The organism is uncultured Alistipes sp. (assembly GCF_963931675.1).
Lineage (GTDB): Bacteria > Bacteroidota > Bacteroidia > Bacteroidales > Rikenellaceae > Alistipes.
Genome location: NZ_OZ007039.1, coordinates 1,583,715 through 2,506,460 on the forward strand (window position 1 = coordinate 1,583,715; position 922,746 = coordinate 2,506,460).

The 922,746-nt window shown below is 57.1% G+C and carries 744 protein-coding genes, 8 tRNA genes, 12 pseudogenes and 3 riboswitches (2 of these 767 running past the window's edge); of the genes and pseudogenes, 370 read left to right on the forward strand and 394 right to left on the reverse strand.

Annotated features, from left to right (window positions below; genetic code table 11):
* From ABGT65_RS06715 to ABGT65_RS06730, 4 genes are all read right to left on the reverse strand, one after another.
* On the reverse strand, positions 1-41 hold the 5' end (the start) of the coding sequence (locus tag ABGT65_RS06715; RefSeq protein WP_346700764.1) for a sodium-dependent transporter. 1,309 nt of this gene lie to the left of the window's left edge; only the first 41 of its 1,350 coding nucleotides appear in the window; the start codon lies at positions 39-41; its stop codon lies off the left edge, out of view.
* 68 nt (positions 42-109) lie between these two features.
* A complete protein-coding gene (gene folB, locus ABGT65_RS06720) occupies positions 110-463 on the reverse strand; it encodes a dihydroneopterin aldolase (RefSeq protein WP_346700766.1) in 354 nt (117 codons plus the stop codon).
* A 9-nt stretch (positions 464-472) separates the two neighbouring features.
* Positions 473-1,777 (reverse strand): tyrosine--tRNA ligase, encoded by a 1,305-nt coding sequence (tyrS, locus tag ABGT65_RS06725; RefSeq protein ID WP_346700767.1) that lies wholly within the window; start codon positions 1,775-1,777, stop codon positions 473-475.
* 75 nt (positions 1,778-1,852) lie between these two features.
* Complete coding sequence (locus ABGT65_RS06730; protein WP_346700769.1) at positions 1,853-3,754, reverse strand: DNA polymerase III subunit gamma/tau; 1,902 nt, start codon at positions 3,752-3,754, stop codon at positions 1,853-1,855.
* 232 nt (positions 3,755-3,986) lie between these two features.
* Here ABGT65_RS06730 and clpB point away from each other — a divergent pair, with 232 nt between their 5' ends.
* On the forward strand, positions 3,987-6,584 hold the full coding sequence (clpB, locus tag ABGT65_RS06735) for an ATP-dependent chaperone ClpB (protein ID WP_346700771.1): 2,598 nt from the start codon (positions 3,987-3,989) through the stop codon (positions 6,582-6,584).
* A 99-nt stretch (positions 6,585-6,683) separates the two neighbouring features.
* Here the strand turns inward: clpB and ABGT65_RS06740 are convergent, their stop codons facing one another.
* The 19 genes from ABGT65_RS06740 to ABGT65_RS06830 all read right to left on the reverse strand — a co-directional run bounded on the left by ABGT65_RS06740 (position 6,684) and on the right by ABGT65_RS06830 (position 30,345).
* Positions 6,684-7,547 carry a PHB depolymerase family esterase gene (locus ABGT65_RS06740; protein ID WP_346700773.1) on the reverse strand — a complete coding sequence of 288 codons (864 nt, stop codon included), beginning with the start codon at positions 7,545-7,547 and terminating at the stop codon, positions 6,684-6,686.
* Between the two features lie 19 nt (positions 7,548-7,566).
* Positions 7,567-8,496 (reverse strand): glycosyltransferase family A protein, encoded by a 930-nt coding sequence (locus tag ABGT65_RS06745; RefSeq protein ID WP_346700775.1) that lies wholly within the window; start codon positions 8,494-8,496, stop codon positions 7,567-7,569.
* Positions 8,497-8,633: 137 nt separating this feature from the next.
* The gene (locus ABGT65_RS06750; protein ID WP_346700777.1) at positions 8,634-9,635 is read right to left on the reverse strand and encodes a Stealth CR1 domain-containing protein; all 1,002 of its coding nucleotides are present in this window, start codon (positions 9,633-9,635) and stop codon (positions 8,634-8,636) included.
* A gap of 160 nt (positions 9,636-9,795) precedes the next feature.
* Positions 9,796-10,767, reverse strand: a complete 972-nt coding sequence (locus tag ABGT65_RS06755; protein WP_346703070.1) for an acyltransferase — start codon at positions 10,765-10,767, stop codon at positions 9,796-9,798.
* Positions 10,768-10,875: 108 nt separating this feature from the next.
* Positions 10,876-11,400, reverse strand: a complete 525-nt coding sequence (gene infC, locus ABGT65_RS06760) for a translation initiation factor IF-3 (RefSeq protein ID WP_346700778.1) — start codon at positions 11,398-11,400, stop codon at positions 10,876-10,878.
* A gap of 140 nt (positions 11,401-11,540) precedes the next feature.
* Positions 11,541-13,493 (reverse strand): threonine--tRNA ligase, encoded by a 1,953-nt coding sequence (thrS, locus tag ABGT65_RS06765; protein WP_346700780.1) that lies wholly within the window; start codon positions 13,491-13,493, stop codon positions 11,541-11,543.
* A gap of 206 nt (positions 13,494-13,699) precedes the next feature.
* Complete coding sequence (gene pdxA / locus ABGT65_RS06770; RefSeq protein ID WP_346700782.1) at positions 13,700-14,794, reverse strand: 4-hydroxythreonine-4-phosphate dehydrogenase PdxA; 1,095 nt, start codon at positions 14,792-14,794, stop codon at positions 13,700-13,702.
* Between the two features lie 153 nt (positions 14,795-14,947).
* Positions 14,948-15,703 carry an RNA methyltransferase gene (locus ABGT65_RS06775; protein WP_346700784.1) on the reverse strand — a complete coding sequence of 252 codons (756 nt, stop codon included), beginning with the start codon at positions 15,701-15,703 and terminating at the stop codon, positions 14,948-14,950.
* Entirely contained in the window at positions 15,700-16,623 is a 924-nt protein-coding gene (locus ABGT65_RS06780) for a ribonuclease Z (RefSeq protein ID WP_087263739.1), read from the reverse strand. The genes ABGT65_RS06775 and ABGT65_RS06780 overlap by 4 nt, the downstream gene beginning before the upstream one ends.
* A 4-nt stretch (positions 16,624-16,627) precedes the next feature.
* Entirely contained in the window at positions 16,628-17,050 is a 423-nt protein-coding gene (locus ABGT65_RS06785) for a hypothetical protein (RefSeq protein ID WP_087263738.1), read from the reverse strand.
* Positions 17,051-17,071: 21 nt separating this feature from the next.
* On the reverse strand, positions 17,072-18,004 hold the full coding sequence (trxB, locus tag ABGT65_RS06790) for a thioredoxin-disulfide reductase (protein ID WP_346700786.1): 933 nt from the start codon (positions 18,002-18,004) through the stop codon (positions 17,072-17,074).
* Positions 18,005-18,146: 142 nt separating this feature from the next.
* Complete coding sequence (locus ABGT65_RS06795; protein ID WP_346700787.1) at positions 18,147-19,121, reverse strand: WG repeat-containing protein; 975 nt, start codon at positions 19,119-19,121, stop codon at positions 18,147-18,149.
* Positions 19,122-19,129: 8 nt separating this feature from the next.
* Complete coding sequence (locus ABGT65_RS06800) at positions 19,130-19,987, reverse strand: VWA domain-containing protein (protein WP_346700789.1); 858 nt, start codon at positions 19,985-19,987, stop codon at positions 19,130-19,132.
* Positions 19,988-20,002: 15 nt separating this feature from the next.
* A complete protein-coding gene (locus tag ABGT65_RS06805) occupies positions 20,003-21,733 on the reverse strand; it encodes a DUF4954 family protein (protein WP_346700791.1) in 1,731 nt (576 codons plus the stop codon).
* A 91-nt stretch (positions 21,734-21,824) separates the two neighbouring features.
* Entirely contained in the window at positions 21,825-23,072 is a 1,248-nt protein-coding gene (locus tag ABGT65_RS06810) for a WG repeat-containing protein (RefSeq protein ID WP_346700793.1), read from the reverse strand.
* 130 nt (positions 23,073-23,202) lie between these two features.
* Positions 23,203-23,763: a peptidylprolyl isomerase gene (locus tag ABGT65_RS06815; protein ID WP_346700795.1), complete on the reverse strand. Its 561-nt coding sequence runs from the start codon at positions 23,761-23,763 to the stop codon at positions 23,203-23,205.
* A gap of 297 nt (positions 23,764-24,060) precedes the next feature.
* Positions 24,061-26,892 (reverse strand): aminomethyl-transferring glycine dehydrogenase, encoded by a 2,832-nt coding sequence (gene gcvP / locus ABGT65_RS06820; protein WP_346700797.1) that lies wholly within the window; start codon positions 26,890-26,892, stop codon positions 24,061-24,063.
* A 115-nt stretch (positions 26,893-27,007) separates the two neighbouring features.
* On the reverse strand, positions 27,008-28,606 hold the full coding sequence (locus tag ABGT65_RS06825; RefSeq protein ID WP_346700798.1) for a sulfatase: 1,599 nt from the start codon (positions 28,604-28,606) through the stop codon (positions 27,008-27,010).
* Positions 28,607-28,674: 68 nt separating this feature from the next.
* Positions 28,675-30,345, reverse strand: coding sequence for a nucleoside kinase (locus ABGT65_RS06830; protein WP_346700800.1), 1,671 nt, complete (start codon positions 30,343-30,345; stop codon positions 28,675-28,677).
* A gap of 89 nt (positions 30,346-30,434) precedes the next feature.
* Between ABGT65_RS06830 and ABGT65_RS06835 the strand changes: the two genes are divergently transcribed.
* The 3 genes from ABGT65_RS06835 (at position 30,435) to ABGT65_RS06845 (ending at position 34,734) form a co-directional block, all read left to right on the forward strand.
* A complete protein-coding gene (locus ABGT65_RS06835) occupies positions 30,435-31,862 on the forward strand; it encodes a bifunctional UDP-sugar hydrolase/5'-nucleotidase (RefSeq protein WP_346700801.1) in 1,428 nt (475 codons plus the stop codon).
* A gap of 164 nt (positions 31,863-32,026) precedes the next feature.
* Positions 32,027-33,895, forward strand: a complete 1,869-nt coding sequence (gene rpsA, locus ABGT65_RS06840; RefSeq protein WP_346700803.1) for a 30S ribosomal protein S1 — start codon at positions 32,027-32,029, stop codon at positions 33,893-33,895.
* 182 nt (positions 33,896-34,077) lie between these two features.
* On the forward strand, positions 34,078-34,734 hold the full coding sequence (locus tag ABGT65_RS06845; RefSeq protein WP_346700804.1) for a DKNYY domain-containing protein: 657 nt from the start codon (positions 34,078-34,080) through the stop codon (positions 34,732-34,734).
* Between the two features lie 109 nt (positions 34,735-34,843).
* Here ABGT65_RS06845 and rplI read toward each other — a convergent pair whose 3' ends face one another.
* The 4 genes from rplI to thiL all read right to left on the reverse strand — a co-directional run bounded on the left by rplI (position 34,844) and on the right by thiL (position 37,168).
* The gene (rplI, locus tag ABGT65_RS06850) at positions 34,844-35,284 is read right to left on the reverse strand and encodes a 50S ribosomal protein L9 (protein WP_346700805.1); all 441 of its coding nucleotides are present in this window, start codon (positions 35,282-35,284) and stop codon (positions 34,844-34,846) included.
* Positions 35,285-35,303: 19 nt separating this feature from the next.
* Positions 35,304-35,582, reverse strand: a complete 279-nt coding sequence (rpsR, locus tag ABGT65_RS06855; RefSeq protein WP_018694586.1) for a 30S ribosomal protein S18 — start codon at positions 35,580-35,582, stop codon at positions 35,304-35,306.
* Positions 35,583-35,585: 3 nt separating this feature from the next.
* On the reverse strand, positions 35,586-35,930 hold the full coding sequence (gene rpsF / locus ABGT65_RS06860) for a 30S ribosomal protein S6 (protein WP_087263725.1): 345 nt from the start codon (positions 35,928-35,930) through the stop codon (positions 35,586-35,588).
* A 200-nt stretch (positions 35,931-36,130) separates the two neighbouring features.
* A complete protein-coding gene (gene thiL, locus ABGT65_RS06865) occupies positions 36,131-37,168 on the reverse strand; it encodes a thiamine-phosphate kinase (RefSeq protein WP_346700810.1) in 1,038 nt (345 codons plus the stop codon).
* A gap of 95 nt (positions 37,169-37,263) precedes the next feature.
* Here thiL and ABGT65_RS06870 point away from each other — a divergent pair, with 95 nt between their 5' ends.
* On the forward strand, positions 37,264-37,839 hold the full coding sequence (locus ABGT65_RS06870) for an adenylate kinase (protein ID WP_346700811.1): 576 nt from the start codon (positions 37,264-37,266) through the stop codon (positions 37,837-37,839).
* Positions 37,840-38,118: 279 nt separating this feature from the next.
* Here ABGT65_RS06870 and rpsT read toward each other — a convergent pair whose 3' ends face one another.
* The 5 genes from rpsT to ABGT65_RS06895 form a co-directional block, all read right to left on the reverse strand.
* Entirely contained in the window at positions 38,119-38,370 is a 252-nt protein-coding gene (gene rpsT / locus ABGT65_RS06875) for a 30S ribosomal protein S20 (protein ID WP_346700813.1), read from the reverse strand.
* A 217-nt stretch (positions 38,371-38,587) separates the two neighbouring features.
* Positions 38,588-38,662, reverse strand: a tRNA-Glu gene (locus ABGT65_RS06880).
* A 138-nt stretch (positions 38,663-38,800) separates the two neighbouring features.
* Positions 38,801-39,559, reverse strand: coding sequence for an ABC transporter ATP-binding protein (locus ABGT65_RS06885; protein ID WP_346700815.1), 759 nt, complete (start codon positions 39,557-39,559; stop codon positions 38,801-38,803).
* A gap of 4 nt (positions 39,560-39,563) precedes the next feature.
* Positions 39,564-40,565: an iron ABC transporter permease gene (locus ABGT65_RS06890; RefSeq protein WP_346700817.1), complete on the reverse strand. Its 1,002-nt coding sequence runs from the start codon at positions 40,563-40,565 to the stop codon at positions 39,564-39,566.
* A gap of 3 nt (positions 40,566-40,568) precedes the next feature.
* Positions 40,569-41,708 (reverse strand): ABC transporter substrate-binding protein, encoded by a 1,140-nt coding sequence (locus ABGT65_RS06895; protein ID WP_346700819.1) that lies wholly within the window; start codon positions 41,706-41,708, stop codon positions 40,569-40,571.
* Between the two features lie 105 nt (positions 41,709-41,813).
* Between ABGT65_RS06895 and ABGT65_RS06900 the strand changes: the two genes are divergently transcribed.
* A tRNA-Pro gene (locus tag ABGT65_RS06900) sits at positions 41,814-41,888 on the forward strand.
* Positions 41,889-42,027: 139 nt separating this feature from the next.
* Positions 42,028-43,251, forward strand: a complete 1,224-nt coding sequence (locus ABGT65_RS06905) for a site-specific integrase (RefSeq protein ID WP_346700821.1) — start codon at positions 42,028-42,030, stop codon at positions 43,249-43,251.
* A 67-nt stretch (positions 43,252-43,318) separates the two neighbouring features.
* Here the strand turns inward: ABGT65_RS06905 and ABGT65_RS06910 are convergent, their stop codons facing one another.
* Positions 43,319-44,158: a ParB/Srx family N-terminal domain-containing protein gene (locus ABGT65_RS06910; RefSeq protein WP_346700823.1), complete on the reverse strand. Its 840-nt coding sequence runs from the start codon at positions 44,156-44,158 to the stop codon at positions 43,319-43,321.
* A gap of 332 nt (positions 44,159-44,490) precedes the next feature.
* The gene (locus ABGT65_RS06915; RefSeq protein WP_296114342.1) at positions 44,491-45,309 is read right to left on the reverse strand and encodes a hypothetical protein; all 819 of its coding nucleotides are present in this window, start codon (positions 45,307-45,309) and stop codon (positions 44,491-44,493) included.
* Positions 45,310-45,696: 387 nt separating this feature from the next.
* Here ABGT65_RS06915 and ABGT65_RS06920 point away from each other — a divergent pair, with 387 nt between their 5' ends.
* The 5 genes from ABGT65_RS06920 to ABGT65_RS06940 all read left to right on the forward strand — a co-directional run bounded on the left by ABGT65_RS06920 (position 45,697) and on the right by ABGT65_RS06940 (position 50,863).
* The gene (locus ABGT65_RS06920) at positions 45,697-46,248 is read left to right on the forward strand and encodes a hypothetical protein (RefSeq protein WP_346700825.1); all 552 of its coding nucleotides are present in this window, start codon (positions 45,697-45,699) and stop codon (positions 46,246-46,248) included.
* Between the two features lie 1,086 nt (positions 46,249-47,334).
* The gene (locus tag ABGT65_RS06925; RefSeq protein WP_346700826.1) at positions 47,335-47,553 is read left to right on the forward strand and encodes a hypothetical protein; all 219 of its coding nucleotides are present in this window, start codon (positions 47,335-47,337) and stop codon (positions 47,551-47,553) included.
* A gap of 74 nt (positions 47,554-47,627) precedes the next feature.
* On the forward strand, positions 47,628-48,941 hold the full coding sequence (locus ABGT65_RS06930; protein ID WP_346700827.1) for an AbiH family protein: 1,314 nt from the start codon (positions 47,628-47,630) through the stop codon (positions 48,939-48,941).
* Between the two features lie 178 nt (positions 48,942-49,119).
* On the forward strand, positions 49,120-49,848 hold the full coding sequence (locus tag ABGT65_RS06935) for an ATP-binding protein (protein ID WP_346700829.1): 729 nt from the start codon (positions 49,120-49,122) through the stop codon (positions 49,846-49,848).
* Positions 49,826-50,863 (forward strand): DUF3871 family protein, encoded by a 1,038-nt coding sequence (locus ABGT65_RS06940; RefSeq protein WP_346700830.1) that lies wholly within the window; start codon positions 49,826-49,828, stop codon positions 50,861-50,863. Before ABGT65_RS06935 ends, ABGT65_RS06940 begins: the two co-directional genes overlap by 23 nt.
* A 115-nt stretch (positions 50,864-50,978) precedes the next feature.
* On the opposite strand, the gene ABGT65_RS06945 is transcribed toward ABGT65_RS06940, so the two are convergent.
* Positions 50,979-51,953 carry an IS982 family transposase gene (locus ABGT65_RS06945; protein ID WP_346700832.1) on the reverse strand — a complete coding sequence of 325 codons (975 nt, stop codon included), beginning with the start codon at positions 51,951-51,953 and terminating at the stop codon, positions 50,979-50,981.
* A 33-nt stretch (positions 51,954-51,986) separates the two neighbouring features.
* Positions 51,987-52,145, reverse strand: a pseudogene (locus tag ABGT65_RS06950) (IS982 family transposase); the annotation flags it as partial.
* Positions 52,146-53,017: 872 nt separating this feature from the next.
* Between ABGT65_RS06950 and ABGT65_RS06955 the strand changes: the two are divergent.
* From ABGT65_RS06955 to ABGT65_RS06995, 9 genes are all read left to right on the forward strand, one after another.
* Positions 53,018-53,452: a hypothetical protein gene (locus ABGT65_RS06955; RefSeq protein WP_346700834.1), complete on the forward strand. Its 435-nt coding sequence runs from the start codon at positions 53,018-53,020 to the stop codon at positions 53,450-53,452.
* A gap of 61 nt (positions 53,453-53,513) precedes the next feature.
* The gene (locus ABGT65_RS06960) at positions 53,514-53,987 is read left to right on the forward strand and encodes a hypothetical protein (protein ID WP_346700835.1); all 474 of its coding nucleotides are present in this window, start codon (positions 53,514-53,516) and stop codon (positions 53,985-53,987) included.
* Between the two features lie 412 nt (positions 53,988-54,399).
* Positions 54,400-55,164 (forward strand): transposase, encoded by a 765-nt coding sequence (locus ABGT65_RS06965; protein ID WP_346700837.1) that lies wholly within the window; start codon positions 54,400-54,402, stop codon positions 55,162-55,164.
* Positions 55,165-55,234: 70 nt separating this feature from the next.
* Positions 55,235-56,374: an IS481 family transposase gene (locus ABGT65_RS06970; RefSeq protein WP_346699178.1), complete on the forward strand. Its 1,140-nt coding sequence runs from the start codon at positions 55,235-55,237 to the stop codon at positions 56,372-56,374.
* Positions 56,375-56,422: 48 nt separating this feature from the next.
* Positions 56,423-56,650, forward strand: coding sequence for a hypothetical protein (locus ABGT65_RS06975; RefSeq protein WP_346700838.1), 228 nt, complete (start codon positions 56,423-56,425; stop codon positions 56,648-56,650).
* Positions 56,651-56,740: 90 nt separating this feature from the next.
* On the forward strand, positions 56,741-57,904 hold the full coding sequence (locus tag ABGT65_RS06980) for an IS256 family transposase (RefSeq protein WP_346700840.1): 1,164 nt from the start codon (positions 56,741-56,743) through the stop codon (positions 57,902-57,904).
* Positions 57,905-58,036: 132 nt separating this feature from the next.
* Entirely contained in the window at positions 58,037-58,534 is a 498-nt protein-coding gene (locus ABGT65_RS06985) for a hypothetical protein (RefSeq protein WP_346700842.1), read from the forward strand.
* Between the two features lie 142 nt (positions 58,535-58,676).
* A complete protein-coding gene (locus ABGT65_RS06990; protein ID WP_346700844.1) occupies positions 58,677-59,714 on the forward strand; it encodes a hypothetical protein in 1,038 nt (345 codons plus the stop codon).
* Positions 59,715-59,897: 183 nt separating this feature from the next.
* On the forward strand, positions 59,898-61,154 hold the full coding sequence (locus ABGT65_RS06995; protein ID WP_346700846.1) for a reverse transcriptase domain-containing protein: 1,257 nt from the start codon (positions 59,898-59,900) through the stop codon (positions 61,152-61,154).
* A 677-nt stretch (positions 61,155-61,831) separates the two neighbouring features.
* Here the strand turns inward: ABGT65_RS06995 and ABGT65_RS07000 are convergent.
* The 3 genes from ABGT65_RS07000 to ABGT65_RS07010 are packed head-to-tail and all read right to left on the reverse strand — an operon-like array spanning position 61,832 to position 65,272.
* A complete protein-coding gene (locus ABGT65_RS07000; protein ID WP_346700847.1) occupies positions 61,832-62,188 on the reverse strand; it encodes a hypothetical protein in 357 nt (118 codons plus the stop codon).
* 13 nt (positions 62,189-62,201) lie between these two features.
* Complete coding sequence (locus tag ABGT65_RS07005) at positions 62,202-64,490, reverse strand: leucine-rich repeat protein (protein WP_346700849.1); 2,289 nt, start codon at positions 64,488-64,490, stop codon at positions 62,202-62,204.
* A gap of 23 nt (positions 64,491-64,513) precedes the next feature.
* Positions 64,514-65,272 carry a hypothetical protein gene (locus ABGT65_RS07010; protein ID WP_346700851.1) on the reverse strand — a complete coding sequence of 253 codons (759 nt, stop codon included), beginning with the start codon at positions 65,270-65,272 and terminating at the stop codon, positions 64,514-64,516.
* Between the two features lie 732 nt (positions 65,273-66,004).
* On the opposite strand from ABGT65_RS07010, the gene ABGT65_RS07015 reads away from it, so the two are divergent.
* Both ABGT65_RS07015 and ABGT65_RS07020 read left to right on the forward strand, forming a co-directional pair.
* A complete protein-coding gene (locus ABGT65_RS07015) occupies positions 66,005-67,060 on the forward strand; it encodes an acyltransferase family protein (protein ID WP_346700853.1) in 1,056 nt (351 codons plus the stop codon).
* Positions 67,057-67,463 (forward strand): annotated as a pseudogene (locus ABGT65_RS07020) (hypothetical protein). Before ABGT65_RS07015 ends, ABGT65_RS07020 begins: the two are co-directional and overlap by 4 nt.
* 23 nt (positions 67,464-67,486) lie before the next feature.
* On the opposite strand, the gene ABGT65_RS07025 reads toward ABGT65_RS07020, so the two are convergent.
* Complete coding sequence (locus ABGT65_RS07025) at positions 67,487-69,070, reverse strand: peptide chain release factor 3 (protein WP_346700855.1); 1,584 nt, start codon at positions 69,068-69,070, stop codon at positions 67,487-67,489.
* A 3-nt stretch (positions 69,071-69,073) separates the two neighbouring features.
* Positions 69,074-70,630, reverse strand: a complete 1,557-nt coding sequence (nadB, locus tag ABGT65_RS07030) for an L-aspartate oxidase (RefSeq protein ID WP_346700857.1) — start codon at positions 70,628-70,630, stop codon at positions 69,074-69,076.
* 72 nt (positions 70,631-70,702) lie between these two features.
* On the opposite strand from nadB, the gene ABGT65_RS07035 reads away from it, so the two are divergent.
* Positions 70,703-71,911, forward strand: coding sequence for an S-adenosylmethionine:tRNA ribosyltransferase-isomerase (locus ABGT65_RS07035; protein ID WP_346700859.1), 1,209 nt, complete (start codon positions 70,703-70,705; stop codon positions 71,909-71,911).
* A gap of 173 nt (positions 71,912-72,084) precedes the next feature.
* Here the strand turns inward: ABGT65_RS07035 and ABGT65_RS07040 are convergent, their stop codons facing one another.
* On the reverse strand, positions 72,085-72,810 hold the full coding sequence (locus tag ABGT65_RS07040; RefSeq protein ID WP_346700861.1) for a porin family protein: 726 nt from the start codon (positions 72,808-72,810) through the stop codon (positions 72,085-72,087).
* A 446-nt stretch (positions 72,811-73,256) separates the two neighbouring features.
* Positions 73,257-73,880 carry a hypothetical protein gene (locus ABGT65_RS07045; RefSeq protein WP_346700863.1) on the reverse strand — a complete coding sequence of 208 codons (624 nt, stop codon included), beginning with the start codon at positions 73,878-73,880 and terminating at the stop codon, positions 73,257-73,259.
* 345 nt (positions 73,881-74,225) lie between these two features.
* Between ABGT65_RS07045 and eno the strand changes: the two genes are divergently transcribed.
* The 7 genes from eno to ABGT65_RS07080 all read left to right on the forward strand — a co-directional run bounded on the left by eno (position 74,226) and on the right by ABGT65_RS07080 (position 85,302).
* Positions 74,226-75,512, forward strand: coding sequence for a phosphopyruvate hydratase (gene eno / locus ABGT65_RS07050; RefSeq protein WP_346700865.1), 1,287 nt, complete (start codon positions 74,226-74,228; stop codon positions 75,510-75,512).
* Positions 75,513-76,029: 517 nt separating this feature from the next.
* Positions 76,030-76,551: a sigma-70 family RNA polymerase sigma factor gene (locus ABGT65_RS07055; RefSeq protein ID WP_346700866.1), complete on the forward strand. Its 522-nt coding sequence runs from the start codon at positions 76,030-76,032 to the stop codon at positions 76,549-76,551.
* A gap of 135 nt (positions 76,552-76,686) precedes the next feature.
* Entirely contained in the window at positions 76,687-77,871 is a 1,185-nt protein-coding gene (locus ABGT65_RS07060) for a FecR domain-containing protein (protein ID WP_346700868.1), read from the forward strand.
* Positions 77,872-77,935: 64 nt separating this feature from the next.
* Entirely contained in the window at positions 77,936-81,325 is a 3,390-nt protein-coding gene (locus tag ABGT65_RS07065; RefSeq protein ID WP_346700870.1) for a SusC/RagA family TonB-linked outer membrane protein, read from the forward strand.
* A 13-nt stretch (positions 81,326-81,338) separates the two neighbouring features.
* Positions 81,339-82,877: a RagB/SusD family nutrient uptake outer membrane protein gene (locus ABGT65_RS07070; RefSeq protein ID WP_346700871.1), complete on the forward strand. Its 1,539-nt coding sequence runs from the start codon at positions 81,339-81,341 to the stop codon at positions 82,875-82,877.
* A gap of 27 nt (positions 82,878-82,904) precedes the next feature.
* On the forward strand, positions 82,905-83,702 hold the full coding sequence (locus tag ABGT65_RS07075) for a DUF4843 domain-containing protein (protein WP_346700873.1): 798 nt from the start codon (positions 82,905-82,907) through the stop codon (positions 83,700-83,702).
* Between the two features lie 19 nt (positions 83,703-83,721).
* Positions 83,722-85,302, forward strand: coding sequence for a hypothetical protein (locus tag ABGT65_RS07080; protein WP_346700874.1), 1,581 nt, complete (start codon positions 83,722-83,724; stop codon positions 85,300-85,302).
* 219 nt (positions 85,303-85,521) lie between these two features.
* On the opposite strand, the gene ABGT65_RS07085 is transcribed toward ABGT65_RS07080, so the two are convergent.
* Entirely contained in the window at positions 85,522-88,134 is a 2,613-nt protein-coding gene (locus tag ABGT65_RS07085) for a zinc-dependent metalloprotease (protein ID WP_346700876.1), read from the reverse strand.
* Between the two features lie 13 nt (positions 88,135-88,147).
* Entirely contained in the window at positions 88,148-90,790 is a 2,643-nt protein-coding gene (locus tag ABGT65_RS07090; protein WP_346700877.1) for a zinc-dependent metalloprotease, read from the reverse strand.
* Between the two features lie 385 nt (positions 90,791-91,175).
* Here ABGT65_RS07090 and ABGT65_RS07095 point away from each other — a divergent pair, with 385 nt between their 5' ends.
* The 3 genes from ABGT65_RS07095 (at position 91,176) to ABGT65_RS07105 (ending at position 92,913) form a co-directional block, all read left to right on the forward strand.
* Positions 91,176-92,312, forward strand: coding sequence for an aldose epimerase family protein (locus tag ABGT65_RS07095; protein WP_346700879.1), 1,137 nt, complete (start codon positions 91,176-91,178; stop codon positions 92,310-92,312).
* A gap of 18 nt (positions 92,313-92,330) precedes the next feature.
* Positions 92,331-92,642 (forward strand): hypothetical protein, encoded by a 312-nt coding sequence (locus ABGT65_RS07100; RefSeq protein ID WP_346700881.1) that lies wholly within the window; start codon positions 92,331-92,333, stop codon positions 92,640-92,642.
* A gap of 67 nt (positions 92,643-92,709) precedes the next feature.
* The gene (locus ABGT65_RS07105; protein WP_346700883.1) at positions 92,710-92,913 is read left to right on the forward strand and encodes a hypothetical protein; all 204 of its coding nucleotides are present in this window, start codon (positions 92,710-92,712) and stop codon (positions 92,911-92,913) included.
* A gap of 4 nt (positions 92,914-92,917) precedes the next feature.
* Here ABGT65_RS07105 and ABGT65_RS07110 read toward each other — a convergent pair whose 3' ends face one another.
* From ABGT65_RS07110 to ABGT65_RS07140, 7 genes and pseudogenes are all read right to left on the reverse strand, one after another.
* Positions 92,918-93,139 carry a hypothetical protein gene (locus ABGT65_RS07110; RefSeq protein ID WP_346700885.1) on the reverse strand — a complete coding sequence of 74 codons (222 nt, stop codon included), beginning with the start codon at positions 93,137-93,139 and terminating at the stop codon, positions 92,918-92,920.
* A gap of 18 nt (positions 93,140-93,157) precedes the next feature.
* Positions 93,158-93,988, reverse strand: coding sequence for an aldo/keto reductase (locus ABGT65_RS07115; protein ID WP_346700887.1), 831 nt, complete (start codon positions 93,986-93,988; stop codon positions 93,158-93,160).
* Positions 93,985-94,245: pseudogene (locus ABGT65_RS07120) on the reverse strand (alpha/beta hydrolase); the annotation flags it as partial. The pseudogene ABGT65_RS07120 and the gene ABGT65_RS07115, both read right to left, overlap by 4 nt.
* Before the next feature lie 474 nt (positions 94,246-94,719).
* Positions 94,720-95,890, reverse strand: a pseudogene (locus ABGT65_RS07125) (iron-containing alcohol dehydrogenase).
* A gap of 145 nt (positions 95,891-96,035) precedes the next feature.
* Positions 96,036-96,374: a HigA family addiction module antitoxin gene (locus ABGT65_RS07130; RefSeq protein WP_346700889.1), complete on the reverse strand. Its 339-nt coding sequence runs from the start codon at positions 96,372-96,374 to the stop codon at positions 96,036-96,038.
* Positions 96,375-96,381: 7 nt separating this feature from the next.
* Positions 96,382-96,699 (reverse strand): type II toxin-antitoxin system RelE/ParE family toxin, encoded by a 318-nt coding sequence (locus tag ABGT65_RS07135; RefSeq protein ID WP_346700891.1) that lies wholly within the window; start codon positions 96,697-96,699, stop codon positions 96,382-96,384.
* Positions 96,700-96,798: 99 nt separating this feature from the next.
* Positions 96,799-97,617, reverse strand: a complete 819-nt coding sequence (locus ABGT65_RS07140; protein WP_346700892.1) for a helix-turn-helix domain-containing protein — start codon at positions 97,615-97,617, stop codon at positions 96,799-96,801.
* Positions 97,618-98,017: 400 nt separating this feature from the next.
* Here ABGT65_RS07140 and ABGT65_RS07145 point away from each other — a divergent pair, with 400 nt between their 5' ends.
* Together ABGT65_RS07145 and ABGT65_RS07150 are read left to right on the forward strand one after the other, a co-directional pair.
* Positions 98,018-98,281, forward strand: coding sequence for a hypothetical protein (locus ABGT65_RS07145; protein WP_346700894.1), 264 nt, complete (start codon positions 98,018-98,020; stop codon positions 98,279-98,281).
* Between the two features lie 91 nt (positions 98,282-98,372).
* A complete protein-coding gene (locus ABGT65_RS07150; protein WP_346700896.1) occupies positions 98,373-99,032 on the forward strand; it encodes an aquaporin in 660 nt (219 codons plus the stop codon).
* 126 nt (positions 99,033-99,158) lie between these two features.
* On the opposite strand, the pseudogene ABGT65_RS07155 reads toward ABGT65_RS07150, so the two are convergent.
* Positions 99,159-99,260 (reverse strand): annotated as a pseudogene (locus tag ABGT65_RS07155) (P-II family nitrogen regulator); the annotation flags it as partial.
* 328 nt (positions 99,261-99,588) lie between these two features.
* Between ABGT65_RS07155 and gltB the strand changes: the two are divergent.
* The 3 genes from gltB (at position 99,589) to ABGT65_RS07170 (ending at position 105,342) form a co-directional block, all read left to right on the forward strand.
* A complete protein-coding gene (gene gltB, locus ABGT65_RS07160) occupies positions 99,589-104,079 on the forward strand; it encodes a glutamate synthase large subunit (protein ID WP_346700898.1) in 4,491 nt (1,496 codons plus the stop codon).
* 194 nt (positions 104,080-104,273) lie between these two features.
* The gene (locus ABGT65_RS07165) at positions 104,274-104,885 is read left to right on the forward strand and encodes a DJ-1/PfpI family protein (protein ID WP_346700900.1); all 612 of its coding nucleotides are present in this window, start codon (positions 104,274-104,276) and stop codon (positions 104,883-104,885) included.
* Between the two features lie 4 nt (positions 104,886-104,889).
* On the forward strand, positions 104,890-105,342 hold the full coding sequence (locus tag ABGT65_RS07170; protein ID WP_346700901.1) for a GNAT family N-acetyltransferase: 453 nt from the start codon (positions 104,890-104,892) through the stop codon (positions 105,340-105,342).
* A gap of 341 nt (positions 105,343-105,683) precedes the next feature.
* On the opposite strand, the gene ABGT65_RS07175 is transcribed toward ABGT65_RS07170, so the two are convergent.
* Entirely contained in the window at positions 105,684-106,847 is a 1,164-nt protein-coding gene (locus ABGT65_RS07175; protein WP_346703071.1) for an IS4 family transposase, read from the reverse strand.
* A gap of 298 nt (positions 106,848-107,145) precedes the next feature.
* Between ABGT65_RS07175 and ABGT65_RS07180 the strand changes: the two genes are divergently transcribed.
* Genes ABGT65_RS07180 through ABGT65_RS07195 form a run of 4 tightly spaced genes read left to right on the forward strand, consistent with a single transcriptional unit; the run spans position 107,146 to position 108,825 of the window.
* Entirely contained in the window at positions 107,146-107,442 is a 297-nt protein-coding gene (locus ABGT65_RS07180) for a helix-turn-helix domain-containing protein (protein ID WP_346700903.1), read from the forward strand.
* Positions 107,443-107,453: 11 nt separating this feature from the next.
* Entirely contained in the window at positions 107,454-107,720 is a 267-nt protein-coding gene (locus ABGT65_RS07185) for a helix-turn-helix domain-containing protein (RefSeq protein ID WP_346700905.1), read from the forward strand.
* 23 nt (positions 107,721-107,743) lie between these two features.
* A complete protein-coding gene (locus tag ABGT65_RS07190) occupies positions 107,744-108,220 on the forward strand; it encodes a sigma-70 family RNA polymerase sigma factor (RefSeq protein WP_346700907.1) in 477 nt (158 codons plus the stop codon).
* A gap of 11 nt (positions 108,221-108,231) precedes the next feature.
* On the forward strand, positions 108,232-108,825 hold the full coding sequence (locus ABGT65_RS07195; RefSeq protein WP_346700909.1) for a hypothetical protein: 594 nt from the start codon (positions 108,232-108,234) through the stop codon (positions 108,823-108,825).
* A 191-nt stretch (positions 108,826-109,016) separates the two neighbouring features.
* Here the strand turns inward: ABGT65_RS07195 and ABGT65_RS07200 are convergent, their stop codons facing one another.
* Complete coding sequence (locus tag ABGT65_RS07200; RefSeq protein ID WP_346700911.1) at positions 109,017-109,217, reverse strand: helix-turn-helix domain-containing protein; 201 nt, start codon at positions 109,215-109,217, stop codon at positions 109,017-109,019.
* Between the two features lie 20 nt (positions 109,218-109,237).
* Complete coding sequence (locus ABGT65_RS07205) at positions 109,238-109,798, reverse strand: hypothetical protein (protein WP_346700913.1); 561 nt, start codon at positions 109,796-109,798, stop codon at positions 109,238-109,240.
* 98 nt (positions 109,799-109,896) lie between these two features.
* Here ABGT65_RS07205 and ABGT65_RS07210 point away from each other — a divergent pair, with 98 nt between their 5' ends.
* The 7 genes from ABGT65_RS07210 (at position 109,897) to ABGT65_RS07240 (ending at position 120,029) form a co-directional block, all read left to right on the forward strand.
* Entirely contained in the window at positions 109,897-110,490 is a 594-nt protein-coding gene (locus ABGT65_RS07210; RefSeq protein ID WP_346700915.1) for an efflux RND transporter permease subunit, read from the forward strand.
* Entirely contained in the window at positions 110,483-110,959 is a 477-nt protein-coding gene (locus ABGT65_RS07215; RefSeq protein WP_346700916.1) for a TolC family protein, read from the forward strand. Before ABGT65_RS07210 ends, ABGT65_RS07215 begins: the two co-directional genes overlap by 8 nt.
* 699 nt (positions 110,960-111,658) lie before the next feature.
* Positions 111,659-114,775 carry a SusC/RagA family TonB-linked outer membrane protein gene (locus ABGT65_RS07220; protein ID WP_346700918.1) on the forward strand — a complete coding sequence of 1,039 codons (3,117 nt, stop codon included), beginning with the start codon at positions 111,659-111,661 and terminating at the stop codon, positions 114,773-114,775.
* A 10-nt stretch (positions 114,776-114,785) separates the two neighbouring features.
* The gene (locus tag ABGT65_RS07225) at positions 114,786-116,213 is read left to right on the forward strand and encodes a RagB/SusD family nutrient uptake outer membrane protein (RefSeq protein ID WP_346700920.1); all 1,428 of its coding nucleotides are present in this window, start codon (positions 114,786-114,788) and stop codon (positions 116,211-116,213) included.
* 15 nt (positions 116,214-116,228) lie between these two features.
* Complete coding sequence (locus ABGT65_RS07230; protein WP_346700922.1) at positions 116,229-117,029, forward strand: DUF4843 domain-containing protein; 801 nt, start codon at positions 116,229-116,231, stop codon at positions 117,027-117,029.
* A 20-nt stretch (positions 117,030-117,049) separates the two neighbouring features.
* Entirely contained in the window at positions 117,050-118,654 is a 1,605-nt protein-coding gene (locus ABGT65_RS07235) for a PKD-like family lipoprotein (protein ID WP_346700924.1), read from the forward strand.
* Between the two features lie 232 nt (positions 118,655-118,886).
* Positions 118,887-120,029 (forward strand): TlpA disulfide reductase family protein, encoded by a 1,143-nt coding sequence (locus ABGT65_RS07240; RefSeq protein WP_346700926.1) that lies wholly within the window; start codon positions 118,887-118,889, stop codon positions 120,027-120,029.
* A 259-nt stretch (positions 120,030-120,288) separates the two neighbouring features.
* Here the strand turns inward: ABGT65_RS07240 and ABGT65_RS07245 are convergent, their stop codons facing one another.
* Positions 120,289-120,537, reverse strand: coding sequence for a hypothetical protein (locus tag ABGT65_RS07245; RefSeq protein WP_346700928.1), 249 nt, complete (start codon positions 120,535-120,537; stop codon positions 120,289-120,291).
* Positions 120,538-120,791: 254 nt separating this feature from the next.
* On the opposite strand from ABGT65_RS07245, the gene ABGT65_RS07250 reads away from it, so the two are divergent.
* From ABGT65_RS07250 to ABGT65_RS07290, 9 genes are all read left to right on the forward strand, one after another.
* Complete coding sequence (locus ABGT65_RS07250; protein WP_346700930.1) at positions 120,792-122,921, forward strand: alpha-glucuronidase family glycosyl hydrolase; 2,130 nt, start codon at positions 120,792-120,794, stop codon at positions 122,919-122,921.
* Positions 122,922-123,258: 337 nt separating this feature from the next.
* Positions 123,259-124,542: a site-specific integrase gene (locus ABGT65_RS07255; RefSeq protein WP_004308773.1), complete on the forward strand. Its 1,284-nt coding sequence runs from the start codon at positions 123,259-123,261 to the stop codon at positions 124,540-124,542.
* 63 nt (positions 124,543-124,605) lie between these two features.
* Positions 124,606-125,901 carry a YhcG family protein gene (locus tag ABGT65_RS07260; protein WP_004308774.1) on the forward strand — a complete coding sequence of 432 codons (1,296 nt, stop codon included), beginning with the start codon at positions 124,606-124,608 and terminating at the stop codon, positions 125,899-125,901.
* 8 nt (positions 125,902-125,909) lie between these two features.
* On the forward strand, positions 125,910-126,953 hold the full coding sequence (locus ABGT65_RS07265; RefSeq protein ID WP_004308775.1) for a hypothetical protein: 1,044 nt from the start codon (positions 125,910-125,912) through the stop codon (positions 126,951-126,953).
* Between the two features lie 224 nt (positions 126,954-127,177).
* Positions 127,178-127,486: a DUF3853 family protein gene (locus ABGT65_RS07270; RefSeq protein WP_004308776.1), complete on the forward strand. Its 309-nt coding sequence runs from the start codon at positions 127,178-127,180 to the stop codon at positions 127,484-127,486.
* A 14-nt stretch (positions 127,487-127,500) separates the two neighbouring features.
* Positions 127,501-128,577: an AAA family ATPase gene (locus ABGT65_RS07275; RefSeq protein ID WP_008766855.1), complete on the forward strand. Its 1,077-nt coding sequence runs from the start codon at positions 127,501-127,503 to the stop codon at positions 128,575-128,577.
* Between the two features lie 212 nt (positions 128,578-128,789).
* Positions 128,790-129,746, forward strand: a complete 957-nt coding sequence (locus tag ABGT65_RS07280; protein ID WP_004308778.1) for a toprim domain-containing protein — start codon at positions 128,790-128,792, stop codon at positions 129,744-129,746.
* 211 nt (positions 129,747-129,957) lie between these two features.
* A complete protein-coding gene (locus tag ABGT65_RS07285; protein ID WP_004308779.1) occupies positions 129,958-131,361 on the forward strand; it encodes a hypothetical protein in 1,404 nt (467 codons plus the stop codon).
* Between the two features lie 88 nt (positions 131,362-131,449).
* The gene (locus ABGT65_RS07290; protein WP_004308780.1) at positions 131,450-131,803 is read left to right on the forward strand and encodes a nuclear transport factor 2 family protein; all 354 of its coding nucleotides are present in this window, start codon (positions 131,450-131,452) and stop codon (positions 131,801-131,803) included.
* 446 nt (positions 131,804-132,249) lie between these two features.
* Here ABGT65_RS07290 and lnu(AN2) read toward each other — a convergent pair whose 3' ends face one another.
* The 3 genes from lnu(AN2) to ABGT65_RS07305 all read right to left on the reverse strand — a co-directional run bounded on the left by lnu(AN2) (position 132,250) and on the right by ABGT65_RS07305 (position 134,405).
* Positions 132,250-132,762, reverse strand: coding sequence for a lincosamide nucleotidyltransferase Lnu(AN2) (gene lnu(AN2) / locus ABGT65_RS07295; protein ID WP_004308783.1), 513 nt, complete (start codon positions 132,760-132,762; stop codon positions 132,250-132,252).
* Between the two features lie 24 nt (positions 132,763-132,786).
* Positions 132,787-133,992, reverse strand: coding sequence for a macrolide efflux MFS transporter Mef(En2) (mef(En2), locus tag ABGT65_RS07300; RefSeq protein WP_005786079.1), 1,206 nt, complete (start codon positions 133,990-133,992; stop codon positions 132,787-132,789).
* A gap of 326 nt (positions 133,993-134,318) precedes the next feature.
* Positions 134,319-134,405, reverse strand: a tRNA-Ser gene (locus ABGT65_RS07305).
* Positions 134,406-134,802: 397 nt separating this feature from the next.
* Between ABGT65_RS07305 and ABGT65_RS07310 the strand changes: the two genes are divergently transcribed.
* From ABGT65_RS07310 to ABGT65_RS07350, 9 genes are all read left to right on the forward strand, one after another.
* The gene (locus tag ABGT65_RS07310; RefSeq protein WP_346700947.1) at positions 134,803-135,960 is read left to right on the forward strand and encodes a hypothetical protein; all 1,158 of its coding nucleotides are present in this window, start codon (positions 134,803-134,805) and stop codon (positions 135,958-135,960) included.
* Positions 135,961-135,987: 27 nt separating this feature from the next.
* Positions 135,988-137,739 carry a transporter gene (locus tag ABGT65_RS07315; protein WP_346700949.1) on the forward strand — a complete coding sequence of 584 codons (1,752 nt, stop codon included), beginning with the start codon at positions 135,988-135,990 and terminating at the stop codon, positions 137,737-137,739.
* 97 nt (positions 137,740-137,836) lie between these two features.
* The gene (proS, locus tag ABGT65_RS07320; protein ID WP_346700951.1) at positions 137,837-139,321 is read left to right on the forward strand and encodes a proline--tRNA ligase; all 1,485 of its coding nucleotides are present in this window, start codon (positions 137,837-137,839) and stop codon (positions 139,319-139,321) included.
* A 194-nt stretch (positions 139,322-139,515) separates the two neighbouring features.
* On the forward strand, positions 139,516-140,415 hold the full coding sequence (locus ABGT65_RS07325) for a cation diffusion facilitator family transporter (RefSeq protein ID WP_346700952.1): 900 nt from the start codon (positions 139,516-139,518) through the stop codon (positions 140,413-140,415).
* A 241-nt stretch (positions 140,416-140,656) separates the two neighbouring features.
* Complete coding sequence (locus tag ABGT65_RS07330; RefSeq protein ID WP_346700954.1) at positions 140,657-141,241, forward strand: sigma-70 family RNA polymerase sigma factor; 585 nt, start codon at positions 140,657-140,659, stop codon at positions 141,239-141,241.
* A 66-nt stretch (positions 141,242-141,307) separates the two neighbouring features.
* On the forward strand, positions 141,308-141,457 hold the full coding sequence (locus tag ABGT65_RS07335) for a hypothetical protein (protein WP_346700956.1): 150 nt from the start codon (positions 141,308-141,310) through the stop codon (positions 141,455-141,457).
* A gap of 284 nt (positions 141,458-141,741) precedes the next feature.
* Positions 141,742-142,335, forward strand: a complete 594-nt coding sequence (locus ABGT65_RS07340; protein ID WP_346700958.1) for a DUF3575 domain-containing protein — start codon at positions 141,742-141,744, stop codon at positions 142,333-142,335.
* Between the two features lie 12 nt (positions 142,336-142,347).
* Positions 142,348-142,845 (forward strand): DUF3868 domain-containing protein, encoded by a 498-nt coding sequence (locus ABGT65_RS07345; RefSeq protein ID WP_346700959.1) that lies wholly within the window; start codon positions 142,348-142,350, stop codon positions 142,843-142,845.
* A 20-nt stretch (positions 142,846-142,865) separates the two neighbouring features.
* Positions 142,866-145,349, forward strand: coding sequence for a hypothetical protein (locus ABGT65_RS07350; RefSeq protein WP_346700961.1), 2,484 nt, complete (start codon positions 142,866-142,868; stop codon positions 145,347-145,349).
* Positions 145,350-145,468: 119 nt separating this feature from the next.
* Here ABGT65_RS07350 and ABGT65_RS07355 read toward each other — a convergent pair whose 3' ends face one another.
* Entirely contained in the window at positions 145,469-146,050 is a 582-nt protein-coding gene (locus tag ABGT65_RS07355; RefSeq protein ID WP_346700962.1) for a DUF308 domain-containing protein, read from the reverse strand.
* Between the two features lie 226 nt (positions 146,051-146,276).
* On the opposite strand from ABGT65_RS07355, the gene ABGT65_RS07360 reads away from it, so the two are divergent.
* Positions 146,277-149,429 carry a TonB-dependent receptor gene (locus tag ABGT65_RS07360; RefSeq protein WP_346700964.1) on the forward strand — a complete coding sequence of 1,051 codons (3,153 nt, stop codon included), beginning with the start codon at positions 146,277-146,279 and terminating at the stop codon, positions 149,427-149,429.
* Positions 149,430-149,442: 13 nt separating this feature from the next.
* Positions 149,443-151,269, forward strand: a complete 1,827-nt coding sequence (locus tag ABGT65_RS07365) for a RagB/SusD family nutrient uptake outer membrane protein (RefSeq protein ID WP_346700966.1) — start codon at positions 149,443-149,445, stop codon at positions 151,267-151,269.
* A gap of 148 nt (positions 151,270-151,417) precedes the next feature.
* On the opposite strand, the gene ABGT65_RS07370 is transcribed toward ABGT65_RS07365, so the two are convergent.
* The 3 genes from ABGT65_RS07370 to ABGT65_RS07380 all read right to left on the reverse strand — a co-directional run bounded on the left by ABGT65_RS07370 (position 151,418) and on the right by ABGT65_RS07380 (position 153,601).
* Positions 151,418-152,110 (reverse strand): hypothetical protein, encoded by a 693-nt coding sequence (locus tag ABGT65_RS07370; RefSeq protein ID WP_346700968.1) that lies wholly within the window; start codon positions 152,108-152,110, stop codon positions 151,418-151,420.
* 193 nt (positions 152,111-152,303) lie between these two features.
* Positions 152,304-153,077 (reverse strand): DeoR/GlpR family DNA-binding transcription regulator, encoded by a 774-nt coding sequence (locus ABGT65_RS07375; RefSeq protein ID WP_346700970.1) that lies wholly within the window; start codon positions 153,075-153,077, stop codon positions 152,304-152,306.
* Positions 153,078-153,424: 347 nt separating this feature from the next.
* Positions 153,425-153,601, reverse strand: coding sequence for a hypothetical protein (locus ABGT65_RS07380; protein ID WP_346700972.1), 177 nt, complete (start codon positions 153,599-153,601; stop codon positions 153,425-153,427).
* Positions 153,602-154,126: 525 nt separating this feature from the next.
* On the opposite strand from ABGT65_RS07380, the gene ABGT65_RS07385 reads away from it, so the two are divergent.
* Genes ABGT65_RS07385 through ABGT65_RS07410 form a run of 6 tightly spaced genes read left to right on the forward strand, consistent with a single transcriptional unit; the run spans position 154,127 to position 167,326 of the window.
* Positions 154,127-157,498 carry a SusC/RagA family TonB-linked outer membrane protein gene (locus ABGT65_RS07385; protein WP_346700974.1) on the forward strand — a complete coding sequence of 1,124 codons (3,372 nt, stop codon included), beginning with the start codon at positions 154,127-154,129 and terminating at the stop codon, positions 157,496-157,498.
* Positions 157,499-157,512: 14 nt separating this feature from the next.
* Positions 157,513-159,021, forward strand: a complete 1,509-nt coding sequence (locus ABGT65_RS07390; RefSeq protein ID WP_346700976.1) for a SusD/RagB family nutrient-binding outer membrane lipoprotein — start codon at positions 157,513-157,515, stop codon at positions 159,019-159,021.
* Positions 159,022-159,042: 21 nt separating this feature from the next.
* Positions 159,043-161,172, forward strand: coding sequence for a DUF5689 domain-containing protein (locus ABGT65_RS07395; RefSeq protein WP_346700978.1), 2,130 nt, complete (start codon positions 159,043-159,045; stop codon positions 161,170-161,172).
* Between the two features lie 24 nt (positions 161,173-161,196).
* On the forward strand, positions 161,197-163,149 hold the full coding sequence (locus ABGT65_RS07400) for a calcineurin-like phosphoesterase family protein (protein WP_346700980.1): 1,953 nt from the start codon (positions 161,197-161,199) through the stop codon (positions 163,147-163,149).
* Between the two features lie 17 nt (positions 163,150-163,166).
* Complete coding sequence (locus ABGT65_RS07405) at positions 163,167-166,520, forward strand: BACON domain-containing protein (RefSeq protein ID WP_346700982.1); 3,354 nt, start codon at positions 163,167-163,169, stop codon at positions 166,518-166,520.
* A 35-nt stretch (positions 166,521-166,555) separates the two neighbouring features.
* On the forward strand, positions 166,556-167,326 hold the full coding sequence (locus ABGT65_RS07410; protein ID WP_346700984.1) for a S1/P1 nuclease: 771 nt from the start codon (positions 166,556-166,558) through the stop codon (positions 167,324-167,326).
* Positions 167,327-167,417: 91 nt separating this feature from the next.
* On the opposite strand, the gene ABGT65_RS07415 is transcribed toward ABGT65_RS07410, so the two are convergent.
* Both ABGT65_RS07415 and ABGT65_RS07420 read right to left on the reverse strand, forming a co-directional pair.
* On the reverse strand, positions 167,418-170,048 hold the full coding sequence (locus ABGT65_RS07415; protein WP_346700986.1) for a 4-alpha-glucanotransferase: 2,631 nt from the start codon (positions 170,046-170,048) through the stop codon (positions 167,418-167,420).
* A 178-nt stretch (positions 170,049-170,226) separates the two neighbouring features.
* The gene (locus tag ABGT65_RS07420; protein WP_346700988.1) at positions 170,227-171,261 is read right to left on the reverse strand and encodes an alcohol dehydrogenase; all 1,035 of its coding nucleotides are present in this window, start codon (positions 171,259-171,261) and stop codon (positions 170,227-170,229) included.
* Positions 171,262-171,519: 258 nt separating this feature from the next.
* Between ABGT65_RS07420 and ABGT65_RS07425 the strand changes: the two genes are divergently transcribed.
* Entirely contained in the window at positions 171,520-171,645 is a 126-nt protein-coding gene (locus tag ABGT65_RS07425; protein WP_346700990.1) for a hypothetical protein, read from the forward strand.
* A 206-nt stretch (positions 171,646-171,851) separates the two neighbouring features.
* Here the strand turns inward: ABGT65_RS07425 and ABGT65_RS07430 are convergent, their stop codons facing one another.
* On the reverse strand, positions 171,852-173,198 hold the full coding sequence (locus ABGT65_RS07430) for a membrane-binding protein (RefSeq protein ID WP_346700991.1): 1,347 nt from the start codon (positions 173,196-173,198) through the stop codon (positions 171,852-171,854).
* 117 nt (positions 173,199-173,315) lie between these two features.
* Positions 173,316-173,411 (reverse strand): annotated as a pseudogene (locus ABGT65_RS07435) (site-specific integrase); the annotation flags it as partial.
* On the opposite strand from ABGT65_RS07435, the pseudogene ABGT65_RS07440 reads away from it, so the two are divergent.
* The 15 genes and pseudogenes from ABGT65_RS07440 to ABGT65_RS07510 all read left to right on the forward strand — a co-directional run.
* Positions 173,404-173,695, forward strand: a pseudogene (locus ABGT65_RS07440) (hypothetical protein); the annotation flags it as partial. The pseudogenes ABGT65_RS07435 and ABGT65_RS07440 overlap by 8 nt on opposite strands.
* A gap of 234 nt (positions 173,696-173,929) precedes the next feature.
* Positions 173,930-174,157: a hypothetical protein gene (locus tag ABGT65_RS07445; RefSeq protein WP_346700993.1), complete on the forward strand. Its 228-nt coding sequence runs from the start codon at positions 173,930-173,932 to the stop codon at positions 174,155-174,157.
* A gap of 446 nt (positions 174,158-174,603) precedes the next feature.
* On the forward strand, positions 174,604-174,837 hold the full coding sequence (locus ABGT65_RS07450) for a hypothetical protein (RefSeq protein ID WP_346700994.1): 234 nt from the start codon (positions 174,604-174,606) through the stop codon (positions 174,835-174,837).
* Entirely contained in the window at positions 174,834-175,856 is a 1,023-nt protein-coding gene (locus ABGT65_RS07455) for a relaxase (protein WP_346700995.1), read from the forward strand. Before ABGT65_RS07450 ends, ABGT65_RS07455 begins: the two co-directional genes overlap by 4 nt.
* A 36-nt stretch (positions 175,857-175,892) precedes the next feature.
* The gene (locus tag ABGT65_RS07460; RefSeq protein ID WP_346700997.1) at positions 175,893-177,101 is read left to right on the forward strand and encodes a site-specific integrase; all 1,209 of its coding nucleotides are present in this window, start codon (positions 175,893-175,895) and stop codon (positions 177,099-177,101) included.
* Between the two features lie 542 nt (positions 177,102-177,643).
* On the forward strand, positions 177,644-178,219 hold the full coding sequence (locus ABGT65_RS07465) for a DUF3575 domain-containing protein (RefSeq protein WP_346700999.1): 576 nt from the start codon (positions 177,644-177,646) through the stop codon (positions 178,217-178,219).
* 10 nt (positions 178,220-178,229) lie between these two features.
* Positions 178,230-179,714, forward strand: coding sequence for a DUF3868 domain-containing protein (locus tag ABGT65_RS07470; RefSeq protein WP_346701001.1), 1,485 nt, complete (start codon positions 178,230-178,232; stop codon positions 179,712-179,714).
* Positions 179,715-179,762: 48 nt separating this feature from the next.
* The gene (locus ABGT65_RS07475; protein WP_346701002.1) at positions 179,763-180,917 is read left to right on the forward strand and encodes a hypothetical protein; all 1,155 of its coding nucleotides are present in this window, start codon (positions 179,763-179,765) and stop codon (positions 180,915-180,917) included.
* Positions 180,918-180,979: 62 nt separating this feature from the next.
* Positions 180,980-181,873 (forward strand): FimB/Mfa2 family fimbrial subunit, encoded by an 894-nt coding sequence (locus ABGT65_RS07480; RefSeq protein ID WP_346701004.1) that lies wholly within the window; start codon positions 180,980-180,982, stop codon positions 181,871-181,873.
* 11 nt (positions 181,874-181,884) lie between these two features.
* The gene (locus tag ABGT65_RS07485) at positions 181,885-183,531 is read left to right on the forward strand and encodes a fimbrial protein (RefSeq protein WP_346701005.1); all 1,647 of its coding nucleotides are present in this window, start codon (positions 181,885-181,887) and stop codon (positions 183,529-183,531) included.
* Between the two features lie 6 nt (positions 183,532-183,537).
* Positions 183,538-185,922 (forward strand): hypothetical protein, encoded by a 2,385-nt coding sequence (locus ABGT65_RS07490; RefSeq protein ID WP_346701006.1) that lies wholly within the window; start codon positions 183,538-183,540, stop codon positions 185,920-185,922.
* 29 nt (positions 185,923-185,951) lie between these two features.
* Positions 185,952-189,170, forward strand: coding sequence for a hypothetical protein (locus ABGT65_RS07495; protein ID WP_346701008.1), 3,219 nt, complete (start codon positions 185,952-185,954; stop codon positions 189,168-189,170).
* A gap of 84 nt (positions 189,171-189,254) precedes the next feature.
* Positions 189,255-190,187: a DUF5106 domain-containing protein gene (locus tag ABGT65_RS07500; RefSeq protein ID WP_346701010.1), complete on the forward strand. Its 933-nt coding sequence runs from the start codon at positions 189,255-189,257 to the stop codon at positions 190,185-190,187.
* Positions 190,171-190,626, forward strand: a complete 456-nt coding sequence (locus ABGT65_RS07505; protein ID WP_346701012.1) for a hypothetical protein — start codon at positions 190,171-190,173, stop codon at positions 190,624-190,626. Before ABGT65_RS07500 ends, ABGT65_RS07505 begins: the two co-directional genes overlap by 17 nt.
* 360 nt (positions 190,627-190,986) lie before the next feature.
* Positions 190,987-192,090: an IS4-like element ISBf13 family transposase gene (locus ABGT65_RS07510; protein WP_032528339.1), complete on the forward strand. Its 1,104-nt coding sequence runs from the start codon at positions 190,987-190,989 to the stop codon at positions 192,088-192,090.
* Positions 192,091-192,222: 132 nt separating this feature from the next.
* Here the strand turns inward: ABGT65_RS07510 and ABGT65_RS07515 are convergent, their stop codons facing one another.
* The 3 genes from ABGT65_RS07515 to ABGT65_RS07525 form a co-directional block, all read right to left on the reverse strand.
* Positions 192,223-192,981 carry a relaxase/mobilization nuclease domain-containing protein gene (locus ABGT65_RS07515; RefSeq protein ID WP_346701014.1) on the reverse strand — a complete coding sequence of 253 codons (759 nt, stop codon included), beginning with the start codon at positions 192,979-192,981 and terminating at the stop codon, positions 192,223-192,225.
* Positions 192,978-193,397, reverse strand: coding sequence for an Arm DNA-binding domain-containing protein (locus ABGT65_RS07520; protein ID WP_346701015.1), 420 nt, complete (start codon positions 193,395-193,397; stop codon positions 192,978-192,980). Before ABGT65_RS07520 ends, ABGT65_RS07515 begins: the two co-directional genes overlap by 4 nt.
* Before the next feature lie 290 nt (positions 193,398-193,687).
* Positions 193,688-193,769: transfer RNA gene (locus tag ABGT65_RS07525), tRNA-Leu, on the reverse strand.
* Between the two features lie 98 nt (positions 193,770-193,867).
* On the opposite strand from ABGT65_RS07525, the gene ABGT65_RS07530 reads away from it, so the two are divergent.
* The 3 genes from ABGT65_RS07530 to ABGT65_RS07540 are packed head-to-tail and all read left to right on the forward strand — an operon-like array spanning position 193,868 to position 197,264.
* Complete coding sequence (locus ABGT65_RS07530) at positions 193,868-195,421, forward strand: FAD-dependent protein (RefSeq protein ID WP_346701017.1); 1,554 nt, start codon at positions 193,868-193,870, stop codon at positions 195,419-195,421.
* 13 nt (positions 195,422-195,434) lie between these two features.
* Positions 195,435-196,181 carry a DUF5672 family protein gene (locus tag ABGT65_RS07535; protein WP_346701019.1) on the forward strand — a complete coding sequence of 249 codons (747 nt, stop codon included), beginning with the start codon at positions 195,435-195,437 and terminating at the stop codon, positions 196,179-196,181.
* Positions 196,182-196,193: 12 nt separating this feature from the next.
* Complete coding sequence (locus ABGT65_RS07540) at positions 196,194-197,264, forward strand: CDP-glycerol glycerophosphotransferase family protein (protein ID WP_346701021.1); 1,071 nt, start codon at positions 196,194-196,196, stop codon at positions 197,262-197,264.
* Positions 197,265-197,384: 120 nt separating this feature from the next.
* Here ABGT65_RS07540 and ABGT65_RS07545 read toward each other — a convergent pair whose 3' ends face one another.
* From ABGT65_RS07545 to ABGT65_RS07555, 3 genes are all read right to left on the reverse strand, one after another.
* Positions 197,385-198,383 (reverse strand): glycosyltransferase, encoded by a 999-nt coding sequence (locus tag ABGT65_RS07545; protein ID WP_346701023.1) that lies wholly within the window; start codon positions 198,381-198,383, stop codon positions 197,385-197,387.
* A gap of 18 nt (positions 198,384-198,401) precedes the next feature.
* Positions 198,402-199,256, reverse strand: coding sequence for a glycosyltransferase family 2 protein (locus ABGT65_RS07550; RefSeq protein ID WP_346701025.1), 855 nt, complete (start codon positions 199,254-199,256; stop codon positions 198,402-198,404).
* Positions 199,257-200,185: 929 nt separating this feature from the next.
* Positions 200,186-200,914 carry an RsiV family protein gene (locus ABGT65_RS07555; RefSeq protein WP_346701027.1) on the reverse strand — a complete coding sequence of 243 codons (729 nt, stop codon included), beginning with the start codon at positions 200,912-200,914 and terminating at the stop codon, positions 200,186-200,188.
* A gap of 141 nt (positions 200,915-201,055) precedes the next feature.
* Between ABGT65_RS07555 and ABGT65_RS07560 the strand changes: the two genes are divergently transcribed.
* A tRNA-Glu gene (locus tag ABGT65_RS07560) sits at positions 201,056-201,127 on the forward strand.
* Between the two features lie 101 nt (positions 201,128-201,228).
* On the opposite strand, the gene ABGT65_RS07565 is transcribed toward ABGT65_RS07560, so the two are convergent.
* Both ABGT65_RS07565 and ABGT65_RS07570 read right to left on the reverse strand, forming a co-directional pair.
* Positions 201,229-201,897 (reverse strand): hypothetical protein, encoded by a 669-nt coding sequence (locus ABGT65_RS07565; RefSeq protein ID WP_346701028.1) that lies wholly within the window; start codon positions 201,895-201,897, stop codon positions 201,229-201,231.
* Positions 201,884-203,488, reverse strand: a complete 1,605-nt coding sequence (locus ABGT65_RS07570) for a hypothetical protein (RefSeq protein ID WP_346701030.1) — start codon at positions 203,486-203,488, stop codon at positions 201,884-201,886. The genes ABGT65_RS07565 and ABGT65_RS07570 overlap by 14 nt, the downstream gene beginning before the upstream one ends.
* A 177-nt stretch (positions 203,489-203,665) precedes the next feature.
* Here ABGT65_RS07570 and ABGT65_RS07575 point away from each other — a divergent pair, with 177 nt between their 5' ends.
* Entirely contained in the window at positions 203,666-203,839 is a 174-nt protein-coding gene (locus ABGT65_RS07575) for a hypothetical protein (protein WP_346701032.1), read from the forward strand.
* 236 nt (positions 203,840-204,075) lie between these two features.
* Here ABGT65_RS07575 and ABGT65_RS07580 read toward each other — a convergent pair whose 3' ends face one another.
* From ABGT65_RS07580 to ABGT65_RS07595, 4 genes are all read right to left on the reverse strand, one after another.
* The gene (locus ABGT65_RS07580) at positions 204,076-204,279 is read right to left on the reverse strand and encodes a hypothetical protein (protein ID WP_346701034.1); all 204 of its coding nucleotides are present in this window, start codon (positions 204,277-204,279) and stop codon (positions 204,076-204,078) included.
* A 462-nt stretch (positions 204,280-204,741) separates the two neighbouring features.
* On the reverse strand, positions 204,742-205,368 hold the full coding sequence (locus ABGT65_RS07585; RefSeq protein ID WP_346701036.1) for a recombinase family protein: 627 nt from the start codon (positions 205,366-205,368) through the stop codon (positions 204,742-204,744).
* A gap of 1 nt (position 205,369) precedes the next feature.
* The gene (locus ABGT65_RS07590) at positions 205,370-205,687 is read right to left on the reverse strand and encodes a hypothetical protein (RefSeq protein ID WP_346701038.1); all 318 of its coding nucleotides are present in this window, start codon (positions 205,685-205,687) and stop codon (positions 205,370-205,372) included.
* Between the two features lie 3 nt (positions 205,688-205,690).
* Entirely contained in the window at positions 205,691-206,017 is a 327-nt protein-coding gene (locus ABGT65_RS07595; RefSeq protein ID WP_346701040.1) for an SH3 beta-barrel fold-containing protein, read from the reverse strand.
* A gap of 392 nt (positions 206,018-206,409) precedes the next feature.
* Between ABGT65_RS07595 and ABGT65_RS07600 the strand changes: the two genes are divergently transcribed.
* Complete coding sequence (locus ABGT65_RS07600) at positions 206,410-206,730, forward strand: helix-turn-helix domain-containing protein (protein WP_295906506.1); 321 nt, start codon at positions 206,410-206,412, stop codon at positions 206,728-206,730.
* 12 nt (positions 206,731-206,742) lie between these two features.
* On the forward strand, positions 206,743-207,279 hold the full coding sequence (locus ABGT65_RS07605; protein ID WP_346701042.1) for a type IIL restriction-modification enzyme MmeI: 537 nt from the start codon (positions 206,743-206,745) through the stop codon (positions 207,277-207,279).
* 30 nt (positions 207,280-207,309) lie between these two features.
* Here ABGT65_RS07605 and ABGT65_RS07610 read toward each other — a convergent pair whose 3' ends face one another.
* Positions 207,310-208,449 (reverse strand): IS481 family transposase, encoded by a 1,140-nt coding sequence (locus tag ABGT65_RS07610; RefSeq protein ID WP_346699178.1) that lies wholly within the window; start codon positions 208,447-208,449, stop codon positions 207,310-207,312.
* Positions 208,450-208,510: 61 nt separating this feature from the next.
* Between ABGT65_RS07610 and ABGT65_RS07615 the strand changes: the two genes are divergently transcribed.
* From ABGT65_RS07615 to ABGT65_RS07635, 5 genes are read left to right on the forward strand one after another with little or no spacing between them, the layout of a single operon-like run.
* Positions 208,511-210,688, forward strand: a complete 2,178-nt coding sequence (locus tag ABGT65_RS07615; protein WP_346701044.1) for a DNA methyltransferase — start codon at positions 208,511-208,513, stop codon at positions 210,686-210,688.
* Positions 210,689-210,690: 2 nt separating this feature from the next.
* On the forward strand, positions 210,691-211,527 hold the full coding sequence (locus tag ABGT65_RS07620) for an AbiJ-NTD4 domain-containing protein (protein WP_346701046.1): 837 nt from the start codon (positions 210,691-210,693) through the stop codon (positions 211,525-211,527).
* Position 211,528: 1 nt separating this feature from the next.
* A complete protein-coding gene (locus ABGT65_RS07625) occupies positions 211,529-212,368 on the forward strand; it encodes a DUF2971 domain-containing protein (protein WP_346701048.1) in 840 nt (279 codons plus the stop codon).
* Between the two features lie 4 nt (positions 212,369-212,372).
* The gene (locus tag ABGT65_RS07630) at positions 212,373-214,334 is read left to right on the forward strand and encodes a DEAD/DEAH box helicase (protein WP_346701050.1); all 1,962 of its coding nucleotides are present in this window, start codon (positions 212,373-212,375) and stop codon (positions 214,332-214,334) included.
* Positions 214,331-215,476, forward strand: coding sequence for a GIY-YIG nuclease family protein (locus ABGT65_RS07635; RefSeq protein ID WP_346701052.1), 1,146 nt, complete (start codon positions 214,331-214,333; stop codon positions 215,474-215,476). The genes ABGT65_RS07630 and ABGT65_RS07635 overlap by 4 nt, the downstream gene beginning before the upstream one ends.
* Positions 215,477-215,569: 93 nt before the next feature.
* Here the strand turns inward: ABGT65_RS07635 and ABGT65_RS07640 are convergent, their stop codons facing one another.
* The 3 genes from ABGT65_RS07640 to ABGT65_RS07650 all read right to left on the reverse strand — a co-directional run bounded on the left by ABGT65_RS07640 (position 215,570) and on the right by ABGT65_RS07650 (position 218,477).
* On the reverse strand, positions 215,570-216,856 hold the full coding sequence (locus ABGT65_RS07640; RefSeq protein WP_346701054.1) for a site-specific integrase: 1,287 nt from the start codon (positions 216,854-216,856) through the stop codon (positions 215,570-215,572).
* 399 nt (positions 216,857-217,255) lie between these two features.
* Complete coding sequence (gene raiA / locus ABGT65_RS07645) at positions 217,256-217,552, reverse strand: ribosome hibernation-promoting factor, HPF/YfiA family (RefSeq protein ID WP_346701056.1); 297 nt, start codon at positions 217,550-217,552, stop codon at positions 217,256-217,258.
* A 22-nt stretch (positions 217,553-217,574) separates the two neighbouring features.
* Positions 217,575-218,477 carry a tyrosine-type recombinase/integrase gene (locus tag ABGT65_RS07650; protein WP_346701058.1) on the reverse strand — a complete coding sequence of 301 codons (903 nt, stop codon included), beginning with the start codon at positions 218,475-218,477 and terminating at the stop codon, positions 217,575-217,577.
* Positions 218,478-218,613: 136 nt separating this feature from the next.
* On the opposite strand from ABGT65_RS07650, the gene ABGT65_RS07655 reads away from it, so the two are divergent.
* The 7 genes from ABGT65_RS07655 (at position 218,614) to ABGT65_RS07685 (ending at position 226,715) form a co-directional block, all read left to right on the forward strand.
* Positions 218,614-219,198: a flavin reductase family protein gene (locus ABGT65_RS07655; RefSeq protein ID WP_346701060.1), complete on the forward strand. Its 585-nt coding sequence runs from the start codon at positions 218,614-218,616 to the stop codon at positions 219,196-219,198.
* A 242-nt stretch (positions 219,199-219,440) separates the two neighbouring features.
* Positions 219,441-220,742 carry an SPFH domain-containing protein gene (locus tag ABGT65_RS07660; protein ID WP_346701062.1) on the forward strand — a complete coding sequence of 434 codons (1,302 nt, stop codon included), beginning with the start codon at positions 219,441-219,443 and terminating at the stop codon, positions 220,740-220,742.
* Positions 220,743-220,762: 20 nt separating this feature from the next.
* Positions 220,763-221,467, forward strand: a complete 705-nt coding sequence (locus ABGT65_RS07665) for a hypothetical protein (protein WP_346701063.1) — start codon at positions 220,763-220,765, stop codon at positions 221,465-221,467.
* A 15-nt stretch (positions 221,468-221,482) separates the two neighbouring features.
* Positions 221,483-223,780: a hypothetical protein gene (locus ABGT65_RS07670; protein WP_346701065.1), complete on the forward strand. Its 2,298-nt coding sequence runs from the start codon at positions 221,483-221,485 to the stop codon at positions 223,778-223,780.
* A gap of 12 nt (positions 223,781-223,792) precedes the next feature.
* Positions 223,793-224,716, forward strand: a complete 924-nt coding sequence (locus ABGT65_RS07675; RefSeq protein WP_346701067.1) for a hypothetical protein — start codon at positions 223,793-223,795, stop codon at positions 224,714-224,716.
* Between the two features lie 2 nt (positions 224,717-224,718).
* Positions 224,719-225,741, forward strand: a complete 1,023-nt coding sequence (locus ABGT65_RS07680) for a hypothetical protein (RefSeq protein ID WP_346701069.1) — start codon at positions 224,719-224,721, stop codon at positions 225,739-225,741.
* Between the two features lie 2 nt (positions 225,742-225,743).
* Complete coding sequence (locus ABGT65_RS07685; RefSeq protein ID WP_346701071.1) at positions 225,744-226,715, forward strand: hypothetical protein; 972 nt, start codon at positions 225,744-225,746, stop codon at positions 226,713-226,715.
* Positions 226,716-226,831: 116 nt separating this feature from the next.
* On the opposite strand, the gene ABGT65_RS07690 is transcribed toward ABGT65_RS07685, so the two are convergent.
* Positions 226,832-227,251: a GDSL-type esterase/lipase family protein gene (locus tag ABGT65_RS07690; protein WP_346701072.1), complete on the reverse strand. Its 420-nt coding sequence runs from the start codon at positions 227,249-227,251 to the stop codon at positions 226,832-226,834.
* Between the two features lie 557 nt (positions 227,252-227,808).
* On the opposite strand from ABGT65_RS07690, the gene ABGT65_RS07695 reads away from it, so the two are divergent.
* Positions 227,809-228,933, forward strand: coding sequence for an ATP-binding protein (locus ABGT65_RS07695; protein ID WP_346701074.1), 1,125 nt, complete (start codon positions 227,809-227,811; stop codon positions 228,931-228,933).
* A gap of 12 nt (positions 228,934-228,945) precedes the next feature.
* Positions 228,946-229,554, forward strand: a complete 609-nt coding sequence (locus ABGT65_RS07700) for a hypothetical protein (RefSeq protein WP_346701076.1) — start codon at positions 228,946-228,948, stop codon at positions 229,552-229,554.
* A gap of 694 nt (positions 229,555-230,248) precedes the next feature.
* On the opposite strand, the gene ABGT65_RS07705 is transcribed toward ABGT65_RS07700, so the two are convergent.
* Entirely contained in the window at positions 230,249-230,704 is a 456-nt protein-coding gene (locus ABGT65_RS07705) for a hypothetical protein (RefSeq protein ID WP_346701078.1), read from the reverse strand.
* A gap of 195 nt (positions 230,705-230,899) precedes the next feature.
* On the opposite strand from ABGT65_RS07705, the gene ABGT65_RS07710 reads away from it, so the two are divergent.
* The 4 genes from ABGT65_RS07710 (at position 230,900) to ABGT65_RS07725 (ending at position 233,936) form a co-directional block, all read left to right on the forward strand.
* A complete protein-coding gene (locus ABGT65_RS07710) occupies positions 230,900-231,469 on the forward strand; it encodes a 6-carboxytetrahydropterin synthase (protein ID WP_087310883.1) in 570 nt (189 codons plus the stop codon).
* Between the two features lie 200 nt (positions 231,470-231,669).
* Positions 231,670-231,987, forward strand: coding sequence for a helix-turn-helix transcriptional regulator (locus tag ABGT65_RS07715; protein ID WP_346701080.1), 318 nt, complete (start codon positions 231,670-231,672; stop codon positions 231,985-231,987).
* Positions 231,980-233,065, forward strand: coding sequence for a type II toxin-antitoxin system HipA family toxin (locus tag ABGT65_RS07720; RefSeq protein WP_346701082.1), 1,086 nt, complete (start codon positions 231,980-231,982; stop codon positions 233,063-233,065). The genes ABGT65_RS07715 and ABGT65_RS07720 overlap by 8 nt, the downstream gene beginning before the upstream one ends.
* A 91-nt stretch (positions 233,066-233,156) precedes the next feature.
* Positions 233,157-233,936 carry a UPF0489 family protein gene (locus ABGT65_RS07725; RefSeq protein ID WP_346701083.1) on the forward strand — a complete coding sequence of 260 codons (780 nt, stop codon included), beginning with the start codon at positions 233,157-233,159 and terminating at the stop codon, positions 233,934-233,936.
* An 87-nt stretch (positions 233,937-234,023) separates the two neighbouring features.
* Here the strand turns inward: ABGT65_RS07725 and ABGT65_RS07730 are convergent, their stop codons facing one another.
* The 7 genes from ABGT65_RS07730 to ABGT65_RS07760 all read right to left on the reverse strand — a co-directional run bounded on the left by ABGT65_RS07730 (position 234,024) and on the right by ABGT65_RS07760 (position 245,817).
* Positions 234,024-236,981 (reverse strand): helicase, encoded by a 2,958-nt coding sequence (locus ABGT65_RS07730; RefSeq protein ID WP_346701085.1) that lies wholly within the window; start codon positions 236,979-236,981, stop codon positions 234,024-234,026.
* Positions 236,978-238,762 (reverse strand): phospholipase D family protein, encoded by a 1,785-nt coding sequence (locus ABGT65_RS07735; protein ID WP_346701086.1) that lies wholly within the window; start codon positions 238,760-238,762, stop codon positions 236,978-236,980. Before ABGT65_RS07735 ends, ABGT65_RS07730 begins: the two co-directional genes overlap by 4 nt.
* Positions 238,755-239,933, reverse strand: a complete 1,179-nt coding sequence (locus ABGT65_RS07740; protein ID WP_346701088.1) for a DUF6361 family protein — start codon at positions 239,931-239,933, stop codon at positions 238,755-238,757. Before ABGT65_RS07740 ends, ABGT65_RS07735 begins: the two co-directional genes overlap by 8 nt.
* A 136-nt stretch (positions 239,934-240,069) precedes the next feature.
* Positions 240,070-242,814: an AAA domain-containing protein gene (locus ABGT65_RS07745; RefSeq protein ID WP_346701090.1), complete on the reverse strand. Its 2,745-nt coding sequence runs from the start codon at positions 242,812-242,814 to the stop codon at positions 240,070-240,072.
* Between the two features lie 21 nt (positions 242,815-242,835).
* Positions 242,836-243,393 carry a flavin reductase family protein gene (locus tag ABGT65_RS07750; protein WP_346701092.1) on the reverse strand — a complete coding sequence of 186 codons (558 nt, stop codon included), beginning with the start codon at positions 243,391-243,393 and terminating at the stop codon, positions 242,836-242,838.
* Between the two features lie 805 nt (positions 243,394-244,198).
* Complete coding sequence (locus ABGT65_RS07755) at positions 244,199-245,473, reverse strand: type II toxin-antitoxin system HipA family toxin (RefSeq protein WP_346701093.1); 1,275 nt, start codon at positions 245,471-245,473, stop codon at positions 244,199-244,201.
* Positions 245,467-245,817, reverse strand: a complete 351-nt coding sequence (locus tag ABGT65_RS07760) for a helix-turn-helix transcriptional regulator (protein ID WP_346701095.1) — start codon at positions 245,815-245,817, stop codon at positions 245,467-245,469. The genes ABGT65_RS07755 and ABGT65_RS07760 overlap by 7 nt, the downstream gene beginning before the upstream one ends.
* 371 nt (positions 245,818-246,188) lie before the next feature.
* Here ABGT65_RS07760 and ABGT65_RS07765 point away from each other — a divergent pair, with 371 nt between their 5' ends.
* The 13 genes from ABGT65_RS07765 (at position 246,189) to ABGT65_RS07825 (ending at position 260,006) form a co-directional block, all read left to right on the forward strand.
* The gene (locus tag ABGT65_RS07765; RefSeq protein ID WP_346701097.1) at positions 246,189-246,425 is read left to right on the forward strand and encodes a hypothetical protein; all 237 of its coding nucleotides are present in this window, start codon (positions 246,189-246,191) and stop codon (positions 246,423-246,425) included.
* Entirely contained in the window at positions 246,425-246,988 is a 564-nt protein-coding gene (locus ABGT65_RS07770) for an SEC-C metal-binding domain-containing protein (protein ID WP_346701099.1), read from the forward strand. The genes ABGT65_RS07765 and ABGT65_RS07770 overlap by 1 nt, the downstream gene beginning before the upstream one ends.
* Before the next feature lie 99 nt (positions 246,989-247,087).
* Positions 247,088-247,561 carry a Panacea domain-containing protein gene (locus ABGT65_RS07775; RefSeq protein ID WP_346701100.1) on the forward strand — a complete coding sequence of 158 codons (474 nt, stop codon included), beginning with the start codon at positions 247,088-247,090 and terminating at the stop codon, positions 247,559-247,561.
* Positions 247,561-248,019: a hypothetical protein gene (locus tag ABGT65_RS07780; RefSeq protein WP_346701102.1), complete on the forward strand. Its 459-nt coding sequence runs from the start codon at positions 247,561-247,563 to the stop codon at positions 248,017-248,019. The genes ABGT65_RS07775 and ABGT65_RS07780 overlap by 1 nt, the downstream gene beginning before the upstream one ends.
* Positions 248,020-248,389: 370 nt before the next feature.
* Complete coding sequence (locus ABGT65_RS07785) at positions 248,390-249,724, forward strand: hypothetical protein (RefSeq protein WP_346701103.1); 1,335 nt, start codon at positions 248,390-248,392, stop codon at positions 249,722-249,724.
* Between the two features lie 284 nt (positions 249,725-250,008).
* Positions 250,009-250,893 carry a site-specific DNA-methyltransferase gene (locus ABGT65_RS07790; protein WP_346701104.1) on the forward strand — a complete coding sequence of 295 codons (885 nt, stop codon included), beginning with the start codon at positions 250,009-250,011 and terminating at the stop codon, positions 250,891-250,893.
* Entirely contained in the window at positions 250,880-252,208 is a 1,329-nt protein-coding gene (locus ABGT65_RS07795; protein WP_346701105.1) for a site-specific DNA-methyltransferase, read from the forward strand. Before ABGT65_RS07790 ends, ABGT65_RS07795 begins: the two co-directional genes overlap by 14 nt.
* The gene (locus ABGT65_RS07800; RefSeq protein WP_346701106.1) at positions 252,205-254,328 is read left to right on the forward strand and encodes a DEAD/DEAH box helicase family protein; all 2,124 of its coding nucleotides are present in this window, start codon (positions 252,205-252,207) and stop codon (positions 254,326-254,328) included. Before ABGT65_RS07795 ends, ABGT65_RS07800 begins: the two co-directional genes overlap by 4 nt.
* The gene (locus ABGT65_RS07805; protein WP_346701108.1) at positions 254,315-254,506 is read left to right on the forward strand and encodes a hypothetical protein; all 192 of its coding nucleotides are present in this window, start codon (positions 254,315-254,317) and stop codon (positions 254,504-254,506) included. Before ABGT65_RS07800 ends, ABGT65_RS07805 begins: the two co-directional genes overlap by 14 nt.
* Positions 254,506-256,521, forward strand: a complete 2,016-nt coding sequence (locus ABGT65_RS07810) for an AAA family ATPase (RefSeq protein WP_346701110.1) — start codon at positions 254,506-254,508, stop codon at positions 256,519-256,521. The genes ABGT65_RS07805 and ABGT65_RS07810 overlap by 1 nt, the downstream gene beginning before the upstream one ends.
* Positions 256,522-256,592: 71 nt before the next feature.
* Positions 256,593-257,672, forward strand: coding sequence for an IS110 family transposase (locus tag ABGT65_RS07815; protein ID WP_087309029.1), 1,080 nt, complete (start codon positions 256,593-256,595; stop codon positions 257,670-257,672).
* A gap of 379 nt (positions 257,673-258,051) precedes the next feature.
* Positions 258,052-258,435, forward strand: coding sequence for a hypothetical protein (locus ABGT65_RS07820; protein WP_346701112.1), 384 nt, complete (start codon positions 258,052-258,054; stop codon positions 258,433-258,435).
* Positions 258,436-258,872: 437 nt separating this feature from the next.
* The gene (locus ABGT65_RS07825; RefSeq protein ID WP_346701114.1) at positions 258,873-260,006 is read left to right on the forward strand and encodes a site-specific integrase; all 1,134 of its coding nucleotides are present in this window, start codon (positions 258,873-258,875) and stop codon (positions 260,004-260,006) included.
* Between the two features lie 1,092 nt (positions 260,007-261,098).
* Here the strand turns inward: ABGT65_RS07825 and ABGT65_RS07830 are convergent.
* The 7 genes and pseudogenes from ABGT65_RS07830 to ABGT65_RS07860 all read right to left on the reverse strand — a co-directional run bounded on the left by ABGT65_RS07830 (position 261,099) and on the right by ABGT65_RS07860 (position 268,097).
* Positions 261,099-262,829 carry an ABC transporter ATP-binding protein gene (locus ABGT65_RS07830; RefSeq protein ID WP_141427655.1) on the reverse strand — a complete coding sequence of 577 codons (1,731 nt, stop codon included), beginning with the start codon at positions 262,827-262,829 and terminating at the stop codon, positions 261,099-261,101.
* 8 nt (positions 262,830-262,837) lie between these two features.
* On the reverse strand, positions 262,838-263,155 hold the full coding sequence (locus ABGT65_RS07835) for a methyltransferase domain-containing protein (RefSeq protein ID WP_346701116.1): 318 nt from the start codon (positions 263,153-263,155) through the stop codon (positions 262,838-262,840).
* Between the two features lie 8 nt (positions 263,156-263,163).
* On the reverse strand, positions 263,164-264,303 hold the full coding sequence (locus ABGT65_RS07840) for an IS481 family transposase (RefSeq protein WP_346699178.1): 1,140 nt from the start codon (positions 264,301-264,303) through the stop codon (positions 263,164-263,166).
* Positions 264,304-264,377: 74 nt separating this feature from the next.
* Positions 264,378-264,713 (reverse strand): annotated as a pseudogene (locus ABGT65_RS07845) (class I SAM-dependent methyltransferase); the annotation flags it as partial.
* 7 nt (positions 264,714-264,720) lie between these two features.
* Positions 264,721-266,523, reverse strand: coding sequence for an ABC transporter ATP-binding protein (locus ABGT65_RS07850; RefSeq protein ID WP_346701117.1), 1,803 nt, complete (start codon positions 266,521-266,523; stop codon positions 264,721-264,723).
* A gap of 10 nt (positions 266,524-266,533) precedes the next feature.
* A complete protein-coding gene (locus tag ABGT65_RS07855; RefSeq protein ID WP_346701118.1) occupies positions 266,534-267,355 on the reverse strand; it encodes a class I SAM-dependent methyltransferase in 822 nt (273 codons plus the stop codon).
* 130 nt (positions 267,356-267,485) lie between these two features.
* Positions 267,486-268,097, reverse strand: coding sequence for a helix-turn-helix domain-containing protein (locus ABGT65_RS07860; protein ID WP_346701119.1), 612 nt, complete (start codon positions 268,095-268,097; stop codon positions 267,486-267,488).
* 263 nt (positions 268,098-268,360) lie between these two features.
* Here ABGT65_RS07860 and ABGT65_RS07865 point away from each other — a divergent pair.
* A pseudogene (locus ABGT65_RS07865) lies at positions 268,361-269,039 on the forward strand (KilA-N domain-containing protein); the annotation flags it as partial.
* A 131-nt stretch (positions 269,040-269,170) separates the two neighbouring features.
* Here ABGT65_RS07865 and ABGT65_RS07870 read toward each other — a convergent pair.
* From ABGT65_RS07870 to mobV, 5 genes and pseudogenes are all read right to left on the reverse strand, one after another.
* Positions 269,171-270,286 (reverse strand): PepSY-associated TM helix domain-containing protein, encoded by a 1,116-nt coding sequence (locus ABGT65_RS07870; RefSeq protein ID WP_346701121.1) that lies wholly within the window; start codon positions 270,284-270,286, stop codon positions 269,171-269,173.
* Positions 270,287-270,294: 8 nt separating this feature from the next.
* Entirely contained in the window at positions 270,295-271,671 is a 1,377-nt protein-coding gene (locus ABGT65_RS07875) for a DUF4374 domain-containing protein (protein ID WP_346701123.1), read from the reverse strand.
* A 34-nt stretch (positions 271,672-271,705) separates the two neighbouring features.
* Positions 271,706-274,090: a TonB-dependent receptor gene (locus ABGT65_RS07880; protein ID WP_346701125.1), complete on the reverse strand. Its 2,385-nt coding sequence runs from the start codon at positions 274,088-274,090 to the stop codon at positions 271,706-271,708.
* Positions 274,091-274,459: 369 nt separating this feature from the next.
* Positions 274,460-275,932: pseudogene (locus tag ABGT65_RS07885) on the reverse strand (OmpA family protein).
* 55 nt (positions 275,933-275,987) lie between these two features.
* Positions 275,988-277,445 (reverse strand): MobV family relaxase, encoded by a 1,458-nt coding sequence (mobV, locus tag ABGT65_RS07890; RefSeq protein WP_346701127.1) that lies wholly within the window; start codon positions 277,443-277,445, stop codon positions 275,988-275,990.
* A gap of 273 nt (positions 277,446-277,718) precedes the next feature.
* Between mobV and ABGT65_RS07895 the strand changes: the two genes are divergently transcribed.
* Positions 277,719-279,035 carry a hypothetical protein gene (locus tag ABGT65_RS07895; RefSeq protein WP_346701129.1) on the forward strand — a complete coding sequence of 439 codons (1,317 nt, stop codon included), beginning with the start codon at positions 277,719-277,721 and terminating at the stop codon, positions 279,033-279,035.
* 898 nt (positions 279,036-279,933) lie between these two features.
* On the opposite strand, the gene ABGT65_RS07900 is transcribed toward ABGT65_RS07895, so the two are convergent.
* The 33 genes from ABGT65_RS07900 to ABGT65_RS08060 form a co-directional block, all read right to left on the reverse strand.
* The gene (locus tag ABGT65_RS07900) at positions 279,934-281,142 is read right to left on the reverse strand and encodes a relaxase (protein WP_346701131.1); all 1,209 of its coding nucleotides are present in this window, start codon (positions 281,140-281,142) and stop codon (positions 279,934-279,936) included.
* The gene (locus tag ABGT65_RS07905; protein WP_346701133.1) at positions 281,139-281,558 is read right to left on the reverse strand and encodes a plasmid mobilization protein; all 420 of its coding nucleotides are present in this window, start codon (positions 281,556-281,558) and stop codon (positions 281,139-281,141) included. The genes ABGT65_RS07900 and ABGT65_RS07905 overlap by 4 nt, the downstream gene beginning before the upstream one ends.
* 316 nt (positions 281,559-281,874) lie before the next feature.
* Positions 281,875-282,945: an AAA family ATPase gene (locus tag ABGT65_RS07910; RefSeq protein WP_346701134.1), complete on the reverse strand. Its 1,071-nt coding sequence runs from the start codon at positions 282,943-282,945 to the stop codon at positions 281,875-281,877.
* Between the two features lie 2 nt (positions 282,946-282,947).
* The gene (locus tag ABGT65_RS07915; RefSeq protein ID WP_346701136.1) at positions 282,948-283,322 is read right to left on the reverse strand and encodes a helix-turn-helix domain-containing protein; all 375 of its coding nucleotides are present in this window, start codon (positions 283,320-283,322) and stop codon (positions 282,948-282,950) included.
* 101 nt (positions 283,323-283,423) lie between these two features.
* Positions 283,424-284,266: a hypothetical protein gene (locus ABGT65_RS07920; protein WP_346701138.1), complete on the reverse strand. Its 843-nt coding sequence runs from the start codon at positions 284,264-284,266 to the stop codon at positions 283,424-283,426.
* A 168-nt stretch (positions 284,267-284,434) separates the two neighbouring features.
* Positions 284,435-285,550 (reverse strand): site-specific integrase, encoded by a 1,116-nt coding sequence (locus ABGT65_RS07925; protein ID WP_346701139.1) that lies wholly within the window; start codon positions 285,548-285,550, stop codon positions 284,435-284,437.
* Positions 285,551-285,929: 379 nt separating this feature from the next.
* A complete protein-coding gene (locus ABGT65_RS07930; protein ID WP_087309029.1) occupies positions 285,930-287,009 on the reverse strand; it encodes an IS110 family transposase in 1,080 nt (359 codons plus the stop codon).
* Between the two features lie 226 nt (positions 287,010-287,235).
* The gene (locus ABGT65_RS07935; protein ID WP_346701141.1) at positions 287,236-288,114 is read right to left on the reverse strand and encodes a helix-turn-helix domain-containing protein; all 879 of its coding nucleotides are present in this window, start codon (positions 288,112-288,114) and stop codon (positions 287,236-287,238) included.
* 456 nt (positions 288,115-288,570) lie between these two features.
* Positions 288,571-288,804 (reverse strand): DUF6808 domain-containing protein, encoded by a 234-nt coding sequence (locus tag ABGT65_RS07940; protein WP_273372993.1) that lies wholly within the window; start codon positions 288,802-288,804, stop codon positions 288,571-288,573.
* A gap of 311 nt (positions 288,805-289,115) precedes the next feature.
* On the reverse strand, positions 289,116-289,700 hold the full coding sequence (locus ABGT65_RS07945; protein WP_346701143.1) for an N-acetylmuramoyl-L-alanine amidase: 585 nt from the start codon (positions 289,698-289,700) through the stop codon (positions 289,116-289,118).
* A 17-nt stretch (positions 289,701-289,717) separates the two neighbouring features.
* A complete protein-coding gene (locus ABGT65_RS07950; protein ID WP_346701145.1) occupies positions 289,718-289,951 on the reverse strand; it encodes a hypothetical protein in 234 nt (77 codons plus the stop codon).
* Between the two features lie 3 nt (positions 289,952-289,954).
* Positions 289,955-290,245 (reverse strand): hypothetical protein, encoded by a 291-nt coding sequence (locus ABGT65_RS07955; RefSeq protein WP_273372998.1) that lies wholly within the window; start codon positions 290,243-290,245, stop codon positions 289,955-289,957.
* Positions 290,226-290,699 carry a hypothetical protein gene (locus ABGT65_RS07960; protein WP_273372999.1) on the reverse strand — a complete coding sequence of 158 codons (474 nt, stop codon included), beginning with the start codon at positions 290,697-290,699 and terminating at the stop codon, positions 290,226-290,228. The genes ABGT65_RS07955 and ABGT65_RS07960 overlap by 20 nt, the downstream gene beginning before the upstream one ends.
* A 47-nt stretch (positions 290,700-290,746) precedes the next feature.
* On the reverse strand, positions 290,747-291,235 hold the full coding sequence (locus tag ABGT65_RS07965; RefSeq protein WP_346701147.1) for a hypothetical protein: 489 nt from the start codon (positions 291,233-291,235) through the stop codon (positions 290,747-290,749).
* Positions 291,236-291,238: 3 nt separating this feature from the next.
* Positions 291,239-295,144, reverse strand: coding sequence for a hypothetical protein (locus tag ABGT65_RS07970; protein ID WP_346701149.1), 3,906 nt, complete (start codon positions 295,142-295,144; stop codon positions 291,239-291,241).
* A gap of 176 nt (positions 295,145-295,320) precedes the next feature.
* On the reverse strand, positions 295,321-295,704 hold the full coding sequence (locus ABGT65_RS07975; protein WP_346701151.1) for a hypothetical protein: 384 nt from the start codon (positions 295,702-295,704) through the stop codon (positions 295,321-295,323).
* Entirely contained in the window at positions 295,688-296,257 is a 570-nt protein-coding gene (locus tag ABGT65_RS07980; RefSeq protein WP_346701153.1) for a hypothetical protein, read from the reverse strand. The genes ABGT65_RS07975 and ABGT65_RS07980 overlap by 17 nt, the downstream gene beginning before the upstream one ends.
* Before the next feature lie 315 nt (positions 296,258-296,572).
* Entirely contained in the window at positions 296,573-296,941 is a 369-nt protein-coding gene (locus tag ABGT65_RS07985; RefSeq protein ID WP_346701155.1) for a hypothetical protein, read from the reverse strand.
* Between the two features lie 86 nt (positions 296,942-297,027).
* Positions 297,028-298,470, reverse strand: a complete 1,443-nt coding sequence (locus tag ABGT65_RS07990) for a hypothetical protein (protein WP_346701156.1) — start codon at positions 298,468-298,470, stop codon at positions 297,028-297,030.
* A gap of 39 nt (positions 298,471-298,509) precedes the next feature.
* Positions 298,510-299,310: a hypothetical protein gene (locus tag ABGT65_RS07995; RefSeq protein ID WP_346701158.1), complete on the reverse strand. Its 801-nt coding sequence runs from the start codon at positions 299,308-299,310 to the stop codon at positions 298,510-298,512.
* Between the two features lie 11 nt (positions 299,311-299,321).
* Positions 299,322-300,332 carry a hypothetical protein gene (locus ABGT65_RS08000; protein WP_346701160.1) on the reverse strand — a complete coding sequence of 337 codons (1,011 nt, stop codon included), beginning with the start codon at positions 300,330-300,332 and terminating at the stop codon, positions 299,322-299,324.
* A complete protein-coding gene (locus ABGT65_RS08005; RefSeq protein ID WP_346701161.1) occupies positions 300,329-300,823 on the reverse strand; it encodes a hypothetical protein in 495 nt (164 codons plus the stop codon). Before ABGT65_RS08005 ends, ABGT65_RS08000 begins: the two co-directional genes overlap by 4 nt.
* Before the next feature lie 13 nt (positions 300,824-300,836).
* A complete protein-coding gene (locus ABGT65_RS08010; RefSeq protein WP_346701163.1) occupies positions 300,837-304,979 on the reverse strand; it encodes a tape measure protein in 4,143 nt (1,380 codons plus the stop codon).
* A 2-nt stretch (positions 304,980-304,981) separates the two neighbouring features.
* Positions 304,982-305,152: a hypothetical protein gene (locus ABGT65_RS08015; RefSeq protein ID WP_346701164.1), complete on the reverse strand. Its 171-nt coding sequence runs from the start codon at positions 305,150-305,152 to the stop codon at positions 304,982-304,984.
* A gap of 62 nt (positions 305,153-305,214) precedes the next feature.
* Positions 305,215-305,733, reverse strand: coding sequence for a hypothetical protein (locus ABGT65_RS08020; RefSeq protein ID WP_346701166.1), 519 nt, complete (start codon positions 305,731-305,733; stop codon positions 305,215-305,217).
* Positions 305,734-305,945: 212 nt separating this feature from the next.
* Positions 305,946-306,401: a hypothetical protein gene (locus tag ABGT65_RS08025; protein WP_346701168.1), complete on the reverse strand. Its 456-nt coding sequence runs from the start codon at positions 306,399-306,401 to the stop codon at positions 305,946-305,948.
* 1 nt (position 306,402) lies between these two features.
* The gene (locus ABGT65_RS08030; RefSeq protein WP_346701170.1) at positions 306,403-306,987 is read right to left on the reverse strand and encodes a hypothetical protein; all 585 of its coding nucleotides are present in this window, start codon (positions 306,985-306,987) and stop codon (positions 306,403-306,405) included.
* A 5-nt stretch (positions 306,988-306,992) separates the two neighbouring features.
* On the reverse strand, positions 306,993-307,445 hold the full coding sequence (locus ABGT65_RS08035) for a hypothetical protein (RefSeq protein ID WP_346701172.1): 453 nt from the start codon (positions 307,443-307,445) through the stop codon (positions 306,993-306,995).
* A gap of 110 nt (positions 307,446-307,555) precedes the next feature.
* Complete coding sequence (locus tag ABGT65_RS08040; RefSeq protein WP_346701174.1) at positions 307,556-307,876, reverse strand: hypothetical protein; 321 nt, start codon at positions 307,874-307,876, stop codon at positions 307,556-307,558.
* The gene (locus ABGT65_RS08045) at positions 307,873-308,187 is read right to left on the reverse strand and encodes a hypothetical protein (RefSeq protein WP_346701176.1); all 315 of its coding nucleotides are present in this window, start codon (positions 308,185-308,187) and stop codon (positions 307,873-307,875) included. The genes ABGT65_RS08040 and ABGT65_RS08045 overlap by 4 nt, the downstream gene beginning before the upstream one ends.
* Before the next feature lie 46 nt (positions 308,188-308,233).
* Positions 308,234-309,343, reverse strand: coding sequence for a major capsid protein (locus ABGT65_RS08050; RefSeq protein ID WP_346701178.1), 1,110 nt, complete (start codon positions 309,341-309,343; stop codon positions 308,234-308,236).
* A gap of 28 nt (positions 309,344-309,371) precedes the next feature.
* Positions 309,372-309,758, reverse strand: coding sequence for a hypothetical protein (locus ABGT65_RS08055; protein WP_346701180.1), 387 nt, complete (start codon positions 309,756-309,758; stop codon positions 309,372-309,374).
* Between the two features lie 36 nt (positions 309,759-309,794).
* Positions 309,795-310,484, reverse strand: coding sequence for a hypothetical protein (locus tag ABGT65_RS08060; RefSeq protein ID WP_346701182.1), 690 nt, complete (start codon positions 310,482-310,484; stop codon positions 309,795-309,797).
* A 286-nt stretch (positions 310,485-310,770) separates the two neighbouring features.
* Here ABGT65_RS08060 and ABGT65_RS08065 point away from each other — a divergent pair, with 286 nt between their 5' ends.
* From ABGT65_RS08065 to ABGT65_RS08090, 6 genes are all read left to right on the forward strand, one after another.
* On the forward strand, positions 310,771-310,902 hold the full coding sequence (locus tag ABGT65_RS08065; RefSeq protein ID WP_346701184.1) for a hypothetical protein: 132 nt from the start codon (positions 310,771-310,773) through the stop codon (positions 310,900-310,902).
* A gap of 191 nt (positions 310,903-311,093) precedes the next feature.
* Positions 311,094-311,345 carry a hypothetical protein gene (locus ABGT65_RS08070; protein ID WP_346701186.1) on the forward strand — a complete coding sequence of 84 codons (252 nt, stop codon included), beginning with the start codon at positions 311,094-311,096 and terminating at the stop codon, positions 311,343-311,345.
* Positions 311,332-311,517: a hypothetical protein gene (locus tag ABGT65_RS08075; protein ID WP_346701188.1), complete on the forward strand. Its 186-nt coding sequence runs from the start codon at positions 311,332-311,334 to the stop codon at positions 311,515-311,517. The genes ABGT65_RS08070 and ABGT65_RS08075 overlap by 14 nt, the downstream gene beginning before the upstream one ends.
* A 302-nt stretch (positions 311,518-311,819) precedes the next feature.
* A complete protein-coding gene (locus ABGT65_RS08080; protein ID WP_346701190.1) occupies positions 311,820-312,038 on the forward strand; it encodes a hypothetical protein in 219 nt (72 codons plus the stop codon).
* A gap of 1 nt (position 312,039) precedes the next feature.
* A complete protein-coding gene (locus ABGT65_RS08085) occupies positions 312,040-312,249 on the forward strand; it encodes a hypothetical protein (protein WP_346701191.1) in 210 nt (69 codons plus the stop codon).
* A 349-nt stretch (positions 312,250-312,598) separates the two neighbouring features.
* Positions 312,599-312,811 (forward strand): hypothetical protein, encoded by a 213-nt coding sequence (locus ABGT65_RS08090; protein ID WP_346701192.1) that lies wholly within the window; start codon positions 312,599-312,601, stop codon positions 312,809-312,811.
* 4 nt (positions 312,812-312,815) lie between these two features.
* On the opposite strand, the gene ABGT65_RS08095 is transcribed toward ABGT65_RS08090, so the two are convergent.
* The 26 genes from ABGT65_RS08095 to ABGT65_RS08220 all read right to left on the reverse strand — a co-directional run bounded on the left by ABGT65_RS08095 (position 312,816) and on the right by ABGT65_RS08220 (position 333,927).
* On the reverse strand, positions 312,816-314,555 hold the full coding sequence (locus ABGT65_RS08095; protein ID WP_346701194.1) for a hypothetical protein: 1,740 nt from the start codon (positions 314,553-314,555) through the stop codon (positions 312,816-312,818).
* Positions 314,536-314,781 (reverse strand): hypothetical protein, encoded by a 246-nt coding sequence (locus ABGT65_RS08100; RefSeq protein WP_346701196.1) that lies wholly within the window; start codon positions 314,779-314,781, stop codon positions 314,536-314,538. The genes ABGT65_RS08095 and ABGT65_RS08100 overlap by 20 nt, the downstream gene beginning before the upstream one ends.
* Before the next feature lie 12 nt (positions 314,782-314,793).
* Positions 314,794-316,188, reverse strand: coding sequence for a phage portal protein (locus ABGT65_RS08105; protein WP_346701198.1), 1,395 nt, complete (start codon positions 316,186-316,188; stop codon positions 314,794-314,796).
* Between the two features lie 27 nt (positions 316,189-316,215).
* Positions 316,216-317,682 (reverse strand): terminase large subunit domain-containing protein, encoded by a 1,467-nt coding sequence (locus tag ABGT65_RS08110; protein WP_346701200.1) that lies wholly within the window; start codon positions 317,680-317,682, stop codon positions 316,216-316,218.
* A gap of 10 nt (positions 317,683-317,692) precedes the next feature.
* Positions 317,693-318,298: a hypothetical protein gene (locus tag ABGT65_RS08115; protein WP_346701202.1), complete on the reverse strand. Its 606-nt coding sequence runs from the start codon at positions 318,296-318,298 to the stop codon at positions 317,693-317,695.
* Positions 318,295-319,539, reverse strand: coding sequence for a radical SAM protein (locus ABGT65_RS08120; RefSeq protein WP_346701204.1), 1,245 nt, complete (start codon positions 319,537-319,539; stop codon positions 318,295-318,297). The genes ABGT65_RS08115 and ABGT65_RS08120 overlap by 4 nt, the downstream gene beginning before the upstream one ends.
* Before the next feature lie 10 nt (positions 319,540-319,549).
* Positions 319,550-319,963 (reverse strand): GNAT family N-acetyltransferase, encoded by a 414-nt coding sequence (locus ABGT65_RS08125; RefSeq protein ID WP_346701205.1) that lies wholly within the window; start codon positions 319,961-319,963, stop codon positions 319,550-319,552.
* On the reverse strand, positions 319,950-320,543 hold the full coding sequence (locus ABGT65_RS08130; protein ID WP_346701206.1) for a hypothetical protein: 594 nt from the start codon (positions 320,541-320,543) through the stop codon (positions 319,950-319,952). Before ABGT65_RS08130 ends, ABGT65_RS08125 begins: the two co-directional genes overlap by 14 nt.
* Positions 320,540-321,466, reverse strand: coding sequence for a hypothetical protein (locus ABGT65_RS08135; protein ID WP_346701208.1), 927 nt, complete (start codon positions 321,464-321,466; stop codon positions 320,540-320,542). The genes ABGT65_RS08130 and ABGT65_RS08135 overlap by 4 nt, the downstream gene beginning before the upstream one ends.
* Positions 321,463-321,957, reverse strand: a complete 495-nt coding sequence (locus ABGT65_RS08140) for a hypothetical protein (protein ID WP_346701210.1) — start codon at positions 321,955-321,957, stop codon at positions 321,463-321,465. The genes ABGT65_RS08135 and ABGT65_RS08140 overlap by 4 nt, the downstream gene beginning before the upstream one ends.
* A 150-nt stretch (positions 321,958-322,107) precedes the next feature.
* Positions 322,108-322,884: a hypothetical protein gene (locus tag ABGT65_RS08145; RefSeq protein ID WP_346701211.1), complete on the reverse strand. Its 777-nt coding sequence runs from the start codon at positions 322,882-322,884 to the stop codon at positions 322,108-322,110.
* 32 nt (positions 322,885-322,916) lie between these two features.
* A complete protein-coding gene (locus ABGT65_RS08150) occupies positions 322,917-323,951 on the reverse strand; it encodes a methionine adenosyltransferase domain-containing protein (RefSeq protein WP_346701213.1) in 1,035 nt (344 codons plus the stop codon).
* A gap of 73 nt (positions 323,952-324,024) precedes the next feature.
* A complete protein-coding gene (locus ABGT65_RS08155) occupies positions 324,025-324,441 on the reverse strand; it encodes a hypothetical protein (protein ID WP_346701215.1) in 417 nt (138 codons plus the stop codon).
* Positions 324,442-324,547: 106 nt separating this feature from the next.
* The gene (locus tag ABGT65_RS08160) at positions 324,548-324,925 is read right to left on the reverse strand and encodes a hypothetical protein (RefSeq protein WP_346701217.1); all 378 of its coding nucleotides are present in this window, start codon (positions 324,923-324,925) and stop codon (positions 324,548-324,550) included.
* Positions 324,926-324,967: 42 nt separating this feature from the next.
* Positions 324,968-325,927: a site-specific DNA-methyltransferase gene (locus ABGT65_RS08165; RefSeq protein ID WP_346701219.1), complete on the reverse strand. Its 960-nt coding sequence runs from the start codon at positions 325,925-325,927 to the stop codon at positions 324,968-324,970.
* An 11-nt stretch (positions 325,928-325,938) separates the two neighbouring features.
* The gene (locus tag ABGT65_RS08170; protein ID WP_346701220.1) at positions 325,939-327,789 is read right to left on the reverse strand and encodes a bifunctional DNA primase/helicase; all 1,851 of its coding nucleotides are present in this window, start codon (positions 327,787-327,789) and stop codon (positions 325,939-325,941) included.
* A 4-nt stretch (positions 327,790-327,793) separates the two neighbouring features.
* Positions 327,794-328,633, reverse strand: coding sequence for a DUF6291 domain-containing protein (locus ABGT65_RS08175; RefSeq protein WP_346701222.1), 840 nt, complete (start codon positions 328,631-328,633; stop codon positions 327,794-327,796).
* Positions 328,630-330,009 carry a putative quorum-sensing-regulated virulence factor gene (locus tag ABGT65_RS08180; protein ID WP_346701224.1) on the reverse strand — a complete coding sequence of 460 codons (1,380 nt, stop codon included), beginning with the start codon at positions 330,007-330,009 and terminating at the stop codon, positions 328,630-328,632. The genes ABGT65_RS08175 and ABGT65_RS08180 overlap by 4 nt, the downstream gene beginning before the upstream one ends.
* Before the next feature lie 170 nt (positions 330,010-330,179).
* Entirely contained in the window at positions 330,180-330,389 is a 210-nt protein-coding gene (locus ABGT65_RS08185; protein WP_346701226.1) for a hypothetical protein, read from the reverse strand.
* A gap of 18 nt (positions 330,390-330,407) precedes the next feature.
* Positions 330,408-331,349 carry a lambda-exonuclease family protein gene (locus ABGT65_RS08190; RefSeq protein ID WP_346701228.1) on the reverse strand — a complete coding sequence of 314 codons (942 nt, stop codon included), beginning with the start codon at positions 331,347-331,349 and terminating at the stop codon, positions 330,408-330,410.
* Between the two features lie 3 nt (positions 331,350-331,352).
* Complete coding sequence (locus ABGT65_RS08195; protein WP_346701229.1) at positions 331,353-331,967, reverse strand: hypothetical protein; 615 nt, start codon at positions 331,965-331,967, stop codon at positions 331,353-331,355.
* A 20-nt stretch (positions 331,968-331,987) separates the two neighbouring features.
* Complete coding sequence (locus ABGT65_RS08200; protein WP_346701231.1) at positions 331,988-332,881, reverse strand: hypothetical protein; 894 nt, start codon at positions 332,879-332,881, stop codon at positions 331,988-331,990.
* A gap of 8 nt (positions 332,882-332,889) precedes the next feature.
* Positions 332,890-333,156, reverse strand: coding sequence for a helix-turn-helix domain-containing protein (locus ABGT65_RS08205; protein WP_346701232.1), 267 nt, complete (start codon positions 333,154-333,156; stop codon positions 332,890-332,892).
* Positions 333,153-333,461 (reverse strand): helix-turn-helix domain-containing protein, encoded by a 309-nt coding sequence (locus ABGT65_RS08210; RefSeq protein WP_346701234.1) that lies wholly within the window; start codon positions 333,459-333,461, stop codon positions 333,153-333,155. The genes ABGT65_RS08205 and ABGT65_RS08210 overlap by 4 nt, the downstream gene beginning before the upstream one ends.
* Entirely contained in the window at positions 333,458-333,715 is a 258-nt protein-coding gene (locus tag ABGT65_RS08215) for a hypothetical protein (protein WP_346701235.1), read from the reverse strand. The genes ABGT65_RS08210 and ABGT65_RS08215 overlap by 4 nt, the downstream gene beginning before the upstream one ends.
* On the reverse strand, positions 333,712-333,927 hold the full coding sequence (locus ABGT65_RS08220; protein ID WP_346701236.1) for a hypothetical protein: 216 nt from the start codon (positions 333,925-333,927) through the stop codon (positions 333,712-333,714). Before ABGT65_RS08220 ends, ABGT65_RS08215 begins: the two co-directional genes overlap by 4 nt.
* Positions 333,928-334,134: 207 nt before the next feature.
* Between ABGT65_RS08220 and ABGT65_RS08225 the strand changes: the two genes are divergently transcribed.
* The 4 genes from ABGT65_RS08225 (at position 334,135) to ABGT65_RS08240 (ending at position 335,868) form a co-directional block, all read left to right on the forward strand.
* Complete coding sequence (locus ABGT65_RS08225; RefSeq protein WP_273370240.1) at positions 334,135-334,521, forward strand: DNA-binding transcriptional regulator; 387 nt, start codon at positions 334,135-334,137, stop codon at positions 334,519-334,521.
* Between the two features lie 209 nt (positions 334,522-334,730).
* Complete coding sequence (locus ABGT65_RS08230; protein WP_346701238.1) at positions 334,731-335,036, forward strand: hypothetical protein; 306 nt, start codon at positions 334,731-334,733, stop codon at positions 335,034-335,036.
* A gap of 104 nt (positions 335,037-335,140) precedes the next feature.
* Complete coding sequence (locus ABGT65_RS08235) at positions 335,141-335,620, forward strand: hypothetical protein (protein WP_346701239.1); 480 nt, start codon at positions 335,141-335,143, stop codon at positions 335,618-335,620.
* A complete protein-coding gene (locus ABGT65_RS08240; protein ID WP_346701240.1) occupies positions 335,593-335,868 on the forward strand; it encodes a hypothetical protein in 276 nt (91 codons plus the stop codon). Before ABGT65_RS08235 ends, ABGT65_RS08240 begins: the two co-directional genes overlap by 28 nt.
* 16 nt (positions 335,869-335,884) lie before the next feature.
* On the opposite strand, the gene ABGT65_RS08245 is transcribed toward ABGT65_RS08240, so the two are convergent.
* The 6 genes from ABGT65_RS08245 to ABGT65_RS08270 all read right to left on the reverse strand — a co-directional run bounded on the left by ABGT65_RS08245 (position 335,885) and on the right by ABGT65_RS08270 (position 342,874).
* Positions 335,885-337,057: a site-specific integrase gene (locus tag ABGT65_RS08245; protein WP_346701241.1), complete on the reverse strand. Its 1,173-nt coding sequence runs from the start codon at positions 337,055-337,057 to the stop codon at positions 335,885-335,887.
* Between the two features lie 187 nt (positions 337,058-337,244).
* Positions 337,245-338,603: a tRNA uridine-5-carboxymethylaminomethyl(34) synthesis GTPase MnmE gene (gene mnmE / locus ABGT65_RS08250; RefSeq protein WP_346703072.1), complete on the reverse strand. Its 1,359-nt coding sequence runs from the start codon at positions 338,601-338,603 to the stop codon at positions 337,245-337,247.
* A complete protein-coding gene (locus tag ABGT65_RS08255) occupies positions 338,603-339,976 on the reverse strand; it encodes a transglycosylase SLT domain-containing protein (RefSeq protein WP_346701242.1) in 1,374 nt (457 codons plus the stop codon). The genes mnmE and ABGT65_RS08255 overlap by 1 nt, the downstream gene beginning before the upstream one ends.
* A gap of 3 nt (positions 339,977-339,979) precedes the next feature.
* Positions 339,980-341,149 carry a DUF5683 domain-containing protein gene (locus ABGT65_RS08260; protein ID WP_346701244.1) on the reverse strand — a complete coding sequence of 390 codons (1,170 nt, stop codon included), beginning with the start codon at positions 341,147-341,149 and terminating at the stop codon, positions 339,980-339,982.
* Between the two features lie 25 nt (positions 341,150-341,174).
* A complete protein-coding gene (locus ABGT65_RS08265; protein ID WP_346701246.1) occupies positions 341,175-342,047 on the reverse strand; it encodes a ParB/RepB/Spo0J family partition protein in 873 nt (290 codons plus the stop codon).
* A gap of 56 nt (positions 342,048-342,103) precedes the next feature.
* Positions 342,104-342,874, reverse strand: coding sequence for an AAA family ATPase (locus tag ABGT65_RS08270; RefSeq protein ID WP_346701247.1), 771 nt, complete (start codon positions 342,872-342,874; stop codon positions 342,104-342,106).
* A gap of 297 nt (positions 342,875-343,171) precedes the next feature.
* Between ABGT65_RS08270 and ABGT65_RS08275 the strand changes: the two genes are divergently transcribed.
* The 6 genes from ABGT65_RS08275 (at position 343,172) to ABGT65_RS08300 (ending at position 350,757) form a co-directional block, all read left to right on the forward strand.
* Positions 343,172-344,137, forward strand: a complete 966-nt coding sequence (locus ABGT65_RS08275; protein ID WP_346701249.1) for a type II CAAX endopeptidase family protein — start codon at positions 343,172-343,174, stop codon at positions 344,135-344,137.
* Positions 344,138-344,196: 59 nt separating this feature from the next.
* Positions 344,197-345,123, forward strand: a complete 927-nt coding sequence (locus tag ABGT65_RS08280) for a hypothetical protein (RefSeq protein ID WP_346703073.1) — start codon at positions 344,197-344,199, stop codon at positions 345,121-345,123.
* Between the two features lie 16 nt (positions 345,124-345,139).
* The gene (locus tag ABGT65_RS08285; protein WP_346701251.1) at positions 345,140-346,543 is read left to right on the forward strand and encodes a peptidylprolyl isomerase; all 1,404 of its coding nucleotides are present in this window, start codon (positions 345,140-345,142) and stop codon (positions 346,541-346,543) included.
* A gap of 3 nt (positions 346,544-346,546) precedes the next feature.
* A complete protein-coding gene (locus tag ABGT65_RS08290) occupies positions 346,547-349,003 on the forward strand; it encodes an OstA-like protein (protein ID WP_346701253.1) in 2,457 nt (818 codons plus the stop codon).
* 109 nt (positions 349,004-349,112) lie between these two features.
* Positions 349,113-350,270, forward strand: coding sequence for an MFS transporter AraJ (gene araJ, locus ABGT65_RS08295; RefSeq protein ID WP_346701255.1), 1,158 nt, complete (start codon positions 349,113-349,115; stop codon positions 350,268-350,270).
* A complete protein-coding gene (locus ABGT65_RS08300; RefSeq protein ID WP_346701256.1) occupies positions 350,257-350,757 on the forward strand; it encodes an NUDIX domain-containing protein in 501 nt (166 codons plus the stop codon). The genes araJ and ABGT65_RS08300 overlap by 14 nt, the downstream gene beginning before the upstream one ends.
* 81 nt (positions 350,758-350,838) lie before the next feature.
* Here the strand turns inward: ABGT65_RS08300 and ABGT65_RS08305 are convergent, their stop codons facing one another.
* The 6 genes from ABGT65_RS08305 to ABGT65_RS08330 all read right to left on the reverse strand — a co-directional run bounded on the left by ABGT65_RS08305 (position 350,839) and on the right by ABGT65_RS08330 (position 358,223).
* Positions 350,839-352,500: a putative transporter gene (locus ABGT65_RS08305; RefSeq protein ID WP_346701257.1), complete on the reverse strand. Its 1,662-nt coding sequence runs from the start codon at positions 352,498-352,500 to the stop codon at positions 350,839-350,841.
* 89 nt (positions 352,501-352,589) lie between these two features.
* The gene (locus ABGT65_RS08310) at positions 352,590-353,234 is read right to left on the reverse strand and encodes an HAD hydrolase-like protein (protein ID WP_346701259.1); all 645 of its coding nucleotides are present in this window, start codon (positions 353,232-353,234) and stop codon (positions 352,590-352,592) included.
* 169 nt (positions 353,235-353,403) lie between these two features.
* Positions 353,404-354,699, reverse strand: a complete 1,296-nt coding sequence (locus ABGT65_RS08315) for an acetyl-CoA hydrolase/transferase C-terminal domain-containing protein (RefSeq protein ID WP_346701260.1) — start codon at positions 354,697-354,699, stop codon at positions 353,404-353,406.
* A 17-nt stretch (positions 354,700-354,716) separates the two neighbouring features.
* Complete coding sequence (locus ABGT65_RS08320; protein ID WP_346701261.1) at positions 354,717-356,030, reverse strand: pyridoxal phosphate-dependent aminotransferase; 1,314 nt, start codon at positions 356,028-356,030, stop codon at positions 354,717-354,719.
* Positions 356,027-356,614 (reverse strand): indolepyruvate oxidoreductase subunit beta, encoded by a 588-nt coding sequence (locus ABGT65_RS08325; RefSeq protein ID WP_346701263.1) that lies wholly within the window; start codon positions 356,612-356,614, stop codon positions 356,027-356,029. Before ABGT65_RS08325 ends, ABGT65_RS08320 begins: the two co-directional genes overlap by 4 nt.
* Before the next feature lie 13 nt (positions 356,615-356,627).
* The gene (locus ABGT65_RS08330; protein WP_346701265.1) at positions 356,628-358,223 is read right to left on the reverse strand and encodes an indolepyruvate ferredoxin oxidoreductase subunit alpha; all 1,596 of its coding nucleotides are present in this window, start codon (positions 358,221-358,223) and stop codon (positions 356,628-356,630) included.
* A 534-nt stretch (positions 358,224-358,757) separates the two neighbouring features.
* On the opposite strand from ABGT65_RS08330, the gene ABGT65_RS08335 reads away from it, so the two are divergent.
* The 11 genes from ABGT65_RS08335 to ABGT65_RS08385 all read left to right on the forward strand — a co-directional run bounded on the left by ABGT65_RS08335 (position 358,758) and on the right by ABGT65_RS08385 (position 377,060).
* A complete protein-coding gene (locus ABGT65_RS08335; protein ID WP_346701267.1) occupies positions 358,758-361,913 on the forward strand; it encodes a TonB-dependent receptor in 3,156 nt (1,051 codons plus the stop codon).
* Positions 361,914-361,928: 15 nt separating this feature from the next.
* Positions 361,929-363,443: a RagB/SusD family nutrient uptake outer membrane protein gene (locus tag ABGT65_RS08340; protein ID WP_346701268.1), complete on the forward strand. Its 1,515-nt coding sequence runs from the start codon at positions 361,929-361,931 to the stop codon at positions 363,441-363,443.
* A 20-nt stretch (positions 363,444-363,463) separates the two neighbouring features.
* The gene (locus tag ABGT65_RS08345) at positions 363,464-365,152 is read left to right on the forward strand and encodes an IPT/TIG domain-containing protein (RefSeq protein ID WP_346701270.1); all 1,689 of its coding nucleotides are present in this window, start codon (positions 363,464-363,466) and stop codon (positions 365,150-365,152) included.
* Between the two features lie 18 nt (positions 365,153-365,170).
* The gene (locus tag ABGT65_RS08350) at positions 365,171-367,135 is read left to right on the forward strand and encodes an IPT/TIG domain-containing protein (protein WP_346701272.1); all 1,965 of its coding nucleotides are present in this window, start codon (positions 365,171-365,173) and stop codon (positions 367,133-367,135) included.
* 101 nt (positions 367,136-367,236) lie between these two features.
* Complete coding sequence (locus ABGT65_RS08355; protein WP_346701274.1) at positions 367,237-368,628, forward strand: polysaccharide lyase 6 family protein; 1,392 nt, start codon at positions 367,237-367,239, stop codon at positions 368,626-368,628.
* Positions 368,629-368,643: 15 nt separating this feature from the next.
* On the forward strand, positions 368,644-370,902 hold the full coding sequence (locus ABGT65_RS08360) for a chondroitinase-B domain-containing protein (protein ID WP_346701276.1): 2,259 nt from the start codon (positions 368,644-368,646) through the stop codon (positions 370,900-370,902).
* 4 nt (positions 370,903-370,906) lie between these two features.
* On the forward strand, positions 370,907-373,111 hold the full coding sequence (locus tag ABGT65_RS08365) for a heparinase II/III family protein (RefSeq protein ID WP_346701278.1): 2,205 nt from the start codon (positions 370,907-370,909) through the stop codon (positions 373,109-373,111).
* Between the two features lie 23 nt (positions 373,112-373,134).
* Positions 373,135-373,479: a cupin domain-containing protein gene (locus ABGT65_RS08370; RefSeq protein WP_346701280.1), complete on the forward strand. Its 345-nt coding sequence runs from the start codon at positions 373,135-373,137 to the stop codon at positions 373,477-373,479.
* A gap of 19 nt (positions 373,480-373,498) precedes the next feature.
* Positions 373,499-374,950 carry an MFS transporter gene (locus ABGT65_RS08375; protein ID WP_346701282.1) on the forward strand — a complete coding sequence of 484 codons (1,452 nt, stop codon included), beginning with the start codon at positions 373,499-373,501 and terminating at the stop codon, positions 374,948-374,950.
* Between the two features lie 97 nt (positions 374,951-375,047).
* Positions 375,048-375,800 (forward strand): glucose 1-dehydrogenase, encoded by a 753-nt coding sequence (locus ABGT65_RS08380; RefSeq protein WP_346701284.1) that lies wholly within the window; start codon positions 375,048-375,050, stop codon positions 375,798-375,800.
* A gap of 81 nt (positions 375,801-375,881) precedes the next feature.
* On the forward strand, positions 375,882-377,060 hold the full coding sequence (locus tag ABGT65_RS08385; protein WP_346701286.1) for an alginate lyase family protein: 1,179 nt from the start codon (positions 375,882-375,884) through the stop codon (positions 377,058-377,060).
* Between the two features lie 80 nt (positions 377,061-377,140).
* On the opposite strand, the gene ABGT65_RS08390 is transcribed toward ABGT65_RS08385, so the two are convergent.
* A complete protein-coding gene (locus tag ABGT65_RS08390; RefSeq protein WP_346701288.1) occupies positions 377,141-378,562 on the reverse strand; it encodes a sialate O-acetylesterase in 1,422 nt (473 codons plus the stop codon).
* A 5-nt stretch (positions 378,563-378,567) separates the two neighbouring features.
* Positions 378,568-379,539: an alpha/beta hydrolase gene (locus ABGT65_RS08395; protein WP_346701289.1), complete on the reverse strand. Its 972-nt coding sequence runs from the start codon at positions 379,537-379,539 to the stop codon at positions 378,568-378,570.
* Between the two features lie 113 nt (positions 379,540-379,652).
* On the opposite strand from ABGT65_RS08395, the gene ABGT65_RS08400 reads away from it, so the two are divergent.
* Both ABGT65_RS08400 and ABGT65_RS08405 read left to right on the forward strand, forming a co-directional pair.
* A complete protein-coding gene (locus tag ABGT65_RS08400) occupies positions 379,653-380,588 on the forward strand; it encodes a hypothetical protein (RefSeq protein WP_346701291.1) in 936 nt (311 codons plus the stop codon).
* An 87-nt stretch (positions 380,589-380,675) separates the two neighbouring features.
* A complete protein-coding gene (locus tag ABGT65_RS08405) occupies positions 380,676-381,353 on the forward strand; it encodes an FCD domain-containing protein (protein ID WP_346701293.1) in 678 nt (225 codons plus the stop codon).
* Between the two features lie 212 nt (positions 381,354-381,565).
* On the opposite strand, the gene ABGT65_RS08410 is transcribed toward ABGT65_RS08405, so the two are convergent.
* The 6 genes from ABGT65_RS08410 to ABGT65_RS08435 all read right to left on the reverse strand — a co-directional run bounded on the left by ABGT65_RS08410 (position 381,566) and on the right by ABGT65_RS08435 (position 388,475).
* A complete protein-coding gene (locus tag ABGT65_RS08410; protein WP_346701295.1) occupies positions 381,566-381,931 on the reverse strand; it encodes a MarR family transcriptional regulator in 366 nt (121 codons plus the stop codon).
* Positions 381,924-382,118: a 4Fe-4S binding protein gene (locus tag ABGT65_RS08415; RefSeq protein ID WP_346701297.1), complete on the reverse strand. Its 195-nt coding sequence runs from the start codon at positions 382,116-382,118 to the stop codon at positions 381,924-381,926. Before ABGT65_RS08415 ends, ABGT65_RS08410 begins: the two co-directional genes overlap by 8 nt.
* Positions 382,118-382,594, reverse strand: coding sequence for a thioredoxin (gene trxA, locus ABGT65_RS08420; RefSeq protein ID WP_346701299.1), 477 nt, complete (start codon positions 382,592-382,594; stop codon positions 382,118-382,120). The genes ABGT65_RS08415 and trxA overlap by 1 nt, the downstream gene beginning before the upstream one ends.
* Before the next feature lie 387 nt (positions 382,595-382,981).
* Positions 382,982-384,346 (reverse strand): TolC family protein, encoded by a 1,365-nt coding sequence (locus ABGT65_RS08425; protein WP_346701301.1) that lies wholly within the window; start codon positions 384,344-384,346, stop codon positions 382,982-382,984.
* Between the two features lie 4 nt (positions 384,347-384,350).
* Entirely contained in the window at positions 384,351-387,383 is a 3,033-nt protein-coding gene (locus tag ABGT65_RS08430) for an efflux RND transporter permease subunit (protein WP_346701303.1), read from the reverse strand.
* Positions 387,384-387,395: 12 nt separating this feature from the next.
* Positions 387,396-388,475: an efflux RND transporter periplasmic adaptor subunit gene (locus ABGT65_RS08435; RefSeq protein WP_346701305.1), complete on the reverse strand. Its 1,080-nt coding sequence runs from the start codon at positions 388,473-388,475 to the stop codon at positions 387,396-387,398.
* A gap of 231 nt (positions 388,476-388,706) precedes the next feature.
* Here ABGT65_RS08435 and ABGT65_RS08440 point away from each other — a divergent pair, with 231 nt between their 5' ends.
* From ABGT65_RS08440 to ABGT65_RS08450, 3 genes are all read left to right on the forward strand, one after another.
* The gene (locus tag ABGT65_RS08440; RefSeq protein WP_346701307.1) at positions 388,707-391,832 is read left to right on the forward strand and encodes a glycoside hydrolase family 2 TIM barrel-domain containing protein; all 3,126 of its coding nucleotides are present in this window, start codon (positions 388,707-388,709) and stop codon (positions 391,830-391,832) included.
* A 75-nt stretch (positions 391,833-391,907) separates the two neighbouring features.
* Positions 391,908-392,063 (forward strand): hypothetical protein, encoded by a 156-nt coding sequence (locus ABGT65_RS08445; RefSeq protein WP_346701309.1) that lies wholly within the window; start codon positions 391,908-391,910, stop codon positions 392,061-392,063.
* 132 nt (positions 392,064-392,195) lie between these two features.
* The gene (locus ABGT65_RS08450) at positions 392,196-393,191 is read left to right on the forward strand and encodes a transposase (RefSeq protein WP_149873922.1); all 996 of its coding nucleotides are present in this window, start codon (positions 392,196-392,198) and stop codon (positions 393,189-393,191) included.
* Positions 393,192-393,323: 132 nt separating this feature from the next.
* Here the strand turns inward: ABGT65_RS08450 and ABGT65_RS08455 are convergent, their stop codons facing one another.
* Both ABGT65_RS08455 and ABGT65_RS08460 read right to left on the reverse strand, forming a co-directional pair.
* Positions 393,324-395,333, reverse strand: coding sequence for a cytochrome c biogenesis protein CcdA (locus ABGT65_RS08455; RefSeq protein WP_346701311.1), 2,010 nt, complete (start codon positions 395,331-395,333; stop codon positions 393,324-393,326).
* A gap of 385 nt (positions 395,334-395,718) precedes the next feature.
* Positions 395,719-396,798 carry an IS110 family transposase gene (locus ABGT65_RS08460; protein WP_087309029.1) on the reverse strand — a complete coding sequence of 360 codons (1,080 nt, stop codon included), beginning with the start codon at positions 396,796-396,798 and terminating at the stop codon, positions 395,719-395,721.
* Between the two features lie 168 nt (positions 396,799-396,966).
* Here ABGT65_RS08460 and ABGT65_RS08465 point away from each other — a divergent pair, with 168 nt between their 5' ends.
* Entirely contained in the window at positions 396,967-397,884 is a 918-nt protein-coding gene (locus ABGT65_RS08465) for a glycosyltransferase (RefSeq protein ID WP_346701313.1), read from the forward strand.
* 123 nt (positions 397,885-398,007) lie between these two features.
* Here ABGT65_RS08465 and ABGT65_RS08470 read toward each other — a convergent pair whose 3' ends face one another.
* The 7 genes from ABGT65_RS08470 to ABGT65_RS08500 all read right to left on the reverse strand — a co-directional run bounded on the left by ABGT65_RS08470 (position 398,008) and on the right by ABGT65_RS08500 (position 403,535).
* Positions 398,008-399,009, reverse strand: coding sequence for an adenosine kinase (locus ABGT65_RS08470; RefSeq protein WP_346703074.1), 1,002 nt, complete (start codon positions 399,007-399,009; stop codon positions 398,008-398,010).
* A gap of 67 nt (positions 399,010-399,076) precedes the next feature.
* Positions 399,077-400,057 (reverse strand): 6-phosphofructokinase, encoded by a 981-nt coding sequence (pfkA, locus tag ABGT65_RS08475; protein WP_346701315.1) that lies wholly within the window; start codon positions 400,055-400,057, stop codon positions 399,077-399,079.
* Between the two features lie 139 nt (positions 400,058-400,196).
* Positions 400,197-401,519 (reverse strand): PspC domain-containing protein, encoded by a 1,323-nt coding sequence (locus ABGT65_RS08480; RefSeq protein WP_346701317.1) that lies wholly within the window; start codon positions 401,517-401,519, stop codon positions 400,197-400,199.
* Positions 401,520-401,549: 30 nt separating this feature from the next.
* The gene (locus tag ABGT65_RS08485; protein ID WP_346701319.1) at positions 401,550-402,413 is read right to left on the reverse strand and encodes a GIN domain-containing protein; all 864 of its coding nucleotides are present in this window, start codon (positions 402,411-402,413) and stop codon (positions 401,550-401,552) included.
* A gap of 21 nt (positions 402,414-402,434) precedes the next feature.
* Positions 402,435-402,779 carry a PadR family transcriptional regulator gene (locus ABGT65_RS08490; protein WP_346701321.1) on the reverse strand — a complete coding sequence of 115 codons (345 nt, stop codon included), beginning with the start codon at positions 402,777-402,779 and terminating at the stop codon, positions 402,435-402,437.
* 12 nt (positions 402,780-402,791) lie between these two features.
* The gene (locus ABGT65_RS08495; RefSeq protein WP_346701323.1) at positions 402,792-402,995 is read right to left on the reverse strand and encodes a PspC domain-containing protein; all 204 of its coding nucleotides are present in this window, start codon (positions 402,993-402,995) and stop codon (positions 402,792-402,794) included.
* Between the two features lie 6 nt (positions 402,996-403,001).
* Complete coding sequence (locus tag ABGT65_RS08500; protein ID WP_346701325.1) at positions 403,002-403,535, reverse strand: PspC domain-containing protein; 534 nt, start codon at positions 403,533-403,535, stop codon at positions 403,002-403,004.
* 213 nt (positions 403,536-403,748) lie between these two features.
* Between ABGT65_RS08500 and ABGT65_RS08505 the strand changes: the two genes are divergently transcribed.
* Genes ABGT65_RS08505 through ABGT65_RS08520 form a run of 4 tightly spaced genes read left to right on the forward strand, consistent with a single transcriptional unit; the run spans position 403,749 to position 406,309 of the window.
* The gene (locus tag ABGT65_RS08505; RefSeq protein WP_346701327.1) at positions 403,749-404,267 is read left to right on the forward strand and encodes an RNA polymerase sigma factor; all 519 of its coding nucleotides are present in this window, start codon (positions 403,749-403,751) and stop codon (positions 404,265-404,267) included.
* On the forward strand, positions 404,242-404,832 hold the full coding sequence (locus tag ABGT65_RS08510; RefSeq protein ID WP_346701329.1) for a hypothetical protein: 591 nt from the start codon (positions 404,242-404,244) through the stop codon (positions 404,830-404,832). Before ABGT65_RS08505 ends, ABGT65_RS08510 begins: the two co-directional genes overlap by 26 nt.
* Positions 404,833-404,845: 13 nt before the next feature.
* Complete coding sequence (locus ABGT65_RS08515; protein ID WP_346701330.1) at positions 404,846-405,805, forward strand: outer membrane beta-barrel protein; 960 nt, start codon at positions 404,846-404,848, stop codon at positions 405,803-405,805.
* Between the two features lie 12 nt (positions 405,806-405,817).
* Positions 405,818-406,309 (forward strand): DUF4252 domain-containing protein, encoded by a 492-nt coding sequence (locus tag ABGT65_RS08520; protein WP_346701332.1) that lies wholly within the window; start codon positions 405,818-405,820, stop codon positions 406,307-406,309.
* A 464-nt stretch (positions 406,310-406,773) separates the two neighbouring features.
* Here the strand turns inward: ABGT65_RS08520 and ABGT65_RS08525 are convergent, their stop codons facing one another.
* Genes ABGT65_RS08525 through ABGT65_RS08535 form a run of 3 tightly spaced genes read right to left on the reverse strand, consistent with a single transcriptional unit; the run spans position 406,774 to position 410,245 of the window.
* A complete protein-coding gene (locus tag ABGT65_RS08525) occupies positions 406,774-407,517 on the reverse strand; it encodes a succinate dehydrogenase/fumarate reductase iron-sulfur subunit (protein ID WP_346701334.1) in 744 nt (247 codons plus the stop codon).
* 36 nt (positions 407,518-407,553) lie between these two features.
* Entirely contained in the window at positions 407,554-409,500 is a 1,947-nt protein-coding gene (locus tag ABGT65_RS08530) for a fumarate reductase/succinate dehydrogenase flavoprotein subunit (protein WP_346701336.1), read from the reverse strand.
* Positions 409,501-409,540: 40 nt separating this feature from the next.
* Complete coding sequence (locus ABGT65_RS08535) at positions 409,541-410,245, reverse strand: succinate dehydrogenase cytochrome b subunit (protein WP_346701338.1); 705 nt, start codon at positions 410,243-410,245, stop codon at positions 409,541-409,543.
* Positions 410,246-410,448: 203 nt separating this feature from the next.
* Between ABGT65_RS08535 and ABGT65_RS08540 the strand changes: the two genes are divergently transcribed.
* Positions 410,449-410,985 carry a 5-formyltetrahydrofolate cyclo-ligase gene (locus ABGT65_RS08540; protein ID WP_346701340.1) on the forward strand — a complete coding sequence of 179 codons (537 nt, stop codon included), beginning with the start codon at positions 410,449-410,451 and terminating at the stop codon, positions 410,983-410,985.
* 65 nt (positions 410,986-411,050) lie between these two features.
* Entirely contained in the window at positions 411,051-411,845 is a 795-nt protein-coding gene (locus ABGT65_RS08545; protein ID WP_346701342.1) for a patatin-like phospholipase family protein, read from the forward strand.
* Positions 411,846-412,364: 519 nt separating this feature from the next.
* Here ABGT65_RS08545 and ABGT65_RS08550 read toward each other — a convergent pair.
* Together ABGT65_RS08550 and ABGT65_RS08555 are read right to left on the reverse strand one after the other, a co-directional pair.
* Positions 412,365-413,738, reverse strand: a complete 1,374-nt coding sequence (locus ABGT65_RS08550; protein WP_346701344.1) for a DUF5723 family protein — start codon at positions 413,736-413,738, stop codon at positions 412,365-412,367.
* A 16-nt stretch (positions 413,739-413,754) separates the two neighbouring features.
* On the reverse strand, positions 413,755-414,723 hold the full coding sequence (locus ABGT65_RS08555) for a hypothetical protein (RefSeq protein ID WP_346701346.1): 969 nt from the start codon (positions 414,721-414,723) through the stop codon (positions 413,755-413,757).
* A 118-nt stretch (positions 414,724-414,841) separates the two neighbouring features.
* Here ABGT65_RS08555 and uvrC point away from each other — a divergent pair, with 118 nt between their 5' ends.
* Positions 414,842-416,671: an excinuclease ABC subunit UvrC gene (gene uvrC / locus ABGT65_RS08560; RefSeq protein WP_346701347.1), complete on the forward strand. Its 1,830-nt coding sequence runs from the start codon at positions 414,842-414,844 to the stop codon at positions 416,669-416,671.
* A gap of 286 nt (positions 416,672-416,957) precedes the next feature.
* Positions 416,958-417,041: transfer RNA gene (locus ABGT65_RS08565), tRNA-Leu, on the forward strand.
* A gap of 927 nt (positions 417,042-417,968) precedes the next feature.
* Here the strand turns inward: ABGT65_RS08565 and ABGT65_RS08570 are convergent.
* Positions 417,969-418,535, reverse strand: a complete 567-nt coding sequence (locus ABGT65_RS08570; protein WP_346701349.1) for an RNA polymerase sigma-70 factor — start codon at positions 418,533-418,535, stop codon at positions 417,969-417,971.
* A 206-nt stretch (positions 418,536-418,741) separates the two neighbouring features.
* Between ABGT65_RS08570 and ABGT65_RS08575 the strand changes: the two genes are divergently transcribed.
* The gene (locus tag ABGT65_RS08575; RefSeq protein WP_346701351.1) at positions 418,742-419,650 is read left to right on the forward strand and encodes a FecR domain-containing protein; all 909 of its coding nucleotides are present in this window, start codon (positions 418,742-418,744) and stop codon (positions 419,648-419,650) included.
* A 225-nt stretch (positions 419,651-419,875) separates the two neighbouring features.
* Here the strand turns inward: ABGT65_RS08575 and ABGT65_RS08580 are convergent, their stop codons facing one another.
* The gene (locus ABGT65_RS08580; protein WP_032528339.1) at positions 419,876-420,979 is read right to left on the reverse strand and encodes an IS4-like element ISBf13 family transposase; all 1,104 of its coding nucleotides are present in this window, start codon (positions 420,977-420,979) and stop codon (positions 419,876-419,878) included.
* 183 nt (positions 420,980-421,162) lie between these two features.
* Between ABGT65_RS08580 and ABGT65_RS08585 the strand changes: the two genes are divergently transcribed.
* The 7 genes from ABGT65_RS08585 to ABGT65_RS08615 all read left to right on the forward strand — a co-directional run bounded on the left by ABGT65_RS08585 (position 421,163) and on the right by ABGT65_RS08615 (position 432,873).
* The gene (locus ABGT65_RS08585; RefSeq protein WP_346701352.1) at positions 421,163-424,423 is read left to right on the forward strand and encodes a SusC/RagA family TonB-linked outer membrane protein; all 3,261 of its coding nucleotides are present in this window, start codon (positions 421,163-421,165) and stop codon (positions 424,421-424,423) included.
* Between the two features lie 12 nt (positions 424,424-424,435).
* The gene (locus ABGT65_RS08590) at positions 424,436-426,034 is read left to right on the forward strand and encodes a RagB/SusD family nutrient uptake outer membrane protein (protein WP_346701354.1); all 1,599 of its coding nucleotides are present in this window, start codon (positions 424,436-424,438) and stop codon (positions 426,032-426,034) included.
* A 19-nt stretch (positions 426,035-426,053) separates the two neighbouring features.
* Positions 426,054-427,178 (forward strand): glycoside hydrolase family 18, encoded by a 1,125-nt coding sequence (locus ABGT65_RS08595; protein WP_346701355.1) that lies wholly within the window; start codon positions 426,054-426,056, stop codon positions 427,176-427,178.
* An 8-nt stretch (positions 427,179-427,186) separates the two neighbouring features.
* Entirely contained in the window at positions 427,187-428,389 is a 1,203-nt protein-coding gene (locus ABGT65_RS08600) for a DUF1735 and LamG domain-containing protein (RefSeq protein WP_346701357.1), read from the forward strand.
* A 29-nt stretch (positions 428,390-428,418) separates the two neighbouring features.
* Positions 428,419-429,909, forward strand: coding sequence for a BT_3987 domain-containing protein (locus ABGT65_RS08605; protein ID WP_346701358.1), 1,491 nt, complete (start codon positions 428,419-428,421; stop codon positions 429,907-429,909).
* A 10-nt stretch (positions 429,910-429,919) separates the two neighbouring features.
* Positions 429,920-431,416 carry a BACON domain-containing protein gene (locus ABGT65_RS08610; RefSeq protein ID WP_346701359.1) on the forward strand — a complete coding sequence of 499 codons (1,497 nt, stop codon included), beginning with the start codon at positions 429,920-429,922 and terminating at the stop codon, positions 431,414-431,416.
* Positions 431,417-432,615: 1,199 nt separating this feature from the next.
* Complete coding sequence (locus ABGT65_RS08615; protein ID WP_346701361.1) at positions 432,616-432,873, forward strand: hypothetical protein; 258 nt, start codon at positions 432,616-432,618, stop codon at positions 432,871-432,873.
* A 166-nt stretch (positions 432,874-433,039) separates the two neighbouring features.
* Here the strand turns inward: ABGT65_RS08615 and ABGT65_RS08620 are convergent, their stop codons facing one another.
* From ABGT65_RS08620 to ABGT65_RS08680, 13 genes are all read right to left on the reverse strand, one after another.
* Positions 433,040-433,753, reverse strand: a complete 714-nt coding sequence (locus ABGT65_RS08620; protein ID WP_346701363.1) for a hypothetical protein — start codon at positions 433,751-433,753, stop codon at positions 433,040-433,042.
* Between the two features lie 21 nt (positions 433,754-433,774).
* Positions 433,775-434,851: a relaxase/mobilization nuclease domain-containing protein gene (locus tag ABGT65_RS08625; protein ID WP_346701365.1), complete on the reverse strand. Its 1,077-nt coding sequence runs from the start codon at positions 434,849-434,851 to the stop codon at positions 433,775-433,777.
* Complete coding sequence (mobC, locus tag ABGT65_RS08630) at positions 434,841-435,194, reverse strand: plasmid mobilization protein (protein WP_276764026.1); 354 nt, start codon at positions 435,192-435,194, stop codon at positions 434,841-434,843. The genes ABGT65_RS08625 and mobC overlap by 11 nt, the downstream gene beginning before the upstream one ends.
* Before the next feature lie 132 nt (positions 435,195-435,326).
* Positions 435,327-435,638 carry an AlpA family transcriptional regulator gene (locus ABGT65_RS08635; RefSeq protein WP_022308828.1) on the reverse strand — a complete coding sequence of 104 codons (312 nt, stop codon included), beginning with the start codon at positions 435,636-435,638 and terminating at the stop codon, positions 435,327-435,329.
* A 120-nt stretch (positions 435,639-435,758) separates the two neighbouring features.
* Entirely contained in the window at positions 435,759-436,724 is a 966-nt protein-coding gene (locus tag ABGT65_RS08640; RefSeq protein WP_346701368.1) for a DUF6043 family protein, read from the reverse strand.
* A 4-nt stretch (positions 436,725-436,728) separates the two neighbouring features.
* A complete protein-coding gene (locus tag ABGT65_RS08645) occupies positions 436,729-437,745 on the reverse strand; it encodes a PDDEXK nuclease domain-containing protein (RefSeq protein WP_346701370.1) in 1,017 nt (338 codons plus the stop codon).
* A gap of 37 nt (positions 437,746-437,782) precedes the next feature.
* Entirely contained in the window at positions 437,783-439,126 is a 1,344-nt protein-coding gene (locus ABGT65_RS08650) for a site-specific integrase (protein WP_346701372.1), read from the reverse strand.
* Positions 439,127-439,268: 142 nt separating this feature from the next.
* Positions 439,269-440,045, reverse strand: a complete 777-nt coding sequence (locus tag ABGT65_RS08655; RefSeq protein WP_346701374.1) for a glycerophosphodiester phosphodiesterase family protein — start codon at positions 440,043-440,045, stop codon at positions 439,269-439,271.
* Between the two features lie 33 nt (positions 440,046-440,078).
* Entirely contained in the window at positions 440,079-441,548 is a 1,470-nt protein-coding gene (locus tag ABGT65_RS08660; RefSeq protein ID WP_346701376.1) for an MFS transporter, read from the reverse strand.
* A gap of 8 nt (positions 441,549-441,556) precedes the next feature.
* Entirely contained in the window at positions 441,557-442,897 is a 1,341-nt protein-coding gene (locus ABGT65_RS08665; RefSeq protein ID WP_346701378.1) for a sn-glycerol-1-phosphate dehydrogenase, read from the reverse strand.
* Between the two features lie 89 nt (positions 442,898-442,986).
* Positions 442,987-445,011, reverse strand: coding sequence for a fibronectin type III domain-containing protein (locus tag ABGT65_RS08670; protein WP_346701380.1), 2,025 nt, complete (start codon positions 445,009-445,011; stop codon positions 442,987-442,989).
* The gene (locus tag ABGT65_RS08675; RefSeq protein ID WP_346701382.1) at positions 445,004-445,375 is read right to left on the reverse strand and encodes a hypothetical protein; all 372 of its coding nucleotides are present in this window, start codon (positions 445,373-445,375) and stop codon (positions 445,004-445,006) included. The genes ABGT65_RS08670 and ABGT65_RS08675 overlap by 8 nt, the downstream gene beginning before the upstream one ends.
* A complete protein-coding gene (locus tag ABGT65_RS08680) occupies positions 445,317-445,580 on the reverse strand; it encodes a BACON domain-containing protein (RefSeq protein WP_346701384.1) in 264 nt (87 codons plus the stop codon). The genes ABGT65_RS08675 and ABGT65_RS08680 overlap by 59 nt, the downstream gene beginning before the upstream one ends.
* 567 nt (positions 445,581-446,147) lie before the next feature.
* Here ABGT65_RS08680 and ABGT65_RS08685 point away from each other — a divergent pair.
* Genes ABGT65_RS08685 through ABGT65_RS08695 form a run of 3 tightly spaced genes read left to right on the forward strand, consistent with a single transcriptional unit; the run spans position 446,148 to position 452,351 of the window.
* The gene (locus ABGT65_RS08685; protein WP_346701386.1) at positions 446,148-449,432 is read left to right on the forward strand and encodes a TonB-dependent receptor; all 3,285 of its coding nucleotides are present in this window, start codon (positions 446,148-446,150) and stop codon (positions 449,430-449,432) included.
* A 12-nt stretch (positions 449,433-449,444) separates the two neighbouring features.
* Complete coding sequence (locus ABGT65_RS08690) at positions 449,445-451,229, forward strand: RagB/SusD family nutrient uptake outer membrane protein (protein WP_346701388.1); 1,785 nt, start codon at positions 449,445-449,447, stop codon at positions 451,227-451,229.
* A 33-nt stretch (positions 451,230-451,262) separates the two neighbouring features.
* Positions 451,263-452,351 carry a hypothetical protein gene (locus ABGT65_RS08695; RefSeq protein ID WP_346701390.1) on the forward strand — a complete coding sequence of 363 codons (1,089 nt, stop codon included), beginning with the start codon at positions 451,263-451,265 and terminating at the stop codon, positions 452,349-452,351.
* A gap of 83 nt (positions 452,352-452,434) precedes the next feature.
* On the opposite strand, the gene ABGT65_RS08700 is transcribed toward ABGT65_RS08695, so the two are convergent.
* Together ABGT65_RS08700 and ABGT65_RS08705 are read right to left on the reverse strand one after the other, a co-directional pair.
* Positions 452,435-453,811 (reverse strand): hypothetical protein, encoded by a 1,377-nt coding sequence (locus tag ABGT65_RS08700; protein WP_346701392.1) that lies wholly within the window; start codon positions 453,809-453,811, stop codon positions 452,435-452,437.
* A gap of 223 nt (positions 453,812-454,034) precedes the next feature.
* Positions 454,035-454,799, reverse strand: coding sequence for a DeoR/GlpR family DNA-binding transcription regulator (locus ABGT65_RS08705; RefSeq protein ID WP_346701394.1), 765 nt, complete (start codon positions 454,797-454,799; stop codon positions 454,035-454,037).
* Positions 454,800-455,018: 219 nt separating this feature from the next.
* Here ABGT65_RS08705 and ABGT65_RS08710 point away from each other — a divergent pair, with 219 nt between their 5' ends.
* A complete protein-coding gene (locus ABGT65_RS08710; RefSeq protein ID WP_346701396.1) occupies positions 455,019-455,759 on the forward strand; it encodes an L-ribulose-5-phosphate 4-epimerase in 741 nt (246 codons plus the stop codon).
* On the forward strand, positions 455,756-456,625 hold the full coding sequence (locus tag ABGT65_RS08715) for an HAD-IIA family hydrolase (RefSeq protein WP_346701398.1): 870 nt from the start codon (positions 455,756-455,758) through the stop codon (positions 456,623-456,625). Before ABGT65_RS08710 ends, ABGT65_RS08715 begins: the two co-directional genes overlap by 4 nt.
* 111 nt (positions 456,626-456,736) lie before the next feature.
* Here the strand turns inward: ABGT65_RS08715 and ABGT65_RS08720 are convergent, their stop codons facing one another.
* The 5 genes from ABGT65_RS08720 to nrdD all read right to left on the reverse strand — a co-directional run bounded on the left by ABGT65_RS08720 (position 456,737) and on the right by nrdD (position 461,621).
* A complete protein-coding gene (locus ABGT65_RS08720) occupies positions 456,737-457,471 on the reverse strand; it encodes a DUF6064 family protein (protein ID WP_346701400.1) in 735 nt (244 codons plus the stop codon).
* A gap of 9 nt (positions 457,472-457,480) precedes the next feature.
* On the reverse strand, positions 457,481-458,053 hold the full coding sequence (locus tag ABGT65_RS08725; protein WP_346701402.1) for a threonine/serine exporter family protein: 573 nt from the start codon (positions 458,051-458,053) through the stop codon (positions 457,481-457,483).
* Positions 458,050-458,817 (reverse strand): threonine/serine exporter family protein, encoded by a 768-nt coding sequence (locus ABGT65_RS08730; RefSeq protein WP_346701404.1) that lies wholly within the window; start codon positions 458,815-458,817, stop codon positions 458,050-458,052. The genes ABGT65_RS08725 and ABGT65_RS08730 overlap by 4 nt, the downstream gene beginning before the upstream one ends.
* 198 nt (positions 458,818-459,015) lie before the next feature.
* Complete coding sequence (nrdG, locus tag ABGT65_RS08735; protein WP_346701406.1) at positions 459,016-459,489, reverse strand: anaerobic ribonucleoside-triphosphate reductase activating protein; 474 nt, start codon at positions 459,487-459,489, stop codon at positions 459,016-459,018.
* Positions 459,486-461,621 carry an anaerobic ribonucleoside-triphosphate reductase gene (nrdD, locus tag ABGT65_RS08740; RefSeq protein ID WP_346701408.1) on the reverse strand — a complete coding sequence of 712 codons (2,136 nt, stop codon included), beginning with the start codon at positions 461,619-461,621 and terminating at the stop codon, positions 459,486-459,488. The genes nrdG and nrdD overlap by 4 nt, the downstream gene beginning before the upstream one ends.
* A 158-nt stretch (positions 461,622-461,779) precedes the next feature.
* Positions 461,780-461,977, reverse strand: a riboswitch (cobalamin riboswitch).
* Positions 461,978-462,160: 183 nt separating this feature from the next.
* Between nrdD and ABGT65_RS08745 the strand changes: the two genes are divergently transcribed.
* Together ABGT65_RS08745 and ABGT65_RS08750 are read left to right on the forward strand one after the other, a co-directional pair.
* A complete protein-coding gene (locus tag ABGT65_RS08745) occupies positions 462,161-463,876 on the forward strand; it encodes a glycosyltransferase family 39 protein (RefSeq protein WP_346701410.1) in 1,716 nt (571 codons plus the stop codon).
* 2 nt (positions 463,877-463,878) lie between these two features.
* Positions 463,879-464,247 (forward strand): GtrA family protein, encoded by a 369-nt coding sequence (locus tag ABGT65_RS08750; RefSeq protein ID WP_346701412.1) that lies wholly within the window; start codon positions 463,879-463,881, stop codon positions 464,245-464,247.
* Positions 464,248-464,330: 83 nt separating this feature from the next.
* On the opposite strand, the gene ABGT65_RS08755 is transcribed toward ABGT65_RS08750, so the two are convergent.
* The 6 genes from ABGT65_RS08755 to ABGT65_RS08780 all read right to left on the reverse strand — a co-directional run bounded on the left by ABGT65_RS08755 (position 464,331) and on the right by ABGT65_RS08780 (position 471,196).
* Positions 464,331-465,560 carry a glycosyltransferase family 87 protein gene (locus ABGT65_RS08755; RefSeq protein ID WP_346701414.1) on the reverse strand — a complete coding sequence of 410 codons (1,230 nt, stop codon included), beginning with the start codon at positions 465,558-465,560 and terminating at the stop codon, positions 464,331-464,333.
* Positions 465,561-465,575: 15 nt separating this feature from the next.
* Complete coding sequence (locus ABGT65_RS08760; protein ID WP_346701417.1) at positions 465,576-466,298, reverse strand: polyprenol monophosphomannose synthase; 723 nt, start codon at positions 466,296-466,298, stop codon at positions 465,576-465,578.
* A 71-nt stretch (positions 466,299-466,369) separates the two neighbouring features.
* Positions 466,370-467,065 (reverse strand): DNA alkylation repair protein, encoded by a 696-nt coding sequence (locus ABGT65_RS08765; RefSeq protein WP_346701419.1) that lies wholly within the window; start codon positions 467,063-467,065, stop codon positions 466,370-466,372.
* A gap of 108 nt (positions 467,066-467,173) precedes the next feature.
* Complete coding sequence (locus tag ABGT65_RS08770; protein ID WP_346701421.1) at positions 467,174-469,228, reverse strand: TonB-dependent receptor domain-containing protein; 2,055 nt, start codon at positions 469,226-469,228, stop codon at positions 467,174-467,176.
* 6 nt (positions 469,229-469,234) lie between these two features.
* Entirely contained in the window at positions 469,235-470,146 is a 912-nt protein-coding gene (locus ABGT65_RS08775; protein WP_346701423.1) for a hypothetical protein, read from the reverse strand.
* A 12-nt stretch (positions 470,147-470,158) separates the two neighbouring features.
* Positions 470,159-471,196, reverse strand: coding sequence for a YncE family protein (locus ABGT65_RS08780; protein ID WP_346701424.1), 1,038 nt, complete (start codon positions 471,194-471,196; stop codon positions 470,159-470,161).
* A 102-nt stretch (positions 471,197-471,298) separates the two neighbouring features.
* A riboswitch (cobalamin riboswitch) is annotated at positions 471,299-471,503 on the reverse strand.
* Between the two features lie 66 nt (positions 471,504-471,569).
* On the opposite strand from ABGT65_RS08780, the gene ABGT65_RS08785 reads away from it, so the two are divergent.
* Genes ABGT65_RS08785 through ABGT65_RS08795 form a run of 3 tightly spaced genes read left to right on the forward strand, consistent with a single transcriptional unit; the run spans position 471,570 to position 475,687 of the window.
* Positions 471,570-472,016, forward strand: a complete 447-nt coding sequence (locus ABGT65_RS08785; protein WP_346701426.1) for a GNAT family N-acetyltransferase — start codon at positions 471,570-471,572, stop codon at positions 472,014-472,016.
* Positions 472,013-474,706, forward strand: a complete 2,694-nt coding sequence (locus ABGT65_RS08790) for an AsmA-like C-terminal region-containing protein (protein WP_346701428.1) — start codon at positions 472,013-472,015, stop codon at positions 474,704-474,706. Before ABGT65_RS08785 ends, ABGT65_RS08790 begins: the two co-directional genes overlap by 4 nt.
* A gap of 3 nt (positions 474,707-474,709) precedes the next feature.
* On the forward strand, positions 474,710-475,687 hold the full coding sequence (locus ABGT65_RS08795) for a lysine exporter LysO family protein (protein WP_346701430.1): 978 nt from the start codon (positions 474,710-474,712) through the stop codon (positions 475,685-475,687).
* A gap of 44 nt (positions 475,688-475,731) precedes the next feature.
* Here ABGT65_RS08795 and ABGT65_RS08800 read toward each other — a convergent pair whose 3' ends face one another.
* The 3 genes from ABGT65_RS08800 to ABGT65_RS08810 form a co-directional block, all read right to left on the reverse strand.
* On the reverse strand, positions 475,732-476,016 hold the full coding sequence (locus ABGT65_RS08800; RefSeq protein WP_346701431.1) for a transcriptional regulator: 285 nt from the start codon (positions 476,014-476,016) through the stop codon (positions 475,732-475,734).
* 4 nt (positions 476,017-476,020) lie between these two features.
* Positions 476,021-476,659: a hypothetical protein gene (locus ABGT65_RS08805; protein ID WP_346701433.1), complete on the reverse strand. Its 639-nt coding sequence runs from the start codon at positions 476,657-476,659 to the stop codon at positions 476,021-476,023.
* 111 nt (positions 476,660-476,770) lie between these two features.
* Complete coding sequence (locus tag ABGT65_RS08810; RefSeq protein WP_346701435.1) at positions 476,771-477,043, reverse strand: 2TM domain-containing protein; 273 nt, start codon at positions 477,041-477,043, stop codon at positions 476,771-476,773.
* Positions 477,044-477,552: 509 nt separating this feature from the next.
* Between ABGT65_RS08810 and ABGT65_RS08815 the strand changes: the two genes are divergently transcribed.
* Positions 477,553-478,044 carry a hypothetical protein gene (locus ABGT65_RS08815; RefSeq protein ID WP_300256417.1) on the forward strand — a complete coding sequence of 164 codons (492 nt, stop codon included), beginning with the start codon at positions 477,553-477,555 and terminating at the stop codon, positions 478,042-478,044.
* Between the two features lie 137 nt (positions 478,045-478,181).
* Here ABGT65_RS08815 and ABGT65_RS08820 read toward each other — a convergent pair whose 3' ends face one another.
* Positions 478,182-478,487 carry a GNAT family N-acetyltransferase gene (locus ABGT65_RS08820; protein WP_346701437.1) on the reverse strand — a complete coding sequence of 102 codons (306 nt, stop codon included), beginning with the start codon at positions 478,485-478,487 and terminating at the stop codon, positions 478,182-478,184.
* 68 nt (positions 478,488-478,555) lie between these two features.
* Here ABGT65_RS08820 and mutY point away from each other — a divergent pair, with 68 nt between their 5' ends.
* On the forward strand, positions 478,556-479,611 hold the full coding sequence (gene mutY, locus ABGT65_RS08825) for an A/G-specific adenine glycosylase (protein WP_346701439.1): 1,056 nt from the start codon (positions 478,556-478,558) through the stop codon (positions 479,609-479,611).
* Here mutY and ABGT65_RS08830 read toward each other — a convergent pair.
* Both ABGT65_RS08830 and zupT read right to left on the reverse strand, forming a co-directional pair.
* Positions 479,601-479,810 (reverse strand): hypothetical protein, encoded by a 210-nt coding sequence (locus ABGT65_RS08830; protein WP_346701440.1) that lies wholly within the window; start codon positions 479,808-479,810, stop codon positions 479,601-479,603. The genes mutY and ABGT65_RS08830 overlap by 11 nt on opposite strands.
* A 23-nt stretch (positions 479,811-479,833) precedes the next feature.
* On the reverse strand, positions 479,834-480,637 hold the full coding sequence (gene zupT / locus ABGT65_RS08835; protein ID WP_346701441.1) for a zinc transporter ZupT: 804 nt from the start codon (positions 480,635-480,637) through the stop codon (positions 479,834-479,836).
* Positions 480,638-481,059: 422 nt separating this feature from the next.
* Here zupT and ABGT65_RS08840 point away from each other — a divergent pair, with 422 nt between their 5' ends.
* The 20 genes from ABGT65_RS08840 (at position 481,060) to ABGT65_RS08935 (ending at position 505,633) form a co-directional block, all read left to right on the forward strand.
* Positions 481,060-482,337: a dihydroorotase gene (locus ABGT65_RS08840; protein WP_346701443.1), complete on the forward strand. Its 1,278-nt coding sequence runs from the start codon at positions 481,060-481,062 to the stop codon at positions 482,335-482,337.
* A 12-nt stretch (positions 482,338-482,349) separates the two neighbouring features.
* Positions 482,350-483,441, forward strand: a complete 1,092-nt coding sequence (gene carA / locus ABGT65_RS08845) for a glutamine-hydrolyzing carbamoyl-phosphate synthase small subunit (protein WP_346701445.1) — start codon at positions 482,350-482,352, stop codon at positions 483,439-483,441.
* Positions 483,434-486,616 carry a carbamoyl-phosphate synthase large subunit gene (gene carB, locus ABGT65_RS08850; protein WP_346701447.1) on the forward strand — a complete coding sequence of 1,061 codons (3,183 nt, stop codon included), beginning with the start codon at positions 483,434-483,436 and terminating at the stop codon, positions 486,614-486,616. The genes carA and carB overlap by 8 nt, the downstream gene beginning before the upstream one ends.
* 14 nt (positions 486,617-486,630) lie before the next feature.
* Positions 486,631-487,371: a dihydroorotate dehydrogenase electron transfer subunit gene (locus tag ABGT65_RS08855; protein ID WP_346701448.1), complete on the forward strand. Its 741-nt coding sequence runs from the start codon at positions 486,631-486,633 to the stop codon at positions 487,369-487,371.
* The gene (locus ABGT65_RS08860; RefSeq protein WP_346701450.1) at positions 487,365-488,312 is read left to right on the forward strand and encodes a dihydroorotate dehydrogenase; all 948 of its coding nucleotides are present in this window, start codon (positions 487,365-487,367) and stop codon (positions 488,310-488,312) included. The genes ABGT65_RS08855 and ABGT65_RS08860 overlap by 7 nt, the downstream gene beginning before the upstream one ends.
* Before the next feature lie 11 nt (positions 488,313-488,323).
* Positions 488,324-489,028, forward strand: coding sequence for an orotidine-5'-phosphate decarboxylase (pyrF, locus tag ABGT65_RS08865; protein WP_346701452.1), 705 nt, complete (start codon positions 488,324-488,326; stop codon positions 489,026-489,028).
* 54 nt (positions 489,029-489,082) lie between these two features.
* A complete protein-coding gene (locus tag ABGT65_RS08870) occupies positions 489,083-489,343 on the forward strand; it encodes a glutaredoxin domain-containing protein (RefSeq protein WP_346701454.1) in 261 nt (86 codons plus the stop codon).
* A gap of 147 nt (positions 489,344-489,490) precedes the next feature.
* Positions 489,491-490,123 (forward strand): orotate phosphoribosyltransferase, encoded by a 633-nt coding sequence (pyrE, locus tag ABGT65_RS08875; RefSeq protein ID WP_346701456.1) that lies wholly within the window; start codon positions 489,491-489,493, stop codon positions 490,121-490,123.
* Positions 490,124-490,136: 13 nt separating this feature from the next.
* Entirely contained in the window at positions 490,137-491,222 is a 1,086-nt protein-coding gene (pyrB, locus tag ABGT65_RS08880) for an aspartate carbamoyltransferase (protein WP_346701458.1), read from the forward strand.
* Positions 491,223-491,674: 452 nt separating this feature from the next.
* Positions 491,675-492,145: a 5-(carboxyamino)imidazole ribonucleotide mutase gene (purE, locus tag ABGT65_RS08885; protein ID WP_346701460.1), complete on the forward strand. Its 471-nt coding sequence runs from the start codon at positions 491,675-491,677 to the stop codon at positions 492,143-492,145.
* A 183-nt stretch (positions 492,146-492,328) separates the two neighbouring features.
* Positions 492,329-493,420 (forward strand): 5-(carboxyamino)imidazole ribonucleotide synthase, encoded by a 1,092-nt coding sequence (purK, locus tag ABGT65_RS08890; RefSeq protein ID WP_346703075.1) that lies wholly within the window; start codon positions 492,329-492,331, stop codon positions 493,418-493,420.
* A 28-nt stretch (positions 493,421-493,448) separates the two neighbouring features.
* Complete coding sequence (locus tag ABGT65_RS08895) at positions 493,449-497,162, forward strand: phosphoribosylformylglycinamidine synthase (protein ID WP_346701462.1); 3,714 nt, start codon at positions 493,449-493,451, stop codon at positions 497,160-497,162.
* A 36-nt stretch (positions 497,163-497,198) separates the two neighbouring features.
* Positions 497,199-497,915 (forward strand): phosphoribosylaminoimidazolesuccinocarboxamide synthase, encoded by a 717-nt coding sequence (gene purC, locus ABGT65_RS08900; RefSeq protein ID WP_346701463.1) that lies wholly within the window; start codon positions 497,199-497,201, stop codon positions 497,913-497,915.
* A 1-nt stretch (position 497,916) separates the two neighbouring features.
* A complete protein-coding gene (purF, locus tag ABGT65_RS08905; protein ID WP_346701465.1) occupies positions 497,917-499,341 on the forward strand; it encodes an amidophosphoribosyltransferase in 1,425 nt (474 codons plus the stop codon).
* A 27-nt stretch (positions 499,342-499,368) separates the two neighbouring features.
* Positions 499,369-500,394, forward strand: a complete 1,026-nt coding sequence (gene purM, locus ABGT65_RS08910) for a phosphoribosylformylglycinamidine cyclo-ligase (RefSeq protein ID WP_346701467.1) — start codon at positions 499,369-499,371, stop codon at positions 500,392-500,394.
* Positions 500,395-500,398: 4 nt separating this feature from the next.
* Complete coding sequence (gene purN / locus ABGT65_RS08915; RefSeq protein ID WP_346701469.1) at positions 500,399-500,971, forward strand: phosphoribosylglycinamide formyltransferase; 573 nt, start codon at positions 500,399-500,401, stop codon at positions 500,969-500,971.
* A gap of 4 nt (positions 500,972-500,975) precedes the next feature.
* Complete coding sequence (purH, locus tag ABGT65_RS08920) at positions 500,976-502,505, forward strand: bifunctional phosphoribosylaminoimidazolecarboxamide formyltransferase/IMP cyclohydrolase (RefSeq protein WP_346701470.1); 1,530 nt, start codon at positions 500,976-500,978, stop codon at positions 502,503-502,505.
* Positions 502,506-502,524: 19 nt separating this feature from the next.
* On the forward strand, positions 502,525-503,775 hold the full coding sequence (purD, locus tag ABGT65_RS08925; RefSeq protein ID WP_346701472.1) for a phosphoribosylamine--glycine ligase: 1,251 nt from the start codon (positions 502,525-502,527) through the stop codon (positions 503,773-503,775).
* Positions 503,776-503,783: 8 nt separating this feature from the next.
* Complete coding sequence (gene folD, locus ABGT65_RS08930; RefSeq protein WP_346701474.1) at positions 503,784-504,629, forward strand: bifunctional methylenetetrahydrofolate dehydrogenase/methenyltetrahydrofolate cyclohydrolase FolD; 846 nt, start codon at positions 503,784-503,786, stop codon at positions 504,627-504,629.
* Between the two features lie 209 nt (positions 504,630-504,838).
* Positions 504,839-505,633 (forward strand): class I SAM-dependent methyltransferase, encoded by a 795-nt coding sequence (locus ABGT65_RS08935; protein ID WP_346701475.1) that lies wholly within the window; start codon positions 504,839-504,841, stop codon positions 505,631-505,633.
* Between the two features lie 42 nt (positions 505,634-505,675).
* On the opposite strand, the gene ABGT65_RS08940 is transcribed toward ABGT65_RS08935, so the two are convergent.
* The 7 genes from ABGT65_RS08940 to ABGT65_RS08970 form a co-directional block, all read right to left on the reverse strand.
* The gene (locus tag ABGT65_RS08940; RefSeq protein WP_346701477.1) at positions 505,676-507,061 is read right to left on the reverse strand and encodes a GNAT family N-acetyltransferase; all 1,386 of its coding nucleotides are present in this window, start codon (positions 507,059-507,061) and stop codon (positions 505,676-505,678) included.
* Entirely contained in the window at positions 507,054-509,105 is a 2,052-nt protein-coding gene (locus ABGT65_RS08945) for an LTA synthase family protein (protein WP_346701479.1), read from the reverse strand. The genes ABGT65_RS08940 and ABGT65_RS08945 overlap by 8 nt, the downstream gene beginning before the upstream one ends.
* Positions 509,106-509,267: 162 nt before the next feature.
* A complete protein-coding gene (gene nadC, locus ABGT65_RS08950; RefSeq protein WP_346701480.1) occupies positions 509,268-510,122 on the reverse strand; it encodes a carboxylating nicotinate-nucleotide diphosphorylase in 855 nt (284 codons plus the stop codon).
* A gap of 70 nt (positions 510,123-510,192) precedes the next feature.
* Positions 510,193-510,732 (reverse strand): hypothetical protein, encoded by a 540-nt coding sequence (locus tag ABGT65_RS08955; RefSeq protein WP_346701482.1) that lies wholly within the window; start codon positions 510,730-510,732, stop codon positions 510,193-510,195.
* A gap of 1 nt (position 510,733) precedes the next feature.
* Positions 510,734-513,001, reverse strand: a complete 2,268-nt coding sequence (locus ABGT65_RS08960) for a TonB-dependent receptor (RefSeq protein WP_346701483.1) — start codon at positions 512,999-513,001, stop codon at positions 510,734-510,736.
* A gap of 65 nt (positions 513,002-513,066) precedes the next feature.
* Positions 513,067-513,540, reverse strand: coding sequence for a 23S rRNA (pseudouridine(1915)-N(3))-methyltransferase RlmH (gene rlmH / locus ABGT65_RS08965; RefSeq protein WP_346701484.1), 474 nt, complete (start codon positions 513,538-513,540; stop codon positions 513,067-513,069).
* A 74-nt stretch (positions 513,541-513,614) separates the two neighbouring features.
* Entirely contained in the window at positions 513,615-514,964 is a 1,350-nt protein-coding gene (locus tag ABGT65_RS08970) for a glycoside hydrolase family 2 TIM barrel-domain containing protein (RefSeq protein ID WP_346701486.1), read from the reverse strand.
* Positions 514,965-515,066: 102 nt separating this feature from the next.
* Here ABGT65_RS08970 and asnS point away from each other — a divergent pair, with 102 nt between their 5' ends.
* The 3 genes from asnS to ABGT65_RS08985 all read left to right on the forward strand — a co-directional run bounded on the left by asnS (position 515,067) and on the right by ABGT65_RS08985 (position 518,755).
* Positions 515,067-516,455: an asparagine--tRNA ligase gene (gene asnS, locus ABGT65_RS08975; protein ID WP_346701488.1), complete on the forward strand. Its 1,389-nt coding sequence runs from the start codon at positions 515,067-515,069 to the stop codon at positions 516,453-516,455.
* Between the two features lie 219 nt (positions 516,456-516,674).
* Positions 516,675-518,099, forward strand: coding sequence for an RNA polymerase factor sigma-54 (rpoN, locus tag ABGT65_RS08980; protein ID WP_346701490.1), 1,425 nt, complete (start codon positions 516,675-516,677; stop codon positions 518,097-518,099).
* Positions 518,100-518,146: 47 nt separating this feature from the next.
* Positions 518,147-518,755: a hypothetical protein gene (locus ABGT65_RS08985; RefSeq protein WP_346701492.1), complete on the forward strand. Its 609-nt coding sequence runs from the start codon at positions 518,147-518,149 to the stop codon at positions 518,753-518,755.
* Between the two features lie 151 nt (positions 518,756-518,906).
* Here ABGT65_RS08985 and gdhA read toward each other — a convergent pair whose 3' ends face one another.
* The 9 genes from gdhA to ABGT65_RS09030 form a co-directional block, all read right to left on the reverse strand.
* Entirely contained in the window at positions 518,907-520,262 is a 1,356-nt protein-coding gene (gene gdhA / locus ABGT65_RS08990; RefSeq protein ID WP_346701494.1) for an NADP-specific glutamate dehydrogenase, read from the reverse strand.
* Positions 520,263-520,527: 265 nt separating this feature from the next.
* Complete coding sequence (locus ABGT65_RS08995) at positions 520,528-521,124, reverse strand: DUF4923 family protein (RefSeq protein WP_346701496.1); 597 nt, start codon at positions 521,122-521,124, stop codon at positions 520,528-520,530.
* A 58-nt stretch (positions 521,125-521,182) separates the two neighbouring features.
* Positions 521,183-523,108, reverse strand: a complete 1,926-nt coding sequence (locus tag ABGT65_RS09000; RefSeq protein ID WP_346701498.1) for an NAD(+) synthase — start codon at positions 523,106-523,108, stop codon at positions 521,183-521,185.
* A gap of 82 nt (positions 523,109-523,190) precedes the next feature.
* Positions 523,191-524,408 carry a peptidase T gene (pepT, locus tag ABGT65_RS09005; RefSeq protein ID WP_346701499.1) on the reverse strand — a complete coding sequence of 406 codons (1,218 nt, stop codon included), beginning with the start codon at positions 524,406-524,408 and terminating at the stop codon, positions 523,191-523,193.
* 149 nt (positions 524,409-524,557) lie between these two features.
* Positions 524,558-524,974, reverse strand: coding sequence for a hypothetical protein (locus ABGT65_RS09010; RefSeq protein ID WP_346701501.1), 417 nt, complete (start codon positions 524,972-524,974; stop codon positions 524,558-524,560).
* A 29-nt stretch (positions 524,975-525,003) separates the two neighbouring features.
* Entirely contained in the window at positions 525,004-527,007 is a 2,004-nt protein-coding gene (locus tag ABGT65_RS09015) for an OPT family oligopeptide transporter (protein WP_346701503.1), read from the reverse strand.
* Between the two features lie 86 nt (positions 527,008-527,093).
* The gene (locus ABGT65_RS09020) at positions 527,094-527,420 is read right to left on the reverse strand and encodes a nucleoside triphosphate pyrophosphohydrolase family protein (protein WP_346701505.1); all 327 of its coding nucleotides are present in this window, start codon (positions 527,418-527,420) and stop codon (positions 527,094-527,096) included.
* A gap of 98 nt (positions 527,421-527,518) precedes the next feature.
* Positions 527,519-528,763 carry a Mur ligase family protein gene (locus ABGT65_RS09025; protein ID WP_346703076.1) on the reverse strand — a complete coding sequence of 415 codons (1,245 nt, stop codon included), beginning with the start codon at positions 528,761-528,763 and terminating at the stop codon, positions 527,519-527,521.
* Complete coding sequence (locus ABGT65_RS09030) at positions 528,756-529,829, reverse strand: mannose-1-phosphate guanylyltransferase (RefSeq protein WP_346701506.1); 1,074 nt, start codon at positions 529,827-529,829, stop codon at positions 528,756-528,758. Before ABGT65_RS09030 ends, ABGT65_RS09025 begins: the two co-directional genes overlap by 8 nt.
* Positions 529,830-529,985: 156 nt before the next feature.
* On the opposite strand from ABGT65_RS09030, the gene ABGT65_RS09035 reads away from it, so the two are divergent.
* The 3 genes from ABGT65_RS09035 to ABGT65_RS09045 all read left to right on the forward strand — a co-directional run bounded on the left by ABGT65_RS09035 (position 529,986) and on the right by ABGT65_RS09045 (position 533,651).
* Positions 529,986-530,699 (forward strand): CDP-alcohol phosphatidyltransferase family protein, encoded by a 714-nt coding sequence (locus tag ABGT65_RS09035; RefSeq protein WP_346701508.1) that lies wholly within the window; start codon positions 529,986-529,988, stop codon positions 530,697-530,699.
* A gap of 67 nt (positions 530,700-530,766) precedes the next feature.
* Complete coding sequence (locus tag ABGT65_RS09040) at positions 530,767-532,908, forward strand: putative porin (protein WP_346701510.1); 2,142 nt, start codon at positions 530,767-530,769, stop codon at positions 532,906-532,908.
* A gap of 44 nt (positions 532,909-532,952) precedes the next feature.
* Complete coding sequence (locus tag ABGT65_RS09045) at positions 532,953-533,651, forward strand: transglycosylase SLT domain-containing protein (protein WP_346701512.1); 699 nt, start codon at positions 532,953-532,955, stop codon at positions 533,649-533,651.
* A 104-nt stretch (positions 533,652-533,755) separates the two neighbouring features.
* Here the strand turns inward: ABGT65_RS09045 and ABGT65_RS09050 are convergent, their stop codons facing one another.
* The 8 genes from ABGT65_RS09050 to ABGT65_RS09085 form a co-directional block, all read right to left on the reverse strand.
* The gene (locus ABGT65_RS09050; RefSeq protein WP_346701514.1) at positions 533,756-535,507 is read right to left on the reverse strand and encodes a PCMD domain-containing protein; all 1,752 of its coding nucleotides are present in this window, start codon (positions 535,505-535,507) and stop codon (positions 533,756-533,758) included.
* Positions 535,508-535,510: 3 nt separating this feature from the next.
* Positions 535,511-536,494, reverse strand: coding sequence for a hypothetical protein (locus ABGT65_RS09055; RefSeq protein ID WP_346701516.1), 984 nt, complete (start codon positions 536,492-536,494; stop codon positions 535,511-535,513).
* Positions 536,495-536,506: 12 nt separating this feature from the next.
* Entirely contained in the window at positions 536,507-537,325 is an 819-nt protein-coding gene (locus ABGT65_RS09060) for a hypothetical protein (protein WP_346701517.1), read from the reverse strand.
* A gap of 17 nt (positions 537,326-537,342) precedes the next feature.
* Positions 537,343-539,490, reverse strand: a complete 2,148-nt coding sequence (locus ABGT65_RS09065) for a DUF4493 domain-containing protein (RefSeq protein WP_346701518.1) — start codon at positions 539,488-539,490, stop codon at positions 537,343-537,345.
* Positions 539,490-540,857 carry a DUF4493 domain-containing protein gene (locus ABGT65_RS09070; RefSeq protein WP_346701520.1) on the reverse strand — a complete coding sequence of 456 codons (1,368 nt, stop codon included), beginning with the start codon at positions 540,855-540,857 and terminating at the stop codon, positions 539,490-539,492. The genes ABGT65_RS09065 and ABGT65_RS09070 overlap by 1 nt, the downstream gene beginning before the upstream one ends.
* A 14-nt stretch (positions 540,858-540,871) precedes the next feature.
* Positions 540,872-541,666 carry a DUF4493 domain-containing protein gene (locus ABGT65_RS09075; RefSeq protein WP_346701522.1) on the reverse strand — a complete coding sequence of 265 codons (795 nt, stop codon included), beginning with the start codon at positions 541,664-541,666 and terminating at the stop codon, positions 540,872-540,874.
* A 14-nt stretch (positions 541,667-541,680) separates the two neighbouring features.
* The gene (locus ABGT65_RS09080; RefSeq protein ID WP_346701524.1) at positions 541,681-543,567 is read right to left on the reverse strand and encodes a fimbrillin family protein; all 1,887 of its coding nucleotides are present in this window, start codon (positions 543,565-543,567) and stop codon (positions 541,681-541,683) included.
* Positions 543,568-543,867: 300 nt separating this feature from the next.
* A complete protein-coding gene (locus ABGT65_RS09085) occupies positions 543,868-546,012 on the reverse strand; it encodes a S9 family peptidase (protein ID WP_346701525.1) in 2,145 nt (714 codons plus the stop codon).
* Positions 546,013-546,071: 59 nt separating this feature from the next.
* Between ABGT65_RS09085 and ABGT65_RS09090 the strand changes: the two genes are divergently transcribed.
* Positions 546,072-546,674 (forward strand): NUDIX hydrolase, encoded by a 603-nt coding sequence (locus ABGT65_RS09090; RefSeq protein WP_346701527.1) that lies wholly within the window; start codon positions 546,072-546,074, stop codon positions 546,672-546,674.
* Between the two features lie 83 nt (positions 546,675-546,757).
* On the opposite strand, the gene ABGT65_RS09095 is transcribed toward ABGT65_RS09090, so the two are convergent.
* Positions 546,758-547,453: a LytTR family DNA-binding domain-containing protein gene (locus ABGT65_RS09095; RefSeq protein WP_346701528.1), complete on the reverse strand. Its 696-nt coding sequence runs from the start codon at positions 547,451-547,453 to the stop codon at positions 546,758-546,760.
* A 208-nt stretch (positions 547,454-547,661) separates the two neighbouring features.
* Here ABGT65_RS09095 and ABGT65_RS09100 point away from each other — a divergent pair, with 208 nt between their 5' ends.
* Complete coding sequence (locus ABGT65_RS09100; protein WP_346701529.1) at positions 547,662-547,973, forward strand: hypothetical protein; 312 nt, start codon at positions 547,662-547,664, stop codon at positions 547,971-547,973.
* A gap of 112 nt (positions 547,974-548,085) precedes the next feature.
* On the opposite strand, the gene ABGT65_RS09105 is transcribed toward ABGT65_RS09100, so the two are convergent.
* From ABGT65_RS09105 to ABGT65_RS09115, 3 genes are all read right to left on the reverse strand, one after another.
* Entirely contained in the window at positions 548,086-548,502 is a 417-nt protein-coding gene (locus tag ABGT65_RS09105; protein WP_346701531.1) for an SRPBCC domain-containing protein, read from the reverse strand.
* Between the two features lie 201 nt (positions 548,503-548,703).
* Positions 548,704-549,120, reverse strand: a complete 417-nt coding sequence (tsaE, locus tag ABGT65_RS09110) for a tRNA (adenosine(37)-N6)-threonylcarbamoyltransferase complex ATPase subunit type 1 TsaE (protein ID WP_346701532.1) — start codon at positions 549,118-549,120, stop codon at positions 548,704-548,706.
* A gap of 7 nt (positions 549,121-549,127) precedes the next feature.
* A complete protein-coding gene (locus ABGT65_RS09115) occupies positions 549,128-550,678 on the reverse strand; it encodes a response regulator (protein WP_346701534.1) in 1,551 nt (516 codons plus the stop codon).
* Positions 550,679-550,984: 306 nt separating this feature from the next.
* Between ABGT65_RS09115 and ABGT65_RS09120 the strand changes: the two genes are divergently transcribed.
* The 10 genes from ABGT65_RS09120 (at position 550,985) to ABGT65_RS09165 (ending at position 565,907) form a co-directional block, all read left to right on the forward strand.
* Positions 550,985-551,308: an HU family DNA-binding protein gene (locus ABGT65_RS09120; RefSeq protein ID WP_346703077.1), complete on the forward strand. Its 324-nt coding sequence runs from the start codon at positions 550,985-550,987 to the stop codon at positions 551,306-551,308.
* A 387-nt stretch (positions 551,309-551,695) separates the two neighbouring features.
* Positions 551,696-553,252 (forward strand): Rne/Rng family ribonuclease, encoded by a 1,557-nt coding sequence (locus tag ABGT65_RS09125; RefSeq protein WP_346701535.1) that lies wholly within the window; start codon positions 551,696-551,698, stop codon positions 553,250-553,252.
* Between the two features lie 3 nt (positions 553,253-553,255).
* Positions 553,256-556,603, forward strand: coding sequence for a transcription-repair coupling factor (gene mfd / locus ABGT65_RS09130; RefSeq protein ID WP_346701537.1), 3,348 nt, complete (start codon positions 553,256-553,258; stop codon positions 556,601-556,603).
* On the forward strand, positions 556,600-557,340 hold the full coding sequence (locus tag ABGT65_RS09135) for a type III pantothenate kinase (RefSeq protein ID WP_346701538.1): 741 nt from the start codon (positions 556,600-556,602) through the stop codon (positions 557,338-557,340). Before mfd ends, ABGT65_RS09135 begins: the two co-directional genes overlap by 4 nt.
* A complete protein-coding gene (locus tag ABGT65_RS09140) occupies positions 557,315-558,694 on the forward strand; it encodes a hypothetical protein (RefSeq protein ID WP_346701540.1) in 1,380 nt (459 codons plus the stop codon). Before ABGT65_RS09135 ends, ABGT65_RS09140 begins: the two co-directional genes overlap by 26 nt.
* 155 nt (positions 558,695-558,849) lie before the next feature.
* Positions 558,850-560,184, forward strand: coding sequence for an enzyme of heme biosynthesis (locus tag ABGT65_RS09145; RefSeq protein WP_346701542.1), 1,335 nt, complete (start codon positions 558,850-558,852; stop codon positions 560,182-560,184).
* Between the two features lie 34 nt (positions 560,185-560,218).
* On the forward strand, positions 560,219-561,085 hold the full coding sequence (gene lptC, locus ABGT65_RS09150) for an LPS export ABC transporter periplasmic protein LptC (RefSeq protein ID WP_346701544.1): 867 nt from the start codon (positions 560,219-560,221) through the stop codon (positions 561,083-561,085).
* Positions 561,086-561,090: 5 nt separating this feature from the next.
* Positions 561,091-562,353 (forward strand): hemolysin family protein, encoded by a 1,263-nt coding sequence (locus tag ABGT65_RS09155; RefSeq protein ID WP_346701545.1) that lies wholly within the window; start codon positions 561,091-561,093, stop codon positions 562,351-562,353.
* 78 nt (positions 562,354-562,431) lie between these two features.
* Complete coding sequence (locus tag ABGT65_RS09160; RefSeq protein ID WP_346701547.1) at positions 562,432-564,462, forward strand: peptidylprolyl isomerase; 2,031 nt, start codon at positions 562,432-562,434, stop codon at positions 564,460-564,462.
* A 302-nt stretch (positions 564,463-564,764) separates the two neighbouring features.
* Positions 564,765-565,907, forward strand: coding sequence for an iron-containing alcohol dehydrogenase (locus tag ABGT65_RS09165; protein WP_346701548.1), 1,143 nt, complete (start codon positions 564,765-564,767; stop codon positions 565,905-565,907).
* 159 nt (positions 565,908-566,066) lie between these two features.
* On the opposite strand, the gene ABGT65_RS09170 is transcribed toward ABGT65_RS09165, so the two are convergent.
* The 9 genes from ABGT65_RS09170 to ABGT65_RS09210 all read right to left on the reverse strand — a co-directional run bounded on the left by ABGT65_RS09170 (position 566,067) and on the right by ABGT65_RS09210 (position 584,535).
* A complete protein-coding gene (locus ABGT65_RS09170; protein ID WP_346701549.1) occupies positions 566,067-567,989 on the reverse strand; it encodes a heparinase II/III family protein in 1,923 nt (640 codons plus the stop codon).
* A 20-nt stretch (positions 567,990-568,009) separates the two neighbouring features.
* Positions 568,010-569,989 (reverse strand): heparinase II/III family protein, encoded by a 1,980-nt coding sequence (locus ABGT65_RS09175; RefSeq protein ID WP_346701551.1) that lies wholly within the window; start codon positions 569,987-569,989, stop codon positions 568,010-568,012.
* Positions 569,990-570,002: 13 nt separating this feature from the next.
* On the reverse strand, positions 570,003-571,856 hold the full coding sequence (locus ABGT65_RS09180) for a heparinase II/III family protein (protein ID WP_346701553.1): 1,854 nt from the start codon (positions 571,854-571,856) through the stop codon (positions 570,003-570,005).
* Positions 571,857-571,868: 12 nt separating this feature from the next.
* Positions 571,869-572,945, reverse strand: coding sequence for a hypothetical protein (locus ABGT65_RS09185; RefSeq protein WP_346701555.1), 1,077 nt, complete (start codon positions 572,943-572,945; stop codon positions 571,869-571,871).
* A 26-nt stretch (positions 572,946-572,971) separates the two neighbouring features.
* Positions 572,972-574,825, reverse strand: coding sequence for a RagB/SusD family nutrient uptake outer membrane protein (locus ABGT65_RS09190; RefSeq protein WP_346701557.1), 1,854 nt, complete (start codon positions 574,823-574,825; stop codon positions 572,972-572,974).
* 12 nt (positions 574,826-574,837) lie between these two features.
* On the reverse strand, positions 574,838-577,696 hold the full coding sequence (locus ABGT65_RS09195) for a SusC/RagA family TonB-linked outer membrane protein (protein ID WP_346701559.1): 2,859 nt from the start codon (positions 577,694-577,696) through the stop codon (positions 574,838-574,840).
* Positions 577,697-577,719: 23 nt separating this feature from the next.
* Positions 577,720-579,576 carry a RagB/SusD family nutrient uptake outer membrane protein gene (locus ABGT65_RS09200; RefSeq protein WP_346701561.1) on the reverse strand — a complete coding sequence of 619 codons (1,857 nt, stop codon included), beginning with the start codon at positions 579,574-579,576 and terminating at the stop codon, positions 577,720-577,722.
* Positions 579,577-579,588: 12 nt separating this feature from the next.
* The gene (locus tag ABGT65_RS09205; protein WP_346701563.1) at positions 579,589-583,023 is read right to left on the reverse strand and encodes a SusC/RagA family TonB-linked outer membrane protein; all 3,435 of its coding nucleotides are present in this window, start codon (positions 583,021-583,023) and stop codon (positions 579,589-579,591) included.
* Positions 583,024-583,359: 336 nt separating this feature from the next.
* A complete protein-coding gene (locus tag ABGT65_RS09210) occupies positions 583,360-584,535 on the reverse strand; it encodes a LacI family DNA-binding transcriptional regulator (RefSeq protein ID WP_346701565.1) in 1,176 nt (391 codons plus the stop codon).
* Between ABGT65_RS09210 and ABGT65_RS09215 the strand changes: the two genes are divergently transcribed.
* From ABGT65_RS09215 to ABGT65_RS09225, 3 genes are all read left to right on the forward strand, one after another.
* Positions 584,534-585,643 carry a glycoside hydrolase family 88 protein gene (locus ABGT65_RS09215; RefSeq protein ID WP_346701566.1) on the forward strand — a complete coding sequence of 370 codons (1,110 nt, stop codon included), beginning with the start codon at positions 584,534-584,536 and terminating at the stop codon, positions 585,641-585,643. The two genes, ABGT65_RS09210 and ABGT65_RS09215, sit on opposite strands and share 2 nt — an antisense overlap.
* 42 nt (positions 585,644-585,685) lie before the next feature.
* Entirely contained in the window at positions 585,686-587,095 is a 1,410-nt protein-coding gene (locus ABGT65_RS09220) for a BNR-4 repeat-containing protein (RefSeq protein ID WP_346701568.1), read from the forward strand.
* A gap of 81 nt (positions 587,096-587,176) precedes the next feature.
* The gene (locus tag ABGT65_RS09225) at positions 587,177-589,036 is read left to right on the forward strand and encodes a hypothetical protein (protein ID WP_346701569.1); all 1,860 of its coding nucleotides are present in this window, start codon (positions 587,177-587,179) and stop codon (positions 589,034-589,036) included.
* A 233-nt stretch (positions 589,037-589,269) separates the two neighbouring features.
* On the opposite strand, the gene scpA is transcribed toward ABGT65_RS09225, so the two are convergent.
* Both scpA and ABGT65_RS09235 read right to left on the reverse strand, forming a co-directional pair.
* The gene (scpA, locus tag ABGT65_RS09230) at positions 589,270-591,411 is read right to left on the reverse strand and encodes a methylmalonyl-CoA mutase (protein ID WP_346701571.1); all 2,142 of its coding nucleotides are present in this window, start codon (positions 591,409-591,411) and stop codon (positions 589,270-589,272) included.
* A gap of 90 nt (positions 591,412-591,501) precedes the next feature.
* Positions 591,502-593,349, reverse strand: coding sequence for a methylmalonyl-CoA mutase family protein (locus ABGT65_RS09235; RefSeq protein ID WP_346701573.1), 1,848 nt, complete (start codon positions 593,347-593,349; stop codon positions 591,502-591,504).
* 616 nt (positions 593,350-593,965) lie between these two features.
* On the opposite strand from ABGT65_RS09235, the gene ABGT65_RS09240 reads away from it, so the two are divergent.
* Positions 593,966-596,122 carry a glutamine synthetase III gene (locus ABGT65_RS09240; protein WP_346703078.1) on the forward strand — a complete coding sequence of 719 codons (2,157 nt, stop codon included), beginning with the start codon at positions 593,966-593,968 and terminating at the stop codon, positions 596,120-596,122.
* A 183-nt stretch (positions 596,123-596,305) separates the two neighbouring features.
* Here ABGT65_RS09240 and rpsU read toward each other — a convergent pair whose 3' ends face one another.
* The 4 genes from rpsU to ABGT65_RS09260 all read right to left on the reverse strand — a co-directional run bounded on the left by rpsU (position 596,306) and on the right by ABGT65_RS09260 (position 599,292).
* The gene (gene rpsU / locus ABGT65_RS09245; RefSeq protein ID WP_087261045.1) at positions 596,306-596,497 is read right to left on the reverse strand and encodes a 30S ribosomal protein S21; all 192 of its coding nucleotides are present in this window, start codon (positions 596,495-596,497) and stop codon (positions 596,306-596,308) included.
* A gap of 94 nt (positions 596,498-596,591) precedes the next feature.
* Entirely contained in the window at positions 596,592-597,653 is a 1,062-nt protein-coding gene (locus ABGT65_RS09250; RefSeq protein ID WP_346701575.1) for a helix-hairpin-helix domain-containing protein, read from the reverse strand.
* Positions 597,654-597,665: 12 nt separating this feature from the next.
* Complete coding sequence (gene murQ / locus ABGT65_RS09255; RefSeq protein WP_346701577.1) at positions 597,666-598,478, reverse strand: N-acetylmuramic acid 6-phosphate etherase; 813 nt, start codon at positions 598,476-598,478, stop codon at positions 597,666-597,668.
* A complete protein-coding gene (locus ABGT65_RS09260; RefSeq protein WP_346701579.1) occupies positions 598,438-599,292 on the reverse strand; it encodes an ATPase in 855 nt (284 codons plus the stop codon). Before ABGT65_RS09260 ends, murQ begins: the two co-directional genes overlap by 41 nt.
* Positions 599,293-599,572: 280 nt before the next feature.
* On the opposite strand from ABGT65_RS09260, the gene ABGT65_RS09265 reads away from it, so the two are divergent.
* The 3 genes from ABGT65_RS09265 (at position 599,573) to ABGT65_RS09275 (ending at position 603,475) form a co-directional block, all read left to right on the forward strand.
* Positions 599,573-600,652, forward strand: a complete 1,080-nt coding sequence (locus ABGT65_RS09265) for an IS110 family transposase (RefSeq protein ID WP_087309029.1) — start codon at positions 599,573-599,575, stop codon at positions 600,650-600,652.
* A gap of 379 nt (positions 600,653-601,031) precedes the next feature.
* Positions 601,032-601,397 carry a BlaI/MecI/CopY family transcriptional regulator gene (locus ABGT65_RS09270; protein ID WP_346701581.1) on the forward strand — a complete coding sequence of 122 codons (366 nt, stop codon included), beginning with the start codon at positions 601,032-601,034 and terminating at the stop codon, positions 601,395-601,397.
* Positions 601,398-601,399: 2 nt separating this feature from the next.
* Positions 601,400-603,475 carry a M56 family metallopeptidase gene (locus ABGT65_RS09275; protein ID WP_346701583.1) on the forward strand — a complete coding sequence of 692 codons (2,076 nt, stop codon included), beginning with the start codon at positions 601,400-601,402 and terminating at the stop codon, positions 603,473-603,475.
* Positions 603,476-603,642: 167 nt separating this feature from the next.
* Here the strand turns inward: ABGT65_RS09275 and ABGT65_RS09280 are convergent, their stop codons facing one another.
* The 6 genes from ABGT65_RS09280 to ABGT65_RS09305 form a co-directional block, all read right to left on the reverse strand.
* Entirely contained in the window at positions 603,643-605,397 is a 1,755-nt protein-coding gene (locus ABGT65_RS09280) for a hypothetical protein (RefSeq protein ID WP_346701585.1), read from the reverse strand.
* A 483-nt stretch (positions 605,398-605,880) separates the two neighbouring features.
* Positions 605,881-606,261, reverse strand: a complete 381-nt coding sequence (locus tag ABGT65_RS09285) for a TraR/DksA C4-type zinc finger protein (protein ID WP_346701587.1) — start codon at positions 606,259-606,261, stop codon at positions 605,881-605,883.
* Positions 606,262-606,365: 104 nt separating this feature from the next.
* A complete protein-coding gene (gene ileS, locus ABGT65_RS09290; RefSeq protein ID WP_346701589.1) occupies positions 606,366-609,851 on the reverse strand; it encodes an isoleucine--tRNA ligase in 3,486 nt (1,161 codons plus the stop codon).
* A gap of 176 nt (positions 609,852-610,027) precedes the next feature.
* Positions 610,028-611,857, reverse strand: coding sequence for an ABC transporter ATP-binding protein (locus ABGT65_RS09295; RefSeq protein ID WP_346701591.1), 1,830 nt, complete (start codon positions 611,855-611,857; stop codon positions 610,028-610,030).
* Between the two features lie 283 nt (positions 611,858-612,140).
* Complete coding sequence (rnhA, locus tag ABGT65_RS09300; protein WP_346701592.1) at positions 612,141-612,599, reverse strand: ribonuclease HI; 459 nt, start codon at positions 612,597-612,599, stop codon at positions 612,141-612,143.
* A gap of 294 nt (positions 612,600-612,893) precedes the next feature.
* Entirely contained in the window at positions 612,894-615,521 is a 2,628-nt protein-coding gene (locus tag ABGT65_RS09305; RefSeq protein WP_346701594.1) for a valine--tRNA ligase, read from the reverse strand.
* A 114-nt stretch (positions 615,522-615,635) separates the two neighbouring features.
* On the opposite strand from ABGT65_RS09305, the gene lon reads away from it, so the two are divergent.
* The 4 genes from lon to ABGT65_RS09325 are packed head-to-tail and all read left to right on the forward strand — an operon-like array spanning position 615,636 to position 620,555.
* Positions 615,636-618,065 (forward strand): endopeptidase La, encoded by a 2,430-nt coding sequence (gene lon / locus ABGT65_RS09310; RefSeq protein WP_346701596.1) that lies wholly within the window; start codon positions 615,636-615,638, stop codon positions 618,063-618,065.
* 3 nt (positions 618,066-618,068) lie between these two features.
* Positions 618,069-618,833, forward strand: a complete 765-nt coding sequence (gene kdsB, locus ABGT65_RS09315) for a 3-deoxy-manno-octulosonate cytidylyltransferase (protein ID WP_346701598.1) — start codon at positions 618,069-618,071, stop codon at positions 618,831-618,833.
* A gap of 4 nt (positions 618,834-618,837) precedes the next feature.
* Complete coding sequence (kdsA, locus tag ABGT65_RS09320) at positions 618,838-619,593, forward strand: 3-deoxy-8-phosphooctulonate synthase (RefSeq protein WP_346701599.1); 756 nt, start codon at positions 618,838-618,840, stop codon at positions 619,591-619,593.
* Entirely contained in the window at positions 619,590-620,555 is a 966-nt protein-coding gene (locus ABGT65_RS09325; RefSeq protein ID WP_346701601.1) for a KpsF/GutQ family sugar-phosphate isomerase, read from the forward strand. Before kdsA ends, ABGT65_RS09325 begins: the two co-directional genes overlap by 4 nt.
* 80 nt (positions 620,556-620,635) lie before the next feature.
* Here ABGT65_RS09325 and ABGT65_RS09330 read toward each other — a convergent pair whose 3' ends face one another.
* The 4 genes from ABGT65_RS09330 to trpS form a co-directional block, all read right to left on the reverse strand.
* Positions 620,636-620,836, reverse strand: a complete 201-nt coding sequence (locus ABGT65_RS09330; protein WP_346701603.1) for a helix-turn-helix transcriptional regulator — start codon at positions 620,834-620,836, stop codon at positions 620,636-620,638.
* Entirely contained in the window at positions 620,826-621,272 is a 447-nt protein-coding gene (locus ABGT65_RS09335) for a hypothetical protein (RefSeq protein ID WP_346701605.1), read from the reverse strand. The genes ABGT65_RS09330 and ABGT65_RS09335 overlap by 11 nt, the downstream gene beginning before the upstream one ends.
* 640 nt (positions 621,273-621,912) lie before the next feature.
* Positions 621,913-623,694, reverse strand: coding sequence for a chloride channel protein (locus ABGT65_RS09340; RefSeq protein WP_346701606.1), 1,782 nt, complete (start codon positions 623,692-623,694; stop codon positions 621,913-621,915).
* 20 nt (positions 623,695-623,714) lie between these two features.
* Complete coding sequence (gene trpS, locus ABGT65_RS09345) at positions 623,715-624,845, reverse strand: tryptophan--tRNA ligase (RefSeq protein WP_346701607.1); 1,131 nt, start codon at positions 624,843-624,845, stop codon at positions 623,715-623,717.
* Between the two features lie 116 nt (positions 624,846-624,961).
* Here trpS and ABGT65_RS09350 point away from each other — a divergent pair, with 116 nt between their 5' ends.
* From ABGT65_RS09350 to ahcY, 8 genes are all read left to right on the forward strand, one after another.
* A complete protein-coding gene (locus tag ABGT65_RS09350; protein ID WP_346701608.1) occupies positions 624,962-625,861 on the forward strand; it encodes a hydrogen peroxide-inducible genes activator in 900 nt (299 codons plus the stop codon).
* Positions 625,862-626,122: 261 nt separating this feature from the next.
* Entirely contained in the window at positions 626,123-626,473 is a 351-nt protein-coding gene (gene rsfS, locus ABGT65_RS09355) for a ribosome silencing factor (protein ID WP_346701609.1), read from the forward strand.
* A gap of 6 nt (positions 626,474-626,479) precedes the next feature.
* The gene (gene ftsH, locus ABGT65_RS09360) at positions 626,480-628,600 is read left to right on the forward strand and encodes an ATP-dependent zinc metalloprotease FtsH (protein WP_346701610.1); all 2,121 of its coding nucleotides are present in this window, start codon (positions 626,480-626,482) and stop codon (positions 628,598-628,600) included.
* Between the two features lie 24 nt (positions 628,601-628,624).
* A complete protein-coding gene (locus tag ABGT65_RS09365; protein WP_346701612.1) occupies positions 628,625-629,473 on the forward strand; it encodes a phosphatidate cytidylyltransferase in 849 nt (282 codons plus the stop codon).
* Between the two features lie 18 nt (positions 629,474-629,491).
* On the forward strand, positions 629,492-630,175 hold the full coding sequence (locus ABGT65_RS09370; protein ID WP_346701614.1) for a phosphatidylserine decarboxylase family protein: 684 nt from the start codon (positions 629,492-629,494) through the stop codon (positions 630,173-630,175).
* Between the two features lie 9 nt (positions 630,176-630,184).
* Positions 630,185-631,291, forward strand: coding sequence for an AI-2E family transporter (locus tag ABGT65_RS09375; protein WP_346701615.1), 1,107 nt, complete (start codon positions 630,185-630,187; stop codon positions 631,289-631,291).
* A gap of 2 nt (positions 631,292-631,293) precedes the next feature.
* Complete coding sequence (locus ABGT65_RS09380) at positions 631,294-631,755, forward strand: riboflavin kinase (RefSeq protein WP_346701617.1); 462 nt, start codon at positions 631,294-631,296, stop codon at positions 631,753-631,755.
* An 83-nt stretch (positions 631,756-631,838) separates the two neighbouring features.
* A complete protein-coding gene (gene ahcY / locus ABGT65_RS09385; RefSeq protein WP_346701619.1) occupies positions 631,839-633,248 on the forward strand; it encodes an adenosylhomocysteinase in 1,410 nt (469 codons plus the stop codon).
* A gap of 102 nt (positions 633,249-633,350) precedes the next feature.
* On the opposite strand, the gene ABGT65_RS09390 is transcribed toward ahcY, so the two are convergent.
* The 4 genes from ABGT65_RS09390 to panC all read right to left on the reverse strand — a co-directional run bounded on the left by ABGT65_RS09390 (position 633,351) and on the right by panC (position 638,075).
* Positions 633,351-636,251, reverse strand: a complete 2,901-nt coding sequence (locus tag ABGT65_RS09390) for an insulinase family protein (RefSeq protein ID WP_346701621.1) — start codon at positions 636,249-636,251, stop codon at positions 633,351-633,353.
* 12 nt (positions 636,252-636,263) lie between these two features.
* Entirely contained in the window at positions 636,264-636,773 is a 510-nt protein-coding gene (locus tag ABGT65_RS09395; RefSeq protein ID WP_346701623.1) for a DUF456 domain-containing protein, read from the reverse strand.
* Between the two features lie 106 nt (positions 636,774-636,879).
* A complete protein-coding gene (gene panD / locus ABGT65_RS09400) occupies positions 636,880-637,239 on the reverse strand; it encodes an aspartate 1-decarboxylase (protein ID WP_346701624.1) in 360 nt (119 codons plus the stop codon).
* Positions 637,239-638,075 (reverse strand): pantoate--beta-alanine ligase, encoded by an 837-nt coding sequence (panC, locus tag ABGT65_RS09405; RefSeq protein ID WP_346701626.1) that lies wholly within the window; start codon positions 638,073-638,075, stop codon positions 637,239-637,241. The genes panD and panC overlap by 1 nt, the downstream gene beginning before the upstream one ends.
* A gap of 138 nt (positions 638,076-638,213) precedes the next feature.
* Between panC and ABGT65_RS09410 the strand changes: the two genes are divergently transcribed.
* On the forward strand, positions 638,214-640,211 hold the full coding sequence (locus tag ABGT65_RS09410) for a dipeptidyl-peptidase 3 family protein (RefSeq protein ID WP_346701627.1): 1,998 nt from the start codon (positions 638,214-638,216) through the stop codon (positions 640,209-640,211).
* Positions 640,212-640,402: 191 nt separating this feature from the next.
* Here the strand turns inward: ABGT65_RS09410 and rd (ABGT65_RS09415) are convergent, their stop codons facing one another.
* From rd (ABGT65_RS09415) to ABGT65_RS09430, 4 genes are read right to left on the reverse strand one after another with little or no spacing between them, the layout of a single operon-like run.
* Positions 640,403-640,567, reverse strand: a complete 165-nt coding sequence (gene rd, locus ABGT65_RS09415) for a rubredoxin (RefSeq protein ID WP_087260986.1) — start codon at positions 640,565-640,567, stop codon at positions 640,403-640,405.
* A gap of 57 nt (positions 640,568-640,624) precedes the next feature.
* On the reverse strand, positions 640,625-641,257 hold the full coding sequence (locus tag ABGT65_RS09420) for a PH domain-containing protein (protein WP_346701629.1): 633 nt from the start codon (positions 641,255-641,257) through the stop codon (positions 640,625-640,627).
* Positions 641,258-641,302: 45 nt separating this feature from the next.
* Positions 641,303-642,067 (reverse strand): 2-C-methyl-D-erythritol 4-phosphate cytidylyltransferase, encoded by a 765-nt coding sequence (ispD, locus tag ABGT65_RS09425; RefSeq protein WP_346701630.1) that lies wholly within the window; start codon positions 642,065-642,067, stop codon positions 641,303-641,305.
* Positions 642,068-642,074: 7 nt separating this feature from the next.
* Positions 642,075-643,382 carry a peptidoglycan DD-metalloendopeptidase family protein gene (locus ABGT65_RS09430; protein ID WP_346701632.1) on the reverse strand — a complete coding sequence of 436 codons (1,308 nt, stop codon included), beginning with the start codon at positions 643,380-643,382 and terminating at the stop codon, positions 642,075-642,077.
* 228 nt (positions 643,383-643,610) lie between these two features.
* Between ABGT65_RS09430 and lpxK the strand changes: the two genes are divergently transcribed.
* Genes lpxK through ssb form a run of 3 tightly spaced genes read left to right on the forward strand, consistent with a single transcriptional unit; the run spans position 643,611 to position 645,974 of the window.
* A complete protein-coding gene (gene lpxK / locus ABGT65_RS09435; RefSeq protein WP_346701633.1) occupies positions 643,611-644,654 on the forward strand; it encodes a tetraacyldisaccharide 4'-kinase in 1,044 nt (347 codons plus the stop codon).
* Positions 644,638-645,447 carry a purine-nucleoside phosphorylase gene (locus ABGT65_RS09440; protein ID WP_346701635.1) on the forward strand — a complete coding sequence of 270 codons (810 nt, stop codon included), beginning with the start codon at positions 644,638-644,640 and terminating at the stop codon, positions 645,445-645,447. Before lpxK ends, ABGT65_RS09440 begins: the two co-directional genes overlap by 17 nt.
* The gene (gene ssb, locus ABGT65_RS09445; protein WP_346701637.1) at positions 645,447-645,974 is read left to right on the forward strand and encodes a single-stranded DNA-binding protein; all 528 of its coding nucleotides are present in this window, start codon (positions 645,447-645,449) and stop codon (positions 645,972-645,974) included. The genes ABGT65_RS09440 and ssb overlap by 1 nt, the downstream gene beginning before the upstream one ends.
* A 153-nt stretch (positions 645,975-646,127) precedes the next feature.
* Here ssb and ABGT65_RS09450 read toward each other — a convergent pair whose 3' ends face one another.
* The 9 genes from ABGT65_RS09450 to ABGT65_RS09490 form a co-directional block, all read right to left on the reverse strand.
* Complete coding sequence (locus ABGT65_RS09450; protein ID WP_346701639.1) at positions 646,128-646,547, reverse strand: nuclear transport factor 2 family protein; 420 nt, start codon at positions 646,545-646,547, stop codon at positions 646,128-646,130.
* A 5-nt stretch (positions 646,548-646,552) separates the two neighbouring features.
* Positions 646,553-647,287: an SDR family NAD(P)-dependent oxidoreductase gene (locus ABGT65_RS09455; RefSeq protein ID WP_346701641.1), complete on the reverse strand. Its 735-nt coding sequence runs from the start codon at positions 647,285-647,287 to the stop codon at positions 646,553-646,555.
* A gap of 133 nt (positions 647,288-647,420) precedes the next feature.
* A complete protein-coding gene (locus ABGT65_RS09460) occupies positions 647,421-647,861 on the reverse strand; it encodes a dCMP deaminase family protein (RefSeq protein WP_346701643.1) in 441 nt (146 codons plus the stop codon).
* 321 nt (positions 647,862-648,182) lie between these two features.
* Positions 648,183-651,485 carry a preprotein translocase subunit SecA gene (gene secA, locus ABGT65_RS09465; RefSeq protein WP_346701645.1) on the reverse strand — a complete coding sequence of 1,101 codons (3,303 nt, stop codon included), beginning with the start codon at positions 651,483-651,485 and terminating at the stop codon, positions 648,183-648,185.
* Between the two features lie 230 nt (positions 651,486-651,715).
* Positions 651,716-652,702 carry a DUF2851 family protein gene (locus ABGT65_RS09470; RefSeq protein WP_346701647.1) on the reverse strand — a complete coding sequence of 329 codons (987 nt, stop codon included), beginning with the start codon at positions 652,700-652,702 and terminating at the stop codon, positions 651,716-651,718.
* A 2-nt stretch (positions 652,703-652,704) separates the two neighbouring features.
* Positions 652,705-653,025, reverse strand: coding sequence for an iron-sulfur cluster assembly protein (locus tag ABGT65_RS09475; protein ID WP_346701649.1), 321 nt, complete (start codon positions 653,023-653,025; stop codon positions 652,705-652,707).
* Between the two features lie 75 nt (positions 653,026-653,100).
* Positions 653,101-653,547, reverse strand: a complete 447-nt coding sequence (locus ABGT65_RS09480) for a SufE family protein (protein ID WP_346701651.1) — start codon at positions 653,545-653,547, stop codon at positions 653,101-653,103.
* Positions 653,548-653,664: 117 nt separating this feature from the next.
* Positions 653,665-655,230, reverse strand: a complete 1,566-nt coding sequence (locus tag ABGT65_RS09485) for an alkaline phosphatase family protein (protein ID WP_346701653.1) — start codon at positions 655,228-655,230, stop codon at positions 653,665-653,667.
* Positions 655,231-655,256: 26 nt separating this feature from the next.
* Positions 655,257-656,222, reverse strand: a complete 966-nt coding sequence (locus ABGT65_RS09490) for a GSCFA domain-containing protein (protein WP_346701655.1) — start codon at positions 656,220-656,222, stop codon at positions 655,257-655,259.
* Positions 656,223-656,338: 116 nt separating this feature from the next.
* Between ABGT65_RS09490 and ispE the strand changes: the two genes are divergently transcribed.
* Complete coding sequence (gene ispE, locus ABGT65_RS09495; protein WP_346701657.1) at positions 656,339-657,151, forward strand: 4-(cytidine 5'-diphospho)-2-C-methyl-D-erythritol kinase; 813 nt, start codon at positions 656,339-656,341, stop codon at positions 657,149-657,151.
* 94 nt (positions 657,152-657,245) lie between these two features.
* Here ispE and rpiB read toward each other — a convergent pair whose 3' ends face one another.
* Complete coding sequence (rpiB, locus tag ABGT65_RS09500) at positions 657,246-657,689, reverse strand: ribose 5-phosphate isomerase B (RefSeq protein WP_346701659.1); 444 nt, start codon at positions 657,687-657,689, stop codon at positions 657,246-657,248.
* Between the two features lie 178 nt (positions 657,690-657,867).
* Here rpiB and ABGT65_RS09505 point away from each other — a divergent pair, with 178 nt between their 5' ends.
* Positions 657,868-658,233, forward strand: coding sequence for a YbaN family protein (locus ABGT65_RS09505; protein ID WP_346701661.1), 366 nt, complete (start codon positions 657,868-657,870; stop codon positions 658,231-658,233).
* 139 nt (positions 658,234-658,372) lie between these two features.
* On the opposite strand, the gene ABGT65_RS09510 is transcribed toward ABGT65_RS09505, so the two are convergent.
* The 3 genes from ABGT65_RS09510 to typA all read right to left on the reverse strand — a co-directional run bounded on the left by ABGT65_RS09510 (position 658,373) and on the right by typA (position 661,316).
* Positions 658,373-659,014, reverse strand: coding sequence for a DUF4377 domain-containing protein (locus ABGT65_RS09510; RefSeq protein ID WP_346701663.1), 642 nt, complete (start codon positions 659,012-659,014; stop codon positions 658,373-658,375).
* Positions 659,015-659,180: 166 nt separating this feature from the next.
* Positions 659,181-659,495 (reverse strand): hypothetical protein, encoded by a 315-nt coding sequence (locus tag ABGT65_RS09515; RefSeq protein WP_346701665.1) that lies wholly within the window; start codon positions 659,493-659,495, stop codon positions 659,181-659,183.
* A gap of 21 nt (positions 659,496-659,516) precedes the next feature.
* Entirely contained in the window at positions 659,517-661,316 is a 1,800-nt protein-coding gene (typA, locus tag ABGT65_RS09520; protein WP_346701667.1) for a translational GTPase TypA, read from the reverse strand.
* 81 nt (positions 661,317-661,397) lie between these two features.
* On the opposite strand from typA, the gene aroB reads away from it, so the two are divergent.
* Positions 661,398-662,414 (forward strand): 3-dehydroquinate synthase, encoded by a 1,017-nt coding sequence (gene aroB, locus ABGT65_RS09525; RefSeq protein ID WP_346701669.1) that lies wholly within the window; start codon positions 661,398-661,400, stop codon positions 662,412-662,414.
* A gap of 113 nt (positions 662,415-662,527) precedes the next feature.
* Here the strand turns inward: aroB and ABGT65_RS09530 are convergent, their stop codons facing one another.
* From ABGT65_RS09530 to ABGT65_RS09540, 3 genes are all read right to left on the reverse strand, one after another.
* Positions 662,528-663,811 carry a malic enzyme-like NAD(P)-binding protein gene (locus tag ABGT65_RS09530; RefSeq protein WP_346701671.1) on the reverse strand — a complete coding sequence of 428 codons (1,284 nt, stop codon included), beginning with the start codon at positions 663,809-663,811 and terminating at the stop codon, positions 662,528-662,530.
* Between the two features lie 407 nt (positions 663,812-664,218).
* Positions 664,219-665,226: a Holliday junction branch migration DNA helicase RuvB gene (gene ruvB, locus ABGT65_RS09535; protein WP_346701673.1), complete on the reverse strand. Its 1,008-nt coding sequence runs from the start codon at positions 665,224-665,226 to the stop codon at positions 664,219-664,221.
* A gap of 99 nt (positions 665,227-665,325) precedes the next feature.
* Positions 665,326-666,033, reverse strand: coding sequence for a NigD-like N-terminal domain-containing protein (locus ABGT65_RS09540; RefSeq protein ID WP_346701675.1), 708 nt, complete (start codon positions 666,031-666,033; stop codon positions 665,326-665,328).
* 131 nt (positions 666,034-666,164) lie between these two features.
* On the opposite strand from ABGT65_RS09540, the gene ABGT65_RS09545 reads away from it, so the two are divergent.
* Together ABGT65_RS09545 and ABGT65_RS09550 are read left to right on the forward strand one after the other, a co-directional pair.
* The gene (locus ABGT65_RS09545; protein WP_346701676.1) at positions 666,165-666,722 is read left to right on the forward strand and encodes a sigma-70 family RNA polymerase sigma factor; all 558 of its coding nucleotides are present in this window, start codon (positions 666,165-666,167) and stop codon (positions 666,720-666,722) included.
* Positions 666,719-668,140 carry a hypothetical protein gene (locus tag ABGT65_RS09550; protein WP_346701677.1) on the forward strand — a complete coding sequence of 474 codons (1,422 nt, stop codon included), beginning with the start codon at positions 666,719-666,721 and terminating at the stop codon, positions 668,138-668,140. The genes ABGT65_RS09545 and ABGT65_RS09550 overlap by 4 nt, the downstream gene beginning before the upstream one ends.
* 327 nt (positions 668,141-668,467) lie before the next feature.
* Here the strand turns inward: ABGT65_RS09550 and ABGT65_RS09555 are convergent.
* Positions 668,468-668,542, reverse strand: a tRNA-Arg gene (locus ABGT65_RS09555).
* Positions 668,543-668,585: 43 nt separating this feature from the next.
* On the opposite strand from ABGT65_RS09555, the gene ABGT65_RS09560 reads away from it, so the two are divergent.
* The 6 genes from ABGT65_RS09560 (at position 668,586) to ABGT65_RS09585 (ending at position 673,477) form a co-directional block, all read left to right on the forward strand.
* Entirely contained in the window at positions 668,586-669,215 is a 630-nt protein-coding gene (locus tag ABGT65_RS09560) for a S24 family peptidase (RefSeq protein ID WP_346701678.1), read from the forward strand.
* Positions 669,216-669,220: 5 nt separating this feature from the next.
* Complete coding sequence (locus ABGT65_RS09565; RefSeq protein WP_346701679.1) at positions 669,221-669,817, forward strand: riboflavin synthase; 597 nt, start codon at positions 669,221-669,223, stop codon at positions 669,815-669,817.
* A gap of 10 nt (positions 669,818-669,827) precedes the next feature.
* Positions 669,828-670,892, forward strand: coding sequence for an ATP-binding protein (locus ABGT65_RS09570; RefSeq protein WP_346701680.1), 1,065 nt, complete (start codon positions 669,828-669,830; stop codon positions 670,890-670,892).
* A 121-nt stretch (positions 670,893-671,013) separates the two neighbouring features.
* Positions 671,014-671,982, forward strand: a complete 969-nt coding sequence (gene lgt, locus ABGT65_RS09575; protein WP_346703079.1) for a prolipoprotein diacylglyceryl transferase — start codon at positions 671,014-671,016, stop codon at positions 671,980-671,982.
* Positions 671,979-672,986: a hypothetical protein gene (locus ABGT65_RS09580; protein ID WP_346701682.1), complete on the forward strand. Its 1,008-nt coding sequence runs from the start codon at positions 671,979-671,981 to the stop codon at positions 672,984-672,986. Before lgt ends, ABGT65_RS09580 begins: the two co-directional genes overlap by 4 nt.
* Positions 672,986-673,477, forward strand: a complete 492-nt coding sequence (locus ABGT65_RS09585; protein ID WP_346701684.1) for a GtrA family protein — start codon at positions 672,986-672,988, stop codon at positions 673,475-673,477. Before ABGT65_RS09580 ends, ABGT65_RS09585 begins: the two co-directional genes overlap by 1 nt.
* A gap of 18 nt (positions 673,478-673,495) precedes the next feature.
* On the opposite strand, the gene ABGT65_RS09590 is transcribed toward ABGT65_RS09585, so the two are convergent.
* The 5 genes from ABGT65_RS09590 to fabD all read right to left on the reverse strand — a co-directional run bounded on the left by ABGT65_RS09590 (position 673,496) and on the right by fabD (position 679,824).
* Positions 673,496-673,834 (reverse strand): TIGR04076 family protein, encoded by a 339-nt coding sequence (locus ABGT65_RS09590; RefSeq protein WP_346701685.1) that lies wholly within the window; start codon positions 673,832-673,834, stop codon positions 673,496-673,498.
* Between the two features lie 82 nt (positions 673,835-673,916).
* Complete coding sequence (uvrB, locus tag ABGT65_RS09595) at positions 673,917-675,980, reverse strand: excinuclease ABC subunit UvrB (protein WP_346701687.1); 2,064 nt, start codon at positions 675,978-675,980, stop codon at positions 673,917-673,919.
* A gap of 866 nt (positions 675,981-676,846) precedes the next feature.
* On the reverse strand, positions 676,847-677,476 hold the full coding sequence (locus ABGT65_RS09600; protein WP_346701688.1) for a GNAT family protein: 630 nt from the start codon (positions 677,474-677,476) through the stop codon (positions 676,847-676,849).
* Complete coding sequence (locus ABGT65_RS09605; RefSeq protein WP_346701690.1) at positions 677,473-678,702, reverse strand: ROK family transcriptional regulator; 1,230 nt, start codon at positions 678,700-678,702, stop codon at positions 677,473-677,475. Before ABGT65_RS09605 ends, ABGT65_RS09600 begins: the two co-directional genes overlap by 4 nt.
* Before the next feature lie 240 nt (positions 678,703-678,942).
* Positions 678,943-679,824, reverse strand: a complete 882-nt coding sequence (gene fabD / locus ABGT65_RS09610; RefSeq protein ID WP_346701692.1) for an ACP S-malonyltransferase — start codon at positions 679,822-679,824, stop codon at positions 678,943-678,945.
* A 102-nt stretch (positions 679,825-679,926) separates the two neighbouring features.
* Positions 679,927-680,106, forward strand: a riboswitch (cobalamin riboswitch).
* Positions 680,107-680,277: 171 nt separating this feature from the next.
* Between fabD and ABGT65_RS09615 the strand changes: the two genes are divergently transcribed.
* Entirely contained in the window at positions 680,278-681,384 is a 1,107-nt protein-coding gene (locus ABGT65_RS09615) for a DUF4465 domain-containing protein (RefSeq protein ID WP_346701694.1), read from the forward strand.
* A gap of 27 nt (positions 681,385-681,411) precedes the next feature.
* Positions 681,412-682,245: a DUF4465 domain-containing protein gene (locus ABGT65_RS09620; RefSeq protein WP_346701696.1), complete on the forward strand. Its 834-nt coding sequence runs from the start codon at positions 681,412-681,414 to the stop codon at positions 682,243-682,245.
* 232 nt (positions 682,246-682,477) lie between these two features.
* Here ABGT65_RS09620 and rhaD read toward each other — a convergent pair whose 3' ends face one another.
* From rhaD to ABGT65_RS09640, 4 genes are read right to left on the reverse strand one after another with little or no spacing between them, the layout of a single operon-like run.
* Positions 682,478-683,281, reverse strand: a complete 804-nt coding sequence (gene rhaD, locus ABGT65_RS09625) for a rhamnulose-1-phosphate aldolase (protein ID WP_346701698.1) — start codon at positions 683,279-683,281, stop codon at positions 682,478-682,480.
* Positions 683,282-683,291: 10 nt separating this feature from the next.
* Positions 683,292-684,320, reverse strand: a complete 1,029-nt coding sequence (rhaT, locus tag ABGT65_RS09630; protein ID WP_346701700.1) for an L-rhamnose/proton symporter RhaT — start codon at positions 684,318-684,320, stop codon at positions 683,292-683,294.
* Between the two features lie 4 nt (positions 684,321-684,324).
* Positions 684,325-685,581, reverse strand: coding sequence for an L-rhamnose isomerase (locus ABGT65_RS09635; RefSeq protein ID WP_346701702.1), 1,257 nt, complete (start codon positions 685,579-685,581; stop codon positions 684,325-684,327).
* A 24-nt stretch (positions 685,582-685,605) separates the two neighbouring features.
* Entirely contained in the window at positions 685,606-687,090 is a 1,485-nt protein-coding gene (locus ABGT65_RS09640; RefSeq protein WP_346701704.1) for a rhamnulokinase family protein, read from the reverse strand.
* A 327-nt stretch (positions 687,091-687,417) separates the two neighbouring features.
* Between ABGT65_RS09640 and ABGT65_RS09645 the strand changes: the two genes are divergently transcribed.
* Both ABGT65_RS09645 and ABGT65_RS09650 read left to right on the forward strand, forming a co-directional pair.
* Positions 687,418-688,206: an AraC family transcriptional regulator gene (locus ABGT65_RS09645; protein ID WP_346701705.1), complete on the forward strand. Its 789-nt coding sequence runs from the start codon at positions 687,418-687,420 to the stop codon at positions 688,204-688,206.
* Positions 688,207-688,242: 36 nt separating this feature from the next.
* On the forward strand, positions 688,243-690,873 hold the full coding sequence (locus ABGT65_RS09650; protein ID WP_346701707.1) for a family 78 glycoside hydrolase catalytic domain: 2,631 nt from the start codon (positions 688,243-688,245) through the stop codon (positions 690,871-690,873).
* A 212-nt stretch (positions 690,874-691,085) separates the two neighbouring features.
* Here the strand turns inward: ABGT65_RS09650 and nagB are convergent, their stop codons facing one another.
* The 8 genes from nagB to ABGT65_RS09690 all read right to left on the reverse strand — a co-directional run bounded on the left by nagB (position 691,086) and on the right by ABGT65_RS09690 (position 704,924).
* Positions 691,086-691,886, reverse strand: a complete 801-nt coding sequence (nagB, locus tag ABGT65_RS09655; RefSeq protein WP_346701708.1) for a glucosamine-6-phosphate deaminase — start codon at positions 691,884-691,886, stop codon at positions 691,086-691,088.
* Positions 691,887-691,969: 83 nt separating this feature from the next.
* The gene (locus tag ABGT65_RS09660) at positions 691,970-693,919 is read right to left on the reverse strand and encodes a 6-phosphogluconolactonase (RefSeq protein ID WP_346701709.1); all 1,950 of its coding nucleotides are present in this window, start codon (positions 693,917-693,919) and stop codon (positions 691,970-691,972) included.
* Positions 693,920-693,944: 25 nt separating this feature from the next.
* A complete protein-coding gene (locus tag ABGT65_RS09665) occupies positions 693,945-694,592 on the reverse strand; it encodes a carbohydrate-binding family 9-like protein (protein WP_346701711.1) in 648 nt (215 codons plus the stop codon).
* 10 nt (positions 694,593-694,602) lie between these two features.
* Entirely contained in the window at positions 694,603-695,715 is a 1,113-nt protein-coding gene (locus ABGT65_RS09670; RefSeq protein WP_346701713.1) for an aminoglycoside phosphotransferase family protein, read from the reverse strand.
* Between the two features lie 137 nt (positions 695,716-695,852).
* Positions 695,853-696,890 (reverse strand): DUF5017 domain-containing protein, encoded by a 1,038-nt coding sequence (locus ABGT65_RS09675; protein ID WP_346701715.1) that lies wholly within the window; start codon positions 696,888-696,890, stop codon positions 695,853-695,855.
* A gap of 23 nt (positions 696,891-696,913) precedes the next feature.
* Positions 696,914-698,767 (reverse strand): RagB/SusD family nutrient uptake outer membrane protein, encoded by a 1,854-nt coding sequence (locus ABGT65_RS09680; protein WP_346701717.1) that lies wholly within the window; start codon positions 698,765-698,767, stop codon positions 696,914-696,916.
* Positions 698,768-698,789: 22 nt separating this feature from the next.
* Complete coding sequence (locus tag ABGT65_RS09685; RefSeq protein ID WP_346701719.1) at positions 698,790-701,945, reverse strand: TonB-dependent receptor; 3,156 nt, start codon at positions 701,943-701,945, stop codon at positions 698,790-698,792.
* Between the two features lie 27 nt (positions 701,946-701,972).
* Positions 701,973-704,924, reverse strand: coding sequence for a chondroitinase family polysaccharide lyase (locus ABGT65_RS09690; RefSeq protein WP_346701721.1), 2,952 nt, complete (start codon positions 704,922-704,924; stop codon positions 701,973-701,975).
* Positions 704,925-705,175: 251 nt separating this feature from the next.
* Between ABGT65_RS09690 and ABGT65_RS09695 the strand changes: the two genes are divergently transcribed.
* The 6 genes from ABGT65_RS09695 to ABGT65_RS09720 all read left to right on the forward strand — a co-directional run bounded on the left by ABGT65_RS09695 (position 705,176) and on the right by ABGT65_RS09720 (position 717,161).
* Positions 705,176-706,390 carry a glucuronyl hydrolase gene (locus tag ABGT65_RS09695; protein ID WP_346701723.1) on the forward strand — a complete coding sequence of 405 codons (1,215 nt, stop codon included), beginning with the start codon at positions 705,176-705,178 and terminating at the stop codon, positions 706,388-706,390.
* 15 nt (positions 706,391-706,405) lie between these two features.
* Positions 706,406-709,438, forward strand: a complete 3,033-nt coding sequence (locus ABGT65_RS09700) for a chondroitinase family polysaccharide lyase (RefSeq protein WP_346701724.1) — start codon at positions 706,406-706,408, stop codon at positions 709,436-709,438.
* A gap of 25 nt (positions 709,439-709,463) precedes the next feature.
* Positions 709,464-710,990, forward strand: a complete 1,527-nt coding sequence (locus ABGT65_RS09705) for a sulfatase (protein WP_346703080.1) — start codon at positions 709,464-709,466, stop codon at positions 710,988-710,990.
* Positions 710,991-710,997: 7 nt separating this feature from the next.
* Positions 710,998-713,646 (forward strand): DUF4955 domain-containing protein, encoded by a 2,649-nt coding sequence (locus tag ABGT65_RS09710; RefSeq protein WP_346701726.1) that lies wholly within the window; start codon positions 710,998-711,000, stop codon positions 713,644-713,646.
* Between the two features lie 19 nt (positions 713,647-713,665).
* Entirely contained in the window at positions 713,666-715,963 is a 2,298-nt protein-coding gene (locus ABGT65_RS09715; protein ID WP_346701728.1) for a PL29 family lyase N-terminal domain-containing protein, read from the forward strand.
* A gap of 202 nt (positions 715,964-716,165) precedes the next feature.
* The gene (locus ABGT65_RS09720; protein WP_149873922.1) at positions 716,166-717,161 is read left to right on the forward strand and encodes a transposase; all 996 of its coding nucleotides are present in this window, start codon (positions 716,166-716,168) and stop codon (positions 717,159-717,161) included.
* Positions 717,162-717,407: 246 nt separating this feature from the next.
* On the opposite strand, the gene ABGT65_RS09725 is transcribed toward ABGT65_RS09720, so the two are convergent.
* From ABGT65_RS09725 to ilvD, 7 genes are all read right to left on the reverse strand, one after another.
* Entirely contained in the window at positions 717,408-718,373 is a 966-nt protein-coding gene (locus ABGT65_RS09725) for a type I phosphomannose isomerase catalytic subunit (RefSeq protein WP_346701730.1), read from the reverse strand.
* Positions 718,374-718,385: 12 nt separating this feature from the next.
* Positions 718,386-719,495: an ROK family protein gene (locus ABGT65_RS09730; protein ID WP_346701732.1), complete on the reverse strand. Its 1,110-nt coding sequence runs from the start codon at positions 719,493-719,495 to the stop codon at positions 718,386-718,388.
* Positions 719,496-719,655: 160 nt separating this feature from the next.
* Positions 719,656-721,332, reverse strand: a complete 1,677-nt coding sequence (gene asnB / locus ABGT65_RS09735) for an asparagine synthase B (RefSeq protein WP_346701734.1) — start codon at positions 721,330-721,332, stop codon at positions 719,656-719,658.
* Positions 721,333-721,337: 5 nt separating this feature from the next.
* Positions 721,338-722,384: a ketol-acid reductoisomerase gene (ilvC, locus tag ABGT65_RS09740; protein WP_346701736.1), complete on the reverse strand. Its 1,047-nt coding sequence runs from the start codon at positions 722,382-722,384 to the stop codon at positions 721,338-721,340.
* Positions 722,385-722,444: 60 nt separating this feature from the next.
* The gene (ilvN, locus tag ABGT65_RS09745; RefSeq protein WP_346701738.1) at positions 722,445-722,990 is read right to left on the reverse strand and encodes an acetolactate synthase small subunit; all 546 of its coding nucleotides are present in this window, start codon (positions 722,988-722,990) and stop codon (positions 722,445-722,447) included.
* Between the two features lie 16 nt (positions 722,991-723,006).
* Complete coding sequence (gene ilvB / locus ABGT65_RS09750) at positions 723,007-724,734, reverse strand: biosynthetic-type acetolactate synthase large subunit (protein WP_346701740.1); 1,728 nt, start codon at positions 724,732-724,734, stop codon at positions 723,007-723,009.
* A gap of 43 nt (positions 724,735-724,777) precedes the next feature.
* A complete protein-coding gene (gene ilvD / locus ABGT65_RS09755) occupies positions 724,778-726,601 on the reverse strand; it encodes a dihydroxy-acid dehydratase (protein WP_346701741.1) in 1,824 nt (607 codons plus the stop codon).
* A gap of 566 nt (positions 726,602-727,167) precedes the next feature.
* Between ilvD and ABGT65_RS09760 the strand changes: the two genes are divergently transcribed.
* From ABGT65_RS09760 to thrC, 3 genes are all read left to right on the forward strand, one after another.
* Positions 727,168-727,317: a hypothetical protein gene (locus ABGT65_RS09760; RefSeq protein ID WP_346701742.1), complete on the forward strand. Its 150-nt coding sequence runs from the start codon at positions 727,168-727,170 to the stop codon at positions 727,315-727,317.
* 245 nt (positions 727,318-727,562) lie between these two features.
* Positions 727,563-728,492, forward strand: a complete 930-nt coding sequence (locus ABGT65_RS09765; RefSeq protein WP_346701744.1) for a homoserine kinase — start codon at positions 727,563-727,565, stop codon at positions 728,490-728,492.
* 12 nt (positions 728,493-728,504) lie between these two features.
* A complete protein-coding gene (thrC, locus tag ABGT65_RS09770; protein WP_346701746.1) occupies positions 728,505-729,797 on the forward strand; it encodes a threonine synthase in 1,293 nt (430 codons plus the stop codon).
* 150 nt (positions 729,798-729,947) lie between these two features.
* Here thrC and ABGT65_RS09775 read toward each other — a convergent pair whose 3' ends face one another.
* From ABGT65_RS09775 to ABGT65_RS09840, 14 genes are all read right to left on the reverse strand, one after another.
* Positions 729,948-730,943, reverse strand: a complete 996-nt coding sequence (locus ABGT65_RS09775) for a transposase (protein WP_149873922.1) — start codon at positions 730,941-730,943, stop codon at positions 729,948-729,950.
* 182 nt (positions 730,944-731,125) lie between these two features.
* Positions 731,126-732,469 carry a glycoside hydrolase family 99-like domain-containing protein gene (locus ABGT65_RS09780; RefSeq protein ID WP_346701747.1) on the reverse strand — a complete coding sequence of 448 codons (1,344 nt, stop codon included), beginning with the start codon at positions 732,467-732,469 and terminating at the stop codon, positions 731,126-731,128.
* Positions 732,470-732,484: 15 nt separating this feature from the next.
* Positions 732,485-735,427 carry a glycosyl hydrolase 115 family protein gene (locus ABGT65_RS09785; RefSeq protein ID WP_346701749.1) on the reverse strand — a complete coding sequence of 981 codons (2,943 nt, stop codon included), beginning with the start codon at positions 735,425-735,427 and terminating at the stop codon, positions 732,485-732,487.
* Positions 735,428-735,458: 31 nt separating this feature from the next.
* Positions 735,459-736,442 carry a family 43 glycosylhydrolase gene (locus ABGT65_RS09790; protein WP_346701751.1) on the reverse strand — a complete coding sequence of 328 codons (984 nt, stop codon included), beginning with the start codon at positions 736,440-736,442 and terminating at the stop codon, positions 735,459-735,461.
* A gap of 17 nt (positions 736,443-736,459) precedes the next feature.
* Entirely contained in the window at positions 736,460-739,411 is a 2,952-nt protein-coding gene (locus tag ABGT65_RS09795; protein ID WP_346701753.1) for a glycosyl hydrolase 115 family protein, read from the reverse strand.
* Positions 739,412-739,435: 24 nt separating this feature from the next.
* A complete protein-coding gene (locus ABGT65_RS09800) occupies positions 739,436-740,239 on the reverse strand; it encodes an SDR family oxidoreductase (RefSeq protein WP_346701755.1) in 804 nt (267 codons plus the stop codon).
* 39 nt (positions 740,240-740,278) lie between these two features.
* Positions 740,279-741,667 (reverse strand): family 43 glycosylhydrolase, encoded by a 1,389-nt coding sequence (locus ABGT65_RS09805; protein ID WP_346701757.1) that lies wholly within the window; start codon positions 741,665-741,667, stop codon positions 740,279-740,281.
* A gap of 9 nt (positions 741,668-741,676) precedes the next feature.
* Positions 741,677-743,539, reverse strand: coding sequence for an SUMF1/EgtB/PvdO family nonheme iron enzyme (locus tag ABGT65_RS09810; protein ID WP_346701758.1), 1,863 nt, complete (start codon positions 743,537-743,539; stop codon positions 741,677-741,679).
* Between the two features lie 13 nt (positions 743,540-743,552).
* On the reverse strand, positions 743,553-745,388 hold the full coding sequence (locus ABGT65_RS09815) for a RagB/SusD family nutrient uptake outer membrane protein (protein WP_346701760.1): 1,836 nt from the start codon (positions 745,386-745,388) through the stop codon (positions 743,553-743,555).
* Between the two features lie 22 nt (positions 745,389-745,410).
* On the reverse strand, positions 745,411-748,428 hold the full coding sequence (locus ABGT65_RS09820; RefSeq protein ID WP_346701762.1) for a TonB-dependent receptor: 3,018 nt from the start codon (positions 748,426-748,428) through the stop codon (positions 745,411-745,413).
* Between the two features lie 35 nt (positions 748,429-748,463).
* Positions 748,464-750,143: a RagB/SusD family nutrient uptake outer membrane protein gene (locus tag ABGT65_RS09825; protein ID WP_346701763.1), complete on the reverse strand. Its 1,680-nt coding sequence runs from the start codon at positions 750,141-750,143 to the stop codon at positions 748,464-748,466.
* A 4-nt stretch (positions 750,144-750,147) separates the two neighbouring features.
* A complete protein-coding gene (locus ABGT65_RS09830; RefSeq protein WP_346701765.1) occupies positions 750,148-753,231 on the reverse strand; it encodes a TonB-dependent receptor in 3,084 nt (1,027 codons plus the stop codon).
* A 12-nt stretch (positions 753,232-753,243) separates the two neighbouring features.
* Positions 753,244-753,744, reverse strand: coding sequence for a DUF1735 domain-containing protein (locus ABGT65_RS09835; protein ID WP_346701766.1), 501 nt, complete (start codon positions 753,742-753,744; stop codon positions 753,244-753,246).
* 184 nt (positions 753,745-753,928) lie between these two features.
* Positions 753,929-754,831, reverse strand: coding sequence for an AraC family transcriptional regulator (locus tag ABGT65_RS09840; protein ID WP_346701768.1), 903 nt, complete (start codon positions 754,829-754,831; stop codon positions 753,929-753,931).
* A gap of 123 nt (positions 754,832-754,954) precedes the next feature.
* Between ABGT65_RS09840 and uxuA (ABGT65_RS09845) the strand changes: the two genes are divergently transcribed.
* The 3 genes from uxuA (ABGT65_RS09845) to ABGT65_RS09855 are packed head-to-tail and all read left to right on the forward strand — an operon-like array spanning position 754,955 to position 759,315.
* On the forward strand, positions 754,955-756,160 hold the full coding sequence (uxuA, locus tag ABGT65_RS09845; protein WP_346701769.1) for a mannonate dehydratase: 1,206 nt from the start codon (positions 754,955-754,957) through the stop codon (positions 756,158-756,160).
* Between the two features lie 21 nt (positions 756,161-756,181).
* Complete coding sequence (locus ABGT65_RS09850) at positions 756,182-757,393, forward strand: glycoside hydrolase family 99-like domain-containing protein (protein WP_346701771.1); 1,212 nt, start codon at positions 756,182-756,184, stop codon at positions 757,391-757,393.
* On the forward strand, positions 757,390-759,315 hold the full coding sequence (locus ABGT65_RS09855; RefSeq protein WP_346701773.1) for a beta-L-arabinofuranosidase domain-containing protein: 1,926 nt from the start codon (positions 757,390-757,392) through the stop codon (positions 759,313-759,315). Before ABGT65_RS09850 ends, ABGT65_RS09855 begins: the two co-directional genes overlap by 4 nt.
* A gap of 8 nt (positions 759,316-759,323) precedes the next feature.
* Here ABGT65_RS09855 and ABGT65_RS09860 read toward each other — a convergent pair whose 3' ends face one another.
* Positions 759,324-760,262 carry an AraC family transcriptional regulator gene (locus tag ABGT65_RS09860; protein ID WP_346701775.1) on the reverse strand — a complete coding sequence of 313 codons (939 nt, stop codon included), beginning with the start codon at positions 760,260-760,262 and terminating at the stop codon, positions 759,324-759,326.
* Between the two features lie 174 nt (positions 760,263-760,436).
* Here ABGT65_RS09860 and ABGT65_RS09865 point away from each other — a divergent pair, with 174 nt between their 5' ends.
* From ABGT65_RS09865 to ABGT65_RS09905, 9 genes are all read left to right on the forward strand, one after another.
* Entirely contained in the window at positions 760,437-761,864 is a 1,428-nt protein-coding gene (locus ABGT65_RS09865; protein ID WP_346701776.1) for an L-fucose/L-arabinose isomerase family protein, read from the forward strand.
* A gap of 52 nt (positions 761,865-761,916) precedes the next feature.
* Positions 761,917-764,295, forward strand: a complete 2,379-nt coding sequence (locus ABGT65_RS09870; protein ID WP_346701778.1) for a beta-L-arabinofuranosidase domain-containing protein — start codon at positions 761,917-761,919, stop codon at positions 764,293-764,295.
* Positions 764,296-764,942: 647 nt separating this feature from the next.
* Entirely contained in the window at positions 764,943-765,152 is a 210-nt protein-coding gene (locus tag ABGT65_RS09875; protein WP_346701780.1) for a hypothetical protein, read from the forward strand.
* A gap of 173 nt (positions 765,153-765,325) precedes the next feature.
* Positions 765,326-765,658: a hypothetical protein gene (locus ABGT65_RS09880; protein WP_346701782.1), complete on the forward strand. Its 333-nt coding sequence runs from the start codon at positions 765,326-765,328 to the stop codon at positions 765,656-765,658.
* Positions 765,659-765,746: 88 nt separating this feature from the next.
* Positions 765,747-767,723, forward strand: coding sequence for a DNA primase (dnaG, locus tag ABGT65_RS09885; protein WP_346701784.1), 1,977 nt, complete (start codon positions 765,747-765,749; stop codon positions 767,721-767,723).
* A gap of 169 nt (positions 767,724-767,892) precedes the next feature.
* The gene (gene smpB / locus ABGT65_RS09890; protein WP_346701785.1) at positions 767,893-768,357 is read left to right on the forward strand and encodes an SsrA-binding protein SmpB; all 465 of its coding nucleotides are present in this window, start codon (positions 767,893-767,895) and stop codon (positions 768,355-768,357) included.
* Positions 768,354-769,151 (forward strand): Cof-type HAD-IIB family hydrolase, encoded by a 798-nt coding sequence (locus ABGT65_RS09895; protein ID WP_346701787.1) that lies wholly within the window; start codon positions 768,354-768,356, stop codon positions 769,149-769,151. The genes smpB and ABGT65_RS09895 overlap by 4 nt, the downstream gene beginning before the upstream one ends.
* Positions 769,152-769,192: 41 nt before the next feature.
* Positions 769,193-769,900: a tRNA (adenosine(37)-N6)-threonylcarbamoyltransferase complex dimerization subunit type 1 TsaB gene (gene tsaB, locus ABGT65_RS09900; RefSeq protein ID WP_346701789.1), complete on the forward strand. Its 708-nt coding sequence runs from the start codon at positions 769,193-769,195 to the stop codon at positions 769,898-769,900.
* A gap of 33 nt (positions 769,901-769,933) precedes the next feature.
* Positions 769,934-770,488 carry a hypothetical protein gene (locus tag ABGT65_RS09905; protein WP_346701791.1) on the forward strand — a complete coding sequence of 185 codons (555 nt, stop codon included), beginning with the start codon at positions 769,934-769,936 and terminating at the stop codon, positions 770,486-770,488.
* A 145-nt stretch (positions 770,489-770,633) separates the two neighbouring features.
* On the opposite strand, the gene ABGT65_RS09910 is transcribed toward ABGT65_RS09905, so the two are convergent.
* Positions 770,634-770,768, reverse strand: a complete 135-nt coding sequence (locus ABGT65_RS09910) for a hypothetical protein (RefSeq protein WP_346701792.1) — start codon at positions 770,766-770,768, stop codon at positions 770,634-770,636.
* A 73-nt stretch (positions 770,769-770,841) separates the two neighbouring features.
* Positions 770,842-772,344 carry a DNA recombination protein RmuC gene (rmuC, locus tag ABGT65_RS09915; RefSeq protein WP_346701794.1) on the reverse strand — a complete coding sequence of 501 codons (1,503 nt, stop codon included), beginning with the start codon at positions 772,342-772,344 and terminating at the stop codon, positions 770,842-770,844.
* A gap of 81 nt (positions 772,345-772,425) precedes the next feature.
* Between rmuC and rpe the strand changes: the two genes are divergently transcribed.
* The 5 genes from rpe to ABGT65_RS09940 all read left to right on the forward strand — a co-directional run bounded on the left by rpe (position 772,426) and on the right by ABGT65_RS09940 (position 778,442).
* Positions 772,426-773,076: a ribulose-phosphate 3-epimerase gene (gene rpe, locus ABGT65_RS09920; RefSeq protein WP_346701796.1), complete on the forward strand. Its 651-nt coding sequence runs from the start codon at positions 772,426-772,428 to the stop codon at positions 773,074-773,076.
* A gap of 203 nt (positions 773,077-773,279) precedes the next feature.
* Entirely contained in the window at positions 773,280-775,298 is a 2,019-nt protein-coding gene (gene abc-f / locus ABGT65_RS09925; protein WP_346701798.1) for a ribosomal protection-like ABC-F family protein, read from the forward strand.
* A complete protein-coding gene (rlmB, locus tag ABGT65_RS09930; RefSeq protein WP_346701800.1) occupies positions 775,291-776,022 on the forward strand; it encodes a 23S rRNA (guanosine(2251)-2'-O)-methyltransferase RlmB in 732 nt (243 codons plus the stop codon). Before abc-f ends, rlmB begins: the two co-directional genes overlap by 8 nt.
* A 54-nt stretch (positions 776,023-776,076) precedes the next feature.
* The gene (locus ABGT65_RS09935; protein WP_346701802.1) at positions 776,077-777,813 is read left to right on the forward strand and encodes a DUF4153 domain-containing protein; all 1,737 of its coding nucleotides are present in this window, start codon (positions 776,077-776,079) and stop codon (positions 777,811-777,813) included.
* A gap of 50 nt (positions 777,814-777,863) precedes the next feature.
* Positions 777,864-778,442 (forward strand): SprT family zinc-dependent metalloprotease, encoded by a 579-nt coding sequence (locus ABGT65_RS09940; protein ID WP_346703081.1) that lies wholly within the window; start codon positions 777,864-777,866, stop codon positions 778,440-778,442.
* 23 nt (positions 778,443-778,465) lie between these two features.
* Here ABGT65_RS09940 and pgtP read toward each other — a convergent pair whose 3' ends face one another.
* Positions 778,466-779,854 carry a phosphoglycerate transporter protein PgtP gene (pgtP, locus tag ABGT65_RS09945; protein WP_346701803.1) on the reverse strand — a complete coding sequence of 463 codons (1,389 nt, stop codon included), beginning with the start codon at positions 779,852-779,854 and terminating at the stop codon, positions 778,466-778,468.
* A 235-nt stretch (positions 779,855-780,089) separates the two neighbouring features.
* On the opposite strand from pgtP, the gene ABGT65_RS09950 reads away from it, so the two are divergent.
* Entirely contained in the window at positions 780,090-780,884 is a 795-nt protein-coding gene (locus ABGT65_RS09950) for a DeoR/GlpR family DNA-binding transcription regulator (RefSeq protein ID WP_346701804.1), read from the forward strand.
* Between the two features lie 78 nt (positions 780,885-780,962).
* Here the strand turns inward: ABGT65_RS09950 and ABGT65_RS09955 are convergent, their stop codons facing one another.
* On the reverse strand, positions 780,963-781,727 hold the full coding sequence (locus tag ABGT65_RS09955) for a glycerophosphodiester phosphodiesterase family protein (protein ID WP_346701806.1): 765 nt from the start codon (positions 781,725-781,727) through the stop codon (positions 780,963-780,965).
* A gap of 274 nt (positions 781,728-782,001) precedes the next feature.
* Here ABGT65_RS09955 and galK point away from each other — a divergent pair, with 274 nt between their 5' ends.
* The gene (gene galK, locus ABGT65_RS09960) at positions 782,002-783,132 is read left to right on the forward strand and encodes a galactokinase (protein ID WP_346703082.1); all 1,131 of its coding nucleotides are present in this window, start codon (positions 782,002-782,004) and stop codon (positions 783,130-783,132) included.
* Positions 783,133-783,329: 197 nt separating this feature from the next.
* The gene (locus tag ABGT65_RS09965) at positions 783,330-784,619 is read left to right on the forward strand and encodes an aldo/keto reductase (protein WP_346701807.1); all 1,290 of its coding nucleotides are present in this window, start codon (positions 783,330-783,332) and stop codon (positions 784,617-784,619) included.
* 244 nt (positions 784,620-784,863) lie between these two features.
* On the opposite strand, the gene ABGT65_RS09970 is transcribed toward ABGT65_RS09965, so the two are convergent.
* Complete coding sequence (locus tag ABGT65_RS09970; RefSeq protein ID WP_346701809.1) at positions 784,864-785,763, reverse strand: helix-turn-helix domain-containing protein; 900 nt, start codon at positions 785,761-785,763, stop codon at positions 784,864-784,866.
* A 386-nt stretch (positions 785,764-786,149) separates the two neighbouring features.
* Here ABGT65_RS09970 and ABGT65_RS09975 point away from each other — a divergent pair, with 386 nt between their 5' ends.
* Positions 786,150-786,278, forward strand: a complete 129-nt coding sequence (locus ABGT65_RS09975; protein WP_346701810.1) for a twin-arginine translocation signal domain-containing protein — start codon at positions 786,150-786,152, stop codon at positions 786,276-786,278.
* Between the two features lie 113 nt (positions 786,279-786,391).
* On the opposite strand, the gene ABGT65_RS09980 is transcribed toward ABGT65_RS09975, so the two are convergent.
* Genes ABGT65_RS09980 through ABGT65_RS10010 form a run of 7 tightly spaced genes read right to left on the reverse strand, consistent with a single transcriptional unit; the run spans position 786,392 to position 795,941 of the window.
* On the reverse strand, positions 786,392-786,718 hold the full coding sequence (locus ABGT65_RS09980; RefSeq protein WP_346701812.1) for a DUF2149 domain-containing protein: 327 nt from the start codon (positions 786,716-786,718) through the stop codon (positions 786,392-786,394).
* Positions 786,715-787,317: a MotA/TolQ/ExbB proton channel family protein gene (locus tag ABGT65_RS09985; protein ID WP_087263235.1), complete on the reverse strand. Its 603-nt coding sequence runs from the start codon at positions 787,315-787,317 to the stop codon at positions 786,715-786,717. The genes ABGT65_RS09980 and ABGT65_RS09985 overlap by 4 nt, the downstream gene beginning before the upstream one ends.
* Before the next feature lie 4 nt (positions 787,318-787,321).
* Positions 787,322-788,020 (reverse strand): hypothetical protein, encoded by a 699-nt coding sequence (locus tag ABGT65_RS09990; protein WP_346701813.1) that lies wholly within the window; start codon positions 788,018-788,020, stop codon positions 787,322-787,324.
* Positions 788,020-792,282, reverse strand: a complete 4,263-nt coding sequence (locus ABGT65_RS09995; RefSeq protein WP_346701815.1) for a cobaltochelatase subunit CobN — start codon at positions 792,280-792,282, stop codon at positions 788,020-788,022. Before ABGT65_RS09995 ends, ABGT65_RS09990 begins: the two co-directional genes overlap by 1 nt.
* 3 nt (positions 792,283-792,285) lie before the next feature.
* On the reverse strand, positions 792,286-794,436 hold the full coding sequence (locus tag ABGT65_RS10000) for a TonB-dependent receptor (RefSeq protein ID WP_346701817.1): 2,151 nt from the start codon (positions 794,434-794,436) through the stop codon (positions 792,286-792,288).
* A complete protein-coding gene (locus tag ABGT65_RS10005; protein WP_346701819.1) occupies positions 794,436-795,089 on the reverse strand; it encodes an HmuY family protein in 654 nt (217 codons plus the stop codon). Before ABGT65_RS10005 ends, ABGT65_RS10000 begins: the two co-directional genes overlap by 1 nt.
* A 24-nt stretch (positions 795,090-795,113) precedes the next feature.
* Positions 795,114-795,941 carry a calycin-like domain-containing protein gene (locus tag ABGT65_RS10010; protein ID WP_346701821.1) on the reverse strand — a complete coding sequence of 276 codons (828 nt, stop codon included), beginning with the start codon at positions 795,939-795,941 and terminating at the stop codon, positions 795,114-795,116.
* A gap of 179 nt (positions 795,942-796,120) precedes the next feature.
* Here ABGT65_RS10010 and ABGT65_RS10015 point away from each other — a divergent pair, with 179 nt between their 5' ends.
* On the forward strand, positions 796,121-797,077 hold the full coding sequence (locus ABGT65_RS10015; RefSeq protein WP_346701823.1) for a LuxR C-terminal-related transcriptional regulator: 957 nt from the start codon (positions 796,121-796,123) through the stop codon (positions 797,075-797,077).
* 530 nt (positions 797,078-797,607) lie between these two features.
* Here ABGT65_RS10015 and ABGT65_RS10020 read toward each other — a convergent pair.
* On the reverse strand, positions 797,608-799,308 hold the full coding sequence (locus ABGT65_RS10020; RefSeq protein ID WP_346701825.1) for an AMP-binding protein: 1,701 nt from the start codon (positions 799,306-799,308) through the stop codon (positions 797,608-797,610).
* 406 nt (positions 799,309-799,714) lie between these two features.
* A pseudogene (gene plsY / locus ABGT65_RS10025) lies at positions 799,715-800,353 on the reverse strand (glycerol-3-phosphate 1-O-acyltransferase PlsY); the annotation flags it as partial.
* 134 nt (positions 800,354-800,487) lie between these two features.
* Between plsY and ABGT65_RS10030 the strand changes: the two are divergent.
* The 4 genes from ABGT65_RS10030 to ABGT65_RS10045 all read left to right on the forward strand — a co-directional run bounded on the left by ABGT65_RS10030 (position 800,488) and on the right by ABGT65_RS10045 (position 805,656).
* On the forward strand, positions 800,488-801,477 hold the full coding sequence (locus tag ABGT65_RS10030) for a YitT family protein (protein WP_346701827.1): 990 nt from the start codon (positions 800,488-800,490) through the stop codon (positions 801,475-801,477).
* 66 nt (positions 801,478-801,543) lie between these two features.
* Positions 801,544-802,893 carry a tRNA (N6-isopentenyl adenosine(37)-C2)-methylthiotransferase MiaB gene (miaB, locus tag ABGT65_RS10035; RefSeq protein ID WP_346701828.1) on the forward strand — a complete coding sequence of 450 codons (1,350 nt, stop codon included), beginning with the start codon at positions 801,544-801,546 and terminating at the stop codon, positions 802,891-802,893.
* 34 nt (positions 802,894-802,927) lie between these two features.
* On the forward strand, positions 802,928-804,487 hold the full coding sequence (locus tag ABGT65_RS10040) for a DEAD/DEAH box helicase (protein ID WP_346701830.1): 1,560 nt from the start codon (positions 802,928-802,930) through the stop codon (positions 804,485-804,487).
* A 20-nt stretch (positions 804,488-804,507) separates the two neighbouring features.
* Positions 804,508-805,656, forward strand: a complete 1,149-nt coding sequence (locus ABGT65_RS10045) for an acyltransferase (protein ID WP_346701832.1) — start codon at positions 804,508-804,510, stop codon at positions 805,654-805,656.
* Positions 805,657-806,577: 921 nt separating this feature from the next.
* Here the strand turns inward: ABGT65_RS10045 and der are convergent.
* Positions 806,578-807,885: a ribosome biogenesis GTPase Der gene (gene der, locus ABGT65_RS10050; protein ID WP_346703083.1), complete on the reverse strand. Its 1,308-nt coding sequence runs from the start codon at positions 807,883-807,885 to the stop codon at positions 806,578-806,580.
* A gap of 149 nt (positions 807,886-808,034) precedes the next feature.
* The gene (locus ABGT65_RS10055; RefSeq protein ID WP_346701834.1) at positions 808,035-810,152 is read right to left on the reverse strand and encodes a cation:proton antiporter; all 2,118 of its coding nucleotides are present in this window, start codon (positions 810,150-810,152) and stop codon (positions 808,035-808,037) included.
* A 356-nt stretch (positions 810,153-810,508) separates the two neighbouring features.
* Between ABGT65_RS10055 and ABGT65_RS10060 the strand changes: the two genes are divergently transcribed.
* From ABGT65_RS10060 to uxuA (ABGT65_RS10095), 8 genes are all read left to right on the forward strand, one after another.
* Positions 810,509-811,657: an MFS transporter gene (locus ABGT65_RS10060; RefSeq protein ID WP_346701835.1), complete on the forward strand. Its 1,149-nt coding sequence runs from the start codon at positions 810,509-810,511 to the stop codon at positions 811,655-811,657.
* Between the two features lie 17 nt (positions 811,658-811,674).
* On the forward strand, positions 811,675-812,268 hold the full coding sequence (locus ABGT65_RS10065) for a porin family protein (protein ID WP_346701837.1): 594 nt from the start codon (positions 811,675-811,677) through the stop codon (positions 812,266-812,268).
* Positions 812,269-812,275: 7 nt separating this feature from the next.
* Positions 812,276-813,271 (forward strand): PhoH family protein, encoded by a 996-nt coding sequence (locus ABGT65_RS10070; RefSeq protein WP_346701839.1) that lies wholly within the window; start codon positions 812,276-812,278, stop codon positions 813,269-813,271.
* A 6-nt stretch (positions 813,272-813,277) separates the two neighbouring features.
* The gene (locus ABGT65_RS10075) at positions 813,278-814,735 is read left to right on the forward strand and encodes an aminoacyl-histidine dipeptidase (protein WP_346701841.1); all 1,458 of its coding nucleotides are present in this window, start codon (positions 813,278-813,280) and stop codon (positions 814,733-814,735) included.
* A gap of 7 nt (positions 814,736-814,742) precedes the next feature.
* The gene (locus tag ABGT65_RS10080; protein WP_346701843.1) at positions 814,743-815,717 is read left to right on the forward strand and encodes a diacylglycerol kinase family protein; all 975 of its coding nucleotides are present in this window, start codon (positions 814,743-814,745) and stop codon (positions 815,715-815,717) included.
* Between the two features lie 225 nt (positions 815,718-815,942).
* Complete coding sequence (locus ABGT65_RS10085) at positions 815,943-817,064, forward strand: LacI family DNA-binding transcriptional regulator (RefSeq protein WP_346701845.1); 1,122 nt, start codon at positions 815,943-815,945, stop codon at positions 817,062-817,064.
* Between the two features lie 7 nt (positions 817,065-817,071).
* A complete protein-coding gene (locus ABGT65_RS10090; protein WP_346701847.1) occupies positions 817,072-817,884 on the forward strand; it encodes an SDR family oxidoreductase in 813 nt (270 codons plus the stop codon).
* Positions 817,885-817,978: 94 nt separating this feature from the next.
* Positions 817,979-819,157, forward strand: a complete 1,179-nt coding sequence (gene uxuA, locus ABGT65_RS10095) for a mannonate dehydratase (RefSeq protein WP_346701849.1) — start codon at positions 817,979-817,981, stop codon at positions 819,155-819,157.
* Positions 819,158-819,235: 78 nt separating this feature from the next.
* Here uxuA (ABGT65_RS10095) and ABGT65_RS10100 read toward each other — a convergent pair whose 3' ends face one another.
* Positions 819,236-819,847 carry a hypothetical protein gene (locus tag ABGT65_RS10100; RefSeq protein ID WP_346701851.1) on the reverse strand — a complete coding sequence of 204 codons (612 nt, stop codon included), beginning with the start codon at positions 819,845-819,847 and terminating at the stop codon, positions 819,236-819,238.
* A gap of 75 nt (positions 819,848-819,922) precedes the next feature.
* Between ABGT65_RS10100 and ABGT65_RS10105 the strand changes: the two genes are divergently transcribed.
* The 3 genes from ABGT65_RS10105 (at position 819,923) to ABGT65_RS10115 (ending at position 821,680) form a co-directional block, all read left to right on the forward strand.
* Complete coding sequence (locus ABGT65_RS10105) at positions 819,923-820,483, forward strand: cyclic nucleotide-binding domain-containing protein (protein ID WP_346701853.1); 561 nt, start codon at positions 819,923-819,925, stop codon at positions 820,481-820,483.
* 84 nt (positions 820,484-820,567) lie between these two features.
* A complete protein-coding gene (locus ABGT65_RS10110; RefSeq protein WP_346701855.1) occupies positions 820,568-821,284 on the forward strand; it encodes an SDR family NAD(P)-dependent oxidoreductase in 717 nt (238 codons plus the stop codon).
* A gap of 6 nt (positions 821,285-821,290) precedes the next feature.
* Entirely contained in the window at positions 821,291-821,680 is a 390-nt protein-coding gene (locus ABGT65_RS10115; protein WP_346701857.1) for a hypothetical protein, read from the forward strand.
* A 113-nt stretch (positions 821,681-821,793) separates the two neighbouring features.
* Here ABGT65_RS10115 and ABGT65_RS10120 read toward each other — a convergent pair whose 3' ends face one another.
* From ABGT65_RS10120 to ychF, 4 genes are all read right to left on the reverse strand, one after another.
* Positions 821,794-822,849, reverse strand: a complete 1,056-nt coding sequence (locus ABGT65_RS10120; protein WP_346701859.1) for an aldose epimerase family protein — start codon at positions 822,847-822,849, stop codon at positions 821,794-821,796.
* Between the two features lie 40 nt (positions 822,850-822,889).
* Positions 822,890-824,425 carry a glutamate--tRNA ligase gene (gene gltX / locus ABGT65_RS10125; RefSeq protein WP_346701861.1) on the reverse strand — a complete coding sequence of 512 codons (1,536 nt, stop codon included), beginning with the start codon at positions 824,423-824,425 and terminating at the stop codon, positions 822,890-822,892.
* Between the two features lie 94 nt (positions 824,426-824,519).
* Entirely contained in the window at positions 824,520-825,248 is a 729-nt protein-coding gene (locus ABGT65_RS10130; RefSeq protein WP_346701863.1) for an SIMPL domain-containing protein, read from the reverse strand.
* A 153-nt stretch (positions 825,249-825,401) separates the two neighbouring features.
* Complete coding sequence (gene ychF / locus ABGT65_RS10135; protein ID WP_346701865.1) at positions 825,402-826,502, reverse strand: redox-regulated ATPase YchF; 1,101 nt, start codon at positions 826,500-826,502, stop codon at positions 825,402-825,404.
* 170 nt (positions 826,503-826,672) lie between these two features.
* Here ychF and ABGT65_RS10140 point away from each other — a divergent pair, with 170 nt between their 5' ends.
* Genes ABGT65_RS10140 through ABGT65_RS10160 form a run of 5 tightly spaced genes read left to right on the forward strand, consistent with a single transcriptional unit; the run spans position 826,673 to position 832,193 of the window.
* A complete protein-coding gene (locus ABGT65_RS10140; protein ID WP_346701867.1) occupies positions 826,673-828,130 on the forward strand; it encodes a hypothetical protein in 1,458 nt (485 codons plus the stop codon).
* Between the two features lie 4 nt (positions 828,131-828,134).
* The gene (gene rsmI, locus ABGT65_RS10145) at positions 828,135-828,887 is read left to right on the forward strand and encodes a 16S rRNA (cytidine(1402)-2'-O)-methyltransferase (RefSeq protein WP_346701869.1); all 753 of its coding nucleotides are present in this window, start codon (positions 828,135-828,137) and stop codon (positions 828,885-828,887) included.
* Positions 828,871-830,265: a TIGR00341 family protein gene (locus ABGT65_RS10150; protein WP_346701871.1), complete on the forward strand. Its 1,395-nt coding sequence runs from the start codon at positions 828,871-828,873 to the stop codon at positions 830,263-830,265. The genes rsmI and ABGT65_RS10150 overlap by 17 nt, the downstream gene beginning before the upstream one ends.
* A 13-nt stretch (positions 830,266-830,278) precedes the next feature.
* Positions 830,279-831,196 (forward strand): lysophospholipid acyltransferase family protein, encoded by a 918-nt coding sequence (locus ABGT65_RS10155; RefSeq protein WP_346701873.1) that lies wholly within the window; start codon positions 830,279-830,281, stop codon positions 831,194-831,196.
* Positions 831,183-832,193: a glycosyltransferase family 2 protein gene (locus ABGT65_RS10160; protein ID WP_346701875.1), complete on the forward strand. Its 1,011-nt coding sequence runs from the start codon at positions 831,183-831,185 to the stop codon at positions 832,191-832,193. Before ABGT65_RS10155 ends, ABGT65_RS10160 begins: the two co-directional genes overlap by 14 nt.
* A 182-nt stretch (positions 832,194-832,375) precedes the next feature.
* Here ABGT65_RS10160 and ABGT65_RS10165 read toward each other — a convergent pair whose 3' ends face one another.
* Positions 832,376-834,055 (reverse strand): glutamine--tRNA ligase/YqeY domain fusion protein, encoded by a 1,680-nt coding sequence (locus ABGT65_RS10165; RefSeq protein ID WP_346701877.1) that lies wholly within the window; start codon positions 834,053-834,055, stop codon positions 832,376-832,378.
* A gap of 82 nt (positions 834,056-834,137) precedes the next feature.
* Positions 834,138-835,268, reverse strand: a complete 1,131-nt coding sequence (locus tag ABGT65_RS10170) for a hypothetical protein (protein ID WP_346701879.1) — start codon at positions 835,266-835,268, stop codon at positions 834,138-834,140.
* 87 nt (positions 835,269-835,355) lie between these two features.
* Between ABGT65_RS10170 and ABGT65_RS10175 the strand changes: the two genes are divergently transcribed.
* Both ABGT65_RS10175 and panB read left to right on the forward strand, forming a co-directional pair.
* Positions 835,356-835,931: an RNA methyltransferase gene (locus tag ABGT65_RS10175; protein ID WP_346701881.1), complete on the forward strand. Its 576-nt coding sequence runs from the start codon at positions 835,356-835,358 to the stop codon at positions 835,929-835,931.
* Positions 835,932-835,937: 6 nt separating this feature from the next.
* Entirely contained in the window at positions 835,938-836,753 is an 816-nt protein-coding gene (gene panB / locus ABGT65_RS10180; protein ID WP_346701883.1) for a 3-methyl-2-oxobutanoate hydroxymethyltransferase, read from the forward strand.
* Between the two features lie 120 nt (positions 836,754-836,873).
* Here panB and ABGT65_RS10185 read toward each other — a convergent pair whose 3' ends face one another.
* Positions 836,874-837,821: a hypothetical protein gene (locus tag ABGT65_RS10185; RefSeq protein WP_346701885.1), complete on the reverse strand. Its 948-nt coding sequence runs from the start codon at positions 837,819-837,821 to the stop codon at positions 836,874-836,876.
* A gap of 18 nt (positions 837,822-837,839) precedes the next feature.
* A complete protein-coding gene (locus ABGT65_RS10190; RefSeq protein ID WP_346701887.1) occupies positions 837,840-838,274 on the reverse strand; it encodes a hypothetical protein in 435 nt (144 codons plus the stop codon).
* A gap of 199 nt (positions 838,275-838,473) precedes the next feature.
* On the opposite strand from ABGT65_RS10190, the gene guaB reads away from it, so the two are divergent.
* The 3 genes from guaB to ABGT65_RS10205 all read left to right on the forward strand — a co-directional run bounded on the left by guaB (position 838,474) and on the right by ABGT65_RS10205 (position 842,786).
* Complete coding sequence (guaB, locus tag ABGT65_RS10195) at positions 838,474-839,952, forward strand: IMP dehydrogenase (RefSeq protein WP_346701889.1); 1,479 nt, start codon at positions 838,474-838,476, stop codon at positions 839,950-839,952.
* 37 nt (positions 839,953-839,989) lie between these two features.
* Entirely contained in the window at positions 839,990-841,516 is a 1,527-nt protein-coding gene (gene guaA / locus ABGT65_RS10200) for a glutamine-hydrolyzing GMP synthase (protein WP_346701891.1), read from the forward strand.
* Between the two features lie 775 nt (positions 841,517-842,291).
* Positions 842,292-842,786 carry an exonuclease domain-containing protein gene (locus ABGT65_RS10205; RefSeq protein ID WP_346701893.1) on the forward strand — a complete coding sequence of 165 codons (495 nt, stop codon included), beginning with the start codon at positions 842,292-842,294 and terminating at the stop codon, positions 842,784-842,786.
* On the opposite strand, the gene ABGT65_RS10210 is transcribed toward ABGT65_RS10205, so the two are convergent.
* The 3 genes from ABGT65_RS10210 to ABGT65_RS10220 all read right to left on the reverse strand — a co-directional run bounded on the left by ABGT65_RS10210 (position 842,781) and on the right by ABGT65_RS10220 (position 846,080).
* On the reverse strand, positions 842,781-844,070 hold the full coding sequence (locus tag ABGT65_RS10210) for a porin (RefSeq protein WP_346701894.1): 1,290 nt from the start codon (positions 844,068-844,070) through the stop codon (positions 842,781-842,783). The two genes, ABGT65_RS10205 and ABGT65_RS10210, sit on opposite strands and share 6 nt — an antisense overlap.
* A 201-nt stretch (positions 844,071-844,271) precedes the next feature.
* Entirely contained in the window at positions 844,272-845,162 is an 891-nt protein-coding gene (locus ABGT65_RS10215; RefSeq protein WP_346701896.1) for an HAD-IIA family hydrolase, read from the reverse strand.
* A 21-nt stretch (positions 845,163-845,183) separates the two neighbouring features.
* The gene (locus ABGT65_RS10220; RefSeq protein ID WP_346701898.1) at positions 845,184-846,080 is read right to left on the reverse strand and encodes a glycerophosphodiester phosphodiesterase family protein; all 897 of its coding nucleotides are present in this window, start codon (positions 846,078-846,080) and stop codon (positions 845,184-845,186) included.
* A 429-nt stretch (positions 846,081-846,509) separates the two neighbouring features.
* Between ABGT65_RS10220 and ABGT65_RS10225 the strand changes: the two genes are divergently transcribed.
* The 4 genes and pseudogenes from ABGT65_RS10225 to ABGT65_RS10240 all read left to right on the forward strand — a co-directional run.
* The gene (locus ABGT65_RS10225) at positions 846,510-847,850 is read left to right on the forward strand and encodes a sn-glycerol-1-phosphate dehydrogenase (protein ID WP_346701900.1); all 1,341 of its coding nucleotides are present in this window, start codon (positions 846,510-846,512) and stop codon (positions 847,848-847,850) included.
* A 100-nt stretch (positions 847,851-847,950) separates the two neighbouring features.
* Positions 847,951-849,417, forward strand: a complete 1,467-nt coding sequence (locus ABGT65_RS10230) for an MFS transporter (protein WP_346701902.1) — start codon at positions 847,951-847,953, stop codon at positions 849,415-849,417.
* A gap of 347 nt (positions 849,418-849,764) precedes the next feature.
* Positions 849,765-850,538, forward strand: a complete 774-nt coding sequence (locus tag ABGT65_RS10235) for a DeoR/GlpR family DNA-binding transcription regulator (RefSeq protein WP_346700970.1) — start codon at positions 849,765-849,767, stop codon at positions 850,536-850,538.
* Positions 850,539-850,906: 368 nt separating this feature from the next.
* Positions 850,907-851,149, forward strand: a pseudogene (locus ABGT65_RS10240) (sensor histidine kinase); the annotation flags it as partial.
* Between the two features lie 75 nt (positions 851,150-851,224).
* Here the strand turns inward: ABGT65_RS10240 and ABGT65_RS10245 are convergent.
* The 7 genes from ABGT65_RS10245 to ABGT65_RS10275 all read right to left on the reverse strand — a co-directional run bounded on the left by ABGT65_RS10245 (position 851,225) and on the right by ABGT65_RS10275 (position 858,432).
* On the reverse strand, positions 851,225-852,415 hold the full coding sequence (locus ABGT65_RS10245) for a MalY/PatB family protein (protein ID WP_346701903.1): 1,191 nt from the start codon (positions 852,413-852,415) through the stop codon (positions 851,225-851,227).
* A gap of 9 nt (positions 852,416-852,424) precedes the next feature.
* Positions 852,425-853,291, reverse strand: coding sequence for a DUF3737 family protein (locus ABGT65_RS10250; RefSeq protein ID WP_346701905.1), 867 nt, complete (start codon positions 853,289-853,291; stop codon positions 852,425-852,427).
* 13 nt (positions 853,292-853,304) lie between these two features.
* On the reverse strand, positions 853,305-853,886 hold the full coding sequence (locus ABGT65_RS10255) for a cyclophilin-like fold protein (RefSeq protein ID WP_346701907.1): 582 nt from the start codon (positions 853,884-853,886) through the stop codon (positions 853,305-853,307).
* 654 nt (positions 853,887-854,540) lie between these two features.
* A complete protein-coding gene (locus ABGT65_RS10260) occupies positions 854,541-855,602 on the reverse strand; it encodes an alpha/beta hydrolase (RefSeq protein WP_346701908.1) in 1,062 nt (353 codons plus the stop codon).
* 128 nt (positions 855,603-855,730) lie between these two features.
* Positions 855,731-857,152 (reverse strand): MATE family efflux transporter, encoded by a 1,422-nt coding sequence (locus tag ABGT65_RS10265; RefSeq protein WP_346701910.1) that lies wholly within the window; start codon positions 857,150-857,152, stop codon positions 855,731-855,733.
* A gap of 146 nt (positions 857,153-857,298) precedes the next feature.
* On the reverse strand, positions 857,299-857,877 hold the full coding sequence (locus tag ABGT65_RS10270; RefSeq protein ID WP_346701912.1) for a DapH/DapD/GlmU-related protein: 579 nt from the start codon (positions 857,875-857,877) through the stop codon (positions 857,299-857,301).
* 15 nt (positions 857,878-857,892) lie between these two features.
* Positions 857,893-858,432, reverse strand: a complete 540-nt coding sequence (locus ABGT65_RS10275) for a flavodoxin family protein (RefSeq protein WP_346701913.1) — start codon at positions 858,430-858,432, stop codon at positions 857,893-857,895.
* Between the two features lie 580 nt (positions 858,433-859,012).
* Here ABGT65_RS10275 and ABGT65_RS10280 point away from each other — a divergent pair.
* The gene (locus ABGT65_RS10280) at positions 859,013-859,918 is read left to right on the forward strand and encodes an AraC family transcriptional regulator (protein ID WP_346701915.1); all 906 of its coding nucleotides are present in this window, start codon (positions 859,013-859,015) and stop codon (positions 859,916-859,918) included.
* 8 nt (positions 859,919-859,926) lie between these two features.
* Positions 859,927-860,823 carry an AraC family transcriptional regulator gene (locus ABGT65_RS10285; RefSeq protein ID WP_346701917.1) on the forward strand — a complete coding sequence of 299 codons (897 nt, stop codon included), beginning with the start codon at positions 859,927-859,929 and terminating at the stop codon, positions 860,821-860,823.
* Positions 860,824-861,085: 262 nt separating this feature from the next.
* Here the strand turns inward: ABGT65_RS10285 and ABGT65_RS10290 are convergent.
* Positions 861,086-861,177, reverse strand: a tRNA-Ser gene (locus ABGT65_RS10290).
* Positions 861,178-861,293: 116 nt separating this feature from the next.
* On the opposite strand from ABGT65_RS10290, the gene ABGT65_RS10295 reads away from it, so the two are divergent.
* From ABGT65_RS10295 to ABGT65_RS10400, 22 genes are all read left to right on the forward strand, one after another.
* Complete coding sequence (locus tag ABGT65_RS10295; RefSeq protein WP_346701919.1) at positions 861,294-862,700, forward strand: acetylxylan esterase; 1,407 nt, start codon at positions 861,294-861,296, stop codon at positions 862,698-862,700.
* Between the two features lies 1 nt (position 862,701).
* The gene (locus tag ABGT65_RS10300) at positions 862,702-863,877 is read left to right on the forward strand and encodes a DUF4861 family protein (protein WP_346701920.1); all 1,176 of its coding nucleotides are present in this window, start codon (positions 862,702-862,704) and stop codon (positions 863,875-863,877) included.
* Between the two features lie 102 nt (positions 863,878-863,979).
* Positions 863,980-865,674 (forward strand): glycoside hydrolase family 28 protein, encoded by a 1,695-nt coding sequence (locus tag ABGT65_RS10305; protein WP_346701922.1) that lies wholly within the window; start codon positions 863,980-863,982, stop codon positions 865,672-865,674.
* 29 nt (positions 865,675-865,703) lie between these two features.
* Positions 865,704-867,455, forward strand: coding sequence for a pectate lyase (locus tag ABGT65_RS10310; RefSeq protein ID WP_346701923.1), 1,752 nt, complete (start codon positions 865,704-865,706; stop codon positions 867,453-867,455).
* Positions 867,456-867,530: 75 nt separating this feature from the next.
* Positions 867,531-869,150 carry a pectinesterase family protein gene (locus tag ABGT65_RS10315; protein WP_346701925.1) on the forward strand — a complete coding sequence of 540 codons (1,620 nt, stop codon included), beginning with the start codon at positions 867,531-867,533 and terminating at the stop codon, positions 869,148-869,150.
* 154 nt (positions 869,151-869,304) lie between these two features.
* Positions 869,305-873,705, forward strand: coding sequence for a two-component regulator propeller domain-containing protein (locus ABGT65_RS10320; protein WP_346701927.1), 4,401 nt, complete (start codon positions 869,305-869,307; stop codon positions 873,703-873,705).
* Positions 873,702-874,925, forward strand: coding sequence for a glycoside hydrolase family 88 protein (locus ABGT65_RS10325; RefSeq protein ID WP_346701929.1), 1,224 nt, complete (start codon positions 873,702-873,704; stop codon positions 874,923-874,925). Before ABGT65_RS10320 ends, ABGT65_RS10325 begins: the two co-directional genes overlap by 4 nt.
* Before the next feature lie 445 nt (positions 874,926-875,370).
* Positions 875,371-878,613 (forward strand): TonB-dependent receptor, encoded by a 3,243-nt coding sequence (locus ABGT65_RS10330; RefSeq protein ID WP_346701931.1) that lies wholly within the window; start codon positions 875,371-875,373, stop codon positions 878,611-878,613.
* A gap of 25 nt (positions 878,614-878,638) precedes the next feature.
* A complete protein-coding gene (locus ABGT65_RS10335; protein ID WP_346701932.1) occupies positions 878,639-880,603 on the forward strand; it encodes a RagB/SusD family nutrient uptake outer membrane protein in 1,965 nt (654 codons plus the stop codon).
* A 23-nt stretch (positions 880,604-880,626) separates the two neighbouring features.
* The gene (locus ABGT65_RS10340; RefSeq protein ID WP_346701934.1) at positions 880,627-884,400 is read left to right on the forward strand and encodes a DUF4957 domain-containing protein; all 3,774 of its coding nucleotides are present in this window, start codon (positions 880,627-880,629) and stop codon (positions 884,398-884,400) included.
* Between the two features lie 135 nt (positions 884,401-884,535).
* Positions 884,536-885,981, forward strand: a complete 1,446-nt coding sequence (gene sufB, locus ABGT65_RS10345; protein WP_346701936.1) for a Fe-S cluster assembly protein SufB — start codon at positions 884,536-884,538, stop codon at positions 885,979-885,981.
* Positions 885,982-885,993: 12 nt separating this feature from the next.
* Positions 885,994-886,572 carry a flavodoxin family protein gene (locus ABGT65_RS10350; protein WP_346701938.1) on the forward strand — a complete coding sequence of 193 codons (579 nt, stop codon included), beginning with the start codon at positions 885,994-885,996 and terminating at the stop codon, positions 886,570-886,572.
* Positions 886,573-886,700: 128 nt separating this feature from the next.
* Complete coding sequence (gene sufC, locus ABGT65_RS10355; protein WP_346701939.1) at positions 886,701-887,453, forward strand: Fe-S cluster assembly ATPase SufC; 753 nt, start codon at positions 886,701-886,703, stop codon at positions 887,451-887,453.
* Entirely contained in the window at positions 887,453-888,274 is an 822-nt protein-coding gene (locus tag ABGT65_RS10360) for a SufD family Fe-S cluster assembly protein (protein ID WP_346701941.1), read from the forward strand. Before sufC ends, ABGT65_RS10360 begins: the two co-directional genes overlap by 1 nt.
* Positions 888,275-888,278: 4 nt before the next feature.
* Positions 888,279-889,499: a cysteine desulfurase gene (locus ABGT65_RS10365; protein ID WP_346701942.1), complete on the forward strand. Its 1,221-nt coding sequence runs from the start codon at positions 888,279-888,281 to the stop codon at positions 889,497-889,499.
* Positions 889,500-889,600: 101 nt separating this feature from the next.
* A complete protein-coding gene (gene tmk, locus ABGT65_RS10370; protein WP_346701944.1) occupies positions 889,601-890,287 on the forward strand; it encodes a dTMP kinase in 687 nt (228 codons plus the stop codon).
* Positions 890,284-891,390: a BT_3928 family protein gene (locus ABGT65_RS10375; protein ID WP_346701946.1), complete on the forward strand. Its 1,107-nt coding sequence runs from the start codon at positions 890,284-890,286 to the stop codon at positions 891,388-891,390. Before tmk ends, ABGT65_RS10375 begins: the two co-directional genes overlap by 4 nt.
* A 39-nt stretch (positions 891,391-891,429) precedes the next feature.
* Positions 891,430-891,669, forward strand: a complete 240-nt coding sequence (locus ABGT65_RS10380) for a hypothetical protein (protein WP_346701948.1) — start codon at positions 891,430-891,432, stop codon at positions 891,667-891,669.
* Positions 891,670-891,850: 181 nt separating this feature from the next.
* Positions 891,851-894,829 carry a tetratricopeptide repeat protein gene (locus ABGT65_RS10385; protein ID WP_346701950.1) on the forward strand — a complete coding sequence of 993 codons (2,979 nt, stop codon included), beginning with the start codon at positions 891,851-891,853 and terminating at the stop codon, positions 894,827-894,829.
* A 2-nt stretch (positions 894,830-894,831) separates the two neighbouring features.
* Positions 894,832-896,574, forward strand: coding sequence for a hypothetical protein (locus ABGT65_RS10390; RefSeq protein ID WP_346701952.1), 1,743 nt, complete (start codon positions 894,832-894,834; stop codon positions 896,572-896,574).
* Between the two features lie 252 nt (positions 896,575-896,826).
* On the forward strand, positions 896,827-897,564 hold the full coding sequence (gene rd, locus ABGT65_RS10395) for a rubredoxin (RefSeq protein ID WP_346701954.1): 738 nt from the start codon (positions 896,827-896,829) through the stop codon (positions 897,562-897,564).
* A gap of 56 nt (positions 897,565-897,620) precedes the next feature.
* Complete coding sequence (locus tag ABGT65_RS10400) at positions 897,621-898,691, forward strand: choloylglycine hydrolase family protein (protein WP_346701956.1); 1,071 nt, start codon at positions 897,621-897,623, stop codon at positions 898,689-898,691.
* Between the two features lie 82 nt (positions 898,692-898,773).
* Here ABGT65_RS10400 and ABGT65_RS10405 read toward each other — a convergent pair whose 3' ends face one another.
* Complete coding sequence (locus ABGT65_RS10405; protein ID WP_346701957.1) at positions 898,774-899,139, reverse strand: DMT family protein; 366 nt, start codon at positions 899,137-899,139, stop codon at positions 898,774-898,776.
* 322 nt (positions 899,140-899,461) lie between these two features.
* The gene (locus tag ABGT65_RS10410; protein WP_346701959.1) at positions 899,462-900,124 is read right to left on the reverse strand and encodes an HAD family phosphatase; all 663 of its coding nucleotides are present in this window, start codon (positions 900,122-900,124) and stop codon (positions 899,462-899,464) included.
* A 121-nt stretch (positions 900,125-900,245) separates the two neighbouring features.
* Here ABGT65_RS10410 and ybaK point away from each other — a divergent pair, with 121 nt between their 5' ends.
* Entirely contained in the window at positions 900,246-900,728 is a 483-nt protein-coding gene (gene ybaK, locus ABGT65_RS10415; RefSeq protein WP_346701961.1) for a Cys-tRNA(Pro) deacylase, read from the forward strand.
* Between the two features lie 259 nt (positions 900,729-900,987).
* Here the strand turns inward: ybaK and cdaA are convergent, their stop codons facing one another.
* On the reverse strand, positions 900,988-901,788 hold the full coding sequence (gene cdaA / locus ABGT65_RS10420) for a diadenylate cyclase CdaA (RefSeq protein WP_346703084.1): 801 nt from the start codon (positions 901,786-901,788) through the stop codon (positions 900,988-900,990).
* A 107-nt stretch (positions 901,789-901,895) separates the two neighbouring features.
* Positions 901,896-902,483, reverse strand: a complete 588-nt coding sequence (locus tag ABGT65_RS10425; protein ID WP_346701963.1) for an OmpH family outer membrane protein — start codon at positions 902,481-902,483, stop codon at positions 901,896-901,898.
* A 323-nt stretch (positions 902,484-902,806) separates the two neighbouring features.
* On the opposite strand from ABGT65_RS10425, the gene ruvA reads away from it, so the two are divergent.
* The 7 genes from ruvA (at position 902,807) to ABGT65_RS10460 (ending at position 910,076) form a co-directional block, all read left to right on the forward strand.
* Entirely contained in the window at positions 902,807-903,394 is a 588-nt protein-coding gene (ruvA, locus tag ABGT65_RS10430) for a Holliday junction branch migration protein RuvA (protein ID WP_346701964.1), read from the forward strand.
* 139 nt (positions 903,395-903,533) lie between these two features.
* The gene (locus ABGT65_RS10435) at positions 903,534-903,689 is read left to right on the forward strand and encodes a hypothetical protein (RefSeq protein ID WP_346701966.1); all 156 of its coding nucleotides are present in this window, start codon (positions 903,534-903,536) and stop codon (positions 903,687-903,689) included.
* Between the two features lie 107 nt (positions 903,690-903,796).
* The gene (locus tag ABGT65_RS10440) at positions 903,797-904,396 is read left to right on the forward strand and encodes a hypothetical protein (protein WP_346701968.1); all 600 of its coding nucleotides are present in this window, start codon (positions 903,797-903,799) and stop codon (positions 904,394-904,396) included.
* Between the two features lie 32 nt (positions 904,397-904,428).
* Entirely contained in the window at positions 904,429-906,030 is a 1,602-nt protein-coding gene (locus ABGT65_RS10445; protein WP_346701969.1) for a hypothetical protein, read from the forward strand.
* A gap of 306 nt (positions 906,031-906,336) precedes the next feature.
* Positions 906,337-906,582, forward strand: a complete 246-nt coding sequence (locus tag ABGT65_RS10450) for a DNA-binding protein (protein WP_087263950.1) — start codon at positions 906,337-906,339, stop codon at positions 906,580-906,582.
* A 1,082-nt stretch (positions 906,583-907,664) separates the two neighbouring features.
* The gene (gene dnaK / locus ABGT65_RS10455) at positions 907,665-909,581 is read left to right on the forward strand and encodes a molecular chaperone DnaK (protein WP_346701970.1); all 1,917 of its coding nucleotides are present in this window, start codon (positions 907,665-907,667) and stop codon (positions 909,579-909,581) included.
* Positions 909,582-909,755: 174 nt separating this feature from the next.
* A complete protein-coding gene (locus ABGT65_RS10460; RefSeq protein ID WP_346701972.1) occupies positions 909,756-910,076 on the forward strand; it encodes a multidrug efflux SMR transporter in 321 nt (106 codons plus the stop codon).
* Here ABGT65_RS10460 and ABGT65_RS10465 read toward each other — a convergent pair.
* Positions 910,070-910,210 carry a hypothetical protein gene (locus ABGT65_RS10465; RefSeq protein WP_346701974.1) on the reverse strand — a complete coding sequence of 47 codons (141 nt, stop codon included), beginning with the start codon at positions 910,208-910,210 and terminating at the stop codon, positions 910,070-910,072. The genes ABGT65_RS10460 and ABGT65_RS10465 overlap by 7 nt on opposite strands.
* A 193-nt stretch (positions 910,211-910,403) precedes the next feature.
* Between ABGT65_RS10465 and secDF the strand changes: the two genes are divergently transcribed.
* The 9 genes from secDF (at position 910,404) to ABGT65_RS10510 (ending at position 919,524) form a co-directional block, all read left to right on the forward strand.
* On the forward strand, positions 910,404-913,418 hold the full coding sequence (gene secDF / locus ABGT65_RS10470; RefSeq protein WP_346701975.1) for a protein translocase subunit SecDF: 3,015 nt from the start codon (positions 910,404-910,406) through the stop codon (positions 913,416-913,418).
* 382 nt (positions 913,419-913,800) lie between these two features.
* Positions 913,801-914,223, forward strand: coding sequence for a hypothetical protein (locus tag ABGT65_RS10475; protein ID WP_346701977.1), 423 nt, complete (start codon positions 913,801-913,803; stop codon positions 914,221-914,223).
* Positions 914,223-914,816: a dephospho-CoA kinase gene (gene coaE, locus ABGT65_RS10480; RefSeq protein ID WP_346701979.1), complete on the forward strand. Its 594-nt coding sequence runs from the start codon at positions 914,223-914,225 to the stop codon at positions 914,814-914,816. Before ABGT65_RS10475 ends, coaE begins: the two co-directional genes overlap by 1 nt.
* 26 nt (positions 914,817-914,842) lie before the next feature.
* Positions 914,843-915,628, forward strand: coding sequence for a dihydropteroate synthase (gene folP, locus ABGT65_RS10485; protein ID WP_346703085.1), 786 nt, complete (start codon positions 914,843-914,845; stop codon positions 915,626-915,628).
* Positions 915,625-916,281 (forward strand): ABC transporter ATP-binding protein, encoded by a 657-nt coding sequence (locus ABGT65_RS10490; protein WP_346701981.1) that lies wholly within the window; start codon positions 915,625-915,627, stop codon positions 916,279-916,281. The genes folP and ABGT65_RS10490 overlap by 4 nt, the downstream gene beginning before the upstream one ends.
* A gap of 110 nt (positions 916,282-916,391) precedes the next feature.
* Positions 916,392-917,171: a TIGR02757 family protein gene (locus ABGT65_RS10495; RefSeq protein ID WP_346703086.1), complete on the forward strand. Its 780-nt coding sequence runs from the start codon at positions 916,392-916,394 to the stop codon at positions 917,169-917,171.
* Entirely contained in the window at positions 917,164-917,901 is a 738-nt protein-coding gene (locus ABGT65_RS10500; protein ID WP_346701983.1) for a methyltransferase, read from the forward strand. The genes ABGT65_RS10495 and ABGT65_RS10500 overlap by 8 nt, the downstream gene beginning before the upstream one ends.
* Positions 917,902-917,954: 53 nt before the next feature.
* On the forward strand, positions 917,955-918,851 hold the full coding sequence (locus ABGT65_RS10505; protein WP_346701984.1) for a DUF4831 family protein: 897 nt from the start codon (positions 917,955-917,957) through the stop codon (positions 918,849-918,851).
* Positions 918,852-918,864: 13 nt separating this feature from the next.
* The gene (locus ABGT65_RS10510) at positions 918,865-919,524 is read left to right on the forward strand and encodes a DNA alkylation repair protein (RefSeq protein WP_346701986.1); all 660 of its coding nucleotides are present in this window, start codon (positions 918,865-918,867) and stop codon (positions 919,522-919,524) included.
* A gap of 174 nt (positions 919,525-919,698) precedes the next feature.
* On the opposite strand, the gene radA is transcribed toward ABGT65_RS10510, so the two are convergent.
* The 4 genes in view from radA to ABGT65_RS10530 are tightly spaced (at most 7 nt apart) and all read right to left on the reverse strand, a layout consistent with a single transcriptional unit that may run on beyond the window.
* Positions 919,699-921,069, reverse strand: coding sequence for a DNA repair protein RadA (gene radA, locus ABGT65_RS10515; protein ID WP_346701988.1), 1,371 nt, complete (start codon positions 921,067-921,069; stop codon positions 919,699-919,701).
* A 7-nt stretch (positions 921,070-921,076) separates the two neighbouring features.
* The gene (locus ABGT65_RS10520) at positions 921,077-921,730 is read right to left on the reverse strand and encodes a hypothetical protein (RefSeq protein WP_346701990.1); all 654 of its coding nucleotides are present in this window, start codon (positions 921,728-921,730) and stop codon (positions 921,077-921,079) included.
* Entirely contained in the window at positions 921,727-922,362 is a 636-nt protein-coding gene (locus tag ABGT65_RS10525) for a lactate utilization protein (RefSeq protein ID WP_346701992.1), read from the reverse strand. Before ABGT65_RS10525 ends, ABGT65_RS10520 begins: the two co-directional genes overlap by 4 nt.
* A protein-coding gene (locus tag ABGT65_RS10530; RefSeq protein WP_346701994.1) for a sugar O-acetyltransferase crosses the window boundary here: on the reverse strand, positions 922,349-922,746 show its 3' portion. It continues 172 nt past the right edge of the window; only the last 398 of its 570 coding nucleotides appear in the window; its start codon lies beyond the right edge, outside the window; the stop codon is at positions 922,349-922,351. The genes ABGT65_RS10525 and ABGT65_RS10530 overlap by 14 nt, the downstream gene beginning before the upstream one ends.

The window sequence follows — 922,746 nt, forward strand, 5'->3', positions numbered from 1 at the left end:
AGTTTCCCTCCCAGCGTGGCACGATTGTGCAAATGGTTCATATTCGGACTCTTTTGTGAAATGCCGGACGGACGGGGAAGTCCAATACCCCTCCGGTCCGGCATCCGGTTTATTTTTCCAGAACGACGCTGACCCGTTCCAGCTTCCCGCCCAGGGGCGGAGCCAGTTTCGAAACCGTGCATTTCACGTGCCGGACCTGCGGAAATCCGGCATGGATCGCATCGATGATGTTCATGGCGACGCGTTCGATCGTGCGCTGCGTGACGGCCATCTGCTGCCTGACCACCTCGTAAACCGAGAGGTAGTTCACGGCCTTTTCGACGCTGTCCCCGGCGGCCACGTCTCCCAGATCCGCGGTGATCTCCACGTCGACCGTGAAGCGGTTCCCGACCTTGCGCTCCAGTTCGTAGCAGCCGTGCAGCGCCCGAAACTCCATGCGTTGCAGGACGATGCGGTACTCCATATCCCTGTTTTATTCGGCAATTACCAGATAATAGTTCTTTTTGCCGCGCTGCACGAGCAGGTACTTCCCGGCAATCAGGTCGTCGGCCGTCACCGCACGCATCGGGTCGGCGATCTTCTCGCGGTTCATCGAGACGCCGCCGCCCTGGATCATCTTGCGGCACTCGCCCTTCGAGGCGAAGATCTGCGTCTTCTCGGCGCAGAGGTCCACGAAGGCAACTCCCGCCTCCAGCTCCGTGCGGGCCACGCGGAACTGCGGCACGCCCTCGAAGACCTGGAGGAGCGTCGCTTCGTCGAGGCGGCGCAGCGCCTCGGAGGTGGCGCCGCCGAAGAGGATGTTCGACGCCTCGACGGCCTTTTCGTACTCCTCCTTCGAGTGGATCATCGTGGTGATCTCCTGAGCCAGCCGTTTCTGCAGCACGCGCAGGTGCGGGGCGGCGTCGTGCTCGGCGATGAGAGATTCGATGGTCTCGCGGTCGAGCAGCGTGAAGATCTTGATATAGCGTTTGGCATCCTCGTCGCTGACGTTGAGCCAGAACTGGTAGAACTTGTAGGGCGACGTGTAGCGCGGGTCGAGCCAGACGTTGCCGCTCTCGGTCTTGCCGAATTTCGTGCCGTCGGCCTTCGTGATGAGCGGGCAGGTGATGGCGTAGGCTTCGGCTTCGGGGCCCAGTTTGCGGCGGATGAGCTCCGTGCCGGTGGTGATGTTGCCCCACTGGTCGGCGCCTCCGAGCTGGATCTTGCAGTTCATCGTCTGGTAGAGGTGCAGGAAGTCGTAGCCCTGGACCAGCTGGTAGGTGAATTCGGTGAACGACATGCCGTCACCCTCGCCGTTGAAGCGCTTCTTGACCGAATCCTTGGCCATCATGTAGTTGACGGTGATGCACTTGCCGATGTCGCGGATGAAATCCAGGAACGTGAATTCCTTCATCCAGTCGTAGTTGTTGACCATGCGGGCGGCGTTCGGGGCGTCGGAGTCGAAGTCGAGGAGTTTCGCCAGCTGGGCCTTGATGGCCTCCTGGTTGTGCCGCAGGGTGGCTTCGTCGAGCAGGTTGCGCTCCTGGGACTTGCCCGAGGGGTCGCCGATCATGCCCGTCGCACCGCCCACGAGGGCCAGCGGGCGGTGTCCGCACATCTGGAAGTGCTTGAGGATCATCACACCCACGAGGTGCCCGATATGGAGCGAGTCGGCCGTGGGGTCGATACCCAGGTAGGCCGTCGTCATCTCTTTCTGCAGTTGTTCTTCGGCGCCGGGCATGATCGTGTGGATCATGCCGCGCCATTCGAGTTCTTCGATAAAGTTTTTCGTCGCCATATTTGTCTCTTTTTTTGTTCGTTTTCCAGGGAGGGCCCGGGGGCTCCTCCGGTTCTTGTTTTTTATCGTTCCGTATTATTCGATCTCCAGATCCAGCGCCTTGCGGAATTCGGTGAGCAGCGGATTCTTGTCGGTCATGTATTTGACCCGGTCTTCGAGTTTGATCGGGCGGGCGGCCCGGATCTCCTCGTTGACGGTCACCTCCAGCTCCATGCTTCCCTGTATGTTGGCCAGCTCGGCGATGCGCATCAGCATGCCCGTCTTGCTCCGGAGAATCTCCTCGCGCAACTCGGCTGTCGGCACGCTCACCGCGATGGTGTTGCCGCGGAAGCTCATCTGCTCGAATGCCGGGACGAAGCGCGGGCGCCGTTCCCGGATCAGGTTCAGGATGCGTTCCCGGGCCTGTTCCAACTTGCTTTCACAGGCCGGGTCGACCGTGGCGTCGGCGGATTGCGCCGCTTCGGGTTCCGGATTCTGCTCCGTTTGCAGGGCACCGCCCGTGGTCAGCAGTTCGGAGAGCGAGGTCCCCGAGATCAGCGGTTTGCGGTGCAGGGGCGTTGCCGGACGCGGTGTCCGGGCCGGGGCTGCTTCGGCATTCGGGCCCGTTGCGACGGGTGTTGCAGCCGGAGCTGTTGCCGACTGAGTGGCTGTCAGGGCCGGATTCGCAACGTTGGTCGGAGCCGACGCCGTCGGATTCGGCATCTGGGCTGCCTGGACGGCTGGACCTGCCGCTGCCTGTGTCGCCGTTGCTGCCTGTGTCGCCGTTGCTGCCTGTGTCGCCGGAGCTGCCGCCGCTGTCGGTTGCGTTGCCGGTTGCGTTGCCGCCGGTCGGGCCATCAGCTTGGGAAGCTGAGGCTCTTCGCAGGATGTCAGGTCGTTATTTTTTTTTTGGCCGAGTCCTGAGATCTTCATCAGGCCCAGCTCCACGAGCAACCGTTGGTTCGACGATTGCCGTATTTTTCCGTCGAGGTCCGTCAGCAGGGCGATCGCCCCGAAGAGGAAGTCGACACCGCAGGCCTCCGCCTGCACGCGGTATCGTTCGAGCAGCGTGCCGGTCATCTCGATCAGTCGCAGCGTCTCGGGGCGTTTGGCCATCAGCAGGTCGCGCAGGTGGCGGTTCAGCCCTGCCATGAAGGTCTGGCCCGAGAATCCTTTCGAAAGCACCTCGTCGAACGTCATGAGTGCTTCGGCGTAGTTGCCCGCCAGGAGCGTCTCCGTGATGCCGAAGTAGGTGTCGTAATCCAGCACGTTGAGTGTCTGGGCCACGTGGCGGTAGTCGAGCGTCGTGCCGCAGAACGACACGGCCTTGTCGAACATCGACAGGGCGTCGCGCATTCCGCCGTCGGCCTTCTGCGAGATGAGGTTCAACGACTCCTCGTCGGCCGTGATTCCCTCCTGTGCGGCGATGTATTTCAGGTATTCGACCGAATCCTCGACTCGGATGCGGTTGAAGTCGTAGATCTGGCAGCGCGAGAGTATCGTCGGCAGGATCTTGTGCTTCTCGGTGGTGGCGAGGATGAAGATTGCATGGGCGGGCGGCTCTTCGAGGGTCTTCAGGAAGGCGTTGAAGGCCGCGGCCGAGAGCATGTGCACCTCGTCGATGATGAACACGGAGTAGCGTCCCACCTGCGGGATGATGCGCACCTGTTCGATGAGCGAGCGGATGTCCTCCACGGAGTTGTTCGACGCGGCGTCGAGTTCGTGGATGTTGAGCGAGCGTCCCTCGTTGAACGAACGGCACGATTCGCACTCGTTGCAGGCTTCGGCGCCGTGGGGCTGCAGGCAGTTGATGGCCTTGGCGAAGATTCGCGCGCAGGTTGTTTTCCCGACGCCGCGGGGCCCGCAGAAGAGATAGGCATGGGCCAGTTGTCCGCGCTCGATGGCATTCTGGAGCGTGGAGGTGATATGCTTCTGCCCGACGACCGAACGGAAGGTCGCAGGACGGTATTTGCGTGCGCTGACGATGAAATCACTCATGGTAGCGCAAAGATACCGATTTAAAAATTAAAAATAAAAATCGGGGATTAAAAATTTGACGGGGATTGCATGGGCTGGATTTACGGGGTGCATCGGACAAAGTGTCGCTGGCGTGTCAGCCGGGATGTGACAATTCGTGACAAAAAAACGACATTTTGACCGGTCCGGCGACTTGGCAGGCCTTTTGCTCCGTATCCGGTCGAAACACGAAACAAGTAAAAACAACACGGATATGAACATCAACACTTTAACCATCAAGGCCCAGGAGGCGCTCCAGGCGGCGCTGACCCTGGCCCGGGAGCGGGGACAGCAGGCTGTCGAGCCGCTCCACCTGCTTGCGGTGCTGATCCGCGAGGAGGATTCGCTGGCGACCTTCCTGTTGGGGCGTGTGGGCGTCAACGTCCGCGGGCTGCGCGACGAGGTCAACCGTACGGTCGAACGGCTGCCGCGCGTCGAGGGCGGCAGTGAGCAGTACTTTTCGCAGGATGCCTCGCGGGTGATCCAGCGGGCCGTCGACTTCACGAAGAATTTCGGCGACAAGTACGCTTCGGTCGAACACCTGCTGCTGGGGCTCGTGGCCGAGCGCGGGCAGGCCTCCGATTTGCTCAAACGCAGCGGTGCCACCGAAAAGGAGCTGATCGAGGCGATCCGCACCTTCCGCAAGGGGGCGACGGTCGATTCGCAGACCTCCGAACAGCAGTTCGACGCCCTGGGCAAGTACGCCATCAACCTCAACGAGCAGGCGCGCAACGGCAAGCTCGATCCCGTTATCGGGCGTGACGAGGAGATCCGCCGTGTGCTGCAGATCCTCTCGCGCCGGACGAAGAACAACCCGATCCTCGTGGGAGAGGCCGGTGTGGGCAAGACGGCGATTGCCGAGGGTATCGCCCGCCGGATCATCGACGGTGATGTCCCCGAGAACCTGAAGTCGAAGGTGATCTACTCGCTCGACATGGGTGCGCTGATCGCCGGAGCGAAGTACCAGGGTGAATTTGAGGAGCGTCTGAAAGCCGTCGTGCAGGAGGTGATCGCCAGTGACGGCGAGATCCTGCTCTTCATCGACGAGATCCACACGCTGGTCGGGGCCGGCAAGTCGTCGGGGGCGATGGATGCGGCGAACATCCTCAAACCGGCCCTTGCCCGTGGCGAACTGCGGACGATCGGCGCCACGACACTCGACGAGTTCCAGAAGTATTTCGAGCAGGACAAGGCCCTCGAACGGCGTTTCCAGAAGGTGATGGTCGACGAGCCTACGCAGGAGGATGCCATCTCGATCCTCCGCGGCCTGAAGGAGCGCTACGAGAACCACCACCAGGTGCGGATCAAGGACGAGGCGATCATTGCGGCCGTGGAGCTCTCGACGCGCTATATTACGTCGCGGTTCCTGCCCGACAAGGCGATCGACCTGATCGACGAGGCGGCCTCGCGCTTGAGGCTGGAGATGAACTCCGTGCCCGACGAGATCGACGCCCTCGACCGGAAGATCCGCCAGTTGGAGATCGAACGCGAGGCGATTCGCCGCGAGAAGGACAAGGAGCGGATCGAGTCGCTCACGAAGGAGATCGACGACCTGAAGGCCCGGGACTCCGAGATGCGGGCCAAGTGGCAGGGGCAGCGTGACCTGTTGAAGAAGATCCAGGCCAACAAGGACCGGATCGAGCAGCTGAAGATCGAGGCTCAGCAGGCCGAGCGTCAGGGTGATTACGGCAAGGTGGCCGAGATCCGCTACGGCAAGATCCAGGAGGCCGAGAAGGAGATTGCGGCCTTCCAGGAGGAGTACAAACTCGCTTCGGCCAACGGCTCGATGATCAAGGAGGAGGTCGATGCGCAGGATGTGGCCGAGGTGGTTTCGCGCTGGACGGGGATTCCCGTGACGCGGATGCTGGCCTCGGAGCGCGAGAAGCTGCTCCACATGGAGTCGGAACTGCACAAGCGGGTTGTCGGACAGGAGCAGGCCATTGCGGCCATTTCGGATGCCGTGCGCCGTTCGCGGGCCGGGCTGAACGATCCCCGCAAGCCGATCGGGTCGTTCATCTTCCTCGGCACGACGGGTGTCGGCAAGACCGAGTTGGCGAAGGCCCTGGCGGAGTTCCTCTTCAACGACGACCAGATGATGACCCGTATCGACATGAGCGAATACCAGGAGCGGCACAGCGTGTCGCGGCTTGTGGGGGCGCCTCCCGGATATGTCGGTTACGATGAGGGCGGGCAGCTGACCGAGGCCGTGCGGCGCAAGCCTTACTCGGTGGTGCTGCTGGACGAGATCGAGAAGGCGCATCCGGATGTCTTCAACATCCTGCTGCAGGTGTTGGACGACGGGCGTCTGACCGACAACAAGGGCCGGACGGTCGACTTCCGCAACACGATCATTATCATGACCTCGAACATGGGTTCGCACATCATCCAGGAGAATTTTTCGAAGGACTTCGACGGGAAGAAGGTTCCGGAGGAGGTCATTGAGCGGACGCGCCGCGAGGTGATCGACCTCCTGAAGCAGCAGCTGAAACCGGAGTTCCTGAACCGTATCGACGAGATCGTGATGTTCGAGCCGCTGACGCGCCGCGACATCGAACGGATCGTCGACATCCAGCTGGGATCGGTGCGGAAGATGCTTTCGGAGAACGGCATCCGTCTCGAATATACCGACCGGGCCCGCGAATGGATCGCCACGGCAGGTTACGACCCGCTCTACGGAGCGCGTCCCGTGAAGCGGACGATCCAGCGCTACGTGGTCAACGACCTTTCGAAACGGATTCTGGCCGGCGAGGTCGACCGTTCGAAACCGATCTCGATCGATGCCGATGCCAACGGCCTGACCTTTGCGAACTGACATCCGGCATCCGACCGGTTTGCGGCCGGCCGATGAATGACGAAGGGTTCCATCCCATGCGGGGCGGAACCCTTTTTTTGTGGTCGGTGGACCGGCGGCCTATCGAACGTAGCGGCTGAAAAAGCGCCAAAGTTCCTCGCAGGTGTCCACGCCGGTCTTTTTCCACGAGTGTTTGCCGCCGAGGGTTTCGTAGAGCCATACTTCGTTGCCGTCGGTGCCGCCCGTGTAGCGGTGTGCGATGACTTGCAGTCCGTCGGCACCTCGTGGCAGGGTGTCGATGCGGTGTTCGAGACATTTGTTTTTTGCGGCCCAGTATCCAACGGCCATCGGGATCGGAAGATAGGCGCCCCAGCCGCCTTCGCCCGTCAGGTCGCCCTCCCAACGTGTCGTGGGGTCTGCCGTTCCATGGATTTCAAACAGCGGGACGGGCTGCAATGACTTGTCCTCCCGCAGGATCGCAACCGACATGAAGCCTGCTACGGGCCCCAGGGCCGCGAAGAGATCCGGACGTTGCGCGGCGAGCAGGTAACACATGTCTCCGCCGTTCGACATGCCGGTGCAGAAGACGTTGCGGCGGCTCAATCCGTAATGCCGGTGGAGATGGCCGATCAGGTCTTCGAGGAATTGCACGTCGTCGATCGGCATCTCTGCCTGGGACGGATAACCCACATTCCAGCCCCGTTTGCCGCGGCTGTCGCGTTCGCCCTGCGGATAGCAGACGGCGAATCCGTGGCGGTCGGCCGTTGCGTTCATTCCGAAGGCTTCGGGATTGGCATCTCCTCCGTATCCGTGCAGGACGATGACCAGCGGGGCATTGTCGGGCAGGTCGGCCGGCAGGTGCAGGCGATAGGTTCGCTCGACTCCGCCGGAACGGAGGGTTTCGGTGCGGGTCTCCTGGGCCGTGACGCCCGTGGCGCCATACAGCAGGAGCACCGTCAGCAGTGTTTTCAGCAGTGTTTTCATGGTTATCGAATGATGTTTTTCATAATCCTTTCCGGGCCAGACGCCACGCTGCGGCGTTGTAGAGGTCGAGCAGCGGGCCCCGCCACCGGACCGGCAGGCGGTTCAGCAGCTGCACCTTGTGCAGCGTGCGGCGGTAGACCCGTGTCCAGTGGAAGAAGCGGGCGGCGCGCCGGGCCTCTTCTGTCCCGCCCTTGACGCTCTGGATCAGCGCCTTGCCCAGAGCGGCCCGGGCGATGAATTCGCGCTCCTCCTCGGGGGCCGAGGGGTCGTAAAGCTCCTCGAACGAGTAGCGGGTCCGTTCGGGGGTATAGCTGGTTGCCGAGCGGTTGGAGGCGACTTTCGAGTAGCGTGCCAGCCGTTCGGGCGAGTAGCAGACCCGGTAGCGGCGGGCGATCTTGATCCACATGTAGAGGTCCCCGGCCATCTTCATCCCTTCGGGGAAACCTCCCACGTCGTCGAAGACGGCCCGGGGAATGCAGCAGGCCGAGGGGATGGCGATGTAGCGGTGTGCCGAATCGCGGAAGAAGTTCTCGACGATGCCCCGCCGGTCGAGGCCCGGGGCGGGGAATAGGCCGTCGTGGCTGACGACCGAGAAGCCCGTGCAGTAGAGTCCGCACCCGGGAAACGCTCCGATCATCGATTCGATTTCGGCCAGAAAGCCGGGTTCCCACTCGTCGTCGGCATCCAGCAGGGCGATGTATTCGCCCCGGGCCTCGGCGATGGCGCGGTTGCGGGCGGCACACTCCCCGGCATTGGGCTGCGGGACGAGCCGCACGAGCGGCGAGGCGGTTCCGCGGACGATTTCCGCACTGCGGTCCGTCGAACCGTCGTCGACGATGACGATTTCGTCGGGCTGGCGTGTTTGGGCCAGCACCGAACGGAGGGTCCCTTCGATTTCGCGCTCCTTGTTGTAGAGGGGGATGATGACCGTGATGGTTGTTTGCGACATCTGTTGCGCTGATTTTTCGTGAAAATACCGATCTTTTCGCTCTTTTGCAAGAAATCCCGGCCGTGAGCGGGCCTCTTTTGTCCGGAAAAGCTGCTCCGGAGCCGCCCTCTCCCTTGTTCGGGTGGAGTCTGTCCCGGTTACCGTTCGTAGCTTGATTTCTCCGGAAGCAACGCCTCGAATGCTGCGCAGAGCTTGCGGCAGACACCCTCGAAGTCCCGGATGGATTCGTGGTCGTTGAGACAGAGCATCCGGCACTTCTGGCTGCGGATGGTTTCGCAGATCGGGTCGATCGTCTCTTCCGTGAGGGTCATGAGACGGCACTCCCGGAGTCCCTGCGGGTGGAACTCCCCACGGCAGAGCGTGTCGTAGCGGACAAGCCACTCGGAGAGGTCCGTCAGGTCCCGGACTGCGTGGCGGCATGTTGCGTCGAGTTGGGGCCCCCACAACTGCCAGGCCCGATCGAATGCCGAACGCCGGTAGGGTTGGGGCATGTGCGGGTCGAAAATACCCGTAAAGAAGGACCATGGGGCCAGGGTCAGACTCTTCAACAGATTTCCGAACCCGTAGCGGAGCGAGAACCATTTGCCGAAATGACGGCGCAAAACCTCGCGTTGCCGGTGGGTGCCGTTGATGAGTTCCAGGTTGTTGTAGATGATGTGTCCCACGGAGGAGGGCTGCGGGACGCTCAGGCGTGCCATGTCACACGGAAGCCCGTTGCGGAAGAACGATTCGGGTGTGTGGGGACGGCAGAGGAAGGTGTCGTCGTTGAAGAGCACGAAATGCTCGGAGAGCCCCTCGATGCGGGCGATATTCAGTTCGATGACATTCGAATTGAAGGTCGGCAGGTACTCCGGAGGGATGTAGTCACGGTGGTTGACGATGTGCAGTTTCGGATGCGTGGTGTCGAGCCATTCGGGCAGGTGCCCCCAGGTGATGAAGTGGATGCGCCGCACCCATGGCGCGAAGCGCTCGATGCTTCGGAACCAGTAGCGCAGGGTCTGCCAGTCTCGATAGCGGATCTCCGACGTGTCGGTGTGCCCGGTGCCGGGAGTGGAGGCGAAGGCCTGCCGCCAGGCTGGATCGGCCCCGTCCACCCAGGGAATGACGAAATCGATCGCTTGTGTCTTCCTCTTTTCCATGCTTTCAGTTTGCTCGGTTTTCCATACCCTCCCTTTCACGGGGACGCTTCCGGGTATTTTTTTGTCTTTTTTTCTCCCTCACTTCACCCTTCACCCTTTACCTTTGCCCTTCTCCTTCTCAATCTCTCCTCCGCACTCTTTCTCTTCGTTGCGGCGTCCGTTACTGGACCAACAGGTTGCAACCCCGGATCTCGGCGTGGTCAATGCGCCCCTCGACGACGAACGATCCGTCGTGGTCGACCCGCCCGACATCCTGCGTCTGGATGAAGGCACACGACCAGCGGTTCGCCAGGTCGACGATGTTCAGCCCGCCGCGGCTTCCGGCCGGGAGCAGATCGAAGGGGTCGTTCACGTCGCGGCACACGACCCGCATCCAGGCCGGGCAGCGGAACCGGTTCCCACCCTGGGAGTAGGCCTGTGAAGTGAGTTCCGCCATGCCGTACTCCGAATGGATGGCCTCGACGCCGAAGGCGTCGCACAGAATGCGGTGAAACTCCTCCTTGGGAATCTCTTCGCGGTATCCCTTCATGCCGCCGGTCTCCATGACGATGGTGTCCCGCAGTTTCGGGGCATATTGTTCGGCCAGGTCCCACAGCGCATAGCTCACGCCCAGCAGGATTTTGGGCTTCGGGTCGGCGGCCATGTCGCGCAGCAGGGCATCGTAATCATCGAGGTAGAAGCCTCCCGACCCGCAGTCGGCAATGAGCCGGTCGGCCATGTAGACGAGCGACGAACCCTTGCGGCGGAGGTAGTTCGGCAGCAGTGCGTAGAGGCTCCAGCGGGCCGGATCGCCGTAGAAGGTGCGGAACGCCCCGCGGAATGCCCTCTCGTAGAGGGCCAGCGAGCGCATCGGATGGCGTGAAGGGGTCATGCCCGTCGTTGCCGACGAGGTGAAGACCGCTTCGGGCTCCGCATCGCCGCAGTAGACCTCGTGGCTCTTGAAGAGCTCGATCGGCAGGAACGGGATCCGTCGGAATTCGCGGACCTGCTGCGGTTCGATGCCGAGGCGTCCGAGATACTCGCGGTAGGGCGGGCACGCTGCGGCCTGGATGCGGAACAGAGCCAGGGCCGCGGTTTCGAATGCCGTTGCATCGTTTCCGGACAGGCGGAATATGTCGTCGGTGGTGATCATCGATACAAAGGTACGCAAAAAAGAGGATAAAACGGCCATCCCCGAAGGGTTCGGTGCCTCCGGGGACGGTACTTTCCATACGTTCCGGTCCGTGACCGGTGCAGCTTGCTACTTTTTCGACTTCGGTGCAAGCATCATGTTCATCTTCTTGCCGTCGAGCTTGGGCATCATCTCCACCTTGGCGACATCCTCCAGATCGGTGGCGAAGCGCAGCAGCAGAATCTCGCCCTGCTCCTTGAAGACGATCGAACGCCCGCGGAAGAAGACATAAGCCTTCACCTTTGCCCCCTCCTTGAGGAAGTTCTGCGCGTGCTTGAGCTTGAAGTTGTAGTCGTGGTCGTCGGTCTGGGGCCCGAAACGGATCTCCTTGACGACGACTTTCGTCTGGTTTGCCTTCAACTCCTTGGCCTTCTTCTTCTGCTGGTAGAGGAACTTCTGGTAGTCGGCGATGCGGCAGACGGGCGGTTCGGCCTTCGGGGAGATCTCGATCAGGTCGAGCTCCAGTTCGTCGGCCAGGCGCAGCGCGTCGCGGATCGGCATCACCTGTGCCTGAGGCACGTTGTCGCCCACCACACGCACTTCGGGTACCGTAATCTGTTCGTTGATCCGGTGGGGATTCTCCTTTTCGGGCAACCGGCGTCCGTGGGGATTGTTGCCCGTTGCCGGTTTCGGTCTGTTATTCCCGGGGTTGAACGGCCGCGGCGGGAATGGTTTCGGTGCTGCGATAGTTGTACGTATTTAAGTTAATAATGTGTTGTCTTTGTGTGCGGGGCTCAGTCCTTGACGATCTTGTTGGCCTCGACCTCCTGCTTGACCAGTCCGGTCAGGAAGTCGCGGAAGCCCTCCATCGACATCTGTCCCTTGTCACCTTCGCCCTGGGCGCGGACCGAGACCAGCCCTTCGGCCTCCTCCTTCTCGCCGACGATCAGCAGGTAGGGGATGCGTTTGATCTCGTTGTCGCGGATCTTGCGCCCGATCTTCTCGTTGCGGTCGTCGACCTCCGTGCGGACATCGTAGCGGTTCAGGTATTCGGCCACGCGCTGCGCGTAGTCGTTGAACTTCTCCGAGATCGGAAGTACCACAACCTGCTGGGGCGAGAGCCACAGCGGGAACTTGCCGCCCGTATGCTCCAACAGTACGGCCACGAACCGCTCCATCGAGCCGAACGGCGCGCGGTGGATCATGATCGGGCGGTGGAGTTTGTCGTCAGCGCCCTTGTAGGTGAGGTCAAAGCGCTCCGGGAGGTTGTAGTCTACCTGGATCGTTCCGAGTTGCCACTTGCGGCCGATGGCGTCCTTGACCATGAAGTCGAGTTTCGGGCCGTAGAAGGCGGCCTCGCCGTATTCGACCACCGTATTGAGGCCCTTCTCCTTGGCGGCCTGCATGATGGCCGACTCGGCCTTCTCCCAGTTTTCGTCCGAACCGATGTACTTCTCCTTGTTGTTCGGGTCGCGCAGCGAGATCTGGGCCGTGTAGCTGTCGAACTTCAGCGTCTTGAAGATGTAGAGCACGATGTCGATCACGCGCTCGAACTCTTCGAGCAGCTGGTCGGGCCGTACGAAGAGGTGGGCGTCGTCCTGCGTGAACCCGCGGACGCGGGTCAACCCGTGGAGCTCACCCGACTGCTCGTAGCGGTAGACCGTACCGAATTCGGCCAGACGCACCGGCAGCTCCTTGTACGAACGGGGCTTCGAGCGGTAGATTTCGCAGTGGTGCGGGCAGTTCATCGGTTTGAGCAGATACTCTTCGCCCTCGATTGGGGTATGGATGGGCTGGAAGGAGTCCTTGCCGTACTTGGCGTAGTGGCCCGAGGTGACGTAGAGCTCCTTGTTGCCGATGTGCGGGGTGATGACCTGCTGGTATCCGTACTCCTTCTGGACGTTGCGCAGGAACTGTTCGAGGCGGTCGCGCAGGGCGGCGCCCTTGGGCAGCCAGAGGGGCAGTCCCTGGCCCACGCGTTGCGAGAAGGTGAAGAGTTCGAGGTCCTTGCCCAGTTTGCGGTGGTCGCGCTTCTTGGCCTCCTCCATCATGGCGAGGTACTCGTCGAGCATCGACTTCTTGGGGAACGAGATGCCGTAGATACGCGTCAGCATCTTGTTCTTCTCGTTGCCGCGCCAGTAGGCACCGGCCACCGAGGTGAGCTTGATGGCCTTGATGTAACCCGTATTGGGGATGTGCGGCCCGCGGCAGAGGTCCGTGAAGGCGCCGTTGGTATAGAACGAAATGGTACCGTCCTCCAGGGCGGTGATCAACTCGACTTTGTACTGGTCGCCCTTCTCGGTGAAGGTTTTCAGGGCTTCGGCCTTGGGCACTTCGCGCCGGACGAGCGGCTCCTTGTTGCGGGCGAGTTCGACCATTTTGTTTTCGATCGTGGCGAGATCGGCTTCGGTGATGGGCGTCGGGCTGTCGACGTCGTAGTAGAAACCGTTCTCGATAGCCGGGCCGATACCGAACTTGATGCCCGGATAGAGGGCTTCGAGGGCTTCGGCCAGCAGGTGTGACGACGTGTGCCAGAAGGCGTGCTTGCCCTCCTCGTCGTCCCATTTGTAGAATTTGATCGAGGCATCCGCTTCGATCGGGCGCATCATGTCCGTGGTTGCGCCGTTTACCGAGGCCGCCAGGGAGTCAGCAGCTAAACGAGGGCTGATGCTCTCTGCGATCTGGTACGCAGTCGTCCCTTCGGCATATTCGCGAACCGAGCCGTCGGGAAAAGTGATTTTGATCATAAAGTTTTTATCATTAAAATTTTCGGGGCCTTCGGCGCTTCCACAATTACGAGACGGAATACACCTCCGGTTTGCCCGGTATTTTCGTGTTTGTGTTTACTCATTGGCGGCGCGGAGCCTCCCGGCAATCGGGACGGCAGCGACACCCTCCCCTCTGATTACTCCCTGGCGGCGGTGCGGGCCTTCCAGCCCCCCCCCTCTCCTGATTACTCCCTGGCGGCGGCCTGCGGCGGCTCCTTCACCGTGGTGTCGCGGCTCGACTTCTCCCGTTCGGCCCGCGGCAGCGGGTTCGACGACCATTCGGCCCAGGCCGTCCGGTTGCGTACGATGTCGATGGCCGTGTAGATGGCGTTGCGCATCGACTGCGCATCGGCCTTGTCCTTCCCGGCGATGTCGAAGGCCGTGCCGTGGTCGGGCGAGGTGCGCACGGCCGCAAGTCCGGCGGTGAAGTTCACACCGTCGGGAAAGAGGCTCTTGAACGGGGCCAATCCCTGATCGTGGTACATGGCCAGGATGCCGTCGTACTTGGCGTACCCGCCTCCGGCGAAGAGCCCGTCGGCGGCAAAGGGCCCGAAGGCCAGTATGCCCTCGCGGAAAGCCTCGACGATGGCCGGGCGGATGATCTCCTGCTCCTCGCGGCCCAGCAGTCCGCCGTCTCCGGCGTGGGGGTTGAGGGCCATCACGGCGATGCGGGGCTCCACGATGCCGAAATCGGCGATGAGCGAACGGCGCAGGATCCGCAGATCCTCGACGATCTTCTCCTGCGAGATGCCTGCGGCGATCTCCGACACGGGGATGTGCTTGGTGACGAGCCCCACGCGCAGCACGTCGCTGCACATGATCATCATCGACTCGCCTTCGAGTTCCGCAGCGAGGTATTCCGTGTGTCCCGTGTACCGGAACTCGTCGCTCTGGACGGTCTCCTTGTCGAAGGGTGCGGTCACCAGTGCGTCGAGCTCTCCCGCCTTGAGGTCGCGCATTGCGGTGCGCAGGGCCTCGACGGCCGCACGCCCCGCTTCGGGGGTCGGCTGCCCGGGCTGTACTTCGGCGATCTCGCCGCACGCCACGAGGTTGATCCTCCCCCGCCGGGCTTCGGCGGCCGAACTCACGGGTGTGTAGGAGAACTGCTCGATCTCCGCAATGCTGTCCCGGTAGCAGGCGGCGGCTTTGGGCGATCCGTAGAGGACCGGGGTGAAGAGCTCCGTGATCCGCGGATCGGCCAGGGCCTTGATGATCACCTCCCAGCCGATGCCGTTGGGGTCGCCTTGCGTGATGCCTATTCTGTATTTCTGTTCGGTCATAAATGGCTTCTTGGTTGCCGGGCGGGCCGCTCTTCGGATGAAAAACCGGGCCGGGGCCGCTAAATGCAACTGTTACAACCTACAAAGGTATAAAAATTCGGAATACCAACGCTTCGGAACGGGATAAAAATGCGATTTCTCCCTTCGGAACTGCTATTTCTCGCTCCGGATGGCGGTTTGACGCCGGAATTCGGCACAGACGATTCCCGTCGCCATGGCGACGTTGAGCGATTCCGAACCGCGGCGGTCGGCGGGCCAGGGCGGGATGAAGAGTTTGCGGGTGACGCTCCGTGCCACGGCTTCGGTCACGCCGCGGCCCTCGTTGCCCATGACGACGATCCCCGTCGGTGAAAGCTCCTCGGTGTAGATATTCTCCCCTTCGAGAAAGGTCCCGTAGACGGGAATCCCCCCGGCGGCAGCCTCCGCAAGCAACGGCGCCAACGGCACGTAATGGACCCTCACGCGCAGGATGGCGCCCATCGTGGCCTGTACGACCTTCGGGTTGAAGCAGTCGGCCGTGCCCTCCGAGCAGAGGATGTCCCGAATGCCGAACCAGTCGGCCAGCCGGATGATCGTCCCCACGTTGCCGGGGTTCTGCACCTCGTCGAGCGCCAGGGTGAGCTGCCCCCGCAGGTCGGCGGTTTTCAGCCCGTAATGCGGGATCTCGACCAGCGCCACCGAGTTCGAGGGGGTTTTCAGCTGCGAGAGACGCTCCATGTCGCGCGGGGTGACCACCTCGACCTCCTCTCCGGCGAAGATCCCCTCCAACGCATAGATCCTACGCACGCGCAGATGCGATGCGCGCAGTTCGCCGATGAGCTTCTCGCCCTCGGCCAGGAAGAGTCCGTGTTCCGCACGGCCGCGCTTGTCGGCCAGCGAGCGGACGAGTTGGATTTCGGCTTTCGTCATGGCTCCTTTTCAATGGTGTAGGTGACGCCCTCGGTGGCGGGCCACGTCTCCGGGAACAACGCCCGGGCCTCCTCGACCAATACACCCTCGTCCTTGTAACGCGACGAGTAGTGGCCGATGACGAGCCGCCGGGCTCCGGCTTTCAGAGCCGCTTTCGCCGCATCGACGGTCGTCGAGTGGCCCCGGTCGCGAGCCGACCGCTGTTCGGCGGCGGCGTACGTGGCTTCGTGGTACATCAGGTCGACCCCGGCGCAGAGCCCGGCGGCGCGCGCCGAGAAGTTCGTATCCGAGAGGTAGGCGTACGACCGCGCCCGGTAGGGGCGGTAGGTGAGTTCCCCGTTGGGGATCACCTCGCCCGTCTCCGTCACGATCTCCTCGCCGCGCTTGGCGGCGGTGATCTGCGCGATCGAGAGCCCGTATTTCACGATCTTGAACTTGTCGACATTCAGCGGCGGCTCCTTCTCGCGGAAGAGGAACCCGGCGCACGGCACCCGGTGGCGCAGCGGAATGCTCCACACCTCGACCGTGCGGTTTTCGAAAAGCAGGGCGTGCTTCGTGGTCCGTACCTCGTGCCATACGACCTCGTAGGGGAGCTCCGCGTCGAAGAAGCGCAGGTGCGTTTCGAGCATCTCGCCGAACGGTGCCGGGGCATAGACGTCGAGCGGCGTGCGGCGCCCGTAGAGCCCCAGCGTCGAGATCAGCGGGAAGAGCCCGAACACATGGTCTCCGTGGAGGTGCGAGATGAAGACGGCGCGGATTTTCAGCGGGTTGATGCCGCAGCGGATCAGCTGCTGCTGCACGCCCTCGCCCGCATCCACCAGATAATGCTGCTCGTGGATGTTCACCGCCTGCCCCGAGGGGTGGCGGCTCGGGGTGGGCTTGGCCGAGGCGCAGCCGAGGATGGTTACCGCGAAGCTCATGGGGCTATTTCTTGTTCTTGTACTTGATGAATGTTGCTTTCAGCCGATACGAAACCCTCTCGTCGCGTTTGGTTGTCGCCGTGCGGGTGCTGCTGCCGTCGCTGTTCTGTTCGATATGCTCGGTGGTCGTGTAGGTCGGGCTGGTGACCGATTGACCTATGCCTTCGAAAACCACGGCGTCGGCACCCTTCTCGCAGGCCTCTTTCTCAATGACGCTTTGCGCTTTTTCGAGTGTGCCGAAGAGGTGGGGCGTTGCCAGGATGTGGCCCATGGTCTCGTAACCTTCGGGCACGTCGTTCCAGCTGAAAAAGAGTTCCGGAGAGTTGGTTGCCGGATAGGCCTTGCCGATGTAGGTGGTCTCAACAGCACAGGATCCGGTCGCACAGACAGCGCACAAGGCGCCCAGAAACATCGGAATGCGTTTCATCGTATTATATTTTTTGTGGTTTTATCGCAGCAGGAATCGTTCGCAGTCCAGGGCGGCGACGCAGCCCGACCCGGCGGCCGTGATGGCCTGCCGATAGTGGGGATCCTTCACGTCGCCGGCGGCGAAGACGCCTTCGACCGAGGTTTTCGAGGTGTTGCCCTCGACCTTGATATACCCCTCCTCATTGAGATCGAGCTGTCCGGCAAAGAGTTCCGTATTGGGATGGTGGCCGATGGCGAGGAAGAAGCCCGCGATGTCGATCGTGTGCTCCACGCCGTCGTTGCGGCGCAGCAGGGCGCCCGTCACGCCGGAGTCGTCGCCCAGCACCTCGACGGTGTTGTGCTCGAAGAGCACCTCGATGTTGGGGGTGTTGAAGACGCGCTCCTGCATCGCCTTCGAGGCGCGCAGGAAGGGCTTGCGGACGATCATGTAGACCTTGCGGCACAGCGAAGCCAGATAGGTGGCCTCCTCGCAGGCCGTGTCGCCGCCGCCGACCACCGCGACATCCTTCTTGCGGTAGAAGAACCCGTCGCACGTGGCGCAGGCACTCACGCCCTGCCCGCGGAATTTCGTCTCGGAGGGCAGCCCGAGGTATTTGGCCGTGGCGCCCGTCGAGATGATGAGGCTTTCGGCCAGCAGCTCCTTTTCGCCGTCGACCTCCGCGCGGAAGGGTCGGGCCGAGAGGTCGACCTTCGTGATCGTTCCCGCACGCAGGTCGGCACCGAGGCGTTCGGCCTGGGCCCGCATCCGCGACATCAGTTCCGGGCCGTCGATCCCTTCGGGGAATCCCGGGAAGTTCTCGACTTCGGTGGTCGTGGTGAGTTGCCCGCCCGGCTCGATACCCTCGTAGAGTACCGGCGCCAGGTTGGCACGCGACAGATAGATGGCGGCGGTATACCCGGCGGGCCCGCTGCCGATGATCAGCACTTTGATCGTCTCCTTGTTGGTTTCCATATCGTTTCGTGTTTTATTTTGTTTGTCTGTTTTGTCTGTCCGGGGAAGTCCGTGTGGCGTCGTTTCGGGGCGGGACAGCGGCGTCTGCCGTGCGGGCACGCCGTCGGAACCCCTGCCGCACCGCCTCCCTCCCCGCCGGGGGTCAGGTCCGGGCCTCGCGCTCGCCGAAGTCCGACTGTTGGCGCCCCAGGTAGTCGAACTCGGCCCAAAGCCCGCCCTTGCAGACGTAGACGTTGCTCTCGACCGGATCGTAGTCGACGATTTCGTAAACGGGCGGGATGACCCACGCTCCCCGGCGGTCGATCAGCCCCATGCCGGTTGCGGTCTTCACTTCGGCGCGGCCTTCGTGGAAACTGTCGGCCCATTCGAAGATGGAGGGGATCACCACGCGGTTCTCCGGGTCGACGTAACCCCATCCGGAGTCATCCTCGACGCAGGCCAGCCCCTCGCTGATCGGGTGTACCCAGCGGTGTCCGGTGAGTTTCAGCAGCGGGTTGTACGCTCTGCCGACGTCCGAAACCACCATCGGTCCGGACTCCCGGAGAATCCACTCCCGCAGGGCCTCGAATGCCGGATCGTCGATTTCGGGATGCCCGAAGCGGGCGTCGTGGTAGCGCAGCGGGATGAAGCGGTCGCCCACCCAGCGCAGGTTTGTCTCCCGGAGGTTGCCGTGTGCAAAATCCAGGCCGCGGAGCGCCTCGCGAAGCGTGTCGAGGGCGGAAAGAAGCCGTTCGGTCGACTCCCGGCAGAGAGCCTCCCGGAAGGAGAGCCCTTCGGGCAGGTGCTGCAGGACCAGATCGCAGCGCAGCTCCGCACCCGTCGGGGTGCACCACCGCATTTCGCCCGGCAGGATCCGGTAGGGTGTGAGCCATTCGGTGTTGAGGCGTCCGATCCGCGAGGCGACCCGTTCCACCGTGTGGATGGCCGACGACGAGAGGGGCAGCGACAACAGCCAGTGCTGTCCCTGCCATTCGATTTCGGCCTCGGCGAAGCGCGTCGTGCGCATCAGTTGCGGCAATCCCTCCGGGCCGGTGACGGCCCGGGCATCGGCCAGTTCTCCGAAGGCGAGGTCGGGCGTCAGCAGCGCCCGGGTGAAAGTCTGGATTGTAGGTGTCATGGCGGTCGTTATTCGGTCTTGACACTGATCGAGCCGATGTTGAGCATGGCGATGAGTTGTTCGGCCGAGGTGTTGTAACTCATGCCGCGGAACGGTGGCAGCGCCCCGGGGCCTTTGGCTTCGCGGATTGCCTCGTTGAAGACTTCGGGCATCGGACTCGAACAGTCGTAGAGCACCCCGGCATAGCGGTTGGAGTAGGCGGCCTCCTCCTCTGTGGGGAAGAAGACGGCGTGCTGCGACTCGTCGGGGGCGATGTGGATGTTGATCAGCAGCACGTGGCCGTCGCACGTGCGCAGGCTTCGGATCCGTTCGCAGATGGTGCGCAGCTCCTCCTCGTCGCAATCCGTGGCCTCGCCATCGGTGATGTTGAACACCGTGGGCGGGAAACTCTCGGCATGGGCCGGGTTGCGGCACCACGCCTCAGCGATTTCATACGCATGGTCCAGCGCCTGGTACATCGGCGTCTGTCCCGCGGCTTCGGCGGCAATCCAGTCCGGAACGGGGAGTTCGCGCAGCGACGTGCTTCCGTCCGGCATCCGGTATTCGACCAGTTCGCGCTTCATGGGGATCTCCCCGGCGGCGAGCTCCGCCACGGAGAGCATCTCCCGACCTTCGGGAAGCAGCGAATAGACCTCGTTGTCGCCCGAATAGGTCAGGACCGAAATGTCGTAGTAGTCGCGAACCCCGTCGCTGCGGCGTGCCCGCTCGACCAGTTCGAACAACATGCCGTTGGTGATCGAGGCCACGGCTTCGGCCTTGGTCATCCGCTTCCCGTGGAAGAGGATCTCCTCGTTCATCGAGCCCGAACCGTCGATCAGCAGGATGAAGGCCGTGCGGTGCGTTCGCGTGATGCTTTGGGTATACATGGTTTCTTCGGCGTACTATTTCAGACCCCGGACCGCATAGTAATCCTTGCGGCGGTCCTCCTCGTTGTTGCAGTCGAGGCCGTAGCTGACGGCCATGTCGAGCGAGCAGTCGCGTTCACGGTCGGCATCCGTGGTGCTCCGCATCGCGGCATGGGCATTGCGTCCGGCGGCGATGGCGTCGTTCAACTCCTCGGTCGTCGGCGTATGGCCCAGCATCGAGGCGTAGACCCCGAGCGCCCAGCTGTGGGCATAGTCGTCGTAGTGGACCTCGAAGACCCGGAAGCGGTTGTCGATGGCCGCCATGTCGGTGAGTTCTCCGCGGTCCACGGCGTCGAGGATCTCCCCGACGGCCCGCCGCGTGATGTACTGCCCGGCCAGGTCGAGCCAGCGTCCCGAACCGTCGTAGTGCGGGTCCGACTCCCCGCGGTCGAGCATCGCCCCGAGGGCCGCCACGATCGCCTTGTTGTAGAGTTTCAGCCCGCGCTGCAGCGACGAGGCCCTGATCAGCGTCTTGTTGTAGGTATAGACCGCCGCATCGGGGTCCTGCTCCTGGAGCGTGTGGAGGATGTTCACGGCGTCGAGCATCGCGCCCGTGACGTAGGGGTTGTACTCCGCGAAGTCGATGACGTCGCGTTTGACCTTGCGGCGGTCCCGGGCCGGCCACTTCTCGATGTCGCGCACGGCTCCGTAACTCGTCAGGTTGGAGCCCGGCATAAGGTGGCTCCGACCCTCCTTCTCGATCAGGTAGGAGTAGGGGAAGGCCGAAGTGTCATGGTGGTAGGAGTGGTGCCCCATGACCATCGTGAAGGCCCCTTCGAGGGCCGGGGACATGATGTAGGCGCTCGATGCGAACTTGCAGCCCCGCAGGTGGACCGACTGGTGTACGGCGCCGCTCTTGAAGAGGTGGTTGCTCTGGTTCGAGCCGCTCCCGGCGTTGAAGAACGAGAACATGCCCGCGATGAGCAGCGACGACTTGTGGTGCGAAACGGTGTAGGGCCCGGCGAAGATCGAGGCTGCCTCGCCGTTCTCGCAGTGGGAGTTGGCGAAGAAGAGCGATTCGGCGGCCGTGAAGCCCTTGTCCAACCGGCAGCTCTCGCCCACGAAACAGCGTTCGACGGTCGAGCCGTTGGCGATCAGCGCCCCTTCGGCGGCGATGAAGTCGTAGGCCTTGACGTCCACGCCGATGAAGGCGCCGTCGCAGAGCGTGGCGTTCTCCAGGATCGAGGCGCCGTCGACCTGCACGTCGTTGCCGATGCGGACCTCGCGGATGAAGCGGGCACCGACGATCCGGCAGTTGCGGCCCACCTCTCCGATCTCCGCCGAGCGGCTTTCGGCATAGGCGTCGATCAGGCGCTCCAGGGCGGCGATGGTTTGCGGGCGGTGGCGGTAGACGGCCATGACGTAGGCCACCTGGGCCGACATCGTGTCGAAAATCTTCACCGTGCGGCCGCCGCATTCGTTCATCGTGGCCACGCCGACGCCGTTTCCGAATGCCGAGCGGCGGCGGCATTCGAGAGCCGTGACGCCTGTGATGAGCGAACCCTCGCCGATGCGGTAGTTGCGGACGCGCGAGCGGATCACGCGGGCTCCGGAGGTGATTTCGACAATCCCCTCGAAGTGGTTCTGAAGGAGCTGATGCGGCTGGAAGTCCTCCGCAACCCGAATTTGTGCCCAATCCTCGGCCGTATTGCCGAGGGATTCGAGGGTGGAGATTTCCGCCTGTGTCAGCGTTCTGAGTGAAGTCATAGTTCGTGGTTTCTGTGCCCTGTCGTTGCTGCGGACCTTTTGCCGCGGTGCGGTGACTGGGCCATGATCCCGCAAATATAACGATTTGATGTCAAATGTCAAATTCCCGGCCCTCGGGATCGATCTCCCTGCGGATTCCGCCGCGGACGATGCGCGCCCGGCCGTTGCGGAACGGCTTGACCGATTCGCAGCCGGGACAACTGAGCCGGGTATTCCCTTCGGGGTCGATGAAGTGCCATGTGCGGCCCAGCAGCACGGCGCCCAAACCCTCCGTGAAGTCAAAACCGTTGTCGTAGAGCGGCGGGATGACCACCTCCCGGGCGGTGCGGTAACCCCAGCGTCCCTGCTCGACGAAAAGCTCCGGCATCTCCGTCTTCGTTGCCTCTGCTGCCGTTGCCTTCGCCTCCGTCGCTGCTCTCCCGGCAGGTTGTGCCGCAGTTTTTGCGGTCGGGGCTGCCGCTTCCCGTTCTTTTTTCTCCGCCCGGCCGGCCCTCCGGACCGCTTCGGACAGCAGCGCGGGAAGCCCGAAGAGTTCCGGGCGCGGGGCGTAGAGCAGTTGCGCGATGCGGTATTCCACGGCCATTCCCAACTCCTCGAACCGGCTCAGGCTCTCCTGCAGGGCCCGGTCCGCGGCGATCTTTCGCGGATCGTAGAGCAGCGTGTCCGGATCCCCGTAGCGCTCCCAAAGCTCCGGGGCAACCGACAGGGCGTGCAGCGCCGTGGAGATCAGCGCCGCAGGGTAGTCGTCGATCCGCGCGTTGAAATCCTCCGCCGTGCGTCCCGGATGCTGGTAGGCTGCCGTCCCCAGTTCGGGGCTCCGTTCGCCCGCAAAGCAGGGAAGGTAGGCGGCATCGAAATCGATCGGGTGGAGCGATCCGGTACGGTCGACCAGGATGTTTTCGGGTTTCAGATCGCCGTGCGCCCGGTCGTCGGCAACCAGGACGGCCGCCAGACGGTCGAATGCCCTGGAGAGGAACGTCAGCCGCTGCGTGTCGCGGTCCGTGGCGGCCCGGGCGATTGCATCGTACAGGTTCTCGCCCTCGATCCACTCCCCGATGACGACATCCACCCAGACGCCCTCCTCCGGCGAGGTGTAGAGGAAAAGCTCCTTTTCGAGCAGCCGTTCGCCGTAGATCTCCCGCAGGTGGCGCTGCGGCCGGAAGTAGCCGCGCAGCGAACGGATCCGACCCTCGTGGCGGATGCGGAAGACTGCGGCGGAGTTCCCGACGCTGAAGCACATCCGTCCCGCCGCATCGCGGCATACCTCCACCTCGCCCAGCGTGCGTGTCAGCCCGCAGGGGTCGGAGAGGGTCGTCAGGTATTGGCGGAGGGAAAACATGGATGGGGGCTTACATGGTGGTTGTTCGGGTGGAAAAGGGCGGGATGCGTTCGGCCCCCCCCCTCCTCCGAAAGGCAAAAAACCGGATTTTCAATCCGGTTTTTTGCCTTTCGGAACGAATCCGTATGGATTAGTGGCAGTGGCAATGGCCCTCGTGGTCGTCGCAGCAACCGTCGCCGCAACCATCCCCGCAACTGTGGTCGCCGCCGCACGAACCGCACGAGCAGTGGCCCTGCAGATCCTCGGGCGTGACGTCGCGCACCGTGACCACCTCGACCTCGAAGTTCAGGGTCTTGCCCGCCATCGGGTGATTGAAGTCCATCTTGACGTGCTCGTCGCCGACCTTCTTGACCGTACCCATCATGCGGTTGCCCTGGGCGTCGCTCATCGGTACCTGGCTCCCTTCGAAGAGGATGTCTTCGGCCAGCTTGCCGTCGACCATGAAGATATTCTTCGGCAGGTCGACGATCGCTTCGGCGATCACCTCGCCGTAACCGTCCTTGGGCTCCAGCGTGAAGGCTACCTTGTCGCCGGGCTCCTTGCCGAGAATCGCCTCCTCGAATTTCGGAAGCAGCATTCCCGTGCCGAAGATGAACTCCAGCGGCTGTCCCGGACGCGACTGGTCTGCGATCTGTCCGTCGACGGTGAGCTTGTAGTCCACGCCGACCATTTTGTTCTGTTCTACTTTCATATCCTTGTCTTTGAGTGTTTGTTGCTCTTGGGTTTGCAGCGCCCAAAGGTACGCACTTCGGCGCGAGTTGCCAAATTCTCGGGCAAGTTTTTCTTGGGACAAGCGCCTGAAAACATCGTGCCGAAATGCACGGAAAAGGGCGACGAATCGTTTCGTCGCCCTTTTCGTGAGTTGGGATTCTGCGAAAAGACTGCCGGAGCCTCGCGGGAAAGGCTATCGGAGCAGCTGCCGAAGCCCCGCGAAAAAAGACCGCCGGAGTTGGTCCGAAGTCCCGTTCCGTGCCCCCCCCCTCCTCCGTCAGTCGCAGTTGCGGCAGCAGAGGTTGCGGTCGCCGTAACCGTTGTCGATCTTCGTCACGTAGGGGAAGAACTTTGCCCGGCGCACCCACTCCAGCGGGAAGGCGGCCTCCATGCGCGAGTAGGGGTGTCTCCACTCTCCGGCCAGTTCGACGGCCGTATGCGGGGCGTTGGTCACCACGTTGTCCTTCTCGCCCGCGGCGGCCGCCGCCTCGCATTCACGCTTGATTTGGACGAGGGCCTCGATGAAACGGTCCATCTCCTCCTTGGGTTCCGACTCCGTGGGCTCGACCATCAGCGTCTCGTGAACCGGGAATGAGAGCGTCGGGGCATGGAAGCCGTAGTCCATCAGGCGGTGGGCGATGTCGCCGCAGTCGATGTCGTAATCTTTCTTGAAATGCGTCAGGTCGAGGATCATCTCGTGGCCCACGCGACCCGTCTCACCCGAATAGTAGGTGCGATATTCGTTTTTCAGCGCCGAGGACATGTAGTTGGCGTTGACGATGGCCATTTCGGTAGCCTGTTTCAGCCCTTCGGCCCCGAGCATCTTGATGTACCCGTAGGTGATCGGCAGCAGCATGGCCGAGCCCCAGGGAGCCGACGAGACGGCCGTGATGCCCTCCTCGCCGCCCGTGGCGACGACCGGATGGGTCGGCAGGAAGGCCTTCAGGTGCTCGGCCACGCAGATCGGCCCCACACCCGGGCCGCCGCCGCCGTGGGGCATGGCGAAGGTCTTGTGGAGGTTCAGGTGGCAGACGTCCGCCCCGATGTAGCCGGGGTTGGTCAGTCCCACCTGGGCGTTCATGTTGGCGCCGTCCATGTAGACCAGGCCTCCGGCGTCGTGCACCGCATCGACGATCTCGCGGATGCGGCTCTCGAAGACGCCGTGCGTCGAGGGGTAGGTCACCATCAGCCCGCACAGCTCCGAGCTGTATTCCCGGGCTTTGGCTTCGAGGTCGGCGACGTCGATGTTGCCGCGCTCGTCGCAGGCCACCGTGACGATCTTCATCCCGGCCATGGCTGCCGACGCCGGGTTCGTGCCGTGGGCCGAGGCGGGGATCAGCACGACGTTGCGGTAACCCTGGCCGCGGCTCTGGTGGTAGGCGCGGATCACCATCAGTCCCGAATACTCGCCCGCAGCGCCCGAATTGGGCTGCAGCGAGCAGGCGGCGAATCCGGTGATCGTGGCCAGATCGTGCTCCAGTTCGTCGATCAGTGCCAGATAGCCTTCGGCCTGGTCGGCCGGGGCGTAGGGGTGCATGTTCTGGAATCCCGCCAGCGACAGCGGCTGCATCAGCGCTGCGGCGTTGAGCTTCATGGTGCACGAACCTAACGAGATCATCGAATTGGCCAGCGAAATGTCTCTCAGTTCCAACTGTTTGATGTAGCGCATCAGGGCGCTCTCCGAGCGGTAGCGGTTGAAGACCGGCTCCTCAAGGTAGGCCGACTGGCGGCGCAGCGCCACCGGGATGCAGCTTTCGGTCGCGGCCTTTACGGCCTTGGCCTTCCGCCCCTTGGCGGCGGCGAAGATGCCGATGACCGTGGCGATCTCCTCGGGGGTGGTCACCTCGTCGAACGACATGCGCACCTTCCCTTCCGAGGGGTAGAAGAAGTTGATCCCCTGCTCCAGCGCCAGCGACTGCACGACGGCCGCTTCGGCCTCGACCTCCAGCGTGTCGAAGAACTCCTTCGAGGTGAGTTTGTAGTCCAGCGCCCCGAGAGCCCGGGCGACGGTCGCGGCGGCCAGATGGGCCGTCTCGGCGGCGCGGCGCAGCCCCTCGGGACCGTTGTAGACGCAGTAGAAACCCACCATCGAGGCCATGAGCGCCGAGGCCGTGCAGATGTTCGACGTGGCGCGCTCGCGCTTGATGTGCTGCTCGCGCATCTGTAGCGCCATGCGCAGGGCGCGGTTGCCCAGGCGGTCGACCGAGACGCCGATGATGCGTCCCGGCATGTTGCGCTTGAAGGCCTCGCGGGTGGTCATGTAACCGGCGCTCGGACCGCCGAAGCCCATCGGGGTGCCGAGGCGCTGGGTGGAGCCCACGGCGATGTCGGCGCCCCATTCGCCCGGAGCCTTGAGCAGCGCCAGCGCCAGCGGGTCGGCCACGGCCGTCACGAGCGCCCCCTTGGCGTGGGCCGCGGCCGTAAAGTCGCCGTAGTCGCGCACCGTGCCGTCGGCGGCCGGGTACTGCACGATGGCTCCGAATTCCCGGCCAGTGAATTCATATTCGTCGTATTCGTCGATGATCAGTTCGATGCCGAAGGGCTCGCTGCGCGTGAGCAGCACGTCGAGCGTCTGCGGGAAGAGGTTGCGGTCGACGAAGAGCTGGTTGCGGCCCTCCTTGACGGCCTCGCGCGAGCGCAGGGCGAACATCATCAGCATGGCTTCGGCCGCCGCCGTACCCTCGTCCAGGAGCGAGCAGTTGCCGATCTCCATGCCGGTCAGGGAGATGAGCGCCGTCTGGAAGTTGAGCAGCGCTTCGAGCCGTCCCTGCGAGATCTCGGCCTGATAGGGCGTGTAGGAGGTGTACCACGCGGGGTTCTCGAAGACGTTCCGCGCCACGGCGGCCGGTACGGCACACGGGTACCATCCCATGCCGATGAACGAACGCAGCGTGCGGTTGCGGTCGGCCAGCGCGCGGATGTGGGCCGCGAACTCATATTCGCTCATCCCCTCGGCGGGCAGTGCCAGCGGTTTCTTGAGCCGGATGGATTGCGGGATGACCTGGGCGATCAACTCCTCGACCGATTCCACGCCGATCACATCGAGCATGGCCCGGAGGTCCTTTTCATGGGTGACGCCGATGTGGCGTCCGGAAAATTTGTCGAACATATTTTTGGTGTTAGTTGTTTGTTGTTTCCGTCGTTGTCTCGTCTGTTCTTATTTTATATATATGCCGCCGTTTTTTGCCGTTCCCGGCTGTTTTCCCGTTTCCTGTCCCTCCCGCTTACCGGGTGGTGCGGAGGAGTTCGTCGGGCCACGGACAGGGCGCACCCGTCGCCCGGAACGAGGGGCGTTGGGCGTCGGCTTCGCGCAGCCGCTGCGCGAGCCGTCCGGCCAGCCGCCGCACCACCTTCGGATGCTCCTCCGCCAGATCATGCTGCTCGCCGATGTCGCGGCGGATGTCGTAGAGCCGCAGCCGTCCCGTCTCCCAGGTGTAGATCAGGTGGTAGTCTCCTTCGAGCCAGGCCGAATAGGCCCCGTAGCCCTCCTCCTGATTCTGGGTCTCGCCCCAGAGGTTCGGGAAGTGCCAGACGATCGGACGCTCATACCGTTTGGCGGGGTTGCGCAGCACGCCGGCGAAACTGTGCCCGTCGGTCTTCTGGCGGGTTCCGTATCGCTTCACGCCGGCCATTTCGAGGATTGTCGGGAAGAAGTCCTCGATCATCACCGGCTGGTCGCACGTCGTGCCGCCCCGCGTCACGCCGGGCCAGACGACGATCATCGGCTCGCGGACCCCGCCGAGGAAGGCCGAGCCCTTGCCGGCCCTTGCCGGCCAGTTCTGGTCGCGGTTCGCCACCCCCTGACGGACGTTGTTCAGCCCCTGCCCGCCGTTGTCCGACATGAAGAGGATGATCGTGTTGCGAGCTGTCTCGGGGTGTGCTTCCAGAAAGTCGAGCAGGTCGCCCAGACTCCGGTCCATCCCCTCGACCAGCGCGGCGTAGCGCGTCTCGCTCTCGTTGAGGGGGGCGCCCAGCTGTGCGTCGGGGCGTCCGCGGTAGTGCGCCGTAAAGCGCACGTCCTCCTCGTAGGGGGCATGGACGGCGTAGTGTGCCATATAGAGGAAGAATGGCTGTCCGCGCCGGATGGGCTCTTGCAGCGCCCCGATCGCCTCGCGCGTGAGCACATCGGTCAGGAAGAGGTCCTGACCGTAATACTTTTCCAGTCCGAGGACCTCCTGCGGCGTACCCTGTCCGAAGTTCTTGCGGGCCAGGTAGCTGCCCGGAGCGCCGTTCGCTCCGCCGGCGATGTTGACCTCGAATCCCATCGTACGGGGATCGGCCCCAGGGGTCGTCTTGGCCCCGAAGTGCGCCTTGCCGCAATGGATCGTGCAGTAGCCGTGGTCGCGCAGCAGCTGCGGGAGTGTCGTCACCGGCGTGGCGTTGCGCGTGTTGTGCGGCGAGGCCGCCGTGTCGGGTTGGATGCCGTTCCAGTGCCAGTCGGGGAGTTCGAGTACGTCGCTCGCCGCATCGGTCGCCCGCCCGTAGTCGAGCGTCCAGTTGGTGACGCGGTGCCGGGCGGCGTTCATGCCCGACAGCAGGCTGCACCGTGAGGGCGAGGAGATTGCACAGGCGTAGGCCGCCGTGAAACGCACGCCCATTTCGGCCAGCCGCTCCATGTTGGGCGTCCGATAACGGTCGTTGAGCGGCGTGCGGCATTCGTGGAAGGGCACCGAGGTGTCCTGCCAGCCCATGTCGTCGACCAGAAAGAGCACGATATTCGGCGGAGCGGTCTGTTCCGTTGCGGTGTGCGGGGTTTTCCAGACCTCCGAGCCCTGTGCGGCGAGCGGAAGTGCGGTGAGCGGGAGGATCAGGCGGCGGTCCATGACGGGTAGCGGTATGGGAGGTGTTTCAGACTCATGTGGCGGGGTCTCTATTGGAATCAGTATTGGAATCAGTATTGGAACGAGCTGCCGCCGATGAATTCGCGAAGAATCGACGTCGGCGGGATTTCGTCCGGCGGAATCGGGATGAAGTTATCCAGGAACTTCAGCATCCGGCGCGCCTCCTCGAACTCCGGAACCGTGTCCGGAACCTCCCGGAGAATCTTCTCCGCAAAGGGACGCAACACCGAAATCTCGTAGAACAGCGACGAATTCAGCATCACGTCCGCATTCTCCTGATAGGGGAAGATGTGCTTCTCCTCGCCCCGCCGGACCGAGGCCCATCGCGACAGCGTCTGCAGGGCATCCGAACCCCGCTGCCGGTAGTCGCGCGTCAGACGCCGCAGCAGGCGGTTGTCCGTCGTGGCGATCCGCGAGAGGTTGTCCATCGCCACCGACGTGAAGCACGAAATGTAGATCCGGAACTTCTTCGAATCGGGAATCGAAGGCGTCAGCCGCGGGTTCAGTCCGTGGATGCCCTCGATGATCAGGATCGAACGCTCGTCGAGCGTCAGCGGCGTGCCGTGCTGCGTGCGCCGCCCCGTGATGAAGTCGTAGCGCGGGATGTCGACGCTCTCGCCTCCCATCAGGCGCCGCAGGTGGTCGTTGAAAAGCTCCAGGTCGATCGCTTCCAGCGCCTCGTAGTCGTAGTCGCCGTTCTCGTCCAGCGGCGTCTTCTCCCGGTCGACGAAGTAGTCGTCCAGCGAGATCATCACCGGCCGCAGCCCCAGCACGCCCAACTGGATCCCCAGCCGTTTGGCCGACGTGGTTTTCCCGCTCGACGAGGGCCCCGAGATCAGCACCATGCGGATGCCCCGTTCGACGTTCGCCGCGTAGATCGCGTCGGCCACCTCGGCGAATTTCCGCTCGTGGAACGCCTCGGCCATCTTGATCATGCCGCCGGCATCTCCGGCCAGCGCCCGGGCATTGACCGCCCCGATCGTCGGCACGCCCATCAGCGTCACCCACGACTGGTACTCCTGGAAGATCGAGAACATCTTCTCCTGCTGGACGTTCTTGTTGAGCCGGTCCGGGTCGGTGCGCAGCGGAAGGGCCAGGTAGAAGCCGTTGTAACAGGGCTCGATGTCGAACAGGTGGACGTAGCCCGTCGACGGGGTCAGCGACCCGTAGAAGTAGCCCGCCGTGTCGCCCAATGTGTAGAGGTCGCTGTAGAGCCGCGGCCGCGTGTCGAGCAGCTCGATCTTGTCCGTGAAGCCCTCCGCGGCGTAGCGTTCGCGCACTTCGGTGGTGAGCATCCGTTGCCGCGTGATCGGCAGGTCCAGGGCGATCAGTTCGCGGATTCGCTGGCGCAGGCGTGCCGTCTCCGCTGTGGAGAACGCGTCGATCCCCTCGATTTCGCAGTAGAAGCCGCTCTGGCCCAGCGAGTGCCGGATATGGAGCGTCTGCCCCGGGTAGAGGTCCTTCACGGCCTTCTGCAGCAGAAACCAGACGGTGCGCTGGTAGACCCGGATTCCGGCGAAGGAGGTGATGTCCACGAAGCGTACCGTGGCCGGGGTATAAAGCCGGTAGTTCAACTCCCGGATGCGGTTGTTCACGAAGGCCGCCAGGAACGGATGCGCTCCGGGCGTCAGGTCCTCGGCAACCTCCTGCAGCGGAGTCCCCATCGGGATGGTCAACTTCTCGCCGAGGTTTTCGCAAATGATCTGAATGGTATCGTTCATCGGAAAAATGGCTGTGTTTGCTTCCAAAGATAGGAATAATTTGTACTTTTGGCAATCGATCTTCCGATTTGGAGAGTAAAATCGATGTTATGAAAAATTGGCTTAAATGGATAGGAATAGCCGGGGCTGCCGCTGCTGCTGTGGCCTGCACGCCCCGCGAAACGACCCTCGTGCTGCTGTCTACCAATGACATGCACGCCCGGATTCAGAACTTCCCGCGTCTGGCTGCAGCCGTCGCGGCCTGCCGCGATACGTTGCAGCAGGTCGTCCTCGTCGATGCCGGCGACCGCTGGACCGGAAACGCCTATGTCGACAAGGCCCCGACGCCCGGAATGCCCGTGATCGCCCTGATGAACCGCCTCGGCTACGACGTGGCGACGCTCGGAAACCATGAATTCGACTTCGGGCAGGCTTTCCTCGGCCGCATGATCGACAGCATGGCCTTCGAGGTCGTCTGCGCCAATCTGCGCAGCGATACATGCACTTTCCCGCAGCTGCCCCCGTATGTCGTCATCGAGCGGCAGGGGATTCGCATCGGATTCGTGGGCGTGGTGACCAACTACGAGGGTCCGGGGCATCCGGCCGGGAATGCCGCCAGTTTCGAGGGGCTCGAATTCCCCGACCCGCAGCAGATGGCCCGTCAATATGCCGAAGCGGTGCGCCCGAAGGTCGACGTGCTGGTGCTCGTCTCACACATGGGCGACGACCGCGATGCGGAGCTCCTCGAACAGGAGACCCTCTACGACGTGGTGATCGGCGGACATACCCACGAACTGCGCGACACGCTCGTCAACGGAACCCTCCTTACGCAGACCGGGAAGAACCTGGCCAATGTCGGCGTCACGACCCTCCGCCTGCGCGGGAAACGGGTCGAGTGCGTCGATTACCGGATCGTTCCGCTCGACGCCTATGCGCCCGATCCGGCCTGCCAGGCCGAGGTGGACCGTTACTATGCCGATCCGGAACTGAACCGTCCGGTCGGGGAGTTCACGGAGACGGCCGACGCGTGGGGCGTGGCCAACTGGATGGCCGAAGCGATTGCTGACGAGGCCGATGCCGAGGTGGGATTCTACCACGTCGGCGGTGTGCGACTCGACTCGATCCCGGCCGGCGGCATGAGCACCGCGCGGGTCTACGACCTCGAACCCTTCGGAACCGAGATCGCCGTCATGCGCATGACCCCCGCCCAGATGCGCCGCATGATCCTCACGAAGTACAACGACACCGAAAACCGCAAGGAGTCGCACCGTATCGACCTCGTCTCGACGACCCCCTACGAAATCCTTACCGACGCGCAGGACAACGCCCTCGACGTGCGTTTTCCGAAACTGCGGGAAGGACGCACCTACCTCGTGGCCATCAGCGACTATGTCTTCAGGAACTATCGTGACCTGAACTATACCGACGGCGGGATCACTGGCGTGAAGGTCGCCGACGTGCTGCTCGAAGAGCTGGAGGAGGAGTCGCCGATCGATCCCGACAACCGCCCCCGGCAGCGGATCGTCCGGCAGCACTGACCCGGCAGCGGATTTCCGCAAGAAATAAACCGCTGATTTTTTGAAGTTTTCGGAAAAATGCCTACCTTTGTGGCCCCTGCGTGCGCGTGAGAAGCCTGCACGCTGGGGCTGCAAACTTTATTATTAACCATTTAACGAGCGATTGTATCGCAAAATTTCCACACATGGAAGAACTGAAAAACGGAGTTGCCAACGAGAATTTCGACTGGAACGCCTTTGAAAACGACCTGGCCGTCTACGATCAGGACAAGGCTGCGATCACCGAAGCCTATGACAAGACGCTTTCGAACGTCAACGTCGGCGAAGTGGTCGAGGGTACCGTAACCGCCATCACCAAGCGTGAAGTGCTGGTGAACATCGGCTACAAGAGCGAGGGCGTGATTCCCGTCTCGGAGTTCCGCTACAACCCCGATCTGAAAGTCGGCGACCGGATCGAAGTCTACATCGAATCGGCCGAGGACAAGAACGGCCAGCTGGCTCTCTCGCACAAGAAAGCCCGTCAGCTCAAGTCGTGGGACCGTGTCAACGAGGCCCTCGAAAAGGACGAAATCATCAAGGGTTACATCAAGTGCCGCACCAAGGGCGGTATGATCGTCGACGTATTCGGCATCGAGGCTTTCCTCCCCGGCTCGCAGATCGATGTGAAGCCCATCCGCGACTACGACGTATATGTCGACAAGACCATGGAGTTCAAGGTCGTCAAGATCAACCAGGAGTTCCGCAACGTCGTCGTGTCGCACAAGGCACTCATCGAGGCCGAACTCGAAGCCCAGAAGCAGATCATCATGTCGAAACTCGAAAAGGGCCAGATCCTCGAAGGTACCGTCAAGAACATCACCTCCTACGGCGTATTCGTCGACCTGGGCGGCGTAGACGGTCTGATCCACATCACGGACCTCTCCTGGGGCCGCGTAAACCACCCCGAGGAGATCGTGTCGCTTGATCAGAAGATCAACGTCGTGATCCTCGACTTCGATGAGGCCAAGAAGCGTATCGCCCTGGGCCTCAAGCAGCTCACCCCGCATCCGTGGGAGGCGCTGGATCCCAACCTCAAGGTCGGTGACAAGGTCAAGGGCCGCGTGGTCGTCATGGCCGATTACGGCGCCTTCGTCGAGATCGCTCCCGGCGTCGAGGGCCTGATCCACGTCTCGGAGATGTCCTGGAGCCAGCACCTGCGTTCGGCCCAGGAGTTCATGAAGGTCGGCGACGAAGTCGAGGCCGTTATCCTGACCCTCGACCGCGAGGAGCGCAAGATGTCGCTCGGCATCAAGCAGCTCACCCCCGATCCCTGGGAGAATATCGAAACCAAATACCCCGTCGGAACCCGTACCACCGCCAAGGTGCGTAACTTCACCAACTTCGGCGTCTTCGTCGAGATCGAGGAGGGCATTGACGGCCTGATCCACATCTCGGACCTGAGCTGGACCAAGAAGGTCAAGCATCCGGGTGAGTTTACGCAGGTAGGTGCCGACATCGAGGTCGTCGTACTGGAGATCGACAAGGAGAACCGCCGCCTCTCGCTGGGTCACAAGCAGCTGGAGGAGAACCCCTGGAACGAGTTCGAGAACCAGTTCCCCGTAGAGAGCATCCACGAGGGTACGATTACCGAACTCACCGACAAGGGCGCCGTCGTAGCCCTGGGCGAGAACATCGAGGGCTTCTGCCCGTCGCGTCAGCTCGTCAAGGAGGACGGTACGACCCCGAAGGTGGGCGACAAGCTCAACTTCAAGGTCATCGAGTTCTCGAAGGCCACGAAGCGCATTACGCTCTCGCACCTGCGTACCTACGACGATGCCCGTAAGGAGGCTGCCGCCGCCGAGAAGGCTGAGAAGCGTGCCGCTGCCGACGCTACGAAGTCGACCGTGAAGAAGATCAACGCCTCGGTTGAGAAGACGACCCTCGGCGACATTGCCGGTCTGGCCGCCTTGAAGAGCGCCATGGAGGCTGCCGAAAAGAAGGCGGTCGCTGCCGAGAAGAAGGCTGCCGCTCCGAAGAAAGCCGCCAAGGCCGAAGAGGAGAAGCCCGAGGAGTAATCTCGGGTGGGAGAGGGGCAGATGGCTGGTCGGCCGGAGACCCCTGCTCTCGAAAGACGACGCCCGCACTTGAAAGAGTGCGGGCGTTTTTTGTCTCTTTCTACCCCGAATCCTTGTTCCGGGAATAAGAAATCGCTATCTTTCACCGTTACTCTTGCAAGATCTCGTAAAATCTCGGAATCATGAAGAAAACGATGCTGTTGGGTGCGCTGCTGCTGATCGGGGTGCAAATGTGGACGAATGGATGTCGGGCGGCTCTCCCCATGCCTCCGGTTCCCGGGTGTGAATATGAATACGGCCCGGGCTGCCCGCCGGGAGGTTATCGCAAGGACGCCTGGACGGTGTGGTACCGGGGCCGCGAGGTCGAGGAGGCCTCGGCACAGTCGTTTGTCGACCTCGGTTTCGGATATGGCAAGGATAACTGGGCGGTCTTTTTCGAGGGCCGCAAAATCAAGGAGGCCTCGGCCCAGTCGTTTGCCGTGCTGTCCGGCGGGTATGCCCGCGACAACTGGAAGGTGTTCTGGTGCGGACGTGAACTGCCGGATGCCGATCCGCAGTCTTTCGAGGTGCTCGGACGCGGCTATGCCCGTGACAACTGGAAAGTCTTCTGGAACGGGATGCCGCTGGCGGATGTCTCGGCCGCTTCCTTCGTGGCGCTCGGAGACGGCTATGCCCGCGACAACTGGAAGGTGTTCTGGTGCGGACGTGAACTGCCGGATGCCGATCCGCAGTCTTTCGAGGTGCTCGGACGCGGCTATGCCCGTGACAACTGGAAAATATGGTATTGCGGCCGTGAGGCCGACGGCGTGATGCCCGGAAATCCCGGACGGCTGCGGTAACCGGGGCGACGGATGGAATCCGTTGGCGGCCGATCGTTGGGCCCGGACATGAAAAAGGGAGATTTCCAGATGGAAATCTCCCTTTTTGTTGTATGGATGGTCCGCGGGCCTATTCGGCAGCAACGACCGAGAACTTGATCGTAGCCTTGACCTCCTTGTGCAGACGGGCCGCAGCCTCGTACTCGCCCACGGTCTTGATCGGCTCGACGCTGATCTGCTTGCGGTCTACGGTGATGCCTTTGGCGGCCAGCGCCTCGGCCAGGTCCGTAGCGGTTACCGTACCGAAGAGCTTGCCCTCCTCGGCCTTCATCGAGAGGGTCAGCGGCAGGTTCGAGATCGTCTCGGCCAGGGCCTGGGCATCGGCCAGGATCTTGGCATCCTTGTGAGCACGCTGCTTCAGGTTCTCGGCCAGCACCTTCTTGGCGGAAGCCGTTGCAGCCTTGGCGTAACCCTGGGGGATCAGGTAGTTGTTCGCATAGCCGGGCTTCACGTTCACGATGTCGTTGGCGTAGCCCAGGTTCTCCATATCTTTGATCAGAATAACTTCCATGGTCTTCTCCTCCTTTAAATTATTTCATGCAATCGGTTACGAAGGGCAGGATAGCCAGGTGGCGTGCACGTTTCACGGCCTGGGCGACCTTCTTCTGAAACTTCTGCGACGTTCCGGTCAGGCGGCGGGGCAGGATCTTGCCCTGCTCGTTGAGGAACTTCTTGAGGAATTCGCCGTCCTTGTAGTCTACATACTTGATGCCGAGCTTCTTGAAACGGCAGTATTTTTTCTTCTTGACGTCGACCGATACGGGGTTGAGGTAACGGATTTCCGACTGTGCCTTGTTTTCCTGTGCCATGGTTTACTCCTCCTGTTTGTTAGAAAGTTTTGCACGACGCTTCTCCGAGTACTCGACGGCGAATTTGTCCTGCTTGAAAGTCAAGAAACGGATCACGCGCTCGTCGCGGCGATACTGCGTTTCGAGGGTGTTGATCAGCGAGCCTTCGCCCGTGAACTCCATCAGGAAGTAGAAACCGGTGGTCTTCTTCTGGATCGGGTATGCGAGCTTGCGAAGGCCCCACGACTCCCGGTTCACAATCTGACCGCCGTTTTCGGTGATGACACCCTGGAATTTGTCAGCGACCTCCTGTACCTGCGCATCGGACAGCACGGGCGTGACAATGAAAACGGTTTCGTAATTGTTCATAATGTGTTTAATTAGTTGTTAGTCCCTTTTCGGGACCGCAAAGATACGCATTAAATCGGAAAATGAAAAAATCCACGCGGAAAATTTTATTCAAAACAATGGTTTTCGGCTATTTACCTCTGTCGGAGCGTTTCCTTTGGAAGCAGACCTGCGGTTGTCAGTGTGCAGAATGCCGGGGTCGGGCGCATAAAACCCGCTTCTTAAGCGGGGTCGGGAAAGCCCTGGGCTTTCAGTTTGATGTCCGAGCCGTCGGGCGTCACGAGGTAGGCGCCGGTCGATTCGGCCGTGATGTGGCCGATGACGTCCACCAGCCCCAGCCGCATCACCTGCTCCTGCATCGCCAGCGGGACCGTGAACAGCAATTCGTAATCCTCCCCGCCGTTCAATGCCGCTATCACCGGGTCGGTGTGCATCTCCTCGGCCAAAGCTGTCGTCTGACGCGCAATCGGAATCCGCTCCAGGTAGATCCGCGCCCCGCACTTCGACGATTTGCAGATCTGCATCAGGTCGCTCGCCAGCCCGTCCGTCAGATCGATCATCGACGTCGGCGTAATCTTCTCCTCCGCCAGCGCCTCGATGATGTCCCGTCGCGGGCGTGGTTTGAGGTACTTTTCCAGCAGGTATTCATACCCCTTGAACTGCGGTTCGGGATTCGCAACGTCCGCGAGAACCCGCTTTTCGCGTTCGAGCAGCTGGAGCCCCATGTAGGCCGCCCCGAGGTTGCCCGTCAGGCAGATCAGGTCGTGCTGCTGCGCACCGCTGCGGCATGCGATCCGCTCCTTCGGGGCGTGGCCCAGCACCGTGACGGTGATCACCAGTCCGGTCATCGAAGCCCGTGTGTCGCCACCCACGAGATCGATCTCCAGCTCCTTGCAAGCGAACGAAATTCCCTCGTAGAGGTCCTGCAGCGCTTCGACGGGAATCTTCGACGAGATACCCAGCGATACGGTAATCTGCGACGGCAGGGCATTCATGGCCAGGATGTCGCTCACACCGGCCGTGACGACCTTGTATCCGAGGTGTTTGAGCGGGAAGTAGGTGAGGTCGAAATCCACTCCCTCGTAGAACGAATCGGTCGTGCACAAGACCGCTTCGTCCGCCGGCGGGGCGATCACCGCGGCATCGTCGCCCACCCCCTTGAGCGTCGTGGGGTGCTGCACGGGGAAATCCTTCGTCAGCAAATCGATCAATCCGAATGGTCCGAGCGTCGAGATCTCGGTGCGTTTTTTGGGCTCCATGTTCTTGAAATTTTTTACAAATTTAGCCAAACATTCTTGATTTGGGCAAAAATAACGTATTTTTGTCCGATTCAAATCCTAAAAACGGGTTAGTTATGGTAAATATCGTCTTATTCGGCGCTCCGGGATGCGGGAAGGGTACCCAGGCGCAGCGTCTGAAGGAGCATTACGGAATCGAACACGTCTCGACCGGCGAGGTCATCCGCGACGAAATCCGCCGCGGGACGGAACTCGGCCGTAGCATGGAGTCCTACATCAAGGAGGGAAAACTGGCGCCCGACTCGATCGTCATCGGCATGATTGCCAACTATGTGGCCGACCATCTCGATGCCAAGGGGTGTATCTTCGACGGATTCCCCCGCACGACGGTACAGGCCGAGGAGTTCGACAAGATCCTTGCCGGGCATGGGCTGAAGGTCGACATCATGGTCGACATCCACGTCCCGGAGGAGGAGTTGGTCCGCCGTATCCTGTTGCGCGGCAAGGATTCGGGGCGAGCCGACGACGCTTCGGAGGAGGTGATTCGCGGCCGGCTCGACGTCTACCACCGTCAGACGGCCGTCGTCGCCGACTACTACGCTGGACAGAACAAGTACGCTTCGGTCGACGGGGTCGGGACGATGGACGAAGTGTTCGGCCGGATCGCTTCCGTGATCGACGGCTTGAAATAGGCAGCGGCCCTCTCGGGCGGTTGCGGACCGGTTCGTCCTGTGGGACGGACCGGTTTTTTCGTGGGTGGTCGTTCCGGAGAGCCCGAGCGGGGCGGGCGTGGTTGAGGTGCGACGAGGCGTGGCGAAGGGACAGGAACGGTGAGGGCGTTCGGAGCCCGATGCGGGCCGGAGCCCGGGGCACGATGGAGCCGCAGGGGGCGGTGTGCGGTGCGCGATGCGGATGACAAAAGAAGAAGCCCGGACTTTTCGGTCCGGGCTTTTCGGTTTGTCGCTCAAGATTCAGAGGGCGTTCACGTGGAGCTGGATGGCGCTCTTCAGGTTTGCAGCCTTGTTCTTGTGCATGATGTTGTGCTTGGCCAGCTTGTCGAGCATTGCCGTTACCTTCGGCAGCAGGGCCTCGGCGGCACTCTTCTCGGTGGTCGAGCGCAGGGCCTTCACGGCGTTGCGCGTCGTCTTGTGATAGAGCCGGTTGTGAGCACGCTTCGTCAGCGTCTGACGAATCCGTTTCTTGGATGACTTATGGTTTGCCATAATCCCTTGTTGATTTATTTTTTACTTTTTCAGTTTCTTGCCTGTGAACGGCTTCCGCCGCTCTCTTCTGCCGTTTGTACGGAACGGCCGTAGCCGTTTGCGGATAGACCCTGCGGTCCGCTCCTGTTTGGTTTGTCACCCGTCAAGGCTTCCGGTCGGTCGTGAACGGGGTTCAGTGTCACCCCCCCCCTCGTCTCGCGGCCCCTCTTCGGCCCCTTGGTAGCCCATAGCAGAATCGAACTGCTCTTTCAAGAATGAAAATCTTGCGTCCTAACCGATAGACGAATGGGCCTCTACCACTATCGCGCGGCCCGAATGGGGCGCTTTAGCGGTGCAAAGGTAAACAAAAAAGCGTCTCGTGCAAAAAATATGTGAAAAAAATGTGGATTTTTGCGCGAAGACCCCCGGAATCCACTTCGTTTGCAGCCCCTTAACGAAGCCGTACGCTCCGGGTCTGCGGATCGAAACAGGCACTCCGGCCCGAAAACAGGCGTTCGAGATAGCCGCTGCGGACCATCTCCTCGGCCGGAAGGCTGTGGAGCGTGGGCGGATCGATCAGCGCAACGGCGTCGCAGAGCGAAAGCGCAATATCAAGGTCATGGGTCGAGAAGAGGATGCATTTCCCCTCGTCGCGGGACAGGCGCCGCAACAACGTCGCCAGTTCGTAGCGGTTCGGCAGGTCGAGGAAGGCCGTGGGTTCGTCGAGCAGAATGACCGGGGTGTCCTGGGCCAGCGCCCGGGCGATCATCACCCGCTGGCATTCGCCGTCCGACATCCGGTCCAAGGTCTTGCGTGCGAATGCGGACATCCCCACCAGGTCGAGCGAACGCTCCACGACGGTCCGGTCGCCGTCCTGCATCCGCCCGATCCAGTTGGTGTAGGGGGCCCGGCCCAGCGAAACGACATCTTCGCACGTGAGGTTGGCAATCCGCACCTTGTCGGTGGTCACGAACGAGACCGTTGCGGCGCGCTGCCGGGGTGTCAGTTCCGCCAGGGTGTGCCCGCAGAGCTCCACGCGGCCCGATGCGACGGGCCCCAGTCCGGCAATGGCCCGCAACAGGGTGCTTTTGCCCGTTCCGTTGCGACCGATCAGGGCCGTCAGGGTGCCCGGGGCGAACGAGGCGCAGACGCCGGAGAGCAGCGTGCGGCTGCCGTAGGAAAGGGTGATCTGTTCGAGAAGGATGCTCATCGGTTCAGAAGAGGTTGCGGTTGCGGATGACGACGACAATCACGACCGGAATGCCCATCAATGCCGTGATGGTGTTGATCGGCAGGGCCAGCGTCTTGGCCAGCAGGTCGCAGATCAGCAGCAGGGCGGCTCCCGTGAGCATCGAGGCCGGCATCAGGATGCGGTGGTCGGCCGAGGCGAAGATCATGCGCGCCAGGTGCGGAACGGCCAGCCCGATGAAGCCCACCGGACCGCAGAAGGCCGTAACGGTTCCCGCGAGCAGGACCGTCGCGAGGAAAATCAGCGTGCGCGTGCGCTGGACGTTGAGTCCCATCGTGCGGGCGTAGTTCTCGCCCAGCAGCAGGAGGTTCAGGGGTTTGATGACGGCGATCGAGAGGAGGAGACCCGCCCCGACGGCCGGAAGCATCAGCAGCAGGCGGTTGCCCGTGACGTCGCCCAGCGACCCCATGGTCCAGACGACGAACGATTTCAGGGCAGCCTCGTTCGAGAGATACTGCAGGATCTCGACCACCGAGCTGACCCCCGAACTGAACATCATGCCGAGGATCAGGATCACCATGATGTCCTTGATGCGGCGGCTGACGGCCATGACGACGGCCAGTACAAGTGCCGATCCGATCCATGCGGCCCCGGCGATGCCCAGCGACTGGATGAACGAATGTCCGGACACGCCCAGCAGCGGCGCCCCGAGCAGGAAAAGCGCGACGCCGAGCGAAGCCCCGGAACTGATTCCCAGGACATAGGGCCCGGCCAGGGGATTGCGGAAAAGCGTCTGCATGGCCAGACCGCTGGCTGCCAGGGCGCTCCCCGCCAGCAGGGCCGTTACGGCTTTCAGCAGGCGGATCTTCAGGATGATGGTGCCGTTTGTCGGGTCGCAGGGCCCGCCGGTGAGTGCCGCCCAGACCTCCGAGAGCGGGATGTCGACCGATCCCACAGCCAGATCGCCGATGAAGAGTGCGGCGGTCGCAAGCGCCAGCAGCATGAAGAGCAGGGCAGGGCGCGTCATCGGTTATTCGAGGCGTTTATAATAATAGGTGGAGTCGCTGCCGCCTCCCAGAATGGTGCGCAGGTCGCGCAATGCAATATCGGGGTGTATGGTGCCGGATTCCCAGAAATCGGAGCCTCCGGCTGCCGTGCGACGGCGGTTGTTGTTCCAGACGCAGCGGTCCACGACGGCCGGAACTTCGGCGAATTTCGGGTTTTGGGACGTCAGCTCCTCAAGGGTGTTGCAACCCCCGACATTGAGCCAGAAATCGGCGCTGTTGGCCAGCAGGTAGGCCTCTTCCAAATCCACGGCCACCGAGGCATTCGAACGGTTCCGGGGGTAGATGTAGCTTCCGCCGGCATCTTCGATCAGCCGGACCATGTAGCTTTGGACGGGCGGCATGAACCATGTATCCCGGTAGGGCGTGTTCAGCATCACCTTCGGGCGGGCATCCGCCGGGTCGAGGCGTGTTTTCAGGGCGTTGTAGCGCGAGGCGATGCGGCGCAGCGTATCGGCTCCGGCTTCGCGCAGATCGCACAGTTCCGCCGCGGCAACCAGCCATTCGGCCTTGCCCAGGGGCGACCCTTCGACGTAATCGCCGACATAGAGATAGGGAATGCCCAGTTCGCGGAGTTTCCCGGTGATGACCGTATTCTCTCCGGTGACTCCGTAGAGGAGGATCAGGTCGGGGTGCAGGGCCGTCAGGAGTTCGAAGTTGAGGTTCGTGTCGTACCCCACGTCGCGGACTTCGCCGCAGAGGCTGCGCCCGCGGATGGCGGGGTTGAGGATATAGTCGAGTCCCGAGACGCCGATGATGCGGTCGGTCTGGTTCAGGGCGTCGAACAGTGCGACGTGGCTCGAAGACATGCATACGACGCGCCGAACGGGGGCCTTGACGGCCTGTATTTCGGCGTGGCGGGGAGCTTTGGCCTTGCCGCGCAGGAGGATCAGGTGTTGATCGGCCTGCGAACCGCCTTGCCACGGATTGTGGACGGTGATGAGGGTCGAGGCATCTTTCTCGGTACCGCGGATGTCGAATCCCGAGGCGTAGGTCGGGCTGTAAACCGTTGTCGTGAAGTCGCTTAAGTTGCGCTCCGCGGAGCCTGAGCAACCCGTTGCGAGGGTTGAGAGCAGGGTCAGGATGAGGGGATAAAATCGTTTCATTTCTGCAAAAATAGAAAAAAAACTTGCAGAAATGTGTTGGTTTCTGAAAAATATACTATATTTGCACACCCGAAGTGAGGGGTTTAGGCCTCTTTCGGGCGGAATCGGGGCGTAGCTCAGTCCGGTTAGAGTACACGTCTGGGGGGCGTGTGGTCGCTGGTTCGAATCCAGTCACCCCGACTGAAGAAAAGGCTTGACAATCAACTGATTGCCGAGCCTTTTTCGTTTTTGGCAGGCCGTTCGGGCAGGGGTTTCAGACCCCGTTTCTGCGGCATTCTGCGCGGGGCGTGTAAACCGTGGTGTAAACCGTCAAAAGGCTATGGACGCCACAATTTCAGTCATTTGCTTCAAAAGCAAGACCCTCGCCAACGGGGAGCATCCGCTCATGTTGCGTATTACGAAGGACCGCAAACGGACGATGAAAAGTCTCGGCGTGTCGGTCCATCCGTCAAATTGGGATTTCGACCGCAACGAACCCAAGCCCAAGTGTCCCGACCGCAAGTATATCCAGCAGATTATCCTGAAGGTCAAGACCGAGTATCAAACCAAACTGTTGGAGAAAAGCGCCAACAATGAGGATTATACTGCTCAAACACTTGTCAAAGAGCAGTCCCGAGAGCAAATCCAGTCGGAAACGGTCGAACATTTCTATTTGAGAACCATTGAGCAACTCAAACGGGAGGGGGCGGTAGGCAATGCTTATGCCTATCAGAACTCCTACCAAGTCTTGCGATCCTTCCACGCGGACAAACCGCTGGCTTATCCGTTTGGACAGATTGATGAAGCCTTCCTGAACGCTTTTGAGAGTTGGATGCGGTCAAAAGGGAACAAGGAGACAACCTTGAGTTTCCAGATGCGGACCTTGCGGGCGATATTCAATCGTGCAGTCCGAGCCAGGATTGTCGGCAGGGAGAAGAATCCGTTCAACGAGTACAAGATCAGTAAATTCAATACCCGAACACCGAAACGAGCCTTGAGCAAGACGGACGTGATGAAGATCATGGCCGCTGATTGTTCACAGGGTAAGGCAATCGAGCAGTTTGCCCACGATGTATTTGTCTTCTCCTATTTGTGCGGTGGTATCTCGTTTGTGGATATGGCCAACCTGACGCCTGCCAATATCGTGGAAGGGCGGTTGATCTATTGCCGTCAGAAAACGCATGGAGCTGTCAATGTCCCGTTGTCGGCACAGGCGAGAGAGATTCTTGCCAAATACGACGGACATTGCAGGCAGGCAGGTTATCTGTTCCCGATATTGGATGAGCGGGTACACATTACGCCCATGCAAAAGAAGAATCGGGTGCATAAAATGTGCGGCAGGGTGAATTTTGCCTTGCGGGGTATCGGCAAGCGTTTGAAGATCAAGTCTACCGTTACGACCTATGTTGCAAGGCACAGCTTTGCCACCGTACTGAAGAAGTCGGGCGTGAATATTGGCATCATATCCGAGGCCTTGGGGCATCATAGCCTAAAGACCACGCAAATCTACCTCGATTCATTCGAGAACTCGCAAATCGACGAGGCCATGCAGCATCTGCTGTAAGAATCGGGAGGTCGGCGGCCCTGTCGGGAACCGACCTCCTTTCTTCTAAAGGTATGTGGCGTTTCCATTACCCGAGGTACTTATCCAGCGTGTCATAGGTCGCCTGTTCCCGCGTGATTCCATCGTTCGCCTTGGGATTCATGATCTCTTTCACTTGCGCCCCCGTCAGACATCTCAACCTCATCTCCATCTGACGGCTGAACTGCATGGGATTCTCCGCATGGTTGAACTTCTTAATCAGGAAGGTAATCAGATATTTTTTCGCCAGGAACGAATTCGGAATCCGTTCCAAAGCTGCCTTATACCACTTGACGCTTCTGTAGAACCATCCTGCATCTCCAAATGCCCGCGGCAGTACTTTGCTCTTGACACTGGCTACAAGGTCTTTCGGTTTGAGGGAGTTGGCACCCGTACACCAGAGAGAGATGGTCGCCAGCGGGAAGCCCTTCGTTTGCAGCTCCACGGCAAAATCGAAGACCTCATTCTTTGCAGCCAGGGCCATTGCTGGGGCTGCCATGTAATCGGTCCCCTTCCACGAGGTCGTGCAGATATTCATCTCGGCGATCAGGGCCGCAATCTCCATCTCGGCATTCAGCGCCTCACAAATCACAAGTTCATCCAAGTTCTTGCCCAAGTTCATCCATGCGACCACTCGGTGCTGTCCATCCACCACGGCATAGTACCGTTCTGCCTGTTCGTTAGGAATATCGTGTCCTTGCAGGTCGACCAGACAGCCGTTCATCTGGCAGACCTCTTCACCCTTCACGACGGTGATGGGCGACAGCTGTCCATGCTCCTGCATCGATTTCTCCTTGGCCTTCACGGTCTTGGCATTGGTCGGGCGGTTACCCTTTACAAATGCGAACTGACGGTTTTCATTATCCGTGGAAATAAGCATTTTCTTCATAATATTAGTGCGGGTTGACCTCATACCACCCGCGAGGTGTTAATAGTGAGTATTTTTTAACGGTTTTCGTTTCTCGGCGTCGGGTCTGACTGGTGAGCTCTTGTCAGCTCGTAGGACGGGCGGAGGATGGCTTGGGCGAACTCCCATCCTCGTTCCATCGTTCGATTCGACCTTCAGCCTTTCGGTTCGGATACTCCCTCCCAACCGAGAAGCGGGGTGTATGTCAAGGAACCTGTGTTCGCGTTTTCACTATTAACACCTGCTAAATTTATACCAATCTGTTTTTCAGTTAATTATGTGCTTTCGACCGTCAATCACATCTAAAATACATTTTACTCTTTTACCCATGAAATGGGGATAGGATTACCTTTATAGGTTTTTTTACAATTTTGAAGCATATCATATGTGTTTTTATAGGACAGGTCCTGCTTTGACACATTGTCAGAGCAAGCTGTCAGATAATCGCAAATGAACTGGCACAGTTCCTGAGGAACGAAGGACTCAATATGGAGGACTCCATGGAGAAAGAGAAGCGTATTGTACCCAAGAAAATTCATGAAGGTCGGTCGTCTCTTGGGCAGTTGGACGTCAACAGGCAATAATTTATCCAACGGAAACGGATTTTTCAAATATGCCTTCTCGATCATCTCCACCAACCAATTCTGGGAATTGGATATGGAAACACTTCCCTGCCCGTTGGCCGTAAGTAAAAATCTCTGGTTGGGATTGAATCCATCGGCCTGAATGGTTTTCAGGAAACGATAGACGTTGGCAATATCTTTACTCCGTTCTGCGTCTTCCAATGCCGCAATTTCTTCTTCTGTATAGGGGTGTAAAACGGGATTCACGTAAGGGGCAAGCATGAGAACATAGAAAGGTAGGTGGTCCTCGTCTAAAAGCGTGGGATATTTATTCTGTAGCTCCAACAATTTTTCGTAATGCGGCATATCGAAAATGATTTTCAGATCCTCTGGGAAAACATCGAAAGTACGGGATTCCCAATATTTCGGCAGTACATCGACCACTAAATCATTATCGTAACAAGCTCTTTCAAGATTTTCGTTGATGCTCCAGCACGAAAATTCATAGTATTTTTCAAGATAAGGAAAGGCTTGCTTGATGAAATCAAGCGGAAATGATACGAGGCTCATAATTTTCAAATTGGGGTTATTCCCAAAGATAACGATTTTTCCTGTAAAGTTCTTTGAACAACGTCCTGTTAAATATGTGATTTAATAGGAACTTTATGCCTTTGCATATAAGTTATAGTGCCAAGATAAGGACAACTTTTTTTGCGGTCCAAATCTTTGCTCTATGTTTATAGGCTTTTAAATGGAGAGATAGAGATTTACTCAAAACTATCCTATAAATTAGTCGTTCCGCAATTGCAAGTGGTTCAAATACTCACTAGTCATACAACTCAATTGATAAGAGAGGTATTAACAAAGAATATAGATTTAATCCCTATGTCAATTTTGTCCTCATTTTTTGTATCTTTATGATAACAGGTGATTCCGACACCCTAAAACTTAATATTTATGAAAACCAAGAACTACTACAAAGACACATGTAAGGCCTATAATAGGGCTTACCATGTAATTGATCTGGATGAGTACAAAGCCAAAATGATTGCCGACGTTCCTGCAACAGAAAATCTAATAATATGGAGTTGGGTAACTCCTGGGACATGCAGCAGCAATGCTCTCTTCATTTGCAGCCTTAACAACTTATTAGGAACATTCGGAGAATGTTGCAACTATTGCGAGGGAATAGTTATATCTAATATAGCCTTAATTATGTCTAAAGAGCCAACGGTAATGGCTGTTCACCATAGCTTTATTTATTCAAATAAATATAAGTGTTATGTCGATTGTACCCCTGGGAATCAACACATTCCTGACTGTTATATTTATCTTTTATCAGACGAGCTAAAAGATAAGGAACTGAATAAGTTTTTAGATTCTATTAAAACCAAAAATAAAAATGGAGAGGAAATGTGGGAACCAAGATTTATTCACGAAGATATACCTTATGGAGTAGATGTTCCTAAAGAGTGGATATCATCCAATCCAAAGCATCATAAATACTAAAAGTCTGGGTCATAAAAAATACATATCAAATTATTTGACTTTTGATTAAATTTTTATTACCTTTGTATATCCTATACAGATAGGTTAATTCTTGTTTCTTCCATAAAGAATATGATATTAGGATTGATAAGGGCGGCATCATATGCTGTCCTTATCTTTGATCGATAGTCGCATATTTTTGAGTGCGAAATGAAGATTCCCTATAAAAAGATAGTAGGCAGGCAGTTGCTTAAAACTGTCCTATGATAACTGCTCAAAAGTGTCCTATATATACACTACCTACTTATACACTACCTAATAAAGTCGTTCCGACCATGTACTACCACATCAAAGACCGCAAGTGATTCGAGAACCGCAAGCAGGCGAAAGAACACTATGGCGTAGCCCGTTTCCGAAAACTGCTGCATTTAAAAGAGATTCTATTTACTAACCCTCAAAATTCCATTGCTAACGATGAATTATACTGCTATACCCAAATCGATCGTCACGTTTCAGACAGGCAACAGTAAACCTGTCGATGTTTATGTATGAGCAACCATCAAATGCTGCTCCGACCACCAGACAAATATTTCTCACATTACCGAAGAAAAACTGGCCCTCCTTACAGGGCTGGATGAAAGAACCATCCGCCGTGTTATCAAACGGCTCAAAGAGGCAGGCTGTCTTACTGTGCAGACAGCCATTAAGGAAGATGCCGTCCGAGGATTTATCAAGCGGAACAGTTACCAGATAAAGCCTGTCGAGAAGGATTTCTTCCTGCTGAATAATGGCTTCTTTACAAGGAATTATTCCGCAAAGATGGCGGGATTCCTACTCTTGTTAAAGGCCATCTGCCTGAACAACACAAATACCATCCAATGAAGCAAGAGCCAGATTGCCCAGACACTCGGTCTGTCTCGCAATACCGTTTCGGCTTTATTGGAAGAGTGCCGACAAGCTGGACTTATAAAGCCACAGGCAAAGGGCTATGAACTGACGACGGATTGCTTTATCCAACCAGCCATTAAGCAAACGGAGGCCGCCATTTATAAGGAGCTATGCGATTTCTGTAAAGCCAAAGGGGTAGCAGCACCCAGACGAAACAAGGTGGCATTATCGGTACTGCTTACCAAGTACAATGCCGTTGGCATTCCGAATACGGAGCCAATAAGTCTGACCTACCAACTCAACAAGCGTTGCACGCAACTACCCGAGAAGGTCTCCATCCCCTACTTTATAAAGGTACTCGATATGCAGGAACAGTATCGGGAGGTGACGAAGCAGCACAAACAGAGCCAAGAGGAGTTTGGAGGGTTTAAGTTTTAGAAATATAATTTGAGTGAATGTTTTTATACCCTCAAAAGATAATTTTTCGATTAACTTTGTAAAAAAGGCAGATTATGAACAGAATAGTATTAATCGGGAATGGTTTTGATTTAGCTCATGGCTTGCCTACTGGCTATGTCGATTTCATAAATAATTACTGGGAGGATTTCCACTGTCATGTACTCAATGGATACGCTCAATACCTATTAAAGCATTTCGGAGTTGCTCCCATTAAGTCATACTCGGACAATTTTGCTGACCTTAAAGTAATAAATAAAGGGAGTGACGAAATCACAGAATTCACAGTCACAGATAATGAACAAAATGCATTTAATGAGTGGTGTCGATTCATTAATGATTACAATCAAGTTGGAAGATTTACAGAATCTCTCCAATTAACATTTAAGAATCCGTTTTGGAAACACATATCAGCGCAAGCCTCGTTGGAGAATTGGGTAGACATTGAGAACGAATATTTTCAATCATTAAATAGGCTAATAGATCAAGAACGAGATTTAGGCTATAAATCCGCAAAAGAGCTAAATATAGACTTTCATAGTATCCAAAACTTATTAATAGAGTATCTGCGCAAAATTCAAGAAGAAAAGATTTCGGATGAGCTTTTCAACGAAGGGATCAATAAAATAATATTTGAGTCTATTAATCAACAAGACATATCCAAAAGTGGCCAAGATTTATTTTTGGAAGATATTTCATCTCAATTATTTAATTCCCCTGGAGGAATGTGTCTAGGAGAGATAGAAGACGAATTGAGAATTCACCCAGAATATGAGATTTTGGGGACAAGAGAGGATTCATTTCGTGTAATGGTGGAAAATAAAATAAACAAAGGACAGCTAAAGGATTTCCTTATTCCTAACCAAATACTTCTGCTTAATTTTAATTATACAAATACTGCTAAAAAATTATATGTAAAATCAGACCATTACCCAAAGTGCGAATTGATACATATTCACGGAGAATTAGATGATAAGAACAATCCAATTATTTTTGGATATGGCGATGAAATGCACGAAGATTATAAAAAAATAGTCGATCTGAATAACAATGCCTATTTAGAAAACATCAAATCAATTCGTTATCTTGAAACTGATAATTATCGGAGACTCTTGGGATTCATAGATTCTGCACCTTATCAGATATATATAATGGGGCACTCTTGTGGCAACTCTGATCGGACCTTATTAAATACCCTTTTTGAACATAAAAACTGCTTATCAATAAAGCCATATTACTACCTAAGAGAAGATGGAACAGATAATTACATTGATATTGTTCAAAATATATCCCGAGACTTTAAGGATATGACATTAATGCGAGACAGAGTTGTTAATAAATGCTATTGTCAACCATTAGTAACTCCTTAACATATTCTGTTCTCCTACAAATACCCCGTAAAACACCCCTCCCCCTGTTCGGCTTGTAAAACGAATCTCGGGGAGGGATTTTTTCTGGCCGATTATCGGGAATTTTTCCAGACTAACAACAAAAGCAACAGACAGATGATGAGTGTATTTATTTATTCATCATCTAATTTGTAGCTTTATGCAATTACGTCCATCCATGCGCCGTGCAGCCAAAATGCGGCTCGCTCTGGCTGGAGCCTCGGGGTCGGGAAAGACCTACTCCTCGCTCCTCATCGCTTACGGCATGACCTCCGACTGGTCCCGTGTTGCCGTCATCGATTCCGAGAACGGCTCGGCCGATCTCTATGCCCATCTGGGCAGTTATCAGGTCCTCACCCTGCCCGACTACTCTCCCGAGACCTACATCGAGGCCATCGGTATCTGTGAACAGGCAGGGGCCGAGGTCATCGTCATCGACAGCATCTCCCATTGCTGGGACTATCTGCTCGATTTCCACGCCAACCTGCAGGGAAACTCCTTTGCCAACTGGGCCAGGGTCACACCCCGTCAGAATGCCTTCATCCAACGCATTCTCAACTCCTCGTGCCACATCATCTGCACCATGCGTTCCAAGCAGGATTATGTCCTCTCGGACAAGAACGGCAAGATGGTCCCCGAGAAGGTGGGATTGAAGGCCGTACAGCGCGACAACGTGGACTATGAGTTCACCGCCGTGCTGGACATCGCCATGAACCACAAGGCCACCACCTCCAAAGACCGAACGGGGCTCTTTACAGGGCGTCCCGAGTTCACGATAACTCCTGCTGTCGGTCAGGCCATCCTCAAATGGTGCAACATGGCACAGTCCACGCAACAGAATCCTTCCACGCAAAACCTCCACAGCCATGCTTCCAGCCTTTCAGCCTAATCCCGAGTTTGCCGTAGGGTTGAATCTACCCGTGAAGGAGGCAACCATCGTAGAGGAGCGTTCCGTAACGCCGATTGTATCGTTGGGGACTATACCGCGTACCCGTCACTTTATCGAGGCCAACACCAAGCCTGTCGATATGGCCCATCTAAAAAACGATTGTGTCGTTCCCGTATTCAGCAAGGACAACGAGGTAACGATCTCCCACCAGAGTTTTATTGAAACAGTGTTAGGTGCTGCCCACCGTATGTTTCCACAAGAAGCCATCGACACACCCGATATTGTCGTTTCGCATATCATCAAGGGACGGATTCCCGAGGCTATCCACAAGCCCGTGAACCAGCTCCTGGAGACGGACAAGACCATCTATTACGAACGCATGGCCTTCTGCTTCGAGATTCCCTCGATTTACGAGGAGGTGGCAGGCAATCGGTTGAATCTTTCGATCGGAGGGGTAAGGGCCTATAACCACGAAAATCTCTATTCGAAAAAGACGGCCGAGAAGTTCAAGGTCTTCATCGGATTCAAGAACCTTGTCTGCTGCAACCTCTGTGTATCGACCGACGGATTCAAGCGGGAGTTGCGGGCGATGAGCGTACAGGAGTTGTTTAAGGCTTCGTTGCAGTTGTTCCAGCAGTACGATGCCGAACGGCATATTCGGCAGATGGCTGCATTACAGCGGCAATCGATCAGTGAACACCAGTTTGCGCAACTCATCGGAAAGGCTCGATTGTATCAATACCTGCCCACAGCCGAGCGAAAGGCATTGCCTGCCATGGAGTTTACCGACTGTCACGTCAATGCCGTGGCAAAGGCCTACTACATGGACGAGAACTTTTCCAGAGGGGACAATCCCGAGATTGACTTGTGGAAGCTCTACAACCTCTTTACGGGAGCCAACAAGTCCAGCTACATCGACACATTCCTCGACCGTTCGCTGAATGCAACGCAGTTGATTGCAGGAATCGGACGGGCCTTGGAGGGAGATTCCGAGTACAGTTGGTTTGTGGAATAGCGCTTTACAGAGTAGAATACCCTTGCTGTCCTGTGACGGCAGGGGTATTCTCTTTTACAACAAAACAAAGCGCACTAATATATAGCGAGACAGTTATATTAACCCGTTGGCGGAATTAAGTCAGCGCATACTTGACTCTTCCAATGGGCTTGTTGTTTTTGTAGTTAATGTATTGTAGGATTGTAAGTGCGCTGATTTTCCCGATAATCCGGGCGAACAACCCATCCGTGTCTTTCGCATAATTGCGTATGAGCATAAACTGGTCACATAGCTGTGAGAACAAGGGTTCTATCCTTTTCCTGGCTTTGGCAAATGGATGGAAGACAGGTTTCCAGTCCCTTTGGTTTCTCCGGTAAGGCACTTTCAAACGAATATGGGCCGTCTCAAAAAGGTCCAGTTGCACATCGGCACTGATATAGCCCCTGTCTCCAATCACAGTGCAGTTGGAATAATCGACCTTGACATCCTTCAGGTAATTGATGTCATGCACGCCCGCCTTCGTCAGGTCGAAAGAGTGTATGACCCCGCTCAACCCGCAGACGGCGTGCAGCTTATACCCATAGTAATATGTACCTTGTGAGGCACAATATCCGTAGGACGGGGCTTTCCGGTAGTCATTCCCGCCCATCGTACAACGCTTGGCGCGTGCTATCCGACATACCTCTACCGGCTTGGAGTCAATGCAGAAATAATCTTCGCCGCCATCCATCTCATTGGCGATTCTCTCCCGGATGAGCCTGCAGAGCTGTGCCGTAAACTTGCGCCTGTCGTTGTATTGCCTCCGGGATATAAGGTTCGGCATTTTGTCCCCGTATTCCTTCAATCTGGAAAACAACAGGGACTCGCTGTCTATTCCGACCGCTTCGGATGCCATGCTCAGAGCGACCACCTCAAGGTCGGAAAACTTGGGGACAACACCCGGACGGGGCACATTCCCTTGTTCATTGACTAAATTTCCTGCTTTTTGTTTGCAGATGTCCAGAAATTTTGCGAATATTGCGTATAAGTTGTGCATACGGTGTATGTAAATCAGATGTTTAGACACCTCTAATTTACTAAACACCAATAATATGCGCAACTTTTTCTTCATAAAAGTTTTATGCCTTTAATTCCGCCAACGGGTATTACCTGATTCATTTACCAAATTACTTGACACTTGCTTGCATATGTTCAGAAATTTTGCGAATATTGCATATAGGTTGTGCATACGATATTTGTCTATTAAAAGTTTGGGCACCTTTAATTTACCAAATATCAACAACATGCACAACTTTTTATTCATAAATCTTTTATCAATTTAATTCCGCCAACGGGTTTATATTATTCATAATCTACATATTACGATTCGCTGCAAAGTCTGCAACTTACGGATATGGAATTTATGCTGACGTAAAGTCGGAATCCGTGGTTTTCAGGGTTCTGAAAAGCAGAATTTCAGGGTTTATGCAGGCGTAAAGTTGAAATTCGTGCAGATCTGCCCAAATTCAGAAGAACAAAGTTTACTTTCCACTCGAATTGCTATTGGATTACAGCTTTGTTTTGGCGAAATTTGCGTTACAATACCCCAGCAGAGTGTTGCGTATTGAAAAAACATTTCCTAACTTTGTGTCGCTGTCCCATACGGATAGTAACATATTGATTTAGTGAAAGTGTTTCGCTAATCCTTGAAGATGAAATTTGGCGATTTTAGAGAACAAGGATAGGCAATACAGACACTCATCACCGTGTATAGGCATATATCGTTCTGATATATACTTATTCGGTGTGGGGTATTGTTTATTTGTTCTCGGGCCACGCCAAATGCCTATCTTCAGATAAACGAACAACTCCACACTTTCTTTTTGCTTATAACCCACCGCAGCAGGAGTTGGTACGGTAAGAAACTTATTGTGTTATGCTCATAAAAAACCTTGTACCTAAACAGAGTACCATGCCGACTTAATTGATGTTGAGAACAATAAATTATCCCTGTAATCATTCAAGAAGACAGAGGACAGTAATAAACACACCTATAGAGATTACTAATCAAAAGAAACAAAGAGAAAATAATGTTCATTGGATCTCAAAATAAGCCTTACGCAAAGAACTAGACAGAAAGACTGAAATCATGCTTAGAATTACAATTCGTTGAATTACTATATCAATTGTTATATTATGAAAAAATTAATTTTTCTTTTCGGATTTATCTTTTTATGCGGAATAGTAAATGCCCAGAATTATACATGTTTTAATTCCTCAAAATATACCATAGAAACATATGCACCAGACAAATCGGGTAATATGATATGCATTGGTATAAAAAAAGAAACTCACAATACATGCTTTTACTTAAACACCACACGAGAGGAATTTTTTTCAAGCGGAAACAGCTTTACCAAGACCAAAGAATATGTTAAATCACGAAATATTAGAGTTAATAATTATGGGGAAGGAGTAGAATTCACTTATGAAGATTTGACTACTGCAACATTATTTCGGAGAGGTAATATGGCTACAATTATTATAATAAAAGGTACAGAAAATGGAGTTGTTTTAGTATACACTTATACATGTAATGAGATCTATCAAGCAAATGTTACGTTTTCGTAAATACGAAGATAGCATTTTCCCACAACCTCTATAATTATATTAGAATCAAATATTTAACACCATGAAAAAATTATTCTTTACTGCATTTTTCATTTGCATTTGCAGCGTAAGTCTCCTCTTAAATAGCTGTGATCTGCTCCCAGCAAATAAAGAGAAAAACGAAAAAGCTAAGACTGAACAAATGAGGACAGAATACAATCGAAAGATAGCAGAAAGAGATAGGAAATGGTTAGATCAGAACGAAGCAACAGCCAGAAACTTTGCTAAAAACTTTACTCGAAATAAAGGATATACAATTCAATCAACAACGTTGGAAGGAAGGGAAGCTAGCGATGTCGGATCCAGCGGTATGAGATTCGTAGAATACAATAAACCTATTCCAACCGAAATACAATCAGCATATTATAATTATAACATCGTTACAGGAAATATCAGTGATAATGGAGGCTTGATCCATATTCGGGTACGAGTTAAATACACCAGATATGAAAATCCGAATTGGACTGTTGATTATTTCCGAGCTTCCCGTAATTAATTTCTGCCATGAAACAGTTAATTAGCAATATATTGGATGCTGTATTTATAGGGATATTTAATAGAGCCCCCCTATAATTAAATATGTCTTATACGGGATCAGCAGCGGAACATTTCTTATATATCTCATTTATTTACAGTTAAAAGATCGTAGAATATCAAAAGTTTTCTTTCTTGACTATGAAAAAGATACTATTATTAGCTCATTTGTTGATACTGTTTCAAAGAGTGTGTCTAGGGGGGGGGTAAATAAAAAAGTCTACAGATTTTTTAGATTTGTACAGGGAATCAACAAAAAACGGTAATGATGCCAAAAGTGGTTGGTGGTATAAAATGTAACCGACATAATATTTGGTAGTTATAAGGATAAAATAGAGATTAGTAGAAACGGGTTTCTACTAATCTCTATTTTTATGTCAAAAAAACGAAAAATACGCTGTCCTCATTGTGGCTTTTTAGAGACAATAAAATGGGGTACTCGTAGCGGTTGCAGCCGCTATTATTGTAAGAATTGTGGCAGCTATTTTACGGATCGTCGAGACTGGATTTCCGATAAAAACAAGTTTATATGGTTCGCGCGTTGGGTTCGCGGTAAACAGCGTATTTGTGACCTTGCGAGTGAGAGCGGATACAGCGAACGCACCCTAAAAAGATACTTCTATCGGCTCTTGCCCCAGTGCCCTTTATGGCAGATACAGCGACGCGAGAAGGTAAATCTTCTGATCGACGGCACCTACTTCTCAAATAAGATTTGTCTGGTTGTATATCGGGATCACAACATCAAGATGACCCTCCTCTATCGCATAACCAGGAGTGAAACGCTGCGGGATTTGAAAGCAGACCTAACGGCTATACGCGATGTCGGCATTCAAATTGAGAGTGTCACCTGTGATGGATCTCCCAATATCATAAAAGCGGTGCGGGAAGTGTGTCCGGAGGCGATCTTGCAGCGTTGTACGGTACATGTAGCGCGAGAGATAGAGACGTGGATTACACGCAAACCACAGACCGTAGCGGCACAGGAACTCCTCGAACTGGTGCACTTGTTAAATGGAGTACAAACACATGATGAGGCACAGTTATGGATACGGGCTTTTATTGACTGGTATCGGCGACACGAACCATTTATCAATGAAAAAACCGTAGATGAGCTGTCGGGAAGATGGTGGTTTACGTGAATTAGTCAAGACTTAATCTGACAGTTACGCATAAAAAGAGTAGATTTGTAACATAAAAGCAGATTAAGTTATGACCACATCAGAAAAAGTCATCAAGAACAAACTGGGACTGCTTGAGCTGTCCCAACAGTTGGGAAACGTGTCACGAGCCTGCAAGATTATGGGATACAGCCGTGACAGTTTTTATCGTTTCAAGGAACTGTACGAGCAGGGCGGAGAACTGGCCCTGCAGGAGATTTCCCGTAAAAAGCCGGTGATAAAGAACCGCGTGGAGGAGCGCATAGAGCAGGCTGTAGTGCAGATGGCCATAGCCAACCCGGCTTTGGGACAAGTACGCGTATCCAACGAGCTGCGCAAGAAAGGCATACTCGTATCTCCCGGAGGAGTGCGCTCCATCTGGCTCAGGCATGACATGGAGACCTTCCAGAAACGCCTGAAGGCACTTTCGACCAAGGTGGAGCAGGAAGGCATCGTGCTTGACGAGAACCAGGTGGCCGCGCTGGAAAAAGCCAAGGCGGAGAAACAGGCACACGGGGAAATAGAGACTTATTATCCAGGCTTCCTTGTGGCGCAGGACACCTATTATGTAGGGTATATCAAAGGCGTGGGGCACATTTACCAGCAGACGGTCATCGACACCTATTCCAAAATCGGATTCGCCAAACTTTACGACAGGAAGAACGCGCTCGTGGCGGCGGACATGCTCAATGACAGGGTGGTTCCGTTCTTCGAGCAGCATGACCTGAAACTGATGAGGATGCTCACGGACAGGGGAACCGAATACTGCGGAAACAGGGAAACACATGAATACGAACTGTATCTGGCCATCGAGGACATAGACCATTCCAAGATCAAGGCCAAGAGCCCGCAGACAAACGGCATCTGTGAACGCTTCAACAGGACTGTCCAGAACGAATTCTACGCCATCGCTTTCAGGAAGAAGATATACACCTCGATAGAACAACTGCAGGCAGACCTTGACACTTGGATGAACTCCTATAACACGCAAAGGACGCACTCCGGGAAATACTGTTTCGGGAAAACACCCATGCAGACTTTCCTCGAAGGAATGGAGGTGGCAAGGAGATATCAATTGCAGGATGCAGGGAAAATACAACCTGATGAGCAGGTTATTGGCTCACCAGGTTGTGAGAGTGAGAATAGTTGCGTATCTTCGCAGATGGCATCGGACACTTTTTTTGCCCGATAGTATAGAAAATGTCAGAACAAGTCTTGACTATTACAGTTTACGCATAAGATGCTGCATCGAAGTGTCTCGCATATCAAGCGTGCCATACCCGATCTGTTTTCATACACGCGATACCCTAATGTACCTAAATCTTCAAATTCTATTGAGTCGTTCTTCGGTCACTTGAAGGATAATTTAAGAATCCATCGTGGACTCTCGGAACAACATTTTAAGGACTTTGTAAAGTGGTATCTTTTCCTGAACAGCAATGATGGAATTATTAAGAAACGCAAATGACCAGAATCGTACAATTCTGGTCATTTGATCCAATACGACACCAACCACTTTTGGCATCATTACCCAAAAAACTAAAAAAGGAGTAGACTTATGGTGTTGACAAAGGAACAACTTTCCGAATTAATATGCAAACATTCGGAGCGAGAAAATGGTCTTCAGGATCTGTTGGAGATCTTATTGGAGAGTATGATGGTCTCGGAACGCCGGGAATATCTCCGGGAAAACTCCGCATCAGGAAATAAATGCAACGGTTTCCGTCCGGGGCATAGTTACGGTCATGGCCGTACGCTGACGTTCCGGATACCTCGAGATCGCTACGGGAATTTTCATCCCCGGATTCTGGCGATCCTGCGCCATCAGGAGGATGAATGCGAACGCCTTGCCGGAACGCTGTATACGAAAGGTCTTACGCAGGAACAGGTTGGCGAGGTATTCCAGGATATCTATGGCGAGCACTACAGCAAGGCGAGCATTTCGCGGATGCTGGACTACCTCCGAGAAGATGTCTCGCAATGGCTCACGCGCTCTCTGGAGGCTTATTACCCCATCGTCTTCATCGATTGCGTACACATGAAGATCCACCGCAAGCGGAGCGTAGAAACAGAAGCTTTCTATGTGGTGCTAGCTGTGCGTGAAGACAAGCGGCGTGAAGTGCTGGGGATCTTCAACAAGCCCACGGAGAGCGCCCTGGGCTGGGGCGAGATGCTCGCAGAACTGCATGAACGAGGCGTTCGGAAGATCGGCCTGGTGTGTGCCGACGGGCTGAAGGGTCTGGAGGATGTCATCAGTGCGGTCTTTCCCGGAACCCCGCTACAACGCTGTACGACGCACCTGAAACGCAATCTGCTGAGCTGCGTGCGCAACGGCGACAAGGGCGAGCTGGCCGAGGATCTGCGACAGGTCTTCCGTACGGGGGATCGCAGCTATACGGTGGAGAGAGCCTGGGAACAATGGCAGGCGCTCTGTGAGAAATGGGGTCAGGATTATCGCAGTTTTCGACGACGGGGCGAAGACCCAGCCTACAAAGCCTACTTCACCTATCTGAATTACGAGGCAAGGATTCAGTCGATGATCTACACGACGAACTGGATCGAGCGTCTGCAGAAGGATTTTCGACGGGTTACACGCATGCGGGGAGCCATGCCCAGCGAGGAGTCGGTACTGCTGCTGATGGGTAAAACGGCCATGGATAAGAAGTCCTACCTGAGGCCGGTGCCGCGGATCGACCTGGATCGGGAATTATTCCCCGAGTGAAGACTATAACACAAAAATATGAACAACACGCCGCGGCGTGTTGTTCTAAATCAAGAATCGCTATATTTGCATATCTGAAGAATCTGAAGGCGCCTGCACAGACACACTTTTTGAAACACTACCCATTTGCTTATGTGCAACATGATTGGGGCTCAAAATATAGATGGATTCGTTTTAGGGAAAAGTCGAATAGAAACCATTAGTAACATACCAATAGGATTTAAATATGTAACAACAGATAATCCCAATAAATTAGAATATGCGAAGATGTCCACTGTTTTAGACGGTTTTAGAGGAACAACCTACGAGCTATTATTCAAGGATAATAAACTATATAATTTTACGAAACATCTATCCGATGTATATACAGACGATATGCATAGGACTCCAGAACAATGGTTTGCGGATATATATACAGTTTATATGGAAAAATTCGGCGATCCAACCTCGCAATATGAAGGAGCTTCCTTTTGGTATTGCTATTGGGCTCTCCCCAATTCTCAATTATCTTTTAAATTTTCATGGACGATCAGACAAAAAGAAGAGCTATACTTTGGCTCTTTGAGAACACGAACACATTATTATCTCAATATAACAATAGACTGGAAACCCAAAGAATCAACCCATTAATTAGATGGCTTATTGGGATAATACAAAAAATATTAAAAAGAGAAATAGAAAAGTTCTGTGCTCTTATCCTTAAAAGGCATTACGTTTTTTCATTGAGATAAGGGGGGGGGTAATTGAGATTAGGTTAAAAATAAAAAACACAATGGGATTCTGGGATATACTGTTTCGGAACAAGAACGACCAATACACGACTCCCGCAACCCGCGAACAGATTGCAGTGGATCCGAACTCGTTTTTTCAGGTCGGGATGTTCAAGGATGCGGCAAAAGCGCGTTACAGACGTCAGAACACCAAATATATGGCGATTGCCGCCTGGAAGATTGCCGAACTGCTCAACGAGCATTTCGCCAACTACCACATCCGTTGCATGGTGCCTGCCTCGGCCATTGACAAAAAGGCTCCCGTGGAAGCATTGCCCGTCCATTTCCTGATCTTTGAGGGGAATGTGCCGAAGGTAGCCGTTGTCATCGTGACCCGATACGGTTCCGAAAGCCGCACGGTTCTGGCGACCAAACAGGTTTGTGAAGCCAACAAGATTGCCTACGTCAAGGTCTATGCAAACGGTTGTTATGCGGACTGGATTCAAGACGGGGACCGAATGAATCCCGATGATGTCAAAATGTGCAAGACCTACATCATCTCCCACATTCAGGACGGGCTGACCCAGTACGAGGGCAAAAAGCCACAACCCAAACCGACTCCCAAACAGGAGGTGGCAAGCGAAATCGACATTCCCGCTAATTCCCAGTTCCGCCTGGCGGTATTCCATAAGGCTGCCAAACGAACCTATGCCAAACCCAGCATACAGGCCATGGCCAATGCCTTGGAAAAGATAGCCGAGATGATTGCCGAAAATTTCGATCCCGCCACGGTTCGTTGCATGGTGCCAGCCTCGGCCATCGCCCCCGACTGTAACCCGCATGCTTTGCCTGTTCATTTCCTGTTTTACGACAAGTGGGAGCGCCCAAGGGTCGCCATGGTCATCGTAACCCAGAATGGCTACAATGTCCCGAATGTTCGGGCCACGAAAGCCATTTGCGAAGGACAGGGACTTCACTACATGCGGATCTTTGCCAACGGGTTCTATGCCGACTGGATGACGACCCAGCCTGCCAAGGCACCCATGTGCCAGGCCTTTATTCTCAAACATATCTTCGAGGTTCTGAAATATCGCCACTGAAAGGATGCCTTGCACCTGTGAAGGGCTCAGCAGGGGACAGAAGTTGATTTTGCAGGTAATCCTCCCCTGTACAGTCCCGTATCCGATACCACTCGGATTTTAACATTTCCTTTCAGGCAGTTCGGCATGGAGCCTTACCGCGGGCAGGGATCTTCATGTCGAACTTTTTTACAAACACAGCGCATGACACTGATTGAACAGCTTGCCGACGAGCAGACATGGAACGAGTTTTTCTCCTACAAACAACAGTTGGGGCACCTTTCACAACAGCATGAAAAGGAGTTGCAGCAGTTTATCGGAGAGAAAGCCTATCTGGAGGTTCTTGATCGGATTCGGGCAAAGGGATTCTCGCTACCGCAGAAACGGTTAATCAGCAAGGTAAACAGCGACAAGAAACGGGTGGTCTACACCTGCCCCACAGCTGAAAATTACCTGCTGAAACTCTTGACCTATCTGTTGATTCGTCGGTACGATCGGTTGTTTGCGCCCAATCTCTACTCCTTTCGGGCCCGACACGGGGTCAAGCGGGCCATTCAGTTTTTGCGAGGAGCCGAGAATCTGTCGGCAAAGTTTGCCTACAAGGTCGATATTCACGACTATTTCAATTCGGTCGATGTGGAGTTGCTGCTACCCCGACTGCAACGGATCATGGCCGACGAGACGGAGTGCTTCCATCTGATTGCCGACCTGCTGACCAATCCCCAAGTGGTTCTTCCCGACGGACAGATCACTTGTGAACGAAAAGGCATCATGGCGGGAGTTCCGCTGGCTTCGTTCCTGGCCAACCTCTACCTGAACGATCTGGACTGGCACTTCCATCGGCAAGGAATGCTGTATGCCCGTTATTCGGACGACATCATCCTGTTTGCCTCTTCTGCCGAAGAGCGCGAGATGGCGATCGACTATCTCCACGATTATCTTCAAGCACATCGTCTGACAATCAACGAAAAGAAGGAGGTCGTCACGGAGCCTTCTCAGAAATGGACGTTTCTGGGGGTCTCATTTGAAAACGGCGTGTTCGATGTCTCGGAGGTTTCAGCCTCCAAACTCAAGATGAAAATGCGTCGTAAAAGTCGTGCTCTGTTGCGCTGGAAGGCTCGGAAAGGTATAGACAATGACAAGGCGGCACGGGCTTTTGTAAAGGCGTTCAACCGTAAACTTTATGACAATGATGCCGAAAACGAACTCACGTGGTCGCGCTGGTTCTTTCCGATCATCAACACGTCACGGACACTAACCCTGATTGACCATTATATGCAGGACTGCCTGCGTTACATTGCCACCGAGAAACGAACCAAAGGGAGGTACCGATTCACTTACGAAGAAATGAAGGCGCTAGGCTATCGAAATCTGGTTCATGAATATTATCAGATCCAGAAACAAAAAATTAATGAGGATAATCAAACAAAGAATCAACAACCAGTCCGTTCTGCAAAATAACAGTAATATGACACGAGAATATCTATGGAGAAACAAAAGCAATTAACCTTTTCCAAGGACAGACTTTGCAAGGGGGCTCAAATATGCCCCTTTGCAAAAGTTTGTCCCTTCTTTAATGTCATATCTCCTCAATTCACTTATTGTTTAACCAACCGTGGTTTTGCATCCGTGTAAACTGTCGTGTAAACCGCTGATAATCTGTCGTCGCAATTATCTGGTTAATAGATTGTTATTGGCTGCTTGTAACGTCTGGGGGGCGTGTGGTCGCTGGTTCGAATCCAGTCACCCCGACTGATGGAAAATCCTTGATATTCAATCGAATATCGAGGATTTTTCTTTTGTGGTATATAGTCCGAAAAGCGGCGGTGGTACACAAGTGGTACATAAATAGTCGCCATCCGAAAATTTCAATCTCAGTCGTTAAGTATTTGGTTTTTGGGCGGTTGCTGTATTTGGGCCTATACAGTCGCTTCGAATAGGCGGATAATGAATTTATCGGGTTCGTGGCTATATGAGCTGTAATCGCCCCTGAAACGCTTCTATCGGGATTTAACAAAACGACCTGCCGCATGACGGCAGGTCGGAGAAAGGTCGGGATAAAAGTTGAATGAGATAGGTGGATGGATAACAACTTACAACTATGGTTTTATCCGCGACCGGAATTATATATGAAACAATCAGAAACTACAATATCGAACACTATGCCCTCCTCTTGTAATCTCATAATTGGTGCAGGGGTCTTCAAATAATGTTTGATATAAGACATGACCTAATATGGAACTTTGTCCTGTTTGAGATTTGGGATATCTCAAAAGGATCGCTTGCAGTGCATGATCATTAGCCCAGTCAATTTGTTTTTTGCCGACAAGGTCTCGTGCCGAAAAAGGCTTGCCATTTCGGTTGAATCCTTTTTGTCGGATAATCTCCATTAAATTTCTGCGAACATTGGTAAGTTCGTCTGCTGTCAATGCCCGTACCTGCTTGGGCTGAATGGCGGTCGGCTGTAATTTGCCGTTTAGCTTTTCGTATAACATGTGCTGTAATCAGTTAAAATTCGATTTCTTCAATAGCGGTAAAACGGGAGGTCCAGGGATCTTTATCATATGCATCTTTACATCCGAAGGGAACTCCCAAATAACTATACTTACTGGAACTTCCAAACGAAGAGGTTGAAACATTCGGTGGGGTTGTTGCTTTACAATACACTTTGGTAAATTGTAAAGGACGGTTGTATGAATAAGGGTAAGAGGATGAAACAAATACATCTTGACTAAAAACGTAACCATCTATCTGACTTATTCCGCTGCCGATGGCCAGATACCCATTGAATCCGGTGCAATCGCGAAAAGCACTGCTTTCAATCGTCGCTACCTGGTCGGGGATGACCAAATTGCCGGTAAATCCGGAACATTCGTAAAAGCAATATTCTGGAATGGTAGTTATTCCGGTGCCGAACGTCAGCGTGCCGGTAAATCCGGAACAATTGTAAAAGGCATATGTCCCCAATGAGGTGACGCTGTTGGGAATGTGCAGGCTCCCGGTCAAGGTCTTGCATCGGTAGAAGGCACGTTCGCCAATCGTTTGCAAGCCTTCGGGCAACACCAGATTCCCGGCCAACGAAGAGCACGCTTCGAATGCGGATACTCCGATCGAAAGGACCGTGCCTGGAATTTCTATCGAAGTAATGCTGCTTCCGTTGAACGCATTGTCCGGTATGGCTTCCAGATTCAGTGGCAGAATGACTGTTTTAATCGTACTGCTTTTGAAACAGCTGGCCGGAATGGTCGTATTGTCGATTTGTGCCAAATCGACCGATTCCAAGGCGGGCATGGTGCGCATAAAGTCGTAGTCGAACGTGTTGAGGTTCCCGGTCAGTTTCAGCCCGATCAGTTTCTCTTTCTCATCGGCGGAAATGTAGTTTTCCAACGTCCCGGCCGTTTCGACATGGACCGTCTTGTATCCCGAAGCCTTTTGGGCGAACAGAATGCTTTGGGCAATCAACCCGCTGTCGTCTTTCAGGTTGACGGTCGAGTAACGATAGGTGGTGTTCGGGTTGGCCTGGGCCGTAAAGGTAAGTGTCTCCTTATGGGTTGCCGCGCGTGTTTCAGCTATCGAAAGCCATGCCTGGTCGGCTTCCGGAATCTCTACCGAGTAAGTTACGTTGGTTTCTACCTCGACTTGCACCGTTTCTCCTTCTGCGGCGATTTCCACGGTGTTGGTCGAAACGAGGATGACGCTTTCGACAAAATTGAGGATGCGCATGATGGTATTCGTCCCTTTGGATACAAAGACCAGCACCCGGCTTGCTCCGAGATCCGCCGACGGGGTTGTGACGATGATTCTTCCGGATCGGTAATCCGTCGGTGAAACCGAGGCTTTATAAAGATCTTGCGCTACGACTTCAATCAGCGTGTTTTCGTCTGCTCCGGTAATTGTATACTCGATTTCATAGGTTTTGTCCGGCAAAACATTGATCGAATCCGTATTGCCGAATACGATATCCAATGTTTCGGATGCCGTTGCTTTCGGAATCGTAATCGTGCTGTCGTCATTCAAGGTGAATATAACGCTGTCGTCGGTTTCTTCAACATCCTTGAAAATACCTCCGGCCTGCCCCGGTTCACCCGGTTCTCCTTTGTCGCCGGTCGCTTTTCCAAGTTGTGTCCAGGAGGCTCCGTCGTTGTAGGAAACATACCAATACCCATCCTCTATTTTTAACTGAGGAGTAATCCCATCTTTTCCATCTTCACCGGGTTTCCCGTCTTGGCCGTCGTTGCCGTCTTCGCCTGGCTTGCCGTCCTGACCGTCGTTGCCGTCTTCGCCTGGCTTGCCGTCCTGTCCATCGTTGCCGTCCTCGCCTGGCTTGCCATCTGCACCGTCGCGACCTTCTGCCTGAATCTTGTTGCCTGAATCATCCGTCAGCCAGTCGCCGTTCAGCGTCCAGTAATAAACGCCGTCGGTATCCTGCTTTACTCCGATTATCGGCGTTGATCCGTCGTTGCCATCTTCGCCGGGTTTGCCATCCTGCCCATCCTTGCCGTCCTCTCCATGGTAGATGGTGATGGGTGCACTTTTGGCAAAAGAGATGGTGTAGCCGATTGTCTCCCCGTCTTTGGTGATGGGGGTAACTCCGGTAATGTAATCATTGTCTTGGAGGGCATTGACAAGGGCTTGCAAGGATGAGATGTTGGTATTCATCTGCTTGCACAACTCTTCGAGTTTGGTGACTCGATTCTCGAGGTCATCTACACGGCCGGTCAAAGCCGAATCGTCGTAATCATCGCCACATCCCGATAAAATCGAGACGGCGAATAAAAAACAAAGAATCTTTTTCATAATATGGTAGGTTTGGTTCGTGTTTATGCTTCGTCTCCTTTTACAACTTTGTTCTGATAATCCATATATCCGCAGTATTTGCAACGGCGTGTTATTTGCACTCGGTTGTGATGGACATAATAGATTTGGTTGTCTTGTTTTACTCGTTCGGTTTTTGCCACTCCGAGAAACTTTTCATCGATCTCCTGCATGGCCCGGAGTTTCCCGCAATGCGGACAACGACGAGATGTTATCCAACTGATAATCGAGTATACGATTGACCCGATGAAAAGCAGCAGAATTACGATTCCCCAACCGCTGTCGGAATTTTCTGTGTTTGCATCCGACGATGTTGATAAGGTTGAACTCTGATCCGATGTCCTGGATGTTTCCGATGATACGGAAATCGGGGCTGATGGCTTGGTCGTTGTTGCGGAAGAGCGGGATCCCCGATCATCGCGGGTTCCGACAGTTTGTGTGGCTCTTTTCGGTATTGTGTTATCAACGGATTCACGGGAGAGGCTGGCTCCTTCCTCCTGGGGCATTCCCAATATCGGATTTGTATCGCGGATCTCCTCGGTCTCGACTGGTTCCTGGCTGTCTTTTTTCTGCTGACGCTCCGCTTTACGCTTTTCTCTGCGGTCTTCCCGTTCCTGGCGCCGTTCTTCGCGTCGTTCTTTTCGCTGAACTTTCTTATCCGGCTCCTGGCTTTGTGGCATTGCGGATAAACCGGATAGGGTAAATGAGAAAATCAAGAGTCCGCAAATGATTCGCTTGTTCATAGCAACAAAGGTTGTTGCCATTCGACTCCGGTATGGCGGGGTTTGTACAAAAAGAAAGTGTGGAGTCGTTAGTTTATCTATGCAGAGGCTCTGGTAAAGCCCGAATGTAAATAAACAGATACAATACCCCACACCTGTATAGTATGGGATGACATCTCACATACCAATACAGATGATGAGTGTTGTAGCAATCCTTACATTCAGTGAAATTTACCAGATTTCTGCATAAGGATAAAAGCTAAACACTTTCATCAAATATGTACGTCGCCTGCGCGGCATACAAAGATAGAAAATGTTTTTTAAACAACACTCTTCGGAAGGGGTATTGTTGCCATTATGGTTGAATAACGGCTCGGGATATGGACGATACGTCACATCCACGGTCCCGGAGTTCCTCCCATGCCGTCTTGCAGCCTGCCTCATACGGATACTTTTTCATAAATTCTGTCCATTCCATGTCTGTTTCGTTTTATTGATTTCAGGGGCAAAGCTATCATCGGAGTGTGCGGGAACGCGGCATACGGGGCTATTTTGGGCGATAAATAACCTCCATGCGATGAAGTCTGTTTTTGTTTACGCTCGGAAAGTGGCGTGGTTGGGCATCGAAGCAATCTGGAAAAATCCCCTGCGGGAAATCCGTCCGCGGGACGCTTGGCTTGTCAGCCCTTTTTTCGTATCTTTGAGCCCGCCCGGCGCCTTGTGGGCGAGGAATATGCCCGCAAAGCCGGATTGACTCACACCTTCAAGTAAAGTATGATGAAATCGGATCGGAATTTCCCGCTGGATCTGTTGCGGGTCCTGGCCTGCTATCTGGTGATCCATCAGCACGCCAGCGAATTCTTCTATGTCGGGGAGGCCGGAAGCGTCGTTCCCGGTGAGAACACCTTCTGGATCGGAATCATTACCAGCATCGCCCGGATCTCCGTGCCGCTGTTCGTGATGATTTCGGGCTTCCTGCTTCTGCCGATGAAGGGGACCTGCTCCGAATTCTTCAAGAAACGCTTCGTCCGCATCCTCGGCCCCTTCGTCGTATGGTCCGCCCTCTATGCCCTCTATTATGTGGCCACCCGCGGGGATTCCTGGGGACAAGCGATCACGAATATCCTCCATATCCCGGTCAACTTCGGCGTGGAGGTCGGGCATCTCTGGTATATCTATATGCTGGTCGGGCTCTATCTGATCGTGCCGGTGATCTCCCCGTGGCTGGCGAACTGCTCCAAAGCCGGACTGCAAGGGTATCTCGGGCTATGGGGTGTTACGACGCTGATTCCCTATATTCATCTGATCTTCCCGCAGATCTGGGGCGAGTGTTTCTGGAATCCGACTCCGGCGTTCTATTATTTCAGCGGATTCATCGGTTATTTCCTGCTGGGATTCCATGCCCGCAGATACGGCCCGTTGTCCCTCTCCTGGGCCGTGCTCCTCACCGTCGTGGGATACATCGTCACGGCGGCGATCTTCTGTTCGCGGGTGGAGACGGCCGCCACGATCCCGGATCTGGAACTCAGCTGGGGATTCTGTACCGTCAATGTCGCGATGATGACCTACGGCGTCTTCTCGATCTTCCTGCATGTCAAGGCCCGGGGCGAAAGCCGCATGGGACGGCTGGTGCAGGACATCTCGTTGAAAAGCTATGGCATCTACCTTGCGCACATCATGATCCTGACGCTGTTCGTCGGATGGCTCCGGCCGCTGTTCTCCTCCACGCTGACGGCGGTTCCCGTTATGGCGCTCTGCTCGTTCGTCTGCACATACCTGCTGGTGCGTCTCCTGTCGTACCTGCCCCGGTCCAAATATTGGTTGGGATGAGCCGCGGTGTGATTGCTGCGGTCGGGCGGCGTATCGCTCCCGACCGTATCGCGGAACTCCGCGACGATGAGATCTTCGTTTTCGGGAGCAACCTCGCCGGCATGCACGCCGGTGGTGCCGCGCGGATCGCATGCCGATGCTTCGGCGCCGTGTGGGGGCAGGGTGTCGGTTTGCAGGGGCAGAGCTATGCCATTCCGACCATGCAGGGCGGGATGGGGACCATCCGTCCCTATGTGGATGAATTCATCGACTTCACGCGGCGGCATCCGCATCTGAAATTCTTCGTGACCGGGACGGCTGCGGCATTGCGGGCTTTACGTCCGAAGAGAGCGCCCCGTTGTTTGCGGTGGCGGTGGAGAACATCTGGCTGCTGGCCCGTTTCTGGGAGGTGCTGACCCGATAGGCTCGGCGTTCCCGCCCTCCCTGCTAAAATTCCGAGGTGAAGTGGAAGCGGATCTCCTTGAAGTTCTCCTGAGCCAGCGCCAGGGCATAGCTCGTGTCCGCCAGGAAAACGTCACGGCCGTGTTTGTCGACGGCCATGTTGGTGTGCTTGCGGCGTTTGAAATCCGCCAGCTGTGCCGCGTTGTCACTCTCGATCCAGCACGCCTTGTAGATCGAAATCGGCTCCCAGCGGCACGCCGCATTGTACTCGTGCTCCAGCCGGTACTGGATCACCTCGAACTGCAGCGCTCCCACCGTGCCGATGATCTTGCGGCCATTGAGCGATGAGGTGAACAACTGCGCCACACCTTCGTCCATCAACTGATCGATCCCTTTGGCCAGCTGCTTGAATTTCAGCGGGTCGGCATTTTCGATATAGCGGAACTGCTCCGGAGCGAAAGAGGGGATTCCGGTGAATTTCAACTTCTCACCCTCGGTGAACGTATCGCCGATTTTGAAGTTGCCCGTATCGTGCAGACCCACGATGTCGCCCGGATAGGCGAAGTCGATCACCGACTTCTTCTCGGCCATGAAGGCCGTCGGCGAGGAGAACTTCATCTGTTTGCCGCTCCGCACGTGGAGGTAGTTCCTGTTGCGTTCGAAAACGCCCGAACAGATCTTCAGGAACGCGATACGGTCGCGGTGGTTCGGGTCCATGTTCGCATGGATCTTGAAGACAAAGCCCGTCATCTTGGGCTCTGCGGGATTCACCTCGCGGGTTTCGGTCGTCGCGGGGCGAGGCGAGGGGGCGATGCGGATGAAGCATTCCAGCAGCTCGCGCACGCCGAAGTTGTTCACGGCCGATCCGAAGAAGACCGGTGCCAGCTCGCCCCGCAGATAGGCGTCGCGGTCGAATGTGTCGTAAACCCCTTCGACCAGCTCGACATCCTGCCGCAGTTGTTCGGCGAACTTCGCGCCGACGTGCTCGTCGACCACCTCCGACGCAAGGTCCGTGATTTCGACCGTCGAGGCGTCGGCCGTGAGCTTCTCGTCCGATGTAAAGAGCGAGAGCCGCTTCTCGTAGAGGTTGTAGACCCCCTTGAACGTAGGGCCGTTCGAGATCGGGAAGGTCAACGGCCGAACCCGGATATGCAACTCCTTCTCCACCTCGTCCAGCAGGTCGAAGGGCTCCTTCGAGGGGCGGTCCAGCTTGTTGATGAAGACGATCACGGGCGTGTTGCGCATCCGGCAGACATCCATCAGCTTGCGCGTCTGCGATTCGACGCCCTTGGCGCCGTCGATCACGATGATGACCGAATCCACGGCCGTCAGCGTGCGATAGGTGTCTTCGGCGAAGTCCTCGTGGCCCGGCGTGTCGAGGATATTGATCTTGCGCCCCTCGTACTCGAAGCCCATGACGGAGGTGGCCACCGAGATGCCGCGCTGGCGTTCGATCTCCATGAAGTCCGACGTCGCGCCTTTCTTGATCTTGTTGCTCTTGACGGCCCCCGCCACGTGGATGGCGCCGCCGAACAGCAGCAGTTTCTCCGTCAAAGTGGTTTTTCCCGCGTCGGGGTGGGCGATGACCGCAAAGGTCCGCCGCCGGGTGATCTCTTCCTGTAAGGTCATGTACTATTCTTTCGGGTAATCCATGTTGTAGTGGCAGCCCACCGACTCCTTGATCTCGCGCCCCTGCTTGATGATCAGGTACGCTACGGCGATCATGTTGCGCAACTCGCACAACTCCCGGTTGGGCTTGGTCTTGCCGTAGAGCTCTTCGGTCTCCTCGAAGAGGATCGACAGCCGGCGCATGGCGCGTTTGAGCGAGAGGTTCGAGCGCACGATGCCCACGTAGTTCGTCATGATCTGCTGCACCTCGCGCTTCGACTGGATCAGCATCAGCATCTCCTCGGTGTGCTTCGTGCCGTCGAAGTCCCAGTCGGGGATTCCCTCCTGGAAATCCACCTTGTCGACCAGAGAGGCGGTGTGGCGGGCCGCCTGGTCGCCATAGACCACCGCCTCGATAAGCGAATTCGAGGCCAGACGGTTTGCTCCGTGCAGCCCCGTGCAGGCGGTTTCGCCCAGGGCGTAGAGGTGCTTGATCGAGGTCTGTCCGTTGGTGTCGACCCGCACGCCGCCGCAGCAGTAGTGCGCCGCCGGGGTGACCGGAATCCAGTCCTTCGTGATGTCGATGCCGATCGAGAGGCACTTTTCGTAGATGTTCGGGAAGTGGCTCCGGATCGAGTCGGGATCCTTGTGCGTGACGTCGAGGTAGACGAAGTCCATACCCAGACGGGTCATTTCGCGGTAGATTGCCCGGGCTACGATGTCGCGCGGGGCGAGCGACTTCATCGGGTGGTACTTGTCCATGAACTCCGTGCCGTCGGGCAGGCGCAGGATCGCCCCGAAACCGCGCATCGCTTCGGTGATGAGGAAATTGGGCTTTTCGCCCGGGTTGTAGAGCGTCGTGGGGTGGAACTGGATGAACTCCATGTTCTCGGTGATGGCCTTGGCGCGGTGGCACATGGCGATACCGTCTCCCGTAGCCACAACCGGGTTCGAGGTTGAGAAGTAGACGTTGCCGCAGCCGCCCGTGGCCACGATCGTGAATTTCGAGAGCATCGTCTCGATTTCGTTCGTGTCGAGGTTCAGCACGTAGGCCCCGAAGCAGGCCAGTCCGCGCGTGTGGCGCGTGACGAACTCGCCCAGGTGGTGCTGCGTGAGCAGGTCGATGGCGAAGTGGTGCTCCAGGACCGTGATGTTCGGGTGCTTGCGGACCGACTCCACCAGGGCGCGTTCGATCTCGGCGCCCGTGAGGTCCTCGTGGTGAAGGATCCGGTGCTCGGTGTGGCCGCCTTCGCGGTTGAGCTCGAAACGTCCGTCGGGCGTCTTGTCGAAGCGCGTGCCCCAGGCGATCAGGTCGGCGATCAGCTCCGGAGCGCGTCGGACGACCAGCTCGACGGCCCGTTCGTCGCACTTGCCCGCTCCGCAGACCAGCGTGTCGTGGATGTGTTTCTCGAACGTGTCGGGGGCATACGTTACCGAGCAGATACCGCCTTGCGCGTAATTGGTGTTGCATTCGATCATTTCGCCCTTGGTCACGATCGTGACATGCCCGTGAGCGGCGGCTTTCAGTGCGAAGGAGAGCCCTGCGGCACCGGAGCCGATAACCAGGAAGTCGGTCTTCATAGGTTTCTTTTTTGCATTATGCGCCGCAAAGTTACAAAAAATAGTAACTTTGCCGCATAATTTCCGGCAAAAATGGAACGACATATCGATATAAACCGGTTCGATTACGCGCTTCCCGACGAGCGGATCGCCAAATTCCCGCTCGCCGAACGCAGTGCCTCGAAACTTCTCGTCTACCGCGGGGGCGAAATCACCGAACGCCGTTTCGCCGATATCGGCGACGTGCTGCCTGCGGGCGAGCTGCTCGTCTTCAACAATACGAAGGTGATCCGTGCGCGGATCATCATGCACAAGCCCTCCGGGGCGCGCATCGAGGTCTTCTGCCTCGAACCGCACGCCCCGGCCGACTACGAGCGCGCCTTTGCCGTGGTCGAGACGTGCGAGTGGTCGTGCATCGTGGGCAACCGCAAGAAGTGGAAGGAGGGGTATGTCGAGATCAACTTCGAATCGGGCGGCCGGGACGAATACCTCCGGGCCTGGATCGTGGAGGATCGCGGACGCGAGTGTACGGTGCGCTTCGAGTGGACCGCGCCGATGACCTTCGGACAGCTGCTCGAACACCTCGGGCGCATTCCCATCCCGCCCTACCTGAACCGTGAGAGCGAGGAGATCGACAACACCCGCTACCAGACCGTCTATTCGAAGTTCGAGGGTTCGGTGGCGGCTCCCACGGCCGGGCTGCACTTCACGTCCGAGTTGATCGAATCGATGCGGGGGCGCGGCTTCGAATTCGAGGAGGTGACGCTCCACGTCGGGGCCGGGACGTTCCTGCCCGTCAAGGACGAGGATGCCGCGAAACACCCCATGCACACCGAGCACTTCGAGGTGCGCCGCGGGACGGTGGCGCGGCTGCTCGAACGCTGGGGGCACATCACGGCCGTGGGGACCACCTCGGTGCGGACCCTCGAATCGCTCACGGCCCTCGGCTGGCGCATCCGCACGGCGGGGACGCCCGATGCCGGGTGTGTCGTGGGGCAGTGGGAACTTTACGGCATTCCGTCCGAATATACCGGCCGCGAGGCGCTGGCGGATCTGCTTGAATACCTCGACCGCGAGGGCCTCGACCGCCTGAAGGCCTCGACGCAGATCATGATTACGCCGCTGGGCTACGAGTTCCGCATCGTGCACAACATCGTCACCAATTTCCACCAGCCCAAATCGACGCTGCTGCTCCTGGTTTCGGCCTTCGTGGGCGAAGACTGGCACCGCATTTACGACTACGCCCTCGGTCATGGTTTCCGTTTCCTGAGCTACGGCGACTCGTCGGTGCTTATGCGGTAGGAGCGGGGCGGGAGAGGCCGGCGGCATTACCGTCGTTATCTTTCGTGCAGCCGCTTCACGAGCAGGCCGCCGCACAGCGTTGATTGGGAAATATCCTCTTCGCGCCCGGACTATCATCCCACAAAAGGACGGTTGCCCGGGCAGCAAAAGATGGTTTTATCTCCTGCAACGGATCAGAAGTTGTAGCCCACCTGGATCGAGAAGTTCCGGTTGTGGAATTTCGCCTCTTTGCCCCACTCCTTCTCGATGGCCATGTTCACCAGCCCGAGGTCGTAGGCGATACCTACGTAATAGTGCTTCTTGATTGTGACGCCGGCCCCGAACGTCAACCCGAAGTCGAAACGTTTCATGCCGTAATGCTCCTCGCTCTCCGACGACTCGCCGAAGAAGGGCGCCTTGTTGCTTTCGCTGTTGCCGTCCGAGTCGCTGTACTCATATTTGCACTTGCCGCCCAGTCCGAATGCGAAGTGGGGACCGACGTTCACCTGTACGTTCACCGACCGGCTCACATCCGCACGGAACGAAGCCAGCACCGGAATTTCCAGGTACATCGGCTTGTATTTCGTGGTTGCCTCCTCGCTGTAACCCGTCTCACTGTAAGAAAAGGAATCCTTGGCGCCGCGCGTCGTGAACAGAAGACCCGGCTGTACATAGAATCCGTTGGTGATCGGAATATCCACGATACCGCCGATGTGGAAGCCTGCCCGGGAGTCCAAGTCGAGTTCGTCGCCGGAATCCGGGCCGTACTCGCCGCCGATGTTCGAGATGTTGAGACCCGCACGGACTCCGTACGTGATTTTGCCCTTCTGGTCCGAACCGAACATGTCACCGAACGTCTGGGCGGAGGTTGCCGTAATGCCGGAGAGGAGCATTGCGGCCAGCATGAAGCATTTCTTCATAGCAAGAGGGAGTTTAGGGTTACACCCGGGCTCCGGAGATGTGATAACCTAATAAAAACAGGAAAGTGTGGAGCCGTTCGTTTATCTGACAGAGGCTCTGGTAAGCCCAAGAACAAATAACCAATACCCTTCCCACCCCTGTATAGCAGAAGGCAGAGTGCCTTTCATGCCGATACAAGTGATGAGCGCGTCGTTCTCCTTGTCCTTTTGAGATTCACCGGATTTCCCGTCAAGGATAAAAGCGAAACACTTTCATCAAATATGTACGCCGCTTGCGCGGCATACAAAGATAGAAAATGTTTGGCAAAACGCAACGTTTGTGGGGTATTGTGCTGCAAATTTCGGGGGAATTGACTTGAAAATCAATATTGAATCTCAATTTTATTAGGTTTGATTGGCCCCGGTTTCACCGTGCGGAAAGGCGGGGAGAAGCCTCGGGTGACGGGTCAGAAATCGTAGCCGATACAGAACGTGAAACTGCGGCTGCGCAGGCGCTCAATGCCGGCGGGCAGGAGCGGAGTCTGGTAGTCCGGTCTGAGGAGATCGAGGCTTCCCGCATCGAATCCGGCACTGAGGCAGATCCTTCGCCACGAAACCTCGGCCCCCGCGCGGAGCGTGAGGTCGCTGCGCCGGATGAATCCCGCATTTCCGAACAGGTCGTCCCATCCCTCGGGAGTGCGGGCTTTGCCGCCGATGCCGACGTCGTAGCAGACGCCGGCATAGGGGCGGATCGATACCCGCTCGCCGAGCCGGAAACGCCAGGTCGCCAGCAGCGGAAGCTGCAGGTACATCGGGCGGAAGGAGGCTCCGTTGAAGCGTCCGCCGCGGCTCGAAAAGTGTACGCCCGTCTCCACGTAGAGGGGAATCCCCCGCCAGAGCAGCACCTGGTCCGAAACGCCGAGCCGGAATCCGGTCCGCGGGTTGGTCGTACCGTACACGTATTCTCCCGTAGCGCGGATGTAGGAGAGTTCGAGTCCGGCCCGGACTCCCAGCAGGTTCTTTTCGAGGCGCTGCGCCCGGACGGCTCCGGTCAGCAGCACGGCACACAAAAGCAGCAGGTATCTTTTCATCGGTTGTCGGATGCGTTCGTATGGAGGTGCTTCGCGCGGGAGTGGAACTCCGGACTGTCGGCAGGGCTCCGCGGTTCAAAGATAGGACAATTGACCGTTATATACAAGACCACGCTGCCGGTTTCCCGCCCGGGAAGGGTCCGGACGGACTCTCTGGAAGCGACATGCAGCCGCACCTGCGGAACGCCCTTTGCCGGGCGTTTTCCGGGCGGAACTCCCTTGGGATCCCGAGCCGTGAAAAAATTAACAACAATAAAACGGCAATTCACAATTATTTTGTACCTTTGCGGTGCCGTTAGGAAAAAATAGGTATTTCAATACATAATTACTCAAATTCGTACAACTATGCAGATTGTAGAGATTCACGCAAGGGAGATCCTCGATTCACGAGGCAATCCGACCGTTGAGGTCGAAGTTCGCACCGTTTCCGGTGCATTCGGTCGTGCTGCCGTGCCGAGCGGCGCTTCGACGGGCGAGAACGAGGCCCTCGAACTCCGTGACGGCGACAAGAACCGTTATCTGGGCAAGGGCGTGCTCAACGCCGTCAAGAACGTCAACGAGGTGATCGCTCCGGCCATTATCGGCATGAATGTCGCCGATCAGGTTGGCATCGACAAGGCCATGCTCGCACTCGACGGTACCCCGACGAAGTCGAAACTCGGCGCCAACGCCATCCTCGGCGTCTCGCTGGCTGTGGCTCGTGCCGCTGCCGACTACTTCGGAATGCCCCTCTACCGCTATATCGGCGGCGCCAACGCCAAGACGCTGCCCGTGCCGATGATGAACATCATCAACGGCGGCTCGCACTCCGACGCTCCGATCGCTTTCCAGGAGTTCATGATCCGTCCCGTGGGCGCTCCGTCGCTCAAGGAGGGCCTGCGCATGGGCGCCGAGGTATTCCACAACCTCAAGAAAGTGCTCCACGAGCGCGGTCTCTCGACGGCCGTAGGTGACGAGGGCGGTTTCGCTCCCGCACTCAACGGTACCGAGGATGCGCTGGATTCGATCATCAAGGCCATCGAGAAGGCCGGTTACGTCCCCGGAAAGGATGTCATGATCGGTATGGACTGCGCTTCGTCGGAGTTCTACAAGGACGGCATCTACGACTACACGATCTTCGAGGGTGAGAAGGGCGCAAAGCGCACCTCGAAGGAGCAGGTCGAGTACCTCAAGGGCCTGGTTGCCAAATATCCCATCGACTCGATCGAGGACGGTATGTCGGAGAACGACTGGGAAGGCTGGCAGCTGCTCACCGCAGAGCTCGGCGGCAAGTGCCAGCTTGTCGGCGACGACCTCTTCGTAACGAACGTCGAATTCCTGAAGAAGGGTATCGAAATGGGCTGCGCCAACTCGATCCTCATCAAGGTAAACCAGATCGGTACGCTCACCGAGACGCTCGACGCCATCGAAATGGCCCACCGTGCAGGCTATACCTCGGTAACGTCGCACCGCTCGGGTGAGACCGAGGATTCGACGATCGCCGACATCGCCGTGGCTACGAACTCGGGCCAGATCAAGACCGGCTCGATGTCGCGTTCGGACCGTATGGCCAAGTACAACCAGCTGCTCCGCATCGAGGAGGAGCTCGGCGACGAGGCGATCTACGGTTACAAGAAGATCTACCGCAAGTAATTCCGCCGGGGGAGGGAGTGTGGGGTTAGCCCGCTCCGGGCCCCGGATGGAGGGGGAGAGAGGGGTTTTACCCGTGCTCCGGCCCCCGGATAGAGGAGGGAGAGTGGGGTTTGACCCGCTTTAGGCACCGGCTGGGAGGACGAGAGAGGGGGTACCCGCACTTCCGACTCCGGATGCTGGAGGAAGAGAGGGGTTTTACCCGCGCTTCGAATTCCGGATGCTAAAGGGGTGGGGCCGTTGAAACGCTCCGATCTCCGAACTGATGACGACGGGAGGATGCAACCATCCTCCCGTCGTTCGTTCGTCGGGACGGGAGGGGCGGTTGGAGACAGGGGTTGATGCCTGCGGAGTACGAAAATTCTCGATATTTTGCCGAGCCCTTATCGGGTTGTGCTGCTGTTCGTTGGTCGCGCTGTGCCGGAATCTCGGGTGAACGAATGTTACAATTTGTTTGCTTTTTTCGGATCGAGTCGCTATTTTTGTGCATAAATACCGCTTGTATAGCCCTCCAATGCCGATGAAAACTGTAATCTCATCCGAATACGAAGCGCTCTTCCGGCAGCATTTCAGACTGGCGGTGCTCTATGCCGAGCGGATTCTCGGCTCGGTGCACGAGGCGGAGGATGTGGTACAGGAGGTGTTTATCGCCTTGCTCGATGTCGATCTCTCCCAGATCCGCCATCGGGAAAGCTATCTCTATCGGTGTGTGCGGAATGCGGCGCTCGATCGGCTGCACCGTCGGATGAAGACCCGCGTCTTCGACCTCAATTCGCAGGAGATTGTCCGCCTGGCCGATGAGAGCCCGATCCCCGGAGCCGAGGAACAGGCGCTTGTCGAGCAGATCGGACGTATCTATCGGCGGATCGAGGCCCTCCCCGAACAGGGACGGCGGATCTTCAAGATGATCTGTATCGAGCACAAGAGCTATGTCGAAACCGCACGGCTCCTCTCCCTTTCGCTCCATACCGTGAAAACCCACATGGCCCGCTCGTTCAAGGCGCTCCGGAAAAAGGGCCTCTTCCTGTTGGGGCTCTTCTGATTCCCCTGTTTTGCTTTTTTTTCATAAAAATCTGATCGGCAATGTATGTCAGTTGCCGATTTTTTTCGTCATTTCTATAGAAATGGTCGGTAAACGGCGTGTGTGTCGCACCGTTTGGCCGTCCGACGTGTAACCATGAGTTTCGAAACACAGATTAAGAATATATTGAAAGCCCGCCTCGACGGTAGCATCACCCCCGAGGAGGAGGCTGTTTTGCAGGAGTGGGCCGAAAGCGATCCGCAGCACCGCGCGTTGCTCGACCTGCTCGACGAATCGGCCGATCATTTGCCGCTGTTGGGCCATCTTTACAATTACGACGAGTCCCGTGTCTGGCGGAACATTCGCAAGGAGGCCCGGCGTCGCCGGTTCCGCAAAATGGCCCGGGAGTCCCGGAAATATGCCGCCGTGGCGGCCGTGCTTCTGTTTGCGGGCTACGGCATCTGGCAGTGGATCGATGACCGGAACCGGGAGGAGGCCTGCAGGGCCTATATCGAGCAGGTGACACCCGGAGTCCGGGGCGCCGTGCTGACACTCTCCTCGGGCGAACAGGTCGACCTGGAACAAGGGGGCGAACGGACGCTTGTCGAGCAGGACGGTACCCGGATCGAAGTCGCAGGCGAAGAGGTGGCTTATCACGATGCGGAGCCCGAAGAGGAGGAGATCCCGGCCTGGAATACCGTCTCCGTGCCGCGCGGCAAGGAGTTCTCGCTGCAACTCTCCGACGGAACGAAGGTTTGGCTCAATTCCGCGTCGAGCCTGCGTTTCCCGGTCCGTTTCGGGGAGGGGCCCCGGGAGGTCGTTGTGACGGGCGAGGCCTTTTTCGATGTGGCGAAGGATGCGGACCGGCAGTTTATCGTTCATGCCGATACGGTGGCCGTGGCCGTCTATGGTACGGCGTTCAACATCGCGGCCTATGAGGATGAGACCGACGTCGAGACTACGCTGCTGAGGGGCAGTGTCGAGGTGACGAGCGGACGCCGGAAGGTGATGCTCAAACCCGGACAACAGGCCCGGGTCGGACGCTCGGGGGCGATTTTCGATGTGCGGCAGGTCCCGGCCGAGGAGTATGCCGCATGGACCCGGGGTGTGTTTGCCTTCCAGGAGGAGCCCCTCTCCTCGATCTGTCGCAAACTCTCCCGCTGGTACGACATCGAGATCCTCCCTTCGGGATTCGATGCCGATCAGGTGCGTTATACGGGTGAAATCCGGCGTTACGAAACCTTTGCCGAGATGGTCCGGCTGCTGGAACGGACCAATCAGATCCGTATCGACGTGCAGGATGGCAGGATTTTGCTCTGTATCGACCGTGACGACGGTTGATGCATTGGTTGGTTAGGTTGTTTTCCGACGGGAAAACGCAATGTTCCACTTAAAAACGAAGCATATGAAGAAACTTCACTCTTCTGGATCGCACCGGAAGCTGCCGCTTCTCGTGTGTGCGTGTTTGCTGGCGCTGATCGCCGTCTGGAGCCCCGGGACGGCCGATGCCAAGGAGCCCTTCAAACCGCGAAAGGACCGGATCTCCGTGACATTCCGAAATGCAACACTGGCCGAGGTGTTGCAGCAGGTCAAACGACAGACCGGATACTACATCCTTTACAACAGCGACTTCGTGCAGGATGTCAAAGGCATTACGTTCAGCAAAACAAACGCTCCGCTGCGGGAGGTGCTCGACGAAGCCTTGCGTGGAACCCGTCTGGAATACTCCATCGATGACGATACGATCGTCGTCCGCCCCCGCAGCGGGGATGACCCGCAGGAAGTACCCCCCCCCGCAAAAAAGCCCGACCGTACGGTCTCCGGACGGGTTGTCGACCATCGGGGAGAGCCCCTCGTGGGGGTCAATATCGTGATTCAGGGTACCCATCGGGGTACGGTGACCGATTCCGACGGCCGCTTCTCGATCCAGCTCCCCGACGGTCGTGACAACCTGATCTTCTCCTATCTGGGGTTCATCTCCCAAACCCTTCCGTCGGCCAGGTCCGCGGTCGTGACCCTCATGCCCGACGAGCAGGAGATCGAGGATGTCGTCGTGACGGGTATCTTCACCCGCAAGAAGGAGAGCTACACGGGTTCGGCCACGACCATCACGCAGAGCCAACTGACCCGTGTGAGCAACAAGAACGTCTTCGAAAGTCTGAAGAATATCGAGCCTTCGCTCTACATCATGGACAATACGTTGATGGGCTCTGACCCCAATACGCTGCCCGACATGCAGTTGCGAGGCATTACGTCGTTCCCGTCGGAAACCACCGGCGTGACCATCAAGGGTAACTACCAGAACCGGCCCAATCAGCCGCTGTTCATCCTCGACGGTTTCGAAACCACCGTCGAGAAGGTCATGGACATGGACATGAACCGCATCGAGAGCATCACGGTGTTGAAGGATGCCGCCGCAAAGGCCCTCTACGGTTCGGATGCCGCCAACGGTGTGATCGTCATCGAGACCAAGCGCCTGGCCGGAAATCAGGAGCTGGTGACCTACACCGGAAGCATCGAACTCACGATGCCCGACCTGTCGAGCTACAACCTCTGCAATGCCTGGGAGAAACTCGAAGCCGAACGGATCGAAGGCGTCTACACTTCGGCCAATCCCTTCACGCAGCTCGAACTCAACGCCCAGTACAACCAGCTCAAGTCCCAGGTGCTCGGAGGTCTGGATACCTACTGGCTGTCGAAGCCCCTGCGGACGGGAGTCGGCCACAAACACACCTTGTCGATCGAATTGGGGGACAGCCGCGCCCTGCGGGCCCTGCTCGACTTCTCGTACAACAATACGGCCGGAGTCATGAAGGGTTCGGACCGTACCGTGATCTCGGGAGACGTGAACCTCTCCTACCGCAAGAAGGATTTCCTGTTCCGCAACATCCTGAGCGTCTCCAATACCAAGAGCGTGAACTCCCCCTGGGGCGAATTCTCCGATTACGCCAAGATGAATCCCTACTGGAGCGCCACGGATCCCGAAACGGGCCAGGTGGCCCGTTGGGCCTACACCGATGTGGCGAACCCGATGTACGACGCCCTGCTCGGAACGCTCGACCAGGAGACCTATACCTCGCTGACGAACAATTTCTACGCCGAGTGGCAGGCGACCGAGGCACTGAAACTCACGGCGCGGGTCGGGGTGTCGGTCAAGCGCAGCGATGCCGACGAGTTCTATCCGGCCAAGCACTCGAAGTTTGCCGTGGGGTACGATACCTCGAACATGCAGTTGCGCAAGGGCTCCTATCAGCTCGACAACGGTAAGAGCAGCGATGTCTCGGGAGAGGTCTACGCCAATTATGCGAAGCAGTGGGGGAAGCACTACCTCTATGCCAACGTCGGGGGTAAGATCGCCGAGAACTCCTACAGCGCCTACCAGCACTATGCCGAGGGATTCCCCAACAGCCAGACGGCCGACATCACCTTCGCCCGCCAGTATGCCGAAGGCAAGAAACCCGTGGGCATCTCCTCCATCACGCGCGAGCTGAGTTTCCTGGGGACGGCCTCCTACAGCTACGATGACCGCTACAACGTCGACCTGACGTTCCGCGAAAGCGCCTCGTCGCTGTACGGTGCCGACAACCGCTGGTCGTCGGCCTGGAGTGCCGGTGTGGCCTGGAACCTCCATAACGAGTCCTTCCTGCGCGACCAGCAGTGGCTCAAGCAGTTCAAGCTCCGGGCGTCGGCCGGTCTGACCGGAAACCAGAGTTACGACACCAACGAGGTGCTGGCCACCTATCTCTACTACACGGATGTGACCTACCACGGGCAGACCGGCGCCTACCTGGCCAAGATGCCCAATCCGGCGCTCAAGTGGGAGCAGCGTATGGATTACAACGTCGGTGCCGACATCATGATCCACCGGGCCACGATCGCTTTCGACTACTACAACTCGACCACCGAGAACATGCTCACGAACGTGACCATCCCCACCTCGACGGGATTCAACGTCGTGAAGGACAATCTGGGCAAGGTCCGCAACCGCGGTATCGAGGCGCAGTTGAGCTACACGCTCTGGCAGGCTCCCACGGGTTATTTCAACGTCTTCGGGGCCATCGCCTACAACAAGAACACGATTGTCAGCCTCTCCGAGAGCCTGAAGGCCTACAACGAGAAGATGCTGGCCCAGGCCCAGGACAAGGGAAACTCCACGCCCGTGCTGATCTATCAGGACGGGATGCCGATGAATGCCATCTGGGCCGTTCCGTCGCTGGGCATCGACCCCACGACGGGGCAGGAGATCTACGTCAAGAAGGACGGGACGCTGACCTATGAATACGACTCCACGGATCAGGTCGTGGCCGGCGTCAGCGACCCCAAATACCGCGGCAACTTCGGCTTCTCGGCCGAGTACAAGGGTTTCGGGCTCAGTGCCACGTGCACCTTCCTCGGCGGCGGGCAGCTCTACAACGAGACGCTGGTGAACAAGGTCGAGAATATCGACATCTATTACAACGTCGACCGCCGCGTGCTCTACGGACGCTGGCAGACTCCGGGTCAGAATGCCATGTTCAAGCAGCTCGGCTCCTATACTGATGCCGACGGAAACTCCCGCACGGAGAAGACCCGCCCCACGACGCGTTTCGTCCAGGACAACAACGAGCTGACCTTCTCGTCGCTGAACTTCTACTACGAGTTCAACCCCAAGATGATCAGCAAACTGCGCCTCAAACGCCTCAAGCTGGCCTTCTACATGAACAACATCGCCACGCTCTCGTCGATCCGCATCGAGCGCGGTACGCTCTATCCCTTCGCGCGCAGCATGTCGTTCTCGTTGACCGCAACCTTCTAAAAACGCACAGATCATGAAAAACAACATAAGCATATCGTTCCTTGCCGTCGTGGGGTTGCTCGCCGCATCGTGCGAGAACTGGCTCGACGTGACGCCGCCCTCGGAGATCCGCGCCGAGGACCACTACTCCTCGGCCGACGGCTTCCAGCAGACGCTGCTGGGGTGCTACATCGCCATGACCGATGAGAATCTCTACGGGGAGAATCTCACCTGGCACATGCTCGACATGCTCGGACGCCAGTACGACGCCCGGAAAAACTCCGCGGCCGACGATTACGACCTCGACCGCTACAACTACAAGTCGACGAAAGCCGTTCCCGTTATCGAGAATATCTGGGCCGATGCCTACTCGGTCATCGTCAATGCCAACGAGGCGCTCGACTACATCGACCGCAACCGGGCACAGCTCGATTCGGTCAATTACCGCATCATCAAGGGGGAGCTGCTGGCCGTGAGGGCCTACATGCACTTCGATCTGATGCGTCTGTTCGGGTGCAGTCACCTCGCCGGGCGCAGTGACCTGGAGAGCCGTGTGACCGTCCCCTATGTGACGGCCGTCGAAAAGGATATCGCTCCGCAGTTGAGCTATGCGCAGACCATTCGCAATCTGATTGCCGATCTGGAAACGGCGATCGGACTGCTGGAGATCGACCCGATCCGCAACTGCTACTCGTCGGATATCTATGCCGAGGCCAATGTCGACGGTTTCTATGACTATCGTCAGCAGCATCTGAACTACTTTGCCGTCCGGGCGCTGCTGGCCCGGGTCTACATGTGGGAAGGGAGCGCGGAGAGTCTGCGGCAGGCCCGTACGATTGCGGAAGAGACGATCGCCGAGTTGAAAACCCTGGCGGGAAGCGGCGGCTCCACGCAGATCGTCTTCACCCAGGCGGATGTCGTCCCCACGACGCACATGTGCTTCCCCGACGAGCACCTGTTTGCCCTGAATGTCGTCGACCTGGAGCAGAAGATCAGTGCGAACCTCAACCGCGAGTATTCGCAGGACGACCGCCAGTACCGGACGCTGTGCATCACCAACTCGATTGCCGACAATCTCTTCGAGATCAGTGGCGTCGGGATCTCCGACTGCCGCTACAAGCTGCTGTATCATAACGTGGAATACTGGCCCGAAGGAACCAAGACCCCGTCGAAACTCTACCAGACGACCTCGACCGGAGCCGGTTATTCGTACAAGGATCTGTTGCCGCTGATCCGCCTTCCGGAGCTCTATTACATGGCGGCCGAGTGTTACGTTCGGGGCCCGGAACCGGATCTCGGAAAGGCCCGGGCACTGCTCGACGAGGTGCGGGAGGCGCGTGCCGTCTACGAGGATCTCAGCTCGGATCTCGACGCCGAGGGGTTGATGACCGAGATCGACAAGGAGTATCGCAAGGAGTTCATCTGCGAGGGTGTGGCCTTCTACTTCTTTAAGCGACTCGGGTATGAGGAGCTTCCGCGTCAGAGCGACGTCGGGCTCAAGAGTCCCGTCGACGATGCGACCTACATGCTGCCCTATCCCGATTTCGAGTTGCAGTCGGGGCGCGTTCAGTAAGTCTAACGTTCAAATGATTCGCAAGTTATGAAAAAGATAGGTTATATCCTGCTGGCCGCCGCCGTGCTGGCCGGTTGCGAAAAGGACGACCCGATGCGCTACGACATGTCGCAGGGCCGGGTCTGCTTCCCCGGGGCCACGTCGAATGAGACGGCCCTTTATCCCGGTTATTCAACGGCAGACAGCACGTTCTACGCCTCGCTGACCTTCAAACAGCAGCCCGAAGGGGCCGAATCGGCCGTGATCGAGGTGCCGGTGAAGCTGATCGGCGGGTCGAGTTCGGCCGACCGCGAGGTCGGGTTCCGGATTCTGGACGAAGGTACCACGGCTTCCGCAAGCGACTATACGCTTCTCGGGGCCACGATCCCCGCCGGGGAGACCTACGGAGCCATTCGCATCCGGGTGGTCCGCACCCCGGAACTGGACTCCGAAGAGCGTGCCCTGGTGATTGAACTGACCGATTCGCCCGATCTGGGAATCGGGCTCGCCGGCTATCTGAAGGCCCATGTTTCGTGGCACAACATGCTGCCGCGTCCTGTGTCCACGTCGCAGTGGTCGACCTATAATGCCTTTATCGACTCCGACCTCGCGTCGGCCAGCAAGGTTGCCGATGCCTACAGCCAGGCTGGACATCAGTTGCTTGTCGATGCCTTCGGCTGGGAGACCATTCCCAACTATACCTCCGATTACAGCTATTACCTCGATGCCTGGCGGGCCAAGCTTCAGGACTGGTACGATCAGTGGAAAGTCGACAATCCCGGCCAGACCCGCGTACACGAATCCGGCAGCATGAAGGGCCAGGAGGTGAAAGTCAGAGAGAAATAACCCCTAACAACGCACGATCATGAAACGATTCATCACATATCTGTTGATGGTGGCCGGGGTCGGCCTGTCGGCCGTCTCCTGTTACGAAGACAAGAGCAAGTTGCAGACCGAGGATATTCCGCTCATCGAGATCGAGGTGCCGGAGGCCATTGCGACGAGTCTGACCGTGGTACACGGCAGCCAACTCGATGTGGAGGGGCTGCGTTTCCGGAAGGCGGGGGTGGAGAACCCCGAAGGGCTCCGGTTCGAATGGACGGTGAGCACCACGGCAAATGATGTGGTGCCTGTCGTGCTGGCCACGACGGAGGAGTTCCACGAAGTGATCGACCTGCCGATTTCGTCGTCCGGATACCTGTTCGTTCTGACGGTGACCGATCCCGAATACGGTCTGCAGAGCCAGTACAAATGGGATCTCTTCGTGACGGCCCAGTACGGAGAGGGCATTCTGGTGGGCTATACCACCGACGGCACGACCTCCGACGTGGGGCTGATCATGCACCCGAAACTCACGGAACAGTATGCCGGGGAGCCCGCGGGGACGATCCAGAAGGGACTGATCGAATCCGCGAACGGCGAGCCGTTCCCGTCGCTGATCACCCACCTGCTTTACACCTATGCCAAGAGCAACGGTCAGAATATCTTCTGGGCCGCGACGCAGGATGACCTGATGCGGATCGAGACCGACTATTACGAGATTCTCGCCCATAAGGACGACGTCTTCGTCTATCCGCCCGAGGTCTTCAACGTGCAGCAGATGGTAAGTACCTACCAGTGTACGATGATTCTCAACGACGGCGACATCTACGAGGAGATGCTCAGCCGCGACCGCCTTTCGACCCCCGTCAGCGAGACCGTGGGCATGAGTGTCGACAACTGTGTCTTCTCGTCGCATTCGGCATCTTCCTATACGCGGAGTCCGAGTACGATCTTCTACGACAAGGTGCAGGGTAAATTCTGCTATGGTCGTAATACCACGTTCGGGGTCTGCCCGAGTGTCGGGGGAACCCCGTTCGATCCGGGCAATGCCCCCGGGCTGAACAGTGTGGCCGGTGGAATCAGCGTCGATGCCACGACGCATGTCATGCTGATGCGCGACGATGCCGACAACAAGTATCGGATCTACTCCTTCGGGAACGTTTCGGCTCTTTCATCCGTGAAGCCGCCTACGGCCAAGTTTATCTACGACCTGCCCGATGCGCTTGCGCCCTATTTGGAAAAGGCCGTGTCGATCTTCTTCTCGCTCCGCGAACCGGTGCTCTACGTGGCAACGCCCGAGGCCATCTACAAGACGATCTTCGAGACCGGGTCGGTGCAGTTTGACGAAAAGCCCGTTTACGAAGCTCCGGCCGGTGAGCATATTACGCTGGCACGGCTCTATCTGCAGGGTTTCTTTGCCATGGAGAATAACGACGACAACGCCTCGCTGGAGTGGAACAGCCGCGCCGTGGTGGTCGTGACGTCGAAGGACGACATGAACGACCGGATCCATGTCGTGCCGCAGATCAATTACGGTAGCGGACAGCTCGATGCCGCAAACGAACTCGTATTCGACGGTTTCGGCAAGATTCTGGAGTATACCGTCGTCGGATTGTACAAGTAGCCGCAGTTGGGGCGGAAACTTGTTGGAGCGCCGGGGTTCTTTTTGGGGGAGCCTCGGCGCTCGCTTTTTGCTTGGGGCCGATGCGGGATTGGTGGGGAAGGAATCGTGCGAAGGGTGCGGCGGATACCTTTTTCGGGGTGGGCTTCCGGAGATCGGTCCGGATCATGAAAAACGGCTGCAATCCTCGGATTGCAGCCGTTTTTTCGGTGTTCTGCCGGGTTATTTGATCTTCAGGGCCCGGTCGATCCGGGCGGCCATATAGCGGCAGAATTCACGCGCCTCGGCCAGCGGGGCCTGGCTGGCTCCCCGGCGGTACATCGTCTGCAGGTTGAGCAGCAGCCCGTAGAAGAGGTGCTCCTTGTAGGGAACGGTGACCTGCGGACGTTGGAATCCGTAGGGCGCCCCGGCGATCTCGTCGGCACCCAATACCCGGCCGGATGCCGGAAGGAGTCCTCCGGCAAACGATTCGCCGGGCGTTTGTTCGCTGTCGGTCAGGGCGAAGGCGCTCGCCGAACTCTTCGTCTCCTTGTCCTGCACTTTCGCCGCCGAAATCACCGTCCGCAACAACGTCTGCTGCATCTCGCTGAGGTGGCGGGACATCGGCTCCCGGGAGTGGATCTTCTCCCGGAAATAGTCCGTCAGATCCGCGGCCATCATCTCGGTCGTATAGGGGTCGTCGCTCCGCGAGACGGCCAGGTCCAGACTCCCGAGTTTCGTCAGGACGTTCCGCAGGATCCGCTCCTGGAGGTAGGTGCAGGCCTTGACCCGGTTGAAGACGTTCTTCGTGATCGACTGGTTGTCGATCCATTCGACCGTTTCGGAGAGCTGCAGCGTCGCCTGCAGGGCCTGACGCTGGGTCTGCTTCGGAACGACCGTGCAGAACGGATCCTGCAGCCCTTCGTAGGCCGGGGAGATGTAGAGGCCTCCGACGTAACGGAGCAGTTGTTCCGAGATCCCGACGATCCGCTGGATCATCCCGATCAGAAGCTCTTCCCGGTATTTGTAGTCGCCGTCGCTCTTCGAAAGCCACTCGTCCGCATGAGCCGCCACGTATTTCAGGTTGTCGATCTGGTACTCCGCACTCCGGAACAGGTCGTCGCCCAGGTCGTTGTTCCCGACCCGCGGGTCGTAGAGGCTGGCCCCGGCATGGGCGAAGAAGTAACGCGGGTCGCCTTCGTGCCGGGCAAGCAGGCTGTCCAGCGCCGGGATCTCCGCCTTCGGGGTGGCAGCTCCGGGTACGGGCCTGTAGAGCCATTCGACGGCCAGGTAGTCGTAGGGCCCCAGGGCGTCGGCGATCAGTTTCACGCCCCGCTCCTTGTCACCCTCCTGTGCCACGATGTTGCAGTATACGTCGTCGGTGATCGAGGCCGAGAAGCCGTTTGCCCGGGTGAATGCGGCCGAACGCAGCGAATCCGTCGGATAGGCCGCCGAAGCCGCATGGTTCGGGGAGATGCCCAGGGTCGTGGCCGCATGGCGGGCGATCAGCGCCGTCAGCACCTCGGCGATCCGCTCCTCCGACGGACGGACGCTCCGGAAGGCGGGGTCGGCGGCCGACATCGTGAGCAGAAGCTGGCTCCGGATGGCTGCGGCGTAATTGAACGGAACGAGGATCTCGCTGCCCAGAATCTCACCGCTCCGGCGGTCGATCCACGACGCGGCGTAGAGCTCCGAATTCGACGTCCCCGTGTGGCGGACACAGTTGGCGCGGAGCAGTCCGTCGTTGAATCCCGGATCCGACGGGATGGGCTTGACGCGGATTACGTCCGCATAGCCGATGCGGGCGAAGGCGTCGTTCCACATCAGCAGTCCGCGTTCGATGGCGGCATAGGTCCGGGCATCGAAGGTCGTGTCGACATAGAAGACGATCGGCCGGAGATTCCCCGCACTGTCGGTCAGCGAGCGGCGGCAGGTGAAGTATTCGGGTTCGGAACCCTGTTCCCGGTCCGAATAGCTCCGGACGCTCCGATACGTGGTGCCGATCCGCTGGTCGCAGAGGCGTTTCCGGGTCTCGGCGGGGCCCATGCGGGTGATGGTCCGCCGGGTGACGATCGACTGCGGCTTGTCTTTGAAGATATCCAGCACCCCCAGGAAACTGACCGTCGTGCCGTAGGAGAGCTCGCTCAGCACCGAAACGCTTTGCCGGTTGGCGGAGACTCCGAGAAGCTTCGAGCGGTCTTTCTTGTAGTCGGCCTTGGCGGTCATCCAGCCTCCGTAGGTGTTGCCGCCCTCGGGGTCGATCGGTCGGATGCGCTTCTCGTCGCCGACGAAAAGGGTGGTGAGGTCCACGATAGCCGCATTCCCGTCGGGGGTGCGGGCCTTCACGGCGTACGAGCCGACGATTGCCCCCATGTAGTTCTGCGCGATGGCCCGACGCATCGCGGGACTCCCCTCGACACTTACGGCCGGAGCATACTCCCGCAGGTAGATCAGCGAGTCGGAGTTCCCGCGGCAGAACTCGATCAGGTAGGGTTTGACGGGGTGTTGGCCCGCGATGCCGTCGCCGGGGTCTCCCGTGCGTTCGATCGACGTGGTGACCATCCAGCTCGCATCCAGCAGCGAATCCGGCAGTTCGAGATAGAGCTTATCCTCGACGTAGTGCAGGGCCAGCCCGCCGCCGCGGACGCTCTCGACCTGTTTGTTCTGGAAGAGTTTTTCATAGGGCGTCGGTTTCCGCTCCTGATCGGACGTTCCCTTTTTCTTCCGCTCCTTGCGCTTCTTCGAGCCGGTCTCGACGCTGTTCGTGGATTTCTCCTTGCGGGCCGCGTGTGCCGCGGAGGGCTGCAGCAGCCCCGCCAGAGCGACAAATGCCAGTATTTTCAACAGTTTCTTCATGGTCCGCCGGTTTTTATTTGTTCATCGCTTTCTCGATGTTGCGCAGCAACAGGTCGTAATGCAGCCGGGCCTCACCCTTGGCCGACGCGCGCTTCGTCTGCAGCATCGTGCGCAGCTTCAGCAGCGAGGCGTAATCTTCGGCCTCGGTGTTGCGCGGCTCGAAGTAGCTCAGATTCGGAGAGGAGTATCCCGAAATCGGGCTCGGGTCGACCCGGTGGGCTGCGGCGAACGCCTCGAACGGGTCGTCGGTACAGCAGCGGCTGCAGGAGGTGAGGGCCTTGCTTTGCGCCACGTGTGCCTCCAGGAACTCGGGGTAGGGGAGCAGCCCCTCGTCCGCAACGAACTTCTTGCTCTCCCGGGCTCCCGTTGCGGTGTATACGAGTCCGGCCGAGAGGCAGAGGTTGCGGACGTATTCGCGTTGGAGCATCATTTCGGTCTGGTCGGGAGCCCGGCCCGCGAGGGTCGGGGCCCACACGAAGTCGTAGATATCCTTGCGGCACTCCTCGGGGGTATAGGCATCCTCTTCGGCCAGTGCGGCGCTCGTGGCAACCCGGGCCGGGGCCGCCACAACCACGGCGATCAACGATGCGGAGAGTGTCTCGGACGGAGAACCCATCAGCGGCATGTTGCGCAAAACCTCGCGGTTGTCGAGCCACTTCATCTCCTTGAGCTGGCGGAGGCAGAACTGCAGAGCCTCGCGCTGCCGCTCCCGGGGAACGCTGCGGTAGGCCTCCACGGGATCACCCTCCATCTTCTCGGCCAGGTAGATGCCGCCGACGTTGGCCAGCACGTGATTCAGATAGCGGACGTATTGTGTCATGATCTCGCTGTAGAGGGCCTTCCGCTGCGAAAAGTCCCGATCCTCGGGCCCGATCCAGGCGTTGAGGTTCTCCAGAATGTACTTCAGGTTGGCAACGCCGTAGGTTGAGGCCTTGACGGCATTGTCGCCCAGATCCTCGGACTGCGAGTGCGGGTCGATCGTCCGGCTGAACTGCTGTTTGCCGAAGCGGTAGACCGAGTCGGCGGCGGCTTCGGTGATCCATTTCGAGGTGACGGCGTATTCGTCGAGGGCGGTGGGGGCGTCGGGCAGCGGCGTGTAGAGCCACTTCACGGCATAATAGTCGTAGAGCCCGAAACGCGGTGGGGTCAGATGTACGCCGCGTTCGTAGTCTCCCGGCTGGGCCACGTAGTTGAAGCGGGCATAGTCCATGATCGAGGTCGTGGTGCCGTGCTGCCGGGTGAACGACGGCGAGCGCAGCGAATCGACGGGTATGACTGCCGAGGAACCCATGTTGTGCATGTAGCCCAGGCAGTGTCCGATCTCGTGGGAGATCACGTAACGCAGTCCGTCGCCGATCACCTCCTCGGGCATCGTGGCCGTACGGACCCGCGGGTCGGTTTGCGAGGTCTGGACGAAGAGCCAGTTGTTCAGCAGTTTGATGATGTCGTGGTAGACATAGACCGAGGCGTTGAGGATCTCGCCGCTCCGGGGATCGACCCACGAGGGCCCCATGGCGTTGGAAATGGGGATCGGGGCGTAGCGGATGCACGAATACTTGATGTTGTCGGGGTCGAATTCGGGATCATCCTTCGGGTAGGGCTTGGCGAGGATGGCCCGTTTGAACCCGATGCGTTCGAACGGCTCGTTCCACTGCTCGACCGCCTCGAAGATGTGCTTTTTCCACATCTCGGGGAATCCGTCATCGACATAAAAGACGATCGGCTGTACGGGTTCCACCTTCTCGCCGCGCTTCCAGGCCTGCAGGTCGGAGGGCTCCAGCCGCCAGCGGTTTGCAAAGTAGACGACCTTGGCCCGCTGCTCCCGCTCGCTGAAGAGCACCTTGCCCGTCGGGAAGACCGACATGCGGCTGTCCGTCATGCGCGGGCGGTAGGGCGTGCGGGGCAGCAGAACCAGCGAACGGGTCATGACGGCCGTCAGCGGCTGGTCCTTGAGGAGCGTCCGGGTTCCGCGGCTGATGGAGAAGAGGTAGCTCAGCGTGCTGCGCACCACGACGTTGTCGCTGAAGGCCTTGATCTCCCCGAGCATCGAGCGCTCCTTCTGGAAGGTCTCCTTGAGCGTATAGGAGCTGTAGACGCCGTAGTCCGAGAAGGGCGACATCTCCTTGACGTGCGCCACGAACAGGTCGGTGACGTTGACCACGACGGCCGTACTGTCGGGATTCCAGGCTTCGATCTTGTAGTTGCGCAGGATCGGGTTGGCGGTATTGCGCTTGACGGCTGCGCTCAGCGCCTGCGAGGCTCCCGTTTCGTCGGTGATGTTTTCGCAGTTGACCGTGCGCAGTTGCACGGAGCGCGCGTCGCGGGTGAAGACCACGTGGAGCGGGGTCCCCGATTTGGAACCGGTCGTGGCGGCCGCATTGTCGGAGATCTCCGAGATGGTCGACCCCAGCAGCATTTCGCGTCCGAAAAGCGAGTCGGGGATCTCGAAATAGAGCTTGCCCTTGACATCATGGAGCCGGAACATGCCGTCGGCCACGGTGTGCTTCTCCTTGAAGAGCTTGTCGTAGGCGCTTCCCTTGGGTTTTTCGGCCGATTTTTCCGTTTTCTTCGAGTTGGAATCCTTGGGTTTTTTCGCTGTTGCGGTTGCGGCCGCCGTCGTGAGGCAGAGCAACAAAACCAGTAGTTTTCGGGTCATCTGCTAATTTTTTGGGTTATGCGTTTGCGTTGTCGTATCGCTGGAACCTGGGGCCCCTTCATAAGAAAGAGCCCCTCGGACCCGAAAATACATACATCCGCCCGGTAAAAAATCTTTCCGCCGGCGGATGCTCCGGCCGGAGTTCTCCCGGATGAAGCATCCGGCCGATGCCGGAATACGTTGTGAAACAGGAGGCACGCCTTTTTGTACTCGGATTTTTGTAAAGATTGATTGAAGACTGTTGCCCGAAACCGAATATTTTGTATAATTTTATACAACAAAAAGACGGGAGAACCCTCCTTGCGGGATGGGAGGCCTGTACTTTCAAGGCCGAAGCCTGGAGTGGACACGGAATAAATCATAATCATAAAATCGTATGGGGATCGTGAGACATTGGCATTTGTTGCTGCTGTTGTCGGCAGCCGGATTATGTTCATGCAGTGACGGCCGCCTCTCTGTGGTTTCGTCGGATTTCGGGGCGCTTTCGACCGGAGAGCGAACGACGCTTTACACCCTGACGAACAGTTCGGGCGCAGGGATGACCGTGTGCGATTATGGCGCGCGGATCGTCAGCATTCAGGTCCCGGACCGGAACGGCGAGTTGGGAGATGTCGTCGTGGGGTACGGAGACATCGCATCGTTTGAAGAGGGCGCGGAGCGGTTCATGGGCTGCGTCATCGGCCGCTACGGGAACCGGATCAACCATGCCTCGTTTTCCATCGATGGCCAAAGGTACGAACTGGTGCCAAACGAACTGCGGGACGGAGTTCCCGTCCAGTGCCATGGCGGTCCCGTGGGTTTCGACCGCTTTGTCTGGAAGGGTACGCCCCTGCAGGAGAAGGATCGGGTCGGCGTGCGATTCCAGCGGGTCAGCCCCGACGGCGAACAGGGCTATCCCGGGAATCTGGACTGCTCGGTGACCTATTGGTGGACCGAAGGGAATGTCTGCCGCATCGAATACGAGGCGACCACCGACCGCCCGACCGTCGTCAACCTCTCGAACCATACGGTATTCAACCTGAAGGGCCCGGGGGACCGCTATGTCATGAACCATCTGATGCAGGTGGAGTCCGATACGTATGTCCTGGCCAACCGGCAGCTTTGTCCCGACCGGCTCCTTCCGGTGGAGGGATCGCCGTTTGACTTCCGGCAGATGCGCCGGGTCGATTACCGGCTGGATGACTATGCCGATGAGCAGTTGCGCATTGCCAACGGCATGTCTGGGTGCTGGATCGTTCGGGATTGGGACGGGACGTTGCGGAAGGTCGTGGATCTCTACGCCCCGGAAAGCGGCCGCGGCGTCGTGACCTTGAGTACCGAACCGGCGTTTCTTACCTTTACGGGCCGGACGTTCGATGGCAGTCAGATCGGGAAATACGGTCCGATGGAAAAGTACTGCGGAATGCTCCTGGAGACATTCCATGTCGCCGATTCGCCGAATCAGTCCGAATTCCCGTCGACCGTGCTCCGACCCGGTGAAACCTACTCCTCGGTAACCGAGTGGCACTTCTATGTCAAATAGTATGATTCCCGCCTCCTTTTGCCGTTGACGCTGCTCGGACTGCTGTTCTCCGTCCGGGTGTGGGGCTGCGGATTTACTCACCTGACCAAGAACAACAACGGCATTTTCGGGAGCAAGGAAGCCATCGAGGCCTGCAAAAGGTCATTGGGCGAAGAAATGATTGTAAGCCTGCAGGTATATACCGATGCAAACGACAAGGACATGCGCAAGCGCGGGATCTTCACCACCAAGGATTTGCTTTACAAGATACTGGAAGTGCTTACAGACCATGTGGAGAAAGACAGGCGGAATCAAGCGGCTATGGGGCAAAATACCCGATGGTCGGCATAAGAATCCTTACGCATGGGCGGGTATCGGTTGTACGCTCGTGTCCTTTGCCTTGTTCATCGTCAATTGGATGCAGTGGCATGAATACCGGGAGGAAAACAGGAGGTTGAGAACGGTTGCTGACAAGTATCAAGTGACCACGGTCATGGTCAACGAAATGTACCCGGAACTGGCTTTGACCGTCGGGGCAAACGAGAAACTGGCGGAAACGGTCGGTGTGGATTCTACTCTGACCGTGTTCCACAGGCAGCTTGAAAAAGTGAGGCATAAATAAATCCTTAGTAATCCTCATAACCTTTACGGAGTTCGGGAATTATAATTTCGTTATCGGGCAGTTCACGGACGAATTTGTCCCATTCCTTCATAGGCAGATCCTTTATGGAGACAGAAACGGTGAAGGAAACGACACCGGCAGACGCCGCCGCTTCCTTCAGCTTTTTTGCCAACAGTTTCTTTTCCACTGGCGTATATCCCGGCAAGGTGGTAACGGTGATGTGCATGACTTACAAAAGTTTTAATCACCACCCCGCCAAATGAATCTTGTGCGTAGGAGCTGGAAACGCCCGGTCGATGTCTCGCAGGTCTTCTTCCGTCAGGGATATGTCAAGACTTCGGGCATTCTCCTCCACATGGGCGATGCTGCTTGCCTTGGGGATGGCGATGATATTCTGCGTCCGCATTACCCATGCCAGCATGATTTGTGTGGGAGTAGCATCATGCCTGCAGGCTATCTCTGTCAGCGTCTTGTGGTTGCGCAACCGTCCTTCGCCCAGCGGCGTGTAGGCCATGACAGGAATCTTCTGTTTCTCGCTCCACGGGATAAGGTCGTATTCGATGCCCCAGTCTTTCAGATTGTAGAGCACCTGATTGGCGGCGCAGTCCTTGCCGTGCGGCAGCGAAAGAATCTGTTCCATGTCCGCCACATCGAGATTGCTCATGCCCCATTGCCGGATTTTCCCTTCCTGCTGCAGTTCCACCAAAGCACGGACGGTCTCGGCAAACGGGTAACGGCCTATCCAATGCAATAGGTAAAGATCGATGTAATCCGTGCCGAGCCGTCGCAGGCTCCGCTCGCAGGCACGTTTTGTTCCCTCGTAGCTGGCATTGCTGGGCAGCACCTTGCTGACGATGAACGCCTGTTCGCGGCAATCACGCACGGCTTCGCCTACGAGGTCTTCCGTACCGTACATCTCGGCGGTATCTATCAATGTCAAGCCTAAATCAACGCCACGGCGCAAAGCTTTTATTTCCTCGTTGCGTCTGCGTCCCATTTGGTAGGTGCCTTGACCGAGCGGGCAGACCTGCTGCCCGTCCCGGAAAGTGATGTGCCTTTGCATGCCGCTTATCATTTCAGATATTCACGATAGAACGCCTCTATCTTGTCGAACGGTATCTTGTCGAAGTTGTCGTAGAGGTCGGTATGGTTGGCACCGGGGATAATCAGCAGCTCCTTGTTGTTGCCGGTCAGCTTCTTGTAGGGATCCTCGCTGAAGTAGCGTGAATGAGCCTTCTCCCCGTGGACAAGCAGCACGGCACTGCGGATTTCGCCTGCATAGGTCAGTATCGGCATGTTCAGGAACGAGAGTGTCGATGTCTTGTTCCACCCGCTGGTGGCGGCAACGGTGGCCTTGATGCATTCGTCCCCGTGCAGGCTGTACGTTCCCAAGCCGAGCACGGGCATGGTGTAGCCGCTGCTGAGCGTGATGACGGGCGGCATGCCGTTCTCGCCTTGGGTCAGGTCGAACAGACCTTCGTCGCTTTCCTCCGTATTGTTTTCGTTCTCATCGCCGCCGCAGGTAATCTCATTTTCCGCAGTTTGCTGATGCGTTCCGTCCGTGCCGCAGGCATTCGCTGACAAGGCCATGCAGCAGAGCATCGTGAAGAATAACAGTTTTCGTTTCATCATATCCTGTCGTTAGATTTCTTGTCACGATGCAAAGATACGCTGAAAATGCTGCCCCATAATTGGTGTGAAGCTCAAATCGTATTGGTGAAAAGGTCAATTACATATAACGATAATTGCAAAAAAAGCCCTGGCAATCAGAAATCGTCAGGGCAGGCATTCGCTTTCATTAAACTTTTACCGATAAGCCCTTTCAAAAATGCCTGCACAATCCTCATGCGACATTTCGCAGGGATTGGCGGCAAAGAGGCCACCCATTGTTTCGCGGGCATTACGTGCCAGTGTGTCACACTCTTCCTTACGGATGCCGTAGTCGCTCATCTTCAGGTTATCTACGCCACAGGCTTTCTGCAAATCGGCAAGCGCGGTCAGGAAGTCTTCGGGCTTGTCGGCGTCTTTCATGCCCATCGCACGCGCCATCTTGATGAACTGTCCGTCGCAGGCATGGCGTTCCACGAAGAAGCGGTAGAACTCGTTGGAAATCATAATCAGCCCTGCGCCGTGCGGCAAATCATAGTGATAGGCACTCATGGCGTGTTCCATCGAATGCTCGGCGGTGGTGCTGGTGAGTTGCATCGTCAGTCCGGCAATCGTGCTGCCGTAAGCTACCGCTTCACGGGCTTCCATGTCGTTGCCGTCCTTCACCGCACGGGGCAGGTATTTGGCGATATGCTCGATGGCCGACAACGCTATCGGTTCACTCAACACGTTCACAAAGCGGCTGATCATCACTTCCGTATTGTGGAACAAGGCGTCAAATCCCTGATATGCAGTGTACTTGGCAGGAACGGTACGCATCAGTTCCGGGTCCACAATGGCAAGCACTGGATTCAGTTCCGGTGTGCCGAAGCCTATCTTCTCGTTGGTCTCGTGGTTGGAGATGACACCCCAGCAATTGATTTCCGAGCCTGTGCCCGAAGTGGTGGCGATGGTTACGATAGGCAGTCCCGGATGCTGCAAGGGTTGCGCCTTGCCCGTACCGCCGCAGACATAGTCCCACAGGTCACCGGGATTGGTGGCCATTGCAGCCACAGCCACGGCAGAATCAAGCACTGCACCGCCACCCAGCGCAAGGATGAAGTCGCAACCGTTTTCCTTGGCGCAGGCGGCAGCTTACCACCTCTTTCGAGGGATTTTCGTGGACATTATTACAAATTGTGTAGGCAATACCAGCCTTTTCCAACTGTGCTGTCACACGGTCGAGCGTGCCGTTTACCTTTACAGACTTTCCGCTTGAAATCAGCAGCAATGCTTTCTTGCCCGGCAGCTTTTGATTGCCGAGTTCATTCAACTTACCTCGACCGAACAGCAGCTTGGTCGGCGTGAAAAGATTAAAATCCATGTTCATCGTTTTATCTCCTTATATTGATTAGGCATTTATACTCCTTGATTACGGATGCAAAGGTAAAGCAAAAGCCCCACAACGCGATTGCTGTGAGGCTCAAATAGTGTTGGTAAAAAGTTCAAATAAACATGTAAACCCATAAAGTCTTTCAGAGAACCGCAACCGATTTGCGTATGTTCTCCAAAATAGCGGAAAGTTTGTTGTCTCTCCGGGCGGTTTGCATATTATAGTCAGTCTGCAAACCGAGCCATATTGTTGCGGCAATCCCTGTCGCAGCCTCAATTTTTAATGCCGTATCAGTGGTTATCGAACGTTTTCCGTTGATTATCTCGTTGAATGCCGTATAAGGCATACCGATTATCCCGGCAAATTTTCTTTGCGACATTCCACGTGCCTGCAATTCGTCCTTGAGCATTTCTCCCGGATGTATGGCCACCGCACAGGCCAACTCGTTGGGGGCATAGATTTTCTTTGCTGTTGCTTCCATATCGCGTTTATTTATAATGGTTACTGATGTCCAACAAACGGCATACGGTTATTACCTGTTCGCCGAGAACCTCCCTGACTGTAAATTCAAGGCGGTATTTGATATTGATGCGCACGGATGAAATACCTTTCTTGTCGCCTTGCAGCACTTCGTAGTTCAAGGAGCGTATGCGGTAAAGCTGTTCTACATTTTCAGCGCGTATGAGAAACATCACGCATTTGTAGTAGCCCCTGATTACCTCGGGCTGGTAGCGCTGCTTCTTGTCACTTGTGCGGCCTTGCTCGAATAGCTCACGCAAATAGTCTTTATCGAACTCTATATACATATATCCGTTTTATTGTGCTGCAAATTTATTGTGCTGCAAAGATAATGCTTTTCCGCGGAATATCCACAAAAATAGTGAATATATTGTCCTTAATAATAGCTATACAATTGCGGTTACTGCAGTCGGAGCGATACCATACTGTTTCTTGAATGCCGCCGAAAAATGCGACTGGTTTCTAAATCCCACTTTGGCATAGACATCCACTACCTTGTTTCCTCCCTCCTTCATCAAGTTGTAGGCAACCTCCAACCGCTTGCGTATAAGCCACTTTTCGGGTGTCAGGTCGCTTATCTTCTTGAAGTCACGCTTGAACGTGGCAAGGCTTCTTCCCGTGTAGTGCGCCAAATCCTCCATTGAGAACTCGTACATATAGTTCTTGTTCAGGAAGTCCAGGATGTCGATTTTCCACGGCTCGTTGAAATCGAACAGCGTAGGCGCAAACCGTTTGTCGATATGAAGCAGGGCGAGCAGCCCTTCCTGCAGTTTCAGGTGCATGAAATCGTCCTGAGGCTTTACTTCCGGGTCGAAAAACGGTGTCAACGAGGCGAAAAGGCTTGTTATTTCCGCTGTCTTGGGCAGCTTAATGACTTCCTCCTTCAGTTTCGGCGTATTGGCCGGAACCTTGCGCTGTCCGAGCTTCGTGTACATCTCCCGCAGGAAATTACGGGTAAAGTTCAGGAAAATGCCGCAATAGCGTTCCCCATTTGCCGTCTTTTTATACATGGTGATATGGTGGTCGCGCGGGATAAAGACACATTCTCCCTTTCCGACATGGATTTGCTCTTTGCCGTTGTCCAATATCATTTCGCCGGAATACACGTAATTCATCGCATACTCCCGCGAGCGGTGGATGCAACCGCTGATGTCATCGTAAAAGAAGCTGTAAAACACGTCCTCATAGTTGAATATGAGTTTCATCGGACCGAGATTTTCTTCTATCTGTTTCTGTTTCATATTCGTCCTTTCTTTCTTTTTTCTGCTTGCAAAATTATAAAATTAACCCCGTATCGCCATTGTTATGCGGCTCATTTTTTTGTATAAAAAATAGAGAAACTGCAGTTGACTTATTCAAAAAAGCATGAATTTGGATGAGCATTTATATTTCGCTCTTCATTGTTTATAGCAGATTTCGGCTTTATCAATGAAAAAAAGTGTTCAGAGTATTTGATTTTCATGTCGGATATTTTAACTTTGTTATACTTTTCTAAGAGTATGAACGTAAAAACATAAATCCTAATATGAGTTTCTTGCAGATGATGATGTCATGCAGACTCAATCTTGCGATGTGAATTCGGAACCTTTTAACTTAATAAAATAAATGAGGATAAAAACATTGCTTCTTTTTGCCCTTGCGGCGAGTGCTTCGACCGTGATGACGGCATCTGCACAGGACAGCGGGTGGTGGATCGGAGGGCGTGTGGGTTATTGGCTCGACAAGGTCGATAACGTCAGCTCGAACAGTTTCGCGCTGGCTCCCGAGTTCGGCTATGACTTCAACTCTTACTATAACGGCGGCGGCGATGGTTTCGGATTCAACTTCAAATCTTCCGACCTGCGCTTCGGGTTCTTCTACTCATTCTAATTCGAAATAATCTGAAACCGCCGGCGGCCGCAGCGACACTATTGTCCAAGGTACCGAAAGCCGGCGGCGGTTTCCTAAATCAATTCATCCCATGAAAAACAAGTATATTGCTGAAGCTCTCGGCACGATGGTATTGGTGCTGCTGGGATGCGGAGCTGCCGTGTTCAACGGCGGTGCGACGAGCGTAGCCGCAGTACTGACAATTGCATTTGCATTCGGGCTGTCCGTGGTCGCAATGGCATACGCCATCGGTCCGATTTCGGGTTGCCACATCAATCCAGCCATTACGCTGGGCGTATGGCTCAGCGGCAGAATGAAAGGGAGCGAAGCCTGCGGGTACATGCTGGCACAGGTAATCGGCGCATTGGCAGGCTCCGCGATCATCTGGGCCATAGTCAACAGCGGAAGCATAACTCTCGGGGCTACGGCGACGGGTGCGAATTCGTATGCCGAAGGCAACCTTGTACCGGCATTGATCGCAGAAACCGTCTTTTCCTTTATTTTCGTTTTCGTCGTACTTCGGACCACGGATACCGAGAACGGTGCAGGACAGTTTGCAGGGTTAGCCATCGGGCTGACACTCGTGCTGATCCATATCGTTTGTATTCCGCTGACCGGAACATCTGTTAACCCGGCCCGCTCGATCGCTCCCGCCCTGTTCGAAGGCGGCACGGCACTTGCACAACTCTGGGTATTCATCGTGGCTCCTTTGTTGGGAGGCGCTTTGGCTGCATTGGCGGTCAAACGATAATTCAATAATCACAAAATCCAACGGCGGCGGGCAGAAATGCCCGCCGCCGTTGGATTTACGGAAGCTTTGTATGTATAAAGCCAACAGGCCGTGCGTCATTCGTTCATTGCATCGATCTTGGGAATCTCTCACATCGACGTAGGAGAACCACTCCACGCCGTTTTCCAGCAAGGCTTCCTTCGTCTCCTCGAACCTCGTTCGACGGATGACAGCTTCGATTTTCTTCATAATATATTGGATTGGGTTTGGGTATTCTCTGGAATCCCGGATTTGCGGACCCGGGCCTTTCCGCCGCAGGCGAAAAGCCGGAAAGAAAAACGCCACGAGGGTCGATTCCCCTGTGGCGTCGTGTCAGCGCTGTCGTGAGGCGGCAGATTCGATGGAGTTCGGCCATCGGTCGTTGCGTGTATCCGGAGATGTTTTTCGCATGATTGCCGCTGTATTGGATCTGTTGCAAGAGATAGGCGTTATTAAAATAATTTCAAAACAAATGCGCCGAAACTGCTCTTTTTTTTCAGAAATCGTTATATTTGTAGCGGTTAGATCAGGTCGCTCTATGAACAGAGAACAAACTATGCCGGACGGAGGATTGTACCGTCCGGAGTGCGAGCATGACGCCTGCGGCGTCGGACTCGTCGTCAACATCAACGGAAACAAATACCATTCGGTCGTCGAACAGGGGTTGTGCGTCCTCGAGCATATGGCGCACCGTGGAGCCGAAGGCTCGGACAACAAGACCGGCGACGGTGCGGGTATTCTGGTGCAGATACCCCATGAATTCATTCTGCTGAACGGCATTCCCGTGCCCGAGAAGGGGCGTTACGGCGTCGGCATGGTCTTCCTGCCGCGCGACGGCGCCGACCAGCAGCTTTTCATGCAGTTGGTGACGGAGGTCGTCGAGGAGCAGGGGCTTCGTCTGATGGCGTCGCGCAACGTTCCCGTTGACAGTTCGATCCTCGGCGCCGACGCCGCGGCGACAGAGCCCGTCATCCGGCAGTTCTTCATCGTGGGGTGCGACGACCGCCAGCGGCTCGAAGAGCTGCTCTACATCGTCCGCAAGCGGATCGAGTTCCGGCTGGCCGGCTCCGCCATCCGCGACAAACAGAGCTGTTACATCGTCAGTCTCTCGACCCGAACGGTCGTCTACAAGGGGATGCTCTCCTCCCGTCAGTTGCGCCACTACTTCACCGATCTGCAAAGCCCCTACTTTTCGAGCGCCATCGCTCTGGTGCATTCGCGTTTTTCGACCAATACCTTCCCGACGTGGAGCCTCGCGCAGCCTTTCCGGCTGATCGGGCACAACGGCGAGATCAACACCATCCGCGGCAACCGGCTCTGGATGGGGACGCGCGAGGCGGTGCTCCACCCCGAGTTCGCCGACGATGCGAAGGGCGACCTCGGTCCGATCATCCAGCCGGGGATGAGCGACAGCGCGTCGTTCGACAATGCGCTCGAATTTTTCCTGCGCGGCGGCATGTCGCTGCCGCATGCGCTGGCGATGCTCGTTCCGGAGAGCTTCAACGAGAAGAATCCGCTCTCGAAGAAACTGAAGAGCTTTTACGAATACCACTCCATCTTCATGGCTCCTTGGGACGGCCCTGCGGCCGTCATCTTCTCCGACGGCCGTTATGCGGGCGGCATGCTCGACCGCAACGGCCTGCGCCCGGCCCGTTATCTCATCACGCGCGACGGGCTGATGGTCATCGCCTCCGAGACGGGCGTGCTGGACATTCCGGCCGCCGACATCGAGTCGAAAGGGCGGCTGGAGCCGGGCAAGATCGTCATGGTCGATACCGAGCAGGGGCAGATTCTGTTCGACGACGAGATAAAGAGCCGGCTGGCCAACGAACACCCCTACGACGAGTGGCTGCACGACAACCGCATTCTCCTGAAAAACATCACCAGTGGACGCAGCGTGACGCACGAGGTGGAGAATTACCCCCAGCTGCTGCGCGCCTTCGGCTACGACCGGGAGGAGATCGACCGCATCATCCGGCCGATGGCTGCGACTGCGGCAGGACCGCTGGTTTCGATGGGCGACGACACGCCGATCGCCGTGTTGTCGCGGAAACCCCAGCGATTCTTCAATTTCTTCCGCCAGCAGTTCGCCCAGGTAACCAACCCGCCCATGGACTCCATCCGCGAGGAGCTGGTCATGTCGCTGACGAGCTACATCGGTGCTGTGCGCAAGAATATTCTGAAGCCCTCTCCGGAGTTGTGCAAGGTGGTGATGATGTCCTCGCCGATCATTTCGGACCGCGATCTGGACATCCTGCGCCATCTGGAATACAAGGGATTCCGCACGATCACGCTGCCGATGCTCTTTCCGGTCGGCGGCGACGGCGCGGCGCTCGAAAAGGCGCTCGGCGAACTGTGCCGGGCCGCGGAAAAGGCGGTGGACGGCGGATACAACTATATGATCCTCAGCGACCGCGGCGTCGATGCCGCGCATGCCGCCATCCCCTCGCTGCTGGCCATGTCGGCCGTGCACCACTACCTGATATCCCGTCGCAAGCGTTCGCAGATCGCCGTGATCGTCGAGAGCGGCGAGGTGTGCGAGACAATGCACGTCGCCCTGCTGATGGGCTACGGCGCCAGCGGAGTCAATCCCTACATGGCATTCGCCATTCTCAAGGCGCTGACTGACTCCGGGGAGTTGCAGCTCGACTTCGAGGCCGCGGAGCGCCATTATATCAAGGCCGTGGACAAGGGGATGCTGAAAATCATGTCCAAGATGGGCATTTCGACCATCCGCAGCTACCGGGGTGCCGCGCTGTTCGAACCGCTCGGCGTCGGCGAGAAGCTGCTCGGACGCTATATGGGCGGCGGCATCTCGTCGATCGGCGGCATCGGCCCGGACGACGTGGCCCGGCAGGCTTCGGCCATGCACGCGCTGGGATTTGCTCCGGGAGCCGCCGACGAACCGCTCGAAAACGTGGGACGCTATGCCTACCGCCGCGACGGCGAGTTCCACGGCTGGAATCCCGCCACGGTGCTCTCGCTCCAGGCCGCGGCGCAGACGGGCGATCCGGAGAAGTTCGCCGAATTCACCCGCCACGCCGAGCACGCCGATACGCCTGCGTTTCTGCGGGATGCGATCGAGATCGTCAGCCCCCGAGCCCCGATACCGCTGGAGCGGGTCGAACCCGCCGAGGCGATCATGCGGCGTTTCGTCGTCGAGGCGATGTCGTTCGGCGCCATCAGCCGCGAGGTCCACGAGACGCTCGCGGCCGCGATGAACCGCATCGGCGGTCAGAGCAACACCGGCGAAGGGGGCGAGGACCCCGCCCGCAACATTCCGCTCCCCGACGGCACATCGCTGCGCAGTGCGGTGAAGCAGGTCGCATCGGGGCGTTTCGGTGTCGATGCGGAGTATCTGGTCAATGCCGACGAGATCCAGATCAAGGTCGCCCAGGGTGCGAAGCCGGGCGAGGGAGGCCAGCTGCCAGGCTTCAAGGTCGATGAGATGATCGCCCGTACCCGCCACTCGATTCCCGGCATCACGCTCATCTCGCCGCCGCCTCACCACGACATCTATTCGATCGAGGACCTGGCCCAGCTGATCTTCGACCTGAAGAATGTCAATCCCGAAGCGCTCGTCAGCGTGAAGCTGGTGGCCGAGAGCGGTGTGGGAACCATCGCCGCGGGTGTTGCCAAGGCGAAGGCCGACAAGATTCTGATCAGCGGCTGCGACGGCGGTACGGGTGCCAGCCCCGCGGATTCGATGAAATACGCGGGCGTTCCGGTCGAGATCGGACTTGCGGAGATTCAGCAGACGCTCGTCCTCAACCGGCTTCGCGGCCGGGTGCGCCTGCAAGCCGACGGGCAGCTGAAATGCGCCCGCGACGTGCTGGTCTGCGCCCTGCTGGGAGCCGAGGAGTACGGATTCGGCACGGCGGCGCTCGTGGCACTGGGTTGCCGGATGCTGCGCAAGTGCCATACCAATACCTGTCCGATGGGCGTGGCGACGCAGGACCCGCAACTGCGCGAACGCTTCACCGGGACCGCCGACCGGCTGATCAACTACTTCCGGTTGCTGGCCGAGGACATCCGGCGTCGCATCGCGGAGCTGGGTTACGAGCGTCTCGACGATCTGATCGGGCGCAGCGACCTGCTGCGCCAGCGCACCGCACCGCCGGAGAGCCCCGTCGCACGGCTCGATCTGCGGCGTTTGCTCCACCGGCCTGCCGGCGACGCCGACATCCGCTGCCGCCTGTCGCAGGAACACGCGCTGGCCGAGGTTCTGGACCAGCTGCTGCTGCCGCTGGCCGACCGGATTCTCCGGGACGGGAAGAGCGTTTCGCAGACCTTCCCGATCGCCAACACGGACCGCAGCGTCGGTGCCATGCTCAGCGGATACGTCACGCGGAAGTGCGGCCGCGGGGGCCTTCCGGCCGAGGCGCTTTCGGTCACGTTCCGCGGAAGCGCCGGGCAGAGTTTCGGGGCCTTCCTCGCGCCGGGAATTTCGTTCCGTCTCGAAGGCGACGCCAACGACTATCTCGGCAAGGGCCTCTCAGGCGGCCGGATCGTCGTCGTTCCGCCCGCCGGGTCGCGCTTCGCGGCCGAAGGTAACGTCATTGCCGGGAACACCCTGCTCTACGGTGCGACGGGCGGCGAAGCCTACATCGACGGACGGGTCGGCGAGCGCTTCTGCGTGCGCAACAGCGGCGCCACGGCCGTTGTCGAGGGCGTGGGCGACCACGGCTGCGAATACATGACCGGAGGTCGTGTGGCCGTGCTCGGACAGACCGGGCGCAACTTCGCGGCCGGCATGAGCGGCGGCATCGCCTACGTCTGGAACCCGCGCGGAGATTTCGACTATTACTGCAACATGGAGATGGTCGAACTGACCCTGCTGGACAACGCCGACGACAGGGAGGAGCTCCATCGACTGATCGCGGCGCACGTCCGTCACACCGACAGCCTCATAGGACGCAGGATGCTCGAAGAGTGGGAACGCTATGCGCCCCAGTTCATCAAGGTGACTCCGGTCGAATACAAACATCACCTCGAAAAAGATATCTGCGGTAAATCAAAAGAAAAATAAAATATTTTTATAAGGAGTATATTATTGATAATAAGGTTAATAATCTGTGAAATGATCTTGCATATTCCGAAATGTGATGCCATCTTTGTTCTACAACAAACAACTGTACTCGGCTCCAAGGTATAGTTGGTAAAAGTAAATTAACGTTAGATAAATTTTTTACATACGGACAAGTATTCAGCCATTTGAATGTTATGAACAACGAGATTCTATATATACTCTTACCGGATTATGCTGCGCATGAAGTGGTATATCTTTCACAGGCTATCGCTTCTGATGAATATGCGCTGAAAGAAAACCCGAAATATGTTAATAAGGTTGTAGCCCCGACAATGGAGCCTGTAAAATCCATCGGTGGTTTCCGCACTTTACCCGATTACTCATTTGAAACGATGCCCGATGATTATGCGGCATTGGTATTGATTGGTGGTTTCGGTTGGACGGCACCTGTTGCAGAACAAGTCGAGCCGTTTGTCAGGCAAGCCATAGAAAAAGGAAAGATTGTCGGTGCAATCTGCAATGGGGCTTCTTTCATGGCAAAGTGCGGCTTCCTCAACGCCGTAAAGCATACCGGAAACGGATTGGAGCAACTGAAAATTTGGGGCAGTGGCAATTACATCAATTCGGAAGGATATGTAAATGCCCAAGCTGTGAGCGACAAGAATATCGTGACAGCAAACGGTTCCGCAACGCTCGAATTTGCCAAGGAGTTGCTCTTACTGCTCGAAAACGACACGCCGGAACGTATCGAAATGTACTATCAGTTTTACAAGCAAGGCTTTTGCTCGCTTTTTCCCAATCAATAATAGTATGGAAGTAATATCTCTACGACATTCCCCGGAATATCTCGACAGAGCCATCACCTACTTCCAGAAAAAATGGGCTACGGAAGAATCTATGTCGGTTTACGATGACTGCCTGCGGAATTGTATTGATGCCGAGAATCCACTCCCACAATGGTATCTGCTGGTTGATGGTGCAAAGATTATCGGTTGCGCGGGGCTTGTCACTAACGATTTTAATTCACGCATGGATTTATATCCTTGGCTTGTGGCTCTGTACATTGAAGAAGATTATCGGGGGCACAATCTTGGAAAGACATTGATAGATTGTGCTGCCCGAGATACTAAAGCGTTTGGATTTAAGACATTGAATTTATGTACTGACCATATAGGATATTATGAGAAACTTAGATTCAAATATTTAGGTGACTGTCACCATCCATGGGGTAAGAAATCAAGGATTTATCAAATATTCGTATAGCATTGACAGGATAATAGGAAATGGAAAAAGCCGCCGAACGATTCTGTATTGCTCGGCGGCTTTCTTAAATAATACAAAAACACCCGACTTTACATTCTTGGGTGTAAAATCGGGTGTCGATTTCGTAATATGCTGATATTCAGCATTTGTTGCGGAGAGAGAGGAACATGAACTTTTTATGTAATCCACTCTATACCAGACTATTAAATTGAGCGCCGGTGTAAAATGACACCATATAGGCCACATCTAATTTGCACTTATCTTCCCTTATACGCACCTGGCTAACACAAAGTTATAAATATTTTCATTAGTGTCCCGTTAAAATGGGACGAGTTAAACAATTAATCAAAAAGCCCCGGAATCAGGGGATCATTTAGATCTTTGACATCATTGAAATTAGTCTTGTCGAACAGGTCACGCAAGTGGGTTTTGTCAGTCAATGATATGCTGAGAATTTGCAAAACTTCATAGGTTGAACGTTTCAACTTCATATCATGTTGGACAATAGCCACAAGACAGTACGTGATAATAACCACACTAATTTGTATGCGAACAGCGTTCTCTGCTGTGCCCCAGAATTTCTTTATCTTGAGATGCTGCTTGAGCCATTTGAAGAACAGCTCGATTAACCATCTTTTCTTATAAAGATTGGCGACATCCAGTGCAGAAAGTTGTTTTGCATTCGTCAAGAAAGTGAACTCACGGTCATCCTCTTCGTCGTAATATCGGACGAGTCTGAATGACTCAGGATATTTTTTCTCGGAGAGATATCCGGTCAGTTTCACTTCCGCATCTGTCATTATGTTCTTTGGCATTCTTCGCTTCCATTTGACTGTCTTATACTTTAAGTTTGTCTTGGCTCTGACAACAAAGAAAGAGTCTGTAAGATGTATCCTATAGAGTTCTTTAAAGGAGTTATAAGCCCTGTCGAATATATAATAAGCATTTGGTTCATAATGGATTGAAGACATTGCTGTGGAATCATGCTTTGAAGCAGTGGTTACGGTATAGAAAGCAGGAACTTGTGCTTCAATGTCGTATAAGACATGAGCTTTCACCCCTCCTTTCTTGCTTCGGAACTTTGCCCATGGGAATGTTGCAAGACACAACGGAATCGTTGTTGAATCAAACGCATATTTCTTTCCGGAAATGTCAAGGATGTTGGTCGTCCGCTTCTCGCAGGCTTCCTTCATCATATAGAATGCAAAGTCTTCGAAGATTCTGTAATCACGGTTCTGGTTGGCTGTCGCAAGAGTTGTTTTGGCTATCGGTTCACGACCTAAACCAAGATGATATTGCTTGGCCCTATGCGCCTCGAAAGCAACGATTAAGTCTCGCAGGCTCTCACGGTTACTCAGTTGCCCAAACATCATCGCGAGCATCTGGTTCCAGCAAGTGAAATGTTTCACATATCGGTTGCCATCATACTTGCGAACACAGTTGTTAAACTGGGTCCTGTTCAGAAAAGCGGTTAATTGAGAGAATACGTATTTGTCTTGGAACATAGCAGCCATTTGTATTAGACTGCAAAGTTGCAAAATCAAGTCCGTTTCATTTCAAAAAACCGTGTAATTGACTATATTTCAATAATTTCAAAGAACTATTTATCCACTTTTACGGGACAGTAGTGAAATATTTTTTTTCATCTGCAACTAAAATATTCTGAACCCTCGGTCTGTGATGTCATATCTGTACCCAATTTCAGGTAATAAACAGGTAATATAAATATATAATTGATTCAAACACTGATAAACGAGTTCCGGGGTTGTCCCATTTTTGCCGTGGAAACCAAATCCGACAAAGATGGAAAATCAACACACGGATGACCTGTCCCGCATCCTGCGGACGGTCGAAGAGATCCTCGAGATCGTACACTTCATGAAGGATCACCGGAGCCAGCTCGAAGGTGATCCGATCCTCGATTTTGCGGAGGTCTGCCAGTTGCTCCGCCAGAGCGAACGCCAGGTGCGCCGCTTCCGCGAACAGGGGCTGCTTGTCGGCTTCACCATCGGAGCCCGGCGTATGTACCTGCTCTCCGAGGTGCAGGAGTTCATCCGCAAGATGCGCCGCCGCGGAAAACTCGAATCGTTGAATCAATAAATCCGTTACCCATGGAAACCAAACAAAATCCCCGCATCTATCGGCTTGTACCCTCCGAACAGCTCGAACGTCTCATCAAGACGAATTTCCTTTTGAGCAAGGGTCTGCTGCTTTTTGAATACCTGTGCAGTCAAAGCGACGAGCCGCTCTTCCTGACGGCCGATGCGGCCTGCGAAGTCCTCGGTATTCATCCCGAGACGCTGACCCGTTACCGTCAAAAACGACTGATTCGCCCCAAGATCTATCGGCGGCGGTTTTTCCGAGATTCGGTTGTCTAACAGTATAGAAATCTGAAATCAGGATGGAACAGAAGGAACAGGAATTCACCCGACTGGTAGAAAAACACAAGACTCTTGTCTATATCGTCTGCTATATGTTTGCCGGAAGCAGAGTGGAGGCGGAAGACCTCTTTCAGGATGTGCTGGTCAGGCTCTGGGCAGGATATGACTCATTCCGCGGAGAAGCGGATGTCAGAACCTGGATCTACCGCGTCAGTCTCAACACCTGCTTGAACGGCCAGAAAAAGATGAAGAAAAACAAACGGATCCCGTTAAGCATCGATGTCGACTTCTTTAGTGAGATAAGCGACAGAACGCTGCAGATCAGACGGCTCTATGACCGGATAAACCGACTCGGACTTGTTGACCGGGCTCTGATTCTCTTATGGCTCGAAGGGCTATCCTATGCAGAAATCGGAGCGGTCATAGGCATCTCCGTAAAGAATGTCTCCTTCCAGCTCTACAGGATCAAAGAGGAACTGAAAAAAATGAACATCTAAATCTTAGGGCTATGCAGATTGACAATTTATCCATGCAGGAGGAACTCCGGCAAATGAAGGCGGATTATGACTATCTCAAGGCGGACATGGACAGGCAACGGATAATCAACCGGCAACTCATGGAACGGGTTTTACGGGACCATGTCGGTGTGCTGGATGCAAACCGGAAAACCGCCTTGGCGAGTATGGGTGCTGCGATCCTGATCACATTGGCCGCCGCCTATGTCAGAGGCCTTGACATGTGCCTCGCCGGTATGATTGCGGCATTCTATGCACTTATGCTGATCGGTTATGTATTCATATACCACAAACTCGGAAAAATAGAATCCGGGACAGACAACGTCCTCGCGACGGTAACCAGATTAAGGAATTTCAAACGGAACTACATGATCGTCAATACAGGCTCATGGGTGCTGGTGGCTGGTCTCATGTGCTTCCTGCTGCCTGAAATCTACGACACATTCCGAATGCCGGAGCATGGGATCGCTGCCATAGCCGTCATGTGTGCGGCTCTCCTTGCCGGTATCTGTAGCCAGTATGTTATGGACAGGAAAGTGATCAAGGCGTGCAACGACATTATTAACCATCTGAAAGACAGGTCTTGACAGACTCATCCCGCGGCCGAAAGGGCTGTTCGGCCGTTCTCCAGCGGGTCCTCCGGCCCGCAGCAGCAAATGTCGGGGCAAAGTAATCCGTAACAATATGATTCCCAGTGGTTCGTCATCGGATTACCCTCCCCCGCATCCGACGGCTGCCCGACATAAATTTCCAGGATGCCCCGGCTGGAGGGGCAGACTCACATCTCCCTGTATGCCGTCGGCGAACAGCCGACGGCCTTCTTGAAGTAAACCCCGAAAAACGGCTGATTGGCGAAATTCAACATGTCGGAGACCTGTTGGATCGTATACTGTCCGCTTTTCAATAGGGCCTTGGCCTCCAGAATCACGTAATCGCGGATCCACTCTCCGGCGTAACGCCCACTGACGGCGTATACCACCTGCGAGAGATACTTGGGCGTCAGGCACACCCGCTCGGCATAGAAACCAATGCTGCGTTCCGAGGCATAGTGCTGCCGCAGCTCCTCGATGAAACGGTCGAAAATCTGTCTCTTGCGCGAACCCTGCCGGGCATCCTGCTCCTCGACGAGCGGGGCATCAGCTGGCAGATCTCGCCGTAGAGCACCTGCAGATAACCCTTCAGGATGTCGTGCTTGAAGCGGAAATCGGGTTGTCGGAGCTTGTCGAGCAGGGCGCGGAAGATGACGAGCATCTCGGAAGTCTGGGCATCGGTAAGCTCCAGCAGCGACCGTCGGGCTAGAAACTTCCAGACAATGAGTGCCCCTTCGGAGTTCTCCTCCGTGAGGATATAGTCGTTCGGGAAGGCGATTAAGACAATCTGGAAATCGGGCGAAAAATCCAGACACTGGCCGATCGACCCCGGCGTGACAATCTGCAGCGAATTGCGGTGCAGTTCGTATTCGTTGAGATTCAGCCGGACGCGCATCGTCCCGCCCAGACAGAGCTGAAGCATCGAAAATTGAATCTTGAAGAGATAGGGTGCCGTGAGGAAGCGGCGCATCGTCGGATCGTACGGGCCGGCGTTTCGGCCCTCGAGGAGGGTGAAAAGGTCCGCGTGGTACCCGCTCCGAGTCAAACCAATGCGGGAGGGCTGTTGTGATGAAGGCAACCAAATTTTTCGTACGCCGTCCCGTCCTATTCTGGTCGCTCATGGGGGCCATCCTCATTGCCGGCCTCCTGTCGTTCATCCGAATGCCCAAACTGGAGGATCCCGCCGTCGCCGTCATGCAGGCGATGGTCATGGTCCCCTACCCCGGAGCCAGCGCCCACGAAGTGGAGCTCCAGGTGGCACAGATGATGGAGAATGAACTGCGCGCACTGCCCAACGTCAAGAAGGTTAAGAGCGAATGCCGAAACGGTTCGGCCATGCTGACCGTCGAATTCCAGATGACGGTCCTGGACCGCGACCTCGAACAGCTCTTCAACCTGTTGCGCCGTAAGGTCAATGACGCCGCGTCGCGCCTGCCCGAGGGGTGTTACGACCCGGTGGTCATCGACGACATGATGGATGTCTACGGCATCTTCTACGGACTGACGGCCGACGACGTGGAGGAGATCCGCAACCTGGAGATCCGCACGATGGACGGACGCCAGCTGCGCATCGGCAACGTGGCCCGGGTCGAGCGGGGTTATGCCGCGCCGAAGCGCAACGGATTCTTCGTCGACGGACGCCCGGCACTGGGATATGCCTAACTACGGCAACATCAAACTCAACAGCGTGGTCGATGCGGGCAACGGAACCTTCATTCCCCATACACAGGAGTTTCGCGACGGAATCGGTCTGGCCATGCTGGCCGTGAAGATCCCCATCTTCCACTGGGGCGAGAGCCGCAAAAAGGTGCGAAAGGCCCGGTACGAACTGCAGAACGCCCAACTCGATCTGCAGAAAAACACGCGGCTGATGTCGCTCGAGGTCGAGCAGGCTATCCGCAACATGGAGGATGGTTACCGGATGATTCAGACCGCCGAACTTGCCCTGCAACAGGCCGTGGAGAATCTGCGTGTGATGCGCAACCGATACAAGGCGCAGATGGCTCCGTTGACCGACCTGCTGGATGCCCAGTCGCAGTGGCAGCAGGCCGCCAGCAACCGCATCGAGGCTCTGACACAGTACCGCATCTACGAAACCGAATACCGCAGAAGCACCGGTACGTTGGAATAATTTCAAAAAAAAGAGTGTTGACGGGTACGGTCGGAAACGGATTCCGGGCGTACCCGTTTCTTATGCCCGGCTCCAAACGCCCGCCTGACTGGCTCCGAAAACGGGGCCCGGGTCCGGATTCGAACGACGGAAGCTCTTCCAGCCGAAAAATGAACAGAGTGTATCCGGAAACCAAATACAAGTGTTGTGTGCAATGGGGGCAGTAAGATTATTACCTTATAAATATTGCACGGATACGCGACCTTTTGAACTATTTACAAGAAAAAAATAAAAAAAATACAGCGTTCGGCACAACCGGATAAAAACATCTGTAATGAACGGAATTACAACATAAAACACAACTCCTCACGGCCCGTTTCCTCTATTTTCGGGCCGTTACCGGCTCTGATTGAGCCTCTCGGGATATGGTTTTTTGATTTTTTATATTATATTTGTAATAGCAATCACACTCTTGGTTAGACAACATAAAGACACACCGAATCAAATGTAACCCGGAATGAGTTCTTTCTCTTCCGGGAAATCGGATTAAAAACGGTCGTATCTTTCTGGCGGGGTGCATGCCTCCCGACCATACTCCCTCACTGACGGGAGAGGCCCTTGTTATATCAACGCAAAACGTTGCCGGATATTGTGGTTGCCTGACGAATAAAAAAGGTTGTGCCAATATAAGTCAATGTTTAACTAAAAGATCTCATTCGAATGAAAACAGGAAAATTTTACTCTCGATGGCAGATCGTCGCCGTGTTGTGGCTGATGATGGCCTTCCCCGTGTCGTTCGTTCATGGACAGGAGAAGGAGTCAGCTCAGCAAACCGACTCATCCTCAAGGGGGGGGGTACAGGTTATAACCGGTCATGTCTGTGACAAACAAGGAGTTCCGATCATCGGTGCAAGCATCGCCTGCCAACGAACAGGGGCCGGAGTCGTCACCGATGTGAACGGAAACTTTACCCTCAAAATAAAGACCAAACGAGACCAGGAGACGCTCGTAATCTCCTATCTGGGCATGAAACGCCAGAATCAGGTAATCAATTTCGCCCAGATCAAACAGCCTCTGAAGTTCGTCATGGAGGAGGACACAACCTCGATCGATCAGGTCGTCGTGACGGGTATCTACAACCGAACCAAGGAGAGCTTTACCGGCTCGTATACAACCTACGACGTTAAGGAACTGAAAAATGCCGGTAACATCAACATCATTCAGAGTCTGAAGACAATCGACCCGTCCTTCGCTCTGCTCGAAAACAACATGTTCGGATCCGACCCCAACCAGTTGGCCGATGTCGAGATCCGCGGAAAAACAAGCATCGTCGGATTCAAGGAGGTATTCGGGGAAGACCCGAACCAGCCGCTGTTCATCCTCGACGGTTTCGAAACAACCCTCCAGACCATCATGGACCTGAGCCTGGACCGGGTGGCATCGGTGACCGTGCTGAAGGACGCCGCATCTACGGCCATCTACGGCGCCAAGGCCGCAAACGGTGTCGTGGTCGTCGAAACCAAATCCCCGGAACCCGGACGCCTGCGCGTCTCCTACAGCGGCAACTTCGATATCTCGTTCGCCGACCTGAGCGACTACAACCTGATGAACGCCCGGGAAAAACTGGAATTCGAAAGACTGGCCGGCCGCTTCGAATCCAACCTGGTGGCCAGCGAAGGTATGCTGCAGCAACGCTACAACGATCTGCTGGCGGAAGTGGAACGAGGCGTGGACACGTATTGGATGTCGGAACCCCTCCGGCTGGGTCTTAACCAGCGACACAACCTCTATGTCGAGGGTGGCGACGAACGAATGCGTTACGGAGTCGGACTCAACCTCAACAATCAGCAGGGTGTCATGAAAAACTCCGACCGCCGGGTGTTCAGCGGAAACGTCGACCTGCTCTACCGCGTCGGCAAACTGAGTTTCTCGAACAAACTGACGATCGACGCTACCAACCTGAGCAATCCGGTGGTTCCATTCTCGGAATACGCCGAAGCAAACCCCTATTATCGGAAATACAACGAAACCGGGGGTATCGACCAGTGGCTCGAAGCCCGCACGTACAGCAATCCCGCCAATGTCGGCTATACCGAAATCTGGGTCGGGAATCCCCTGTGGAACGATTCGCAGAACAGTTATGACAAGGGAAACGGACTCTCCGTACAGAACAATTTCCAGTTGGAATACCGACCGCTCGACTATCTGTACGTCAGAGGTCGCTTCAGCGTCCAGAAAAGCATCGACGAAACCGAAGCTTTCACCTCCCCGACGGACACGCAGTTCGATGGCGAAGACCTCCTGATGAAAGGCTGGTACCGAAACGATTCGGACAAAGGAATCAACTACAACGGGGACCTGACGGTCACTTTCGGTAAACTGTTCGGCCAAAAACATCAGGTGAATGCCGTGCTGGGTTCGAGCATCTCGGAGGCCACCAGCGTGACCAAAGGGTTTGAGGCTATCGGGTTCCCGGAAGGCGACTTCACGACTCCCGCCTTCTCGAATCAGTACGCCGAAGGCGGAAAACCCAGCTACTCCGACTACAAAAAACGAAGCGCCAGCTTCTACTTCAACGGAAACTACTCGTTCGATAACCGCTACCTGCTCGATGTCAACCTGCGCTCGGACGGTTCGTCGGTGTTCGGAACGAACAAGCGCTTTACAACAACCTGGGCCGTCGGTGTGGCCTGGAACCTCCACAATGAACCCTTCCTGAAGAATCTCACCGACGCATTCTCGATGTTCAAACTCCGATCGTCGATCGGTAACCCCGGAAACCAGAACTTCGGATCGTTTACCTCGATTACCACCTACCGGTTCAACAACTGGATGATGAACAATTTCGGCACCGGATTGTTGATCAACGATTTCGGAGACCCGGATCTCGACTGGCAGAAGACCATAAACCTCAATGTCGGTATCGACCTCAGCATCCGGAACCGCCTGCACCTGACCTTCGACTACTACAACAAACACACCGATCCGCTCCTGGCAAGTGTGGGTATTCCGCTGTCGGTGGGAACCTCGTCGCGCCTGATGAACATCGGACAGCAGATCAACAAGGGTTTCGACGGAAGTATCCGCTATGCAATCCTCTACAGACCCGAACAGCGCATCAACTGGACCGTCGGTGTCGATTTCCGGCACAATCGGGCTTACTACGACGGCATCGGAGACAAACTGAGCCAGTATAATGCCGAGAATCAGACCAAGAGCCTGATGCGTTACTACGACGGCGGCAGCCCCACGGCGCTCTATGCCGTACGTTCGGAGGGTATCGACCCCGCAACGGGTCGCGAAATCTTCCTGACGGCCTCCGGAAAACGAACCTTCACCCACAGTTACAACGACGAGGTGCTGGTCGGTGATACCAACCCGGATATGGAGGGGACGATCAACAGCTCGCTCTATTGGAAAGGATTCTCGTGCAGTTTCTACCTGCGATACAGCTGGGGCGCCGACCAGTTCAACTCGACGCTCTACAACAAGGTGGAGAATATTTCCGAGGAGGGCCTGAAGGTCAATCAGGACAAACGGGCGCTCTACGACCGCTGGCAGAAGCCGGGCGACATCGCTCAGTTCAAGGGTATATCCCTGACCGAATACACGCCGATGTCGTCGCGCTTCGTCCAGAAGAACAACTACATCGAACTCGAATCCGTACGCGTATCGTATGAATTCCAGCAGAAGTGGATGAGCAAGGTCGGAATATCGGGCCTGATTCTGAGCGCATACATGAACGACATTTGTCGTTTCTCGTCCATCGAGGACGAACGCGGTATCAGCTACCCATTTGCCCGAAGCGTATCTTTGTCGTTAACCGTTAATTTCTAAGAACACTACAATGAAAAAGTATAGACATATCTTGGTTGTCCTGACGGCTCTGATGGCGGTTTCGTGTGCCGACTGGCTGGATGTACAGCCCAGCGACCAGGTATCCGAAGAGACGGCTTTCAGTTCGGTGGCCGGTTTCAGGCAGACCCTGAACGGCGTATATGTGGAGTTGAACTCGGACAACCTGTACGGACGTGCCCTCAGTTGCGGAATGATCGAGGTGCTGGCGCAGCGTTATGACGTCAGCGATGAGTTCACCCGTTATTACCCCTTTACGACCTACGATTACACGGGAGCCACGGCGCAGGACCAGATTTCCAATATCTGGGAGACCGCCTATACGCTGATTGCCAACCTCAACAAAATCCTGGAAAATTGCGAAAAACGCCGGGGGTCGGTCCTCTCCGACGAGTATTACCACATCATCAAGGGTGAGGCTCTGGCCTTGAGAGCCTTGCTGCATTTCGACCTGTTCCGGCTGTTCGGACCCGTATACGAGGGAAACGAAAACCAGACGTCGATCCCCTATTACTCCGAATTTTCGCTGAATGTCGCCCCGAGCCTGCAGGCGGCCGAATTCATGACGAACGTCATTACGGACCTCGAAAATGCACTCGTGGAGCTGAAGGATGATCCTGTGATCGCAAACGGCGTGAGCGGAAAAACCGGAGACACGTTCCTCGCTTACCGGAACCTGCGGATGAACTACTACGCCGTAGAAGCTCTTCTTGCCCGAGCCTCGATGTACGTCGGCGACACCAAGCGGGCCGAAGAGTTGAGCCAGGACATCATCGACAAGCACGACAGAAGCACTCATTTCCCGTTCATTACGAGTCAGCAGATCACGGCTTCGGAACCGGACCGGGTCTTCTCGACCGAGATCCTCTTCGGACTGCAGAATCTGAATGTCGATCTGCTCTACTCCTCGCTGTTCGATGCCTCCCGGCTGAAGTCCGAAAGCCTGCTGGCGCCCAGAAGCTCCATCATCTCCAGCCTCTATACGAACATCAACGACTACCGCTACCGGACTTCGCTCCGCACGACGGCCGAAGTCGGTGGTACAAACTTCTCCGTGTTCCAGAAATACATGGGCGGAGATTCGCTCTACATGCAGATGATTCCGATGCTGCGCATCAGCGAAATGTATTACATCAAGGCCGAGATTCAATTGGAAAAAGGTCTGGAGACGGACGCCATGCAGACCCTGACGGAGTTCCTGAAACACCGGGGTGTCGACTCCCCGAGCATACTCACGCCGCAAGCGCTGCTGGATGACGAATACCGCAAGGAGTTCTTCGGCGAAGGGCAGCTCTTCTTCTACTACAAGCGCCTGAATCGATCCTCGATACCCAATGCAACCAGCACGTCCGGCACCGTGAGCATGAACAGTGCAACATACGTCCTGCCCATCCCGGACGGTGAGACCCAATACAATTAATCTGGAGATATCATCATGAAACGAATTCTTATCATAGTAGCCATTGCCTCGGGACTCTTCTGGAGCGGGTGCCAGAAAGATCTCGATACCTATCAGGGTGAAAGCGGAATCTATTTCGACCATCAGGAGAAAGAGACGCAAAACAACCTCCGCGCAGACACGCTCTCCTTCGGATGGGGACAAATCGACGGAGACATCCTCGAAACGAAAATATCCCTGCGGATCAATCTGATCGGGGATGTGGCCGATTACGACCGGAAATTCCAGGTCCTGGTTACGGAGACGATCATACCCGAAGAGCTGAAGGGCAAAATGGAGGCGGCCGTCGAAGGGGTCGATTACCGGGCCTTCGAAACCGAATGCATGATCCCGGCTCATGAAGTAAGCACGAACCTCGACATCACGCTTCTGCGCACCGAAGCTCTGCAAACCGAAAGCCGCGCGCTGACCATCGCCTTGCAGGAGACCGAAGAGCTGAAATTCCTCTACTCGCGCGAGATCACCGACAAGGAGAACAACCGCCGCCGGATCGACCTGCAACGGGTGATCGTCATGAACGAGAACCTGGCAAAACCGGACTGGTGGTATCGGCACGAAGCGATTTTCGGAGAATATTCGATGAAAAAATCCATCACGATCTGCGATGTCATGGGAATCGACCGTACCGAGTGGATCAGCAATGCCTACGGAAACCGCACGGCTTATCTGATCTTCATCGGCCAATACATGCAGCGCTGGCTGAATGAACAGAACCCGCCCATATATGAAGAGGATGGCGAGACCCTGATGACCATGGGACCCGATTCGCAAAATTAACACCCTAAAAACTGAACCGTATGAAATTCCGTTCATTATACAAGATTGCAGCCGTCTGCTGTGCGGCAGCCCTGTTTCTGACGGCCTGTTACAGCGACAAGGGCAACTACGACTATCACGACATCAACGAAGTGACAATCGAAGGTATCGATCGGGAAAATGTATACCAGGCCTATGCCTTTCAGACAACGCTGAAGATCTCCCCCGTCATCCACTCGACCATGAGCGAGGCGGACAACTACGAGTACACGTGGCGGATCATCCCTCGGAATGCCGACACGAACAGCGGAGCCTCGTTGGATGAGTTCATCGTCAGCCGCGAGAAGGATCTCGTATATCCCGTACAACTGTCCGATGGCGACTACACGGGATTCTTCGAGGTCAAAGACCCCGCGACGGGTGTCACCTGGATCGAGGACTTCTACCTGCACGTAACCAGCCAGGGCAGCAACGGATGGCTGGTCGCCTGCGATGATAACGGCCGGACCCGCCTGGACCTGATCGGCAAGGACAGCGAAGGGAAGGAGGACGTGCTCTATCCCGACCTGTGGAAAAACCTCGATTTCGATATGGGGTCGCCCAAAAGACTCTTCTTCGTAGGAGATAACTGGGGGACATTCGGATTCCCGTTCTTGGCCACGGACAAAGGGAGTTTCGCTATCACCGGAAGCAACTTCCATATCGGCGAAGATACGGACCTGAAGTGGTATTTCGGTACGGCCGGCGACCAGATCCTGATTGAAAGCAGCGTCAACGACATATACACCGCAGCTCCTAACCTGGTGGCATACTGGTGGGTTATCAACAACGAAGGGGAAATCTACAAAACCGAATGTTCCAATCAGGCATTCTTCTCCTATCCCATCAATATGGTGAATGGAGAGACTGCATTCAAGGCCGCACCCTTTATCGGTGTATCTTATTCTTGGTGGTATACGGCCGATGTAGAGCCTTGGAACTATAATTATGCCGTGATATTCTACGACATGGAAGGCCGTCGATTCCTATCCAAATACGACACCAACAACTATCCCTCGGAAATGCAATGTACAGGCACTCAATTGTTTGATGTTGTTACCGGCAGGGACATGGTATTCATGGACTCCCATTACGATATCGATGAACTGGTTGTGGCTGTCTTGAAGGAACCGGCCAGCCCGGAATACTATTTGTATGGCATGTTATTGAAGTTCTCAGAGATCGAGCAGTTCTGCTATGGCAAAATCGAAGGGCCGGACATGGCAAACGCCAAATTCTTTGCTTTACACCCCAGTCTTAACGTGCTCTTCTACGCCACGGAAAACAAGGTCTACCGGATAGATATAGGCAATCAAACAACCATGAATGTCACCGAAGTGCTGGCCCTGGATCCCGGAGAAGAGATTGTCGTCTGCAAATTCAACAAAATCTTATACATAGACGGTCCGGAAGGCATGAGTGACAACATGTACAAACTGGTCGTCTGTACGAACAAGAAGATGGCATCGCCTGATGATCCGAATGTCGGAACATTCCGGCTCTACGAGGTTCCGGAATTTGCAACCGACAAACTTACGCTCGCCGAGGAGATCGATGGACTGGGCAAGATCGTGGATGTCGTCTACAAGGAGTATGAAGAGTTGTAAGGGCCGGATCCATTCCAGAAAGATGTGCCAGAATCGGTCCGTTGCTGCTGGCTGCCGATAAAAGAGGCGGTTTTGAAGCATGAAGTCCTGTGCAGACCCGGATGTCGGGGCGAGATATTCGGCATCCGGGGCCGCACTGGACCTGGCGATCCAAAAACAAGTCAACAAAAAGAGAGTCTCCAACTGCAAAAAGTGACTCATTAAACATTCATTTTCAAAAAAACTGGAAAACATGTTGCCGAGAAACGTGAGAATGAAAAAAGGCATGAAGAAAGCAATGAAAAAAGCAATGATGGCAGGAATCCTACTGACGGTCGGAGCTGCCTGCAACACGTCGGAGGGGTATCAAATCACCGGTACTTTGCCGGAGGTTGAGAACGGCACCCAAATCGAATTGACCGGAATCGATACGAACGGTCAGGATTCCCTGCTGGTTGCCGGAGTCGTGACGGACGGGAATTTTGAAATTCCGGTGACCGGGCAATGCATCATGGCTTGTCTGCGCATCCCGGAAGTGCTGCCTCGTATTCCGTTTTTTTTCGAACCGGGCATCCATTCCTATAAACTCGAAGTCGATGCCGAAGGCTCGATGCAGGTGAAAGGCGGAGCGTTGCAGGAGATCTGGAACGCTTATTCCGCCCGGAATAAAGCCTTCGACCAAGAAAAAAAGAAGATCGAAACCGCTTACCGGGAGGCGGCAAAAAGAGACGATCTTTTCGAAAAAATGCATCACCGGGCAATCTATGAAGATCTCAAAACTGCTCAGGAACAATACGAAGACAGCCTGTTGCGCCAGAACGACAATATCGTAGCGGCAACCCTCGTATGGTTGCGCAGCCGTGAACTCGCCGTAGCACGCAAAATTGGCGAAAAGGTGGCGTTGTTGGGTCCGAATGCCTTACAGACACCTCCGGGACAGGCCGTCAAGCGAATGGCCGAAGCGATGAGCTGTACGGAAAACGGAAACATTGCTCCGGACTTCACCCAAAACGATCCCGATGGCAATCCCGTATCTCTTTATGGCATTCAGGCCAAAGTGAAGGTGCTCGATTTTTGGGCCTCGTGGTGTGGACCCTGCCGAGCCGAGACGCCCAATGTGCGACGCATCTACGACAAATACAAGGACAAAGGGCTGGAGATCATCAGCGTATCGCTGGACACGAAACGGGAAAACTGGCTGCAGACCATCGAAACCGACAAAATGGAGTGGATTCATACGTCTGATCTGAAGGGCTGGGACAATGCTGTAGCACGGATGTATGGGGTGCGGAGCGTTCCTGCAATCTACGTACTGGATGCCGAGAATCGGATTGTCGGACAAAACCTGCGCGGACAGGAACTGGAAGATACAATCCGAATGCTGCTGAACGAATAGGCCTTTCTCGCAACGGTGTCAGTTGGCTGGACGGAGGGAATCGGGGTACAGTTCGAATCCGGATTCATATTCGAGGACAGAAGACGTCTTTGGAAAAGGTCAAACCCGAAACCTCAGAACGGTCCCCACATCGTCGCATCATGCCAAAACGAAGAGTCTTTACCCGGACTCTTCGTTTTTCGTATATAACCAGCCTTTGGGGAGAAGCCCGGCTTGAAAAAACACGCATTGATTCTGAAAGAAACATTGCGAAGGTTTCCTAACTTTGGGAATATAAGGAGATTCTCAACCTGCTTTCGATCTTTGTGAAAGGCTTGCCGAGGGCCAGTTTCCGGGTGTGGTTGTCGAACGTGAGGTCGAGCGCCGAGGGAAGAATGACCGGACGTCCGTCGAATTGCGTGGCGTAGCCGATGCGCATGGCTCCATCCTCGTCGGAGAGGGTCATGTCGATACGTTGCCGTCCATCGGGCGATTGCAGGGCGTCCGCTCTTCCAAAATTCGCCGACATGGGGCAAAACGGAGCGTAAAAAATCCACGAATGGCGATAGGGAACCCTTCCAGAATCCGGACCTGTCGTTTGACCGAGCCTCGCTCCCGGCAGGCTGCATCCCCCACCCCGGTCGACGACCCCGACGCGGATATACATCCGGCAGGCTCTGTACACTCAGAAGCCTCCCCGGCAACACCACAGCCTCAATCGTCCCACGACATGCTCAATCGGAGCCAACCCGAGCGGCTCCTCGACAAAGCCCCTGTCGGAGTGTGGATTGTCCATTCATTTTATTTTATTACTTTTGTTTTCATCTGTTTTCGTTGAAATATCAGCCCCCAATGCCTTTCATGAAGAAATTCCTTATTCCAATCATACATATAGCACTGGTTTTCACAGCATTTCATGCCGTATGCGCATCTTCGCAGACGGACTCCGCCGGATATAACCTGTGGCTTGATTATAGACCCGTGCAACAACCCGCCCGGCAAAATGAATACGAAAAACGGTGTTCTTGTATCACTCTTCCCGCAAACAAATACCAAACGGTTATCACCAAGGAACTGACGCGGGCTTTCGAACAGTTGCTCGGCATCTCTCCGAAATGGTCGGAGAACAAGCAGGCTGGAATTCACATGTCCCTGGACGGAGATCCGGCCGAATTAGGCGCGGAAGGTTACACCATTCAAAGCAACAGTACCGGAATCGCTGTGCAAGCCGCAGGGGATGCCGGACTCTTATATGCCGCCTTTCGGTTGATTCGTGAAATGCAATGCGGAAACTCGCTGGAGAGATTGATGATCAAGGAGGTTCCGGCCTATGACCTGAGAATCCTAAACCACTGGGATGATCTGGACGGTCATATCGAACGCGGATATGCGGGAACCTCGCTTTGGAAGTGGAATGAACTGCCCGAAACACTCGATCCTCGTTATGAGGATTACGCCCGGGCCAATGCATCGATCGGTATCAATGGGGTCGTTTTGAATAATGTGAATGCTGATCCCCGGATTCTGCGGCGCGATTATTTGAAAAAAGTTGCGGCGTTGGCGGATGTTTTCCGAGGTTACAATATCCGGGTATATCTGACGGCAAACTTTGCAGCCCCGATGAAACCCTCCGCAACGCCCGACGTGATGAAGGCATGGGGCGGAATCGGAAATCTCGACACGGCCGATCCCCGAGATCCACAGGTACAGGCCTGGTGGAAAGCCAAAGCCGATGAAATCTATGCGTTGATTCCCGATTTCGGAGGCTTCCTGGTAAAGGCGAATTCCGAAGGAATGCCCGGCCCTCAGGATTATGGATGTAATCACGCCGATGGGGCCAATCTCCTGGCCCGGGCCCTGAAACCGCATGGTGGAATCGTCATGTGGAGAACCTTCGTCTACAATCCGGAGATTGATAAGGATCGAATGAAACGGTCATATCTTGAGTTTATGCCGCTGGACGGGCTGTTCGACGACAATGTGATCCTTCAAACCAAAAACGGACCCCTTGATTTCCAGCCTTCCGAGCCGATTCAGCCGCTATTCGGCGCGATGCGCCGTTCGCAAATGATGCTGGAACTCCAGATTACACAGGAATACACGGGACATTCGACGTACCTGGTCTATCTGCTCCCGATGTGGCGAACCGTTCTGGATTTCGATACCTGCTGCCTCGGACCCGGAAGTACGGTGGCTCGCATAACCGAAGGTAAAATCTACCCGCAGCGAATTCGGGCCATTGCGGGTGTGGCCAATACGGGGAACGTTCGAAACTGGACCGAGCACCCGTTCGCACAGGCCAACTGGTATGCGTTCGGACGCTTGGCCTGGAATCCGGAGGCGCCGACCGTGCAAATTACTCGAGACTGGATTCGTGCTACCTGGCATACGGATGAAACCGCAACCCGGGAGATCGAAGCCATGATGATGCCGACCTGGAAGGTCTTTACACAGAGCAGTTCGCCTTATGGACTGGGACTGACTCTGGATGTGCAGAACCACTATTATGCCAATTTCCGGAATCGCGCGGGAAAAGAGTGGTTCGTTGATACGACCGGGGTGGGAATGGATCGGACCAGCCTTGGAACCAATTTTACAGCTCAGTATTTCGAGCCGAACCGGACCCGGTTCGAAGATCCTGCACAATGTCCCGAAATGTGGCTTTTGAGTTATCATTTCCTCCCCTGGGAGTATCGGATGCCGTCGGGCAAAACCTTGCGGGAGGCCTTGCTCGAAGGTCTGCACGCCGGACCCGATCTGGCTCGGCAAAACATCGCCCGATGGAAAAGCCTGCGCCGGAAACTCGACGAGGAGCGTTACCAGAGGGTCCTTCGCAAACTCATGCAGGAGTTCGAGGATGCAGCCCGATTCCGGGATCAGGCCGTCGGGTTCTTCTCTGAGTTTTTGGAATAACGGGGACGGAACGTTTCCCCCGTACCATAAAAATTCCTACATTTGTGGGAATCCGTCGCAGTCCCGATTCTATGAAAGTCTCAAAATGCATATTCCGGCTATTCCTGCTTGTCTGCATCCCGGCTTTTTCGCTTTGCGAATCGTACGCCGGAGGATTGATTGGTTCCGGAGAGAAGGGCTCTCGAACTTATACTTTCACAGAATATCATAAAACTGCAAACGACTGATAATCAAGTGTAAATTACAATATAGAGTAAAAGTAAATGTTTCTAAATGTCTTTTGCCATCTCAATAATTGGGTGTATATTTGGGTGTAGAATTTCAAACGCACCCAATTATGAATATCAAGCGCAACATCATTTTTGCATTGGAGAGCCGGAAAAAGAACGGTGTGCCAATCGTAGAGAACGTACCCATCCGTATGCGTGTCATCTTTGCCAGCCAACGCATCGAGTTTACAACGGGCTACCGGATTGACGTAGCCAAATGGGATGCAGATAAGCAGCGGGTAAAGAACGGATGTACCAACAAGCTAAAGCAAAGTGCAGCCGAAATCAATACGGACTTGCTGAAATACTATGCCGAAATCCAGAATATTTTCAAGGAATTTGAGGTGCAGGAGGTCATGCCAACGACCCAACAGTTGAAGGAAGCTTTCAACATGAGAATGAAAGACACCAGCGAAGAACAGCCGGAAGAAGCCCCTGTCAGCTTTTGGGAGGTGTTCGATGAGTTTGTAAAAGAGTGCGGTAACCAGAATAACTGGACGGCATCCACCTATGAAAAATTTGCAGCAGTGAGGAACCACCTCAAAGAGTTCAAGGAGGATGCAACGTTCAACTATTTCAACGAGTTTGGATTGAACGAATACGTCAACTTCCTGCGTGACACCAAGGATATGAGAAACAGCACCATCGGCAAGCAAATGGGATTCCTCAAATGGTTCCTGCGCTGGAGCTTCAAGAAAGGACATCATCAGAACATTGCATACGATACGTTCAAACCGAAACTGAAAACCACCTCGAAAAAAGTAATCTTCCTGACTTGGGATGAACTGAACAAGCTGAAAGACTACCAGATACCCAAGGATAAGCAATACCTGGAACGTGTGCGTGATGTTTTCCTGTTCTGCTGCTTTACGAGTTTGCGGTATTCGGATGTTCGCAATCTGAAAAGAAGCGATGTGAAGTCCGACCACATCGAAATAACCACAGTCAAGACTGCCGACAGCCTGACGATTGAACTGAACAAATACAGCAAAGCCATACTGGACAAATACAAGGACATCCATTTCGAGAATTACATGGCTCTGCCCGTCATCAGCAACCAGAAGATGAACGATTACCTGAAAGAGCTGGGCGAACTGGCAGAAATCAACGAGCCTGTACGGGAAACCTACTACAAGGGAAATGAACGTATTGATGAAGTCACACCCAAATACGCTTTGCTCAGTACCCATGCAGGAAGAAGGACATTCATCTGCAATGCGCTGGCTCTCGGAATCCCGGCACAGGTGGTCATGAAATGGACGGGACACAGCGACTACAAAGCTATGAAACCCTACATTGACATAGCGGATGATATTAAGGCAAATGCCATGAACAAGTTTAATCAACTATAAAAGTATCAAACAGTTTCATAGATAGTTACCAATGACTATATTTGTAGAAATTATCATCACAATATGAGCAACAAGGAATCCAACATAGAGAAAACGAATTTTGATGCATTCATACAAGCGGTCGGTTCGGAAATAGAACAGGCACAAGTAAGGCTGATTGTTGCAGCCAATGCACAAATGCTGTTCCATTACTGGAAGATAGGCAATTACATCCTTTATCACCAGCAGCTGCACGGATGGGGAAGCAAAATCATCAAGCAGTTGGCAAAGGCTATCCGACTGCATTACCCTGAAAAGAAAGGCTATTCGGAACGTAACCTTACCTATATGTGCCAGTTTGCAAAAGCATATCCTTTAAGAGCGTTGCAAAGTTTCATAGAAACAGATGCAAGCCTGTCTGTCCCAACCATACAGAGTGTGACCAATGAAGTATTAAAACTGAATGACAAGCAATTTACGCAGGAACTTACTGCGCAAATACAATCGATTGATTGTCAATCATTAGCAATTACGCAGGAAGTTCCTGCGCAATTTGAAGATGTGGGAAAAACCGTGTCTGCCATTTACAGGATGGGAATCAGGGAAATAGAAGAAGTTTTCTTGACCTCTCCTATAGCCAAAATAAACTGGACAAGCCAAATGACTATACTTGACAGTTCGCTACCTTTAGGTCTAAGCTACTGGTACATGAAGCAGTCTGTGGAAATGGGATGGAGCAGCAATGTATTGAAAATGCAAATTGACAGTGATTTGTATAGCCGACAAATCAGCAACAACAAGGTAAACAATTTCACGACCACACTTCCGGCTCCACAAAGCGACCTTGCCAATTACCTACTCAAAGACCCGTACATCTTTGATTTGGCAGGAGCCAAAGAAAAAGCAGACGAAAGGGATATTGAAGAACAGCTGGTGAAACACGTTACCCGCTACCTGTTGGAAATGGGCAACGGTTTTGCCTTCGTTGCCCGGCAGAAGCACTTCCAAGTCGGAAACAGCGATTTCTTTGCCGACCTGATTCTATATTCCATTCCGTTGCACGCATATATCGTGGTAGAATTAAAGGCTACCCCATTCAAACCGGAGTATGCAGGACAACTGAACTTCTACATCAATGTGGTGGATGATAAACTGAGGGGAGAGAATGACAACAAGACTATCGGGTTGTTGCTATGCAAGGGAAAAGACGAAGTTGTGGCACAATACGCATTGACAGGCTATGACCAGCCCATCGGCATCAGCGATTACCAATTGAGCAAAGCGATTCCCGAGAAACTGAAATCAGCGTTGCCCAGCGTGGAAGAAGTGGAAGAAGAACTGGCCTCTTTCCTTGACAAAGACAATAACACTCAAAAATAGTTGCGTCCATGAAAGATGTAATTACAACGCTGATTCCCCGATACGGAGAATTGAACAGAATATATAAAGACTGGTTTGATAATAAAGGTTTCTCTTTTGAAAAGCAGAAATTCATTACCAAGTTCTATCTGGACTACAATGATGTAACGGTTCTTGAAACAGCCATTCTTGAACTGGTGTTTCATCTTCCACAGGAGCAATACACACTGATTCTGAATAGCCTGAAAAAGGAAGTATGCGAAAACATAAGTTATTACAAGAAAGGATGTATGCCGGATGAACAGACCGTTTACAATATCTGCTTCCGAGTTTCAGAAATCTATAAAGAAGCCATAGAAGAACAGCAATACAAGACGACCAAGCTCCATGCTCCGCTAAACGAAGCATACCACCGATACGATTCCATAGGTTATCGGGAACACACTGCAGAGGATGAAAAGCGTGCGGAAATGGAATATGAACGGTGCAAAGATGAATACGAGGAGAAAAAAAACAAGCTGACCGAACTCTACGATCTGCAAAAACAGACCAGAGAGAAAGCCCTGCAATATGCAAAAAGCCGTTTCAATGAAATCTATCGGCTGGGCTGCCACCTCAAAGAGACATTGGCGAAATATGTATTTGATGAAACAAACGAGCCGGAAGAGCCAGCCGAACAAGAACCAAATGCCCCCAACATACAGGAAGAAGTGCTGGGAACGAAACAGACTGAGTATTTCAATATGGAACTGCTTTCGCTCATTCATGTAACCTGCGTGGGAGAACAGTTCGAGAATATTTCCGAACATGATTTCTATACCTGCATGAACCTGCTACCAAGCGACACCAAACCCCAAATCAGACCGAGAGAAAAAATACGTACCTGCTATCTGATATTCCTGATGAGCGAAAAACTGCCCAAACAGGACAGGGAGAATTGGAAGAGGAATATCCTGAAAATATTGGATATTGAGGAAAGCTACTACAAGTCAAAGTACAAAGAGCCTGTTTCCGATTTCCCCAGTGACAGCAACCGGAAATTTGCCAAAGAAATGGATGGTATATTCCGATAATCTGTGATATGCCCTGACATTTTACGAAACAACCACTTTTACCACTCAAATTAAATTTTTGAGTGGTATTTTTATTATCTGATATTCAGATAAATAACAAGATATTCCATTTATATCAACCACATCCTTACCACTTACAACCCTACCTAATTTTGCATCGTTCGAGAACAGAGATAACAGCCAGTGCGCAGGGCTGATTGTTAAACGACTAAATAGATTGAACGATGAAAAATCTTCAAGAATTATTATCAAAACCCGTCTGGCAGATGACAGGTGAAGAGTTCATATTCCTAAGTAAGCACGCTTCCCGTCAAACGGAAACGCAGCCACAGCCCATTACAGACACAGAAAGAAAATATGTGTACGGAATACTGGGCATAGCCAAACTGTTCGGGTGCAGCCTACCCACCGCCAACCGTATCAAGAAAAGCGGAAAGATTGACAAGGCAATCACTCAGATAGGACGTAAGATTATCGTGGATGTTGAGCTTGCCCTTGAACTGGCTGGAAAGAAAACAGGAGGACGGAAATAACGGGAGGCATGGCTATGGACTATATGAAAGAGACTAAGGAAATATCGGCTGAAGAAGCCATAATCCTTTGGCAAGCCTCACGTTTGAGCCTGTCGAAAAGTTATGAGAAAGCACCTGAAATCCTTAAAGTACATGATTCTGTCATTGGGACATTGGGTAATTTCAGCGCATCCATCGGCAAAGCCAAAAGTAAAAAAACGTTCAATGTATCGGCTATCGTAGCCGCTGCATTGAAGAACGGCACAGTGCTGCGGTATGTGGCTGAACTGCCTGAAGATAAGCGGAAAGTGCTTTATGTTGATACAGAGCAAAGCCCTTACCATTGTCTGAAAGTCATGACGCGCATTTTGCGAATGGCTGGTTTGCCAGATGATAGGGACAATGAGAATCTTGAATTTCTTGCCTTAAGAAAATACACGCCTGAGCAGCGTATCAGGATTGTGGAACAGGCTATTTACAATACACCCGAAATCGGTCTTGTAATTATAGACGGCATACGGGATATGGTGTATGACATCAACAGCCCCAGTGAATCAACACGCATCATATCCAAGCTGATGCAGTGGACGGACGACAGGCAGATACATATCCATACGATACTGCATCAGAACAAAGGGGATGAGAACGCAAGAGGGCACATTGGTACGGAGTTGAACAACAAGGCGGAAACCGTATTGCAGGTAGAAAAGGACAAGGGCAACGGTGACATCAGCCATGTTTCAGCCATTCACATCCGGGCAATGGACTTTGAGCCTTTCGCATTCCGTATCAACGACAAAGCCCTTCCCGAACTCATTGAGGGATACAAACCTGAAACAAAGAAGCCGGGAAGACCCGAAGAAGAGAAGTTCGACCCTTACAGGCATATCACCGAGCAGCAGCACCGTATCGCATTGGAAGCCGTTTTCGGGCTGAAAGAGGAATACGGCTACAAGGAACTGGAAGATGCCTTAATCAAGACCTATATGTCAGTGGGTGTAAAGCTGAACCATAAAAAGGCGGTATCGCTCATCACCATGCTCCGCAACAAACGGATGATAGTGCAGGAGACAGGCAGAAAATACACATTCATGCCTGACTTCCACTATTAGCCCATTTCCCTGCAATCACTTCACTTTATTCTCGGGGTGTATATATTAGGAATATAGTGAAGTGCTTGGGGAATGGGACTAAATCACTTCACTTTATTACCGTATCCTATATATACGAGAATTTAGTGAAGTGATTATAGACCGTACTTCCTAAAAAGGTACGGGCAAAAAGAAAAATAAACCAATTCACCAACTACTAAAACAATCATTTTATGGATATACAGACAGCCAAGCAAATCAGAATAGCGGATTATCTGCATAGTTTAGGATATTCTCCCGTCAAGCAACAAGGTGTCAATCTGTGGTATAAATCACCGTTAAGGGAAGAAGCCGAAGCCTCGTTCAAGGTAAATACCGAACGTGAACAATGGTATGACTTCGGTTTGGGTAAAGGTGGTGGTATCATAGAACTGGCTGCACACCTGTACGCTACCGACCATGTACCTTACATCTTGAAACGGATAGCAGAGCAGACACCGCACGTGCGCCCGGTATCTTTCTCTTTTGGAAAGCAAAACTCTTCCGAGCCGAGCTTCCAACAGTTGGAGATTGTTCCGCTGTCATCTACTGCCCTGCTTGCCTACTTACAAGGTAGAGGAATTAACATAAAACTGGCGAAAAGAGAATGTAGTGAAGCACGTTTCACTCACAACGGCAAGCGGTACTTTGCCATCGCCTTTCCCAATGGTTCGTGTGGATATGAAATCCGCAACCGCTATTTCAAGGGCTGCATCGCCCCAAAGGAAATCTCCCACATCAGGCAGTCGGGAAAAGCGAGGAATACCTGTTATGTGTTCGAGGGATTTATGGACTACCTCTCCTTTTTGACATTGAGACAAGAGAGCTGCCCAAATTATCCGGAATTGGACGGGCAGGACTACATTGTATTGAACTCCGTATCGAATGTAAACAAGGCTCTCTATCCGTTGGGCAATTACGAACGCATCCACTGCTTTTTCGACAACGACCATGCAGGACTGGAAGCACTCCGGCAAATCCGCATGGAATACGGCAGAGAGCGGTACATCCGGGACGCTTCGCAGATTTACAGAGGATGCAAGGACTTGAACGAATACTTACAGAAACAGATTGAAAGAAAAAGGCAGCTCCAGTCCGCCAAAGGGGTGCGCAGCCAATCACCGGAAAAGAAGAACGGCTTCCAGTTATAGCCCACTATAACTACACGCTTCGCTTTCGTAGTTGTGGGCTCTCCCGAGGGGATTAGGGCTTTGCCCTAATGACCCACTCAGGGCGTTTCACCCCTGAGAACCCCGAGCAAAGAGTGACCCTCTCTTTGCAATCTCCGCTTATGGGTTACCCCTAAGAACCCCTCTGCGAAAGCGAGCAAAGTAAATCAATTGTAAACAAAGGAAAGAAGCTATGGCAACAAAATCAAGCATACATATCAAGCCTTGCAACATCGCATCGAGCGAGGCACACAACCGAAGGACTGCCGAGTATATGCGTAATATCGGGGAGTCCAGAATCTATGTCGTTCCCGAACTTTCCACCGATAACGAACAGTGGATAAATCCCGACTTCGGCACTCCCGAACTGCGAACTCATTATGACAATATCAAGCAAATGGTCAAGGAAAAGACCGGACGTGCCATGCAGGAAAAGGAAAGGGAACGCAAGGGAAAGAATGGAAAGATTATCAAGGTGGCGGGATGCTCACCCATCCGTGAAGGAGTATTGCTTATCAGACCGGACACCACACTGGCTGATGTACGCAAATTCGGTGAAGAGTGCCAAAGACGCTGGGGCATCACTCCGCTACAGATTTTCCTGCATAAAGACGAAGGGCATTGGCTGAACGGTCAGCCGGAAGCAGAAGACAAGGAGAGCTTCCAAGTCGGTAACAGATGGTTCAAACCAAATTATCATGCTCATGTCGTATTCGACTGGATGAACCATGAAACTGGAAAGAGCCGAAAGCTCAATGACGAGGATATGGCAACCATGCAGACCCTTGCTTCCGATATTCTCCTGATGGAACGTGGACAGGCAAAAGCTGTCACAGGTAAAGAGCATCTGGAACGAAATGATTTCATCATTGAGAAGCAGAAAGCCGAACTGCAACGTATAGAGGAAACCAAGCGACACAAGGAACAACAAGTAAGCCTTGCCGAACAGGAACTCAAACAGGTAAAAGCAGAGATACGCACGGACAAACTAAAGAAAACAGCCACCAATGCTGCTACCGCCATAGCAAGCGGTGTAGGTTCTCTTTTCGGAAGCGGTAAGCTGAAAGAACTGGAACATCACATCGAGCAGCTACATCAGGAAATTACCAAACGGGACAAAGCTACTGATGAATTAAAAATTCAGATACAACAAATACAGGAACAGCATAGCAGACAAATTCGTAATCTTCAAAGAATACATAATCAAGAACTTGAAGCCAAAGACAAGGAAATATCACGATTGAGCACCTTGCTTGAAAAAGCCCACAAATGGTTTCCCATGTTCAAAGAGATGTTGAGAATGGAAAAATTATGCGCTGTTATCGGGTTTACCAAAGACATGATAGAAAACCTCTTGACAAAGAAAGAATCCATACAATGTAGTGGCAAAATTTATTCCGAAGAACACAGGTGGAAATTTGACATCAAGAATGATATTTTTAGGGTTGAGAAACATCCGATGGATAGTGGTAAGCTTATGCTGACCATAAACCGACAACCCATAGTACAATGGTTTAAGGAACAATGGGAAAAGTTACAGCAGAATCTACGTAACTCGGTGCAGAGAGAGCAAAAATCCAGAGGATTTAGAATATAGAATAGCCTATTATTAATAAAATCAAGTATCTATGCATCCAAACAGATTGTTTTTATTACAGAATCAAAATCCTAAGAATTTATAAAAAATGAAGCCTAAAGAAGTTTTGGAAAAATGGATAGATTGCTTTAACAAAGCAGATGCTTATCATATAGCAGAGCTGTATGCTACTAATGCAGTAAATCATCAAGTCGCAAACGAACCAATAATAGGTAAAGAATCAATCTACAAAATGTTTGTGAATGAATTTGCCACTGCTAAAATGGTTTGTATGGTGGAAAATATTTTTGAAGATGGCGAATGGGCTATCATGGAATGGAAAGACTCTCTTGGACTTCGTGGATGCGGATTTTTTCATGTAAAAGATAACAAAATCGTCTTTCAAAGAGGGTATTGGGATAAACTTTCATTCTTGAAGCAACACAATCTTCCAATTGAATAAGTACTATCAGAATACGGACTGGGAAATTGAAATACCCAGTCCGAGTTATATAATGAATTTTACTTGTTAAACTATTTAAAGTCAGTTGGATAACAAACCATACCTTTCACATTCTCAGTAGCTCCAGGTATTAATTCAGCCACCATGCAATATTCATGAGAGACTTCGAAAGGAAATTCAATTCCTAAATCGATAGCCTTGCGATAGCCAAATCGAGGATAATACTCTTTATGCCCCAATACGACTGCTGTGCCGTAACCCAAAAGTGCTGCCCTCTGATGGGCTTACTGAATCAACATCCCCCCCCAATTCCCTTACGCTGGAATTCCGGCAAGACTGCCAATGGAGCTACACTCAGGGATGTGACAGACTGGGTGTCACTGTCTATCTTTACTTCTGTAAGTAAGATATACCAGACAATTTGTTTTTCTGTCATTTTCTTGTTCTTATCTAATTGTTAGGCTCATTGTTGTTATACATTGTTTAATTATAGATAAATCGTGAATATCCTTCTCTCTTAAATCGTAGCCCGAATGGAATACTTGTTGCCCTTTTGCAGAAATGCAAGGGATGCTTCTGCCTTCAAAGACTGCTGTTCCAAAATAGTCCGGTTGAAATTCATACCAGCCTCCATCCAAGTCGGCTTGTTTGGAAGTGCCGTCCGCATTCAAGACAAAAGGATGGATATCAATATAGCCTAATTCTTTGCTATACAGTTCCACACGGGTGGGCAACCAATTTGTTTCAATTTGATATCCTCTCTCCTGCAAAAGATCAAGGAGTTGGTCTGTATAATTGGCATCAAAATCAATGTCAATATCTCTATGCAAGCGGGTTTGCTGTCCGTACAAGACATCCACTCCCCAGCCTCCATCCAACCAAAACTGCATGTCCAGGCTTTCCAACAAGTCCAAAACTTGAAATAACTCTGTAATCGTAGTGTGTTCTTTCTTTGTCATATAATAATTCTTTAATAAATAATACTATGCGTAATTATCCAACTGCTTGATTGAAGAAATAAAATTTGCACCCACTCCAATCAGAAAGATAACCCATCCGCTGATCATAAAGACGGATGTGATACCCCATGCTTCCACCCAATATCCTGAAGCTACGATACCCAGCATTGATGGAAAGGTACTCAAACTAAAGATGAGAGAAAAAGTCCGTCCAAGCATGTCCGAAGCCAAGTTCTGCTGAATAATAGCGATGAAAAGCGCATGGTAAATGGAATAGGCTATGCCTCCTGTAAATGTTAGGCAAACAAAACCTATAAATGCGCTTGATGGTAAATAACTGGCGCTAATCAGATACAATCCCAATATCACATAAGCCGTATGCATCACTAATGTTTGCTTGCTTTTCAAAGCCTTACAGGCAAGTACTAAACCGCCCAACAATGCCCCTGAGCCCCAACCCATTTCCACAACTCCCATTTGCAAAATGTTTCCGTTGAAATGCAGAAGCGTCATAAAAGGAAATAACGTAAAAACAGGCATAAGGACAAAAGTCACCAGCGTAAAGCATACGAATAAAGGCAAAATGCCCATTGTACGCCGCAAGGTATGCCAACATTCCGTCAGTTCTTTTTTGAAATCTGGAAGAACTTTCGTTTTTTGAAGAGAAGGAATCTGGACACAAAGTAAGGTCAGACAAGCAGCAACAGCTCCGATCACATCTATGAGCAGAATATACTGTATGGGAAGCCAAACAACGAGGCTTGCCCCTACAACGGGAGCTATCACCTCACTGAAGGATTGAATGGAATGGTACAAACCTGATACCCTGACAAGATGGTGCTTGGGAACCAGTAGAGGGATGCTTGCCTGTAAAGCAGGTGCATGAAACGTACTGCCTATTGAACGACAAGCAGTCAATAGATAAAAAAAAGAAAGGTCTTTATAACCCTTGGTTATCACAATAAAAAGACATAGGGTACAGAACGCGATGAACAAGTCCGAATAAAACATCGTTTTCTTTCGATTCCATCTGTCAACATAGACCCCGGCAAACAAGCCTAATACAAATTGTGGTAAAAATCCAGCTAAAATAGCCAGAGATAAAGCTGTCGGGGATTTAAATTCGTTGCTAATCCAAAAAATAATGGAGAAGCCAACAATCGTACTTGTTAAAATAGATATGAGTTGGCCTATTCCTATCACGGCCAAAGTTGATTTCCAATGATTCATTGTGCTAATATTTCATGCGTTTATAGATAAGTACTTTCGTACATTAAGCAAAACGAAATTCTATCCACACAAAAAACTTGTATTATAATCCACTCCTGACGTTGGAATACAATAACAAATACTTTCAGGACGATGTAAAGTCCTGAAAAATCAAACTGAATGGATAGATAAATATTAGTCTTTTCTCATCGGATTCTTTTAATATCGCTACTCTTTTATTATGTAGTGGTTGTATTATCTTAAATAAAACAAAAACACCGACTTTACATTCTTGGGTGTAAAACTGGGTGTTTGTTTTGCAATCTGCTGATTTTCAGCGTTTGTTGCGGAGAGAGAGGGATTCGAACCCCCGGTACAGTTGCCCGTACACCGCATTTCGAGTGCGGCCCGATCGACCACTCCGGCATCTCTCCTTTTTGATCGTGAAGCGCAGCGTTTGCCTTGTATTACCTTGCCTCCTGCCCTCAGCATTCCGTCTCCTGCTCCTGGCCCTTTGCCCTCTGCATCCCGTCTCCTGCCTCCAGCACTCAGCCCCCCCCCTGCACTTCACCCCGAAACTCTCGTTTTGGGACTGCAAATATAGACATATTTTTTATTTTTTTACAGTTCCCGGTAAAAAAAATGCGCCGGAACCGAAATTTATCCCCGAAAATGCCCCGAAAGCCTCTTTTTACTCCGAAAAAGACTATCTTTGTAGACATCCCTAAATGCAGTATTCGGGGATCTGCTCCGTTTATGGAGTAGAATGATACGAAAATCGGTATGATTTTCGTTTCTTAAGCAAGAAACTAACGCAAACATTTGTGCGCTATGAAACAGTTCAAGGTTTTAATCGGAATAGCCTCCCTGATGGTCGGAGCGGTCGGATGCTCGTCGCTCTACCAGGCCTCGGCCGGTTATGCTTCCGACGATCTCTATGCCGTCCATAACCGCGCCGAGATCGCCCGCAAGCAGCAGGCCGAAGCCGAAGCGAAGCGTGCCGAAGCCGCAGCCCGCAAGGCCGAATGGGAAGCCCGGATCGCAGAGGCTGAGGCCGCTGCGGCCGAAAACCGCTATTATGAGTACTCCTCTCCCGATGCGAACCCTTACGAGAGCATTCTCGCCGACGATTATGAAAGCGCCTATGCCCGTCGTCTGAGAGGGTTCGAATCGCCTACCTACAAGATGCCGTCGAGTTATCTCGATGCTCGTTACAGCTCGGCGTTCACCTATGCGTCGGCCTATGACCCCGCCTTCTACAACATCGTGATCTCCGGAGACCAGGTCTGGGTTGAGCCCAAGTACATCACGTCGATGTTCGGAACCTGGGGCGGAACCATTCTCTGCGATCCCTGGTATTACGGTTGGAACTGGCCTTGGGGCCCGAGTTTTACGTTCGGAAGCTGGGGCTGGAGTTTCGGTTGGTACAATCCCTGGTATTATTCGTGGTACAGCCCCTGGCGGCCGTGGTACAGTTCGTGGTATGATCCCTGGTGGGGGCCCGGCTGGTACGGGTGGTATGGCTGGCACGGTCACCCGCACTGGGGTCCCGGGTGGCACGGGAGTGTGCCCCGCCGGAACTATTACGCCAATCCGGGCGGCCGCAACCATAGGGGCTATACGCCCGGGCGGGCGACGTCGGGACGCACGTACGGAGTCGGATCCGGCAGTTATAACTCCTCGCGCGGGAACAGCGGCCGCAGGGGTAGCGTTTCCTACGAATCCCGTTACGGCAGCCGCCGGGACAACAGCCCCTTCGGCAACAACTCCCGCGGCAACCGCAACAACAGTTACAACAACTACAACAACTATAACAACTACAACAGCAACCGGACTCCGAGTTACAACAGCGGCTCGCGTGGCAGCAGCTACAACAGCGGCGGCAGTTTCGGCGGTTCGCGTGGCGGTTCGATGGGCGGCAGCTACGGCGGCGGAGGCGGTTCGCGCGGCGGTTCGGCCGGAGGCGGCGGAAGCCGGGGCAGCCGGTAGTTTTCGGTTTCTCAAAAAGGTTTGAATATGAAAGGTTTGAAGAAAATAGGAATTTTGTGCCTTGCGGTGCTTGCCGCCATGCCCCTCCGGGCTCAAACTGCCGATCGTCAGATCAACTACGGATTCGGGGGATCGGTGCTGAACCGCGACATGCTCTGGGCATCGGATTTCGCCGAACTGAGCCGCACGCACCTCTTCGGAACGGCCCGGGCCATGGGTATGGGAGGGGCCTTCACGTCGCTCGGCGCCGACCTTACGTCGATGGCGCTCAATCCGGCCGGGTTGGGCATGTACCGCAGCAGCGAGTTCTCCTTCACGCCGCTGGTTAGCGTGTCGCACGCCTCGACGGACGGAACCGCCACGTGGCAGAACAACAACAAGACCCGTTTTGCCTTCGCCAATATCGGCGTGGCGCTGAACGTCTTCGAGAGCGGTTCCGGAGCGCTGACCAGCCTGACGGTGGGGTTGGGGCTCAACCGTATCGCCGATTTCAATACGCGCTACTCGTTCTCTTCGGAGTCGCTCTTCGACCCCTCGACCGGGGCCTATATGCCGACCATCGGGGATATCTTCTCCCAGCAGTTGAACTCCTGGGGAACGCGACCCAATTCGTCGAATCAGTTGCTGATGCAAGACCTGCACCCCAGCGTGTGGCCTGCGGCACTGGGCTATGACGGTTATATGGTCGATTACTTTTCTGATGGCGGAAACAACCCCTGGGGCGTAGCGCGTATTGGCGGAAATGCTTCGGTGCTGCACTCGTTGGATGTGGTCAACAGCGGGTCGATCAACGAGTTCGATATTTCGCTGGGCGGCAACATCAACAACATCGTCTACTTCGGTGCCACGCTCGGCATCCAGAGCGTCTACAAGCGCACGGCGATGACCTATCAGGAGGAGTACGGCTATTTCAACACGAACGGCGTGGCGCAGACGCTCAATCGGGAGACCGGCGAGTGGTCGAATCTGACCCAGCAGCTCGAAATGATGAACCTCTACCAGCGGATGACGATCGACGGCAGCGGTGTCAACCTCAAGCTGGGTGTCGTGGTGCGCCCGATCGCGGGGTTGCGGCTGGGTGCGGCTTTCCACACGCCGACCTACTATTCGCTCGACTACTCCTATCGGGCCGGGATCACGACGCGCATCGTGCAGACCGAGGATATTATCAACAACGGCCCGGTCCATGGAGTGGAGGCCGGGAACGACTCCCCGACGGCCACCAACGAGGGCCCGGACAGTTGGAGCTTCACTTCGCCGGCGCGGTTGATGTTCGGGGCGTCGTACACGTTCGGGAACTTCGCCATCGTGTCGGTGGACTACGAGCGCGACTGGTACAACGGGATCCGCATGAAGGATGTGCCGCGTTACAACGACCTCCTGACGGAGGACTACAAGGCTGAATTCAAGCACGATTTCCAGGCGACGAACTCCCTGCGTGTGGGTGCCGAGATCCGTCCGCTGCCGTTCCTGGCGCTGCGTGTGGGCGGCGGCTTCACCGACTCGATGCTCAAGGAGCGCGATACCTATACGTATGGGGTCAATACCGGGATGCCGGTGACCTATAAGAGCTGCTATGTCTCGGCGGGACTCGGGGTGTCGTTGTCGCGCAGCGTGACGCTCGACATCGCCTATCAGAACGTTTCCGACAAGTTGAACGGCTATCAGCTCTTCTGCAGTCAGGATTACGACACGGGTGATCTGATGACCTGGACCGGGGTTTATGAAACTTCGCTGACGCGCCACTACATCGCCATGACGCTCAACTTCCGTTTCTGAGCCCCGTCAAAGATGAATTATCGGGTCCGCTTCGTGGCGGACCTTTTATTTTTTTGTATATTTGCGCCACGAAACGAATGTAAAAACAAAATAGACAATGGCAAAGGAACTCAAAGACCTCACCAAATCGGACGAGAACTACTCGCAATGGTACAACGATCTGGTGGTGAAGGCCGGACTGGCTGAAAACTCGGCCGTGCGCGGGTGTATGGTCATCAAGCCCTACGGTTACGCCATCTGGGAGAAGATGCACGACGCGCTGGACAAGATGTTCAAGGAGACGGGACACCAGAACGCCTATTTCCCGCTCTTCATTCCGAAATCCTTCTTCTCGAAGGAGGCCCACCACGTGGAGGGTTTCGCCAAGGAGTGCGCCGTGGTGACGCACTACCGCCTGAAGAACGATCCCGAAGGCAAAGGTGTGGTGGTTGATCCCGACGCCAAACTCGAAGAGGAGCTGATCGTGCGCCCGACTTCGGAAACGATTATCTGGAATACCTACAAGAACTGGATCCAGTCGTACCGCGACCTGCCGATCCTCTGCAACCAGTGGGCCAACGTCGTGCGCTGGGAGATGCGCACGCGCCTGTTCCTGCGGACGGCGGAATTCCTCTGGCAGGAGGGCCACACGGCCCATGCCACCCGCGAAGAGGCCATCGAGGAGGCTACGAAGATGATCCATGTCTACCAGAAGTTTGCCGAGGAGTGGATGTCGCTGCCGGTGATCGTGGGGCACAAGTCGCCCAACGAACGGTTTGCCGGGGCCGAGGATACGCTGACGATCGAGGCACTGATGCAGGACGGCAAGGCGCTGCAGAGCGGTACGTCGCACTTCCTGGGGCAGAATTTCGCCAAGGCCTTCGACGTGCAGTACGTCAACAAGGAGGGCAAGCTCGAATACGTATGGGCTACGTCGTGGGGCGTCTCGACCCGGCTGATGGGTGCGCTCATCATGGCCCACTCGGACAACAACGGACTGGTGCTGCCGCCGAAACTCGCGCCGATCCAGGTGGTGATGATCCCCATCTACAAGGGCGAGGAGCAGCTTGCGGAGATTCGCAAGCGCTTCGAGACCATTGCCGAGGGGCTGAAGGCCAAGGGCATTTCGGTGAAGATCGATGACCGCGACAACGTGCGTTCGGGCTTCAAGTTTGCCGAGTACGAGCTGAAGGGAGTGCCGGTTCGTCTGGCCATGGGCCCGCGCGACATGGAGAACGACACGATCGAGCTCGTGCGCCGCGATACGCTCGAAAAGGAGACCGTGCCGCAGGAGGGGCTTGTCGACCGGATCGAGGGTTTGATGACCGGGATTCAGGAGAATATTTACCGCAAGGCGCTGGCTTACCGCGAGTCGATGATCACGAAGGTCGACACGTGGGAGGAGTTCAAGGAGGTGCTCGAAACCAAGGGAGGCTTCATCTCGGCGCATTGGGACGGCACGGTCGAGACCGAAGTGGCGATCAAGGATGCCACGAAGGCCACGATCCGCTGCATTCCGATCGACGCGCCCGAAGAGGAGGGTGTCTGCGTCTTCTCCGGCAAGCCGTCGCACCGCCGCGTGCTCTTCGCCCGCAGCTATTAGTCTCCGGCGAGGAGGAGATCAGGGTGGCATCCGGTTCGGGTGCCGCCCTTTCTCATGGGGCGGAAACGTGCGCCAGTCGGGCTTTGTGGCTCCGGTGCGGACTTCCCGGGTGTGCTGGCTCTTTTTTTTCGACGCCACGAATCAAATTTTTTCGTACTTTTGACCCCTGTCCAAACAGCTAAACGGTTGAGCTTATGTCGAACGAAGCGGAAATTCGGAAACGGAAAATCTACCACGTCACCTTTGTCGGACTCGTGGTCAACCTCGTGTTGTCGTTGTTGAAACTTGCGGCCGGCATCGTGGGCCGAAGCGGCGCCATGGTTGCCGATGCCGTGCATTCGTTCTCCGACCTGGCCACCGACGTGGTGGTGATTGCCTTCGCGCGGATCTCCGCCAAGCCCCGCGACTCCGGCCACGACTACGGCCACGGGAAGTACGAAACCCTCGCCACGATCATCATCAGCCTGGCGCTCGGCATCGTCGGTGCCGGGATCCTGTTCAACAGCATCGAGGGAATCCGGGTCGTTGTCGAGGGCGGCAGCCTTCCGCGTCCGGGCGCCGTGGCGCTCATTGCCGCGCTTGTTTCGATCCTTGTCAAGGAGATCCTCTACCGTTATACGGTGCGGGAGGGTCGTGCGCTCCAGAGCCCGAGTGTCGTGGCCAACGCCTGGCACCACCGCAGCGACGCCCTTTCGTCGCTCGGGACGCTGGCCGGAATCGGCTGCGCCTACTTCCTCGGAGCAAAATGGCGGATCGCCGATCCCATTGCGGCCCTGGTCGTGGCGGTCTTCATCTTCAAGATCGCCTTCGACCTCATCCGCACGGGCCTGAGCGAACTGCTCGAACAGTCGCTGCCGGAGGATGTCGAGCAGGAGATTCTCGCTATCGTCACGTCGAATCCCGAGATCCGCGAGCCCCACAACCTGCGCACGCGCCGCATCGGCGCCTCGATCGCCATCGAGGTGCACGTCCGCATGGACGGACAGATGACCGTGGAGCACTCCCATGCCCTGACCGTCGAGATCGAGCGACGGCTTCGGGCGCGTTTCGGCGAAGGGACCATGATCGCCATCCACGTGGAGCCGGTCAAGTGAGTGGCCCGTTTTCCTGGCACGGATTTTGCGTTCCGACCTGCGGGGAGGACCCCGAAAATGTTCACAAGAGTAGAAAAATTTGTTTTTTTCGGGAAATATCACTACCTTGCCGACGTAATCTCCCCTCCCCTGTCGGGGAAAGGGCGGAGAGTTGGAATTTATTGCAGGTTTGACAGAACGCTTAAAAAAGATTGCCTATCGGAAAAGACGCTACTCTTTGTAACTAATTGGGAAAAAGAGTATGAACGTGCAAGTATTAAGTGACCGGGTATTGCTTAATCACTACCTTTCCGGGGATCGGAGCGCTATGTCACAACTCATCGAACGTCACAGCCGCAGGGTCCGGGACTATATCAACATGATGGTCAAGGACCGGGATCTGGCCGACGATATTTTTCAGGAAACCTTCATCAAAGCCGTCCGCGTGATCGACGAAGGCCGTTATACGGATAACGGCAAATTCCTGTCGTGGATTCTGCGGATCGCCCACAACCAGGTGATCGACTACTTCCGGGCACAGCGCCAGGACAAGTCCGTGAGCGAATCCGAGGCGGGTTACGACATGCTCGGGACGCTCCGGTTTGCGGAACGGACCGTCGAGGACTCGATGGTCAGCGAGCAGATCGAACGCGACGTGCGCGCCCTGATCGATTTGCTGCCCCCGGAGCAGCGTGAAGTCGTGATGATGCGCTACTTCTCGGGCCTGAGCTTCAAGGATATTGCCGAGCAGACCGACGTGAGTATCAATACCGCGTTGGGGCGGATGCGCTATGCGCTGATCAACCTGCGGCGCATGATCAAGGAAAAAAATCTGATTCTTTGCTGAGGCGTACAATAATCCTCCCGGGGGATGCGTTATAAGGATGACAACTCTCTTAAAACGACAACGCCTATGGAGGATATGGACCAAAACGAGATTTCGGACAACGGCATCTCCGAAGACGAAGATCTGTTGATGCGGGAGGTGATACAAGGGGACGCGGATCTGTACTATCTGCACCATTACCTCTCGGACATCTTCCGAAACGGGGATAATTTTTAAGGGTTAATTTTTGATGGGGAAGGGCGCCGTGAGGTGCCCTTCATTTTGTTTTGTGCGGTATCCCCGGACGGCAGGCCGGGCCGGATTGCGGGAATGCACCGGTTGGCAGGCGGTTCCCCGATCGCGGGAACGGACCTCTTTTTGGTGTGTTGTATCGTAGATGATACTGTTATTTCTTCGTTTTATCTCCAATTTTGCGCCAATAATCGACAGTGGAGGAGGGTGAGCAGCGTGAATTTCATCCGATTCCGGGATTCGATAAACGGAATCAAATCCTGATATTGATGAATAAGAAGATCATTCTGACGTTGTTGCTGGCCGGTTCTTGCTGGTTCGGAGCTGCGGCGCAGCAGGTCGCCGTAAAGACCAACGTGCTTTACTGGGCGGCGACGACCCCGAACCTCGGGGCCGAGGTGGCCGTGAGCAAACACTCGACGATCGGCCTGACGGCCAACTACAATCCCTGGACCATCGGCGCCGACAACCGGATCCGCCACTGGTTCCTGCGGCCCGAGTACCGCTACTGGGTCACGGAAAAGTACACGCGGCTCTATTTCGGGGTCCATGCCATCGGCGGGAAGTTCGAGGTCGGCGGCTTCAAGCTCCCCTTCATCGGCGACCGCATTCTGACAGGATTGGCTACCAATTACTATAAAGGTTCGTTCGTCGGAGCAGGCTTCAGCCTCGGCTACCAGTTTTATGTCAGCCCGCACTGGAACATCGAACTCTCGGCCGGAGCGGGACTGGCGCGTTTCAGCTACCATACGGAGCCCGTCCGGGGTCCGAAAGCCGCCTCCTATACCGACCGGAAGCGGATTCTGCCGATCCCTACCGAATTCGGCGTTTCGTTCGTCTATCTGTTCAACTCCAAGAAATAACCGGGTCGTCCCATGAAAAGATATTGCTTGCTACTCGTATTCCTGCTGGCCGGGGTGTCGCTCCGGGCGCAGATTGTCGGCGATGTGGCCGTGACGCGCAAGGTGCTGGCCGAGCGCAACGGAGAACTGCACATGGTATTGGAGATTTCGGTTTCGCGCAAGGCCGTGACCCGCTCCCAGAGCTGGATGATTCTCCCCGAGCTCAGTACGGCGGACCGCCGGTCGGTGAAGCTCTTCCCGCACATCCTCATCAACGGCCGCTACCAGCAGCACATGATGGAACGGCGCCAGAAACTTTCGGGGTCCTACTGGGCCGAACGGCAGCCTCACCTGACGATCAACGTCGACGGGAAAACCGACCGGGTGTTCAATTATGAGATGAAGGTCCCCTACGAGAGCTGGATGGCCGGGGCCACGCTCGTCCTGCGTCAGATCCAGACCTCGCCCGGCGGGAAACGGCGGGTCTTTACGGTCGATGTCAACGGGGCGGTCGATACGCAGCGTAAATGAATTAAATCCGTTCCGGGAAGATGAAACGTCGAGAATGGATGGAATATGCGGCTGCGGCATTGTTTGCCGGAGCCTTCCTGGCGGGATGCGGGAATATCCGCAAACTTGCCAGGAGCAACCCTGAAGCGGGTGTCTACCTCCCTGCGCAGAACAAGCGGGAGGTTGCGGAGCGTGCCGCCGATACGGCGCGGGGCCCGAAGATCATCACCTTTCGCAAACAGGACGGTACGGAACTCTTTCTGACTCCCGTGGCTGTCGACTCCGCTTCCGGGGAGAAGATGATGTCGATCGCCATCGACGAGGTGGTCATTTCGGCGGCGAACCGCCGCAACCTGGTGGAGCGCAACGGCAAGATCAACGTCGACTTCATCGTTTCGGTGCCGCAGACGCTGCAGGACCGCGACTGGCAGCTGGTGCTGGATCCGCAGCTGCTCAAGGGCGAGGATACGCTGACGTTCGATCCGCTGGTCTACAGCGGCGAGCGGTTCCGCACGATGCAGCAGCGCGAATACGGGCGTTATGACGACTATGTGGGGCGGATTGTCGACAGTGCCGACTATTTCGAGCGGTTTGCCGACAAGGGTGCCTACCGCCGCTATATGGCGCGTGTGGCCGATGACCGGGTGAAATACGGCGATGCTTCGGCGCGGCTGGAGCGCATGACGCCCGACGAGGCGATGTACGACGAGCAGGTCGGGTGGACGACCCGGCGGGAGCGCGAACGCCAGTACGGGGCGCTGCGCCGGTATGTCTATGCGACCGACCGGACGGTGAAGGCCAACACGACCTATACGCCCGATCCGGACGACAAGTTCGACCACCTGAACGACTACCTTACGCCCCGTTACCGCTATGAGGGGGTTGATGTCCTGCCCGGCGGTGAGATCTATACACGGGTCGAGGGCGAATACCCCGAGGCTGGGGGGCGTGCGCGCGAGGCCTATATCCGTTCGCTGACGGAGGAGCCCGGGCGGGTTTACGGCGAGGTTTATGTGGCCGACGGCGCGCGGCTCCGCGAACTGGCCGGGGAGCGCCTGGCCTATACGGGCCGCCGCCGGAAAGCGGTTACGGAATTGCTGGCCGAGACGAGCGACAGCGCCGTGTTGGAAAACTTCCGGATCCGGAAAGCCGATACCGAGGAGCGGCTTGCGGCGCTGAACAGCCTCGATACGGCGGCCGTGCGCAACAGCGTGCTGCGGCAGGGGCAGGTGGCGCGCAACCGGCGCCTCGAAGCGGGGAAACCGGCCGCATTCGAGCGGCTGGTCCGCCATCCCTATTATGCGGACGCGCGGCTCGATACGGTGATCTGCCGTCCGGACGGCAAGGTCGACTATTACTATACCGAACAGGTGCAGGCCGACGAGAACACCTCGAAACTGCGGCTTTACCTCACGGGCGGGGTGGAGGACCGCAGCGGACGCACCTACCGGCTCACGCGCTCCGATACGCTGACCTACAACGTGGCCTCGATGACGACGTTCCTCGACGAGCGGACCCGCTACATGCAGCGGATCGTGCTGCGCGATGCCGAGGCCAATGCGCGTTTCTTCTTCACCTTCCCGGTCGGGAAGGCCTCACTGGTCGACACGCTGACCGAAAACCGTCGGCAGATTGCGGCCGTGCGGTCGCTGACCCGCGGGCTGATGACCGACCCGGTCTACATCATCGACAGCATCACGCTCCGGGCCACGGCCTCGCCCGAGGGGACCTGGGCGCTGAACGAACGCCTGGCCCGCGAACGTGCCGAAGCCCTGAGGCGGGTGCTCGTCTCGGAGTTCCGGGTGCTGTACGACTCGCTCAGCGTGGCGGGGAGCTATACGCTCGACGAACAGGGCCGCCAGGTGGTCGACGATAGCGACGAGAAACTGCCCGACCTGCCGAACCTGCTGCGTTCGACGTGGCTGGCCGAGGATTGGGACGAGCTCTACCGCCTGGTAGCGGCCGATACGCTGATTGCGCACAAGTCCGAGATTCTGGAGATGATCCGCTGGGAGGGGAATCCCGATACGCGCGAATGGCGGATCCGGTTGAAGTACCCCCGGGAGTATGCCCGGATGCGGAGTGCGATCTACCCGCAGATGCGGGCCGTGGATTTCCGCTTCAACCTCCACCGCCGGGGCATGAAGCAGGATACGGTCTGGACGACCGAGGTCGATACGAGTTACATGCACGCCGTGGATCTGCTGCGCAAGCGCCGCTACGAGGAGGCATTGACGATCCTGCGCCCCTACGAGGACCGCAATACGGCATTGGCCTACATGTCGCTCGGCTACGATGCTGCGGCCTACCGGATCCTGAAGGCGCAGCCCGGGGCCGGCTCGACGGCCGACATCCAGTACATGCTGGCCATCCTGGCGGCCCGTCTGGGCGACGAGGAGCAGGCCGTGCAGTATTTCCTGCGTTCGGTGGAGCTGCGCGAGAACCTGAAGTTCCGCGGCAATCTCGATCCCGAGATTTCGCGCCTGATCCGCAAGTACGGTCTCTTCCGCGAGGATTTCGAGTAGCCGGAATCCGGAGGAGGGGAATCAGAGGCCGGGTCTCGCGGCTGGAATACGAAATTCACCCCTGTCGCACGGTGTGGCGGCGGGGGTGAATTGCTGTCGGGACGGAGGTTTCGGGGGCTCTACTCCTCGAAACAGAGGTGTGCGTTGCGGAGCTGGAGGGCCAGGGTGCAGGCTGCCGCACCGGCGAGGAGCAGCGTGATGCCGACCCAGACGACGACGGCCGTGGTGCCGACCCCGAGGGGTTGGAAGAGGATTCCCAGCGAGCAGAGCAGCAGCAGTACGCCCGTGAGGATGGTCCATCCCGAGCCGCTGATTCCCATGGTGTGCATGTCGCCGCCGAGTCCGATGGTGCTGAAGGCGCGCATCAGCAGCCAGAACCCGAGGAAGAACGGCAGCATCGAGGCCGACAGCCCGACATTGAAGATCAGGATCACGCCCAGGACGATCTGAATGATCCCTCCGGCGAGCATCCAGCCCCGGCCTGTGATGAAGTGGCGGTTTGCCGTCGAGATCACCACCTCCAGGATTCCCGCCAGCAGGATCACCCACCCGAAGAGCAGCGACATGCCGAGATAACTCCGGCCCGGGAAGATAAAGACCAGGATTCCGGTCAGCAGCAGGACGATTCCTGCAAGCAGCAGCAGCCACCAGTAGCGGATGGCCTGTTTCGAATTTTCGATCAATGCGTTCAAGTGTTTCATAGCGTATGGAATTTCGATGTCGGGGAGCAATTTGCGTGCCGCAGGGTGTGCGAATTCCCGCGCCGGGAGGCCGGGGATGTGGATTTTTTCCACACCCCTTGTCTGGAATTTCCACACGGGAAGGGGCGGAACGGGACAGACAAGTTGCTGAATATCGGTAATATGCCTTTCCCTGACACTTTGGCATACCGCTTGGGCCGAATCCCCGAAAACCCAAATGCTGTCTATGGAAAAATTCGACCTTACCCGGGTGAGCAGGCGTGTGTTTCTTGTCCTGCTCCTGTTGTGCGGTATTCCCGGCGCGGTGTGGGCCGACGGGATCTCCGATGACCCGGATACGGCGGCCGACCGCCAACTTCCCGACCGGACCATCACCGGAACGGTCTCCGACGAGCAGGGGAATCCCCTGATCGGTGCCACGATCGTCGTCAAGGATGCCCCGACGATGAACGGTACGATTACGGGTCCGGACGGGAGTTTCTCGCTGACGGTTCCCGCACGCTCCACGCTGCTCGTGACCTATGTAGGCTATAAGAGTCTCCGGTTTCCGGTGCTGAACCGCAGCAACCTGAAGATCGTCCTCGAAGAGGAGAACGAACGCCTCGACAACGTCGTGGTGGTCGGTTACGGTACGCAGGAGAAGTCCGACCTGACGGGCTCCATTGCCTCGGTCAAGGCTGCGGACATCAAGAACCTGCCCGCCCGGTCGGTTGCCGAGGCGCTGCAGGGCAAGGTCGCCGGTGTGATGGTCACGAAGACCAGCGGAAAACCCGGCGCGAGTTCCGATATCGTGATCCGCGGTGTGGGCTCGATCAACGGTCTGAACCCGCTCTTCGTGATCGACGGCGTGGCCTGCGACAACAACAGCGAATACAACCTGAACGACATCGAGTCGATCGAGGTGATCAAGGATGCCAGTGCGGCGGCGATCTACGGCTCGCGGGCGGCGGGCGGCGTGGTGCTCATCACGACGAAGAAGGGCTCCTACAACACCAAGGCGAAGCTTTCGTTCACGAGCCACGTCGGCGTGCGGCAGTACACGGACATGTACCGGATGCTCGGGACCGAAGACTACATCCGCGTCATGAAGGAGTTGGGCGTCAGCTACCCGATTTGGGACAACCCCGCGGCGCTGCCCGACACGGACTGGGTCGACGAGATCTACCAGCCCGGCATCGAGCAGAGCTACAACCTCTCGCTCACGGGAGGCAGCGAACGGCTCCGCTACTATCTTTCGGGAGGCTACGAGCGTGAGAACGGCATTCAGATGAACAACTACTGGGAGCGGATCTCCGCGCGGCTGAATGTCGACTACAAGGTGGCCAACTCGCTGACCGTCGGCACGCGGATCTATCTGGCCCGTTTGCGCGGCAACCCCTATACGGAGTCCTTCCCCTGGGTCTCGATCCCCTACATGAGCATCTATGACGAGGACGGCGAATTTTCGGCCATTCCTTCGGGTATCGACTTCTCGGGGGCCAATCCCGTGGCCGACATCGCCTACCACCACCAGAAACAGTCGGACCTGGTGGCCAACGGCGACCTGTTCATCGACTGGGAGATCGTCAAGGGGCTGAAACTCAACCTGACGGGTTCGGCACAGCTCGGCGGCGGCTATGACGACAACTTCTCCGAGGCCAATACGCTGGGGCGCTCCCCGACGAAGGACAGCTATACCAAGGCGCTCGATTACGGCGAGCAGTACACCTTCACGGCGACGCTCTCCTACGGGAAACTCTTCGCCGGGAAACACGACCTGCGGGTGATGGTGGGTTACGAGGCCAAGAGTGCCCAGTTGGCCGATCTTTCGGCGACGGCTTCCGACTTCCCGATCAACGATCCCGAGTCGTTCGCCCTCTCGACGAACCCCACCAAGAGCGCTTCGGGAGCCCTGAGCGAGGACCGCTTCCTCTCGCAGTTCGCACGTCTGAACTACGCCTACGACAACCGTTACCTGCTGACGATGAACGTCCGTCGCGATGGCTCGCCCAAGTTCGGACCGAAGAACCGCTGGGGTGTCTTCCCTTCGGTGTCGGTCGGCTGGAAGATCTCCGAGGAGCCCTTCTTCAAGGCGTGGAATGTTGAATGGGTGTCGATGATCAAGCCGCGCTTCAGCTGGGGTATCCTCGGCAACGACCAGGCGCTGAACGCCTTTGCCTACATGGCGGCGTTCCAGAACGTCACGAGCCACTCGTTCGACGGAACCTCGGCCGTCGGGGGCTACAACAACATCAAGGTCGTCAATGAGGACATCCGGTGGGAGTCGATCTACACGACCGACGTGGGTCTCGACGTGGACCTCTTCCGCAACCGCCTGTCGATCTCGTTCGACTGGTATCAGCGCATCACCCGCGACATGATCTACGCCCTTTCGGTCCCCAACTCTTCGGGAATCACCTCGCCGTCGTCGCTGACCGGCATGAGCACCATGCCCGTGAACCTCGGACGGATCGACAACCGCGGCTGGGAACTGCTTGTCAATTACCGCAATAACATCGGTTACTTCAACTATGCGATCAGCGGCAACATCTCGCAGAACCGCAACAAGGTGGTGGATCTGGGGCTCACCAATGCGGCGATTTACGGCGGCGGCGGACACCCCAATACGGGCCCGAGCCCCTGCAAGACGGTCAACGGACAACCCATCAGCCAGTTCTGGGGGCTGAAGACCGACGGCATGATCACCTCCCAGGAGGAGATCGACGCCCTCAATGCCAGGGCGCAGGCCAACGGGTATGACTATTACCACCAGCGCCTGACCGGGGTGGGCGACCTCAAATATGTCGATCTGAACGGCGACGGGACGATCAACGACGACGACTGCACCTTCATCGGCAATCCGTGGCCGACGCTGCAGTACGGCTTCAACATCTCGCTCGAATGGCGCGGCATCGACTTCGCGGCCGATTTTACGGGAATTGCCGGGAACGACGTGCTGAACCTTGCACGATCCTATACCGAGAGCGTGCAGGAGAGTTCCAATACGACCTCCGAGGTCTTCGGGGCCTCGTTCTTCCTCGGCAACGGCCTCACGGACCGCCCGCGGATCATGGGGCTCGATGCCGACAACGGAAACGCCCCGGTCAAGGACCCCAACTACAACTACCGGAAATACTCCGACTACTTCATCGAGGACGGCTCCTACCTGCGGCTGAAGAACATCACCCTGGGGTACACCTTCCCGCGGCGCTGGACCCGGCGTGCGAAGATCGACCGGTTGCGGATCTACGTCTCGGCGACGAACCTCTGGACGATTACCGGTTTCTCGGGCCTCGACCCCGAATTCTCGAACACCACGAAAACCGCATACGGCGTCTATTACGGCACGACCTATCCGCAGACCCGGATGATCTCCTTCGGTCTGGACCTGAGTTTCTAAACGACTGCGAATCATGAAAAAGCTATTCCGAAAAATACGTCTCTCCACGGTGGCGTGTGCCGCCGCGGCAGCGACCGCCTGCGGCAGCGACTGGCTGGAACTGAGTGATCCCAACTCGTTGTCGCCGAGTAATTTCCCGACGAAGATCGAACATGTCGACCTGCTGGTCAATTCGGTTTACGGGGTGCAGCACCACTGGTGCTTCCTCGGGAACTATTGGGCCGGGTACGTGATGTACTGCCTCGACCACACGATCGACATGCTCTGGCACGAGGATCCGGGGTGGATCGACATCTGTGCCGGGGAGGTGAAGGTCGGCAACAACAAGGTCACCGATCCCTGGACGGCGCTGAGCCTCGGGGTCTACTACGCCAATACGGCGCTGGAGCAGATCGAGGCCTATCGGGCCTCGGCTCCCGACTCCGAGACCGAGGCGCTGAACAACTACGAGGGCGAGTGCCTCTTCTTCCGGGCCTACTACTGGTGGCACATGCTCTCGCTCTACGGGCAGCCCGACAGCGAAGGGGTCGGGATTCCGATCGTCCGCAAGGTCCCCAAGACCCTGGAGGAGATGTACATCGGTCGGGAGAAGACCGGCGACTGCTACCGGGCGATCATCGAGGATCTGGATGCCGCCGTGGGGCTTCTCACGCAGACCGATCCGCATCGTGTGACGCTGTGGGCCGCCAAGGCCTTCCGGGCCAAGGCGTGTCTCTTCGCCGGGGAGACCGAACTGGCCAAGACCTACCTGAAGGATTGCATCGACAACAGCGGCAAGACCCTGGAGTCGTTCGAGCGCTACCGCATGATGTTCAACGGTTACGACGAGTACGAGTACAACAGCGAGTCGTTCTACGAAGTGGGCAACCGGGCCGACCCGACGAGCGGTGCGGCCTACGGAAGTCCCAATACCGGTTCGACGCTGTCGCTCTACTACCCGCCCTTCTGCATCGCGCCCGACGGGACGCGCACGGCGATGTCCTACGGCAACCAGTACATGCACGACCGCAACCTGATCCGCTTCGGCTATACGGATCCCGCTCCGCAGTCCTCCGCGGTGATGAAGTCGCGCGAGGGTGAGGGCGGCGAGACGGAGTATTACCTCGACGAGGATTATCTGGCCCTGCAGCAGAAGCACCGCGACGAACTCGGCCGTGAGGAGAACGGTCCCGATCCGCGGCTGTACGTCTGTGCCCTGCAGCCCTTTATCGACGAGGTGCAGATGACCATCGACGGGGTGAATGACTCGCGGAAGGTCGCACAGGTCGATTTCGGCAAGTGGTGGGAGGACACCTCCAAGACGACGGGCAACGATCCCGAAACCTTCTACGGCTGGCCGGTCCGCAAGTACAACTTCCTCGAAGGACATCTGCTCGATGCCACGCGCAACGTCGCCGGTTACAACATCTATTTCATCCGGTTGCCGGAGATCTACCTGATGTACGCCCTGTTGGTGAAGGACTCGGACCCGGCGACCGCGCTGGAGTATGTGAACAAGGTGCACCGCCGGGCCTACAACTATCCGGTGGACGGAGCCTCGCCCGTGGACTATGCGTCGCTCGGGGACCGGACCCGGACGGCCGACGAGACGGATCATCTGGCCAACGACCCGCTGCTGTACGAATTGTGGGCCGAGGTGTTCGGCGAGATGCGCTGGTGGGAGTATGTGCGTCTGCTGGACCTGGGCGAGCAGGAGAAGGACTTTTACAAGACGATCTCCGGGCCGGGCGCCTCGAAGACGAATATCGTCTGGAAGGATACGAACTACGCCATGCCGATTCCGACCTCGGAGTTCGAGACGAATCCCAATCCGGAGATGGTGCAGACACCCGGGTACTGATTTTTCAAGTATTGATTCTTTTGGAGCGATTTTGGGGTGAAAAACACCCCTGCGGCAATCTTCTGCCGCAGGGGTGTTTTTTTATCGGGAGGCCGGTTCCGGATGGAGCGAATCCGATATTGTCTTGTCTCTTCTCTTCCCGGCCCGTTCAGCCGATGAGTTTCAGCAGTCGGCTCTCCGCCGTGTCGGGGAAAAGCCGCCGGAAATGGGTGTGGATGCGTTCGAACGATTCGGAAGGGCTTCGGTCGACGGCGAGTCCTCCGTAAAGCGTCTCCGGAGTCGTGTAGCGGGCTACACCCCAGCCGTAGGGGTTGCCGTGGCGGTCGATGTTGTACTCGAAGTCCGCAATCACGAGACGCATCTCCATCTGCAGGCGTGTCAGAATCGGGTCCAGCGAGATCTTTTCATCCTCCGGGACCTCGGACGTGAGGTCTCTCGCGGAGCGTTTGCCGCGTCCCCGGGCAAAGCCGAGCATCCGGCGCAACTCCTGGATGGTGGCCGAGCCTTCAACCTGGATGGTCTGCAGCACCACGTCGTCCAGGGCGGCCGTGTCCTCGTTGGGCGCCAGCAGCCGCGAACGCCGGTAATTGGCCCAGTCGGGCAGCCATTCGCGGCTGACGAAGCCCGCTTTGCGGTTGAAGAATTTGCCGTAGGCGCAGTGCCCCTCGCGGATCACGGGGCCTTTCCACTCCCAGGCTCCCTCCTCGTCGCTGAACCAATGCTCCGGAGCAATCATCTCCTCGATCGAGAACCCGGCGATCCCGCACCGGAAAAAGGGTAGAAATCCGAGTTCGAGGCAGCGCTCCTCGATGTCGGATGAACTGTTCAAAAGTCGTTTCATAACGCTTGGCTTTATCTTTGTCGGGATGATTGCGGCGGCGGGGTTCTCCAACGGTCGGATTCCTCCCTTGCGAATCACCTCCCGCAGATGAACTGTCGATAAGTTGCTGCCCGCCTTCCGCTGTCTGCTGCCCGCCTTCCGCTGTCTGCTGCCCGCGGCCCGTCTGCTGTCCGCCGGACGGGCTGCGGAGCCTCTACTTGACGACGATCAGGTCCACACCGGCCTCTTCGAGCGCCGCGGACATCTGTTCGGAGACCCTGGCGTCGGTCACGATCACATCCACATCCTCCAGCGAACCGATACGCCCGAAGCCGCGCTGCCCGAATTTCGAGGAGTCGGCCAATACGATCGTCTTCGAGGCCGAAGCCATCATCCGGCGCGTCAACTGCGCCTCCTCGATGGTCGATGTGGTGATCCCGTGTTCGAGATCGATACCGTCGACCCCGAAGAAGAGTTTCGAACAGATGCAGTCCTCAAGCCCCCGGGCCGTTTCGCCGCCCAGGACCGAGAGGGATTTCTTGTGTATCGTACCGCCCAGCTGCACGACATTGACATTCTCGACATCGTTGAACAGAACCCCGAGCCGCAGGAACGGCGTCACGATGTTCAGGTGGTGCCACGGTCGCATCCGAATCTCCTCGGCAAAGGCATAAATCGTCGACCCCGAGGCCACGATCACCGAATCGCTGTCGTCCAGCAGCTCCACGGCTCGCCGAGCAATGGCTCGTTTGGCTTCGCGGTTGATGTTGTCCTTGACATGCACGTCCAGATCCGCCACATGCGGATTGGCCGGACGGGCACTCCCGTGTACTTTGTAGAGAAGTCCCTTGCTTTCGAGGATCTTCACATCCTTGCGGATGGTGACCTTCGTCACGCCCAGTTCATTGGCAATATCCGTAATGCGCACGAATCCGTGTGCATTCAGCGTGTCGAGAATGTATTTGTGCCGTTCGGCGATGCTCAACATGGTTCCGTCATTAAAAAGTGCAACAAAAGGTTGTCAAAGGCAAATATACGCAAAGGTGAGCGCAGAGGCAAACGAAAACGGAGTTTTCAGGTTTGACTGTGCCGAACCGCATCCTATGTTCTGTAAATATAGTGAAAGGTGAGCGCAGAGGCAAACGAAAACGGAGTTTTCAGGTTTGACTGTGCCGAACCGCATCCTATGTTCTGTAAATATAGTGAAAGGTGAGCGCAGAGGCAAACGAAAACGGAGTTTTCAGGTTTGACTGTGCCGAACCGCATCCTATGTTCTGTAAATATAAAATCAGCGGCATAAATCGCAGCCTTCCCGCTCTGCGCTCTGCGGAAGGGCTACCGGTCTCCGGACTCCGTGGCGTAGCCGTCGGCCCGGGCATCCCACATCAGCAGGAAAATCACCATGCCGATCAGTGCCATGCCGAGAATCCCCACATAGGCCCAGCTCCACCCGTAGTGCTGGGCTACGAATCCCAGTCCCACGCCCGTCGCGCTGCGGAAAGCCCGTGACAAGACGGTTTTATGGCCTCTTTTTAGCCGAGAGACAATCCGTCGTTTTCTTTTTTTTGATCGTCTCTTTTTCTTGCTTTACTTTCGAGATATTTTATGGAATATTTTCTTTTTGTGATATTTTATGGTTGTTTAATTTTGCATTTTATTTCTTTTTTACTTTCTTTGCAGTTGGAAGTGCTCCCGATTCATAAAATTCATCAACAATAATGTCCGGTATCATGTTGTGTGACGGGGCTTGCGGTAGGGCGGAAATTCAGGTGTGACCTGCGGATACGGATTCGGACCCCCTGTTGTAAAATCGGGAAACCCGCAAAATACATGGAATTGAAACATGCTGAATTTTTTTTTGTGATATTTTTGTGCCGTTATTTGCAGTGCAAAGGGAAGCAGATAAGTGAAAATGTTAATCCAATAAACCCGATTTGTATGATGAAGAAACGACCCTCTTTTCCGTTCGGCTGAGAACGCCGACCCCTTTTCCATTGATCGATGACCATTGCAAACCATGAACCATTAAAACAAACCATGTTGAAACTTCTTACTTCTATGATAGAACGCTGGAGCGTTGTCTGTACGAAGGGTTGTGTGCTGCTGTTGCTGGGTGCACTGACGGCGCCGCTTCACGGCATCGCGGCAAATGGTGAAGTGTTCGAATCTGTCGAGCGTAATATCCGGATCTCGGGTGTCGTCAGGGACAGCGAGGGAAATCCGCTCGTCGGTGCGACGCTTATCGTCGAGGGTACGACCCAGGGTACCAGCACCGGTGCGAACGGTGAATACTCCCTGACCGTGCCCTCGAAGGCCCGGATCATCTGCTCGTATCTGGGATTCAACTCCGTAACGCAGGAGGTCGGAACCCGTACCCGGCTGGATTTCACCTTGGAGGCCTCGGCCAACAGCATCGAGGATGTCGTCGTGACGGCCCTCGGTATCACCCGCAAGGAGAAGAGCCTCGGGTACGCCGTGTCGAAAATCGGCGAGGATGACATCACGAACAGCGCCAGCGGAAACTGGCTGAGCGGGATGGCCGGCAAGGTCGCCGGTCTGAACCTGGACCAGTCGTCGGCCGGCCCCGGCGGATCGGTGCGTGTGACGCTGCGCGGCGAAGGGTCTCTCTCCTACAACAACAATACGGCGCTTTTCGTCGTTGACGGCGTGCCCATCGGCAACGGCATGGAGGGAAACTCCACCTCCGGCTCCTACGAGTCGGACGACGCCCCGATCGACTACGGCAACGGCGCCGGAGACATCAACCCCGAGGATGTCGAGAGCATCTCCATCCTCAAGGGCCCCGCCGCAACGGCCCTCTATGGTTCGCGGGCCGCCAACGGTGCCGTGATTATCACGACGAAGTCCGGCCGTCAGCAGCGGGGCATCGGCGTGACCTACTCCACGTCGGTCACCTTCGACAAGGCAGGCTATTGGCCCGATTTCCAGTATGAATACGGCGCCGGGGACTTCCGCAAGACCACCATCAACACGGGCCATACATCCGACGGCCTGAGCCCCGACGAGTATTCGTTCTATACCGTGGATGCCGAGCATTCGGATACCGGCGTGCGCATCCCGACCTTCCACTCCCGCTATCAGTTCGGCGAGAAGATCAACGGGCAGATGCGCTACATGTACGCCTCGTATGATCCCGAAACCGACACCTATACGCGGCTTCCCTACGAGGTGTGCGACTGGTACAAGGGCTTCTTCCGCACGGGCGTCACCTACACCAACAGCGTGGCGATCGATGCCAGCGACGGCCGCGGTTCGCAGCTCCGACTCTCGATCAAGGATACGCGCAACGACTGGATCGTACCCAATACGGGATTCAATACGCAGAACATCAGCTTCTCGGCTTCCAGCAAGCGGAACAAGTGGATCGAGGCGTCGGTCAAGATGACCTACTACCGCAAGAATTCGGACAACCTGCCCGTCGGTGGTTACAGCAACTCCTCGCCGCTGAAGACACTGCTCTGGCAGCCGGTCAGCGCCTCGGTGGACGATGCCTACAACGAGTGGGCGAGCGGCCGTCTGGTCGACTACTACTCGGGGGCCGATACCTCGATGAAGCTCATCAACGGGTCGATGGACAACCCCTATTTTATCGTGTACGAATGCCTCAATACACAGTCCCGCGACCGCGTGTACGGCAATGCGAGCGTGACGGGGCACATCATCCCCGACAAGCTGTCGCTGACGCTGCGCTCGGGTCTGGACTTCAGCAACGACTTCCGCACCCAGCAGAAACCCCAGTACACCCACGCCTACCTCGACGGCATGTACCGTGAACAGACCATCCGTTCGCTGGAGATCAACAACGATTTTCTGCTCAACTACCACGACACCTTCGGGGACTTTGCGCTCAATGCCTCGTTCGGCGGCAACAACATGGTCTACAAGTACAGCAATATCCGGCTGACGGCCCAGCAGCTTGAGGAGCCCAACGTCTTCATTCTCCAGAATGTCAACGGAACGCTCGACTTCTCGTCCGTGCGTCGCATGAAGTCGATCAACTCCTTCTACGGCTTCGTCTCGCTGAGCTGGCGCGACATGCTTTTCCTCGACATTACGGGCCGCAACGACTGGTCGTCGACGCTGGCCCCGGGTTACAACTCCTATTTCTATCCGTCGGTGAGCGCCAGCGTGTTGCTCGACGAGGTGCTGGGAATCAAGCAGAAGGCCGCGTGGATCGACATGCTGAAGATCCGCGGCTCGTGGGCCAACGTCGGTAACGACACCGAACCCTATCAGTTGCTGGCCGCCTACTCGAACTCCTCGGTCTTCACCGGGGCCTATACGCTTCCGAGCTCGACCAAGAACATGCGGCTGAAGCCCGAGAACGTCGAGAGCTGGGAGGTGGGTGTCGAAGGGCACTTCTTCAAGAACCGCATCTCGTTCGACGTGGCCTATTACGATTCGGAGACCACCGATCAGATCATCAACGTCCCCTCCGACTGGGCGACGGGCGCCTCGTCGATGGTCATCAATGCGGGTTGCGTGCGCAACAACGGCGTGGAGGTGGCCATGCATTTCCGCCCGATTGAGCACCGGAACTGGAGCTGGAACATCGACGTCAACTGGTCGAAGAACTGGAACGAACTGGTCGAGTTGGCTCCGGGCGTCAATGTCTGGCAGCTCAACGCCAACAACACCATCGGCAGCAAGGTTTTCATTTATGCCTATCCGGGTACGGAGCTGGGACGCATCTACGGTTACGGACTCCAGACGGCGCCCGAAGGGGCCTTCTACTACGACGAGCAAGGCCGCAAGATCGACTGCTCGGGGCAGGACATCGTCGACGCCGAAACCGGCAACCCGATTCTCGACGGTACGAACCTGAAGGATCTGGGCAGCATCTATCCGCAGTGGAAGGGCGGCTTCACGACCTCGCTCCGCTACAAGAACCTCTCGCTGACGGCCTCGTTCGCAGCCTCCTACGGCGGCAAGGCCTACTCGCTGACCAATTCGATCCTCTCCTACATGGGCAAGCTGACCAATTCGCTCGAAGGCCGCTACGACGGGCTGATCCATCCGGGCGTCAATGTTGCCGAGGACGGAACCTACTCGAAGAACACGACCATCACCACCGATGCGGTTGACTACTACAATACGGTGATCTACCCGCGTGCCAATACCGAATCGAACGTTTTCGACACCTCCTACCTCAAGATGAAGGAGCTGCGCATCGAGTATTCCTTGCCGCGGAGCCTCTGCGCCAAGACGAGGGTATTCCAGAGCGCCTCGATCTCGTTCTTCGCCACGAACCTCTTCTGCATCACCAACTTCCCGCAGTACGATCCCGAAGTGGCGTCGCTCTCCGGTTCGTCGCTCTACCGGGGTGTGGAGACGGGTGCCTATCCCATGGTGCGCTCCTATGGTTTCAGCCTTAAGCTCGGATTCTAAAACAGGACAAAAAGATGAAGACTATGAAATATCTGATGCTCGGAATGGCGCTGCTGCTCTCCCTCGGAAGCTGCACGACGAAGTTCGACGAGTACAATACCAATCCCAACGAGATGGATCTCTGGAATATCGGTCCTTCGGGGATGCTCCAGCAGCTGCTCTACTCCGGGACCGAGGTTTTCCTCTATCGGACGTGGCTGCTGAACGGCGAGTTGATCCAATATACGTTTGCCGGGTCGGGCAACAACACCTACCACCGCTATGTGATCGCCAATTCGGTGGGTTCGTCGGCCTGGTCGAACCTCTACCGCCAGGCTGCCAATGCCGACCACATGCGCCTGCTGGCCATCCAGCGCGAGAGCCCCAACTACGAGGCCGTGGCCGTTACACTGCGCACGCTGCTGATCTCCAACGTGATCGACATCTTCGGCGATGCTCCCTATACGGAGGCGTTCAAGGGCCCCTCGGAGGGAATCAGCCAGCCGAAATTCGACCGGCAGGAGGATGTCTACCGCGCACTGATGGCCGATTACGAGTATGCCAATTCGCTCTACGACACCTCGGCGGCGTTCGAAAACCCCGAACGCGACCTGCTCTACGGCGGCGACGTGGCCAAATGGCAGAAATTCAACAATTCGCTCTACTTGCGCCTGCTCATGCGTCTGAGCAACCGCGATGACGTGCTGGGGGTGTCGGAGAAGATCAACGAGATCTTCTCGTCGCCCGCGCGCTATCCGATTTTCACCTCGAACGACGACAACGCCACGATGTATTACGACGCTGTGGAGCCCTTCGTCAACTACTTCGGTTCGCGGCTGGAGACCCAGTTCACGACCTCTACGGGACGGCGCCCGGCCGAGCAGATCATCAACATGATGAAGGAGACCGGTGACCCGCGTATCAGCATCTGGTTCCGCCAACCGTCGGGCGCCGACGGCTGGAAGGGCGGCCAGAGCGGCATTGAGGCCCAGGAGGCCGACCTCACGGGCGTGGCGAATCTCAACAAGACGAATCTCGGCGAGTACGATTCGCCCTATGCGCTGATGAAGTACGACGAGGTGCTCTTCATCCAGGCTGAGGCGATGCAGCGGGGTTGGGTGGCCGGAGATGCCGCTGCGACCTATCAGCAGGCCATCCGGGCCTCCATCGAGTTCTGGCACGGCGTCGACAAGACGGGGCTGAACATCACCGACCGGGTCATCGAGAACTTCCTGGCCAACGTGCCCTACGACGGAACGCTGAAGACGATCCTTGATCAGAAGTATGTGGCGCTCTTCTGGGTGGGATTCGAGGCCTGGGCTGACTACCGGCGGACGGGGTATCCCGAGTTGGTCATCGGTACGGGAACCTTCAACGACCACATCCTGCCCCGGCGTCTGGTCTATCCGACCAACACCATGGAGACCAACCGCGAAAACTACGAAGAGGTGCTGGCCCGCCTGCGCAACGTCTACGGCGGCGATGACGACATGAAGACTCCGCTGTGGTGGTCGCTGGAGGCCGTCGAGCGGGGAATCCGATAAACCCAAAGAATGCTAAAGCACATGAAAACACGATCATATATTTGGAACAGAACCTTTTGGCGGACCTTGCTGCTGCTGATAGCGGGTGTGATGTTCGCCGGTTGCGAGAAGGACGATACGGCAGAGAAGTATCTCTACCTGCTTGATCCCGACCGGAACCCCCTGGAGGAGCTCTCCTATGGCGTCAGTGGCGGGATGCAGGATTTTCTGATGTACTCGAATTATGGCCACTGGCAGCTGGTGCCCACCTATGCCGAGGATGCGGAGTGGATCTCCTTCTGGCCCACCGAAGGGGTCGGGGACGCCCGTTTCTCGACGCTCGTCAAGGAGAATAAGAGCGCTTACAGGCGTTACGGCGAGTTGAACGTCGTGGTCGACGGCGAGTCGGTCATGGTGCTGAAGTTCAGCCAGGAAGCCGCCGAGCCCGTGCTGGAGATCGACATGGGCGATGCCGGCAAGACCGTGTCGGTCAAGGGCGAAAGCTTCACGGTCAACGTGACGTCGAATGTCGACTGGGTGGCCGAACTGGTCGATCCCGAGGATGCTTCGTGGGTGAGCATCGGGGAGTTTACCGACCACACGCAGACCTTTGTCTGTGCACCCAATGAGGGCGATGTCGCCCGGGAAGCCCGCATCCGCATCCAGGCGTACGGGACCTCGCTGTCGCGCGAGTTCGTGATCTATCAGGCCGACCGGACCACGGCTTTCGAAAACGCTGAACAGATCTCGCTCTCCGAACTGCTGGCGATGGGCGAGGGCAAGATCTCCGAGAACGTCTATGTCGTGGGAAGCGTCATCAGCGACCGCACGACGCGCAACTACCCCGTGGCCTACGGGAAGAATGGCGAAAATCCCGCCAATACGATGTTCATCCAGGATGCCACCGCAGGCCTGTGGATCGAGTTCGAGAATGAGGCGGACAATACTTATGATTTGAACGATCGGGTGACCATTCACATGTACGGTCAGATCATCGCCCGCGACACCTATACGAACGGCCTGAAGATCGACCGGTTGTCGTCGTCGGCCGTGCAGTCGTCCGAACCGGGCCCGGCGGTCGAGCCGATCGTGCTGGACGACGTGTCGCAACTCTCGCAGTACGAAAACCGGCTGGTGACGCTCAGTAACGTGGAGTTCGCGCTGCCCTACGGTACGCTGGTCAACATCAACGAATCGGGTTACCTGGGTGTGGAACAGGGCGCGGCATACCAGGCTTCGGCCGATTACAACGACCTGACGATCGAGTACGGCCACTACGTGCGCGACGCACACGGCAACACGACGAAGCTCTACACCACGTGGTCGTTCACCGAACGGGCGCTGTCGATGATGCCCGAGGGTGCGGGCGACATCACGGGAATCGTCAACAAACGCTACAAGTGCGACGTCTACGACGGCCGCGACGAGAGCCGCCGCAAGGTGGAGTCGTGGTGCATCCGCATCCGCCGCGAGTCGGACATCACCAACTTCGATGCCGATCCCGCCACGCGCCTTTCGAAGACGATCATGCAGATCGGGCCGTGGACCGACAACAAGGGGGCGCTGCCGACCGTCATGGCCTCCGTCGGTCAAGGGCAGCTCAAGCACTCGGTGGGTGTCGACGTCCTGGGTTCGACCTCGGGCAATACGCAGCAGATGTACCTGGCCTGGGCTCATGCCCGCTGCACGGCGGCAACCTGGAACGAGCAGACCGGCAGTTGGCTCCCGACCTACGGCAACACGAAGGGCGTCCAGTACATCGCCCTGATGGCGCAGAACTGGTGGAAGAACACCTCGGCGGTGAATTCCGACACCGACGGCTGCTGCTGGATTCTTTCGAACCTCTCCACGGCGGGCTATACGGGGCAGATCTCGCTCCAGTTCACGGCTTCGAGCAACACGCTGGGCCCGATGTACTTCCAGATGGAGTGGGCCGAGACGGACGATGCGAAGGAGTGGACCCCGATCGGTTACGAGTATGTCGCCTCCAACTGGCACAGTTGCATCCATGCTCCCGAGTACCTCTTCGTGCTCCCCGATGAGCTGAAGGACCGTGCAAGCTTCGCAATCCGTCTCCGCGCCACGCGTCAGCGGAACGCCAGCGACAACGAGGATACCGCCGAAGGAACGAGCCGTCTGGGCATCATCCGCATGTCGTGCCTGGATATGTAGAACCCGAAAAATGCAAAAAAGAGTATGAAATATTCGTTGTATCTGTTGAGAATGCTCCTGTTGGCGACCTGTCTCTGGTCGCTGACGGGCTGCTCCGAGGAGGAGCCGAAGGAGTTCGTGCAACCCGATCGGCTGGTCCGCAATCTCTATCTCGCCTCCGTGATGAGTGTCTACGAGGGGCAGCAGCTCACGCTGCAGGGCCGGGGCTTCGAGGCGGGCGATCTTCTGTCGCTCCGCGCCGAGGGGCTGCGCGTCGAGATGCCGGTCGGCGACGTGACGGACAAGACGGCAAGTGTCGTCGTGCCGGCGGAGCTGGTCCGCGGCACTTACGAGGTTTACGTGGTTCGCGGTTCCGCGGAGCAGTATGTCACCACGGTCCGTATCTATCTGACCATCGATCAGGAGGTCCCCGACAAGGAGGGCTACAACCTCAAGGGAATCGTCTATTGCGGGGATCGGGGCGTGGCCGGTGTGCGGGTCTCCGACGGTATCGAGACCACGGTGACCGATGAAAACGGTTACTATTGGCTCGCGTCGGCCAAGTCGCTGGGCTATGTTTTCATCACGCTGCCCTCGGGATACGAACCGGCGGTCTTCGACAGCGACATGATGGGATTCTGGGCCGGACTTACCGCCGGGACCGATGTCTGCGAGGTGCACAATTTCGAACTCGTGGAGGTCGACAACGACCGTCACGTGATGCTGGTGGGCTCCGACCTCCATCTGGCCGACAAGCAGAACGACCTGAACTTCTTCAGCAACGGATTCCTGGCCGAGACGCAGGCATTCGCCGATTCGAGTCCGCTCCCGGTCTACTGCCTGATTGCGGGCGACATGACCTGGGACCGCTATTGGTACGACAACGACTTTGCGATTGCCGATTACAGGCGACTGTTGTCCTCCAGCGGCTATACGGTTCCGGTTTTCCACGCGATGGGCAACCACGACAACGACCCCTATGTCACGGGCGACGTACTGGGACAGACCCCCTACTGCAATATGCTGGGTCCGAACTACTATTCGTTCAACCTCGGACGTGTGCACTATGTGGTGCTGGACGATATCGACTGGATCAATACCGACGGCGCGGAAGGAGTCGTCGGAGACCGCAATTTCAATGCGCTGGTTTCGCTCTCCCAAATGGAGTGGTTGGCCGACGACCTGGCTGCCGTGGAGGACAAGACGGCGCCGCTGGTCATCTGCCTCCATGTCCAGCTCCACGGAAACTACAACGCCTCGTTCAGCAACGTGCCCCGGATGTCCAGCACGACGGGCGGTACGGCCGCCCTGCTGAAGGCCGTTGAGGGCTTCTCCAATGTGCACTTCATCACGGGCCACACCCACTACAACAGCACGATGGTCATCGACGAAGGGATCATCGAACACAATACCGCCGCGGTGTGCGAAACCTGGTGGTGGAGCAGCTTCTACTCCAACCGTGCGATCTGCGTGGACGGAACCCCGGCCGGTTACGGCGTCTACACCTTTTCGGACAATAAGGTCGAGTGGTACTATAAGGGAATCGGCGAGGATCCTGACTATCAGTTCCGCAGCTACGACATGAACGTGGTCAAGGCCCACCTGAACACCAACCTCTACAAGTCCTACCTTTCGAAGTATCCGAGCCGCACGAACGGCGGGTACGACTATGCGTCGGTTGGGGAGAACGAGGTCTTCATCAACGTCTGGAACTACGATCCCAAGTGGCGTGTCGAGGTCTTCGAAAACGACGCGCCGCTGCCGGTCAAGCGGCTGCTCCAGCGCGACCCGCTCCATACGATCGTCTTCGACATTCCGCGTGTGGAGCACGGTGCCGATGCCACCTCCGATTGGGCCTCCTGTCCCATGTCGCACATCTTCTCGGTGACGGCATCCAGTGCGACCAGTACGCTTGAGATCAAGGTGACCGACCGCTTCGGCAACGAATGGAGCGAGCAGATGGTGCGTCCGAAGGCCTTTACGAAGAGTATGAAATAATCGAAAATAGTGAAACGATGAAAAGAGATCTATTGAATCGGATCCGGACGTTGTTCCTCGTGTTGGCCGGTGTGTCGTTCGCGGCATGTAGCGAGTCCGAGGTCGAGGAGCCGACCCTCGGGGTCAATACGACGAGCGTGAGTGCGAACAAGCGCGGCCTGACCTATGAGGGTGGCGATGTCACCTTCGAGGTTACGTCCAACGTCTACTGGGTCATCCATATCGATGAAGAGGCGGATTGGCTCACGGTATCGCCCCGCGCCGCCTACGGCAGTCATCAGGTACACGTCTCGGCCGCGGTGAATACGGGCGAGGCCCGTACGGCGACGCTCTATTTCGATTCGCTGGACGGCGTGACCACGCAGATCGAGGTCCGGCAGGGTTCGGCCGACGAACTGATTTATTATCTCCGAACGGGCATGGGTGCGGACCCCGTGGGCGCTCCGGTTGCCGTCTCCGACTTCACGGAGTGGGGGACCGACGGCGTCGGTACGGCCTCGGCGCTCTTCTCGGGAGTTCACGCCGAGGTGGTTTCCGACTACGCCTCCTCGGGTTACGAGGCCGCAACGGGTGGCAATGCCGTCGTGCTGGCCGATGCCGCAGGGGTTGAAGACGGACTGACACCCTCGTTCTCCGTCAGCGGCATATCGCTCCTCGGCGACCGCTATTTCCGGGTCAAGGTCGGGGTTGCTCCCATCTCGGGGCAGTTGGAGGAGTCGCAGCTGCGGCTGCTGGTCGGGAACGGCGGCGATGAGTTCATTGAGGTGCCCTGTGAATGGTTGGAGTCCGAAGCGGAGAGCGCCTGGAAGGAGCTCCTTGCCTGCTTCTATGTTCCCGAGGAGACCGAGAGCCTCGACCTGCGCATTGAAAACACGGGCGGCGCCTGCTGTCTGGACGATTTCCGCTTCTACGAGGGAAATGTGGGCGAGGGCCATGAACTCGTTTTCCAGGTCGGGGCCGACGACGGACTGCCCGAGGGACATGTCTATTTCGAGGATGATTTCAGTTGGGTGACCGATGTCTACGGCGGAACCGATTACGTCGGGACCTGGCCGACGCCGCTCACGGCCGAGCAGTATTGGAATGGCGTGACGGCTGCCGCTTTCGGTGACGAGGCCTACAATACGCTGATCAATTCGGGCTGGGTGACCGACGACAACAAACTCAAGGAGCGGGTCTACCTGCGGATCGGCTACATCAAGATGGGCCGGGGCTCGAATGCCGCGGGCTGCGGCGGCGGTCTGGTGACCCCGACGCTGGAGATCAAGCACAACTGCACGGCCAACGTGAAGGTGAGCTTCGATTGCTGCATCTACGTCTCTTCGGGCGGCTCGTGGGATCCTTCGACCATGCAGGTGCGCGTCATCGGCCCGGGGACGATCAACGACGACGTCTCGACGGTGAAGCTCTTCGAGATGCAGACCGCGACCCCGATGCAGTGGGAAACCAAGGAGTGCATCGTCTACGGCGCGACGGACCAGACGCAGATCGTCTTCGAATCGGTCGAGGAGGTCAAGGCGAACCGTTGGTTCTTCGACAACGTTCGTCTGGTGAAGGCCGGGGCTGACGAGCAGCCTCCCGTGGAGTTGACTCCCCTCGACACACCCGAAGTGACCTATGATCAGGAGGGTTCGACGGCCAGCTCGGTGCGTTTCTCCTGGCCGGCCGTGGAGAGCGCCGTCCGGTATGAATATACGTACACCTGCCTGAACTGCGGTGAGGTCGTCGAATCGCGCAGCGGCGAAACGGAGGAGACGAACGTGGTGTTCGACGGGCTGATTGCCGGAACGAGCTGCTCGCTGACCGTCCGCGCACTCCCGGCTGAAGAGGATACGACCTATGAGGCTTCGGAGTGGTGCGAACCGGTCGAGGGAACGGTCAAGAGTTCCGTGACGGGTGTTGACTCGCATCCGGTGGGCTATGCCCTGCTCGAAGACGACTTGTCATGGGTGACGGTGGGTGTCTATGGTCAGGAGAGTTTCGTGGATACCTATCCGGGCAATCCGGCCGGCATTCGTTTCGACAAGGTGTCGGCCGCCGGTAAGACCCTGCTCGAAGAGAAGGGCTGGGAGATGACTTCGAGCAACTCCGCTGCCTACCTCTATGCCGGAAGCATCAAGTTGGGAACTTCGTCGGCCGTGGGCTCGGTCTTCACGCCCCGGGTTTCGGCCATCGATCCGGGTACGAAGGTCAACGCCGAGGTGATTGTCGGCGGTACGGCCTTCCTCGGGACCAACGACTATTACGACGACGATGCGGCTGCCATTACGATCGAGGGCGACGGAACCTTCGAGGACGGTTCGAAGAGCGTGGAGTTCCGCATGGGCAGTTGGAACGACTGGGTGCGCCACCGTTTCGTCGTGCAGGACATAACCGCCGAGACGCGCTTCCGCCTCGAATCGCGGACGGCAGCCAAGGGACGCCTCTTCTTCAACTATTTCGGGGTGGTGAAACTTGACGACGCCTACTCGTCGGCTTCGGAACTCCCGCAACTGGAGACGCCGGGGAACGTTGCCCTGTCGGAAGCCTCGGCCTACGGTTTCGACCTGAGCTGGACCGAGGTGCCCAATGCGACCGACTATACCTACTATGTGGTGCGGCCCGATGGCCGAATTGCGGCGACGGGCAAGAGCTGGGAACCGCATGTGCATATCGGCGGACTTGACGGCAAGAGCGTCGCGGGACACCCGTACTTCAACGTGCGGATCGTGGCCAACCACATGAACTACGACTCCGGCAAGCAGGAGATTCCGCAGACTTACCGTTCGTCGGAGAGCTCGCGGGCGCTGCAGGCCCAACTTGTCGAGAGCACGGCTACGGTCTACTTCCAGGACGATTTTTCGTGGATCGACCCGACGAGCGGAAGCGCCCTGCTGGCAACTAACACGGACTGGATCAATACCTACTGTACGACCGATACGATGATTCGTTTCGACAAGCTGGAGGAGGAGGGAACCTCGCTCCACGGATGGAGTTATGACAGCAGCAAAAAGAGCGTCTATACGCGTCCCGGATATATCCACCTGAACTCCTCGTCGGCGCAGGGCCTGCTGATCTCGCCCGCCCTTACGGCCATTTCGGGAACCGATGATGTGGAGGTGTCGTTCGATGCCACCTACTTCTACCAGTATTTCTCGAAGACGGCGGATACGAACAAGACCCTGACGATCGCTTTGCGCGGGGCCGGAACCATCGAAGGGGCAACGGACGGCGTGTTGACTGTCACGCTTTCGCGGGGCAATGCCTGGGAGGACTTCACTTTCCGCATCCTGGGAGCCGATGCTACGACACAGGTGCTGTTCGGGCCTGCGGTTGCCAGCAAGAACCGGGTTCAGTTCGACAATTTCCGGGCCGTCTCGTTGACGAAGTAACCGATCGATAAAAACACGATAAAAACAGAAGAACCATGAAATTGAAAATTTGGAAATACACCCTGCTGTTCCTCTCGCTCGTGGGGTTGGCGTTCCCGGCGGCGGCCTGGGACCGCACGCGTCACGACGCCATCGCCAGCATCGCCGAACAGCATCTGACCCGCCGCGCCAAACGCAACATCGCCCGCTATCTGGAGCACTCCATCGTCTACTATGCCTCCTACATGGACAAGCACCGGGATGCCCCGGAATTCCGCGATATCGAGCATGTCAGCTATGTCGACGAGCGGATGCAGCTGGTCGACACCCTGCGTGACGGCAAGGTGAATTGTGTCGTGGCGCTCATGCAGGCCTGCGACCGTCTGCGCAACTACCGGGAGATGGACGATTCGCTCGTGCGGCTGAACCTGATGTATGTCATCCACATCGCCGGGGACATGCACTGCCCGAGTCATGTGAAGTATCCGGGATGCAAGAGCGGCCGGGCCGTGCTCAACGGTAAGAAGATGTCCTACCATGCCGTGTGGGACTGGGGAGTGCTCGACCGGGCGCATGGCTGGAGCTATTCGGAGTACCGCGAACAGTTGGATACCCATACGAAACGCGAGCGTCGGGCCATAGCGGCAGGGACTCCCCGCGAATGGGTGCATGAGACGGCCGTCGATTGCCGGGTGATCTACGACTGGCAGCGGCCCGACGAGGTATACGACAATGACTTCGTTCAGGATACCTACCTGCTTGCCGAGCGGCAGCTCGTCAAGGCGGCCTACCGCCTGGCGGCCCTGCTCAACGAACTCTTCGGGTAGCGGAACCGCGGAATACAGCAAAAAATCCGGACGATTTCCGTCCGGATTTTTTCATGTGTAACGGCAGCCGGGTGCGGTCCCTTTTACCGTTCTACCGACGGCCGTTGAGGGCGATCATGTCGCAGAGCGTGGTGTTGAAATCCTCGGCCGCAAGCAGCCGTTCGAGGGTCAGGTGCATCCGGTAGCGCCACCGGTAACGGGGAATGGCCGGGATGTTGATCCGCTCCTTGTGCGGGTCCGCGGCGCGCAGCGTCTCGTCCATCGAGAGCCAGTCCTGCAGCGGCAGGATCGTGAACATCGCCGGGGAGGCAAGGTGCATCTCGATGATCCGGCGGCAGATCCACGGCTCGCAACTGCGGGGTGCGTCGCCTTCGCCGTGCAGCACCTCGCGGTAGAAGCGCGTCGTGACGTCGCGGTCCTCCTCCCACCAGGCGCGAAGCGGGTTCATGTCGTGGGTCGAGGTGGTGCAGACGCTCAGGTAGGGATAGCGGGCCGGATCGGCGAAAGCCTCGCCGAAGGTCTTGGGCATCCGCTGAATCTCCAGCGAGAGGATCTGCAACATCCGCATCGTCTCCGGGACACACGCGGGGATCATCCCCAGGTCCTCGCCGCAGGGAAGCATCTCGGAGGCCGTTTGCAGCACCGGCAGCTTGCGCAGCGCCGATTCCTTCCAGAACCGGTCATGACGCCGGTAGAAGAAGTCGTCGTGCAACCGGTCGAAGGCCTCCTGCTGCCAGGGGGCCAGCATCCGGTAGGAGCGGGTGGCATGACCGGCGATACGGGGGTGGAAATACCCTTTGCGGCGCGGGTCCTCGACGAAGAGCACGTCGTCCAGCAGGGCCGTCAGCCCTTCGCGCAGGCGCCTTGCCGGTTCGTCCTCGCCCGGGAACTGTGCGGCGACCCGGCGCTGTGTGGCGAATTCCGGACGGAGCCGTCCCTCCTTCAGGCAGCGTTCGCGAACCTCTCCGGCCCGGTCGCCGAAGAATTCGCCGAGCGTTGCGTCATCGAGTGGAGGCGTTGTCCCGAACCCCCGCTCGACGTCGAACCCGATCTGGCGCAACTCCTCGGCCGGGTAGGGCAGGGCGGGGTTGAAGTGCCCCAGCAGTCCGTGGACCGCCTCGGCGGGAATCTCCCAAATGCGGAAGAATCCGAGGATGTGGTCGATACGGTAGGCGTCGAAATATTCGCCCATTTTGCGCAGCCGCTCCCGCCACCAGGCGTAGTGGTCCCGGGCCATGCGCTCCCAGTTGTAGGTCGGGAACCCCCAGTTCTGGCCCATGGCCGAGAAGGCGTCGGGCGGCGCTCCGGCCTGCGAATCGAGGTGGAACAGCCGTGGCGACTGCCAGACGTCGGCACTCGTGCGGCTGACACCGATGGGCAGGTCGCCCTTCAGGATGATGCCCCGGCTGTGGGCGTAGCGGCTGACCTCGGAGAGCTGCAGGTGGAGGTAGAACTGTACGTAGCAGTGGTAGGCCACCTCGTCGTGCCTGCGCAGGTAGTACTCCTCGACTCGTTTGCGGTCGTAGCGGGCCATGTCGCTCCAGCGCGCGAAATCCGCCGTGCCGTATTCGTCGCGCAGCGTGCAGTAGGCCGCATAGGGCAGCAGCCACGAGCGGTTGGCCGCCACGAACGCCTGGTAATCGGGCCGTGAGGCCGTGTAGGCGGCATTTTGTGCGAAGGCGGCCCGCAGCAGCCGCTGCTTGGTCCGGTTGACACGTTCGTAATCCACTTCGGGCAGGGCATTCAGCTCGTCGCGCAGGCGGCGGTACTCGTCGTCCTCCACGACCCCGGCCTCGGTCAGCCGCAGGAACTGCGGGTGCAGGGCGAAACTCGAATTGGCGTTGTACGGGTAGGAGTCCTCCCAGGTCCCGGTCATCGAGGTATCGTTGATCGGCAGCACCTGGATGACCCGCTGGCGGGTTGCCGCCGCCCAGTCGATGAGGAGTTTCAGGTCGGGGAATTCGCCGACGCCGAAGCTCTGCTCCGAACGGAGCGAGAAGAGCGGGATGGCGGTTCCGGCACTTCTCCAGGGCCGCTGCGGAAAGCGGGGCGTGAGCGAAGCGTCGAGCAGGATCTCACCCTCGGCCGCCGGACCTCTCCAGATGCGGTTCGGCCCCTCCTCCCACTGGACGGGGGCAAGGGTCGTGCGGTTGGCAATCAGCAGTTTGTACTCGCAACCGACGGGCAGGTCGCAGGCGCAGCCCCAAACCGGGAAGTCGATGTCGTCGAGCGGGACGATCCGTTGCCAGTTGTCCAACCCCGCGGAGGCGATGGCCAGTGTTTCGTCCGGGTGGATCGCCGGTTCCACGATGCGTAGCCACACATCGGCGTCCGAAGGGCTTGTGCCGATGCCTGCCGGGGTTTGCGGATCGGTCGGATTGTCCTCTCCGGCAGCGCGGCTGAAGATCCCGTGTGTGAAGGCCGTGGTGTAGAATGCGGCGTCGGGGCGGATCTCCTGCCAGCAGTCGCGGATGTGGAGCCATCGGCGGGGCGGCAGTGCCGGAAGGCGCAGCCGATGGGTGTGCCATTCGGTGCGGATCGTCACGCCGTCGCGTTCGACCGTATAGCGGTAGTCGATAGGCGTTTGCAGTTTCCGGCATTCGACCTCGCCCTGCCAGATGCCCTCCCCGGCGTATTGCAGGGCGATTTTCCGTTTCCCGAGCAGCAGCCCGAGCTGTTCGCCCCATTGGGTGCGGTATTCGATTTCGAAAATAAGTCGCATAGATGGTCGGAATCCTTGGTTTGGGTGTGATTCGGTTCTTACAAAAGTAAAAAAATTCCGACGTATTTCGAACCTTTCAGTTGCCTTTTTGATGCGGATTGTTCCGCACGCAAACCCGTTCCCGCCCTCTCCGGGCTTTTGGCCGAGGAGACGGGAAACGGGCATTTTATCCGGATCGTTAGGGATGAATGGCTATCTTGATCACCCCCTCCTCCTTCGCCTCGAAGAGGTGGTAGGCCTCCTCGATCTCGGAGAGCGCATAGCGGTGCGTGATCAGCGGTGTCGTGTCGATCCGCCCCTCGCCGATCAGTTGCAGGATCTCCGCGCAGTCGCAGCCGTCCACACCGCCGGTCTTGAATGTCAGGTTCTTGCCGTACATCTCGGGCAGGGGCAGTATCTGCGGCCGGTCGTACAACGCCACGACGGTGACGATCGCATTCGGCCGGGCACATTCCCAGGCCAGTCGGAAACTGTCCCCGGCACCGGCCGCCTCAATCACGACATCGGCTCCGCCCCGTTCGCATCGCTCCCGCACGAATGACAGGCACTCCTGCGGCGTGACCACCTCCACCGAAGGATGGTGCTTGTGGACGAACCGGGCCCGCTCGGACTGGGGTTCGCAGACGATGACCCGTCCGGGACGGTGCAGCAGGACGCACTGCAGGGTACAGAGTCCCGTCGGCCCGGCTCCGAGAATCAGGACCGTGTCGCCGGGTTTGATCTCCGAGATGCGGGCAGCCCAGAATCCCGTGGCCAGAATGTCTCCCACGAAGAGCGCCTGCTCGTCGCTGACCGAATCGGGAATGCGGTTCAGCCCCTGGTCGGCATAGGGTACGCGCACGTACTCCGCCTGTCCGCCGTCGATGCGGCATCCGAGGGCCCATCCGCCGTGGGGGTCGGTGCAGTTGTTCACGTAGCCGTGGCGGCAGAAGAAGCACTCGCCGCAGAAGGTCTCCACGTTGACCGTTACGCGGTCGCCCGGACGTATCTCCCGTACTTCGGCACCCGTCTGCTCGACGATGCCGACCATTTCGTGTCCGACGGTGATGCCCGGCACGGCGCGTGGAACACTGCCGTGTTTGATGTGCAGGTCGCTCGTGCAGATGCTTCCGAGCGTGATGCGGACGATGGCGTCCCGGGGACCCTGCAATTGGGGTTTCGGTTTGTCGAGCAGTTCGAATCGCCCCGGTGCTACGTAGGTATAGGCTTTCATGGATGAATCGGTTGGGACGCTTCGGACGGCGAAGCGTCTGGTTGTCCATTGTTGCGAAAATACGAGAAATCCCGAAATTCTCCAAATGCGGAAAATTTTGCGGAAGCAAGCGTTTTTTTTGTATATTTGGTCCTATAGGTCGAAGGTGGTAGATAGCCGCTTGACTGGATTCGGCCATAGGTTAAGTTTATGAAAAAGTTTTGCATCTCAAAATATCGGTCAGAGTCTGCGACTTCGGATCGGCCAAAACAGCATGACATGGAACAAGATTACCGGTTGGCAGTCTTGCCGGCAGCTATTCGGGCTGGAGAAGCAAGTGGCGAGGCAATCAGATTCGATCCCCAACGGCATTTATTGCGGCTGAAAGAGCAACGATTGAAGTAGTTATGTCGGTAGTTTATTAGAGATCTCCAGAAATCTGGAATTCTGTAAATCTCTATATCTCGGATTGAATATTTTTCCAATTCTGGAATGGTCTGGGAGGCTGTTTCGACAGGTAGGTGGAGGAGGATAAATTTAGCCGCTTGTCTTTTTCTAATGAGATGAGTGAGTTTTGTGTTTCCGGCTGGATGCTTCTATTTTTTTATTATTTACTGATTGAGCAGGTAGGTGTTTTTGCGGTCGAATCCCCATTCAAAAAGATATTCGGCTCCTCCGATGTTAATCACAAATACGACCCGATTCCCTTTTACCCACTCGGCGTGGACAAAGCCAGAAATACTCTCTCCTGGATAAATTGTACTTCGTTTTAGATATCCCATTTTTTTGATATCCTGCTCATCTTGCAATGCTTGGCTGAAGTTGGCGATACGTTGTTGTGACGCCAGATTGGTTTGATAAGCGACCGTAGGATTATAGGTCGTTGTGGTATAAGAGGAATAACCTCCATTGGAACTATATCCATATGTGGTTGATGTAGCGTATCCGGCTCCGGCTGTGGCCATTCCTTCGCTCACGCCCATTAAGACTGCGGCCCAAGTCTGTGAACGGTTTACTTTTTTTAGATATGCATCACAAGGCCAGATCGGTAAATCGTTTGTATTATTGTCTTCGTCTGCAGAATAGGCTATAATATCTGTTTCCGGTGTAAACTCAATCGGAGTGGTCGAATTATTCGATAGAATCAGGTCTATTCGGTGCCATTTCCCGTAATCTCGAATGACAGAACTTGTTAAAGCAATGGTAAGACCATTTTTATAATAAACTTCCCATGGCGTCCCATCCCGGTAGTCGATGAACCGTTCCGCAATAGATGGAGTTTCCCAAACGGGCATGTCGTCGGCCATGCGGAATTTGAGCGTATTGCCTTGCGGGTCTGTCAGCAGATAATAATCGTGGAGCGGTATTCCGTCGTTGTATTCCACAATCTGGCATGAACCATCTTCATTATAGGTCTTGTGCGGCCCTGACAACTTCCCGGCCAGGTAGCAGGCTTCGATTTTCAACTTTCCACTTTCGTCGTATTGCTGATAACTGCCGTTAAGCTGTCCATTCGTATAGTGCTTTTTCTCGAAAATCTTTCCACTTTTGTAATAACTGTTGTTTTCGCCGTCGAAGAGGGTCCGGCTGTCGTCCAGCGAATCGATATGGAGGAAATACCCTTCGCTTCGCAGTTTCCCGGAGAGATAGAAATCCTTGTACTCTTTGCGGGCTGTCGAGTCTGCCGGATAGAGTGCGATGCGCAGATATTCGGCAAAAACGGGACTTGCTGCGATTTTCCCGGATCGGTTGTAATAGATGGAGTCGATCCGGCACTGGCGCCCTTGTGCCGAAACGCCCCCGATGATCAATGAGGTTATTATGCCAAGTAAAATTCGCTTCATGTTTTTAGTATTTGGCGCTGGACTGGATTCTTTGCTTGTGAGGTTTTGAAACCCAACCTGGCTGTGAAACTGTTCTATCTCATAAAAATAAGAAATTAAATTGAGTTTCACCATTTATTTGCTTAAAATTTTACAATGCCTCCTCTCAAGATCGTATTGATTCGGGAGGGGGTAAAAAAAGATCCGATATTGGATCTGATTCCAATGTCGGATCTTTTATAAAGTGATTGATTATCGTAGGATACGATACATCTGCTCTATATATCGTTTTTTTTGTTCCAGATTTGGGTGGACGTAGAGATTGAGCGTTGTGCTGATATTCGAGTGCCTGTCGGGTAGCGACTTCGCCAACTTCATGAACCTCAAGCCGACTGCGCGGGATGTCTCGGTACGCCCGAAAGAGAACCTGAGTGTCTGCTACATGGTGCTTGCCGTGTCGCAGACCATCCGCCCGCGCGAACGCGGCAGGCTGTAGGCGAAGGAATTCCTGAAGCGTTGCGGCATATCGAAATCCTATTACGACAAGCACCGCAGTGACGTGTGCGTCCGAATACCGCCGGGACATAGACAAAGCCGTGGAAAACGCAAGGCGGCTTGACTTCGCCTTGTAACATCCCGCCGTTTCCCCATTCAGGACATCATCATCCGGCATCGATAATGCGCCATACTGTTGAAAACCAGCAGTGTGGGCATTTCTGTTATATGCACTTTCCCACAGGAGCCACATTGGGGCACTTTGGGTCAAACTTAACTTTGCATCCGAAACGGAAGAAAGAGAAGTCTAAAACGCAGTACCGTGATCTTCTTCCATACGGACAAGGAACAGAAATAAAATATGGAACGACATGGAGAATGAACGTAACCTCATGACAACGGCAGAAGCGGCGCGGTATCTCGGACTGAAACCGAGCTATCTCTACAAGATGATGATGCGTCGCGCTGATGAAAATCTCCTCCGATTTCAAGGCGGAGGAGGCACGGGGGCACCTGCAATCCCCGCCCGCTGCCAACGGGAACCGAAACTGATGCCAAACCGGAACGGAGTGTCGGGCGATGCCGTGACGGACAAGTAATTTCCCGCACGCGGCATTCCGGAGAAACTGTTGCAGGTTATCCCGCCACGGATGGCATTTGAACGGCATACAAACGGCCTTTGGATGGTATTTGTCCGGCAGCGGAGGTGCGCTGTGGGAAAACCGAAAATGTCATTCAGTTTCGAAATATGCCAAGGTCTAACCTCCCTTCGGTCGGTATTACCTTGGCGCTCTCGCGGCTCACTGGCAGTTCGCCGGTTGCGCCGCTCGCAAGCTCGCACTGCCAAACCTTTATAAAGCAACATTTATGACAGAAAACAACAAGCGATACACGCCTTTCCCTTCCGATGACAGGCGTACCGAATACATCGGCGCGAAGGTCACAGCGGAGCAGAAACGGCACATCCGCCGCATGGCCGACAAGTGCGACATGACCGTCAGCGGCTACCTGCTGGCAAGGGCTTACGGCAAGGCAGGAGGCGATCATGGAGACCCTTGTCGGTTGCCGCAGCGACCTCGTAAACTACACGTCCGCCCTCCGCGGCATGAGCCCGGAGAAGCGCAGGCAGATGTTCGGCAATTACCCGTTCATGCTCGGCTGGCTCAAGGAACTCGGGAAACTGGCCGAGCGTATCACGGACGTACTCGACAAGGCACGGCTTTCCAACCGCCTGCCCGCGGGGACAAGGAATGATGACGACGGGGAGGAGGAACCATGATAACGAAGGCGAAATCCATCTCCCACGGGATAAACGGCATCCGGTATATCATGGGGGAATCGAGGAACAGGAAACATCCCGAACGCATCTTCCATGTCAAGGACAACCTGCTGCCGCCCGGTCTGGATGCCGCGGGAGTATGGGCGTCCATGCAGCTGACACTGGCCGGGTCCAGACAGATCAAGAATTCCGTCATCCGCATCGAGGTCAGCCCCGCGCCGGAACACACGGAACACTTCGGCATCGCCGACTGGGAAAAGCTGTGGGACGACTTCGTCCAAGAGTTCGACAACATCGAACTGCTCGACAGGAACGGCAGGACCTATTCCCCGAAGACCAACCTCGCAGGCAGCAAAGGTAAGGTGTACCTGCATCTGGAATCCCAAAGCGGCATTCCCCACCTTCACGGCACGTTCTGCCGCATCGACGGGCAGGGACAGGACAACAACGACCATGACATCCACCTGCGGGCGCAGCGTGCAGCCGAGCGCGTGGCCCTGAAACGGGGCTGGACTATCGCGGACAAGGTCCGTGAGACGAACATCGAGCAGGTAAACCGGGACTGCATAGAAACTCTGGAATCCATGCCGAGCTGGTCATGGGACGGATACGTGGCCGGTCTCCGGAGCAGGGGCTATGAATTTTGGGAGCTTCGCGACAGCAGGCAGATATTGCGCGGTTATGTGCTGAAGAAAGGCAATGCCCGATACAAGGCATCCGAACTCGGAAAGGGGCGCAACCTCATGACGGGCAAGCTCGAAAGCACGTGGAAGAATCTGCACGCGGTTTCTCCGGCAGCCAGACAAATCCCGTCGGCAACTGTTATAACACCTCCCGCGCCTGCTCCCGCACAAGAGCGGGTTCCGCTCCGCGTACAAGGAGAGGCGGTCCGGCCATACACCGGCTACCGGGCAGGCACCACCTCGTATCCTGCACAGCGTATGGCTGTGGAAGCTGCTCGGCAGTTTCGTCGTGTTCCTCGCCGTCTGCATTGCGCTGACTGTCCTTGTCTGCCATAAACTGAAATGAAAACACCAATATATACATATTTTATTATGGCAACAGTGAAAATAAAATTCCGTGCATCCGCTTCCGAAACGAAAGAGGGCACATTATTTTACCAAGTGATTCACAACCGAGTGGCCAGGCAGATCCATATCGGTTACAAACTGTACCCGCAGGAATGGGATGCAGAAAACAAGGAAATCATTTTCCCTTCCGATACCGGAGAGGCACGTAGAAGCTATCTGGTTTCATTAAAGACCGCCGTGCAGGAAGATACCAAGCGGCTGAGAAGCATCGTTTCACATCTTGATCGTTCAGGCAACACCTATACGGCGGAAGAGGTGGTGGCAAAATACCGATCCCCGACAGACAACCTCTGTTTCCTGTCCTTTTCCCGTAATCTTGTCGGGCAGTTGAAACAGATAGGCAAACAGTGTACGGCCGACACATACACGACCGCCATCAATAGCTTCGCCCGCTTCCGCAACGAGCGGGACGTTCCATTGGACGATGTGGATTCCGACCTGATGACGGCATACGAGACATACCTCAAGGCAAACGGTATCTGCCCGAACAGCATTTCCTTCTACATGCGTAACCTGCGGGCAATATATAACCGGGCGGTGGACAAGGAGCTTACCGTGCAGCGTTACCCGTTCAAACACGTCTATACCGGGATTGACAAGACCGTGAAACGTGCCGTACCCCTGAATGTCATCCGCCAGATACGAGATCTGGACCTGAGCCTGTACCCGCTGATGGATTACGCAAGGGACATCTTTATGTTTTCCTTTTATACGCGCGGCATGTCGTTCATCGACATGGCTTTTCTGAAAAAGAAAGATTTGCAGAACGGCATATTATCCTACCGTCGGCATAAGACCAACCAACAGTTGTTCATCAAATGGGAGAAACCCATGCAGGAGTTGATAAACAAGTACGACACCTCCGGAACACCTTACCTGCTGCCTGTTATCAAGAGTTGCGATAAGGATGAAAGGCGGCAGTACAAGAGCGAGGCACACAGGGTGAACAGGAACCTGAAGAAAATAGGCCGGCAACTGGGGCTGGTCATCCCGCTGACAACATACGTCGCCCGCCATGGGTGGGCAAGCATCGCCAAGAGCAAGAACATCCCCGTCTCCGTCATCAGCGAAGCGATGGGGCACGATTCGGAAAAGACCACGCTGATTTATCTGGCGTCACTCGACACATCCGCAATAGACAAAGCAAACAGCCTAATTCTGAAATCCCTGTAAACAAGCAGGTGCATTAACACCGTAACCTATCTGCAAAGGTGTGTTTTGCGGCGAGACTTTTTATCTCTGCAACCTCATAGGTATGATTCCCGCCCAACAATAAGATTGGAAAATTCTCTTTTGAAGAGAAGTAGTAATTAACTACAAAGAAGTAGTAATTAACTGCAAAGATATATAAATCGCTGAGAATGACAATAAAATAGCAGAAAAATTTCCTGTTGCATGCAAAAAGTTTTGCGATAAGCATAATTTGTTGAGTCAGTTAGTTTAATTTTACACTATACCGCGCTGATATATAATCACTTGCATGAATACACTTCTCTTCAAAAGAGAGAAGTAGTAATCAAAAAAGAGGTCTTTCCTGAAAATGGAGTATTGTGATGGGGGGGGGACAAGCCCTCGCATATGGATAGCAAACAATCGGTCAAGCTGGTTCAAACAAGATAAATAAGAAGGAAATAAACAGCCGCCGTGCGTAGAGATTCAAGTCTGCTTGATGGCTATGTCGCGGCAAAGAGTTTATAGAAAACAAAATTGTAAGCATGAAAAAATTGATTCTCGGTGTTTTCCTCGCCTTATGTTGGTGCTCGGGCTCCGTTAAGGCACAGGATGTAGCGGTAAAGACCAATCTATTGTATTGGGCGACCACCACGCCCAACTTGAGTGCGGAGTTCGGACTGGGCAAACACACAACACTCGAACTCACGGGGGGCTACAACCCGTGGACGCTGGATAAGGACAGCAACAAGAAGATAAAGCACTGGATGGTCATGCCGGAGTTCCGGTATTGGCTCTGTGAAAAATTTAATGGCCATTTCTTTGGATTACACAGCGGTTATGCCTTCTACAACATCAGCGGCGTGCGTGTTCCATTCCAAAGCAAGTCCACCAAGGACCACCGCTATCAGGGATGGGCGACAGGTGTTGGACTTTCCTATGGCTATTCGTGGCTGTTGGGCAAACGCTGGAACCTCGAAGCGACCATCGGGCTGGGCTACATCTACACTAACTACGACAAGTACGAGTGCGCCACCTGCGGAAAGTTCAAGGGCAGCAACGACAAGCACTATTTTGGACCCACCAAGGCTGGTATCTCCCTGATATACATAATTAAATAACGGAACCACTATGAGACGTATATATACCACACTGTTCTTGATACTGGCATGTAGCCCCATGGCGTTACATGCCGAGAACAAAACCGACTATCTCTCTTCGATTGAAATCCGTCAAGGCGGCGTTGTCAAGCAGGGGCGCACTGTCTGCCTGCAGATGACCGTAGATTTGAGTAAGACTAAAATTAAAACGCAACACACCGTGGCGCTGACCCCCATACTGGTGTCTGCAGACGACAGCCGCGAAGTGGCTTTCCCGCCCATCGTGATCGACGGCGGTATCCGTCACAAGGTATACCTGCGGGCGCAGCGACTCGAAAGCGTGGATCTTCCTCCGTACCATGACGATGCGACAGAGGTCATCATACGCCGCCGCAACGGCAAGGAACAAGATTACGACTACACGGCGTCGGTGCCCTATGAGCGCTGGATGCTCGACGGACGGGTCGAAATCCGCGAGGAGGTACACGGCTGCACGAACTGCGGTGAAGGCAAGTCCGACCGTCAGCTGTGGACCGGTGTTCTGCCCCCGTATGTCCCTGAATACAGGCTGGACAGCATAGTGCCCGCTCCCGAACCCGTGAAGGTGCGTGCCGAGAACCGCACCGCACGCCTGCAGTTCCGGCAGGACAGCTACAAGATACTGCCCGAATACAAGGACAACCGCACCGAGCTGGACACGATATCGAACTCCATCATGCTCGTCAAGAACAATGCCGACGTCAAGATCACAGGTATCTATATCACCGGTTACGCCTCTCCCGAGGGTAGCGAGGCACACAACCTCAAGCTCTCCGAAAACCGCGCCAAGGCTCTGACGGACTATATCCGCACCCACGACCAAATATCCGCCGACCTGCTTCACGTGGACTGGAAAGGTGAGGACTGGGAAGGTTTTGTCCGTGTGCTCGGCGACTACCCGGGACTGCTCAAGCGCGATTCGGTGTATGCGATTATCGAACGTTACCCCAACGAGCGCGATTTCTGCGAGTTGCAACTCCAGAAACTCGTTCCGCCGACCATCTACCAGCGTCTGCTCAACGAGATATATCCCGTGTTGCGCCGCAACGAGTACCGTATCGAGTACAACGTGCGCAACTTCGACCTCGAAGAGGCCAAGCGGCAGATCGAGACCCGTCCCGATCTGTTGAGCCTGTCGGAGATGTACAAGGTTGCGGGGGCATACGGCAAAGGTACACCCGAGTACGACAAGGTAATGGCTGTGGCTGTACGCTATTTCCCGACATCACCCGCCGCGCTCAACGAGAATGCCGTGAATGCCATAGATCGTGAGGAGTACGATGTGGCGATAGAGTTGCTCGAAAAGTCCGAAACGGCTGCGCAGACGGCGGAACTGCTCAACACCCTTGGTGTGGCATACGCCAAATCCGGAAAGTACGACAAGGCGGAGGTTGCTTTCCGGCGTGCAGCCGAGGCAGGCTCCGAGACCGCCCGCCATAACTTCGAAGAGGTGCGGCAGGTAATCGACCAGCTGTAATCCGCTTGAAAAAGATTAAACCCAATATTCACTTTTAACAAAACAAGTATGAGAACAAGAAACTTAATCTTGATGGCTCTTGCAGCCTCAATGACTCTTGTCGCGTGCGACAAGAACGAGAACGAAATGGGCGGACCTACGGACATGCAGCCCAAGAGAGTAACAGTCAAGTTACCTAACCTCGCACCTGCTCCGGGAACACGCGCTGTGGGTGACGCAATGCAGAATGGCTCACAAGTAGAATTGACTGATTTCAAGATATTTTTCTTGGATGCTGGCGGAGCACCAATAACTGTTCCCCAGTATAAAGGTCAGGATCAACAGGTGTATTTCGCCAGCACTGACGACACTTGGGCGGGGATAGCAGCATCGGGAAAAGACCTTACTTTTCACTTCCTGCCCTATCAGACAGCCAAGGTAGTTGTCGTGGGTAACCAGGGAAATATCGAATACGCAACCCTTGAAAACAAGACTGAAGATGTTCCGAATGACTCAGAAAACGGTCACCCCAAATATACCCTTTACGGGGAGGATGACCTGGTAGAAGGCGGTGCACCGGATAATGAAACCCACGAAAATGTTTATCAGGCAAGTGTAAACTTGGAACCGCGCGTATCCCGTTTCGAAATCTACGGGTTCGAGTACGAGTCGGCAGAAGACCCCGCTACCAACAAGTACACTTCTGTGAAGTTGAATAAAATAGCGTTGAATCACTACTACACGAAGTACGACTTTGTAACAAAGACTCCATCTGAAACGGGTAAGGTTTTCGGCAACCCCGATAAAAATACATTATGGTCTTGGGTTGAAAACGCAGTAGCTCCATGGGCTGATGTATTGTCTGCTGAGGAAACTGAATTGACCTTGACACCCGGGCAGCCGAAGGCTCCGGACGGTGGTGCTGTGGCTGCCGATAACGGAGAAGGTGCCGAGAACATTATTACATATGGACTGGCACATGTGGCTGATAACGCTAACAATCCCGAGTTGTTGCTGACATTGCACGGAACAACTGCCGATGGTGCGGAAGAACCGATTTATCTGCGCGGTACGTTTACAAATTCTCAGGCTTTCAATTCCGGTAAAATCTACCGGGTACTCTATTCGTTCTCTGATGACGATTTCACTCAGCCCGAGCGTTGCGTAGAGCTGAAAGTAACGGTAGCAAACTGGACAGTTGTTCCTGTTACTCCTGAATTTTAGACACTGATAACCCGATATGCAAGGGCGTATACTCGCCCTTGCATATTATCAATCGAATTTATATGAAATTGACGAAATTAGTTTTCTGCCTGATGCTTGCAGGGGCTTCCACGTCCTGCATCCGTGAGGATCTGGATGCCTGTCTGAATACGAACAAACTGCTGCTCAGCTACAAAGGCGATGGCACCACGGAGATATTCCCGGAGAAGATCTGCAGGGTAGAGATGTTCGTTTTCGATGCAGAGAATCGATGCGTCAATTCGAGTATCTTACCGAAGGAACAAGTTGCAAGCCGGACGGCGACGCTTCCCCCGCTCGCTGTTGGTGATTACCGGATTATCTGTTTGGGGAACACACACGACACGAGGGTCGAAGGCACCGAAACGGGTGACTACGGCCGGATGCTCTTCGCTGCCGGGGATTATTTCGACGAGAAACAGGTTGCCGGCAATGATTCGCTTTATTACGCCACCACCTCCTATACCGTGCAGCCGTACAGCGTTCACAAAGGGGAGGATCAGACCAAAATCATAGAGTTCGCCAGCTCTCACTACGACCTGTTGGTGGAAGTGGCAGGAATTCCCGCTGAGGAAAGCCGTGCAGGCTCCATGCCTGTGTTGGAAATTTGCGGAGTCTCACCCTGCACCGATTTCGAAAATCGTGCATGCGGAGAGGCAACCGACTATTTGCTTGAAACCGAATATGAGGCCGGACTGCTCACGGCCCGTACTAACATAATGCGGCATAAGGACCACGAGAATGTTAATGTTTGCCTGCGCTCGACGCCCGGCGGCGAATCGCTGGCCACGGTCAATCTCGCAGAGTTCCTTGCCGACAATCCCGTCATAGATTGTTCCAAACACGAAGTACTCATACCGATACGCATCGAATTCAAGTCGGGTGAGATTACGATAAGTGTGCCCGAATGGTACATCGAAGTTGTAAGACCAGATTAAAACCGAATGATATGCGGAACATAAGAAAGATATTTTATATGATGGCTGCAGTGGTAAGCTGCTGTCTGTTGCCGCAGGGGTGTGTCAAGGAAGATGTCGCCCCGCTCGGGGAACAGCACAATGTGGCCGTGCAACTCAACGTGGGGACACGCGCCGTCAGCGAAGCCGACGGTACGCCGACCGATGACGAGTCGGTAATCCATACGCTCCGCGTCTATGCCTTCGTCGAAGGAAAACCGGCGGGGCACTACTATACGAACAACGTGACGGAAACCCCGCACACATTCTTCATGGACCTCACTTTCTACTCCTCCGGCGTGCAGACGGTAGACTTCTACGCCGTGGCAAACGAGGGGGCAATGGTAGGTGCCAACGCCACTTTGTCGGAAAGCACTTCCGAATCAGAGTTGAAAAACCTGTGGTTCACCAATTATCAGACCAATATACACCAGTATGGCCTGCCGATGTTCTGCGACAACCAGTCGTACGAGCTTGACTTTACGCATGTGAAACAGGGAAGCCCGACCGCTCCCGGACACGAGGGACACGCGTGGCTCGATTACGACAACCTTTCTTTCGAACTGAAACGTCCCTTCGGCAAGCTCGGCGTATTCGCTGCCAAGGCCGAGGGCGAAACCACCCCGCTCCGCATAACGGGTCTGACCATGCTGGAATCGGGTATGCGTATGCGTAACTACCTGATGACACCGACTGATGAGCAGTTGAAAAGTATAGGCGCTACGGGCGATGTAGAACTCTCTGTTGTTGAAGGGGAGGTAACGGCAGCACTGGCCGACAACATCACTCCTGAGGAGAGACGTAACCCCGAGAACTACACGCCTGTGTTGAACGCCCCGTTCTATCCTTTCGAGAATCCGTATGCCAACGGCGGAACGTGGAACATTCCGGGCAGTGATGGAAAAGAGCATGTCCTCAAGATAGACTATGCCTTTGGCGACGAACCGCGTACCGGCTATGTCCATATGCCTGCGGTAGAGCGAAATACCTACTATACCATCTGCTGTCTGATGCGCAACGACGGCAAGATTACCATTGAATATACCGTAGCCGACTGGGACGATGGCGGCGAATACGAGATCGAGTTCAACTACCCGCAATATACCAATCCTATACAGCCGGAAGACGGGAGTACGCTGACAGGCAGCGAAAAATATCCCCAGCCGGAAGTATGGTACTCCGCGACCGACGAGGGCAGCTACACCTTCAAGTTCCAGATTACGGGCCCGACCGGCCAGAAATGGACTCCGACACTTGTGGACGGAACACAGGCGGATTTTAGAGTGCGGGTGTACCAGCTCTCAACCGATGGCAACTCCACCAAAACGTATCTGTATAGCAATCATCCGGATGACCCGCTTGTAAAACCAGAGACAGAAACCGATAAGATGGTAGACAGGCTCGTGGCATCCTCCGAACCCTACTACATTACGTTAAGCGCTTTGAATGCAGACAATGTGGATGACGAAGTAGGTCTGGCTATCTCCTACGACCGCAGCTGGAGTACCGACGGCAGTCAATTGCTGCTTATCAACGGCTTGACCAACAATCTGAAATGGGTGGGAAGCGAAATCGCCGAGGTCATCGTAATAAAACAGACTGAAGCGCCCATAGGTGAAAATGAATCTACCAATGACTGATGAGCTATGAGACCACTATTATACCATATTATTGCGTGTTGTGCGGTGTTATTTTTTACCGCCTGCGATAAGGAGTACGATATTCCCGGCGGCAACGCCACAGGAGACGGCAACAGCATCATCCTCGATCTTTCGTCAGGGTCGCTGCCCATAAGCCGTGCAGTGAACACGGAAGCCACCGGTGCGGAAGTCAGGGTAAGTCATATCGACGTGCTTATCTTCGATGAAAACGGCAGCAAGAAGCACCACGAACGGATCGGCGGCAGCGATACTGGCAACGGAACGATTGTTTTGTCGGCCAAGAGGAGTGATTTCGAGGTAAACGCGGGATACGAGGTATACCTCATTGCCAACAGCACTGCGGACGTATCAGTGTTTGCTGCCGATGATTTCGACATGACTAAATTACGGCAATTGGAACAGACAGACCGTGATATACACATGACGGGCTGTCCGGAGGCGGAAAATGTCCCGCAGGCCTTTCTTATGGACGGCATGGCGCACCTTGATGGCAGCACAGCCACAGAGGTTATCCTGAATGACGGCAACATGTCGAACGACACGAAGCTGAAAGCGACACTGCGCCGTGCCGCCGCGAAGCTCGTGATAAAGATTAACAAAGGTCAGTTCGTGGAGTTCGACAATAGCATCTCCGGTGCCGGTTACTACCTGCGCAACTCGCCTTACTCCACCTCCGTTCTGACGGGAGTGAACGCCGAAGCGGCTTTACGCACAACGGTCATGACTTCCAATGACTATTTCAAATGGACGCAGGATACGGAGGACGGACCCTATACACTGATTACCGTTACGGCTTACGCATACGCCCATTCTTGGGATAACGCAAGCTCGCTGGAAAAGGAGACGCGCCTGATTGTGAACATTCCGATGTCCACCATCCTGCACAACGAGCAGGGCGACTATGTTGATGAGAGCGGCGCTGTTGTGGACGACCCCGTAAAAGTACCTCACGAAAACAACTATTACCAGATTCCGGTGTGCGAGGGTACGGCATTGGAACGTAACACCTGCTACGAGGTCTCGCTGGCGCTCAACGTTCCGGGCGGTACCGACCCCTCAGAGCCGGTCGAACTGGGGCCGATAGACTACTCGGTGCGGGAGTGGGATGAACAGACCATCGACATCGGCGGCGAGACCGACCGTCCGGAATACCTCACGCTCAACGAGGAGGAGTTCGAGATGCACAACATAGATAAGGACTATACGACCCTGCAGTTCTCTTCATCGTCGGAGGTAAAAGCCGAAATTACCAAAGTTTACTATATCAATAAGTTCGGACAGGAACAAACATTGGAGAAAAGATACCCCGATAATCCAGATAGCGACGTATGGGGTGTGAAAACGACTACTTCTTCTGGGTGGTGGCCTTGGGAAGAGGAAACAACCACATGGAGTAATCTGTGCAAAATCCGTATCACCCCCGACAAAGGCATTAGTGGTAGTATTGATGTGTTCAGTGACGTACCAGAGAACAATGCGGTGCGCTATATCGAGTTTACCGTAACCAACGAAACCGGACAGTCCCGCTCGGTTACGGTCGCACAGTACCCCTTGACATATATAACCAATGTTGAAGGCCATTATTCATATCGGGATGACTTTAAGAGCGAGGCATCCGATGGCACATCCGGAGTTACAACTTGGCTGTTGCTCGCCGGAAAGAGTATCAATAAGGGCACAGAATATGCTTCAGCACAAGTACCATACGATGATCGCGATGCGTGGAGATGCGCATGTTCATGGGAGAACAACAGTTGGTCATATACTAAGAATGGTTCTAATGATCAGTTCTTCGGGTCAAAAGTTGCACAGGATTTCAATACAACTTCCGGTTTGTCCAGTATTAGATATGCCAATTGGACTGAACGTCGTGAAGGGCGTTGGATATATAGTTATACTTATAACACCACTACAGCTTTTATCGGTCTTAACAACCACCGTATGTACCATGTACAGATAACCGCCTCATCGGGCGAATATACCTTGGGTAGACCGAGGCTTGATGAGAACGGATATACCGACGATGGTCCCGACAATGCCGAACTGGTATCGCCGTCATTCATGCTCGCGTCGCAACTGGGTGCGGTGCTAGCTATAGACGCAAGAGAAGGTGCGGCACAGCATTGCAAACACTATGTGGAGGTAACGAGAGACGGAACAGTATACGATGACTGGCGACTGCCTACGGAGGCCGAAATAAACATCATATATAAGTTCCAGAATGATTCGGAGGTAATGGATGAAGTGCTTTCCGGCAACAGGTATTGGAGTGCATCCGGTCTTGTGCCTAAGCCCGGAGTTTGGAATCCGAGAGATCAAGCCATCCGCTGCATCCGCGACGCCTACGATGACAAAACGACCGACAATTAGTGCCGAAGAACAGATAAAAGGATAAGGCTATGATAAAAAGAATATCTCATACGGCAATAGCCTTGGCTGCCTTGGCGGTGCTGCTGGTCTCTTGTCGAAAAGACGACCTGCTGGATCCGCTGTCAGCAGCACGCGAAGGCTATGTGACACTCCGGTTCAATGCCGATGTCCCTGCCATGCAGGAGGTTTTGACCCGTTCGGTGGACCCCGACGGAGGCGGTGTGCAGGACATGACGCTGTTCTGCTTCGACGGCTACGGTCTCTTCATCACGACCGCCTCGGCAACGGTTTCGACAACGACCGCTACCACGGGATCATTTACCGCCGAAGTGCCCGAAAACACCCGGGCCATCCATTTTGTGGCAAACCAGAATATGACGGACTTCAAGGAGGACCAGTTCCGCAACCGCTCCGAGAGCGAAGTGATGGCGCTGCTCGAAGGCTCGTCCGGACGGATGATCTACTGGGGACGCTTCGTTTGCGACAGTGAGAACGATGCATCCATTGCCGATCAGATAAAAGATGCCGGAAACCCGATAACCATGCTCCGCAACCATGCGCAGGTTTCGGTGGTAAACCCGACCTATGCAGCCGGTGAGGTAACCGAAACGACCAACCCGTGGATTGTCGTTTCGGGATTCGTAGCGTACAACACCAACGCTTTCGGTACGGTGGCTCCCTACCACCCCGAAAAAGGCTTCAATTTCACGTGGGAAGAGTGGCAGACGGACGACTTCGTCACGCTTCCCCTGAAAGATGCCAAGATGAGCGACATCACGGATGTGACCACAGCCACGAACCAGTATATCTTCGAGAGCGAGAACCGCTCGGACGACCCCGTCAGCATCATCATACGGGGAAAAGCTGCAGGAGAGAACGCGGAGAAGTATTACCGCATCATGCTGGTGGACGAGAATGGCGAGCAAATACTCGTACGCCGTAACCACCACTACAAGCTGAACATCGCCGGCCCGCTTTCATACGGACAAGAGACCTTCGAAGAGGCACTGACGGCAGCGGCCACAAACAACGTCTGGATATCCATCTCCGACGACGTGAACGAAGTGGAGAACCAGAATTACATCCTCTCGGTCGCCGAGACCTACGTAGTGATAGACGCGGACGAAATAGGAACTGAGAAATTCCAGCTCAAATACACCCTTACGGGCAAGAAAGGGACGCAGATAACGGATGCCGACAGGCCCGAAATCACATGGATCGAGAACTCGGTAGCAAGACAAACCATCGATAATGCTTTTACCATCGAAGCTGGCGTCGGCAACGGTACCATTCTGCTTTCGCTGCTTCCTCTGGGCGATAACGAGAAACTGGAGGGTACCCTGCTCGTGAAACACGGGCAGCTGCAGCGCAAGATCAGGGTCATCACGGTAAAGAAACAGTCGTTCACCCCTTCATGGGTCGGCACGGCGCTGTATAACGATTTGAACAACACAGATCCCACCCAAGGGCGCCCACATGTGACGGTGATGTTCACCGTACCCGAAAGCTGTCCGGAGGAATTGTTCCCGATGAAGGTGTACATCTCCGTAAACGAGCTGGACATACGTGCCGAGTCGGGCATGGCGTTATCCGTGGTGCGCGAGGGCGACAAGGAATGGTACAGCAGCGGCGACATCCCGACAGAACCGGACTACAAGTACGTCTATACGGTTGAAAAACCGGGTGTGCAGCGCGTCTATTTCGAGAATATTCTTGAGCAGGATGCCGGGTACACCGGAACGCTCTATATCGAAGCGGAGCACTTCGAGACCATGACACGTACTTTCGCATTTACGGATCATACCCGTACCATAACGGTGGAGGGTCTGATGGAATACAGTGCAAATACGAGCGACAATTCCGGGGAGTTCGCGGACGATGAGTATGTGCTCTACCGCTTGGTGCCCCAGAAACGCGGTGCCCGTGTGACGTTCGACCTGCAACTGCGGGAAAAACCGATAGACAATCCGGATGCCCATCGGGAAGGTGAGCCTGTCAATGCGGGGCAATATGTGGAGTTCCTGCTCTATTCGCAGAACCTGAACTCCCTCAGCGAGACCCAAAGTCAAATCATGGACTATGACTGCGAGTTCGATCGTTACGCCACGGCCTCCGACGCATGGTGGCATACAAACAATCCGGAGGGTGGACGCATGATGATGTTCCGGCCCAAGGAGGAATATCTTAACTCGAATGGAGAATTTGTAAGTCCGAACGGAACCGGCAAATACTCCGTCTATATGTACACCAACAAGGCCAAGAGCGACGAGGTGGTGCGTATCGCCTCCAACCTGCACAGTTACCCGGCGATAATCCCGGCTAACGGGGATGCGCAGGGCTACTACAACGGCAACGAGTACCGAAGCGTTACTTTCGAACTGGCTAACTACAATCCGTTCCGTTTCGGCGCACGTGTGAACTATGCCAATACAGGGTGGCAAGGAGATGCCGACGAGCCGGACCGTTCGGGTACCGACGACATCCCCGAAAAGGTTACAGAGCTGAATTGGACCTACCAGCCCGACCAGCAGGTAGACATTGCGTTCGACCTGACGAGCTTCAGAGGTTCGGACGGCCAATCCGTCCATCCTTTCAAGGACGAAGAATTCGAGATCTACGGCTCTACGTTCGAAATCTACATCGACGCGCCGATGCTGCGTATCGACGAGGGACGCCTGTCGCAATACAACCTGGACGGTGACAAGCTAAAAGCCCATCCTACCATTCCGGGACGTTTCATCTACACGGCGAGCAGAGACAGAGAGAAAGAACGGAAGTACGGCACAGACGAGGCTCTGAATCAAGATGACACAGAAGGAGTGGACCAGTCGGGCGAGCGCAAGGTTCTGCCGTTTGTCACGAACACGGCGGTGAGTGCAGGCGATATTGTCATCTCTTCCGATCAGGAGCAGGTGGTGTTCTACTCCAAGACATTCCGCGTAACCAACAGTTCGATTACAGGAACGCTCAAATACAAGGATGACAACGGTGCCGAACAGGTTGTGCCTGCCGGAGCATTCGTTGCTTTCGAGCGGGTCAGCAACAACAGCCGTATTGGTGCCGTAACCGTAACTGCCGATGGTCAATACGAATTGCGTCTGCGCAAGGAGTATGCGTTCAACTGGTATACCGATCAGGTACAGTTCCACTACGAACTGAACGGCAAGGTTTACCACGGTCATGCCGACGGAGGAACTTTGGCAGACTTGTTCAACAATACGAACATCACGCTTACGCCGGAAAACTAATACATCGAAATAATCACAAGCGAAAAACTCCGGACACATCCACGTTCGGAGTTTTTCATCAGATATGCTACGGATAACAGATAAATGAAGATATTGAATATTACCATTCTCGCATGTCTCTTCTGTATCGGGATCGAATCCTGCTCGTATGCCCAGAAACGAGAAGAGACAAAAACGTTCCGCCTGCCTGACGTGCCTGACACGCTCACGGCGCCGGAGGACCGTGCGGCATACCTCTCCCTGCACTATTGGGACCATTTCGACTTCGCAGACACGTCGTTGATCTCCCGACCCGAAATCACCGAGCAGGCATTTGTCGATTTTGTCAGTGTATTGCCCTACACGCCGAAGGCGCAGCAGGCCGTCGATACCCTCTTCAGCCGCACGTTGGCAAAGAAGGAGATGCTTTACCACTTTATCGCGCTGGCAGACAAGTATCTCTACGAACCCAATTCGCCCATGCACGATGAGGAGCTGCATATCCTCGTGCTGCGTGCATTAGTGAATAACCCGCGACTGGACGAGGCCGACAAGCTCCGTCCCCGCTACCTGCTGGAAATGGCATTGAAAAATCGCCCGGGCGACGTAGCGGCGGACTTTATCGTTACCTGTCGGAACGGCAAACGCGTGTGCCTTTCCGAGATAAAGGCGGAACACACCCTGCTGTACTTTAACGACCCCGATTGCGAGGACTGTCGCCGCGTGAAGGAGCGGCTCGCTTCGTCCCCGACCGTGAACAGACTGCTGGAGTCCGGTCGTCTGAAGCTGCTCTCCATCTGCGTGGAGGGAAAGACCGCCGCATGGGAGCGGGCGGTATTCCCCGCCCGCTGGATAGACGGCTACGATGCCGGGCAGCGGCTCACCCGCGAACAGGTGTACGACCTCAAGGCAATGCCCACCCTCTACCTGCTCGATGTAGACAAACGTGTAATACTCAAAGATGCTTCGGCGGAGCGGATCGAGGCATGGCTGTCCGAAAGTTCCATCCACCCAAAGAATGATGAACGCCCCAAATAACGCACATAACGAAACCGGCTCTCCTCGAGTTACCAAGCCGAAAACGGAGGAGAAGTACCGCGAGCGACTGGGATTGGGCGACAACCTGCCACGAGATACACGCCAGCACTGTAAGAAACAGTACTCCAAGGCTGTGGAACTTCTGCGTTCGGACCGATATATCACGACACAGGAGGTCGCTGACTCCTGCGGTGTCTCCTATGCCGGTTTGGAACAGCACCTGCTGTTTTACCACAAGGATTTGGTAAAGCGACGCATCAAGATACGCGAGAAGGCGGTCGGACAGAAACGCAAGGGCGAGATAACAGGTCGGGGTACACTCCATGCCCCCCCCCTCGCCGGAAACAAAGGAGAAGTATGCCGAGGCAGTACGCCTATATGCCACCACACCAATGTCCGCCTTGCGGATAGCCAAGATGACGGGAATATCAAGAAATAGATTCTACGATTATCTGCACAACAACAATATTTTATTACCCCATCCCAATAAATTGCATCATCGTTTCGAGCGAGACGGTGATGATGCGCAGCAGCAGGTTGTAGATGTATTTCGGGTCGTCGTGCTCGCGGCACCAGTCGTTCGTGTCATTCTCAATCCAATATTGTGCTCGGAAAAGGCGTCTTGGCGGAATTTATTCAGAATTTGGGCGAATGTGCTCATCGTGCAAGATTATATATACTCTTTTAGTAGATGACAAAATATAAATTATGTTGTTATATGCCTAATTATTAGTTGTTTATATTTGCAAAAGTCCCTAAGAATCAGTATCTTTAAAGAAAAGTTTGCCCGCTTTTTCGTATGAAGACAACTGACTTTAAGGACTTGGGCAAAGTTAACCAAATCCTTCCGATGATGCAAGAACATTTTGGGAAATCGATGAATCTGGCCCGCATAAAGTTTATGGCTTTCATGCTCCATGCCCTGTGTGTAGTACAGACCGTAAGCCTCCATAAACTCGCGGCGGCAATGCCAACCTCTGTTGAAAGGGACTCCAACCTTCGCCGCATTCAAAGATTCATAGCCAAGTACGCCCTCAACTTTGACCTTGTGGCGCAGATGATATACTCTCTGCTTCCCGTCAAGACAGGGCTGGTGCTGAGCATGGACCGTACAAACTGGAAGTTCGGTGATTTCAACATCAACATCCTCATGCTCGGCGTGGCATACAAGGGGATTGCATTCCCATTGATGTTCAGCCTTCTGCCTAAGAAAGGGAACTCCAATTGGAAGGAACGCAAGGCAATCGTTGAACGATTTGTCCGGCTGTTCGGCTCCGAATGCATCGACTCTCTTGTTGCCGACCGGGAGTTTGTCGGCAAGGATTGGATCGGTTGGCTCAACCGCAATCATATACGATATTATATCCGGATCCGGCAGAATTTCTGGCTTGTCAAGCCTTCCACAGGGGAAAGAATCCGTGCATGGTGGCTCTTCAATTCCCTGAAAGTGGGGCAGGAAAGATTTTATTACAAGCTTTTCCTGCACAAAGGTGAGTACGTTTATCTTGCCGGAAGCCGAATCAAGAACTCCGACGGTGTGCCTGAACTTCAGATCCTCATCTGCTTCAAACGCCCGGAAAAGGGTGTCGACACTTATAAAAGGCGATGGGAGATCGAGACCGCATTCCGGGCTATGAAATCCTCCGGATTCAATATCGAAGACACGCATTTGCGCGACACAGAGCGGATTGCAAGACTTCTGGCAATGGTTTGTATTGCTCTTGTATGGGCGTATCTCGTTGGGGAACATAAAGATGAAAACGTAAAGCCTATAAAGACATTGAAACATGGACGTAAAGCCAAATCTTTAGTAAAGTACGGCTTGGAGGAAATCTCCAACGTGCTTTTTCGACCAATTTATGTCCCGAAATTTGATGTATTCAAATTTTTGTCATGTACTTAGATATACTCTAACAAAAGTAATCATTTCACCTCAATAAAAACAGAATCGAGGGGATTTATTCGCCCCTCGATTGTTGGTAATACTCTGATTGGATTGTATATTGGAGAAATCGTATTTAAGTAGTATTCTTTTTTAACGTCGTCGCCCGCGGCGTCTGCGCTGTTGTTCCTGCTGGGTTTGTTCCACTTCGTCGGGATCAAACCTCGGACGCAGCAAATCGTCCAGCAGGTAGCTGAACGAGGGTGTCAGGGTCGGAGCCGATTGGCGTTCGGGAGCAAGCGCCTGTCGGCTGTTCCGATCCAGTGCGGTGGCGATTTTCGAATAGCTGAACTGCCGGTCGATCTTCGAACCGTTGAACGGGTAGCCGTTTTTGGCAAACACGACCCCCTGCACGTCGGAGGTGCCTCCGCGCAGCCGGAACTCCTTGACCTGTTCCTTGCCCGATGCAAAGTAGAGCCCGTAGCGGGCGGTCAGTTGCTTGCAGAGCCGCTCCGAACGGTAACGGTCGTTGCGGTCGGAGATTGTCCGTCCGTTGTTGCCCACGCGGTTGAAGAGAATATGCAGGTGGGGATGTTCCCGGTCGCGGTGGCGGACGATGATAAGTTGTGTATCCTTGATCCCCGTCCGGTCCAGATACTCCACCGCAATGGAGAGCAGCAGTCGGTTGTCCAACCGGGCGGCATCCCGAGGCGAAAAGGAGAGTACGACGTGTCCCACGGGTTTCGAGACTCTGGGGTTCTGCGCAGCCTGCCGTTCGAATCCGCGGATGATGGAGGGCGTGTCCTTGAACAGAACACCCATCCCGGCCAGGCAATCGGCGCCCTTCCCGGGACCGAAAATGTATTGGACGGCTCCGCCGAAGGAGCCGCCTTTCGAAAGTTTGGCAATCATGGCAGTTTGTCGATTCGGGTGAGCAGCGCATCAATTCGGTCGACCAACGCCTGCCGCCGTTGGACGTAGTCGCCCAGCCCCGCGATCAGCATCAAGGTGTGTTTGAGCGGGTTGAAGTAACGCTGTTTGATTTGCAGGGCATTGGCCTCGAAACCTTCGGCAAGCAGTTTGCTGCGGATGTCGATGATCTGTACACGGAATTCGTCCAGCATTTCGTTGATCTTCAACGACAGACGGGTGGTCCCCATCATTCGTTCTTTTCGCTGGTTCCACAACTCGGGTCGTCCCTCGCTGTTGAAATAGATCTCCTGACGGAAACTGCCCGTTGTAATTCGGGCATAAATGGTTGCGAATCCGTCTTTTTTCGTTCTTCCCTTTCGCATCAGGAAGAGAATCCTGAAACTCTCTTGTCTCATGGTTTTGTAAAATTTAGAGGTTAACAAAACGCTGACAAGAAAAATCTATTGCGATGCAAAATGCAGCAGTTCAATGCATTATAAACAAAAAAGGTGGCAGTTTGCTCGCTTGGCTCCCGATTTGACCCCTTTGCCACCAAATTGCCACCCGAAGGTTTTCGGCGAAATACTTTTCGGGAGCGGAGGTCGGGATGCTAGCTGAATTGTTTAATATGTTGATATACAACTGTTTTGCTTTGTTTTGCATCCGGGCTTCCACAAAAAAAGGAGCCTCGAAAAAGGCTCCTTTGTGCGGATAAAGGGACTCGAACCCCCACGCCGTAAGGCATCAGATCCTAAGTCTGACGTGGCTACCAATTACACCATATCCGCATCCGTTTCGACAAAGGTAGATAAAAATTCACAATTCACAATCCCGAAATCCGATTTATCCAGCTTTTTTGGTTACTTTTGTAGGTAATTTTTGTAGAATGCCCCAACTCCTCACGCTCGTCCTTTCGCCCCGACAGGCTGCCGATGCCAGGTATTATACTTCGCTGGCTGCCCGCCGCATGGGAATCCGCGAAGATGAGATTGCGCTCGTGCGGGTCGTGAAACGATCCATCGATGCCCGACAGCGACAGGTCAAGGTCAACCTCTCGCTCGAAATCTATGTCGACCGCGAGCCACAGCCCGCTCCCGTACATTTCGACTATCCGTCGGTCGCCGGACGCACCGAGGTGGTGATCGTCGGATCGGGACCCGCCGGGTTGTTCGCCGCGCTGCGACTGATTGAACTGGGCCTGAAGCCCGTCATCCTGGAGCGCGGCCGCGACGTCTCGGCCCGCAAACGCGACATTGCGCAGATCAACCGCAACGGAGCCGTCGATCCCGATTCGAACTATGCCTTCGGCGAGGGTGGGGCCGGGACCTTCTCCGACGGGAAACTCTTCACCCGCAGCAAAAAACGGGGCGATTACAACAAGGCGCTGCAGACCCTGGTCTTCCACGGTGCCACGCCCGAAATCCTCTTCGAAGCTCACCCCCATATCGGGACCGACAAACTGCCGCGTATCATGCAGAACATCCGGCAGACGATTCTCGATGCCGGGGGCGTTTTTCGTTTCGAGAGCCGCGTGACGGATCTGAAAATCCGCAGCGGAAAGATCGTCGGCGTACAGTGCGGCGACGAGTGGATCGAAGGGGCGGCCGTCGTGCTCGCTACGGGCCACTCCGCCCGCGACATCTACGAACTGCTCCACCGCCGCGGGGTGCGCCTCGAAGCCAAGCCCTTTGCCATGGGCGTGCGCATCGAGCACCCGCAGGCCCTGATCGACTCGATCCAGTACCATTGCGAAACGCGCGGCGAATACCTTCCGGCGGCCTCCTATTCGCTGGTGAGCCAGGAGGCGGGACGCGGCGTCTATTCCTTCTGCATGTGTCCGGGGGGCTTCATCGTCCCGGCCATGACCGATGCCGCGCAGTCCGTCGTCAACGGCATGTCGCCCAGCGGCCGTACGTCGCCCTATGCCAATTCCGGGTTGGTTACCGAGATCCGGCTGTCGGATTTCGAGCACCTGCGCGGCGAATGGGGCGAACTGGCCGGCCTGAAGTTCCAGCAGCAGTTCGAAGAGGCGGCCCGGCGTGAGGGCGGCGACCACCAGATCGCCCCGGCACAGCGCGTGGCCGACTTCGTGGCCGGACGCGCCAGCGGGTCGCTGTCCGCCACCTCCTACATCCCCGGAATCATCCCCTCGCGGCTCGATTGCTGGATGCCCGACTTCATCGCCCGGAGCCTGCGGCAAGGGCTGACGACCTTCGGACGGCGGATGAAGGGCTATGTGACCAACGATGCGGTGGTGGTCGGGGTCGAGTCGCGGACCTCGACGCCCGTGCGGATCCCGCGCGACCCCGCTACGCTGATGCATCCCGGGGTCGAAGGCCTTTTCCCGGCGGGGGAGGGGGCCGGTTATGCCGGCGGGATCATCTCGGCGGCGCTCGACGGCGAACGGATCGCCGCGGCGGTAAAAAATTATGTCGGGTAATGAACCAAAAAACATGAAACGAGTCAAAGTCGTCATACCGGTCTATTCCGAGCGCCTGTCGGAGAACGAATGGCTCTCGCTGGAGCACAATACGGAGGTTCTCAAACGGCATCCGATCGTGCTGTTGTTGCCGCGAAGCCTCTCGATCGAGGCGGTGGCCCGGCGCTTCCCGACGGTCTGCAACCACGAGATCATCCGCGTGTCGGACGGTTATCTCGGCAAGGCCGGGATTCTGGGCTACAACCGCATGATGCTTTCCGCGGAGTTCTACGACCTGTTCGTCGATTGCGAATACATCCTGATCTGCCAGACCGATGCCTGGGTTTTCCGCGACGAGCTGGAGCTCTGGTGCAGCCGCGGATACGACTATATCGGCGGGACGTGGTGGCGGGCCGGCATCTGGTCATGGCCCTTCATCCGCCACTTCTTCCCCCGCAACCGGCGGTTGTACGGCAAGGTCGGCAACGGGGGACTTTCGCTGCGGCGTGTGGAGTCCTTCCGCCGCGGCTGCGCAGAGTGTGCGAAGCGCATCGACTATTACCTGAACCAGTCCCGGCATATCTATTACGAGGATGTCTTCTGGGCCATCGAGCCCCATGATTTCCGCTATCCTTCGATGCGGGAGGCCATCGACTTCTCGTTCGACAACCACCCCGACCGCTGTTGGGCCGTCACCGGGGGCGAATTGCCGTTCGGCTGCCACGGCTGGCTAAAACCGGCCCGTATCGAGTTCTGGAAACATTTCATCCCTGCCCGTTAAAATCTTTTCGCCATGGAAGCCAAGAACTACCTGTTGTTCGCCACGTTGTCCTATGCCTATTCAATTCTGCGGCCGCTGCAGGCCGAGATCCGGCGCCGCGGAGGCACGGCTGCCTGGTTTCTCGAACCGACCTGCCCCGATTCGCTGCAGGACGACGAACTGCGTCTGAAAACGGTCCGGGAGGTGATTGATTTCAATCCCGTGGCGGTCTTTACCCCGGGCAACTATATCCCGGACTTCTTTCCGGGGGTGAAGGTGGCGCTGTTCCACGGCTATGCCATTCAGAAGCGGATCGAGGCCGTAGACGACCACTTCACGATCCGCGGATGGTTCGACATCTACTGCACGCAGGGACCGAGCAGCACCCCCTTCTTCAAGGAACTGGAGAAAAAGTTCGGTTTCTTCCGGGTCTATGACACCGGGTGGCCCAAGGCCGACACCTATTTTGCCCCCGAAATGATGCGGCACCCGCAGAACCGGCGCCCGGTAATTCTCTATCCGCCGACCTTTACGAAGAATGTCTGCTCGGCCCCGTACCTGATGGCGGAGATCGGGCGCCTGGCGGAGTCGAAACCCTGGGACTGGATCATCACCTTCCATCCGAAGCTGACCGATCCCGAGATCGTGTCGGGGTACAAGCGGATTGCTGCCGAACATGAGAATGTCACCTTCTTCGAAGGCCCGGACAAGATGGGGCTGTTGCAGCAGGCCGACGTGATGCTGTGCGACAGTTCGTCGATCATTCTGGAGTTCATGTTCCTGGACAAACCGGTCGTGACGTTCCGCAATTCGCATCCCGGGCCGCACCTGATCGACGTTCAGCAGCCCGAGGAGGTGGGGCCGGCCATCGAGCGGGCCCTGACGCGCCCCGAGGAGCTGATGGAGGAGATTCGCGCCTATACGATGTATCACGAGCCGCACCGGGACTGCCGTTGTTCGGCCCGGGTGCTGGATGCCGTGGATGATTTTCTGGCCAGGGGTCGCGTGGGGTTGAAGCGCAAGCCGCTGAATCTGGTGCGCAAATGGAAACTCCGGCGGCAGATGCATTACTGGCCTTTCTGGGAGCGGCTGCGGGGCCGGTAGCGGTTGTCGGGTCGGCTTTTGTGAAAGCGGCTGCGGGGCAGTAGCCGAATGGAGGAAGGCCGCTTCGGCCCATCTCTTTTGGTCCCGCATCCTCATTCACCCTTCCCCGGGATCGGCGGGCTATTGGTGAAATCCCTTGATCATCAGTTTGACCCAGAGCGTCGACTTGATCGAACAGATCAAACGTCCGAGCAGGAGGATTTTCCGGTCGTAGAAACTCCGGCAGAATGCCGGGCGGTAGTATTTCTTCAGTACTTCCCAATTGCACAGGATGCTGTAGGCGAGGATGTTGGCCGTTTCGGAGTTCCATCTCTCGCAGCGCCTCATTTCGCGCCTCAACCGGGAGAAAAGGGTCCGGTTGGCCAGGTAGAGAATCTCGTTGCTGTATCCGAGGCGTTCGAACAGCCGGATGATCTTCAGCCGCGTGCGGATCAGGGTCTGCGGTTCGATGCGGCGGTGGAGCAGGCTCCCCGGCACGAACCGGTAGTGGTAGGTCGGGTGGCTGAACGTGACGATGTGGGTGATGTGGGCACAATACTGGATCGTGAAGATCTCGTCCTCGGCGTAGTGGAGCGATTCGTCGAAGCGCAGCTCGAGGCGTTCGATCGTCGCCCGGGAGAACATCTTGTTCCAGGTCCAGCCGAAACCGCGGTGGCGCAGCAGGTCCGCAATGACAGGCATGCAGTCGTTGTGCCCGGACATGACCCGGCAGTCGCTCATGGTATAGATACGGGTGCGGGGCGTTTCGCGGCGTCCGGGGCGCTCCTCGAAGAGATTCGTGAAGGCGATGCCGTCCTCGCCGATTCCGCTCTCGGCGAACTGCTGCAGGTGCTCGGGAACGACCCAGTCGTCGGAGTCCACGAACACCACGAATTCGCCCCGGGCCTCGTCGAGCCCCAGGTTCCGTGCTGCACTGACTCCGCGGTTGGGGCAGTCGAAGACCCGGATGCGCCGGTCCTGTGCCGCGTAGCGGTCGCAGACCGCCTTGCTGTTGTCCGTGCTGCCGTCGTTGATGAGCAGCAGTTCGAAGTCCGGCATGGTCTGAGCCAGAATGCTCTCGATGCAGGTCGGCAGGTACTTTTCCGCGTTGAAGACCGGGATGATGACCGAAATAAGCATGGTGTTGCGGGCGTTGTGTCAGTGTTTGGATGGCAGCGTGTCGGGAGCCGTCTCCGCGAGATGGCTGTCGAGCCCTTTTTCGCATCGGGTGCGATGCGCGCGGAGGCTCTCCAGATAGCGTTGCTCATTGATCTTGCAGTTGTCGCGTGCGGCTTTGCCGTGGTAGAGGTGGAAGGCGATTCCCTGGAATTTGATCCTCCGCTGCCGGACCCCGCTGTTACGCAGCCGGAGCCCGAGTTCGGTATCCTCGAATCCCCACCCTTCGAATCCTTCGTCGAAGCCGTTGATCCGGATCAGGTCATCGCGCCAGATGCCCATGTTGCAGCTTCGGGGGTTGTGCTCGGGGGCCAGCGCACGGTACAGGCGTGCGGCAAAGGGGTTGCGCATGGCATTGCCCCGGCAGGAGATCCCCTTGCTCCAGGCCGACAGTGCACGGCCGGGGTGGTTGCCGTCGAGGAGCTCCTGGGTCCGGGCGGCTGAGATCATGCCGCGGGAGCCCGAAACATAGTACCCTCTTTTGGCAAAGCCGAGGTGGTCGCGGATGAAATTCCGTTGCAGGATCATGTCTCCGTCGACGAGGATGACGTAGTCGCTTTGGCTGGCGGCAATGGCCCTGTTGCGAATGGCGGCAGCCCGGAATCCGCGGTCTTCGTGCCAGATGTGGCGCAGCGGAACGGGGGAGATGGCGGCGAAACGCTCCACCACGTTGCGGGTACTCATGCCCGATCCGTCGTCGGCGATCAGAATCTCCGACGGCATCGTGCTCTGCCGCATGACGCTTTCGAGACAGAGTTCGAGCGCGCGGGGCCAGTTGTAGGTGGCGATAATCAACGAAACGGTCATGGCATGGCTGTCTGTGGTATTGTGTAACAAATGTAGCAATTTATCCTTTACGGCATTACGTTACTCGTGTCTAATTATATAAATGGCCGTTTTTTTCGATTACTGCATTCCGTTGGCCTGAGAATTAGCACAGGGAATGGATTTGTTTGTATTCTTCTGTATTCCAGCTTGTTGCGAGTAGCCTGCCTGTGATGATATTAAAAAATATGAAAAAAATTCGAAAATTTTTTAATAAAAGCTTGCGCGGATGCTTTTTTCGCTTTATCTTTGCAGTGAAGTTTTAAGGTTCATTTAGGTTAGTAGTTTTAGGTTGGTGAGGAAACTGTGGAAGACGGACCAGGTCCGGATTCCGAGTTTCCTTTTTTTTGTTTTCCGGCAGCCGGGTTCTTGACGGCCTTAGCTCCGGAATCTGGGATCTCCCTGTCTGGTTACCTGGTGAATCGCCCTCTCCCGAAAACCTCGAATTTTGTCCCTTTTCTCTTAAATGATTGTCATTCAGCGATTATCATGAAATTTTCGGGATAGAATTGGTTTGCCAATGTTACCAAATTGTTAAATATATTTAATATATTCGTAAAATATTTGCATAATTCAAAAATCGCCCTTATCTTTGCAGTGAAGTTTTAAGGTTCATTTAGGTTAGTAGTTTTAGGTTGGTTGAGGAAATCGGCAGGTTGTGCCGGAAATCCGGTACTAAGACCCGAGGGCGGTGCTCGCCCGCGGCGTCGAATACCTCCGATTGACCCTCATTTTTGGAGGGGGTGGTTCCCCGCCAAAAAAAAGGTTCCCCGTCGTGAGACTCGGACCCTTTTTTTGTTTTATACCCTTTCCGTTTTATCGCTCTCCCCGGATTTTTCGGGCCGCGGCGGTTTCCCGCCTCCCTGAATACCCATCCCGGATGCTCTGGTTATGTGCTGCACCTTCGGTCGGGATGGGCATCTTCCGTGTGAATCGCGGGGTCAGCGGATCCCCAACTCGCTTTTGGGGATCGGAACCTCGACGGCCCCGAGTGCGTAGCACCCGATGTCGTAGGGGTTGTAGTAGAAGGTGATCCCTTCGGGAGTGATGCGGAAATTCTCCGTCGGGGCAATGTACTCCGGGAAGAATCCCGCCCGAGTGAGTTCTTCATCGGTCGAAGCGCCGTATTGTTCGGCAATGTGCTTGCGGATCAGCCCGTCGAGGCGTTGGAGCTCCTCCGCGGTGAAGAGGTCGGCCAGCGAAAGTTCGAATCCGTCGGTGAGTGAATAGGTGTGGCATTGGGTTCCGTACATGCCGTGCGCACCGCCGGTGTAGCCGGCCCGGGTGATGATGTAGCAGAGCAGTGAATCCTGCACCGAGGCTTCCGATTCTACCGAGATCTCGTATTGGCCGCCCTTCGGGGCGTTCCCCTCCGGGAGATAATTGTTGAGAATATCGTTCAGGAAGGCTGCGGCGCCCTCTCCGGCTGTTCCGGAGAACTCCTCCAGTTGGAAAAAGTAGCCGATGTTGGCCTGTTCGATCAGCTCCAGGGCCGGGGATTTCGCGGTGTTCTCGATCGAGAGGAACCGATAGTCGACTTGACAGCTGTTGCCGTTCCGGCATAGAAGGGTGTCGAGCGTCATCGTTGTGAACCGGGGCGGCACGGGGTGTTTGGAACAGGCACAGGTGCAGAATGCGGCTGCGAGGATCAGGACGGGTCGGATTTTCATGGCGGAATGCGGTTTTGTCCGAGGGTAAAGATAGGAAAAAAGCGGGACCCGGCAAGAAAACCGAAAAAAAATCGCAGATTTAGGGGGAAAATTTTGGAGATTCAAAAGAAGGCGCTATCTTTGCACCACAAAACGAAACGAGGTGGATTCATCTAAGGGTTAGGATACATGCCTCTCACGCATGACATAGGGGTTCGAATCCCCTATCCACTACGAAACCTGCTGTAAATCAGCAGGTTTTTTGTTTTGCCCCCATTTTTGCCCCCATTTTTACGCATTTCCATGAAAGTATAGAGATTATATCTATGACTACTCTATGTTTTTGTAATTTGTTTATTATTAGATAATTGCATTAACTCTCTTGCCTTGGGGATATTTACGGCAATCTTCCTTCCGTCCCGCTGGATAGCTGCAGCATACTTCGGATTCTTCAGAAAGTTATGGGTTTTGTTCCGCCCCCAATGAAAAGTCTCTGAAATCTCCTTATAGCCAAATGCCCATTCTGAATCTTGTTTGCTCTCTTCTTCTTGAATCAGGGGTATGGGAGGGGTTTCCACTTCATCTGTGCTGTTTGGGCTCTTATCCGATGGGATGAAGTGTTTGAGGAATCTGTTCGTGTAGTCTTTCTGAAGGGATACACAACCACGAACTAACAGGATGAAGTCCCGTTCTTGGCGTAGTTCTGCATTCCTGTTGGCTTGCAGTTCAGCATTGATGGCTGCAAGGGTTTCCTTGGATGGCACATCAAATAGCTCTTGTTCTTGTTTGATTTCCTGCAGACGCTGGCGGCAGGTTGTCTTCTGACTATCACTTAACAGGCTCAGTGCGTCTTCTGCATGGTCAAATAATGTTGAAAGGTACTTTGAATATCCTTCCAGACCTTGAGTCTCTGAAAAGCCGTTATAGGTGGATGGGGCTTCATCTAACAGATGAGCATACTCACATCGTTTTAACTCTCTGAGTAAATTATTAATTCTTTCCATATTCTTCATTTGTATTATAGTATTCAACATTCAATGTGGGAACAAGCCCATGTTTGGCATATTCCTGCATCATAATCGCCTGTACTTGCTCGACTGGCATTTGGCCGTTCATTACGACCACGGCATCATGAATGCCTAAAGCTGCCATGCCTCGTTTTCTGAAAAGTACATTGAGAGCAGGTGTAAAGATGCTGCTTTCGAGCTGCATCATTTTGTGGGGAATCTGAATCTTATCTTTCGTACTTCCGTCGGAATAGGTTATATATTCCCCATACGCGTCACATTCCATGTGAAATTTCCGTTTGTAATATCGGATGATCTTCATGACAGTTGGATACTTGCCTTGAAATGATTTTGCCCACACATTGCCTTCTTGCACATTCTTGGAGTAGGAATAAAACACTTTGGCAAACATCAGCTGTTTGACTTGGCTTCGGTCATAATCGGGGAATGCCATCATTATATCATCCCACAGCAAACCATGGGAGGTCCGATACATATACTCCCAAACATCCTTCTTGATTCCTCTGACCTTTGCAACTGTATCTGTTTCTATATTACTGTTAATCAGTAAATTGCAAAGAATATTCATAAAATAATGGAAATTATTATAAGGAATATTATTAAATAAAAAAGAAGAAATTAAATAATATATTTTAATAAAACTATTAGAAGAATTAAAAGAAGAATATATACTTAACTTATTGATTGATAAATAATAATCTAATATAAAATAGTTAAACAACAAAGGATGTGAGTTCCTGCAATCTATGGAGTATCTGATGTTGGTAAACCTCTTCAGTAACTTTGGTAACTGTGTGCCTATGTGATAATACCTTCCATTGGAATCGCTACTCTCAATCTCCTTGTATGTCTTACTTGTTATTTTATCTATTATATATTGATAATGCAACTTGCTGTACGTTGACGGGAAAGGAAATGTTGACATAAACATCTCTAATCCTTGTTTATCCTCAATCTTCAGCTTGCGGACATTCGCATTGTAGCGTTCGATGAATTTCGTACCATCCTCGCACAAGTATGTTTGTGCAACACTTTTGGCAGTCTCTATATTTTCTTGATGACGTTCTGCAAGGAGGTGTTGCAATCTGTCTAAATCTTCTTCAACTTTCTTGTTGATGAATTTCTGGGGATGGAATGTTTCTGGAGAAATGAGCCTGTACAAAGACCCACTTCTTTCCAAAATCATTTTGAACTGCAACGTGTTGAGCATATAGTTATAGTAGCGATATTGCTTTTGCAATATCACTGTGGATAGAGCAAACCATCCCTGTTCATTACTCAAACCGCGTATGTACAATTGGTGGAGAAGAGTCATGAAGTGGATTTTCGTAATCTCTCTGTTTGGTTTGGGGAGATTATGGACAATTGGTATGAGCTCTCCTATGGGATTGGGTTTGTATGTAAGAGCCATCTCTTGCAGAGGAATGGGTTTGCCTGCAATTTCTGCGTCAAGGTATTCAGAGGGCTGGCGCCATTCATTTAACGGATTACTCACATAGTCTATATAGGCATCCACAAGCTGTGAAATTGTTTTGTAGGGTGGATTATATATTATTAACTCTTTCATAATCTTATAATTTGTAAACAGCATTGCTATAAGCGCCCTTAATACAAAACCCCGTGGGAGGGGTTAGTATAGATACGTCCTGTTGCCTGAATATTTCTCAGCTATATTTTCTTTGATACCGAACTTTTCAACTAACCAAACTATTTATATATAAATAACTAAACAAAGTAGAAAAGTATGAGAACAACACGTAATCAATCCGAGTTCACCAAAAAACGCATCAGTGATGCAATGAAGCTCAAACATCAACAACGTACAGAAGCAGAGAAAAAACAAACCGCTGAGAAACAGTCGCAGTCTATGAAAAACTATTGGAAAACGATTCCAACTGTATCTGAAACTGAGAAATAAGCTTGGGAGTAAAAACCTCTACCATCAGAAGATGATAGAGGTTTTCGCTTCATAGACACGTATCCAGTGGGATATCAATGTATAAACTCCTTTTCAAATATTGAATTAATACACTGTTAATCAATATATTAAAATGTATCTATTCAGAAATAGACCACTGGTAACAATAGGCATCAGAACTGTTTGGCGAATATAGAGATGCGTATTTTTATACAGTCTCCAAAATCGCCAGTGCTTTACTGAGCGCAGATATAGAAGTGTTCATTATCCCATCCTGCATTAATGCTGCTATAGCCTCTGTATCCGAGTAATGCTGCAATCATTTCAATTTCTGCCTTGTTAGGCATGAAGCTGAAAGACGTTGAAAATACTCCGTATGCGGACTCATACACTTCGTTATTATTTAAAAATTCTGAAAATTCTTGAATGTTGTCAAACATAATTTAAAAAAACGCACTCCTGTTGTTAACCTAGCGACGACGGAGTACCTTAATCGTCGGTCGGTGAAGTTATGGCCTGATATCCATAGATATAGGCATAGTAATCCCCTGTAGGAATGTAATGTGCCATTCCTAATAGCTTCATCAGAAGCCTTCGCATATCTGTAAAGGGTTGCTCTCTTTAGAGAGTGTAATGGATTTGAGTAGCTATCTCAAATCCCAGTGAAAACAAGTTAGCAACTCTTGTTTTCTGAAAAAAGACTTGTACTTTGTCTTTTTCGTTGCCTTGGCTTTTGTCAAGTCAGCGCTTTATTAACTTGACAATGCAAAGATATGTTTTAGAAAGGTTTTTTCCAAATAAAATTAGGAAAAAGCGTGCTTTTTTTGAAAAAAAATAAAAATACAATTAATGTTGGTCTATTTGTTTGCATTTGTGGTCAATAAGTTGGTTTTGAAAGGCTATTATAAATATTTGTAAAGCTTCCGGATGGTCATAATTGAAGTTCCAGTAATGGCGCTAATCTGTCTCAACGAAAGCCCCTTTCTTAATAAGGAAATTTCTTTTGAATACTGTGCCTTCATCTGCTCATCTGTTTTCTTATAGGTTGATGGGCGACCCATCTTAATGCCCTCTTTACGACATTTGGCAATATGCTGCTCTCTACCACTAGCCATACGTTCCCGAATAGTCAGGCGTTCCATTTGAGCAATTTCAAGCAGGATGGTACAAATCAAAGAAGCAATGGGGTTGATTTTCCCTTTGATAAGCGTTTCAAGGTTGTAGTTTTTTACATAGAGGCATATTCCAAGTTCATTGAGGAGTTGGATGACCTTCAAGGCTTCAAGTGTATTTCTGCCCAATCTTGAAATTTCCAAGACACATACTCGATCAATAGAGTGCGTTTTGACATACTCCACCATCTCCATGATTTCGGGACGCTCCTCATTTTTCTTGGCGCCACTGACCTTGTTGGCAAAGACCCTTTCAATATTCCATCTCTGCTGCTGGCAATATACCGTCAACTCATTCACCTGTCTATTGTAGTCTTGGCTATTTGTAGAAACACGACAAAATAGTACAACCTTCATGTTATTGAATGTTATAAAGTTTCTTTACCTGCTTTACATAATCTGAGGTCCGTTCTACGGCATGGTCAATTACATTAACCAATTGGTCAAAGTATACATCCTCAATAACACTGATGATGGTCATGTCATTCCCGCGCAGCTCTATATCAAACAGGTCCTTCCCTTCATTGTACTTAACGAACACCCATCCCCGATGCTTGAATCCGTTCACCATGAATGCCAATCCCTTGTCATCAGGAAGTGCCGTGGGGCGATGAAAGCCCCACGAAAACACTACCATCAATTGTGTACGGAGTATTGAAAGAATGTAGTCAGCCATAATTTAGAAGACCTTGACAATAGACTCCCATCTCAAAGAGCGCCAAGCCCCTTTCTCAATATCAAAGTAGGCGGTTGTGCTGTACAACTCGCGGCTGCAACCTTTGCCATTGATATACTTTTCAACCAGACTCTTTGAGGTCGTTCCCCATGCCTCACGCACCTCACCATTCTTTTTGATATAGATGAAGTGAGCAACTCCGCTGCGCAGCTTCTCTTTCAAAGACTCAATCATCATAGCCTTCGCACCTGCTATCAAAAGATTCTGCGTGCGGTCTGCTATCACATTCATCCGTACAGCCGTCGTGTCAGTAATAATCAAAGCATTCATGTTTTTGTAAGATTTTTTATTACACAATCAATAATTTCTGCGATACTTCGTCGGATCCCACTTCCATCCCATCAAGTTGTACAGGCACTCCACTGCGTGAAAATGCGAGCAGCATCCCATGACCTTCTTGCCGTCAATGTCCCAAATTCCCCAACCGCTGCCTGAACGACTGATGTGATATTTTCTTGCCTGTACCATAATTGACTTTTGATGTATTGTTTAACCCTTTTCTTGTATTGCAAAGATACAACATAAATCAATTGTATACAAATATTTCGCCCTGAAAATTGACATATACAGCAATTATTTTATCAAAAAGGCATATTTAATACACATTCTGCGGCTTTTTTATTAACTTTGTATTTGATGTATATGTCAACCAATTGAAAAAGATGGAAACCAAGGTTACAATTACAGATGAATTGCGAGTGAAAGAACTGCTCAAGGAGCGTGGCATGATGATGAAAGACTTTGCAGAACAAATCGGCATCAGCCGTGAGACTCTGACCAGAGCCCTGCAGGGAAATCCACAATATTCCACACTCAAAACTATTGCTGACGGGCTTGGACTATCTGTCCGTGATCTGTTCAAACCCCAACAAGAGCAACTCCTTCAAGGTGTGATAACATATAATGGAGAGGCCTATGTGATCCGTAATCGCGAGGAGTTTGATGCGCTGGTTGACATCATTCATCATGGAGTGGATAAGTAAATAAGAGGCAATATGGCAAAGAAAGCATCTTTTTCCTATATACAGGCTGAACAGTCCCTCAAACAACTTGCAGGGCAACAGCTCCGTGATACGCTTGGCTATGAGTTGCTACGCACTTTCTGCAGTTATGGAGATGCAAGCATTCAACGGCTCATTGACGGTAAAGGCAATGAAGCAAAGGATGGCTGTACACTCCTTGTCAAGAAAAAAATGGCTTACCGCCCTGTTGAATCGGGTGATCTGACGGATACACTCCATGCTTTGACAACAGACAAGGATATTGCTAAAAAGGAACCGCGCCTGTACGTTGTCTGTGATGGTACAAATGTGCTGGCCTACGACCCCAAAGAGGATGATATATACAGCAATACCATTGATCTGCTGTGGAAAGATTTTGACTTTTTCAAGCCCTTGGCAGGGATTGAGAAGGTACAATATGCAGAAGAAGCAGAAGCGGATGTCAAATCTGCAGAGATGATGGCGCGTATCTATGATGATATACGTCGTTACAATGATGTACATGATGAACAGCAGATTCATTACCTGTAATAGTCAAGACTTGTTCTGACATTTTCTATACTATCGGGCAAAAAAAGTGTCCGATGCCATCTGCGAAGATACGCAACTATTCTCACTCTCACAACCTGGTGAGCCAATAACCTGCTCATCAGGTTGTATTTTCCCTGCATCCTGCAATTGATATCTCCTTGCCACCTCCATTCCTTCGAGGAAAGTCTGCATGGGTGTTTTCCCGAAACAGTATTTCCCGGAGTGCGTCCTTTGCGTGTTATAGGAGTTCATCCAAGTGTCAAGGTCTGCCTGCAGTTGTTCTATCGAGGTGTATATCTTCTTCCTGAAAGCGATGGCGTAGAATTCGTTCTGGACAGTCCTGTTGAAGCGTTCACAGATGCCGTTTGTCTGCGGGCTCTTGGCCTTGATCTTGGAATGGTCTATGTCCTCGATGGCCAGATACAGTTCGTATTCATGTGTTTCCCTGTTTCCGCAGTATTCGGTTCCCCTGTCCGTGAGCATCCTCATCAGTTTCAGGTCATGCTGCTCGAAGAACGGAACCACCCTGTCATTGAGCATGTCCGCCGCCACGAGCGCGTTCTTCCTGTCGTAAAGTTTGGCGAATCCGATTTTGGAATAGGTGTCGATGACCGTCTGCTGGTAAATGTGCCCCACGCCTTTGATATACCCTACATAATAGGTGTCCTGCGCCACAAGGAAGCCTGGATAATAAGTCTCTATTTCCCCGTGTGCCTGTTTCTCCGCCTTGGCTTTTTCCAGCGCGGCCACCTGGTTCTCGTCAAGCACGATGCCTTCCTGCTCCACCTTGGTCGAAAGTGCCTTCAGGCGTTTCTGGAAGGTCTCCATGTCATGCCTGAGCCAGATGGAGCGCACTCCTCCGGGAGATACGAGTATGCCTTTCTTGCGCAGCTCGTTGGATACGCGTACTTGTCCCAAAGCCGGGTTGGCTATGGCCATCTGCACTACAGCCTGCTCTATGCGCTCCTCCACGCGGTTCTTTATCACCGGCTTTTTACGGGAAATCTCCTGCAGGGCCAGTTCTCCGCCCTGCTCGTACAGTTCCTTGAAACGATAAAAACTGTCACGGCTGTATCCCATAATCTTGCAGGCTCGTGACACGTTTCCCAACTGTTGGGACAGCTCAAGCAGTCCCAGTTTGTTCTTGATGACTTTTTCTGATGTGGTCATAACTTAATCTGCTTTTATGTTACAAATCTACTCTTTTTATGCGTAACTGTCAGATTAAGTCTTGACTAATTCACATTACCTCAATCTCTTCATGTCCCGTCTGCTGTTCTGTTATTTTGCTGAGGATACAGGTCTGTTTCCTGAAGCAAACATGTTCTCCAACGCTCTGAAAACATGCACCAAGAGTGATGGCGGTGACCTTGCGCCTTTCATTGAGCAATTGTTCCTTGCCATGTCAACCAATGATGAGGCGACCCGCAGCAACATGTCTGAAGCTGTCCGCCGGTTCCCATATGTCAATGGCGGACTGTTCAAGGAGCAGACGCCTATTCCTGTGTTGAGTTTCAGAACCCGTCTGCTGATGATTAAGTGTGGAGAATATGACTGGAAACAAATCAATCCAGACATCTTTGGATCCATGATTCAAGCTGTCATTGCTCCTGATATGCGTGCAGGCTTGGGCATTCATTATACCTCTGTCACCAACATCAAGAAGGTCATTCAGCCACTCTTTCTGGATGCTCTTGTTGATGAATACACCAGCAGCAAGGATAATCCCAAACGGCTGAATCAACTGCTTGTAAGACTGTCAAAAATCAAGTTCTTTGACCCTGCGTGCGGATCAGGAAATTTCCTGATTATTGCTTATAAATCCATCCGTGAGTTGGAAATACGCATCTGGGACCGATTGCGAGAGCTGGCATCTGGTCAGGGTATCATGCCCTTCTCCAATATCAAGCTGACGCAGTTCTATGGAATAGAGATAGACGAATATGCCTGTGACACGGCACGACTGTCACTTTGGCTGGCAGAGCATCAGATGAACAACCGCTTTTATGAGGAGTTCGGTTCACGACCAAACCCGCTCCCTCTGCACCAGAGTGGCAATATTGTTTGTGGTAATGCCTGCCGTATGGACTGGGAGCAGGTGTGCCCACACTTCGCTGATGAAGAGGTCTATGTGATGGGCAATCCGCCGTACCTGGGGAGCAGCTTGCAGAGTGATGAACAAAAGGCAGATATGGAACATGTCTTTTACCCTCACAAAGGATGGAAGAATCTGGACTATATCGCGTGCTGGTTTTATAAAGCCGCTCAATATATAAAAGGAGAGAACGCTTGCTATGCTTTTGTCTCCACCAACTCCATTTGTCAAGGTGAGCAAGTTGAACTTTTGTGGAAGCACATTCTTAACGACGAGCTTGAAATCAAGTTTGCCTACACCTCATTCAAATGGAAGAATAACGCCAAAAGTAACGCGGGTGTCACTTGTGCGATTATTGGTGTTGCCAATAAGAAAATGATTAAGAGTAAAACAATTTACTCTGAAAATACAGCCAAAACTGTCTCAAATATCAATGCCTATCTTTTAGAGGGGGAAAACATATATGTATCTAAAAGATATTCACCAATGGCAATATTCCCGTCAATGAATTATGGCAGCAAACCTGTTGATGATGGGAATCTAATATTATCCCCTCAAGAAAAAGAAGACTTCTGCACAAAATATCCTCAATACGCAAATCTTATAAAGCCTCTAAAAGGAGCTAAAGAATTTATAAACGATTTAGATAGATTCTGTTTTTGGATAGATGACAATCAATTATCTTTTGCTTTAAACAATCCTGAAATAGCAGAACGGATTGAACGAACTCGTACCTTTCGGTTAAAAAGTCCTGATGCAGGAGCCCGGGAATTAGCCAAACGTCCATATCAATTCCGGGAGTATTTCAATATAGAGAGTAATGCTATTATTATTCCTGCGCACTCTTCAGAAAATCGGGATTACATACCTATTGGCTATTTTGAAAAAAACGAACAGGTTGTTATTCCTAATTCCGCCTTTGCCGTCTATGATGCGGAATTGTGGCTGTTTGGGGTGCTGACCTCCAAGATGCACAATATCTGGGTGCGGGCTGTGGGAGGAGCATTAGAAACACGGATACGTTATTCTGCAACCTTGTGTTACAATACTTTCCCATTTCCCAAGATTTCAGCAGAACAGAAAGAGGAGCTGACAGCTCTTGCAAGGGAAGTATTGGGGGTAAGAGCAGAGCATATAGAGATGACGTTGGGAGAGATGTACAATCCTGAAACAATGCCTGTGGACCTGCGTCTGGCGCATCAGGCGTTGGATGCAGCCATTGAGCGTTGTTACCGCCCTGAGCCCTTCCTTTCAGATGAGGAGCGATTGGAATACCTCTTCAAACTCTATGAACGAATGACAAAAAAGAAGTAAAGATGTCCAAACAATGGTTTGCCGAACGTAACGGCTACAAGAAAGTAGATGACGTGCTTGTCAGAGAACGACTTACAGAGCCGTTCATGAATGGCATAGTCAATATGTATATACAACTTTTTGAACAAATTAGGAAATTTAATGGCTCTGATAATTTATTTCTTGAGTTGGATAAATATATTCATGCTGAGTTATTAAAAAGGGATTTGTTCTCATACGAAGACCTGACTGCAATATTTAATTTACTAAGAGATAGACAATTAGCATGGTATGAGTTGTTTAGTCTTTTAGAGTGCTCTTGGCATTTCTTTTTTTCTAACAGAGATTATGTATATGCAGGATACATTGATAAGGAGGCGAACCGAATCTTTGAAAGAGAAAATTATGCATATCGGATGAATCATGATACAGGTGATATCATTGAGGTTACATCTGAAATGGAGATTGATTCTATCAATGAAGCGTTGCGTAATCCTGTTGACAGTGTAAGAACCCATATTGAAACAGCCATTAAACATCTGTCTGCATCTCAAAAGGCTCCAGATTACAGAAATTCTGTCAAAGAATCTATCAGTGCCGTAGAGGCTTGTTGCAGAAATATTACAGGAGAGACAACCCTTGATAAAGCAATTGCGAGATTGGAGGCTAAAGGCGTTGTTATTAACTCTGAAATGAAGAAAGGTTTTGCTAAATTGTATTATTATACCAACGATGAAGCAACGGGAATACGCCATGCCTTGATGGATAATGGTAATGTTCCGACAAGCGATGAGGCTATCTATATGTTGGTTGTTTGTAGCGCTTTTGTCAACTACCTAACCAAGAAGAATATTCAATAATATGGCGGAACTGTATCACTATACAACAACAGCAAGTCTTCTTGGAATGTTAAAGGATTGTTCCGCAGAGGATCCTTATCTGACTATATGGGCAACACATTGTAATTATTTGAATGACAGAGCGGAGTTTTTACTGGGAGAAGAACTTTGTTGTAAAGCTATATGTGAGTATGAGGAAGAACAGTGTATTCCTGAAAATGAACGGGTAAGAAGTATTGTAGAGGACTCTACAATAAAAGAATATAATAAAAAATCTTATGAAGTAGGATCTGCATTGCCCTCTCGCATCCATGAGGGTTATCCTTATTTATTCTCTCTTTCTCGGGCAAAAGATTCACTCCCCATGTGGGGATTATATGCCAAAGACGGTAATGGAATAGCTATTGTATTTGATGAGGAAGCACTCCAACAGGAATTTAGAGGGCAGGATTGTATTTATTGTCAAAAAGACAATACCTTACCCATAAAAGCAACAATAGCAAAGTTGTATGTTGATAATATTCAGTTAAGCAAAGAGGCTAATCGTCTTACTACTATATTAATATTAAAATTAATATATAAGAAGGTTAGCTCTTATATCAAACACAAATCATTTGAGTTTGAGCAGGAGTTTAGGGTTGTTGCTACTGAATCTTCCCATATATTATTTAGAGAAAAAGCAGGTCTAATTGTTCCGTATGTTGAGCAAAAAATACCTGTAAAGTATATCAAGGGTATTATTGTAGGTCCTACGGCTGACTTTGACAGGATGAAAGAGGCTCTCTCTATCTTCTTAATAAATAAGAATATTAATGTCCGTAAAATAAATATTATTCAATCGGAAGTACCTTATAGGGGATAAAATTATGGAAAACCTTGTCAATATATCCTACAACCAAACAGGGGCTTCAACGGATGTTGATGCCATGGGTATGCGTGAAATGCAGCGCATGGTCTATGAACAGCGCACCCGCAAGTACCTTCTTGTCAAGGCGCCGCCCGCATCTGGAAAAAGCCGTGCATTGATGTTTGTTGCTCTGGACAAGTTAGCCAATCAAGGGATCAAAAAGGTGATTGTTGCAGTGCCTGAAAAGACGATTGGCCGCTCGTTCAAAAGTACGGAACTCAAGCGCTTTGGATTCTTTGCAGACTGGCAGGTGGCAGACTACTTCAACCTGTGCAGCGGTAGTGATGACAGTCGCAAATCCGCCCGCTTCAAGGAGTTTCTTAGAAACAGTCCCAACAAGGTTCTTGTGTGCACCCATGCCACGCTGCGCAATGCCTTGAAAGAGGTGGAGAATGAGGAGCTGAACGACTGTTTCTTTGGGATTGATGAATTCCATCATGGTTCAGCAGATGCCTACAATGATTTGGGAGAACTGATCCGCCGGTTGATAACCTCTACATCTGCTCACATTATGGCTATGACGGGTTCCTACTTCCGTGGAGATCAGATTCCTATTCTCCGCCCAGAAGACGAGCAGCTATTCATGCCTTCTGTGAACTATGATTATTACAGACAGCTCAATGGCTACAAATACCTCAAAAGTCTGGGATTAGGTTATCAATTCTATCAAGGAAAATTCATTACGGCAATTCCTGAGGCTCTGGACACAACCAAGAAGACCTTGATTCACATCCCGCCTGTACAAGGCAGGGAATCCTATGCAAAGAAATATGACATTGTAGCTGACATTATTGCAGAGATTGGCGAGGTAGTGGATGAGGATGCAGAACACTTTATCAAACTGGTTCGCACGCCTGACGGCAGAATCCTCAAGGTGGGAGATCTGGTTGAGGATAATGTGGCACAACGCGCTGCACTGCAAAGCTATCTGCAACGGATGGATAGACGGGATGCTTTGGACATTCTGATTGCTTTGGGCACAGCAAAAGAGGGATTTGATTGGCAATGGTGTGAGGTGTGTCTAACTATTGGAATGCGTGCCTCCATGACTGAGGTCGTGCAGATTATTGGTCGTTGTACAAGAGATTGTGAGGGAAAAACACATGCTCAGTTTATTAATCTTGTGCCTTGCCCTGATGCAGCACAGGAAGAGGTCAGCGTGGCTGTAAACAATATGTTGAAGGCAATAGCAGTCTCATTGCTCATGGAGCAGGTGATGGCTCCCAAGTGGGATTTCCGTACCAGACGAGATGATGACGAGCTGATCGCAGACAAAAAGAACAGAGTGCTTCATGTAGAAGGTTTGGCTGAGCCTACGGAACGTGCCAAATCCATTATTGAGAATGATATTACAGAGTTGAAAGCAACGGTTCTGTCAAGTGATATTTTGAAGCAGGCAATGGCAAATGATGCAATTGCAGAAGTTATCACACAAAGTTTGATTCCAAAGGTTATTCAAGAAAAATACCCAACTCTGACGGAGGAGGAGGTAGAATGTGTACGTCAGCGGTTAGTTCTCTCTATGGCAACACAGGGAGCAGAGATAACGGTTGATGAACACGGGCGTGAGTTCATTAACATTGCCAATAAATTCTGTGAGAAAGGTGTTGAACTGGATAAGTTGTCAATCAACTTAATTGATAGTATTAATCCATTCCAACGTGCTTATGAGATCATGGCAAGATCTCTTACACCTGAGGTTTTACGAGCCATTCAATTCAGTATTGAAGAACAGCGCTCTGATATGACCATTGAGGAGGCTGTACTTCTGCTGAAGAATTATTTGCCCAAATACAAAGAGGAGCATAATGGAGCAATACCTTTACTAAGCGATACTGAACCATTGGCCAAAAGAATTGCCTTGGCTATTGATTTTGTAGCCAAAAAGAAACGTGAATACTTACGAACTGGCAAGCTATGAATTGGGATGAAGAATTATTGAAACTCTTTGATACGGAAGAGTTTGCCGGAATAAAGGCCCCTACACGCAAGAAAACTTCCAGCAACCGGCTTGTTAACTCGTTTCTGGAGATCATATCCTTTGTTGAGGCAAACAACAGGGAACCTCAAACAGATGGATCCATCAATGAGATGTCATTGGCAAGAACATTGGGATCAATCCGTAAGGATGAGCAGAAACGGGCTAAATGCCTGCCTTATGATTCTCTTGGCTTGCTTCAGGAAAAGGAAAAGACTATTGATGAGCAGTTGATAGAACTGTTCAATGATCCGTTATATAGCTCATCGTCTGAAGTTCAAGATATGTTTGAAATTCCAGACTACATGAAGAAAGCAACCATAGGGCGTCCTGATTATATTGCACAACGTGTTGTTTGTGAGGATTTTGAAAATAAGTATGCAGGTGAATTCAAGGACGTTCATGCAAAGCTGAATGATGGACGCTATAAGTTGGTTAAGTTTAAGGATGAGCATCTCAAGACTGGAGCTTATTTTCTCGTGGACGGGATGCTTGTCCTTTTGGCTAAAATGGAAGGAGTCGCAAGAAAGAAAGACTACAAATTGGATGGCAGGACGCTATGCATTTATGAAAATGGTTTGCAATCAGATGTTCTACTTCAAAGTTTGGCAAAAGCAATCTACTCCGGTGGCTATTCTGTGAAGGATATGACGCTGACAGATGATGATCTTTTGAAAAAGGAATTCACTATTACCAAAAACGATATACCAAGTGGCCATATCTATGTTTTGCGATCCAAATCAACCAACCCAGAGATAGCATCAATCAAAGATCTGTATAAGATTGGATTCACGACTCAAACTGTTGAAGAACGTATTGCCAATGCTAAGAATGATGCAACCTATCTGTTTGCTGATGTGGAAATAGTGGCTTCATGGCAGGTGTTTAATATCAAAGCGGTGGCTTTTGAAAATTTGATTCACAAACTATTCAGCCATGTGCAATTGAAACTGTCTGCAGGAGATTCAAATCCAAAGGAGTGGTTCATAGTCCCTCTCTCGATTATTGAACAAGCTGTGAATTATATTATCAATGGTCAACCTATTGCTTATGATGCGCAGTTGAAAAAGATTGTGTTATTATAAAATAAAAAGATAACGTAGTACAAAAATATCTGCCATCAGAAATGGTGGCAGATATTATTTTAGCACAGTTGAGGATTTAGCACAATCTTAATTTTACTCTTGTTCTTCCAATGTCTCCAATTCTCGGGTAGCAAGCGTATCGAACTTAGCCATCTCCTTTGCTTTTGCCTCGTCTGTGATGCGGATGTAGGGTTTCATATCTTCGTATGAATCGTGCCCTGTCCATGCCATAACAGTTGTTGGTGGAATACCAATGGAAAGGGCAAGGCAGATAAATGTTTTGCGACCCGTATGGCTTGTGATGTATTCATATTTTGGCTTGGTCTCTTCCTTGCGTGATGCTCCTTCAAAGGAGATTTTGGTTACAGGAGTATCAATCTCACATAGCCTGCCTATTTCCTTCAAACATCTGTTCAGAACAGCATTGTGAACTCGTGGTAAGACAAACTCTTTGGCAAAAGGATTCTTCTTGTATTTCTTGATAATCTCTTTGCTGTATTTGTTGAGGTCGATTTTCACAGCATCGCTATCTTTCTGTGTGGTTATCTCAAGGTAGGTGTCGCGAACATCGACTTTCCTTAGTTTCATGACATCTGAGAATCTAAGAGATGTAAATGCGGATAAGCAAAACCAGTCTCTATATAAATCAAGGTGTTTTAACTGTTTGGGAAACTTATAATTGTAAACCTTGAGCAACTCATCTCTTTCAAGGTAAATGATGGTTCTTTTTGGTAACTTCAATTTTATTTTGAAGCCTGCGCAGTCTTGATGAATAGGGTAGTTGTTGTCTCTGCACCATTTGAAGAACGCTCCAATATCCTGCCAACGTTTTGTGAATGTGGTGTTCTGTTTCCAATATTTCTGAAAGAACGCGACCATGGCAGTGAGTTTGGTGTTGGTTAGGTCTTCTATTTTCAGAGAAGAATCGAATGCTGTCAGTTTTGCCCGAATCGCATTATATTTCTTTTTAGTGTTGGCGCTCCATGTGTTAAGGGTTGCTCGATTTTTGGTAAACTCATCAAAGTATGCCAATAGCGTTTTATCCTCATGCTTGACGGTGCCCAACGCTATCTTATATTCATTTTTGAGTTGTCCTTCAGAAGGATATTTGTTATCCAAATCATACTTCCTGAATATGGCATTGACCGTGGAAATCTTATTTGCAATGCTGTCGTTTATTTCACGGAAGGTGTATCCTTGTCCGTTGACGGTGTTGCGCTTTGCTTCATATAGTTTGTCATCCCACTTTGATGCAGCTATGGTTAATCCCGTCTCAAGGTCAACCCTGCATTTGTTGAATGTAACGCGGATGATGATGGACTGTTCTCCTGCCTTGTTGATACGGTGGTGCAACCGTGTTTTGATTCTGTAGGTTAGCATGTGGATTACTCTTTGCCCCCAAATTTACCCCCATTTTTTGACAAATCAAAACAAACTACAAAAAACTATTAAGGATGGTCTTGTTTGTTAATTGTCTGTTAATCACAGTAATGCATGTATAAGAAAAACTAATAGAAATTAAAGAAAACTTCAATCTGGAATCCCCTATCCACTACAGGGAAACGATCGGTGACGGTCGTTTTTTTGTGAGCGATCGGAAACGGTCGCTTTTTTGGTGTGTACCTGTGCGAGACGGGGGTGTGGGGGCGTGTGAGGAGGGAGGGGCCGACAAGGACCCGGCTGGAAAATGCGGCGGCCGCCCTCGAAAAATGCGGCGGCCGCCTTTCCAAAGGCGGCCGTCGCGGCATTGGTTAGTTTAGGTTAAAGGTTGGTGGGGATTTATTTCTCAAGTTTCGACTTGAACTTGTCGATTTGTCGTTTCAGGGCATCGATGGCCTCGTCGACGGACTCTTCGAATGCCTTCGACTGATGGCAGGCCACCAGGTCTTCGCCCGGCATGTGCAGCGTAATGGTTGCTATCTTATTTCCTTTTTCGTGGTCCTTATCGAGTTTGAGAATGACGTCGGCGCCTGTCGAGCGCTCCGCAAAGCGGTCCAACTTCGCCATTTTGGCATTCACGAATTCGATCAGCCGTTTGTCGGCGTCGAATTTCACGGATTGAATCTGTACGTTCATAGCCTTACAGTTTATAAAATGATCATTTGCCTCCCTTTCCGCGGGGATGGGCCTTCGCGTAAGCCTCCCGGAGCCGAGCGATGCTGTTGTGGGTGTACACCTGCGTGGCCTGCAGCGATGCGTGTCCCAGGAGTTCCTGGATTTCGCGCATGTCGGCGCCTCCGTTCAACAGGTGTGTGGCAAACGTATGGCGAAGAACGTGGGGGCTTTTCTTGCCCTGTACGCCTCCGCGATCGAGTTCCTTCTTCACGATGCGGTACACGGTAGTCCGGGAAATGCGTTTTCCTTGGTGTGTTAAAAATAGCGCTTTTTCCCCGGATTTGCAAATATTTTGCCTTTCAATTGTCCCGAGGTAGGATAAAATTTTTTCCCGGATGAATTCCAGAACGGGCACCAGCCGCTCCTTGTCCCCCTTGCCGTGGACGCGCAGCGAGGTGTAGTTGTCGGAGAAGTCGCCGCGGTCGATCCCGACGAGTTCGGCCAGGCGCAGCCCGCAGCCATAGAAGAGCAGGATGATGAGCGAATCCCGCTCCTGCCCGAAGTCGTCGCTTTCGACCTCGCAGTCGCGGACGATCCCGCTCATGCGGTTTTCGGAAATGAAGGCCGGCAGGCGCCGCGAGGTGCGGAGTGAGGCGACGGACTGCACGACATTGCGTTCGACGACGCCCCGGCTGAGGAGCCAGCGGAAGAAGGAGCGCAGCGACGAAATCTCGCGGTTCATCGATGCGGCGCCGATACGGTCCTTCTCCGTGCGGTGGAGGATCCACTCGCGGATATCTTCGGTGGCGACCCGGCGGAGTCCTTCGGGGGAGTCGTCGACTCTGAGCCATGCCAGGAACTGCGCCACGTCGTGACGGTAGTTGCGGAGCGTGAGCGGCGAGTAGCGGCGTTCGGCTTCGAGGTATCGGATGAATTCGTCCAGCATGTAGGCAAGTATATAAAAAGGTGAGCGCAACGGCAGACGAAAACCGGGTTTTCAGGTTCGGCCATGCCGGGCTGCAGCCTGTATGCTGTAAAGATAGCGAAAAACTCCTATCTTTGTATGCAAAGAAGCCGAAGTTATGAAACAGCGATGGAAACCCGGCACGGTGCTTTACCCGTTGCCGGCGGTATTGGTGAGTTGCGGGGCGACGCCCGAGGAGTACAACCTGCTGACCGTGGCGTGGACTGGGACGGTCTGCACGAACCCTCCGATGTGCTCGATCTCGGTGCGGCCCGAACGCCACTCCTACGGGATCATCCGCCGCACGGGAGAGTTCGTGATCAACCTGACGACGCGGCGGCTGGCCCGGGCGACGGACTGGTGCGGGGTGCGTTCGGGACGCGACTGGGACAAGTTCCGCGAAATGGGCCTGACGCCCGTGGCCTCGGAGGCGGTTGCGGCGCCGCTCCTTGCCGAGTCGCCCGTGAATATCGAGTGCCGGGTCCGCCAGGTGGTGCCGCTCGGGAGCCACGATCTCTTCATCGCCGAGGTGGTCGGGGTGCAGGTCGACGAGGCGCTGATCGATCCGGCAACGGGCCGTTTCTGCCTGGAGCGGGCCGATCCGATCGTCTACTCCCACGGGGAGTATTTCGTCCTGGGCGAAGCGCTGGGGCACTTCGGCTGGTCGGTGCGGAAGCGGAAGAAGGGGGCGAAGCATCGCTGATCCGTGCTGAATCCGCCCTGTTTCGCCGCAATCCGAGGGGTGCTGCCGGAAGTTTTGGCGGGGCGCCGTTCGAGGGAACGGCACCCCGTTCTTTTTTGGCCGGAGGGGATTCGGACAGGGGCAGGACGGGAACAGGACGCATAAAATCACGAATAGGCGTAAATATTTGCCTTTCAGGTTTGTTAATCCGTGAATTTTTGCTATATTTGACCAATTGTGAACCTTAACTCATCTCTCCGCATATGGCAATCATTGATCTTGTACGATGGGCGCCTCAGGACGGCGAAACGATTTTCGCCTGGCGTTTCCCGCATACGAATCTGAGTACCTACACGCAGTTGATCGTCCAGGAGTCTCAGGAGGCGGTCCTCTTCTCCAAGGGGCAGATCATGGGTAAGTTCGGGCCCGGAAAGCACACGCTCAACACGGAAAACCTGCCCGTTCTGCGTTCGCTGTTCGGCATCCCGTTCGGCGGTCGGAATCCGTTTACGGCCGAAGTGTGGTTCGTCAACCGGATCCAGACCTTCAGCATCGACTGGTCCATCGACCGGATGACGATCCACGACGCGGACTATAACACGCAGCTGCCGCTGACGGCCTCCGGACAGTACGGCCTGGTGGTCTCCGATGCCGAGAAGTTCCTCGTGAAGATCGTCGGCACCCGGAGCGAATTCACGCAGGACGACCTCACGGAGCAGTTTACGGGCGAATTCTCGACCAAAACCAAGTCGACCATCCTGCAGTACATGCTGAAACACCGGGTGGGATTCAAGCAGATCTCGGCCTACCTGGACATGATCTCCGAGTACCTGAAGAGTGCCATGAACCCCTTCTGGGAGGATCTGGGGCTACAGCTGACGAAGTTCTACGTGAGCACGATCGAGATCGACGACTCCACGCCCGACGGACGGCGCGTGAAGGAGGCGATTGCGCAGCAGGCGGCCATGTCCATTACGGGCCACACCTGGCAGCAGGAGCAGATGTTCGATACGGCGAAGTCGGCGATCGGCGGCCTGGGCGACAATTCGGGCGGACTGCTGGGCGGGCTGCTGGCCGTGAACATGATGGGCGGCCTGGGCGGCGGGAATGCCGCCGGGGTGATGCAGCCGCAATACAACCAGCCGACCTTCGGAGGTCCGGTCGCTGCGGCTCCGGGCCCCGGCGCTTCGGGAGGCACGGGCGCCCCGACGGGCGGTGCGGCGCCGGGCGGTGAACAGCAGGTGAAGATGGTCTACTGCTCGAACTGCGCGAAGAAATTCCCGAGCAACATGCGCTTCTGCCCCCATTGCGGCGATCCCTACAATCCCTGCCCGCACTGCGGGACGGATAACGACCAGAACGCCAAACGGTGCGTAAGCTGCGGCGCCTACCTGCAGACCGGGGCGGGCGTCTGCCCGAACTGCAACGCGCCGCTTGCTCCCGGCAGCTCCTTCTGCGGGCACTGCGGCTATCAGGTTGTCACCTCGGGGGATGTCTGCAGCCGCTGCGGGGCTCCGCTTCCGCCTTCGGTGAAGTTCTGCCCCCGCTGCGGGAACAAACGTTGAACCTCAGAAAATCCCGAACCATGCAAAAAACACTCTCCTGGATCGCCCTGGTGGGCGGTGAAATCGTCATTTTCGTCGCATTCCGCCTGTGGGGCGGGGGGCTCCTGCCCGAAATCCGCACCTTGAACACAGCCGTCTCGATGATCGTGCTGGCGCTGTTTTTCGTCGACATCCTGATCCCGTGGGTCGACTGGAACGGCCGCAGCGGGAAACGCCTCGGAGCACTCGGCCTGCGGTGGGTCGCTACGGGCCTTTACGCCGTGGCGGCCGTCGCCGTCATGCTGCTGTGCAATGTGGCTTTCCAGACACTTTTCTCGACGCAACTGCTGATCCACTGCATCCTGCTGCTGGGGCTGGTGCTCGGCTTCTCGGCGGTCGTCGGGGCTTCGGCCAAGGTGGGGGCGGTCCATGCCCGGGAAGAGCAGCTGCGCTCCGGGCTCGACGACCTGAAACAGCGCGTCCGGCAGTTGCAGCGTGTCGCCGCAGGTATTCCCGATCTCCCGGCTGCCGATCGGAGCCGGATCGACGCTCTGGCGGGTGAGCTTCGTTTCGTGGCGCCCTGCCGCACGGCGGAGGCCGCAGCACTCGAGAAGGAGTTCGGCGAAGCGCTCCAAACCCTCGAATTCGCACTCCCGGCCCACGCCATGAACCGCGGGGCGGTCGAATCGGCGCTGGCCCGGGCTGAACGCCTCTGCGCGGAACGAAAAACGCTCTACACCAACTAACCCAACCTAATAACCATGAAAGGAAAAATTTTCCCTGAATCTACGAATAGTTATCAGGATCAGGCCAAGATCCTGTTCAACTATTATCAGCAGGCTGCTGAAAAGATTGTCGCGGAGGAGGAGCGCATCGAGAAGGAGATTGCGGTCCTGGAGGAGGAGAAGGTCCAGCTCGGAAAGGAGATCGGCGGACTGTGGTGGTGGTTTTTGACGATCATTTTGTTCTTTGTCTATTTCATCAAGAAGAACGGTCTGCAGAAGCGGATTACGGAGATCGATAGCCGGATCGCCGGGTTCCGGCGGCAGCACGCCGAAATCTTCCGGGATTACAAGGTGACCAAACTCGGCGTGGTCTACGTTCCGGTTGCGGACCAGATCAAGTACGAGGACCGGAGTTTCATCGTCGACTATACGGGCAAGGTCCCCGAATCGGAGGTTACGCTGCAGCTGTCGCGCCGGAACGACCTGCTGATCGAGACCATCGGGCGTCTCGAAAAGCTTTCGGACGAGGCGCCGATCGTCGAGGGTTCGCAGGAGATCGAGACCGTCGGGACGGAGGACTATTCGACCTCGATCCAGCAGATCAACCAGCACGACTACCTGGGGAACCTGGAGCGTTCGCTGCGGACGATCTCCTACTGCATGGACGACCTCGACACGACGTCGGTGTCGCTGCCGCTGGTTGCCGACCAGAGCGACTACCTGCAGTTCCTCAATGAATATGCCACGCGGGAGTTGCCCGAACGTGCGGCCGTGATCCCGGTCTTCGACAAGGCACGCTACACCGAGAGCATCGAGAAGTTCCAGGAACTGAACCGCCTCAAGGATTCGCTGTCGACCAAGACCCAGCAGTTCGAGGATGTGCTCAAGTCGCTCATGTCCACGATCGCCAACTCGGTGCAGGCGATTTCGGCCCTGAAGGTGGCCTCGGTGGACAAGGTGGTCCTGGAGTCGAACAAGATCCTCTATCAGATCCTGAAGGCGCCTTACAACCACTACTCGCCGATGCTGGAGTTCGAGGAGATCGAGCGCATCCGCAACGAGCAGTTCGATTACAGCGAGGATGTGCAGAGCTACGTACCGTTCAAGTTGCGGCAGAGCTCGCGGGTGCGTTTCAACCTGGTGACGGGGCTCTGGACATCGGAGGACGGAAATACGACCAACATGCCTTTCGGCGTGCACCAGCTCTATGAGGAGATCGTGGCGCCGGTGGTCCAGAACCTGATGACGGAGAACCGGATCGAGCGCCTGAAGATCTACAACCACATCAAGGACCAGAAGATCGACTACCTGAACAAGTGGCATCAGGATACCGACGCCTTCTACCGGGCCAACCGGGCCGAGAGTGCCGACATCATCAACCTGATGCAGGAGAGCCTTCGCGAGTACGTGGCGGCCTACAATACGCTGATCTCCCTGCAGCGGACCGAGGACAGCATGGTGCAGTCGAACGGCGAGCTGGATTCCACGGTGGTGGATGTGGTCGACAATACGGCAGAGACCCTCGCGGCCTTCGAGCTGCAGTCGCAGGAGTTCCAGAAGACGCAGGCCAACTTCGAGGAGTACATGGAGCGCCTGAAGGAGGACATCGATCTGAAAGCCGAGAAGTTCGGCTATATCGAGTATTACGATGCGAAACTGCGCGACGGTTATTCGCACGAGGCGGCCGTTGCGTCGAACGAAATCCATGCCCTGGACGAGCGGCGCAAGTCGCTGGCTACGGTGAACCCGCTCTTCGCCAAGACCACGGAACTGCCTCCCCAGCCCAATGTCGAGGCCATCACGTTCGAACACATCTCGCTGAACCTGCCGGTGATCGCCAAGGCGGCGCTGGAGGATCTCGGTGCCGGGCCGGAGGAGTCTGAAGATCCGGACGACGGGGCAACTCCGGGGGATCCGGACGCAGCCGCGCTTTCGGAATCGGGTCCCGCCGGAGCGGATGAAGAGGCTGATGAGGAGGTGGAGATTGACGGTGACGACGAGGAGGATGACGACGAGGGGGATGACGGCGAAGGAGACGAGGAGGACGAAGGAAACGAGGAGGATGAGGACGAAGATGACGAGGAGGATGAGGACGAAGACGATGAGGAAGATGAGGAAGATGAGGAGGATGAGGAGGATGAGGAGGATGACGAGGATGACGAGGATGACGAGGATGAGGATCCGTTGACACGTGAGGATTTGGAGGCGATGAGCGATGAAGAACTGATGGAAATTCTGGATTATCTCGAACTGGAGTATGCGGCGGAGCCTTTCGATCGTGAGGAGGCTATCGCGACGATCCTGGAGGTGCAGAACGAATCCGATAACGAATAAAAACGACTTCCTATGGCTTATATTGATTGTGTAGTAGATACTCAGCCGATGGCTCGGGAGATCGATTCCGTCTCCAACCATATCAAAGGCACCACGGCGGCGGTCGTGGGAATGCAGGCTGCCGTCATCAAAGCGGAGGAAGAGGCTTCGAACCATGTTTGCGAGAATGTCAACCGGGGATTCTATACGCTGATCCACTCGCAGATCTCGCAGAAAATCGCCAAACTCAAGAGTGAGGTCGATTCCCACCTGATGCAGCTGAACCAGCAGCGCAAGCAGCTGCTGGCGATCAAGAGCCGCATGGAACGGGATTACAACATGATTTCGGCACGCTACCTGAAACTCTTCAACGGCCTGAACCAGAACCTCCGGCAGCGCGTTTTCGAACTGGACAAACCGACGATTGAATTTGCGGTGAAGGATGTGGACAAGATCACGAACCGCACGAGACTTCTGCCGGGTGCGGTTCCGGTCGTGCAACTCGAATCGCTGGAGATGAGCCAGCGGATCCTGGCTTCGAACATCAAGTACCGGGGATTGTCGGTCATCAACTCGATGAAACGCTTCCTGCAGGACATGTACGCGCAGAAACGCCTTACGGATCGGATCCTCCTGCCGGAGCAGACCTCCGTGGAGCACGCTGCGCTGGCGGTTCCGGTGATCATCTGCGAATCGAACTATGACAAGCACGACAATCGCCGTCTGGACATCGTGGTGGCGCAGACGGGCCTTTCGAACGAAGCCCGGGTGCGGATCCAGAGCACGATCGGCGAGATGGCCGGATCCCTGCCGTGGAGTGCGGACGAGGCTCCGGGTGCGGAGATCTGCAGTGAGTTCAACCGCTGTCTGGCGGCTTCCGAGGCTTCGCAGCGCGTGAAGGAGATGGCGACGCGGCTGTTCATGACCCACGGTTATCAAACCGTTAAAACGCGCTGATTATGGGCTACAGACGAAGTTTTACGAAACGAATTGCCGTCCACTACTCCGGGAGCGTCTCCTATCCGGCGTCGCAGAACGGAGGCAGTGTCTCCTACAGCGGTACGGCGTATGAGGATGTGACGGTGAACATCGATGTGGCTACGGAGCCCTTTGAGCATAGCGTCGCGCGGTGCAACAACCATGTGGGGACGCTGACCGGGGCTGTCGTGGCGACGGAGGCCGCGCAGATCGCCTCGATCCGTGAGAATGCGCGGAAGGTGGGGCAGACGATCATCGACGGCTTCTTCAAGACGGTGCGTTCCGAAATCAGCCAGCAGATCTCCGAGTTGTCGAGCCGGATCAATGCCACGCTGGTGCACCTGCAGGAACTGGCCAAACGGTGTGTGGACAAGCAGCGGCAGATGGAGGTCGACTACAACCGGATTTCGACGCGTTACCTGAAGATCTTCGACGAACTGAACAGCGAACTGAAGAACCGGATCTTCGAGCTGGACCGTCCGGCCTTCGTCTTCAAGGCGGACAGCGACGAGAGCGCCGCCCGTTTCGTCGAGGGGCCGCTGGTCGGCACGGCAATCGTGTCGGGCAGCGAGGAGAGTTCGCTGCAGGCGCTGATCTCGGCGTCGCGGAGCAAGAAGCAGGCGCAGGATACGATCCATGAGATCGACCGTTTTCTGACCAAACAGAAACGCCTGGATCAGTTGCTGCACCGCTGCATCCTGCCCGAGAACCGGGAATCCGCGGTTTATATTCCGATCTGCTATTTGGAGACTTCCGGAGAGAAGGGGGTAATCGACCGCCATCTTTACCAGGCGGAGTATCTTCCGACGGTTCCGTTGGCGCGGCTGGAGAATTCGTTGTCCGCGGCGTCGTGGTCGGAGGTTCCGCAGTCGCGTGCCGAAAGCATCCGGAATTACTTCAACCGGGAGGTTTCCGGGCACTATGCCTCGACGAATCCGCACGAGACCCGGGTCAGGGAGTGCATTACCCGCCTGTTTAATATCGCAACCATAAAAAGCCTATAATCATGAAGGAACTGAAAGAGATACGTTTTAATGAAACGGACATTCTGTTGCAGGACAACCTTGTCCGGGGCTCGATCCTGCCGGAAACGGTAGCCGAACTGAACCGGAATATCATCTTCAAGGGGGATACGGTGGTCGAAGGCCCCGTCTACGGGCATCGCCTTGAGATTCAGCAGGGAAGCCTGGAGATTCAGGGTGCGGTGTTCGCGCAGTTCGAGTTGTATGTCAATTCGGAGGCCGGTGGGAACATCACGTTCAAAAAATCTGTGGGGTCGGCCAATACGATTGTTTCGCGGGCTTCCAACTGCCGGTTGGTTTTCCATTCGGACATCAATGCCAAATCGGTATCGTTGTGCAACGCCTTTGTGGCGGGCAGTGTGTATGCTGACGAGGTGGAGTTGGTGAACTGTGTGGTGATCGGAGGTGTTTTCGCCACGCAGTCGGTTGATCTCACCAACTCGATCGTGGGGACGTTCAACACGCCGTCGATCAAGGTCTCGGGCATCGTTCATCTGCTGCTGCCGAGTGCCTTCTCGGTGGAGAAGATGGTTGCGGCGGCGGGGACCCGCCTTTACAACCTGTGTCTGGCGGATCTGGGCGCTTTGTACAAGGGTTTTCCGGAGTCTGCGAATTCGGGCAAGATCGCCATCGATGTGGATGCCGACGAGGTGACGACGAAACTCTCCGACGATCAGGTCCAGAAGACGCTGCGGAGCTATACGGTGATCGGGAAGGTGCTGGCGGCGGATCTGCTGGATACGGACAAGTTCCAGAATCATTTTCTGCTGACGGCGGCGAGCCTGGGCCCGCAGTTGCTGAAGAGCTACGATCTGGGAGTCGACAAGGCGGGGAATCCGGCGACGCTTACCGTGGACCGGATCCGGGATTTCTTCTTCGACATTCTGAGCGGGAAGATTGCGATTCAGGACATGGACGGCAAGTTCAATATCTCGCAGATTGCCGGACGGGGTTGATTCCCTGCGGATGTTTCCGCCCCCCCCTCTTTCGGGTGAAGCCCTTGAAAAATGGTTGAAGAGAGGCCGGCCTTTACGAAGGCCGGCCTCTCTTTTTCGGACGGGGTAGGGAGAAATTACGATCCGGATTTTTCCGGATGCCCTTCGGTGAGCCGGTCGAGAATCTTCTGCGCCACGATGCGCTGCCCGTCGGCCGTCATGTGCACGCCGTCGGGCGCATACTCCTTGAAAAAGGGCTGAAACGGATGGTAGATGTCGATGACCTCCCATCCGTATCGGCGGGCAATGGCGGTCAGTTCGGGAATCAGCCGTCCGAGGCGTTCGTTGCCTCCGGTATATTTTGGCCCGGCCTGGGCATCGTTCATGGGCGGCGGCGTGACGAAGATACAGCGGGGGCTGGTGCGGCGCACCCATCCCGAGCGGGAGATGGTTTCGAGCAGGCGCGTGAAGTTGTCCGTAACTTCGTGCTGCCGATCGGCGAAGACGACTTTCGTATCGTTCGTGCCCAGGCATACGACGATCGCATCGCATCGCATCCTTTTTTGACGCACTATTATGTTTATATTGATTATCAATATTTACGGCTTAAAAGATGGGGATTTTAAAAATTTACTTGTTTTTTCACAAAAAATCGAAGATTTAACGATTTTTTCATCGTCTCCCTCCGCACAGAGGGGAAATAGGCAAAAACAGCCTTTAGGGGCCCCGACCGATCTCGTTTACAAGATAAGGCATGGCGGTGTTTATTTCGCCAAAATGGGCTGTAAAATCGAGGATGGATTCACGGATAGTTTCGGGGTTGTCGTCCGTCATCTTGGGTGAGCTGATGGGGTGTTTTGCTTAGCCTTTGCCCCTGAGCTCTTAAAAGTTTTGCAGCCAAAAGAAAAAATGGCGGTAGCCATTTTCCATGGCGCAGCCATCTCTTTTCTTCCCTTATTTTGACTTTACTTTAATGAACGTATATATGAATACGGGGGATAAAGTAAAGTTTCTTTTCTTTTGGCTGTAAATTATTTAGTGAATCCTTTGGCTGTTTTATATTTAATCGCGATATTTGCGTTACGATGATTATGTAATGATTGGATGGAATAAAATGAAACCGAACAATCCTTTCTTGATAACGGGCTACCACAGCCCTGAATTTTTTTGCGACCGTGAGACGGAAACATCTACGATTCTTGATGCGCTCCACAATGGGCGTAATGTAACGCTGATTGCTCCCCGTCGTATGGGCAAGACCGGTCTGATCCGTCATGCCTTTTATCGTCTGAAAGAGCAGGAACCCGATATTGTCACGCTCTATATGGATATCTACTCTACGCAGTCAATGGGTGATTTCGTGCGGTTGTTTGCCAATACGGTGTTGGGGAAACTGGATACTGCACCCCAGAAAGCATTAAGCCGCATTGGACAGTTTATTCGCAGTTGTCGTCCGGTATTCACCATTGACGAACTGACCGGAGTCCCCAAAGTGACGATTGACGTGGCACCCCAAGAGGAGGAGCGTACACTGAAAGAGATATTCGATTATCTGGGATCCTCGGAGAAACGGTGTTATATTGCCATCGACGAGTTTCAGCAGATTGCCGAATACCCGGAGAAAGGGATAGAAGCTCTGTTGCGCTCCTATATCCAGTTCCTGCCTAATGTAAACTTTATCTTTGCGGGCAGCAAGCAACATTTGATGCAGGAGATGTTTACGTCGTCGAAAAGACCGTTCTATCAGAGTACGCAACTGCTGACCATCGGCCCCATTGATCGTGAGTCGTATGCCTGTTTCGCTGCTGTGCACTTTGCTGAACATGGCGTGCAGCTTCCCCATGAGGTTTTCGATGCAATTTACGATAAATTTGATGGACATACCTGGTATATCCAGTGCCTTCTCAATCGCTTGTACGGCTATAATCGGAATGTGGATACGAGGTTGGTGGCGTATGCTACGGAACAGATCGTTTCCGAACAGAGCTATTCGTATGCGGATTTGCTGAAGGCCTATTCGGCCGGTCATGTGCGCCTGTTGAAAGCTATCGCCCGCGAAGGGTGCGTCAAGGAGGTGTTGGCGGGAGATTTTATCAGCCGACATCGGCTTCGTGCGGCGAGCAGCGTAAGTGCTTCATTGAAGAAGCTGCTCGATCATGAACTGGTTTATCAGACACCTTGCGGGTATATTATTTACGACCGCTTTATGAGCGAGTGGTTGCGGCAGCAGCCGTTCTAATGACGAGATATTATGAAAGACGAAATAATCCGATTTTTAGCGCAGAACATCGTCGGCAGAATCTTATTCACCGACGATGTGGTATATAAACTTGAGAAGGGACACATGGAAGGTGTGTATAACGATAAAATGATCTTCTCCGATCTGGTGCAGACCGAAGGAGGTTTTAAGTTCAACATGACTTCCGTTACTCATGAGTTGGTATACCATCTGGATGAGAAAGGGGAAAGAACCACCATTGCCAAAGATTATACAGGAACGAGTGTGTTTTGCTATGAACTGGCCTTGAGGAAAAGTACCGGACGACTGACCGGTTACATGCACTGCATTTCAACAACGGTTCAGCATCAGACCATGGAAGCTGTTGTTTGCGGGCTATTTGATGTCTCCTTTGATGAAAAGGGGTTGAAATGGCAGGAAAATCAGTTGTTGTATAGAGATAACCCTACAAGTGCGGATAAATACAAGCCTGTTGCATTTGATGCCAAGGTCCGAATTTATCTTGACAATGGCAAGGCCGTATTCGAATACCTGCCGACGCATTGGGATGTGGATCCAGATACCTTGGAAAAAAGATTATCCAAGGACAATTATCCAGCTTATATATCAAAGGAGAGGTGAGAGGTAAGTTGATTTGTTAAACCATGTTTGAGAACGCTCTATTTTTTACGCAATAGTTCAATTTTGATTCGTTGGAATATAGTATAGCGGTTAAAGGTTCATATATGATATATTGTTTGGAATTTTATAATCAGAGTAAAAAGTCTGTTTGGAGAGAATTCTCGATAAGAATGAAGGTGCTGCTTCGTCTCAAGAAATTTGTTGGTTCTCAATAAAATCCGTAATTTCGTTCCGTCAATAGAATAAAAACAAAGCATAAAGTTTACAATGCTGCAAAGAAGAATGAACAACTGGAACACCATATCGGACCGAGGCATAAAATGTCTTGAGGTGTTACCGTATGCCCATACTTCGGGCATTGGAGCATTCTATACTTTTGGAGACATTTTCCGACGAACGTCTGATAGACCATCGGGGGTACGATGATGCTGGTATCCCGCTGAAACGATAAATGAAAACCGTCGGAGAGTCCGACGCAGAAAAGCGTTGTAACTCGTTAATTTTCTGTTTGTTACGACGTTGACCGATGCCGCAAAAAGACACACTGTAAAGAGGCGGCAAAACCTTGTTTGACGCTTCATTTCAGGTGTCCGATATTCTCGGAAAAATGTAAAACTCGGGTTCGGAGTCCGAATTTTGGAGGTTCATTTCCCGCTCCGAACCGGGGATTCATCCGGGAAGAACAAGATCTTTTTTAAGCCTTGTTTTGGTGCTTTTTCAGAACCTCCTCTCTGGATTCAAAGTGCTGTTTGCCCGACAAGGCTCGCTCCTCGGCTTTGCGCTGTCGGATGCGTCCGACCCAATCCGGTGCAATTTCAATCGAGACAATCCACACAACCTGCATGGAGCAGTACAGCAGAATTTGCATGGGAAACGAAAACTGCGTTTCGGCAGGAAACAGCCAGTTGTACGTTGCCAAAGGGACGAATGCATTGACGATTAACATCAAGGCTTCTGTTTCTCGTTGCCGGCGTGTATATCCGAGGTGTTTCCAGGCGATCAGAATGAGAAGTACGTTGACCCCGAGCAATGTCCAAACGATTGGCCACGGTTTGATAACCGCTGTTTCCGGGTGCGAGTTCATGATGAACCAAGCCGGAATAACAGGGACTAGTCCGTTTATCAGCAGCGTGAAAACCTTGAAAGCCATCGTGAAGCCTATTTGCTCTTGAATCCAAAGTTAGGAAAATATTTCGAATTCTCGCTTTGTTTATGAAAATTGATGCCAATTTTTCTGATTGGCAAATTGTTTGTCGTTTACCTATCAACCCGACGGAGGCGATCGGGAAAGTACAGGTACAGGTAACACTGAAAAAGAATGTCTAACTTAAAACCGCAATTTGTTATGAGAAGTATCACAACATTCGATCTGCAGTATGCACACCGTTTCTACGGTTTTCAAGGAGAGGCTCAGTATCTCCACGGCCACACGGGACAGTTGACCATCGAGGTGGAGGATAGCATCGAGGCGGGCGTGAACATGGTTTACCCCTGCAACGAGATTCAGAAGGTAGCATGGGACGTGCTCCGGAATTTCGACCACGCGCTGGTTCTGCGCGAGGATGATCCGCTGCTGCCGGCCGTTCTGGACGTCTACGAGAAGCAGGGCATCCGCAACGGACACCCGCAGAACAAGATGAAGGGCCCGGCCTTCAAGACGGAGCTGGCCACGGCCTATCCCGATTGCCGTCTGGTGGTCACGAAAGAGACGCTGACGGTTGAGGGGATGATCAAGATTGTCTACGACCTGCTGAAGGATAAACTCAACATCGCCAAGATCACCTTCACGAGCGGTGTGAATGCGGCCTCGGCGGAGTTCGTGACCAAGAACGACATCGACCGCTGCCCGCTGTGCGGCGTTGCACTCAACGAGGAGGGTGTATGTCCGAAGTGCGGGTACCGCAAGAAGAAGTAACCGTCACACTCTGTGGATAGGGTAGTCGGGTTCCGATTTTTCGGGGCCCGACTTTTTTATTCTGTTGAGAACTTCCGACCGGATGCAAGGAAATCTCTCTTTGTAGTCTGTGTTTCATGGTGAATGTTGCTTAAATGGAAGATATTCTTTATATTTGTAAGGAATACTATTTTATTTGTTTTGTGGTATAAATAGCATTTATGAATAATATGATAGCGTTTGATGTCTTAAATCCAGGTGAGGTGGCCTTGCGGATTGCGGCGAGAGTCAAAGCTCGGAGATTGGAGCTGGATTTGACGCAGGAGGGTTTGGCAGTGAGAGCAGGAATCAAGTTCGCAACCTATCGCAGATTTGAGCAGACGGGGGAGATCTCGTTGAAGGGGCTGCTTCAGATAGGCTTTGCCTTGAATGCTCTTTCGGAGTTCGATGCTCTTTTTGCGCAGAGGCAATATCAATCGCTCGATGATGTCTTGAATGAGCAAAGTGTCATGCGTAAACGGGGTCGGAAAAATGAATAGCATCAAACAAATCGAAGTTCTTCTTGCGGATCGGTTGGTGGGCCGTCTGGCTCTGACCAAGGAGGGGTTGTGTGCATTTGAATATGCTCCCGATTGGCTCGGTTCGGGTTTCTCCATTTCTCCCTTTGAGTTGCCTTTGCGAAGTGGCGTCTTTATTGCCAAACCGCGTCCGTTTGAGGGAGGATTCGGAGTTTTCGATGATTGCCTGCCCGATGGGTGGGGACTCCTTATCCTGGATCGCTACCTGCAGCAAAAGGGGATCAATCCTCGCGTGCTTACTCTGTTGGATCGCCTCGCATTGGTTGGGGTGTCGGGACGTGGGGCCCTGGAGTTTCGTCCGGATCATAGTGTCGTGACGCGACAGGATTATGCCGATTTCGAGAAGTTAGCATTGGAAGCGGAGCGGATATTGGACAGCGACGAGTATAGTGGAGAAGGTATTGAGGAATTTCAAGACCGTGGTGGTTCTCCGGGTGGCGCACGTCCCAAGATCTTTGCTCGTTATGAAGGCAAAGAGTGGCTGGTAAAGTTTCGAGCCAAGAGAGATCCACAGAGTATAGGTGTGGATGAATACCGCTATTCGCTGCTTGCTAAAAAGTGCGGAATCGAAATGCCGGAAACTCGACTTTTCGAAGGCAAGTACTTCGGCGTGGAGCGTTTCGACCGAATGCCTCAAGGCAAGTTGCATGTTGTTAGCGTGGCTGGTCTTATCGGTGCCGATTATCGGTTGCCTAGTATCGACTACAAGCATATTTTTCAGGTGTGCGCCATGTTAACGCATAGTGTAGCCGAGTTGTGGAAAGTTTATCGACTGATGGTGTTCAATTATCTCATCGGTAACAAGGACGACCACGCTAAGAACTTCGCCTTTATTCATCGGGATGGCGATTGGCATTTTGCTCCGGCCTATGACCTGTTGCCCAGCGATGGCATTAATGGTTTTCGCACAACCTCAATCAATGACAGTATCGAACCGACGAAAGAGGATCTTTTGGCTGTAGCAGTAAAGATTGGGTTGAATGAGAAAGAGGCGGTCTATGAGTTTAACAGACTGCGAGAAATACTTCCTACTAAATAATAAGAATTTAAACTGTGTTAGTGAGTCGAAAGAAACTCAAGATTGTTAGATTTTTAAGATATGTGCGATTCTTATTTCATTTTTATACACAATGAAAGCTATGTGGCATATACAACGTGAAGAGTTCAAGAGATTAAAGTCCGGCTCAAGTGCGTTAAATATTCTTTATCAGGAAGGATGTACTTATGTAATGGACAATCATCTTGCGGCAGGATGGTGTTGGTATAATACCTTAGATCGTCGTAAAGAATATAATTTTTGTCATATTGATCAGCATGATGATCTCGCTAATGATAAGCATGATATTGTGAAGGACTTATTTGAAGAAACTCCAATTCCGCTTGAAAGATATATTTCCTTACATTATGAACAGCCTCCTAAAGTTGTGATGCCTCCAGTGAAAGCTATACGATGGGATAATTATATACTTCACATGAAATCAGTGTTTCCTCATTGGTTTATGAAAGAAGTTTATGCATGTCATGATTTTGTTTCAGGCGAAAGTAGCAGTGTTACAAAAACTCAGCCATACGATCGCTATTATGATTGTGATAACGGATGGCAAGAATATCCAGTTCATCCAATCAATATCAATTGTTATGATTTAAGTCGACTACTGGAAGAGCAGATTAGTAATAATAAAGGAAGATTATGGATTGTAAATCTGGATGTCGATTATTTTTTTAATAATAAGGTTCAATTATTTACAGAGACGTATATAGAATCTATATGTACCCAGATTGTTAAAGAGAAAGCTAAAATAGCTGTACTTACTATTGCTCTCAGTCCTGATTGCTGTGGCGGTTGGGAGAATGCCATTAGAGTATATAATTATATAGCAGAACGACTTTTTCTTGAAATGCGGTTATAATGTGGTGGACAATTAATGGTCTTTTCCTCCAAAATAGTTTAGATTTTATTGGGCTAAATGAAATTTATTGGTTTTGAAAGTCTTATTTCATGATTCACGCTCTTTATGATATGGACACAAATCAATAGTTAACTCTTTGAGCTGTTCATCCGAAAGGTGCATATCTTTCAAAAGGTTCAACAATTCTTCCTGACGTGGCTGTCCCAATGTCATACGATACAATGCAAGTACTTTGATCAGGCGATCGTATTTATATCGATCACGGCTGAGAGGGTAAAGCGGAACAATACGTTCAATGTATTCCAATTTAGCCCGTTGTTCTTCTGTTAGTTCTGCGACAGGAAGGCACCAATAAGGAACGATATCCGAATGCGTACCTTTCAAATCTTTGTAAGCCATAGAGAATAAATCATCCCAAGTATGATACACTGCATTGCCATATAATTTTACCACATTTCTGCGTATAGCCAGGCATTTATAGCGGTTAATACGGCCTTCGCGTTGCTCCAAATCAACCGGATTCGAAGGTAAATTCCAGTGAACAATCTTTCTGGCATACCAATGAAAATCAAGACCTTCCTGTCCAATCGAAGTGGTAGAAAGCAAGAATGGCCGGAAGGGAGAGTTGAATGCCTTACGGATATTGCTGGTACGTGCGACTGATTTGTCTGTGACTGTTTTATCAATGAACGGAATTGCAAAATGGCAACGCATAAGTTGCTTTTTCTTATCCGTACCCAAAGAATCGGTTGTGTCTATACTAAGATTGCTCGTACCGATAATGGCATCCGAGATAACATGTCCGAGTTCCTTTTTTTGTGCCATGTGTGCATATTCATCGAGAACAGCTTGCAGGTTGCCTATCACACAGTAATCAAGTACAGATTCGTAATAATCATCATCATTTTTCTTGTTGTACATCAGATCTATCACAACTGCACTTTCGGGCTTGTTGAACACTGAGACGATTGCTTTGGCTACCATCTTGGCATCTTCTTCATTGCCTGATTGTCGATAGGCACATACTGCAGGTGAGGCTATAGCGATATCTGTCATCACATCCAATGCATTCGAAGGTACATACAAGCCAATCAAGTCTTCTACTGGTTCGTCATCCAGTATTCTCATGAGGGAAAGAATAAGTTGGGCGTTGTTTCGTCCTTGTTGTGGAAGGGTATGTATGAGCGTATTCTGGGCAAATTTTTCTTGAATTCGCTGTTTTATGATTCTCCGGATTGAAGAAAGTTTTTCTCCATAGAATTCCGCAGGAGAGAAAAGACTCGCTAAAGTTCGGCAAGGGTACTCTAATAGCCCACCTGTTCTTAAACGGCCTTCACCGTAACGATTCTTCTTTTTTGAAGCATAGCCTATCTTCGGCTCGGTTAACTCTCCAAAAGTATATAAATCAGAATAATATGACATCATTATGGAAATCATTCTCGGCACCATTTCCCATGATGAGAACAGGATAACTTTAGAGAAACTGCGAGCCTCGTTACTCTCAAATACACCTTCGGCCGTATAGTAAGGATTGGACGCGGGAACCCAAAGCAGCAGATGTGTTTTCTTTTCATGGCGAACTCCAAATACCAAGTCGTGAAGATACTTTAATTTGCCACTGGCAAAAGGAATTGAACGATATTTGTTGATTGCATCTCTTGAGAGGAGTAATGCTTTCATTTTACCGGGTTTCTTTACCTCTAAATGATGCAATGCTGAAACTATTTGCTTCTTCAGTTCATACTTGTCCATAAAGGACAGTAAATAAGGCGAAGATTTGACATACTCCATGGGAAGATTACCCAAGTGTATTTTTTTATTTTCATGGCTTAGACAATCCATAAGATGCTGGCATTCTGCAAACGAAAGAATATCTTCCGGCAAGACCTGTACATCGCATACTTGAGAATCGTTTATAATGCCACTATTAAATCGTTCCGTGCGGCACATCACTCCATATAGAGCTTCTTCCGCCTCGTTTTTGGCGGAGACGAGAGGTGTCAGATCAACTACATCAGTACGCTTCAGTGCGGCAGAATATGTATGCCATATCAACTTAAATCGGTCGGTTTTATCTTTTGTGGCATATAGAAAGTCCATTACTTTCATAAAGTCCTGATAGTGCTCGTCATTTCCATCCGTATTCAACTCTTCAAGGGTAGAATATGGCTTGTAGGGCGTAGCGGAAAGCAACAGAATCTTGGTATTGGATCGCTTGTTATCGAAAAATTTGTTGGCCAGCATGGATTGCTCATCATCACTTTGTTCGAGCAGAGAGTTGAAGCGTTGGAACTCATCCATGATAACCAGATCCGGATCGAGCATGTCTATACTGATCCCGGCAAAAATACGACGCAGTTTGTTAATCAGATCTGCTCGTTGCCGATTGTCGCAACCATTCTGAGCATATTCAATCAGTTGATTGATAATCGTATCTGACAGGCTTGTCTGCAACTTGCCATACATCTCGCAAAGATAGTCTTTGCCACATTCTTTGATTTTACCGTTATAGATGATAGTAAGTTCATGCCAGTTTTTTACATTGCAACTAAGAAGATTGCTGATGACTTTTTTATGATCTTTAAATTGAGGGAGCCCGCATAATAAATCATACATCAAGGCCCGTTCATTGGCTGTTCCTTGTGCACTGTAAAAACGGAAGGAGGTTGATGGTGTCAGTGGAATGATCGATTCTGGCATTTCCCCTTTCTCGCGTTGTTCTGCAATCCTTTTTTCTGTCAGTTTGATATAAAGATGCTGCATTGACAGACGGCTCTCACTGATACTCATCCGATTGTCAACTCCCAATTTCTCAATGTTCTGGTCGGCTATATTAGCATTAGAACAAATATAGACAACCTTAAAGAAATCATCTTGTTCCTGCTTGTGCCATTCTCGAATCAAATTAATAACTTGTTTGGCCACATACGTCTTACCTAATCCTACCTCATCGGCAAGTAATACCCGACGGTGCCCTAAGTTTTTATAGATATGTAGAATGCGCTCTGCTGTGGCACATTGAAAATCTTTGATTTCCTGGCTCATAAGCGTTTGATTCTTTTAAGAACATTTTCAAATGTGCTGTACATCTCCACGAAATGGTCTGGAATAACAGACTCGTCCGCTTTTTCTACGATTTGTCGGATAGATGCGATGCGGTCTGGATCTTTATATGCCATTTTTACCATGTCTTCATATAGAGAGGTGCTGATTTGCTGTTCCAAAGCAGAAGTTTTGTCATCGGCCAACTCTTTATCCAACTGTTGACTTTCCAATATATACTGTTCCACATCTTCTGTCAGCATGAAAGCCAGATAGTTGATGAACTTCCCTTTTGTATTGATGAAAGAACGGAATATGGCTTTGTCACGCTCGTCGGTTGGCATTCCTTCCGTCTTTATCTTTATCACTCGGTGTAAATCTCCAGTTCGTATTGAGTAAAACTCTGTCAGTGAATCCAGTGGTATGTCTTCAAATATCAGATCGTCAGTCAACTCTTGTTCTTTGCCATTACATCCTAAAGGATAAAGGAAAACAGATTCCGAAGGGAGCTTGTTTGGCAGGCATTGGATTGTAATGGTATAGCTGCCGTTATTTGATCTGATTTGTGCCTTTTGAATCGCTGCAATCGCACGACGCAATATCAGTTCGTCGGTGACATTCTTTTTACCACCGTCTTCCTTAGGTACCGAAATAACCTGCTCGAACATGCACTCTTTACTGTCGTTAATCAGTTCACTCCGGTATTTTTCATACGAGGTCTTATATGGGGCAAACTTCAGGTGCAGTAAAAATTCCACATTCCGTCCGAATCCGTTCATGGTAGCATTGGTAGAACCGAGATACAAATGGTTATAGTAAAGACGGTCTTCATGTCTTCGTATGAAATAAACTTTCTCGTGCAAATCGACAGCTACATCTTTTTCTACTTTATCGGTCAGTACCTCCTTGGGTGTGTACACTCCGTCATTAAACAAATTTATGATCTCTTGTGTAACAGAAGCATGTCTTGTGATGAGTGTCTTTCTGGCTCCGTGGCTGCAACTGACCATCTGATTCAGGATATGTGTGTCTACGAATGGAGAGATAACCAGCATCTCTGTTGCATGCTTCAACATACTCTGTTCAAGGCATTCTGCATGTCCATCATATCCAGGTATTCCCATGGGGAAAAACTCGTAATCTTCAAAGGGCGAATCCGTAAGATCAAATTGTTCGATGCAGTTAATGTCTATGCAGAGCGAACGCATATTTTTTCGGATAGTACAGTTATCGGTTTTTCCGATCAACCATGTGAGAAAGTCCACAAGCGGTTTATGTTTACTTTGGGCTTTTTGAGTAGCTTGTTTCGTGCTGATCTTTCCGGAAAGTTCACATACTACGTCCAGGTCGTTAGAACTGGTTAGGTTGCGTGAAAGGACAATCAATTTGATTTGCTGCGTACCTGTATCCGGGTTTGTTTCTTTGATTATCCATACTTTGGGATGAAAATTGATGAAGTTTCCGCCTTTCGCATGGAGTGTTACCTGCACAACGCTTTGCTCAAGAAGTGAATACACTTTGGAGTTGGCCTGCGGTATTGCAATACATCCGGCGTTACAAAAAACTGCAAATTTACCTGCCGATTGATTGATAGTCTCCAGAATCAAGTGGGGAGAACGCATGGTTGCCTCCGTCAAATCTGTCATCGTACCCAGCATAAATGGTACCGACAATAAGGAAGGCATGTCCAGACTATAGGTCGTGCATACGGCATAATCAACCACAAAGCCGTCACTTTGCAATACATCCGTATAGACAATATCATTCCATAATGCTTCAGCCATTGATAGCCTCCTTTCTTAATTCGTCAACAAAGATTTTCACCGTATCCCATCGGTACGTGAGTTTATAGTAATGTATGCGGGCTTTCTTGTCGTAAACGTATGCAGGATTTCCAATTTTCCTGCGATTCCCTTTTACATTTCGTTCTCGGCTGATAATCAGTTGGTCCAGACCTCCATCTTCTTCAATATCATTGGCAGCAAGGTGTTCCGCAACTTTTTCGCAGAACCTTTTCCCGCTATCCTCCCGTATGTTTACGGCATTCAATACCTTGTCTATATCGGTCCCACTTTTCCGGTATTCTTCAAGTTTCTCCTGAAATTCAACTCGCATCTCTTCATCCTGGTATTGCGAATAGATATAGTTATAGCGAATGTGCACCATATATATAAAATCTGCAAAGCGTCGGGCAAGGTCTTGCAATTCTCCAATCTCCTGTGGCAATTGGCGGTATGGGATCTGTTCAAATCTATCGGTTATCGCAAAGTCTGGATTATCTACGATGTAACGTAATAATGTACCTTGACATGCTTTTGCATTTAGTATGTGACCCACAATGAAGTCTTTGTCCTCTACGGTCAGGTCTAAGGAGCATTTTTGAGTAAAATCATAATCCACATTCGGGAAAGAACAAAACTGGAACAGGCCTAACCTGTCATCAGCATCGTTATTGGTATCTTCGTCATCCGTCCTGACTGCCGTTGGGGCGTTGTGTAGTGCATTGGATGTTGAGTAAATAAGTTCATACAATTGCGGACTGCGCAAGATTCCAAAAGTGAGCAATCCTGTATTGTAGATGTATGCAGGATCGTATTTAACGTAGTTGTTCCCGGGTTTATTAATAACTTCGCTTCCTATAATTCCTCGTGTGTCCGTACTGCCTTCACAAAGATTCTTTGTCATGATGCGCTCCAGCCGTATAATTTCCGTTTTCACCTCTGAAATCCGGTTATATCGTTTTTCAGTAGCCTTGCGGTAGAGTTGAGGCATGAGCGAGAAATATTTAATGTGCTTCTGCAGGGTGGATATTCCGGGGAACATCCGGTCTGAAAAAGCGTCACGAATACGGCCAATGCCGAGTTCGTCGAGGGCTACAGATTCCGAGGTCATTTTCAGCACCTGCATGACCCGGGTTTGTTCTTCCCTGTTGCTATGTATATATCCTAATTTCATGAAAGAGGAGGTCGTGAGTTTTTATTGTTTCTTAGTGCTTGGTTTTGTATTGTAAGTCTGATCCTGGTAGGGTGTAGGTTTATAGGATTTTTCTGCGATAACTTTCTTGAGCGGATGGGCAAGTAGATAACTTCTGTTAATTGCGTTTCAATAGCGATTGAATCTTGGACTCTTCGTCGGTCCCCGTGGTCGAGAGGCGCAGCAGCGGTAGGCCGTAGCGGTCGAGGATGCGATCCTTCATCCGGTCGCGTTCGGATTGGCGGGTTCCTTGTTTGTGGAACTGGTAGCCGTCGGTCTCGACAGCCAGGACGGGGCGTTTGCTTACCCGGTTATAGATCAGGAAGTCGAGGTGCGTGGCGCCGTTCGAGATATAGCGGCGCTCCTCGTCGTCGAGAAGCGTCCAGTCGCGGATCAACTGTCGCAGCGGTTGATGGCAGAGGACGCTCAGATGCCGGAATGCCGGGTCCGCCTCCAACACACGCTCCAGCAGGGCATAGGTCAGATTCTCGGAGTCGAACTCCGAGATCCGTCGGTGCCGTTTGAGGAACTCCCGCCGCGCCTCGGCATAGGGTTCGTAGAGCAGGTCGAAAACCGAATGGATGGCGCTCTCCGTGATCTTGCCGCCGTTGTAGTCGATGTAGGCCAGCAGGTCGGCGATGTTGCGGCTGTCGGGCTGCTCGTTGCTCGAAGTGACGAGCGTAAATTGCCTCTTGGCCCGTGATACGGCAACGTTCAGCAGATTGGGATCATCCGTGAAGGCGGTAATCTGATCGTCGACGGTCGACAGGATGATGGCCTCCTTTTCCCGTCCCTGGAACTTGTGGACTGTGGCCACGTCAACACCTCCGCCCAGTTCGCGGTGGAGCGCATTGACCTGCTCGTTGTAGGGGGAGATAATGCCGATTTCGGCCTGCTCGCAGGGGAGTGACGGCAGCACCTCGCGCCGGATCGTCTCGATCTCGCGGGGGTTGAACGCTCCCCGCGCGTGATGACCCGGTGTGGTCCGCCACGCCGTGATGACGTCGGGTTCGCCGCGATCCTCGGTCATGATCAGCAGGCGCCCGCCGTAGAAACGCTGGTTGCAGAAGTTGATGATCTTCGGGTGGCAGCGGTAGTGTTCGCGCAGCAGCGTCTGCGGCGCTTCGGGAAAGACCCGGCAGACGGACTCCAGAAAGCTCAACGCGGCGCAGTCGTAGCGGGGGTCAATTACGTGTTTGGCGCCGATGGCCTGCATGCGGAGCCGGTCGGCATCCGTGATGACATTGGGCAGTTGCATCGAGTCGCCGACAATCACCGCATTGCGGGCGCACATCAGCGCCAGTGCCCCTGTTTCGGATGATACCTGCGAGGCTTCGTCCATGATCACGTAGTCGAACAGCGTCTCCGCCCGGAAATTCGACCGCGAGGAGAAGGTCGTGCTCAACACGACGGGGTACTCCTTGAGCAGCTCGGGGATGATGTGCTGGAAAATCGGTCGTTTGTGTCCCTTGCCATAGCGGGCGGCCAGCCGGCTGCGCAGGTAGCGCATCGAGTCGTCGCTTAGCCGGGCCACCATCGCCGGAGCATCCGACGTGGCAAGTTGCTTTTCAATCCGGTCGATCTCCGCCGTGAGCTCCTCCTGCCGAACCTGGTAGTAACTGCGCTGGAGGAGGGGGATTAACCGCTGGAGATCCTGCCGCTCCGGGTGGCGGGGAAATCCGTCGAAGAGGCGGCGGATCCGGCGTTTGAGCAAAAACCATCGGACAGCCTCTCGCCATCGGTCGAAGAGCCCGTTCGGCTGCCACTCGACAGCGGCCTGCAATTCGTTCCACAGCATCAGCAGACGGGCCGATGGCATCTGCCGACGAAGCGTGACGGAGGAATCAATCGTTGTCTCCTGCTCGAAATGGAGTTGCTCGGTTTGGAGTCCCGACAACTCCTGCCGGGCACGAGCCAGCCGCTCCTGTCGTTCGAAAACCGTTTGTAACGATTCTGCCTCGGACTGGATGGTGCGGAGAAACTCCGGAGAGTCGGTTTCGACCGAATACCACGAGTCGATCTCGGCCGGAATGGACTTCTCGATGGCCTGTGTTTCGACGAAGGCCGTCTTTCGCTCACGGCTGCCCAGCAGGGCGGTGAGAAATCCCAGCCCCTGCTTCTCCAGCTTCTCGACCACGTTTTCGATGGCCGAGTTGTTGTTCGAGACGACCAGCACGGTCTTCTCCTGCACCACAAGATTGGCCACGATGTTGAGGATCGTCTGCGTCTTGCCGGTTCCCGGAGGGCCCTGGATAATGCTGATCTGATTCCCGAAGGCTGCCTGGATGGCTCTCTGCTGGCTGGCGTTGCACCCGAAGGGGTAGATGAGCGGCGCCGCCGGGAATTGCCGGGGCGAGTCCTTGCCGGGATTCAGGTAGAGGGCTGCCGCCGAACGGTCGGAGACGAAGTCGATTTTCTGGTACTGCATCATCAGCAGTTTCTGCCCGTCGTCGGTTTTCAGAGGATTGAGTTCCGCCACGTCGCGCAGATAGGCGAAGCGATCCTGTGCGGGCGGCTCCTCCAAGCACGACCGAACCAGTTCAACCTCCGTTCCCTTGTAGTGGGCTCCGGTGCCGTTGGCGTATTCCACATACCAGAATCGCCGCGCACCTTGTTGGAAGGCGGCGATGTAGGAGAGCGGCTCTATCCGGCGGCCTTTGTGGAGCAGATGGCAATGTTGCGGATCGAATACCACGGGATCCTTCAGCCACAACACTTTGCTCGGGACATAGGAGTAGGTCTTCGGGAAATGGCAGAAATTGACTTGGCAGCGGTTGGGCCTTGAGGTGTACCAACAGCGTTCGACGGAGTCGGTTTTATCCTCTCCGTCGATGATAATCCGGTTTTCCCGAGGGTCGTACATCCTGATATAGCGGAGATCTCACTATTTTAGTTTCTTGCCGCAGGAGAAGGCCTTGTCAACCGTAGCCCCTAATTCGATATATTCGAGATGGATGGGGTCGAAGCTGATCGGGCGCAACTTACGCAGGTCGATTTCGCCGTCGGTCAGAATGCTTTCGTCGGCTGAGATATTGACGATACGTCCTGTCAGATGGCAGCTTGCGGGATCATAGGAGAGTAGTTCGCACTCGAGCGTCATGGGCAGTTCGTCGATCATCGGGGCATTGACGTGCGCCGAAGGAGTGGCATGAAATCCCGCCCGGGCGAATTTGTCGGGGACTTTATTCCCGGAGACGATACCCGCATAGTCGCAGGCAGCCACTTGATCGACCGTGGCCATGCTGAAGGTGAAGGCACGTGTTGCAAGGATATTTTTCGTGGTTTTATGCCCGGCGGAGAGACAGATCCCGATTGTCTCATCGGTAAACATGCCACCCCAGGCGGCATTCATAACATTGGGCACGCCTTGTTCGTCGTAGGCTGCCACAATCAGTACGGGCATCGGGTAGAGCCAACTCTTCGATCCAAAGTCTTTCTTCATATTGCTTTGTGAGATTAGTCCGTAAATTTTACGAAAATTACAAGAATTTAATGACTCGACAAAATCCGAATCTTGATTTGAAACGGATATCACGATGCTATTTCCCTGAAAACAGTGGATATTGTTGGTAGATATGTATTAAAAAGAAAATGGCCGAAGTATTTTGTCAAGGTGTTGTCTCATTTGTTTTCCGATGCATCATCATATTCTAACTGATTATCAATGGTTTATGATTTAAAAGGTAGACTACTCAAAAATTTACTTGTTTTTTTGCGAAAAATCGAAGATTTAACGTTTTTTTTCATCGACTCCCTCCGAACAGAGGGGGGGGGAAAAAGGCAAAAATAGCTTTTTTGGCCCCGACAGACCCCGTCTGCAAAGACAAGGCATGTCGGGGTTTATTTCGCCAAAAAGGGCTGTAAAATCGAGGCTGGATTCACGGATATTTTCGGGTTCCAATTGATGTATTTGGTGCTTGATTGGAGTGGCCGTTGGGGACGCTTTGAAATCCCGAAATTACTGTTAACTTTGCAGGAGGGAGAGTACGACGGTTCGGGAAAGGGGCGCGGATTGCAGTTCCATGTTCACCTCTCCGGGCCACAGTATAGGGACAGGGCCTCAAGGGCCGTGTACCACCTCCGGGGCGGTGAGTAAAGCCGCCCCGGTTTATTTTATGTCGGAACCATTTCGCCATGGCGCAGCCATCTCTTTTTTCCCTTATTTCGACTTTACTTTAATGAACGTATATGTGAGTACGGGGATAAAGTAAAGTTCATGTAATCTGCAATTTATCTGACCGTGCCAATCAGAAGAAAACCATATTCGGCCGGATCTCTTCGATCATCTTTTGCGGAACGTCGCATTCCCGGGCGATCTCCGGCCACATGGATGCCGCCTGGCAAACCTCGTCGATAATCCGTGCAGCATTCTTGATGTTGTTCTTGGCCGCGCATTCGAGCAGGTCGTCTTTGGTGATGCCGCTGAATTTGCCGTTTATCGACATCTGGTGGGCCGAGGTCCACTGGCCGTCGGGATTGTAGGCGTAGCCCATGTCGTAGGCCGGAGAAAGGTGCCATTTCCCGCCTCTGTCCATCAGGAAAGAGATGTTCTTCGTGTGATCGTCTTGATTGCGCACAACGACATTGAACACCATTCTGCGGAACATCTCCTGCGCCTCCTTGTAGGTGAGCCGCAGTCCGCGCATCACGGCGAACGCCTGTTCGTAGGAGTAGGCCCTGAGGAGCCGGTAATCGAAGTGCGCGATGCCGCAAAGCGTCTGCATGTGCACCTTTGCACCGTTTATCCGGTCGAACCGCTTTGTCAGGAAGTGGGCCCTCCCGTTCTCTTCGATCAGCGAGCATTCCGCCATGTCGATGCCGCACTCCCTCACAAGTCGTGAAAAGGAGTATTCCAGACGCCCGAAGTTCTCCGTCTCCCTGAATCCGGCCGTGGCGGATACGCCGTCCAGCTTGATGATGTAGTAGTCGAACCCGTCGGGAGCCTCGACCTGTCCCGAACGGATCTCTCCGGTGGCTTTGTTGTAGGCAATGATTGCCTTGGCGCGTTGCCCGCCGGCTGAGGTGCCGAGACGCAGAATTTCCGCGATGGCCGCCTTCTTGTCGGAACTGATGTTCACGTTGAAACTTGATTTGTCGGCAAGGGCTTCTCTGGCTACATCCACCAGAGAATCGACCTCTATCCGGATATCCGTATCGACTGCGTCGATGGCCGGTTCAAACTCAAGGGCACCCATGCAGCGTTTGCCAAGAAAGCAAAGCGTCTCGATCGCATTGCCGCTGGTCCGGCCCGTCAGGGCCAGCCACTTCTCAAAAAGGGCACGGCCGTATGTATCCGGCAGGGAATCCGCCAGCATTCCGGGCAGGCCTTTGAAGGTCGTTTTGTCAAGTTCCCCGAAACTGTACACGCGGCCTTCCCTTACAGGCATCATCAGCGGCGAAGGTTCTATGCCCTGTCGCACAAAGTCCGGATCGTACTCGAACTGTGCGATTTCATATCTTTGGTCCCAACGTACCGAGCCTATGGGCTGGCCGTATAGATTGACACGAGCTACGTCTACCATTCCGATTCCTCCTTATTCTCTTTTGTGTAACCTTTGGATGCTCGCTTGCGCTTGGGCTTGTTTGCTTTGCTGGCCAACTCGTAGTATTCGTTCGGGCTCAACTGCTCCTCCTCGACGAGCGGGACGAAGATGTCGAGCTTGCCAAGGGTGCGCAGGACACGGATCAGCGACTCGAAGTTCTTTACCTCCCCGTCCTCCATGCGCTTTATGGTGGAGATGGAGACACCGCTCTTGTCTGCCAGTTCGGCCTGCGACATATTCTGCTTCAGACGTACCGTTTTTATTTTGGCTGCAATCCTGTTGCAAAGTTCGGTGTCTGTTAGTATGTATATGTTGTCCAACATATCAAATCTGATACTTGTTGCGACAAATATAAGAATAAAAGTTCATAAATGAAACTTTGATTAGAAAACTTTAAGGGTCTTATGTGCTACATATAGTTGATAATTGTAGTATATGATATTACTTAGTTTTATATGTTTGGGTATATAACTATAAATTTCCAAAATCTGCATCTTTTTAATAATTCATGCAACGATGGGTGGTAGAAAGTAATCATGAATATAATTTGATGGGTGTAGGAGAGAGGTCTAGAATTGTTAATAGTCTTCCAGTAAATAAGTAATCTTTTTATCTGATTTAAGAAAGCTTAGGACTAAGTTTTGCCTGGTAATAGAAAAATTTGCTATATTTGCAAATAATAAAATTCCCAATTATGTTAGATGTTGAATATAAATATTATCTAGAGCATCAACAGGAATTGCTGAAATTGTATAAAGGACGTTTCATTGTTATTGTCGGGAATTCCGTCGTCGGCAATTATGCTACTCATGTTGAGGCATATTTGGATTCTATTAATAAGTATGATCTTGGCTCATTTCTTATTCAGGAATGTACTGATGGTAATTCTGGATATACTCAAACTTATCATTCACGTGTTATTTTTGCGTAATGTCAGCACTTCCTTTAGCAAAAGCATTCACTCAGCGATATGAGGGCATCACAAATGTCTTGAAAACAGAATGCACGGTATATTCAGCGTTTGATCCTAGAACACCTGTTAAACCGGAGGGCTGTAAGGTGCTTTGTTTGTGGGATACTGGTGCTACTAATTCAGCTATTTCTGCTAGATTGGTGCAAACTCTAAACTTGAAACCGAGTGGGAAGGCTACAGTCTCTCATGCACAAGGTCAAACTGATGTAAATACTTACATGATTAATCTCGTGCTTCCTAATAATGTCGGTGTGGCGTTTTTGCCAGTTAGTGAAGGTATTTTATCTGGGTTTGACATATTGATAGGGATGGATATTATTTCTCGAGGTGACTTTTCATTATCTTGCTCAAATGGGAAAACAGTATTCTCTTTCCAAACGCCATCAACACATGAGGTTGATTATGTGACAGGTAAAATGATTCGATCTCCAATGATAAAATCAGATAAGGAACCAGGCAGGAATTCTCCATGCCCTTGTGGAAGTGGAAAGAAGTATAAGCATTGTTGCGGGAAGCACTAAGTTATTATGAATAGAGATGATATACTGACACTCAAGGCGGTAATTCTATATATTCTGAAGAATTGTTCCGCTCATGTGAGTCGCAATGTTTATTACATTGTGAAAACTGCTTTTGTGGCGCAACAAAAGCATTTGGCAAAATATCTTTGTCCTCTTTTTGAGGACAAGATTATTGCTTTGCAATTTGGGCCAGTTCCCTCAAATATATACGACGTTTTGAAAATTGCGCGAGGAGATTCGAATGCTATGTATTTTCATCGGAACGATGATCTTTGTTTAGTATATGATTCAATATCATTCTGTGATGAAGTTTTTACAGCAAACGAGGATCCTGACATGAATTATTTGTCTACATCTGCGGTAGAATGCATTGATGAAGCTTTACGTGAGGTGTCGGAAATGACATTTGATCAGATTGTACGAACAACGCATGGAGAGGAGTGGACTCGCGCGTTCAATAATCCAAATTGCAAAGAAATGAGCTATCTTGCAATTGCCAAAGAAGGAGGAGCAAACGATTCTTCAATATCCTATTTGAAAGAAAATCTAGAACTTGATAGTTCGCTCAAATGATGAAATTAGGCGAATCCTCATCTGTTTTCAAAGGATTGTCCATTAATCAAGGTAGTGTTTTTAAGATGACACTTTATCCGAAAGATGGTGTAACTCCTCAAAAAGAGGGAGATAGATCTCGTACAAAATACTTCGTGGTTATTGGCAAAGATAGTGATTCAATTTTGGTTGGGGCACTTTTAATTAACACGGAAGTTAATGTCAATTTGATAACGGTGATCGCTCCATATCAGTATTGTATATATCCGAGTGATTATGACTTTCTTGGTAGCAAGTGTCGATATGTAGATTGTTATAGAATCAAAGAACTATCTTATGAACGGATAGTTTCAGAAGGAGAATATATTGGTATAATTTCAGATGCAGATATGGCTCATGTTATTGATTTGGTAAGAAGATCGCCAGTTAACAAGCCATTAATATTGAGGAAATACGGGACCTTCAATGTTGCTAAGTAAAATGAACGACTGGACAACTGCATCGTATCGAGGCTCAAAACGCTTTGAAGTGTTATCGTGTGTCCATACTTCGGGCATTGAAGCATTCTATTTTAGAGGCATTCCCCGATGAACAATTGATAGAACATTGGGGATACGATGATGCCGGTATCCCGCTGAACAGATAAATGAAAACCGTCGGAGAGTCCTTACCAAGCTTTTCGACGGTTTTTGTTTTGGATGCTTCAATCAAGAAAAGGAGAATGGTAAATGAAGATACAATACATGAGCTATCTGCACTTAAATAAGGTGTGGTATGTCTTGGAGAACGAACACCTTGCGAATGGGTTTGATCCGGGAAAGTTTACTAAGATTTAATGAACATACAGAGATGAACGAAAGAATGAGCATAGGTAGAAAGTTCTTTGCCGATTTGGCGAAGGAGGTTGGCCTGAATACCTATCACTTGGATGTGTTGGGCGAAAGGCAACATTGGGAGATTGTCGTTGGCGGCGATATGCTGGAACGGTTGGTTGGTATTCAGCGCCAATTCGAACGGCTGGCCGTGATGGGCGACGATGAGTACCGGGGATTCTATATCGAGGTGCCGCGGCCTGCGCCGGAAGAGTGGGGCGATGCCGAGGAGTTGATTGCTTCGGGGGAATATGACAGCCGGGAGGCGTTCCTTGCGGACTGGCTTGCGTTCAACCCGATGGAGACGCGGTGGTTCCATGTCGCCTCGACCCGATACGGGGATTCCCGGTCGCTTCGTGTTACGGACCGGAAACGTACCATGTTCATCATCACGAACTGTCCTGCTTGTGCTGATGGGGCCCCTGATGATGCGTGGTGCAGAGATATTCTCACACGTCTCTTCGACTATCTGCAGCGGCTGATTGATGTTGTTGTTGCGGATCCCGACAGATTCAATGACTATGTGGCGCACAACCTGCCGTACCAGCAGCGTACGGGACGGATCGCACAGAAGGAGTTTAACCGTATAGTACCGAATTCTAAAATTGAGGTGGAAGATAAGGAAACGGCCATCAAGGCTTTGGAAGATTCGGTCCACGGGCGTTCTGTGCCACCCTTGGAGACCATGACTATCCGGCTGTATTGCACCTATTTCCGCATTGCCAACGAGGCGTATGAGGCTTACTACCGGAAACGGGGCGCCAGCGAACGTGTTTATGAAGATCCGCAGGATGTCCCAGAAGAGCTGCGGGATGTAGCCTACTACAAGCGGATGAAGTTCGTGTATGTGGAGACCCTGTACGACATTGACAGTCCGGCGGATTTCATACGGTTTGCAACGGATCACTACGGTGAACTGGGACTTTCTCGTCTGAATATCTTTGCCTTAAACAAGCACCAGCAGGGCTGGATGATTGTTGTCTCTAATAGCTATTCGGCTAATGCCGGACTGGCTATTGAAGTAGCTACCGCCTTGTATAAGGCCGGAGCGCCGCTGTTGATATTCGATGCAGAGAGACTCCTGCGAATCCTGCGGGAGGAGGATTGGGTACGGCTGATTCCCAGTTCCTTTCACAACTATATGGGCTATCAGGAGGAGGGCACCGTCTACGAACTGCCGTGGGAATACGAATGCTCGGACGATGGCGATTCGCCCCTGACTCGGGAGCAATATCATGCGATTGTCTCGCTTACTGAATGGCAGCCGGAGGAGCGCGTGAAACCCATCATTTGGCAGGGCTGTGGTAATTAGCAACTTGGCTTATCTCTATGCGAGGGCGTATAGGGGTATGCCACGTTTTTGGGAAGGGTGTGAGTTTGATGGCGATTATTTGGATAATTTATCACAAATATTAGTTTTGACATTGCTTGATATGTGTGTTAATTTTTGAGAAACACAATAATAAACTGGATTCTTATATGTGAATTTCTTATCTTTGTAAGATATAGTAATTGTGCAAGGTGCCGTTAATTCTTATCAGTTAAATAACGCTACTAATATAAATGAGTTGCAATCATAAATTGATTGATATAAATATGAAGCCGGAAGAGATTCAAAATAGGATAATAAATGGAAGATGCGAAGAGGTATTAAAAAATCTTGATGATGATAGTATTGATTTTATTCTAACATCTCCACCATACGCTGATAAAAGAAATTACGCTATTGAAAATACTTCTTCGTCTCCTGCAGAATATCTTGATTGGTTTAAACCAATGGCAAAAGAGATCTATCGTGTTTTAAAGAACGATGGAAGTTTTGTTTTGAATATTAGTGACAAGGTAGTAAATGGCGTCCAGCAAATATATGTTTTTGAATTGGTCGTATACCTTTGCAAAGAACTCCATTTTCATTTAGTACGCGATTATATTTGGTATAATCCGGCAACTCCGCCTAATATTTATTCTACGGGGAAATATGGAAGAACAAAAAAATCTCATGAATATTGTTTTTGGTTTAGTAAATCAGAGAAGTGGACTTTCAATATGGAGCCGATTCGGAAACCTTATAGCAAGGATATGCAGAAGTTCCTCGACGGTAAAGGGAAAGGGGGTAGAACTGAGAATACTCGCCCCAGTACCCATAATTTTAATTGTGGAATAAAATGGAAAAATAACGGGGGATCTGATCCTGGAAGTGTGATTTCTATTGGCAATACGAATAGTAATGATTTATTCTTTAAACTTTGCAAAGAAAGAGGAGTGAGCCACCCGGCAAGATTCCCAGAAAAGCTAGCGGAATTCTTTATTTTGGCAGGGACCAATGAAGGCGATATCGTTCTTGATCCTTTCTCTGGTTCGGGAACAACATGTTTAGTTGCGAAACTCCATCATAGACGTTGGATTGGAATAGATGCTAATAATGATTATTGCGAACTCGCAACATTAAGAATTGAGCGTGAGGGGGATGAAAAGGAATAACAAAGATTATATTGTTGAATGTGTTGATGGGGCAAAAGGAATTTTGTCTCTCCCCGATAAGTCTATCAAATTGGTTTATGGGTCGCCTCCATACCCCAATGCGGATCGTAATTATGGTAATTGGTCTACTGCGGAGTATATCGATAAAATATCGCCTTTTATCGATGCCGCATGTGCAAAGCTTCGTGACGATGGCTTTTTGGTTATTAATGTTAAGGCTAATAGAGAGAAACCTCGCAAAGGAATAAATAGTACTCGATCTCTGATTGTCGAAAAATTAGCGATTGAATTAGAGGAAAGATGGCATCTCTATTGTGTGGACATTGAAATATGGATTAAAGATAATCCTGTCCCTACAGGACTCCGTGTCGCTTGTCAAGATGCCTATGAACAGAATCTATGGTTTTCTGTTAGCCCACAATGGAAGATAAATATTGATGATATTCGGAGAGAATATGATGCTGAGACATTAAAGGCGTATGCTCATAATGAGTTTAAACCTCGTGCGAATGGACTTTCTTATGTGAGGAAAGCCAAACATATAAAACCGAATCCCAAAGGAGCACTTCCTCTTAATGTTATAAAGGGAAGTGTGTCATCTAAACAATCAGAACATCAGGCTGTGCAACCAGGATACCTTCCTGCTAAATATATTAAAGCATGTACGAAAGAAGGAGATTTGGTTGTTGATCCATGGCTTGGATCCGGGACTACTGGGTATGAGTGTTTGAGGCTTGGACGACGTTTTGCCGGATACGACATCAGCAAGGAGTATGTTGAATATTCGAGTCATTCATTAGATATCTTATCGGAGGAATTGGCTATGGTAAGCAAAATATCCAAACAAAGGGAGTCTATTCAGCGGAAGTTTGTTCAATCTCTTGGGGGTGCAGTTGTGGAACATAGTGCCCTTAACGAAAGGCCTTTAAAACTTAAGCTTTCGAGCCCAATCCCAATCGAATTGCTTATTTATGCATTCCCTGCAACGAACCCACCTGGAGGAAGGAGTATTCATGAGTATAAGTTTAATTTGAATGTTCCCAATCAAGAAAAAGGACAAAGAGGTAATTTTGATTCTTCTGCATATGCTCTGTTAGTCTCATATGTTGAAGATTATGACGTGTTTGTCTTGTATGATGCGGAAAAGCATAAAAACTTCTCTTATAATGCTAATGTCCAGTGTAAAGATGATTTAATCCTACGTGCTATGCAAGAGAAAGTTGCTAGGGGAGTTAAAACAAATGGAGAGGTGTTGTATGCTGCACGGGCAGAGTATTTATCTAAGGCTATTAAAGCAAGATTAATTGGAGAATGAACAAAAAGATCAAATATGAGGACCTTGTTTTAAAAAGGACATATAACAAGGTAAATGATAATATTGCAGAGGAGTTTTACATCCCCTGTATGTCTGCAGCCACCTCATATGATCGTCTATCAGGTTATTTTGGTAGTACAATTTATATAATTGCATGGAATGCTCTTAAGGATTTCGTCCATAATGGAGGAAAAATGCGAATTATTTGTTCTCCATGCTTATCTGACGAAGATATTAAAGCGATTAAAACAGGAGAGTTAGCAAAAAAAGATGAAATTTTGCATCGTGCGTTAGTAGAGGAAATAGACTCTCTTTTTGCTAGTAGCGAGTTGGAAAAACCAAGTCAAGTGCTTGCATGCCTCATTGCTACGAATGTAATTGAAATAAAAATTGCGTATGGAGAAGGTGAGGGGGATATTAAAAGGCTTTTCCATGATAAAGCCGGCATATTCTATCAAGGTGATAATGCTATAATGTTTAGAGGTTCATTAAATGAAACATTTAAAGGACTTTCAGATGATGGAAATTTTGAATCCATAGATGTGTTTACTAATTGGCAAGAAAGCAATGACAGAGAAAGAGTCGGAGATACTCAAGATTATTTTGAAATGCTTTGGAATAATAAAGCTCCAAAGATTGAGATAACTCCATTGCCTGAGGATATTAAGATCCGGTTTAAAGACAAAATTGCCAAAGTACATTGGGAAACATTAGTCGAGGAGATTAAGGTTAAGGTTGATTTGGCGCGGTATTGGTCTGCTGATAAATCATTCGAAAGGTTGCCAAGAAAGCATCAAATTGATGCTTTAGAAAAATGGGTAAAACAAGAACATCGTGGAATTTTTGAACATGCTACGGGTAGCGGTAAGACATATACTGCAATTTGTGCAATAAGGAAAGCGCTAGAAGAACATAAGAGTATCATTGTTTTAGTTCCTTCAACTGATTTATTATCGCAGTGGGATAAAGAAATAAGGCTTGCTTTGTCGGACATCAATCTTCGAATTATTTTATGTGGAGATGGTCATAATGCATGGGATAAAGAAGGCGTGTTAGAGGCCGCCACGCAAAAAAGCGATAAAAACAATACGGTTGTCATATCAACAATGGATACGGCTGTTATGCCTAGATTTATACAACGAATAAAACAAGGAGGGCATTTATTTGTTGTAGCTGATGAGGTTCATAGAATGGGCAGCTTGAATAGACGAAATTTTTTCGTAATAGATGCCGGTTACCGTTTGGGGCTTTCTGCGACTCCGCGTAGATATGGTGATCCTGAAGGTACTCAAGCCATTATAGAGTATTTTGGGAAAATAATAGAACCTCCATATACTTTAAAAAATGCCATTGACGATCAGGTGTTAACCCCATATTATTATCGGCCTAAAGTTGTGCAATTGACCTCATTTGAGCAGCAAACATGGAATGAACTTACAGAGGAAATAGGTATACGATATGCAAGGTGTGCCCATGACGCATCATATTCTTTTTCCAATGATCAATATATGCAATTTCTTTTGTTAAAAAGATGTCGTATTATCAAGAAAGCCAGAGGAAAAGTTGCATTGGCAAAGCAAATAATCGAGGAAGAATATAGTAGTGGGCAGAGGTGGATTATATATTGTGAAGACAAGGATCAATTACATGATGTATTAAAAGAAATATCAACAATCCCAAATGTAGATGCATACGAATACTATGCAGATATGCCAGGGGATAGAAATGCAACATTGAGTTACTTTAATGATTGTGGTGGAGTTATTGTTTCTATAAAATGTTTGGATGAAGGTGTTGATATTCCCGCTACTACACATGCTATAATCTTGGCCTCGTCACAGAATCCGAGAGAGTTCATTCAGCGAAGAGGTCGAATTTTGCGGAAATATGCAGGTAAGTATTATTCTTGGTTGTATGATGCTGTTGTTGTCCCAGACTTTTCAGATAAAGTCGATGAAATTAGACGGAATGATATGGTTGTGACAGAGTTGGCTAGATGTATACAATTTGGAATGTGGTCAAAAGATCCGTCTTGTATTACTCAATTAAGAATTATTGCATTAAAACATAACATAGATGACACATTATTAACTAATAATATCGACCATGAAAATGAGTGACGAATTAAATAAGATCAGAGATATCTTAGAAGAAATCCGGTCGAGTAAACATCCGGATATTCCCGCTCAATTTATTGAGGCGGTTCTTAATGCTCAGATTGAGAATATGGATGATAGTTCTAAATCACAAAATGCTATTCGAATAGTTATAGATAATGCCATTAAATCAAAGTCATAATGTTACGAATTAATAAACTTATCATCGACAACTTTGGCCCATACCAAAATAACCAGATTTTGGAGTTCCCTGCCGGTGATGGTGTTACATTTGTCTGGGGCGAGAATGGCGTGGGAAAGACGTCGCTACTTAATTGTATTCGTTTTGCCTTATGGGGAATCGTATACAATAGAAATTACGAGGAGTGCCAATTGGCAAAATTCGTAAATATTGATGCAGTAGAGGCTCAGAAGAATATGAGTGTTAAGCTTTTTATGACATATGATAATGAAGATTATGAACTTACCCGTATGCTTAAAAGACTGCCTGGCACTTCTGGGAAAAATGATTCGGATTATGAGCATAAGTTATATCTAAAACATTTTGGGTCTATGATGAGTCAAGATGAAGCTGAACACTTTCTTAACACAGTCTTGCCAGAAAAAATATCTCGTTTTTATTTGTTCGACGGCGAATTATTAAGACAGTATGAGAATCTTCTTGAAGATTCATCATCAAGTAGTGATGTTATCAAGACTTCTATCGAAAATATTTTGGGCCTTCCCATTCTTGAAGGGGCAAATAAAAACCTTCTGAGTATAACTACGATATACCAACAGATATACACTAAAGTTTCAGCCGCAAACGAGAGAACAAAAAATGATTCATCTGCGTTGTCTGGGTTTTTGTTGCATGATGAGGAACTTAAGAAATCTCTAAAAGAGATGAAAGAACAAAGGATGAAACTTCAAAGTGAGATCTCTGAGATCGAGGATGCTTTTGCTGCAAATCAGAGGTACGCAGAATTACTTGCCCAAGAAAGAGAAAAAAAATCTCAGATTGAGACAAATCGTCTTCTTTTAGAGAATGAGGTAAAAGACCTTAAGGCAAAAATGAAATTTGCCTGGAGTGTTATTTTTGATAAGGTAATCCAAGAGATTATTGACACGAAAAATGAAGAATTAAATTCTTTGTTATCCCGTATTGGGGATATTAAGACAAAAGAGGTCATTGTTGCAATATTAGATAAAATTGTTAAAGGAGAAGTCTCATCGTGTCCGGTATGTAATAATAATCTAACCATTGAAGATATATCTAGTTTGCGTGAAAAATTGGCAATTTTAAAGAAGTCGGACGAATCAAAGAATTCGGAGGAAATAATGTATGCCAGGCAAATTATAGATAGATTTAGTGGCTTCAAAAAGAATGTTGATAAAGAGTCCCTCATAAATTTATTAAATAATATTTATTCTAAACAGTCTACGATAAGTTTGGATGAGGTTGATTTAGCTGAGATTAAGAAGAAAAAAGCGGGGTTCCATAACTCATCTACAGATACAGAAATTTTGGGACTACAACCAATGTATAAGAAAAAACTCCAAGAATTGACCTTATTGGAGGAGGGTATAACTAAGCAAGAGGAGGCGATCTCAGAAAATCAGGCTTCGATTGAAAAATTAAATGCTAAGATTTTAAAACAATCAAATGCTGATGGCAAAAAGGCTTCTGAAGATCTTGCGTTTTGCAAGGCTGTTCAAGAAATATTTGAAAAGGCCGTATCGAAGTTTAGAGAGGATTTGAAAGATCGAGTGCAGGCTGATGCTGAAGATATATTTACAAAGATATCTCACATGCCAGCCTATAAAGGGTTAAAAATAAATGATAACTATGGGCTTGAGATTGTGACAAGCAATGGTCGGATTGTTCCCAATCGTTCGGCTGGATATGAGCAGGTTGTAGCCCTTTCCCTTGTAGGAGCATTGCATAAGAATGCCCCCATTTCAGGACCTATTGTTATGGATTCTACATTCCAGAGAATTGATCCGAGGCATAGAAATAATACATTGAGATCGCTACCTGTCCTTGGAGAACAGATTATCGTGCTTGCATATCCGACTGAGGTTAGTCAGAGTGATGCCAAAGATCTGTTGTCAGGGAAATACTTGAAAGATATCTATCTTAAGCAAAAATCTGAATTTGAAACAGAAATAGTTCCTATGTTTACGATCCGAGTAGACCGCACCGATAGCGGATAGAAGAAAAAAGCTATCGAGATTTTGGTTAGATTAAAGCAGCCAAACCTTAACTAACTAAAATAGCGATAGCCATGAGAGGACAAAGAAACGAAATTAGTTTCAGAGGACAAAAGATTTATATAGGGATCGATGTCCATTTGAAGAGTTGGTCGGTTACGGTCTTGTCGGAGACCTCCGTGCTGAAGAAGTTTAGTCAGCATCCGAGTCCGGAAGCATTGCACGGATTTCTGGCGCGGAGTTATCCGGGAGCCGAATATCATTCGGTATACGAAGCCGGCTTCTGCGGGTTCTGGATACACGAACGGCTGACGGCATTAGGGATTGACAACATCGTGGTCAATCCGGGGGATGTTCCGACCAAGAGCAGTGAAAAGCTTCGTAAGAGTGACGCCGTGGATAGCAGCAAGCTGGCGCGGAGTTTACGAGCCAACGAACTGAAAGGCATTTACACGCCGGACAGCGCATCGTTGGAGATGCGTTCCTTGATAAGATTGAAGAACTCGATAACAAAAGACACGACGCGTCAGAAGAACCGGATCAAGTCCCAATTGCGGTATCTGGGCATTGGGATTCCACAAGAGTTCCTCGAACCGTTCTCCAACTGGTCAAAACGTTTTATTGCCTGGTTGAAGGAGGTTGAAACCCTCACACCGAGCGGGCGTCAGGCCCTCGACATTCAAATCCGGCATCTGGAGGAGCTACGCCGCCAGAAGTTGGAGATGACACGGGCTTTGCGGACATTGGCCAAGACGGACCGGTTTCGCGAACCGCTGCGGTTGATTATGACCGTTCCGGGGTTCGGACAGGCTACGGGAATGGCATTTCTTTCGGAGATATGCGACATTGCCCGTTTCCGCAATGCCGAACAACTGGCCGCCTATATCGGGATGATCCCGATGTGCCATTCCAGTGGAGAGAAAGATGGGACAGGAGACATTACCGTGCGAAGAAACGCCGTCATGCGCTGTAACCTGATAGAGGCCGCATGGGTGGCGGTACGTCAAGACCCTGCGATGAACCTGTTTTTTACTGAACAGTGCAAGCGAATGCCAAAGAGCAAGGCCATCGTAAAGGTCGCTCGCAAACTGGTCAACAGATTATACTTCGTACTCAAGCACCAGACTGATTATGTCAATAGTGTCATGTCATAGAGAAACCCTTCCGGTAAACGGATTTTCCCAGAGAGAATACTACATGATGTTTGCGGCGTTAACGTCCGCTTAAAATAGTTTGCTCCTCTGGCCTTTGTAAACTAATACAGGAACATGCGGCAGCGTGCTGACCGCTGTGGAAAGTCTGTTTACCGAAGGTTTTTTACGGGTTCTGAAATCTCGGCTTTCGAAAGGGCCAAAGGTGTTAAGCACGAAGTGTCTCCGCACCGGCTCGATCAGAGGCCGGCGGAGTCACTTGTGCCTTGACCTTTGGCCGGGAAGATCTTCAAGAAACGCAATATGTTGTTAATGAAATAAAAACAAATCTAACCAAAAACTTTGATCCAAATTTATTTGGATTGTAACTGGAAAGAATAACATGGAAGATTTAGTACAATTTAGGCTTTCTTCTATAGCCACAGAAATTGCTAATGATTTTGCAGAAAAGTATTTCTTCGATGATAATCAGGATGCTGCAAAATTTGGGATGGCCTATGCCTTAAAATATTGTCGTAATGAAATAGATATTGAGTCTATCCTTACAGGTAAGGTGCAGTCGGATATTTATAATAATAATGGTTCAAATTATAGTACTGGTGGAATTGATCCTGATGGCAAGATTGCCACTGTTATAAAAGGAATATATCCAAATTGTACTACACCTTATCGATATGTAAGAATCTTAATGATTTATGGACTCGTCAAACTCAAAGAGAAGATTTCTTCAAAAGAGGATTTTATTGCATTAATTAGCGAGATTTGATAGCGCTTATTTATGACAGAATTTTCGACAAAGAATGTGCTTATTAAAAGATCTAATATGACTAAGTTTTTTGTTTTTGGATACCTTGAGAGTAAGACTATTGCAGGTTGAGTAATAGTAAAGAAATTTGCGGTCCTCAATAGATTAAAGAATGAAACTAGGGGGCAACATGTTACATTATGGAGAATGATGGGGTAGTTGCATTATTTGAATTTACCAGATTTATAAAGCAAAGCCATAAAATGAAAACAAAAGCCAAACAAGTGCAAATAAAATAGCTTATTTACAATACTTTGCAGGGCGTTTGATGGTTTCAGTTGTTTTCATTCTTTTCAGTTGATTGGTTCTTTTTCGGTACAATTTTGTTCCTCGTTTGTTTCTCAATATCGACCTTTATCATATCTTTGCAACAGAAACAAAATTATGAAGGGATTGATATGCCACGAATAAAGAAGCCTACAAAAGTAAAAGAGCCTGTCCGCCTTCGGACAAAGAAGCTGGCAGATGGAAGCCAAAGTCTGTATCTTGATATATACCGTTTCGGCAAACGAACATACGAATATCTTAAGTTGTACCTCATTCCGGAAACGGACAACAATGCCCGTCTGCAGAATCAGGCGACCATGAATGCCGCCAATGCCATCAAATCGAAGCGCATAATCCAACTTACCAATGGCGAGGCCGGAATCGAACACAGGGAAAAGGTTTTTCTTTTAGACTGGATGAAGACCTACAAAGAGAATCAGGCGAAGCGTGGTAAAAAGGACGGGAACCAAATAATGGTAACTATCCGCATACTGAAGGATTATGCGGGTGAACGCATGACAATGGATCAGATTGACAAGGCATTCTGCCAAGAGTATATCGACTATCTGCAGACGGAGTATCGCCCCAAAGGAAAACGGGTGTCAAACTTTACGCTTCACACTTATTACCGTATTCTGAACGGAGCTTTGAATGCCGCCGTTCGTGCGGATATTATCAAGTCCAACCCGTTTACGAAGATCAACAACTCGGATAAGATACGCTTGCCGGAGAGCAAACGCTCGTATATGACCATTGAAGAGGTCCGGGCACTGATTGCTACTCCGATGAAGAATAAGGCCGTAAAACAGGCTTATTTGTTCTCTTGCTTCTGTGGATTGCGAATAAGCGACATTATCGGTTTGAGATGGAAAGATGTTTTTGTGGATAGAGGTCAATATCGCCTTGCTGTGTCCATGCAGAAAACCAAAGAGCCGATTTATTTGCCGCTTTCACCAGAAGCGTTAAAGTGGATGCCGGAGCGAGGAGACAAGATGGCGGAAGACCACGTCTTCGACTTACCGAGTCCAACGATGATAAACCTGCTGCTCAAACCATGGGCGAAAGCGGCCGGCATAGACAAACGTTTCTCATTTCATACCGCCCGTCACACGTTTGCGACGATGATGCTGACGCTTGGCGCTGACCTCTATACAACCTCGAAGTTGCTCGGTCATGCCGACGTGAAGATGACACAGGTATACGCCAAAATCATCAATCAGAAAAAGGACGATGCAGTCAATCTGGTGAACGGGTTGTTCGACTGAAACATGGATTGTTCTTTGTACCGAAGCGGTCATATATATTTTAGTTTACTTTAGTATCTATATATAAGGGAGAAAAACTAAAGTAAACCGTTTCCAGATAAACAACTGAAAGAAAATCGGTGGTGAAAGTTTGAGTCAAATACGGGCTTTGGGCATCCTGTATAAAAGGGACAAGTCGTCGATAGGATTGACCTCCCGCCAATGAAAAATATCTCTGAATAGGCTGCGGGGATAGGTTGTTTGATTCGGATATAATTGTTTCGTTTTACATCTTCTTTCTCCCTCTTGTCGCTTGACTGCTGTGCGTGTCGCTGGAGAAATTTCGATGGCAATACTATGTCTAACCATACCAACCTGTTTGCCACTAAATAATCAGTCCGGCATTGGACAACGAGATCGCCCCTGCTTGCAGATTGTGTGGCATTCCTCCCGCCGACGAACGGCTGACGGGGTATTAGGCTATTATATCAGTTAGTAATTATATATCATTAGTTATCAATAATATAAATGCATTTTTGAGAGTTGTAGATAACAAAATAGCACCAAATCTATTCGCTGTTAAATTACCGGACGAATGCTGTCCACTCAAGGTGCAACAAAGGAATGGATAGGTACAAAATGGCATTCCACAAGATGTTGTCGGAGCAAGATGAGGGAAAATGGAAAGGCAAGGTATGGTCGTAGACCAGTTTCCACCTTTTCTTTTCCCTTCAAGATAGGTATGTGACTTAATATATTTTATTATCAGATATATAATACGGCAAATACCTAATTGAATAACAGAATAGTAACAACTTGGCAATATATGGTTCCAACTAATTACCTATACGATTTTTTACCAGAATCTTGTTAATTAGAAAATCTATCGCAATATGTCAACAATGTATCTATTATTTCATATAAACAGGTAGTGTTTGCCATAGCCGGAATGAGTAACCAACTGTTTGTTTCTACTTACATGCTTCAGTTGCCAGATAAAACAAGTTTGGAAAAATTCCTATTATGTCAATTAAAGGAGTAAATCATTCACATATAAGATGGACTGAAAAGGAAGTATTAAAACATTAATTCCATTTTCAGTCCATTTTACAATTACAGTTTCCACCCGGAAATACTTTCCTGTATATTCCACAAATGAGCATAAAGTCCGTCCTTTTTGACAAGCCCATCGTGTGTGCCTTCTTCCTCTATCCGTCCGTTATCCAAAACGATTATCCGGTCGGCATCCTTGATTGTTTTGAGCCTGTGGGCAATGGCAATGACGGTACGTCCTTTAATCAACGAGTCGATGGCTCGTTGTACCTCCACTTCGTTTTCAGGGTCGAGCGAGGCGGTAGCTTCATCCAGCAGGATGACTTGTGCGTCTTTCAGCATGGCACGGGCAATGGATATGCGTTGTTTCTCGCCTCCGGACAATGTACAGCCTCCTTCGCCAACCATCGTGTCGTAGCCTTGCGGCAAGTGCATGATGAAGTCGTGGCAACAGGCTTTCTTGGCGGCGGCAATGATTTCCTCGTCCGTCGCATTCGTCTTGCCGAAACGGATGTTGTTGCGTATGGTGTCTTGAAACAGATAGACATCCTGGAACACCATAGAAATGTGGCTCATCAGACTTTCGGGAGCTATCTCGTCCATCGGTACACCACCAAAGAAAATGCGTCCCTGTTGCGGGTCGTAGAAACGGGCGCAAAGTTTCATCACCGTGCTTTTCCCGCTTCCCGAAGGTCCGACAAGAGCCGTCAAGGAGTTTTTCGGGAGCGTAATGTTTATATCATGCAACACTTCCTTGTCTTGATAGGCAAACGATACGTGTTCAAACCGGATATCGCCTGCTGCCGGGGATTGCCGTTCTCCTTTCATCTCCGGCTCGTTCATCAAGGAAAGGATGCGTCCACCGGCAATGGAAAAATAGCGGAACTCGGTAAAGTTTGTCAGTGCGGAAGTCAGCGGGTCGAACACACGAGAACCGACTACAAGGAATAGCACGAATACAAGGATTGAAAGTTGCCCTCCCAACAGAAGGTAAGTTCCACATAGCACCATCATTGTCAGCCCGGCACGTACTAAAGTGATGCTCAACAAGACGAATGGGCCTAACAAGGCCTCCTGACGGATGCAAGCACGGCGAAGTTCCGCAAAAGCATCGCGCAACCTAACAAAGCGGTCACCTATCAGATTGTACGCTTTCATTACACGAATACCCTGTAAGTATTCTTCCAACCGATTTCCAGCATTTATTTTTGCTTGAATTTGCCTGCCGCTTAACTTCCGCTGTGCCTTTGTGCTTGCCCACAGAACGAGCAAGGCAAGCGGCAAGGCGGCAAACATACTGACCGCCATCCTCCAATCTATCCATACAAGCGAAGCAAAAGCCAGTACGGGCATGACTATGGCACCCATAAGTTGGGGCAGGTGGTGCGAAATTCCGGTTTCTGCCATCATGAAGTCCGTAACAAGCATAGACGACAAATCACCCGGATCACGTTTCGACAAAAAGCCCAACGATAGTTTCCGCAAGTGCTCCGCCAGCGACAAACGCCCGGAAGCACTCATTTCGTATGCTCCTCTAAAATTGGCTCGGTAGGATGCCCGTTCTGCCAAAGCCATGACCAGCATATAAACAGCCATAATGCCGAATATCCACCACAGGCGGGTCGTGTCAAGCGGCTGTCCGCTCCCGTCAAATGCACTGAAAATGATACGTATCGCTTCTATGGAAAGACAGAACGGCACGATATTGACTAAGTTGGCAAGCATGGTGTAACCCACCGGCTTGTAAAGTCTTTCCGTGTGACCTATTGTAATATTCTTTATTGCATTCATATCTTATTTTATTTATATGCTATAATATGTATTTCTTCCTTTTTACGGATTGTTCTGATGGATGAAAATCCGGCTTCATGCAACCGCTCTTCCAATTCTGCCGGAGTATAGACAACCATACCGTCTATCCGTTCCGTCCACATTTTTCCAAGTTCGGGGTCGCTCGCTTCCAGACTAATAAGGAAACAACCTCCTTCTCGGAGAACACGCGCCACTTCAGACAACGCTATGTTTACAGGCGACCAAAAATAGACCGTTTCAAAAGCCGTGATAGCATTAAAGAATCCATCCTCATAAGGTGTAATAGTCAAGACTTGTTCTGACATTTTCTATACTATCGGGCAAAAAAAGTGTCCGATGCCATCTGCGAAGATACGCAACTATTCTCACTCTCACAACCTGGTGAGCCAATAACCTGCTCATCAGGTTGTATTTTCCCTGCATCCTGCAATTGATATCTCCTTGCCACCTCCATTCCTTCGAGGAAAGTCTGCATGGGTGTTTTCCCGAAACAGTATTTCCCGGAGTGCGTCCTTTGCGTGTTATAGGAGTTCATCCAAGTGTCAAGGTCTGCCTGCAGTTGTTCTATCGAGGTGTATATCTTCTTCCTGAAAGCGATGGCGTAGAATTCGTTCTGGACAGTCCTGTTGAAGCGTTCACAGATGCCGTTTGTCTGCGGGCTCTTGGCCTTGATCTTGGAATGGTCTATGTCCTCGATGGCCAGATACAGTTCGTATTCATGTGTTTCCCTGTTTCCGCAGTATTCGGTTCCCCTGTCCGTGAGCATCCTCATCAGTTTCAGGTCATGCTGCTCGAAGAACGGAACCACCCTGTCATTGAGCATGTCCGCCGCCACGAGCGCGTTCTTCCTGTCGTAAAGTTTGGCGAATCCGATTTTGGAATAGGTGTCGATGACCGTCTGCTGGTAAATGTGCCCCACGCCTTTGATATACCCTACATAATAGGTGTCCTGCGCCACAAGGAAGCCTGGATAATAAGTCTCTATTTCCCCGTGTGCCTGTTTCTCCGCCTTGGCTTTTTCCAGCGCGGCCACCTGGTTCTCGTCAAGCACGATGCCTTCCTGCTCCACCTTGGTCGAAAGTGCCTTCAGGCGTTTCTGGAAGGTCTCCATGTCATGCCTGAGCCAGATGGAGCGCACTCCTCCGGGAGATACGAGTATGCCTTTCTTGCGCAGCTCGTTGGATACGCGTACTTGTCCCAAAGCCGGGTTGGCTATGGCCATCTGCACTACAGCCTGCTCTATGCGCTCCTCCACGCGGTTCTTTATCACCGGCTTTTTACGGGAAATCTCCTGCAGGGCCAGTTCTCCGCCCTGCTCGTACAGTTCCTTGAAACGATAAAAACTGTCACGGCTGTATCCCATAATCTTGCAGGCTCGTGACACGTTTCCCAACTGTTGGGACAGCTCAAGCAGTCCCAGTTTGTTCTTGATGACTTTTTCTGATGTGGTCATAACTTAATCTGCTTTTATGTTACAAATCTACTCTTTTTATGCGTAACTGTCAGATTAAGTCTTGACTAATTCACATAAGGTAATGAACAAACATTCCCTTGTTGTATGAAACATCTTTTATTCAAGTCTTTTTCGTTGTACTTTTGGGCGAATGAAACACTTTCTTCTGACAGGTCTATGCCGTAGATATTTCCTTTTGGACATAAATTCAATAAACGTTTCAAATTCGCACCACCGCCACAGCCTATATCAAGAACATTCCAATTCGGCTGCCATTCCACTTGCTTCATGCCACGATTAGCTAAAGATGCATGAAAACAATTCATTCCTCGCAAAATCATCCGTCCCCAAAATCCTTGCGGACAACTTGTGTTTTGCAAGACCTTGTTTAAGAAATTCTTCTTTCTCATATTGCTTTTAGTTTTTGTTCAACGTCCAATGGTATGCGCTCGTATAGGCATCCCACATGTTTTTATATACACCCTCCGTCACAGACAATTGTTCATGCCTTCCGCATTGCACAATGCTTCCTTCTTTCATGACGACAATCTGATGCGCAGAAATAATGGAAGAAAGGCGATGGGCAATCACAATGACCGTCTTGTCCTTTATCAGCGACTGCAAAGCCATCTGCATTTTATGCTCGTTTTCAGGGTCAGCGAAAGCAGTCGCTTCGTCCAACACCAGTATCGGAGCATTCTTCAATATGGCACGAGCCACACATATCCGTTGGGCTTCACCTCCGGACAGGAATACACCTTTATCGCCTATCCTTGTTTCGTAGCCTTGCGGCAAACGCTCTATGAAATCGTGGCATTGGGCAGCTTTCGCAGCGGCTATCACCTTTTCTTTCGTGGCATCAGGAGAGCCTACGGCGATGTTCTCATAAAGAGTGTCGTAAAAAAGGAAAGTGTCTTGAAAGACGAATGAAACCATATCCATCAGTTTTGCGGTAGGTATTTGGCGTATATCTGCACCGCCTATACATATTTTCCCTTGCTCCACATCCCAGAACCGGGGTGTCAGGTTGGCAACCGTTGATTTGCCGCTTCCTGACGGACCGACAAGGGCGGTTATCTTTCCTTGTGGTGCAATGAAGCTGACATCACGCAGGGCTTCCGTCCGTGTTCCCTGTTCTGTGTTCTCGTAGGAGAATGACACATGGCGAAATTCCACATCGTAAGCGGCAGGCACTTGCGGATGTACCGGCTCCGGCACAGGTTTCTTTTCAAGTATGCGGTCGATACGGTTTACACCTTCATCGATGTCGCGCGTGTTGCCTCCCAAGAATGTCAGTTTATAAACGGGGGAAGCCATACCCGGTCCCATGATAATGAAGAACAGCCATACTACCGCCAATGACAAGGATTGCGGACTGGCTTGCATCAGCAAGATGCCCATAGGAAGAATAAACGTTACCATCGAATTGAGCAAGACGGTAAAGGCAATCATCCCGTTCTGGTAGGTGTCACAGCATTTCAAGGCGAATGTCTTGTATGCCTGAATCTCGGCATTGAACTGACGGAACGAACGGACGCTTTGCCCGAATATCTTGACGACGGGCATTCCCCGTACATACTGCACAGCTGATGCGCTCATTTTTTCCTGTGCATCGTAGTAGATACCCATGAACTCCCTTGCCCTTTTTCCCATGAAATTGGAAAATTGCAGGAATAAGCTAAGCACCACAACGGCCAGGCACACGACTGTCAGCCACACATCCAGCGAGAAAAGGATGACCAGCATTACCACTACCGTTGCCATTACATTGACCAAATCCGGAATGGTATGGGCGATGAAGCCCTCTATTTTCTCGATATTCTGGTCCATTGTTTTCTTGATGGCTCCCGTAGAGGTATTGTTCAAATATCCCAAAGGCAGTTTGCCGATATGTTCAGACAGACGGACACGCAACCCATACAAGATACGGAATGCAGCCACATGTGAGGACATCAGGGCGGCATAGAGCAATATCAATCCGCCAACAAGCCCTCCAAATGCAATCCATCCCCAACGCATCATGTCCGTTCCGTCCAAAGCGGAAAGATTGGAGCCATTCGACAGCAACTCTTTCAAAATTTCATAAACTGCCCAATAAGGCACAAGCATACACACCGCGCTGCCAGCCGACAGCAGACCTGCCAATATAAGCAGGCCTTTCCTTTGTCCCGCTATCTCGAACAGACGGGACAGACCTTTTTTCTTTTTTGACTTTTCCATTGTTATTACGCTATTTTGATGTGATTTTATATCCGAGCAATGAACTGAATTTGTAGCAGAGCCAAGGGATGCGCCCCAATATCTGCCCGAAGAAGAATCCCCAGCGTGAACGGAAGAACTTCATATAGTTAGCCTGTTCAATGAGCTTTAAAGACGGTTCCCATTGTTCCACTACATACCCGTTGCTTATGCCGGAACGGATTTGAGCCTCGTGTTTGCGGAGCGAATCGGGCTTCACACCATGTCGGCTCATTATCGTGCCGCACACGTCAAACCACAATTCACCTCCCCCGAAACGGTTTGCCACGTGATGCAGGAAGGATTTTACTTGCTTCTCGTAGAAGTACATCAGTACCCCCTCCACGATGAAGATAAATTCTGCTTCGGGGTGCTTCCGGCGCAGGTCATCCATCCAGTCGGTCTCCAACAAAGACGCTTCAATATAGACATTGTCCGGCTGTTCGGGTATCAATTCCCGGCGTAGAGCAATGACCTCAGGCAAATCTAAATCATAAAAGACTGCTTTCTGACTTCCGATACGCTGGAAACGGGTATCCAGTCCACATCCCACATTTACGACTACCGGACGGGGATGCGTGTCGATGAAACGTTTTACTGCACGGTCAAAATACCAACCGCGCACCACGCATCCCACTTCGCTCAACTTTGCCCCGTCGAACTGGGAATAATCGTATTCCAAACTGTCCGCCAGCCATTCCGCAGCCTTGTCATATAGAATGGGATTATTCCGGCGACTTTCTTTGGCTCTCATGTATAGCGGAATAAGCAATGTTTCCGCTACAATACTCTTAAACTCGTATTTCTGTCTCATATTTTTGGAGTGTTTAATAGTGAACGATATTCAGAATTGTTCATAAAAAAAGGAGGAAACCTCCGTGAAGATTTCCTCCTTACCAACCGTTCTGATGCGGTTGAATGTTCGTATGTACGTTGTCTGTATCTCATATCTTGATAATAGCCCTCCAACCTTGGATTTCAAACAGGATATAATCGTGCAAAATAGCCTCCATCTCTTGCCGGGGTACGGAATGCATCAATAGCTCCTCGAACATCGTGAACATCCATACCGTATGCAAATGAATGATAAAATCGGACACAGCCGTATTGATTTCGGGATGTTTCCGCTGCATGGACGCGAACCACGCCTTAACCAATTCCGTGGAACGGTCGGTATAATTCTCACGGAAGCGTTCCAATGAAGAACCTTGCGCACGGAACAACAGCATTTCCATTAGCGAACGGTGTTTGTCTATAAGCGAAACATATTCGTCAATGCAGGATTTCAGGTATTTTTCCGACCGCATCATCATAATATCTTCGCCCCGTATTCCGTGATGTTCCTGCAACATGGCCTCCATAGCGTACAGGACGGGATAGACCACCTCATGAAACAGTTCGTCCTTGCTCCGGAAATAATTGTATATGTTCCCCACACCGACACCGACGGCCCCGGCAATCTCGCGCATGGAGGTTTTGGAATACCCCTTCTGCCCGAACTGCTGTTCGGCGACTGCCAATATGCGGCCGCGTATGTCTTCTTTGAGCACCTGCATAAATAATGAACGATGTTTCCGTTTATACTTTTGCAAAAGTACGGGGTTTGAATCGACTGGACAATACCTATTTGTGGTGATTTTACATGCTTGAAATAAGGGAAAGGCAGACATCGCCGGAAGTAGCGGCTTTACCGGGATTCGTCTCGGCGATGTGTCTATACAAACATGAACTTTCCAGTCGTAAAAAGCTCTTCCAAAAGGATATAATTCAACGGATTGTAACTATCTTTGCGACTGAAACCCCAAGAAACATCAACAGAATGGCAAAAATTAAAGTTCAGAACACAGAGATAACTATCATCAACCACGATGATAAGGATTATATATCATTAACGGATATGGTGCGTAACATAGAAAATGGACTGGCTCTTATCGAAAAATGGTTACGCAACAAAAATACGATAGAGTTCCTTGGAATATGGGAAGAAATGTACAATCCGGATTTTAATTCCCCCGAATTCGAGGGAATTAAAAATGAAGCCGGACTGAACCGGTTTATTCTTTCAGTGAAGCAATGGACTGAAAAGACCAATTCGAGAGGGCTTATTGCAAAAGTCGGACGTTAATGCCCATAAGGACATTGCGTTTGAATTTGCCTCTTGTGTTTCTCCCCAATTCAAACTCTATCTGTTGAAAGAGTTCCAACGTCTGAAAGAACAGGAACAAACCCAATTAGGCTGGTCTGCCAAACGGGAACTGTCGAAAATCAATTACCGCATACATACCGACGCCATAAAACAGAACCTTATCCCTGCAGAGGTGACAGCCAAACAAGCCAGTATTATCTATGCCGATGAAGCCGATATGCTGAATGTGGCGATGTTCGGCATGACCGCCAAGATGTGGCGTGAACAACACCCCGAACTGAAAGGGAATATCCGGGACTATGCCTTTATTAACGAATTGATTTGCCTTTCAAATATGGAAAACCTCAATGCAACCAAGAAGTAAAAATATCTCTCTGCGAACTGAATATTTGAAAGATATCTCCATCAGGAGTACGAACAAAAAGAGGACGACTAAGATTTAGTCGCCCTCTTTTCCGTTTTTTCACATCTTTCGCTCTAAACTCAAAACTCTTTTTTCCTTGAAGGGTGTCTTTTCTTTTTCAGCCACAAGTAATACCCGCTCAGAGGCAGGATTCCGCCGATGAAGGCCGCCAGAAAGTAGAGCACCTTTGTCGTCATTCCGCCCCACGAACCGGTGTGGAAGGCATAAAACCACCACTTCATCTTCTGCGCACGGGGAACGTCTTCATAGACCGTAAGTTCTTTTATTTCTCCGGTCTTCGTGTCGAACGTGGCCGTGTCGGCGGCCCGCATTCCCCCCGGCCTGTTGACCTGTGCTTTTCCTGCCGTCAGCGAAATGGACGCATACGACGTGTAGCTGGCTTGAAGCTCAGAGGCCACGTCGTCCCACAGGGCGTAGTCGAACGGTTCCGCCTCCTTCTTTTCCTGTTTTCCCTGCTCCGGCCGGGCAGGCATGGCGGGACGGGCGGTCGATACCCCGAACAGGCCGTAGGCCAGCGTGCGATACCACTGGAACGTCTGGGGAAGTCCCGTCAGCCCCATGACCAGCAACAGCAAGGTGGCGTAAAAGCCCAAAGAGACGTGGCTGTCGTACCAAAAACGCCACCAGCCCTTGTTGCACGACACGCTCAGGCGGTTTTTCAACGCCTTGCGGGTACGGGGCCACCAGATGACAAGCCCGCTGACCAGAATGACCATCATGATAATCGTAGTAACGCCCACAACCACCTTGCCTACCGTCTTCACTCCCTTGACCGGAGGCGGGTCCATCAGCCAGCGGTGCATTTGGCGCATGGTCTGGAAGAACGGGTAACTCTTGGTCCACCCGTTCACCTCGCCGGTGTATGGGTTCACGCTCAGCGAACGCTTTCCCGTACCTTTGAACGTGGCCATACAGGCGGCATCCCGTTCGCCCGGCAGTTGCAGGGAGAGCAGTTTCAACGAATCGGGAACCTGCCGACGGATAGAGGCGACCAGTTCGGACGGCGGCAGCGGGGTGTCCCCTTCTGTGTACGTGACTTTATAGATTTCCGGATTGAGGCTTTCCGTTATGTCCCGCTCAAAAACGAGGGCTGCCCCCGTGAGGCAGATAACCGTGATTATCAACCCGACGGGGACAGACAGCCATAAATGTATTTTCCGAAATACCTTATTCATAGAACGGCCTATTTTTGATACAGCAGGCTTACACCCTTGATCGTTTCAGCCTCGACTGTCGTGCCTTTTGTGGCTTGTCCGTTCCGGTTGATGGTGTACAGGTTTGCGCCTGCGGTGGTCTGCACTTCGAAAGTTACCGTACCGTTGGACGTGTCGGTAGCACAAGCCAACGCGATATCCACGACATCGGTGGCTGCCGGCATACCGGTCACAGGCGTGTAATCCGTTGTCTCTACATCGAAGATACCGAACGTCAGGTGGGTACCCTCGTTGTATCCTTCCTGTCCGGGATTGGTGAAGAGCTGCAGGCAGAATTTGTTGTCGCCCAAGTAGTAGCATCTCCACAAGTAGCGGTTGCCTGTCTTGTCATTCAGGTTCACGTAGTAATCGTTGTCGATAGCCACGGGCTTGCCGCTCTGAATGTTGCTGCCGCTGATGCGCAGCACGGCAGAAGGTACTTCCATGTTACCCGATCTGAAGTTCTTGCCGCCTTGGCAAAACAGGTAGATGTTGTCGCCTACCACTTCAATTCCGGTTTCTGTACGAGACCGGGAATTGCCTTTGATTTGTCCGGCTTCTTGACCCACATGGTCTTCGCTCTTGCGGATAATCATGTTCTGGAACTTCAAATATTCCTTGTCCGCATCTGTCGGGTCGAACTTGTAAACGCCCAAGTAGAAGTTCTTGTCCAAATCAGTACCATAGGAAGCCTTTGCGCGTTGGTAGTTGTTATCTTGTACCGTGTGCTTGGTGGTATAGGCCAGCAGCACGTAGTCGCCGTACTGGGCCATGTCGCCCACGCCCCATGCTTCATTGCCATATTGGCTGGTCATTTGGCTGGCCGGTTCTTTGGAGCTGTCATCACAGTCAAGCACTCCATTCGTGGTTACGCTGGAGAAATCAGAGACTTTAATAAATTTCACGCGCGAGGTGTGGTCGTTGTCTGTGGCTTGGTCGGACAGGCCGAGCAGGTAATCATTGAAGAAGCAGCGTGCCTTCACGTCACCATCCAATTGCAGGCGGCTTCCGTGTTCGACAAGTTGGCCGTCAACAAGCTTCCAAGCCTGCGAAGGACCGGCTGTACCTCCCTTCGAAGGATAATTCATGCCAATCAGTATTTCGTTGTTGTAATTCACAAAGTCCGGATTGCTCGCATCGAAGGACATGCGGCCATTCTTGTTAGTCGGGTCAATCGTGCCTTTGGTGGGGTCGCTGGTCAACTGCAGATAGTTGGCCGTCCCGTCCGCCGTACCGCTCATTACCACATACTGTATGGCAGATTTGTCTCCCAGACCTCCGTCTCCGCCATCTCCGTTATCGTCACTACAGGCTGCAAATGCACATGCGCACAGCGCCATACTGAATAATTTGAAACTGTCTTTCATTTTTTCTATTGTTTTAATTTTTATATAATGGTTCTTATTTCATAAAGCTATAACCAAACTTGACGGCAAACGCACGTCCCGGCTTCTGCATCTTGAAGTTGTCGTACAGGCGGGCGTCGAAGATGTTGGTACATTCGGCCGACACGGTGAACTCCGATTTTTTCCCGAAATTGTAGCTGACAAAGAGGTCGTGCGAGAATTGGGTGGGAATGTCGTATTCCTCGTTCTGGTACACATTCCACTCGTAGCTGAACTTCTGAATATAGTTCATCATATAATGTATGTCCAGCGTAGCTCCTTTCATGAACACGTTGCGCAAGGTCAGCCCGGCTTCCCCGTTGCCATACATGTAGGGAATGGCAGGTATGCGTTCTTTGTAGTTCTTGCTCTCCTGCTGTGTGCCCGTCACGTATTTGGTCAGGCTCCGCATGTCGATGTAGCTGAAATTGCCACCAATGAAGAAAATATCCTTCCACGTGTAGCGGATACCCCAGTCTGTACCCAAGTTGCGCACGCGGCCGTCGTTCTGCGAACTGGCACGCCCGCTGTCGTTGTTGGTCGTGCGGCGGATATAGTCGTTAATCTCGCGATACTGGAAAGCCGCATCCACGGTCAGCCGGTGGCCGTTCATGTCTATGGGGGTGGTCGTGACGCTGACATTGATATTGTTGCTCGATTCCGGTTTCAGGTCGGAGTTGCCCCGCTCGATGTCGTCGCCCGAACCGAAGAGTTCGCGGCTGGTAGGCAGGCGAAGGGCATATTCATACGACAGTCTCAACTGCGTGTGCTGTCCCCAGAAATAGGTACTGGCCAAACCGCCTCCCCAATAGGAAGTGGTGTTGCTGAAATCCTGATAGTCGATTCCGCCATTCGGGTCGAGGTAAGCCTCCAAGTGGTTCAGGTAGTGCTTCACGAAGGCGGAGGTGTTCCACTTGCCTTTGTAGTCGTACTTGTAGCTCAGTCCTGTCACCAACTTCATGCTCTGCGACGGGTGCTCGTAGGTGGGCTTGTATGCCGTCTCGTCCTTGCCGGAACGGGAGAAGGTGGTGAGCGTGCTGCTCAATGACACGGATTGTCCGTCGGCAGGAAAGAGCGCCATGCGGAAGTTGGCCGCCCCGTTGTGATCCCGGTAGCGGTATTTCATGTACGACAGTTCACCCTGCACGCCTGTCGGATAGCTTTCGCCCAGCCAGTTGTATTTACAGGTGGCCGTATCTGCGGAGTAGGATTCACCGAGATTGTAGTTGCCGTTCAACGACACATGCAGCCCCTTCAGCACATTGAATTTCTTTTCATACGTCAGCTGCGGCATCAAGGTGTTTGCCGTGGTGTAGCGTGCGCCGTACACCCAATCCATCGTAGAACCGTTCTGCGTCTGCTTGTACTCATAGCCTCCGGTGAAACCGAAAAGCAGGCGGTCTGCCCACGACTTATCGACAACGCCGACTTTCAGAATGGCAGCCTCGTTGTGGTACATGGCATGGAAACGGCGCACGGTGAAATCCCCTTCCACCACCTGACCGCTTCCGTCTCCTTTCGTGTAGCTGTCGATGTGCACCTTATAGTCGTTGTCCGAATAGTTCTGGTAGGCGTTCAGAGAGACGTAGAAACCGTTCTTCGTGGTATGTTCCGCATAGACATTGCTCTTGTGCGTGTTGAACGAACCGTATGAATAAGAAGCGTTGACGCGCGTGCGGCGGCTGTTGTCGGTCACGATATTGATGGCTCCGCCGAGCGCATCGCCGCCCAATTCGATGGGCACTACGCCTTTATATACCTCCACGCGCTTGGCCAGCCCTGCCGGAATGTTGCTCAGACTGAAAGCCGAACTCATGCCGTCCATCGGCACTCCGTCGATGAAGATCTTGACGTGGCGGCCGGAAAAACCGTTCAGGGTGACATTGACTTCGGAACCCACACCTCCCGTGGAGCGTATCTTCACCCCGCTGATCTTGTCGATGACATTGGAGAGGTCCATCGTGGTGCTTTTCAGCTTGGCGGTTTCCACCAGCGATACGTTATAGGCCAGTCGTTGCACTTTTTCCGCCGGGCTTAACCCTTTTACCACCACTTCGTTCAGCACTTGGAAGTCCTCCTGCATCTCGATTTTGAGGAAATTGTCACCCGTAGCAACGGGAGTATATGTTTGCTGCACTGTCTTAAATCCCAAGAAAGAGACCGTAACAAGGATTTTGGGATATTTCTTTTCCAAACGAAATTCAAACTCCCCTTTTTCATTGGTCGATCCTCCCATTATATAGGTATTGTCTCCAGAAGAACGGAGTTCCACAGCGGCATAGCCCAAAGGCTGATTGGTGGTACTATCAATTACTTTTCCCTTGATAACCTGCGCATTTATGTTTACACAAAATATTGATAACAATATGGTTAAAATTGATTTTATTTTAATCCTACTCATTTTGTTTATGGTATAAATTAAACTGCCGCAAAATTATATTTATATCAAAATATCATCAATCCCGATTTTTAGGTATATATTAATAACAAATACCGTATTTAGTCTTAAAATACCCCTTTTTATAGTGATTTTTCTCCTTGAAATCATAAAAATCGTATTCTATATAGATTCGTTTTCACATCGAATTGAAAGGTATTTTAGGAAAAGACATATCCGCTATTCCGTCTGTCACAATTCGTACTGATGGGAAGCGACATTCATATTACAACACAAAAACGAGAGGAATCCTTTTCCGAACTCCTCTCGTTTAACTTTACCTGCAGCCGAGCCTCTGACCTAAGACATATTCAGCACGGCCCAACCGGAAGCTCACTTATTTCCCTTTGATTTAGGGAAGAACAGTTCCACCCTTGTATGTCGGTTGGCTTCCGTGGGGGCGTAATCGGAAATGCCACCTTCGCCGGTCTTGGTCATCCTGTCGGGCGACAACCCCCGCTTGTTCAGCTCCGAGGCGATATAGTCGGCTCTCGAAGCACTCAAGGCATTGTTGATACCAATTGTTCCGGTCGCACTATCGGCCGCTCCCGTGACTTTAACTTTCAGACCGTATTTCTTTGCCACCCGTGCCAGTTCGTCGAGATTGACCAATTGGGAGGGGTCTGTCAGGTGCGACGTGCCGAGTTCGAAGAAAAAGAAGATGGGAGCACCGATGCATTCCCGTCCGGACTGCATCCGAACGGCATAGTCTGCCAAAGTGCTGTCGGGAAGATTCTAGAACTGTCCTGTTCCGAGACCAGGCACGCTATCCGGCCAGTGCTGCAGGCTGTCTGCCCGGCCATTTCCATTCGGGGCTTGTCCTTCCAATGGTGATTTTCCGTTCCAATGCTTGTTCTTCAACCTTGCCCGCAGGGAGTTCAGCCCGCTGTAATTGTTCCTCGGATAACCTTTGCGCTAGATAGCATCGTCATCATCGAAGAAATGGCTGTACGTGTCGAGCAATCCTTCGATTTCCAGTATCTTCTTCAGCTCGGCCAGCGTCCGGCTATCCTTGTCATGCTGTCCCGCGTAGCGGCTGTTCTGTTCCGACAGTACATTGATATAATCGACGAGCTGCCGATCGCGGCGGATATAGGGGCTTGGGTCTATGGCCCGTTTCCAGCCGACCTTGCCGATATGGAAAGAGAATCCGGCAGTGAGTGAAAGCATGTGGTCGCCTAACCGATTCGCCTTGCCATACCCGTCGAAGTCTTGGAAGGTGGTCGTACCGGAGAGTTCCATGAGGGCGCTTACCCTTTTGGAAATGCGATACTGCCCTTGTATGCCGTAGGAGATTGCAAATGGGTTATGCCCGTTGGTCGCATGGTGCAGCAGTCCGATACCCGCAAAGGGTGCCAGATGCCAGCGCACCAGTTTCTGCCGGACATAGCTGCCGCCAAGCACATTCCACAGCAGATCCGCATGGAGATAATGGTACTCCTGCACGGCCAGCGTGCCGTCCTTGAACTGCAACCCGTTGTAATTTATGCGTGCACCTACCCACGGGGTAAACCACTTGCCGAGGGCAAGGCTGTACGAGGGTTTCAACCTCCCGAACAGGTCTTCGCAACCGAGCGGCGTGCCGAGAAAGGCTGTCGCACCTCCGGCGATACTGACAAACCAATTGCCGTTTCCCCGTGCCGGAACGACCACTCCGTCAAGGTATAAGGGCTGTAACGGCTGCAGCAGTTCTGTGTCATCGTAACGGTACGTGCGGTGTACAGTATCCCTTTCCGTGGGTTGTACATCCGCACGGGCTTGCAGCGAACAAAGTGCCGCAATAATGAAAATGATATTTTTCGTCATATTCTTATATCCTTAATTTGTTGTTTATCCGATTCTTTATTATAAACCTTGCCATTCAACGCTTGGGCTTCTTGCCGATGGAAGGGCGCATCATGCGGCTCGCCATCCTCATGCAGCGAAGCGCCCATGCCCGGTTGTACTCGTCTTCATCACGTCCCCATTTGAGGTCGCTTCCGCCACCTCCTCCGCCACGTGTTTCGGCAAACGTAGTGGCATCATCGACCATACCGAGAAAGAGCATCGTGGCGCAGCGCATGACTTCCGCTCCCCGTTCCGCCACGGAACGCACGAGCGTGTCGTCGAAAAGTTGCCGTTCGGAAGGCTTCATCCGCGCCGACAGTTCCCTCCACTCATCGACCATATTTTCCAGCATGGCGTCCTTGAGTAGGCTGTCCACTTTGGAGTGGACATCACGGGAGTATTCGTCGGCTTCCTCCTTGAGCTGTTCCGTGCGTTCCTCAATGGCATCCATGTTTGCCTTGAGGTCGGAAAGCTGTCGGTCGGCGGTTTGTAGCTTCTCCTGTTTGTCTGCCAGTTTCCCTTGGATAGCAGTCAGCTCTTTTTCGAGCTTTTCTTTCTCGGCAGATAGGGTCAAAGCATCATCTTTCCGGGTATCCATATCATTTTCGAGTGCCGACAGTTGAGCCTCTTTTTCGCTCTTCTCCCTTTTCAAGTTTTCCACCATCGAGGTCAAACCTTTGACTCTGCGCTCTGCCAGCCGAATGTCCGAATGGAGGGCGGACAGGACTTCCTGATGCCGGCCAATCTGTTGCTCAATGGTGGTGCATTCTTCCGAGAGCATACGGCGGTATTCTTCCGTCGTCCTGTGCCGTGCGCCGGTCTCGGCGACACTACGACCTCTCTCCATTCCCCACTTCGTGTTGACCTCGGCGAAAAAGTCCGTATGGAGCTGTTTCATCCTCGCGCTATATTCGAACTTGTCCTTTCCGGCGAATATCTCTTTGTACGCAAACCTCCCGTCCTTGATTGGCAGAAGCGTACAATGCACGTGCGGGTTCAATTCGTCGAGGTGTACAATGAAGGCGGCGACATTCTGCTCGCCGTATCTGCCGCAAACGAATGAATAGACATCCTTCGCCCAACGTTCGATGTCGCTCTTCCTTTTGATGCGGGTATTGTCCGCACCTTTTTCAAAATCCACCTTCTGCGTGCCGAAAGCGAGTTCGTGCATCCGCTCCCGCGAACCGCCGAAGATGATGTTTACCACCGTGCGATACTTCGGTTCAATCAATCCCTCGTTGGGGTCCTTGATGCCGCGACGGCCCAATATGTCCGCTATCCGTTCCGGGATATTGCGGCTCGTGTCGATGGGGCGAACCTTGCCTCCGGGCACAATCTCGAAGTTCAGATGTTTGCGGGTGGGGTCGTAGTTGCCCTTGCTCATGGCGTACTTCTCCGCCTCTTCGCTGCGATTACGCAGATGTTCGTTGCCTTGGGCGGCGGTGATCCCTTTCGACACCTGAACGTCGAGAACCTGTTTTGCATTTGCCATACTGTTTCCGTGTTGTTTCGGACAATTCCCCGTGTCCCAGCTTGCTGCTTGCATGGACACTTCTCCCTGCGACGTCAGTCAGCAGGGGTATTAGGCTACCCCGAAATGGATTCAGTGTATAACGGATAAACTTGTGCTTATTTTGCGAATGGCAGATGTTTTCTGGTTATGATGAGAGTTTTACACTTGGTAAAAGTTGATACAGTTTAGTACGATACATCTGAAATGATTATAAATTTGTGTATTTTTATTGATGTTTTCAGAACGTAAAGGATGAAAATTACAATTGTTTCATTAAGAGATTGTGCTATATATTTGGAGGCTCATACGCTTCGTATGTGTCGGCTTGTTTCTTCGATATTTAAGATAGACAAAACCGGTGCGATATTGCCGGTCCAAATAGCGGATGAGGAATTTAGATCCCGTTTGAAACAGTTGGATATATTAGGAAAAAATGGCTTTCCCGAGACGATAAGATATGAACTAAACAACATCCCCGTCAATTCAAAGTTTATCGTTATTGTCGGAAGGGATTATCAAACAGACCAAATCATATTATATCGCTTGAAAGGAGTCGTATATGAGTTCAACGGGAAAGAAAATTTTATTCAGCCTTATGCAGAAAGGATGGAACAGTTTTCATCCAACTATTCGGTGTGTATATTCAATGGGCAAGGTCGAATGCAATACATCGGAGAAGCTGACAAATCGAAAAGAGTATGCCGTTTCTGCCATCGCTCTGCTCCGTTAACCTCATTTACTCATAAATCCCATGCCATATCTGAGTCCTTGGGGTATAAAAGCCTTGTTTGCCATGAAGAATGTGATGAATGCAACGAATATTTTAGCCGGACTATTGAACCCGATGTCGTGAATATGCACTCTTTCCTGCTTTCTTTGTGCGGTATTTCAGGAAAAAAGGGAATACGAAAAACATGTGGCGAGAATTTTAAGTTTTGGCTGGATCGTTCAAGTCGCCAATATAATTCTCAGGGGACATTTATGATGCAATTAAAGGATCTGCATATCGAGAATGGAGATATCAGAACAGGCATTCAGAATCTGCCGCCTTTGGATACGTCATCCCTAAAGTACATTCCGCAAAATGTATATAAATGTTTCTGTAAATATGCGGTGAGCTGCCTGCCCCAAAATCAAATCGGCTTTTTCCAGAAAACAATAGATTGGATCAATGCACCTGCGAATTATCGGAGGTTGCCTATGGTTGCATCCTGTTCCGTGGATTATACAACTCCTTTGTTCTCTTTATGTATCCGTAAGGAGCAAGACTACAGGTATCCATATTGTTGGGCTTCACTTAATATAGCCAATGTGCGCTATATGTTTATTGTTCCATTTTCTTCGCAGGACAGATATAGTTTTACTACCAAGGCAAGATATCAATTCTTTTTGGATATCCTTCGTTCTTGGTTCCCTGTGCTTGATATGCAACCAATGCAGTTATCTTCCTCAAAACCAGCCCATACTGTTGTGGATGTGAAATTCACGATGGACGACAGGTGTAAATTGGGTAGAGATTATTTTATAATAGATAAAGGAAACGGTGAAAAAGAAATAGGTGGGCAATGATACGCTGGTGATAGTTGCGGCCATTCTATTCAATAGCCGGAGCAGGAAAAACCCCGTATTTGTGTCGAAATTGTGTACCCGCCGAAAACGGAACAGCCGCCTGTGTTGCTGCAAGCGGTTGTCTTTCAAGTTGTACCACCAGAAATCAAACCGGAGACACAAGGATTTTCAGTTGTTCATGTATGGTATAGAAGTGTTAATTACGCCAGGACTCTGATTACAGCGAAAAGAGAAATATGAGCTTTACTTTATTTCCGTTTCATACATACGTTCATTAAAGTAAAATCAAACGAGTGGAAGAAAGGAGATGTCTGCGCCAAGTAACTTATTGACTCCAGCTATTTTTTCGTTTGGCGCGACTCTGTTGAAAACAGATAACGGTTACGAAAATTCAGTTTACTTTAGTTTATTAGCTCTATATATAAGCTAAACCAAAGTAAACTATATTTAGATAGGCATATTTGCTTGTCAGTATGCCTATGACTATTATTGTAAGAGCAGTTTGCTGACAAAAAAAAGGAAGCGCAGACAGAAGAGAGATTGGATGTTTTTCTTTTTTGGCTGCAAGTATGTTCATCAATAAATGGCTCTTGGAGCAGAGAGAATAACTGCTCACTGTAGAACACGGACTCCTTGTGCAAACAAGTGAAAGGAATGAAACCTAATGAAAATAGAAAAGGCTTGAATTTGCTTTAATCGATGGTTTTGTTTCTGTGTTGTTTCTTAATCAAAGATGTAAAGATATAAATAAATTGATTATAAGTGGATTATGTATAGAAAACTTACGCTAATTTCAGATTTTTCAGATTTATAAAGTAATTTTCCCATATCCGGCAATCCTGGCGGACTATTAGCGGTCGCACGAGGCGGCCGCTTTTTGTGTGCTTGTTTCATGACTTTATCGTCTTAATCCTGTTCTCGGTTTCTTACCCAATAGGAGGGTAGCAGCACGTGCACAGCGGCGGGCCCATTGCAGGTCGTCATCGTCCTTGTCCCGCCAGGGGAGATCGCTTTGCGAACCTCCGCCACCACCTCCGGTAGATACGGCGGGCGTATCAAGCATACCAACAAAGATAGCTACGGCTATGTCGGTCAACTCGCTGCTGTTGGCAACCTCCCGGTAGTCGAACTCTTCATTGAAATAGTCAAGTACCCGCTCCGGGATATAGAAACGCTGTTCCATTCCGCCATGGGAAGAAAGCGTGTAGGACACCGAGCCGGAACGATAGTGAGTATAGTCCATATCGGCTGCCTGTCTTTGAACAGGTTCCAGCCGATGGCTATGAGAAGTATTGACCTGAGCGGCAAGCCTCTCCCGGTAGTGGAGCTTTTGCCACGTACGGGGAAGTTTCGAAATCATCAGGTTACGGGCCACTCCCAGTTCGGAGGCCTTGTATTTGGTATTTCCTTTGAGGATCGCATATCCACGGAGAACATCTTTCTTGTCTTTCCGTTCATATACGGAATAGCCTCTCCTGGCAAGTGCCTTCTTGTATTCTTCCCATGACCACGATGGCATGATTCTCAATACCTCCATGCACTCTCTGCTTACTTCCGGAATGTTGCGACTTCGGATCTCTTCCGCAGTCTTCCAGCCACGTTTCACTGCAACTCGCTCGGCTGCACGTTGTGCCCGAAGATGAATGTTATGGTCATTGTTGATGTCCCCGTTTTCATCAAAGCGGCAAATTGCGGCATGGAGATGGGGAACTTTCCCTTTGGATTCCATGTGCAGGTAAACCGTGTATTTGCTGTTTGCCAGATTGGTCGGGCAGGAACGGACTTTCCCGTCCTTGCCAGTAATCACTTGTTTGTCGAACTCTTCGGCAAACTCGTGCCATAACTTTTGCCAGTCCTCAATGTCATAGAAACTGGTATGCTCAGGCGATGGACTCAACTCTATTCTGATAATGGAATTCTTTATCGGCCGATGCTGGGCAAGGGTCAACTGCATAGAGTTCCATATTCCCATAGCGTCCAGATCCGAGGGCAACAGATTGTCCAATACCCGATATATTTTTTCCGGATGCTTCTTGTGTTTTGATTCGCCAGTAATATAACGAAGGTCATTGATACCGTAAGATATGGCTTTGGCTTTTGCAATCATTTTTCTTCGGATTGAGGGTTGGACGGAATTTTGTTTTTCTCCTTTACGGCTTCTAGGAATTGGCAGACGCCTTCGGCAACACTGGAAAGTTCTCCGAGCCAGCCGACCATGAACGGAATCTGATTGAACATTACCATCCGTTGTTTTGTGGACATCCCGTGAAGTGCGGAGGTATATTTTACGAGATCAGACCGACAATTGTCCAAATTCTGCAACAGTGCCGCCTCTTCTTTCGTGAGCCTCGCTTTGGGCTTGAAGTTATACGCACATGACAATATGTAGTCGCTTACGGTCATGCCGCATTGTTCTGCCAGTGATTTTATATGGTCTCTCTGGCTGGGAGTGACTTTTGCCCCGACAAAGACGCTTCTTGTTTCTTTCGGGGAAGTTGATGTATTGGTAATATTTTCTTTCATTTGAATCGTTGTTATAATGGTTGAAAAGGTGCGAGCTTGCGAGTACCGTACTGGCGAAGGAACTGAGCAGTCAAGAGCGCCAATGTACAACCGTAACGCAGTGAGGTTATACCTTGGCATATCTCGAAACAGTTACCTGTTTATGCTTCCCCGCAAGCCATATCGGATGCGTATAATGAATTGGCACTTGGACAATGAAATGCAGGATAATATTATCCACTAAAAGAGGGGAGAAAATGAGTATCTCACATGGTGATTTCCTGCCGACTTTGCTTTATTCTAATATATACACCCCTGCAATAAAGTAAAGTTGTATTCAGTAATGGCATTCTGGATTGAGAATATAATTTTTCCCCTCCTTTATAACCATCCGCTTGTTACCAAGAAAGGTGGCTACCTTGACTGCCTTGTTGTAGCCGAGCTTTACATTGTGCAATCCGTAAGCTTCCTTCAGACGTTCCAGGTAGTCATCGTAACTGCCGATATTGCCATTGGCAAAAGCGGCATCCACTGCAGCACGATGTACAGGCTCAGGAATCTCCCTCTGCGGATCGAACGGTTCTTTGGTTGGTCGCCCGCTCTTCTTCTCTTTGGACAGATATGGTTCTACCAGTTCGGGCAGGACGTCTTCGTTTATGCGGAAAGCGAAAGGTTCAAAGTCCCGGTCCCGGATGTGAACGGCCTCGACCACGCTTATGGCTTTGTCATCTTTGTCCACTTCTACCTGCAGGATGGTTTCCGCCTTGTTGTTGAGTTCCGTGCCGATGTGACCACGCGCATGTTCATCATTCTTGTTCTGATGCAGGACAGTATGGATATGGATTTGTTTGTCGTCCGTCCACTGCATGAATTTCGAGATAACTTCGGTAGATTCACTGGATGAATTGATGTCGTAAAGGAAATCACGGATGCCATCTATAATGACCAGACCCAAACCAGGTGTGGTGCCGATAGCTTCTTCGACTATCAACAGGCGCACTCTTGGTGCAAACTTACGCAGAGACAACATGATCAGATTTTCCGGCACCTTGTCATCCGGCATTTCCGCCAGACGCAGGATGCGCTTCAGTACCTGTTGACAATGATGGCGTCCTTGCTCCGTGTCGATATACAGAATCTTCCTCTTGTTCTCGGGGAACATGGAACGGTAACGAAGAACAGTGCGGCCATTCAATGCTGATGCGGCAATGGCCGAAACGTTGAAAGTCTTCTTGCTTTTGGCTTTCCCGATGGAAGCGCTGAAATTCCCCAATGTGCCTATAACAGCATCATCCACCATCAACACTGCCGGCGCCTCATCATAGTTATTCGTGACGCTCACGGCTGCTTCCTCTATAAAAACTGCCAGTTCTTCACGTGAAGGAATCGTTTCGTCCGTCTTCTCCATCATTACCAGTTTTTAAGGTTAGGTTTACGGCGATGGGAAGCGAGCATGGCTTCGTTCTCTTCCTCGAAAGTTTGCGGAGCCGGATTCTTTCGGGAGGATTCCAGCCATTTATCCAGTTCATCCCGATAAATGTATAGATGTTTCCCTTGCTTGATGACTGGAATATTATCTTTTTTGACCTTGTAATAAAATGTCGATAACGGCATTTTGAGATAGGCGCAAGCTTCCTGCACGGTCATGGGAACGTGCGTGTTTTCTTTGGCTTCATGCTGCTTGGACAGTTTTTCTGTCAGCAGATTTTCCATGCTTGCTATCCGGTCGCAAAGTTCGCCGACTACTGCCGGCAAGTCATTGAATGTAAGTTGGTCTGTTTTCATATTATAACTTTTTAATCGTTCAACATGCTGCGAACCAACCCAATGAAGCTTTGCAGAACAATACAGACCGGATTAATTATTTCATCTGCATACGTTTTTTGTTACGACTCATCGTTATCTGTTTCCAAATGGAAGCGATAGTCTCCCTTTTCAGGTACATCAATTGGAATCTGACTTGCTACCTGATCCCGCAAATTAAGTCTGAGATATTCATGACTCGCGTTTTCAAGTTCGTATGGAAATGATTCTTTGATAAAGACGGCTCTTTTCGCCAACGGTACTCTCAATCGTTCACCGACATTCCACGCCAGATGACGAAGTCCCGGTGACCGTAGCGGATTGTCAATATTGGAACGAATCGGTTTGTAGAGCTCCGGCTGATCACAAGCCATGTACTCAATGTTGGAAATGAGAGTCGCTATAGCCTCTTTGGAGAGATAGGGGGCAGTCTTGATGGTTACATATTCCCGAATCGCATCCATAACTTTTACTTGCCTTTTCAATTCTTTCTCTTTGAGTTCTTCCAGAATGGAGTCATACTTTTCCAAATGAGATTCATTGGAACAATCGGGGATGACAGGCTCTTGATTTGACTGTAGGGATGGAGCATACTCCTGTTTAGAAGAACCCGCCGGTTGTTCGGCAGGGAGTGTTTCGGCAATACAAACAGGCTCTGTGGTGCTCTCTGATTCTATAACAGGAGAGGATTGTTCACCAAAAGAGAAGTGGATAGGATTTTTCGTCAGCCAATTATAGAAAAATTTCTGCAGGACTCCACACAATATGATGGACATCGCCAGTCCGAGAATTACAGGAGTTGTTATGCGCATGATGTTGATGTCATGGCAAAGGGTAAAATAAGTGGCTATGGCCGCAAAAATGATAACGGATAGCGCAAGGATAAAACTTATTTTCTTAGTTCGGATTTGTTCTGTATTTGTCATCTTCTATCACTATTTGGAATTACTGTACGCCAAAGTTATGTGCGTTATTCCAGATACTGATAAATAATGAGTTATAATCGTCCGATTTTACACAAAAATTACGGATATAGTTCGATTTTTCGCTCAAAATCAAACTATATCCGCTAAAACAGGTGGTCAAAATGCCTGTCAGTCTTTCCGCATCAGGGTGATTTTCTTGCTGGCTTCACGCTTGTTGCTGTCCACTACTTTCATGTACCTTTGGGTTGTGGTTATACTCTTGTGAGCCATCATGCTTTGTATGGTGCGGATGTCCGTTCCGGCAGCCGCTTGCAGCGTAGCGAATGTTCTACGATAGGAGTGGAATGTGATCTTCTTGGTGATTCCAGCCGAACGAATCCACCCTTTCATGTAAGTCTGGGTCCAACAGCGCTGTAACCCCTTGAATACCATTCCCCGCTTGTCAGGGCTGTAGCCGATCAGGTCCAGTGCTTCCTCGCTGATGGGGATGATGTCCTCGGAGCGGTTCTTTTTGGTGATGATGTGTACGCACTTGCCACCGGCCGAATAGTCCACGATGTCCTCCCAGCAGAGGGCGAGGATGTCGCTGATACGCAGGCTGGTCATGCACGAGAAGAGGGATGCCGTCTTCAGTACGGGCTTCTTGCAGGGTGTCTCGGCCAGCTTGTAGAGTTCTTCCACTGAAAGATAATCCTTGACTACATCTTCGGTCTCGATCTTTTCGAGGAAGTCGTTGACGTTGTTGCGGATCAGTCCGTTACGGTAGAGGATTTTCAGAAGTCCCCTGAATGTAGACCAATATCCCGATGCGGAGTTTCGTGTGATTTGTCCGTTACGCTTGAGTTTCCTTGCCGTCAACAGGTACTCACGGAACTTGTTGCAGAGATCAATGTCGAGTTCCTCAAAAGTACATTTCCCATGCACGAAGTTGCTGAAATGGAGATAGACAAATTCCCACTTTGGGTCATGTTTACGGAGCTGATTACGGAAATACTCCAGGAAATCAGCCTTGAGTTTGTACTTGTCGAAGAAATCATACCGTTCATTCACTACCGACTCGAACCTGCGGCAACGGATGGCTTCAGCCTTCTCGGCCATTACCTCGTTGAAGTCCTGTTCCCGTTTGTTCTTCGGATTGGCATATATATAGATGCCAAGCGATTCATGACGGATAACTTTCATTGTTTCCTTGTCTCTATACCCAGGATAATAATCCAGATAAAACGACAGCATCCTGTTTTTCAAAGGACGTGTTCTTAATGTTACGGTTTTACAATCGTTCATAATGTTATTTCCAGTTACAATCCAAATAAATTTGGATCAAAGTTTTTGGTTAGATTTGTTTTTATTTCATTAACAACATATTGCGTTTCTTGAAGATCTTCCCGGCCAAAGGTCAAGGCACAAGTGACTCCGCCGGCCTCTGATCGAGCCGGTGCGGAGACACTTCGTGCTTAACACCTTTGGCCCTTTCGAAAGCCGAGATTTCAGAACCCGTAAAAAACCTTCGGTAAACAGACTTTCCACAGCGGTCAGCACGCTGCCGCATGTTCCTGTATTAGTTTACAAAGGCCAGAGGAGCAAACTATTTTAAGCGGACGTTAACGCCGCAAACATCATGTAGTATTCTCTCTGGGAAAATCCGTTTACCGGAAGGGTTTCTCTATGACATGACACTATTGACATAATCAGTCTGGTGCTTGAGTACGAAGTATAATCTGTTGACCAGTTTGCGAGCGACCTTTACGATGGCCTTGCTCTTTGGCATTCGCTTGCACTGTTCAGTAAAAAACAGGTTCATCGCAGGGTCTTGACGTACCGCCACCCATGCGGCCTCTATCAGGTTACAGCGCATGACGGCGTTTCTTCGCACGGTAATGTCTCCTGTCCCATCTTTCTCTCCACTGGAATGGCACATCGGGATCATCCCGATATAGGCGGCCAGTTGTTCGGCATTGCGGAAACGGGCAATGTCGCATATCTCCGAAAGAAATGCCATTCCCGTAGCCTGTCCGAACCCCGGAACGGTCATAATCAACCGCAGCGGTTCGCGAAACCGGTCCGTCTTGGCCAATGTCCGCAAAGCCCGTGTCATCTCCAACTTCTGGCGGCGTAGCTCCTCCAGATGCCGGATTTGAATGTCGAGGGCCTGACGCCCGCTCGGTGTGAGGGTTTCAACCTCCTTCAACCAGGCAATAAAACGTTTTGACCAGTTGGAGAACGGTTCGAGGAACTCTTGTGGAATCCCAATGCCCAGATACCGCAATTGGGACTTGATCCGGTTCTTCTGACGCGTCGTGTCTTTTGTTATCGAGTTCTTCAATCTTATCAAGGAACGCATCTCCAACGATGCGCTGTCCGGCGTGTAAATGCCTTTCAGTTCGTTGGCTCGTAAACTCCGCGCCAGCTTGCTGCTATCCACGGCGTCACTCTTACGAAGCTTTTCACTGCTCTTGGTCGGAACATCCCCCGGATTGACCACGATGTTGTCAATCCCTAATGCCGTCAGCCGTTCGTGTATCCAGAACCCGCAGAAGCCGGCTTCGTATACCGAATGATATTCGGCTCCCGGATAACTCCGCGCCAGAAATCCGTGCAATGCTTCCGGACTCGGATGCTGACTAAACTTCTTCAGCACGGAGGTCTCCGACAAGACCGTAACCGACCAACTCTTCAAATGGACATCGATCCCTATATAAATCTTTTGTCCTCTGAAACTAATTTCGTTTCTTTGTCCTCTCATGGCTATCGCTATTTTAGTTAGTTAAGGTTTGGCTGCTTTAATCTAACCAAAATCTCGATAGCTTTTTTCTTCTATCCGCTATCGGTGCGGTCTACTCGGATCGTAAACATAGGAACTATTTTTTATGGTTGTTATTAATTCGCTGGCAAATCACTGTAATGTAACCATGCAGACCACCTTCAGTGACGATTAATTTTAGAATAATTTACGGTAGCCTATAATCAGGTCACTTACGGACACCCATAACCCGGTCAAAGTCCACTTTCAGGAAGCGGACGAAGCGCCCGTTCTTCTCTCGACTGATCTGATGGAATTGTAGGATATTATAAACCGAGTCTCGGGAGAGTTTGAATTTTTCCATTGCCTCCTTGACGGTGTAGTATTCGGCCTTGCTCTCTTCCGCAGAGTTTTTCGAGAGATCGAAGTGGAGTTTGGAGTAGAATATCTGCCCGTGTTCTTTTTTCGAAGGTATGTTGTTACGGTAGACGTGTGAACGGATGGTGACACGTGTCATGCCATATTTCTCCTGAATATCTTCGGGCGTGTACCATTCCGTCAGGTCAGAGTCCACCTCATATTTGGCAAAAGCAGCATCAATATGTTTCTTGCTGTAATAGTTGAACTGGCGGATTCTCACTTTCGGAACCTTGTGCTGTCGTGTATAAGTCCATACCCATTTGGCATTGACCTTATATTTCTGTGCAATCTCCTCGGCGGTGTAATACTCGGTGATGTCAAAGTCGTTTTTTGCTACCAGCCGTTCATAAGGTTTGCTTTTGAGCATGAGTTCGATGTCGGCTTTCCGTATCAACGACATCTTTCCGCTGAGCCGAGATGCACGGAGTTTCTCTTCCTTTACCAGTTTGTAGATGTACTGGCGGCTTACACCCATCAGACGTGCTGCCTGCGAAAAAGTGAAGTATTCCTGCTTTTCCAGCGACGAGCGCAATTCCTGCATCTCCTGCATATGGCGCAGCTCCATCTTCCGTTCCATCATTCGGTGTTTGTAACCTCGTTTCGAGCATTGCGGGCTGCAATAACAGGTAGTTGTTTTCTGTGCGATGAAGGGTTTTCCGCACCATTGACAAATTCTTTTTACTTCCATATTTTCGTCCTATTTTCTGCCATTTTACATGAATTTTAATTTCCCTTTTTGTCCACACATGTAAACCATTGTCAACACACGTCAACTAATGCGTCACTGTGATATTTGGGCAAACCGTGAATTTCTGTCACGGTAGAAATATGTATGAAAAATATGGATAAAAACCGTTACTTCCAAATACGGTCTGGAAAGTACATAAAAACAAAAGTCGCTGATATACAGCGACTTTATTCTAAATGGTTATGGTTGGTTACGGTTGTTTACAAGCCGTCATTTGCCGATGCAGAATGTCAGGTCCAGTATATAACCTATTGAAAACCAATTAAAAGAAACAATTTTCGCCTACCGATTACCACAGAATAGCAACAAAACAGCAGTAAAACCAGCCTAAACGGGGCGAAATGGTGGCTCGGCATTCCGTCGGTCAGGGCAAAGGTAGCAATTTCCCCGAAGCCGTCAAAATCTGAACAGGTTATATGATATTCCCACCCCGATATACGGCTGCGCACCCTGCGGCGTGAAGCCATAGCCGACCTGAACGCCGATGCCCCACCGCTTGGGCTTTTCCTTGATGCGGACTATCTGCGTAGGCTGCTTGAATAGCAGGCTGTCGAGCGACGGCTGGTAGCCGCTCACGTAGGCGCGGTAGTCGTCCGTCTCATACACTTTCTGCGTGATAGGCACGTTCACCCTCACGCTGTCCGCTGAGGTAACGTCAACGGTGATTGCTTGCGCAGGCTCCGACTCATCAGCAATGGTTGGCTGCTCCTCCTCCCTCGTCACTTTCACTACCTCCGTGATGTAGCGTATCACGACGCTATCTCGCGGTACGGGCTTATACACCCGTACTGTGTCGTAAACAGTAGTAGTGTCGCACACGACCGCATCACAAACCGTGTTATGCAAGCGGCTGTTTGGGAAGAGCCGAGCTATCACCGTTGCCCCTAACAGCATTCCGAGTACCAGTATGAACAGGCACTTTATCAGCTCACTTTTCATAATCAGCCCTCCTTAATGTAGGACATGATGCCGTTGACATGAAGCCCGATGATCGTCTTTTTCCCTGTCTCGGACAGAAGATAGGCGACATCCTCCCTGTTGTCCTGAAAAAGGTTCTCAGTCAGGACGGCGGGGCATTTCGTATGTTTGAGAATATAAAAATGCGCCTCCTTGTCAGGGTCTCCGTCAGTCATGTCCTTTCTTATCTTGAAGCCCGCTTTCTCGGCTTCACGGTAAAGACAGGTGGCAAGTTCATCAGCCTTTGTCTCGCCGACAGAAGTCCAAGCCTCCCAGCCCCGTGCGTTCATCCATTGACCGCTCCCCGCAGCGTTGCAATGAACTGAGACAAGAATGACATTCTTTGTGCCGAACTTCTCGCAGACTGCATTCACTCGCTGACAGCGCACGGCGAGAGGAACATCAGTCTCTTCCGTGACTATACGTTCAGCGTCAAAGCCCCGTTCTTTCAGTTCTGAAACAATTCTCTCGGCTATCTCTCTCGCGTATGCGTACTCTCTCAGAGAACCGTCAGGGGAACATTTCCCCTTTGTGTCAACTCCGTGACCGTTGTCTATTAAGATTTTCATCTGTTTTTTGTTTTAAGTTAGATACACCCGATAATAATCCCGATAAGGTCGCACAAAAGGTCTTTTTTCTCGAAAGTCCCTCTCTTGAGCCACTTGTCCCAAATGAACTCCTTACCAATCCCTACAATCGCCGTAATCAAAACAGCCGCCCAAAGTGGGAGCAGTACGTTGAGTACGCTAACGATGATAACGCTGCAGATGATGTGCAGAAGGCCGTCAGTACCGACCCAATTCAAGATTTTTTCTTTCATTGTTTATCCTTCCTTGTTTATTGGTTTGTCCCTGTTGTTTCTCTTTTCACTCAATGCCTTGTTAATACCTCCTCCTGCCATGAAGCCGCCTATGCAAAGCATGAACAATCCCAAAGCATCGAGCTCGGTTTTCAAGTATCCGTTGGTGCATACGTCCCATATCAGGCAGAAGCATACGCACAGACCTATTAAAGCCCCGACAAGGCTTGACAGCACGAGTGCAAACGACTTACTGCTGTCAAGCGTGTCCGCCTTTATCAGGCTTTTCAGGTATTCAGCTATCTTCATTCTCATCTTTGTTGTCTGTTTCTTGACCGCACTCATAGAACGCATCATAATCCCCAGCGGCGAGTTTTTTAAGGCGACAGTATGTGCGCTTCGGCAGCCGACCTTTGAAACACTCATCATCAGGGCGAACACAGACATTGTGTTCCGCCTCTTTGAGGGCAAGTTTCAGTTCATTGTTCTCGCGTATCAGTGCGTTGTTCTCCCTTTCCTGCTGGTGCTTCTCTATGTACAACTTGTCAAGACGTTCATTCAGTTCCTTGATTTTCTCGTCCTGCTGTTCGATGCGCTTCTGCAAGCTCTCTACAAGAGATTTCATTACATTCAGCTCCTTTTCGTCAGCCTCGATGTTTTTCATTCGGCGTTCAGGCTTCATAAAGAACAGGAATTTTATCAGCCCTATACCCCCAAGCGAGCTGACTGCCAGGACAACAACTTTCACTATTTCGCTCAATACATCCATGAGTTCTAAATTTTAATAGAGTTTTGTACAAAGGTAGTGAATTGTGATTATATTGTAATCACTTTCGGGGCAATTTGTGGCAAAAGAGGCTCTAATTCGTTGATTTTGTCCCTCATCGCCTGCCGTTCCGCGTGCACCTCCTCGATGTCGTAGGGCATAGGCTGTCCCAGCATAGAAGCCTCGTAGCACTTCATCACCTTGTAGTCGCTGTCCGTGAGAGCCTGCTTGAGGTCAGCCACCTGCTGCTTGATACGCTGATAGTCGTAGCGTTTCTCGTAGCGGTAGGCGATACGCTCCCCTTGGTCGTAGGGAACGGGGACTATGATGTAGTTCTCGTCCTCGCTCACCAACGCCTCGGGGCTGATAGCGTCCACGGGCTTCCACTCCTCAGACAGTGCAGCTATCTGCTGCTCGACGGACACCGTTTCCGTGTGCTGGACTCCGTCGCCGTCCACCCACGTTCTCGTTATCGGCTTGATGAGCCGACTGCGGAGGTACTTGCCCTCCATATAACCATATTCCGCTTGCTCGATCATAACTTAGAATTTTATTCGGTTTACATGCCACACCTCCGAATTCTCGCCGTTGATGCTTGCCCTAACGAACACGGCAATGACCATCTGACCGCAGCCGCAGTCGTAGTAGCTGTTCTCGGAGTTGTCGTCGTATATCAGCTGTCCGCTTCGAGGGTAGATACGCATATAGCCCGTACCCCATTGCTTGAGGAACACTATCTGCCCTTCACGGCTCGCTGCTGGCAGGTAAGTAGTACACTGTCCGGTACAAAAGCTCATCACATAGGTGTCGGAATCGTATAGGTATTTCGAAGTGGCTGTGTTGTTTATGTACTCCACATTGAATATCATTCCGTAGGCTTTCAGAATTCGGAACAGACCGCCGTAGTACGGAGCTGTTCCGCTATTGCTTGCTGTCCCGTACACTCCTGCGAGGCAGTTGTTGTCGCTGTTTCCACTCCATATTTGCTTATCAAGTTTTCCATATCCGATCCCAACAATAGCTGCTCTCTGAATCATGCCAGTAGAGGCTGCTACGCACTGTGTCCCTGCGCGGTTAGCGAATATTCCAGTGGGGGAGAGATAGCTGACCGAAGACGATCCGTCCGTACTCCTCGACTCCACTGTTCCATTGTTAGCGTCTATCGTTATCTGCGAACCAATATTCTCTTGCGAGTATATTCCTCCAGAAACTGACGAATATATTCGTATCCGCTTATTCGCCGCGTCCAGCTCGATGCGGTTTCCGTTAGATAGCGTTGACACTATCTTCCCTCCGCTGATGAACCAGTCGCCGATGTTTGCCCCTTCGGCCAGCAGGAGATTGGTTGCCACACTCTCGAAGCTCGCTCCGAAGCTGTTCCAGTATGATGTGTTCGTAGGTGCTTTCCCGTAGAACGTACCAGCGTCGATACGGGCGATGTAGTAGGTGTTGCCGTACTTCACACAGTCGAGGCGGTTATCATTGCCGTAGTATGTAGTGCTGGAGTTGTACGTCCCTCGAAACACCATTACTGGGCTTTTGCCATTCGCGCCGTCCTTGCCGTCGTAGGGGGTTATTCTCACTGGCGTGCTCCACTTCTGTACGAGCGTCAAGCCGTCAGCCGTTTTCTTGGCGATAGTCATCCACAGGTATTCTGCCGTGCCTATCGTAGGCTGCGTAGTACTCCAGCCGCTCGGGTTGACAGAAGTGACGGAGAGCGAGGGCGCGTTGGTGGTAGAACCGTTCTTGGCATAGCGCAGCTCGTAGTAGTCAGCGTCCGCTCCGTCCTCGCCGTCGTCCCCCTTGTCGCCCTTATCTCCCTTGTCGCCCTTGATAGAGCCTACGTTGTTCCATTCCGTGCCGCTCCACACCCATAGTTCGCCATTGATGAGGTAGCCGTCGCCAGCCTCGTTGCCCGAAGCAGGAAGTTCGCTTGTAGATGAGAGAGAGCCGAGTATCTTCACGGACGTTCCGTCTGTGCCGTCCTCGCCCTTGTCTCCTTTCACGCCCTGAGCAACTACCTGCCAATAGACGCTGCTTGTCGGTGCTACACCTCTCGCAGGGGTGGCGTAGATGTAGCGGTAGGTGGATGTAATCCCGTTGACCGAGTAAATCACCTCATCGCCGTTGTAGTAGGTGTATGAGCTGTTATACACACCTCGGTAGCAGCCTATGTAGCTCTCCGTGCCGCTCTCGCTCTGCACCAGCGTACCTTTCAGTCGCAGTTTCCCGTCGCCCTCCTTGTTGAACTCGAGGGAGTCGCCCAGCTTCATGGCGTTGTTCACCATGTCGAAGTAACTATCCCCGTTGCCTGATACGACGCGGTCGGTGGTTATTCGCCCTGGCAGCACCTCGGAGAAGCCGTACAGAGGAACGTAGCTGCGCACCCCGTCGTACTCGCTGTTCAGCACACCGACGAGCAGGTAGTAGTAGCCGCCCGTGTCCAGCGAGTAGGCGGTCTCTGAGAGGATAAAATCGCCCGTCTGCGCAGACTGGCTGCACTTGGCGTACAGGTAGTATTTCTTGCTGCCGTCTATCAGCTGAGCCGAGGCGAACGCAGGGAGCGACCATACCTTGTAACCGCTATGGCTGGAGGACAGCGCGGTGATACCGAGCGTGAGGTGCTGTATGAAGCTCGCCCCGACGGTCAGCTGCTTGTTCGTCCCGTCCCAGTTGACCGTATCAGCGACCTGCGTGTAGTCAGTGAGCGACTTGACGAAGCGATATTGCAGGCTCTCGTCACCGACGAGCATACTCATCGTTTGAACAGCTATAGGGTTGACCGCGTTCGTGAAATTGTCGAGGAGCGCATCTTCGAGCATTTCTATTGTCTCCTTCGCGTCGCGGAAACGCCGTTTTGTGAACTGGATAGCGTCGCGGTGGTAATCCTCCACAAGCACCTCCTCGCTTTTGAGCGTCTGCAGAGTCGTTCCGAAGTTCGCGGACACAGTGGCGTTGGATAGCGTGAGTTCGGGGCTTTGCGGATTGTTGATGTAGCGTTTTATGCCCGTGATACGCACCAGCACTCCCTCCTGCTGGAAGCGGTCGTCGTGGAAGCGCACGTATGCCCCCAGCCGTATCTTTCCGCCGATGTTCGTCCAGTCCTTTTTAGACCACAGCCCGTCGAGCGTTCCAGTGAACGAGAAGCGCGCTTCCTCTGTGTCGAACAGGTACTTGACAGCCTGACGGAACATATCCCACGAGGCTCCCGTCTTGGTGGCGTTGTCGCAGATGTAGGCGTCGGGGAGCATACAGTGGAACACGGCGTAGGTGTCGCCTGCTTTCGGGGCAAAGGTGGCGTTGGGCATTGTCTGCCCGTCAATCTCCTGCGGAACAATCTCAAACCGCCTTGCTTTCTTGCCATCCTTCGCCTCGTGTATGTATTTCACCTCGAACTCCTTTCCTGCGAGCATTCCCGACTGGAAAATCACGGTCATTGTCTCGCCCTCGATCAGGTAGTCCTCGTAGTTGAGCGTCGAGGGTATGGCTGAGTCCACGATGTCGTAGAAGTTATTCTCCTCGCTCTCCACGACCACCTCTGATATTGTTCCGACACGCTTCGGGTATATCTCAGAGCAGTCGAGGCTATCTTCGGCGAGGCTGGTCAGCTCCTTGTCCGTGCGGCGTATCGACAAGCCGAGGTCGTCCGTGATGTAATGACGGGCGTTGGCTGCTATGTATCCTGTCTCGTCCTCGAAGTGTTCGCCGTCGTATGCTATGGACTGGAGGACGGGCAGGAGCAAGCAGCCGTTGCTCACTGTGCGCAGCGTCTCGTTGTCTGGGTACTTGCTGCGGTCGATATTGTCCGTACCGCCCTGCACATAGAGTATTTCCGTAGGTGCGTTGTCCCCGTAGTTGCTGCGCCCGATGTCGGGCTTGAAGCCGTTTCCCCGTCCATAGGAGAGGTCGAGTGGGTTGCTCTTGTTATACTCCAGCTTGCGGAGCGAAACTATCTTTCCGTTGAACTCGAACTCCGTATTCAGTTCCGAAGCCATCTGCGCGAGGGCGTCGTAACAGAACGCGTGGTCGTAGCTGATAAGCACCTCCGCGCCCTCGATACATTCGCCGACAGTCCACCCCGAGTCGCGGCGGTTCATATTATCGACGAACATCTGCAGGTGCTCAATAGGCTTGGCGGTGAGCGAGAATTTCAGCCTCCCGTCCACCGTATTGCGGAACTTCCATATCTTGGCGCGAGCTTCGGGTGCTTCCATAGTGACGGTGTACTCGAAGTTGCGGCTGTGTTTCATTTTCAGTGCTTCGGGGCGCATGAGGTAGTAACGGGCGTTCTCGAATGTGCAGTACGCCCCGACGGGTATCTCCACGTGTTCGGCAAGGTTGAAGCGGAGGACGATATTGTGGTCGCCCATTATCGCCTCGTAGCCGTAGCTGTTGTCGTCCACCGTTATGTTGAGTACGGTACGCCCGTTGCTGTCGTAGATTATCATATCGTCAAATATGTACAGTTATTTTTACCAAATTTCAACGATAACGCAACCTAAATAGCCCACTTGTGTAATTTACTGCCCGAAGCCGAAAAGTCCGCGAGAGGGGCTAATTTTGCGTTTTCCTAAAAAGCACCGTGGGGAGAACGCTAAGCCCTCCCCTTGATGCTGTTCGAGTATCAGCGTATGCCGAGTTCCTCGCAGTCTGCGTCCACCTGCGCCTTGAGCGTAGCACGAGCGGTCAGGAACGCCTTGTAAGCGGCGACGCGCTCCTCTGCCTCCTCGCCCGTGATAATACCCATCTGGACGGCGTTGTACTCGTTCACCAGCTTCTGCTCGTAGTTGTTCTCCCACTTGTCGCTGATGACGGCCTCGGTGATACCATTGGATGAAAGCGGAAGCCATACAGTCACCTCCTGACACTTCCACTGCGAGCGGTTTGTCTCACTCGCGTTCTCGTCCGTAACTTCGGGAATTACTTCCTCGATGTTGTAGCGGTAACGGTAGCTGCCGTTGCCCACTGCCTCCAGCACGGAGGGCTTTTTGTCATAAAATGCTAACATAATACTGAGGGTTGATTATTGATTTGAGTAAATGTTTAGAGTTGCTGTGCTTCGCCCAGCCGAGCCACGAGGCGACCGCCATCTTGTATTCCTTGACGGGTACTGGGCGACGGCTCTTGTTCAGCTTCGCTGCGGCACGGCAGAAGTTCTGCTTGATACTCTTGCGTATCAGCTTCTGCTCCCTGTAGAACTTATAGCCTACGTAGTCGAGAGCGCGTCCCTTGATGCAGGAGTAGGTGTTGTACGTAAACACTTTCGTCCATATCGGCTCCAGCACGTTCATTACTGCGTGATGCACTATGCGGTCAGGGTAGTACGGTAGGCGGAATATCTCCCGTTCCTTTGGCTCGTACACCTTGAACACGTCGTATTCCGATGTTCGGAATGTCTTTGTTAGCAGAGCCTCGTGCAGGGCGAGCAGGTTCGCCTCGCGGTTGCGGTCGTGGACGCGCACCCCGTAGGAACGGAGCTTCCCACGCCTTGCCTTTTGGTCGGCAAGACGCAGGTTCTCCAAGCTGATTATCTGTTCGTACAAGTTCCCTATACGTTTCATATGCTTTGCTTTTCGTAATCGGAGTCTTCGGTAGCCAGTACAACAGGCGTTCCTACCAACACCTTTCTGATTTCAGACGTTTTTTACCAAGAGGTAGGGCTGCTGCTCCCGTTATATTGTTTCTCCACTTGCGTTTCCACACTTGGAGTGAAAATCAGAGGTGAGAGCCGATGTTCGTATTCGAATTCGAGGGGGTGTTATTCGAGTTCGCATAGGCGAAGCCTGCATTCGCACCGTTATTCGCATTACCGCCGAACAGGACACCACAAGGAGCAGCCAACCTTTATTTCTCAATCAATTCTATCATTTTATCAATTACTCAAAATAGTACCTGTTACCGCTTCCTCGCAGCGTGACGCGACGGGGAAAAGCGTCCAGTTCCTTGATTTTCTTCAAGATGTAGAGGATATCCTGAGAGCCAGTGAAGAACTTCTTCGCTTCGCTGTCTGGCGCGTCCCTGCGCATCTTGATTTTGACCAGCGTCTGACCGCGTGTTCCTTTCTGCTTACTGAACTTGGTAGGCACTTCCTCGATGAAGTCCACCACCCAAAATTCAGTGTTTACCAGCTTGCTCTGCGTCGTTTCGTCGCAGTTGAATCTGCGGCTGTTCTCGTCGCGCGGTATCTGCAGGAAAGCCAGCGAGCCGTCGTCTTGTCTTTCGTTCATTGTCGTATGTTGTTCCATAAGCCGTTCTGAATAATCGTTTCAATAAAGCTCCCCAGCCAGCCCGTCCACACGGGACGGGTCAGGCGACGGGGCGCGGTCGCGTACTACGCGAGTTCGGGGATAAAGCAAAGGCGAGAGCCGAAGAGCGCAGTCGAATGCGAGGGGGCGGAACGCGAGTGCGCAAAGGCGAAGCCCGCACCCGCACCGTTACCCGCATAACCGCCGAACAGGACACCACGGAGAGCAGTAGCGGTGGGTATGTTTGTGTAGTGGTAGTCGCAGTGGTAGGTGGTAGAGCCGCCTCCAACCTCCGCAGGCATAATCTCGCCATACTCACCGAAGATGACGCGCTTGACATATCCCTCTGTGCGAGCCTCGTTACCTACGTGGCTGTAGCCGTCGTAGCCGCTGTCGCTGAACTTGGCGGGGTCGGAGCATACGAACACCTCGGAGAGGTCATTGCCTCCGTTGTCGGCGGTCGGGTTGATACGGACGTTGATACCGTCAGTCCACTGCCAAATATTGCCGAACGGGTTCTCAATTCCTCGATAGCGAGGAACCCACACGTCCTGCGTGATGTCGAGGTCGGTGTCAGTCACGATGTACTCCACCTGCCCAGTGCCGTTGCCCAGCGCATCGGTGTAGCCGTTAGGGACGAACGGGAAGTTGCCGCTGAACTCACTCCAGCGCGAGGCGTTTGTTACACCCTGTCCGAGTCCGCCCTGCGAGAAGCCGTTCGAGTCTTTCTCTGCGTAGTAAGCCGCCTGGGTGTTCAGTGTAGCGTACTCAGTGACGAACAGCCAGTAGAGGGCTTTCTGTGCATCGTAGGTCATACAGTTCCACTCCGAGGTGGCGGCTGCGTTGCGGTTGCGAGCGTACTTGCGGAAGTTGGTACGGCTGAGATAGGTAGCAGGGCGACCGAGCAGGGTCTTTACCAGCCCGTCCCATTCAGCGTTGTTATTGCCGCCTCGGTAGTCAACGCCCGTGTTCTTGACGGAGCATAGCTTGAGGGTGCTGCGCTCAACGGTTGCTTGGTAGGCGGAAATGTACATACGGGGAACGAGGTGGTAGCCAGCCAGCGGAAGCTCCGATATGCGCACCCTGCGCTTGTTGCCCTCAGTCTCGCACTTGCGGTAGTGGGCAGGTATCTCAACCATTACCTGACCGCGCGAGCCGTCCAGCACATTGCCCGTCCAGTCGGTAGGATCAAGATACTCAACCACGTTGCCGTCGTCGTCGAGCAGACAGCCTTTCATCCTGCTCTGCACGGGCAGAGACTTGTGCAGGTCTGTGTTGCCGATACGGGTACAGGTCGGAGAGGCTACCGTGATGTCGAACTCCACTCCGTAGGAGCAGTCGTCCTCAATGTAGGGCAGGAGCGAGGCGAGTGCTGCCTTTTTGCTCTCGCCGTCCTCGTCGAGGACTTCGCAGTAGAGGTTGTACGGGTTCTTTCCCGACACTTCGGGCAGGTCGCTGAGACGCTTGCCGTTCTGATACGCCTCGATAATCTGTTCGAGGATTGTTTCTTGAGTTTCTGTGAAAGCCATAAAACAATGATTTTTAGGTGTTTATAAATAAATTGTCTGTTAGTTCAGCCTGATACCGCCCGACTGGGTGAAACGCATCTGCGACCTCGTGTTGACGAGGCGCATAGTAGGCTCTTCCACGGTCACGGCTATGGTCTTGGCGATAGCGGTGTGGCAGGTAGGTATGACGTGTATTACGCTCCTTCCCTTGGCGACTATCTGCACGCGCCCGTCGGGGTTGACGGTAACAGCCTTGTTGTCGCTGAGGAAAATCACGTTCTTCAACGTACCCTCTGGCTGGAGTTCCGCCTTGATGTACACAGGCTGGATATTTCCCAGCGTCAGCCGCTCGTTGTACTTCACTGTCAGCGACGACGGTATAAGCCCTGCGAACGCCGCCAGCACATCGGAGGTAGCCTTGTTCGCTGCGGCGGTGGCGGTTTTTGCTTCGCCAGTAGCCGCCTGAGCCTCATCCGTAGCGGTCTCGGCAGCGGCGGTGGCATTATCTGCATTCGTCGCGGCGGTCTTGGCAGCTGCTGTAGCAGCGTCTGCGTTGGTGGTTGCGGTCTTGGCAGCGGCGGTAGCTGCGTCCGCGTTCTTGGTTGCCGTGTTCGCCGCCTCGGTAGCCGCGATAGCTTTCTTGGTGGCGGTCTCTGTTGCGTTCGTGGCGGTCTTTGCCGCCTCCGTAGCCTTGTTGGCAGCGGCGGTGGCGGTTTCAGCGTTCTTGACCGCCTCGGTCGTCTGCTCCTCGACAAATTCCAAAGACACCTTGACACTGCGGTTGTTCGCGTCCGTGCCAATGGTGAAAAGCCCTTTAAGCGAGGAATACAAGGGTAGCTCTGAAATCTTTATCTTCTTCATGTCTTCCGTATTTAGTTGTTAAATCTCATTGTTCCTGCACTCGTGAAGCGCATCTGCTCCCTCGTGTTCACCAGCCTCATAGACGGCGCAGTGAAGCGGTCAGGGCGAAGCTCGATTGCGTAGGTGTCGTCCTCTGTGAATACCACGATTCCGTCCTCGGAAGCCAGTACGATGTCGTCGTCGGCTATGCGGAAGTCGCGCGTGAACACCACCGTCAGCGCGAACTGCAACCATATCCTTCCCGACGGCTCGAACTTGGTCACGGAACAGCTCTTGTAGTGGAACGGGAACTCACGCTCCATTTCCTCAATCCACAGGCTCCGCTCGTCTGGCTGTATGAGGTCGTGCAGCAGTGCGTCGTAGTTGTTCCACAGCTCGTCGAGCGTCTCCGCCCTCATCAGGCAGTAGAGCTTCACGTCCTTGCTCTTGAACGTCACCTGCTCGGGGTCGTAGATAGCCCCCGACTGGGAGTTGATATTGCGGAGCATATTCTGCTTGACCGCAGCCGAGCGCGTTATCTCGTCATACGTCCCCTTGATGATACGCACACCGTAGCGCGAGAACGGCACGTCGTCGAACAGGTAGTCCTCGGTCTGCAGTATCGTTGTCTGAGGGGCATTGTAGCGGTAGCCGTTCAGGGGGAAGTCGTCAGCGAACTTGAGCGTCGCGTGCCCGAGGAGTTTCAGTCCCTTGAGGTTGGGCTGCTGCGTGAGACGGAGGCGGTAGGTGCGCCCTATCTCAGTGCAGACGAACGTGTGGTACGCTCCGTCGGAAAGCACGTCGATGAGGTCAAAGAAACTGGAGAAAAGCCCTGCGACGGCGAACTTTATACTCACCTCACGGGTGTTCAGTACGGGGGCAGACAGGTCGACTTCTATGCCGTCCTCCTCCTGCCAGTCGTTCGACGTGACCGACTTCAACGGGGGCATGGCGACAAGCTCATTCCAGCCGCCGTCAATGACATAGACGCCGTACTGTCTGTACACGTCGTGTCCGTCTATGTATAAATGCCCCGTCTTCATAATATCATTGCGTTGTCCGTTGTACTACGTATCACGGTGCAGCCCTGCTCCGCTTTGACGAACACCACCGCCCATTCCGAGGCGTTGATGACAGCTTTCGCCCCGTGCATCAGTATGACCTCGTGGCGGTCGAGCTTCGAGCAGTTGACGGTAGCGGTGGTGCGCCCGATGAGAATGACCCTGCTTGGGTCGTTAATAGTGACCGCCCCTGCGTCGAGGTATATGCCGTGACGCTCTGGGGCAATATAGGGTTTGAACAAGCGCATTGTAGCGAGGTTTGGGAAGTGATAGCCCATACAGAACTCAATCCCCTGCGTGGTCGAGAACAGGCGAAGAACGCCCTGCACGTCCTCCGTCCCCTTGAACATTGTACACTTGCGGTATTTCTCCGCCACGTTGGGCAGCGAACGGCTCTCGCACTCCTGACGGGCTTTGTCCTTGGCTATCCGCCACTGCGCGTATAGTTGCCTGATTACTGAATCCATTTCCATATCTAATGCGGTTTTAATTGATTTTCACACCTTTTATCGTGATGTCTGCAAGGTCGTTGCGTATGTCGCGCACGCTTATCTCCACGACGTCCATACGGTCTGCGATACGCTGGGTATTCTGCTCTATGCCTATCACGCATTCGAGTATGGCTGAGGAGTTAGCTACAAGCAGCTTCGTGTTCTCGTTGATAGAGTACGTGTGGCTCTGTATGGCGGTCGCCCGTCCGTTCAGCTCGTCCACGCTCTCCTGCGAGGCGGAGGCTATGCCCTGTTCCGAAGCCTCACGTGCGTCGGCGGTCGTAGTGAACATATTCTTCACGCTGTCGGGCAGGTTGTCCCATATCACGGCGAACTTGTCACTGACGGCGTTCAGGTCAGCGGCAAAACCTCCCATTGAGTTGATTACCGCGTCCAGCCCATGGAACTCCCCGTCCTTGAACCACTTCTCCTTGTACTTGTCGAAGATGCCGCCTATACGTTCCTCGAGCTGCTTCACCAGCATACGTTTCATTATGTCAGCGACAATCTCGTTGACCTTTTCTCCCCACGCCTCGGCTGCGTCCTCGCCGTTTTGGAACGCCTCTATGAACGCGCTGCCAAGTTCATCAGCGATGTCTGCTGCGGAGCCTCCGATAATGTCCTCTACCATTTCGTTGATGATAGTGACGGCTTGCTCCCCGAGTTCCTGTATCTTCTGCTCCCACTCGTCAATCTTGCCTTGGTCGGTGTCTTTCTTGCTCTGCTCCGCGTTGATTTGCTCCTGAATGAGCAGCTGCTGCTCCGCGATATTCTTCAGCTGGTCTTTCGCGCTGTCGTAGTCAGCCCCTCCGAGAGCCTTGTCAGCTGTGTAGGCGATATTGCCATACGCCTTGGCAAGCTCGTTGGACGCCTTGGTAAGCATAGCCTCGTCGCTGGACAGACTCTTGAAGATAGTCGAGAACGCGCCCCAGCTGTCGCCTACCTCAAGCCGCAACTTGTAGAACTCCATCCGCACCTGCGAAGTGACCTCGCGCAGCTTCTCCATAGCGTTGAATGAGTTCTGCTGGAGGCGCACGGCGTCTGCGTTGTCGAGTTCCCACTGTAGCTGGTCTATACGCTCCTGCAGAGCCTCAATCTCCTCCTGCTTCTTGTCGTCGTTGTTGAACAGGTTGATTATCTGCATCGCTATCTGCATGGCGGCTGATATGACCGCAAGTATCACGGAGGCTTTCTCCACGGTGGCTATTGCGGTGGCAGCTGCAGTAGCAGTTCCCTGCATACCAGTAGCTGACATATTGACCAGCTGAACAATTCCGTTTATCATCGAGAGGGTCGAGGTGGCTATGCTTCCTGCGGTGCTGATGATGTCACCAGCTACGCCGCCGACCGCGTCTCCAACTTCCTCGAAAGCGTCCACGCAGTCCTCCAGCGACTCGCGCAGGTCGTTCCACTCCTCAATGCTTCGCTTGTCGGGGCTTTGGTTCTGCTTCGCAGCCTGCTCATCGACCTTGCTCTTGGCATTGGCAACCTTGGCACGGGCGACGGCTATCTGCTGACTATCCCCAGTGCCGCTTTTCTCCAAGTCCGCGAGTTCCTTTTCCGCCTGTTCCAGCACCTCCTGCAGCTTCTCCAGCGATAGGGTCGCAATCCAGTCGCACCAAGCCTCGTATTCGGCTTCGCGCTGTGCGAACTGCTCGTCTATGGCGGTCAGGGCGTTCTGCTCCTGCAGGTTCAGTTCATCGACGTTGCCCTGCGTCACGCCCTCACGCAGCCCGTTCTCCACCTTGCCTCCTACGTACATGTCTGCGCGGCGACGGGCGTACTCCTCCTCAATCTGCGCTCGCTGCTGCTCGTAGGTCATCACGTCGGCAAGCATCTTGTCGAGGGTCTTCCTGTTCTCCGTCTCGCGGTATTCCTCCGCCAGTCGGGTGTATTCTTTCAGCACGTCGAGCTGACCCTGCGAGAGGTCTGCTTTCGTCACCGAGGTCTGCAACTCCAGCCTGTGCGCGTCGCGCTCTTGGTCGGTGGCGTTCGGGTTGGCGTTCTCCCACTCGGTCTGCATCTGCTCACGGAGCGCGTCCACCATATCAGCCTCGCGCTGCTCGTTGGCGAGCTTCATCTTCTCGTAGTTCAGCTCGACCTGCTCGGTGTATTTCTGCATACCCTCCTCGTAGCCGTTGATGCGCTCCTGCCACTGGTCGAGTTCGGCTTGGCGCACCTGCATCTTCACGCTCGCGTCGTACTCCTGCGACGACAGGGTGCTGTCCCGTGGGTCTTTCTTCTTTCCGCCTCCAGTAGTGGTAGTGGTGGTTGTCGGGGTGGTAGAGGACAAGTCCACGTCCTGATAGTCCTTGAGCATATCGTCCAGCATACCTATCTGCTCGTCCGCTTGCCGTATGCGCTCATCGGCGAGGGCTACCTGCCCCTGTGCGACCGCCAGTTCCGCCTCGGCTGCTTCTCGGTTGCGCTCCGCCGCTTCGAGTGCCGCACGTTCCATCTGCGCCGTACCTTGGCGGCTCATCTGTCCCTCCCGCGAGGCGAATGCGGCACGGACAAAGAAATTGTCGCTCTCCGTGGTGGCTGCGTCCCACTCCTGCATACGGCTGTTGTAGGCGGCTTGTTCGCTGGTCACGCGCTGGTTTGCGGCGTTCAGGTTCTGCTGCGCCGTCGCCTCGTCGCGCTTGGCCGTGCGGCGGTCTATCTCGGCGTTGAGCTTCTGTGCGGAGTACTCCTGCCGCTTATCCTGTAACGCACGAGCCATCGCAAGGCGGTTGAGTGCCTTGATATGCTCGTCTATGGCGGTTGTGTTGTCTCGGTGCAGCCGTCCCTCGTCGTCGAGCGTAGCATGGTATTCAGGCACAAGTCCCTGCATCTGCGTGATAGCGCGGCGGCGGTCGTCGAGGCTTGCGGTGTTATCGTGAATGGTGTTATTGAGTATCTCTATGCGGTTGATTTCGTCGGACACGCTCTGCGCTGCGGAACGTTCCGCCTCCGTCGCCGCGTCTTTCTTCTCTTTGAGCTTCTCGAACTCCTGCGCCTGCTGTTCCAGCTTCTCGTTGGCAGCGTCGATGCGCTCCTGCGTCTTGTCGGTCTGCTTGGTGAACGCCACGAGTGCGGTAACTGCACCTACAATGGCAGCGGCAAGCAGTATATACGGGTTCTTCAGCGTGGTGATGTTAAACGCCTGCTGCGCTGCGGTGAGAAGTCCCAATTCCTTGCGGAACATCATCACGAGCTGTATGTTGGTTGCGAGGTTACGAGCCTGCTCTATGACCCACACGCCAATTAGGGCTGCTTTGTACGTCCCGTATGCAGATGCTATGCTCAAAAGAATGTTCAGGAACGTCTCGTAGTGTTCGATACAGTAGGTGGCAAGGCTTACAGCATCAGCGAAGACGCCCTCCGTCTGTTCTCCCATTTCGTTCAGCATACTATTCCACGCACCCTCCAAATTTGATAGCGCACCGTTGATTGTCTGGCTCTGCGCCTCAAGCATACCGTAGAACTTGCCGCCCTCGGCTGCGGCTGCGGCGAACGCCTCCTCTATCATTTGAGCCGATATTTCCCCCTTGCTCATCTCATCACTCAGAACGGCAATACTCTTGCCTGTCCTTTCGCTGATAATCGAAAGTGGGTTGAACCCTGCGTTGACCATCTGCAGGAGGTCTTGTCCCATGAGCCTACCATTTGCCGATACCTGTGCGAATGCAAGTATCAGCGACTGGAAACGCTCTGCGTTACCCATTGAAATATCGCCTATCTGTCTCAGAACGGGCATCACCTTTTCCGCAGCCACACCGAAGCCGAGGAGCGTCTGCGCACCCTTGGCAAGCGGTTCAAGCGTCATAGGTGTTTTTACCTCGAACTCACGTATCTCTCTGAACAGGCGAGTTGCTTTCTCTTCACTGCCGAGGAGCGTAGCGAACGACACTTCGAGAGCCTGTATCTCGCCGCGCACCTTGACGACCGAACTGGCAAACGACATGAGCTGCTGCACGGCAAAAGCACCTGCAATGGTCTTGCCGATGTTCTTGAACGCACGGTCTATTTCCTCGCCCTCCTGCTTGGCGGACTGGCCTATGGAGTGGAGTATGCTGCGGCTCTCGCTCGCATCTCTCCGTAGCTGGGAAGTGTCAATTCCCGCGCTGAAATTCAATCTTCCGTTGTCTGTCTGCATAATCAGTCTATTGCTTGTAAGATTTCACGCACCCTGTCGCGGTTGGCAGGGTCGTCAGCCTTGATGACTTCCTCGCGCTTGCCGTCCTGCTTCCCTTGCTTGTTGTGCGACTTGTACTGCGGCAGCACTGCTCCGTACATAATCATGTTCACGTAGGACAGGTCATACAGCACGTATTCGATAGGCAGGTTGTATGCCTTGACCGTGCCTGCTATGACCGCCCATATACTGTCGTTCAGTTCTCTACCACTTCCCTCGTCGGTCGCGTCAGGTTTATCTCTATCAGGAAAGTGGTAAGCCCGAAAAAATCCGCCAACTGCATTCTCTGTAGTAGATGTGCCGTGAGGTTGTGCAGGTCACGCGGCGTGAGTTCTTCGAGCAGGGTCTTGGCGAGTTCCGCCTTGCGGTCAACGGTCACTTCCTCCTCCCGTGTGCGCTTGTAACGCAGAAGCCCCCAAAACAGCCTTTTTTCGTGCGTTCTGACAACTTTCTGCACCTCGGTAAGGTGTCGTGCACCCAACAGCAGGATAGCGACAATATCGCCCAAAATACGGCACTCTCGCGCGGCGTACAGGCTGTCCTCGGCGAGGTGTTCCGTTTCGAGCTTCACCTGCGGCAGCTGCGATATGGCTTCGGACGCGAGTATGAGCGTCGCGACGCTGGGTGGATAAAACGTGTAAGTCTTGCCGCCTACCGATATTTCTTCGGGCTGCTGCAAGACTTCCTTTGATACTTTCTTCTCTACCGTTTCCATTGATAATTCGTATTAATGTTGGCGGCAATGGCGAGGCTCGAACTCGCATCGTAGGGCAACCATATAGGATGGGAATACCTTTCTCCCATTACGCCACACATTGCCTTGATAAAAAAGCTGTTCTCTCCTGCCGAACAGCAAAGGGGTGTCTGTTCCACACGTCATACGGCTTCCGTCAGCGGTAGGTAAGCAACAAACGGTGTTCGCGTAGGTTATTCGCTCACGGTGTAGGGCTTGACCGTCTTGCCAGCCTTCGGCTTCAGGCACTTTGCCACGTAGTGCAGCATCTTGCCGTCGGCAGTTGTGTAGCTCTCCTCGACGCGGAGGATACAACGGTCAATCTGAATGCCCTCGCAAGAGGTGTCCTCGGGAATAACGCGCAGCGCGTGTTCTCCCGTGATTACGCCGTCCAAGTCCTCGAACGGGCGTGCCTTGCCTTTCTTGACGAACAGGTCGAAAGCAAGCTCATAAGAGGCTTTGCCGTAGCGAGCGTCAACGACTTCGCCGCCCTCCTCCTGCGCAAGGGTCTCCTCCCCAGCGGTGGTGGTGAGCTGCGTGGTGTCTTTCTTCGGAGTGTCGAGGTCAGTCCATTCGGCACTTGCCCCAGGCTCTCCGTCAACAGATGTGGTGTGCTTCAGTGCGCACTTTCCCCAAGATAAAATTGCCATATTATTCCTGTATTAAATTGTTATTACTTGCTTTTTCGTTCACAGGCTCGACAATGGGTATCGCCGCGCCGTCCTCCGTCTCCAGCAGGGGCAGGTAGTCCTCGTCCTCGTCGGTGTCGGTCGCGTCAATCATTGCGTCCTGCGGTAGTAGGATAGGAGCGTCGTCGTCACCTCCAGCGTAGTACTCGTAGCCGAGCTTCACGACCACGAAGTGCTGCTTGATGTTGACTTCCTCCTCAGTGTATATGGTCTGTCGCAGGTTGAACTTGTAACAGGACACCTCGCAGGTGAGGCTGTCGACCCACTCCTGCGCAAGCCGCTCTACCTGCTGGGTGCGCTCCACGTCCTCCACCATAACGCCGTTGTGCCACGGGTCAATGTCGGGAACGTAGATGTTCACCGTGACTACGCCCGTCTCTATCTCGTCGGGAACGCCAGTAGTGTATATCACCACGGCGTCCTCCTTGCGGCTGTCACGGGGGCGCATTCCCTCACGGTACACCTCGCCCGATATCTGCGTGTACAGCACGCTGTCACGTAGCATGCGGTAGATGTCGCCCTGTACTTGTTTTGAGGTCTTTGCCATATTCCTTACTTGGTGTTGTTACTAAATCCCAGCTGCCTGACCATCATCGGCAAAACACGCTCTGCGAGCTGTTCGGCACTGTCGAGAACGTCACGTCCCTTGGCTGACACGTAGGCTGCGTACTTCATACCAGCCACAACTATCAGAACATAGCCTTTCGGGTACTTCCGAGCGAGTTCGGCGGCGAACGCCTTGCCGTTGTCGCTGCCCTGCGTTCCTCCCGATATGGGGGCGAACTTGGACTGCCGCACCACCTTGCCGTCGCGGACAACGACGAAGCCCGTCGAGCTACGGAGGTTGTGCGTTCGGTCGGTGTAACCGCTGCTGGCGCGAGCCGCGTTGACGCACATCTCACCGACGTAGTTCAAGTTGTACTCGATGACAGCGAGCTGTCGTTCGAGCTGTTGCTTGATGTAGGCTTCAATCCTGCCCTGCGGTGTGGTTTGCTTGATTGGCATGTCTGATAGTTATTTTCTTCAAATTTCAACGAGAGCGCATCTTCTTCTTTCGGTTGAGTAATTTATTGCCCAAGGTCGTTAAAGTCGCTCTCGCGCAAATTCTCGCGTTTTCACATTGTCAGCCTGATTTGGCATACGGCTTCCAGCGGTTCGGCATACATCAGCGAGAACTCTCCGAGGTCTTGCCCGTCGAGGGTGCGCAGCCTCACCTGCTCCGCGTCAAACGGCTGCTCGTCAATGAGCACCACGTAGGACGCTATGGTGAAGTGTTCGCCGTTGGTTCGACCGAGGCGGTCGTTCCTGTTCGGTAGCAACTGGCACGGGATAGGCTCACCCCACTGCTCGTCGCCCTTTACTGGGAAGCCCGTCTGAGGGTCTATGCCGCCCCCTGTCTTGGTCTTGACCTCGATAGTTCCGTTCTGAATAATCATAGCCTGCTTCCTTTGTAGCCGTACACGGGCTTGTTCTGCAGTGCCTCCTCCTCGTCCATGAACTGGTCTCGCAGCGCACGTGCGCGGTTGCGCAGTTGTAGCCGCTGCTCGTCCGTGAATGAGTAGGACTGCCCACCTTGCGTGATGTCGGGGGCGAACGAAAGCCAAAGCAGGAGAGCCGCAAGAGCAAGGTTGAACGCCTTGCCCTGTAGAACCTCCTGCGTTGCTTCGCCGTCGAGCGCAAGTCCCCACCGCTCCGCTACCTCATCGAGGGTTCGTTGCGGTATGGGGTACATGCTAACACCCCTCAAACTGTCAAGTATTGTTGCAGCCATAGCTCGTCAGGCGGTTATTCGGTTAATCTTTCTCTGTCTTGTCTGCTTCAAGTACGTAGATACCGTCCGCGCCGTCGATAACGGGGATGCAGAGTGCCTGAGCTGCGGTGAACTCCTCAAGGGGGTCTGTCTTGGAGTACTTGGACACCAAGATATGGCTACCCGATTTCTGATAGTTCACAGCGGCGACAGGGTTGGTCTCCTCTGCCAGTGTGCCGTACACGAGGCGACCGACTACGGTGTCAGGAGTGCCGACGATGTTTGCCTCTGCCCAAGGCGATACGCTCTCCTTAGAGCCGTCCTGCTTCTCAACCTTGAATACGCTGTCCACAACATGGAAAGTAGCACCGTACTCGTCGCTGAGGGCGTCGAGGAACGTGCGGCGACCTGGCACGGGGAGCAGGGTCTTGTCAGTGATGACGTGGTTGAGATAGGTGGCTGCGAGGAGCTTGCCTTGTTCGCTGTGTCGGAACAGGTCGAAATACTTCTTCGATAGGTACACGTGGAGAATGCTGTTGCCGTCGGCGGAAGCCTTGTCGAACAACTGCTGCACGTCGTCCTGCGGAACGTAGCCAGTAGTTCCCCACGGCTGCGCGGTTGCGACGAAGATGTTCTCGTCCTTGTAGCCAAAGTTCGCGCGGATACCCGTTCCCTGATTGCCTGCGTCCTCCGAGCCGTCCGCCACGAGGACGGAGCCAGTAGAGAGGGCAGTGAGGAACATGATTTCCTTGCGTACCTCTACAGCCTTGATAGCCTTTACAGAGTCGTCGAACACCTTGCTGGCAATGGTAGCCTCGTCCGCGCCCTTGGCAATCATAGTGTTGATGTCGGAAATGTCTTTCTCGCCCTTGCGGAACTTCACTCCGATTTTAGGTATCAAGCCAGTCGCCTTGCTGATAGTGCTGCGGCTCTTGAGAGGCAGCGAGGAGTCCATTGACACCACGTCAGCGGCGACAATAGAGTGGTTTATTTCCGTAGCTCCCCAGTTCAGGTCGGCGGAGTATTCCTCCGTCAGCATGGTTTTGTGGAGCAGGGTCTGCTCGGTCGACTTGCCGTTGAATTTCTCAGTAATCTTGGTGATTACTGGACGGAAGTACTTGTCGATGTACTCCAAGAATAAACTTGCATTCATATCTGCTGATGTTTACTTTGGTTACTGATTAGAAAAGAAATTGGATATTGGGCAGTCCAGCCTTGATTTCCTCCGTAACTGGGTACGGGGAGGCAGCTGCGTTGACCTGTCCCATAGTCACGATAGCGGCACGTGGGTCTTTCTTGAGCACTGATACTTTCAGCACTCCGAGGTAAGACTTGCCCTCACCGAGGGTGTCATAAGCACTGCCAGTCACGCCGAGTGGCGAAACAGCCTTGGTTGTGTCGTCCTGCACGAGGATATGACCAGCCCGAATGACGTTCACGTCTGCTGCTACTCCCGACACGTCCAGCGTTCTACCGCCTGGAATGTCAGCCAGTGCTTTCACGATAACGACGGAGTCCTTGCCGCCGTCGATAAGGATTTGCTCCTTGTTCAATTCTGCAGTAGGCATAGTTGAAATCGAATTTTGGGTGAAACATTAAGTTGATTAGATGTTCAGCCTTTCAGCCACGGCTGCTGCCTCCTCCTCGGTCGCCTCTTGCGCTGCTCCCGACTGGTGGGTTGCGGCAGTGCCCTTGCCTCCATTGCCGAGCGGTCTGCCCAATACAGCACCGCGTGCGGATGTTTCCGAAACAATCGCCTCCACTTCTGCATTGGCTTCATCGAGCAGCGTCTTGAACTCATCGTCGGTGAGGGTGTCAACGCTGATACGGCTGTAGCCCTTGCGGAATTTTTCAGGCAGCTTGTCGATTACCGCTCCGAACTGCTGCTTGCGCGTTTCCGTCACACGTCCCTGTTTGAAGTTGGCGATTTCGTCGTGCAGAGGCTTCACGGCAGCAGCCACTGCGGCTGCTATGGTCTTTGCAAGGTCGTCGCCCCCTTGATTTGGGTCGGGCTTCGGGTCGGGTTCGGGTTCAGGTGCGCCCCCATCCACCTTCTTGCCGTCCTTCAAGCCGTGCTTCTTCTCGTAGTTGGAAACAGCGGTCTGAGTGGCTTCGGTAGCACGGCTGTCGCCGTAGCTTTCCAACACCTGCTGAAATGTTACCCCGTCAACGGCGGTCTTAACCTGTTCAGCGGTCGTGACAGTCTTCGCCAGCTTGTCGGCTATCCTGCCGAGAATTGTCGCGCTGACCCCTGCAAATTTAGTTGTCAACGCCTCCAAGATTTCCTTTCTCATATCGATATTTGAATTAAACTGTTGCTGTTATTTGCAAAAGTACAACAATTTCCCCGATGTGATTACAATAAAAGCACAAAATCTGCAAAAAAATTTGCTTATAAGATGTTAAGAGCCTGCTAATTAGGGTCATTTTTTAAGCCACTTTCTGAATTGGTCGGAAAAAGAAAAATAAACTTTTCATTAATTTTTTTCGGAAAAAATTTGGTAGATTGAAAAAAACACACGAACTTCGCGGTGTGATTACTTGATAATCACTTTTACAAACCTCAAAAATGACAGTAAAATGAAAAAGATGACTTTGAACTACAGCACTCGCGAAATCAACCGCAATTTCAAGATTAAGATATACGGCGTAGTTGACGGAAAGAAAGTGAGTGGCGGGCATAATTCTATTGTCTATGAGTTATTGTCCTGATTGCGGATGCAAAATGTACGGTGGAATATGCACTAACTGCCACGAGGAAATTATAATCGAGCAAGAGTGTATGGAATTCGGAATCCCTATGTCTGATGAGTTCTGTGCACGTCTTTCCGAAGTCAAGGAAAAACAAAAGGAATATGCAAAACGTGAAGATGTAAAACAATTGATTAACAAAAAATAAAGCTATGACACAGAATCAACCAAAGACCAAAGAGGCCGCAAGGGCCTGGGTAGATGCAGGTAAGCCCTGCACCTATCAGTACGGCTTCAGCTACAGAGGGGCAAGACAACGCCCTATCACCAACGAGGAGGCAAAAGAACGTATCGCCAAGAAGTGCTGGAGCTTCGGCATGGGCTTCTACGTGCTGGACTGGCGGAATTACGAGGGTCAGGATGTCTTATGCTTCAACGAGTATTCCGAGAATGACCTGTACTGATACTACCCCGAGCGCGGCTCAGTTCCGCACGGCTCGCAAGGAGCTGATGGCGATAGCCAACTGCTACGAGCCACGCAAGCGCAAGGTGCTTCGCGGAGTGTACTACGACCGCCAGCGCGGCACGTTCCGCTGGAGCGGTCAGGCTCACGACTACACGGTATGCGTCAAGTGACTTTCTTATACGGTCGTATTCGCTCGTATGTTCCGTATGCGGATTGTACGGGTGAATACGACACTATACGAAACATACGAGACAATACGGGAGATACTGTTACTGTAACTGATACTGTAACTGATACTGTAACTGATACTGTAACTGATACTGTAACTGATACTGTAACTGATACTGGGAATAGTATAACCTACTACGTAGCTTATACATGGATTCATTAAAATAAACCCCCTATAATCCCCCTTTGGGGGACTGGCGCCTCCACTACAAGGGTGGGGCGATAGGAAAAAACCAATAGCGATATGGCAAAAAAGCGATTCAAAATCAGAGCAAGGCTGGTGTTCAGCGGCGAAGTAGTGATAGCCGCCGCGACACGGCAGGAGGCAGAGGCGATTGCGGAGAAAGGTCTGCACGCGCTGCTGGGCAAGGTCGAGGCTGACCCGACCGCGCAGGAACGCATAACCGACTGGGAGTTCGGCACTCACGCCGAGGTCTCCGTGAACAGAAAGGAGGGCAAGTGATATGGCTGCTTTCGCTTGTGTTCAAGACATTTACCGCTGCGACCAGTGCAAGAGCGCGGCGGACATTCACGGACGGGGCTGCGCCCACGGGCTGATGTTCCCCGTCCTGCTCGTGATGGCTAACCAAACAAAATGCCCCAACTACGAGTTCGACCCCCGAAAGGTCGAGGAGCAGTGGCGGCGCAGAGAGGAGGAACGGCGCAATGGATAGGCAGGAGACAATCATTCGGGTGTCTTTCCACGAGGCTCCGCTGGCTCACCAGCCGCAGCGCAGGGACTTCTATTTCGGCTGCTTGTCGGCTATCTACGAGGTGTTCACGCCCGAGCAGGTCGGCTGCAAGGTGCAGAACCTGTGGAACGCCAACATCAGGGTCGGCAGTCCGTATGTGAACAGGCTGTGCGTCATCAGCCGCGAGCCGTTTGTCCGAAAAACGCGAGAAAAGCCCTCTCGCGCATCCGACAAGTTCGGGCAATAAATTACTCAACGGGAGCGGAAAAGTCCGTTCTCGTTGATTTTTGATAAAAATAACTGGTAATTTTGCATCAAAACTACTTCGAGTATGGCACAGACAGAGTTCTACAAGAAAAACGAAGCCGACAGGGTGTGGTGGGTCGATGACCCCGAACACATCGGGCAGCTCCGCTTCTCGTTCGACAGGCGGAAAGTGTATAACCTTTTCGCGGACTATCCGCACAAGCTCACGCAGGAGGAACGGCGCATCTTCGACGCGGAAAACCCCTACTGGGTGGAGTTCTTCAGGGACAGGGTGTAATGCCTTACTTGGCACTCCCTCCCTTGCCTTTCATCTGCTTGCTGGCTGCGGTATTGACATAACCCAGCATAGCCCTCAAATCCGATATTTCCTTGAACTTGTCAAGCTCAATCAGGAACGTACTCGATGTATATTGGGTACGTTTTCTTGCGCCAAATCGGTGCTTCAGCACGTCATTGTTGAGCTTTTTGTAGCCGTTGTCGGTGGCTGACTGCAATTCGAGGTACTCGTAGCCGCTCGCGGTCTTCCTCACGACGGCGGCGTGACCTCCCGTGATAAGAATGTACTCCTTGCCCTCGGACATCGTCGCCAGCAGCTTGTTGGACAGCGCGAAGTCGTTCTTGCCCACCTCCTTGACACCGCTCACGGCATCGTTTATCTTGTCCCAAGTGGTACGCTGGGAGAACGTAGTCTGGCTCTGCCCTCCTCGGAAGTCCCGTACCGACAATCCGCACCTGTTTCCAACGAAAGCGAGGCACAGCGAGGCGCACGAGCCAGCGGTCTTGTCGCCTCCTCCCACGCGCTTGACGATAGAGTCCAGCGTAGCCTCTCCCGACAGCGAGCGCACAGGAACACGGGCAATCCCGACGGCTTTCAGCCCCTTGATAAGATCCTCGAATTTCGCCTGCTTCTGCACGTTGGCAACGGGTGTGACATACTTGCCGTTGTCGCGCAGGAAGTACGGCAGCGACTTCGCCCGTGCCATGCGGTCGCGGTTGTCCTCCACCCACTTCTTGAACTCCTGTGGCACGTCCTCCACGCGGTTGACGCTGTTGCCGTCCAGCGGCTCGCCAGCCATAATACGGGCGTTGTCGGCGAATACCTCCTCGGGCGTTTTCAGTATCGAGAACGTAGTGCAGCGGCACAGCGGATGCCAGCCAGTGAACTTGAAGTCCTTGGGGTAGCAGCCCTTGCCCTTGGTTGCGTTGCTTCCGAGGGGCGCACTCAGCTCGTCGCAGATGTCGTAGAACGGAACGCCGTTCAGTGTGTGGTTGTTAGACAGCTCAATACGAATGCCTACGACGAAGTCCATCTGCTGGTAGCGGTCGTAGTCGCTCGTGCGGTAGGCGATGTTTGTCTCAGTAGCCGCGAGCCGTCGGGCGTTCTTGTAGCTGGAACGGTACACGCCCATGCCTGAGTGGTAGGCTTTCGCCGCCTTGGAGAGTTGCAGGTTTCCGTACTTGTCCCTGACCCTGCGGAACAGCTTGTTAGGCTCACGCAGATAGGAGCGCAGGCGACGGCTCAACTCGTCAGCGGACAGCCCGTCACCAAGCCCGATGTCAATTCCCATTTCAATCTCGCTCTTGAACTGGTCGGAATAGCGCCACACCCTGTCTGAGAGGTTCAGCCCGTTCTCTCGCCTTGTCTTGAACGCCGCCTGCGCCTCCGCATTGTTTGTGTAGTACGCCCTGCGCTGCTCGGGGGTAAGCTGCGAGACGTTCACCCCGAAGTATTCGTCCACCAGTGCGTCGTTCTTGTCGTTCCCGAGCTTCCATCCGAGGTCTATACCGTCGAGGACTACCGTCTGCACCCCGTTCCGCATATCGCTCAGGAGGCGGTCGACGCGCTGCTTGGTCATAGGGTAGTCGTCGAATGAGAACGGCTTTTCCCCGTCAACGGACACAACGGAGGCTATCAGCGCAGCCTCGCGCGAGAGTTCCTTGAACAGCTCGTCGATAGCTCGCTGAACAGCCGCCATGTTGCGCTTGTTACGGGCGTCCCACTTATTCGACCTTGGTGCCATTGGTAGCGCGTTTTTCGAAGCGTTCGCACTGTGGGTCTTTCAGGAACTTGCAGAACTTGCCGTTCTTGGACTTGTCGTCGTAGGGGCAGCGGCATAGCATTAGCGAGCCGTCGTATGCAAGTCCGCTCCAGTCGTAGGAGTACACACAGTCACGGCAGGTGTACTGGGGCTTCTGAGGCTCTTTCTTGCGCCTCGCAGCCGAGGTTGATGTTCTTCTTGTAGCCATAGTAGTTATTGTTTATATGGTTGGTTCAAATGCGTCCAGGGCCTCGTCCTCCGCTATCTCCTGCAGGGTCTTGTCAACGTCGGTAGAGTGACCGTACATTTCGATACTCTCGCGGTGGCTGATGAGCGGCTTGCCCCCGTTAGCGGTGGTGAGGTTGGTGATAGTGTCTTTCTCGTCCGTGATAGTGAACGGCGTGATGACGTTCTCAACGGGGAGGGCGTCGATGTCGGCGTGGTAGGAGGTCGGGAGCGACGCCTTGACAAACGCCTTGACCACGTTCACCTCGCGGTCGTAGAACTCAATGAGCCTGCCGCTCTCGTCTTTGACTTTCAGCTGGGCGTCGATGAACAGCTGCTTGCGGCTCTCGCCGCTCATAGGGTTGGACTTCATACTCTCATAGCTCCAGTCGGGGAGCTGCAACTGGGTGAAGAATGACTGGCGAAGCTCCGCCACGTAGAACTTGAGGTTCTCGACCGCCTGCTGCCAAGTGACGTACTGCGCCGCACTGCCTTTCGGATACTGCATGATTGAGCGGAACTCGCGGTCTTGGCTCTGCTCGTCGCCGTACTGTATCTGCTCGTCGGCGAACACGATGAACACGGGCTTGGAGTTCTTGCGGAGGTAGTTACCGTTGCGGCTCAACGCCCACTCAATCTCGAACACGATACGGCTGGTGTCCTCCCAAATGGGGGTCGGTCGGAACGTGTACACGGCAGGTATCTTGCCGAGGGCGTTCACCTCGTCCTCCATTACCTCCCAGCCGCTGTTACGTTCGTTGCTCCACTTGATGTGGCGGTCTGCTGTGTAGGCGTCGAAGTAGGATACGGTCTTGCCGAGCTTCTTCCGTGTGTAGCCCACGGACAGGGCTATCATATCCCCGTACTCGTCGAACAGTGGGTACAGCTCGTCACCCAGCATTGGGGAGAAATTGCGGCAGCGCATCTTCAGGGGCGAGTTGAAGCCGTAGATGTTGTTCCGCTCCTCGACGGCGTACCATAGGGTCATTACCTCGCACCCAGCGAACAGCATGTTGCACCGCTCGATGTTCACGCTGTCTATGCGGTTGCGCTCGTAGATTTTCTCGATGTACGCCGCCACCTCCTTCTGCCGCTCGTTCTCGGGCTTGTACACGCGGCGGACGGGAATGCCCGTTATCAGCTCCGTCATACGCTTTGTAGCGAGCTGCTGGAGGTTGCAGGTGATGCGCGTCACAAGTTCCACCGAGCCGTCGTCGTTGGTGATGTCGGGGTACTGCGCCTTGCACATTACGGGGTGCTTGCGTGGGTCATACTCGTGCAGCAGTCCGCGCCTTCCGCCCCACGAGGGGACAATGACGGACTTGTCTTTGAGGGCTGCTATCATAGCTGCTGGTGTCAGCCCTGAATTGAGGATTTCGTCTATAGTCATACCTGTAGAAATTATTGGGTTGAACAATCAATACACTTGTCGCGACAGACGCTTGCGGTCTATCGGCTTGAACGGGTTGCTGATATGGTAGTCCACCGCATAGCAGAGGAGGTCAACGAACTCGTCGTGAGGCTTCGACGGGAAGCCGCAAATTTCATCCTCGAACGCCTCGTTCCACGCCCCGTCAACAAGTATTACACGACCGCTCTCAACCGTTGGCGAGGCGGCAAATAAACGTGTTTCCTTGCTGTCTTTCGGGGACTTCGTACACACTACGTTGAACGGGGTGTTCTCTTTCAGCTGGTCTATCACGGAAAGCCCGTTCGCCTTTGGCTCAATGCGTATTGAGCTGCTGGCTGAGTAGCCGTGCTCCGTGACATACGGCGGTATGAAGCGCAGCAGGTCGGGGAACTTCATATTGACCTTGTGGGCGTGGGTCACGTAGAGGTCGCCTCCTATCTTGCAGGTGGCAATAATGCCCGTCGGGTCGTTACTGGTCTTGTCAGTGTAGGCGGTATCGAGGAAGAACACCACAGGCTCGCTGCTGTGTATGCGCTTGAAGTCGTGCGGCGAGACGTGCTTGAACCAGTCGCGCTTGACGATGTTACCGCCTGCGACGGTAGGACGCTGCTGGTACAGGGCTGCGAACGTCCTCGGGCTGCGCTGCTCGGTGGCGGTGAGCCGTTCGAGGGAGTGCCGCTCCTCCCATAGTGCCTCTCCGACCTCACGGGGGTCTTCGGGCAGGGTAAGGTCTTCCCGTATGGCAGGTATTCGGATCACCGTCCACTTGTCCGCCTCGCGGTCGAGGAGCCGCCCTGCCAGGTCGTCCTCGTGCCAACGGGTCATAATCAGTATCTGCTTGCTCTTGTTGTGCAGACGGGTGAGGAACACGTCGGTGTACCAGTCCCAGTTGCGGTCGCGGTAGGTCTGCGAGCCAGCCTCGATAGCGTCTTTGACAGGGTCGTCGATGATACCCAAGTCCACGGGCGTACCCGTGAGCGAGCCGCCCACGCCGACAGCCTTGTAGAAGCCCCCGAAGCCCACTGTCTCGAACAAGTCCACGTTGCGCAGCCAGCCCCTGCGCGCGTCGTTCTTCACGTTGCTGTTGTTCAGGTACGTGTTCGGGAATACGGAGGCGTACTCGGGGCTGTCTATGGTGCGCTGAATGGAACGGGAGAACTGCTGGGCGAGGTCTGCGGAATACGAGCTTCCGACAATCTTCATCAGGGGGTTGCGCCCCAGTACCCAAGCAGGGAACTTGCGGCTGACTATCTCGCTCTTGCCGTGCTGGGGAGGAACGAACAGCATTAGGCGGTCAGTACCCAGCGTCCCCTCGATGAGCTGCTGGCACTTTTCCGCGATGAGCGTATGGAACCACTGTCGGCTATACGAGGGCATAGTGTAGTCGAGAAACACGGGAAAACGCTCCGCCGCGCTCCTCCTGTGCAACTCCCTTTCCAGTTCCAATTCTCGCATTGCCATATCGTAGTCCATAGTTCGTCCATCAACTGTTCCTGCTTGCCCGTATCTTGTCTATCTCGGCTTGTATCTCCTCCTCGGTCATCTTCTCGGCAGGTATCAGCGGTGTGCCGTCCTTGCCCGTGACCTCGGTCTTGGTAGCTGCGTACAGCCCGAGGAGCTTGCGCCTCTCTGCGAGCTGCTGGCGTATCTCCGCAATGTAACGGGGGTCGCCCAGCCCAACTACGTTCTCCGTGGTATTCTCGCGCTTGACGGTCTGTATCTCGGACTGTTCGCCTACTGGCTGACCGTTGCCGTCCGTGACGGGTACGGGAACGCCGACGCGCTTGTTATACTCACGCACCCAGTTCTCCTTGCTCTTGTCCCACTGCTCCCATAGCTCGCACACCGCGTCGTCGATACGTTCCAGCTCCAGCTGCAGACGCTGGTCAACGTCGTTGATACGGAGGCTGCGCCACTCGTCGAGGAGGTCTTGAATGTCCCTCCAAATGGTGCGTGTGGAGCAGGTGGTGTTCATACGGCTGCTCACCTCCGCCGCAATCTTCCTTATGCTCCAGCCGCGCTTGTACAGGTCGGCTACTATCAGCATCCGCCCCTGCTTGATGTGGTTTCGTCTTGATGTGTTGCTCATAATGTTCTCTCCTTGTTGTAGGTGTAGATGATATTCCCGTTCTCGTCCTTGCCCGACGGCTGCATCACGCCCTCGAACATCTTGTACGGGCTTTGCCCTGCCTGCGGATTGTTCCACAGCCAGCGCATATACTCAGCCATACTCATACCGTAGAACTGGGCGCGTTTCTCGGAGCTGTTGGCGTTGAAGCCGACTGCCCGTCCCCAGTCGTACTGGTGCAGGCTCTCAATGTCCGCCTTGATGTCGTCCCAGCGCACCGAGCCTTTCGCCTTGGCTATCTGCAGAGCCTCGCAGAACTGCCCTTTGGAATAGTTCCAGTCAGCAGGCAAGCCGCAGCACGAGCCGTTGCAGCACAGCTCCTTGAAGTGCGCGTCGGACACGTAGAAGCGCATACCGAGTTCCTCGCAGAGGGCTTGCATATTGCGTATGAAAGGTGCTTTCACCTTGCGGTTGAGACGCAGGTAGCCCTGAGAGACGCTGTACTTGATGTAGAACTGCATGAGGTCGAAGCCGCACAGCTCGTTGAACACTGGCATCCACTCCTTGAGGGTCTGCGACCGCCGCTCTACGCAGAAGAACTCCGTTGAGAGAGCCGTCGCGCCCCTGTTGCCAGCCTCCCGTATCAGGTCGAGGTAGGTGGGGGTAGATACGCCAATGATGAACGGGCGCAGTCGCAGGGTAGCCCCTCCAGCGTCAGCCTCGGCAATGCGCTCGATAGCCTCCAGCCGAGCCAGCGGTGAGGGTACGCCCCGTTCTATGCGTCGAGCTTTCTCCTCGTCGAGGGTGATGATACTGAACTTGAAGTTCCAGTTCTTCTGCCCCCGTACCAGCTCCATGTAGCGTTCGTCCTGCGTCCACCACGTAGCCTTGGTAGAGAAGCACAGAGGGTAGTCTATCTCCTTGAAGAAGCGCAGCAGCTCGAGGGTCACTCCGTACTTGCGCTCGAAGCCGTCGAACTGGTCTGACAGTCCGCCCCACTGCATCACGCGGCGTTGCTTGATGTACTCAGCGAACTGCCCTGCGTGCTCGTCGGGGTGCAGGAACATCTGCTTGATTTTCTTCACGTTCACGGGGTTGACCTCCTTGGCGAGGTAGTGTTCTTTCGCGCCCCCGATACCGCGCTGGTACTGGGAGAAGCAGTAGATGCAGCCGAATGAGCAGTTGCTGTAGGTGTCGAACGTCATCGGCATAGAGCAGTCGGCTATCTCCGCAGTCCATCTTGGTGATTGATAATATGCCATAGTAGTATGATTATTTGATTGTTATCTCCATTTCGTAGTCGCTTCCTTTCACGTCCACTATCCTTGCCCCGAGGTGCAGCCAAAAACCGTGAGCGTCCTCGTTCATAGGGGTGCGGAACGTGAGCTTGTACAGCCCGTTCTGCTTCATACGGGCGAGCAGGTCGAAAAGCACCCTGCGCCCCATTCCCGTGCCTTGGTATTCCGTGCGGACGGCTATCTCAATGAGGCGGACGTGGTCGCGGCAGCGGTTGGCGTAGTAGAACGCGACGGGCGTATCACCCTTGCTCCACACCTTGCTCCACACCTTGCCTCCAGTAACGTAGTCCAGCCTGCGGAAATAGTTGTACGACTGCTTCGCCACGGGCGAGCCGCAGTTGTAGCAGATGTCCTTCACGGCGGTGTCGTTGTAGTCACTTGTTGTCATTGCAGTACTCCTCCTTTCCTATAGCTTTCAGTATGGCGGTCAGTTCCTCCTCTATGGTTGTCTGAGCCGTGTTGAACTGCAGAACCTTGACCCCGATAGACTGCCACTTGCGAGCAGCTACCATAGCCTGCCTCTGCTTGGTTATTATCTTGGGGAAATTGCGCTTCCCGTTGCCGTACTTGCCGTTGCTGCGGCTCGTCAGGCGGTCGTATATTGTCTTGCTGTCCGTCCACAGGCTCACCAGCGGGTGGCGGTCAGCTTTGAACATGGCGTTTGTGAGGTTCAGACCAAAAGTATTCATGAAGCTACCCTCGCAGATGATTGTGTCGGAATTCCTCAATCCCTCCTCTACGACTTCGGCGAGCCTTGATGTGCAGCTCGCCCCGTTCTCGTTGGTGATACGGTCAACACCCCCGAAGCGAGTGACGCCGTATTTCCCAGCGAGGCACACGCTGCCTTGTGCGCAGTACGTCACGTCAGCCTGTATTCGGTCAACACCCCCGAAGCACTCGATGAGTGCCCACGCGAGAGCCGACTTTCCGACGGCATTTGTGCCAGTTATGAATATGCAGGTTTTCATTGCTTGTACTCGTTCAAAAATCGTTTGTCATACGTCTCAGCCCTGAACTGCCAAAGGGGGAGCCACGACACGCCGCCGCCAGCCCGTTTGCCCGTCGAGGACTGCAATTTCACTATCTCCCTGCGCATACGTTCTATGTAGTAACCGACCCAGCGGCTTCCCCTCAATACGTGCTTCTTGTAGGCGCATAAGGTGGTCTCGATGCTCCATAGCGTCTTGTGCCTCGGGTTGATAGGCAGCTCCTGAATACGGTTCACGATGTAGCGCAGTCCGCTGTTCAGTACGGCTATGGTATCTTCGGGCAGGGTCTTTCCCGTGCGCCCAGTGTACGCCTCATTCTCCAGCCCGAGCGCGAACACAAGCCCGTTGCGGCTGCTCTCCGCCTCCCGTATGTCGAACTGCACCCCGATAGGAATGCCGCCGATGTTGTACAGTAGCTCCGAGTAGAGGAACATTGTAAAACGCCCGAACTGCGCCACGTCGAAGCGGTCGAGCAGCAGGGCGTACCTTTCCGTAGGAGTTTGTCCCTCCGCCAAGAGGTTGTTCAGGGCTTCGGCTTGCAGGTCGCTCCCTCCGCACCACTGCCGTATGTGCTGGCGGTAGCTCTCGAACACGCCCACGAACTGGTTGCGGCTGCGCACCCAAGCGCGGTCTGTCTGAAAGATGAGCTTGTCGCGGTTTGCAGCCCACCACCGCTCCAGCCTCGGCACGTCCACCGTCTGATAGTCGGGAAACTCGTTGTACATGAAGTACGTCGTCGGGACGCAGTAGTTGGTGCTGAAAAGGAAGCACAGCCACAGCCGCTGCTCCTCATTCAGCTCGTAGCGGTCGCACAGGTAGCGTATAGCCTCTATCTGAGGGTCTATGTCGAGCGCGCGGCTGCTGTCCACGTGGTAGCGTATGTAGTCTGCAATCCTGTTCATAGCTTCATAATCTTGTACGGGGTCACGGGAACGCCCGAGAGGGTGTCTAATTTTGCGCGAGAGGCAATATCACGGGTCGAGGCAATAAAGTACCCAGCCGAGGTCTCAAAAGCCCAAAGAGGGCGTTTTTCGTTGCGCAGAGCGTACATATATGGCGATCCGTCAGCCTGCACCCCGAGGACTATGCCTGCGAACGAGGCTCCCGTCTCCTTGCCGATGCGTCGGAACGGGTCGCCAGCGAGAGCGTCGAGCAGCACCAGCTCCCCGTCGTTCTCCGACCGCAGGGTGTAGCCGCTGCGCTCCTCCATCTCCTCCTTTGTCCCCATATCCACCGTGCCGTTGAATACGAGGGCGACGCCCTTGTCTGCGTACACGATAGGCTGGTTGTTCTCAGGAACGAGGTAGTCGCCGCTTGTGCAGTAGCGGTTGTGGAAGATGATGCGGTCGGGCAGGGGGTCTGGGATAGCGTCCGTTACGGCTGCATACGACACACTACGGACGTATCGCAAGCGTCCGCCCGTATCAATCCAAGCAGCCCCGAAAGCGTGAACGCCCCGTATGCATGACTGCTTGCACAGAGCTACGAACTGAGCCCGTGACCCTCCCTTGCCTGAGAAGCCGACCACACCGCACATAGCGCGTCAGCCCTCCTCCGCTGTCTCCGACGGCAGCAGCTCGTCGATGTTGTACACCACCTTGTCGATACTCGGCAAGCCTACGAGCTGTGCTACCTCCTCGGCGCGGCTCTTGGGGAACACGATGATGATACGCTCCATTGCCGTCTCGTTGCTTCCCTCAATCTTCGGGAGGTCGTCTGGGTTGATGTCCTCACCCTGCAACTCGGCAGGAAGCCCCGTCGGGTCGAACGTGTCCTCGTCCTCCTCGCCAGTGAGGTCGCCAGCAGGAGCGGCAGGGCTTCCGCTGCTGAATGTCGTTTTTTCGGGTTGCCATACGTCCACACCCCAGCTGCAGAGGTCTTCAGCGTCCCACTCGTTGGCGAGTTTGTCGAAGTCCCACTCACCGAACGAGGCGTTGTCGGCGATGATGAATTCTTTCTTCTCCGCCTCCGAGAGCGAGGAAGCCTTGACAATCTGCAGCGTCGGTTTCTCCAGCCACGACTGCCAGGCTGCAAGCAACGCCTCCTGTTCCGCCTTGGAGAGCCGCTGGTAGTTCTTCGTCCCTGCGAGTGTCTTGGCAATGTCGTCGAGTGGCATTTGCGCGATACGGCTGAAAGCCCTCAGACGCATGTTACCGCCGAGAGCTATCATCTTCTCGTCCACCACTACGGGACGTACCTCAATCATCTTGGGGAACGACAGCAGACGCTCCACCAGCAACGCCAGTTTCCGCTCCGTGATGGTACGGGGGTTGGCTGAGTTTACTTTCACCTGCGACAGCAGTACTTTTTCTGTTTTCATCTTATAACTATTTGAATATTAGTAATTTACAATCACTCCCACGCTTTGTCCTGTTGATACTCCCCGAACAGCCCGAAACGGCACATAGAGGCGTATATGGGGGTGTCGAGGTGGTATGCTTTGCGCAGTTCGTCGGGGTTCATGGTCATTTGACCCTGCAGAAGCACGTTTTCCGCCCTGTCTTTGACGAGGACGTCCACCTCCTGCTTACCTATGCAGCAGGCGAGGGAAACAAACACGTCGCACTTGTTTTGGGATGCGTAGTTCTTGGCGAGGCGGCGAGCCGCGAGGTTGAGAGTGAGGTCAGCTTTTGTGCCGTCTTTCGTCCACGGCGAGCCTCCGCCGATGATGCAGTTGCCGCCGTAGAAGTCCACCGCGAGCTTGCGCCCAGTAGTGCCGCAGTCGGCTATTGAGGAGTGCCGAACGTAGCGTCCCGTGCCGTTGACAATTAGCTTGTAGCGACCGCGCAGCCGCGAGCGTATGAACCGCTTGACCTTGCCGACGGGGGTATCTTCGAGCAGGGGGATAGCCACTATGACCTTGGAGAGCCGCCCGTCCTCTATGACTACCTGCGTCTTGATGTCGAGTCCGCCCAGTCCGCTGTGGAAAAGCTGGTAGCAGAGCCGCTTGGCTATGGTGTGGTCGTCGGGCATTCCGCAGGTCTTGGGGGTGTAGGTCGCCATACCGTGGAAAATGCCTTGGTCACCCCAGCCTCTGTTCCCGTCTACGCCCTGCGCGATGTCGGGTGACTGCTGGCTGATATATATGCCCACGTCGAGGAGGTCGCCGCAGATAGCGTTCTCGTGCCCCCACTTCGCCATATAGTCACGGGTGTAGCCTATGCCGTTGACGGCAGCGCGGACGTGCGAGGCTATCTCCTCGTTGCTCATTGTGTACTTGGAGGACACCTCGCCGCCGAGGTTGACGCGCCACCCCTTGATTTGTACCTCGACCGCATAGCGCGTGTCGGGGTCATGTTCGATGTATCGGTCGAGCAGCCACTGACTGATGTAGTCGGCAATCTTGTCGGGGTGTCCAAGCGACACGTACTCTGAAACTCGTATCATATTTGTTTTGAATTGATTATTTCCTGCAAATGTACTGAAAAACGCTTATAATATAATCACTTTTACCCCAAAATCACTCTTTTTGAGGCGAAAAAGACCCTGATATTGCACTTTTAAGCAGCAAAACCGTGTCATTGCTCACGAGTTTGTCGGGCGTTGTGCGGAATACCCTCCAGCCGAGCAGGGCTGCGGTATTGTATTTCTGCATGTCGGAGAGGAAGCCCTGCGGACGGACGTGCCGTCCCCTCGTCCAAACTCCGCCCTCCACCTCGACCGCTATCTTGTAGAGCGGCAGGGCGTAGTCGAAACGCCACTTGCGCGGCTTGTAGAAGCGGTATTCCTTGACGCATTCCGCCCCGAGCTGGGAAGCGCACAGCCGCGTGAACAGGTCGTGTTCAGGGGGAGGCGGCGTCTTGGTCTTACGAGTTATTTTTCCCGAATTTTGCGCGAGAGGTGTTTTCTTACTTCGGGTAGGTACTTTATTGTCCATAGTCTTTTTACGTTGTTTCTCGTTGTTTTCTCGCCCTCTACACGATTTATCGCGGCGCGCGCTGGGCGCACCACGATAAACCTTGTGTCAGTGGCTTGCGGTAAAATCAGAACGGCAGGTCTTCCCCGTCGTAGGGGTCGAACGCCTCAGCCCCGAGCGTCCCGTTCACCTGCATTGTCTCCTGCTTGCGCTCCAACGGGCGCAGCCCCCCGAGGATAGGAACGGCGTTGCGCTGCTCCTCGGTCATAGCCTCACGCTGCTCCTTGGGAATGTTCACCTTGACGCAGTGCGTGTCGTTGAACTGGGGGTTCTGCATCTCAATCGCGTTTAGATTGAGGTAGCAGCCCTTTTCGCCGAGAAACATGCCATCGCAGTCATCCACGGGGATAATCAGACACCGCTTTGTAGTTGTTTTTCCCTTGATGTTCTTTAGGAACGCTCCCTTGAGTTTCAGGAGGTCAATTTTAATTCCAAAATTGCTCATAATGTTGTAATTTAATTGGTTAATTATTTGCGTTCATTTAGGTTAAATGAATAATCCGAGTTCTTTTCTCATTCGCTTATTGGCGATTTCTATGTATTCTGGATTTAACTCGAACCCGATATATTTGCGGTTTAATTTTCGGGCGACTATGCCTGTTGTTCCGGAACCCATAAAAGGGTCGAGTACGATTCCATTTTCTGGGCATCCGGCCAATATGCAGTCCGCCACCAATTTCTCGGGGTACGTCGCAAAATGCGCTTCTTGCAGGGGTTGTGTTGGGACTGTCCATACGTCTCGTTTGTTCCGAAATTCCCTGTCGATATATGCGTTGCCGCTTTTTGTTCGGTAAAACTTCTCAGGGGTCGCCGTGTATTTGTTTCCTCCGTATCGAGGCGCATTTGTCGGATTTGTCCGGATTGTTCCTCTTGTTACGGACTTTTCATGTATAGCCTCACAGTCGAAATAATATTTTGGGGATTTGGAGAGCAAGAAGATATATTCATGGGATTTCGTACATCGGTCTTTTATACTTTCCGGCATGGGGTTGGGCTTTGCCCAAATAATATCCTGCCGCAGAAACCAGCCGTCTGCCCGTAATGCAAAGGCCAGCATCCAAGGTATGCCGATGAGGTCTTTTTTCTTGTATCCGTCGAATTTCTTGATTATGTCCGAACACCCAACAGTCCCTCGATTTGTACCCTGTTTGTATTTCATGGCATTGTCAGGATATTTTGCTGCGCCTTTTCCGCTGCCGACATAGCAATCTCCAATGTTTACCCACAATGTCCCAGCAGGGGCTAATATTCGCCTTACCTCATGGAATATTCCGACCAATTTCTGTATGTATTGTTCTGGGGTGTCTTCCAGCCCTATTTGCCCTTTTACGCCATAATCTCGCAGGTTGAAATATGGAGGGGAGGTAACACAACAATCTATGCTATCGTCAGGCATATTGTGTAATCCAGTAAGGCAGTCGGTATTGTATATTATATTAGTTTCCATAAGTTTCCATATTAGAATGGGCAGTCGTCGTCTGGCAGGTCGTCGTCGAACGGGAATTCCAGTCTGCTTGCCTCGAACGCCTCTTCGTACTGGCGTTTCTCCTCCTCCACGAGGTGGTTGCTGTTGTCCCACGTCGGGTCGAGTTCGCTGCCCTGCACCGTGGGTGTGTAACGCCCGTTGTTCAGGTTGTAGCGGAAGAACGCGCTGCCAGTCTCTCCGAGGTGTCTGAACTTGACCTTCTGAACACGCACCTCGACCGTGTTCTCTGCGCGGTGGCGGTGTACCACGATGCCGAAGTCCGCCTTGTTGTAGAAGTTCGCCGAGCCGCTGATGTCGTACAGGTTGGGTATCTCGATGTTTCCCTCCTTGTTCTTCTGCATCTTGGTCGGGTGCGCCATGAGGATAATCAGCACGTCGTTGCGCTGGGCGAAGCTCGTGAGCTTGTCGAGCAGGTTGCTGATGTACTGCGTCTCGTTGGAGCGTCCCTGCTCGTTCTCCAGTCGGTTGTACGGGTCGATGACCAGCCCCTTGATGCCCTTGCGGCGCACGAGGTACTTGGCTCGATCCAGTATGCTGTCCACCTTGTAGTCGGATTCGGGGGCAATGAAGAAGAAGTCCCTCTCCAGCCGTTCCTTGACCTGTCTGTATTCGCCGTAGGTCATTGTGTTGCGGCTGAACTTCTTGCCCACGAACTTCTCGATGAGCTTGCTGGCGTGATACGCGAGGGGGAAGTTCTCAGGCGAGAAGTAGGCGAAACGCCAGCCGTAGCGGATATTCAGCCGTTCCGCTATCTCGTCGATGAACTCCGACTTGCCGCTGCCTGGGATACCCGTCACCACGCACAGCCTCTTGGTCTCAAAGGAGAGCAGGCGGTCGAGGTTGTCGTGACCTATGGTCAGTCCCCGTTGCAGCCCGTTCTCGAAGATAGCGTCCAGCGAGGTCTCGAAGTCGCTCACCGTGAACACGCCCTCGTACTTGATTTCGGGAGCGTCGGCTATGCATTTCAGCAGGCTCTCCCGTCCGTAGCGCATCAGGTGCTCGTTCGCGTCCTTGCAGCCCTCGCCGTACTCCAGCACCCTGCATCGCTCCGCACCAAAACGGCGTAGCAGCTCGTCGCGCAGCACTACGCCCTTGGTGTCGGTGTCGGAAGCTATGTAGATTGTCTCCTTGTCGTCGAAGTACTCCTCGATGTAGTCGTCGAGGTAGGACAGATTGGCATTAGCCCCGTTGGGGACGCTCACCACGTCGTGCCGTCCGCACTCGTAGAACGTCAGCGCGTCCATCTCGCCCTCGGTGATGATGCACTCGGAGCAGCCCTTGATAGCGTCGATGTTGTAGGGCAGGAGTTCCGCCCCCGACACCAGCTTGAAGCACTTGTCGCCCGTGCGGAACTTGGTGTTCACCAGCTCGCCGCCTCGGTAGTAGTTGAACTGTATGGTGTTCGCCTGCCCGTTCTTCTGCGGCATCCATTCCGACCCCTCGGTGATGCGCATGGCGGTGAGTGTAGCCGTGCTTATGCCACGGCTGGCGAACCACGCCACCGCCCTGTCCGAGAGCCGAGGACTGCCCGTTGACTTGGGCTTCTTGTAGGTCTTCGGCTCGCGTCGTATCTGCTTCGGGGTGAACCACGGCTGCTGCTCCATCCACCGCTTTTTCTCGTCGTCGGTGTACTCTGTGGCGTTGCCTGCGAAGCCGCAGTAGTGGCAGTTGAACGCCCCAGTGGCGAGGTTGCAGGAGAGGGACTTGTCGCGCTTGTCGTGACGCTGGTCGCGGCACTGCGGACAGTACACCTTGATGTTGCCCGAGGTGCGCCCGTGTGGTATGCCCTCGATGCCGAACTTTTCCCAATTGAAACTGCTCATACGCCTACACTCCTGCTATCCAGCTGTTAGACTCCCTGCTCCAGTAGTAATCAGCCCCAGGACGGGGAGGTGCGCTCATCGGGACGCGCTTGCCGCTCCCGTAGAGGCGGTTGCCCTGCTCGTCTATCCACTCGTCCACGCCGAGGGTCGCGCCGCTGTTCGGGCTGGCAGTCCTCCTTGCGCCCCGTCCGTCGCGCTTCTCCCACGTGCGGACGGATGCTCGCCAGTCTTTCATGGGGCTGTTGCCCACTTTCCAGCCCTTGCTCTCGTAGAAGTCCACGAACGCCTCCGCGTTGACGGCGTTGCCCCTCTCCGCGCAGTACGCCCTGACCTCCTCGACAGAGGGGCGAGTGAAGCGTTTCGCCTTGCCCTCCTGCTGTGGCGCGACGGGAGCTGCGGTAGCCGCCGCGACTTTCTTTTTTACTCCGTTAGGAGTTTTTTCTTTATTCTCCGTACCCAGTTCTACTGGTACACCAGTATCCGTTCCAGTTCCAGTTCCAGTTACGGTATCAGTTACAGTAACAGTATCTCCCGTATTGTCTCGTATAGTGTCGCATACGGTCGTATCTGCCGTAGGAGCGTCCAAGCCGTGTTCCTTGCGGTAGCGTTCCCAGCGTTTCCGCACAGCCTCCTTGCGCTGCTGGATAGACTTGTCGTACTTGGCTTCGTAGTTATCTATATGCTGGAATACGAGGCGCAGGAGCATACGTAGCGACCTGTCCTCGGGACGTTTCCCCTCAAAAGCGTAGGCGAATATCGCGCCCAAGTACTCGCGGTATTCTGCGTCGCTCATCTCATCGGTGGGTATCAGCCAGTCTCTGTGTATAACAATCGTATTTTTCATTGCATTGAAGCTATTATCGAAGTGCGTAATTTCTCGTTCTTGGCGTTCCAGTCGAACGTGCGTATCATCCACTGCCTATACTGCATCGGGACGTCGCGCAGCCGCTCTCCCTTGTACTTGCCGAACGGCATTGTCTCTATCGGCTGAGCCGCCTGACGGTCAACCATTGCGGTGTCCGCCTTGGTGTACTTGCCGATGTCGTGAATAGGAATACCCGAGAGGAGCCGTCCTCCCGAGCCGAACATGCGCCATATCTTGCCCTGCTCGAACACGATATCCTCTACCTTGCCGAAACGCTCGACGTTGCCGCCGAGGTCAACTATGAGGCAGTCGGTCTTGTCGGGGTCGATACGTGTTCCACGCCCCACTATCTGATAGTAGAGGGCTATCGAGGCGGTGCTGATACCGAACACGATGCAGTCAATGCCCGTGTAATCGAAGCCCGTGGAGAGGACGCGCACGTTGAATATCACGCGCAGCTGCCCAGCCTTGAAACGAGCCAGCACCTGCTCACGCTCTCGCTTGTCCTGCTCCCCGTATATCACGCCAGAGCTTGGGTACTGCTTGGAGAGCTGTATAGCGTCGTCCACGGATGGAACGAACGCCAGTACGTGCCGCCGCTCGGGGTGAGCGTCCAGCGCGTCTATCACGGACTGAGTGCCGCCGTTAGCGTCGTAGGCTTTCTGTACGCTTTCCTCGGTGTACTCGCTCTTGCTGGAGTTGAATACGAGCATACTGCTGTCGAAAGCGTTCTGCGTGTACAGGAGGGGTGACCAAAAGCCCATTTCGACCATTTCCTGCACCTGCCCGACGTGTATTATGTCCTTGAAGAAATTGCCTTTCTTTGACCGCGATGTCAGCATTACGAGCTTCGAGAACGTGCAGCCGTCGCGGTCACGGTTGGTCTGCAGCTTGACGGGGGTAGCCGTTATGCCCAGCACGTGAGTAATGCCGCTCTCACGCAGGAACGTCCCCAGCATACTGTCCGCCTCACGGGGGTACAGGTGCGCCTCGTCAATGAGCATCTTTGTGAAGCCTAATTCCTTGAATTTTGCGCCGAGAGCCTTGATTGAGCCTATGGTTGCATACGTTATTGGGGCAATCTCCTTTCGTCCGCAGGAGGCACTAAAAATGCCAGCGTTTGAGCCGAAATCTCCGCACAGGGTGATATACTTCTTGTAGTTCTGCTCCAGCAGCTCCTTGCTTGGCTGGAGTACTATGAGGTGGTCGCCGCTGTACTTGGCTACGTATGCCGTAAGTATTGACTTGCCCCACGCCGTCGGCAGCACTATGAGGCTGGGTCGGGGCTTCTCCTCACGGAAGAAACGTATCGCCTTGTCTATCGGCTCGACCTGATTTTTACGCAGTGTAATCATTCTGTCATTTGAGGTTAAAAAGACACTCCGCAGGTAGGGCTAACCACGCAATAACAGCAGCGTCGGAACTCCTTTCGGTGCGCTCCACCCTTGTGCGGAATGTCGGTATCGTTGTAACTGTCTTAGCCATTTCCCAAGCTGTCTTTCGGTTGTAAGCCATTACCGCGTAATCACTTTTCGGGTTGAGAAATTCTAAGTGCTTTCTGTAGGTCGGAAGCCGTCACGGGCTGTTTCGCTGCCAGCCGAGCGCGCAGCTTCTTGGCGAGCCGTACCGTGTTGTGGGCACGGGTACTCTTTCCGAGCGACGGCTGTAGAGCCTCGCAGAGGGCGTCTATGTAACGCACCATTTCGTCACGCTGGCTGTTTGAAATCAGTATCATGCTGCCTCCTTTCGTCCGTTATTTGAGCAGGAAACGGCGTGCGCCCTGCACGGTCTTAGTGAACTCCTTTGCGAGGTCGGGGTACGCCTTGGCGAATGCCTTGGAGTCGAACTTCTCGCTGTCCTTTGGAGCTTTCCATGTGGCGAGGGTCTGACCGCCGAAGCTGATAGCCTCCGCGTCGCCGAAGCCCATCTTGATAGTGCTTTCCAGTTCCTCCTTGCGGCGTTCCAGCTCCTCCAGTTCCTCTTTCAGCCCTTTCAGCTGGTGGTAGGCTTCCAGTATGTCCTCACCTACCTCCACGGTCTTTCCCTCCGTGTGGCGGTTGTACTTGATAAGCACGTCCTGCACGTTGACGGGCTGCGGCTCCTGACCGCCCTTGATGTAGTCCACCCAAAAGCGTTCCACCTCCTCGACGAGGAACTCGTAGAAGTCGCGGTCGAAGTCGATGTCCTTGTAGCCGAACTCACGCCCTGCGGTGAGCCAAGCGAGCGAGCCGTGCTGCATGCCCGATACACCCAGCTGATAGGTGAGCTGGCAGAACCAGTGCTTCGGCAGGTCGTCACCGTCCACGCTCATCTGCGTGGTCTTGCACTCCAATATACCCTTGTTGTCGTTATTGTGTACCTGACCTGCGAGCCAGTAGGTGCGGTCGGGCGACACCTGCAGGTAAGGGCGTTCGTTGCTGCGTATGAGCCAATCCCCTGCGCTGCTCTTGATTACCTGCTGTCCCGTAGCGTCAGCCCAGAACTGAGCCACCGCGTCCTCCAGGTAGTGACCTGCTTTCATCGCGAACGTCTCCTCCTTGGGGGCGTCCAGCCCTACCTTGCGTCTCCACAGCTGGTACGGGGTCTCGTAGGGGTTCAAGCCTACAATGGTGGCTACCTCGGAGGAGCCGATACCGCTCTTGCGCACTTCCAGCCACTCCTCGCGGCTGTTCGGTCTGATGATAGTAGTACTCATATCCTATTCCTCCCCATTGATTAGGTTATCACTCTTGCGGACGAGGCAGTAGTCCATCCACAGGTCGGCGAACTGCGTGCCGCTATACTCGGCGAGGTCGCTGTTCTTAAAGCAAAGGCGAGAGCCGATGCTCGCATTCGAATACGAGGGGGCGTTATTCGAGCTCGCACAGGCGAAGCCCGCATATTCGGTCTTCCAGTCGCCTCCCAACTCACGGTAGGGGTGTTTATTTCTCCAGTCCTCGTCCTCGTCGTTCTCCCAGTCCTCACGGCTCTTGTAGAACCAAAACCACGGTATCCATCTCCACTCACCAGCGGTGAAATGAGGCTCCCACCCCTCGTTGAGAGCGGCGGTGATGATTTCCAGCTTCAGGACGGCACGGATGAACGGGTCGTTGTCCTCCACGTTGTCCGCCCACTGGTAGTACTTGTCCACGAGGGGGTGGTCTGAGCCGAGTACGTTGCAGGCGTCCTCAAAGGTGCGGACGCGCTCAGTGATGTCCTGCGGCTTGAATGTGTCCTTGCCGAACAGCGTTTCGAGCAGCTGTTTCTGCTCTGCGCTTGCGCCGTTGTAGGCTGCAAGTACGTTCTCTTTCTTGATTTCGATGTTGCTTACCATTTTGAATTGAATTTATAGGGTTATTGATTGTTTTCCTTGATTTCTCCTGTCGTAGGGTCAACCGACTGTGCGGTGGCAGGGGCTGCGCCAGTAGCACGGGCTATGGCAGCTTCTGCACGCTCCTTGGCGGTGGTCGCTTTCTTCTTGGCGGCGGCTTCCTGCTGTGCCTCGATAGCTGGCTTGATGAACGTCTCCTGCACGGTGGTAGTCCCTTCCTTGATAGCGTTGGCGGTGGCGCGAAGCTCGAATATCATGCTCTTGTCTATCTCGTCCACGGACTTCACGTCGAGGTACTGGAGTATCTGCGCCTGCGTCACGCCCAGCTTGGCGAAGTATGCTATCACGTTCTGACGGCTCTGCTCGAGGTCGATAGACTGTCCGAGAGCCACTTTCTTAACCTCGTTGATGACCTTCTTGGTTACGGCTTTCGGAATGACGGCGAGCACGGCGTTTCTGAAAGCTATTGCGGCGGCGGCGTTGCCAGTCACTACCTGCATATCCTCACTGAATGTGCGCCCGTTGCGGTCGGTGATACGCCGCTTGACCTCTTTCATCACGGCGAAGTTGGTCTCGAGGTCGTGGCACACCGCCTGTGCGGTTATCATCTTGCCGTCGTTGCCGACGATGTGTGTAGCCACACGAAGGTTGCCCCACGCTCCAGCAATGATTTCTGCCATACGGACGGACAAGCCCTCGATCGCAGTGTCCTGACCGCCTGCTCCCTTGCGACGGAGAACGTAGAAACAGTCTTCGGCTGTCTCCTTGTCCATACAGGCGTAGGTGGCGATTTTGTTCAGCGTGGCGTTGATGTCACGGGGGTAATTCTTTGCGGTAGCAATCTGAATGTCGATTTCCGCACGGTTGACTGCTTGAAGCATATCAGCCTGATTGATTTGAATGATGTCGTTACTCATGACTGTTATTATTGATTATTCGGGGTCTTACGGCTTTCCCCATTGCCTTGTTGTTCGATGTAGTAGCGCGAGTACCTGACGGTCTTGCCAGTGACGCGGCTAACGCTCTCCTCCATGCGCTTGGCGATGTTCAGTCCCTCGCGGCGCAGGTCGCTGATGCGTGATGCAAGTCGGTAGCAGCCGTAGTCTCGCAGGGCTTCGAGCGGCGAAATAGAGCCGCCCTCTATAAGCCTCCTTCGTATGAGACTCTTGTGGGTATCAGTCTGACTTGTCATAGCGTTTTCCTCCTGATACGGTTGATTGAATTACGGGTGATAGCCTGCGCCTCGACTTCCGCCTGCGTAGGCACGCGGCGTTCGAGCAGCCAGTCCTCCAGCTCCGATTTCTTGAAATACAGCTTTCGGCACTTCTTGTAATAGGGTATCTGCTTCTCGCTGGTGAGGCGGTACAGATGTCCCTTGCTCAGTCCCGTGAATACAACCGCCTCCTCCAAGTTCAGGACAGGTTTCGCCCCTATGAGGGTCAGTTGCTCCAAGCGGTCGAAGCGTTGTCCGATAGCGGTCATTACGTCCTCGCTCATACCTCGTCCTCCTTTGTCATTTCTTCAATGAAGCTCTGAGGGAGCAGCCCGTGCTTGCACAGGTGCTTTCCGAGCTGAACAAGCCCGTAGAGGGTAGCCAGCGCGCCGAATTTCAGGATGAAGAACTGTCCGAGGGTCATAGGGTTGTCGGGAGTCTCCTCACCAATCAGCAGTAGGAACGCGAACATTCCCACGCCTACCAGCGTTGCGAGCACCGCCCACCTCGCCAGTTCTGCAATTGTACTCCGTTTCATGCCTTGCCCTCCAGTTTAAGCCGCGCAGCGACGCGCTTGTGGATAGTGTAGATAGTCCCGAGGGAGTACAGCCCGTACTTAGTCATCAGGTGGCGTGCTACCTCCGTCTTGCTGCTTCCCGGAACGCTGCGCATCTCCTCGAAGTCGAGGTATATTTTCATGTCGCGCTCCTCTCGTTGCTTCTGCAACTCTGTCTTGAATGTCTGCTGCATAATCAATTATTTTGGTTCAACATTAAATTCCCCATCGGTTTATTTCCGAGATTTATTCTTTTTGCGTAAATTTGTCCGTTATAAATAACATTTACGAAATTGTTTGCGACAAAATTACGAAATAAATTTCATTCACGAAATAAATTTCGTAAAAAAGATGCGAAAAATTTTTCACCCTATGTATAACTCACAATAGAACAACAGATTATGATAGACATCAAAAAATTGCGAGAATTGAAAGGGTTGACGCAAAAGGAACTTGCTGAAAGATGCAATGTTACGTTGCGTACAGTACAGAACTGGGAGCAGGGGAAGCATATTCCCGAAAGCACCTTGATACTACTCGAGTTGCTCGGATACCCTGTAAAGGAGGGCGAAATCATTTCGTCTTTCGCTTCGGGCAACGGTGTTAGCGTTTCGGCTGCGCAGGGTAGTCGGGTGAATGTGGCAAAATCGAAGGAGGACACTGAATCGGATAAATTTCTCGCCGCGCTTGAACGCCAGCAGGCTCTCCTGCTTGAGCAGATGAAAGCGAACAACAAGCGTGACGAGCAGATAGACCGCCTGCTGTCCTTATTAGAGAACAACAAATAATGAAAGGAGAAGATATGAAGAAAAGGAGTTTATTCTTGGCGGTCGCCTTGACTGCGGTAGCCCTATTCGGTTGCTCCAAGGACGGGGAGGAAACGGTTATAGAGTCGGGGCAGGAAGCGTATCTCAGGGAACTCGCAACCACGCTGAACGGAAGCTGGAAAGGTGAGCTGTACAGTTCGGCGACGAACACCACCGAACACGAGGACATTGTGTTCAGGAAGTGGGACAAGCCGCAGGAGGTAGTAAGCCTGTTCGGAACGTTCACTGGATACGGCGTAGCCGAGCTGCGCCACTACTACGACGACGGTCTCCTGCTCACCGAGGACTACTGCATATTCGCCCTCAACATGTGGGGGAACGAGCCGCTGGTGATTTTCTACCCGTGCAACGACGAGCTGGAGGTGGTGAGCCGAGAGGACAAGCGGAGCATCGAGCTGCTGGACGGCAATAGCTTCAATATGCGCACCTACGGGACGGGCGAGGCTACCAGTCTGCACTACACCCGTCAGAACTGAGTTATTTTTCCCGAATTTCAACGAGAGCGCAATTATAGACCTTGTGTTGTGTAATTTACTGCCCGAAGTCTATAATTGTGCGAGAGGGGCTAAAAATTGCGTTTATGAATACACGATTGAGACAGATAATAGACTACAAGACGAACGGCAAAAAGAAAGTGTTCGCGGAGCTGATAGGATGGAAGCCGCAGTACCTCGGCAAGCTGCTGCACGGCGACGACTTCGGGCTGAAGCCCGTCATCGCGTTGCTCACGGCTCTGCCCGAAATCAACGCCCGTTGGCTGCTGCTGGGAGAGGGCGAAATGCTCACCCCAAGCGGAGCGGCTGCAATCCGTCAGGGCGTATTCGCACACATCGAGCAGGTGCTGAACATAGAACGCTACCTGCCCTATATGACCCCGAAGGAACTGAGCGTCACGGAAGCCGCCCTGCTGAAAGGGACTGCGCCTGTGTTCGGTCAGGAGCGCATTGACGAGTGGGAGAGCCGCATCGCAGAGCGCGAGGGGCTGATACGTGAGAAGTTCGTACAGGCACAACAGAAACAGGAGGGAAAATCATGCAGACAGCCGATAGCCAACGAATAATAGGACGGTTCTTCGAAGCCCTGCAGAGGCTCAAAAGCGACCGCAAGATACGGGGGAAGCAGACATTCACCCGTGAACACGACATCAACCGCTGGAACATGAACACGCTGGAGAAAGACCACTCGCGCGACATATTCCAGCCAGCGTGGCTGACCTACCTTGTAGAGGACTACGACGTGTCGGCGCAGTGGCTGCTCACGGGCAAGGGCGAGTTCTACCGCAAAAAGAAAGCGGAGGGCAAGCAGTAACGCCCTCCGCTTTCACTTATTCCTTGTCCTCGCCGCAGCCGTCCGTCGGGGCGAGAATGCTTGGTATGGCAGCGACCGCCGCCTGCTTGTTCTTGTCCATTACACGGGCGTAAATCTGCGTCGTGCCTATCTCGCGGTGTCCGAGCAGCTTGCTCACCACGTAGAGGTCTGTGCCGATGTCGAGCATCATCGTGGCGAACGTATGACGGGCGCAGTGGAACGTGATTTTCTTGTCAATGCCAGCGCGTAGCACCCACTCCTGAATAGCCTTGTTCGTGCAGGTCGGGGAGTGTATGTCCGTGAACGGGTGTTCATTGGGCTTGCCCCGTTCCCCCATGAGGACGCGAGCCTCCTGCGTGATGTCGAGGTACTCCTGCCCCTTGGTCTTCTTCTGCTTGAAGATGAGCCGCGTGAACTCCCCCTGCTCGTACACGTCGCCCCAGGTGATGCGCAGCACGTCACTCCGCCGCAGCCCCGTGAGGCAGCTGAACAGGAAAGCCGCCTTGATTTGAGGGTACTCGCAGTCCACCTGCGCGAGCCGTTTCACCTCGTCGATGGTGAGGTACATCCGCGTCCCCTCCTCCGCCTTGAAGCCCTCTATGCCGCGCAGTGGGTTGTAGGGTATGATGCGCTCCTCGAACGCCTGATTGATGCAGGCTCGCAGCTTGTTGAAATAGCTCACCTTGCTGTTACGGGCGAGGGGCTTGTCCTTGAGCCGCTTGCGGATGTCGTGATGCCAAGCGACCGCGTCGTGTTCGAGGTAGTCCTTGAAGCCCTGCACCCATTCGGGCGTGATGTCGGCAAAGGTCAGCGTCTCCCGTCCGTCGTAGATTTTCAGGTGGTGGTAGCAGCTGCGCCAGTTGCCCCAGTTGCCGCTCTTCTCCTCACCGCGCCGCCGCTCCACCATAGCGCGGTAGTAGTCGTAGAAATTTGTCTCGGTGGCGAATGCGCTCTTGAAGCCGTACACGCCGTTGCGGAGCTCCACCACACGCTTGGCGCGGATTGCGTCCGCGAGGCGCAGCGTCTCCTTGTTCTTCTCCTTGTCCGCCCGTGTCCGTTCGGGGACAAGATACAGTTTCAGATACTCATACGAGCGCACACCGTTGATGTAGATGTCGAGGTACAGCGTAGTGTTCCCCGACGGCATTTTGCGCTGCCGTAGCTTGATAGGTTCTTTAGAGTCGTTCATCTTGTTGCTATTTTGTTGCTTACCATATTACGAGCAACAAAACTACAACAAAACAACAACAATTCCAGTATAAATACTGAGGAATATCCCCATAAAATAAAATCAAGCGAGACTATTGTGGCTGTGCACGTTATTTCGCTTGATTTATACCTAACTTATACACGAAATGTTTTTCGCGCTCCGTCGGTTACTTTCCGATGCAGAATTTTGAAAAGATGTTTTGCAGGACTTCGTCCGGGGCAATGGCGCCGCGCCCCGTGATCTCTCCCAGATGCCGGATCACCGGCCGCATCTCCTCGCTAAGCAAGTCTGCCGGAAGCCCTTCATCCAAGCCCTCCAGTGCCCGGTCCAGGGACTCTCGGGCCGCTGTCAGCGCTTCGTAGTGGCGGATGTTCGAGACGACCGCGTCACCGTGGTACAACTCCTCCGTATCCACCGTTCCGCGCAGCGCTTCGCACAACGCTTCGATTCCGTCTCCCCGTTTGGCCGAAATCCCGATCGCACCCTCCGGCAGCCGAAATCCGTCCGGAGCCGCGTCCAACTTGTTGTAGACGGTCAATAACCGCTGGCCGGGCCGCAATTCGAACTCCAGAGCCGGTGCCGATGAATCTCCTTGAAACTGTGCATCAATCAGACGGATCACCACCTGTGCCCGACGGATGCTCTCCATTGTGCGGTCGATGCCCATCCGTTCCAGCCGGTCGTCCGTCGCGCGGATCCCGGCCGTGTCGAGGAACCGGAACAGCACGCCGCCGATATTGGCACGCTCTTCGATCACGTCGCGCGTTGTGCCGGCAATCTCCGAAACCATCGCCCGCTCCTCATTCAGCAGCCGGTTCAGCAGCGTCGATTTCCCGACGTTCGGAGCCCCGACGATCGCCACCGCAACCCCCTCCTTGATCGCATTGCCCAATGCAAAGGAGTTCCGCAACCGGTCGATCTCCTGCCCGATCCGCTCCATTGTTTCACGCAGCGCCCCCCGGTCCGCAAACTCCACATCCTCCTCCGAAAAGTCCAGCTCCAACTCCAGCAGCGAAGTGAGGTTCAGCAACTTGTCCCGAAGCCCTTCCAACTCCTCGGAATATCCGCCGCGCATCTGGTTCGCAGCCAGTGCGTGCGCCGCGCGGGTCGACGAAGCGATCAGGTCCGCGACGGCCTCGGCCTGCGAAAGGTCCATCTTCCCGGCCAGGTAGGCCCGGATCGTGAACTCCCCGGGCCGGGCCATGCGCCCGCCCGCGGCAATCAGCAGCCGGAGTATTTCCGAAACGATGTAAGAGGAACCGTGGCACGAAATCTCGACCGAATCCTCGCCCGTATAGGAGTGCGGGGCACGGAAAACGGTCGCCAGCACATCGTCCACCACGCGCCCGCCGTCCAGAATCCGGCCGTAATGGACCGTGTTTCCGGCCGCTGCGGCCAGCGGATCCCGTCCACGGAAAATCCGGTCGCAGAGCGCCAGAGTTCCCGACCCGCTCACCCGGACCACGGCGATGGCACCTCCCGGAGCCGTCGCCGGAGCAACAATCGTATCGTGTTCGGAAGCTATCATCGGCCTTCGATCCGGAGGCGCTGTCCGATCCGGAGTTTGTGGGCGTTCTTGATCTTGTTCCAGCGCATCAGTTGCGAGGTCGTCACGCGATAACGCCGCGCAATGGCCCCCAGCGTGTCGCCCTTCTTGACCACGTAGATCGTGCCGCTGCGCTCCTGACGCTTCTTGTCGATGTTCGCCGGGTTGATGTACTCCTTGAGGTACATCGAGTCCTTGGCCTGAATTTCAGACTCGTGGGCGATGTATTGCGTGACGGTGCGCTGCGGAACCACCAGCGTATAGGTTTTCGTGGTCGCCGGAATGATGTCGAGTTTGTATTGCGGGTTGAGCTGGCGCAGCGTCTCCAGCGACAGGTCGATCGTCGAGGCGATCTGGTTCAGGTGCATCAGCCTGTTGATGCGCAGCGTGTCGACCGACAGCGGAATCGGGGCCTCGGTGGGCTCGATGCCGTGGAGCTGGTGGTAGGCATAGGCGTAGGTCGCCCCGATGAAGGCCGGGACGTACCCGCGGGTTTCGCGCGGCAGGTAGTCGTAGATCTCCCAGAAGGTCTTGCCGCCCGAACGGGCAATGGCCTTGTTGACGTTTCCCGGGCCGCAGTTGTAGGCCGCAATGGCCAGCGTCCAGTCGTTGTAGATCGCATGGAGGTCCTTCAGGAAACGGCAGGCAGCCTCCGTGGAGCGGTGCGGGTCGCGGCGTTCGTCGACCAGCGAATTGATCTCCAGTCCGTAGCTCTTTCCCGTCGTGGGCATGAACTGCCACAGACCTACGGCACCCATCGGCGAGACGGCCGTGGGGGAGAGTGCCGATTCGATGATCGGCAGCGCCCGCAGCTCTACCGGCAGGCCTTCGCGGAGCAGCTCCTCCTCGATGATCGGGAAGTAGTATTGCGACATCCCGAGGATGCGGCTGATCGTCCCTGAACGCGGGTCGATGTAGCGGTTGATGTAGTTCTTGACGATTGCGTTGAAGGGCAACTGGATCGGCGAGGCGAGGTCCAGCAGACGCCGGGCGTAGATCGAATCGGGAGTCTGGTCGGCAACGGCCGCAGTGTCCTCCAGCACGTAGCGTTTGAAGAATTCGTCGTAGGCATCCTGCCGCTGGCGTTCCCGCCATTCGGCCAGCAGCGAATCGGCCTGTTCGGCCGTCAGTCCCAGCGTGATGTCATTGACCGGGGGCTCTTCGACCGGGGCAGGGGCGGGGTCCGTCACCGGTTCGGGGCAGACCGTGCGCACCGTGTCGCGGGCGATGTCCGCCTCCGTCTGTTCGGTACGGGCCTTTTTGTTGCGTTTTTTCTTGCGGGGGCTGCGGTCCAGGGCCGAGGCCGTCCCGGCCATGGCGAGCAGCAAGGCAAATATCAGGAGTTTTTTCATCGTCTAAAAGTTGAGGCTGAGGTTGAACCCGAAGACCGGCCGGTTCCCCTGCTGCGTCGGGACATAGGTGTAGTTGACCAGCGGTTCGAGGTTCATCGACAGGTCGTCCGAGATGTCGTAGTCCTTCAGGTGGGCGTCGACGTGGGCGTCGATGATCTGCAGGACGTAGAGTGCGCCCGAAAGGATGATGCACAGGTCGCGGTTGCGCCGGTAGTTGTCCCGCAGGTTTTTGATAAAGTCGGCCGAATAACGTCCGCGGAACTCGTCCGTCGGGCCGTTGGGGTAGTTTTCGGGGTGTTCTTCATAGTCGGCCAGCAGGTTGTAGGCCCTCTTGAAGCGCTGGAAGCCGCGGTTGTTCCAGTCGATGCAGTAGATCATCGAAGCGAAGCCTCCGACCACGAACGGCACCTTCCAGTAGCTGCGGTTGTAGATCTGTCCCGCACCCGGGAAGATGCAGGCCAGCGTGGTGGCCTTCTTCACCGACGAGACGTCGTTGGTCTTGTAGCTCACGGCGGCGTCGCCGATGAAGTAGATGTACGAGGCGATCGTAACCCCGAGGTAGACCTGCCGACGGGTGTTGCTGCGGATCATCTTCGTCTGCAGGGCGTCGAGTTCGGGTGTGCGCGAGAGGCTCACGTCTATATAGGAGTTGTACTGGCGGCGCAGGGGCTTGTAGATCTTGTTTTCGTGGATGTAGAGCCCCAGACCGGTTCCGACCAGCCCGTAGAGGATCGGGAGTTTCCAATACTGCTTGTTGTAGATCTGTCCGTATCCGGGCAGGACGGTCGAGGCCCAGCACACCTTCGAGAGCGACATCGAATCGCTCATGAACCACCCTTTTTTCCGGATTTTGCGTTTGGTAGTGGTGTCGATGCCCTGCAGAGCGGCGTCATAGCGCGCCAGGGCGATCGAGTCGAGCAGGCGCAGGTCGTCGGTGCGCAGGGCGGCCACGGCGGCCGAGTCGGCAGCATAGTCGACCGTCTGGGCCGAATCGATCCGCAGGGCGAGTTCCGCGAAGCGGATCGAGTCGCGTTTGGCGCGCAGCGAGTCGGGTTTCTGGAACATGCCGCCCCGCACGATGCTGCGGGCGCCGCGGGGGAGTTGGGCCTGGGCGGCGTGCATTCCCGGCACGACGGCCGCAATGAGCAACAGGAGAAACCGGATCTTCGCCATGGGGTCCGAGGGTGTTTGAATGCGTTCAGGAGCGGTTGGCAAATCGTTCGAGGAAGCGTTCTATATCGCTGTCGTCGCCGAATCCGATGACGATCTTGCCGCCGCCGTTCTTCGAGCGTTTGATCGAAATATCCTCCGAGAAGAAGGTTTCGAGCTGTTCGACCAGCCGCGAGTAGCTTTCGGGATACTCTTCATCCTCGGCGTTCCGGGCCGCCCGGGCCGGAGCTTCGGCGAGCGTGCGGGCCAGCTCCTCGACCTGGCGTACCGAAAGGCCCTTCTTGATGCAGCGTTTCAGCACGCGCAACTGCTGGTCGGCGGGGGCTCCGGCGATGGCTTTGGCGTGGCCCATCGAGATCAGCCCCTCCTTCAGCGCCAGCTGCACCTCGTCGGGGAGTTTGAGCAGGCGCAGGTAGTTCGAGACCGACGAACGCTTCTTGCCGACCTTCTCCGAGAGGGCGTCCTGCGTGAGATGGCACTCGTCGATCAGGCGCTGCATTCCCAGGGCGATTTCGATGGCGTTGAGGTCCTGGCGCTGGATGTTCTCCACGAGGGCCATGGCGTGCAGGTTCTCGTCGTCGACTTCGCGGATGTAGGCCGGGAGGGTCTTCAGGTCGGCGCGCTGCGCGGCCCGCCAGCGGCGTTCGCCGCTGATGATGACGTATTTCCCGCCGTCGGCCTTCTTCACCGTGACGGGCTGGATGACCCCCAACTGGCGGATCGAGTCGGCCAGTTCGTCGAGGGCCTCCTCGTCGAACTGCGTTCGCGGCTGCGTGGGGTTGGGAATGATGTCGGCGATCTCGATTTCGGCCATTTGGCTCATCGGTTTGAGCTTTGCATCGACGGCTTCGCTGCCGAATATCGCATCGAGCCCCCGGCCTAATCCCTTCTGTGGTTTCATAGCTTGCCTTTTTATTTATGGTGCCGGAGCGGGTCCGAACCCGGTCCGGAAGCGTCTCAGTGCTGTTTCCTGCGGTTCCGTTTCAAAAATTCGCGCGCCAGGTTCAGGTAGTTCTCCGAGCCCATGGCCCCGGCGTCGTAGAGCATGACGGGTTTCCCGTGTGAGGGTGCCTCTCCCAAACGGATATTGCGCTGGATTATTGTGTCGTAGGCCAGTTCTCCGAAGTGCTCGCGGACCTCGGTGACGACCTGGTTGTTCAGGCGGTTGCGCATGTACATCGTCAGCAGGAAGCCTTCGATGTCGAGCGACGGGTTGAGGCTCGACTTGACCTTGCGGATCGTGTTGAGCAGTTTGGAGAGTCCTTCGAGGGCGAGGTATTCGCACTGCACGGGGATCAGCACCGTATCGGCAGCCGTGAGAATGTTCACCGTGGTGTATCCCAGCGAGGGGGAGCAGTCGATGAAGATGTAGTCGAAGCGTTCGCGCACGGAGTCGACGATGCGTTTCATGACGAAGTGAGCGTTCTCCATCTTCGGCAGTTCGGTGTCGGCGGCCACCAGGTCGATCGACGAGGGCAGGACCCAGAGGTTCTTCACGTCGGGGCTGCGGAGGATCACCTCGTCGGGTTGTTTCTCTCCGGCGAGGCATTCGTAGATGCCTTCGAGGTTGATGTCGAAGCCCAGCCCCGAGGTGGCGTTGGCCTGCGGATCGGCGTCCAGCAGCAACACCTTTTTGCCCAGCAGGGCCAGCGATGCCGCCAGATTGATGGCCGTGGTGGTTTTACCCACGCCGCCCTTCTGGTTGGCTAAAGCGATTACCTTTCCCATGTTTCAGATTCGGTTTATAAGCAGGCAAATTTACGCAAATAATATCGCTCGTGCAAATCCGGGGCGGAGCTTTTCGCAAAATGGCCCCTGCAGGCGGGTGTGGCGCATACCGGGGCCGTTCGGGCAATAAATTCGGATTTCCGGGGAAGCCGTAAGCGAATTTTTCGTATCTTTGGAGGCTGTATGCCGGGAAGCGGTTTTCCTGCGGCCTGCACCCGAAAGCGGGGCGGGCGGGAGCAGGACCCGGGGCGCAGAGCGCCCCGAAGGCCGAAAGGCCCGGATCGCCCAATGTACGCTATGACGGATAGAAGAGAACACAAGCAAGAGGAACCCGTGCGGGAGAACCCCACGGTGAAGCCCCTCTCCGAAACTGACTCGAAGCGGGAGCCGAAATCGGATGCGGGATCGAACCCGCAGGCGGCGCCGAAACCGGCTGCCAGCCGTTTCCCGACGGCCGGTGATCTGCTGGCCATGCTCGGCATCGCCTTGGCGGCCCAGATCCTGATCGGGATCGTCGGGCAACTGTTGGCGGCCGGTTTCGGAATCGACTTCCAGACCGCCGCCCCGAACATCCAGGGTCGGATGATGGCCGTCCTTTATTTCATCTCGATGTCGGTGGCCCTGGGCGGCGTACTCTATTACCGCCACGTGCGCGGAGGGCGCGGGCGCTGGGCGCGCTTCTCGCTCCGGGGACTCAACCCCACGCTGCTGCTCTGGTGCTTCATTCTGATTTTTGCCGTCGGAATCGTCCTCGAACCGCTGCTGCAGGTGATGCCCGAACTACAGCTCCAAGTCGGACGCGGATTCTGGACACTGCTGTCGCTGGTGGTTTTCGCACCGATTTTCGAAGAGCTCCTTTGTCGGGGCGTGGTGCTTGGGAGTCTGCGTGACCGCTACGGTGTGACGGCGGCCTGGCTCGTCTCGGCCCTCTTCTTCGGACTGCTCCACGTCCAGCCCGTGCAGGTCATCAACGCCACGGCCGTCGGATTGATTCTCGGCTATGTCTATCTGGCCACCGAGTCGATGTGGTCGGTCATGATCCTTCACGCGCTGAACAACGCTGCCGCCTATCTGCTTATGATTCTCGTCGTTACCCCCGAATCGGGCCATCAGAGCGCCCTGTTGATCAACTTGATCAACAGCCCGGGCCTCTATTGGTGCATCTATGCCGTGGCGGTCGGCCTCTGCGCCGTATCGGGCTGGATGATGCTCCGGACGCTCCGCCGCATGAAGGAGTCCGGGAAAAATCCCGCCCGGGCGTAATAATCCGGCCGGAATGTGCGTTACTTACGAGTAAAAACCCTATCTTTGCCCTTTGGATGATGAAATGGCGAGCGAAAATAGCGGTCGCAGCGGGTGTGCTGCTCCTGGCGGGATGCCGGGAGTTGCCGCGTTATTTCGCCAGCGATACGACGATCGCCCGGGCCGGCGGCAAGGAGTTGCGCATGGGTGACGTGCGTTCGGTCGTCCCGAGGGGGCTCTCGGGGGAGGACAGCGCGGCCTTCATGCAGGTCTACGTCGACCGGTGGATCGTCAAGCAGCTCAAACTGGAGGAGGCCGAGACGCTCTTCTCCTCGTCGGCGGGCGATATCGACAAGATGGTCGAGGAGTACCGCCAGGCGCTGCTGATCCGCCAGTTGGACCAGCATTACGTTGACCGGTCGATCGATACGCTCTTCACCGACGACGAGATCGCCGCCTATTACAACGCCCACAAGGCCGATTTCAAACTCGACCGCACGATCGTCAAGGGCCGGATCGTCCGCTTCGGGGCCGGATACCGCCAGGCTGCGAAGCTCAAGACGCTGATGGCCTCGAAATCGGAGGCTCGGCAGCAGGATTTTCGGGACATTTGCGAGAAAAACGACTTTTCGGTGAGCGATTTCCGCGAGCAGTGGGTCGACTTTCCCGAATTCCTGAGCTACCTTCCGACCCTGCGGTCGCAGAATTACGATTCGGTGCTGGCCTCGACGGCCGTGCAGGAGATGCGCGACAGCTATTCGCGCTACTATTTCCAGATCGACGCCGTGATGCGCGAGGGTGAGCCGATCCCGCTCGAACGCCTGCGGGAGAATATCCGCCGCATCCTCTTCAACCGCCGCAAGGGGGAGATCATCCGCCAGCACGAGGAGGAGCTCCGGATGCGCGCGGAGGAGAACGGCGAGGTGAAGGTATTCGGCGGGAAGCGCGATCCGCAGGAGCCGATGCCGCAAGGCGGGACAAACAACGAAAACGAAGCAAAACGATAAACGAAACCGATACAAGATGCTGAAAAAAGGTATATTGGCTGTCGCCCTCGTCCTGCTGTTCGCGGGCGTTGCGGCGCAGAAACGCGAAGTGATGCTCGACAAGGTGGTTGCCGTGGTGGGCGGCTCGTCGATCCTCTACTCCGAGGTGGACGAATACGCCCGTCAGTTGGTTGAACAGCGTCGGCAGGAGGGTTATACCTCGGACCGCGACCCGATGAACGAGGCGCTCGAAGCGCTCATGACCCAGAAACTGCTCTACAATCAGGGCCAGATCGACTCCGTGGCGATCAACGACGGGGACATCATGTCGCGCGTCGAGGAGCAGGTGCAGCAGATGGTCGAGATGGAGGGTTCGATCCCGGCTCTGGAGGCCAAGCACCACATGCCGATCTTCAACATCCGCGAGATCATGCGCCAGCGCTACGAGGAACAGGCCTACGCACAGTCGATGCAGAGCGAGGTGGTGAACAAGGTCACGGTGATCCCGGGCGAGGTGGAGCGTTTCTACAAGTCGATTTCGAAGGACAGCCTGCCGACGATCGCCGACCAGTACGTCTATGCGCAGATCACGAAGTTCCCCAAGTCGATGACGGCCGCCAAGCAGCGCACCCGCGAACGGCTGCTGGACATGCGCGAGCGCGTCATCACCGGGGCGGCGAAGTTCGAGAACCTGGCCCGGATGTATTCGCAGGACGGTACGGCCATGCGGGGCGGCGAGATGGACCCTTCGCCGCTGGCGAGTCTCGACCCGTCGTTCGCCGCGGCCCTCGAAAACCTCAAGCCCGGACAGATCTCCGAGGTCGTGGAGTCGCAGTTCGGGTTCCACATCATCCAGATGCTGGACAAGCGCGGACAACTCTACCACTTCCGCCACATCCTGCTGCGTCCGGTCTACACGTCGGAGGAGCTGGGCGAGTCGTTGAACCTGCTGGACAGCATCGCCGACCTGATCCACAAGGACTCGATTACGTTTGAGCAAGCGGCCCTGAAATATTCGGACGACGCCTCCTCGAAGATGAACGGCGGTATCGTCTCGAACCACGACATCCTGGAGCGTTTCAACGCCTTCGACGCGAAACTCACCGTGACGAAGTTCCTCAAGGAGGATTTCGGACGCTTCAAGAGCCTCGACGACTACAACGCCCTGCGGCGCCTGAAGCCCGGGGAGGTGTCGGACGCCTACCTCACGGAGGACATGCTCGGCAACCAGATGGGCAAGATCGTCAAACTTGTGGAGGTGATCCCCACGCATACGGCGTCGCTCAACGAGGATTACCTGCGGCTTGAGGAGATGGCCCTGCAGGACAAGCAGGAACGGGTATTCAAGGAGTGGCTGACGAAGAAGATCGACGCCATGTACGTCTATATCATTCCCGAATTCCGGGACGGGGAGTTCGAGAACAAACACTGGGTGAAGTAGTCCGTGCGCAGGCTCCTGTCCATAGTTGCCGTATTGCTGGCCGTCGCCGGGGTGGTGGCCCGCGGTTCGATGCAGGCACCCGGGGAGCCCGAAGGCGAGAAGAAACTCATCGATCTGAAATCGGACCTGATGGGGCCGGTGGCTCCGGGAGATTCGGTGGTCTTTCTGGTGGGGAACTTCGCCGCGCAGCACAACGGTGCGGTCATCACGTGCGATTCGGCGGTGCGCTACTCGGACATGCGCATCGAGTTCTTCGGAAACGTGCTCATCAACAAGAACACGACCTATATCTACGGCGACCGGGCCGAGTACGACGGGAATGTGAACGAGGCGCGGGTCTATTCGGATATTGTGAAGGTCGTCGACGGCGATGCCACGCTCTACACCTATAAATTCCTCTTCAACACGAAGAGCAACGTGGGCGAATTCGCCGACGGCGGCGTGCTGACCAACCGGGAGAACCTGCTCGAAGCGGTGCGGGGCTACTACTACGCCGATACGAAGGAGCTGGTGGCGGTCGAACGGGTGGAGATGCGCAACGACGAGTACGAACTCAAGGGCGACTCGGTGGTTTACAACATGGCCACGGACAACGCCTACTTCTTCGAACATACGAACATTTGGAACCGCGACGGCGACTATCTCTATGCCGACCGGGGCTCCTACGTGAAGGCCGATTCGCTCTATATCATCACGCGCAACGGCTATATCCTGACCGAGAAGCAGGAGATCTGGAGCGACAGCCTCGACTATTACCGTGCGGAGGATCACGTCATCATGCGCCGCAACCTGCAGCTTGACGATACGGAACACAAGGCGGTCGGGTTCGGGGATTACGGCGAGTACTGGAAGAATCCCGGAAATGCCTTTCTGACGCGCCGCCCGGCGGTCATCAGCTACGATCTCTCGCAGGGCGACTCGCTCTTCATGCGGGCCGACTCGATGTACCTCTTTACGATCAACTCCGAGGCGGAGCGCCGGGCTGCCGAGAGGGCGCGGGCCGATTCGCTGGCGGCGGAGAGCAATAAAGCCCGGTCGGGCGAGACTCCGGCCGAGGGGTCTCCGCTGCCGGGACATCACACGGGTGCGGATTCGCTCCGGGGTTCCCGTTCGTCCGATCCGGGCCGGGAGGGCCTGTCGGATTCCGGACTGCGCGATTCATTGGGCGGACGCGAGGTCCCCGATTCGCTGCGGGGCTTGCGGGATTCGCTGGCGGCCGATTCGCTGGCCATGCCCGTCAATCCGCTCGATACGCTGGTCGGGGATGCCCGGAAAGCCTACCTCAAGGAGCAGGCGCGCAAGGCCAAGGCTGCCGAAAAGGCCGCCAAGGCCGAAGCCAAGAAGAAACTGCTGGCCGAGATTGCGGCCAAACGGCAGGAGAAGACCACGGCCAAACTCCTGGCCCAGAAGGAGCGCGAGGAGAAACGGCTGGCAGCCCGTCGGGTGAAACTCGAATCGAAACTCCGGGCGCGGCAGCTCCGGGCCGCCCGCAAGGGCAAAAAACGCCCGATCGATCCGGCCGAACTGGCGGCATTGCGCGAACTCGATTCGTTGATCCTGCGCAGTGCCGAGGAGCAGGATTCGCTGATGCTGCTGATGGCCGATTCTCTGGCGGCAGTGGATTCCGCGGCACGGATGATTCCGGCCGACACGGTTGATTCGCTGGCCGTACCGGCCGACTCGATCTACCGGCTGATGAAGGGTTTTCGTAATGTGAGGATCTACCGTTCTGACTTCCAGGCCGCCTGCGATTCGATGACCTCGATCAGCACCGACTCCACGATTCATCTCTACATTGATCCCGTGCTGTGGAACCAGGCGAACCAGATCACCTCGGATGTGATGGACATCTATACGGCGAACCAGCAGATTACCCATGCGGAGTTTGTGGGGAGCCCGATGATGGTCTCCCAGCTCGATACGGTCCACTACAACCAGGTGGCGGGCAAGCAGATGACGGCGTGGTTCCGCGACAACGAGATCTACCGCGACGACGTGAACGGCAACGCCCAGACGATCTACTACATGCAGGATGGCGAACCGCCTCAGATTACGGGCGTAGGGGTGATCGAGAGCGGCGATGCTTCGTTCTATATCGAGCAGAAGCAGATCGTGACGATCACCTACCGCAAGGATCCGGTCTGGAACATCTACCCGATGGAGAAGATCCCGGCCGATCTGGATCTCTTCCTGAAAGGCTTCAAGTGGGAGGGGGCCCGGCGGCCGACTCAGGCGGATGTCTTCGACCGGACAATCCGACCCTCGCAGCGGCGTGAAAAATCGGAGCTTGCTCATCCGAGATTCCCGTTGCAGCGGGCACTGGAGGAGCGCAAGAAACGCTACATCGAGGAGCGGCGCTGGACGGACCGCAACGATCTGGTCGATCCGGCCACGGTGGAGTGGATGCACGCACTGGGCTTCGAGGTCGGGCAGCCGCGGGAGTCGGGTCCGGAACTCTGATCGGCACGGCCTGAACGTGCAGGCTCCGAGGAGGTGAAAAAAGAAGGAAGAGGGAACCGAGTTCCCTCTTTTTTCGTTACTTTTGCGGCCGGTTAATGAGACAAAAATCATGAAAAAAAGCCTGATAGCGCTGGCTTTCGGTACGCTGGCGCTTGGTATGTCGGAATTCGTGATGATGGGGATTCTTCCCGATATCGCACGCAGCCTCGGTGTCTCGATTCCCGAAGCCGGGCATCTGATTTCGGCCTATGCGCTGGGCGTCTGCTTCGGAGCGCCGCTTATGGTTCTGGTAGCCCGCAAACGCCCTCTGAAGCGGATCCTGCTGGCGCTGACGGCCTTGATTATCTTCGGGAATTTATGCGCGGCGCTGGCTCCGAACTATTGGACGCTGTTGCTTATGCGCTTTGTGTCGGGACTTCCTCATGGGGCCTTCTTCGGTGTGGGATCGATCGTGGCCGAACGGGTGGCCGACGAGGGGCATCGTGCCGAAGCCGTTTCGATCATGGTGGTGGGCATGACCATTGCCAACCTCTTCGGGGTGCCGCTCGGGACCTTTATCAGCGGAGCCGTGACCTGGCGGGCCACCTTCGCAATCGTTGCCGCATGGGGCGCCGTGGCCACGCTGCTCATCCGGCTTTGGGTCCCGGCTCTTCCGCCATTGCCCGATACGGGGCTCAAGGGACAGTTCCGGTTTCTGAAACAGGCCGGACCGTGGTTGGTCCTTGCGGCGGTGATGCTCGGTAACGGAGGTATTTTCTGTTGGTACAGTTACGTGAGTCCGTTGCTGATTCATACCTCCGGCTTTCAGCCCGATCGGTTGACCTTGCTGATCATGCTGGCAGGGTTCGGCATGTTTGCCGGCAATCTGATCGGCGGCCATTATGCCGACCGTTATTCGCCCGAGAAGGTTGTGCGCAGTACGCAGGCCGTGGCGGTATTGGCTTTGTGCGGGGTCTTTTTCGGGGCGCATATCCCGTCGCTCTCCGTGGCGCTGATGTGTCTGACGACCGGATCTCTTTTCTGCGTATCGTCGCCCCAGCAGCTGCTGATTCTCGAAAACTCCCGTGGTGGCGAGATGCTCGGGGCAGCCCTTGTCCAAGTGGCTTTCAATCTCGGAAACGCTTTGGGTGCCTATGTCGGAGGACTCCCGATCGACCGCGGACTGGGATATGAATACACGGCACTGCCGGGTGCGCTCTTCGTATTGCTCGGCATGGTCGCCACCATGATCTATATCCATAAATACCCTCGTCATGCAGAACGATAATCAAGCGGAGATCTTCCCGGTGGTCGATCTTTCGGGACGGGTCGTCGGACGTGCCACGCGCGGCGAATGCCACAGCGGCTCGATGCTGCTGCACCCGGTGGTGCACCTCCATGTCTTCAATTCGCGCGGGGAACTCTACCTGCAGCGCCGCCCCTTGTGGAAGGATATTCAGCCCGGACGCTGGGATACGGCCGTCGGCGGGCATGTCGATTACGGCGAGTCGGTCGAGGAGGCCCTGCGGCGCGAGGTGCGCGAGGAGCTGGGTATCGTCGATTTCAAGCCCGAAGCCGTGGCGGTTTATCCCTTCCGTTCGGAGCGCGAATACGAACTGGTCCACGTCTACCGCACGCTCTATGACGGGGCGATCCGTCCGAGCGACGAGCTCGACGGCGGGCGTTTCTGGACGCCGCGCGAAATCCGGGAAAATTTCGGGAAAGGCGTTTTCACTCCCAATTTCGAGGGTGAGGTCTTCCGAATTCTGAATTAGTTCTTCACATCCGGTCCGGAGAAATTGCGTGCGTAGGGAATATGTTGAGGCGTTTTCGGAGCCGTTTTTTGACTCCAAGGCTTACAACGTAAGCATCAGCAGCACCTGGATGATGATCACGCGCAGGAACATGCAGACGGGATAGACCGTGGCGTAGGAGACCGAGGGGTTGTCGCCCTCGATGGTGTCGTTGGCGTAGTTGAGGGCCATGGGGTTGGCCATGCTGCCGCAGAGCAGCCCCGAGACGGAGCCGAAGTCGACCTTCAGCACCCGCAGGGCGAAGAGCCCGACCAGCACCACCGGAACGAAGGTCAGGACGAATCCGGCCCCGAGCCAGAGGAGCCCTTCGGGCCGCATGACCGTCTCGAAGAAGTGTTGCCCGGCGTCGAGCCCCAGGCAGGCGAGGTACATCGAGAGCCCCAGTGCGCGCAGCATGAGGTTGGCGCTCTGGGTGGTGTAGGTGATCATGTGCAGCCGGGGCCCGAAGGTGCCGATCAGAATCCCGACGATGATCGGACCTCCGGCGAGCCCGAGTTTGACGGGTATCGAGATGCCGGGGACCGACACCGGGATGCTTCCGAGCGTGAGCCCGAGGATCAATCCGATGAAGACCGCGATGAGGTTGGGTTCGTTGAGGCTCTTCACGGCGTTGCCGAGGATCTTCTCCACGTTGCGGATTGCTTGGGCTTCGCCCACGACCGTGAGGCGGTCGCCCAACTGCAGCCGCAGGTCGGGCGTGGCCAGCAGCTGCACGCCCGAACGGTAGACGCGGCTGATGTTGATGCCGTAGTTGTTGCGCAGGCGCAGTTGCGCGAGTTTCTTGCCGTTGATTTCGGGCCGCGTGACGAGGATGCGTTGCGAGATGAGCTGGCTGTCGACGGCATTCCAGTCGATATTCTCCTTGTTCCAGTCCTTTTGCTCCTGTTCTCCGAAGATCATCCGCAGGGCTTCGGCCTCTCCGGGGGTGGTGATGACCAGGATCACATCGTCCTGCTGCAGGGTTTTGTCCGAGGTGGGGATCGAGACCTGCCCGTTCCGCCAGAGGCGTGAGATCACGAAGTGGTGGTGGCTCTGGACGGCGATGTCGTGGACGCTTCGGCCGAAGAGCGCGGGGTTGGTGATGTGGTAGCTGGCGATGAAGACGTTCTTGCGGTGCTCGGCATCGGGCCCGGGAAGGTCCGAGGGGCGGACGAAGAGCTTGCGCAGCAGGGCGATGGCCAGGATTACGCCGACGACGCCCAGGGGATAGGTCACGGCGCAACTCAGCGCTGCGCCGCTGTCGTCCATGCCCAGCTGCTTGAGGACCTGCTGGGCGGCTCCCAGGGCCGGGGTGTTGGTCGTGGCGCCGCACAGGATGCCCGACATGTCGGGCATGGCGATGTCGAACGTATAGCTCATGACGGCGGCGAGGAGCGTGCCGAGGATGATGAGCCCGATGGCCGGGGAGAGCAGGCGCAGTCCGTCGGCGCGCATCGAGCTGAAGAATCCGGGACCGACCTGCAATCCTAAGGCATAGACGAAGATGATGAGTCCGAAGCTCTCGGCATAGGTCAGCATTGCGGGGTCGAGCCGCAGCCCGAGGTGTCCGGCGAGGATGCCGGTGAAGAAGATGAAGGCCGTGCCGAGCGAGATGCCGAAGAAGCGGATCTTGCCCAGCCCGATCCCGACCGAGGAGATCAGCGAAATCACCACGACGGCCTGCAGGGCCGAGGGTTCGAGAATCAGGTCTTTAAGCCATTCCATCTGTTGGGCGGTTGAAACTGTTGCAAAAGTAGGTCAAATTTTCCGGATTGCCGCCGTTTTCGGGCTGAAAAGTGCGGTGCCGGACGGATTCAGAGCAACAGCCGCCGCAGGGCCCCGACATCCGCGGCGAAATGGCCGGGGCGTGCGGCCTCCAGTTCCCCGGGTGCGGCGTATCCCCAGCCTACGGCTACGGAGTCGAGGCCTGCGGCGGCGGCACCCTCGATGTCGTAGCGGCGGTCGCCGATCATGACGGCCTCCTCCGGGGCGATTCGCAACTGCGCGAGGGCGTGGCGGATCACCTCGGCCTTCGAGGTGCGCGAACCGTCGAGGTCGCTTCCGGCGATGAGGCGGAAGTGGCGGGCGATGTCGAAATGTTCGGCGATCCGCCGGGCGAAGGGTTCGGGTTTCGACGTCGCCATGACGTTGACGCATCCGGCCGCTGCCGTGTCGGCCAGCAGCTCCGGAATCCCCGGGTAGAGTTCATTTTCGAAGATCCCCTTCGGGGCGAAGTATTCGCGCATCTTGGCGATGGCCGCGGCGGTCTCGGCCTCGTTCATGCCGTAGCGTTCGCGGAACGAGTCGGCCAGCGGCGGCCCGATGAAGGGGCAGAGTTCGCGGCGGTCCGCCACCTCGATGCCGAAGTGGCGCAGGGCGTACTCCACCGAGCGGGTGATCCCCTCCATGGGGTCGGTCAGCGTGCCGTCGAGGTCGAAGAAGAGGTATTTGCGGAGCATGATTGGAAACAGGTCGGGTTTGGTGGGGCAAAGATACGCAAAAAGCCCGATTCCCGTTGTGGAGACCGGGCTTTTCGTGGATGTGAATGGCGGTTGGGGCTGGTTGCGGACGCCGAAGAGGCCCTGAAGCGGTTTTTGGGTCGCCTGCCGCCCCCCCCCTCTTCCCGGATCATCCCTTCATGCGCAGGAACGAGTAACCGTAGCGTTCGGCGGCGGCGCGTTCCAGCTCTTCGCGGACCGACGGGTGGGCGATCGAGATCAGCGCCCGGGCCCGTTCGGCGAGGTTCTTGCCCCGGAGGTGTGCCACGCCGTACTCCGTGACGACGTGCTGGATCATGTGGCGTGTCGTCACCACCCCGGCTCCGGGGGTCAGCAGCGCCTTGATTTTCGACTCACCCTTCGGGGTCATCGACGGCATGGCGATGAAGGTCTTGCCACCCTCGGAGAGCGCGCCTCCGTACATGAAGTCGTGCTGGCCGCCGACGCCCGAGATGATGCGCTCGCCGACCGAATCGGCGCACACCTGTCCCGTGAGATCGACCTCCACGGCCGAGTTGACGGCCATGACCTTCGGGTTCCGGCGGATGCGGAACGGGTCGTTGGTCCACGCCACATCTTTCATCACAAGGTCCTTGCGGTAGTCCATGTAGTCGTACAGGCGGCGCGACCCGAGGGCCAGCGAGGCCACCGAAATGCCGGGCATGACAACCTTCTGCGAGTTGTCGATCACGCCGCTCTCCAGCAGCGGAAGCACACCGTCGGTCATCGCTTCGGTGTGCAGCCCGAGATGTTTATGGCCTTTCAGCGCCCCCAGTACGGCGTTCGGGATGCCGCCGACACCGATCTGCAGCGTGGCGCCGTCGGGAATCAGCTCGGCGATGGCCTGTCCGATACGCAGCTCGGTTTCGGTCGGCACGGCCGTCGGGACCTCCACCAGCGGCGAATCGACCTCCACGGCCGCCGCAAACCGCGACGAATGGATGACGGCATCGCCGTAGGAGAAGGGCATGGCACGGTTGACCTGAGCGATGACGGTCCGGGCGCACTCCACGGCCGAAACCGCCAGGTCGGCCGAGACGCCGAACGAACAGTAACCGTCGGCATCCGGGGGCGAGACGTTGATCAGCGCCACGTCCAATGGAATTGTGCCGTCGCGGAACAGCCCCGGGATTTCGCCCAGGAAGGCCGGAATCGACTGCCCGTATCCGTCGGCGAGCCAGCGGCGGATGTTGTTGGCCACGAAGAGGCTGTTCACGAGGAACGATTCGCGGAATTCGGGTCGGCAGTAGGGTGCCTCGTGGGCTCCTACGGCGAAGGCCGAGTAGAGCTTTACGCCGTGCAGCTCCCCGCCCCGCTCGGCCAGCGCGGCGACCAGCACCTCGGGAATCGACGTGCTGCCCTGGATGTAGACGCTCTGGCCCGATTGGATGAGTTTTACCGCCTCCGCGGCTGTCGTGTATGGCATGGCAGATCTGGTTTTTCTTACAACGGGTGGTTCTCGGCAAAGAGAGCGAGACGGTGGTCAAGCAGTCCGAACTGTTCGGGGCGGTTCATCTGCGAGACGCAGACCCGGATGCCGTGCTGGCGGCTCCCGGTCGAGGAGAGCGAAATGGCGCAGACGCCGCACAGCAGCAGTTCGCTCAGCAACTCGGCACTGGTCATCGTCCCGTAGCCGATTGTGTAGAAGAATCCGTCACCGATCTTTTCGTGGCGGTCCTTGTCGTAGACGATGCGGAACCCGTGGCGGAGGAAGATCTCCTTCGTCAGTCGGGCCCGGCGGCCGTACTCCGCGATCTCGCCCACGAAATCCAACGCTCCGTCGGCCGCGGCCCGGAACATCGCCGCCAGGGCGTGCTGGGCCGAGTGGCTCGTCCCCGAGGAGGAGGCGTAGAGGAACGTCAGAACATAGGCGTCGCCCAGGCGCCCGATGCCGTAGCGTTCGCGCAGCGCCGGGTATTCGCGCCGGAACAGTGTGTCGGAGAAGGCCGCCACGGCAATCCGCTGCCCGGCATAGCTGAAGATCTTCGAACCGGAGATCAGCAGGATCCAGTTCTTCGTATAGCGGGCCACGGTGGCCTGGTACGGCGCCTCGAAGGGGCGGCCGAGCGGCTTGCGGAAGTCCATGCAGAGGTAGGCCAGGTCCTCGATGACGATGGCGTCGTAGCGCGTGGCCAGTTCGCCGATCGTGCGCAGCTCCTCTTCGGTGAGGCAGACCCACGACGGGTTGTTCGGATTCGAATAGACGATGGCCGCCACGTCGCCCCGGGCGAGATAGCTTTCGAGTTTCGGACCCAACCTTTCACCGCGGAAGTCGTAGATGTCGAACGAGTCGTTCGGGATGCCGAGGATGCGCACCTGGCTCCGCTGTACGGGGAAGCCGGGGTCGATGAAGAGGATCTTCCGCCTGGCGGGATCGAGCTGCGAGCAGAGCAGGAAGGTCGTGAAACTCCCCTGCATCGAGCCGACCGTCGGGATACAGCCCCGGGGGTCGATCTTCACGTTGAGGTAGGCACGGATGAAGTGTGCGGCCTGCTCTTTCAACTCCGGAATGCCGTACATGTTGGGGTACTGCGAGGCGACTCCGTCGGCCAGCGCCCGGCGTTCGGCCTCGACGCCCACCCGTTCGGGCGGCAGCCCCGGAACGCCCATCTCCAGGTGCAGGAACTCTTCGCCTGTCGTGCGTTCCATGATGCGGGCGATGTCGCCCGACTGGCGGATCGTCGCCCGGGCGATATCCGCGATGTCCAGCTGTTTGAGCGCCTCCTGCAGGAAGCGGCGGTCGAAAGGTGCGTTCATCGTCCGGTCTGTTTTTGAGCGGTTTCATAGCCTGCGCGGAAAGCTGCGAGGTTTGCCCCGACGACGGCCTCGCCCTTGCGGGCGAAGATGGCGCGGATGCCGGCTTCGAGTTGTCCGGCCTCGATGCCCAGGAGCGGGGCCGTGGCGCCCAGCAGGGCCATGTTGGCCGAACGCGGCGATCCCGCTTCGCGGGCCAGCGCTTCGGCGTCGAGCAGGATGACATGCGGCAGGCCCTGCAGCTCCCGTTTCAGGTCCGCTTCGTCGGGGTAGTTCGGGATGTTGACTACCGGCGTCGTGCCGGTCACCACCCACCCCTCGGCCGCGAGCCACGGCAGATAACGCAGCGCCTCCATGGGCTCGAGCGAAACGATCAGATCGGCACCGCCGCGCGGAATGAGGTCCGAACGGATCTCCCGGGAGGAGATCCTCAGGTGTGACTGCACGTCACCGCCGCGCTGGCTCATGCCGTGGACCTCGGCCTGCTTGAGCTGCAGCCCCTCGGCCAGGGCGGCGTGTCCGATCACGGTGGCGATGGAGAGGATCCCCTGTCCTCCCACGCCCGAGAGTATGATGTCTTTTTTCATGGCGTTTGCGGATTTACTTGTTTTTGGCGGCGGCGTGGCGTTTGGCGGTCTGGATGCACTCGCGGCGCGGGATGATCACCGAAACGCCCTTGTAGGCGATCTCTTCGCGGAGGATTTGCTTCATCTCCTCGCGGTTCTTCGGCAGCGGAACCACCACGCGGATGTGGGCCGGGTCGACGCCGATCCCGGCGCAGATCTGCTCCAGGCGTCCCGTACCGGCGGAATCCTGACCGCCGGTCATGCCCGTGGTGAGGTTGTCGGAGATCACCACCGTGATGTCGGCCCCTTCGTTGACGGCATCCAGCAGGCCCGTCATGCCCGAATGGGTGAAGGTCGAGTCGCCGATGACGGCTATGGTGGGGTGCTGCCCCGCGTGTGCGGCGCCGATGGCCATGGTGATCGAGGCGCCCATGTCGACGCAGGTGTCGATGGCGTGGAACGGCGCCAGCCACCCTAAGGTGTAGCAGCCGATGTCGCTGAAGACCTTCCCGTCGGGGAATTCGCGCACGACTTCGGTCAGCGCGGTGTACATGTCGCGGTGTCCGCATCCCTGGCAGAGGGCGGGCGGACGCGGCACGACGATCTCACTGGCGGCATGGGCGCGGTGCGGGGCGAGTCCCAGTGCGGCGCGCACGCTGTCGGGGGTGAGCTCTCCGGTGCGGGGGAGTTCGCCGGTCAGACGCCCGCGGATCTTCAGCGGTGCGGGCAGCACGCCCCGCACGGCCTGTTCGACGAGCGGCTGCCCCTCCTCGATGATCAGCAGCTCCTGGCACTCCGCCGCCAGCCGCCGCACGAGTTCCTGCGGCAACGGGTACTGCGCGATCTCCAGCACCGGATGGGGGCATCCCTCCGGATAGTTCTCCATCAGGTAGTTGCGGGCAATTCCGCAGGCGATGATGCCGAGGTGGCGGTCCGGACCTTCGGTGTAGCGGTTGAAGGGGCTTCGGACGGCTTCGTTTTCCAGCCGGGCGCAGTCGTCGATCAGCGCCTTGTAGCGCAGGCGGGAGTTCCCGGGCATGAGGACCCACTGGCGGGGCTGTTCCGGATAGCTCAGTGGATTCGTGTCTCGCGGCTCTGCAACCTCGACCACGGCCCGGGAGTGGGCCATGCGGGTCGTCAGGCGCATCAGCACGGGAATCTGGAAGCGTTCGGAGAGGTCGAAAGCTGCCCGGGCCATGTCGTAGGCCTCCTGTTGGGAGGCGGGTTCGAGGATCGGAATCAGGGCGAACTGCCCGTAGAAGCGTGAGTCCTGTTCGTTTTGTGAGGAGTGCATCGAGGGATCGTCGGCCACGACGACCAGGCCTCCGTGGGCGCCGGTCATTGCGGAGTTGACGAAGGCGTCGGCGGCGACATTCAGCCCGACGTGTTTCATGCAGACCATGGCACGTTTGCCGACGAACGACATGCCAAGAGCCTCCTCCATGGCGGTCTTTTCATTGGCCGACCAGGTGCGGTGCACGCCGCGTTCGGCAGCCAGCGGGTGGCCCTGGATGTATTCGGTGATTTCGGTGGACGGGGTGCCCGGGTAGGCGAAGACGCCCGACAGCCCTGCGTGGAGTGCTCCCAGCGCGAGGGCCTCGTCTCCGAGCAAAAGTTCTCGTTTAGGCATAAGCAGCGGTTGGTTTATCCTTCGGTTTCCTACAAAATTACGAATTTTTTGTAAAAAGGCAACTTTTTGTACCTATTTATTATTATTAAGGTATAAATTCTCGAAAATCATACTTCGAATTGTCGGTTTCGTGTAAAAGTGTTAATTTTGGACGGTTGCCGGACCGGAAATTTCGTATTCCGAGGTTGTCGGAGTCTTTCCGGACACTGTTCGACCTCCGTCGGAATGTGTCGGGAATCGTTCCGAGGAAATCCGGACTCTTTTCCCGACTTTTTCAGCGGCCTGATCCTTACCTTCTTTCCGCGGATATGTATGCTTGTTCCGGCTCGCGGGATGAAAAGCGGAAAAAATGACTTCGAAAGGCAAAAAAATCTTGCGGAAACTTGCGCGTATTCTCTTTTTTTCTATATCTTTGTGCACGGTTCAAAATTGGTCTACCAGTTTGGATTACCAGTTTGGTCTACCAAATCGCCGGTTTTGGACGCATGCAATAGCCATATAATCAATAACTAACCTGTAACTTAAAACTGCATGATGGCTAAAAATTACCTGTCAAGGTCACTGCTGTTGCTCGCGGCGTTGTTGCTCGGCACGGTGACCGCCTATGCACAAAAGATCACGATCCGTGGTGTGGTCTCCGATGAGCAGGGACCGCTGATTGGAGTCTCCGTAGTGGTCAAAAATCCCCCCCCCGCAACCGGAACCGCGACCGGTATCGACGGCTCCTATTCGTTGGCCGTTCCGGGCGAGGATGCCGTGATCGAGTTCTCCTATGTCGGCTATAAAAAAGTCGAGATCAAAGTCGGCAAGCAGACGGAGATCAATGTCAAGATGGAACCCGAAGCCGCCGCGCTCGATGAAGTCGTCGTTGTCGGTTACGGCGTGCAGAAAAAGTCGCACCTTACCGGCTCGATCGCCAAGATCGACGGCGACGTGCTCGCCGACCGCCCTGTCTCCGACGTCACAACCGCACTCCAGGGCCAGATCCCGGGTCTGACGATCAACAACACGACCTCCGAAGTGGGTGTCACGCCCTCGATCCGCGTGCGCGGTACGGGCTCGATCTCGGCCGACAGCTCGCCGCTCGTCATCATCGACGGCTATCCCGTTCCCGACGGTTTGTCGACGCTCAACCCCTCGGATATTCAGTCCATTGAAGTCCTGAAGGATGCCGCTTCGGCCGCCATTTACGGTTCGCGCGCCGCAAACGGCGTCATCATGATCACGACCAAGAGCGGTTCGTCGGAAAAACCCCGCTACTCGGTCAAACTCTATCAGGGTGTCAAGTGGGCCTATCAGCTCCACGACCTGCTTACCGCTACGGAGTACCTCCAGTGGCAGGAGAAAGAGGCCGCCTGGGGTGGCCCGGCCGTGAAGACCCAGGACAAACTCGCGGCCTGGATCGAACAGAACATCGGCTCGACGGACTGGCAGCGCGAAGGTCTGCGCGACGTGGCCAGCGTGACCAACGCCCAGTTCTCCGTTCAGGGCGGCAAGCGCGACATCCGTTACTATTCGTCGGCGGCCTGGACCCGTGATCAGGGTATCATGCTCCAGAACGAGGTCCAGAAGGTCACCTTCCGCACCAAGGTCGATGCCAATCTCTCGAAAAGCGTCTCCTTCGGCGTGAACGTCTCGGCCAACTACCAGAAGTCCTCGCGCCCGCGCAACAACTTCATCGACTTCTACCGCACGCCCTCGTTCCTCCCGGTCTATCACAACGACTGGACCACCGCCCTGACCGGCTATACGGGATTCGCCCGCGGCAGCCACTTCAACAACCTCTTCGGCCCGATCGGAGACCCCGACGAGTATGGAAATCCGACCTTCAATACCACGGGTGTGTCGCCCTTCAACTCGGCCAACAACAACCCCCGCAGCGTGATGGCCAACACCACGCGCTGGAGCGAAAACTTCCAGGGCCTGGCCAACGTCTATCTGACGGTCGATATTTGCAAGGGTCTGACGTTCAAAACCTCGAATGGTGTGAACGTGCGTTACCGCCCCTCGTACAGCTATGCCAACAAGAACGCCACAAAGGACGGTACGGCCAGTGAAGCCACCTTCACCAGTATGCTCTACGTCGACCTGCTCTCCGAGAACACGCTGAACTACAACCGCACGTTCGGACGTCACGACCTCGACATCCTGGCCGGTTACACGGCCGAGTCGACCCGCGTGCAGAACGTCGCCCTGACCGGTACGGGATTCCCCACCGACAATATCCACACGCTCAACGCCGCCACGATCTTCGAACTGGCCTCCGAAAACAACGGAAACGGCTCCGGAACCGGTACGTTCCGCTACCCGAACGAGGTGCTGGAGTCCTATCTGGGACGTGTCTCCTACAGCTACGACGGTCGTTACCTGTTGTCGGCTTCGCTGCGTCTGGACCGCTCGTCGCTCTTCTCCTCGGGCAACCGCAACGCCTGGTTCCCCTCGGTTTCGGTCGGATGGCGTATCTCCGAGGAGCAGTTCATGAAGGAGCAGCGCGTCTTCTCGAACCTTAAACTCCGCGCTTCGTACGGTGTGACGGGTAACAACAGCATCGACTATGTCGCAGCCCTCGAAGTGCTCAACCCGGCCAACTATCCCACCGGATCGGGCAACGGAACGCTGATCCCCGGCGCCGCCAACACCTCCTCGACGCTCGCCAACTCGAACATTACCTGGGAGCAGACCGACGAATGGAACTTCGGTCTCGATGCCGGATTCCTCGACAACCGCATCGCCCTGACCTTCGACGGATACTACTCGGTGACCCGCGCCCTGCTGTTCGAACAGCCCACGCAGTCGTTCACCGGTTTCCAATACTACTGGAACAACATCGGCAAGGTCCGCAATGCCGGTGTCGAGATCCAACTCGATACGCACCAGTTCAATCGCAAGAACTTCGAGTGGTCGACGACCGTGAACTTCTCGCTTACGCGGAACAAACTCCTTGAGATCGGCGGCGAATCGCAGGTCATTACCCAGGGAGAACGCTCCGAAAGCTACATCGCACGCGTCGGCGAACCCCTGATCCAATACTACGGCTTCAAGAGCATCGGCGTATGGAACACACAGGAGGAGATCGAAGCCAATCCGCACTTTGCCGGTGACGTGCCGGGCGGTCTGCGCTTGCTGGATGCCGACGGAAACGGCGAACTCAACGACAATGACCGTGTCGTGCTGGGCGATCCCTATCCCGACTTCACGTGGGGTATGACCAACAACTTCCGTATCGGAAACTTCGACGTCTCGTTCCTCCTGCAGGGTGTACAGGGCGTTACGGTCTTCAACGGCGATGTCTTCTATACCGAATCGCACAAGTACAACCGCGCCTACATGGAGGACCGTTGGGTGAGCCCGACGCATCCGGGTGACGGTAAGACCCCCTATGCCAAGAACGGTTACGACATCATGTTGACGGATCTCGGACTGCAGGATGCGTCGTATCTCTGTCTGCGCGATCTGACGGTCGGTTACACCCTTCCCAAAAAGGCGGCCGGAAAACTCGGGCTGCGGGGCCTGCGCTTCTATGTGACGGGTACCAACCTCTTCTATCTCTGGAGCAAGGACTACAAGGGCATCAACCCCGAGTCGCGCATGACTTCGGGCAACTACTCCAGCCCGCTGATCGACGGCTACCAGCGCGGCGGCTTCCCGCTCACGTCGACCTTTACGTTCGGCATCGACCTTAACTTCTAATACCCCGGAACGAAGATGAAAACGACTTTCAAATATATCGGTTCTGTGATCCTGACGCTGGCACTGGGTGCCTGCAACCTGGATCAGTACCCCTATTCCGAAACCGCGGCCGACGAGTATGTGACGAATGCTGCGGCGGTCAATAACCTCGTGATCGGCACCTACAACGGACTGCACGATGTCATGTACTATGAATGGGCCGTGACCGAACTCCGCTCGGACAATACCCGTATGCGGGCGAACGGCTCCACGTCGCAGGATACGAAACTCATCGAACAGATCGACCAGGGTGTCGTTACGACGGCGCATACCTGGGTCGAGGATTACTGGAACGCCTGCTATGCCGCCATCGACCGCGCCAACAAGGTGATCTCCTATGTCGACGTCGTGGATGACCCCACGCTGCGTGCCCAGTACGAAGGGGAGGCGATGTTCCTGCGGGCACACCTCTATTTCAACCTCGTGCGGCTGTGGGGCCCGGTGTTCCTCGTTACGAAGAAGACCGGTGCCGATGAGGCCCGCTACATGCAGCGCTCGCCCGTGGAGGAGATCTACGCGCTGATCGAGGGTGACCTGAACGCGATCATCGACAACAACATGCTCCCCGAACAGTCGGCGGCCGCCGACCTGGGACGCGCGACGATGCCCGCAGCCAAGGGCCTGCTGGCCAAGGTCTACATGACCCGCTACGAGGTGGGGTCGGAGAACTACATGAAGGCCGGTGATCTGCTGCGCGACGTGCTGGCCTCGGCCGGGAATCCGCAGAGCGGCGCCGATCTGGTTCCCTACGATCAGATCTTCTCGATCGACAACGAGATGAACAAGGAGATCATCTTCGCCGTGCGTTACCTCTCGGGCAACGTCGGGCTGGGATGCCCCTTCGGAACGCTCTTCGGCCCGCTGAACAACGGCAACAACGTGATCATGGGCTCGCCCAAGCACTACAACTATCCTTCGGACGATCTGGTGTCGGCCTACAACAACAACGGCACGGCCGACAGCCCCGACAAACGCAAGGAAGTGACCCTCAAGGAGAGCTACTACAACGCCACGACGGAGCAGACCGTCGAGGTACGCTGGTGCGACAAGTTCCTCTCGACGATCACCACCGAGTATGACGGCGAGAATGACTGGCCCGTACTGCGTGTGGGCGACGTGGCGCTGCTGCTGGCCGAGTGGATCAACGAGACGTCGGGTCCCACGGACGAGGCGATGCGTTATCTGAATATGATCCGCGAGCGGGCCGGGGTTGCAGCCTATACCTCCGCAGATCTGTCGTCGAAATATCAGTTCCGTGAGGCCGTGCGCAACGAACGACGCCTGGAATTGGCCTGCGAGAACCAGCGCTGGTTCGACCTGATGCGTTGGGATGTCGCCGTGTCGACGGTCAACAACTTCTTCTCGTCGGAGATCTTCTACTCCGAGTATGACTACACGGTCAATCCCATCTCGGAGTGGCAAGTGCTGCTCCCGATCCCCATTTCGGTCATCAATATCAACCCCGACGTGGCCCAGAACCCCGGCTACTAAACCGATAACAGCAAAAACCTATGAAACGAATCACAAATCAGATATGTGCTTTTGCCGCTGCCGCCGGGATGTTGTTTGCAGCGGGCTGCGACAAGACCTATGTGAACGAGGTGGTGAAACAATCCCCCGTCATTGAATCCTTCTCGCCCGCGTCGGGACCGGTCGGAACCGAGATCATCATCACGGGACAATCGCTCAGCGGCGTCACCAAGGCCTACATCGGCGACCAGGAGATGGTCATCAAGGAGAAAGTCTCCGACTCGCGCCTCTCGATCGTGGCCGGTGCCAACGGCCGCGACGGGCGGATCGTCCTGGAAAACAGCGTCGGCACGAGCGAATCGGAAGCTTCGTTTACCTATTCGTATGCCGTACCGTCGTTGAAGCCGGCTCTGTTGCAGGAGTCGGTGGTCATGGGCGACCGGCTGCTGCTCTCGGGTTCGAACCTGACGGCCGTCGAGGCAGTGCTCTACACGGCTGAGGGTTGCGAGGAGAGCCACGAGGGTGAAATCTACGAGCAGAGCGCTTCGGAGATCGTGGTCCGTGTCCCCTACGTCGAGAACGGCAACGTGCGCATCACGCTGCGTTATTTCGACGGCGAGGCTTCGGTGACCACACTGCTCGACGAGGCTCCCTCGATCGAGGTCGTGCGTCTGGTTCCGAAGTTCGACAAGCCGATCGTACTGGAGCGCACGGCCGTGGGCAAGTCCATCACGCTGACGGGCGAAAATCTCGACAAGATCGACCGGATTCTCGTCGGAGGCTTCGAAGCTGTGGTTTCGAAACAGCCTGCGTCGTTGACCTTCACCGTACCGGCCGGTAATTTCCAGGATGGCGATACGACCACGTCGTTGGTTGCCAAATATTTCGACGGAAACGAAGAGATTGTCCTGAGCGAAGCATTCGTGGTCTATGTGCCGTTCGTGAAGTTCTGGGAGAACATCACCGTATGGGGTCATGACAAGGAGGCTGAGCAGTATGCCTGCAACTTCTCGCCCGAAACGGGTCGTGTCTATGCTAACTCGGTATGGGCTACTGAATTGGATCCGATCGCAGCCAAGTATACGGCCAATACCTGCTCGGCAGCCCTCACGCCGAATGTCACGGAGGAGGAGTACAACTCGGTGGTTCCTTATTTCTTCTTCTACTGCAACGGCTCCGGAAATGTCAACATCACGGCTCCGGCAAACTCGGCGGGTATCCTGAAGAACTTCTGGTACAAGGATTCGGAGGGCGAACTGGTCCGGATGGTTGGAGTCAACGGCAACTGCTACGGAACCCCCGTGCTTGCATTCCGCGCCCTGAATCCTGCCAATGCGACGGAGAGTGCCCTGATCGAGAAGGTGAAGAACCAGACGCTGGAACAGATCGACGAGGAGACCTTCCCGATCGATGTCGAGGCTCAGACCGTGGGCGGTATCGGTGTATCGTCGTCATCGGGCGGCCTGAAGGATTCGAACTGGTCCAACGGTTGCTTCACACCCAATGTCGAGGCGCCGGATGTGAACCCCGATGCCGTGATTCTGGTGCTCTACTATGATTACCACGGAGTTGAAAAGGGTGGTGACGGTAAGAACAACTTTGCCCGGAATGTGAAGCGTATCGGCCTGATGCACATTACGCACATCAATTACCGGATGCTCAAGAGCGACTATACCTTCAACATCTACTGGCAGAAGTACGACTACGACTATTCCAAACTCGCAAACTAATCTAAAATCCATCCGAAGATGAAACGATTCACGAAATATCTGGCCCTTTTTCTGACGGGATCGCTCGCGGCTTTGACCGCGTGCGGCCCCGAAATGAACGAGGTCGATGTCCAGAACAACCCGGTGATCAACTCGACGACGCTGTCGCCGATGGCCGACGAGAGCGGCAGTGTCCCCGCCTATGTCGGTACGGAGATTTCGGTCGAGGGATTCAATCTCGACCGGGTGTCGCACGTCACCCTGGGCGACCTCGAAGCCGAAATCACCGAAAAAACGATCAAAACCCTGAAATTCAAGGTTCCGGCCCTGGACCTCGCCCAGCAGGATGCTCCCTATCAGGTCTGGATGGATGTCTACGGCGCTGACGGTGAAAGCGTTATTTTCCACTATCCCTACTATGTGACGATTCCGGTGACGGATGCCCTGATTACGGCCTATGCACCGGCCGAGGGTACGGTCGGCACGGAGGTGACCCTTACGGGCCGTAACCTGGAGCAGATCACCCGCGTACACTTCGGGGAGGTGACGGTCGAGTCGGCCGCCTTTACGGAGGTGACGGCCGAGGCGTTGAAGTTTGCCGTTCCGGCCGGTGAGTACGAGGCCGGTGACAGCCAGGTGGCCATCACGGCCGAGTGGGGCACGGCGACGATCGACGTGACGGGCGAGACGCTCTTTACGCTCCATACGCCGAAGTTCGACGCCGCCTCGCAGGAGGAGGGTACGCAGAATGTCATCGGCGACGAAGTGACCTTCACGGGACTGAACCTCGATCTGGTGAACGGCATGAAGTGGGGCGACTACGATCTGATCGTGGTGTCGGCCGAGGCTGGCGCCGTGACGGTGAAGTTCCCCTCGTCGATTGCGCAGACCGATCCGGTCGTTGCGGAGGCCGCTCTGACGGCCTTGTGGGGCGAGCCCGCGCAGACGAACCCGGTGGCATCGGCCTGGCGGGTGGATACGACCCCGGTGGGTCCGGCAACTCCCGTGCTGGTGAAGATGGAGGCCGAGGACGGCGGTGCGGACAACAAGTTCTACCTGGGCAAGACGGTGACCGTCACGGGCGAGAACCTGGCTTCGATCGAGGGCTTCAAGGTCGATGGTGTGGAAGCAGCCCTGGTCGGCGAACCGACGGATGTTTCGGCACAGTTCATCGTCCCGGAGGGTGTGACCTTCACGGAGGCGACGGAGGTTGCCGTCAAGGCGCTCTACAACGGCGGCAACGAGGCCGATTTCGGCACGGCCAAGGTCTATCCGTTCTATTACTACAAAGGCATCCGGTTGGGAATCGGTTCCAACTCATCAAAAACCTATACCGAGTATGCCGCGGACAATGCGTTCTTCTATCCGGATCTGGGCCGGGTGGTTTCGACCTATGACTGGTATGATGAGGCGCTCGATCCGTATGCGAAGAGTGGAAACAATACGGCAATTTCGGGTAATAATAAATTGAATCAGGGAGCAATCACAGCCGATGAATATTATGCGGTGAAGCCTTATATTTTCTTCAAAAGCGATTCTGGAAATAAATTGGCTCTGTCGGGATGTGCCAACTCTTCTTCGCAGATCAAGACGCACTGCCGTTTTATTTTCAACGAAGAAGAAGGAAAGACAGAAGTTACGCCGCTGCCTTCGACCTATGGAACTCCGATCGTATTGTATCGTGTCGTCACCTCGAATCCCGATCCGATTCTCAACGGTACGCTGACTTCGATGAGTTATGACGGCACAATGCCCAGTTCGGGTGCTCCCTCTCTGGGTACGGCAGAAGCTGGTAGTAACTGGGTAAAGGGCAGTGTTTTGGTGATGAGTTATGTAACGTATGCCAAAGGTGCTGCGCCGGATGCTGTTACGGACTTTGCCAAGATTGGCTACATCATTATCCGTGATGTTACTTGCGCTGATCTTGCAACTGGCCAGGCCAATGCCGATCGTGCCGGTTATATCGAGTTCGATATGTACTGGTCGAAAACGCTGAATGAATAACCGATAAGGTTTTGGTAGGTTAATAGGGGAACGAACCCGGAAACCGCCCCGTCGATCAAGGGGACGGTTTCCGGGGCCGTTCGAAACTCCGAAACACAACTATGATGCGCAAATTCATCTTCATGATCCTGCTGGCCGCGCAGACGCTCGGCTGTTCGGGCGGCGAGGTCCCCGAAGCGGTTCCTTCCGGCTCCGGAGATGCCGGACAGGGAACCGGCTCCGAAGGGGAACAAGGCTCCGAGACGACCGTCTATGTCTCCTCGGCCGAGGAGCTCAAGGCGCTGGGGACCGTGGCGGCCGGGACGGTTGTCGTGTGGCGCAACGGCCTTTACGGCGATCAGGTTGCCGAGCTCAAAAGTGCCGGGACGGCGGAGAATCCCGTCGTGCTGCGGGCCGAAAAGCCCGGTGCGGTCTGCTTTACGGGGGCTTCGCGCATCTCGGTGTCGGGAACCTGTGCCGAGGTGAACGGTTTCTGGTGGCGGAATCCCGAACCGGTGAAAGGCAAGGCCGTCATCACGCTGGCCAAAGGCTCCTCGCACTGCACCGTGCGGGACTGCGCCGTGACGGGCGACAGCACGAAGGAGGATGCCGCAGCCGATACCAAATGGATCTCGCTCTACGGCACGGACCACCGCGTCGAGGGCTGCACGTTCCGCGACAAGCGCAACATCGGGACGCTGCTGGTCGTGTGGCTCGAAACGGGCGTTACGCCCCGCCATACGATTGCCGGGAACCGTTTCGAGCGCCCCGTGACGCTCTGCGACGACAACGGCAAGGCGATCAACGGCCAGGAGACGATCCGCATCGGCACGAGCGACTACTCGATGCAGGAGGCCGCCTGCACGGTCGAGGACAACTACTTCTACCACTGCCACGGCGAACAGGCCGAGATCGTTTCGAACAAGTCGTGCGGCAACGTATACCGCCGCAACCTTTTTGTCGAGTGCCAGGGATCGCTGACCCTGCGCCACGGCAACAACTGCACCGTCACGGGCAACTACTTCGTCGGAAACGGCATGTCCGGGACGGGCGGCATCCGGCTGATCGGCGAGGGCCATACCGTCGAGCGCAACTACCTCGAAGGGCTGGCCGGAACGGGTTACCGTTCGGCGATCTGCCTGGTCCGCGGGCAGGAGAACCCGGCGCTGAGCGGCTACTGGCAGGTGAAGGATGCCCGGGTGTGCTACAACATGGTTTATGACTGCAAGTACGGCCTGAATGTCAACTATGCGAGCCGTTCGAGCAACCAGGTGGTGCCGGTCGTCTCGACCGTGATCGAGGGCAATACCGTCTCGGCCACCTCGTCGGGCTACGCCGTGGATTGTGCCACGGAGCCCGCTGCTCCCGACATCAGGTGGAGCGGCAATACGCTCTACGGACGCCAGCGCGGCGTTTCGCTCCCCGCGGTGTCTTCGGCGCCGTCCAAACCCAACGTACAACCTGCCATGGATGCAATCCGCGACGCTGCGGGTTGTTCGTGGAAAACCGAATAATCTGAACTTTTCGATATGAAAAACTTCAAACTTGTTTTGGCGGCGGTTGCCGCGTTGCTGACCGTGTCGGTTCCGGCCCGCGAGTATCGCGTGGCGCTGGGCGACGTGGCCGCGACGCTGCGTGAGGCGCGGCCCGGCGACCGGATCGTCATCGAGAACGGCGTCTACCGCGACCTGGCGCTGAAATGGCTCGGCCGCGGGACCGAAGGGAAACCCGTCCGCATCGAGGCGGCAACGCCCGGCGGGGTGGAGATCACCGGCGGTTCGACGCTCCGCCTGGCGGGCGAATGGCTCGAAGTGAGCGGTCTCTGCTTCCGCGACGGACAGGCCCCCTCGGGTTCGGTCATCGAGTTCCGCAACGGACGCGAGGTGGCCAACCATTGCCGCCTGACGGAGTGCGTCGTCGACAACTACAACCCTGCGCGGCGCGACATGGCCTACAGCTATATCCTGCTCTACGGACGCCGCAACCGGGTGGACCACTGCTCGCTGATGGGGAAACTCAACCTCGGCGTGACGCTCATCGTGATCCTCAACGAGCCGCGGAGCCAGCAGAATTTCCACCGCATCGACCACAACTGGTTCGGACCGCGCCCGGTCTACGGGTCGAACGGTGCCGAGACGATCCGCGTGGGGACCTCGCAGCAGGCCTACTCGTCGTCGAACACGACGATCGAGGAGAATCTCTTCGACCGCTGCAACGGCGAGGTCGAGGTGGTTTCGATCAAGTCGAGCGACAATGTGATCCGCCGCAACGTCTTCTTCGAGTCGGAGGGTGTGCTGGCTCTGCGTCACGGCGACCGCAATACGGTGGAGGAGAACCTCTTCGTGGGCCACGGCAAACGCAATACGGGCGGTATCCGCGTGGTGAATGCCGGGCACCGGGTGCGCCGCAACACGCTGGTCGGCATTGCCGGCGGGCGCTTCTTCTCGGCGCTGGCACTGATGAACGCCGTGCCCAACTCGCTGCCCAACCGCTACTGTCTGGTCGAGAATGTCGAGGTGACGGACAACACCTTCATCGACTGCTCGAACATCGAATTCGGTACGGGCAAGGACCTCGAACGCACGCTGGCGCCCGAACGGGTGCTCTTCGCACGCAATACGATCGTCAACCGCACGCTCGACGCGCCGTTCATCGCCGTGGACCGCACCGACGGTTTCACGTTCCGCGACAACCGCGTGGCGCTGGCCACGCCGTGTGCGGTCGAGGGGTTCGAGAATGCGGCGCCGCAGCTTCCCGTGCTGCCCTCCGAGGCGGAGATGCGGGCCGGCAAGGGAGCGGCGTGGTATACGCCTGCCGCGCAGACGAAACCGGCGTCCGACCGCATCTACCGGGTGCGGGCCGGTGAGGACCTTCCGGCCGTTGTCGAGCAGGCCGAGGCCGGTTCGGTCGTCGAACTCGCGGATGCAGGCGGCGACTACGCCATTCAGCGTGCGATGGTGGTGCGTGTTCCGCTGACGATCCGCGGCGTGCAGGGCGGCGAACGCCCCGTGGTGCGCTTCAACGGGCAGAAGGGCGACGACATGGTGACCATCGCCGACGGCGGCGAGCTGCACCTCGAAGGGATCGCCTTCTCGGGCCGCCTCGAAGACGGCAAGGCGCTGGCCAAAGCCGGGGTCTCGACGGCCCGCGACATGATCCGCCCCTACAACCTCCGGATCGACAACTGTGAATTCTACAACTTCGGCGAGGGCGGTTTCTTCGCCGTGAAGGGGACCCAGGCCACCTTTGCCGGACGGGTCGAGATCCGCAATTCGTCGTTCCGCGACCTCTCGGGTGACGCCATCAACTACGCTGCCGAACGCGACGACAAGGGGCGTTACAATGCCGACGACATGGTGATCGAGAACTGCTCGTTCCACCGCATCCTCGGCCTGCCGATCAATATCTACCGCGGCGGCAGCGACGAATCGACCGCCGGACCCTATGTCATGATCCGCCGCTGCAACTTCGAGGACTGCTGCAACAAGGAGCGCGGTTCGGTGATGCGGCTCGTCGGGCCGCAGGTGCTCGACATCACGGGCTGCAACTTCTCGAACAGCGGCCGCGGCGGACGTTCGATCCGCCTCGACGAGGCCACCTGGGAGCAGGTTTCCATTTCCGACTGCAACTTCTGGAATGCCGGCGGCATCCTCTCCATGACGGGCCAGGCCGTCCAGGGCAAACTCTATGAACTCGAACCGGCCTATGTCGATGCCGAACATTTCGACTTCGCGCAGCAGGCCGACAGCCCGCTGGCCCGCCTGGGAATCGGCGTAAAAAAGGAATAGAACCATGAAAAAGACGATATTCACCCTCTTTGGAGCGCTGTTGGCGCTCGGTGCCTGGGCGGCGCATCCCTCGCTGATGCTTACGGCCGAAGGGGTTGCCGAGATGCGTGAGGCCCGGGGCAAGGTCCCGGCCTTCGATGCCGCCATGACCCGGACGCTCTCCGGCGCGGATGCCGCGCTGGCCTCGGAAATCGAGGTCCCGCAGCCCCGCGACGGCGGAGGCGGCTATACCCACGAACGCCACAAACTCAACTACTACGAGATGGTCGACTGCGGCATCGCCTGGCAGGTGACCCGCCAGGAGAAGTATGCCCGCCGCGTGGCCGACATGCTGAAGGCTTATGCCGACCTCTATCCGACGCTGGGATTCCATCCCGTCACGCTGTCGAAGACCCCGGGCCGGATCTTCTGGCAGACGCTCAACGAGAGTGTCTGGCTGGTCCACACCTCGATGGCCTACGACTGCGTCTACGACTTCATGACCCCGGCCGAGCGGGCGTATGTCGAGCGGAACCTCTTCCGTCCGATGGCCGACTTCCTGATGAACGGCATGGAGGGCAACCGCGGCAACAACAAGGTCTTCAACAAGATGCACAACCACGCCACGTGGGCCACGTCGGCCGTCGGCATGATCGGCATGACCATGGGCGACGAAGGGCTGGTGCGCAAGGCCCTCTACGGCTCGGATGAAACCGGGAAAAACGGCGGATTCATCCGGCAGCTCGACTACCTCTTCTCGCCGGACGGCTACTTCACCGAGGGGGCCTACTACCAGCGTTACGCCATCTGGCCCTTCATGGTCTTTGCGCAGTGCATCGACCACAACCGCCCCGATCTGAAGATTTTCCAGTACCGTGACGGAATCCTGCTGAAAGCCGTCTCGACGCTCCTCCAGCTGGCTTATGACGGACGTTTCATGCGCTTCAACGACGCGCTGCTGAAGGGCTACGACGCGCAGGAGCTGGTCTATGCCGTGAACATCGCCTACAACGCCGATCCGTCGAACAAACGGCTCCTCGACGTGGCGGCCCGTTATCAGGACTGGGTGCTCCCGACGGATGCCGGTTTTGCCGTGGCGCGCGACATCGCCCGCGGGGAGGCCGAGCCGCTGACCTTCCACAGCGCGCTCTACCGCGACGGCCGCAACGGCGACGAGGGCGGGGTAGCGGTGATCCGCTCGACGGACTCCGCACTGAACAGCGCCGTCTCCTTCAAGGCCACGGCCCACGGCCTGAGCCACGGACACTACGACAAATTGACCTTCGCCTACTACGACAACGGCAACGAGGTGCTCTGCGATTACGGGGCGGCGCGCTGGCTCAACATCGAGGCCAAGTACAAGGGACACTATACGCACGAGAACAAGTCGTTTGCCATGCAGACCGTGGCGCACAACACGCTGGTTGTCGACGAGCGTTCGCACTTCGACGGCAATTACGACGAGTCGATGAAGCACCATTCGGAGATCCGGTTCACCGACTTCTCGCGCCAGGGGGTGCAGATCGTCTCGGCGGAGGAGTGCCATGCGGCTCCGGGCGTGAAGATGCAGCGCACGGTGGCCTACGTCACCACGCCGTTCCTGCAGTATCCGCTGATCCTCGACCTGCTGCGCGCCGAGAGCGCCGAAGAGCACCGCTACGACTATCCGATGTGGTACGGCGGGCACCTCGTAAGCCTCAATTTCCCCTATGAAAAGGCCACGACGGCGATGTCGGCGCTCGGGACGGCCAACGGCTACCAGCACCTCTGGTGCCAGGCCCGGGGGCACAACGAAAAGTCGGCGACGACGACCTTTACGTGGATCGTCGGCGACCGTTTCTACTCGCTCTCGACGGCCACGACCCCCGATACGGAGATGGTGCTTGTCGAATCGGGCGCTTCGGACCCCGATTTCAACCTTCGCACCGAGAAGGGGTATATCATCCGCGAGCAGGGCAAGAAGAACCATACGTTCTTCTCGTCGCTCGAAACCCACGGCACCTATGACCTGCAGGTCGAGCAGTCGGCCAATCTGACCTCCTCGTGCGAGGGCGTGCGGCTCCTGGCCGATACGCCGGAGTACACGGTGGCCGTGGCCGAATACAAGGGCGGGCACCGTGTGACGCTCTGCGTGGCCAACGCTTCGGTCGATGCGACGGCCCGCCACCGTGTCGAAACCTCCGAGGGGCGCTTCGAGTGGACCGGGCCCTGTGATGTGAAACTGAAATGACAAACCTATAAAAATCAGCAAAGATGAAAACACGCAGTGAAACCTATCAGCTCGAAAGCGAGCTGCAGTGGGAGACCCCGGGTCCCGGCATTCAACGTCAGATCATGGGTTACGACGGTCAGTTGATGATCGTGAAGGTGAAATTCGAAAAGGGTGCCGTGGGCACGATGCACGCCCACTACCACAGCCAGGCGACCTATGTGGCCAGCGGGAAGTTCGAGCTCACGATCGGTGACGAGAAGAAGGTCCTGGGTGCGGGCGACGGCTACTATGTGGCTCCGGACGAGATCCACGGATGCGTCTGCCTCGAACCGGGCATTCTGATCGACACCTTCTCGCCCCACCGGGAGGATTTTCTGAAAAAGTAACCGTAAAACTGCTGCCTGAATGAAAATCAAAGGATTGAGATGGATCGTCCTGGCGTTGATCGCCATCGTGACGATCATCAACTACCTCGACCGCGGGACGCTCAACTACATGTGGGTGGCCAACACGAAGGTGGTCTGCGCGGCGGGCGACTACACCTACGATGCCGCAGCCGACACCTATGCGGTGGAGTCCGAGGGCAAGGCCCTGACGCTCGCGGGCGACGAGGTGACGAAACTCCCCGACGGCGCCATCGAGTATGTGAAATACGGCGGTATCGCCAAGGAGCTTGGGCTGATCGATGCCTCGGCATCGGCCGAAGAGCAGCAGCGCCAGGCCAAAAACCTGCTGGCCGTCATCACGATGTTCTTCATGGTGGCCTACGGCGTGAGCCAGCTCGTCTCGGGCAAGATCTACGACCGGATCGGTACGCGGCGCGGATTTACCCTTTCGGCGATTCTGTGGGGCGGCGCCGATGCGCTGGCCTCGCTGGCTTCGGGGCTCAAGTCGCTGACCTTCTTCCGCGTGCTGCTCGGACTGGGCGAGGCGGGGCCGTGGCCCGGGACCACGAAGTCCAATGCCGAATGGTTTCCGCAGAAGGAACGGGCTCTCGCCCAGGGTGTTTTCGGCGCGGCCGCTTCGGTCGGGTCGATCATTGCTCCGGTGTTGATCCCGATGCTCTTCCTGGCCTTCGGCTGGCGGGTGACCTTCGCTGTGGTCGGTTCACTGGGCATCATCTGGGTGATCCCCTGGCTCATTATCAACAAGAAGGGACCCAAGGAGCACCCCTGGATCACCGAAAAGGAGCGCGACTACATCCTCACGGGCCAGCCCGAATGCCGCGTGTCGTGCGATACGGCCAAGTCGTGGGGCACGCTGCTCAGTGAGCGCAAGAACTACGCCGTGATTCTGGGCCGCTTCTTCCTCGACCCGATCTGGTGGATGTTCGTGACGTGGCTCCCGATCTATCTGATCGAGGTCTTCAATCTGGATATCAAGCAGATCGCCATGTCGGCCTGGGTGCCCTACGTGGGCGCCGCCATCGGGTCGGTGGCCGGAGGCTGGTTCTCGGGACTCTTGATCAATCACGGGAAAACGGTTAACTTTGCACGTAAGGCCGCGATGATCGTCGGATCGTGCTTCATCATCCCGGGCATGGCGCTGGCCGCCACGGCTTCCTCGGCGACGATGGCCGTCATCATGATGGCCTTCATCCTGGGCGGTTATCAGTTCGTGATGACCAACATCCAGACCCTCGCCAGCGACTTGCAGACCGGCAAGGCCGTCGGTTCGCTCGCCGGACTGGGCGGCGCATCGGCCGTGCTGGGTACCATCATCTCGATCCTCTGTATCCCCTACCTGACGCAGAGCGGCGACTGGACGTCGTTCTTCATCCTCGGAGCGGCTCTGGTTCCGGCGTGCCTGCTGTGCGTCTTCCTTTTCGGTGGACGGATCGAGCAGTTGACGAAGTGATACGAATCCCGGCCGGATACCTCCCTGCGGGAGGCCCTTGCCGGAGCATTCCAAAGAAAAAAACGTTATACACGAAAACCTTTTTAAATTAAAAAAGATGAGACTGACTGGAAAAGTTGCCGTCGTAACGGGCGGCGCGCGCGACCTGGGTCGTGCAATTTCGGTGAAACTGGCCGGTGAGGGCGCCAAGGTATGCCTGAACTATTTCGACAATCCGGACGATGCCCAGAAGACCCTGGAGATGATCAAGGCCGAGGGTGGCGAGGCCATCGCCGTACAGGGAGACATGACGAAGGCCGCCGACGTGAAGAACCTCTTTGCCAAGGCCGGCGAGGCTTTCGGCGGCAAGGTGGACATCCTGGTGAACGTCGTGGGCGGCATCGTGGGCCGCAAACTCATCACCGAGCAGGACGAGGCCTGGTATGACTTCCTGATGGACGTCAACATGCGTTCGGTATTCCTCTGCACGCGCGAGGTGGTTCCGATGATGCCCCGCGGCGGTTCGATCATCAACTTCTCGTCGCAGGCTGCCCGCGACGGCGGCGGCCCGGGTGCTTCGGTTTACGCCACGGCGAAGGCTGCCGTGATGTGCCACACGCGCGCCATGGCCAAGGAACTCGGCCCGCAGGGGATCCGCGTCAACGCCCTGGCTCCGGGTATGATCAACACGTCGTTCCACGACCGCTTCACGAAGCCCGAGGCTCGTGAGAACCTCCACCACACGGCTCCGCTGCGCCGCGAGGGCGAGGCTTCGGAGGTTGCCGACCTGGTATGCTACCTGGCCAGCGACGAGTCGAGCTACCTGACCGGTACGAACATCGACATCAACGGCGGTACGCTCTTCTCGTAGCGGATTCCGAAGTTTTTTCGAGCAGGGCGGACGGGCTTTCCCGAAAGGGTCTCGTCCGCCCTTTTTACAACCATTGCAACGATGAAACGCATTCTTTTTCTGGCACTCTGCACGGCGGCGCTCTTTCCGGTCCGTGCGCAATACTCGTTCGACGGGGAGCTGCTCGACCGCCTGACGGATGCTTACAGGGATGGCGATCCGCGGGCCGTGAAGGCGGTCGGGGCGGTTGCCGCGGCTGCGGAGGAGGAGCTGCTCGGCATGGAGCCGCTGACCGTGACGGCCAAGACGACGCTGCCGCCAAGCGGTGACCGGCGTGACTACATGTCGTTGTCGCCCTACTGGTGGCCCGATCCCGAGAAACCCGACGGACTGCCCTATATCCGGCGTGACGGCGAACGCAACCCCGAAGTCTACGACTGTCCCGAACGGGTCAACGGCGACCGGCTGGGAGTTGCGGCGCGGACCTTGTCGGTCCTCTACCGCGTGACGGGCGACGAACGCTATGCCGCGAAGTGTGCCGAGCTGCTGCGGACGTGGTTTCTCGACCCGGAGCTGGGCATGAACCCCAATATGACCTATGCCCAGTTGATCCGGGGCCGTTCGACGATCCGCGGAACGGGAATCATCGATTCGCGGCGCATGGCCTTTGCGCTGAATGCCGCCCAGTTGATCGATGCGTCGCCGTCGTGGACCGATAGCGACCGGCGGGAGCTGCGCGAGTGGGCGCGGGCGTTTCTCTACTGGCTGGAGCACAGCGTCAACGGGCGGAAGGAGCTCCATGCGGCGAACAACCACGGGTTGTGGTACGATGCCATCCGGCTGATGACGGCCCGGGCCGCGGGTCTCGACGACCGGGTGCGGGAAATTGCCGTGGAGTCCGTGCAGCCGCGCTTCGCGGGGCAGGTGGCCGAGGACGGCACGCTTCCCGAGGAGCTGGTCCGCACACTGTCGCTGCACTACTCGACCTTCGTGCTCGAAGCCCTCTCGACAGCCCGCAACGTGGCCCGCACCGAGGGTGTGGAGCTGTGGGAGATGCCCGAGGCCCAGCGGGCGCTGACGTATCTGTTGCCCTACTACGAAAATCCCGAAACGTGGCCGTGGCCGCAGATCGCACCCTTTGCACAGCGCCGCGGTGCCGCCCTGCTTTACGAGGCGGGCCGGGCGCTCGGACGCGCGGAGTGGGTCGAGGCGGCCCGCCGGATCGGCTTCCACACCTCGAAGGCCGATTTCGAATCGATGCTCCATTTCGAATTGCAGTAACCCGGCACCTCTTCGGAGATGAAAATACCGGCAAACCCGAAAGGGCTTGCCGGTATTTTTTGCCGGATGGACGACGCCGTTTATTCCCGGTCGGAGCGGAAGGGGATGACGGGCAGTCCGTATGTGTTGCAGAGCGAGGTCGGCGTGTAGTTGTGGAAGGCGTAGCGCACGGCCACGGGCTCCTTCACGGCCTCGGATGTCACCTCGACAATGGGTTTCGAGAGGACGACCCTCCCTTCTGCGGGATGGAATACGCCATCCTTGCCGGCGAGTTCGAATCCCGGGACGGCCACGTGTTGCGGCGTCAGTCCGTAGCGGGCATTCTCGAACGTGACCACGGCCTTTCCCTTCTCGAACTTCACCTCCTGGACGCGAACTGCAGACCAGCAGTTCGCCCGTATGCCGTAGGCCCGGATCATGGCTTCTGCCGCCAGCCGCTCGCCCACCTCGCGCTTTCTGCGGGGATGGATCGTCAGCTCTTCGCCCAGGTCGGTCGTGGCGATCATCGCCGAATTGGGAATCAGCTCCAAGGCATCGCTCTGCGCCTCCATGATCAACACGCCGTCGGTTGCTGCGGCATCGTTGTAGAAGTAGGGTGCGATCTGCACGTAGAGGAACGGCATCCGGTTCTGCGTGTCGCCCCATTCGGCGCGCCAGAAACGGACCATCTCCTGCATCAGCCGGGCATAGATCCCGGCCTCCTTGCGGTTCGATTCGCCCTGGTACCAGGCAAACCCGCGCGCCGTGTAACCGGCTACGGGCGCGATCAGCCCGTTGTAGAGCAGGCCGCACTTGGCACGCTGCTGGATCTTCGGATTGGCATTGATCGCCTCTACGTCATAGCCCAGCGTGCGGAGCGAGGCGGGATCCATCCACGCCTCGATCTTCGAGCCGCCCCAACTCGTCGAGACGATGCCGACCGGCACGTCGAGCGCAGCGTTGAGCGTCTGTGCGAAGTAGTAGGCCGCAGCGCTCATCAGTTGGGCCGTAGCGGGGGAGGGGATCTCCCATCGGGCGTTGTCGAACGTGCGTTGCGGTGTTTCGGCCTCCTTCTTGGGGAGCGTGATCATGCGGATGCGGTCGCGGTCGCGGTTCGATTCGAGGATCGTGCGCAGCGATCCCTCGACGGGTTGTCCCGTATAGCCGCGCAGGGGCATGTACATGTTCGACTGCCCGGAGCAGATCCACACCTCGCCGATCAGGACGTTGGAGAGCGTTACCTCCGAGTCTGCGTCGCGGACGGTGAGCTGCTGCGGTTCGTACGATCCGGCCGGAGTCTCGATCTCGGCCGTCCAGCGGCCTTCGGAGACCTCGACACGCAGGGGCGTTTCGCTCCACGAGACGGAGAGGTTGACCTCCCGCTGGTCGGAATCACCCCAGATGCGGACCTTCTGCTGCTGTTGCAGCACCATGTTGTCGCCGAAGATGGCTGGCAGGGTCACCTTGGCCCGGGCGGTCATCGCCGCCGGAATGGCCAGAAGCAGGAATAATGCCCGTCTCATGCCGCTCAGAGGTTTTCAGTCAGGAAATCCACCGTTTTGAAGAAGACCTCCTCCATCTTGTCCGAGGCCTTGGCGCTCAGGTTGTGGTCGTAGTTTTCGAGCACCTGCAGGTCGACCTTCGCACCTCGTTTCGAAAGGGCTTCGGCGAAGGCCTTGCTCTGCGAACACTCGACCGTGATGTCGGCCGTGCCGCAGAAGAGCAGCGCTGCCGGGGCGTTCTTTTTCGGGACGAGGTTCACGGGCGAAGCGGCGTGCAGCACCTTCGCATCGCGGTTGCAGAAGTAACCGATGCGCTGGGGGTCTTTCGAACGCTGGCAGATGGCGGCGGTTTCGAGGTCGTAGATGCCCGAATAACCGACGAAAACCTTCGCTCCGTGGGTGCGCATGGCTCCCACGGCCGCGAGATGCGCTCCGGCCGAGTTGCCGACGAATCCGATCCGCGCGGGGTCGATGTTCAGCTCCGCGGCGTGCTTGCGCAGGTACTCCACGGCGGCCAGCACGTCGTCGATCGATACCTCGACTGTAGCGCCCGGCTGCGGGGCCAGCGTATAGGCGATGCGCACGCCCGTCACGCCCTTCTGTTTGGCCATGTACTGCGAGAGGGTGCGCAGGGCGCCGTTGTTGCCGCGGGCCCAGCCTCCGCCGTGACAATAGATCACCACGGGCGTGGGCTTTTCGCTCACGGCCATGTCCACGGCCATCTGCAGTTCATAGCCGTCGTGCGTGCGGTAGACGAACTCGCGCACCTCGACACCCTTGTAATCGCTCGTCTGCAGGCGTTCGCGTTCGTAGGTGTAGGGTTCGAGCAGCCCTTCGACTTTCGAGAGGTCGATCAGTTTGGCATAACGGGCCTCGTTGATGAGCGAGTAGCTGCCGTCGGGGTTTTTCGAAAGCTTCATCGAGTAGCGGTTGGTGACCTGCTGGGCCGAAGCGCTCCATACTGTGGCCAGAAGTAGGGCCAGGAGGATTTTTTTCATTGTTTTCAGGTTCTGGATTAAGATTTTTTTACTACTTTTGTTGGGGTTCGGAAATTGGTTAACCAAAATTGAACGCCCACAAAGATAACCGATTGCAACCAAAAAAACAAGCGATGAAACGATTAATTTTATTGATTTTGCTGCTCTCAGGGACGGTCTGCCCGATGTGTTCGGGGAGTACCTCCGGCGGGTATGAGCCGGATCCCTCGACACCGTCGGAACCTTCGGATCCGGATCCCGAAACGCCGCTGCGCGAGGGAGAACTCCGCGCCGACGGCAATACGGCGGGCACCTATGCGCTGATCACCTCGTGCGGCTACAACTACGAGACGCCCGACACCTCGGGCGCACACGCCGAGGCGCCGTTCCAGCATATCCGTCAATCCTACGACGAGACGCTCGGGCGATATGTCTTTGACTTCTACATCCATGTCGAGAACGACGATGACCGCGGCAAACCCAACGTCACGGACCGTCAGCGCAACGAGATCAAGACCGATGCGAAGTCGCCGGAGTCGATGGTCGGCCAGGTCGGCGACGAAATGGTTGTCCGGTGGAAATTCTGCCTGCCGGAGGGAATGCAGACGACGAAGAATTTCTGTCACGTGCACCAGATCAAGGGCATCGACAATTCGGAGGGGACGGCCGATGTGGGCAATCCGCTCATCACCTTTACGGCCCGCACGCTCTCGAACGGCAAGCAGGAGCTGCAGGTGATCTACGTGGGTCCGACCTCCGCCGCTACGGGAAATGTCTATCTGGCGCGAGTCCCGCTGTCGGATTTTCTGGGAGAGTGGGTCGAGGCCGAGGAGCGTCTGGTCTGCGGCATGGAAGGCAGCTACGAAGTGACGGTCAAACGACTCTCCGACGGCAAGGAGTTGATCTCGGTTCCTCGTCAGACGCGGGCTGTCTGGCGTGAGGGATCGACGGGCATGCGTCCCAAATGGGGCATCTACCGCAGTTTCGGGGAGGAGGGATCGCTCAAGCCTCAGTTGCGGGACGAGATTCTGCGTTTTGCCGATTTTTCAGTCGAAAAGGTTGTCAGATAATTTTGGTTTAATTGGTTTTTTTTACGACCTTTGCGCTGCAAACCGTAAATAAACTCTGCCATGAATTATTCGCCCAATATCAAACAAGTGGAAACTGTTCTCAAATATATCAAGGAGCAACTCTACTCCGGGCGTCTTCAACCTGGAGAGCGTTTGCCGGCCGAACGCCGTTTGGCCGAGAAACTGGGGGTAGGACGTGCCCACGTGCGTGCGGCGTTCCAGAAACTCGAATTTTACGGTATCGTGCAGACCTTCCCGCAAAGCGGAACGGTTGTCGCTCAGGAGAAGATGCAGGTCCTGGAACGCATGATCACCGATGCCCTGCAGATCGAACAGTACGATTTCGCGTCGTTGGTCTATGTGCGGGAGCTGCTCGAAATCGAAGCCGTAAAGCTCTGCGCCCGGAACCGGACGGTGGAGGATCTGGCGGTTATCGAGGCGGCCCTGAAGGAGTGCGAGGAGAAGTTCTATACCGATGAACGGGTTTCGAAGGACTTCGCCTACCATCAGGCTTTGGCTCGCGGAGCGCACAATCCGGTGATTGCGTCGCTGCTGCTCGTCATTACGCCCGACGTTTTGCGCTACTACCAGCGTTACCGGGTCTGCTCGGTGCCTTCCGAGGAGGTCTGCTTCGAACATCGGGAGTTGCTTCGCTATGTGCGTGAGCAGGATGAGGAGGGAGTTGCCGAAATGTTGCGGCGACATCTGAAATCGCTGCGGGAGTTCGCCGCGACGAGCAACGACCAGAACCATTTCCTTGAGTAGCCGGGGCCGGGAGCCGGGGGGGCCGGGAGGTCAGGAAACCGGGAAGTCGACGGGCCGGGAGCAGTGAGGTCAGGAAACCGGGAAGTCGGGAGGTTGGGAAACCGGGAGGTCGACGGGCTGGTGACCGGAAAACCGTGGCCGAAGAACGAAAAACGGAGTGTCTCGCAGACAGAGACACTCCGTTTTTCATAGGGGCTGTTTTGAACCCGGACTTATGCTTCGGATTGCGTGCGGAGCCATGTTTCCAGCACTTCGGGCATCTCCACCTCCGAGGAGTGGACCGATGCCAGCAGCTCCCGGCCTTGCGGCGTCAGCGAATAGAAGACCTGCCGCCGGTCCCGGCAACACATTTCACGCACGGCCAACCCTTTCGATTCGACCGTGCGGAGCACCTTCGACATGTTCGAGGGGGTGAGCCCCAAGGCTTCGCCCAACTCGCCGGGGCACATCCGCTCGCTTCCGGAGAGGGTGCACAACGTCATTCCTTCGTTCAGCGAGATGCCGTAATGCGCCTCGAAATCGGCTTCGAAGCGCATGACGGCCCGCTGCAGGTCGCGGATCTTGCAGAGCCTATCCATGCCGTTCGGCTTTGTAGACGGCCTGCCTGCCGCAATGTTCCATACATTTGCCGCACTCGATGCAGAGCGCCGGGTCGATCTTCGGCAGCGAAAATCCCTCCTGCGAGATGGCCCCCACGGGACAAATCGCAATCAACGGGCAGCGGTGGTTCTGGGGACAGCGCCCCGGATCGATCGTGAGTGCCATTACTTGCCGAGCATTACGTCGTCAATGGCCTTTTTGAGCATGGCTTTGGGCAGGGCCCCCTGTGCCATCTGCGGCTTGCCCTCCATCGGGATGAAGAGCAGCGTCGGGATCGAGCGGATGCCGAACGCTGCGGCCAGCTCCTGCTCCTCCTCGGTGTTGACCTTGTAGATGTAGATTTGGTCTCCGTATTCGGCGGCCAGCTCCTCCAGGACCGGAGCCAGTGCCTTGCAGGGTCCGCACCACGAGGCGTAGAAGTCGACCAGTGCGGGTTTGTCTCCCAGATATTTCCACTCCGTGGGATTCTTTTCGTAGTCGGCGACTCGTTTCAGAAAGTCGGCCTTGGTCAATGCAATCGTGTTCATTGTCTCTGTTTTTTGTGTTTTTTCTACGTTTTTCTCTTTTTGTTTGTCGTTGTTGCGGGCATCCCCGGTCGTTACGACCGCAAGCATCCCGATAATCAGAAGCAGTTTTTTCATGGTTTTCGTGGTGTTTCTGACCTTTCTGTCTGTTCCGTGACTTTGTTCTTTTTTATTGCTGTCTCTTTTTCTCCATGTTGCCGTCGGCGCGGAGTTCTCCCTTTTCAATTATCCATTCTCCCTATTCTTAACGGCTCGGTCTGTTTCCCGGTTTCCGTATCAATAACGGTGCAAAGGTGGGAATTATTTTCCTATAAAACAAATTTCCATAGGAAAATATTTCCGAACGGTGTAAAAAATCCTCTCATGCAAGGGGATTTTTCCGTAAGATCCGCAGCCGGGCCAATCAGAGGTGAGACCTGAAATCCCGGGCGGGGCCGATCCCATGCGGGGAACTTTTCGGAAGCCCCGCGGCCCCACCCCTGGCCGGGCCGGTTCCCGAAATGCTTATTCCAGGTAAATCAATACGTTCCCGCTGATCTGCTGGAGGGAAATTTCGCAGAGTTTCGTATTGTACTGCGCCGTGAGGATTCGCTCTTCGGCATCCAGCAGGCTCTTCTGCGCCTCGCGCATCTCGATGCCCGGGAGGTCGCCCAGACGGTAGCGCTCCATGGCGATTTCGTAGTTTTCGCGGGCCGCCACGAGGTTGTCCTCCTCCAGCAGGATCACCTCCAGGTTGTTGCGGTAGGCCTGCCAGAAGTTCGACAGGTCGGCGCGCAGCGACAATTCCAACTGTTGGCGGGTCAATTCCGCATTCTCGACGTCGATCCGGGCATTGCGCTGTTCGCGTCGGCGGTTTCCGTCGAAGAGCGTGAATCCCACCGAGATGCCGGCATTCAACCCGAGGGTTCCGCGCGAACGGTTGGTTCCCGTTCCGTAGTGGTTGTAGGTGTATCCGTATCCGGTCGAGAGGTTTACGTAGGGGTAGTTCCGGGCCCGGAGGATCTTCAGGTCGAGTTCCGCCACGGCGGTGTCATGTCCGGCCATGAGCAGCGAGGCGTTGGTCGAAAGGGTCCGTTCGAGGAGTTCGTCCCAGTCGAGGGCATCGTTGACGCGGATCACCGAATCCTGAACGGCAATCCTTCGGTCGAGGTTTTCATGGGCCAGGAGTTCGTTGATGCGGATGCGCGAGGCGGTGACAACCTCCTGCTGGGACATGTACTGCGAGCTGTCGGCATTGAAGTCCACCCGGGCCTGCAGCAGGTCGAGGCGCGAGAAGTTTCCGACGCGGAAGCGCTCTTCGGAGATGCGCAGGCGCTCGCGCGAGAGTATCACCGCATTGCGGAAGTTCTGCAGCCGCAGGGTCTGTTGGAGGTAGTTGTAGTATTCGGCCGTGAGGCTGGCCATGAAGTCCTCGATGGTGATACGGGTCTTCAGGGCTCCCATCTGCTGCAGCTCCTTGAGCCGTTTGTAGTTGGTGCGGATGCGGAATCCGTCGAAGAGCGCCCAGTTTACGGTGACGCCCACACTGGCCGTCTGGTCGTAGACATTGGTTTCGGAGGTGTCGCTTCCGTCGCGGAGCGTCGTCGAGCGGGTGTTGTCCCACGTCCCGGTGTATCCGGCCGAGAGGTCCACGGTGGGCAGCATCCCGGCATTGGCGGCCGTGGCGTTGTTGTCGCTGATGCGTTCGTCGTTGCGGACGATGCGCACGTCGTAGTTGCGTTCGAGTCCGATCTCCAGGCAGCGGCGCAGCGTCAGGGGTTCGTTTTCGGGGAAGTCCGGAGCGTTTTTCGTCTCCAGCCCCGGGGCCTCCTGGGCCAGCGCGGCGCTCCAGACTGCCAACAGACCGATTGTCAGAATGATGCGTTTCATGCCTTTACTTTTTCGATTTCTTGCTCCGGTCTGTCGACACGTAGCTGTAGATGGCCGGGACGATGTAGAGTGTCAGCAGCGTCGAGACCACCATGCCGCCCACGACGGCCACACCCATGGCGACACGTCCCGCGGCTCCTTCTCCCGAGGCGACGGCCAGGGGCAACATGCCCAGGATGGTCGAGGCACTGGTCATCAGAATGGGACGCAGACGCTGCTGGGCCGCCTCCTCGATGGCGAGGAGCTTGTTGATGCCGGCCTCCTGCTTTTGGTTGGCGAACTCGACGATCAGGATACCGTTCTTGGCCACCAGGCCGATGAGCATGATGATGCCGATCTGGCTGAAGATGTTCATGGTCTGGTCGGCGTTCCACATGAAGACCAGGGCTCCGGCGATGGCCAGCGGCACGGTGAGCATGATGACCAGCGGGTCCTTGAAGCTCTCGAACTGCGCCGCGAGGATCAGGTAGATGAGCACGATGGCCAGGATGAAGGCGAACATCAGGCTCGACGAACTCTCGCGAAACTCCTTCGAGTCGCCGGCCAGCGCCGTGCGGAAATCGTCGCCGAGGGTTTCGGCGGCGATGCGGTCCATCTCGTCGAGTCCCTGCCCGATGGTCTTTCCCTTGGCCAGACCGGCCGAAACGGTAGCCGAGAGGAAGCGGTTGTAGTGGTAGAGTTTCGGCGGGGCGACGTTCTCCACCAGCGAGATGAGGTTGTCCATCTGGATCATCTCGCCCTTGTCGCTGCGCACGTAGATCGAGCGCAGATCGGAGGGTTTGTTGCGCTGCTGGCGGTTGATTTCGGCGAGGATCTCATACTGCTTGCCGTTCATGTAGAAGTAGCCGAGGCGCTGTCCGCTCAACCCGTACTGGAGGGTCTGTGCGATGTTGCGCGTCGAGACGCCCAGCAGGTTGGCCTTGTCGCGGTTGACCTCGATGCGCACTTCGGGCTTGCTGAACTTCAGGTCGACGTCGGCCATCTGGAACACGGGGCTTTCGTAGACCTTGCGCATGAACTCGGGCAGCACCTCCTGCAGGCGTTCGAGCGAGGTGGCCTGCAGCACGTACTGTACGGGCATGTTGCTGCGGCGTCCTCCGAAGGTGCTCTGCTGTTGGACGAAGGCCCGGGCCTTGGTCTTCGAGCGCACGGCGGCGGAGATCTGTTCGGCGATCTCCATCTGCGAGCGTTTCCGGGTGGCGATGTCCGTCAGGGAGACGCGGATGTTTCCCGAACCGCTCGACACGCGGCCCATGACCGATTCGGCTTCGGGGACGAGCGAGTCGACCAGCCGGTTGATGTCTTCGGTGTAGTCGCGGATGTATTCGTAGGTGGCGCCCTCCGAACCGCGGGTGTTGATGGTGATCTGCGAACGGTCCTCCAGGGGAGCCATCTCGGCGGGGATCGAACCCCAGAGCCAGCCGATGAGCGCGAGGGTCAGCGCCACGATCGGGAGTGCGAGCCAGCGGCGGCGAAGGAACGAGGCGAGCGTCGAGCTGTAGAAACGGTTGAGCCAGACGAAGAAGGGTTCGGTTTTGGTGTAGAACCAGTTTTTCTTCTCCTGGTGGACGAGGAGTTTGGTGGCCAGCATCGGGGTGATGGTCAGGGCAGCGAAGGTCGAGATGATGACGGCGCCGGAGATCACCATGCTGAACTCGCGGAAGAGGCGTCCGGTGGTACCCTCCATGAAGACGATCGGGAAGAAGACGGCGATGAGCGTCACGGAGGTGGAGATCACGGCGAAGAAGATCTCCTTGGCGCCGTCGATTCCGGCTTCGAGGGGCGTCATGCCGCGTTCGATGCGGATGTAGATATTTTCGGTCATGACGATGGCGTCGTCGACGACCAGACCGACCGAGAGCACGACGGCGAGCATCGAGAGGACGTTGATCGAGAATCCCGCGGCATACATGATGAAGAACGTACCGATCAGCGAGACGGGGATCACGATGCAGGGGATGAGCGTTACGCGCCAGTTGCGCAGGAAGAGGAAGATGATGATGATCACCAGCACGAAGGCCTCGTAGACGGTCTGTTTCACCTCGTCGATCGAGGCGCGGATGAAGCGCGTGTTGTCGAACCCGTAGGAGGTCACGACATCGTCCGGGAGGTCCTTCTTCATGGTCTCCATGCGCTCGTAGACGGCGTCGGCAATCTCGATGTGGTTGGCGCCCGGCTGCGGAATGACGACGACGCCCACCATCGGGATGCCGTTCATCTTCATGTAGCTGCGCGTATCCTGCGGGCCGAGTTCGGCGCGCCCGACATCGCTCAGGCGGATGATGCGGTCGGCCTCTTCGCGGACCACCAGGTCGTTGAACTCCTGGGTGGTGTGCATGAGACCCAGGGTGCGGATCGTCAGCTCGGTGGTGTTACCCTCGATGCTGCCCGAGGGGAGTTCGACGTTTTCGCGGTCGAGGGCATCCTTGATGTCCGAGGGGGTGATGCCGTATCCGGCCATCTTCGCAGGGTCGAGCCACAGGCGCATCGAGTAGCGCTTCTCGCCCCAGATCTGCACGCCGCTGACGTCGCTGATGGTCTGCAGTTGCTCCTTGACCGTGAGGTCGGCGATTTCACTCAGTTCGAGCAGCGAGCGCTTGTCGCTCTGGATCGTGACCATCAGGATCGGCGTGGCGTCGGCATCGGCCTTCGTCACGGTCGGGGGGTCGCAGTCGCGGGGCAGGTAGCGCTGGGCGCGTGAGACTTTGTCGCGCACGTCGTTGGCGGCGGTTTCGAGGTCCACCGAGAGCTCGAACTCCACGGTGATGCGGCTCTGTCCCTGCTGGCTGGTGCTCGACAGCGAGCGGATGCCCGGGATACCGTTGATGTTCTGTTCGAGGGGTTCGGTGATCTGGTTCTCGATCACGTCGGCATTGGCCCCGGGGTAGGAGCACTGCACGGAGATGATCGGGTTGTCGACGCTCGGGTATTCGCGCACGCCGAGGGAGGTGTATCCGATGAAGCCGAACAGAAGGATGATGATCGTCATCACGGACGACAGTACGGGCCTCCGGATGCTGAGTTCGGAAATGTTCATGCGGCGGAGGTTTTAATCGATATTGTCGAGTGTGACGGGCAGTCCTTCCCGGAGTTGGAGTGTTCCGGAGGTGATGAGCGTATCGCCCACGCTGAGCCCGTTGATGATCTGGATGCTCGATTCGGTGCGCAGTCCGGTGGTGACCTCGACGGCATGGGCCTTCCCGTTGCGGTAGAGGAAGACCTTGTCGATGCCCATTTCGGGGACGATGGCTTCGGTGGGCACGGCGATGGCGTCGGGGATCTCGTGCATCCGGATCTGGACCGTGGCGAAGCGCCCGGGCATCAGCCGTCCCCGGGCATTCGGGTAGCGGGCGCGCACGGCGAGCGTGCGGGTCGTGACGTCGACCTGCGTCTCGGTGGCATAGACTTCGGCCTCGAAGCGCTCCTGGCGCCCCTCGATGGTGAATGAGAGCCTTGTTCCGGGCCGGATCTGGCTGGCGTAGCGCTCCGGGACGAAGAAGTCGATCTTCAGGGGGGATATTTTCGTGAGTTTGGCCACCACGACCGATGGCGAGGCATAGGCCCCTTCGCTGACGTTGCGCAGACCGATGATTCCGTCGAACGGTGCGCGGAGTTCGGTCAGGGCGATGTTGGACTTCACGATGTCTATATCGGCGTTGAGCATGGCCAGCTCGGTGCGGGCCTGTTCGAAGGCCTCCTGGCTCACGGCGTCCTTTTCGAGCAGGGCGCTCTGGCGGTAGACGCGGTCTTCGGCGAGTTTGAGCTGGGCTTCGTAGCGCGAGAGCTGGGCCAGCAGCGGTTTGTCGTTCACCTTGGCCAGCAGTTCTCCCTTGCGGACGGCGGCGCCTTCCTGGAAGTTGATGGCGACGATCTTTCCGGAGGTTTCGAACGAGAGGTCGACCTCTTCGTCGGGCAGGAGGTTGCCGACGGTAGTGATTCCGTCGGTGAGGGGCTGCGGGCGGATGATTACGCCGTTGACGTTGAGGATGTTTTTCGAGCGGGGAGAGACCGTCCGGGTAACCTCTTCTTCGTTTGTCGAACGGTTGGCATAGTAGTTATAGATACCCAGTGCCGCACAGAATACCGCCAGAATGATGGCCGTAATGATCCACTTCTTCTTTTTGTTCATCGTCGATGAGTGAGCTTTGGTGTTGGAGATTGGTGACAAAGATACGATTTTGTGCCGGAAAATAAATAAAATTTTCTGTTTTTATTCGTCCGGAGGACGATTCCGGCAAGGAATATACAGAAACAGGTATTTTTTCCCTATCTTTGTCGTTAAGGTCCGGACGTCTGGAAACTTTTGCCGTCGGGAATGTGCCTGTGATCCTATTTTTTCATAAAATAACCCTAAAAACCAATGAAACTACAAATCCTTTCCGCTTTTGTGCTGCTGTGCGCCGGGGAACTGGCGACCGTCCGGGGGGCTGTTCCCGAAGATGCCTGGCGCGATGCGCAGGTCAATGCGATCAACCGCCTTCCGATGCACGCCTCGTTCTTCGCCTACGAAAATGCGGAGCTGGCCCTCCGGGGCGAAAAAAGCGCTTCGGAGCGTTTCCTGTCGCTCAACGGCGACTGGAAATTCGCCTGGGCGAAGAATGCCGACGAGCGCCCGACGGATTTCTACCGGACGGACTACAGCGACGGACATTGGGGGACGATGCCCGTGCCGGGGCTCTGGGAGGTGAACGGCTACGGCGATCCGCTCTATGTGAATACCGGATATGCGTGGCGCGAGCAGTTTTCGAACAATCCGCCCGAGGTGCCCGTGGAGGAGAACCACGTGGGTTCCTACCGTCGCGAGATCGAGATCCCCGCTTCGTGGAAGGGACGCCAGATCATTGCTCATTTCGGGTCGGTGACGTCGAACATCTCGCTGTGGGTCAACGGCTCGTTCGTGGGCTACAGCGAGGACAGCAAACTCGAAGCCGAGTTCGATATCACGCGCTACGTCCGGCCCGGTCGCAACCTCCTGGCATTCCAGGTTTTCCGCTGGTGCGACGGTTCGTACCTCGAGGACCAGGATTTCTGGCGCCTGAGTGGTGTGGGGCGCGACTGCTACCTCTATTCGCGGGAGCGGGAGCATCTCGTGGACGTGCGTTATACGGCCTCGCTGGGGGATGATTTCTCGCGCGGGGTGCTGAATGCCGACCTGGAGCTTTCGGCCGCGGCCAGGGGCAGCGAGGTCGTTCTTACGCTCACGGACCCCGACGGCGGTGTCGTGGCGGAGCAGAGCCGGAAGATCGCATCGGCCCGTGAACGGATGACGCTGGAGGTGGAGGCTCCGCGGCTGTGGTCGGCCGAGACGCCCGAACTCTACCGCCTGGGAGTTTCGCTCCGTTCGGCGGGGCGCGAGGTCGAGGCCGTCGATCTGGGTGTGGGTTTCCGCAACGTGGAGATCCGCGACGGGCAGCTGCTGGTCAACGGCCGGCCGGTGCTGATCAAGGGTGTCAACCGGCACGAGATGGATCCCGACAACGGCTACTACGTCTCAGAGGAGCGGATGCTGCAGGATATCCGGCTGATGAAGCAGGCCAACGTGAACGCCGTGCGGACGTGCCACTATCCCGACGACAGCCGCTGGTACGAACTCTGCGACGAGTACGGGTTCTACGTCGTGGCGGAGGCCAATATCGAGTCGCACGGCATGGGTTACGACGAGCGGACCCTGGCGCGCAACCCGCTCTTCCGCGAGGCACACCTTGAACGCAACCGCCGCAATGTGGTCCGGAATTTCAACCATCCGTCGGTGATCGTCTGGTCGCTGGGCAACGAGGCGGGCGACGGCGAGAACTTCACGGCCTGCTACGAGTGGATCAAGTCGTTCGATCCGTCGCGTCCGGTACAGTACGAACGAGCCCTGGGCGGCGACAATACGGACATCATGTGTCCGATGTACTGGGATTACGAACGCTGCGAGCAGTATGCCGCGAACAATCCGCGCAAACCGCTGATTCAGTGTGAGTATGCCCATGCGATGGGAAATTCCGAAGGCGGGTTCCGGGAGTATTGGGACCTGATCCGCAAATATCCGTCGTATCAGGGCGGCTTCATCTGGGACTTCGTGGACCAGTCGCTGCGCGTGAAACGCAACGGGCACTGGATCTACGCCTACGGCGGGGATTTCAACCCCTATGACGCCAGCGACAACAACTTCTGCGACAACGGTCTGATCTCGCCCGACCGGTGTCCGAACCCCCACTACGACGAGGTGGCCTTCCAGCACCAGTCCGTCTGGACGCGGGCCGTGGATCTGCCCGCGGGCCGTGTTGCCGTGTATAACGAAAACTTCTTCCGCGACCTGTCGAACTGTTCGCTGACGTGGACGCTGCTGGCCGACGGGCGGGCCGTGCAGTCGGGGGTAATAGACCGCCTCGACGTGGCTCCGCAGCAGGAGCGGGAGTATACGCTGCCGCTGGAACTCTCCGGACTGGAGGGTGAGTTGCTGCTGAACGTGGAGTACCGCCTCAAGCGTGCCGAACCGGCCCTTCCGGCGGGCTTCCGCATCGCCCGGGCGCAGCTGGCGATTGCCGACTGGACGTTCGAACCGCTGACCCCGGCAAACCGTGCCGTGGACCGCTTCACGCAGCCCGTCGTGACGCTTTCGGATGTCGACCGCAACTACCTGCGGATCTCGTCGTCGGAGTTTTCGATCGATTTCCGGCGCCGGGACGGCCTGATGACCCGCTATGAGGTCGGCGGTGTGCCGTATCTGGAGCCGGGGGCGGTGCTGCGCCCGAACTTCTGGCGTGCTCCGACGGACAACGACTTCGGGGCCGGGCTGCATCGGAAATACGCGGCGATCCGCAATCCGGAGTTGCGTTTGACCGCACTGGAGTATGAGTTGAAGGAGGGTATCGCCTGCGTCCGCGCCGTGTACGATTTCCCGGCCTATGCCGCGACGTTGACGGTGGACTACGCCATCAATAACGTCGGGGAGATCACCGTGGAGCAGTCCGTGGCGGTGAAGGGCGAGGCTGCGGACAAGTCGCTGCCGCGTCTCTTCCGCTTCGGGATGCTGATGGCCATGCCGGGGGACTTCGACCGTATCGACTACTACGGCCGCGGTCCGGTGGAGAACTACGCCGACCGGAAATCGTCGGCCTTCCTCGGGTTGTACGGCCAGACGGTCGACGAGCAGCCCTATCCCTACATCCGTCCGCAGGAGACCGGCACGAAGAGCGACCTGCGCTGGTGGCAGCAGAGCCGCCCGGGCGGTTGGGGGCTGCGGATTACGTCGGATGCCCCGTTCTCCGCTTCGGCACTGCACTATTCCCCCGAAGCGCTGAGCTGCGGAGACGTGAAGGAGCAGCTCCATTTCCCGGAGATCGAGCCCGATACGTGCGTATGGCTCTGCATCGACGGCGTGCAGATGGGACTTGGCTGCGTGGATTCGTGGGGTGCGCTGCCGCGGCCCGAATACCGGATTCCCTATGAGAATCGGACATTCCGTTTCCGGCTTGCTCCGGCACGCCTGTTGCGTTGAGACTGGCGGAGTCCGTCCGGACGGTTGCGGCCCGCAATTTGCAGCGGACGGTTTGTAACCAAAACACATCCGCGTATGAAAGAGAAGGAAAAATGCACGCCCTGCGAGGCGAATTTCGAACGCAACATCCGCCAGCTGGTCAAGGAAGGCGAAGCCCCGACCCCGAAACAGCATCATGACAGGAAACAGGAGGTGAAGGCGGCCTTCGAGGAGACGCCCCTCAAGAAGTAGCAAAGCGTGCGTAAAAAGCGGTAATGATGCCAAAATTGGTTGGTGGTATAAAATGTAACCGACATAATATTTGGTAGTTATAAGGATAAAATAGAGATTAGTAGAAACGGGTTTCTACTAATCTCTATTTTTATGTCAAAAAAACGAAAAATACGCTGTCCTCATTGTGGCTTTTTAGAGACAATAAAATGGGGTACTCGTAGCGGTTGCAGCCGCTATTATTGTAAGAATTGTGGCAGCTATTTTACGGATCGTCGAGACTGGATTTCCGATAAAAACAAGTTTATATGGTTCGCGCGTTGGGTTCGCGGTAAACAGCGTATTTGTGACCTTGCGAGTGAGAGCGGATACAGCGAACGCACCCTAAAAAGATACTTCTATCGGCTCTTGCCCCAGTGCCCTTTATGGCAGATACAGCGACGCGAGAAGGTAAATCTTCTGATCGACGGCACCTACTTCTCAAATAAGATTTGTCTGGTTGTATATCGGGATCACAACATCAAGATGACCCTCCTCTATCGCATAACCAGGAGTGAAACGCTGCGGGATTTGAAAGCAGACCTAACGGCTATACGCGATGTCGGCATTCAAATTGAGAGTGTCACCTGTGATGGATCTCCCAATATCATAAAAGCGGTGCGGGAAGTGTGTCCGGAGGCGATCTTGCAGCGTTGTACGGTACATGTAGCGCGAGAGATAGAGACGTGGATTACACGCAAACCACAGACCGTAGCGGCACAGGAACTCCTCGAACTGGTGCACTTGTTAAATGGAGTACAAACACATGATGAGGCACAGTTATGGATACGGGCTTTTATTGACTGGTATCGGCGACACGAACCATTTATCAATGAAAAAACCGTAGATGAGCTGTCGGGAAGATGGTGGTTTACGCATAAGATGCTGCATCGAAGTGTCTCGCATATCAAGCGTGCCATACCCGATCTGTTTTCATACACGCGATACCCTAATGTACCTAAATCTTCAAATTCTATTGAGTCGTTCTTCGGTCACTTGAAGGATAATTTAAGAATCCATCGTGGACTCTCGGAACAACATTTTAAGGACTTTGTAAAGTGGTATCTTTTCCTGAACAGCAATGATGGAATTATTAAGAAACGCAAATGACCAGAATCGTACAATTCTGGTCATTTGATCCAATACGACACCAACCACTTTTGGCATCATTACCTAAAAAGAGAATCCCTTGCTGCAACGTCAGCAAGGGATTCTCTTTATCTTATAAAGATCGCTTTGCGGTTATTGCCGGCTCTTGTATGCCTCGATCCCTTTTCGGAGGAAGTCAACGAAGGCCTGGACGTCGAGGTCATAACCGCGGGGTTCGGTGAGGATCTTCCCCTGGTTGTCCTGCAGGACGTAGTAGGGCTGGGCATTGACGCCGTAGGTCTTCAGGGCGTAGTAGGAGTTGATCTTCCCGAGGCTCTTGAGGACCTTTCCGGCATCGGTCGTCACCCATTCGTTCTCGGGCAGTACCTTCTTGTCATCCGAATAGAGGGCGCAGATCACGTAGTCGTTGCGCAGGATCTCCAGCACCTCGGGGTCGGACCATACGCGGGCCTCCATTTCGCGGCAGTTGACGCATCCGTGGCCCGTAAAGTCGATGAAGATGGGCTTTTGGACCTTGGCGGCATAGGCTTCGGCCTCCTTGAGGTCGAAGAATCCTTCGAGCCCGTGTGGGAGGTGGAGGAAATCGCTGTATTTGGGTTTCCCGACGGTGGCGTCCGACGGTGCGGCCGGCGCGGCTGCGGCGGTGTTGGCTCCGAGGACGAAATCCTGGGTCGTGAGCGGCGGGAGGTATCCCGAAAGCCCCTTCAACGGCGCGCCCCACATGCCGGGAATCAGATAGACGACGAACGACAGCACGATGATGGCCAGGGCAAGGCGTCCGACGCCGAGATGTTTCACTTCGTCATCGTGCGCAAAGCGGATCTTCCCGAGGAGGTAGAGCCCGAGCAGCGAGAAGACGACGATCCAGACGGCGAGGTAGATTTCACGGTCAAGGATTCCCCAGTGGTAGGTCTGGTCGGCGACCGAAAGGAACTTCATGCCGAGTGCGACCTCGATGAATCCGAGGACGACCTTCACGGAGTTCAACCACCCGCCGCTCTTGGGCATCTTCTTCAGCACCGAGGGGAAGAGGGCGAAGAGGGTGAAGGGCAGGGCGAAGGCCACCGAAAAGGCCAGCATGGTGAGGATCGGCGTCCAGAACTCCCCGGAGGTGGACTTGATGAGCACCGACCCCACGATGGGCCCGGTGCAGGAGAACGAGACGAGCACGAGCGTCAGGGCGAGGAAGAAGATGCCTCCGATGCCCTTGGTGTCGGCTTTCGAGTCTGTTTTGTTGACAATCCACGAGGGCATGGTGATTTCGAAAGCCCCGAAGAACGAGGCTGCGAAGACCATGAAGACGAGGAAGAAGAGGATGTTCGGGAGCCAGTGCGTGGCGAGCCAGTTGAAGATGTCGGCCGTCACGGCGTCGCCTCCGACGATGCGCGTGATGAGGATGATGGCGGCGATGGGCACCGTGTAGAGCAGGACAATGAACAGGCCGTACAACGAGGCGCGGAGGCGCCCCATGGCTGCGCCGCCCTCACCCTTGAGGAAGTACGAGACGGTCATCGGGACCATCGGGAAGACGCAGGGGGTCAGCAGGGCGGCAAATCCCCAGAGGATCGCCTCGATAATCAGTCCCCAGAGCGAGCCGCTTCCTGCGGCATCCTTGGCGGCGGGGGCAGCAGGGGCGGCGGGGGCCTCCGTGATCTGGGCCTCGGCGGAGGTCGTCGAGGCGCTTGCGGCGGCCGGCACGGAGATCGTCAGTTCGGTATCCTCGGGGGGCATACAACTCCGGTCGTCGCAGATCATCCACTCGATGGCGGCCGTGACGGAAGCCTGTTCGGCCGTGAGCCGCACGCGCTGTGCGAACTGCGCCTGGCCTTCGTAGGTCCCGATCTCCGTCCGGAACATCTCGTCGAAATAGCGGTGGGGAGCCGTCAGGGGCTCGACCTCACCCACGATCTCGATCCCTTCCGAAGGGGTGAAGCTGATGGCCGTGGCATTCGGTCCTCCGTTCTCATAGGGCCCCATGTCGTACATGTGATAGCCTGCGGGGATTTCCGCTTTGAGGATGATGCGGTATTCGTTGTTTTCGAGCGGTTCGGCGGTGCCGGTCCAGGAGACCTGTTGCCCGAAGGCCGTTGCGGCGATCAGGATCGCCACAACCGACAGAAAGTTGCGAATTTGTCTCTGCATGTTCATGAGGCTTTTTCCAGTTACAATCCAAATAAATTTGGATCAAAGTTTTTGGTTAGATTTGTTTTTATTTCATTAACAACATATTGCGTTTCTTGAAGATCTTCCCGGCCAAAGGTCAAGGCACAAGTGACTCCGCCGGCCTCTGATCGAGCCGGTGCGGAGACACTTCGTGCTTAACACCTTTGGCCCTTTCGAAAGCCGAGATTTCAGAACCCGTAAAAAACCTTCGGTAAACAGACTTTCCACAGCGGTCAGCACGCTGCCGCATGTTCCTGTATTAGTTTACAAAGGCCAGAGGAGCAAACTATTTTAAGCGGACGTTAACGCCGCAAACATCATGTAGTATTCTCTCTGGGAAAATCCGTTTACCGGAAGGGTTTCTCTATGACATGACACTATTGACATAATCAGTCTGGTGCTTGAGTACGAAGTATAATCTGTTGACCAGTTTGCGAGCGACCTTTACGATGGCCTTGCTCTTTGGCATTCGCTTGCACTGTTCAGTAAAAAACAGGTTCATCGCAGGGTCTTGACGTACCGCCACCCATGCGGCCTCTATCAGGTTACAGCGCATGACGGCGTTTCTTCGCACGGTAATGTCTCCTGTCCCATCTTTCTCTCCACTGGAATGGCACATCGGGATCATCCCGATATAGGCGGCCAGTTGTTCGGCATTGCGGAAACGGGCAATGTCGCATATCTCCGAAAGAAATGCCATTCCCGTAGCCTGTCCGAACCCCGGAACGGTCATAATCAACCGCAGCGGTTCGCGAAACCGGTCCGTCTTGGCCAATGTCCGCAAAGCCCGTGTCATCTCCAACTTCTGGCGGCGTAGCTCCTCCAGATGCCGGATTTGAATGTCGAGGGCCTGACGCCCGCTCGGTGTGAGGGTTTCAACCTCCTTCAACCAGGCAATAAAACGTTTTGACCAGTTGGAGAACGGTTCGAGGAACTCTTGTGGAATCCCAATGCCCAGATACCGCAATTGGGACTTGATCCGGTTCTTCTGACGCGTCGTGTCTTTTGTTATCGAGTTCTTCAATCTTATCAAGGAACGCATCTCCAACGATGCGCTGTCCGGCGTGTAAATGCCTTTCAGTTCGTTGGCTCGTAAACTCCGCGCCAGCTTGCTGCTATCCACGGCGTCACTCTTACGAAGCTTTTCACTGCTCTTGGTCGGAACATCCCCCGGATTGACCACGATGTTGTCAATCCCTAATGCCGTCAGCCGTTCGTGTATCCAGAACCCGCAGAAGCCGGCTTCGTATACCGAATGATATTCGGCTCCCGGATAACTCCGCGCCAGAAATCCGTGCAATGCTTCCGGACTCGGATGCTGACTAAACTTCTTCAGCACGGAGGTCTCCGACAAGACCGTAACCGACCAACTCTTCAAATGGACATCGATCCCTATATAAATCTTTTGTCCTCTGAAACTAATTTCGTTTCTTTGTCCTCTCATGGCTATCGCTATTTTAGTTAGTTAAGGTTTGGCTGCTTTAATCTAACCAAAATCTCGATAGCTTTTTTCTTCTATCCGCTATCGGTGCGGTCTACTCGGATCGTAAACATAGGAACTATATTTGTGCAAATATACGGTTTTCTACGGATAAATCGTTATATTCGCACGATGATTCGCATTTCGCTCATAATTGCCACCCACAATCGGGCGCAACAGCTCATCGAGGCGTTGGAGTCGGTCGTGCGGCAGGATCTCCCGCCCGGGGAGTGGGAGTGCGTGGTCGTGAACAACAACTCGGCAGACGATACTGAAGCGCGTTTTGCGGCGTTTGCCGCACACTGTCCGGAACTGAACCTCCGCATGGTTTTTGAATCGAAGCCGGGACTCTCGCACGCCCGCAACCGGGGGCTTCGGGAGACCACGGCATCGCTGGCGGCCATTATCGACGATGATGAACGGATCAATCCCGGATTTCTGCGGGCCTATGCCTCGTTTTTCGATACGCATCCCGACGCTGCGGTGGCCGGCGGTCGGATCATCGCCGAGTATCCCGCGGGACGCCCGGAGTGGATGTCGCACTACACCGAACGGCCCATCGCCAATCCGATGGATTTCGGACCGGAGGTGCGTCCGTTTCCTGCGGGACGGATCCCGGGGGGCGGAAACATGGCTTTCCGCCGCTCGGTCGTGGTGAAATACGGGGGGTTCGATCCGGCGCTGGGGCGTGTGGACGGCAAACTGGCCGGTGGTGAGGAGTCCGACTTCTTCCAACGCCTGCAGCGGGGCGGCGAGACGCTCTGGTACGTTCCCGACGCCGTGATGTGGCACATCATCCCGCCGCAGAAACTCACGCTCGACTATTTCCGGCGCCTGAGCCGGAACGTCGGGGCGAGCCAGCGCCTCCGGGCGCAGCGGGACTGCCGCCTGCCGGAGGCCCTTGCCGCCGAGATCGCCAAATGGGCGGCAACGATGCTGCTGGCATTGGGGTTCCTCCTTCGCCTGTCACCCCGCAAGGCGCTCTGGCTGCTGCGCCTGCGTTGCGGAATCTCCCGGGGCCTTTTCGGCGGAGGGGAACGCGAGGCGTAACCTGCCCCCCCCTTCCGCGAGCCGCGACGTTCCCTGCGGCCTCTGCCTCGCCCCCCCCGGCTGTGACAAAAAAACGGACCCGCAAAGGTCCGTTCTCTCATTTTCAAGCGCTTCTGCCGTGGGTCAGAAGAGGTACTTTTCGTGCTTGACCTTGCTGACCAGCCGGTGAATATCCTCCCAGGCCTCTTCGCCGAAGGTCGTGCCTACGACCTCGATCACCTTGCCGGCCGTGATGGCTCCGATCGTCCCGCACTGGCGCAGGGTCAGGCCGTCGCAGAGCCCCGCCATGAAGCCTGCAGCGTAGAAATCACCCGCACCGGTCGTATCGACGCGTTTTGCCGCAGCCATGATGCCTACGTGTACGGCCTCGTCGCCCCGCTTGATCATCGCTCCCTTGGTGCCGATCTTCACGATGGCCAGCTCGCACATCTCCGAGATGGCCTGCAGGGCATTCAGCGGTTCGGCCTCGCAGGCGAAGGTCTTGGCTTCGTCCTCGTTGGCGAAGACAATATCGACATGCTCGCGGACCAGCCCGCGGAGGAATTCGAGATTCTCGGCCACGATGTTGAAACTGGCCAGGTCGATGGCGACCTTCAGCCCGCACTCCTTGGCCGTGCGTGCGGCCTTGAGGATCAGGTCGTGGTTCTGGACCAGGTAGCCCTCCACGTAGAGGCAGTCGTACCCGTCGAAGATCGTCGGCTCGATCTCCTCGGCCGCCAGCTCCAGGGCGGCGCCGAGGTGGGTGACCATCGTTCGCTCGCCGTCGGCGGAGATCAGCGACACGCATTTCCCCGAACGCTCCTTGCCGCGGAAGATGATCGGTTCGATTCCGAGGTTGTCCAGCGCCTGCACGAAGAAGTCGCCCGTGGTGTCGGGACCGACCTTGCCGATGAATCCCACGCTGCAGCCCAGTTGCGCCATGGCGCGGATCGTATTTCCGGCCGAGCCTCCGAGCGAAAGCGAGTAGGGGAGTCCGGCGACCGATTTCGAGATCTCGGTCTGGAGCCGGGTATCCACCAGGCTCATGGAGCCTTTCGCCAATTTGAACCTCCCCAGTACGGAGTCGGTTTTCAGATTGACCAGCATGTCCGTGAGAGCATTGCCGATTCCGATGACGCGCCTGATGCGTCTGTGTTCGGGTCTTTCGTTGAAGTTCATGAGGTTTTTCTGCAAGGTCGCACGACGCGGCCGGTTAGATCGAGAGAATTTTCACCAGTTCGAGGGCGCCGCGGTCGATTCCCTTGTCGTGCTTGACGGCCTTGGTGAAGGGTACGTAGACGATTTTTCCGTTCATCGTGCCGATCATGACGTTGCGCTGCCCGTCGAGGAGCGCCTCGATGGCGGCCTCGCCCATGCGCGAGGCGAGGATGCGGTCGAAAGCCGTCGGGGATCCGCCGCGCTGGATGTGCCCGAGGATCGTCACCCGGGCGTCGTATTGCGGGAACTCCTTCTTCACACGTTCGGCCAGGGCCGTGGCGCCTCCGGTCTTGGGGTTCTCGGCAACGATTACGATTGCCGAATTCTTGCTTTTGCGGAATCCGTGGTTGATGAGTTCGGCCAACTGGTCGACTTCGGTCTCCATCTCCGGGATGATGGCGGCTTCGGAACCCGTGGCGATGGCGCTGTTCAGGGCCAGGTAACCGGCCGTGTGCCCCATCACCTCGACGAAGAAGAGGCGTTCGTGGCTCGATGCAGTATCACGGAGTTTGTCGACGGACTCCATGATGGTATTGAGTGCCGTATCGTATCCGATGGTGGAGTCGGTGCCTCCGAGGTCGTTGTCGATGGTTCCGGGCAGCCCCACGATCGGGACGTTGTATTCCGAAGCGAAGAGGCTGGCTCCGGTGAGCGAACCGTCGCCTCCGATAACCACCAGGGCGTCGATCCCGGCCGCCACCATGTTGTCGTAAGCCTGTTTGCGGCCTTCGGGGGTCATGAACTCCTTGCAGCGGGCCGTTTTGAGGATCGTACCTCCCAACTGGATGATGTTGCTGACGCTTTGCGATTTGAATTCTACGATCTCGTTGAATACGAGGCCCTTGTAGCCGCGCATGATACCCTTTACGGAGAATCCGTTGAAGATGGCGCTGCGGGTCACGGCGCGGATTGCGGCATTCATGCCGGGGGCGTCGCCTCCGGATGTCAGGATGCCGATGCATTTGATTCCAGCCATATCACATTTGTTTAAAACAACAAAACCGGTCAAAGTTAGTGATTTTTTTCAGGATTTTCAAAAACTCGGCCAAATGTGACAGAAACAGCGACGGGCGGCAAACTTCCGTTGCCGTCCGTCGTCGGGATGGGTTGCCCGGTTAATTTTCAGATGTTTCGTCGTTCTTGGGGGTCTCGCTGCTGTCGCGGACCGATACCTCGGGATTGTATTCGTCCTGTCCCGCGCGGATCGAGACCTCCTTGCCGTCGGCATTGACCTTCAGTTCGCCCTCTTCCTTGTCCACGGTGATGTCGATCGATTTCGAAGGCACGGCGATGTGGAGGGTCTGGCGTCCCTCTTCGATCACACTCTCCTCGTCGAAGTCCTCCAGCAGTTTTTCGAGGGTGGTGGTGTCTCCGTCGATGATGAGTTCGCTGCGCAGGACCCGTTCTACGGCAGCCTTTTTCTTGTGGAGCTTGTCGCTGACATTCTCGCGGATGGCGGTCACCGAGCAGCCGATGATCGAGAGGATCCAGAGCAGGAAGATGATCAGGACGGTCTTGCCGCCGGGCTTGCGCGAGGCGATCAGGCACATCAGCACGTAGATCATCAGGATGACGGGGATCAGGACGATGAAGATGCCGAGGATCGGGACCCAGAGCGAGAAGTCGTTCAACCCTCCGAGGTGGATCAGTTCGGGACCTCCGGTCACGACGGCGAAGAGTCCGATGATCAGGGCGCAGGCACCCATGATGAGCCCGAAGACGAGGATCCCGGCGAAGATCTTCAGCAGGATCAGCACGATCTTCCCGAAGAGCGACACGGCTTCGGCTACGATCGGCTTGGCTTTCGAATCGGGTTCGTTGCTGCTGGTTGCGGCGGTGACCTCGCCGATGGATTGTGCGGTGATCTTTTCGCCGTTCATTTCGAGTTTCTGGCGGGCGCTGCGGGCGGCCGGGACGGCGAACCACATGATGAAGTAGCAGATCAGGAAGATGCCGAAGAGGTTGCCGAAAAGGGGCCCGAACCAGAAGAGGAAGGGAATTCCTCCGAAAAAGGAGAGCAGCAGCGGCAGGAACAGCCCGAGGCGTACCCAGACGGGATCGATGTCGAAATATTTGCCGATTCCGGCGCAAACGCCTCCCAGTTTGGCATTTTCGGTGTCACGGTAGAGGCGTCGGGGGATGCGCGGGGTTTCGTACTGCAGGTCGTGGTCGGCGTTCTGGTCGGAGATGTCCTCGGCGGAGCCCATCTGTGCGATGATGTTCATCATGAGGGGCTTCTCGACCACCCGGGTGTTGTCCTGCGTCGAGAGGATCAACTCCGCGATGCGGGCTTCGATGTCGGCGACGATCTCCGCGCCGTCGGGCGTCTCCCTGTAGTAATTCTTGAGGCTTTCGAGATAGGCATCGAGGGCTTCGTAGGCGTCGGTGTCCATCGTAAAGGCCACGCCCGAGATGCTGCATTTCTTGACTTCTTTCATGGTTGTGTGTGGGGTTTCTGTGTGTGTGGGTTATTTTTTACGGATGCTGCCGCCGCTGGATTTCGTCGACTCGACGCGGCAGTCGCCGCCGTAGCGGACCGATGCGCCGCTCGAAGCCCGGGCCCGGAGCTCCTCCGAGCAGGTTACCGTGATGTCGGAGCCGCTCGAAGCCTGGACGTCGGCACGCGTCGAGACCAGTTCTGCGGCGTTGATCTTGCCGGCCGAACTGCTGCTGCCTTCGAACAGGATCGTGCCCCCTTTGAGTACGATGTCGGCGGCGCTCGATGCGCCGGCCGTGCACGACTGCGCTTTGACCTCGGCACGGACCGTGGCGGCGCTCGACGCGTCGATGTCGCACGTCGCGGCCTTGACCGTCGCCTTGACCGTCGCGGCGCTTGAAGCGTCGATGTCGCACGACTGGGCTTTGACCGACGTCTGGATCTCTGCGGCGCTGGAGGCCTTGACCCGCAGCGCCGAGGTCTTGATCTCGACCTCCTTGCCCTGAATCTCGGCGGCACTCGATGCTTTGAGCAGCCGGAGCGTACGGTTGCCGACCGGAACGGTCACGGTCACCTTCACGTTGCGGACCTGCTTGATTTCGGGGTCGATCGTGATCCGGAGTTCCCGGGCTTCGGCCTGTACGACCACCCACTCCATCAGGTTGTCGTTGGCGTCGATGCGGATCTGGTCTCCCTGCTCCGTCAGGATGACGCGGATGGCGCGCGAGACGCTGATGGCATCGAATTCGGGGACCGGGATCTCCTTCGTGACGATATGGCTGTTGCCCTTGATTACTCTCTTGCCCTGCAGGGTGCTTGCGAAGCAGACGCTGCAGAGGGTGCAGGCGGCCGCCAGCATTACGAACGGTATGGTTATCAGCAGAAATTTTTTCATGACTCGCTGTTTTTAAGGGGTTCAGTTGTTTTCTTCGGTATTTCCGTGACGGATGCGACGGATCTGTCCGACGAGTTCGTCCCACGCCTCGTCGAGCGTGCGGAGGTATTCGTGGCCCTTCTCCGTGAGGGTGTAGTATTTGCGGGGCGGGCCCTGGGGGGACTCTTCCCAGCGGTAGGTGAGCAGACCGGCGTTTTTCTGCCGGGTGAGGATCGGGTAGAGTGTACCCTCGACGACGATCATCTCGGCCTGTTTGAGTTCGGCGATGATCTTCGGAGCGTAGGAATCCCCGCGGGAGAGGATGGCGAGGATGCAGTACTCCAGAATTCCTTTGCGCATTTGCGCCTTTACGTTGTCTTCAGCCATGGTGTTTGAATTTTAACCTTTGGGGTTCTGCGGCACGACCAGCCAGAGGATGATGTAGACCCAGATGGAGAGTCCGCCGAGGAGGATCATGATGAGCAGGGCGACGCGCAGTTTCGAGACATCGAGTCCGAAGTAGTCGGCCAGGCCTCCGCAGACTCCGGCGATGATGCACTCTTCACGGGAGCGGTAGAGGTGTCGGTTGTTGTTTGCAGTCATTGTGTTTCAGGATTTTTTGCGGAACGGGTTGAATTTCCGGGCCGGTTCTTCGGGGATGACGAACCAGAGGATGATGTAGACCCAGATGGAGAGTCCGCCGAAGAGGATCAGCAGCAGCATCACGAGCCGGATCATCGTGGGGTCCGCATCGAAGAATTCGCCCAGCCCTCCGCAGATTCCTGCGATCGAGCGGTTGGTCCGGGACCGGTAGAGTTTTCGGGGCGGGTTCTGTGCCTGGTCGCTTCCCGTTTGCGCGGCGCCGCTCTCCGCTCCCGGGCGGCGGATCTCGCCGAAATCGGAGGGGTCCCCCATCTGGGCCATGGTGGCCCGGACGACCTCGATGGTGATGACGCGCATGGGGGATACGACCCGTTCGCGGAAGATCTCCGCCACGCGGGCTTCGATGTCGGCCATCGTTTCGGCATCGTCTTCGGGGAGCCGCCGGCGGATGTCGTCGAAGTAGCTGCTCAAAAGTTGGCAGGCATCCTGGTCGAGGGTGAACACCACCGAACCGATGCTTACGTTTACAGTCTCTTTCATGGTCGTAACGGCTTTTGCCGGGTAATTTTTTGCGGGTTTTACTATTTTGACAGTGCAAATATAAAACACTTTTTAGTATTATGCAATACAAAGTACTCGTTTTCTTGAAAATTTCTGCAAAAAAGTGCTTTTTCTCGGATTTTTGCCGGGAAAATGGCGATATTTGGAGTTCCGATGTTGCGTTTTGCCCGGCATCTTCGTCTTACAGATACCATGAAGGAATCCGAATTCACCGCTTTTGTCCTGCCGTTGCGCGACCGCATGTTCCGCTATGCGCAGAGCCTGCTGCTCTCGTCGGCCGAGGCGGAGGATGTGGTTCACGACCTGCTGATGCGCCTGTGGAGCGAACACGCGCGGCGGGAGATGCCCCGGAAGGTCGAGCCGTTCGTGATGACGGCCGTGCGCAACCGCTGTTGCGACCTGTTGCGCCGCCGTCAGGCGGACGAACGGCGCCGGGAGGCGGTTGCTGCGACGGGAGAACGCTCGATTGCGGCGGATGCCGAGGGGTGGGAGGTGCGCGAACTGGTGCGGCGGGCGCTGTCGGCCCTGCCGGAGCGGCAGCGGGAGGTGCTCCACCTGAAGGAGATCGAGGGGTACCCGACGCGGGAAATCGCCGCGATGCTCGGTTGCGACGAGGCGCAGGTGCGGGTGATCCTCTCCCGGGGACGGATGGCCCTTCGGGGTATTCTGCAAAAAATGAGAAACGATGAACGAACGACACGAACGGATTGAACGGCTGGCGGAACGCTGGCTGGAGGCGCGGGCGACCGACGCCGAGGAGCGGGAGCTGCGCGAGCTGCTGCGGACGACGGAGGGATTGCCGGAGTCGCTGCGCGAACTGTCGCTGCTTTTCGACGGGTTCGGGGCGCTTGCCGAAGAACGGATGCCCCGTAGCGAGGCGCCCGACGGGGAGTGGGCACTTCGATCCGATGAAAAACCGCTCCGGCCGTTTGCCGACCGTCCCGGTCTGCCGCCCGAATCCGATTCGGCCGCGCAGCTGGACCTTGCCGCGCAGCCCGATGACCGGACCTTGTCGTCCGGCCGGCTGTCCGGCCCGTCGTCCGTCCGCAACCGGTACGGACGTCGGAGGCGGCTCTTCTGGAGCGTTGCGGCGGCGGCCGTTGTGGCGTTGGGGCTCTTCCTCGGGGCGGAACTGCTGCGCAAACCCTACTGCTATATCGACGGCAAACCCGTCTACGACCGGGAGATCGCCCTGCAGACGACCGTCTATTTCGACTCCTTTGCGATCCTCGAAGCCCCGGACCGCCTGGTCGATGAACTGATCGAAAACAATTAAAAACTGAAAAACGATGGATAAACGTTTGATTTATCGCTTTGCTGCGGCTTTTGTCGCGATGCTCCTGCTGGCGTTCCCGGTTTCGGGGCAGACGCCCGAACCTTCGAAGGTCCCGGCAGTCCCGGCAGCCCCGGCCGTCCCGGTGGAGCCGGTGCCGGCCGAACGGGATTCGACCGCGCGGCTGGTGTTGAGCGACCGCCCGATCGCCGCCGACAGTCTGGAACGGATCGATCCCGTGGATACAGATCTGGTGGCGCTGCGGCGTTCGGCCGAGGGCGAGGAGGTGGTTCTCGAGGTGGCGGGCTTCGGCATTACGCTCTCCTCGTTGTCGGACGAGAAGATCCGGGATCGCAATGCGCGGATCAGGCGGCCGCGTTGCAGTCTGGTTCTCTTCTACAAGTCGGAGTGGGGTTACAACATCCCTTCGAAAGTCGATTACGGTGCCTATCCGGCGGGTACGGACTCGTTCTTTGACCTGCGCGGCGGCAAATCGTTCCACTTCTCGACGACGCTCGCCGGACTGAACTACGTGTTCGGCAAGCAACGTCGGTTCGATATGACGACCGGACTGCGTTATACGGTCGACAACTACCGCCTTTCCAACAATTCGATCACGCTCGGCAACGAAAACGGGATGGTTGTCCCCGTTGCGCTCGATGAGAAGGCCGACAAGTCGAAACTCCGCATTACCTCGCTCGGTATCCCATTGCATCTGGCCTACCATCCGGTGAAGCAGATGACCCTTTCGTTGAGCGGTTATTTCGACTTTACGATGGGTGCCAACTCCATCTACAAGAACCCCAAAGTGAAGAATCCGCTTTCGGGAGTCCGGACTTTCCAGTTCGGCGTCGGGGTTGGTGTCACCTATTACCGGTGCGGTGTTTATTTCCGTTACGGCGTGACGCCGCTTTTCGAGAACGGGGTGGGGCCGAAGGTGCATCCGCTCTCGCTCGGAATCTGTTTTGGATTGTAAATCGAGTGTGTTATGAAACGGATTTTGATTCTGATTCTGTTGACCGTGCCGTTCCTGGCGCGGGCGCAGAACGCATCGTGGAGGTTTTTCGACCGCTACTCGAAGGCCGAAGGTTTTTCCAGCGTGCAACTGGAACGCAAGATGATGCGGATGATGAGCCGTCAGGCGGCCGAGAAAGGGGATGCGAAACTGGCTGAACTGTTGGATGGCATCCACTATATCCGGATTGTAACCGTGGATGGCGGGGATTGTGCCACGTTTCTGAAAGATGCCGAGGCGTTGGCCTCTGATCCGGTTTTCAAGTTCCAGTTGGTGATGTCGGAGAGTTCCGGGGGGCAGACGACTCGTTTTTACCTTCGGGAAGCGGAGTTTTACAGCTATTCGGAGTTGTTAATGCTGACTTATGGCCCGAAGGAGACCGTGGCGGTGAATATCTACGGACTGTTCGATTTGAAGCAGGTTTCGCGGTTGTCAACGATCCGCCCGAAGCGTCCGAAGGAGTAGGGCGGGTGCGTGCAACGCAGATCGCCCGCTACAACCAGCGAAAAATCCCCGGAATGCTGTTCCGGGGATTTTCTATTGAAACGTTTTCGCAGGCGTTAGTCCTTGAACTTGGCGGATAGGAATTCGCGGTTCAGGCGGGCCCTGCTCCTCCCTTTTCCAAAGGGAGGTCGGGAGGGATTGTGAACAACGGTTGCGTAAAACGCAGATCGCCCGCCGCGAAACAGAAATCCCCGGAATGCTGTTCCGGGGATTTTCTGTGGCTACGCTTACCGTATCCGTTAGTCCTTGAACTTCGCGGAGAGGAATTCGCGGTTCAGGCGGGCCCTGCTCCTCCCTTTTCCAAAGGGAGGTCGGGAGGGATTGTGAATAACGGTTGCGTAAAACGCATATCGCCCGCTACTACCAGCGAAAAATCCCCGGAATGCTGTTCCGGGGATTTTCTGTGGCTACGCTTACCGTATCCGTTAGTCCTTGAACTTCGCGGAGAGGAACTCGCGGTTCAAGCGGGCGATATGCGTAATGGAGATCTGTTTCGGGCATTCGGCCTGGCAGGCACCGGTATTGGTGCAGTTGCCGAATCCGAGTTCGTCCATCTTGGCAACCATCGCCTTGGCGCGGCGTGCAGCCTCGACACGGCCCTGGGGCAGCTTGGCCAGCGACGAGACGCGCGCAGCCACGAACAGCATGGCAGAACCGTTCTTGCAGGTCGCGGCGCAGGCTCCGCAACCGATGCAGGCTGCGGCATCCATCGACTCGTCGGCATCCTTCTTCGGAATCGGAATGGCGTTGGCATCGGGCACCGAGTTGGTGCGCACGGAGATGAAACCTCCGGCCTGGAGAATCTGGTCGTAGGCCGAACGGTTCACCACGAGGTCCTTGATGACGGGGAATGCGGCCGAGCGCCACGGTTCGATGGTGATCGTTGCGCCGTCCTTGAACTTGCGCATGTAGATCTGGCAGGTCGTAGCGCCCTGGCTGGGGCCGTGTGCCTGACCGTCGATGTGGAGCGAGCACATGCCGCAGATACCCTCGCGGCAGTCGTGGTCGAAAGCCACGGGCTCCTTGCCCTGGTGTACGAGGTCGTTGTTCAGGATGTCGAGCATCTCCAGGAACGAGGTGTCGGCCGAGATGTTCTCCACCTTGTAGGTTTCGAACGCTCCCTTGGATTTAGCGTCCTTCTGACGCCATATCTTTAATGTGAAATTCATTGTTTTTCGATCTTAAAGTTCAACGTCAAAATGGGCTTAGTCCTTGTAGTTGCGCTGTGCGGGGTGTACGAACTCGAAGTTCAGGGGCTCCTTGGTCATCTCCGGGACCTGGTCCATGCCCTTGTACTCCCAGACGGCGGCATAGGTGAAGTTTTCGTCGTCACGCTTGGCTTCACCCTCTTCGGTCTGGTGTTCCGTGCGGAAGTGACCGCCGCAGGACTCCTCCCGGTTCAAGGCGTCGCGGGCCATCAGTTCGCCCAGTTCGAGGAAGTCGGCCAGCCGCAGTGCCTTTTCGAGTTCGACGTTGAAATCGTTCTCGCGGCCTACGACCTTCACATCCTTCCAGAACTCCTTGCGCAGGGCCTGGATTTCGGTGATGGCCTTCTGGAGCGACTCTTTCGTGCGGGCCATTCCGACGTTCTCCCACATGATGTGTCCGAGTCTCTTGTGGATGTCGTCCACCGACTGCTTTCCGTTGATCGAGAGCAGTTTGGCAATCTTCTCGCGCACGCCCTTCTCGGCCTCGTCGAAGGCCTTGGTGTCGGTCTTCACCTTCGGGGCCTGGATCTTGTGCGAGAGGTAGTCGCCGATGGTGTAGGGCAGGACGAAGTAACCGTCGGCCAGACCCTGCATCAGGGCCGAAGCTCCCAGACGGTTGGCTCCGTGATCCGAGAAGTTGGCCTCGCCGATGGCGTACAGGCCGGGGATCGTGGTCATGAGGTTGTAGTCGACCCAGATGCCGCCCATGGTGTAGTGCACGGCGGGGAAGATCTGCATCGGCTGCTCGTAGGGGCTGACGTCGGTGATCTCCTCGTACATGTCGAAGAGGTTGCCGTAACGCTGCTTGATGATGTCTTTTCCGAGGCGCTCGATGGCGGTCTTGAAGTCGAGGAAGACGGCCAGACCGGTCTCGTTCACGCCGTACCCGGCATCGCAGCGCTCCTTGGCGGCACGCGACGCCACGTCACGCGGCACGAGGTTACCGAAGGCCGGGTAGCGGCGCTCCAGATAGTAGTCGCGGTCCTCTTCGGCGATGTCCGAGGGCTTCTTGGCGCCCGAACGGATGGCCTTGACGTCTTCGAGTTTCTTGGGAACCCAGATGCGGCCGTCGTTGCGCAGCGACTCCGACATGAGGGTCAGTTTCGACTGCTGGTCGCCGTGGACGGGGATACACGTGGGGTGGATCTGCGTGAAGCAGGGGTTTGCGAAGCCGGCTCCCTTGCGGTAGCACTGGAAGGCTGCCGAGCCGTTCGAAGCCATGGCGTTGGTCGAGAGGAAGAAGACGTTGCCGTAGCCGCCCGTGGCGATCACAACGGCATGGGCGCCGTGGCGCTCGATCTCACCCGTGACGAGGTTGCGGGCGATGATGCCGCGGGCCTCGCCGTCCTCGATGACGATGTCGAGCATTTCGTGACGCGGGTAGCTCTTGACCGACCCTGCGGCGATCTCCTTGTTGAGGGCGGCATAGGCGCCGAGCAGCAGCTGCTGGCCGGTCTGGCCACGGGCGTAGAAGGTACGCGAAACCTGCGCACCGCCGAACGAACGGTTGGCCAGCAGACCGCCGTACTCGCGGGCGAAGGGGACGCCCTGAGCGACGCACTGATCGATGATCAGGTTCGAGACCTCGGCCAGACGGTAGACATTGGCCTCACGGGCGCGGTAGTCGCCGCCCTTGATCGTATCGTAGAAGAGACGGTATACGGAGTCGTTGTCGTTCTGGTAGTTCTTGGCTGCGTTGATACCGCCCTGTGCGGCGATGGAGTGTGCGCGGCGGGGCGAATCCTGAATGCAGAACACCTTGACGTTGTAGCCGAGTTCTCCGAGCGAGGCGGCTGCGGAGGCGCCTCCGAGACCCGTACCGACGATGATGATGTCGAGCTTGCGCTTGTTGGCGGGGCTTACGACCTTGATAGCTGCCTTGTGGTTGCTCCATTTTTCGGCGAGCGGCCCGGCAGGGATTTTAGCATCTAATTTTAAAGCCATATCGTTTGTGTGTTTATTGTTCTACAAAAGCAGGGTTTGATCAGCAGGCGCCCGCGATGCAGGGGCAGAAGAAGTAGACGAGGACCACGGCCGCGAATCCGAGGAAGATGATCGTCGCAACGATGTTGGCGATGCACTTCAGCCGGGGATACCAGGTGTCGTTGGCCCATCCCACGCTCTGGAACATGGACCATACGCCGTGGGTGAGGTGGAACCAGAGGGCGGCGAACCATACGAGGTAGATGACCACGTAATACCATTTCGAGAAGGTGTAGGCGATCAGCGCGGCGCCGTCGGTTGCGGCGATCATCTGTCCGCCGACCATTGATTCGTGTTCGCCCATGATCTCGACGAGCTGCATCTTCGACCAGAAGTTGATGAGGTGGAGCAGCAGACCGGCCAGGACGATGAATCCCAGCACGAGCATGTTTTTCGAAGCCCAGTCCACACCGGGTTCCTGGACGGTAACGGCATATCGCTGCGAGCCGCGGGCCTTGTAGTTTCGGAGCGTGAGGATGATGGCGTAGATGAAGTGAATCAGGACACCGGCGGCCAGGATGACGGTGCCGGCCAGGGCATACCAGTTGGCCCCGAGGAATTCACAGATTGCGTTGTAACCCTCCGGCGAGATGATTGCCGTGACGTTCATCGACATGTGGAAGAGGATGAAGAGCACGAGGAAGCAGCCCGTCACACTCATAACTAACTTCTTGCCGAGCGAGGAATTGGATAGGAAACAGCTCATAATTTTTTGAAATTTGTTATATTTGTTAATGATTTGTGCGTTTCTGTTGTTTTCCCGGCAAAGACGGCGCCGTTTTCGACCGGAATCCGGGGCGGAGGCCGGAACGGGGGATCTTCGTGGCGGGAATGCCTGCGCAAAGATAGCCATTGTTTGCGGAATAACAATAAAAGAGGCGGGAAATTTACAGCTTGAAAGCGGGTTTTATGACTAAAAGTGAGCTTCGGAAAGCGATGCGCTCCCTGAACCGGGGTGTGGAGGCCGCACGGCGGGCTGCGGTGTCGTTGCAGCTCGTTGTCCGGGTGGAGTCTCTTCCGTTTTTTGCGCAGGCCCGCACGGTGGGTCTTTACTGCGCGCTGCCCGACGAACCGGACCTGTCGGAGGGTCTGCGGCGCTGGAGCGGTTCGAAGCGCCTGGCGCTTCCGCGGGTCGAGGGCGATGCGATGCGTCTTTTCGACTACGATCCCCGGACCCTTGTCCGGGGAGCCTTCGGAATTCTCGAACCGGGGCCTGAGGCCCGCCTCTGCCCGCCCGGGGAGATCGACCTGCTGCTGATTCCCGGCGTGGCCTTTACCCGGGAGGGGGCGCGTTGCGGCCGTGGCCGTGGGTATTACGACCGTTATCTCTCGCAGCCCGGGTTCCGGGGCGTGAAGATCGGCATCTGCTATGCCCATCAGGTGGTTGACGACCTGCCCGTCGAGGCGCACGACGTGCGGATGGACGGCTTGATTTTTGTGGAATGATCCGGATGCCGCGACCGGTCGGAGACCGGAGCGGTCAGCCGCGGAATGAATAATAGACGGAACGGATGAAAAAGAGACGAGTAGCCCTGGTGCTGGCCGGAGGCGGAGCCCGGGGAGTGGCGCATATCGGCGCCATCGAGGAGTTGGAGCGTCAGGGATTCGAGATTGCGGCGGTGGCCGGGACTTCGATGGGCGCGCTGGTCGGAGGGGTGTACGCTTCGGGCCGCCTGACGGAGTTCAAGGAGTGGATGTGTACGCTCGACAAGTACAAGGTCTTCGGGCTGGTGGATTTCACCCTCAGCTCCGAGGGCCTGGTCAAGGGCGACCGGGTGATGAAGGCCATGCAGGAGCTGATTCCCGATGTGCAGATCGAGCAGATGCCGGTTCCGTTTGCCGCCGTGGCGGCCGATCTGCTCACGGGGCGCGAGGTGGTGCTCGACCGCGGCGGGTTGTACGAGGCTATCCGGGCCTCGATCTCCATCCCTTCGGTCTTCCGGCCCGTGCACCGCGACGGGATGGTGCTCGTCGACGGCGGGACGGTCAACCCGCTGCCGTTGAACCGGGTTCGGCGCGAAGAGGGTGACCTGTTGGTCGCCGTGGATGTAAGTGCGCCGTTCGGAGCCGACCCGACCACGCGGGCCAACGCTTCGCTCAATTACTATAAGGTATTGATCGCCTCGTCGCAGATCATGCAGCAGCACATCACGCAGCTGATGTGTCGGCTTTACCGTCCCGACGTGCTGGTCCAGATGCCTGCCGACAGTTACGGGATGTTCGAGTTCTACCGTTCGGCGGAGCTCATCGAGGCGGGCCGTGCCGCGACACGGGTGGCTCTGGCCCGGCAGTTGGAGCAGGCTTAGATGCACCGATGGTGTCGTGACGCCTCGGGCCCGGCATTCGGAACGGTATGGTTTTTGTGTATGAAGGGAGGAGCGAAAAAAGCGACGGCCCGTCTTGAAGAATTCAATAAAAAATTTAGTGACGCAACTTTACACAAATTTTTTGGGCCGTCGCAATTTTCCCGGGCATGGCCGAAGGGGGTGTCACAGGAGACGTCCGCAATTCACTCATCCTCTGCAAAGATAAACAAACTTTCCGGACTTGCAAGATCTTTGCTCGAAAGTGGCATGGGTGTGTCCAAAATGTCGAGAAAGTTGGACTTTTCAGCGTTGTTTTTCCCGGATTTTTTTGGTTTATGCTCTTTTTGCCTCTTTTCCGTCCGGAATGGATACATAGAACACGAAGTCGTCAGGGCTTCGTGTTCTGCGTATTCGGGGGGGGTGGGAAACTCCTCTACGCCCCCCCCTCTCTGAACATTATGCGCTTCTCTTGCCTTCCCTCTGAACATTACACGCTCCTCTCGCCCCTTCCCTGAAAATTTATTTCCGGTCGTTTCCGTGGATGTAGGCGGCGATACGGTGGCTGCGCTTTCCGAGGGGAATTCCCACTCCGAGGGTCAGATTGGCCGAACTCTGCTTGATGGGCACCCATTGCGGGGTGCGTTTGGTGAGCAGCAGGTCGGTGGCAACGAAGAAGTTGATCCATCCCGGGCAGAGGTTCAGGCCCAGACCGACGGCGCTGCCGCGGTTGTTGAGTACGGAGTAGCTTCCCGTGAGGGTGAACCAGCGGGTGGGATGGAAGTTCACCGAACCGGTGATGTTGTGCATGGTCTTGTACTCCCAGAAGCGGGCCGTATAGAGGAGTCCGAATCCGACCCAGTGGTTCCAGAGTTCGTATTCGAGGCCTGCATTGACCGCTGCGCGGAGCATTTTCGTGGATTTTGGGGTGTCGGTCTGCGTGAACTTCATCATTTCGAAATCGAAATCGGGGGCCGATTCGGTTCCGTCGCCGGAGACTGCCACGCCGGTAAATTCGGCCGTTTGGGTCGAGACGCCCGAGACGGTGCTGTTCTTGTTCCAGTTGATGAATCCCAGGTCGTTGACGGCGAGTGAAGCCTGGAGGTTGGGCAGGATGTCGTAGGTTGCTCCGAGGTCTACGGCGAATCCGTAACCGGCGGGTTTGCGGGGTTTGTAGTCGATATCTCCGAACTCGAAGATTCCGGTTTCGGGATCGGGTTCTACGGAGGCGCCGTCGACCGTCATGTCGATGGTTCCCTTCGTGACCACGGCCCAGCGGTCCTGCTGGAGCGAGACGTCGAACTGGTCGTAGTTGACCTGTGCGCGGGCGATTCCTGCGAGGAACTTGCCTCGGATACCCACGTAGAGCCTGTCGTCAAGCAGCGGGAACGAATAGTTGAATCCGGCTTCGAGATAGGATTCGATGGCGGCTCCGAAGTTTTTGATGCTTCCCTCCTGCCCGCGTTTGAGGAATTCGAAGAGCGATTTGGGAAGGTTCATGCTCTCGTTGGCCCGGATGTTGACATCGAAGGACCAGAAATTCTTGTGGTTTTTGGTGAACTTGCCGAATCCGAGGAGGTTGATCCGGGTATCGAGCCCCATGAGGTTGTTGGTCTTGAGGTTTTGGAGCGCCTGGTCGGGGGTTACGGAGCTGTCGAGCAGCGTGACGAGTTTTCCGTCGCGTGCGAAGAGGATGTTGTCGAGAGCGATGTTTCCGCTCAGGTTGATGTTCATGCCTCCGATTGCGGGGAGGTTGATGTAGCCGCGCAGGGGGGCGAAGGCGGGGTTGAACTGCGAACGGAAGGTCGAACCCTCCATGAAATAGGCCGTAGGGTTCTGAGCGGCGAGGCCGGTGGTCAACAGGAGTGCTGCCAGCAGGAGATATGTTTTTTTCATGATGGGGGTGTCGGGTTTAAATGTCGAACTTCAGCGCTCCGCGTTTGATGAGGTGGAGGTTGATTGTGAGTTGAGGTTGAGTCTGCTCATCCCCTGCCGTTCCGCGGTCGAAACCCTTGCCGGGATAGTATTTGTCGATGTTCACGGCGATCTCGATCGTGAGGCCCCGGACGATGGTTTGCAGGTCTTCGGCGAAGAGCCGGGTTTCGGGCATGGCGTTTCCGTCGCGGTTGGCCTCGATTTGGGCCGTGAAGGAGACTTCGGTCGGGGTGAAGACCGGCGAGGCGGTGATGGAGACCGGCAGACGGTTGTCGATGGTTCCGGCCATGTGGAGCGTATTCTTGGGTTCGGCGACCTCTTTTCCGTCGAGGTTTTTGACGAGCATGTCGATGACATCGTCGCTGAGGTCGATGCGGTCGACGGAGTAGGTGAGTGCGGGGAGGCTGACTTCGAGCCCCGTCAGATAGCCGCGGGCCAACTCCTCGATCTTTTCATTGAGGAGCTGACGCAGCCGTTCGTTGTCGGTGTACTGTCGGATGAATTCGTCCTTGAACTCTTCCGCGGAGACGCCGGGGAGCAGCGACGAGAATTCGGTGTAATATTTTTCCTGCAGGAGCGAAGCCACCTGGTCGAGTTTTTCGGAGTCGGAGGCCATCTGGCCGAGCAGTGCGGAGAGCACCCCGATGACGTATTGGTCGTCTTCCACCAGTCGCTGGACGGATACGAAATATCCGTTTCCGTCCTGGTCGGGCAGTTGGTTCGGCAGCCAGATGTCGGCTTCGTCGAAGACGGTATCGATTGCCTCCCCGTCGACATCCGTGAGTTCGTCCATGCTGATGTAGACCTTCAGGAGCGGGACTTCGAATTGCGAACTTTCGTCACCGATTGCTATATCGTCGGTACTGATCTTCGAGAGATCGTACTCCGAGTCGACGCAGGCCGTTGCGCAGGCGGCGCACAGAATCAGAGCGTATAATTTCTTCATAGGCGTGGGAATGTTTGCAGACGTTGCAAAGATAAGCGATTCGAACGAATAAATCAATAAATCGGACGTTTTTGTCAAGTTTCATTTTCGTGATATATTTTTTACATTTGCATTCTGTATGAGCGAAGGCGTCAAAGATTCGTTGAAGGAGCAGGTTGCGCTGCTTCCGCTGTCTCCGGGGGTCTACCAGTTCGTGGACCGCACGGGGACGATCATCTACGTCGGCAAGGCCAAGAGCCTTCGCAAGCGGGTTTCGTCGTACTTCGTGCAGTCGAAGGAGCACAGTGCGAAGGTCCGGGTTCTGGTGAAACAGATCGCCGAGATCCGCCATATCGTCGTGGGGAGCGAAACGGACGCCCTGCTGCTGGAGAATTCGCTTATCAAGAACCTTCAGCCGCGCTACAACATCCTGTTGAAGGACGACAAGACCTATCCGTGGATTGTCGTGCGGCGGGAGCCCTTCCCGCGGGTGCAGTCGACGCGGCAGCTGCTGCGCGACGGTTCGCAGTATTTCGGGCCCTACGGTTCGGTGATGATGCAGCACAGCGTGCTGGAGTTCATCCGGGAGGTGATCCCGCTGCGGACGTGCAAGCTCAACCTCTCGCCGGAGCAGATCGCCCGGGGCCGCTATACGGTCTGCCTGCAGTACCACCTGGGCAATTGCAAGGGCCCCTGCATCGGGGCGCAGAGCGAGGCGGAGTATTCGACGCTGGTCGGAATGGTGGTTTCGGTGCTCAAGGGGGACCTGCGTCCGGCGCGCCGGTACCTCGAAGGGGAGATGTCGCGGGCGGCCGGGGAGTTGCGCTTCGAGGTGGCACAGCGCTACAAGCAGCGGCTCGACGCGCTGGACCACTATGCCGGGAAATCGGTGATCGTGAGTGCGCGGATCGTCGACGTGGATGTCTTTTCGCTGCTGCCGGACGACGATGTGGCGTGGTGCAACTTCGTGCGGATCCGCCACGGTTCGGTGGTGGGCGTGCAGACCGTGAAACTTTCGACGGGCATCGAGGACGATGAGCGCGACATGCTGACGCTGGCGATCCAGTACATGGTCGAGAACGTGGCGGGGGGCGAACTGGCCCGGGAGGTGATCGTTCCGTTTCTGCCGTCGACGACGCTGCTGTTCGACGGCGTGACCTTCACGGTGCCCAAGCGGGGCGAGAAACTCGATCTGCTGGAGTTTTCGCGCAAGAGTGCCCGGATCTACCGGGCCGAGCAGTTGAAGAACCTCGAAATCCGGAATCCGGAACGTCATACCGAACGGTTGATGAACGCCCTGCAGAAGGAGTTGCGGCTCGACCGTCCTCCGCGGCACATCGAATGCTTCGACAATTCGAACCTGCAGGGGGCGCATCCGGTTGCCTCGTGCGTGGTTTTCCGCGACGGGAAGCCCGCACGCAAGGAGTACCGGCACTTCAACATCAAGACGGTGGAGGGCCCGGACGACTATGCCTCGATGCGTGAGGTGGTCTATCGCCGATACAGTCGGCTGCAGGCCGAGGGCTCGGAGCTGCCCGATCTGGTCATAGCCGACGGCGGCAAGGGGCAGATGGGGGTGATCCACGAGGTGCTGGAGGCCCTGGGCCTCGACATTCCGATTGCCGGGCTGGCCAAGGATGACCGCCACCGCACGGCGGAACTCTATTGCGGTTATCCGCCGCTGTTGGTGGGGGTACGGCCCACCTCTCCGGTGTTCCACTTTCTGACGGGTGTTCAAGAGGAGGTGCACCGGTTTGCCATTTCGTTCCACCGCCAGAAACGGAGCAAGGCTTTTATCCACAGTGAGCTGGAAGGGATTGAAGGGATTGGTGCGAAGACGATCGAGACGCTGTTGCGTCATTTCCGGACGGTGGAGAAGGTGCGTGCTGCGAACTGGGAGGAGCTGTCGGCGCTGATCGGCCCGGCGAAGGCGCGCAAGGTGCGGGGCTATTTCGAGGGGGCGAAGTGATTCCGCCGGAGTTTCGGTGAAGTCCGGGGGTGCGGTTTTGAAAATAATTCGGGAAAAATGCTTGCAAACGGGGAATTTTTTCTATCTTTGTCCACCCGATTCGCCGCGAGGGGCGTGGATACGATCCGGTGGGAGTGCTTTGGGGGCCATGGAAAAGGTTCTGAAGCGGAGAGTTTTGAAGTGGAGAGACTTTGATGCGGAGAGATTTTGAGGCAGAGAGGTTTTGAAGCGGAAAGGCTTTGAAAGTCCTGAAACCGGAAGGATCGGCGTCTGGACGCGGAAATCAGCCCGGATGGCGGAATCGGTAGACGCGTTGGTCTCAAACACCAATGACAGCAATGTCGTGCCGGTTCGACCCCGGCTCCGGGTACGAGGAAAAAATCCCAGACAGTTGTATGGCAGCTGTTTGGGATTTTTGTTTTGCCCTCCGTGTCCGCATTTTGTCCGCATTTTCCCCACATGTGTTGTGAAAGATGTTTGACTAGGCTATTGGGCGAGGTAATTCTTCGCCAAAAATAGCCTTGTTAAATTGGTAAATCTACTCCTCTACTTCGAGCAGGAATCAAATCGCCTCAAAAATGACGAATGGTAGAATCGAATAATTTTAGTCGTTTTTCGGCAACATTTGTCGGTTCGCCATCTGAGCAGTCGAAACCCTTTATACTCTTCAAGAGCCTCCAGCCTCAGAGACAGCAGTTTGAGGCCGCTTACAGGTACTATGCGCTACGGCATCCAGACTGGACGCTGCGACTAGCTGCTCCTCATATATGTATACGATGCTGTTCTGGGACTGCTGGATGTCCTTGCTTTTCCGTTTTCAGGTGTAAATGGTTGTGCGATTAGGTAAAAATTCGTATATCTTGAGTAGAGAAAATTGTTTTACTGCAAGCGATATAAGAAAATTATCGTAAAAAAAGCAATTGACAGGTTAGTTGTAAAATAGAGTTCGATCACTTTATTTTCACGATTTCAAAGTAATCCTTTTTTACGGAATCCGCAATAATAATATCGAAGCCTCGGCAAACATATTGAATGCCTGTTTAAGATTGGTTATATTATCGAGCTAACAATTTGTTTTTTACTGTTGGCCGTATCTCTATGTATTTCGGCTATTGATTGATCGTATTTTTTAATCTCCTTTTCGATGGTAATATTCTGCAGCAGTTTGAATCCTGACCGGTCGATTCTAGTACTATTCGACATGCAAGCCTGCGAAGAGCGGCAACAGGAACAACTGCACAGTTAGAAAAGACAGAAAAAGCGAGGTAGTAAATGATGCAGCTTGTTGGACGAATGGCTATTTTCCGAAGAAAAACAACAGGCACAAGGGCAGATAGTCTTTTAGGGCGTGTCGCAGAATTTGCAGGGCGGACTGTATCTCTGACGTGACCCTCCGCACTGAAATATCGTACCGCTCAGCAATCTCTGCATAGGTCAGAAGTTCGATGCGGCTCGCGAGAAATATTTCGCGTGTACGCGCCGGCATTTTGTCTAGTTCCGTCCTGAAAATATCCAGAATTTCATTGCTGAGCAGTTTGTCGAACAGATCGTCCTGAGACAACGACTTGATCGAAGACTGTACGAGTTGTATGTCGGTGGGCGAAAGTTGCCGGTGGCTGTTTAACTGCCGCAAGTATAAGAAGCAACGGTTGCGTACGCACATGTAGGCATACCCGCGCATGTTGGTTTCGTCCGCTAATTCCCCTCTTCGCTGCCAAATGCGGACAAAACAGTCCATGACGATATCCTGCGCCGCATCCATATCCCGCACGTAGGAGAACGCGATGTCGATGAGACGTGTATTGTTTTCGGAAAAGAATTTTCCGAAATCCTCGGGATTGAATATAGAGCCGTTGCGCTGCAAATCGAAATTTTATGCAAAGATAGTTTTTTTTGTTCACATGTATTGTATTTGAATTTATAAATAAATTTTGTAATTTTTTAAATAAATTTATTTGATATAAAAAGCGTTTTTTCGCTGTAAGACTTCCCTGTTTATGTGTTTTGTAATAAACATTATTTAAATAAAACGAAGTGGAAACGGAAATTTTGCATAAATACCTGAGCGGGATGACGACACCGGAAGAGGAGACTCAAATTGCGGAGTGGCTCTCTGCCGACCCGAATAATCAGAAAGAGATGGATACGGCCCGGTTCTTGTTCGATACGGTCAAACTTTACGGAGACAAGATACAGCCCACTCAGCGGCGACCGCTCGTAAGGTGGCGGACAATCGGTCGCTGGGCCGCGCAAATCGCTGCGGCAGTCATGATTGCCGTAGGGGCCGGATTCTTCGCAAACAGATATTCGATCGGCGAATTATCCGATAAGCACCACTCCATTTACGTACCTGCGGGACAACGTATGGAACTTACGCTGGCCGACGGAACACGTGTATGGATGAACTCCGAGTCCCGGCTCGAATATCCGATTATGTTTGCACAGGATGTCCGGCACGTGAAATTGATCGGAGAAGCAATGTTCGAAGTCGCGCACGACAAGTCTCATCCGTTTATTGTGGAGACTTTCGCTTCCGATGTCCGGGTGCTCGGTACAAAATTCAGCGTCGATGCGAACGAAGCGCACCATCGGTTCTCGATAACCTTGATGGAGGGTTCGGTGCGGATTTCGAACCGGCTGGACCCAAGCCAAGCGAATATCGTCATGAGACCGAATGAAAAGGTCGATCTCATCGGAAACTATTTATACACGTCCAAGCTCGACGATTACGATGCTCCATGCTGGATGAACGGACAGCTCGACATTACGGGGCTGTCGTTCACCGAACTGATGGAGAAGATGGAACAGGCATTTGCCGTCCGGGTAGTCATCAAATGCAGCTCTTTGCCTTCGACCGCCGGCATCGGCGGCAAGATCCGCATAAATGCTGGAGTCGGCAATGCATTCAAGTGGCTTCACTCCTTGTTGAACTTCGATTACGAGATAGATGAAGCGGAGAATACGATAACGATCAAATAATCCGAATATAAACCTAATCCATACTGCCTATGATGAATCCAGAAACGTAAAATTCCGGACATCCGACAAAAAAAGCCTGCGAAGTGGAAGTTCGCAGGCCCGGTAAAAAGATCGGATGTCTTTAGCTAATCACACGAATCTAATTACCAAATTTTTTCACAAAAGTATGAATAAAACAGCGTTCTCCCAAAAAATAAGAAAACTGTTTGAACTTGTATTCATCCTCTAAGTACATGACAAAAATTTGAATACATCAAATTTCGGGACATAAATTGGTCGAAAAAGCACGTTGGAGATTTCCTCCAAGCCGTACTTTACTAAAGATTTGGCTTTACGTCCATGTTTCAATGTCTTTATAGGCTTTACGTTTTCATCTTTATGTTCCCCAACGAGATACGCCCATACAAGAGCAATACAAACCATTGCCAGAAGTCTTGCAATCCGCTCTGTGTCGCGCAAATGCGTGTCTTCGATATTGAATCCGGAGGATTTCATAGCCCGGAATGCGGTCTCGATCTCCCATCGCCTTTTATAAGTGTCGACACCCTTTTCCGGGCGTTTGAAGCAGATGAGGATCTGAAGTTCAGGCACACCGTCGGAGTTCTTGATTCGGCTTCCGGCAAGATAAACGTACTCACCTTTGTGCAGGAAAAGCTTGTAATAAAATCTTTCCTGCCCCACTTTCAGGGAATTGAAGAGCCACCATGCACGGATTCTTTCCCCTGTGGAAGGCTTGACAAGCCAGAAATTCTGCCGGATCCGGATATAATATCGTATATGATTGCGGTTGAGCCAACCGATCCAATCCTTGCCGACAAACTCCCGGTCGGCAACAAGAGAGTCGATGCATTCGGAGCCGAACAGCCGGACAAATCGTTCAACGATTGCCTTGCGTTCCTTCCAATTGGAGTTCCCTTTCTTAGGCAGAAGGCTGAACATCAATGGGAATGCAATCCCCTTGTATGCCACGCCGAGCATGAGGATGTTGATGTTGAAATCACCGAACTTCCAGTTTGTACGGTCCATGCTCAGCACCAGCCCTGTCTTGACGGGAAGCAGAGAGTATATCATCTGCGCCACAAGGTCAAAGTTGAGGGCGTACTTGGCTATGAATCTTTGAATGCGGCGAAGGTTGGAGTCCCTTTCAACAGAGGTTGGCATTGCCGCCGCGAGTTTATGGAGGCTTACGGTCTGTACTACACACAGGGCATGGAGCATGAAAGCCATAAACTTTATGCGGGCCAGATTCATCGATTTCCCAAAATGTTCTTGCATCATCGGAAGGATTTGGTTAACTTTGCCCAAGTCCTTAAAGTCAGTTGTCTTCATACGAAAAAGCGGGCAAACTTTTCTTTAAAGATACTGATTCTTAGGGACTTTTGCAAATATAAACAACTAATAATTAGGCATATAACAACATAATTTATATTTTGTCATCTACTAAAATTCATCCTGCTTTTAAGTCTGAGCGTTACCGTTGTAAGAGCACAGAATAGTGGTATCACGCTTAATATGCAGGACGCTACCGTGGCTCAAGTAATGAAAGCGATTGAAAATCAGTCGCATTATGTGTTTCTTTATAAGAACTTGGACACCTCCCGGAAGGTGAGCGTCTATATCCGGAATAAGCGCATTGACGAGGTGCTGGATATCGTATTCAAAGATCTGAATATTTCCTACAAGATCGACAATCTTCAAATTCTGCTGTCACAGAAAGAGTCCGAGAACAAGGCACCCGCAACGATTACGGGATTCGTAACCGATGTTTCGCAGCAGCCCATCATCGGCGCGAGTATCATCGTAAAAGGTACGACGATCGGTACGACCACCAATGTCGACGGCAGCTACAAATTGCAGCTGCCCCGATCGGCCGAACCTCTGATTCTGATCGTCAATTATCTCGGTTACACCCCTGTCGAGGTAACTGTGAACAACCGCACCTCCATCGATGTCACGCTGAAAGAGGATACGGTCAGTGTCGACGCCATTGTTGTGACGGCTCTCGGCATCAAGCGTTCGGAAAAGGCGCTGTCCTACAACGTGCAGTCGGTCGACTCCGAGTCGATCCTCGCAAACAAGGACGTCAACTTCATCAACTCGCTGGCCGGAAAGGTGGCCGGTCTGACGATCAACGCTTCGGCCGGCGGTGTGGGAAGTGCCTCGAAAGTGGTTATGCGCGGACAGAAGTCGATTACCCAGTCGTCCAATGCGCTCTACGTCATCGACGGTATACCTATGTATACGACGGCGCGCGACGGCAGTATGGAATTTGGCTCGCAGGGTACGACCGACCCTATCGCCGATATCAACCCCGAGGATATCGAGTCGATGTCGGTGCTGAACGGTGCGGCCGCTGCGGCTCTTTACGGTTCGGATGCCGCCAACGGCGCCATCGTCGTAACGACCAAGCAAGGCAAGGCGGGACATACGTCCATCACCGTATCGAGCAATACCGAAGTGTCGTCGCCTTTCATCCTGCCCGAGTTCCAGAACCGCTACGGAACGGGCAACATCTATTTGAGCGAAGGTTCGACCGTACAGAGTTGGGGGCATCGGCTCAATGCGGCCAACAAATATGGCTACGACCCGCGCAAGGATTATTTCCAGACAGGCGTAACCGGCACGGAAAGCGTTTCGTTCTCGACTGGCACGGAGAAAAACCAGACCTATCTCTCCGCGGCTACGGTGAACTCGCGCGGAGTGATTCCCAACAACACCTACGATCGCTACAACTTCACGTTCCGCAATACAACGTCGTTTCTCGATGACAAACTCAAGTTGGACGTCGGTGCCAGCTACGTCATTCAGAAAGACCGCAACATGACCAATCAGGGTCTCTACAACAACCCGCTGGTCGGCGCTTACCTTTTTCCTCGCGGCAACGACTGGGCCAATATAGAAATGTACGAGCGCTACGATGCCGCTCGTCGTCTGCATACCCAATACTGGCCCGTAGGCGATGCTGGATTGGCAATGCAGAATCCCTATTGGATCAACTATCGCAACCTGCGAGAGAACCGCAAGGACCGTTACATGCTCAATGCGTCGCTCTCCTACGACATTCTCGATTGGCTTAATGTTTCGGGCCGCATCCGAATCGATAACAGCAATACTACCTATACCGAAAAGTTCTATGCCTCGACCATCACGCAGCTGACCGAAGGATCAAAGAACGGCCTATATGGTATTACAAAGACTGAAGACCGCCAGGTCTACGGAGATGTGTTGGTGAATATCAATAAGTCGTTCGGTGACAACTGGACGTTGCAGGCCAATATCGGAGCCTCGATCTCGGATATGCGTTATGATGCCATGAAGAACCGCGGTCCGATCCCCGACGGCGAAATCACGGACGAGAAGCAGATGCTCGCTAACGTCTTCAATATTCAGAATTTGAGCAATACCTCCAAGACCGAGCGGTTGCAGGACGGCTGGCGTGAACAGACGCAATCGGTCTTCGCTTCGGCCGAAATCGGGTATAAAAACACCTACTTTCTGACCTTGACCGGCCGCAACGACTGGCCTTCGCAGCTGGCGGGCCCCCACTCGACCAAGACCTCGTTCTTCTATCCGTCGGTGGGTCTGTCGGTGGTGTTGTCGCAGATCATCCCGAACATGCCCGAGAATCTGTCGTACGTCAAGATCCGCGGCTCGTACGCTTCGGTCGGTGTCGCTTTCGAGCGCTACCTGGCCAATCCGCAGTTCACCTGGAGCAAAAGCGGGCTGAACTGGAGCTCGCAGACTCGCTTCCCGGTCTACAACCTCAAACCCGAGCGAACGAAGTCGTTCGAGATTGGTCTTACGATGCGCTTCCTGCGTCACTTCAACCTCGACGTTTCCTACTACGATACGAAAACGTCGGACCAGACATTCGAACCTACGATTTCGACCGGTTCGGGATCCTCGTCGCTGACCATTCAGTCGGGCGACGTGCGCAACCGCGGTATCGAGCTGGCTTTGGGCTATAACAATACATGGGGCAAGTTCTCGTGGGATACCAACTACACCCTCTCGGTCAACCGCAACAAGATTCTCTCGCTGGCCGACGATGTGGTCAACCCCGAAACCGGCGAACACTTTTCGGTCGACCAACTTGACATGGGCGGTCTGGGCGATGCCCGCTTCATCCTGCGCAAGGGCGGTACGCTGGGCGATTTCTATTCGCGCGTCGATCTGAAACGCGACAGCAACGGCGATATTTACACCAGCGAAAAGGGCGAGATCGCTACCGAACCGATCGCCGACGTGAACAGCTACATCAAACTCGGCAGCGTGCTGCCCGACGCGAATATGGCCTGGCGCAACGACTTCCGCTGGGGCAACTTCAACTTCGGATTCATAGTTTCGGCCCGTCTGGGCGGCGTGGTGTTCTCGCGGACGCAGGCCATGCTGGACAACTACGGCGTATCCGAGGCTACGGCTGCAGCCCGTGACCGGGGCGGCGTGATGATCAACGGCGACGACCTCGTGAATGCCAACAAGTGGTATACCGCAGTGGGCGGCGGCAATTCCGTTCCGCAATACTATACCTATTCGGCCACCAACGTCCGTTTGCAGGAGGCATCCATCGGTTACACGATTCCCAAGAAGCTGACGCGCAACGTGTGCGAAATCACGCTGTCGCTGGTAGGCCGCAACCTGTGGATGATCTACAACAAGGCGCCGTTCGATCCCGAATCGATTGCGACGACCGGAAACTACTATCAGGGAATCGACTACTTCATGATGCCCTCGATGCGTAACTTCGGCTTCAACCTCCGACTCAAATTCTAACCAGCGACGACCATGAAAACCAACATATTGAAAACTGCCGTAGCGGTGATCGTGCTCGTAGGAACCGCTTGCACGGACAACTACCTCGACATCAACACCCATCCTTACGAGCCTTCAGAAGAGGACATGCAGACCGACGGCTATATTCTCGGTTCGACTCTCACATCGCTGGCCGGCACGGTCGTTTCGACCGACGTCAACACGGCGCAATTCACCGACGTGCTGCTGGGCGGTACGGTCGGAGGCTACTACGCTCCTACCAAGCAAAACTGGGCGAACACCATCGCCAACTACAACCCGATGGACGACTGGACCAACGTCTTCTTGCGCAGCAAGGAGATCATTCCGACGCTCTATTCGAACCTGCGCCAGCTGAAGAAGGTGACCGACGACCCGATCGTGCTGGCCATCGCCGACGTGATAAAGGTCATGGCCATGCACCGCGTGACGGATACCTATGGTCCGATTCCCTACTCGAAGATCGGTGAAAACGGTCAGATTCAGGTGCCCTACGATTCGCAGGAGGAGGTCTACGATGCCTTTTTCGAAGAGCTCAACCATGCGATCGAGGTGCTGACCGCGCACCGCAACGAGGCCATTTCGCCCAAGGCCGATTACATCTACGGCGGCAATCCCGAGCGGTGGTGCCGACTGGCCAACTCGCTCAAACTGCGTCTGGCCATGCGTATCGTCTACGCGGCGCCCGACAAGGCTCGCCAGATGGCCGAGGAGGCCGTGAAGAGCGAAGTGGGTGTCATCCTTTCGAATGCCGACAATGCGCAGCTGACCTCGTTCGGTGCGAACGGCAATCCGATCTGGGTGGCTGTCAACTACAACAGTGAGGGCAGCACTACGGGTGGCGATACGCATGTGGCGGCCGATATCACCGCCTACATGGCCGGTTATGCAGATCCGCGATGCGCGAAATACTTCATTGCGTCGGAGTGGGAGGGGCAACCCTATGTCGGGATTCGCCGCGGTATTGTTATCCCGCCGACGAGCGTCGGATTCAAATATTCCGGAGTCAACGTCGGTATCGCATCTCCCATCGTATGGATGAATGCCGCCGAAGTGGCTTTCCTCAAAGCAGAAGCAAAAGCTGTCTTCGGATTCGATATGGGTCCTTCAACTGCCGAGGAACTATATAACGAAGGTGTTCGATTGTCATTTGAGCAGTGGGGCGTATCGGGCGTCGATGACTATTTGGCCGATTCCGAGCGCGTACCTCAAGTCTATGTTGATCCGGCAGGCACGAACTCCTATGCAGAGACACTTTCGTCCGTCACCGTAGCTTGGAATGACGCGGCATCCGTCGACGAAAAACAGGAGCGCATCCTCATTCAGAAATGGATCGCCAACTGGGGAATCGGCAACGAGGCGTGGGCCGATTACCGCCGCACGGGGTATCCGCACCTGATTCCCGCTACGGACGACGGCAACAAGAGTCTCGGTGTCGTTGATTCGCAATTGGGGGCGCGCCGTATGCCCTATCCGAGCGACGAATATACCACCAACAACGAAAACGTCCTTTATGCCGTCACGACGCTGCTCGGTGGCAAAGACAATATGGCAACCCGGCTGTGGTGGGACTGCAACCCGTCAATCCGATAACCGTAAACCTTAAAGCATCATGAAATCGAATATCATCCAATTTTTCTTTCCGGTCGTAATGCTTTTTGCATTCGTGGCGTGCAACGAATGGACAGAGACCGAGAGTCTTGATATTCACCGTCCAACGCTGGAGGAGCAGAATCCCGAACTCTATGCGCAGTACATGCAGGCGCTGCGCGATTACAAGGCTCGCGACCACAAGATTGTTTTCGTATCCGTCGACAATCCGTCGACGGCTCCCAGCCAGCGGAGCGAACACATCAAGACATTGCCTGACAGTGTGGACTATATCGTATTGAAAAATCCGGCCGACGTACATCCTACGCTCGTGGCGGAGATGTCGCTGGTGCGTGAAAAGGGTACGCGCGTCCTCTATACGATTGATTACGATGCGCTGGAGGCCCGTTGGGCGCAAATCCTCGAAGAGGAGGAGAATAACCGACCCGAGGAGCCCGAGACTCCCGAAATGCCCGATGAAGGCGAAGGTGATGAAGACGAAGAACCCCAGCCTGACCCGGCAGTAGTCCTGGAGCAGCGTTTCCTCGATTTCTGCCGTGAGCAAACCGCATTACAATTGGCATATTGCGACCGCTACGGATTCGACGGCGTCATTGTCGCATGTACCGGCAAGAACTATTCCGGCATGGCGGACGACGTGCAGGCGCGCTACATAGCCCGTCAGGAGGCATTCTTCGGAACGGTCGGCGCCTGGTATGGAACGCACGCCGGCAAGTCGCTCTCTTTCTGCGGCAAGCCGCAGTATCTGGCAGATAAGGGCATCCTTGCGCAGTGCGACTACGTTATCCTTCCGGCCCTCGATGCTACCTCCGGCGACGAATTGTCGCTTACGGTTGAGTTGGCAGCAGTGACGGGTGTTCCGACCGACCGCTTTATCGTGACCGTATCGACCGTATCGCCAAGCGACCCGTCCGACAACAGGGGCTACTTCTCCGCATTGGACACCGACGGCAAGTCGCGGTTGCGCGCAATCAAAGGTGCTGCGCAGTGGACATTGATTCCGGCCGGATATGCAAAAACCGGAGTCTGTGTGGCCGACGCACAGAACGACTATTTCAACATTTCGCTGGTATATAAGAACATTCGTGAAGCCATTTCGATTATGAATCCCTCGCCTAAAAACTGACAAGCACCATGAAACAGTACATATTTTTGTTCGCACTTACGGTCTTCGTCGCTACGGCTTTCGTTGGCTGCAAGAACGAAGATCCGAGCGAACACCATTTCGATAACAAACTCTATATTTCGGCTGCTGCCTTTACCGATGAGATGCTGATCAAAAATGAGGCGTCGGATTACTCGCGCAACATTATCGTGGGAATACCTTCGCCCGTGGCCGAAGATGTTAAAGCCGAGATCGGAGTTGCGCCCGAACTGCTCGATCAGTACCGCATGGCATATTACGATACCGTTGCTGAACTGCTCGGCGAGGAGTTCTATCAGATCGAGAATTCGCAGACGCACATTCCGGCCGGCAGTGTGACGAGTATTCCCGTAACCGTAAAATTCCGCGATACGAACCTGCTCGACCGCGAAAAACGTTACGTTTTGCCTGTGACGATTCTATCGGCCAGCGGTATGGAAATTCTGGGAAGCGCTCGTACTCTCTATTTCGTATTCAAGGGGGCCGCCCTTGTCAATGTAGTGGCTGATTTGGCTGACTCGGCATATGCTTCACCCACGTGGAATGGCAATGCCGATGTGGCGAACGGAATGAAACAGATGACTCTCGAAGCGCTGATTAATGCCAACAAACTCGACAAGATGATTTCCACAATTATGGGAATTGAAGACCATTTCCTCATTCGCCTTGGAGATGCCGGCGTACCCGCGAACCAGATTCAGATCGCCACCCAATACGGTAACCGAACCAATTCGGATCTGCAAATCGAAACTAACCGCTGGTATCATCTGGCTGTAACGTTTGACGACGGCAGCATCAAGGTCTATCTCGACGGCGAAGAAAAATTTTCCGGAGCGGTTTCGATGAGTTCTGTGGATCTGGGCGTAAAGCACAATGTCGGCGATGTGAACGAGGACGGTATCGGCGAACGCTTCTTCTGGGTGGGCTACTCTTACGATTCGAAGCGTTGTTTCGATGGCAAGATTTCGGAAGTGCGTATTTGGAATCGGGCGCTTACGGCAGAGGAGATCAATGCTCCCGACCACTTCTATTCAGTAGATGCCAATGCTGAAGGTCTGGTTTCTTATTGGAAATTCGACGAGGACGATCGGGCTTCGAACTCTATTGCCGATCATACGATCAACGGCAACGACATGTACGTTGTGAATACCATCAAATGGTACGACGTAATGCTGCCCGATACCGGAAAATAAAACAAGTTTAACAGCGAAACCGAAAAACAATGAATACGATTGATAAATTGAATCGCACGCTGCGCCGCCTCGTATTGCCGCTTGCAGGCTTGGCGCTTGCAGCTTGCGCCGATGATATCGAAAGCGGGTACGTCGTCAACGAAAATACTTACGCTTCGGCAGCGTGCATCGAGGGCATGCTGCTCGATGCGACGACCAACCGTACGACGAAAGTCATTGAGTTGCGAGGCGATGCCGTCGAGACTCAGGCCTATTTTTCGCTCACGAAACTACCCGCCAAAGGCGTGGATGTCCGGCTCGAAATAGATGCCGAGTATGTGGCGAAGTATAATGCCGCCCATAAAACCGAATATGCGCTTTATCCGGAGGATAAGGTGGCGATCGGCCGTGACGGTACGTTATTGCTGGCTCCCGATGAAGTGCGTTCCGCAAATATCGATGTCCGCATCGATGCGAGCGACGAACTGGAGGGCGGCGTCACCTACCTGCTGCCGATTAAAGCCGTATGCCTGACCGAGGGCATCTCGTGGAACGAATCTACGGGGCGTCTGGTCTATTTGGTGAAGAATCTGCGCAATCTGCCCGACGGATATGTCACCGACGATCCCTATGAGGGACTCTACCCGTTCAAGGGCGAGGATGCAATCAAGACCGTCGCCTATTTCGATACGAAGGATATGAATCCGTTGAATGCATTGGAGTTCGTGACCGAGGACGGGTGCTTGTTCATCGATCACGTGGTGCTCTTCTCGGCCAATATCAATTACGATAAGGACAACGACCGGATCTATCTGCATCTGAACGATGAAACGAAGTATCTGCTGGAGCATAACGAAGAGCTGATTCAACCGTTGCGTCGTCACGGTATAAAAGTTATCCTGAGCGTATTGGGCAATCATGATGCGGCCGGATTGGCCCAATGTTCCGACCTCGGAGCCCGGCAGTTCGCCGCCGAATTGGCATCCTATATCAAGGCTTACAACCTCGACGGCGCGGGATTTGACGACGAATATTCAACGGATCCCGACCTTTCGAGTCCGCTGATGGCTCCGAAGTCGAGCTATGCGGCTGCCCGTATGCTTTACGAGGTCAAGGCTGCCATGCCCGATAAGATCGTAATGGTCTACTATCTGGGCCGCATCGGTTCCAGCATGCCCGATATCGATGGCGTAAAGGTGGGCGACTTCCTCGATTATGCCGTTGCCGACTACGGTTTGGCGGCAAAACCCGCGTCGGGCATGACCAAGAAAGATTGCGCCGGAATGTCGTTCGAGATGCAGCAGGGGCACGGTGAATTGTCGTGCAGCAAAGATTACGGTTATTATATGTTCTTTGCCATGCAGCCGAGAAATTACTACAAGAAAATCAGTACGGATGCCGGCAAACTGAACAATATCGAAATTTGTCAGCGTATCTGCAAGAATCTTTACGGCAAGACACTTCCTGAACCGACGTACTATTACAAACTGAATTACAAGACCAACAGTACGGAGCGTTATCCTATTTCGGAATTAAAATAGAAGAGTAAGCATGAAAAAGATATTTTTGGCTTTCGTCGCGCTTGCATGCGTGATGAGCGGTTGCTCCGACGATGACCAGGTCGAGACGTCGGTGGCGGAAACTCTCGAATTATCGGCCGAATCCGTGCCCGTCGGCCCCGATGGAGCCGAGGTCGAGGTCTCGGTGACGAGTTCTGCCGTATGGCGCATTGCGGGCGATTGTCCGTGGGCACGGCCCTCTGCGGTCGCAGGCAACAGCGGCGATAAGGTAGTCTTCACCGTCGACGCCAACGAAACGGGAGCACGTCGTGAGGCTACGTTCAAGTTTTTCGCAGGAGCTACGGTCGTTCCTTTCAAGATCGTTTCCGACCCCGTTTTCGTATTGGAGATGCTGTCCGACACAGAGTACCAATTTTCTACAAGCGCATCGTCGCTCTGTCTGCGGCTCAATTCGAATATTGACGATCTGCAATGCGAAATCGTCTATGAAAACGCCGATCCCGAGGATATGCCGTGGATCGAGTATAACGGGAAATCGCAATCGTTCGGTTCGACTGCGCTGAACTTCGCCATAGCGGAGAACAGCACCTATCTCGCACGACGGGCGCAGATTGTCATCTCCGGTTTGGACAAGCGCTTCGAAGTATCCGTCGCGCAGGACAAGCCTTCGTTCTTCGAATGGAATGCGGCGGAGAAATACGCTTATGAAGATCTCGAAGCCCATGACTTTACGGTCGAGGTCCGCACCAATCTCGACTACGAAGTGTCGTTCGGCGAGAAATGCGATTGGATAACGATGGACCGAAGCCTCGTCTCGGAGCAGAAAGGATTGCGCACGGAGATGTTGACGTTCCATGTCGCTGCATCGGAGAAAACTCGTAGCGCCAAAGGTGAAGTCTACCTTGATGGGGACACATGGCAGTCCCATACCTCATTTACTGTTTCGCAAAAGGATCCGAATATGCTTATTGTGGAGATTCCCGATTCGAAGTTCCTGAAGTTCCTGAAGAAATACGGCTACATCGAAGAGGTGGGAGAGGAAATGTACACTGTTAGTGAAGAGGGTGCAGCGGAAACCGAGTTCGACCTGTCATACGAGGATATCTCCGACTTCACAGGGCTCGCCTATTTCACGGAGCTGACAACGATGAATGTTTCGGGTAACTATATGGAATTGTTCGATATCTCGGCTCTGACCAAGGTCCAGGAACTGAGCATCGATGGTTGCACATACTGCCAAACCATCGTGCTGGGTGCCAACCCGATCCTCCAGCTCGCAGTGCTGAACAGCCGTTACGACTATGTCGATTTCGAGACGTTGACCGTCAGCGGCGACGCCCTCGAGGAGTTCTACTCTTCGTGTTCTCGCTCCTACGACGAGATCACGACCGTCGATCTATCTGGTTGTCCGTCGCTTAAAGTCATAGAGTGCGACCGCGCTAATTTGAAAACCCTGATCTTGCCAAAAGTACTCGAAGGCACTCAGATCGATCTGACGACGAATGCCGAGTCTGTTGAATACAAGTAATCCGTAGATCATATAACCCCGTAGCTGCGCAATCCCGATACAGGTGACTGGGGGCTGTTAGATTGTTGGGTTATGTAATCTACCCTTATTAGGAGGTGTTTCAAAAAGCGTGTCTGAGAAAGGAACTACAGATCTTTCAGATATGTAAATTAAATATAGCAATCTTTGTTTTCAGATCAACCCGCCATAGCGGGTTGATCTTATTTTTTTTCACTTTCTCACGAACATTTATATGAGTCTACGCAATAAACGAACTCCTTTGTTTAGATACTTATTGATCCATTACTGAAAAGATGAATTGGCAGAGCCAAAAATATTGATTCGCGTTTCCAAGGGAAAAGCACTTCGAATAAGCGGATATTTGTACGCAGACAGGTAACCAATGCATGTATTTTTTCTTCAATTTGAATAATCTGAAGAGCGTTCTTTCTGCGGAAAAACTCCTTCATTATCTAATCATAGTTGGGCGTAATTTCGTAGAATTGAGTGTGAGAAGGGAGTAAATACACGTCAAGTTTGGTAGAATGATTTTTTTTGAAGAGTTGAAGCGGCCTGTTAAATCCGGGAATCATGTATAAATACGCTTTCAATAAGGTCACCATCCATTAAGCATTTTATTCATACCCGGTAAAAAGCGACGACTTCGGAGGCGCTTTCCTTCCCCTTGCGGGCAAGTTGTTTTGCGTTACGGAAAATATTTCACGTAACGGAAAATACAACTTGCCATTAATTTGCGTAACGCAAATGTGTTTTGTTCCAACTTGGATCAGACTTCCTCATTTGATATTTTTATAAAGCGACTGCGGGGTGAACCTAACAACTAGCCAGGTTTTCAAGCCTTCGGGTAACATTTGTCCCCGCAGTCGCTTTTCCGGATGCCAGGTATCTGTTAGGATTTTAGACTTCTGGTCTTTTAACGGCTTCTGTAGCGAGCCACCTGTTATTAATTAAATCTTTAACTATTATGAAATTTAAAGATTTCGTAGGTATTGACGTCTCAAAACACACCTTGGACGTCTTCATCCTAAACGTAAAAGTTCACAAGCAATTTAAGAATGAACGATTGGGGTTTCAACAGTTGGAACGATAGATCCAGAAGCAGACGGACGAATCTGGCCTTGTCGGATCTTCTGCTGTGTTTTTGAGCACACCGGGCTTTATTCGCTCTCTCTGGCGCAGTTTCTGGAAGAAAAACGTGGATGGTACCTGCTTTGGAGATAAAGCGTTCCATGGGTATTATTCAAAAGTTTGATGAAAAGGGTGAATATAAGCCTATTCTATTCCTTTCAAATTCATATTATTACGATGATAATTTTTCTAGAGATGATAATCCCCGGAATAAAATAGATATTAGGATAGAATTATATTCTTTCGAAGATATTTATGAACTGGCATCAAGTCGAAACGATGTGTCCTTTATGTTACTAAAGAATGGATTTAATACTGAAAAAAATTGAAGTGAATCTAATTATTCCGTAGCTTTAATTTACTTTCTGCCTTTCCCGTTTGGTAGCGACAAGCCAAAGCCGCCGGAGGAACTTTGCGCAGGGTTTGCCTGTGACAACTCATCCTGACCTTGCGTTGTCCGTCCGGCGGCTTATCTTTGCGTCAGAAAGGGAAGGACTACTTGTTCTTTAACTTCGCGGCGTCACGTTTGAGTTGTTCAGCCTCCTGGGCCTTCAGCCGCGCCTGCTCGTCGAGAGCCGCTCTTTTGCGAACCAGCCGTTCGTACTTCTCGACATCCCTTCGCATCGAATCAATACGTCGCTGATCCCGCTCAGTCTCGAATAGCTTCTCCAACTCCGACAGCCGTTTCGGCGACGCCTCACCCTTCATCAGCACATAACGATACTTCAGATCGTTGTCATACCGGCTGCGGTCGGGCCGCCAGTCTAAATAGAGTCCGACAGATAGTACGACGATCACGATGAACATCGACATGAAGAGCCAGAAGTTGCGAGTTGCGTCCAGAGAGAACGAAAAGCGGTGCTGCACCATCCGCGGCGGCAGTTCCTCGGGAATCTCCATCCCGGTCACTTTATCGTCGATCTCCGCGATCTGCGTTCCGAGGCCTTCTCGAATCTGCTCCTGCCGCTCGGAGATTGCTTGCAGCCGCTGCTCGATCCGATGGTCCCGTTCCTGCTGTGCCTCGCTTACCCTTGTCTGCGTCTGCTCCAGTTGCAGAATCCGAATCTGCAATCGCTTGATTGCGTCCGTATCAATGGCCGCCGTCGGTTGTGATCGTGCTTCGGCCAACTCCGTGCGGAGCGTTTTGATAAGGGTCTCCTTCAATTCTTCGTACATCTCAAAGGAGAGCTCCAGGGTGTTCTCTTTCATTGTCTTTTGTGTTTTAGGTTGTTATCCGATTTTGCGGGAGCGTGCCTCCATGCGACGCTTGCGCTCCATCAAGGCTACGGCCATCGCCTCGGCCGCCTTGTTGATCAGCGCCGTGATGCGGGCAATATGCTCCTCGGGGCTTTCGCCCTCACGCCGCTGCATCATCTCGGGTGAAAGGGCAAATGGCGAGTCGAACGGCGGCAGCGGAATCGACCCGGCACTGCCGAGCGACACCGATCCTGCGCCATGGCTACCGCCTCCTCCACCGCCTCCCGCTGCGGTGAAGGGACGCCCGCCGCCGAACAGACCTGCAAAAGCAGCCCGGAAACTCCCGACTGCCGCCTTGAGTCCTGACATCAGGGTCGTATGCCGCTGCTGTGCCTGGCCGAAGTGGCGATCCAGCTTCGAGAAACTGAAGGCCCGATCGACCTTCGAACCAGAAAACACAAAGCCATTACGGGCGAACTTTACTCCTTCAATGATACCCTGCGCCCCTTTTCGTTTGAAGATCGTCTCGATGCCATGCCGCTTCAACCGGTCCCGCAATTCGTTCCAGTTGCGACAACGGGGAAGCTCCTGCCGAATCGCATCGTAAATCTCGTACCGGGTCCGGTCGGGCTCACGAAGCCGTTCTCGCCGAACGGCCTCCTTGCCCGGAGCCAAATGCAGCCCGAAGCGTTCGGTCAGCTCGCGGCACACCTTCGCATTGCGGAGCTTGATGTTGCGGTCGGAAATGGTCTGCCCGTGATCACCTACGCGATTGTATACCAGGTGGCAATGAGGATGGGGCTGGTCGAGGTGCCGCACCAACAGGTATTGCGTATCGGTGATACCCATCTTCTGCATGTACTCCCGGGCAATTTGTGTCATTCGTTCGTCGGTGAGCTTCGGGGCATCCTCCGGCGAAAACGACAGGGAGATATGTCCGACGTTCTGCTTCAAGCGGGGATTGAGGCGCGCCTGATCCTCGAAATCCTCGACCATCTCCCGCACACCGGGTGGCTCGACACCCCGAGCCTCCAGCACGCGCGACTGCTCCTTCATCGCATAGCCGACCGTGCCGCCGAACGATCCTCCCGAAATGACCTTACCGATCACGGCGCAGGGCTTCGATCATCCGCACCAGCTCGGCCTGAAGCGTCGCATGGCGCGCGGCGACGGCGGCGAATCCTTGGGTGTGGGCCAGCCGGGTCAGCTGGTTCAGATTGCGGGCAAGCCCCTTGAGCTGGGCGAGCCATTCGAGGTGTTCACTCCGCAGCCGCTCGCGGACCGAGCCGTTGAGAATCAGTTGCCGCAGCACCTCGGTGCGCGGAATACCTGCCGCACGGGCCAGGGCGCGGAGCTTGAAGTTGCAGGCCGTATTGCACCGCAGGGTAATGCGGTACTCCTGTTTTCGGGCACGTCCCAAAGGCGGACGGCCCCCTTTCTTCGGTGTATTCATGGATTGGAATTTTTGAGTTGAGACCATCGGGATAGGGCCTTGCGGCCGGTTTTTGGCTGACAAAAACACAAACTTGCCTCTGTTACCTCTGCTATTCGAATGCTCGGGGATCTCCCCGGCATTCTCAATCGACTATTTGCTCTCCCGCTCACCGAGAATCCGTTGAATATCCGATGTGCGATATCGGATCTTGTTGCCGATCTTGACGGCCTTCAGATACCCTTTCCGGTTCCAATGCCAGAGCGTCGCATCGCATACGCCGCACAGCTCCTTGACCTGCTCCTTGGTCAGGAAGCGTACCTTGCGAGCTTCGGCGACCTGGGTGGCCAACTCCTCTTTGGCGCGATTGATCAGATTGCTGGAGAAGGCCAGCAGATCCTCGCCGCTTACCTCCAGACGAATGCTTCCGGGCGCTTCGCGGAGGATGGATAATAAGTCTTTCATAAGTTGCTGTTTCCGCACGGATGGGACGGCGCTTTCCGGCGGAACAAAAAGCGACGCCGTCGCCCGGATATCCGAGTGACGGCGCAAATATAATAACGTGATTGAACGATCTTTAAGCGTTTAATTCGCGGCAGGTTCGGACGAATTAAACGAGTTCGTTTCGGATAGAAAATCCTTGATTTCACGAATGGCGACGGCTTCGGGACCTCGATCCCGGACCGCTTTTCCGGCAAGCAGCGGTTCGGTCAGCCGGCTGTATGCCTCCTGAATGCCGCGTTCGTGGACGATGCGAATCTCTCGGCCGTATTCCTCCTGCAGTGCGTCGCGGAACGGCTTGATCGGAATCGGGAGCGTCAGATAACGCAACTCTTCGAGGGCGATCTTCAGTCGGGCAATATCGGTTTGTGTATGCCGGGTGAGGAGATACGTCCCGATCTTACGTCGCAACTCCTCGGGACGGGATACCGTCGGGGCGAACATCTCCGTCAGAGAGCGGGTGGTTCCCGGACGCCCCGGCTTGCGTTTTGAGCCGTTCCTGTCGTCCGACGACTCCTCCATGGCCCAATCCAGCACCTGATCGCTTTCGGCCAGGCGCATGGCTTCGCGGTGGGCTTTCCACTCCTCCCGAGTCCGAAGCCCCAGTTTGATGGAACGGGCTATCAGCAATCGGATCGTGGCGCTCATGGTGATCTTCTGGAAGTAACCCAGGTCGGGAGATCGGCGCAACTCTTCACAATGCTCCACCATGCGTTCGAAGCTCTTTCCGAAGTAGAGCCAACAGAGCATTGCCGGAACCGGCGATCCGGCGACCGGCTGCTCACACTCTCCGATCAGTTTGCGGGCGAGGTCGTTGTCTTGGGCGGCCTGTTCGATCTCGTCGACATGGTCGAACAGCCCCTCGTTGGCCTTGGCCGCCGCGAGCTTGCGATATTGCGGAATAAGGGCGATGGCCTGAAGCAATACGGCCTGACACCCGGCCATGTCCCGGGTGTTCATCGACTCTTCGAATGCGGCATATTCCTCGGGATGGGCCTCCATCCACTCCCGCAACTTTGCCTTGAAGGCTTCGTATTCCGCCTGGCCCATGGCTTTATTGATCAAATTCCTGTAATTCGATTCTCAATTGCTCGGCAAGTTGCTTTTCAGTGGGCAGATAGAGCTGGTATTTGCTTGCCAGAATCGTATTGTTGTTTTCCGGCAGCGTATATTTTACCAGCAGATCGTTCTTGTCGGCGCACAGCAGGATTCCAATTGTCGGGTTCTCATCGGGCGCCTTCTCGTTCCGATCGTAATAGTTTACATACATTTGCAACTGACCGATGTCTTCGTGTGTGATCTTGTGTGTCTTCAATTCAATGATAACGAAGCAGCGGAGCAGCCGGTTGTAAAATACCAGGTCCGCGAAGAATTGATCATCTTCGAGCAGTATCCTCTTTTGGCGGGCAACGAATGAGAACCCGTTCCCTAATTCCAGCAAAAAAGCCTGCAGATTGGTGATCAGGGCGCGTTCCAGGTCTTTTTCGTAATAGGCTGCGTCGGGTTTCAATCCGAGAAATTCCAGTACCATGGGATCTTTGATGATCTCGGTCGGAGATTCGGGTTGACGTTCTTTGCGAGCCACCTCCAATACCGATTTCTTGTCGTTGCTCAACAGCAACCGCTCATAAAGTCCGGAATTGATCTGCCGTTCCAGTTCACGTCCGGTCCAATTATTATTGGCGGTTTCCAGTTCATAATACTCCCGTTTGTCGTTGTCGCTTATTTGAATCAGAAGACGGTATTGATACCAGTTGAATTGTGAACGCAGTGCGTTCATATTTCGGTATGTGTTGTAGAACTGACGGCAAAAGGCCAGTTGCCGATAGGAAAATCCACTTCCGAACTCTGCCTCCATGTTGTCTGCCAGGTGTTGCAGTAGTTTGGTCCCATATTCAGCACGTTCTTTGCCGCCTTGTTCTTCGAGCATGATGCGTTCTCCCAGTTTCCAGTACATTTTTACACGCTCGAAATCGACACTTCGTATGGCAGTCGTTCGTGCGGTGATGATGATATTTCGGATGTCGGAGACAAATTGTTCGTCCAATTTGAAGATTGCCGGTTCGTTCATGGTTCTCGCTGTTGAATAGTGAACGCACTGCGTTCAATTATGACAACAAATTTACTAATTCTTTTTTCATTTCATCGTCGATGGTGCGGTAGCGGGCAAAGGCCTTGCTACCTTCTTTGTGTCCGCTCAGTGCACCGACCAGATTGGGATCCTTGACCTGCCGATAGAGATTGCCGACAAAGGTCCGACGCGCCAGATGCGACGAGGCGATCTCGTACAACACCCGCTTCTCCTCCTCGCGGGTCGTCGGGTTGATGACCGTAACCAACCGCTTCAACCCGGCCGCTTTGAAGATCCGCTTGATGGCCAGGTTGTATTTCTGTTCGGAGATGAACGGCAGCAGCTTGTCGCTGTCACAGGCTTCATACCGGGCAAGAATCTCCGTGGCCATGGCGTTGAGCGGCACCCGCACCGTCAGCGGACGGCCCTCCTTGGTCTTGCGCGGAATGTATTCGATGGCGCCGCCGATGAGATTCGATTTCGTCATCTTCAGCAGGTCGCCCACCCGGCAGCCGATCAGGCATTGGAAGACGAAGATATCCCGCTGGATGGCTAACTGGGGATGGCGCTTCAGATTGGTGGCATAGATCTGGTGCAGCTCCTCAATGGTGATATAATACGGCGTCCCGTAGGTGCACTCCTCCAGCGGAAAATCGTCGAACGGCCGGTTCCGGCTCTTCTTATGACTGTTGCACCAATAGAAGAAAGTTCGGATACGCGAGAAGCAGTCCAACAGCGTGTTCTTGCCTCGGGGTTGCGGTGTGCGGGCCTCGGGAATGGCCTCGTAAATCTCGGGATAGATGGCGCAGTAGCGGTATTCGTTCTCCAGAAAGCTCCAGATGTCCCGCAGGGTGTCGGCCGTTACCCGGTCTACATCCAGCGTGAAGTCCTCCTTTCCCATCTGGGTAGCCCGAATGTAGAGTTCATAACGCTGCAAAGCCCGCTTGATGACGCGATAGTTCTTTTTGCGAACCTCCGAAAGCCTGTGCTTCTCGAGAAACTCGTCGAACAGCGCGGTCAAGGTTGGTTTGATGGCGGATACTTGCTTCAGGTTGTACTTCTGCGGATTGTAATATTGGTCCAGCGCCTCCTTCAGCCAACCTTTCGATACCGTCTCTTCGGGGCGGTTCTGATAGGCTCTCTCAATGTAGGTCTTGAGCCGACGGGCTTCGTTGTTGTAGCGGGTGCGCATGGCCTCGTCGCAGACGACTTTGCTCTTGACCTGCTCGGCCTTGTCATCCCAAAGATTCGGATTGATCGTAAGACGGGTCGGAGCGACCTGATCGAGTTGCCGACCATCGCGCAGACGCGCGTAGATGGTCGCCTGGGACTCCGTGTCGTAACGGGTGACGCTCTTTTTGAGAATGAGGGTTACTTTCATGGTTCAGCAAGATCTGGGGGCTTGTGACAAAAATAGCCCCCCACGTGCTGAACTGGCCCGATATCTCTTTTTGAAAACGCCCCCTAATACGGCCCGAGACCGAAATATTTCGGTCTCGGGCCTGTTCTGAGAGATAAGTCGGCTATTGGTATTTGCGAATGACCTCTTTTGCCATCACGGGATCATCCGAGGAGACGAAGTCCACTTTGTGACGGATGCCCCACTCGACAATATCGGGCTGGTTGGTCATCCACAGCGTCACCTTCAGCCCCAGCTCATGAGCCCGGACGATCCATTCGGGCCGGTTCATCAGAATGTTTAGATTGTAGGAGAGTCCGGCATAGCCCTGCTTCTTGAGTTCATCGGGCGTAAGATCGCCGTTGACATAGGTCACCTGGGCACCCGGCTGCAGGCGCATCAGCTCCCGGCAGATATGCTGGCTGAACGAGAGGTACTCCGTATGCCCCTCCACGCCCATCTCGCGAACCAGGGCTACGATAGCCTCGACCGCCTTGGTTTCGCGTTCCGGCGTGGTGTGTTTCTTGATCTCCAGAATCAGTTGCGTATGGCGGTCTTTCTGTCCCTGGCGGAAGAATTCGCGCAGGGTCGGGATCGCATGTCCGTTTTCGATGGGATTGGCCACGATCTCCCGGTAGTTGCTCTTTTGTACATGGATACGCCGGTTGTCGACCGTCTGAAGCCAGGGGCCGTGGAAGACGATCAGGGAGTCGTCCGCCGTGAGATTGACATCGAACTCCATGCCGTAGACACCTAGTTCCTGGGCGTTGCGCAGACTCGATATGCTGTTTTCAGCAGAGCCTTTTTTTGCATGATAGCCCCGGTGTGCGACCACTTGGGTCTGAGCCGTAACTTCGGCTGCGATCATGAGTGCAGCGATGGTACATAAGATCTGTTTCATGATTGGATGGTTGGGTTATTGTTGCTGTTGGTGTTATTCTTGCGAGGCATCTTCCGAGTGGTTGTATCCGTCGGCTCCGGCCTTCCACATCAGCAGGAGAATGCCCGTGCCGATGAATGCCATGACAATCATGACGACGTAGGCATAGTTCCACCCGAAGTGCTGGGCGACGTAGCCGAATCCGACACCGGAAACGATCGTACTCAGATATCCGAACAGGCTCTTGAAACCATTTGCCGTGGCGGCCGCCTTCTTGGTAGCCTGATTGGCAGCCGCGATTCCGATCAGCGCCTGGGGGCCGTAGATGCTGAACCCGGCGGCGCAGAGCACCACGAAGAAGATCCATACGGGGGTTTCGGGGGGCAGCTGCCAGAAGATCGCGATGAAGAGTGCCGCTGCGAGCATACAGAAAACGCAGGTTCTGTGAGCCCGCCCCTTGAGCCAGCGGTCGGTGGCCCATCCGGCGAAGAGCATCCCGATGGTTCCGGCTATTTCGAACATCGCAACGAGCCATCCGGCATTCGTCATGCTGACCCCTTTGGACTGGCTCAGCAGGGAAGGTCCCCAGTCCAGAATGGCGAAGCGGACCGTGTAGACGAAGAAGTTGGCAAAGGCGAGGATCCAGATGATCGGATTCTGGAAAACATGCTTGCGGATGAATGCTTTGGCTTCGGCGGTCTGCTCCTTTTTCGAGGTTGCGGCCTTTTTGCGCTCCTCGGTTCCCTCCAACTCCGGGAGTCCGACCGAAGAGGGGGTGTCTCGCAGCGTCAGAAAGAGCGCAATGGCTCCGACGAGGGAGATCGCCGCCGGGATCCAGAAGCACCAGCACCAGGCACCGACGTGGGCGGCGAAGGTCATCACGCGCTGCATTCCCTCCGGGTCGTCGGGTGCGACGTTCAGGTTGGCGGCGATGGCCGATACGGCATCGGGATTGCCGCTCATGTCCGTACCCATATGGCTCATGATGTATCCGCAGAGGATGATCACGACGCCGGCGCCGACGGTGTGGGAGGTGTTCCAGATCGACATCTTTGTGGCCAGTTCGCGGGGCGGGATCCAGTGGGCGAGCAGCCGGGCGCAGGGCGGGAATCCCGATCCCTGGAGCAAGCCGTTGAGCACCCACATGATGCCCATGAACAGGATGACGAAGTTGGTGAACGGAACGCCTTGTCGTACGCCGGTGATCCAGTAGGATATGTCCTCGCCGAATCCGAAGGCGAAATTGGCCAGCGCACAGAGCAACAGTCCGATCGACATGTAGTAACGGGCATTTTTGCGGTCGGCGAACATTCCGTTGATGAGCTGCGAACATCCGTAGACGAGTCCGTGAATGGTGAGGAAGATGCCCAGTCCGGTTTTCGAGATCCCCATGTCGGCCTCCATGCCGGGCATGGCCAGCGAGAAGTTCTTGCGCAGGAAATAGAAGAGCGCATAGCCGAACATGGTGCCGATCAGGGTCCGGGTTTGCCAGTGTTTGAATCTTTTTTGTTGTTCAGGTGTCATTTTTCGGTTTATTTAATCTCCCACACACCACGATGTCCGAAGAGTCGATCGAGCCACTCCTCCATGTATCCGCAGCGGAATGCGATATCGATGTTTGTGAATCGGCTTCGCATGTACGGAATGCGGAGGAATGTGTCGCGCAGCCGGGCCCTCGATACTCCGATTTGTTCGGGTTCGTAGGGTGCGCCGACCAGCTGCAGCCGTTGCCGGATCTCGTCGAAGGGGATGATCTGGGCGCGGAGACGTTCGCGCAGTTCGGGCCATGCCTGTTGGAAAGCCGTCAGTTGAGTCCGCAAGCCCTCGCGGTCGACATATTTGGCCCGGGTCTCCTTCATGCCGCGGGCGATGAAGTCCTTTCGGCCGTCGAAGATGCGGACGATCTCCTGTTCGGTCTCCTCCCAGGACTTCCAGGCGGCCACGCGCGCCTCGATGTCGAGTCTCTCAACGGGTGTTTCGATCAGGAATTCGAGGAAGGCCGTAGAGGCGAGGGTTCCGATTCCGACCTTGAAGCCGTGCGAGACGAGTTTGCCGCCGTAGGAGAGGTGTTCCATGTCCCAGTAGTGGCTGAACTGGTGCTCGGCCCCCGAAGCCGGGCGGCTCGACTGTACGGCCTGCATGGCGAACCCGCTCAGGAGCAGCCCTTCGGCCAACTGTTCGACTTTGGTTACGTCGCCGCGCCGAATCCCCTCCGGGTCGGAGAGCGCTTCGCGCAGATCGTCCTGCACCTCGTGGAAGGCGAACTCATCGATTGTTTCGACACCGATGGCATTGGCGATGAGCCAATCGGCCCCGGCCGGGATTTTGGCGATCAGGTCGGCGTAGCCCGAGGCGGACATCTCTTCGGGGGCTTCGGCGGCGATGCGGGCATCGAGTACCATGCCGTAGGGGGCCGGGCAGTCGAACGTCTGTTTGTTCCCTTCGCAGGTGATCGAGGAGCCGTAGGCGGTGTATCCGTCCATTGAGGCGGCCGTGCCCACACACATGTAGCGGCGGTTGCAGCGTGACGAGACCAGTTTGGTGAGGTCGTTGATCACGCCCGAGCCTACGGCAACCGGTATGGCATCGGTACCTTCGAGGCGGGCGGTCAGTTGTTCGACGTATTTCCATTCGGCGTAGAGTGCCGGATCCGTGAAGACGAAGGGCTCCTCCTGCGGAATACCCGCTTCGCGGAACTCCCGTTCGACCTCGGCACCGGCCACGCGGAAGGTGTTCGTGTCGGCGATGATCACGGCCTGTTGTCCGTCGAAGAGCTCCTTGAAGATTCGGGCGGCCTGCGGAATTACCCCTTCGCCGATTGCCAGGGCTTTGGTATCCGTGGTTCTTGTAAGTGCTTGTTCAGTTTTGTTCATGTCGGTTTTTTGTCGATTGGCCAACGGGAGGGGAGTCCGAAGCTCCCCTCCCGTGCCGGGTTACATATTGGTAGGTATTGATGGGTAAGTTACCGGGTGATGACGATGTCGTCGAGCCAGATGCGGTTCTTTTTGGCTTCGTATTGGGGCTTTTCGCCGCTGGCAATCATGATACGCGTGGTGGCGTCGGCTCCCGTGATCTGCACGGTGTGCTCGGTCGGGATGAAGCACCCGGCGGCATCCGCGCCCATTTCGGCCGGAGTCTTGTTCGACAGGACAATAGCACCATTTTCACCGGCTCCGACGATCGTTCCGGGGCCGGAGTAGATCGCCACGGTGACCGTCAGACCTTCGGTCGGAGTGCCTTCGAGCGATCCGGTCGAGGTGTTCGGAACCACGTAGGGATGCGCCTTGAACTTGAGCGTAATATCGGTCGATCCGGTCAGTGCCGTCAGCTTGGGCAGCGTCAGTACGCCGTTGGCCGATCCGGTTCCGTATTTCACGCACCCGCAGCAGGGGTAGATCTTCGTGTTGTATGACAGCACCGAGCTGTTGACCAGCAGGTTGTCCCAATCTTCGCTCCAGGCGCTCCAGTAGGTGCGGCGGTAGTCATCGTTGGCCGTCGTCGGACCGAAGACGTCGGTGGCGTTCTGCACGCCGGTGAAGATGGTTGCCGCCTCGTCGAAGTTGTCCCGGGCCGGATCGTAGCTCTTCAGTGCGATCGTGCTTCCCAGGTACGAGGGAGCGGCGCCGAACGAAGTGTTCAGGTAGTCACCGGCCATCCACAGGTCGTTGAAGTCCTCGCGGAAGACGACGTTGGTCATGTCGGGAGCCCCGGCACTGGTCACCTGAATGGTGCCCCAGTCGGAATCCTTGTAGTCGGTCGGAGTGTTCGAGACGAACTGCACGGCGCAGGTGTACGAGGTCGAGAGGTCCACCTTGCCGAACGAGAAGCGGCTTCTGGACCATTGTGCGCTGTAGGTGACATTCTCATAGCGGCGCAGCGTCTGTCCCGCAGCGTCGCGCAGCTCGATATTGAAGACGCGCTCGGCCTGGTTCTCCGTGTCGACGTCCCACTCGAAGGCGAGCAGTCCTCGTTCCGACTTGAAGAGCTTGACCGTGGGAGTCGGCAGTGTCGGCAGGTTGAAGAGCGTGCGGGCGCTGACGGGCTCCGAGACGGGCGAATTGAAGGCTTCGTTCTCCTCGTAGAGCGCCTGTACGGTGAAGAGGTATTCGGTGTCACCCTCCAGCTCTTCGAATGCGCAGTTTGTATCGAAAACCGTCTGCGTGATGGTGAACTGCGGGCGCGAGGCTTCGGCCAGCGTCACCTTGTATCCCGTGGCGTTGGGCACACCGTCCCACGTGAAGGCGAGAGCGTTGTCCGAGGCCGTGCTCTGGATGTTGGTCGGCGTGGCGAGGGGCTCCTTGAGCGCCTTGGCCTGCGAGATGACGATGTTGCGCAGCGTGAAGCGCGATCCCGAGGTGGTCAGATCGGCCGCCGACCAGCGGATCTTCGTCGAGCTGGTGGCGTCGCGCACGATGCAGCTCATCTTGATCCACTCGTGGGTGGTGGTGGGCAGTGCTCCGCCGACAACCGTACCGCCGTCCACGGCCAGCACGTTGACCTCCTTGGGGTCGTTCTGCCAGCGGAAGAACTCGAACTCGACGGTGATGTTGCTCGTCCCTTCGAGATCCTCAAGGGCTGGGGTCTGCACCCATCCGCCGAGGGATCCCGTACCGATCTTGATGTAGCCCGGGTGTTCGTAGACCTTGTATCCGGTCCAGCCCTTCAGTCCGCGGGCCGTGCGGAAGGCCTCAAGCCCCTCTAGGTAGGCGGAATTGGTGCCAAAGAGGTCGACGGTTCCGGCATCGCCGTAGCTGCACTCGACCATGTATTTGCTGTAGTTCTCCTCGTTGTCGTCCTCGGCCGTGATTTCGTTGCCGCGGTTCGACTTGATACCCGGGAGCTCCTCCAGGTAGTATCCGCCCCACTTGAAGCGCGATCCGGTCATCAACAGCAGCGTCGTTTCGTCCATGATGTTGGTCGAGATTTCGGTTTCGCGGAGGAGATCGTCGTTGAGGTAGACCTGGACGGCGATGGTCACTTCACCCATATTGGTGGGGGGTGCCGGACAGCGGTGCCGAGATGGTTCCGTCGCCCTCCTCCTCGATGGTCGTTTCGTAGGCTGGGAGGTCGAGGCCGCCGGCCGCTTCACCCGAGAATTGGGCCGTCACGCGGATCCTCTCCGTGCCCGAGGCCTTGGTGTAGGGGATGTCGAGCGTGGCTCGCGTGGCTGAGTTGATGCGCACGGATCCCGTGATCATCGGCTCGCCGATTTCGAAGATGCCTGCGCTCTGCAGGGCCTTGATCTCCAGGGAGCTGGAGGCCGATACGAGGTAGATGACCGCTTCGCGCTGGTCACCGGTGTTGTGTCCGGCCGTCACATAGACATATTCGTAGTTGGTTCCGTCGCCCACCCCCCTCTGCCGGGGAGAAGGTGAGCCAGTCGGCGTCGCTCGATACGCTCCACGGACCGTTGTTGCGGACCGTGAAGGTTTGGACCGACTGGTTGTAGGGGAATGTCAGTTCATCCGTATTGCGGGTCAGTCCGGAGACTTCGGGATCTTTCACGCATCCGCTCATCGTCGACAGAAACAATGCCAACAGGGAGCTTGTTGCCATCCCGGTTCGGATTTTTTTCAACATATTTCGCATAAGGGTCGTAAGGTTTGTTTTGTTGGTAAAGTGTGCTGCAAAACGATCTGTGCGTACCTTTTTTTTGGGGTACGCTTTTCTTACACGATGATATTATGGATGGCTTGCATCACAAAGATAGATTAAAAATTTCATTTCGCATAATTTAGGCGCTAAAAATTGGTTAAAAAACGAAAATATTGCACAAAATGAAAAATTATTCTGTCTAAACTTGTATTAAACGAAAAATTAGTTTAATTTTGTTTCGAATAAGATTCGGATTCTGTCCGCTTCGAACGGAACTTGAGGCGGGTCCGCCCGCCGGATGAATCGATTGTGAAGAAACCATTGTCTATTGATCAACCTTTAAAACCGCCGAGCCGATGAATTGAATTTGCAGCCCGCCTTACACGGATACCGATATATAATATACGGGATTGGATGACTTGCAGCGATCTTTCCCGCAATCAGACTCAAACACCACCATGTTTCGTGTGTGTTTCTTTGTTGTTGCCGGAAAGAGTCTCGTACATGACTACTAAAAAAGAATGAACTATGAAACTGAGTTATACATCCAGTAATCCCCACGGTAGCCGCCGTTGCCTGGTGTTGTTTGCCATGCTGTTTGCATGTTGCTGCCTGGCGTTGCCGACTGCTGCCCAACAGAGCGGAACTGTGACAGGCACGGTCTCCGATGAAACCGGTGCACCGCTGCCCGGAGTTGCTATCACCGTATCAGGGACCAGCCGAGGCACGACGACCGACAACGACGGCCGTTATTCGATTCGAGCCGACCGTGCCGATAAACTGAATTTCAACTTTCTGGGCTATAAGCCCTATACAATGACGGTCGGGACCCAGACGCAAATCGATGTCCAGTTGACCGTTGACAATACGAATCTCGACGAGGTCGTGGTGGTTGGTTACGGCCTCCAGCGCCGGCGTGACATCGTCGGCGCGGTCGAGACCATCAAGGGCGATCTGATTGCCGAGCGGAAAACGGCGAATGTTTCTCGAGCCTTGCAGGGTCAGATTCCAGGTCTGACGCTGACCTTCTCCGACGGTAAACCCTCCCGAAATGCCACTATCCGCATTCGCGGAGTCGAAAACTCGATCGGAGCCGGAGGTAGCGCCCTGACGCTTGTCGATGGAGTCGAGGCCGACATGAACACCATTAACCCGAGTGACATCGAATCCATTACGGTGCTCAAGGATGCCTCGTCGACGGCGGTTTACGGAGCCAAGGGAACGTTCGGCGTCATCCTCATCACGACGAAGACGCCCGAAGCCGGCAGTGTCCGAGTCACCTACGATGGCAGTTACTCGATCTTCACGCGGACGGTCGAACCGCAGACCGTTAATAACGGACTGGCCTGGACGGATGCTTTTCTGGAGTCTTACCGGGGCCGTTACAATGCAAATCCGTCGAGTATCAATAACGCGATGAATCCTTTCACCTCGGACTGGTACAACGAACTGGTGAAGCGCAACTCCGACAGCAGCTACGAAAAGTGGCGAGTCAACGGTCAGGGCCGTTACGAATACTTCGGCAACTACGACTGGCACGATATCGTCTATCGCGACTGGACCTCGGGCCAGCAGCATAACCTCAGTGTGAGCGGAGGCGGGAAGGTGGCCAAATTCCTCGTTTCGGGGCGTTATTTCCAGCAGGACGGGGTTTACAACTATGGCGACGAGGACTACAAGCAGTACAATATCCGGGGGAAGATCAACATTCAGATCACCCCGTGGCTGACGCTGGACAACAGCCTCGACTTCATGAAGCGCAAGATCTTCCAGCCTCGCGTTGCGGAGGGCAACCAGCTGATCCAACGTCAGATGGAAATTGTGGGAGCCCCGCTGATCGGGGCGACGAACGCCGACGGAACCTGGACCAATGCGGCGACCTACATCGGCATCGCCGGTTTTGACGAGGGGACCTCGTGGGAGAAGTACGCGAAGAATGACATCCGCGAAAGCGCCTCGCTGACGGCCCATCTGATCAAGGACGTCCTGGTTGCCAAGGCCGATTTCGCCTATTTCTACAACCACACCGATCGCAGCCGCGCCCGCAACCTCTGCACCTACTACTATGGTCCGGAACTGAGCGCCACGCAGCCTGCTACCTCGCAGTACCGCGACTACGACTACGACACCGACCAGTGGACGACCTCTGCGACGCTGACCTATACCCCCAAACTGGGAGACAAGCATAAGCTCTCGATTATGGGAGGTTTCAACGCCGAGGAGGAGACCGTCATGCGGACCTACCTTTATCGTGAAGGGATCATCATCCCCGAGAAGGTCAACCCGAGCCTGATCGACGGGGATCAGGTCACCTGGCAGGACAATGGCAGTTATTCGGCATCCCTGGCGGGTTTCTTCTATCGCCTGCACTATGGCTACAAGAGCAAATACCTGGTCGAGGTGAGCGGCCGTTATGACGGAAACTCGAAATTCCCGAGCAACCAGCGCTGGGGCTTTTTCCCGTCGGCTTCGGTCGGATGGCGCATCTCCGAGGAGAGTTTCATGGCCTCGACGCGCAACTGGCTCGACAACCTCAAGATCCGACTCTCGGCCGGAACGGCCGGCAACGGTCTGATCAGCGACGCCTACGCCTATCTTCCGCTCATGGAGCTGAACATGTCGTCGGTAGTGAGCGGCGGTTCTACCTTCCGCTATACGCAGAGTCCGGCACCCGTACCTGACGGGCTGACCTGGGAGAAGGCCACGACCTACAACATCGGTCTCGATTTCGAAGCCTTCAACGGCCGCCTGAACTTCGTGGGCGACATCTACCGCCGCAATACGACGGACATGTACGTTGTCGGAGCCGAGCTTCCGGCCGTCTACGGCAACCAGGCCCCGAAGGGCAACTACGCCGACATGCGTACCGACGGTTGGGAAGCCAGCATCTCCTGGCGCGACAACTTCCGTCTGGCGGGCAAGGAGTTCCACTACAGCATCCGAGCTGCGGTGTGGGACAGCGAGAGCATCATCACCAAATATACCAGCAAGACCGGAACGCTCCCGACGATCTACAAGACAAACTATTATGAGGGCATGACCCTGGGCGAGATCTGGGGTTACAAGGTGCTCGGGCTCTTCGAGAGCGACGAGGAGGCGATAAATTGGGCCGATCAGAGCAAGTTCCAGTACTTTGTGGGAGACTGGAAGAAGGGCGACCTGAAGCTGGCCGACGTGGATAACAGCTACGTGATCGACAACGGTTCGAATACGATCGACGACCACGGCGACCTGGTGAAGATCGGCAACACCTCGCCGCGTTACTGCTACAGCCTCACCACGTCGTTCAACTGGAACGGCATCGGTCTGAGTCTGATGTGGCAGGGCGTGGGCAAGCGCGACTGGTATCCGGCCAAGGATTCGGGTTATTTCTGGGGCAAATACGGCCGTGCCTACGGTTTCTACCTTCCGTGGCAGGACGAGAACAACCGTTATACCGATGAGAATGGCAATACGTCGGCCTACTGGCCCCGGCTGCGCGGTTACCAGGCCGAGCACGTCAACGGTATCATGTCGAATGCCAATGACCGTTATCTGCAGGATGCCAGCTACATCCGCCTGAAGAACCTCACGCTCGACTACACCTTCCCCAAGCGGATTGCCCAGAAGTTGCGTATGCAGTCGCTGCGGATCTATTTCGTCGGGGAGAACCTCTGGACCTATTCGCCGCTGCAGAAGTATGCCAAGAACTTCGATCCCGAAGGGATCAGTGCCGGTGATGCCGACTTTGCCAGCACGGTCGGAACCAACGGCGACGGATACGGCTATCCGGTCATGCGAACCTTCACGTTCGGTGTCAATGTCACTTTCTAATACGAAATACCCATGAAAAAACAGATGCATAAAGTCGCAGCCGTCGCTCTGACCGCCCTGCTTGTCTCGTGCGATACGTTCCTGACCAAGGAGCCCATTGCGGAACTCGGTGCCGACACCTATTTCACCAATGAAAAGTCGCTGCAGTTGTATGCCGACGGTTTTCTGCAGAACATGATGCCGTCGCCCGAGACGCTTTTCCGCGGCGATTGCTGGTCCGATCTGGTTGCCACGCGCAATTCGACCGATTACCTGACGGTTCCCTGGTCATCGAGCCGTCAGACCGGCTGGAGTTATTCGGACTGGTATGACCTGTTCAATGTCAACTATTTTCTCCAGCACATGTACGAGGTTTTGGGCGTCCGCGAGGAGACGCTCCGCCACTACGAAGGTGTTGCCCGTTTCTGGCGTGCGTGGTTCTACTACAACAAGGTCCGCACGTTTGGTGCGGTGCCCTGGTACGACGAGCCGATCGACGCCGAGGATGACGAGGCGCTCTACAAGGCCCGCGATTCGCGCGAGTTCGTGATGCGCAAGGTGCTGGAGGACCTCAGCTACGCTGCCGCCAACTGCTCGACGGATGCCGCCTACACGCAGAGCGCCCAGATCGACAAGTGGAAGGCTTTGGCCTTCAAGTCGCGGGTCTGCCTCTACGAGGGCACCTACCGCAAGTACCACGCGGTCGATCCGTCGACGGGTCAGCCCTGGCAGAGTGACGAATCGGAGATGTACCTGCAGGAGTGTGTGGCAGCCTGCGAGGAGTTGATGAGTGACGGGCCCTATTCGCTGGTCAATTCGCCTTCGGCGGTGCAGACCCAGTATCGGTCGCTCTTCATCTCGGAGCAGCTGAACCGTCAGGAGATTATTTGGGGCCGGGAATACAGCTCCAGCCTGGGTATCTACCACGAGGCTACGTGGGTTTTCACCTCACCGACCCAGTCGCGCTGGTCAATGACGCGTTCGCTGGCCAACATGTATCTCAATCTCGACGGCACGCGCTTCACGGACAATCCCGACTGGGACAAGGTGGGATTCGTCGACGAGACGGCCAACCGCGACTACCGCATGATGCAGAGCATCGTGACGCCGGGTTACATGAAGGAGGTGGCCGGCGAGCGGGTGCTGACGGCCCCCGACATGTCGGTCACGCTGACGGGCTACCAGCTCATCAAGTGGTGCTTCGACGACGACCTGCATACCGGTACGCGCAGCAACAACAGCCTCTCGATCCTGCGTTATGCCGAGGTGCTGCTCAACTATGCCGAGGCGTCGGCCGAGCTGAACGGCGGCATTCTGGAGCCGTCGATCTGGGAGCGGACGATCAAGCCGCTGCGAGAGCGTGCCGGAGTCGTCGGGACGCAGCCCCAGACGGCCGATCCCTATTTGGCCTCCTACTACAAGGTCCAGAGCAAGGACCTGCTGGAGATCCGCCGCGAACGGGCCGTGGAGCTGCTGCTGGAGAACCTGCGCTACGACGACCTGATGCGCTGGCACGAGGGAGAACTAACCCGGAAGGAGTGGCAGGGCATCTATATCCCGGCCGTGGGCGAACCGATCGACCTAAACGGAGACGGACAGAACGATCTGTGTGTGATCAACGCCGACACGCCCAGCCAGAACGGCGTCTACTACATCGACCTGTGCGATGGCTCCTACACGCTGAGTGAGGACACCAGCGGGTTGTTGGAATACAACCTGGATCGGATCTGGGAGGAGAAGATGTACGTGCGTCCCATTCCCCGTACGGCCAACGGCATCAATCCGGCCCTTGGTCAGAACTACGGCTGGACGGATTGATCTGACGGATCGAACTTAAACCCGATAAACGACATGAAGAGTCTCTTAATGACGATGTTTGCCACCGTGGCGGCCGTTCTGGCCGCCACGGCCGGCAAACCGATCCAGACGGACGACGTCTGGCAGCATCCCGGCGCGGATAGGTCCAACTACCGCAAGAACATCTGTATCCCCGACATCGAGGGGTATCGCACGCTGAAGTGCGATTTTCACATCCACACGTGCTTTTCCGACGGGCAGGTCTACCCGACGGGGCGCGTGAACGAGGCATGGAGCGACGGTCTGGACGTGATCGCCATCACCGACCACTTCGAGATCCGCAAGAACCGCGGCATGCAGACCGACGACATGAATCTGCCTTACGAGATTGCCGCCGCACGCGGACGTGAGATCGGCCTGCTGGTGATCCCCGGGGGCGAGATCACGCGCCACAAGCCCTTCGGCCACATCAACGCGCTCTTCCTGAAGGACGGCAACCGCTTCCCGCGCAACCGCACCCCCGAAAACGAACAGGCCGCTCTGGACGAAGCCTGGGCTCAGGAGGCCTACCTCTTCTGGAACCATCCCGGCTGGCCCAACGATTCGTGTACGCTTTATCCCATGCACGAGCGGTTGCTGCGCGAGGGGAAGATTCACGGTGTGGAGATCTTCAACGGCAAGGAGCACTATCCGCGCGTGCTGCAGTGGTACGAAGAGATGGGCTTCTCGATGCTGGCCAATTCGGATATTCACTACCCGAGCGGGCCGCAGTATCCCGAGGGAGCCCGTCGTCCCATGACGCTCGTTTTTGCCCGCGAATGCACGATGGAGTCCGTTCGTGAGGCGATGTTTTCCGGCCGCATGGTGGCGTTGTACGACTATACGCTGGCCGGTCCCGAGACCTACATCCGCCAGCTGATCGAGGCGTCGCTGACCTTGCGCGTGGTGGATGCCCGCAAGAACCGCGTGGAGCTCCGCAACGATTCGGATATCCGGTTCAGCATCCGTTACGGGGATTACATGTATCCGGTTGCCATTCCTCCCCATCAGACGGTTCGTCTGACGCTCCCCAAGGGGATGAAGGTTCGCTTTGAAAACTGTGTCCTCGGATATGACAAGATCCTTGAGATGACGCTTTGGTAACAACTCTGCCCCATCTTTTTCAACAGAAACGCCCGACCTTCCGAGGTCGGGCGTTTTTGCTGCAGGAAAGAGGAGAGTCCTCTTTATGGCTCCTGCATCAGATCGTATTGCAGCACGACTGCGCGTCGCACGTCATCCGTCGATCGAGACGCGAATCCGCAATAGAGCATACCGTCGTAAAACTTGATTCCTTCGGGCTCCATGTATCCCGTTGAGGTGAGCCCCTGCGAGGCAAGGGCGCCCATATCCTCAATGGCAGCTACGTCGTGACGGCGAATGAGGTTTCCGTTGAAATCAAAGATCGATACCGTGGCTGTCGAGGGGGTTGCACCGTCGTTGTTGTTGCCGGCCCCTTCGTAATAGTATATTTTGCCGTTTTTCACGTCGTGGCCCTGGTTGCCGTTGGACCCGACAGTGAGCGGGCTGCTTTGCGGCAGGGTGATCGTGGCCAGCGGTTCGAGTTGCGAGAGATTCTTGACCATGACGGTCGGCTTTTCGGTCACGGAGGCCGGACCTCCGGTCTCGCCGCCCCAGGTGATCGAGAAGGAGAGCTGCTCGGAGCTTTCGGGCAGCGCCTTGACCTCACTCAGCCGGTAGAGATAGATGTAGCGGGTCGAGTAGTTGCTGTTCGTGCACCAGAAGAGGATGATGTCGTTGTCAGGGTCGAGCGATGCCTGCAGATTGCGGCGCTGCGGGATCCAGTACTGTTCGTAGCACTCCGACGGTTTGAGCGTCTTGCCCGGGGCGTATTTGATGCGGGCCATGGTCTGCGAGAGGGTGTAGTCACCTTCGGAACTGCGGGTTCCGTAGCTTCCGACCCAGACGTACATGTCGGCACCATCCTGTTCGACGGCGATGTTGTTTCCGTGGCCGGCATAGGGGAGCAGCATCCGGCTTTCGTAGTTGGCGGCGTTGGCCTGTTTTCGGACGATGATTACGTTGTAGTTGTTGCTGCCGCGCCCTACCTGCGAGCAGTACATGTATCCGTCGGCTCCGAGGTCGAAACTTTGCATGACCGAATTGTCGCTGAGCATGTGACCGCTGGTGTAGATCATGTCACGGGCCAGGGGCTGGTCGAGCTGTTCCGACTGCAGCACGTTGACTGTGAGTGCTGCCTGCTTCAGGTTGTCCGGGGTCCGGGCCGAGATCCGGGAGGTGCCGATGGCCTCTCCGCGGATGATGCCGTTGTCCGAGATGGAGGCGATGTTCGGGATCGAGGAGTGCCAGTTCAGTCCGTATTCATTCGCTGCGGTATAGGTTTCAGTCCCGGATCCGGTACGGATGTTGAGTTCCGGGAGCGTTTCTTCCTCGACGAACAGGTCGAATATGCGGCTGGAGAATCCTAGGCTTTGGATGGAGCGATCGCCGGAACCGATGTCATCGGAGTCGTCCGTGCTGCACGATATGGTGCAACATGCGGTCAAAGCCAGCAAAACGCAAGATAGCAGTTTGGTTTTCATTTTGTTCTTGATTTTTGGTTTTACCTGACTACAAATGTAACAAAATAAAAATAATATTACAAAACGAAAGTCGTAAAACGCTGCGTGTTTCGGATTTTGTCTGTGCGGGAGGTGATCCGCGACTCCGGAAGAGGTCCTTCCCGAAGGGTCAAAGCCCAAAAAAGCCGCAGAACATCTGCGGCTTTCCTGAGCCCACCCTCCGGGCTTGTGCTTTCCGGCCGGGTCAGACCGTGATGACATCGACCCCGACCGCCTCAAGCGTGGATTTGATCTGTGCCGGGAGTTGGTTGTCCGTGATCAGGATGTCGATATCCTCGATCGAGCAGATGCGGCCGAATCCTCTGCGTCCGATTTTTGAGGAGTCGGTCAGCACGATACTCTGGGATGCTGCTTTCATCATTTTTTGCGTCAGGGTTGCCTCTTCGACCGTGGCGCAGGTGATTCCGAATTCGGAATCGATGCCGTCGACTCCGAAAAAGAGTTTGGAGCAGATTAGATTCTGAAAACCCTGAGCTGCATATTCACCGCGTACGGAGAGCGAATTTCCATGGAGCACACCTCCGAGTTGCAGGACCGTGATGTCGGGTTCCTCACTCAACAGCATCGAAACCCGCAGCGAGGGTGTGACGATGTTCAGATGACCGATGGGGCGAATGACCTCGGCAAAGGCGTATAGCGTGGATCCGGACGCGACGATGATCGAGTCGTTTTCGTGGATGAGTTTTACGGCCCGAGCTCCGATTTTTCGTTTGATTTCGCTGTTGATGCGGCTTTTTACCTGCACGTTGACGTCGGAGACATGCGGATTGACGGGACTGGCGCTGCCGTGCGCTCGATAGAGCAGCTGCTTGCTTTCGAGGAATCTCATGTCCTTGCGGATTGTGGCACGGGTGACATTGAGTTCGTTGGCAATGTCTGCAATGCGGACGAATCCTTGTTTGTTGAGCGAGTCGAGGATATACTTCCGTCTTTCGGCGATGCTTAACATAACGCTTCTATTTTCTTTTGTTTACAAATGTAGAAATTATTTACATGAAAGCCAAATGAACGCGCTGTTTCGTGATTTATTTTCGTTTTACATATATATTCAGTGTTATTTTGGGTCGTTTTGAGTTATAAAATTCGTTATGTGTTTCATTTTGCATGAAAAATTTTTCGTTTTGTGATTATTATTCGTATCTTTGTTCCGAACTCAAATCAATCTGCTATGGATCTGGATACGTTGAAAGAGCGTGTTTTTCGCGCAAATCTTGCATTGGTCGATCATAAGCTGGTTATTTTTACCTGGGGAAACGTGAGCGGTATTGATCGGGACCGCGGACTCGTTGTCATCAAGCCGAGCGGGGTTCCGTATGAACGGTTGACCGTGTCGCAGATGGTCGTGTTGGATCTTGAGGGGCATGTTCTGCAGGGGACGCTCAATCCCTCGTCCGACACTCCGACCCATCTTGAAATATACAGGGCTTTTCCCGAGGTCGGGGGAGTCGTCCATACGCATTCCACCTACGCTACGGCCTGGGCCCAGGCCAAACGTCCGATTCCGGTCTGCGGGACTACCCATGCCGACTATTTCTATGGTGAGATTCCGTGTACGCGCCAGATGACCCGGGAAGAGGTGTGGGGCGAGTACGAACGGGAGACCGGAAAACTGATCGTCGAAACCTTTCGGGGCCTGAATCCGATGCATACGCCGTCGGTGCTGGTTGCCAACCACGGACCTTTCTCCTGGGGTCGTTCTCCCGAAGAGGCTGTACATAATAGCGTGGTCCTGGAGCAGGTAGCCAAAATGGCCTATGTAAGCCAGTCGCTGAACCCCGAGATGCCGATGAGCGAGATGCTCACGGAGAAGCATTTTACGCGTAAACACGGGGCGAATGCCTATTACGGGCAGAAGCATCCGCTGCCCGATTCCGACAGCCAGCCAACCGCTTCAACGATCTGCCTATGAATACGTTCTACCGATACAGCTCCGTCTGGAGCCGCGAGGAGCTGCTGCAACGGCTGTCGCGAATCCGTCATGTCGCCTTGGACATGGACGGTACGATCTACATGGGTTCGGAGTTGTTTTCCTGGACCCTTCCCTTTCTGTCCGGGCTTCGGCAGAACGGAATCGGCTACTCTTTTCTGACGAACAATTCGTCGAAATCGATTGTCGATTACCTGCGTAAACTCGCCGACCTGGGGATCCGGGCTACACGTGAGGAGATGTACACCACGACGCTGGCCATGATCGATTATCTGCGGGCTCATTATCCCTCCGTTCGGCGGCTTTTTCTACTGGGCACGCCCTCGATGATTTCGGAGTTCGAGTCGGCGGGTTACGTTTCGACCGCCGATTCGGCCGAGGATGTTCCGGATGCCGTGGTTGTAGCCTTCGACCAGACGCTTGCGTATAACAGGTTGTGCCGTGCGGCGTGGTGGGTCAAGCAGGGGATCCCTTACCTGGCGACGAATCCCGACCGGGTTTGCCCGACCAACCAACCGACGGTCCTGGTGGATTGTGGTTCGATCTGCGGGGCCCTCGAACTGGCGACCTCCCGCAAGCCGGACATTACGCTGGGGAAGCCGGATCCGAACATGCTGTCGGGTATTCTCCAGCGCCACGAACTCCGCCCCGATGAGATCGCTATGGTTGGAGACCGCATCTATACCGATATCGAGATGGCCCATAATGCCCGGGCTTTGGGTGTTCTGGTTCTTTCGGGCGAGACGACGCTTGATGTGGCGGAACAGGCTTCGCGTCCGCCCGAGTTGATCGTGGAGCATGTGGGAATTCTGGGCGAATTGCTTGCCGAGGCCCGAACCAACGGCTGAAAAGAGGGCTGTTTTCTGATTTCGTTTCAGGTCGACTGTGGACAGCGGCGGACCGGAATAAGAGCCGGGTTGGCGTTTGTTGCGGGATACAACCTGCGACGCCCGAACGGATCAAATCTCTGAGAAGAGGTTGAACTGGTGCAGCAGCGTGAAGGCGAAGAATCCGCCGATGATTGCGCAGAGAAGTCCCAGCAATCCGTTGAGGACGCGCGGGGAGGGTTTTGCGGGCCGGTTTTCGAGGCTTTGGATGTATTCGCGGAAGAAGAGATAGAGTGCCGGGACGACGCTGCAGGCCAGCAGATAATCCTCGGGGATTCCGAAAAAGTAGACTTTCGAGAGTCCGATCAGGGCCCAGTGGCAGAGGAACATGGCCAGGACGATGTTGATGCGTTCCGAGAAGGCGAGCATCAGCCCTACGGTGAAGACTGCCACGGAGCAGGGCATGACGGGCGAGGTGATCATCGGGAACGAGCGCCCCAGGGCCAGCGAACAGAGCGGGTAGACGAGCGGCATGACGAAGAGCAGCCGGGCGAAAATCGTATGGTGTTTGGTCCGTTCGAGCGAGGCGTGCTTCATGGCGAGGTCGTAGAGCCAGATGCATCCCATGATGGCCCAGAACAGGGCCAGCAAGTCGTGATATTCCCGCGGTCGGCACCAGACGAGGTAGTAGACCCCGGCAATCCAGAAGTTGAGCACGGCCATGTAGATCTTCATGGCCGTGCGCACGGCGGGCGAGGGGCGTTTGTAGAGCAGCAGGGTCAGCACGGCGCCGATTCCGACCAGCAGCAGTTGGGCGGGCCAGGTGGCGGCGTTGTAGTCGGCAATCGTGTTCCAGAAGGTTTCCATGAGGGGTGGCTATTGGCCTGAATTTCGGGGTTCGGCGTCGGGTTCCGTGGCGGGCTCATTCTGTTTCGGGTTCCGGGAGGCCGGGCTGTCGTTTTTCCGGCGCCGGGTGAGGGAGAATGCCCTCCGGTTGAAGACGAAGATCGGCAGCGTGGCTCCCGCGGCGAGCAGGGCGATGACGCTCAGCGAGACCGTGGCGTTGAGGAAGAAGAGCTGCATGTACTGCATTCCCTGCCCGGGGTCATTGAGCGACTGCAGGAACATGATGAGCGAGAAGACGCTCCTGTAGGCGTAGATGCCGGGGACCATGGGCAGCAGCGCCGGGATGTAGAGGACCGTCATCGGGCAGCGGATTCCGCGTCCGAGCCAGAGGCTTCCGAATCCGATAAGCATGGCGGCCGCGAGCGAGGCCGAAGCGATGTCTACATCGGCGTAGTTCATCATCGAGAAGCGCAGGGCGTGGCCTGCGGCGGCCAGCAGGGCGATGCGCGGGAAGGCCCGCATCGGCGGGTCGGAGATGGCGCCGAACCCGATGGCGGCCACGGCTGCGAAGAGCCCGTCGAGGAGGATGTCCGCAGCGATCATAGCAGGCTGTCTTTAACCATGAGGAGCGTCGCCGCCAGTCCGATGGCGATGCAGATGATGAGCAGCAGGGCGTTGATCAGGCGGCTGCATCCGATGAGGATGTGCCCTTCGACGATGTCGATCACGCCGTTGATCAGGGGGACGCCGGGGACGAGGAACAGCACGCTTGTGGCGAGGGCCGTTTCGGCCGTGCAGTCGAATCGCAGGGCTGACGAAGCGCAGAGCGAGGCCGTGAATGCCGCGACGATGAAGATCAGGAAGTGGTTGACGCCGTGGGCCTGCATCCGCTGTTTGGCGGCGAATCCCACGAGCGTCGAGGTGAAGACGATGGCCATGGCGGTCCAGTCTCCGCCGAAGAGGCGGCAGAAGGAGGCGTTGGCCAGCCCCACGGTGACCAGCACGAAGATCGGGTCGATGCGCGGTTTTTCGATAAGCAGGGAGTAACGGCGGCGGATTTCGGCGAGCGGGAGGTGTTCGTCGAGGGCGTCCCAGCTCAGGGCGCTGAGGTCGGAGTTGCGCTCGAAGCTGATCGGCAGCGAGGGAATCTTCACCACGCGGGTGATGGCTTCGCCGCTTTCGTCGTCGTGGACCGTGAGTATCGTGCTGCGCTGGAAACTCGACAGCTGAATGTCGACCCCCAGCGCCTCGCCGATGCGCTGCGAGTTGCGGATGGCGCGCGAGGTGTGCACACCCGATCCGAGCAGGTAGGTGGTGTACTCGGCGATAAAGTCGAGGATTTCGGTCAGTTCGTGCCTGGTTTTCATGATTCGGGGGCAAAAATACGTTTTTTCGGAGATTCCCCATGCGGACGCGGCAAAAAAAATGCGCCGCGCCGACCGGTGTTTGCCGGGAGTCGGAATCGGCGGCGGCCCGAGGGTTCTCCGGGAGCCGGAAAGGGGGTCGTATGGCAGACGACGCGAAGGGTTTACTAATCTCTAAGGTCTTTCCGGCTCCCGGGAACGTCAGATGGCTTTCCGTCGGAAGCGTTCGGTGATGTCGGACATCGTCCCGTCGGGGCTTACGCGGTAGAGACGCTGGTTGGTGGTGGGTGCGGTCAGCGGGCCGCGGGCCTCGATCCAGGGTCCGAGTTTCACGTAGTCGAACGCCTCGGGGATGAATCCCTCGGGCAGCTGCGGCCGCCCCGAGTACCAGCCCACATGCAGCCGGGGCCACTCCCGCCGGATGAATCCCGCCAGTCGTGCCACCCCTTCGGGGTCGGCGTCGCCGCCCATGAAGCAGACGCAGGTGACCGCGCACCCGTAGCGCCGGAGCAGGGCCGCGAGCTCCCCCTCGTCGAGCACACGCCCCGAGTCGCTGCACAGATGGGGGCTGTGACACCCCGGACAGCGGTTCGGACAGCCGGTGAGGTTGATTGCCAGGGTCGTCTCGTCGGGAATCTCCGCGAAAACGACGTCGAAGTTGTGGTAGCGGATCATGCGTTTGCGGGGTTTTCCGGATGGATGCCTTCCGGCCCCTTTTCCGACGGTGCGTAGTAGCGGCGTGCGGCCTCCTGCTGGCGTGCGGCCGAGAAGTTCGAGACGCGCTTCATGTATCCGATCACGCGCGTGAGGTAGTCGACGTCGGTCGAGCGGCATTCGGGACACTCCTTCAGATAACGCTTGTCGATGTGCCCGCAGCGGTTGCAGACCGTGTTCGGAATATTGAACGTGAAGTAGTTGCACCCTTCTTCGGCGGCTACGCGCAGCAGGTGGCGGTACTGCTCCTTCGAGAGATGCTCTTCGAGGTTCATGTGCAGGGCCGAACCGCCGGTGAGGTGCTCGATGTAGCGGCGTCCGTGGAGGCGGAACTTGTCGATGACGTTCAGCGAGGGGTCCTCGACGGCGTAGAAATAGGAGTTGTAGCAGTCGCGCGGCACGACGTAGCCGTCCTCGCGGTCCCACTTGGCGTGTTTGACGCCGACGTTCTCCGCCGGGATCATCTCGCAGTTGAACATCAGCTCCTTCGTGCGGTATTTGCGGTTGCAGCGTTCGATGAGCCCGAGCACCTCCTGCACGAACGCGGCATAGCGGTCGTTGTCGTTGATCTCGATGCCGAGGAACTCGGCGGCCTCGACCAGCCCGTTGACGCCGATCGTGAGGTACTGCCGCGCGAGATTGATGTACCCGGCGTCGAACAATGGAAGCATCCCCTTGGCCTGCAGCTCCTTGAGGTTTTCGTTGTAGGCGGTCTGGACCTTGTGCGTGAGGTCGACGACCTCCTCCAGGAAGGCGAGGTAGTGCATTCCGTTCCGGGCGGCGTACTGGATGCAGCGGTTGAGGTTGACCGTCAGGACGCTCTTCGAGCCGGTGGAGACGCCTCCGGCGCCGAGCGTGTAGCTGAACCCGTTGTCCTGAATCTCGTTGCGCAGGCGGCAGCACGACGACAGCGAGTCGGCGTTGTCGCTCAGGTAGGTGAAGAACGAGTGCCCGGCGGCATACATTTCGGCGGTGAAGTCGCCCCATTCGGCGTCGCGCACCTCTCCGTCCCGGGTGAGCAGGGCCATGGTCTCGACGGGGAAGGTCAGCACGGTCCGGGTCCGTTCGCGGTTGAACCACCGCATGAACCGCTTCTGCAGCCACGAGAGCGACTCCCAGTGGGGCTTCGACCCGTCCGGGAAGACGAACTCCCCGAAGAGCGACTCGAAGTAGTAGCGGTCGTAGTAGGCGACGTTCCAGAAGACGGCCTGGAAGTTGCGGGCGCCGGTGGGCTGGTTGATCGAGTAGACGATCTGCTCGAAGCAGTCGGTGATCACCTTGTCGAGGGTGCGGTGCTTGCGTGAGAGGTCGACGACCTGGTCGGTGCGGGTGTAGTAGTCCTCGCCGTACTCCTGCTCGATGAAGTAGTTCATGTACATGAGGAATTCGGGGGTTGCGCAGGCTCCCGAGAGCATCGACGAGACGATGAAGACCATGTTGACGAACCCGCCGCAGAACGACTTGAGATTCGTGGGACGGGTGGAGTTCCCGCCGATGGAGATCGTTCCGCCGAGCAGCCAGGGGTACATCGTGATCGAGGCGCAGTAGTTGGCCATCGAGGTTTCGTCGTTCTTGTAGATGAAGTGGTTTTTGAGCAGGTGGATGTACTTGTCCGCCAGCTCTTTGCCGTACATCTCCCTAATGCGGTCGGTGAGCAGGCGGCGGTTCAGGCGGATGAAGTTCTGCTTGGGGAGTTCGCCGATCAGGGTGGCGATGTTCTTGTTCTCGACGTTGGCGTTTGCGTCGTATTTCGATCCGGTGGCGGGGTTCGAGGCGGCGCAGTAGTCGGTCAGGAATCGGAGTTTTTCACGTTCTTCGCGCTCTTCGGTGTGTTTCTGGCGGTAGAGCATGTAGCTCTTGGCCACGGCGAAGTAGTGTTCGGCCATCAGGGCCACCTCGACCTGGTTCTGAATCTCCTCGACGGACATTCCGTCGGCGATGCGCACGCGGCTGAGTACGGCCGTGAGGTCGTCGTCGGTGGCGTACCCGCCCACGGCGAGGAATGCCTTGCTGACGGCCCGTTTGATCTTTTCGACGGAGAAGGCTTCGCGTTTTCCGTCGCGCTTGACGATGTAGAGTTCCGAAATGCCCATAATGGTCCCAGTGTTGAAGGTTTGCACAATCGTTCCGGTCGGGGACGGGTCTCTCCTGCAGGGTCGAAACCATGCGGAGGGCGGCACGCATCCGTGTCCGGGTCTTTTATGTTGTAAAAAGTAAAAAAATGTTTCGGCGTCGCCCTGACGTCCCGCGGGTTCGGCCTGTTCGGCAAGGCAGGTCTTCTGACTCGCTCCCGCGGCACGCCTTCCCGTCCCCGAGGGGACAGTGGCAAAGAGTGTGCAGCCGTTTTCGGAGCTTACAGCTACGGGCATAGTCCCTGATTTGCACAGGAGTTCCCTTTTGATCCCGGGCCGGCAGCCGCCGGCTGGGAACCTTGCTCGGGAACAAAGATAGGGATAGTTCCGGGACGGGCAACCTTTTTTGGAAAATTTTAATGAACAAGTTATGAACAACGCCCCGAATCCCCTTCCGGAACACTTGCGGGGCGGTTGTCGGAATTCCACGCCCCGAATCGGGACAAAAGCGGCGGATCCGTGGCGAATCCCGGGAAAAATTCCTACCTTTGCCGGCGGTTATGAAAGCATCGCTCAAAAAGAGGTACGCTTCGTGGGGACCCGACCGACTGGTTCTCTGCTGGCTCGGGGTGTGGTGGCTCGCCAATGTCATCCAGGCGGGTTGCACGCAGCTGGCCAACGACGAGGCCTACTACCACATGTTCGCCGAACGCCTCTCGTGGGGCTATTTCGACCATCCGCCCGTGACGGCGCTGCTCGTCTGGCTCGGTGAACGCCTCTTCGGCGGCGAACTGGGCGTGCGGTTCTGCTTCACGCTGCTGCAACCCCTCTACCTGTGGGTTGTGTGGCGGCTGATCCGCCCCGCGGAGGCCACGCGCCGTGACGCCATGCTCTTCGTCACGATCGCGGCCGCGACGCTCATGCTGCAGCTCTACGGCTTCATCGCCGTGCCCGACGGTCCGCTGCTCTTCACCGCCGCCCTGTTCCTGTGGGCGTTCCGCCGCTTCACCGAGGAGCGGCGCGGGGCGTGGCTCTGGCTCGGCGTCACGATGGCCCTGATGGCCTACAGCAAATACCACGGGGCGCTGGTCGTCCTGTTCGCCCTGACGGTCACGCCGCGGCGTCTCTTCCTGCGCCCTGGCCTCTACCTGGCCGGTGCGGTGACGCTGTTGCTGCTCGTTCCGCACCTGCTGTGGCAGTACCACCACGACTGGGCCTCGTTCGCCTACCACCTCTCGGGCCGCAACGCCGTTTTCCGCGTGAGCTACGTCACGGACTTCCTGGCCAACATGCTTGTGGTCTTCAACCCCTTCTTCGTGCCGCTCTACGTCCAGGCGTGGCGCAAGACGAAGGCCCGCACGCCCCTCGAACGGCTGCTTCGGCTGCTGCCCGTGGGCTTTATCGGCTTCTTCCTGCTCTCGTCGCTGCGCGGCTACGTCCAGCCCCAGTGGGTGATCGTCGCCTCGTTCGGGCTCCTCTACCTGCTGTTTGACTACGCCCGGCGCCATCCCCGCACGCGGCGCTACGTCGTGCGGGCCGGTCTGACGACCGTGGCGCTGGTTGCCGTGGTGCGGCTGGTGATGATCTTCAACCCGACGGACATCCGCTTCGAGGTGTTCCACAACCCCGAGAGCTACGGCGCCATCGCTGCCGAGGCGGCCGGGCGTCCCGTGGTCTTCCGCCACGGCTATGCCACGGCGGCCAAATACGCCTTCTATACGGGCGGCGAAGCCTACTGCCAGCCCAATATCCGCTACCGGACCCACCAGTGGCAGTTCCGCGACGACGATACGCGCTTCACGGGCCGCGAGGTGCTCGTCGAGTGCACGCCCGATGCCGACTCCACGCGCGACGTGCGGACCATCCGCCTGGCCAACGGCCGGACCTTCACCTGGTTCGTCGACCCCTCGTTCCATCCCTTGCGGCGGGTCGACATCTCCTTCGAGGGGCTTTCGGAACGGGTCGCTCCGGGCGATACGCTGCACCTGACGCTGCGGCTCGAAAATCCCTATCCCTACGCCATCCGCATCGGGGAGGGCGACACGGAGCTGACGATGCTCTGGAAACACGGCCGCTTCCGCGTCGAGGAGTTTGTGACCGGGGCGCATTTCACGCTGCCGGCCGATACGGCGGTGATGCGGGAGGTGCGCTTCGTGGTCCCGGAGCAGCTGACCGGGGAGACGTTCGACGCGGGCTTTGCCCTGCGCCGTGACGGTTATACGAATTGGTTTAACGGAAAACCCGTCCCGACCGAGGTCGGCAGGAGGTTTGAATAACGATGATTGAACAGTTTCTGAAATTCTGTGCGGTCGGCGGTTCCGGGGTGTTCGTCGATTTCGGTATCACCTACGCCTGCAAGGAGTGGCTGCGGCTGAACAAATACGTGGCCAACTCGCTGGGGTTCCTCTGCGCCGCGACCACGAACTATATCCTGAACCGCATCTGGACCTTTCACAACGAGAATCCCGACATTGCGGGGCAGTACCTGCGTTTCCTGGGCATTTCGCTCGTGGGGCTGGCCATCAACAACGCCACGATCTACGTGCTGCACGGCCGTTTCCGCCTGAACTTCTACCTGGCGAAGCTCTTCGCCATCGGCGTGGTTACGTTCTGGAACTTCTTCATGAACTACTTCTTTACATTCTGACACCGCCTTGTCCTGTAAATAGAGAGACGCATCGGAAAGCCCGGTGCGTCTTTTTTGGGAGTCTGTACAACTCCTCTCCGACCCTATTGAACGCCGATGAGTTGCCGCTTTTCGGAGAGTGTCGGCGGGGTGCGGATGAAGGCCGTCCAGCAGATCCGCAGCCAGAGATAGACCAGCAGCCAGAGGTTGATCTGCCAGTCGTAGAAGATCTGCATGATGCCCGGCGGGCAGAGCACGTCGACGGGCATGACGACGACGATGATGAACGTCGCCCAGTAGACGATGCGGTCGACGAGGTTCAGCGCATCGCCGCGCTTCATGCTCCAGTACCAGAACTGGTAGGCGATGAGCGTGATGACGTAGGTGTGTCCCTCGCTGGAGTTGCTGAAGAGGATGACGTAGCCCATCAGCACGGCGAGCGCGGCCAGGCGGAAGAAGGGTTGCTTCCATTTGCGGAAGTTGGCTGCGAGTCCGGCGGCGAGCAGGGCGAGGACGCCGATTTGCACCCACATCCGGACGGGCAGCAGCCCGAGAGGCCGCAGGTAGAAGAGATTCATCCAGGTGCGGGTATCCTTGTGTTCGGCAAGCGCCGTGATCCACTGCCCGTAGTAGTCGGGGAGTTCGGCGAAGGGCATGTTGACGGCCGGAGCGACGAGGAAGGCCGCTCCGATCAGCAGGGCATAGGCGGCGTTCCGCCAGAAGTGGGGGTAGCAGAGCAGCAGTCCCAGCTGGAAGATGCCGTAAACCTTCGTGAATCCGGAGATCATCATCAGCAGCACGGCCCAGAATCCCTTGTCTCGTTCGAGGAGCGAGTAGGCGAAGAGGAACATGTATCCCACGGCGACGTTGTACTGGAACGAGAGCTGCGTGCAGGCGAGGATCAGGAAGGTGTAGAGGAACGACTTGCACTTTTCCTCGCGGGTGAACCGTCCGGGGAGGGTGAAGATCGCCGCGAACCACATCGAGAAGTTGAAGAGGTTCCAGACGAAGGGCCCGAGCCACGCGGGCAGGTAGGCGAACGGTGTGAAGAGGATGTTGAACAGGGGCCCGTAGAGGAAGTAGTCCAGATGGGGTGCGGCCTGCGACCAGTTTTCGCCGTAGGGAGCGATGTGTTGCCAGAAGAGCTTCGTGGATTCGGCGAAGATCATGAAGTTCCTGTGGCGTCCGCGGGCGACCTCCGAGAAGGTGAGGGCCAAGACGAGCAGCATCCCGAGGATATAGAGGTTCCGCGGGTTGAGGAAAAATTCGGAGATGCGGTTCCAGAGGGTTCGGCCAGCCCCCCCCCGGCTTGTTCGGATCGTTGTGCTTGTCATGGCTGGCGGCGGGGGTTACCGGCGTTTGCGGATTGTGCGGAACGGGAGCCCGAGCACCCCGAAGAAGGCCTCGCGGAAGATGCCTCCGGACATCTTCGAGACGCCTTCGCAGCGCTCGACGAAGATGATCGAGACCTCGTGGAGCTTGAGCCCGAGTTTCCAGGCGGTGTATTTCATTTCGATCTGGAATCCGTAACCCTTCATGCGGATGGCGTCGAGGTCGATGGTCTCCAGAGCGCGGCGGGAGTAGCAGACGAATCCGGCCGTGGCGTCGCGCAGCGGCATCCGGGTGACGGTGCGCACGTATACCGACGCGAAATAGGACATCAGCAGGCGCGACATGGGCCAGTTGACGACGTTTACGCCCTTGACGTATCGAGATCCGACGACCACGTCGCAGTCGCCCTCGACGGCGGCCTGGTAGAGATGGACCAGGTCGTCGGGATTGTGCGAGAAGTCGCAGTCCATTTCGCAGATGTAGTCGAACCCGTTTTCGAGGCCCCATCGGAATCCGGTGAGGTAGGCGGTGCCGAGTCCCTGTTTTCCGGCCCGTTCGAGCAGGTGGAGCGTTCCGGGGAACTCCTTCTGGCGCTCCTTGACGATGGCGGCCGTACCGTCGGGCGAGCCGTCGTCGATGACGAGCATTTCGAACGGTTCGGGCAGGGAGAAGACCTTGGAGATCATCTTCGAGATATTCTCCTTTTCGTTGTAGGTCGGGATGATAACGAGTTTGCGCATGACGAGTCGGCCGTAAAGGTTTTGGAGGGACAAATATACGATTATTTTCCGAAATCCGCTTTTTGCCGCTTCTATTTTGTGTTTCGGCGCAGCGAGCGGGCGAAATCCTTGTCGGCCGTGGAGACGCGGAGGGATTCCGTGATTTTCTGAATGGACTTGTTGAAGGTCCAGTCGTCGAGCGGGCAGGCCTCCGCGAGCCAGCGGCGCATCCGCTCGGGGAACTTCACGAAGCAGACCGAGACGGCCCATGCGACCCCCATGCGGGCGTAGTAGGCCTCGTGCCGGAACGCCTCGAAGCGGCGGAGCAGGGCTTCGAGATGCTCTTCGTCAATGAAATTCGCGGTGGCCATGACCACGGCGAAGCGGATGTCGTATTCGGCTTCGGAGCGGAAGTAGGGCTGGATGAAGTGCCACATGGCTTCGCGTTCCGCCGGGCGGAGCCGCCAGCAGAAGCAGTCGCAGAGGGCCCAGTTGTCGATCCGGGGGACGAACCGCGCGACGAGGGCGAGTTTTTCGTCGATCGGACAGCGGACCGCGCCGATGACCATCCCCTGCAGCATCCGCTCCTCGAACCAGCGGCAATCGTCGCGTGCCACGAACTCCCGCCAGTTGCCGTCGCGGGCGATCTGCCGGGCCAGCTCCCGCAGCTGCGGGATGCGGATGCCGAGCATCTCCCCGGCACCGGGGATGATCCGGGCATTGAAATCGCGGTAGGCCGGGTCGGCCATTTCGCGGAGGGTTTCGGGGAGTTTTTCGAGAAAGTCCATATTTTTCGTGCGTTTTTCGTGCGTTTTCCGGGAACTTTTCGGCTTTTTTCGGGCCCTTTCGAAAAAATACGTTGGTTACCGCCTTTTGGTTTCAGGGAAACCGTTCGTTTACCGTTTTCCGAACTTCGGCGTAATCCCGATAAACACGGCGGCATTCAACCGCGGCATGGGGCGTCCGAGCACCGACTGATACTCCTCGTTGAAGAGGTTGTAGATGCAGCCCTTGACCGAGAGCCCGAGACACCGGAATTCGAGCCTTTTCTCCAGGGCGATGTCGTTCATCAGGTAGGGGGCGACGCTTCCCAGCACGCCGAGGTTGTTGTCCGACATGGTGTACCGTCGGCTGTACCACTGCCATTTGTAACTCAGCTCCCACCGCCGCCAGGTTACGCGGGCGGTGCAGGCCGCGGACCAGATCGGAATGTAGACCAGCTGCCTGCCGACCGACTCGTCGGCCGCGGAGAACTTGTCGCCGCGGTTGATCGAGCGGGTCCAGGCGAGGTTCCCGTTGAAGGCCAGGCACCAGCCCCCGGAGGTGAGGGTTTCGGCGGCGACTTTTCCTTCGACCCCGTAGCTGTGTACGCGGCGGATGTTGATCGGGGTGTAGACGCCCTGCTTGGCGGTTGCGATCCAGAGGATCCAGTCGTCGATGCGCGAGTCGAAGGCCGTGGCCGAGAGACGCAGCGAACTGCGGCTGCTTTTGAGCGACGACTCGACGCCGGCATCCCAGGTCCAGCCGCGTTCGGGGTCGAGATCGGGGTTCCCGCCCGGCTGGAAGTAGAGGTCGTTGAGCGTCGGGTAGCGGTAGTTGCGGGCTCCGGAGGCCTTCACCACGATGTTCCCCTTCCTGGAGAGCAGCCAGTCGACGAACAGCGCCGGAATGAGGGGCGTGGTGCGGTTGCCGTAGAGCTCCCAGCGGAAGTCGGCGGCGATTCCCAGCCGCGGTGTGGGGCGCCACTTGGCCGAAGCGAAGGCCGAGAGTTCGAACCGCTCCTGACGGTAGAGCGTATCGGCGCGGCGCCCCGAGGTGGCGTCGATGAGCGAGAGGTCGCCGCTGTGGACGCGGTGCTGGTGGGCCGAGAGGTTGGCCGAGAACATCCACTTCTCGTTCGGGGCGTATTCGGCCTCGGCGCGGGCGAAAAAGGTGTGGATGCGGCTCCGGGCGTCGGTCACGGGGGTGAAGTTCCCCTGCCCGTCGGGATCGGACTCCATCAGGTAGCGCAGGTCGTCGTAAGTATACCCGGTCCGCACGCCGGTCTTGACCTCTCCGAAGAGCCGGTCCCAGGCGGCGACGGCCCGCAGCGTGCGTTCGGTCTGCGAGTTGCGCTTCTCGTGCGTGGAGTTGCGGTCCGAGGAGAGCAGGGCCAGCCCGCGGTCGGTGTCGAGATACCAGGCCGCGAACGACAGCCGGTCGCCCTGCCGCGAGGTGTAGTAGAGCTCCTGCAGGAGGTGCAGGTCGCGGAATGCGCCGTTTCGGTTGCGCTGCAGGGGGTAGTAGTCGTCGACGATCTGCCCGTTGGCGTCGGTGACGAACTGCTTCGAATCGTAGTTGCGGTATCGGAAATCGTTCTCCGAGGTGCTGACCAGCACGCGGGTCGAGGAGCTCCAGCGCTTGCCGCGGTAGCTCAGGCGGAGGAACTCGTCGAAGGTGGTGAACGACCCGATTCCCTGCACGTACCGCATCGAGAATCCGGGGGTTTCGGGCTCCTTGGTTCCCAGGGTGACGGCGCCGCCCAGTCCGCCTCCGGTGATTCCCACGGAGCTGGCGCCGTGGTAGATCGCGGCGTCGTCGACGAAGTAGGAGGGGATGAGCGAGAAGTCGACCTGCCCGAGCATCGGGGAGTTCATCTTCATGCCGTTCCAGGTGACCTGCGTGTGGGAGGGTGCCGTGCCGCGGAACGAGGCGGTGGCGAGTGTTGCGCGGCCGTAGGACTTGATGAAGATGGTCGATCCGGCGCTCAGGGCGTCGGCCAGCGACGAGGAGATGTTTTCGCGCAGGATGGCGCTGTCGAGCACGGTGCGCTGCACGCCGATCTCCTTCATCGGGCGCACGCCGGCGATCTCGACCTGTTCGATGTCGATGGTGCGGGCCGTGGAGTCGCGCTGTGCGAGGGCGGGCCCGGCACAGAGGAGCGTGAGGAGTATGGCGGCGGAGCGCAGCACGTCGGGCTATTCGGCTTGGGTGACGGTGCGGTAGCAGCCGACGGCGCACACCTCGGTGGAGATTTCGCCCACGTTGTTTCCGGCCTTGCAGTTCACGCCGGTCTGGATCTTCACGAAGTCGATCTGGCGGAGGTTGGCGGGGTTTCCGTCGGCATCCACGGCATTCGAGATCTTGAATCGGTTTTTCGTTCCCGCACCGTCGATCGTCGAGGCGTTGTCGACATATCCCCAGGCGAAGGAGGTCATGTCGTAGATGCCCGTCTCCTGATCGAACAGGACGTTGTCCGGGAGCCGTGTTCCGGTGTAGGAGAGCGGCTGCACCCAGGCCGGGACATAGCTCTGCGTGTGGAGGGAGACGCGGTCGATTGTGTCCTTTCCGCCGTCGTTGTCGGTCCAGATGACGGTGCCGTCCGGCTGTTCGGCGTAGGTCGCCCCGTATCCGAAGACGGCGTTGGCGTACTCGCTGCCTTTGAGTTCGTACCAGGTTTCGCCGAGGTGCGATCCGTCGCCGTCGGCATCCTGCGCCACCCAGACGATTCCCGGTTCGGAGGAGCCGTTGAAGGAGTTTCCGGTGACGTAGAGGTCGTAGTCGCCCGTATTGGGGACGGGGGTGTCGAATCCGAGGACGATGTACCCGCCCCAGCCTCCGAGGGAGACGTACCCGTAGGAGGCGATTTCGGCTCCGGCGTCGGGCTCTCCGCCCATTTTGAGCCGGGCCTGTGCATAGGCGACGGCCTCCGCGGAGGTGGTGATCGGTGTGTCGGCGGGGAATCCGGCCTGGGGGTTGTTGATGAACTGCCCGGGGGCGGGGGTGTATTCGAGGACGCGTGAGGCGGCCTCCTCGATGCGCGAGGTGGTGATCGTCTCGCTCGAATTGCAGGCCGTAGCCAGGAGCAGAATCAGGGCGTATTTTTTCATGGAGTCTGTTGTTTATTGTCGTTTGAAACAGAAGGAGCCGGGGATGATCCCCACACGGAGCGTATCGACGGCCTGGCCGTCGGGCGAGAACCGGTAGACGGCGGCGTGCTGGACGTAGTCGATGGCGTCGGCGACATAGAGTTCCGCCGTGTCGGGGTCGACCCCCAGGCCGTAGTAGAGGGTTCCGGCGTAGGGGAGGAAGGGCGTTGCGGGAAGCGACTCCGCATCGGCCTCGATGCGCCAGACGTCACGGGCGATGAAGTAGATGCGGTTGTTGCGCGCATCGAGCGTAAGTTTCGACGGGGGCGTATCGGCCGGGAGCTCGAACCACCGTTCGATTTCGAGTGTTGCGGGGTCGATGCGCCACAGCGCCGGGGCTTCGCCGTCGCGGCCGTCGGTGGCGGTCCAGAGTTTTCCGTTGCCGTCGAGCAGCAGCGAGTTGGGCTGCCAGCCCACGGTGAGCGAATCGACCAGGCGTTCGGTTTGGGTATCGACGACGAGGATCTTGTTGTCGTAGGACCAGCAGTTGACGAAGAGGCGGTTTCCGACCTGCACCATCTGCTCGGTGGAGCGGTGTCCGTTCATGTCGATGCGCGTGCGGATTCGGTTGGTGCGGGTGTCGACGACGGAGATGCGCGGGTCGTAGAGGTCGGTGACGTAGGCGGTCTGCCCGTCGACGAAGTGGATGTAGCGGGGGGATACGACCTCCTCGATGAGCCCGGTAATGCGGAACGTGGAGGGGTCGATGACGTAGATCACGCCCGAATTGTTGACCACGACGTATCCCTTCCCGTCGTGGAGGGTCATCGACTGGGCGACGTCCCCGAGTTTCATGCCGTTTGCGCGGAGGAAAATGTCGTTTTCGACCTTGCGGGTTTCGGGGTCGTAGTAGGAGAGCGAGGCGTTGTCCCACATGAAATTCCCCTCGCAGGTGATGAAGATGCCGCGTCCGGAGCGGCTGAAAGCCTCTTCGGACTGGGGTCCGTACTCCATGCAGGCCCCGGCGAGGAGCGCGAGGCTCCAGAGTATGTATCGCATCGAGCGTTTCATCGGGTCATGAACCGTTTTTGGGTCACAGCCCGGATTCCGTGCGGGAGAGCAGCATGTCGAGAGGCGTTCGGACTCGCTTCGGACCCCATTCTCCGCAGGGTTTTCGGGCAGACAGGCGACGGCAGGTCTTCTGACTCGTTACCGTTCCGGCGCCTTCCCGTCCCGTGGCGGGGGACAGTGGCCAAGAGTGCCGGAACGCGGCATGTAACTCACAGCAGCGGGAACTGTTGCCGATTCTCACGGCATTCCCTTTTAATCCGGGGCATCCGTCCGGATGCCGTTCGGAACCGTTGCGCGACAAAAGTACGCTTTTTTCCGCGGAACACCATAAGGTTTCGAGCAAAAAGGTTATCTTTGTAAAAAAAATAGCCGGATGATGCCACTTTCCGTATATCGGGTGACGGAGTATTCCGAGGCGTTGCTGCGTTCGTTGGGGACGTTGCTGCTGCCGCAGTTGTCGCCGCGGCTGGGGACTTTTGCGGAGGCGCGGCTGCGGGCGATGCTCGCGCACCCCGCGACGGCGCTGTTCGTTGCCGAGGCGGAGGGACGGATCGTGGGAATGCTGACGCTGGCGTGGTACGACGCGCCGTCGGGCCGCAAGGCGTGGATCGAGGATGTGGTGGTCGATGCGGCAGTGCGGGGTCTCGGTCTCGGGGAGGCTTTGGTGCGTGCGGCGCAGCGTGCGGCGGCGGCCGAGGGCGTGGAGCGGGTGCAGCTCACCTCGAACCTTTCGCGCAGGGCGGCCCGGGCCCTCTACCGGAAATGTGGATTCAACGAAGCGGAAACCACGGTTTTCGTTTATAAAACGGATACGGAATGAAAAAGTTCGTGAAGATTCTGGCCACGATCATCGTGGTGATTCTGGCGATCGCACTGATTGTGCCGATGGCCTTTCGGGGCAAGATTGCCGACATTGTGAAGCGGGAGGCGAATGCGATGCTGGTTGCAAAACTGGACTTCGAGAAACTCGACATCAGCCTGTTGCGCCATTTCCCGAATGCCTCGGTCGACCTGAAGGGCCTGACGCTCGTGGGTGCGGACCGCTTCGAAGGCGATACGATTGTTGCGGCACGCCGCATTTCGGTGGTCGTGAACCTGATGTCGTTGTTCGGCGACAGCGGCTTCGAGGTGACGAAGCTGATCCTTGCGGACCCGGCGCTCCATGCCCGCAAGCTGGCCGACGGGGCCGTGAACTGGGACGTGATGAAGCCTTCGGATGAGGAGGCTCCGGAAACGGACCCGGCGGCGGAAGCCGAAGCGGCGGAGGGTTCCTCGTCGTTCCGGCTTTCGGTCCGGGATTTCCGCATTTCGGGCGCGGTGATTCGCTACGAAGATGACTCGACCCGGATGCGCTTCTCGACGGATCCGCTGACGCTGCGCCTGCGGGGCGACCTGTCGGCCGACCGCACGAACCTCGACCTGCGGCTGAAAACCGAGCGGACGAACTTCGTGTCGGGCGGGATTCCGCTGTTGAGCGATGCCGAGGCGGAGCTCGTGGCGACGATCGACGCCGACCTGGCGAACCGGCGCTTCACCTTCTCGGACAATACGTTCCGGCTGAATGCCATCCAGGTGGGGCTCGACGGCTGGGTCGAGATGAAGGATGACGTCGTGGCGATGGATATCAAGGCCGGCTGCGACGAGGTGCAGTTCAAGGATGTGCTGTCGCTCGTTCCGGCCTTCTATACGCGGGAGTTCAAGAACCTGACGGCGGGCGGCGAACTGGCGCTGTCGCTGTGGGCGCGCGGCGAGATGCGCGGTTCGGAGCTTCCGGCCTTCGAGTTGAAGAGCGAGGTCCGCAACGGCAGTTTCCAGTACTCGTCGCTTCCGAAGGCGGTGACGGACATCAACCTGGCGGCGCGGATCGCCAATCCGGGCGGGGTGATGGACCGCACGGAGGTCGAGCTTTCGAATTTCGGGCTTCAGATGGCCGGGAACAAGATTTCGGCGACCTTCTATGCCACGAACCTGGCCAGTGACCCCACCTTCCGGACGGGAGTCGACGGGCGGCTCGATCTGAGCTCCGTGAAGGAGGTCTATCCGCTGGAGAAGGAAGTCGGGCTGGCGGGTTGCATTATGGCGGACGTACAGTTCTCGGGGCGGATGTCCGACATCGAGAAGAGCCGCTACGAGAGACTCGGCGCCAAGGGTACGTTCGTGCTCGAAGGCCTGGACCTGACGCTCGAAAACCTTCCGCCGGTCCATATCCGGCGTGCTGCGGCGACGATCACGCCGGCGGAGATGACCCTCGGGGAGTTCGGTCTGACGGTCGGGGAGAGCGACCTTTCGGCCAACGGTCAGTTGAACGGTTACCTGGGTTACCTGCTGCGCCAGGAGACGCTTTCGGGACGCCTTTACGTGAAGTCCGAACTGCTGGACCTGAACGAAATCATGTCGTCGCTCTCCGAGGGCGGGGAGACAGCGGCCGAAGCGGAGGAGCCTGCGGGGGAGTCTTCCGACGCGGCGGCTGCGACGGCTCCGGAGATTCCGCGCAATCTGAACCTCTCGCTCAGTACGGAGTTGCAGAAGGTTCTCTTCGAAAAAATGACCTTCGACAACATCCGGGGGGAGATGCGCATGGCCGACGGTATGCTGTCGCTCAACGGACTCTCGCTGGGGGCCTTCGGCGGCAAGGCTACGGCTTCGGGCAGCTACTCGACGGCCGCGGATCCCGCACATCCGTCGCTGAAACTCGATGCCGACTTTGCAAACGCCTCGTTCCGGCAGACCTTCGAGCAGTTGGAGATGGTGCAGCAGCTGGTCCCGATCTTCGCCAAGACGGGCGGCGACTATTCGTTGTCGTTGCATCTGCAGACGTCGCTCGACGCGCAGATGTCGCCCGACCTCAAGACGCTCTCCGCATCGGGTGAAATCCGCTCGGAGAACATCGACATCCAGAATATTGCGGCATTCGATGCCCTGGCCGATGCGCTGGGCAACGACCGCCTGCGCAAGATCGAGGCCAAGGATGTGGCGATCCGCTTTGCCATCCGGGAGGGGCGGATTACGACCGAGCCCTTCGATCTGAAAATCGGCGACGTCGGGGTCAACCTTTCGGGTTCGACGGGTCTCGACCAGACGATCGACTATCAGGCGAAGGTGGCCATTCCGGGCGGCGGCGTCCTGCAGACGGTCGGCGTGAACATCGGCGGGACGTTCACCTCGCCGAAGATCACGCTCGGGGTGAAGGAGGCGGTCGAGGAGGCCGTGACCAACGTGGTCAACGAGCAGCTCCAGAAACTCACGGGCAGCGAATCGCTCTCGGAGGAGATTGCCAAACAGGCCGACAACATCCGCGCGGAGGCCCGGAATGCGGGTCAGAAACTCGTCGAGGCGGCCCAAACGCAGCGGGACAAACTCGTGGAGGAGGCCGCGAAGAAGGGAACGCTGGCGAAACTGGCGGCGCAGAAGGCCGGGGACAAACTGGTCGAGGAGGCCGAGAAACAGGCTGCAAACCTCGAAGCCGAGGCCGAGCGCCAGATCGGGAAACTCACTGCTCAAAAGGAATAACCGATGCTGAAAATCTTTGCCGTCCTTGCGGGCGGTATCCTGACGGGGCGCCTGCTGCTTGGCCGGCGCCTCTCGTTTGCCCAGCCCCTCATCACGGTGATCATTTGGGCGCTGCTGTTTCTGCTGGGACTGGAGGCCGGCTCCGATCCTGCGGTGGTCGGGGGACTGGCGACATTGGGGGCTACGGCCTTCGTGCTCTTCGCCTTTTCAGTGGCGGGGAGTATCCTTGCGGCGTGGGGGCTGTGGCGGTGGATCGACCGGCGGAAGGCTGCTGCCGGGGTTGGCGATGCGGCCTCGGAGCCTGCGCCCGGGGTCTCCGGGGCCCCCGGGGAGACCGGTGCGGCCGGAGCGGAGACCTCGACCTGGAAAGCCCTGAAGGGGAGCCTGACGATCGTCGCCTTTTTCGTGGCGGGATGTGCCGTCGGCGTCTGGGCCGAACCCGATCTGAAGGGCTCGGCGGTCAGCACATGGGTCCTGTATGCGCTGATGTTCTGCGTGGGCATGACGCTGGGCAACGACCGCACGCTGGTCGAGCGGATCCGCCAGCTCGACCGTCGTCTGGCGCTGCTTCCTGTAGCGACGGCCGTCGGAACGCTCGGCGGGGCTTTGCTGGCGGCGCCGCTGTTCGGTGCGGATTCGGCGGTAACCTCCGCGGCCGATTCGCTGGCTGTCGGGGCGGGTTTCGGCTACTATTCGCTGTCGAGCATCTTCATCGCCGATCTGCGGGGCGCCGAACTGGCGACCGTGGCGTTGCTGTGCAACATCCTGCGGGAGCTCTTCACGCTGCTGGCGGCGCCGCTGGTTGCGCGGTGTTTCGGGCCGCTGGCGGCGGTTTCGATCGGCGGGGCGACGACCTTCGACACGACACTCCCGATCATCACACGCGCTGCGGGACGCCCCTACGCCGTGGTGTCGATCTTCCACGGCTGTGCGCTGGATTTCAGCGTGCCGTTCCTCGTGACGCTCTTTTGTTCGCTCTGACGGCTCCCGGAGGCGGAAAAAGCGGCAGGACCGGGGATTCGGCCCTATCGCTTGATGTAGGTCTGCAACGCCTCGACATACTCCGCGAAGGCGTCGCGCCCGGCGTCGGTGATGCGGCAGACGGTGCAGGGCATCTTGCCGCGAAAGGTCTTCTCCACGTCGATGTATCCCGCCTTGGCCAGTTTGTCGAGCTGCACGGAGAGATTCCCGGCCGTGGCGCCGGTCTGCTGGCGGAGGAAGACGAAGTCGGCACTTTCGACCCCGAGGAGGACCGACATGACGGCAAGCCTCAGTTCCGAGTGCAACAGGGGATTCAGTTCCTTGAACATGACGCTATTTTTCGTGACGGGTCCGGTAGTTGATGATGTGGCCGGGGATGACCATCATCACGACGAAGATCGCCGCAAAGATCAGAATTTCGTTGTTGAGCATGCGGCAGTCGATCTGCTGCGGGTCGGGCAGTTGTTCCAGGTAGAAGTCCCAGAGGGCGATGGCCGCCGTTCCGGCCATGCCGAGAAGTCCGGCTGCGGTGTAGACTTTCGAGCGGACGATCAGCCCGGTTGCGGCGGTTCCGATCGACATCACGAGGGTGATCAGCGCAAAGAGACTCGGGCGGTAGTTCCATCCGTGGAACAGGCAGAGGATGAAGATCGGGACGAGCGCCAGCGAGCAGACGATCCACAGCGAGTTGACGATGCGGTCGATTTCGGTGCGGGGTTCGGAGCTCTTCTTTTCGGGGAAGAGCCGCATGAGGAGGATGCCCAGCACGGGGATGAGGAACCACGAGAGGCTCCACGCCGGATCGGCCCCGGCGATGTTGAGCGAGTAGTTGAGCAGCGAGACGGCCACGGTGGTGTATCCCCAGATGAGGAACGGGCGTCCCGAGTGGCGTTCGAGCCGTCGGCGGGTGTTGCGGATCATGCGCGTGATGAGTTCGATGCTCTCCTGCGCGTCGAGTTTTTTCTCTTCCATGTTGACTGTTTTTTTGAGGGTTTTCGATTGTGTCTCAGGTTGCAGTGGGCCGGTCGTGAAGAACCGGCGGGCTCTTGTCCGGCATCCTGCGGCAGTGCCGGATTCCGGGTGTTACTCCTCGTCGTCGAAGTCGAAGAGGTAGAAGACCAGCGAGAGGAGCAGCTGCAGTCCCCATCCGCCGATGACCCACAGCACCCACCAGTAGTGGGGCGAGGTCAGCCAGTTGACGACGGCCAGAAAGGCGCACGTCACGGCCCAGACGATGACCTGCCGGGCAAATCCCCGGGCAAAACGGCGGCGTTTGGCAACTGCTTCGGCAGCGGCATTCTCTTCTGAAGGGCAGTACCCCTTGCCGAGGGGTTTCATGTGGTCGGTAGCTTCCATCTTCTTTGCTTTTAGAGTGTGGTTTCGATCTTGTATCCGTGGCCTCGGAGTGAATCTTTGATGCAAATATAAAGTAGTTTATTTTATAAACCAAATTTTCCGGCGGAAAAATTGACCGGAACAGGGGTATTTGTGTTGAATTTTGTGAAATTTTCAAATAGATCGTCAGTTTTTCTTGAAAAGTGAAGTACTTTCGTTATTTTTGTGTGACAAAACCAACAACACGAGTGCCTATGAGGAAATAGCCTGATTAAAGGGACATATCGACATAAAAAGCGTTAACTTGTATTCTTGTTTCTGAAAATCGCCAAATCAAAGAAACTCCCAAGAGTAAAAGTTGATGCTCACGTTGTTTTTCAACGTGGGCTTTTACTTGTTTGGGAGTAGGGTGTTTGGCGATACCTCAGAAACAAATAAGGTTAAAGGTCCGCGTTTTTTATTGTCCGGATCCCGAAAAAACAAGAATTGTAACGGACCGATAATAAATGAAAAACCTTATTGTAAAAAGAATGAAACGTATTGTTTTCAGTGGGGCAATTGCCTTTGTTTCCCTGTTTTTGTTTTCAAGTTGCTCGACGTTGAGCAGAACCAGCGCCTCCGCGCCGTTTGCCTATACGGAAGTGCATCCCAATGAGATCCGGGCCGACCTCGATTTCAACACGTCCGACAAGATTGAGGGCACGGTTCATGTCGGATACCTGCTCGGTGTAAAGGTAAGCGGCGGACGTGAATATGCCGAGGTGTTGAGCACCAACAACAGCAAATCCATTTTTGGGCTGCGGGGCAAGCGCATTCGCTCCATGGCCATGGCCAAAGCATTGGAAGGATCGGACTATGATATGATTATCAATCCGCAGTATGAAACCCGGCGCAACCGGATTCTGTTCGGCTTATGGACTCGTTATACCGTGACGGTGAAGGGTTACGGAGCGAAGGTCAACAGACTCTATCAAACCGACGAGCCGTCCGACAGGCAGGATATCCCCTTGACGAGAGACTGATCCCGGACTTTGAACTGCGAAAATCCGATAACTTGAAATACAGTTATCGGACTTTTTGTTTCAGGATGGTTCGTTGCAATAGCAGCCTCTGTACGCCCCCTCCCTTGGTGGGTGCGGATGCGGCTTCCGACCCTTCGCTACGCTTCGATCCGATATCCTTCTGCCAGCAGCGGCTCCCACTCGGGGTGACGCTGGATGTAGCGGATGATGAACGTGCACTCCGGAATGATCCGCACGCCCCGTTCGCGGAGGGCTTCGAGCGTCGATTCGACCAGCTCGCGGCCGATTCCCTGCCCCTCGAACGCGGGCGGCACGATCGTGTGGGTCAGCCGGTAAATACCCTCCCCGGCGGGTTCGTATTCGACGTAGGCAATCCCTCCGTTGAGGTGGAACTCATAGCGGTTCCGTGCCGCATGGTGGATGAGTTGAAACCGTTTTTCCATCTTTTTTGGTTTTGAATCGCAGCGGAACGTTTCAAATTCGGTTCCGAAGTCGTATTTTTGTCACTTGTATGACGCGCATATCCGATATTTTGGTCGAGTGGTACGCACGCGAGGGACGCGACCTTCCGTGGCGCCGTACCCGCGATCCCTACCGCATCTGGCTCTCGGAGGTGATCCTCCAGCAGACCCGCGTGGCGCAGGGGCTGGCCTACTACGAACGCTTCACGGCGCGTTTTCCCGACATCGCCTCGCTGGCCGCGGCCTCCGAGGACGGGGTGCTGCGCCTCTGGCAGGGTCTCGGTTACTACAGCCGGGCCCGGAACCTGCTGGCCGCGGCCCGCGAGGTCATGGAGCGCTTCGGCGGGGAGTTTCCCCGGACGCTGGAGACGGTGCGCACGCTGCGCGGCGTGGGCGACTATACCGCGGCGGCGATCTGCTCGATCGCCTTCGATACACCGTGTGCCGTCGTCGATGGCAACGTCTACCGGGTTCTGTCGCGCCTTTTCGACCTCGACCTTGCGATCGATTCCACGCCGGGGCGCCGCGCCTTTGCCGAACTGGCCCGTGCGGAACTCGATCCCGGCCGCCCGGGGCTTTACAACCAGGCGATCATGGATTTCGGGGCCTTGCAATGCACCCCCGTGTCGCCCCGCTGCGAGGTATGCCCGCTTTCGGAGCGGTGCCTGGCCCTGGCGGCCGGGAGCGTTGCCGAACGCCCCGTCAAACAGGGCCGGACCCAAGTGCGCGACCGCTGGTTCCACTACCTGCACGTCACTTCGGGCGACCGGACGCTGCTTTGCCGCCGCGAGGGGCGCGACATCTGGCAGGGTCTCTACGAATTCCCGCTGCTGGAGACCGCCGCGGCGGCCGGCTTTTCGGAACTTGTCGGCGATTCGCGCTTTACCGAACTGCTGGGCCGGGCGCCGTGGCACCTGTTGCGGAGCACGCCGCTGCCCGTGCACCAACTCACCCACCAGCGTCTCCACGCCTGCATCTACCGGATCGAAACCCCGACCCTGACCCCGGCGGCCGCCGCAATCGCCGTCCGGACCTCGACACTCGGCGACTACGCCGTGCCGCGGCTGCTCGAACGCTACCTCACCTCGCCGGAGGCTATTTTATAAGGTAGGCGATGTAGGTGGCGTAGATCACCAGAAACAAAGTCCCTTCCCATCGGTCGACGGCCCGGCGGCGGAAGGTGAAGGCCGTCAGGAAGAGCAGCACCGAACTCAGCAGCACGACCAGCAGATCGACTGCGGAGATTCCGCCCATGGTCAGCGGGTGGATCGAGACGCTCAGTCCGAGAATCAGGAGGATGTCCATTTTGCGATCGGTTTTTTGCGGCTTTATTCGAGCAGGAGGAGGCTGACGGCCATCAGGGCCATGCCGGCGACCACGCCGTAGATCGAGGTGTGGGCTTCGCCGTATTCGCGGGCGGCGGGGAGGAGTTCGTCGATGGAGATGAAGACCATGATTCCGGCCACTCCGGCGAGGATGCATCCCATGAGCGTTGCGGACATGAAGGGCATCAGCACGAGGTAGGCCAGCAGGGCGCCGACGGGTTCGGCCAGCCCCGAGAGGAGCGAGAGCCGGAAAGCCCTGGCACGGTCTCCCGTGGCGTAGTAGATGGGGATCGAGACGGCGATGCCTTCGGGGATGTTGTGGATGGCGATGGCCACGGCGATGGCGACGCCGAGGGTGATGTTGTCGACGGCCGAGGTGAAGGTGGCGATGCCCTCGGGGAAGTTGTGGATGCCGATGGCGAGGGCCGTAAGCAGCCCCATGCGCATGAGTTTCGGATTGCGGGGCTTGTGGTCCATCTCCTCGACGCTGTGGGCCTCGTGGGGGTTTTCGACCGAGGGGACGAGGCGGTCGATGATGCCGATGAGGAGGATCCCGGCGAAGAAGCTCAGGACGGTGACCGAACCTCCGAGCCGCGACCCCCATTCGGCGGTGAGGGCGACATGGGCCTGCTGGAAGAGCTCGACGAACGAGACGTAGATCATCACGCCGCCGGAGAGTCCGAGCGAGAAGGAGAGCAGACGCTTGTTGGTTCGTTTGGCGAGGAAGGCGATGGCGCTTCCGATTCCGGTTGCGAGACCGGCTCCGAGGGTCAGCAGCAGGGGTGCGAGTATGTTGTATTTTTCCATAGGGTGTCGAACTGCGGTTGTCTGCGGGCAAAGATAGTGCACAAAACGGAAGAAGCCAACCGCGTGGAATCGGTATTTTTGTCCGAAAAGGGGTTTTCGGGGGAGGGTCGGGTCGGGAAACGAGGGCCGCCGATGCTTTTCCGGAACGGGCCCGGAGGGGCTTGGGCTCCTGTTCCGGCGGTGCGTTGACGGAATGTTGAAAAAAAATGGGAAAAAGGTTTGCAGGGGCGGCGAAAAACCCCTATATTTGCAGACAATTACAGCGGTCCGAATCCTATGAATCGTAACCCCCACGTCCCAATGGCACAGAAGTTCTGGCAGCAGGATTATTGGTCGGGGTCTCAATTTTCGACGGGATTCGGCATTATTGTTTTATTAGGGTAACTGTTTCGGTTGCCCTATTTTTTTATGCGACGGAGCCGATGAAGACATTTTACGAGAACGCCGAGATTTATCGCGGGGGCCGTTTCGAGAGGGGGCGGCTGGTCGTGGAGGCGGACCGGGTGGTTGCGGATGCGGCGCCCGGGCCGGAGGACCGGATCGTCGATCTCGGGGGGCTGTACCTTGTTCCGGGGCTGGTCGACGTGCATGTCCACCTGCGCGAACCGGGCTTCCCGCAGAAGGAGACCATCGCCACGGGAACGGCCGCTGCGGCCCGCGGAGGCTATACGACGGTCTGCTCGATGCCGAACCTGAACCCGGCGCCCGATACGCCGGAACACCTCGAACGGCAGTTGGAGATCATCCGCCGCGACGCCGTGGTGCGCGTGAAGCCCTACGGGACGATTACCGTGGGACAGCGCGGCTGCGGCGAACTGGCGGATTTCGCGGCCCTGGCTGCGGAGGTCGTGGGCTTCTCGGACGACGGACGCGGGGTGCAGTCGGCCGAACTCATGGAGGAGGCGATGCGGCGTGCCGCAGCGGTCGGGAAACCGATCGTGGCGCACTGCGAAGTCGACGGACTCCTTCACGGAGGCTATATCCACGACGGCGACTACTGCCGCGCACACGGCCATAGGGGCATCTCGTCGGAGAGCGAGTGGCGGCAGGTCGAACGCGACATCGCGCTGGCCGCGAAGACCGGCTGCCAGTACCACGTCTGCCATGTCTCCACGAAGGAGAGCGTCGGCCTGGTGCGTGAGGCGAAAGCGCGTGGTTTGCGCGTAAGCTGCGAGACGGCCCCGCACTACCTGCTGCTGTGCGACGAGGATCTGCAGGAGGAGGGGCACTTCAAGATGAACCCGCCGCTCAGAAGCCGCGCCGACCGCGAGGCGCTGCTCGCAGGCATCCAAGACGGCACGATCGAGGTCATCGCCACGGACCATGCCCCGCATACGGCCGAGGAGAAGTCCCGCGGGCTGGCCGGGAGCGCCATGGGCATTGTGGGCATCGAGACGGCCTTCCCGCTGCTCTATACGGGGCTGGTGAAACCGGGGATCCTTTCGCTGGAACGGCTCGTGGAGCTGATGTCGACGTCTCCGCGCCGGATCTTCCGGCTCGAAGGGGGCATCGATGCGGGCCAGGAGGCCGATTTCACGGTGCTGGACCTCGGAGCGCGCTGGACGATTGATCCGGAGGAGTTCCTTTCGAAGGGCCATGCCACGCCCTTTGCGGGCCGCGAGGTCGAGGGGCGTGCGGTGCTTACGGTGGTGGGCGGCCGTGCGGTTTACGATACGCTGACAACGAATTCAATCAGATAAGGACAGACAAGGATGAAAGCTTTTACGAAAAAAATTGTCTTGGAGAATGGCCGCGAGTTCTACGGATTCGGGTTCGGCTCCGACCGCGAGGCCATCAACGAGATCGTCTTCAATACCTCGATGGTGGGGTACCAGGAGATCATGTCCGACCCGTCGTACACGGACCAGATGGTGGTGATGACCTACCCGCTGATCGGCAACTACGGTATGACGGACGACGACTATGAGACGAAGACGCCGACCATCGGCGGGATGATCGTTCGGGAGTACAACGACCTTCCGTCGAACTTCCGCTATACGAAGACGCTGAACGAGGTTTTCGAGGAGTATGACATTCCGGCGATTTCGGGGGTTGACACGCGGGCGCTGACGCGGATCATCCGCGACGAGGGCACCCAGAAGGTGATCATCACCGATGCCGCGACGCCTCGCGAGGAGGCTTTGGCCCGCCTGAAGGCCTACGAGATGCCGCATGACATGGTTTCGCGCGTGAGCTGCAAGAAACGCTGGATGTCGCGTGTGGCGAACCACAAGTACGATGTGGTTGCGATCGACTGCGGCATCAAGTACAACATCGTCCGGTTGCTGAACCGGGTGGGGTGCAACGTGATCGTGATGCCGTACAACTCGACCGTGGAGGAGGTCCTGGCCTTCCGTCCGGACGGCATCGTGCTGTCGAACGGTCCCGGCAACCCGGCGGACGTGACGTCGGTGATCGAGCTGGTGAAGCAGCTGCGGGGCCGTCTTCCGATCTTCGGGATCTGCATGGGTCACCAGCTGATCTCGCTGGCCTACGGGGCGAAGACCTTCAAGATGAAGTTCGGGCACCGGGGTGCGAACCATCCGGTGAAGAACCTGGTGACGGGGAAGCTGGAGATCACGAGCCAGAACCACAGCTATGCGGTGGATATCGACTCGCTGAAGGGCACGGGACTGACGCTTACGCACGTCAACCTGCTGGACGGCACGGCCGAAGGCGTGGAGTGCGCCGCGGAGGGCGTCTTCTCGATGCAGTACCATCCGGAGAGCGCTTCGGGTCCTCAGGACAGCGCCTATCTGTTCAATAAGTTCACTAAAATCATGGAGGAGTACAGACATGCCTAAGAGAAAAGATATCAGAAAGGTAATGGTGATCGGGTCGGGCCCGATCGTGATCGGCCAGGCCGCGGAGTTCGACTATGCGGGCACGCAGGCGTGCCTGGCGCTCAAGGAGGAGGGTTACGAGGTGATCCTCGCCAATTCGAATCCGGCCACCATTATGACCGACACGCATATTGCGGACAAGGTCTACATGGAGCCGCTGACGCTGGAGTACGTGGCGAAGATCATCCGCTACGAGCGTCCGGACGCCATCGTCCCGGGTCTGGGCGGACAGACGGGTCTGAACCTGGCGGTGCAGCTGGCCAAGAAGGGGATCCTGAAGGAGTGCCAGGTGGAGATCCTGGGCACGTCGTTCGACTCGATCGAGCGGGCCGAGGACCGCGAGCTCTTCAAGGAACTGTGCGAGTCGCTGGGCGAGCCGGTGCTTCCTTCGGAGATTGCCACAACGGTCGAGGAGGGCGTGGAGGTTGCCGCACGAATCGGCTACCCGGTGGTGCTGCGTCCGGCCTTCACGCTGGGCGGTACGGGCGGCGGCTTTGCCGACGACGAGGCGCAGTTGCGCGAGATGATGCGCAACGGACTGTCGCTTTCGCCGGTGCACCAGGTGCTCGTCGAGAAGAGCATCAAGGGCTACAAGGAGATCGAGTTCGAGGTGATGCGCGACCACAACGATACGGCGATCAGCATCTGCTGCATGGAAAACATCGACCCGGTGGGCATCCATACGGGCGACTCGATCGTCGTGGCCCCGAGCCAGACGCTGACCAACAAGGAGTTCCAGATGCTGCGCGACTCGGCGCTGAAGATCATCCGTGCGCTGAAGATCGAGGGGGGCTGCAACGTGCAGTTCGCGCTGGATCCGCTCTCGTTCAAATACTACCTGATCGAGGTGAACCCGCGCGTGTCGCGTTCGTCGGCCCTGGCGTCGAAGGCCTCGGGCTACCCGATTGCGCGTGTGAGTGCGAAGATCGCCGTGGGGCTGACGCTCGACGAAATCCGCATCGCCAACACGCCGGCGTCGTTCGAGCCGACGCTGGACTACGTGGTGACGAAGGTGGCCCGCTTCCCGTTCGACAAGTTCTCGGACGCCTCGAACAAGCTGGGCACGCAGATGAAGGCCACGGGCGAGGTGATGTCGATCGGCCGCACGATGGAGGAGTCGCTGTTGAAGGCGGTGCGTTCGCTGGAGACGGGTGTCTGCCACATCTACCACAAGAAGTTCGACTCGTGGACGAACGACGACCTGCTGGATTACATCAAGATCGGCACGGACGACCGTCTCTACGCCATTGCGCAGCTGATCCGCGGGGGCGTGGACCTGGCGCTGATCTACGACAAGACGAAAATCGACATGTTCTTCCTGGAAAAGTTCAAGAACATCGTGGAGTTCGAGAAGGTGGTCCGCGCACATCCGATGGATGTGGATACGCTTCGTGAGGCCAAGCGCATGGGCTTCAGCGACAAGTATATCGGTCAGTTGTGGGGCCTTTCGCAGCATGAGATGTACCGTCTGCGCGAGAAGCACGACATCTTCCCGGTCTACAAGATGATCGACACGTGTGCGAGCGAGTTTTCGTCCTACGTTCCCTACTTCTACTCGACCTACGAGGAGGAGAACGAGTCGAAGGTGAGCGACAAGAAGAAGATCATCGTGCTGGGTTCGGGCCCGATCCGCATCGGCCAGGGCGTGGAATTCGACTATTCGACGGTGCACGCGATCTGGTCGATCCGCGAGGCGGGCTACGAGGCGATCATCATCAACAACAACCCGGAGACCGTCTCGACGGACTACACGACGAGCGACAAGCTCTACTTTGAGCCGCTGACGGTCGAGGACGTGATGAACGTCATCCACCTGGAAAAGCCGCAGGCGATCGTGGTGTCGCTGGGCGGACAGACGGCGATCAACCTGGCGGAGCCGCTGGCAGAGCTGGGGGTTCCGATCATCGGTACGGACTGCGAGGCGATCAAGAATGCCGAGGACCGCGGGTGCTTCGAGCGGATCATGGAGGAGCTGGGGATCCCGCAGCCGGAGGCCGAGGCGGTGACGGACATCGAGGCGGGAGTGAAGGCCGCTTCGCGAATCGGCTATCCGGTCCTGGTTCGTCCGAGCTACGTGCTGGGCGGGCGTGCGATGCAGATCGTCTCGAACGAGGAGCGGCTGCGCCACTACCTGCAGACGGCCGTGGAGGTGAACGTGGACCAGCCGGTGCTGGTGGACCGTTACATCATGGGCAAGGAGCTGGAGGTCGACGCGATCTGCGACGGGAAGGATGTCTTCATCCCTGGCATCATGGAGCACGTCGAGCACACGGGTATCCACTCGGGCGACTCGATCAGCGTCTATCCGACGTTCAGCGTGAGCCAGAAGGCCAAGGAGAAGATCATCGACTACACGGTTCGTCTGGGTCTTCGGATCGGCATCGTGGGACTTTATAACATCCAGTTCATCGTGGCGGGCGACGACGACGTCTATGTCATCGAGGTGAATCCGCGGTCGTCGCGCACGGTTCCGTTCCTGTCGAAGTCGACGGGGGTTCCGATGGCGCACATCGCCACACAGGTGATCCTGGGCAAGAAGCTCCGCGAGCTGGGTTACACGCAGGTGTACGGTGCGGAGAAGGCGCGCTGGTACGTGAAGGCTCCGGCGTTCTCGTTTGCGAAGATCCGGGGTATGGATTCGTACCTTTCGCCGGAGATGAAGTCGACGGGCGAGGCGATCGGCTATGACGACAAGCTGACGCGGGCCCTGTACAAGGCGCTGCAGGCGACGGGGATGCACGTTTCGAACTACGGGACTGTGTTCGTGACGATTGCCGATCAGGACAAGGAGCAGGCGCTTCCTCTGGTGAAGCGTTTCTACGACCTGGGCTTCAACATCGAGGCGACGACCGGCACGGCGGAGTTCCTGCGCGAGCACGGGATCCGCACGCGGACGCGGCGCAAGCTGAATGAGGGGAGCAACGAGATCATCGACGCCCTTCGCCAGGGACATATCAGCTATGTAATCAATACGATCGACATCAACCAGCACAACACGCGCCTGGATGGCTATGAGATCCGCCGCACGGCCGTTGAGAACAACGTGACGGTCTTCACGGCGCTGGAGACGGTGAAGGTGCTGCTGGACGTGCTGGAGGAGATCACGCTGCGGGTCTCGACGATCGACGCGAAATAAATTCCGTAAGAACCATGTACAAGAAGGGGGTTTATCGGATCGAGGCGAACGAACGGCTGACGGAGACGGTGTGGCGGATGCGGCTTGCGGGCGACACACAGTGGATTACGGTGCCGGGACAGTTCGTGAACATCGCGCTGGAGGGGAAGTACCTGCGCCGTCCGATTTCGGTGTGCGACTGCGACGAGGGCACGCTCACGCTGATCTACAAGGTCGTGGGCGAGGGTACGGAGCAGATGAGCCGTCTGGAGGCGGGCGCGGAGCTCGACCTGCTGACGGGTCTCGGGAACGGCTTTTCGACGAACAACAATGCGCGCCGGCCGCTGCTGGTCGGCGGGGGCGTGGGGGTCCCCCCGCTCTACGGACTGGCTCGCCGGCTGCTTGCCGAAGGGAAGCCGGTCGAGGTGGTGTTGGGCTTCAACACGGCTTCGGAGGTCTTCTACGAGGAGGAGTTCCGGGCCCTGGGGTGCCACGTGACGGTGGCTACGGCCGACGGTTCGCGGGGCATCGAGGGCTTCGTGACGACGGCCATCGCCGCGGCGGGCCTGAATTTCGACTACTTCTATGCCTGCGGTCCGCTTCCGATGCTCCACGCGCTCTACAATGCCGTGGAACAGGACGGACAGATGTCGTTCGAGGAGCGCATGGGGTGCGGATTCGGGGCCTGCATGGGCTGCACGTGCAAGACGAAATACGGCAACAAACGCATCTGCCGGGAGGGCCCGGTGCTGCAGAAAGGAGAGATTATATGGTAGGGAAGCAGATAGTGCCCGAAGGAACGGTCACGGAGGTGGACACTTCGGTTGAACTGTGCGGCCTGCGGCTGGACAACCCGGTGGTTCCGGCCAGCGGGACGTTCGGCTACGGCTATGAGTTCAAGGATTTCTACGACATCAACATCCTGGGTTCGTTCTCGTTCAAGGGGACGACGCGCGAGCCGCGCTTCGGGAACCCGACGCCGCGCATCGCCGAATGTACGGCGGGTATGATCAACTCCGTCGGGCTTCAGAATCCGGGCATCGACGCCGTGATCCGGCATGAGCTGCCGCGCCTGCGTCAGTTCTTCCGCAAGCCGGTGATCGCCAACATCTCGGGCTTTTCGGTCGAGGAGTACGCCTATTGCTGCGAACGGATCGACAAGCAGGAGCAGGTCGGGATCATCGAGGTGAATGTCTCGTGTCCGAACGTGCGGCACGGGGGCATGTCGTTCGGCAACAGCCCGGAGACGGCCGCGGAGGTGACGCGGGCGGTGAAGGCCGTGACGACGAAACCGGTCTTCGTGAAACTCTCGCCCAACGTTACGGACATCGTTTCGATCGCCCGGGCGTGCGAGGAGGCGGGGGCCGACGGCATCTCGCTGATCAATACGCTGCTGGGGATGCGCATCGACATCCGCCGCCGCCGTCCGGTGATTGCCAACACGATGGGCGGTTTTTCGGGTCCTGCGGTCTTCCCGCTGGCCCTGCGGATGGTCTACCAGGTCTCGAAGGCGTGCCGGATCCCGGTCATAGGGTGCGGGGGCGTGCAGTCGGCGCGCGACGTGATCGAGATGATGATGGCGGGCGCCACGGCCGTGCAGGTGGGCGCCGCGAATCTGGTGAACCCCTACGCCTCGAAGGAGATCGTCGAGGCGCTGCCCGGGGAGATGCGGCGGCTGGGTATTGACAGCCTGTCGGACATAATAGGTATAGCATAGTATCGAAGAATATGGAACGAGACGTTATCATTGCCTGTGATTTCAAATCCGCGGAGGATACCTTCCGCTTCCTCGACCTCTTCCGGGACGAGGTGCGCAAACCCTTTCTGAAGATCGGCATGGAGCTCTACTATGCCGAGGGCCCGTCGATCGTACGGGAGATCAAGCGCCGGGGGCACCGGATCTTCCTCGACCTGAAGCTCCACGACATTCCCAACACGGTGAAGAAGGCGATGGCGGTGCTGTCGCGCCTGGACGTGGACATGTGCAACGTCCACGCCGCGGGGACGATCGAGATGATGCGGGCGGCGCTGGAGGGGCTCACGCGCGAGGACGGCACGCGGCCGCTGCTGATTGCCGTGACGCAGCTGACCTCGACGAGCGAGGAGCGGATGCAGCGCGAGCTGCTGATCGGGGCGTCGATCAACGACACGATCGTCAAGTATGCGCAGAATACGCGCGAAGCCGGACTGGACGGCGTGGTCTGCTCGCCGCTGGAGGCGGGGATGGTCCACGAGGCGTGCGGCACGGAGTTCCTGACCGTAACGCCGGGCGTTCGGTTTGCCGACGGCGACGTGGCGGACCAGGTTCGTGTGACGACTCCGGCCCGGGCGCGGAAGATCGGTTCGGATTTTATCGTCGTCGGTCGCCCGATCACGGCGGCGGCGGATCCCGTGGCGGCCTACCGCCGCTGTGTGGCGGAGTTCGTCGGATAGCCTCCGGCCGATTTTTTGCACCGGACGTCGGACAACCGAAAAATGTGAACCGTCATGAAACCAGTCAAACTGTTTTATCTGAAGACGTGCCCCTTCTGCAAGAAGGCGCTGCGCTACATCGAGGAGGCGAAGGCGGCCCATCCCGAACTGGCTCCGATCGAGATCGAGATGATCGAGGAGTCGGAGGAGCCTGCGGTGGCCGACCAGTACGATTACTACTACGTGCCGACCTTCTACGTCGGCGGGGAGAAGGTCCACGAGGGTGGCATCTACCCCGACGAGGTGGAGGCGGTGCTGCGCCGGGCGCTGGAGTAGGGACGGGAACTGCGGACCCGGGGCCTGGGGCTCGATCCCGGGCAGCCGGATTGTTTGGACCTCGGGGCCAGGGCTTGATCCCGGACAGCCGGACCGTTCGGGACCCGGGGCTGAAATAATGAAAAACACGAAAAGCATACGACAAATATGGAAAAAGCTATTGCCAGGGATTTGCTGTCGATCGGCGCAGTCTTTCTGCGCCCGGAACAGCCGTTTACATGGGCCAGCGGCATCAAGAGCCCGATCTATTGCGACAACCGTTTGACGCTGACGGCTCCGGAGGTCCGCAAACACGTCGAGGCGGGTCTTGCGGAGATCGTGCGCACGAAGTACCCCGAAGCGGAGGTGCTGATGGGGACCTCGACGGCCGGGATTGCCCATGCGGCCATCACGGCGACGATCCTCGATCTGCCGATGGGCTACGTGCGTTCGGGGTCGAAGGACCACGGGCGCGGCAACCAGATCGAGGGCCGGTTGGAAAAAGGCCAGAAGGTGGTGGTGATCGAGGACCTGATCTCAACGGCGGGGTCGTGCATCGAGGTGGTGAACGCCCTGCGCGAGGCGGGAGCCGAGGTGCTGGGCGTGGCATCGATCTTCACCTACGGGATGAAGAAGGGCCTCGACCGGCTGAAGGAGGCGAAGGTCGTGAACTACAGCCTTTCGAATCTCGACGCACTGGTGGAGGTCGCGGCCGAGGAGGGCTACATTCGGGCGGAGGACAAGGAGCGTCTGTTGCAGTTCCGCGACAATCCGTCGGACGAATCGTGGATGAACCGTTAAAAACGAGGATATGATGCGACATTTGATAGACCCGACGGATCTGACGGTGCAGGAGACCGAGCAGATCGTAGCCCTGGCCGAAGACATCATCGCCAACCGGTCGAAATACAGCGAAGCGTGCAAGGGCAAGAAGCTGGCGACGCTCTTCTACGAGCCTTCGACCCGCACGCGCCTGAGTTTCACGTCGGCAATGCTCGAACTGGGCGGACAGGTGATCGGTTTTTCGGACGCCAACTCGTCGTCGGTATCGAAGGGCGAGACGGTGGCCGACACGGTTCGTGTGATTCGCTGCTTTGCGGACATCATCGCCATGCGCCACTTCAAGGAGGGGGCGCCGCTCGTGGCGTCGCAGTACGCGGGGGTCCCGGTGATCAACGCCGGGGACGGGAGCCACTCGCACCCGACGCAGACGCTCACGGATCTCCTGACGATCAAGCGCGAGAAGGGGCGTTTCGACCACATGACGATCGGTTTCTGCGGTGACCTGAAGTTCGGCCGCACGGTGCATTCGTTGATCAAGGCGTTGTCGCGCTACGAGGGTATCGAGGTGATCCTGATTTCTCCCGAGGAGCTGCGCCTGCCGGACTACATGCTGCAGGAGATGCAGGCCAACTCGAAGCTTACGTTCCGCGAGGTGCGCACGATGGAGGAGGTGATGCCCGAGCTGGACATCCTCTACATGACGCGCGTGCAGAAGGAACGCTTCCTGGACGAAGAGGAGTTCGACCGGGTGAAGAACAGCTTCGTACTGAATCCCGAGAAGCTGCGCACGGCGAAGGCGGACATGACGATCCTGCACCCGCTGCCGCGCGTGAACGAGATCACGCGGGCGGTGGACAACGACCCGCGTGCGGCTTACTTCCGGCAGGTCGAGAACGGCAAGTTCGTGCGTATGTCGCTGATCCTGACGCTGCTGCGATGGGCGGACGAGAATCGGCCGTTCGCACATACGCCGGTTTTCAACGAGGAGTACATCGTCAACGAACTGGTATGCCCGAACCGGCGCTGCATTTCTGCGACGGAGGATGTGGACCAGCTGTTCCGCCGGATGCCCGACGGCACGTGCCGCTGCGCCTACTGCGAGGCGAAGGCGCGGTAGCGGGCTGTGGGGATGGGCGGCGGAAAGCTCCTGGCTGCTGCGGAGGATTTCGCTCCAGGGGGGCGTTCGGAACCCGGGGTGTGCCGTGGGACCCGGGCCGGATTGTGGATAAATTGTCGATATTAATTCGTCCCGTGGATTTTGAAAGTCGGGTGAAAAGCGCTACTTTTGTAACGATGTTTTAACAGTTGGGTTAAGTTGATGATTCCAGACTGCATCTTGGACCGCTTGGGGCGGAATGAATCTTTCTCCCGGCGCGAACGGAAGAGACGACAGGGCCATGCCGCTGTGTTTCATTCGTTGGTGTGTCAACGGATGCAGTGTGCGCAGTCCCGGGGGTGGCAGATGCCTGCCTGCGGAGTCCTTGGATAGATACCGGACCGCCATGACATGCGATGTCGTGGCGGTCTGTTTTTTTGATTTTCGAACAAATCTGTAAATTCGATAAGGCTATGAAAGTAGGCGTTATTATGGGCTCGGTGAGCGATTATGACGTGATGTCCGAAGCCGTTGCGATGCTCGAATCGTTCGGTGTGGAGTTTGAAAAACGGGTGGTCAGTGCCCACCGGACTCCGGACCTGCTGTGCGAATATGCCAAGACGGCCAGGGAGCGCGGTATCGGCGTGATTATCGCCGGAGCGGGGGGTGCGGCGCACCTTCCGGGCATGGTGGCCTCGATGACGACGCTGCCGGTGGTGGGGGTTCCGGTGAAATCGCGGGCCCTGAACGGCCTGGATTCGCTGCTGTCGATCGTGCAGATGCCTGCGGGGGTTCCCGTGGCCACGACCGCAATCAACGGAGCCAAAAACGCCGCACTGATTGCCGTTTCGATCCTGGCGCTGCAGGACACGACGCTGGCGGCGAAGCTCGAAGCCTTCCGGGCCAAACAGACCGCCGATGTCCTGAAAGCCGAACTGAACTGATCCGAGGGGGGGGGGAGACGCCAGATGGAGGAGAACAAGACCCGCGGGGAGGAGCAGGAGAAGTTGGAGATGGGACGACAGGAGGAGAACAAGACCCGTGGCGAGGAACAGGAGAAGTTGGAGATGGGGCAGGAGGAGAACCAGACCCGCGGAGAGACGGGAACAACGAAAAGTCCGGAAAAGATGAAGACCATTGGAATTATCGGAGGCGGACAGCTGGGGCTGATGATCGCCGAACAGGCCCATGTGCTGGGCGTGCGGGCTGTGGCCCTCGACCCGGCGCCGGATGCTCCGGCCTTCCGGGTTTGCGACGACCATATCGTGGCAGCCTACGACGATGCCGCGGCGCTCGAACGGTTGTGCCGCATGAGCGACGTGGTGACCTACGAATTCGAGAACGTTCCGGGCGAGATCCTGATCCCGCTGTGCGGGAAATACAACATCCCGCAGGGTTATAAACCGCTCTATGATTCGCAGGACCGTCTGCGCGAAAAGACGAATGCCCGCAACCACGGATTGCAAACTCCGGGTTTTGCGGCCGCGGATGATGAAACGTCGCTGCGGGCCGCGGTGCGCGAACTGGGCCTCCCGGCGGTACTGAAGACCCGCACGCTGGGCTACGACGGCCACGGACAGTTGGTCCTGAAGAGCGAGGCCGATATCGAACGGGCATTGCCGCTGCTGACGGTCCCATGCATTCTGGAGGAGTTCATCCCGTTCGACTCGGAAGCGAGCATCGTGATGGTGGCCGACAAGGAGCATGTGGTGAGCTTCCCCGTGGGTCGGAACATCCACCGCGACGGCATTCTCGACCTGTCGATCGTCCCGGCGGCGGCCGACGCGGAGGTGTTGGCGCGGATGAAGGCGCAGAGCGAGCACTTCATGCGTTCGTGCGGTTACGAAGGCATCCTCGCCATCGAGTACTTCATCCGGGGCGGGGAGATCTACTTCAACGAGATGGCGCCGCGCCCCCACAACTCGGGCCACTACACGATTGAGGGGTGCACGACGAACCAGTTCCGCGAACTGGTGCGTTATTTGATCGGCGAGCCGTTGCAGGAACCGCGGCTGGTGGCCCCGACGGTGATGAAGAACATCCTGGGCCAGGACCTCGAAGCGGCGCGGGCCGTGGCGCGGGAGGGCCGTCCGGACACCTACGTCCATATCTACGGCAAGACGGAGAGCCGTCCGAAGCGCAAGATGGGCCATATTACCTTCGTCGGAATAACGGGCGAGGAGTACGAGCGGCAGTGGGCCGGCCGTTTCGTGAAATGAACATAGAGCAAGACAAACCACACAATAAATGAACACGACCAACTATCGTATTTTCGTCGAGAAACTGCCGCGCTTCCGGGTGGAGGCGGAGAGTCTTCGGCGCGAACTGAACACGAATCTGAACCTCACGCTGCGCGAACTGCGCCTGCTGAACATCTACGATCTGTTCGGCTTCACGGAGGAGCTGCTCGAAAAGAGCCGTTACACGGTCTTCGGCGAAGTGGTGACCGATGAGGTGAGCGATACGTGCGACCTTGCGGGCCGCAAATACATCGCTGTGGAGTGCCTGCCCGGGCAGTTCGACCAGCGGGCCGCTTCGGCGGTGGACTGCGTGCGGCTGATCGACCCCGAGGCGCAGGTGAACATCCGCTCGGCCAAGCTGCTGTTGTTCGATGACAGCGTGACCGAAGAGGAGCTGGCCCGGATCCGCCACTACTATATCAACGCCGTGGAGTCGCGCGAAAAGGACCTTTCGGTGCTGACGGACATGGAGCAGGCCGAGGTGAAGCCGGTCCAGGTGCTGGAGGGATTTCGGGAGATGAAGGACGACGAGTTGGAGCCTTACTGCAAGCGGATGGGACTGGCGATGAATGCCGACGACCTCTACGAAGTGGTGAAATACTTCCGCGGGGAGGGGCGCGATCCCTTCGAGACGGAGCTGCGCATTCTGGATACCTACTGGAGCGACCACTGCCGCCATACGACCTTCACGACCGAACTCGAAGGGATTACGGTCGAGGAGTCGTTCGTGAAGGAGGAGATCGAGGATTCGCTGGCCCTGTACCTGCGGATCCGCCGCGAACTGGGCCGCGAGCACAAGAGCATCTGCCTGATGGACATGGCGACGATCGGAGCCCGCTACCTGAAGCAGAAGGGGCTGCTGGACGATCTGGAGGTCTCGGAGGAGAACAACGCCTGCTCGATCTACGTGGATGTTGACGTGGACGGCGGGACGGAACGGTGGTTGCTGCAGTTCAAGAACGAGACGCACAACCACCCGACGGAGATCGAACCCTTCGGCGGTGCGTCGACCTGCCTCGGAGGTGCGATCCGCGACCCGCTGTCGGGTCGCAGCTACGTCTACCAGGCGATGCGCGTGACGGGCGCCGGGAACATCTACCTGCCGGTTTCGGAGACGCTTCCCGGGAAACTGCCGCAGAGCGTCATCTCGAAGAAGGCCGCGGCTGGTTATTCGAGCTACGGCAACCAGATCGGCCTGGCGACGACGCACGTGCGCGAAATCTACCACGCGGATTACGTGGCCAAGCGACTGGAGGTCGGGGCCGTGGTCGGGGCCGTAAAGGCGGAGAACGTGCGGCGCGAACGCCCGGCTCCGGGGGACAAGATCATCATGTTCGGCGGCCGGACGGGCCGCGACGGCATCGGCGGAGCGACGGGTTCGTCGAAGGAGCACGATGCCAGGTCGCTGGAGACGTGCGGCAGCGAGGTGCAGAAGGGCAACGCTCCCGAGGAGCGGAAACTCGAGCGGCTGTTCCGCCGCCCGGAGGTGACGCGCCTCGTCAAGAAATCGAACGACTTCGGCGCGGGCGGCGTGAGCGTGGCGATCGGCGAGCTGGCCGACGGCCTGGACATCTACCTCGACCGGGTGAAGACGAAATACAGCGGCCTGAACTCCACGGAGCTGGCGATCAGCGAGTCGCAGGAGCGCATGTCGGTGGTCGTGGAGGCCGGGGACATGGAGGAGTTCATGGGTTACTGCCGCGAGGAGAATATCGAGGCGGTTCACGTGGCCGACGTGACGGATACGGCGCGGATGCGGATGTTCAAGGGCGACCGGAAGGTCGTGGACCTGAGCCGTGCGTTCATCGACAGCGCCGGTGCGAAGCACTACGCCGAGGCGAAGATCGGCGGGGTGGAGAACCGCAACCCCTTCGAACGGACGGTCGCGGGTGCCACGGCGTCCGAACGCTTTGCCAATAACCTGAAGGATGACAACGTGGTTTCGCAGCGGGGTCTGATCGAGATGTTCGACTCGACGATCGGCCGCTCGACGGTGCTGATGCCCTTCGGCGGGCGGACGCAGCGCAGCGAGACGCAGGTTTCGGTGCAGAAGCTCCCGACGGACGGCTATACGGATACGGCCAGTGTGATGGCCTTCGGCTACAACCCCTTCGTGGCGAAGTGGAGCCCCTACCACGGGGCGGCCTACGCCGTGGTGGAGGCTGCGGCGAAGGTCGTGGCGTCGGGCGCCCGCTACGAGCGGATGCGCTATTCGTACCAGGAGTACTTCGAGCGCATGACCCGGGATGCCGAGTCGTGGGGCAAGCCGCTGAGCGCGCTGCTCGGAGCGCTGAAGATGCAGGTCGAGCTGGGCCTTCCGTCGATCGGCGGCAAGGACTCGATGTCGGGCACGTTCCAGCATATCAACGTGCCGCCGATGCTGATGGCTTTCGGCATCACTACGGTCGACGCGCGGAGGGTGATCTCCACCGACCTGAAGGGGGCCGGACACCGGTTGTACCTCGTGCGCCACACGCCGCGTGAGAACTGGATGCCCGATACGGCGCAGTTGAAGGAGAACTTCACGTTCGTGAGCGACCGGATCGCTGAAGGAAAGATCCTTGCGGCGTGGTCCGTGGGCTTCGGCGGCGTGGCCGAAGGCGTGGCGAAGATGGCCTTCGGAAACGGCATCGGCGTGGAGGTCGAGATGGAGGAGTCGAAACTCTACGACTACGCCTACGGTTCGATCCTCGTGGAGTGCGAGGGGACGCTGGAGTATCCGCGTGCGGAGCTTGTGGGCTTCACGGTGGCCGACGCGGCGGTGACGCTCGGCGGCGTGCGGATGCCGCTCGACGAGCTCTACCGGGCCAATACCGAGCGTTTTGCGGCCGTCTACCCGGACAAGGGCATGAACTCGGCCGAGGTAATGGCCTCGCAGCCGGCGGAGAAGCGCTTCACCTATCCGGGCGAGGCCGTCGAGCACCCGCTGGTCTACATTCCGGTCTTCCCCGGCACGAACTGCGACTACGATACGGCGAAGGCGTTCCGCCGGGCCGGCGCCGAGGTGGAGATGAGCGTGCTGTGCAACATCGCGGGGGATGACATCCTGCGTTCGATCGCCGAGATGAAGGAGCACATCCGCCGGGCGCACATCTTCGTGTTGAGCGGCGGCTTCTCCTCGGGCGACGAACCCGACGGAAGCGCCAAGTTCATCGTCAACGTCTTGAACAACAGGGATATCATGACGGAGATCCACGCGCTGCTGGACCGCGGCGGCCTGATTCTGGGCATCTGCAACGGATTCCAGGCGCTGGTCAAGTCGGGCCTGCTGCCCTACGGTCGCTTGGGCATGGTCACGAAGGAGTCCCCGACGCTGTTCCGCAACGACATCAACCGCCACATCTCGCAGATCGTAACGACGCGCGTGGCCTCGACCAACTCGCCGTGGCTGTCGTCGTTCCGCGTCGGCGACCTCCACTCGATCGCCGTCAGCCACGGTGAAGGGAAGTTCGTGGTGAGCGAAGAGCTGGCCCACGAACTGTTCGCGGCGGGTCAGGTGGCCTTCCAGTACGCCGACGCCGAGGGGAGTCCCACGGCCGAGGCTCCGTACAACCCCAACGGTTCGTCGTATGCCATCGAGGGCATCGTCTCGAAGAACGGCCAGATCCTCGGCAAGATGGGCCACACGGAACGCTGGGAGGAGAACCTCTTCAAGAACATCGCCGGCAACAAGCAGCAGTCGCTCTTCGAGAACGCCGTGGCCTATTTCCGGAAAAAATAATTGCGCGATAACAGCATAACAGCAAGATACGACTTCATGAAACAGCTCGAAATGCTCTACGAGGGCAAAGCCAAGCAGGTATTCCGAACGGATGATCCCGAACGGATCATCATCCGCTACAAGGATAGCGCCACGGCTTTCAACAACATCAAGAAGGCTACGATCGAGAACAAGGGGGTGCTGAACAACGCCATTTCGTCGATTATTTTCCAGGAGTTGGAGAAGGCCGGGGTGAAGACCCATTATATCGAGACGCTCAACGACCGCGACCAGTTGTGCCGCAAGGTGTCGATCATTCCGCTGGAGGTGATCGTGCGTAACGTCATCGCCGGTTCGATGGCCCATCGCCTGGGCATCGAGGAGGGCACGCAGCCCGCGAACACGATTTTCGACATCTGCTACAAGCGGGACGAACTGGGCGATCCGCTCATCAACGACCACCATGCCGTGGCGCTGGGGGTGGTGACCTACCAGGAGCTGGAGCGGATCTACGGGATGGCGGCACGGATCAACGGGGTTCTCAAATCGCTGTTCGCCCGGATGAACATCACGCTGGTGGACTTCAAGATCGAGTTCGGCCGCACGTCGGACGGCGAGATCGTGCTGGCCGACGAGGTGTCGCCGGACACGTGCCGTCTGTGGGACATGACCACGGGCGAACGGCTCGACAAGGACCGTTTCCGCCGCGATCTGGGACGTGTGCGTGAGGCTTACGAGGAGATTTTGGCACGTTTGAAGAAAATTACCGAATAAGATGATGAGGGAAGAAGAGGTAATCCGCGACCGTGAGTTGCACGAGGAGTGCGGAGTTTTCGGCATCTACGGGGTGCCCGGGGCCGCATCGCTGGCCTATTACGGGCTGCACGCCCTGCAGCATCGCGGACAGGAGGGCGCCGGAATCGTTTCGGTCGACGAGAAGGGCACGTTCCGACGCATCAAGGGCAGCGGTCTGGTGACGGAGGTCTTCAACGAGGAGAAACTCGCCACGTTGAAGGGCTCGATGGCCATCGGCCACGTCCGCTACACGACGGCCGGAGGCGGCGGGGTGGAGAACATCCAGCCGTTCCTGTTCCGTCACAATACGGGCGATTTCGCCCTGGCGCACAACGGCAACATCGTCAATTCGGCCCTGTTGCGCGAGTATCTCGAAAACCGGGGCAGCCTTTTCCAGTCGACCTCGGACAGCGAGATCCTGGCCCACCTGATCAAGAAGGAGACACGCTACCACGACCGGCCGCGCATCTTTTCGATCATCGATGCGCTGAACATGCTGGAGGGGGCCTTCGCCTTCCTGATCATGACGGCCAACCGCATCTACGCCTGCCGGGACAAGTACGGGCTGCGTCCGTTGTCGATCGGGCGTCTGGGCGACGGATGGGTGGTTTCGAGCGAGACGTGCGCCTTCGACGTCCTGGGTGCGGAGTTCGTGCGCGACGTCGAGCCGGGCGAGATCGTCACGATCGACCGCCAGGGGATCCGCAGCCGCGACTATTCGCAGTACAAGCGCCACGAGATGTGCTCGATGGAGTACATCTACTTCGCGCGTCCGGACAGCGACATCGAGGGGTGCAACGTCCACGCCTACCGCAAGGAGTCGGGGCGTCTGCTCTGCCAGGAGTCCCCGGCTGATGCCGACATCGTGGTCGGCGTTCCGGATTCGAGTCTGAGCGCCGCGATGGGTTATGCCGAGGAGAGCGGCCTGCCCTATGAAATGGGCCTGATCAAGAACAAGTATATCGGCCGGACCTTTATCCAGCCGACGCAGGAGTTGCGCGAAAAGGGTGTTCGGATGAAGCTCTCGGCCGTGCGTTCGATCGTGCGGGGCAAGCGCGTGGTGCTGGTCGACGACTCGATCGTGCGGGGTACGACCTCGCGGCGCATCGTCACGATGCTCAAGGAGGCCGGGGCCACCGAGGTCCACGTGCGGATCGCCAGCCCTCCGATGATCGGCCCCTGCTTCTACGGCGTCGACACGTCGACCTACGACGAGCTGATCTCGGCGCGCAAGAATGTCGAGGAGGTGCGTCAGGAGATCGGAGCCGATTCGCTGTCGTTCCTCTCTCCCGATTCGCTGCTGAAGGCCGGGAACCACAGCGAATTGTGCATGGCCTGCTTCACGGGATCGTATCCCACGGCCCTGTACCAGACGGTCGAGGAGGCCAACAAGGACAACAAATGAGTTAGGAATCTAAAACCCATAAATACTATGGCTCAAAGTTATGAAAAGGCCGGTGTGAACCTCGAAGCCGGTTACGAAGTGGTGCGGCGCATCAAGAAGCACGTGGCTTCGACGGCCCGAACGGGCGTGATGGGCAATATCGGCGCTTTCGGCGGGATGTTCGACCTTTCGGCCCTGCAGGTGAAGGAACCGGTGCTGGTAAGCGGCACGGACGGCGTGGGTACGAAACTCAAGCTGGCCTTCCAGATGGACAAACACGATACGATCGGCATCGATGCCGTGGCGATGTGCGTGAACGACGTGCTGGCACAGGGTGCCGAACCGCTGCTGTTCCTCGACTACGTGGCCGTGGGGCACAACGTGCCGCAGAAGATCGAGGCCATCGTGGCGGGCGTGGCCGAAGGGTGCCGCCAGGCGGGTTGCGCGCTGGTGGGCGGAGAGACGGCCGAGATGCCGGGCATGTATGCCGACGGGGAGTACGACATTGCCGGATTCACGGTGGGCGTGGTCGAGAAGTCGAAGCTGATCGACGGCTCGAAGGTCCGCACGGGTGACGTGCTGGTGGGCATTGCGTCGAGCGGCGTCCACTCGAACGGCTTCAGCCTCGTGCGCAAGATCGTGGCCGACAACTATTTCGACCTGCACCGCAGCTATCCCGAACTGTCGAACAAACTTCTGGGCGAGGTGCTGCTCACGCCGACGAAGATCTACGTGAAACAGGTCCTCGAAGTGATCCGCCAGTGCGACGTCCACGGCATCAGCCACATCACGGGCGGCGGCTTCGACGAGAACATCCCGCGTATCCTGCACGAAGGGCAGGGGCTGGAGATCGAGGAGGGCTCGTGGGAGATCCTGCCGGTGTTCCGCTTCCTGGAGAAGTACGGCAAGGTGGCGCACCGCGAGATGTTCAACATCTTCAACATGGGTATCGGCATGGTCATCGCGCTGGACGCCGCGGAGGCTCCGAAAGCCATCGAGATCCTTCAGGCACAGGGCGAACGCGCCTCGGTCATCGGACGTGTCACGGACACCGGGAGTGTCGTCATCCGATAGGGCCATGCACCGTCTTGCAGTCTTCGCCAGCGGCAACGGCACGAACTTCGAGGCCATCGTAACGGCCTGCGAGCGGGGCGAGTTGTCCGCGGAGGTGGTGCTGATGGTCTGCGACAAACCCGGGGCGCGGGTCATCGAACGGGCCCGGAACCACGGTGTCGTGACCTTCGCCTTCGCCCCGAAGGAGTACGCCTCGAAGGCCGACTACGAACGGGAGATCGTCGCGCGGCTGGATGCCGCCGGGGTCGAACTGGTCTGTCTGGCCGGTTACATGCGGATCGTGGGCGATGTGCTGCTGGGAGCCTATGCGGGGCGGATCATCAACATCCACCCCTCGCTGCTGCCGGCCTTCCGCGGTGCCCATGCCATCGAACAGGCCCTGGAGTACGGCGTCAAGGTCTTCGGCGTGACGATCCATTACGTCGATGCCGAACTCGACGGCGGGCGGATCATCGCCCAGCGCGCCTTCCCCTACGAGGGGCACGACATCGAGGAGCTGGAGCCGATGATCCATGCGGTGGAATATCCGCTTTATGTCGAAACGATTGGTAAATTATTGAACGCAAAAAAAGAATAGCAACATGCGAGCATTGATCAGTGTAAGCGACAAGACGGGTGTCGTGGAGTTCGCCAAGGGGCTCCGGGCACTCGGTTGGGAGGTGATCGCCACGGGCGGCACGATGAAACTGCTGCGGGAGAGCGGCGTCGAGGTCATCAACATCAGCGACGTGACGGGATTCCCGGAGATCTGCGACGGGCGGGTCAAGACCCTCCATCCGAAGGTCCACGGCGGGCTGCTGGCGCGCCGCGATGATCCCGAGCACCTGAAAGCCTTGAAGGAGAACGATATCGAGTTCATCGACATGGTGTGCGTGAACCTCTACCCGTTCCGGCAGACGATCGCCAAACCGGACGTGAAGATGGAGGACGCCATCGAGAACATCGACATCGGCGGACCTTCGATGCTGCGTTCGGCGGCGAAGAACTGGGCCGACGTGACGGTGGTGTGCGATCCGGCGGACTACGCGCAGGTGCTGGAGGAGATCCGCACCTCGGGCAATACCGAAAAGGCCACGCGGCTGAAACTCTCGGCCAAGGCCTATACCCATACGGCGGAGTATGACGCGATGATTGCCACCTACATGCGCAAGCAGGCGGGGCTGAACGAAAAACTCTTCCTGGAATTCGACCTCGTGCAGTCGCTGCGTTACGGCGAGAACCCGCACCAGGGGGCGAAGTTCTACCGTGAGGAGCACAAGGTGCCCTACTCGCTGGCTTTTGCCCGTCAGTTGAACGGCAAGGAGCTGTCGTACAACAATATCCAGGATGCCAATGCCGCGCTGTGCATCGTGCGGGAGTTCGACCGTCCGTTCTGCGTCGGACTGAAGCACATGAACCCCTGCGGGGCTGCCGTGGGCCGGGATGTCGTCGAGGCGTGGACCAAGGCCTATGAGGCCGACAAGGTTTCGATCTTCGGCGGTATCGTTGCCACGAACTGCACCGTGACGCGCGAGGCGGCCGAGCTGATGAAACCCATCTTCCTGGAGATCATCATGGCTCCGAAGTTCGACGAAGGGGCGCTGGAGGTGCTCTGCACGAAGAAGAACCTGCGGCTGCTGGAGGTTGACATGACGAAGGGCGCCGTGGACCCGAAACAGTACGTAAGCGTCAACGGCGGCCTGCTGGTGCAGGACCTCGACGTGACGACCAGGGAGGTGATGCCCGACATGTGCGTCACGAAGGCTCAGCCCGCGGCGGAGCAGATGGACGACCTGAATTTCGGCTGGAGAATCGTCAAGCACGTGAAGTCGAACGCCATTGTGGCCGTGAAGGATGGCCGTACGTTAGGCGTCGGCGCCGGGCAGATGAACCGCATCGGTTCGGCTGAACTGGCTCTGAATCAAGCCCGTGCCGCCGGTGTGACGGAGGGAATCGTGCTGGCATCGGACGGCTTCTTCCCCTTCGACGACTGCGTGGCGCTGGCTGCCGAGTACGGCGTGACGGCCATCGTGCAGCCGGGCGGGTCGGTGCGTGACGAGGATTCGATCCGCAAGGCCGACGAGAAGGGCATCGCCATGTGTTTTACCGGCGAGCGCCATTTCAAACACTGATCCGAAAAACAGAACGCCCATGAAAGTACTGGTAATCGGCGGCGGAGGCCGCGAACACGCCATCGTCGATGCGCTTTCGCGCTCGGCGCAGGTGGAGAAGATCTTCTGCGCGCCCGGCAATGCGGGCATAGCGCGTCAGGCCGAGTGCGTGGCCATCCGGGAGACCGAGGTGGAGCGTCTGCGCGACTTTGCCGCGGCGGAGGGCATCGGGCTGACGGTCGTCGGTCCCGAAGTGGCGCTGGCGGCGGGAGTCGTTGACTGCTTCAAGGCCGCGGGGCTGCGGATCTTCGGTCCCACGAAGGCGGCGGCCCGCATCGAGTCGTCGAAGGAGTTTGCCAAGGAGTTGATGGCCAAATACGAGATCCCGACGGCCGGATTCCGTGCCTTCACGGAGTATGTTGCGGCGCGCGACTATGTGGCCGGGCGTCCGTTCCCTGCGGTGCTGAAGTACGACGGACTGGCGGCCGGGAAGGGCGTGGTGATTGCCCAAACGATGGAGGAGGCCGATGCGGCCCTGAAGGAGATGCTGCTCGACGACAGGTTCGGCGAGGGCAAGGTCGTCGTCGAGGATTACCTCGAAGGCCCGGAGTTTTCGCTCCTGTGCTTCGTCTCGGGGAGCCGCGTGTGGCCCATGGTGCTCTCGCAGGACCACAAGCGGGCCTTCGATGGCGACCAGGGCCCCAACACGGGCGGCATGGGCGCCTATTCGCCGCTGCCGTTCATCACTGCGGAGGACGAACGCTTCGCCGTGGAGCGGATCATGCGCCCGACGGCCGAGGCGATGGTTGCCGAAGGCTGTCCCTTCGAAGGGGTGCTCTACGGCGGCCTGATGAAGACGGCGCAGGGCATCAAGGTCATCGAGTTCAACGCCCGTTTCGGCGATCCCGAGACGGAGGTCGTATTGCCGCGTCTGAAGAGCGACATCGTCGACATCTTCTGCGCCGTGGCCGACGGCGGTGATGCCCGTCTGGAGTGGGATTCCCGTCCGGCACTGGGCATCGTGCTGGCCTCGAAAGGGTATCCCGGAAGCTATGAGAAGGGCCACGAGATTACGGGCCTTGAGAATGTCGAGGGAACGGTCTACCACATGGGTACGAAGGCCGACGGAGACCGGATTGTGACGGCAGGCGGCCGGGTGCTGTTTGTCGTGGGGAGGGGTGCCACGCTGGCCGAGGCGCGCGAAGCGGCGCTGCGTGATGTGGCGCGCATCGGGTGCGACAACCTTTTCCACCGCACCGACATCGGACACTGGGCTTTGGACGAAAAATAACGAAAAATATGATTATCAGCGGAAAAGAACTGTCGGCCCGACTGAAGGCCGAAATGGCCGAGCAGGTGAAGACCTTCCCGGCAAAATACGGGCGCGTGCCCCATCTGGTGGTGATTCTCGTGGGGGACAATCCGGCGAGCGTGAGTTATGTGACGGGCAAGGCGAAGGCCTCGGCCGAGGTCGGAATCCGCAACACGACGATCCGCCGCCCGGAGTCGATTCCGGAGGCGGAATTGCTGGGGCTGATTGCCGAACTGAATGCCGATCCGGAGGTGGACGGCATTCTGGTGCAGCTGCCCCTGCCGAAGCATATCGACGAGGCGAAGGTGATTGAGGCGATCGACAAGGCGAAGGATGTGGACGGGTTCCATCCGCTGAATGTGGCGGCGCTGTGGCAGAAACAGCCCTGCACGCTGCCCTGCACGCCGAAGGGGATCCTCAAGATGCTGACGGCCGCCGGGGTGGAGATCGCCGGGAAGCGCGCCGTGGTGATCGGCCGCAGCAACATCGTGGGGCTGCCGGTCTCGAAACTGCTGCTGGATGCGAATGCCACGGTGACGATGGCCCACAGCCGCACGCGCAACCTCGCCGAGGTGACGCGCCAGGCGGAGATTCTGGTCGTGGCCATCGGGCGCCCGAAGTTCGTGACGGCCGATATGGTCTCCGAAGGGACGGTGGTGATCGACGTGGGCGTGAACCGCGACCCGGAGACGGGCAAACTGTGCGGCGATGTCGACTTTGCGGCCATCGAGCCCAAGGCTTCGGTCATCACGCCGGTGCCGGGCGGCGTCGGCCCGATGACGATCTGCTGCCTGATGGAGAACACGATCGAGTGCTTTTTGAAAAGCCGCTGATGCGCTTCTTGGATGCTCCTTGGATGAAACCGGCCCTTTCCCTTCGGAGGGTCGGTTTTTTCTGTCTCCGGGGCCGGATCACGGGTTTGGGGCCGAATCCCGCGATGCACTGTCGGGATGGTAAGATGAGGGGAGGCGGGAGGATTGAAAATCAGTAGTTCTGGGTATTGCCCGGTGTGTGCGGACAGCCTACCTTTACCGAAAAAACGATGGAAAAGATCCGACCCCTTCTGGCGGAGGTTCCCGCCACGTTGCTCGTGCCGCTTTGGGCACGAGCCGAAGAACAGAAACGTCCTGATCCGCTGGTCCGCGATCCCCGATCGGCGGAGATTCTTCGGGCGCTCGATTTCGATTTTTCCCGCTTTTCGGGAGGCTGGATGTCACAACTCGGGTGTTGCATCCGCACGGTGATTCTCGATCGGGAGGTGCAGCGTTTTTTGGACGCACATCCCGGTTCGACGGTCATCAATCTCGGTTGCGGACTCGATACGCGGGTTGGGCGACTCTCCGGATATGCCCACTGGTACGATCTCGACCTTCCGGAGGTGATCGCCCTGCGGTCGCACTTTTTCACCGAGACGGAGCAGCGGCATATGATAGCCTCATCGGTACTTGACAGCGGCTGGATGGAACGCATTATGGCTCCCGGTCCGGTACTGGTCATTGCCGAGGGGTTGTTCATGTATTTTTCGGAGGAGGAGGTGACTTCCCTGCTGGATGCGTTGGCCCGATATTTCCCCAAGGCCGTGCTGCTGGTTGAGATGCTTGCTCCGCTGCTGGTCGGCCGGAACCGGATGCACGATGTCGTGAAGAATGCCTCTTTCAAATGGACTCTGTCCGACAGCCGCGATTTCAGCCGGCTGAATTCCCGCCTGCATTATGATTGTGAATGGTCCTATTTCGATATGGCTCGTCGACGCTGGCGTTATTTACGGCTGATTCATTGGATCGGGTGGGTACGCCGCAATATGAACAACCGTATCGTAAGGTTGCATTTCGAATGAAAGAGTGGCGGGACCGGGGCCAAAGCCCGGTCTCGCGTTTGTTTATCGGCGGAAAGTGGCCGTCAGCGACTCGGGCAGCGGGGCGGAGGCGTCGCGCCGCCAGACCATCGCCCGGTCGGCGGCCGCATCGCCCGTCCCGAAGTCGAACCCGTCCTCCGAATGGAAGGTCACGGGGATCCCGCCCCCGAATCCGAATTTTTCGTAAAAGGCCGGGAGCCACGGTTCGCCGGGGGTGGGGATCAGGAAGGCGGCATCGTCGCCGCGTTCGGCGATGAGCGTCATGGCCTGCCGCATGAGTTGCGAAGCCAGGCCGCGGCGGCGGGCCGATTCGGCCGTGGCGACGCCGTAGATGTAGGTCGTGCGTCCGAGTTCGGTCTCGAACGGCAGGAGGTGGAGCATCGCCACGGTGCGACCCTCCTCCGTGAGGGTCAGCACACGCCGCCGCGAGTAGTAGCGGATCAGGAACGAGTCGACGAAATCGTCGTCATCACCGAAAGCCTCCATCCACAACCGCTTGCAGGCCAGTTCGTCGGGGTGGAGCCGGATGGCCGTGAACTTGTGCTGCAGAAAGGCCGGGTGGTAGGAGAGTTTGGCCCGCCGGAGCCCGTCGATACCGAGGTCCTCCTCGCGGTTGATGAGCGTGAAGCGCGCGGGCAGGTGTTCGGCGAAGCATTTGTTGATGATCGTGAAGGCGCCGTCGTACTCCGTGTCGGCCTTCTCGACGTGGGTGTCGAACGTGTGGTCGTTGACCGCCGAACCGTAGGTGAAGGCCACCAGGCGGTCGCCCACATAGATACAGCCGCCCTGCAGTCCCAGTTCCGCGAAGTGTTCGAAGGCCCGCTGCATGGCCCGCTGTTCGGCACAGAGTTCCGAAGTGTGACCCTCGTGGACCTTCCGCCACTCGCGCTCCAGGGCCATGCACTCCTGAAACCGATCCGGGGTCAGCTCCTCATAGCGGAAGTCGGGGTATTCGGCCGTGAAGCGGTTGATGTGGTTGCGCTTGGGCTGGTAGCGGCGCCCCGGCAGCGTGCGCAGGTCGTCGGCGTTGTAGACGTAATCCTCCAGCGCCCGGTCCGACTCGAAGGCGAACTCCCCGGGGTGCATCCGCCGGATCATCTCACGCCCCTCGTCCGTCAGCCCGATGATGCGCAGGCGTTGGCCGTGGGCATGGGCATCCTCGCGCAACTGCGGGATGATCGGCCCGAAATCGCCCTCGCCGACCGGCTGCATGTAGCCGATGCGCTCGCCGCCGTCGATCTGGAAACGGATCACCAGGAAACCCCCGATCTCGGCCCACGCACTGTGGTAGACCGCCTGCCAGCAGTACATGTTGGCGAAGGCCAGGTCGCAGTTGCAGATGCCCGAGGGCATCGTATGGCGCTCGATGACGCTGCGGTCTTCGAGACGTACGGGGCGAAACTCAATCATGGATGGTGTAATTCTTTTGCGCGATGCGTCCGTAGTATTGCTGGACGAGGGCCTGGAAACTCCGGACAAGGCTGTCGGCAGCCGGAGAGACCGCACCCGCCGGGGTGGAAATCCCGGGACTTGCCGGGGCGGGACTGTCTGCCGTTGCCGTGGTTGCCGGAGCGGAGCCTTCGGAGGTTGCCGGGGTTGCGAAGACCGCGGGCGTGAAACCGAGCGGATTCCCCGCATCGTCGAGCGTAAGGACCCCTCCGTCGGTCAGGGCCCGGAACTGCCCGTCGTAGCTTACCGACCAGCGGGGGCGCTGCGGTTCGTTCAGTACGTCGCGCCCGAAGGCGAAGTAGGGCTCGCGGTTGCCCGTGAGTCCCAGCAGCGTCGGCATCAGGTCGAGCTGCTGTGTGACTTCCGTCACTTCGCCCCGCAGGGCGCCGTCGGGCGTATGGATGAAGCCGAGAATGTGCATGTTCTCCGGGTAGGAGCGGGTTGCCTCGGCGAATTTCTCCGATGAGACGTGGTCGGCCACGAAGACGAAGATCGTGCGCCGGAACCACTCCTCCGCGCCGAAGCGTTCGAAGAAGCGGCGGAAGGCCTGGTCGTCGTAGGCTACGCCCTTATGGATTTTGGTGTAGCCGTCGGGGAGCGTTGCGGCGTACTGCGCGGGTACGACGAAGGGGTGGTGCGACGAGAGGGTGAACAGCGTGGCGAAGAAGGGTTCGGGCATTGCCGCGAGCTCCTCGCCCATGAATTGCAGGAAGGGTTCGTCCCAGATGCCCCAGTAACCGTCGAAATCCCCCGTGCCGTGGCGCGCTTCGTACTCCTCACGGCTTACGAGCCGCTCGACGCCCGCCGAGCGGGCGTAGGCTCCGAATCCCATCGAACCGTGCTCCGAACCGCAGAAAAAGGCCGTCGTGTAGCCCCGGTCGGCCAGCATGGCGGGCAGCTGGCGGCTCTCGCCGAGCGACTGCGGCATCAGCACGAAGGGGGTGCGGAACGACGGGATGCTTCCCAGGACCGAAGGCATGGCCTGGATCGAGCGCGTGCCGTTGGCGTACATCCGGCGGAAGGTCAGCCCCTCGCGCATCAGCGAATCGAGGAATGGCGTGAAACCCTTCTGCGGAAGGCCGGCGTAGAGCTCCGGGCAGAGGTGCGCCGAGTGTTCGGCCGACATGCTCTCCAGGATGAAGAGCACGATATTGCGTTCGCCGAGGTTCAGCGCCGTGGTGTCCGCCGGTTGGTGGACGGGCGTGAAGAGCCGCGGAAGCTCCTCCTCGGAGAAGTATTTCCGGAATTTTATGCTGCTGGAGGAGCTTCCTGCCGTGCGGAGGATGCAGAACGGGTTGCTCAGAATGAGGTTGGCCTTGCCGCTGTCCGGGGTGTAGAGCGTGGCGTTCGAGAGGGTGATCGGGCGCGTCATGCGCGTCATGCCGCCCCGCATTCCGGCGATGCTCAGCCCTGCGGCCACGGCAAGGAGCACGCTTCCGCCGACATGGTAGGGCCAGCCGCTGCGCAGCAGGCTCTCTTCGCGCACCCGGCGGCGGTAGCCCCAGGCCAGCAGGGCCGTGAGGAGCGCCCACAGCAGGACGAGGTACCAGTTCTCGGCCATGAACTTCCCGACGAGCTGCAGCGAGTTGTCGTTGTAGGCGAAGAAGATCTCGTCGGCCGTGAAGCGTTTCTGCGTATAGCGGAAGTAGACCGTATCGGCGAGGTTCGTGGCCACGACGAGCAGGGAGTTGATCGCCACGTAGTAGCCATAGAGGAGGCTGCGGTACCAGCGCTTTTCTCGCACGTGTAGCGGCAGCAGCGAGAGCAGGATGAACGCTCCGTCGGCGTAGACCACCGAGGCGGTGTCGAATTTCAGCGCTCCGGCCAGCAGCGGACCGATTTCGGCGAAGGTCAGCGTTCCCAACTGGGCAGCGTTATAGAGGTAGAAGGTGATGCGGCAGAGCATCAGCACCGCATAGAGCAGAACGAGCCGCCACACCAGCATCCCCAGCGGGGTGCGGAGCAGGCGTGTCGGCAGGCTTTGATTGCGGATCGTTCGTTCCATCATGTATTTTCCCCGATTCCTGTTGTTCTTCCTCTCCTCTCCTCTCCTCTTTCTCTCTTCTTCTCTCCCTTTTTCTCTCGACTCCTCATCCTCTCTCTGGACCATCCCTGGCCCTTCCCTTCTCTTTGGCCTCTCTCTGGTCTCTCCCTCCCTGGCCCCCTTCTATTCGCAGGCCTTGAGCGACATGTCAAGCGAGCGGATCTGGTGGGTCAGCGCCCCCACGGAGATGAAGTCCACACCGCAGGCGGCATATTCGCGCAGCGTGTCGAGCGTGATGCCGCCGCTGGATTCGGTTTCACAGCGCCCGGCGACCTTTTCGACGGCCCGGCGCGTCATCTCGGGTGTGAAGTTGTCGAACATGATGCGGTCGACACCTCCTGCGGCAAATACCTCGTCGATGTCCTCCAGCGTGCGGACCTCACACTCGATCGGCAGATCCTTGCCCTTGGCCTTCAGATACTCGCGGGCTCCGGTAATGGCCTGGCGGATGCCTCCGGCGAAGTCGATGTGGTTGTCCTTGAGCAGGATCATGTCGAAGAGGCCCATACGGTGGTTCTCGCCGCCGCCCAGCTTCACGGCCATCTTGTCCAGTACGCGCATCCCGGGCGTGGTCTTGCGCGTGTCGAGAACCTTGGTGTGGAGCCCTTCGAGCTGCTTGACGTAGACGGCGGTCTGGGTGGCCACGCCGCTCATGCGCTGCATGATGTTCAGCAGGATGCGCTCGGCCTGCAGCAGCGAGCGCAGGCGTCCCGAGACGTAGAAGGCCACGTCACCGGGTTTCACGCGGTCTCCGTCGTTGAGCACCTGCTCGAAACGCATTTCGGGATCCAGCCGGTGCAGGACGATCTGCGCGATCTCGATGCCGGCGATCACGCCCTCCTGTTTGCACAGCAGGCGCATACGGCCGTGTTCGTCGGCCGGGATGCAGCAGAGCGACGTGTGGTCGCCGTCGCCGATATCCTCCTTGATGCAGAGTTCGATCAGTTCGTCCACAAAGGGTTTGTATTCGGGTTTCATCTTTCGTGCTTGTTTAATGGTTTTGCCTGCAAAGTTAACACTTCGCAGGCAAACTCCATCCCCGTGAGGACTATTTTTTTACCAGCAGCCGCCCCTCGTACTCCATGCGGTAGGTTCCCAGCTTCGGGACGTCGCACGTGAAGCTCATCCGGCAGACAATCTCGTCGATCGCCCCCTCGACCTCGGTCAGCGTGTACGAAGGCATGTCCTGGTAGCTGTAACCGCCGCCCACCTGATTCGGGAGCCGGACCTGCGGTATGAGGCTCTCCGACGAGAAGGAGAGCGAAGCTCCCTCGCCTCCGGTGTAGGGGATGCGGTAGATGCGCATGTCCAGTTGGGGCATCTTTTCGGCAAAACGCGTCTGGTGCATGTAGATGACCAGCGTTTCGCGGTCGCCGGCAAACTCGAACCAGGCTTCCGGGTCTGTGAAGACGTTGCCCTCCGAATCGGTCACCTTGGCCGTTCCGTAGAAGTGCATGTTGTCGCTTGTGAAGACCCCGTCGACGATCGAGGGGTTGCTCGTCGCGTACTGGATGCCTTCGTCGGCATCGTCGTTGCAGGCAGCCAGCGCAAGGGCCGCCAGGCTCATCATCAGCAGTTTTTTCAGCATGTCATTGAAAGTTTAGGGTGAATGTGACGCCGAAGGTCCGGGGTCGTCCGCGCTGGACGAACTCGTGTTCTATCGACTTGAAATAGAATACGTTGTAGACTGATCCCGTGAGGTTGCGGCCCCACACGCCGATCGACCAGCGGCGGTGTTCCAGCCGCACGGTGGCGTTCAGGAGGGCATAAAAGGGTTCCGTGAGGGAGTTCTCCTCGTTCCAGGCGATCGTTCCGGCGCCCTGCACCCCGGCCTGCAGGACCACGTCGCCCAGCCAGTCGACGCCCGTCGGGCGGCTCCACGTCGCCGTGGCCGCAAAGGTGTGTTCCGGAGCGTAGGGGACGCGCTTCCCGGCGTAGTCCTCCTGCCCGCTGCGGTAACGCAGGAACCTGGCATCGGTGTAGCCGTAGTTGAGGTTGAGGTCCAGGTCGCGCCAGGGCGAGAACTGCAGCGAGAGCTCGGCGCCGCGGCTTCGCGTGCGGCCCGCATTGGCCATCATGCGGCCGGTGGTCTGACCCTCGGGGAAGACGGTCAGCTGCTGGTCGCGTACCTCGATCCAGAAGAGGGCGAAATCGCCCCGTACGGCACCCTCCATGCACGAGAAGTGGCCTCCGAATTCGAAATTCCAGCTGTATTCCGGGCGGTAGGACATCCGGTCGGGATCCTCCTCGGCGACGCCCGAGATCATCATCGCCTGCAGTTTCTCCTGCAGCAGGTCCGAGAACATCTGCGTGTTGAATCCCCCGGCCTTGTATCCCCGCGAGACGGAGAGGTAGAGGTTGCGCGTTGGGTCGAAGGCGTACATCACCGAGACCTTGGGCAGCAACTCCAGGTAGGAGTGCGCCAGATCTCCCGTATCGTCGATCGAGATGCTTTGGGGGGTCGGGGCGTTGCCGTTGACGCTGAGCGTATAGTTCAGCTCTGTGCGGCTGCGGTAGCGGAGCTGCGTGCGTTCGAAGTCGGCGCGCAGCCCGGCGGTCAGGTGCCAGCGTCCCAGCCGCAGGCGCGATTCGTGGTAGAGCGCCGCGCCCCAGGCCGGCATCCGGAACCGCGACGAAAGCGGCAGCTCCTCGGCGTCGATCTCGTAGCGGAGCAGGTCGGGCATCCGGTTGGCATTGTCGAGGATCAGCCGCTCGATGCCCGTGCGTTTGAAGTTCACCGGGGCATCCATCCGCTGGTGGCGGTAGAAGGCGAAGGCCCCGAAGAGCCATCCGTAACGCTCCCTGCCCCGCGAACGGAAGACCAGATCCTCGGTCAGGGCGTGTTCGCGGATGGCCTGACGCAACGTGAAGTAGGAGAGCGGCGTAAAGTCCTGGTCGAGCGTCATCGCATCGTCGGTGTACTGGTAGCTGGTGATCGACGAGACGCTGTACCGCGCGGCGTCGTAGCGCACGGTGAGCCCGTCGCTGATCGACGTGCGGAGATAGGAGCAGGGGTCATTGTAAGCAATTTGCCCGGGACGGAGGATCGTTTCGCCCCCCTCGACGATCGCTTCGCCGGCGTAGGCGTAGGGGTAGCCGCCCTGTTCGAGCCGCGCGAGTGCGAGCGTGTTGTCGAGGCGCAGCCCCCGACGGTTGTCCCACTGTATCTTCCAGCGACCCCCGGCCTGCCACTCCCGGTCGCAGGTCTTGTGGGTGTATTCGTTCTCGAAAAAGCCGTCCGAGCGGGTGTAGAAGCCCGTTACGGAGCATCCTACGTCGGGCAGCGGGCGGTAATAGGTCGAGGCCCTGAGGCGCAGCGTGTTGCCGCTGCCGTATTCGGCCAGTGCGCGCACCCCTTCGTAGGTGAGCGGCGAAAGGGTGTAGACATTCACCACACCGCCCATCGTGTTGCGCCCGTAGAGGGTCGATTGCGGACCGCGCAGTACCTCGATGCGTTCGATGTCGGCCAGTTCGGTGTCGAAGGCGTTCTTGTTCAGCAGCGGTACGTTGTCGACGTTCAGTCCGATGACCGGCTGGTCGATGCGCGCCCCGAGTCCCCGCACGTAGATCGACGAGGTCATGCGCGACCCGTAGTCCGGGGCGTGGAAGTTCGGCACGGCGAGCGAGATCTCCTTCAGGGCCGAGATGCCTCCGCGCGTGACGGCCCGGCTGCCGAGGATCGTCGATGCCACGGCCGTCGACCGCAGCACCGGGCCCTGCTTGATGGCCGTCACCTGTACGCGGTCGACCGTGATCGTCGTGTCGGCACGTTCCGCGTCCGGTTCGTCGGCGGCAATGCCCCGCCCCGGGACCGGAAGGCCCAGCAGCAACAGAAGAAGGATCGGGCGGAAGGACATCGTGTATCCGGGAGATGTTGGGTTTGTTTCGCCTGCAAAGATAGGCTTTTATTCCGAATGGCGCATCATTCGTGGTGGTAGGGTTCGTTGTTGAGGATCGTGAAGGCCCGGTAGATCTGTTCGGCGAAGATGGCCCGCACGATCTGGTGCGAGAAGGTCATGCGCGAAAGCGACAACTGCGCATCGGCCCGGGCGTAGACCTCGTCGGAGAATCCGTAGGGGCCGCCGATCACCAGTACGAGGCGCTTCACGCCGCTGTTCATCCGTTTCTGCAGCCACAGCGCGAACTCCACCGAGCGGTACTCCGCGCCCCGTTCGTCGAGCAGGGTCACGTAGTCGCCTTCCGTGAGCTGGCGCAGGATGGCTTCGCCTTCGGCCGTGCGTTGTTGCTTGATGCTCAGGCTCTTCGTGTTGCGCACGTCGGGCAGGGTCGTCACGGCGAAGCGGCAGTAGCGGTTTACCCGTCGGGCGTAGAGTTCGACCAGCGAGGCGATCTCCTGCGAATCGGTTTTGCCGATGACGATCAGTTCGATGTTCATATCACCCGTTTTTTTTGTATGCTCCTCGTTCTCATCCGCACTTCGTTCTCATCCGCTCCTTCGGGGGCCGGGCGTCAGAGGTCGCTGTTCCACTCCCCGGCGGCGTCGCCGTAGATCACCGGACGCGACTTCTCTACCGACTTGAGCCACTCGTAGGCCTTGTACATGTTGTATCCGTTGCCCGAGGGGGATCCCAGTTCGTAGGCGATGACGCAGGTGAAGTTCCGCGAACGGTAGTACATCGACTTCACCCGTTCGAGATATTCGTCGACCAGGGCCGGGTCGTTCGAAGGGGTGCCGCCCACACGTCGGTCGTCGCGCCGCTCCGGCGCCGAAATTGCCGCGCAGTCGATGACGTAAAGGCCCAGTTCGTCGCACAGTTCGTAGAACCAGGCTGGTTGCGGGCAGCTCGGACAGATCGTATTTTTGCCCTTGGACTTCAGGGACTTGAGCTCCGAAAGGGTGGTTTTGCGGTCCGCGGCGGCATTGTACTCAGCCCGGACGAGCTGCAACTCCCTGCCCAGGCGCATGAGCCGCCCGTCGACGAACTCCGTCTTTCCGAATCCGATCTTCAGCGGCATGTACTCCTTGTAGACGCCGTTGCGGCGCGTGAAGAGCATCACGCGGTAGAGCGGCGGGTTTTTGCTCCCGGCCTCCCACTTGTTCGCATAGGTGCCGTAGATGAAGGGCGTGTAGCGCACCGTATCGGTCGAGCGTCCGGGGATGGTGATCTCCGTCATGTTGAATTCGAGCAGTTTGCCCTGCGGCGAGTAGATGTCGTAGCCCACGGTGACGGGTTCGTCGTAGTTGTAGGCGTTGCAGGCGACGATCTTCAGGTCGAGCATTCCGAAGTCGCGGCCCAGCGAGTCGGGTACGAGGGCGATTTCGAAATCGGCGATCGAACGCTTGTTCTGATAATAGAGGTAGCTGTTTTCGAAGAACGGGCGTGTGGTTCCCGTTGCGTCGATCGGCAGCCGACGGGCGTGCATCAGTACCCGGAACGTGTTGACTCCCTGGTGGATGTAGGGCGTGAGATCGAATTCCGAGGGGGTCAGCGCATCGTTTACCTCGCCTACGGGCCGGTCGTTGAGCCAGAGCGAGTAGCCCGCCCCCGGATTTTCGAGATGCAGGAAGACCCGTCCATCGGTCCACTCGAAGGGGATTTCGACCTTTGCGCCGTAAAATGCCGAAATGTCGCCCGACGATTCGGTGATCAGCTCCGGGCGGAAGGCCATCCAGTAGCCTCCGGCTTCGCGGTTGCGGGCATCGGCGTCGTGGCGGGCGTTGTAGGGGACCACTTCGGTGCGGTAGATCCGGCCGCCTTCGGCCAGCGGAACGGGTGTGGATTCCTCCAGTCCCGGGATCTGGGCCGCAGCCGTCAGCGTGCAGGCTGCCAGGGCAGCCGTCCATATCGTTCGTTTCATCGTGTACTGGGTTGTATAACTCGGACAAAGGTACTTTTTTTTTGCCAAATCGCAAATTATGGCTAACTTTGTCAATTCAGAAAAATGTGTGAACTGAAATCTATGAAAACGCAGAGAATCGCTGAAATCCTGAAATCGGGAGCCGTGGATACCGACATCGTCGTCAAAGGTTGGGTGCGCACCAAGCGCGGGAACAAGAATGTGGCGTTCATCGCCCTGAACGACGGGTCGTGCGTGAACAACATACAGGTCGTGGTCGACCTGGCCAAGATCGCCGAAGAGCAACTCAAACCCATCACCACGGGAGCCTGCATCCGCGTCGACGGACGGCTGGTGGCCTCCCCGGGCGCCGGGCAGGGCGTCGAGGTGCAGGCCGGGCGGATCGAGATCTACGGCACGGCCGATCCCGAGACCTATCCCCTGCAGAAGAAGGGGCACTCGCTGGAGTTCCTGCGTGACATCGCCTACCTGCGTCCCCGGACCAATACCTTCGGAGCCGTGCTGCGCATCCGTCACGCTATGGCCTACGCCATCCACGAGTACTTCAACAACCACGGGTTCTACTATTTCCATACGCCGATCATCACCGCCTCGGACTGCGAAGGCGCCGGGGCGATGTTCCAGGTCACGACCCTCGACCTGAACAACCTCCCGAAGACCGAGGAGGGCAAGGTCGACTATACGCAGGATTTCTTCGGCAAGTCGTGCAACCTGACCGTCTCGGGGCAGCTCGAAGGTGAACTGGGCGCCCTCTCGCTGGGCCGCATCTACACCTTCGGCCCGACGTTCCGCGCCGAGAATTCGAACACCCCGCGCCATGCGTCGGAGTTCTGGATGATCGAGCCCGAGGCCGCGTTCTACGACCTGGAGGATAACATGGAGCTGGCCGAGGATTTCCTGAAGTACCTCATCCAGTACGCTTTGGACCACTGCATGGAGGACCTCGAATTCATGAACAAGATGTGGGACAAGGGCCTGCTCGACCGACTCAAGTTCGTGCTGCACAACGACTTCAAACGCCTTGACTACACCGAGGGCATCGAGATCCTCAAGGCTTCGGGCCGCAAGTTCGAATTCCCCTGCGACTGGGGCTGCGACCTGCAGTCGGAGCACGAACGCTACCTCGTGGAGGAGCACTTCAAGCGCCCGGTGATCCTGATCAACTACCCGAAGGAGATCAAGGCCTTCTACATGAAGCAGAACGACGACGGCAAGACCGTGCGTGCCATGGACGTCCTCTTCCCGGGCATCGGCGAGATCATCGGCGGCTCGGAGCGTGAGGCCGACTACGAGAAGCTGAACCGCCGCGTCAAGGAGCTCGGCATGAACGAACGCGAACTGTGGTGGTATCTCGATACGCGCCGCTGGGGATCGGCGCCCCACTCGGGATTCGGCCTGGGATTCGACCGCCTGCTGCTGTTCGTGACCGGTCTGACGAACATCCGCGACGTCCAGCCCTTCCCGCGCACGCCACAGCACGCCGATTTCTAAACCGTTTGCGAACCGTGGCACCGGATGGCAGAATCCGCGCCGCCCGGCGTCGAGATTTTCGGGGTGGCGTCCGGTCGTGAGCGGACTGGTGCCTCCCGGAACGCCGGGTGGGATGGTGAGCCCCGAACGTGTGATGAACCGTGCGACCCGAACTTGTGCGACCCGAACCCGAATGTGAAGGAACCCAAGTAAGAAGCTGATTCTTAATTTGGATTCAATATGGCAATCAATCAAAAACAGGTACTTTCGCTTCAGCAGAAGCTCTCTCCGCAGCAGATTCAGATGATCAAGCTGCTGGAGCTGCCCACCGTGCAGCTCGAACAGCGCATCAAGCAGGAGATCGAGGACAACATCGTCCTGGAGGAAGAGGAGCGCTCGGCGGAGGACGAGGAGCAGCAGCCTCAGGAGATCTCCGTGGACGAATATCTGCGTGAGGACGATACTCCCTCGTACAAAAGCCGGATCAACAACTTCTCGAAGGATGACAAGCAGCGCCCGGTCTATCTGACCGAAGGCCGTTCGCTGCAGGAGTACCTCGTGGAGCAACTGGGCTACCGCAACCTCTCGGAGCGCGACATGCGCCTGGCCGTCTACCTGATCGGGAGCATCGACGAGGACGGTTACCTGCGCCGCGATCTGGAGTCCGTGGCCGACGACATTGCCTTTACGGTCGGGATCGAGACCTCGGCCGAAGAGCTGGAACGCATTCTGGGCATCATCCACGAACTCGAACCCGCGGGGATCGGGGCCCGCGACTTGCGAGAGTGCCTGCTGTTGCAGATGGCCCAGATGCCCGTCAACACCCGTGCGCGGTGCCTGGCCCGCAAGATCCTCACCTCCTATTTCGACGAGTTCGTCAAGAAGCACTACGAGAAACTCATGGCGCGCCTGCAGGTCTCGGAGGAGGATTTCCGCGAGGCGATTGCCGAGATCCGGCGTCTGTCGCCCAAACCCGGCAACCTCTACGCCGAAGGGGGTACCGACACTACGCCCTACATCATTCCGGACTTTATCCTCGACTATCAGGACGGCCACTTCAACCTCTCGATGAACTCCTACAACGTCCCCGAAGTGCGGGTGAACCGCCGCTACGTGGAGATGATCCGCGACATGGTGGGGGCCGACGGCAAGGTCAAGGAGCAGGACCGGGAGGCGCTGCAGTTCGTGAAGAGCAAGATCGACTCCGCGAAGTGGTTCATCTCGGCCATCAAGCAGCGTCACGACACGCTGATGCGCACGATGCAGACCATCCTGGACTACCAGCAGGAGTACTTCAAGGACGGCGACCGTTCGAAACTCCGCCCGATGATCCTCAAGGACATCGCCGACCGCACGGGACTCGACGTCTCGACGATTTCGCGCGTGGTCAACAGCAAGTACGTCCAGACGCAGTTCGGGATCATTCTCCTCAAGTCCCTCTTCTCGGAGGCCATGCAGACCGATTCGGGCGAGGAGGTGTCGAGCTACGAGATCAAGAACATTCTCCAGCAGTGCATCGACGGCGAGGACAAGCGCCACCCGCTGACCGACGAAACGCTGATGGATATCCTCAATTCGAAGGGCTACCGCATCGCCCGGCGCACGGTGGCCAAATACCGCGAGATGCTCGGCATCCCGGTGGCGCGTCTGCGCAGGCAGATCTGAACCCCGGCCGCCGGACCACTGCCCCGAATCCCGATAAACCCCTAATGATGAACTACCGAAAAATAGCCAATACGCTCTCCTGGGTCCTGCACCCGTTTCTGCTGCCGGTCTATCTGATGGTGGTGCTGCTTACGATGACCACCTTTGCGCTCTTCTCCCCCGGGGTGAAGTTCTATTTCCTGTGGGTCGTGATGCTCTATGCGATCATTATCCCGTTCCTGACGCTCGGCATCCTGCATTCGCTGGGCCGGATCTCCGATTTCAGAATCGACAACCGCCGCGAACGCCTGCTGCCCCTGCTGATCGGGACCGTCTGCTACGTGCTGTGCGCCCTCACCTTCTCGAAGATTCCTTCGGCGATCTTCCTGCGCAAGTTCATGCTGGCGGCAGCCTGCTGCGAGGCGATGTGTTTCGTGGTGTCGCTCCGCTGGAAGATCAGCCTCCACCTGACCGGCATGGGGGCCATTGTGGCGCTGCTTGTGGTGATGAACATCGTCGGGGTGGGGAACATGCTCCTCCCCTTGTCGGTGGCGATCCTCGGGGCCGGAGCTCTTGCCTCGGCCCGCCTCTATCTGGGGTGTCACAACCCCGTACAGATCTTTGCGGGATTTTTCGGCGGGTTTGGCGTGGCGATGCTCGCCGTGCTCTTCCTGTAACGGGGCGAGCGGATGCGGCGGACTTGGGTGCGCTCCCGGCTTTCGTATTTGTTCTGCCTTTTGCCGCGTATCTTTCCGGAGATGAAAAACGGCTCTCGCATGGAGAGCCGTTTCTTTCGTATGGGCAGGTCCCTTGCTTCGGACCGACCCGTTAGACGCAACCCTGGGCGAGCATGGCGTTGGCCACCTTCATGAAACCGCCGATATTGGCACCCACCACGTAGTTGACATAACCGTCGGGCTCCGTGCCGTACTGCACGCAGACCGAGTGGATGTTCTTCATGATCGACTTCAGCCTGGCGTCGACCTCTTCGGGGGTCCAGGTGATACGCATCGAGTTCTGGGTCATCTCCAGGCCCGAGGTGGCCACACCTCCGGCATTGGCAGCCTTGCCCGGGGCGTAGAGCAGCTTGTGCTGCTGGAAGATCTTGATGGCCTCGGGGGTCGAGGGCATGTTGGCACCCTCGGCCACGCAGATGCAGCCGTTGTTTACGAGCATCTGGGCCTCGTCGCCGTTCAGCTCGTTCTGTGTGGCGCACGGCATGGCGATGTCGCACTTCACGCCCCACGGGCGCTCGCCCGGATAGTAGGTGGCCGACGGATAGTGCTCGGCGTACTCCTTGATGCGGCCGCGGAAGATGTTCTTCAACTCCATGACGTAATCCAGTTTCTCGGGGCTGATGCCTTCGGGATCGTAGATGTAGCCCGAGGAGTCGGAGAGCGTCACGACCTTGGCGCCGAGTTCGGTAGCCTTCATGCAGGCATACTGGGCCACGTTGCCCGATCCGGAAATGCAGACGGTCTTGCCCTCGAACGAGTCGCCGCGCGTGGCGAGCATCTCCTGGGCGAAGTAGCACGTTCCGTATCCCGTAGCTTCGGGACGCAGCGGGCTGCCGCCCCAGTCGCGGCCCTTTCCGGTGAGCGTGCCGGAGAATTCGTCGCGCAGGCGCTTGTACTGTCCGAACATGTAGCCGATTTCGCGGCCCCCGACGCCGATGTCACCGGCCGGAACGTCGGTATCCTGGCCGATATGGCGCTGGAGTTCGGTCATGAACGACTGGCAGAACTTCATCACCTCGTTGTCCGACTTGCCCTTGGGGTTGAAGTCCGAACCGCCCTTTCCGCCGCCCATGGGCAGCGTGGTGAGGCTGTTCTTGAAGGTCTGTTCGAAAGCCAGGAACTTCAGGATCGAGAGGTTCACCGACGGGTGGAAGCGGATACCGCCCTTGTATGGGCCGATGGCGCTGTTCATCTGGATGCGGTAGCCGCGGTTGATCTCGATCTCGCCCTTGTCGTTGAGCCACGGCACGCGGAACATGATGACCCGTTCGGGTTCGGCGATGCGGTCGAGTATCTTCATTTTTTGGAGAATCGGGCTGGCAACGATATGGGGAGCCAGCGATTCGGCCACCTCGCGGACGGCCTGATGGAACTCCGGTTCACCCGGATTGCGGGCGATGAGCCGGGCCATGAAATCTTCGACATACTGTCGGGCTTGTTCGTTCATAGCGATTCGTTTTTAGAGGTTTTGTGATGGATTTCCGGCTCTAAAATTAATAACTTTACAGCTATTTTGCAAGTTCTTTAAGAAATTCGTAAAATATTTTACTATACCCGCCGCCTCATTTGCTTACGGTCCGAGCCGTAGCCTGTCCCGCAGCTGAAAATCCGTAATGAAAAATGACGGATTCGCCGTGAATCCGTCATGGAAATTTTTTGAAATTTTTTTCAAAAAAATGAGCCGCTCTTTCTCCGGGGCTGCAAATCCCCGTTTACTTTGTGAAGGCGAATCCGAGATAGACGTTTTCGTACTTGCGCAGCAGCGTCGTGACCGTGGCGAGTGACGAGACCTTGCTGCCGAGTTCGGTCACCAGGTTCACGAGTTTCGTGACCGGGAAGACCAGTTGCAACTCCGTGCCGCTGACGTAGGCGTGGCCTTCGACCGCTCCCAGGTTGAGTTTTCCCTTGGCGAAGCGGAGTGTCACGACATGGGTCGAGGAGTCGTATTCGTAGGTTCCCGAGAGTTCGTGTTTGCCCAGAACGGCCGTAAAGGTACTGTCGGCCTTCTCGAAGGTGAAGCTCCCTGCGCCGGATTCGATACCGGCCAGTGCGTAGACCTTTTCGAGTTGCTGCACGACGGTCGATTCGAGGGCTGCGCCGCCAAGTTCCGAGGCGATGTCCTCGCCTTCGAACTTCACGCCCGGGCCCGAGTAGTTCCATGTTCCCGCGAGGGCATACTGGGTGAGTTTTCCGTCGGTGGCTTCGTCGACGGCCGTGGTTGCGATCTTTTTCAGGGCATTCTTCCAGTCCTGAGCTGCGGTTGGGAGCGCAAGCAGCAGCACGACCGCCGGAATAAGGATTTTTTTCATCTTGTAGGCGAATGGTTGAAGGTTTGCGGACGCTGCCGGGGCGTTGCGTCCGGAGTCGTCATAACGTGTCGAGTTCGCGGAGCCAGACTTCGGCCGAGGCATCGGAGGGCATCCGCCAGTCGCCCCGGGGCGAGAGGGCTACCGATCCGACCTTCGGGCCGTCGGGAAGCGCCGAGCGCTTGAACTGCTGCATGAAGAACCGCCGGAAGAAGATCCGCAGCCATTTGAGGATGGTTTCGCGGTCGTAGCTTCCGTCGAAGGCCACTTCGGCCAGCAGGAGGATCTTCTCCGGGCCGTATCCCAGGCGGAGGAAGTTGTAGAGGAAGAAGTCGTGGAGTTCGTAGGGGCCCACGAGGTCTTCGGTCTTCTGTGCGATCTTGCCGTCGGCATCGGCCGGGAGCAGTTCGGGGCTGACCGGCGTATCGATGATGTCGAGCAGCGTGGCGCGGGTCGTCGGGTCGTTTTCGGTGTCGGCGACCCACTTCACGAGGTGGCGCACCAGCGTCTTCGGCACCGAGGCGTTGACGCCGTACATCGACATCTGGTCGCCGTTGTAGGTGGCCCAGCCCAGGGCCAGTTCCGAGAGGTCGCCCGTGCCGACCACGAGCCCGCCCTCCATGTTGGCCACATCCATCAGGATCTGGGTCCGTTCGCGGGCCTGGGCGTTCTCGTAGGCCGCCGAACGGTCCGACGGGTCGAGCCCTATGTCGCGGAAATGCTGCAGGCAGGCGTCGCGGATCGGGATTTCGCGCACCGTGACGCCCAGTCCGCGCATCAGTTCCAGGGCATTGTGATAGGTGCGGTCGGTGGTTCCGAATCCGGGCATGGTGATGCCGATGATCCCCGCGCGGTCGAGTTCCAGCAGGTCGAACGTGCGCACCGTCACGAGCAGGGCCAGCGTCGAGTCCAGCCCGCCCGAGATGCCGATCACGGCCCGTTCGCAACGGGTGTGGCGCAGCCGCTGGGCCAGCCCGTGTGACTGGATGCGGAAGATCTCCTCGCAGCGTTCGTGGCGGTCGCCCTCCTCCTTCGGGACGAACGGCAGCGGGTCGATGTCGCGTTCCGGCACCGCGGCCCGCAGCCCTTCGGGGATCTCCATCTCGATGACGGTGTTCTCCGAGGTGCTCTCCCGCTGGCGGAACGAGGTGTTGCGGCGGCGTTCGAACTCCAGGCGCTGGAGGTCGACGTCGGCGACGATGAGCTGTTCTTCGGTCGAGAAGCGTTCGGCTTCGCGCAGCAGCGTGCCGTTTTCGGCGATCAGGCCGTTTCCGGCAAAGGTCAGGTCCGTGGAGGATTCGCCGCTTCCGGCCGAGACGTAGACGTAGGCCGAGAGCGTGCGGGCCGATTGCTGGGCGATGAGCTGCCGCAGGTAGGCGTGTTTCCCGGCCAGTTCGGGCGAGGCCGAGAGGTTGAAGATCACCCGGGCGCCGTTCAGGGCCAGTTGTGTCGAGGGCGGGATCGGAGCCCAGAGGTCCTCGCAGATCTCCACGCCGAACTCCGCACCGTTGACCGAGAAGGTGAGGTCGGCGCCGAAGTCGGTCTGTTGGCCTGCGACGTCGATCCGCTCCTCGGAGATTCCGGCTCCGGAGGCGAACCAGCGATCCTCGTAGAATTCGCCGTAGTTGGGAATGTAACTCTTCGGCACAACCCCGAGGACCTTGCCCTGGGCCATGACCACGGCACAGTTGTAGAGGACCGAGCCGTGGCGCAGCGGCGCCCCGACGATCAGTGCCAGGGGAAGTTTGCGCGTTGCCTTGGCGAGCCGGGCCAGGGCCTCGTCGGCCGCGTCGAGCAGCGTGGGCTGCAACAACAGGTCGCCGCATGTGTAGGCCGTCATGCCCAGTTCGGGGAAGACGATGATCTCCACGCCGCGGCGTGCGGCCTCCTCGGCCAGTGCCGCCGTGCGTTCCATATTATAGGTGCAGTCGCCGACCCGCAGGGCGGGGATCGCCGCCGCGACCTTCAGAAATCCGAAATTGTCCATCTTTTCACATGTTTATGCCCCTCCCGGGGCTTTTTTCCCGCTCTTCGCTCCTTTGCCTCGGCACCGAACCGCTCCGCCGAGCCTATTCGGCCCAGAGTTGCGCGAGGTTCAGGATCACCTGCTGGGCCTTGCGCATGGTGGTGAGCGAGCAGTATTCGAACTTGCCGTGGAAGTTCATGCCGCCGGTGAAGAGGTTCGGGCACGGCAGCCCCATGAACGAGAGCCGGGCGCCGTCCGTCCCGCCGCGGATCGGCCGCACGAGGGGTTTCACCCCGGCCATCTCCATCGCCTGGAGGGCCTTGTCGATCACCTGCGGGTGGGGTTCGACCATCTTGCGCATGTTGAAATACTGGTCCTTGACCGTGAGGGTCAGCACATCGCCGCCGTATTTCTGCTTCAGCAGGTCGACGCACGCCCACAGGAAGACCTTCTTCTTCTCGAAACGGTCGGCGTCGTGGTCGCGGATGATGTAGCTCAGCGAGGCCCGCTCGACCGAGCCGTTCACGCCTACGCAGTGGTAGAAACCCTCGTAGCCTTCGGTGAACTGCGGGCGCTCGGCCGCCGGAAGCAGCGTCTGCAACTCGCACGCCACGTCGATGGCGTTGATCATCTTCGCCTTGGCGTAGCCCGGGTGGACGTTGCGGCCCTGGATCTCGATCTTCGCACTGGCGGCGTTGAAGTTTTCATACTCCAGCTCGCCCTCCATGCCGCCGTCGACCGTGTAGGCGAAGTCCGCGCCGAAGGCCTTCACGTCGAAGTAGTCGACGCCGCGCCCCACCTCCTCGTCGGGCGTGAAGCCGATGCGGATCTTTCCGTGCTTCACCTCCGGGTGGGCCATCAGGTACTCGGCTGCGGTCATGATCTCCGCTACGCCGGCCTTGTCGTCGGCCCCGAGCAGCGTCGTGCCGTCGGTGTGGATCAGCGTGTGGCCCTTGAAGAAGGCCAGTTCGGGGAACTCCTCGACGCGCATCGTCAGGTGGCCGTTCAGCACCAGGTCGCCGCCGTCGTAATCCTCCACTACGCGCGGCTTGACATCCTTGCCGCTCATGTCGGGCGAGGTGTCCACGTGGGCGATGAACCCGATCACCGGGGCCTGTTCATACCCCTTCGAGGCGGGCACCGTACCCATGACGTACCCATATTGGTCCATCGTGACCTCGGTCATGCCGAGCATCTGCATCTCGTCGCGCAGGGCTTCGAGCAGCACCTTCTGCTTCTCGGTCGAGGGGAACGAGGTGCTCTCCTCCGACGACTGGGTGTCGTAGGAGACATATTTCAGAAAACGTTCTTTGAGATCCATGATCTGCAACTGTTTTTGTCGGTCGTTTGTTAGAATGTCTTTCCGGGGCCGAATCTCGTTTTCACGGCGTCCCGCCGTGTTTGCAGTTCTGACCCCACCCCAAACCCCTCCCTCGGGAGGGGCTTGTTGCTTCGTGTAACGGGAATTTGCTACATGATTCTTATGACAGGTACCGTCTTGTCTATTCCTCGATTGGTTTGATATTGGAATGTCCCGACATGCTGTGCTTGTTTGCCTTGGGGAACATCAATAATTTCATCATCGTAATAATGCTTGTCTCCGTCAATGAGTAGAACAATAGGCCCCGTAAACATATCTATGCCACCTATTTGTCTTTCTCTGCAACGGGCAAGTGCCATACTCTCCTTGATCACCTGAAAAACTTCAAATCGAGAGGTATCCAGAGTACCTGCGGGTTTATCGAATATCGTGATACCGGGATATTCTTCTATTGTAGTGCCATTTTCATTTTCCATGTTGCTTTTTGCAAATAAAAAGGCAATCAGAATTGTCAGAATAATGCCGGTTAAGATTCCCGCAAAATAAAACAGAATATTCTTTTTCATGGTAGGTAGTCTGTTGTTTTTGTCAATGTTTACTCCTCCTTTTTTGCGCGGAGCGTATGCCAGGCGAAGTAGCCGATCAGCACCAGATACATCACCAGTCCGGTCCATTCGGCGGCGTTCGTCGAGGCCCAGTCCGCGAGGAACCAGTCCACCTCGAAGAATTTCAGCATCGCGCTCATCACACCCATCAGGGCGCCTCCGGCGATGAATCCCGAGGCGATCAGCGTACCGCGGTCGAAGCGCGCCTTGTTCAGCGCCTCGTCCTTCGAACGATTCGAGACGAACCACGCGACCAGTCCGCCGACCACCAGCGGGGCGTTCAGCTCCATCGGGATGAACATGCCCAGCGCGAAGGCCAGCGCCGGAACGCCGATGGCCGTCAGTACCAGGGCCAGGGCCGCACCGCAGAAGTAGAGCATCCAGGGGGTCTGGCCGCCGGTCATCAGCGGTTGGATCACCGCCGCCATGGCGTTGGCCTGCGGAGCGACGAGCGCCCCCTCGCCGACGAATCCGAACGACTTGTTGAGGATGATCATCACGCCGGCCACCGTAGCCGCCGAGACGAACGTCCCGAGAAACTTCCAGGCCTCCTGCTTGCGGGGCGTGGTGCCGAGCCAGTAGCCGATCTTGAGGTCGGTGATGAAGCCGCCGGCCATCGAGAGCGCCGTGCAGACCACACCGCCGATGATCAGCGCGGCGGTCATGCCGGTCGTGCCGCTCAGCCCGACGCTCACCAGCACCAGCGAGGCGAGGATCAGCGTCATGAGCGTCATGCCCGAAACGGGGTTCGTGCCCACGATGGCGATGGCGTTGGCCGCCACCGTCGTGAAGAGGAAGGCGATGACGAAGACGATCAGGATGGCCGTCACGGACTGTACCCAGCCGTCGAGCAGCCCGAAGTGGAAGAAGACGAAGACGCAGATGAGCGCGGCGATCAGGATCGAGAGGATGCGCTTCATCGGGATGTCCTGCTGCGTGCGTTCGGTCGAGGCGAGGGACGCCTTGCCGCCTCCGAACTCCGAGACGGCGAGGCCGACGGCCTGGCGGATGATCTTCGACTGGCGCACGATGCCGATGATGCCGGCCATGGCGATGCCGCCGATACCGACGGGCTTGCCGATGTAGGCGAAGAGGTTCTCGGCCGTGAAGAGCGACGAGGGGTCGGCCAGCAGCTTTTCACTCGTCACGCCCAGCAGCGAGGCCATCGTGGCGGGGTCGATCGCCTCGGCCAGCGATCCCACGACCGGGACGATGACGAACCACACGAGGCACGATCCCGCGGTGATGATCATGGCGTATTTCAGTCCGACGATGTAGCCCAGGCCCAGTACGGCGGCCGAGGTGTTCAGTCCGAAGACGACCTTGAACTTGTCGGCTGCAACCTGTCCCCAGGTGCAGATGCGTGTCGAGACGGCGTCGGTCCACAGCCCGAAGGTCCCGACCACGAAGTCGTATATGCCGCCGATCAGTCCCGCGACGGCCAGCAGTTTGGCCTGGTTGCCGCCCTTCTCGCCCGAGACGAGCACCTCGGTCGTGGCCGTCGCTTCGGGGAAGGGGTACTTGCCGTGCATCTCCTTGACGAAGTATTTGCGGAAAGGGATCAGCAGCACGATGCCTAACAGTCCGCCGAACAATGACGAGAGGAAAACCTGCCAGAAGGCGGCGTCCAGCCCCAGGATGTAGAGCGCCGGGAGGGTGAAGATCGCCCCGGCGACGATCACGCCCGACGAGGCGCCGATCGACTGGATGATGACGTTCTGTCCCAGCATGTTCTTTTTGCCCAGCACGGTGCCCATGCCCACGGCGATGATGGCGATCGGGATGGCGGCCTCGAAGACCTGTCCGACGCGCAGCCCGAGGTAGGCGGCTGCGGCCGAGAAGATGATGGCCATCACCACGCCCATCGTCACCGAGTAGGGCGTAACCTCCTTCGGGTTCGATGCGGCGGGCATGACCGGCTTGTACTCTTCGCCGGGTTTGAGTTCACGGTAGGCGTTTTCGGGAAGCGAAGTTCGGGTCTGTTCCTGTTTCATGGATCGGTTGTTTTTGAGGGGTGTCGCGCGTTCGGTGTGGATCCGGAAATCTTAATCCTCAATTTTCAGTTCTCAATTCTCAATTGCTATCGGTTGTCGCCGCTGCCGGAGATCAGGTGCCGCTGCATCCGCGAGCGGAGTTTGTCGACGTTCATCTGCGCCACCTCTTCGAGCTCGTAGCCCAGGTCGCGTGACAGCGTGGCGCAGTACCACAGCACGTCGCCGATCTCCTTGACGATTTCGAGTCTCTTCTCGTCGGTGAACTCCTTGTTGGAGTCGCGGATCACTTTTTTGACCTTGTCGGCCACTTCGCCGGCTTCGCCCGTCAGACCGAGCGTGGGGTAGACGATGCGGCTGTCTTCGGGATAGATGGCCGTTTCAAGGGCGTGTTGCTGGTATTCGTTGAGTGTCATCGGAAAAAAGATTTATTGATTGCAAAAATACGAAAATAATCGGAAATACACAGAAAAAGGTCCCGGCACCAACGTGCGGGACCTCTCTCGGGAAAGTCTTACAACAGGTCGAGCACCTTTTCCAGCCCGATCCCGTGCGAACCCTTGACCAGTACCAGCGCCTCCCGGACGGGGTCCGTCAGCAGCAGGTGACGCAACTCCTCGCGCGAGGGGCAGAGCGTCACCCGTTCCGGCTTCTCGGGAAGCGCTGCGTAGGCCCGGGCGAACTCCCCGCCGACGAGCAGCAGCTCCGCTCGGGGGTCCTGTGCTGCCCGTTCGATGGCCGCCTCGTGCTCTGCCAGCGACCACGCTCCCAGTTCGAGCATGTCGCCCAGAATCAGCACTCGACGGCGGCGGTCGCCGAGCGGTTCGCCGAGGAGGTTCTCGATGGCGGCCCGCATACTCGTCGGATTGGCGTTGTAACAATCCGCGATGACCGTGTTGTGGGTTGTTTCGATGCGTTGCGAGCGGTGGTTGTCCGGCTCGTAGTCGGCTACGGCCCGGCGGATCTCCGGTTCCGGGACCTCGAAATAGCGCCCGATGGCCACGGCTGCCGCAATGTTGAAGCGGTTGTATCCCCCTTCCAGACGGCTTTCGAATCCGTCGGCCAGCGAAGCCGGGTAGTACTCCGCGGCCAGCGACTCCCGTTCGGCGGCCATGGCGTGGAGCGTTTCGTCGTCCGCCAAGACGAAGGCCCGGCCTCTGTGCGCCGCCAGGTAGTCGAAGAGTTCTCCCTTGCCGCGCCGTACCCCTTCGGGACCTCCGAACCCTTCGAGATGGGCCCGTCCGATGTTGGTCAGCAATCCGTAGTCGGGTTCGGCGATCTCCGCCAGCCGTGCGATCTCGCCGCAGGCGCTCGCCCCCATCTCCACGATCCCGAACTCCGTATCGCGGTCCATGGCGAGCAGCGTCAGCGGTACGCCGATGTGGTTGTTCAGGTTGCCCCGCGTGGCGCAGACCGTAAAGCGGGCCGAGAGGACACGGCTCACCAACTCCTTGGTTGTGGTTTTGCCGCTGCTTCCCGAGATGGCGAGGATCGGGATCCCCAGGGCGCGGCGATGCTCCCGGGCCAGCTCCTGCAGGGCCGTGAGCGGGTCGCCGACCAGCCGTACCCGCGGATCCTCCAGGGCGGCGGGGTCGTCGCAGACCGCCGCCACGGCCCCTTTTTCGAGGGCTTCGCCTACGAAACGGTTGCCGTCGAAATTGGCGCCCCGCAGGGCAAAGAAGATCGAACCCGGCTCGATGCGCCGGGTGTCGGTCGAAACGTGCGGATGCGCACGGTAGAGGTCGTACAGTTCAGATATGCTTGTCTCCATTGTGGAATTTCACTTCGTCGATGAATTTCTTGATGTTCTGCTCTTCGGAGCGGGGGCAGATCATCAGCACGTCGTCCGTGTCGACGACGATGTACTCCTTCAGGCCGCTGATCACGGCAATCTTGCCCTTGGGCAGCGAGACGATCGACGAGCGCGTGTCGTAGAGGTAGCACCCCTCCTCGGGGACGGCATTGGCGTAACGGTCCTTGCGCGAGTGCTGGTAGACGGAACCCCAGGTCCCGACGTCGCTCCACCCGAAATCCCCGCAGCGGACATAGACGTTGTCGGCCTTCTCCATGATGCCGTAATCGATCGAGATGGCGCGGCATTCCGAGAAGGCGATCTCCACGACGTTGCGTTCGGTTTCGGTGCCCACGGCCTGCATTACGCCGCTGAAGAGCGCATGGTGCTCGGGGAGGTACTTCTCGAAGGCCTCGATGATCGAACGGACCTTCCAGATGAAGATGCCCGAATTCCAGAAGAACTCGCCCGACTGGAGGAATACCTGGGCCAGTTCGAGGTTCGGTTTTTCGGTGAAGCACTTCACCTTGCTGATGGGCTTCGAGTCCGAGACCTGGATATATCCGTAACCCGTATCCGGGCGGGTGGGCTTGATGCCCACGGTCATCAGGGCGTCGTGCTGCGCGGCGAAGTCGAGGCATTCGGCGATGATGGCGCGGAAATCCTCCTCGTTGAGGATCAGGTGGTCCGAGGGGGTGACGATCATCTCCGCATCGGGATTGGCCTTCATGAGCGTGTAGGCCGCATAGGCGATGCACGGGGCGGTATTGCGTCCCACGGGTTCGCACAGCACCTGCCGTTCTTCGAGTTCGGGGATATGCTCCAGCACCAGCTGCTTGTATTTGTCGTTGGTCACCACGAGGAAATTCTCCGCGGGGACGATTTTTGCAAAGCGTTCGTAGGTGTGGCGGATGAAGGATTTTCCCGTTCCGAGGATGTCGAGGAACTGCTTGGGTTGCGACTGCCGGCTCTTGGGCCAGAACCGGGTGCCGATGCCGCCCGCCATGATGACACAATATTTATTGCTTGCCATAAGTTATTATATGGAGTTAACTTCGACAAAGATAAAAATATTTTAGTAACTTTGCCGCCTGTCGGAAGTTAAATTTCATCCGGGCACCGAAAATCCGAAGGGCCGCGCGCGCACCCCTGCGGGATGCCTGCCGGGATGATGAAAACAACATGGGACATGAAAATCAGATTCTTCACCATCCCCAATCTGCTGACGCTCTCGAACCTGCTGTGCGGGACCTTTGCGGCGCTCTCGGCACTGGTCTACGACAATCTCGAATGGGCCTTCTGGTTCGTGGTGCTGGCCGCCGTCTTCGACTTCTTCGACGGGTTTGCGGCACGCCTGCTCCATCAGAGTTCGCCCATCGGCGTGCAGCTTGATTCGTTGGCCGACATGATCTCCTTCGGGTTTGTCCCCGCGGCGGTGGTCTACACGATGACCACCCGGTCGATGGGCGAAGGGGATACCCTCCTGCGATACGCATTCGCCTTCATCTGCTTCGCCATGGCGGCCTTCTCGGCGCTGCGGCTGGCGAAATTCAACATCGACGAGACGCAGCACGAGGAGTTCTGTGGGCTTCCCACCCCGGCCAATGCACTCTTTTTCACCTCCCTGGGGCTGATCTCCGCACACACGGGCTTCGACTTCGGCGGCCCGGTGCTCATCTGCATCGTCCCGGCCATGGCCTGGCTGCTGATCTCGCCCGTGCGGATGTTCTCGCTCAAGTTCCAGGGCTTCGGCTGGCGCGGAAACGCCATCCGCTACCTCTTCCTGGCCCTCTGCGTGGTGACGATCGTCGTGCTGCGGCTCTACTCCATCCCGGCCATCGTCATCCTCTACATCCTCATTTCGGCGATCCGCTGGGGCCTGCGCCGGAATTCAAACGATTGAAAGAAAGGTCGATTTGCATAATTAAAAAATTTTAATTACCTTTGCCGCGGTTTTCCGCTCTTTGGCTATGGCGAGACGCTCGAACCGGATATTGCAGACGCTCCTGCTGGGAATGCTCACTGTCGCTCCGCTTGTACTGCGGGCCCAGAATTTCGATGCAAGCTCCCTGCAGCGGGCCATGCAGAACGGTCAGTCCGGGACGCTCTACGGGTCGAACCCCTACGAGCAGACCGAAGACGAGGAGGGTCAGCAGCAGCCTCAGGATACAACCAAAAAGGAACGGAAAATCCGGAAACCGCTGGAGTCCTACTTCTTCAGCGATTCGATCCGCGCGCTGAACAACTTCATGTGGCACGTGAAGCGCGATTTCAACCGCGTGGAGATCGGTCCGCTGGACACCATGCTCACCGATTACCGGATCGACTATCCGTTCTATCGGGAGGATGTGGGCGACATCGCACAGGGAGCCCTCGGGCAAACGTCGCTGCCGCTGAACTATTTCCGGCGACCCCGGTTCTTTGACTTCAGTTTTGCGAGCCCCTACTACGCGTACACCTACAACATGGAGAACGTGCCCTTCTACAACACGAAGCGGCCGATGATCCGGATGAACTATACGGAGTCGGGCCAGAAGCGTTACCGGGAGGAGAATTTCGGTATCATGGTGGCGCAGAACATCTCGCCGACGACGGGTTTCAACGTCGACTACAAGTCGCGCGGCACCCGCGGGCAGTATCTCTGGTCGCGGACCAAGAACCACAACCTGTCGCTGGCCGTGAGCCATACGGGCCGCCGCTATTCGATCCATGCGGGTTACTACAACAACCACATCGAACAGCAGGAGAACGGCGGCGTGGTCGGGAAGTGGGCCATCGCCGACACGACGTTCAGCATGGCTTCGGGTGTGCCGATGCGCCTGGCCGATGCCGAGGCCCAGAACACCTACCGCAACAACGCCTTCTTCGTGACCCAGTCCTACGGTATTCCGCTGCAGCGCCTGACCGAGAGCGACTTCTCGATGGCGGGCCTGTCGGCTGTCTATGTGGGCCATTCGTTCGAGTACAGTTCGTGGAGCAAGGTCTACACCGACCTGAACGAACCCTATACGAACGAGCGCGATCACCGCGACGAAAACGGCAATTTCGTCTCCGCGGAACACAATTACTACCAGAACTGGTTCATCAATCCGGTGGAGACGCGCGACTCGATCTACGAACGGGTCATCTCGAACCGCGTTTTCGTCCAGGCGCAGCCCTGGGACCGCAACGGGGTGGTGGGTACCATCGATGCCGGCGTCGGCCTCGACCTGCACACCTACTCGCAATTCGAACTGAACGATTATCTGACGGGCCGGTATACGAAGGTGAACAAAACCAGTTGGTTCGCCTACGGATCCGTCAGCGGAAAGATAAAGAAGTATGTCGACTGGGACGGGAACCTGAAGTTCTACCCGTCGGGATACAGAGGCGGAGATCTCTCGATCGGTGCGCACCTCGCACTGACGGGCTATCTCCGCGGACACCCCCTGATTCTCGAAGGTCGCTTCTCGATGGAGCGGCGCTCGCCGAACTACTGGCAGGAGAATCTATTCTCGAACCATTATATATGGGACACTCCTTTGAACAAGGAGAATGAGACTCGGTTGGAGGTCAGGTTTTCGGTTCCCGACTACGCATTCGAAGCGGGGGCCTGGCAGGGAGTCGTTACCGACAAGATCTATTATGCGTCGGACAGCAACGTCGCCCAGCACGACGGAAACGTCAGCCTCACGAGCGTGTATGCCCGCAAGGATTTCCGCCTCGGCGGACTTCATTTGGACCACAGGGTATTGTTGCAGTGGAGCACGGATCAAGAAGTTATACCCGTTCCGCTTTTGAGCGCCTTCCTGTCGTATTATTACGAGTTTTGGGTCGTGCGCGACGTACTGCGCCTGCAGATCGGTCTGGACGGTCGCTATAATACGCGATATTATGCGCCCGGTTACAATCCGGCACTGTCGGTGTACTACAACCAGCGCGAAGAGGAGGTGGGGAACTATCCCTACATGGATGCCTTCGTGATGGCGAAGTGGAAGAGAATGCGGATATTCCTGAAATATCAGCATGTGAACAAGGGACTGTTCGGAAACGGAGAGTATTTTTCGGCAGCCCGCTACCCGCTCAACCCGGGGATGTTCAAGATCGGTATTTCGTGGGGATTTTATGATTAGCGTGCTGTTCTGCGCGGAGTAAGCTGCCCGCAAAACAACCTTTTATGCTGAAAAAAACGGTTTTAACGTTTGCGTTCTTAACCATTCTAACGACATTTTACGGCTTTAACGCCCATTTCGGCACTCCCGTGACGGATGATGTGCTGAACCAGATGGCTGAAACCGACGCCTATGCGCCCCGGAGTGAGGAACCTCGATGTGTCATTTCGGCCTACGACACCCTGATCCGCCGGGTCAGCGAGCAGGAGGGGCATGACTGGCGCCTGATGAGTGCCATCGCCTACCACGAGTCGCGCTTCACGCCCGACATCACCTCGCGCAGCGGTGCCCGGGGGCTGATGCAAATCATGCCTTCGGTAGCCCGCCACTTCGAGGTCCCGCTCGACCGGATTTCGGACCCCGAGACCAACGTTTGGCTGGCCAACAAGCTGATGACGGAGATCATGTCGACGCTGCGGCTTCCGGAGAGCATTTCCGAGAAGGACCGCATGAGTATCGTGCTGGCCTCGTACAACAGCGGGATCGGACATGTGACCGATGCACGTCGGCTGGCCCGCCTGCACGGAGAGAATCCCAATTCGTGGGAGGTTGTGGCCCGCTACCTGACCCTGAAGGCCCAGCCCGAGTATTATGAAAATGAAGTCGTCAGGTGCGGCCGTTTTACGGGCAGCCGTCAGACGCTCGCCTATGTGGACGACGTGATAGAACGCTACGACAAGTACTGTCGCATTGCCGGGAGGTAATCCCCGACAGATAATTGAAAAAAGCAGCGCTTCGGATTTCTTTCCGAAGCGCTGCTTTTTTGTATCCGGAGAAGGAGCGGTCCTATTCTCCGGAGGGTTGCCGTCTATTGGATGGGTGTGTAGAGGAGTTCGAAGTCGTCGACCCACATGATGCTCTGGGCACTGCCGATGAAGTAGTCTCCCCATCGTGAGGCCGAGCAGACCACCATAATATGGGTAGGCTTCTTATCTGTCGAGGTGTATTCGATCGGGATGGTGATTTGGGTCCACTCGCCGACGCTCTCCTTGAAGATGTACTCGCCATAGCCGATGACGTCCTCGCCCTTCGGATTGAAGAAGGTCTTCACGTCGCGCGTGTCGATGCTCACCGGGCAGGAATCCGAACCGAAGGGCTGTCCGCCATTCTTGTCATTGCCGGCTCCGTCCTTGCCCATGCCGTACTTCTCCTTGGTCCAGGTTCCGAGTGCGATGTAGATCGAACCGTTGTCCGGATCGCCTTTCTGGAGGTTCTCCCCGGCGGGCTGTGTGGTACCTACCGAGGAGATACTGCCGCAACTGTATTTCGCCCAGACGCGCAGGGCCGTAGGCCGCAATGTGAAGGGGCGCCCGAAATTCACGATTCCGTTCGTGCCCACGGTGGCGGCGAACTCTCCCGTGAAGATGTTTCCGGCGGCCAGTTTGATTCCCAGCACGTTGGTGCTTGCGAGTTTGGCCGATTTCGTTCCCGTGGAGCCGGGCCGGACGGTCGTCTCATCGGGGGTTGTGACGTTGTCCTTGTCGCTGATGGTCGTCGAGCCGTTGTTACCCGTGGCCCAGAAGGGGGAGATCGGCAGCCCTGCTTCATCCGAGAGATAGGGCAGCCACGGCTTGCCCGGTTTGGACCACTCCTCCAAGCCGTTGTTGGGGAACTGTTGGACTCCTTCGGTGGTAACGGTCGTAGGGTCGCTCTCGTCGCTGCCGCAGTAGGACTTGAACTGGTAGGTCGTCAGGGGTTCGGCGGTGAAGGCGGCCGAGAAGGTTCCGCCGTCGATCTCCACATCGGGGACCTCCGACCATTCGCCCTCGGTGCCGACCCGGTAGCGGAAGCCCATCGCCTGCCCGGCAATGCCCGAACCGCGGAGCCAGACGACGCCCGACCAGGCATCACAGGCCTCGGTCGAGACGGTCTTGTCCGTGGGCAGGATGTAGAGCACCCAGCGTTCGGTGCGTCCGTGGCAGGTGACATCCACGAAGTGGGGGGTTCCGAGCGTGGGGTCCTCCGCATCGGGCGAACTGTAATCCATGGCCGAGAGCTCCTCCATCGTGGGGGAGTAGGTCGTGGTGACCGTCTCCGTGGAGGCGGGCCCGAGTTTGAGTTCGGAGATCGTCACCTGGCTGCGGTCGGCATCCTTGGCGACATAGGCCCTGGCGATACGGTTGTCGAGGTCGAATTCCGGGGCTCCGATCTGTCCTTCGACCTGGAAACTCAGCGGAATGGTCTGCGAGGCGACGATCTGCCAGTCGTAATCCTCGTAGAGCGTCAGGGTGACGTAGAGGGGGGTGCGCAGGTCGAACGTCCCGGTCACCTCCCGCGAGGACCGGATATTGTCGAGGAAGGTCTGCTGGTCGATGTTCGTATTGTGCGGGGTGACGGAGTAGGTCACCTCTTCGATGTGTACGTTTTGGATGTCGGTGGCTTCGTCGAGTGCGAGGGTCACCGTGCGGGTTGCCGCGTCGACGCCCTCGAGCGTGAAGCCTTCGCCCTGCACGTTGTTGATGGCGACCTCCACGGTCGGGTAGGGCAGGTCGTTGTCGATGCACGACATCCCCGGGAGCGTCGCTCCCGCGAGGAGCAGATAGGCAAGGAGTCGTTTCATGCGTTATTGCTTTTTCTTGTCCCACATATGGATCGTCATACCGATGTTGATGGCCAGGATGTTGAGTTTGAACTTCATCTTCGAGGCCTCACGGGTTCCGATCTTGTTTCCCAGTTCGTCCTTCTGGGTGACGGAGGTGTACTGTATTCCGCCGAGCCCGAACGAGAGGTTCGCGCAGACATTGGGGAAGATGTAGACCGCCGCTCCCGGATTAAACGCCAGTTTGAGCTGCGTATTGTCACTGTAGGTCTGTTTTACCTTTCCTTCGGACTCGTAGGCGAATCTCGACGAACCCTTCGATACCGAGAGCTCGAACTCGGCGAAGAGCCCGAAACGCCCTTTGGGATCGAGTCCGGCGTAGGAGCGGTGGAAGATTCCGAACGAGTAGTTGTTGCTGTTGAAGTCGAGGTAGGGGATGTTGAGTGAGACGTCGTTGTTTTCGCCCAGGTCGAAGATGGCGCCCTTGTCGAGCGTTCCGCTCATGTAGTTGTAGCCGAAGCGGACACCCAGACAGCGGTTGTCGCGGTAGAAGTATCCGATGAACGGTTTCACGGTGGCGGCCGTACCGTCGGCATTGATGTTGTCCAGGATGAGCAGGATATCCGTGTCGTCGCTCGACAGCGTGCCGTAGGAGGCCGTCAGACCCATGATCACCTCACCCTTGTAGGTGAACTTGAGTTTGTTGATTTCGCGGTCGATGCGTCGGCGGGTGGGCAGGAAGCGTTGTTTCGGGGCCGCTTTGAGCGGAGCGGCAGCAATTGATGCCGACTGCCGGGATTTCTGCAGAGTGTCCGCCTTTCCGGAAGCGGTCGGCCGGGGAATTGCGCGGTTTGCGGTCGTTGTCGGGGTCTCGTTTTTCCCGGGTTTCTCCGAGGCGGATTCAACGGCTTGTGCCGTGACCGGTTGGGTCGGTTTCCCGGGGACGTGCTGCGCCGCTGCCGGAAGTGTCAGGCAGAGCGTAATCAGGATGAGTATGGATCGTTTCATGACGTACCGGGTTTAGAGATAGAAGGCCATGCCGAGGCCGATCGAGAAGATGTTGACCTTGAAATTCATCTGGCTGAGGTTGCGTTCGCCCACGGTGACCTGGTTGTGGACCTGTTCGGAGTGGTTGAACGTGATACCCATCACGCCGACATTTACTTCGACGGCCATGTTGTTCGTGGCGAAGGCGATGATTCCGGGTGAGATCCCCAGCGAGAGGGTGTATCCCGTTTCGTAGGTTCCCTTCACGGGCGAACCGTTGGCGAAACGGGCTTCGGTTCCGCCTCCTGCGAGCGACATTTCGTTGAAGAGTGCGAATCGCTTGCTGCGGCCCAGGGGGATGTACTGCCGCCAGATGGCTGCCACCTGATAGGAGTGCTGCAGGGAGTAGTAGTCCTGGGCTGCGAGGTTTACGTTGGAGCCTTCATCCCCGAAGTTGATGGCGGCCTTGTCGAGTTTGAGCAGCGAACGCGAGTAGATGAATCTTCCTCCGAGAGCCATGTTGTTGCGGACGGCATAGGCGATCATGGGGCTGATCTTGAAGGTATAGCCTTTGGAGTCGATGCCCTCGATGAGCAGGAACTGATAGCTTTTGTTCGAGTGGGTCGAATAGGAGGCCGTACCGCCGAATACCCACTGGCCTTTCGGGACGAAGAGGTTGTGCGTGTCGGTCAGTCCGCGCCGCTGCCGCATCTCGTTGATGGTCAGGGGGCGGTGGACGGCGGAGCTGTCTGCGGCCTGCCGGGCCGGAGCGGGCTCCTGGGCACGTAGCGTGCCGCAGGCTGCCGTAAGGCTCGCTCCGAGGAGCAGCAGGCGGATGAGTGTTGTGCGCATCGTTTTGCCTTTAGTCGTTAGTAAACCCACTGGAAGTCGTCGATGTAGAGCCGGTTCGTACTGCATCCGTTCATGTAGTCGCCGTACATGTTGGCCGAACACGAAATGACGATCTTACAGGGCTTCGAGGGTTTGGTCTGCTTGACGTAGTAGAAGATTTCGAGCTCTTTGTCGACCATCTCGTCGCCGGCGGTCGACTCCGTGATCACGAAGCGTCCGTAGCCGATGACCGGGCCTTCGGCCTGGCTCGTCGCCGTGGAGGGGTCCCACATGCCGCTCGGGGCGCTCATGCCCGAGGAGACGTTGTGCGGGGCGTCCCAGTCGACGATCGCCACGTAGATGATCGCCCGGTCGGGCTGTCCGGCGGCGATCGGATGGTTGCCGCTTGCGTCCGTGTATTTGGTCATGTCGACCGTCCCGATCGTCGCGTGGTATTTCAGCCGCAGAGCCCGGGGGCGGGCCTGCCAGTCGTAATCCTTTCCGAACCCGACGGTTCCCTGCGTGGAGGGCTTGACGAAGGTCCCCGAGAAGAGGTTGCCGGCCGCCAGCAGGCCGGCCGCGGTCTGCGAAGCCAGCAGGGCGCATTTCGAACCGCTTTTCACCTGCTGCGTGCAGAGGCGCGTCAATTGGTCGCCGATGATGGCGCTCATGTAGTTGTTGTTGCCGCTGCCCCAGAAGGGGGTCGTCTGGTTGTTGATCGTGAAGCAGCTCATCGTACCGTCCTCCATGTCGCCGCCGGGAATGCTCTGGCCCCCTGCGGTGGCGAACGACGCGAGGCTCTCCCGTCCGTCGAGCAGCGCCCGGCATTCGTATTCGCCGTCGGCCCGGACGCCCGTTCCGGCCTTCGGCGTGAAGACCGTTAGGCCGCTCTCGTTGGACGACTCCGTCCATTCGGGGCTGAACGTCGCCGTCCAGGTTTCGCTGCCGGCGTTCGTGCCGGGCAGCTCCTGCCATGCACCCTCCTTGGTGCGCAGCCCGAAGGTCACCGCCGTGACCGAAGGGTCAAAGACCCGGGCCCGCAGCGTGATGGTGTTGGCCCACAGGTCGTAATCCGCCGTCGAGGGAACCAGCACGCCCTGCAAGGCGATGATACACTCCGCGCTGCCGTTTCCGCCGCCGTTGTCCGCGGCTTCGATGTGCAGCGTATGGTCGCCGCCCGCGCATCCCGTGAAGAAGTCGTCGGAGAGCGTCACCGTGAGGGCGTTCTCGGCCGTCTTCACCACGGCAAGGCCGGCCGTAGGCGTCGAGACGGCTGCCAGCAGATCGTACGGCTTTTCGTCGAAGGTCAGCGTCGCGGCTGTCGTCGGCTTGACGGTCGTGATCAGGAAGCGCATTTCGCCGCCCTGATACTGCTGCGTTTCGGACATCTCGAAACCGTCGCCCTCGATCGTCGGGTCGGGGCTCCAGATGATCGTGTCGTCGAAGTCGTCGGTCGAGTCTTTTACGCGGATTGCCACGGCCTCGATGAATCCCGGCAGGTCGGGCGAGTAGCGGAACGTCAACGTATATTTCCCCGGGGTCCGGACGTCGGGAATGGAACCCGTTTTTGTCACCGTTCCGAGCGTGTTTTGCGTGCCGCTGAAGTGCCACGAAAGGGCATCGGCCCCTTCGTCGAGCGTGAAGTATCCCGTGGCGTCCTCCGTGTAGCGGAGCGTCGAGGCGTCGTCGGCCCGGCTCTCGTCATAGGCTGCGCCGGGCATCACCCGCACCTCGAAGTTCGTGCCGAAATTTTCGGGAATGGTGCCGTCGAAAACCGCGGCGACAGCCGCATTCTGCAGGGTGCACCTTACCTCGACGGGGGTATTCACCCCGGGGGTTACGGTAAAGGACTCCTCGCCTTTGTAGAGGCGCTGGGTGAACGAGGCTGCAACCTCTTCCCCGGCCTCCACCGTCACGCGGTACTCCCCGGCCAGGAGTTCCAGACGCTCCGGAAGGTCCTCCTTTGCGGTGTATTTGCGGATCGGCTCCCCGTCGCTGTTGTAGAGGTAGACGGTCAGGTGCTCCATCGGATCATAAGCGTCGTCCGCCGCATCCGAACGGGTCGAGACTGTCATCGTGAGGGTTCCCGAGGCGCCTGGGGCGTCGAGCGGCCGGGAACTCTCCGAGCATCCCGCCACGGCGAGTCCCAGCACCGGGAACAGATATCTGTACAGGCGTTTCATCATCAGTTCTTGGCGGGTTTAACCAAAGTCAGCGTTGTTATGACGTTATGTCCGGCATTGTCGGAGACATCGAGGTGAAACTTGTAAACCACTTCGTCGTTACCACCCATTGCCAGAAGCAGTCCGACCAGTTCGGATTTGATTTCGAACTCTACCTGCGTTTGATCCTTGATTTCATCGCCGACGGGCAACAATGCGCCCAGCGTTTGTCCGAGACCCTCCTCTTTGTTGAGCGTGCAAAGATCCACTCCCGTCTTGAGCGGCTCCAGATTTCCCGTCAGGAGCTCTTCGAGGACTTCGGATTCGATCCGAACCGTCAGAGACTTGATTCCGCTTTCCGATGCGATGTTGACCAGTACGGGCTTTCCCGCAGTCCCATCGGGATTGGCTTCGAGCGTGTAGGGTTCGTTGATGTCATGGCCAGCCATCGAGACGGTCAATTCTCCTTCACCGGGCTCTTCGCCTCCGCCCTCCTCATCGAGAATCTCCTCCCAGAGTCCGTCGGTGCCGTTGACGGTGATCGTGTCGTCGAGCACGAAGTTATCGACCGAAATATCGAATTTGATTTCGCCCTGGTCGGCATAGACGATCACCAGTTCGATTTTGCGCCACTGCCCGGCCTTGACGCCCGAGATCGTCTTGCTGAAGGTCACATCGCCGCCGTCGGTAAACGAGCCGCTGAGTACGAATTTGAGATCATTGGACTCGGCGGCGGGCAGGAAGAAGGCGGCCTGCTGTCCGTCCCAGTACTCCTTCGAGAACTCCAGCGAGGCACTTCCGAGCGAAACGGTGGCTTTCGTCTCGGCGGTGAGCTGGTCGGCCAGGTCTGCCGAGCAGAGCAGCGTCACCTTGATGTTCTGCAGCGTGCAGACGATCTCCTCTATCGGGGTGGTGGCCCCTTTCGTAATCGAGAAGGCATAGGTTGTGCCGTAGACCGGGGTGTTCCAGGCCGCAGCCTGGATCTCCTCCGTGCGGTGGGAGCTGACCGTCAGCGTATAGTTGCCGACCGGCAACTCCTTGGGACCGGCCGCGAGTTCAGCCTGCAACTCCGCATAGGTGCCGTCGAAATGCGAGCTCTGGTCGTCCGTGTTGACGATCCGGACGAGGTAACCATCCGTATCGATCACCGCACGGGTTGCGGCTTGTGTGGAGGGCGGGGTTTGGGTTTCGTCCTGCGTATCGTCGGGCTGGGTGTCGGTCTCGGTGTCGTAGATCACGCGCAGACTCATCGCTCCGCTCAGGAAGCCCGTCGTTGCGGAATCGGTCGTTCCGTTCCCCGCGTTTTTGTAGGGGGGCTCCTCGTTTACGCAGCCCGTCAGCAGGAGGGCGCCCAGACTCAAGGTCGTAAATAATCCGGTAAAGGTTTTCATATCTCGTGTCGTTTTTATGCGTTGGTTTCCTCTTCGGCGTTGTCGTTCAGTTCGATGTCGAACGTGCGTTCGTCGAGGAATCCGTCGTCGAGGTTGATCGTCAGCGTGGCGCTGCCGTTGTCGCGGGCGTCGAAGAGGAACGTGTGGCGCGTGCGTGCGACGGTCTGTTCGAGCGTCTGCTCGGGGAAGGTGTAGCTGCGGTCGAAGGCCGTGCCGGTCTGGCTCTGGATCTTGGCCGTACCCGTGAGGGTCAGCTTCGAACCGGCCTCGACGAAGACCGCTTCGTCCGCCGTCTCGGCACCGGGCGTGAAGGTAAAGCGGTTCCCGGCCGATGTCGTGACGGTGAAGGTCGCGTCATGGAAATAGTTCAGAAACGCTTCCGTGGCCGTGACGAGCACCTGTGCATTGGCAATCTGTACGGGAATGGTCTCCTCGACGCTTTGGCGGGCGACGATTTCGATGTTTTTCGTTCCGTAGTAATAGGGTTTGCCGACCCCCTCGGCCTTTGGATCCCCGTAGGTGAGGGTTGCGGTGTAGCTCCCGGCCGGAAGCGTTTCGCCCGCGTCGTTGAATGCGGCGAGGCTCTCCCAGGTTTTGGAAAACTCCGTTCCGGAGATCGTGAGGGTGAGTTCCTCGGCGGTGGGGACCGGCGTGACGGCAATCTCGGCCCGTGTGGTGATCATGGCGTCGGTGCGGCAGGCGATGCGGAGCGTTCCGTATCCGTCGCTGTCCGCGGGCGTTTCGTTTTCGGAGCATCCTCCGGCTGCTACGGCCGCCGATGCCAGGAGAAGAATCAGTCTGTTTTTCATGTTCATGGCGGTCGTTATTGGGCGATTTGCACTTTGATATTGTCAAGGTAGAGCCAGTAGTTGCCGTTGAATCCCGAGAAGGGGGCGGTATCCGTTGTTGAGGAGACCATCCACGAGGCACGGGTCGTGTTGCTGGCAGAGGGAATGATGAACGAATCCTCGTAGGAGATGTTGTCGTAGTTCTGGTTCTGGTTGCGTTCGGCTCCCGACGTGCCGGGAATCACGACATTGTTCTTGAGGAGGTAGGGGATGGTGGTCGATCCCGGCTGCCAGCCCTGTTCGGAGGTGTAGCCGCAACTGTAGATTGCATCGCCGTTTCCGGGGCCTGCATCGCCGCCAAAGAGTTTCCGCTCGACGGACCAGCGGCCGCCTTTGTAATTGAATGTCACTTTGACCTTAGGGTTCTTGCCCTCTTTCAGCGTGCTGAACGGGGCCGAATCGAGGCGTGCATTGTAGGTGTTCGACGCGAAGCTCTGGTTTTCGACGCGGGCGCAGATGCGGATAGCCTTTCCGGCTTCGGTGCCGACGCGGGCTGCTGTCCAGCCCGGAGTTTTGACTCCCCAGTTGCTCAGGTCAATGGCTGTACCGTCACCATCGGCGATCGTTGTGCCGCCTACGGCCGGGTTGTCGTAGTTGCTGTTGGTTGTAACTCCCGAAAAATCCTCGTAAAGCAACCAGGGTACACTGAAAGTTTTCACCCGGTTCACGGCTCCGGCAGTTACTGCCGGCAGGGTGAAGGTTTCGCTCAGAAGGGCATGCTCCGAATCGTACGTCACCTGGAATCCGGCCATCTCCTCCGTGGGGTTCGTGTAGCCCCGGAAGCGAACCGTATAGTCGCCCGTACCCGTGACGTCGAACGTACGGCTCTGACTGCCGTCCTCGAAGCTCCAGCCCGAGGGTGCCGTCACCGTGAAGGTGTTGATCGCCTCGCCCAGCGTGTTGACGCCCGTCTCCGCGAGGGTGAAGATCAGCTGCGTGAGTTGCACTGCCGCGGCCGGGACGTTGTAGTTGATCGGCGTGGTGTGGCCGGCGGCAAAGGTCCGGCCGGCCGGGGCGAAGGTCCGCTCCTCCGATTCAAGGGCCGAGCTCGACGCTACGATCGAAACCTCCTGACCCTCTTCGAGCGTGACGGGGGCAATCAGGGCGTAGACCACATCCTCGGCCTCCTTCGGCTCCGAAAAGCGCAGGGTCAGCGTGTTGCTCGACTCGCTCAATTCGGCTGCGGCGGCGGGGTTGGCGGCATCCACCGTCAGGCGCCCCACAACGGGTGTCGGGAAGGTCAGTTTGATCTCCGAAACCGGTTCTCCGAGGTCGTTGCGCGGGATGGCGATTTTCAGTACGTGGATTTTGTGTGCGAATTGCAGGTCGACGACGTCCGTATTGTCGCTGATGCCGTTCGCATCCTTCTTGTCGTGTTCGCGCAGCGGCCCGGCTCCCTCGATCGGCGTGGCCACCATCACGTCCCACTCGCCGTGGAACGTACCGTCCTGCACGGCCGGGATGTCGTAGCTGGCCCGCAGCCCGTCGGTCGAGGCCGGAACGGGCGACACGGCGTAATAAGTATAGGTGTCCTCGGCCATCTGCGGGATGTTGCCGCGGAAGTTGGCCGAGTTGTAGGTCGCATTATAATGGTAGAGGCTGAAGGCCACGGCGTCGACTACGGTTTGAGCGGCGGAGTTTACGGCCCAGAGTGCGAGTCGGTCGCCTGTCTGCCATTTGACGCTCACGCCGTCGTCCCCGAGTTCGGTGCGGGTCGTGGATTGGGGCCGGATGTCGAGTCGCGGACCCGACCCGATGGCCACCTCAATGCTTCTTGTTGCCGGATCGGCCGCCTCGTCCGTATTTTTCGAACAGGCGGCGCACAGCAGGGGCAGAAGAAGCAGGGTTGTCCAATGTTTCATCATGCACGAATTCTTTTATCTGAATCTCCACAAAAATAGGGTCGGAAGCCGATTTCCCGAAATAAATTCAACGAACGGCCTGTTTTTCATCACGAACCGAGATTTTTTCCTGTTGCGGTTTCGTCGGATTGCACGCAAAAAGGCCCTCCGACATACATTTGTCGGAGGGCCTTTTCGGTGGTTCCCGGGCTGTTTCCCCGGCCCGGACCCAATCCGGATTCCGGGGCCGTTGTCCGCTTTTTCCGGATGACCGGCTGCGTGCCCGGACTTTCGGTCCGGCAGGTCCGGCAGGTCCGGGCCCTATTCGGCCCCTTTGACGTAACGGTCGAGCCAGCCGAAGAATTCACGGTTCCAGACCATCGAGTTCTGGGGCTTGAAGACCTGGTGCGCCTCGTTCTCGAACTCCACGAGCCGGGCCGGAATACCCCGCACGCGGGCGGCGGTGAAGGCTTCGAGCGATTGCGTGTAGGGGATGCGGAAGTCCTTCTCGCCGGTGAAGATCAGGATCGGGGTGTCCCAGCGCGTCACGAACTTGTGCGGCGAGTTGGCGTAGGAGCGTTGTGCCGTAGCGTTCTCCTTGTCCCAGTAGGGGCCACCGTAGTCGTTGTTGATGAAGAAGAGCTCCTCGGTCTCGCCGTACATCGACTCGAAGTTGAAGATCCCGCAGTGGGCGATGAAGGCCTTGAATCGCTTCTCGTGGCATCCGGCCAGGAAGAAGACCGAATAGCCGCCGTAGGAGGCTCCGACGCATCCCATGCGCGATTCGTCGGCCCACGGTTCGCGGGCCACGTCGTCGATGGCCGAGAGGTAGTCGCGGATGTTCTGCCCGGAGTAGTCGCCCGAGATCTGGTCGAGCCACTCCTGCCCGAAGGAGGGCAGGCCGCGGCGGTTCGGGGCCACGACGACGTAGCCCTGGGCGGCCATCAGCTGGTAGTTCCAGCGGTAGCTCCAGCCGTTCGAGACGACGTTCTGGGGACCGCCCTGGCAGTAGAGCAGCGTCGGGTACTTCTTCGCGGGGTCGAAGTCGGGCGGGAGGATCACCCACGTGAGCATCTGCTTGCCGTCGGTGGTCCGTACCCATCGCTTCTGCACCTCGCCCATGCGGATGTTTTCGTAGATGGATTTGTTGATGCCCGAAATCTGTGTCAGGGCGCCGTCGGCGGGGTTCACCTCGTAGAACTCCGGCGCCGAGGAGATCGTGCACAGTTCGGCCACCATGCGCCCGCCGCTCGTCGTGAAGGCGTTGATGTCGTGGTCGCCCCCGGTGAGGACCTCCACCTCGCCATCGACCGTCGCCACGCGGCAGATCTGGTGCGTGGCCTCGATCGGAGCGATGAACCAGAGCCGCTCGCTGCCCTCCCAGACGACATTCATGGCGTTGTAGTCGAAATCCTCCGTCAGGTCGCGCATCTCGGCCGTCGCGCAGTCGTAGAGGAAGAGCCGTGACTTGTCCGACTCGTTCCCGGCACGGCGTTGCGAGAGGAAGGCGATCTTCGAGTCGTCGGGCGACCAGACGGGATACTTGTCATACCCCGGGAGGTTCTCCTGCAGCCGTTCGATCGGCTCTCCGGTGTTGAAATTGGTGGGCTTGCAGATGTTCTGCGTCTGTTGCGAGGCGACGTCGTAGACGAAGATGTCCGAATCGGTCGAGACGGCGTAGGCCGTACCGGTCAGCGGTTTGCAGGTGTAGGCCAGCATCGTTCCGGCATGGTTCCAGGCGATCTCGGCCATGTCGAAGTAGGGGGCCAGCGGAGCATCCCACGCAGCTTCCGGCCCGAGGATGTCCCGTCCCTCCTTCATGCCGTCGGGCCCGAAGTCGCCGACGAAGATGTGCAGGTATTCGCCCTCGTCCCAATAGTCCCAGTGGCGGGCCATCAGGTCGTCGTAGATCCGGGCCTTCGACTTGTCCATGTCCTTGTGGATGTCGGCCGAGCGGCGGTCGGCCACCTGCACGCGCTGTACGTACCACGCCTTGTCGCCGCGGGGCGAGATGCCGAATCCCTCGACGTCGCGCCCGAAATCCGACAGCTGACGCACGTTGCCGCCCGCGGGCCCCATCTCCCAGACCTGCATCGAGCCGCTGCGGTCCGAGAGGAAGTAGATCCGCTGCCCGTCGGCGCTCCAGCGGGGCGCGAGGCTGTTCGACGTGAGGTCAGTCAGGCGCGTGACGGCCTTCGTGTCGAGCTCCTCGACCCAGAGGGTTGTCACGCCGCGGTTTTCGGAGAGGTTGTAGTCGGTCTGCTGGTAGACGAAGCGCTTGCCGTCGGGCGAGAGTACGGCGCCGCCTGCGCGGCTCATCTTCCACATCACCTCGGGGGTGAAGCGCCCGGCGGCGATCTCTTCGGCCGTCAGGGCGTTGTCGATCTTCAGCGGCTCGGGACGCTGCCGGTCGCAGGCGCCCAGCCCCATAGCTGCAATAGCCATCATCAGGATGATTTTTTTCATTTTTGTGGAGGTTTTCCTATTTATTCGTATTTTTGGATTCCGAAAAAATGCTTCATACAATGACCCGTACCGTCTATTTTGCCGACAAGAGCGTGGCCTTCACGACTGCGGCGCCCGGCGGAGAGTGGTTCGCCGTGGCGGCGGAGTCCGACGGCGGCGTATCGCGCCCCAAGATACTGAATTTTCTCGAATCGCACAACTCCGTAGCGGTCGTTTCGGCCGATCCCGAAGCGACGTTCCGAGCCTTTGCGTTGCAGTTCGCGTGGGTGGAGGCGGCCGGCGGGGTGGTCGTGGACGGTGCGGGGCGGTGGCTGCTGATCCACCGCAACGGGCGTTGGGACCTTCCGAAAGGGCACCTCGAAGCCGGGGAGAGTATCGAGACCTGTGCGGCCCGCGAAGTGGAGGAGGAGACGGGCGTGCGGGGCGAGGTGGTGCGCCCGCTGTGCCGGACGCTGCACGCCTACTGGTTCCCGAAGAGCGGACGCTGGGAGTTGAAGCGGACCCACTGGTTCGAACTCCGGGCAACGGAACCCTCGGCGCTGCAGCCCCAGACCGAGGAGGGGATCGAACGGGTGGTGTGGTGTACGCCCGCGGAGGCTGCGGAGCACGTGCGCGAAGCCTTCCCGACGATCCGCCGCGTGGCCGAGGCGATGAACCGATAGCCCGGCGGCCGGGGGCGGCCCCTTCCCGGATGATTCTCGGGACCGGGCGGTGACGCCAGCCGTGTCCGGCTCGCCGAGGCGGGCTACTCTTTCCCGAGGCGCTGTCTTACGGCCTCCTTGTATTTGCGCGAGATCTCGATCTCGGTCGTCCCGATCCGGATGCGGGTCGGGCGGTATTCGTCGATACGCTCCGTATTGACGATGTAGGAGCGGTGCACGCGCAGGAACCGCCGGTCGAGTTGCGCCTCCCATTGCGAGATGCGTGTCTTCGTGCGGTAGGCTTCGCCCGAGACGGTATGGATCCACACCTCGTCGTCGTTCGATTCGACGTAGCGGATCTCCCCCGGATCGAGCGTGATCCGACGGCGCTCGGAGATGAAACTCAATGTGTCGTCATACGGCTGACTGCGTTCGAGGTAACGGGCGATCAGCCGCTCCGGGACGATGAATACCGCGATCAGCAGCAGGATGATGAGCGGATGGAAGATCGGGCCGGGCAGTGTGTCGGGCAGAGTGTCGAAAACGACGCGGAGTCCGAAGATCAGGGCGAGGTATTCGATCACGACGACGGCCGCGAGCAGATAGAGTGCGTTGAGCAGCTCCTTCGGCCGCTTCCCGAGGGTGAGTTGCGGCACGAAATAACGCAGAATCAGCAGTCCGGGCAGGAAGAGCAGGGCGAGTAGAATCGCCTGGTCATAGGCATATCCCATCGCCCCGAAAACGAGGACGATCAGCAGGGTCGAAACCAGCCACCAGAGTGCGGGCAGATTCTGTTTCATCGAGGCGTTGTGTGTTGTACAAAGATACGCGAATTTTTCCGGGACTCCAATGCCGACAGCCGCCGCAGCGGCTTCAAGTGCCCTTGCAGCGGGATTTTACCGGCGAACGGCGGGTTTCGACGTCCCGGTTTTTTGCTTCGGCGCTCTGCTGTTGTCTATCTTTGTATCCGGGAATAGTCCCGCATCATCCATCTTAAATTTTTCGACCATGTTCTCTCTTTTTATGGAAGGCGGCCTGTGGGGCATGACCTTGCTGACGCTCGAACTGATCGGCCTGCTGCTTGCGGCCTGGAAGGCCCCGGCCTGGGTCAAGGAGATCGGCCTGCTGGCTCTGATTTCCGGCATTGTCTATACGCTGCTCGGCTTTTCGCAGGCCATGGGCTTCGTACAGCAGGCCGGCGACATCTCGTTTTCACTCCTGGCCGGTGGTCTCCGGGTGACCTGTATTCCGGTCATTTACGGCATGTTGATCTATATGCTTTCGCTGGTGATCCGCCTGGTGCAGAAACCCCGGATCTGACCCTCCATCCTGCTTCCTGTACCGGCCCACGACAAAACGGCTTCCGAAATCGTTCGGAAGCCGTTTTTGGGGTGCCTGTGCTTGCGGCGGCCCGGCCCTCCCTCCGCTGCCACTAATACATCGGGGCCTGGTTCATGGCGTTGGCGATGCCCTCGGCGATCTGGTCGATGGCTCCCTGGAGCTTGCCGCCGAGCATCATTTTCATCATCATGTTCAACTCGATGTGCAGCACGAGGCGCATCCGGGTGTCCGAGTCGGAGACCTTGTGCAGCTGGATCCAGAAGGCGAAGTCGACCGGTACGCCGCCTTCGTCGCCCACGATCTTCACGTGTTTGGGAGCCTCCCGCTCCTCCATGCGGAGCTTGACGGTGAAGCCCTTGGCCTTGAACGAGCAGCGCTCTTCGGTGGCCTGCCACTCCTCGACGCGGTCGGCCAGCGCCGGCGTGAGGTTGTCGAAGCGGCTGATGACCGCATAGATCTGCTCCGCGGGGCGCAGAATCTGGTGTTGTTTCGAAATATATTCCTGCATTTTTCTGGTTATTTTGATGGGTCGGATGGGTCGGTTCGGTTTCGGCCGTCCGGGTCGGTCCGGTTTGTGCCGATCCCGGGGCGGCTTCGGTTTGTGTCGATTTCGGGGCGGTTCGGCCGGTGTCGATCCCGGGGCGGCCGGGCGTTCAGGCGGTTCGGGGCGGCTCGGGAGCCTTTGCAGCCCGGCGGTCCGGCAGCCCGGCTACTCGATCTCGAAGGTGCGGGCCGTGTCGCTGTCGACGGTGATGCGCACCGTCACCACGTTCTCCGGCAGCAGCGACTCGATCCGCTCGGGCCACTCCACCAGGCAGAGGTCTCCCGAGTAGAAATACTCCTCGTAGCCGAAGTCGAAAGCCTCGCGCAGATCCTCGATGCGGTAGAAGTCGAAATGGTAGATGCGGCGGTTGCCCTGGCCCTTGTACTGGTTGACGATGGCGAACGTCGGGCTGGTCACGGTGTCCGTGGCGCCCAGCTGTGCGGCGATTTCGCGGATGAGCGTCGTTTTTCCGGCGCCCATCTCGCCGCGGAAGGCCACTACGGTGCGGCGGCCCAGAAGGCTGATGATCGCCCGTGCGACCTGCGGCAGCTCCTCCTGCGAAGTGATATGGATGGTTTTCATGGGTGGTTTACTGTTTCGGTTTCAGAACGATGTACGGAACGATCATCTCCTCCATCGAAATGCCTCCGTGCTGGAACGTGTTACGGTAATAGCGGATGTGCCGGTTGGCGTCGTTGTTGTAGACCAGGAAGTCCGAATTGTAGGCGAAGATGTAGCTCGACGTGAGGTTGCTCGACGGCAGCTGCACGTCCTCGGGACGCAGGATCTCGTAGACCTCGCGGGAGTTGTAGGCGAGGTTGCGGCCCGTCTTGTAGCGGAGGTTCGAGGAGGTTTCGCGGTCGCCGGTCACCTTCACGGGGTTGTCCACGCGGATCGTGCCGTGGTCCGAGGTGATGATCACCGTGTGCCCGCGCTCGGACAACAGGCGCAGGATCGTGTAGAGGTCCGAGTGCTCGAACCACGAGCGGGTCAGCGACCGGAAGGCCGCCTCGTCCTCGGTGAGTTCGCGGATGATGTCCGTCTCGGTGCGGGCGTGCGAAAGGATGTCGAGGAAGTTGTAGACGATCACCGAGAAGTCGGCGTCGTAGATGCGCTGGATGTTGTCCACGAGCTTGCGGCCCTGCTCCGGGCGCACGAGCTTGTCGAAAGTGAATTTCCAGTTCTTGCCGTTCTGGCTCATCAGCCGCCGGAGGAACTCCTCCTCGTACTGGTTCTTGCCGCCCTCCTCGTTGTCGTTGAGCCACTTGTTGGGCATCAACTTGTCGATGGCCAGGGGCATCAGCCCGGCGAAGATCGCATTGCGGGCATACTGCGTGGCGGTGGGCAGGATCGCGCAGTAGAAGTCGTCCTGCTGAACGTCGTAGTAGCCCCGCAGGAGCGACGAGATGGCCCGCCACTGGTCGTAGCGGAAGTTGTCGATCAAGAGCAGCGTGGTCTTCGGGTTCTCGTCCACGACGGGGAAGATCTTCGTGCGCATGAGCGTGTGCGACATCACAGGGGTGTCGTCCGCGCGGCGGTTGATCCAGTTGTAGTAGTTGCGCCGCACGAACTTGCAGAACTCCTGGTTGGCCTCCGACTTCTGGTAGGTGAGCACCTCCTTGATGCTCTCGTCGGTGGATTCGCCGAGTTCGATCTCCCAGGCTGTAAGCTTGCGGTAGAGCGTGCACCAGTCCGAGAAGTTCTCGGCCATCTGCAGCGAGGCCGAGATGCGTCCGAATTCCGAGCGGTAGTCGGCCGTGGCCTGTTCGGTGACGAGCTGCTGCTGGTGGACGTTCTTCTTGATGGAGAGGAGCACCTGGTTGGGGTTGACGGGTTTGATCAGATAGTCGGCGATCTTCGAGCCGACGGCCTTGTCCATGATGTTCTCCTCCTCGCTTTTGGTGACCATGATCACGGGTGTCGTGGGGCGTACCTCCTTGATTTGCGGGAGGGTTTCGAGCCCCGTCATGCCAGGCATCATCTCGTCGAGGATGATCAGGTCGTAGGTGCCTTCCGCGGCCATGTCGATGGCGTCGTACCCGTTGTTGCAGGTATCCACCTCGTATCCTTTCTGCTGGAGAAACAGAACGTGGGGCTTGAGCAGTTCGACTTCGTCGTCGACCCAGAGTATCTTGACCATGCCGTTATCGGTTTAGGGTTTGCAAAAATAAGTGATTTTACCATCAAACGCAAAAAACACGCGTTTTATTGGATGAAGAGGCCGTTTTCTTGGGTTTTCGGTGCAAGGTGATGTCCTGCAGTGACTTGAGCGGCGTGGAGGAGAATTCGGACCGGATCGGGGCATCGAACGGCGATTTTGTGTCGATTCTGGCCCGGGATTTGTGATGGCCCGGGTATCATGCTGGGAGCGTGCGTTGTACGCTCCGCGACGAAAAAAGTGAAAAAAAAATTGCGGTTTGTTGGCGGAAATTCAAATAAAGCGTATATTTGCACTCCGAATCATTCGGATGAACTTAATTTTAAACAACATAAAGATATGACAAAGGCTGATATCGTAAGCGAAATCGCTAAGAGCACCGGAGTGGAGAAAGTGCAGGTGCAGGCTATCGTTGAGGCTTTCATGGAGAGCATCAAGACGTCGCTCACCGAGAAAAATAACGTGTATCTTCGCGGCTTCGGAAGTTTCATCGTGAAGAAGCGTGCCAAGAAGGTAGCCCGCAACATCTCGAAGAACACGACGATCACCATTCCCGAACACAACATCCCCGCTTTCAAGCCCGCCAAGAGCTTCGCGGCGAAGGTGAAATAATAAATCAAGAACCTCTAAATTTAACCACTATGCCAAACGGAAAGAAGCATAAGCGGCACAAGATGGCTACCCACAAGCGCAAGAAACGTCTGCGCAAGAACCGCCACAAGAAGAAGTAGGGTAGCACCTTCGTGCTAACGAATAGATAAAGCTAAAGGGGCCCCCGGGTTCTTTTAGCTTTACCTATTTTTTCGGAATTCGACATTCCGGGTGTTTCCGGCACCCGTATTTTGCGGTTGGACCGCTTTCCCGGAAGCCCTTCGTTCCCCACCGTTCCGGTGCCGGACATCTCCATTGGAGTTCGCCGCCACTTCAAACCAACATGCGGCAGCAGTTACTAATTTCAGTCCATCCGTCACCGGGTCCCGGTGTGCGGAACAAGATATAATGAACAGAGAGTTAATCGTAAACGTCAACCCTACCGAGATCTCCATCGCGCTGTGCGAGGACAAGGTGCTCGTCGAGCTCAACAAGGAGCAGTGCCAGACGGGTTTTGCTGTGGGAGACATTTACCTCGGGAAGGTGCGCAAGATCATGCCGGGTCTGAATGCGGCATTCGTCAACATAGGTCACGAAAAGGACGCCTTTATACACTACCTCGATTTGGGAAGCCAGTTTCCGTCGCTGCAGAAACTCGTCACGTCGCAGCAGCCCGGCAAACGCGGAATGCGGGTCGACACCATGAAGCTCGAAGCGCCGGTCGAGAAGACGGGCAAGATCGGTGATTACCTTCAGGTGGGGCAGCAGATCATGGTCCAGGTCGCCAAGGAGGCGATTTCGACCAAGGGCCCGCGCCTGACATCGGACATCTCGCTGGCGGGGCGCAACGTGGTGCTGGTCCCCTTCTCGTCGAAGGTGTTCCTGTCGCAGAAGATACGCTCGGCGGAGGAAAAACGGCGCCTGAAGCGGATCGCCGCGGAGGTTCTTCCGAAGAATTTCGGCGTGATCATCCGCACGGCGGCCATGGAGGCCAGGGACGAGGATATCGGACACGACATCCAGACGCAGATCGAGCGCTGGCGCAAGACCTGCGGGGCGATCAAGAAGTGCGGGGCCCAGGCTCCGGCGCTGCTGATGAGCGAGATGAACCGCGCCAATACGATCATCCGCGACTCGCTGAACGGCTCCTTCTCGCAGATTGCCGTCAACGACGAGGCGATGTACAACGACATCCGCAACTACATCCGGCAGATCGACCCCGAAAAGGAGAAGATCGTGACGCTCTACAAGGGGACGGTTCCGATCTTCGACAACTTCGACATCTCGAAGCAGATCAAGTCGCTGTTTGCCAAGTACGTGTCGTTGAAGCGCGGGGCCTACCTGATCATCGAGCATACGGAGGCGATGAACGTCATCGACGTCAACTCCGGCAACCGGACCAAGGCCGAGGACAATCAGGAGCAGACGGCCATGGACGTGAACCTGGCTGCGGCGAAGGAGATTGCCCGGCAGTTGCGGCTGCGCGACCTGGGGGGCATCGTGATCATCGACTTCATCGATCTGCACAAGGCGCAGAACAAACAGGCGCTGTACGACGAGATGGTGAAACTCATGTCGACGGACAAGGCCAAGCATACGGTGTTGCCGCTGACGAAGTTCGGGCTGATGCAGATCACGCGGCAGCGGGTTCGCCCGGTGGCCGTGGAGAGTGTCTCGGACGTCTGCCCGACGTGCAACGGCACGGGCAAGGTCGAGCCTACGGTGCTGCTGGACAAGAAGATCGAGAATCAGATCTCGTTCCTCACGGAGGACCGGGGGCACAAGTTCATCAAACTGGTCGTGAGCCCCTACGTGGCGTCGTACCTTCGGAAGGGTTTCTGGTCGCTGCGGCGCCGCTGGGAGTGGAAGTACAGGGTGCGGCTGAAGATCGTCGAGGATCAGAGCACGGGCATCATCGATGTCCACTACCACGACCGCAAGGACAACGATCTGATCGAGAAATAATCCATGGCAAATCCCCGCGAGCAGTTGGCGCAGTTCGCCGCCGGGTCGAAGACCCTCGGGACGCTGTGCCGCGAATACCGGAACCGAAGCACGACCCTCCATCTTCGGGAGCTGGTCGGCGGGGCCTTGTCGTTCTATGCGGCGGCAGCCGTGTCGAAATGCGGCGGGGTCCACGTCTTCGTGGCCGAGGAGCGCGATGCGGCGGCCTACCTGCTCAACGATTTCTACAACCTGCTCGACGAGAAGCGGATCTACTTCTTTCCCTCCTCCTACAAGCGTTCGGCGGCCTACGGGGCCGAGGATGCCCAGGGCGTGGTGCAGCGCACGACGGCGATGAACGCCGTACGGGCGTTCGGGACGGGGTCGGCGGAGGGGGACTACCTGGTGGTCTGCACCTATCCCGAGGCGCTGGCCGAACGGGTGGCCGATGCCGAGGTGCTGCAACGGCGGACGATTGCCGTGCGCGTGGGCGACCGGATTTCGATCGAGGTGCTGGAGCAGGAGTTGCTCGATGCGGGCTTCACGCGGGTGGATTTCGTCTACGAGCCCGGCCAGTATTCGCTGCGCGGGGGCATCGTCGACGTCTTCTCCTACTCGGAGAGCAAGCCCTACCGCCTGGATTTCTTCGGCGACGAGGTGGATTCGATCCGGCGGTTCAACATTTCGAGCCAGCTGTCGGCCGACCGGCTCGACGGGGTGGAGATCATCCCGGACCTGAATGCCGGCGTGGCGGCTGCGGCCAAGGTTTCGCTGGCGAAATTCGCGGGCGGAGAGGCTGCGTGGTGGTTCTACGATGCGGATTTCGTGCTGCGGCGGGTGAACGACGTGCGGCGCAAGGCGCTCGGGGACCTGGAGCATCCCGAGGAGATCGACCATCTGCTCACCAGCCGCAACGGCCTGCTGGCGGACCTTGCGGAGAACCGGCTTGTGGTGCTGCGCGACAACCTTCCGGAGCGCCCCGCAACGGCGGAGGTGACCTTCTCGACGGCCCCGCAGCCGAAGTTCAACAAGAATTTCGAGATGCTGGCCGACGACATGATCCGCAACGCGCTGCGGGGCTACGACACATGGATTCTCTCGGAGAACCGGGCGCAGGTCGAGCGTCTGGAAAACATCTTCCACCAGATCGGCCGCGGACAGGCCGTGGTGCGGTCGCTGGCGGTGACGCTGCACGAGGGCTTCGTGGACAACGACCTGAAGCTGTGCCTCTATACGGACCACCAGATCTTCGACCGCTACCAGCGCTACCGCATCAACGGCGAGATCCGGCGCGACGAACAGATGACCGTCGCGGAGCTGAACCAGCTGCGCCCGGGCGACTACGTGGTGCATATCGACCACGGCGTGGGCCGTTTCGACGGGCTGGTGAAGATCAACGAGGGGGGCAAGACGCATGAGGCGATCAAACTGGTCTACAAGGACGGCGACGTACTGTTCGTGAACGTGCACTCGCTGCACCGCATTTCGCGCTACAAGTCGGGGGACGGCGAGCCTCCGAAGGTCTACAAACTGGGTACGGGGGCGTGGCAGAAGCTCAAGAACGCCACGAAGAAGGCCGTCAAGGATATTTCGCGCGAGTTGATCGCGCTCTACGCCCGGCGCAAGGCCTCGAAGGGCTTCGCCTTTTCGCCGGACAGCTACCTGCAGCACGAGCTGGAGGCTTCGTTCCGCTGGGAGGATACGCCGGACCAGCAGGCGGCCACGGCGGCCGTCAAGAAGGACATGGAGTCGGACCAGCCGATGGACCGGCTGGTGTGCGGCGACGTGGGCTTCGGGAAGACCGAGGTGGCGATCCGTGCGGCGTTCAAGGCGGCGTGCGACGGCAAGCAGGTGGCGGTGCTGGTTCCGACGACGATCCTGGCGCTGCAGCACTACCGGTCGTTTTCGGAGCGACTGCGCGACTTCCCGGTGCGGGTGGAGTATCTCAACCGCACGAAATCCGCGAAGGAGGTGCGGGAGATCTGCGCCGACCTGGCCGCGGGAAAGATCGACATCCTGATCGGCACGCACAAGATGCTGGGCAGGCAGGTCGTTTTCCGCGATCTGGGGCTGCTGATCATCGACGAGGAGCAGAAGTTCGGCGTGGCGGCCAAAGAGAAACTCACCCGGATGAGCGTCTCGGTGGACACGCTGACGCTGACGGCGACGCCCATCCCGCGGACGCTGCAGTTCTCGCTGATGGGTTCGCGCGACCTGTCGGTCATTTCGACGCCGCCGCCCAACCGGCAGCCGATCCTCACCGAATCGCACGTCTTCTCGGAGGAGATCGTGCGCGATGCCATCGAGACGGAGCTGGCGCGCGGCGGTCAGGTCTACTATGTCCACAACCGCGTGGAGGACCTGGTGACCATCCAGGGAATGATCACGCGGGTGTGCCCGAAGGCCCGCGTGGGGGTGGGACACGGCAAGATGCCGGCCGAGCAATTGGAAAAGCTTATCATGGACTTCATCTACGGGGAGTTCGACGTGCTGCTGTCGACGACGATCGTCGAGAACGGCATCGACATCCCGAATGCCAATACGATCATCGTGGACAACGCCCAGAACTTCGGGCTGAGCGACCTGCACCAGCTGCGCGGGCGGGTGGGGCGTTCGAACCAGAAGGCCTACTGCTACCTGCTGTCGCCTCCGGACGAGCTGCTGTCGTCCGATGCGCGGCGGCGTTTGCGGGCCATCGAGGAGTTCTCGGACCTCGGGTCGGGCTTCAACATCGCCATGCAGGACCTCGACATCCGCGGTGCGGGGAACCTGCTGGGTGCCGAACAGAGCGGGTTCATCGCCGACATCGGCTTCGAGACCTACCAGAAGATCATGAACGAGGCGGTAGCCGAGCTGCGGGCCGAGGGCCTTCAGGTCCCGGGGCTCGGGGCCGGGGAGCAGGAGGTCGTGGAGCGCATGGCCTTCATCGACGACGCCCATATCGAGATCGAGGTCGAAGCGTCGCTGCCGGACGACTACGTGTCGCAGCAGGCCGAGCGCCTGAAACTCTACCGGGAACTCGACTCGACGAAGGACGAGGCGGCCCTGCAGGCCTTCGAGAGCCGTCTGGTGGACCGTTTCGGGCCGTTGCCGCGCGCCGCGAAGGAGCTGCTGAACGTGGTTCGGCTGCGCTGGGAGGCCATCCGCCTGGGCATGGAGCGCGTGAAGGTCAAGAACGGACTGATGATCGTGCACTTCGTGGGCGAGGAGCAGTCACCTTATTATAAAAGCGAAACCTTCATGACTTTGCTGCAGCGGGTTACGCGCCATCCCGACCGATTTGTGCTCAAACAGCACAATAATCGGCTGGCGATGACCGTTAGGAATGTCAGAGATGTGGAGGACGCCTGGAAAACGTTGCAGCAGCTTTGAATCTGATTGTTGACATAGGCAACACGCTCGTGAAACTCGCCGTATTCGAACAGGGGCGGCTGGTTTCACAGCGCAGTACGCATTGTCTTGAAGTTTCGGATTTCGAGCGGCTGCTGCAGGGTCGGCGTGCCGATCGGGCCATTGTGGAGTCGACGTGCGGCGATGCGGACGAAATCGTGGAGCTGGTGCGCGAATGGGCGGACCGGGTGCTGGAGTTTACGCCGCAGACCCCCGTTCCGATCGCCAATGCCTACCGCACGCCCGAGACGCTGGGGCGTGACCGCCTGGCGGCTGCCGTGGGTGCCGCGACGCTCTATCCGGGACGGAACGTGCTGATCGTGGACTTCGGGACTGCGGTGACGGTCGACCTGGTGACGGCCGACGGCACCTTCCGCGGAGGGTGCATCTCCCCGGGGATGCGGACGCGGTTCCGGGCGCTGCACGACTATACGGCACGGCTGCCGTTGTGCTCGGCCACCGAGCGCGAAGAGCTGCTGGGCAGCTCCACCGAAGAGGCCATCCGTTTGGGCGTGATGAACTCGCTGACCTTCGAAATCGAGGGCTATATGCAGCGCATGAGTGAAAAAATCGACGATTTATGCGTAATTTTCACCGGTGGGGACGCGAAATACTTTGCGAAAAGAATTAAAAACACGATATTTGCAAATTGTAATCTGGTCTTTTGCGGATTGGATCGAATTTTAGAGTACAATGCCAGTGAAGAACACCTTGATTAAACTTCTTGTCGCAGTGGCGGCGTTGTTTCCTGTCGCCGCCTCGGCCCAGACAAGCAGTATCAATGCCTTCTCGCCCTATACGATGTACGGAATCGGCGAAGTGAATACGCCCGGGACGCTTCCGATGCGTTCGATGGGCGGCGTGGGCGTGGCCATGCGCTCGACAGGGGTGGTGAACCTGCTCAATCCCGCAGGATTCAGCGCCGCACCGCAGAAGACCTTCCTCTTCAACTTCGGGCTCGAAGGACAGAACTACTACAATTCGCAGAAAGTGGCCGGTGAATCGAAACATACCGCCTACAATACGTTCAATTTCCACGACATCGCCTTCCAGATGCCGGTAACCAAGCGCCTGGGCCTGGGCTTCAGCCTCACGCCCTACAGCTCGGTGGGCTACCGCACGAAGTATTACCACGAGTACGACCCGACGGATCCGGTTTACGGCAACGTGGGCAACGTGCAGTACAACTACCAGGGCGAGGGCGACGTCACGGAGGTGAAACTCGGCCTGGGCTGGGAGGTCTTCAAGAACTTCTCGATCGGCGTGGCGGCCCAATACTACTGGGGCTCGATCGACCGGACGTTCGTGATGACCCCGACGGCGATCACCGGCGAAGGAACCTATGTCTCGACGGTCGGCAGCGACGTCTACAGCATTTCGAGCGTCAAGGGGCAGGTCGGCGTGCAGTGGAGCCCGATCCTGAACCAGAAGCGGATCCTGACCGTGGGCGCGGCGTTCGACTTCGGCGGGGACCTGAACCCCGAGGTGACCAAGCAACTCTACGTCGGCGACCTCTACAATACGACGGTCAAGGGCGACACGACGCATCTGAAACTGGTCCTGCCGCACCAACTGACCGTGGGCCTCTACTACCAGACCGCGAAGTGGTCCATGGGCGTGGATTACGTCTACCAGAACTGGGGCGGCCGCAACGCGGGCTACGAGATGACGGGCATCAGCGGTACGGGCGAAAACCGTTCGGCCTACCGGGTCGAGTACGTAAATACGAGTACGATCAAGATGGGTGTCGAGTACACTCCCAACCGATACGACATTCGTAACTTCCTGAAACGCTGGTCCTACCGGGCCGGATTCCGTTACGGGAGCTACAACCAGTCATTCAACGGCGACCGTCTGAGCCAGTGGGCAGTGACGGCCGGGATCGGTGTTCCGGTGAAGTTGTGGGCCGTTTCGGCCGTGGATGTGGGGATCGAGTACGGACGTCGCGGCTACAATGTCGCCGACCGGGTGGGCCTGGTGCGCCAGCAGTATTTCAAGATCGCCGTGGGCTTTACGCTCTTTGCGGGCCAGGAGAACGGGGAATACTGGTTCATGCGGCCGAAGTACGATTAGTCGAGGGGGCCCGGGGGCCGAGGGGCCTGAGCCGCACGAACCGAGGGGCCGGAGCCGCACGAACCGAAGGGCCGGGACCGCACGAACTGAAACAGCATAGTACGAAAACAACACCGATACAGGCAAACGACAATACACAAAAATTAATCTGACCGATGAAAAACGTAAAATTCCTGCTTTCCGCCGCATGTGCGCTTTTTGCATGCTCGGCGCTGGCTCAAGACTTCAGTGATCCGAAGTACGCGATCTGGGGTGACACGCCCGAAGAACGCCAGCAGAACATTCTGAACAGCAACTTCCTCAAGGAGTCGTGCGACAACAAGGACTACGATGCCGCGACACACTACCTGCAGGAGCTGCTGGCCAAGTGCCCGAAGGCCTCGGAGAATACCTTCGTCCGCGGGATCACGCTCTACAAGAACAAGATCAACCGTGCCAAGACGCTGGACGAGAAGAACATGTTTATCGATTCTCTGATGCTGATCTACGATCTTCGCAACGAGTATTTCGGAGATCATGCGAAGCGCGGTACGGCCTACATTCTCGACCGCAAGGCCCGGGAGTACCTGACCTACAAGCCGAACGACCGGAAGGGAATCCGCGAGACATTCCGCGCCGCCATCGAGGCGGGCGGTGACAATGCCGATCCGGAGACCGTGGTGGTTTATTTCTCGAACCTCTGCGACGATTACAAGAATACGGACGAGGTGATGCCCGACGAGGTGCTTGCGGAGTACGAGCGCCTGGAGCCGTTCTTTGCGAAGCATCCCGAGGCTGCGGAGTACAAGAGCCAGTTCGACGCTGCATTCGGACTGAGCGGCGCCGCCAGCTGCGAGAACCTCGAAAAACTCTACCGTGCGAAACTGGAGGCTGCACCCGATGACGAGGCGCTGCTGGCCCAGGCCGTGGGGATGATGTCGCGTGCGAAGTGCGACGGCGACTTCTACTTCTCGATCGCCGAGAAATACTACGAGATGAAACCCTCGTCGGAGACGGCGATGTTCCTGGCGCAGGCTTTCCAGAACAAGGGCGACTATGCCAAGGCCCAGACCTATCTGAACGAGGCGCTGGCCGTTGAGCAGGATGCAGCCGAGCGTCAGAAGCTGCTGGTCCGCATTGCGCTGGTGGGTCTGGTTGCAAACGACATTCCGAATGCCGCTTCGGCCGCGCGTCAGGCCCGGGATCTGAATCCCGAGGACGGCGTTCCCTACTTCGTGCTGGCTCAGTGCTATGCTTCGTCGGCAGCCGCTTGCGGCGGGTTTGCCGGACAGGCGACTTTCTGGGCCGCATACGACACGATGGCCAAGGCTGTAGAGCTGCTTCCGAGCGATTCGGAGTATCTGGAGCACGCCAAGACGTCGCTGAGCGCCTTCCGCAACCGTTTCCCGAGTTCGGAGGAGTGCTTCTTCAACGAGTTGCAGGAGGGAGCCCGTTACACGGTGAACTGCGGCACGGCCGCCGGCGTTTCGACGACGGTACGCCCCCGCTAACTCCTTCCCGAGCCGCTTTTCCATGGGGAAATGCATGACACGATACGCCAGGGTAGCACTCTCCGTTGCGGGGAGTGCTATCTTGCTGTTCTCGTGTTCGGGGGAGCCTGAGGATGCTTCGTCGTCGGCCGAGGAGGCGATGATGACGGAGTACAGCGAGCACCTGTCGATCATCAATTCGCAGAACGGACGCCGTTCCTACCACTTCGTCACGCCGCTGCTCGAAGGCTACACGCTGGCCCGGGAACCCTATCGGGAGTTCCGCAAGGGGATCAAGATCACGACCTACCAGGACGATTCGCTTTCGTCGGTGGACGCCGTGCTGACGGCCAACTACGCCATCTATTACGAGAAGCGGGAGTTGTGGGAGGCCAAGGGCAACGTCGTGGTGGAGAAATCCGACGGCAAGACGCTCTATACGCAGCAGCTGTTCTGGAATGCCCGCACGGGGAAGATCTATTCGAACGTGGATTCGAAGATCGTGCAGAATAACGGCCGCGACGTCTTCATCGGAGAGGGCTTCGAGTCGGACGAGGAGTTCAAGGACTGGCGTTTCCGCCGCATGAAGGGGCGGATGGAGGTGGAGATGAAGCAGGCTGCGGACTCCACGGCGGCGGATTCGACAGCCGTACGCCCGGCATCTGCAACAGCTACGGCGCCTGCGCCCACAGCGGCACCGACCCCCGTTGCAACCTCAGCCCCCGTTGCAACCTCGGCGGCCGCTGCGGTACCTGAACCTTCCGCGGCACCTGTTGCTGCCGGCCCTGCGGCTTCCCGATCCGAAGGTCTTTCTTCCCGGACGAGACCGGGTGCACAACCCGCTTCCGGGGCGCCTTCGACGGCAAAGTCCAGGCTCGCAAACCTGGAGCCGAAAAACGGCGTTCCCGAAACCAAAAAGTGACAGCCATGGTGACTTCCCTGATTCTGATTGTCGTCATGTTGTTGTTGTCGGCCTTCTTCTCGGGCATGGAGATCGCCTTCACGAGCAAGAATCGGCTCAAACTGGAGATCGACCGCAAGCAGAGCCGGATGTTCGACAGTATTGCGGAGGTTTTTTCACGCCATCCGGGTCAGTACATCACGACGATTCTCGTAGGCAACAACATCGCACTGGTGGTCTATTCGCTGGCAATGTCGATGCTGCTGCGCGGGATCTACGGCTCGCTGGGGTGGTCGAAATTGGCCCTCGAAGGTTCGGTGGCCATCGACACGGCGGTTTCGACGATCATCATCATCTTCTTTGCGGAGTTTCTGCCCAAGTCGGTCTTCCGCAACGACCCCAATTTCTACTACCGGGTGCTGGCTCCGGTGATCTATTTCTTCTACATCGTGCTCTATCCCGTTGCGCGTTTCACGACGCTGCTTTCGCACGGGATCCTGCGCCTGCTGGGCCGCAAGGTCGAGGAGAAGAATATCACGCCGAGTTTCGACCGGGAGGACCTTGCGGCGCTGCTCGACACGAACGGCCCGGAGCCTCATTCGGAACCGGACAACGAGTTGAAGATCTTTCAGAACGCGCTGGATTTCGCGGATCTTCGCGTGCGGGACTGCATGGTCCCGCGCGTGGATGTCGAGGCGGTGGACATCGACGATACGACGATCGGGCAGTTGACGGCGCGTTTCGTGGATTCGAAGTATTCGCGGATCTTCGTCTGGCGGAAGTCGATCGACAACATCATCGGCTATGTCAACTCGAAGAGCCTCTTCACGCGTCCGGCACAGATCGCCGACGTGATGATGGAGGTGAACTACGTCCCCGAGACAATGCCGCTGCAGTCGATGCTGGAGAACTTTATCAAGCACCGGTCGAACATCGCGGTGGTGATCGACGAGTTCGGCGGCACGGCGGGGATCATCTCGCTGGAGGACGTCCTGGAGCAGATTTTCGGCGAGATCGAGGATGAACATGACGTCCCGGATCTGGTGGAGAAACAGGTGGGGCCCGACGAATATGTCTTCTCGTGCCGTCTGGAGGTGAAATACCTGAACGAACGCTACGATCTGGGAATCGAGGAGAGCCGCGAGTACGATACGCTGGCGGGCTTCATCATTTATCATTACGAGGGAATCCCGGGCGCCGGGGAGACGGTTTCCATCGGGGATCTGCAGTTGCGGATTCTGCGCACGACGCGTTCGCGGATCGAGTTGGCTCGGGTGAAAAAAATGTAACGCAGACAGGAGCCTATTTGCGAATATTTTACTACCTTTGGCTGATCTTTCGAAACAATACGAAAAATTAACATTTATATGGCAAGTTTAAACACCTTACGTACCAAGTTCGGGGTAGTGCTTTCGATCATTATCGGACTGGCCCTCTTGGCCTTTATTCTCTCACTGAAAACCGAAATGGGTTTTACGGGCAATGATCCTCGTGTCGGCGTGATCAACGGCGAAAAGATCAACTATTCGGAGTATTACAACGAGTACGAGCGGATCAAGACGCAGAACAACGTGCAGGAGAGCGACGAACAGCAGTCTGCAATGCTGGCCAATGCGGTCTGGCAGTCGCTGATTACCCGTTATGTGCTGACTCCGGGTTTCGACCTGATGGGCCTGCGGGTGACGGATCCCGAGCGGATGGCGATGGTCAGCGGCCAGCAGCCTTCGCAGGCGTTCTACAACGCCTTTGCGGATCCCCGGACGGGCCAGTACAACGTGGAAGCCGTGAGCCAGTTCCTGGCCCAGGCCGAGACGAATTCCCAGGCTGCACAGGTTTGGGCTCAGCTCAACGAGCAGGCTCGTTTGGAGCGTGAGGCCCAGAAGTTCTTCGGACTGGTGAAGGGCGGCGTCTATGTCAATTCGCTGGAAGTGGCTCAGGGTGTCGAGGGTGCGAACAAGACCTTCTCGGGTAAATGGGCCGGAAAGAAGTATTCGTCGGTTCCCGATTCGCTCTTTACCGTTTCGACGGGAGACCTGAAGAACTACTACAACAGCCACAAGGATCAGTTCAAGCAGATACCGTCGCGGACGCTCTCGTACGTGGTGTTCGAGGTGTCGCCCACGGATGACGATCTGCTGGCTCTGGAGAAGAAGGCTGCGGAGGTCGGCGGGGAGTTCGCGGCTGCGGAGGATGTGAAGGCCTTCGTACGGGCCAACCGCAACGGCCGGATCGCCGAGAACTACGTAACGGCGGCCCAGCTCACCGATGAGGAGGGCAAGGCGCTGATGGCCGGGAAGATGTACGGCCCGGTTCTGAAGAACAACGAGTGGAGGATGGCCCGGGTGCTGGATACGAAGATGGCGCCCGATTCGGTGGGTATCCGCCATATCGTGCTGCCCTATACGCAGGAGACGCTGGCCGACAGCCTGCTGACGGCGCTGGAAAAGGGCGGTGATTTTGCAGCTGCAGCAGCCCGGTATTCGGTTTACGACGCGACGGCAGCCAATGGCGGCGAGGTGGGTGTGATGCCTTTCTCGGCCTTCACGGGCGAATTTGCCGAGGCGCTGGCCGGAGCGAAGAAGGGCGATATCGTGAAGATCGCTTCGGGTGACGCCATCCAGTTGATGCAGGTCTACCGGGCCGACAAGCCCACGAAACATATCCAGGTGGCGTCGATCACCTATCCGCTGGAGGCTTCGGCCGCCACGCGCCGCGACATCCACAACCAGGCGGGATCGTTCATGGTCAATGCCAAGGGCTCTTCGGAGGCCTTTGCCGATGCCGCTTCGGAAGCAGCCGTTACGCCGCGCGTTGCGACGCTGTCTCAGGGCGACCGCACGATCCGCGGTCTGGAGGATTCGCGTGACGTGGCCCGCTGGGCCTACGGTGCCGAGACGGGCGATGTCTCGGAGATCTTCACCGTCGGTAAGGACTATGTGATCGCCATGCTGACCGAGATCGACGACAACGACTACGCTTCGCTGGAGAAGGTGGCTTCGCAGGTCCGTGCCCAGGTGCTGCGCGACAAGAAATACGACTATATTGTGAAGGACCTTGCAGGTTCGACGCTGGCCGAGCAGGCTTCGAGCCTCGGTTCGGAGGTGGACGACTTCTCGGGCGTGACATTCGGGTCGTTCTATATCGACGGCATCGGCATGGAGCCCCGTCTGGTCGGCGCGATCGCCTCTTCGGAGCAGGGTGTGCTGTCGGCTCCCGTGAAGGGAATGTCGGGTGTGTATGTCTTCGAGGTCGGGGATGTGCAGACCGAGGAGAAGCAGACTGCCGAGGGTGAAAAGGTCCGTGCCCAGGCGATGGCCGAGGGTATGGCCCAGCAGTTCGCCTATCCGGCCATCCAGCAGATGGCCAAGATCCAGGATCTGCGCGGCGAGTACTTCTGACATCCGATTCAACGCAACAGGCGGGGAGGGATTTTAAGTCCCTCCCCGTTTTTTTGTGTCGGTTTGTCTCTGTTCAAGAGTGAGAAATCTGCCCGGAATGCTTTTGTGCCCCGACCTGCTTTGCCGTCTTGCGCCGCCCATGCCCCCGCCCGGGCAGACCGACCTGCCCCTCTCTCTTCCGGCTGCCCCGTTCATCGCTCCCCGCAATACGCATCGGTGACCGCTCCGTTGAAAACTTTTGCCCCGAGCGCAATAGTTGCCCGGGATTTGTTATCTTTGTAACAGCAAAACTTTTTTTCGCCATGAACAACTTCATCTATCAGAATCCTACCAAACTGGTTTTCGGGAAGGGCGAGATTGCCCGGCTCCCGGAACTCATTCCGGCCGACAAGCGCATCATGATCACCTTCGGGGGCGGCAGCGTCAAACGCAACGGGGTCTACGACCAGGTTGTGAAGGCCCTTTCGGGCCGAGACTTCATCGAGTTCTGGGGCATCGAGGCCAATCCTTCGATCGAGACCCTGCGCAAGGCGATTGCTTTGGGCAAGGAGAAGCGGGCCGACTTCCTGCTGGCCGTGGGCGGCGGGTCGGTGATCGACGGTACGAAACTCATCTCCGCAGGGCTGCTCTACGAAGGGGATGCCTGGGACCTGGTGCTCAAGGGAAGCTATACGAAGACGGTGCCGCTGGCTTCGGTGCTCACGATGGCCGCCACGGGCTCCGAAATGAACAGCGGGGCGGTGATTTCGCGTTACGAAACCAAGGAGAAATACGCCTTCTACAGCAACTATCCGGTCTTTTCGATCCTCGATCCGGAGACGCTCTACTCGCTGCCGAAGCGGCAGATCGCCTGCGGACTGGCCGATACGTTCGTGCATGTGCTGGAGCAGTACATGACCACGCCGGGACAGTCGCGGCTGATGGACCGCTGGGCCGAAGGGATCCTGCATACGGTGGTGGAGATTGCTCCGCGGGCGCTGGGGGACGAACGCGACTACGACACGATGTCGGAGTACATGCTCTCGGCGACACTGGCGCTGAACGACATGATCCGCATGGGCGTGACGCAGGACTGGGCGACGCACATGATCGGCCACGAGCTGACGGCGCTGCACGGGCTGACGCACGGCGCGACGCTGGCGATCGTGATCAACGGCACGCTGCGCACGCTGCGTGATCAGAAGCACGGCAAACTGTTGCAGTTCGGCGAGCGGATCTGGGGGATCACCGACGGTACGGACGAGGAGCGCATCGACCGGACGATAGCCCGGACCGAGGCGTTTTTCCGTTCGCTGGGGCTCTCGACGCGCCTCTCGGAGGAGGGGATCGGCGAGGCGACGATTGCGGAGATCGAGCGGCGTTTCACGGCTTCGGGCGTTCACCACGGCGAGGCCCGGAACGTCGACGGCCCGATGGCCCGCCGCATCCTGGAGGCCTGCCTCTGACCGGGCGGCGGAATTTTTCGGAGAGGTTGCAGCCTCTCCGAAAAATCGCTTTTTTAAGGGACGACTGTTTAGAGCCCGAGTCAAAAAGAGAGAAAATACGCTGGAAAACGTATTGAACCGCATCTGGCGTATTTCCTCTCTTCTTTGTATGTCAGTCTGTCAGAATTGATTTCCTGAAGGCGGAGTTTCTGTCAGTGTGACGTTGAATGTGACGTCGGTCCCGGCACTTACCGATACGTCAAATCCGACGATAATTGTTCCTGTATTGGGAGAATCCCATTCATATAGCGGATCAGTCGACCACGTATTGAGCGTAACTTCCGGATTGGCCTCGACGATCATATACATCGTTTTGCCATTTTGTTCCAGCTTGAAGCATGTGTCGCTGATTTTTGTCGGAACCGCAGGAGTCACCATAGCCCAGCGGAGACTCCCGTAGACGGCTGTGGTAACCTCGTCATGAATAACGAGGTCTTTGCTGTCGACTAACTTGATGGTCCTGGTGGCTGACTGCACATAATTATTTCCCAATGTACCCGACAGATCGACTTTTGCGCCCTGTTCTGTATTGGAATTGTAAGTTTCCAGAATATTGCACATATTGTCCACCTGGAATGGGCTTAAATCCATGGTCAGCGTATTGTGATAGTCGCTTCGGATGCGGAGGACTTTCGTCCAACGTTCGGAGTTCTGTACCATGCTCCACAGGTTGACACCAGCTTCTTCGACCTGCGTATAGCTTTGGCTGCCCAGATCCATGGCCCAACGGCATCCCAAAGCATCATAGACAAACGAACCGGCATCCATATGCCCGTGCCCTGTCCGAGCTTTTCCGGCCTTGATTCCCAAAAAACGGTCCGTCTCTCCGAGCGTCCAATCCTTATGAATCAGCACGACAGGAGTTGCGCCTTCTCCATGCCAGAATGTTCGTGTCGGTGCGGTAATTTTGTCCGTATCTACGGTTGTCGCATAGGAAAGGAGCATCGGGAGAAACTTCTCAGTTACATATTTTCCGTTGTTTAGCATGCGAATTTCGTTGTAAAGAAGAGACGGATCGTTCATCTTGCGGGCAAACCACCAGATCGGCAATAGCGGCTGCTCGTATTCTGAATTATCCGAGTAATTGAAAACCTTACCGTTAACTCCGACCATGTGCAGCATGTATTCGGCAGATTCTTTAAATCCCTGGATGTCGGATAGTCCGTTGTCGGTACCGAAGGCTTTCTCCAAAGCCGCAATCAATGCAACCTGGAGGTTGTTGCCGTAACACCAGTAACCGTATCCTTCGGGATAGTTGCCGTCCGGTCCGTATTCTGCCAGGGCGAACCGATTTGCGGCGACTGATCGTTCAAGAATATTGATGCATTCTTGATTCATGGATTCGTCATCACCATACAGGGCTATGGCTCCGAGTATTAATCCTCCGTTACAGATTGAGTTCCAGTTGTTCACCCGATCGATGAACTGATCGGTTTCGTCGTACGAGGTTTGGAATCCGAATTCCGTGATTGCCTTGCGTATCAAAATGCGCGTACTCTCCTGCAGGTCATTGTACAGCCAGTCGTATCCGAACGAAGCCGAAAGGACCAGTTCTGCCACGTCGAGATAATGCGAAGGATTCCAACTTGGAAAACTGCAGATGGCGATCAGATCTTCTTCCGCTTTGTTCAGATACCGGCTGTCTCCCGTCATCCGATAGGCGTATGCGAGATTCATGATATGCTTCTGTGCCAATGATGTCGTCAGCCGTTTCCCTACCATTTGGTAGGGAATAGCTTCCTCAGTCAGGTGCAGATCGCTTTGCGCGATTACATAGTCATGTATTTTTTTTAGATCGGGCGAAATCTCTATCGTCTTTTTGAGCGCTTCGAAATCCGATTCCGTCATTAGCAGACGGGGATGGTCGGTTAATTTGGAATAATCGAAGGTCGGGGTGTAATTGTCCCCTGTCCCTGGATCCGGATCAGGTGTCCCCGGATCGCTATTTTCACTACCCGAACCACATCCGCAGAGAAGCATTCCCGCGCATGCAATACTTATAAAGGTTCGGTACAGGTTACTTGTTTTTTTGGGTTGAGCCATAGTATTTTAATGCTTTAATGTTATCGGGGATCCGTTTCTGATAAAGTAACTGTAACGATGTTATATGGCGTGCCTCTTGTCCTTGAAAAGGTTGGGCGAAGTATGGTATACGCATATCCATCTCCCGATACCGTTATCGGATCTGTTGAACTGTTGCCATAACTTCGGAAATTCTGGTTTGTTCCCGGCCCGGTCGGTGGAACCGCGGATTGCATGCGGAGATAGAGTGTTTTTCCATCTTGATTCAATACCCATGTTGCATCATTGCCGGTAGCTTTGTTCGGACGAGTCACTTCAGCTCCCGTCACAAAACCATAATTAATAGTCAAACTGCCACCGGTACTTCGCCTGTATACACTGTCGATAATTACAATATCCGTATTGTTTACTAATTTGATCGTGCGCGTGATTTTGGCATTATTGTCCGATGCCGGGAAGTTGGTATCGTTGATACACCGTGAAAGATCGAGCACGGCCCCTCGTTCTGTAGGCGTGTCGATTATCGACTTGAGTGTGCAGGTGGCGTCTGACGAGCATTTGTTGTTGTCGCTGTGTCTCCATGTACTGTGATATGTACGTGTCGTCTCTTCGAAATCCGTCCAACGCACGGCATTGGCTCCATTGGTCCAGTAATCGGGCGCCGTTTCTTCGACGGTGTCGAAATCGATATGGCAGGGGTCGATTGCCCAACGGTTTTTGCCTATGTCGAAAACATATGATCCCGAGTCGTTATGGGCCATTTCCGTCGTGGGGGTACCTCCTTTGAAGGCCACGTAGCGATCGTTCTCATCATCTTCCCAACCCGAACGAATCATGACGACAGGAGTGACTCCGTCTCCTACATACATTGTCTGGGTCGGAGCCGTAACCGATGCGGCGTTGAAGTTCGAAGTGAATGCCATTACCATGGGAAGGAGCCGGTATTCCGCTTTTTCGGCAGCATAGTCGCCGTTTCTCAGCCGTTTCATTTCATTCCACAACAACGACGGATTATTTGTCTTTTCGGCGAAATACCACATGGGAATACGGATGGAGGGTTCTTCATGGTTGTCGCCATAGTTATAGATTTTGTTGCCGGGGCCTTCCATATGCAGCATGTAGTCGGCCGTTTCGAGAAATCCGGGGGTGGCGGAGAGTCCGTTATCCGTTCCGAATGCTTTTTCCAGTGAAGCGAGAAGCAGTACCTCGTAGGTGGTCCCGTATCCCCACGCTCCATATCCTTCCGGATACGCTCCGTCGGGGCCGTATGCTTCTATGGCTTGTTTGTTGTTGTTCAAGGCATTTTCGAGCACATCGCGGCACCGGGTCGGGTTGAACTCGAAAATGGCAATCGCTGCGAGGATGCGTGACGTATTGCAGACTGCATTCCAATAATTGCTTTTTTCCCGATATTGATCTCCATACAATGCTGCCTGATAGAACGTGATATAGGAGATGCGTTGTTCAATGAGAGATCGTAACTCTTCGGAGAGACCTTCATAGAGCCAGTCGTAACCTAAAGCAATGGCGGTGGATAGCTCACTCAAGTCGAGCATACAGTCCGGATGCCAGTCATCGAGGGCGCAAACGGCCTCCAATTCTGCCGTGGCACGTTCCAGATAGCGGGTATCCTCGGTCATTTGATATCCGTAGGCCAAATGGAATATACGGGCCAATGCCTGGCGTGCGGCATGAAGCAACCTGCCATAGCGGAGTTCATAGGATATGACTGGCTCCGAAAGGAACTTTTCGCATCGGGAGATGATGATTTCATGCAGCGTAGTCAATTCGTTGGAAGTCGCCAACCGTTCCTTGAGGGCTGCGAAATCGTTTGCATTCATCAATAGCCGAGGATGTTCCGTCAGACGGGTATAGTCGAAAATGCCTGTAGGAATGGTTGCTGTGGGATGGTGGAATTCAGTAGGAGTCGGGCGCCTCCAGTCGGGTTCTTCATCGTTGCACGAAGAGAACCCGCAGATCAAAAGTGCGCTCATAGCGTACATTGTCAATAATGATTTCATCGTATTTGAAATATTAATTGTTCGTTACCATACTCTGTTGCATCGTCTCGAATTTCCGATCTGTAAGCGGAAGTAGCCGTGCTGTCAATTTTGCATATTCACCGGGCTGCAAAGTCACTTCGAAACCGATACGGCAAGTATTCGGATTGGGCATGTCGTAGGCATGTGGAGGCTCGTTGGACCAGATTTTTAGCGCGAAATCCTTGGCTCCGCAATCAACTGTCAACAGACGGTGCTTGCCTTGGGACTCAAGCAAAATCTCTTTGTCATTCACAATTTTCGCACAAGCCGGAGTCGTGATAGACCATCGTACATGGGTTATCGAGTCGCCTGCTTTAAGTCGATCTATGACAATTAAATGCTTTTTTTTGTCTACCAATATTTTCCGTACAGCCGAATCCAGGTCGGGATGTAATACCTGTGTCAGATCGACCTCTGCGCCTTTGCATGATCGCGTCCTGAATGTTTTTACGATTGGTGCAAAACCTTTGACGAAATGCCGATGCCCGTTGGCTGTAATCGTGTTGTGCGAGAAGGGTCCGATACGGAAAACCTCCCAGCGTTCGCCCTCTTGACCCGAGTTCCAAAGGTCAACCCCTTTGCTTTCAAGAGTATAATACTCCTGTACACCAAGGTCCATGGCCCAACGGACGCCCTCGGCTTCGAAGATGAATGACCCGGCGTCCATGTGGGCATGACTTGTGGCTGCCGATCCTCCCTTGATTCCCAAATAGGTGTCGTTGGGTGAACTCCAACCTTCGCGGTAGATGTAAACTGGTGTTTTCCCCTCGTTGTACCAAAAATGACGCGAAGGGGCAGGTAACTGGTCAAGGCGGTACTGTGCTCCGAAAATCAACAGACACGGCAACAGTCGATCTTCAGCAAATGCTGCACCGTTTCGCATCTTGTATATTTCCGGCCACAATACGGCTGTATTGCCAGTTTTGCGGGCGAACCAAAAGAGCATCATGTGGCAATCGGCAATCGGCTCTGCATCTGAAAAATTGAAGCAGTTCCCGCTTGGAGCAGACATCATCTGCATAAATTCGGCTGATTCGAGAAATCCTGGAGCCGTTGATAGTCCTCCATCATGTCCGAACGCACTTTCCAACGCAGCAAGAAGCATCACCTGAAAACTGGTTCCATAGCCCCAGTAACCGTATCCTTCGGGATAGCCTCCCTGGGGGGCATAACTCGCCAGGGCGATAGGATTGGTCTTCATACAACGTTCAATGATGGATTGGGCTGTCTCGGGACAATCCTCGTAAATAGCCAGGGCCCCGTAGACCAGCCCTCCGTTGCATACCTGATTCCAATTGGTTGCAGAAGAATAAAACCAGGCCTGTCGGGAATTCGATGTCGGGGCAAATCCCTTGTCGATAATGGCTTGCCGGACAGTCTCACGCGTGGCAGGTGAGAGCTGATCATACAACCAGTCGTATCCGATAGCCAAAGCCATGGTCATTTCTCCCACATCTAAAAAATGGGAGGGGTTCCAGTCTATGAATTGGCTTGCAGCAAGCATCTCTTGCTCGGCTCGCCGGGCGTACCGTTTATCTCCAACCATGCGATAGGCATAAGAGAGATAGAAGATACGCTTCAAGGCAGTCCGGGAAACCGCGAGTAGCCGTTTCCCCTCCTTGATCCGTTGGACGGGCGGTTCCAAAAGGAATGTGGAACAGTCGGCAAGAATTCGCTCGTGGACTTTCTGCATGTCCGGATTCCCCCGAAGGTGCTTTTGCAGGATTTGTTCTTCACCTTTGCGCAAAAGCAATCGAGGATGCGGCGTAATCGAAGAATAGTCAAACGTCGCACACCAGGCCGAAGCCGTGCAGCATAGAGAGAATATAAGAATTAAGATTTTCATGATTCCTTTTCTCTAATTGTAATGGTCTGGATTTTCGTCCTGCCATTCGTTCACTCCATCGCGTATTCTGTTCCGGAACGTCAGCGTATCCTGTACATAGGTTGATGTCCCATCCTTATTGTCGTACTTGTAGTTGAGGAAGATCTTGCGATCTTGCAACAAACGGGCCTGGTTGAAATGGCTGCCTTTGTCGAAAGGTTCGATTGTGAGACTTCCGTCCGCAGACGAGACTTCTATTTCGCCGTGTTCGTGCTGTACGAGGCGCAGTGATCCGCTTCCGTTGCCCAGCCGATTGGTTGTCAGCGCTAATGGAGCATCGGTTGTCAATGTATAGATGGCGTTTTCGTCTTGAGGAATCGTCGTGGGATAAACATCCGTGGAAATCACTTCATTTGTGGTATTGTCCCGGATGGTGGTGACACCTCCATGATAGTAGTTGCCGAAGAGCATGTTTTCGTATTTCACAGCGATGACTGCGAAACTTTTGGACAATAGCACGGTGTCTGCGTCAGCGTGTTCGATGCGGAATCCGAATGCGTAGTAAGGAGTTTTTGTTACGGGGTCGGAGAGAAAGGCAACTGAATCGGCTTTTACTGTTACAGTTCCCGTATGCCAACCTTTGGGAATGGTCATTCGTTCCGTATTGCTCAAGAGGTAGTAGTCTGTAGGCATCACAGCGATTTCGCTGAGATTCAAGCTGCTGAACAGATTGGTCACATATGCCGCACTGAGATCTCCGGCCGGCGCATTCCCATACATGCCGTCTATTGCCGTAAATGAGGTGCCTTCTACGTTGATACCTTCCTCTTCATCAAAGGTATCGCTGAATTCAATCAGATCTCCGTTGACCAGATTGTCATCTATCCGGAAATAGACCTCCCGATCCTGCGTGTTGTCGATTACACCTGCCAATACGGCTCCGATCTGAAAACTCATCCCTTCTCCCACGATGAAACTTCGCACATCATATTGATAGGCGATATATATGCCGGAAGAATGCCCGGAGGCATTTTTGTAATCTTGGACATAGTCATCGTAACATCCCGAAGACAATATCGATAGAGAAAGAATCATTAGTAATTTTTTCATCGGTATACTTTTTTGAGGGTTATCATTTATCTCCAGGTTTCCCAACCTTCATTTTGAAGCAGATTGGGCGCTCTCCGAACTTCCGTATAAGGAAGCGGTAGATAAATTGAATTGAAACTACGGCTTTCGACTCGAGCCGTTGAGTATTGGAATGTGTCGTCGTCGCTTTTGGTGATGACCACTTTGTCGATTCGGACATTCAGGTCACTGAGTTGGGTAGCCCAGCGCCGAAGATCATAGGCCCGCGAACCTTCCAGGCAAGTTTCCAGACGGCGCTCATTGCGAATCAGTTCCCTGAAAGCCGTAGGGTTGCTTGCGCACTCATCCAAATATGGATCGGACCCACCTGCTCCGATTCCAGGAGTGCCATCCGTTGTTGTGCGACTGCGAATGGTTGCGATAGCTTCTTTGGGAGACAGCCTGAATTGGCGGCCTCTCATCAATTCGTGGATTTCGCTTTCGTCTGAAGCTGTAGTAATCTCGAATGCCGCGGTTGGACCGCTAATCTGGTTGGCAGCCTCTGCAAAGATTAACAGCATATTGGTCCATCGTATATAAAAAATACATTTCGGGGCCGTTTCAACATTGTTGTCGGATTTATTCCAGTTCATATAAACATATTTCTTAAAATAATATCCGGTTCTCGAGTTGTAAGATAATCCAGCCTCGTCCTTGCCTCCTGTATAGGTTTCAAAGGTGTACATGACCTCCCCGTTTGTTCCGCGTTTAGCTTCGGCTCCGTTATAGAATACCGTGGCATAAAAGCGGGGGTCCCTGTTCGCATATGGATTGTTCTCATCGTATCCGCTGTTGATATGGTCGATCGGGTATCCGTTGGCCATCGGAAAGGCATCCACTAAAGATTGGGATGGGCCGATGGCTCCGTACCCTTGGAATCCATTGGGATAAAAATTGCGTTCGATGGTTTCGTCGTCGGTTACATAGCGCGACGGGAAGATGATTTCAGGACTATTGGGGTCTGTCCATTGAAATCCGTCTTCGAGATTGAGGCCATAGGCGCTTCCCTCTACGTCTCGTTTGTACATGAGGACTTTAGCCGCCGATTCCGCAGCCTTTCGCCAGGCCGTTACTCTGTCGTTCGTATCCGGGTTATAGTTGGGGCTGGCCCACATCAGATACGTCATGGCTTTAAGCGCTTCCATGGAGATGGCGTCAAACGCCTTGTAGCGGATAGAGCCTACCACCTCGATGTTTTGTACGAGATCTTCTGTTACGAAATTGCGATTGGCAAGGGGCAAGTACTTATAGGCCGAATCACAATCGGCGATAATCTGATTTACACACTCTTTATAGGTGTTTCGCCTGAGAGTCTGTGGTTCCATGTTATCAACCTCTACCGGATCGGTAATGATCGGGAATCCTAAATACTCCCCGTTCGTAGCCTTGCCGCCGAACTTGCGTAACAGGTCGTATTGAAACCAGGCACGCAGGGCAAAAGCATCTCCTTTCAAACACCTGCGGAGCAGGCTGTCCGATTGCCGGTCTATCAGATAACGGGTGTTGAACCCGAGGTCATCCTTCAGGAAACGGTTGGCGTAATAAATACCTCGATAATTACGATTCCAGAACGAAATGAACGGATCGGAGCCTGGAACTGTGGTTCCTAACGAAAATCTGCTCAAGTCATTGTCTCCATTGGTATAGGCTGCATCGTCGGTTATGCAGTCCAGACCGATGAATTCCTGATCTGTATAACTGCTGGGCAACAAGGTGTACCCTTTTGTTATGAATCCGCGAATAATTGACGGATATTCGGTATAGTTGTTTTCATCGTAATATCCGTTGGGCAATGGATTGAGAAAGTCCGAACATCCGACCAGCAGAATCGATGCAATGAGAGCTGATGATATCTTTTTCATGGTATTAGGCTTTTAGAACGTGATTTTGATGCCTCCAGTGAAGGTTCGGAATAGAGGATAGGTCGTAACACCGGCATCAACCGATTCTGGATCAACATACTTGATTTTGGTGAAAGTCACGAGATTGGCTCCGCGAAGAAAGATTCGAAGACCTTTAATCCCGATTTTGTTGCTTTTTTTCAGCGGTGCGTTAAATCCGAGTTCTATGTTCTGAATCTTGAAATACCCTCCGTCGCGTAACCAAAAGCGAGAAACGAGATAATAGTTGGTAGCCCGAGTGTAGGTCAACCGTGGATATTCTCCGCCGACGTTATCCCGTACGAAGTGCGAATAGTTGTCGTCGCCCCAACCGTTGCGGAAATAGGCATTGGTTAACGGGATGTCGCAGAATGCACGCCCCGTGCCGACCACTGTCAGATCCAGCCATTTGTAGCGCATATAGAGATTAATGGAATAGAACAATTTGGGGATCGTATTGCCGATGACCGTATTATCGTTGTCGTCAACTTGTCCGTCGTTATTCAGGTCTGCATACATTTGAAGACGTTGGCTGGTCTCATCTTCCGAATTGTACGGACCTTTATAGACATATCCCCAATAGTCACCTTCGAGAGTTTCCGTTTGGCGTTGATAGTCATAGGTATATATCTCGTCCAGTTTCAGGTACTTCGCTTCCTGGAACGTCGCGCTTCCGCCGATAGCGTAATGGAAATCGCCGAACTGGTTTTGGTAACGAACGCCGATTTCTCCTCCGTAGTAACGCATCGAATTGTAGTTCTCGTACAATTGAGTTTCACCTAAACCGTAAGAGTATGGAATGGTGCCGGTCATTTCGGTGATGATGCCTTCACGCTTGATATTGTAATAGTTTAATTCCAGAGAGAGATGATTGTTGAACAGGACTGCATCCAGTCCAGCGTTAAATTCCTTACGTTTCTCCCATGTCAAAGTCGGATTTGCCAACCTCTGTAAGGTGGTTCTGGGTACGGTTTCAGTTCCGGTTCCGAACCAGGTCGATCCTCCTCCGGTGTAAGGGCCGAAAGTGAAATTACCGTTCTTCACATAGATGCTTTCATGCAACGTTTCATCTCCGTAGCTTTCATAGCCGATAACCCCGTATTGACCGCGGAGTTTAAGCAGGTTAATCCACTTTACTCGATCCATGAAATTCTCATTGGAGACGACCCAGCTTATTCCTACTGATGGAAATAGATCATAGCGATATCCACGGCGGAACATCGAGGACCCGGAGTAGTTCAGTACACCTTGGAATATGTAACGATCGTCATAAGAATAAGACGCCGTGAAAATACCGTTTTGCTGTTTTTCGTAGTTTTCGTTCCCCTTTGTTACCGAATTGGCCAGGTAATAGGTTGCGGATGCGTTTACGGCATGTTTGTTTTTTTCAAAATCGTAGACCAGATGTTCGAACAGGTTTAGACTTTGTCGATGGAAGTCCGTCAATTTGGTCTTACCCGAAGCGCGGGCCCCGGTGTGAGAGGAGAGTGATACAATACCTTGATCGCGGTTCCAGACGTAGGCCAGATAGTCGGGAGACTTTCCGATTCGTGTCATCAGGTAAGAGTTCAGATTGAGGAACGTATAGGACTTCAATCCTTTGACTAACCATGAAAAGTCGTATTTCACCGTCGCGTTGATCATGCCTGTACGGCCACGATTGGTGAACGATCCCGTTTCTGTGAGGGCAGCTATCGGGTTGTCGGAATAAGCATTGCTTACTCCCCAAATGGTGCGTCCTTCCAGATTATCCAGGATGGTTTCGCTTCCGTCGGGAACCTCCAGGTCGCTGTTTTCATCGGAGTATGTACCCAATCGTACCGGAAATGCCACGGGAGGGATTGTCCGCAGATGATTCATTACCGAAGTGAATACCGTGCTTCCGGTTGAGGATGAATACCTTGGTGACCGGCGGATGGTCAGTCCCGCGTAGAAAGAGACATTCGCTTCCAGGTTTTTCGTGATGCGGGCATCGATACTTGATCGTACGTTCAGCCTGTTGTAGTCGGATACAGGTCCGATCTTGTAAAGATCGCCTTCGCCTGCATAACCGATGTATGCATTGTAGCGTACGCTTTTACCCCCGCCATTGATCATCACGTTGGCCCGAGCGAAAGGTTTGGTATCTTTGAGCATCATCGAACGGAAATCGGCGCTGGGATAATAATAATCATCGGGATTGTTTTCCGCGAAACGGGCGATGGCCTCTGTGCTGTAAAGGGCGGGACGCCTGCTGGCAGTACGGGCTTGATTGTTCAGTTCCGCATAATCCGCACCGTTGCACCATTCGGGAAAGCGGTCGGTGAAACTGACTCCGCTTTCGAAGTTGACTTCGATTGTCCGTGAGTTGGGGCGGCCATGCTTGGTCCGGACATAAAGAACTCCTCCGGTGGCATCGGGACCGAACATGGCTTTGGATACCACGTCATTGAGCAACGTGATGGATTCGATTTCTCCAGGATCGAGTTGTATTTGTGTCGGAGAGACAGGGACATCGTCGACGATCAGACCGATGGACTGACCTCGCGACCGGAGATTGACGCTTCCGTTTCCTGTCGGATAGATCTCAGGATTTCCGTCCGTTTCGGTTACTTCCAACCCGGTAATCAATCCGGTGAGCATGTTGCGGAAATCGATGGCCGGATATTTCAGGTCATCCGAGGTCAGTGATCTGGCGCTGCCGGTATTGCGCAACCGTCGGATATCTCCCCAGAACGGAAGAGCTACGATGCTGTCCTGCTCGGTTTTGTTTTCTTGGGGAAGGGCAGGTTCTTCGGCGAGAGTGGATATCGGGAAAAGAAGGCTCACACTCAATATTGCCGGTATGTATATATGTATGTGTTTGATCTTCATAAATATCGGGCTGAATTGCGATATTACCACATTTCGTTGTTGACGAAATTTGTCATTTTATTGGCTTCCGAAGTTGGGAACGGGATATAATACATCGCCGATTTCCAGGTAGCCTGTCTGTTGTCGTTCAGAGGCCGACGGGTATATATCTTGCCATTGGGATATTCGGAACTGACATCGGTCTTTTCGATATACATACCCATCTGTGTGGCAGTCATGGTTGTTGGGGCTGTCATCCAGCGCCGACTGTCGAAATAGTAATGGTGCCCTTCAAAAGCGAGCTCCACGTTGCGCTCGTTACGGATCCTGTCACGGAGCAGGGTTGGGTCGCTGGAGTATTCTGCTCGGACATCTGGCATGCCGGCCCGATTCCGAACCATGTTTACGGCTTCGAGAGCGGTTAGAGACAATCCTCCGGCAGTTCCTTCGGGCCCATAGGCTTCGTTGACCGCTTCGGCGTAGTTCAGATAAAGTTCGGCCATGCGGATCAGCGGATCGGTAATTGCGTGACGGGGCCCGGACGTCCCATAGTGGCCATCCCACCATTTAAGCTGGTAGTAGCCCGTATTGGTATAGCCGTCGCTTTCTCTCGATCCCCAAGGGATTCCGAATGTCCGTCCCCGACCGTTTAACTGGGTGGTAGGCCACGTCCCGGTATTTGGGTCGTAGTGGATATTGACCCCGTCGGGGGCTCCGGCGACAACGGCTCCGTCGTAAAGAATAGTCTTGTAAAAACGAGGGTCGCGATTGTTGTAGGGATCCTGTTCGTTGTAGGCACCTGCCGCCTGTGCAATATCCCGATCCGACTCGGTGTTGAGGGGATAGCCATTGGCAGTTTCGAACATGTCGACGCAATTCTGGGTCGGGCATGTCCCGCTTGCTGCGGAGTGCCCTCCTTGCGGTTCGGCCAGCAGTGCGCAAAGGAATTCGTTGTTGTTGAGCATGCGGTCGGAACGATTCCATGCCCAGATTTGTTCATTGGTATAAGTTACACCATAGTAGTTGTTATTCCAATTTGAGAAATCCAGCATCGCATAACCCCATTCCTCAGCAATGGCGATTGCCTCTCCACAGGCGGTAGCTGCATCAGCCCAGCTGACGGCCCCGTTATTGTTTAATGGACTGGCTGCATATAGTAGGGCTCTTGCTTTCAATGCTTTGGCTGCTACGCCATTCGGAAATAGCATCTCGTTGCTGGACAAATGGCCCGCTTCGCCTGGGCGACCGTCGCGACGCATTTTGCCGGCTTGCCGGAGTAATTCGTAGGCTGTATCGTAATCTTCTGCGCAGCGGCGTAGAGTTTCGGCAGCCGGGAGCCGGGTGAGATCCCATTCGTCGTCTTCACCGAGTGAGTGATCCAAATATGGCATCCCTCCGAAATAACGTACCAACACGAAATGAGCATAGGCTCGAATGAAATAAGCCTGACCTAACAGGTCGTTTTTGTCCTCGTCGGAGGTGTTGCGCAAACGGTCGATATTTTCGATGGTGCGGTTGCAGATGCGAATGATCTGGAACATGGATTTGGATATGGGACTTCTGCTTCTCTCGATAGTCAGGTATGATATGATACGATCTCCCATAGTCCCTCGCTTGATATTCTGAGAAGTTATCAGACGTCCGGCATCGGCCATATCGGTATACTGATAGAATGAAGCCCGGGCTGTGTAAATATCGGCCTGGAGAGGAAATCCCAGTGTTAGATTCACATCATAATCGCTCTCCGTTCCGTAATATACCACATTGAAATAGGCTTTGAAATTCTTGTAGGAGGAGAAGATATCTTCTTCGTCTATGCCTAATTCGGGATCAACATCGAGATAGTTACACGAATTCAAGCCGAACAGGGAACAGAATAATATGACAATATATTTTCTCATAATCTTTGTCGTTTAGAATCCTATCTTGATACCCAGCTTCAAAGTTGTCATCATCGGATAGTATCCGGATGCAATGGACGTCCGCTGGGGGTCGTGTTCGATCAGATTGGTGAACGTGTAGACGTTATTTGCTGTCATATAAATGCTGAGAGAGTTGATTCCCAGTGCTTTCTTTAGTTTTTCGCGATTGAACGTGTAGGAAGCATAGATTTCCTTTAACGTCAGATAGTCGGCTTTGCGCCATGTGCGGTCGGGAATCTGGACGTCGTAGCCGTTGGTCGAGCTCCCTCCTCCCCATTCGTAGAGCGCATTCGGGTCGCCGTAAAACAGGTTGTTATGCGAAGCATTGGGATTGTCCGGGCGCCAATAATCGAGTTGAGACTTGTTGACCACCAGGTCATTGTGGTTGAACTCCATTTCGAAGTTGCGGTTGTATTCAACGTATTTGCCTTTGTTGCCGTAAAAAAGTACGTTGAATTCAAATCCCTTATAGCTCAATCCTGCGTGGAACGAATAGACGACAGGAGGCCATTGACATCCTTCTATATAGTGCAAATCGTCAGAATCCAGTTTCCCGTCGAACTTGTAATCCAGGTATTTGTAGGTGCCGGGGAAGATATGTGACCAATTGCTTGTATAACTGGGGTAGTTGTGAATGTCGTCTACTGAAGTATAATAACCCGAGTCTACTAAATTCGTTCCGAGGCGGGCTCCTTTGTAGCTGGTGCCTGCGTATTTCTGATAGTCGGGTGCATAGAGGGCGTCCTCATAGTTGACAATCCGGTTTTCGTTGAGTCCGATCATGGCCCCGAAATCATAACGAAGCCCGGATCGGGTTTTGCGGCTGAACCCGAGTTCAATATCGATACCGTGCTTTTTCATTTCGCCTCGGTTGACGTTTTTGTAGTCGGTGCCAACCAACATGGTGACCTGTGGTGCAATGAGCATGTCTTTACGGCGTTCGTCAAACAGATCGACTGTTAATGTGATCATGTTGTCAAACCATCCCATTTCAATTCCCAGGTCCCGTTTGCGGGCTGTTTCCCACCTTGCGTTGGAGTTTGCTGCGTCATCTTCATAGAGGAGACCTCCTCGGCTGGTGTAGCTGCTATAGTATAGCCAGCGTTCGTCGGCGCTGTCGCTTCCCACAATACCATCTGAATAGCGGATCTTCATCAGATTCCACCATGGCATCGAGTGCTTCCAAAAACCCTCCTGCGATATGACGTAACCGACTGCTGCCGAAGGGAACACACCGTACCGATTGCTTGGCGAGAACTGTTCTGATCCCGTATAGCCGACGTTGGCCTCAAAGAGATACTTGTTTTTATAAGCGTAAGTCACTCGGCCGACCAATCCTTGAGTCCGGTAGGGGAAATTTGAGTTGGTATTGCGTTCCCGTTGTTGAAATAGTGCCAGTCCGGTCACATGATGATCCTGTCCAAAGGTGCGGGCGTAGTTGAGCGATGCCTCCCAATAAAAAATCGTATAGTAGGTGCCGCTCATCCCACCCTGCGTCACGGCATAAGGTTCTTCTTCGTAAACACTTGAAGTTGTCGTGTTCCGCACCCAGGGATTTCCATCCTGATTGTCGTAACGGTCCCAGTCGATGTAAAAAACTGAATAACTTTGGTTGGCCTGTTGTGAAATACGGCCGTAGTAGGTACTCAATGAGGCTTTCGCATTGATGGAGAGCCCTTCGGTGATGAAGTCGAGTTTTTGATCGAGAATGAGGTCTGTATAAAGTGTATTGGTGGTCGTTTGTTCAAATGAGGCGTCGTTCAGATAAGTGTAGGGATTCCGATAGTACGATCCTCTGTTTGCCGCTAAGCGGGGTTCGTTCGCGTCAGGGTAGTCCGTGTCGGGGATCTCCTCTAATGCCCAAGCGGGGTAATAGGCATTGAATGACATGGGCGAAGCTGTGTAGATACTGTTGAACAGCGTGCTGACCGAAACACCGTCGGGCTGTTGCCGGATGCCCAAGGTCCCTCCGACCTTGAGTGAAAGAGAGGTCGACTTGGTTACGGTGAAATCCAAATTCGTGCGGTAGTTGATCTTGTCGTAACGGAATGTGGAATTACCCCAATCGCTGAATCGCTTGGCGATGGAGCCTTCATGGGCATAGCTGAAATTCATGAAATATTTTACCCAGTCGTTTCCTCCCGAGATATTGAAGTTGGCATTGACGGTAGGCGATATCTTTTTAACCAGAAGATCGAACCAGTCATTATCGGGATAGCGGAGTGAATTGACACGCGAAGATGGGTTCCGATATTCTGCCAGCTCTTTCTCGGAAAAGAGGCTGGAGAACATGCCGACATTTTTGTAAGCCACATTGGCCATCAGAGCAGTCTGATAGGAGCTGATGTGGTCCGGAACATTGGTGGGTATGTCCATTCCATAATTTACCGACAGGTTCATCTTTGGACGGCCGATTGACCCCGTACGGGTCGTTACGATGATTACGCCGTTTGCCCCTTTGGCTCCGAAAACGGCCGTGGCTGAAGCGTCTTTCAATACGGAGATGGTGCGAACTTCGTTCGGATCGAGTTCTGAAAAGGAGCGTTCCATGCCGTCTACGAGGATCAGCGGCTCCGATCCGTTCCAGCTCGAAAGCCCTCGGATATAGATTGTCGCGTCGTTATTTCCCGGTTGTCCGCTGGTCTGATAGGTTAATACGCCTGGGAGCTTGCCTGCGATGGCATTGGTAATATTGACGGTTCCCGAATTAACCAGTTCTTCCGTATGGACCTGGGAAATGGCTCCAACTACGGATTCCTTGCGTTGCACCCCATATCCGACAACTACGACATCTTCGATATCGGTTGCTTCTTCATACAGAGTTACCTGTAATTGAGTCTCTTTGGTGATTTTATACTCTCGGTTCTGATAGCCGATGAATTGAACGAGCAGAATGCTCCCCCGCGGAACCGAGAAATTGAATCGGCCGTTTTGATCGGCCATAACTCCGCCCAAGTCGTTTCTGTCTTTGACAGTTATGGTTGCCCCGAGCATCGGGTTTCCCTCATCATCGAGAACGATACCTGACACAGGTATGTCGGTTTCGGTGTTTTTTGGGTCGTGGGGATTTCCTGTATTTTTCGATAAAGTAATACGTAGGTTGCGCTCGGTGGAAATCCGGATTTCTTGTGATGTATATCCAGATGCGGAAATTAAAATAGTGGTTCCAGGTGCTGCGGATAGTTCAAAACTCCCTTCAGCACTGGTTGTTACGGTTTGGGAAAATACCCCCCCCCTTGCGGAAACCGAAGCCCCTTGAATGGGCTTGCCTTCTTCGTCAAGTACGATTCCGGTAACTATGGACGAATTTTGGGCAAATGCAGATGGGGAGCCAAACACCAAGCCGCATAATAATATTGACATAAGAACAACGATACCTTTTGGGAGTACTTGCCGCTCTTCCGTCAAAGTGTTGGTATTTTTCATAGGTATAGTTTTAAGGTTGTTAGGTTCAAGAGCGATTGGGATCACGAAGAATCCGATGGAAGTATGACAATCTCGACAAGAGTTGGCAACTCTGCCGCACCCCGAATGGAATATATACAGGAAAAAAGATAATACTCCGCCACGATCGGTTTGAACCGTGGCCCGGCATCTTTGCTCTCGCACAAGTTGGACAATAACTCTTCGATGCTCGGTTTTCGGGAAGAGTAGATTTTGCTGGGTTAGGCTTAAGGCGTGTGAATTAATTTTAGGTCATAAGCTTGTTTGTTAGTGAGGTTATACGCTATAATCGATTGTGTTAGGTGTGTTTCTTGTCTTTTATTTTTCTGACGATTTCCTTATAATAAGTTGGGGTTTTAATACGATATCCTTTACCTTACGGTCTGCAATCGGCAGATTCATTTGCTCCAATAGCATTTTTGCCACTTCGATACCCATTTCTACATTTCGTTGATCTACAGATGAAAGCATCGGATCAACGAATTCGTCGAATAGTTCGTTGCCGAATCCAACAACTGCAATGTCCTCCGGTATTTTTATGTTGTTGTTTTTTAGTGATTTGAATAGCCCCATGGCAGAATTGTCACTTGATGAAAATACGGCATCGGGACGTTCGTCGAGAGGTAGCGATAAAATCTGCTCTGCCGCTTTTGTCCCGGCTTCTAACGTGATACCGCATTGATAAACCAACTGTTCGCTTATGGGGATTCCTGCTTCTTTGAGGGCTTGTACATATCCCATCTGGCGTTGTTGATAAACACTGATGCCTTGAGGCCCGGCCAAATGTGCTATACGTTTACAACCTCTGTCTATCATGTGTTTCACAGCATCATAGGCGCCGGCATAGTCGTCAATTCGTACACTATTGACATGACGGAACAAAGGAATGCGATCGAAAAAAACGATAGGCATACCTTTTTCTATGGCCTGGTCAAAATGCTGATAGTCGATTGTATCGGCAGCAAGTGAAATGGCAAGCCCGTCGACTTTTTGCATCATTGCCTGCAGAACCTGTTTTTCCTTCTCCCATAATTCGTGTGATTGCGCAACCAGTACACTGTAGCCGGCTTCATTAACTACATTTTCGATACTTTCAATCAGAAGGGAAAAGAATGAACGGCCTATGCGGGGCACGATGACTCCAATTACCCGGCCTTTTCCTGTTCGGAGTTGACTGGCTGCCAAATTCGGCTGGAATCCACGCTCTTTGGCCAATGACCACACCTTTTCCTTCATTTTCCGGCTGATCCGCGGATGATCCTGGAATGCTCTGGAAACTGTTGATGCCGTGGTGCTCAACTCCTTTGCAAGGTCGTATATTGTGATGTTGTTATTCATTGAATCTGGTGATAAATATTGTGAAAAAGCAGGTGTGTCGGAAAAGTTTTTTGTTCGCTTTTGACAAATATATATATTTTTTTTATATTTGTGCAATCGATTGTGTTTTTTGGTGCTAATTTTTCCCAAGTATTTAAATCTAAAAGCAGAAATCATGGAGCGAATTATAATTTTAGCTTATTTTTTATTAGCACCTTCTCTGATGTTGAAGGCCGCGCAACCCTTCTCTGGCGAAATGAATCCCGATGCTGTCCGCACGGTTTGCAATGCTGTCGCAACATGGCAAATGGATAATTTCGAAAAGGTCAAACGGAATAATCTCAGTTGGGTCAACGGCGCGCTTTATCGGGGAATGATCGAATGGGCCAATTTGGAGAATAATCAGGAAATATTCGATTTTCTCATGAATATCGGAAAGAAAAATCGGTGGGCTATGCCTTCCCGAGTCTATCACGCCGATGATATCTGCGTCGGGCAGGCTTTCATTGAGATGTATCGTAAATATAAGGACCGGAGGATGCTCCAGCCTGTTATGGAGCGTGCTTTTTATGTGGCTTCTCATCCGTCGTCCGCTCCGATGTCGAAAGCGGATGAGAAAGGGAAGGATGAACGCTGGTCGTGGAGCGATGCTTTGTTTATGGCAGCCCCGGTCTATGCCGCTTTATATGCTATTACGGGGGAACAAATCTATTTTGATTACATGGACAGTGAATTCCGCATCAGTACGGATTCGCTTTATGATAAGAAAGAACATTTGTATTATAGGGACTGTATGCGCATTCCATTGCGCGAGCCGAATGGAGCCAAACAGTTCTGGGGTCGTGGTAATGGCTGGGTATTTGCCGCTATCCCGCTTATTTTGGAAAATTTGCCCGCTGACCACCCCTCACGCGGTTACTATATTGAGATCTTTTGCCAAATGGCTGAAAGAGTGGTTGACACACAGGATCGTTCCGGCTCGTGGCATGCAAGTTTGCTTGATCCTGCCACGTATCCCGACCCTGAAAACAGCGTTTCCGCTTTCTTTTGTTACGGATTGGGCTGGGGACTCCGAACCGGGATCCTTTCCGGAAAGAAATATGAACGTGCTCTTGAGCGCGGATGGGAATCGCTTATCAGTTATGTTCATGCAGACGGCAAGTTGGGATATGTTCAGCCCATTGGCAATGCACCTCGGAAAGCAGGAGCCGATTCGACTGAGGCTTATGGCGTCGGCGGACTGTTGCTGGCCGGAAGTGAAATCATCCGTTTGAAGCAGGAATAGGGATGGGTGCGTAAATGCGTAAAATCGATAATTGAATTTGATATGAGAAAGATAAAAGTTCTTTTTTTGCTTGGGGCGCTGTTTTGTGGAATATCACTTGTTGCGCAACCGTTAAACAATAAAAAAATCAATGGATATCGAGGGATTTGGTTTACATTGGGCCAGGAAAGCGAGTATGGATACAAGTATTCTGGCGGATTGGGAACCTATACGGTCAAGCATAATCCATTGGCTGTTTACGCTCCGGAAGTAGACCGTACTTTTTTCGTATATGGAGGGACGACGGAAGCCAAGGAACGTCATTTGCTCTGTATGATAGGTTGTTATGATCATAAAACCGGGATGGTTCAAAAACCCGTTGTGGTGTTCGACAAGGAGCAGGTAAAAGACCCGCATGACAATCCGGCTCTCCAAATTGATGAGGATGGATATTTGTGGGTATTTGTAAGCGGTCGAGGAGCAAAACGCCCGGGGCATATTTATCGAAGCGAAAATCCGTATGATATTTCTAAATTCCATGCGGTGAAAACATGGATGATGACCTATCCTCAACCGATGTATGTACCGGGAGAAGGTTTCTTTCTTTGCTTTACTCAATATACGGGGGTCCGCAAACTCTATTTTTCGGTCAGCCGGGATGGTCAATCCTGGAGTACACCGGAATTATTGGCGGATATTAAGGAGCCGGGTGATAAATATAGTGGGCAATATCAGGTATCTGCATCTTTCGGGAACAAAATTGTTACTTGTTTTAACCGGCATAAGAACGGGGTTGTAGATACTCGGACAAATATGTATTACCTCCAGACAACGGATATGGGTAAAACTTGGACTACGGCCGATGGCATCAGGGTCGAAACTCCTGTGACGGATTTGCACAGCCCTTGTTTGGTTGTTGATGCTCAGTCTCAAAAGAAGAATTTGTATATTAAAGATGTAAATTTCGATGAAGAAGGCAATCCGGTCGTGCTTTACCTCACCAGTGGGGGACACAAACCGGGTCCGGGCAACAATCCGAGACAATGGTATGTCGGTTATTGGAACGGATCGGAATGGAATCATTATCCGGTAACGACTTCGACCCATAACTATGATTCGGGCAGTATTTGGACCGGCCATGACTGTTGGACGGTTATCGCTCCAACTGATGCGGGCCCCCAAAAATGGGGTACGGGCGGTGAAATCGTTATGTGGCAAAGTAAAAATAAAGGCAAGACGTGGAAACGAGTGAAAACTTTGACCTCCAACAGCCCATATAATCATGGATATGTACGGCGACCGCTCAATGCGACAGATCCTTTCTATGGCTTTTGGGCGGATGGAAATCCCGAACGACTTACAAAGTCAATACTTTATTTTACCGATTCGAAAGGGAATGTCTATTCATTGCCTTATGATATGAAGGAGGAGTGGGCTGCACCCAAGGCTCTCCCCGATATCGGTAAGCGATAGCATTTTAAGGATGCCGGTTCCATAGAATCGGCATCCTGTTGTGCCTATCCTGGATTTGTTAAACCTAAAATTCTTTCTTAAATGAACGCATTCAAACCTCTTGTTTGGGGATTGCTCGTCTTTATATTTATGGGATGTACCAAGGAAAACGGACGTAATTCGCAAGAAGAGCCCTCTGGTACGACCGATCCTGCTGTTCAGGCCTATGGAGCTGCTTCTTGGACAGCACAATATGCTTCTGGGGACCGGATCTCGTTCGGGGATGATTATCCCGAACGGCGTGAAGGGAAATCAGTCGGTATCTTTTATTTTATATGGCTTGGACATCATGGTTATGATGAATCGAGTAATGACCATACGTCTGAAGTCATCACACCGTCGGCTTCCGATACAAGAAGCCCGTATGATATTACGGAATTACTTAAGGCAAATCCCTCTGATCCGGCTTATGGGCCCGATCAAGCTTTCCATCATTGGGGCAAGCCTTATTTTGATTATTATGTTTCCAATGATACATGGGTATTGCGCAGGCACGCACAGATGCTCAGTGATGCAGGTATAGATGTTATTTTCCTCGACGTGACCAACAGTTTTATTTATGAATCGACTGTGCGCACGATCTGTAATCTCTACCTGACCATGCGTAATGAAGGGAATCCTACTCCGCAGATATCCTTTCTTGCCAACAGTTCCTCAAGTGCAACGGTTCAGGCACTTTATGATCAGTTTTATTCCAATAGTCGTTATGAGTCGCTTTGGTTCCAATGGGACGGAAAGCCTTTAATCTTATGCGATACGGATGAGGGTTTCGATGCGGAAGTCGCTGCTTATTTTACTATGCGGAAAGCCTGGTTCGATTCGGGACAATCATGGTTCGGCGATGGCGAAGGCCGTTGGACCTGGGGTGATTATTATCCCCAGAGGCCCGGACTCAAAAACGGTGCCGTCGAGCAAATTTCAGTCATGCCGGCCACCCACCCGTCACTTCGTTGCATCGGACGAAGCCATACGGGTACTGAGCAGCCTGCGACTACGACTGAGGAGATGTCGGGAGCTGGTACGTATTTCAAACTTCAGTGTGCCAGGGCATTGGAAATCGATCCCGATTTTGTCCTTATTACGGGTTGGAATGAATGGGTTGCGCAGCGGCAGATTAGTGGGGAGATACCTTCTACGGAATATTTTATTGGGAAACCGGTCTCGGAAGGTGACACCTATTTCGTTGATCAGTATAACCATGAGTATAGCCGGGATATTGAACCTGTAGCCGATGGCTTCCGTGATAATTATTATTACTATATGGTAGATTTTATCCGGAAGTTTAAGGGCGTAACTCCTCCTCCTGTTATCCGAGAAACCCGCTCGATATCTGTTGATGGATCGATGGACGATTGGACTGATGTTGCAGTCTGCTACTCTGATGACAGGGGAGATATTGCAGAGCGGAATCATTTCGGATGGGGTCGGGTTGGACAATTGATCGATTATTCGGGCCGTAATGATATTATAGTTACAAAAGTCACGGCTGATGATAATAATCTTTATTTTTATGTAAAAACGGCCTATACAATGACTCCGTATTCGGATGACGATTGGATGCGATTGTTTATCTCTGTGGATGGGGATACCGGAAATAACTGGGAAGGATTCGGTTATGTTGTGAACAATAACGTGTTGAGCGGAACCACGACTACTCTTCAGCGAGCCCAGGGCGGATGGAGTTGGGGGGATGACCGTGAGATCAGTTATGCGGTTCGTGATAATCAGATGGAGATTGCGATTCCGCTGGAGGCCCTGCATATCTCGAATAAGGATAATTTTACGGTCGATTTTAAATGGATTGACAACAGTGTGAGCGATGGAGATATATGTGAATGCATGAAATACGGGGATTCTGCTCCCAATGGCCGCTTCCGCTATCGATTCTCTGTTAATCGTTGAGAGCTGTTTGTATGCAAAGACTCCCCGAAACGGGGATGGTCCGCATAAATTGTGGACCCCCGAAGGATTGCAGATGTACCTTTAAGATGTCAGATTATTTTATGCCAGATCTGTAATCTTTTTTGCATCGGAATTCACGATGTTATGATAAACAACATGTCCCAGGCAAAATGCCTGGGACATGTCCTGTTGATAGGAGAGTGCGTTTCGGCCCCCCCCCTCCCTTGGGTGTGTTACTCTTCCAGCAGGATTTCGAGGATCTTGATGGCGGCCGTGGCGATCGGCGTGCCGGGGCCGAAGATGGCGGCGGCACCGTCGCGGTAGAGCTCGTCGTAATCCTGGTGAGGAATCACACCGCCGACGATGACGATGATATCCTCACGTCCGAGTTTCTTCAGCTCGGCGATGATCTGCGGCACGAGGGTGAGGTGCCCGGCAGCCAGCGACGAGACGCCCACAACGTGTACGTCATTCTCGACGGCCTGCTTGGCGGCCTCCTCGGGGGTCTGGAACAGCGGGCCCATGTCGACGTCGAAGCCGATGTCTGCATAGCCCGTAGCTACGACCTTGGCGCCGCGGTCGTGACCGTCCTGCCCGAGTTTGGCGATCATGATACGCGGCTGACGGCCCTCTTTCTTGGCGAATTCGGCGCACAGCTCCTTGGCGTGCTCGAAAGATTTGTCGTTTTTCACCTCTGACGAATAAACTCCTGAAATGGAACGGATAACGGCTTTGTAGCGGCCTACGACCACCTCGCAGGCATCGGAGATCTCACCCAGCGTAGCGCGGGCCTTGGCGGCCTCGACGGCCAGTGCGAGCAGGTTGCCCTGCTTGGTCTTCACACATTCGGTGATGGCGTCGAGGGCCTTCTTCACGGCGGCCTCGTCGCGCGAAGCGCGCAACTCCTTCAGCCGCTTGATCTGGCTCTCGCGCACGGCGGTGTTGTCCACGGCGAGGATGTCGATCGGCGCCTCCTTTTCGAGGCGGTACTCGTTCAGGCCGATGATCTTCTCCTCGCCGGAGTCGATGCGGGCCTGCTTGCGGGCCGAAGCCTCCTCGATACGCATCTTCGGAATGCCGGTCTCGATGGCCTTGGCCATACCGCCCAGCTTCTCGATCTCCTGGATGTGCTCCCAGGCCTTGTGCGCGATCTCGTTGGTGAGGGTCTCGACGTAGTATGAACCGGCCCACGGGTCGACCTCACGGCAGATGGAGGTCTCCTCCTGGATGTAGATCTGGGTGTTGCGGGCAATACGTGCCGAGAAGTCGGTCGGCAGGGCGATGGCTTCGTCGAGGGCATTGGTGTGCAGCGACTGGGTGTGGCCCAGGGCGGCGCCCATGGCCTCGATGGCCGTGCGGGCCACGTTGTTGAAGGGATCCTGCTCCGTGAGCGACCAGCCGGAGGTCTGCGAGTGGGTACGCAGCGCCAGCGACTTGGGGTTCTTGGGGTTGAACTGCTTGACGATCTTGGCCCACAGCATACGTGCGGCGCGCATCTTGGCGATCTCCATGAAGTGGTTCATGCCGATGGCCCAGAAGAACGACAGACGCGGTGCGAAGGCGTCGATCGACATCCCGGCGTTGATGCCGGCGCGGAGGTATTCCAGACCGTCGGCCAGCGTATAGGCCAGCTCGATGTCGGCCGTGGCACCGGCCTCCTGCATGTGGTATCCCGAGATCGAGATGGAGTTGAACTTCGGCATGTTCTTCGAGGTGTACTCGAAGATGTCGGCGATGATGCGCATCGAGAACTCGGGCGGGTAGATATAGGTGTTGCGCACCATGAACTCCTTGAGGATGTCATTCTGAATGGTGCCCGACAGCTGGTCGAGGGTGCATCCCTGCTCCAGACCGGTGACGATGTAGAAGGCCAGGATGGGCAGCACGGCGCCGTTCATGGTCATCGAGACGGACATCTTGTCGAGGGGAATGCCGTTGAAGAGGACCTTCATGTCCTCGACGGAGCAGATCGACACGCCGGCCTTTCCGACGTCACCCACGACACGCGGGTGATCGGCGTCATAACCGCGGTGCGTAGCCAGGTCGAAAGCCACCGAGAGGCCCTTCTGTCCGGCGGCGAGGTTGCGGCGGTAGAAGGCGTTGGACTCCTCGGCGGTCGAGAAGCCTGCGTACTGGCGGATGGTCCAGGGGCGCATGACGTACATCGTCGAATAGGGCCCGCGGAGGAACGGAGCGATACCTGCGGCATAGTTCAGGTGCTCCATGCCTTCGAGGTCTTCGGCCGTGTAGGTACCCTTGACGGGGATTCGTTCGGCCGTGAGCCACGGTTCCACCTGCCCGCAGCCCTTCGAGGCGCAGCAGCTCTTCTGCTGCCCGTCTCCTTCGTATTTGAGTTCTGAAAATTTAGCTCTCATGATCTTTGTGCAAAAGGTTTGTCAGGGCATCGGCTGTCGGTCCGTTACGGGGTTTCCGGGGCGAACCGGGCCGATAAAAGCGCTCAGGGCTTAGATTCCCATCTCTTTAAGGTAAAACTTCAGGGTTTCGAGGACATTGGACTTCACATTGATGAAGTTCGTGATGCCCTGTGCCTCCAGTTCGGGCGTGCAGGCCGGGGCACCGGCAATCACGAGGATGGCCTTGCCGCCGAGCAGCTCCTTCACTTTCGGTGCAACCTCTGCGTAGTCGTCGTCCGAAGCGCAGACCACAACGATCTCGGCTTTGGATTCGAGCGCGGCCTTGACGCCCTCCTCGACCGACTTGAAGAAGGTGTTGTCCTGGACGCGGATTCCGGCGCAGGCGAAGAAGTTGCACGAGAACTGGGCGCGGGCGCGGGCCATGGCGAGGCTTCCGCAGGTGAGCATGAAGGCCTTGGGCTGCTTGCCCGAGCGGTCGACGTGCAGGCGCATCGCCTCGAAGGCCATGGCACCGCGGTAGGGAGCCAGCGTATTGCCTTCGGCTGCCTTGCGCGTCACGGCCTCTTCGGTGATCTCCTTTCCGGCGACCTCCGTGAAGTTGGGGTACTGGTTGGCGCCCAGCAGGATCTGGCGGCGCGTAGCGATGGCCTTGTCCTTGGCTGCGGCCGATGCCTCGATGCGCTCCTTGATCCATCCGGCCTTGTAGGCTTCGGTGTAGCCTCCCTTCTCCTCGATTTCGAGGAAGAGTTTCCAGGCTTCGTTGGCGATCGACTGCGTGAGGTTCTCGACGTAGTACGAACCGCCGGCGGGGTCTACCACCTGGTCGAAGTGGGCCTCGTGCTTGAGCAGCAGCTCGACGTTGCGGGCGATGCGCTTCGAGAACTCCGTGGGGGTTTCGAAGGCGGCGTCGAACGGGGTGACTTCCAGCGAGTGTACGCCGCCGATGGCTGCGGACATGGCCTCGGTCGTACCGCGGAGCATGTTCACGTAGGGGTCGTAGACGGTCTGGTTCCAGTCGGCCGTGCGGGCGTGGATCATCATCTTGCAGGCGCAGTTCTTCTCGGGGTTGTAATTCTTGACGATATTGGCCCAGAGCATACGGGCTGCGCGGAACTTGGCGATCTCCATGAAGTAGTTCGACGTCACGGAGAACGAGAAGCGCAGTTTGCGGGCTGCGATGTTGGCGCTCAGTCCGGCATCGGTCAGGCGGGCCAGGTAGTCGTTACCGGCGGCGAGGGCGAAAGCGAGCTCCTCGACGATGGTCGATCCGGCGTTTGCGAAGATGCCGGCCGAGACGGTGACGATGCGGATGTGCTTGTACTCGCGGGTGCGCTCGATGAGCGAAGTGATCTTCGAGAAGCACTTCTCGCCGTTGGGCGAGCAGAAGTCGCCCTTCTGCGAGAGGCCCTTGACGATGGGGTCGATGCAGAATGCGACGTGTGCTTCGGCGGCGAGGCCCTCCTTTTCGAGTTTGTCGAGGACGAGTTCGGCGACGCGTCCGGTGTGGAGGCCGCAGAAGGTCATCTCGATGGCCGGGATGTGGATTTCGGCGAGGAGCTGATCGAGATCGGCGGCCGAGAACTCTTCTCCGGCGATGGAGAACCCTAAGGAGTCGACGCCCGAATTGAGGAGTTTGAGCGCTTCGGCGTTGGCCTCCTTGGGACATTTGACCTCGATGGTCTGATGCACGTGCCAGCGGTTGTGGCTGCGCGTACCTCTCACGTAGGGGAACTCGCCTGCCTGCGAGCCCAGGAAGCGGATGCCTTCGAGGTTTTCGGCACGGTAGTAGGGGCGGACGTTGAAGCCTTCGCCCGTGCGCCATACCAGTTTACGCTCGTAATCGGCACCTTTCAGGTCGGCTGTGATCACCTCTTCCCACTTTTCGGTCGGGACCGGGGGAAATTCGGTGAACAGCTTTTCACGTTTGGTATTTGCCATGACTATTTAGAGATTAGTATGAGTGTTTCCGCTTGTAGTTTCGAAATTGCACGTAAAGGTACGAAATAATTGTCGAATTGTAACAATAAATTGTTAACAAAATAACAAAACTTGCCGTTTGCCGGATCAAATGGCCGGCTGCACTCCCTTTTCTCCGGATTCCGGACCCTTTGACTTTTTAGGTATTTTGGATTAATTTTATCCTTTTTATCCTGAAAAATGCGAAAAAACAAAAATGTGTGATTTTTGGGATTTCTGTGAAAAAATGGGGTTGTTTTCCGGAAAATGGCCTTAAAAAATCGCGATTTCTCGAAAAAATGGAGGTGTTTTTCGGGAAATTGCCTTAAAAAATCACGATTTTTCAGAAAAAAGTGATTTTTGCAGAAACAACGAATTGAAATTATTTTTACATTTGCACCAGAACAACAGAACAACCGGAGCGGGGCGCAATCCCGGGGTTGGTTAGGGTGCGGATCCCTGCCGGAAGGCAGTGGTCCGGGCAATCTCAGGTTAGGTTTTAGTTAACAATTATTTGGGTTCTCCCCCGCCCGGTTTTTTGGTAGAAAACCCAATCATCAAACAAATAAGGTCTATGTCATCATTGCTCAGATTCAAAATGGTCGACGCGGCGATCAACCACACCGCCGTGGCGGTGAAGGCTCCGGAAGGACGCCCTTCGGATTACTTCGGCGAGAAGGTTTTCGGGCGCGCCGCCATGCGCAAGTACCTCGACAAGCGGACTTACGCCGCACTGCTCGACACGATGGAGAACCGCACTCCGCTGACGCTCGAAGTGGCCGACAGCATCGCCGCGGGGATGCGGCAGTGGGCCCTGGAACACGGTGCCGACCACTATACGCACTGGTTCCAGCCGCTGACGGGCGGTACGGCCGAGAAACACGACGCCTTTGCCGAGCCGGACGGCCTCGGCGGAGTCCTGGAGGAGTTTTCGGGAAAGCTGCTCGTGCAGCAGGAGCCCGACGCTTCGTCGTTCCCCAACGGCGGCATCCGCAACACGTTCGAGGCGCGCGGTTATTCGGCGTGGGACCCCACCTCTCCGGCCTTCATCGTCGACACGACGCTCTGTATCCCGACCGTCTTCATCGCCTATACGGGCGAGGCGCTCGACTATAAGGTGCCTTTGCTGCGGTCGCTGACGGCCGTCGGGACGGCTGCCGCCGAGGTGTGCCACTATTTCGACAAGAATGTCGAGAAGGTTTTCGCCTATCTGGGCTGGGAGCAGGAGTATTTCCTCGTGGACGAGAGCCTGTGGGCCGTGCGTCCGGACCTGATGCTCACGGGCCGTACGCTCATGGGCCACGAATCGGCGAAGAACCAGCAGTTGGAGGACCACTATTTCGGAGCGATTCCGACCCGTGTGATGGCCTTCATGCGGGACCTGGAGTATGAGTGCCTGAAACTGGGTATTCCGGTCAAGACGCGCCACAACGAGGTGGCCCCGAACCAGTTCGAACTGGCCCCGGTCTACGAGGAGGTGAACCTGGCCAACGACCACAACCAGCTGCTGATGACCATCATGGACAAGATTGCCCGGCGCCACCAGTTCCGGGTGCTGCTGCACGAGAAGCCCTTCAAGGGGATCAACGGCTCGGGCAAGCACAACAACTGGTCGCTCGGGACGGATACGGGCGTGAATCTGTTGGGACCGGGCAAGACGGCGGCCGAAAATCTGCAGTTCATCACCTTCCTGGTGAATGCCATCTCGGCGGTCTACAAGCATAACGGGCTGCTGAAGGCGTCGATCATGAGTGCCACGAACGCACACCGCCTGGGAGCCAACGAGGCGCCCCCGGCCATCATTTCGACCTTCCTCGGGGCACAGGTTTCGGCCGTGCTGGACAAGCTGGCGGCGTCGAAGGGTGACGATGCGATCCGTTTCGATGCGAAGAACGTCTTCAAGATGAGCGGTATTTCGCATATTCCGACCCTGTTGCGGGACAATACCGACCGCAACCGTACCTCGCCGTTTGCCTTTACGGGCAACCGGTTCGAGTTCCGGGCCGTCGGGTCGTCGGACAACTGCGCCGAGGCGATGATCGTGCTCAATACGGCGATGGCCAGCGAGTTGACGGAGTTCAAGAAGAAGGTGGATGCGAAGATCGAGGCCGGGATGAAGAAGGAGAAGGCGATCTACGAAGTACTCAAACAGATGATCAAGGCCTGCCATGCGATCCGTTTTGACGGCAACGGCTATTCGGACGAGTGGAAGGAGGAGGCGAAGCGCCGGGGTCTGGACTGCGAGACCTCCACGCCGTTGATTTTCGACCGTTATCTGGATCCGGAGAGCCTGAAAATGTTTGCAGAGATGGGGGTTTTCTCGAAGGTTGAGCTGGAAGCCCGCACGGAGGTGAAGTGGGAGACCTATACGAAGAAGATCCAGATCGAGGGCCGTGTGCTGGGCGACCTGGCGATGAACCACATCGTGCCGATCGCCTCGAAATACGAGGCGGAGCTGCTGGACAAGGTCTACAAGATGTCGCAGATTCCGGGGTTGAATGCCGAGCCGGACATTCGCCTGATCAAGCGGATCCAGGACCATACGGCTGAGATCCAGCGGTTGACGGCGGAGATGATCGACGCGCGGAAGGTGGCCAACCGCATCGAGGACCAGCGCGAGAAGGCGATTGCCTATCACGATACGGTGGCGGTCTATTTCGATCAGATCCGGCGTCACATCGACAAGCTGGAGGAGATCGTCGACGACCAGATCTGGCCGTTGCCGAAATACCGGGAGTTGCTGTTCCTGCGCTGATCCGGTTCTGTGAAAACGCTCCGGCCGTCCGAACGGATCGGACGGCCGTTTTTTTGCGGGGGGGGCTTGGAAGCGGGCGGCACAAAAAAAGGGGGAGGCTTTGTTTGCCTGCCCCCCCCCTACACAAAAAAGGGGAAGGCCTCACTGACCCCCCCCCGCTTGTCGTTCCGGTTGTTTCCGGGACTATTCCTCGTCGCGGTACATGTGCTCGACGTAAATAGCGTGCTGCATCGCCTCGCGCTTGGCCACCGAAGGTTTGGTGAAGTACTGGCGGCGGCGGAGCTCCTTGAGGACACCCGTGCGCTCGTATTTACGTTTGAACTTTTTCAGGGCGCGTTCGATGTTTTCGCCCTCTTTTACCGGCATGATAATCATAGTATTTTCAGTTTTTTTGTTGTTTTAATCGTTGTTTTGTCAGATTGTGGCTGCGGGGGGCCGCATCTCCGATGCGCCGGTCCCTGGGGCGTGTCTACTTGTCGGTTGTTCCGCTGTCCGGCCCGAATTCCAAATAAGGGGCCAGCCGTGCTGCCTCCTTTCGGGTCATTATGTTCTGTTCGATCAACTCTTCAGCGGTGCTCCAACCTCCTTTCAACTGTCTTTGTCTCAAAATTTTTCGTAACATCGGGGCTGTAATGTAGGGATGCAGCCCCAGCGTTTTCTGGCTTGCAAAGTTAATATCAATTTTCCGAATTTTGCAACTGTCGCAGTAAATTTGTTTCAAAATTTTTTCGTAGTTGCTCTCCGTGACGCCCGGAACCTCTGCGAGTTGCTCGACGCGGACGAATCCGCCGAGGCGTTCGCGGTAGTTGAGGATCGTCACGACGGTTTTTTCTCCGATCCCGTATACGGAACGGAGGGTCGCCGAATCGGCGGCGTTGATCTCGATGGGTTGCTCGATGGGATGCGGTTTGCGTTCCGGGTAGATGAGATAGGGTCTCAGCGCTTCGGCCAGCGAATCGGTGATCAGGTAGCAGGCGCTGAACTCCTCGAAATCATAGATGCCGTTCTGGTCGCGCCAGCGGATGAACCATTCGGCTTGCCGTTTGGTCAGGGCGCCGATGGCCTGCAGGTAGCGGGCGGTTACGGTGTCGATACGGAAGGGTTGCGCGGGCAGCGGATCGGCGATGATGCGTCCGCTGCGGTATTCGCGTGGAGCGATGGCGTATTTGCGGCCGATTCGGATCCAGGGTTCGAGCCGCCGGTAGAGCGAGTCGCTGATGGCGTAGCAGAGGGTCAGCTCTTCGGGAATGCGGAAGACCTTGCCTCCGGCGCGGTATTTCAGCAGGCTCACGGCCTCGTATTTCGAGAGGCCCAGCTGGCGCAGTTCTTCGAACGTGACGGTATTGGGGTCGAAGGGGCGCATGACGATGCTGTCTGGGGCGACGGGTTGTTCGAACTCGCGTTCGATCTGCCGGGCGGCCTCCGGGTCGGCCTTCGGGCGCATGAGCAGGAGTGCGACGATCAGCAAACCGGCCAGGGGCAGGAAGACCGCCACGGCACGGATCTCACGATCGGAAAAGAGTCTGGCCATACGTTTGTTGTTTTATTGTTTGTTGGCGTGTTCGATCGCGCGTTTTACGGACCCCCAGCGGAGCAGGGCTTCGCGGGCTTCGGTCTCCGGGAGTCCGGTGCTTTGGGCCACCATGCGTGTTCCGCGGGCGATGAGTTTGTCGTTGGTGAGCTGCATGTGGACCATGCGGTTTCCCTCGACGCGCCCCAGGCGGATCATCACGGCGGTGGACAGCATGTTGAGCATCAGTTTCTGGGCCGTTCCGGCCTTCATGCGTGTGGATCCGGTGACGAATTCGGGTCCCACGACGGCTTCGAGGGCGTATTCGGCCGCGGCCGCGGCGGGTGATCCGGGGTTGCAGACCACGGCGGCGGTCAGCAGCCCCTCCTGCCGGGCTCTCCGCAGCCCGCCGATGACGTAGGGTGTGGTTCCCGATGCGGCAATCCCGACGAGCGTGTCGTCCGCCGCGGGATGATAGGGCGCCAGATCGCGCCAGGCGCCTTCCGTATCGTCTTCGGCGTGCTCCACGGCACGGCGGAGGGCGCCGTCACCCCCGGCGATCAGCCCGATTACGAGATCGAACGGCACCCCGAAGGTCGGAGGCAGTTCCGAAGCGTCCGTCACGCCGAGGCGTCCGCTGGTTCCGGCGCCGATGTAGAAGAGCCTTCCGCCGCGCCGCATCCGCTCGACGATGCGTTCGACCAGCTGCTCCATGGCGGGAATGACCTTCCGCACGGCCTCGTGCACGCGGGCATCCTCGCGGTTGATCCCGACGAGGATGTCGTGTGTGGACATCTGCTGCAGGTTATCGTATTCCGAACTCTGTTCGGTGATTCTGTTCTCCATGATGGTATGTTGCAAGCCCTTCTGCGGGCGATTCGACAATGGTTTTCACGGAATACCCTTCTGCCTCAAGCGCCTCGCGGAGCCACTTTTCGAAATGGGCGGCAACCCCTCCGACACAGGCGACGGGAATCCCGGCCGGGTACCGGCTCAGGTTCCGCCGTGCGAATTCGCGGAAGGCCCCGATGACCATCCCGTGCACCTCGGGACACGTCATGTGTGCCCGGGCGAACGGTGCGAACGAGGCGAGGAACCGGTTGGCGAAGGGTTCGCGGTAGACGCGGCGGATGATCTCCTTGTAGGAGAGCCCGGTTTCGGCGAGGAACTCCTCCCGGAGGGGGATGTGCCCCTTGAAGATGCCGTTGAGCAGCGCGCGGCCCAGGGCCGCACCGCTCCCTTCGTCGCCGAGGATGTAGCCCAGCGGGGGGACGTGCCGGACGATCTCGCCGCCGCGGCAGAGGCAGGAGTTCGAACCGGTCCCGAGGATGCAGGCGATCCCTTCGCCGCGACCCCACAGGGCCCGGGCCGCACCCGTGAGGTCCGATTCGACGGAGACCTCCTGTGTCCCGAAGTGGCGGGCGAGGAGCTGCCGGAGGCGTTCCGAGGTCTCGGGGAAGGTCCTGCCGCACCCGGCGCCGTAAAACCGCACGGCCGTGACGCTCCCGAGCCGGGGCAGTTCGGCCAGCGAGCTGCGGATCTGCTCGTCGGAGTGCTGGACGGCATTGATCCCGCGGGTGCGCATGGTGCGCATCCGGACGCCGTCGTCGGCGATCCACGTGCATTGGGTCGATCCGCTGTCTGCAAGGAGTATCATCATTCAAAGATACATATAATATATGGAATCCGGAAGTGAAAAAACGGTAACTACTTTTTTTAGTTAATAAACTATGAAAAATAGTTGCATGTGAAGATTTTTTAGTTACCTTTGTGGTGAGGGCGGAGACGAAGCGCCCGGATACGAAGAAAAGAACCGGAAAAAGAGTTCCTATGTTTACGATCCGAGTAGACCGCACCGATAGCGGATAGAAGAAAAAAGCTATCGAGATTTTGGTTAGATTAAAGCAGCCAAACCTTAACTAACTAAAATAGCGATAGCCATGAGAGGACAAAGAAACGAAATTAGTTTCAGAGGACAAAAGATTTATATAGGGATCGATGTCCATTTGAAGAGTTGGTCGGTTACGGTCTTGTCGGAGACCTCCGTGCTGAAGAAGTTTAGTCAGCATCCGAGTCCGGAAGCATTGCACGGATTTCTGGCGCGGAGTTATCCGGGAGCCGAATATCATTCGGTATACGAAGCCGGCTTCTGCGGGTTCTGGATACACGAACGGCTGACGGCATTAGGGATTGACAACATCGTGGTCAATCCGGGGGATGTTCCGACCAAGAGCAGTGAAAAGCTTCGTAAGAGTGACGCCGTGGATAGCAGCAAGCTGGCGCGGAGTTTACGAGCCAACGAACTGAAAGGCATTTACACGCCGGACAGCGCATCGTTGGAGATGCGTTCCTTGATAAGATTGAAGAACTCGATAACAAAAGACACGACGCGTCAGAAGAACCGGATCAAGTCCCAATTGCGGTATCTGGGCATTGGGATTCCACAAGAGTTCCTCGAACCGTTCTCCAACTGGTCAAAACGTTTTATTGCCTGGTTGAAGGAGGTTGAAACCCTCACACCGAGCGGGCGTCAGGCCCTCGACATTCAAATCCGGCATCTGGAGGAGCTACGCCGCCAGAAGTTGGAGATGACACGGGCTTTGCGGACATTGGCCAAGACGGACCGGTTTCGCGAACCGCTGCGGTTGATTATGACCGTTCCGGGGTTCGGACAGGCTACGGGAATGGCATTTCTTTCGGAGATATGCGACATTGCCCGTTTCCGCAATGCCGAACAACTGGCCGCCTATATCGGGATGATCCCGATGTGCCATTCCAGTGGAGAGAAAGATGGGACAGGAGACATTACCGTGCGAAGAAACGCCGTCATGCGCTGTAACCTGATAGAGGCCGCATGGGTGGCGGTACGTCAAGACCCTGCGATGAACCTGTTTTTTACTGAACAGTGCAAGCGAATGCCAAAGAGCAAGGCCATCGTAAAGGTCGCTCGCAAACTGGTCAACAGATTATACTTCGTACTCAAGCACCAGACTGATTATGTCAATAGTGTCATGTCATAGAGAAACCCTTCCGGTAAACGGATTTTCCCAGAGAGAATACTACATGATGTTTGCGGCGTTAACGTCCGCTTAAAATAGTTTGCTCCTCTGGCCTTTGTAAACTAATACAGGAACATGCGGCAGCGTGCTGACCGCTGTGGAAAGTCTGTTTACCGAAGGTTTTTTACGGGTTCTGAAATCTCGGCTTTCGAAAGGGCCAAAGGTGTTAAGCACGAAGTGTCTCCGCACCGGCTCGATCAGAGGCCGGCGGAGTCACTTGTGCCTTGACCTTTGGCCGGGAAGATCTTCAAGAAACGCAATATGTTGTTAATGAAATAAAAACAAATCTAACCAAAAACTTTGATCCAAATTTATTTGGATTGTAACTGGAAAGACGATCATGGAACGTTTGACACGCCGCGAAGAGGAGCTGATGCAATGCTTCTGGACACACGGACCGCTGTTCGTGCGGGAGCTGGTGGCGCTGGCCCCGGATCCGAAACCGCACTTCAATACGCTCTCGACAATGGTGCGGGCCCTCGAGGCGAAGGGCTATGTGGGGCATAAACCCTTCGGGAATACCTACCAGTACTATCCGCTGGTCAGCGAGCAGGAGTTTTCGCGCCGCACGCTGGGCAGCGTCATCGACCGCTATTTCGAGAAATCCTGCCTCGGGGCCGTTTCGGCCCTGGTCGAGGAGGAGCGGATCTCGGTCGAGGAGCTGCGCGAACTGATCGACCGCATCGAACACCAAAACGCCCGATAGCCATGTGTTACGAATGGACGATCTACAGCCTGAAAGTGGGGGCGTGCCTGGCGGTTTTCTACCTTTTTTTCAAACTGCTGTTGAGCCGTGAGACCTTCCACCGCTTCAACCGCATCGTGGTGCTGGGGGCGATGCTCCTCTCGTTCGTGCTGCCGCTGTGCGTGATTACGGTCTGGCGCGAACTTCCGCTGCTGCCTGCGGTCCCGGTTTTCGGGATGGACGGGGCAGCTTCCGAAACGGCTCTTCCCGCCGCACGGCCTTTCCCCTGGAAAACCCTCGTCGGGGTGCTTTTCGTGACGGGAGCCGCCGCCACCTTCCTGCATACGCTCTGGTCGCTGGGCGCGGTGATGCGGGTGATCCGCCGGGGCCGCCGCGAACGGCTGGACGACGGGACGATCCTCGTGCGCCTGCCGCAGCGCGTCACTCCGTTCAGTTGGGGCCGCTACGTCGTGATTTCCGAGGAGGACTTGGCGGAGAACGGCCCGGCGATCCTGACCCACGAACGGGCCCACGTCCGCCTGCACCATTCGGTCGACCTGCTGGTGACCGACCTGGCGGGGTGCCTGCAGTGGTTCAATCCGGCAATGTGGCTGCTGCGGCGCGAGTTGCGGGCCATCCATGAATACGAAGCCGATGCCGCCGTGCTGGCGAGCGGTGTCGATGCGAAGAGTTATCAGATGCTGCTTATAAGGAAGGCCGTTGGCGGGAGGTGGTACTCAGTCGCCAACAGCCTCAATCACAGTAAACTTAAAAACCGTATTACCATGATGTTGCGAAAGAAATCATCGCGGCGGACCGAAGCGCGTGCGCTTCTGCTGCTGCCGCTTGCCGGCCTGGCTCTGGGAGCCTTTGCCGAGACCCGTTATGTGGTTCCTGCTGCGTACAAAGATACGCAAAATCGGATTACAAAAAACGAAATGCGTGTGGAAATCGGTCCGGATACCATGATTATCCGCGGGATGAAGGCGACGACGGATCCGGAGAAGAGCCCGATGGTGATCATCAACGGCTCGAAAACCGACGCAAAGGCCCTCGACACGCTCCGTCCGGAACGGATCGCGTCGGTTTCGGTGCTGAAGGATTCGCTTTCGCGGGCCACCTACGGCGAGGAGGCGAAGAACGGTGTGATCGTCGTCACGCTGAAGAAACCGGGCGAGGCTGCTGCGGCCTCAGGGAACAATGCCTACGGTACGCAGGTGACGACCTCCCCGAACGGGAACACCATGTCCATTTCGATTTCGCGGTCTCCCTCGCAGGCGTCGCTCTCGACTTCGGGGCTTGAGGGTAATCCGGTGATTGTGGTCGACGGGGAGCGCTATTCGGGCAGTCTCAACGATCTCGACGTGCAGCAGATCCGGAGCATGTCGGTCTACAAGGGCAATATTCCCGAGAAGTACCGCCAATACCTCGGTCCGGAGAACGAGGGTGTGATCGAGATCATCACGAAACGTGCGGTGCAGTCGGCCGAGAAGCTCCGGAACTACTTCCAGAGCGACGAATGGAAGCAGATGCAGCAGAAGTTGGTCCAGTCGGAGAAGTATTTCGAGAGCGAGGAGTGGAAGCGGGCGCAAAAGCGGCTCTCCGAGGTCTCGGATGCTTCGGATTCCTATTTCCGGAGCGAGGAGTGGAAGCGGGCGCAGATGGAGCTCTCCGAGCTGGGCTCCTATTTCGAGAGCGAGGAGTGGAAGAACGCGCAGCAGAAACTGCAAAACCTCGACGACCTGAATCTCCGCGGAAAGGCGATTGTCATGTACAGGACGGATGCGGAGGATGCCGGAACGTCGGTTCCCTACAATACGGTTGTCGGAGGCCGGGGCGGCATGGTGGTCACGGGGCCGGAGGTGATGTCGAAGAGCCGTTCCGACGACAATGGCTCGGTCACGGTGGCCAAGGGGCGCGTGATGGCCGACTTTTCGGAGATCGACGAGTCGGAGTATCAGATCGAAATCAACGGCAAACCCGCCGCCAAGTCCGATCTGGAGCGGATCGAACCGGGGAAGATCCGGCGCGTAGAGTTGATCCGCAACGACGCGACGCCCGGCAAACAGGGCATCCTGCGGGTCCGGACGCGCAAATAGCGGCTTTCGGGCAGACCTTAAGCGATAAAAAGTCCCGAGAGGCGGAACGGTTCGTACCGTTCCGCCTCTCGTTTTGTTTTTAGCCTTGCCTGCCCCCCCCCTGTTTTGCTGTGTTTGCCGTGTTCCTGACTTGAATCCGGCCCGGTCGGGCCTCTCCGGATTCCGGGTTATTCGAAATCGACGATCTCGGGACGGGTCGGGCGGTAGCGGTACTGCTCCAGACTGGTGGGGTTCGAGAGCCGGAAATATTCGCAGTCGACAAGTCCGTGTTTCCCGAATGCGATGCCGAGGCGGATCTGGACGGTATTGAAAACGAGCCGTTCGTTTCGGAGCCGGACGCCGAATCCGAACGAGGTGAAGAAGTTGTTCTTGAAGATGTTGGGCGAATAGCCGAGGAGCCCGAAATCCGCGAATCCGAAGACCGCGATGCGGAAACCCAGCGGCTGATAGGGGGTGAATACCACGGTTTCGGTATTGAGGATCATGCGGTTGGTGCCGATTGCATACTCCTTGAGGGCCTGGAGGCCGTTCGTGGAGGTGAATCGGATGCTTTCGTCGCTTCCTTCCCAACGGTTCCAACCCTGGGTGTAGTTGAGCGTGAGGAACTGCCGGATGCGGCTTCGCCGGAAGAGGAAGAGGTTCGAGAACCAGCGCAGGTCGACGTCTACGGCGCTTCGATGCCACATTTTGTTGTCCGGGTCGATGTAGCTTCCGAGCGTAGCGCCTCCCATGATGTAGCCGATGGGGCAGAAACCTCCGGCCTCGCAGGTTACTCCGAAGTAGACGGCATCGGAGAACTCGCCCCAGGTGTAACCGGAGGTCACTTCGGCCTTGTATCCTGCGGCGAGGTACTCGCGGCGTCCGAATCCGTAGATCATGTTGGCGGAGTAGAACTTTTCGCGGTAAAGTCCCAAACCCACGAGCAGGGCATCCTGATCGTGGAGTGCGGGGTTGTAGCGGGGTCCGACCTCGGGGCGTCGGCTGACGCGGCTGTAGTTGTACCGTCCCGTGAGGTAGATGCTGGACCCTATTTTCCGCAGGAAATGCGAATAGCCTCCCCAGGCATCGAGGTTTCGCTCCTTGACGAGCAGCGAGGTGTCCTGCTCGATCATGTATCGCTTGTCCTTGATGTCGTTGTAGGTGAGACCGATTTCGTAGTCGGTGGGTCTGATGAACTCCTTGCGGAGCCCGAGGTCGAGCGTCGAACTGTAGAAACTGCGTCCGGCATTGAAATTTGCGGTGTAGAAGGTCCCCAGTACGTTTGGGATTTCGTACTCGACCATGTTCCCGCCGTAGGAGAAGTCGTTGCGGGAGAAGTTGGTCATGACCTTGAGGCTGTTTCCGGTACCGAGGATGTTGGCATCGGAGAGTCCGACCATCGTGCGGCCTTCGGAGTGCAGGGCACCGTCGGCGGAGATGGTCCAGCTGTCGCGGGTCGTAATCCGGAGATTGACGCGCGTGGAGTCGATCGAGTCGGGTTTTACATCGATTTCTATATCGGCGATGTAGTCCCGGGATCGGAGGAGCTGTTTGGTTCGGACGATGAGTTGCGGATCGAGTTCCTCTCCGGGTTTGAAGAGGAGGTCGCGGCGGATGACCCGTTCACGTGTCAGCATGTGTGTTTTGTTGGCCGTTCGTTCGAGCCATTTGCCTCCGGGATCGAACACCTGTTTGCGGTCGATGGTGATTTCTCCGATTGTTTTTCCGGTGAAGGGAGCGAGTTGTTTCGTTTCATCGAGGACCTGTCCGTTCGAGGTCGTATCGAGCACGGGTTTCACGAAGATCATCCTGTACAGCATTCTGGGTATGGCCCGGCGGCTGGTTTTGGATTCGATGCTGTCGTAGAGCCTGTTGTTTCGGGCTCGGGCGTCGGGGCTCCGGATTTGGGCGCTGTCGGGCGTGAACCGGTCCGGGGTTTGCATACCGGGTCGCATACCGGGTCCTGCCGACGGAATCGCGGATGGGCTCGCCGCGGAAACAGACGCTACGATTCCCGCGAGGATCAGGATCAGCAGGAGTATGGGTATACGGAAATTTTGGATGATCATGTGTCAAAGATAACGCAAAAATCCCGGAAAACGTATGGAAAAAAACGCTTGCCGGGCTTTCCCGCATATAAAAAAAGGTTCACCCTGCGGTGGACCTTTTTTGTGGAAGAATGATTTTCGGATTGCGGGGGAGCATCCTGAGGGAACCTTTTTCCGGGCTTTCGATCGTCCCGGCCTTGGCTCTGGTCCGGCCTTGGCTACGTTCCGTCTTCGCCTGGCCCCGGTCTCAGCCTTGTCCCGTCCGTCGCTCCGTCCCGGTCTCAGCCTTGCCTGTCCTTCGCCTGAACCCGGTCTCTCTCCTCTTTTCTCTCTCCCGGTCTCTCTCTTCCTCCTCTCTTCTCTCGCCCCCCCCGGAAATTATTTGCGGCCCTCTTTGGCTTCGATGCACTCCGTGGCGTGGGGAACCTTCATCAGACGCTCCTTGGGAATCAGTTTTCCCGTGGTCTTGCAGATTCCGTAGGTCTTGTTCTCGATGCGCACGAGCGCCATTTCGAGGTTGCGGATGAACTTCATCTGATGGGCCGCGAGACGCCCGCTCTCCTCTTTGGAAAGGGTCGCTGCACCCTCTTCCAGCACCTTGAAGGTCGGGGAGGTATCTTCGGTATCGTTGTCGGCCGTGTGCGTGATCGTGGCGCGGAGCAATTCGTAGTCCGCGCGCGCGTTTTCGAGCTTTTTCAGGATAAGCTGCTTGAACTCTTCGAGTTCGGCATCACTGTATCGGGTTCTTTCGTCTGCCATGGTCGTGTCCTCTCTTTTTGGTTTTATGTAAAATTAAACAATATTTCCGATATAACCAAATTTTCTTGAGAAACTCGAACCCGCACAACACCTGAATCGGACCCCTACATCTTCGTAACGGCAATCCGCAGAGGCTCTTCGTCGACTTCGGATTCGACTACGAAAGTTCCGGCGGGTTCTGCCGCGGCCTTGACCTCGACGGCGAGGGTCTGGGAGGCGATGTAGTCTGCGAATTGCGCAATCGCCTCGACGACGAATGGCTTCCGTTCGATCTCGACGCGGATCTTGTCGGTGACCTCGAATCCGGAATCCTTGCGGATGTTCTGAATTCGGTTGATCAACTCGCGGGCCATCCCTTCGGCCTTCAGCTCCTCGGTGACGGTGATGTCGAGCGCGACGGTGAGTTTCCCTTCCGATGCGACGAGCCATCCGGGCATGTCCTCGGAGGTGATTTCGAAGTCGGCGGGCGTCACGACGATCTTCTCCCCGGCGATGTCGAGTACGGTTTCGGGTGCGGCTTCGATTTCTGCGATCTGCTCCTGGGAGAATCCGGCCACCAGGGCGGCGATCTGCTTCATCTGCTTCCCGTAGCGCGGGCCGAGGGTCTTGAAGTTGGGTTTGATGCGCTTTGTGATGACTCCTGCGGTGTTCTCGATGAGTTCGATCTCCTTGACGTTCACCTCGCTCATGATGAGATTCCTGACGGCGGCGATCTGCCCGGCCATGGCGGGGTCGAGCACCGGGATGAGGATCTTCATCAGGGGTTGGCGCACCTTGATCGAGACCTTGCGGCGCAGGGCCAGCACCATCGAGGAGACCTTCTGTGCGAGGTCCATGCGCTCTTCGAGGCTGTTGTCGATCAGCGAGAGGTCGGCCTTGGGGAAGGTCGAGAGGTGTACGGACTCATCGGTGTGGCGGCCGCTCACGGCGTTCAGGTCGCAGAAGATGCGGTCGGTGATGAACGGTGCGAAGGGGGCCGCGAGCATCACGACGGTCTCCAGACAGGTGTAGAGCGTCTGATAGGCCGCGAGTTTGTCCTCGGACATGCCGCCGCCCCAGAAGCGCTTGCGGTTGAGGCGGACGTACCAGTTCGAGAGGTTTTCGCCGACGAACTCCTGGATGGCGCGGGCCGCAGGCGTCGGGTCGTAATTTTCGAGCGATTCGGTCACCTCCTTGACGAGCGTGTTGAGCAGCGAGATGATCCAGCGGTCGATTTCGGGTCGTTTCTCCATCGGCACCTCGGGTTCCCGGCCGGTGAATCCGTCGACGTTGGCGTAGAGCGCGAAGAACGAATAGGTGTTGTAGAGGGTTCCGAAGAACTTGCGGCGCACCTCGTCCACACCGTCACGGTCGAACTTGAGGTTGTCCCAGGGCTGGGAGTTGGAGATCATGTACCAGCGGGTTGCGTCGGGACCGTAGGTGTCGAGCACCTCGAAGGGGTCGACGGCATTCCCCAACCGCTTGGACATCTTGTTTCCGTTCTTGTCGAGCACCAGTCCGTTGGAGATGATGTTCCGGAATGCCACCGAGTCGAACAACATCGAGGCGATGGCGTGCAGCGTGAAGAACCATCCGCGGGTCTGGTCGACACCCTCGGCGATGAAGTCGGCGGGATAGACCTCCCCGAACTTCTCCCTGTTTTCGAACGGGTAGTGGACCTGGGCATAGGGCATGGCTCCCGAATCGAACCAGACATCGATCAGGTCGGGTTCGCGGCGCATGGGCTCGCCCTTTGACGAGACGAGCACGATCGAATCGACGTAGGGACGGTGCAGGTCGATGCGGTCCGTGGAGTAGTTCTCCTTCGACATGTCGCCGACCTTGAAATTTTCATAAGGGTTGTGCTGCATCACACCGGCCTGGATTGATTTTTCGATCTCGGCCATGAGCTCCTCGACCGAACCGATGCACTTCAGCTCCGAACGGTCCTCGGTGGCCCAGATCGGGAGCGGCGTGCCCCAGAAGCGCGAACGCGAGAGGTTCCAGTCGTTGAGGTTTTCGAGCCACTTGCCGAAGCGTCCCGTTCCGGTCGATTCGGGTTTCCAGCGGATCGTGCGGTTCAGCTCGATCATGCGCTCCTTGCAGGCCGTCGTGCGGATGAACCACGAGTCGAGCGGGTAGTAGAGCACGGGTTTGTCCGTTCGCCAGCAATGGGGGTAGTTGTGGACGTGCTTCTCGATCTTGAAGGCCAACCCGGCGGCCTTCAACTTCATGCAGATGTAGATGTCGAGCGACTCGGCAGCCTGTGCGGCCTTTTCGTCGTACTTGCCGTCGACGGTGAACTGCGGATCGTAGGCGTTCTTGACCCAGCGGCCCTCGTACTCCCTGTAGGCCTCGACATCGACGCACTCGCTCACGAAACGCTCGTCCAACTCGTCGAGGAGGTAGAATTTTCCGGTGAGGTCGACCATCGGCCGGGTCTCACCCTTTTTGTTGATCATGAAGAGCGAGGGGATCCCGGCGGCGCGGGCGACGAAGGCGTCGTCGGCACCGAATGTCGGGGCGATGTGTACGATACCGGTACCGTCCTCGGTGGTCACATAGTCGCCCGCGATGACACGGAACGCCTTTGTGGAGGCCTCCTTCCAGTTTCCGTCGGCATCCATCTCGACGGGCTTGACCCAGGGCAGCAGCTGTTCGTACTCCATGCCGACCAGTTCGGGGCCCTTCCACTCGCCGACCACCTCATAGGGGACGAGTTTGTCGCCGGGCTTGTAGTCTTCCAGCGCGATGCCTTCGGCCTTCTTGTTGAAGTGTGCGTTCAGGAGGGCCTTGGCCACCACGGCGGTCATCTTCTCACCGGTATAGGGGTTGTAGCTGCGCACGGCCACGTAGTCGATTTTCGGGCCGACGCAGAGGGCCGTATTCGAGGGCAGGGTCCAGGGCGTGGTGGTCCAGGCCAGGAAGACAGGGGTTCCCCAGCCCTCCATTTCGGGCTTGGGGTTGCGGATGCGGAACTGTGCCACGACCGTCGTATCCTTGACGTCGCGGTAGCAGCCGGGCTGGTTCAGCTCGTGGGTCGAGAGCCCGGTTCCGGCCGCGGGCGAGTAGGGCTGAATGGTGTAGCCCTTGTAGAGCAGTCCCTTGTCGTAGAGCTGCTTGAGGAGCCACCACAGCGACTCGATGTACTTGTTGTCGTAGGTGATGTAGGGGTCGTCCATGTTGACCCAGTATCCCATCTTTCGGGTCAGGTTCTCCCACATGTCGGTGAACTCCATGACGGCTTCGCGGCAGGTGCGGTTGTACTCCTCGATGGAGATCTTCTTGCCGATATCCTCCTTGGTGATTCCGAGTTTCTTCTCGACGCCCAGTTCGACGGGCAGTCCGTGTGTATCCCATCCGGCCTTGCGGTGTACGAGGTATCCCTGCTGGGTTTTGTAGCGGCAGAATACGTCCTTGATGGTACGGGCCAGGACGTGATGGATGCCGGGCATCCCGTTTGCCGAGGGGGGACCCTCGTAGAATACGAATGTCGGATGCCCCTCACGGGTTTCGATGCTTTTGTGGAAGGTGTCGCGGGCATCCCATTCTCCGAGCACGTCGGCGGCGGTGCCTGCCAGGTCGAGTCCTTTATACTCCTTGAACTTCATATCGGTAAGAAAAAATTTTCGCAGCATGTTGACAACCCGCAAAGATAGTAAAAAGATTGAAAAACCTTGCATTTTTGCGATGATTCCGAATTTCGGGAGGTTGAGAAACGGCAATCCGGGCCTTTTCCCGTGGGAGAAAGAGGCCCGGATTCCGGATTTCGGGGCTCGGGGGCGGGTCAGCCGAAGGACTGCATTTCGATGAGTTTGGCGTAGATGCCGTTCCGGGCCATGAGCTCGGTGTGGGTGCCCTGCTCGGCGATGCGGCCGTGGTCGACGACGATGATCTGGTCGGCGTTGTGGATCGTCGACAGCCGGTGTGCGATGACCACCGAGGTGCGGCCCTTGAGCAGCTTGTTCAGTGCATCCTGCACGAGTTTCTCGCTCTCGGTGTCGAGGGCCGAGGTGGCCTCGTCGAGAATCAGGATGTCGGGATTCTTCAGCACGGCGCGGGCGATCGAGAGGCGCTGGCGCTGGCCTCCGGAGAGTTTTGTCCCGCGGTCGCCGATGTTGGTGTCGTAACCTTCGGGGCATTCGCGGATGAAGTCGTCGGCATTGGCCACGCGGGCGGCCTCGACAATCTCTTCGTGCGAAGCGCCGCGGCGACCCATTCCGATGTTGTTCTCGATGGTGTCGTTGAAGAGCACGGTATCCTGAGCCACGACGCTCATGTGTGCTCGGACGCTCTCCTGCGAGTAGTCGCGCAGCGAGACCCCGTCGATGAGGATTTCGCCGCTCGTGGGGTCGTAGAAGCGGGGCAGGAGCTCGCTGAGCGTCGACTTGCCGCCACCCGAAGGTCCGACCAGCGCGACGGTCTGCCCGCGGCGGATCTCGAACGAAATGCCGTCGATCACCTCGCGCGAACCGTCGTAGGTAAAGTGTACGTTGCGGAATTCGATCTTGTCCTTGAGGCCGGTAAGTTCGCGGGCGTCGGGTTTGTCCTGGATTTCGGGTTTGGTGTCGATGATCGAGAAGATGCGTTCCCCGGCGGCGATACCCTGGTTGATGTTCGCGAACTGGTCGATGAACGTGCGCACGGGGCGTGTGATCTGGGAGAAGATGGCCACGAAGGCGATGAACCCTCCGGGGTCGAGCGACCCGGCGGCGACGAGCGAGCCTCCGAATACGAGGATCACGCCGACGGCCGTGATGCCGAGGAATTCGCTCATGGGCGAGGCGAGCTGCTGGCGGCGGGCCATCGAGAGGGTGAGCCGTGCGAGGTCTTCGCTGATGTCGTAGTATTTCTGCTTGATGTATTCGGTTGCGTTGTAGCTCTTGATGACCTTGATACCCGCGAGGGATTCGTCGAGCGTGGCGACCATCTCGCCCATGCGCTGCTGGTTGGTGCGGGCGGGGTGCCGGAGTTTCTTGACGATGCTGCCGATGAGCAGGGCCACGACGGGGAGGAAGAACACCGAGAATACGGCGAGCTCCCACGAGATGGCGATCATCATGACGATGTAACCGATGATGAGGAAGGGCTCCCGGAAGGAGACCTGGAGGGTATTGGTGATGCAGAACTGGACGACTCCGACGTCGGAGGTGATTTTGGAGATGATATCGCCTTTCCGCTGGTCGGAGAAGTACCCGACGTTCATGTCCATGACGCGGGAGAACATTTCGTTGCGCATTTTCTGGAGTGTTCGGGTGCGCATGTTCTCCATGGTCCAGGCACCGAGGTAGCGGAAGAGGTTGCTCAGGAAGCTGATGCAGATGGCGACGATGGCCAGGAGCAGGAGGACGTTCTGCCGATCGTACTCCTGGAACACGTGGGAGTAGGTGAAGTTGAAGAGGGCTGTCAGGTACTCCTGGTTGAACTCCACGGGAGGCAGTTTTTCGACATACTCAAAGGAGTAGTTCGCGTCGAACATGGTGTTCAGGATCGGGATGATCAGCATGAACGTCAGGGAGTTGAACAGCGCGTAGAGGAGCGAGTAGAAGAAATAGGGTATGGCGTATTTCTTGATCGGCCGGGCGAAGCCCAACAACCGCATGTAAGTCTTGAACATTCCGTAAGGTTTGGAGTTTGCGCAATCTCACAGCCGGGCCGGTTTTTCCTGTTGCGAAGTGTTCCGCGGGCTATTTCCGGGGATTTCGGGGTTGGTTTGGCCGTTCCGGACAGGCATCAATTTCCCGCAAATATAGGAATAATAACCCGAAAAGCGAAAAAAGCGCGAAAATTCGGGCAATGAATGGATCTTAAGTGCGAAAAACGGCTGTTCCCGCACGACGGGGGATCCGGGCGCGGGCGCGTCCTTCTCCCTGCCGGACGCCTCTCCCACACACCGCCTTCTATTCCGGCGTATATCCGGTATCTTCGAGCCAGCGGGTCCGGTCGTTGGCGGCGGCGACGGCCAACTGGTCGCAACGGTTGTTCTCGACGGTGTCGGCGTGACCCTTGACCCAGACGAAGCGGACGTGGTGCCGGTTGTAGGAGCGGAGGAAGCGCATCCAGAGGTCGGGGTTCTTCTTTCCGGCGAATCCCTTGCGCACCCAGCCGAACACCCAGCCTTTCGAGACGGCATCGACGACGTATTTCGAGTCGGAGTAGATCACGACGTCGGAACCTTCGAAACGGAGTGCTTCGAGGGCGACGCAGACGGCCATGAGCTCCATGCGGTTGTTGGTCGTCAGGCGGAAACCTTGCGAGAGCTCCTTGCGGTGGGGGCCCGAGAGGAGCACGGCGCCGTAACCTCCGGGTCCGGGATTTCCGAGGGCCGAGCCGTCGGTATAAATGGTGATGGATGGCATTTTTCGGGTTTTCGGATTCCGGTTTGCGGCAGGCCCCCGCCACATAGGGCGGGGGTCGGTCGGATTTCGGGTGATGGGCGGGCGGGGATTGTCGGGCTGTCCCCGAGTTTCGGCCCCTCCCTTCACGCTCGGACGGGACTCTTCTCACGCTCGGACGGGACTCTTCTCATGTTCGGACAGGACACCTCTCACGCTCGGACAGGACCCCTCTCACGCTCGGACGGGACGGGCCTTTTTCTCTCTCCTCGGCCTCTTCCGGTCCCTCCCTGGCCCCCTCCCGGCCCCTTCCGTCGACTATTTCAGGGCCGCGAGCTGCTCCTTGAGTGCGGCGATCTTGGCTTCGGCATCGGCCTGCTTGGCGCGCTCGTTGGCGACGACCTTCTCGGGAGCTGACTGTACGAAGCGTTCGTTCGAGAGCTTCTTCATCACCGAAGCGAGGAATCCCTCGTAGTATTTCAGGTCGTCCGTCAGTTTCTTGATCTCGGCCTCGGCGTCGATCTTTCCGGCCAGCGGCACGAAATACTGGGTCGTCTTGACGAGGAAGGCCGCAGCGGCGGGATCCTTCTCCGTGACGGACTCGATCGAGGCGAGGTTGGCCATCTTCGTGATGACGGGGGCGAACTCCGCGGGATAGTTCTCATCGGCGATGACGTGGAGCGCGAGGGCCTCCTTCTGTGGAAGGTTCTTCTGGTTGCGGATGTTGCGCACCGAGGAGACGATCTCCTTGACGAGCTCGAAGCGGGCCAGCAGGGCGGCATCCTCGGCTGCGGGCTGCGGCATCTGCGCCACGCAGATCGATTCGCCGTCGCGGCGCGGGGCGAGGGCCTGCCAGATCTCCTCCGTGACGAAGGGCATGAAGGGGTGCAGCATGCGCATCAGGGCATCGAAATACCCCTTCGTGGCATCGAGCGTCGCGGCGTCGACCGGCTGGCCGAAAGCGGGCTTGACCATTTCGAGGTAGAGGCTGCTGAAGTCGTCCCAGAAGAGGCGGTAGACCTCCTTGAAAGCCTCGGAGATGCGGTAGGTCTTGAAGTCCTCGTCGATCTGGCGGAGCGAGCGGGCGAGAGCCTGCTCGAACCAGGCGACGGCCAGGCGGTTGTTCTCGCACTGCTGTGCGGCCGGGTCGACCGACCAGCCGTTGACCAGTCGGAAGGCATTCCAGATCTTGTTTCCGAAGTTGCGGCCCTGTTCGCAGAGGGCCTCGTCGAACATCACGTCGTTTCCGGCCGACGAGCTGATGAGCATCGCCATGCGGACGCCGTCGGCGCCGTACTGGGCGATCAGGTCGAGCGGGTCGGGGGAGTTGCCCAACTGCTTGGACATCTTGCGTCCGATCTTGTCGCGGACGATGCCCGTGAAGTAGACGCTGGCGAAGGGCTTGTCCTGGCGGTATTCATACCCGGCCATGATCATGCGGGCAACCCAGAAGAAGATGATGTCGGGGGCCGTAACCAGGTCGTTCGTGGGGTAGTAGTATTCGATCTCGGGGTTGCGGGGGTTGCGGATTCCGTCGAAGACGGAGATGGGCCACAACCACGACGAGAACCAGGTGTCGAGCACATCCTCGTCCTGGCGCAGGTCGGCGAGCTGCAGTGCCGGGTCGCCGGCCTTTGCGCGGGCCTTTTCGAGCGCCTCTTCGGGCGTCGGGGCGACGACGAAGCCGCCCTTGGGCAGATACCACGCCGGGATGCGCTGTCCCCACCACAGCTGGCGCGAGATGCACCAGTCCTTGATGTTCTCCATCCAGTAGCGGTAGGTGTTCTTGTACTTTTCGGGAACGAAGCGGATTGCATCCTCCATGACGGCCTTCGTGGCGGGTTCGGCGAGCTCCTTCATCGAGAGGAACCACTGCATCGAGAGTTTCGGCTCGATGGCGACGCCCGTGCGCTCCGAATAGCCCACGTTGTTGGTGTACTCCTCGGCCTTTTCGAGGAGCCCGGCGGCATCGAGGTCCTTCTCGATCTGGCGGCGGACGTCGAAACGGTCCTGTCCGACGTACAGGCCGACCTTGTCGTTGATCGTGCCGTCGTCGTTGAAGATGTCGATGGTCTCCAGGCCGTATTTTTCACCGAGCATGTAGTCGTTGACGTCGTGGGCCGGGGTGACCTTCAGGGCGCCGGTACCGAACCCGATGTCGACGTAGGTGTCGCGGATGACGGGGATCGAGCGGCCGACCAGGGGCACGATGACGCGGGCATCCTGCGGCAGGTCCTGATAGCGCGGGTCCTCGGGGTTGACACAGAGGGCCGTATCGCCGAGGATGGTCTCGGGACGTGTCGTGGCGACGATGATCGTGCGGTCTGCGCCCTCGACCCTGTAGCGCAGGTAGTAGAGTTTTCCGTGGGACTCCTTGAAGACGACCTCCTCGTCGGAGAGGGCGGTCTGTGCGGCGGGGTCCCAGTTGACCATGCGGACGCCGCGGTAGATCCTGCCCTTGTCGTAGAGGTCGCAGAAGACGCGCAGGACGCTTTCGGTGCGGGCCTCGTCCATGGTGAAGCAGGTGCGGTCCCAGTCGCACGAGGCGCCGAGTTTTCGCAGCTGCTGGAGGATGACGCCTCCGTACTTCTCCTTCCACTCCCAGGCGTATTTCAGGAATTCGTCACGCGAGAGCGACGACTTCTCGATTCCCTTTTCGCGGAGCATGGCGACGACCTTGGCCTCCGTGGCGATCGAAGCGTGGTCCATGCCGGGAACCCAGCAGGCGTTCTTCCCGGACATGCGGGCACGCCGCACGAGGACATCCTGCAGGGTGTTGTTGAGCATGTGTCCCATGTGGAGCATTCCGGTGACGTTGGGGGGCGGGATGACGATCGTATAGGGTTCGCGCTCATCGGGTTCCGAGTGGAATAGCTTGTGGCCGATCCAGTATTCGTACCATTTGGCTTCGATTTGCTGCGGAGCGTATTTGTCGGCGATTTGCATGGCTCGTATGAGATTTAACAGGTTTTTCGGAAGCGCAAAGTTATTAACATTCTGTCAAAGATGAAATAAATTCAGCGAAAAAACGTTACCTTTGCGGCATTATTATAGGATATTATGAGCAAAAAAAATAAGATCGAAATCGTTGAAGCGGACGACATGAACCTCGTTCCGGAGATTCTCGACGGCAAACACCGCGTGATCCCGATCGTGACGGGCGGTGACGAGCCGGTCGAGGAGGTTGAAGTTCCCGAAATCATCCCGATCCTGACCCTGCGGTCGTCGGTGCTCTTTCCGGGAGCCATCACGCCCATTACGGTGGGTCGAGACAAGAGTATTTCGCTGGTTCGGGCGGTGAATGCCGAGGGCGGGATGCTGGGCGCCGTGCTTCAGCGCGAGAGCGAGGTGGAGGACCCCTCGCCGGACGACATGTACAAGGTGGGCACGGCCGCGCGGATCATCAAGATCCTGGAGATGCCGAACGGCAACCTGACGGTGATCCTGAACGGCCTGGAGAAGATCGAAATCACGGAATATATCGCTACGGAACCCTATTTCAAGGCGCGTGTGGTGGCCTTGCGGGACTCGACGCCCGACGTGAAGAGCATCGAGTTCGAGGCGCTGGTCGACTCGATCCGTGACGTGGCGCTGAACATCATCAACGTCTCGCCGTCGATGCCCAAGGAGGCGGCCTTCGCCATCAAGAACATCGACTCGAAACGGGGGATCATCAACTTCATCTGCTCGAACATGGAGCTCACGGACGAGGACCGGCAGTCGCTGCTGGAGGCCCCCGGGCTGCTGGCGCGTGCACGCAAGCTGCTGGAGATCCTGATCCGCGAGCAGCAGCTGGCCGAACTGAAGAGCCAGATCCAGGAGCGCGTCAAGCAGGAGATCGACAAGCAGCAGCGTGACTACTACCTGCAGCAGCAGATGCGCACGATCCAGGACGAACTGGGCGATGGCGCGGATGCCGACATCGAGAAGCTGCGCGAGGATGCCAAGAAGAAGAACTGGCCGAAGGAGGTCGCCGAGACCTTCGAAAAGGAGGTGCAGAAGGTCGAGCGGCTGAATCCCGCGGTGGCGGAGTATTCGGTGCAGATGACCTACCTGCAGCTGCTGCTGGAGCTGCCGTGGAACGATGTCACGAAGGACAACCTCGACCTGAAGTGCGCCCGCGAGCAGCTGGATCACGACCATTTCGGGCTCGACGAGGTGAAGGAGCGTATCCTCGAACACCTGGCCGTGATCAAACTGAAGGGCGACCTGAAATCGCCGATTCTCTGCCTCTACGGCCCTCCGGGCGTGGGTAAGACGTCGCTGGGCAAGTCGGTGGCCACGGCCCTGGGCCGCAAGTTCGGGCGCATTTCGCTGGGCGGCCTGCACGACGAGTCGGAGATCCGCGGACACCGCCGCACCTACATCGGTGCGATGCCGGGCCGGATCATCCAGACGATCAAGCGCTGCGGGTCGTCGAATCCGGTGATCATCCTCGACGAGGTGGACAAGGTGACGGTCTCGAACCACGGGGACCCGTCGAGCGCCCTGCTCGAAGTGCTCGATCCGGAGCAGAACACGACCTTCCACGACAACTACATCGACATGGAGTACGACCTGTCGAAGGTGCTGTTTATCGCCACGGCGAACAACGTGGGGAATATCGCCCCGGCGCTGCGCGACCGTATGGAGATGATCAACATCCCGGGTTATCTCGTGGAGGAGAAGGTGCGCATTGCATTGGACCACCTGCTCCCGAAGCAGCGCGAGGCCCACGGAATCAAGCCGCAGGAGATGACCCTGACGCCGGAGGTGGTCGAGGAGATCATCTCGTGCTATACGCGCGAGGCGGGCGTCCGTTCGCTGGACAAGCACCTGGCGAAGATCGCCCGGGCGCGCGCCAAGCAGATCGCCTTCGACGAGGCGTTCGCCCCGGAGATCACGAAAAAGGACCTGGAAAAGATCCTCGGGATGCCGAAATTCCTGCGTGAGGAGTATGAGGTGGGCGGCATGACCGGCGTGGTGACGGGTCTGGCGTGGACCGAGGTAGGGGGCGACATTCTCTACATCGAATCGTGCCTGACGCCGGGCAAGGGGAAGATCAGCCTGACGGGCAACCTGGGTGACGTGATGAAGGAGTCGGCGACGATTGCGCATGAGTGGGTAATGGCCCACTATAAGGAGTTGGGCATCGATCCGAAACTGTTCGAAACGAACGACATCAACATCCACGTGCCGGAGGGTGCGATTCCGAAGGACGGCCCCTCGGCGGGCATTACGATGGTGACGTCGATCGTCTCGACCTACACGGGCCGCAAGGTGAAGGAGCGGATCGCCATGACGGGCGAGACGACGCTGCGGGGCCGGGTGATGCCGGTTGGCGGCGTGAAGGAGAAGATCCTGGCTGCGAAGCGTGCCGGCATTACGGAGCTGATCCTTTCGGAAGAGAACCGTAAGGACATTGCGGAGATCAAGGCGGAGTACGTGGAGGGTCTGACGTTCCACTACGTGCGGACGAACGACGAGGTGCTGCAACTGGCATTGGAATAGGCTATGAAATACATCGCAATCATTCCGGCGCGCTATGCGTCGACGCGCTTTCCGGCCAAACCGCTGGCCATGCTGGGCGGCAAACCCGTGATCCAGCGGGTCTATGAACAGGTCGCCGGGGTGCTGGACGATGCTGTGGTGGCTACGGATGACGAGCGGATCTACGAGGCCGTGCAGGCTTTCGGCGGGAAGGCCGAGATGACCTCGACGGCACACCGCAGCGGTACGGACCGATGCCGGGAGGCCTACGACAAACAGGGCCGGGAGTACGACGTGGTGGTCAACGTGCAGGGCGATGAACCCTTCATCCGGGCCGAACAGTTGGAGGCATTGAAACGCTGTTTCGAAAACCCCGCAACCGATATCGCCACGCTGGTGAAACCCTTTTCGGAGAGCGACGGGCTTGCCGCGCTGGAAAACCCCAACTCCCCGAAAGTGGTGCTCGACGGCGAGTCGCAGGCGCTCTACTTTTCGCGTTCGGTGATCCCTTACCTGCGGAACGTCCCGCGCGGGGAGTGGCTGACGAAACACACCTTCTACAAACACATCGGCATTTACGCATTCCGTTCGGAGGTGCTGCGCAAGGTTACCTCCCTGCCGCAATCGCCGCTCGAAGCGGCCGAATCGCTCGAACAGCTGCGGTGGCTGGAGAACGGCTTCCGGATCGGCGTGGGCATTACGGATGCCGAGACCGTGGGGATCGACACCCCGGAGGACCTGACGCGTGCCGAAGCGTTCCTGAAACAACATCCCGAATTCAACCGCTAAAGTTATGAAATTCATTGCCGGACCCTGTGTCATTGAATCGGCCGAACTGTTGGATACGGTGGCCGAACGCCTGGCGGCGATCAACCGCCGCCTCGGCACGGAGATCATCTTCAAGGCCTCGTTCGACAAGGCCAACCGGACGTCGATCGCGTCGTTCCGCGGCCCGGGTCTCGACCGGGGCCTGCAGATGCTGGCGGACGTGCGGGCGAAATGGGGCCTGAAGCTCCTGACGGACATCCACGAGTCGTGGCAGGCCGCACCGGTGGGTGAAGTGGTCGACGTGATCCAGATTCCGGCGTTCCTGTGCCGTCAGACCGACCTGGTGGTGGCTGCGGCGAAGACGGGCCGGACGGTGAACATCAAGAAGGCGCAGTTCCTTTCGGGAGTCGACATGCAATACCCCTACGAAAAGGCTTGCGAGGCGGGCGCCCGGGAGGTATGGCTCACCGAACGCGGCAATTCGTTCGGCTATAACAATCTGGTGGTCGACTTCCGCAACATCCCCGACATGCTGAAGATCGCCCCGACGGTCATCATGGACTGCACACACTCGGTGCAGCGCCCCGGTGCGGCGGGCGGCAAGACGGGCGGCAACCGCGAATTCGTTCCGGCGATGGCCCGTGCCGCCCAGGCATTCGGGGCCAACGGCTTCTTCTTCGAGGTTCACCCCGATCCGGACCGGGGTCTGAGCGACGCCGCGAACATGCTGCGGCTGAATGATCTGGAACCCTTGATCGAATCTTTACTTCAGGTACAATGACCGATATTTCGAAATCCCGGATTTTGTCGGTAGCACGCAAGGCGTTGCATACCGAGATGCTGTCGCTGCAGCATCTGGAGGAGTCGCTGGACGATTCGTTTGCCCGGGCCGTGGAGCTGATCCTGGCGAGCCACGGCAAGTGCATCGTGACGGGCATGGGCAAATCGGGCCTCGTGGGGCGCAAGATCGCCGCGACGCTCGCATCGACCGGTACGCCGAGTTTCTTCCTTCACCCGGGGGAGGCCTTCCACGGCGATCTGGGCATGATCTCGAAGGAGGATATTATTCTGGCGCTTTCCTATTCGGGCGAGACGGACGAGATCCTGAAGATCGTGCCGTTCATCCACACGAACGGCAATCGGCTGATCTCCATGACGGGCAATCCCGAATCGGCGCTGGCCAAGAACTCCGACGTGCATCTGAACGTGCGGGTCGAGGAGGAGGCCTGCATCCTGCATCTCGCTCCCACGTCGTCCACAACGGCGCAGATCGCCATGGGCGACGCCCTGGCCGTTTCGCTGATGGAGCTGCGGGGCTTCACGAGCGTCGATTTCGCGCGTCTGCATCCGGGCGGCAGCCTCGGGCGGCGCCTGCTGATGACCGTGGGCAATGTCATGCGGGACCATGACCTGCCGGTCGTTGCGCCGGATTGTCCGGCCACGGAGATGATCCACGCCATTTCGAAGGGCGGCCTGGGTTTGATCGTGATCTGCGAGGGCGACCGTATCGAGGGCATTGTGACCGACGGCGACGTGCGCCGGGCCATGGAGCGCCTGCGCGGTGAGTTCTTCAACATCAAGGCCGCCGATATTGCCACGCCGCACCCGAAGACGATCGCGCCGACCGAGAAGCTGATCGAGGCGGAGAAGATGATGACGCGCAACAAGGTGACCTCGCTGTTGGTGACCGACGATGCGGGCAAGCTCGTCGGTGTGATCCAGATCTATGACATCAAACTCTGAGCCTTCCGGCTTCGGACAGATACCCAAAAAGAGGAACCCGGTCATCGGGTTCCTCTTTTTTACATGCGGGGACGGATGGGTTATTCGCCCTCTTCGAGTTGGAAAACGGCCTCGACGGGTTTTTCGAACTGCCGGGCGATCTTCAGCGCCAGGACGGTCGAAGGTACGAATTTCCCCGCCTCGATGGCATTGATCGTCTGGCGGCTGACGCCCACGGCTTCGGCCAACTGTTGTTGGGTCATGCGCCGCTCGGCGCGTTCGACCCGGATCCTATTCTTCATGTGCGGCCTCCTTTCCGAGTCTCCACAGCATGACCCGTTCGATGACAAGGAAGAGCACGGGCAGCAGGCAGAGGTTGAAAATCAGGAAGTAGAGATAGGCGAAGTCGTAGAGGAAGAGCGCCGCAATGACGGCAATGCCGATGGTGGCGTAGAGTGCGGCCAACAGGGCATTGAGACGGATGCGGGTGATGAGTTCGTCCTCGATCCGCTCGCGTGAGCAGGTGATGAGGAGCGTCCCGAGGAGCACTCCGATCAGGACGACGTTGTTGGAGACGCGCGAGAGGGTCTCGCTTCCGGCAGCGGAGTCGGGCAGCAGGAAGGTGGGGAATCCGTTGAATCCGTCGATGGCCATCAGCAGGCCGAGCAACGCCGTCGGGATGAAAAGCACCCATCCGATTCGCTTGAACGGATAGGGGAGTAACAGGATTTTGTTCATGACTGGTTGTTTTTTGTCGGTTTGTGCAGACTGCCGGAGGTGCGCACTTCTCCCGTCTACGCTGCAAATGTAAAATAAACTTTACATATTTCCAAGTAAACGCGACATAAAATAGATTGTAATTGAAAATTGAAAATGTGAAATTGGGAGATAACAGCGATCTGGAGGCTTCTCCGGGCGGAGTCGATTGGACCGGGTTTTGAATACGCGGCCAGCGGTGTCCCTTCACCCGTCCGGGAAAGGTTTACCTGTCGGCTCCTTCCTCCAAGTCCCCTCCGCGGAGGGGATTTAGGGGAGGGTAGATTTGAATACGCGGCCAGCGGCCGCGGGGCTTCGGCCAGCCGCGTCCCTTCACCCGTCCGGGAAAGGTTTACCTGTCGGCTCCTTCCTCCAAGTCCCCTCCGCGGAGGGGATTTAGGGGAGGGTAGATTTGAATACGCGGCCAGCGGCCGCGGGGCTTCGGCCAGCCGTGTCCCTTCACCCGTCCGGGAAACGTTTACCTGTCGGCTCCTTCCTCCAAGTCCCCTCCGCGGAGGGGATTTAGGGGAGGGTAGATTTGAATACGCGGCCAGCGGCCGCGGGGCTTCGGCCAGCCGCGTCCCTTCACCCGTCCGGAAAAGGTTTACCTGTCGGCTCCTTCCTACTGCTGGATCTTGACCAGCTGTTCCCGGTAGGCGTTCAGAATCCGCGACTTGGAGATGAATCCCCGGTAGTGGTTCTGCTTGTCGACCACCGGCAGCATCCAGGTGTGCTTGTCCTCGAACTTCTCCATCACGCTTTGGATCGATTCGTGTTCGAGGATCTTGTCCGGCGGGGGAATCATGTAGTCGGAAATCGGATGTCCGTACTTCTCGTGCTTGAACATGTCCTCGCGCAGGTCGTCCAGCTGCACGACGCCGAGCAGACGTCCGAAATTGTCGATCACGGGGAAGATGTTGCGGCGGGCCGTGGAGATGATGTGGACGATGTCGCCGAGGGTCATGTTCTCCTTGATGCGCAGGAAGTCGGTCTCCATCAGTTCGTCGAGTTTCAGGAAGACGAAGACCGACTGATCCTTGTCGTGGGTCAGCAGTTCGCCCTTCTGGCGCAGCTGCTTGGTGTAGATCGAGTCGGGATCGAGGTAGTAGTTCACGGCGAAGGAGATGCAGGCGGTTGTCATCAGGGGGATGAAGAGCCCGTAGCCGTTGGAGAGTTCGGCGATGAGGAAGATCGAGGTCAGCGGGGCGTTCATCACGCCGGCCATCACGCCGGCCATGCCGACGAGTGTAAAGGATACGATCGAGATGTTCCAGTGGAACAGGATGTTGCAGACGAGGGCCAGGGATGCCCCGGTGAAGGCTCCGACGAACAGCGACGGCGCGAAGGTTCCGCCGACGCCCCCCGCGGCATTGGTCGAAGCCATGGCGATGACCTTGAAGAACATCGTGGCGATGACGAAGAGGATGACGACCCAGTCGATGTTGCGGAAGCGGTAGAAGAGCGAGTTGTTGAAGAGCTCCTGGGCATTGCCGTGCATCAGGGAGGTGAAACCCTCGTATCCTTCGCCGTAGAGGGGCGGGAAGATGAAGATCAGGATGCCGAGGATGGCTCCGCCCCAGATCCATTTCTTGTATTGCCGGTCGATTTTCTTGAAGAATCCGCCGATGCGGGAGTTCATCGATGTAAAGTACCAGGCCATGAGTCCGCACAGCACGCCGAGGAGGATGAACAGCGGGATCTGCCACAGTTCGAAGGCATCCTCGGGGGCGAGCGTCACGGCCAGAATGGGGTCGAAGCCGCGGAGCATGAAGGCCATGGTGGTGGCGGTGATCGATGCGATGAGCAGGGGGATGACCGACGCGGCGGTGATGTCGAGCATGAGGATCTCCAGGACGAAGACCACACCGGTGATCGGGGCCTTGAAGATGGCCGCGAGGGCGGCACCCGCTCCGCAGCAGAGCAGCAGCGTGGTGTGCTTGTAGTTGAGGCGTGCGAGGCGTCCGATGTTCGATCCGATGGCGGCGCCGGTGAGGACGATCGGGGCCTCGGGTCCCACCGAACCTCCGAATCCGATGGTCGTGGCGCCTCCGACGACCGACGTCCAGCAGTTGTGCGCGGCGATGCGGGAGTTGCGGCGCGACATGGCGTAGAGGACACGGGTGACGCCCTCGGAGATGTTGTCGCGGACGATGTACCGGACGAAGAGCGTGGCCAGGATGATACCCACGGCGGGGTAGATCAGGAAGAGGAAGTGTGCGCTGTCGACGGGGAACCAGTTTGTCAGTCCGGTTTTGATCGCATAGAGCAGGATCTCGAAGAGGTAGGTCCCCAGTCCGGCGAGCACACCGACCACCACCGCCAGCAACATCATCATCTGGCGGTTCGAGAGCCTGCGGGTCAGCCGCAGGAAGGCGGCGTAGATGCGGTCGGCGCGGATTTCCATGGGACGGCGCGGCGGGTGGATCAGCGTTCGGAGCCGACGGTGTACTGCCGGGCCTGTGCGGCGATGAGCTCCCCGTCGTCGAAGTAGTCGATCTTCATGGCGTGGCGTACGTCCGCGAGGGTCTCGGCAGCTGCGGCGCGGGCCGTTTCGGAACCCCGGCGGAGGATGTCGTAGACCTCGCCGATGCGGGCCTCGTAGTAGTGGCGGCGTTCGCGGATCGGATCGAGGGTCTCGTTGAGGATGGCGATGAGCAGACGCTTGACCTTCACGTCGCCGAGGCCTCCGCGGCGGTAGTGGGCCTTCAGTTCGTCGAGCGAGGCGTAGTCGGGGAGGTACTTGGCGAAGTGTTCCGGGCGGCTGAAGGCGTCGAGGTAGGTAAAGACCGTGTTGCCTTCGACCTTGCCGGGATCTTCGACGCGCAGGTGGTCCGGATCGGTGTACATGCCCATGACCTTCTTCTTGACCTCGTCGGCCGTGTCGGAGAGGTAGATGCAGTTCCCGAGCGATTTGGACATCTTGGCCTTGCCGTCGGTGCCGGGCAGGCGCAGGCAGGCGGCGTTGTCGGGCAGGAGGATTTCGGGCATGGTGAGCGTTTCGCCGTAGACCGTGTTGAACTTATGCACGATTTCGCGGGTCTGCTCGATCATCGGCTCCTGGTCCTCACCCACGGGGACGGTTGTGGCCCGGAAGGCGGTGATGTCCGACGCCTGGCTGATGGGGTAGGTGAAGAATCCGACGGGGATTCCCTGACGCTGGGTGGTGTCGCCCTCAACGGCCCCCTCGGCGAATCCGCGCATCTGGATCTCGGCCTTGACGGTGGGGTTGCGCTGCAGGCGCTGCACCGTGACGAGGTTCATGTAGTAGAAGGCCAGCTCGCACAGTTCGGGAACCTGCGACTGGATGAAAAGGGTCGATTTTGCGGGGTCGAGACCGACGGATAGGTAGTCCAGGGCCACCTCGATGATGTTCTGGCGCACCTTTTCGGGGTTGTCGGCGTTGTCGGTGAGGGCCTGTGCGTCGGCGATCATGATGAAGATCCGGTCGAATTCTCCGGAGTTCTGGAGTTCCACGCGGCGCCGGAGCGAGCCGACGAAGTGTCCGAGGTGCAGCCGGCCCGTGGGGCGGTCGCCGGTGAGTATGATTTTAGCCATATTCAGAATATTGTACATTTTAACGGCAAACATACGAAAAAGCGGGCGGGCGACCTAAAAAAGTTGTGGGATATAGATTAATTTTATATCTTTGTTCAAGGAAATAAACGTCTGTTATGACCATCATTCAACTCGAATACCTGTTGGCGGTAGCCAACTGCGGCAGTTTTTCGCAGGCTGCCGAGCACTGTTTCGTGACGCAGCCGTCGCTGAGTATGCAGATCAAGTCGCTGGAGGAGGAGTTGGGCGTAGTGCTGCTGGACCGTTCGAAGAAACCGGTAATCCCGACGGAGGCGGGCGCTGCGGTGCTGGAGCAGGCGCGTGAGACGCTCAAGGCCTACAACTACATCCGGGAGGTGGTTGCCGAATTGAAGGGCGAGACGGCCGGGAAACTGCGTCTGGGTGTGATCCCGACGATTGCGCCCTACCTGCTCCACAAGTTCATTCCGACCTTTGTGCGGGAGTACCCGAAGGTGGAGCTGGAGATCTCGGAGATGATCACTTCGGAGATCGTCGAGGCGCTGAAGCGCGACCGGATCGACGCGGCGCTGGTGGCGAGCGGCACGTGCGGGGAGGGGATCTTCGAGCAGGAACTTTTCAACGACCGTTTTTATGCGTATGTATCCCCGGAAAACCCGCTCTACGAACGGCAGAACATCCGCATCGAGGATATCGACCTGAAGGACCTGGTGATCCTGAGTCCGGGCAACTGTATGCGGGACCAGATCATCGAGCTGTGCCAGGCGCGTCGTTCGATGCCGACGCACTATTCGTTCGAATCGGGTTCGCTGGACACGCTGATGCGGATCGTGGACTGCACGTCGTGCCTGACGATCATTCCGGAGATGTCGATCGAGTATATTCCGGCGGACCACCGCGACCGGCTGAAGACGCTGGCCAAGGGTGCGATGTCGCGCAAGATCGCCGTGGCGGTGCGTCGCACGTATGTCAAGAACTCGATTATCCGGGTCCTGACGGAGACGATCCTCTCGTGCGTGGAGCAGTCGCGTTCGTGAACCCGGATGCGAAGGATGTCCGATGCTCCGGAAAAGTTGAAAATCCCCGATACGTCAGGTCGTATCGGGGATTTTTCGAAAAGCCGGAGCCGATTGTACCCGGTTTTTTGTCTGTGGTTTGTGACGGAAGCTCGCAATCGGTTTTTCTTCTGCCGCTTGCCGACGGTTTGGATGGATGCAATGTGTTTTTTTGCCGGTAATTTTCAAATATCATTCTCTTTTCGTACCTTTGCAAGGTTATAGACACCTACATGGAAATTTATGGACAAACTGATCGAAACGATCGTCAGCGCGATTGAAGATAAAAAAGGGAAAAATATCGTATCGTTGGACCTCTCGGGCTTCGACGGGGCCATCTGTTCTCATTTCGTGGTCTGCAACGCGGATTCCACGACGCAGGTGGCGGCCATAGCCGACGGCATCGAGGAGAAGGTGCTCGAAACGCTGGGCGAAAAGGTCTGGCGCATCGAGGGGCAGCAGAATGCCCTGTGGATCGCCATGGACTATGTAGACGTTGTGGTTCACATCTTCCAGACGGAGCTGCGCAGCTTCTACCGGCTTGAGGAGCTGTGGGCCGATGCCCCGATGGTGAAATACGAATACGAAGCGTAAAAACTTATGGCACAGAATCTGAACAAACGTAGCAATAATCCGAAAATGAACATGCCCCGGTTCTCGCTGTTGTGGGTCTACGGGGTGATTGCGGCGCTGATCGTGGGCTACTACCTGTTCAACCCGTCGGGCGAGCAGCCCGTCGAGAGTAACTGGACGACGGTCGAGCCGATGGTCGAGGCCGGGGATGTGGAGAAGATCCTGGTGGTGAACAAGGACCAGGCCCAGGTTTTTCTGAAACGGGAATCCGTTGCGAAATACCGCAGCGATTCGCTCGATAAGCGCTTCCGGCGGCTGCCGGAGAGCGGTCCGCAGCTGATCTTTACGATCGGTTCGGTGGATTCGTTCCGCGAGGACCTGAATGCAGCCGAATCCCGCTCGGGGGCGAGTGTCCCGGTGGAGTACGACAACCGGGACGACGGCTGGACCTCGCTGCTGGTGAATCTGCTGCCGTGGGTGCTGATCATCGGGGTGTGGATCTTCATCATGCGTTCGATGGCCCGCGGGGCGGGTGCCGGGGGCGGAGGCGGCATCATGAATGTCGGCAAGGCCAAGGCGCAGGTCTTCGACAAGGACAACTCCAAGCGGGTGACGTTCAAGGATGTGGCCGGCCTGGAGGAGGCCAAGGTCGAGATCATGGAGATCGTCGACTTCCTGAAGAAGGCCGACAAATACAAGGAACTGGGCGCCAAAATCCCGAAAGGGGCGCTGCTCGTGGGCCCTCCGGGCACGGGTAAGACGCTGCTGGCGAAGGCCGTGGCGGGCGAGGCGAATGTTCCGTTTCTCTCGATTTCGGGTTCGGATTTTGTGGAGATGTTCGTGGGCGTGGGGGCGTCGCGCGTGCGCGACCTCTTCGAGCAGGCCAAGCAGAAAGCCCCGTGCATCGTCTTCATCGACGAGATCGACGCCATCGGCCGGGCGCGCGGCAAGAATGCCGGCTTCTCGGGCAACGACGAGCGTGAAAATACGCTGAACCAGCTGCTCACGGAGATGGACGGTTTCCAGACCAATACGGGCGTGATCGTGCTGGCGGCAACCAACCGCGCCGACATCCTGGACAAGGCGCTGATGCGGGCCGGGCGTTTCGACCGCCAGATCGAGGTAGGGCTTCCCGACGTGAAGGAGCGCGAGGAGATCTTCGAGGTGCACCTGCGCCCGTTGAAACTCGACCCGGCGCTGGACCGTTCGTTCCTGGCGCGCCAGACCCCGGGCTTCTCGGGCGCCGACATCGCCAACGTTTGCAACGAGGCGGCCCTGATCGCGGCCCGCCACAACAAGAAATACATCTCCAAGGAGGACTTCCTGGCGGCCATCGACCGGATCATCGGCGGCCTGGAGCGCAAGAACAAGATCATTACCGACGAGGAGAAGCGCGTGATCGCCTATCACGAGGCGGGCCATGCCACGGTAAGCTGGATTCTCGAAAATGCCAGTCCGCTGATCAAGGTGACGATCATCCCGCGCGGGAAGGCGCTGGGTGCCGCGTGGTACCTGCCCGAGGAGCGTCAGATCACCACGCGCGAGCAGCTGATGGACGAACTGGCGGCGACGCTGGGCGGGCGCGTGTCGGAGCAGCTGACCTTCGGGGAGGTGTCGACCGGGGCGTTGAACGACCTGGAGCGCGTCACCAAACAGGCTTACGCCATGGTGGCCTACTACGGCATGAGCGAAGAGGTCGGGACGCTGTCGTATTACGACTCGACGGGCCAGAGCGACATGTCCTTTACGAAGCCCTACTCCGAGAAGACGGCGCAGCAGATCGACGCCGAAGCCCGGGCGGTGATCGACCGGGCCTACGGGATGGCCGAAAAGGTGCTGAAGGAGCACCGCGACGGCCTAAAGGAGTTGGCGGAACTGCTTCTGCAGCGCGAGGTGGTCTTTACGGAGGATGTGGAGCGGATTTTCGGCAAGCGCAAGAAGGATATCGAGCACGAGCGGCGTGAGGCTGCGGCGAAAGCCGGGGCGGAAGGCGCCTCGTCGGAGGCTTCGGCGCCGTCCGCCGATGAAAAGCGCTCCGGAACGCAGAATGCTGCCGTCTCGGCCGCGGGGACCCCGGAGCAGCCGGGCGTGAAGAACCCGTCAGGCCCGGAATCCGTCTCATCGAGCGATTCGAAACAGAAGGCGTGAAACTTGTTAGACCTTTGAAAACCGATGAGTGAAAAGATGAAGAACCTGGGGGTCCGCACGTTGAGCGGTGCGGTGCTCGCGGTGGTGGTTCTGGGTGCCATCCTCTGGTCTCAGTGGAGTTTCGGACTCCTGCTGGGGGTACTGCTGGTCTGCGGCATGATGGAGTTTTACTCCCTGGCCGGAAAACGGGGCCGCCGCCCGCAGCGGTTTGTCGGACTTGTGGCGGGTCTTGTGCTCTTTGCCCTGAATTTCGCCTTCGTCAGCGACGACATCCAGATCCTGGGTTCCGCCAACCGGGCCTTCGGCTGCGGAATGGCCTTTCTGCTGCTGCTGTTGCCCGTGATGTTCATCTGCGAACTCTACCGACGGGGCGAGGATCCCGCGGGCAATATCGCCACGACCCTGCTGGGTCTGGTTTACGTGGCGATGCCGCTGTCGCTGATGTGCTACTTCCCGATCATTGCCAGCGAGACCTGGAGCCCCTGGGTGATGCTCTTCTACATCTTCATCATCTGGGCGAACGACGTCTTCGCCTACCTGGTGGGGATGTCGGTCGGCCGCCACCGCCTTTGCGAACGCCTTTCGCCCAAGAAGTCGTGGGAAGGCTTCTTCGGCGGGGTCATCGGGGCCGTGGCGATGGGACTGCTCGCCGCCCGGGTGCTGGAGGACAGCTATGCGGCGTGGGCCGGTCTGGCCCTCGTGGCTTCGGTCACGGGGGTGCTGGGCGACCTGGTGGAGTCGATGTTCAAGCGGGCCGCGGGTGTCAAGGATTCGGGTACGCTGATTCCGGGGCACGGAGGTGTCCTGGACCGTTTCGACGCCATGCTGCTATCGGCGCCCTTCGTCTTCGTCTATATGCTTTTCGTCATGTAACCGCAAACCTTACCTATTATGAGAATCAACAAGGAAGGATACAAGATTATCGGCATTTCGGGGGCCGTCTGCCTTCTGATCTGGTGGTTTTTCTACCGGATGCTGGTCAATGAATCGGGTGTCGCCTTGCTGTGGGGCGGTACGATATTCCTGCTGCTGTTCTGGTTCTTCATCGTGGCGTTCTTCCGCGAGCCGCGGCGGGTGCGGATCCATGATGCCGATCTGGTCTTTGCGCCGTGCGACGGCCGCGTGGTGGTGACCGAGGTGGTGAAGGAGACCGAATACCTCCAGGAGGAGATGCTGCAGATCTCGATCTTCATGTCGATCACGAACGTCCACATGAACTGGGTTCCGGTGGGCGGTGTCGTGGAGTATTTCAAATACCATCCGGGCCGTTTCCTGGTGGCCTGGCATCCGAAGTCGTCGACCGAGAACGAGCGGACGACCACGGTGGTGAAGATGCCTACGGGCCAGCGGGTGCTGTTCCGTCAGGTGGCGGGTCTGATCGCCCGGCGGATCATCTCCTACATGAAGGTCGGCAATCCCGTGGAGCAGAACAGCGTCTGCGGGTTCATCAAGTTCGGCTCACGGGTCGACATCCTGATTCCGAAGGATAGCGAGCTGCTGGTCGAGATCGGCGACCCGACGGTGGGCTCGCAGACGCCGATCGCGCGGCTGCGCAAGGTGGTGGATAACCAATAACCGGAAACCATGCAAACGACGCCTCAGACGGTTCTGAAATTCATCGTGGGCGCGGCGATCGCTACGGCCGTGCTCTTTCTGGTGTGGTATTTCTCGTCGATCGTCGTCTATATTCTGGTCTCGGCGGTGCTGGCCGTGATGGGGCGCCCGCTGGTGAAACGCCTCTCGGGGGTGCATATCCGCGGTTGGCAGATCCCGCGCTGGCTGGCGGCCCTGGTGACGCTGGTTGTGATCTGGGCGATCTTCGCGGCCTGCTTCTCGCTCTTCGTGCCGCTGGTCTTCAACAAGATCAACCAGTTCGCCCATGTGGACTTCGCGGCCGTCATGGCGAGTATCGGCGAACCCCTGGCTCGTGCGCAACTCGACCTGCAGCACCTTTTCTCCCTGCCCGAAAGCACCTTTTCGCTCTCCGAGGAGCTGACCGATGCCCTGCGGGGAATCATCGACTTCGATTCGCTCAACCTGATCTTCTCGTCGATCGTCAACCTGGTGATCTCGTCGGTGATCGCGATCTTCTCGATTTCGTTTATCACCTTCTTCTTCCTCAAGGAGGAGGGGCTTTTCTATGCAATGGTGACTTCGGTTTTCCCGGAGCACTACCATGAAAACATCACCCGGGCGCTGGATTCGGTGACGCTGCTGCTGGCCCGCTACTTTACGGGCATCCTGTCGGAGAGCCTGCTGCTGACGATTGCCGTGTCGCTGGTGATGATGACCTTCGGGATGAAGACCGTGGATGCCGCCTTCATCGGCCTGACGATGGGCATCATGAACGTCGTACCCTATGCGGGCCCGCTGATCGGCGGGATCTTCTCGGTCTTCGTGGGGATTGTGACGCCGATCGAGGGGATGCCCGTGGGGCATACGGTGCTGGTCATCATCTGCTCGCTGCTGGTCATCAAGGGGCTGGACGATTTCGTGCTGCAGCCGACACTCTATTCGGAACGGGTCAAGGCCCATCCGCTGGAGGTCTTTCTGGTGATCCTGATTGCGGGATCGCTGGCCGGGATCGTGGGGATGCTGTTGGCGATACCCTCCTATACGGTGCTGCGGGTCTTCGCCAAGGAGTTCTTCTCGCAGTTCAGTCTGGTGCGCAAACTGACGGAAAAAATCTGACGATGGAGCGTGTGATCGAGGGGGCGGAAAGAGATGCCGGGGCCGGGAAACACGGAGCCGGGAAACACGGGGCCGGGACGCGGGAAGCTGCTCCCGAAAGGCGCGTGATCGAAGGAGTGGTGGAGCATGGGCAGCGTTTGGGCCGCGAACTGGGTTTCCCGACGGCGAACCTGGCGGTTCCTGCCGGTTTTCCGCTTTCGGACGGGGTCTACCGTTCGCGTGCGGAAGTCGAGGGGCGCTGGTACGACAGCATGTCGAACCTGGGCTGCAACCCTACGGTAGGGGGCGGTAAACGGCGCCTGGAGACCCATATTTTCGGTTTTGCGGGCGAGCTTTACGGCAGCCGCCTGCGGGTGGAGTTGCTGGAAAAGATCCGCGACGAGCGGCGTTTCTCTACGCTGGAGGAGCTGCAGGCGCAGATCGCCGAGGACCGGGCGACGGTGTTGCATCTCCTGGGGAAATGACGGAAGGGGAGCCTTCGGATGGGCATTCCGCACAACCGCGCAGCTCCCGCAAAAGAGGATTTACCTAAAAAAAGAAAAAGCATATGTTTTTGGACAACACGCTTCCCTACAAGGTAGCCGACCTGTCGCTGGCCGAGTGGGGACGCAAGGAGATCGAGATCTCCGAACACGAAATGCCGGGCCTGATGGCCGTTCGCCGTAAATACGGGCCCCGGAAGCCGCTGAAAGGGGTGCGGATCATGGGATCGCTGCACATGACGATCCAGACGGCGGTGCTGATCGAGACGCTCGTGGAGCTGGGCGCCGAGGTGCGCTGGTGCTCGTGCAACATCTTCTCGACGCAGGACCACGCTGCGGCGGCCATTGCGAAGGCCGGGGTTCCGGTCTTCGCGTGGAAGGGCGAGACGCTGCCCGAATACTGGTGGTGCACGGCGATGGCGATGTCGTTCCCGGGCGGCAAGGGCCCGCAGCTGATCGTCGATGACGGCGGTGACGCCACGCTGCTGATCCACAAGGGCTACAAGGCCGAGAACGACGCCGCGACGCTCGACTACGCTCCCTCGTCCTATGAGGAGGAGGTCATCCTCGACACCTTGAAGCGGATTCTGGCCGAGGACCCGCAGAAGTGGCACCGCACGGTGGCCGAATGGAAGGGCGTGAGCGAGGAGACCACGACGGGCGTGCACCGCCTCTACCAGATGCAGGCCGCCGGAGAGCTGCTCGTTCCGGCGATCAACGTGAACGACTCCTGCACGAAGTCGAAGTTCGACAACCTCTACGGGTGCCGCGAGTCGCTGGCCGACGGCATCAAGCGCGCGACGGACGTGATGATTGCCGGGAAGGTGGTCGTCGTGTGCGGTTACGGCGATGTGGGCAAGGGCTGCGCGCGTTCGATGCGCTCCTATGGCGCCCGGGTGATCGTCACGGAGATCGACCCGATCTGCGCGCTGCAGGCGGCGATGGAGGGCTTCGAGGTGAAGACTGTGGAGAGCGCCCTGGCCGAGGGCAACATCTATGTCACCTGCACGGGCAACTGCGACATCATCACGCTGGAGCACATGGAGCGGATGCGCGACCAGGCGATCGTCTGCAACATCGGTCACTTCGACAACGAGATCCAGATGGCGCGTCTGGAGGCGTCGTCGGCCGTGAAGACGACGATCAAGCCGCAGGTCGACAAGTACACCTTCCCCGACGGCCACTCGATCTTCATTCTGGCCGAGGGGCGTCTGGTGAACCTGGGCTGTGCGACGGGCCACCCGTCGTTCGTGATGTCGAACTCCTTCACGAACCAGTGTCTGGCGCAGATGGAGTTGTGGGAGCAGGACCTCAAGGTGGATGTCTACCGCCTGCCGAAGCACCTCGACGAGGAGGTGGCGCGGCTGCACCTGGACAACCTGGGTGTCGAACTGACGCACCTGACGAAGAAGCAGGCCGACTATATCGGTGTCCCGGAAGAGGGACCCTACAAGGCCGACCACTACCGTTATTGAGGTAGGGCCTTTATGCGAAAAGCCCCGGGAGCAAACCTCCCGGGGCTTTTGCATTCAAGCGGTCGGCGGGCGGTGCCGGGGCTGCCGGGCTGCCCGATCCGATCAATATCCGAAGATCTCCTCCTGCGAGACGGTGCGGATGGGGCCGAGCGTCTTGAGGAAATTGAGGTCGAGGGCCTTGATGTCGCCCAGAATACCGTAGGTGTAGGGGCGATCCTTGACCCACTTCTGCTGCGTGGCCTTCACGTCGTCGATCGTCATGTTCTGCACCTGTTCGAAAACCAGCCGGTTGGGATCCTCCGAGAGCCCCAGACGGCGCAGGGCGAGGTAGGAGTTCAGGACGCCGATTCCCGTGGTGCGGTCGGTACGCAGGCGGGAGATGATAGCCTCCTTGGCGATGTGGAAGGCCGCATCCGATTCGGGCATCTGGTTGATGATCTCGTCGAAGGCCTCGATGGCGGTCTGCATCTTGTCGTTCTGCGTGGCGATGAAGGCGATGTAGTTGTAGCTGTCATCGGCATAGGAGGGGGTTCCGAGCCATGCCTGGGCCGTGTATGCCAGACCGCGGGCCTCGCGCATCTCCTGGAAGCAGATGGAGTTCATGCTGCCGCCGAAATACTCGTTGTAGAGCGTGATTTCGGGTTCGTTCTTCACGTCGAACGCCTCGCCGCGGTTCGAATACTGCAGGTAGTAGAGCTGGTTGGCATCGTACTGTGCCAGCACGACGCTGCTCTTGTCCGTGCGCTGCATCTTCGGGTGGCTCTTTTCGAGCGGCGCAAGCACCTCGGCCGCCTTGTGGCACGCGGCGATGCTGGCCTTGACCTGATTCTCCTCCTGCGGGCCGTAGTAGAGCACCTCGTGCTGTTTGTTCATCAGGTCGCGGACTGCGGCGATCAGCTCCTCCGAACCGAGTGCCATGAGCGCCTTGTTCGAGAGGGTCGTGCGCTTGATGTACTCCTCGCCGTAGAACATGTAGCGCTGCAGGGCTCCGAAATTCTGGCCCTGGTTGAGCTTGGCATCGGCGCGGGACTTGATCAGGTCCTGCTTGAGGTTTTCGAGGATGGCCTCATCGGCAACGGCCCCGGCAATCAGCCCCTCAACGATCTCCATGGCCTTGGGCATGTTCTCGCTCAGACCCGAAATCGAGATGAAGCTCTGGTTGCTGCCGGCGCGCATCGAGAAGGAGCAGGCGATGTCGTACATCTCCGAAGCGATCTGCTCGGCACTCATGGCCTCGGTCCCGAGATAGCTCAGGTAATCGAAGGCCAGCGAGAGGGCGGGATTGTTTTCGGTACCCGTATCGAATACGTAGTTGAGCGTGAAGATGTCGTTCAGTTCGTTCTTCTTGTAGAGGACGTGGATTCCGTCGCGGAGGTCGAACTGTGACATCTCCTTCTGGTAGTCGACGAAGACGGGCTCGATGGGCTTCACCTTGGAGTTCTGAATCTCGGTCAGGAAGGCGCTCTGCATGTCGCGGTTCGTCACGATCGGGGTGATCTTCGGAGCGGCGATCTTCTGCACGTTCTTGTCCTCGCCTTCGCGTTTGTAGACGATGGCGTAGGCGTTCTCGCCGAGGTACTTGTTCGCCCAGTCGACGACATCCTGCTTGGTGATCTTCGACATGCGGTCGATCTGCGCCACCTCGTCGGCCCAGTCGGTCCCGGCGATGAACGACTGCACGTACATGTCGGCCCGCGAATCGTTGTCCTCGTAGGCCCGCATCATGTAGAGTTTGAAGTTGTTGATCGATGCCTCGATGAGCTTCTCGTCGAAATCGCCCGAACGCAGTTTGGCCACTTCGCCGAGGAGCAGGTCGCGGACCTCTTCGAGCGACTGTCCGGCCTTGGGGCTTCCGCCGAGGAGGAACGAGCTGTAGTCGGGCTGTCCGGAGTATCCGCCGTAGGCGCTGAGGACTTTCTGCTGCTGGTTGAGGTCGAGGTCGATCAGTCCGGCCTGTCCGTTGCTGAGGATGGCGCTGGCGATCTGAGCGACGTCGTTCGGGTCGGTCGAGCCGCCCGGCAGACGCCAGCCGATCATCACGTTGGCAGCCTCCAAACCGTAAACCTCCCGCACGACGGGCTCGGTGATGGGCTCTTCGGGCTTGAATTCGAGTTTCGGGAGGTTCTCGTTGGGCTGCATGTCGCCGAAATACTTGTCGATGGTGGCGATCACCTCGTCGGGATTCAGGTCACCCGATAAGCAGATGGCCATGTTGTTCGGAACGTAGTAGGTCTTGTGGTAGTTCCGCACGTTGGTGATCGAGGGGTTTTTCAGGTGCTCCTGCGTGCCGAGTACGGTCTGCGTGCCGTAGGGGTGGTTGGGGAAGAGCGCGGCGTCGAGTGCCTCCCAGACCTTGCGCGCGTCGCGTGTGAGCGACATGTTCTTCTCCTCGTAGATGGTCTCCAGCTCGGTGTGGAAGCCGCGGATTACGGGGTTGCGGAAGCGGTCGGCTTCGATCTTCGCCCAATTCTCCACCTCGTTCGAGGGGATGTCCTCGACGTAGACGGTCATGTCCTGCGAGGTGTAGGCGTTGGTTCCGTTGGCACCGATGGCGGCCATCAGCTTGTCGTATTCGTTCGGGATGGCGATCTTCGAAGCCTCGTAGCTGATCGAGTCGATGCGGTGGTAGATGGCCGCGCGCTCAGCCTCGTCAGAGGTCTTGCGGTAGACCTCGAAGAGCTGTTCGATCTCGTCGAGCAGGGGTTTTTCGGCGGCGTAGTCCGAGGTCCCGAAGTTGGGCGTACCCTTGAACATGAGGTGTTCGAAGTAGTGGGCCAGACCGGTTGTTTCGGCGGGGTCGTTCTTGCCGCCGACGCGCACGGCGATGTAGGTCTGGATGCGGGGCGTCTCCTTGTTGACGCTCATGTAGACTTTCAGACCGTTGGGCAGGGTGTAGATCCGCGTGTTCATCGGATCCCCTTTGACGGTCTCGTACTTGTACTTGCTGCACGACGATGCGAGCAGGGCAAGGACCACGACGACCAGAGTCAGCAGTTTTTTCATAGGGATATTGTTTTAAAAGAGATTAGTCAGCCAGTTCCAGAACGCGGGCCAGAAGTCGGCGACGACGTGGACGAGGATGCCGACCGCGACGATGAGCTTGATTCCGGTTCCGACGAAGAAGGAGAGGAAGGATCCGAATCCGACGACGAGGGCCTTGGCGAAGTCGCTGCGGTCGTTGACGAGCTCTCCGATGACGGCGCCGACGAAGGGCCCGAGGATGATCCCGACGGGTCCGGCGAAGAATCCGACGAAGATGCCGATGGTGGCACCGATGGATCCGGCGCGGGAGCCTCCGAACCGCCTGGTCATCCAGGCCGGGAGGAAGTAGTCGGCGGCGCAGACGGCGATGCAGACGGCGAGCCAGATCCAGATGGCCGCGGCACTCATCTGCGAATAGGAGGTGAAATAGGAGCAGAGGAGTCCTCCGTAGGAGAGGATTGTCCCGGGGAGGACGGGGACGATACACCCTGCGATACCGAGTATCGCGAGGATGAAAGCGCATATCGAGAGCAGAATATCCATGGGCGGGTCGGTAGTCAACCGGAGACAAAGATAGGTATTTATACGAAAAAATCTCCTTCGGGGAGGAGATTTTTACGGGTTTTCGCCAGGCGGCCGGTCCGGGGGGTTACTTAACGAGCCGGTTTGTGGCCGTGTCGGGGAAGATGACCCAGGGTCGGAACTGCTTGGCGTCCTCGAAATCCATCAGGGCGTAGGAGGCGATGATGACCACGTCGCCGACTTGGACCTTGCGGGCTGCGGCTCCGTTAAGGCAGATGCAGCCGCTGTCGCGTTCACCCTTGATGATGTAGGTTTCGAAACGTTCTCCGTTGTTGATGTCCATGATCTGGACCTTTTCACCTTCGATCATGTTGGCGGCCTCCATCAGGGCCTCGTCGATGGTGATGCTCCCCACGTAGTTGAGGTCGGCCTGGGTGACCGTCACGCGGTGGATTTTCGATTTGATGACTTCGATCTGGAATTTCATTATCGGATACGTATGTTGTCGATTAAACGGATGTCGCCGGCCTGTACGGCGATGCAGCCCTGAATGCGGCCGGAGTCGCTCCAGGCGCGGACCTCCTGCATCGTGCGGGCGTCGACCGACTGGTAGTAGATGACCTTGAGCAGGGGGTTGCCCTCCACCTCCTTCACGACCCATTCCTTGAGGGCTTCGGGATCGAGCGTGTGCGACATTTCGACGGCACGGCGCAGCGTGGCGTAGATGTGGGGTGCGGCGGCGCGGTGCGGGGCGTCGAGGAGCTGGTTGCGCGACGAGAGGGCCAGTCCGTCCTCGCCGCGGACGATGGGGCACTCGACGATCTCGACCGGGAGGGCGAGTTGTGCGACCATGGCGCGGATGACGGCGATCTGCTGGAAATCCTTCTCGCCGAAGTAGGCGCGTGCCGGTCGCACGATGACGAAGAGCCGGCTGACGACCTGGGCCACGCCGTTGAAGTGTCCGGGGCGGGTAGCACCCTCCATGACCTTGTCGATCTGTCCGAAGTCGAAGACGCGGGTGTCGGGTTCGGGATAGATCTCCTCGACCGGGGGCATCAGGACGAAATCGGCCCCGGCCTCTTCGAGCAGGCGTTCATCGGCCTCCGGGGTGCGGGGGTAGTGCTTCAGGTCGTTTTTGTCATTGAACTGCGTGGGGTTTACGAAGACGCTCACGACGACGGTCGGGTTTTCACGCCGGGCGCGCTCCACGAGCGAGCGGTGTCCCGCATGGAGGGCACCCATCGTGGGGACGAAACCGATCCCGGACTGCTCCGTGCGATCGAGTTCGGCGCGAAGCTCTTTGACGCTTGTAAATACTTTCATCTCTGTAAGATTACCGAGTTGCGGGGGCAAAGGTAGAAATTCCCGCAGACATAACGAAGGAAAATTTCAAAAAATGCACTATCTTTGACGGAAACTAACGTTTTCACCAGCATGAAAAGGCTTTTTACCATTGCAACCATGAGTATTACGATTTGCGCCGCCACCTCGTGCGGCGAGGGGACGAAGGGCACGGCGCCGTGGATCGTCGACCGGTTCGACGATATCAAGGTCATACGCTATGAAGTTCCTGGTTTCGAGACGCTTCCGCTCGAACAGAAGGAGCTGGTCTACTACCTTGCGGAAGCTGCGAAGTGCGGCCGCGATATTCTTTTCGATCAGAACTGCGTGGCGAACCTGCCGGTGCGTCGGACCCTTGAGGTGGTCTACGAAAACTACGCCGGGGACCGCACGACCGCAGAGTGGAAGGCCCTGGAGAAGTATCTCAAGAAGGTATGGTTCGCCAACGGCATCCACCACCACTATTCGAACGACAAGTTTACGCCGGAGTTTACGGAGGGCTACCTGCTGGATGTCATCGAGACGATCCCCGAGGAGAAGTTCGGCGAGCTGAATGCCCTGCGGGAGATGGTTTGCATGGCGATTTTCGATCCTGCGAAGTACCCCACGCGGCTGAATCAGCGGGCGGGCGACGACCTGTTGCTCACTTCGTCGAGCAACTACTACCGGGGCGTTTCGCAGGCCGAGGCCGAGAGCTTCTATGCCGGGATGGCGGCTGCCGACGCCAAGGACCCCGAACCGGTCTCCTACGGGCTGAACAGCCAGCTGACGAAGGACGAGGCCGGGAAACTCGCCGAGCGGACGTGGCGGGTCGGCGGCATGTATTCGGCGGCCATCGAGCGGATCGTCTACTGGTTGGAAAAGGCCGAATCGGTAGCGCAGGAGCCGCAGAAGTCGAATATCGCGGCGCTGATCGCCTACTACCGGAGCGGTGACCTGAAGGAGTTCGACCGCTATAACATCGGCTGGGTGCGGGATACGGTTTCGAACGTTGATTTCGTGAACGGCTTCATCGAGACCTACGGCGATCCGCTGGGTTTCAAGGCGTCGTGGGAGGCGAACGTGAACTTCGTGGATTCGGCGGCCTGCCACCGCACGGATGCGATCTCGTCGAATGCGCAGTGGTTCGAGGACCACTCGCCCGTGGACCCGCAGTACCGCAAGAAGGAGGTGAAGGGCGTTTCGGCCAAGGTCATCACCGTGGCGATGCTGGGCGGCGACTGCTACCCCTCGACGCCGATCGGCATCAACCTCCCGAACGCCGACTGGATCCGCAAGGAGTACGGTTCGAAATCGGTCACGATCGACAACATCACCTATGCCTACGACCAGGCGGCGCACGGCAACGGCTTCAACGAGGAGTTCGTGCTGCGGGCCGAGGACCGCGAGCGGATGGACAAGTACGGCAAGCTGGCCGACGACCTCCATACGGACCTGCACGAGTGCCTGGGCCACGGTTCGGGGCAGCTGGCGCCGGGCGTGACGGGCTCGGAACTGCGCAGCTACGGCTCGACCCTGGAGGAGGCGCGTGCCGACCTCTTCGGGCTCTACTACCTCGGTGACGAAAAGCTCGTCGAGCTGGGTCTTGTGCCGTCGTTCGACGTGGCGAAGGCCGGTTATGCCGACTACGTGATGAACGGCCTGATGACGCAGCTGGCGCGCATCGAGCCGGGCAAGAACATCGAGGAGTCGCACATGCGCAATCGCAAACTGATCTCGGAGTGGTGCTACGAGCGGGGCAAGGCCGAGAACGTGATCGAACTGGTCAGGCAGGACGGCAAGACCTACGTGGTGGTGAACGACTTCGGGAAGTTGCGCGGGCTCTTCGGGGAGTTGCTCCGCGAGGTGCAGCGCATCAAGTCGGAGGGTGACTACGAAGCGGGCAAGGAGCTTGTGGAGCGCTACGGCGTGCAGGTGGACCCGACACTTCACAACGAGGTGCTGGAGCGCTACGAGGCCCTGCACATCGAGCCTTACGGCGGTTTCGTGAACCCGGAGTATGAGCTCGTCGAGCAGGACGGCAAGGTCGTCGACGTGAAGGTCAGCTACCCGGCCAATTACGTGGAGCAGATGCTCGACTACTCGAAGAACTACTCCTACCTTCCGAACGTCAACTGACGCGTCGCGCAAGGAACGACAAAAGGGCCGTGCGGAGGCACGGCCCTTTTTGTGCCCGGAAGCCAGCCCGAAGGTCTGCCCGAAAACCTGCTCCTCGGGTGATTGCCGACTCGGGGATCTCCTCTCCGCAAAAAAAGGACGCACCCTTGTCAATAAGGAGTGCGTCCCGGGTGTTCCGATCTCCGGAAGCCTTATTCGGCGACCTCTTCGAACTGGTCCTTGCCGACGCCGCAGACGGGGCAAACCCAGTCTTCGGGAATCTCTTCGAACGCCGTTCCGGGGGCGATACCTCCGTCGGGATCGCCGACTGCCGGGTCGTAAACCCAGTCGCAGACTACACAACGATACTTTTTCATCTTTTTCGTGTTTTAAATGGTGAATAATGGTGTGGATATGCAAATAGATTGCCGGAATCACTCCGGCCGGGTTTCGGTTGTTCTGCCCGCCGCTTCCCGATGTCTTTCGGCGCCATTCCGGCTGTTTCCCGACTCCTGGGCCTCCTGTTCCGGGCCCTCCTCTTCCTCGTCGACCTCATCGTCATTGGGGCGGTTTCCGCCGGGCGGGGTGAGTTCGGCGACCAGCCGGTCGGCATCGGCGCACGAGACGTAGAGCCGGTCGTCGTAAATATCGGTGACCTCGACGAAATTGCGCCACTCCGAGGCGTAGATCCTCACGCGGTCGAGCCTCCGCAGGTCGATGAAATGCCCGTAGTATCCGAAGAATCCGTATCCGCCGAAGATGGGCAGGAACCACTTCATGCGGCGTGTCTCGACGCGGCGCACCGAGGCGATTTCGTCGCGGCGGATCTCGGTGATGTCCAACAGGCAGCGCACCTCGACGCGATCGTCCGAGACAACGATCTTGCGGGGAATCGAGAGGGCCATCAGGGCGATCAGGGCGACGATGAACGAGGTGAACCATGCCGAGAGATAACCCCCTTCGTAGAGGTGGTAGAGCGCCCAGCCCAGCAGTGCGAAGACGGCCAGGTAGAAGATCGACACGTAGATCGTGCGACGGGAAAAACGGTATTTGTAGACGCTCAGCATCGGTTGGTTTGCGAATGGTTGGTATTCGGGTTTGTCCGGTCGGGGTTATTCCGTCTGTTCGAGGCGCCGGTCATTGGCTGCGGCTTCTGCGGCTTCTGCGGCCTCTGCGGCGGCCTCCTGGCGGGCGGCGAGGATGGCTTCGGCGATGGCGAAATCCTCGGGGGTGGTGAGTTTGAGGTTACTGCGTTCGCCCGGTGCGAGCGAGACGGGGTAACCGGCGGCCTCCACGACCGAGGCATCGTCGGTGAAACTGCTCCGGAACTCCGCGCCGTAGGCTTCGCGCAGGAGCCAGCTCCGGAAGACCTGAGGGGTCTGCACGATGCGCAGGCGGGTGCGGTCGACGGGGTGCGAGCGGGGATCCGCAGCCTGTTCCGATCCGGCATCCAGCTCGCGGAACGAATCGACGGGCTCCACGACGGGAATGGCGGCTCCGTACCGTATGGCCGTCTCGACCACACGGCGGATCATCTCCGCCGTGCCGAGCGGGCGCACGCCATCCTGGACGGCAATCAGGTCGGGATCGCTCTTCAGGGCCTGTAGCCCGCAGCGCACCGAGTCGAAACGCTCGGAGCCACCCGCCGTGATGCGGTGCGGCGCCACGTCGAAACGGGCCTTGAGGTTCTCCCAGAAGGGGATGTGCTGTTCGGGGAGCACGACGGCGATCTCGGCTCCGGGCAGCGCTGCGGCGAAGGTGCCGATCGTGCGGGCCAGCACGGGCTCTCCGCCCAGCAGCCGGAACTGCTTGGGAATCCCCTCTCCCATGCGGCGGCCGCTTCCCCCGGCCACGATGATGACTGCGGTGCGTTCCATAAGCGGACTATTTCTGATCCTCGGCTACCGGGGCTGCGGCGGCATCGGGCAATACGAGCGAGTCGAGTCGGGTGATTCGCTCTTCGGGTTTCACGTCGCCGTTGAGTTCGGCCATGATGCGGTCGCGGACGAATTCGAAGAGTGCGCGGTTCTCTTTCGAGATGGGTTCGGCGGGTTCCGAGGGGATCTTCAGCGGGTCGATGGGCGTGCCGTTCTTCCAGACGCGGTAGTCGAGGTGGGGGCCCGTCGAGGCACCGGTCGAACCGACGTATCCGATCAGCTGGCCCTGCGAGACGCGCGTCCCCTTCGAAATGCCCTTGGCATAGCCGCTCAGGTGGAGATACCCGGTCTGGAGGTTGCCGGGGTGCTTGATCTTGAGGGTGTTGCCGCCACCGCCTCCCCAGCCCTTGAAGATCACCACGCCGTCGGCCACGGCGTGTACGGGGGTGCCCTTCGGCGCGGCGTAGTCGACACCGGTATGGGGGCGGTAAACCTTGTAGATGGGGTGTTTGCGGGCGTAGCTGAAGCGCGAACTGATGCGCGAATACTTCAGCGGGGCCTTGAGCATCTGTTTGCGGAGGCTTCCGCCGTCGGCCTCCCAGTACTGGATCTTGCCGCCCTGGCGGAACGGGATGGCGTAGAACTCCTTGCCGCTCTGGACGAATTTCGCGCCCCAGATGCGCCCGATGCCGACCGAGACGGTGTCGTCGATGAACCGCTCGTCGTAGATCACCGTGAAGCTGTCGCCCTTCTGGATGCCGAAGAAGTCGACCGTCCACTGGTAGATCTCCTCCATTTCGGCGGCGAGGGCGTAGGGGAGCTCCTGTTCCATGATGGCGCCCCAGAGCGAGGAGTTGATCACGGCGCTCTTCTTCGTGCGGCGCAGGGTGTATTCCTTGCAGTCCTTGCGTACGGAGACCGAGTCGTTGTCGTGGAATCCGAAGACGACATAGTCGGTGACGGAGACTTCGTATGCGAGCCAGTCGAGGTGGGGGGCATAGAGCGAATCTTCGTGGATGAAGGCCGTGAACTTGTGTCCGGGGCGGATGTTGCGCAGGGGGAAGACATCCCGGGAGGCTTTGTCCAGCCGGTCGACGGCGAGGGCCGAGATGCCGAAACGGTTGAGGATTCCGCCCATGGTTTCGCCGTTGGCGACCTCACCGGTTTCGGTGCGGTAGTTGTCGGCGTCGATACCGTAGAGGAGGTTTTGGGGTTCGGCCGTTTCGGCATTATCGTTGTCGGTTGCGGCGTTGCGGCCGCAGGCGGCGGCTCCGAGCAGGAGCAGCGCCGCGAAGGCAGTTTTCAGATTTTTCATAGTCGAAGCAAAGATAGTAAAAAAAACGGATTGCGGGAATCGGGAGTTCCGGATTTTGCGGTGGAGCCTTTCCTTGGGCCGGGAATGGGCGATGCCGGTTGTTTTGCGGGGGCGTCGGTCGGTTTTGGAGCGTTTTTTGCGGGTCGGAGAGAGAATTGCGGTTTCGGGTTTGGCGATCCGGGGAATAATTTCTATCTTTGAACATTATCTGTTCAAACCGGTAGAAAAATGCTCAAATGCCTGCTTGCGCCTGCGGCTTTCCTCTATAAGATGGGGGTGACGTTCCGTCACCGTCTCTTCGACTGGGGCATCCTCAAAAGCGAGCGGTTCGACATCCCGATCATCTGCATCGGCAACATCACCGTCGGCGGTACGGGCAAGACGCCGATGGCCGAGATGGTGATCGCCTACATGGCGCAGATGCACCGCGTGGCGCTGCTCTCGCGCGGCTACGGGCGCCGTACGAAGGGCTATCTGGAAGTGCGCACCGACTCCCACTACCGGGATGTGGGGGATGAACCCCTGCAAATCAAGTTCAAGTTCCCGGATACGGTGGTCGTGGTGTGCGAGAAGCGCGCCGAGGGAATCCGCCGGCTGCGTGCCGAACACCCCGAAGTGGACCTCATCGTCATGGACGACGGATTCCAGCACCGCTACGTGGAGCCGAAAATCAACGTCGTGATGATCGACGCCACGCGCCCCGTGCAGCACGACCGGATGCTGCCCGTGGGGACGTTGCGCGACCTCCCGGAGGAGCTGCACCGGGCCCACTATTTCGTGGTGACGAAGTGCCCCGAGCACATGGCGCCGATCGACCGGCGGATCCTGCGCAAGGTGCTGATCCAGGTGGCCTACCAGCGGGTCTACTTCACGCGCTTCGAGAGTTTCATCCCGCAGCCGCTCTATGCGGACGAGGCGCCTTCGGAACCGCTTGCCGGGGGGCGTTCGGTGATCGCACTCTCGGGGATCGGGAATCCGGGTCCGTTCTTGCAGTCGCTGCGCGAACGCTACAAGGTGGTTGCGGAGATGACGCTGGACGACCACCATGTCTACAAGGTCCGGGACATGAACGCGCTGAAGGCGCTGCTGGCGAAGTATCCCGGGGCGGTGATCGTCACCACGGAGAAGGATGCCGTAAAAATGACCAACCGGGCGAAAATCCCGTCGGAAGTCCGCCGGGCGCTCTACTACCAACCGATCAATATTTCATTCATAGAGGATTCGGCAACGGATTTTCTGCAAAAATTAGAAGAAGATGTTAGAGGAAATTAAACGAACCGCCGCCTTCATCAAGGCGCAGACTCAAGACTTTGCTCCCGAGGTGGGAATCGTACTGGGAACCGGACTGGGCGGCTTTGCCGACGGAATCGAGGCGGTCCATACGTTGGAATACAAGGATATTCCGGGATTTCCGGTTTCGACGGTCGAGGGCCACAAGGGCCGCCTGATCTTCGGGCGGGTCGCAGGCCGCAAGGTTGTGGCCATGCAGGGCCGTTTCCACTACTACGAGGGCTATACGATGCAGCAGGTGACTTTCCCGATCCGGGTGATGCAGCAGCTGGGCATCCGTTACCTTTTCGTGTCGAACGCTTCGGGCGGGATCAACACCTCGTTCCGGGTGGGCGACCTGATGGTCATCACGGACCACATCAACCTGATGCCCAACCCGCTCATCGGGCGCAACATCGCCGAACTCGGCCCCCGTTTCCCGGACATGCACAACTGCTATGACAAGGATCTGATTGCCGCAGCGACGCGCATCGCCGAGGAGGAGAACATCAAACTCCAATACGGCGTCTATGTGGGCGGCACGGGCCCGACGTTCGAGACGCAGGCCGAGTATCGCTATTTCAAGGCGATCGGCGGAGATGCGGCGGGCATGTCGACGGTTCCGGAGGTGATCGTGGCCCGTCACATGTCGATTCCGGTCTTCGGAGTTTCGGTCATCACGAACTGCGGCCTTTCGGACGAGGTGGGCGACCACGAGGACGTGCAGCTTCAAGGCCGGAAGGCGGGCGTGAAGATGGAACGGCTCTTCAAACGGATGATTAAAGAACTGAAATAATGGTAAACAAGGTAATCTTGATCGGCAACGTGGGCATGGACCCGGAGGTCCGCACGTTGGAGGGTGGCGCGAAGGTAGCGCGCGTTCGTCTGGCGACGACCGAACGGTTGTACGACCGTCAGGCGAACGAGACGAAGGAACATACCGAATGGCATACGATCACGTTGTGGCGGGGTCTGGCGGATGTGGTTGACCGCTACGTGCGGAAGGGCTCGCAGATCTATGTCGAGGGGCGTCTGCGCACCCGCGAGTGGATGGACAAGGATAACAACAAACGCTATACGACGGAGATTCTGGCCGATACGATGAATCTGCTGGGCCGCCGTTCGGACAATCCGGCTTCGGACGGGGCCTCCTCCTCGGGATACGGCTCGCAACCGCAGGGCGGCTACCAGCAAGGGGGTTACCAGCAGGGCGGTGCTTCGGCGGGAGGATACTCGCAGCCGCAGGCTCAACCCCAACCCCAACCCCAACCGCAGCAGCAGGTCACTCCTCCGGCGGACGATCCGGACGACCTGCCGTTCTGATGACCTGCCTTCCGCGGGATACTGTTCGCCCCTGCCGGTTATCCGGCAGGGGCGTTTTTGCCGGGTTCCGGAACGAATGGCTGGGAGTTCTCCGCTGAAGTCGTCTCTCTGCCCCCCTCCTTCGTTCAACTCCGCTCCCGGAGACGAGCTCCTCTAAAACCAACTTTTCTCCGTTTCGCTGGCCGCGGGGCGCTCTTGGGCATAAGGATCATAATGGGGAATGCGGCAGCCGTACTCTTTCAGGGATGCTATCCGGCCGTTTTGCCACTCGATGACCGAGATGCCGTCGAAACGCTCCGTCCGCCCGTCATCCATGCGGTCCTCGAAGAACCATTCGATATAACTCCGTTCTTCGGCGTGGGTGTAACGCCGGATCTCCCAAGCGATGACCCGGCCTCGGGTGTTCCACTCCCGAAACCAGTGTTCGACGGCTTCGCTCCCGCGGTATTCAGGTCCCCAACTCTCGGTATAGAGACAATCCGGAGTAAAAAGTTCCTCTATCGCCGGCTCCTCCTTGCGGAGCCACATGCCGAACCAATGTTCGATTTTTCGTTCGCGTTCCTTCGGGTCCATTGCCGTTACTCTTTTTTCCGGATCTTCAGCCGCTCCCACAACCCCTGCGGGATCAACTTCCAGCCGAATACCAGCCAGGCATAGCGGCGGTCGATCACCACCCGCCGACGGGGTTTCCGCAATACCTGCATGATGCTGCGGGCAACCTTTTCGGCGGGCATCAACATCGGGTAGTGCCCCTCCCTGGCCAACAGGGGCGTGGCGACGAATCCGGGACGGATGTCCGTAAACCGGATTCCGTACCCTTCCATGCGGGCGAGTTGCGAGAGGGCGTCGATGTAGGTGTTCTGCATCCGTTTGGTGGCAGAGTAGGCGGGTGCTGCTCCGAGGCCTTTGGTTCCGGCGATCGAGCTGATGACGGCGATGTGCCCGCCTCCGCGGCTGCGGAAGTACCCGAATGCGGCGACGACCATCCGCACGAACCCTTCGCCGTTTGTCCGAAGGGTTTCGAGTTCGATATCGGGCCGAAGTTGGGTGTTCTGGCTGCCGATTCCCGACGAATGGAAGTAGGTATCCATACCTCCGAGGCGCTCGATAAGCCGATTCAGCCGTTCGGGAGCATCTTCGTGCGTGATGTCCAAGGGTTCGACCTCGACCTGCCCCGGCGCTTCGGCCCGCAACGCTTCGAGGGCTTCGAGCCGCCGTCCGGCAGCCCCTACGCGCCACCCTTCGCGGATGCAGAGCCGGGCGGTTTCGAGTCCGATGCCGGAGGTAGCGCCTACGATGACGATCCGTTTCATGGCGAACAGGTTTTCGGTTTTCTCCGGACAAGATACGACATGTCTTCGGGATTTGCAACTCCGGTCGGCAGAATCCGCCGTCGGACAAAAGAAAAAGCCCCGCAGGGCTTTTTCAGGATGAGTGGAACGGGGTCTATCCGATTTCGTCGGATTTGTACTGCACGCATTCGATTCCCACGCGGCGCAGGAGGTCGAGTCCCTCTTCCGAGCGGTAGTCGTCCGAATAGACCACACGGCGGATTCCGGCCTGGATGATGAGCTTCGAACACTCGATGCAGGGTGCGGCGGTGATGTAGAGGGTCGAACCGTCGCAGTTGTTGGCGGATTTTGCGACTTTGGTGATGGCGTTTGCCTCGGCGTGAAGGACGTAGGATTTGGTTTTTCCGTTTTCGTCCTCGCAGATGTTCTCGAAACCCGAAGGGGTACCGTTGTAGCCGTCGGAGATGATCATCTTATCCTTGACGATCAGTGCTCCGACCTTGCGGCGGACACAGTAGGAATTTTCGGCCCAGATGCGCGCCATGCGGAGATAGCGCAGGTCGAGTTGGTGCTGTTTCTCTTCCTGATAACCCATAGGTCTTTGGTTTGTCGGTTTTATGAATAGACCCGGAAGGCGCATTTCCGCGGCCTTCCGGATCACTTTTATTCGGTTGAAGGAGCCTCTCCCCAAAAAGGGGCAACGGAGATTCAGAACCCCGTTGCGGCTCTATCCCGGGTTTGGGTTGGCAGGGCCGCTGACGACCAGAACCCCGTTGCGGCCCCATCCCCCATAAAGGGGTTTTCTTAAAACCCTAGGGCAACGGAGGTTCAGAAACCCGTTGTAGCTTCATCTGGGTGGAAGGGCTGCTGACGGTCTGAAACCCGTTGTGGTTCTATCCCCCACAAAAGGGCTCTCTTAGAGCCCCTTGCCGTGGCAGTTTTTGTATTTCTTGCCGCTGCCGCAGGGACAGGGATCGTTCCGTCCGACCTTCTTCTCGACGTGCAGAGGCATGGGTTTCTGCCGCTCCTGCTGCCCGGCCTGCGCCGCGGCCTGCATTCTCGAAGCCTGGAGCTTGTTGACATCGACCTTGGCCCGGCGTTCCCGCTCCATCTGCTGACGCTTGGCCTCGTCGACGTTCTGGTCGCGGACGGGGATGTAGGCCTTGTTGAGGATCGAAAGCACCTCGCGATTGACCTTGATGAGCATCTTGGAGAAGAGCCCGAAGGATTCGAACTTGTAGATCAGCAGGGGATCCTTCTGCTCGTAGGTTGCATTCTGCACGCTCTGGCGCAGGTCGTCCATTTCGCGCAGGTGCTCGCGCCAGGCATCGTCGATGGAGGTGAACATCACGACCTTGGAGAAAACCTTGTAGATCTCGGCACCGTCGGTCTCCTGACACTTGCGGAGGTTAACCGGGATGTTGTATCCGAGGTGTCCGTCGGTGATCGGGAAGTAGATGTTCGAGTCGAGCTGGTCCTTGCGGTCCTCGTAGATGCGCTGCATGACGGGACGCACGGTGTCGGCCACGGCCTTGGCACGGCGTGCATAGGCCTCCTTGAGCGCCTTGACGATCGCCTCGACCAGTTCGGCGGGTTTGGCATTCTCGTATGCAGCCTGGTCGATGGCGGGCTCCACGGCGACCTGACGGATCAGCTCCATGCGGAATTCGTCGTATTCGATGCCGCGGCACTCCTCGACGAAGTTGTCGGCGAAATCGTACATGATGTTGTTCAGGTCGATTTCGATGCGTTCGCCGTAGAGGGCGTGGCGGCGCCGGGTATAGATGACCTCCCGCTGGGAGTTCATCACGTCGTCGTATTCGAGCAGGCGCTTGCGGATTCCGAAGTTGTTCTCCTCGACCTTCTTCTGGGCGCGCTCGATGGCCTTGGTCATCATGCCGGCCTGGATCACCTCGCCCTCCTTGAGTCCCATGCGGTCCATCATGGTGGCGATTCGTCCCGAGCCGAATAGACGCATCAGGTCGTCTTCGAGCGAGACGAAGAACTGCGACGATCCGGGGTCACCCTGACGTCCGGCACGACCGCGCAACTGGCGGTCTACGCGTCGGCTTTCGTGGCGCTCGGTACCGATGATGGCCAGACCGCCTGCGGCCTTGACCTCGGGCGTGAGCTTGATGTCGGTACCGCGGCCTGCCATGTTGGTGGCGATGGTCACCTGTCCCGAGCGTCCGGCTTCGGCGACGACCTGTGCTTCGAGGGCGTGCTGCTTGGCATTGAGGACGTTGTGCTTGATTCCGCGCAGTTTGAGCATGCGGCTCAGCAACTCGGAGATCTCCACCGAGGTGGTGCCCACGAGAACCGGACGGCCTTCGCCGACCAGGCGGACGATCTCCTCGATGACGGCGTTGTACTTTTCGCGCTTGGTCTTGTAGATGAGGTCCTGGCGGTCGTCGCGGATGACGGGACGGTTCGTGGGGATGACCACGACGTCGAGTTTGTAGATGCTCCAGAACTCCGAAGCCTCGGTTTCGGCCGTACCGGTCATACCGGCCAGCTTGTGATACATGCGGAAGTAGTTCTGGAGGGTGATGGTCGCAAAGGTCTGCGTGGCGGCCTCGACCTTGACGTGCTCCTTGGCCTCGATGGCCTGGTGGAGTCCGTCGGAGTAGCGGCGGCCTTCGAGGATACGTCCGGTCTGCTCGTCGACGATCTTGACCTTGTTGTCCATGACGACGTACTCGATGTCCTTTTCGAACATCGCAAAGGCCTTCAGCAACTGGTTCACCGTGTGCACGCGCTCCGACTTGACGGCGTAGTCGTTGATCACCTCGTCGCGTTTGGCCGCCTTCTCTTCGGGCGAGAGCGTGCTCTTCTCCAGTTCGGCGACCTCGGCTCCGATGTCGGGAAGGACGAAGAACCCGTCCTCCTTGAAGTAGTTCGACAACACCTCGTGACCCTTGTCGGTCAACTCGACGGAGTTGAGTTTCTCGTCGATGACGAAGAAGAGGTCGTCGGTGATCTCGGGCATCCGGCGGTTGTTGTCCTGCATGTAGATGTTTTCGGTCTTCTGCATGAGGGCCTTGACACCCTGCTCCGAGAGGTACTTGATCAGGGGTTTGTACTTCGGGAGCCCCTTGTGTGCGCGGTAGAGCTTGATCCCTCCCTCCTCGGTTTTGCCTGCTGAGATCAGCTGCCGGGCCTCGGCCAGCAGCTGCGTGACGAGGTTTTTCTGCAGGTTGTAGAGGTGGTCGATCGAGGGGCAGTACTGTTCGAACAGCTGATCGTCGCCCTTGGGCACGGGACCGGAGATGATCAGCGGGGTGCGGGCGTCGTCGATCAGCACCGAGTCGACCTCGTCGACGATGGCGAAGTGGTGCTTCCGCTGCACGAGGTCCTTGGGCGAAGAGGCCATGTTGTCGCGCAGGTAGTCGAAACCGTATTCGTTGTTCGTACCGAACGTAATATCGGCCATATAGGCCTTGCGGCGGGCGTCGGAGTTGGGCTGGGTGTCGTCGATGCAGGCGACCGAGAGTCCGTGGAACTCGTACATGGGGCCCATCCACTCGGAGTCACGCTTGGCCAGGTAGTTGTTCACCGTGACCATGTGCACGCCCTTCCGTGCCAGGGCGTTGAGGAATACGGGGAGCGTCGCGACGAGGGTCTTTCCTTCACCCGTCGCCATTTCGGCGATCTTGCCCTGGTGGAGCACCACGCCGCCGAAGAGCTGGACGTCGTAGTGGATCATGTCCCACTTGACGTCGTTTCCTCCGGCCATCCAGTGTGTGGCGTAGACGGCCTTGTCGCCGTCGATGGTGACGAAATCCTTCGTGGCGGCGAGTTCGCGGTCGAAGTCGTTTGCCGTGACCACGACGGTGTCGTTCTGCGCAAAACGGCGGGCCGTATCCTTCATGATGGCGAATGCCTCGGGGAGGATGCGGTCGAGGATCTCCTCGATCTTTTCGTCAATGCGTTTGGTGGTGTCGTCGATCTCCTTGGAGATCTTCTCCTTCTCTTCGAGCGAGGTTTCGGGCTTTTCGAGTTCGGCCTTCAGTTCGACGATGCGGGCCTCGTCTGCGGCGATGAAGTCGGCGATCTGTTTCTTGAGGTCTTCGCTGCGAGCACGGAGTTCGTCGTTGGAGAGGGCTTCGATCGTCGGGTAGACGGCCTTGATTTTCTGCAGATAGGGTTCGATCAGTTTGCGGTCCTTGTCGGCTTTCGAACCGAAGAGGGCTTTGATGATACTGGCAACTATATCCATACGTTTTGTGTTGTTTTCGTGTTTTCGGTTGTAAATCCTACAAAAATACTCATTTTTCGGAAAATACGAAAAAAATAGAGGCTTTATCTGCAACCTTTTCCCGGATTTCAGCAAGGAGCATCCGGAATCCCGGGATTCCGGATGTGATGGATGTGGGGCTGCCGGTTTTCGGAGTGAGGTCCGACAGAACGGCCTGCGGCAGTCGCAGCCTGCCTTTGGTTGTCGTTTTGTTATCGTTCGGGGCGTATCCGTGCGATCCGGCGCCCGACGGGACATTCGGCACAGCGCCCTGCGGCACAGTATTCCGTGGCGAGTTGCAGCAGGGCCTGGCTTTCGAAGGCGCTGCGGGGCCGGATTCCGGCATTCATCCATTCGCGCATGTAGCGGTTGTCCTCGGCGGGGAGGCGTTCGAGGAGCGAGAGGGCGCTGTCGCGCAGCCGTTCGCTGGAGGTGTAGCTTCCGTAGGCGAACTGGAGGACGGCCACGAGGTTGATTCCGATGATGTTGGCCTTGAACGCTCCGATCCGTTTGGGACGGGAGTCGCTTTCGGCTCCCGGGATGAAGTGTGTCCGCCAATATTCCGAGGCTTCGATGCCGAAGAGCTTGCGGACCTCCTCCTCGGACCGGCAGGCCATGGCGCGGTCCATGATGAATTCGTCTTGGATGAAGAACTCCGCGGCCTGCGCCAACCGCAGCACGGGGTGGTTCGCGGGCCGGATCTCGGACAATTCCCACATGGAGGCATCCAGCGGCCGGAGTTCGTATTTGGCGGCGAGATGTTCGAAATGGCGGCGGAGATTGAGCGTGTATTCGTCGTGGCGGTAGAGTTCCAGCAGTCCCGAGACTCCGAACAGCATCGCCTCGACGGCATGGGGGACCTTGCGCTCGCGCAGGACGATCTTGCAGGGGACCCTGCGGGCCAGTTCGAGATAGGCCTCCTGATTGCGGCGGTCGCCCAATGTGCGGAAATAGAGCAGGTAGAAGGTCTGGTTCCAGTTTTGGGCGGATTCCGCATAGAGCGCCTCGACGGTGCGGATCTTGCGTTGCAGCCGGTCGAAGATCAGTGCGGTGAAGAGTTCCGTGCGCTGGAGCGGCTCTGTTGTAGCGAGGAATCCGCCGCAGGCGTGCTCTCCGGCCCGGGCTTCGAGCCTGCGGATCGTCAGCTCGACGGCGTTGTCCGTACCCTGTCCGCTCTTTTTGTCCGCAGGCCGGTCCATGGTCAGAGCATGTTGAGTTCGAGCAGCGCCTCTTCGGACATCATGCTCTTGTCCCAGACGGGATCGAACGTGAGGATGACGTTCACCGACTTCACGCCCTTGACCTTGGCGACCTGCAGGTTGACATCCTCGACGAGCATGTCGGCCATCGGGCAGTTGGGGGCCGTGAGGGTCATGCGGATGGTGGCCACGCCGTCGGGCGTGTAGTCGATTTCGTAGACCAGACCGAGATCGTAGATGTTGACCGGAATCTCCGGGTCGTATATGTTCTTGAGTGTCGCAACGATCTCCTTCTCGACCTCAAGAATCTCTTCGGGTGTCATGTTTTCCTGGTTTTCATGCATTGCCGTTCGTCCGTTCCGGTTGCGGGGCCGGACGTTCGGTGACTTGTCGGAGGGTTATTCCGCCTTTTTCGGCGCTTGTTCCTCGGCTTCGGTCTTGGCCTCGAAGGCCAGGGCGTAGAGCCGCATCTGCTTGACCATGGCCAGCAGTCCGTTGGCGCGTGTCGGGGAGAGGTTGGCACTCAGCCCGATGGCGTCGATGAAGTAGAGTTCGGTGTCGAGAATCTCCTTCGGGGTGCGTCCGTTCAGCACGCGGATCAACAGGGCGATGATCCCCTTGGTGATGATGGCGTCGCTGTCGGCGGCGTAGTAGACGCGGCCCTCGTCGAGGCGGGCGTCGACCCACACCCGGGACTGGCATCCCTGGATGAGATACTGTTCGGTGCGGTGTTCGGGCGCGATTGCCGGGAGGGTTTCGCTCAGTCCGATCAGGTAGTCGTATTTGTCGAGCCAGTCGTCGAATACCGAGAACTCCTCGATGATTTCATCCTGTATCTTGTCCATATTTTTTCTGTTTCAACTTCCTTTTTCAATATCCGGGCCGTCCGTCTCCGGTTTCCGGGCCATCCGTCTCCGGTCTCCGGGCCGCCCGTTTTCCAACCCCCCCCCTCCTTGGCTCCGCTACATCTCCACGATCTCCTCCAGGGCGTCACCTTCGGCGGCGGCGGGTTCGCGTATCCCCGCCACCCGGGCCAGCGTCGGGGCCACGGAGGTCATCTCCACGCGGCGGTTGACCCGCAGCGGCCCGGCCCCTTCGCCGTAGAAGAGAAGCGGCACTTCGGTGTCGTAACCGTACATCGATCCGGACATCGACCAGCAGCGCTCCTGCTCCTCGATCCAGCCGGGCATCAGGTTGAGGATCACGTCGCCCGAACGCCGGGGATAGAAACTGTTCTGCATCTTGCGGGCATAGCCGCTGCCGAAGTAACTCGTGCGCATGGCCGAGGCGGCCAGGGCGTGCGACACGCCGCTGAACTGCATGGCGAAGATCGCTACTTCGTTCTGGATCTCGGCGAGGTCCAGCCCCCGTTCGTAGATGAGGTTGTGGTTCAGCCACAGCGACTTGTCTCCGTAAGCCACGACCCACTCGCCGGTTCCGTAGCGGACGTTGAGGAATCCGTTGACGATCACCTCGAACTGTCGGCTGTTGAAGCGCTCGGCGGGCCCTTCGCCCGCATCGTAGGAGGGGCTGGTCCCGTGGTCGGAGGTTACGACGACCAGTACGTTGCGGTCCTTGACCTGTGCGAAGACGAAGGTCAGGAAGTCGGCCAGGTCGCGGTCCAGCCGGTAGTACATGTCCTCGATCTCGACCGATTCGGGCCCGTAGGCCTCGGCGATGCGGTGCGGCGAGTCGAGGCAGATGTTCAGCAGGTCGGGCGCCGTATCGGTGCCGAGCCTGTATTGGGCGATGGCCTGCTTGGCCAGCCCCAGCACGGCGGTATTTCCCGCCGGGGTGTAGAGCAGGCGTTCGTAGTCGCTCGTGAGTTCCAGCCGCTGGCTGCCGTCGCGGTCCTCCTCCTTTTTGCTGCGTCCCGAGAGCACGATGTCGTGCTGCCGCGTGTTGAGGTAGCGGCTCTTTTCGAGCAGCGACCGCCATTCGAGCCCGATGTAGGAGAGGTTGTAGCGTTCGCGGTTGCTGCGGGCCATCCATTCCGGGACTTCGGGGGCGTAGTAGGGCGATGTAACCCAGTCACAGCGCAGGGAGTCGAGCCAGAAGGCCTCCCCGCCGCGTCCGGCCAGCATGACGGCCGACATGGCCTCGGCGGCGATCGTCACGGCCTGGCTTCCGGAAGCGCTTTGCACGAGGGTTTCGGCCAGCGTCGGGGCGATCCGGTGGTAGGCGCCGGGGCCCTGGCGGCCGTCGATGAGCTCCACGGTGCGGTTGGTGGTGTAGTCGACCCAGCGGGGGCCGATCACGCCGTGGGTCGAGGGCATGGCCCCCGTTGCGAGGGTGGCCAGCGACACGGGGGTCGTGGTCTGGAGGCAGTCGTAACGGGCATCGGTATAGACCGTGCCGCGTTCGGTCAGGAGCCGGAATCCGCCCTCGCCGAAGTTGGCGGCGTAACGGTCGAGGTCTCCGGCGCGCATCGAACCGATGACGATCTGCACGATCAGGCGGGGCTGCGCCGCCGTGGCCCGGAAGGCCGCCAGTGCGGCTATGAGAAGCAGAATGAGACGTTTGTTCATCGTTGCGGATTGAATGGTCGGCAAATTTACGAATTTATTTCGATAGATTGCCGGAAAAGCGCACTTTCGCGTTGAAAATCGATCTCCGGGAGCGCGGCGATGCGCTCCAGCTGTCGGCGGCAGAAGGCGTGGTGGGCTTCGCTGCGGGGATTGCGGGGCCGGTGGGCGGCTGCGGCGACGATCGACTCCACTTCGGGAAGCAGCCGCCGGGCCTTGTCGTCGAGGACCGCAGGGATGAACTTCTCCCAGACGTAGGCGATGGCCTGCGGGGCGGGGTGGACGAGGTCGTCGGCGTAGAACCGGTAGTCGCGCAGGTCGTCCGTAAGTATCTCGTATGCTGGAAAATAGTCGACGCACCGGAAGTTCTGCTTCAACTCTTCGGCGGCCAGGCGCAGCGCGGCCTTGCTGACGGCATTCCCTTCGAGACCGTCGCCGAGATGCCGTACAGGGCTGACGGTCAGCAGGATCTGTCTTCCGGCGAGCGGACCTCTGAAGAGATTGCCGAGGCTCTCCACGATCTCTGCAACGCTCATTCGTCTTCTCGAAAATTCCGAGGCGGGACGCCGGTGGCAGTTGGCGACGACCTTGCCGTCGTGCTCGTAGACCCAGGCCGTGCCGAGGGTGAGGATCACGCGGTCGGCCGTGCGGAGCGCTTCGGCCCCGGCCTGCCGGGCGGCATTCATGCGACGCAGGGCCTCGTCGGCCGTCGGGGCCGAGAAGTCGCCGTGGAATCCGAAGTGGAACCACACCTCGCCGTCGAATCCCAACTCCTCGCGGGTGACGGGCGTGGGGGAGGCGTAGCTGCGGACCGCCGCGGCGATCGACAACGGGTTGAAGAGGATTCCCGAGGGGTTTTCGACGACGCGGAACTTCGCCGCCGAGAGCCGTTCGGCGATGTGTGCGGCGAAGCACGACCCGAGGGTCAGAATGCGGTTGGCATAGCCGATGCGCACGGAGAGTGGCGCCGGTTCGATTTCGGTACGGAATTTCATACGGCAAAAATAGCAAATTTCGCCTGTTTTCGGAAACCGGGAGCGGTTCGGCACAGTCAAACCTGAAAACGCGGTTTTCGTTTGCCTCTGCGCTCACCTTTCAGTATATTTGCAATATGATACTGCGAGCAAACTGCAAGATAAATCTGGGCCTGGACATCCTGCGCCGCCGGGCCGACGGTTACCACGATCTGGAGACCGTGATGTTTCCCGTGCGGGGCCTTTTCGATGAGGTGGAGGTCGTGCGTACCGGCACGCCGGGCGTCGAGTTCCGTGCCGAAGGGCTTGTCGTGGACTGTCCGGCCGACGACAATATCTGTCTGAAGGCCTTCCGGCTGATGCACGGCCGCTATGGTGTGGACGGGGTGCGGATCCGCCTGGTGAAGCGCGTGCCGTTCGGCGCCGGGCTGGGCGGCGGCTCGGCCGATGCCACGGCCGTGGTGATGGCGTTGAACGAACTCTTCGCCCTGGGGCTCTCCGAGGAGGAGCTGATCGCCCGCGCCGCCGAGTTGGGCAGCGATACGGCCTTCTTCGTGAGGAACTCCCCGCAGTTATGTACCGGACGGGGTGAGGTGATGGAGCCTTTCCCGCTGGATCTGAGTGGTATGACGCTCGTTATCGTGAAGCCCGACGAGGGGGTTTCTACCCGTGAGGCCTATGCCGGGGTGCGGCCGCGGATTCCCGCTGTGCCGCTGGTCGAGCGGCTGCGGCGCCCCGTCGGGGAGTGGCAGAGCGTGGTGACCAACGATTTCGAGGAGTCGGTCTTCGCCGCACACCCCGCGATCCGGGACTGCAAGGAGCAACTGCTTGCCGCCGGGGCGGTTTATGCCTCGATGTCCGGGAGCGGCTCGGCACTCTTCGGACTCTTCGCCGGGCATGGAAAAGGCGAGGAGCTGCGCGCCCTCTCGCCCTTCGTCTTCGAGATTTGATCCGCACCTTTTGCCGCCTGTCCGGTCCTGTAGCCGCCTGTCCGGTCCTGTAGCCGCCGGGAGTCGGGGCGTACGGACCGCAGTCCCGCGGGGCCTATTTCGCGGCCGGGATCGGAATTTTCGCAATCCGGGCGGCGTGGCGACCCCCCTCGAACTGCGCTCCGAAGTAGGCGTCGAGCATCCGCACCGCCTCGTCGTTGGTGATGAACCGCGCCGGGAAGACGATCACGTTCGCATCGTTGTGGCGCCGGATCAGCGTTGCGATCTCCGGATCCCAGCAGAGCCCCGCCCGGATTCCCTGGTGCTTGTTCAGCGTAATGGCCATCCCTTCTCCCGAACCGCACAGCGCGATCCCGCGCTCCACTTCACCCTTCTCGACGGCCTCGGCCAGCGGGTGCGCATAGTCGGGGTAGTCGACGCTCTCGGGCGAATGCGTTCCGAAATCCAGCACCTCGTGGCCCATGGCATCGAGGTAGCCTACCAGGAATTCCTTCATTTCATAGCCGGCGTGGTCGCTGGCAATACCGATCTTGCTCATCGTATCTTGGTGTTTTTGGTTCTCTTTCCGACAAAGTTAACGAAAATATTGCTCCGGGCGTGTCCCAAAACGGTGAAATCCGCCTTTTCGGCCGAAGTTAGAGGGCATTCGGGACGGACCGGCCCCGAAAACGACCTTTTCGTTTGTCCCGATGCCCGCCTTTTCCTATTTTTGCGGCGTGAAAACGCTGCTCGTCATTCTCGGAGCGCTGTCGCTCCTGCTGGGACTGGCCGGCATCTTCGTGCCGCTGCTCCCCACGACGCCCTTTCTGTTGCTGGCCGCAGCACTCTGGGTGCGCTCCTCCCCGCGGCTCTACGACTGGCTGCTCGCTCACCGGCGCCTCGGACCCTACATCCGCCAGTTCCGCGAAAACCGCGCCATTCCGCTCCGGGCCAAAATCTACTCCGTGACGCTGCTCTGGGCAACCCTGCTCTACTGCATTTTTGCCGTCGTGGAGGAGTGGTGGTGGGCGCAGCTGGCCCTCTTGGCCGTGGCCGTCGGCGTCACGTGGCACATCCTTTCGTTCGCAACCCTGCGCAAGTAGGGGCGGCAGGGGAGATTCCGGCCGTCTGGGGTTGTCTGGAGCCGTCTGGGACCGTTTGGGACTGACAAGGCCGACGGAGGCTGGTCTTGCCGACCCGGTTCCGTCCCGTTTTCGCTCGGCCCCGCCTCTCTCGGAAAATCTATCCCGGAAGCCCTTCGGACCCCTTCTCTTCGTCCGAAAGCGTCTCCTTCAACCGGTATTTGACCTGCCAGGCATCCTCGTCGTCGGCCGTGGCGCTTTCGTCGAAGACGGCGACGGGCTGGATCCGCAGCCGGTATTCGTGTCCGGATGTGAAGCCGAACCCTTCGATCTCCCACGGGAAAATCTGCCACGGCGCATCCTCTCCGTAGCGCAGGTCCCGGATCCAGTAGGCAAGAGTCTCTCCGGCGGGACGCTCGGAGGCGACGAGCACCTCGCATTCGGGGCTGAACGTCAGCGGGTCGACCGGCATCTCGGCGGGAGTGCGCGAAAGCTGCTCCTCCATCGTATAGCGCTTGTCCGGTGCATCGGCAGGCGGGTTGGCGATCGGGTCGATCCTTACGCGCAGGGTCGTCTGGACTCCCCGCTCGAAGGTGAAGCCCTCGATCCGGGCCGCCGTGGTCTCCCAGGCGGCATTCCCATCCTTTCGGACGATGTAGGCCGGGACGTACCCGAAGTACATGGTGATGCCCGCCACGCCCTTCTCGGGAGCGATGGTCCAGATTTCGGTGCGTGATCCGTTGTCGTTGTCGCAGGAGCCCAGCGTGAAGGGCAGCAACAGGAAAAGAAGAAGTCGTTTCATGGTTCCTGGTTTTTTGAGTGTGAGGTTTTCATGAAAAAAACGCTTCGGATGCCGCAATACTGCATGGAAACACAAAAAAAATACTTCGGATGTCGCAAAACAGCATGAAAACACAAAGAACGGACTTCGGCCCGTTCTTTGTGTTTATCCGCATCACCCCTCCCGGCTATCCCAGGTAGTGCTCCGCGACGCTGAGGAGGAAGCCCAGCAGCACGGCGTTGAGCAGCATCGGAACCAGCCGGTTCTCCTTGCCCGAACCGATCGTTGCCGAGGGGATCGTGAGCATCAGCGCCACGCCCATGCCGTCGGCCCACCAGGGCAGGTAGGGAAGGTCGCTGTAAAAGACGATCAATCCGGCAAAAAGGTAGGCCAGAAACGCTGCACAGCAGTTCCGTACCGAGGCCTTGCGGGCCACCATCGGCAGCACGGCCACCGCTCCGGCGATGGCTCCCGCAGCGAGCGACAACGTGAAGTGATTCATCGCGTACTCTCCTTCCGGGGGTTATTTCGCCGCGCGTTTGCGGTCGTTCTCGTTGAGCAGGATCTTCCGCAGGCGCATGGCGTGCGGCGTAACCTCCACGTACTCGTCATCCTGGATATACTCCAGCGCCTCTTCCAGCGTAAAGATCTTCGGCGGTACGATCACCGCCTTGTCGTCCGAACCCGACGCCCGCATGTTGGTCAACTGCTTCGACTTGGTGACGTTCACCGTGATGTCGTTCTGCCGCGTGTGTTCGCCGATCACCTGCCCCTCGTAGACCTGGTCCATCGGGCTGATGAAGAAACGCCCGCGGTCCTGCAGCTTGTCGATCGAGTAGGCGTAGGCCGTGCCCGTCTCGCCCGAGATGATCGAACCGTTGGTCCGCATCTCGATCTCGCCGACCCACGGCTCGAAATCCTTCAGGCGGTGCGTCATGATCGCCTCGCCGGCCGTCGCCGTGAGCATGTTCGAGCGCAGCCCGATGATGCCCCGCGACGGGATGTTGAACTCCAGGCGCGTGCGCTCGCCGTCCGAAGCCATGTTCGTGAGCGTCCCCTTGCGGCGCGTCACCAGGTCGATCACCGTGCCCGAATACTCGTCCGGGCAGTCCACGGTCATCTCCTCGATCGGCTCGCACTTCTTGCCGTCGATCTCCTTGATGATCACGTGCGGCTGGCCCACCTGCAGCTCGTAGCCCTCGCGGCGCATCGTCTCGATGAGCACCGAGAGGTGCAGCACGCCGCGCCCGTAGACGATGAACGAGTCGGCCGACGGCCCCGGCGTCACGCGCAGCGCGAGGTTCTTCTCCAGTTCGCGGTCCAGGCGCTCCTTGATGTGGCGCGAGGTGACGTATTTGCCGTCCTTGCCGAAGAAGGGCGAGTTGTTGATCGTGAAGAGCATCGACATCGTCGGTTCGTCGATGGCGATCGGCGGCAGCGGCTCGGGGTTCTCGTAGTCGCAGATCGTATCGCCGATCTCGAACCCCTCGATGCCCATGATTGCGCAGATCTCCCCGCACGGAACCTCGTCGACCTTCTTCTTGCCCAGACCCTCGAAGACCATCAGGTCGCGGATCTTCGTCTTCTGCATCGTCACGCCGTCACGCTTGGCCAGCGTGACGTTCTGGCCCGCCTTCAACGAACCGCGCGTCACCTTCCCCACGGCGATGCGCCCCGTGTAGGAGGAGTATTCGAGCGACGTGATGAGCATCTGCGGCGTCCCCTCGACCTGCGCCGGCTCGGGGATCTCGTCGATGATCGCGTCGAGCAGCGGGACGATCGAATCCGTGCGTTCGTTCCACTTGTGCGACATCCAGCCCTGTTTGGCCGAGCCGTAGATCGTCTTGTAGTCCAGCTGCTCCTCGGTGGCGTTGAGCGAGAACATCAGGTCGAAGACCTGCTCGTTGACCACCTCCGGACGGCAGTTCGGCTTGTCCACCTTGTTGATCACCACGATGGGCTTCTTGCCCAGCGCCAGGGCCTTCTGCAGCACGAAGCGCGTCTGCGGCATCGTCCCCTCGAAGGCGTCCACCAGCAGCAGCACCCCGTCGCACATGTTCAACACACGCTCCACCTCGCCGCCGAAATCGGCGTGGCCCGGTGTGTCGATGATGTTGATCTTGTAGTCCTTGTAGATCACCGAAACGTTTTTCGAGAGGATCGTGATTCCCCGTTCGCGCTCCAGATCGTTGTTGTCCAGAATCAGGTCCCCGGTCTGCTGGTTGTCCCGCAGGATGTGGCCCGCCAGGATCATCTTGTCGACAAGCGTCGTCTTGCCGTGGTCGACGTGGGCGATGATCGCAATGTTGCGCAGTTTTTGCATAAATCTCTATTTTGTCGTGCAAAGGTAACAATTTCTCCGGAAAATGTACTACATTTGCTTACTTCTTAAAAAAGTTAAATAATGAAACCCGCATTCAACGTCCGCCAACAGAGCCAGGTCTATATCGGTTCGGCCGCCGAACTGCTCCCCGAACTCCTTCCCGAAGGGCGTGTCGTGGTGGTCTCCGACGCCACCATCGACCGCCTCTACCACCCGCTGCTGGCCAAATACGACACCGTGCTGATCGGTACGGGCGAGAGCATCAAGACCTTGCAGACCGTCGAGACCATCTACCGCCGCTTCATCGAACTCGGCGTCGACCGCGCGACCTTCGTGCTCGGAATCGGCGGCGGAATCGTCACCGATGTCGCCGGATTCGCCGCCTCGACCTACATGCGCGGCCTGCGCTTCGGATTCGTCTCCACGACCCTCCTGGGGCAGGTCGACGCCTCGGTCGGCGGCAAGAACGGCGTGAATGTCGACGGATACAAGAACATGGCCGGGACCTTCACCCAGCCGCAGTTCGTCGTCTGCGACCCCTCGCTGCTGCGCTCGCTTTCCGACCGCGAATTCCGCGCCGGGCTCGCCGAGGTGGTCAAGGCCGCCATCATCGCCGATGCCGACCTTTTCGGGCGCATTGAACAGACCTCGTTCGAGACGCTGCGCACCGACGTCGACCTGCTTTCGGATGTCATCTCGGCAGCCATCCGCGTCAAGGCCGACATCGTGGAGTACGACGAGAAGGAGTCCGGCGAGCGCCGCAAACTCAACCTCGGGCATACGCTGGCCCACGCCATCGAGAAGTCCTCGAACCGCATGAACCACGGCGAAGCCGTCGCGGTCGGTACGGCCCTGATCGCCGGGGCGGCCGTGAAGCTCGGCGTGCTGAAGGAGGAGGACCGGCTCCGCATCGAGAAACTGCTCGTGCGCTTGGGGTTCGACCTCACGCCGCCCGTGGAGATCAAACGGCTCCTCAAGGAGGTCGGAAAGGACAAGAAAAACGAGGACGGTATGCTGCGCATCGTCCTGCCCGTGGGCATCGGCGACTGCGAGGTCCGGAAAATGGCGCCCGGGGAGTTTGCCGCCCTCTTCGTCTGATCTCCATCCGGAGGGGAGATGGAAAAAGCCGACAGTCTTTCATGCAGACTGTCGGCTTTTTTGGCGGGTTCCGTCTCTGTCCTCCCTCTCCGCCGGATTTTCGTGGAGGAAGGTTACTTTTTGGCGTATTTCCGCTGCAGTTCCGCGGCGTAGGCCTCCCAGTCGGTGATCGGGCGGCGCGCAACGCCCGACTCCACGGCGGCACGCGCTACGGCCGCCGAAACCCGGGTCAGCAGACGCGGGTCGAGCGGCTTGGGAATCAGGTAATCCCGCCCGAACTCCATCTTCCCGACCCCGTAGGCCTCCAGCACCGAAGCCGGAACCGGTTCGCGCGTCAGGTCGGCCAGCGCATGGGCCGCGGCGAGTTTCATCGCCTCGTTGATCTTCGTGGCACGCACGTCGAGCGCCCCGCGGAAGATGTAGGGGAAGCCCAGCACGTTGTTCACCTGGTTCGGGTAGTCCGAACGCCCCGTGGCAAAGATGATGTCCGGACGCGAAGCCATCGCCGTCTCGTAGGCAATCTCCGGATCGGGGTTTGCCAGCGCCATGACGATCGGGTTCGCGGCCATCGTGCGCAGCATTTCGGGTTTCAGCGTGTCGGCCTTCGAGACCCCGAGGAAGACGTCGGCACCCTCGACCGCTTCGGCCAGTGTCGAGATCTTGCGCGTCGTGGCGAATTCGCGCTTCATGCGGTTGATGTCCTCGCGGTAGATTGTCACCACTCCGTGGCTGTCGCACAGCGTCACGTTGCTGTGGCGCACGCCTAAGGCCACGAAGAGTTTCGCACACGCGATCGCCGCCGCTCCCGCGCCGTTGACCACCACCCGCAGCTGCGAAAGCTCCTTCCCGGCGAGTTTCGCGCCGTTCAGAAGTGCCGCCGACGAGATGATCGCCGTGCCGTGCTGGTCGTCGTGCATGAGCGGGATGTCCAGCTCCTCGCGCAGCCGCGTTTCGATTTCGAAGCACTCCGGGGCCTTGATGTCTTCGAGGTTGATGCCCCCGAAGGTCGGGGCGATGGCCTTCACCGCACGGATGAACTCCTCGGGGTCCGTGGCGTCGACCTCGATGTCGAAGGCGTCGATCCCCGCGTAGGTCTTGAAGAGCATACTCTTCCCCTCCATCACCGGTTTGGCCGCCAGCGGCCCGATGTTGCCCAGTCCCAGCACGGCCGTGCCGTTCGAGATCACGGCCACGAGATTGCCCTTACCCGTGTAGGTGTAGACGTCGTCCGCCTGGGCCGCAATCGCCCGCGACGGAGCCGCCACGCCCGGCGAATAGGCCAGCGACAGGTCATAGGGGGTTTGGTAGGGCTTGGTGGGCACGATTCCGATCTTGCCGGGGTGCCCTTCGCTGTGGTAGCGCAGCGCCGCTTCGTCGAGTTTCGATTTGGTATCCATCTGTTTGCCGTTTTTTGAAGTCTTGGTTATCTCTCTATGATTAACGGCGAATATAGTGAAATTATCGTGAGGATACTAAATTTTTTTAGATTTTTCGGTAAATTTTTTAGGAACAACTGTTCCGGCTTTGGAAAAGTTCCCGAAATGAACGACCCCGGGCACAAAATGAACACCCGGCTCGTCCGGTCCGCGAAACGGACGGAACACGAACTCGCCGCACTGTGGCGGGGTGTGGGGGTTGCGGAGCCGTGGCGATCGGGAGGCCGTGGCAGGAGAGGCGTGTGTGTTTGTGACGATTGCAGCGCCGTGCGGAGGGGTGTCTGCGGCGAGAGTTGCGGCGGGTGTGTGCGGGGCGGAGAACCCAACGCCACATGGAACCGGGCTCTGCCGCGGGGATCGGAAGCGGGTCAGAAGAGGGTGGCATCGCCGCCGCCCGGAGCGCCGTAGCCCAGGTGTTCCCACGCCAGCGGTGTCGCCTCGCGGCCCCGCGGCGTGCGTTTCAGGAACCCCTCCTTGATCAGGAACGGCTCGTAGACCTCCTCGATCGTCCCGGCCTCCTCGCCGACGGCCGTGGCGATCGTGTTCAGACCCACCGGCCCGCCGTTGAACTTCTCGATGATCGTCCCCAGGATCTTGTTGTCCATGTGGTCCAGCCCCCGCGAGTCGATGTTCAGCGCCGAGAGCGCCACCCGCGTGATCGGCAGGTCGATGTGCCCCTCGCCCTTGACCATGGCGAAGTCCCGCACGCGCCGCAGCAGCGCATTGGCGATACGCGGCGTGCCGCGCGAACGCAGGGCTACCTCGCGGGCCGCATCGTCGTCGATCGAGACGTCGAGAATCCGCGCCGAACGCCGCACGATCCCCGCAAGAACCCCGGCGTCGTAGTATTCCAGGTGGCACTGGATGCCGAACCGCGCCCGCAGGGGCGAGGTCAGCAGGCCGCTGCGCGTCGTGGCGCCGATCAGGGTGAAGGGAGCCAGCTCGATCTGGATCGAACGCGCCGAGGGACCCTTGTCCAGTACGATGTCGATCTTGAAATCCTCCATCGCCGAGTAGAGGTACTCCTCGACAATGGGGCTCAGGCGGTGGATCTCGTCGATGAAGAGCACGTCCCCCGGGTTGAGGTTCGTGAGCAACCCCGCCAGGTCGCCCGGCTTGTCCAGCACCGGACCCGACGTCACGCGCAGTTGCGCCCCCATTTCGTTGGCGATGATGTTCGCCAGGGTCGTCTTGCCCAGGCCCGGAGGCCCGTGCAGCAGCACATGGTCGAGCGAGTCGCCGCGCATGAGCGCAGCCTTGATGAAGACCCGCAGGTTTTCGACGATCTTCTCCTGCCCGGCGAAGTTCTCCAACTCCTGCGGGCGGATCCGATTCTCGAATTCGAGGTCGCTTTCGGTATTGCGTACGATGGACATGTTGCAAAGATACGTTTTTTCGGCGAATCCTGCTCCGTTGAAGACAAAAAATCCGGCCCGCAGCATCTGCGGACCGGATCGGCTGCCGTCATGGAGTGGCTACTCCTCCTGCGGCAGATCGAGTTTCAGCTCCTTGTTGCCGTTGTCGCGCGTCGGGAGCAGCAGGTTGATGCCCTTCTTGCCATCGAGCTCCGTGGCCAGCGGCGTCAGGTCGAACGATACGTACGAGCCCGAGTCATAGCCCCGGGAGTCGCCGCCGTCGTCATGCAGCACCACCACGTTGAGGTAATTCTCGTCGGTATTCTCGAACTCCGTCGTGCCGGTCTTGTCCAGTACCAGCGTGAACGTGTGGCACGAATAGTCGTGCATGGCGTAGTTCGCGTAGAAGGTCAGCCACTCGCGCGAGAGGTTGAACGTCCCCAGCGTATAGCCCGTCTTTGCATCGCCCAGCTCTTCGAGCTGCGCGGCATCCTCCACGATCTCCGACGTCCCCGTGTAGATCTCCTCCACGGCGTAGAGCGCAATATTATATCGGTAGCCCGGGACCGTTTCGTCGAGCAGCGAGAACCAGATGATTGCCCGCTGTTTCGTGCCGTCGTCCTCGGGCCGGTAGCCCGGCACCCGCGTCTTGTCGCTCGGGTAGAGCTTGTCGCCGTTGTCGCGCTGGAAGTAGTAGTCGCCTCCGTCGAGCGGGCAGACCGTCGTGATGAGGGGATTGCTGGTCGGATAGTCGCCGTCGTCGTCGTTGCAGGCACTGAATCCGACAACCGTCAGTGCCGCGAGGAGGAATAAACCGATTTTTTTCATAGTTTTCGTATTTTGTATTACCTTTCGCCTTTAAAACGTGGATGAGGTGAAAATACTGCGTGATGAGAAAATTTTTTTTGCGATCGTGCAGTCTTTTGCCCCAATCCGCATTTAGTAAGGTGAAACTATCGATGCAGACGGAGGAACAGATACTGGCCGAAGGGTGCCAGAAGGGCGAAAATACGGCCCGTAAAGAGCTGTATGATCGCTTTGCCGGACGGCTGTTGGCGATCTGTATGCGCTATGTCGGTGACCGCGAGACGGCCGAAGACCTCGTGCATGACGCCTTCATCAAGATTTTCGGCGCCTTCGACCGCTTCTCCTACCGGGGCCCCGGGTCGCTCCGGGCCTGGATCGAGCGGATTACGGTCAATGTCGCCCTGGAGTGGCTCCGGAACCGGAACCGCCTCGGAACCCTCGAACTCGACGAGGGCCGCGCCGCCGCCGAAATCGCCGAACCCGAACCGGGTGAGGTGGCGCGCATCCCGCAGGAGGTGTTGATGCGTTTCGTCGCCGAACTCCCCGACGGTTACCGGACCGTCTTCAACCTCTACTGTATCGAAGAGCGGTCCCATAAGGAGATCGCCGAACTGTTGGGTATCAACGAGAAGAGTTCCTCGTCGCAACTCTTCCGCGCGCGGACCCTGCTGGCCCGCCGGATCAAGGACTATTTGAAGTCGCAGAGATGAAGATGAAACAAAATACCGATTGGACCGATGTCATGCGGAGTGCGTTGCGCGACGCCGAACTCCCGCCCGCCGAAGGCGGTTGGGAGCGTCTGCAGCGTGAACTCGATGGGATGGAACCGCGCCTTGCCGGGACCCTTGTCCCCGAACCCCGGAAAAACGTATGGCGGATCTATGGACCGCGGATCGCCGCTGCTGCCGCCGTCGTGTTGGTCTGTGTCGTAGCCGTAGAGATGCTGTGGCGACCGGACAAGGAGTTGGGGGATGAGGCGCATCCGATGATCGCTTCAGAGGCGGAAGCCGGTGATCCTGCGGTCGATGGAGCACAACTTCCCGAGTCGGCATCGCTGCGGGAGCGGCTCGCCGAAGCCTCCGGCTGGACAGAGGCTCCCGGAGCCGGGGCGGAGCGCCCCGCGAAAGCGGAAAAGGAGGGAATGGTCGCAATCGGATCGGCTGAAAAAGGCCCGGAGTTGTTGGCCGTGGCAACGGAACGGCTGTCGGCAGCCGCCGAAGCGGAGCGGCCGGTGCAGCGGGAGGCTGAGGCCCGGAAGGCGGGTCCGGAGGGCGCGCTCCGGACGGATGCCCGCACGGAGCAGTCGGCTCCGAAGGCGGCGCAGACCCGGCAGCCGGAACCGTCGGCTGACGCTCGTCCGGAATCCGGACAGGTGCGGCAGCGCCGTGCGGCGGAAACAACCCGCAGCCGGACTTCGGCCCGGACGGCCGGGGATGCCGGGACGTTTGGCGATCCTTTCGCAGAGCCCTTCGAGGCGCGGCACAACGGAGGCCGGACCCGGACCAAAGCTTCGTTGGCTCTCTTTGCCGGCGGCGGTATGACGGGCGGCAGTGCCTTGCAGGGGACGGCCATGCGAAGCTATTCCCCCATGGCGAACGATGCCGTGTCGCTCGTCGGAAACGGCGACAACTTCTCGCCCATGGAGCGGCGCAATTACGATGAAAGCTCATTCCGCCACCATCTGCCCCTGGGGTGCGGCGTGACCGTGCGGGCGGAACTCCCCTACGGGCTCTCGCTCGAAAGCGGTGTCAACTATACGCTGTTGCGGTCGGATGTGCGTCTGCGCTACTCCTCGGACGACGTGAGCCAGAAGCTCCATTTTATCGGGGTGCCTCTTCGGTTGAACTGGCAATTTGTCGAGCAGGGACGCTTCTCGGCCTATCTCGGGGCGGGCGGAATGCTCGAAAAGTGCATCTCGGCGAAGTTCGGAAGCGAAAATGTCAATGAAGCCGGGGTGCAGTGGTCGGCAACCGCTGCAATCGGTGCCCAATATCGCCTCGGAGAGGTCGTAGGCCTCTATTTCGAGCCTGAAGCCGCCTATTACTTCAACGATACCGAACTGCGTACGTCGCGTTCCGATGCTCCGCTCTCGGTCTCCTTGCGCGTAGGTGTGCGGCTGCTGTTCTAACTCCCTGTCCGTGATTCCCTCCCTTTGTTCCGACCGACCGTCCCGGCCAGACGGTTCGTTGTGCGGGCAGGAGGACTTTGCACCCAATTGTCAACATGTATTGTCAATTGGGAAATTCCCGGCTGCGGAGAAACTCCCTTCCTCCTCGAAACCCGCGTACAGACATGTCTGAACGTACTATCCATACGATCAAAAGTGCTGTTTTTTTATTGTTGGTAAGAAATTTGTTATTATTTTTGCAAGAATAATAAATAGAGGTGTGTGGATGTGAAAATGGAATATGAAAGGGTAAGATAAAACAGAGGCGCGGTACTCCGCACCTCTGTCTGGTAGTCCCGACGGGAATCGAACCCATATCGTAAGAACCGGAATCTTATATTCTATCCATTGAACTACGGGACCGGGACTGCAAAGATGCAAAAAAAATTTTAATAAACGAAAAAAAATGCGTGAAAAGCGGAATAATTGGTTTAGAATTGAGGCGGTGATTAAATGGGCGAATATGTCGACCAACTATTTTGCTCGCTATATCGGCCTTGCAAGAGGCGAAAACCTCTATCAGATCAAACGCGGGAACAACGGCATTTCGCTCGACGTGGCGGATCGGATCGTCGCCAAGTTCCCCCAGATCGACAAACTGTGGCTTCTGACCGGAGAGGGGCAGATGTTCTCCGACGGATCGCTCCGCGGTCCCCAGATCCCCTATTACGATGTAGATGTCGAACAGGGAATCTCCAACCTGGAACACCTGGAGGCTCAGAGCAATCTGATCATTCCGCCCGTCGGAGGGTGCGACCTGGCCATGTCATACACCGGGCGTGCCATGGGCGACCGCGTGCCCCCGGGAACCATCGTCCTCCTGAAGGCCGTAGACCGTGATGCAATTATTCCTGGTGAAGAATATGTGATTGTCTGCCGAAAAATTGTAACTTTGCGCATAGTTCGTGCCGCAGAGGAGGAGGGCAAAGTCCGCCTCGTGGCCGGAGACCGGGAACACTATGACGATATTGTCTTGAACGACAGCGATATAGTCTCGGTCTACAAAGTGAAGGCTAAATTGATAATCAACAACTAAAGCGCATGTTTTCAGGCATCGTGGAGGGTACGGCGGAGGTGGTTGCCATCCGCACGGACCGGCAAAACAAGGATTTTACGCTCCGGGCAGACTTCTGCAGCGAGCTCAAAATCGATCAGAGCATAGCTCATAACGGCGTTTGTCTGACGGTCGTGGACATCACGGACGATACCTACACCGTCACCGCCATGAAGGAGACCCTCGACCGCAGCAACCTCGGGCTGCTGCGCGTGGGCGACCTGGTCAACCTCGAACGCTCGATGAAACCCGACGCCCTGCTCGACGGACACATCGTCCAGGGCCACGTCGACCAGACCGCCGTCTGCACCGCCAAGGAGGATGCCGACGGAAGCTGGTATTTTACCTTCAGGTATGAACCCCGCGGCGGCGGACTCTGCACCGTCGAGAAGGGATCCGTGGCCGTGAACGGCGTCAGCCTTACGGTCTGCGACCCCACGCCCGACTCCTTCCGCGTGGCCATCATCCCCTATACCTTCGAACACACCAACTTCTGCCGCATCGAGGTGGGGTCGGTCGTCAATCTCGAATTCGACATCATCGGGAAGTACATCGCCCGCCTGATGCAAAACTACATGAAATAACTGAAGAAACATGGTACGCATCAAAACCAAGGAGGCCACGTCGGCCTGGATCGGGTTGCTGGCGGCCGTTATCGTTGCCGGACTCCTCGTCGCAATCCATGCCCAGGAGTATCCGGTTCGCTGGATTCCGGCTGTCATCGTCGTGCTCTGCACCTTCTCGGTCGTGACGTCCGTTGCGCTGTTCCTCATCCGCAAGTACGTCTCCTACAAGCTCAAGCCGATCTATTCGATCGTCCTTTCGCGCGACGTGCACACGAAGGAGATCTTCTCCGAACTCAAGGACAAGAAGGTCGAGGATATTGGCGAGGAACTTACCGCCTGGGCCGATACCAACGACAAGGAGATCGCCCGGCTGAAAGAGGCCGAGCAGTTCCGCAAACAGTACCTCGGCAATGTGGCCCATGAACTGAAAACCCCGATCTTCAACGTCCAGGGCTATATCTCCACGCTGCTGGACGGCGGACTGGAGGACGAACTCATCAACCGCAAATACCTCGAACGCGCCGAAAAGAGCATCGACCGCCTGATCAACATCGTCAACGACCTCGATACCATCTCGAAACTGGAGAGCAGCATGAACAAGCTCGACATGGAGAAATTCGACGTCGTGGCGCTGGCCAAGGAGATCGCCGACCAGGCCGAGATGGAGGCCGACAAGAAGGGTATCAGGATTTCGGTCAAGGGGGCCGAAAATCTCCCTTCGCCGTTCTGGGTTCTGGCCGACAAGCACTATATCGGACAGGTGTTCGTCAACCTGATCATCAATTCGATCCGTTACGGCAAGGAGGGCGGGCAGACCCGTATCCGCTTCCGAGACATGCTGGACAAGATTCTCGTCGAGGTCGAGGACAACGGTCTCGGAATCGGCAAGGAGGACCTGCCGCGCGTCTTCGAGCGCTTCTACCGCACGGACAAGGGCCGCTCGCGCGAGCAGGGCGGAACGGGACTCGGACTGGCCATTGTCAAGCACATCGTCGAGGCCCACGGCGAACGCATTACCGTCCGCAGCGAGCCGGGTGTCGGCAGCACCTTCTCCTTTACGCTCAAAAAGGTCAACCTCCAGGACATCAAATAGCGTCGGAACGCTTCGGAGGGGGGGGGAGGAAGGAGAGTTGGTGAAGACCGGAGCGCCGGGCGTGTGACCGGACTGGACGGCGTGTTGAAAATGACTTGAATAGATGTTACAGATTCCTTTATTGATACAACCGCTTTCGATCGTATGGGATTTCGATCCGGTGCTCTTCCGCATCGGGACGTTCGATATCCGCTATTACGGACTGATGTGGGCGCTGGCCATCCTGATCGGCGCCAAATTCTTCGATAACTTCTGCAAACGCGAAGGGCTTCCCTCGAAAGTCTCCGAGTCGATCTTCGTCTACGGAACGATCGCCACGATCCTCGGGGCGCGCCTCGGACACTGCCTCTTCTACGATCCCGTGGGCTACCTCTCGCAACCCTGGACCATCATCACCGGATTCCGCGACGGCGGAATGGCCAGCCACGGTGCGGCCATCGGTCTGTTGATCGGCCTCTGGCTCTTCTCCCGCAAGAACAAACTGCCCTATGTCTGGTCGCTGGACCGCATCATGATTCCCGTGGGGATCGGCGGCGCCATCGTCCGGCTGGGCAACCTCTTCAATTCGGAGATATTCGGGCGCGCTACCACGCTGCCCTGGGGCTTCGAGTTCGTGCGTTCGCACAAGTGGGTGACCGAGTACGCCCCGGCTGCCGTGCATCCCACGCAGATCTACGAGGCGATCTGCTATGTGGTGACCTTCGTGATCCTCTACTGGCTCTATTACCGCAGGGATATGGCGCGTCGGCGTCCCGGCATCCTGTTCGGCATCGGACTGATCGGGGTCTTCCTCACGCGTTTCTTCCTCGAATTCATCAAGACCGAACAGGAGGATTTCGAGATCGGCTGGGCCCTCGACATGGGGCAATGGCTCAGCATTCCCTTCATCGTGCTGGGCATCTATATGATCTGGCGGGGCATGAAGCATCCGGAGGTCGTGGTGGCGGCTCCGAAATCGGCCGCTGCAGTATCGGACCTGAACCGTCATGCCGCAGGACATGGTGCCGGGAGCGGCGCCGGAGGTGGCACTCCGAAGACGGCGGCGGCGAACTCCGCCCCGAAATCGTTCCATAAAAAGAGACGGAAATGAACGAAAACCCGATGACCGAACAGGTCGCCAGACTCATCGGCAATTTGCTGGCCGGAGGCGGGACACTGCTCCTGCCCGGTGTCGGGACGCTGTATGCCGAACGGCAGGCGGCCCGGCGCATCGACCGGCGGCATGTGGTGCCGCCGTGCCGCACGGTGCAGTTCTCCTCGCAGGAGCGCGGGACGTCGCTCGTCGACGAGATTGCCCGCGTCCTGAAAGTCAACGGCGTGCGGCCCGAAAACCCCGTTCCCGAGGCGCAGAAGGTCTACGACCGCTGGATCGCCCAGGTCCGCGAGGGGGATACGCTGACCATCGCCGGTATCGGGGTGTTGCGCTTCAAGGATTTCCGGGTCGATCCGGAGTTCGACCGGCGGCTCAACCCTCAGGGGCATGAACCGGTTCGGGTGCAGGCTCCGCGCCGTTTCGATGCCGTGTTGTGGATCGGCATCGTGGCCATCGTCTGCGTGGTGGGCGCTACGGCCTGGTGGTGGTTCGGACTGAAGCAGTCCGGAGATGCCGCGATGTTGGCAAAGGTGGCCCGGCGTGCGACGTCGCAACGTCAGATTACCGCGGAACGTGTTCCCGAGGGTGCGGCAGTGGCCATAGCGGCGGATACGGCGGTGAATGCTGCGGCGGATGCGGCGGATCTCTCTTCCGGAGCTGCGGCAACGCCCGGGCAGACGGAGGTGCGGACGCCTTCGGCGGCAACGTCTGAAGCCGTCCGCGAACCGGCGGAGCGTACAGCCGGCAGCGAGCCCGGAGCCGTCCGCATGACTTCCGGACGGCACTATGTGGTCATGGGGGTCTTCAGTTCGGAGCAGAATGCCGAACGGGCCGCCCGGGAAGCCTCCGCAGAAGAGGTGGCCATGACCTGCGGCATCTATCGCTTCGGTGCGAAATTCATGGTCTCGCCCTTCGAGTCGGACGATCCCGAAGCGTGCAGGCTCTTCATCAGCGCCCACGCCGAGCGTTTCCCCGGCATGTGGACCTATACCGCACGTTGATGCGTCTGGCAGAGGGGATAACGCGGTTGATCGACCGGCTCTACATCCGGCCCGTTGCGGCCATCCTGCCCCGGCAGGTATTCCGCTATGCCGCCTGCGGAGGTTTCACCTATCTGGTTTTCGATCCGGTCTGCTACTCGCTGCTCTACAATTTCCTGGTCGGCTATCGCTTCTTCGACCTGGGTTTCGTGGTCATTTCGCCGCACATCGCCGCGATGGTGCTTGTCTTTCCCTGCACCTTCTTCGTGGGATTCTGGCTCAACCGTTACGTCGCTTTCCGCCGTTCGCCCGTCGGTGCCGGAGCGCAACTGTTCCGTTATCTGTTGTCGATCGTGGGGTCGATCCTGCTGACCTATGCCGGATTGAAGCTCTTCGTCGAGGTGTGCGGCATCTGGCCCACGCCCGCCAAGGTGATTACCACGCTGCTGACGACCGTATACAGTTTCCTTGCGGCCAAGTATTTCACCTTCCGCCACGCCGAAAAGGGTTGACCGTGCCGTCGGGTGCTGTCAGGGGAGTGGCTCGTAGTTGATTTCAGACTCCTCGTCCGTCCGCTCGATCTTCATGATGACCGGACGCAATCCGTCGTTGCAGGAGCAGATGGCCACACCCTCTTTCGTGATCCAGTCTCCGTAGTAGAATGTGCCGGCGCCGTGCGAAAGGGCGAAAACATATTGGTAGATGGTCTTCCAGGCCTCGTCGCAGAAACCTTCGGGTTTGGCATAGTCGGCGTAGAAAACCTGGCCTTCGCGCATCATGGGGCAACGGGTGAATTCCGGCCCGGCATATTCACGCGCGAGATCCTCCTGGAGTGTCCGTTTCAGAATAGTGATTTTGCAACGTTTCATGAACGTATTGGGTTTGTTGTGAATTTCGATTGACGCGGGGGTATGGAATGACGGTTGGATAGGCGGAGCTGGATCCCGATGGCTATCGCTGGTTCTCCTCGCGGAGTTTCTGCAGTTCGTACATCCGGTCGCGGAACTTCGCCGCTGCCAGGAAATCCAGCGACTTGGCGGCCCGTTCCATATTTTCGCGCGCCCGGTCGATCAGTTCGTCGAGATTTTCGCCCAGACCGGCAGTTAGGGTGCAGGCCGTATAGCCCTTCTGCACGTCGGCGGCCGTGGCGTAGTGCTCTTCCATGACGGGGTAGGCTGTCGGGATGCCGCACTCCGCGGCTTCGCGTCCCGCCAGCAGCGCACTCGGCCCCGAACCGCTCTTCTGCGCCCGCCGCGGCAGCATCTCGTGCTCCATGTTGAAACGCACCTGCTTCTCGCGGCGGCGGTTGCTCTGCTCGATGGCGTAGCGCATCGACTCCGTGCAGGTGTCGGCGTAGAGGATCACGTTGCCCTGCGAGTGGCGCGCGGCACGCCCGGCGATCTGCGTCAGCGACCGCACGTTGCGCAGAAAACCCTCCTTGTCGGCGTCCAGAATCGCCACCAGCGCCACCTCCGGAAGGTCCAGACCCTCGCGCAGCAGGTTCACACCCACCAGCACGTCGAACAGGCCGTTGCGCAGGTCCTCCAGGATCTGGATCCGCTCCAGCGTGTCGACGTCCGAGTGGATGTAGCGGTTGCGCACCCCCACGCGGTCGAAGTATTTCGAGAGCTCCTCGGCCATCCGTTTGGTGATGGTCGTCACGAGCACCTTGTCGTCGTTCTTCACCCGCTTGTCGATCTCCTCGATCAGGTCGTCGATCTGGTTCAGCGTCACCCGCACCTCCAGCGGCGGGTCCACCAGCCCCGTGGGGCGGATCAGCTGCTCGGCAATCACCCCTTCGCTCTTCATCAGTTCCCAGTCGGCGGGCGTCGCGCTTACGTAGATCGAGGTACCCTGCAGCTGCTCGAACTCCGCGAAGGTCAGCGGACGGTTGTCCTTCGCCGCCGGGAGCCGGAAACCGTACTCCACGAGGTTCTCCTTCCGGGCACGGTCGCCGCCGAACATCGCGTGGACCTGCGGCAGCGTCACGTGGCTCTCGTCCACGACCATCAGGTAATCCTTCGGGAAGTAGTCCAGCAGGCAGAAGGGCCGCGTTCCGGCGGCGCGTCCGTCGAAATAGCGCGAGTAGTTCTCGATCCCCGGGCAGTAGCCCAGCTCCTTGATCATCTCCAGGTCGTACTCCACGCGCTGCTTGATGCGCTGCGCCTCGACCATCCGTCCCGACTGCTCGAAGAACTCCACCTGCTTGCCCAGGTCGAGGTAGATCTGCTGCACGGCCGAATTGATGCGCTCCTTGGTCGTCACGAAGAGGTTCGTGGGGTAGAGCGTCAGTGCGTCGAGCGTCTGGATACGCTGACCCGTCACGGGATCGATCGACTGGATCGCCTCGATCTCGTTGTCGAAGAACATCACCCGGAAACACTGGTTCCCGAACTCGCCGAAGGCCGCCATGATGTCCACCGTGTCGCCGTTGACGCGGAACGTCGCCGGTTCCAGCTCGCGTTCCGTGCGGGTGTAGAGTGCCTCGACCAGTTTGTAGAGGAAGTGCTTGTAGCTGACGACCTGTCCCACCTCGATGTGGATCGCCGTGGCGTGGAAATCCGCCGGGTTGCCCGCGCCGTAGAGGCACGAGACACTCGACACGACCACTACGTCGCGCCGCCCCGAGAGGAGCGTCGCCACGGTCTGCAGGCGCATCTTCTCGATCTCGGCGTTGATCGAGAGGTCCTTTTCGATATAGGTGTCCGTCGAAGGGAGGTAGGCCTCCGGCTGGTAGTAGTCGTAGTAGGAGACGAAGTACTCGACGGCATTTTCCGGGAAGAAGTTCCGGAATTCGCCGTAGAGCTGTGCCGCAAGGGTCTTGTTGTGGCTCAGGACCAGGGTCGGGCGGTTCAGTTGTGCGATGACGTTGGCTACCGTGAAGGTCTTGCCCGAGCCCGTGACACCCAGCAGCACGTTGTGCTTCGAGCCGTGGCGGATCGAGCCGACGAGCTGGGAGATGGCCTCCGGCTGGTCGCCCATCGGGGCGTAGTCCGATACGAGTTTGAAGTCCATGTTGCAAAGGTAATGATAAAATGAAACAGTTTTCAATTTTATGCCGTTTTTTGCGCTCCGTCGGGGTCCCTCGCCGCCTTCGGCATCGTCTGCAAATCTGCCTCCCCCCGCCATCTCGGGGTTTATTGCTTGGTCTCGGGATTTACTCCTCTATGCGGCCTTGCATATTGAAAACAATTTTCTACCTTTGTCTCGCTGAGCAATCAGCGGACATATTTGATGAAAGTGTTTTCGCACTGTCCTTAACTGAAAATGTGGAAGTTTTCAAAAGCAAAAGGATGGACGAACAGCACTCATTCCTTGTATAGATACGTGGTTGGCATATCTTGTGCCCATACCCCAATATCTATCTCGGTGTGGGGTATTGCGTCGTTTATTTTTGCTTGGGTCCTTCCACAACCTTCAGTTAGATAGACGAAACGGCTCCACACTTTCTTTTTTATGTAATCCGCAGTCGGAGCCGGGTGGAAAACTGATACGATTTATCATGAAAAAATGCCAATATCGAGGCCATTCAGTCCATTGTCGACGTATTGTCCGCTGCGGATTGCATAACGGCGGTCGTCCCGGTTCGCAGCGGGACGGAGACGATCGGTTATACGATTCCCTGCGAGAAGAGCGAACCGATAACGATTTATCACGAGAAGGACGCCGTGGATGCGATTCTGTTCGAAGATGAACTTGTTAAGAGCATATGTGTATTTCGTTGGGATACCGATAAAGACGGTGAACTTTCTGTCGCTGAAGCCGAAGCAGTCACTTCACTGCGCAAGGCGTTCAATGCGGAACCGATTCGCCATTGTCGCGGCGGAGTAGCGGTTGCCCACGAAACGATGACAGCCTGCATCATGCAGGCTGTCGTCGTTTTATTTCAGTATTTTTTGCAGCAACACTTCGTCGCGGTAGCCGTCGGGAGTCCACAACCAGTCGCGTTTCGTGCCGACCTCCCGGAACCCCAGTTTGCGGAACAGCCCCAGGCTCGCTTCGTTGTCGGCCCCGACGTTGCACCACAACTGGTGCATCCGCAACCCTTCGCGGGCATAGCGGCAAAGCCTCTCCACCGCATCGGCTGCATAGCCCCGGCAACGGTCGTCTCGGTCGTAGATCAGGATTCCCAGCCCGGCACGTCCGTGCAACGGGTCGTATTCGAACAGGTCGAGCGTCCCGATCGTGCGGAACGTGCGGGCCGTCCGATTCGGGTTGGCGGCCTTTGCTTCATCGGCCATTCCCGGCTCTGCTTCCGTTCTCGTTTCCGCCGTTCCCGCCGCTCCTGCTGGCTCCGGCACCTCGATCATCAGCCGCAACTGGCCGGTCCGCAACAGATCACCGCCCTCCAGCTGCCGGGAAATGAACCGCTCGATCTGCTCCCGCGAAAAGGGTTCCGTCGTGCCGCTCACCGCCCAGACCGCCGGATCGTTCTCCCACGTGTAGAGGAGTTCGACATCCGCCGGTTCCACGGCCCGCAGGCGGGTCAGGCTCCCTTCGAGTGACGTCACAGCCCGATCACTTTGTTGCGGATCAGCATCGCCACGCCCCAGGCGTTCGCATTCTCGCTCATCTTCGAAACGCGGAACTTCGTGTCCTTGTAGACCAGGTTGAGCGAGTATTTGTTCGTCGCGGACTTCAGCGGCAGCATGATGTAGTCGCCCGCCGCCGCGAGGTTGCCGCCCACGATCACCGTCTCGGGGTTGAACGTGTTGATCAGGAAGGCCACGGCCTTGCCGACCTTCTCGCCCGCCTCCTCGATCAGTTCGATCGAGAGGTTGTCGTCGTTTTTCGCCGCCTGGATGATGTCGTCGATGTGGATGCTCTTCTGCTGGTCGTACTTTTCCTTGAGGATCGTGTTGACGCCCTTCTCGATCAGGTGGCACATCTTGTCTTCGATGGCGATACCCGAGACTTCGGTCTCCAGGCACCCCTTCTTGCCGCACGAGCAGATGATCTCGTTGTCGAAGAACGGAATGTGCCCGAATTCACCCGCGAATCCGCTCTTGCCGTAGTAGAGCTGTCCGTCGACCACGATGCCGATGGCCACGCCGCGGCCCATGTGCAGGTAGAGGACGTTGCTCTCCTCCTTCGATTTGCCGCACGTGTACTCGGCATAGCAGCGGGCCCGGGTGTCGTTTTCCAGCAGCACGCGGATGCCGACACGATCTTCGAGGATGTCGCGCAGCGACTGTTCGCTCGACGTGAAGTATTTGTAGCTGCGGCCTGTGGCGGGGTTCACGCGGCCCGTCATGCAGACGCCCAGGCCGAGGATCTTCGCGCGGTCGATGCCGCAGTTGGCGATGAAGTTTTCGATATTCGAGCAGATGCGTTCGATGCACTGCGGGCGGTCGATGAGTTCGAACGTGAAGTCGTTCTCCTCCTTGATGATATTGTTCTGCAGGTCGGTGATCAGGAAGCGCATGTTGTCGCGTCCGACATTCACCCCGGCGAAGTAGATGGCCGAATTGGCCAGTCCGAAGATGTTCGGGCGGCGTCCGCCCGGGGTTTCGACCTTGCCCAGATCCGAGACGATGTTCTCGTCGACCAGTTCCTGGACCAGTTTGGTGATCGTCGGGACGCTGATATGCAGCTCTTTGGTCAGTTCCGAGAGCGTGCACTCGCCGTTGACGGCCATGTGTGCGATGATGTTGCGCTTGATGATGCTGTTTTTGTGGGAAATACCCTTCAGGGCTTCGTCTTCGTGTTTGTTGAAAAATTCGGTGAGTGATGTCATCCTTCCAGGCTGTTTTTTAAGTAACAATGCAAATATAGCGACTTAAATTAAAAAATGCAATAACTTTTTAAGTAATTTAATAAATTTTCCGCCTGAAAGGACAATAAAAAAATAACGGTCTGAATACCAGACCGTTATTTTTTGTCGGGAGAATTCGGTAATCCTCGGGACGATTCCGTCCACAGGATTACATCCGTCTCCCCCCCCCGGATTGCACGCAATCCCGTTTCCGTAAGGGGGTTACAGCGTCGATTTCGACTCGACCGCAGCGTTGGCGTCGACTTTGCGGATCAGACCCTGGAGCACCGTGCCGGGACCGAGCTCGGTGAACTCCGTCACGCCGTCGGCCAGCATGTTCTTGACGATATAGGTCCAGCGCACCGGAGCCGTCAACTGGGCGATCAGGTTGGCCTTGATGGCGGCGGGATCGGTGTAGGGTTTGGCGTCGACGTTCTGGTAGATCGGGCACGTGGGGGTCTGGAACGGAGCCTCGTGGATGGCCTTTTCGAGCTCCTGCTTGGCGGGCTCCATCAGCGGCGAGTGGAACGCCCCGCCGACCGGCAGACGCAGGGCACGGCGTGCTCCGGCTGCCTTGGCCTTCTCACAGGCGGCCTCTACGGCCTCCACGGCTCCCGAGATCACCAGCTGTCCCGGGCAGTTGTAGTTGGCGGCTACGACCACGCCGTCGACCGAGGCGCAGATCTCCTCGACGACTTTGTCTTCCAGTCCGAGAATGGCGGCCATCGTGCCGGGCCGGGCCTCGCAGGCGGCCTGCATGGCCATGGCACGTTTCGAGACGAGTTTCAGACCGTCCTCGAACGAGAGGGCTCCGGCAACGACCAGCGCCGAGAATTCACCCAGCGAGTGTCCGGCAACGGCATCGGGTTTTACGCCGAGGGCCTTGGCCATGATCACCGAGTGGAGGAAAACGGCCGGTTGGGTGACCTTCGTCTGCTTGAGTTCGTCGTCCGTTCCGGCGAACATGATGTCCGTGATGCGGAATCCGAGTATCTCGTTTGCTTTCTCGAAGAGTTCCTTTGCTTCGGGAACGTTGTCGTAGAGGTCCTTGCCCATCCCGACGGCCTGGGCGCCCTGGCCCGGGAACACGTAAGCGTGCTTCATGATTTTCGTGTTTTTTGGTTTAGCGGTTGCAAAGATACGAATTTATTTTCTAACTTTGCACCGCCAAGGTTCACAAAGGGCCGATCCCGCGTATGCGATCGAGTATGCAGGAGGTTGTGAGGCTCTGCGTGATGAAAAGGGAATGCCGTGAAAATCGGCAGCAGTTCCCGCTGCTGTAAGTCCCGTTGATTGCCGCAACACGCTGGCCACTGGTCCCTCAGGACCGGGAAGGCGTTGCGACAGGGATGAGCCAGAAGACCTGCCTTGCACTTCCCGGGAGGGGAGAATCTTTTTCGAGCGCATCTGCGGAGAACGGAGCATCGTGGAAATCGGCGACAGGCCGCAAAAACGGGTGTTTGTTTGGTGTGATACGGCGAAAACGGAGGATTCGATCTCGGGAGGCACGGGACCGGATTTTTTGTTTTTATACATATTCATTTAAACCAAACGACCATGAAACGATTTCTATTTGTTTCGGCCATTGTGCTGATGGACATGCTGGCTTTTGTCGGCTGTGCAAATGATGACAACGGGAATGATTCGGTTCCGGCGACAGCTGTCGTGCTGGATGTCACGGAAAAGGACCTTGTGATGGGGGAGACCCTCCAACTGACGGCGACGCCCGCTCCGGCCGATACGACGGATCCGGTGGTGTGGAGCTCGGACAAGGAGACCGTGGCCACGGTTTCGGAAACGGGACTGGTGACGGCCGTAGCGCCGGGTACGGCGGTTGTCAAGGCGGTTTGCGGCAGCGTGTCGGCGACCTGCACCGTACAGGTTACCGAGCCCGCTGCGGAGTATGACATCATCTCCTTCGAGGAGGAAGAGGGTATGATGGACTTCGTGGGCAGTGCCGTCGAATTGGGCGATATAGAGGTGGTCGGTGGAAGCGCTGCCGGGACCCAACACCATGTTTTCTGGGCAAAACCCTATGCGGCCGAGTACGGTGACCCCGATGGAATCATGGGGTTGGAACTCGACTGTCTGCTCTTCTCTTCCGCCGATGAGAATGTCTGGTTCGGCTCTTATTATTGTGACTGTACCGGATGGGGCTCCCAGATGGATACGTGGGGCGGCTTCGTGCTGTCGCAGAACTGCAATACGACGGCAACCTCGCACGATTACGCCAATCAGTTCTCCGTGTACGCCGAATCGGGCGCCAATTCGGGCAAGACCTTCGCCGTGGCCTACTGCAACGGCATGATGGGCGGGGCATACTCCGCGCCGGTCATTGAATTCTCCAAAACACCCCGCACGGTGGCCTATCTGTACATGGCTCCCTCGACGATGCTCGATTCCTATTATAAATACGATCTTACGGCCGCCAGGGACCGCACGTTCGGGTTCCGGATCACCGGGTCGCTGAACGGAGAATCGACCGGTACGGTGGATGTGACGCTGGTGAAGAACAGCACGGTCGAGGCCGGATGGGTCAAGGTCGATCTCTCGGCGCTGGGACAGGTCGACAAACTGGCCTTCGCGCCCGAAGGCATCAATCCCAACGTGGATTTCGATCCGGTTTACTTCTGCCTGGATGAGATCGCGCTGGTGAAAGAGTAAGACTTTTATTAAATAAATTTTGCGAATATGAAATTGAATATGAAACTCTTGTCTCGCTTTTTTCTGGCGACGCTGTGTGTAGCCTCTGTGGCTGCCTGCTCGGATGATGATGAGGGTGAACCGGCGCCGGAGTACGATGTGATCTCCTTCGAGCCTTCGGAGCACATGGTCGATGTCAACGGCGAAGAAATTGCGCTGAAAAGCGTCACCATGAGCCTCTATGAAGGGGCTGGATACGCCGACTTCACCTTTGCCTCCATCTACTGCGGCAAGGAGTACGCTACGACGGAAAACCATGACGGCCCGCTCTTCATGACCGCCGACGGCTCGGTGGAATTCCTCTCCTACTATGCCTCCGGCTTTGACTACTGGAACGGAATTGCCCTGGCCGCCATGCCCGACATGCAGCCGGCTGCCAGTGCCCCGAAGCAGCAGTTCTCCGTATGGGCCGAAGGCGGTGCCAACAATACGCCGACCTATGCCGTCTGCTACGACTCGAATACCCCTTCGGAGGGATATCCTGCAGGGATGAGCAAATCGGGCTATCCGACCTTCACCCTTGCGCAGCCCCGGGTTGTCGATCACCTCTACATCGCCAATTCGACCTATGTCTACAATTGGTTCCAGGGCGAAGAGGGCGACTTGTTCCAGGTGAAGATCACCGGATGGAACGGTGACACCGAAGTAGGTTCGACGACCGAGACGTTGATTTCGGGTTCGACGAAGCTTGCCGGATGGCGCAAGGTGAATTTGGCCTCGTTGGGAGCCGTCGATAAACTGGTCTTCAAGGTGGCGGGTATCGATATTACGCAGGATCCCTCCTATTTCTGCATCGACGAAGTCGCGCTTGTGAAGGAGTAATCCGGTGTCCGGCAATTCTGAAAACAACCGCCCCCGCAGTTCTCTGCGGGGGCGGTTTCGTGTATTCCGGGCATTTTCGTGTATTCCGGGCATTTTCGTGTATTCCGGGCATTTTCGTGTATTCCGGGCATTTTCGTGTATTCCGGGCATTTTCGCGGGACCGGGACTTTTGCAGTCCGGGGCGGAGTGCCGGTTTCGGGGACCCGCGTCCTGCCGCCGCCGGGCCGGGGCGTCAGAGGTTGAAGGCGCGTTTGAGTTCGTCCATCTGCTCGGGAGTCGTTCCCGTGGGTTCGAATCCCATGGACTTGGCCGTGAGGTAGATCTGGGCCGATTTCGAGAGGACGTCGATCTGGTCGAAGGCCTCCATGACGTCGGGCCCCACGGCGCAGACGCCGTGCTTCTCCCACATCACCACGTCGTACTCCTTCAACTGCTCGATCGTTGCCCGGGCCAGCTCCACGGACGACGGCATGGCGTAGGGGACGATTCCGAGCCCCTTGGGGCAGAAGGCCCGCGTCTCGGGGATCATCGACCACAGGAGGTTGGTCAGCACATCCTTTTCGAGAAAAGCCGGGTTGTGGGTCATCGCCACGAGGTCGATCGGATGGGTGTGGATCGCCGCACGGTAGCCGTTCCCTGCGGCGAGCATCTGCTCGTGCATGGCCAGGTGCGACGCCAGTTCGGAGGTCGGGCGCACGGGCTCATCGGCCACGATTTCGTACGAGGCTCCGTCGTCGAGGATGCGGATCACCGCGCCGTTCTCCATCGGGCGGCGGGCCAGGTCGCGCATCCGGCGGTTCGTCCCCTTGCAGAAGAAGTAGCACCCCTTGAGCCGGGGCAGGGCCATGCCGAACGGAATCGGGTCGCTGAGGGACGGCAGGGCGCGGACCGCATCGTCGATGCACTCCGTGACGTTGATCGTGATGTTGCCGCCGTTGCGCTCGGCCCACCCCTTTTGCCAGAGGTATCCGGCTACCTCGGCCACTTCGGCTACCCGGCGGGCCAGTTCCGGACGGTTTTCGAGTATGGATTCCATGAATTGCGGTTTATTGGAACAAAGATGGGAAAAATATCGAGAAAAGCAACAGGACAAGTCCTGCGGTGAGTGTCGCCAGCGTGCGGGCGCTGGATCCCTTCCACTCCTTGAGCAGAAGGCCCCAAAGGTTCGAGAAGAGGACGTTCAGCGACATGAGGATGCTCCACGAGAAGGCCGTGAGCACGGGCGATCCGGAGAGGAAACTCTTGCCCGTCTCCAGTCCGAAGAACTGCGAGTACCAGAGTACGCCTGCCAGGGCGCAGAACAGCAGGTTGTTGGCCAGCGTGGAGCGGCTGACGCGGAGATACTCTCCGGCGGTGTGGTTGCGCACGTTCTGGTAGAGGCAGTAGGCGGCGTTGGTGACGAACCCGCCGGTGGTGACGAGCAGGATGACGGGCAGCCCGGCGAAGAGCGGTGCGACGCCCTGTGCGGCGGCCGCGGCCCTGATCGGCGCTCCGGCGTCGAGCCCCAGGGCGAAGCAGGCGCTCATCACACCGGCCAGCAGGGCCACGACGAGCCCTTTCGTGAGGGCGAAATCGCGGATGGCGGCGCGTTTCTCTTCGTCGCTCATCGTGGCGGCGCGCAGCGACCCGGCGTAGCCGATCACGGCGATGCCCGCCAGTGTGATGCCGACGCCGACCAGGAGGATGAGCCCGGGGCCGTGCAGCAGGTCCGTTCCGGCGAAGAGGGCCGGGAGCAGCGTGCCGAAGGCCGAACAGGTCCCGAGCGAGATCGACTGCCCGAGCGCCACGCCGAGGTAGCGCATCGAGAGCCCGAACGTCAGGCCGCCGACGCCCCACAGCGCGCCGTAGACAATGGCCCGGAGGGCGCCGCCATGGCCCAGCAGGGCGAAGAGCGAACTCCCCTCGGGTACGGCGATCAGGGCCCCGAGCAGCGGGAAGAGAAGCCATGCGAAGATGCCCTGCACCATCCAGAAGTTCTCCCAGCTCCATTCGCGCACGCGGTTGATCGGCACGTAGGAGCTCGACTGCCCGAACGAACCGAGGGCAATGATCAGCAAACCGATAAAGATCTCCATAGGGCTATCCGCGTTTGGAGGTTACGTCGCGTTCGTACTGCTGGACGTCGGCGATGAATGCCTCGCCGACGGGCACGTCGTTGCGGCGGCAGAACTCGTCCCAGACGGCGTTCCAGGGCAGCGATTTCGACTCTTCGAGCAGGGCCAGGCGTTCGAAACCCTGTCCGTTGGCCTCGTATGCACGGAGTTGGGCGAGGGGTTCGAGCAAAGCCTGCATCAAGGCCTTCTGCGTGGCCCGCGAACCGATGACGTAGGCGCCGATGCGGTTGATCGAGGCGTCGAAATAGTCCAGGCCGATGTGTACGCGGTCGAGGGCGTCGCAACGCACGATCTCCTTGCAGAGCTCCAGCGTGTCGTCGTTGAGGATCGTCACGTGGTCCGAATCCCAGCGTACCGGGCGCGAGACGTGCAGCATCACCTCCGGGGTGAAGAGCAGCAGCGACGAAATCTTGTCCGCTACGGACTCCGTGGGGTGGAAGTGTCCCGTGTCGAGCGTGACGATCTTGCCGCGCGAGGTGCCGTAGCCGATGTAGAAGTCGTTCGAGCCGACGGTGTAGCTCTCCAGCCCGATGCCGAAGACCTTCGACTCGATGCAGTCCTTCATGTGGGCGTACTCCGTCTCGAAGATGCGGTCCAGCGAGTCGCGCAGCAGTTCGCGGTATTTCATGCGGTTGACCGTGAGGTCCTTCGAGCCGTCGTGCACCCAGATGTTCATGATCGAGGGGTCGCCCTGCGCCTTGCCCATCTCCTCGGCGATGGCCCGGCAGCGGCGCGTGTGCTCGATCCAGAATTCGCGGATTGCCGGGTCGGGGTTCGCCAGCGAAAGGTCGCCCGACTTGGGGTGCGAGAACGATGTGGAGTTGAAGTCCAGCTTCATGTCGTTGGCCTTCGCCCAGTCGATCCAGCCCTGGAAGTGGCGCGGCTCGACCTGGTCGCGGTCAACGAACTGGCCGCCGAACTCGCCGTAGATTTCGTGGAGGCTCAGGCGGTGCCTGCCCGGGATGAGCGACTTGGCCTTGAGGATGTCGGCGCGCAGTTCGTCGATGTTGCGCGCCTTGCCCGGGTAGTTGCCCGTGGTCTGGATGCCTCCCGAGAGCTCCCCGCCCAAATTCTCGAACCCCGTCACGTCGTCGGCCTGCCAGCAGTGGAGCGACAGTGAGATGCCTTGCAGCGCCGCAAGGGCCTTTTCCGTATCTACGCCGATGGACGCATAGCGCTCCCGGGCGATCTCATAAGCACGTGTGATCTGTTCCTGTTTCATGTCGGTATGTGTTTTATGGGTTTGTTATTCGGGGTTGTTCGTGATGCGCCGGAAACGGTCATAGGCCTCGTCCCAGGCCGCGTCGTGATGCGGGGTGAACCGCTCGGTGGGGATGCGGCGGGCGATAAGCGCACGCATCTCGCGCAGCGTCGTGACGCACCCCGCAGCCCGGGCCTGAATCATGAGGTTGCCCACGGCCGTAGCCTCCGAAGGCCCGGCCACGACCGGAAGCCCGATCGAATCGGCCGTAAATTGATTCAACAGGGCGTTTTTCGAACCGCCTCCGATGACGTGCAGCCGCTCGATGGGGAAGGGTGCGATCCGCTGGAAGCGTCCGAGGACCAGCCGATACTTGAGGGCCAGGCTCTCGAAGATCGTGCGGATCATCGCGCGGTCGTCGGCGGGCGGTTGCTGTCCCGTCCGGGTGCAGTAGGCGCGGATCGCGGCGGGCATGTCGCCCGGGGCGGCGAACGAGGCGTCGTCGGGGTCGATCATCGCGGCGAAGGAGGTCGCTTCCGAGGCCATGCGCACGATCTCCGGGTAGGAGTAGTCGCGGCCTTCGGCCTTCCAGCGTTTCAGACATTGTTCGAGAATCCACATGCCGGTAATGTTTTTCAGCAGGCGCGTTGTCCCCTCCACGCCCCCTTCGTTGGTGAAGTTGCAGGCGAAGGTCCGTTCGTCGATCACCGGGTCGGGAACCTCGATGCCCATCAGCGACCAGGTTCCCGACGAGAGGTAGGCGAAGCGTTCGTCTTCGGCCGGGACGGCGGCGACGGCCGAGGCGGTGTCGTGCCCCGCTACGGCGATGACGGGCAGCGTCGGCAGACCGCATTCGGTGGCCAGTTCGGGGCGCAGGGTCCCGATCCGGTGTCCGGGCAGGACGATCGGCGGGAAGAGCTCCGGCGAAAGCCCCATCCGCTCCAGCAGCCGCCCTTCGATGCGCTTCGTGCGGGGGTTCAGCAGCTGGGAGGTCGACGCGATGGTGTACTCGGTGATCATCTCGCCGGTGAGCAGGTACGACAGTGCGTCGGGCATGAAGAGCAGCCGACGGGCGGCTGCCAGTTGCGACGAATGTTCGCGCTGCAGGGCGTAGAGCTGGTAGAGCGAGTTGAAGTTCATGATCTGGATGCCCGTTGCGGCATAGACCTCCTCGCGGGAGAGCACTTCGGAGAAGTAGGCTTCGGGGATTCCGTCGGTGTGGGGGTCGCGGTAGGCGTAGGGGAGCCCCAGGAGGCTGCCGTCTTGTCCGACGAAGGCGAAGTCTACACCCCAGGTGTCGATGCCGACCGACGTGATTCCGACCCCTTCGCGGGCAGCGGCGCGGAGGCCTTCGCGCAGGTGTTCGTAGAGCGAGAAGATGTTCCAGTGGTAGTGGCTGCCGAGGCGGAGCACGGCGTTCGGGAAGCGGGTCAGCTCCTTGAGGGCGAGCTCCCCGTCGCGGAGCGAGCCGAGGATCGTCCGGCCGCTGGTGGCCCCGAGGTCGAAGGCGATGAAGTGTTTGGGTTGCATGTTTCGGCGTGTGGTTTTGTCTTTACAAAAGAACGCTTTTTTTTGTTGTTCCGACGTGGAAATATGACGGATGAATTGAACTTTTTGATTTTTGTTCCATTCCGCGATTGCGGAAGCCTGACTTTTCCCTATATTTGTAGGTAGAAAACCTCGTTTTCGCCCGGATGGCCTTGTGAATGAAACCTGAAAGCGGATATAAATATCTGGTTAACAGTGATAAGGATCAGATGTGGGGCATTACCGTCGATACCGTCGGGAGTGAGACCGTGCCGCCCGGCTACGAGGTCTATCCGCCGCGGGTGGGACACCCTTCGGGTTTCTATTTTGATGTTGGGAAAGGCCGTGTGCTGGAGAGCTACCAGCTGCTCTACATCACCTCCGGGCGGGGGGGTCTTCTACGGGCGTCGGCGCGAACGCACCGTGATCGGGGCCGGGGACATGATCCTCCTGCGCCCCAACCGCTGGCACAGTTACATGCCCGACCGCGAAACGGGATGGCACGAGTACTGGATCGGATTCCGGGGTCCGAACGTCGACGCGCGGTTCCGCAACGACTTCTTCGCCGACGACCTCGAAATCTTCCGTGTCGGAGTCCGCGAGGAGATGGTCGACCTCTACGACAAGGCCCGCGAGGTGGCCGAGGACGAACGCTCCTCCTATCAGCAGTATCTGGCCGGGATTGCCAACCTGTTGTTGGGCATGGCGATGTACTACCATGCGAACCATCAGTTCGTATCGCAGGAGGTCGTCGGGCAGATCGACCGCGCCCGGCGGATCATGCGCGAGGAGTATTCGACCGGCATCTCCCCCGGGGAGGTCGCCCGGCGCGTGAACATGAGCTATTCGTGGTTCCGGAAGATGTTCCGCGACTACACGAACCTCTCCCCGGCCCGCTACATGCAGCAGCTCCGGCTGCAGGAGGCCTGCCGCCTGCTGTCAGGGACCTCGCTGAGCATCAAGGAGATCGCTTTCCGGGTCAACTGCGTCGATGCCTCCTATTTCTCGAATCTCTTCCGCCGCCACCTGCGCATGACGCCCGTCGAGTACCGCAACCGTTTCGGGGTCGGACGCGAACCCTCCGAGGCGGTGGCGGTGGACGAAGTTCCCGAAACGTGAAAAACAATCCATCATTCCAAAAAATACGAAAACCCGATGAATGCTGAAATGATCCGAAAGGCCGGGTATGGGCTCTTGCTCGGCTGCCTGACGCTGGTGTCCGTCTCCTGCGGATGCCGGGTCGTCATCGGCGACCTGCGTTGCGAATACCAGGTCTCACCCCTTTGCGTCGATACCCCTTCTCCGCGCTTTACGTGGGCCTATGCGGGCGGAGAGGAGTTCATGCAGGCCGCCTGCCGCCTTTGTGTGGCGACGGAACCCGGAAAACTCGATGATCCCGATATTTGGGATTCGGGGAAGATCGTGGCGGAACGCCCGCTGGCCGTGATGCCTGACACCGGGGCGCTGAAGTCCCGGACTGTCTATTGGTGGCGCGTGGAGGCCTGGAATGAGGCCGGGGAGCGCTTCGTCTCGCCCGTCGCGACGTTCGAGACCGCCCTGCTGGAGAGCTCCGAATGGCAGGCCCGCTGGATCACGGACTCCTGCGGCCGCGATTGTGTCCCGGCTCCGATGTTCCGCCGCTCCTTCCCGGTGAAGGAGGGGGTCGTCCGTGCCCGGCTCTACGCCTCGGCTGCGGCCTACGGCAAATTCTCCCTGAACGGTGAGCCCGTTTCCGATAACCGCCTCGATCCCGGCTATACGCATTACGACCGCCGGAATCTCTATGCGGTGCACGATGTGACGCCGCTGCTCCGCGAAGGGGAGAATGTCCTTGCCGCCGTCCTCGGAAACGGTTTCTACAACGCCCTCCAGCCCCTTTCGGTGTGGAATTTCGAGAATGCCCGCTGGCGCAATCGCGCCCGGATGCTCTGCGAACTCCATATCGACTACGCCGACGGTGGGCACGAGGTGGTCTGCTCCGACTCCTCGTGGCGGACCTCGGCCGACGGACCCTACCTCTCCAACGACATCTACAGCGGCGATACCTACGATGCCCGGCGGGAGATCCCCGGCTGGGACCGTCCGGGATTCGACGACGGTGCATGGGCGCAGGCCGTGGAGGTCGAGGCCCCCTCGCCGCGGCTGAAGGCGCAGGCGATGCCGCCGATCCGGGCGACCCGCGAGCTGGCGCCCGTCGAGGTGCGGTCGTTCGGCGATACGGTCTGGGTCTTCGACTTCGGAACCAACATCTCGGGGGTCTGCCGCCTTGCGGTCGAGGGCGAACGCGGTACGAAAATCTCCCTGACCCATGGGGAGCTGCTCCAGCCTTCGGGGCGTATCGAGATGCGCAACATCGATATTTATTTCCACGCCCGCCCGGGCTACGCCTTCCAGACCGACACCTACGTGCTGCGCGGCGGGGAGCGGGAGTGCTGGGCACCGGATTTCACCTACCACGGCTTCCGCTACGTGGAGCTCGTGTCGAGCGCCCCGCTGAAACTGGATGCCGGGAGCCTCACGGCGCTCGCCATGCACACCGACGTGGAGCCGGTCGGGGAGTTTGCCTGCTCGAATCCGCTTCTCAACCGCATCTGGAAGATGACGCGCCAGAGCTACCTGAACAACCTCATGTCGATCCCCACGGACTGCCCGCAGCGTGAGAAGAACGGCTGGACGGCCGATGCCAGCCTGGCGCTGGAGATGGCCCTGCTCAACTACGACGGCATCACCTTCTACGAGAAGTGGCTCGACGACTTTATCGACAACCAGACCCCCGAGGGACGCATTTCGGGAATCATCCCCACGGCCGGGTGGGGTTACGACGACTGGATCGGCCCCGTCTGGGACGCTTCAGCCTTCATCATCCCCTATACGCTCTACAACTATTACGGCGATCTGCGCCCGATCGAGAAGATGTGGCCCCTCTGCGAGCGTTATCTGGATTTCCTGGCTGCGCGTGAGGAGGCTGACGGGAGCGTGACCTACGGAATCGGAGACTGGCTCTCGTACCGCGCCCAGACTCCGACCGACTACACCTCGACCTGCTATTACTATTACGATCAGGTGCTGATGGCGCGCTTCGCCGAACTTTTGGGACGGGACGGAAGCCGCTATGCACGGAAAGCCGCCGAGTTGCGCGATTTGATCAACGCGAAGTATTACGATGCCGAACGGGGCCTCTACGCCAACGGCTCGCAGGCGGCGCAGGGCGTGGCGCTCTACCTGGGGATCGTCCCCGAGGCGGAGGCGCAGCGGGTGGCCGACAACCTCAATGAGATGATCGTCGCCAACGACTGTTTCCTGGATTTCGGAACGATCGGCAGTAAAACCGTATTGAGAATGTTGACCCGCTACGGACACGTCGAGACGGCCTACCGGATGGCTGCGAAGACCGAGGCTCCGTCGTGGGGCTGGTGGGTCAAGCAGGGCTTCACGACGCTGGCCGAGACGTGGGTGTTGTCACCCGAGTGGCGTGACGCCTCGATCGACCACGTTTTCCTGGGCGATGTGGCGGCCTGGTATGTCAATGACCTGGCGGGGATCAATTTCGACCCGCAGGCCCCCGGATTCGGACACGTGGTTTTTGCCCCGCACTTCGTCGCGGAGCTCGACTGGGCCGGGGCCTCCTACCGTTCGGTCCGGGGCGAAATCCGTTCGGAGTGGCACCGCAAGGGTGGCAAGGTCTTGCTGAAGGTGACCCTTCCGGTCGGGACGACGGGCGAGGTCCGCTTGGACGGAGAGACGATTGCCTCGGTCGGCGGCGGCGTGCATGAATTCACCCTCTGACGGAAGCCCCTCTTTTTTCTTGCAAACGAAGCGGAGGTCCGGAATGATTCCGGGCCTCCGCTTCGTTTGGACGGTTTCCCGCAATTTTCATCGGGCCGTATCGCCCGCATTCCCTGAAAGATGCCTCCCGAGGGGATGGTCGTCGGGTCACTTTTGTCGCTGAGGGGAGATTCCGGTGCCGATTTTGGCCCGGAAGGTCGAAGCCGGGAATCCTATTTCGAGATGAGGTTTTCGCGTTCGATGTCCTTGAAGTAGCGGTAGGTCGCCACGCGGAGCTCTTCGGCGGCCGGGTCGTCGCAGACCAGAATGCCGTTCGGATGAACCTGCAGGGCCGAAATCGTCCACTGGTGGTTGTACGAACCCTCCACGCCGTGACGCACGGCACGGGCCTTCTTGTGACCCGTGGCCAGGATCAGCACCCGCTTGGCCGAGAGCACCGTTCCGACACCCACCGTGAGGGCCGTCTTCGGAACCAGCGTGATGTCACCGCCGAAGAAGCGGGCATTCACCTGAATCGTATCCTGTGTCAGCGTCTTGAGGCGCGTGCGGGAGTTCAGCGACGAGAACGGCTCGTTGAAGGCGATGTGTCCGTCTTCGCCCACGCCGCCCATGAAGAGATCGATGCCGCCGGCCTCGACGATCCGGGCCTCATAGTCGGCGCACTCCTTCGCCAGATCCTCGGCATTGCCGTCCAGGATGTTCACATTTTCGGGTTTGATGTCGATGTGTTTGAAGAAGTTGTTCCACATGAACGAATGGTAGCTCTCGGGATGCTCCTCCGGGAGTCCCACATACTCGTCCATGTTGAACGTGATGACGTTCTTGAACGACACTTCGCCCGTCTTGTGACGGCGGATCAGTTCCTTGTAAGTCTCCAGCGGCGTGGAGCCCGTCGGGAGTCCCAGTACGAAGGGCGATTTGGTCACCTGCTCCTTGGCCTTGATCTGCTGGATGATGTAGTTGGCGGCCCATTGTGCCACCTGCTGCGGGGTATTTTCGATAATTAAGCGCATAAGCCTGTTGTTTTTTGATTTTCGGTTTTGTCAATATCCGGCCGGGGAAGGGTAGCGCCGCCCTCCCCCGACCGGAATCGGATTTAGAACATGCGGACGAAGACCTCGATGGCCTGGTATTCGGCCATGCCGAGCTGGTCGTAGAGTTTGGCGGTATTCTGCGTCCGCTCCTCGGCGCGCTGCCAGAACTCGCGCGGGTCATCGCCCGGGAAGGGCATGATATCCTTCTGCGAGAGGTGGCGGTAGATGGCGTGGCGCTTCATGATCAGCTCGTCGGGAGACAGGGGCACGGCCATGTCCACCATGCCGAGATCCCACTCCATCCATGCCCCGCGGTAGAGCCACAGGTGGCAATCCTTCATCCAGTCGTCCGCCTTGACCACCTCCAGGGCATTCAGCACGGCCTCCATGCAGGTGCGGTGCGTTCCGTGGGGGTCGGCCAGGTCTCCGGCGGCGTAGATCTGCTGGGGTTTGATCTCCCGGAGCAGGTTTACGATGATTTCGGTATCCTTCTCGGAGAGCTGGCCCTTCTTGATTCCGCCGGTTTCGTAGAACGGAAGGTTCAGGAAGTGGGCGTTCGTGTCGGGATTCAGCCCGAACGACCGAACGGCGGCACGCGCCTCGGCACGGCGGATCGAACCTTTGATGTCGAGCAGCGCCCGCGGTTCGGGCTCTCCCTTCTTCTTGCCGGCGATGATCTTTTCGACTTCGGCATAGTGGTCGCCGTATCCGAGCTGGCGGGCCGTGTCGATGTTCTGCAGCACAACGTCGTCGTGGACGGCCACGTTGCCCGAGGTTTCGTAGGCTACGTGTACGTCATGCCCCTGCTGGACGAGACGGATGAACGTACCGCCCATCGAGATCACGTCGTCATCGGGGTGGGGCGAGAAGATCACCACGCGCTTCGGGAAGGGTGTCGACGGTACCGGACGTGTCGAGTCGTCGGCATTGGGTTTGCCGCCCGGCCAGCCCGAAATGGTGTGCTGCAGGTCGTTGAAGACGTCGATGTTGATCTGGTCGAAGGTGCGGCCCTGTTCGAGCAGTTCGCCGAGCGAATTTTCGATATAGTCCTTGTAGGTGAGTTTCAGGATCGGCTTCTTCACCACGCCGCAGAGCCATACCACGGCCTTGCGGACGAATTTCGGCGTCCACTCGCAGGGCCCGACCATCCACGGCGTCTGCTCGCGGGTGAGCAGTTGTGCGGCATTTTCGTCGATCACCACCTCGATATTGGCGTGGGCCTGCAGGTAGGAGGCCGGCACCAGGTCGGAGATCTCTCCTTCGACGACCTTCTGAATGATCCGGGCTTTCTCCTCGCCCCAGGCCATGAGGATGATCCGGTCGGCACGCATGATCGTGTCGATACCCATCGTAATGGCCATCTTGGGGGTGTTCTCCAGCCCGTAGAAGGCGCCGGACTGTACTTTCCGCGTGTTGTAGGTGAGCTGTACGAGCCGGGTCCGCGACCGTACGTAGGAGCCCGGTTCATTGAACCCGATCTGTCCATCCTCACCCACGCCGATGATCATCAGGTCGATGTGGCGGATGGCGTGGTCGTAGGAGGCGCAATACTCCGAGATGCGGCTTTCGGGGACCGTCCCGTCAGGAATGTGGACATTCTCCGGCTGGATGTCGATGTGGTTGAGGAACTCCTCGTGGATGCGGAAGTTGCGGCTCTGCTGTTCGGTCGACTTGATCGGGTAGAACTCGTCGAGGCTGTAGACGGCCACGTTGCGGAAACTGATCTGCCCCTCCTTGTGACGCTTGACTAGTTCCCGATAGAGACCCAGGGGGGTGCGGCCGGTGGTCAGGCCCAGTACGAAGGGTTGGGCCTCCTCGTAGACTTCGTTCGAGGAGTGGATTTCGTTGTACGTGCGGATGGCCTTCACGATCGTGTCGGCGACATACAGCACTCCGTTGTATTCGTTTTCGTAGACCCGGGTATGGATCTTCTCGTAACGATGGATGATGTCGCGCGGTGCCGATTCAGCGATCAGCCCGCCGTCTTTCGGTAAAGAATACTTGTTGTTCATCTCTTTTATGGATTACGTTTTCCGATTACATTTCGAAGTGTACGGGTTCGAAGAATTCCGGCCGGTGGAAATCGGGCTTCTCGGTCTGAATGGGCCTCCACGAGAGGAAGTGCGGATGCGAGAGGTTGTCGCCGCATTTGTAGAGATTCATGCGGGCCTCCACACCGCTCCAGTCCTTGATTTCGTGCCGGAACAGCGCTTCGGGGGGTATGGCCAGGGTCAGCGACCAGTGGTTGTTCCCCTCACGCTCCTCGAAGGGTTTGCCGAAGGGCAGCGTCGTGGTTCGTTTTACCGAGTCCATCACCTCCTGTGCGGCGTGTACCGCATCGGCGTGCGTATGTCGGAATCCGAGGAGCATTCGTCCGATGCAGGTTGTTTCGAAATTGTAGTACCCGCTTTCGTCGCCCACGGCCAGGAAGAATTCCACGCACGAATCGGTCCAGACCTCTCCGTTGTCCTCCGTGACACGTGCGGCGGTGTAGTTCTCCGCGACGTCGAAGCGCAGCAGGAGCCTGTTGCCGGTATGGAACATCCGGAACCTCACTTCCGGGGCATAGGGATAACCGTCCGGCCAGTTGCAGCAGGCGATCGGCCGGGATTCGACCTGTGCGAACGCCGCGTCGACAGCCTCCGGATTCTCGAAATCGATACCTGAAAATTTGCGGATTTCCATTGTCTTGCGCTTATTTTTTGTATTTGGCGACCGTGTCGCGCACGATCCGGCACATCGTCGGATATTGCTCCTCCATGCTTTGCAGCAGCTTGTACTGGGCATGGGTTCGCACGAGGTTGTGCTCCGGGTATTTGATCTTGTAGTAGAGGTCGCCGTCGATGTAGTCCATCAGGAAGCGCAGCACCTGTTCGTAGGTGATGTAGCGGGCCGAGAAGGCCAGGTAATCGATTTCCGGCTGGGAGAGTTGGCTGGCACGCTGCGAGAGGTATCCCTCGGTGTAGGCTTGGAACATCTCGATCGACATGCTGACGCGCGACAGGTCGCGGTCATCCTCGTCTCCCGTGTTGGTGTAGGAGCGGATGGCGTCTCCGAAGTCGTTGAGCGACGTGGAGTTCATCACCGTGTCGAGGTCGATGGCGCAGAGCACCTCGCCCTCCTTGTTGAAGAGGATGTTGTTGATCTTCGTGTCGTTGTGGGTCACGCGCGTAGGGATCGTACCCTCTTCGACCAGCTTCCAGAAGTCGAGCATTTCGGCGCGGCGCGACTCGATCCATCCGATCTCCGTCTGGAGATCCTTCACGCGGCCTGCGGCATCGCGTTTGAGGGCCTCGTCCCACTGCACGAAGCGGTGGCGGATGTTGTGGAATCCCTTGATCGTCTCGGCGAGGGGTTCGGTGAAGTCGGCCAGCTGGGCCTGGAACTTTCCGATTCCCTCACCGCCCTTGCGGGCGAGTTCCAGGGAATCGGCCTTGTTATAGGCAACGGTGTCGGCGATGAAGACCGTGACGGCCCAGTAATCGCCCTGCGAGTCGATGTGGTAGAGTTTCCCGTCGTAGGTCGGGACGACCGTCATGGCCTCGCGCTTCGGGTCTCCGCCCTCGGCGATGACCCGGCGGCGGATATGTTCGGTGACCTTGCGGATGTTCTCCATCATGCCCGGTATGTCGGGGAAGATATTCTTGTTCTTGCGTTGGAGGATGTAATCCGGCGCATCTCCGGCCGTGCGGATGATGAACGTATCGTTGATGAAACCGTCGCCGAGCGAGTTGATCGCGGCGATGTCGCCTTCCAGCGCGAAGTGCGAAGCTATTTTCTGGAGCTCTGCCTGTAATTCTGCATTCATAGGTTGGTATCCGTTTCGGTTTTAGGTTTATGCACTTTCAAAGATATTGAAAATTGTGTAGAATTGCAACCTGAATTCGTGAAAAAAGCCTGCTTTTTCGTCTGTAAAAAAGCAGGCTTTCGCTCTTCATGATGCGTTTATTCGATCGGGTCGACGATCGTAACTTTCATTTCGTAGGTCTGGATTCCCGATTCACCCTGGTAGTTTCCGTTGCCTGCGAGGAACGTGACGGTGTAGGTTCCCGGCTCGGTGTAGGTGTAGGAGTAGCTCTTCACGTCGTCGGCCACGCCCTTGATGCTCTGGCCCGTGTCGGGCGAGATGGTGTTCAGAGCCATCGGCTGCATGAATCCGAATTGTCTGACGGGACTTGGCATCCCGGCAGCACCGGCGTTGAAGCCCTGGTACACGATCACGGCCGCAGAATTGGAGCCAGTCCCTAAACCCTGGATTTTCAAATTGCCGTTACCGCTGGCGTTGTGAATATAGGGATTGTCTGCATGGATGTCCGCCAGCGAATAGGTAATGAAGCGTTCGCCCATGGATACCCCCGAGTACTCTTGCGTATCGTAGCCCTTGATCTTGACCCGAATCTTCGGGTTGATTCGATAGGTTTTCATCGTTTGGTTCAGATCCTCCTCGTTCTGGAAGAGGTGTACTCCGAACGTGAAATTATCGGCATACTCGGTGATGTCGTAGGTGTAGGTTGTGAATTTATTCGCATTGTTGTCTTCGTACTCAAGCGTTTTCCAACCGGGATATTCGTTCCCTTGTCTGCTGGCCTCGATGGCTTCGACGATCTGCCGGTCAGCTTCGGCATCCTGTCCGCTCAGACCCTGGAATTGATTGCCGACAAGCATGTTGAGGCTCCGGATGTCTGCTTTGCTGTATTGCTGGCTGATCTCGATCTCCAGCGTACACTGTTCGATGTCCTCGAAGGCCACGCTCGTGCGGTCCCGGTATCTGTATTCGTGCCCCGTATCGCCGTTCCAGACGGTGATGTAGTCGGCATTGCCGCTGAAATTGAATACCACGGGGTCGCCCGTCTTGTAGGTATTCGTCGGGGCCAACTGCACCGAGAACTCCAGCGGTTCGTAGATTTCGTCGTGCTCGCACGAACTTCCCGCCGCCATGAGCGCGAGGGCCGTTGCGAGATATGTAATGCGTTTTGTCTTCATGGTCTGCTTTGCTGTTGTGCGTTTTACCATAAGGGGTTCTGAGTGAGTGCGTGGTTCACGGCCAGCTCCTTGGTCGGGATCGGCAGATAAATGTGCCGTTCGCTGACGTTGGCGTAGGTCGTGGCGGCGAAGTTCGTAATGGTGGGATTTTTGTACTTGCTATCGGTGGGAATATTGGTCCCGGCCAGATGCATCCGCTCCACAAAAATGCCCCAGCGGATCAGGTCGTACTTGCGCAGCCCCTCGAATACCAGTTCGCGGCCACGTTCGTTTCGTACCAGATTGCGGAACGAACGCTGGTCGGAATATTGGCTCTTGTCGGTCTGAATTCCGGCCCGCTCCCGAACGGCCAAAACCGCATTCCACGCGATCTCGTCCGGAGCCCCGGCATACTCGTTGATTGCCTCGGCATACATCAGCAGGATGTCCGAGTAGCGCAGGATCGGGAAGTTGATCGTCGTATAGAGGCTCTTGGCCGACATCTGGTTTTCGTAGATGGTCTCGCGGCGCCACTTGCCCGCATTGCGCACGGCACCCATGACATCCGGGTCGTAGACCATGTCTGCCGTATCGAATGCGTTCTCGATCGTCTGGTCGAGACCTTCGACGGTCCGCATGGCGAAGTTGTTGTTGTAGGTCCACGGCGTGCGGTACATGCTCTGATCCTGCTTGATGTAGGCCGTGATTCTTTCAGAATTTTTCGTGTATGTGATCGTCTGGTTGTTAAACCCGCGGAAGTTGTAGCCCGGGAGGTTCCAGATCCGGCGCTTGTCGATGACCATCTGGTCCTTGATGTTGTATTCGTCATCCGCGGCACTCAGGTCGGTCTCCACACGGTCGGTCTCCGAGTAGAGCTGCCAGAGGGTGTACGAACCGTTGTAGAAGCCGTAGGAGTAGTTGCAGGCCCATTCCGAGTAGTTGGTGACTCCCGACTGCGACTTCAGGCCGATCAGGTCGCCGATACGGCCGTTGGTCCACTTGTCGGCACTCGTGCGGTCGCCGAGGAACTCGGCCTCCCACATCGACTCGTGATACTCCGTGTCGTATTTGTCCTGGATCATGTTGATGAAGACCTGCTCGTAGCTCGGATTCAGCACATAGCCTCTTTCGGCAATGACCTTGTATGCCCAGTCGGCGGCCTTCTTGTACATCTCCTGCTTCGAGAGCCCCTCGACATCGGCTACGCTCTCACCGGCCATGAAGAGGTAGATGCGGGCGAGAATACCCTCGGCCACCTCCTGGGTGACACGCGAGGGGTTCAGGTTGACGTCCGTACTGAGGTCGTCAACGATCGCTTCCATTTCGTCGACGCACCATTTGAGTACATCTTCCTGCGGCGTAGCGGCCAACTGCACGTCTTCGGGGTTGGGGGAGGTCGTCGATACCACGCGCAGAGGCACGTCACCCCAGGCCTGGGCCAGCAGGAAGTGGTAGTAGGCCCTGAGGAATCTCGCTTCGGCCAGATAGGTCTCCTTGCCGGTCGAGAGCTCTTCGGGGTCGATCTCCGAGGCCTCGACACCCTGGATGTATTCGTTGGCATTCTTGATGCCCTGATAGAGTTTCAGCCACGTTTCGTAGATGACGGCCGTTCCGGCGGCATGGTTGTAACGGTCCGGGCGCGTGTCGGTGCTGTTGTAGTTGTTGAAGTAGCAGAGGTCGTCGGCGTTGCTGATCTGCAGCGAGTAGTAGTTTCCGTAGAGGGCCTCGCTGCTCAGGACGCCGTAGACTCCGGCAAGTCCGTATTGCAGTTTTGTCTCGGAGGTGTAGTAGCTGTCGCTGGGGATGATCTGCGGGTCGGTGTCGAGGAACGTACATGCCGAGAGTGCCGTTCCCAGCAGCGCCAGGCTTCCCAATCTGTATATGTTTTTTATTTTCATGACGTGAAAGTGCTTTTGGGCGTTAGAACGTGATGTTTACGCCGGCCGTGAAGCCGTAGGCGCGGGGGTATGCCGACCAGTCGAAACCGGGAGTCAGCACCGAGTTGCGGGTCGAAACCTCGGGGTCCGGACCGCTGTAATCGGTCAGCGTCCAGATGTTGTCGGCCGAGACGTAGATGCGCATGGAACTGATACCTGCCTTGCGGAGCTGGCGGCTCGGGATCGTGTAGCCTAAGGAGACGTTCTTCAGACGCAGGTAGGAGCCGTCCTCGATGACGCGCGACGAATACTCCTCGCTGCCCGTGGCGTTGGCCCGCGGCATGTTCGACGAGGCGTTCTCCGGGGTCCAGCGGTTGGCGAACGTCGAGAACTGGTTGGTCTGCGCCTTCCAGCCCGCTTCGAAGACCAGCCGGTTGGCGTTGAGAATGTCGTTCCCGTAACTCCACGAGAAGAAGATGTTCAGGTCGAAGTTCTTCCAGTTGAAACTGTTGTTGAAACCGCCCGTGTGCAGGGGTTGTCCGCAGCCGATGATCGTGCGGTCGTAATCATCGATCTTGCCGTCGCCGTTCATGTCGCGGTACTTGATATCGCCGGGTTGCATCGTGTTGCCCTTGTAGGCGGGGATTCCGTCACGCAGGCTGCCGTCCTCATTGAAGTCCTCGGGTTTGTAGGTTCCTTCGTAGATGAAGCCGTACATCATGCCCGTGGGCTTGCCCACCTGAGAGATGTAGGGGAACTGCGAGTTGAATTTCGTCTCCCACGAGACGGAGGTTTGCAGTGAGCTCTGGTTGTCGACCAGTCCGAGGATCCTGTTTCGGTTGAAGGCGATGTTGAACGAGGTCGACCACTGGAAGTTCCGGGTTTTGATGTTCACGGTTTCGAGCGTGAACTCGAATCCGCGGTTGCGGATGCTTCCGATGTTGAGCATTCCCTGTTCGTAGCCGGCCGAGGCGGGCAGCAGGGCATAGAGCAGCAGGTCGCGCGTCACCTTGTCGTACCAGTCGGCCGTCACCTTGAGCCGGTCGTCGAAGAAGCCCAGGTCGATACCGACGTTGTACTGTTCGGTGGTCTCCCACTTGAGTTTTTCGTTGGCCATGTTCGAGATGTAGTAACCCGGCACGCGCTCGCCGTTGAATACGTAGTCGAACGAGTCGCCCGAGCCCGGCGTGACGGTGATCTGCGAGTAGAAGTCATAGGGCGTCTGGGTGCGGTTGTTACCCGTCAGACCCCACGAGAAGCGGAGTTTTCCGTTGTTGAGCCACTCGGAATTCTTGAAGAGGTTTTCGCGGTTGAAGTTCCACGAGGCGCCCACCGAGGGGAAGTAGCCCCAGCGGTTGTCGGCGGGGAACTTCGACGAACCGTCGGCACGGAACGAGAAGGTCAGGTAATACTTGTAGCGGAAGTTGTAGTTCGCACGCAGGAACATCGACATCATGCGCCAGTCGAAATAGTTGCTGGCCACGCTCTGGTAGTTACCGGTGTAGATGCCCGCGATGCCCAGCTCTTCGGAGGTGATCTGTGTGGCCGAGACTCCTTCGTAGGTGTTTTTCTGTCCCTGGAACGAGAGACCCACCATCATGTCGACGTTGTGGCTGCGGCCGAAGCGGCGCTTGTAGTTGAGCGTGTTTTCGTTCGACCAGTTTGCCTGATCGGTCCAGTAGATGGCGCCGTTGACGCCCTTTCCGCTCGGCGAGCCCGGATAACCCGTATAGGTTTCGGTGCCGTTGAACTCTTCGCGCCGCCGTTTGTTCATCACGTAGCCGCCCGTGGTCTTGAACGTCAGTTCGGGGGTGATCTTCCACGTCAGGGCGATGTTGGCGTTGAGGTAGTCGACCAGCGTTTTGCGATACTCGTTCTTGGCTGTCTTCACGGGGTTGAAACGGTAGTCGTTCGATCCGTCGATCGAAGCGTCGAGGATCGAGTCGAGAATATCCTGCCCGGGGGCCGTCACGGGACGGTAGCCCCAGACCGAGTACATCAGCCAGCCCGACGACGAGGAGGTCGTTTCGGCCGTCGTGGGGTTCACGCCGTTGGTTGCCGTGCGCGAGTAGTTGGCATTGGCGTTGAGGGTGAGTTTCTTGTTGATCGGCAGCGTGAAGTTCGCCTTGCCCTGGTAGCGCTGGAAGTTCGAGCGGATGATGATACCGTCCTGGTCCAGGGCCGAGAATCCGACGTTGTAGCGCAGGCCCTCCTTGTTGCCGCCCGAGAGCGAGACGTTGTAGTTCTGCTGGAAGGCCGTACGGTAGAGTTCATCCTGCCAGTCGATGCCGGGGATGTTGCGGTAGTCTTCGAGTGTGAGGTTGCGGCCGTACTCCTCGCTGTAACCGTAGTAGGAACTGGCCATCGACGACTCGGTGATGAGTTCGTCCTGCAGTCGGACGAATTCGTAGGAATCCATCAGGTCGACCTTGTTGGCGATATGGCTCAGCGAGAACGAGGCGCTGAAGTTGACGGTGGGTTTGCCTTCGGTACCGCGTTTGGTGTTGATGACGATGACGCCGTTGGCGCCGCGGGCACCGTAGATGGCCGTTGCCGAGGCATCCTTCAGCACGTCGATCGACTCGATGTCCGCGGGGTTGATCGACGTGGCGAACGACCCTTCGGAGGGGAATCCGTCGATGATGTAGAGCGGGGCGTTGCTCTGGGTGAGGGAGTTGTTGCCTCGGATGGTGATGTTGGCCTCGGCACCCAGCGAACCGTCGCCCGTGGTGACGACCACGCCGGCGATACGGCCGTTCAGAGCCTGGTCGAAGTTCGTGACGTTGGCCTTCATCATGGTCCCCAGGTCAGCCTTGGCGACCGAACCGGTCAGGTCGCGGCGCGTCGTGGTGCCGTAACCGATGTTGACGATCTCCACGGCACCCAGCTGGGTGGCTTCCTCCGCCATTTTTACGTTGATGGTGGTTCGTTTGCCGACGACCTCCTCGACGGTCGTATAACCCAGATAGGAGAAGACCAGAGTCTGGGTCTCTCCGACTTTGATGGAGTAGTTGCCGTCGATGCCGGTAGTCGTACCCGTGGTCGTACCCTTGACCACGACGTTGACGCCGATCAACGGGACGTTGTTGGTGTCAACCACACGTCCGACTACGGTGGTTTGTGCAAAGGCCTCACCCGTCAGGAATACCGACAGGGTCAGCAGCACGACCGCGGTCATTCGTTTCAGTGCTTTTTTCATAAATTAGAGGTTGTGGGGTAAATAGGTTTACTTTTTCTTGAGCCGGAACTCCACGGGTTGTCCGTGGCGGCAGGTGACTTTCAGGATGGTTTCCGCGTCGGCCTGGGTGAGTTTCACGTTTGTGGCGGGATTAACGAGTTCCCAGGCGCCGCCGAGGCGAACCTCCTTTTCGATGGGCTGGCTCTCCTGGCGGGTGGTGTATGTCTTTTCGGTGAGGCCCAGGTCGGGGGTGCAGACGCTCATGACGATCTGTCCGTCGGCATCGGTGCGCTCCATGACGATCGTCTCTTCGGTCACGCCGCGCACGAGACCGTTGCTCTTGTACTCCTGGAAGCAGACGTATCCCGTGATTCCGGTTGGGATGTCTTTCACCACGTGGGCCATGTTGTCCTTGCGCACCACCTCGTATTCATCCTTCTTGAGCAGGCGGTTGATCTCCTTGTTCGAGGGCTGGATGTAGACGACGTATTCGTATCCGGCCTGTTTCGGGGCACGGCCGTGGTCGATGTATGCGGTTGCGAAGTCGCCGGTCTGCATGGCATGGGTCTTGTCGTTGGGCGATGTCTGTTCCTGCTTGAGGATGTTCAGGGCCGCGGCATTCTTCACCACGTAGAAGTTGCCCTTGGTGTCCGAGATGGCCAGGCGTTCGCCGCTCTTCGAGAGTTGGAGCGGGAAGGTGTCGTAGATTTCGCCGTCGACCTCCATCGCTTCGCTGCGGTCGGCCAGTTGAAGCTGGAAGAGCGTCGTTTCGGTGGGGTAGGTCGTGTTGTTGTTGTCGATGCCGCTGCCGAGGAAGACCAGGCGGTTGTCGAAGCAGAAGACCGTCTTGTAGGCCGTGGCGCCGGGGGTGAAGTTCTTGCGGCTGCCCTCGACGAAGTGGAGGGCCAGGATGCCGTTGCGCCCTTCGAGCGACGAGGCGCCGGAGAAGCGTTCGGGGTTGCGCTCCATGAGGGTTCCGGGGAGCGGGTTGTTAAGCTCGGCCCAGGGCAGGTGAATGGTCGTGGCGCCGGGGACCCGGTTCCAGTCCCATCCGTTCTGGACGAATCCGCTGGCGGCGGCCGTGACGGGGTTGCCCGACCCGATGATCGGGGCCGAACCATAGCTCTGGTAGCGTCCGTAACGGTTGTCCCGGGTGTAGATTTCCGAGCCCCAGACATCCGTATTGAAGGCCTTGAGGGTTACCATCCAGTCGTCGCGGCGGTGGATTCCCAGGGCGCCGTAGTTGTAGACGAAGAAGCCCGAGGGGGTGGGGCCTGCGGCGATGCCCTCCTTTCTGAAGAGGTTGTTGAGTTCCCGGTCGGTACCCTTGAGCCGGAGGTAGGCTCCGGCCAGGTCGGGATCGACGTTCTTGCCGCTGCCGGTCAGGTCGCCCAGGGCGGCCAGGTGCCCGAATGCGTTGACGTCGGCGTCGGGGATGCGCCCGTTCTTGTTCAGGGGGTGGCGTCCGGCGATGCCGAGGCCCCAGTCGCGCAGGTTGGTGTAGTTGGCCATGGTCAGCAGGGCCAGCTTGAAGTGTTTGCGGGCCTCTTCCGTGAGGTTGAAGTCGGTGCTTCGGACCGCCTTGCAGTAGTATCCGATCGTGGCGAAGGCGCCGGTCGAGTAGGCGGGGTAGAGGCCTCCGTGGTGGAAGGTCGTACCGTCGACCTTGATGCCGCCGATGGTGCCGGGCGTGAAGTCCAGACTCCCGGACATCCACCGCGAAAGGCCCTTCATGGCACGGTACTGTTCGGCTTCGGTGGGGAGCATCAGGGCGCTGATGAGTTTGGGCATCAGGAGCGTGTGCCACGAGTCGAGCAGTTCGTCACGTCCGTAGACATAGGGTTTGCGCGTCTCGGAGAGGCCGCTCCAGTAGGCCAGCACGCGGACATACTCGTCGGTTTTGCCGCGCTGTGCGATCTTGTCGCGCATGAGCCACATGGCGTCGTAGATCTTGCGCACGTTGTAGCCGTAGTGGTGGTTGGTTCCGTTTCCGTGGCCAAAGGCGAAGCCCTGGTCGATGGCGTGGTCCATGACCAGGAAGAAGTCATCGTCGTATTTCGGGTCGCCGTTGACGTAGCTGTTCAGCGCGAAGGCATTGAGCATGTTCTCGATGTCGTCGAGACGGAGTTCGCCCTTCGGGCGGTTGCACTCGTCGTTCGAGAGCAGCGGGGCGCCGATGATGCCGCCGTCTTCGGTGCGGCGGATTTTGGCGTTCTGGAAGGTTTTCAGCGCCCGCGGGATGATCGTTCCGTTGATGTAGTTTCCGCTCGACATGTTGGCCTCGACGATGGCGTTGATGCGGGACTTCACCAGGTCGAGTTGTTTTTTCTCGTCGGCCGTGATTTCCCGCAGGGGTTCGTCGTATTCGTACTGCTCCCACTCCCAGAGCCGGGCCCAGTGCCAGAGCGAGCGTTTGAGGTTGCAGTTGTTGTTGGGGATCTGCTGGTCGGGGGTGATCTGGTCGTGCAGGCGGGTCTCGGCGAAGGTCAGGCGGTCGATGAAGAGTTCTCCGCTCTGGACGCCCTCCGGGGTGGAGATCACCAGTCGCGAGATCTGTTGCGAGGCGTGGTCTCCGGGCATGTCGTTGTACTTGATCCAGCAGGCTCGCCAGCCCGTGAAGTCGAGGTGGAAATCGAAATGGTAGGGAGTTTCGCCCGTGGGGGTTTCGAAGGCGAAGTGGAGGTCGGCGTTGACGGCCCTGGGGTTGTAGATCCAGAGCATGACACCGGCCTGTTTGACGCGGAACGAGCGGATGAGCTGCCCGAAATCGTTGTATTGGAGGGTCGAGGGTGCGCTCCAGCTCCAGAGCAGCGACTGCTGTCCGTCCTTGTAGTGTTTTTGGCTCAGTTCGATACGGCTGTTATCCCCGCAGGAGAAACCCTTCGGGATTTCGGTTTCGAAGTTGATTTTTGCGTCGATCGCAGCATGTACGGGCAGGCTCCACAGCGTGGCGAAAAGCCCTAAAACGGCTGATGTACCGTATAATAAGATTTTTTTCATATTATTCAATTTGTTCAAAAATAATGAAAGAAATTGGACTGCCCAAATTTATGACGCGGAAAATAGTAAAAATTTGTGCGGGATTCGAAAAAATTGTTAAAAAATAGCGGAAGTCCGGAAATTATTTTATCTTTGTACGCAAAGTGCGGTCCCGTTCGTGAAAAAATCGATAACGGGAAGGGCTGTTCGGCCTGATTCGCATACATGTATGTGTTTTTAGGGTGTAACTCATGTAACTCAAAATTGAATTTATGACTGTTTTAACCAAGTGTGCGGTTGCCCTGCTTTTGGCGGGAGGAGCCGTAGCCTGCTCGCAGGCGCCGAAAAAAGTTTCGATCATCGACGAAAATATTGCTGTCGCCAAGCAGCAGTTGGCGATGCTGGCCGATTCGAGCGAAATGACCGGTGCGATCCGCATTCCCTCGACCTACAAGAACGGTCGTATCGACTATGTCCCGACCGACGACTGGGTGAGCGGCTTCTTCGCCGGGAGCCTCTGGTACATGTATGAACTGACGGGAGACGAGGCCTGGGCGGAGCGTGCACGCAAACATACCGAGATTCTCGACTCGATCCAGTATCTGCAGTGGCACCACGACGTCGGGTTCATGATCTACGACAGCTACGGCAACGGCCTGCGCCTGAAGAACATTCCGGGTTACAAGGAGGTGATCGTACAGACCGCGAAGTCGTTGTCGACACGTTTCCGCGAGGTGCCGGGCGTCATCCAGTCGTGGGATGCCGACCGCGGCTGGCAGGGTGAGCGCGGGTGGCAGTGCCCGGTGATCATCGACAACATGATGAACCTCGAGCTGATGTTCAAGGCCACGGAGTTCTCGGGCGACAGCACCTTCTACAACATCGCCGTGAAGCACGCCGACCGCACGATGCAGGAGCACTTCCGCGACGATTACAGCTGCTACCATGTCGTGGACTACGACCTCACGGACGGCCATGTCCGGGGCCGCTGCACGGCGCAGGGTTATGCCGACGAGTCGGCATGGGCCCGCGGACAGGCGTGGGCCGTCTACGGCTATACGGCCTGCTACCGCTATACGGGAGACAAGCGCTACCTGGACCATGCGGAGAAGGTGGCCGATTTCATGCTCAACGACGCGAACATGCCCGAGGACCTGGTGCCTTACTGGGACTACGACGCTCCGAACATCCCCGACGAGCCGCGCGACGTCTCGACGGCCGCCGTGCTGGCTTCGGCCCTTTACGAAATGTATACCTACACGAACAACGAACTCTACAAGCAGAAGGCCGACAAGATGGTCGAATCGCTCTCGTCGCCGGCTTACCGGGCTCCGGTGGGCGAGAACGGCGGGTTCCTGCTGATGCACTCCGTGGGGAGCATCCCGCACGGCAGCAACATCGACGTGCCGCTGAACTATGCCGACTACTACTTCCTCGAAGCGCTGATCCGCAAGGGCTACATCGAGAAGGGTGAACCGTTGTTCTAAACCGGAAAGGAACAGATGCGTAAACTGATTTTTCTGGCCGCGGCGGCGGCGTGGGCCTGGACTGCATCGGCGCAGCCTCTGAAGGAGGTTGCCGATGAGCGGATCCTCTCGTTCGAGGAGTCCGCGGCGCCTTTTGAGGCTTCGCGCGGTTCGTCGCTGCAGATCTCCGGCGACCACTACAAGCACGGCAGCCATTCGGTCCGCTGGCACTGGTCGCGGCCGGATGCGCAGTTGCGTATCGCGGCTCCGGTGGGCTACCTGGCGAAGAATCCCAATCCGCGGGAGACCTCGGTTTCGACCTTCGTCTTCTGGGTCTACGCCCCGAAGGCGCTGGAGGGGTCGTTGCGCTTCGAGTTCCGCAAGGAGGGCCGGACGTGCGCGTGGTTCGACTACGGGCTGGATTTCACTGGCTGGCGCGGGGCCTGGGTGGCCTTCGACCGCGACATGCAGGGCCACCCCGAAGAGGGAATGGACGAAGTAGTCGTCCGGGTCGAGGGGGTCCGCAAGGGCGAACTCTTCTTCGACCACTGGATCCTCTCGTCATTCCAGGACGTGCGGCACCATACGGCGGATTTCCAGGCTCCGTTCATCAATGCCGGGACCACGAGCCACTGGCTCGTGTTGCTGCAGTCGTGGCGCAATCCGATGCCGGCGGCTCCGGCCACGATCGACGAGGCTGCGAAGAGTGACATGAGGATTGTCGGGACGCGTCTGCGCGAACTGCTTCTGGAAGGGAGGAAACCCCTGCCGATCGAGACGCTGCGCGATCGTTTCGCATCGTATGGCATTACGGAGAATCGGGACGGAACGCTGCGCGGCAAGCCGATTTGGTTTGTGCGTTATGCCGAAACCTATATCAACCTCGGGCATCCGGATGTGGCGAAGCTCTTCGCCGAGAACGGGCAGTTGCTGCGGGGTTACAACGACTTCATGTTCCAGATTGCCGTGGCGCACGACGCCGCGCAGGACCCTGCCGAACGGGCCGAACTCGAACGGATGTATATCCTGCTGACGCGACACCTGCTGGACCAGGGCTTCGCGGCCGGCAGCGCATTGGGAACCCTGCACCATCTGGGGTACAGTATGCGCAACTTCTACACGGCTCCGGTCATCATGCGCGACGTGCTGCGTGAGGCCGGGCTGGAGCACGAGGTGCAGCAGGCCATGGAGTGGTTCTCGGGGGTTGGCGAAGTGAAACTCCCGCCCGCGGTGCCCGGTATGGACATCGACGCCTTCAACACCTCGCTGATCGGACGCCTGGCCAGCATCGTGCTGCTGCCGGATTCGCCGCAGAAGGAGGCCTACCTGACGGCCTTCTCGCGCTGGGTTGACAACGGTTACAAGGTCACGGAGGGAACGAGTCCCTGCTTCAAGAGCGACGGCACGGTCTTCCACCATCGCCACCACTATCCGGCCTATGCCGTCGACGGCTTGAGCGGCGGGGGCGTGAATGCCGTGTGGCTGCTGTCGAAAACGCGCTTTGCGGTGAGCGAGGAGAGCCATGCGATCCTGAAACGGGCGCTGCTCGAAATGCGTTTTTACTGCAATCAGCGGTCGTTCCCGCTGGCTCTGTCGGGACGCCATCCCGACGGCAGGGGAGCCCTGGTTCCGTGGCATTACGCGCGGCTGGCCGTAGCGGGCTCTCCGGACGGACGGCAGGAGATCGACCCGGAGTTGGCGGCGGCCTACCTGCGGGTTTGCGACGGCGAGGACAGCTATACGCGCCTCTTCACCGGAAAGGGAATCTCGGCCGAGGCTTCGCCCACGGGAACCCATGTCTACGGCTATAACGCTTCGCTGGCGCACCGTCGCGGGGACTGGCTGGTGACGGTGGCGGGGCACAGCCGCTATCTCTGGGCCGCGGAGATCTACCAGGGCTGCAACCACTACGGGCGTTACCTGACGAACGGAAGCCTGCAACTGCTGGGCGACGGCGATCCGGTGAGCGCCTTCGGCAGCGGATTCCGGCAGGAGGGTTGGGACTGGTGCCACATTCCCGGCACGACGGCCCTGGCCATCCCGATGGAGCAGATGAAGGCCGATATCCGCAACGTCGACACCTTCTCGGGTTACGAGGAGATGCTCTTGTCGGACGAGGCGTTTGTCGGGGGCGTGAGCCACGAGTGGCGCAACGGCCTCTTTGCCATGAAACTCCACGACCACGACAAGTACAACGGCACGCTGCGGGCCCGGAAGACGTTCTTCCTCTTCGACAACCGGGTGGTCTGCCTGGGTTCCGACATCGAGAACCGGGCCGAGGGCGGCGTGCATACGACGCTGTTCCAGAATTTTCTGGAGCATGAAGCCGATCCGGTGACGGTGAATGGCGAACGGGTGACGACCTTCCCCTATGTGGCGGTCCTGCCGAAAGGGGCCGTTCTGCGGGACAACCTGCGGAACCTCTATGTGATTCCGGAGGGGAGGGTCTGCGTGACGAAGAGCCTCCAGCACTCGCTGCACGAGGAGACCGACGCGCCGACCGAAAACGACTTTGCCACGGCGTGGATCGACCACGGCGAGGGGGAGGTCGACGGCCAGGGTTACGAATACCTGATGGTGGTGCACGCCTCGGACGACGAGGCGGTGCGCTATGCCGGGGAACTTCCCTACGAGGTGCTGCGGCGCGATTCGACGGCGCATATCCTGCGCGACCGCCCGACGGGCATCGTGGGCTATGCTTTGTTCTGCGGCGGAGCGGTGGACGAAGGACTGTTGGAGCGGGTTTCGCAGCCTTCGCTGGTGATGATCGGCGGCGGGGAGGGCTCGTTGACGGTCAGCGTGGCCGATCCGGACCTGCGCTTCTACGAGGGCCCGAGCGACGAGGTGTTCGATGCCGACGGCAAGCGGGTTGAGCGGAGCATCTATTCGCGGAAATGGATCGATGATCCTTCGCGGGCCTCCGAAGTACAGGTGACGATCCGGGGCCACTGGGCGCTGGACGGCGGATCGGAAACGTGCCGGGCGGAGATCGTCGGCGACCGGACGGTGCTGACCTTCACCTGCCGGGAAGGTGCGACGCGCGAAGTGAGACTGACAGAACAGAAATAAAACGAACATGGTGAGAATCAAAAATATGATTCCGTTTGCGGGGCTCGCCCTGACAGCCTGCGGGCCGTCTGCGGCCGAGCGCCCCAACGTGATCTATGTATTTCCGGACCAGTACCGCAACTCTTCGCTGGGATTCTGGTCTGATCCGGAGTTTGCCGGGCAGGTGGCCTGGCAGGGAGATCCGGTCGAGACGCCCAATCTGGACCGGTTCGCCCGGGAAGCCGTGGTGCTGAGCGAGGCCGTGAGCAATTTCCCGGTGAGCAGCCCGCACCGCGGGATGCTCCTTTCGGGGATGTATCCCGAACGCAACGGCGTGGTGCTGAACTGCATGTCGGAACGTCCGGAGAGTTCGCTGCGTGAGGATGCCGAGTGTATCGGTGACGTCTTCTCGGCGGCGGGCTACGACTGCGCCTATATCGGTAAACTCCACGTCGACCACCCGACGAAGAACAACCCGCAGCGCCCGGGAACCTACGTGAGCGACATGGTGCCCGAATGGGATGCCTATACGCCGCCCGAACGCCGCCACGGATTCAACTACTGGTACTCCTACGGCACCTACGACGTGCACAAGCATCCCCACTACTGGGATACGGAGGGCAACCGCCACGACGTGGACGAGTGGTCTCCGCAGCACGAGATCTCGAAGGCGATCGAGTATATCGAAAACCGGGATGCACAGCGCGATCCCGAAAAGCCGTTCTTTATGATGCTGGGCATCAACCCGCCGCATTCGCCCTACGCCTCGACCGAGGACTGCGATCTGGAGGGCTACGAGCTCTATAAGGACAAGTCGCTGACGGAGCTGCTTGTGCGTGAGAATGCCGACACGACGATGGCCAAGGCTGCTGCTGTGCGCTACTACTTTGCCAACGTGAGCGGCATCGACCGGGAGTTCGGACGCCTGTTGAAGGTGTTGGATGACATGGGCCTGGCAGACAATACGATCGTCGTCTTCGCATCGGACCACGGCGAGACGATGACGAGCCATTCGGTTACCGACCCGAAGAACTCCATCTGGCGCGAATCGCTGAACATCCCCTTCCTGGTGCGCTATCCGGGGCATTTGCAGCATCGGGTGGACGACCTGCTGCTCTCGACGCCCGACATCATGCCGACGCTGCTGGGCCTGGCGGGTCTGGGCGACCGGATCCCGGAGAGCGTCGAGGGACGTGACTTCTCGGCGGTGCTGCGGCTGGACACCGTGCAGCCCGAACGCCCGCGTGCGGCGCTCTACATGCGCAACCTCGACGGCGAGCGCGATGCCGAAGGGCTGGTCCGCGGCTTCTTCCCCGAAGCGCGGGGGCTGAAGACCGCCACGCACACGATGGAGTTGTGCATCGACCGCGACGGAGCGCTCAAACGGGTGCTGCTGTACGACGATGTGCAGGATCCCTACCAGTTGCAGAGTCTCGATCCCGCGACGTGCCCCGAACTCTTCGCCACGCTGTGCCGGGAGCTGGCCGGACTGCTGCGGGAGAATGACGACGTATGGTTCCGCGAGCGGGTTTTGTCGGAACTGATCCCCTATGATACGGAAAACCAATCTTGAATTGTCTATGAATAAATTGTTTTTGTGGATTGCGGCGGCTTCGGCCTTTGTGCTGCAATCGTGTCAGAAGGACGACGGGATCCAGGACGAGATCGACAGCCTGCGGGACCGTGTGGCCGCTCTGGAATCGAAGGTCGGTGATGTGAACTCCGGTATTGCGGCGTTTCATCAGTTGTTGACCGAAACAAAAGTGATCGTCGGCGTCCAGGAGACCGACACGGGATATGTGATCGAAATGAGTGACGGAAGCCAATATCCCGTGACCGAGGGTGAAAAACTCGATGTGCTGGTTCCGGTGCTCGGCATCGACGACGAGGGTTATTGGACCGTGAGCCTGGACAACGGAGCCACCGTGACGCGGATCAAGGATGGTAGCGGCAATGATGTTTCGGCATGGCCCATGCTCGACGGCGAACACCAGCCCGAAGCCGAAGGCATTACTCCGCAGCTGCGGGTTTCGGCCGACGGGACGTGGGAGGTGAGCTACGACGACGGAGGTTCGTGGAACCCGCTGTTGCAGGACGGCAAGCCGGTCAATGCGGTGGGCGAGAATGTCTCGTTCGGTTACAGTTCCGTCTTCAAGTCGGTGGTTTACGATGAGGAGAACCACCTGTTCTCGGTCGAGCTCGTTACGGGTGAGACGTGTTCCTTCCCGGTTTCCGACAACTTCGACCTGACGATCGATGCCGAAGAAAACGAGACGTTCTTCCTGGGCGAAATGCGGCAGTTCGAGGTCGTGCAGACGAATGTCGCCGAGGCGCTGCTCCGGGCTCCCGAAGGATGGAGCGCCGAGTTGGAGGAGACGACCCTGACGGTTACGGCTCCGAAGACCTATACGGCACCCGGGGAGGATGGTCTGACCCTGTCGGTGATCGCGACCTCGGAGGAGGGTTATCTGAAGATCGTGCCGTTGAAGCTGACGTTGAAAAACGAAGCTTTGGATGCCAATGCCTGCGAGGCATGGCGAAATTTTAAGGCCGGAACTGCGGAGAACGTACTGCTCGATTTCTCGTATGCCGGTTACAAACACGGAGAGGTAGCTCCGCCGGATGTGTGGGGCCTGGGTTACACGGTTTATGATGTGACCAAGTACGGGCTGGATCCCACGGGTCAGACTTCGTCGCGGCAGGCTTTCATCGACCTGCTGCACTCGCTCAAGCTCACCGGAAAGAACGATGCGGGCAGCAACCAGGCCAATGCCAACGCCCGTGCGATCCTCTACTTCCCGGAGGGCGACTACGTGCTGCACGACGAGTCGGACGATGTGAAACGCGATACGCCGCTTTATGACGAGTCGGGAAAGGTTGTGGCGGAATATTCGAGTTCGGATATCATTATTCTGGGCGGCAACTTCATCATCAAGGGTGCGGGCCGGGACAAGACGCGCCTGATCATGAAGACGAAGAACTATCCGGCGACAGCTGACATGTGGTCGTCACCCGTGATGCTCAACATCAAGAACAACAGTTCGCGCATCGGCGACAGCTATTCGGCCCTGGCCTCGGTCACGGGGGATGCGGCAAAGGGCACCTTCTCGGTGGAGGTAGTGTCGACGGCCGGTATCTCGTCGGGCGACTGGGTGATGCTCTACCTGCAGAGCAAGGAAGCGGAGCTGGTGGCCAAGGAGCTGGCACCCAAGAGTGTGGACAAACCCGCCATGACCGACATCCAGACGATCTGCGTCTATGACTACCACCAGGTAAAGTCGGTCAGCGGCAATACGGTGACCTTCTGCGAGCCGATCATGCACGAAGTCGAGGCGAAATACGGCTGGCAGATCCGCGAATTCCCGCACTATGAGAATGTGGGCATCGAGGACCTGACGTTCGTGGGCAACGCCAAGACGAATTTCGGCCATCACGCCTCGTGGGAAGATGACGGTGCTTTCAAGCCTATTCAGATGATGCGTTTGACGAATTCGTGGATGCGTCGTGTCGATTTTGAGAATGTGAGCGAGGCAATGACTTTCTCGTCTGTGGCAAACTGCTCGGCTTACGATATCAATATCACGGGTAACCGCGGACACTCGGCTGTTCGGTCTCAGGCCTCCTCGCGGGTTTTCATCGGCAAGATCATGGACCGGACGAGTGGTAAGGAGTGTCGGGATTCGAGTGGAAAGGAGTTGGGTCCAATGATGGAAAATGCCGGTCAGTACCACGCTTCGGGTGTTTCGAACCAGTCGATGGGTACTGTGCTGTGGAACAACACATGGGGCGACGACGCCCTGTTCGAGTCGCACTCCAGGCAGCCGCGGGCCACGCTGGTGGACCGTTGTACGGGCGGGTTCGTACAGTGGCGTTTCGGTGGTGACGTGTCGAATGTGCCGAACCACCTGCGCGACCTGACGATCTGGAACCTCAATGCTACGAAGGTCAAGAGCGACTTCAACGGAGGATTCTTCAAGTGGTGGCTGACGGAAAATGACTGGTGGAAGATCATGCCACCGATCATTGTGGGTTTCCACGGAGCCAAGACGGTCAATTTCGGTGTCTACTCCGAGACGGCCGGAGGCTGGGCCGAATCGGAATCGAGCTCCGACTTGCAGACACTCTATCTCGAAAGCAATGGCACGGCAGTGCAGCCGGAATCGCTTTACGAAGCTCAGTTGCGCGAACGCCTGGGTTATGTTCCGGGCTGGCTGAACTCCTTAAAATAGTAACAACACACGATAAATTATGAAAAAGTATCTGATTTTGTTTTTCGTTGCAGCGGCTGCGGCATTTCAGTCGTGCGACAACAACGACGACCTGTGGGATGCGATCGACGACCTGAAGAGCCGCGTCCAGGCCCTCGAAACGCAGGTCGACGCCCTGAACGGCAATGTCGAGGCCTTGCAGACACTCTATAATGGCGGAGCCACGATCTCCGAGGTGACGGAGTCTGACGGAGCCTATGTCCTTAAGTTGACGGACGGTACGACGCTGACGCTGTCCCAGGGCAGTGAGGCCGAGGCCGTGATTCCGGTGGTTTCGATCGACGAGAACGGCAACTGGCAGTATTCGGTGGACGGCGGCGAGAAGTTCATTCCGCTGAACGTGAACGCCGTGGCCGAGGATGGCGTGACGCCGCAGTTCCGGATCGACGAGAAGACCGGCTGCTGGCAGGTGAACACAACGGGCGAGGAGTCCGGCTGGACGAATGTCAAGAATTCGGCGGGCCAGGATGTGAGTGCCGTAGGCGGTACGATGACCGACAAGTTCTTCGACACGGTTCGGGTTGACGGCGACACGCTCTACATCAAGCTGCTGGGCAGTGATGTGGAACTGGAAATCCCGATCGTTCCGGATGTGCTTTGTGCAATTGTCGATGCCGAAGGCAAACCGATTGAGGGTATCCAGATGTTCGATTCGGGAATGACGAAACGTTTTGATGTTAAGATGCGGGGTATTGACAATACGATAGTGACAGCTCCTGAGGGCTGGACAGCCCGATTGACTGATGCCGTTGACGAGAAAGCCGAACTTGTCGTGACGGCTCCGGGCAAACAGGCATCCGCCGGGACGACCGCTACGCGGGCTACGGCCAATACGTCGCAGGATGTGGCCATTCTGGCGACTTCGGGCAAGTATTCGTTCATTTCGAAGATTCAGGTCCAGAGCACGGGCGTCGAGGCCGAGCCTCCTACGGTTACTTCGGTGACGTCGTCTGTAGCGACAGATGTAACTTTGATGTTCGATGTGCAGATAGCCAATGCTGACGGCTGGAAATATATATGTTTGGAATCTGGATCCGAGGCTCCGGATGCCGCGAAGGTTTTTGCTGAGGGTACGGCTGTTTTGGGAACGAGTGTGACGGTCGAGGGGCTTAAGGCCGAGACTGAGTATACGATCTATGTAGTGGCCTACATCGGCGAGCAGTATAGTGAGGTTTCCACGGCTACGGCTTCAACGGTGGAGACCCCGCCCGATCCGAACGACTATTATGCTTCGGGTGTCGAGGTTAATGGCACCCGTTATGACAAGGACAGCGAGGGCGCCCGTCTGCTGGAGGTTGCTTCCGATGCGGGAGAGAATGTGACGGTGAGTGCTCCCAGTACGGCAACCGTATCCTTTATCGGCCTTGACGAGAGCGATACGTATGATTTTGTGATGGCTTCGACATCCAGCATAGGTGTTCAGGCTGACAATATTTATATTGGCCGTTATGCCGATGCGAAACCTACGATTAAGTTCGGACGTTATCTTACGTTGCGCAATGCCGGTGGTACGCTTGCTTTCAAGAACCTGGTGCTGGACTTCGAGGCTGTAAGCGACAATTATATGTTCAATTCCAATGGCAACAATGCCGGTATCGGGACATTGATCTTCGAGGATTGTGAGATTATCTACGCCAAGCAGAGTTTGATCACGGGTTACAAGGGAACCGGTTCGATCGGCAACATTATTTTCCGCAACTGCAAGATCCGTTACACGGGTACGGAGACGACTTATGTCGTCAACCTGAGCAATCCAGGAAGCCTTGATCTTTCGGTTTTGACCGGTTTCACGCTGGAAAATAGCATCATCTATGCAACGCAGTCCAATACGAAGAATTCCGCTTTCCTGACAGCCAACAATCAGGATCTGAGCAATATGGCTCTGATCGTTGAGCGGAATACGTTTGTCGACCTGCGCGGTAGCGGAACGACAGTGAATTCCTCGGCGCTCTTCGTCCTGAGCAAGTTTGGCAGCATTTTGTGCAAGAACAACCTCTTCTACGCGACGATTGATACAACCTATCCGGCCGTCTTTGCCCTGACGAACGATTACGATACGGCCTGGCCGACGATCGACATGCTGCGTTCGGACAATATCTCCTACGGCAGTCAGGGCTGGAAGATCTTCTCCGAGATCACCGGGGCCTTCCATCCCTCGTCGTACGATGTAGTGACTGTTCCGAAGGTAAGTTCCGATCCGCTCACGACGTGCGATCCTGCAACCGGTACGTTTGTGGTAAGTTCCGAATACGCCGGTTACGGTTCGACGCTTGAATAGTCGAGAAAACGTTGATACGAATAAAGGCTGCCCGTTGCGGGCAGCCTTTATTGTTTGCTTTTGTTTGTACTTGGGCGATCCCGGATTCCGGTAATGATGCCAAAATTGGTTGGTGGTATAAAATGTAACCGACATAATATTTGGTAGTTATAAGGATAAAATAGAGATTAGTAGAAACGGGTTTCTACTAATCTCTATTTTTATGTCAAAAAAACGAAAAATACGCTGTCCTCATTGTGGCTTTTTAGAGACAATAAAATGGGGTACTCGTAGCGGTTGCAGCCGCTATTATTGTAAGAATTGTGGCAGCTATTTTACGGATCGTCGAGACTGGATTTCCGATAAAAACAAGTTTATATGGTTCGCGCGTTGGGTTCGCGGTAAACAGCGTATTTGTGACCTTGCGAGTGAGAGCGGATACAGCGAACGCACCCTAAAAAGATACTTCTATCGGCTCTTGCCCCAGTGCCCTTTATGGCAGATACAGCGACGCGAGAAGGTAAATCTTCTGATCGACGGCACCTACTTCTCAAATAAGATTTGTCTGGTTGTATATCGGGATCACAACATCAAGATGACCCTCCTCTATCGCATAACCAGGAGTGAAACGCTGCGGGATTTGAAAGCAGACCTAACGGCTATACGCGATGTCGGCATTCAAATTGAGAGTGTCACCTGTGATGGATCTCCCAATATCATAAAAGCGGTGCGGGAAGTGTGTCCGGAGGCGATCTTGCAGCGTTGTACGGTACATGTAGCGCGAGAGATAGAGACGTGGATTACACGCAAACCACAGACCGTAGCGGCACAGGAACTCCTCGAACTGGTGCACTTGTTAAATGGAGTACAAACACATGATGAGGCACAGTTATGGATACGGGCTTTTATTGACTGGTATCGGCGACACGAACCATTTATCAATGAAAAAACCGTAGATGAGCTGTCGGGAAGATGGTGGTTTACGCATAAGATGCTGCATCGAAGTGTCTCGCATATCAAGCGTGCCATACCCGATCTGTTTTCATACACGCGATACCCTAATGTACCTAAATCTTCAAATTCTATTGAGTCGTTCTTCGGTCACTTGAAGGATAATTTAAGAATCCATCGTGGACTCTCGGAACAACATTTTAAGGACTTTGTAAAGTGGTATCTTTTCCTGAACAGCAATGATGGAATTATTAAGAAACGCAAATGACCAGAATCGTACAATTCTGGTCATTTGATCCAATACGACACCAACCACTTTTGGCATCATTACCCGGATTCCCGCTTTCGCGGGAATGACCCCTTTAAGAAAGGGGGGATGTGCTGCTGAACCTTTAGCGGTTTCCGCAGCCTTTACCCGCATACGGCTGTCGAGGCGCGGAACTGGATCGGAATCCCTTTGTGGATTCCTCCGCCCACAAAACCCCTTTCTTAAAGGGGCCTTCCCTGCGCCGGATCAGTCGATCCAGCTCGTGAGGAGTTTCATCGTGCCGTCGGGCACCATGCGCAGCGACTGCGCCGAAGCCGGAACCAGCACCGTTTCACCCTGATGCACCGGAAGCGTTTCGCCCCGGTCGTCGGTCAGCGTGCCGTGCCCTTCGAGACACATCACCACCACGAACGAATCCCGTGCCGAAAGGTCGAGCGTCTGCTCGCGGGTCAGATCGAAGAGCGACGTCGTGAAGTAGGGGCACGCAACCAACTCGACCCGCGTGTCGCGTTCCGGGGTGTAGTGCGTCCGGTAATCGGGCAGCACGGTATAGTCGATGGCCCCTTTGGCCTGCTCGGTGTGCAGTTCGCGGGGTTTGCCGTCGGCGCCCACCCGCCCGTAGTCGTAGATGCGGTAGGTGATGTTCGAAGTCTGCTGAATCTCGGCGATGAACGACCCCGAACCGATGGCGTGCACGCGTCCCGCAGGCAGGAAGAAGACATCCCCCGGACGGATGGCATACCGGGCCAGCAGGTCGGTGATGGTGTTGTCGGCGACGCTGGCTTCGTACTCCTCGGGGGTTACCTGCTTCGAGAAGCCCGACAGCAGGTGGGCTCCCTCGTCGGTCGAGACGACGTACCACATCTCGGTTTTGCCCTTCGAGCGGTGGCGCTCCCAGGCGAGTTCATCGTTGGGGTGCACCTGGATCGAGAGGTCCTGGCGCGCGTCGATGAACTTGATCAGCAGCGGGAATTCGTTGCCGAATCGCTCGTAGTTGGCTTTTCCCAGCAGCGCGGCGCCGTGACGGGCCAGCAGGTCGGGGAGTTTCGTCCCGGCTTCGGGGCCTTCGGCCACGACGGACTCGTTGCCCTCGACCCCCGAGAGTTCCCAGCTCTCGCCGATGTTGTGCTGGTCGGTGGCGATCTGTTTGTAGGGGGCGATCTTTTCGCCGCCCCAGATCAGGGATTTCAGAATCGGTTGGAACTTATACATGTTTTTGTGTCGTTATGCGTTGTTTTGTGCGTCCAGTTGGCTCAGTGCGAAGGCGTAGGCGCCGACCGAGATGGCGCGGCTGGCGCCCAGTTTGGAGATCGTCACGCCGATGCGTTTCTGCGGATCGTAGGCTACGTAGCGATCCGTGCCGTAGACCTTGAGCGTGCGGTTGTCGCCGCGGGCGAATTCGAGGAATTCGGCCTCGTCGTCCAGGTCGTAGACCTTCATCTGCACGCGGTTGAGCTCGTTGCCGTCGAACTGGTGGATCTTCGAGCGCAGTTCGCGCAGGAGGCTCGGCATGATCCACTTCCGGGCCGCGGTGATACCGCCTCCGATGACGATCAGACCGTCGATCAGCGTCACGGCCGTGGCCATGGCGTCACCGGCCACTTCGCCGAACTCCGCGAAGGCCTTCTGTGCGGCTTCCGCATCGCCCGGGCGTTTGCCGTCGGCGATGTCGCAGATATCCTTCGGTTCGAGCCCGTGGTCAGGATTGCCGGTCAGCTCACCGTAGACGCGCTTGATGGCCCGCACGGCCACGCCGTCCTCGACGATAATATCGGGGAACTTCTTGTGCCTCAGGCAGAAGGTCTCCACACAGGAGTTGTCGCCGCGGTTCAGGCGGTTGTCGACGACGATGCCGATTCCGAATCCCGTGCCGAAGGTGTAGCCCAACAGGTTTTTGTAGCGTTTCGGGCTGTGGAGGGCTTCGAGCCGGGCGTTGATTTCGGGCAGGGCACCGCCCAGGGCTTCACCGTAGGCGAACAGGTCGCCGTCGTTGTTGATGAAGACCGGGATTCCGAACGTCGCTTCGAGGAAGGGGCCCAGGGCCACGCCGTCGCGGAACGACGGGAAGTTGGGCAGGAAGCCGCCGATGATGCCGTTCGGATAGTCGGCCGGGCCGGGGAATGCGAAGCTGATGGCGACGGGTTTCTCCGGGAGTCGGGCGATGACCTGTCGGAAACCGTCGACCATCGTGGCGAGGCACTCGTCCAGATTGTCGGCGTGCGACGGCATGGTGATGGGTTCGACGATGAACTGGTTGGCCTGCATGGCTCCGAATACGAAGTTCGTGCCGCCGGCGTCGAGGGTGATGACCACCCGGTTGTCATGACTGTACATATCAGGTCTTGGTTGGTTTATACGGATTTTTATCCCCCAAAGATAGAAATTTTTGCCCGCACCGCCAAGCCGAAAGGGGTGAAGCGCATAAAAAACGAAATCCGGAGGCTGCAGCTTCCGGATTTCGCGGGTTGTGATGCCGTTCTTTGGCGGCGGAGGGTCAGATTTCGTGGGAGAGATCGGTGTTGTGCACGCCCAGTACGGCACGTCCCGAGGGGTCGTTGCAGTTGGCGAAGGACTGGTCCCAGGCCAGCGCTTCGGCCGTGCTGCACGCCACCGAGGGCACCGAAGGCACGCACGCCGCGGCGGTCTGCGAGGGGAAGTGCTCCTCGAAGATCGAGCGGTAGTAGTACTCCTCCTTGTTCTGCGGCGGGTTGACAGGGAAGCGCTCGGCGGCGTGCTCCATCTCGCGGTCCGAAACCGCCTCGGAGGTGATCCGCTTCAGCGTGTCGATCCACCCGTAACCCACGCCGTCGGAGAACTGCTCCTTCTGCCGCCAGACGATCTCCTCGGGCAGCAGATCCTCGAAGGCCTTGCGCAGCACCCACTTCTCGATGCGGCCCTTTCCGGCCATCTTCGCCTCGGGGTTCAGGCGCATGGCCACGTCGAGGAACTCCTTGTCGAGGAACGGCACGCGCCCCTCGACACCCCATGCGGCGAGCGACTTGTTGGCCCTCAGACAGTCGTAGAGGTGCAGCCGGCCGATCTTGCGCACGGTCTCCTCGTGGAAGGCCTGTGCGTTGGGGGCCTTGTGGAAGTAGAGGTATCCGCCGAAGATCTCGTCGGCGCCCTCGCCCGAGAGGACCATCTTGATGCCCATCGACTTGATGACCCGTGCCAGCAGGTACATCGGCGTCGAGGCGCGGACCGTGGTCACGTCGTAGGTCTCGATGTAGTAGATCACGTCGCGGATGGCGTCCAGACCCTCCTGGATCGTGTAGTGGATCTCGTGGTGGACCGTCCCGATGTGGTCGGCGACCTTGCGGGCCGCAGCCAGGTCGGGCGACCCGGCCAGCCCCACGGCGAAGGAGTGCAGCTGCGGCCACCAGGCCTCTTCGCGGCCTCCGCTCTCGACGCGGCGGTCGGCGAACTTCTTGGCCACGGCCGAGATGATCGACGAGTCGAGTCCTCCCGAGAGCAGCACGCCGTACGGGACGTCGGACATCAGCTGCCGTTTCACGGCCTCTTCGAGCGCCGTGCGGAGTGCGGCGATGTCGGCCGGGTTCTCCTTCACGGCGTCGTAATCGAACCAGTCGCGCCGGTACCAGCGAATCATCTTGCCCTCCTTCGACGACCAGTAGTGTCCGGGCAGGAAGGGCTGGATCGTGATGCAGACCCCTTCGAGGGCCTTCAGCTCCGAGGCGACGTAGAACTGCTCGTCGCGGTCCCAGCCGATGTAGAGCGGAATGACGCCGATCGGGTCACGGGCGATGAGGTATTCGTCGTGCTCGATGTCGTAGAGCGCGAAGGCGAAGATGCCGCTGATCTTTTCGAGCAGTCCGATCCCGAGTTTTCGGTAGAGCGGGAGGATGACCTCACAGTCGGACCCGGTCAGGAATTCATACTCTCCGGCCAGTTCGGCGCGGATCTCCTGGTGGTTGTAAATCTCCCCGTTGACGGCCAGGACGAGCTTTCCGTCACGGCTGTACAGGGGTTGCCGACCCGACTGGGGGTCGACGATCGAGAGCCGTTCGTGCGAAAGAATCGCCCGCTGTCCGCAGTAGATTCCCGACCAGTCGGGGCCGCGGTGGCGAATCTGTTTCGACATTTTCAGCACCTGGGTGCGCAACGCATCCGACTGTTGCCGGATGTCGAACAATCCTACAAATCCGCACATGCCGCTTAGTTGTTTTCGGGTCTGAGTTTACGGACGACGGCTCCGGCCTGCCACATTTCGCTTTCGCGCATTTCGCGCAGCTCCTCGTTGAGCTTCGTGCGGTAATCGGGCTTGCTGTTGGAGTCGATCGAGATCTGAGCTTCGTTCCCGCTGCGGACGCTCTCGTAGAGCTCCTCGAAGACGGGTTTCGTGGCGTCGCGGAAGCGCTTCCACCAGTCGAGTGCACCGCGCTGTGCCGTGGTCGAGCAGTTGGCGTACATCCAATCCATGCCGTTTTCGGCAACGAGCGGCATGAGCGACTGCGTGAGCTCCTCAATGGTCTCGTTGAAGGCCTCCGAGGGGGTGTGTCCGTGGGCGCGGAGCGTGTCGTACTGGGCGGCGAAGATACCCTGGATGGCACCCATCAGCGTGCCGCGCTCACCCGTGAGGTCGGAGTAGACCTCGCGCTGGAAGTCGGTCTCGAAGAGATAACCCGAGCCGACGCCGATGCCGAGTGCGATGACGCGCTCCATGGCGTGCCCCGTGGCATCCTGGAAGACGGCGTAGCTGGAGTTCAGACCGCGGCCCTGGAGGAACATGCGGCGCAGCGACGTTCCCGAACCCTTCGGGGCAATCAGGATCACATCGACGTCGGCCGGCGGGATGATGCCCGTGCGCTCCTTGTAGGTGATGCCGAATCCGTGCGAGAAGTAGAGGGCCTTGCCGGGGGTGAGGTGCTTCTTGATCGTGGGCCATACGGAGATCTGTCCGGCATCGGAGAGCAGGTACTGGATGATCGTACCGCGCTCGGCGGCCTCTTCGATCTCGAAGAGCGTCTCGCCCGGCACCCAGCCGTCGGCCACGGCCTTGTCCCAGCTCTTCGAGCCCTTGCGCTGTCCGACGATCACGCGGAATCCGTTGTCGCGCAGGTTGAGCGACTGCCCGGGGCCCTGCACGCCGTAGCCGATGACGGCGATGGTTTCGTTTTTGAGCGTTTCGAGTGCTTTCTCCAGCGGGAACTCTTCCCGCGTTACGACGTTCTCTTCGACGCCGCCGAAATTGATCTTTGCCATAGTCTTATGAATGTTGGTTTGTTTGTATAAATAGCTGTTTCGGGGGGGCGGACCCGCGATTCAGGCCTCCTGCCGGACCTGTTCGGGGCTTTTCCGCATCTTCTCCAGTTCTTCGAGGTACTCGTTCAGCAACTCGCGTTTCGACTTGATGACGGCCACCGTTCCGCTGCGCACGAACTGCTGCACGCCGTAGGGCTGCAACAGGTGGAACAGTTCCTGGGTTTCGCTCTTGTGCCCGGTCTTCTCGACGACGATGTAGTCGGTGTCGATCTCCAGAATACGGACGTTGTGCTTGCGGACGAGCTGTTCGACATTGTGGCTGCGCGTCACCTTGTAGAGGGCGATCTCCTGCTGCACGACCTCGTCGGGGGTGTAGACGAAGGTTTTCAGCACGTCGATCTTCTTCTCGACCTGCCGCACGACCTTCTCCACGCTCTCGGGTGTGGTCCGCACGACGATCGTGAATTTGTGAATACCCTTCAGGGCGGATTCCGAGGTCGTGAGGCTCTCGATGTTGACGTTCCGGCAGGTGAAAACCGTGGTGATCTGGCTCAGCAGACCCACCTTGTTCTCCGAAAATACGGTGATGATGTATTCCTGTTCCATATCCAAGCTCTGCATTTTATTCGAGACGGATCTCCGCAACCGGGGCTCCGGCCGGGACCATCGGGAAGACGTTGTCCTCGCTTTCGACGCGCACCTCCAGCAAGAAGGCGCCCTGCGACTCCTTCATTTCGGCCACGGCACCGGCGAGCTCCTCGCGGCGTTCGACGTAACGGTATCCGAGGCCGTTGGCGCGGGCGATCAGTCCGAAATCGGGGTTCACCAGTTCGGTGAAGGAGTAGCGGGAGCCGTAGAAGAGTTCCTGCCACTGGCGGACCATGCCGAGGAAGGAGTTGTTCAGCAGTACGATCTTTACGGGGACCCGCGACTGGAAGATCGTCCCCAGCTCCTGAATGGTCATCTGCAACCCTCCGTCGCCGACGAAGAGGACGACATCGCGCTCCGGGGCCCCGAGTTTGGCACCGATGGCTGCCGGGAGCCCGAACCCCATCGTGCCGAGGCCTCCCGAGGTGACGAGGCTCCGCGTGCGGCGGAATCCGAAGTAGCGGGCGGCGAACATCTGCTGCTGCCCGACATCGGTGACCAGCACGGCATCGTTGTCGTAGGCCCGGGCCACCGTATCCACGGCTTCGCCCATGCGGATCCGGCCTTCCGCGGGATGGAGGGCGGGACGGATCACCCGTTCCTGTTCGATGCGGTCGCAGGCGCGGAACTCCGCGATCCAGTCTCCGTGGTCGCGGCGGCGGATGCGTGCGGTCAGCAGGGGCAGGGTTTCCCGCACGTTGCCCGCCACGGGGACATCTGCCTGAATGATCTTTCCGATCTCCGCGGGGTCGATCTCCAGATGGATCACCTTGGCGTTTTCGCCGAAGTGTGCCGGATTGCCCGTCACGCGGTCGTCGAAGCGCATTCCTATGGCGATGAGCAGGTCGCAGTCGCGGTTCTTGATGTTGGGGCCGTAGTTGCCGTGCATTCCCAGCATCCCGACGTACTGCGGCGAATCGGTCGGCACGGCCGAGAGCCCCAGCAGGGTCGAGGCGACGGGCATTCCGCTTTTGGCGAGGAACTCCTGCAGTTCAGCCTCGGCATTCCCGAGGAGGACCCCCTGTCCTACCATGACCAACGGGCGCTGCGCCTCATTGATGAGGCGTGCGGCCTCTTCGATGCAGGCCGGATCGGGCTGCGGAACGGGCACGTAGCTGCGGATCGATACGAGTTTCTTGTAGCGGAACGGTGCGACGCTGCACTGGGCGTCCTTCGTGATGTCGACGACCACCGGCCCGGGGCGTCCCGAGCGGGCCACGTAGAAGGCTTTGGCGATGGCTGCCGGAATATCTTCGGCCCGCTTGACCTGGCAGTTCCATTTCGTGACGGCCTGGGTGATCCCGACGAAGTTGGTCTCCTGGAAGGCGTCGGTTCCGAGCAGTTCGGAGCCGACCTGTCCGGTGACGAGCACCAGCGGCGTGGAGTCCATCAGGGCGTCGGCGAGTCCCGTGACGGTGTTCGTGGCGCCGGGGCCCGAAGTGACCAGGCAGACGCCCACGCGCCCGCTGACCCGGGCATATCCCTGCGCGGCGTGTACGGCGCCTTGCTCGTGGCGCACGAGGATGTGGCGCAGTCGGTCGCGATAGTCGTACAGCGCGTCGTAGACGGGGATGATGGCCCCGCCGGGGTAGCCGAAAATGGTGTCGACGCCTTCGATCAGGAACGATTCGAGCAGGGCCTGCGAACCTGTCATCAGGGGCTCGCAGGCTGTTTGTTGCGCGTCGGGAGTGGAGGTATTCATGGTTGGATCGGGATTATTCGGGGTTGGATCGGGATTCGGCTTTTTAGGCTTCGTCATCGAGGATGCGCACGGCGCCCTTGTCCGCCGAGCTGACCAGCCGGGCGTAGGCTCTCAGCGATTTGGGGACCTTGCGGTCGCGGGCTGCCGGGCGGAAGTGCTCCTGAGCGGCCATGCGTGCGGCGATCTCCGCGTCGTCGACCAGCAGGCGGATCGAACGGTTCGGGATGTCGATTTCGATCTCGTCGCCCGTGCGGACCACGGCGATCTCACCGCCCGAAGCGGCCTCCGGGGAGACGTGTCCGATCGAGAGCCCCGACGTACCGCCCGAGAAGCGTCCGTCGGTGATCAGCGCGCAGGCCTTGTCGAGGTGTTTCGACTTGAGGTACGACGTGGGGTAGAGCATCTCCTGCATTCCCGGGCCGCCTTTCGGGCCCTCGTAGCGGATGACGACCACCTCGCCGGGCTTGACTTCGTCGTTGAGGATTCCGTGCATGGCCTGCTCCTGCGATTCGTAGACGCGGGCGGCACCGCGGAAGACGAAGAGCTTTTCGTCGACCCCGGCGGTCTTCACGACGCAGCCCGAGCGGGCGATGTTGCCCGTCAGGACGGCCAGGCCGCCGTCGCGGAAGTAGGCATGTGCGATGTCGCGGATGCAACCCTCGGCGCGGTCGGTGTCGAGCGTGTCGTAGTAGCAGTGCTGCGATCCCAGCTCGCGGCTGTAGTGGCCGGCGGGGGCGCTCAGCGAGCGGCGCCGGGCCGCATCCGAGGCCGTGGGGCTGAGGATGTCGCATGCCGCGATGGCCTCGCCGAGTGTGCGACCGTCGACCCGCTGCACCGAGGTGTCGAGCAGCCCGCCGCGGTCGAGTTCACCGAGGATGGCGAAGATGCCGCCTGCGCGGTTGACGTCCTGGATGTGGTAGAGGGAGTTGGGCGCCACCTTGCAGAGCACCGGCACGCGCCGCGAGAGGCGGTCGATGTCCTGCATCGTGAAGTCCACGCCGGCTTCGTGTGCCACGGCCAGCAGGTGCAGGACCGTGTTGGTCGAGCCGCCCATGGCGATGTCGAGCGACATGGCGTTCTCGAAGGCGGCCTTCGAGGCGATCGAGCGGGGCAGGACGCTCTCGTCCCCCTCGAAGTAGTAGCGTTCGGCGTTGCGCACGATGAGAGCTGCGGCGTCCTCGAAGAGCTGGCGGCGGTTGGCGTGTGTGGCGACGATCGTGCCGTTGCCGGGGAGCGAGAGCCCGAGGGCCTCCGTGAGGCAGTTCATCGAGTTGGCGGTGAACATGCCCGAGCAGGATCCGCAGCCGGGGCAGGCGCTGCGTTCGACTTCGGCGATCTGCTCGTCGGAATACTTCGCATCGGCCGACATGACCATGGCGTCGATCAGGTCGAGATGGCGGTCGCCGAAGCGTCCGGCCTCCATCGGGCCTCCGGAGACGAAGATCGTGGGGATGTTGAGCCGCATGGCGGCCATCAGCATTCCGGGCGTGATCTTGTCGCAGTTGGAGATGCAGACCAGGGCGTCGATCATGTGTGCGTTGGCCATGTATTCGACGCTGTCGGCGATGATTTCGCGTGAGGGCAGCGAGTAGAGCATTCCGTCGTGTCCCATGGCGATTCCGTCGTCGATGGCGATGGTATTGAATTCAGCGGCGAAGCAGCCGAGGTTTTCGATGCGTTGTTTGACCAACTGGCCGATTTCGTGCAGGTGGACGTGTCCGGGCACGAGCTGCGTGAAGGAGTTCGCGATGCCGATGACGGGGCGTCCGAAGTGTTCTTCGCGCATACCGTTTGCGCGCCAGAGGCTGCGGGCTCCGGCCATGCGGCGTCCCGAGGTGGTAATGGCGCTTCTGAGCGGGTGTTTCATCTTTTGCGGTTCCATGGTTGAGGGGCGTCAGGGCCTCGAAAATCGAAAAAACCTTTCTCCGTCGGGAGAAAGGTTTTTTCGATCCATCGAACAGGTACGTCACCTTTCTCCCGTTATCTTTTCAAGGATCACGAGCAGCACGTTAATGATGACGTTATTCGAATGATTCGAGGCGATCATGCCGTTTTTTTTCGTTTTGTTCGGAAACAAAGATAGGGAACTAATTCGGGATGCGCAAATAATTTTCTAAAGAAATTTAATAACATGGCGATTTGGAAGTATTTTCTTTGATTCTGCTTTCGGATTGCCTGAATATGGACTTGTTCGTTACGATTTGTAACTGCTTTTTGGTGCTGTTCGGCCTTTTGGGCGGTGATTTTCCGGATTCGGGGCACCGGACCGACCCCGGATCGGCCCCGGACTTTCGATTTTCTGAGCCGATCACCGGTGCAGTACCCTGTTTGTCACCCTTATATATAAGGTGTGAGCCTCGGAACGGGCGGACTGCTTACGAATTGTTACCGGGGATTTGGATTATTAAAATATTTGTTTTATATTTGCCCTTGATGAAACTTCGGAGACTCCATACGACGCACGGTGAAGGACACGGGATTTTCGGTGTCCGGACTGGTTGTGGAGTCGCCCCTCATTGCGTGACCATCGCTTCCGCGACGTTTACCGCCACTACTACCACCACCCCTGTGGGGGTCGAGTAGTCTATATTCCGTCGCATCGTCGTATGCCTATTCCGGCCCAGGTTGCCGGAGCGGAAAACAGGGTAACAGCAAAATTCTCCGGTCAACATCCGAAACTGACAAGCTCCAGATGCAGCGGTATCTGCGCGGGGCCGGACAGGAGGTGGAACCTCGACATCGGTCGACCCTTCCTCGATTTTCGGGCTTCGGATCATCCCGGAGGTCTTCTACAAACGATTGGGTTCATTAAAAAACGAAAATTCACCATGAAACATATCAAGGTTTTTGCCCCGGGAACGGTGGCCAATCTGGGTTGCGGGTTCGATGTGATGGGCCTGACCCTCGACGGAGTGGGCGATCTGCTGGAGGTGGGTGTCGAGCCCGATGCCGAAGGGCTCTCGATCCGCAACGACAGCGGTGTCGATCTGCCCGCCTCGCTCGATGACAACGTCATCACGCCGGCCGTTCGGGCGATGCTCGAAGCCTACGGCCGCCCCGTGCGGGTTGAAATCCGCCTGCTCGAAAAGATCGTTCCGGGGAGCGGGATCGGATCGAGTGCGGCCTCGTCGGCTGCGGCCGTCTACGGCATCAACGAACTGCTGGGGCGTCCCTTCTCGGGCAAGCAGCTTGTGGAGTTCGCCATGCAGGGCGAGGCGCTGCTGGGCGGCACGGCTCATGCCGACAACGTGGGCCCGGCGCTGCTGGGCGGCGTGGTGCTGATCCGCGGTTACGAACCCTTCGACATTGTGCGCCTGCCGGTTCCCGATAACTTTTTCTACGCCGTGGCGCACCCGGCCATCGTCGTCAGCACGAAGATGGCCCGCGAGGTCCTTCCGCGCGAAATTTCGCTGTCAAGTGCCGTAAAACAGTGGGGCAATGTCGGCGGACTGGTTGCCGGATTCGCCCTGCGCGACGTGGCACTGATCGGCCGTTCGATGCACGACGCCGTGGTGGAACCCTACCGCAAGGGCTTTATTCCCGACTACGATGTCTTGAAGGCGAGTGCGTTGGACGAAGGGGCTCTGGCGCTGAATATCGCCGGATCGGGTCCTTCGGTTTTCGCCCTGGCCTCGGATTATGCGGTTGCCTGCCGGATTGCCGACCGGATGAAGGCGCACTTCGCCGAACGCGGCATCGCCTGCGATACCTATGCGGGTCGGGTGTCGAATGCGGGAGCACGGGTTGTCGAATCATAAAAACGCAAGGCCATGAACTTTTACAGTACAAGGGACCGGGAGCGGAAACAGGCCTGTACGCTCCGGGAAGCGGCCATGATGGGCCTGGCACCCGACGGCGGACTTTTCGTTCCGGAACGGATTCCGCAGGCCGATCTGGCCGAGGCGGAGCGCCGGGCCGCGGAGTCATACGGCTCTTTGGCGAGCTACCTGGCAGGCCTCTTTTTCGGGGATGATTTCGATATGCAGGCGTTGCGCCGCGAACTGGAGTCATTGTATGACTTCCCGGTTCCGTTGCGCAGGGTGGGGCGGAGCCGCTATACGCTGGAACTCTTCCACGGCCCGACCTGCGCCTTCAAGGACTTCGGTGCGGGATTCATGGGCCGGGTCGTCGGGCTGCTGGGCGCGGCCGGGGAGCGGCTCGTCATCCTCACGGCCACGTCGGGAGATACGGGCAGCGCCGTGGCGCACGGATTCTACAACGTGCCGGGCGTCGACGTCGTGGTGCTCTACCCCGAGGGGAAGATCAGCCGCCTGCAGGAGTGCCAGATGACGGCCCTTGGGGGCAATATCCATCCGCTGCGCGTGGCCGGGACGTTCGACGACTGCCAGCGGCTGGTGAAGGAGCTCTTTGCCGACGGGGCGTTCCGTCGCCGCCGCCGGGTGACGTCGGCCAATTCGATCAACCTGCTGCGGTGGATTCCCCAGGCGTTCTACTACTTCTACGGCTACTTCCTTTGGCGGCGGGAGACGGGCGGCGACCATCCGACGATCGTCGTCCCGAGCGGCAATTTCGGCAACCTGGCGGCGGGGATGCTGGCGCAGCGGATGGGGCTTCCGGTCGGGGGTTTCGTGGCGGCGTCGAACATCAACGACGTGGTTCCGGAGTTCCTGCGCACGGGTCTCTACCGTCCGCGGCCCTCGATCCAAACTCCGGCCAGCGCCATGGACGTGGGAGCTCCGAGTAATTTCGAACGGATGCTGTGGCTGTGCGGCGGGGATTCCGAGGCTTTGCGGGCGGAGTTGACGGGTTTCCGGTGCGACAATGCCAGTATCCGGCGGACGATCGACGAATTGTACGAACGGACCGGTTATCTCTCGGATCCGCACAGTGCCGTGGGGTATGCGGCGTCGATGGCGGTCGGGAAGCCGGGCTTCTACCTCTCGACGGCACATCCTGCGAAGTTCGGCGAGGTGATCACTTCGGTAACGGGGGCGCGGATCCCGCTGCCCGCACGGCTGGAGAGGTTGACGCAGCGTCCGCAGCATTCGGACCCGCTGGCCGTGGACCTTGCGGCGCTGGAGGCGTTCGTCGAGCAGGTCTGAGCGATGCGTGCCGATTAGCGTGAGGACAGTCCGTTTTGAAAAAGGGCATCCCCGGTCCGGAATCCGGATCGGGGATGCCCTTTTTAGGTAATGATGCCAAAAGTGGTTGGTGTCGTATTGGATCAAATGACCAGAATTGTACGATTCTGGTCATTTGCGTTTCTTAATAATTCCATCATTGCTGTTCAGGAAAAGATACCACTTTACAAAGTCCTTAAAATGTTGTTCCGAGAGTCCACGATGGATTCTTAAATTATCCTTCAAGTGACCGAAGAACGACTCAATAGAATTTGAAGATTTAGGTACATTAGGGTATCGCGTGTATGAAAACAGATCGGGTATGGCACGCTTGATATGCGAGACACTTCGATGCAGCATCTTATGCGTAAACCACCATCTTCCCGACAGCTCATCTACGGTTTTTTCATTGATAAATGGTTCGTGTCGCCGATACCAGTCAATAAAAGCCCGTATCCATAACTGTGCCTCATCATGTGTTTGTACTCCATTTAACAAGTGCACCAGTTCGAGGAGTTCCTGTGCCGCTACGGTCTGTGGTTTGCGTGTAATCCACGTCTCTATCTCTCGCGCTACATGTACCGTACAACGCTGCAAGATCGCCTCCGGACACACTTCCCGCACCGCTTTTATGATATTGGGAGATCCATCACAGGTGACACTCTCAATTTGAATGCCGACATCGCGTATAGCCGTTAGGTCTGCTTTCAAATCCCGCAGCGTTTCACTCCTGGTTATGCGATAGAGGAGGGTCATCTTGATGTTGTGATCCCGATATACAACCAGACAAATCTTATTTGAGAAGTAGGTGCCGTCGATCAGAAGATTTACCTTCTCGCGTCGCTGTATCTGCCATAAAGGGCACTGGGGCAAGAGCCGATAGAAGTATCTTTTTAGGGTGCGTTCGCTGTATCCGCTCTCACTCGCAAGGTCACAAATACGCTGTTTACCGCGAACCCAACGCGCGAACCATATAAACTTGTTTTTATCGGAAATCCAGTCTCGACGATCCGTAAAATAGCTGCCACAATTCTTACAATAATAGCGGCTGCAACCGCTACGAGTACCCCATTTTATTGTCTCTAAAAAGCCACAATGAGGACAGCGTATTTTTCGTTTTTTTGACATAAAAATAGAGATTAGTAGAAACCCGTTTCTACTAATCTCTATTTTATCCTTATAACTACCAAATATTATGTCGGTTACATTTTATACCACCAACCACTTTTGGCATCATTACCCCTTTTTATGCCTTTTGCGGGGCGTTTCAATTCACTCCCAGTCGGAGATGCGAATTGAAATACATACTCTTATTCCAAGCCTTTGCCATGCTTCCCGTGCAGCCCTTCTTTCCCGACGGCCTCTCCCAGAGCGTCGAGCATTCCGTATCCGAATCGATTGTCGGGCAGGAGGTAGTGACCCTCGCTCCACTCGTTGAAGCAGGCGATGGTGACGAACCGCGGCACTTCGGGATGCTGGTTCAGGTAGACGAACGATGACTGTACGAAAGCCTTGAATGCTGCCGGGCTCTCGTTCACGAAGATTGTGCAACCGGGCCATGCTTTGCGGTTGGGCTTCTCCGGCCGTACCGAGGGCTTTACGTAGCGCGGCGTGGAATCCCATCCGGCACCGATAGCCGGTACGTAGGGGATGTCGAAGTCGCGGTGGTGTTCGGGCCAGAGTTTATAGGCTACGTCGGCTGCCACGATGCCATAGTCGGGAAGTTCGATTTCGTTCGGCTGGAAGCGTCCGGCGATCCAGTCCAGCGGGTTGTACGAACCCACGGTGTTGTAACCGGCGGCCTTCATGTTCCTTGAACTGAATCCCGTGATATGGAAGTGGATGCCCGGATGTCCGAGTTTCTGGGCCAGAGCCCGTAACTCGGAGAAGAGTTTTTGCACACCCTCCAGTCCGAGTTTCTGTTCGAGACGGTTGGCATCCCAGATGCAGATGACGGGTTTGCCGTTGATCTTCCAGTAGTTCGGCTGGTTGAAGTAGCGGGTGACGATGTACGAAAGGCTGCGGAACGCCTCCTCGTAGGAGAAGTCCGGAGCATCGAAACTGGGCGGATAGGCATTTCCGCCGTCAGTGCGCTTCGTGGGGTAAAGAATGTACCAGGGGTGGTTGGTCCACATGCAGGCGAATTTCACGTCGTTGCGGTTGTCGGCTTCGAGGAAGCCCTGTTCGAGTGCTTCATGCAGGCAGGGTTTTCCGTCGTACCAGTACCAGTCCCACAACAGGACATCGATTCCGCTTTGTTTGCAAAGTTTGTTGTAGACTTCCCAGGTTGAGGGAAGGCTTTCGTCGAGCTCTCCCAGCAGCGGGGTCCTTGGCTGCTGGTGCCCTTCGAACCAGGGTCTTGCACTGCGGATAAGGTTATATTCGGTCCATCCCGGAGCATAGATCTTGTTGTGGAGAGCCGAGGCGTGGTAGTTCGGGAAGACGTAGGCGGCTACTTCGAGTCCTTCGGGCTTTTTCAGCAGATCGGGATTCCCTGCCAGCGTCTGCAGATCGTCGGGAAGCCGGTATACCGTCTGTTTCTGGGATTCGGAACGTTTCTGTCGGGCTTTGTTCTGGGCCAAACCCGAGAAAATACCGGCCGTAGTTGCGGCGAGCAGCAACAGGGCTGCGATTTTGATCGATTGGCTTTTCATAATCGTATCGAAGTGTTAGTGTTTGGTTTGCGGTTCGATTTTTGTGGGTTGGGGACCCATGTAGGAGTATTTCATGCCGCCGAAGTCGATCACGATCTTCTGGATCATCATGCCCGGGTGTGCGGCGAAGATGCGGACCGTGTGTTTGCCCGGTTCGGAGATCATGTGCGAGGTCTTGTTGATGCGGCAGTTGCGCATGATGCTCTGAATCCAAAGCGTACTGTAGTAGGGAGCTCCGGCTTCGGGCAGATAGACGGGACTGCGGTCGACCATCACCCCGTAACGAGACCCGTGTTCGTTGTCGAGCGGGAACAGCGGGACCATGTAGGTATATACATCCACGGGTCCGGTCGAGAAGGAGTAGAAATCGTATTCGAGCATCGGGTAACGGTCGAGCGGAGCCGGGGCCACGTAGTTCGAGGTCAGCTCCAGGCTGGGGTAGTAGTCCGCCTTGGCAAAGGGATCGCCTAACTGTACGACCGTATCCTCGAATCCGTAGCGGGCGATCTTGTCGAAGGTGATCCCGTGTCGTTCGAATTTGCGATGGAAGCCCGCGGCGTCGATCGAAACCACGCCGTTGTCTTCCACGTAGAGTCCTGCCAGGCTGTCGCGGCAAATCTCCTCCGGATTGAAGGCCGAGACGAGTACGGTTTCCCGACTCCCGGCCCCTTCAAATTCGATTTGTGCACAGAGGTTACGCCCTTTTGGGGCCTGTTCCCAGTCGATCGAGACGTTCACACGCTCCTCATACGGGGTTTTACCGTTCATTTTGTCGAGTTTGATCCACGGTTCGGAGACTTGCGCCTTCCACTCCAGATCTCCGCGCCCTGTATTGAACACGTCGATATAATAGGAGTGGTCGGTGAAGGGATTGAAGCAGGGCAGCGTATGGTAGTTGCCCATTCCCGTGCGGAGCGTCTCACTCTCGGCATGGATGCCCAGTCCGGGTTTGGCGGCGGGTTCCACGCTCTTCATGGGCGGAACATAGATATCCCTCCAACCTCCTTGTGCCAAAGTCATCATGTAGCGCCATTTGCCATCCTTGAGTTCGTTGTACTCCTTCGTGATGCGGCGCAGTTCTTCGACGATTCCGTTTACGCGCTCCCGAACCTGGTTGGCGGACACACGGCCCTGTGCGGCATACCAGCGGTTGCGTTGTGCTTCGAGGATGGCGATGTTGAGCAGAGCGGCACCCTTGACCGGGTAGTAGACAAGCTGGAAGAATCCGGGCTTCGCCGCATCGTCCAGATTGGCGTAGATTCGGTCGGCCTCTGCGGAGATCGCAGCGTAACGGGCTACCCGGCGTGCGGCTTCACGATAGTTGTCCTCGGCAAAATGCTGCTCCAGATGGTGCTGCATGTGCTCGGGTTTGCGAGCGAAGGCCAGACTGAAATACTCGTCGAAAATGTGCTGGAGAGCATCCTTGTACTCCGCACCGAAATATTTCGAGAGCGTGTTCGCGTAGTAGTACCCGACATTTTCAACCGTAAACGCGTCGATGTCCCAGGCCATGTCTAGGAAGAGCGAAAGCGCATTTTCTGCCGGTTTTATATCTCCGATGTTGGCTAACCAGATGCGATCGGCCGTGGTGTCGTAGGCGCGTTTCAGTTCGGTATACATCTGTACCGGCGGGTTGGTGTTGATCCACAGGAAGTTCATGGGAGGTCCCCAATATGAAAGGTGGTAGTAGACTCCCGACCGGCCGCTTCGCTTTTGCTCTTCGGCATTGCTCAGCCGCTTCATGTATCCGAAGTCATCGTCGCCCCAGATGATCGTCACATCATCGGGGAGATTCATGCCGTGTTCGTAGGTTTCGAGCACCTCCTTGTAGGGGGTGAATGCCTGCGGAATCTCTTCGGCGGGTTTCCCGAGTACGTCGCTCAGAATCTGGCGCTGGTCGGCGAAGGCTTTTTCGAGAACCCGGGCCTGCTGGTCGAGCGTGAGGTTGCCGGCCATCACAGCATCGTGGATTCCGCGCATGGCCAGGGTATAGACGTTTTCATAGGCTCCGTTCTCCTCGACGCGTTTCCGCAGCACCTTGTTGATCCCCTCCTTGTTGGTGACGTAGTTCCAATCGCCCATGGTCTTGCGGTCCCATTCGCTGGCATTGTTGAAGAGCAACGGTTCGCAGTGGACCGACCCCATGACGATTGCCAGACTGTCGGCCACGAGTTTGTTGTCGGGGTAGTAGTTGAAGGCCCGGGTGCAGGAGTGCATGGCCGGGCAGAGGTAGTTGCCCTTCAGGCGCAGAAGCAGTTCACAAATCTTCGAATAGGTCTTGGGACCGATGTCTCCGAGTTCCGGATCGAAGGTTTTGGCAGCCCATGGCTTGAGCCCGAAATCCTCGTCGTTGATGAAGAGCCCGCGGTATTTGACCGACGGTTCCTTCGAACGGTAGGATCGGACATCGAGCCGCAACCGCTCCTGCGGAGTGACGGGAACGTCGGCCCACCAATACCAGGGGCTGACACCGATTGCTTCCGAGATGGCGAAGGTTCCGTAGGCGGTTCCCCGGCGATCGGACCCGGCGATGACGAGGGCTTTGCGGACTCCGGGTACGGGCCGGTCGACAACCTCGATGGCATACTGTTCCCAACCGCCGCGGATGGCGTCGACGTTGAGTCGTCCGTTGGCAACCAACTTGTCGATCAGGTCGTTGCTTCCCAACGTTCCGATCACGACGATATTTGTCTCCTTGGCTGCCGGCAGGGCCTTGGCCGTGGCCTGACGTCCTGTGACCAGTCCGATATCCTGGGCAAGGAATCCGGCGACACGTTTCACCACTTCGAAATCACGGTTGTCGTAATAGAGCGTGGCTCCGTAGTTTTTGTCGGCAAGCAGGAACTCCCGTCCCGCAGGTTTCCCTTCCGCGAGGGAAATTTGCGCAGAGGCTCCGGCCACACCGCACAAGCAGAGCAGCAGGCTCAGAATCGTTCGTTTTACACTCGTTCTTGTCATGTCGTTTTTTTGGATTGTTTTGGGTTTGGATTCAGAATAGGGGTGTCGGCTGTGGGGTTTCTGACGGATGACCGTCCTGAACGGTCGGCCAGTCGTCGACCCAACGGATTTTGTCCAGGAGCAGTTTCCGCCCCCGGGGATTTTGAGCGTCGACAGCATGGTAGAGAAGCCAGTCATCCCCGGCCTTGTCGGTGATAATGTCGGAGTTGTGCCCGGGTCCGATGAAACGGTCGCTGCGTTTCATGACGATTTCGCAGGCGTTGTCGAGCATCCGCTTCCCGGATTTGTCGGTGTAGGGCCCCAGCAGGTTTCGGGAGCGTCCGACCACCGTGGTGTAGGTGCTGTTGAGCCCCTCGCAGCAGGAGCCGATCGAGGCGAAGAGATAGTAGAATCCGTTCCGTTTGTGGATGTAGGAGGCCTCGAAAGCCCTGCCTGCAATCTGTTTCGGCGTGCAGCCCGGTTTCACCGAGAGTCCGTCTCTGGAGAGCTCTATGGCGTAGATTCCCCAGAAACTGCCCCAGATGAGGTAGTTGCGACCTTTCTCCCGGACGAACTCCGGATCGATGGAGTTTGTTACTCCGATCTCGTTGCTGCGGAACAGCGCTCCGTGATCGCGGAACGGACCTTGGGGCGAATCGGCAGTGGCCACTCCGATCCCACAGGTTTCGTTTCCGCCCCAGTAGGACATCGAGTAGTAGAGCAGATATTTGCCCTTCAGGTAGTTGATGTCCGGGGCCCAGAGTCCGCCTTTGGGCTCGAACGAGGGGCGTGTTTCACGGGTAAAGGCAGCTCCGATGATCTCCCAGTTCACCAGATCGAACGAACGGGCGATCGGGATGCTGTATCCGTGATTCTCCGTGGCATAGAGATAGAATTCACCCTCCTTCGTCTGGATGACCGTGGGGTCGGGCATGTCGTGGTTCAGCACCGGATTGGTGTAGCTGTTTTGTGCCCGCAATCCACCTGCAAACAGACAGAACAAGCCGATAATCAGGTATTTTCTTGTGATATTCATGATCCTTTTGTTGTCGGTTATTGAGCGGACTGGGTCGAAGGCGGACCTGCATAGGAGCGCTTCATGCCGCCGAAGTCGAGGACGATCTTCTGAATGACCAGTCCGGGGTCCCCGCAGAGGATCTTGACGGTGTGTTTTCCGGGACGGTCGATGTGGAGTGTGGTCTTCTTGACGGCACAGTTCTTCAGAACGTTCTCATACCAGGCCTGCGCATATTCGAACGAGGAGGTTGTGGGGTTCATGACCGGTCCTTCGTCGATTGCCACGCCGTATTTGGTTTCGGTCGACGAGGTTTCGTGGGCGAAGGTCTGGTCGGCACTCAGCGGGAAGGTGGGGAGCATGTAGGTGTAGACGTCCACCGATCCGCTGCTGAAACTGTAGAAATCATACTCCAGCCGAGGCGTATTGCGCCCTCCGGTACGTTGCTTCCGGCCCAGGGGATCTCCGATCAGAACGGCCTCCTTTTCGTATCCGAGGTTTCGGATGAGTGTCATCCGGATCTGCTCGTTTTCGACCTTGCGGTGGAATCCCGCAGCCGGAATCGAAACGCAGCCGTTATCCTCCACGTAGAGACCTTGAAGCGTTTCGGGAGTGGGCGAAGCGGGGTTGAAGAGCGATACGAGTACCGTTTCGTGCCGCGCCCCGGCTGTGATCTCGATTGTTCCCAGAATCCGGTCTCCGACAGGCGCACGGTTCCAGTCGATGTCGACATCGAGAGCCTGCTGCGTGGATACCGTTCCGGAGGTATTGCTAAGACGAATCCAGTCATTCGATGTTGCCGCCCGCCATTCGAAAGGTGCATCGCCCCTGTTGAAAACTTCGACCCGGTACGTGCGGCGCGTGTAGGGGTTGAATGTCGGCAGGGCATGGAAACTGCGGCTGCCCCGGAGCACATCCTCTCCTTCGACCCAGATTGCCGGATCGGCTCCGGCCAGGAGCCGGATGGAATCCAGCCTCGGCAACTCGTAGTAGGAGCAGGCAAAACCTTGCCGGGTCGTCATGATGCGGTTCCATTTGCCGTTTAGCAGCCGGTTATAATCGGCCGTGAGCCGTTGCAGCGAGTCGTAGTGCGCCCGGACCTCCTCGCGCAGCGGATTGGTGGCGGCGCGTCCCTGCAGGGCATACCAACGGTTGCGCTGCCCTTTGAGGATCATCTTGTTGAGTTGCTCGCTCGCCCGAACCGGGTAGTAGAGCAGTTGGTAGAATGCGGGCTTCTCCGCTTCAGTCAGTTCGTTGTAGATCCGTTCGGCATCCTGCCCGATTCGGTTGTAATCGGCAATCCGGCGGTCGAGCTCTCCATAGTTGGCGCACGAGAAATCGGTGTCGGTCGTGCGTTCACGGCCGTGCTTGTCGGTGGCCCACTGGTAGCCCCATCCCATGAGTTCGGGTTTCCGCTGGAAAGCCAGATCGTAGAAGGTCGCGGTGATGTCGCGGAACCGGTCGTAATACTCCTCTCCGAAGATGCGGGCAAGCATTCCGGCCTGATAGTCGGCCGTATTGGCATAGTCGAAACGGTCTATATCGTAAGCCATGGCCAGGAAGAGGTCGACGGCCGGTTCGCAGGACTTGATGTCACCGGCATTCAGCAACCAGATCCGGTCGGCCGTGGCTTCGTAAGCCTTGCGGAGTTCCTCGTACATCAGCGCTGGGGAGGTCGACGACATCCACAGGTAATCGTGGGGCTTGCCGAGATAGGAGGCGTGGTAGTAGACGCCGGAACGTCCGGACCGTTTCCGTTCCTGTTCGCCGCTCAACCGTTTCATGTAACCGTAGTTGTCGTCCGGCCAGATGATTGTGACATCCTCGGGCAGGCTGAGACCTCCGGAGTATACCTCCAGTACCTCCTTGTAGGGCGTAAATGCCTGGGGAATCTCTTCGGCGGGTTTCCCGATCTCGTCGACGAGGATCTGCCGCTGGTCCTGCAGGGCGCCTTCGAGTTGTCGGACGCGCTCCTTCATGTTGTTGCTTCCGGCCATGGCCCGGTCGTGGAGTCCGCGCAGCGCCAACGTGTAGACATTCTCATAGGGGGCGTTTTCCCGAACCCGCTGCCGCAGAACCCGGTTGATCCCCTCCTTGTTTTTCACGTAGTCCCATTCACCCATCGTCTTGCGATCCCACTCGCTCGCATTGTTGAAGAGCAGCGGCTCGCAGTGGACCGACCCCATGACGATGGCGAACGAATCGGCGACCATCTTGTTTTCGGGAATCTTGTTGAAGGCCGTGGAGGCCTCGTGCATGGCCGGGCAGAGATAATTGGCTTTCAGCCGCAGCAGGAGTTCGCACACCTTGGCATAGGTTTTCGGGCCGATGTTTCCCCGTTCGGGGTCGAAGGTGTGCCGGGCCCACGGCAGCAACCCCCAGTCTTCGTCGTTGATGAAGACGCCCCGATACTTCACCGACGGAGTTTTCGAGATCGTGACCGGAACTTCCAGATAGATGGAACTTTGCGGTCTGGCCGGGACGTCGGCCCACCAGTACCAGGGACTGACACCGATGGCTTCCGAAAGGGCAAGCAGTCCGTAGGCGGTTCCCCGTCGGTCGCTTCCGGCGACGATCAGTGCCCGGGATATGCCCGGAAGCGGTTCCTTGACGATTTGAATCTGATAGCGTTCCCAGCCTCCCGTTATCGAGTCTACCCGGATTTTTCCCCGGGTGATCAATCGGTCGATTGTCTCGCTTTTGCCGATGGTTCCGGCGATGATTACATCGGCATTCCGCACGATTTCATCTCCGGTTGCGAGGTTCGCGGCGCGTCCGGTCACCCGTTCGAGGTCCTCGGCCAGTAGCCGGGCGGTCGTTCCGACGACCGTGGCATCGTTCGCATCGTAACGGATTACGGTCTGACGCTTCGGAACGGAGAGCCGGAAAACGTCCCGTCCGGAACTTTTCTCTGTGAGTTTGATTTGCGCCTGCACGCCCGGGCTGCAAAGCCCGAACATGCAGGCGGTCAGTATCAGAAATTTTTTCATGCTGTCTGTCGTTGCGGAGCTGGGTTACACGGCACTAAAGGAACTGAAACCTCCGTCTACGGGGATGATCGCACCGGTAATGAAGCTGGCCTCGTCCGAGCAGAGGAATTTGACGATCCCGTTCAGTTCGGAGATGTCTCCGAAACGTCCCATGGGCGTATGGGCCATGACCTTCTTGCTGCGCTCGGTGTACGATCCGTCGGGGTTGATGAGTATGGCCCGGTTCTGATCGCCGATGAAGAACCCCGGAGCGATGGCGTTGACCCGGATCTTGTCACCGAACTTGAGGGCCATCTCCATGGCCATCCACTGCGTGAAGATGTTGATAGCGCTCTTGGCCATCGAGTAGCCCAACACGCGCGTAATGGCCGAGTAGGTGGCCATCGAGGAGACGTTGATGATCGAACCGTGCCCCTGCTCGGCCATTACCTTCCCGAATACCAGGCAGGGATATACCGAACCGTACATGTTCAGGTCGATCACCCGGTTCAGGTCTTCGATCTTCATGTCGAAGACGTTCTGGTCTTCGCGCAGGGTGGCGCCGGGGAGGTTCCCTCCGGCGGCATTCACCAGGATATCGATGGTTTTCCAACGTTCGAGAAGCTTCTCCTTCACGGCGTTCAGACTTTCGGGATCGAGAACGTTGCAGACCAGCCCTTCGATCTCTCCGAACGGAGAGAGTTGAGCTACACGTTTGTCGATGTTCTCCTGTCGGATGTCGAGGATGACGACCTTGACCCCGGCCTTGACCAGACTTTCGGAGATATTGCCTCCCAATACGCCGCCGCCACCGGTAACGATGGCAACCTTGCCTTCCAAATTACTCATTTTTTTCGTGTTATTAAAGAGATATGAACATCATGTTTATTACTCTTCGCCCGATGGTACCACGACGGGCTCTCCCCAGCCGACCGGCGAGCCGAAATTCGGCGTACCGTCAGCATTCCATCCAAAGCGTTGAATGAAGGTCGAACGTCCGGTCGTGTAGGAGTTGTCGTTACGGTTCTTAACGTGATAGACGATCCAGTCCTCCGTGCCGTCCGGGGATTTCGTGAAGCTGCAGTGTCCGACTCCGTTTACTCCGTCGCGGTCAGCCGTATCGTCACAGCGATAGAAGACGGCTGCTGGGGATTTGGTCCAGTTTGCGGGATCCATGGGGTCTTTCGTTTCATCAAGAACGATATATCCCAACCGATAGTATTTCGTCCAGGAACCGTTGCAGGAGTAGACCACGAAGATCTTGCCGTTGCGTCTGAGAATGGCGGGTCCCTCGTTGATCCGTGAGGAGATCTGCTCCCAGGGTTGGTCGGGTTGGGAGATGCAGACCCGGTTGGAGGATATTGTGCAGGGGTCGCTCATCCGGGCGATATAGAGGCTCTGGTTACTGTCATCGGTCGTGGACGGAGCTCCTGACCATACGGCATAGAGCTGTCCGTTCAGTTCGAATACGGTCAAGTCGATCGCATAGGCGGTATTGTCCGCGGAAATGGGACCGCCTTCAGTATAGGAATCTCCGGTGTAGAGCATTCCCATGTCTTCCCACTCTCCGAATGGGTCATCGGACCGTGCACGCAGGACGCCGCTCCGCTGTTTGTAATAGTGTCCTCCAATTTCGGAGGACGGCCGTCCGGCCGTGTAGTAGATGTACCATTTCCCGTCCACACGGTGCAACTCGGGGGCCCAGACGTGCGAGGTGTTCCAAGGCTTGATTCCATTTTCATCCCGGGGTGCCGACCAAATGGTCTGCGTCGAGTTCAGCACGGAGAGTTGCTTGGAGCGGGAGATATTGATCCCGTCACCGTGTGCTTTGCAGAGGTAATACCATCCGTCGTGCTGGATGATCCACGGGTCGGGAACTCCGCCGAGCGGATTGGTGAAAGTCTTGTCGCCCTGTGTCACCCGCAGCTTCACCGGCTCGACGCCTTCGGCGCTGAACATCACTTCGCCCGAACGGGAGGTTTCCGAACTTGTTTCGTAATGGATCGTCACGGAACCGCCTTTGTCGCCTTCGCTTTCGGAAAGACTGATCCATGAACAGAGCGATTCAGCCTGCCAGGCGGTGTTGCAGCTTACCGTGATCGAGAATTCTCCAGCTGCGGAGCCTACGGTTTTGGTCGAGGGGAGGATACTCAGATAGGGCTTGGGAGCCGGATCGGGTCCTTCGGGTTCCGGCACGGAGTCCGATGATTCTCCTCCGCAGGCGCAGAGGAGAACCATCAGTATTCCGAGTCCGACTATCAAATGAATTTTTTTCATAGAGTGTTTCTAATCGAGAGATTGGGGAAGTTTGGACATGACGATCCGCATTCCGAAGTGGTTGCCGGCAGATGTTCCGGAGCTGTTGTTTCCGCGGCGTCTGATGACCTGATAGTCTTTCGTCGGATCGGCGTGGCTGCTGTGACGATAACTGCCACCGCGGATGCAACGAGTGGATCCGGGCAGGTTGTTGTCTCGGTTGCATGGATCGACGGCTCCTTCCTGATAGAAGGTATGGGAGTAAGCGTCTGCGCAGACTTCGAACACGTTACCCGACATGTCATAGATTCCCAGTTCGTTGGGTTTCAGACTTCCTACAGGCATGGGATTCTGGCCGTTATAGACGCCCACCTCGTCGGGATCGTTGCTTCCGCTGTAGATATATCCCTGGCTTTTGTTACCGCCCTGTGCTGCAAATTCCCATTCGGCTTCGGTCGGTAGCCGGACCTCTACGCCCAGTTCGGCCGAGAGCCAACGGCAATACTCGTAAGCGCACGTGTAGGTGATGTTGGCCGTTGGGGCCTTCTCATATCCTGTTTGGGGAACGTGCGAACCGGCTTCGGACGGGCTTTTGAACGAGAAGGTTCGGCCCGCACTGTTGTAGAAAGCCGTGTTGTAAATCTTGCTGGAGTTGCCGTTCAGAGGATATACGTTCAGGAAGACGCACATCTGCTCGTTCGTAGTCTCATACTTGTTCATGTAGAAATCCTTGGTCAGAGTTACCGTATGGACCGTTTCAGAGTTGAGCGTCCGACTGTCGATCATACTGGGAACGGTCGCTGACTGGGGGTATCCCATCTGGAATGTTCCGGCTTCGACGAGGACCATGTCTTCGAGTGTGATACCCGGCAGGACATTTCCAGTTTTGGTCGTGAAGGACATCTCCTCGCCATAGTAGGTGCCGGAGGAGTTTTTGGCATATGCCCGGACGTAATAGGTCTTGCCTTTCTCCAATCCGCCGGTCAACAGGTTGAACTGCCCGTTGGTGCCGCTGACGATCTTGGACGATGCATTTTCCAGCGTGGGCTCAGGGTTCTCGCCCCAAGCGAATCCGCGTTCGGTGGTGGGGTCCGTCTCGTTGGCGATCGTTTCGCCGAAGAAGTAGCAGGTTTTATATCCGGGCCATGTTTCCAGCGAGATGATGAAGTTGGTGGTCCGGAACTCAACTTTGTCTCCGTAGGTGACCTCCCCGGCTTCGGTTCTGATGAAAGGTTTGACGTAATAGAGGGTGTTCTGCGTCAGGTCGGTGAGTTCGACCGTGAAATCGCGACCTCCGTTGATGGAGCGGACCTCATCGTCCTCAACGTTCGGGACGTTCGGATCGTCCTTGACGTCCTCGACGTCCGAATCCGCCACCGCAGTGAAGCAGATTCCGATTTCGGCGATTTCGTTGTTGCCATCCGAAGCCATCGTCATGCTGACGGTCGCGGCGGAGGCGGTGATTTCGGTGATCTCTTCGATCAGACACCAGGCTTCTCCGGGCTGGTCCTTGGTCGTAAAGGCTATTTCGTTGCCGTAGTGCACTGCCGATCCGTCGCTGACATAGGCGCGGGCATAGTAGAGCGTATTGGCCGACAGTCCGGTGAGTTGGACGGAGAAGTCGTGCCGGGCGGCATCGTCAGTCGATATGGCCTTGTTGTCCGCGATGGTCGGGGCGGTCATCGTGCTCCAGCAGATGCCCCGTTCCGTAAGCCTGGCCACATCACCCCGGGTGATGTAGCCGCTGCCGATGGCCGTGTTGGTGCGGATGGAGGAGAAATCGAGTGTGGTGACCTGTACGGATGGTTCGACGATCTCCACATCCTTGCAGGAGGTAAACGCGCAGGGAAGCAACGCCGCCGAAAGTACCAGTAATTTTATGATGGATTTCATGACTTGCGGTTTTTTAGTTGACTTGTTTCGGAGCCCATCCCCAGTTTTGTATGAGGTTGGGGTTCTTGTTGATCTCCGATTGCGGAATGGGCATAAGGTTCATTTTGTCTTCGAAGACGCGGTCTTCGAACTTGCGCGACTCGTAGATTTTGGTCCGGTCGTCGTCCAGAAGCGTGATGTCCATTTCGTGCGCTTCCAGTTGGGTCTCCTTGCCGATCATCCAGCGGCGGATATCCCAGAAGCGCTGCTCTTCGAATGCGAACTCTACCCGGCGTTCGCTCTGGATAAACTTGCGGACATTGGGCTGATCGATGTTCCAACCTCGATTCCGGAACGTCTCTTCGATTCCCGGCATTTCGGCCCGGGAGCGTACCTGATCGATTGCCCATTTGATTTCCGACCATGCTGCACCTTCCGGTCCGGAGTATTCGTTCAAAGCCTCGGCATACATCAGCAGAATGTCGGCGTAACGGATCAGGTGATAGGAGTTCGGCAGGGTAGGAGCGGTTGTTGCCGACGGGTCGAGGTCTGGATCCATGTACTTGCGCAGGAAATATCCCGTGCGGGCATAACCGGTGATGTAATGTTTGCCGTCCGATTTCTCGGAGGTAACCTCCCGGTGCCAGGTGTCGAAACGGATGTTGCAGAAGACCGACTCGTCGTGCCAGATCGTTGCGTTGAGCCGCGGGTCACGTCCGGCGAAGGGGTTGAGCGGGCGGTATCCCGATCCCTCCTGTTCGGGCAGCATACCGTTCTCCATTTCGTAGGCCATCACCAGATCGTGCGTGGGCAGGTTGTAGCAGACCGGCGTTCCTTTTCCGCGGACCAGCATGAAGTCGAACGGCAGGTTGTTGTAGTAAATGTCGATACTGGGACCGCGCAGGTAGGAGAAGATCGCCTCCTCGATCGGAGCACGGACACAGAAGAGCGTTTCGTAAGCCGTCTTGGTGCCGGATTTGGCGCGGTAGAGGTCGTAGAATCCCAAGTCGATGACATCCTTGAGCGCCTGTGCTGCCCGGTTCCACCGTTCCGGATCGTAATCGGGATAGCGCCACAGGGCGACATTGGGGTCTCCGGAGTCATATTTCTGAGGCGAATCGTCCGGTCGGTTGAAGAGCGGACTGGCGGCCATCAGCAGCACTTTGGCCTTCAGAGCCTTGGCTGCGCCTTCGTTGGCTCGTCCGAAGTTGTTTCCGTAAAGGCCGTAGCGGGTGGCATCCTCGGCGCGGAGATTCTTGAACAACTCGGCCGCAGTGTCACATTCCTCACAGATGAATTCGAGAATTGTTTCGAAGGTGTCGCGCGGGGCTTTCAGTTCGGGGTCGTCCATGGTAAGCGTATTCTCGATGAGCGGCACGCCGCCGAATGCCCGGAGCAGTTCGGAGTAGAAATAGGCGCGCAGGAAGATGACCTGGGCGTACATATATTCGATGTCATGGCGTGTGGTGATTCCCGATTCCTCCTCGATCATGTGCCAGTTCTCCAGGAACTTGTTGCAAGCACGAATTTCGGCGTAGGAATTGGTCCAGATAAAACCCAGGGGGTTGTCTGCGGCATTCCAGTTTCCGGTGTTGTAACGGTGCGCTGCAGCGGTGAGCGGACGGGCCTCGCCGTTGTCGGTGGCGCAGTCCATGTACGCCCCCCCCCACCCCGAGACGTCGTATCCGTTGGAGATGATGTTGTAGTAGATGTCGTTGACGAAGTAGCGGGCGTAGGTTCCGCTGGTAAACACGTCGTCTTCATAGAGGTCTCCCACATCTTCCTTGTCCATCAGCGACGAGGCGTCCAGACACGAATACATCGGCAGACACAACAGTGATATGAGCGATATATAAATAATCTTTTTCATGTAGCTTCGCAATTAGGAGAGTTTAGAATTTGAGGCTGACGCCGCCGCCGAAATACTTCATGACAGGATAGGCGCTGCCGTCACCGTCGTTGGACTCGGGGTCATACTCCTTGAATTCGGAGAAAGTGAGCAGGTTGGTTGCCGTGACGTAGATCCGCAGGTTCGACATGCCGAACTTCTTGGAAATTCGCTGTGGTAGCGTATATCCGAGCTGGACATTCTTCAGACGCAGGTAGGAACCGTCCTTGAGCCAGAAGGTCGAGAACCGGTGGTTCTGTTCCGATGTCGAGGGCGAGAGGCTCGGATAGGTGGCGTTCTCCTTGTTCTCCGGCGTCCAGCGTCCGAGGTGGTGGCGCATGGCACCGCTGATCCCCTGGAACTCCCAGTATCCGTACCCGTTTACGTAGATGTCCGAATTGGCGGCACCCTGGAAGAAGAGCTCCAGGTCGAAATTTTTCCAATTCCCGCCCACGGTGAATCCGTACATGATTTCAGGAACCTGGGTCCGGCCGATGGGCACGATGTCGTAGTTGTCGGTTTTTCCGTCACCGTTTACGTCCCTGTACTTGATGTCTCCCAGTTTGGGCCGCTCGGTGAATCCGGACGGCAGGGCGTCGATCTCCTCTTCGGAATTGTAGAATCCGTCGGCGATCAGGCCGAATCGTTGTCCGATGGGACGTCCCACCTTCGAGAGCCACGGGTAGGTAACGGGGCTTTCGCCGCACGCTACGATCTTATTCCGTGCGAAGGAGAGGTTCCCGCGGACGTAGTAGCGGAACTTGTTGACACTCCCGTTGTAGCCGAGGTCGATCTCGAAACCGCGGTTGACGACTTCGCCGATGTTTGCCGGTGGGAATCCCCTGCTGCCGTCGTTCGGGGCCAGCATTCCATAGATGTAGGAGATTGTGCCGTCGTAGTCGAGGATTCCGTGGCGCCGTTCGTGGAAGTAGTCGCCCGTGAAGGAGAGTTTGTTGTCGAAGAATTTCATGTCGACACCGATGTTGAACTTGTTGGCGCGTTCCCATCCTACTTCGGTATTCCCTTCCTTGCCTTCATAGATGCGGTTTTCGGGGTTGTTCGTCTCGCCGAACGAGGGGCGGTTCGAACTTAACTGGGGATAGGTCTGCAGGTAGTAGTATTTGTTGGAGCCGATTCGGTCGTTACCCACCTGTCCGTAGGATGCGCGGAGCTTCATGTAGCTGAACGTCTTGGGCGATTCACCCCAAAAACCCTCTTCGGAGACCACCCATCCGGCCGATACGGCGGGGAAGAAACCGTAGCGTTTGTTCTTTGCGAACTGCATCGAACCGTTGTATCCGGCATTGAACTCGGCCAGGTACTTGTTTTTGTAGGCGTAGGTGACACGTCCCACGTAGTTGATGTATCCGATCGGGAGGGTTGCATCGCTTTGGATCTCCTGTCGGTTGAATGCCAGCAGACCGGTGACGGCATGATCTCCGAAGGTGCGGTTGTAGTTCAGCGAGGCCTCGACGACGAAGTCCCGGCGGAACGGGCCGTTGCCGGATCCGGTCCGGATCGAGACGGTCTCCTCCTCGCGGACCAGTTCATAGGTCCCCTCCTTGGTGTAGTAATAGGTTGCAGGGCGTTCGTAGAGGTCCCGGCGCGAGCGCATGGAGGAGATGTAGCTGAACATACCGCGGACGGACAGGCCTTTGGTGATGACGTCGAGTTGCTGGTTGATGCGGATGACGCTTTCGAACTTGTTGGTTTTCGAGTGGTAGTATCCGCAACTGGACAGGGCCCAGTAGGGGTTGACCAGATTCAGGTGACCTCCGTAGGAACCGTCGGGGTTAACGTAGTTGAAATAATCGGGCGGCGTGCGTACGAGATGCTGGAAGAGTTCGTCTCCGGCACCGTTGTTGTGCCGCTCTTCGAGACGTCCGGCCAGGTCGACGCCCACGGTTGTGGTCTTGGTGACGTTGAAGTCGAGGTTCGCACGCAGGGCATAGCGGCGGAAATAGACGTTCGTATCGTATCGTCCGTTGTTGAAGTTCTTGTAGATACCGTCGTCGTTGGCATATCCTGCTGAGACGTAGTAGCGCATGAACGAGGAACCGCCGCGCACGACGAGCGAATACTGCTGCTTGAACGACGCTTTTTTGAGCATGTCGTTGATGTAGTCGTTGTCGGGGTGGGTGTAGGGGCTCGCACCCGTGCGGAACATCTCCAGGTCGAAGGCGCTGTATTCGGGATCCATTCCGACGTTCATCAGCGCCTCGTTGCGCAGACGCGCGTAATCATAGGAGCCGAGTTTGTCGGGGAGACGTGTCGGGGTGCTGGCCGTGAGCGATGCCCGGAACGAGACTTCGGGTTTGGACGTCAGGCCTCGCTTGGTCGTAATCAGGATGACGCCGTTTGCGCCGCGTACACCGTATACGGCCGTTGCGGAGGCATCCTTCAGTACGGAGAAGTTTTCAATGTCCTCGGGGTCGATCTGTGCATAGTCACGCTCCACACCGTCGACCAGCACGAGCGGGCTGTTGGCATTGCCATTGTAGCTGGCCAGGCCTCGGATATAGACGTAGGCGTTGTCCTCGCCGGGACGGCCGCCCGGGGTGCGGGTGAAGACGCCCGACACACGTCCACCGATCGCTTGAGTAAGGTTCGTGGTTCCCGTTTTCTGAATGTCCGAGGCCTCGGCCGTCGAGATGGATCCGACGACGGTGGCACGTTTCTGGGTGCCGTATCCGACGACGACGACTTCGTTGATGTCGAGAGCCTCTTCGTCGAGCGTAATGTCGATCGTTGTGCGGCTTCCTACGGTGATTTCCTGGGAGATGTATCCCAACATCCGGAACTCCAGACGAGCATTTTCGCCTCCCGAGACGGTCAGTTTGTAACTACCGTCCGATGTACTTACGGCAGCATGATTGGTCCCGACCTCGATGACGGCAACTCCGACCAGCATTTGCCCGTTCCGGTCGCTGATCTTTCCGGAAACGACGCGCTCCTGGGCCTGCAATCCGACGCTCAGACCGTGGATCAGAGCGAAGATGAATATCAATATGTATTTTTTCATCGTTGCTGATTTACAAATTTGACAATGGGTTCAGATTACCATCCCGGATTGATCACCAACGCGCGGTTCTTGTCCAGCTCGGATTGGGGAATGGGGTAGTAGTACATCCTCATGGGGAACGAACGCTCCTCGACGACGAACTTTTCGCCGTATACGACGTTTCCGTTCTCCAGCGTCACCTTGATTCCATGTACGGGCCTGTTCAGGACGGTTTCGGCTTCACGCCAGCGTTTGAGGTCGTAGAGACGGTGCTCTTCGAAGGCCAGCTCCACGGTCCGTTCGCGGTGGATCAGTTCGCGCATCTGTCCCTTGGTCAGATTGCTTACGGGCGGCTGCCCGGCGCGTTGGCGCACCTCGTTGACGCAGGTGTAGATCCGCTCTTCGGTACACATTTCGTCGTCGCTGGTTCCCAGGTATTCGTTCATGGCCTCGGCGTAGATCAACAGCACTTCCGCATAGCGGAGGATCTGATGGTTGTGCAGGGTTAGTTTCGAGGGCACGACGCTTGCCAGGGGGTCGATCTGTTTGTACATGCTGAACCCGGTTTCGCAACCACGTTGCCCGATGGAAGCCGGATAATCCTTACCACCTTCCCAGAACTCGACCTCCCGGCCCCAAAGTGCCACTCCGGAGTAGAGCACGCTGGCATAGAAACGCTCGTCGCGGTTCTCATAGGGCTTCTGCGGGTCGTAATCGGGGTCATCGGCGGGGAGCAATCCGCTCTTGAGCTCATACATGTCGAGCAGTTCGGTTGTCACGCTGGTGCAGGCCCGGCAGTTCTGATACCCGGCGGGACCGTTTGCCTTCTCGACGTCGTTGGTAAAGCTGCGGCACTTGACGATAATCGACTCCGTGTTGCCGAAGTTGGTGAAGAACAGCCGCTGATAGGAGGGATACAGTTCGTGGGCCTTCGTACCGTCGGGGTTCTTCAGTTCGATGACCTGGAGCGCGGCATCCGCGGCCCGTTTCCAACGGTCGTGGTCGGGCGACGCGTAACGATGGATTTCGGTCGATCCTTCGATGGGATTTTCGTTGAAGAGCGGACTGGCGGCCATAAGCAGGATCTTGGCTTTCAGGCCATATGCGGCCCCACGGGTCAGACGTCCGTAGTCATTGTCGGGATATTTGGTCGGGAGCAGGGGTGCGGCCTGGTCACACAGCCGGACGATGTATTCCACGCACTCCTCGAATGTGGAGCGGGGAATGTTGATGTCGCCCGAAAGGTCGAGGAGGTCGTCCATGATGGGAATCCCGCCGTAGCGTTTGACCAGTTCATAGTGCATGAGCGCCTTGTTGAGAATCGTCTCGCCGAGGTATTGGTTTTTCTTGCTTTGAGAGAGGTTTTCCGTGTAGTCGATGTTGCGTAAGATGACGTTTGCCTTCCGGATCCCGGTGTAGGTTTCGGCCCACCGGGAGTCGGGGTTTCCGCCCGAGGCGGCGTTCATCGTGGCACGTGTGAAGGCATTGACGCCCGAACTGGTCCCGAGGGGGCTGTAGACGGCCAGGTCCGAGACGCAGTCGTACATGGCACCTCCTACGCGGTTGAATTGAACGCCGGTATTGAGGTAAACGTACAGGTCGTTGACGAACATTTCCAGCCGCAAACTATCCTTGAAAGCCTCTTCAGCTGACATTTGTTCGAGCGGGACGTAGTTCAGGTCGCAGGACCAAAGTGCTGTAAGCGGTATTATGGCGGATAAAATGAGTTTTTTCATAATTTTAGAAATGAATATTTATACCGATGCTCGATGATTTCTGAACGGGGTATCCGTTTCCGCTGGCCGCATCTTCGGGATCGATTGTCCGCATGTCGGACCAGGTGAAGAGGTTGTATCCGCTGTAATAGATGCGCAGTTTGGACATCCGCAGTTTTTTGGTGATACGCGAGGGAAGGGTGTATCCGATGACCAGATTCTTCAGGCGCAGGAACGACGCGTCGTCGATCCAGAAACTGGAGGTCTGCTTGTAGTTGTGGTCGCGGTCGGTCAACGAGAGCCGGGGATATTTGGCCGAGGCCCAGGTGGAGGGATCTTCCGGAATGTAACGGTTGTCCCAGTGGTATTTGCGGACATTTCCGGCCATTTCGCTACCCGATCCGGAGATGTTCGTGAAGGCCTGGATCGCCACACCGGAGAGGTATGCGTCCCGGTTTCCGGATCCGGAGAAGATGATCTGGAAATCGAATCCCTTGTAGCGGGCGTTTGCGAAGAAGGCGTAGTTGATCTCGCCCAGATTGGAATAGCCGATGCGGCGCTGGTCCTGGTTGTCGACGACGCCGTCACCGTTCAGATCGCGGTACTTGATGTCGCCGGCATAGGAGGTTCCGAACGTGGTTTTTGGACTGTTGTAACGATCCTGTTCGCTGATATACAGTCCGTTGGCCTGAAATCCGAATTGCGTGTTGATCGGATAGCCGACGGCGCTGCGGTAGCGGTACTCGAACGGTTGTTCGTCGTTGTATCGGATTTCGTTATGCGCATAGGAGGCGTATCCGCCCAAGGTCCAGTGGAAATCCTTGATCCGCCCGGAATAGGCGGCCTCGATTTCGAAACCGCTGTTGTAGGTCTTTCCGACATTGCCCAGCGGACCTCCGGTTGTACCGTATCCGATCAGCGTCGAGACCGTGTTACGGGGCGTAAGGATCTGGCTGGCGAATTCGCGGAAGTAGTCGGCAGTGATGCTCAAATGGTTCTGGAACAGGCGCATGTCGACGCCGATATTCGTTTTTTCGACCTTTTCCCAGACAACATTGGGCAGGTATTGATGGTAGACGTCCTCGACCCAGCTATATACGTTTTTGGGTTCGGCGCCGAACGTGTAACGATGGCCGTCGGAGCGTTTGAATGCCGGGAGGTAGAAATAGTAGGGAATGCCACCGTCGTTTCCGGTAATACCCCATGACCCGCGGATCTTGAAGTAACTCAGTATGTTGCTGATATTGTTTTTGATGAACGACTCTTCGGAGAGGACCCATCCGGCGGATACAGCCGGGAAGAAACCGTAGCGTTTTTCGGGTGGCATCTGCTCGGTGCCCTGGTATCCGAACGAGAACTCGGCAATGTAACGGGAGTCGTAGGCGTAGGTCATGCGCCCGAGGAGTCCCTGATGCGTATTGGGGAGGTTCTTGGTATCGTCCGACTGTTGGCTGTATTGGAAGAGCAGGGCTCCCGATACGAGGTGTTTGCCGAATGTGCGGTTGTAATCGAGCCCGGCCTCTACATCAAAGATGCGGGTTTTTGCAGCTCCGTAAGAGTTGGAGTTGTTCTGTTTTTGCTGTTGTCCCCAGGTTTCGAAGATGGGTTCGCCAGTCTCGTCGTTGTCGCCCTTGTATTCGTAGACGATGTAGTTCTTGCTTCGGTTGATGTTGTTCTCGAAGAAGAAGTCGAATGCAAGCGATCCTTTGGCGCGCAGACCCGGGGTAATGAAATCGAGTTTTTGGGAGAGCTCAGCCTGTGCCTCCATCGTGCTGTGCAGGTAGCGCGTATAACCACTGTGGTTGAGAATACCGTACGGGTTGTTTCTCATGTCGTTCGTACCGGCTACCTGATCTTTGGCATAATGCATGGGAAAGACGTTGGATGGCAACGAATAGATGGCGCTGAAGGGACTTCCGGCTCCGGGGTTGGTGATTTGGCGTTGGAGTCCGAACAGATTGACGGCCAAGTTTGTGCTTTTGCTAAGCGCGATGTCGACGTTGGACCGCAAGGAGTAGATTTTTGCGTTCGCGTTGGTTTTGTAGGTGTTGATGTCCTTGTCGGTCTTGTAGATACCTTCGTCCGTGCGGTAGGAGAGGTTGACGAAGTATTTGGCCACGGAACTTCCACCTTCGATACTGAGGTTGTACTTTTGGCCGATGGTCATCTTCTTGAGCGACTCTCCGACCCAGTCGACATTGGGGTGTCCCCAGGGATCTGCTCCCGATCGATAAAGTGCCAGATCCTCGGCGTCGTAGCGTTGTTCGTTGGCACGACCGTCGTTGCGCATGGCTTCGTTGTGCAGCAGGGCGAAGTCGTGCGAGTCCAGGAACTCGGGGAGTTTGATGGGTTGCTGGAAAACGATCTGGGTATTGAATTTCAGTACGGGACGCCCCTCTTTACCTCGTTTGGTGGTAGCCATGATGGCGCCGTTCGAGCCGCGCAGACCAAGAACGGCCAAAGCCCCGGCATCCTTGTAGATCGAAATCTGGTCGATCTCATTGGGGTCGAGGACGGAAAAATCGCGGACATGGCCGTCGAGCATGATGATCGGGGTGCTGTTTCTCCAGGAGCGCAGTCCGCGGACGTAGAGCCAGGAGTAGTCGCTTCCCGGAGCTCCGCTGTTCTGGGATGCGGCGATTCCCGGCGCCATTCCGGACATGGCGGTATTCAGGTAATTGGTCGGCAGGTCCGTCAATTTCGATCCCTCGATAGTGGTAACGGCCGAAGTAATGAGCGAACGTTTTTGCGAGCCGTATAGCAAGGCGATTTCGGGATCGGGTTCCTCCGAGGCTTCGACGAGCAGTACCTTGAATTCCCGGTTTGTGCCGACGAAGGTTTCGACCGGATCATATCCTTCGAGCGTAAAGATCAAGTCCGATCGGCTGTCCGGCAGTTCCAGGGTAAATCGGCCGTCCCGTTCGGTGAGGGTGAACATCCGTGACTCCTTGTTCTCGACCAGCACGCCTTCGAGAGGATCTCCCTGGGCGTTTGTGACCAGTCCGCGCACGATGATGTCCTTTTTCTGTTGAGCTGAGGCATACCCCGTTCCGAGGCAGAGGCACAAGAAAAGCGTCCATAACGCTTTCGGCATTATAGCTTTGCCCATTTGTCTGAAGTTTTAGTGTTTTGAAACCCCGAAAAAGAGCGTGTTGTAATGAGGGGCGATTTCATATCGGGATACGGACTGGATGCGCAACGGCAGGATGTACTTTTTGTCCGCATCGAGCTGAGAGGTGTGGAACGTGACGAGCAGGTCGCCTCGTTCCGTACCTTTTCGGATTACACATTGCATGTTTTCCGGCTGGATGGAATAGGCGGCTTGCGGCATGAGTTCGTAGGCCTGCAGAGCCGATACCTTTTGTTGGGCGGCCGCCAGCGAGTCTGCGGCGAGTTCCATGGTAACCAGGATGTCGCCTTCGGGCATGATGCTTCCGGCACAGTAAGCTCCGACGATGTAGGTCGTGTCCTTTGTGAAGTCGAATTCAGCTTGGAAGACCCCGTTTCCGTCGGCCCAGGTAGCTAATGGAAAATAGATGGAGGCATACCTCATCTCCTCGTCCTCCTGACAGGAGGCGAACGCGATGCAGACCAATAAGAAGATTGGTAATAGTTTCCTCATAGGTTTATTTTTTAGGTTTAGTAGTCCGCCTTTGGGGCGGATTTTTAAAAATTAGTGAACACAATGCAAAGTTGGTTGTAATGCCGAGCGAATTCAAATAGGATATTTGCAATCGCATGTACTTTATTTGCATATGTGGAAATTTGTGATTCGGAATCTTCGCGGATGAAGATAGATGAAGATTTCAGCGGACGAGGGGTGTATTCGGGTTTCGCTTGAACTCTTCGATGTATTCCGAAGGGGTGAAATGGGTGATCCGTTTGAACTGTCGGTTGAAATTGGAGATGTTGTTGTATCCGCATTCGTAGCAGATCTGCGTGACGGTCAGTTCTCCGGTGAGCAGGAGTTTACAGGCGTATCCGACGCGCAACTCGCTGATGTACTGGAACGCGGATTTTCCGGTCTTCTCCTTGAAATAGCGGCAGAATGCGCTGGTATTCATTCCGGCGGTCCGTGCGATTTCGTCGAGACCTATTTCGCGGGTATATTCTCGGTTGAGTTTTCCCAGTACCTTATATATTCGGGATTCGCCGTAGGAGGGGAGCTTGAGGTCGATGCTGTCGTCGTTGAGTTTCCGTTTGTGGGTGGTGCGGCTCATCATGGAGAGGATATGGATGCAGGAGAGCAGCCGATCGAGCCCTTTTTTCTGGGGAAGTTGTTCGATATGGTGTCGGATCGGGGCGTTCGGAGTGGTGTCGAAGCTGATCCCGTATCGGGACATCTGAAGCAACTCCTTGATTTTTAAGAATTCTGGATAGTTCAGAATGGCGTGGTTGAAGAAATCCTTGGAGAATTGGATGGTAATGGCATGTACGCGCAACTCGGGATTGTTCTGGTAATAGGCGTCGTCGTTTCGGTACATGTGAGGGAGGAGGCTTCCGAAAAATACGAGGTCTCCGTCGGAGAATGGTTCGATGTTGTTCCCTGTGAAGCGGGTTCCTGTACTTTTGATGATGTAGACGATTTCGTATTCGTCGTGGAAGTGCCAGGGATACTTGAAGTAGTTGTAGTCGCACCATTTGACTTTGATCGGGGAACCGCTGGTCAGTCCCAGTTGTTCGTACATGATGTCAATTTTGTCTTTCATAAGCAGCAGGGAGTCTTGATTTCAGGTCTCAATGCAAATATATTGATAGAAAATGCAAAAAATGCACTTGTTTCCGAGCGGATTGTTTTGAAACTTTGACCATTCATTATAAAATTTGATTTTATGGCATTGGAAAAGACCTGGAGGTGGTTCGGACCTGGAGATACGGTTTCGCTGGAGGAGATTCGCCAGATTGGGGTTGAAGGTATTGTGACCGCCCTGCATTGGATTCCGACGGGCGAGGTGTGGCCCGAATCGGAGATTGCTGCAGTCCGGGACCGCATTGCTGCGGCGGGGATGCGGTGGAGTGTGGTCGAGAGTCTTCCGGTTTCGGAGGCGATCAAGCTCCGATCGGAGGAGTGCGGTCGTCATATTGAAAATTACAAACAGTCATTACGAAACCTGGCCCGATGCGGGATCCGCACGGTGTGCTACAATTTCATGCCGGTTCTCGATTGGGCCCGTACCGATTTGCACTATGTGAATGCCTGTGGTGCGGAATCCATGCGTTTCGACTATGACCGTTTTGCGGCGTTCGATATTCATGTGCTCGAACGTCCCGGCGCGGCTGGTGACTATCCTGCCGAGGTTCGGGAACGAGCTGCGGTGCTGTTTGCCGGGATGAGCCCGGCTGAGCAGGAGGAGCTGGCCCACAACATCATCGTGGTGACGCAGGGCTTTATCAACGGAACGGTGGGTGATACGGCTGACTATAAACGTCAGTTTCTGAACTTCCTGGCGCGTTACGATGGAATCGGCCCTGCGCAGTTGCGGGAACATTTGTCGGCTTTTCTGCGTGAGGTTTGTCCGGTGGCCGAAGAGGTAGGGGTGAATCTGTGCATCCATCCGGACGATCCGCCCTTCCCGCTGCTGGGCTTGCCCCGGATTGCCAGCACGCTGGAGGATTTCCAATGGATTCTCTCCCGATACGATTCCACGGTCAACGGCGTGACGTTCTGTGCCGGGTCGTTGTCGGCGCGTCCAGATAACGACCTCCCGGCCATGGCGCGAGCGTTGGCTCCGCGGATCCATTTCGTGCATCTGCGCAATACGCAACGGTCGGGACCCCGTGATTTCTATGAATCGGGGCATCTGGTCGGTTCGGTGGACATGTATGCCGTTTTGCGGGTCTTGCTGGAGGAGCAGCGGCGGCGCCGGGCCGAGGGCCGTTGGGATACGTCGATGCCGTTCCGCCCGGATCACGGACTGCGGATGCTCGACGATTTCGGGCGTTCGGCCAATCCGGGCTACCCGCTGGTGGGTCGCATGAAGGGCTTTGCCGAGATTTGCGGATTGGAAATGGGTATCGAACGGAGTTTGTGGGGTTGACTCTTGGAATTTCTATCGAATATGAAAACACGCATTGCAGCATCGGCCCTTTTGGCCTGGACGGCCGTTTTTGTCGGCCTGACGGTTTCGTCGTGTGGTGGTGGAAGCCGACCCGACGCGGCGAAGTATGATGTAGCGGCCTTCGTTTGGCCGGCCTATCACAATGACCCTCGGTTTGCGGAGATCGGGATTTTCCCGGACGGTGTCGGTGAATGGGAGGCGGTCTACAAGGCCCGTCCGAAGTTCGAGGGTCACATGCAGCCTCGGGTTCCGTTGTGGGGTTATCTGAATGAGGCGGATCCGCACGTACAGGAGCGGAAGATCCGCACGGCCTTGGAGTATGGAGTCAATACGTTTATTTTCGACTGGTACTGGTATGATGACCGCCCGTTTCTGGAGGATGTGCTTCAGAAAGGCTTTTTGCAGGCCGCGAACAACGAAAAGATGCAGTTTTACCTGATGTGGGCCAACCATGTGATGACCTCCTACCTGGATGCCGCCAATCCGGACAAGAGTTTGGTTTACTGGCCCGAGCCGGTTACGCCCGAGATTTTCGACCGGATTGCCGACCACTTGATCGAACACTATTTTCTGCGTCCGAATTACTACAGGATAGACGGGAAGCCGGTTTTTGCCATTTATGAAACCGCGACCTTTATTCGGGAAATGGGAGGGGAGGAGCAGGCTGTTGCGGCCCTCGACCGTTTTCGGGAGAAGTGTGTAGAAGCCGGATTGCCGGGGGTTCATATACAACCGATTTTGTGGTTCCTGCTGCCGGCTACCGGTTCGGACATTCCGGGAGACAGTACGGTTTCGCAGCAAAATACGGTACGTCGTTTCGGGTTTGAGAGCCTGACCAATTACCAGTGGTGCCACCTGGTTCCGGCCGACCGGGACTATCGCTCATGGGGCGAGCAGGCCGTTGCTTGTTATGAGACCTTCGACCGGCAGTTCGATGTCCCCTATTTCCCGCATGTTTCGATCGGCTGGGACCCGAATCCCCGCTATCCGGAGGGTCTTCAACCATGCGTGACGGGTTCGACCCCGGCTCTTTTCGAGACCTTCCTGCGCCGGGCGAAGGCCTATGTCGATGCGCATCCGGACCAGCCGTCCCTGATCACGATCAATGCATGGAACGAATGGGCCGAAGGCAGTTATCTGGAGCCCGATAGCCTGAATGGTTACGGTTATTTGGAAGCAATCAAACGTGTATTTAAGGAATCGGAAAGATGAGAATCATCCATAGTTGTATTGCCGCCCTCTTTTTGCTGGCGGGTTGTGGCCGGGAACGGTTGATTGTCGTTGCCCCTGAAGTTGCTCCGCAGGCAACATTCTTTGCTGCGGACGAGACCACCCTGTTGCCGGGCCCGCTGTTGGACCTGCAGAACCAGGGCCGGAGCTATCTGCTGTGGCTCCAGCCGGACTCCCTGCTTCACTTCTTCCGTACCGAAGCCGGACTGGTCCCGAAAGCCGCTCCCTATGGCGGTTGGGAATCGGAGGATGTGTGGGGTGTGGGTCCGTTGCGGGGAGGTTTCATGGGATATTACCTGTCGGGACTTTCGTTGATGTATCGGACGACCGGGGACCGTGAACTGCTTCAGCGTCTGGAGTATACGCTTTCGGAACTCGAAGCTTGCCAGCAGGCCGGAGGCGACGGCTATGTGTTGGCCATCGACAACGGTCGGGAACTTTTCCGACGGGTGGCTTCGGGTGAGATCCGGACCGACAATCCGACGGTTAACGGCTCCTGGGCTCCGCTCTATCTGATTGACAAGATGCTGCGAGGTTTTGCTGTGGCCTATGTCGAGGCGGGAGAACGGCGGGCTTTGCGGCTGATGACCGGCCTGGCCGACTGGTTTGGCTACGGCGTACTGGATAAACTGACCGACGAGCAGATCCAGAAATTGCTGGTTTGCGAGCACGGTTCGATCAACGAATCGTTTCTGCATGTGTATGCCTTGACGGGCGAGCCTCGGTATCTGGCGTGGGCCGGGCGTCTCAATGACCGGAGCATGTGGGTTCCGCTCTCCGAGAACCGGGATATTCTGAACGGCTGGCACGCCAATACGCAAATTCCCAAGTTTATCGGTTTCGAACGCTATTTCGCTTATACGGGAGACGAGCGCTTCGATCGGGCGGCGTGGAATTTCTGGGAGATCGTGACGCAGCATCACAGCTGGGCGATCGGCGGAAACAGTACCGGAGAGCATTTCTTTCCGGCCTCGCGTTTCGAGGAGAAGTTGATGGAGCAGGGCGGTCCCGAGACGTGCAATTCGGTGAACATGATGCGTCTGACGGAATGCCTTTTTGCCCGGAAACCGAGTGCCCGCCTGGCGGAGTATTACGAACGGGTGCTCCTGAACCATATCCTGGCAGCCTATGATCCCTGTAAGGGGATGTGCTGCTATTTTACACCGATGCGTCCGGGACACTATCGGGTCTACGGGTCGAAGGACCGTTCGTTCTGGTGCTGCAACCAGTCGGGACTGGAGACTCCGGCGAAGTTGGGTCGAATGATTTTTGCCAAACGAGACGGAGACTTGCTGGTGAACCTGTTTGTTCCGGCCCGGGTGGATTGGCGCGAGCGGCAGATTATCCTGACCCAGTACGCCTCACTGCCGGAATCGTCGGAGGTGACCTTGGTGTTGGAGAGCGGCCGCGACCGGGATTTCCGGCTGCTGGTGCGCGATCCGGGCTGGTCGTCCGAAACCCGCCTGCAACTGAACGGCGAACCGATTCGTTCCGAACGGGATTCTGCCGGTTATTGGGTGATCCGAGCTCCGTGGCGTGGCGTCGATACGTTGACGATCGATTTTACGCCCGACGTGCGTGCGGAACTTCTGCCGGGTTCGGACCGCTACCTGGCGTTGCTTTACGGACCTTATGTGCTGGCGGGGCGTATGGGCACGGATTCGCTGCCTGCATCGTTCTGGTGCGGAATAGACAATGGAGCCCATCGGGTGATTCCGGTTCCGGAGCAGGCCTGTATTCCCTGGACGGCGGAAACCGTAGCTTCCCATGTGGTGAAAACCGGGAAGAATCCGCTGACGTTCGGATTCGATGACGAGGCATATCGCGGGCTTCGTCTCGAACCTTTTTACCGGATCCATTTCGAACGTTACGCCGTCTATTGGCCGGTGGTCCGCAGGGAGTGACGCAACGTCTATTCCTTGTCGGACAGGGATTCGAAGTTGCTCAGTTCGTTCTGCGGTTGCAGCCGGTTCCCCTGTGTGAATTCCCGGTATTTTGACGGTGTCATTCCTGTTTTTTTCTTGAAGACGATGTTGAAATAGGAGGGAGTTTCGAATCCTACGCTGTAGGCGATCTGCTGGCTGTTGAGGTCCGTGTTGGTGAGCAGTTCCTTGGATTTGGAGATTTTCAGTTCCTGCATGTACTGGTTGGGTGAGAAACCCGTATACTCTTTGAATACGCGGCGGAACCAGGAGTATCCCATTCCGATCTGCTGGGCGACGACCTTTCCGGGGAGATTCTGTTCGATGTTCTCCTGCATCAGAATCTTGGCTTGGGAGATTAAACTGTCGATGTGCCTGTCGCGGAAACTGGTTTGCCGGTTTTCGCTGTATGCGAATCCCAGCAGGAGACTTGCGATTCCGGCCAGGATCTGCTGGTGCCCGGCCCCCTGTTGTTGGGCGACTGTCGTGGCCCAACGGTATAAATGATATATCTGTTCGTGGATTCCGACGTTGAAGACGGCCTTTTCGCGGGCGAAGAACCGGGCAGCGACCCGTTTTTCGATGTCCGGACCCGTGAACCCGATCCAGGATTCGTGCCATCCGGTTTGGGGCAGAGGCCTGTAGTTGTGCCATTCGCCGGGGAAGAGCAGGAACATGTCGCCCTCCTTGATTTCGCACTCTTTCTGGCGGGTCGATACGAACTGTCCTCGTCCGCGGGTGATGTAGACGAGTTGGTATTCATTCAGTATGCGGCCTTTCTCCGTGGAGAAGAGATAGCGGGTCGGGTGGTTGCGGGAGGGGTATTCGGCGTGTGGCGGGATGTTTTGATGCCCGGCGGTTGTCACGACCAGCCCCCAGAGCATATCCTGATCGTTGGACATCAGGTATTTTACGTGGCTCTCTTCCATTTTGAGATTTGGTAACGTCAAATATTGAAATTTGTTCGGCAAGATACCAATAATATTTGGATAATTGCTTTGTTATTTGATATTTTTTTGTATCAAAAAATGCAATTATTAAATCAATGAGAAAAACGCGACTTTCCGGGATATTACTAATTTTGTTGAAAAATCGATAGATCTATGAAACAGGCGAACACACGGGTCCGTATTGGTCTTTTTGCGACGGGACTCGATACGTATTGGCACCAGTTCGAGGGATTGCGGGAGCACCTGGATGGCTATCGGGCGGAAATCGCCTCTGCAATCGGTCGTATGGGCGACGTCGAGGTAGTCGATGCCGGGATGGTTGATTCTCCGGAGAAGGCGGTTTCGGCCGCGTCGCTGCTGGTCCGCGAGGAGGTTGACCTGGTATTTCTCTACATGGCGACCTATTGTCTCTCCTCGACGGTGTTGCCGGTTGTGCAACGTCTGGGCTGTCCGGTGATCGTGCTGAATCTCCAACCGGATGCCGCCATCGACTATGAGCGACTCAATACCTTGGGCGATCGGGGCTTGATGACGGGCTTGTGGCTTGAGCATTGTCAATCCTGTTCACTCCCGGAGATTGCCAGTGTGCTCAATCGGAGCGGTTTGCGTTATGAGATCGTCTCGGGGCACCTGAAGGATCCGCAGGCCTGGACTCAAATCGAAGATTGGGTCGTTGCGGCACGAGTTTTCCGGGGAATGCGGGAGAACCGCCTGGGCATTCTGGGTCATTACTATGGCGGGATGCTCGATGTCTATACGGATCTCACCCGTCAGTCTGCGGTCTTCGGCACGCATATCGAGATGTTGGAGATGTGTGAATTGAAACGCCATCGGGATGCGGTTACGCCCCGGGATCTGGCATTCAAACTCGAAGAGTTCCGGAGTAGTTTCGACGTTAGCCCCGATTGTACGGAGTCCGAATTGCGGCGGGCCGCGTCGACGGCGTTGGCGCTGGATCGGATGGTTGAGAGCCATCAGCTGGGCTCCATGGCTTATTATTATGAAGGAGACGGAGCCTACGAGGATCTTGCCACGTCGGTGATTGCCGGAAATACGCTACTCACGGGCCGTGGGATTCCGGTGGCGGGTGAGTGCGAGGTGAAAAACGCCCAGGCGATGAAGATTCTCTCGTTGATGGGGGCCGGAGGATCGTTTTCGGAATTCTATGCGATGGATTTCAACGATGATATCGTTATGTTGGGGCATGACGGCCCGGCACATTTCGAAATTGCCGAAGGGCGGGTTGGACTGGTTCCGTTGCCTGTCTATCATGGTAAGCCGGGAAAGGGCCTGTCGATTCAGATGTCGGTACGGCTAGGCCCCGTGACGTTGCTTTCGGTGTGTGAGAGCCGGAGTGGAGTTTTCCTGCTGGCAGCTGAAGGGGAGTCCGTTGCGGGTCCGACGTTGCAGATCGGGAATACCAATAGCCGCTATCGTTTTGCTTGCGGGGCTCGTCGTTTCATGGATACCTGGAGTAAGGCAGGACCTTCGCACCATTGTGCTATTGGTGTGGGGCACCAACTCGACCGGTTGAAAAAGGTGGCCTTCCTGTTTGATATTCCGATCATGATTGTCGAATGATTAATTTTCAAGGTTAACCTTTATATTTTTTAAAATAGTATAAACTATAACTATGAAAAATATTCGATCAATCTTTGTTGCCTTATTTGTTGTTGCTGTTGCTCAGGCGGTTGGGGCGCAAGAGATACTTGATCTAAAAGGAGGCCCCTTGGGTGTGGAACGAGTTGCTAAATTAGCTAATTATTCTGTTTATAGTTCTGTGCCTGTAGATTCTCCTGTAGATACTTGCTGGATTCAAGTTGATTTAGGTCGTTCTTATCCTATTCATCAGGTAAAACTTTATCCGGTGATTTGGGATTGGTGGCTTGACGTATGGCGTCCTCGTTTTCCTTTGCGGTTTAAAATAGAGGCGTCCAATGATGAGACTTTCACTAGATCGCGTATGATTTCTGATCAAACGCGAGATGATTATGAGGTGACTATTGTTGATAAGGTAGACTCCTACACTCCATCAGAACCGATTTCTGGTCGTTATGTACGTATGACCGTTACGAAACTTCCTGAATTCCAGGGAAAATATTCGTTTGATCTGTGGCGTTTTGAAGTGATTTCGGGAGGGCGGAATGTTGCTGAGGGGCGAACGCTTAGCGATTCTGGACGGGGCTACCTGGGTAAACATTCTCTATTACGGGCACCTCGCCCGATGGGAGAACTTGCTGTATTAGATTGCCCTGAAAACGTAACCTCCCCTGATTCGTGGCGTCCCGTTACTCCCAGCCTGCAGGTTCCGCATAAAGGGGTCGAGGTAGGCGGCTTATTTGAGAAAGTGATGGATCGTAATGTCCATTATTTGCTTACTTCGTTTTCTGTTAATGATATGTTACGAGACTTTCGTATCCGAGCGGGCAAGCCAGTTAGTGAAAAAAAAGATCGCGATATTAATGTCGAGTGGCTCAGATGTTTGCCGGGATCTGTTGCGGGGCGTTTTTTGATGGGAGCCGGTAATCATCTTCGCTGGAAAGAGGATGCGGAATTGCGCTTGCGAATGAATCAAGTTGTGGATGGGATAGAGGAGTGTGCAGAGCCAAACGGTTATTTGCTTGGGTTCCCGGAAAATGAGATTCTGGTTTTTGAATATGGAGGTTATTGTCGTTCGTGGGTATCGCAGGGCCTGTTAGAAGCAGCTATTGCGGGGAATCCTAAAGCTTATCCCTTATTGCGAAAATTCTACGACTGGTTCAATACTTGTCCGTATTTGCCTGAATTGGTTCGACGCGGAGCGTTTGGGCGTCAGGGTATCATTCCTAGTACCCGGCTTTATCATTCGCCAGTAGGGAAACCTCTTGACATTCAAGTTGCCCAGCGTTACTATCAGGAGAATTTCTGGATGGATCAATTGATTGATAGAGATGTTGATGCTATTTGGAAAATTCCTTACGACCGACCTCACTGCTATTTGATAGTGACGTTGAATGCTTATATGGATATGTATATGGCTACGGGCGAGGAGCGTTACTTGGAGGCAGTATTGGGCGGTTGGGATATTTATCATGATTATTTTCAGCATACTGGTGGTAGTATCAGCATCTGTGAGAAACATGAATATCCGCCAAAGTCTTACCTGCTTCGGTTGGGGACTGGTGAGCTTTGTGGTAACTCGTTTTGGGCATTTCTCAATCAGCAACTTCACGTTATTTTTCCGGATGAAGAGAAATATGTGAATGAAATCGAGAAGTCCATTTACAATGTAGGGATTGCTAACCAAACCCAAGATGGCAGCATTATTTATCATGCTAAACTTGTTGGTCACAAGAATAAGGGTGAGAATTACAATACCTGTTGTGAAGGGCAGGGAACACGATGGTTCGGAGCTTTGCCAGAGTTTATTTATTCAATTGCCGATGATGGTATTTATGTCAATCTTTTCAATGAATCATCAATCGCATGGAGACAGAGGGACGGTAGCGATATGTCTGTGTCGATGCAGACTTCATTTCCTGAGGATGCAAGTGTAAAACTCATTATATCGCCCGATAGAGGGAAAGCTTATAGCAAGATTAGACTTCGGATTCCTCAGTGGGCAAAAGCTCCTGTGGCGGTAACGGTTAACGGGAAAATAGTTGGTCTGGGCCAACCGGGCAGTTATTTTGCCTTGGAACGGATCTGGAAGAAGGGTGATGAGATTGCATTTACATTGCCTATTGGTTTTTCTCTAACAAAATATAAAGGTACGGAGGAAGGTTTTCAAGGAACAGAGGCTTATGCGTTAGAGTACGGGCCTTTGTTGATGGCAGCTATAGGTCCGGAGATAGATGATGGATTTCTTGATATTCCGGTTTCGTCATCAGAACTCCCATTGAGATTAAAAGCTAAGAGTGATAATCCATTGAGGTTTGAGGTGCAATGTTTTACTACAGGAATAGAATATATTCCTTATTATCAGATTGGAGATGAGGATTTCACTTGTTATCCATTTCTGTCAAAGATGTGATAATTTTCAGATGAGGCTAAAGACAAATCTACTACAAGAGTAGATTTGTCTTTAGCCAATGAACAAGGGAATGTGCCCCGTCCGGTTGGAAAAATCTGCGCACTTACAATCCTACAATACATAAACTGCAAAAACAAAAAGCCCATTGGCAGAATCCAGTATGCGATGACTTAATTCCGCCAACGGGCAGTTTTCAATTTCATACCGCTTTTCTGCGCTCCGCTGTAGTTACCCGCCGCCTTCGGCGTCGTCTATAAATCTGACCCACCCCCAAACCCCCGCCTCGGCGGGGGCTTTATTGCTTGGTCTCGGGATTTACTCCGCTATGCGGCCTTGCATATTGAAAACAATTTTCTACCTTTGTCTCACTATCCGTGGGGTAGTGACATTTTGAGTTTAGTGAAAGTGTTTCGCTGATCCTTGGCAATAAAATTTGGCGATTTTACGAATACAGGGAGAGCAATACAGACACTCATCACCGTGTATAGAAGCCTGTCGTTCGATGGGCGCTATTCGGTGTGGGGTATTGTTTATTTGTATTCGGGCCACGCCAAATGCCTATTGCCAGATAAACGAACGACTCCACACTTTCTTTTTATGATGGATACTGCGCGGAGTCGGCAGTACGCATTCAAAAAGATTTTATCATGTTGACATTGCATGAGGCTATTGCCGTTGTTTTGCGGGAAGGTGCAAAAACGTCCCGCGAACTTGCCGATGAGATCAACCGTCGGGATTTGTATCGGAGAAAGGATGGACGGCCTCTTCCGGCGAATCAAGTGTCGGCCCGGGTCAGAGCTTACGGCTGTCTGTTTGAGAGAAAGGGAAAAATGATCTTCTTGAAGCAGGCTTTATGAACGGGCGGAGCATTATTATGGCCGTTGTCGGCTTGTGGGTGTGTGTCGCTTGCGACAGGTTTGAACCCCGGGAGCATGTTTCTGAAATAGAAGACATCATTCGATATAAAAGTGCCATCGGCTCTTTGTGCGATCATTATTATATTGATACCCGCATATTGGGAAACCTGCTCATGCGTATTGATCAGCAGACTCATTGTGAAACCTACTGGAAACGAATGGAGTATATCCGGTTGTTCAAGATCGAGGAGTATTTCCCGAAAAAATCGGAAGATCAATACCTCTCGATTCTGAATGGACTTATGGACCAATATCGGGATGTCGAAATTCTGTTGGGACCGATCGAGAAGAATTATCGAAATGGGTTGAGTTCCTACTATACCGTTGAAGACCGTATGAGCGGAATGAAATACTATATCGAATATCGGCATTCGATATGGTGGAAATCAGGAACTTTGAACATCGTCTCCAAGAAAGACAAAATCAATGCGATCGTTACGCCATGACAGGATGAGGGCATATTGTGGCGGGTGATGGATATTTTTAATTCGCAAACGCTACGCTTTCGGCCGATTATTCGTACCTTTGTGGGCTATGATCGACCGCGAAACAGTAGACCGCATCTATGCCGCCGCCAATATCGTCGATATTGTCGGCGAGTATGTCACGCTCAAACGCAAGGGCGTGAATTATGTCGCCTGCTGTCCGTTCCACAACGAAAAGACCCCCTCGTTCGTCGTTTCCCCCTCGAAGGGTCTCTACAAGTGCTTCGGATGCGGAAAGGGCGGGAATGCCGTCACCTTCGTCATGGAGCAGGAGTCGGTCAGTTACCCCGAGGCCCTCAAGATGGTGGCCAAACGCTACGGAATCGAGGTCCACGAGGAGGCGATGACCGAAGAGGAGCTGCGCCGCAACGACGACCGCGAGTCGATGTTCGCCCTCAACAGCTGGGCCGCCGACTATTTCGCCAATTACCTCCACCGCGACAGTGAGGGGATTAACGTCGGGCTGGCCTATTTTCGCCAGAAACGGAGCCTGACCGACGCCACGATCAAAAAGTTTGGACTCGGGTTCTGCCCTTCGAAGGGCGACCGGATGTCGAAGGATGCCCTCGCGGCCGGATACAAGCAGGAGTTCCTCCTCTCGACGGGTCTTTCGCTGGCCCGTGAGAGCGACGGTTCGCTCTACGACCGCTTCCGCGACCGTGTGATCTTCCCCGTGCACAACATCTCGGGGCGCATCGTCGCCTTCGGGGGCCGCACCCTGCGCACCGACAAGCAGGTCGCCAAATACCAGAACTCCCCCGAGAGCGAGATCTACAGCAAGAAACGCGAACTCTACGGCCTCTATTTCGCCAAGAAGGCCATCCAGCAGCAGAACTTTGCCATCATGGTCGAGGGCTATCTCGACGTGATCTCCATGCACCAGGCCGGGATCGAGAATGTCGTGGCCTCGTCCGGCACGTCGCTCACCACGGAGCAGATCCGCCTGCTGGGGCGCTTCACGAAGAACATCACCGTGATCTACGACGGCGATGCGGCCGGGATTCACGCCTCGCTGCGCGGCATCGACATGATCCTCAAGGAGGGGATGAATGTCCGCGTGGTGCTGCTGCCCGAACCCGAGGACCCCGATTCGTTCGCCCGCAGCCACTCTGCCGCCGAGGTGCAGGAGTACATCCGCGCCAACGAACAGGATTTCCTCGAATTCAAGGCCCGGCTGCTGTTGAAGGATGCGCAGGGCGATCCGATCAAGAAGGCCGCGCTGATCGGCAACATGGTGCAGTCCATTGCGCAAATCCCCGATCCGATCCAGCGCTCGATCTACATCAAGGAGTGCGCGCGGACCATGGACATCGACGAGCAGATCCTCATCGGGGAAGTGGCCCGCAAGCGCCTCACCTCTTCCGGGGACCGTGAGACGGACGATTTCCTGCGCCGTCAGGCCGCCGTCCGGCAGCGCGAGGTCGATCCGGGCGTGCGACCCGAGGCGGAGTATACCCCGAAAGTCGAGGCCGGGAGCAGTTTCGAAGCCCTGGAGCGCGAGATCGTCAAGTACCTCCTCAAGTACGGGCACAGCTCGTTCGATTTCAAGGAGGGGAACACGATGGTGCCCTGCAATGTCGCCGAGGTGATCTTCAGTGAGTTGTCCGATGACCAGATTGTCTTCCGCAACCCGGTATATGCCAAGATCATGGCCGCCTATCGCGAACAGTGGGAGCAACTGGGTACGGGCGTCGAGGTCCCGGCCCACATCTTCCTGAACAACATCGATCCGGAGGTCTGCACGGCCGCTGTGGATATCCTTACCGCCGACGACAACTACGTGGCCAGCGAGATCTGGAAACGCAAGGAGGTGCACGTCGAGAGTGATGCCGAGATGCTGGCCGTCGGGGTGCCGAAAGCCGTGATGCTCTACAAGTCGAAGGTCATCGAGGCGCTTATCAAGGAGTTGAACGGGCAGTTGGCGAAGGCTGCGGATGAGGAGGAGACCGACCTGATCCGGCGGCTGAACAACTACAACCAGGTGAAGGTGGCCATCGCCCGGAAACTGGACCGACTGATTTTATGAAAAAAGGGGGCGGGGTTCGGGTCGTACACGCATCACTGCGCGTACCGTGTGCAAACAGAAAATAAACAGAAAGATGTGTAAAACATATCGAAGATAAAAGAATTAGTTACCTTGACCGATTCCCACCCCCGCGAATAGAATTCGCAATTTGTATGCCGTTTTTGCCTATATGAACGAACAGAAGAAGATAAATATCCGGAACAAGCGCGCAACGTTCGACTATGAGATTCTCGAAGAGTACGTTGCGGGCATCGTGCTCGTCGGGACCGAGATCAAGTCGATCCGTGCGGGCAAGGTCTCGATGGTGGACTCGTTCTGCTATTTCGACAAGGGTGAACTGTGGATCCGCGGCGTCAACATCGCCGAATACGCCTGGGGAACCTGCAACAACCACGTCCCGCGCCGTGACCGCAAACTCCTGCTGACGTCCCGCGAGCTGGACAAACTCCAGCGTGCGTCGCAGGACCGCGGGCTGACGATCGTCGGGCTGCGGCTCTTCCTGAACGAACGCGGTCTGGTGAAGGTCGTCGTCGGGCTGGCCCGCGGCCGCAAGTCCTACGACAAGCGCGAGTACCTCAAGGAGAACGACGCCCGCCGCGAAATGGACAAGGCGATGAAAAACTTCCGGCGATGATCCGCGCGATCTTTCTCGACGTCGACGGGACGCTCATCAGTTTCCGGACCCACGAGGTCCCGGCTTCGGCCGTGGAGGCCCTGCGCCGGGCCCGGGAGCGCGGCGTAAGGCTCTTTATCGCCACGGGGCGTGCCGTGACCGATCTCGAACTGCTGGAGCCGATCCCTTACGAGGGGGTCGTGGCGCTGAACGGTGCCGAATGCGTCCTGCGCGACGGCCGGGTCGTTGTCCGGCACCCGATTCCGCGGGAGGAGTTCGAACGTGCCCTGGCGCTCTCCGACGAGTGGGATTTCCCCGTCGGGCTGGAGCTCAACGAGGGGATCTTCGTGAACCGTGTGACCCCCGTTGTCGAGGAGCTGGCCCGCATGATCGCCCATCCGGTTCCGGAGGTCGCCGACCTCAGGCGGCTGTTCGATCGCGGCGACTGCTGCCAGATGTGCTTTTATGTCGATCCGCAGCTCGGCGGGCGTATCATGGACCGGCTGCCGTCGCTGACGGCGACCCGCTGGTGTCCGATCTTCTCCGACGTGAACGTCCGCGGCGTGGACAAGGCGACCGGCATGGCGGAGTTTGCCGCTCGCTGCGGATTCGGGATCGAAGAGACGATGGCCTTCGGCGACGGGGGCAATGATGCTCCGATGCTGTGTGCGGCCGGTGTGGGCGTAGCGATGGGCGGGGCGTACGACGAGGCGCTGCAGGCCGCCGACTGGGTGACCGCAACGGTCGACGACGACGGGATCCGCCGGGCTCTGGAGCATTTCGGCGTGATCGAGGGCGCGGGCGTGTCGAAGTAATGCTGGAGCCCTGGAAATGGTAAAACGAAAAACAAAAGGATATGTCATTGATTCTCTGTATTGAAACCGGCACGGATATCTGCTCCGTGGGGATTGCCAGGGATGGCGAGTTGCTGTCGCTGCGCGAGAGCGACGAGGGGCGCGACCACGCCCGCAAGGTCGGGGTTTTCGTCGACGAACTGCTGCGTGAAACCGGCATCGCTCCCGACGATCTGGATGCCGTGGCCGTCGGGAAGGGCCCGGGATCCTATACCGGACTCCGTATCGGCGTTTCGTTCGCCAAGGGGCTCTGCTATGGCTTGCAGAAACCGCTGCTGGCCGTCGGGTCGCTCGACGCGCTGGTCGAGGTGGCCCGCGAGGACTACGAGGCCGGAATCCTCTCCGTGGAGAACTGGGGCGACGCCCTGCTCTGTCCGATGGTCGATGCTCGCCGCATGGAGGTCTACGCCCAGGTGTTCGATGCCGAAGGGGTGGCGCAGAGTGATGTCTCGGCCGAGGTGATTTCGGAGGAGAGTTTCGCCCCCTACCGCAATACGGGGCGTCCGTTCGTGATTTTCGGAAGCGGTGCACGCAAGTGTGCCGACCTGCTGACGGGTGCGACGTTCGTCGAGGTGACCCCCTCGGCCCGCGGCCTGGCTCGGCTGGCGCAACAGGCGCTCGATGAGGGCCGCACGGAGGATATCGCCTATTTCGAGCCCTTCTACCTGAAGGATTTCGTCGTCACGACCTCGAAGAAGAGACTCTTCTGAACCCGGGGGGGGGGAACTCCGGAGCGTATCGGAATGACCGAAGAGGAGTTGATCGGGGCGTTGTCGGATTGCTGGCAGGCGCATTTTGCCGACGAAATGGCCCGGCGGGTGTGTGCCGCGGGGGCCGTCGGGTCGTTGTATCGGCTTGCGGCCGGTCCGGACGACCGGCTCGGGACGCTGCCGAAGCCCGTGCGGCACAAGATCCGTTTCCGGGCGGCCTATGTGCTGGAACGGATCTGCCTGACGTCGTGGACGGCGTTCCTGCCCTTTGCGGAGGATTTCTGCCGCAGGGCCTTTCCCGCCTGTACGGACCCGAGCGCCCGGCGCCATTTCGGAAAGATCATGGTCGAACTACTGCAACGGGTGCATCCCGATCCGGAGGTGCTGGAACGCATTGCCGAAACGGCTGCCGGATGGGCCGTGGAGCCCAGATCGAAGGTGGCCGTCCGGGTCTGGGCCATGGAGGTGCTGAAGGCGTGTCGCGGCCGTGTCGGCTGGGTCGACGAGAGTTGGGAGGATCTGGTGGAGGCCCAGGCGGCCGGAGCTTCGCCCGGAATCGGGAGCCGTCTGCGGCGGAGCTGGCGGTAGCCTTCGTATGGTTGTTGCCGGGCCCGTTTGGCCATGTCGGGTCTCCGGTCGGAACAAATCAAATTCCCGTCCTTTCGCAGGGCGGGAATTTTTTTGCAGGCTGCGGCCGGGGCGGGCTGCTCCCCGTCGCCGTCCGGAATGAAGGTCAGGACCAGCGTGTCGCACGGTCTTCGAACCGTCCATCCGCGCCCCGCTCCATGCGGATGAGTTGCGGGGTGAGGACCGTAAACCGCGCATTCGGGGCCGTAACCATCGCTTCGGGATCGGCCTTGGGGCTCACGGCCGCGGCCGCGAGTGCGAAGACCAGGGCTTGCCAGATAAAGCGAGAGCCGTTTATGGGTGAAAAGCGGGTATTAAGCAGTTTCCCCTGATTCCGGGTTTCTGCGGCCGTCGGGTTGCGGCGCGGTGCCGTCCCCGTTTGCGGCGGGCTCTTCCGTGGACGCTTTTGCGGGTATTTTTGCAAAGACCTCCGCCGGTTCCTCAGTCGGCTCCTCGTCGGCATCGCGGCCTGCGAGTTCGAGCGTGCGGGGAGTGTGCTGCCGCTTGGTCTGCAGCCGGGCCGTGCGGCGCAGCCGTTCGCCCACGCGGATGATGTTGTCGTTGCCCGTGCAAAGCCGTTTGTAGGCGTCGTCGTAGGCGTCGCGGGCCTTGCCGAGCGCCGTGCCGACCCCTTCGAGCGAGGCGGTGAAGGCCACCAGCTGTTCGTAGAGCTTCAGACCGCAGGCGGCGATTTCCCGCGTATTCTTGTCCTGATCGTTGTATTTCCAGAGATCCGCCACGAGTTTCAGCAACGCAAAGAGGTTCGTCGGCGACGAGACGATCACCTTCCGCTCATAGGCGTCGGACCAGATCTTCGGGTCGCTCTGCAGCGCCGCCAGGAAGGCCGGTTCGTTCGGGACGAACATGATGACGAAATCGGGCGAATTCAGCCGCCGCTGGTACTCCTTGCGGCCGAGTTCGACGACGTGCTGCCGCACCGAAGCGACGTGTGCCGCCAGGTGGCGTCGGCGCTCCTCCTCGCTTTCGGCCGCCGTGTAGTTGACGAAGGCCGTGAGCGAGACCTTCGAGTCGATGACGATATCCTTCTTCTCGGGGAGGTGCAGCACCACGTCGGGCCGCAGGTTGCGGCCCTCCTCGTCCTTGATGTTGTACTGCGTCTCGTAGTGGATCCCCTTCGAGAGCGACGAACTGTCGAGGATCGTCTCCAGCAGCATTTCGCCCCAGTCGCCCTGCACCTTCGAGTTGCCCTTCAGGGCGTCGGTCAGGTTCCGGGCATCGGCCGAGATGTGCTGGTTGAGCTCCATGAGGCGCTTGAGCTCGTTTTTCAGTTCGCCGCGCTGTTCGTTCTCGTGGGAGTAGATGCGCTCGACCCGCTCGCGGAACTCCGTGATGTTTTCGCGGAAAGGCTTCAGCAGGAGGTCCAGCGACTCCTTGTTCGTCTGCTTGAACGCCCGCGACTGCTCGCCGAGGATCTCCGTGGCGAGGTTTTTGAATTCCAGGCGAAAACGCTCCTCCAACTTTTCGCGTGCGGCACGCTCGGCCTCGCGTTCTTCGGCGTTTTTCGCACGCAGCGAGGCGATTTCCGAATCGGTCGAGGCCTGCAGGGCCGCCAGTTCGGTCCGTGTGCGGAGGTGCGCTTCGCGCAGGTCGTGCAGCTCGCGTTCGGCCGTATCGCGCCCCTGGCGGGTCTCCGCAAGGAGGGTTTCCGTGGCGGAGAGTTTCTGTCTGAGATCGCTCCGGGCGGCCTCGGCCTCCTCTTTGTCTCGGCGCAGGCGGGCCCTTTCCCGGCGCAGGGCGACGATCGTAATCCCCGAAACCGCACAGAGACAGGCCAGTAGGAGGAGAATGAGAAGCATGACGGTATTCATGTCTACAAAGATAGGTTCTTTTGCGGAAAATTTCGTATATTTGTTCAAATAATCAAAAAATCGATCCTCATGCAACGGACAGTAGCCCCATCGATGCTTTCGGCCGATTTCGGCCATCTGGAACGCGATACGCGGATGATCGACCGCAGTGCCGCCGAATGGGTCCATATCGACGTCATGGACGGGGTGTTCGTCCCGAATATTTCGTTCGGATTCCCCGTGATAAAGCCCATCCGGAAGGCGACGTCGAAGTTCCTCGACGTGCATCTGATGATCGTCGAGCCCGAGAAGTATGTCGCGCGGTTCGTCGAGGCCGGGGCCGATCTGGTGACCTTCCACCTCGAAGCCACCGCAGACCCCGCGGGGTGCATCGCCCGCATCCGCGAAGCCGGGGCGAAGGTCGGCGTCTCGATCAAACCCGCCACGCCGGTCGAGGCGTTGCGCGAGTGGCTGCCGGCGGTCGATCTGGTGTTGGTGATGAGTGTCGAGCCGGGGTTCGGCGGGCAGTCCTTCATTCCGGGGTCGCTCGACAGGATCCGCGAACTGCGGGCCCTGGCTACGGAACTCGGGTTGGCGACGATCATCGAGGTCGACGGCGGCATTTCGGCGGCCAATGCCCGGGAGGTGTTCGATGCCGGGGCAGAAGTGCTCGTGGCCGGGAGCGCCGTCTTCAAGGCTCCGGATCCCGAGGCCGAGATCCGGCGCATCCTCGAAGCGTAAGTCCCGGGCGGGCCATGTCGTAAAAGCGTCCGGAAAGGGGCGGAAAACGGGGAAATGCGGCTGCCTGTGGTGCCGGTATCGGGGAAATCACCCCGAAAAGAGGCGGACGGAGCGTTCCGATGTCGGAAATATCCTGTAAAAACGTTACCTTTGCGGAGGTTCCCGAGGCCGCGGCGTGCGACTCCGGATTTTAGTGTACATATATGATTTCTCTTGACAATCTGACCGTCAGTTACGGGGGCTGGACCCTCTTCGACAATATCTCGTTTCTGATCAACCCGAAGGACCGCATCGGCCTGGTCGGCAAGAACGGCGCGGGGAAAACCACGCTGCTGCGCATCATCACCGGCGAGCAGCAGCCCACGTCGGGCGCCGTGACGATCAACGGCGAGTGCACGATCGGCTACCTTCCGCAGACGATGCGCGTGGCCGACACCACGACGCTCGTCGACGAGACCGCCAAGGCCTTCGACGAGGTCCTGCGCCTCGAAGCCGAGATCACCGACCTTACGCGCGAAATCGCCGAACGAACCGACTACGAATCGGCCGCCTACGAGCAGTTGCTGCACCGCCTGAACGATGCCCAGGACCGTTACCACATCCTCGGCGGCGAGACCCGCGATGCCGACATCGAGAAGACGTTGCTCGGACTGGGATTCAAGCGAGAGGATTTCGGACGTGCCACGAGCGAGTTCTCCGGAGGCTGGCGGATGCGGATCGAACTGGCGAAACTGCTCCTGCGGCGCCCTTCGATCTTTCTGCTGGACGAGCCCACGAACCACCTCGACATCGAGTCGATCCAGTGGCTCGAAGAGTACCTTAAAAACTACAACGGCGCCGTGCTGCTGATCTCCCACGACCGGGCGTTCCTCGACAACGTCACGAACCGCACGGTCGAACTATCGCTGGGCAAGATTACCGACTACAAGGTGCCCTATTCGAAATACGTCGTCCTGCGCGCCGAACGCCGTGCGCAGCAGCTGGCCGCCTACGAAAACCAGCAGCGGATGATCGAGAAGACCGAGGAGTTTATCGAGAAGTTCCGCTACAAGCCCACGAAGTCGAACCAGGTGCAGTCGCGCATCAAGCAGTTGGAGCGTCTCGAACGTCTCGAAGTCGAGGAGGAGGACCTTGCCACGCTGAACATTAAGTTCCCGCCCGCGCCGCGTTCGGGACAGATCGTCGCCGAGATCAACGAGGCAGGGATGTCGTTCGGAGCGAAGCACGTCTTCAGCGGTGCGAATTTCGTCATCGAAAAGGGCGACCGGATCGCCCTCGTCGGGCGCAACGGCGAGGGCAAGACCACGCTGGCGAGGATGCTCGTCGGGCAGTTGACCCCGACGGAGGGCTCGATCCGCATCGGCGCTAACGTCAATATCGGCTACTATGCCCAGAACCAGGACGATTTGATGGACGGCGAGTTCACGGTCTACGACACGCTGGACCGTGTGGCCGTGGGCGACATCCGCACGCGGCTGCGCGACATCCTCGGGGCCTTCCTCTTCCGCGGCGAGGACATCGACAAGAAGGTCAAGGTCCTCTCGGGCGGCGAACGGGCGCGGCTGGCCATGGCCCGCATGATGCTCGAACCCCGCAACCTGCTGGTCCTGGACGAGCCCACGAACCACATGGACATGCGCTCGAAGGACATTCTCAAAAACGCCATTCTGAAGTATGACGGCACGGTGGTCGTCGTTTCGCACGACCGCGAGTTTCTTGACGGCATGGTTGAGAAGGTCTACGAATTCCGCGACGGAGGCGTCAAGGAGTACCTCGGAGGGATCTACTACTTCCTCGAGAAGCGCAAGTTGGAGTCGCTGCAGGAGATCGAGCGCCGCGATGCCCCGGCCAGGTCGGCCTCGAAGACGGCCCCGAAAACCGGTTCGGGGGCTGGAGCGAAGGGGGCGAACGGCGCCGGAGGAGCCAACGCCGCGGAGGGGAAATCCGCAACCCTCTCCGGGAAGGCCTCCTACGAGCAGAAGAAGGAGCAGGAGAAGTTGCTGCGCAAGCTGCGCAAGGCGGTGGAGAGCGTGGAGGCGGAACTGGCCGGACTGGAGAAGCAGATCGCCGAATACGATGCGAAGTTCGCCGCCGCAACCGACTACAACGAGGCCGACTACACGGCCTACAACGATCTGAAGACCCGCTATGACCATCAGATGCACGAGTGGGAGAAGGCCTCCTACGAACTGGAAATAACCGAAGAACAATACAATGGATAACCTGATTTTCGGGATTCGTCCCGTGGCCGAGGCCATCGAAGCCGGTCGGCAGCTCGAAAAACTCTATATCCGCAAGGGGGCCGAGGGCCCGTTGATGCAGGAGTTCCGCGACCTCTGCATCCGTCACCGCATCCGCTGGCAGGAGGTGCCCGTCGAGAAGTTGAACCGCCTCGTGCGCGGCAACCACCAGGGCGTTGTGGCGCAGACCGCCGCCATCGAGTACGTCGAACTGACGGATATTCTCGAACGGGTTCCCGAGGATGAAACTCCGCTGGTGGTCCTCTTCGACGGCGTGACCGACGTCCGCAATTTCGGGGCTATCGCCCGCTCGGCCGAGTGTGCCGGGGCTCACGGGCTCGTCACGCCGCTCAAGAATTCGGCCCCGGTGAATGCCGAGGCGATCCGTTCGTCGGCCGGGGCTCTCACGACGATCCCCGTCTGCCGCGTGGGCTCGATCCGCAACACCCTCAAGCAGTTGCAGGCCGAGGGCTTCCAGGTGGTCGCCGCCACCGAGAAGAGCCGCAAACTGCTTTACGACGCCGATTTCCGCCGCCCGACGGTCCTCGTCATGGGCGCCGAGGATACCGGCATCTCGAAAGAGGTCCTGAAACTCTGCGACGAGCAGCTGGCCATCCCGATGATCGGCCACATCGAGTCGCTCAACGTTTCGGCCGCCGCGGCCGTGATGCTCTTCGAGGTCGTGCGTCAGCGCATCGGTGAGTAGACGTCCTGCGGACGGCAGCTTCCGTTTTGTCCCTCCTTCAAACAATCCTGAGCCATGAAACTGAATCTCCGAGAACGTCTTGCCGAGTTCCGTGCAAGCTTTCTGAATGTCCTGCGCCGTCATCCGTTGGAACTGCTGCTCCTGCTGGCCCTGACCGTGACGCTGATCGTCTGTCTGGAAATCGACGAGGAGCCCAACGGTCCACGGATGCTGATACTGGGGTGGGGCGCTCTGTTGCTGCTCATTGTCAACCGGCTGGCCGGGCGCAGCGTTTGGCGCCGCATCTACTGGGTGGCCTGGGCTCCCCTGGTGCCGCTCTTCCTCTGGCCGGGACTGCCCGAATGGGTCGAATCCGCGCAGGCCGTCATCACCTTCACGATCCTCACGCCGCTGGCGCTGCTGGCCTGCCGGAGGGCTGTGGCCAATGACCGTTTCGTGGCCGATGCCCTCGTTTATCTGCGTTCGGGCGTGCTGGCCATGCTCTTCGCCTACGTTGCCTACGGGCTCTTCGAGGCGATCCTCTGGTCGGCGGCCTACATCTTCGGGTTCAGCGACGCCCGCTGGGTCGCGCACCTCTCCGCCGACCTCTTCTTCGTGACTCAGTTCCTCGCCGTGCCGACCCTCTTCATGATGATGCTCGACCGCTGGGACGAGGCCCGCTTCGGGTCGTCGCGCGTCCTCGAAGTGCTGCTGAACTGGGTCGTCACGCCCGCCGTGGCCATCTACGCCGCTATCCTCTACCTCTATCTGCTGAAAATCCTCTTTACGTGGACGCTGCCCGAGGGCGGCGTGGCCTATCTCGTCTTCGGATTCACGATCGCAGCGCTCCTGGTCAAGGCCCTGCGGCTGCCCCTCGAAAAACGGACCCTCGACTGGTTCTATGACCGGTTCAGCCTTGTGGCGCTGCCCCTCGTGGCGCTGTTCTGGGTTGGCGTCGCCCGCCGCGTCGGCGAGTACGGCCTGACCGTTTCGCGCATCTACCTGCTGGTTTGCGGCGGGCTGATGACGCTCTGCATCCTGCTCTTCCTCTCGCGCCGGGCCGGACGTTACTTGTGGGTCGTGCTGGCCGCGATCGTCGCCTTCGCCGCCGTGAGCTACATCCCCGCCCTGGAACCCGAACGCGCCGCCCTGCGCTCGCAGACCCGCCGCGTCGAGCGGATCGCCGAACGCCTCGGGCGTCTCGACGCGTCGACGGGACGGCTCTCGCTCGCCCCCGCCTCGCTGGCCGACACGGTGCATCGGAAGGAGTACCGCGAATTGTACGAAGCCCTGGAGTATGTCGAGCGCGACAGCGCCGCGTTTGCCCGCTTCGGAGTGGAAGAGTCGAACGATCTGGTGAAGATCCTCCCCGCGGCGATGCATGACTATGTGCGCTGGGGTTGGGAGTCGGCCGTCGGGGAGGTGGAGGTGGTCGAGGCGAATCCCTCCTTCGAGGTCTATTTGCCTCAAAACGCCGGGTTTGAGGTCGATGGCAGTTACTCGCGCTGTTATGTCAATCTGACCGTATGGAATCCGGAAAGCTATTCCTTCGGGAACGATACGTTGCGTTTCCATCTCGGCGAGGAGCGTCCCGTGCTTGAAATCACGGGTGCGGAGGTGCTGAAAAAACAGCTCGAACAGAGCGGTTTTGATCTCTCGACGGGCCTGGAACCGTCCCGTGAACAGGCGTTGCGCCTGCTGGACTACCGCGACGATCGCTGCTGCATCCTCTTCGATCATCTCTCGGTCGAACGGCGTGACTCGGTTGACGTAATTACCTCGCTGACGGTGCATTCCCTGTGGCTGCGATGATCGGTTGGGGCCGGAAGAGCGGGGCGGCAGGACGCTCCGGACGGGTTGAAATGACCGAGGCGATCGACCATCCGCGTCTGGGAGAGGTGACCCTCGCGCATTCGCCCCGGGCCCGGCGCATCTCGATCCGCGTGCGGGCGACGGGAGCCGTGCGGCTCGCGTACCCCTTCGGGGTGTCGCGGCAGCGGGCGCTGGCGTTCCTCGACGAGAAGGCCGACTGGATCCTCGCTGCACAGGAACGTCTCGCCCGCCGTCGCGCCGCCCTGCCGCCGCAACTCCCGCCCGCGGAGCGCAAAGCCCGCATCGAGGAGCTGCGCCGGGCCGCCAGGGAGGACCTCCCGGAGCGCATCGCCCGGCTCTCGGCCGCCACCGGCCTGCGCTACGAAAAACTCTCGATCCGCGCCTCGCGCACGAAGTGGGGAAGTTGCTCGGGGCAGAACCACATCTCGCTGAGTCTCTTTCTGATGACGCTGCCCGAGCACCTGCGCGATTTCGTCATCCTCCACGAACTCTGCCACACGGTCCACCACAACCATTCGCCGCGTTTCCACGCCCTGCTGGACCGTCTGACCGGCGGGCGTGAAAAAGCCCTCAACCGGGAGTTGAGGGCCTGTTCGATTCAGGGGTAATCCCCACCCGGCAAGGGCGGGACTCAGCGTCCGTCGTGGAGCTCCTTCTCCTTGCGGTAGGTGAAGCCCATGAAGACGATCGCCAGCACGCAGGCCCCGATCAGCAGCACGAACGTCCAGTCCCAGCCCGCCTTCTCGGCCACCGTTCCCAGGACGATATTGGCGAGGATCGCCGTTCCGAGGAAGTAGCCGAAGAAGCCCGTCAGTCCGGCAGCCGTTCCGGCAGCATTCTTCGGGGCGAGGTCCAGCGCCTGCACGCCGATCATCATCACCGGCCCGTAGATGAAGAACCCGATGGCGATCAGCGAAAGGGTCACGATGATGTAGTTCGAGGAGAATTGCCAGTAGAGGAAGATGAAGACCGCCACGATGGCCATGAAGAGGATCGTCGGCAGCGCCCGGCGGCCGTGGAAGAAGCGGTCGCTCATCCAGCCGCAGATCAGCGTCCCGGGAATGGCCGCGAATTCATAGGCGAAATAGGCCCAGCCGGCCTGTTTGATGTCGTAGCCCTGGGCGTCGCGCAGGTAGCTCGGGGCCCAGTCGAGGCATCCGTAGCGCACCATGTAGACGAAGGCGTTGGCGATGGCGATGAACCACAGCAACTTGTTGTTCAGTACGTACTTGAAGAAGATCTCCCGCGAGGTGAGCACCTCCTCCTGTTTGGCGCTGTAGTTTTTCGGGTAATCGTTGCGCCACTTCTCCACGGAGGGCAGGCTGCACGACTGCGGGGTGTCGCGGATCAGCACGTAGGCCACCAGCGCGATGAAGATCGACACGACGGCCGGGAAGAGGTACGTTCCGATGAGGAAGTAGTATTCGGAATGGGAGCCGTAGAACCACGATCCGAACCACAGGGCGCCGTAGACGGCCATGGGACCCACAAGAGCCCCGCCGACGTTGTGGGCGCAGTTCCAGATCGACATCTTCGTGCCGCGTTCGTTCTGCGAGAACCAGTGCGTCATGACCCGCCCGCACGGGGGCCAGCCCATGCCGTTGAACCATCCCACCAGGAAGTTCAGGACCGCCATGAGGACGATGGCCAGCTCCTTGTGTTCGGGGCCGAGCAGCCGTACCGGGACGATCATGAACATCATCGACAGCGCGGCCAGCACCAGTCCCAAGGGCAGGAAAACCCGGGCGTTGCTGCGGTCCGAGACGCTTCCCATGAGGAATTTCGAAAGGGCGTAGGCCACGGCATTCATCGACAGGACGATGCTCAGTTCGCTCTTGTCGAAGCCCAAGGGGCCCAGTTCCGGAATGGCCATCGAGAAGTTCTTGCGCACGAGGTAATAACCGGCATAGCCGATGAAGATGCCGATGAAGACCTGCAGGCGCATCCATTTGTATTTCGAATCGACCTGCTCGGCAGCGATTTCCGGCTTATAGGCCGGGGGTTGGAGTAGTTTCCACATGGTTGTAGGTTTCGGTTTGCGGCCCGGTGCAGGCATCGGGTCGGGATGTTATTTCGATTCGCAACAAAAGTACGAATGTTTTTCGCTATTTCAAAATGTCGTGTCTTTTATTTTGAAATGAGAGTCGCTTTTCCCGCTTCCGGAAAGAAGGGAAAAATATCCGGACAGCGTATGTTTTTCCGAATAAATTTTGTAACTTGGGCTCTTGGAATAGGAAATATCTGTACACCGCATCATGAATAAAATCACCGAAGAACCCCTTTTGAGCCTTCCGGAACGTCATAGTCGGATTTTGACGCTTTTGCAGCAAAACGGTTCCATTTCCGTGACGCAACTCTCCGAACTCTTCCGCGTTTCGGAGGTGACCATCCGCAAGGACCTTTCCTACCTCGAACAGCAGAAGAAACTCTACCGCACGCACGGCAGCGCCATCCTGATCAGCCCCTACATCAGCGACCGCCACGTCAACGAGAAGGAGAAACGGAACGTTGCCGAGAAACGGGCCATCGGGGCCGCCGCCGCCGCACTGATCGCCCGGGACGATTCGATCATCATCGCTTCGGGGACCACCATGGCCTTCCTGGCCCGCGAAATCCGGCCCCAGGGCCATCTGACCGTCATTACGGCCTCGGTCCCCGTGACGCAGATCCTCTCGCAGAGTCCCGATATGGATGTCATTCAGTTGGGCGGAATCACGCGCAGCAGTTCAGTATCGGTCGTGGGACCCTTCGCCGAATCGATGCTGCGCAACTTCAATTGCAGCAAACTCTTTATCGGCGTGGACGGTATCGACCTCGAATTCGGCCTGACGACCACCAACATGCTCGAAGCCTCGCTCAACGTCGCGATGATCGAGGCGGCGCAGAAGGTCGTGGTGCTGGCCGACAGTTCGAAGTTCGGGCGCCGGGGTTTCAGCAAGATCTGCGACCTGGAATCCGTCGACCGGATCATCACCGACAGCGCCGCACAGCCGCTCTATCTGGAGCGCCTGCGCGAACGCGGCATCGAGGTGACGGTCGTGGACGTCTGAACCGGGACGATCCGACATGAAAACGGGCGGCTATCACACAGCCGCCCGTTTTTTATGGAAGAGGGGGTTCGCCCGGCGTTATTGTTCCAACAGCGCCTGCAGCCGCTCGGGGTAGTCGGTCGTGATGTAATCCACGCCCAGGTCGATGAAGTATTTCATCTCCTCCTCCGAATCCACGGTCCAGACGTTGACCTCCAGCCCCAGGTCGTGGGCCTGTTTCACCCATTGGGGATGTTCCTGCAGGGTCTTCACCGAGTAGTCGATCCCCGCCAGCCCCAGTTTCTTGATGCTTTTGGGCGGCAGGTCACCGTTCAGGTAGTAGATCTTCGTCTCGGGGAGCAGCTTCTTGAAGGCCAGGCAGGCATTGATCGAGAAGGCGATGATGTCGGTGCGCTCCAGCACGCCGTGCTTGCGCAGCGCCCGGGCGATCTTCTCCGCGGCGAGGTCTTCGCGGTTGAGGTCCGAGAGCGACTTCATTTCGAGGATCAGCCGCGTGGCGGGTTTCGAGGCCACCAGTTCGAGGTAGGCATCCAGCGAGGGGATGTTCTCCGTCCCGTTGGGGAGCACGATCTGCATGATCTCCCGGGCCGTGGCCTTTTCCATGTCGATGTCGGTGCCCTTGTAGACGCGGTCGTGGTTGACGATCAGCCGGTCGTCGGCCGTGAGCCAGACGTCGATCTCCGAACCGTAGACGCCGACCGAATCGGCCTTGGCGAACGACGACAGCGAATTCTGGGCCGAACCCGGGGCGGTCCAGTAACCGCGGTGGGCGATGACTTTGGGTTGGGCGGCGGCGACTCCTCCGGCGAAGAGCAGGGCGGCCATGACGAGTTGTGTTTTCATATCCTGCGAATGTTTTGGTTGATCCTTGTGAAACGAAACCGCTACAAAGGTAACGAATATTTCCGGAATTACAACCCGAAAGGCCGGTCGGTCGGCACTTTTCATCGACCTGTCATTTCCCCCCCCCGCCGTCGCCCCGGATTCGGGCCTTGGAATCGCGGAATAAAACCATTTTGGCATGAATTGAAACAAAAATAATCCGCCGTTGCGGATTTTTTCCTATCTTCGTACCAATCAAATTACTAAAACCACAAACAAAATAAGAACCATGAACATGAAGGAAAAAGTCAGCAAGAAGTTCCAGGAACTCTATGGTGAAGGCGCCATTCTTTTCGCATCGCCCGGTCGGATCAACCTCATCGGCGAGCATACCGACTATAATGGCGGTTTCGTCTTCCCGGGAGCTGTCGACAAGGGCATCGTCGCCGCGATCCGCCTCAACGGAACCGACAAGGTCCGCGCCTATGCCTACGACCTGGGCGAATCGTCGGAGTTCGGACTCCGTGAGGAGGACAAACCCGCCGAAAGCTGGGCCTGCTACATCTTCGGGGTTTGCCGCGAGGTGCAGAAACGCGGCGGGGTGATCGGCGGTTTCGATACCGTTTTCGCCGGAGACGTGCCCCTGGGTGCGGGCATGTCGTCGTCGGCAGCCCTGGAATCGACCTTCGCCTTTGCGCTGAACGACCTCTACAACTGCGGGATCGACAAGTTCGAACTGGCCCGCATCGGTCAGTCCACCGAGCACAACTACTGCGGCGTAAACTGCGGCATCATGGACCAGTTCGCTTCGGTATTCGGCAAGAAGGGGTGTCTGATGCGTCTGGACTGCCGTTCGATGGAGTACGTCTACTTCCCGTTCGATCCCAAGGGCTACAAGCTCGTCCTGCTCGACTCGCGCGTGAAGCACGAACTCGTCGGCTCGCCCTACAACGACCGCCGCGCCTCCTGCGAGCGGGTTGCCAAGGCCCTCGGGCAGGAGTTCCTGCGCGGTGCCACGATGGAGCAGCTCGATGCCATCAAGGGGCAGATCTCCGAGGAGGATTACAAGCGCGCCCGCTATGTGATCGGTGAGGAACGCCGTGTGCTCGACGTTTGCGATGCCCTCGAAAAGGGCGATTACGAGACCGTCGGCAAGCGCATGTACGAGACCCACTGGGGCATGTCGAAGGATTACGAAGTGTCGTGCGAGGAGCTGGACTTCCTGGCCGAAGTGGCCGAGGAGTGCGGCGTGACGGGTTCGCGCATCATGGGCGGCGGCTTCGGCGGCTGCACGATCAACCTCGTGAAGGATGAGCTCTACGACCATTTCATCGTAACGGCCAAGGAGAAGTTCAATGCCAAATACGGCCACGAGCCCCAGGTTTACGACGTGGTGATCTCCGACGGTTCGCGCCGGCTGGAGTAGGGCACTCTTGTCAGATGGAAAATCCCGGACTGCAACTGCGGTCCGGGATTCCTGTTTTCTGGGTAAAAGAACTGTGAATTGTTGTTTTCCCGAAATCAGTAAAACCGTCACAATCCTCCGTGGAATTGTTACGCCCTTTCGCGTCATATACTGCTACTTTTGCACAAAAGAAGAAGTATATGCATGCAAATAAAACAATGGACAGACGGGATTTCATCAAAAGCGGGCTTCTTGCCGCAGCCGTAGGAGCGGTGAGCGGTCCGAAAGCCATCGCGCAGGAAGCCGAAAGGCTGGCGGCAAGGGAACAGTTGTCGGAAGACATTCTCAATTACAATCCGCAGATGCAGTACCGCCCGATGGGGCGTACGGGAGTGAACGTGTCGGCATTGGGATTCGGGATGCTGCGGCTGCCGATGAAGAACGGGCACGTGGATTTCGACCAGACTACCCCTATGGTACACCGTGCCATCGAGGGCGGCGTGAACTACATCGACACGGGGCGTGTCTATCTCGGCGGGGAGAGTGAGCAGGCGGTAGGCAAGGCCCTTGCCGGAGGCTGGCGCGATAGGGTATATGTCACCTCCAAGATGCCGTGGTGGGAGATGCGGTCGGCGGACGACTTCGAGAAGTTCTTCGACCAGTCGCGGCGTGCGATTGATACGGATGTGATTGATTTCTACCACATCCACATGATCATGCACCGCGCGTGGAAGGACTATGTGCTGCCCTACAAGCTCATTGAGAAGATGGAGCGGCTGAAGGCGCAGGGCAAGATCCGCTTCATGGGCTTCTCCTTCCACGACAACCTGCAACTGTTCAAGAAAGTCGTAGAATACACGCCCGCATGGGACTTCTGCCTGATCCAGCACAATTATTTGGATTACGAATACGAGGCTGGCGTGCTCGGTCCAAAGTATGCCGCCGCCAACGGGATGGGGCTGGCAGTGATGAAGCCCGTCCGTACGGGATTCCTCGCCAACCTGCCGCAAGTGATGCGCGATGCACTTGCCTCTACGGGCATCCACAAACCCGATGCGGAGTGGGCGTTGGATTATCTGTGGGACATTCCTGAAGTAAGCGTTGCCGTCAGCGGCATGGGCAGTATGGCGGACGTGGAGGAGAACCTGAAGTATGCCGTCAAAGCCCGCCCCAACATGCTTACCCCTGCCGAGCGCGAGGCATTGGGGGCGGCCATCTACGCCTACCGCCACGCTCTGGGACATATCGACTGCACGGGCTGCTACCAGTGCATCCCCTGTCCGCACAATGTCGCCATTGGTTACATCTTCGCCTACGTCTATAACAACTACATCCTGCACCGGAACAAGGAGCGGGCGATGGCGGACTACACCGTCTCGATGTCGCCTGTCCAGCGGGGCGACCCGGCATCCTCGTGCGTCGCTTGCGGCGAGTGCCTGGCGAAGTGCCCGCAGCATCTGGACATTCCCGCTCTGCTGGCGAGGGTGAAGGAGACGATGGGGAAATAATCCTTGCCCCGCTCCCCGATTTCCCTTACCTTCGCAACCATCAGCTATGCGGTGCGTGAAAACCGCTTGGGTGGCCGGCCGACGGACGTTCATCGGGCTGTTCGACCCTTCGGTGCGTCCATATGTGGAGACCAATGAACTTGGCTTTGTCATCCCTGCCGACCGTTTCGCCGAAATGAGCCAAACCATGCGACAATGCTGTCTGTTTGGCACTCAGGCATGGAGCAAGGTGCGGCAAAGAATATTAAATCCGTAATCTCTGGCAGTATTCTGAAGGAGTAACGCCCTCCTGCTTCTTGAACATCCGGCTGAAATGCTGGGAATATTCGAAGCCGAGGCGGTCCGATACCTGGGAAACGCTTTCTCCTGCCGCAAGGCCGTTCTTGGCAAGCTGGATCACGAACTGGCGGATGTGGCTGCTTGCCGTGTCGCCGGTGGTCTTCTTGATGACATCGCCGAAATAGTTGGCGGACATGCAGAGCTTGTCGGCGCAATACTGCACGGTGGGCAGGCCGAGGGCCAGTTGAAGCTTGTCCTCGAAATAGTCGCGGAGCAGGCGGTCGAAGCGGACGAGGATGTCGGAGTTCTCGATCTTTCGGGTGACGAACTGGCGGTTGTAGAAGCGTTGGCAGAAGTTGAGCGTCAATTCGATGTAGCCCACAAGGATGGCGTTCTGAAGTTCGTCCGGATGCTTTCCCAGTTCCTCACGAATCTGGCGCATCAGGGAGGCAAGGACGTCGTGCTCCTCGTCGGTCATGTGGAGGGCTTCGTTGATGCGGTAATCGAAGAAGGAGTATTCCTTGATACGTCTCTCTAATGGGAAACCGTGCAGCAGGTCGGGATGGAACAGGAGTGCCCAGCCCGTCAGCATCACCCGTTCGCCGTTGTCCTCCTTGCCGCCTACCTGCCCGGGAGCCACGCAGATGACCGTACCTTTCTTGTAATCATACTTGCCGCAGCCGTATGCCAGGTCTATCTCCGCCTCATCGTGGAAGAAGATGCCGTACACGCCGTAATCGTTCAGGCTATGGCGCACAGGCGACACCTCGGCATAGTCGATGACGCTGACCAACGGGTGCTGATCCTTTGCGCCCAGGTAGCGACCGTAGTCATTGACGTTCCTTACTTTCAATATCTTGCTCATCTTGTCTCCTGTTAAACCGATACAAAGATAAAGCATTTCACGGACAAAGGTTTACGCAGGCTGCAATTTCAGTGAAAATGGTACGCTTTCCCCACTTATGGTTATAGCGTTCCTCCTTGTTACGGTGTAATTTTGCATCAGATAAAGACAGACAATACAATGAAACGGAAAACAGAATTGTCCGAAGAATTGTGCGCGGACGAGGCGGTGTGCTTCATCGCAGACCGCCACCACGTCACACCGCGACAACTCTTGCGCTATTTCCTTTACGGGGAAATTTCTACTGATGCCGTAGCATCGGTTAAGGTATTCACACCTTTGGAGCCAAACGAAATAGAAATACTCAAAGGGCTGACTGAAACACGCAGGGGTTAAACAAAAAAATTATGGAACGGCGCGAATTTTTGAAGAAGTCTGCACTGGCAGCCTTGGGCACGGCAGTAGCCGGCACGGGATCGGTGCAGGCTTTCAACCACATGAACGATAACGAATCAAAGACAGGCAAGTTGTATTGACGGGCACTCCCTGTAAGGGACTTACCGGCCGACGGGCAAGCCCGAAGGAGAATTAACCCGATAACCGGAAATGCGATTGTCGGCCGTGGAGAAACAGGCCAATGGCCATAAAATTACTCCGGCACATAGATTATCTCGCCGTTCTCGAGTTCGTAAGCCACGCCGACCTTGCGGCCGCGCTTGCCGTTCTGCGAATCCTGATCCTCCGAGGGCGTGTAGCGGTTGATCTTTTCGCCCTCTTTTGTAATGATCTCCATGTTCTCCTTGCCCGGGTTCTTCACCACCGTGAAATCCTCCCGGCTGAACACCTCGGTCATGTTGTAACGGCTCACCAAAGCCACCATCAGCGCCACGGCAAAGACCATCGCCACGTCGAACAGGTTACTCACGACGCTCATCGGGTCGCTCTCCTCGTCGTGTTTCAGTAAATTGCGTCTCATCGCTTCCCGGTTTGGGCATTCAACAACTCCGCTACGAACTCCAGGTTGGACAGATCCTTCAGGTACCAGCGTTGCTTGACCTGCTGGGTGATGAAGCCGATGGCCGCGGCGAACAGCCCCACGACGGTTGTGGCAAAGGCCACCTGCATGTTGTAGGCCATCGAGGCGATGTCGCCCGTCGAGAGCCCCACCAACGCCGGGCCCATCGGGATGAGCGTACCCATCAGCCCGAGCATGGGGCCCATCTTCGAGAGCGTCTTTGAGGTGGCGAGGTCGCGGTCGGCTTCGATCTCGAAATCGGCAAGCAGCCGTTGGCGGAGAGGGGCATTGTCGCGGGCCTCAAGCAGGCGGTTCAGGTAGACCACGAGCAGCGACGGATTCTTTTTGGGAAGACGCTCGGCAAGCGTGGTGACCGTCTGCGGAGTGAGCCCATCCAGTTCGCGCCCGATGAGCGAGGCCGTACGGCGGATGGCAAGATACTGTCCGAAGAAGCTGCCGATCAGCAGCAGCGAGCGCCCGAAGAAAAAGATCAGCAGGACGATGTCCGGAACGAGCAGACCGGTCGAGATCCAATAGAGAATGTCGGAAATGTAATTCATGGTTTTATTTCTGTTTTTTATTCATAAGTTTCTGTTTGATGCGGAAAGCCGCCATGCCAAGCAGCAATCCAGCAGCGACAAAGGCCATCACTCCACCCAGAGACGGCCAGTCGACAGAGGTGATACCGGCAACGGCCGTGCGGCCGTTGACCGTGGCGATAATTCCCAGAATGGCAATCAGTGCATTGGTGAGGAAAAGCAGTTCGAGGCGGATCTCCTTTTCGGGCAGAAGGTGCTTCAACGCCCAACGCCCCAGAGGAATCGCTACTGCCACAGTTGCGGCCAGCGACCAGGCCGTCAGCGGGAAAGAGGTGCCGGGCAGGGCAAAGATGGCGGCGACCAGCAGGCTGAACAGCACCGGGAAGACGAGCAGTCCCGGAAACCAGCGCAGCAGGCGGTAGATCCAAACGACGGAGGGTTTTACGCGTCCCGCCGTGTGGATGTGTGCCGCAACGACGCAGAAGGTCATCTGCAAGGCGACTTCCAGTGTAAGGAGGACCGCCATGTCGAGCATCAGCGCGGAGTCGGCGAGCCAGTCCGCGATCTGGTTTTTCGACTGCTCGATGGCCCATGGCCACGCCAGCCCGACGAACAGGGCACAGACTACGGTCGAAAGAGCCACAAAGAAGGGCTTGCGCCAGGTCTGCTTCAACAGGTAGTTGAAGCAGACCACGATCATCATGACCAGTACGACGGTTTCCATCAGGCCTCCATTTTTTTGCGCCGGCGGCGGACGACAAGGACCAGCACCGCAATAATGCCGATTACCAGCACGGCGACAACGGTATTGCTGACCAGCGTAGTCGTGCGGTCAGAGGAGGTTGCAAGCTCCTCGCGTTTGAGCACCGTACCGCCCTTTGTGTCGAGCGAAGCCTCGCGCACCTCGCGGATCTGCTGTCCGTAGTTGCGGGCAGCTTCGGGCGTACTCTTCGAGGCGATGAAGCCGCGCAGTTTGGCGTTGTCGCAGACGAATCCCGAGCAGGAGGGGCCGTGTGTGCCGACCAGTTCGGTGTGGAGAGCGGCGAGCGTCGCGAGTTGCTCGTCCGAGGCCCTCCACATCCCCTTGCGGGCCGTTTCGAGCATCACGGCCGAGATCTCCTCCAGCGCTGCGGGGTTCTGGCGCTCGAAATAGCCGCGGAGATCCATGCCGAACCTGTCCTGCACGTAGACATCGTAGATTTCATTCCAAAGTTCGTTGTCCACCACATCGGGCTTCATGACGTTCCAGCCGTAGGTGTTCTGCACCACTGCGGCAAAGTCCGCGGCGGCACTCGCCCCGCCCTGCATCTTCTCGCGGATGTAGTTCGGATTGAAGATCGTCGTGCGGCTCTCGACGCCGATCGCCTCCTTGAGTTCCTGCATCCGCACGCGGTTGCGATTGCGGTAGTCGCTCAGGTAGGCGTCGGGTTCCCGCCCCGTGACGTTGCGCACGGCGAGGTTCATGCCGCCCATGAATTCGTAGACATGGTCGAGGCTCAGTGCGCCCCACGTATTGCTCTGGCGGGGTTGCACGACGGCGTCGGTGTTGGTCAGCGCCGCTTCGAGGGCATATTGCTGCACCTGCTCCCAAGCCTTTTCGCTGCCATAGTAGGCCCCCATGTTCTGCAGGTAAACCGCTGCGATCTCCGAGGAGCTTTCCCAACGGTCGCCGCTCTGGATCATGCCGGTAATGCCCGTGCCATAGTTGCCGTTGACGCCGCCGAAAACCCGATAGGTCGACACTTCGCGGGCTTCACGCGGTGAGAGGCCCTTGTCGATAAGTGCCTGCTCGGCATCGACGACACCCTTCGCTACATAGTTCTCATAGTGGCTGTCCTTTGCTGCTGCGGCCATTTCGACGGCCCGCGAGATAAGGAACAGCCGCGAAGCCGCCAGGTCGCGCAGCTGCCCGCTGGTCTGCACGACGACGTCGATACGCGGGCGGCCCAGCTCCTCGGAGGGGATGAGCCGCAGGTCGCTCACCCGTCCGAAAACATCGCGGACGGGCTCGACGCCCAGCATGTAGAGCACCTGCGCGAGGGTCGCCCCTTCGGTCTCGATGAACTCGCCGCTCCAGAGCGTGTAGCTCACCTTGCGGGGCAGCGAATCGTGGTGACGTTCGCGGTACATGCGGATGGTCTCGTCGGCCAGCTCCTTACCGCGCTCCCATGCTTGTTCGCTCGGCGTTGCCTCGGCGTTCACGGCGTAAAGGTTGCGGCCTGTGGGCAGCGTGTTGGGGTTGGCAACGGGATCGCCGCCCGGCGAAGGAGCCGTATAACCGCCGTTCAGGGCATTGACCAGCGACGAGAGTTCCGTTTCGGGGCTCTGCTCCAATGCCCGCCGGTAGTTGCCGACGTTGCGGATCGTGCGTTCGAGTTCGGTTACCACCCGGGCAAATTCGCGCTCTTCTTTCGAATACTCCTTTCCGAGGCCCATCATGGCGGCCATCGCATCGGCCGACATGGCTGCGGGTTTCTCCTCTGCCTGCCCGGTGTTTGCGGGCCGTTTGCCGATCTTCGGGATCCATGAAGGGTGTTTCGAAGCCCCCTTGCCCGACTTGGGAATGCCGGCCGGATGCTGCATCGGCTCACCCGAAGAGGCCAGCGCCATCATCCGCGCCATCATGTCCTGCGGAGCGGAGAGCGACTGCTGGATTTCGCGGGCCTTCTCCAATTCCGCGGCCGAGATGCCGGCCGTCGAGCAGATGAAAGCATCGGTCGGCTGCTGCGCTCCGCTCAAAAGGCGTCCGACCAGTTTGCGGGCCGGTTCGAGGTAGCGGCGCGTGAAGAGCGTGCGGTGTTTTTCAAGTCCGGCATCCGCCCGGCCGCGGAATTTGTCGAGCGCCAGCAGCGAATAGGCAATCGGTTCGGTGGACATGGCGAAGACGCTGCTGCGGATGCGTTCCGGCGAATAGGGCCGTCCCATCGTATAGAGTTCCCCGGTGATCTTCTCCGCGGCCAGCTCCTCGGCGAAGGACTCGATGCGGGCGATCTCCGCCTCGGTATAGGGCTCAGTCAGCAACGAATCAAGCCGCAGTTCGCGGTGGATACCCAGTTCGACGGTCAGCCGCTTGACGCGCAGCGCCGCGGCCCGTGTATCGGGCTGTCCGTCGGCGTAGAGCAGGTCGTTGTAGGCCTGGATCGCCGCGTTCAGGTCGCGATAGATGCCGCGCACGCCGCTCTCCATGAACGGAGGGGTCAGATATGACTGTAACGTGGCATAGGCGCGGCGCTTGGCAATGACGCCCTCGCCGACGTTGCCGATCGAGTAGATATAGAGGTGCGGTGTGGACCCGACCAGCGCATCGGGCCAGTCGCTGCCGCTCAAGGCCACCTGTTTGCGGGGCGTGAATTCCAGGCTGCCGTGCGTGCCGAAATGGACGATGGCATCGGCCCGGAAGGCGTAACGGGCCCAAAGATAGGAGGCAATGTAGGCGTGCGGTGGTGCGGCATCGGTGCCGTGGACAATGGCGAAGTCATCGTCGCCCGCCCCGGCGGCCAGCTGCGGCAGCAGCACGATGTTGCCCAGTTCGATGCGCGGCAGCGCCAGCCGCCCGGTGTCATCGAACAGATAGCTGCCCGGGAATTCGCCGTCGAGAGCCCGGACCTCCTCCATCAGTGCGGGGCGGACAGCCTCGGAAGTCCAGGCAGCATACTCCTCGGAGGAGATGAGCGCCGGTTGGCCGTTTTTCAGGAATTCGGCCTTGGCGCCGTGGGCATAGGCGTTGAACAGGGCGCCCTGCCGCTGGATGAGTGCCGCCAGGGCTTCGGGCGTCGCGGGGAGATGCTCCACGCGGTAACCTTCGCCGCGGAGCCGCACGAGCAGGTTGTAGAGCGAAGGCACGACCTCCATACCGGAGGCCGTCAGGACATGCTGCCCGGGGCCCTTGTAGTAATAGATTGCTATGCGTTTATCGCTGTTGGGTTTGCGTTGCAGGGCAATATGGCGGTTCACCGTCTCGACGAACCGCTCCAGCCGTTCGGGAATGGCATGAACCTGTTGCAGCCCTTCGCCGTCGAGGCGATGCCCGAACAGCACCTGGGACCGGATCGCGCCGTCGATCTCGGGCATCACGACACTCTGCGACAGGAAACCGCCGTTCATGCCCATCTTGTCGGCCTCCCATTCGTCGACCAGCCGATTGACGTTGAGCGGTGCAAAGAGCGGAATGTTTTGGCGGGTCAGGTACTCCACGACGGCATCGCCCAGGCGTCCGTGCGCCATATTGATGACGGCCGACGGACGGATCGAGTCGGCCTGTCCGTTCCGGATTGCGGCCGACAGGTTGCGGAGGGGATAGACCCTGTTGCCGGTTTGCTCCAACGCCGCGATCAGATCGGTCGGCTCGCCCATCTGTCCCGTCACAATCACCCGCGGAGCATCCGGTTTCAGCAGGCCGTGCTGCGACAGGAAGGTTTCGTAAGCCTCCACGCTGTCGAAATCCAGCTCTTCCGCCTCGGGATCCGAGGGATCGGCATGGTAGAACTGCTTCAGGTCGCGCACCACGGGCAGCTCGGGCTCGTCCGTGTCCAGTCGCTTGCCGTCGACCGTGCGGCGCAGGCAGGTGAGCAGGTTGCGGTAGTTCTTCCGACCGCCGCCGTTCAGGTAGCCCTTGACGGCCGCCAGCGTCGCAGAGTCCGCCGAGACGATCTCGTTGGCAGGATTGGTCGCCATGGTCGTGATAACGGTAAGCCCCCGGTCGGCTGCATGCTGTAGCGCGGCCCGCTCTTCGGCCGTGATGCGGAGACCCATGCCATTCATCAGCACCACGTCGTAACGCCCCAATCGGCCGAACTCTGACGGTTCGACCGAAGCAAGGCGGATTTTCGGATGGTCATTGGCTCGGGCGATCTGGCCGAGCGTTGTGGCCTGGTAATTTACAAAAGCGATGTGCGTGGCCGAGAACCAGCGATTCCAGACCATAATGCCCGTTACGACGGCAAGCAGGAGCACGCCTGCCCAGATCATTGGTATCTTCTGTTTCATTTTTTATTTGCTCTTGAAAAATTGTTCGATATTCAGCGAAAGGCCCACCGAACAGGTCGTACCGATGGTCGTGGGCGAATTGCTGTAATAGTAGTCGGGCCGGTAGTTGAAAAGGTTGTCCACAGCCAGTGTCAGATCCATCCCGCGCCACAGATGCTGCGTGAGGCTCAATTTCCAGATCGTATAGCCCGGATAGGTCTGCCGCACGGTCTGCTCGTAGGAGGTCAGTTCGGTATAGACGTCGCATGTGACGGCAGACAGCCAGCGTCCCGACAGCGACACGTTCAGACCGTAGTTCTTCCACTGCTTGTCATACGCCAGGCGCGCCGTGGCCGCATGGGGACGGGTCGAGGAGAGGAGGGGCTGTCCCCGCTCGATCATCTCGTGCGTGTAGGCATACGACACGCGCCACGAGATGCCGCACGCATATCGTCCCGACGCATTGGCCTCGGCTCCGGCCACCTGCAGGGGTGACATGTTCGTGTAGACCTGTCCGGCCAACTCCTGGTTCCAGACCGTGGTGATGCGGTTGTCCACCAGATTGTAAAATCCCGTTACGGTGAAATTGTGCTGTCCCGCCATGTATTCGGCCGAGAGCGAGAAGTTGTGGCTCGTCTCGGCTTTCAGTTCCGGATTTCCGTAAATCATGAAGATATTGCCCATGTAGAAGTCCATATACATCTCCTTGAGGGTCGGCGCACGGAATCCTCCGGCGTAGGAGGCCCGGAGCGAGCAGTTTTCGACCTTGTACATCACGCCGAGCATCGGCGAAAGATGCGAGAGGCTTGCCGCCGAAAAATGGTCGAAGCGCAGGCCCGCAATGAGGTTGAACCTCCGGTGCGGGTTCCAGTCGAACTGTGCGAAGGCATCGGCCGTATGCTGCGTATGGCTGCCGTTGTCCGTAAACTGGTAGGACATCAGGTAGTCACGCATGTAGTCGCCGCCGACGGTAAGGATGTGTTTCCCGGAGAAGGTATGGTTGTAGAGCGTGCGCAGGGTGTGCTGCACGTTGCTGTAGTCGCGCACGTCGCGCGACGTGGGGACCAGATAGTCGCTCTTGTCGTACTGGTCGAAGGCATAGGAGAGTTCCAGATCATCGGACGGCGTAATGGCCCAGTTGCCCTTCAATCCACCCGAGAAGCTTCGGTAGCGGTCCCTGATACTCTCCGATGCGTCGCGCTCGCGAAAGAAGTACCCAGCCCGTGCGGTCAGTTTCAATTCGTCGGAGGCCGTGAATACGAGCCGTTCCTTGACATTGAGCGACGAATTGCCGTAGATGGTGCTGTAATCGCCGACCTCGGCGTTGTTGGTTCCTTTCGACAAATCGATGGCATCGATCGAGGTATACTGCACGTTGGTCATCGAGTTGAACCGGCCCTGATTGAACCCGACCGAGCCGCCGTAACGTTGCTCGTTGTGGGCGCCGTAGCGGCCGTTCAGGTTGACCGACCACGGCTCCCGGGATTCACGGCTGATGATGTTCACCACACCTCCGATGGCATTCGACCCGTAGAGCGACGAAGCGGCCCCCTTGACGATCTCAATGCGCCCGACGTTATCCATGTTCAGACGACTGTAGTCGACATTGTCGAGCGTTTCGCCCGCCAGCCGCTCACCGTCGACAAGAAACAGTACCGAATTGCCGCCGAATCCCGACATGTTGAGCGACACCTGCTGGTTCATCGAATAGGAGAATTCGATGCCTGGCAACTCGCTTTGCAGCAGATCCCCAATATGGGTGGCATCGACCTGTTTGATGTCGGCTTCGGAGATGACACGGGTGACAATCGGAACATCCTTCAACAATTTCGGGGTGCGTGTGGCCGTCACCACCACCTGATCCATCATCGTGGAGCGCTCTGCGAGCTGGAAATTCAATGTGCCGGACTGAGCGACAACGACCTTTTTGCTCGCCGATTCGTACCCGACAAACGAGGCATAAAGCGTATACGTATCCTTGCCCGGAAGTGCAATTTCATAACGCCCCTCCGTGTCGGCAACGGCACCGAGCGACGGCAGTTCCTTTACGGTAACGGCCGCTCCGACGAGCGGTTGCCCCGTAACGTCCGTAACGGTGCCGGATATTTTGTATTGAGCCTGAGTTTGTAGTGCAAACAGAATCCCGAAAAGGAAGAATACAAGTTGTTTTATCATCATTCGACGGGATAGAGGTAGTCAATGGTCATATAGCCCTTTATGGCCGCATCGTTCATGAAGTTCACGAGGCGCAGGGCCGCACAGGTGCCGTCGTTCAGACGGAGCAGGTAGATCTTTCCCGAAAGGGTGTATATGGGCGGCATGGTCGAGGTATCGACATCGAGCCACCGCGAAAGGCACGGGTTCCAGTAATCCTCGGCGTAAAGAATCACTCCGTCCATCATCTGCGACATGTCGACCGTAATGCGGTCGGTGGTCCATTCATCGGTCGTCCACTGCTCTTCGGAAACCGATCCTGGAGCGGGCAGAGCATCGAAAGACCCCGCCTGGCTTTCCCAAACGGTGCCGCCGTTGGTCTTCGTGTCATAGCGGTGCACGGCAAAATCCCACGTTTCGGGAGCTGCGGCACCCACCGGTGTCGTTGTCACCTGTTTGCCGTGCAAATCGACATAATGCCATTCGGTGTAATCCGTGGCATCGATATAGATCCGTCCCGTGCGGGCTCCTTCGTCGACAAGGATAAACCCGTATTCGTTGTCGGTCTCGGACGTGGGCATGTCATAAATACCCTCGAAGATGCCGTTGCAGGCCGGGAGCGACAACATCAGTGTCGCTCCCGACAGGAACAGCCCAGCCTGTTTGCAGTTCATGGCCAATCTCGCTTTTCCGTCGTGTTACTCTTCCGTGGCGGGAGCCGTTCCCGGCAGCAGCGTGACGGTCAGTCCGCCCATGACGGCCGGTACGTTGAATGCGATCGAGAAGTCGTCCTTGGCGGCGTTGGTCCGGCCGCTGAGCGTGAAGTCGTAGTTGCTTGTCGATTCACCCATTCCCATGGCCACGCTGCCGCTGCCCGTAAAGACGTACTCTTCGCCCTCTTTGGCCGCAGTGGCCGACTCGACGGTAAAGGTCCCCCACGTGGCTGATTCGAAGACGACCTTCAGGGTTCCGTCGCCGTTGGCCGTCAGCGTCACACTCTCGTTGTCGGTGTAGGTATTCTGGAAGTAGGAGCAGTCGGCATCCGTATAGCCTTCGTACGTGCCGGCCAGCAGCAGGTCGGCCGGAGCATCACCCGTCTGAAAGGTAAGGGTCATACCGCCCATGACGGCCGGAATCGAGAACTCCATCCGGGCATCGGTCTGTGACTTGATCTCGGCCGTGAAGGTGCAGTCATAGGCCGAGGTGCTGCCGCCCATTCCCATTTGGGTCTGCCCGCTGCCCGAGAGTGTGCAGAGGTCTCCGCTCACGCTCGCCTGCGCATCGGTGATGGTGAAGGCACCCCACGTGGCGGATGTAAACGATACGGAGGCGGTACCGTCCGTATTTTCTGTGATTACGACGGTCTCGTCCGCCGAGATCATGTTCTGGAAATAGCTGCAGCTGGCCAGCGTATAACCGTCGTAACTGCCTGCAAAATCGATCGTTTTCGGACCGTTTTCATCCTTGTCGCACGCCATCATAAAGGCTGCGGCGGATAGCATCATAAGTACGGATTGGATTTTCATATCATTTGAATTTTTGTTTCCGGATGCAAAATTACTCGGGCCGCAGGCCGTGGGCAATAACCCGATTTCAGTATTTTGCAGCGACTGGAGGGCTCTTTCTCACTATTTTTGAGTATTGTCTCCATATAAATAGGTGAGTAAATTTGCAGCAGCAAGCAAAAGGATTAAAAAGAAGCAGAATGAATAATTTAGCAGGCTATAAACCGACTGCCAGGATGCGTGATCTGGTCAATGACAACAGCGCATTGCTATTGGTAATGGGGCGCTTCGGCATATCGCTGGGTTTTGGAGACCAATCGATTAGGGAGGTGTGTCGGGTACACCATGTGGATGAAAACACATTTCTGGAGGTGGCCAATTTTGTTTCAGACAGAGAGTATCATTACGACTTGGTTTCTCTGCCGTCTCTGATCGGCTATTTGAAACAGGCACACGAATATTTTCTGGATTTCAACCTGCCCAATATCCGCCGTAAACTGATCGAATCGATCGATTATTCCGGGAGTAATGACATAGCGATGCTTATCGTGAAATTCTACGACGAATATGTAACAGAGGTTCGCAGACACATGGAGTATGAAAATGAAGTGGTCTTCACCTATGTCGAGCAACTGTCTCAGGGACTTCTGAATCGGAATTATACGATCTCGGAGTTTGCGGGCAAGCATACACCCATAGGGAATAAGCTCAAGGAGTTGAAAGATATTGTCATCCGTTATTACCCCGAAAGGAACAACTACCTGCTGAATGCCGTGCTGCTGGATATTATTCTGTGTGAACAGGACCTGACGTCACATTGCATGATTGAAGATAAGCTGTTTGTACCGGCAGTAAGGCATATAGAACTGCAGATAAAACAAAGCGGACAGGTCGCATATATCGACGAATCGGAAAATGAAACATCCGACAGAGATAAATTAGAGGTGCTCAGCGACAGGGAGAAAGATATTGTCGTATGCGTGACCAAAGGTATGAACAATAAGGAGATCGCCGATTATCTGTTTCTTTCAGTGCATACGGTGACAACTCATCGCCGCAACATATCCAATAAATTGCAGATCCATTCTACGGCAGGACTGATTATTTACGCCATAGCAAACAAACTGGTCAATATCGAAGATATACCCCAAAAGTAATGACGGCGGCATAGAGTTTCTATCACCAATCTTTCGGTTTAATTCTACGGTTGTACCGGCTTGACTGGATGTTTGGTTCTTCCGGAAAGTTTAACAACTATTGAAAAGACTGCATTTTACCGTTGTTCCGGTTTTACCGATATTTATTGCAAACCAACCACTCCACCACAGAGTGCAGTGGCATTTGAAAGTTGTTATAATGTTACATTGCATGTTCCTGTCGGGAGTGCAGAGACCTGTTCCACTGCCAGAGAATGGCGTTATTTTAAGAAAATTGTCGAGACTGATTTTTCGGAGTTGAATCTTTGAGCGGGGCATAGCGTTCGGGCGTACTGAACGGCCCGGCAGGCAACAGCAACGGGGGAACCGGATTCCGGTTCCCCCGTTGTCATATTCTTAACTCGGTGAGGCGCTCTTTCGATGCGAAGCCGCTCTTCACCGCTCTTCTCTTCTCTTCTCTTCTCTTCTCTTCTCTCTCCTCTCTCCTCTCTCCTCTCTCCTCTCTCTCTCTCTCGCCCCCCCCCTCCTCGCTATTTGTTGAGCAGCGAGGGTTCGTAGAGATAGCGTTTGATGCTGCGCTTGGGGGTTTTCTCAAACTCCGTGGGGTAGATCACGATGTCGGAGACGCGCTCGTAGGCGGCCAACTGGGCATTCAGTTCCTGGAGGTTCTTCTGCATGACCTGCGGGAGATCGGCCTTGTCGACCCCTTCGGCGTCGGCCAACTCGTAGTCCGGAACCACCAGGGCCTTGAGTTTTCCGTTTCCGGCATCGAGGACGAGCGATTCGAGGACGAGATACATGTTGTTCAACTTGTCCTCGATCTCCTCGGGGTAGATGTTCTGCCCGTTGCCCGAAAGGATCATGGTCTTCGAGCGTCCGCGGATGTAGAGCGTTCCGTCGGGGTCCATGGTTCCCATGTCGCCCGTATGGAGCCATCCGTCGGGGTCGAGGACCTTTTTCGTCGCCTTGTCGTTCTTGTAATACCCCTTCATGACGTGCTCGCCGCGGACGAGGATCTCCCCGGCGACATGCTCCGGATCGGGGGAGTCGATCTTCACTTCGAGCAACCCCTTGAGATAGCGGCCGCACGATGCCTGCTTGAACTCGTTGTCGGGGGCGAAACTGATCAGCGGGGCGCATTCGGTCATTCCGTAGCCGATGGTGATCGGGAAGTGGATCTTGCGCAGGAACGATTCGGTCTCCTGGTTCATCGGGGCGCCCCCGACGATGAAGATCGAGACGTTTCCGCCGAACGCATCCATGAGCTTCTTGCGGATGACGGAGTAGATGGCCGAATTGAGCAGGGGGATCTTCATGGCGATGGACATGGGGCCCTTTTCGAGCATGGGGAGGACCTGCTTGCGGTATACCTTTTCGAGGATCATCGGCACACAGCAGATGATCGTGGGCCTGACGACGGCCATGGCCTCGATGAGGATCTTGGGCGAGGGGATCCGTCCGAGGAGTGTGATGTGTCCTCCGACGGCTATCGGAGCGAGGAAGTCGAAGGCGCATCCGTAGGCATGGGCCAGGGGCAGGAACGAGAGGGTTCGGCCGCCGCGCTGGAAGTAGAGTTGCCCGGTCTGGGTATTGAGCGCCGACATGGCGAAGACGACGTTTCCGGTGAGGTTGTTCACCGTGAGCATCACGCCCTTGGAGTACCCGGTGGTTCCGGAGGTGTAGTTCAGCAGGATGACGCGGTCGTTGGGGACGTCGGGATACTTGATGTCGTTGACGCTGAATCCGCGGGGGTATTTCGTGCGGTAGTTTTTGAGGATGTCGCGCTGGAATTTGGTAAGAGCCTTTCCGTCGCGTTCGTAGATGGCGTGGAAATCGGTGAGCGAGAAGACGGCTTCGATCTGTCGGATCTGGTCCTCTTCGATGACATCCCAGAAGTTGTCTCCAAGGAAGAGCAGGCGGCTTTCGGAGTGGTTGATGATGTGGATGATGTCGGCGGGGGTGAAGTCCTGGAGGATCGGGACGATGACGGCACCGTAGGTGATCGTGGCCAGGTAGGTGATGCACCAGCGGGGGTTGTTGCGTCCGATCAGGGCGATTTTGTCGCCCTGTTTGATTCCGGCCTTCTTGAAGAGGAGATGGAGTTTGGCGATCTCCTTGGCCATTTCATAATAGGAGAAGGTTTCGTCTTTGAAGTAGTCGGTCAGGGCCGACATTTCGCGGTTTTCGCGGAAACTCTTCTCGTATATCTTCAGTAGATTTTCCTGTAACATGGGTAGATATTTCGAGTTGTTTTAGGAACAGATTCATTTTCGGGCGGAACAGGCCTGGCCTGGACTCGGTGCGCTCCTGAACGGATTCGGTGCGGTCCGGAGCGGGTCCGTTCCCCGGACTGCCGTTTCGGACATCGGAAGCCGGGCCGGAACGGGCCTATTTCGAGGCCTTTCCGGCCTTTTTTGGGGGTGTTTTTCCGGATCCCGGGTCCTTTTCCGGGGTCGGAGCCTTTTCGGATTCCACGGTTTTCCCCGCCGCAGGAGTGGATTCCTCGACTTTTTCTTCAGGGATCGCGGAATCCTTTTCCACGCCATCTTCCGGTCCCATCCCCGGGACCGTTATCTCCTCGGGGTCCTTGTCGGATTCGTCTACCGCGACCTTTCCGTCGACGATCTTCACGCGGTGTGGTTTCCAGACGTAGATTTTCGATTCGGTTCCGGCTTTGAGCCGTTCGATGTTCTTGCGGTGTGTGTAGATGAGCAGGATGGCGATAACGAACGAGAAGATGACGAACGGGATCGATCCGTTCACCTTGGGGGAGATGAGCGTGAAGACCGGGAAACAGCATCCTGCGATGATCGAGGCGAGGGAGACGTAATGGAAGATCATCAGGATGACGAGCCAGACCCCGAAGCAGAGCAGCGCCACGGGAGGGTAGATTCCCGTCACGGCCCCGACGAGCGTAGCGACGCCCTTGCCGCCGCGGAATCCCGCGAAGACGGGGAAAATGTGTCCGAGGACGGCGGCAAAAACGGCTCCGATCTTGAGGTTTATGAGGTCATTTGCGCCGATCAGGTCGTCGTACTGCATGAGTTCGATGATCGTGACGGCGACGAAGCCCTTGAGGAAGTCGAGGGCGAAGACCGGAGCCGCGGCCCGTCGTCCGAGGACGCGGAGCATGTTTGTCGTGCCGGCGTTTTTCGAGCCGTATTCGCGGATATCGATGCCGTAGTATTTCTTGCCGATCCACACGGCGCTCGGAATCGAGCCCAGCAGATAGGCGATGACAATCATGGTTGTGGCGGTATAAATGGTCAGGATCATACGTTTTTCGGTATCTCGTTGTTTATGCAAAAATAATAAAAAAAACCGGTTTCGGAAGCGGAAGCCGAAAAAAGCATCAGGATAGGCGTAAATCCGGAGAAATTCGTATCTTTGTACTCCAATATGAGAGAGGTATGAATACAAAGGCATTACTCGAACCGATGGGGTCGTGGGCGTGGTGGCGCTCGTGGTTTTTGATATTCTTCGGCTGCTCGGTCATGGGCGCGGGGTTCGTGTTGTTCGTCAATCCCTACAATTTCGTGCCGGGCGGGGTCTACGGTATGGGTATTGTGCTGCACAATCTTTTCCCGTCGATTCAGGTGGGAACCTTCGGCTACATGTTCGACATACCGCTGATGCTGATTGCGATGCTGGTTTTCGGCGGCGGATTCGGGACGCGGACGGTGCTGGCGGCGCTCTATACGCCGGGTTTCATGAACATTCTCACGCGGCTGGTCTACCCGACCCCCGAAGCGGTCGAGTTGCTGGACCCGTCGCAGCTGCTGGGCGGCCGTCTGGATCTTTCGAACGACCTGTTGCTGACGTGCGTCATCGGTGCGGTCGTGATCGGCGTGGGCCAGGGCATCGTCGTGCGTCAGCAGGCCACGACGGGCGGTACGGACATCGTGGGAATGTTGTTGCAGAAGTTTGCGGGGATCAAGTTCTCGACGGGTATTTTCCTGGCGGACGGATTCGTGGTGCTGTCGGGCCTTGCGGTGATCGGCTTCGGTCTCGGCACGGGCGAGGCGGCTTCGAACGGGTGGATGCTGACGCTCTATTCGCTCATTACGATCTACATTTCGTCGCGCGTGGTGGCCTACCTGCTCGACGGAGCGTCGTACGACAAGCTGCTGTTCATCATCAGCGACCATCACGAGGAGATCAAGCGCTTTATCATCGAGGATATGGAGCGGGGTGCCACCTACCTGAAAGGCAAGGGGATGTTCACCGACCGGGACAAGGATGTGATCTTCCTGGTGATCAGCCGCAAGGAGGTTCATCTGGTCCAGAACCGCATTCGGGAGATCGATCCGCGGGCGTTCGTGGTGGTAACCGACGCCTACGAGACCTTCGGCGAGGGCTTCAAGCAGTTCCCGGACAAGAACCAGATCCAGGCCGAATAGCGGGCTGCGGGGAGGGGCCGGACGGGTTTTTGCGCTTCGGCCGCCGGGGAAAAAGATGGAAAAACGATGGAAATAAATACGAATACACTGCGTCCCCTGCAGGGGGACGGAAAAAAACTCTTTATCGAGACCTACGGCTGCCAGATGAATGTCGGCGATACGGAGATCGTGGTCTCGCTGATGCAGCAGGAGGGATACGTCTATACGGAGCGGATCGACGAGGCGGACATCATCCTGATCAATACGTGCTCGATCCGCGACAATGCCGAACAGCGCATCTGGGGCCGCCTGGCCGAGATGAGGGGCCTTCGCCGCCGACACCCGGGTCTGATTGTGGGAATCCTGGGCTGCATGGCCGAACGGCTGCGCGAGAAACTGCTCGAAGGACCTTCGGGGGTGGATGTCGTGGCGGGTCCGGATGCCTATCGGGACCTTCCGCGCCTGGTTCGCGAGGCCGAGGCGGGCGGCAAGGGGGTGAACGTCCTCCTCTCGACGGAGGAGACCTACGCCGAGGTGGCTCCCGTGCGCCTGGACCGCAACGGCGTGAGCGCCTTTGTGGCGATCATGCGGGGCTGCAACAACTTCTGCTCCTACTGCGTGGTTCCCTACACGCGGGGCCGCGAGCGGAGCCGCGAGGCCTCGACGATCGTTGCCGAGGCGCAGAGCCTCTTCGACAACGGCTACCGGGAGGTGACGCTCCTGGGCCAGAACGTCAACTCCTACCGCACGGGGGACGTCGACTTTCCGGAGCTGCTGCGGCGCGTAGCGTCGATTTCGCCGCTGCTGCGCGTTCGTTTCGCCACGTCGCACCCCAAGGATATGAGCGACCGCTTGCTCGAAACGATGGCTTCGATGCCGAACATCTGCCGGTCGATCCACCTCCCGGCACAGTCGGGCTCGACGGCGATGCTCGAACGCATGAACCGCAAATATACGCGCGAATGGTACCTCGACCGCATTGCCGCCATCCGGCGCTACTTGCCGGATTGCTCGATCACCACGGACCTCATTGCGGGCTTCTCGGGCGAGACCGAAGCGGATCACCGCGAGACGTTGTCGCTGATGCGCGAGGTGGGTTACGACTTCGCCTACATGTTCAAGTATTCGGAACGTCCGGGAACTTTTGCGCAGAAACACCTTGGCGACGACGTGCCCGAGGAGGTGAAGTCGCGGCGCCTGCAGGAGATCATCGCGCTGCAGAACGAACTGGGCCTGGCAAGCTACCGCCGCGACGTGGGCCGGGAGTTCGAGGTACTGGTCGAGGGTGCGTCGAAGCGCAACCCGAACCAGTTGTCGGGCCGGACGTCGCAGAACAAGGTGGTGGTCTTCGACCGGGGCGGCCATCGCGCGGGCGAATACGTGCGGGTGCGCATTACGGGCTGCACGGCGGCGACGCTCTTCGGCGAGGCCATGTGAGAATGACTGGAAAATATAAAAAACACGAAAATCGATGCGTTTTGACGAACTGGACCTGGAGGATGAGATCCTCGACGGTCTCGAAGATATGAATTTTTACGAAATGACGCCCGTTCAGGAGCACACCATCCCGGTGATCCTCGAAGGGCGCGACCTGATCGGCTGTGCGCAGACCGGTACGGGCAAGACGGCGGCCTATACGCTTCCGCTGCTGAACCGGCTGCTGCTGGAGGGCAACGAGGAGAATGTGGTGAAGTCGCTGATCATCGTTCCGACGCGCGAGCTGGCGCTGCAGATCGACCAGCAGTTCCAGGGTTTTTCGTATTATGCTCCGATCTCGACGACGGTGGTCTACGGGGGCGGCGACGGCAAGGGCTGGGACCTGCAGAAGAACGGGATGCTGAACGGTTCGGACGTGGTGATCGCCACGCCGGGCCGGATGATTTCGCACCTGCAGAACAGCCACGTAGACCTTTCTCACGTGGAGTGCCTGATTCTCGACGAGGCGGACCGGATGTTGGACATGGGTTTCAGCGACGACATCATGAAGATCATCTCCTATCTGCCCCGGGAGCGTCAGACGATCATGTTTTCGGCGACGCTTCCGCCGAAGATCCGCGAGTTGGCGAAGACGATCCTGCGGAATCCTGCGGAGGTGAACATCGCGATTTCGAAACCCAACGAGGCGATCGACCAGTCGGCCTACGTCTGCTATGAAAGCCAGAAACTGGGAATTATCCGGGAGCTGTTCGCCGAACCTGCGGAGTCGAAGACGATCATCTTCTCGTCGTCGAAGCTGAAGGTCAAGGAGCTGGCGCATACGCTCAAGCGGATGAAACTCGACGTGGCAGCGATGCATTCGGACCTCGACCAGTCGCAGCGTGAGGAGGTGATGCTGAATTTCAAGAATAACAAGGTGAAGATCCTCGTGGCGACGGACATCGTGGCGCGGGGAATCGACATCGAGGATATAGGCCTGGTGATCAACTACGACGTTCCGCACGATCCGGAGGATTACATCCACCGCATCGGCCGCACGGCGCGTGCTGCGGCGACGGGCAGCGCCATTACGTTTGTCAACGAGGAGGAGCAGGGCAAGTTCCACCAGATTGAGAAGTTCATCGAGCGGGAGATCCGCAAGGCGGAGCTTCCGGCGAGTGTGGGCGAGGGCCCGAAATACGAGCCGGAGGAGGGCCGCAAGCGGGGCGGACGCGGAGGCCGGGGCCGGAGCCGCAGCAAGGGCGGCGACGGTCGCGGACATGGCCGCGGACGGCGGGATCGCCTGCGTGACAAGCCGCGCGGCGGGTCTTCGTCGCGCGAAAGAGAGCCGGGAGGCGATGCTCCGCGCGGGAGTGCCGGGACCTCCGGGGCTTCCGTGCCGCAATCGGCCGGAGCGGCATCTTCTGGAAATTCAGGGGTTTCGGCACCGACCGCACCGGCCGCACCGGCCGTTTCGGGCGCAGCAGCCCCGGAGGGGGATAAGCCTCGCAAGCGCCGCCACCGCGGAGGCCGTCATCGTCGTCGCGGAAAGGGGTCTCCGGAGGGCGGCAATGCTTCGGGGCGTGTCGAGGCGAATCCGTCGGACGGCGAATAACCGAAACAGCACGACAACCTATGGAAAATCACGCTTCAGCCGCATTTGCGGACTCGAAACCTCACTACGAACTGCTGGACGGCCTGCGCGGCGTGGCGGCGCTGGTCGTGATCTGGTACCACGTTTTCGAGGGCTTTGCGACGAGTCCCGTGGACCAACGTTTCAATCATGGTTATCTGGCCGTTGATTTCTTCTTTATCCTTTCGGGCTTTGTCGTCGGGTACGCCTACGATGACCGCTGGAAGCGTCGCGCACTCACGCTGACGGACTTCATCAAGCGCCGTTTGATCCGTCTGCACCCGATGGTGGTGCTGGGCGCGGTGCTGGGTGCGGTGACCTTCTGCCTGCAGGGCAGTGTGCAGTGGGACGGCACGCCGGTGTCCTTTTCGTCGGTGCTGCTGGCGCTGTTGTTGGGGCTTTTCCTGATTCCGGCGTTGCCCGGTTCGGCTCCCGAGGTGCGTGGCAACGGCGAGATGTACCCGCTCAACGGTCCCACGTGGTCGTTGTTCTTCGAATACATCGGCAATTTGTGTTATGCACTCTTTCTGCGCCGTCTTCCGACGCGCTGGCTGGCGGGTTTCGTCACGCTGACGGGTGCGGGTCTGGCAGCTTTTGCGGTGGGCAACGGCTCGGGATACGGGCATCTCGGTGTGGGGTGGTCGCTGGCGGACCATAATCTCGTCGGAGGTTCCCTGCGTCTGCTGTTTGCCTTTCCGATGGGTTTGCTGCTGTCTCGGGTTTTCAGGCCCGTGGCCGTTCGGGGAGCCTTCTGGATCTGCAGCCTGGCAATCGTCGGGCTGCTCAGCGTTCCCTACGTCGGAGATGGTACGGTTCCGTGGATGAACGGCCTTTACGATACGGTGTGCGTCCTTGTGCTTTTCCCGCTGCTGGTCTGGCTCGGGGCTTCGGGACGGGCCACCGACCGGAAGACATCCGGTATCTGCAAATTCCTGGGAGATATCTCCTATCCGGTTTATGTGATACATTATCCCTTCATGTATCTCTTTTATGCCTGGCTGTGGCGCGGGGATGCAATTCCCTTCGCAGAGGCCTGGCCGGTAGCTGCGGGTTTGTTTGTCGGGTCGATCCTGCTGGCCTGGATGGTATTGAAAGTCTATGATGAGCCGGTTCGCCGGTGGTTGACGCGGCGTTTCCTGCAGAGGAGGTAACCGGACCCGTTGAAATGTAAAAGGCTGCTCTTTCTTCGGAGCGGCCCTTTTTTTGGAATGGAAAATTGAAAATGGAAAATTGAAAATTCCGTCGCCGTCATTTCCCGCCCGGCTAAGAGCCGGGTTCTATAGGCGATGGATTGTCCGAAAGGATCGGAAGCAAATCACCGCTTCCGACCGTCGAGGCGCGGGACTGGATCGGAAATCCTTCAAAAGTTCCTTCGCCCACAAATCGGGCTTCTTAAGCCCGTCGGTTTTTGCGGCGCTTTTTGCCGACCCCAAAAGCGCCTCTTTAAGAAAGGGGTTTTGTGGGCTGCTGAGCCTGTGAATGGTTTCCGAAGCGTGAATCCGCATACGACGGTCGACGCGCGGAACCGGATCGGAAACCCCGTGAGGTTCAGCAGCCACTAAAACCAGTTTAAAAAACCGGTCATTCCCCGCTTGACGGGGAATCCATCATTGCACAAGAACTGGATTCCCGCTTTCGCGGGAATGACGAGGGCGGGAGCGGTCGACGCGCGAAACCGAATCCGAACCATTCGGCATCCCTCCGCCCATAGAACCCGGCTCTTAGCCGGGCGGGGAATGACGGAAAGGGAGAGTTGGGAATTGGAAATTGAAAATGGAGAATGGAGAATGGAAAATTAAGGAAATTGGCGCACCGAAGGCTTCGACTTTCCACGATCGGAAAGGGCTTCCCCATAAAGCCCCCTCCGCGGAGGGGGTTTGGGGGAGGGTAGATTTGAATACGCGGCCACGGGCCGCGAGCAACGGCGGTTGCCAGCACTCCAACGCTCTTCGGGCTTTTGTTTGCCGAACTTTGCCCGGCGGCGGCCCCTCCCTTCTCAAAGGGGGATTTAGGGGGATTGTCTGGCGGGGATTTTTCGGGGTTTGCACCCTTCCGGGCAGCACGTCTGTCCCTTACTTCTGCCTGAAGTAGATCTGCATCGGGACCCCTGAAAAATCCCAGTGGTCGCGGATATTGTTTTCGAGGAAGCGCCGATAGGGTTCCTTGATGTACTGGGGCAGATTGACGAAGAAGGCAAACTGCGGCGTGGGTGTCGGCAACTGCGTGACGTACTTGATTTTGATGTACTTGCCCTTGGTTGCGGGGGGCGGGTAGTTCTCGATCAGGGGCAGCAGGAAGTCGTTCAGTTCGGAGGTGGCGATGCGGCGCTTGCGCGACTGGTAGACCCGGATGGCAGTCTGGAGCACGTCGAGGATGCGCTGCTTGTTGAGTACCGAGGTGAAGATGATCGGAATGTCGTTGAACGGCGCGAGTCTCTTCTTGAGGAATTCGGTCCACTCCTTCATCGTATTGTTGTCCTTTTCGATGAGGTCCCACTTGTTGACGACGATCACACATCCCTTTCGGTTGCGGACAATGAGGTTGTGGATATTCAGGTCCTGGGCTTCGAGTCCCTGCTGAGCGTCGAGCATCAGGATGCAGACGTCGGAGTTCTCGATGGCGCGGATCGACCGCATTACGGAGTAGAATTCGAGGTCCTCCATGGTTTTGCCCTTTTTGCGCATACCTGCGGTGTCCACGAGGTAGAAATCCATGCCGAATTTGTTGTATCGGGTGTGGATGGAGTCGCGGGTTGTTCCGGCAATGGAGGTTACGATGTTGCGTTCCTGACCGAGCAGGGCGTTCGTGAGGGATGATTTTCCGACATTGGGGCGTCCCACGATGGTGATATGGGGCAGGTTTTCGTCCTCTTCGGAGGCGGCGTCTGCGGGAAGAGCCGCGAGGATGGCATCCATGAGGTCCCCGGTTCCGCTTCCGGACATCGAGCTGATGCAGTAGGGGTCCCCGAGCCCGAGGGCATAGAATTCGTGTGAACTGAATATCAGGTCGTTGGTGTCGACCTTGTTGCAGACGAGAATCACCTTCTTGGAGGTTCGGCGGAGGATGTCAGCCATGAGCATGTCGAGGTCTGTGATTCCGGTGCGGACCTCGACGAGGAAGAGGATCACGTCGGCCTCGTCGATGGCCAGGAGGACCTGGCGGCGGATCTCGTCTTCGAAAATATCCTCCGAGTTGACGGTGTATCCTCCGGTGTCGATTACGGAGAATTCGCGGCCGTTCCAGTCGGTTTTTCCGTAATGGCGGTCTCGGGTCGTACCGGCCGTCGCATCGACGATGGCCTTTCGTTCACCGACGAGGCGGTTGAAGAGGGTGCTTTTTCCGACGTTGGGGCGTCCGACGATTGCTACGAGGCTCATGATCTTGTCCGTTCTTTGTTGCTTTTGGAGTGCAAAGATAGCGCAAATCCGTGAGGGTAAAAAATTTTTCGTGAAAATTACCCGGTTACGCCGCTTCCACCGGTTCCTGCCGGGGCCTGCTGGGGCCTGCCGCCCCCCCCCTCTCAAGAAAACTATATGTTGGCCCGAATGTATCGGCTTTCGGTGTCGCCGGCCTGTACGGGATAGAGCAGGATGGCACTGTACCCGGCGAAGAGGTGCTCCAGCAGGGACGGGATCCGGCTCATGGAGGGGTGGTAGGAGACCCGGTCGCGGCGGCTCATGACAAACCAGAGGCAGTCGTCGTCGCGCAGGTCGTGTTCGAGCGAGGGGATGTCGTCCCACTGGCTGAAGGGCACGAAGTCGATGTTTGCGGGTCGTTTCCGTCCCTTAGGGCGGAGGTATTCGAGGGTGGATTCGGGAGCCAGGAGCGCGATTTTGGCGCCGGAATTTTCGGCGAGGAGTCGGATCCTCCGCATCCACAACTGGAACCCGGCCTCCTGCTCGGCCTTTTCGGGAACGACGATCAGATGGCGTTTGATCGTGTTGATGGGCTGTACGGGCCGGTAGAGGAAGGTCGTGACGTTGCTCTGGGTGAGGATGTCCACGGCCATTTTCCCGATTGCGGGGCTGGGAGGTCCCGGGATTCCGGGAATGCCGGGGAGTGCCGGGACGACCGGGGCCGTGAGGTGCATTCCCATGACGATGTCGGTGATGCTTCGTTCCCGAGCGACGCTGACGATGGCGTTGGCGATGTTCACGTCATAGCGGAGCAGTTCCTGGAGGTATATGTCGGCGGCGGCCGCGGCTTTGGCTGCGGCATCGAGGACCTTGCGGGCCTGTTTTTCGACATAGGGGTCGTCGGCCTTGTTGTCGATGGCGTGCAGGGCATAGAGTCCGTTGGGTACTCCGGCCCGTTTGAGCATCGCACTCAGCCCGACGAGTTCGTCCGCCGATTCCTCGTGGGCCACGGGGATGAGGATATGGTCCTCCTGTCTGGGGGTTTTCGCCTCGGGGGTCCGGTTCTGTTTCACGGCGATGTTGTGGGCCCCGCGCTGCGTGGCGAAGGTCGAGACGGTGCAGGTGGCCAGGATCATCAGAATCGTTCCGTTGAGGACGCTTTCGTTGAGCAGCCGGATGGGCTCCCCTTCGGGGGTGTACCCGAGGATGACGTTGTAGCCGACCATTACGGCGGCGAGCGTTGCGGCGACGTGAGCTGAGCTGAGTCCGAAGATGACGGTTCGCTGGTCGGGGGACAGGCGGAACGACTTCTGGGTGAGCCATGCGGCGATGTACTTCGCGGCGGTGATCAGGACGATCATGACGGCCGCGACCTCGATGCTTTCCCAGTCGCGGAAGAAGGCGCGGTAGTCGATGAGCATTCCGACGCCGATCAGGAAGAAGGGGATGAATATGGCGTTTCCGACGAACTCGATGCGGTTCATCAGGGGCGATGTCCTGGGGATGAGCGGGTTGAGAGCTATGCCGGTGAGGAATGCCCCGATGATGGGTTCGAGGCCTGCGAGCTGGGCGAGGAACGCCCCGAGGAATACCATGGCCAGGACGAAGATGTACTGCGAGATGTTGTCGCTGACCTGTTTGAAGAACCAGTGAGCCAGCAGGGGGAAGAGTACGACGATGATGGCGATGCAGAGGGCTACGGAGCCGGTGAGCCGCCACCAGAACATGTCGTCGACGTTTCCGGTCGCCATTCCGACGATGACCGTCAGCAGGAGCAGGGCGAGTGTATCGGTGATGACCGTACCGCCGACGGCGATTGTGACGGCTTTGTCTCGTGCGATTCCGAGTTTGCTGACGATGGGGTATGCGATGAGGGTCTGGGATGCGAAGAGCCCTGCGAGGAGGATCGAGGAGTAGATCGAGAATCCGAGGACGTAGTATCCGGCAAGGATACCGAGGGCGAGGGGAACGCAGAAGGTGTAGAGACCGAATACAAGGCTTCTCCAGGCGTTGTGCCGGAAGTCGGACATGTCCATGTCGAGCCCCGACAGGAACATGATGTATAGGAGACCGGCGGTACCTGACAGGATGATGCTGCTGTCGCGCAGGACGAGGTTGAATCCGTGGGGCCCGATCAACGCGCCGGCGATGATGAGCCCCAGGAGGTAGGGGATCTTGAGTTTGTTCAGCAGCAGGGGGGCCGCGAGGATGATGACCAGAATCAGGAGGAACTTGAGAATCGGGTCTTCGAGCGGCAGAGTCAGGGAGATATGCGAAAACGACAGGAGCATGGATCCGGGCGCGGTTTTAAACAGTCTTGAAATTGAGAGGGTCGGGGCCGCATCCGGTGGAATCCGGAGTTGGCCGGACCGATCCTATCTTTACAAATATAGGAAAAATCGCCTTTATAAACAAGCGGTGGCGACTGTTTTCTTGCATTTGGCGGGGGCCTGATCCGGGGTCGGGCCTCTTTTTTCGAGGGCTTTCGGACATAGGGTGAGCGAGTTCCGGGTGGTTGTTGTGCGGAGACCGGGTGTCGGAATTTTCGTCGCAGGAGGAGTGTTGTGCGAAATAATCTTCTCCGGGGCTGCGTTTTTTTCGGAAAAAAACGTAACTTTGAAAAATCGGAATACGTAAACGACAACGGATGAATCGGACAGAGAGAGGGGGAAAACTGCTTGGACCCGTACTGGCGGGTTTTTTCATCATGGGATTCTGCGATCTGGTAGCCCCGATTACGGGACGGATCGGCGATGAATTCCCCGTCGGACAACAGGGAGCGGTGAGCTTTCTCCCGACCATGGTCTTTTTGTGGTTTCTGGTGCTTTCAACGCCGGTGGCCGCGCTGATGAACCGCTGGGGCCGAAAGGCTACCGCCCTCGTGGGGTACGGCTTCACCATAGCGGGAATGCTGGTCCCCTATGCGGCGGGTGCGGGTTGTTTCCTGGTGTGGTATTTCGTCGGTTTCGGTCTGCTGGGCATCGGCAATACGTTCGTACAGGTGGCGGTGAACCCCCTGCTGGCAACGATCGTTCCCGGAGAACGGATGACGAGCTACCTGACCGTGGGCCAGATCTTCCGCAACACGTCGTTGCTGCTGCTGGCGCCGCTCGTGACGGGACTCGTGGCCTGGACGGGATCCTGGCGTCTGCTGCTTCCGATCTATGCGGGCCTGACCGTCCTGGGGGGCGTGTGGCTCCAGATGACCGCCATCCCCGAACCGCCCCGCCGCGCTCATACGGCGGGATTCGTGGCGTGTTTCCGTCTGCTGAAGAATCCCCGGGTTCTGATCTCGACCGCAGGCGTGGCGTGCTTCATCGCCGGAGACGTGGGAATCGGCTTCCTTTCGGTGCGGCTGATCGATGCCCCGTCGTCGATCCTCACCACGACGGGTTTCTACGCCTGCCGCATCGTCGGAACACTGGTCGGAGCGTGGCTGCTGACGCGCTACTCCGACGTGAAATACCTGGCATGGAACATGGCCGGGGCCTTGCTGCTGGCCCTGGCGCTGGTCTTCGTGCGGAACGAAGCGGCAATCTATACGGCAATCGGTCTGTTGGGATTCGGCATGGCGTGCGTCTTCGCCACGTTCTATGCCGTGGCGACAAAGGCCGTTCCGGAACAGGCCAACGAGGTGGCGGGACTGATGATTCTGGCCATCTCCGCCGGAGCCGTATCGGGTCCGGTCTGCGGGGCGGTGATCCGTGCGACGGGAGATCCGCACATGGGAATGCTCTTCGTGGCGGTGTGCCTGGGCTACATGCTCTGGGCGGCACTCCGGCTGCAACGAAAATGAATATAAAAAAGACGTATATGCGTAAACTCGGTCTGACTCTTTTGCTGGTGTGCGCCGCCTGGGGCGCCTCGGCGCAACGTCCCCGCACGATGGTGGAGTGGGGCGTCATCGGGGGTATCAACGTCCCCGACTACACGACGAACATGGATGCCACGGACATCCGCAACAAGATGGGCTGGCAGGCCGGCATCGTCACGGCCGTGAAATTCGGGGCCGTTGCCGTGGAGCCGCAAATCCTTTACGTGCGCCAGGGTCTCCGCATCCGCCCGGAAGGGGGTGAGGAGCTGAACCTCAAATCGAACTCGATCGACGTCCCGGTGCTGGCGTCGCTCCGGCTGCTCAATCCGCTGCGGATCTATGCGGGCCCGGTCTTCACGGTGATGAACGACTGCAAGCAGAAGTCGGGCGGGGACCTGCTGGATTTCGGCAGGATCCGTCCGTCGCTCTCCTATACGGTGGGTGCGGGCGTGGTGCTGCTGCGCCATCTCCTGATCGACGTGCGTTACAACGGCCAGTTCCGGAGCAAGCACGACGTGGTGCTTCCCGACGGCCGCCAACTCGACAAACTCCGCACCTATAATGTGGCGCTGAGCGTCGGCTATATCTTCTGAGGAGCCTATGACGGAGACAGTCGGAAAGGAGATTCTCATCGAAGGGGTTGATCCCCGGGAGCTGTACGGCCCTCAGGAAGCCTACCTGGATCAGATCAAGTCGCTGCACCCGGCGTTGAAGATCGTGGCGCGGGGTTCGTCGCTGAAGGTGCTGGGTCCGGAGGCGGAGACGCTTCGCTTTGCCAAACGGATCGACTCGCTGGTGGCCTACTACCTCAAGTACGGACACATCTCGTCGCAGGTCATCGACCAGTGCTTTTCGGGTGCGGCATTGCAGGAGGAGGGCCCCGTGGATCAGGACGTGATCGTCTACGGCAACAACGGCAACATCGTGCGGGCCCGGACGGTGAACCAGCAGCGGCTCGTCAAGTTGTATGACAAGGACGACCTGTTGTTCGCCGTAGGGCCGGCGGGCTCGGGCAAGACCTATACGGCCATTGCGCTGGCGGTTCGTGCGCTGAAGGAGCGGCAGGTGCGGCGGATCATCCTCACGCGCCCGGCCGTGGAGGCGGGCGAGAAGCTGGGTTTCCTGCCCGGGGACATGAAGGAGAAGCTGGACCCCTACCTGCAGCCGCTGTACGACGCGCTGAACGACATGATCCCGCCCCTGAAGTTGCAGAAGTACCTGGAGGAGGGCACGGTGCAGATCGCGCCGCTGGCCTACATGCGGGGCCGGACTTTGGACAACGCCTTCGTGATCCTGGACGAGGCGCAGAATACGACGCTGTCGCAGATCAAGATGTTCCTCACGCGCATGGGGCGCAATGCGCGCTTCATCGTCACGGGCGACGTGACGCAGGTGGACCTTCCGAAGAAGTCGGACAGCGGGCTGGTGCGCGCGATGGAGATCCTGCGCGGTGTCGACGGGATCGGGATCGTGGAGTTCGACCGCCGGGACATCGTGCGGCATCCGCTGGTGAAATATATTGTCGAGGCCTTCGACCGCCGGGCAGGCGGTGAGTCCTCGGAAGATCATGAAACGTCAAATTCAAAAAACGGATAGAGAGTTATGGATCGCAATCTGACGGCCCTGAAGCCGACGCTTGTATGGAAACACTTTGCGGAGATCGTCCGCATACCGCGCCCCTCGTCGCACGAGGAGCAGATCCGCCGTTACGTACTCGATACGGCGCATAAACTGGGTCTCGAAGCCCGCGAGGACGAGGCGCACAACATCTACGTGCGCAAGCCCGCGACGCCGGGGATGGAGAACCGCAAGGGGGTGATCCTGCAGGCGCACCTGGACATGGTTCCGCAGAAGAACAACGACAAGGAGTTCGACTTTGAGAAGGACCCGATCGACGCCTACATCGATGGCGAATGGGTAACGGCCGACGGCACGACGCTGGGGGCCGACAACGGCATCGGCGTGGCTTCGATCCTGGCGGTGCTGGAGGACGGCACGCTGCAGCACGGGCCGCTGGAGGCGCTCTTCACGGCCACGGAGGAGACCGGCATGGACGGAGCCTTCGGTCTGAAGGGCGGCCTGCTGCAGGGTGACATCCTGCTGAATCTCGACTCCGAGACCGAAGGCGAACTCTACGTCGGGTGTGCCGGAGGCCTCGACGCCAACATCCTCTTCGACTATGCCGGAGTGCCGACCCCGACGGAGGGCTATTCGGCCGTGAAGGTGACGGTCAAGGGGCTCAAGGGCGGTCACTCGGGCATCCAGATCATCTGCCAGCGCGCCAATGCCAACAAGGTGCTGTTCCGCTTCCTGAATGCGGCGCCGTGCGAGGTGCTGTTGGCATCGGTCGACGGCGGCGGGCTGCGCAACGCCATTCCGCGGGAGGCCGAAGCCACGGTGCTGGTTCCGACCGAGGAATTGGGCACCTTCACCGAGGCACTGGCGGCCTACAAGAAGGTCATCGTGGCGGAGTATGCGGGGATCGAGGATTCGATCGAACTGTTCGCCGAGCCGTGCGAGCGTCCGGCGGAGATGCTTCCGCGCGAGACCGCCGCAGCGCTGATCCGGGCCGTGACGGCCTGTCCCGACGGGGTGCAGAAGATGTCGATGGCCATGTCGGGGCTGGTCCAGACCTCGACGAACCTGGCGCGTGTGGTTTCGGACGGCCGTACGGTGAAACTGCAGTGCCTGCTGCGGAGTTCGGTAGGAAGCGAGAAATGGGCTCTGGGCGAGGCGATTGCGGCGCTCTTCGCGCTGGCGGGCGCCCAAACCGAACTGACGGGCGCCTACGACGGCTGGAATCCGAACATGTCATCCCCGATTCTGAAGGCCATGACGGCCTCCTACGAGCGCCTCTTCGGCCGGAAACCGGCCGTTACGGCAATCCATGCCGGTCTGGAGTGCGGCATCATCGGCAGCAACTACCCGGGCCTGGACATGATTTCGTTCGGCCCGACGATCTGCTACCCGCACTCGCCGGACGAGAAGGTGGAGATCGCCTCGGTGGGGAAGTTCTACGACTTCCTGACGGACACGCTGCGGCACATTCCCGAAAAGTAGCCGGATCGTGTCCGCTCTGTCCGAAAAATGGTTTGTGATCGTGAATCCCGTGGCCGGGGGCGGCCGCGGGCTGGATCACTTTCCGCAGATTTCGCGCCTGCTGCGCGAAGCGCACATCGTGTGCGAGCCGGTCTTCACGGAGCACAAGTTCCACGCCACGGAGCTGACCGTGACGGCTGTTCGAGAGGGTTACCGGCGGATTATCGTCGTCGGGGGCGACGGCACGCTGCACGAGGTGGTCAACGGCCTCTTCATCCAGCAGACGGTCCGGCCCGACGAGGTGTTGCTGGCCGTGGTGGCCGTGGGTACGGGGAACGACTGGGTGCGGACGTTCGGGATTTCGAGCCGCTACCAGGATGCCGTGAAGGCGATTGCCGCGGGGTGTTCGTTCCTGCAGGACGTCGGGGTGGTCTCCTACGAGGAGTCGCACTACCGCCAGAGCCGCTACATGGCCAACGTGGCGGGCGTGGGTTTCGACGCGCATGTCGTGCGCAAGCTCTCGCATCTGAAGAAAAAGGGGCACAAGAGCCGCTGGCGCTATACGTGGTGCGTGGTGAAGAACTTCTTCCGCTACAAGTCGACGGGCATCAAGGTGTGGGTCGACGGCCGGCTGGTCTACAACAACCTGCTGCTGTCGGTGGCCGTGGGCATCTGCAAGTTCAACGGCGGAGGTATGCAGCCGCTTCCGGCGGCGATTGCCGACGACGGAATCCTGGACCTTTCGCTGATCCGCCCGGTGCACTTCTGGCACCTGCTGTTCCGCTTCCACTACCTCTTCAACGGGGGGATCTACCGCATCCGCCACATCCTGCAGGAGCGTGGCAGCCGGATCCGGATCGAGTCGTCGCCGGAGGTTTCGTTAGAGGTCGACGGTGAGTCGCTGGGCCATACACCGCTGGAATTCTCGATCCTCCATCGGGCGATCCGCATTGTGGTGTCGCCCGATTTCCCGGGACTGAAAAGCCCGGCGCAGACGGCATAGCCTCCCGCAGGACGGTTTCGATGCACGCCGCCTCTCCGGCCCGGGAACCCGCGGGAGAGTCGCCGGCGCCCGGCATCCCGCCGGAACATACGCTTTCCCATGAAAAGATCCGACCCGAGGGTCGGATCTTTTTTTGTGTAAAAATCGCAAGTGTGTGCGCACACACTTGCGATTTTTGGAAAAAGAGGCTATCTTTGCGACAACGGCCCGAAAACGATGCGGCTTATGTACGACTCCGAAAACGCTCCCGAAAATTCCAATGCGCAATCCGGCACGCAGCCCGAGGCGCCGATGCCGGTCCGCCTGGTCGACATCGCCCGCATGGCGGGGGTTTCGACGGCGACGGTCGACCGGGTGATCCACAACCGGGGCAAGGTTTCGGCGGCGAATCTCGCGCGGATCAACGCCGTGCTGCGACGGGTCGACTATCGCCCGAATCTGATAGCCCGCACCCTTGCGTCGGGGCGTCAATATGTCATTGCTGTGGTGATGCCTCGCTTTGCGGCGGGGGAATACTGGGCCGATTTCGAAGCGGGGGTCGCGCAGGCCGAGGCCGAGGCGCGCCGATACAACGTTACGGTCCGGCGCTACTGTTTCGATCAGTATGACGGGGCGTCGTTCGAGGCGCTGTTGGCGACGCTGCGCGACGAATCCTTCGACGGCGCGGTTCTTGCGACGCTCTTCGCCGAGCGCGTGATCCCCTTCACTGCGGAGCTGGACGCCCGGGGCATCCCTTACGTCTTTGTCGATTCGGACCTCCCGGCCTGCAACCGCCTGGCCTATTGCGGCACGTCGTCATTCGACGCCGGGGCGGTGGCGGCCCGCCTGCTCTGCGAAGGGCTGGAGCCGGGGGCCGATCTGGTTGTGGGGAAGATCCTCCACCGGGGTGACGGCGGTTCGAACCAGTGCCGCGAGCGCGAGCGCGGCTTCCGGGACTACCTCGAACGTCACGATTTCCGCGGTGAGCTCTACGACGTGGCGTTGCGTCTCGACGACGAAGCCTGCAATGCCCGCCGTCTCGACGAACTCTTCGCGGTCCATCCCTCGATTGCCGGGGCCGTGACCTTCAATTCGACCTGCTACATCCTGGCGGGCTACCTTGCCGCACGTCCCGCACGCCGGGTGCGGCTGGTGGGCTACGACGTGATCGACCGCAACCGGCGGATGCTGGCCGACGGCGTGGTGACGGCCCTTGTGGCCCAGCGTCCGGAGGTGCAGGGTTACCGCGGGGTGATGTCGCTGTGCGGGTGGCTGGTCGAGGGGCGCCGCCCCGGGACGGTCGGGAACCTGCCGATCGACATCCTGCTGAAAGAGAACATACCGTATTATACCAACAATATTATCTGAACCAGCTATGAAAAATCTGTTTGACATCCGCGACCGCGTCGTCGTCGTGACGGGCGGAGCCGGTATTCTGGGCCGATCGATCTGCGCCTACCTGGCTGAACAGGGCGCCAGGGTCGTGGTATTGGACCGTGATGAGAAGTCGGGTGAGGAGCTCGTGGGCTCGATCCGTGCGAAGGGCGGCGAGGCGCTGTTTCTTGCGACCGACGTACTGAACCGCGAGGTGTTGGAGGCCAACCGCGACATGATCCTGAAGGCCTACGGCCATATCGACGTGCTGCTGAACGTTGCGGGCGGCAACATGGGCGGCGCAACGATCGCGCCGGACAAGTCGTTCCTCGACCTGGAGATCGAGGCCTTCCGGAAGGTCGTGGACCTGAACCTCTTCGGGACGGTGCTTCCGACGACGGTCTTCGGCGAGGCGATGACGGCCCGCAGGAAGGGTGTGATCGTGAATTTCTGCTCCGAGTCGGCGCTTCGTCCGCTGACCCGCGTGGTGGGCTACGGCGCCGCGAAGGCCGCCATCGGCAACTACACGAAGTACATGGCCGCCGAACTGGCCATGAAGTTCAGCCCCGAGATGCGCGTGAACGCCATCGTGCCGGGCTTCCTGCTGACGAACCAGAACCGCACGCTGCTGACCAACCCCGACGGCTCCTATACGGACCGGGCGCGGACGATCATTGCCCACACGCCTGCGGGACGCTTTGCCGAGCCCGAGGAGATGCTGGGCACGATCCACTACCTGATCAGCGACGCCTCGTCGTTCGTGACCGGGGCGCTGGCCGTTGTCGACGGCGGTTTCGACGCTTTTTCGATCTAAACAGCAACCGGCGGAGCGTCCGGCCGTTGTTCCGTTGCGGGGTTTGCGCTCCGGACAGCGCACGGCGGGTCTCCGCGAAAAACGCACATACACTATGTATCTTTGCAAACAGTCGTGGCGGTGGTACGGTCCGAACGACCCCGTCAGCCTGCAGGACATCCGTCAGGCGGGAGCTACCGATATTGTGAACGCCCTGCACCACATTCCCAACGGCGAGGTATGGCCCGTGGAGGAGATCCGCAAACGGCAGCAGATGATCGCCGGGGCGGGCCTTGTGTGGTCCGTGGTGGAGAGCATCCCGGTGCACGAGCACATCAAGACCCGCACGGGTAATTTCCAGCCTTACATCGAGAACTACAAGCAGTCGATCCGCAACCTGGCGGCGTGCGGCATCCACATCATCACCTATAACTTCATGCCGGTGCTGGACTGGACGCGCACGAACCTTGCCTACGAGCTTCCCGACGGATCGCGGGCGCTGCGCTTCGAACGGGCGGCCTTCGTGGCCTTCGATCTCTTCATCCTGAAGCGTCCGGGTGCCGAGCAGGAGTACAGCGAGGCGGAGCGTGCCGCCGCAAAGGCCCGTTACGAACGGATGGACGCCGCGGAGATCGAGCTCATCACGCGGAACATGATCGCCGGACTCCCGGGCTCGGAGGAGAGCTTCACGCTGGAGCAGTTCCAGCATGAGCTGGACCGCTACAAGGGGGTCACGGCGGAGGTGCTGCGCGAGAACCTGATCGCCTTCCTGCGGGAGGTGGCGCCGGTGGCCGACGAGGTGGGTTCGGTGCTGGCGATCCACCCCGACGATCCTCCGTTCTCGATCCTCGGGCTGCCGCGCATCCTCTCCACGGAGGATGATTTCCGGAAACTGGTCGAGGCGGTTCCCAATGCCTCGAACGGGCTCTGCCTCTGCACGGGGTCGTTCGGCGTCTCGGCGAAGAACGACCTGCCGGGGATGATGCGCCGCTGGGGCGACCGGGTGAACTTCGTGCACCTGCGCTCGACGCAGCGCGATGCCGGGGGGAACTTCTTCGAGGCGAACCACCTCGAAGGCGACGTTCCGATGTACGAGGTGATGAAGGCCTTTCTGGAGGTCCAGCAGCGGCGCAAGGTCTCGATCCCGATGCGCCCGGACCACGGACACCAGATGATCGACGACCTGAAGAAGAAAACGAACCCGGGCTATTCGTGCCTGGGACGCCTGCGGGGCTTGGCCGAACTGCGGGGGCTGGAGCTGGGCATCGCGCGTTCGCTCTTTGCCGACAGGTAGCGGCGCGGCGTGCGCATGAAAAGAGGGTCTCCCGGATTGCCGGGGGACCCTCGCTGTTTTCGGAAAGGACTTTTTATTTTATTGGTTGGCTGTTGCCGCATCCTGTGCCGGGGCCGGCGTCACGGTTTCGGTAATGTCGATCTCGGTGACGACCCACTGGAAGAGATCGTTGGCGCACTGGCTCTGCAACTGGCTGATCTGGGACATGTCCGTCGTGTCGGCGAGGATGGCGTTGAAGAACTGGCCCATCGTCTGATAGGTGTCGTTTACCTGCTGTGCGAAGCAGTTGTAGAAGGCCTTCTGCTGTTCGTGGTCGAGACCTGCGGGCAGAACTCCCTGTGCGACAAGCAGGTTGTAGGGGAAGATGTGGCGCATGTTGCGGGCGTCGGCGTTGAGTTCGTCGACGATCTCCGTGACGACGACCATGTCTACCGTGTCGTCGACACCCTCCATCTGGATGAACTCCACGTAGACGGGATAGGCGTTTTCGAGCGTTCCGGCGACCTGGTCGGTGAAGAGGACGAATTCGGCATCGGTCAGATCGTCGAGATAGACCATCTTGCGGTAGTCGCGCAGGGCTTCGCGCATGGCCTTGCGCTGATCGTGGTTCCACTGGTGTTGTTTGGAACAACCCGGAAAAGCTGCGGCGAAGAGTGCCAGCAGGGGCAGACAGAGGAGCAATTTTTTCATGCTTGTTCAGTTTTTGGTTTTACTTTGGGGGAAGAGAGCAATCCGTGTGCCAAAAAAGTCGTATCTTGTCGGCCGATGGATTTCAACCGCTATATCACGGCTGCGGAGTTTTCCGCGCTGGCCGAACTCTTCCGGAGGGAGGGACGCAGCGTCGCCTTTGCCCGCGGGGAGTCGTTTGCCTGCCAGGAGGTGCGGAACCGCCGCTGCGGCGTGGTCGAGCAGGGCGCTTTCCGCTACGTGCACCTCACCGAACGCGGCGAACGGCATGTAGTGGGCTACGCCTTTGCCGGAGAGTTCGTCGGCGACTACATCTCGATGAGCAACGGCCTGCCGGCCTGGATCGGCATCGAGGCGATGTGCGACAGCCGGGTGCTGTGCCTCGGCAACGATCGACTGGCGGCCTTCTACGCCATGGACGCCGCGCACGAACGGCTGGGCCGCACGCTGGCCGAACACCTGCTGGCCGAGATCTACGAACGCCTGCTGCAATGCTACGCCTCCACGCCGCAGGAGCGTTACGAAGCGCTGCTGCGCCGCTGCCCCGACCTGCTGAATCTCGTTTCGTTGAAGGAACTGGCCTCCTACCTGCGGGTGCGCCCCGAGACCCTGAGCCGCATCCGGCGCCGTATCCGTTGAAGCCCGGCAGGGTATCCGTTGACCCTCCGGTTTTCTTGATTTCGGTCAAGGCTTTTCCGAAGCATTCACCCTACCTTTGCTTCCATGAAACAGGCTCTTGTAATCGGGGCTTCGTCCGGGATCGGGCGGGGCCTTGCCGGGCGGCTTGCAGCCGCCGGGTGGCGGGTCGGGGTGGTCGGACGGCGCGAGGCGCTGCTCCGCGAACTGGCGGCGACAGCCCCCGCGAATATGTTGTATGCCGTGGCGGATGTCGCGCAACCCGCCGCGTGCATCGCCGCACTGACGGCGCTGGTGGAACGGATGGGCGGCATGGACCTCTGCGTGGTCTGCTCCGGGACGGGCGAACTGAACCCGGCGCTCGACTTTGTGCTCGAAGAACCGGCCATCCGGACCAACGTCCTGGGGTGGACGGCCGTAACCGACTGGGCCTACGGCTGGTTCGAGCGCCGGGGCGGGGGACATTTTGCGGTCGTCACGTCGGTCGGCGGTTTGCGCGGCAGTGGGGCAGCCCCGGCCTACAACGCCTCGAAGGCCTACCAGATCAACTATGCCGAAGGCTTGCGCCAGCGGGCTGCGAAATCCGCTTCGGGGGTCCGGGTAACCGACATCCGTCCGGGGCTGGTCGATACGGCGATGGCCAAGGGCGAGGGGCTTTTCTGGGTGATGCCCGTCGACCGGGTGGTGGATCAGATGCTGCGGGCTTTGCGCCGGGGAGGCCGAGTGGCGGTTGTTACGCGCCGTTGGCGTGTGGCGGCGTGGTTGCTCCGGCTGCTGCCCGAATCGTTGTATCTCAAACTGTAAACGGTTATGAACGGATGGTTTCTGGCGGCCGGAGCCTTGCTGCTCGTCGCCTTCTTCGTACACACGTTCGCCGGGAACCGGCTGTATGCTGCGGCCCGGCCCGATCGGACGTCATCCCGGGCCTATGATGCCTGGCTGATGGGGCGCTGCGGCATGCAGATGATCGGGGTGGATCTGTTGCTGGCCGCCGGGTTTCTGTTGGCGGACGGTGCCGGTGTGATCCCTCGCTCCCGGGGGCTGGAACTCTTCCTTTTGCTGACTTACGGCGGCTGGACGGCGGGATGGCTTCTGTCGCTGGCGGCCGAACGGTCGGAAGTCCGGCATTATCGGCGGTTGCGGCAATGGGCGCTTTTCGGGGTGGTCGCCCTGTTGGTCGGAATCGGAATCTTCCGATGAGAAGGACCTGACATGAAAAGGAGGACCGGAATATAGATTCCGGCCCTCCTTTCTGATCGGTTCGGGGATCTCGCGCTCTGTTTCGGGGTTCTTACCCCCCCCCTTCCTCCGCATCAGCAGGTGCCGAAGCGGAAGACGATCTTCTGGCAGTAGAACTCGTCGGGGTGGAGCAGCGGCGAGGGGAACTCCGGATGGTTCACGGCGTCGGGGTAGTTCTGGCACTCGATCGCCACTCCGGCGTAATCCTCGTAACGGCCTCCGGATTTCGTCTCGGGACACCCGCCTGCGAGCCAATTTCCGGTGTAGACCATCACGCTGGGCTGCGACGTCAGGACCGTCACCGTGCGGCCCGATTTCGGCTCGCGCAGCGTGCCCGCTTCACCCAGAATGCCGGGCTTCCAACCGTCGATCACGAACGGGTGGTCATACCCCTTGAAGTCGCGGATGTGGTTGAACTCCGCGTCGATGCCCGGCCGGAACGAACGGAATGCACGAAAATCCTGCGGCGTGCCCTCCACGTCGAGCATCCGGCCCGTCGGGATCTGCTTGTCGTTCATCTCCAGCACCTTCGAGCAGTTCAACTGCAGTTCGTGGTCGAGCACCGAACCGCTTGCTTCGCCCGCGAGGTTGAAGTAGACGTGGTTCGTGAGGTTCACGACGGTCGTCTGCGAGGTCTTGGCCTTGTAGGTGATTTCCAGGGCGTTGTCGTCGTCGAAGTCGAACACCGCCTCGACATACAGCTCGCCGGGATAGCCCTGGTCGCCGTCCTCCGACGTAAGGGCCATCACCACGCGGTTGGTCTCCACGCGGCTCTCCCAGACGCGGTTGGCGAAGTTCTTCGTCCCGCCGTGGAGGTGGTTCACGCCGTTGTTGATTTCGAGGCGGTACTCCTTGCCGTCGACCGTCATGCGCCCGAAAGCGATGCGGTTGGCGCAGCGCCCGACGCTCTTTCCCGAGGCGGCCCCGTCGAAGAAGTAGCCTTCGGGATGTTTGTAGCCCAGCACGACATCGGCCATGCGGCCCTCGCGGTCGGGCATCTTCACGGAGACGATCGCCGCTCCGAAGTTTGACAGCTGCACCTCGGCACCCTTGTCGTTGCGCAGCGTGTAGAGGATGATCGCCTCACCCTCGGGGGTCATGCCCCATACGTTCTGTTCAATACTTACCATGTTCCGTGTAGTTTTAGATTCGTTCGTGTTTCCGGGGAAGCTATTCGACCGGGGGCAGCACTTCGAGGATGCGGTCGATGCGGCGCAGGCACTCCTCCTTGCCGATGAAGGCCGTGACATCGTACATCCCGGGGCCCTTTCCGGCCCCCACCAGGGCCAGTCGCAGCGTGTTCATCACCTGCCCCATGCCGTAGCCCTTCTCCTCGATCCAGGCGTGGACGATGCGTTCGGTGTTTTCGAGCGAGAAGTCGTCGATCGAGGCAAGGACTTCGCGCACCTCGCGCAGGATCGCCGGGTTCTGCCCCTTCCAGTACTTGCGGGTCTGCTTCTCCTCGTATTCGGTCGGCGCCACGAAGAAGAACGACGTCAGGTCCCACAGGTCGGTGATGAACGTCGCGCGCTCCTTCATGATCCCGGCGGCCTTGCCGGCCAGCTCGTCCGATACCTCGATGCCGTGCCCGCGCAGGATCGGCTGGTAGAGCGCGGCCAGTTCGGCGTCGGTCTTGTGGTGCATGTACTGGGCGTTGAACCACTTGGCCTTGTCGGGCTGGAAGCGGGCGCCGGATTTCGAGACGCGTTCCAGCGAGAAGCTGTCGATGAGCTCCTGCATCGAGAAGATCTCCTGCTCGGTGCCGGGGTTCCAGCCCAGGAGCGCCAGCATGTTGATGAACGCCTCGGGGAAATAGCCGTCCTCGCGGTATCCGCGGGCCGTCTCGCCCGTCGTGGGGGATTTCCAGAAGAGCGGGAAGACGGGGAAGCCCATCTTGTCGCCGTCGCGCTTCGAGAGTTTTCCGCCGCCCGTGGGTTTGAGCAGCAGCGGGAGGTGTGCGAAGGCGGGTTGCGAATCCTCCCACCCGAAGGCCTTGTAGAGCAGGTAGTGGAGCGGCAGCGAGGGGAGCCACTCTTCGCCGCGGATGACATGCGAAACCTCCATCAGGTGGTCGTCGACGATGTTGGCGAGGTGGTAGGTCGGCAGGGCGTCGGCCGACTTGTAGAGGACCTTGTCGTCGAGTGTCGAGGTGTTGACCTCGACGTGTCCGCGGATCAGGTCGTCCATCTCGACCAGCTGGTTTTCAGGCATCTTGAAGCGGATGACCCACTGGTCGCCGCGGTCGATGCGGGCGCGAACCTCCTCGGCGGGGAGCGCCAGCGAGGTGGCCAGCTTCTCACGCACGGTGTAGTTGTAGGCGAAGGCCTCGCCGCGGGCTTCGGCCTCCTTGCGCAGGGCATCGAGCTCCTCGGCCGAATCGAAGGCGTAGTAGGCCCATCCGGCCTCGACGAGCTGCAGGGCGTATTTGAGGTAGATTCCGCGGCGTTCGCTCTGGCGGTAGGGGGCGTGGGGGCCTCCGGCCCCGACACCCTCGTCGATCTCGATGCCGCACCACTTGAGCGACTCCATGATATACTCTTCGGCGCCGGGTACGAAGCGCTGCGAGTCGGTATCCTCGATGCGGAGGATCATCGTGCCCCCGTGCTGACGGGCGAAGAGGTAGTTGTAGAGTGCCGTGCGGACGCCTCCGATGTGGAGCGGTCCGGTGGGGCTGGGTGCGAAGCGCACCCGGACAGGTCTTTTCATGGACATTTATGTTGTTTTTGTCGTTTTCTTGTTTCTCATGGGCGGTCCGCAGAGCCTCCTTGTTTTCGGGAAGCCGGGTTCGGACCGCCTCCGGCTATTTCACCCGGTATTCGATCCGCATGGTGATGCGGGCCTTCTTGTTGCGGCTGGAGGTGTTGAACGAGCCTCCGGCCGAGAACTCCTCGTTGGTGTTGGCTCCGGTGATCTGGAAGACGCCCATGCGGGCCGAAGCGACGCGTCCGATCTTCGTCCCGGCATTCACGGCGATCTTCTCGGCGCGCATCCGGGCGTCGGCCGACGCGGTCTCGATCAGTCCCATCTTCACGTCGTCGAGCTTCGTGTAGTAGTAGTCCGGGGCATAGGCTTCGATCGAGACGCCCTGGGCGATGAGCGATGAGATTTCGCGCGAGATGGTTTCGACGCGCTCCACGTCCCGCGATTCGACCGTGAAGCGCTGCCGCAGCTGGTAGCCGCGGAAGCGTTCGCCGGCCCAGTTGCCGTTGGCGTTGTAGACCGGGTCGAACTGCTTGTCGACGTTGACGAACTCGAAGACCACGGCATCGGCCGGAAGTCCCTGTTTTTCGAGGTATTGCTGGACCTTGGCCTTGCTCTGTTCGATCTGGGCATATCCGGCTGCGACCTGCTGGGCTTCGGCCGTGATGGTGCCCGACCAGACGATCAGATCCGATGTGAATTCCGTCTCGCCCAATCCCGTCACGACGATCGTGTCCTGCGAACGGTATTTGTAGGTGTAGGCGCGTGCGAGCACGGCGGCGCAGATGATGGCTGCAATTCCCAAAAGGAGATACTTCGCGTTTTTCATGGTCAACCGGTTTTTCAGTTACGTTTTTTCGTGTTTCTTTCTCTCGTTCTGTTTTTCATTCACCCTTTCGTCCCATTCTCCATTCTCCACTCTCCATTCTCCACTCTCCACTCTCCACTCTCCACTCTCACTTCGCTCACCCCCCCCCTCGGATCAGACGTTAAAGAGGAAGTGCATGATGTCGCCGTCCTGAACGACATACTCCTTGCCTTCGATTCCGATTTTTCCGGCGTCGCGGCAGGCCTTTTCGGATCCGAGCGTCACGTAGTCGTCGTACTTGATGACCTCGGCGCGGATGAATCCCTTCTCGAAGTCGGTGTGGATGATGCCGGCGGTCTGCGGGGCCTTCATGCCGCGGGAATAGGTCCAGGCACGGGTTTCGTCGGCTCCGGTGGTGAAGAAGGTTTCGAGGTTGAGGAGCTTGTAGGCGGCCTTGATCAGCCGGGCCACGCCCGACTCTTCGAGTCCGAGGTCTTCGAGGAACATCTGCCGCTCCTCGTAACTCTCCAGTTCGGCGATGTCGGCTTCGGTGGCCGCTGCGATGACAAGCATTTCGGCCTTTTCGTCGGCGATGGCCTTGCGCACGGCCTCGGTGTATGCGTTTCCGGTGGCGGCACTCTTCTCATCGACGTTGCAGACGTAGAGCACGGGCTTGTCGGTCAGCAGGTTGAGATCGGCAACCAGCTTGCGGTCCTCCTTTTCGAGCTCCACGGTGCGGGCCGAACGCCCCTGCTCCAGCACGGCCTTGTACTGCAGGAGGAGTTCTACGGCGCGTTTGGCACTCTTGTCGCCTCCCGAGGTGGCCTGTTTCTGGGTTTTGGCCAGGCGGTTCTCGACGGTTTCGAGGTCCTTCAGCTGGAGTTCGGTATCGATGATCTCCTTGTCGCGCACGGGGTCGATCGACCCGTCGACATGGGTGATGTTTCCGTTGTCGAAACAACGCAACACGTGGATGATGGCGTTTGTGTTGCGGATGTTTCCGAGGAACTTGTTGCCGAGCCCTTCGCCTTTGGAGGCGCCCTTGACCAGTCCGGCGATGTCGACGATCTCGATGGTCGTGGGGACGACCCGCTTGGGGTTGTCGATTTCGGCCAGGCGGATCAGCCGCTGGTCGGGGACGGTGATGACGCCCACGTTGGGTTCGATGGTGCAGAAGGGGAAGTTGGCCGCCTGCGCCTTCGCGTTGGAGAGGCAGTTGAAAAGCGTCGACTTGCCCACGTTCGGCAAACCGACGATGCCGCATTGTAATGCCATGTATTTCGGGTTTTTGATATTCGCAGCGCAAAGATAGTGAATTTTATCGGAGTTGCGCCCCTTTGCGGGGGTGAAAATCGTCCGGCGGGGCGTTGTGGAAAATTATCCCGGGGATTGTTTTGCCGAACGGAGGTTTATGCGTATCTTTGAAGGTCTAAACTGAACAGACAATGGATTGGAACACCATACAGGAGGAACTGCGACGGCTCACGACGCTGGTCGACGGGTGGTCGGCGGCGGGTGAGATTCCGGACGTGGAGCGCGACCTGGCGCTGGAGAAATTGCGGAGGCTTTATGAGACGCTACGCTTTGCCGATCCGGCCCCGGCACCTTCGGATGAGCCGATAGCCGCCGATTCCCGGGACGGGGACCTTTCCGAATCGATTGATTTGGGGGAGGTGCTTTCGCTGGACGGATTCCCGGATTTCGGGGACCCGGATGAGGGCCCGGAGAGCCCGGATGAAATGCCGGAGATGCCGGCTTCGGACTCGGCTGCGGAGCCGATTGCCGCTCCGGCGGAAGAACGGGCTGAAGAACCTTCCGGAGTACCCGCTGGGGAGTCTTTTGAAACGCTTGGAGAGGAGTCGCTTCCGGTTTCGGAGCCGACCCTCGAACCGGAACCTGCGCCGATGTCCGAACCGGCCCCGATCTCTGAGCCCGAGCCCAAACCCGAACCCAGACCCGAATCCGAATCGGTCTCGGCTGAACTCCCGGAGCCCGCTCCCGAAGCGGCCCCGATCTCTGAGCCCGAGCCCGAACTCAAATCCGAATCCGAACCCGAATCCGAACCGGCCCCGACAACGACTCCGGGACCTGCACCGACGACGACACCTGAGCCGAAAACCTCCCACCATGGAGCGCCGACGCTGTTCGGTCCGGAGGACGAAGCGCTGGTCCGCCATCGGCACAAGCAGCGGGTGATCATGTCGCTGTACGATCCGAACCCGACTGTGGAGACGATCCCGGCGGCACCCCGCCATTCGGATGCGCAGACCGTTCCGCATGGCGGTCCGACCCCGATGCCCGGGTCTTCGCAACCGCGGGTCGTGCCGTCTTCGGCTGTTTCACAGACGCCCGATCCGCTGGCGGGCGCTCCGATCCCGGAGCCTCCGATCTTCGAGGCCACCACCTCGGCGGCCCCCGAATCCGCCGAGGGTTGCAATGCTGATCCGGCTGCCCCGACTTCCGGAATTCCGGAGCTTCCGACCCCGGCTGCGACGATGGAATCCATTCCCGATGCGGCTTCGGCGTTCCGGATGCCCGCGGCGGATGGTGCGGGAAACGGTCTGCCGACCCTGCAGGGGGGGACTGTGCTGGGTGAAGTGATCAACCACGACGTGCAGACACTGGCCGATACGCTTGCCCGGCCGCATGACGTGGCCTCGGAACTGCGGCGCAGCGAACCCGTGACGGATCTTCGGAAGGCACTGGGCCTGAATGATCGGTTCCTGCTGATCCGCGACCTGTTCGGCGGCGACGGCGAGGCCTGCGAGCGGGCCCTCGATACGCTCAACGGCTTCGAGGATCTGGACGACTGCATGATCTTCATTGCGGAGCACTACGCCTGGAATCCCAATTCCGACGGGGCGAAGCTGCTGATGGAGCTTCTCGAACGCAAATTCGCTTGACGGCATGGCCAGACTCTATATCGTACCGACGCCGATCGGCAATCTGGACGACATCACGCTGCGTGCGGTGAATATTTTGCGCGAGGTGGATTTCGTGCTGGCGGAGGATACGCGCACGACGTCGTTTCTTCTCAAGCACCTCGGCATCGGACAGAAACTCCGCTCGCACCATAAATTCAACGAACACGCCACGGTGCAAATGGTTGCCGAGACGATTGCTGCGGGACACGATGCGGCGCTGGTTTCGGACGCCGGGACGCCGGGGATCTCGGACCCCGGGTTCCTGCTGGTCCGCACGTGCGTCGAGGCGGGTATCGAGGTGGAGACGCTTCCGGGCGCCACGGCGCTGATCCCGGCGCTGGTCCAGAGCGGCTTCCCGTGCGACCGGTTCTGCTTCGAGGGTTTTCTGCCGCAGAAGAAGGGCCGGATGAAACACCTGCAGACGCTGGCCGATGAGGAGCGGACGATGATCTTCTACGAATCGCCCTACCGGGTTGTGAAGTGCCTGGAGCAGTTTGCCGAGGTCTTCGGGCCGGACCGCGCGGTCTCGGTCTCCCGGGAGTTGACCAAGAAGTTCGAACAGACCGTGCGCGGAACGATCGCCGAGGTGCTGGAGCACTTCCGCACGCATGAACCCAAGGGTGAGTTCGTGCTGGTGGTCGCCGGAAAACCCCGTCATCGGCGGGGTGCTGAGATGCCGGAGGAGACTCCGGAACCGGACAATTACAACGAAACGGAAGATGAAACGGAAAAATAACGGAACGCAGGATTCCACCTCGCGGCCGCCCCGTTCGTTCGGGGCGTGGCTGGGGGAGTTGCGCGAATTCATGAAGGACCGTTTCAGCCTGGACGATGACAAGGCGCAGCGCGACGAGGTGGTTGCCAACATTTCGAGGGGGGTGGAGTTCCGGGGCGTGAACCTCTGGGTGCTGATCTTCGCGACGTTGGTTGCATCGCTGGGTCTGAACGTCGACTCTGCGGCGGTGATCATCGGCGCGATGCTCATCTCGCCGATCATGGGTCCGATCATGGGCGTGGGCCTGTCGCTGGGGATCAACGACTTCGAACTGTTGAAAAAATCGCTTCGGAACTTTATGCTGATGTTCATCGTGGCGATCATCACCTCGACGGTTTACTTTTTCATCTCGCCGCTGTCGTCGAACAGCAGCGAGTTGCTGGCGCGCACGGTCCCGACGACCTACGACGTGCTGATTGCGCTTTTCGGCGGACTGGCGGGCATGGTGGCGCAGACGCGCCAGGACCGCACCTCGACGGTTATTCCGGGCGTGGCCATCGCCACGGCGCTGATCCCGCCCCTGTGTACGGCGGGTTTCGGTCTGGCCACGGGTCAGATGCGTTTCTTCTTCGGGGCTTTTTACCTATTCTTCATCAATTCGGTTTTCATCGCCCTGGCCACCTACCTGGTTGTGCGGTTCCTGCGTTATGAGAAGAAGGTCTTCATCGACAAGGCCCGCGAGCGAGCGGTCAAGCGGCTGATGATGGTGATCACGCTCGTGACCTTCATTCCGAGCGTCGTGATCGGTTTTCACATGGTCCGGGTCTCTCTTTTTGAAGCCACGGCGGACAAATACGTGGCGCAGGTCTTCAACTACCCGCATACGCGGGTGATCGAGTGCAGCAAGCACTATGCCCGGGGACAGAAGTTCTCGCGGATCGAGTTGCTGCTGGTGGGTGAGCCGCTGGGCGAGGAGGTGATCGAGAATGCGCGGGCCCAGTTGGACGGTTACGGGCTGGATCGGACGGAACTGATTGTCCGGCAGGCCAATACGGAGGACCGGATCGACGTGGTGTCGCTGCAGCAGAGCTACCAGGAGCTGCTGACGGAGAAGAACCGGCGGATCGAGGAGATGACGTCGCAGTTGAAGCGCTACCGGGTTACGGACGTGGAGGTGAACGACGTTTCGCGGGAGATGGGTGCGTTGATGGAGAATGTGGAGGCGGTTTCGCTGACCAAGGGGATTACGTTCGACGTTTCGGGGGCTCCGCGCGATACGACGCTGATCTGCGTGGTGACGCGCAAGGATGCGTCGCAGCCTGTCGACAGCGAGACGTTGAAGAACTGGCTGCGGCTGCGGACGAAGGTCGGAAACGTGAAACTTTTCGTGGAACCTTGACCGGCAGGCGGCGATGAAACACATGGACTTGAATTTCATGCAGCGGGTGGGGTTGGAGATACTCTGGCTCTGTGCGTATGTCTTTTCGGTGCTGCCCCGTTGGTTCAAGTATTACGTGGTGGAGAATCTGTTCTATTTTCTGCTCTGTTACTGCTTCCGGTACCGGATGTCGGTGGTGAAGAAGAACCTTCGGAATTCGTTTCCGGAGAAGGACGAGCGGGAGTTGGCAGCGATCCGGCGACGGTTCTACCGGACTTTGGCTGAGATTTTCGTGGATACGCTGGACCTGGCGCACCTGACCCCGGCGAAGGGCCGTGCGGCGCTGAGGGTGAAGGGGCTGGAGGAGCACTTGAAACGGGTCGAGGGCCGCGACTGGATCGCCATGACGGCGCATTACGGCTGTTGGGAATACTGTTCGTTCTGGGGCCTCTACGCGCCGACGCAGATTGTCGTGGCGGTCTACCATCCGTTGCGGAGCCGGGTGATGGAGGCTTTGTACCAGCGGTTGCGCAACGGGGACTACGCGACGACGGTTTCGATGAAGGAGAGTCTTCGGTTCTACCTGCGGAACCGGGAGCATGGGATCCGCGGCAAGAATCTTGTAATGGGGCTTATCGCGGACCAGAATCCTCCGCGGCGTCCCGACAGCCATTGGTTCCGGTTCCTGAATCAGGATACGATCTTTTTCGACGGCGGCGAAAAACTGGCCCTTCGGTGCCACCTCCCGGTCTATTTCGTGAAGATGGATCGGTTGTCGCGGGGCCGTTACGAGATGTCGTTCGAGCCGATCTACGACGGCGAGGAGGAGGTTGCGGAGCATGAAATTACGGAGCGTTACGTGCGGTTGCTGGAGTCGGAGATCCGGCGGCGGCCGGAGTTGTGGATCTGGTCGCACCGGCGTTGGAAACACAAGCGGGATGTCAGTTGCTAAGATCGTCATATTGAATTGGAACGGCGTGGACCACCTGCGTCGTTTTTTGCCGTCGGTAGTGGCGGCGGCACCGGCCGGGGTGGAGGTTGTCGTGGCCGACAACGGCTCGACGGACGGCTCGGTGGCGGTCCTGGGGTCGGAATTCCCCACGGTGCGGATCGTCCGCCTGGACCGCAACTACGGCTTTGCCGGGGGCTACAACCGGGCGCTGCGGCAGGTCGAGGCGGACTATTACATCCTGCTGAATTCCGACGTGGAGACCCCGGCGGGATGGCTGGATCCGCTGCTCGATACGCTGGAGCGGAATCCGGACGTGGCGGTGGTTTCGCCGAAACTGATCTCGTCGGAGGATCGCCGGTTGTTCGAATATGCGGGGGCCGCGGGCGGTTATATCGACTGGCTGGGCTACCCCTTCTGCCGGGGCCGGATCCTGCGCACGGTGGAGGAGGATCGGGGTCAGTACGACGACGCGCGGGACCTTTTCTGGGTGAGCGGTGCGGCGTTCTGTTGCCGGGCGGATGTGTTCCGGGCGCTGGGGGGCTTCGACGACGACTTCTTCGCCCACATGGAGGAGATCGACCTCTGCTGGCGGATGCAGCTGGCAGGCTACCGCGTGCGGGTGGTCCCCGAAAGCAAGGTTTATCATCTGGGCGGCGGGACGCTGCAGACCGATTCGCCCTCGAAGGTCTTCTATAACCACCGCAACAATCTGGCCATGCTGTATAAATGCTCCTCGTCGGGACAGCGGCTGCTGGTTTCGGTGCTGCGTCCGGCGCTGGACGTGCTGGCGGCGCTGTCGTACCTGGTACAGGGTCGTGCGGACAACTTCCGGGCGGTGTTCCGGGCCTGGCGTGACTTTCTCAAGTGGCATCCGTTGCTTGCGGAGAAACGGCGGGCGATCCAGTCTTCGCGCAAGGCCGGGGTCCGGCATATCTATCGCGGTTCGATCCTGCTGCGCTATTTTCTGGGCGGCCGGACCTTCGGGCGGTTGATGTAGAAGGGGCCCCGTTGACGGCCGACCGTCCGGTACCCCTTTGGAGAGGCGTAGGATCGCATTCGTATCCTGTCTGGATCGATCCTGTGAGGTTCGGATAAGGTTGATCGGACCGGCTGATATATAAAAAGGTCCCCGGCTATGACAGCCGGGGACCTTTTCTGTTGTCGGCGGGTTGTTGGCGCCTACTTGTTGTTGATCTTGGCCCAGGAGTCCTTGAGCGTCACGGTGCGGTTGAAGACCAGGTGGTCGGGTGTCGAGTCCGTATCGGGGCAAAAGTAGCCCACGCGCTCGAACTGCACGGCCTGCCCCACGGGAATCTCCCGCAGCGAGGGCTCGAGATACCCCTTGATCTTGACCATCGACTCGGGGTTGAGGTTGTCCTCCCAGGTCTGTCCCTCCTCTACGTCGTCGGGGTTCTCCTTGGTGAAGAGCGGGTTGAAGAGGCGGATTTCGGCATCGACGGCATCCTGGGCCGATACCCAGTGGATGACGCCCTTCACGCGGCGGCCGTCGCTCGACGAGCCGTTCCCCGACATGGGGTCGTAGGAGCACAGGAGTTCGACGATGTTGCCCTCGGCATCCTTGACGACCTCCTCGCACTTGATCAGATAGGAGTAGCGCAGGCGCACCTCGCCGCCGGGCTGCAGCCGGAAGAACTTCTTCGGCGGGTTCTCCATGAAGTCGTCGCGCTCGATATAGATTACGCGCGAGAAGGGCACCTGACGTGTTCCGGCCGCCTCGTCCTCGGGGTTGTTCACGGCCGTGAACAGCTCGGTCTTGCCCTCGGGGTAGTTCGTGACGGTCACCTTCAGGGGGTTCAGCACGGCCATGCGGCGTTCGGCGACCTTGTTCAGATCCTCGCGGACGCAGTATTCGAGCTTGGCGAGGTCGATGACGTTGTCGCGCTTGGCCACGCCGACCATCTCGGCGAAGTTGCGCACCGATGCCGGGGTGTATCCCTTGCGGCGCAGGGCGCAGATCGTCGGCATCCGGGGGTCGTCCCAACCCATGACGGCACCCTCCTGCACGAGCTTCAGCAACTTGCGCTTCGACATCATCGTATAGGTGAGGTTGAGCCGGGCGAATTCGTACTGGTGCGACGGGTAGATCTCCAGCGCCTGGATGAACCAGTCGTAGAGCGGGCGGTGGACGTCGAACTCCAGGGTGCAGATCGAGTGGGTGATGCGCTCGATGGAGTCGCTCTGCCCGTGGGCGTAGTCGTACATCGGGTAGATGCACCACTTGTTGCCCGTGCGGTGGTGTTCGGCGTGGATGATGCGGTACATGATCGGGTCGCGGAAGAGCATGTTGGGGTGCGCCATGTCGATCTTCGCGCGGAGGACCTTCGCGCCGTCAGGGAATTCACCGGCCTTCATGCGCTGGAAGAGGTCGAGGTTCTCCTCGACGGATCGGTCGCGCCACGGCGAGGGGGTTCCGGGAACCGAGACCGTGCCCCGGTTTTCGCGGATCTGCTCCTGGGTCTGGTCGTCGACATAGGCCAGCCCCTTCTTGATCAGGACGATGGCCCACTCGTAAAGCTGGTCGAAGTAGTCCGACGCATAGCGCTCCTGAGCCCAGTCGAACCCGAGCCAGTGGATGTCGCGCTTGATCGAATCGACGTACTCGACGTCCTCCTTGACGGGGTTCGTGTCGTCGAAGCGGAGGTTGCATTTTCCGCCGTATTTCTTGGCCAGGCCGAAGTTGATGCAGATGCTCTTGGCGTGTCCGATGTGGAGGTATCCGTTGGGTTCGGGCGGGAAACGGGTCTGGACACGCGTTTCGCCCTTGGCGATAGACTCTTCGATGATCTCTTCGAGGAAGTTCAGCGACTTCTCCCGGGTTTCATTGGTTTCGCTTGCCATATTTTTCGTGAGTTTTTCGAGAATTTTTCGAGACTTTGTTTTGCGGACAGGGATGCTTGGGGAGGGTAAGGGGGGGGTGGAATCAGTGCAAGGGCCCGTATCTGTGCCGGTGTGCGGGTCGTTTGGTCCCGATGTCGAAGAGCCGCTGGATATCGACCGAAAGCTGTACGACCTGCTGGGTGCCCATGCCGGTTCCGTCGTAATGGAAGACCATGCCGGCCTCGACGTGCAGCGTGTCGTGGAAGAACTTGCGGTCATAACCCACCCAGGTGCGGTTGTAGATATGCTCCGTGGTGGCGTAGAACGACTCTCCGGCATAGAGACCGTCGAGCCCGTAGGTTGCCCCGGTCGTGGGGTCGGCGGTGTAGTTGCGCAGGGGCTGGAGGTTCTTGCCGAGGTAGAGGTTGTTTTGGATCTTGACGCCCCATCGTGAGATCGTGACGTCGAGTTGTCCGCCGTATGGTTTTCGCCAGGCGTGGTCGACGCTTCGTCCGCGCTGCGGGGCGAAGAGGATGCCGCCCCGGATGTCGAAATCGAAGAAGGCGTTGAATTCCCAGCCGACGTATGGGTTCACGAGGAGGTTGTCCGTGACGTTCTCGTTGAGCATCGAGCCCGCGAAGTGGAACATCGAGAAGGCGTACCCGACGTAGAATCCGGGCTGGGTGGAGTAGCGCCCTGCGGAGAGGATGCGGAACATCTCGCGGGAGGCTTCGGAGTACATGCCCTCCCAGTCGAGAGCCAGCTCGACGTATGTTTTGGGCCGTTCGGTGGAGACGTATCGGCCGAGGAATCCCGACAGCCGGTTGTGGTAGAACCGCGTGGAGTCGCTGAAGAAGGCCGCGGAGTAGTCTCCCATGAGCTCCTTGCGGTTGAAGATACCTGCGTTTGCCTGCACGTTGGGGGTCTTGAAGCGGTAGTACACCAAGGGCTTGACATCGCTCAGGAAGGGGTCTCCCTGGGGGTTGTACTGCCCGAAGTTCTGGAGCATTTCGACCCCGAAGACGAGATGGTTCTTCTCCTGCCATTCGACGCCGATACGGGGCGTGAGTCGGGCGCTGAAGAGCGTCCGGGATTCGTTGAAGTCGTTGTTGGCGTATTCGCGGTTGTCGAAGCGGGTTTCGAAATCGGCTCCGACGAGGATCTTCTGGGCACGCAGACCCCCCCCCGAGATCATAAGGGCCAGGGCCAGGACGAGCATTTTTCTGCGAGACATAAATCTTCTGAATTGAGGCCTCAAAAATAGACAAAATATTTTTTATTTGATTACTTTTGCCGCATAAATCACTCACAGCGACGGAATATGCGTAAAATCACGAACGAAGAGCTGGGACGTCCGACGGCCGAAGAGTTCGCCGTGCGGGAGAAGATGCCGGTGACGGTGGTGTTGGACAACGTGCGTTCGGCACAGAACGTCGGAGCCTTTTTCCGCACGGGGGATGCCTTTGCCGTGGAGCGGATCGCGCTGTGCGGGATCACGGCGACGCCGCCCTCGCGGGAGATCCACAAGACGGCGCTGGGCGCGGACCAGACTGTGGCGTGGAGCTATTATGCGACGACCGTGGCGTGCATCGACGAACTCCGTGCCGCGGGTTATACGGTGCTGGCCGTGGAGCAGGTCGAGGGTGCCGCGATGCTCGGCAACTTCACGCCGCAGCCGGGGGTGAAGTATGCCCTGGTCTTCGGCAACGAGGTCGACGGCGTGGGCCAGGAGGCCGTCGACCGGTGCGACGGGGCGCTGGAGATTCCCCAGGCCGGGACGAAGCATTCGATCAACGTCTCGGTCAGCGGAGGGGTGGTTCTGTGGAGTTTTTTTTGCCAAATCTATCCGAAGCGCTATCTTTGCCGCGCTGAAGATGTCGAAAATTCTAAAAACTGAGAAAAAATGTCCGTAGAAAGTACAGTTCGGGCGGTTACGACCTACCGCCTTACGGAGATGAAGCAGCGGGGCGAGAAGATCGCCATGCTGACCTCGTATGACTATTCGATGGCCAGGATCGTCGATGCCGCGGGTGTCGACGTGATTCTGGTGGGCGACTCGGCGGCCAACGTGATGGCCGGTTACGAGACGACGCTTCCCATTACGCTCGATATGATGATCTATCATGCGCGTTCGGTGGTTCGCGCCGTCAACCGGGCGCTGGTGGTTGTGGACCTTCCGTTCGGCACCTACCAGGGCAACTCGAAGGTGGCCCTCGATTCGGCGATCCGGATCATGAAGGAGACCGAGGCCGATGCGGTGAAGATCGAGGGCGGGGAGGAGATTCTCGAATCGGTTCAGCGCATCCTTTCGGCCGGAATCCCGGTGATGGGGCACCTGGGTCTGACGCCGCAGTCGATCCACAAGTTCGGGACCTATGCCGTGCGTGCGAAGGAGGAGGCCGAGGCCGAGAAACTGGTTCGTGACGCGCATCTGCTGAGCGAGGCGGGGTGCTTCGGCATCGTGCTGGAGAAGATCCCGGCGGCATTGGCTACGCGGGTGACGTCGGAGATTCCGACGCCGACGATCGGCATCGGGGCGGGTCCGGGCTGCGACGGCCAGGTGCTGGTGATCCACGACATGCTGGGGATCAACAAGGGCTTCTCTCCGCGTTTTCTGCGTCGCTATGCCGACCTGCACGCGGTGATGACCGAAGCGGTGGGGCAGTACGTGCAGGATGTCAAGTCGTGCGACTTCCCCAACGAGAAGGAGCAGTATTGATCCCGCCGTCGGGAGCGGCCAGGCAAAGGCGGGCGTTGTCCATCGACAACGCCCGCCTCTTTTCTGCCTGCGAAGAAGTGTTTGCCTGCGGAATTTTTGCTTGCTGAGGTTCTCGGACCCCTACTCTTCGGCTTTCCCGATGGAGACGAGCTCCACGACTTCGAAGACCCCCTCGTACTCGGCGGCAAAACCCTCGTCGGAGGGGCCCTTGTAGCGGACTTTCAACTCGGCTTCTGCGGGTGAGCCGTTTTTCTGACCGCCGGTCACGCGGTCGTATTCGCGTTCGAGAGCGCCGCTGCGGTCGACGATCCAGTACTCGACGGTGTCGCCCTCGGGAACGAACGAGCGCACCTCATGGGCCATTACCACCCGTCCGCGCAGAAGCATGACGGAATCGGCATGCTCGTCGAAGACGATGCTCTGTTCGTCGAACAGCGGTGCCTCCTGTCCGATTTCCAGGAACAAGGCCCGGTCGGGGCGGTTGTCGTGGATTTCGAAATAGCGGGTTCCGCTGTTGCCCATGCCCCAGCCGTTGCAGGTTGAGGGAACAGGCTCTTTCGGGTACAGCGCCGCGAGTCGCTCCGCATAGGCGTCCGTCGGGACGAGATCGTACCTCCGTACGCCTTTGCGCAGGCTTTTGCCTTCACGAAAACGGCAGGTCTGCCCTTCGTCCCAGCCGCTTTCCTGACGCAACTGGTCCAGTACGTCCTCGATCTTTTGGTTCGGGAGGTGGAAAATCCGGACTACGGAAGTTCCGGGTCTGTCGGCATCCCGGCGTTCCATACGGAGGCCCGGGAGCGTTTCGTCGGGAACGATGCGCAGATTGTCGTTTTGCTGGGCCCAGAGACGGAGCCCTGCTCCCGAGACCTCCACCCAGGAGAATCCCTCCTGGGCGGCTCTGGACGGTTGTTCCGGAAATTCGGGACCTGCTCCGGCAGATTGTCTTTCGGAGCCGCAGGCGGCAAGGAGCAGCACGGCAGCTGCGGCGGGGAGGATCCGTTCCGGGCGGATTCTCCGGAGTGCTTCCCGTAGGGTCCGTCCGGGTGCGGAGTCTGTGAATTTGAACATGGTTTTGGGTATTTGATTCTACGATCTGTTTTTCATCGACGCTTCGAGTTTTTCGGAGAATCCGGGGCGTTCGCCGACGAAAATGTCGACGATGCGCCCTTCGGGGTCGATGAGGATCTTCGTGGGGTAGGCCCCGATGCCGTAGACATTGTCGATGATCTCGGCCGGGCGCCCCTCGCGCGTGTCGAGGAGGTTGATCCAGGGGAGTTCGTGCTTCCCGATCGCCTCGATCCACTTTTCGCGCAGCGACGAGAGCGGGACCAGTCGGCCTTCGGTGTCGGTGCGGATGTCGGTGCGGGGTGTGGTGGAGGCATATTGGGAGAGGGGCCGCGCCTGCATGACAACGGTGTCGTTGGAGAAGCCCGTGAAGGTGGCCACGATCGTGTGGCGGGGGCCGCAGGCCGTGGCGAGGGCGGCGAGGGCGGCGAGGGCGGCAAGAAGCATGCGTTTCATGTCCCGGTTGGATTTGAAGGTTCCGTATTCCGGAACAAATTTAAGAAAAAAGTCGGCCGGACAAGGGAAAACGGGAAAAAGTTGCCGGGTTCGGAATGTTGGACAGATTGTTGATAAAAAAGTTGCCGACAGGGCGCTGAAATTAGGCTGTTTCGAAAAAAATGATTACTTTTGCGAGCAACAAAAATCCACGTTCATTATGTCTTTTATCAATGAGAGGGTTCAGCCCGAAGGACTTACGTTCGACGATGTGCTGCTCGTACCCGCCTATTCGGAAGTGTTGCCGCGAGAGGTCGATATCCGGACCCGTTTTTCGCGAAATATCAGTCTCAACATCCCGGTCGTGTCCGCCGCGATGGATACCGTGACGGAGGCTCCGTTGGCCATAGCGCTGGCGCGTGAAGGCGGTATCGGTGTGATCCACAAGAACATGACCATTGCGGAGCAGGCCGCTCAGGTCCGCCGGGTGAAGCGTGCGGAGAACGGCATGATCTACGATCCGGTGACCATTTCGAAGGAGAATACCGTAGGGGACGCGCTGAATCTGATGAGGGAGAACAAGATCGGAGGAATCCCGGTTGTTGACGCTGATCGCAGGCTGATCGGCATTGTCACGAACCGGGATTTGCGTTTCCAGCGGGATATGGACCGCCGGATTTCGGAGGTGATGACTCCGGGCGACCGCCTCATCACGACGCACCGCACCGATCTGGCCCACGCTTCGGAGGTGCTTCTGAACAACAAGATCGAGAAACTTCCGGTCGTGGACGACGAGGGACACCTCGTGGGTCTGATTACCTATAAGGATATTACGAAGGTGCAGGATCATCCGAATGCGTGCAAGGATGACAAGGGCCGCCTTCGCGTAGCGGCGGGCGTAGGGATCACCCCCGACGCGATGGATCGGGTGGCGGCGCTTGTTGCCGAGGACGTGGATGCCGTAGTGCTGGACTCCGCGCACGGACATTCGCGTAATATCGTGCGGACGCTCCGGGAGATCAAGGCGAAATATCCGACGCTGGACGTTGTGGTGGGCAATATCGCCACGGCCGAGGCTGCGAAGTTCCTGATCGGGGCGGGTGCCGACGGCATCAAGGTGGGCATCGGTCCGGGCTCGATCTGTACGACGCGCATCATCGCGGGTGTGGGTGTTCCGCAGTTGTCGGCGATCTACGCCGCCTCCTCGGCCGCCAAAGGGTCGGGTGTTCCGGTGATTGCCGACGGCGGTCTGCGCTACTCGGGCGATATTGTCAAGGCGCTGGCTGCGGGCGGCGACTGCGTGATGATCGGCTCGATGTTCGCCGGGACGGAGGAGGCTCCGGGCGAGACGATCATCTACAACGGCCGCAAGTTCAAGGCCTACCGCGGCATGGGCTCGATCGACGCCATGAAGGCGGGTTCGGCCGACCGCTATTTCCAGAAGGGTTGTGAAGGGAACATCAACAAACTCGTCCCGGAGGGCATTGTCGCCCGCGTACCGTTCAAGGGTTCGCTGAGCGAGACGGTCTACCAGTTGATCGGCGGGCTGCGTTCGGGCATGGGCTACTGCGGCGCGAAGGACATTCCGGCGCTGCAGACGGCGCAGTTCATCCGGATCACGGCTTCGGGAATGCACGAGAGCCACCCGCACGACGTGACGATCACGAGCGAGGCCCCGAACTATTCGAGCGAGCACTAAAAATCCCTCCGGATCCGGAACGAATAATTTAGAACCGATGGAAAAGATACTGATTCTCGATTTCGGGTCGCAGTACACGCAGCTCATAGCGCGTCGCGTGCGCGAGCTGAACGTCTATTGCGAGATTCACCCCTTCAACAAGATCCCGGCTTTGGACGAGTCGGTGCGGGGTGTGATTCTCTCGGGCAGCCCCTATTCGGTGCGGGACGCCCAGGCCCCGACGCCCGATCTCTCGCAGATCAAGGGGCGCCTTCCGCTGCTGGGCGTCTGCTACGGCGCGCAGTTCCTGGCCTCGGCTTTTGGCGGCGAGGTGCAGCCGGCCCCGAGCCGCGAGTACGGCCGGGCGATGCTCACGGTGGGCGATCCGGCGGATGCCCTGATGGCAGGGCTTCCCTCGCCGACACAGGTCTGGATGTCGCATGGCGATACGATCACGCGCGTTCCCGATACCTATCGGATCGTGGCCAGCACGGAGGAGGTGTGCGTAGCGGCATTCCACATCGAGGGCGAGCGGACATGGGGCATCCAGTTCCACCCCGAAGTCTACCACTCGACCGACGGCAAAGAGCTCCTGAAGAACTTCGTCGTGGGAATTTGCGGCTGCCGGCAGTCGTGGACCTCGGAGAGCTTCGTGGAGTCGACGGTGCGCGAGCTGCGCGAGAAACTGGGCAGCGACAAGGTGGTATTGGGCCTGTCGGGCGGCGTCGATTCGTCGGTGGCGGCGGTGCTGCTGCACCGGGCCATCGGGCGGAACCTCTACTGCATCTTCGTGGATTCGGGACTTCTGCGCAAGAACGAGTTCGAGGAGGTGCTGGCCTCCTATAAGGATATGGGCCTCAATGTTAAGGGGGTGAAGGCCGGACCGAAGTTCCTGGGCGACCTGGCGGGTGTCACGGATCCCGAGAAGAAACGCAAGATCATCGGCCGCGACTTCGTGGAGGTCTTCAACGAGGAGGCGATGCAGATCAAGGATGTGCGCTGGCTGGCCCAGGGGACGATCTATCCCGACGTGATCGAGTCGTGCTCGGTGAACGGGCCTTCGGCGACGATCAAGTCGCACCACAATGTGGGGGGGCTGCCGGAGAAGATGAACCTGCGGATCGTGGAGCCGCTGCGGCTTCTGTTCAAGGACGAGGTGCGGCGTGTGGGTCGCTCGCTGGGAATCTCCGAGCAACTGATCGGCCGCCATCCCTTCCCGGGTCCGGGCCTTGCGATCCGCATCCTGGGCGACATCACGCCGGAGAAGGTTGAAATCCTCCAGAACGTCGACAAAATCTATATCGACTCGCTGCGGGCCGCGGGCCTGTACGACCAGGTTTGGCAGGCGGGGGCGATTCTGCTCCCGGTGCAGAGCGTCGGGGTGATGGGCGACGAACGGACCTACGAGCGTTGCGTTGCGCTGCGTGCGGTGACCTCGACGGACGGCATGACGGCCGACTGGGTGCACCTTCCCTACGAGTTCCTTGCCAACGTGTCGAACGACATTATCAACAAGGTGAAGGGGGTAAACCGGGTAGTCTACGACATCTCCTCGAAACCGCCCGCCACGATCGAGTGGGAATAACCCGGCTCTTAGCCGGGCGGGGAATCCAGTAGCCACCTTTTGATGTCAAAAGGTGGCGCCAAAACCAGCCGCAAGTTGCTTTTTGCGGGGCCGCAGTTTGGCGTCGCGGAAACGGGCGCCTGACGCGGGTTTGCAAGCAAACCGGCCCCGTTTCTTATCGCGCCGCCTGCGCTGCGTCCTCTCTCCGCAAAAAGCAGAATGCGGCGGCGGTCGACGCGGATTCAAGGGTTGGACCCTCGTAAGGTTCCGCAGCCTCTGAATCCAGTCATTCCCCGCTTGACGGGGAATCCATCATTGCGCAAGAACTGGATTTCCGCTCAAGGCGGAAATGACAAAAGTGGGAGCGCGGAACCCTTTTTTTAATGGGAGGTCTGTGGGCTGGGGAAGTTCCGGCTTGATGAAAAAAACGAAAAGAAAGATGCGGACTAAAAATGCGAGCGCCGGGGACGGTTTGCTTGCAAACCCGCGAATAGTCGCCCGGCGCCAATGTTAGGCCGCGTCTTGCCGGTTTTTTCGTCGTGCCGGTCGGTTTTTGCGGCGCTTTTTGCCGACACAAAAAGCGCCCGCCTAAGAGGCGGGTGGATTCCCCGTCAAGCGGGGAATGACATTCTTGCCAGTCATTCCCACGAAAGCGGGAATCCAGAATCGTCGAAGCGCAGAACTGCTTCGGGAACCATTCACTCACTCCATCGCCCATAGAACCCGCCTCTTAGCCGGGTGGATTTCCGCTTTTCCGCGGAAATCCCTATCTTTGCAACACAAAATATCGCACGCCATGAAGGATTTTGCAGCCATAGATTTCGAAACGGCCAACGGCCAACGTTCGAGCGTTTGTTCGGTGGGTGTTGTTGTGGTGCGCGGCGGTGAGGTGTGCGATACGTTTTACAGCCTGATCCGGCCGCGCCCGAACTATTACAGCCGTTTCACGACGGCCATCCACGGTTTGACCTATGAGGATACGGCCGCGGCTCCGGATTTTTCGGAGGTGTGGCGCGAGGTGGCGCCGCGCATCGAGGGGCTTCCGCTTGTTGCGCATAATTCGCCCTTCGACGAAGGGTGCCTGCGTGCGGTGTTTGCGCTCTACGGGATGCCTTATCCCGGCTATACGTTCTATTGTACGTGTCGGGCCTCGCGTCGGGTTTTCGGGCGGCGGCTTCCCAACCACCAGCTGCATACCGTTTCGGCGGCCTGCGGCTTCGACCTCGAACACCACCACCATGCGCTGGCCGATGCCGAGGCCTGCGCGCGTATTGCGCTTAAAATCCTATAGTCCCAACTCCACCTGGAATCTGAATTCCCATCCGTCGCCGGGGAGTTTGCCTGCGGCGTGGGCCACCCGATCGTAGAAATGGTAGGAAAAGTCGGCCTGGACCTTGAGCGAATGCCCGATGATGTAGCGTGTAATGCCCAGCGTGGATTGATTGCGCCGTTTGTAACCGGTCAGCGGGTGGATTTCGCGCTCGGGAAAGAGTGTGGAGTTGCGCAGGGCGATTTCCCATTTCTTGTCGAAGAGATAGCTGGTCTGGACATTGAGCCCGCATCCGGTGTATACGAAGTCGGAGTTTCCGGCCCCGAAGCGGGGGTCGGCGCAGGTGCGTCCCATGAAGTCGGTGTAGAATGCGAATCCGCGGTATTTGAGGATGAAGTCCACGAAGTAGGAACCGATATTCCGGGTGGAGTTGTCGGGCATGACGTTTCCGCGCTGACCGCTGAGTCGTGAAGCTTTGTGGTTGTAGGCGTAGGCTCCGGCCAGGAGGATTTTGGGCCGTTTTTCGCCGGCAAAATCACCCTCGATCACATCGCCCTTTGCCGAGAAGTGCCCCAGGGGATAGAGTTCCAGGCGTCCGGTGTATGCGAGCCCTCCGTTGTCTGCCGATCCCCAGTTGCGGCCTTCACCGAGGGTTACGGAGCCCTTGAATGCGAGGTCGAATCCTTCGGTGCGGTCGAGGTTGTACTCGCCGAAGAATCCGAAGTCGCGGTCGAGGTTGAATTCGCTGTTGACGATGCTTCGGTCGACGAACTGCAGGGCGCTCGACGAGTTGATCCGGGCGCGGTTTGCCTTGATCTTGGTCTGTCCGAATCCGATGTTCCATTTGGGGCTTGGGACGTAGTAGACGATGGCATCGCGGACGATGTTCATGTTGCCGTTTGGAAGGGGCTCGGCGTCGTGTCCTGTGAATCCCAGCTGAATGGAGTAGACGAGTTTCGGGGTGTAGACATAGCCGTCGAACCGCAGCCGGAGCCGTTTGACCCGGGCGTCGGTTTTGGTGTGAGAGAACCTGTCGTCGAAGGAAAGGGCCAGAAGGTTCTGCATCCGGAACCGGAGCGTGAGTTCGAACCAGTTGTTTTTTGGGCGGAATGTGATACCTTTTCCGACCTCGATATTGGGCATGTTGCGGAGTTGGGCGAGGAGTTCTCCGGTGGAATCGGCCTCGATAATCGGTGTTGCGGGGTTTTTATCCGCGTGTTTCCCGGTTTGTTGTGCCAAAGCGGAGTTGTTCAGGCAGCATCCGATTCCGAAGGATGCGAGCAGCAGGAGAGCGTTTTTTTTCATGTTCGGTCTTTCTGTTTGTAAGCAATCTGGGCCGGATGGGATGCAGCAAAAAATGTGCAGGGTTCCGGGGTGTCGGTGCAAAGGTGGCCCCGGAATCTGAAATGAATTTGAAATCGTGAGTGTCCGGTTGTAAAAAACGACCGGTTTGTGGAGTGTGGCGGATGTTCTGTCAGTCCGTTTTCCGGGTTGACACTTCGTTTTTCAAGGGATAATGTCGTGTCGAATGGGATGTTCCCGAGCCTCCTGCAGCAGTTCGCCCAGGATGCCGATGTGTTCGGCTATCAGTTCCGGCTGCCGCGGAGCCCGGTCGGCCACGTCGAGCGTCGTCTCTCCCGACAACACCAACACCCCCAGCGCCCCCGCATTGTGCGCCATCTCGATGTCGGTATAGATGCGGTCGCCCGCCATCGCAATCTCTTCGGCACGCAGCCCGTGGCGCCGGAGAATCCCCGAAAGCATGTTCGGATCGGGCTTTCCCAACGTAATGTCGGGCCTGCGCCCCGTGGCGTGTTCGATCGCGGAGCAGATCGAGCCGCAATCCACCAGCACCGTCGGCAGATTCGTCGGGCAAACCCGGTCGGGATTGGTCGCCAGGTAGGGAAGCCCCTGCCGGACCCACCAGGCGGCCCGGCACAGACGGCTGTATGTGAGTGTCATGTCGAAAGCCACGACCACGGCATCCGGAACATCGTCGGCCGAATCTGCCGTCGAGACGTACCCCGCCGCCTCGAATTCCGAAATCATCGAGGGCGTTCCGAGCAGAAACAGCCGCCGGGCCTCCGGATAGCGGCTCCGCAGGTAGTCGATCGTCGCCAGCGTCGTGGTATACATCTCCTCGCGTGTGGCCTGAATCCCCAGATCGGCGAGTTTCGACAGGTAGTCGGCAATCGATTTCGATGGGTTGTTCGTCAGGAAGGAGTAGCCGATCCCCGCCTTCCGGAGCCCGGCCAGGAAAGAACGGGTCCAGGGAAACAGCTCCGAACCCATGTAGATTGTGCCGTCCATGTCGAGGGCGACATGGCGGATCCGCGACAGGTGCCGCAGCAGCTCTTCACGCTCCCAAATCGAGCGGTAACGACAAAAACGCTCCATTGTCCGGTCGAATAGCAAAGGTCAGCGGCGTTCGGTGTTCAGTCCCAGGAACAGATAGGGGTAGTCGGTCTCGATGACATCGCAGCCGGATCCGAGTTCGAGTTCGTAACCGCCCCGTTTCTGAGCCTCCGCAGCGCGGCGGTCGTGGGTCGGAGCCACGGAGATCATGCACATGACGCCCTGCCGGTGCAGCGAATCGTAAAGAGGCTGCTGATCCGCGAGCATCATCGTGCCGACGTAGGCCATCATCTGCGAGGCAGGGATTTCCGCCTCTTGATAGGCGCGGTATTCGGAGAGGTTCTTGCACCAGGCCGAGAACATGGCATCGGGATCCCGGTCGAGCAGCAGCCGCGCCTGTCGGGCATTGCGGACCGTATACATGACATTGGCCGGGGCCAGGCGGTTGATGAATTCGGACATGAACTCCAGCGGGACATCCTTGATGTCGAGGTTGAGGATCGTCTTGCCCTGGCTCCAGCGAATGGCCTCTTCGAGGGTCGGGATCCGGAACTCGGTCAGGTTTCCGTCGCGGTCCTTGAGGCGGAACTGCTGCAGCTCGGCCAGGGTGTAGTCCGCGACCCGTCCGGAGCCGTTGGTCGTGCGGTCGATCGTGGCGTCGTGCATCAGGACAATCACGCTGTCGCGGGTCAGGCGCGGGTCGATCTCGAAGAACGACGGCATCATCGTCAGGGTCTTCTCGAAGGATTCGATGCAGTTTTCGGGATAGCCCGAGATCATGCCGCCGCGGTGCCCGCTGATCACGATCGGGCGGGTCGGCGAATAGCGGAACCAGGCGTGGAGATCGGCACGTTTTTCGATGCTGATGTAATGAGGCGCGTCGGCTGATACGGGAGTCTCCGAGCAGGAGACACCCAGCAAAGCGATGGCTCCGAGCAGGGAAAGCAGTTGTTTGTTCATGGCGGTATTTTTTGAGTTTTTCTGAATAACCTGTAAAAACGGTGCTGTTTCCGGGAAACAAGTTCTGTTTCGGTTCTCAAATTTATGTTTTAATTTTCTTTTTGACAACTTTTAGTCTATGAAATTTCCATTTCAAAACAAACGGGAAAGTGATATGATAAATCAATTAACTGTAAAACAATATTTTACAAACAAAAGACCCTCCCGAAATTTTTATTTTCAAAGATGCGTTTCGTTTTTCCTTTTATTTCCAATTGGCTATTTTTGCTTTCTTTTATTTGCAAAAAAGAAAATTTGTGTTTATTTTTGTCCTGCTTGAAGCGCCTGCCGCAAGATGCCGCACAGACGCCGCGCAAATACGAAACTTCGGGAATCAGAACCCCGCGTCCTGCTCCCCTATAATATTTAGGTAACCCAAAACAACTCATCATGGATAAAATTGAAAGCGCTTTGACGCGGACAACCGATACCCGGGCCGTGATATTCGGCGTCGGGACACTTCCCCGCGTGTCGGAACTCTTTACGCAACTCTTCCCCGGGAACCGGGCCGTAGTCATTGCCGACCCCAATACGTGGCGTGTGGCCGGCGAGGAGGTGCACCGCCTTCTCGAAGAGGCCGGCATCCCCCAGGATGCCCCCTGCCTGCTCACCGACCCGTCGCTTTACGCCGAATGGCGCTTCATCGAGGAACTTGACGCCCTCCTGGCCGGGACGGATGCCATCCCCGTCGCCGTCGGCTCGGGGGTCATCAACGACCTGACCAAGCTCTCGTCCCACCACAACGGCCGCCGCTACCTGATCGTCGGGACCGCCGCCTCGATGGACGGCTACACTGCCTACGGCGCCTCGATCACCAGGGACGGAAACAAACAGACGTTCGACTGCCCGGCGCCGCTCGGCATGTTGTTCGACCCGTCGATTGCGGCCGCAGCCCCCGCGGAGCTCTCCGCGTCGGGATATGCCGACCTGATCGCCAAGATCCCCGCCGGAGCCGACTGGATGCTGGCCGACGCCGTGGGGTCGGATCCGATCGACCGGTTTGCCTTTCCGCTCGTCCAGGACGACCTTCCGGAGGCGCTGTCCGATCCCGCCGGGGTTCATGCCGGGGATGTCACGAAGGTCGGGCAGCTGGCCGAAGGGTTGATACTGAGCGGTTTTGCCATGCAGGCCGTACAGTCGAGCCGCCCCGCTTCGGGGGCCGAGCACCAGTTCAGCCACCTCTGGGACATGGAGCACCTGCGCTACAACGGCGCTTCGGTCTCCCACGGCTTCAAGGTCGGCATCGGGACGCTGGCCTCCACGGCCTTTTTCGAGATGCTGCTGGAGACACCCGTCGAGCAGCTCGACATCGAGCGTTGCGTCGAGGCATGGCGATCCTGGCCCGAGACCGAATCCGACATCCGGGCCCTGTTCGGCAACGACACCGAACTCGTGGCCCGGGCGTTGAAGGAGACGCGCGACAAATACGTCGGCAAGGAGGGGCTGCGCGAAGAGCTGTCGCGCCTGAAAGCGGCGTGGCCCGAACTGCGGGAGCGCATCCGGCGCCAGATCATCCCCTTCGAGGAGGTGCAGCGGCGGCTGCAGCTCGTCGGAGCGCCCTATGAACCGGAGCAGATCGGGGTCTCCCGGGCGCGCTTCCTCGAAGCGTTCCGGAAAATCCCCTACATGCGGAGCCGCTACTCGGTTGTCGACGTCGCCTTCCGCTGCGGATGGATGGAGGGTTGGCTCGAACGGCTCTTCGGTCCGGGATGTATTTGGAGCATCCACTGACGGATTTGCGGCCGCAGCGTTTTTTTTAGCCGTTTTGCAGCCGTTTTTTCACACGAACGGTCTACCTTTGTAATCCGGAACAGCAACTATTATCACTCAGATGACACCCGAACAGAACAAACGTTTCAAACGCTGGCAAATGCGCACGATCCTCGCCACGATGGTCGGATATGCGCTCTTCTACTTCGTGCGCAAGAACTTCTCGCTGGCGATGCCCGGTCTGGAGGCCGATTTGGGCATCTCGAAGGTCAGCCTCGGCATCTTCCTGACACTCAACGGCATCATCTACGGCGTCTCGCGTTTCGTGAACGGCATCCTGGCCGACCGCATGAACGCCCGCTGGTACATGGCTATCGGACTGGCGCTCTGCGCCCTGGCCAACTTCGCCTTCGGATTCGGCGAGGATATCTCCACCTGGATCACCGGAGAGGAGACCGGCGACCGCTTCACCAATACGATGATCCTCTTCATGGGGATCATGTGGGTGGTGAACGGGCTGCTGCAGGGTTCGGGATTCCCGCCCTGCGCCCGGCTGCTGACCCACTGGATCCCGCCGAAGGAGCTGGCCACGAAGATGTCGCTCTGGAACACCTCGCACTCCATCGGGGCGGGTCTCGTGGTGATCCTCTGCGGCTACATCATGGGGCACCTCGGTCAGAACCTCTCGGCCGATCCTGAAGCCGTGGCACGGATTGCGGCCAATCTGGGGATCGAGAGTTCGGATTCCGAAGGGATGGCCACGGTAATGAGTTTTGCCGCACACTCCGGGGCCTGGCGGTGGTGTTTCTGGGTCCCTTCGGCCATTGCCTTTGCCGGGGCCATCGGACTGGTGGCCTTCCTGCGTGACACCCCGACGTCGGTCGGCCTGCCCGAACTCGAAGGCACCGAAGTCGACAACGGCTCCGCGCAGGGGACCGTCGACCGCAAGGGGGTCGAATACAAGGCCTTCCTGATGAAGCATGTCTTCCGCAATCCGTTGATCTGGATCCTTGGCGCGGCGAACTTCTTCGTCTACGTCGTGCGTTTCTCTGTGCTGGACTGGGGGCCTTCGCTGCTGAGCCAGTCTAAAGGGGTCAGCATGGCACACGCCGGGTGGCTCGTTGCGATGTTCGAGATCGCCGGAATTCTCGGAATGCTCTTCGCCGGCTGGGCCACGGACCGCTGGCTGAAGGGACGAGCTCACCGGACCTGCGTCTTCTGCATGGCCGGAGCGGCCCTCTTCGTCTTCCTCTTCTGGCGTCTGCCGTCCGATGCCCCGATCTGGCTGCTCTTCGCCACGCTCTGCGCCGCCGGGTTCTGCATCTACGGCCCGCAGGCCCTCATCGGAATCGCCGCGGCCAACCAAGCCACGAAAAAGGCCGCCGCAACAGCCAACGGCCTGACCGGACTGTTCGGCTATGCCTCGACGCTCGTTTCGGGCGTGGGACTGGGATTCGTAGCCCAGCACTACGGGTGGAGCTGGGCCTATGTGGGGATTCTCGGCATGGCACTGATCGGCATGGTGATTTTCCTGCTGATGTGGGATGCCCGGGCCGACGGCTACGCCACGGAGTCCGGAGACCGGTAGCCCTTCCGCAGAGCGCAGAGCGGGAAGGCTGCGATTTATGCCGCTGATTTTATATTTACAGAACATAGGATGCGGTTCGGCACAGTCAAACCTGAAAACTCCGTTTTCGTTTGCCTCTGCGCTCACCTTTCACTATATTTACAGAACATAGGATGCGGTTCGGCACAGTCAAACCTGAAAACTCCGTTTTCGTTTGCCTCTGCGCTCACCTTTCACTATATTTACAGAACATAGGATGCGGTTCGGCACAGTCAAACCTGAAAACTCCGTTTTCGTTTGCCTCTGCGCTCACCTTTGCGTATATTTGCCTTTGACAACCTTTTGTTGCACTTTTTAATGACGGAACCATGTTGAGCATCGCCGAACGGCACAAATACATTCTCGACACGCTGAATGCACACGGATTCGTGCGCATTACGGATATTGCCAATGAACTGGGCGTGACGAAGGTCACCATCCGCAAGGATGTGAAGATCCTCGAAAGCAAGGGACTTCTCTACAAAGTACACGGGAGTGCCCGTCCGGCCAATCCGCATGTGGCGGATCTGGACGTGCATGTCAAGGACAACATCAACCGCGAAGCCAAACGAGCCATTGCTCGGCGAGCCGTGGAGCTGCTGGACGACAGCGATTCGGTGATCGTGGCCTCGGGGTCGACGATTTATGCCTTTGCCGAGGAGATTCGGATGCGACCGTGGCACCACCTGAACATCGTGACGCCGTTCCTGCGGCTCGGGGTTCTGTTCAACGATGTCGAGAATGTCAATGTCGTGCAGCTGGGCGGTACGATACACAAGAAATCCCTCTCGGTCCTGGGCGGCGAAACGGCCCGGGGGCTTGAGGACTGCATCTGTTCGAAACTCTTCTTCGGGGTCGACGGTATCGATCTCGAACACGGGATCACCACATCGACCATCGAGGAGGCGCAGTTGACGCGCCGGATGATGGCTTCGGCCTCGAAGACGATCGTATTGGCCGACTCCTCGAAATTCGGGCAGCGCGGCTTCGGGCGTATCGGTTCGCTGGAGGATGTGGATGTGATCGTGACCGACGCCAGGGTCTCCGAACAGATGTCCGCGGCGCTCGAAGAGGCCGGTGTGGACCTGATCGTCGTCAAATAGAGGCTCCGCAGCCCGTCCGGCGGACAGCAGACGGACAGACGGACGGGCGATCAAAAACGGAGCGTTCGACTATATCACGAGGGGGGCAACAATAGGATTCTGCCGCTGTTGAGCCGGGGCTTCGAAAACTCCGAGTTGCAGAAACGGCTGGCCCGTTACGCCTGTATGTCCAAGCCGGAAAGGGAGCCTGGACCGCCTCTCGCAGGACTTGACGTCGCGCGGCGTTTTGATAAACAGTCTGGCCCATCAGCAGCAAAACATTCCCGAGGTGAATGAGAAGGAGGTTACGTCCGCCCTGACCCAAAAGACCGATGCGCTGACGGATTCGGCCTCCATCGCCCAGATCCAGGAGATCCGCGGCGGTCTGTATCGGGGCGGTCCAACATGACAAGCGAGTGGATGTTTACGTGCAGGATTTCGGCCGCGGCATAGACTCCCGTTACCACAAGAGTATCTTCGAGCGATATTTCCGGGTTCCCGGCACCAAAGTTCAGGGCAGAGGATTGGGCCTGGCCATTTCGAAGGATTTTTTCGAGGCGCACGGAGGCCCGATCTCGATCGGAAGCGAAATCGGGAAAGATTGTCGGTTCACCGTATCGCTTCCGGTCTAACCTTGAAAAAGAGGAGTAAAATTTAATAACCTGTTTTAATGCCAACGGGTTGAAGTTAGTCTTGTTCTTTCCTCCTTACCGGAGATTTCCTGTTTTGGTTTCCGCGATTGTTCCTGCAAAACCGGTAAAACGTTTCAAACCTTCTGTCAGCGTATTACGCGGGCAGGCGATATTCCAACGCATGAATCCTTCGCCCTCCGCACCATACATCGTTCCTGCATTGAGCCACAAACGGGCTTCGGATACCAATCTCCGTTCGAGTTCCTCCGAAGATATGCCGAGTTTGCGGCAATCCATCCATACGAGATAGGTTCCTTCCAATACCGTGACAGGAAACTCCGGCAAATGCTTACGGCAGAAATCCCGCATATAGAGATAATTGGCGTGCAGATACTCGACAAGTTGGTTCAGCCACGCTTCTCCTTCGTTATAAGCCGCTTGGGTCGCAATTACTCCGAATGGATTGACATCGCATACTTCATTGTCATTGATGGCACGGTCGATTCTTGCGCGGCGGTCGGCATCGGCGCAGACGATGTTCGCAATCTGCAATCCGGCTATATTGAATGCCTTGCTGGGAGATATGCAGGTAACGGAATGTCGCAGAAAGTCTTCTGAGATGGAGGCAAACGGCGTGTAACGATGTCCCGGGAAAACCAGTTCGCAATGAATCTCATCCGAAACAACCGTAACGCCGTGACGGATACAGATTTCACCGATACGTACCAGTTCCTCACGTCTCCACACACGCCCGGCTGGATTATGAGGATTGCACAGCAACATCACTTTCACTTTCGGGTCGGCAGCCTTACGCTCCAGGTCTTCGTAATCAACCGCGTAAGTATTATCTGCAAAGACCAATGGTGAGGAAACCATTTCACACCCGTTGTTGCGGATGGACGAAAAGAAGCAGTTATAGACGGGAGTCTGCACCAACACTTTGTCTCCCGGTACGCCCAGAGCCTTGATGACCGCCGAGATGGCCGGGACTACGCCCGATGTATAAATTATCCATTCACGGTCGATCGCCCACCCGTGACGGCGTGCGAACCAACCCGTAACAGCTTCATAATAGCTGTCGGGCACACGGGTATAACCGAAAATGCCATGCTCCACACGTCGGCGCAAAGCCTCGACGACGGCGGGAACTGTACGGAAATCCATATCAGCCACCCACATCGGCAATACATGTTCGCTTTCGGCACTGTCCCATTTGTAGGAATTGGTTCCCCGTCGCGAAATTTGTTCATCGAAATCGTATTTCATACCTTCGTCTTAATCGGTGAAACAGGTAAGCTCGTTCCGGAGACGGATTTCACAATCGGCTGGAGCCTTGATGTTCTCGTCTATGGTGATGGAGCCGTACTCATCGGCCACGATGCGTCCCGACATCGGGTTCTTGATATTCGTGATGGCTCCGCGAATATCGGCCTGCAACGTGCTGTACTCGAATGCACGGTCGCAGTCCGGTCCGAAGGTGCAATTCTCCAGTATAAGGTCGTGAGCGTAGCAGAGCGGCTGCTCACCGGTGATATGGCAGTTCACCAGACGCAGGTTCTTCGAATGCCAGCCGAGGTACTCGCCGTTGAGTTCGGAGTCGTAGACGGTCACATTCTCAACTTCCCAGAACGCATCTTTCGTCGTGATTTTGGCTCGATGGATTTCCACGTTCTTCACATATTGGAACACATACTTGCTGTCGCTCTCCAGTCCGTCCACATAAATGTCGTTGCTGAACATGAAAGGATAGGTGCCGCCGTGCAGTTTGAGGTTCTTGATGCGGATGCCGTTGCAGCGCCAGAACACTTCATCGGCATCGTTCATCGTAACGTTCTCGATGTCGATTTCATTCATCTCGCGGAACATTTTCGGCGCATCGATAATCGTGTCGGTCATCTTCAGATGGTCGGAGTACCACAAGGCCGAGCGACCTCCGACATCGAAATAACAACGGTCGATTTTGAAACCGTGTACATGCCAAAAGGGATAGTTACCCTCGAAACGGCAATCTACAGCTTCTATATTGCTGCACTCTTTGATGGCCGATTCGCCGGCGCGGATCACTACGTTCTCCAAACGGAGGTCATGGGACTCGAACAAGGGGCGCTCGCCCCCAAATTCAGTGTCTTTAATCAGTTCCATTTAGAATATTATTTTAGTTATCGGTCTTGTTGATTTCAAAAGTCACGTCCACATTGCCTCTTCCGAGAGCCGAAGCCAGCCCTGACGGATTGTCGAGCCGCCCTATACGGGTGTAGCTGTAAGACGACGAGAAGGTTTCATAAAAGAGAACAACACAGCTGGAGCCGTAGAGCATCAGGTCTCCATTACGGATTGTGCCGGGCCGGTAGCTGTCTGTGGGCAGATTTTCCGACAGATAATGGTATTTTTCGTTGCCGTTCATTTCGTTCATCGTCACCGTCATAGGCAGCAAAGCGGCAAAAGCGCGTGCCGTGGCATTCTCCTCGAGTGTGACAGGAAAGCTATGATCGCCCACACGGACTGTAATGTTTTTGCTCATTTCGTTTTCCCCTTCATTATTTTCGTTATTATTCCCATTGCCATTCCCGTTATTGCCGCTTCCGGTTCCGGAATTGCCATCATCTCCCGGCTCTTCCGGATCAGGCACAGGCGTAACTGGTGTCTCTATTACAGGTTCGTCGTCCGAACCGCATGCAGTCAGCACGGATGTGGCTGTCATGAACATTAAGGCCGTGATAATCATATACCTGTTCATATTTCACATTATTTTTAGTAGTTATGATTCCAGTCCCGTTTTATAGGCTTTCTCAAGGTGTTCAGGTGCGATTTGACGGGCCATATTTCCCCCCCCCGTACAACTTTCTGAGGATACTTGTCCTCGACGGAGATGGCATATAGACGTTCGGTAAAAGATTTCAGTCTCGCCGTAATCGTCCAAAAATAAAGTGGCGAGGCCATCACGGGTGTATCACATGCGGCAAAAAGGGAATAAAGCATCGGTCAGAGGGCCCGTGTTACCCTGCCGCGAACCGACACCCATCAGTGCAAGGACATTTTCCCGTTGCCCCGACATATTGTCTCGATTGCCGTGGGACGGGGAGGCCCTTCCATTTTGCCGTCTTTCAGAAAACGGGAAATTGCCGACCCTCCAAGCAATACTCCGCCGGCAGTCGGCAAACTGTTTCTTAAAAATGTCCTTCTTCCCATATTTTGTAATCCTTGTTTCAAATACTTCTTCTTCTGATTATTGTTACACTGCAAAATTATGTTGAAACCGCAAATCACCCGGTAGATGAATTACAGAGAAGATAACCCCAATTACAGATTGCATGAAAAAGCACCTGCCACTCCAATGATGGTGGGGCAGGTGCTATCGCTTTCATTCCAGTTCTTAAGAAGGAATTTACATCTATTTCAGGTATTCTCTGAAAAATTCCTCCAGTTTGTCGAACGGAATAATGTCCGTCCGGTCATATAAGTCCGTATGCACGGCACCGGGAACTATGAGCAGTCGTTTGTTGTCGCCTTTCAACTTTTTGAAGGCGTCCTCGCCCATGTAGCGGGAATGGGCCTTCTCGCCATGAACCACCAATACGGCACTGCGGATTTCATCGGCATAGGCAAGGATAGGCGCGTTGAGAAATGCGAGATTGGAGGTCTTGTTCCAACCTAAACCGGAATTGATGGAACGGGGATGATAGCCTCGTTCGGTCTTGTAATAGTCGTAATAATCCTTCATGAACTGCGGGGCATCGTTGGCCGGTTCCGGATTCATCACGGTGCGGGGATATGTTCCGGTCCGGTAGTCTTCTGTGCGCTGAGCGTTGAGTTCCCGGCGCATCTTATAGCGTGCATCCGCATTGTCGTTGGCATCGAAATAACCGTTTGCTGAACAGCGGCTGATGTCGTACATCGTGGAAGCTACCGTTGCCTTAATGCGTGTGTCGTTGGCAGCCGCATTGATGGCAAATCCGCCCCAGCCACAAATACCTACTATTCCGATACGCTCGGCATCCACGTCTGGACGTGTCGCAAGGTAATCCACCGCAGCCGAGAAGTCCTCGGTATTGATGTCCGGCGAAGCCACGCTGCGGGGCTGGCCGCCGCTTTCGCCCGTGAACGAAGGATCGAAAGCAATCGTCAGGAATCCCCGTTCGGCAAGACTTTGAGCATACAGTCCCGACGCCTGCTCCTTTACAGCCCCGAACGGACCGCTGACAGCGATGGCCGGCCATTTCCCTCCGGCGGCCGTTTTCGGTACATACAGGTCGGCGGCGAGCGTGATGCCGTAACGGTTGACGAAGGTCACCTTGCTGTGGTTCACCTTGTCGCTCTTCGGGAACGTCTTGTCCCATTCCTGTGTCAATTTCAGTTCTTCCATATTTCTGCTGCTTTGAGTGTTCTGTGCCGGGCTTTCCGTCAGGCCGAAAAGGCAGAGGGAAACGGCAGTTAAAATTGTTATACGTTTCATAATCGCTGTAAATTCAATGTTTGTCATCTCTTGTTTTCTTTCCTTTTCACGATGCAAAATTACAGCGGATTACAGAGAACGCCGGTAGATGGATTACAGATAGTATAACCCCAATTACAGACTGTATTCTATCTGTTTCTCATCCAACGTTCCTGCTTCAGGCGGACCAGGAAAATCAGCCCCCTGAAACACAGCTCGACGCACATGGCAATCCATACACCTTTCAGTCCCAACGTAGGAGCGAGCATCGCGGCCAATGACAGACGCACAGCCCAGATACTGAAGAAATTCATCAGGCACGGAACAAGCGTGTCCGCCGCCCCGACGAAGACACCGTAAGCCACAATCGAGGCTGCAAACATCGGTTCGGCGAACGCCTCGATACGCAGGGCCATCACGCCCAATTCCCGGATCTCCCCGACAGGGGTCATCAAGCCGATAATCTGGGGCGCGAACAGGTACATGAGTGCGCCCATGAATCCCATGACGCCCATTCCCATAAATACGGTGATACGGGCGAAACTGCGGGTCAGTTTCCGGCGACAGGCGCCGATACTCTGCCCGACCAGTGTCGTGGCGGCATCGGCAATGCCGTAGCCGGGCATATAACAAAGGCTCTCGGCGGTGATGGCAAACGAGTTGGCGGCAATGGCAAAGACGCCCAACGGTGCCACGATGACCGTTGTCATGATTTGCGCACCGCAAATGACGATATGCTCTATACCCATAGGAAGCCCGATACGGAGTGCCTTCTTCAACGTGGCCGCCGTCGGGCGGAAACTCCCTTGTTCTCCCGCCAGCTTCAATTCATCGGAATGCCTCCAAAGATACCGCAGCAATATCCCGGCAACCACCACTTCGGCGGCGGCCGTACCCAACGCCGCACCTTCAACCCCCAATCCGGCGCCAGGCATCGTAAAAGAGACTCCCGCCACGTGCCATTCGCGCGAAGGGAAAATCAGAAAAAAATTGAAGACGACATCCAGTATGCACATCGCCACACCTGCCAGACTCGGCACGTGCATGTTGCCGCTGCAGCGCAACATGCCGCCTGCAAGGAAATTCATCTGCAAGGCAGGAAGGAAGAGCGAGAAGATAAGGAAGTAGAGCGACGCATCCCGGCGGATGGAGACATCGCCTCCCAACCAACCGGGAAGCATGCCGCTGATTGCCGCACCAAGCACGGCTAACAATAGGCTGAAAGCAAGTGTGGCGGTCAGCGACTGCCGCAAAACGCTACGCGCTCCCTGCATGTCGCCCGCTCCGATTCTGTGCGCCACCTGTACGGAGAATCCGGTGGCAGCCGCCACACACAGCCCCCAAAAGAGCCATGTGGTCGTCGATACCAGCCCAATGGAGGCCGAAGCCTCGGCTCCGAGATGTCCCACCATCGCCGCATCGATATACTGCATGACAATGGAAGACAGTTGTGCGATGACAGCAGGAATACTGAGCAGCACGGTCAGGTGCAACTGTTGCCGCAGCGCCATCGGTTTGTCGTCGCGTATCAGCGCAAGCAGCGCGTTTGTTTTGCCGGCCTGTGTCCTCATCCGTTCCGTTCTTTGGTGAGCTTGAACACCTTCCCGTAAGTGAACATCCGCCAAATCCATTCCAATGGTCCGAATTGACAGTAATACCGTTCGGATGGCCTGATGGGGATGGCCGTATGGCTGGTTCCTGATTCCACTTCCATAGGCTATCGCTTCTCGTCCTTGCCGATGTTTCGGATATGCCTTGCCGGTACGCCTCCTGCAATCGTGTCGGCCTTCACGTCCTTCGTCACCACCGACCCGGCGGCGATAATGGCGTTGTCCCCCACGGTCACACCTCGCAGGATGGTGGAGTTCGAACCGACCCACACGTTCCTGCCCAAACGGATGGGAGCCGGATACATCGCCCCACGGTCTTCGGGAGCCGTGCCGTGATTGAGCGTGGCGAAAACCACGTTGTGGCCGATGAGACAACCGTCGCCCAATGTCACACCGCCGTGGTCCTGAAAATGGCAGCAGGCATTGATGAATACATTGCGCCCGATGGTGATATTCCTGCCGAAGTCCGTGTAAAACGGCGGAAACATCTTGAATGTCTCATCCACGGGCTTGCCGGTCAGGCGCGACATGAGTGCGCGCAACTCCTCCTGTGAATGGTATGAGCTGTTTATCTCGCAGGTGATGCGCCGGGCCTGGTCGCTCATTTCGTCCATCAACCGATAGATTTCCGGTGTATTGAGCGCACCGCCGGCCTTGATATGATTCAGAAAATCTTCCAGTGTCATAATCCGCTTCTTCCCCTATGCCTGTCTGCCCATTTCGTATGCCTCCTGCAATTTCGGGCTTCCCTTGATTTCTCCCGTGTGCCATACGCCACCGCAAAACAGCGTACCCTTCACCGTCGGATTTTCCAGGCAATCGAGGAATCCCATGAAATTGGCAACGATGCGGTCCATAATTGTTTCATCCTCTTCGGCAGCCGTAGCTATGAAATAAAACTCCTTGTCCTTCATTTCGGTATAAGGTCCGCAGCAACGGTCTATCATCATTTTCATCTGGGCACTCATGGCATAGAAATAGACCGGTGTACCCATTACGATGACATTTGCCGCGAGCATCTTTTCTATGATTTCAGCCGCATCATCCTTCTGAGGGCATGGCTTTTTGTACTGGCTGCATACACTGCACCCCATGCAGGGATGTATCTTCTTGTCACGCAGAAAAATCTTCTCTACACGGTTTCCACTCTCTATCGCTCCGCGCATGAACTCATCGCAAAGCGTGTCCGAATTGCCGCCACGACGGGGGCTGGACGATAAAATCAGAATATTCTTTGGCATGGTTTATCTGTTTCTATTAGGTGTTTGTCTCCACGATATGGGCATCGGGAAGGTCTTTGGCAAGCAGCGCCTTTACGCTCACGGGGTATAATGTTCGCTCCGTTCTGTTCCCCGGTATGCAGTTTTACCCCTGCATGTCCCTTGATGTCACCACTTGCCTGTTCATACGCCTTGATCACCCCTTCGGCACTGAGGTTACGTGTGAAATGGACTACGGATTCATTACCTGTGCGTTCCTCGTAAGGCACATGCTTGTTACCGTTTTTTCCGGAACCGGATCGGACTGCGCAATGGCGGTTGTTCCCGTCGCTGACAAACTTGCAATCATGATGGCTGACATACGTTTCATTCTCTATTGATATTATCGGGTTCAGAGTTTCTGAATCTTGATGCAAAGGTAAGCGTATGCCTGGAAATACCGTGTAGATGAATTACAGATGTTATAACCCCAATTACATGATTTTCGGAAAGAACGGCATAAATCTGTAGTCGGGGTTATATTATCTGTAATTGGGGTTATGGCAATCTCCGTATAATCCTCTACCTTTGTGTTCAGAATAGATGGGAATTGGATATGGTTATGGAGAAGATACTTAACCTGGACAGTGTAGACCAATACAACCGTTTATACGGTCTTGAGACCCTGCACCCGTTGGTCAGCGTGGTCAATCTCAATGAAGCAACCCGCGCGGTGGGGACCATACGTCTCAACTATGGGGTGTATGCCCTGTATCTGAAACTGGAAAAGGCGTGCGACATCAAGTACGGGCGCCAGAAGTACGATTACGAAGAGGGAACCATTGTCTGTTTCGCTCCCGGACAAACGGCTGAGACGACACCGACAGTCGGTCGTATCCGGACCAATGCGTACGGCATCATCTTCCATCCCGACCTGCTTCGCGGCACATCATTGAATAAAACGATAAAGAACTACACCTTCTTCTCGTACGAGGTCAATGAAGCGTTGCACGTGTCCGAGGAGGAGCAGACGATTATATTGGATTGCCTGAGAATCATCCGGAAAGAACTGGAACATGACATAGACAAACACAGCAAGACCCTGATTGCGACCTATATTGAACTGCTGCTTGGTTACTGTATGCGGTTTTACGAACGCCAGTTTATAACGCGCAGCAAAAGCAACCGGGATGTGCTGACCCGCTTCGAGTCCCTGCTGGACGAATATTTCGAGGGACCAGCCATTGAGCGTGACGGACTGCCTTCCGTGAAATACTTCGCGGACAAATTGTATCTCTCTCCCAACTATTTCGGAGACATGCTTAAAAAGGAAACCGGCAAGACACCGCAGGAATATATCCATGCGAAAGTCATTGACATAGCGAAAGACCGCATAGCCGGTACGCAAGATACGGTAAGCCAGATAGCTTATTCGTTAGGGTTCCAATATCCGCAGCATCTGTGCCGTTTGTTCAAAAAGCGGGTCGGATGTACGCCGAATGAATACCGCGCGAAAATGGTTGGCTGAAAGGGCAGATGAAAGAGACACTGGACATAAAAAGCGTGTGCGAATGCAACCGCCGTTTGGGGTGCAGGACGCTGCATCCCCAGGCGAGCATCATCAATCTGGAACACCCGGACCTGGAGCAGGAGGCCGTAAAATTCGAGTTTTATGCCGTATTGCTCATTGAGGAGTGTTCCGATGGCTGTTGTTGCTGCGGGCGTAAATACTACGACTACTCCAATGCCACGATGGTATTTCTTGAACCCGGAGAGATTTTCCGCATGAGTGAAGCGGGCGTATTGCCTGATAAAGGATGGCTGTTGGCATTTCATCCCGATTTGCTGTATCGGACTTCACTGAAAAATCATATCAAAAACTACACGTTCTTTTCTTACAGCAAGGGGGAGGCATTGCATCTGTCGCAACGGGAAACAGCGACCATTACATGCTGTCTTGAGAATATCGAAGAGGAACTGCACCATTCTATCGATTTGCACACCGCAACCATTCTCTCGCGGCACATCGAGCTGATGCTGGACTACTGTACCCGTTTCTACGAGCGACAATTCATCACACGAGAGAATAGGAACAAGAATGTACTTGAAGAGTTGGAAACCCTGCTTGATGACTATATAGCTTCCGGCAAATTACGCGACTTCATACTGCCCACATCGGAATATTGCGCCCCGAAGTTGGGATTGTCAGTTCCATATTTTAACGATTTGTTAAAATTTGAGACAGGTAAGACGCTGGATGAATATTTCCAGATGAAACGGCTTGAAGCGGCCAAAAGGATGCTGCTCGGAGCCGAGAGTACACCAACCGCTGTAGCACGACAGTTAGGTTATCCTAATGTGCAATATTTCAGCCTGTTGTTTAAAAAAGTAACAAATACGGCACCTAATAAGTACAAGCGTTCGTTGAATTAAGACGATGTTTCCTGCAAACAAGAGCTGGGCAAATAAGATTTGGTAGGTTGTAAATGCTTGTTATCCGCATTTTCATACTTTATCCGATGCCACAAGTTAATCTTCTTTCGGTGTACTTTCTCGGCCCGGAAAAAAGTACACCGAATAGGCCACAGGTAACCCGCTTTTCGATGCCTTTTTCTGCATTTCTGACAAAATAAAAATCCCTGCAAACCGGTGTTTGTAGGGATTCGGGAGGTTTTTCACGCTACCCCCCCCCTCTTGGCGGAGAGAACGAGATTCGAACTCGTGGTACGGGTTGCCCCGTACGTCGGTTTAGCAAACCGGTGGTTTCAGCCACTCACCCATCTCTCCGGGCACGCTTCGCGGACTGTTCCGTCCGAAAGGGTGTGCAAATATAGAATCTTTTTGGGTAAATACAAAAAAAATGCGGTCGAAAATTCCTATTTTTGCATGAAAAGAGACTTCTCATGCTGCTGCGACTTCCGACACGTATTCCTCTTCGATGCCTATTCGCCCTTTGCTGCCTGATTCCGGCATGGGTTGCTGCATCTTCTGATTCCGATCCGATGCGCCCGCATCCGCTGACCGTTTTTTTGCAGGAAGCCGAACGGCGCTTCGACGTGCGGATCACCTGCAAGCGCTTCAATCCCGATACGGTTCAGGTCAACTGGGGAGCCTTCCGCATCCGGCCCTATTCGCTTGACGAGACGTTGGACAACCTGCTCCGGCCCGCCGATCTGGTGTGGAACCGCCGGACGACACCCGACGGAGAGACCCGAATCACGGTGCAGCCTTACGAATACTACCGCCGTACACCGGCCGACGGCGAGCTGCTGCTGCAGTGGCTGGCGGTGCTTGCCCCCGACAGCGCCTCGTGGGAGCGGCGGCGCGAATGCCTGCTGACGGAGGCGCGCGAGGCTTTGGCGCTCGATCCCTTTCTGCGGGGCGTTGTTGCCGATCCCGACGTGCGACTGGGGCGTGAAGTGCGCCACGACGGCTATACGATGCAGAACTACGCCCTCGAAACCCTTCCGGGACTCTACGTCTGCGGTACGATCTACGCCCCGCTTGCGAAGGGCCCGCACCCGCTGATCGTCTCGCCCGCGGGCCACTGGGAGGGAGGCCGCTGCCGCCCGGACCAGCAGCTGCGCATGGCGACCTTCGCGCGCATGGGCGCCGTGGCGGTCGATATGGATATTTTCGGCTGGGGAGATTCGGAACGCCAGGTGGGGCGTGAGGCGCATACGCAACACTACTCGATGCAACTCCAGGCGCTGTGGTCAAAGCGCGTGACGGACTGGATGGTTGCCTCGCGCCGCGACATCGATACGACGCGTATGGCCGCGACGGGCGGTTCGGGCGGTGCGACGCATGCGCTGCAGCTGGCACTGCTCGACGATCGTTTTGCGGCGCTGGCCCCGGTCGTGCACCTGGTTTCGCATTTCGACGGGGGCTGCCCGTGCGAGAGCGGGCGCCCGGTGACGCTGGCGGGCGGCGGGAGCTGTATGCCGGAGCTGCTGGCCGCGGCAATGGCCCCGCGCCCGACGCTGGTCGTCAGCGACGGCGGCGACTGGACTTCGACCTACCCGACGCTGGAATACCCCTTCCTGCGGCGGATCTGGGGCTTCTACGGGGCGGAGGCGGCGGTGCGGAATGTCCATTTCGCGGACGAACGCCACGACTACGGCGTGAACAAACGGCAGGCGGTCTACGCCTTCTTTGCCGAGACCCTGGGTCTCGACATCGCGCAGGCGGATGAAAGCCGCGTGACGCTGCTTCCCGAATCGGCCCTGCAAAGTTTCGGGAGCGAACTCCCGGAGCGGGCCTTGCGGAGCCGTGAAGAGCTGGAACGGATCATCGAAAAACTGAAATGATATGAGACGCTTTTCCCTGCTTTTGCTGCTTTTGTGCCTGACGGGCGGTGATCTGGCCGCCCGGAGCCTGAAAACCCGCTACCGGGTGACGACGGCCGGAAACAGAACCTCCTGCCCGGTTGTTCTGCGCGATGTTCCGACGTGGGCCCGGAGTGTTCGGGTGCTGGCGGAGGGTGCCGAGATTCCGTCGCAGCTCGACCGGCCGCTGGGAGAGGCGGCTTTTGTGGCCGACATTTGCGGCAGCCGGGATTTCGAGGTTGTCTACTCGTCGAAACCGGCGGAGCCGCGCTTTCCGAACCGGGTCCACGCGCAGATGTGGCTGAAAAATCCGGACAAGACGTTGCGGGCGGCGGATACGGTCTCCTCGACGAAGGACGACATGTACCATAAGCTGCACCACCACGGCCCGGCCTTCGAGTCGGAGTATGCGGCCTACCGGATCTACTTCGACAAGAAACAGACGATCGACACCTACGGCAAGAAACTCCCGCGTCTGGAGCTTGCCGGGACGATGTGGTATCCGAGCGATGCACAGATGGCCGCCGATTATGGTTACGACAACCTGCGGGTCTTCGGTTCGGTGGGCGTGGGGGCGCTCAAGGGCTGGGATGCCGAAAAGCGGAAGATGACCCACATCACGGACTTTGCCCGGCGGGAGGCCCGGATCCTGGCGAAGGGACCCGTGCGTACGGTGGTGGAGATGCGGGTCGAGGGCTGGCGCTACGGCGGCCGTGAGATTGCGATGACATCGCGCTACATCCTCTATGCGGGCCACAGCGACGTTCGGGTCGAGAACCGCATCGAGGGGGACTTTTCGGGCCTGCTCTTCACAACCGGGGTGATGAAGATGGCCGAAAACGAGGTGCGCCGCACGGAGACGGCGATTGCGGCCGTGGGTTGCGACTTCCCGGAGAACGACACGCTGAAGTGGGAGCGCGAACGGGTCGGACTGTCGATCGCCGTTCCGGCGGATCGGATCGTCTCGCGCATCGACGACCGGACGAGCTACCTGTTTCAGCTGGCGCCCGACGCCGAGGGGCGTATCGACTACGTGTTCGACATGTGGTGGCGGCGGAGTTCGTGGCTGAAGGAGATCCCCGACGGCGAGTTCCCCGAACGGATGCTGGAACGCCTCGACGCGGAGGCCCCGGAGGCGGAAGTGCGGCGTTTGAAATAGATTTGACGAAAAATACATCGTTTGCGACAAAAAATCCCGGTCGGAACGGAGGAGTCGCCGTACTTTTGTATACCTGAAACTGCGAAAATTTACGGATACGAAATGAAACGACCTCTTCTGAAGAACCTGAAACGAGTCATGGCCGGAATGGCGGTTCTGTTGTTGACCGTCTCATGTTTCGGCTCTTCGGCCTCCGATTCCGGAATGGGGGCCCTTCCCTCCTGGATGCCGGCGTTGTCGGACCCGGCGATCCCCTCACGCACGGTGAGTGTCGCCGACTTTGGCGGCCGCGGTGACGGCCACACGCTCAATACCGAAGCCTTTGCTGCGGCGATTGCCTCGCTTACGGAGCAGGGCGGGGGCCGTGTGACGGTTCCTGCGGGCGTCTGGTATACGGGCCCGATCGTGCTGAAGGACCGGATCGAGCTGCACCTCGAACGGAATGCCGTGGTGGTTTTCAGCGACGACAAGTCGCTTTACCCGCTTGTCGAGACGACCTTCGAGGGTCTCGACACCTACCGCTGCCAGTCTCCGATCTCGGCGCGGGGGGCGAAGGAGATCGCCATTACGGGCGAGGGGGTGATCGACGGCAACGGCGATGCCTGGCGGGCCGTGAAGCGCGACAAGCTCACGGGCCGCGAATGGCAGGCGAAGGTGAAGAGCGGCGGGGTCCTCTCCGACGACGGGCGGACGTGGTATCCTTCGGAGAGTTACAAGTTCGGTGCCACGACGGGCGCCGACCAGAATGTCTCGACGTGGGCGGAGACGCGCGAGGATTTCGAGCGGATGCGAGATTTCCTGCGTCCGGTGATGGTTTCGATCCACCACTGCGAGAACGTGCTGCTCGAAGGGGTTACGTTCCAGAATTCGCCCTGCTGGAACATCCACCCGGCGATGTGCCGGAACCTGATCGTTCGGGACATCACGGTCCGCTGCCCGGATTACGCGCAGAACAGCGACGGCATCGACATCGAGTCATGTAAGAACGTGGTGCTGACGGGCTCGCGTTTCGACGTGGGCGACGACGGCATCTGCATCAAGAGCGGCAAGGACCAGGCGGGGCGCGACCGGGGGATTCCGTGTGAGAACATCTATGTGGACAACTGTGCCGTCTTCCACGGCCACGGCGGGTTCGTCGTGGGGAGCGAGATGTCGGGCGGTGTGCGGAACGTACTGGTTTCCAATTGTGTATTTTCGGGTACGGACGTGGGTCTTCGCTTCAAGTCGACGCGGGGCCGCGGGGGAGTTGTCGAGCATATCCGGATCGAAAACATCGCGATGAGCAACATCGTCCAGGAGCCCCTGCTTTTCGACCTGTTCTACGGCGGGAAATCGGCTTCGGAAGTCCATGCCGAGGGCGCGTCGACAGCTGCGTCGACGGATCTTCCGGCCCTTCCGGTGGACGAGACGACCCCGGCCTTCCGGGATATCCATATCGAAAATGTCTGGTGCCGGGGCGCGCGCCGTGCGATGTTCTTCAACGGGCTTCCGGAGATGAACGTCGAGCGGGTCACGGTGGCGAATACGCACATCTACGCGCAGACGGGCGCCCAGATCAACGAATCGACGGACGTCGTGCTCCGGAACGTGGAGATCGTGCCGGAGGAGGGCCCGGCGCTGCAGCTCAACAACGTGAGGAACCTCACGGCGGAGTCGTTCACCTGCCCGGCGGGGCTTCCGACGGCCTTGACGGTGACGGGCAGCCGGAACCGGGCCGTCAAGCTCCATGCGGAGGGGATCACGGCGGCGAACAGCCGCCTGTCGGACGGTTCGGAGCCGGAGGTCACGATCGAATAACGAAAACAAACGATAAAACAGCGATACTTATGAATGCATCATCGAAGCGAACGCTTCTTTCGGCGCTGGCGCTCATGGCCTTTTTGAGTTGCAGCAGCGATACGACATCGGACGATTCGACGGACAACGGCACCGGCGGCGAGACTCCGGGTACGGGCACTCCGTCGGTGGTGGACTTCGGGCTTCCGCTGGCCAACGAGGACGACGGCGTGGTGCGGGCCTTCCCGGGGGCCGAGGGAGGCGGCATGTACACGACGGGCGGCCGTGGCGGCAAGGTCTATCATGTGACGAAACTCACGGATGACGGCTCTGAGGGCACGCTGCGCCATGCGGTCGGGCAGTCGGGCGCGCGGACGATCGTCTTTGACGTGGCGGGAACCATCGCGTTGAGCAAGGAGTTGGAGATCAAGAAGGGCGACCTGACGATCGCCGGGCAGACGGCTCCGGGCGACGGCATTTGCCTGCGTGACTTCCCCGTCACGATCAAGGCCGACAACGTGATCATCCGCTACCTGCGCTTCCGGCTCGGGGATGCGAACGTGAGCGACGGCGACGATACGATCTGGGGCCGTTACCAGCAGAATATCATCCTCGACCACTGCTCGATGTCGTGGTGTGTCGACGAATGCGCGTCGTTCTATGCGAACCGGAACTTTACGATGCAGTGGTGCCTGCTGGGGGAGAGCCTCCACAATTCGGGCCACACGAAGGGTTCGCACGGCTATGGCGGCATCTGGGGCGGGGCTCCGGCGTCGTTCCACCACAACCTGCTGGCGCACCACGACTCGCGCAACCCGCGTTTCGACGAACCGAACGCCTATGACTTTACGGGCCTCATCAGCGGGGTCAGCGGGACGAATACGGGCGCGAGCGGCTTCTCGAACGACGATCGGATGATCGACTTCCGCAACAACGTGGTCTATAACTTCTGCAACTACCCGGCCTACGGCGGCGAGGGTGCCCGCATCAACTTCGTGGGCAACTACTACAAGTGGGGTCCGGCCTCGGTCAACGGCCTCGGGAAGACGATCAGTACGAGCGGCAAGGAGGGAACCGATACGGGCCACCGCCGCGAGTATTTCTACCAGGTGGACTGCGCCTATACGACGGGCGGCGTGACCTACGATGCGGGCCCGACGCAGGTCTACTACCGGGACAATACGCTCGACACGTCGGTGTCGGATGCCTCGAAGGGTGCGGCCGTGACGGCGGACAACTCGCTGGGCTTCACGACGAAGAACGCCTCGAAGAGCGGACTGGGCGATGCGGGATACCCGACGACGCCGTTTGCCATTGCGGCTGACGGACGCAGTTGCCGCGTGACGGAACATGCGGCAGCCGAGGCCCTCGAACTGACGCTGCTCTATGCGGGGGCCTCGTTGAGCCGTGACGCCGTGGACAAGCGTCTGGCCGATGACGTGAAGAACGGCAAGGCGAACGTGATGGAGGGCTCGAACGGCAGCAAGAACGGCGTGATCGACCGCCCGTCGGATACGACGACCGCCTCGCAGGCCTTCGGAGAGGTGGCTTCGGACGGTTATCCGGTGCTGACGGCGACCGACGAGGAGATCGCCCGGGCGTCGACGGACAGCGACGGCGACGGCATTCCCGACTACTACGAGGAGCTCTTCGGACTGGACAAGGACAACCCTGCCGACGGCAAGACCAAAACACTCGACCCGAAGGGGCTCTATACGAACCTGGAGGTCTACCTGCACTATCTCGTGCGCGACATCACCGCCGCACAGGTCAAGAACGGAACCTATACGGAGTTGAAATAGAATGTTTTGCGGATGGCGGGTGCGGAACCCGGACCGCTTCCGGCCCGTTGCCCCAAACTGAAAGGAACGATTGAAATGAAGCAAGCTTTTCTACTGGCAATCTGCATGTTGTTGACGGTGACGTCATTCGGGGGCCCGTTGCGGGTCTTCCTGATCGGCGACTCGACGTGTGCGACCAAGAATCTCGCGAAGCAGAATCCCGAACGGGGCTGGGGACAGATGTTACAGCCGCTGTTCGACGCATCGGTTACGGTCGAGAACCATGCCGCCAACGGCCGCTCCACGAAGTCGTTCCGGGCCGAAGGGCGCTGGGACCGGGTCTTCGGGGCATTGCAGGCCGGGGATTACCTCTTCATCCAGTTCGGGCACAACGACAAGAAGGCGCAGGACTCCACGCGCTATTCCACGCCGGCTCAGTATGCCGCAAATCTCTGCCGCTACATCCGCGAAGCCCGCTCGAAGGGGGCCGTTCCGGTGCTGCTGACGCCGATCGTGCGTCGACACTTTTCCGGATCGCAACTCGATGATACGCACGGTGCCTACCTCGATGCCATGCGGCAGGTGGCTGCCGAGGAGCGTGTCCCGCTGATCGACGCCGAACGGCTGACCCGGACGTGGGTTGCGGCCCTCGGCGACGAGGCCTCGAAGTCCTTCTACATGTGGGTTGCGAAGGGTGTCTGCCCGCTCTATCCTGACGGCCGTCAGGACAATAGCCATCTCAATGTCCGCGGGGCCCGCACCGTGGCGCGGATGATTGCGGCCGAACTGCCGCAGGCGGTTCCGGAGCTCGGTGAACGGCTCGTACCGTCGGACTTCACGGTGGCGCAGGACGGCTCGGGGGACTTCTTCACGCTCACGGAGGCCGTTGCTGCCGTTCCGGATTTCGGGCGCGACACGACGCGGATCGTCATCTGCGAGGGGACCTACCGCGAAAAGATCTCGATCCCGGCGACGAAGCGGCTGGTGGCACTCTCGGGCCGTGGCGAGGTGCGGGTGACGTGGGACGACTACGCCGCGAAGATCGGCCCGACGGGTCGGCCGCTCGGGACGTCGGGATCGTCGACCCTCTACTTCGGGGGCGACGGCTGGACGGTGCGCGGCATCACCTTCGAGAACGCGGCCGGCCGGGTCGGGCAGGCCGTGGCGGTGCAGTGCCTGGCTACGGACCTCCGTTTCATCGGCTGCCGCTTCCTGGGCAATCAGGATACGCTCTACCTCTACGGCGAGGGCAACCGCGACGGCGAGACCGTCACGGAGAATGCCCGGATCCGCTTCGATGCGTGCTATATCGAGGGGACGACCGACTTTATTTTCGGGTCGGCGGCGGCGCTGTTCCGGCGTTGCGAGATCCGTTCGAAGGCCGACTCCTACATTACGGCGGCCTCGACCTGCCGCGGGCAGCGCTGCGGACTGATCTTCGAGGAGTGCCGCCTGACGGCCGACGAAGGGGTGACGGCCTGCTGGTTGGGGCGTCCGTGGCGGGACTATGCGCAGACGGTCTTCCTGCGCTGCCACTTGGGGCCCCATATCCGTCCCGAGGGGTGGCACGACTGGAACAAGCCCCACGCCCGGCGGACGGCTTTTTACGGCGAATACGCTTCGGAAGGTCCCGGAGCCGCCGGCCCGAGGGTGGGCTGGGCGCACCGTCTCTCGGCCCGGAAGGCCGCCGGAATTGTCGCCGCATTCGAACACTGAACGGAAATTTTTCGTATATTTACCCATACGGGATCACCTCCCGACCGGATAAAAATCCCGGAACGGCGGGGCCGGAACCAGCCTTCGCCGTCCGTTTGAACCCGACACTTCCCGGAGTGGGGCGCCGCCCGTCCGGAACCGTAAACCGCTGACCATGAAACGACCGCTGCTGATCCTGCTGCTGACGTTCGCCGCATTTTTCCCGCCTCTTTTTGCTGCGGCGCCCCCGCAGTGCCTTTTCCGGACCTACTCCACGCTGGACGGCCTGACGCACGACCGGATTGCCGACATCTATACCGATTCGCGGGGTTTCGTGTGGGTCTGCACGTGGTACGGGGTGAGCCGTTTCGACGGCTATACGTTCAAGAATTTCAGCACTTCGCCGGGGGATTTCTCACCGTTGTCGCACCACCGTTTCATTGCGGTGAGCGAGGATTCGAACGGCCACCTCTGGTTCACGACCTACAACCACCATGTCTACCGGCTGAACCGCTATACCGAACGGTTTGAAGATGCGGTGTCGCTCATCGAAGGGATCGATTCGCAGCACTACCGCGCGACGCACTGCCTGCATGACCGCCGGGGCGGGACGTGGGTGGCGATTGCCGGTTCGGGTGTCGTGCGTTTCCGCGACAGGGCGGACGATTCGCCGGTCGAGGTGGATGCCTTTTTCGAATCGTCGGCCCTGGGCGGCGACGTCTCGGCGATTCATCTCGGGGAGGGCGGGGACGTGTGGATCGCCTCGGCGGAGGGCCATCTGAACCGGATTGCCGGGGACGAGACGCTCCGGGTCCGGCGGGTTGCCGAGATGCCGTCTCCGGGCTTCTCCTTTGCGGCCGACGAATCGCATGTCTACTGTCTGACGGCGGATGCCGTGGTGCGGGCCGGGAAGCAGGGTGATTCGGCGGTCCGGATTCCGGGTGCGGGGGCTGCGTTGACGGCCATCGTGTCGGACAGCGTTTTCCGCAGGGTCTATGTGGGTTCGCGGGCGGGCGATCTCTACCGCGTGGAGGGCGAACGTCTCTCGCCGCTGCATCCGCGGGGTCGGCATCCGGGCCGGATCCGCGATCTGGCGGCCGATTCGCACGGCATCGTGTGGGTGACCACGCCCGAGACGGGCATCACGCGCTACAACCCGGCAACGAACGACTGCCGGCACTTCGAGCAGGAGCCCTATACGGTGAGCTACAACATCGATACGCTGACGAAGATCGCCGAGGGCGGCGGGCGGCTGTGGATCAAGATGAACAACTGGGGCTTCGGCTACTACGACCGCGAGCGCGACGTGGTGGAGCCCTTCTACAACGACCCGAAACGCCCGGATTGCCAGATGACCAACGCCGTGGTGCGTTTCGACGTGCAGGACGACGTGCTGTGGCTGTCGACCTACAGCGAGCGGGGTTTGCGCAAGGCGGTACTGCTGCGTCAGCCCGCGGAGGTCTTCACCCTGGAATCGGAGTCTGCGAATCCGCTTTCGGGCGAGATCCGGGCGCTGATGACCGACAGCCGGGGCCGGGTGTGGGTCGGGACACGCGACGGCGAACTGATCGCCTTCGATGCTTCGAACCGCCCGGTTTACACGCTTCCGCGGCAGACACCGCGCGGTACGGGGATGATCTATGCCTTGCGCGAGGATTCGTCGGGGAATATCTGGGTGGGGACCAAGGGCGAGGGGCTCTACCGCATGACTCCGGCGGGCAAAGGGTATCGGATCACCCACTTCATGCACGCCGATTCGGACCCGTGGTCGCTGAGCGACAACCAGGTCTACTGCGTCGAGGAGGATGACGAGGGGCGCATCTGGGTGGCGACCTACGGCGGGGGCATCAACCTGCTGGAGGACCCCGCAGGTCAGCGCTTCCTCCATGCCGGGAACCAGATGTCGCACTATCCGCTGGATGAGGCGGGGCGGGTGCGGTGGCTGCTGTACGACCGTCCGGACCGGATGCTGGCCGCCACGGTCGACGGACTGCTGGTTTTCGATCCGGGAGTCCCGGCGCGCCAGATGCGTTTCCGCCTGGTGCAGAAGATCCCGGGAGACGCCTCGTCGCTGGGCAACAACGACATCATCCACATGCTCAAGGACAGGGAAGGTCGCATCTGGCTGGCGACCTTCGGCGGCGGGCTGAACCGCATCGAGGGCTACGACGAAACGGGAACGCCGCGCTTCCGGTGCTATGACATGACGAGCGGCCTGGTAAGCAACATCTGCATGGCCGTGACCGAGGACCGGCAGGGCGACCTCTGGGTCTCGACGCATAACGCCGTGTCGCGGTTCGACCCGCGGCGCGAGCGCTTCTCGAACTACTACCTCTACGACAACATGCGCAGTGCGATCTTCAGCGAGGCAACGGCGCTGACACTGCCGCACGGCGACGTGCTTTTCGGCAGCGGACGCCACCTCTACCGCTTCGATCCCGAGGCGATGCGCTCGGCGAAGATCGACTACAACCTGCGCTTCACGGGGCTCGACGTGCGCAACAAACCCGTGGTTGCCGCGGAACGGCGCTCGCCGCTGTCGGAGTCGGTGACGGAGGCCGACCGGATCGTGCTGCCGTACGACTTCTCGAATTTCCGCCTGGAGTTCGCGTCGCTGAACTACGCCATGCAACACATGGCGGGCTACATGTACAAACTCGAAGGTTACGACAAGGACTGGAACATCTCGGGTTCGACGAACCGCGCAACCTACTCCAACCTGCCGATCGGCGACTACCGCTTCCGGGTCCGGGCCTTCGTGGGCAATGCGGATTCGGCCGACGAGGGAATTTCGATCGGGGTGGAGGTGTTACCCCCTCCCTGGCTTACGTGGTGGGCCAAGACACTCTACGTGCTGCTGGCGCTGACGGCGGTCATCGTCGGCAGCCGCATCGCCTGGAGCGTGATGCGGATCCGTCGCGAGGCGGCTGTCGAGCAGAACCTCACGGACCTCAAGCTGCGCTTCTTCACCAACATCTCGCATGAACTGCGCACGCCGCTGACGCTGATCCTGGGCGGGATCGAGGATGTGCGCAAACACGACCGGCTCTCGCCCCGCGGCGAGAGCAGCCTGACGCTGGCCCATCGCAATGCGCGGCGGATGCTGGCGCTCATCAACCAGCTGCTCGACTTCCGCAAGATCGTCAAGGAGAAGATGGAGCTGAAGATTTCGCGCGTGGACCTCGTGCCGCTGGTCGAGGATGCGCTGGACGACTTCCGCGAAATGGCCTCCGAACGGCGGATCGAGCTGTTGTTTACGGTGTCGTGCCGTTCGGTGCTGGCGTGGGTGGACCCCGAACGCATGGAGAGCGTGGTCTACAACCTGCTGTCCAACGCCTTGAAGTTCACGCCCGAAGGGGGACGTATCGAGGTGATTCTCTCGTTGCGCGAGGCCGAGGAGTGCGTGCTGCTGACCGTGCGCGACACGGGCATCGGCATCCCGAAGGACAAGCAGGAGCATATTTTCGAACGTTTCGCCCAGGCCTCGCGTGCCGTGGACCACAACATGAAGGGTTCGGGCATTGGGCTCTCGCTGTGCCGCGACATCGTGACGCTGCACCACGGGGAGATCTCCGTCGAGAGCCGTCCGGGCGAAGGCGCGGCCTTCACGGTGAAGCTGCGCCTCGGGAATGCCCATTTCGGGATGGAGCAGATCGACTTCACGGGGGCGGACAACGCCGGGAACGGGCGCGCGCACGACTACATGGTCAGCGACTTCACCCCGGCCGACAGCCAGCGCCGCACGGATGTCCAGCCGCCGAAGGATGCCCAGAAAATCCTGCTCGTGGAGGATAATCGCGAGCTTCGGATCTTCCTGTACAACAGCCTGATCGATTCCTACCACGTCGTGGAGGCCGACGACGGCGCCGAGGCGCTCGAAAAGATCCGCAGCGAACAGCCCGACATCATCGTTACGGACCTGATGATGCCGCGCATGGACGGCATCGAGCTCATCGACAAGGTGCGCCACGACTTCACGATGAGCCACCTGCCGATCATCATGCTCACGGCCCGCCACTCGCCCGACGACCGCGTCAAGGCGATGGAGTTCGGGGCCGACGGCTACATCACCAAGCCGTTCAGCATCGAGCTGCTGCTGGCGCGCATCGACAACCTGCTGACGCAACGCCGCAAGCTCTTCGAGAAGTTCTCGGCGCAGTCGGCGCGGAACAAGGTCGTGGAGCTGGCCGTGGAGGATGTCGTCGTCACGGACCGCGACGAAGCGTTCCTGAAGAACGTCATGTCGTGGCTGGGCGAGCACATCGAGAATTCGGACCTGACGATCGACCAGCTGGCCTCGCACCTGGGATTGGGGCGCACGACGATGTACAACAAGCTGAAGAGCCTGACGGGCAAGTCGCCCGTGGAGCTGATCAAGGAGTACCGGATCACCAAGGCGCAGCTGCTGCTGCGCACGGGGCAGTTCTCCGTGTCGGAGGTTGCCTACAAGGTGGGTTTCTCGGACCCGGGCTATTTCAGCCGCTGTTTCCGGGAGCAGTACCGCATGTCGCCGGCCGAATACCTCAGGACGCACAATCTGAAACAAAACCAGGATAAAGATACCAAGAGCGTATGAAACGATTGATTCTTCTTGCGGCGGCGTGTGCCGTTGCCGCGACCTCGTGTACCTCGCGCCGGGCGCTGTACGACTCCGGCGAACCGTTGGCTCTGCGGATGGCGCAGAGCGAAATCGCCCGCAATCCGTCGCCGACGACCCTCGACGGAATCCCCGCCGGGAAGGTGAAGTGGAACTACACCACGGGACTGGAACTGCTGGCGATCCGCGATGCGGGTGCGGCCTACGATGCTCCGGAGCTGATCCGCTATGCGGACCGCTACTACGACACGATCGTGCGGCCGGACGGCGAGGTGCTGACCTACCGCAAGTCGAAGTACAACCTCGACCACATCTGCCCGGGGCGTTCGCTCTTCGAGCTCTACGACCGCACGGGCGAGGCGCGTTACCGGCAGGTGCTGGATACGCTCTTCGTGCAGCTGCAGGAGCAGCCGCGCAATGCCGACGGCGGCTTCTGGCACAAGCAGATCTACCCGAACCAGATGTGGCTGGACGGCCTCTACATGGCCGAACCCTTCTACGCGGAGTATGTCATGCGCTACCTTGCCGACCGGGAGGATGTGCCCTGTGCGTCGTACTGCGAGGATATCGTCCGCCAGTTCACCACCGTCGCGCACCATACCTACGACCCCGAAACGGGACTCTACCGCCACGCCTACGACGATTCGCGGGCGATGTTCTGGTGCGACTCGATCACGGGACAGTCGGCCCATGCCTGGTGCCGGGCGATGGGGTGGTACGCCATGGCGATTGTCGAGACGCTGCAGTACCTGGGCGTCAATGAGACCACGCAGCCGATGGTCGACATCCTGGGGCACATCTACGAAGTGCTGCCGAAGTACGCCGATCCCGCCACGGGCATGTGGTATCAGGTGCTCGACCAGCCGGGGCGCGAGGGCAACTACCTCGAATCGACGGGTTCGGCGATGTTCGTCTACGCACAGCTGAAGGGCGTGCGGCTGGGTTATCTTCCGGCGTCGATGCGCGGGGAGGCGCTGCGCCGTTACGAGCAGTTCGTGGAGCGCTTCGTGCGGGAGAATCCCGACGGGACGATTTCGCTTACGGACTGCTGTGCCGTGGCCGGTCTGGGCGGCAAGCAGATGCGCAGCGGGACGTTCGACTACTACATCTCGGAGCCGGTCATCGAGAACGACTGCAAGGGGGTCGGGCCGTTCATCTGGGCATCGATGGAGTACGACCGGGCCCGGGGGCGGTTGTAAATCCGCTCCGCGACGGGGCCCGGTGGAGTCCGAAGGCCGGGGCCCGGTGGAGTCCGAAGGCCGGGGTCCGGTGGAATCCGAAGGCCAGGGTCCGATGGAGTCCGAAGGTTGTGGCCCGGTGGAGTCCAAAGACCGGGGTCCGGTGGAATCCGAAAGCCGGTGTCCGGTGGAATCCGAAGTCCGGATTCCGCTCCGCAAACTCGAAAAATCCTCCCGGTCGGGGAGGATTTTTTCTCTTCCGGGCCGGGCTGGAGGGCGCTGGGAGGCGGATTGGAGGATTTGATAAATTATCCATGAGAAGTGATAAAATTTACCAATCGAATCCTTCGGGGAAATTTACTTTTGTATAGGGAAAACACCCTGTTCCGGGAATATGAACGCACGGAAAACGGGAATATGAACGAACGGATGAAGATAAACCTAATTATTAACCAAAACCTTTTCTATGAAAAACTTTACGCTAAAGTTTGCCCTGACGCTCCTGCTGGGAGTGGGTCTGGCTACTGCGGCCATGGCTCAGAAGATCGGGGGAGTCGTCAAGGATTCCGCGGGCAATCCGGTGATCGGGGCCTCGGTGGTCGTTGACGGCACGACAATGGGTGCAAGTTCGGGCGTGGACGGGTCATGGTCGCTCAATGTGCCCGACGCCTCGAAGCAGACGCTGGTGATCTCCTATATAGGTATGAAGACCCAGCGGATCGCCATCGGGTCGAAGACGAAGATCGACGTGACGCTGGAGGACGAATCCACGGCGCTGGACGATGTGGTCGTGGTGGGTTACGCCACCGTGAGGCGCCGCGACGTGGTGGGATCGGTCTCGTCGGTGAGCTCCGAGGAGCTGACGCAGATGCCTGTGGCATCGGTTGCCGAAGCGATGACGGGCCGCATGGCGGGTGTGCAGATCACGGCCACGGAGGGCGATCCGGATGCCGACATCAAGATCCGGGTTCGCGGCGGCGGTTCGATCACGCAGGACAACTCGCCGCTCTACATCGTGGACGGTTTCCCGGTGGAGAGCATTTCGGACATCCCGGCTTCGGACATCGCGTCGATCGACGTGCTGAAGGACGCCTTCTCGACGGCGATCTACGGATCGCGCGGTGCGAACGGCGTTGTGATCGTCACGACGAAGAGCGGTGAGACGGGCCGCGTGACGGTGAACTACAACCTCTACGTGGGATTCAAGGACATGGCCAACAAGGACAAGGTGAAGGGCATGGACGTGGGTAACTTCGTGCGTTACCAGTACGAGCTGGCGGCCCTGCAGAGCACCTCGTCGAACAACGTCATCTCGAAGAACTACGAGCCGTTCTTCGGCAGCTTCAACGACATCGGCCTCTACGACACGATGGAGGGGAACGACTGGATCGACCAGGTTTTCGGCCGCACGGGCGAGCAGTTCAGCCACAACCTTTCGGTTTCGGGCGGCGGCGACAAGTTCAAGTGGACGGCGAGCTACGCGCGCCTCTACGACAAGGCGATCATGACCGGGTCGAACTACAGCCGCGACAACCTCAACCTGAAGGCCAACTACAAACCGACCAAGCGCGTGACGTTCGACTTCTCGATCCGCTATGCCAATACGGACGTGGCGGGTGCCGGGGCCAACTCGCTCAACGACATGGGCACCTCGACGTCGGGACGTCTGCGCAACGCGATCCTCTACCCGCCGATTCCGATCTCGGGACTGACGGCCGACGTGGACATGCCGGACAATTCGAGCGACGCGGTGAACCCGCTGGTAGCGATCGCCGACTCGGACAAGAAGCGCAACCGCACGACGTGGAACGCCAATGCGGGCTTCACGTGGGAGATCATCGACGACCTGAAGCTGAAGGTCGAGGCGGGTATCGACGACTACCGCCAGCAGGACAACGAGTTCTACGGCATCACGTCGTACTATTCGCGCGAGTCGTCGACGGTGCTCGGCGCCCCGGCGGCCCGCTACGCCAACCAGACACGCCGCCGCACGCGCAATACCAATACGCTGGCCTATAACTTCAAGAACGTGATCGGCAACGACGATCATGCGCTGGACCTGCTGCTGGGCCAGGAGTACATGATCACCGAGAACGAGACCTTCACGGCCATCGCCGACGGTCTGCCGTCGATGTTCACGGCCAAGGATGCCTGGAGCTACATGCGCCTGGCGTCGAACGTCAAGGAGGCCTACAACAATATCTCGCCCGACGATGTGCTCTTCTCGTTCTTCGGGCGCGTGAACTACAGCTACAAGAGCAAGTACCTCTTCTCGGCGACGATGCGTGCCGACGGTTCGTCGAAGTTCGGCAAGAACCAGAAATGGGGCTATTTCCCGTCGGTTGCGGCCTCGTGGCGCATTTCGGGCGAGGAGTGGCTGAAGGATGCCCGCTGGATCGACAACCTGAAGGTGCGTTACAGTTTCGGTACGGCCGGCAACAACAACATTCCGACCTACGCTTCGCGGCCGTCGCAGGAGTTCTCGTCGTCGTCGTCCGCCCACCTGAACATCGGAACGTCGTACCTCGATCCGGGTACGGTGATGGCCAATCCCGACCTGACGTGGGAGACGACCTATTCGCATAACATCGGTCTGGACTTCAGCTTCTTCAACAGCCGTCTGTCGGGTTCGGTGGAGGTCTACCAGAACACGACCGAGGACCTGCTGGTCCGCTTCCCGGTGGGCGGCAGCGGCTATACGTACCAGTTCCGCAACGTGGGTTCGACGCGCAACCGCGGTGTCGAGGTGGCGTTGAGCGCCTCGATCCTGCGCACCGAGAAGTACGGACTGGACTTCAATGCCAACATCGCCTTCAACCAGAATCGCGTCCTCGACCTCGCGGACCTGAATTCGACGGGTTGGGGTGTATCGTCGGGCTGGAACAACCGTATCGCCGATTCGGACTACGTAATCTACAAGGGCGGCTCGGTGGGTGACGTCTACGGCTACACGACCGTGGGCCGCTACGAGGTTGACGACTTCATCTGCGAGACCGACGACAGCGGCAATACGACCTGGACGCTGGTCAACGGCGACGACTCGCAGGAGGTTGCCGAGCTGATCGGTACGGTCCGCCCGGGCTCGCTGCGCCTGGCGACGGATGCCGACGGCAAGCCGGTTTACGGCAAGATCGGCAGCGTGCTTCCGAAATTCACGGGCGGATTCTCGCTTTCGGGCTACGCCTACGGCTTCGACTTCGCGGCGAACTTCACCTACTCCTACGGCAACAAGGTCTACAACGCCAACAAATTGGAGTATTCGGCCTCGCATACCTACACGGGCGCGGGTCAGATCCGCAACCTGCTGGACTTCATGTCGCTGGGGAGCCGCTGGACGAACATCGACTGGGAGACGGGCCAGGTGATCACGGATCCCGTTGCGCTGGCCGAGGTGAACCGGAACACGACGATGTGGTCGCCCTACATGACGGGCAACTTCGTGCACAGCTGGGGACTGGAGGATGCTTCGTTCCTGCGGCTGTCGTCGCTGACGGTGGGCTACACGCTGCCGAAGGAGTTGACCATGAAGATCCGCCTGCAGCGCGTCCGCATCTACGCCACGGGTACGAACCTCTTCTGCTGGACGCCCTATACGGGCTTCGACCCGGAGGTCGACACGCGGCGTTCGACACCCATGACGCCCAACGTCGACTATTCGGCCTATCCGAAGAGCCGTTCGTGGGTGTTCGGCATCAACCTTTCGTTCTAACCGCACCGTCTAAAATTACAGCATGATGAAAAAACTGATTTATATTCTGATTTTTGCGGCCGCAGCACCCGTGATGTTGCTTCCGACGTCGTGCTCGACGCTGGAGGACACGCTGTCGCCGGAATCTCCGTCGTCGTTCGAATCCGCGACGGTCTATTCGAACGTCTCGCTGGCGGACTACGCCGTGGTGGGCATCTACCAGTATTTCACCATCGACCGTTCGTACCGCAACCGCTACAACACCTACTACGGGTTCAATACCGACATCGAGTGGTACAACTCGGCGAACACCGACGCTTCGAAGAGCGACGAGAAGTCGAACCTGGCCGGGTTCAACACCTCAGCCAACTCCTCGAACGAGATCAACCAGTCGGGCGAGCGTCGTCTCTTCTCGATCATCTACCAGGCCATCGAGCAGTGCAACCTGAACATCCAGGGCCTGCGGACCTACGGCAACGTGTCGACGAATCCCGACATGGCACACCTGCTGGGCGAATCGCTGACCATGCGTGCGATGTTCTACTACGATCTGATCAAGGCGTGGGGCGACGTTCCGGCGCGTTTCGAGCCGGTGACGCAGGCGACGATCTACATCCCGAAGGTCGACCGTGACGTGATCTTCGCACAGATCATCGCCGATCTGCAGGAGGCCGCCCCGATGATGTACTGGCCGGGCGAATCGACCTTCACGGCAACGACGGGCCGGGCCAACCGGGCCTTTGCCGACGGGCTGCTGGCGCGGATCTGCCTGGCGGCTGCGGGTTATGCGTGGCGTCCCGACGACGGACAGGTCGGCACGGGCAACTACGGTTCGTACCGCCGCAGCACGCGGGTCGAGTCGGGCGAGTGGGCCAACGACAAACTCTATGAGATCGCGCTGGCGGCGTGCCAGGACGTGATCTCGCAGGAGAACGTGCACGTGATGCTCGAACCCGAGTACGAGCAGTTGTGGCGCGACGTCTGCACGTGGAAGAACGATGCCGTGAACCGCGAGACGATCTTCGCCATGCCGTTCGGCCATACGACGCTGCGCGGGCGCTGGCTCTCGAACAACGCCATCAAGCACAACGCCGTCGACCAGTACTGCCAGTATTCGTCGGGCGGCGGATCGGTGGGTCCCGTGCCGACGATGTACTACGAGTTCGAGGCCAACGACGTGCGCCGCGACCTGACGTGCGTGAACTACGCCTGGTCGGCGGAGTCGAACTCCGTGCAGATTCCTGCGGACTTCAACAAGTGGTATTTCGGAAAATACCGCTACGAATGGACCTCGCAGGTGATCACGAGCACCGACGACGGCATCATGCCGATCGTGCTTCGCTATGCCGACGTGCTGCTGATGGCCGCCGAGTGCTACAACCAGCTGGGCGATCTGAGCAAGGCGAAGGCCGAGTTCCAGAAGGTCCGCATGCGTGCCTATGCCGGGAACGAGGGTGACGTGACGGCCTATATGGCGAAGATCACCGACAAGGATGCGATGTTGAAGGCGATCATGCACGAACGGGCCCTGGAGTTCTGCGGGGAGTACCTGCGCAAGGGCGACCTGATCCGCTGGGGCATTTTCGGCAAGGCGATTCTCGAATCGCGTGCGAAGATGCTTGCGATCCGCGACCACGGGACCTACACTTCGGAGATTACGGGCCGGAAGTACGACTATTCGACGCTGGGAACCTATCTCTACTACCGTTATGTGGGGGACCTGAACAGCGTCGGGAAGCGCGAGACGATCGAGATGTGGGGCCTGAACCCCGGGGAGCAGGATGCTCCGAAGGGCCAGGGCTGGACGCAGCTGTACAAGGACGACGGCTCGGAGCCGCAGGAATATATCACGGACAGCTCGCTCAACGACAACAAGATAGCGACGTTGGACGGCAGTCTGGGTTCGGCGACGGCAAAGAGCGAGGAGGCGATCAACAGCCGGATGTACTGGCCGATCTTCTCGCAGGATCTTTCGGCGAACCCCAGCATCGTGAACGATTTCGGATATTAGTCGAACCTTAAAACAAGCCAATCATGAAAAATAGCTATAAGAAACTGTTCGGCAGTCTGCTGATGCTGTGGGCGCTGAGCCTTTCGGGGTGCCACCAGCCGGATGCGGAGATCGACACGCTGGACTACTCCCGGGCGCTTCAGCCGCTGAATTTTGCGGCTGTTGTGGACCGCGAGACGGGATATGATGTGAATTTCACGTGGACGATAGCCGAGAATACGGACTACCTGCTTTCGGTCCAGGAGGTGGACGAGTCGGGTGTGGCGATCGGTTCGCCGATCGAGGAGGAGATCCTCGCGGCCGATGCCGAAACGCCCTACAAGGTGACGCTGGTACCCGAAAAGATCTATACGGCGACACTGCAGGCCTTCTCGGCCACGAATCCCAACCTGCCGGGATCGCTGCTCGTGGAGGCGGGTCCCGTGGAGACCTACTATGTGATGGAGTCGCTGAACCCGGAACTGCTTACGCGGTCGATGAATTCGATCACGGTGAAGTGGACGAACGACGCGGGCGATGCGACGCAGTTGACGAAGATCGTGGCGGCGCCGCTGGACTCGAAGTCGGGCGCGCAGACGTCGACCGTGGAGGTGACGCCGGAGATTCTTGCGGCCCAGCAGGCCGAGGTCTCGGGTCTGACTCCTTCGACGCAGTACGTGGTGACGCTGTACCAGAGCAAGTCGACGCGCGGCGGGGTAACGGCCTGGACGGCGCCCGATACGAAGGACATGACACTGGTAAAGAACTCCGCAGAACTGATGCAGGCTTTGAACGACGGTGCCGAGAAGATTGCCGTACAGGCCGGTGAGACGTATGTACTCGAATTCAGCGGAACGAATCCGTTGGATAAATGGAAAGGAGATCTGGAACTGGTCGGCGTGCTCGGAGATGACGGTTCGATGCCTGTGATCAAGAACTTCGAACTGAAATGCTGGAGCGGGACCGATGCCACGACCGACGCCACCGGTATCTACCGCTTTGAAAACATCGTGTTCGAGGGTTTAGGGTCCGGCAACGACGGATTTTTGTTCCGGACCGGTGAAGGTGCCGACGCAAAGGTGTCGATCGAATCGGTTTCGGTCCTCAACTGCGAGTTGTACAATTACGTGAGTGGAGTTGTCTTCGTTTCGTCGTCGACCGCGTCGGCGACCATTGGAACGGTTCGTTTGGAGAGTCTCTATATCCACGATTTCCTGAATCAGGGTGGTGATCTGATCGACTTCCGGACCGGTACGATAAATACGCTGACGGTTCGCAACAATACGATCATCGACGCCGGCCGAGCTTTCCTGTTCAGCGACGTCAACGCGACATTCTCGACGATCGAAATCTCCAACAATACCCTGAACCGGGTGGGTCTGACCAATACGCGCAAGGGTATTATCGGCGTGCGGACAGCGGTTCCGACCTTCACGCTGAACAAGAACCTTTTCCTGAACGAGTATTCGACGAGCGAGACCGTGCGTCTGATCCACGAGAACGCCAATGCTCAAATCCCCACCATGTCGGGCAACTATTTCTACAATGTCTGCTACAACTCGACGGGTGACGAGAACTATTCCGGTGCGGACTTCTTCACGACGAAGATCGGCAATAACGCCACGGCCGTGAACCAGTCGCTGTGCCTGAGCGGGGACGGCAAGATCCTGACGTCGGATCCGTGCGTGAAATCCGCGCGCAACAAGATGGAGCTGACCAATTCCGACGTGGCGGCCAATCAGGTGGGCGACCCGCGGTGGTGGACGGTGTCGGTTCCCGAGACGGTCATTGCTTCGGAGCTTACGGCGGTGACGGAGGATTACGAGTGGCCGTTGTCGGACGATCTGATCTTCGAGCCGCAGTCGATTACCGAGACGATCATCTACGGAAACCTGCAGTTCATCGCCTCGAACGAGGTCTTCCCCGTAACGATCACTTCGGACCATACGATTTCGCTGTCGGGAGCGACGAGCTTCACGGCGGACGGCGAACCGACGAACAATGCCCTGGCCATCCGGGTTTCGGCCGCCGGGTCGTTGGTGCTGACGCCCTCGAATGCGGGGATCGGCGTCCAGCTGGAGGTCATCGCCGGGGAGAACCGCTATACGGTACCGTGCGACGGTGTGGAGCATACGATCGGCCTGGGCGATATTGCGGGCGACACGCATGTCTACGTGACGACGACGGGTGCCGTTGAGATCTCGTCGCTGGCATGGACGACCGAGGTTTCGGTCGATGGCGACCTGAAGGCGCTGGCAACCCCGGAGGTGACGGTCGAACCGGCATCGCTGTCCTGGAGCAGCGAGCAGGATGTGGTACTCACGTGGGAGGCCGTGGTCAATGCGGCGGACTACGAGGTGACGTGGGGCGACCAGGAGCCGGTGACGGTTGAGGAGCCGACCTTTACGATTCCGGCGGCTACGGTCAAGACGCTTGTCATCGGAAGCTATCCGGTGACGGTGGTTGCACAGCCGGTGGAGACTTCCACGAAGTACAAGGCTTCGGCCGCCGGGGAGGCGAGCCTCGAAGTAACGAAGATCACGCTGGGCACGCCCGAAGTGACGGTTACGCCGGCGACGCTGAATGCCGGAACGTCTCAGGAGGTTGTGGTTTCGTGGCCGGCTGTTGCGGATGCGGAGACGTATGCCGTGACCTTCAACAATCAGACGACGAACCAGCCGGAGACGAGCATGACGCTTTCGGCTGCGGATGTGGCGCTGCTTGCGGCGGGACGTTATGAGATTACGGTCGTTGCGCAGAAGCCTTCGGATACGGATCACTATGTGGATTCGGCTGCGGGAGCGGGCGAGCTGGAGATCAAGGCCGTCGGAGCCGCCACGACGCTGTCGTGGAACTTCTCGGATGCCGGGTTCGATGAGATCTACAACTACATTGTCGGTAAGGTAGGTGCCGGTACGAATTTCTCGGAAACCTGGACCGGAGAGTGGGATGGTTTGACGATTGCCACGGGCGGTTCCTCGATCCGCGTCAATACGGGCGATGATGGTGAACGGTTCGTTCAGATGGGAGGAGCCGGTTCTACTTCCAAACGTTACTTCCTTTTCACGCCGGCCGCATCGGGTACGCTGACCGTCGTTGCTTCGAACACGGGAGGTTCGCAGGATGATACGCGCTTTGTGACCGTCAACCAGAACGGAACGGAGAGCAGCCAGATCGGAGGAGCTCCGAGTTCGTCGCCCGTTACCCTGACGTTCGAAATCGAGGGTGGAATCCCGACTTATATCTATCCGACAGGCAACGGTCTTCGTTTCTACAGCATCGAGTTCAGCTATGTGGAGGCACCCACGGCTACAGAAAAGACGATGATGCTGACCAAAGACAATTTGGCTGATCTGGGGCTTCCGGAAGGCAAGAGCGATGTGAAGGCATTGACGGCACCTTCGACCTGGAGCTACGAGGGCAAGGCCTTCGAGTCGGTGATGGCCCTTTCGTCGACGAACAACTCGGCATCGGTCAAGGTTCCGGTGCTCTACCTCTACAAGAGTACGGAGAATGCCACGCTCGGTGCCAATTACATCCGTACGACGGAGGCTCTGGGTGAAAAGATCCAGAAGATCACGGTAACCTTTGTGGATAGCGGCAAGAAGAAGGGCAACAAACTGTCGATGTATGAATATGTCGGCGGCGAGAAGAAACTGGTTCTTTCCGACAACGAGTCCGACAGCGATGCCGAGGTGCTGACCTATGTGTTCAGCGAGGCGAACGACGGCAAGTTCAGTCTGGAGAACGTTCCCCGCAGCGGCAGCGAAGGCGACTTGAAGATCGTTTCGATCCAGATCGACTATTTGGGAGAGTAATCTTCATCCGTAACAAAGAGAGACGTGCAGCCCCGAAAGAGGTTGCACGTCTTTTTTTGCGGCAGGGTGTTTGCGGGCGAGGGGTGTGCATAATTGCGAATAAATTATTAACTTTGCCCGGATATTTTGCACACCATGGCAGAGAACGAAAAAGAGATATTGGAAAACCTCGGGGAACGGGAGTACAAATACGGCTTCACCTCGGCGATCGAGACCGAAACCATCGGCAAGGGGCTTTCGGAGGAGGTCGTGCGACTGATCTCCGAGAAGAAGGGCGAACCCGGGTGGATGACCGAACGCCGTGTGGCGGCCTACCGCCATTGGCTGACGCTCGAACCCCCGACGTGGGCGCACCTGAAGATTCCCGAAATCGACTTCCAGGATATTATCTACTATGCAGCCCCGAAGGCGCGCAAGAAGCTCGACTCGATGGACGAGGTCGATCCCGAACTGAAACGCACGTTCGACAAACTGGGCATTCCGCTCGAAGAGCAGATGGCTCTGGCGGGCGTGGCCGTCGATGCCGTGATGGACTCGGTGTCGGTGAAGACCACCTTCAAGGAGACGCTGGCCGAGAAGGGCATCATCTTCTGCTCGATCTCGGAGGCGCTGCGCGACCATCCCGAACTGGTGAAAAAATACTTGGGGAGCGTCGTGCCCTACACGGATAACTTCTATGCGGCGCTGAATGCCGCGGTCTTCTCCGACGGGTCGTTCTGCTACATCCCCAAGGGGGTGCGGTGCCCGATGGAGCTGTCGACCTACTTCCGGATCAACGCCGCCGGAACGGGGCAGTTCGAGCGGACGCTGATCGTGGCCGACGAGGGTGCCTACGTGAGCTACCTCGAAGGGTGTACGGCTCCGCAGCGCGACGAAAACCAGCTGCACGCCGCCGTGGTGGAGATCGTCGTGGAGCGCGACGCCGAGGTGAAGTATTCGACGGTGCAGAACTGGTACCCGGGTGACCGGGAGGGTCGGGGCGGTATCTACAATTTCGTGACCAAGAGGGGCTTGTGCCGCGAGAATGCCCGGTTGTCGTGGACGCAGGTCGAGACCGGCTCGGCCATCACGTGGAAATACCCGAGCTGCATCCTCGCGGGTGACAACGCGGTCGGGGAGTTCTATTCGGTGGCGATGACCAACAATCTCCAGCAGGCCGATACGGGCACGAAGATGATCCATATCGGCCGCAACACGCGGAGCCGGATCGTCTCGAAGGGCATCTCGGCGGGCCGGAGCGAGAACTCCTACCGGGGTTTGGTGCGTGTGGCGAAGGGTGCGGAAAACGCCCGCAACTACTCGCAGTGCGATTCGCTGCTGATCGGCGACCGGTGCGGGGCGCACACCTTCCCGGTAATCGACTGCCGCAACCGCACGGCGGTTCTGGAACACGAGGCCACGACGTCGAAGATTTCGGACGACCAGCTCTTCTACTGCAACCAGCGGGGGCTGTCGACGGAGGATGCCGTGGGGCTGATCGTGAACGGTTATGCGCGTGAGGTGTTGGCGAAGTTGCCGATGGAGTTTGCCGTGGAGGCGCAGAAGCTGCTGGCCCTGCAACTGGAGGGTACGGTGGGATAAACGATCGGGAAGATGAAAGTCGTTGTTTTGAACGGAAGCCCGCGCCGCAGCGGACTGGTGTCGCGGATGCTCGACGAGGTGGTTGCCGGAATGCCCGAAGGGGTTGAGGTGGAGCGCTACTTCGTTCACGACCTGACCGTCAGACCGTGCTGCGGATGTATGAAATGCCGTTCGCTGCATCGTTGCGTGCTGGCCGAGGACGATGCGCACCGCGTGGCGGAGGCTCTTCGTGGGGCTGATGCGCTGGTGGTAGGGTCGCCCTGCTACTGGGGCAGCATGAGCGGCGAGTTGAAGGTGCTGTTCGACCGCATGGTCTATGCCCTGATGGAGGATCGGGAAGGCAGACTGCCGGCCCCGCTGCACAAGGGGAAACGGGCGGTGATGGTGGCCACATGCAATACGGCCTGGCCGTTCAGCGTCTGGTTCTACCAGACGAGCGGAGTGTTCCGCGCGTTGCGGGAGATCTTTCGTTGGAGCGGCTTCCGGGTGGCCGGGATGCTGGGCAAGAGCAATTGCCGGAAGCATCCGGAGCTGACGGCCCGTGAGGTTTCGAAATGCCGGAGACTGGGCGGAAAGCTCTGCCGGGCGTAGGAACCCGAGAAGCGACGATGCGAAGTCCGGGGCCGAGACGGATTTGAATACGCGGCCGCAGGGCGCGGGCAACGGCGGCCGGGGGCGGGAAACCGGATAAAAAAGTGAATAAAATAATGGAAAACAATATGTTAAGCGTAAAGAATCTACACGCCTCGGTCGATGGCAAGGAGATTCTCCGGGGCATCGACCTGGAGGTGAAGGCCGGCGAGGTGCACGCCATCATGGGGCCCAACGGCTCGGGCAAATCGACCCTGGCATCGGTGCTCGCGGGCAACGAGAAATTCACCGTAACGGAGGGTTCGGCCGAGTTCCTGGGCCGCGATCTGCTGTCGATGTCCATCGAGGACCGCGCGCGACTGGGGCTGTTCCTGGGGTTTCAGTACCCGGTGGAGATTCCGGGGGTGACGATGGCCAACTTCATGAAACTGGCGGTCAACGAACAGCGCAGGTTCCGCGGCGAGGAGCCGCTGACGGCCGCCGAGTTCCTGCGCCTGATGAAGGAGAAGAGCGCCGTCGTGGAGTTGTCGTCGAAACTTACCTCGCGGGCCGTGAACGAAGGTTTCTCGGGCGGTGAGAAGAAGAAGAACGAGATCTTCCAGATGGCGATGCTGGACCCGAAACTGGCGATCCTGGACGAAACCGACTCGGGACTCGACATCGACGCCCTGCGGATCGTGGCCACGGGCGTCACGAAGCTGCATACGAAGGATAATGCCACGGTGGTCATCACGCACTACCAGCGGCTGCTGGACTATATCGTTCCCGACGTGGTGCACGTGCTCTACAAGGGGCGGATCATCTACACGGGTGACAAAACGCTGGCCCTGAAGCTCGAAAAGGAGGGCTATGACTGGCTGATCAACGAATACGACAAGTGATGGACCGGATACTGGAAATCATCGGGGAGCTCCGCAAGGCCGACCGGGAGGTGTTCCGGGTCGGGGCGCCGGTTCCGCAGCCCTATGCGTCGGTGGATCCCGAACACCTGCGGGTGGAGCTGGCGGCAGGGGCTGCGGCGCACCTGGTGGTGCTCCATACGAAGGCGGCTACGTCGTCGCTCGACGTGACGCTGGCCGAAGGCGCGCAACTCGAACTGACGGAACTGTTCCTTGGCGGGACGTTCTGCGAGACGACCGTGCGGCAGGGGGCCCGGAGCCGGTGCCGGATGACGACGGTGCTGCTGGCCGGGGCGAATGTCGCCTGCCGGATCGAACTGGAGGGTGCGGATGCCGAGAACAACCTCGGCGGTGCCTTCCTGCTGGGCGGCCGGGAGCACGGGGTCGTGAAACTCCATACGAACCACCGGGTTGCGGAGTGCCGCAGCGACTCCACGATCAAGGGCGTGGCGGGCGGTGAGGCCGTGGGCGAGTTTTCGGGACTGGTCTACGTGGCGCCGGATGCCCAGCGGACCGACGCGCGGCAGCAGAGCCGCAACGTGCTGCTGAGCGAGACGGCGCGTATCGAGACGATGCCGCAGCTGGAGATCTATGCCGACGACGTGAAGTGTTCGCACGGTGCGACCGTCGGGCAGATGGACTCCGACGCGATTCTCTACATGCGGCAGCGGGGCCTGAGCGAGGCGCAGGCGCGGCGGCTGCAGATCGAGGGCTTCGTGGGCGACGTGGTTCGCCGCTGCGGGATGGAGCCGCTGGGCGAGGCCGTGTTGGAACTCGCGGCGGAGAAACTGGAAAAACTGTAACGGCATGTTCGACGTCGAAAAGATACGTGAGGAGTTCCCGATCCTGGGGCGCAAGGTCTACGGACGTCCGCTGGTCTACCTCGACAGCGGGGCCACGGCGCAGAAGCCGCTGTCGGTGATCGAGACCGTCGACCGGCTGCACCGCGAGGGGAATGCCAACATCCACCGGGGCGTGCACCTCCTGTCGGAGGAGGCCACGGAACTTTACGAGGCGGCGCGGCAGCGGATCGCCGACTTCATCGGCGCCTCGTCGAAGGAGGAGGTGGTCTTCACGGCCGGGGCTACGGCGTCGCTCAATACGGTGGCCTACGCCTGGGGCGATGCGTTTGTCGGCGCGGGGGACAATATCGTGGTGAGCGAGATGGAGCACCACTCGAACCTCGTTCCGTGGCAGTTGGTCGCCCGGCGGCGGGGAGCCGAGTTGCGGATGCTTCCGTTCGACGACCGGGGGGCGCTGCGCACGGACCTGCTTCCGACGCTCATCGACTCCCGCACGCGCGTGGTGGCCGTGACGCAGGCCTCGAATACGCTCGGTACGCGTCCCGACCTGCGGCCCGTCATCGAGGCGGCCCATGCCGTCGGGGCCATTGCGGTGGTCGACGGTTGCCAGGGCGTGGTCCACGGCGGTGCCGACGTCCGGGCGCTGGACTGCGACTTCTATGCCTTCTCGGGCCACAAGCTCTACGGCCCGACGGGCATCGGCGTGCTGTACGGCAAGCGCGAATTGCTGGACCGGATGCCGCCCTTCCTCGGCGGCGGGGATATGGTCGACCGGGTGTCGTTCGCGCGGACGACCTTTGCGCCCGTACCGTTGAAATTCGAGGCAGGTACGGCCAACTTCATCGGCGCCATCGGGCTGGGCGAGGCGGTCCGGTTCCTCGAACGCTTCGACGCGGCGGAGATCGAGGCGCACGAATCGGCGCTGCTGAGGCGTGCCACCGAACGCCTTTCGGCCATCGAGGGCCTGCGCATCTACGGAGAGACGACGGACAAGTGCGCCATCGTGTCGTTCAACATCGAGGAGGTGCACCCCTACGACGTGGGGATGATCCTCGACAAACTGGGCATCGCAATCCGGACGGGGCAGCATTGTGCCGAACCGGTCATGGAGCACTTCGGCGTGACGGGCATGTGCCGGGCGTCGTTTGCGCTGTACAATACGGCGGCGGAGGTCGATGCGCTGGCGGCCGGCGTGGAACGGGCCGTCCGGATGCTGCGCAACTGAAAAAGCGACGACCGGACTGCGGAAAACGACGGAAAACGGCAAAAAAGCTGCGGCGGATAGCGAACCACTGAAGAAAACCCAAGAAAAACCCAAGAAAACCCATGTTCATCGTACTCGAAGGTCTGGACGGAGCCGGGAAATCGACCCAGATACGGCTGTTGCGGTCGCTCTTTGCGGAGCGGGGCGTAGCGAGTGAATACGTTCATTTCCCGCGTTTCGACGCGCCAGTCTACGGCGAACTGATCGCCCGCTTCCTGCGGGGCGAATTCGGGGGTGTGAACGAGGTGGACCCCTACTTGGTGGCGCTGCTCTTTGCCGGGGACCGGGCCGAAGCGGGCGGGATGATCCGCGAATGGCTCTCGGAGGGTCGGGCGGTGATTCTGGACCGCTACGTCTGGTCGAACGTGGGCTTCCAGTGTGCGAAGCTCCCTGCCGGCGAGGCGCGCGAACGGCTGGCGCGGTGGATCCTCGACCTGGAGTTCGGGCACAACGCCCTGCCGCGTCCCGACGTGTCGCTGTTCCTCGACGTGCCCTTCTCGTTCACGGAGCGGAAGCTCGCCGAGACGCGCGAGGGTGACGACCGCCGCTACCTGCAGGGTGCGCGGGACATCCACGAGGATGCGCTGGATCTCCAGCGCCGGGTGCGCGAGGTCTACCTTTCGATGGCTGCGCGGGACGCTTCGCTGCGCGTGGTCGACTGCAGTACGCCGGCGGGCGCGATGGAGAGCCCGGAGGGCATATTCGAAAAAATCCGCGGGGTGTTGGCCCCGATAATCGACGCACGATGAGAAGGACCCGGGGATTCAAGATCGCAACCAATATCTGCCGGGTGATCCTGGCCGTGACGTTCATCTTCTCGGGCTTCACGAAGGTGATCGACCCGTGGGGCACGGCCCTGAAGGTGAACGAATACCTCTCGATCTACGGCATGGAGTGGCTGCAGCCTGCGTCGATGACCTTTTCGATCTGGCTGTGCGGCGCCGAGCTGATGATGGGCTGCATGTTGCTCTTCAAGGTGCGGATCCGGCTGATTTCGATCTTCGCGGTGGTGTCGATGCTCTTCTTCACGGTGCTGACGCTGCTGAGCGCCACGGTGCTGCCGGTCGAGGACTGCGGCTGCTTCGGCGATGCGCTGAAGCTCACGCCGTGGGAGACCTTCGTGAAGAACCTCGTGCTGCTGCCGATGGCCGTGGTGGTGTGGTGGCGTTACCGCCCGGACAAGATCTTCGCCTTCAAACCCCTGGAGATCGTGCTGACCTGTCTCTTTTTCTCACTGTCGATGTACCTGGGCTACTATTGTTATATCCACCTTCCGCTCATCGATTTCCTGCCCTATAAGGTGGGGGTGAACATCCACGAGGCGATGCAGGCTCCGGTCGTCGAGGCGGGCGAGACGGAGACGGTGCTCGTCTACCGCAACCGGGCGACGGGCGAGGAGCGGGAATTCGCGCTGGAGGACCCCGAGTGGCAGGACGATACGAAATGGGAGTGGGTCGATACGCGCACGACGAGCGATGTGCCGTCGGTCCGGCCGTTGGTGAGTGAATTCGCGCTGCACGATGCCGAGGGCGATGCCACGGAGGAGGTGATCACCCGCCCGGGTCGGGTCTACATGCTCTGCGTCACGGCGTTCGACCGCCTGCCGCGGGGTTGTGCGCGGCGGATGGCGCGGCTGGTCGAACGGGCCCGCGAGGAGGGTGCCGGGGTGGTTTGCCTGACGCCCGACCCGCTCTACGGGGAGATGTGGCACGACTTCGGAACCGGGAAGGTGCGGTGTTACAACATCGACGCCTCGACGATGCGGACGATGCTGCGGGCCGAAAACGGGCTGGTGACGCTGGACGACGGCACGATCACGGCTAAAAGGAACTGTCGGGATATTCGTCCGTAGGGGCGCGCGGGGCGTTTCGCGCGGCGTATGGTATGAAAGTTGACTCCTTGCGGGGAGTCGACTTTTTCTTTTTTCAGGGCGGCGGTTCCGGACGGCCCGGAGAGTATCCGGGCGGGACAGGCTCTGGACGTCCCTGTCTCGCAGGGCGAACGGGTGGAGCGGGGCGCGGTGATGCCGGGCGAGCTGTTCGGCCGCGACCGGGTGGTGAAGGCGCATTTCAACTATGCGATAGCGGTTTCCGACTACCGGCGTATCACGGTGCAGGGGCTTGAACAATAAGCCTGCGGCAAATTCCGTTCCTTGAACGGCGGGCTGTCGAATAAATTTGTTATCTTTGTCCGATTGTTGGCCGTTCGGGAGTGCGGCCCGGCGTTGCGGAGCGGAGAATCCCGGTTGGGAGGCTTGTCCGCAAGGCCGCAGGGGCTCCCGAGGTACCGTTTCTGACCCATTGATGTTGCGTATGCGAAAATCCCGGATCCTGACGCTGATAGTGGCGTTCACGCTCTCGCTGCCCGTTGTGCGGGCTGCGGATTCCGATCCCGAAACCCTGGTGCGGCGGGCCCGCGACCTCTTCGGCTACGGCCGCTGGAGCGATGCCCGCCACGAACTGCTGCGGGCCCGCGAGGCGCTCGAACCTGCGGACCGCCTGCTCTCGCAGGAGATCGAATACTACCTGGCGGCCTGCGCCGTGGAGCTGGGCAGCGCCGATGCCGAAGCGGCCCTGCGCGAATTCGAAAACCGCTATCCCGAATCGGTCTATGCCAATGACGTGCGCTTCTCGCTCGGATCGTTCTATTGCGCCGCGGGGAACATGCCCCGGGCCCGCGAGGCCTTCGAGCGCACCAACTACAACGCCCTGAGCGCCCCGCGCCGCGAGCAGTACGACATCCGCATGGGGTATGTCGAGTTCTCGGAAGGCGACTACAAGGCGGCCTATGAACATTTCGACCGGATCGGCAGCCGCAGCGAATATGCCGACCATGCACGCTATTACCTCTCCTATATCGACTATGCCGAGGGGCGCTATGTGCGGGCCAAGCAGGGCTTCGAGGCGCTGAAAGGAAGCGATGCCTACGGGGCGCTGGTTCCCTATTACCTGCTTCAGATCGAATTCCGCGAGGGCAACTACCGCTACGTCGTGGAGCACGGCGAAGAACTGGCCCGGAAGGCCGTTCCGGAGCGCCGAGCCGAGCTGGAACGGGTGATTGCCGAGTCGTGGTTCCGGCTGGAGGATTTCAACCGCACGCTGGAGCATCTGGCCGCCTACCGGAGTGCGGGCGGGGAGATGGACCGCGACGCCTGCTACCTGGAGGGCTTCTCGCTCTACCGCACGGCCCGCTACGGGGAGGCTGCCGAATGGCTGCGCAAGGCGTGCGGCGCGGAGGATGCGTTGACGCAGAACGCCTCCTACCACCTGGCCGACTGCTACCTGCGGGCCGGGGACAAGGAGCGGGCGATGCAGGCCTTTGCGATGGCCGCGGACGAGTCGCTGGATGCCGCGGTGGCCGAGGACGCGCTGTTCAACTACGCCAAACTGCAGTACGAACTGGGCGGCGGGGCCTTCAACGGGGCGATCAACCTCCTGACCCGCTATATCGAACGTTACCCCGCGTCGCCGCGGGCCTCCGAGGCGCGGACGCTGCTCATTGCGGCCTACTACAACTCCCGCGACTACGATGCCGCCTACCGGGCCATCAAGTCGATGCCTTCGGGCGATGCGGAGATCCGTGCGGCGCTGCAGAAGATCGCCTATTTCCGCGGGCTGGAGGCCTACAAGGCGGGCGACCTGCGGGCGGCCCGGGCCTGCTTCGCCGAGTCGCAGTCGGCGAACATCAGCCCCAAATATACGGCGTTGAGCACCTTCTGGCAGGGTGAGATCGCCTTCTCCGAGGGGGATTACGCCGTGGCGGCCGCGAAGTACAACGCCTACCTGAAGCGTGCGCCGCGCAGCGAGCGTGAATATGCGCTGGCGTGGTACAACCTGGGTTACTGCGCCTTCGACCGCAACGACCCCGAACAGGCCGGGGCGTCGTTCCGCAAATTCCTCGGAGCCTACGCCCCGCGCGACCGCTACCGGGCCGATGCCCTGAACCGGCTGGGCGACGTGGCCTATGCGGACCGGCGCTTCGAGGAGGCGGTCGGGGAGTACGACCGGGCCATTGCGCTGGGAACCCCCGAGAAGGAGTACGCCCAGTACAAGCGGGCCGTGACGCTCGGCATCCTGGGCCGCACGGAGCAGAAACAGCAGGCCCTGCGCCAGATCGAGGCGGCGGGCGGCGACTATGCCGACGAGGCCTCCTACGAACTGGGCCGCAGCTATATCGCACAGGAGAAATACGCCGAGGGTGCCGCCCAGTTGGAGCGGTTCGTGGCGAAATACCCCTCGTCGCCGCGTGTCATGCAGGCGTGGTCGGACCTGGGTCTGGCCTACCTGAACCTCGGGGACAAGCAGAAGTCGCTGGCCTGCTACGACCGCGTGGTGGGGTCGGCCCCGCAATCCTCCGAGGCCCGGGATGCGATGCAGAGCATCCGGGAGATCTACGTCTCGGAGGGCGATGTTGACGCCTACTTCGAGTATGCCGCCAGGGCGGGGGTGGAGAGCGACCTGACGGCGCTGTCGCGCGACTCGCTGTCGTTCGCCGCGGCGCGGAAACTCTACCTCGACGGCGACCGGGAGGCGGCGACCCGTTCGCTGCGCAACTACGTGGAGAGTTACCCCAAGGGCTCCTACCGCACCGATGCGCTCTACTACCTGAGCGACTGCTACCTCGTGGCGGACGACCGCGAGCGGGCGATCGAGACCCTCACGGAGCTGGCCGAGCAGGGTACGACGCAATATACGGTTCCGGTGCTGGAGAAACTCGCCGAGATAACCTTCGAGGAGCGGCGCTGGGACGAGTCGGCGGCGGCCTACCGGCGGTTGTACGATGCCGCACCGAGCCGGACCGGGCGTGAGGATGCCATGACGGGTTACGTGCGGGCCACGGTGGCCGGGGGCGATGCGTCGAAGATTGCCGCGATGGCCGCCGATGTCGCGGCCTGCAAGGATGCCGGGACGGTGGCCCTGCGCGAATCGAAATACGCTCTGGCCACGCAGCTCCGCGAGGCGGGCGATGCGGCCGCTGCCGGGAAACTCTACCGCGAACTGGCCGCGGAGGTGCGCACAAAGGAGGGTTCCGAAGCCGCCTACCGCGTGATCGAGGCGATATTCGCCGAGGGGGCGCTGGACCGCACCGAACAGGAGGTCTTCGCCTTTTCGGAGCGGGATCCGCAACCCTACTGGCTGGCCAAGGCCTACCTGCTGCTGGGCGAAGTCTACGTCCGCAAGGGCGACACGTTCCAGGCCCGGGCCACGTGGCAGAGTGTGGCCGACGGCTACTCGCCCGCCGATGACGGAATCGTGGAGGAGGCCAAGGCGCGAATCGCAAAACTCAACTGACCATGAAAAGATTGTGGATGATAGCCGCCTGTGCGGCGGTGCTGCCGCAGCTGGTTGCGGCGCAGGTCGAGAAACGGGTCGAGGTGACGAAGGCCTATGTCCCGAAGGTGGAGAGCGCCTTGAAACTGGCCGTGGAGCCCGACATGACCGATACGACGCGGATGCGTCCCGAGATCGACTATACGGTGACGCCGCTGTCGCTGCGCACGACGCTTACGACGCGCCCGATCCGCCCGGCGACGGTCACCTATTGGGAGTTCAACCGCCCGCTGCCCTTCTACCTGAAGGTAGGGGCGGGCTATCCGCTCAATTCGGTCGTGGACTTCTACGCCACGACGCAGAACCCCTCGACGGGCTACGTGATCGGATACGTCAACCACGAGGGCAGCTATTCGAAGATCGCCAACGAGATCGACGCGAAGAACAACTCCACGCGGATGTACAACCGGGCCGGGGTAGCTGCGGGCAAGTACCTCGGGCGCCACATCCTCGAAGGGGAACTCTCCTATGACAACCGGATGTACCACCGCTACGGGAGCTATACGACGGTCCCGGAGAGCGTCGGGGCGGTGGATTTCGGCGGCGACGGGATGAACGATTACGGCAATGCGGCCTTGTCGCTGCGCTTCGGCGATGATTTCCAGGACCTTTCGCGGGTGAACTTCGAGGTGGCGCTGCACGGCGACCTCTTCTTCGACCACTCCGAGCGTCCCGATGTCGGGGAGACGGGCCGTCAGTTGAACATCGGAGCCGAAGGGCGGATTGCCAAGGGTTTCGTGCGCAGCAGCTTCTCGCTGGGAATCGGTTACGATTATTTCGGAGGACAGCAGTGGCTGTCGGACTACCGGCAGCAGCTGATCCGGGCCTCGCTGCGCTATCGGTTTGCCGGCGGGGTCGTCGGGCTCGAAGTCGGGGGCGACTACTACCACGACCGGGTCGAGATGCCGGGCGACCCCGAGGCACTGACCGAAACGGGAGACTACTTCATCCCCTTTGCACGCCTGGACTTCAACCTCGGGACGCCGGGTCTGAAACCCTTCTTCGAGGCCGACGGTACGGTCCGTCCGAACGATTTCCGCACGCTGACCGCCGCAAATCCCTACGTGGCGCACGGGACGTGGCTCGACAAGAGCTCCGTAGACTACAACTTCCGGGCGGGGCTGGGCGGCACGCTGTGGAGCAAGCGCTTCGCCTACCGGGTCTACGCCGGATTCTCGGTACAGGACAACCGCCTCTTTTGGGCGACACTCCTCGAACGCTCGGGTGCGGACGGCGAATACGAAACCTTCGCTTCGACCTTCATCCCGCAGTTGGGACGCCAGACCGTGACGTCGTTCAACGGCGAGATCGAGTACCGTCCGCTGAGTTCGCTGATGTTCGATCTCGGGGTGCACGGCCGCTTCTACAACGTCGAGTCCGACTGGGACAACGGCGAGGCGTCGTTCGTCGGGAATGTCGGGGTGACCTACACCGGACGCAAGGTCTCGTTCGGGGTCGAGGCCCGCATGGAGAACGAACGCCGCTGGACGACGATCGACTACCTGTTTTCCGATGAAATCAGCTACCTGCCGGCCTTCAAGGTTCCCTTTACGGTGGACTTGCGGGCGCACTTCGACTGGCGGGTCTCGCACCGCGTGACGCTCTTCGTCGAGGGCAGCAACCTCGTCAACCTGCGTCTCTACGACTTTGCCCGCTATCCCGAACTGGGTGCCCGTTTCGTTGCGGGCATCAAGGCCAACTTCTGACGGCTGCGGGATTTTTCTGCCGGGGAGGGAAAGAGAAAGATTTCCGGGCCTCGGCTCCTTGCCAGTCGAAGGGCGGGGAAAGGTCCACCGTGTGCGGCTCCCCGGCGGGGGCGAACCCCCGGGGTGCGGCGAAAACCGGCCGAATGATCTTTCTTTTCGGTCGGAACGAATAACGGTGCGGAATTTTTGCTATATTGTACACGGGTTGCGACAAAACGCCGCAACCCGTGTACAATTTTAAACCGAATCGTTATGAAACATGCGATGCCCGAGCTTCCCTATGCGATGGAAGCCCTTGCCCCGAAGATGAGCCGGGAGACGCTCGACTACCACTACGGGAAACACCTTCAGACTTATGTGGACAACCTGAACCGGCTGATTCCCGGAACCCCCTACGAGGCGATGCCGCTCGACGAGATCGTGCGCCGGGCCGACGGAGCCGTCTTCAACAACGCCGCACAGGCCTGGAACCATACCTTCTTTTTCCAAATGCTGACCCCGGCGCCGAAAGCCATGCCCGAGGCGCTGGCCGCCAAACTTGCCGCCGAATTCGGATCAGTGGAGGCCTTCAGGGAGCAGTTCGCCAAGGCAGCCGTAGGGCTCTTCGGCTCGGGCTGGGTGTGGCTGGCCGCCGACCGGTCGGGGAAACTCTCGATCGTGGCCAAACCCAATGCCGGGAATCCGATGACCGAGGGGCTGCGTCCGGTGCTGACGGTCGACGTCTGGGAGCACGCCTACTACATCGACTACCGCAACCGCCGGGCCGATTTCGTGGCGGCGTGGTGGGAGCTTGTCGACTGGCGGAAGGTGGCCGACCGGGCCATTCCGCGGCGTTACAAATGCACGGCGTGCGACTACGTTTACGACCCCGCAAAGGGTGATCCCGAGACGGGTATCGCTCCCGGTACGCCCTTCGAGGAGATTCCCGACGACTGGGCCTGCCCGCTTTGCGGACTTTCGAAGGATGCCTTTCGGCCGATGGAGGAGTAGGGGATTCCGGGCCGGATGCAACGGCCCGGAGCCCTCGTTTTAAACAGGAAAATCACATGAAACTGAAAATCGGATTATTGGGTGTCGCCGCGTTGTGCGGTACCCTCCAGGCCCTGGCCTGCACGGGTATCTCGCTGACGGCTGCCGACGGCAGTTACGTGCAGTCGCGCACGATCGAATGGGGCAGCAGCGCTCTGGAGAGCATGTACGTCATTATTCCGCGGGGGCAGGCGCTGCACTCGCTCACACCGACCGGCGGCCAGGGGCTCGCCTACACGGCGCGTTACGGCGTGGTGGGGCTGGCCGTGGTCGAGCAGGCGTTCATCGCCGAGGGGATCAACGAAGCGGGACTTTCGGCCGGGCTCTTCTTCTTCCCGCAGTACGGCGGCTACGAGACTTATGACCCGGCGCAGGACAACCGCACGCTGGTCGACTTGCAGGTTGCCGGATGGATTCTCACGCAGTTCTCGACGATCGACGAGGTGAAGGCCGCGATCGGAAAGGTCCGCATCGTGGGGCTTGAAGCCAATGCCGTCGTGCATTGGCGCATCGGTGAGCCGTCGGGGCGTCAGGTGGTGCTGGAGATCGTCGGGGGCGTGCCGCACTTCTACGAGAACGAGGTCGGCGTGCTGACCAACGCGCCCGGCTTCGAGTGGCAGGTGACCAACCTGAACAACTACGTGAATCTCCGTCCGGGGGACGTTGAACCCTACCAGGTGGGCGAAAAGGCGCTGCGGGCCTTCGGCGCTACGGCGGGATTCCTCGGACTGCCGGGTGACGACACGCCGCCGTCGCGGTTCGTGCGTGCGGCTTTCTTCCGGGCCACGGCTCCGCAGCGGGCCACGGCTTTCGAGACGGTGCAGGAGTGCTTCCACCTGTTGAACAACTTCGACGTGCCGATCGGTCTCGAACACCCCGCCGGGCAGTGCCCCGACATCCCGAGCGCCACGCAGTGGACCTCGGCCATCGACCTGACCCACCGTCTGCTCTACTACAAGACGGCCTACAACAACACGATCCGCTGCATCGACCTTTCGCAGATCGATTTCGGGAAGGTGCGCTACCAGTCGCATCCGCTGGACCGCGTGCAGCAGCAGCCCGTGGAGCGGATCACGGTGAAGAGCTGATTGCTTCGGCCGCCGGGCGGGAGTCCGTCCGGCGGATCGACAAGCCGGTAAAGCCCCGGTCCTCGTTGCGGGACCGGGGCTTTTATTTGCGGAAGATGAAGTAGACGGCCAGGATGATGCAGAGGAAACCTGCGAGGTGGTTCCAGCGCAGGGTGTCGGACTTCATGAAGACGAGCGCGAAGACGGTGAAGACCAGCAGGGAGACGACCTCCTGGATGACCTTGAGCTCCCAGATCGAGAAGGGCCCCCCGAACTCGGCCGAACCGATGCGGTTGGCCGGGACCTGGAAGCAGTATTCGAAGAGGGCGATGCCCCAACTCAGGAAGATGATGGCCATGGCCCCGAAACGTTCGAGCCGCGATTTGAAGGCGATATGCCCGTACCAGGCCAGCGTCATGAAGGCGTTGGAGATGACGAGCAGCAAAACGGTGGCAAATCCCCGGAACATAAGTTTCATGCTTGAAAACGGCGCAAAAATAGGTAAAATTTCGATATGTCGGTTCATTTGTCGCATTTTGCGCCGGGAGCGGTCGACACGCCGCTCTACACGTTCTCGGAGCGCCGGAGACGGTGGCTGGTCCGTTGCGGGGTGATGCTTCCGCCCGACAGGGTGGCCCGCAAGGGGCCTTGGGCGCTGTTCCGCGGGCGCCGCCGCTGCGTCGCGGGACTCTTCACGAAACTCTGTCTCTTTTTCTGCCGTCTGTTCCGGCACCGTGGCTCGGTCCGGTCCTGCGGCTTCGGGTGGTGCGTCGGCTGCTGCAGCCGCGGGGTTAGTCGGCCAGCAGGGCGTCGAGGTCCCGCAGGTCGGCAAAGGTGTCGACAATCCGGTCGGCCTCGGTCTCCCGTTCCAGCACCTCGCGCGGAAGCGTGGTGGCCAGTGCCACGATACGCCCGGCTCCGGCCCGGCGTGCTGCCTCGATCCCGGCCTTGGCATCCTCGAAAACCACGCAGTCGGCCGGTTCCACGCCCAGCGCTGCCGCGGCCGTGAGGTAGATCTCCGGATCGGGCTTGCAGTGCGTGACCGCATCGCCCGAAATCCGGGCCTCGAACCACGGCCCGATGGCGCACTTTTCCAACACAAAATCGACGTTTTTCCGGCAGCCCGACGATCCGACGGCACACCGCACGCCCCGGGTGTGAAGCCCTTCGAGGAGTTCGCGCAGCCCCGCAACGGGGTGGATCTCAGGGGCGTAGATTTCGCGGTAGATGGCCTCCTTTTCTTCGGCCAGCGCCGCGAGGCCCTTGGTGCGGATCACCTCCTCGGGCATGATCATCCGCATGATGTCGTCGTTGCCCATGCCGTAACCCTGGTTCAGGCGCTCCTTCCAGTCCGTCACGCCGTAGCGTGCGCAGAAAATCTCGAAGGCCCGGATATGGGCCGCGGTGTTGTCCACCAGCGTGCCGTCCATGTCGAATAAGGCCGCTTTTTTCATCGTGAGTTCTGTTTTTCGAGGCGTAAAGATAGGCAAAATTCGCGATTTTCCATAAATCGCACGCACGGGGAGACTTTTTGGGAAAAAGCATTACCTTTGCGTCGTATCAGCCGAACAAGAGATGTCACGCGGAAAAATCGAAAAAACAAATGCCGCCCGGTTGCTCGACCGTGCGAAGATCGCCTACGAACTGGTTCCCTACGAGGTCGACGAGGAGCACCTTGCGGCCACGCATGTCGCCGAGCAGCTGGGCGAGGATATTTCGACGGTCTTCAAGACGCTTGTGTTGAAGGGTGACCGCACGGGCTATTTCGTCTGTGTGGTCCCGGGCGACCACGAGGTCGACCTGAAGGCCGCCGCAAAGGTCTCGGGCAACAAGAAGTGCGATTTGATTCCGATGAAGGATCTGCTGCCCGTGACGGGCTATATCCGCGGGGGCTGTTCGCCGATCGGCATGAAGAAACTATTCCCGACCTATATTCACGATTCGGCTGCGGCGCTTCCGTTTATCTACGTCAGTGCGGGGGTTCGGGGGTTGCAGCTGCGTCTCGACCCGAAGGCGCTGGCGGCCTACGTCCGCGCATCCTTCGTCTCCCTTTCTTAGCAGGGTCGGGAGCGGAGATTTGCTTCCGAACCTTTCAACATCCCTTCGCCCACAAAACCAGGCTCTTAAACGGGTGCTTTTTGCATCGTCAAAGTGCGCCCGCTTCTTAGGCAGGCTTTAGGGGCGAAGGTGCAAGCGAATGGTTCCCGAAGCAGTTTCGCACTTCGAACGTTGGACGCGGATTCACGCCGCGGAAACCATTCACGAGTTCAGCAGCCCACAAAACCGGTTCCTTAAACCGGCGGCTCTTGGGCGGGGGTTATTGGGCAACTTCGTTTTTGGAGCGTTTGCGGGTGTTGCTGGAGAGATAGCGTTGCAGGGTCTGCTGCAAGCGTGCCGGATCGAGGTGCTGGCGAATATCGCCGCCCTGGGCGATGGAGATCTCGCCGGTCTCCTCGGAGACGACGATGATGATGGCGTCGGAGATCTCGCTCATGCCGATGGCCGCACGGTGACGGGTCCCGAACGACTTCGGAACGTCGCTCTGCGTCACCGGAAGGATGCACTTCGCGGCAACGACCCGGTCGCCTTCGATCAATATGGCCCCGTCGTGCAGCGGGGCGTTCTTGAAGAAGATGTTTTTCAACAGCGGCGTGGAGACCTTGGCGTCGAGTGCGATGCCCCCCTCGGCGATAAGCCGCAGGTCGCTCTGCTGTCCGATGACGATCAGTGCTCCGGTCTTCGCCTCGGCCATTTCGCGGCAGGCTGTGACGATGGGTGAGATGTTCGTCTGTATGGTGTCCTCGCCGGTGGAGAAGATCCGGGTGATGAAGTTGAAGTGCTTCTGCCGCATTCCGATCATCTGCAGGAACCGCCGCAGTTCGGGCTGGAAAACGATGATCAGCGCAATGGCCCCCACGGAGATGAGTTGCCCGAGAATCGTGGAGAGAAGTTCCATGTTGAGGGTTTTCACGACAACCCAGAGCAGGTACACGGCGATGATTCCCGAAAGGATGTAGGGGGCATTGGTACCCTTGGTCATGCGGTAGATCCAGTACATGATCAGGGCCACGAGGATGATGTCTATCAGGTCGACGAATGTGAACGGCACAAATCCCATCGCAGTCGTAAATTTATCGTGGTTTGCTATTGTTTTCACAAATGTATGAAAAAAAACCGACTTCCGCCTGCCGGGGAAGCCGGTTTTTTAATCCCGGGAGCCCGGGGTTATTTCTGGTCGTTCTTTTTGTCGGCGGCATAGAGTTCGTTGACCTTGGCCAGCACGGCGGGGGTGATGTTCAGGGTCGTATCGGCATCGATGAGCGCCGAGGCGTTGATGATGAGTTTGTATTTTCCGTCGGCGTTGATCTCCCGGACGGCGCGCTGGAGGAGGTCCTGGGCGCGGTTCGAGAATACGAAGTTCTCTTCATCGAGGGTCTGGGCCTCTTTCTGGGCGTTGGCCTGGTAGGAAGCGACCTTTTTCTGGATGCTCTCCTGCTGGGCCTGGGCGTCGCGCGAGGTGATGAGACCCTTTTCGTACTTCTCCTGCAACTGGGAGGCTTCGGCCTGGAGGTTCTTTTCGCGCTGGGCCCAGCTCTTCTGCGCCTTCTGGGTCTTCTCCTGGAGAGCTACGCCTTCGGTCTGGTAGAGGTCGCACTGGGCGAGCACGGCCTCGACCTGGACGTATGCGATGTCGCTCGAAACGATCTGCTGGGTCGCCGTTTCGGCTGCGGCCTGGGTCTGTTCTGCGTTTTTCGGGCCGCAAGCCGCGAGAAGAAGCGACGCAGCCAGTGCCGGGAATAGCGTTTTTTTCATATCGATTTATACTGTTTGGTTAAATATTCCGTTATTGAAACACAAAGGTAAAAAAAAATCTTTATTTTTGTCTTACGGATCATAAAATTTCGCATACGTTCGGAAACGGACCGGATTGTCGGTTTTTCCGGGGGTAAAACCGGGTCGCAGGGTTGGTTTTTCCGGAGGCTGCGGATTCGGTTTTTTAGGAGACAGGCCCTGTTTTTTCAGCGGCGGGCCCGACGAGGAACGGGGCGTCCGGGAGGTGTCGGAGGAAGCCGGGCCGCCTCGGAGAAGATGGAAGCGATTCGGGAAGATCCGGGATTTGAAATTGTAGTGGAGTCATGTACGAATACATCAAGGGAACCGTTGCCGAAGTAGCCCCGGCCTACGCCGTTATCGAGACCGGCGGGGTGGGTTATTACCTGCATATTTCGCTCGAAACCTTCTCGGCGATCGAACACGCTTCCGAGGCGAAGCTCTTTGTGCATTATGTGGTGCGGGAGGATGCGCAGCTGTTATACGGCTTTTCGACGAAGGTCGAGCGGGAGTTGTTCCGGCTGCTGATCAGCGTGTCGGGCGTGGGGGGCAATACGGCCCGGATGATCCTTTCGACCTATTCGCCGCGGGAGTTGCAGGGGATCATCTCGTCGGGGAACGCCGTTCTGCTGAAGAATGTCAAGGGCCTGGGGCTCAAGACGGCGCAGAAGATCATCGTCGACCTGAGCGGAAAACTCATGACACTGGGCATCGGCGAGGAGGGCCCCTCGGTTGCGGCCCCCGACGGCGGGGTGGTCGAAGAGGCTTTGGAGGCGCTGGTCATGCTGGGCTTTGCCCGCACGGCGGCGGAAAAGGCCGTGCGGGGTGTCGTCCGCGAATCTCCGTCGGCCCCCGTCGAAGAGGTCGTGCGGATGGCTTTGAAGCGGCTTTGATAGGATGAAAAGTCTTTTTCCTGAGCAGTAAAGGTCATTTGAAACGTTAAATACCCAAAGCTTCCTGTTCCGCCTTTTTTGGCAGAGTTATTGTGTTATATTTGCAACAGTCAAACAGTCCAGTTAAACGAATCAACCCATGGAAGAGTTTCCGATCGGATTTTTGTATATTTTGTTGGGGGTCATTGTCGTGGCTGTCGTGCTGGTGATTCTGTCCTATGGGTGGAAACAACGCAAGTTGCAGCGGTTGCAACATACGCGCAAGGATTATACGTACCGGAAAAAAAGAGGATAGCAGGGCTGCCCTCTTTTTTTTGCCTTTCCGGGATGCTGAGCGCGGATTTTTTCCGTTTTCAGTTCGTAAATCGGATTGTTTTTGTAAATTTGCACGATTATATGCCGATGAAACGACTGCTCATTATCTGGTGCCTGGCACTTCCGGTGCTGTTCTGGGGTTGTTCCCAGGAGGAGGATATCCTTCCCGAACAGCGCCAGAGAATCGTGTCGTATCTCGAACAGACCCATTCTCCCACGCTGATTCCCGACACGTCGCTCGAAGAGGGCAGCCAGTTGCCGTATTATACGGTTTCGGGGAGTACGGTCTACCGATATATCACGAACATTTATGATCCCGACCGGGCGAACAGGGCCGAAGTGGGCGAGACCTCCAGGGTTGCCATCACCTTCCGGGCCTATGTCTTTAGCTATTCGAACATCACCGACTCGACGTTCCCCTTCTGGTCGAACGACCCGCTGCTGGAGAACGCCTACCGCGAACTGGGCCTGAATGTCGATGGCGGAGTGTGGAGTTTCGAACCCTTGTGGCTGGATATGAGCGGCGACATACTAAACGGCCTGCGTCATGCGTTATTGGGTTGTCGGGAGGGCGACGAGGTCGAGGCCTACATGACCTTCAACATGGCCTACGGTGATGTGAATTTCAGCACCATTCCGCGGGAAAGCCCCGTGGCGTGGTTTTTTACGGTGGATACCGTGGAGTGACAAAATATTGATTTAGAATCGCAAGACAAAATATGAAGTGGATTACCCGTTTGCTGTATCTTCCGGTAGTCGGAATGCTTTTTCTGAGTTCCTGTGCCAAGGAGCAGACCGAATCGTACGACAAGTTCGAGGATCAGGCGCTTGAAGCCTGGATGACGCAGAACCGTCCGGACCTGCTGGGCAATCTCCAGTCCGAAGGCGGGTACTACGTCGATGTGATTGAGGCCGGAGAGACCTTGAGCGACAATGTGCTTCCGATCCGCGATACGGCGTGCTGGGTGCGGTTCGACTTTTCGGGCCGCGACCTGAGCGGCAATATCATCCTGACGCGCCGCGCCGCCGAGGCCAAACTGGTCAATACCTTCACGAAATATACCCACTACGTACCTTACTACCGCTATTGCGGTGTCGCCAACACGAGCCTGCTGGAGGGCTCCTACCTGGCCATGCGCAATGTCCTGCACCTCGACGAGGAGTATGCCCAGGAGCGGGGCCTCGATCCGGAATTCGAACTGCGCAAGGGATCGAAAGTCGTGCTTTACATGCCGTCGCGGATCGTGGGATCCAGCGGTGTGGAGGGCGATGGCGGTTATGAGGGCCAGTATTCGCTCAGTTCGAGTCGTCCGTTCATCGTCGAGATGGTGGTGAAGGAGATCGTCAAGAACCCGCTGGAGAGCGAAGGCTCGGATGTGGACTCCTTCTGCGAGGCCAACGGCGGGCTGTGGCTCTACACCAAGGAGGAGGACGAAGACGAGGCGAATTCGTCGGGGCTCCCGACCGGCTACGACGACGAGAACCACCCCTACAAGCTCCGCGACAAGGGATTCCGTTGGGTGAGTGTGAACGATACGCTGGCACAGGTCTATGTGGACCTGCTCTACGACCCGACGAAGGCGGAGGACAACCTGAAGTTCGATTTCCCGGTCAAGTCCGAAGAGGGAGAGCTGTTGCGCAATAACCAGCGCTACAACGTCGGCTTTACGCCCTACGACGGCAGCGATCTGGAGACGAAGATTGCCGAGGTGCTCAAGGAGCGTTTCCACTCCGACAGCGAGGAGGGGTACAAGCACCCGGGCCTTGCCGACCGCGAAGCCGATTCGGTGGGCATGGACGGCGAGGCGAAGATCTGGTATATCGCCCGCTTCCTCGACGGATTTATTTTCGATACGAATATCGACGAGGTGAAGGAGCTGATCTACGGGGAGATTTCGTCGGAGGGTGAAGCCCTCTCCTACACGCCCGAGAGTGACCAGACGCGCTATATCTCGGCCTACTATTACTCGATTCCGAACCTGTGCTACGGGCAGTGGGCGGAGTTCGTGACGGTTTCGAGCCATGCCTACGGCGCCACGGGACAGTCGGGGAGTACGACGACGAGCGGCGGTTCGACGGGCTATTCGTTGAGCTATCTCGACTACCTGAACTACTACAACTATTACAACAGCTACTACGGCAACAGCTATTACGGCAGTTACTACGACAACTACTATTACAACTATTATAACAGTTACTACTACAACTACGGCTACGGTTACGGGGATACCACGACGGAGACCACCACGACTGTTTCGACGGAAATCCCCTCCTATACGCCGTTGATCTTCCAGATTTACATCGAACCGGCCGAAGATTAGCGGCGCGGGGCGGCCGTGGGGGCTGCGGTGTTTCCTGCGGTGATTCCTGTCAGAGGTTTCTGCCGGAGATTCCGGAACCGACCGGACGCGGATTGTGCGTTCGGTCGAATTTTTTTGTCGACGGGGGTTGCGGTTCCGGATTTCGGGGGCTGGGGAGACCGTGGTTTTCGGATTCGGGGATTGTGTTGCGATCCGATGACAAACCTGTTGCATTTTTTTAAGGTTTTTGAATGGGAAATTTTGTAATTCCGTAAAAAAGTATTAATTTAGAGTGTTCAAGAACCATCAACCAAAAATTCTACGGATATGATTATCACATTTAACGAGTTGCGCCGTATCAAGGATCGGCTGCCGAGTGGCAGTTCGCAGCGCATTGCAGATGAGTTAGGAATCGATGTCGAGACGGTCCGCAACTATTTCGGAGGCAGCCACGCAGCCAAGGAGTGCGTCGGTGTACACTTCGAACCGGGGCCGGACGGCGGTGTTGTCACGTTGGACGATACGACGATTCTCGATGTTGCGATGCGTATCCTGAGCGAGCAGCAGCAATAATCATAAAAAGGATTGTTCGGCGGAAGCCGGAAGCAAGCCTGCGTCTTTCGCAGGCTTTTTTATTTTGTATTTATTTCGTCGCGCCCGGCTGGTGTCCGCCGCACTTTGCTTTTTGCGGGAAGAGGACGCAGCGCAGGCGGTGCGATAAGAAACGGGGCCGGTTTGCTTGCAAACCCGCGTCAGGCGCCCGTTTCCGGGCCGCCAAACTGCGGCCCCGCAAAAAGCAACTTGCGGCTGGTTTTGGTGGTACCTTTTGCCACCAAAAGGTACCGGCCGGTCTTTAGACCGGTCATTCCCGCGAAAGCGGGAATCCAGGGTCATCGAGGCGCAGAACCGGATCGGAAACCCTTCTCTGATACCTCCGCCCATAAAGCCCGCCTCTTAGGCGGGTGGATTTCCGCTCAAGGCGGAAATGACGGGGCGGAAGCGCGGAACTGCTGCGGAAACCCTTCGCTCGCTCCTTCGCCCACGAAACCCCTTTCTTAAAGGGGCGCTTTTTGTGTCGGCAAAAAGCGCCGCAAAAACCGACCGGCGGATGAAAAAACCGGCAAGACGCGTCCTAACATTGGCGCCGGGCGACTATTCGCGGGTTTGCAAGCAAACCGTCCCCGGCGCTCGCATTTTTAGTCCGCATCTTTCTTTTCGGTTTTTTCATCAAGCCGGAGTTTCCCCAGCCCACAGACCTCCTACTAAAAAAGAGTTTCGCACTCCCACTTTTGTCATTTCCGCCTTGAGCGGAAATCTAGGATCGTCGAGGCGCGGAACCGAATCCGAACCATTCGGCATCCCTCCGCCCATAAGGACCGACTCTTAGCCGGGCGGGTAAAGGCCTCGGAAACCCCAATAAGACCCAGCAGCCCATAAAACCCGCCTCTTTGGCGGGTGACAAAATGCCGGGGAAAAGGAGGAGAAGGAGCGAAAAAGAGGGTGGTTTCTGCCAAAGGACTGACAAATTGGCAGAGAATGCCGATTGGTACGACCTTTGTGTGAGGTAGGGGCGTAACCGACGGCCGGAACCCCGAAGGGCGAGGGATCGGAGGTTCGAAAAGCGAATTACGAACAATTAAAACATATTTACGATTATGGCAAAGATTATTGGTATTGACTTGGGAACCACGAACTCCTGCGTGGCAGTGATGGAGGGCAACGAGCCCGTCGTGATTCCGAACTCGGAGGGACACCGCACGACTCCGTCGGTTGTAGCGTTCACGTCGGAAGGCGAGCGCAAGGTGGGTGACCCCGCGAAGCGCCAGGCTATTACGAACCCGAAGCGGACGGTCTTCTCGATCAAGCGTTTCATGGGCGAGACCTACGATAAGGTAACGGCCGATATCGCGCGTGCTCCCTATACGATCGTGCGCGGCGACAACAATACGCCGCGTGTGGACATCGACGGACGCCAGTACACGCCTCAGGAGATTTCGGCCATCATCCTGCAGAAGATGAAGAAGACGGCCGAGGATTATCTGGGCCAGGAGGTTACGGAGGCTGTGATCACGGTTCCGGCCTACTTCTCCGACTCGCAGCGTCAGGCTACGAAGGAGGCGGGCGAAATTGCGGGTCTGAAGGTTCGTCGAATCATCAACGAGCCGACGGCTGCTGCGCTGGCCTACGGCCTGGACAAGAAATCGAGCGACATGAAGATCGCCGTGTACGACCTGGGCGGTGGAACGTTCGATATTTCGATCCTGGAGCTGGGCGACGGTGTCTTCGAGGTGAAGTCGACGAACGGCGATACGCACCTGGGCGGTGATGACTTCGACCACGTGCTGATCGACTACATGGCCGAGTCGTTCAAGGCCGAGCACGGAATCGACCTGCGTGAGGACCCGATGGCGCTGCAGCGTCTGAAGGAGGCTGCCGAGAAGGCCAAGATCGAGCTTTCGTCGTCGACCACCACGGAGATCAACCTGCCGTACATCATGCCGGTGAACGGGATTCCGCAGCACCTGGTGATGACGCTGACGCGTGCGAAGTTCGAGCAGTTGTGCGACCATCTGATCCGCAAGACGATCGAGCCGTGCAAGCTGGCGTTGCGCGATGCAGGCCTGAATGCCTCGCAGATCGACGAGGTGATCCTCGTGGGCGGTTCGACCCGTATTCCTGCGATCCAGAAGATCGTGGAGGATTTCTTCGGCAAGACGCCCAACAAGTCGGTGAACCCCGACGAGGTCGTGGCTATCGGCGCCGCCATCCAGGGTGGCGTGCTGACGGGCGAGGTGAAGGACGTGCTGCTGCTGGACGTTACGCCGCTGTCGCTGGGTATCGAGACGCTGGGCGGCGTGATGACCAAGCTGATCGACGCCAACACGACGATCCCGACGCGCAAGTCGGAGGTATTCTCGACGGCTGCCGACAACCAGCCTTCGGTGGAGATCAACGTCTGCCAGGGCGAACGTCCGCTGGCGCGTGACAACAAGTCGATCGGCCGCTTCCATCTGGACGGGATTCCGGCTGCACCGCGCGGCGTGCCGCAGATCGAGGTGACGTTCGACATCGACGCCAACGGTATTCTGAACGTATCGGCCAAGGACAAGGGCACGGGCAAGGAGCAGAAGATCCGTATCGAGGCATCGTCGGGTCTGACCGAGCAGGAGATCCAGCGGATGCGCGACGAGGCGAAGGCCAACGAGGCGAAGGACAAGGCCGAGAAAGAGCGTATCGACAAGATCAACGCTGCCGATTCGAATATCTTCGCCACGGAGAAGCAGTTGAAGGAGTACGGCGACAAACTGCCTGCCGACAAGAAGGCGGCCATCGAGACGGCTCTCGGCAAGCTGAAGGAGGCGCACAAGAACGCCGACGTGGCAGCCATCGACACGGCGATTTCGGAGTTGAACGCCGCCTGGCAGGCCGCTTCGCAGGACATCTACTCGGCGCAACAGGCCCAGCAGAGCCAGTCGGGTGCACAGTCCAATGCGGGCCAGCAGTCGAACGCCGGAGCTCAGCAGGACGGCAAGAGCCAGCCCGAGGACGTCGAGTTCGAGGAGGTGAAATAAGGCGGAAGGGTTCCCTGCGGGGGCCCGGCCGAAAGCCTGAAAACAGGAAGGGCGCATTCCCGGAGACGGGGATGCGCCCTTTTTCCGTGGGGTGCCGGGAGGACGAGGGACTGGCGGCGGGATTTGTTGCGGGAGGAAAGATTTCTTATTTTTGCGACACCAAAATGAGTGGATATGGCATGGGTTTACCTGGCATTGGCGGGGCTGTTCGAGATCGGTTGGCCCCTGGGCTTCAAACTGGCGGGGATTTCGCCGCGTTATCACGTGTTGTTTCTGCTGCTGTCGGTCGTCTCGATGGGGCTGAGCGGGCTGTTGCTCTATTGGGCGCAGCGTGAAATCCCGATGGGGACGGCCTACATGGTATGGACGGGGATCGGCGGAATCGGCACGGTGCTCATCGGCATTCTCTTTTTCCACGATGCGGTGACCTTCTGGCGGATGTTTTTTCTGTCGCTGGTCTTCATTGGGATCGTGGGGCTGAAACTGGTTCACTGAGCCCGTTCGGCACGCCACATGCCGTAGAGGATCAGGGCGGCTCCGGCCAGTGCCACGGGGGTGATTCGTTCGTCGATGCAGGGCGCAGCGGGGTGGTACCGATATGTGGGGGTCTGCTGCATGCGGGGGCCCAAAATCCGTTTTTTTCGAAAAAAGCATCTCTTCGGTTTTTCGGGACGGAGGATTGCCGTCGGGGAGGATAATTTTGCCTTCGGGGAGATTTTCTGTCGCGGAAACCGCATGAATTAATACTTTTTTTTCTATCTTTGCGTGCTATTGTGCGTAATGACTGAAAAATTAACATAATAACAACTATTTTCCATTCCAATGCAAAGTAAAGGTTTCATTAAACTCATCGCGGTCCTGCTGGCCCTCGCATGTGTTTATCAACTCTCGTTCACGTTCAAGACGCGGAGCGTGGAGAAGAAGGCGGCGGAGTACGCCGCGCAGTTCCCCATCGACGAACAGTCGGCGGCCGAACAGCATTACCTCGATTCGATTCAGAACCTGTCGGTTTACAACCTGGGCATCCGGAAGTTCACCTATAAGGAGTGCAAGGAGAAGGAGCTGAACCTGGGTCTGGACCTGAAGGGCGGTATGAACGTCATGCTGGAGGTCCAGGTCGAGGATGTGGTGAAGGCGCTTGCGGGCGACAGCCAGAACGATCCGGCCTTCGTGGAGGCTATTGCCGAGGCCAACGAGGCGCTGAAGCAGGGGACGTCGAGCGACTATATCGGGGACTTCGTGAAGGCCTATTCGCGCCTGTCGAACGGCCGTCCCATTGCGGAGATCTTCGTGAGCCCGGACCGCCAGGACATCACGCTCGAAAGCTCGGATGCCGATGTGGAGAAGGTGCTCAAGCAGGAGACCGAAGCGGCGATCGGCGCTTCGTTCAATGTTTTGCGCAGCCGTATCGACCACTTCGGCGTGACGCAGCCCAACATCATGCGGCTTCCGAACTCGCACCGCATTCTGGTCGAGCTGCCGGGCGTGAAGGAGCCTCAGCGCGTCCGTGACCTGCTGCAGGGAACGGCATCGCTGGAGTTCTGGCTGACGTATGATGCCAACGAGGTGATTCCGGCGCTGGTTTCGGCCGACAAGCTGCTCAAGGATGAGTTGTCGCAGGCTGCCGCACAGACGGAGCCGGTTGCGGAGGAGACCCCTGCAGCGGAGGCTGCCGCCACGGAGGATGAGGGTCTGATCGGTGAGATCGGGGCCGATTCCACGGCTTCGGCCGAGGCGGTTCAGACGGGCCATTTCGACCGGGAGCAGAACCCGCTCTTCGCCGTGCTGGATCCCAACTATGCGGGTGGAGCCGCCATCGGTGCCGCCTACAAGGCCGACATGGCTGCGGTGAACGAGTATCTGTCGCGCCCGGAGGTGCTCGAGCTCTTCCCGGCGGACATCCTCTTCAAGTGGGGCGTGAAGGGTGACGACCACATCGACGGCCGCTACTACCTCTACGCCATCAAGGTGACGACACCCGACGGGAAGGCCCCGCTGGACGGTTCGGTCGTTACGGACGCCCGCGAGCAGTATGCCCAGCGCGGTGCCACGGCGGAGGTCTCGATGACGATGAATGCCGAGGGCACGCAGGAGTGGGCCCGCTTGACGGGCGAGAACATCGGCAAGTGCATTGCCATCGTGCTCGACGGTTATGTCTACTCGGCCCCGCGCGTCAATACGAAGATCGACAAGGGACAGTCGCAGATTACGGGCGACTTCACGATCCAGGAGGCGCAGGACCTGGCCAACGTGCTCAACTCGGGTAAGGTCCCGGCTCCGGCGAAGATCATCCAGGATACGGTTGTCGGACCGTCGCTGGGTCAGGAGTCGATCAACGCCGGTATGCTGTCGTTCGTGATCGCCTTCATCCTGGTGCTGCTCTACATGAGTCTCTTCTACAAGACGGCGGGCTGGATGGCCGACATCGCGCTGCTGATGAACGTCTTCCTGCTGATGGGCGTTCTGGCGTCGTTCGGCGCCGTGCTGACGCTGCCGGGTATCGCGGGTATCGTGCTGACGATGGGTATGGCCGTCGATGCGAACGTGATCATCTACGAACGAATCAAGGAGGAACTCCGCGAGGGCAAGGGCATCTCGCTGGCCATCAAGGACGGTTTCTCAAGGGCCTACTCGGCGATCATCGACGGACAGTTGACGACGATCATCACGGGTATCGTGCTCTTTGTCTTCGGAACGGGCCCGGTGCAGGGCTTCGCCACGACGCTGATCATCGGTATCATTACGTCGATCTTCTGCTCGATCTTCATCACGCGTCTCTTAATCGAGTGGATCGTTGCCAAGTGGGGATCGATCTCCTTCTCGCACAAGTGGTCGGAGAACTTCCTCAGCAACACGCATGTCGACTTCCTCAGCAAGCGTAAGGTCGCCTATGTGATCTCCGTAGTGGCGATCGTCCTGTCGATCGCATCGTTCTTCGTGCGTGGTCTGAACCTCGGAGCCGAGTTTACGGGCGGTCGTGCCTATGTCGTTCGTTTCGACAAGCCCGTGTCGGCCGAGGCGGTCCGTGCGAGCATGGAGGAGACCTTCTCGCAGATCTCGACGGCCGATGCTTCGTCGATCAGTTTCGAGGTGAAGCAGTACGGTAACGAGAACCAGATGCGTATCGTGACGCAGTACCGTTACGACGACATGTCGGATGAGGCTACGGCCGAGGTCGAGCAGGTCATTTATGACGCCCTGAAGTCGCTCTACTCGTATCCGATCACCTTCGACCAGTTCCGCAGCACGCAGACCGACGTGAACGGTATTCTGACGGCCGACAAGATCGGTCCTTCGATCGCCAATGACATGACGTGGAACGCCATCTACTCGGTGCTCTTCTCGCTGATCGCCATCGGGCTCTACATCACGTTCCGCTTCAAGCGCTGGCAGTGGGCTACGGGCGCCACGCTGGCTCTGGCCATCAACGCGCTGCTGATCATCGGTATCTTCTCGATGTTCTACGGCATCCTGCCCTTCAACCTGGAGGTGAACCAGGCGTTCATCGCCGCGATCCTGACGATCATCGGTTACGCGATCAACGACACGGTGGTGGTCTTCGACCGTATCCGCGAGTACCTGGGTCTCTATCCGAAGCGCAAGCTGAAGGAGAATGTCAACAACGCCATCAACTCGACGCTGTCGCGTACGATCAATACGTCGGGTACGACGCTCGTGACGCTGCTGGCGATCTTCTTCTTCGGCGGCGAGACGATCCGCGGCTTCATCTTCGCGCTGATTATCGGAGTGGTTGTCGGTACGATCGCCACGATCTTCATCGCCACGCCGATCGCCTACGACCTGATGGCGAAGCGTGCGAAGATCGACGAGGAGTAAAAGCCGTTCTCGAACGGCATGCTGAGATGAAGGCCCCTCCCTTGCGGGAGCGGGCCTTCTTGCTTGAGAGTTCTCCGTGGGCGTTTTTTTGTCGCTGTTGCAGGCTTCGGCCATGCGGGAGCGGTATCCGCCGCTGGGGATGCCGGGTACGGTGATGCCCGATCTTCTGGCGGCGCTCTTTCTGTTCCGGGCGTTGCGTCTCGAATCTCCTGCGAGCCGTTCGTTCCCTGCCTGGTGTGGCTGCTCTTTGCGACCTGCCTGAACGGCCATGTGCCGGCGGCCAACGGCACGGGATTCTGGCATCCGGGCTTCCCGCCGCGGAATTACGTTGCCAAATTGGCATTTATTTTTTACCTTTGTCTCCAAAGATAGAGGTCATAGTATGGAAAATCTGCTGCATTGGATGCGCCGCTATGTTTCGCCGGTCTTTCTGGCGTTGCTGGTAGCGTCGTTCATTCTCTGGTACATCGCCAAACTGAGTTATACCTATACGACGGAACAGACGGTGCGGGTCAGTGTCGAGGGTCAGCCCTTCGAGGTGACGTGCGTGGTCGAGGGGATCGGCACGAACCTCTTCGGCTACCGGGTCTACATGACCAAGCGGCTTCGGATCCCGCTGTCGGAGTTGAAGACGCACCCGTCGCAGGAGGAGGGTCACGAGGGGAAACTGGTCATCGATCCGCAGTCGTTGCAGGATGCCCTGGCTCCGCGTTTCAGCGACATCAAGATCGTTTCGATCAAGGATATACCGGAGATCGACCGTCCGGAAACGGATTCGGAATCGGAATCGGAATCGAGGTCATGATGAAGGTGGGGATTACGGGCGGTATCGGGAGCGGGAAGAGCACCGTATGCCGCCTTTTTGCACAGCGGGGCATCGCGGTCTACGATTCGGACCGGGAGGCCAAGCGGCTGATGACGGAGGACGGGGCGCTGCGTGCGGGCATTACGGCCCGCTTCGGGGCGGAGTCCTACGTGGACGGGGCGCTGAACCGGCGTTATCTGGCTTCGCGGGTCTTTTCGGATGCGCAGGCGTTGGCTGACCTGAATGCGCTGGTCCATCCGGCGGTGCGTTCGGATTTTGCATCGTGGGCCGAACGGCAGGCGGGCCCCTACGTGATTCTGGAGAGTGCGATTCTCTTCGAGGCGGGGCTGGAGGACGCCGTGGACCGGACGGTTGCGGTGCTGGCTCCGCTGGAGTTGCGTCTTTCGCGCACGTGCCGCCGCGACGGCTGCGACGAGGAGGCGGTGCGGCGTCGGATGGCGGCCCAGCTGGACGACGATACGCTGCGCGACCGGGCCGACTATGCGGTGGTGAACATCTTCGAATCGGACCTTGAACCCGCGGTGGCGGAACTTGACCGGCGTTTCACCCTCGAATCCCGCCAACGATCATGATCCTGGACCTCTCTTCGCCGCGGGTGATGGCGATCGTGAACGTCACGCCCGACTCGTTCTACGCCGGGAGCCGCACGCCGGATGCCGCGGCCGTCGAGTGCCGGATCCGGGAGGCTGTTGCCGAGGGGGCGGATATTCTCGACGTGGGCGGTTACTCTTCGCGGCCGGGGGCCGACGAGGTCTCCGTGGAGGAGGAGTGGCGGCGTGTGGCGCTGGGAGTTGAGGTTGCGCGGCGGGTTGCTCCGGGGGTTCCGGTTTCGGTCGACACGTTCCGCAGCGAGGTGGCGGAACGGACGCTCCGCACGTTCGGCGAGGTGATCGTCAACGACATCTCGGCCGGGGAGCTCGATCCGGCGATGTGGTCGGTGGTGGCCGCGCACGATGTGCCCTACGTGGCGATGCACATGAAGGGGACGCCGCAGACGATGCAGTTGCAGACCGATTACCGGCGGGCGGTCACGGCCGAGGTGGTCGATTACTTCCGGGAGCGGACCGGGGCGATGCTGGCGGCGGGGATCCGTCGCGAGCGGATCATCCTCGACCCGGGCTTCGGCTTTGCGAAGACCGCGGCTCAGAATTTCGAATTGCTGGCGGGGCTGCACGAGTTGTGTGCCGAGGGTTTTCCGCTGCTGGCGGGCCTTTCGCGCAAGTCGATGATTTACCGGACGCTGGGATGCACGCCGGCCGAATCGCTGGCCGGGACCGTAGCATTGGGTTGGGAGTGCCTGCGCCAGGGGGCACGGATCCTGCGGGTGCACGACGTGCGCGAGGCTGCGGATACCGTAAAACTTTTCAACGCATACCGACCATGATACGCATTACGGACATACACAAGCGTTTCGGCACGTTGGAGGTGCTGAAGGGCGTTTCGCTGGAGGTGGCCCCGCACGAAGTGGTCTCGATCGTGGGGGCGAGCGGTGCGGGGAAGACGACGCTGCTGCAGATCATCGGCACGCTTTCGCGTCCCGACGCGGGCCGTGTGGAGATCGACGGCCGGGATCTCTTTTCCCTGAGTGACAGGGATCTGTCGCTTTTCCGCAACGAACATATCGGTTTTGTCTTTCAGTTCCACCACCTGCTGGCGGAGTTCACGGCTTTCGAGAATGTCTGCATTCCGGGGCTGATCGGGCGCCGTCCGCGTGCGGAGGTGGAGCGTCGTGCCGCGGAGCTGCTCGACCTGATGGGCCTTTCGGCACGCCGCGACCACAAGCCCGGCCAGCTGTCGGGCGGGGAGCAGCAGCGGGTGGCCATCGCCCGGGCGCTGGTCAACAGCCCGACGGTGCTGCTGGCCGACGAACCCTCGGGCAACCTCGATTCGCACAACCGGGAGGAGATCCACCGGCTGTTTTTCGACCTGCGGGACCGGCTGGGGCAGACGATCGTCGTGGTGACGCACGACGACCACCTGGCCTCGATGGCCGACCGGAAGATCACGATGTCCGACGGCGTGATCATACAGCCGTGATCCGGCGGGGGTTGACCGGTTTCGGCCACACCGGGCTTTTTCCCGGCGGCGGCCGGATTCTGAGGAGCCCGTCCGCTGGGATGCAACCAGAATTCCCTGCCCGGAAGATGATGGAAAAAAACGAACTGCAGGCGCTTCTCGACCGCCTTTACGACCGTTACAACCGCCCGGAATTCATCCCCGAGGACCCGATTTCGGTGCCGCACCGCTATGCGGATCGAGCGGACCGGGAGATTGCGGGTTTCTTTGCGGCGACGATCGCCTGGGGAAACCGGCGGTCGATCGTGCGCAACGGCCACCGGATGATGCGCCTGATGGACGATGCCCCGGCGGATTTCGTGCGCCACGCCTCGGAGCGGGAGCTGTCGCAACTGGACACCTACGCCCACCGCACCTTCAACGGCGGCGATCTGCGCGATTTCATACTGGCCTTGCGGCGCCTGGAGGAGCGTTTCGGCGGAATCGGGGCATTTTTCGAGACCCGTTATGCCGCGACGCACGACCTGCGCCCGGTGCTGGCGGAGTTCCGGCGGGAGTTCTTCGCCGCGGAGCACGCCCCGCGCTGCGAGAAACACCTCTCGGCCATCGAACGCGGTGCGGCCTGCAAACGCCTGTGCATGTACCTGCGCTGGATGGTCCGGCGCGACGACCGGGGAGTGGATTTCGGCGAGTGGCGGGGGATCCCGATGTCGGCACTCTACCTGCCGTTAGACCTCCATGTCGGGGCGATGGGCCGGGCCCTGGGGCTGTTGACGCGGCGTCAGAACGACTGGCGGGCCGTCGAGGAGATCACCGCGGCACTCCGGGAGTTCAATGCCGGGGACCCCGTGCGGTACGATTTTTCCCTGTTCGGGGCCGGGGTGGACGGTTATCTGAAGAATCATGAGTGACGAACCGCATATCGAACGCATCGGGGGAGCTTTCCGCTTCAAGCGCTTCACCGTGCACCAGGACCGCTGCGCGATGAAGGTCGGCACCGACGGCGTGCTGCTCGGGGCGTGGACCCCGCTCCGGCCGACGGACTGCCGGCTGCTCGACATCGGTACCGGGACGGGGCTGATCGCCCTGATGCTGGCCCAGCGGGCCCCGGAGGCCGAGGTGACGGGAATCGACATCGACGACGTGTCGCAGGCGCGGGAGAATGCCGCGGCTTCGCCGTGGGGCGGACGCCTGCATTTCGTGCAGACTCCGGTCCAGACGTTCGCTCCGGCCGGGCGGTTCGACCGGATTGTCTCGAATCCGCCGTTTTTCGACGCCACGCTGCCGAGCCCCGATGTGGGTCGCACGACGGCGCGCCACACCGTTACGCTGACCTTCTCCGAGTTGTGCGATGCGGTGCTGCGGCTGCTGGCTCCCGGCGGACGGTTCTCGGTGGTGCTTCCGCAGAGCGAGGTGCCGCGGTTCCTGCTGGCGGCGGGCGGGCGCCTGACGACGCTCCGGCGCACGGATGTCCGCACGACGCCCCGGCGTCCGGTGAAACGTACCCTGCTGGAGCTGGCACGCACGGAGGAGGCGGACGACACGCCGTTGACCGGCGAACTGGTGATCGGCACGGGCGAACATGAGGTTTATACACCCGAATACCGGGCCCTGACCGGCGATTTCTACCTGAAATTTTGACAAGCCGTGAAAAAACGTTACATTTGTCTGGAGAGCACAAAAAATTTCGGATCATGAAACTCAGACTTTGGATGTTTGCCCTGCTGTTGGCGGGGGGCGCCTCGGCGCAGAATCCCTACATCGCCCTTCAGGGTGCCACCGAGACGGTCGAGGGCATCCGCATCTCGCAGCCGCGGACGATTCTGGCCGTGGACGTCACGGTGGAGTGCGACCGGACCCTCACGGGGCCCTATGCGCGTTATGCGCAGAAGTTCCTCGGGGTGCGGGCTTCGCTGGCGGACAAGACGTCATGGCGTATTACGGGGTCGCAGATTGCGCTGCTGGACGGTGCCACCTACCTGAATGCGTCGGCTCCGGCCGCTGCGACGACACGGACCCAGAGCTATGGCACCTCGGACGAGGAGTTCGCGCGGCTGCAGCCCGACAAGATCGACATGACGACCCTGTCGCTGGAGGATGCGGCCCGCGTGGCTGCCGAGCGGATCTTTTCGCTGCGCCGTCACCGCCTGGAGCTCATCACGGGCGAAGCGGGCGAAAATGTCTTCGGCGAGGGGCTGAATGCCGCACTTGCGGAGATCGACCGCCAGGAGCAGGCCTATCTGGAGCTCTTCCTCGGCAAACGGATCCTCTCGACCGAGACGCGCCGCTACGTGGTCTATCCGCAATCGGACAAGAAACAGTATATCTTCTGCCGCTTCAGCCCGGCCGCGGGGCTTCTTCCGGAGAACGACCTGTCGGGCGACATCGTGCTGCTGCAGATCGAGCCTTCGGGGGCGCGTGTGGCCGCGGATCTGGAGGCCGGGCCGAAGGAGTCGAATGTCGTGACGTGCCGGGTGGCCGATCCCTCGACCTGTACGGTGGTCTCCGGGGGCGGTGAGTATGCGCGTGCGGTGCTTCCGGTCTTCGAGTTCGGGCGCACGATCAACGTGGCGCTTCCCCGCCGCAAGTAAAATCCTCCGGAAGATGGATCCCACTTCCCGCATGGCGGCATTGCTCGGGGCCTTCCGCCGCGAGCGGAACGGCGCCGTTGCCGATGCGATGCGCTTCTACGGCCGCCCCTACGGACTGAACTACGGCGTGAGCCTTCCGACGCTCCGCCGTCTGGCGAGGGCCGAGGGTACGGACCACGACTTTGCCCGTTATCTCTACCGGCAGGATGTGCGTGAATTGCGCCTCGCGGCTTTCCATATCGCCGATCCCGGACGCCTCACCCCGGAGGAATCCGCGTTCTGGGGTGAAGGGTTGTTGAACTCCGAAATGGCTGAAGAGGGAGCCTTTGCGCTGCTGAGCCGTGCGGAATCATTTCCGGCGCTGTTCGAAAGGTGGACGGAGGCCGGTTCTGAGCCGCTGTGTCAGTATGCCGCCCTGATGGCCGTGGGACGTGCTGCGGAACCGCAGGCGGCGTGGATCCCGCGAATCGTCGAAACGCTCCGCCGGGCGGCGGAAGCCGGAATCTCCGCGAGCCGCCTGCTTGCACAGGGGGCTGTCGCGGCGCTTGTGGCCGTCGGCTCCCGCAACGAAGAGAACCGACAGAGGGTTCTTCGCACTGTCGGTTCTCTGGGTTCGCTTCCTGTCGGGGACTTCGTCCGCGAGGAGCTGGAGTGGCAGCTGCCCTCCTGCTGACGACGCTCCGGACCGGTTTCCTCCGCATACGGCATAACGGATCCCGACGTTTTCCCGTTTCGGAATACGCCGGGGTCCGTTGTTTCCTTCTTTCCTTCTTTCCTGTTATTCCGGCTCTCTTTTCATGCCGGCCCTCCCGGTTTGAGCGTTTATCTGCCTCTTTTAACCTTTGCGCTACGCTATGAAGAGGGCCTTCGGGAGTTGTGCGATGTTGTTGATCGTCACGACTTCGATGCCTTTGGGGCGTTTGGCGCCTTTGGGGAGATACCCCGAGACGACGATGCGGCGGAATCCGAGGCGTGCGGCCTCGCTGATTCGCTGCTCGGTGCGGGGTGCGGGGCGCACTTCGCCCGAAAGTCCGATTTCGCCTGCGCAGCAGACCCCTTCGGCGATGGGCCGGTCGTAGTAGGAGGAGATCACGGCGGCCACGACCGCGAGGTCCAGCCCCGGATCGGCGACCTTGAACCCGCCTGCGAAGTTCAGGAATACATCCTTCTGGAACATCTTCATGCCGACCCGTTTTTCGAGTACGGCGAGGAGCATGTTCATGCGTCGGGCGTCGTATCCGGTCGTCGAGCGCTGGGGGGTTCCGTATGCTGCGGCGCTCACGAGGGCCTGCACCTCGATCAGATAGGGTCTCACGCCGTCGGCCGAGGCCCCGACGGCAATTCCCGACAGGGGCTCTTCGTAGTGGGTCAGGAGGATCTCCGAGGGGTTGTCCACGCCGCGGAGCCCCTCTTCGCGCATTTCGAAGACGCCGATTTCGAACGTGGCGCCGAAGCGGTTCTTGATGCCGCGCAGAATGCGGTAGATGTTGTTGCTGTCGCCCTCGAACTGCAGGACGACATCGACGATGTGTTCGAGGATTTTGGGACCTGCGATGGCGCCGTCCTTGGTGATGTGTCCGATGATGAAGATCGACGTACCGGTCGTTTTGGCGTATTTGAGCAGCGAGGCGGCGCACTCGCGGATCTGCGAGACGCTGCCGGCCGACGAGTCGAGCAGTTCGGTGTAGATGGTCTGGATGGAGTCGATCACCACCAGATCGGGCTGTTGCTCGGCGATTTGGGCGATGATGTTTTCCAGCAGTGTTTCGGGATAGATCAGACACTCGTCGTTTCCGATTCCGATGCGTGCGGCGCGCATCTTGATCTGTTCGGCGGACTCCTCGCCCGAGACGTAGAGGGTCTTCAGCCCGTTTGCCGCGAGGGCGATCTGCAGCGAGAGGGTGGATTTACCGATTCCGGGTTCGCCGCCGAGGAGGACCAGCGATCCGGGGACCATGCCGCCGCCCAGTACGCGGTTGACCTCGGGATTCCCGAGATCGACGCGGCGGTGTTCGCTTTCGCGGATGTCGCGCACGCGCTGGGGGCGCGATGTGGGGAGAGGCCCTGCGACGTTTGCCGTTACGGGGCCGCTTTCGCGGGCGATGATCTCCTCGGTGAAGGTGTTCCACTCGCCGCACGAGGGACATTTCCCGAGCCATTTCGGGGCTTCGAAACCGCAGTTTTTGCAGAAGTATGCTTTTTTGACCTTGGCAGCCATGACGGGATCAGATTGTGGAGGTCGAGGTGTATTCGCGTCGGATGACCTTCGTCAGACCGGCGTCGGGGTAACGGGCCTGAAACGCTTCGGTCCGGTCGAACAGCAGGAGCACCTTGCGTACACCGTCCGTATCGGTGTAGTAGGAGAGGGTGCAGGAGGTGTTCGTGTCGAGATAGAAGAAGGTGAGTTCCGAGGCTCCGGGCTCCTTGAAGAAGACCCCGGTGAGGGTTCCGGACTGCGTGGCGGTCTCGATGGTGAGGTACCCGCGGTTGTAGCGGGCGAAATCGAGCGTATAGCAGCCTCCGGCCTGTACGAGCCCCTCAGCTGCCGCTTCGGCCTGAATCTGAGCCACCAGCGGATCGACCGGCTCTTCCGTGCCCTCTGTTCCGCCTGAGCCTTCCGTGCCGTCTGTTCCGTCTGTTCCGTCTGTCCCGTCTGTCCCGTCCGTTCCGTCTGTTCCGTCTGTTCCGCCTGAGCCTTCCGTGCCCTCTGTCCCGGAGCCTTCGCCGGTTGAGGGCTCTTCGGGCTCCGAAAGCGTCACTTCGGCATCGATGCGCACGACGGGATAGGTGATCGAGTAGAAGACCTCCGAGTCGTCGCCGCAACCGCCCGTAACGAGCAGGGCGGCCGACAAGAGCAGATATGCGATGTATTTTCTCATAATCCCAAATCCTGATCGATCAAAAGAACGAGTATGCGGCCTGCGGGGTGGCAGCGCAACATCTCCATGCGGGTATTGCAGATGCGGTCCGGGGCGTTGCAGTCCATGCAGACGCCGGTTTTGGCGCAGGGGGTGCGGAATCCCGGGTGTCGGGCGATGTTCTGCGGAGCGGCGATGCGCCGGATGCGCTCTTCGGCCTCGTCGCGCGAATCGACGATCTTGTTGCGCCCGGCGACGAGGACGACCTTCCGGGGTCCGAACGCCACCGGAGCGATGCGGTTTCCGACCATGTCGAGCCAGTGGAGCGTTCCCGCCGTGGTGAGGGCGTTCACGCCCGTGATGAAGAGGTCGGACATCAGGGCCTGGCGGCGGATTTCGAGCCGTTCGGGGCGGGGCATCGAGGCGTCGAAACCGTCGAGCAGCGTCCAGTCGCCGTTCGAGCGGAGCCATTCGATGATTCCGGTTTCACGCATCGTCATCGAATCCCCGAACGAGACGATCTTCGGGGATTCGGCCTCGACGACGGCCCGGATCTTCTCGAAGGCCTCCTGCGGGGTTGCGACGACGTCCGCCTCGAAATGGTGGCGGCGCAGCGCTTCGGCGCACGTATGGAGTTTTTCACTGTTTGTCATGGTTGTCGAGTTTACGTTTGACGACGGCGGGATTCCCCGCGGCGAGCGAATCGTCCGGGATGTCGCGCGTGACGACGCTCCCGGCGGCGATGATGCAGCGGTCGCCGATCGTCACGCCCGGGCAGACGATGACGCCTCCTCCGAGCCAGCAGTCGTCGCCGATGCGGATGGCCAACCCCCGTTCGACGGGTTTGCGGCGTTCGAGGTAGTCCGTCGGGTGCTGCGGGGTGTAGAGCTGGCAGTTGGGGCCGATGAGCGTGCGGTCGCCGATCGAGATTCCTCCGCCGTCGAGGAACGTGCAGTTGGCGTTGATGAAGACCCCTTCGCCGAGCTGGATCGGATGCCCGTGGTCGCAATGGAACGGCGGCATGATGCGGGCCGTCG

What these genes read in the sequence shown, in the direction of transcription:
- ABGT65_RS07840 (WP_346699178.1), bottom strand. Translation starts at nt 264,303, where the DNA reads ATGACCACATCAGAAAAAGTCATCAAGAACAAACTGGGACTGCTTGAG.
- ABGT65_RS06960 (WP_346700835.1), top strand. Translation starts at nt 53,514, where the DNA reads ATGAAAAAATTATTCTTTACTGCATTTTTCATTTGCATTTGCAGCGTA.
- clpB (WP_346700771.1), top strand. Translation starts at nt 3,987, where the DNA reads ATGAACATCAACACTTTAACCATCAAGGCCCAGGAGGCGCTCCAGGCG.
- ABGT65_RS07530 (WP_346701017.1), top strand. Translation starts at nt 193,868, where the DNA reads ATGCCCCAACTCCTCACGCTCGTCCTTTCGCCCCGACAGGCTGCCGAT.
- ABGT65_RS10030 (WP_346701827.1), top strand. Translation starts at nt 800,488, where the DNA reads ATGAATACAAAGGCATTACTCGAACCGATGGGGTCGTGGGCGTGGTGG.
- ABGT65_RS07655 (WP_346701060.1), top strand. Translation starts at nt 218,614, where the DNA reads ATGAAACAGCGATGGAAACCCGGCACGGTGCTTTACCCGTTGCCGGCG.
- ABGT65_RS07070 (WP_346700871.1), top strand. Translation starts at nt 81,339, where the DNA reads ATGAAAAACAACATAAGCATATCGTTCCTTGCCGTCGTGGGGTTGCTC.
- secDF (WP_346701975.1), top strand. Translation starts at nt 910,404, where the DNA reads ATGCAAAGTAAAGGTTTCATTAAACTCATCGCGGTCCTGCTGGCCCTC.
- ABGT65_RS10350 (WP_346701938.1), top strand. Translation starts at nt 885,994, where the DNA reads ATGAAAGTCGTTGTTTTGAACGGAAGCCCGCGCCGCAGCGGACTGGTG.
- ABGT65_RS09725 (WP_346701730.1), bottom strand. Translation starts at nt 718,373, where the DNA reads ATGTATAAGTTCCAACCGATTCTGAAATCCCTGATCTGGGGCGGCGAA.
- ABGT65_RS10390 (WP_346701952.1), top strand. Translation starts at nt 894,832, where the DNA reads ATGAAAAGATTGTGGATGATAGCCGCCTGTGCGGCGGTGCTGCCGCAG.
- ABGT65_RS08300 (WP_346701256.1), top strand. Translation starts at nt 350,257, where the DNA reads ATGCAGAACGATAATCAAGCGGAGATCTTCCCGGTGGTCGATCTTTCG.
- ABGT65_RS08380 (WP_346701284.1), top strand. Translation starts at nt 375,048, where the DNA reads ATGAGACTGACTGGAAAAGTTGCCGTCGTAACGGGCGGCGCGCGCGAC.
- ABGT65_RS08695 (WP_346701390.1), top strand. Translation starts at nt 451,263, where the DNA reads ATGAAGAGTCTCTTAATGACGATGTTTGCCACCGTGGCGGCCGTTCTG.
- ABGT65_RS08185 (WP_346701226.1), bottom strand. Translation starts at nt 330,389, where the DNA reads ATGATACTGATTTCAAACAGCCAGCGTGACGAAATGGTGCGTTACATA.
- ABGT65_RS09390 (WP_346701621.1), bottom strand. Translation starts at nt 636,251, where the DNA reads ATGAAAAAACTGCTGACTCTGGTCGTCGTGGTCCTTGCCCTGCTCGCA.
- ABGT65_RS07625 (WP_346701048.1), top strand. Translation starts at nt 211,529, where the DNA reads ATGGCGGAACTGTATCACTATACAACAACAGCAAGTCTTCTTGGAATG.
- ABGT65_RS09215 (WP_346701566.1), top strand. Translation starts at nt 584,534, where the DNA reads ATGGAGCGAATTATAATTTTAGCTTATTTTTTATTAGCACCTTCTCTG.
- ABGT65_RS06970 (WP_346699178.1), top strand. Translation starts at nt 55,235, where the DNA reads ATGACCACATCAGAAAAAGTCATCAAGAACAAACTGGGACTGCTTGAG.
- ABGT65_RS09835 (WP_346701766.1), bottom strand. Translation starts at nt 753,744, where the DNA reads ATGAGGAAACTATTACCAATCTTCTTATTGGTCTGCATCGCGTTCGCC.
- ABGT65_RS07290 (WP_004308780.1), top strand. Translation starts at nt 131,450, where the DNA reads ATGAAGCCTAAAGAAGTTTTGGAAAAATGGATAGATTGCTTTAACAAA.
- ABGT65_RS08775 (WP_346701423.1), bottom strand. Translation starts at nt 470,146, where the DNA reads ATGAAAAAATACGCCCTGATTCTGCTCCTGGCTACGGCCTGCAATTCG.
- ABGT65_RS09170 (WP_346701549.1), bottom strand. Translation starts at nt 567,989, where the DNA reads ATGGCTCAACCCAAAAAAACAAGTAACCTGTACCGAACCTTTATAAGT.
- ABGT65_RS09285 (WP_346701587.1), bottom strand. Translation starts at nt 606,261, where the DNA reads ATGGCAGACGAAAGAACCCGATACAGTGATGCCGAACTCGAAGAGTTC.
- ABGT65_RS09085 (WP_346701525.1), bottom strand. Translation starts at nt 546,012, where the DNA reads ATGAAAAAAATCATCCTGATGATGGCTATTGCAGCTATGGGGCTGGGC.
- ABGT65_RS09990 (WP_346701813.1), bottom strand. Translation starts at nt 788,020, where the DNA reads ATGGAAACCGTCGTACTGGTCATGATGATCGTGGTCTGCTTCAACTAC.
- ABGT65_RS07920 (WP_346701138.1), bottom strand. Translation starts at nt 284,266, where the DNA reads ATGACAAATACAGAACAAATCCGAACTAAGAAAATAAGTTTTATCCTT.
- ABGT65_RS09090 (WP_346701527.1), top strand. Translation starts at nt 546,072, where the DNA reads ATGACCCGTACCGTCTATTTTGCCGACAAGAGCGTGGCCTTCACGACT.
- ABGT65_RS08330 (WP_346701265.1), bottom strand. Translation starts at nt 358,223, where the DNA reads ATGCCTAAACGAGAACTTTTGCTCGGAGACGAGGCCCTCGCGCTGGGA.
- panB (WP_346701883.1), top strand. Translation starts at nt 835,938, where the DNA reads ATGTCCGTAGAAAGTACAGTTCGGGCGGTTACGACCTACCGCCTTACG.
- ABGT65_RS07555 (WP_346701027.1), bottom strand. Translation starts at nt 200,914, where the DNA reads ATGAAAATCCGACCCGTCCTGATCCTCGCAGCCGCATTCTGCACCTGT.
- ABGT65_RS09780 (WP_346701747.1), bottom strand. Translation starts at nt 732,469, where the DNA reads ATGAAAAGCCAATCGATCAAAATCGCAGCCCTGTTGCTGCTCGCCGCA.
- ABGT65_RS09970 (WP_346701809.1), bottom strand. Translation starts at nt 785,763, where the DNA reads ATGAGCAAGATATTGAAAGTAAGGAACGTCAATGACTACGGTCGCTAC.
- uxuA (WP_346701769.1), top strand. Translation starts at nt 754,955, where the DNA reads ATGGCATTGGAAAAGACCTGGAGGTGGTTCGGACCTGGAGATACGGTT.
- ABGT65_RS07945 (WP_346701143.1), bottom strand. Translation starts at nt 289,700, where the DNA reads ATGAAAATCTTAATAGACAACGGTCACGGAGTTGACACAAAGGGGAAA.
- ABGT65_RS07970 (WP_346701149.1), bottom strand. Translation starts at nt 295,144, where the DNA reads ATGATAATCTACGACAGCAACGGGCGTACCGTACTCAACATAACGGTG.
- ABGT65_RS09710 (WP_346701726.1), top strand. Translation starts at nt 710,998, where the DNA reads ATGAATAAATTGTTTTTGTGGATTGCGGCGGCTTCGGCCTTTGTGCTG.
- ABGT65_RS09760 (WP_346701742.1), top strand. Translation starts at nt 727,168, where the DNA reads ATGAAACTTCGGAGACTCCATACGACGCACGGTGAAGGACACGGGATT.
- ABGT65_RS09210 (WP_346701565.1), bottom strand. Translation starts at nt 584,535, where the DNA reads ATGATTTCTGCTTTTAGATTTAAATACTTGGGAAAAATTAGCACCAAA.
- ABGT65_RS08510 (WP_346701329.1), top strand. Translation starts at nt 404,242, where the DNA reads ATGAACGAACGACACGAACGGATTGAACGGCTGGCGGAACGCTGGCTG.
- dnaK (WP_346701970.1), top strand. Translation starts at nt 907,665, where the DNA reads ATGGCAAAGATTATTGGTATTGACTTGGGAACCACGAACTCCTGCGTG.
- ABGT65_RS07015 (WP_346700853.1), top strand. Translation starts at nt 66,005, where the DNA reads ATGATGAAATCGGATCGGAATTTCCCGCTGGATCTGTTGCGGGTCCTG.
- ABGT65_RS07975 (WP_346701151.1), bottom strand. Translation starts at nt 295,704, where the DNA reads ATGTTAGCATTTTATGACAAAAAGCCCTCCGTGCTGGAGGCAGTGGGC.
- ABGT65_RS09475 (WP_346701649.1), bottom strand. Translation starts at nt 653,025, where the DNA reads ATGACACCCGAAGAGATTCTTGAGGTCGAGAAGGAGATCGTTGCGACA.
- ABGT65_RS09510 (WP_346701663.1), bottom strand. Translation starts at nt 659,014, where the DNA reads ATGAAACGACTTCTTCTTTTCCTGTTGCTGCCCTTCACGCTGGGCTCC.
- ABGT65_RS07795 (WP_346701105.1), top strand. Translation starts at nt 250,880, where the DNA reads ATGAAAAGGAATAACAAAGATTATATTGTTGAATGTGTTGATGGGGCA.
- panD (WP_346701624.1), bottom strand. Translation starts at nt 637,239, where the DNA reads ATGAAATTCCAGATCGAAGTCATCAAATCGAAAATCCACCGCGTGACG.
- ABGT65_RS06845 (WP_346700804.1), top strand. Translation starts at nt 34,078, where the DNA reads ATGAAGAAAACGATGCTGTTGGGTGCGCTGCTGCTGATCGGGGTGCAA.
- ABGT65_RS07430 (WP_346700991.1), bottom strand. Translation starts at nt 173,198, where the DNA reads ATGGTGAAACTCAATTTAATTTCTTATTTTTATGAGATAGAACAGTTT.
- ABGT65_RS07715 (WP_346701080.1), top strand. Translation starts at nt 231,670, where the DNA reads ATGAATAATATGATAGCGTTTGATGTCTTAAATCCAGGTGAGGTGGCC.
- ABGT65_RS10440 (WP_346701968.1), top strand. Translation starts at nt 903,797, where the DNA reads ATGAAACGACTGCTCATTATCTGGTGCCTGGCACTTCCGGTGCTGTTC.
- ABGT65_RS07910 (WP_346701134.1), bottom strand. Translation starts at nt 282,945, where the DNA reads ATGGAGAAGACGGACGAAACGATTCCTTCACGTGAAGAACTGGCAGTT.
- ABGT65_RS07580 (WP_346701034.1), bottom strand. Translation starts at nt 204,279, where the DNA reads ATGTTTGACAACATTCAAGAATTTTCAGAATTTTTAAATAATAACGAA.
- ABGT65_RS10225 (WP_346701900.1), top strand. Translation starts at nt 846,510, where the DNA reads ATGGATAAAATTGAAAGCGCTTTGACGCGGACAACCGATACCCGGGCC.
- ABGT65_RS08340 (WP_346701268.1), top strand. Translation starts at nt 361,929, where the DNA reads ATGAAAACGACTTTCAAATATATCGGTTCTGTGATCCTGACGCTGGCA.
- ABGT65_RS08395 (WP_346701289.1), bottom strand. Translation starts at nt 379,539, where the DNA reads ATGAAAAAAATCCTCCTGGCCCTACTTCTGGCCACAGTATGGAGCGCT.
- ABGT65_RS10235 (WP_346700970.1), top strand. Translation starts at nt 849,765, where the DNA reads ATGTTGAGCATCGCCGAACGGCACAAATACATTCTCGACACGCTGAAT.
- ABGT65_RS07535 (WP_346701019.1), top strand. Translation starts at nt 195,435, where the DNA reads ATGAAACGAGTCAAAGTCGTCATACCGGTCTATTCCGAGCGCCTGTCG.
- ABGT65_RS06800 (WP_346700789.1), bottom strand. Translation starts at nt 19,987, where the DNA reads ATGTATACCCAAAGCATCACGCGAACGCACCGCACGGCCTTCATCCTG.
- ABGT65_RS08580 (WP_032528339.1), bottom strand. Translation starts at nt 420,979, where the DNA reads ATGAAGACAACTGACTTTAAGGACTTGGGCAAAGTTAACCAAATCCTT.
- ABGT65_RS09060 (WP_346701517.1), bottom strand. Translation starts at nt 537,325, where the DNA reads ATGCGCACAACACTCATCCGCCTGCTGCTCCTCGGAGCGAGCCTTACG.
- ABGT65_RS09460 (WP_346701643.1), bottom strand. Translation starts at nt 647,861, where the DNA reads ATGGGTTATCAGGAAGAGAAACAGCACCAACTCGACCTGCGCTATCTC.
- ABGT65_RS08790 (WP_346701428.1), top strand. Translation starts at nt 472,013, where the DNA reads ATGAAAAAGTTCGTGAAGATTCTGGCCACGATCATCGTGGTGATTCTG.
- ABGT65_RS08685 (WP_346701386.1), top strand. Translation starts at nt 446,148, where the DNA reads ATGAAACTGAGTTATACATCCAGTAATCCCCACGGTAGCCGCCGTTGC.
- ABGT65_RS09865 (WP_346701776.1), top strand. Translation starts at nt 760,437, where the DNA reads ATGAAACAGGCGAACACACGGGTCCGTATTGGTCTTTTTGCGACGGGA.
- ABGT65_RS08690 (WP_346701388.1), top strand. Translation starts at nt 449,445, where the DNA reads ATGAAAAAACAGATGCATAAAGTCGCAGCCGTCGCTCTGACCGCCCTG.
- ABGT65_RS09095 (WP_346701528.1), bottom strand. Translation starts at nt 547,453, where the DNA reads ATGAAACAGAATCTGCCCGCACTCTGGTGGCTGGTTTCGACCCTGCTG.
- raiA (WP_346701056.1), bottom strand. Translation starts at nt 217,552, where the DNA reads ATGAACGTACAGATTCAATCCGTGAAATTCGACGCCGACAAACGGCTG.
- ABGT65_RS08665 (WP_346701378.1), bottom strand. Translation starts at nt 442,897, where the DNA reads ATGAACAAAACTGAACAAGCACTTACAAGAACCACGGATACCAAAGCC.
- ABGT65_RS07225 (WP_346700920.1), top strand. Translation starts at nt 114,786, where the DNA reads ATGAAAAAGTATAGACATATCTTGGTTGTCCTGACGGCTCTGATGGCG.
- ABGT65_RS09785 (WP_346701749.1), bottom strand. Translation starts at nt 735,427, where the DNA reads ATGACAAGAACGAGTGTAAAACGAACGATTCTGAGCCTGCTGCTCTGC.
- ABGT65_RS09995 (WP_346701815.1), bottom strand. Translation starts at nt 792,282, where the DNA reads ATGAAACAGAAGATACCAATGATCTGGGCAGGCGTGCTCCTGCTTGCC.
- ABGT65_RS06945 (WP_346700832.1), bottom strand. Translation starts at nt 51,953, where the DNA reads ATGAAGAAAAAGTTGCGCATATTATTGGTGTTTAGTAAATTAGAGGTG.
- ABGT65_RS08590 (WP_346701354.1), top strand. Translation starts at nt 424,436, where the DNA reads ATGAAAACCAACATATTGAAAACTGCCGTAGCGGTGATCGTGCTCGTA.
- ABGT65_RS08660 (WP_346701376.1), bottom strand. Translation starts at nt 441,548, where the DNA reads ATGACACCTGAACAACAAAAAAGATTCAAACACTGGCAAACCCGGACC.
- abc-f (WP_346701798.1), top strand. Translation starts at nt 773,280, where the DNA reads ATGATTTCTCTTGACAATCTGACCGTCAGTTACGGGGGCTGGACCCTC.
- ABGT65_RS08645 (WP_346701370.1), bottom strand. Translation starts at nt 437,745, where the DNA reads ATGAACGAACCGGCAATCTTCAAATTGGACGAACAATTTGTCTCCGAC.
- ABGT65_RS09335 (WP_346701605.1), bottom strand. Translation starts at nt 621,272, where the DNA reads ATGAACAAAATCCTGTTACTCCCCTATCCGTTCAAGCGAATCGGATGG.
- ABGT65_RS09165 (WP_346701548.1), top strand. Translation starts at nt 564,765, where the DNA reads ATGAACAACTTCATCTATCAGAATCCTACCAAACTGGTTTTCGGGAAG.
- ABGT65_RS10090 (WP_346701847.1), top strand. Translation starts at nt 817,072, where the DNA reads ATGAAAAATCTGTTTGACATCCGCGACCGCGTCGTCGTCGTGACGGGC.
- ABGT65_RS10425 (WP_346701963.1), bottom strand. Translation starts at nt 902,483, where the DNA reads ATGAAAAAAACGCTATTCCCGGCACTGGCTGCGTCGCTTCTTCTCGCG.
- rlmB (WP_346701800.1), top strand. Translation starts at nt 775,291, where the DNA reads ATGGATAACCTGATTTTCGGGATTCGTCCCGTGGCCGAGGCCATCGAA.
- ABGT65_RS07510 (WP_032528339.1), top strand. Translation starts at nt 190,987, where the DNA reads ATGAAGACAACTGACTTTAAGGACTTGGGCAAAGTTAACCAAATCCTT.
- mfd (WP_346701537.1), top strand. Translation starts at nt 553,256, where the DNA reads ATGGCAAATCCCCGCGAGCAGTTGGCGCAGTTCGCCGCCGGGTCGAAG.
- ABGT65_RS07505 (WP_346701012.1), top strand. Translation starts at nt 190,171, where the DNA reads ATGAACGCCCCAAATAACGCACATAACGAAACCGGCTCTCCTCGAGTT.
- ABGT65_RS10150 (WP_346701871.1), top strand. Translation starts at nt 828,871, where the DNA reads ATGAAACGGAAAAATAACGGAACGCAGGATTCCACCTCGCGGCCGCCC.
- ABGT65_RS10460 (WP_346701972.1), top strand. Translation starts at nt 909,756, where the DNA reads ATGGCATGGGTTTACCTGGCATTGGCGGGGCTGTTCGAGATCGGTTGG.
- ABGT65_RS09200 (WP_346701561.1), bottom strand. Translation starts at nt 579,576, where the DNA reads ATGAGAAAATATATTGTCATATTATTCTGTTCCCTGTTCGGCTTGAAT.
- ABGT65_RS07240 (WP_346700926.1), top strand. Translation starts at nt 118,887, where the DNA reads ATGTTGCCGAGAAACGTGAGAATGAAAAAAGGCATGAAGAAAGCAATG.
- ABGT65_RS07315 (WP_346700949.1), top strand. Translation starts at nt 135,988, where the DNA reads ATGAAAGGTTTGAAGAAAATAGGAATTTTGTGCCTTGCGGTGCTTGCC.
- ABGT65_RS06740 (WP_346700773.1), bottom strand. Translation starts at nt 7,547, where the DNA reads ATGAAAACACTGCTGAAAACACTGCTGACGGTGCTCCTGCTGTATGGC.
- ABGT65_RS07470 (WP_346701001.1), top strand. Translation starts at nt 178,230, where the DNA reads ATGAGACGTATATATACCACACTGTTCTTGATACTGGCATGTAGCCCC.
- ABGT65_RS08440 (WP_346701307.1), top strand. Translation starts at nt 388,707, where the DNA reads ATGAAACTACAAATCCTTTCCGCTTTTGTGCTGCTGTGCGCCGGGGAA.
- ABGT65_RS09955 (WP_346701806.1), bottom strand. Translation starts at nt 781,727, where the DNA reads ATGAAAACACAACTCGTCATGGCCGCCCTGCTCTTCGCCGGAGGAGTC.
- ABGT65_RS09455 (WP_346701641.1), bottom strand. Translation starts at nt 647,287, where the DNA reads ATGAAACGGATCGTCATCGTAGGCGCTACCTCCGGCATCGGACTCGAA.
- ABGT65_RS08415 (WP_346701297.1), bottom strand. Translation starts at nt 382,118, where the DNA reads ATGGCACTCACGATCGATCCGGGGCGCTGTCCCCAGAACCACCGCTGC.
- ABGT65_RS07345 (WP_346700959.1), top strand. Translation starts at nt 142,348, where the DNA reads ATGAAAAGATATTGCTTGCTACTCGTATTCCTGCTGGCCGGGGTGTCG.
- ABGT65_RS10405 (WP_346701957.1), bottom strand. Translation starts at nt 899,139, where the DNA reads ATGTTCCGGGGATTTGCCACCGTTTTGCTGCTCGTCATCTCCAACGCC.
- ABGT65_RS08960 (WP_346701483.1), bottom strand. Translation starts at nt 513,001, where the DNA reads ATGTCCTTCCGCCCGATCCTTCTTCTGTTGCTGCTGGGCCTTCCGGTC.
- ABGT65_RS07875 (WP_346701123.1), bottom strand. Translation starts at nt 271,671, where the DNA reads ATGAAAGACAGTTTCAAATTATTCAGTATGGCGCTGTGCGCATGTGCA.
- ABGT65_RS08765 (WP_346701419.1), bottom strand. Translation starts at nt 467,065, where the DNA reads ATGGACTTTCTCGAAAAACTCCCCGAAACCCTCCGCGAAATGGCCGAC.
- ABGT65_RS08505 (WP_346701327.1), top strand. Translation starts at nt 403,749, where the DNA reads ATGAAGGAATCCGAATTCACCGCTTTTGTCCTGCCGTTGCGCGACCGC.
- ABGT65_RS10215 (WP_346701896.1), bottom strand. Translation starts at nt 845,162, where the DNA reads ATGGAGCGTTTTTGTCGTTACCGCTCGATTTGGGAGCGTGAAGAGCTG.
- ABGT65_RS08610 (WP_346701359.1), top strand. Translation starts at nt 429,920, where the DNA reads ATGAAAAAGATATTTTTGGCTTTCGTCGCGCTTGCATGCGTGATGAGC.
- ABGT65_RS07450 (WP_346700994.1), top strand. Translation starts at nt 174,604, where the DNA reads ATGGAGACCCTTGTCGGTTGCCGCAGCGACCTCGTAAACTACACGTCC.
- folP (WP_346703085.1), top strand. Translation starts at nt 914,843, where the DNA reads ATGGCGATCGTGAACGTCACGCCCGACTCGTTCTACGCCGGGAGCCGC.
- ABGT65_RS08895 (WP_346701462.1), top strand. Translation starts at nt 493,449, where the DNA reads ATGAACACGACCAACTATCGTATTTTCGTCGAGAAACTGCCGCGCTTC.
- ABGT65_RS07235 (WP_346700924.1), top strand. Translation starts at nt 117,050, where the DNA reads ATGAAATTCCGTTCATTATACAAGATTGCAGCCGTCTGCTGTGCGGCA.
- ABGT65_RS07090 (WP_346700877.1), bottom strand. Translation starts at nt 90,790, where the DNA reads ATGACCCGAAAACTACTGGTTTTGTTGCTCTGCCTCACGACGGCGGCC.
- ABGT65_RS07810 (WP_346701110.1), top strand. Translation starts at nt 254,506, where the DNA reads ATGTTACGAATTAATAAACTTATCATCGACAACTTTGGCCCATACCAA.
- ABGT65_RS10275 (WP_346701913.1), bottom strand. Translation starts at nt 858,432, where the DNA reads ATGCCAAAGAATATTCTGATTTTATCGTCCAGCCCCCGTCGTGGCGGC.
- ileS (WP_346701589.1), bottom strand. Translation starts at nt 609,851, where the DNA reads ATGAAGTTCAAGGAGTATAAAGGACTCGACCTGGCAGGCACCGCCGCC.
- ABGT65_RS07140 (WP_346700892.1), bottom strand. Translation starts at nt 97,617, where the DNA reads ATGAAACTCATATTCAACTATGAGGACGTGTTTTACAGCTTCTTTTAC.
- ABGT65_RS09305 (WP_346701594.1), bottom strand. Translation starts at nt 615,521, where the DNA reads ATGCAAATCGCCGACAAATACGCTCCGCAGCAAATCGAAGCCAAATGG.
- ABGT65_RS07060 (WP_346700868.1), top strand. Translation starts at nt 76,687, where the DNA reads ATGAGTTTCGAAACACAGATTAAGAATATATTGAAAGCCCGCCTCGAC.
- ABGT65_RS09585 (WP_346701684.1), top strand. Translation starts at nt 672,986, where the DNA reads ATGCGTCTGGCAGAGGGGATAACGCGGTTGATCGACCGGCTCTACATC.
- ABGT65_RS09205 (WP_346701563.1), bottom strand. Translation starts at nt 583,023, where the DNA reads ATGAAAAATACCAACACTTTGACGGAAGAGCGGCAAGTACTCCCAAAA.
- ABGT65_RS07045 (WP_346700863.1), bottom strand. Translation starts at nt 73,880, where the DNA reads ATGAAAAGATACCTGCTGCTTTTGTGTGCCGTGCTGCTGACCGGAGCC.
- ABGT65_RS07720 (WP_346701082.1), top strand. Translation starts at nt 231,980, where the DNA reads ATGAATAGCATCAAACAAATCGAAGTTCTTCTTGCGGATCGGTTGGTG.
- ABGT65_RS08800 (WP_346701431.1), bottom strand. Translation starts at nt 476,016, where the DNA reads ATGTTCAAGGAACTGAATCCCCTGTTGCACTCGGAACTGAGGCTTGCC.
- ABGT65_RS10365 (WP_346701942.1), top strand. Translation starts at nt 888,279, where the DNA reads ATGTTCGACGTCGAAAAGATACGTGAGGAGTTCCCGATCCTGGGGCGC.
- rpsA (WP_346700803.1), top strand. Translation starts at nt 32,027, where the DNA reads ATGGAAGAACTGAAAAACGGAGTTGCCAACGAGAATTTCGACTGGAAC.
- tsaE (WP_346701532.1), bottom strand. Translation starts at nt 549,120, where the DNA reads ATGAAAACCATCCATATCACTTCGCAGGAGGAGCTGCCGCAGGTCGCA.
- ABGT65_RS09840 (WP_346701768.1), bottom strand. Translation starts at nt 754,831, where the DNA reads ATGAAAGACAAAATTGACATCATGTACGAACAACTGGGACTGACCAGC.
- ABGT65_RS06995 (WP_346700846.1), top strand. Translation starts at nt 59,898, where the DNA reads ATGACACTGATTGAACAGCTTGCCGACGAGCAGACATGGAACGAGTTT.
- ABGT65_RS09020 (WP_346701505.1), bottom strand. Translation starts at nt 527,420, where the DNA reads ATGACACTCAACGAATACCAGCAACACGCCCTTGAAACGGCCATCTAT.
- ABGT65_RS09010 (WP_346701501.1), bottom strand. Translation starts at nt 524,974, where the DNA reads ATGAAAAAGAATATTCTGTTTTATTTTGCGGGAATCTTAACCGGCATT.
- rpsT (WP_346700813.1), bottom strand. Translation starts at nt 38,370, where the DNA reads ATGGCAAACCATAAGTCATCCAAGAAACGGATTCGTCAGACGCTGACG.
- ABGT65_RS08495 (WP_346701323.1), bottom strand. Translation starts at nt 402,995, where the DNA reads ATGACTGCAAACAACAACCGACACCTCTACCGCTCCCGTGAAGAGTGC.
- ABGT65_RS06830 (WP_346700800.1), bottom strand. Translation starts at nt 30,345, where the DNA reads ATGAACGATACCATTCAGATCATTTGCGAAAACCTCGGCGAGAAGTTG.
- ABGT65_RS07850 (WP_346701117.1), bottom strand. Translation starts at nt 266,523, where the DNA reads ATGGAAAAGTCAAAAAAGAAAAAAGGTCTGTCCCGTCTGTTCGAGATA.
- ABGT65_RS10060 (WP_346701835.1), top strand. Translation starts at nt 810,509, where the DNA reads ATGAATCGGACAGAGAGAGGGGGAAAACTGCTTGGACCCGTACTGGCG.
- ABGT65_RS09330 (WP_346701603.1), bottom strand. Translation starts at nt 620,836, where the DNA reads ATGAAGAATAGGATCCGGGTCGAACGCGCCGAGCGGCGCATGACCCAA.
- ABGT65_RS07390 (WP_346700976.1), top strand. Translation starts at nt 157,513, where the DNA reads ATGAAGACTATGAAATATCTGATGCTCGGAATGGCGCTGCTGCTCTCC.
- ABGT65_RS07480 (WP_346701004.1), top strand. Translation starts at nt 180,980, where the DNA reads ATGAAATTGACGAAATTAGTTTTCTGCCTGATGCTTGCAGGGGCTTCC.
- ABGT65_RS08320 (WP_346701261.1), bottom strand. Translation starts at nt 356,030, where the DNA reads ATGAACGCACCTTTCGACCGCCGCTTCCTGCAGGAGGCGCTCAAACAG.
- ABGT65_RS07495 (WP_346701008.1), top strand. Translation starts at nt 185,952, where the DNA reads ATGATAAAAAGAATATCTCATACGGCAATAGCCTTGGCTGCCTTGGCG.
- ABGT65_RS08055 (WP_346701180.1), bottom strand. Translation starts at nt 309,758, where the DNA reads ATGCCTACTGCAGAATTGAACAAGGAGCAAATCCTTATCGACGGCGGC.
- ABGT65_RS07270 (WP_004308776.1), top strand. Translation starts at nt 127,178, where the DNA reads ATGAAAAATCTTCAAGAATTATTATCAAAACCCGTCTGGCAGATGACA.
- ABGT65_RS07990 (WP_346701156.1), bottom strand. Translation starts at nt 298,470, where the DNA reads ATGGCTTTCACAGAAACTCAAGAAACAATCCTCGAACAGATTATCGAG.
- ABGT65_RS07575 (WP_346701032.1), top strand. Translation starts at nt 203,666, where the DNA reads ATGAGAACAACACGTAATCAATCCGAGTTCACCAAAAAACGCATCAGT.
- ABGT65_RS09030 (WP_346701506.1), bottom strand. Translation starts at nt 529,829, where the DNA reads ATGGCAAGCAATAAATATTGTGTCATCATGGCGGGCGGCATCGGCACC.
- ABGT65_RS07590 (WP_346701038.1), bottom strand. Translation starts at nt 205,687, where the DNA reads ATGGCTGACTACATTCTTTCAATACTCCGTACACAATTGATGGTAGTG.
- ABGT65_RS10335 (WP_346701932.1), top strand. Translation starts at nt 878,639, where the DNA reads ATGAAAAAACTGATTTATATTCTGATTTTTGCGGCCGCAGCACCCGTG.
- ABGT65_RS08160 (WP_346701217.1), bottom strand. Translation starts at nt 324,925, where the DNA reads ATGAGCAATTTTGGAATTAAAATTGACCTCCTGAAACTCAAGGGAGCG.
- ABGT65_RS08170 (WP_346701220.1), bottom strand. Translation starts at nt 327,789, where the DNA reads ATGAGCAGTTTCAATTGGGAAAAGTTCGGCATCGAGGGCATACCACAC.
- ABGT65_RS08870 (WP_346701454.1), top strand. Translation starts at nt 489,083, where the DNA reads ATGAAACCAGTCAAACTGTTTTATCTGAAGACGTGCCCCTTCTGCAAG.
- ABGT65_RS08830 (WP_346701440.1), bottom strand. Translation starts at nt 479,810, where the DNA reads ATGGACATCCTCCTGATTCTCGGACTGAGCGTCTCGATCCACCCGCTG.
- ABGT65_RS06890 (WP_346700817.1), bottom strand. Translation starts at nt 40,565, where the DNA reads ATGACGCGCCCTGCCCTGCTCTTCATGCTGCTGGCGCTTGCGACCGCC.
- guaA (WP_346701891.1), top strand. Translation starts at nt 839,990, where the DNA reads ATGGAAAAGATACTGATTCTCGATTTCGGGTCGCAGTACACGCAGCTC.
- ABGT65_RS09225 (WP_346701569.1), top strand. Translation starts at nt 587,177, where the DNA reads ATGAACGCATTCAAACCTCTTGTTTGGGGATTGCTCGTCTTTATATTT.
- ABGT65_RS08435 (WP_346701305.1), bottom strand. Translation starts at nt 388,475, where the DNA reads ATGAACAAAAAGAAGAAGTGGATCATTACGGCCATCATTCTGGCGGTA.
- ABGT65_RS07385 (WP_346700974.1), top strand. Translation starts at nt 154,127, where the DNA reads ATGTTGAAACTTCTTACTTCTATGATAGAACGCTGGAGCGTTGTCTGT.
- ABGT65_RS07465 (WP_346700999.1), top strand. Translation starts at nt 177,644, where the DNA reads ATGAAAAAATTGATTCTCGGTGTTTTCCTCGCCTTATGTTGGTGCTCG.
- ABGT65_RS09855 (WP_346701773.1), top strand. Translation starts at nt 757,390, where the DNA reads ATGAGAATCATCCATAGTTGTATTGCCGCCCTCTTTTTGCTGGCGGGT.
- ABGT65_RS08150 (WP_346701213.1), bottom strand. Translation starts at nt 323,951, where the DNA reads ATGATACGAGTTTCAGAGTACGTGTCGCTTGGACACCCCGACAAGATT.
- panC (WP_346701626.1), bottom strand. Translation starts at nt 638,075, where the DNA reads ATGAAAGTATTTACAAGCGTCAAAGAGCTTCGCGCCGAACTCGATCGC.
- ABGT65_RS08780 (WP_346701424.1), bottom strand. Translation starts at nt 471,196, where the DNA reads ATGAAACGCTCGATGCGATACATACTCTGGAGCCTCGCGCTCCTCGCC.
- ABGT65_RS06915 (WP_296114342.1), bottom strand. Translation starts at nt 45,309, where the DNA reads ATGAGCCTCGTATCATTTCCGCTTGATTTCATCAAGCAAGCCTTTCCT.
- ABGT65_RS08795 (WP_346701430.1), top strand. Translation starts at nt 474,710, where the DNA reads ATGCTGAAAATCTTTGCCGTCCTTGCGGGCGGTATCCTGACGGGGCGC.
- ABGT65_RS09705 (WP_346703080.1), top strand. Translation starts at nt 709,464, where the DNA reads ATGATTCCGTTTGCGGGGCTCGCCCTGACAGCCTGCGGGCCGTCTGCG.
- ABGT65_RS09685 (WP_346701719.1), bottom strand. Translation starts at nt 701,945, where the DNA reads ATGAAAAAAGCACTGAAACGAATGACCGCGGTCGTGCTGCTGACCCTG.
- ABGT65_RS07680 (WP_346701069.1), top strand. Translation starts at nt 224,719, where the DNA reads ATGGGCTACAGACGAAGTTTTACGAAACGAATTGCCGTCCACTACTCC.
- ABGT65_RS10140 (WP_346701867.1), top strand. Translation starts at nt 826,673, where the DNA reads ATGGATTGGAACACCATACAGGAGGAACTGCGACGGCTCACGACGCTG.
- rd (WP_087260986.1), bottom strand. Translation starts at nt 640,567, where the DNA reads ATGAAAAAGTATCGTTGTGTAGTCTGCGACTGGGTTTACGACCCGGCA.
- proS (WP_346700951.1), top strand. Translation starts at nt 137,837, where the DNA reads ATGGCAAAGGAACTCAAAGACCTCACCAAATCGGACGAGAACTACTCG.
- ABGT65_RS10510 (WP_346701986.1), top strand. Translation starts at nt 918,865, where the DNA reads ATGGATCCCACTTCCCGCATGGCGGCATTGCTCGGGGCCTTCCGCCGC.
- ABGT65_RS09325 (WP_346701601.1), top strand. Translation starts at nt 619,590, where the DNA reads ATGACCGATATTTCGAAATCCCGGATTTTGTCGGTAGCACGCAAGGCG.
- ABGT65_RS07980 (WP_346701153.1), bottom strand. Translation starts at nt 296,257, where the DNA reads ATGAAACGTATAGGGAACTTGTACGAACAGATAATCAGCTTGGAGAAC.
- purN (WP_346701469.1), top strand. Translation starts at nt 500,399, where the DNA reads ATGCACCGTCTTGCAGTCTTCGCCAGCGGCAACGGCACGAACTTCGAG.
- ABGT65_RS09040 (WP_346701510.1), top strand. Translation starts at nt 530,767, where the DNA reads ATGGCGAGACGCTCGAACCGGATATTGCAGACGCTCCTGCTGGGAATG.
- ABGT65_RS07130 (WP_346700889.1), bottom strand. Translation starts at nt 96,374, where the DNA reads ATGGAAGCAACAGCAAAGAAAATCTATGCCCCCAACGAGTTGGCCTGT.
- ABGT65_RS09220 (WP_346701568.1), top strand. Translation starts at nt 585,686, where the DNA reads ATGAGAAAGATAAAAGTTCTTTTTTTGCTTGGGGCGCTGTTTTGTGGA.
- ABGT65_RS06885 (WP_346700815.1), bottom strand. Translation starts at nt 39,559, where the DNA reads ATGAGCATCCTTCTCGAACAGATCACCCTTTCCTACGGCAGCCGCACG.
- ABGT65_RS07725 (WP_346701083.1), top strand. Translation starts at nt 233,157, where the DNA reads ATGAAAGCTATGTGGCATATACAACGTGAAGAGTTCAAGAGATTAAAG.
- murQ (WP_346701577.1), bottom strand. Translation starts at nt 598,478, where the DNA reads ATGGAGAACAGAATCACCGAACAGAGTTCGGAATACGATAACCTGCAG.
- ABGT65_RS07415 (WP_346700986.1), bottom strand. Translation starts at nt 170,048, where the DNA reads ATGCGACTTATTTTCGAAATCGAATACCGCACCCAATGGGGCGAACAG.
- ABGT65_RS09265 (WP_087309029.1), top strand. Translation starts at nt 599,573, where the DNA reads ATGAGAGGACAAAGAAACGAAATTAGTTTCAGAGGACAAAAGATTTAT.
- ABGT65_RS07830 (WP_141427655.1), bottom strand. Translation starts at nt 262,829, where the DNA reads ATGAATGCAATAAAGAATATTACAATAGGTCACACGGAAAGACTTTAC.
- purE (WP_346701460.1), top strand. Translation starts at nt 491,675, where the DNA reads ATGAAAGTAGGCGTTATTATGGGCTCGGTGAGCGATTATGACGTGATG.
- ABGT65_RS07245 (WP_346700928.1), bottom strand. Translation starts at nt 120,537, where the DNA reads ATGTCGGCGAATTTTGGAAGAGCGGACGCCCTGCAATCGCCCGATGGA.
- ABGT65_RS08860 (WP_346701450.1), top strand. Translation starts at nt 487,365, where the DNA reads ATGGTAGGGAAGCAGATAGTGCCCGAAGGAACGGTCACGGAGGTGGAC.
- ABGT65_RS08000 (WP_346701160.1), bottom strand. Translation starts at nt 300,332, where the DNA reads ATGAAGACGGGGCATTTATACATAGACGGACACGACGTGTACAGACAG.
- ABGT65_RS08655 (WP_346701374.1), bottom strand. Translation starts at nt 440,045, where the DNA reads ATGAAACAGATCTTATGTACCATCGCTGCACTCATGATCGCAGCCGAA.
- ABGT65_RS07400 (WP_346700980.1), top strand. Translation starts at nt 161,197, where the DNA reads ATGAAATATTCGTTGTATCTGTTGAGAATGCTCCTGTTGGCGACCTGT.
- ABGT65_RS07180 (WP_346700903.1), top strand. Translation starts at nt 107,146, where the DNA reads ATGGAAAATCAACACACGGATGACCTGTCCCGCATCCTGCGGACGGTC.
- ABGT65_RS07460 (WP_346700997.1), top strand. Translation starts at nt 175,893, where the DNA reads ATGGCAACAGTGAAAATAAAATTCCGTGCATCCGCTTCCGAAACGAAA.
- ABGT65_RS07085 (WP_346700876.1), bottom strand. Translation starts at nt 88,134, where the DNA reads ATGAAGAAACTGTTGAAAATACTGGCATTTGTCGCTCTGGCGGGGCTG.
- ABGT65_RS07950 (WP_346701145.1), bottom strand. Translation starts at nt 289,951, where the DNA reads ATGAAAGAAAAAATCTTGAATTGGGTCGGTACTGACGGCCTTCTGCAC.
- ABGT65_RS09675 (WP_346701715.1), bottom strand. Translation starts at nt 696,890, where the DNA reads ATGAAGACAAAACGCATTACATATCTCGCAACGGCCCTCGCGCTCATG.
- kdsB (WP_346701598.1), top strand. Translation starts at nt 618,069, where the DNA reads ATGAAATACATCGCAATCATTCCGGCGCGCTATGCGTCGACGCGCTTT.
- ABGT65_RS08135 (WP_346701208.1), bottom strand. Translation starts at nt 321,466, where the DNA reads ATGAACAGGATTGCAGACTACATACGCTACCACGTGGACAGCAGCCGC.
- ABGT65_RS07330 (WP_346700954.1), top strand. Translation starts at nt 140,657, where the DNA reads ATGAACGTGCAAGTATTAAGTGACCGGGTATTGCTTAATCACTACCTT.
- asnS (WP_346701488.1), top strand. Translation starts at nt 515,067, where the DNA reads ATGAAAACGCAGAGAATCGCTGAAATCCTGAAATCGGGAGCCGTGGAT.
- ABGT65_RS10230 (WP_346701902.1), top strand. Translation starts at nt 847,951, where the DNA reads ATGACACCCGAACAGAACAAACGTTTCAAACGCTGGCAAATGCGCACG.
- lpxK (WP_346701633.1), top strand. Translation starts at nt 643,611, where the DNA reads ATGCTCAAATGCCTGCTTGCGCCTGCGGCTTTCCTCTATAAGATGGGG.
- ABGT65_RS09070 (WP_346701520.1), bottom strand. Translation starts at nt 540,857, where the DNA reads ATGAAAACCTTTACCGGATTATTTACGACCTTGAGTCTGGGCGCCCTC.
- ABGT65_RS07260 (WP_004308774.1), top strand. Translation starts at nt 124,606, where the DNA reads ATGAGCAACAAGGAATCCAACATAGAGAAAACGAATTTTGATGCATTC.
- ABGT65_RS09880 (WP_346701782.1), top strand. Translation starts at nt 765,326, where the DNA reads ATGCGTATTGATCAGCAGACTCATTGTGAAACCTACTGGAAACGAATG.
- ABGT65_RS10435 (WP_346701966.1), top strand. Translation starts at nt 903,534, where the DNA reads ATGGAAGAGTTTCCGATCGGATTTTTGTATATTTTGTTGGGGGTCATT.
- folD (WP_346701474.1), top strand. Translation starts at nt 503,784, where the DNA reads ATGATTATCAGCGGAAAAGAACTGTCGGCCCGACTGAAGGCCGAAATG.
- ABGT65_RS10305 (WP_346701922.1), top strand. Translation starts at nt 863,980, where the DNA reads ATGAAACGACCTCTTCTGAAGAACCTGAAACGAGTCATGGCCGGAATG.
- ABGT65_RS09695 (WP_346701723.1), top strand. Translation starts at nt 705,176, where the DNA reads ATGACTGTTTTAACCAAGTGTGCGGTTGCCCTGCTTTTGGCGGGAGGA.
- ABGT65_RS09175 (WP_346701551.1), bottom strand. Translation starts at nt 569,989, where the DNA reads ATGAAATCATTATTGACAATGTACGCTATGAGCGCACTTTTGATCTGC.
- ABGT65_RS10325 (WP_346701929.1), top strand. Translation starts at nt 873,702, where the DNA reads ATGAAACGATTGATTCTTCTTGCGGCGGCGTGTGCCGTTGCCGCGACC.
- ABGT65_RS10505 (WP_346701984.1), top strand. Translation starts at nt 917,955, where the DNA reads ATGAAACTCAGACTTTGGATGTTTGCCCTGCTGTTGGCGGGGGGCGCC.
- ABGT65_RS07220 (WP_346700918.1), top strand. Translation starts at nt 111,659, where the DNA reads ATGAAAACAGGAAAATTTTACTCTCGATGGCAGATCGTCGCCGTGTTG.
- ABGT65_RS08260 (WP_346701244.1), bottom strand. Translation starts at nt 341,149, where the DNA reads ATGGCGAAGATCCGGTTTCTCCTGTTGCTCATTGCGGCCGTCGTGCCG.
- ABGT65_RS06920 (WP_346700825.1), top strand. Translation starts at nt 45,697, where the DNA reads ATGAAAACCAAGAACTACTACAAAGACACATGTAAGGCCTATAATAGG.
- rpsF (WP_087263725.1), bottom strand. Translation starts at nt 35,930, where the DNA reads ATGAACAATTACGAAACCGTTTTCATTGTCACGCCCGTGCTGTCCGAT.
- ABGT65_RS09860 (WP_346701775.1), bottom strand. Translation starts at nt 760,262, where the DNA reads ATGGAAGAGAGCCACGTAAAATACCTGATGTCCAACGATCAGGATATG.
- ABGT65_RS08345 (WP_346701270.1), top strand. Translation starts at nt 363,464, where the DNA reads ATGAAACGAATCACAAATCAGATATGTGCTTTTGCCGCTGCCGCCGGG.
- ABGT65_RS09370 (WP_346701614.1), top strand. Translation starts at nt 629,492, where the DNA reads ATGAGAATCAACAAGGAAGGATACAAGATTATCGGCATTTCGGGGGCC.
- ABGT65_RS09260 (WP_346701579.1), bottom strand. Translation starts at nt 599,292, where the DNA reads ATGATGATACTCCTTGCAGACAGCGGATCGACCCAATGCACGTGGATC.
- ABGT65_RS09185 (WP_346701555.1), bottom strand. Translation starts at nt 572,945, where the DNA reads ATGAAAAAATTACTAATGATTCTTTCTCTATCGATATTGTCTTCGGGA.
- ABGT65_RS07760 (WP_346701095.1), bottom strand. Translation starts at nt 245,817, where the DNA reads ATGTTGGACAACATATACATACTAACAGACACCGAACTTTGCAACAGG.
- ABGT65_RS09340 (WP_346701606.1), bottom strand. Translation starts at nt 623,694, where the DNA reads ATGGAAATCCGCGCCGACCGCATCTACGCCGCCTTCCTGCGGCTGACC.
- ABGT65_RS07280 (WP_004308778.1), top strand. Translation starts at nt 128,790, where the DNA reads ATGGATATACAGACAGCCAAGCAAATCAGAATAGCGGATTATCTGCAT.
- ABGT65_RS09665 (WP_346701711.1), bottom strand. Translation starts at nt 694,592, where the DNA reads ATGGAAATCCGCAAATTTTCAGGTATCGATTTCGAGAATCCGGAGGCT.
- ABGT65_RS08535 (WP_346701338.1), bottom strand. Translation starts at nt 410,245, where the DNA reads ATGAGCTGTTTCCTATCCAATTCCTCGCTCGGCAAGAAGTTAGTTATG.
- rhaD (WP_346701698.1), bottom strand. Translation starts at nt 683,281, where the DNA reads ATGGAATCCATACTCGAAAACCGTCCGGAACTGGCCCGCCGGGTAGCC.
- ABGT65_RS10005 (WP_346701819.1), bottom strand. Translation starts at nt 795,089, where the DNA reads ATGAACTGCAAACAGGCTGGGCTGTTCCTGTCGGGAGCGACACTGATG.
- ABGT65_RS07485 (WP_346701005.1), top strand. Translation starts at nt 181,885, where the DNA reads ATGCGGAACATAAGAAAGATATTTTATATGATGGCTGCAGTGGTAAGC.
- ABGT65_RS10450 (WP_087263950.1), top strand. Translation starts at nt 906,337, where the DNA reads ATGATTATCACATTTAACGAGTTGCGCCGTATCAAGGATCGGCTGCCG.
- ABGT65_RS08255 (WP_346701242.1), bottom strand. Translation starts at nt 339,976, where the DNA reads ATGAAAAAACTCCTGATATTTGCCTTGCTGCTCGCCATGGCCGGGACG.
- cdaA (WP_346703084.1), bottom strand. Translation starts at nt 901,788, where the DNA reads ATGGGATTTGTGCCGTTCACATTCGTCGACCTGATAGACATCATCCTC.
- ssb (WP_346701637.1), top strand. Translation starts at nt 645,447, where the DNA reads ATGGTAAACAAGGTAATCTTGATCGGCAACGTGGGCATGGACCCGGAG.
- ilvN (WP_346701738.1), bottom strand. Translation starts at nt 722,990, where the DNA reads ATGGAACAGGAATACATCATCACCGTATTTTCGGAGAACAAGGTGGGT.
- ABGT65_RS10320 (WP_346701927.1), top strand. Translation starts at nt 869,305, where the DNA reads ATGAAACGACCGCTGCTGATCCTGCTGCTGACGTTCGCCGCATTTTTC.
- ABGT65_RS08640 (WP_346701368.1), bottom strand. Translation starts at nt 436,724, where the DNA reads ATGGGCCAGGCGGAATACGAAGCCTTCAAGGCAAAGTTGCGGGAGTGG.
- ABGT65_RS08370 (WP_346701280.1), top strand. Translation starts at nt 373,135, where the DNA reads ATGAAAACACGCAGTGAAACCTATCAGCTCGAAAGCGAGCTGCAGTGG.
- ABGT65_RS07355 (WP_346700962.1), bottom strand. Translation starts at nt 146,050, where the DNA reads ATGAAACACTTGAACGCATTGATCGAAAATTCGAAACAGGCCATCCGC.
- ABGT65_RS07600 (WP_295906506.1), top strand. Translation starts at nt 206,410, where the DNA reads ATGGAAACCAAGGTTACAATTACAGATGAATTGCGAGTGAAAGAACTG.
- rpsR (WP_018694586.1), bottom strand. Translation starts at nt 35,582, where the DNA reads ATGGCACAGGAAAACAAGGCACAGTCGGAAATCCGTTACCTCAACCCC.
- rpoN (WP_346701490.1), top strand. Translation starts at nt 516,675, where the DNA reads ATGGCAATCAATCAAAAACAGGTACTTTCGCTTCAGCAGAAGCTCTCT.
- ABGT65_RS06745 (WP_346700775.1), bottom strand. Translation starts at nt 8,496, where the DNA reads ATGTCGCAAACAACCATCACGGTCATCATCCCCCTCTACAACAAGGAG.
- ABGT65_RS07025 (WP_346700855.1), bottom strand. Translation starts at nt 69,070, where the DNA reads ATGACCTTACAGGAAGAGATCACCCGGCGGCGGACCTTTGCGGTCATC.
- ABGT65_RS10255 (WP_346701907.1), bottom strand. Translation starts at nt 853,886, where the DNA reads ATGAACAGGTATATGATTATCACGGCCTTAATGTTCATGACAGCCACA.
- ABGT65_RS08760 (WP_346701417.1), bottom strand. Translation starts at nt 466,298, where the DNA reads ATGCGCAAACTCGTTATCATCCCGACCTACAACGAAAAGGAGAATATC.
- ABGT65_RS09680 (WP_346701717.1), bottom strand. Translation starts at nt 698,767, where the DNA reads ATGAAAATAAAAAACATATACAGATTGGGAAGCCTGGCGCTGCTGGGA.
- mutY (WP_346701439.1), top strand. Translation starts at nt 478,556, where the DNA reads ATGACGCGCATATCCGATATTTTGGTCGAGTGGTACGCACGCGAGGGA.
- ABGT65_RS07475 (WP_346701002.1), top strand. Translation starts at nt 179,763, where the DNA reads ATGAGAACAAGAAACTTAATCTTGATGGCTCTTGCAGCCTCAATGACT.
- ABGT65_RS08175 (WP_346701222.1), bottom strand. Translation starts at nt 328,633, where the DNA reads ATGAAAAATACGATTGTTATACACAGAGACTGGCTGATACCCACCGAT.
- ABGT65_RS08085 (WP_346701191.1), top strand. Translation starts at nt 312,040, where the DNA reads ATGGCTGCTTTCGCTTGTGTTCAAGACATTTACCGCTGCGACCAGTGC.
- ABGT65_RS07325 (WP_346700952.1), top strand. Translation starts at nt 139,516, where the DNA reads ATGTCGAACGAAGCGGAAATTCGGAAACGGAAAATCTACCACGTCACC.
- ABGT65_RS08080 (WP_346701190.1), top strand. Translation starts at nt 311,820, where the DNA reads ATGGCAAAAAAGCGATTCAAAATCAGAGCAAGGCTGGTGTTCAGCGGC.
- ABGT65_RS07520 (WP_346701015.1), bottom strand. Translation starts at nt 193,397, where the DNA reads ATGAGACAAGAGAGTTTCAGGATTCTCTTCCTGATGCGAAAGGGAAGA.
- ABGT65_RS10495 (WP_346703086.1), top strand. Translation starts at nt 916,392, where the DNA reads ATGGAAAAAAACGAACTGCAGGCGCTTCTCGACCGCCTTTACGACCGT.
- ABGT65_RS07770 (WP_346701099.1), top strand. Translation starts at nt 246,425, where the DNA reads ATGTCAGCACTTCCTTTAGCAAAAGCATTCACTCAGCGATATGAGGGC.
- ABGT65_RS09635 (WP_346701702.1), bottom strand. Translation starts at nt 685,581, where the DNA reads ATGAAACAGGAACAGATCACACGTGCTTATGAGATCGCCCGGGAGCGC.
- ruvA (WP_346701964.1), top strand. Translation starts at nt 902,807, where the DNA reads ATGTACGAATACATCAAGGGAACCGTTGCCGAAGTAGCCCCGGCCTAC.
- ABGT65_RS08970 (WP_346701486.1), bottom strand. Translation starts at nt 514,964, where the DNA reads ATGAAACGAACGATATGGACGGCTGCCCTGGCAGCCTGCACGCTGACG.
- ABGT65_RS09820 (WP_346701762.1), bottom strand. Translation starts at nt 748,428, where the DNA reads ATGAAAAAATACATATTGATATTCATCTTCGCTCTGATCCACGGTCTG.
- ABGT65_RS07665 (WP_346701063.1), top strand. Translation starts at nt 220,763, where the DNA reads ATGCAAAAAACACTCTCCTGGATCGCCCTGGTGGGCGGTGAAATCGTC.
- ABGT65_RS10270 (WP_346701912.1), bottom strand. Translation starts at nt 857,877, where the DNA reads ATGACACTGGAAGATTTTCTGAATCATATCAAGGCCGGCGGTGCGCTC.
- ABGT65_RS08270 (WP_346701247.1), bottom strand. Translation starts at nt 342,874, where the DNA reads ATGGGAAAGGTAATCGCTTTAGCCAACCAGAAGGGCGGCGTGGGTAAA.
- ABGT65_RS07210 (WP_346700915.1), top strand. Translation starts at nt 109,897, where the DNA reads ATGAAGGCAACCAAATTTTTCGTACGCCGTCCCGTCCTATTCTGGTCG.
- ABGT65_RS08375 (WP_346701282.1), top strand. Translation starts at nt 373,499, where the DNA reads ATGAAAATCAAAGGATTGAGATGGATCGTCCTGGCGTTGATCGCCATC.
- ABGT65_RS09590 (WP_346701685.1), bottom strand. Translation starts at nt 673,834, where the DNA reads ATGAAACGTTGCAAAATCACTATTCTGAAACGGACACTCCAGGAGGAT.
- gcvP (WP_346700797.1), bottom strand. Translation starts at nt 26,892, where the DNA reads ATGTTCGACAAATTTTCCGGACGCCACATCGGCGTCACCCATGAAAAG.
- ABGT65_RS09950 (WP_346701804.1), top strand. Translation starts at nt 780,090, where the DNA reads ATGAATAAAATCACCGAAGAACCCCTTTTGAGCCTTCCGGAACGTCAT.
- ABGT65_RS06965 (WP_346700837.1), top strand. Translation starts at nt 54,400, where the DNA reads ATGTCAAAAAAACGAAAAATACGCTGTCCTCATTGTGGCTTTTTAGAG.
- purM (WP_346701467.1), top strand. Translation starts at nt 499,369, where the DNA reads ATGGCTCAAAGTTATGAAAAGGCCGGTGTGAACCTCGAAGCCGGTTAC.
- ABGT65_RS07755 (WP_346701093.1), bottom strand. Translation starts at nt 245,473, where the DNA reads ATGGTAGACGTAGCTCGTGTCAATCTATACGGCCAGCCCATAGGCTCG.
- nrdG (WP_346701406.1), bottom strand. Translation starts at nt 459,489, where the DNA reads ATGATCCGCTACCACAACTTCGACGTCGTTTTCGCGGAGATTCCCGAC.
- ABGT65_RS07335 (WP_346700956.1), top strand. Translation starts at nt 141,308, where the DNA reads ATGGAGGATATGGACCAAAACGAGATTTCGGACAACGGCATCTCCGAA.
- purF (WP_346701465.1), top strand. Translation starts at nt 497,917, where the DNA reads ATGATGAGGGAAGAAGAGGTAATCCGCGACCGTGAGTTGCACGAGGAG.
- ABGT65_RS08275 (WP_346701249.1), top strand. Translation starts at nt 343,172, where the DNA reads ATGACGGATAGAAGAGAACACAAGCAAGAGGAACCCGTGCGGGAGAAC.
- ABGT65_RS09100 (WP_346701529.1), top strand. Translation starts at nt 547,662, where the DNA reads ATGTTCTCTCTTTTTATGGAAGGCGGCCTGTGGGGCATGACCTTGCTG.
- ABGT65_RS07690 (WP_346701072.1), bottom strand. Translation starts at nt 227,251, where the DNA reads ATGCGATGCGATGCGATCGTCGTATGCCTGGGCACGAACGATACGAAA.
- ABGT65_RS09490 (WP_346701655.1), bottom strand. Translation starts at nt 656,222, where the DNA reads ATGAAATTCCGTACCGAAATCGAACCGGCGCCACTCTCCGTGCGCATC.
- trpS (WP_346701607.1), bottom strand. Translation starts at nt 624,845, where the DNA reads ATGGCTAAAATCATACTCACCGGCGACCGCCCCACGGGCCGGCTGCAC.
- ABGT65_RS08350 (WP_346701272.1), top strand. Translation starts at nt 365,171, where the DNA reads ATGAAACGATTCACGAAATATCTGGCCCTTTTTCTGACGGGATCGCTC.
- mobV (WP_346701127.1), bottom strand. Translation starts at nt 277,445, where the DNA reads ATGGCAAATGCAAAACAGGTTCTCGACGTTCAGGTGTCGAAAGGGATC.
- kdsA (WP_346701599.1), top strand. Translation starts at nt 618,838, where the DNA reads ATGAAATTCATTGCCGGACCCTGTGTCATTGAATCGGCCGAACTGTTG.
- ABGT65_RS09985 (WP_087263235.1), bottom strand. Translation starts at nt 787,317, where the DNA reads ATGAATTACATTTCCGACATTCTCTATTGGATCTCGACCGGTCTGCTC.
- ABGT65_RS07370 (WP_346700968.1), bottom strand. Translation starts at nt 152,110, where the DNA reads ATGAAACGACTTTTGAACAGTTCATCCGACATCGAGGAGCGCTGCCTC.
- coaE (WP_346701979.1), top strand. Translation starts at nt 914,223, where the DNA reads ATGAAGGTGGGGATTACGGGCGGTATCGGGAGCGGGAAGAGCACCGTA.
- ABGT65_RS10115 (WP_346701857.1), top strand. Translation starts at nt 821,291, where the DNA reads ATGAACGGATGGTTTCTGGCGGCCGGAGCCTTGCTGCTCGTCGCCTTC.
- ABGT65_RS07255 (WP_004308773.1), top strand. Translation starts at nt 123,259, where the DNA reads ATGAATATCAAGCGCAACATCATTTTTGCATTGGAGAGCCGGAAAAAG.
- ABGT65_RS09485 (WP_346701653.1), bottom strand. Translation starts at nt 655,230, where the DNA reads ATGAACAAACGTCTCATTCTGCTTCTCATAGCCGCACTGGCGGCCTTC.
- ABGT65_RS08285 (WP_346701251.1), top strand. Translation starts at nt 345,140, where the DNA reads ATGCTGAAAAAAGGTATATTGGCTGTCGCCCTCGTCCTGCTGTTCGCG.
- rpiB (WP_346701659.1), bottom strand. Translation starts at nt 657,689, where the DNA reads ATGAGCAAGATCGGTATTGCCAGCGACCACGCCGGCTATGAAATGAAG.
- ABGT65_RS08280 (WP_346703073.1), top strand. Translation starts at nt 344,197, where the DNA reads ATGAAATGGCGAGCGAAAATAGCGGTCGCAGCGGGTGTGCTGCTCCTG.
- ABGT65_RS07695 (WP_346701074.1), top strand. Translation starts at nt 227,809, where the DNA reads ATGAAACCGAACAATCCTTTCTTGATAACGGGCTACCACAGCCCTGAA.
- ABGT65_RS09975 (WP_346701810.1), top strand. Translation starts at nt 786,150, where the DNA reads ATGGAACGGCGCGAATTTTTGAAGAAGTCTGCACTGGCAGCCTTGGGC.
- ABGT65_RS07340 (WP_346700958.1), top strand. Translation starts at nt 141,742, where the DNA reads ATGAATAAGAAGATCATTCTGACGTTGTTGCTGGCCGGTTCTTGCTGG.
- ABGT65_RS10205 (WP_346701893.1), top strand. Translation starts at nt 842,292, where the DNA reads ATGAAGGATTTTGCAGCCATAGATTTCGAAACGGCCAACGGCCAACGT.
- ABGT65_RS08525 (WP_346701334.1), bottom strand. Translation starts at nt 407,517, where the DNA reads ATGAATTTCACATTAAAGATATGGCGTCAGAAGGACGCTAAATCCAAG.
- ABGT65_RS10110 (WP_346701855.1), top strand. Translation starts at nt 820,568, where the DNA reads ATGAAACAGGCTCTTGTAATCGGGGCTTCGTCCGGGATCGGGCGGGGC.
- ABGT65_RS08335 (WP_346701267.1), top strand. Translation starts at nt 358,758, where the DNA reads ATGGCTAAAAATTACCTGTCAAGGTCACTGCTGTTGCTCGCGGCGTTG.
- ABGT65_RS10295 (WP_346701919.1), top strand. Translation starts at nt 861,294, where the DNA reads ATGCTGCTGCGACTTCCGACACGTATTCCTCTTCGATGCCTATTCGCC.
- ABGT65_RS07800 (WP_346701106.1), top strand. Translation starts at nt 252,205, where the DNA reads ATGAACAAAAAGATCAAATATGAGGACCTTGTTTTAAAAAGGACATAT.
- lon (WP_346701596.1), top strand. Translation starts at nt 615,636, where the DNA reads ATGAGCAAAAAAAATAAGATCGAAATCGTTGAAGCGGACGACATGAAC.
- ABGT65_RS07455 (WP_346700995.1), top strand. Translation starts at nt 174,834, where the DNA reads ATGATAACGAAGGCGAAATCCATCTCCCACGGGATAAACGGCATCCGG.
- ABGT65_RS09350 (WP_346701608.1), top strand. Translation starts at nt 624,962, where the DNA reads ATGACCATCATTCAACTCGAATACCTGTTGGCGGTAGCCAACTGCGGC.
- ABGT65_RS08585 (WP_346701352.1), top strand. Translation starts at nt 421,163, where the DNA reads ATGCAGGACGCTACCGTGGCTCAAGTAATGAAAGCGATTGAAAATCAG.
- ybaK (WP_346701961.1), top strand. Translation starts at nt 900,246, where the DNA reads ATGTCACGCGGAAAAATCGAAAAAACAAATGCCGCCCGGTTGCTCGAC.
- ABGT65_RS09050 (WP_346701514.1), bottom strand. Translation starts at nt 535,507, where the DNA reads ATGAAACGACTCCTTGCCTATCTGCTCCTCGCGGGAGCGACGCTCCCG.
- nadC (WP_346701480.1), bottom strand. Translation starts at nt 510,122, where the DNA reads ATGAAACCCGAATACAAACCCTTTGTGGACGAACTGATCGAACTCTGC.
- nrdD (WP_346701408.1), bottom strand. Translation starts at nt 461,621, where the DNA reads ATGGGCATTTCGGAACTCTACATCGTCAAGCGCGACGGAAAACGCGAA.
- ABGT65_RS07620 (WP_346701046.1), top strand. Translation starts at nt 210,691, where the DNA reads ATGTCCAAACAATGGTTTGCCGAACGTAACGGCTACAAGAAAGTAGAT.
- ABGT65_RS09870 (WP_346701778.1), top strand. Translation starts at nt 761,917, where the DNA reads ATGAAAAATATTCGATCAATCTTTGTTGCCTTATTTGTTGTTGCTGTT.
- ABGT65_RS07780 (WP_346701102.1), top strand. Translation starts at nt 247,561, where the DNA reads ATGAAATTAGGCGAATCCTCATCTGTTTTCAAAGGATTGTCCATTAAT.
- galK (WP_346703082.1), top strand. Translation starts at nt 782,002, where the DNA reads ATGAAGGAAAAAGTCAGCAAGAAGTTCCAGGAACTCTATGGTGAAGGC.
- ABGT65_RS08530 (WP_346701336.1), bottom strand. Translation starts at nt 409,500, where the DNA reads ATGGCTTTAAAATTAGATGCTAAAATCCCTGCCGGGCCGCTCGCCGAA.
- ABGT65_RS10085 (WP_346701845.1), top strand. Translation starts at nt 815,943, where the DNA reads ATGTACGACTCCGAAAACGCTCCCGAAAATTCCAATGCGCAATCCGGC.
- rmuC (WP_346701794.1), bottom strand. Translation starts at nt 772,344, where the DNA reads ATGCTTCTCATTCTCCTCCTACTGGCCTGTCTCTGTGCGGTTTCGGGG.
- thrC (WP_346701746.1), top strand. Translation starts at nt 728,505, where the DNA reads ATGAACTTTTACAGTACAAGGGACCGGGAGCGGAAACAGGCCTGTACG.
- ABGT65_RS08240 (WP_346701240.1), top strand. Translation starts at nt 335,593, where the DNA reads ATGCAGACAGCCGATAGCCAACGAATAATAGGACGGTTCTTCGAAGCC.
- rd (WP_346701954.1), top strand. Translation starts at nt 896,827, where the DNA reads ATGAAACATGCGATGCCCGAGCTTCCCTATGCGATGGAAGCCCTTGCC.
- ABGT65_RS08070 (WP_346701186.1), top strand. Translation starts at nt 311,094, where the DNA reads ATGACACAGAATCAACCAAAGACCAAAGAGGCCGCAAGGGCCTGGGTA.
- ABGT65_RS09660 (WP_346701709.1), bottom strand. Translation starts at nt 693,919, where the DNA reads ATGAACAACAAGTATTCTTTACCGAAAGACGGCGGGCTGATCGCTGAA.
- ABGT65_RS08105 (WP_346701198.1), bottom strand. Translation starts at nt 316,188, where the DNA reads ATGACTATAGACGAAATCCTCAATTCAGGGCTGACACCAGCAGCTATG.
- ABGT65_RS09895 (WP_346701787.1), top strand. Translation starts at nt 768,354, where the DNA reads ATGATCCGCGCGATCTTTCTCGACGTCGACGGGACGCTCATCAGTTTC.
- ABGT65_RS06975 (WP_346700838.1), top strand. Translation starts at nt 56,423, where the DNA reads ATGCTGCATCGAAGTGTCTCGCATATCAAGCGTGCCATACCCGATCTG.
- ABGT65_RS08305 (WP_346701257.1), bottom strand. Translation starts at nt 352,500, where the DNA reads ATGGAATGGCTTAAAGACCTGATTCTCGAACCCTCGGCCCTGCAGGCC.
- ABGT65_RS08020 (WP_346701166.1), bottom strand. Translation starts at nt 305,733, where the DNA reads ATGGAAACGGTAGAGAAGAAAGTATCAAAGGAAGTCTTGCAGCAGCCC.
- ABGT65_RS08035 (WP_346701172.1), bottom strand. Translation starts at nt 307,445, where the DNA reads ATGCCAATCAAGCAAACCACACCGCAGGGCAGGATTGAAGCCTACATC.
- ABGT65_RS10065 (WP_346701837.1), top strand. Translation starts at nt 811,675, where the DNA reads ATGCGTAAACTCGGTCTGACTCTTTTGCTGGTGTGCGCCGCCTGGGGC.
- ABGT65_RS07880 (WP_346701125.1), bottom strand. Translation starts at nt 274,090, where the DNA reads ATGAGTAGGATTAAAATAAAATCAATTTTAACCATATTGTTATCAATA.
- ABGT65_RS07170 (WP_346700901.1), top strand. Translation starts at nt 104,890, where the DNA reads ATGGAAGTAATATCTCTACGACATTCCCCGGAATATCTCGACAGAGCC.
- ABGT65_RS10010 (WP_346701821.1), bottom strand. Translation starts at nt 795,941, where the DNA reads ATGAAAATCCAATCCGTACTTATGATGCTATCCGCCGCAGCCTTTATG.
- ABGT65_RS09935 (WP_346701802.1), top strand. Translation starts at nt 776,077, where the DNA reads ATGAAACTGAATCTCCGAGAACGTCTTGCCGAGTTCCGTGCAAGCTTT.
- ABGT65_RS08490 (WP_346701321.1), bottom strand. Translation starts at nt 402,779, where the DNA reads ATGGCTGAAGACAACGTAAAGGCGCAAATGCGCAAAGGAATTCTGGAG.
- ABGT65_RS09650 (WP_346701707.1), top strand. Translation starts at nt 688,243, where the DNA reads ATGAATGCTGAAATGATCCGAAAGGCCGGGTATGGGCTCTTGCTCGGC.
- ABGT65_RS09715 (WP_346701728.1), top strand. Translation starts at nt 713,666, where the DNA reads ATGAAAAAGTATCTGATTTTGTTTTTCGTTGCAGCGGCTGCGGCATTT.
- ABGT65_RS08090 (WP_346701192.1), top strand. Translation starts at nt 312,599, where the DNA reads ATGGCACAGACAGAGTTCTACAAGAAAAACGAAGCCGACAGGGTGTGG.
- ABGT65_RS07900 (WP_346701131.1), bottom strand. Translation starts at nt 281,142, where the DNA reads ATGATTGCAAAAGCCAAAGCCATATCTTACGGTATCAATGACCTTCGT.
- ABGT65_RS10400 (WP_346701956.1), top strand. Translation starts at nt 897,621, where the DNA reads ATGAAACTGAAAATCGGATTATTGGGTGTCGCCGCGTTGTGCGGTACC.
- ABGT65_RS06935 (WP_346700829.1), top strand. Translation starts at nt 49,120, where the DNA reads ATGCAATTACGTCCATCCATGCGCCGTGCAGCCAAAATGCGGCTCGCT.
- ABGT65_RS07805 (WP_346701108.1), top strand. Translation starts at nt 254,315, where the DNA reads ATGAAAATGAGTGACGAATTAAATAAGATCAGAGATATCTTAGAAGAA.
- ABGT65_RS06750 (WP_346700777.1), bottom strand. Translation starts at nt 9,635, where the DNA reads ATGGAAAAGAGGAAGACACAAGCGATCGATTTCGTCATTCCCTGGGTG.
- purC (WP_346701463.1), top strand. Translation starts at nt 497,199, where the DNA reads ATGAAACAGCTCGAAATGCTCTACGAGGGCAAAGCCAAGCAGGTATTC.
- ABGT65_RS08555 (WP_346701346.1), bottom strand. Translation starts at nt 414,723, where the DNA reads ATGAAGAAATTATACGCTCTGATTCTGTGCGCCGCCTGCGCAACGGCC.
- ABGT65_RS07515 (WP_346701014.1), bottom strand. Translation starts at nt 192,981, where the DNA reads ATGATTGCCAAACTTTCGAAAGGCGGCTCCTTCGGCGGAGCCGTCCAA.
- ABGT65_RS08430 (WP_346701303.1), bottom strand. Translation starts at nt 387,383, where the DNA reads ATGAACATTTCCGAACTCAGCATCCGGAGGCCCGTACTGTCGTCCGTG.
- ABGT65_RS08750 (WP_346701412.1), top strand. Translation starts at nt 463,879, where the DNA reads ATGATTGAACAGTTTCTGAAATTCTGTGCGGTCGGCGGTTCCGGGGTG.
- ABGT65_RS07740 (WP_346701088.1), bottom strand. Translation starts at nt 239,933, where the DNA reads ATGAAATTAGGATATATACATAGCAACAGGGAAGAACAAACCCGGGTC.
- ABGT65_RS09565 (WP_346701679.1), top strand. Translation starts at nt 669,221, where the DNA reads ATGTTTTCAGGCATCGTGGAGGGTACGGCGGAGGTGGTTGCCATCCGC.
- ABGT65_RS07730 (WP_346701085.1), bottom strand. Translation starts at nt 236,981, where the DNA reads ATGAGCCAGGAAATCAAAGATTTTCAATGTGCCACAGCAGAGCGCATT.
- ABGT65_RS08095 (WP_346701194.1), bottom strand. Translation starts at nt 314,555, where the DNA reads ATGGCACCAAGGTCGAATAAGTGGGACGCCCGTAACAAGCGCAACATG.
- ABGT65_RS06910 (WP_346700823.1), bottom strand. Translation starts at nt 44,158, where the DNA reads ATGAAGAAAATGCTTATTTCCACGGATAATGAAAACCGTCAGTTCGCA.
- tmk (WP_346701944.1), top strand. Translation starts at nt 889,601, where the DNA reads ATGTTCATCGTACTCGAAGGTCTGGACGGAGCCGGGAAATCGACCCAG.
- ABGT65_RS06905 (WP_346700821.1), top strand. Translation starts at nt 42,028, where the DNA reads ATGGACGCCACAATTTCAGTCATTTGCTTCAAAAGCAAGACCCTCGCC.
- ABGT65_RS09775 (WP_149873922.1), bottom strand. Translation starts at nt 730,943, where the DNA reads ATGTCAAAAAAACGAAAAATACGCTGTCCTCATTGTGGCTTTTTAGAG.
- ABGT65_RS10055 (WP_346701834.1), bottom strand. Translation starts at nt 810,152, where the DNA reads ATGCTCCTGTCGTTTTCGCATATCTCCCTGACTCTGCCGCTCGAAGAC.
- ABGT65_RS07835 (WP_346701116.1), bottom strand. Translation starts at nt 263,155, where the DNA reads ATGTCAGAACAAGTCTTGACTATTACACCTTATGAGGATGGATTCTTT.
- ABGT65_RS08620 (WP_346701363.1), bottom strand. Translation starts at nt 433,753, where the DNA reads ATGAAAGAGAACACCCTGGAGCTCTCCTTTGAGATGTACGAAGAATTG.
- ABGT65_RS08030 (WP_346701170.1), bottom strand. Translation starts at nt 306,987, where the DNA reads ATGGCAAAGACCTCAAAACAAGTACAGGGCGACATCTACCGCATGCTA.
- ABGT65_RS09065 (WP_346701518.1), bottom strand. Translation starts at nt 539,490, where the DNA reads ATGATGAAACGCCTGTACAGATATCTGTTCCCGGTGCTGGGACTCGCC.
- ABGT65_RS08500 (WP_346701325.1), bottom strand. Translation starts at nt 403,535, where the DNA reads ATGAAAGAGACTGTAAACGTAAGCATCGGTTCGGTGGTGTTCACCCTC.
- trxB (WP_346700786.1), bottom strand. Translation starts at nt 18,004, where the DNA reads ATGGAAACCAACAAGGAGACGATCAAAGTGCTGATCATCGGCAGCGGG.
- ABGT65_RS09905 (WP_346701791.1), top strand. Translation starts at nt 769,934, where the DNA reads ATGACCGAAGAGGAGTTGATCGGGGCGTTGTCGGATTGCTGGCAGGCG.
- ABGT65_RS07150 (WP_346700896.1), top strand. Translation starts at nt 98,373, where the DNA reads ATGAAAAACAAGTATATTGCTGAAGCTCTCGGCACGATGGTATTGGTG.
- ABGT65_RS06930 (WP_346700827.1), top strand. Translation starts at nt 47,628, where the DNA reads ATGAACAGAATAGTATTAATCGGGAATGGTTTTGATTTAGCTCATGGC.
- scpA (WP_346701571.1), bottom strand. Translation starts at nt 591,411, where the DNA reads ATGAGAGCTAAATTTTCAGAACTCAAATACGAAGGAGACGGGCAGCAG.
- ABGT65_RS09980 (WP_346701812.1), bottom strand. Translation starts at nt 786,718, where the DNA reads ATGAGACGCAATTTACTGAAACACGACGAGGAGAGCGACCCGATGAGC.
- ABGT65_RS07080 (WP_346700874.1), top strand. Translation starts at nt 83,722, where the DNA reads ATGAAACGATTCATCACATATCTGTTGATGGTGGCCGGGGTCGGCCTG.
- ABGT65_RS08600 (WP_346701357.1), top strand. Translation starts at nt 427,187, where the DNA reads ATGAAACAGTACATATTTTTGTTCGCACTTACGGTCTTCGTCGCTACG.
- ABGT65_RS10000 (WP_346701817.1), bottom strand. Translation starts at nt 794,436, where the DNA reads ATGATAAAACAACTTGTATTCTTCCTTTTCGGGATTCTGTTTGCACTA.
- ABGT65_RS07855 (WP_346701118.1), bottom strand. Translation starts at nt 267,355, where the DNA reads ATGAGACAGAAATACGAGTTTAAGAGTATTGTAGCGGAAACATTGCTT.
- ABGT65_RS06805 (WP_346700791.1), bottom strand. Translation starts at nt 21,733, where the DNA reads ATGACTTCACTCAGAACGCTGACACAGGCGGAAATCTCCACCCTCGAA.
- ABGT65_RS08195 (WP_346701229.1), bottom strand. Translation starts at nt 331,967, where the DNA reads ATGGTAAGCAACATCGAAATCAAGAAAGAGAACGTACTTGCAGCCTAC.
- ABGT65_RS07820 (WP_346701112.1), top strand. Translation starts at nt 258,052, where the DNA reads ATGGAAGATTTAGTACAATTTAGGCTTTCTTCTATAGCCACAGAAATT.
- ABGT65_RS08465 (WP_346701313.1), top strand. Translation starts at nt 396,967, where the DNA reads ATGATTCGCATTTCGCTCATAATTGCCACCCACAATCGGGCGCAACAG.
- ispD (WP_346701630.1), bottom strand. Translation starts at nt 642,067, where the DNA reads ATGGAACGCACCGCAGTCATCATCGTGGCCGGGGGAAGCGGCCGCCGC.
- ABGT65_RS07985 (WP_346701155.1), bottom strand. Translation starts at nt 296,941, where the DNA reads ATGGAACAACATACGACAATGAACGAAAGACAAGACGACGGCTCGCTG.
- ABGT65_RS09615 (WP_346701694.1), top strand. Translation starts at nt 680,278, where the DNA reads ATGAAACGATTTCTATTTGTTTCGGCCATTGTGCTGATGGACATGCTG.
- ABGT65_RS08075 (WP_346701188.1), top strand. Translation starts at nt 311,332, where the DNA reads ATGACCTGTACTGATACTACCCCGAGCGCGGCTCAGTTCCGCACGGCT.
- ABGT65_RS08940 (WP_346701477.1), bottom strand. Translation starts at nt 507,061, where the DNA reads ATGATTGAGTTTCGCCCCGTACGTCTCGAAGACCGCAGCGTCATCGAG.
- gltB (WP_346700898.1), top strand. Translation starts at nt 99,589, where the DNA reads ATGAACAGAGAACAAACTATGCCGGACGGAGGATTGTACCGTCCGGAG.
- ABGT65_RS08595 (WP_346701355.1), top strand. Translation starts at nt 426,054, where the DNA reads ATGAAATCGAATATCATCCAATTTTTCTTTCCGGTCGTAATGCTTTTT.
- ABGT65_RS08550 (WP_346701344.1), bottom strand. Translation starts at nt 413,738, where the DNA reads ATGAAAAAAACATATCTCCTGCTGGCAGCACTCCTGTTGACCACCGGC.
- ABGT65_RS10245 (WP_346701903.1), bottom strand. Translation starts at nt 852,415, where the DNA reads ATGAAATACGATTTCGATGAACAAATTTCGCGACGGGGAACCAATTCC.
- ABGT65_RS09545 (WP_346701676.1), top strand. Translation starts at nt 666,165, where the DNA reads ATGCAGACGGAGGAACAGATACTGGCCGAAGGGTGCCAGAAGGGCGAA.
- ABGT65_RS08445 (WP_346701309.1), top strand. Translation starts at nt 391,908, where the DNA reads ATGAAAGAGAAGGAAAAATGCACGCCCTGCGAGGCGAATTTCGAACGC.
- thiL (WP_346700810.1), bottom strand. Translation starts at nt 37,168, where the DNA reads ATGGAGCCCAAAAAACGCACCGAGATCTCGACGCTCGGACCATTCGGA.
- zupT (WP_346701441.1), bottom strand. Translation starts at nt 480,637, where the DNA reads ATGGAAAAATACAACATACTCGCACCCCTGCTGCTGACCCTCGGAGCC.
- uvrC (WP_346701347.1), top strand. Translation starts at nt 414,842, where the DNA reads ATGAGCGAAGGCGTCAAAGATTCGTTGAAGGAGCAGGTTGCGCTGCTT.
- ABGT65_RS09045 (WP_346701512.1), top strand. Translation starts at nt 532,953, where the DNA reads ATGCTGAAAAAAACGGTTTTAACGTTTGCGTTCTTAACCATTCTAACG.
- ABGT65_RS08955 (WP_346701482.1), bottom strand. Translation starts at nt 510,732, where the DNA reads ATGCTGAAAAAACTGCTGATGATGAGCCTGGCGGCCCTTGCGCTGGCT.
- ABGT65_RS07930 (WP_087309029.1), bottom strand. Translation starts at nt 287,009, where the DNA reads ATGAGAGGACAAAGAAACGAAATTAGTTTCAGAGGACAAAAGATTTAT.
- ABGT65_RS09580 (WP_346701682.1), top strand. Translation starts at nt 671,979, where the DNA reads ATGAACGAAAACCCGATGACCGAACAGGTCGCCAGACTCATCGGCAAT.
- ABGT65_RS09075 (WP_346701522.1), bottom strand. Translation starts at nt 541,666, where the DNA reads ATGAAAAACAGACTGATTCTTCTCCTGGCATCGGCGGCCGTAGCAGCC.
- ABGT65_RS06985 (WP_346700842.1), top strand. Translation starts at nt 58,037, where the DNA reads ATGTGCAACATGATTGGGGCTCAAAATATAGATGGATTCGTTTTAGGG.
- ABGT65_RS06780 (WP_087263739.1), bottom strand. Translation starts at nt 16,623, where the DNA reads ATGAGCTTCGCGGTAACCATCCTCGGCTGCGCCTCGGCCAAGCCCACC.
- ABGT65_RS09730 (WP_346701732.1), bottom strand. Translation starts at nt 719,495, where the DNA reads ATGTACAGTCATGACAACCGGGTGGTCATCACCCTCGACGCCGGCGGC.
- ABGT65_RS09105 (WP_346701531.1), bottom strand. Translation starts at nt 548,502, where the DNA reads ATGCAGGAATATATTTCGAAACAACACCAGATTCTGCGCCCCGCGGAG.
- ABGT65_RS09470 (WP_346701647.1), bottom strand. Translation starts at nt 652,702, where the DNA reads ATGGACCGGCCTGCGGACAAAAAGAGCGGACAGGGTACGGACAACGCC.
- ABGT65_RS10130 (WP_346701863.1), bottom strand. Translation starts at nt 825,248, where the DNA reads ATGAAAAACGCGAAGTATCTCCTTTTGGGAATTGCAGCCATCATCTGC.
- sufC (WP_346701939.1), top strand. Translation starts at nt 886,701, where the DNA reads ATGTTAAGCGTAAAGAATCTACACGCCTCGGTCGATGGCAAGGAGATT.
- ABGT65_RS09380 (WP_346701617.1), top strand. Translation starts at nt 631,294, where the DNA reads ATGGAGCGTGTGATCGAGGGGGCGGAAAGAGATGCCGGGGCCGGGAAA.
- ABGT65_RS09055 (WP_346701516.1), bottom strand. Translation starts at nt 536,494, where the DNA reads ATGAAACGATCCATACTCATCCTGATTACGCTCTGCCTGACACTTCCG.
- ABGT65_RS07745 (WP_346701090.1), bottom strand. Translation starts at nt 242,814, where the DNA reads ATGTACGACCCTCGGGAAAACCGGATTATCATCGACGGAGAGGATAAA.
- ABGT65_RS09420 (WP_346701629.1), bottom strand. Translation starts at nt 641,257, where the DNA reads ATGCTGAGCGTCTACAAATACCGTTTTTCCCGTCGCACGATCTACGTG.
- rplI (WP_346700805.1), bottom strand. Translation starts at nt 35,284, where the DNA reads ATGGAAGTTATTCTGATCAAAGATATGGAGAACCTGGGCTACGCCAAC.
- ABGT65_RS07640 (WP_346701054.1), bottom strand. Translation starts at nt 216,856, where the DNA reads ATGCTAACCTACAGAATCAAAACACGGTTGCACCACCGTATCAACAAG.
- ABGT65_RS09815 (WP_346701760.1), bottom strand. Translation starts at nt 745,388, where the DNA reads ATGAAAAAGATTATTTATATATCGCTCATATCACTGTTGTGTCTGCCG.
- ABGT65_RS07310 (WP_346700947.1), top strand. Translation starts at nt 134,803, where the DNA reads ATGAAACAGTTCAAGGTTTTAATCGGAATAGCCTCCCTGATGGTCGGA.
- ABGT65_RS10260 (WP_346701908.1), bottom strand. Translation starts at nt 855,602, where the DNA reads ATGAAACGTATAACAATTTTAACTGCCGTTTCCCTCTGCCTTTTCGGC.
- ABGT65_RS10160 (WP_346701875.1), top strand. Translation starts at nt 831,183, where the DNA reads ATGTCAGTTGCTAAGATCGTCATATTGAATTGGAACGGCGTGGACCAC.
- ABGT65_RS10375 (WP_346701946.1), top strand. Translation starts at nt 890,284, where the DNA reads ATGAGAAGGACCCGGGGATTCAAGATCGCAACCAATATCTGCCGGGTG.
- ABGT65_RS08730 (WP_346701404.1), bottom strand. Translation starts at nt 458,817, where the DNA reads ATGAAAACCAGGCACGAACTGACCGAAATCCTCGACTTTATCGCCGAG.
- ABGT65_RS09690 (WP_346701721.1), bottom strand. Translation starts at nt 704,924, where the DNA reads ATGAAAAAAATCTTATTATACGGTACATCAGCCGTTTTAGGGCTTTTC.
- ftsH (WP_346701610.1), top strand. Translation starts at nt 626,480, where the DNA reads ATGGCACAGAATCTGAACAAACGTAGCAATAATCCGAAAATGAACATG.
- ABGT65_RS08410 (WP_346701295.1), bottom strand. Translation starts at nt 381,931, where the DNA reads ATGGATAGGCTCTGCAAGATCCGCGACCTGCAGCGGGCCGTCATGCGC.
- ABGT65_RS09160 (WP_346701547.1), top strand. Translation starts at nt 562,432, where the DNA reads ATGGCAAGTTTAAACACCTTACGTACCAAGTTCGGGGTAGTGCTTTCG.
- ABGT65_RS08205 (WP_346701232.1), bottom strand. Translation starts at nt 333,156, where the DNA reads ATGACAAGTCAGACTGATACCCACAAGAGTCTCATACGAAGGAGGCTT.
- ABGT65_RS08945 (WP_346701479.1), bottom strand. Translation starts at nt 509,105, where the DNA reads ATGGAACGAACGATCCGCAATCAAAGCCTGCCGACACGCCTGCTCCGC.
- ABGT65_RS06815 (WP_346700795.1), bottom strand. Translation starts at nt 23,763, where the DNA reads ATGAAAGTAGAACAGAACAAAATGGTCGGCGTGGACTACAAGCTCACC.
- ABGT65_RS08425 (WP_346701301.1), bottom strand. Translation starts at nt 384,346, where the DNA reads ATGAAACGCATCATTCTGACAATCGGTCTGTTGGCAGTCTGGAGCGCC.
- ABGT65_RS08855 (WP_346701448.1), top strand. Translation starts at nt 486,631, where the DNA reads ATGTACAAGAAGGGGGTTTATCGGATCGAGGCGAACGAACGGCTGACG.
- ABGT65_RS07915 (WP_346701136.1), bottom strand. Translation starts at nt 283,322, where the DNA reads ATGAAAACAGACCAACTTACATTCAATGACTTGCCGGCAGTAGTCGGC.
- ABGT65_RS09295 (WP_346701591.1), bottom strand. Translation starts at nt 611,857, where the DNA reads ATGTTCAAGACTTACATGCGGTTGTTGGGCTTCGCCCGGCCGATCAAG.
- ahcY (WP_346701619.1), top strand. Translation starts at nt 631,839, where the DNA reads ATGTTTTTGGACAACACGCTTCCCTACAAGGTAGCCGACCTGTCGCTG.
- ABGT65_RS06990 (WP_346700844.1), top strand. Translation starts at nt 58,677, where the DNA reads ATGGGATTCTGGGATATACTGTTTCGGAACAAGAACGACCAATACACG.
- ABGT65_RS08985 (WP_346701492.1), top strand. Translation starts at nt 518,147, where the DNA reads ATGAACTACCGAAAAATAGCCAATACGCTCTCCTGGGTCCTGCACCCG.
- ABGT65_RS08355 (WP_346701274.1), top strand. Translation starts at nt 367,237, where the DNA reads ATGATGCGCAAATTCATCTTCATGATCCTGCTGGCCGCGCAGACGCTC.
- ABGT65_RS08110 (WP_346701200.1), bottom strand. Translation starts at nt 317,682, where the DNA reads ATGGACTACGATATGGCAATGCGAGAATTGGAACTGGAAAGGGAGTTG.
- ABGT65_RS08100 (WP_346701196.1), bottom strand. Translation starts at nt 314,781, where the DNA reads ATGGCTACAAGAAGAACATCAACCTCGGCTGCGAGGCGCAAGAAAGAG.
- ABGT65_RS10500 (WP_346701983.1), top strand. Translation starts at nt 917,164, where the DNA reads ATGAGTGACGAACCGCATATCGAACGCATCGGGGGAGCTTTCCGCTTC.
- ilvD (WP_346701741.1), bottom strand. Translation starts at nt 726,601, where the DNA reads ATGAAACACCCGCTCAGAAGCGCCATTACCACCTCGGGACGCCGCATG.
- ABGT65_RS06785 (WP_087263738.1), bottom strand. Translation starts at nt 17,050, where the DNA reads ATGAAACGCATTCCGATGTTTCTGGGCGCCTTGTGCGCTGTCTGTGCG.
- ABGT65_RS08650 (WP_346701372.1), bottom strand. Translation starts at nt 439,126, where the DNA reads ATGAAAGTAACCCTCATTCTCAAAAAGAGCGTCACCCGTTACGACACG.
- ABGT65_RS10175 (WP_346701881.1), top strand. Translation starts at nt 835,356, where the DNA reads ATGCGTAAAATCACGAACGAAGAGCTGGGACGTCCGACGGCCGAAGAG.
- carA (WP_346701445.1), top strand. Translation starts at nt 482,350, where the DNA reads ATGAAAGCTTTTACGAAAAAAATTGTCTTGGAGAATGGCCGCGAGTTC.
- ABGT65_RS10525 (WP_346701992.1), bottom strand. Translation starts at nt 922,362, where the DNA reads ATGACAAACAGTGAAAAACTCCATACGTGCGCCGAAGCGCTGCGCCGC.
- ABGT65_RS09115 (WP_346701534.1), bottom strand. Translation starts at nt 550,678, where the DNA reads ATGGTCAAGATACTCTGGGTCGACGACGAAGTCGAACTGCTCAAGCCC.
- ABGT65_RS08840 (WP_346701443.1), top strand. Translation starts at nt 481,060, where the DNA reads ATGAAGACATTTTACGAGAACGCCGAGATTTATCGCGGGGGCCGTTTC.
- rlmH (WP_346701484.1), bottom strand. Translation starts at nt 513,540, where the DNA reads ATGAACATCGAACTGATCGTCATCGGCAAAACCGATTCGCAGGAGATC.
- ABGT65_RS08165 (WP_346701219.1), bottom strand. Translation starts at nt 325,927, where the DNA reads ATGGAAACTAATATAATATACAATACCGACTGCCTTACTGGATTACAC.
- ABGT65_RS08670 (WP_346701380.1), bottom strand. Translation starts at nt 445,011, where the DNA reads ATGGGTGAAGTGACCATCGCCGTCCAGGTCTACCTCAACGACGATCTC.
- ABGT65_RS09570 (WP_346701680.1), top strand. Translation starts at nt 669,828, where the DNA reads ATGGTACGCATCAAAACCAAGGAGGCCACGTCGGCCTGGATCGGGTTG.
- ABGT65_RS07010 (WP_346700851.1), bottom strand. Translation starts at nt 65,272, where the DNA reads ATGGCAACAACCTTTGTTGCTATGAACAAGCGAATCATTTGCGGACTC.
- ABGT65_RS07905 (WP_346701133.1), bottom strand. Translation starts at nt 281,558, where the DNA reads ATGAAAGAAAATATTACCAATACATCAACTTCCCCGAAAGAAACAAGA.
- ilvB (WP_346701740.1), bottom strand. Translation starts at nt 724,734, where the DNA reads ATGAATACCTCCACTCCCGACGCGCAACAAACAGCCTGCGAGCCCCTG.
- ABGT65_RS07425 (WP_346700990.1), top strand. Translation starts at nt 171,520, where the DNA reads ATGGAACAAGATTACCGGTTGGCAGTCTTGCCGGCAGCTATTCGGGCT.
- ABGT65_RS08145 (WP_346701211.1), bottom strand. Translation starts at nt 322,884, where the DNA reads ATGAAAACAGAAAAAGTACTGCTGTCGCAGGTGAAAGTAAACTCAGCC.
- ABGT65_RS08820 (WP_346701437.1), bottom strand. Translation starts at nt 478,487, where the DNA reads ATGGAAAAACGGTTTCAACTCATCCACCATGCGGCACGGAACCGCTAT.
- ABGT65_RS10265 (WP_346701910.1), bottom strand. Translation starts at nt 857,152, where the DNA reads ATGAGGACACAGGCCGGCAAAACAAACGCGCTGCTTGCGCTGATACGC.
- ABGT65_RS08450 (WP_149873922.1), top strand. Translation starts at nt 392,196, where the DNA reads ATGTCAAAAAAACGAAAAATACGCTGTCCTCATTGTGGCTTTTTAGAG.
- trxA (WP_346701299.1), bottom strand. Translation starts at nt 382,594, where the DNA reads ATGAAAAAACTGCTTCTGATTATCGGGATGCTTGCGGTCGTAACGACC.
- ABGT65_RS06980 (WP_346700840.1), top strand. Translation starts at nt 56,741, where the DNA reads ATGGTGTTGACAAAGGAACAACTTTCCGAATTAATATGCAAACATTCG.
- ABGT65_RS08025 (WP_346701168.1), bottom strand. Translation starts at nt 306,401, where the DNA reads ATGGCAATTTTATCTTGGGGAAAGTGCGCACTGAAGCACACCACATCT.
- ABGT65_RS07375 (WP_346700970.1), bottom strand. Translation starts at nt 153,077, where the DNA reads ATGTTGAGCATCGCCGAACGGCACAAATACATTCTCGACACGCTGAAT.
- ABGT65_RS07285 (WP_004308779.1), top strand. Translation starts at nt 129,958, where the DNA reads ATGGCAACAAAATCAAGCATACATATCAAGCCTTGCAACATCGCATCG.
- ABGT65_RS07165 (WP_346700900.1), top strand. Translation starts at nt 104,274, where the DNA reads ATGAACAACGAGATTCTATATATACTCTTACCGGATTATGCTGCGCAT.
- ABGT65_RS09560 (WP_346701678.1), top strand. Translation starts at nt 668,586, where the DNA reads ATGCGTGAAAAGCGGAATAATTGGTTTAGAATTGAGGCGGTGATTAAA.
- asnB (WP_346701734.1), bottom strand. Translation starts at nt 721,332, where the DNA reads ATGTGCGGATTTGTAGGATTGTTCGACATCCGGCAACAGTCGGATGCG.
- typA (WP_346701667.1), bottom strand. Translation starts at nt 661,316, where the DNA reads ATGCAAAAACTGCGCAACATTGCGATCATCGCCCACGTCGACCACGGC.
- ABGT65_RS07705 (WP_346701078.1), bottom strand. Translation starts at nt 230,704, where the DNA reads ATGGCTTTCAAGGTTTTCACGCTGCTGATAAACGGACTAGTCCCTGTT.
- ilvC (WP_346701736.1), bottom strand. Translation starts at nt 722,384, where the DNA reads ATGGCAAAGATCAATTTCGGCGGCGTCGAAGAGAACGTCGTAACGCGG.
- ABGT65_RS07230 (WP_346700922.1), top strand. Translation starts at nt 116,229, where the DNA reads ATGAAACGAATTCTTATCATAGTAGCCATTGCCTCGGGACTCTTCTGG.
- ABGT65_RS07065 (WP_346700870.1), top strand. Translation starts at nt 77,936, where the DNA reads ATGAAGAAACTTCACTCTTCTGGATCGCACCGGAAGCTGCCGCTTCTC.
- ABGT65_RS08700 (WP_346701392.1), bottom strand. Translation starts at nt 453,811, where the DNA reads ATGAAAACCAAACTGCTATCTTGCGTTTTGCTGGCTTTGACCGCATGT.
- ABGT65_RS09825 (WP_346701763.1), bottom strand. Translation starts at nt 750,143, where the DNA reads ATGAAAAAACTCATTTTATCCGCCATAATACCGCTTACAGCACTTTGG.
- fabD (WP_346701692.1), bottom strand. Translation starts at nt 679,824, where the DNA reads ATGAAGCACGCTTACGTGTTCCCGGGCCAGGGCGCCCAGGCCGTCGGG.
- ABGT65_RS10330 (WP_346701931.1), top strand. Translation starts at nt 875,371, where the DNA reads ATGAAAAACTTTACGCTAAAGTTTGCCCTGACGCTCCTGCTGGGAGTG.
- pdxA (WP_346700782.1), bottom strand. Translation starts at nt 14,794, where the DNA reads ATGACCGAACAGAAATACAGAATAGGCATCACGCAAGGCGACCCCAAC.
- ABGT65_RS08710 (WP_346701396.1), top strand. Translation starts at nt 455,019, where the DNA reads ATGGATCTGGATACGTTGAAAGAGCGTGTTTTTCGCGCAAATCTTGCA.
- ABGT65_RS07195 (WP_346700909.1), top strand. Translation starts at nt 108,232, where the DNA reads ATGCAGATTGACAATTTATCCATGCAGGAGGAACTCCGGCAAATGAAG.
- ABGT65_RS06810 (WP_346700793.1), bottom strand. Translation starts at nt 23,072, where the DNA reads ATGTTTTCCCTCCGCCAATACCTGACGACCCTCTCCGACCCCTGCGGG.
- ABGT65_RS09940 (WP_346703081.1), top strand. Translation starts at nt 777,864, where the DNA reads ATGACCGAGGCGATCGACCATCCGCGTCTGGGAGAGGTGACCCTCGCG.
- ABGT65_RS07595 (WP_346701040.1), bottom strand. Translation starts at nt 206,017, where the DNA reads ATGAATGCTTTGATTATTACTGACACGACGGCTGTACGGATGAATGTG.
- ABGT65_RS09810 (WP_346701758.1), bottom strand. Translation starts at nt 743,539, where the DNA reads ATGAAATCCATCATAAAATTACTGGTACTTTCGGCGGCGTTGCTTCCC.
- ABGT65_RS09015 (WP_346701503.1), bottom strand. Translation starts at nt 527,007, where the DNA reads ATGAAACAGGAACAGACCCGAACTTCGCTTCCCGAAAACGCCTACCGT.
- ABGT65_RS09155 (WP_346701545.1), top strand. Translation starts at nt 561,091, where the DNA reads ATGGTGACTTCCCTGATTCTGATTGTCGTCATGTTGTTGTTGTCGGCC.
- ABGT65_RS07005 (WP_346700849.1), bottom strand. Translation starts at nt 64,490, where the DNA reads ATGAAAAAGATTCTTTGTTTTTTATTCGCCGTCTCGATTTTATCGGGA.
- ychF (WP_346701865.1), bottom strand. Translation starts at nt 826,502, where the DNA reads ATGGCATTACAATGCGGCATCGTCGGTTTGCCGAACGTGGGCAAGTCG.
- ABGT65_RS07870 (WP_346701121.1), bottom strand. Translation starts at nt 270,286, where the DNA reads ATGAATAAGGTATTTCGGAAAATACATTTATGGCTGTCTGTCCCCGTC.
- pyrE (WP_346701456.1), top strand. Translation starts at nt 489,491, where the DNA reads ATGGAAAAAGCTATTGCCAGGGATTTGCTGTCGATCGGCGCAGTCTTT.
- ABGT65_RS07500 (WP_346701010.1), top strand. Translation starts at nt 189,255, where the DNA reads ATGAAGATATTGAATATTACCATTCTCGCATGTCTCTTCTGTATCGGG.
- ABGT65_RS09080 (WP_346701524.1), bottom strand. Translation starts at nt 543,567, where the DNA reads ATGAAACATTGGACAACCCTGCTTCTTCTGCCCCTGCTGTGCGCCGCC.
- rpe (WP_346701796.1), top strand. Translation starts at nt 772,426, where the DNA reads ATGCAACGGACAGTAGCCCCATCGATGCTTTCGGCCGATTTCGGCCAT.
- ABGT65_RS07955 (WP_273372998.1), bottom strand. Translation starts at nt 290,245, where the DNA reads ATGAGAATGAAGATAGCTGAATACCTGAAAAGCCTGATAAAGGCGGAC.
- rpsU (WP_087261045.1), bottom strand. Translation starts at nt 596,497, where the DNA reads ATGATTATCATGCCGGTAAAAGAGGGCGAAAACATCGAACGCGCCCTG.
- ABGT65_RS06955 (WP_346700834.1), top strand. Translation starts at nt 53,018, where the DNA reads ATGAAAAAATTAATTTTTCTTTTCGGATTTATCTTTTTATGCGGAATA.
- nadB (WP_346700857.1), bottom strand. Translation starts at nt 70,630, where the DNA reads ATGAAGACCGACTTCCTGGTTATCGGCTCCGGTGCCGCAGGGCTCTCC.
- folB (WP_346700766.1), bottom strand. Translation starts at nt 463, where the DNA reads ATGGAGTACCGCATCGTCCTGCAACGCATGGAGTTTCGGGCGCTGCAC.
- ABGT65_RS08720 (WP_346701400.1), bottom strand. Translation starts at nt 457,471, where the DNA reads ATGGAAACCTTCTGGAACACGATTGCCGACTACAACGCCGCCACCTGG.
- ABGT65_RS08040 (WP_346701174.1), bottom strand. Translation starts at nt 307,876, where the DNA reads ATGATTATTCAGAACGGAACTATCGAGGTCAAGACCAAGACAGGGGGC.
- ABGT65_RS09180 (WP_346701553.1), bottom strand. Translation starts at nt 571,856, where the DNA reads ATGAAAATCTTAATTCTTATATTCTCTCTATGCTGCACGGCTTCGGCC.
- ABGT65_RS07710 (WP_087310883.1), top strand. Translation starts at nt 230,900, where the DNA reads ATGAGAAGTATCACAACATTCGATCTGCAGTATGCACACCGTTTCTAC.
- ABGT65_RS08155 (WP_346701215.1), bottom strand. Translation starts at nt 324,441, where the DNA reads ATGGACAATAAAGTACCTACCCGAAGTAAGAAAACACCTCTCGCGCAA.
- ABGT65_RS09515 (WP_346701665.1), bottom strand. Translation starts at nt 659,495, where the DNA reads ATGAATCACTTCACGTTGTCGCTCGCTGCGGGAGCCATCGCCGGAGCG.
- ABGT65_RS08575 (WP_346701351.1), top strand. Translation starts at nt 418,742, where the DNA reads ATGACGACACCGGAAGAGGAGACTCAAATTGCGGAGTGGCTCTCTGCC.
- ABGT65_RS06775 (WP_346700784.1), bottom strand. Translation starts at nt 15,703, where the DNA reads ATGACGAAAGCCGAAATCCAACTCGTCCGCTCGCTGGCCGACAAGCGC.
- ABGT65_RS08235 (WP_346701239.1), top strand. Translation starts at nt 335,141, where the DNA reads ATGAATACACGATTGAGACAGATAATAGACTACAAGACGAACGGCAAA.
- gltX (WP_346701861.1), bottom strand. Translation starts at nt 824,425, where the DNA reads ATGAAAAGACCTGTCCGGGTGCGCTTCGCACCCAGCCCCACCGGACCG.
- ABGT65_RS09550 (WP_346701677.1), top strand. Translation starts at nt 666,719, where the DNA reads ATGAAGATGAAACAAAATACCGATTGGACCGATGTCATGCGGAGTGCG.
- carB (WP_346701447.1), top strand. Translation starts at nt 483,434, where the DNA reads ATGCCTAAGAGAAAAGATATCAGAAAGGTAATGGTGATCGGGTCGGGC.
- ABGT65_RS10410 (WP_346701959.1), bottom strand. Translation starts at nt 900,124, where the DNA reads ATGAAAAAAGCGGCCTTATTCGACATGGACGGCACGCTGGTGGACAAC.
- tyrS (WP_346700767.1), bottom strand. Translation starts at nt 1,777, where the DNA reads ATGGCGACGAAAAACTTTATCGAAGAACTCGAATGGCGCGGCATGATC.
- ABGT65_RS08360 (WP_346701276.1), top strand. Translation starts at nt 368,644, where the DNA reads ATGAAAAACTTCAAACTTGTTTTGGCGGCGGTTGCCGCGTTGCTGACC.
- ABGT65_RS08680 (WP_346701384.1), bottom strand. Translation starts at nt 445,580, where the DNA reads ATGGCAACAAGCTCCCTGTTGGCATTGTTTCTGTCGACGATGAGCGGA.
- eno (WP_346700865.1), top strand. Translation starts at nt 74,226, where the DNA reads ATGCAGATTGTAGAGATTCACGCAAGGGAGATCCTCGATTCACGAGGC.
- ABGT65_RS10045 (WP_346701832.1), top strand. Translation starts at nt 804,508, where the DNA reads ATGGAAAATCACGCTTCAGCCGCATTTGCGGACTCGAAACCTCACTAC.
- ABGT65_RS09035 (WP_346701508.1), top strand. Translation starts at nt 529,986, where the DNA reads ATGAAAATCAGATTCTTCACCATCCCCAATCTGCTGACGCTCTCGAAC.
- ABGT65_RS07545 (WP_346701023.1), bottom strand. Translation starts at nt 198,383, where the DNA reads ATGCTTATTTCGGTCATCATCCCGGTCTTCAACGCGGAAAAGTACCTG.
- ABGT65_RS08005 (WP_346701161.1), bottom strand. Translation starts at nt 300,823, where the DNA reads ATGGAAATGGATTCAGTAATCAGGCAACTATACGCGCAGTGGCGGATA.
- ABGT65_RS08325 (WP_346701263.1), bottom strand. Translation starts at nt 356,614, where the DNA reads ATGAAAAAAGACATCATACTCTCGGGCGTGGGAGGACAGGGGATCCTC.
- ABGT65_RS09190 (WP_346701557.1), bottom strand. Translation starts at nt 574,825, where the DNA reads ATGAAAAAGATATCATCAGCTCTCATTGCATCGATTCTGCTGGTCGGA.
- mobC (WP_276764026.1), bottom strand. Translation starts at nt 435,194, where the DNA reads ATGAATACACCGAAGAAAGGGGGCCGTCCGCCTTTGGGACGTGCCCGA.
- ABGT65_RS07785 (WP_346701103.1), top strand. Translation starts at nt 248,390, where the DNA reads ATGAACGAAAGAATGAGCATAGGTAGAAAGTTCTTTGCCGATTTGGCG.
- ABGT65_RS09620 (WP_346701696.1), top strand. Translation starts at nt 681,412, where the DNA reads ATGAAATTGAATATGAAACTCTTGTCTCGCTTTTTTCTGGCGACGCTG.
- pfkA (WP_346701315.1), bottom strand. Translation starts at nt 400,057, where the DNA reads ATGGCTGGAATCAAATGCATCGGCATCCTGACATCCGGAGGCGACGCC.
- ABGT65_RS10185 (WP_346701885.1), bottom strand. Translation starts at nt 837,821, where the DNA reads ATGTTCAAATTCACAGACTCCGCACCCGGACGGACCCTACGGGAAGCA.
- ABGT65_RS08480 (WP_346701317.1), bottom strand. Translation starts at nt 401,519, where the DNA reads ATGAAAGAAGTCAAGAAATGCAGCATCTCGGGCGTGGCCTTTACGATG.
- ABGT65_RS07660 (WP_346701062.1), top strand. Translation starts at nt 219,441, where the DNA reads ATGGCAATCATTGATCTTGTACGATGGGCGCCTCAGGACGGCGAAACG.
- ABGT65_RS10120 (WP_346701859.1), bottom strand. Translation starts at nt 822,849, where the DNA reads ATGGTAAGTATTGAACAGAACGTATGGGGCATGACCCCCGAGGGTGAG.
- ABGT65_RS08520 (WP_346701332.1), top strand. Translation starts at nt 405,818, where the DNA reads ATGAAACGGATTTTGATTCTGATTCTGTTGACCGTGCCGTTCCTGGCG.
- ABGT65_RS09965 (WP_346701807.1), top strand. Translation starts at nt 783,330, where the DNA reads ATGGACAGACGGGATTTCATCAAAAGCGGGCTTCTTGCCGCAGCCGTA.
- ABGT65_RS07860 (WP_346701119.1), bottom strand. Translation starts at nt 268,097, where the DNA reads ATGCAGGTGCTCAAAGAAGACATACGCGGCCGCATATTGGCAGTCGCC.
- ABGT65_RS07410 (WP_346700984.1), top strand. Translation starts at nt 166,556, where the DNA reads ATGAAATTGAAAATTTGGAAATACACCCTGCTGTTCCTCTCGCTCGTG.
- ABGT65_RS10285 (WP_346701917.1), top strand. Translation starts at nt 859,927, where the DNA reads ATGAAAGAGACACTGGACATAAAAAGCGTGTGCGAATGCAACCGCCGT.
- ABGT65_RS09800 (WP_346701755.1), bottom strand. Translation starts at nt 740,239, where the DNA reads ATGAGTAATTTGGAAGGCAAGGTTGCCATCGTTACCGGTGGCGGCGGC.
- ABGT65_RS10100 (WP_346701851.1), bottom strand. Translation starts at nt 819,847, where the DNA reads ATGAAAAAATTGCTCCTCTGTCTGCCCCTGCTGGCACTCTTCGCCGCA.
- pepT (WP_346701499.1), bottom strand. Translation starts at nt 524,408, where the DNA reads ATGGATCTCAAAGAACGTTTTCTGAAATATGTCTCCTACGACACCCAG.
- pyrB (WP_346701458.1), top strand. Translation starts at nt 490,137, where the DNA reads ATGCGACATTTGATAGACCCGACGGATCTGACGGTGCAGGAGACCGAG.
- ABGT65_RS07765 (WP_346701097.1), top strand. Translation starts at nt 246,189, where the DNA reads ATGTTAGATGTTGAATATAAATATTATCTAGAGCATCAACAGGAATTG.
- ABGT65_RS09235 (WP_346701573.1), bottom strand. Translation starts at nt 593,349, where the DNA reads ATGGCAAATACCAAACGTGAAAAGCTGTTCACCGAATTTCCCCCGGTC.
- ABGT65_RS10155 (WP_346701873.1), top strand. Translation starts at nt 830,279, where the DNA reads ATGAAACACATGGACTTGAATTTCATGCAGCGGGTGGGGTTGGAGATA.
- rsmI (WP_346701869.1), top strand. Translation starts at nt 828,135, where the DNA reads ATGGCCAGACTCTATATCGTACCGACGCCGATCGGCAATCTGGACGAC.
- ABGT65_RS08060 (WP_346701182.1), bottom strand. Translation starts at nt 310,484, where the DNA reads ATGAGAAAGGAAATCTTGGAGGCGTTGACAACTAAATTTGCAGGGGTC.
- pyrF (WP_346701452.1), top strand. Translation starts at nt 488,324, where the DNA reads ATGGAACGAGACGTTATCATTGCCTGTGATTTCAAATCCGCGGAGGAT.
- ABGT65_RS09830 (WP_346701765.1), bottom strand. Translation starts at nt 753,231, where the DNA reads ATGGGCAAAGCTATAATGCCGAAAGCGTTATGGACGCTTTTCTTGTGC.
- ABGT65_RS07685 (WP_346701071.1), top strand. Translation starts at nt 225,744, where the DNA reads ATGAAGGAACTGAAAGAGATACGTTTTAATGAAACGGACATTCTGTTG.
- ABGT65_RS07825 (WP_346701114.1), top strand. Translation starts at nt 258,873, where the DNA reads ATGCCACGAATAAAGAAGCCTACAAAAGTAAAAGAGCCTGTCCGCCTT.
- sufB (WP_346701936.1), top strand. Translation starts at nt 884,536, where the DNA reads ATGGCAGAGAACGAAAAAGAGATATTGGAAAACCTCGGGGAACGGGAG.
- rnhA (WP_346701592.1), bottom strand. Translation starts at nt 612,599, where the DNA reads ATGCCATCCATCACCATTTATACCGACGGCTCGGCCCTCGGAAATCCC.
- ABGT65_RS10280 (WP_346701915.1), top strand. Translation starts at nt 859,013, where the DNA reads ATGGAGAAGATACTTAACCTGGACAGTGTAGACCAATACAACCGTTTA.
- ABGT65_RS10015 (WP_346701823.1), top strand. Translation starts at nt 796,121, where the DNA reads ATGAATAATTTAGCAGGCTATAAACCGACTGCCAGGATGCGTGATCTG.
- ABGT65_RS10475 (WP_346701977.1), top strand. Translation starts at nt 913,801, where the DNA reads ATGGAAAATCTGCTGCATTGGATGCGCCGCTATGTTTCGCCGGTCTTT.
- ABGT65_RS09670 (WP_346701713.1), bottom strand. Translation starts at nt 695,715, where the DNA reads ATGAATGCAGAATTACAGGCAGAGCTCCAGAAAATAGCTTCGCACTTC.
- ABGT65_RS09795 (WP_346701753.1), bottom strand. Translation starts at nt 739,411, where the DNA reads ATGAAAAAATTTCTGATACTGACCGCCTGCATGTTCGGGCTTTGCAGC.
- ABGT65_RS06870 (WP_346700811.1), top strand. Translation starts at nt 37,264, where the DNA reads ATGGTAAATATCGTCTTATTCGGCGCTCCGGGATGCGGGAAGGGTACC.
- ABGT65_RS08455 (WP_346701311.1), bottom strand. Translation starts at nt 395,333, where the DNA reads ATGCAGAGACAAATTCGCAACTTTCTGTCGGTTGTGGCGATCCTGATC.
- ABGT65_RS09280 (WP_346701585.1), bottom strand. Translation starts at nt 605,397, where the DNA reads ATGCAAACCCCGGACCGGTTCACGCCCGACAGCGCCCAAATCCGGAGC.
- ABGT65_RS08705 (WP_346701394.1), bottom strand. Translation starts at nt 454,799, where the DNA reads ATGTTAAGCATCGCCGAAAGACGGAAGTATATCCTCGACTCGCTCAAC.
- ABGT65_RS07445 (WP_346700993.1), top strand. Translation starts at nt 173,930, where the DNA reads ATGGAGAATGAACGTAACCTCATGACAACGGCAGAAGCGGCGCGGTAT.
- ABGT65_RS07630 (WP_346701050.1), top strand. Translation starts at nt 212,373, where the DNA reads ATGGAAAACCTTGTCAATATATCCTACAACCAAACAGGGGCTTCAACG.
- ABGT65_RS10040 (WP_346701830.1), top strand. Translation starts at nt 802,928, where the DNA reads ATGCGTTTTGACGAACTGGACCTGGAGGATGAGATCCTCGACGGTCTC.
- ABGT65_RS08315 (WP_346701260.1), bottom strand. Translation starts at nt 354,699, where the DNA reads ATGCCATACACGACAGCCGCGGAGGCGGTAAAACTCATCCAATCGGGC.
- ABGT65_RS08615 (WP_346701361.1), top strand. Translation starts at nt 432,616, where the DNA reads ATGGTACCTGCTTTGGAGATAAAGCGTTCCATGGGTATTATTCAAAAG.
- purK (WP_346703075.1), top strand. Translation starts at nt 492,329, where the DNA reads ATGAAGACCATTGGAATTATCGGAGGCGGACAGCTGGGGCTGATGATC.
- ABGT65_RS08605 (WP_346701358.1), top strand. Translation starts at nt 428,419, where the DNA reads ATGAATACGATTGATAAATTGAATCGCACGCTGCGCCGCCTCGTATTG.
- radA (WP_346701988.1), bottom strand. Translation starts at nt 921,069, where the DNA reads ATGGCTGCCAAGGTCAAAAAAGCATACTTCTGCAAAAACTGCGGTTTC.
- ABGT65_RS09430 (WP_346701632.1), bottom strand. Translation starts at nt 643,382, where the DNA reads ATGAAAAATCTGAAAACTGCCTTCGCGGCGCTGCTCCTGCTCGGAGCC.
- ABGT65_RS07995 (WP_346701158.1), bottom strand. Translation starts at nt 299,310, where the DNA reads ATGAAGAAGATAAAGATTTCAGAGCTACCCTTGTATTCCTCGCTTAAA.
- miaB (WP_346701828.1), top strand. Translation starts at nt 801,544, where the DNA reads ATGGAAATAAATACGAATACACTGCGTCCCCTGCAGGGGGACGGAAAA.
- ABGT65_RS08210 (WP_346701234.1), bottom strand. Translation starts at nt 333,461, where the DNA reads ATGAGCGAGGACGTAATGACCGCTATCGGACAACGCTTCGACCGCTTG.
- ABGT65_RS08635 (WP_022308828.1), bottom strand. Translation starts at nt 435,638, where the DNA reads ATGAAAGACTTATTATCCATCCTCCGCGAAGCGCCCGGAAGCATTCGT.
- ABGT65_RS08755 (WP_346701414.1), bottom strand. Translation starts at nt 465,560, where the DNA reads ATGACAAGCACAACGATCCGAACAAGCCGGGGGGGGGCTGGCCGAACC.
- ABGT65_RS07650 (WP_346701058.1), bottom strand. Translation starts at nt 218,477, where the DNA reads ATGCTGGACGAATTCATCCGATACCTCGAAGCCGAACGCCGCTACTCG.
- ABGT65_RS10075 (WP_346701841.1), top strand. Translation starts at nt 813,278, where the DNA reads ATGGATCGCAATCTGACGGCCCTGAAGCCGACGCTTGTATGGAAACAC.
- ABGT65_RS07000 (WP_346700847.1), bottom strand. Translation starts at nt 62,188, where the DNA reads ATGTTATACGAAAAGCTAAACGGCAAATTACAGCCGACCGCCATTCAG.
- ABGT65_RS08245 (WP_346701241.1), bottom strand. Translation starts at nt 337,057, where the DNA reads ATGAACGACTCTAAAGAACCTATCAAGCTACGGCAGCGCAAAATGCCG.
- smpB (WP_346701785.1), top strand. Translation starts at nt 767,893, where the DNA reads ATGAACGAACAGAAGAAGATAAATATCCGGAACAAGCGCGCAACGTTC.
- lptC (WP_346701544.1), top strand. Translation starts at nt 560,219, where the DNA reads ATGACACGATACGCCAGGGTAGCACTCTCCGTTGCGGGGAGTGCTATC.
- ABGT65_RS09540 (WP_346701675.1), bottom strand. Translation starts at nt 666,033, where the DNA reads ATGAAAAAAATCGGTTTATTCCTCCTCGCGGCACTGACGGTTGTCGGA.
- uxuA (WP_346701849.1), top strand. Translation starts at nt 817,979, where the DNA reads ATGTATCTTTGCAAACAGTCGTGGCGGTGGTACGGTCCGAACGACCCC.
- ABGT65_RS08515 (WP_346701330.1), top strand. Translation starts at nt 404,846, where the DNA reads ATGGATAAACGTTTGATTTATCGCTTTGCTGCGGCTTTTGTCGCGATG.
- ABGT65_RS08805 (WP_346701433.1), bottom strand. Translation starts at nt 476,659, where the DNA reads ATGGAAGAGAAAAAACTCGACGCGCAGGAGAGCATCGAACTCATCACG.
- ABGT65_RS07965 (WP_346701147.1), bottom strand. Translation starts at nt 291,235, where the DNA reads ATGATCGAGCAAGCGGAATATGGTTATATGGAGGGCAAGTACCTCCGC.
- ABGT65_RS07960 (WP_273372999.1), bottom strand. Translation starts at nt 290,699, where the DNA reads ATGGATGTATTGAGCGAAATAGTGAAAGTTGTTGTCCTGGCAGTCAGC.
- ABGT65_RS07585 (WP_346701036.1), bottom strand. Translation starts at nt 205,368, where the DNA reads ATGAAGGTTGTACTATTTTGTCGTGTTTCTACAAATAGCCAAGACTAC.
- ABGT65_RS07605 (WP_346701042.1), top strand. Translation starts at nt 206,743, where the DNA reads ATGGCAAAGAAAGCATCTTTTTCCTATATACAGGCTGAACAGTCCCTC.
- ABGT65_RS08485 (WP_346701319.1), bottom strand. Translation starts at nt 402,413, where the DNA reads ATGAAAAAATTTCTGCTGATAACCATACCGTTCGTAATGCTGGCGGCC.
- ABGT65_RS09365 (WP_346701612.1), top strand. Translation starts at nt 628,625, where the DNA reads ATGAGTGAAAAGATGAAGAACCTGGGGGTCCGCACGTTGAGCGGTGCG.
- thrS (WP_346700780.1), bottom strand. Translation starts at nt 13,493, where the DNA reads ATGATCAAAATCACTTTTCCCGACGGCTCGGTTCGCGAATATGCCGAA.
- ABGT65_RS10070 (WP_346701839.1), top strand. Translation starts at nt 812,276, where the DNA reads ATGACGGAGACAGTCGGAAAGGAGATTCTCATCGAAGGGGTTGATCCC.
- ABGT65_RS08745 (WP_346701410.1), top strand. Translation starts at nt 462,161, where the DNA reads ATGAAAGCATCGCTCAAAAAGAGGTACGCTTCGTGGGGACCCGACCGA.
- ABGT65_RS07075 (WP_346700873.1), top strand. Translation starts at nt 82,905, where the DNA reads ATGAAAAAGATAGGTTATATCCTGCTGGCCGCCGCCGTGCTGGCCGGT.
- ABGT65_RS09375 (WP_346701615.1), top strand. Translation starts at nt 630,185, where the DNA reads ATGCAAACGACGCCTCAGACGGTTCTGAAATTCATCGTGGGCGCGGCG.
- ABGT65_RS08010 (WP_346701163.1), bottom strand. Translation starts at nt 304,979, where the DNA reads ATGCAGACAGACAACGGAAGATTGAATTTCAGCGCGGGAATTGACACT.
- ABGT65_RS07670 (WP_346701065.1), top strand. Translation starts at nt 221,483, where the DNA reads ATGAAAGGAAAAATTTTCCCTGAATCTACGAATAGTTATCAGGATCAG.
- ABGT65_RS09410 (WP_346701627.1), top strand. Translation starts at nt 638,214, where the DNA reads ATGAGTATTACGATTTGCGCCGCCACCTCGTGCGGCGAGGGGACGAAG.
- ABGT65_RS08995 (WP_346701496.1), bottom strand. Translation starts at nt 521,124, where the DNA reads ATGAAAAAAATCCTTATTCCGGCGGTCGTGCTGCTGCTTGCGCTCCCA.
- ABGT65_RS09700 (WP_346701724.1), top strand. Translation starts at nt 706,406, where the DNA reads ATGCGTAAACTGATTTTTCTGGCCGCGGCGGCGGCGTGGGCCTGGACT.
- ABGT65_RS09645 (WP_346701705.1), top strand. Translation starts at nt 687,418, where the DNA reads ATGTTGGGAAAGGCCGTGTGCTGGAGAGCTACCAGCTGCTCTACATCA.
- ABGT65_RS08265 (WP_346701246.1), bottom strand. Translation starts at nt 342,047, where the DNA reads ATGAAACCACAGAAGGGATTAGGCCGGGGGCTCGATGCGATATTCGGC.
- ABGT65_RS08810 (WP_346701435.1), bottom strand. Translation starts at nt 477,043, where the DNA reads ATGGAAGCTACCGACCACATGAAACCCCTCGGCAAGGGGTACTGCCCT.
- ABGT65_RS10310 (WP_346701923.1), top strand. Translation starts at nt 865,704, where the DNA reads ATGAATGCATCATCGAAGCGAACGCTTCTTTCGGCGCTGGCGCTCATG.
- ABGT65_RS07565 (WP_346701028.1), bottom strand. Translation starts at nt 201,897, where the DNA reads ATGGAAAGAATTAATAATTTACTCAGAGAGTTAAAACGATGTGAGTAT.
- ABGT65_RS06895 (WP_346700819.1), bottom strand. Translation starts at nt 41,708, where the DNA reads ATGAAACGATTTTATCCCCTCATCCTGACCCTGCTCTCAACCCTCGCA.
- ABGT65_RS08540 (WP_346701340.1), top strand. Translation starts at nt 410,449, where the DNA reads ATGACTAAAAGTGAGCTTCGGAAAGCGATGCGCTCCCTGAACCGGGGT.
- ABGT65_RS07925 (WP_346701139.1), bottom strand. Translation starts at nt 285,550, where the DNA reads ATGAACGATTGTAAAACCGTAACATTAAGAACACGTCCTTTGAAAAAC.
- ABGT65_RS10300 (WP_346701920.1), top strand. Translation starts at nt 862,702, where the DNA reads ATGAGACGCTTTTCCCTGCTTTTGCTGCTTTTGTGCCTGACGGGCGGT.
- ABGT65_RS10520 (WP_346701990.1), bottom strand. Translation starts at nt 921,730, where the DNA reads ATGAGAAAATACATCGCATATCTGCTCTTGTCGGCCGCCCTGCTCGTT.
- ABGT65_RS07135 (WP_346700891.1), bottom strand. Translation starts at nt 96,699, where the DNA reads ATGTATATAGAGTTCGATAAAGACTATTTGCGTGAGCTATTCGAGCAA.
- ABGT65_RS08365 (WP_346701278.1), top strand. Translation starts at nt 370,907, where the DNA reads ATGAAAAAGACGATATTCACCCTCTTTGGAGCGCTGTTGGCGCTCGGT.
- ABGT65_RS09275 (WP_346701583.1), top strand. Translation starts at nt 601,400, where the DNA reads ATGTGTTACGAATGGACGATCTACAGCCTGAAAGTGGGGGCGTGCCTG.
- ABGT65_RS06835 (WP_346700801.1), top strand. Translation starts at nt 30,435, where the DNA reads ATGAAAAATTGGCTTAAATGGATAGGAATAGCCGGGGCTGCCGCTGCT.
- ABGT65_RS08120 (WP_346701204.1), bottom strand. Translation starts at nt 319,539, where the DNA reads ATGGCATATTATCAATCACCAAGATGGACTGCGGAGATAGCCGACTGC.
- ABGT65_RS09765 (WP_346701744.1), top strand. Translation starts at nt 727,563, where the DNA reads ATGAAACATATCAAGGTTTTTGCCCCGGGAACGGTGGCCAATCTGGGT.
- ABGT65_RS07040 (WP_346700861.1), bottom strand. Translation starts at nt 72,810, where the DNA reads ATGAAGAAATGCTTCATGCTGGCCGCAATGCTCCTCTCCGGCATTACG.
- ABGT65_RS07215 (WP_346700916.1), top strand. Translation starts at nt 110,483, where the DNA reads ATGCCTAACTACGGCAACATCAAACTCAACAGCGTGGTCGATGCGGGC.
- ABGT65_RS07205 (WP_346700913.1), bottom strand. Translation starts at nt 109,798, where the DNA reads ATGCGCCGCTTCCTCACGGCACCCTATCTCTTCAAGATTCAATTTTCG.
- ABGT65_RS08215 (WP_346701235.1), bottom strand. Translation starts at nt 333,715, where the DNA reads ATGAAACGGAGTACAATTGCAGAACTGGCGAGGTGGGCGGTGCTCGCA.
- ABGT65_RS07185 (WP_346700905.1), top strand. Translation starts at nt 107,454, where the DNA reads ATGGAAACCAAACAAAATCCCCGCATCTATCGGCTTGTACCCTCCGAA.
- ABGT65_RS10250 (WP_346701905.1), bottom strand. Translation starts at nt 853,291, where the DNA reads ATGGAACTGATTAAAGACACTGAATTTGGGGGCGAGCGCCCCTTGTTC.
- ABGT65_RS08715 (WP_346701398.1), top strand. Translation starts at nt 455,756, where the DNA reads ATGAATACGTTCTACCGATACAGCTCCGTCTGGAGCCGCGAGGAGCTG.
- ABGT65_RS09480 (WP_346701651.1), bottom strand. Translation starts at nt 653,547, where the DNA reads ATGGACAAGATACAGGATGAAATCATCGAGGAGTTCTCGGTATTCGAC.
- rhaT (WP_346701700.1), bottom strand. Translation starts at nt 684,320, where the DNA reads ATGGAGATCTTTATCGGTTTGCTGATCATTGCCCTCGGTTCGTTCGGG.
- ABGT65_RS09000 (WP_346701498.1), bottom strand. Translation starts at nt 523,108, where the DNA reads ATGGACAATTTCGGATTTCTGAAGGTCGCGGCGGCGATCCCCGCCCTG.
- ABGT65_RS09790 (WP_346701751.1), bottom strand. Translation starts at nt 736,442, where the DNA reads ATGAATATCACAAGAAAATACCTGATTATCGGCTTGTTCTGTCTGTTT.
- tsaB (WP_346701789.1), top strand. Translation starts at nt 769,193, where the DNA reads ATGTCATTGATTCTCTGTATTGAAACCGGCACGGATATCTGCTCCGTG.
- ABGT65_RS10170 (WP_346701879.1), bottom strand. Translation starts at nt 835,268, where the DNA reads ATGTCTCGCAGAAAAATGCTCGTCCTGGCCCTGGCCCTTATGATCTCG.
- ruvB (WP_346701673.1), bottom strand. Translation starts at nt 665,226, where the DNA reads ATGTCCATCGTACGCAATACCGAAAGCGACCTCGAATTCGAGAATCGG.
- ABGT65_RS10220 (WP_346701898.1), bottom strand. Translation starts at nt 846,080, where the DNA reads ATGAACAAACAACTGCTTTCCCTGCTCGGAGCCATCGCTTTGCTGGGT.
- ABGT65_RS08400 (WP_346701291.1), top strand. Translation starts at nt 379,653, where the DNA reads ATGAAACGATTAATTTTATTGATTTTGCTGCTCTCAGGGACGGTCTGC.
- ABGT65_RS08935 (WP_346701475.1), top strand. Translation starts at nt 504,839, where the DNA reads ATGGAAAAGATCCGACCCCTTCTGGCGGAGGTTCCCGCCACGTTGCTC.
- aroB (WP_346701669.1), top strand. Translation starts at nt 661,398, where the DNA reads ATGAAACCCGCATTCAACGTCCGCCAACAGAGCCAGGTCTATATCGGT.
- ABGT65_RS09250 (WP_346701575.1), bottom strand. Translation starts at nt 597,653, where the DNA reads ATGGCCAGACTCTTTTCCGATCGTGAGATCCGTGCCGTGGCGGTCTTC.
- dnaG (WP_346701784.1), top strand. Translation starts at nt 765,747, where the DNA reads ATGATCGACCGCGAAACAGTAGACCGCATCTATGCCGCCGCCAATATC.
- ABGT65_RS07365 (WP_346700966.1), top strand. Translation starts at nt 149,443, where the DNA reads ATGAAAAAGCTATTCCGAAAAATACGTCTCTCCACGGTGGCGTGTGCC.
- ABGT65_RS08125 (WP_346701205.1), bottom strand. Translation starts at nt 319,963, where the DNA reads ATGACAACAAGTGACTACAACGACACCGCCGTGAAGGACATCTGCTAC.
- ABGT65_RS07360 (WP_346700964.1), top strand. Translation starts at nt 146,277, where the DNA reads ATGGAAAAATTCGACCTTACCCGGGTGAGCAGGCGTGTGTTTCTTGTC.
- ABGT65_RS08200 (WP_346701231.1), bottom strand. Translation starts at nt 332,881, where the DNA reads ATGAGTAACGACATCATTCAAATCAATCAGGCTGATATGCTTCAAGCA.
- ABGT65_RS08130 (WP_346701206.1), bottom strand. Translation starts at nt 320,543, where the DNA reads ATGAAAACCTGCATATTCATAACTGGCACAAATGCCGTCGGAAAGTCG.
- ABGT65_RS08545 (WP_346701342.1), top strand. Translation starts at nt 411,051, where the DNA reads ATGAAAAAGAGACGAGTAGCCCTGGTGCTGGCCGGAGGCGGAGCCCGG.
- ABGT65_RS07815 (WP_087309029.1), top strand. Translation starts at nt 256,593, where the DNA reads ATGAGAGGACAAAGAAACGAAATTAGTTTCAGAGGACAAAAGATTTAT.
- ABGT65_RS07265 (WP_004308775.1), top strand. Translation starts at nt 125,910, where the DNA reads ATGAAAGATGTAATTACAACGCTGATTCCCCGATACGGAGAATTGAAC.
- ABGT65_RS06730 (WP_346700769.1), bottom strand. Translation starts at nt 3,754, where the DNA reads ATGAGTGATTTCATCGTCAGCGCACGCAAATACCGTCCTGCGACCTTC.
- ABGT65_RS08225 (WP_273370240.1), top strand. Translation starts at nt 334,135, where the DNA reads ATGATAGACATCAAAAAATTGCGAGAATTGAAAGGGTTGACGCAAAAG.
- ABGT65_RS07790 (WP_346701104.1), top strand. Translation starts at nt 250,009, where the DNA reads ATGAAGCCGGAAGAGATTCAAAATAGGATAATAAATGGAAGATGCGAA.
- ABGT65_RS10165 (WP_346701877.1), bottom strand. Translation starts at nt 834,055, where the DNA reads ATGGCAAGCGAAACCAATGAAACCCGGGAGAAGTCGCTGAACTTCCTC.
- ABGT65_RS09145 (WP_346701542.1), top strand. Translation starts at nt 558,850, where the DNA reads ATGAAAAACGTAAAATTCCTGCTTTCCGCCGCATGTGCGCTTTTTGCA.
- ABGT65_RS07175 (WP_346703071.1), bottom strand. Translation starts at nt 106,847, where the DNA reads ATGTTCCAAGACAAATACGTATTCTCTCAATTAACCGCTTTTCTGAAC.
- ABGT65_RS09640 (WP_346701704.1), bottom strand. Translation starts at nt 687,090, where the DNA reads ATGCAACCCAAACACTTCATCGCCTTCGACCTCGGGGCCACCAGCGGC.
- ABGT65_RS08050 (WP_346701178.1), bottom strand. Translation starts at nt 309,343, where the DNA reads ATGAATGCAAGTTTATTCTTGGAGTACATCGACAAGTACTTCCGTCCA.
- ABGT65_RS07895 (WP_346701129.1), top strand. Translation starts at nt 277,719, where the DNA reads ATGAAAATTACAATTGTTTCATTAAGAGATTGTGCTATATATTTGGAG.
- ABGT65_RS08190 (WP_346701228.1), bottom strand. Translation starts at nt 331,349, where the DNA reads ATGAGTACTACTATCATCAGACCGAACAGCCGCGAGGAGTGGCTGGAA.
- ABGT65_RS07395 (WP_346700978.1), top strand. Translation starts at nt 159,043, where the DNA reads ATGAAAACACGATCATATATTTGGAACAGAACCTTTTGGCGGACCTTG.
- ABGT65_RS07110 (WP_346700885.1), bottom strand. Translation starts at nt 93,139, where the DNA reads ATGCACATCACCGTTACCACCTTGCCGGGATATACGCCAGTGGAAAAG.
- ABGT65_RS06825 (WP_346700798.1), bottom strand. Translation starts at nt 28,606, where the DNA reads ATGGACCGCCGCCTGATCCTCCCGCTCACCGCACTTCCGCTCGCCGCA.
- ABGT65_RS08385 (WP_346701286.1), top strand. Translation starts at nt 375,882, where the DNA reads ATGAAACGCATTCTTTTTCTGGCACTCTGCACGGCGGCGCTCTTTCCG.
- ispE (WP_346701657.1), top strand. Translation starts at nt 656,339, where the DNA reads ATGATACTGCGAGCAAACTGCAAGATAAATCTGGGCCTGGACATCCTG.
- ABGT65_RS07570 (WP_346701030.1), bottom strand. Translation starts at nt 203,488, where the DNA reads ATGAAAGAGTTAATAATATATAATCCACCCTACAAAACAATTTCACAG.
- ABGT65_RS06755 (WP_346703070.1), bottom strand. Translation starts at nt 10,767, where the DNA reads ATGATCACCACCGACGACATATTCCGCCTGTCCGGAAACGATGCAACG.
- ABGT65_RS08180 (WP_346701224.1), bottom strand. Translation starts at nt 330,009, where the DNA reads ATGATTACACTGCGTAAAAATCAGGTCGAGCCGATAGACAAGGCGATA.
- ABGT65_RS09450 (WP_346701639.1), bottom strand. Translation starts at nt 646,547, where the DNA reads ATGGACCCGAAGGAACGCGAACGAAAAATCGAACATTGGTTCGGCATG.
- uvrB (WP_346701687.1), bottom strand. Translation starts at nt 675,980, where the DNA reads ATGGACTTCAAACTCGTATCGGACTACGCCCCGATGGGCGACCAGCCG.
- ABGT65_RS08815 (WP_300256417.1), top strand. Translation starts at nt 477,553, where the DNA reads ATGAAACGTATTGTTTTCAGTGGGGCAATTGCCTTTGTTTCCCTGTTT.
- ABGT65_RS09240 (WP_346703078.1), top strand. Translation starts at nt 593,966, where the DNA reads ATGGTCGACGCGGCGATCAACCACACCGCCGTGGCGGTGAAGGCTCCG.
- ABGT65_RS10020 (WP_346701825.1), bottom strand. Translation starts at nt 799,308, where the DNA reads ATGTTACAGGAAAATCTACTGAAGATATACGAGAAGAGTTTCCGCGAA.
- purH (WP_346701470.1), top strand. Translation starts at nt 500,976, where the DNA reads ATGCGAGCATTGATCAGTGTAAGCGACAAGACGGGTGTCGTGGAGTTC.
- ABGT65_RS06940 (WP_346700830.1), top strand. Translation starts at nt 49,826, where the DNA reads ATGCTTCCAGCCTTTCAGCCTAATCCCGAGTTTGCCGTAGGGTTGAAT.
- ABGT65_RS10360 (WP_346701941.1), top strand. Translation starts at nt 887,453, where the DNA reads ATGGACCGGATACTGGAAATCATCGGGGAGCTCCGCAAGGCCGACCGG.
- secA (WP_346701645.1), bottom strand. Translation starts at nt 651,485, where the DNA reads ATGGATATAGTTGCCAGTATCATCAAAGCCCTCTTCGGTTCGAAAGCC.
- ABGT65_RS10105 (WP_346701853.1), top strand. Translation starts at nt 819,923, where the DNA reads ATGGATTTCAACCGCTATATCACGGCTGCGGAGTTTTCCGCGCTGGCC.
- ABGT65_RS08310 (WP_346701259.1), bottom strand. Translation starts at nt 353,234, where the DNA reads ATGCTCCGCAAATACCTCTTCTTCGACCTCGACGGCACGCTGACCGAC.
- ABGT65_RS07610 (WP_346699178.1), bottom strand. Translation starts at nt 208,449, where the DNA reads ATGACCACATCAGAAAAAGTCATCAAGAACAAACTGGGACTGCTTGAG.
- ABGT65_RS09440 (WP_346701635.1), top strand. Translation starts at nt 644,638, where the DNA reads ATGTTAGAGGAAATTAAACGAACCGCCGCCTTCATCAAGGCGCAGACT.
- ABGT65_RS08785 (WP_346701426.1), top strand. Translation starts at nt 471,570, where the DNA reads ATGATGCCACTTTCCGTATATCGGGTGACGGAGTATTCCGAGGCGTTG.
- ABGT65_RS07350 (WP_346700961.1), top strand. Translation starts at nt 142,866, where the DNA reads ATGAAACGTCGAGAATGGATGGAATATGCGGCTGCGGCATTGTTTGCC.
- ABGT65_RS07540 (WP_346701021.1), top strand. Translation starts at nt 196,194, where the DNA reads ATGGAAGCCAAGAACTACCTGTTGTTCGCCACGTTGTCCTATGCCTAT.
- ABGT65_RS10490 (WP_346701981.1), top strand. Translation starts at nt 915,625, where the DNA reads ATGATACGCATTACGGACATACACAAGCGTTTCGGCACGTTGGAGGTG.
- ABGT65_RS07490 (WP_346701006.1), top strand. Translation starts at nt 183,538, where the DNA reads ATGAGACCACTATTATACCATATTATTGCGTGTTGTGCGGTGTTATTT.
- ABGT65_RS07750 (WP_346701092.1), bottom strand. Translation starts at nt 243,393, where the DNA reads ATGAAGAAAGACTTTGGATCGAAGAGTTGGCTCTACCCGATGCCCGTA.
- ABGT65_RS07700 (WP_346701076.1), top strand. Translation starts at nt 228,946, where the DNA reads ATGAAAGACGAAATAATCCGATTTTTAGCGCAGAACATCGTCGGCAGA.
- ABGT65_RS07055 (WP_346700866.1), top strand. Translation starts at nt 76,030, where the DNA reads ATGAAAACTGTAATCTCATCCGAATACGAAGCGCTCTTCCGGCAGCAT.
- ABGT65_RS08065 (WP_346701184.1), top strand. Translation starts at nt 310,771, where the DNA reads ATGAAAAAGATGACTTTGAACTACAGCACTCGCGAAATCAACCGCAAT.
- ABGT65_RS10445 (WP_346701969.1), top strand. Translation starts at nt 904,429, where the DNA reads ATGAAGTGGATTACCCGTTTGCTGTATCTTCCGGTAGTCGGAATGCTT.
- ABGT65_RS07190 (WP_346700907.1), top strand. Translation starts at nt 107,744, where the DNA reads ATGGAACAGAAGGAACAGGAATTCACCCGACTGGTAGAAAAACACAAG.
- ABGT65_RS10190 (WP_346701887.1), bottom strand. Translation starts at nt 838,274, where the DNA reads ATGAAACGCATGCTTCTTGCCGCCCTCGCCGCCCTCGCCGCCCTCGCC.
- ABGT65_RS07035 (WP_346700859.1), top strand. Translation starts at nt 70,703, where the DNA reads ATGGAACGACATATCGATATAAACCGGTTCGATTACGCGCTTCCCGAC.
- ABGT65_RS10385 (WP_346701950.1), top strand. Translation starts at nt 891,851, where the DNA reads ATGCGAAAATCCCGGATCCTGACGCTGATAGTGGCGTTCACGCTCTCG.
- ABGT65_RS08460 (WP_087309029.1), bottom strand. Translation starts at nt 396,798, where the DNA reads ATGAGAGGACAAAGAAACGAAATTAGTTTCAGAGGACAAAAGATTTAT.
- ABGT65_RS10340 (WP_346701934.1), top strand. Translation starts at nt 880,627, where the DNA reads ATGAAAAATAGCTATAAGAAACTGTTCGGCAGTCTGCTGATGCTGTGG.
- nagB (WP_346701708.1), bottom strand. Translation starts at nt 691,886, where the DNA reads ATGCGCTTAATTATCGAAAATACCCCGCAGCAGGTGGCACAATGGGCC.
- ABGT65_RS10315 (WP_346701925.1), top strand. Translation starts at nt 867,531, where the DNA reads ATGAAGCAAGCTTTTCTACTGGCAATCTGCATGTTGTTGACGGTGACG.
- ABGT65_RS08725 (WP_346701402.1), bottom strand. Translation starts at nt 458,053, where the DNA reads ATGATCGCTGCGGACATCCTCCTCGACGGGCTCTTCGCAGCCGTGGCC.
- ABGT65_RS08220 (WP_346701236.1), bottom strand. Translation starts at nt 333,927, where the DNA reads ATGCAGCAGACATTCAAGACAGAGTTGCAGAAGCAACGAGAGGAGCGC.
- ABGT65_RS09850 (WP_346701771.1), top strand. Translation starts at nt 756,182, where the DNA reads ATGAAAACACGCATTGCAGCATCGGCCCTTTTGGCCTGGACGGCCGTT.
- ABGT65_RS08115 (WP_346701202.1), bottom strand. Translation starts at nt 318,298, where the DNA reads ATGAGCAACACATCAAGACGAAACCACATCAAGCAGGGGCGGATGCTG.
- ABGT65_RS09195 (WP_346701559.1), bottom strand. Translation starts at nt 577,696, where the DNA reads ATGAAGATCAAACACATACATATATACATACCGGCAATATTGAGTGTG.
- purD (WP_346701472.1), top strand. Translation starts at nt 502,525, where the DNA reads ATGAAAGTACTGGTAATCGGCGGCGGAGGCCGCGAACACGCCATCGTC.
- ABGT65_RS10210 (WP_346701894.1), bottom strand. Translation starts at nt 844,070, where the DNA reads ATGAAAAAAAACGCTCTCCTGCTGCTCGCATCCTTCGGAATCGGATGC.
- ABGT65_RS07105 (WP_346700883.1), top strand. Translation starts at nt 92,710, where the DNA reads ATGCAGTGGCATGAATACCGGGAGGAAAACAGGAGGTTGAGAACGGTT.
- pgtP (WP_346701803.1), bottom strand. Translation starts at nt 779,854, where the DNA reads ATGTGGAAACTACTCCAACCCCCGGCCTATAAGCCGGAAATCGCTGCC.
- ABGT65_RS07115 (WP_346700887.1), bottom strand. Translation starts at nt 93,988, where the DNA reads ATGATAAGCGGCATGCAAAGGCACATCACTTTCCGGGACGGGCAGCAG.
- ABGT65_RS09720 (WP_149873922.1), top strand. Translation starts at nt 716,166, where the DNA reads ATGTCAAAAAAACGAAAAATACGCTGTCCTCATTGTGGCTTTTTAGAG.
- ABGT65_RS06795 (WP_346700787.1), bottom strand. Translation starts at nt 19,121, where the DNA reads ATGACACCTACAATCCAGACTTTCACCCGGGCGCTGCTGACGCCCGAC.
- ABGT65_RS07275 (WP_008766855.1), top strand. Translation starts at nt 127,501, where the DNA reads ATGGACTATATGAAAGAGACTAAGGAAATATCGGCTGAAGAAGCCATA.
- ABGT65_RS07420 (WP_346700988.1), bottom strand. Translation starts at nt 171,261, where the DNA reads ATGAAAGCCTATACCTACGTAGCACCGGGGCGATTCGAACTGCTCGAC.
- ABGT65_RS07675 (WP_346701067.1), top strand. Translation starts at nt 223,793, where the DNA reads ATGGCTTATATTGATTGTGTAGTAGATACTCAGCCGATGGCTCGGGAG.
- guaB (WP_346701889.1), top strand. Translation starts at nt 838,474, where the DNA reads ATGTCTTTTATCAATGAGAGGGTTCAGCCCGAAGGACTTACGTTCGAC.
- ABGT65_RS07735 (WP_346701086.1), bottom strand. Translation starts at nt 238,762, where the DNA reads ATGGCTGAAGCATTATGGAATGATATTGTCTATACGGATGTATTGCAA.
- ABGT65_RS09140 (WP_346701540.1), top strand. Translation starts at nt 557,315, where the DNA reads ATGCCAGTGAAGAACACCTTGATTAAACTTCTTGTCGCAGTGGCGGCG.
- araJ (WP_346701255.1), top strand. Translation starts at nt 349,113, where the DNA reads ATGAAAAAAAGCCTGATAGCGCTGGCTTTCGGTACGCTGGCGCTTGGT.
- ABGT65_RS07405 (WP_346700982.1), top strand. Translation starts at nt 163,167, where the DNA reads ATGAAAAGAGATCTATTGAATCGGATCCGGACGTTGTTCCTCGTGTTG.
- ABGT65_RS09395 (WP_346701623.1), bottom strand. Translation starts at nt 636,773, where the DNA reads ATGGATATTCTGCTCTCGATATGCGCTTTCATCCTCGCGATACTCGGT.
- ABGT65_RS09805 (WP_346701757.1), bottom strand. Translation starts at nt 741,667, where the DNA reads ATGAAAAAAATTCATTTGATAGTCGGACTCGGAATACTGATGGTTCTC.
- ABGT65_RS08390 (WP_346701288.1), bottom strand. Translation starts at nt 378,562, where the DNA reads ATGAGACGGGCATTATTCCTGCTTCTGGCCATTCCGGCGGCGATGACC.
- ABGT65_RS07145 (WP_346700894.1), top strand. Translation starts at nt 98,018, where the DNA reads ATGAGGATAAAAACATTGCTTCTTTTTGCCCTTGCGGCGAGTGCTTCG.
- ABGT65_RS09125 (WP_346701535.1), top strand. Translation starts at nt 551,696, where the DNA reads ATGAACAGAGAGTTAATCGTAAACGTCAACCCTACCGAGATCTCCATC.
- ABGT65_RS07635 (WP_346701052.1), top strand. Translation starts at nt 214,331, where the DNA reads ATGAATTGGGATGAAGAATTATTGAAACTCTTTGATACGGAAGAGTTT.
- ABGT65_RS07935 (WP_346701141.1), bottom strand. Translation starts at nt 288,114, where the DNA reads ATGGAAGTAAAAAGAATTTGTCAATGGTGCGGAAAACCCTTCATCGCA.
- ABGT65_RS09530 (WP_346701671.1), bottom strand. Translation starts at nt 663,811, where the DNA reads ATGGATACCAAATCGAAACTCGACGAAGCGGCGCTGCGCTACCACAGC.
- ABGT65_RS09605 (WP_346701690.1), bottom strand. Translation starts at nt 678,702, where the DNA reads ATGACATCACTCACCGAATTTTTCAACAAACACGAAGACGAAGCCCTG.
- gdhA (WP_346701494.1), bottom strand. Translation starts at nt 520,262, where the DNA reads ATGAACGAACAAGCCCGACAGTATGTCGAAGATTTCATGGCCCGGCTC.
- rsfS (WP_346701609.1), top strand. Translation starts at nt 626,123, where the DNA reads ATGGACAAACTGATCGAAACGATCGTCAGCGCGATTGAAGATAAAAAA.
- ABGT65_RS09270 (WP_346701581.1), top strand. Translation starts at nt 601,032, where the DNA reads ATGGAACGTTTGACACGCCGCGAAGAGGAGCTGATGCAATGCTTCTGG.
- ABGT65_RS09875 (WP_346701780.1), top strand. Translation starts at nt 764,943, where the DNA reads ATGTTGACATTGCATGAGGCTATTGCCGTTGTTTTGCGGGAAGGTGCA.